We start from the raw sequence: 922,746 nt of genomic DNA on the forward strand, positions 1-922,746 counted from the left end.
GAACGGCCCTCGGCCAGCGCGCGCGCGTTCAGATTGGGCCGGTAGCCGAGATCGGCGATCGCCTTCAGCACGCGTTCGGCGGTTTCCGGGCGGACCTTCTCGCGGTTGCGCAGCACGTTGGAAACGGTGGCGGCGGTGACGTGCGCGCGCTTCGCCACTTCGGACAGGGTGACCATGGTTTGTTGATCCCAGATTCAGGGAATGTGATTCAAATGTTGCAAGCGGCGGGCGAGGTTGATACTTTCTCGAAAACGCAGCAAGACACAAGGAGACGACCATCATGAATTCTTTCCCCGCCCTCGAATTTAAGCGATTAAACGCCTGCCGCACAAGGCCCGCCGATTTCTTTTTCCACGAAATTTAAGCGGTTAAATCCGCGCGGAGGCAGCATGGCGACGATCCGTCTCACGAATGTGCAGAAGTCATACGACGACCATCCGCCGGTGATCCGGCGAGTGAACCTCGACATCGCGCAGCATGAGTTCTGCGTTTTCCTGGGGCCCTCGGGCTGCGGCAAGTCGACCTTGCTGCGAATGATCGCCGGTCTCGAAGACTTGAGCGAAGGCGAATTGCACATCGGCGGGCGCCTGATGAACGACGTGCCCTCCGCAAAGCGCGGCGTGGCGATGGTGTTCCAGAGCTACGCGCTGTTTCCGCACATGACCGTGTTCGACAACATGGCGTTCGGCCTGAAGCTCGCGAAGCAACCGAAAGACGTTATCGAGAGCAAGGTGCGCGAAGCCGCGCGCATTCTGCAACTCGAGGACTTTCTACAGCGCTACCCGAAAGCGCTCTCGGGCGGACAGCGGCAGCGTGTCGCGATCGGCCGGGCCATCGTGCGCGAACCCGGCGTGTTCCTCTTTGACGAACCGCTGTCGAATCTCGACGCCGCGCTGCGCGGCCAGACGCGTGTCGAAATCGCGCGGCTGCATCAACGGTTCGCGAATGCGAGCGTGGTCTACGTGACTCACGATCAGGTCGAAGCCATGACGCTCGCCGACAGAATCGTGCTGCTGCATGCGGGCGCCGATGCCGAACGCTTCGGCAGCATCGCGCAAACGGGCGCGCCGCTGGAGCTGTATCACCATCCGAAGTCGCGCTTCGTGGCGGGGTTCATCGGCTCGCCGCGCATGAATTTCGTGGATGCCGTGGTCGACTCGATCGAGCCGGGCAGAGTGGCGCTCACGTTCGCTCAAGGCGGCGAGCGCCTGAGCGTGCATGTCGACGGCCAACGCTTGCAGCGCGGCCAGGCGGTCACGCTCGGCGTGCGGCCGGAGCATTTGCGGCTCGATGGCGACGGGCAGTTCATTCAATGCGTGACGGTGCTGTCGGAACGGCTCGGCGAGCACAGCTACATTCACGCGGATCACGCGGCCGGCTCGCTCGTCGCCAAGGCGCCGGGCGATACGCCGATCGAATCCGGCGAGCGCATTCGCATTCATGTGCCGCCTTCCGCATGCCATCTGTTCGACGCGGACGGCGTGGCTTTGCGGCGCAGCACGTTCGAGCCCGAGCGCGTGGCCGCGTGAGTCACGACGTAACGCGTGCTCGAGCTTCACCCAACCGAATTCCGCCACAGAGCGGGTTACACCGTCTGCCAGCCATTCGCTGTCAGCCAACAAGGTAGTCAAGGAGACAAAAGATGATTGCTCTTCGCCTTCGCCGTCTTGCCCATGCGTCGATTGCAGTCGCGCTGCTTGCCGGCTCGCTGTGCCATGCCGTCGCCGACGCCGCCACGCTCACCGTCAACGTATCGGCGCGCGGCAACCAGCGTTCGACGTGGCAGGACGCGTTCGACAAGTTCAAAAAAGCCAATCCCGACGTCGACCTCAAGGTGACCTATATCACCGAGGAAGCGTACAAGGTGCAAATGGGCGGCTGGCTCGCCACCGATCCGCCCGACCTCGTGTCGTGGCACGACGGCGAGCGCATGGCGTATTACGCGCAACGCGGCCTGCTCGAAGATCTCTCGCCCGACTGGAGCAAGAACGGCTGGTCGCAGCAGTACGCATCGGTGAAGGAAGCGTCGACCTATAAGGGCAAGCAGTACGCGGCGCCGCTCGGCTACGACGCCTACGGCTTCTTCTATCGCAAGGATCTGTTCGAGAAGGCCGGCATCAGGAGCGAGCCGAAAACATGGGATGAATTTCTCGACGCCTGCAAGAAGCTGAAAGCCAGCGGCGTTGCGCCGATCGCCGTCGCCGCGCGCGATAGCTGGACACTGGCCGCATGGTTCGACTATCTCGACCTGCGCATCAACGGCAACGCTTTCCATCAGCAATTGATGGCCGGCGAAGTGCCGTACACCGATGCGCGCGTGAAGAAGGTCTACACCGCGTGGAAAACGCTGATCGACGATCACTACTACATCGACAACGCGCTTTCATACGACCTCGATTCGATCGCGCCGTTTCTCGTGAACGGCAAGGCCTCGATGATGCTGATGGGCACGTTCTTCTCGGCGAGCATTCCGGCGCCGCTCAAACCGCAAACGGGTTTCTTCCGCTTTCCCGTGATCGACGCGAACGTGCCGATGGCCGAGGACGGTCCGGTCAACGTGCTGCTGATTCCGGCGAAGGCAAGGAACAAGGCCGACGCCCGCAGGCTGCTGGCCTTCATGGAGCGGCCGGAGATCAACGCCGATCTCGCGAAGGGCTGGGGCACGCTGCCGTCGAACAGCCTGGCCGCCGAACCGGACGATCCGATTTCGAAGGTCGGTTTCCAGACGCTCGCGAACACCAGGGGCGGCATCGCGCAGTTCTACGATCGCGACATGCAGAAGGAAATGGCCGACGAAGGCATGAAAGCCATGCAGCAGTTCTACAGCGATCCGTCGCAACTCGACGCGCTGCTCGCGCGCCTCGAAACGACGCGCAAGCGCATCTACAAGAAGTAAGTCCCGGAGCGCCGGCGGCCTAGCCACGGCCGGCGCTCGCCTTCGATTTTCGACGAGGCCCGATCCATGTCTGATTCCGCAGCGAGCCGCCTGCCCGCAGCCCGGTACCGTCACGTCTCGACGACGCGCCGTCACCAGCACCGCGCCGCGTTTTTCTTCCTGCTGCCGGGTTGCGCGTTGTTCTGCCTGTGCGTGATTTACCCGATTCTCAGCAGCATCTCGCTCAGCTTCTATCACTGGGACGGCATGACGCCGAAGACGTTCGCGGGCTTCGATAACTACATCGAGCTGTTTCATGCGGACACGTTCTATACGGCGCTCAGGAACAACCTGATCTGGCTCGCGCTGTTCCTGCTGGCGCCGCCGCTCGGTCTGCTGTTCGCGTTGTATCTGAACCAGCATGTGCGCGGCATGCGCGTGGTGAAGTCGCTGTTCTTCGCGCCGTTCGTGCTCTCGGGCGTGGTGGTCGGTCTCGTGTTCAGCTGGTTCTACGACCCCGGCTTCGGCTTGCTGCGCCTGATCGTCGGCCACGGCATTCCGGTGCTCGGCGATCCCAACACGGCGACGTTCGGCATCATCTTCGCCGCGCTATGGCCGCAGACGCCGTTCTGCATGGTGCTGTATCTCACCGGTCTCACGGGCATCAACCCGGAAGTGGTCGAGGCGGCGCGCATGGAGGGCGCAAAGGGCTTGCGTCTCCTGTGGCACGTGATTCTTCCGCAACTGCGGCCCGCCACGTTCATGGCCGTCGTGCTGACCGTGATCGGCGCGCTGCGCAGCTTCGACCTGATTGCCGTGATGAGCGGCGGCGGTCCGTTCGACAGCTCCACCGTGCTCGCCTATTACATGTACGACCAGGCCATCAAGTACTACCGCGAAGGCTATTCCGCGGCGATTGCCGTCGTGCTGTTCGCCATCATGCTCGTCTACATCGTGTTCCATCTGCGCCGCATGCTGCGCGAGGAACGTTGATTTCCAGGAGTCACGCGTCATGTATCCGCTTCCCGTCGAACGCTGGAAACCGCTCAATCGCACGCTGTACAAAGCGTCGCTGCCGATCGCGCTGCTCGTGTGGCTGCTGCCGATGCTGGCGGTGCTGGTCACGTCGATCCGTTCTTCCGATGAACTCTCTCGCGGCGATTACTGGGGCTGGCCCCAGCACTTCGCGCTGATCGAGAACTACGGCACCGCGCTCACGCAAACGCCGATGCTGCATTACTTCGCCAACAGCGTCCTGATCACCGTGCCGTCCGTGCTCGGCGCGATCGTGCTGGCGTCGATGGCGGGCTTCGCGCTGGCGACCTATCGGTTTCCCGGCAATACGGCGGTGCTGTTCGCGTTTGTCGCCGGCAATTTCGTGCCGATCCAGATCCTGATGATTCCCGTGCGCGACATGGCGCTGAAAGTCGGGCTCTTCAATACCGTGTGGGCGCTGGTGATTTTTCACGTGTCGTTTCAGACCGGCTTTTGCACGCTGTTCCTGCGCAATTTCATCAAGCAGTTGCCGTTCGAAATGATCGAGGCCGCGCGCGTGGAAGGCGCGAGCGAATGGACCATCTACTGGCGCATCGTGTTGCCGCTGATCCGTCCCGCGCTCGCCGCGCTCGGCATTCTGGTGTTCACGTTCGTCTGGAACGACTACTTCTGGGCGCTGTGTCTCACGCAAGGCGACGAGGCCGCGCCGATCACCGTCGGCGTCGCGGCGCTCAAGGGTCAGTGGACAACCGCATGGAACCTGGTGGCGGCGGGCTCCGTGCTGGCCGCGTTGCCTTCGGTGCTGATGTTCTTCGCGATGCAAAAGCATTTCGTCGCCGGCCTGACTTTTGGCGCAAGCAAGGGCTGAGCGCCCGTTCGAATTCATCTACCCACGAGACTCTCTCATGCAACTTGGCGTGTGTTACTACCCTGAACAATGGCCGCGATCGATGTGGGCCGACGACGCAAAGCGGATGGTCGAACTCGGCATCACGCACGTGCGAATCGCGGAATTCGCGTGGAGCCGGATGGAGCCGCGCGCCGGCGAATTCGCGTGGGAATGGCTCGATGAAGCCGTCGCCACGCTCGCCAATGCGGGACTGAAACTCGTGCTGGGCACGCCGACCGCGTCGCCGCCGAAGTGGCTGATGGACGCGCATCCGGACGTGTTGCCGGTGCGCGCCGACGGCACGCGCTGGAATTTCGGTTCGCGCCGCCACTACGACATTTCAAGCGAAGTCTATCGCCGCGAGTGCCGGCGCATCGTCACGGCAATGGCCGAGCGCTACGGACGGCATCCGTCTATCGTCGCGTGGCAGACCGATAACGAACTCGGTTGCCACGATACCGTGCCGAGCTATTCCGACGCGGCACGGGCGCGCTTTCAGGCGTGGCTGCGGCAGCGCTACGAGCGCATTGACGCGCTGAACGACGCGTGGGGCAACGTGTTCTGGAGCATGGAGTATCCGTCGTTCGACGCAATCGGCTTGCCGAATCTCACGCCCACCGACGCCAATCCGATTCATCTGCTCGACTTTCGCCGCTTCATGTCGGACGAAGTGGCGAGCTTTCATCGCGAGCAGATCGAGGTATTGCACGAGCATGCGCCGGCCGCCGATCTGCTGCATAACTTCATGGGTTTCTTCACGACCTTCGACCACTACCGCTTTGCCGACGACAACGCGCTCGACGTGGCCGCGTGGGACAGCTATCCGATCGCGCGCACCGAATCGATCGCGTTGCCGGAAGAGCAGAAGGCGCGTTACGCGCGCACCGCGCATCCCGATGTTTCCGCATTCGATCACGACCGCTATCGGGCGATCGGTCGCGGCCGTTTCTGGGTGATGGAGCAGCAGGCCGGACCGGTGAATTGGGCGCCGTGGAATCCGGTGCCGGCCAGGGGCATGGTCCGCCTCTGGGCTTACGAGGCGTTCGCGCACGGCGCGGAGCTGGTGTCGTATTTCCGCTGGCGTCAGTGCCCGTATGCGCAGGAGCAGATGCATTCCGGGCTGAATCTGCCGAACAACGAACTCTCGCCGGGCGGTCTGGAAGTGCAACAGGCGGCGCGCGAGATTGCGCGGTCGCCGGCATTGACGGGACTCGGCGCGCCCGCGCGCGCGTCCGTTGCGGTCGTGTTCGACTACGAGACGCAATGGATGTTCGAGATTCAGCGCCACGGCAAGAGCTTCGATTATCAGACGCTGGTGTTCGACTATTACGCGTCGCTGCGCGAACTCGGGCTCGACGTCGATATCGTTTCGAGCAAGGCCGACCTTTCGTCATATCGCCTCGTGGTCGTGCCGAGCATCGCGGTGATCGACGCTGCGCTCGTCGAGCAGATCGAGCGCGGCAGCGCGCACTGGGTTTTCGGTCCGCGAAGCGGTTCGAAAACCACCACCTTCGCGATTCCTTCGAGCCTGCCGCCTGGCGCGTTGCAAAGCGTCCTGCCGATGCAGGTGCTCGAAGTCGAAACGCTGCGTCCGACGCTTGCGCCCGCGATTTCCATCGGCGACGCGCAAGGCGTGGCGATCCATTGGCGCGAGCATGTTCGCGCCAATGGCGAGACCCGCATCGACGCCCAGTTCGACGACGCGTGGCCCGCGATTCTTTCGCGCGGCAAGGTGCGTTACGTGGCGGCGTGGCTATCGCATGCGTTGCATCGCGCGGTCTTGCAGCAGGCGGCGAACGAGGCCGGCATCGAAACGCAACAGCTCGCCGACGGCTTGCGCATTCGCCGCCGCGGCGGTTTGACCTTCGCGTTCAATTTCGGCGCGCAGCCGGTGCAAGCGCCCGCGCCGGCCAACGCCACATTCGTGCTCGGCGATGCGCTGCTGAAAACCGGCGATGTCTGCGCATGGCAGGACGCTTGAACCGGCATTCGGCCAGACGTGGATCAAGTCGAAAGAAGGCATCGCGGGAGGCGGGATAACAGGCGCTTCAACCCCGAACAGGCGGCCTTCCAAAAAGCCGCCATTCAACATGGAGGATGACAGATGAACCGAAGAGAAATGCTGGGATGGCTCGCTTCCGCCGCGGCCGCGGCCGGTGTCGGGGCGACGGTCGGCACGCCGGCTCTTGCTGCCGATTTGGCATTGGCCGGCCGTGGCAAGCGGTTTGCAATGGGCGCGGACGTCTCGACGCTGCTGGAACTGGAGGCGAACGGCGCGAAGTTCTACGAGCAGGGCGTGCCGCTCGACTGTCTGCTGCTCCTGAAGAAGCACGGCGTCGACTCGATCCGCATCAAGGTCTGGAACGATCCCGGCAATCCGGATTTTTTCCCCGCCGACCAAAGCCCGGCAGCCGGCTACAACAACGCCGAACATGTGCGCGTGTTGGCGCGGCGCGCCGCCGCGCTCGGCATGCGCGTGCTGATCGACTTCCACTACAGCGACTGGTGGGCCGATCCGGGCAAGCAGTATCCGCCGCATGCCTGGGCGGGCAAGGACATCGCGCAAACCTGCGCGCTGTTGTCGGAATACACGTCGAATGTTCTCAGGATGCTCGAGCGCGACGGGGTGCGTCCCGAGTGGGTTCAGGTCGGCAACGAAATCACCGGCGGCATGCTGTGGCCGCTCGGCAAGTACGATCAGTGGGACAACCTCGCGCAGTTGCTGAAGGCGGGGCACGACGCGGTCAAATCGGTCGACGAGCGCATCCAGGTGATGCTGCATATCGACAGCGGCGGCAACAACGCGACGAGCCGCTGGTGGTACGACAGCGCGATACAGCGCGGCGTCACGTTCGATGTGATCGGCCTGTCGTATTACCCCCAATGGCAGGGGGCGCTAAGCGATCTGCAAAACAATGCGAACGATCTGGCGACGCGCTACGACAAGGACGTGATGGTCGTCGAGACCGCTTATCCGTGGACCACCAGCGACGGTGATTCGGAGCCGAACGCGATGACCAACACCGGGTCGACGGCTTTCCCGCAGACGCCTGCCGGCCAGGCGCAGTTTCTCGGCGCGGTGACGGATATCGTGAAGGCGATCCCCGGCGGCCACGGCAAGGGCGTGTTCTGGTGGGAACCCGAGTGGATACCGACGCCGAACGTGGGATGGAAAGTCGGCGCCGGCGATCAGTGGGACAACAATACGTTGTTCGATTTCAAGGGCAACGCGCTGAGTTCGCTGGACGCGTTCCGCAAGCGCTAGAAGCGGCGAAATCTTTGTGCCGATAGCAGGCGCCAGCGTCCCGGCGCCTGCTTCCTTGTCCCCATCAATGCCCGCATCAATGCCCGAACGACTCCGCCTTCGGCGCATTCGCCGCGGCCGTGTGCGGCCGCACCGCCTGCTTGATCAGCAGCGCCACGCACGAAATCACGCCGGCCACCGCGATCGTCGCGAAGATACCGGCGAACGAGAAATGCCGGCGCGCCAGTTCGGCCACGAGGAACGAGCCCGCGATCCCGCCGAAGCGTCCGATCCCGAGCATCCACGCCACGCCCGTGCCGCGGCCTTCGGTCGGATAGAACGCGGCGGCGAGCGCCGGCATCGACGATTGCGCCGTATTCATCAGCACGCCCGCGACGAACACGATGAACACCAGCACGCCCACGTTGCCGACCGCCTGGCCGATGAAGTACACGCTGATCGCGGTGAGCGCATAGCAGGCCGCGATGATGCGGTTGGCGTTGAAGCGGTCCATCAGCATGCCGCACAACACCGCGCCCACGCCGCCGAGCGGGAACAGCGCGGAGATCAGCGTTGCGCGTTGCGGCGTGAGTCCGGCGTCCTTCAGCAGGATCGGCATCCAGTTGATCGACGCGTAAAAGATCACGAGGCCCATGAAGTAGGTGATCCACAGCATCACCGAGCCGATGATGTACGAGCGCGACAGCACCACGGCGAGACCCTTGCCGCCGGTTTGCGGCGCGGTTTCGGTCATCACGAAGGTGCCGGCTTGCGCCGCTTCGCTCGAAATGCGCGCGAGCGCCGCGCGAATCCGTTCGACCGGCTTGTTGTTGGCCACCATGTAGCGGACCGATTCCGGCATTTGCAACACCAGCACGATCAGCAGCAGAAGCGGCGCGACGCCGCCGAGCACCAGCACGCTGCGCCAGCCGAAGTGCGGAATCATCCACGCGGCGAGAAAACCGCCGAAGGCGGCGCCGAGCGGGAAGCCGCAAAACATCAGATTGATCAGGGTCGCGCGGCGGCGGTCCGGGCAGTACTCGCCCATCATCGTGACGGCGTTCGGCATGGCCGCGCCGAGACCGACGCCGGTGATGAAGCGCAGCACGGTCAGTTGCTCGATGCTGTTCGAGAACGCCGAGCCGAGGCAGGCCACGCCGAACAGCAGCACCGAGCCGAGCAGCATGGAGCGCCGCCCGAGCCGGTCCGACAGCGGCCCGGAGCCCAGCGCGCCGCACGCGAGACCGAATAGCGCCGCGCTCAGCACCGGCGCGAGCGCCGGTTTCGTGATGCCCCATTGGACGATCAGCGAAGGCGCGATGAAGCCGATCGCGGCCGTGTCGAAACCGTCCAGCAGGACGATGACGAAGCACATGAAAAAGATCAGCCACTGGAACGGCGAGAAGGGCTGTTCGTTGAGGAAGGTTTGAACGTTCACAGCGGTGCTGCGGTTCATGGTGGGTCTCCTGACTGCGAAAAGGCTCGTTCATGGCGGGCCTCTTCTTATTTTACGACCGCTGTCGATATTTGCTGGCTAGTTTGTTCGGATATAGAACCGTGATTCTTTATATGAACAAGTGCGACTGTAGTGAGTTTGACGAGAACGGGTCAACGCGGGATTACCCGACATCGTTTGCAAGAATGGATCAGGCGGCGCGAACCGCTGGGGATGCCGCGGCGCGCGTCGATGTGACGGCAGGCGCCGGGAGAGGACAGAATGCGAAGGGGGATTTCAAGCGCCGCGTCCACAGGTTGAACGCGGCGCGGCGCTTCATGCAAGCAAGCGGTTCAGAAGATCACATAAACCTTGCGGATGGTTTCCTCGACTTCCCACAGCCCTTCAGTGTTGGCTTCGAAAAAGAGCGTATCGCCGCTCGCGAAATGAATCGTTTCTTCGTTGTCGGGCGTGAAGCGTCCGCGCCCCGCGAGAAAGTGCATCACTTCGGCCTGTTTGACCGAGCGCCGGTACGTGCCCGCCGTGCATTCGAAAATGCCGGCGTCGACGGATTCGCTGCCCTTGATCACGCGCTGCACGCCCGACACCTGGGCCGGCGTCGTGCCGGGCAGGCCCGCGGTGCCCCAATCCTCGAGATTCTGCAGATTCACGCTCTGCTCGATGTGTTGAACCTTCATCTTCACGCTGCCTTTTGAATGTGCACGAGCCGGGTCATCGGCCGGTGTTGGCGATGGTTTGCTCGATCTTGCCCAGCCGCACGACGGTCACGCCCGGACGCAGTTGCCGCAGCGAGGGCATGACGAGCATGCAGTTGTCGTAGGGCGTGGCGACCGCTTCGCCGTTCGACCAGCCGATCACCGCGCCGGCTTTGTCGAATATCTCCAGGCCGGTGTACGGCGCCGCGAAGCGAAAGTCCATGCTGCTCGCCACCACTGGCTGCGTCACGCGAACGATGTGCTGGACGGGCGGCAAGGGCGCGAGCCAATCGGCCGGCAAATCCGTTGCATCGACCACGCCCGCCAGCAACAGGAAGCGGGCGGTGGTGTCGCGCGCCACGGCGACCGCGCTTTGTTCCCAGTGTTGTCCGCATTCGATCAGCAACGCGTTCTTCGGACTGTCCGCCATGCCGAGGTCTGCGTAGTCGCGCATGCGGCGGCCTTCGGGATGCCCTTCGTCGCAGATCACGGTGGCGGGCGTGCCGAGTTGCACCGCGAGGTCGATGCCTTTTTGCAGCGGTCCCGCGACGATCAGCGGCTTGCTCTTTTCATGCATCGAATGCAGATCGAGCAGCGCGTCGACCGTATCGATCACCGGCCGCATCTCTCTCGCGCGCGCCAGTTCGCTGGACGTGCGCGATGTGTCGTCGAGCACGGCGGCGGTCCACACGCGGTTGAAATCCTGATCGACGAAACGTGCCGCGTCGGGCTTCGCGGGATCGAAGCGCCGGTACGCGGCGACGTTCGCGAACGCCAGCGTGAGGCGCCCGCGCCGCGGCCGCAACGCGCGGCGCAGCAAGTCGTCCACGACGATCGCGCCGCACACCTCGTTGCCGTGCGTGAGCGCGTTGATCATCACGTGCGGTCCCGGCACGCCCGAGTCGAATGTGTGCACATAGGCAATGCCGGACGGCGACTGTTCATGCTTCGAAATATCGGGGAATTCGACCTCGATGGGATAGGCTTCCATGCTCATGCGCGTGTCCTGGCGTAGATGTAAGTGATCGAAACTCTCAAGCAAGCCTTGCCGCGATCGCCTCGCCCACTTCGGCGGTGTTCGCCTTGCCGCCCAGGTCGCCGGTATGCGGGCCTTCGACCAGCGTTGCCTCGATCGCCGCGAGAATCGCGTCGTGCGCCTCGCGTTCCTTGCCTGCGTGATTGCCGAGGAAGTCGAGCATCATCGCAGCCGACCAGATCATCGCGATCGGATTGGCGATGTTCTTGCCGGCGATGTCGGGCGCCGAGCCGTGCACCGGCTCGAACAGCGAGGGAAACTTGCGGTCGGGGTTCAGGTTGCCCGACGGTGCGAGACCGATCGTGCCGGTGCAGGCCGGGCCGAGATCGGAGAGGATGTCGCCGAACAGATTGGTGGCGACCACCACGTCGAAGCGGTCCGGGTTCAGCACGAAGCGCGCGCACAAGATGTCGATGTGCTGCTTGTCCCACGTCACGTCGGGATACTGCGCCGCGATGCCGGCCGCGCATTTGTCCCACCACGGCATGCTGATCGCGATGCCGTTGCTCTTGGTGGCCACCGTGATCTTCTTGCGCTCGCGCCGCTGCGCGAGGTCGAACGCGAACTTCAGCACGCGCTCGCTGCCGTGGCGCGTGAAGACGGATTCCTGCAACACGAATTCGCGCTCGGTGCCTTCGAACATCACGCCGCCCACCGACGAATATTCGCCCTCGGTGTTTTCACGCACGATCCAGAAATCGATGTCGCCGGCCTTGCGGCCCGCGAGCGGCGAAGGCACGCCGGCAAAGAGCCGCGCCGGGCGCAGGTTGATGTATTGATCGAACTCGCGGCGGAATTTCAGCAGCGAGCCCCACAGGGAGATGTGGTCGGGCACCGTGTCGGGCCAACCCACCGCGCCGAACAGAATCGCGTCTGCCGATTGCAGTTGCGCTTTCCAGTCGTCCGGCATCATCTTGCCGTGCTTCGCGTAGTAGTCGCAGCTCGCCCATTCGATGTGCTGATACTCCAGCTCGATGCCGAAGCGCGCCTTCACCGCCTCCAGCACGCGAATGGCTTCCGGCATGACTTCGACGCCGATGCCGTCGCCGGGAATGACCGCGATCCGATAGGTGTTCGACATGTTCTGCTCCTCCGTTGGGTTTTCGATTCCGGCTATTTTATTCCTGCTGTTTGAGCCTAAAATGATCGCTTTAGTTAAGCCACTGTGCACGATTCGTGCACAAACGCACTTGCCTCGTCACAGGCATGATCACGTACCTCTCAACCACCTATGAATGCCATCCCGTCACCCGATCTCGGCGATTTGCGCGTGTTCTGCGAAGTGGCGCGCAAGTCCAGTTTCAGCGCGGCGGCGGAGGCCTTGTCGGTCTCCGCGGCCTACGTGAGCAAGCGGATCAACGTGCTGGAGACTACGCTCGGCACGCGTTTGTTGCACCGCTCGACGCGCCGCGTCGCGATTACCGAGGCCGGCGAGCGCGTCTACACATGGGCTGAAAAGATTCTCGACGACGTCGAGCAACTGGTGGAAGACGTCTCCACCACGCGCCGCATTCCGGGCGGCAAGCTGCGCATTTCCAGCAGCTTCGGCTTTGGCCGCCGCTTCGTCGCGCCCGCGCTGGCAAGTTTCTCCGAGCGCTATCCGCAACTGAGCGTGCGGCTCGATCTGTTCGACCGGCTCGTCGACGTGGCCGGCGAGGGCTTCGACCTCGACATTCGCATCGGCGACGAAATCGCGCCGCATCTGATCGCGCGGCGGCTCGCGTCGAATCATCGCGTGCTGTGCGCGTCGCCCGGCTATCTCGCGCGGCACGGCATGCCGCGGCAACTCGCCGATCTGTCCTCGCACGCGTGTCTCGCGATCAAGGAGCGCGACCATCCATTCGGTCTCTGGCGTTTGACGGTGCGTGGCGAAACGGCGTCGATCAAGGTGACGGGACCGTTGTCGACCAATCACGGCGAAGTGGCGGTGCAATGGGCGCTGGCCGGACGCGGCATCGTGCTGCGTTCCATGTGGGACGTGCGGCCGCTGCTGGAAAGCGGCCAGTTGCAGCAGGTGCTGCCCGAGGTCACGCAACCGGCGAACCTGTGGGCGGTGTATCCGGCGCGGCTCGCGCAGTCGGCGAAGGTGCGGGTGTGCGTGGATTTTCTGAGCGAGGAGTTCGCGCAATGGAGTCCCCCGGAAACCGCCGGCTAGTGATGATTCTGCGAGAACAAGGTTTCGAGCGGATAGTGGCTTTTCACGAACGGCGACTTGATGATCACGTAGCTGAAGTACTTCTCGATGCCGATATTGCGTTCGAGCAAGCCCTCCACGATGCTTTGATAGTGGCTCACGCTGCGCGTGACGAACTTCAGCAAATAGTCATAGCCGCCGCTCGCCAGATGGCACTCCACGATTTCATCCACGTCGCGAATCGCATTGACGAACTTGATGAAGTCTTCACGCCGATGGTCGGCGAGCGTGACCTCGGTGAAGACGATCTGCACGTCGCCGAGCTTTTCCAACTGAATCTGCGCACCGTAGCCGATGATGTAGCCGGCTTTCTCCAGACGCTTGACCCGGATCAGGCAAGGGCTGGGCGAAAGGCCGACCGCGTCGGCAAGCTCGACGTTGGTTATGCGGCCTTTCTTCTGCAACTGTGAAAGTATGCGCAGATCAATCCGGTCCAGCTTGCAGTCGCTGCTCATCGTAACGTTGTCGCTCTGGCGATCGGGTAAGGGAGTAAGGGGCTCGGGGTGCCCTCTACTCTAGCATGCAGTGGCATGAATTTTGACCTTCAGCGCGGCCCGGACATCGGCCTGCGCGAGAACGTCGTCGAGTGTCTTTTCGAGCCGCTCGAACATCAGGTCGAAGTCCGCTTCGGTGTACGAGAGCGCCGGTGCAAAGCCGAGAATGTTGTCGCCGAATGCGCGGAAAATCAGGCGGTTTTCATACGCGGCGGCGGCGATCCGTTCCGACAGTTTCAACGCCGGGTCGAAGCCCGCCTTGCTGTCCTTGTCCGCGACGAGTTCGAGCGCGCCGAGCAGGCCGCGATGGCGCGAGTCGCCCACCAGCGGATGCGCAAGCAGCGCATCGAGCCCTCGCGCAAAACGCGGCCCGCGCGCCACGCCGTTCGCGAGCAAGCCGCCCTCGTGATAGAGGCGCAGCACTTCGAGGCCGATCGCCGCGCTGACCGGGTGCGCGGAATACGTGTGACCGTGGCCGACGACCGCTTCGGCGTCGCCGTTCGCAATGCCTTGATAGATTTCATCCGACATGAGCACCGCGCCCATCGGCGCATAGCCCGCGGTCAAACCTTTCGCCACCGTCATCAGATCCGGTTCGACGTTTTCACCCTGGCAGGCGAAAAGCGGACCGGTGCGGCCGAACCCGGTGATGACTTCGTCCGCGACGAACAGGATGCCGAGCTTGCGGCAGCTTTCACGCATGGCTTTCAGCCAGCCGACCGGCGGCACGACCACGCCGCCCGAGCCCTGAATCGGCTCGCAGAAAAACGCGGCGACGTGGTCCGCGCCGAGTTCGGCCACCTTCGCTTCGAGCGCGGCCACGGAGGCGGCGATCAGCGCGGCGTCGTCGGCGAAATCGTTGCGGTACGCGTAGGGCGACGGCAGATGATGCTGGTTCGGCAGCGGCAGATCGAAGTTGCGATGGAACGCGGGCAATGCGGTGAGCCCCGCGCCCATCGTCGACGAGCCGTGGTAGCCGCGCTGCAACGCGATGATGTGCTTCTTCGTGGGACGGCCCGTCGCATTGAAGTAATGCGTGATGAAGCGGATCGCCGAATCCACCGCGTCGGACCCGCCGAGCGTGAAGTACACATGCTGCAACGAGGCAGGGGACACCTCGACCAGTTTCCGCGCCAGTTCGATCGCGGGTTCCGAGCCGAAATGAAAATAGCCGGTGGCGTAGGGCAGTTTCTTCATCTGCTCGGTGGCGGCGTCGACAATGCTCTGCTGGCCGTAGCCCACGTTCACGCACCACAGGCCCGAGAATGCGTCGAGCAACTCGTTGCCGGCCGCATCGCGTAGAAACGCGCCGCTGGCCGATTCGAGAATCGTGACGCCGCGCGCTTCGTGCGCGCGGTAGTTGATGACGGGGTGAATCAGGTGTTTGCGGTCGGCTTCAATGAGCGCTTGAATCGGCATGATGGTTTCTCGTCGCGGGAAGGGGCTGTTGACCGTTCCATACTACTGATCCGCGACTATCGCCCGCTTGGCTAAACAATTGCCTGAAAAGCGCGCGCGCCGCGTTTTGATGCGCGGCCTTAGCATTTTCTGCTGCGGACGCTGAAAAGCGGCGGCGCGAGGGGTTGCAGCGGGTTCGATACAGCGTGCCGGGTTCAGTAGCCGCGCGTGCGGTCGACCAGGCCGAGCATCGGCAAGCCTTCGCGATGACGGCGCAGATTGTCGAGCACCACGTCGACGGCGGTTTCCGGCCGCGTCGAGCTGGCGATATGCGGCGTGATGCGCACGCGCGGATGCGTCCACAACGGATGCCCCGCGGGCAAGGGCTCGGGATCGGTCACGTCGAGAATCGCGTTGCCGAGTTGGCCGCTTTCCAGCGCGGCGAGCAGGTCCGGCTGATTCAGATGCGGACCGCGCCCCGTCTGAATCAACGACGCGCCGCGCGGCAGCTTCGCGAACAGCCTGGCATCGAGCAGCCCGCGCGTGGCCGGCGTGAGCGGCAACAGGCAGATCAGAATGTCGGTGCGCGCGAGAAACGCATCGAGCGCGCCTTCGCCCGCATGACAGTCGACACCCTCGATCTCGCGCGGCGAACGGCTCCAACCCGCGCATGCAAAACCGAACAGACGCAGCCGTTCCAGCACCGCGGTGCCCAGCACGCCGAGTCCGAGCACGCCGATCCGGCGTTGGCCGGCGGGCCCTGGCGGCAGTTCGCGCCATACCTGTTGCTGCTGCTGCAACGCGTAGTCGAACAGATTGCGATGAATCGTCAGCACGGCCTGCGTGACGTATTCGACCATGCCTTCCACGATGCCCGGCTCGATCATCCGCACCACCGGCACATGCGCGGGCACGCGCGACAGATCGAACTGGTCGATGCCCGCGCCCACCGAGAACACGACTTCGAGGTTGGGAAAGGTGCGCGTGGGATCGTCAGGCGGCTGCCAGGCGGCGAGGTAGCGGATCGCGGCGGGATCGCCGACTTCGGGCCAGACGTGAAACGGCAAGTCCGGCGCTTTTTGCGCAAAGAGTTTCGCCCATTGCGCGCCGCGCGCCGGATCGGCTTTATAGAGGAAGGCCATGCGTCAGAAAATCGCCTGATTGATGATGCCGTATTGCAGATAGCGCGTGTCCTTGCCGGCCGCCGTGCTTGCGCCGCCGTTCGCGAGTTCGGCCGGCGTCGCGTTGCGAACCATCCGCACGACGGTATCCACGCGCGGCAGCCCCAACTGTTCCAGCCAGTCGGTGAGCCCGCTCTCGCCGGGCGTATCGACGCGCACGAACACGCCTTCGTTGAGCGCCAGCCAATGACTGATGAGCGCCTTCGCGCGGCTCGAATCCTCCGACGCGGGCGCGACCACCGGTCCGATTGCGAAGCCCCGGCCGAAGCGGCGGAACAACGCGAAGCCGATCAGTTCGCCGTCGCGGTCGAGCGCGATGCCGTCGGCGGCGCTCAGCAGCGCGGGCAAGACTTCGCCGCGATCCATGCCGCTCGCCTGCGAGGCCAGCTCGATCAGCCGCGCCGTATCGCTCGATCCGAGCGGACGCAAACGCTCGCCCGCCGGCAGCGACACCAGCGGCGGCTGGAATGCCGCGCCCTGATGCTGATCGAGCGTGCCGATCGCGCGAAAGCCGAGCTTTTCATAGAGCGGCTGGCCGGCGGGCGTCGCGTGCAGGAAGGTGACGCGGCCGCCGAGTTCCTCCAGCGCCAGTTCCATCAACTTTCTGCCGATGCCGCGCCCCTGGTGCGCGGGCGACACGATCACCATGCCGAGCGAGGCGCGCTCGGCGCCGTACTTCCAGCACAGCGCGGTGCCGATCACGCCGCTGGCGTCTTCCGCGACGAAGCCCACGCCCAGTTGCTCCACGAATCGCCAGTCGTCCGCGCGATGCGGCCATTTGAGTTCGACCGTGAGCGCGTGCGCGGCGGCGATGTCGTCCTGGGTGAAGCCTCTGTAGCTAATCGAATCGTTGATCGAAGCGGACACGCGGTACTCCCTGTCGTTCGGAGCGGGTGCAAGGCACCGGCTCCTGTCCATGCAAGATAGTTGACTGAAGACTTACGCCGTCACTGTGTCATTCAGTGTGCGGCGTGACTAGGACGATCTTTTTATCCGGGCCGCCTGTCAAGGCCGTGGAGAAAATCGATGCAAAACGCCCAGTCTGGGCATGCATTACAAGCATCTTGTGCTGCACGGCGATTTTTGTCGGCGACATATGCCGGGGCCGTGGCTCTACGATTTTGTCATCGCGGCGCAGTCGTGACGACGCGCCGCACGGAACCACCAGGCAGCCACACAGGACACTCTTCTCATGGACAGCTTCAACCCAGACGACGTCGCGGTTCGCAGCGGGCATTTCATCGGCGGCGAATTCGTGGACGTAGGCGAGCGCCGCATCGAGGTGGCGCGTCCCTCGGACGGCGTGGTCTACGCCTCGGTGCCGCTCGCCGACGCGGAGATGGTGGACCGCGCGGTCGAGAACGCGTGGCAGGCGTTCAGAACGAGCGGCTGGGCGCGCATGGCGCCGCGTGAACGCGCCAGGATCCTGCGCCGTTTCGCCGACCTGGTCGATGCCGATGCGCCCACGCTGGGCCGCCTGGAAGCGCTCGGCTCGACGCGTCCGATCGCGCAGGCCATCGGCTGGGACGTGCCGTTCACCGCCGAGGGCATCCGCTTCTACGCCGAGTTCGCCGACAAGCTCGGCGGCGACGTGGCCGCCACCGATCACGATCATCTCGGCATGACGATCGCCGAGCCGTATGGCGTGATCGGAGCGATCGCGCCGTGGAATTTCCCGCTGGTGATGGCGTCGTGGAAGATCGCGCCCGCGCTCGCGGCGGGCAACGCGGTGGTGCTCAAGCCCTCGGAGATGACGCCGTTCTCGGTGTTGCGGCTCGCCGAACTCGCCGTGCAGGCGGGCGTGCCCGCGGGCATCTTCAACGTGATTCAAGGCGACGGACGCGTGACCGGCGACGAGCTGGTGCGTCATCCGAGGATCAGCAAGGTGACCTTCACCGGCTCCACGCGCACGGGCGCGTCGATCATGGCGGCCTGCGCGAATAGCGGCACCAAGCCGGTCACGCTCGAACTCGGCGGCAAGAGCCCGCAAATCGTCTTCGCGGACGCGCCGCGTCTGGACGACGTCGCGCGGCGCATTGCCGGCGCGATCACCGGCAATGCCGGCCAGGTGTGCGTGGCGGGCTCGCGTCTGCTGGTCGAGCGCTCGCTGGCCGAACCGCTCGCCGAGCGCATCGGCAGGATCTTCGCCGAGTCGAAAGCGGGCGCGACGTGGGCCGCGGGCACCACGCTCTCGCCGATCATCTCGGCGCCGCAGGCGGCGCGCATCGAGGCAATCGTCGGGCGCACGCTCGAAGCGGGCGCGACCTTGCGCTATGGCGGCGTGCGAGCCGACGGCGGCGCGCACGGCGCTTTCTATACGCCTACGTTGCTGACGGACGTCACGGCTCGATCGGAGGCGGTGCGCGAGGAAGTCTTCGGCCCGGTGCTGACGCTGCAAACCTTCGACACCGAGGAGGAAGCGCTCGCGCTCGCCCAGCATCCCGAGTACGGGCTCGCGGCCGGCGTGCATACCGCCGACCTGGGCCGGGCGCTGCGCTTCGTGCGCGGTCTCGAAGCGGGCACGGTGTGGGTCAACCGCTACGGCCGCACGTCCGACTTCATGATCCCCACGGGCGGCTATAAGCGTTCCGGCATCGGCAAGGACCTCGGCCGCCAGGCTTACGAGGCGAACCTGCGCTTCAAGAGCGTGCTGATCGATTTGCGGGTTTGACGGCGAACGCCGGGCGTCTCGTCTTGCATCGCGTCGCCTTTCGCGGCGCTGCATAACGGCGGTAAACCGGGCGATGAAACCGGTGGTAAACCCGATGCGAAATCCGCTGCAAGCCAACAGCCACGGGGCTTGCAGGAGAGCACGGCACACTGTGCTGCGCGACGGCCCCAAAACGCATGGTTTGTGTCACCGGCAGCGCGCGAATCAGGAACATCTATGTTTTTGCGCTGATTAAATCTTTTACAGGACTGAGCAGGATGGTTGCTGTTCCAGCCATCGGGCTCGCTGCAAGTTCACCCCAACGAAAGGACTGCACCATGATCGATTTCGAACCGAAGTACATCACCTTCGATTGCTACGGCACGCTTACCAGATTCCGCATGGCCGAGATGACGCGCGAAATGTACGGCCACCTGCTGAACGCCGAGGACCTGGAGAAGCTCGTCGCGTTCTACTCGGGCTATCGCCGCGACGAAGTGCTCGGCGCATGGAAGCCGTACCGCGACGTGGTCGTGAACGCGCTGCGCCGCGCCTGCAAGCGCCTGAACGTCGAGTTCGACGAAGCGGGCGCGGAGAAGATCTATACCGCGGTGCCGACCTGGGGTCCGCACCCGGACGTGCCGGAAGGCCTCGCGCGTCTCGCGAAGAAGTACAAGCTGGTGATTCTGTCGAACGCGTCGAACAACCAGATTCAGAGCAACGTCGACAAGCTCGGCGCGCCGTTTCATGCGGTGTTCACGGCGGAGCAGGCGCAGTCGTACAAGCCGCGCATGCAAGGCTTCGAGTACATGTTCGATCAACTGAACTGCAATCCCGAAGACGTGCTGCACGTTTCGTCGAGCCTGCGCTACGACCTGATGACCGCGCACGACCTGGGCATCAAGCACAAGGCGTTCGTCAACCGCGGCCATGAACCGTCGACCCCGTACTACCAGTACTACGAGGTCAAGGACATTCCGCACCTGGCCTCGGAACTCGGTCTGTAAGCGGCTTATTGCGCAATTCAAGGACAGTCTGGATGAAGCTCGATTCCTATTGGCTCGACACCGCGCCGCCGCTCCTCTCGGCGTGTGAAGGCCCGGTCGACGGCGGCGCCGACGTGGTGGTGATCGGCGCCGGCTTCACCGGACTCTCGGCGGCGCAGGCGTTGGGCAAGCGCGGCGCGTCGGTGACGGTGCTCGACGCGGGGCGCATCGGCGGCGGCGCATCCGGGCGCAACGGCGGCCAGGTCAATACCGGCGTCGCGCAGGATTTCGTCGCGCTGGCCGCGCAACTCGGCATGGAGCGGGCGCGCGCCTGCTACCGCGCGTTCGCCGATGCGGTCGATACCGTCGAGCGTCTGATTCGCGAGGAGAACATCGACTGCGATTACCTCGCCACCGGCAAGCTGAAGCTGGCGTCCAAACCGCATCACGTTGCGCATCTGGAGAAAACGGCGGCGCTGATCCGGCGCGAAGTCGATACGAATATCGAACTGCTCGACCGTGAACGGATTCGCGATGAAGTGCAGTCGGAGAGTTTTTACGGCGGCTTGCTGCAACGCCACGGCGGCCAGATGCACATGGGCAAGTTCACCGTCGGTCTCGCGGATGCGGCCGTGCGCCACGGCGCGAAGCTGTACGAACACGCGGCCGTCTCCGCAATCGTGAAAGACGGCGCGGGCTACAGGATCACCACGGCGCGCGGCGAAGTGCGCGCGAGGCAGGTGCTGATCGCGACCGGTCCGTCGCGGCATGGTCCGTTCGGCTGGTATCGGCGGCGTCTCGCGCCGGTCGGCTCGTTCATCGTCGTGACGGAGCCGCTTGCGCCGGAACTGCTGGCGCGCGTATTGCCCAGGCGGCGCGCGTATACCACCACGCGCCTGATGCACAACTACTTCCGCGTGACGCCCGACGCGCGCTTGCTGTTCGGCGGCCGCGCGCGCTTCACGGCCTCGGAGCGTCCGTCCGATGCGAAGAGCGGGCGCATTCTGCAAGAAGGTCTCGCCGCGATGTTCCCGGCGCTTGCGAATGCCCGCATCGACTATTGCTGGGGCGGTCTGGTGGACATGAGCGCCGACCGTTTGCCGCACGCGGGGCAACACGACGGCATTTATTTTTCGATGGGTTATAGCGGCCACGGCACGCAAATGTCGACGCACATGGGCCAGGTGATGGCCGACGTGATGGACGGGCGCGAAGCGCGCAATCCGTGGCGCGAGTCGGAGTGGCCCGCGATTCCGGGCCACACCGGCAAGCCCTGGTTCCTGCCGCTCGTGGGGACGTATTACCGTATCAAGGACATCTTTTATTGAGTTCCCGTAGTTCCATTTGCCAATTAAAACCACGCAGCCATCCCTGCAATCCTCGCGGAGAAGTTCGATGAATAAGGAAAACTCGCAATACGGCGCTTTTGAACTCGACAACGGGTTGGAGCGATTGACAGCCAAGGGCGCCTCGCGGCGCGACGTGCTGCGTGCGATGGCCGCGGCCGGCATGATGTCGGTGACGGGCGCGGGCCTCCTCACCGCGAGCGGCGCGGCCTTTGCGCAAGCCAAGCCGAAGCAGGGCGGCAAGATTCGCGTGGCGACGCAGTCGGCTTCCGCAGCCGACACGCTCGACCCCGCGAAGGGCGCGCTCGGCACCGACTACGTGCGTTGCAACATGTTCTACAACGGCCTGACCGAACTCGATTCGCACCTCGGCGCGAAGATGGCGCTCGCCACCTCGCTGGAGACGAAGGACGCCATCGTGTGGGTCGCGAAGCTGCGCCCCGGCGTGCAGTTCCACGACGGCAAGTCGCTCGCGCCCGCGGACGTGGTCTACTCGATCATGCGTCACAAAGATCCGGCCACGGCGTCGAAAGCGAAGACGCTCGCCGACCAGATCAAGGAAGTGAAGGCCACCGGCCCGAACGAAGTGACGATCACGCTGGAAGGCCCGAACGCCGATCTGCCCGTGATTCTCGCCACCTCGCATTTCCTCATCATCAAGGACGGCACCAAGGAATTCAAAACGGCGGTCGGCACCGGCCCGTTCAAGGTCAAGGAATTCGCGCCGGGCGTGCGCACGGTCGGCGTGAAGAACGACAAGTACTGGAAGCCGGGCATGCCGCATCTGGACGAAGTGGAGCTGATCGGCATCGGCGACGAATCGGCGCGCGTGAACGCGCTGCTGTCCGGCGACGTGCAACTGATCAACGCGGTGAGCCCGCGCTCCACCACGCAGATCAAGAACGCGGGCGGCTTCTCCGTGCTCGAAACCAAGACCGGCCAGTACACCGACCTGATCGTTCGCGACGAAGGCGGCATTACCGGCAACGACGATTTCCGGCGAGGCATGATGTACCTGATGGACCGCGAGCAGATTCGCCGCGCGATCTTCCAGGGCTACGGCGCGATCGGCAACGATCAGCCGATCGATCCGACCAACAAGTATTACCTCGCCGGTCTGCCGCAGCGCACCGTCGATCTGGACAAGGCGAAGTTCCACTTCCAGAAGGCGAAGGTCGGCAGCGCGCCGATCCAGATTTTCGCGTCGCCGGCAGCCGAAGGCTCGGTGGAAATGGCGATGCTGCTTCAGCAGGTCGCGCCGCAAGCGGGGCTCAACCTGCAGGTGTCGCGCGTGCCGGCGGACGGCTTCTGGTCGAACCACTGGATGAAGCATCCGCTCGTGTACGGTTCGGTGAATGCGCGGCCGAGCGCCGACGTGCTGTTCACGCAGTTCTTCAAGTCCGACGCGCCGTGGAACGAGGCGAACTGGAAGAGTCCGAAGTTCGACCAGATGCTGGTCGCGGCGCGCGGCGAGCCGGACGACGACAAGCGCAAGAAGATCTACGGCGACATGCAGGTGCTGGTGCATGAAACGGGCGGCATCGGCATTCCGCTGTTCCAGAGTTCGCTCGATGCTTACACGACGAAGCTCAAGGGCCTCGGCTCGATTCCGCTGGCCGGTTTGATGGGCTTCATGTTCGCGGAAAACGTCTGGCTCGACGCCTGAGCGCTTTCGTATTTTCGTATCGCTGCAAGTTCGGCCCGCCGGTCTGACGAACCGGAAAGCCAGGGTCGGTCATACGCACGCCGCGCGTTCTGGTTTTCGCGGCGTGCGGCTTCAACCTAAAGGCGACTCTCGATGAAAGCACACGCGCAACGACTCATCGCCGCGCGCCTCGGCCTCGCGCTGCTGACGCTGCTGCTGGTTTCGGCGGTGGTGTTCGCCATCACCGGCCTGCTTCCCGGCGATGCCGCGCAGCAGGCGCTCGGCCAGGCGGCCACCCCCGAAGCCGTCGCGGCATTGCGGCATCAATTCGGCCTCGATCAGCCGGCGCTGCAACGCTACGTCGAGTGGCTCATGCATATTGTCACCGGCAACTTTGGCACTTCGATGTCAAACAATCTGCCGGTCAGCGAATTGATCGCCACGCGCCTGCCGAACTCGCTGGTGCTGGCCGGTCTCACGTCGCTCGTCTCGGTGCCGATCGCGTTGCTGATCGGCATTTCGTCGGCGATGTTCCGCGGCTCGCTGCTCGACCGCACGCTCAACGTGCTCACGCTTTCCACGGTGGCGGTGCCGGAATTCCTGGTCGCCACCATCGCGGTGCTGATCTTCGCCGTCAAGCTGCGCTGGCTGCCCGCGCTGTCGTACCTGTCGGAAGTGCATTCGTTCGGCGCGCTGCTGCGCATTTACGCGATGCCCGTGATGACGCTGTGCTGCGTGATCGTCGCGCAGATGGCGCGCATGACGCGCGCCGCGGTGCTCGATCAGCTCAATTCCTCGTATGTCGAGATGGCGATACTCAAGGGCGCCTCGCCCGTGCGCGTGGTGTGGCGGCACGTATTGCCGAACACCATCGGCCCGATTGCCAACGCGGTGGCGCTGAGCCTGTCGTATCTGTTCGGCGGCGTGGTGATCGTCGAGTCGATCTTCAACTATCCCGGTCTCGCGAGCCTGATGGTGGATGCCGTGACGAACCGCGACATGCCGCTCGTGCAAGGCTGCGTGATGGTGTTCTGCGCGGCGTATCTCGCGCTCGTGCTGATCGCCGACCTGTGTCAAATCGTCTCCAACCCGAGGCTGCGCCGATGATGAGCCAACCGACCAACCCCCATGTTCCCCACGCCGGCACGGAACTGTACGAGGTGAGCCGCGATGAACTCGTCGCTGATTCGGCGCCGCCGGACGAGCCGACCCCCGCGCCGAAAACCGGTGTATTGAAACGCCTCGTGCACCGCTTCTCGCTGCTCGGACTGATCGGCCTGCTGCTGGTGGCGTTCTGGCTGCTGATCGCATTCGTCGGTCCGCTCATCGCACCGTACAAAGGCGGCGCGCTCACGTCGACGGAAATTTTCGGCAGCTATGGCGCGGCCCATCCGCTCGGCACCGACTATCTCGGCCGCGACATGCTGAGCCGCATTCTCTACGGCGCGCGCTACACGGTCGGCCTCGCGCTGGCGGCGGCGCTGCTCGCGAGTTTGATCGGCACGTTCTTCGGCCTGCTCGCCGCGGTGTCCGGGCGCTGGGTCGACGAGATCCTGAGCCGCCTGTTCGACGCGATCATTTCGATTCCGAGCAAGGTGCTCGCGCTCGTCGTGATCGCCGCGTTCGGTTCGTCGATCACGATGCTGACGACCGTGGCCGCCGCGGCGTATATCCCCGGCGCGTTCCGCATTTCGCGCTCGCTCGCGATGAACGTGATGAGCCTCGAATACGTGCAGGTGGCCCGCGCGCGCGGCGAGGGCATCTTCTATATCGCGCGGGTCGAGGTGCTGCCGAACATGATTCATCCGATGCTCGCCGATTTCGGCCTGCGTTTCGTGTTCATCGTGCTGCTGCTGAGCGGGCTGAGTTTTCTCGGCCTCGGCGTGCAGCCGCCGAATGCCGACTGGGGCTCGCTCGTGCGCGAGAACATCGGCGGCTTGTCGGAGGGCGCGCCCGCAGTGCTGATGCCGGCCGTCGCCATCGCGACGCTGACCATCGGCATGAACCTGCTGATCGACAATTTGCGGCGTCGCGGCCGCAGCCACGGAGGCGCGTGATGGCTGAACGGGACATGATCGAAGTGAAGGGCCTGCGCGTGGTCGCGGGCGCCGCGCCGGCAGCCGTGACGGAGATCGTCAAGGGCGTCGATTTTTCGGTGAGGAAGGGCGAGGTGCTCGCGCTGATCGGCGAGTCGGGTTCGGGCAAGACGACCATCGCGTTGTCGCTGCTCGGCTATGCGCGCGCGGGCTGCGCGATTAGCGGCGGGTCGGTGCGCATCGGCGACGTGGATGTGCTGTCGCTCGACGCGAAGGGCCGCCGCGCGTTGCGCGCGCGCACGGTGGCCTATGTGGCGCAGAGCGCGTCGGCGGGTTTCAATCCGGCGCGCACGATCATGGATCAGGTCACCGAGCCGGCGCTGCTGCATCAGTTGATGACGAAAGACGCCGCGCGCGCCAAGGCGATCGGCCTGTTCCGCTCGCTTGCGTTGCCCGCGCCGGAAACGATCGGCGAGCGCTATCCGCATCAGGTGTCGGGCGGGCAGTTGCAGCGCTTGATGGCCGCGATGGCGCTGATCACCGATCCGGCCGTCGTCGTATTCGACGAACCGACCACCGCGCTCGACGTCACCACGCAGATCGAAGTGCTCGCGGCCTTCAAGAAGGTGATCCGCGAACTCGGCACGACGGCGGTGTACGTGTCGCACGACCTGGCTGTGGTTGCGCAGATGGCCGACCGCATCGTCGTCTTGAACGGCGGCGCGGTGAAGGAAAACGGCGCGGTCGCGCAAGTGCTCGACGCGCCCGTCGACGCCTACACGCGCCAGTTGCTGGCCGCCACGCGCCGCCCGGAAGCCGCGTTGGAAACGCCGCCGCAGTCCGGAAAACACGTGCCGCCGCTGCTCGAGATTCGCGGACTCGCGGCCGGCTATGGCCGCCTCGACCGCTTCGGCGCGCCGGCCGTGCGCGTGCTCGACGACGTCAGCCTGTCGATCGCGCGCGGCAGCACGCTCGGCGTGATCGGCGAATCGGGTTCCGGCAAGACGACGCTCGCGCGCGTGGTGGCGGGGCTGGTGGACCGGGCGCGCGGCGAGGTGCTGTTCAACGGCGAGGCGTTGCCCGCGCAACTCTCGCGCCGCACGCCGGAGCAATACCGGCAGATCCAGATCGTGTTTCAGAACGCCGATACCGCGCTCAATCCGAGCCATTCGATCGCCGATATCCTCGCGCGGCCGCTCGCGTTCTATCACCATCTGCGCGGCTCGGCGGCGAAGAAGCGGATGCTGGCGCTGCTCGATCTGGTCAAGCTGCCGGCCTCGATCGCCACGCGCACGCCGGCCGGACTTTCCGGCGGCCAGAAGCAGCGCGTGAACCTGGCGCGCGCGCTCGCCGCCGATCCCGCGTTGATTCTCTGCGACGAAGTGACGTCCGCGCTCGACACGGTGGTCGGCGCGGCGATCCTCGATCTGCTGGCCGAATTGCGGCGTGAACTGGGCGTGTCGTACATGTTCATCAGCCACGACATTTCCACGGTGCGCGCGATCTGCGACGAAGTGATCGTGCTGTACGCGGGGCATCGCGTGGAAGCCGGGCAGCGCGACGTGCTCGCCGCGCCGCCGTATCACCCGTACACGGGCTTGCTGGTGGACTCGGTGCCCGCGTTGAAACCCGGCTGGCTCGACGCGCGCCGCGAGATCAACGCCGCCGCGTTGCCGCCGCTCGGCGAGAGCGCCGGGATTCCCGAGTTGTGCGCGTTCCGCGCGCGCTGCCCGGTGCGTATCGACGGCATGTGCAACATGACGCCGCCTTCGCTCAAGAAGCTGCCTTCGGGCGCGGAAATCCTTTGCCATCATTCGACATCCGAGCTGAATCGCCTGCAGACCCTGGAGGCCATTCCGGCATGAACGGACGATTCGTACGGCTTGCGGAGCAGGGCCGCAAGACCTTTGCGATCACGGTGGACGGCGTCGTGCGCGAAGCCGCCGAGGGCGACACGCTGATGGTCGCGCTGCTGACCGGCATGAACACATTGCGCGATTCCGAATTCGGCGACGGCCGCCGCGCCGGTTTCTGCTTGATGGGCGCGTGCCAGGACTGTTGGGTGTGGACGGCGGCGGGCGAGCGCGTGCGCGCGTGCAGTACGCCGGCGGCGCCCGGCATGTCGATCGTGACGAAACTCGCCGAAGCCGGGGAGGGCGTATGGCCCCGCGCGTAGTCGTCATCGGGAGCGGGCCGGCGGGCGTGCGCGCCGCGCAGGCGCTCGTCGAGGCGGGGCTGCGGCCCACCGTCATCGACGAAGGGCGGCGCGACGGCGGACAGATCTATCGGCGGCAACCGGAAGGGTTTTCGCGCAGCTACGACACGCTTTACGGCACCGAGGCTGAACGTGCCGCTTCGCTGCACGCGAGTTTCGATGCGCTGAAAAGCATGATCGACTATCTGCCGGAAACGCTCGTGTGGAATATCTCGCCGAACGCCGTGCATCTGGTGAGCGGCACGCGTTATCGCACGCTCGCGTTCGATTCGCTGATCGTATGCAGCGGCGCGACCGATCGGCTGATGCCGGTCAAGGGCTGGCACCAGGCGGGCGCCTATAGCCTCGGCGGCGCGCAGGTCGCGCTGAAATCGCAGGGCTGCGCAATCGGCTCGCGCATCGTGATGATGGGCAGCGGTCCGCTGTTGTACCTCGTCGCGGCGCAATACGTGAAGGCGGGCGCACAGGTGGCCGCGGTGCTCGATACGTCGACGCTCATGCAGCGCATGGCCGCGTTGCCGCGTTTGCTGGCGATTCCCGCCGCCTTGAAGAAAGGCATCGCATTGACGCGCGTGCTGACGCAAGCACGCGTGCCCGTTCATCGCGGCGTGCAGCCTGTCGAAATCAAGGGCTCGCCGCACGACGGCGTGAGCGGCGTCGAGGTGGCGTTGCCCGCCGGCGAGCGGCTCGAGATTGCGTGCGACGCCGTGGCGCTCGGTTATCACTTGCGCCCGGAGACGCAACTCGCGGACCTCGCGGGTTGCCGCTTCCTGTTCGACGCCGATACACAGCAGTGGCTCCCGCAAATCGACGACGACGGCCGCGGCAGCGTCAAAGGCGTCTATCTGGCCGGCGACGGCGCAAGGGTGCGCGGCGCGGACGCGGCGGAACGTTCGGGACGCCTGGCGGCGCTCGCGGTTCTGCACGATCACGGCATGCACGTCGAGGGCATGGAGCGCTTGCGTCGCGAACTCGCGCGCTTCACGCGCTTTGCCGCGGGTTTGCGCGCGGCCTTTCCGTGGCCGGCGAAATTCGCCGCGTCGCTGCCGGATGAAACCATCGTCTGCCGTTGCGAAGCGATCACGGCGGGCGAATTGCGCCGCGTCGTGCGCGCGACCGGCGCGCAGGAAGCCAATCGCGCGAAGGCGTTTTCGCGCGTCGGCATGGGACGCTGCCAGGGACGCTATTGCGGCCACGCGGGCGCGGAGATCATCGCGGCGGCGGCGTCCGTGCCCTTGGCTTCGGTGGGGCGCTTGCGCGGGCAGGCGCCTGTCAAGCCGCTGCCTGTCGCGTTGACCGAGGCTTCGACCGAAGCGTTGACCAAAGCGGCCAGCACCGAAGCAAGCGCGGAGATAAGCGAATGAGCGCGGCGACCCAGAACGAAGCCGATGTGATCGTGATCGGCGGCGGCATCATGGGCACGACGACCGCGTTCTTCCTGCGTCGGCGCAAGCGCTCGGTGATCCTGCTCGAACGCGGACTCACGGGCCAGCAGGCGAGCGGCGTGAACTTCGGCGGGATTCGCCGGCAGGGGCGCGCGCTGCCGCAACTGGCGATGGCGAACCGCGCGCTGCGCACGTGGCAACGCTCGGCGGAACTGCTCGGCGAGGACATCGAGTTTCTGCCGGTGGGCCATACGCGCGTGTGCTACCACCAGAAGGACGTCGAGAACTTCGATCAGTACGCGATCGACGCGCGCGCCTACGGTCTCGACCTCGAAGTGCTGCACGGCGAAGCGCTGTTCCGGCGTTTCCCGTTTCTCGGCCGCGAGGTGCTGGCCGCCTCCATTTCGCCGTTCGACGGTCATGCGAATCCGCGCCTCGCCGCGCCCGCGTTCGGCCGGGCCGCCGCACGGCTCGGCGCGCGCGTGGTCGAGAACACGGAAATCGTGCGCGTCGAAAAAGAGGCTGGCCGGTTTCGCGTGCAGAGCGCGCGCGGCGACGTCTATTGGGCCGCGCAGCTCGTGATTTGCGCCGGCGCCTGGGCGAGCCGTCTGAGCGAGCAGTTCGGCGAAGCGGTCCCGCTCACCACGCACGGGCCGCAAATGTGCGTGACCGAACCGGTGCCGTATGTCTTCAAATCGTCGATGGGCGTGTTCACGTCGATCAAGGAAGAGAGCATCTATTTCCGGCAGATTCCGCGCGGCAACATCATCGTGGGCGGCGGGCCGCCCGGTCCCGCGGATGCGCTGACGTGCCGCGCATCGGTGCTGCCGATCAACACCGTGCGCCAGCTCGCGCAAATGCGGCGGCTCGTGCCCGCGTTGGCGCCGCTCAATGTGATTCGCGTGTGGAGCGGCGTCGAAAGTTATCTGCCCGACGGCGAACCGGTGATCGGTCCGAGCAGCAAGGTCGACGGTCTCTTCTATGCGTTCGGCTTCAACGGCGCGGGCTTTCAGATCGGCCCCGGCGTCGGCGAGACGATGGCCGAACTGCTCGGCACCGGCAACGCCGCGATTCCTCTCGACGTGTTTTCCATCGCGCGGTTCGCGAAGCAGCCGGCGGACCGCTCGACGGCCGCGGCGTCATGAAACAGTCCATCAGCCTGAATGCCGCGCGGGCGTTCATCGAAGCGCATTTCGACGAACCGGTGACGCTCGCGCAACTGGCCGCGTTGTCCGCGTTGAGCGTGTCGCGTTTCGCGACGGTGTTCCGGCAGCAATACGGTTCATCGCCGTATCGCTATCTGTGCGGGCTGCGGATTCAGCGCGCGCAGACGCTGTTGCTCGCAGGCGTGCCGGGGTCGGTCGTCGCGACGGAGGTCGGCTTCTTCGATCAGAGCCATTTCGGGCGGCATTTCAAGCGCTGCTGCGGGATGACGCCGAGCATGTTCATCGCGCGCGCGGGGGCCAAGGCGACCCATGCGACCAAACAGGGCGACGCGATGTCTACTGTGTCGCGTTCAGCTTCCGCCATAACGTCGTCTTGCTGATGCCGAGCGCCTCGCACACCGCGTCGCGATCGCCGTCGTGCGCGGCGAGCGCGGCGCGGATCTCGTCGGCTTCCACGTGACGGCTGCGCTCGCGTAGCGTGAGCGCGGTTTTTTTCGCGCGTGCGTGCGGCTCGAAGATTTCTGGCGCGACGGTGCGCAGTATGTCGCGTGTGAGGATGGATTTGGCATCGGCATGCGTTGCCGCGTGGGTGTCGGTGCCGGCGTCCGCGTCCGCCAGTTCGACCGCGATCCGTTCGGTCACGTTCTGCAATTCACGCACGTTGCCCGGCCATGCGTAACGGCCCAATGGCTCGGCAAGCTCCGCAAGCATGCGTCGAGCGGCCTCCGCATCGGGCAGGCGCGCCGCGAGCCTTGGTTCACGCGCCGCGGCTTGCAGCAGCAGTTCGGCGGCGAGCGGCAGCAGGTCGGTGGGCCGCTCGCGCAGCGGCGGCAGCGCGATGCTCAGAATGTTGAGCCGGTAGTACAGGTCCGCGCGAAAACGGCCCGCCGCGATGCCCTCGGTCAACGCGCGATGCGTCGCCGCCACCACGCGAATGTCGACGCGCGTCGGCTCCGTCGAACCGAGCCGCACGACTTCGCGTTCCTGCAGCACGCGCAGCAGCCGGCTTTGCAACGACAACGGCATCTCGCCGATTTCATCGAGAAACAGCGTGCCGCGATGCGCGACTTCGATCAGTCCCGCCTTGCCGCCCTTGCGCGCGCCGGTGAACGCGCCTTCCTCGTAGCCGAACAACTCGCTTTCCAGCAAGGCCTCGGGAAACGCGCCGCAATTGATCGCGACGAACGCGAAGTCGCGCCGCGCGCTCAGTCGATGCATGCTCTGCGCGACCATTTCCTTGCCGGTGCCGCTCTCGCCGAGAATCAGCACGGTGGCGTCCGATCGCGCATAGCGCCGCACGAGCGAGCGCACCCGTTCGATCGATGCGGATGCGCCGACGATGTCGTCGAGCCGGTAGCGCGCGCTGAACTGCTGCACGCGTTGCCGCGAGCGCAGCGTGCGGTCGAGTTTTTCGACGGCGCGCGATTCCTGAAACGTCAGCACGGTGCCGGCCGCCGCGCCGCTGCTCGCCAGCGGTCCGCGATGCACGACGTAGCTCGTGCCGCGCACCGTGCAAAAGCTGTCGCCGTCCGAGTCCGGCAAGCTGCCCGCCAGGTCGGGCGCGAGTTCCAGTAGCGGGCGGCCCGCCGCCTTTGCCGCGTCGAGGCCGAGAACGTCGGCGAGGCGTTGATTCATCGCTTCGACGCGGCCTTGCGCATCGAGCGCGACCACGCCGTCGCGCAGATGTTGCAGCAGATTGTCGAGCCGTTGGCGGCGAAGCGTTTCGCGGCGAGTGGCCTGCGCGACTTCGAGCGCGGTATCGAATGCGGCGCGCACCGACGCGCGCGAATAGAGAAACACCGCGCCCATGCCCGCGCTTGCGGCGAGATCGGTCACGAGTCCGGGACCGACCACCACGTCGATGCCGCGATCGCGCAGATCGAGCACGACGCTCTCGGCGTCCTGCGCCGACTCATAAGAGGCGAACGTCACGTCGAGTTCGTAAGCGGCCGTGAAGCGGCGCACTTCGTCGGGCGTGTCGCCGTGCGTGACGAGCGCGACCCGCGCGCCGTCGCGGCGGGCTCGCGCGAGCGCGTGCATCACGTCGAAGCCGGTCGGGTTGATCAGCACGACGGGAACCGCGACGCGCGTTTTCAGATACGCGCCGCTGGAGCCGCCGGCGATCACGACATCGGGACGGCCCGCGCCCGCGGCGTCGATTTCGCGCACCGCATCCTCGAAGCCTTGCGCGACGATGCGCAGATCCGCGGTTTCGACATATTCGCCGGCGATGTCGAAAAACAGATCGCGCAAGCGGCTGATGCTGACGGCCCAGATGCGCGGGCGCTGGGGAGAGTCGAAATGGGGCGTGCTCAAGGTCGGACGGCTCCTGGCGAGGCTTCGGCGGGTGCCGTCATTATGCGCGCATCGGTTTCTGATTTGAAATTGGAATTTCATTTGTGAAATTCGGCGCGGCGCGCGGCGGCCTGCTCTTTTTTGAGAAATCAGGCACTTAGGCCGCTCGGCGCCGCCTGGCCCGTTCTTTGCAATTTGGACTTCCATCCAAAATTTCCCCATGCATCTGGAGACGAACTCATGAGCGAAGCAGACAACAGCACGCCGAACGCGGGCGCGTTCAAACCGAAAAAGTCCGTGGCGCTGTCCGGCGTGACCGCGGGGAATACGGCGCTGTGCACGGTCGGCAAGACCGGCAACGACCTGCACTACCGGGGCTACGACATTCTCGACCTCGCCGGCGCGTGCGAATTCGAGGAGATCGCGTATCTGCTGGTCCACGAAAAACTGCCGACCCAGGCCGAACTGGGCGCCTACAAGACGAAGCTCAAGGCGCTGCGCGGCCTGCCCGCGAACGTGAAGGCCGCGCTCGAATGGATTCCCGCCGCCGCGCATCCGATGGACGTGATGCGCACGGGCGTCTCGGTGCTCGGCACCGTGCTGCCGGAAAAGGACGATCACAACCTGCCGGGCGCGCGCGACATCGCCGACAAACTGATGGCCTCGCTCGGCTCGATGCTGCTCTACTGGTATCACTACTCGCACAACGGCAGGCGCATCGAGGTCGAAACCGATGACGATTCGATCGGCGGCCACTTCCTGCATCTGCTGCACGGCGTCGCGCCGTCGAAGTCGTGGGTCGACGCGATGCATGTATCGCTGAACCTGTACGCCGAGCATGAGTTCAACGCGTCGACCTTCACCGGCCGCGTGATCGCGGGCACGGGCTCGGACATCTATTCGGCGATCACCGGCGCGATCGGCGCGCTGCGCGGACCGAAGCACGGCGGCGCGAACGAAGCCGCGTTCGACATCCAGTCGCGCTACCCGACGCCGGACGACGCCGAGGCGGACATCCGCCGTCGCGTGGAGAACAAGGAAGTGGTGATCGGTTTCGGCCACCCGGTGTACACGATTTCCGATCCGCGCAACAAGGTGATCAAGGAAGTCGCGCGAAAGCTCTCGAAGGAAGCGGGCAACACCAAGCTGTTCAGCATCGCGGAACGCCTTGAATCGGTGATGTGGGAAGCGAAAAAGATGTTCCCGAACCTCGACTGGTTCAGCGCGGTTTCGTACCACATGATGGGCGTGCCGACGGCGATGTTCACGCCGCTCTTCGTGATCTCGCGCACGGCGGGCTGGAGCGCGCACATCATCGAGCAGCGCATCGACAACAAGATCATCCGGCCGAGCGCGAATTACACGGGACCGGACGATTTGCCGTTCGTGCCGTTGGCGAAGCGGGTTTAAGGGCGTTTGAAAAACGCGCAAGCCGCGAACGTTGAATGCGTGAAAGCCTGGCTGCAAGCTTTGCTCCTCCATTGCGTCCAAAGAGCGCGACGCGATGAAGTTAAGCCTTGGCTCGCCCATACCCCGAGCCAAGGCTGTTTTTTGCAGCGCGTTCACGAACGCCGGCCGCAAACCTGCACGCTACGCGAGCTACACTCCACTTACTGTTTGACCGACCCGCCAGCGAAGCGCCGCGTTGAAAAGGCGCGGTGGATCGTGATGCACGGCCGCCGCCACCGTCCCCGAATCGATACTGTTTTTCTCAAGCCATGAATACTGCAAACCGCAAACGCCTTCCCGGCACCCGGCTCGATTTCTTCGACACGCGCGCCGCCGTCGACGCGATCCAGCCCGGCGCTTACGACAAGTTGCCGTACACGTCCCGCGTGCTGGCCGAAAACCTGGTGCGCCGCTGCGATCCGGTGATGCTCGTCGCGTCGCTCAAGCAGATCATCGAACGCAAGCGCGAGCTGGATTTCCCGTGGTTCCCGGCGCGCGTGGTGTGTCACGACATTCTCGGTCAGACCGCGCTGGTCGACCTCGCCGGTCTGCGCGATGCAATCGCCGCGCAAGGCGGCGATCCGGCGCTGGTCAACCCGGTGGTCCCCACGCAACTCGTGGTGGATCATTCGCTCGCCGTCGAGTGCGGCGGCTTCGATCCCGACGCGTTCGCGAAGAACCGCGCGATCGAAGACCGTCGCAATGAAGACCGCTTCGATTTCATCAACTGGACCAAGCGCGCGTTCAGGAACGTCGACGTGATTCCGCCGGGCAACGGCATCCTGCATCAGATCAATCTGGAGCGCATGAGCCCGGTGGTGCAGGTGAGCGACGGCGTGGCCTTTCCCGATACGCTGGTGGGCACCGATTCGCATACGCCGATGGTCGACGCGCTCGGCGTGATCGCGATCGGCGTGGGCGGTCTCGAAGCGGAAAGCGTGATGCTGGGCCGCGCGTCGTATATGCGCCTGCCGGACATCGTCGGCGTGGAACTGACGGGCAAGCCGGGCGAGGGCATCACGGCGACCGACGTGGTGCTCTCGTTGACCGAATTCCTGCGCAAGGAAAAAGTGGTCGGCGCGTATCTGGAGTTCTTCGGCGAAGGCACGGCGCGGCTGACCTTGGGCGACCGCGCGACCATCGCCAACATGGCGCCCGAATTCGGCGCCACCGCCGCGATGTTCTACATCGACGAGCAGACCATCAAGTACCTCAAGCTCACGGGCCGCGACGACGAACTGGTCAAGCTGGTCGAGACTTATGCGAAGGAAACCGGCCTGTGGGCGGATAGCCTGAAGAACGCCGAGTACGAGCGCGTGCTGAAGTTCGATCTCTCCAGCGTGGTGCGCACGCTGGCCGGTCCGTCGAATCCGCATCGCCGCTTGCCGGTGTCCGAACTCGCCGCGCGCGGCATCAGCGGCAAGGTGGAGAACGAGCCGGGCCTGATGCCGGACGGCGCGGTGATCATCGCCGCGATCACGAGTTGCACGAACACCAACAACCCGCGCAACATGATCGCCGCCGGGCTGCTGGCGCGCAACGCGAACCGGCGCGGACTCACGCGCAAGCCGTGGGCGAAGACCTCGCTCGCGCCGGGCTCGAAGGCGGTCACGCTGTATCTGGAAGAAGCGGGGCTGCTGCCGGAACTGGAGCAACTCGGCTTCGGCGTGGTCGCGTATGCGTGCACGTCGTGCAACGGCATGTCGGGCGCGCTGGACCCGGCGATCCAGAAAGAAATCGTCGAACGCGATCTGTATGCGACCGCCGTGCTGTCCGGCAATCGCAACTTCGACGGCCGTATTCATCCGTATGCGAAGCAGGCGTTTCTGGCTTCGCCGCCGCTGGTGGTGGCGTATGCGATCGCGGGGACGATCCGCTTCGACATCGAAAAGGACGTGCTGGGTATCGACGCCGACGGCCAAGCCGTCACGCTGAAGGACATCTGGCCGTCGGATGAGGAGATCGACGCGGTGGTCGCTTCGAGCGTGAAGCCGGAACAGTTCCGCAAGGTGTACGAGCCGATGTTCGCGGTTTCCGTCGACACCGGCGAGAAAGCGAATCCGCTCTACGACTGGCGGCCGATGAGCACCTACATTCGCCGTCCGCCGTACTGGGAAGGCGCGCTCGCCGGCGAGCGCACGCTCCAGGGCATGCGCCCGCTCGCGGTGCTCGGCGACAACATCACCACCGACCACCTGTCGCCGTCCAACGCGATCCTGGCGGACAGCGCCTCGGGCGAATACCTCGCCAGAATGGGCTTGCCGGAAGAGGACTTCAATTCGTACGCGACGCATCGTGGCGACCACCTCACCGCGCAGCGCGCCACCTTCGCGAACCCGACGCTGAAGAACGAGATGGTGCTGGAAGACGGCAAGGTGAAGGCCGGCTCGCTGGCTCGCATCGAACCGGAGGGCAAGGTCACGCGCATGTGGGAAGCGATTGAAACCTACATGGAGCGCAAGCAGCCGCTGATCGTGATCGCCGGGGCCGACTACGGCCAGGGTTCGTCGCGCGACTGGGCGGCCAAGGGCGTGCGTCTTGCCGGCGCGGAAGCGATCGTCGCGGAAGGCTTCGAGCGCATTCACCGCACGAATCTGGTGGGCATGGGCGTGTTGCCGCTGGAGTTCAAGCCCGGCGTGAACCGCATCACGCTCGCCATCGACGGCACGGAAACCTTCGACGTGATCGGCGAGCGCAAGCCGCGCGCCGACCTCACGCTGGTGATTCATCGCAGGAACGGGGAGCGCGTGGATGTGCCGGTGACGTGCCGGCTCGATACCGCCGAGGAAGTCTCTATTTACGAAGCCGGCGGCGTGTTGCAGCGCTTCGCGCAGGACTTTCTCGAATCGTCGAAAGCGGCGGCTTGATCAACAAGACGCCAACCAGGACACCATCAACATGGCCCACCAGCCTCAGATCAAGATTCCGGCCACCTACATGCGTGGCGGCACCAGTAAAGGCGTGTTCTTTCGCCTGCAGGATTTGCCCGAAGCCGCGCAAGCGCCGGGCGCGGCGCGCGACGCGCTGCTGCTGCGCGTGATCGGCAGCCCCGACCCGTACGGCAAGCAGATCGACGGCATGGGCGGCGCGACGTCGAGCACCAGCAAGACGGTGATCATCGCCAAAAGCAGCAAGCCCGATCACGACGTGGATTACCTGTTCGGCCAGGTCTCGATCGACAAGGCGTTCGTCGACTGGAGCGGCAACTGCGGCAATCTCTCGGCCGCCGTGGGACCGTTCGCGATCGGCGCGGGCCTCGTCGACCCGAGCCGCGTTCCGCGCGACGGCGTGGCGGTCGTACGCATCTGGCAGGCGAATATCGGCAAGACGATCATCGGCCACGTGCCCATGACCGACGGCGCGGTGCAGGAAACCGGCGACTTCGAACTCGACGGCGTCACGTTTCCCGCCGCCGAGGTGCAACTCGAATTCATGGACCCGGCCGCGGAAGAAGAAGGCGCGGGCGGCTCGATGTTCCCGACCGGCAATCTGGTCGACGACCTCGAAGTGCCGGGCGTCGGCACGCTCAAGGCGACGATGATCAACGCCGGCATTCCCACCATCTTCGTGGAGGCGGCAGCGATCGGCTATCGGGGCACCGAGTTGCAGGACGCCATCAACAGCGACGAAAAAGCGCTGGCGATGTTCGAGACGATCCGCGCGCACGGCGCGCTGCGCATGGGCCTCATCGAGCATCTCGATGAGATCGCGACGCGTCAGCACACGCCGAAAATCGCCTTCGTCGCCAAGCCCGCCGACTACGTGGCGTCGAGCGGCAAGCGCATCGGCGCGGGCGATGTGGATCTGCTGGTGCGGGCGATGTCGATGGGCAAGCTGCATCACGCGATGATGGGCACGGCCGCGGTGGCGATCGGCACGGCGGCCGCGATTCCGGGCACGCTCGTGAATCTCGCCGCCGGCGGCGGCGCGCGCGAGGCGGTGCGCTTCGGGCATCCGTCCGGCACGTTGCGCGTGGGAGCGCAAGCGAGCCGCAACGGCGACGAGTGGACCGTCACCAAGGCCATCATGAGCCGTAGCGCGCGGGTGCTGATGGAAGGGTGGGTGCGCGTGCCCCCGCCGGCTTGACGGACACGCGACGCCGCAACTGAGCCGGCTTGCACCGGCCAGCAGGTGCAAGCCGGCCGCGACGACACGATTCGCCGTCGCGTGGGGCACGCACTGTCCCGCTCAAATCACGTTGATGACCACGTCGATATTGCCGCGCGTCGCCTTCGAATACGGACACGTTTGATGCGCGGTGTTCGCGAGCGCTTGCGCGACCTCGCGGTCCAGACCCGGCAGGCTGACGTTCAAGCGCGCCCGCAGGAAGTAGGCGTTGTCCGCCACGACGAGATCCACTTCGGTGTCGACGGCGGTGTCCGCGGGAACGGCGACTTTCATTCGCGCAGCGGCCAATCCGATCGCGCCGAGGAAGCAGGCGGACCAGCCCGCCGCGAACAACTGCTCGGGATTGGTGCCGGCGCCCGACGCGCCCGGACTCGTGAGCTTGATGTCGAGACGGCCGTCGGAACTGCGCGATGCGCCGTCCCGGCCGCCGGTCGTGTGGGTCTTGCCTGTGTACAGCACTTTTTCTTGCGTCATGACGATGCCTTCGTGAAGTTGAGGGGCGACAGTCCCTGAACGGACTGACAAAAAAACGGAAATAAAACGCCCGGATAGCCGCGCCGCGCGTGGCGTTCGTCTGCTATCCGCGGTTGCCTGATTAAAGCGCGCCGAGGTATCCGGCTCGTGTCGGCCGGCTCGTGTCGGCATAACGGACTATTGCAAGGTTCTGTGTCCGTACAACCCGCCGATACGTTGCAATACGAATCCGCGCTCGAACCGCGCACGCGCGGTCACTTTTGCGCCAGCAATGCCTTGATCGCCGACTCGGTTTCGGCGTAATCGCCTTCGCCGAAGTGTGTGTAGACCACCCGTCCTTTCTTGTCGATCAGGTAGAGCGCGGGCCAATACTGGTTGTGATAGGCGCTCCACGTCGCGTACTCGTTGTCCTGCGCGACCGGGTACGTAATGCCGAAGCGCTTGATGGCGGTCTTGACGTTTTCCGTGCTGCGCTCGAACGGATACTCGGGCGTATGCACGCCGATCACCGCAAGACCCTGATCCTTGTATTTCTGATTCCAGCTTTTGACGTAAGGCAGCGTGTGAATGCAGTTGATGCAGGTGTAAGTCCAGAAGTCGACGAGCACGACCTTGCCGCGCAACTGCTGCAAGGTCAGCGGCTCGCTGTTGAGCCATGTGTCGATGCCGGTGAATTCCGGCGCGGGGAGGCTCGTGGCGGGCGTGTCGGCCAGCGCGGCGCCGCTGCTGGCCGCGGCGGCGGCCAACACGGCGGCGGCGGTCAATGTCTTGAGCGTGGTGACCATATCAAAGTCCTTAAAGTGCGCAAGGGTCGAAGGGAGTGGCATGGCTGCTATTGAAACGCCCGCACGTATCCGGCTTGTGTCGGCGAAACCCCGCCTGTGCAATGTTTTGTGTAGCGCGGCAGGCCGGATACATTGGGACACAATTCGCGCGTGACGCTCCGCTATAACGCAGTCATCGCTTATCGAGGGGAGCCGTATGAGTCACGAAAGCCACGAACCGCTGAAGGGAGCCTGTCATTGCGGCGCCGTCCGATTCGAAGTGCGCACCGCCGTCACGCCTGCCGCCCGCTGCAATTGCAGCCTGTGCCGGCGCAAGGGCGCGCTGATGACGCCGCCGTTCGCGGCGGGCGCGCTGAACATCCTGAGCGGTGAGGACGCGCTCACGCTGTATCAGTTCAATACGCGCGTCGCCCGGCATTACTTCTGCAAGCATTGCGGCATCTATCCGTTTCATCAGACGCGCAAGGACCCGCACCTGTGGCGTGCGAACATCGGTTGCCTTGAAGGCGTCGATCCGTATACGCTGGATGCCGGCGTCAACGACGGTGCGAGTCTGTCCGTCGTGGAGGACGCATGAAGCGGCTGCTTGCGATCCTCGCCTTCCTCGCGGGCGGCGTCGCGGCGGAAATGGCGCACCCCGTGCAGTGCGAACTGGTCAATGCGAGCCGGGTGCAGATGAAACGCAGGAGGCAATGAGCTGTCGATGGAAACCACCGACCACGTGCTGATCGTCGACGACGATCGCGGCATCCGCGAACTGCTCGCGGGCTATCTGGAGAAGAACGGCATGCGCGTTTCGCTGGCCGCCAACGGCCGGCAGATGCGCGCCGTGCTGGAGCACGGCGCGCCCGATCTGATCGTGCTCGACCTCATGATGCCAGGCGAGGATGGCCTCGTGCTGTGCCGCGAACTGCGCGCGGGCAAGTTCCGCGCGGTGCCGGTGCTGATGCTCACGGCGCGCAACGAGGAGGCGGACCGTATCGTCGGGCTCGAAATGGGCGCGGACGACTATCTGCCCAAGCCCTTCGCCGTGCGCGAACTGCTGGCGCGGATTCGCGCGGTGCTGCGCCGCGCGCGCATGCTGCCGCCCGGCATGGAGGTCACGGAATCGGCGCAGATGCTCGCTTTCGGCGACTGGCGGCTCGACACCACCGCGCGCCATCTGCTCGACGCCGAGAACACGATGGTCGCGTTGAGCGGCGCGGAGTACCGTCTGCTGCGCGTGTTCCTCGATCATCCGCAGCGCGTGCTCACGCGCGATCAGCTGCTCAATCTCACGCAAGGCCGCCAGGCCGATGCCTTCGACCGCTCCATCGACCTGCTGGTGAGCCGGCTGCGTCAGCGTTTGCGGGACGTGGCGCGCGAGCCGCGCTACATCAAGACGCTGCGCAGCGAAGGCTATGTGTTCAGCGCCGCCGTGACGCATATCGAAGGCCCGCAATGAACGCGCGTTCGCTGTTGCGCTGGCCGCGCAGCCTGTTCGCGAGGCTCGCGCTGATCCTGTTCGTCGGCCTCGCGCTCGCGCAGACGCTGTCGTTCTGGTTGACCATGACCGAGCGCGATCAGACCATGACCAATGTGATGATGGGCTATATCGAACGCGAGGTCGCCAGTTCGGTCGCGCTGCTCGATCATTTGCCGCCCGCCGAGCGCGACGCCTGGTTGCCGCGGCTCGCGCGGCGCAGTTACAGCTTCATGCTCGAGCCGGGCGTGGGCGGCGGCCCGCCCGATGCGCGGCTGTCGGCGCGCGCGGCGGAATCGATCGCCGAAGGCATCGGCAAGCGCTATGCGTTGACGGCCAACGCCGTGCCCGGCGAGGCCGAGCATCTGCAGGTGCACCTGAAGCTGAGCGACGGCGCGCCGCTCACCATCGACATGCACCCGATGTCCGGCGCGCCTTTGTCGCGCTGGCTGCCGCTGGTGCTGGCGCTGCAACTGGCGGTGCTCGCCGCGTGCTGCTGGCTGGCGGTGCGGCTCGCCACGCGTCCGCTCGAACGGCTGGCGCGGGCGGCCGATACGCTGGGCCCCGACCTGAAAGCGGAGCGCCTGCCGGAGAACGGACCGGACGAAGTGGCGCGCGCGGCAAGGGCGTTCAATGCGATGCAGGACCGCGTGGCGACCTACATGACCGAACGCATGCAGATTCTCGCGGCGATCTCGCACGATCTGCAAACGCCGATCACGCGCATGCGTTTGCGGGTCGACGTGATGGACAACAGCGCAGAGGGCGCGAGACTGCAGCAGGATTTGCAGGAGATGGAAACGCTGGTGAAGGAGGGCGTGACCTACGCGCGCACGCTGCACGGCGCGACCGAGGTGCCTTGCCGGATCGACCCCGACGCGCTGTTCGACAGCCTCGTGTGCGATTACGTCGACGCGGGGCAGGACGTGTCGCTGAACGGCCGCATTTCGACCGCGCTGGTCACGCGGCCGCAGGCGCTGCGCCGGATCGTCGGCAACCTGGTCGACAACGCGCTGAAGTTCGGCGGCGCGGCCGAGATCGGGCTGGCCGCGGCGGGGAACGGGCAGGTCACCGTGTCGGTGCTCGACCGCGGGCCGGGCATACCGGCTGAATCGCTGGAGGCGGTGTTCGAACCGTTCTACCGGCTCGAAGGGTCGCGTAACCGGCACACGGGCGGCACCGGGCTCGGCCTTGCGATTGCCCGCCAACTCGCGCTGGCGATGGATGCGACGCTGACCTTGCACAATCGTCCGGGCGGCGGGCTGGAAGCGCGGCTGGTGTTGAAGAACCTCGGGTAGTGGCGCGGGGCCAGGACGGTCGATGTCGGGACGGCGCGCGAAGGCGGCCCGGCTTTCTAACCGCGCTGGCCAAGCCCCGCGAAATCGACGCTCCTCGCTTCGCAAGCCTGGGTGAACACCGCGTCGTAGCTCGAGAAAAACACCGTGCGCGTTCGGGCGAGCATCCTGAACAGATCGACCAGCGCGGCGCGCGCGGCGGCGTCGAGCCCGCCGACCGGTTCGTCCGCGATGAGCACCCTGGTCTCGCCGAGCGCGGCTGCCGTGAGGAACATCTTTTTTCTCGTGCCGAACGACATCTGTTCGAAGCGTTTGTCGAGATGCGGCGTGAGACCGAAGCGCTCGGCCAGCGCCAGGATATCGCCGCCGACCGCCGCGTTTCTCGCCGAAGCCACCGCGTTCAGATACGCGCGACCGGTTTGATCGGGGTACGTCATGCAGTCTTCCGGCACATACGTCAGCAACGATTTCGCCGCGGCCGGCGCGGTGCGCAGCGAATGCCCGCCGATCCAGACTTCGCCCGCGTCGGGCTCGATCGTGCCGGCGATAATGCCGAGCAAGGTGGATTTGCCGCTGCCCGATTCGTCGTCGAGGGCCACGCAGCCGGACGTGCTGTCGTAGCGCAGTCCTTCGAAGAGGATGCGATCGCCATAGCGCTTGCTGAGGTTGTCGAATCGAAGCATGGGTTGGAGCGGGCTCGGCGAAGAATTGCGATGGTGCGCAGTGTAGCAGCGCGAGTTTTTCGCCTGCGGATCGGGCCGATCCAAGGGCGGCTAAAGTCGCGTGTTTCAAGACCGTTAATGCGGAGAGGCCGGCACGGAAGCCGGGTCTCTTCCGTCATCTTCCCGAACCCTTCGACAGACGCTTCAAGCGCCCCTCATGCACACTGCCGCCGGAAACACGGCTACGCCGTCCCGCGCCGAACTTCGACGTATCGTCACGGCGATCGTGATCGGCAACGGCTTCGTCGCCTACGACTTCACCGTCTACAGCTTTTCGGCCGTCATCATCGGCAATCTGTTCTTTCCGTCGGACGATCCCGGCTCGTCGCTGCTGCTCTCGCTCGCCACCTTCGGCGCGGGCTTCGTGATGCGCCCGCTCGGCGCGCTGATGATCGGTCACATTGCCGACAGCCACGGCCGCAAGGCCGGCCTCACCGTCTCGCTCGCGCTGATGACGCTCGGCACATGGCTGATCGCGTGCCTGCCCGGCTATGCGTCGATCGGCCCCGCCGCGAGCGTGCTGATGGTGCTCGCGCGCCTGATGCAGGGGCTCGCGGCGGGCGGCGAGATCGGCCCGGCGTCGGCCTCGCTGATGGAGTCGGCGGGCCGTGGGCGCCGCTGCTTCATGGCGAGCTGGCGCGGGGCCAGCCAGGGGGCGGCCGCCTTCGCCGCCGCGCTGGTCGGCGCCGGCACCACCGCGCTGCTGTCGCCCGCCGCCATGCACGACTGGGGATGGCGCATTCCGTTCGTGCTGGGCGGGCTGATCGGTCCGGTGGGCTGGTATTTGCGCCGCCGCATGCCGGCCGGCGCGCCGCCGCGCCGCGCACGGCTGAATCCGCGGCGCATGTTCGCCGAGCACACGCGCCCGCTCGTCTGCGGAATTCTGATGATGGCGGCGCCCTCGGTGAGCATCTACCTCACCGTGTTCTATATGCCGGCCTACCTCGTTCGCACGCTGCATCGGCCGCCGGTGGTCAGCCTGCTGACGGCGTGCCTGTCGGGCGTCGCGATTCTCGTGGCGACACCGCTCGTCGCACGCGCGGCCGACCGGCTCGCGAGCCGCAAGACGCTGCAATACGTGTCGCTGGCGGCGTCGCTCATCGCGGCCTGGCCGGTGTTCTGGGCGCTGACTCACGGCGTGAGCGATCTCGCCGCGCTGGTCATCATCACGGCCTACGTCGCGCTGGCGGTCAACAACGCGGGCGCGAGTTCGGTGCTGATGATGGAGGCGTTTCCCGCGCATCGGCGCGCTAGCGGCGTGTCGGTGATCTACAGCTTCGGCGTCGTGCTGTTCGGCGGATTTTCGCCGTTCCTCGTGACGTGGCTCATCAATCTGACGGGCGATCCGATGATTCCGGCGTGGTATCTGATGGGCGCGACGGCACTCGCGCTGGCCGCGCTGAAGCAGTTCCCCGAGAGCGCGGCGCCGCAGGCGCGCACCGCCTGCGCCGTGCCCCGGCCGCCGCTCTGATTGCTACGCCGGGGTGCCTGCTTGCAGGGCGAGTGCGCGCCCGCGCATGTCCTGCGGACTCATGTCGAAGGCGCGCCGGAACGCGCGCGTAAAGTCGGACGCGCTGTGAAAACCCAGCCCATAGGCGATTTCCGCCACCTGCAACTGCGGGAAGCGAACCAGTTCGTCCGCGGCTTCCCGCAGCCGGCGATTGCGGATATAGGCGCCGAGTCCGCCCTCGTGCTCGAACCAGCGATAGATCGTCGCGCGTTTCAGTTGCAACGCCTGAACCACACGCGTGGGCGTGAGTTCGCCGTCGTGCAGGTTGGCTTCGACGTAGCGGCGCACGCGGCCCATCAACGCCGCCTGTAGCGCGGCGCGGTCCGCGCCCGTCAGGCGCGCCTCCTGGCGAAACACGGCGGTCAGCAACTGCGCGCCGGCGTGCAGGGCCTCGCTCGCGCTGCCCGCATCGAGCCTGGGGATTTCCCTGGCAAGCGCGGCCAGATGATCCAGCGCGAGGCCGGTGAGCGGCGAGCCTTGCTGAACGATGCGGCCGTGAAGCGCCGCGCCGTCGCGCAATTCCTCGTCGACGATCGCGGCCGGTACGAACACGCTCAGCAGGCGGCACCGGGGGCGTTCGACGCGAAACGGCTGGTTCAGATCGAACGCGACGATGCCTTGCACCGAGCCCGGCGCGCTGCGCTTCCTGTGCATGCCCTTGACGTGGCCGATTTCTCCTTCGAGAAAGAGCTGGAAGACGTAATCGCGCCGCGAGTCGGTGGAGACGCGGGCCACCGAGCGTTCGAGCAGCATCGGATCGGTGCGGCAGTCGGTAAACACGATGCCGCCGACCGCATACAAATCGATTTCACCGCGAAATCCCCCGGCGATCCGCTCTTTCGACGGCGGGGCGTCGACCACATGGCCCACGCGCTGGCGCCAGGCCAGAAATTGCTCGCCGGGCGCGAGTTCGTGCGTGCTGAAACGGTTCACCGAGACGACGGAGCGCGAATCGGCCGTGGCGGCCGCGGCCAGATGTGGCGGCAAGGTGCGCTGGTTCATGGGTCCGATGCGGCAAGCGGGGGATGCGGCGGCGGGCGGTATTTCGGCTGCCGTCGCCGGAATTTGAGACGGATGGTAAAGCCTAACAAAAAACCTACGTTAATGTCACACGATTAGCTGCAGATCGTTTTCGCCGACGGCGCGGCCGAAATCCACTGCCCGGTCCCGTGAAATCGCAACTGCGCGATCACAGAGCGTTGGTTCGCCGCGGCGCGGAGGCGAGGTCCACGCCTGGCCAATCTGGCAATTCACCGGGGCATGGAACGATGAACGGCACGAAGCGGCAACCGGGCGGGCGGTATCCGGCGAGCCTGGCGGACATACAGTTGGAGCATCTGGAGAACATGGTCGAGTACCTGTCGCGCGAGGGCGGCGCCGGCGTACCGTATCCGCTCGGCCAGGACTACTGGGAAAAACGCATCCGCGCGCTCGAAGAGACGCATGAGCTGATTGGCAGCCAGCGGCAACGTCTCACCAGACTTCTGACGAGACTGGGTAACGAAGCGCCGGTCGCGAACCGTGGACGCGAAGGTTGAACAGCAGATTGACAGCGCGAGACCAGATCGATGCCGGCCTGCATCGAAAATAAAAACGAAGAGCCTGGGAGAGAAGCGGCGATGATGCGAACGGGCCCGAAGAGGCCCGTCGCTCATTGGTGCGGGCGTCGAACGCACGCCTTCGAATAAAGCGGCTTCGCGAGCGCGGCCATGCAGCCGTTTTCCTCGATCCCAATCGACTCCAATCGAGTCTATTTGCCGTAAATCTGACCGCTTTTAAATAGGGCGCGGCTAATTGTAGGTATCCAAAGTACACAGCGAATAGAGGGCTGCTAAACTGTGCCCGGAGCAGCGTATCTCGTATTTCAACCGATCGCTCGTTCCCTAAAAATTCCGGCGGGCGCAAATCCCCGGATAGACGGTGGAAATGGGCTTTTTCCGTGATTTGGAAAAAGCGGCGCCACGGCATACTCACCTGCATGAGTGCCGCTAAAAGGGCGCAGGCCTGGGGCGCTCTTCAGGCTGCAGGGTGTCGCAGCAGTCGATCCCCACACATCTCTACTCCTCTGACTTTTACAAGTATTGGGGCTCGCTTTGAGCCCGTTTTTGGAAGTGACTCATGAAGCCGGGAAAGAACTCGCTTGGGAAAAGACGCGCACGCAAACTCGCGATTGCGGTAGGTGCGGCGCTCATCGCCGCGTTGCTCGCATTCAGCTTCTGGCATCACCAGCAGCGCAACGCGCAAGCCGCACCGGCGCTGACCGGCGTCGCACAGGACATGCGCCACGATCCGTCGGCGTGGACGCGCGAAGAGAAAGACGCGTCGCAAATGATGCGTGATGTGCGCGGCGCCAACGTCGCGGCGATCGGCGTGAGTCCGAACGCGATCCTGGTGTCGAGGCGCGACGGCTCGAAGTACTTCGTCACCGATAACAATGCGGCGTTCTCGCATGCGCTGCTGCTCGACGAACCCAAGTCCGGCGAGGCCGCGCCGTATCAACTCGTCTGGCTTCCCGATGCGGATATCCGCACCGGCGGCGCCACCTGGATTCGCGTATTCGAGCAGACCCGCGACGCGATCAGCGTGCTGCTGCCGCTGCTGCTGATCGGCGGCATGGTGTGGTTCATGCGCCGCGAGATGCGAGGCGGCGCGCAGTTGCTCAGCAAGGCGCCCACGCTGCGTTTCGACGACGTGATCGGCGCGGGCGAAGCGAAGGCCGCGCTCGCGGACATTCGCGGCTATCTGTCGGACCCGAAGCAATTCACGTCGATGGGCGTGCGCGCGCCGTGCGGCATTCTGATGGTGGGCGGTCCGGGCGTCGGCAAGACGCGGCTCGCGCAGGCGCTCGCGGGCGAGTGCGGCGCGAGCTTCATCTCGATCACGGGCAGCTACTTCAGCGCGAAGTACTACGGCGTCGGCATTCAGAAGGTCAAGAATCTGTTCGAACTCGCGCGCAAGAACGCGCCCACGGTGATCTTCATCGACGAGGCCGACGGTCTCGCCAAGCGCACCGATACCGGCGGCGGTCCGGTGGAGGCCGAGAGCAATCGCATCATCAATCAGTTGCTCGCGGAAATGGACGGCTTTGCTTCGAACGAAGGCGTCATCATCGTCGCGGCGACCAACCACCCCGACAATCTGGATGAAGCGTTGCGCCGGCCGGGCCGTTTCGATCGCACCGTGCAGGTTCGTTTGCCCGATCGCGAGGACCGGGCGAAGATCTTCCGCTTCTACGCGGAAAAGCTGAAGTCGAAATCCGCCGACATCGACTACGATCAACTCGCTCGCCTCACCACGGGCCTGTCTCCGGCGACGGTCGCGATGGTGGTGAATCAGGCGGGGCTCGTCGCGCGCAAGGCCGGCGACACGGAGATCGCCTCGAAGCATTTCATGGAAGCGATCAAGATTGCGCGCATCGGCGACGTGAGCGGCGCCGAGCGCGCGCTGAGCGAGGATGAACGCACGCGCATCGCCGTGCACGAAGCAGGGCACGGTCTCGTCGCGGCGCTGCTCGGCACGGGCGTGCTCGAAGAGGTCACGATTCTGCCGCGCGGCGGCGCGTTGGGCGTGGCGCTCATCACCAAGGCGCAGGACAAGCACCTGTACCGCGAGACCGAGATTCGCAACGAAATCCAGGTGTTGCTCGGCGGGCGCAATGCCGAAATCCTCACCTTCTCCGAGGCATCGAGCGGCGCCGCGTCGGATTTGCAGGAGGCGTCGCGCATCAGCCTCGACATGGTTTCGAAATTCGGTTTCAACAGCGACGGCGACCTGTTCAGCCTCGCGGCGCTGCCCTCGCAGTACGCGGGTCTGCAGATGAAGAGCGCCATCGAGCACGCGAATGTGCTGCTCAAGGAGTTGAACGAACTCTGCTACGGTCTGCTGCACGCTTACGAACCGGTGCTGCGGGCCATCGCGGACGAATTGCTCGAACAGGAAACGGTGCCCGGAGAAACGGTCTATCGGTTGATCCGGGAACACAAGAACTCGCTCAAGATCGTCCACGAGCCGGCCGCCGCCTGAAGCGGATTTTGTAGAGCGCGGGGTCTCACGCGAAGTCGGAAGGGCCGGGCGGCGGCACGCCCGGCGGCGTTTCGGTTTCGCCTAACGGGTTGTGTTTGGCCTCGTCGTCGTGCGGCGGGGTTTCGCCTTTTTCCGGCAACGGCTGATCGAGGCCCGGCTCGACTGGCGTGGGAAATGCGTCGCCAACGGGCTTGGAGACCTCGGTGGGCGGGCCGCCGGGGTCTTCATCAGGCTTCTGCTCCTGTTCGTTCGGGGGATTGGGCATGTTTGCCATGACGAATCTCCGGTTGATGTGATGCCCTCATTCGTCAGCAACGCCTGTGCCACCCTCGCCGCATAGGCGGTCTTATCAAACGGCGTCGGAAGCGGCGCCGTCCTCCCTCAACGTGGGCTCATTGCGAGCCGCGCGCGCGATAGGTGCTTGCGCCGCGGCGGGATTTGTCGCGTCAGCCGGCGCACGCCGCGTCTTCAGACGAAGGATCGGCTCTTCGATCAGCCGCCACGACAGCAGCGCTATCGCCAGCGAAATCGCAAACGACGCGATGATGCCCGCGACATGCGCCCACATCGGCACCGCGCCGCCGAAGAACGCCACCGCATGATGGTTGCGGGTCAGGTCGGGAATCAGGTTGTGATAAAGATAAAAACCGTAGCTGACGCGCCCGAAGCCCACCAGCCAGCCGGTTTCCAGCAGGCCGATCACCACCGCGTTGCGGCAGCACGCAATCGAACAGACCAGCGCGGCGATGCAGAGGCCGTATAACGCGCTCACGGCGGTGAAAGCGAATGAACTGTCGAACTCGCTCCACGCCGGTTCGGTCGCGCAGAAACCCACGAGGCACAGACTCAACACGAACAGCGTCGCGCCGTGACCGAGCCAGGCGCGCAAGCGGCTCGTGTTGCCCGCGATCATCAGGCCGCCGATGCCGCCCAACGCCAGCAGCCAGAAATTCGTCAACGGGTGCGTGTAGATGGTGATTTCCTGCCAGTGCGCCGCGCGCATCGCGAAGAGCGACACCAGTCCGGCGGCGATGATCGCGAGGCATACCGCGCGATGCCGCCGCGCCGCGAGCAGCAGCAATAACGGCGCGAACACGAGATAGAACTGCTCCTCGATCGCGAGACTCCACAAATGCGAGTAACGCCCCGGCCAGTAATGCAGCACGGAGCCGATCCAGACGTTCGACAGATACGCGAAGTGAAACGGCATGCCGCTCGCCAGTTCGGGACTCGCGATGCCGAACGCCATTAGCACGCACATCACGATCAGCATCAGGTAGTAAATCGGAAAGATGCGCAGCGTGCGGCGGAACAGGAAACGCTTGAGCTCGGCGCCGAACCGGCTGGCGTTTTTCTCGATGCGCGCGCGCTGTGCGGAGAGGATGCCGATGATCAGAAAACCGCTCAGCGCAAAGAAGATCCATACGCCGAGATGGCCGATCTCGCCGATGTCGCCGAACAGGCGGTGCTGAAAAAATACCATCAGGACCGCGATTGCGCGCAGTCCGTCGAAGCCGGCAATTCTGTTGTTCATGTGGTCTTCTTCCAGAGCGAAGGCGGCGCGCGCGGCGCTGCGCTTCAGGGCGGTAGTGGAAGGACCGGCGCGCATCGGTGACGGCAAAGTCAGCGGCGGCGAATAGAAGGCGTCGCAATGACGCTCGGCGAGCCGGCTGATCGCGGATCAGCGGCAGCGTGTCCGGTCCACATGAGTGGCCGCCGTCGAAGGGTGGCATCGCTCGCACTGCGCGATGTCCGACGGGCGTGCGTGAATTCATCCTACGATGAAAAAAAGCGAAAAAAATCGCATAGGCGGTTCAGGGATTTTTTTTTGCGGCTATTAGCGGCGGCATTGGCGTTTTGAACGTCGAAAGCCGCAAATCTTTCCGCAAACCGGGTGCGTGAAGCCCCACTCTTACCGCACGCCGACAGTTGAATTTCAACTCGCCGCCACGCGGTTCGATGTGTCAGGCGAGTTGTCAGCGAGCGCCGCGACGCTGCACGGCGCCGGCGGAAACGTTCTATTCTGGTCGCTTCGTATGACAAACAGCGAGCGACATGTGCGGCTCTCACCGCGCGCCGCATGCGCGCGCGATCCAGCGAGAACCCGAATGGAAACACGCCACGGGCGCCCCGAAGGAAGTCCCCGAACGGGACGTTCGATCGAAGTGGATTTCTTCCGCGGCATCGTCCTGCTCGTGATCGTGCTGGATCACATTCCCGGCAGCACGCTGTCGCATCTGATGTTGCACGCCTACGCGTTGTGCGACTCCGCCGAAGTGTTCGTGTTTCTCGGCGGCTATGCATCGGCGGCGGCGTATACGGCGGTGCTCGCGGGTCGTGGCGAGAGCGCGGCGAGAATGCGCTTCGTCAAACGCTGCTGGGAAATCTATCGCGCCTATCTGTTGACGGCGGTATTGACGCTGCTCTCCGGCGCGGTGCTCGCGCTGCTGCGCCTGAATCAGCCGATGGTCGAGCTCACCCATTGGCAGCCGTTCGCGGCCCAGCCGCTGCGCGAAGCGTTCGATATCGCGTTGCTGCGGCGTCAGCCGTATCTGTCGAGCGTGTTGCCCATGTATATGCTCTACGCGCTCTGCGTGCCGTTCGCGGTGCCGCTCGCGCGCCGCTCCGCGCTCCTGGCGCTGGCCTCGAGCGCGGCGATCTGGGCGCTCGCACGGCCGCTCGCCGCGCTCTTCGCCATTGACGACATGGCCGAGTGGGCTTTTAATCCGTTTGCGTGGCAGTTGGTGTTCGTACTCGGAATCCTGTGCCGCGTGCAGCCGATCAGCGAGCGCTTTCACGCAGGCGGCACCGCGCGCTGGTTCACGCGCGTCGCGGTGATCGCGGTGCTGGCGTTCGCTATCATCCAACTCTTCGTGCTGACGCAACCGCTGCCCGGCGCCTTTAAACAGAACCTGTCCATCTACCGCGTGATCAACTTCATCGTCATTGCCTGGCTTGCCGCGCAGTTCGTGCGCATGGGCAGCATCGCGCGGCTCGCACGGCGGCTGCCCGCCGTGGTGGCGGTCGGCCGCACCGGGCTCGTGTGTTTCGTCATGGGCACGCTGGTGTCGTTGGTCGTCGATACGGCCACGCCGCATGCGTTGCACGGTTTTCGCGGCGTGCTGATCGGACTCGGCGGCGATCTGGTCGCGATCGGCGCACTCCTGATGATCGCGCGTGGCTGGAGCGGCTGGAAAGGGCAGCATGCGCGGGCGGTCGCGAGCGGCGCGGGTTGCGGATGAGCGCGTATCGGCGCGGTGCGCGCGGTAGGCGGGATTCGCGCACGGCCCGCTGGGTCGTCGGCGCGCTGTCGTGGCTGAGCCTGGGCTTGAGCTTGAGCTTGAGCCTGGGCGTGCGGCCCGCGCTGGCCGCGTCGACGGAAGCGCCGCTCGCGCTGCGTTGCGCTGGATTCGCGGGCGCGGTGCTGCCGGCCGAACTGATCGCATTGCCGACCGCCGGCGCGCTGATCGAGAGCGCGGTGATGGTCGGCGCCACCGCGCCCGGCAATCAGCAAGGCGGCGAGTTTTGCCGCATCACCGGCCGCATCAAGGGGCTGAAGGCCGACACGCCCGATATCCGTTTCGATCTGAATCTGCCGCGCCGCTGGAACGGCCGCGCGCTGCAAATCGGCGGCGGCGGCTACAACGGCGTAGTGGTGAGCGGCACCGGCGTGATGCCGTTTTCGCCGGATCGCGCGCCGCTCGCCCAAGGCTATGCGACTTTCGGCGACGACTCGGGGCACGTCGGCGATTCGTCGCTCGCGGTGTTCGGCCTCGTCGACGAAGCCGTGACGAACTTCGGCTACGCGCACCTGAAGAAAACGCACGACGTGGCGGTTGCATTGATCGCGCGCGCGTACGGTCAGCCGCCGCAGCGCATGTACTTCGCGGGCGGCTCGACCGGCGGGCGCGAAGGCTACACGGTCATGCAGCGCTTTCCCGACGACTACGACGGGGTGATCGCCAATTCCCCCGCGCTCAATTTTTCCGGCGTGCGGCTGCTCGGCGTGAAGCTCGGCCATGCGGAATACGCGACGCCGGGCGGCTTCATTCCACCGTTGCTGCTCGAACGCGTGTATCAACGAACGATCGCGGCTTGCGACCGGCTCGACGGCGCGGCGGACGCCATCGTCAGCGACGTCGCCGCTTGCCGCGCGCACGAAGCGGAGATCATCGCGTCGTTGCGCTGCGCGGGCCGCGCGCCCGCGACCGACGAATGCCTCACGGACGCGCAACTCGCCACCTTGCTCGTGATGCGCGACGGCCTTTCGCTGCCGTACCGGCTGGCGTGGGACGTGACCGGCTATCGCGGCTACAACATTTTTCAGGGCACGCGTTTGAACGGCACGCTCGGGCTCGGACATCAGGCGGCGCGTTTGCCGGTGCCGACGTTCCTCGCCAACGGCTACCTGTTCGCGCAAGGCGACGGCTACGTCCGCTATTTCGTCGCGCGGGACGCCGGCTTCGATTCACTCAGGTTCGATCCGCAAGCTCCGGGCAAGTATCGCCAGCAACTGGTCGCCTTGTCGCAGACCATCGGCTCGATGAACCACGACCTCGCCCGCTACATTGCGCGCGGCGGCAAGCTCATCACGCTGCAAGGCCTCGCCGACGAAGTCATCAGCCCCAATCAGACGATCGCCTACTACGACGCATTGGTCGAGCGCTTCGGCATCGACCAGGTCAACGGGTTCATGCGGCTCTACATGGTGCCGGGTTTTCAGCACGGCGGCGGCGCGTTCATTCCCTCGGTGGATCTGTTGGGCGCGCTCGACAATTGGGTCACGCGCGGCGCGGCGCCCGAAACCTTGACGGCGACCGACATCGCGGCGGCCACCAATGGACGCTCGCGTCCGTTGTGCCGTTATCCGCTGTTTCCACGCTACGCCGGCAAGGGCAACGTGAATCTCGCCGCCAGTTTCGTGTGCGCGGAACCGTGATGCGTCTCACGCGTAGTGCTTGAAAAAACCACAAGGGCGTTGAAAGAGAAAACCTGTCCCGGTGGCCGGCGCCGATCGTTCGTTTGCAGCTCGACGAAAGAGGGCGGCGGCGCCCGTTTTAGGCGCCGCCGCCCCGGTTGCACGGGATCGGCTCGATAGAGCGTCGCTTGCGGTTACTGGCTGCCTTGCGTCGCGCCGCTCGTCCCGCGATTCATGTCGTCGCTGGTGCCGCTGCGCGTACCGTTCTTCATGCCTTTGTGCATGCCGCTGTTCGAACGGTCCGTCGGCAGGCTGTTGGGCGTGGCGCCGGTGCCGGTGCCCATGCCGCCGCCGGTGCCGGTGCCGGTCACGCCCGGCGAGCCATAGCCCGAATCGCTCGGGCTCTTCATCGTGCCGGGGCCGACGCCAGGTGTCGCGGTGCCGGTCACGCCCGTCGTGCCGCCGCCCGCGCCCACGCCGGTGCCGCCGCTGCCGGTCCCGCCCGCACCGCCGCCGGCCTGTGCATACACGCCGCCCGACAGCGCCATCACGAGCGCCGAAGCAAGGATTGTCCTGGTCATGTGTTTCATGGTTCACCTCCATGGAGTCGGATTGATGCCACGCAAGCGCATGTCGCTCGCATGGACGAACTGCCGCAAGCGATGTGCCCCGGACCGAACGGTGCGTCGCGGACAACGCGGCGGCGCGGCCCCGCACGCGCCGCTTGCGCGGGTTCGAATCGAATCCGGGGCTGCGCGGCAGCGTGTCTTGAATCGAGCATGGCGCGTTCCCGAAACGGTGCTTCGGAAGCCATTGAACCGCTGTGGCAGGCGCGTGGCCGCGACGTGTTCCGGCACCAGAGAGCGCTTTTCGGGCGCGCCGCGACGTCGCGCTGCACGCTTTGCCACTTTCCATTACATTGCGGGTGCGGTCGCGTGCTCGCGACGCTTTTTCCAATCAAATTACGGTGTCTGCCATCATCGAATCCATGCAGCCAATCGTCTCGGTCACCAATCTGTCGAAAACCTATGCCAGCGGTTTTCATGCACTGAAGAACATCAATCTGGCCATCAACCGAGGGGAAATTTTCGCCTTGCTCGGGCCGAACGGCGCGGGCAAAACCACGCTCATCAGCATCATCTGCGGCATCGTGAATGCGAGCGAAGGCCGTGTGACGGTGGACGGCCGCGACATCGCGGCGGACTATCGCGGCGCGCGTTCGCTGATCGGCCTCGTGCCGCAGGAACTCACCACCGACTCGTTCGAAACCGTCTGGGCCACCGTCTCGTTCAGCCGCGGACTGTTCGGCAAGCCGAAAAACCCCGCTCACATCGAGAAGGTGTTGCGCGACCTGTCGCTGTGGGAAAAGCGCGATAGCAAGATCATCACGCTGTCGGGCGGCATGAAGCGCCGCGTGCTGATCGCCAAGGCGCTCTCGCACGAACCGCGCGTGCTGTTCCTCGACGAACCCACCGCCGGCGTGGACGTGGAGTTGCGGCGCGATATGTGGAAGCTGGTGCGCTCGCTTGCCGCGAGCGGCGTGACGATCATCCTCACCACGCACTACATCGACGAAGCGGAGGAGATGGCCGACCGCATCGGCGTGATCAACGCGGGCGAGATCATGCTGGTCGAGGAAAAGACGGAGTTGATGCGCAAGCTCGGCAAGAAGCAGCTCACGCTGCAACTCGAGAGTCCGCTCCACGAGTTGCCGCCCGCGCTGGCCGGCTACGGGCTCGATGTCGCGAAGGGCGGCAACGAGCTGATCTACACCTACGAGGGCGATGGCGGGCGCACCGACATCATCGCGCTGCTCAAGGCGCTCGACGACGCCCGCATCCGCTTCAAGGACCTGCATACGACGCAAAGCTCGCTCGAAGACATCTTCGTCAGTCTGCTCCGGGGTAACCAATGAACATTCATGCAATTCGCGCGATCTACAAGTTCGAAATGGCGCGCACCTGGCGCACGCTGATGCAGAGCATCATCGCGCCGGTGATTTCCACGTCGCTTTACTTCGTCGTGTTCGGCGCGGCGATCGGCTCGCGCATCAAGGAAGTGGACGGCATCAGCTACGGCGCGTTCATCGTGCCGGGCTTGATCATGTTGTCGCTGCTGTCGCAAAGCATTTCGAACGCGTCGTTCGGGATTTACTTTCCGCGCTTTACCGGCACGATCTACGAGTTGTTGTCGGCGCCGGTCTCGTATCTGGAGATCGTCGTGAGCTACGTGGGCGCGGCGGCCACCAAGTCGATTCTGCTCGGGCTGATCATTCTCGCTACCGCGGGTCTGTTCGTGCCGCTGCAAGTGCAGCACCCGTTCTGGATGATCCTCTTCCTGGTGCTCACCGCGGTCACGTTCAGTCTGCTCGGGTTCATCATCGGCATCTGGGCGGACAGCTTCGAGAAGCTGCAACTCGTGCCGCTGCTGATCATCACGCCGCTCACGTTTCTCGGCGGCAGTTTCTATGCGGTCAATATGCTGCCGCCGTTCTGGCGCGCCGTGACGCTGCTCAATCCGATCGTTTATCTGGTGAGCGGATTTCGCTGGAGCTTCTATGGACTCGCCGATGTGAACGTCGAGGTGAGTCTCGGCATGACCGCGCTGTTTCTGGCGGTGTTTCTGGCGATCGTCGCGTGGATCTTCAAGACCGGTTATCGGCTCAAGAGTTGACGTGGGAGCGGGCGGACGTGACGGCGCTTGCCGTCACGTCACTTCGCGTCACTTCGCGTCACGTCCATCGGCTATGACACGTAGGCTTGCGCGACGTTGATCAACTGCACGCGGTTGCGCACCTTGAACAGTTGCCGCAAACGCCGCAGATGGTAGTCGACGTTATGCGGCGACAAGCCGAGGAAATAGGCGATTTCCTTGTCGCGCTGGCCCTGTACGACTGCCTTCAGCACCGCATGCTGCAAGTCGCTCAGCGCGACGCGCGGCGGCTGCGCCGGCGCGATGCCGATCACGCTCCTCGCGTGCGTCCAGATGAATTCGTGAATCGTGTGCGCGAACATCAATGTTTCGGCGACGATCGATTCCGTCATCCAGCGCGGATTGCCGATTTCCGAATTGAAGCACAGGCTTGCGCTCAGTTCCGGCTCGGGCAGCGGCATCTGCGTGAGGATCCCGCTCTTGCGCCCGTTCGCCTCCAGCATGTCGATCAGGCCGCCGAGCCGCTCGCTGCGCAGTTGCGCGCGCGGCAGGTCGGCACGCATGTCGGCCGTGCTCCACAGAAGCGGCATGCCGGTCGGGGAGGCGAGCGCCACGCGCGGGTCGAGCTCGAAATAACGCTCGCGGAAATAACGCGTGAGCCACGCCTGCGACTCGTAGCTGGTCAGCACGAACATCGTCTTGTGATGCGCGGTGGTGCGCGTGGCCGAATAGCTGAACGACTCGAAGCCGAGCTGCTTGATGCGCCGCCGCACGAACTCGATGCGGTCCTGCGCGCTGCCGAAACGCACCAGCGGACTGATGACCGGCGCCCGCCGCGCGGCGGGCGAGGGAGCGAGCGACGGCGTGCCGATCTCCTCTTCGGTGAAGAGCGTGAGAAAACCCGCGGGCGCCATGCCTGCGGTGCGGTTGGGTGTCCTGGATGCTTCAGCCGCGTGGGCCGATTTCTCGCGTGGCCGCGTGCCGGCCGGGTAAGCCGGTTGCGCGGTCAGCGCCGAGTTGTATGCCGCCGATGCCTGCCCGGCTTCGCCTTGCGGCGAGCCGGTCAGCCAGTGCGGCAGCGTATCGCATTCGTGTTCCATGAAACGGTAGCTCCGGCGTTCAGAACGCATGAAGGAAGACAAGCTGAATGATTAGCTATTTCCAAAAATTACGGTAGCCGGTTCCTTGCTATCATTTTTGGGATCTTGCGCTGACAGCAGGCCGGCAATGCGGCTGTGACAGGTTTTCTCATCTGCATACGGCACCTCCCTCGTAATGGACGACGTGATGGCACGAATTCCGAAGCTGACAACGACGCTCGCCTACGACCGCTACATGGCGGGCCAGAAACTGGTGTCGAGCGTGGAGCGCCCGTGGCGGCACCTGGTACTGCGCTCCTATCTCGAACCGGTCGAGCAGGAACTGCTGGAGGCGCCCGGCTTGCAGGACCTCACGCTGATGACGCTCGGCAGCGGCGCCGAACATCTCGAGCGCAACCTGAACGGGCGCTGGGAGAGCGCCGAGCTGCGCGTGGGCGACGTGTGGTTCGTGCCGCCCGCGCCGATCTCGTGGCGCTGGCGGTCGACCAGCGATGAGCCGCTGTCGACCGTCCATTTGCATATCGAGCGTGGCCTGATCGACAGCGTCGCCGATCAGATGGAACTCGACGGCTCGCGCGAGCTGTCGCTTGGCGACGCAATGCAGTTCAAGGATCCGCTGGTCGCCGCGATGATCGACGCGTTGCACCGCGCCGCGGCCGATCCGGCCGACTCGCGTCTCTATGTGGACGCGCTGGTTCACGCGCTCGCCGCGCATCTTCTGCAGCATTACTCGCGCGGCCGGCAAGCGCGGGGTGCCATGCCTGCACAGCGGCCCGACAGGCTGGTGCCGCGCCGCATCCGCCGCGTGACCGACTATATCCGCGCGAATCTGGCCGCCGATCTGGCGATCAGCGAACTGGCCGCGCAGGCCGGGTTAAGCAGTTTTCATTTTGCGCGCGTGTTTCGCCGCGAGACCGGGGAAACGCCCCATCAGTTCGTCACGCGCTTGAGGCTCGAGCAAGCAGCGAGGCTTTTGCGCGCCACCGGGCAGACGGTGCTGCAGATTGCGATTGCAGTTGGTTTCGAGAGTGCCAGTCATTTCTCCGTGCAGTTCAAGCGTGGCTACGGCGTGACGCCGCTTGCCTACCGGCTGCGCGGCTGAAGTACGGATTGCGCGGCTGGAAGTGGCCGGTTGCCCGGCAGGCGATGTCTGAGCGGCGAGCCGCCGGTGGGTGCGGGACATGGACCCCGCCAATGTCTTTTTCCAGGGCCGGCGACGCTGCTCGGCCGCACGACCCCACCGCAGGCGCTGCGGCTGGTGGCCGGCTATGTTTTGCCAGCAAGGCGCAAAGCGCGCAAAGTGCAACGCGCCGCCTTGCTGGAAACCACGTACGTTGCACAGTGTGCTGCGCATTGCGCGGCTTGCAAACTACGAACTTTCGTGACAGTGCCGCGGCCGGACCTGGCATGGCCGTGCCGTGCCGGGGTTACGGCCGTCTTTCGCGCGTGGCCTTGCTGCCTGGTGCAACTGGCCTGACGGCATGGACGGGAACTGTATCTGTCGAAGCCTTGCATCGGACGACAGAATAGCGGGCTTGCCCCAAAGCGCATGGCACGCGGGCGCGGCAGGTTCCAACGGGCGTCTTTCCGATCATTCCGTTCCACGGCCACGCCGCCACACCAGGATATCTAGCGATGCCCCGACTCCGAATCACTTCCTGCGGTTATGTGTTTATCGCCGAAACGCATCCCGACGCGCCGCAAACCGTGGCCGCCTTTCAGAAGCTGCTGCCGTACCGTCAGAAGATCATTCACGTGCGCTGGAGCGGCGAAGGCTGCTGGGTGCCGCTCGGCGACTTCAAGCTCGAGAACGACGGCGCCGCGGTCGGCTTCGAGAATCACACGAGCCATCCGTCGGTTGGCGACATTCTGTTTTATCCGGGCGGCTTCAGCGAAACCGAGATTTTGATTGCGTACGGATCGTGCTGCTTCGCGAGCAAGATGGGGCAACTCGCGGGCAATCACTTTCTGACCATCGTCGAGGGCAAGGACAAGCTGCGCGAACTCGGCACCAAGGTGTTGTGGGAAGGCGCGCAGGACGTGGTGTTCGAAAAGATCTGAAACACCGGCGGCGTCGGCGGGCGCGGGCGGCATCGGGACCGCGCTCGCGAACCGTGGAGCCGCTGACATGAAAGCGCGGGTCGACGACCTGTTCGCATACTCGATGGCGCCTGGGCGGCAAAACATCCGCTCGCGTTGGTCTCGCCCTCCGCCCGGTCCGGGCGCTGCTTCCATCTCGCCGTCGAGAAAACGGCTGACCATCTGACTCCGTTCCCACCACGAACCACTTCTCCCTGAGCGCGAGTGACCGGCCCTCGAGGGTGGCGCGTGACGCCTGCGCTTACGTTAAAGAATTTCGCCGCGCGTGAATTGGCGTTTTCTGCGGTTGTCATTTGAGACAAATTAGGCTTTATCTTGGGTTTGCCTAATTTAATTTAGTTTGAATTAAGAGGTTTGGCATTTTCCGTCTTAAATCCATTATGCCGTTTGTGCTAATTAAAGCTAAAAATTAGCTTTTAGGATTAATCGTATTCGCGATATTGCGCCGTGACGGCAGACTGCCTCCATCGCCTTTATCGGCCGAGTGAAAGCGCGATGCGATCTTGGTTCCTTTTGTTTTATAGCGTGGAATTGAGATTGCATAAGAAAAATCTCGGTAAATGAACTTTCGATTAAAAGATTGGGAGGAATGTTGAACCGGACTTATAAAACCGTATGGAATAGCGCCACTCGCACCTACGTCGCGGCTTCTGAAATGACGAAGAGCAGGGGCGCGAAAGGCGCGTCCGCATGCACGACACTGATGGCCGCTGGTGGAGGGCTTTTGAGCGCGTTGGCGTTTTCGCTGCCGGCCGGCGCCGCGGAATGCGAGTCGCCGGCGCAATACTGTTCGAGCGCCGCGGAGGCGCTTGCGGCTCAAACCGGAGACGGGGTCACGCCGCCCGCCAACGATGCGGCCACCCCCGCGGAGTTGATTGCCGCGATCAATAACGCAAGCATATTCGCCAGCAATCCGATCGTTGCGCCGGCTACCCAGCCGGCGGTTGTCGCATCGAGCCTGGCTGCCATGCCCGCGCCGCTCGCAAGCGCGCCGGTGACCGACTATATTGCCGTCAGCCCGAATGTGGTCGGCGGCACCAGCACCAGCACAACGAGTTCGCTGAACGCAATGGCGATCGGGCCCGCCGCGGCGGCGAGCGGCATCAACGCGCTGACAGTCGGCGCCGGTTCCGGCGCCGCCAAGGACGGGACCACGGCGGTGGGCTCGGGCGCATTCGCGGTGTCGGCGAACGCGACCGTGATCGGTGCGTATTCGTCGGTGGCAGCCAACGCGGATAATTCGGTGTCGATCGGGTACTCATCCCGTTCGAGCAAGGTCAATGCGACGTCCATTGGCTCCTTCGCTAGCGCCGCCGCAAACGGTGCCGTCGCCATCGGCTACAAAACATTTATCCCGTCTTCCGGGGCGGATTCAGTGGTGCTGGGTTCCTATTCCTCGGCCACCGCAACGGGTTCGGTGGCGCTCGGCACGGGCGCGGTGGCAGACCGCGTCAACGTGGTGTCCGTGGGCAACCTCGCGCAAGGCCGGCAGATCGCCTATGTCGCGGCAGGCACGTTGCCTACGGATGCCGCCAACGTCGGCCAACTCTCGAGCGTGACCGGGGCGCTCGGCGGCGGCGCGTTCATTGACCCGGCAAACGGCGCGGTCGTCGCACCGGTCTATACGGTCGGCGGCGCGACCTACAACGATGTCGGCGCCGCGCTGGCGGCGGTCGCATCGGGCAGCGCGGTCGAAAGCGCGGATTCGCTGCGCTACGACACCGCGAACCATGACGTGGCGACGCTGGGCAACCCCGGCATGCCCGTCAAACTGACGAACGTCGCGGACGCCGCGCTGAACGCGGAGAGTTCCGACGCCGTCACCGGCGCGCAGCTTTACGGCACCAATCAGGCAGTCGCGCAAAATACCGCCGACATCACCAACATCAGTAACGGTAGCGCTGGCCTGCTGCGGCAAAATCCGACCTCGCGCGACCTGACCGTCGCAAAGGACACGGCCGGCAAGCGTGTCGACTTCACGGGCACCGCGGGGCCGCGTGAACTGCTCGGCGTGGCCGCGGGTACGACCGCAAGCTCCGCGATCAATCTGGGCCAGTTCAGCCCGGCTGTCGCATCGCTTGGCGGCGGCGCAACCGTCAGTGCCAGCGGTTCGGTAACCGGCCCGACGTATCGCGTGCAAGCCGGCACGCAAACCACGGTGGGCGGCGCGCTCAGCTCGCTCGACACGGGCCTGACGTCGCTGGAAACCCGAATCAATAGCGGCACCGTCGGTCTGGTCACGCACAATCCGAGTACTCGCGACATTCTGGTTGGCGCGGCCATGTTCGGAACCCGCGTCGACTTCGCCGGCGCGAGCGGCACCCGCGTGTTGGACGGCGTGGCGGCCGGCGCGGTCAACGACGCCAGCAGCGAAGCGGTGAACGGCGCGCAACTTCAGGCGAACACCGCGAGCACGGCTGCGGCGCTGGGTGGCGGCGCCCGCGTCGCCGCGGACGGAACGGTCACGCGCCCCGTCTACGACATCGGCGGAAAGACATACGGCGACGTGGGTGCCGCACTTGCGGCGGTGGTCTCGGGCAGCACGGAGGCTGGAGCCGATGCCGTTCGATACGATTCGGCCGAGCACGCTTCGGTGACATTGGGCGGCACTGCGCCGGTACAGGTGACGAACGTGCGCGCCGCCACGCTCGACGCAGCCAGTCTCGATGCCGTCAACGGCGCGCAACTGTACGAGACCAACGAGGCCGTCGCGCGGAACACGGATGGCATCACGAACCTCGGCCAGCGCGTCACCGACAACACCACGAATATCACCCACCTCGACGCGCGCACCACGACGATCGAAGGGAATGTGAGCCACATCGCGAACCAGATCACGAACGGTGAGCTCGGACTCTTGCGGCAGGATCAGGAGTCGCGCGATCTCACCGTCGCGAAAGACACGGACGGCGCTCGCGTCGACTTCGGCGGCACTGCCGGCTCCCGGGAGTTGATCGGGATTGCGGCGGGCACCACGGATACGTCGGCGATCAATCTGGGCCAGTTCAAGCCGATGGTGACCGCGCTTGGCGGCGGCGCGCAGATCAACGCCGACGGTTCGGTGACCGGCCCCACGTACCAGGTTCAGGGCGCCACGCAAACCACCGTCGGCGACGCGCTCGGCTCGCTCGACACCAGCCTCACCACGTTGCGGCAGAACATGGAGACCGGCGGCATCGGCATCGTCACGCAAGATAGTCTGTCGCGCGTGATCAACGTCGGCGCGACGACCGACGGCAATCTGATCGACATGGCCGGCACGGCAGGCAATCGGGTCGTCACCGGCGTAGCGCGAGGCGCGGTCAGCGCGAGCAGCAACGATGCGGTCAACGGTTCGCAACTGCACGCGCAGGCAGCGAGTACGGCTGTCGCGCTCGGCGGCGGCGCAACCGTGAATGAGGATGGATCGGTGACGGCGCCGTCGTACAGCGTGGGCGGTGCGGTCGTGAGCAATGTGGGCAGCGCCATCACCAACCTGGACGGCCGCGTGACGCAGAACAGCAGCGACATCATGAATCTGCAAACCTCCGTCGGCAGCATCAGCGGGACGGTGGCGAATGCGGTGCAGTACGACAGTTCGGCTCATGACAAGGTCACGCTCGGAGGCACCGCTGCCGACGCGCAGAAGGTCCAGCTAACCAACCTGAAGGACGGCGATATATCGGCCACGAGCAGCGATGCGGTGACGGGTGCGCAGCTCTGGAGCACCAACCAGCGGATCGGCAATCTCGATCAGACGGTGCGGAATAGCCAGCAGAACGGCAGCGCCTATCTCGCCACCAATAGCTCCGGTAACGCGGCGCAGGCGATCGGCAACGGTTCGGCGGCGATCGGCGGAGGCGCGATAGCATCGGCGCCCAACGCAGTGGCGGTCGGCGAGGGTTCGGTGGCCGATCAGACGAACACGGTGTCGATAGGTTCAGCCGGTAACGAGCGCCGCATCACCAACGTCGCGGCGGGACAGGCGCCCACCGACGCCGTGAACATGCAGCAGTTCCAGGGCAGCATGAGCGACATGGCGCGTAACGCGTATTCGGGAACGGCGTCGGCTATCGCGCTGGGCATGGTCCCCGAAGTCGACGCGAACAAGAACCTCGCGGTCGGTGTCGGCACGGCCGGCTACAAAGGCTATCAGGCGGTGGCGGTTGGCTTGTCGGCGCGCGTCACGCAGAGTCTGAAGCTGAAACTCGGCGCGGGCATCAGTTCAGCCGCGACAACCGTCGGCGCCGGTGCGGCGTATCAGTGGTAGGAGAGAGGCGGAAGTCGGACGCGCCTTGACCGGCGCGGGTGATCCGCAGTGAGTCAGCGCCGCAGTGAGTCAGCGGCAATGAGTCAGCGGCAGTGAGTCAGCGGCAGTGAGTCAGCGTGAGCGACTCAGCGGCAGCAAGCCGGGCCGGCGGCGAGTCAAACTCCCGCCGGCACCCCGCGCGTTTTCACGACGCGCGGGGTGCTACCGCACTTACCTGAACAGCTTCATCGCTTGTGAAAGCGTATTGAACACGCCCCACGCCAACGGGAGCGTCACATACAGCCAGAAGACGGCGAGCTTGACCTTGTTGGTCGGATGCACGGCTTGAATCGTCGACATGCGGGTCTCCTTAGGCGCCTTTGGCGAGTTGAGCGTCGGTCATGTGATGCTTGTCGTCCACCCGCTTGACCAGCAGATTGCAGACGAAGCCGATCACCAGCAGCACGACCATGATGTGAATCGTCATCGTGTAGGCGTCCGCCTTCGCCACGCCCTGCGACACCTGGTACGCGCGGATGTAATTCACCAGCACCGGCCCGGCAACGCCCGCCGCGGCCCATGCGGTCAACAGACGGCCGTGAATGCCGCCGACGAACGCGGTGCCGAACATGTCCGCGAGATAGGCGGGCACGGTCGAGAACCCGCCGCCGTACATCGACAGGATCACGCAGTAGGCGAGCACGAAGAGGGCGATCTGGCCCGAAGCCGCGAAGCCGGGCACGAGGTAGTACAGCACGGCGCCGAGCGCGAAGAAGATGAAGTAGGTGTTCTTGCGGCCGATCCAGTCGGAAGCGGAGGCCCACACGAAACGGCCGCCCATGTTGAACAGCGAGAGTAGACCGACGAAACCGGCTGCCGCGGCCGGCGTCACCGTGTCCTTGAAGCTCTCCTGGATCATCACCGAAGCCTGGCCGAGAATGCCGATGCCGGCCGTCACGTTCAGGAACAGCACGAGCCAGATCAGATAGAACTGCGGCGTCTTCAACGCCTGATCGATATGCACGTGATTGTGCGAAATCATCTTCTTCTGCTGGGCCGCGGGCGGCGTCCAGCCGGCCGGCTTCCAGTCGGCGGGCGGCACGCGGATCGCGAGCGCACCGATCGACATCGAGATGAAATACGCAATGCCGAGCACGATGAACGTCTCGGCCACGCCGATGCTCGTTGCGCTGCGGAAATGGTTCATCAGGGCCACCGACAAAGGCGCGGCAATCATCGCGCCGCCGCCGAAGCCCATGATCGCCATGCCGGTCGCCATGCCGCGGCGGTCCGGGAACCAGCGGATCAGCGTCGAGACCGGCGATACATAGCCGAGGCCGAGTCCGATTCCGCCGATCACGCCATAGCCGAGATATAGCAGCACGATCTGATGCAGATACACCCCGAGCGCGGAAATCAGAAAGCCGCCGCCGAAGCAGCATGCCGCGGTGAACATCGTGCGGCGCGGGCCGACGTGCTCGAGCCACTTGCCGGCAAAGGCCGCCGACAAGCCCAGGAACACGATCGCCAGCGAAAAGATCCAGCCGAGGGAAGTGAGCGACCAGTCGTCAGCGGCGGATTGCGTGATGCCGATAACCTTGGTCAGCGGGCCGTTGAATACGGAGAACGCGTACGCCTGGCCGATACAGAGGTGGACGGCGAGGGCCGCGGGCGGAACCATCCAGCGTGAAAAGCCCGGCTTGGCAACGGTGGCTTCTTTGGAAAAGAAGGATGCGGAGCCTGAATTCCCGCTCGGCTCGGTGATGCTGCTCATTGGTCGGTCTCCGGTGTGACAAATGCTTTGTTATCGGCGTTTAGCGCAAATGCTTTAGGGGCCATGCCTAAAAACCGGCAGGTTTGCGCGCCGCTGATATATGTTTTTTTGTTTCATATCGCGGGCGCGGACTCGGGCTGAGACCTGCAGGGTCGAACGATAGGGCGCGCGGTTGGCCTTGGCAATATGAGATGGAAATGCATAAGGTATTGACCTGACGAAACGTCGCCGGATGGATCGAATTGGGGCGAAGCGGTAAGAAAAAGAAACGCCGCGCCCAAACAAAACGGGCCGGCCGTGGCAGCTTCGCCACGGCCGGCCCGTCGTCGTCAACGAGGGTTTGCCGGAGAATCAGGCGATCGTGCGCCCGGTTTTCATCTTTGCCGCCACGAGCACGGAGATCAGGCAGCCGATCGCCAGATAAGCGGCGACCGGGTGCCACGAGCCGCCGGCAAGGCTGACCAGCGCCACCGCGATAAACGGCGTGAAACCGCCGCCGACCACGCTCGCCACCTGATAGCCCACCCCCGCGCCGCTATAGCGATACTCGGTGCCGAACAGTTCGGTGAACATCGGCTGCTGAACGCTCACCACCATGTCGTGCGCGATATTGGCGAGCATCACCGCGAAGACCACGATCCATACGGTGGAGCGTGCTTCGAGCGCGAGAAAGAAGGGCACCGCGCTGAACATGCCGACCAGCGCGCCGACGATGTACACGCGGCGGCGGCCGAAGCGGTCCGCGAGCCAGGCAAAGCACGGAATCGTCACGCAACTCACGCCGCCCACCAGCAAGCCGATCGTAAGAAAGAACTCGCGCGGCATGTGCAGATTGGCCGTCGAGTAGTTCAGCGCGAACGCCGTCACGATGTACATGGTGAACAGTTCGGCGAGCCGCAGCGCGATGATCAGCAGGAACGCCTTCGGATGCCGCAGCAGTGCTTCCACGATCGGCAGGCGCACGCTGCGCTCGCCATGCTCGCCGACTTTTTCGACGAATTCCGTCGACTCCTCCATGCTCGAGCGGATCCACAGCGCGATCAGCACCAGCACCACGCTGAACAGGAAGGGCAGACGCCAGCCCCAGCTCAGGAACGACGCGTTGTCCATCGAACGGCTAATCAGCGTGACGAGCCCCGTCGACAATACCAGGCCCACGCCGTAGCCGACCTGCACGCCGCTGCTGTAGAACGCTTTTTTCTTCTCCGGCGCGCTTTCGACCGCCATCAAAGCCGCGCCGCCCCATTCACCGCCGACCGCGAAGCCCTGGATCGCGCGCAACGTCACGAGCAGCACCGGCGCCCACCAGCCGATGGTGGCAAAGGCCGGCAGCAGACCGATCGCGGCGGTCGAGAGGCCCATCATCATCACCGTGAGGACCAGCATGCGCTTGCGTCCGAGGCGGTCGCCGTAATGTCCGAACACGAAGCCGCCAAGCGGCCTGAACAGAAAGCCGACGCCGAAGGTGGCGAACGCCGCGAGCGTGCCCATCGCCGGGCTGACCTTCGGGAAAAACTCCGAGTTGAAGACGAGCGCGGCGACGATGCCGTACAGCAGAAAGTCATACCAGTCGACTACCGCGCCGACGAAGCTGCCGAGCGCCGCCTTGCGTGCCTGGCTGCGCGTCTTGCGGTTGTCGGCCATTGCGGATGGCTGGATGGTGGTGCTCATGACGGTGTCTCCTTTTAACCTTTGGCTGCTGGGTGGCTCGGGTGGTAGGTCCCGGCGCACTGGCCGTCGCCGGCCCCTTGCAGGATTTCCGGAAGGTTAGTGAGACGAGACGGATCGCACAATCGGCATTCGGGCGAAACTGCGCGATAATCGGACGCGAGTGCGCGAATAGCGCGCGTTTTGCGCGTTTACACCGACCGCTACCGCATTTCCGCGACGGGGGAAGCATCCGGAGCGCGCCCGTGCTACCTTGGTGACGTCGTCTGAAAAACAACGACTACTGATATACTGAATACAGAATATTGACTTATGCGGCGTTGCAGCATATGATTGAGTCATTCCTTCACTCAATCATTCGGAGTTACAAATGGAACTTGTTCCTCTCGCCCTGCTCGCCGCTGCCTTCGTAGGCTTAGGGTCTGCCGCCACTGTCCTGTTGACTCGCTGGATTCCCCAGCCGGTCGCGCAACTCGCAGCGCAACATGGCCGATTCGTAGGTTTGGGCGAACAGCGCGTCGGGGTAGCGGCAGCACGATATCGTTCACATGTTCAACATGAGGCGATGAATGTCGTCAGAACTTCAAACTGAAGCAGTGTCAACACCATTAACGTTGTCATTACAGCCGATCGGCGCAAGCGCGAGCTTGCGCGATCAGGCGTATGCGATGCTCCGCCAGGCGATTGCCGACGCGGACATCTACCAGTCCCGCGAGGAAATTCGTCTCGACGAGCGCGTGCTGAGCGAATCGCTCGGCGTGAGCCGCACGCCGGTGCGCGAGGCGATGACGCTACTGGAGCAGGAAGGTTTTCTGCGCATGGTGCCGCGGCGCGGCATTTATATCGTGCGCAAGAGCAAGCGCGAAATCGTCGAAATGATCCAGATGTGGGCCGCGCTCGAAAGCATGGCCGCGCGCCTTGCGACGCTGCACGCCACGGACGAGGAAATCGCCCGGCTGCGCCACATGTTCGACCATTTCCGCGACGCCACGCCGGCTGAACACATCGCCGAATACTCGGATGCGAATATCGCGTTTCACCAGGCGATCGTCGAATTGTCGAAGTCGCGGATCATTCTCGACACGATCAAGAACATCTTCATCCACGTGCGCGCGATCCGGCGCATGACCATTTCACAGAGCGACCGCGCGTCGCGCTCGATCGTCGACCATCTGCGCATTATCGAGGCGCTTGAACAGCGTGATACCGAACTGGCCGAGCGGCTCACGCGTCAGCATTCGCTGGATCTCGCTGCGTTTGTCGAAGCGAATTGCGACTTTCTGGATTGATGCGCTCGAGCGCTCCAATGGCTTAGCGAATAAAAAGTCCGCGGTGATCAAAACACCGCGGACTTTTTCGTTTGGCTGCGGCCTTCATCCGCGGCTCATCACCCTTCGCCGCCCACACGCCTGCCTCAGTGCCGCCCGGCTAAGCCAGCCCGGTTGTCGCCACCGTGCCCTAGGCCCATGATTCCCGCCTTCATCCGTTGCATTCCCTACCTTCTAGCATGACTGTCCCGCCGAGGCGTTCGGTATAAAACCTCGGTTGACGCAAACTCGAATTTGGTATGTGATATATCAAATATCGCGAGCGCATTCGTGACCAGGCGAGAACAGGACGGTACTCAGGAGACAACATGGGCAAAGCACTCGACGGCGTGCGCATTCTCGATTTCACGCACGTGCAATCGGGACCGACCTGCACGCAGTTGCTCGCATGGTTCGGCGCGGACGTGATCAAGGTGGAGAGGGCCGGCGTCGGCGATATCACGCGCGAACAGCTGCGAGACATTCCCGACGCGGACAGCTTGTACTTCACGATGCTCAATCACAACAAGCGCTCGGTCACCGTCGATACGAAGAACCCGGAAGGCAAGCAGGTTCTCGAGGCGCTGATTCAGACATGCGACGTCCTGGTGGAGAACTTCGCTCCGGGCGCGCTCGACCGGATGGGCTTCACGTGGGAGCGAATTCAGGAGCTGAATCCGCGCATGATCGTCGCTTCGGTGAAGGGCTTCGGCCCTGGGCCCTATGAGCATTGCAAGGTCTATGAGAACGTCGCGCAATGCGCGGGCGGTGCGGCTTCAACCACCGGCTTCGACGACGGCCCGCCGGTCGTAAGCGGCGCGCAGATCGGCGACAGCGGCACGGGTTTGCATCTGGCGCTGGGCATTGTCACCGCGCTCTATCAGCGCACGCACACCGGGCGCGGCCAAAAGGTGCTTGCAGCGATGCAGGACAGCGTGCTCAACCTGTGCCGCGTGAAGCTGCGCGACCAGCAGCGGCTCGAGCGCACCGGGGTCATGAAGGAGTATCCGCAATATCCGAACAGTACGTTCGGTGAAGCGGTGCCGCGTGCGGGCAACGCATCGGGCGGCGGCCAGCCGGGCTGGATTCTCAAATGCAAGGGATGGGAGACCGACCCGAACGCATACATCTATTTCATCACGCAGGCGCCGGTGTGGGTGAAGATCTGCAACGTGATCGGCAAGGAGGAGTGGGCCACCGATCCCGACTATGCGACGCCCGCCGCACGCCTGCCGCGCCTGAAGGAAATCTTCGCCGAGATCGAGCGCTGGACCATGACGAAGACCAAGTTCGAGGCGATGGAAATCCTCAACCGGTACGACATTCCGTGCGGGCCGATTCTGTCGATGAAGGAAATCGCCGAGGAGCCCTCGTTGCGCGAAACGGGCACGATCGTCGAAGTGGATCATCCGACGCGCGGCAAGTATTTGACGGTTGGCAATCCCATCAAACTGTCCGATAGCCCGACCGAAGTGCAGCGCTCGCCGCTGCTTGGCGAACACACCGACGAGGTCATGACCGAGCTCGGCTATTCGCGCGAGCAGATCAGCGCGTTACGTGCGGTCGGGGCGATCTAGGCCTACCGAGGTCTGGGTGCGTGCCGCCCCGGCTCGCGGGGCGGAGCTAGTGGGAAGCGTTCGATTAGCGACGACAAGCATCGCCTGACGGGCGGACCCGCTTCTGGTCCCTCTGCCTGACGCGATGAAAGCGCAACACGGAGGAGCACACATGCCGCAACCTTCCGACAGTGCCGAATGGCTCGACATGTCGTGTTTGCTTGCCGCTGTGCTCGGCATTCTGCTGGGTGTTGCGCTTGCCGCGCTCGGACAACTGCCGCTTGCGTGGCGATCGCGACGTCAGCCTGCGTGGCGCGCTGGCGCATTGGCCGCGGTACAGGTGGCGCTTTTCGCGGCGGGCACTGGCGGTGGCTGTAGTGTGGTCGCTGCCGCCGTAGTGGGCGCCGCGTTCGGCGCATGGCGCGTGCGCAAACGCGATCTGACACGGCGGCCGCTGCTCGTCGCGTTGGCCGGCATCGCCACGGGACTCGCTGTCATGACGGGCGGATTCGCGCGCTATCTGTTCTCCGCCGCGCAGGCGAATGCCGAGCGTATCGAACGTATCGAACTTTATGCCGCGGTATTCATGGGTGCGTTGATCTTCGCCGCGTCGGCGATCGCATTCTGCAAACTGCTCGGTGTGTTGCAGGCGAGCGCGGCGGCGCGTCCGGGTCACCGCATCGTCAATCTGTTTGCGCTGTTGCTATGCGGATGGCTCGGCTATGGCTTCGTCACCGAGCAGGCGCAGCCGTTCGGTTTCGCCGCGCTGCTCGCGATGAGCGCGCTGGCTTGTGCGATGGGCGTGCATCTGATGACGAGCCGCGAATACTCAAACGATCACGCGAGTAATCACGGCTCGCATGCACATGCGTTCGCTGCCCGTCGCGATGGGCTCATCGCGGGACGGTCAGGGCTGCTGGCGCGCATCGAATGGCGCGGTGGCGAAGAGCAGGCCTGGGCGTGGCGAGAGATCGCGCCGGGCAGGGTGCGTGCGGCATCCAGGCACCGTCGCGGTTGGCATGACAGCAGGAATCTGGATGGGCAAAAGCGGCGCTGTGTCCGCGATTCGGGCAGTCATTCCGCGATGCGCCGTCAAATATGAAGGCGCGTCTTTTTTTGCGGCAATGGCGGCGCGCCTGGCGAGATTGCGATCCCGCCAAAGCCCTCAGTCGCCCGCCGATGCGAACTCGCTGTAGTAATGGGCCTTCCTTTGCAGGATCAGTTGCGCAAGAAAGTCGGCATCGTACGCGCGATGGAGATGGGCGTGAAAGCGCTCGATATAGGCGGTGATACGCGCCGCTTCACCGTTGAATTCCTTGAGCACCTCGAGCATCGCATGGTCCCAGCGAAAGCGCAGACCGAGATCGCTGAAGGCGGCGTTGTAGGCGCTCAGATGCGCGTCGTCGGAACTGCCGGCGGCAGTACGGCCAGTACGCGTGCTGGCGAAAGACTCAACCGAAGCGTAGGTCATGATCGGCCTCCTGGGCTGACGAGTAATCAAACCAGCTCGCAGCATAAAAGCGCCGACGAATTTCCAATAGTTAAAGTTTTATTGGGTACCCATAGCCTAGCGTTTATATACGCTCAGTTCCCGCACTCGCGTGATCTTTTCGATCAGGTTCGCGCCTTCTTCCATCAGAAAACGTTTGAAGGCGACCGCGACCGGCGGCAGGCGTTTGTTCTTCCGATGCACGACGTACCAGTTCAACATCAGAGGAAAGCTCTCGACGTCGAGCACGACGAGGTGGCCCAATTGCAATTCGAGGCTGATCGTATGTGCGGACAGGAATGCGATTCCCATGCCGGCAATCACGGCCTGCTTGATCGTCTCGGTGCTTTTGATCTCCATGGCGATCTTGAGATTGGCGAGACGTCCGGCGAAGCCTTCTTCCATCGAATTCCAGGTATCCGAGCCGCGCTCGCGCACGATGAAGGCCTCGCTCGCCAATTGGCTCATCTTGATGTTGCGTTTGTTGGCGAGCGGATGCGTGGGCGCGGCCACGATCACATACGGGTGAGGCGCGAACGGCTCGTTGGTCGCGTCCGTTTCATGCGGAGGGCGCACCATTACCGCGAGGTCGGTTTGGTTGCTCGCGAGCTGATGCAGCAATTCGTCGCGATTGTGCACCGCGAGATTGAGCACGACGCCGGAGTAGCGGCGCGTGAATTCGGCCAGCACGCGCGGAAAGAAGTAATCGCCCGCACTGATCACCGCGACATTCAGCTTGCCGCCCGAAACGCCCTTGAGTTGCCCCATGGCTTCGTCGACTTCGTGGAACTGCTGAATGATCGCGCGGCTGTAGTGGAGCATTTCGGTGCCGGCCGGCGTCAGGTAGATCTTTTTGCCGAGCTGTTCGAACAGCGGCAGCCCCGCGTGCTCCTCGAGTTGGCGCACTTGCGTGGAGACGGCGGGCTGTGTGAGATGCAATTCCTCCGCCGCACGCGAGAAGCTCAGATGGCGCGCCACCGTTTCGAAAACCTTCAATTGCCGCAGCGTGGCATTGCGCATCGTCATGACCGATGTATAAGCAAATGTGAATCAACATAATAACAAACTTTAATTATTAGTAATTCAGCAATCACCCTAGCATGGCTCTCACATCGAAGTGGAATGGCCCGCTGCTGTACTCGGGTTAACGCTTGGAGTTGGTGGCTAGGCGCACGAAGCGGCGAAGGTTTGTGTTGCAGCGCGGATGTTAATCGATCGGGATAAGTAAGCTTACAACCACGACGATTAAGCGCCGAAGTTCTTCCCCGAAAAACAAGCTTTCGGGTCGTAACGATAAGGTGGACAGGACACGGCACGCTGGGCCGGCTGACCAGATAAATAGCGGAGACAAGGCACATGGACAACATCACTCGCCGGAAGACGGCCAGGGCGTTTTGAGCGAACCGTTGGTGGCAGCTCGTCATCGGCATGGTGTGCATGGCATTGGTGGCGAATCCGCGATACGCATGGACGCTGTTCGTCACACCGATGAATGCACGACATCAGATCCTCGCGGCTTAGCCACTGGCCCGAGCAAACGGGGAATAGCATGAAGCGCCGCGCCGCAGGTAAGTCATGAACGTCTCGCTGCAGCAGCTCAAGGTATTCGTCGCCGTCGCCCGTGAGCGCAGTTTCACGCGCGCCGCGCGTCAATTCGATCTGACGCAATCGGCGGTGAGCCGCTGTGTACGCGAGCTCGAGGACTCGCTCGAACTGAAACTATTCGACCGCACTACGCGTCAGGTGGCACTGACGAATGCGGGCGCCAGTCTCGAGCGGAGAATCGGCCGCCTGCTCGACGAAATCGAGCTGACATTGCGTGAGGAACGCGCCGCTTACGATGGCCATACCGGCGTCGTGGCGCTGGCCAGCAATCCGGTGTTGTCGTCGAGTTGGGTCGCGCAGGGACTCGCGCGTTGCACGGCGGCTTTTCCCGAACTGATCGTATCCGTGGAGGACCAGCCGCAAAGCGGCGTGCTCGCGAGTGTCGAGCAAGGCGAGGCGGATTTCGGCGTCGTCTCCACGGCTGAACCTCTCGCGGGTGATTTGTTGCACGCGCAAGTGGTCTTCACGACGCCGCTGCATGCGGTCATGCCGCCCACGCATCCGCTGGCGTGCGAGACGAGCGTTGCGTGGAGCGCGTTGCAGGAATGGGCGCTCGTCACGTTGAATGCGGATGCGGGCGTGCGCGCGGCGGTTGAACTCGCTTTCAGCGCGAATGGACTGAAACGGCGCACGGTGCAGGAATTCGGACACGTCGCGGCGGTATTGCGCATGGTCGAACTCGGGCTTGGCGTCGGCGTGTTACCCGTCGACGCGCATTGGCCGCCGTTGGCCGCATCGCTAGTGAGCCGGCCGCTCTTGCCCGAGATGAATCTCGCGACGCTGCTCGTGCATCGTCGTAACCGCTCGCTCAGACCGAACGCCGCGGCGGCCTGGGCGCAGTTCGCGGCGCTGGCCACGATGCCTTTGGCGGCCGTTGAGGCGGCGCCCTCCGCTTGTTCTCACGGACTCGTGTGGCCGGCGGTGGCGCGAAGCGGTGCCGTACTGCATGAGCCTTAGGCTTGGCATCGCGAAGCGCAGACCGCAGCCAATGGCTTCGTCCCTGGCGAGATCGTCGCGATTGAAAGTTCACCCGGTTGAAGGCGGTGTAGTTGCAATCGATCAATTGACCGGAGTATCGCGGCGTCAAAAAAGGATCGGACGCATTGCGCGTCCGATCCTTTTCCTCATCAGCTTCAAGAGCTAAGCGGTGGCCTTCAATCGCCCTGCAATGCCATCTTCTCGCGCAGTTTGACAAGCGCCAGCACCACGTCGATGGTCGGCGTGGGTTCGCCGACGAGACGACCCATCTCCTGCACCACCGTCAGAAGCGGATCGATTTCCATGGGTCTCCGATTCTCCAGATCGACCAGCGTGGAGGTTTTATGCGCGCCGACCGCACCCGCACCGTCGATGCGTTTTTCCACATCAACGCGAAAATGCACGCCGAATTGATCCGCGATGCGCTTGGCCTCGAGCATCATCGTGCGTGATACCGCGCGCGTGCCGGGGTCGCTCGTGAGGATATCGAGCGTGGCGTGAGTCAATGCGCTAATCGGATTGAAGCACAGGTTGCCCCACAACTTGAGCCAGATTTCGTCGCGGATATTGTCACGAACCGGCGCGTCGAAACCGGCCGCCTGCATGATTTCGTGCAACTGCTGAATGCGCGGCGTGCGCTCGCCGCTCGGCTCGCCGATCGGGAATTTCTTGCCGTACACGTGCTTGATCACGCCGGGTTCGACGATCTCCGCGGCGGGATACAGCACACAGCCGATCGCGCGTTCGGGGCCGAGCTTGGTCCATTGCGCGCCGTCCGGATCGATGCTCGCGAGGCGCGTGCCGGCGAACTTGCCGCCGTGCTGATGGAAGTACCAATACGGAATGCCGTTTACGCCGGTGACGATCGCCGTGTGCTTGCCCAGTAGCGGCTGCATTGCGTCGACCACGCCGGGCAGCGAGTGCGCTTTCAGCGTGATGATCACGAAGTCCTGCACGCCGAGTTCGCGTGGATCGGACGTGCAGCGTACGGGCGCGCTGAACGTTTCGCCATCCATGATCAGACGCGCGCCGTGTTCGCGCATTGCCGCGAGATGCGCGCCGCGCGCGATGAAACTCACGTCAGCGCCGGCGCGTGCCAACTGCACGCCCATCATGCCGCCAATCGCTCCCGCTCCGAAGATGCAAATCTTCATGATGCCGTCTCCTGTGACTATGTAAATCTTTTGCCCGATGCCACCTTTCACCGGTGCAAGGCGGCGGGCCACTAATCGAGCATACGGGCGCGGCGCAATCACAGATAGTTAAAGTTTCTCGATCGATGCATTAGCAATTGATTATGAAAGGAGGCGGCGCAAACCGCTCTCAAGAGATGCCGAATTCATCGGACGCGGATTGGAAAGCGATCCATTGGACCGGCTAAAGCGGCGGCCATTTGGGAAATTTCGCACTCTACGGCGATGCCAGCCAGAGCAGAATGCGCCTTCTTTAAGAATTGACCCATTGAGGCGGAACCGTGAACAAACACGCTGCAAGTGATGCCGCGAATAAGAACGTTGATTTGGCGCGTTTGGCTGAATTGCCGTCTCTCGTACCGGTGCGAGGTTTGCCGCGTGTCGAAACCGGTTCTCGGCGTTGCTGCCTGGCTGGATGCTAGAGCCAAGCACGATGCCGATCGTGATTCGTCAAGCCGGTACGCGTAACTTCGTCAATAAAGAGGGCGTGCTGGCGCGCCTGCTCGATGTGATGCTGATCCCGCTGGGCGCGGCTCTGGCGTCGCATTTCTTCATGCCGGACTCGGGGCACTTGATTGTCGAGGGTGCGTTTGTCGCATTCGATATGGCGCTCGGCATTCTGCTCTTGCCGTTGTTCGGTGTTTACGACTCATGGCGCGGCCGCTCCAAATGGCATCTGAGTCTGAACATTGTGTTCGGCTGGATCATCGTGCAGGTCTGCGGCCTTGCCTTGATGTTTCTGCTTCATCGCACAGCATCGATCTCGCGAATCTGGTGCGTGAGTTGGACCGTGATGACGGCAACGGGTCTGGTGGCGTCGCGGCTGCGCGTGCATGCAGTGCTTCAGCGAATGAGGCGCGCCGGGCGCAATTTGCGCACGGTCGCCGTGGTCGGCGCGGGCGCGCATCGCGACAGCGTGATCGCCAACATTGTGAAGTCGCCTGGCGCGGGTTTCCGAGCGGTCGGGGCGTTCAACACGCGACGGGGTAGCGAGCCGGACGTTCCGGGCTTGCCGTCGTTTGCGCACTTGCGTGAATTCGCGGATTGGGTGCGCCGCGAAAGGATCGAGGAAGTATGGATTGCGCTGCCGATGTCCGAAGAGCGCACCGTATTGCGGATCATCGACGAGTTCAGCGGCGACCTCGTCAATTTGCGCTTTATTCCCGACGTACGCGGCCTTGCGATGTTCGACCGGAACGTCGTGGACCTGATCGGCGCGCCCGCTATCAATTTGATGGCTTCGCCGATGACTCCCTACGCCCTGATTCAGAAAGCGATTTTCGATCGGCTGTTTGCCGCGGCGGTCCTGATTGCATTGTTACCGCTGATGTCGGCGATTGCGGTGGCCGTCAAGTCGACATCGAAAGGACCGGTTCTGTTTACCCAGCGGCGCAAGGGGGCGGACGGGCGTGTCTTTCGCATCTACAAGTTCCGTTCGATGAGCGCGCATGCGGAGCAGCCCGGGGTGGTTCGCCAGGCTACACGCGGAGATCCGCGCATCACTCGCGTCGGCGCTTTCTTGCGCCGTACGAGTCTTGACGAGTTGCCGCAATTCTTGAATGTGCTGCGTGGCGAAATGTCGGTGGTCGGACCCAGGCCGCACGCAATAGAACACGACGACCAATACCGGTCCATCGTCGACGGCTATATCCATCGTTACAGGATTAAGCCGGGCATCACCGGGTGGGCTCAAGTGAACGGATTTCGCGGAGAAACCGACCGGATAGAAAAGATGCAGGGGCGTGTGGAACACGATCTGTATTACCTGCGGAACTGGTCGTTCGGGTTGGATATGCGCATCGTTCTTGCGACGGTGGTGAAGGGGTTGGTGCATCGGAATGCGTATTGATGTCCGCGCATTTTCTCCGGCGTGCGGTGACGCGTCCGGCGATGTGTATCTCAATGAAACACGAATGACGTCTGCCCGAACTCGGGCAGCGAGGGCAAAGCTACGGCTTGCTCGCTTGAATAGGTTGAACACGATGTTAGCGGTAATTCAGTCGCGGCCGGTGTATCGGCTTGGGGCACTTATGGCGGCCGTCACGCTGCTGACCAGCGCGTGCGCGGTGGCGCCGGGTATGCGGATGGAAACCTCTCGAGTGCAGGATGCATCGAGCAATTCGAATGCCGCCGGCGCAGTCGGCGCAGACGTGATTCAGGAAAAAGCCAATGCGACGCCAGGCACGCCTGACATCGCGATCACTAAGGTTGATGCAGCGCTCATCTCGAGCCTCGCTCAAACCCGCAAGCAACAGCAACTGGAGCTTTCGCAGCTACTTTCGGAAGCGCCGCAGGCCTATGCCGTCGGGCCCGGTGATGTGCTGCAGATCGTTGTCTGGGATCACCCCGAATTCGCAGCCGCGCTCGGTACTTCGCAAACGCAGTCCTCGCCGCGACCTGGTGATCCTCTTGCCGGTTTCATTATCGATCAGAACGGCACTCTGACTTTTCCGTATGCAGGCACGTTGGATGTGGCAGGGCTGCGTACCGAGGAGATACAACGGCGCCTGACCGCGGCGCTCGCGAAGTACTTCGTCAAACCACAGGTCACTGTGCGAATGGCTTCTTACCGTGCGCGTCAGATCTATGTCGACGGAGAGGTGCATAGCCCCGGCGCGCTGGCTGTCAATGACGTGCCCATGACGCTTTATGAAGCAATCGGTCGTGCCGGCGGCTTCAATGAACACGCTGATCAGAGTGACCTCGTGCTGGTACGCGACGGCCAATCGCATCGCCTCAACATGACGCAATTGCTGGCCCAAGGAGTGAGCCCGTCACGACTTTATCTGAAACACGGTGATTTGCTGCGTGTCGTGTCCCGAGACGAAAACGATGTGTACGTGATGGGCGAGGTGAACAAACCCGTATCAGCGATTCCGCGTCGAACCGGACGCATCACGCTCGCGGACGCATTGTCGCAGGCCGGTAGCGTCAACGCATCGACTGCCGATGCCGCGCAGATGTTCGTGGTTCGTGGTTCGTTGAGCGGGACGCCCGAAGTATTTCACCTCGATGGCCGCTCGCCGGTCGCGATGCTGCTGGCCAAGGATTTCGATCTGCAACCGAAAGACGTCGTGTATGTGGATGGCAGCGGTCTCGTTCGCTTCAATCGTGTGCTGAGTCTGTTGATGCCGTTGATTAGCACGGGGTTGACCGCGGGAGTTATTGCGAAATGATTGAACGCGTGCTGGCCGTATGCGCCGGCAATATCTGCCGCAGTCCTATGGCGGCGGCTCTCCTCTCGCGGCGCCTTAAGTCCGTAACTGTGGAGTCCGCCGGTATTACGGCGCTGATCGGCCGTGAAGCGGATCCTCATGCCATAAGCCTGATGCGCGAACACCGTCTCGATATCCGTGCGCACCGTGCCCGGCAGTTGGTGGGGTGGATGGCGGCATCCGCCGATCTTGTCCTTGTCATGAGCCATCGGCAGAGGCAGTACCTCGAGCGTCGATTCCCGTTTTTGTCTGGACGCGTATATCGACTCGGCGACTTCTCGAATCCCCCGGGGGATTCCCTGGCAGGATTCGACATTCCGGACCCATACGGCAGGGACCGGGCGACATTCGAAGAAAGTCTGAGCCTCATCGAGGCCGGCGTCGAAGGCTGGTCCCTCCGCATCGCGGGCGTATCCGGTACAGCCGTTATGCCGGTTTCGCGTACCGACAAGACTTTGCCTTGACACTCCCTCAAAACACCCACCTTTGTTCACAATGAAATCGTTGCAGTCGCCTGAGAACGAGGCGTTAAAACATGACGATGAGCTAGATCTCATCGGGGTACTGGACGTACTGGTCGAGTACCGAAGTGCCATTCTCAAGATTTGCCTCACTTGCGCCGCACTTGCGACCGCTTTCGCTTTTCTGTTTCCGCCACGCTATCAGGCGGACATCTCGGTTCAGGTTGAGGACGGCAACGGTATGGCTGCTGCCCAGAGCCTGCTGGGCGACGTGTCGTCGTTGTTCAACTACAACTCGCCGACTTCCGCCGAGCAGCAGATCATGGCCTCGCGGCTCGTCGTGACCAGCGTTGTCGACGAACTGCATAGCTATATCACGGTGCACCCGAGCCGTTTCCCGCTGATCGGCGATTTTGTGGCACGCGTCAGTGACACGGCAATGCGCCCAGGTATTTTTGGTATCGGTGGCTGGGCGTGGGGCGCGGAACACGCCGACATTATTCAGTTCGACGTCCCGACGCGCGTGGAGGGTGACCGATTCTCGCTTACCGTGCTTTCTACGGGCCGCTATAGCCTATCCGGTCGGATTCTTGAGAATCCGTTTGTTGGCCGGGTTGGCCGGGTCGAGGTGATTCAGACCAGCCATGGGCCGATGACGCTGTTCGTGAGGTCGTTCAATGCGGCACCAGGCACCAAGTTCGAACTGTCCCGGAAATCTCGCCTTGGCACAATCACGGAAATGCAGAGCCGTCTTGACGTCAAGGAGAAGATCAAATCGTCGGGCGTGCTCATTGCAACCCTGAGGGGAACTGATCCCGTCATGATTCGGGACCAGATGCAGGCGGTCGGCCGTTACTACCTGAAGCAGAACATCGAACGCAAGGTGGCCGACGCTGCGCAATCTCTAGCATTTCTGGATGCGCAAGTCCCGGTGCTCAAGAAGCAACTTGAGGATGCCGAGGTCCGCTACACGCTGTTGCGTAATAAGCGGGGTCCGTCGATTTGACGGAGGAAGCCAAAATCGCACTTCAGCAGACGGCGGATGCAAAGACGCGCATGCTCGAACTGCAACAGAAGCGCGACGAACTCTCCTCCCGGTTTACCGGTTCACATCCTGAAGTGATTGCGCTCAACGCGCAGATCGCCACACTTCGCGCCCAGGAGAGCGTATTCGCCCAGCAGATAGAGCGCTTGCCCGATGTTCAGCAGGATGCTGTGCGTCTGATGCTGGATGTAAAAGTCAATACGGATCTCTACGCGGCGCTGCTGAATAACGTTCAGCAACTGAAACTGGTCAAGGCGGGCAAGACAGGAAGCGTGCGCCTCGTCGATTCACCGGTAGTTCCTGAAAAAATCGCCTTTCTAACCGCCCGGTGACGATCGCTATCGGCACGTTGCTCGGGCTGTTACTGGGTGTTGGTTTTGCTTTTGTTCACAACTACCTGTTCGCCGGAATTGCCGAGGCGGAGGAGATCGAGAGCCACGCCGGCCTGACCGTGTATGCAACGATTCCGGAGTCGCGCTATCAACAGCAACTCAATAAGGAGCGTAACACTCACCCGTTGGACGTCCGTCTGCTGGTGCAAGCCTATCCGCACGAACCTGCGGTCGAAAGTCTTCGAAGCTTGCGAACGGCACTTCAGTTCGCGATGCTGAACGCGAAAAATAACGTGGTCCTCATTTCCGGCCCTACGCCCGACGTTGGGAAATCATTCGTGTCGGCGAATTTCGCAGCGCTGCTGGCCGCAAGTGGCAAGCGCGTATTGGTCATCGACGGGGATATTCGCAGGGGCCATCTCCATCAATACTTCGGTCGGCAGCGCGAGCGTGGCTTTACGGACGTCGTTGCAGGGAAGCTTGCGCTGGATCAGGTCATTCATCGCGACGTGGTCCCGCATCTGGACTTTATTGCCACGGGCGGGCTGCCAGGTAGCGCAGCGGAGGTGCTCATCCAGGAACGCGTGGGGCAGATTCTCGATGCGAGCGCACGTAACTACGACGTAGTGCTCGTCGACTCGCCGCCGGTTCTGGCCGTAACCGACGCGATGGTATTGGCAGACCACTGCGCGACGGTGTTGCTCGTTGCACGAGCCGGCCGCACTCGCGTGGCGGAACTCTCGGAATCGGTCAAGCGATTTGCGCACTCTGGTATTTCAGTGGCTGGTGCACTTCTTAACGGCCTCGATCCAAAAATCCGGAAGGCGAAGCTACGGCCGAAAAACCGGAGCCTATCGGTACGTGCAGTACCGGTACGAAGAGGCGCAGCCGGCACTAGTATCTCGCTGGCGTCAGATATTGGTGCGTCTTGGACTGGGGCGGTGATGCGAGTCAATACAGCAGTTGCCGCTGAACGATCGCAATCAGTTGTCGCCCACGGTAGTCGGACTGCCCTGCGAGATCGTCGGAACTCGCGGGAGCCCGCATTACGTGTGGCGCTCGTGGTCGAAGCGGCGGGTGGCGGCGTAGCCGTCCATATCGCTGATATGGTACGCGGCTTGCGCGCCCGCGGGGGCTTCGAGGTTCACCTGGTGATTCCCATCGGAGCTCGTTTTGACGGCGTAATTCTGCGGACGATGTTCTCGCACAGTGTGATACGGTTCATCGGCTGCCGATGGTCCGCTCGATCAGCAGTTCCGATACGATCGCCTTCGCTCATTTATTCAAATGTCTGCAAAAGATCAAGCCAGACATCGTTCACAGTCACAGCTCAAAGGCGGGTGCGCTCGCCCGTCTGTGCTTAGGCCCGTGGAAACAGGTCTACACCCCACATGCCGTTTACACGCTCAATCCGTATCTGCCGCGTGCGCAACGCCGTTTCTATGGACTGGTCGAAGGATTTCTCGGTCGCATGCGCAGCGACCGAATTATCGCTGTTTCGCTCGATGAAGCGGAACATTTGCGGCAGGTATTGCGCATACCCGCGGACAAGATCGAGACGATCTTCAACGGCGTACCAACCCCTATGCTGCTTCCAGCCGTCGAAGCCCGCGCGGCGTTGGACTTGCCGAGCAACGCGGTCGTTGTCGGATTCGTGGGGCGGCTGGATCTCCAGAAGGGTGTCGACCGGCTGGTACGGGTTGCCCAAAGCCTGCTCGACCGTGGAATCGATAACGTCATTTTCGCGGTGATGGGGCCGGGGGACTTCGTTGCCGCGTCGGGTGTGAGCGCCGACGCCATTCCGCGCAACATGCGTGTGTTGGGGCTGTTCCCGGAGGCGCGTCGCTACTTCTCCGCCTTCGACATCTTCGCACTATCCAGCCGTTATGAAGGCTTCCCTTATGTCGTCCTCGAGGCAATGGCAGCGCACGTCCCAATCGTTGCCACGCGGGTCTCCGGCGCGGCCGAACTGGTTGACGCGGAACAGATGGGATTCGTGGTTCCCAATGCAGACGACATGACGGTGTTCACGGACGCCATAGCCGCGCTCGCCCAAGATCCGATGATGCGCGAACACATGGGCCGCAATTGCGAACGGGCCGTTGAGCGTTTTTCCGCTAACGCCATGATCGACCGCACGGTGGACCTCTACAGGCGTTTGCTCAAGGAGAGCAATTGATGGCAACCCAAACGCACGTGGTTCTCCTTCACGCTTACAGCTCAAGGAATTCGGGCGATGGACTGCTCGTCGACCTCTCGGTCACTCTGCTGAACGAGGCTTTGGGCGAGGGGACGCGCGTATCGATCGTCGCGGCCGATCCCGGTTCGTTCCCCCAGTACCCCGATGTCTATCCGGCGCCAGTTCTTGCGGACAGTGGCATGACCCGTCTTGGGGCCGGCGCGGCCGGTCTTATGTTTCCCATTGACAGCAACGGCCGGATGCGCGCGTTGTTGCAGCTTCTGAAGTCGGCCGATCTCGTCGTCGGCGTGGGAGGCGGATACCTGCGCGCGCGCAACTGCATCGAGGCGCTCAAGCTCGAAGCGGGCCATCTGCTGCAGATGCGCGCGGCACGTCTCGCTGACAAACCGACCGTGTATCTGCCGCAAAGCATCGGACCGACTATGCCAGCGGAACCGCTGCGCTCGCATCTGTCGGGCATGCTCAGCGGGTTTTCATCCGTGTTCGTTCGCGACAACCGCTCATTGGCCTTTCTCGAGCGCAATGCGAACACCCTGCGGGCTCCCGATCTCGCGGTGCTCGATTTCGAACGGCGCAGCGAGCAGATCATGACGCGCGCACGGAAGGCCCGTCCTGCCGTCAGCCATGTAGCGTTCGTGCTACGGCGGGCGCCGGGTTGGAGTGCGCAGCAGCGCGGGCGCTACGAGAGCGCCACGCGAACGTTGATCCATCAGCTGGGCGAAACGTGCCGGATCAGCTTTGCCGTGCAAAGTAGGGGCCGCGGCAACGACGACCTTGCATACTACCGAAGCATCGGCATCGACGGCGAACCGACGACGCTGAAAGACTTGCTCGTGAAGGACACGCCAGACGTCGTGGTATCGGTGCGCCTGCATGGCGCTCTCGAGTCGGTGCTGAATGGCGTGCCGTCCTATCACCTCAGCTATGAGCGCAAGGGTTTCGGTGCGTATGCTGATCTCGGTTTGCACGACTGGGTGGCCAACGCGGCCGACTTCGATGCCGGGAAGGTTGCCGCGACGATCATGGCGCCGGATGCGATTCGCGCTTTCTGGGCGAACGCCTCGTCGGGTTTCGAGCGGATCCGCAGCGGACGGGACAGCATTCTCGCCGCGCTGCGCACCGCGAGAAACGCATAGCGCGGTATTGTCATGCACCTGCTCATTCGCCTGACGCTTCGCATCGCATCGCTGGCGCTGAAATTCGTGCTGACGATCGTCGTCGCACGCACGCTCGGATTCGCAGCCGTGGCCGATTATGGTCTGGCGCTCGCCGTATCGGTCGTATCGTCCAAATTACTCGGTCTGGGATTCAGCACCGAGATCAACCGGCGACTGAGCAGCGTGAACCCGGTGGGCGCGATCCGCGACGCGCGCCGTTTGCTCCTGCTCTATTGCGTCGTGTACGCGGTGATTGCCGCCATCGTCGCGTTTCTGTACGACAGCGCGGGTTTGGGTGCATTTCATCGCATCACGCCTGGCATTCTCTGGGGCGTGGTGCTCGTGGCGTTCTCCGAGCATCTGGGGCTTGAGACGACCTCGTACGTCTTTTCGCTGCATCGCCCGAGGCTGGGGTCGGCGCTGCTTTTCATCCGTACCGGCGCATGGGCGGGTGTGGCGATTGTCGGCCTGCTCGCCGGCGGGGTCCGTTCCGTCGAGATGATTTTCACATTGTGGTGCGGGACGAACGTCATCGCCGCGGTCGCGGCGTGCTGGTGCGTGTGGCGTTCAGGGCATGCAGGGCACGAGGCGGGATCGCAGCGGGAAACACCTGCCACCGACGGCGCGCGAAGCGTCCGCTCGGTATGGATCGCCGGGTTGCCATTTTTCGTCGCGACGACCGTGCTATCCGGTCTGCAATACGGTGAGCGGTTTCTCGCGAGTGGTGTCGTGACGGCGGACAAACTCGGGCGTTATGTTTTCGCGTGGTCGATCGCAAACTCGATCCAGACGATCGCCTACGCGACGATCGTCGTGACGGCGGGACCACGGCTGGTGCGCGCGCTGAGTGCGGTCGACGGTGACTTCTGGACGGTGCTGCGAGCCTCGGCGCGATCGAGCGCCTGCATTTCGATCCTTGCCGTCGCTGGGATTCTATTCGCCAGCCAGCCGATCTTTCGGCTCGCTGGCGAACCCGCTGACGGCCCGGCACTCATGATGCTGCTCACGCTGCTCGTCTCGTTCGTTCTGAGGTCCATCGCGGACGTTTTCTGGAGTGGCGCGGTCGCGCTGCGCCTCGGGAAGCCGGTTGTCATTGCGATTTCGGTTGTGGCGGTCGTAAGTATTCCGCTCGAATGGATGCTGGTCACGCGGCTGGGCGCAATCGGCGCGGCATTGGCGCACCTGACGGCGAGTGTGGGGATCGTGGCGATACTGGTGCTGATCGTCATGCGTGCCCGCGAGACTCCCGTCGTCGTGGACAGCAATAAGGAAGCGTTTTATGTTTCGTAAGGCACTTAACGCCGGTCCGCGGCTCAGCGTGGGTGTCATCCGGCTCATCGCCAGTCTATCCATCCTGCTGTATCTGATGATGTACGCGAAGGCGGGCGTGTTTTTGCCCGAGTTCGTGTTCCGCGATTCGGAGAAGATCCAGTCGCAGATCGGTGGCTCGAACACGTATCAAGATACGTCTTTCGACGCAGTTGCGAAGTTTTATGCTTCGCTCGGTGATCTCGGTACCAATGTCTTTGTGGTGAGTATCGGTGCGCTATTTATCTGGCTGATGGTTGGAAGCTCGAAGCGCCTCGGCGGCCTGCTGATGAATATGGTGCTGATCGCGCCATGCGTGTTCTTCAATCTGTTCGTGGCCAGCAAGGACACGCTCGTCGTCCTGATATCGGTGGTGCTGTTTCTGATCGCCCGAAGGTGGAGCGTGGTGCATGTCGCGCTCGCCGCAGCGGTGCTTTATCTCGGATACGCGTTAACGGTTCGTATCTATTTCGTGATGATTCTCGCGGTTGCCGCGGGCGCATGGATATTCCGCTCAGCATCGCTGCGACTAAAGACGTTTCTGGTTCTCGCGGGCGTGGCGGGGCTGTACCTGCTGCCGGATGCCGCCTACTACGTACTGTTGCATCCGCGCGATATGGCAGTCGACTATCTGGTCGCGGGCTCGCCCTACGGCGCGCGCACCGGCTTCTACAACCTGCTGGAGCCGACCTCGTTCGCAGCATTCTGCGCAGACTATTTCTACGCGATCCTCAGACTGAACGTTCCCGTTCTGTTTTCTCCTGAGCCCAAGGAGTTCGTGATGCTGATCTTCGTATGGATCGCAATCGGCGCCGTGTTCGGCCGCAAGAGCGGCCTCGCGGCGGGCATCGACACACGCGCGATGGATGTGCTCGCCAGTCTTGTCATCGGGCACATGGCCGTATCGATGCTGTTCGAGCCGGATCTGGGTAGCTACACACGGCACCTTTCCAGCGTCGCGCTCTTTTGTGCATGGCGGCTCAGCGCTCTGGCTGTCCGCTCGCGGGCCCCGAATGGCCAAACGCCGGCGGGTTGTCCGCCGGTCGATTCTCAACCACAGTCATCGGCAGCTCAGCAGCGATATGGCTCAACCGAAGAGGCGTATAACCCATGAGTACGATAATTGACCGGCCGCGAGTTTATGACAACGTGCAGGGCGCACGCGCGCTCGCCGCGCTTGTAGTCGTCGCCTATCACCTCGGTGTATTGCCGTTCGGACAATGCGGCGTCGACATATTCTTCGTAATCAGTGGCTTCATCATGTCGCTCGTCGCGCCGGGCGAGGGGCGCGACTTTCTGCGCAAGCGCCTCATCCGCATTCTGCCGCTCTATTGGCTGTCGACTATCGGCGTATACATCATTGCAACGATCAGGCCGCACTGGTTGAACACGACGACTGCAGACGCCATATACCTAGTGAAGTCGCTCCTATTCATCCCTTACGTTAAGGACAACGGTCATTGGGGACCGCTCAACCTCAATGGGTGGACGCTCGAATACGAGCTGCTTTTCTATCTTGTCATCGCAGTCGCGATCAGCGTGGTACGTCCGCGCTTCGCTACGGCGGTTGCAGCTGCCGCGCTTGCTTTATATAGCTTGCTCAATGCGCTGGTCAAACCATCGAATCTCATCGTCGACTACCTCGGGCAACCATTTCTGCTGGAATTCTGCCTAGGGGTCCTCGCGTACTGGACCGTGCAATTGGCGAGAGTCGAGCGTATTTCGCGGTGGTTCTGGCTGGTCAGCGCTGTAGCGAGCCTTGCAGCGATGCCTGCGTATTTCATGTTGTATGGCGCACCAAGCGGATTTATGCGCACGGCGGTGTATGGCGTGCCGGCGTTCGCGTTCATCACGTCCCTGATCGCAATGGAAACGGGAGGCTGGAGCACGCGGAGCAGGCTTGTTGCTCGCCTTGGGGCTGCCAGCTACGCGATCTATCTGTTGCATCCCTATGTCGTCGGCTTTCTGCGAAAGGTGTTGACGATGCAGACGAATCTGAACTCGTGGAACGGCGCGGCGACGGTCTTCATCGTGATCGCTGTGGTGTGCGCGGCCAGTGACGTGTGTCACCGTCGGATTGAGAAACCCGTGCTTGCGTGGCTGAATCGCTGGTTTGGACGACGGGAACCTCTTGGAGTGACTATCAGGTGATTTCATTTCAACGTTTATCGAAAGTAGGCGTGATCGCGTTTTGCATGTGCAGCGCCGCCATGCAAGTGCAGGCGAAGAAGCAAGACTGGATTTCAGATCACGAAGGCGCCTCCAAGGTTGGCGTTCAGGTAAAGATCGAGCGGTTTACGCCGACCACGGCGAAACAGATCAAAGCCACCGGATTTAGCTTCGTTCGCTTTGGGGTGTGGACGAATTCAATGCAGACAGCGGAATACCAAAAGAAGGTGACTGACGCGTTTAACGCTGCTCAAGCGGCAGATTTACCCGTCCTTCTGACGGTGCGTTCGACGATCCCGCTCGCGAGGTCTTCGAACGATGAGGCGGCGCGCAATGCGCAACTGCGCGACTCAGCGAAGCAACTGATCAACGTAGTGGGCAGCCTGGCTGGCGCAAATGGTAGCGATCTGCTCGCCGTTGAACTCTGGAACGAACCGGAGTTGCCCACGTTCTGGCCAACTGGCGATGTCGATTCCACATTTCCAGTTTATATGCAGGCGGTGTGCAGCGGGTTGAGGGCCGTTCTCGGCACGACTCCTGTCATCGGATTCGGTTTTGCGACGGTTCCTGCCTCCGGGTCCCACTCCGATAAGCTATTGCAAAGCATTCAATCGCCGTCGAGCCATTGCATCGACGCGGTTTCATATCACGCGTACGGCATGAGCGAATCGCAGATTCGAGAAGCATCCGTGTACGTGCGTTCCCGATATGGACTACCGGCGGTTATCACAGAGTGGGGCGTTTCCTCCGGGCGCAATGGGGGTATCGCCGGTCAGGCGGCAGACATCAAGTCGTTTCTCCTAAAGCGCAATTCGATGAGGACGCCGCTGATTTCAATCTACGAATGGCAGGATACAGCGCATGGCAAAAATGCACGCGAGCGCAATTTTGGCTTGGTGGATGCGTCCGATACCCAAAAACCGGCGCTACGCGCGGCGTTGACTGTCTTTGGCAAGCAATGACGGAGGCTTAACGCGGCGGCTGCGATTTTCTGATGCTTCCGGCCAGCTTGCATGCGAGCGCGGTCAATAACATGACGCAGACCAGCGTCTCGCCAAGAGCGAAGGCGAGTGCCGTAGCGATGTAACGTTTAATCCGGTTCATTCGTTCGGAGCGTTGTTTGGCAAGGACTTTATTATCCCGCGTAACGGTGATTTAAGACAAACCTGCGCCCCTTCAACGCCTCACCCCCGCCGAACCAACAAAAAACTCACCCCAACCCCCGCCAGAAACGCTCCGCAGCAACGATTAAACCACCGACGAACCGTAACCCGTACCAGCCATTTCCCAAGATACATCCCGGCCCACGAATACAGCGCGATCGCGACCCACTCGAGCACGAGAAAGCTCGCGCCCAGCACGGCGAACTGCGGCAGTATCGGCTTCGCGATATCGACGAATTGCGGTAGGAACGCGGTAAACACGAGAATCGCCTTCGGATTGCCGGCGGCCACGAAAAACTCACGACGTGCAGTCCGTCCGAGCGATGCCTCGTCCTGCTGTGTCGAGTCGATGGCAGGGGCGTCGCTGCGCCACAGTTGAATCGCCAACCAGATCAGATAAGCGGCGCCAACCAGTTTGATGGCGAGAAAGAACCACTCGGATGCATGTAGCACAACAGCGAGTCCCGTTGCGGCAAGCACCAGCATCAATGCGAACGCAACAAGCCGGCCAGTGCCGCCAACGAAAGCGGTTATGAAACCGTGACGCGCGGCCACGTTAATCGACAGTAGATTGTTCGGTCCGGGCGCGAGGTTGATCGCGAAGCAGGCGGGCAGAAAAAATAGCCAGGCGGTGATGGACATGACAGGCTCGCACGATGAACAGGCATTTCGACGCATCGCGCGGCGCAACGGCAGGCTCTCGCGACACTCCTGGATGATTGTAGCGAAACCGACTTGCATCCATGCAACGACGCCTCAATTCACCGACTTAACAAACCCCGGATCACTAATCAACGCGTCAACGCTCAGCTTCACCGTATCCTCGATAGCGATGGGACTGCTGGTGAATTTAGGCGACTTCCGGCTGACCGTTTTCGAGGTTGAGAACACGACCTTACGAGTCGCGGCATCGGTCACCACATAGCGCATCTTCAACGTCCAGAATGCCGGCGACCGCGCGTCGTCCACGGTGAATTTCTCGATGCTGCCGCTCAGCACCTTCCTGTCGTCGTTCAGATGAAAGCCGGCGACCTGCAAGCTGTTCGCGATGCCGTTGCGCACCGCTTCGTTGATGTCGCCTTTTAGCACGATGCTGGTCATTGCCGTGTTTTCGATGCGGTTCGGCGAGACGCGTCCGGTGCGAGCGGGTAGGTAGGCAAAGTCGCGCGCGGGGGCGACGATGAGCCGTCCCGTGGGCTGCGAATGCGCAACTGGGTGAGGCGCGGACGCGGCATTCAGGCCGAACCACGACCATGAGCAGGCGGACAGCATCAAGGGTAGCGCGACGGCGCCGCAGCCCTTGAGCACGGTGCGTGTCAATGCGAGGCAGGAAGGACTGAAGGTCTGCCGCAGCGACTGGATTCGTTGCTGCGACTCAGGCGCTGTGCGGGAAGAAGCGGCGGTCGAGGTCAGAGGAGCACCTTTTTAATGAATCATCGCGGTGGAGGGCAGCATGGTAACAGCGGGCCGCGCAAGCGCGTCTTGTTAATCAGCGCGCGGCGTGCCGGCAGACGAGCACGCTGAAAACCGCGAAGCCGTTTCAGAAGAACCCGGCTTTTCCCTGCGTCATATCCACGAGCGCTCGCCTGGCGTCGTCCATCGCGGTGACCGGCAAGCGGATCGTCATCCTCACGAGCATCCCGTACGCGCTATCGACAAGCGCATATTCCTCGGCTTCGAGCCATCTCCGCACTTTCGCTTCATCGGCGTAGCTGACCTCGACAGTCAACGAGACCTGAGCAATTCTCTCGATCCGCGGCGCATTCAGTAAGGCGGAAGCAATCGCATCGGTATACGCCCGCACCAGGCCACCGGCGCCGAGCTTCACGCCGCCGTAATACCGAACGACGGCGGCCAGCACGCCGTCCAGATCATGATGCCGCAGCACTTCGAGAATCGGCCGTCCCGCGGTGCCGGAGGGCTCGCCGTCGTCGGACATGCCGGACTGGCCGCCCGCCAGCAGCGCCCAGCACACATGCGTCGCGCCAGGATGCTCGTCGCGCAGACGACGCAACTCGGCCATCGCCGCGTCGCGGTCGGCAACCGGTATCGCGTGCGCGATGAAACGGCTCTTGCGGATTTCGAGTTCCGCGGTCAGCGCCGCAGGCAAGGTATAGGTGGGCAAGGCAAGGACTTCGGTGAAGGAAAATTGCGGACACACGTGGCTCCGTGAGCGCAATGGTAACGGATCGCAGCCGGCGAACCGGCAAAACGCGGATGTAAGATGGCGTCGCCGTTCTCCGCATCCACTGGCGGCTTGGAAAACGGCGCATCCCGCGCACTTTGCGCGCCTGTCTACCACGCTACGCTGCACGCCGATGAAACCCGGCACCTTCGACTACAATCCCTCACTGAACGCGCATCCCGTCCATGAAACCCAGCGCGTCAAAGGAGACAACATGCTCGATCTTTCCACCTTGGGAACCTTCATCGCCGTCGTACTTGGACTCTTTCTGATTCCGGGTCCAGCCGTGCTGCTGGTTTTAACGCGTACCGTGCACGGTGGCCGCAAGGCCGGCATTCTCACCGGCCTCGGTGTCGCCGTGGGCGATTTCGTTCATACGCTGGGAGCGGCGGTAGGCCTGTCGGCCTTGCTGATGACCTCGGCGCTTGCGTTCAACGCCGTGAAATTCGTCGGCGCGGCGTACCTCGTCTATCTGGGCATTCGCGCCTTGCGCGAAAAGCAGGCGAACGCGCAAAGGCCGGCCGTCGCGTCGGTGTCCGCTTCCAAAGCCTTCTTTCAGGCGATTCCCGCCGAAGTATTGAATCCCAAGACCGCGCTTTTTTTCCTCGCGTTCCTGCCGCAGTTCGTGCGCCCGGAGCACGGCTCTTCGTTCCTTCAATTCGCGACGCTTGGACTTATCTTCGTTGGCATGAGCGCGCTTTATACGACGCTGATCGTGTTGACCATCCGGCCGCTGGGCAGGCTCGTCAAGCGTCTGACATGGCTGACTCGCTGGCAAAACAAGATCATCGGCGTGCTGTTCATTTCGCTCGGCCTGCGTGTGGCCACGCAAACGCGTTGACTTGACCCGCCCGCGCGGTTTGCCCGCGCATCGCGCCTGCGAAAAGAACTTCGGGCTGTTAGCACAACGCGATCATGATCGAGGTCGAAACCGCAATGATGAACAGGCAGGTCGCGGTAAGGAGATCGTACGGATAGTTCATGGCATGACCGTCAAACGTGGCGAATGAAGCGCCGATCATAGGCGTGATCGTTCCACGTGACTGTCAAGCATTGCCAGATGCGGGCCTATCGCGAACGCGATTGGTTGGGTAGGAAAACGGCGCGCTGGCATAGCGCGTGAGCGTTCCGCATTAGAGGGTGTTAGGCACTTTTGTTAAGGGCTGCAAAGTGGATAAGCATAAGCACGGAGAAGACGACGAAGTGCAAACCAGCCAGGGTTTCGGGCAATCGCTCGTAGTCTCTGGCCAGTCGACGGAAGCGGTTGAGCCAGCCGAAGCTGCGCTCGACCACCCAGCGACGCGGCAACAGCACGAAGCCCTTTTTCGCCTCCGACAGCTTGATTACCTGAAGCTCGATTCCTTCATCGAGTGCCGCCTGCGCAGGCTCTTCGCCGGTATATCCCTGATCGGCGAACGCCACCTTGACCGTCTGGCCCGTGGCCTGCTGAACCTGACGCGCCAGTTCACCGACCTGCGCGCGTTCCTGTTCGTTGGCCGGCGTAACATGCACAGCAAGCAATTGCCCCAAAGTATCAACCGCCATGTGGACCTTGCTGCCGCGTTTGCGTTTGTAGCCGTCGTAACCGGCGCGAGGTCCACTCTCGCAGGTCGACTGCAGGGTCCGCCCGTCGAGAATGACCGCGCTGGGTTGACCACGACGCTCCTGCGCGATCCGGATGATCGAACGCAGGTCATTCACCATGGCCTCGAAACAGCCGGCCTGAATCCAGCGCTGCGTCTGCTGGTAGACCAGTTCCCAAGGTGGAAAGTCATTGGGCAACAAACGCCACGGTGCACCCGCGCGTACGATCCAGCGCGGCGCGTTGAACATCTCGCGCAGTTCGTAGCGGCGCTGCGGTGCGTCCTTGTTCATCAAGGTCAGGTACGGAGCGGCGAAGTACCACTCTTCATCCGATACATCCGTTGGGTATGGCCTGCGTTTTTTCATTCTGCCAGGATACCAGGTCTGACAAAAAGTGCCTAACACCCTCTAGCAGGCTGTTGAAAAGCGCCCCGTCACGAGGACCGAAGCTATGTTCAGGAGGCTTGCGCGTGCGATTTCCCGCTGAATTACCGGTTCGCCGCGCAATCTGCGCGGGGCATGCGCACGCATGCAGCCCTTGTGGCGCGCAGTCTTCGCGCCGTAGCGGCTCATCGCGTCGCTCCTTGGGGCACCACACCTGGCATTCGGGCCATGCGGGTCAGATTGCTCGCAACCATCGTCAGCTTGAAGTGCTGGTCGACACGCTTGATACCGCGATAGACGGTCTGCCGGATCCGTCCGATGGTCTTGCCCCAGCCGAAATGCTCTTCGATTCGTTTGCGGATGATCTGGCTAATCCGGTAGCCCGCATGCCGCGAAGTGCGACCGTCGATTGCGCTGCCGCCCCAACGCTCATCGTTGCGCGCGACATGCGGTGTCACGTTGCGAGCGCGGCAATCGTTCACGAAGTCGCGGGTGTCATACGCCTTGTCGGCGCCAACTGTCTTCGCATGAGCGCCTGGCACGCAATCGAGCAATTGCAACGCGCTGGCCCGCTCGGCGAAACCATCCGCGTGACTAACCACGGCGCCGACCACCAGCCCCGAGCGATTCTCCATCAGGATGTGCCCGTGGTAGCACAGGATGGCCGGGCTCTTGTGGCTCTTCTTGAACAATCGCGCATCCGGATCAGTAGTCGACTCGTGCGTGGCATTGCTACGTCGCTCGCCTTTCCAGTCAGTGTCGGCGTTGCGGCCACCGCCGGCTGGCGGACCATCGTCCGGACCGTCCTTGCGGCGGAAGCTCTTGTGACTGGCCCACGCCTGAAGCAGCGTGCCGTCCACCGAGAAATGGTCTCTCGACAGCAAGCCCCGTTTGTCCGCCAGGCTCATGACTTCGGTGAAGAACGCTTCCACGACTTCATGCTCCAGCAACCGGTCGCGGTTCTTCGAGAACACCGAGTGGTCCCACACGGCGTCCTCAATCGCCAGCCCGACGAACCAGCGGAACAGCAGGTTGTAGCGCATCTGCTCCATGAGCATGCGCTCGCTGCGCACCGAGTAGAACACCTGCAACAGCAGCGCCCGCATCAGCTTCTCAGGCGCAATCGAGGCACGGCCGGTGTCCGCGTAGATGACGCTGAACAGCCCGTTGAGCCGTTTCAATGCATCATTCACCAGCAACCGGATCGGTCGCAACGGGTGATCTGCCGGAACGAAGTCCTCCAGCTTGACCGTCGTGAACAGGGGCTCCTGCATCTCATCCATTCCGCGCATCGCATCCGCTGCCAAAGATCATGAACACGATATCCATAACGCCTGTCCCTCAAACCCCGTTTACACGGGATCCAAATTCAACAGCCTGCTAGAACGCCACGCGCGCGCCAGATAATGAAAATTTCAGTTGCGGCGAAGTGCGAGCAGGCGTTATTCGTCGCCATGCTGGCAGAAGCGGCGGCCCGGTATGTGCGATACCACGGCCTGGGCGATTTCGAACGGCGTGCTTTCCGCGGGCACCACGCGGCGGCTGGATTCGGGCGTGTGCTTCATCGTCCATTCGACGAGGCGATACGAACGTCCCCAAGGATGCTGCAGCGGGTCCGAGACCTTGCACGTGTGGATCTGGCGCACCCATTCGTTGCCGGGCATGGCGCGCAGATGCGCAAATACCGTATCTTCAACCATGGTTTGACTCCTTCTTCGCAGGCATGCAGCCCATCTTTCGGCGCGTCGGCGACACCCCTTAAAAAAAGCGCCGCCGATGCTCTGGCGGCTCAACAGGGGGATGGTGAGCGCCATGGTTGCAGGGAAGAATTAAGCCAGACTTAAGATCGGATAAAAGCGCATGCGCCAGCGCCCAGCCGTCCCAACTGTTTTACGGCAACGCCGTTTCCGAAACCGGCTTCGTCCTGCCGAGTTCCTTCTTCACGCCTTCGGCGTAACCGGGGTCGACCTTGTCGAACAGCGCCAATTGCCGGTTGACGATGTCCGGCGCGACGCCCGCCATCGCTTCGGCGATATTGCGGAAAAAACGCTCGCGCTGCGGCGCGTCGAACAGCTTGTACAACGCGCGCGGATGGCTGTAGTAGTCGTCGTCCTCGCGATGGTCATAGCGCTGGATCGCGCCATCCACGGCGAGCGGCGGCTCGTTCACCGAGGCGTCCTGCGGGAATGCCCCGAACCGATTCGGCTCATAGTTCGGCGTGTTGCCGAGATTGCCGTCCGTGCGCATGCCGCCGTCGCGATGATAGGAATTCAGGTTCGCCGTGCGCGGCGCATTCACCGGAATCTGATGATGGTTGATGCCGAGCCGATAGCGCTGCGTGTCGCCATATGAGAAGAGGCGGCCCTGCAACAGGCGATCCGGCGAGAAGCCGATGCCCGGCACGACATTGGCGGGCGTGAACGCGGCCTGCTCGACATCGGCGAAATAGTTGTCCGGATTCCTGTTCAGTTCGAGCACGCCGACGTCGATCAGCGGAAACTCCTTGTGCGACCACACTTTGGTGATGTCGAACGGATTTTCCGCGCGCGCATGCGCGTCGGCTTCCGTCATCACCTGAATGCAGAAGCGCCATTGCGGGAAGTTCTTCTTGTCGATCTGCTCGAACAGATCGCGCTGCGCGCTTTCCCGATCGCGGCCGATCAGCTCGGCGGCCTCGGCATTCGTATAGTTTTCGATGCCCTGTTTCGACTTGAAATGGAACTTCACATAGAAGCGCTCGTTTTGCGCATTGATCAGCGAAAACGTATGCGAACCGAAGCCGTGCATCTGCCGGTAGTTCTTCGGGATGCCGCGGTCGCTCATCAAGATCGTGACTTGATGCAGCGATTCCGGATTGCGCGACCAGAAATCCCACACCATGTTGGCGTCGCGCAAGTTGGTTTGCGGATTGCGCTTTTGCGTGTGAATGAAGTCGGGGAACTTGAGCGGATCGCGAATGAAAAACACCGGCGTGTTATTGCCGACAATGTCCCAATTGCCTTCTTCGGTATAGAACTTCACCGAGAAACCGCGCACGTCCCGCTCCGCATCGGCCGCGCCGCGCTCGCCCGCCACGGTGGAAAAGCGCATGAACGTCGGCGTGACCTTGCCGACTTCGAACACCTTCGCTTTGCTGTACCGGCTGATGTCGTGCGTGACGGTGAGCGTGCCGAATGCGCCGGAGCCTTTGGCATGAACACGGCGTTCTGGAATGACTTCGCGGTCGAAGTGCGCGAGCTTTTCGAGCAGCCAGAAATCTTGCAGCGTGATCGGGCCGCGCGGGCCGGCGGTTTCGGAGTTCTGGTTATCGCCGACCGGCGCACCGGCGGCGGTCGTCAAGATTCGATTCGTCATGGCGTTTCCTTTGCTTGCCTGGGCGGGGGAGAATGCATCGACCGCTTGCGTGGCGATCGATGCGCAATGGCGCGCCGGATTGCCGGATGTCCGGCGCGCGGCCCAGTCTAGCAATGCTTCTGCCGCGCCACGCAATAAAACGTTGTTAAGAGATCTAAATCGAGGCGGTTACATTACGTCGGGCGCATTGGCAGTGCGTGTATCGTGCTTCCCCGTCAAATCATTGCTAACGAATCTGTCAAACGCCCGGCGCATCCGGCGGCACCCCGAGCAACTGCAGCGCGCCGCCCGTCACTCCGCTGAACACCGGCCCCGCCACCGTGCCCCCATAGAACGCCTTGCCCGCCGGGTCGTCGATCATCACGGCGACGATCAGCCGCGGGTCGCTCATCGGCGCCATGCCGACGAAAAGCGCGCGATAGCGGTTTTTCGCGTAAGTCGCGCCCACCTGCTTGCGCGCCGTGCCGGTCTTGCCGCCGATCCGGTAGCCGGGCACCGCCGCGGCGCGCCCGGTGCCGCCTTCGCCGGTGGCCATTTCCAGCATCGAGCGAATCGCGCGCGCGGTAGCCGGCGTCGTGACCGCATGGCCGGTTTGCGCTGATTGCATGACCGCACCCGCGCCGTCGCGCACCAGACTCACGCGATGCATCGTGCCATCGCCGGCATAGGCGGTGTAGACCTGCGCCATCTGCAGCAGCGAAGCGGACAACCCGTAGCCGTAGGCCATCGTCGCCTGTTCGATCGGACGCCAGCGTTTGTACGGCCGCACCTTGCCGGACGCCACGCCCGGAAAAGTCAGATCGGGCCGCGAGCCGAGCCCGTATTCCTGATATTTGGTCCAGATCTTTTCGGCCGGCAGATTCAGCGCGAGCTTGGCGAGCGCGATATTGCTCGACTTCTGCACCGCTTCGGCGACCGTCATCATGCCGTGGTTCGAGGTGTCGTGAATCACCGCCGGGCCGATCTTGTACCAGCCAGGGGCGGTATTGATGACGCTTTGCGGCCGCACCTTGCCCTCGTCGATCGACAGCGCGACGACCAGCGGCTTGATGGTCGAGCCGGGCTCGAAAGTGTCGACCACCGCGCGATTGCGCAGTTGCCGCCCGGTCAGCCGGGCGCGGTCGTTCGGATCGAAGCTCGGATAGTTCGCGAGCGCCAGGATCTCGCCGTTGCGCGCATCGAGCACGACCACGCTGCCGGCTTCGGCGTGGTGTTTGGCAATGGCTTCCTTCAGTTGCGCATAGGCGAGTTGCTGAATGCGCCGGTCGATCGTCAGGTGGATGGTCGCGCCGTTTTGCGCGGGCACCAGCGGCCGGGTCTCGGACACCACGCGGCCGAGCCGGTCGCGGATCACCTCGCGATGACCGGGCACGCCGAGCAACTGCTCGTTGGCGGCGAGTTCGACGCCTTCCTGGCCGTTGTCCTCGATATCGGTGAAGCCGACCACGTGCGCCGCCGACTCGCCTTCGGGATAAAAGCGCTTCGAATCCGCGATCTGCGTGATGCCCGCAAGCCCCAGCTTGTTCAGATGACCGGCGGTGTCGGCATCCACCTGGCGCTTGAGCAGCACGAAGCTCTTGTCGCCGTTCAGACGCCGGCGCAATTCCGCGAGCGGCAGATCGAGCAGCTTCGAGAGCGGCGGCAGCGCGGCCTCGTCGAGCTGTTTGGGCGAGGCCCAGATCTCATAGGTCGCGAGACTGACCGCGAGCATCGAACCATTGCGGTCGACAATGCGCCCGCGTGTCGCATCGAGTTCGATGGTGCGCTGATAGCGCTTTTGCCCTTGATCGACGTAGAAGTCCTGGTTCATCACCTGCACCCAGAACGCGCGGCCCGCCAGCGAGGCGAACGCCGCGAACACCAGCAGGACGATGAGCTTCGAGCGCCACATCGGCAGGCGTGCGGTCAGCAACTGGTTCTTCGCGACGGGCGCGTAGGGTGCGTGCTCGGACTTCTTCTTCTGGGTCATGGGCTTTGCATCTTTGAAAGACAAACAGCAATGAACAGCGGATCGGCCAGCGCCGCCCGAACCGGCGCCGCCGCTCCGATTGTAATCAGAACGTAATCTGTATGCGAGGCCTCCGCAAGCCGATCGTGGATGCGCGGCACGTCGCGCACGCCCAAGCAGCATGAAAAAAGCCGCGCGGACTTGAAAATCCGCGCGGCTCGTTCGTTCGATTAATGCGTCAACTCCGACGCGGCGTGTTAAAGAGGCGCTCCCTGCTGTCGAGCGCCTTCTTTCTTTGCGCTTCCGCTAACCTCCGTCAGCGTCCAAATTTATCCTCAAGCCGGCAGCGCAAAGCTCGAAATCGCCTCGCGCAGCACGCCCACCTGATCCTTCAGCGAATGAGCCGCGGCGGCGGCCTGCTCGACCAGCGCGGCATTCTGCTGGGTGACCTGATCCATTTCGCCGACGGCGCGATTGACCTGTTCGATGCCCGCGCTCTGCTCGCGCGACGCGTTGCTGATTTCCTCGAGGATTTCGTTGACGCGGCGCACCGACTGCACGATCTCGCCCATCGTCGAGCCGGCGTTGGACACCAGCGACGCGCCGGCCTCCACGGTATGCGTCGAGGTCTCGATCAACGCCTTGATTTCCTTCGCCGCCGTGGCCGAGCGCTGCGCGAGGCTGCGCACTTCGGCGGCGACCACGGCGAAGCCGCGCCCCTGTTCGCCCGCGCGCGCCGCTTCCACGGCCGCGTTGAGCGCGAGAATGTTGGTCTGGAAGGCGATGCCGTCGATCACGCCGATGATGTCGCCGATCTGCCGCGAGCTGCTGGTGATCTCGCCCATCGTGCGGACCACGTCGTCGACCACGCGGCTGCCGCGCGTGGCGACATCGGCGGCCTGACCGGCGAGCTGCGACGCTTGCTGCGCGCTGTCCGCGTTCTGCTTCACGTTGACCGTCATCTGGTCCATGCTCGACGCGGTTTGGACGAGCGCGGCCGCCTGTTCCTCGGTGCGTTGCGAGAGATCGGTGTTGCCGGCGGCGATTTCGGTCGCGCCGATGTTGATGTTTTCCGTGCCCAGGCGCACGCGCGAAACGGTGTCGACCAGACCGGCCTGCATCGTGCTCAGCGCATGCAGCAGACTTTGCGTGTCGCCCGGCGCGACCGGCACGCGTGCCGCGAGATTGCCGCGCGCCATCAGTTGCGCGGCTTCCACGGCGACTTCGAGATCGCCGCCGAGCGAGCGGCGGATGCTGCGCAACACCAGCAGCATCGCGGCGGTGGCGATCGCGCCGAGCGTGACGGTGATGAGAAGCCAGCGCAGCAGATTCGCATAAAACGCGCGCTGCACGTCGTCCATGTACATGCCGGTGACGAGATACCAGTCCCACGGCGTGAAATGCAACGAGTAGCTGGTTTTCGCCACCGGCTGGTCGCTGCCCGGCTTCGACCACAGGTAATCGACGAAGCCGCCGCCATCGTGATTGCCCGCCTTGACGATGTCGACGAACAGATGGTTGCCCGCCGGATCGGCGAATTGCGCGAGGTTCTTGCCGATCATCTCCTTCTTGAACGGGTGCATCAGCATGACGGGCTGCGAGTCGTTGATGGAGATGTAGCCGTCCTTGCCGTAGCGCATCGACGCGAGTGTTTCGAGCGCCTGTTTTTTCGCGTCTTCCTCCGACATCGCGTGCTGTTGGGCGAGCGTGTGGTAGCGGGCCACGATGTGGTTGGCCTGGTCGATCAACGCGGTCAACTGATCGCGGCGGTCCGCGATCATCGAGGCGCGGCTTTGCCATGCGCCGAAGCCGCCGATCAGAATCAGGCCGATCCAGAGGATGGCGATCATGGAAGCGAGTTTTTTGTTCAGAGTCATAGCGATGGGTTTTGCTTTCGCACAGTGGTCGGTCAGAGGTCGGCTCCGCGTGTTCGCTGGCCGCGGATGGTTTGTCGCTCACTCTGTTTACGGCGTAATGGCCTGCTATCCGCAGTGAGGGGAAACCCGCTGTTTCGCGTTTTTATTCGTCTGAATAAATTGGCGCTTTTCCGGTATTGAACGCATTGGCGGTTATACGTTTTTTCCGCTTGGCGCGGGTTGGTCCGGGATTTTCGGGTTTCAGGTCACGGGCGCCAGCGCATTGAAAAGTTAATGAAAACCGCGAATTAAATGCGATATTGGAAATGGGCGAATAATTCGCCCGCCAAAAAAGGATGAATGGACAAACCCTTAATCGGAGGACGGGCGCGGCTTGCATCAAGTCTCCACAAAACGCCAACAAAACCCAAAGTCCGGGGCACCGTCCGGGTCACCGCACGGGCGCAAAAAACGACACAGTTTTCCACGTAAGCGCAACGGAACATGCGCTCTGTCATCAAAAAGACAAATAAATAAAAATTCCGCTATAGTCGCCATTTTCCGGCCGACAGCCGGGCAAAAAACAGCACCAATAAGCCCGCCACAGGAGAGAACAGAACATGAACGCCCGCGAACCCGCATTCGTTTCCGCTTCCCGCAGCGCGCGCCTGCGCCAGATGCTGGTCAGCAACGAACTCGAATTCATGATGGAGGCGCACAACGGCCTCTCCGCGCGCATTGTCCGCGAAGCCGGCTTTAAAGCCATCTGGGGCTCCGGCCTCGCCATCTCCGCGCAATTCGGCGTACGCGACAATAACGAAGCAAGCTGGACGCAAGTCGTCGACAACCTCGAATTCATGGCCGACGCCAGCGACCTGCCGATTCTGCTCGACGGCGACACCGGCTACGGCAACTTCAACAACGTGCGCCGTCTGGTGCGCAAACTCGAACAGCGCGGCATCGCCGGCGTGTGTATCGAGGACAAGCAATTTCCCAAGACCAATAGCTTCATCAACGGCGAAGCGCAGCCGCTCGCCGACATGGACGAGTTCTGCGGCAAGATCAAGGCCGGCAAGGACTCGCAGTCGGACGAAAACTTTTCGATCGTCGCGCGCGTCGAGGCGTTGATCGCCGGTTGGGGCATGGACGAAGCGCTGCGTCGCGCGGAAGCCTATCGCCGCGCCGGCGCGGACGCGATCCTGATTCACAGCAAGCTCTCGCGTCCCGACGAAATCCTGGAGTTCGCGCGCGAATGGGCCGGCCGCGGTCCGCTCGTGATCGTGCCGACCAAGTACTACAGCACGCCCACCGAGGTATTCCGCGAAGCCGGCATCAGCACCGTGATCTGGGCGAATCACCTGATTCGCGCGGCCACCTCGGCAATGCAGGCCGTCGCCAAGGAAATTCATTCGAGCCAGACGCTCGTGAACGTCGAGGACAGCATTGCCGCCGTCAACGAAATTTTCCGCCTGCAAGACGCCGACGAATACTCGGAAGCCGAAGACCGCTATCTGACGAGCGGCCGCGCGGCCGGTTCGGCGGTGGTGCTCGCGGCGAGCCGCGGCGCGGGCCTCGAAGCCGTCACCGAGGACCGTCCGAAGGTCATGCTGCCGATCGCCGGCAAACCGCTGCTGCGCTGGCTCGTCGATGCGTTCAAGAAGCAGGGTGTAAACGACATCACGGTGGTCGGCGGTTATCGCGCGGACGCGATCGACACGGCGGGCATCAAGCTGGTCGTCAACGAACGGCATGCGCAAACCGGCGAACTGGCGTCGCTCGCTTGCGCGGTCCAGGGCGACAAACTCGCGGGCGACACCGTGATCTCCTACGGCGACCTGCTGTTCCGCAGCTATATCCTGCGCGACCTCGTGGAGAGCGAAGCGGCGTTCAGCGTGGTGGTGGATTCGTCGCTGACCGACGCGGAAAACGCCAGCGTGCGCGATTTTGCATGGTGCTCGGCGGCCGACGACCGCGGCCTGTTCGGCAACAAGGTCACGCTGCGTCATGTGTCGAGCGGGCAGGAGGCTTCGTCCGCGATCGCCTCGCAAACGCCGCACGGCCGTTGGGTGGGGTTGTTGAACGTGCGCGGCGAAGGGCGCGAGCGTTTGCAAGCGGTGCTCGGCCAGTTGCAGGCGCGTCCGGATTTCGATTCGCTCGACATGCCCGCGCTGCTGAACGCGCTGATCGAAGCCGGTGAATCGATCGAAGTGCAATACGTGCACGGCCACTGGCGCGGTGTGAACGACCTGGAAGACTTCCGTCGCGCCGGCGATTTCGCGCATGCGCAAGCGCCGTTCGCGGCAACGGCGGGCAACAAGGCCGCGGACGCAACCGGCGGAGCCGCGCAATGATCGAGGCGGCACAGTTCGTCGAGGCGGCGCGCGAACGCGGCTTCGACTGGTATGCGGGCGTGCCGTGTTCGTATCTGACGCCGTTCATCAATTACGTGTTGCAGGACGAATCGCTGCACTACGTGTCGGCGGCGAACGAGGGCGACGCGGTCGCGCTGATCGCGGGCGTCACGCTCGGCGCACGCAACGGCCGGCGCGGCATCACGATGATGCAGAACTCCGGGCTCGGCAACGCGGTGAGCCCGTTGACCTCGCTCACTTGGACCTTCCGTTTGCCGCAATTGCTGATCGTCACGTGGCGCGGCCAGCCCGGCGTCGCCGACGAACCGCAGCACGCGCTGATGGGCCCGGTCACGCCCGCGATGCTGGAGACGATGGAGATTCCCTGGGAGACGTTCCCGACCGAGGCCGACGCGATCGGCCCGGCGCTCGATCGCGCCATCGCGCATATGAATGAAACCGGCCGCCCGTACGCGCTCGTCATGCAAAAGGGCAGCGTGGCGCCGTACGAGTTGAAAGACGCTGGCGCGGGCACGCGCCGCGTGCCGGCGGCGGCGCGTTCGCAGTTCAGGAACGTGGCCGCGAGCGAATTGGCTTCACGTCACGAGGCGTTGAAGAAGGTTATCGCGCATACGCCGCTCGAATCGACGGTGGTGCTGGCGTCGACCGGCTTTTGCGGCCGCGAGCTGTATGCGATCGACGACCGTCCGAACCAGTTGTACATGGTCGGCTCGATGGGCTGCGTGACGCCGTTCGCGCTGGGCCTCGCGCTCGCGCGTCCCGACCTGCACGTGGTCGCGCTCGACGGCGACGGCGCGGCGCTCATGCGCATGGGCGCGTTCGCGACGCTCGGCGCGTACGGCCCGTCGAATCTCACGCACGTGCTGCTCGACAACGGCGCGCACGACTCGACCGGCGGTCAGGCGACGGTATCGTCGCAAGTTTCGTTTGCGGGAGTGGCGGCGGCGTGCGGTTATGCGTCGGCGATTGAAAGCGACGACCCGAGCGTGATCGACGAGTTGTTCGACGCGGCACCGGCGCCGCACGGCCCGCGCTTCGCGCGTCTCGCGATTCGCCGCGGCACGCCCGACGGCCTGCCGCGTCCCACCATCACCCCGCCCGATGTGAAAACGCGCCTGATGCGCCACATCGGCGCCGCTTAAGGAGTCCGCGAATGCTGCTGCTCAATCCCGGCCCGGTGACGCTCACCGAACGCGTTCGCAACAGCCTGCTGCAGACGGACCTGTGCCACCGCGAAAGCGAGTTTTTCGACTTGCAGGAAGAAGCCCGCACGCGTCTGGTCGATCTGTACGGTCTGAACGCGAGCGAATGGCAGGCGGTGTTGATGACCGGCTCCGGCACGGCCGCCGTCGAGAGCATGACCGCCGCGCTGGTGCCGCAAAACGGCAAGCTGCTGGTGGTGGAAAACGGCGTGTACGGCGAACGCATTGCGCAGATCGCCACGCAATACGGCATCGCGCATGAATCGCTGAAGCACGACTGGATGCAGGCGCCGGATCTCGCGAAAATCGCCGAACGGCTCGACGCCGACAAGGCGTTCACGCACCTCGCCGTGATCCATCACGAAACCACCACCGGCCGCCTGAACGATCTGCCGGCGCTCGCCGCGCTGTGCCGCGCACGCGGTCTGCGTTTGCTGGTGGACGGCGTCAGCAGCTTCGGCGCGGAAGCGATCGATTTCGCGGACGTGAGCCTCGACGCGGTCGCGGCGACGGCGAACAAATGCCTGCACGGCGTGCCGGGCGCGTCGTTCGTGCTGGTGCGGCGCGCCGCGCTTGCGCAGGCGGCGAGCCGCACGTACTACCTGGACCTCGGGCGTCTCGCGCGTTTGCAGGATCAGCACAACACGCCGTTCACGCCGTCGGTGCATGCGTACTACGCGCTCGTCGAGGCGTTGCGCGAACTGGCCGACGAAGGCGGCTGGCACGCGCGTCACGCGCGCTATGCCGCGCTCGCCGAGCAGACGCGCGCGGGTCTCGCCGAGCGGGGTATCGGCAGCGTGTTGCCGGCGGAGCAATCGTCGGTGGTGCTGCGCGCGTATCGCTTGCCGGCCGGCGTGTCGTATCCGCAACTGCACGACGCGCTCAAGGCGCGCGGCTTCGTCATCTATGCGGGGCAGGGCGGGCTGTCGGCGGAACTGTTCCGCATCTCGACGATGGGCAACCTCCACGCCGCCGACATCGACCGGCTGTTGCAGGGCTTTACCGATCTCATGCGCTGATCGGGGGCGGCTCGGGTTCAGGCGCCGGGCCGCTTTCGGCTCGGCGCCGATTCACGCTTCGGCCTCGCGCCAATTCATGCGTCAAGCCCACCGCGGCGCCAATCCTCATACCGGGTCTTTGTCCGGCGGTCCCTCGGGCTGCTGCGGCTCATCGGTGTGATGCCCCGGCGACGGCGGCACGAGCGGATCGGCTTCCGGGTCGCGGGTCGGATCGGCGTTGGGATCGGGAATCGGGCTGGTATGCATGTCGTAGCTCATTGCACCACCTGTGAGTGGAAAAGAAGGCGTGGCCGGCGATGAAATGCGCGCCGGCCATTTCCTTCAATCGTAGGCGATCCGGCGTGCATGGCGCCGCCTACTTTTTCAAGCGGCGGCCCACGCTCAACTGCCAGTAACGCTCGGTGGCGAACACGTCGTCGTAATTGCCCGCGCCGAACGCACGCAACTGGCTTTCGTAGGCGAGCACCGCTTCGCGTTTGAGCAGCGCGCGGCGCTGAACGTCGATGGTGTGCCCCGCGCTCGGATGCGCCGGCGTCGCGACGATGCCGCGCTGCGCGAGATCGGCGAGCCGCGCCTGCACGACGCCGGGCGTGCGCCGGTGAATCGCTTCCTCATAGCCGAACCACGTCAGATGCGACAGGCGCGGCAGGATTTCGCAGCAGGCTTCGAACACCCGCACGTGGTCGTCGTGATACAGGCCGAGCGGCATCAGCAAGGTGTTCGCGGTCGAGCGATAGATGGTTTCCTCCAGCGCCGCCGCCATCCTGCTGATCGACGGCGAGTCCGAATACTGGGCGTCGCGAAACGGCATGCGCAACGGAATCGCGTCGAGTAGCTCGAGCGCGCGGTTGTCTTCGAGCGTGCGTTCGTGAATGGCCTGATGCGCGTTCGCGAAGCCCGACTTTTCATCCCATTCGGTATGCATCTGCTGCTCGGGCGGCGCGGCGAACACCGTGCAGACCGCCGCGTCGGGATGCGCGGCGAGCAACGCGCCGCAACTGAAGACGGCGTCGTCGAAATGGGGCGAGACGATGAAGAGGCGTCGGCTGGTTTCGCTCATGGACGTGTGGTGGTGTCGAACGCGCGGGGCCGCATTCGAGGCGTAAGCGTGGGCGCAAATCGCGATGTCACCTCAGCTTAGGCGGAATCGGGACGGCTTGCGCAACATCTGATGAGCGCAAGGCGCATGCCTGGGCGCGCCGGGCTGCCGGCAGTCGTCTGCGCACCAGCATCGCGGCCACGCCGCCTACACGTTGCGCAAATCTTCCGGCGTATCGACATCGCGCAAGATGCCCGGATCGTCGACGTCCAGCCGCGTGACATGCTGCGACATCAACAGGGAGCGCGCGCCCGCGTCGCCGTCGAGCTTCAGCAGCGCATCGCGGTGCGCGACGCCGAAGCCGACCGGATGCCCGCGTTGCCCCTCGTAAAACGGCGCGACCAGCGACGCGCCGCCATCCAGCGCACGCGCGAGCGCTTCGATCGTCGTCACGGCGATGCGCGGCATGTCGGCGAGCGCGACGATCCAGCCTTCGGCGTCGTCGCTCGCCTCGATGCCCGCGGCGAGGCTCGCGCCCATGCCGCGCTCGGCGGCCGGGGCGAACACCACCTCGCAGCCGGCGTCGTTCAGCAGGCGCGCAAGGGCGTCCGAGCCGGGCCGCACCACGGCCACCACGCGCGGCACGACCGCGAGCAGCCGATGCGCGGCTTCATGCGCGACCGGCGTGCCGTCGCGCATGCGCGCGAGCAGCTTGTTGTGCATGCCGTCCGGGTCGAAGCGCGAGCCGAGACCGGCGGCGAGCAACACGCCAGTGGCGAGCGAGGCATAGGCCATGAGCGGGCACCGGGAGAAAGGATGAAACCGATTGTGCGTTGCAACGCATGACGAGGCAAGCGCGAAAGCATCCCTTCAAACCCGCACCTGCCCCATCACCTTATCGAGCGTGATCGGCAAATCGCGCACGCGCACGCCGGTCGCGTGAAACACCGCATTCGCAATCGCCGCCGGCACGCCCGTAATGCCGATCTCACCGATGCCGCGCACGCCGAGCGAGTTGATATACGGATCCGGCCGGTCAATGAAGGTAATGTCGAGGGAGCCGATATCCGCGTTCACCGGCACGTGGTACTCCGCGAGATTCGCGTTGGTGAAGCGTCCAGTGCGCGTATCGAGCGAGCTTTCCTCCTGCAACGCGGCCCCCACGCCCCACACGATGCCGCCCAGCATCTGGCTGCGCGCGGTCTTCTCGTTGAGCACGCGGCCCACGTCGTAGACGGCGACGACCCGCGGCACGCGGATCGTGCCGAGATCCGCGTCGACGTGAACCTCGACGAATACCGCGCCGAACGAGTGAAACGAGTACTTCTGCTTCTCGTCGCCGGGCTTGACGCTCGAGGCCGCCTCGATCGGCTTGCCGCCCGAGCGCGCGATGATCGCCGCCGCCGGATCGCGCTTCGCCGGCTGTGAGCGGCTCATCACCCAGCCGTTTTCCACGGTGACGTCGTCGAGCGCGAGGCCGTGCACGGGCGAGGCCTGATCCGCGAGCGCCAGTGCGATCAACTGGCTGCGCGCCTGGCTCGCGGCGTCGCGCACGGCCGGCGATACGCTCGCCGCCGATTGCGAGCCGCCCGACACCGGCGCGCGAGGCAGCGACGAATCGCCGAGCGCGAAGCGGATGCTTTCGGGCGCGAAGCCGAGCGCGTCGGCGGCCACCTGGGTCATCACGGTGTAGGTGCCGGTGCCGATGTCCTGCGTGCCGGAGGCGACCATCGCGGTGCCGTCCGGCAGAATCCGCGCAATCGCCGCGGCTTCGCTGCGGTTGGCCGGATACGTGGCGGTCGCCATGCCCATGCCGATCAGCGTATTGCCGTTACGCATCGAGCGGGGCGCGCCGCTGCGCCGCGACCAGCCGAACTTCTGCGCGCCGATCTGGTAACACTCGCGCAAGGATTTGCCCGACCACGGCTTGTTTTCCTGCGGATCGGCGTCGGCGTGATTCTTCATGCGCAGCGCGAGCGGGTCCATGTTCAACGCCGCCGCGAGTTCGTCCATGGCCGATTCGAGCGCGAACGAGCCGGTCGTTTCGCCGGGGGCGCGCATGAAGGTCGGCGTGCCGAGGTTCAACTGCACGAGCCGGTGCGTGGTGATCTGATTAGGCACCGCGTACAGCATGCGCGTGACCATGCAGCAGGTCTCGGTCCAATCCTCGATCGTCGACGTGTTCGAGATGCTGTCGTGGCGCATCGCGGTCAGCGTGCCGTCGCGCCGCGCGGCGAGCACCAGGTGCTGCTCGGTTCGCGGACGCGCGCCGACCGGGCCGAACATCTGCGGCCGTTGCAGCACGAGCCGCACCGGGCGTCCCGTCTGCTTCGCCGCCATCGCGCACAACGACACATGCGACCACGACGAGCCCTTGCAACCGAACCCGCCGCCGACGAACGGCGAGATCACGCGCACGTCGCCGGGCGCGATGCCGAACGTTTTGGCGACCGCCTGCGCCGCGCCGCTCACGCCTTGCGTCGAATCGTAGAGCGTGAGTTGCGGGCCGTCCCAGCGCGCCATCGTCGCGTGCGGTTCCATCGGATTGTGATGCTCGATCGGCGTGGTGTAGGTCACGTCGACGTGCACCGCCGCGCCGCGCATGCCGTCCTCGAAGCTGCCGCGCCGCGTATCGGTCTGCCGGCCTTGCGGCTTGTCCGGCGCATGGCTGTTCGACTTGGCCCGCGTGAAATCGAGCATCGCCGGGCTCGCCTGGTAAGCGATGCGCAACTGACGCGCGGCGTCGGTCGCCTGTTCGAGCGTGTCCGCGACCACCACCGCGACTGGCTCGTTGTTGTAGTGAACCTCGTTGTCCTGCAGCAGCGAGAGGCGGCGGCCGGCCGGCGGCGCCAACGCGGGCTTGCCGCCGTTCGGCAGGCGCGGCGCGTTCTGATACGTCATCACGAGCAGCACGCCGGGCAGCGCCTGCGCGCGGGCCGCGTCGATCGACGCAATCGTGCCGCACGCGATCGTGCTGGTGACGAGCACCGCATGCGCGAGACGCGCCTCGGGAAACTCGCCGGCATAGCGCGCCTCGCCGGTTACCTTGAGCAGACCGTCGGTGCGGTCGAACGGTTGTCCGATCAGATTCATGCGACACCTCCGGCACGGCCAGCGGCCTGGTTCACCGCGCGCACGATCGCGCGTTGCGCGAGCTGCACCTTGAAACGGTTGTCGTGTTGGGGCCGCGCATCGCGCAGCGCGGCGGCGGCGGCGTCTCGCAGCGTCGCTTGCGTGAGCGGCCGGCCGTCGAGCATCTGTTCGGCGGCGCTCGCGCGCCACGGTTTATGCGCGACGCCGCCCAAGGCGATACGCGCGGTCTTCACGCGCTCGCCGTCCATCTGCAAGGCGGCGGCGACCGAGACGAGCGCGAACGCATAACTGGCCCGGTCGCGCACTTTCAGGTAATGCGAACGCGCGCTGAAGAGCGCTGGCGGCAGATCCACCGCGGTAATCAATTCACCGGGCTGCAAGGTGGTGTCGAGCTCGGGCCGATCGCCGGGGAGCCGGTGAAAATCGGCGAACGCAATGGTCCGCTCGCCTGCCGGGCCGCTCACGCGCACCACCGCATCGAGCGCGGCAAGCGCCACGCTCATATCCGACGGGTTCACGGCGATGCATTGCGCACTCGCGCCGAGAATCGCGTGCGTGCGATTGTGGCCGTCGAGCGCGGCGCACCCGCTGCCGGGCGTGCGTTTATTGCATTGCGTGAAGGCGGTGTCGTAAAAGTAGCCGCAGCGGGTTCGTTGCAGCAGATTTCCGCCGACCGTCGCCATATTGCGCAGTTGCGCCGATGCGCCCGCCAGAAATGCTTGCGACAACAGCGGGTATTGCTCGCGCACCAGCGCATGATTCGCCGCATCGCTGTTGCGCACGAGCGCGCCGATGCGGATGCCGCCGTCGGGGAGCGTCGTGATCGTATCGAGTCCGCGAATATGCGTGATATCGATGAGCCGCACGGGCCGCGTCACGCCGCCCTTCATCAGATCGAGCAGATTCGTGCCGCCGCCGATGAACACCGCGCCGGGTTGCTGAACCGCGCGCACCGCGCCGGCGATATCGCCGGCGCGTTCGTAAGAGATTGCATCCATGCTGGTCGCTCCGTCAGGCGTTGCCGGTGCCGTTGCCATCGCTCGCGGCGCTGCCGCTCTGGCTACCGCCTTCATGCACCGCGCGCACCGCGGCGACGATGTTCGCGTAGGCGCCGCAACGGCAAATATTGCCGCTCATGCGCTCGCGAATCTCGTCGTCGGAAAATTGAGCTGGGCGGCGGCGCACATCGGCCGTCACGGTGCTGGCCGCGCCGTCGCGGAATTCGCTCAGCAGGGCCGTCGCGGAACATAACTGACCCGGTGTGCAGTAACCGCACTGGAAAGCATCGTGTTCGATGAAGGCGCGCTGCATCGGACTCAGCGCGCCGTTGGCGGCGAGCCCCTCGACCGTCGTGATGTTCTGGCCTTCATGCATGACGGCGAGCGTCAGGCACGAGTTGATGCGGCGGCCGTCGGCGAGCACGGTGCAGGCGCCGCACTGCCCGCGGTCGCAACCTTTCTTGGTGCCCATCAGGCCCGCGTATTCACGCAGCGCATCGAGCAGGGTCACGCGCGGTTCGAGTCGTAGCGCATAAGCGCGGCCGTTGATCGTCAACGTGACCGGGCGCGGCGGTACGGCGTCGCGAGCTTGCGCGGGCGGTGCGGACGGCGATTGATCTTGCGCGCGAAGGTGCGGCGCCGCACCGACCGTGGCGGCCGCGGCAGCCGATTGCAGAAAGCGGCGTCGCGCGGGTCGACGTGGGGTGGCGTTCTTGTCGCCCGAATCCTGACATTCCTTATTCGAAGACATGACGTTCAGTTGACTCCATTCAAAGGTGCATGCACGCTGGCGATGCGCCGGTATCCGACGCGCGCGATCCGACACACGGCAGGTAGCATGTTCGGTGCCGTTGCGTCTTCAACCGTATGAAAAAATCACGGAGACAGCAAAGATGACTTCACGAAAAAGAGTCACGCCGGCGCTACAGTCCGGCTCACCGGCGCGGGCGATCGCCACGGGCGTGGCGGCCGTTATCGTTCTGACCGCTTGCCACAGCGGTGACGACGACGTCAAGCCTCCGCAAGCCAACGTCTTGCCGAGCTTCATCAAGAGCGCGGTGAAAACCCAATCCTACGACGGCAACGCCGACGATCTGCTGACAGCGGGCCTCGGCAAGACCGGCCTCGCGTCGGCCACCGCGCCGGCCATCGCCAACCCGGCGCAGCCGAGCGCCGCCGAGCTGCGGCGGCTTGCGATCTGGTCGAACTATCGCGCGCTCGTCGACATGACGGCGAACGGCGGTTATGGACGCTTCTGGGGACCCAATGTCGACCTGAACGGCAACGACACGCTAGGCGAAGGCAAGATCGCCGGCAAGGAATACCTCGCATTCGCCGACGACGGCAGCGGCAAGCAGAACGTCAGCATGCTCGTGCAGATACCGGCGAGCTTCAATGCGGATCAGCCGTGCATCGTCACGGCGACGTCATCCGGTTCGCGGGGCGTATACGGCGCGATTTCCGCGGCCGGCGAGTGGGGCCTCAAACGCGGCTGCGCGGTGGCCTATACCGACAAGGGCGGCGGCAACGGCGCGCATGAACTGTCGACCAACCGCGTCACCTTGATCGACGGCACGCTCGCGGACGCGGGCGCCGCGGGCAAGGCGAGCCTTTTCACGGCGAACCTCGGCAATGTCGATCTGGCCACGTTCAATAGCCAGTTCCCGAATCGCTATGCGTTCAAGCATGCGCATTCGCAGCAGAACCCGGAGCAGGACTGGGGCAAGAACACGCTGCAAGCCATCCAGTTCGCCTATTGGGCGCTCAACGATTCGTATGGTCCGCTCAACGGCTCGGCGCACACGGTGCGTTATGCGAGCGGCAGCATCACGACCATCGCGGCGTCGGTGAGCAATGGCGGGGGCGCGTCGCTCGCGGCGGCCGAGCAGGATACGTCCGGCCTGATCACCGCGGTCGTGGTCGGCGAACCGCAGATCAACTTGCGACTGCCCGCCTCGGTGTCGGTCACGCAGGGCGGCGCGCCGGTCGGGGCGATCGGCAAGCCGCTCGCCGACTACACCACGCTCGCCAACACCTTGCAGCCGTGCGCGGCGCTCGCGCCGGCCGCAACCGGCGCGCCCTATCTGAGCGCGCTGCCGCTGGCCACGACCAATGCGATTCGCAGCGCGCGATGCGCGTCGCTGGCGAGCGCCGGCATCATCACCGGCAGCGACGTGGCGACCCAGGCGACCAACGCGCTCGCGCTGCTGCATCAGAACGGCTATCAGACCGACTCCGATGTGCTGCAAGCGCCGATGTGGGATTCGCAAGCGGTGCCGGCCGTCGCCGTGACCTATGCGAACGCGTACGCGCGTTCGAGCGTCACGGACAACCTCTGCAACTTCAGCTTAGGCACCACCAGTTCGACGGGTGCGGCCGGCGTGACGCCGGCGGTCTCGCCGATGCTCACGGTATTCGGCAACGGCAACGGCGTGCCGCCCACCAACGGCGTCAATCTCGTCTTCAACGCGGGGGCGACGGGAGCCGCGGATCATCGGCTCGCGACCGCCGACGCCAGCTACGCCGGCGCGGCCTGCCTGCGTACGCTGTGGACCAACGGCACGTTGACCAACAGCGTGGAGGCGGTGCGCGTCAACGCCAATCTGCACGGCAAGCCCGCGATCATCGTGCAGGGTCGCGCCGATGCGCTCGTGCCGATCAACCACGCATCGCGTCCGTACCTCGGGCTCAATCAGTTGACCGAAGGCGGCGCGAGCAAGCTGTCGTTCTATGAAGTGACGAACGCCCAGCATTTCGATGCGTTTCTCGGCGTGGCCGGCTTCGATACGCGCTTCGTGCCGCTGCACTACTACGATATTCAGGCGCTCAATCTGATGTGGAGTCATCTGAAGAGCGGCACGCCGCTGCCGCCGTCGCAGGTGATTCACACGGTGCCGCGCGGCGGCACCGCCGGCGCCGCGCCGCCGCTCACCACGGCCAACTTGCCGGCGATCGCGGCCACCCCGGCCGCCAATGCGATCACGGTCGCCAATGGCGCGGTGAACGTGCCGAACTGAGTGGGCGAGGCCCGCGGCGGCGCGCTTTCAGCGCGCGAGACGCGGGCCGCTCAGGCACGACCAGGCACGGCCAGGAACAAGCGATGCTACCGCTGACGAGGTCAAGCGCGTTCAGAGGAGAGCGAATGCAGTTCGACTACCGGCATTTCCACATCGACTGCCGCGCCCGCCATGCGGAAGACGGCTACTACTACGCGAGAGCCCGCATCACGCACGTTCCGCAAGATAACGGGCATTGCCGCTCGCACGATTCTGGCGACATCGACGCCTTTTCGAACGAAGCCGATGCCATTTCCTGCGCGAAGTCATGGGCGATGGAGTGGTGCGATACGGCGGCAGCCTAGATCGCCTTGCAGGGAGAACACGCCGTGGCGAAGCTCCGAATTGCAACTTTCAACATCAACGGAATCCGTTCGCGCTTGCCGGCGCTATTGCAATGGCTCGAGCGGGAGGCACCCGACATCGTGTGCCTGCAGGAACTCAAGGCGCTCGACAGCGCGTTTCCCGTCGAGCCGCTGCGCGAAGCGGGCTATAGCGCCATCTGGCAAGGACAGAGCGCGTGGAACGGCGTGGCGATTCTGTCGAAGGGAGAGGCCCCGCATGAAAGCCGCCGCGGCCTGCCCGGTTTCGAGGAGGACACGCACAGCCGCTATCTGGAAGCGGCCGTGGGCGGCGTGCTGGTGTGCTGCCTGTATCTGCCGAACGGCAATCCGCAACCGGGCCCCAAGTTCGACTACAAGCTCGCATGGTTCGACCATCTGATCGCGCATGCGGCGAAGCTGTTCAGGAGCGGCCATCCGGTGGTGCTGGCCGGCGACTTCAACGTCGTGCCCACCGACGAGGACATCTACAATCCGCGTTCATGGCTGAAGGATGCGCTGCTGCAACCCGAAAGCCGCGAGCGTTATCGGCGCCTGCTCGCGCAAGGCTGGACCGACGCGCTGCGCACGCATTTCGGCGACGAGCGCGTCTACACCTTCTGGGATTATTTCCGCCGTCATTGGGACACCAACTCCGGCTTGCGGATCGACCACATTCTGCTGAGCGCGGACCTCGCGCCGCGTTTGCGCGATGCGGGCGTCGACCGCTGGGTGCGCGGCGAGCCGCATGCGAGCGATCATGCGCCGGCGTGGGTGGAACTGGAGATGGGCGCGGCGCGCCGCAGGAAAAACGGCTGACGGGCGATCGCTCACGGCGGACCGCCCGGCGTTCATCGAAGCCGCCGAATAGCGGCGAGACCAGGAGACTAATAGTCGCGCCGCGAGCCGCCGTGCGACCACAGCGCGCCGGCCACGAAACCGGCGAGCGCGACCACCGCGAGCGTGGTGAACGGGCTTTCAGCCGTGGTTTCGCGTAACAGACTGGTGGTATTCGCGCAAAGCTGCTGCGCCTTGCCGCTCAATTCGCGGGCCTTGCCCGCCATCTGCTCGCGTGTGTCGCCGAGCATCTCGCCGGCCGCGCCTTGAACCTTGCCCGCGGCTTCCTTCACCGCGCCTTGTGCTGAATTGGTGTCCATACGTTTGCTCCCGTTGTCATATTTACGTGTGAACTCGTCGCAATTGCAACGCCGCCACACCAAGGTTCGCGCAGGCCGCCCGGCAAAAAGGGCGGCTTACGTCCACCGGACAGGGCGCAAGAAGCGCGCCCGAGGAGCCGCGAACAACTGGACGCCGGCAAAAGACTACGGCGAGCGGCGGGTGAAGCTCACCGGCTGCAAGCGCCCGGCCACCGTGGGAATGGCTGAACTCGCCGGCACGCTGTCGTCGATCGCGGTGCGTCCGCCGTCGTGGAAGAACGCCAGCTCCGCGGCCTTGTTCAGCACGAGGATGCTGATGCGCCGGTTAGTCGGTTCGTCCGTGACGCGGCTGTTCAGCGGCAGCACGTCCGCCAGCCCGCGCACTTGCAGCACCTTGTCCGCATGCATGCCGCCGGCCACCAGCGCGCGGCGCGCGGCGTTCGCGCGTTCGGACGACAACTCCCAGTTCGAATAGCCTTCCGGGCCCGCGGCGAACATCACCGCGTCCGTATGGCCGGCAATCGAAACGCGGTTCTCCACGTCGTTGAGCGCCGCGCCGATCTGCGTGAGGATCGTCACCGCGTACGGTTGCAGCTTCGAACTGCCGGACGGAAACATCGGCCGGTTCTGCGAATCGACGATCTCGATGCGCAGCCCTTCGTTCGTGATCGAAATGCGGATCTGGTCCTTGAACGACTTCAGCGTGGGGCTCTGCTCGATCAACGCGGTGAGCTTCGCCTTCAGTTGCTGCAGGCGGGCCGCGTCGGCGGGCGACACGGTCGGCGCGGCCGTGGCCGGCGGCTCGATCTGGCTTTTCTTGCCGTCGCCGGGCCGCGTATCGGAGACGTCGCGGCCGCCGCCTTGCACCACGCTGGGACGCGCCGCGGCCGTGCTGTCGTTGCCGCCGAGCATGGCCGACAGCGGGGTGTTGAAGTAATCCTCGATGCCCTGCTTGTCGTACTTCGACGTGGAGCCGAGCAGCCACATCAGCAGAAAGAACGCCATCATCGCGGTGACGAAGTCGGCGTAGGCGATTTTCCATGCGCCGCCGTGATGCGCGCCGTGGTCGCCGCCTTTCCTCGAGCGGCGCACGATCACCGGGGCCGGCGTCTCGCCCTGCGAGCCGCGCGATTTTCTGTCGCTCATCATGCCGCTCCGGTCAGGCCGAGGCCGATGCCGGCTTCGGCGTCTTGGTGGCGCGCACGGCGTCGTCGAGTTCCTGGAAGCTCGGACGGTCCGCGGTGAACAGCACCTTGCGGCCGAATTCGACGGCCACCGGCGGCGCGTAGCCCGAGAGCGACGCGAGCAGCACGGCCTTCACGCACTGATACGGTTTGGCTTCCGCGCGGGCCTTCGCATTGAGCAGGTCGGCGAGCGGGCCGATGAAGCCATACGCGAGAAGAATGCCGAGAAACGTGCCGACCAATGCGCCGGCGATCATTTCGCCGAGCACGGCGGGCGGCGCGCCGACCGAACCCATCGTGTGAACCACGCCCATGACCGCGGCGACGATGCCGAAGGCGGGCAGGCCGTCGGCCATTTTCTGGATCGCGTTGGCCGCGATCGACGCTTCCGCGTGATGCGTGGCCAGTTCCTCGTCGATCAGGTCCTGCACTTCGAGCACGTTGACGTTGCCGCCGGACATCATGCGCAGATAGTCGACGATGAAGTCGAGCAGATGATGGTCGCCGAGAATCTGCGGATACTTCTGGAAGATCACGCTTTCTTCCGGGGCGTTGACGTCGGCTTCGAGCGACATCATGCCCTCCTTGCGCGCCTTCTGAAGCAGTTCGTAGAGCAGCGCGATCAGTTCAAGGTATTTCGCCTTGGTATAGCCGCCGCCCTTGAAGCATGAAGGGATCGCCTTGAGGGTTTTCTTCAGCGTGGAAGTCGGATTGCTCACGACGAACGCACCGATCGCCGCGCCGAAAATGCAGAGCAATTCGAACGGCTGAATGAGCGCCGGCAAATGCCCGCCCACGCCTAGAAAACTGCCCAGGACGGACCCCAGCACGAGGATCCAGCCGATTGCGACGAACATACTCTCTCCGTTTGACTTGGGCGACGCACGTCGAATGGCGCACCCCTTTTTTCGAGGGTTGGCCGGTGCGTCGTAAGGTTCCGTATGTATTGGTAAACGGCGGGATTCGCGCCGGCTGAAGTGCGGGCGTGAACGAAAGAAGAAATTCGCCGGACGATTGGCTTTTGAACCGGCTGCCGGTAATTTTGCCCGTGTGCTTTGCCCGTTGCGATGCCGTCGTTGCGGCTGCAACGTTGCCGCGGCAGGTCTGCTAGCATGACAGGCAGTGTTCAACGATGGCCGGTTCCGGCCGGTGTCCGCACTCGGGCGGCACACCGGTGAGTTGTCGAATAAAAGGCCGGCAGCCATACACGGCCTGTGGCGATAAAGGGCTTACCCACAGAGGCAGGCAGCATGCGACATCTCAATCGCGCTGTTCACTGTAGGCGCGGGTTCAACGCAGCGCGCTCCATTGCCGGTTTCCTGTTGTTGTCCGTATCCACGGTCGGTCTCGCGCAGGAATTCTCGCTGTTCGGCGGCGGCTCGCGCGCGGGCAGCACCAACACCTACACCTGGGCGCTGAACTATCAGGAAGGCTTGGGGCGCTACTTCGCCGCCAGCTTCACATGGCTCAACGAAGGCCACATCCCAGGCCATCACCGCGACGGCCAGACCATCCAGCTATGGGGGCGCATTCCCGTGGGCAGCCCGCGATTCGTGCTGCAGGCGGGCATCGGCCCCTACCGTTACTTCGATACGACCACCGCCGAGCAAGGCGGAAATTATGCCGACACGCACGGCTGGGGCGTCGTGTATAGCGTGCGCGCCGCGTACTACGCGTCGAACCGGTGGATCACGCAACTTCAGTTGAATCGCGTGCACGTGCAGCGCGGGCCGGACTCGGCCGGCGTGATGATGGGCGTCGGCTATCAGCTCGATGCGCCGGCCACGCCCGGTCCGCGCGAGAGGGCAAGCGACGGGGCAAGCGACAGCGCCCACCCGGTCACGCATAACGAAGTGGCCGTCTACCTGGGCCAAACCATCATCAACTCGAGCGATTCGCCGACCGCGCTGGGCGGCGCGATCGAATACCGGCGCGGCCTCGCGAAGTATCTCGACGTGACGGTCGGCTATCTTCACGAAGGCAGCAGCCGGGAGACGCGCCGCGACGGCATGACGAGCCAGTTGTGGGCCACCCGCGCATTCCTCGACGACAAGGTCACGCTGGCGGCCGGCCTCGGCGTGTACTACGCGATCAACGGCAATGCGAACGAGCACAGCCTGGACTCGGGCTCGGGGGCCGGCACGTTCTCCGGCCTCGTGACGGTCGCGGGCGCGTATCGTCTGACCGATCACTGGGAGGCACGGCTCGCCTGGAATCGCGTGCTGACCCGTTACGACCGCGACTCGGATGTGATTTTCGGCGGAGTGGGCTACCGTTGGTGACGGCGTGGGCGTGGGCGTGGGCGTGGGCGTGGGCGTGGGCGTGGGCGTGGGCGTGGGCGTGAGGCGCGCGGCGCGATTTTTCGAACCGCCGGTCGAGGCTCGAGCGGTTGAAGCCCGCGCGAGGCACGATCAGCCGTCGATGCGCGCCTCGCGCAATGTGACGAAGCGCAGACCTTGCTTGCGGGCCGCGTCGATCACACGCGGCAGCACCGCGAGAATCAGCGGCTTGCCCTCGACGGTGAGCGCGGCGTTGCCGTCGTGCAGCAGCAGGATGTCGCGTGGCGCAAGGCCGTCGATGAGCCGCCGCGTCACTACTTGCGGATCGCGCTCGCGCGTGTCGTAGCCGCGCCGCGTCCATGAGGCGAGCCGCAGATCGAGCTTGCGCAACACGGGTTCGAGAAAGATGTTGCGCAAGCCGGCCGGCGCGCGGAAGAACATCGGCCGCGCGCCGCCCAGTTCCTCCAGGGTACGCTGCGCGGCGTCGATTTCACGCGTGAGCGCGCCCGGCAACGTCACCGAAAACGTGTGTACGTGAACCTGCGAATGGTTCTCCAGCGCATGGCCGCGCGCGACGATCTCGCGCGTGAGTTCGGGATGGCGCCGCGCGTTCTCGCCGATGCAGAAGAACGTGGCGCGCACGCCGAACGTGTCGAGCAGATCGAGCACTTGCGGCGTGACGGCGGGATCGGGGCCGTCGTCGATGGTCAGTGCGATCGCGTCCGCGTTGCGTGCGTCGGCGGGCAGGCGCGTCCAGTTCGGGCCCAGCAGCGAGGTGCGCGGCAGCAAGCCGGCCACCGTGAAAATCGCGTGATTGACGAAGATCGCGGCCAGCCACCACGGCCACGCGGCAGGCGCGAGCAGCCATCCGGCCAGCACGAACACATGCCATGCGGCGGTGGCCGTGAGCATCGCGGGATAGCCGGTGTTCGGCCAGCGGCGCGGCGGCGTGGCCTCTCCGGCAGGCGGCGGTGTCGATAGGTCTTTCATGAAGCGTGCTTCCTGTCTTCCTTCTTCCATCCTCGGAAGGCCTTGAATCGCGCGCGTGACGCGCAACGGCGAAAGATACCATTGATGCGCCGTCCGATACGGGCGCGGACAGGAACGGCAAATAATGAAAGCATGCTGAAAGACGTTATGCTTCGCGACGGCCGCCGGGTTCGCGCTCGACGTCGACGGCGGCTCGTCCATGTCTATCCATTTGTGCTTATTTCGCCGGTCCGTGCCGGTCATGCGTCCATGCGTTTGCGCCACATCGAAATTTTTCACGCCATCATGCGCACGGGGTCGCTGTCGAAAGCGGCCGAACTGTTGTGCGTGTCGCAGCCCGCCGTGAGCAAGACGCTCGCGCAGGCGGAGCGCAGCCTCGGCTTCGCGCTGTTCAATCGCGTGCATGGCCGGTTGCAGCCGACGCGCGAGGCGGAACTGCTGTTCTCCGAATCGCAGAAGCTGCAAGCGAATCTCGACGGCATTCGCCATCTGGCGCGCAACCTCGCGTTGCAACCGGAAGGGCATCTGCGTATCGGCTGTTTGCCGAGCCTCGGCTTGAGCCTGATTCCGCCGGCGGTGCAAGCGTTCCGGCGCGGCTATCCGCGCGTGTCGCTGAAGGTGCAGACGCGGCACACGGAGGAGTTGCTGAACGCGCTGCTCACGCGCGACCTCGATCTCGCGGTCGCGCTGAATCCGCCGGCGCGGCCGGGCATCACGGCGGTCGAGCTGGGGCGCACGGCGATTGTCTGCGTGTGCCCGCCCGACGATCCCGACGCGCAACGGCCAATCGACCTGCCGGCGTTCCTCGCACGGGAATGGATCAGCATCGGCAACAGCGATCCGCTCGGCGAGCTGATCGGCAATGCGCTCGACGCGCAGGAGCTGGACGAAAGCGTCGCCGCCGTCGAGGCGCAGACCTGGTACGTGGCGCGCGCCCTGGCCGCGCGCGGCGTTGGCTATGCGCTGCTCGACGAACTGACGGCGCATTGCGGTGCCGAGCCGGTTGCGATCCGGCCGGTCACGCCCGCGCTGTCGGTCGGCGTGTTCGCGCTCTGGCGCGACGGCGGGATGGACTCGCAGGCGGGCAACGCGTTTCTCGACGTGTTGCGCGCGCATTTCGCGTGAACTCCGCATGAGCCTGCGCGAACCTCCCGCCGACGTCTTAACCCTGGGTTATGGAGCCGTGCATCTGCTCATTTGATGCGCGTATTTCGTCGCGCCACACTCGCGGTGAACGGATTCCTCGAAGGTGTGGTTGCTATGCGCGTGTGTGTACTCGGTGCGGGCGTGGTGGGTTTGACGAGCGCCTATCAATTGGCGCGCGACGGTCATGACGTGACGATTCTGGAAGGCCGCGACGGCGCCGCGCTCGAAGCGAGCTTCGCGAACGGCGGCCAGTTGAGCTATAGCTACGTCGCGCCGCTTGCCGATCCTTCGGTGTTGCCGCATCTGCCCGCGTGGCTGTTGCAAGGCGATTCCGCGTTGCGTTTCGTGCCGCGCCTCGATCCTCGGCAATGGCGCTGGTGCCTGTCGTTTCTGCTCGCATGCCGCGGCGGCCGCGCGCGCCAAACGGCCGTGGAAATGCTGCGATTGGGCGCGTTGAGCCGCGAGGCGTTGCACGAACTCGTGCAGCGCGAGTCGATCGATTTCAATTACGTGCGCAACGGCAAGCTCGTCGTCTATCGGGATGCGAATGCATTCGACGCGGCGCGCCGCAAGATGGATTTTCTGCAAGCGGCCGGTTCCGAACAGCGCGCCCTCGACGCCGCCGCTTGCGTGGCGCTCGAACCCGCATTGGAACACGCGCGGCCCTTGCTGGCGGGCGGTATTCACACGCCCTCGGAAGAGGCCGGCGATTGTCATCGGTTCAGCGTGGCGCTCGCCGGCGTGCTGAACACGCGATACGGCGTGGCGATTCACTACGAGACGCCGGTTCATTCGTTCGTCACCGAGCGCGGCGCGGCGCTTGCCGTGCGCACGCCGCGCGGCGAGATTCGCGCCGATGCATTCGTGGTCGCGTTGGGCAACGGCAGCGCGCCGTTGCTGCATGCGCTCGGCATGCGTCTGCCGATGTATCCGCTCACCGGCTACAGCCTGACGATACCCGTCGCGCCCGGCCACGCGCCGCGCGTGAGCGTGACCGATCTGCATCGCAAGGTGGTGTATGCGCCGCTCGGCGAGCGCTTGCGGATTGCGGGCATGGTCGAAATCGCCGGCATGGATGTGACGCGGCGCGACCGGCGCCTCGACCTGCTCAAGCGCCAGGCGCAGGAAATTTTCCCCGCTGCCGGCAACTACGCCGCGGCGCAGACGTGGTGCGGCCACCGTCCGGCCACGCCCGACAGCAAGCCGCTCATCGGTCCCACGCCGTATCGCAACCTGTGGCTGAACACCGGCCACGGCGCGCTCGGCTTCACGCTGGCGTGCGGCAGTGCGCGCCTGATCGCGGATGCGATCGCGGGCCGCGCGCCGCCGCTCGAACCCGGCGCTTATGCATGGCCACGCTGAGCGCGGCATACCTCGCATCATGTTTCGATTGCAACGATCCGGCTGCACCCATACAACCGCCGCATAACCGCCACACAACCGCCACACAACCGCCACACAACCGCCACACAACCGCCACACAACCGCCACACAACCGCCACACGCCGCTTCGGCACAACCCAAGGAGATGCCATGAAACTTGCAGCAGCACTCACCACGATCGCCATCGCCACGAGCTTCGCCGGCACCGCGCGCGCCGAGGAACCGAGCGCCACACTGAAAAAGATCCGCGACACCGGCGTGATTTCGCTTGGCGTGCGCGAATCGTCGGTGCCGTTTTCTTACTACGATGAACAGCAGCAAGTGATCGGCTATTCGCAGGCGATCGCGCTGAAGATCGTCGACGAGGTGAAGAAGGAACTGAATCTGCCGAACCTCAAGGTGAAGGAAGTGCCGATCACGTCGCAGAACCGGATTCCGCTGGTGCAGAACGGCACCATCGACATCGAGTGCGGTTCGACCACGCACACGAAGGAGCGCGACAACCAGGCGGCGTTTTCGAACAGCTTCTTCCAGTACGGCGTGCGGATGATCGTGAAGAAAAGCTCGGGCGTGAAGGACTTTCCCGACCTCGCGGGCAAGACCGTGGTGACCACGGCGGGCACGTCGGAAGAACGCCTGCTGCGGCAGATGAACAACGAGAAGGGCATGAACATGCGCCTCATCAGCGCGAAAGATCATGCCGAATCCTTTCTCAATGTAAAGACCGGCCGCGCCGTGGCATTTGTGATGGACGATCCGCTGCTGTATGGTGCTAAGGCCAAGGAGGCGGACGCGAACGACTACCTGATCACCGGCAACTCGCCGATGTCCGAGGTGTATGGCTGCATGTTCCGCAAGGACGACCCCGGCTTCAAGAAGCTCGCCGACGGCGTGATCGCGCGGCTGCAAACCTCGGGCGAGGCGGCGGCCATGTACCAGAAGTGGTTCACGCAGCCGATTCCGCCCAAGGGCATCAACCTCAACTATCCGCTCTCCGCGGATATGAAGTCGCTGTTCGCGAACCCGAACGACCGCGCGCTGGATTGACCGCTCGTCGAGCGACGCTCGATGAAGCCGGGGCGTCGAGGCCGGCAGGTTCGCGTGCGGCGAGTTGGCCAATCGAATCTGCAAGCAAAGGAGACGTGCTGTGACGGGAACGGGAAGCAAAAAAGTCGCGCTGGTGACGGGCGCGGGCAGCGGCATCGGCCGCGCGTGCGCGCTGCGGCTGGTGGAGCACGGCTATAGCGTCGTGCTGGCGGGGCGTCGTCAGGCGCTGCTCGATGCTGTCGTCGAGGCAGCGCGGCCGCTCGGCGGCGACGCGCTGGCCGTGGCGTGCGACGTGACGGACGCCGCGAGCGTCGCCGCGCTGTTCGATACGATCCGCGAACGGCATGGGCGGCTCGACGTGCTGTTCAACAACGCGGGCCGCAGCGGTTCGCCCGTCGATATCGACGAACTCGATATCGACGAATGGCGTTCCGTGGTCGACACCAACCTCACCGGCGTGTTTCTCTGCACGCGCGCGGCGTTCGGTCTGATGAAGACGCAGAGCCCGCGCGGCGGGCGCATCATCAACAACGGCTCGATCTCGGCGCATGCGCCGCGGCCGAACAGCATCGCGTACACGGCCACCAAGCACGCGATCACCGGCCTCACGAAAGCCGTCTCGCTCGACGGCCGCAAATACGACATCGTGTGCGGTCAAATCGACATCGGCAACGCGGCCACCGAGATGGCCGAGCGGATGGCGCGCGGCATCGTGCAGGCGAACGGCGAAATCGCTGTCGAGCCGCTGATGGACGTTCAGCACGTCGCCGACGCGGTGCTGCATATGGCGCAATTGCCGCTGTCGGCGAACGTGCAGTTCATGACCATCATGGCGAGCAAGATGCCGTTCGTGGGCCGGGGCTGACGGCTGTCTTGACGACCGCGGGCTGAAAGCGCGGCGCGGCGGATCAACTTATACTGACTGCTTCCCGCCACTTCGGAAAGCGATTCGCCGTGCCCCGAGCCACACCCAGGGACGACCCGCCGCCGGTGCCGCCCGTGCGGCCCGATCTCGACGATTGTTGTCACAGCGGCTGCAATCCGTGTGTTTTCGATCTCTACGATGAAGCGCTCGAACGCTATCAGGCCGCGCTTGCCGAATGGCAGGCGCGGCAAGCACGGCAAGCACGCAAAGCGGCGCAAGCAAGACAGGGCAAGCCGTCCGCGCCGCGCCGTTAGTCAGCGTTCCGGTTCCACGCGAAGGCCGCAGTCCTACCACGTCCCGTCATGAGCGAACTTCAGCCCGCACACATCGAAACCATCAACGCATCGCATACGCTCGACGATCTGCATGACTTCGTGCAGCATTATCCGCGTCTGTTCGTGCTGACCGGCGCGGGCATCAGCACCGACTCCGGCATTCCCGGCTATCGCGACGACAACGGCGAATGGAAGCGCTCGCCGCCGATCACGTTGCAGGAATTTCTCGGCACGGCCGGCATGCGCCAGCGCTACTGGGCGCGCAGCATGGTCGGCTGGCCGGTGGTCGCAGAGGCGCAGCCGAATGCCGCGCATACCGCGCTGGCCCGCCTCGAAGCGGCGGGCCACGTGTCGGCGCTGGTCACGCAGAACGTCGACGGCCTGCATCAGCGGGCGGGCAGCCGCGAGGTGATCGAACTGCACGGCGGCATCGACGGCGTGACGTGTCTGGACTGCGGCATGCGGCACGCGCGCGCGTCGATTCAGCAGACGCTCGAAGCCGACAATCCCGCGCTCCTGAACGTTACCGCCGAAACCGCCGCCGACGGCGACGCGCATCTCGAATGGCACGATCTCGAAGCGTTCCGCATTCCGGCGTGTTCGAACTGCGGCGGCTTGCTGAAACCCTCGGTGGTGTTCTTCGGCGAAAGCGTGCCGCGCGAGCGGGTCGACGCGGCCTCGCAGGCGCTCGATGCGGCGGATGCGCTGCTGGTGGTCGGCTCCTCGCTGATGGTCTACTCGGGCTATCGCTTCTGCGTGTGGGCGCAGAAGCAGGGCAAGCCGATCGTCGCGATCAATCTCGGGCGCACGCGCGCCGATCCGCTGCTGTCGCTGAAAATCGCGGCGCCGTGCGCCGATGCCTTGACCGCGCTGGCCGGTCGCCTTGCGCTGGATTGACCGGGCCGTCCGAACCAGGAACAACCGCCATCAAAGGAACGCAGATGTTGACCACGATTGAACAGCTCGAAGCGCGCTACGGCCAGCCGAATGAACGCTCCGTGCGCAAGGAGATCGCCTACGTCAATGAAGACTATCGCGCCTTTATCGAGGTCGCGCCGTTCGTCGTGCTCGCCACCGCGGGACCGGACGGCCTCGATTGTTCGCCGCGCGGCGACACGCCGGGTTTCGTGCGGATCGTCGACGAACGCACGCTCGCGCTGCCGGATCGCATCGGCAACAATCGTATCGACAGTCTGCGCAACATCATCGTCAATCCGCATCTGGCGCTGTTGTTCATCATTCCGGGCGTCGGCGAAAGTTTGCGCGTGAATGGCCGCGGTCGCATTTCCGACGATCCGGCCATGCTGAACAGTTTCGCCGTCGAGGGTAAACTGCCGCGCACCGTGCTGCTGATCGACGTCGACGCGGTGTATTTTCATTGCTCGAAGGCGCTGGTGCGCTCGAAACTATGGGACCCGGCGCATCATGTCGAACGGTCCCGGCTGCCGAGCGCGGGTGAAATTCTCCGGCGCGTCAGCGGCGCGAATTTCGACGCCGCCACTTACGACCGCGAACTCGCCGAAAGAGTGCGCACGTCGTTGTACTGAACCGAAAGCCTGAACATGACGAATCCCCAAGCGGCGCTGCGGCAACATTCGCCTTCCGCGGAACGCAACCGCGAACCGATCCTCGCCGTGCTGCGCACGGTGCTGCCGGCCACCGGCCGCGTACTCGAAATCGCGAGCGGCACGGGGCAGCACGCGGTCTGCTTCGCCGGCGCCTTGCCGGGCCTCGACTGGCAGCCGAGCGATCTCGATGCGCAAGCACGGGCGTCGATTGCCGCGTGGGTGGCGCACGCGGGGCTGGCGAACGTGCGCGCGCCGCTCGCGCTCGACGTGCACCAGCCGGATTGGGGCGTGGACGCGCTCGACGCCGTGGTCTGCATCAACATGATTCACATCGCGCCGTGGAGCGCGGCGCAGGCGCTTTTCGCGGGCGCGGGCAGTCGGCTCGTGGACGGCGGCGTGCTGTATCTGTACGGCCCTTATAAGCGCGGCGGCGCGCATACCTCGCCGAGCAACGACGCGTTCGACCGGCAATTGCGCAGCCGCGACCCCGCGTGGGGCGTGCGCGACATGGAAGCGGTGATCGCGTTGGGCGCCGCGGCGGGACTCGAGTGCGACGAGCCGATCGCGATGCCGGCCAATAACTTCAGTCTGGTGTTCAGAAGACGGCGGGGCGCGGTGCGGGGCTGAGATACGTTCGTTGGCGGGCGTGCGCTGCGTCGCGTCGGGCACGAACTCATGCGGCAAGGCGGGCGCGCGGCAAGGGTGCTGCAAGAAGCACCGCCGCAATGGCCCACTTCCGCAAGCAATCGCGAAAGGCGAACCGCAACAGCTAACCGCAACAACCAACCGCAACAAACACCGCACTCGGCAAAAAAACTTCCGTCCGCTGCCCGCCATCAAGCGGCAAGCCGGCATTTCTTTTATGCTTTCACCCTCGACGCTCCGCCGATGTTCATTCCGGCGCGGCGTCACGACATTTTTTGGACTCTGGAGAATTCACATGGGCAAACAGGCAATCGGCGTGGTGGGGCTGGCGGTCATGGGCCGCAATCTGGCGCTCAACATCGAGAGCCGCGGCCACGCGGTGTCGGTCTACAACCGTAGCCGCGAGAAAACCGACGAACTCATCGCCGAATATCCGGACAAGAAACTGGTGCCGGCCTTCACGCCGGAAGAGTTCGTGGAGTCGCTGGAAAAACCGCGCCGCATTCTGCTGATGGTCAAGGCAGGCGAGCCCACCGACGCCACCATCGCCCAGCTCAAACCGCTGCTGGACAAGGGCGACATTCTGATCGACGGCGGCAACACGCATTTCACCGACACGATCCGCCGCAATCAGGAACTGGCGAAGGCCGGCCTGCACTTCATCGGCACGGGCGTGTCGGGCGGCGAGGAGGGCGCGTTGAAAGGCCCGTCGATCATGCCGGGCGGCCAGCGCGACGCCTACGATCTGGTGGCGCCGATCCTCACCGAAATCGCCGCCAAGGCGCCGGACGGCGAGCCGTGCGTCGCCTATATGGGACCGGACGGCGCGGGCCACTTCGTGAAGATGGTGCACAACGGCATCGAATACGGCGACATGCAACTGATCGCCGAAAGCTATGCGGTGCTCAAGCAGGTGGTCGGCCTCTCGAACGAAGAACTCGGCAAGGTCTATACCGAGTGGAATCAGGGCGAGCTCGACAGCTACCTGATCGAAATCACCTCGAAGATTTTCAGCAAGAAAGACGAGGAAACCGGCAAGGACCTGGTGGACGTGATCCTCGACCGCGCCGCGCAGAAGGGCACCGGCAAGTGGACCAGCCAGAACGCGCTCGACCTCGGCGCACCGCTGCCGCTGATTACGGAGGCTGTGTTCGCGCGCGTGCTGTCGTCGCTGAAAGATCAGCGCGTCGCCGCGAGCAAGCTGCTGGAAGGGCCGGCGGCGAAGCCGCTCGGCGTCGAGCGCGACGCGTTCGTCGAATCGGTGCGCCGCGCGCTGTATTTCAGCAAGGTGATTTCCTACGCGCAAGGTTTCGCGCAACTGCGCGCGGCGTCGCAAGAGTACAAGTGGGATCTGGACTTCGGCACGATCGCGAAGATTTTCCGCGCCGGCTGTATCATCCGCGCCCGCTTCCTGCAGAAGATCACGGACGCCTATGCGAAAGACAAGGCGATCGCCAACCTGCTGCTCGATCCGTACTTCCGCGACATCGCGAAGAACTATCAGTCGGCGTTGCGCGAGGTCGTGGTGGCCGCGATCAATGCGGGCGTGCCGGTGCCGGCTTTCGCGTCGGCGGTGGCGTATTTCGACGCGTATCGCTCGGAGCGCCTGCCGGCGAATCTGGTGCAGGCACAGCGCGATTTCTTCGGCGCGCACACGTTCGAGCGCACCGACAAGCCGGGCAGCTTCCACGCGAACTGGAACTGAGGGTTCGAGCAGGGGACCGGCGGGCGCTTGCGATAAGGGCGCGCCGGGCCGCGCGAGCGGTTCAGATCGGGTGCCGATTGTTGCCCAACCTTGCCGGCCAGATAGCGGAACTGCCGGACTCGGCCGCTACTGTTGCAATAATCGAAATTGAGTTTCGTCGTTTAAGGGGTTTCCCCTAGATGTCGACCCTCCTAAACTTCTTCTCAAGCGCTACGGGATAACAAGCCCAAGGCGATTCAAAACAAGTTCTGGAGGTTTACATCATGAAGACGCTCATTTCCGCCGTTGTCGTCGCCGCCGCCCTGGCCGCTCCTGTCGCATCGTTTGCTCAATCGAATCAGCCGGTCACGCGCGCTCAAGTCCGCGCCGAACTGGTGCAACTCGAAAAGGCCGGCTACAACCCCACGGGCGATCACATCGACTACCCGGCTAACCTGCAAGCCGCGCAAGCACGTGTCGATGCGCAAAACGGCACCACTCAAGCGGTCAACAGCGGCTACGGCGCGCCGATCGCCGGCAGCTCGCAAGCCGGCCGTCCGGTGAGCGGCAACGACCGTAACTCGGTCTACTTCGGCAACTGATTCGCGCTGAAGAGACTTGTAGAAACACCGCCGTCAACAGGCGGTGCGCGTTAATAAAAACGCCGACCGGTTTTGCCGGCCGGCGTTTTGCTTTTTGTCGTTTGCAGCGCTCGTCAACGCCGAGTCCCGCAGTCGGTTTCAAGCACCGGTTTCAAGCGCCGGTTCAGCGATTCGGCAGATGCGGAATCGCTTCATTGCTCGTCAGGCTGAGCTGGTGAATCTGCCGGTGCGCCTTGTTCAGATGCGCCTGCGCGGCCACGCGCTGCGCCTCGAGTTGCGACACTTCCTTGTGTACCTGATGCTGCCGGTTCGACACCGCATGCTCCTGCGCGCCGCGTCGCTGAAGATCGTTGCGCAGCCTTTCGGCCTGCGCCTCGGAGCGAGCGATCAGGCGCGCCAACTGTTCGTTCTGCGCTTCCAGTTGCGCGCGGCGCGTTTCGCCTTCCGAGAGCCGCGTCGCCTGTTCCTCGAAATGAAGGAAGGCGGTTTCGGCGGCTTCGAGATCGGCGGCCTTGAGCGCGCGCCACAGCGAGCCGTCCTGATACAGCGCGACGTAGTACGTCAGCTCCTTCGCGTGGAACAGCAGGCTGACCGAGTAGTCGAAGCTGCGGAAAACCCGGAACGGCGTCAGCGCTTCCTCCTCGGCGAGCCATTCGATGTCGGCGGTATCGGCGATCTGCACGCCGCGCGCGCTGACCTGCGACGGCACCACCTGCACTTGCCGCAAGGTCGTCACCGGACGCATGGGCGTGGGCGTCGGCGGTGCCTCGGGTGTGACGCCGGCCGCCGCGGCCAGCGCCGCTTCTTCCCTGTCGTCGGGCGAGACGGGGGCGGCGGTGTTTTCCCGCTCGATCTGCACGAGATGCGATGGGCCTGTCAGCACGCTGCGGCGGTTCAGGAAAGTTTTCACGGCGGTTCCTCCGGTTGACTCGCTACAACCCGCGAATGGCGCCGACGGTGAAACTGCCGGCTGCTCCGCGGTGCGAGCGGTGAGCGAAATCTGGCGGACCGGCGACGTTGTCGGCGGGACGCCGGCCGTGCGCGGGCAGCGCGGATGCGAGCCGCGAGCGCGGGCCTAATGCAGCGTACGTTGCCGGCGGGCGATGTCCTCGAACAGCGCGTCGCTCGGCTCCAGGGCAAGCAGCCAGGACTCGTCGTAGCCGCTCAGATTGTCGAGCGCCTCGCGCAGCCGCTCGATCGCGACGGCGGGAATCTCGACGCTCGCCTGCACGCCGCTCGACAACCTCGCAATGCTCGCCAACTGCACCAGCGCGTCGGCGGCCTCGGCCACGTCCGCGGCAAAAACCAGGTGCGTGTTCAGCAACTCGACCAAACCGGGCGATGACGTCACATCGTCGACGTTGAGCTGCACGGCCAGAAAGGTGGCGTTGTTCATCCTCAAATTCCTCGCGAGATTCGTGGTGCGCCGGCAGGCGTCTTGCATATTTGACTGAGTATAGGCGAGGGTCCGGATGATTCAATGCTCACAGGAATGAAGCCCGCCTGGCCGGGCGCGCCAATCCGTGGACCTTATAATGGGGCCAGCAGAAACGCCGGATCGCGGCGGGGCGGACCGCCCGTCATGCCCGCCGCATGATGAACCACGGCGTTGCATTTTTTCGAGCATCCATTGCCATGAAGATCATTCGCAGCAAGAGCTTCACCGCGACGCGCGCCTGGGGCGCGCTCGATATCGCCAACATGGGCGGCATCACGACGCGCCTGCACTGGACCGACCAGCCGTACAAGTGGCACGTCAACGACGGCGAGGAAGTGTTCGCCGTGCTCGACGGTCGCGTGGAGATGCGCTACCGGGAAGGCGGCGTCGAGCAGTCGACCGTGCTGGAAACCGGCGATGTGTTCTACGCGTCGGTGGGTACGGAGCACGTGGCGCATCCGCTCGGCGCGGCGCGCATTCTGGTGGTGGAGGCGGAAGGCAGCGTGTGAGCGCCCATGCGGCGACGCCGTGTCGCCGCGGTTGCAAGCGTAGCCGGCGGCATAATGGCGGGTTGCCGCTCACGCCCGCGCCCACGCCTGCGCGCCGGGCGGCACGGCAAATGCTGGGCTGATTGAATCCGATTGAATCAACATGTCGAGGACATCACATGACAGGACACTGGCGATTGACGGGGACCCGAATGCTGACCGTGGTCGCGCTCGGCGCGATGTTCACGGGCTGTACGAGCATGCCGTGGGACAGCACGCCGTTCTATGGCAATGCGCCCGCCCGCCCGACCACCCTCAACACGGTCCCGGTGCCGGCCGGTTTCTATCGCGTCAATCCGGGCGATACGCTGGCGGGCATCGCCTCGGCGTATGGCCATAAGCCGCAGGATATCGCCGCGTGGAACGGGCTCGCCGCGAACGCCATCGTCAATCCGGGCCAGGTGCTGCGCGTGTCTCCGCCGATGGCGTCCGGCAGTGTCGTGACGCCGCCTGTCGGCGTCGCCGGTCCGAATGCGCCGGCCGCGCCGGCCGCGCCGGCCGGCCCCACGGCTTCCGGCGCGCCGCAACAAGGCGTGCTGCTGTGGCCGCTGCGTGGACCGGTGCTGAAAACGTTCGCGCCCGGCAGGTCGAACGGCATCGTGATCGGCGGCCGTCCCGGCGATCCGGTCAAGGCGGCCGCCACCGGCCGCGTGGTCTATGCGGGCACGGGCATCGAAGCGTACGGTCCGCTCATCATCATCAAGCACGACGACTCCCTGATCACCGCCTACGGGCAGAACAGCACGCTGCTCGTCAAGGAAGGCGACGCGGTCGCGCAAGGGCAAACCATCGGCGAAGTCGGGGTGGACGGCCGCGGCGTGGCGTCGATCCAGTTCGAGGTCCGCCAGAACGGCCAACCGGTCGATCCGCTGGCGTGGCTGCCGAGGTCGGGCGGGTAAGCGAAGTGCAAGGTTCTGCTCGCCCGAGCCCGGCTGGGCCAGGGCGAGGGCGGCATGAGCGTGCGGCACGCGAGAACCTTGCGCCATGCGTCGCCCCTTCAGCGTGAGTCCAGGCGCTGCGTCGCTTAAATAATTTGAATACACTGTGTGGCTTCGCAGCCGGCGCGCCGGCTGCGATCGGCTGTCATCCCTAGATAGACGCACAGGAATTCACCATGATCGATTTGCGCAGCGATACCGTAACCCGTCCGACCCCGGCCATGCTCGCGGCCATGTCCGCTGCCGAAGTGGGCGACGACGTCTGGGGCGACGACCCCACCGTGCTGCGCCTGCAGGCAAGCGTCGCGGAGCGCGCCGGCAAGGAGGCGGGGCTGTTCTTCCCGAGCGGCACGCAAAGCAATCTGGCGGCGTTGATGGCGCACTGCGCGCGCGGCGACGAATACATCGTCGGGCAACTGGCGCACACCTATAAGTACGAGGGCGGCGGCGCGGCGGTCCTCGGCAGCATCCAGCCGCAGCCGCTCGAAAACGCCGCCGACGGTTCGATTCCGCTCGACAAGATCGCCGCCGCGATCAAGCCGATCGACAACCACTTCGCGCGCACGCGCCTGCTGGCGCTGGAGAACACCATCGGCGGCAAGGTGCTGCCCGAGGGGTATGTCGCCGAGGCGGTGCAACTCGCGCGTCAACGCGGCCTGTCGGTCCACCTCGACGGCGCGCGCGTCTACAACGCGGCGGTCGCGTCGGGCAAGCCGGTCGCGGCGCTGTGCGAGCCGTTCGATTCGGTCTCGATCTGTTTCTCGAAGGGACTCGGCGCGCCGGTGGGCTCGGTGCTGGTCGGCAGCCACGCGCTGATCGACGTGGCGCACCGCTGGCGCAAGGTGCTGGGCGGCGGCATGCGCCAGGCCGGCGTGCTGGCGGCGGCGTGCCTGTACGCGCTGGATCACAACGTCGAGCGTCTCGCCGACGACCACGCGAACGCCGCGCACCTGGCGGCCGGGCTCGAAGCGATCGAGCCGGTCAAGGTGCAGTCGGTCGCGACCAACATGGTGTTCGCGCAGTTTCCGCAGCAGCATTGCGCGCCGCTCGAAGCGTGGCTGAAGGAGCGCGGCATTCTCACGCAGATGCTGTACGCGTCGCGATTCGTCACGCACAAGGATGTGTCGCGTGCCGATATCGATACGTTTGTCGCCGCGGTGAAGGGGTATTTCGCGGCGCGGTGAGCGAAGAGACGCATGCTTCTCGAGGCCGGGACCTGAAAAGTCCGCCGGCAGAAACCGTTACCGAACGAGGGCATGAGCATTCAAAAGCGGGCGCACTGTCACAGCAGTGCGCCCGCTTTTTCTATTTCGCCGACGCCTGCACATGCGCCCCCGCGCGATGCGACGGCGCCAGTAGCCGCAGTCCGCTCGCGAGACTTGCCGCGCCCGCGAAGAAGGCGCCGGCCGCGAGCGCGAGCGTCGGACCATGCCGTCCGGCGATACCGAAGCTCAACGCGACGAGCGCCGCGCCGGTGGTTTGCCCGAGCAGCCGCGCGGTCGCGACGATTCCGCTGGCGCCGCCGCTGCGCTCGGGCGGCGCGCTCGCCATCAACGCCTTCAGGTTCGGCGATTGAAAGAAGCCGAAGCCCGCGCCGCAGATCGCCATGCGGATGCCGATGTCGAGCACGTGCGGATGCACCGGCAAGAGCGCGAGCGACGCCATTCCCGCCGACATCACCGCGAGGCCGATCGCGCCGAGCAGTCCAGGCGGATAGCGGTCGGACAGACCGCCCGCCAGCGGCGCGGCCAACGCCACCACCACCGGCCACGGCGTCATCAGGAAACCGGTTTCGACCTGGCTGCGATGCAGCACGTCCTCGAAGTAAAAGGGCAGCGAGACGAACGCGAGCCCTTGCGCGGCGAACGAGCACACGGCGGTCAGCGCGGACAACGCGAACACCGGCCGCTTGAACAGATCGACGGGCAGCATCGGCGCCGGATGACCCGTTTCACGCCGGATCAGCAACAGCCCGAATATCACGGCGACCGCCGCCGCGCTCAGCACGACTTGCGCCGGCGCGCGCTGGGCCGCCTCGCCGAGCGCGAAGATCAGCGCGGCAAAGGTGATGACGTTGAGCAGCGCCGCGACCGGGTCGAAGTTGTGCGTGCCGCGTTCCGTGTGCGGCAACGCGGGCCACGCGAAGCCCAACGCCAGCAGGCCGAGCGGCACGTTGACCGCGAACAGCCACGGCCATGCGGCCACAGAAAGAATCAGCGATGCCACCGTCGGCCCGACCGCGAACGACACGCCGACGATCAGCGCGTTGGTGCCGAGGCCGCGCCCGAGCCGATGCGGCGGATAAAGATAGCGGATCAGCGCGGTGTTGACGCTCATGATCGCGCTCGCGCCGAGCCCTTGCAGCACGCGCGCGGCGGTGAGCATCGGCAGCGTCGAGGCGAGCGAGCAGACGAGCGACGCCAGCGTGAACAGCGCGATGCCGCCGATATAAATCCGCCGATGCCCGACGATGTCGCCGAGCGCCGCGAGCGGCAACAGCGTCGCGACCATCGCGAGCTGATACGCGTTGATGATCCACACCGACGCCGCGGGCGCGGCGTGCAAGTCCGCCGCGATGGCGGGCAAGGCGGTGTTGGCGATCGCGGTGTCGAGCGTGGCGAGCGCGACCGCGAGCATGATCGCGGCCATCGCGCGGCGGTTGGCGGCGGACATGGGGCCGTCTGCCGGACGGATTGGGACGGCGGTGGCGCTGTTCTCTGACAAGGCGTGGCTCGGCGGGTAGGCATGCCGATGCGCGGCATGGTCGAGGATGCGGCGCGCAGGTGGCAGGGTTACGTGGAGAGGCGCGCGCATGACCCAGGTGCAGCGTTCGAGGCGAGCCGCGCGGCGAATGTAGCGATTGTTACAGAGTCGTGGAAATCGTGCTGGGAGATGGGGAGATGGGGAGATGGGGAGTGGAGGAAGTGGGCGGCGCGCGGTTGCGCCTTGCGCTGTTGCAACTAACGGCCAGGCCCGCCTCGCGTCCGCGAATCGGCGCGCGCGCCGCGCCATCGCAAGCCGCTTTGGCACAACCTGTCACTCAACGATGACAGCCCGATTCGAGCACGGCTTGCGGCGATCGGCTCATTCATCCCCGCGTCACCCATGCGGAAAATAATCGAACTGCGTTGCGCCCTATGCGCCCTATGCGCCCCATGCGCCCCATGCGCCCCATGCGCCCCATGCGCCCTTGACCGCCCTTGACCGCCCGCAATCGTTTGCCTGCTTTGCGGGCCGATGCACGTGCGCAGTGCTGCGCCCGTGCCGCTTGCACCGCCTGCGTGCGCAAAACCCGCGCGCCGGCGGATGACGGCGGGCATGGCATGTGCGTGAACACGCGCTCGCGCTTGCCGGTGTCCGCGAGCCGTAAAATGTCCTACTCTCTTTTTTAACCCGCCTGACCGGCACGCGCCTCCCGCCCGTCATCTGTGCGGTCCGCGCATGCCGCGTCTTTTTACCGGAGGCTTCGATGACAGCCGTCGATCTGGAATTCGACCAGCTCAACAGTACCGTCGACGCGCTACGGCGCTCAATTTCCAATCGCATGATGTATGGCGTCGGCAAGGACGCCGTCACCGCCCATCCGCATGACTGGCTGCATGCCGCCGCGCTCGCCGTGCGCGACCGGCTGGTCGCGCGCTGGATGAAAACCACGCGCCTGCAATACGAACAGGACGTGAAACGCGTCTACTACCTGTCGATGGAATTCCTGATCGGCCGGACCTTCACGAACGCGCTGCTCGCGCTCGGCATCCACGATCAGATGAAGGAAGCGCTCGCGAGTCTCGGCGTGGACATGGAAGCGCTCACCGATATCGAGCCGGACGCCGCGCTCGGCAACGGCGGCCTGGGCCGGCTCGCGGCCTGCTTCCTCGATTCGATGGCGACGCTCGGCATTCCGGGCTTCGGCTACGGCATCCGTTACGAGTACGGCATGTTCCGTCAGGAAATCGTCAACGGCGAGCAGGTCGAGGCGCCGGACTACTGGCTGCGCGCGGGCAATCCGTGGGAGTTTCCGCGGCCCGAGATCAAGTACATGGTGCACTTCGGCGGGCGCACCGTGCAGCGTGGCGAACACGTGGAATGGATCGACACCGAGCACGTGAACGCGACCGCCTACGACACCGTCATCCCCGGTTATGCGACGGACGCGACCAACACGCTGCGCCTGTGGTCGGCGCGCGCGACCGACGAACTCGACCTCGGCGCGTTCAATCGCGGCGACTACCGCAATGCGGTCGACACGAAGAACATGTCGGAGAACGTCTCGCGCCTGCTCTATCCCGACGACTCGACGCCCGCGGGCCGCGAACTGCGGCTGCGCCAGGAATATTTTTTCGTCTCGGCGACCATGCAGGATCTGATTCGCCGCTATCAGCGCACGCACAGCACCTTCGGGCGCTTCTCCGAAAAGGTCGCGGTGCATCTGAACGATACGCACCCGGTGCTCGCGATTCCCGAACTGATGCGTTTGCTCGTGGACGTTCATCACCTGCCGTGGGACAAGGCGTGGCATCACGTCACGAAGATCTTCTCGTACACGAACCACACGCTGATGCCCGAGGCGCTCGAAACATGGGACGTCGAGATGCTCGCGCGTCTGTTGCCGCGGCATCTGGAGATCATCTTCGAGATCAACGCCGGCTTTCTCAAGCATGTGAGCGAGCAGTCGGGGCATGACGCCGAGATGATCCGCCGCATTTCGCTCGTCGACGAATATGGGCAGCGGCGCGTGCGAATGGCCTATCTGGCGATCGTCGCGAGCCACAAGGTGAACGGCGTCTCCAAGCTGCATTCGCAACTGATGACGCGCGACATCTTCGCCGACTTCGCGCGCATCTATCCGGACCGCTTCACCAACGTGACCAACGGCATCACGCCGCGCCGCTGGCTCGCGCAAGCGAGTCCGTCGCTGTCGTCGCTGATCGATCAGCAGATCGGCCGGCATTGGCGCAGCAATCTGTTCGACCTCGAACAACTGCGCGAGCTGCGCGGCGACAGCGCGTTCGTCGAGGCTTTCCGCGAGGCGAAGCGGCAGAACAAGCTGCGGCTCGTGCAGCGGCTCGCGCATCACACGAAGCTGCATTTCGATCCCGACGCGCTGTTCGATCTGCAGGTCAAGCGCATTCACGAATACAAGCGGCAACTGCTGAACGTGCTGCACGTGATCGTGCGTTACAACCAGATTCGCGCGAACCCGGAGCGCGACTGGGTGCCGCGCGTGGTGATGTTCGCGGGCAAGGCGGCGTCCGCGTACCGGATGGCGAAGACGATCATCAAGCTGATCGGCGACGTGGGGCAGACGATCAATCACGACCCGCTGGTGGGCGACCGCCTGAAGGTGGTGTTCGTGCCGAACTACGGCGTGAGCGTGGCGGAGCTGATCATTCCGGCGGCCGATCTGTCGGAGCAGATTTCGATGGCCGGCACGGAAGCGTCGGGCACCGGCAACATGAAGCTGGCGCTCAACGGCGCATTGACGATCGGCACGATGGACGGCGCGAACATCGAAATCTGCGACGCCGTGGGGCGCGAGAACATCTTCATCTTCGGCCACACCGCCGACGAAGTGGACAGCCTGCGCGCCACCGGCTACCGGCCGCGGCAACTCTACGAGGAAAATCCCGAGCTGCGCATGGCGCTCGACCAGATCCGCACGGGTTTTTTCTCACCTGACGATCCGCTGCGCTTTTCGGACATCTTTCACACGCTGGTCGACTGGGGCGATCACTACATGGTGCTCGCCGACTTCGCCGCGTTCGCCAAGGCTCAGCGCGAAGTGGATGCGCGCTTCGTCGACAAACGCGCGTGGACTGAAAGCGCGATCGAGAACGTCGCGGGCATGGGGCAGTTTTCGTCGGACCGCACGATCGGCGAATATGCGCGCGATATCTGGCGGGTGAGTCCGCTCGACATGGCGTGATTTGAAGGCAGGGTTGCGCGGATTATGTTCCGCGCGCTCGCATGAAAAACAAAGGCCGTGCGATTTTTCGCACGGCCTTTGTTCTTTATCGCCCGCTGAATATCGCCGAGCGTTTACCGAATGTCACTGCACGAGCGTCTCGGTCTCGCTCGCGGCATACAGGCCCAACTGCCCGCGCGGGAAATCGAACAGCACGTCGATGTTCTGCATGCCCATCAGGCCGATCACGATACGGTTGGCGCCCGGCTTTGCCTTGACGATCTCGACTTGCGCGTCCTGATAGCGATGCAGCCATTTGCCCGTGCCGAGCGCCACGTTGTAGTTGCCCTGATTGAGCACCTTGCCCACTTCGTCGTCACCGGTCCAGTTCGGCGCCTTGTCCATTTCGACGCGGATCATCTGCGTGCTGGCGGTGGCGAACACCAGCGGCGCGCAAAAGGTCATCCTGTCGCCGACGTTCACGCAGGCTCGCGGCCATTGCGCCGTGCCGTCTTTCGAGACCGTCATCGGCACCATCGTGTAGTCCTTCGTGAGCGCGTTCGACGGACTCAGCACCAGATACGGCTTGGTGAAGTTCGCATGCACCAGGTACCGCTGACCGATGTTGCCGGGCAATGCGCGCAGCGGTTGCGTGCAGCAGTTGTCGTCCGCTTGAGCCGCGCCGACGCCGAACAGGCCCGAGAACGCCCAGCCGAATTCGGCGGTGTAGCCGTCCATTCCCACGCAGCGCCGCGCGTTTTCCTGGCACTTCACCTGGTCGACCGCCTGCGCGTCGATCTGCGCCGGCTTCGTACCCGCGATGCTGAACGGCACCTTGACCGCCGCGCCGGAAATCTGCGCGCCGTTCGTGAGCGGCAGCGAACTCGCCGGGCCGGCGTTCGGATAGCTCCTGCCGGGCAGGACCGACTTCAACACGCGCACGCCTTGTGTGCCGGTATCGAGCGCCAGATACACCGGCTTGCCGTCGATCTGGACAGGCAGGCCGAGGCGTGCGTGACCCTGATCGGCGCGTTCCACTTGCAGCGGAATCAGCAGGCCGTCGTTGCCGTTGTTGATCAGCGCGGCAGTCGAGGCGGGCGGGGTGGGAACCGGGAACGTCGTGGAGCAGCCGCTCAGCGCGACGAGCGCGCCGGTGACGGCGAGCGCCGCGGCGCCCAGATGACGGAAACGATGAAGCGGGTGCCGGCGTGCGGCATCGGGAGACGACAGGGACATAGGATCACGCTTTGTAAAAATGCGGGTCCCTGGCGAAGGCGATGCATCGTGAGCTGACCGGTAGACGGCACTGAGACAGCACGGGCGGCAATCTCAGTGGATTGCCGCGGTGTCAAGCGGGGAAACCGGGACGCTTGCGGGGCCTGCGGGGGGGAACACGCGATGAGAGGAGCGGCGACTCTACACGGCCACCCAAGCTCAATTGCAAAGATGTGTCGACGTTTGCGGGTGAGCCGCGCGGCTGGCGACGCGCCTGCGCAAACATTGATCCAGGTCAAGCATCCCCTGGACGACGACTCAAGCGTTAGGCGCTGCCTCCGCCTTCGCTTCGTCCACGGCCGCGCCGACGCGCTCGACGAACTCGCGATCGGTGCTCGACAGCGCCTCGCGCTCGCCGTTGGCGGTTTGCACCATCAGACGATGCGTGACGTCCTGGGTCAGCCACGTGAGCCAGCCCACCACGATCAGCATCGTGCCGCAGACCATGCCCGCCGGCGAATTCAGAATCCCGCCGGCAAGCGCGCCGACGACACCGACGAGCGAGATCGCGCGCGGCAAGACCTTGTTCTTCTGCACGGTGACGACCTGCACGCTCACGATGTCGCGCAGCGGAAAAACCTGACCGGCGGACGAGAGTGCGTTGCGCGTGACCGACACGCCACGATCATTGAAGGGAGTTTCCATCGAGTTCGATGCAAGCAGTTGCGAAGGGCGCAGCGTACCAGAGTTTGAACGCCGGAAATCGTGCGACTTTCTCGCCGCCGTTACCGGCCGAACGGCAGGAAGAGCCCATCAGGATGCCGGGTTTCGGAGGATCGGGGCCTAGCGGCTTTTTTCGGTGCTGCCGCCATAGGCAGCCATGAAAACGTCCAGCGCCCGGTTCACCACTTGCGTAATGTTGCGTGCCGACGTGTCCGTCGGCACGCCGAGAAGACACAGCTCAGCCAGCTCGGCTTCGAATAGCGCGCGAAGATGCGCCGTCGCGACCGTGACATTGCATTTGCGCAAGTGGCCCGCTTCGCACGACTGCTGCAGGAAGTTCGCCACCGTTTGCCAGCCGAGTTTCGGTCCGCGTTCGTAAAACAGCGCGCCCACATGCGAGCGGCCGCCTTCATGAATGGCGAGGCGCCGTACCGCGAGCAACTGCGGCTTGAGGATGGCGATCAGATAGTGCTTGCCGAAGCTCGTCAGCGCCTCGCGGATCGGCACCGATGTCTTGAGCAGCGCGAACGCCCCTTTGATTTCGTGCGCGGCGCACTCGTGCATCACTTCGAAGAACATCTCTTCCTTCGACTGGAAATAGCCGTACAGCGTCGCCTTGGACGCGCCGGCCCGCGCCGCGATGTCGGACATCGACGCCTGCTCGAAGCTTGTTTCGCTGAACACCTCAAATGCGGCGTCGACGATCGCCTGCCGCTTTTCTTCCGTTTTCTTTCTCATTCCCGAGGCTTTCCTGTGCTTTGCCGGAAGGTTCATGAAATCTGTCCGTGCGTGATGTTACCAAAGGCCGTTGCCGGACTTCGCCCCTAAAAACTGAACCGGTCAGTTTATTTTAGTTGACACGCCAACATCCGCATAACTAAACTGCACGGTATTGTTAAGGACGAGACTGAGATCGTGAAAGAAGCTGCGGTAATCGGAGAGAGGGCGCGTTCGGCACGAACCGCGAAACCGGCCATGACGCTCGTCGCGGCGCTTGTCGTCAGCGTGCTGGCGAGCGCGTGCGCGCAATTTCCCGACATGCCGCCAAAGCCGTCGCCAAAGGATGCGGGCCGCTACGAGAGCGCGCGCAGTTTCGGCACGGGCGCGGGCGAGGACGCGCCATCCACATGGCCCACGGAACAATGGTGGCTGCGCTACAACGATGCGCAGTTGAACGCGCTGATCGCCGAAGCGTTGAAGGGCGAGCCGACCCTGGCCACCGCGCAGGCGCGTCTGCACAATGCCGAAGCGTCGGCGCAGGAAGCGGGCGCCGCGCTGTTGCCTGAAGTCAGCGCGCAAGGGTCGGTCGAAAAGCAGAAGCAGAGTTACAACAACGGCGTGCCGCCCGCCTTCGTGCCGCGCGGCTGGCGTCCATACGGCTCCGCCGAACTCAACTTCAGCTACGAGATCGACTTCTGGGGCAAGAATCGCGCGTCGCTTGCCGCCGCCACGTCGGAGCTCGACGCGGCGCGCGCCGATGCTGCCCAGGCTCGCATGGTGCTGGCGGCGTCGATTGCCGATGCGTATGCGGATCTCGCGCGCCAGTTCGCCGAACGCGACAGCGCAGAAGCGGCGGTCAAGGTACGCACGCAGTCCGCGCAACTGTTCGCCGAACGCTTCGCCAACGGACTGGAGACGCAGGCCGGCGTCAAGCAGGCGGAATCGAAGCAGCAAAGCGCGCGCGCCGATCTTTTCGAACTCGACGAATCGATCGCGCTCACCCGCAACCGGATTGCCGCGCTGATGGGCGACGGTCCCGACCGTGGCCTCGCCATCGGCCGTCCGGCGGTGGATCTGGCGCAGCCGGCCGGCATGCCCGCCGACCTCGCGCTCGGCCTGCTGGGCCGCCGTCCCGACGTCGTGATCGCCCGCTTGCGCGCGGAAGCCGCGAGCAAGCGGATCGACGTCGCCAAGGCCGGCTTCTATCCGAACGTGAACCTCTCCGCGATGATCGGCTTCCAGTCGCTCGGCCTGAACATGCTGACGCGCGCGGGTTCGGCGGTCGGCAATGTCGGACCGGCCGTCACGCTGCCCATCTTCAACGGCGGCCGCTTGCGCGGCGAGTTGCGCGGCGCGCGCGCGAATTACGAGGAAGCCGTCGCCAACTACGACGAAACGCTGACCAAGGCGCTGCGCGACGTCGCCGATGTCGCCGTCAGCAAACGCGCGCTCACCGACCGGTTGCAGGCGACGCAAGCGTCGTACGACGCGGCCGCGCAATCGCATCGCGTGGCGCTCGAGCGCTATCAGGGCGGACTGTCCGGCTATCTCGACGTGCTGAGCGCCGCCGACACGCTGGTGAGCGCGGAGCGCCAGCTCGCCGACATGCGCTCGCGCACCTTCACGCTCGACGTTTCGCTCGTGCGCGCGCTCGGCGGCGGTTATCAGGTTGACGCGCAGGCCAACGCACCGGCCAATGCACCAACCACCACGCCGTCCGCCGCCGCAACGAACCCCGAAGCGAACCCCCAAGCGAACCCGAAAAATCAAAGCTGATCCCAAGGACCAGAACATGTCTCAAAGCCATTCCCCCGCGGCCGACGCGCCGTCCATGCCGAGCGCCGACCATTCGACCTATGCCGGCGAGAAGACCACAACGGCCGCCGCGCCCGTCGCTCGCCGCCAGAAGCTGTTCGCCTTGCTGGGCGCCGTCATCGTGCTGGCCGGTCTCGCGTATGGCGGCTACTGGTACTTCATCGGCTCGCGTTACGTGTCGACCGACAACGCGTACACCGCGGCCGAGATCGCGTCGATCACCCCGTCGGTGAGCGGCATCGTGCAGCGCGTCGCCGCGGTCGACACGCAGCATGTCCGCAAGGGCGACGTGCTCGTCGTGATCGACGACACCGATGCGAAGCTCGCGCTCGAACAGGCCGAAGCCGAAGTGGGGCGCGCCGAGCGCAAGGTGCGCGGCTACCTCGCGACCGACGCCGGGCTCGCCGCCCAGGTGGCGGCGCGCGCCGCCGACGAAGCGCGCATGAACGCGCAAATCGCGTCGGCCAAGGCCGATTTCGACCGCGCGGCGATCGACCTGAAGCGCCGCGAAGCGCTCGCGCATTCCGGCTCGGTGTCCGGGGAGGAACTCAGCAACGCGCAGACCTCGTTCGCGAGCGCCCAGGCGGCGCTGATGGCGGCCCGCGCCAACGCCTTGCAGGCGCAGGCGAGCCGTGCGGCGGCCATCGGTTCACAGGACGCCAACAAGGTGCTGTTCGCCGACACCACCGTCGACACCAATCCCGAAGTGCTGCTCGCGCGCGCAAAGCGGGACCAGGCGCGCGTCGATCTGCAACGCACGGTGTTGCGTGCGCCGGTCGACGGCGTCGTCGCGCGCCGCCAGGTGCAGGTGGGTCAGCGGGTCGAGCCGGGCGCGTCGCTGCTGTCCGTCGTGCCGGTGGATTCGCTGCACGTCGACGCGAATTTCAAGGAAGTTCAGCTCGACAAGGTGCGCATCGGTCAGCCGGTGGAACTGACGTCCGACCTGTACGGCGGCAAGATCGTCTATCACGGCAAGGTCGCCGGACTGGCCGGCGGCGCGGGCTCCGCGTTCGCGATGATTCCCGCGCAGAATGCGACCGGCAACTGGATCAAGGTGGTCCAGCGGCTACCGGTGCGGGTCGCGATCGACCCGGCCGATCTGCGCGCGCATCCGCTGGGCGTCGGCCTGTCGATGGAAGCGACCGTGGATACGCGCGACGGCGGCGTCGACAACGCGACGCCCGCAAGCTGAGGCCGCGCCGACCATGTCATCCAGTCAAACGCATCAAACGCGGGACATCCCGTTGCCGCCGCTGAGCGGCGGCATGCTGATCGGCGCGGCGTTGCTGCTGGCCGCCGCCAACTTCGTCGCGGTGCTGGACACGACGATCGCGAACGTGTCGGTGCCGACCATTTCCGGCGCGCTCGGCGCGTCGTCCAGCCAGGGCACCTACGTCATCACGTCCTACGCGGTGGCCGAAGCGATTACGGTGCCGCTGACCGGCTGGCTGGCAAACCGCTTCGGCACGGTGCGCGTGTTCATCACGTCGCTGATCATGTTCGGCCTGTGTTCGGCGCTGTGCGGCATGGCGACTTCGCTCGAAATGCTGGTGCTGTTCCGCGTGTTTCAGGGACTCGCCGGCGGGCCGCTGATGCCGCTGTCGCAGACGCTGCTGCTGCGCATTTTCCCGAAAGAGAAAGCGGCCGCGGCGATCGGCTTGTGGAGCATGACGACGCTGGTCGCGCCGGTGCTGGGCCCGATCCTGGGCGGCGTGATCTGCGACCGCATGCACTGGGCGTACATCTTCTACATCAACGTTCCGGTCGCGCTGATCTGCGGGTATCTCGGCTGGCGTTTGCTCAAGCGCTACGAGACAAGCCTGATGCGCGTTCCAATCGACGCCATCGGTCTCGCGCTGCTCGTCGTATGGGTCGGCGCGCTGCAAATCCTGCTCGATGAAGGCAAGGATCACGACTGGTTCGCGTCGACGGAAATCCGCGTGCTCGCAATCATCGCGGCGATCGGCTTCGCGTCGTTCCTGATCTGGGAGCTGACGGACCGTCATCCCGTGGTCGATCTGCGGGTGTTTCGTCATCGCGGCTTTAGTGCGAGCGTGATCACGATCACGCTGGCGTTCGGCGCGTTTTTCGGCGCGACCGTGCTGACGCCGCTGTGGCTACAGAGCTACATGGGCTACACGGCGACGTGGGCGGGGTGCGCCACGGCGATGACCGGCATCCTCGCCGTGCTCTCGGCGCCGCTCGCGGCCACCCTGTCGTCCCGGTTCGACGGACGCTGGCTGGTGTTCGCCGGCGTGATGTGGCTCGGCGCGGTCACGCTGTGGCGCACGCACGCGAACACCGACATGACGTTCTGGCAAGTGGCGTTGCCGCTGCTGCTGCAAGGCGTCGGCTTGCCGTTCTTCTTCGTGCCGCTCACGGGGCTCGCGCTGAGCAGCGTGGAGGAACCCGAAACGGCATCGGCGGCGGGGCTCATGAATTTCTGCCGGACCTTCGGCGGCGCGATTGCGACGTCGCTGGTCAATACCGGGTGGGAAGACCGCACGAAGTATGACCGGGCGGAGTTGTCGGGACTCGTCGATCAGGCCGGCCACTTCTCGACCATGCTGACGAATTCGGGCTGGAGCGCGGGTCAGGCGCAGGCGCAGATCAGCGACGTGGTGCAGTCGCAGGCCGTGATGCTCGCGACCAATCAGCTCTTCACGATTGCAGGCGCATGTTTCATTTTCGCCGCGCTGGCGGTGTGGCTCGCGCCGAAACCGACGCGGGTCGCCGATACGTCGCAGGCGCATTGAAGCTGCACACCGAAGCTGCGCACTGAAGCTGCACCGAAGCGGCATGCGTCTTTCGCCCTCGCGCGGAATTCGCGAGCCGTAATCAACACGGAACGGTTATGTCCAACGCAACACGCATTGTCATCGTCGGCGGCGGGATCGCCGGCATTCTGCTCGCCACGCGGCTCGGCAACCATTTCGCGCATTCGCACGAGGCGTCCGTGACGCTGATCGACAGCAGCCACACGCATATCTGGAAGCCGATGCTGCACACCATCGCGGCCGGCACGCGCGATGTGAAGCAACAGCAGGTGAGCTACCTCGCGCATGCGAGCGCGCACCGCTTCGCCTGGCAGCCGGGCGAGATGGGCGGACTCGACCGGCAACGCAAGGAAGTCCTGCTCAACGAAGTCAGGACGCCCGAAGGCGAGCTGGTGCTGGAGGCGCGAGCGGTTCCCTACGACGTGCTGGTGCTATCGCTGGGCAGCCGGGCAAACGACTTCGGGGTGCCGGGCGTGAGGCAGCACTGTCATTTCATCGACAGCCAGCAGCAGGCCGAAGCCTTCAACGGCGTGTTGCGCGCGCGCATGCTGCGCGCGGTGGTGCGCGACGAAAGACTGCGCGTCGCGATCGTCGGCGCGGGCGCCACCGGCGTCGAACTCGCCGCCGAGCTGAGCCGGGTGCTCGAAATCGCGCAAGGCTACGGCGATCCCACGCTGCGCAGCCGGTTGAGTCTCACGCTGCTCGAAAGCGGCCCGCGCGTGCTCGCCTCGTTTCCGCCGGCGATTTCCGCATCGACCCAGCAGCAACTCGAACACATCGGCTTTTGCGTGCTCACCTCGGTGCGCGTCACGGCGGCGCAGGAGGACGGATTCCGTCACGGCGACGATCGTCTGGTGAAAGCCGATCTGATGGTGTGGGCGGCGGGCGTCAAGGCGCCGGACTTCCTGAGCGAACTGGCCGGGCTGGAAACCAACCGCTCGAATCAGATCGTGATCGGCGCAACGCTTCAGTCCATCCGCGACGACCACGTGTTCGCACTCGGCGATTGCGCGAGCTTGACGCCGGAGAATCATGAGCGGCCGTTGCCGCCCACCGCCCAGGTGGCCACGCAGCAGGCGGAGCATCTGGCCCGTCATCTGCCTGGATGGCTGACGGGCGCGCCGATGCCGGAGTTCGCTTTTCGGGACTTCGGCTCGCTCGTGTCGCTAAGCGATTACGGCGCCTTCGGCACACTCGGACGGTTCGGCTTCTTCCCCGGCGGCTTCATTCGCGGACGGTTCGCGCAATTGAGCCATGCCATGCTCTATCGACGTCATCAGCAGGCGCTTCACGGTTTCGGCAGAGCGGGGCTAATGTGGACCGCCGAGCAGATCAACGCACTGGTTCAGCCGAAGATCAGGCTGAGTTGATGACGCATTGCCCGTTTTAACGCAGCGGCCCGGCATGTCGCGCTTCCAGATGGATCAGCCATGATGAACGACGACGACACCCGCCGTTCCCGCGCGATGTGGGACGAGATGACGGTGCTGCACACGAGCGTTTCCGCTATTCGCAAGGCGCAGGGCAAACGCAATCCGTCCGACTGCGAAGCGAACACCGCGGAATACGAAAAAGTGGTGACCGACTACGTGGACGACCTCGAACGCGCGATGCGCGAGGCATGGTGGGACAGATGGCCCGACCCGCAACGCTGAAGCGGCGACGCGCCGCTCAGAAGAAGTGACGAACACCCGTTGCGAAAATATAGCTGGACTTCACGGGCTGTCCATGAAGCAGTTCGCCGTAGTAGCTATAGCTATAGGCAGCGTAGAGCGACGTGCGTTTTGACAGGTTATAGATGGCCTCCATTCCCGCCCCGATGTCGCTCTTCGGAAGACGCTTGCTGTTACTGCCCGCCACGCTCGGTTTCAATACCCACTGACCCAGTGGAACACTCGCCCCAATCGACCACTCCGTAGACGAAACCCGCTCGCCCAGGGAGTACAGGTCGTATCGGGACTGCCCTGCCATTGTCATCAATGTGAAGGCGCCAAAGTCGTAGTTGAACGCACCGGTAAGCGTTGTCAGATTTCCCGTCTTCAACCGGTTTGGATCATAGCGTTGCGTGGCGGGGTCGTAATTGCTCGCGGTCGACTGGCGAAAATAGCCGAGGCCGGCGCGGATCCGGTCGCGCGCATAGACGATGGCAAAGGTGCTTGCGGTAATTGTTTTCCTCGGATCATTCATGCCGACCTGAGCGGATAAAGTGACCCCACCCATGTTCGGTGAATCGTAGCGAATGGAGTTATCCATCCGCACATGCGACCAATTGTTTGGGTCTCCAACAACGTTGTTGGCGCCAACAGCCCCTGATAACCCCGTGACTTGCCCGCTGGCGCTCGGAACCGGTGAACCGAGCGGAACCGGCCCCGCGATTCGCCATACGCGCACGAATGGATCGTATGTGTCTCCGTAACCAGGCGCCGCGTTGGATGCGACGTCATTCCAGGCGGAGTAGATGCGACCCAGACGAATCTGACCGAAGCCCCCCGTGAGCCCGATATTGGCTTGCCGATGAAAAAGACGCGCAGGCATGGAGCCGTCCGCGAGCGAGTTCTGTGTTTCGAGCACAAACGTGGCGGACATTCCGTTGCCGAGATTCTCGACGCCCTTGATGCCGAACCTCGACGCATTGATGCCGTAGGGGATCGCACCGATGCTCGCCGTCGGAGACGCCGTCACACCGAACGGATTGGCTGACGATACCGGCGCCGCAACGAGGTTCCGAAAGCTTCCAAACTGTGCTTCCGCCACGCCATAAAACGTCATGGAACTATTCGGTGCGGTTTGGGACATTGCGGGGATCGACAGACTCGAGATGCCAACCAGGAACACTATCTTTTCCAAACTATCTCCAGATTTAATTTGTTTGTATTTGCAGCGCGGGCCCAATTCATTTGCATGCCCGGGCCAGCAGGAGCCCGCTTGAAATCACACCCGCACCCAGGTGATGAATTCAAGCGTTCAATGGAAGGAAAGGAGGGCGATGTGCGGAGGCCGATCGATCACGTCATGTCGACGTCGCGACATCCCCACGCGTACGTAAACGCGAATCCGGCGAGGTAAGCGGAGAAAATGCCGACGAGGTAAATAGCCATGGCCGGCAGGGCTCCGTGATCGGATGTGATCAACGGCAGCGATACGAGGCCCGAGGGGCCGAATACCGTATTGAGGCCGATCGGGAAATGAAACCATGCAAACAACCCGATTACAAAGCCGCCAACCGCACCGCCAAAGCAGGCGGAAATAAAGGGCTTGACGCGAGGGAGCGTGACGCCGTAAATGAGCGGCTCGCCGACACCGAGTAATGCGGGCACGATCGCTCCTTTGATCTGCTTGCGCAAAACCGATTCTCGCGGCGCTCTCACATAAAGCGCGATGGCGGCGCCCACCTGACCCGCGCCCGCCATCGCCAGAATCGGGAACAACGAATTGAAGCCGCGACTTTGCATCAAGGCAAAATACACCGGGATAAAACCTTGATGGACGCCGAACATCACCGCAATCAGGAACAGCCCCGACAGTAACGCGGCACCAATCGGATTGTCGTTCAGATGCCCGAATAACCACGACATGCCGTCGAATAGCAGGACCCCGACAGGCATGATGACCACGTACGTCAACGCCCCGGCAATGAGCAATGTGAGCAGCGAGGTAAGGATCATGTCGAGGTTGGCGGGCATTCGCCGCCTTATCTGCTGCTCGATCCATGCACCCGCTATGCCCGCGATCAGAATGCCGATGATGCTTCCGCGCGGATCGATCTGAAGACCGAAGAAGTCCTGGATTCCCGCATGAAAACTGCCGCTGCCGGTCGAACCGTAATCGAGCAGAAACAGGGACGCGAGGATCGCGCCATTTACCCCTGAACCGCCAAAGGCCTGCTGGGTGTTATAGCCGACCAGAATTCCCAGAAAGCCGAACAGTCCCTTGCCGAACACGTTCATGTATGCGACCAGATGCACGATCGTGGGATTCCGATCGAGGACATTCGCCAGCATCGCCTGTTCGATGAGTGTCGCGCCCCCTAGCAACAGCCCCGCACCAAGAAAGCCGGGGATCAGCGGCGTAAAAATAGTCGCGAATTTGCTCAGGAACTGATGAATCCGCGTTCCGTGGCGCGCTTTCATGGCCTTCTTGTTATCGCGCGCGACCGCGGCCAATTGATCCGCGGCATTGTCGACAGGCGCTTCGGGGGCCGCCCTTGACTCGTGCTTCGCCAGCAGTTCCTTGACCAGGTCCGCGGCGCGCTGCACCTTGCCCGCCCCGATGACGACCTGCAATTGATCCGCGGCGGCAAGTACGCCCTGGACACAGGCGATCCGTTTTAATGCTGCCGTGTCAACGCGGTCTTGCCCGCCCAAAACAAAGCGAAGGCGAGTCATGCAATTGCTGCAACGAACCACATTAGCCGGCCCACCAATAGCATCTAATATTTCTTGTGCTGTTGTTTCGTTAATGCTTTGCATCGTCAGGTCTTCTCTCTGTGGATTGTGCTTTTGGAATGTGGTCGATTTGCATCGAGGGCCAGCAGGGCGGCTCGAACGTGCCCCTTCGTCCGGGCCAGCGCCGCTTTCGCCGCATGGAGATCGACTCCGGCGCGAATCATCACGATGGCTGTCTTGCACTGTCTGCCGCTCTCATTGACGGCCTCGCGCGCACGCTCGCGGGAACAATCGCAGGCCGCGATGACGATCTGGATTTGTCGCTCGACCAACTTTGCATTGGTCGCTTCGACATCCACCATGAGGTTGCCGAACACCTTGCCTAATCGGATCATGGCGCCCGTCGACAGCATGTTCAAAACCAGCTTTTGAGCAGTTCCGGCCTTAAGGCGGGATGAGCCGGTGACCGCCTCGGGACCCACCACGGGGGTGATGGCGATATCCGCCAGCGCGACCATCGGGCCGGTCGGATTGCAAGTGACGGCGATCGTGCGGGCGCCCAGTGAGGCCGCCCACTTCATGGCGCCGATGACATACGGCGTGCGTCCGCTCGCAGCGATTCCGACAAGAATGTCTCGCTCAGAAAATCGGATCTGCTCGAGATCACGCCGGCCCGCTTCGGCATCGTCCTCGGCATTCTCGACGGCGCCCACCATGGCAGCCGTGCCGCCGGCTATCAGTCCCTGAACGACCGACGGGGCGACACCGAAGGTAGGCGGACATTCGCTGGCATCCAGAATGCCCAGACGTCCCGACGTGCCGGCGCCGACATAAATCAGGCGGCCGCCGTGCGACAAGGCTTCGGTAATGACATCGACCGCCGCCGCGGCCGCCGGTAGAACTGCCTCAACGGCGAGTGCGACCTTCTGGTCCTCATGGTTGAGGATGCGCAGCATGGCCAGCGTATCCACGCGATCGATCTGCTCGCTGGCCGGATTGCGTTGTTCTGTGATCAAGTCATGTAGTTGAATCCGCGGCATGTCCATAGTCCTGCTATTCCATTATTCGTTCATATGGAATAGTTTGTTCCTTGAGCCGGGCAAGGTAAACATTAAAAGTGTGGATCGAGTGTCAGGGATGCCAGGAGCGCCGAGGCGCGAGCATGGAAATCGCCCGGCAAGCAGTCGCGGCATTCCCGCGCAAGGCACGCGGGGCACCCGTTCAAGGTCGTGGGGAGCGGGGAGGTTTAAACGCGTTGAAGTTAGCTGCGTCTTTCAGATCGTTGTCGAGGCGGATCGGTGTCGCCAGTGAGGAAGCGCAATCGCAGTGCTTGCCACGATCTCGCTTCGGCGCTGGCGCATCGCTTCGCAATCAACGCATCACGGCATCACCGCAAACATGGCTTCATGGCGCAAGGAAAAGAGCCGCGTCGTGCGCCGGCAATTGTCTGTTTTTCGTGCCGCTACCAGCTATGCATAGGGACCGGCGCCCCTCGGTTGCCGTGTTAACATCGCCCTACCGCTGAAGGCACCAGCAGCAGAGCACGCGAATCGACCGTCGCTTAGGGCAAGCACAAATACGACACGCGGCATCCCGCGCAACCAGCACCTGATCCGATGAAGATAATCAACCAGATCGCCCAGTCTCGCAGTCAATTTTCACCCAGCGAACTGAAGATCGCCGAGACCATCCTCGCTCACCAGGAACGCATTTCCAAAATTTCGTCCAGTGAGCTTGCTCAGTTAGCAGCGGTCAGCCAGTCCAGCATCGTCAAGTTCGTCCAGAAGATCGGGTTCAAGGGCATGACGGCTTTTCGCCTCGCGCTGAGCGAGGAGTCGGGTCGCCAGCAAGCCATCCAGCTTCCCGTGGCAACGAACTTCCCGCTGCACAACGCGATCAACAGCGACGACGACGCGCCCACGATCGCGCGAAAATTGATGCAGGAGAAGATTCGCGCACTGGTCGAGACCACCGGTAGTGTCGATTACGAGATCCTGGGAAAGATCGTGACGGCGCTGAGTGAAGCGCGGTTCGTGCACATTACCGGGCTCGGTGGCTCCATGACAGTGGGGAGCGACTTTGCGCACAAGCTCCTTAAAATCGGAGTGATCGCCCTGATCGACCCGGATAGCCATGCCCAGCTCAGCATCGCCAATACGCTGGGTCCGCAGGACATTCAGGTGGCGATTTCTTATTCGGGGCGCAGGAAAGAGATTCTCGACGCCGCACGCGTCGCTCAGCAGCGCAAAGCCCGCGTCATCGCCTTGACCAATCCGGTGGAGAATCCTCTTCGTGCGCTGGCCGACTTGTCTCTCGTCACGTTGGCGGAAGAGGATCAGTGGCGCAGTTCCGCCATTTCCTCACGCACGGCGCAAAACGCGCTGACTGATTTGATCTTCATGGTGCTGATACAAACTCAGTCATGGCGAAACGATCTGATCCGAGACACGCAGTCGCTCATCGACGAGCTCATGTAATCGTTCAGTACGCGATTTATCGTTGGGTGCTCAGCCGCCGTTCCGCGCTCGCGCAAATAATGAAAACGCCCCCGCAGGGGCGTTTTTCACAACCTCGCGACGGCAAGGAACCTACGTTCCTCGCCTGCAAGACCCGCTTAGAACTTGTGACGCAGACCGACGCGGAACGCCAGCTGGTTGTCCGCACCCGTGCCCGACGTGTTGAAGTAGCTCGTGCTCGAACCGATCTGCGCTTGCAGATCCTGGGTGCCGTTGCGGCCGGCGGCGATCTGGTAGATGCCCAGTGCGTACACGTCCGTGCGCTTGCTCAGCGCGTAGTCGATGCTCAGGTCAGCCTGATTCCAGTGGCCGCGGTTCGCATTGCTCAGGTGCATGTACGTGTAGCCCGCACCTGCCGTCAAGGCCGGCGTGAACGCGTATTTCGCGCCCGCTTCATAGGCGGCGAACGTCGTCGCGCCGCCGCTGATCGTCTCGAAGCGCGTGTTCGTGTACAACGCCCACAGCGTCGCCGCGCCGATCGAATAGCGGCCGCCCACACCGAACGTGCGCAGATCGCGGACGTTGCCGGTCGCGACGTTGGCGATGGTCGTCGAGAATGACGGGGTCGACTGGCTCGGGTAACGGATGTCCGTGTACGCCGCGCCGATGCCGAACGGGCCGTTCGCGTAGTTCAGGCCGAAGCTGTACGCACGCGACGAACCTGCAACCGGTGCAGCCGTCGTGCCGCTTGCCGGCGCGCCCGCGAATGCGCCGGCCTGGTTCGAGAAGCCGTACATCGCGCCGAACGTCAAGCCGTGGAAGTTGGCGCTGCTGAACTTGACCGCGTTGTTGATGCGGCTCGACGTGAGTTGATCCACGTCGTTGATGTGATAAGCGTAGTTACCCGCGACGGTCTGGCCGCCGGTCGAGTAGTTGCCGCCGAGATAGTCCGTCGAAAACGAGTACTGGCGGCCGAACGTCAGCGAGCCGATGTCGTTCTTCGACAGACCGACATACGCCTGACGGCCGAACATCGCACCGCCCTGGCCGAGCGTGCCGTTGCCGCTGTTGAAACCGTTCTCCAACACGAACAGCGCCTTCAGGCCGCCACCGAGGTCTTCGGTGCCGCGCAGGCCCCAACGGCTGCCTTGGGCCACGCCGTCGTCGTACTTGAAGAGGTTGTCGTGACCGGTAGCGGTCTTCGAGTTGTTCACGTAGCTGATACCGGCATCGATCACGCCATACAGCGTGACGCTGCTTTGCGCGTGGGCGGCGCTTGCGAAAACGGCGAGGGTAGCGGCGGTCAATAGTTTCTTGTTCAAGACTTTCTCCAATAAAGATTAGGCAATCGCAGCGCCGTGCTCTTTGGTCAGGTCGCGCGATGGCCCGAAATTTAAGGGACCGCAGAGTAAGGTATGTGACAGGCCGAAATTTTTTGGAATCTGTCGCGCCGGCGCGACATGCGCGTGGCTTTACGTGGCTTTTGCAAGCGGACATCACGCAAGGCGTCGTGCGGGCGGGATCGGCAATCGGCGTGTCAAAGCAGATCGCCCGCTGAAAAGCGGGCGATGTTGGGAGGTGAAGCTACGGCCTTGCGAAGCCGTTGCCAGCGTTAAGTTGTTGTCCGTTCAATTGCTCAGCAGCGAGCCGCTTCTGAACGCCTTCGCGCCGGCAATGCGCGCGAATTCGAGCCCCGCCGTCGCGAAACGCGTCAGATGCCGCGCGTACAGCACGCCGGCCACGCTGCTCTTGACCGTGACCGCGCGATCGGTCAACGGGTCGACGATATCGGCGATCTCGTGGCCGGCGTCCACCCACGTGCCGACTTCACAGCGGTACACCAGCACGCCGCTGATCGGCGCGACGAGCGGTTCGGCGCCGGCAAGGGGGGTAGCGGCGAATTCGAGCGGCGGCAACGGCGCCGGGGTGCCGTCGACCACGCCACGCACGGTCAGATATTCGATGATGGCTTGCGCGTCGTGCTCGGCGTACTCGTAGGACACCTCGCGCTGGCCGCGCAACTCGATCGTGACCGAGATCGAGCCGTTCGGAATCGGGAAGCGCTCGCCGTAGCGGCCGCGCAGATCGGACCAGCAGAAGCTGTGGATCTCGTCGAACGGATTGCCCACCGAATTGAGCGCGAGCAGCGACGCCCTGGCGTGCAGATAGCAGGCCAGCGGCTCGACTTCGGGCCACAGGTCGGGGTTCGTATAGAGGTGCATCGCGGCTTCCCAGTCGCAATGCAGATCGAGCACGACGTCGGCGTCGTAGGAAAGTTTTTGCAGCGCGAGACGTTGCGATTCCAGTTCGGTTTGCGGCTTCTCCGCGTCGAGCGCCTCGCGCATCGCCGCGCGGATCGCGTTGCGATTGGCGTCGATGTCGTCGCTCAGGCGCGCCTCGATAACCGGCTGCACCAGCGCCCCCAGGTCGTGGAAATTGCGGTTGAAATTCTGCGCGGTGTTGGTTTCGAAACGGCCCGTCAGGTGGCCGAGAAAGTGCTGATTCAGGCCGATCGGATTGGCCACCGGCACGATCACGACTTCGCCGCGCAGCTTGCCGGCGGCCTCCAGCGCGGCCAGCTTGCGGCGCAGCGCCCATGACACCAGCATGCCGGGCAACTCGTCGGCATGCAGCGACGACTGAATGTAAATCTTCTGCCCGCCGCCGGGACCGTAGTGAAAACTCGTCAGGTTGCGGGCGGTGCCGAGCGTCGGGGCAATCAGCGGATGGGTTTGGGTTTGCATGGTTTTCAAATCCGCGGGCAAGTCGGGCATGCCGCGCTATGTCGTTGATTACAGGAGGAAAGCGTGCCGTTGGTCCGGTTGATGGCGGGCCGGCCGGGGCGTATTTCGCGGCGTCTCGATCGCACGATCTTAGCCGATATGGCGGGCCGCGTGGTCTTATGCGGCCCGCAAACAAAACGGGCTCCGCGTGTGGCGGAGCCCGTTGCCTGCGAGCCCGCCGGCGCGCCTTCAGATGCGCGCGGCGGGGCATGGCAGCCTGTTTAGCTGCCGTACACGTCGAAGTCGAAGTACTTCTTCTCCAGCTTCTTGTACGTGCCGTCCTTGATGATCTCGGCGATCGCCTTGTCGACCTTCGCCTTCAGATCGGTGTCTTCCTTGCGCATGCCGATGCCGGCGCCGTTGCCGAGGATCTTCGGATCGTCGAGATTCTTGCCGACGAAGTCGTAGCCCGCGCCGCGCGGCGTCTTCAGGAAGCCGATTTCAGCCTGCACCGCGTCTTGCAATGCCGCGTCCAGACGGCCCGACAGCAAGTCGGCGTAGACCTGGTCCTGGTTCTGGTACGGCACGACCTTCGTGCCCTTCGCTTCCCAGTAGGTCTTCGCGTAGGTTTCCTGGATCGTGCCTTGCTCGACGCCAACCGTCTTGCCCTTCAGCGATTCGGCCGTCGGCAGGATGCCCGAGCCCTTCTTTGCGACGAGGCGCGTCGGCGTGTTGAACAGCTTCGACGAGAAAGCGATCTGCTCGGCGCGTTGCGGCGTCATGGACATCGACGACAGCACGCCGTCGAACTTCTTCGCCTTCAGTGCGGGGATCATGCCGTCGAAGTCGTTTTCGACCCACACGCATTTGGCCTTCAGGCGCGCGCAGATCTCATTGCCGAGGTCGATGTCGAAGCCAACGAGCTTGCCATCCGGACCCTTGGACTCGAACGGGGGATAGCTGGCGTCGACGCCGAAACGGATGGTCGTCCAATCTTTAGCGTGTGCGCCGATCGAGACGGTGGCAAGCAGAGCAACCGTCAAAGCCGCTAGCAGTTTTTTCACTGTTTAACTCCTCGTGTGGTTCAAATACGCCCGCCTGCGGTTGTGCCGCCGCGGGACGCCCGGCGCGACTGACGACCGGGCTTGGGTTGAGTCTGCCGGCCGGGGCGGCCAGCAGCGCGCGCCAAGCTTATCAGTTCAAAAAAATTGGGTAGCTAGTGAAACACCGGATGGCGCATGAGGATAGCTTCTAAAGCCGGGTTGTGCAGGGGTGGGCGGAGGGCGCCGCCGCAGTGCGTGGTTTAAGCGAATTGGATCGCGGCTCCGGCCGCGTGCCGCGCTGTGCGTTGCGTTGTAATGCGTTAGTAATGCAATTGGCTCGCCGGCCGTGGCCCGGCTACGAGTCGATCAACCAGCGCGGCTACTCCTTACTCAAGGAATCCGCGCGTGCGGGGTCGATGCTGCCGCACCAGAGTTCGCCTTTGTCCATCATCTCCGCGTCTCGTGTGCTCATTCCCGCGCAGACGCCGCGCGAGTCTTGCGCCTGACGCTGAACGCGCGCGAGTGATGCGCGGTTCATTTCGCCCTGGAGCCAGTTGCCGAAGCCCGCAATCGATCCGGCCACGACAAGCACCAGCATCCAGTCTGTTTTCCTCAAGCGCATCATCGGTTTCACCTTCAATTGCCCGCCGGGCAGGCCGTGCTTCGCGGTCCGCCGACAGCCGCCGGCGGCGGGTCGGGGCAAGTCATCGTTATCGGCAGCGGCGCGCGGGTTCTTGAGTTGCAGCGCCGCACGCGTTTTAATCGGCCGCCGGCCATTAAAGATTTCACACCGATTGCCGTTAAATACAGATGAGCGCGTTTGTTGAATCACGCCGGAACGTGTTTTTCGGACTCCGGCGACGCCAAAAACCAAAAAACGCATTGCTTGGCGCTATCATCGATGCTCCCCGCGCTCACAACGCAGCATAACGAGTGCATCTGTCTGAAGAAAGTCATCGAGCAACGCGCCCCGCAGCCAAGCGCCGCGGGTTCTGCCGCGCTCGTCCAAACGGCCTTCTGCTAAACGGTGTTGCATATGCACATGATTTCGATGGCAGATGAGATGCGCTGCGGCATACGGTCCGTTCGTGGGCGACTCCTCATGCCGTGCGCGCTTCGCCAAGCCGTTTTTCGCGCAGGTCCGGCGCTTCTGATCACGGCGTTTTTCTGCTGCGGGCTGCTGCTCGCAGGGCCGGTCGCGGCCGGCGACAGAGTGCTGCGCGTGCTCGCCTGGCCGGGCTATGCGGACGCCGACGTGGTGCGCGGTTTCGAGGCCCGCTACCAGGCGAAAGTGGAAGTCACGATGGTGGATTCCGACGAGGCGCTGTGGGCCCAGATGCACGCGAAAGACACGCCGCCTTTCGACGTGCTCGCCGCCAATACCGCCGAAATCCAGCGCTATACGCGCGCCGATCTGCTGGCCCCGCTCGACCTCGCGAGCCTGCCGAACACGAAAAGACAGTTGCCGCGTTTCCAGGCGTTGTCGTCGATCGAGGGGCTCACCTCGGCGGGCCAGGTGTACGGCATCCCATTCACGTATTCGTCGATGGGGCTGATTTACGACCGCAAGCAGATCCCCGTCGCGCCGCGCTCGATGCTCGAATTGTGGAACCCGCGGTATCGCGGCAAGGTGCTGGACTTCAATAGCGCGCAGCACAATTTCTCGTTTACCGCATTGGCGCTCGGCTACGCGCATCCGTTTCAGCTCGACGCCGCGCAGATGCGCGTGATTACCCAGAAGCTCATCGCGCTGCGCCGCAATCTGCTCACCTACTACACGTTGCCGGAAGAGGCGACCGCGTTCTTCATCGAACACAAGGTCGCGTTGATGTTCGGCAATTACGGCACGCAGCAGGTCGAATTGCTGCGCCGCGCGGGCGCGGATGTGGGCTATGTGATTCCCGACGAAGGCGTGCTTGCGTGGCTGGATTGCTGGGCGATGACGCGCTCGGCCTCGGATCGCACGCTCGCGCTCGCATGGATCGATTACATGCTCGAACCGGAAGTCAGCGGGTTGTTGCCGCAACGCCAGGGACTCGCCAACACGTTGACGGCGCCCGTGGACAACAACGCTAACGCACGCATCATGTGGATCGGCCCGGTGGAAGATATCCAGCGGCGCGAGGAACTGTGGACCCGAATCGTGTCCGGAGACCGGTCGGAGCGTTTTTGATGATACGCCCAGGCTTAACGTTCAAGTTATCGGTGCTGCTCGCGTGCATCGGCGTGATCGCGTCCGGCGCGACCGGCTATTACGCGTATCGCGCCAACCGCGCGATGCTGGTGAACGAAGCCGGGCGCAGCCTGCTGACCTCGACGGAACTACTGGGGCAGCGCTTTTCCGTCGCGATCGACGACATCGGCGCCGACGCGCTGGTGCTCGCGGGCATGCCGTCCTCGGCGGAGATCGCCCAGACCGACGACGGGCTCGGCGAGAATGCGGCGCGCGAACGGCTCGCGCAGGTGTATTCGAGCTTCATGGTCCATCATCCCGACTATCTGCAGATTCGCCTGATTACCCGTCAGCATTACGGGCTCGAACTGATCCGTTTTGACCGCGACGCCGACGGCCTCGTGCGGGTCGAGGGCAACCGGCTGCAGGAAAAAGGCCAGTTCGCCTACGTTTTCGACACGCTCGCGTTCTCGCCCGGCCGCCTGTACGCGTCGCCGATCTCGGTCAATCACGAGTACGGCGCCCATGCCGCCGAAAACAGGCCGACGCTGCGGCTCGGCACGCCGGTGGCGAACGGGAGGGGGCAGGTGGTAGGCGTCGTCGTGATCGACGTCGATCTGGCCGGCTTGCTCAAACGCTTGCAGAGCGATTTGCCGAGCGACTATCAGGTGTATCTCGCGAACGAATGGGGCGATTTCCTCGTGCATCCCGACAGTTCGAAAACCTTCGGCTTCGACAAGGGCCGGCGCGTGCTGATGCAGGACAGTTTCTCGGTGACCAAGCCGCTCTTCGAGCAGTCGCAAAGCGAAGTGCTGGTGAACGGCCTGACGTATCCGCGGCAGGCGGCGGGGCAGGTGCTCTCGTTCGTGCGCAGGCCGTTCGGCGCGTCCGAAGGCAACCGCTTCATCGTGCTGGGTCTCGCCAAGCCGCTCGAGGACGTATTGTCCGACGCCGATCTGCTCGGCAACCGGATCATTCGCATGGTGCTCGTGTTCAGCGCATTGGCGGTGCTGCTCGCGATTCTGTTCGCCCGCGCGCTCACCAAGCCGTTGCACATTCTCGCGTACGCGGCCACGCATCTGTTCGCCGAGCACGCGATGGAAACGCTGCCGCTCAAGCGTACCGACGAGATCGGCGTGCTGGCGCGCTGCTTCGATCGTCTGCGCCGCGAGATCAAGTCGCAAATGGACACGCTCCATAACAAGCAGACTGAACTCGTGCATCTCGCCACGCACGACGGGCTGACGGGATTGCCGAACCGCATGCTGTTCATGCAGAAGCTCGAGAACGCGATCGAGGAAGCGGCGCGGCGTCAGGAAAGTCTCGCGGTGCTGTTCGTCGACCTCGACCGTTTCAAGCAGATCAACGACCAGTTCGGGCACTCCGTCGGCGACAAGGTGCTGGTGGTCGTGGCGCGCCGGCTGAAGCAGGTGCTCTGCACCGCCGACGTGGTGGCGCGGCTCGGCGGCGACGAATTCATCGTGCTGATCGAGGGACCGCGTGCCGCGGAAGCGGCGCCGGCAATCGCCTCGCGCATCGTGGACACGCTGAACGAGGAACTGCTGATGGATGGGCACAACATGGCGGTGGGCGCGAGTATCGGCATCAGTCAGTTCCCCGACGACAGCGGCACGGCGGAGGAACTGCTGCTCAACGCCGACGCGGCGATGTACGCGGCTAAATCCGGCGGACGGTGCGCCTATTTGCGTTACCAGGATCTGCTCGAAGCGCGCCGGCTCGAACAACTCGAACAGGCGCGGGCGCAGGCGAGCGAAGGGGCCACAGAAGGGCACGAGGCCGAGCCGCTGGCGTGACGCGAGCGCGGTCGCGCTTCATTGCATGGCGGCAACGGCGCGACGCGCTCCGTTTTTCCGCAGCAATTGCAACGCTCCTTGCAGCGCCGTTCTGAACTCGGGGCGCGCGGCGAGCTGTGCCGGAAACACGTCGCGCACGGACAGCAGCGCGTTCATCAGCGCTTGCGGTTCGCCTTGCGCGGAGGCGGCGAGCGCCTTCAAGTCATCCGCGAGCGGATCGCTGATCTCGTAGCGCGTGCCGTCGTCCGCATGGCCGCGCAAGAACGTCATCCATGCCGCTACCGCCAGCGCAAGACGCGCGAACGGCTGTCCCGCGTCGATTCTCGCCTCGATCGTGGCGAGCAGGCGCGGCGGAATCTTCTGGCTGCCATCCATTGCAATCTGCGCGCAACGATGCTTGAGCGCGGGGTTGGCGTAACGCGCCAGCAAGGCGTCCCGATAGCCGGCGACATCGAACGACGCGGGCAGGGTGAGTGTAGGCGCGATTTCCTGCGTCATCATCGCGTGAATGAGCTTGTGCATGGCGGGGTCCGCGATCGCGGCGTCGATGGTGGCGAAGCCGCCCAGCATCGAGAGATACGCCAGCGTCGAATGCGTGCCGTTCAGCATGCGCAGTTTCGCCAGTTCGAACGGCGTGACGTCGTCGACGAGTTGCGCGCCGACAGCGTCCCACGCGGGACGTCCCGCCGCAAAACGATCCTCGATCACCCATTGCCTGAACGGCTCGCACGGTACGGGCGCCGCGTCCCGATAGCCGAGTTGTTCGGCGACGGTGGCGCGCTCGGCGTCGGTGGTGGCCGGCACGATGCGATCGACCATCGTCGACGGAAACGCGACTTCGGCGGCGATCCAGTCGGCCAGCGCGGCATCGACTCGCCGCGCGAACGAACAGACCACCTGGCGCAGCGCCGCGCCGTTGTGTGCGAGGTTGTCGCACGAAAGCACGGTGAACGGTTGGCCGGCGGCGTCGCGCCGCGCGCGCAATGCCGCGACGAGAATGCCGGGCACCGTGCGCGGCGCGAGCGGATGAGCGAGATCGTGTGCGACCCCCGGATCGTCGAGTGCGACGTCGCCGGTTTTCGCGTCGCGGCAATAGCCCTTTTCCGTGACGGTGAGCGAGACGATCCGCACCAATGGATCGGCGAGGCGCCCGAATAGCGCCGCGTGATCGTGCGGCATCGCCAGCACCTCGCGCAGGGCGCGCACGACCGTGACCCGTGCGCCGTCGGGACCGCGTTCGACGACGCTGTACAAACCTTGCTGCTCCATCAGCGCGTCGCGCTTGCCGACGTCGCCTTGCAGCGTCACGCCGCAAATACCCCAATCGCCACCCGCCGCCAGCATCGCTTCTTCCGTATAGAGCGCCTGGTGCGCGCGATGGAAATTGCCGATGCCCAGATGAACGATGCCGATAGCCGGCTCGCGCCATCGAGGAGAAAGCACATGCGTTTGCAGTGCCGGCAATACGGAGCGGGTGAGGCGAGGCAAGTTGGCTGGCGAGGGCATGGAAGGAAATCCGTCGTGTGAAAAGAGCTGGGAATAACGTCGTGCAACGGGAAAACCCTGATTTGACGATTAGCAATACTTGTATGGTAGCATCGTTCAAACGACGCCGGACAGCGTCGGCAAGGTTGTTTTTCATCTGGGCCGCTGTTCGGAACCGTCACGAAAACCGCGAGTTGCATGCCCCGCGCTCAGCACGTCCGGCACGTTTCGCAACTCGTTTCTGCAAGGAAGGATGTCATGAAAATCGTTCGCGCCGACGTGATCGTCACGTGCCCCGGCCGCAATTTCGTCACGCTGAAAATCGTCACGGACGAAGGCGTGCACGGTATCGGCGACGCCACGCTGAACGGCCGCGAACTGGCGGTCGCATCGTATCTGAAAGACCACGTGTGCCCGCTTCTGATCGGCCGCGACCCCGGCCGTATCGAGGACACCTGGCAGTATCTCTACAAGGGCGCTTACTGGCGCCGCGGTCCCGTCACGATGACGGCGATCGCCGCGGTGGACATGGCGCTGTGGGACATTCTCGGCAAGGTGACGGGCATGCCGCTCTACAAGCTGCTCGGCGGCGCGTCGCGCGAGGGCGTGATGGTGTACGGCCATGCCACCGGCCGCGACATTCCCGAAGCGCTCGACCGTTACGCCGAACATATCGAGGCCGGCTACCAGGCGATTCGCATTCAAAGCGGCGTGCCGAACATGCGCTCGGTGTACGGCGTGTCGAAAGGCAGCGGCATGTACGAGCCGGCCACCAAGGGCGCGGTCGAGGAGCAGAGCTGGTCGTCGGAAAAGTATCTCGACTTCGTGCCGAAGCTGTTCGAGGCCGTACGCGACAAATTCGGCTTCGACACGCATTTGCTGCATGACGTGCACCACCGCTTGACGCCGATCGAAGCCGCGCGCCTCGGCAAAGCGGTCGAACCGTATCGCCTCTTCTGGATGGAAGATCCCACGCCCGCTGAAAATCAGGCCGGTTTCCGGTTGATTCGCGAGCACACGGTCACGCCGATCGCGGTGGGCGAGGTGTTCAACAGCATCTGGGATTGCAAGCAGTTGATCGAGGAGCAGTTGATCGACTACATTCGCGCGACCTTGACGCACGCGGGCGGCATCACGCATCTGCGGCGTATCGCTGATTTCGCTTCGCTATATCAGGTGCGCACCGGTTGTCACGGGCCGTCGGATTTGTCGCCGGTGTGCATGGGTGCGGCGTTGCATTTCGATCTGTGGGTGCCGAATTTCGGCGTGCAGGAGTACATGGGCTTTCCCAAGGAAGCGCTCGACGTGTTCCCGCATGCATGGCGCTTCGACAAGGGCATGATGCATCCCGGCGAGGCGCCCGGCCACGGCGTCGACATCGACGAAGCGGTGGCCGCCCGTTATCCGTACGACCCGGCGTATCTGCCGGTGGCGCGTCTCGAGGACGGGACATTGTGGAACTGGTGAGCCGACCCGTTCGAGTAATCCCCTCATAGCCTTCACGCCCTCGCCATCTTCTTCTCTCGCGCGGTATTGAACGCGCCACCTTTTGCGATTCGGAGTCCACCATGCTCGCAGCCGTGCTTCACGAACCCAAACTGATCCGCATCGACGAAGTCGATCCGCCCGAACCCGGCAAAGGCCAGGTGCGGGTGCGAGTGCGCGCCGGCGGCATTTGCGGTTCCGACCTGTCCTACTACTTCAAAGGCAAGAGCGGTGATTTCGCGGTGCGCGAGCCCTTCGTGCTCGGTCACGAAGTGGCGGGCGAGATCGATTCGCTCGGCGAGGGCGTGAGCGCGGAGAGTCGCTTGACGCGTGGCCAACGTGTCGCCGTGAATCCGGGGCTGGCTTGCGGAACTTGCCGCTTCTGCGTGAGCGGGATGCCGAACCATTGCCTGAACATGCGCTTCATGGGCAGTGCCTCGACCTTTCCGCACACGCAGGGCATGTTCCGTCAATACATCGTCGTGGCGGCGCGGCAGTGTGTGCCCGTGCCGGACGGCGTCGACTTCGCTCAGGCCTCGATGGCCGAACCGCTCGCCGTCGCGCTGCATGCGGTGAAGCAGGCCGGTTCGCTGGTGGGCGCGAGCGTGCTCGTGGTCGGCTGCGGTCCGATCGGCGGCATTCTGCTGACGGTCGCGCGCCGCGCCGGCGCGCACCGCGTGGTCGCGCTCGATCTGTCGGACCGGGCCTTGCAGGTCGCCCGGCAACTCGGCGCGGACGAGGCCGTGAACGCGGCGGACACCGCCACGATCGACCCCTGGTCCGCGGAGCGCGGCACATTCGACGTCGTCATCGAAGCGTCAGGCAGTCCCGCCGGTCTCGATACGGCGCTGCGCTCGGCGCGCGCGGGCGGCACGGTGATTCAGGTCGGCAATCTGCCGGCCGGTCAATCGCCGGTGGCGGCGAACCTGGTGATGTCCAAGGAACTCCGCTATCAAGGCTCGTTTCGCTTCACCGGCGAATACGCGATTGCCGCCGATGAAATCGCGTCCGGCAAGATCGACTTGCGGCCGTTGATGACGCACGCCTTCGCGATGAGCGAGGCGAATCACGCATTCGAAGTCGCGCTCGACCGCGCGCAGTCGATGAAGGTGCATCTGAACTTCGACTGAATCCCGGCGCTTGCACAGGCATTGCGTTGGCGATGCCTTGCACGGCGAATCACATCATCAAGCCGTTCAAACGCCCGTGAAGAGGCGAACTGAAGGAGACACCCAATGATCAAGAGTCAACGCTGGTTCGTTGTCGCGCTGCTGTTTCTGGCCGGCGTCATCAATTATCTCGACCGCGCCGCGTTGTCGATCGCGGCGCCGTTGATCCAGAAAGACCTGAACTTCTCGCATGCGCAAATGGGCATCGTGTTCAGCAGTTTTTTCGTCGGCTATGCGCTGTTCAATTTCGTCGGCGGCGTGTTGTCCGACAAGATCGGCGCGAAACGCGTGTTCGGCACCGCGATGGGCGTGTGGTCGGTGTTCTGCGGCGCGACCGCGCTCGCCACCGGCATCGGTTCGCTGATCGTGCTGCGCGTCTTGTTCGGCATGGGCGAGGGGCCGTTCAGCTCGTCCAACAGCAAGATGGTCAACAACTGGTTCCCGCGCAGGGAAGTGGCGAGCGCGATCGGCGTGATCAGTTCCGGCACGCCGCTCGGCGGCGCGCTGGCGGGGCCGGTGGTCGGTTTCATGGCGGTGCAGTTCGGCTGGCGTTGGGCCTTCGTCGCGATCATGCTGCTGGGACTCGTGTGGCTCGTCGTGTGGGCCGCGATGACCACCGAACATCCGCATGAAAACGCGCGCGTGACGCCGCGCGAGGCGGAACTCATCCGCGCGGGCCAGGCGGACGAACATGTGATCGCCCATTCGGCGGACGGCGCGAAGCTCGGCCTTGGCCACTTCCTGCGCAAGCCGATCATTCTCGCGACCGCGTTCGCATTCTTCTCGTATAACTACGTGCTGTTCTTCTTTCTGTCGTGGTTTCCCACGTATCTGACCGAGGCGCATCACTTGAGCCTGCGCGACATGAGCATCGCGACGGTGATTCCCTGGGTGCTCGGCAGCGTGGGGCTCGCGTCCGGCGGCTTCATCTCGGACTTCATCCTGCGCCTGACCGGCAAGCCGCTGCTCTCGCGCAAGCTCGTGCTGAGCACCTGCCTCGGCGCCGCGGCGGTATGCGTCGCGCTGGCCGGCCGTGTCGCCAGCACACAGAGCGCGGTTGCGCTGATGTCGGTATCGATCTTCTTCCTGTATGTGACGGGCGCCGTGTATTGGGCGGTGATTCAGGACACCGTGCCGCGCGAACACGTGGGCGGCGCGGGCGGCTTCGTGCATCTGCTGGCCAATCTGGCCGGCGTGATCGGACCCGCGGTGACGGGCTTCATCGTCGAGGCGACGCATGGCGCTTATGGCAGTGCGTTCGTGCTGGCGGGCGCGATTGCGGTGCTCGGCGCGCTGTGTTCGCTGGTATGGATTCGCGAGCCGCGCGCCGGTGCGTTGAGCATGAAAAGTGCATGGTAGTATGGTGCGACGTTCGCGCGAAACCACGGAATGAATGTTCGCGGCGCGCAACGTCCCACTTGAAATCACTCGCCGCTTTTCGCTGTTTCGACATGCCGACCAAGAACGTCCACGCCGCCAAGCCTTCTGTTTCCGCCAATGCAACGCCTGGCGCCGCGCCTCGCACACGACGCCGCGCGAGCGTGCAGGCAGGCGCGCGTGCCACCCTGCCTGATCTCACTGCCAACGTTTCATTCGATACGCACGAGCCGATCGGCAAGCAGATTTTCCGCGCATTGCGGCAGGCGATTTTCGTCGGACAGATGGTGCCGGGCACGCCGCTTTCGGAGAAGGAAGTGTCCGACATGTTTCAGGTGTCGCGGCAGCCCGTGCGGGAGGCGTTCATCAAACTGGTCGAAGCTGGCGTGTTGCAGGTGCTGCCGCAACGCGGCACCTTCGTTAAGCGCATTTCGCCGCGCCAGGTGCGCGAAGGCCGCTTCATTCGCGAGGCGATCGAGACCGCGGTGGTGCGCAAGGCGGCCGTTTCGATCACCGACGCGCAGTTGCAGGCGCTCGCCGACAACCTTCGTGACCAGAAGCTCGCCGCGAAATCTAACGACACCGCCGCATTCCTCGCGCTCGACGAGGCGTTTCATTATGCGATCGCCCAGGCCATCGACTGCACGGCCGCATGGGAAACGATTCAGGACATCAAGGCGCAAATGGACCGGGTGCGCTATCTGAGCCTGCCCGACGTGTCGCCGCTCGATCTGCTGATCAAGCAGCACGCGAAGATTCTCGCCGGCCTGCGCGCGCACGATCCGGCCGCGGCTGAAGATGCGATGCGCCGCCATCTGCGCGAGATTCTGACGTCGCTCGGGCCGATTGCCGAGCGCAACCCCGCGTGGTTCGAAGCGGATGAGCCGGAGCGCGTGCCGCTGTCGATCTGATCGAACGCGTGGCGACAAGCCACGCGCCGCAAAACCACGCTCCCTGCTCCAACGCGTCAAACGATCCGTGCGCCGGCGCGATAAGTCGCGCGCGGCACCGGTAACGCGCCGAGCATCGTCACGCGCACGAAGTCCGCGCGCAAGCCCGGTTCGATCGCGCCGCGATCCTGCAAGCCGGCGGTGCGCGCCGGTTCGGCGGAGACCGTCGCCATCGCGCGCGGCAAACTCCAGCCGGCCTTGTCGACGAGTTCGAACACGGCGGTCAGCAAACTGGACGGCACGTAATCCGACGAGAGGATGTCGAGCAGGCCGGCTCGCGCCAGTTCGAGCGCCGACACGTTGCCCGAATGCGAGCCGCCGCGCACGATGTTCGGCGCACCCATGATGGTCGAAATGCCGTGCTCGCGCGCCGCTTGCGCGGCGATGCGCGTGGTCGGGAATTCGGCGAGCACGATGCCTTCGGCTCTCGCCTGTTCGACGTGCTCGATCAACGTGTCGTCGTGGCTCGCGACCGGAATGCCGAGTTGCTTGCAGCGCGCGACGATCTCACGGCGGTGCGCATCGGCGTAGCGCTCCTGCTCGATCGACAGCTCCGCGAGCGCGGTCGCGACGTGTTCGTCGCTCAGCTTGCCGTCGCGTTCCTGAAAGCGGCGCCATTGCTCGCGGTCATGCCACTGACGCTGACCGGGCGTGTGATCCATCACCGAGGCGAGCCGCAGCAGCGGATGCGCGCATAACGAATCGAATACTTCCACCACGTCGGCGGTGGCGATTTCACAGCGCAGATGCAGAAAGTGTTCGGCGCGCAGTAGATTGCGCTCGGAAAAGCGCGTGAGCGCCTCGGCGCATTGCGTTTGCAGATCGCGGCCACGCAGGCCGACGTTCGAACGCGAACCGATGGCGAGCGCGTCGAACACGGTGGTGATGCCGGCGGCCGCCACTTGCGCGTCGTGAATCACGAAGGCGGCATCGGTGTTCCATTGCACGCCCGGACGCGGCGCGAGATGCTTCTCAAGGTTATCCGTGTGCAATTCGATCAGGCCCGGCAACAGATAATCGCCGTCCCAATCTTCCGCTTCGAGCGCCGTGGTCGTGCCGCGCTCGACGTCGCGAATCACGCCGTGCTCGACGCGGATCATTCCGGTGAAAACTTCATCTCGCGTCGCGATGCGAGCGTTTCTGATCAACATCGAGTGGCTCCGTGGTGAGTCCGTTTTGAATGCCAGTGTAGTACCGTTTCATGCCGCTCACTGACGCAGGGGCGGCCTCAGTTCGAGACGGCGCGTGGCGACCTTGTGGCGCGTATCTTCATCATGAAAGATGCCGACGATCGCCGCGCCGCGCTCGCGCGCCTCGACGATCAGATCCGCGACCACGTCGCGATTCTCCGCGTCGAGCGAGGCGGTGGGTTCATCGAGCAGCAGGAGCGGATGCTCCGCGATCAAGCCGCGCGCAATGTTCACGCGCTGTTGCTCGCCGCCCGAGAAGGTGGCGGGCGCGAGCGTCCACAACCGCTCGGGCACGTTCAGCCGGGCGAGCAGCGCAGCGGCGCGCGCCCGCGCCTCGTCTTGCGCCACGCCGCGCGAGAGCAGCGGCTCGGCGACCAGCGTGAGCGTCGGCACGCGCGGAATCACGCGCAGAAACTGGCTCACGTAGCCCACCACCGCGCGGCGCAGACGCAATACGTCGTGCGGTTCAGCGCCGGTCAGCGACACCGGTTGCCCATCGTTCGCCGCGTCGCGAATCGCAATCGAGCCGCGGCTTGCGAGGTAGTTGCCGTACAGGCAGCGCAGCAGCGTACTCTTGCCCGCGCCGGAAGGTCCGACCAGCACCACGCATTCGCCGCGCTCGACATCGAGCGAGACGCCCGTGAGCGCTTCGATCCGCACGCCGCCCTGGCCGTGCAGCGTGAAGGTCTTGCCGAGGTCGACGGCGCGCAGCATCAACGCGCGGTTGTCGATGAATGGCTGCGAGTGCGCGCCTGTTTCGATGGATCGCATTGTGAGCCTCAAACCGGCAGAACCGAGGAAACCAGCGTTTGCGTGTAAGGGTGCTGCGGATCGTCGAGCACCTGATCGGTCAATCCCGCCTCGACCACTTCACCGCCTTGCATGACCATCAGACGATGCGCGAGCAAACGCGCCACGCCGATGTCATGCGTGACGATCAGCACCGACAGATGCAGCGTGGACGTCAGCGTGCGCAGCAGATCGAGCAGACGCGCCTGCACCGACACGTCGAGCCCCGCCGTGGGTTCATCCATGAAAACGAGGCGCGGCGCGGTGACGAGATTGCGCGCGATCTGCAAACGCTGCTGCATGCCGCCCGAAAACGCGGCGGGGAATTCGTCGATACGCAAGGCATCGAGTTCGACGCGCTCCATCCATTGCGTCGCCGCGTGGCGGATATCGCCATAGTGGCGCGCGCCCACGGCCATCAGCGGCTCGCCGATATTCGCGCCGGCTGAGACGCCGCTGCGCAATCCGTCGCGCGGGTTCTGCTGGACGAAGCCCCACTCGGTGCGCATCAGCAGACGCCGGCGCGGTTCCGACAAAGCCAGCAGATCGAGCTTCTCGCCATGCGTGGCGGTGTAATGGAGCGAGCCGCCATCGGCCGCGGTTTTCAATGCGAGCGTATTCAGCAGCGTGGTCTTGCCCGAGCCCGATTCGCCGACGATGCACAGCACCTCGCCCGGATACAGATCGAAGCTGACGTTCCTGCAACCGTTGCGGCCGCCGTATTGTTTGCTCAGCGCGCGCGCGCTCAACAGCGGCGTCATGCGGATTCTCCTTCGCGCGCATCAGATGCTTCGGGCGCTTCGGACGCGGGCAGCGCGAATTCGCGATCGCCGCGGCGTTCGTGGCAGTAGTCGCTATCCGAGCAGACGAACATGCGTTTGCCCGCATCGTCGACGATCATTTCGTCGAGGAAACTTTCCGTCGATCCGCACAGCGCGCACGCATGTTGCCATTGCTGCACCTCGAACGGATGATCGTCGAAGTCGAGACTGCGCACCGGCGTATAGGGCGGAATGGCATGAATGCGCCGTTCGCGGCCGGCGCCGAACAATTGCAGCGCGGGGTTCATATGCAACTTCGGGTTGTCGAACTTCGGGATCGGCGAGGGCGAAGTCAGATAGCGGTTGTTGACGATCACCGGGTAATCGTAGGTGGTGGCGATGCTGCCGTGATGCACGATGTCCTCGTACAGCTTCACGCTGATCAGGCCGTAATCGGCGAGCGCATGCAGCTTCTTGCATTCGGCGACGCGCGGCTCCAGCCGGAATAGCGGTTCGGGCATCGGCACCTGATAGACCAGAATCTGCTTGTCGGTGAGCGGCGCTTCGGGAATGCGGTGACGTGTCTGGATGATCGTCGCTTCGGTGGTGCGCCGCGTGGTCGCCACGCCGGTCGTGCGAGCGAAGAAACGGCGGATGTTGACCGCGTTGGTGGTTTCGTCGGAGCCCTGGTCGATGACCTTCAGCGTATCGCGCCTGCCGATGATCGCCGCAGTGACCTGAATGCCGCCCGTGCCCCAGCCGAACGGCAACGGCATCTCACGCGACGCGAACGGCACCTGATAACCGGGCACGGCCACCGCCTTGAGCAACGCGCGGCGCAGCATGCGCTTGGTCTGTTCGTCGAGGTAGGCGAAGTTGTAGCCGTGCGCGGCGCTGTCGTATGACGCGGTGGCATGAATCGAGTCGGGCGCGTTCATGCTGCCTGCTCCTGATCGTTCGATCCGTTCACGCTTTCACCCTGATCGCGCGTGGCGTGCCGCGCTCGCAAGCGCCGCACGAGTTCCAGCTCCGACTGAAAGTCGACATAGTGCGGCAATTTCAGATGCTGAACGAAGCCGGACGCCTCGACGTTATCGCTATGCGAGAGCATGAATTCGATGTCTTGCGCCGGCGAGCCGAGCGTTTCGCCGAGTTCCTCGGCACGCAACGCGCGATCCACCAGCGCCATCGCCATCGCCTTGCGCTCCGAGTGGCCGAATGCAAGACCGTAACCTTGCGTGAACGTGGGCGGCACCTCGCTGCTGCCGGCGAACTGGTTGATCATCTGGCATTCGGTAATGTCGATGTCGCCGATCTCAACCGATTCGCCCAATTCGTCGAGTTCCATTTCAACGGCAATCGTGCCGAAGCGTATCTCGCCCGCAAACGGATGCGAGTTCGCGTAGCCGCGCTGTGTCGCGTAACCCATCGCAAGCAGGAAGCCTTCGTCGCCGCGCGCGAGATTCTGCAAGCGCGTGGCGCGGCTCGCGGGAAAGGCGAGCGGTTCACGCGTCAGATCGTGCGGTTGCGGCGCGTCCGGCGTGGGGCGTTCCTGTTCGATCAGACCTTCGTTGTCGAGCAGCGTGACGACGCGCGGCATCGTCTCCGTTTCGGGCGGTGGTGCTTGCGGTGAACAGGCAGGGCTTGAACCCGTATCCGTCGCGGCGTGACCCTCGGCGACCAACGCGAAATCCAGCAGACGCTGCGTGTAATCGTAAGTCGCGCCCAGCAACTGGCCGCCGGGGACGTCCTTGAACGTGGCCGAAATGCGGCGCTCCACCTGCATCGCCTCGGTATCGATCGCCTGCGTATAGCCGAAACGCGGCAGCGTGGTGCGGTAGGCGCGCAACAGGAAGATCGCTTCGACCAGATCGCCGGCGGCCTGCTTGATCGCGAGTGCGGCGAGTTCTTCATCGTAGACCGAGCCCTCGGTCATCACGCGCGCGACGGCGAGGCGCAATTGCTCGCGAATCTGCGCGGCGCTGAGTTCGGCGAGCCGCGTGTCGCCGCGGCGCGCTTTGTCGAGCAGACGCCACGACGCTTCAATGGCGCGCTCTCCACCCTTGACGGCAACGTACATCAGTTCACCTTCGCTTGAGTTGTGCGCGGCAGGCCGATCAATTCGGCGCCGCAAAGCAGATAGCAATCGATGCCGCACGCAAAGAGCGGCGCGAGGGCCGCGCGTTCGCGCCAGAAACGCGCGGGTAGTCCGACGGGCGCGATGGTCTGCGTGTGCTGAATGCCGGGGCCGCTCAATACGATCGGCGTTCCGCCTGTTAGCGCGTCCACGCGGATCAGCAACGTCGCCGACTGTTCAGGCGATTCCGCTGAACCGAGTGCGAAGCATTCGAGCGCCGGCATCGTGTCGGCGTCGTGGATATACGCGAAGGCGGCTTGCGCGGCTTCGTCGGCGAGCGGCGCGCCGGTATGAAAGCGCAATGCGGAAGCCAGCGCCGCGTCCGGTTGCGCGAGCCATACGGGCGTGGCGTAGTCGCATAGCGTCAGCAGCGCGGCAAATGCGGCGAACTCGGCGCGCGTCGCCCGCGCGTCAGGCAAGACGTTTTCGATGACACCGACCGTGCCCGGTCGCGACAACGCGTCGAGCAGCGTGCGGAATACCGCTTGCGTATCGTGGACAGGGTCCGCGAAACCCGGCGTCAATTCAGCTAATGAGGCGGCCAATGCCATTCGCGAGTTTTCCATCATTCGCCCCGGACCATCGTGAAGAATTCCACGCGCGTGGCCGCGGCGTCTCGCCGCCGCTCGGCGCGCAGAGCCGCCTGCCGCGCTGCGAACGGCTCGATCAACTGCCGATGCAAGGCCGCGTGATGCTCGGGCGTTTGCAGCAACGCATCGGCCAGCGCGGCCAGTTCGGCGCGGCGGCGGTCGCGGCCCAGATGACACGCGACGCCGACGGCCGGCGCGGCATTGCCCGCCACGCGCAAACGCAGCGTGGCGCGCGTGACGGTGGCTTCGCCGAGATTGAACGGATCGCCGCTGCCGCCGACGCGGCCGCGCACCATCGCGAGGCCGATTTCAGGAGGACGCAGCCAGTCGTACGAGGGGACGGCCACGCCTTGCAACGCGCGCTCGAATGCGGCTTCGAGATCGGCGCGCGGCGTGCGGGCCAGCACGGCCATCCAGGCGCGCCGCATGGCGGAGGAAGGCGAGGCGGAAGTGGCGCTCATCGAATGTCCTGTTGATCCAGCGAGTGCTCATTTGACCACTTATTCATCTAAACGTCTAGACGTCTATGCGCGTACATCGACGTTTCATATTTCCATCACCGCTTGCGCACTACAATGCACGTCATGGCGAATATTTGAACCCAGGGGAATGACAGCACCATGACATCGAACGACAGCGCGACGCCGGGCACGACGCTCGAACGCGGCGCGGGCGTTGCCGTCTGGCGGCAGATCGAGCAGATTCTGGCCGCCGAAATCGCCGCCAGCGGTTTCGGAGAAGAAGGGCGCTTGCCGAGCGAGGGGGAACTGGCGAAACGCTTCGACGTGAACCGGCACACCGTGCGCCGGGCCATGCTGGGTCTTGCCGCATCGGGACTCATCAGCGTCGAGCAGGGGCGCGGCACCTTCGTGCAACCCGGCGCGATCGACTATTCGATTGGCCGACGCACGCGCTTCACAGAAAACTTGCGTCAGCAGAATCATGCGGCGGCGGGCAAGATGTTATCGGCCGTGCGTGTGAAGGCCGAGCCGACTGTCGCGAAGGCGCTGGGCCTGCGCGCCGGTGCGCCGGTTTACCGGATCGAATCGCTGCACGAGTCGGACGGCGTGCCGATCACGTTCGCGCGCAACTGGTATCCCGCCACGCGTTTTGCCGACTTGCCCGCTGTGCTCGAACGTACCGGCAGTATCACCAGGTCGATGGCCGAATTCGGCGTGAACGACTACCTGCGCAAGTGGAGCCGTATCGGCAGCGTGCTGCCCGATCCAGAGGTGGCGCGGCGTTTGAACATCAACCGGCAGCAGCCGGTGTTGTGGGTCGAGAACGTCGACGTGGATCTGCAAGGCACGCCGGTCAAATACGGCTTCACGCATTTCGCCGCGGACCGCGTGCAACTGCTGGTGGAGCACGACGTATGAGCGGCGCGGCGTGGAACAAGGGCGCGCGTTTTGCCGTGTATTACGCGCCGTCGCGTGAGTCGGCATGGTGGCGCGCCGGCTCAACGTGGCTCGGCCGCGACGCGGAAAGCGGCGAGCCGTGCGAGCCGCCGCAGCCGCAAGGCTTGACGCGTCCGCTGCAAGAGTTGACGGAAGCGCCGCGCCGCTATGGTTGGCACGGCACGCTCGTCGCTCCCTTTCGGCTCGCCGACGGCGTCACGCAAGACAATGTGCTGGACGCAACGCGCGCATGGGCCGAGACGCAAAGTCCCTTCATGCTGCCGGTGGAAGCGGCGACGCTCGGCGATTTCGTCGCGCTGCGTCCCGCCGATCAGCAAGGCGAGGCGAACCTGCGCGCCGTCGCCGCCAGCGCGTTGCACACGCTCGGCGCACTGCGCGCGAGATCATCCGCCGCCGATCTTACGCGCCGGCTCGCCGCGCCGTTGAGCGAACGGCAACGCGCGTTGCTGATCGAATGGGGTTATCCGTATGTGCTGGACGAATTCCGTTTTCACATGACGCTATCCGGTTCGCTCGCCGACATCGATGAGCGCGCGACGCTGGTGGCTTGGTGGCAGGCGCAAACGCCGGTGCTCGGGCCGCTTTCGATCGACCACGCCGCGCTTTTCGTCGAACCGGCGCCAGGCGAGCCGTTCGTGCTGTGGCAGCGCGTGCCGTTCAGACCCGCGAGGTGAAATAACAATGACAGGTCGTTTGATCTATGTGATGGGCCCGTCCGGCGCGGGCAAGGATTCGTTGCTGAGCTTCGCGCGCAAGCACTTGATGGGCGAGCCGATTCTGTTCGCGCATCGCTATATCACGCGGCCGAGCGGCAATGGCGAGGAGCATGTGGCGCTGAGCATCGAGGAATTCGCCGAGCGCTCCGTGCTCGGTCTGTTCGCGCTCGAATGGTCGAGTCACTCGTTGCGTTACGGCATCGGCATCGAACTCGATGCGTGGCTCGCGCGCGGTTGCACGGTGGTCGTCAATGGGTCGCGGCAGCATGTACCGCATGCGCTGGCGCGCTATCCGCGTGCGGAGATCGTGCACGTCGACGCCGCGCCGCATATTCTGGAAGCGCGGCTCGGCGCGCGGGCGCGTGAATCGGCGGAACAGGTCGCGGCACGGCTCGCGCGCCGCGCGCCGTTTTCGTTGCCCAGCGGCGTGCGCTGCACGACGATCGACAATTCCGGCGCGCTCGAGGAAGCGGGGCATGCGCTGATCGCATTTCTCAAGTCGGAAGCCGACGTTCGATAAAACGCGTTACGCCGCGGCCGCCATGCGCTCCCTGGTCGCTTCCTGCAAGCACGATACGAATTGCAGCACGGCGGGCGTGGGCAGCAGATCGCGCCGCGAAATGATGCTGAGGTCGTAATTCGGCAGTGCCTCTTCGATTTGCGCGACGCGTATGCCGAGCGGCGCGACCCTTTCCGCGAGCGGCCGCGTGAAGCAGCCGATCACGTCGGTTTGCGACACCAGCCCCAGCGTCACCGCGAACGACGACGGCGCGCGCAGCAGCCGCTTCGGCACGGGCAAGCCGTGCGCGTTGAACATCGCCATCATCACGCTGTGCGGAAAATGATCGGCGCCGACAGTTGCGATCCACTCCGCGTCGAGCAGTTCATGAAGACGCGTGACGTTCGCAAGCGGATGCCCGGCCCGCATCGCGACGACGAATTGCGTCGAGTAGAGCGGCGCTTGCACCAGATCGCTGTCGAGCGCCTGCACGTGATGAATCGCCGCGATGTCGAGTGCGCCGTTGCGAAGGCGCGCAACCGCGTCCGGTATCGTCACTTCCTCCAGATGCAGATTCACCAGCGGCATCGCGCGGCGAAACTTCGAGACGGCATGCGGCAACGCCGTTAACGCGATCGACGGCATGGTCCCCACGCTCACCTTGCCGGCGAGTTCGCCCTTCACCTGTTCGACCGCTTCAACCGTGCGCCCCACGTCGCCGAGCAACTGCTCGGCGCGCGGCAACAGCGCGTGCCCGCATGCGGTCAACTCGATGCCGCGCACGCTGCGCACCATCAGTTCGGCATTCAGCGCGCTCTCCAACTCGCGGATCGTATGCGTGACGGCCGGTTGCGTCACGCCGAGTTCGCGCGCGGCGGCACGCAGGCTGCGGTGATGGGCGGCGGCGACGAACGCTTGCAACTGCTGGAGCTTCATGAGGGTAAGCCCGTATATAAAGCGTGTTTATCGGGGTGAAAAAAACAGCATCTTATTCGAACAAAATGGCGTGGCTATAGTGCTTGCCTGCTTTTGCCCGCTTTTTGCCTGCCTGTCAGCCGATTTGTCACCCCTTTCGTCAACCGTTTAGCCGCCTCATGCGGCGTGTATCCCTGGAGCAATAGATGAGCGAAGCCGCGCGTTTTACCGAAGTGTCCGACCTGATGCCCGCCGCCGAAAGCCTGCGCGAGATTCGCCACCACATTCATCACCATCCGGAACTGGCTTACGAGGAAGTGCAAACGGGTGCGCTGGTGGCGGAGAGGCTCGAACAATGGGACTGGCGGGTGACGCGCGGCGTCGGCCAAACGGGTGTGGTGGGCACGCTGAAGGTGGGCGACGGCAAGCGCAGCATCGGCATTCGCGCCGACATGGACGCGCTGCCGATCATCGAGCAAACCGGCCTGCCGTACGCGAGCGGCACGCACGGCAAGATGCACGCATGCGGCCACGACGGCCATACGGCCATGCTGCTCGGCGCCGCGCAGCATCTCGCCGCCACGCGCAATTTCTCGGGCACCGTGCATCTGTATTTCCAGCCGGCCGAGGAAAGCGGCATCGACAGCGGTGCGCTGAAGATGATCAACGACGGTTTGTTCGAACGCTTTCCCTGCGACGCCGTGTTCGGCGTGCACAACCATCCGGGCGAACAGCCGGGCGTGCTGCTGTTTCGCAAGGGGCCGTTCATGTCGGCGGGCGACAAGGCGATCATCACCATCGAAGGCGTCGGCGGCCACGCGGCGCGTCCGCATCTGACGGTCGATCCGGTGGTGGTGGCGGCGAGCATCGTGATGGCGCTGCAAACGATCGTCGCGCGCAACGTCGATCCGTCGCAGCCGGCCGTGGTGACGGTCGGCTCGATGCATGCGGGCACCGCGAACAACGTGATCTCGAGCAGCGCGAAGCTGGAGCTGAGCGTGCGTTCGTTCAGCCCGGAAGTGCGCGCGCTGCTGAAGAAGCGCATCACCGAACTCGCCGAAAGCCAGGCCGCGAGCTATGGCGGCAAGGCGGTGGTGGAGTACATCGAGGGCTATCCGGTGGTCGTCAATTCGGACGCGGAAACGGATTTCGCGGTGGAGGTGGCGCGCGAACTGGTCGGCGACGACAAGGTGATCGCGCAGAGCGACATGCTGATGGGCAGCGAGGATTTCGCCTTCATGTTGCAGAAGCGGCCGGGCACGTTCCTGCGCATCGGCAACGGCGCGGGCGAGGACGGCTGCATGGTGCACAACCCGCATTACGATTTCAACGACCGTAACCTGCCGGTCGGCGCGGCGTTCTGGGCGCGGCTGGTGGAGCGGTATCTCGGTCGATGAAGGGCAACGGGCGACCTGCATGCGGCGCGCGTGAGACGCGCGCCTTCATCGCCATCACCCGCGCCGCGCCACCATCTCCGACACCGTCTGCGCCGCCTGCTGCAGCGGTTCAAGAAACGCCTTCACCATCTGTTTGGCCGAATTGCGCTGTGCATTGCCGCTGATGTTCATCGCCGCGATCACGCGTCCCTGGCGGTTGCGAATCGGCGCGGACAGCGAAATCAAGCCGCCTTCCAGTTCCTGATCGACGATCGCCCACCCCTGGCGGCGCACCTGCGCGATCAGCTTCTTCAACTCTTCTTTATCGGTGACCGTGCGCGGCGTGTGCGCATAGAGCGGCGTCGAGCCGAGCGTCGCGTCGAGCGTTTCGTCGTCGAGCGCGGCCAGCAGCACGCGGCCCATCGACGTGCAATACGCCGGCAAGCGGCTGCCGATCGACAGGTTGATGGTCATGATCTTGTGAGTCGGCACGCGCAGCACATAGACGATTTCCGTGCGATCGAGCACGGCCGCCGAGCAGCTTTCGTGGACCCGCGCCGACAGTGCTTCCATCACCGGTTCGGCGAGATTCCAGAACGGCATCGAGGTCAGATACGCGAAGCCCAGGTCGAGAATCTTCGGCGTGAGGCGGAACAGCCGCCCTTCGGCTTCCACATAACCGAGCGTTTGCAGCGTCAACAGAATGCGGCGGGCGCCCGCGCGCGTGAGCCCGGTGGCGGTCGCGACGTCGGTGAGCGTCTGTTCGGGGCGGCTGGCGTCGAACGCGCGGATCACGGCGAGGCCGCGCGCGAACGACTGCACATACGAGTCGCCCGGCTTCTCCGGGGCCGGTTCGGCGCTGGCGGGAACGGCGGAAGACGGCGGCAGGGCTTTGCTCATGGGCCTTGAGAGTGCGTGCGAGGAAATGCGCGCGCATCGCGCGGACTCGGCCGGCAGCGATGCGGCGCAAAGGCGTGACGATAGCTTAAGCCTTCCGTTTCGCCAACTTTGCGCGCTCTTACTTCAAAACACTCAGGGTTTGCATGGATGCACGCTGCATCGAAAATTTGTATGATGACCCGACGACATGACAAATCGAGGCATCGATGTTCGACAAGATTCCTGCCCGGGCACTGAGCGACACGGTTGCCCAGCAGCTTCTCAAGCAGATCGACAAAGGCGCGTTCCCGCGCGGCGGCAAGCTGCCGACCGAGGCCGTGCTGGCGCAGCAGTTCGGCGTGAGCCGCACGGTGATTCGCGAGGCGATCTCGCGGCTGAAGAACGAAGGCGTGGTCGAGCCGCGCCAGGGCAGCGGCGTGTTCATCGCGGCGCACGGCGCGGTCCGGCCGCTGCGCATCGACTACGCGGAAGCCGTCGAGCCCGGCTCGGTGGTGCAGATCCTCGCGCTGCGGCGCGCGATCGAGGCGGAAGTGGCCTCCGAGGCCGCGATGCGCCGCAGCGATGCCGACATGATGGCGATCGACAGCGCCCTCGCCAAAATCGACCAGGCGGTGGCCGAGGGCGAGGAGGGCGTCGCCGAGGACGTGGCGTTCCATCGTGCGATCGCGGCGGCAACAGGCAATCCGTATTTCCTCAAGACGCTCACGTTCCTGAATCAATACCTCGAAGCCGGCACGTTCGTGACGCGGCGTAACGAAGCCTTGCGCGAGGACTTTTCGCGTCAGGTGCGCGAGGAGCACGCGGCGATCGCCGCCGCGATCCGCGCGGGCGATCCGATGGCGGCGCGCAACGCGGCGCGCACGCACATGTACAACGCGGCACGGCGTCTCGCGGAAGCGGGGATTTGCTGAACCGAGCGCGGAACTGAGCCGCTCCAGGCGCCGCGGGCGCATCAGCGGTTAACGAATTTTCAGAGGTCAAGCATGTCCAGAAATGTCGGTGTCATCGGTCTTGGTGCAATGGGCCTGGGTGTCGCGCGCTCGCTGCTGCGCGCGGGTTTTCGGGTTCACGCATGCGATCTGCGCAGCGAGGTCCTGCAGGCGTTCGTCGCGGAAGGCGGTGTGGCCTGTGCGACGCCCGCCGAACTCGGCGCGCAATGCGAAGTGGTCGTCACGCTCGTGGTCAATGCCGCGCAAACCGAGGCGGTGCTGTTCGGCGAACAGGGCGCGGTCCCGGCGATGAAGCCAGGCGCCGTGGTGATTTCGAGCGCGACGGTCGCGCCGGACTTCGCGATCGACCTCGGCAAGCGCATCGAGGCGGCTGGTTTGCAGATGCTCGACGCGCCGGTTTCGGGTGGCGCGGCGCGCGCCGCGTCGGGCGAGATGACGATGATGACCTCCGGTCCCGACGCCGCCTATGCCGCGTGCGAGGACGTGCTCGCGGCGATGGCGGGCAAGGTGTATCGCCTCGGCTCGGCGCATGGCGCCGGCTCGAAAGTGAAGATCATCAATCAGTTGCTGGCCGGCGTGCATATCGCGGTGGCCGCCGAGGCGATGGCGCTCGGTTTGCGCGAAGGCGTCGATCCCGACGCGCTGTACGAGGTCATCACGCACAGCGCGGGCAATTCGTGGATGTTCGAGAACCGCGTGCCGCACATTCTGAAGGGCGATTACACGCCGCTGTCGGCGGTCGATATTTTCGTCAAGGATCTCGGCCTCGTGCTCGATACCGCGCGTCGTTCGAAATTCCCGCTGCCGCTTTCGGCGGCCGCGCATCAGATGTTCATGATGGCGTCGACCGCCGGCCACGGCGGCGAGGACGACTCCGCGGTGATCAAGATTTTCCCCGGCATCGACGTGCCGGCGGCGCAGTAAGCACGGGAGCGAGCCATGACGTCCCCATCGAAACGCGCGCTTCTGGGCTGCATCGCCGATGATTTCACCGGCGCCACCGATCTCGCCAACATGCTGGTGCGCGGCGGCATGCGCACGGTGCAGACCATCGGCGTGCCCGAGTCGAATGAAACCATTGAAGCCGACGCGCTGGTGGTCGCGCTGAAATCGCGCACGATTCCCGCCGCCGACGCGGTCGCGCAATCGCTCGCCGCGCTCCACTGGCTGCGCGCGCAAGGCTGCCGCCAGTTCTTTTTCAAATACTGCTCGACGTTCGATTCAACTGACGCCGGCAATATCGGCGCGGTGACGGATGCGTTGCTCGACGCGTTATCCGCCGACGCGGCAAGCGCGGCCTTTACGATTGCATGCCCGGCATTCCCCGAGAACGGCCGTACGATTTATCGCGGTCATCTGTTCGTCGGCGATGCGTTGCTGAACGAATCGGGCATGGAAAACCATCCGCTCACGCCGATGCGCGACGCGAACCTCGTGCGCGTGCTGCAACGGCAGACGCAATCGAAGGTCGGTCTCGTGCGTTATGACGCCGTCGCGCAGGGCGTTTCCAAGGTACGTGAAGCGTTCGGCGCACTGCGCGGCGACGGCGTGCGGATGGCGATCGCGGACGCGGTCTCCGACGCGGATCTGTACGTGCTCGGCGAAGCCTGCGCCGACCTCACGCTGATCACGGGCGGTTCCGGCGTCGCGCTGGGTTTGCCCGCGAATTTCCGGCGTGCCGGCTTGCTCGCGGAACAGGCCGACGCCGCGCAATTGCCGCGCGTCGAAGGCTGGTCGGTCGTGCTGGCGGGCAGCGCGTCCAAGGCGACCAACGCGCAAGTGGCGGCATGGCGCGAGACGCGCTCGTCGTTTCGCATCGATCCGCTAGCGGTCGCGCGCGGCGAGCCGGTGGTCGAACAGGCGCTGGCGTTCGCACAGGAGCACTTCGATAAGGCGCAACCCGTGCTGATCTACGCGACCGCCACGCCCGACGAAGTCAAGGCGGTTCAGCGCGAACTCGGCGTCAACGAAGCGGGGCATCTGGTGGAAACGACGCTGGCGTCGATCGCACGCGGCTTGCGCGAACGCGGCGTGCGCAAGTTCGTGGTGGCGGGCGGCGAAACATCCGGCGCGGTGGTGCAGGCGCTTGACGTGCGCACGCTGCGCATCGGCGCGCAAATCGATCCGGGCGTGCCGGCTACCGCGACGACCGGCGCGGAACCGCTCGCGCTCGCGTTGAAATCAGGCAACTTCGGCACGACCGATTTCTTCGAAAAAGCGCTGCGTCATCTCGAAGGAGCCGCGCCATGACCGGCGCGCCCGCACTGCACGTCAACGATGAAGCCAGGGTCCGCGAGGAAATCTGCGTGAGCGGCGCGAGTCTTTATCAGCGCGGCTACACCGTGGGCACCGCCGGCAACATCAGTGCGCGCCTGAACGACGGCTGGCTGATCACGCCCACCGACGCCTGTCTCGGCCGGCTCGATCCCGCCGAGATCGCCAAGGTCGATTTCAACGGTAACGCGGTGTCGGGCGGCAAGCCGTCGAAAACACTCGCGCTGCATCGCGGCATCTATGCGCGCAACGGCGAGGCGCGCGGCATCGTCCACACGCACTCGACGCATCTGGTCGCGTTGACGCTCGCGGGCGTATGGCGCGACACCGACGTATTGCCGCCCATCACGCCGTACTACGTGATGAAAGTGGGCCACGTCCCCCTGATTCGTTATCGACGCCCAGGCGACCCGCAAGTGACCGAACAGATCGCCGCGCTTGCCGATACCGTGCGCGCGGTTCTGCTCGAACGGCTCGGTCCGGTGGTGTGGGAGCGCTCGGTGGCGCACGCCGCCTATGCGCTGGAAGAGCTCGAAGAGACCGCGCGCCTGTGGCTGATGACGAATCCGCGGCCCGCGCCGCTTGATGAAGCAGCGCTCGAAGAACTGCGCACCGTGTTCGGCGCGCGCTGGTAAGAACCTGACATACACAATGCCGGACGACACCGCGATGCGGTGCGCACGGCAATACATCGAAGGAGACAATGCATGAGTTCCTATCAGTCCGCATCCAGCCGCCCGCTTGCAGCGGCCGTGGGGCAACCCGGCGCTGACGAAGTCGAGCGCACTTACAAGAAAGTGTTCTGGCGCATCGTGCCGTTTCTGATGCTGTGCTACGTGGTCGCGTATCTGGACCGCGTGAACGTCGGCTTCGCGAAGCTGCAGATGTCGCAGGATCTCGCGTTCAGCGAGACCGTGTTCGGTCTCGGCGCCGGCGTATTCTTTATCGGCTACTTCCTGTTCGAATTGCCGAGCAACATTCTGATGCACAAGATCGGCGCGCGAATCTGGATCGCGCGGATCATGATTACCTGGGGTTTGCTCTCGGCGCTGTTCGTGTTCGTGAAAACGCCGATGCAGTTCTACACCTTGCGCTTCCTGCTGGGTCTCGCCGAAGCGGGTTTCTACCCCGGCGTGATCCTGTATCTGACGTACTGGTTCCCGTCGCATCGGCGCGCGAAGATCATTGCCGTGTTCATGTCGGCGATTCCGGTCTCGGGCATTTTCGGCAATCCGCTGTCGGGCTGGATCATGCAGCGCTTCCACAACAGCAGCGGTTTCGCCGGCTGGCAATGGATGTTCCTGATCGAAGCGCTGCCCGCGCTCGCCATCGGCATCGCCACGATCCTGTATCTCGACAACGGCATTGCCAGCGCGAAGTGGCTGAGCGAGCGCGAAAAGCGCCTGCTCACCGATGAAATCGCCGCCGCGCAACCGCAGGAGAAAACGCAAGCGCATTCGCTCGGCGCGGTGTTCCGCGATCCGCGCACGTGGTGGATGTCGCTGATCTATTTCGCGTTCGTCACGGGGCAATACGGCCTGACGTTCTGGATGCCGACGCTCGTTAAATCGACTGGCGTGAGCGGTGCGTTCAATATCGGCCTGTTGAGCGCGATTCCGTTCCTGTGCGCGATCGTCGTGATGAACCTGATGGGACATAGCGCGGACAAGCGCCGCGAACGCCGCTGGCATCTGATCGTGCCGGCGCTGTTCGGTGCAATCGGCTTTACGGTGGCCGCTTCGTTCGCGGAGAACACGGTGGTGTCGATTACGTTTCTCTCGCTCGCCGCCGCCGGTGTCCTGACTTGCGCGCCGTTATTCTGGTCGCTGCCCACCGCCTTCATGTCGGGTGCGACCGCCGCGGCCGGCATCGCGATCATCAATTCGATCGGCAATCTCGCGGGTTTTGCGAGTCCTTACATGATCGGTTATCTGAAGGACCTCACGCATAGCACGCAAACCGGCATGTATGTGCTGGCCGGCATGCTGGTGATCGGCGCGATCGCCACCTGGCTCACGCCGGCCAAACTGGTCAATCGCTAAACCGGGTCGCGCGCGGCGCACCGATCGTTTTCGTTGCCGCGCGCCGATCCGTTTCAAAGGAGTTGCTGCCATGCCTCGCTTCGCCGCCAATCTGACGATGATGTACAACGAGCACGCCTTCCTCGACCGTTTCGCCGCCGCGGCAAAAGACGGCTTCAAGGCGGTCGAGTTTCTGTTTCCCTACGATTTCCGCGCCAGCGAAATCAAGGCGCGGCTCGATGCGGACGATCTGACTCAGGCCCTCTTCAATGCGCCGCCCGGCGACTGGGCCGCGGGCGAGCGCGGCATTGCCTCGCTGCCGGGCCGCGAGGACGAATTTCGCCGCAGCGTCGATACGGCGCTCGACTACACGCGAGTCATCGGCAATCGCAAGCTGCACGTGATGGCCGGGCTGATCGGCGCGGACGAATCGCGCGCCCGGCATCGCGACGTGTATCTGAAGAATCTCGCCCATGCCGCGAAGGCCGCGCAAGCCGACGGCGTCACGGTGGTGATCGAGCCGATCAACACGCGCGATATCCCCGGCTTCTTCCTGAACCGTCAGGACGACGCGCAGGCGATTTGCGCGGAAGTGGGCGCGCCGAATCTGAAGGTGCAGTTCGACTGCTATCACTGCCAGATCGTCGAAGGCGATCTCGCGGTGAAACTCAAACGCGATATGGCGGGCATCGGCCACATTCAGATCGCCGGCGTGCCGGAGCGGCACGAGCCCGACGTCGGCGAATTGAACTACCCGTACCTGTTCGATCTGATCGACTCGCTCGGCTATGACGGCTACATCGGTTGCGAATACCGGCCGCGTGCCGGCACGTCAGCGGGCCTCGGCTGGCTGGAGCCGTATCTGCATAACGCCTGTTAAGAGAGACGAAAAACATCATGAAAGTACTGATTACCGGCGGCGCGGGTTTTCTCGGCCAGCGCCTCGCGCGTGAACTGCTGGCGCGCGGTTCGTTGAAGGGCGCGGACGGCAAGCCGCAAGCCATTACCGAACTCGTGCTGCTCGACGTGGTGCGCGCAAGCGATTTCGGCGACAGCCGCGTGCGCGCGGAAGTGGGCGACATCGCCGAGCGCAGCGTGCTGGAACGCGTGATCGACGAGCGGACCTCGGCGATCTTTCATCTGGCCGCGATCGTGAGCGGGCAAGCCGAAGCCGATTTCGATCTCGGCATGCGCATCAATCTGGATGCGTCGCGGCTGCTGCTCGAAGTTTGCCGGCAACGCGGGCACCAACCGCGCGTGCTCTTCACGAGTTCGGTGGCGGTGTATGGCGGCGAGTTGCCCGATATGGTGCGGGACGATACCGCGTTGAAGCCGCAGTCGTCGTATGGCGCGCAGAAGGCGATCGCGGAACTCCTGCTCAACGATTACGCGCGGCGCGGTTTCGTCGACGGCCGCGTGGTGCGGCTACCCACCATCAGCGTGCGGCCGGGCAAGCCGAACGCTGCGGCGTCGTCGTTTGCGAGCGGCATCATCCGCGAGCCGTTGAACGGCGAGGCGGCCGTGTGTCCGGTGGCGGGCGCGACGCGCTTGTGGCTACTGTCGCCGCGCAAGGCGATCGAGAGCCTGATCGCCGGGCTCGAACTCGACGCCGCGTTGCTCGGCAACCAGCGCGTGCTGAACCTGCCGGGCATCTCGGTGAGCGTCGACGAGATGGTGGCCGCGTTGCGCGAGGTCGCGGGCGAGGAGGCCGTGAAGCGGATCGTGTGGGAGCGCGATGCGCGCGTGGAAAAGATCGTCGGCAGTTGGCCGGGGCGGTGGGATACGTCGCGCGCCGAAAGCCTGGGCCTTACCGGCGAGCGCAGTTTCGCCGACGTGATCCGCAGCTATATCGCGGACGAACAGATCCAGATTCGCTGAAACACTTCAAAAGCTTCGTGCCGGCGGCCCCGAGCGCACTTTCGCCGGCGCGAACGCGTCGATCTTCCGATCCTTCTCCGACTCTCGTCACAACAATAGACGGCCCGCACGTATTCCCTGGTGCGGGCCTGACCGCGCTTGACATGCTTTCGGCCACGCGCCTATTATCGTGCCAAGTTGTTCGATATACGGCCATTGCGTTCATATAACGAACTTTCTGGTAAATCCCGAACGCGTCGCCCACCATCCTGCGCTAAGCTGATCCAACGTCACCGCTGCCCCGCAGCCGATTTCCGTTGCGTTCGCGGAGCCGGTACGTCGGCGCATCTCGCCCGCGCCGCCGTGCTTTACCTCTCGCACCGCGGGGTGCGGGTCCGGGGTGCGGGTCCATCACGGCGCGGCGCACGCAGCCTATCAACTGGAGACATCACATGACCGAAGCATTCCTGTGCGACGCGATTCGCACCCCCATCGGCCGCTATGCGGGTTCGCTGTCGTCGGTGCGCGCCGACGACCTGGGCGCCGTGCCGCTCAAGGCGCTGATGGAGCGCAACCGGAACGTCGACTGGAGCGCGATCGACGACGTGATCTACGGCTGCGCGAACCAGGCCGGTGAAGACAACCGCAACGTTGCGCGCATGTCGCTGCTGCTGGCCGGTTTGCCGCAAGACGTGCCGGGCTCGACGGTGAACCGCCTGTGCGGTTCGGGCATGGACGCGGTCGGCATCGCCGCGCGCGCGATCAAGTCGGGCGAGGCCGCGTTGATGGTGGCGGGCGGCGTCGAAAGCATGAGCCGCGCGCCGTTCGTAATGGGCAAGGCGGCCAGCGCGTTTTCGCGCCAGGCCGACATTCACGACACCACGATCGGCTGGCGTTTCGTCAACCCGTTGATGAAGCAGATGTACGGCGTCGATTCGATGCCGGAGACCGGCGAAAACGTCGCGACCGATTACAAGATCAGCCGCGCCGATCAGGACGCGTTCGCGCTGCGCAGCCAGCAGAAGGCGGCGCGCGCGCAACGCGACGGCGCGCTCGCGCAGGAAATCGTCGGCGTGACGATCGCGCAGAAAAAGGGCGATCCGATCACGGTGTTGCAGGACGAACATCCGCGCGAAACCAGCCTCGAAGCGCTAGGCAAACTGAAGGGCGTGGTGCGCGCCGACGGCACCGTGACCGCGGGCAATGCGTCGGGCGTGAACGACGGCGCGGCGGCGCTGCTGCTCGCCAACGAAGCAACGGCCAGGCGCTTCGGCCTCACGCCGCGCGCGCGCGTGCTGGGCATTGCAACGGCCGGCGTCGCGCCGCGCGTGATGGGCATCGGCCCGGCGCCCGCCACGCAAAAGCTGCTCGCGCGGTTGAACATGAGCATCGGCCAGTTCGACGTGATCGAGCTGAACGAGGCATTCGCCTCGCAAGGCATTGCGGTGCTGCGCACGCTCGGCGTTGCCGACGACGACGCCCGCGTGAACCCGAACGGCGGCGCGATCGCGCTCGGCCATCCGCTTGGCATGAGCGGCGCGCGTCTGGTGACCACCGCGATGTATCAGTTGCAGCGCACGCAGGGACGGTTCGCGCTGTGCACGATGTGTATCGGCGTCGGCCAGGGCATTGCGATTGCTATTGAACGCGTGTGATGGTTTAGGCGTTATTCGAGCCGAAGCGCAGCCTCATTGAACAGCCCCGTCACGCATGCGACGGGGCTGTTTCATTTGATGCGGCGCATGGGTTCGCGGCTCGATGGATCTATGCTTGATTCACGATCGCCATCACGCCGGATCGAACCGATTTTTCAAGGAGAGCGTCAATGAAACTAGCGACGATTACCGCAACGCTGATAGCGGCGGCGCTCGCGGTGGCTCAGCCGGCGTGCGCGCAAGATGCGATGGCCAGCGCCGCGCAAGGACACGCGCTCGCCGTGGAGCCGGTGCACGTGAAGGCGGAGATCGTCGGCATCGATCCGGGCAGCCGTGCGCTCACGCTCAAGGGTCCGCAAGGCAACACGGTGATCGTGCTGGTGGGCCAGCAAGTCGCCGCTTTCGATCAACTGAAGGTGGGCGATCGGGTAGACGTGCTCTACAAGAATGCCCTGCTCGTGAAGGCGGAAAAAGTGACCGCGAAGGGCAAGGGAAAGGGCAGTCGTGAGCGCGTCGATACGCAGGCATACGCGCCGGCCTCGGGCGGTCTCGATTCGACGCGCGAGATCGAAACACTCGCCACCGTGCAGAAGATCGATCGGACCAGGCGACTCGTCACGCTGCGCGGCGCATCCCGGACGCAAACGCTCGAAGTCAGTCCCGAGGTCGATCTGGCAGACATCAAGGCCGGCGACACGATACACGCGGTATTCGTCTCGGCTGCGGCCGTGCAGGTGACGCCGCAACAAGCGGCGCAATGAGGCGCACATAAGTCGCAATGAGACGCCATAGGGCCGCCATAAGGCGCACCGATTCGCGGTGCGCCGGGCAGGCTAACGCGGCGCGGGCGGGCCCAGGCTCAACCATGCGAGACGCCCCAGCCAACGCCTGAACGCACCGGTTTTCGCCGGCAGCGCACTCGTGAGCGAGACGCGCGCGGCGCGTTCGCCGTCCGTGCTGAGCCAAACGCGTTCGCCGCGTTGCAGCCGAAACTCCTCACCGGGACCGAGCCAATGATCGTAAGGGGAGCTGACCCGGGTGAGCCAGAGGCGCGCGCCCTGTACGGCGAGCGTGCTGTCGGCGTCGACGCGCCATGTCAGCGTGGCGCCTGGCATCACGGAAAAATGCACCACCACTTTCGGCAGACGTTCGTCCTGCTGACACGCATACAGACTCGAATCGTCGTCCATGCACTGCGGGCTTGCCTGATCCATCTTGCTCTCCGTCATTGAGCCGGCAGACAGAGGCGCCCACAAAACAAAAGGCCCCTTCCGTTACCGGCGGGGCCTTTGGGGTCTTGTGTCGCAGATTCAGACTGCTAACGCGCACATGCTCCCAATGGCCAGCCGATGATGGCTCGCTTTGGGTTTTTAATCGCTACGGCGATGGAGGTGTGCGTCAACATGAAAACGAGTGTGCCGTTTTGCCGCATGGCTTGTCAATGACAGATTGCCGTAGTTCGTTCATCGGCGCGCGCGCCGCGGCTTGCAACAATCCATGTCGGGGATATGTCGCGGTGCAGTCGGGTTGCCCGCGAATGCTTGTGCTCACGCGTCGAGATGAATCTGCAAGCCCGACGCGCTATAAAGCGCGGTGGCCTTGAAGCCGTCCACCGTGACCGTCGAGAAGCGGCCTTGCAGACCGTTGCAATCGAGCAGGGCGATCGTGTCGCCAACCTTCGGCGTGAAGCCGGCGGCGAACTTCACATGCAGCGTGCCGCCGACGATCGACGTCTGCCCGCCGACCGCAAGCCGTCCCTGGTCACCCGCACCGCGATCGATCTCCAGTGTGCCGCCCGCCAGTTGCGTGTATTTGCCGCCGATCTTCACACGCGACGTTGCGTTCACGGCCACGGTGCCGCCGCTCACATACACGTCGCCCGTGCCGAATGCGTTTGCCGATCCGGCCACGAGCACGCCGCCCTGCACCTGAGTGCCGCCGCCATACGTATTCGAGCTCGCGAGCGTGAGCGAACCCGTGCCGTTGAAGGTCAGCTTGCCGGCGCCCGAGATGTCGTTGCGCCACGTGTCGGCTGCGTTGAAGCCGCCTTGCGCGGCGTCCATCGACACGACGACGTTGCCCGCGAACGCGCCATAACCGTCGGCGGCGGCGAACAGGTTCAGACGCCCCCAGCCTTCGGCGTCATCGAGTGCGGGAAAACCGGACGGCAGGGCGGTGGTCTTGAGTACGACGCGGCGCTGGTCGGCGCTCAGATACGGCAGGCGCGTTTCGAGCAGCACCTCCGCGCCTTTCGGCACGACGGCGGGCGTGGTGGTCGCGGCGCTCGGCGCGAAGCCGAACGTCAGGCGGCGCAGATAGTTGGCCTTGTTGGCCGCGTAATCCGCGAAGCGGTCGCTCGCCGGCGTGCCCGATTCGGCGAACGCGCGGAACGTGGCGGCGTTCGTGCCGGTCAGCGTGTACAGCGTGTCATGCGCTTGCCTGAAGGCCGCCTGCTTGAGCGTCGCGTTGTTCGGATCGACGAGGTTCGCGGCGACCACCGCTTCGCCGAGGATGCGTCCGCCGATCACGTCGAGCGGTGAATGCATGCCGGCGAGAATGCGGTTCTCGCCCAGTTCGAGGCCGCGGCTCAGCATTTCCTGGTAGCGCTCGGGCAACGCGTAAGCCATCGCGAGCGCGTCGCGCACGCCTTCGGCGGAATGGCCGCTCGGGAAGCCGCCATCGGTCGACGGCGTGGCGCTCTCGGCGGGCACGAGCGTCGGCGCGACGATCACGCTGCTGCTCCAGCGGTACGGTCGCGCATATTTGTAGAAGCGCTTCGCGGGTTCCGTGGAACCGTTGGTGCCGATCGCATTGATGAAGCTGACGACCGAGCCGAACTGCGCATTCGCGGTGCCGCTCACGCCGGTATTGTTGCCGCTGTCGTTGTACACGGTGGTGGTCGCGTTCGCCGGAATGCTCGTGATGCTGCTGGTTTGCTGCGCGGCGCTGCGCCATGCGGCGGTGAGCGGGCCCATGCCGTCGGAGACGCTGTAGCCCTTGCCGCGGCGGTCGTCGTAATACGCGGCCTCGGCTTGCGCGGCCGTGCGCTGCGTGGTGGCGGTGACCACATACTGGACGTTCGCGTTCAGCACCGTGGGGTTCAACGCGGTGCCGTTCGGTGTGCCGTCGCTCGGCACGCCGGTCCAGGTGGAAGCCACGACGGCCGGGAAACTGCCCACGGCGGGCGCGCTGACGCCGGCGTCGACGATATCCGTCAACGGTTGCCACAAGGTGCGAAAGCCGTTGAGCACGCGCACGCCCGCGTTGGTTTCCATCGTCGCGTAGCGCGCGTCGCCGCGCTGGTTGCTGAACGCGTTGTCGACGAACGCGGCCACCGAACTTTGTACCGGCGCGCTGTCGACAAAGCCGGGGTCGGCGGGCGCAGCGGGCACGGCCGCGACCGTCGCGGCCGAACGGGTGCCGTCGTCGATGCCGTCGCCGCCGCAGGCACCGAGCAGAAGTGCGGAGCTCGTGGCGACGAGCAGTAGACTGAAGCGAAGGAATTGCGACGAATGCATGGTGGCCGTGTCCGTAAGGTTGCGCAAGAAAGCGCGCAGTCTAGCGGGGCCGCATGAAGCTAACGTTACACTTGCCGACGCATCCCGGACCTTGCAGGCCGCATGAACGCCGCGGTTTTACCGGGGATCGACGGCTGGCGCATCCACCACCGGCGGCTCGACGATCATCAACGGGAAGCGGATTTCGAACGTGGTGCCCACGCCTTGGCGGGACGCAAAATCGATCTGCCCGTTCAGCACGCGGCACAGCTCCTTGACGATCGCGAGCCCGAGTCCCGTGCCGGGAATGTCCTCGCCCGCGGCGCGTTCGAATTCGTCGAATACGCGGTCCTTGTCCGAAGGCGCGATGCCCACGCCGGTATCCGACACGCGAATCGACCAGTGATCGGCGCCGGCCAGCGCGAAGCTGAATTCGATTTGCCCCGAGGTCGTGTACTTGGTCGCGTTCGACAACAGGTTGACCGCGATCTGCTTCAGCTTGAGCCGATTGGACGTGACCGCGCCCAGCGCCGGATCGAACGATGTGCGCAGCACCAGCCCCTTGGCCTCGATCGCCGGGCGCGATGCGGCGGCGAGCTCGTCGTAAAGTTCGCGCAGTTCGACCTGCTCCAGGGTGAGCGGCGCGCCGTCGCCGAGTACGACGGAGTACTCGACCATCTGGTCGACGAGCTGTTTCATGTCGGCGGCCTGGCGATTGGCGAGCGCCAACGCGGTGTCGGCCTTGGCGGGCGCGCGTTCGATCAATTGCAGCGCGATCGAAAACGCATTCAGGAAGTTGCGCAGATCGTGCACCACGCTACGCGTGATCTGCATCCTCGATTCATAAAGATCGCTGACGAGCCGCTGTTTCAGCGTCAGTTCGTGGTTCGCGCGTTCGAGCCGGCCGGTGTACTCGTCGATCTTGCGGTCGCGCTCGCTGACCACCTCGCGGATCGACGTGAGCGTGACCATGCTGAGCGTCTCCGCAATCAGGCGACGGGCGCGGCTTTCGTGGCGGCGCGTGAACGTGCTGTCACGCTCGGCGAATTGTTCGAGCGCTTCCACGAGCACCTGGTGGAAGAGATCGAGCTCACGCACGAGTTCCTCGATCCGGTAACCCTGGCGCCAGCGGACCTTGCCGTGTTGTCTCGCATTGCGTTCGATCGCCGGCTCGACCCGTTCGAGATCCTCGAGATCGAGCGCGGTGCACAGACCGTCGAGAATGTCGGGCAGGTGATCCGCAAGTTGCTGATAAGTGAGTTTGTCCGCTTCGACCAGGTCGGCGTCGCCGAACACGGCTTTCATCCATTGCCCGGTCAGTCGGGTCCGCTCCGAGCGAACGAAGTCGGCGAATTGGTGCAGCGGGCTAACGCGTGTGTCGGTCATGATGATGCATCGGGATCGGGTTTCTACTACTTGTCTATGCTCGAACCACACCGGACGCGTCGAACGGAAGGCGGGTCATGACGCCTCGCGAGCAAGCACTTTCGGCTGGGATGAGTGGGCGCCTGGCCGCCGGGCGCTGCGCTCCGGTGTTCGAGAGCGCGTCGCCGCCGCCGATGATTGGCGTCATTATCGCCGCAATGGGCGTTCGCGGAACAGCGCTCGCGTGGCGGTGACGCAACCGCGATGAGGTTCGACTCCGCCGCCCGCGATGGGCGAGCTCAAGCGCGCCTTGCAGCGTGGATCACCGCGGGCGCGTGCGCGTCGGCGTCACGCGCCTTTAGAAAATCCACGAACGCGCGTAACGGCGCGGGCAGATGACGGCGCCCCGGATAGTACAGAAAGGGCCCCGAAAAGCGTTGCCACCAGGGCTCGAGCATCGGCTCCAGCGCCCCGCTGTCGAGATGCGGGCGCAGCATGTGCTCGAACAGATGAATCACGCCCACGCCCGCGATGGCCGCATCGATCGCCAGGTCGATCGCGGCGCTGGGGCGCACGAGCAGCGGCCCCGACGGATTCAACTGCAGCACTTCGCCGTCGCGCTCGAAATACCACGCCGGCGTGGCGCCTCCCGCGAATTGCACGCGCAGGCAGGCATGCGAAAGCAGCTCGCGCGGGTGCCCGGGCCGGCCGTGCGCGTCGAGATAGCCCGGCGCGGCGGCGGTGGCGAAGCGCTGCGCGCGCGGTCCGATCGGCACCGCGATCATGTCCTGTTCGAGCCGCTCGTCGTAGCGAATGCCGGCGTCGCAACCGATCGAGAGTACGTCGACGAAGCCGTCTTCCACCACGACTTCCACGCGAATGTCGGGGTACGCCTTCAGGAACGGCGCGATGACCTCGGGCAAGTCGATGCGCGCCGCGCTCAGCGGAACGTTGAGCTTGAGCGTGCCGGTGGGCTTGTCCCTGAAGCCGTTCAGAACGTCGAGCGCGGCTTCCATTTCGCTGAACAGGGGCGTCAGCTTTTCGATGAGACGAAGGCCGGCTTCGGTCGGGGCCACGCTGCGCGTGGTGCGGTTCAGCAGGCGCAGGCCGAGCTTCGACTCGAGACGGCGCACGGCGACGCTCAGACTCGATGCCGACACGCCGCTGCTGCGCGCGGCGTCGCGAAAGCCGCCGGCGCGGGCGACTGAAACGAAGGCGGCAAGGTCGTTCAGTTCCATGGCGATTGTGCATATTTTTAAACAACCCGTGCACGTTAAGCCGATTTATCTAACAACGCAACCGGCTCATACTGCCGCTCAATCGTTCATCAAGGAGAGCGCCATGCCGAATTTCACTTCCGCCACCCGCACCTTTTCGCTTGCCGGTCGACCCGTGCGGCGCATGGGGTACGGCGCGATGCAACTTGCCGGGCCCGGCGTCTTCGGGCCGCCGAAAGATCGCGACGCGGCGCTCGCGGTACTGCGCGAAGCCGTGGCGTCGGGCGTCGATCACATCGATACCAGCGACTTTTATGGACCGCACATCACCAACCAGTTGATTCGCGAAGCGCTGCATCCCTACCCGGACAACCTGACGATCGTCACGAAGGTGGGCGCGGTGCGTGGCAGCGACGGCGCGTGGCTGCCGGCGTCCGAGCCGCAAGATATCGAGCGCGGGGTGCACGACAATCTGCACAACCTCGGGCTCGACGTGCTCGACGTCGTCAATATGCGGATCATGGGCAGCGTGCACGCTCCCGCCGAAGGCTCGATCGAAAAGCAGGTGACGGCGCTCGCCGAGCTTCAACAGCGGGGGCTCATTCGCCATATCGGTTTGAGCAACGTGACCGCCGCACAGATCGACGAGGCGCGGCGGATCGCGGAGGTCGTCTGCGTGCAGAACCAGTACAACCTGGTTCATCGTGAGGACGATGCGCTGATCGACGATCTGGCGGGCAAGGAGATCGCTTACGTGCCGTTCTTCCCGCTGGGCGGCTTCACGCCGATTCAATCGTCGGCGTTGTCCGGCATCGCGCAAGCGATCGGCGCGACGCCGATGCAGGCCGCGCTCGCATGGCTTCTGCATCGCGCGCCCAACATTCTGTTGATTCCAGGCACGTCGTCGGTCCAGCATTTGCACGAAAACCTGCAGGCCGCGCAATTGCGTTTGACCGATGACGTGTATGCGGAACTCGATGCAATCGGCAAAGCCGACCACAAAGCGTAATCGCGCCGCGCGAAGTCCGACGCACGCCGATAGCCGCGTCACGCCAAACTACCAGGCGTTACCGCCATTGCTGCAAGAATGACTTGGCGGCGCCTGAGTTTTCCCGGCTGCGAATGGTAAATTGAGTTGCGCGCAATCGGGAGGCGAGGTCTATGGCGATGGACTCAAATCAGTCGGGCAGTGCGTTTCCCGCATTGACGAGTATCCGGTTCATCGCGGCATTCGCGGTCGTCGTCTCTCACTACTCGGAAAACAATCTGCTGCCGTTGCCGTCGGCGATATTCGATTTCATCGACGGCGGCCGTTCGGCGGTGTCGTTGTTCTTCGTGCTGTCGGGCTTCATTCTCACCTTCACGTATCGCGACAAACTCGGGCACGGCGGCGTGCGCACGTTCTACGAAGCGCGGATCGCGCGGATCTATCCGATGATCCTGCTCGGTCTGCTGCTGTGCGTTCCCGTGGTGGCCTATCTTCTTTATACCGGCGACGCCTCCCTGATGCTGAAGTGGTATGCAATCAAGGAAGCGGTCTATCCGGCGCTCGTCGTTAGCCTCGTATGCCAGTTACTGCTGATCAACGGCTGGTTTCCGTTTTCGGCGATCAAGCAGCCGTGGAACGGGCCGTCCGACAGCGTCTCCTGCGAGGTGTTCTTTTATCTGCTGTTCCCGTTTCTGCTGCGCCGGATCACGCGCATGCGCGCAGCGCGGATCGCGCTTGTCTCGCTCGCGCTGTGGCTCGCGACGGGCGTGTGGATCGCGCTTCTGCATGCCTATATGCCGGTCTCGCGCAGCGGCGCGATGATCTACTCGATGCCATTGTCGCGGCTCTCCGAGTTTGTCATGGGGATCGCCGCGGCCATTTTCTATTTGCGGCTTCGGGCGAGCGGCACGTCGCAACACGGTAGAGGCGTGGTGCTGATCGGCGTGGCATCGTTTGCCTTGACGGGGCTCAGCGCATGGCGGCCGGCGGCGCCGTCATTTTTTCTCGACGCGCCGTTGTTCGCCGCGCTGATACTCGGCCTCGCGTTGCTGGAGCGGCCGGTCGTGGGCCTATTGAACTGGCGGCCGCTCGTTCGGCTGGGCGACGCGAGCTATTCGCTGTATCTCATTCACATGCCCCTCGCGCTCTGGTCGCTGATGCTTGGATTCGGACCGTCGAACGGCTGGATGGTGATCGTGTTCTGCATCGTGGCGAGCCTGCTCTGCTTCAAACTATACGAAGAGCCGATGCGCAGGCGCCTCAAGGCGCGCCTCGCGAGGGTGATGACACCGCTTTCCGTCGGCAAGCCGGGGCAGTCCGTGGCTCGACCGACGCACGGAATGGACTCCGGTTGATCCGATCGAAGGGCGGCGCGCTGGCTGACACGCCGTGCGTGGCGCGCTCTCAAACCGAGGCCGCGATGTGTTCCCGCAGCCATTGATGCGCCGGGTCGCGATGCGCGCGCTCATGCCATAGCATCGCCATCTCATAGCCCGGCACTTCCACGGGCGGCTCGACGGTTCGCAGCGCGCCGGTGCCGCGTACCAGCCGCGCGGGCACCATCGCCACGAGGTCCGTGCTCGCCAGCGCGGAGATCGCGAACAGGAAGTGCGGCACCGACAGCACGACCTTGCGCGTGAGGCCGGCCTTTGCAAGCACCTGGTCCGTGATGCCGACGAAGCCGCCGCCATCCGGCGACACGATCACATGCTCCAGCTTGCGGAACTGCGCGAGCGTCGGCCGGCGCTTCAAGCGCGGGTGGCCGGCGCGGCCCGCGAGCACATACCGCTCCGCGAAGAGCACGCGTCTTCGCAGCCCGGCGGGCGACCCTTCGCTCGTATGGAATGCGAGGTCGATCTCGCCCTGTTCCGCTTGCCTCGCGATGCGCGGCGGGACAGCTTCCATGACCGCGAGACGCGTGCCGGGGGCGGCCGCCCGCAGGCCGGCCAACGCGGGCAGGACGATGGTCGATTCGGCGTAGTCGGTGGCGGCGAGGCGCCACGTGTGGGTCGCCTCGGCGGGATCGAAAGGCCTGGCGGGCGCCACCGCGCGTTCGAGCGCCTCCAGCGCTTGCCGCAAGGGTTCGCGCAGCGCCTCGGCTCGCGCCGTGGGCCGCATGCCGCGCGGTCCCGGCAGCAACAGCGGGTCGCCGAGGACATCCCTGAGTTTGGCGAGATGCACGCTGACCGACGGCTGCGAGAAGTTCAGACGTTCCGCCGCGCGGGTGACGTTGTGCTCGGAGAGCAACACGTCGAGCGTGACCAGCAGGTTGAGGTCGAGCCTTCTGAGATTATTCATTGCAATACCTGCAATATCGGTAATTCATTTCCAATATACCGTGGCGGGAACTATCGTGTTTGCTTCTCACCACGATCAGCAATGAAGGCCACGATCATGAATGTTCTTATTGTCTACGCTCACCCCGAACCCAAATCGTTGAATGGGTCGCTCAAGGACTTTTCGGTCAAACGTCTCGAGCGTGCGGGGCACGTCGTGCAGGTATCCGATTTGTATGCGATGAACTGGAAAGCGTCGCTCGATGCGGACGATTTTCCCGGCAGGCAGGCCGGCGCACGTTTCGATCCATCGCTCGACTCGAAGCATGCGTTCGATAATGGCTCGCAGAGTCAGGACATCGCGCTCGAACAGGAAAAGCTCAGATGGGCCGATGCCGTCATCCTGCAGTTTCCGCTGTGGTGGTTTTCGATGCCGGCGATTCTCAAGGGCTGGGTGGAGCGCGTCTATGCATACGGCTTCGCGTATGGGGTGGGGGAGCACTCCGACACGCGCTGGGGCGAACGCTACGGCGAAGGCACGCTGGCGGGAAAGCGCGCGATGCTGGTCGTCACGACGGGCGGATGGGAGTCGCATTATGGTCCGCGCGGCATCAATGGTCCGATCGACGATATCTTGTTTCCGATTCAGCACGGCATTCTGTATTACCCCGGCTTCGACGTGTTGCCGCCATTCGTGATCTATCGGACGAGCCGGATCGACGAAGCGAAATACGCAGAAGCGCGCGATGCGCTCGGCCAACGTCTGGACGCATTGGGCACAACCGCGCCGATACCGTTCCGGCCACAGAACGGCGGCGCGTACAGGATTCCGGCGCTGACGCTGCGGGACGAGATTGCGCCGGGACAGACCGGTTTCGCGGCCCATGTCGCCTGAACGTGACAGGTGTCGCTTCTTGTCGGGGCGCTCAAGCGCAACGGGAGCGTCGCACCGTTCGCGATGCGCGGTTCACGCTCGCCGCCTGCGACATGCGCTCTGCCGTATCAATCGATGCCGTGAAACACGGCGTCGTCCGGGCCGAGATACGCGGGCGGGCGCCATGCGGCGTCGCGCATCGAATGCTGGACCAGCTTTTCGACGCCCAGCAGCACCGCGAAAATCGCCATCCGCACCGGAATGCCGTTGTCGGTCTGCCGGAAAATCGCCAGCCGTGAATCGTGATTCAGATCGACGCTCAGGTCGTTCGCGCCCGGCCGGCTGTCGCGCGGCAGCGGGTGCATGATCAGCGTATCGGTGCCGCACACGCTGTCCACCAGCGCCTGATTGATCTGGAAATCCGGCGTATAGCCCTCGAACGATTCGTCGGTGAAACGCTCTTTCTGAATGCGCGTGGCGTACACCACGTCCGCGCCGCGCAGGCCGTTGGGCAGATCGCTGGTCTGCTCGATCACGTGGCCGTTGCGCGAAATCTGCTCGATGATGTAGCCCGGCATCTCGAGCATGGGCGGCGAGACCAGCGTGAACTTGATGCCGCGATACAGCGCCAGCAGCTTGACCAGCGAGTGCACCGTGCGCCCGTACTTCAGGTCGCCCACCAGCGCGATATGCGCGCCGTCGACGATCTTGCCGAGCCGCGAAAACTCGCGCTGGATGGTGTAGAGATCGAGCAGCGCCTGGCTCGGGTGCTCGCCGGGGCCGTCGCCGCCGTTGATCACCGGCACGTTGGTGGCGCGCGCGAATTCGGCCACCGAGCCTTGTTCCGGATGGCGGATCACCAGCGCGTCCACGTAGCCGCTCATCACGCGGCTCGTGTCGTAGATCGATTCGCCCTTGGCCATCGACGAAAACGTGAAGCCGGTCGTGTCGCACACCGAGCCGCCCAGCCGGCAGAACGCCGCACCGAAGCTCACACGCGTGCGCGTGCTGGCCTCGAAAAACAGATTGCCGAGCACGGCGCCTTCCAGCACACGCGAGATTTTTCGGCGCCGCGCGATCGGCTGCATGATGTCGGCCACACGAAACAGCGCCTCGACCGAGTCGCGCGAGAACTGATCGACCGACAGCAGTTGCGGCTTGCCCTCGAACAGCATCTGACTCGCGAGCGACTGTGAGTCTACGCTTTGCGTATATTTTTCGCCCGGCTCGCCGTGCACGACGATCTCCGACACGAAGCGCTCCACGATCTCCGGCATGGCCCGCGATTCCTGCGAGTCGTCCGGCAGGAGCCAGGTGTCGAGCGCCCGGCGCGATACGCCGATGCGGCCGGCGAAGGTGTCGCGGGTCATGTTCAGGCGACGCATCGCATCGCGTAGGAAGGCTTGTTGCGGGACGCTCATGCGGGCACCTGTCGGAAGGGAGGAAGTGTACGGGCGATGTACGCGGTGCGTATATTAGTTTCCCGGCGTCAGAAGTCAAGTCATTTTGCGATGGCTTTGCCAGGCAGCGCCGGACGCGGTTACACTGCGCTTCATGCATTCCGGCCAAACGCTCCGACTCCGTCCGTCAATCGCCGCACGCCTCGCTTTCGCGAGCGCCGTGGTTGCACGCGCGAACCGCGCGGGCCTTTCAAGCGTTAGCGCCAAAGCCAAAAAACAGCCGCTCATCTGACCGGAGCACGCTGTTCCGTCAGATGTGCGACGGAACAGCCGGTCAACGCCCGCCTGCGGCATTTCCTGTCTTTCCTCCCTCGCACCGCTGTACGGAATCGATACGGTCGTCATCGAGGTAAAGACATGTCTATTTTTTCGGGTATCTGGGTTCCGCTCATCACGCCTTTCGCCGACGGCGAAGTCGATCACGCCGCGTTGCGTGCGTTGGTGCGCCGTTACGCCGACGCGGGCGTCGCCGGGCTGGTCGCGCTGGGAACGACCGGCGAGCCGGCCGCGCTCGACGCCGCCGAACAGGACGCCGTGCTGGCGACGATTCTCGACGAAGCGAACGCCGCCGCCCGCGACGCGCACGATGCGCCGGCACTGCCGGTGCTGGTTGGCGTATCGGGCAATCACAGGACGAGCATGCGCGAGCGCATCGAGCAACTGAACCCGCTGCCGATTGCCGGCGTGCTGATGGCCGCGCCGTATTACATCCGGCCGTCGCAGGCCGGCATCGTCGGCCATTTCATGGCGCTTGCCGATGCCAGCGAGAAGCCTGTCGTGCTCTACGACATTCCCTATCGAACCGGCGTGCGCATGGAACTCGGCACGCTGCTGACGCTCGCCGCGCATCCACGGATTCACGCAATCAAGGATTGCGCCGGCTCGCTCGACACCACGCTAGCGCTGATTCGCGACGGCCGTTTGCGAGTGCTCGCCGGCGAGGACATGAATCTCTTCAACACCTTGTGCCTGGGCGGCAGCGGGGCGATCGCCGCGTCGGCGCATGTGCGCCCCGAGCGGTTTGTCGCGCTGTATCGCGCGCTCGCGGCGGGCCGCCTCGATGAAGGGCGGCGCATTTTTCACGCGCTCGCGCCGCTGATGGAGGCGCTGTTCGCGGAACCGAATCCGGCGCCGGTGAAGGCGCTGCTGGCCGCCCAAGGGCTGATACGCGACGAATTGCGCATGCCGATGACGCGCGCTGGCGACGCGCTGGCCGCGCGGTTGCTCGCGCTGGAAGGTGATCTCACCTCGGCGTGAAGAAATTACATGTGCTTGCACCACATTGGGCAGGTTCGGAATATTCCGAGATGATCATTCGGCATGCCAGGTGATAATTGCGACACTTTTTTCACGATTATCACCGGGTTCGTCCGGTGCACGCCTTATGCAGTTATCCCTGTTAGTTCCGTTTGCCGATGTCTTGTCCTACTTAGTAGCAGCGCTCAATTCGTGCCATCCGCGCCGCGCACGTCGTGGCTCGCCGTGCGTGTGGGGCCGCTGATGTCCTCCGTCCTTTTTTCCGGCCGCCTGAGCAGCGGCTCTATCAGCTTTGTTACCCGCCGCACCGCTGTGATCATCGCCGCCAGCGCAGCCCTCGGCACGGCGGCGCTGGCGCTCGCCGCCGGCATCGCGATCGGCTTGCACTGGCCGGCCGAAGCATCCGGCAATCCCGACTCGGGCCGTGTCGAGCGCGACTATACGATCGGTGAACTCGGCAAGTTGAACGCGTCGGTGGCGCAGATCGAACCGCGTATTGCGCGCCTGACCGCGCAGATCGGCGCGCTGCACGATTTCGAGTCGCGTCTGAATACACCCAGGCGGTCGCCACGCGCGCCGGCCATGCCGGCTGGCGCTGAAGACCTGGCTGGCGATAGCGAGGGCGGTCCTTTATTGCCGCCGCGCCGCTGCGTCGACGTAAGCGCGCAGCCCGGCGATCGCACCGACCCCGCGCGCACCCGGCAACAACTGGACTGCATGTCGGCGGTGCTGTCGTCATTGGAACGGGAGAGCGCCGGCCTCCAGATGGCCTATAACGCGTTTCCCGGCCGCATGCCTGCCGACGGCGCGCGCTTCGGCTCACCGTTCGGCAACCGCGCTGATCCGTTCACGCGTCGTTTGAGCTTTCATTCCGGCATCGATCTGGTCGCGTCAACCGGTACGCCGATTCTGGCGGCGGCCGGCGGCCGGGTGATCTTCGCCGGCGAAAAGTCGGGTTATGGCAAGGTGGTCGAAATCGATCATGGCAATGGTTTCATGACACGCTACGGCCACGCGTCGCGCATTCTCGTGCATGCAGGCGATCTCGTACTGCCGCGCCAGCATGTCGCCGACGTCGGTTCGACCGGGCGTTCCACCGGTCCGCATCTGCACTTCGAGGTGCTGGTCAACGGCGTGCACGTCGATCCGGCCGCCTACCTCGCGCTCTTCGCACCCGCACGTCATGGATGAGCGGCGTTTCTCCCGTAATGCGATCGGCCTCACGCAGCGCGCCTATACATTGCAGCCCGCGCGTTCGCTCGGCGTTCGCGTGATGCTGTGGCTAGCCGCGTGCGCGGCCAGCGCCGCCATCGGCGCAACGGCCCTGATGGCCTGGCAAGCGCAGCGCGCCGGAGCGCTTGCGGACTCGTGCCATGCGGCGCCCGTCCCGCCGGATGTCGTGCAGGCGGAACTCGAGCGCACACGCCTTGCGCTGGCACAGGAAACAGCGGCGCGCGGCGCCGTGCAGAAAACCGCCGACAGCGCGGCTGCCGAAGTCGCGCGTTTGACCAGCCAACTGCAGTTTCTGCAAGGGCGGGGCAAGACGAAAGCCGCTTCTGCAACGGCGTCGAGCCGCTGAGCACGCTCACGCAGCAACCCGGCAACCGCGCCTGACGCAAGCGCCGGACAAGCAAGCCCACCCCCGCTCGTCGCGTGGGACATCACGCGACAACCATTTCCATTCCCGAGAGATCTTTATGTTCGGCAAGAAAAAAACCCCCGGTATCCAGCAATCCAAACTCGCCACCCTGGTCGCTCACGACGTGCGCATCGTGGGCGACCTGCAGTTCAGCGACGGCCTGCGCATGGACGGTCACGTGAAGGGCAACGTCAGCGGCGAGCCGGGCAGTCAGACGCTGCTGGTATTGAGCGACCGCGGCTCCGTCGAGGGCAACGTGCACGGTTATGACGTGGTGATCAACGGCCGGATCGTCGGAGACGTGATTGCCGATCACTTCGTCGAGTTGCAAAGCAACGCGCACGTGACGGGCAACATCTATTACCAGCAATTGCGGATGGATTGCGGCGCCTCGGTGGACGGCAAGCTCACCAAGCGCGAAACCGCGCATGCGGCGCCGCTGCTGGTGGCGGTGACGGACACGCCGTATGAGGAGCGCGAGGACCGCAAGGCGGGCTAGGCGGCCGCGAGGCGCTTCGAACCAAGCCCGCGCGGCTTGGCGGTCGCGAAGCGCTTCGAACCGAGCCGGCTGCGACTGGCGTCGCGCGAAGTTGTCGTGGCCGAGCGCTTCGTCGCATTCGCCGGCTATTCACCCATTCATTCTCCCTTGTTTGCCCACTTGTTTGGCCAAGCAAGCCGCGCGCACCTTCACCCTCCAGAACATCAGCGACCTCGCATGACAGAAAGGTCGACATCGTCGTGATCGGCACAGGCCGCACCGAAGCGACGCAGGAAGAAATCCTCCGGATCGATGCCGGGTCAGTGTCCCGATGACATTCCCGCCGGAGAGGCGGAGCCTCGATTTCGACAGCCTTACGAAACTAGTTGCATTTCGATACCAAATTGCCTACGATCCGAGTGGTTGCACATTAAAACCATTTGGCCGGCAATGCCGCCATCTGGTTCCCGCTCGAACCGCCTGTCCAGCCGGCTCTTCTTGACCCGGGATATCCGGCTGGCGGCGCGTTCGTCAAACATCGGATTTGGAAGAGTGACAATGGACATCTCATACGCCCGCTCTGGTCGAAACACGATTGCCCTCGCCGCGATTTGTCTCGCCCAGCTCATGTTCGCGCTGGAAATCTCCAGCGTCCCCGTTATCCTGCCGACGCTCGAAAGGCTGCTGCATGCGGACTTCCGCGACATTCAGTGGATCATGAACGCGTACACGATCGCGTGTACCACCGTGTTGATGGCGGCCGGCACACTCGCTGACCGCTACGGAAGAAAGCTTCTCTTCATGACCAGCCTCGTGGTGTTCGGCGTGGCGTCGCTGATCTGCGGGCTCACGCAGAGCGCCCCGCTGCTCATCGCGAGCCGTTTCGTGCAAGGCATGGGCGGCGGCTCGATGTTCATATGCCTGATCGCCATTCTTTCCAACCAGTTCAAGGAAGGCCACGAACGCATCAAGGCGTTCGGTATCTGGGGCATTTTTCTCGGTTTCGGGCTCGGTTTCGGCCCGATCATCGGTGGTGTGATCGCCGAGTTGGCTGGCTGGAAGTGGGTGTTCCTCGTCCACGTTCCGTTAGCCATTCTGACGTTCTTCCTGGCGATCGGTAGCATAGAGGAGTCGCGCGATCCGGACGCGCGCAAGCTCGACCTCGCCGGCATCGTCACGCTCTCGCTCGCCGTCTTCGGGCTCACCTGGTACATCACGCAAGGCTCGGCGCAGGGCTTCACGAGCCGCGGCTCGCTGTACATCATTGCGGCTACGATCCTGAGCTTCGTTCTGTTTCTCGTGGCCGAGCGAGTGAACGCGCATCCCATGTTCGACTTCTCGGTCTTTCGAATCCGCAAGTTTTCCGGTGCGATCATGGGTTCGATCGGCATGAACTTCAGCTTCTGGCCGTTCATTATTTTCCTGCCGATCTTCTACCAGGGCGCGCTGCACTACGACATCGTCGCGGCAGGGCTCTCGTTGCTGGCCTATACACTGCCGACGCTCGTCATTCCGCCTGTCGCCGAGCGGCTATCGCATCGCTATCAGCCGGGCGTCATCATTCCTCTCGGCATGTTCACGATCGGCCTCGGCTTCATTCTGATGCGTTTCGGCGCGAGCGCTGAACATGCCAGCGGCTTCACGATGCTGCCGGGCTCGCTGCTCGCGGGCATCGGACTCGGCCTGACCAACACGCCCACCACCAATACCACCACGGGCTCGGTGCCGTCGAATCGTGCCGGCATGGCCTCGGGAATGGACATCAGCGCACGGTTGATCAGTCTCGCCATCAATATCGCGGTAATGGGCTTCGTGCTGGTGGCGGGCATCAGCGATTACCTCAAGAACGTCCTGCCGAGCGTGTTCGACGCGGCACAGCGCCAGTCGCTCGCCGAGCACATCGCGGCCGGCAGCGTGGAAGGGCTGACTGAACGCTTCCCCGCGCTCGTGCAGGCGGACCCCTCTGGCGCGGTCCTGCACGGCGCACTGGTGCATGGCTTTGGCTGGGTCATGCTCTATGGCGGGCTCGGGGTGTGGGCGCTGGGCGCGGTCAGCCTGGTGCTGTTCGGCACGCAGCGCTCGACGCAACGCGCGAGCGTCTGATACCGGCAAACGGACGGCATGGTCCCGCGCCGCGCAAGACGGTCCGGCCGCACGGCGCGGCATGAGAAAAAGAAGGCGAACCGAACGAAAACGCGATGGAGCAGCCGATGAACGATCTCCTGAAGCACGTGCTGGATGCCTACGGCGGCCTCGACCGCTGGCATTCGCATTCGCAGTTGAGTGTAAAGAGCGCGACGGGCGGACCGTTCTGGCCGTCGAAGGGTATTGCCGAGAACCACGGCTGGGGCAACGTGACGATTCGCACGGCGAGCGAATGGACTCGCATAGCGCCATACGGTGCGCCAGATCGAACGATGACGTTCGTGCCGGAGCGGGTCGTCATCGAAGACGGCGATCGACAGATCGTGCAGGAACTCGTCGATCCTCGCGCGGCTTTCAAGGGCTACGGTCCACATTCCTATTGGGACGCATCCCGCCAGGCCTACTTCAATGGCTACGCGTTGTGGACCTATCTCGCCACACCGTTTCTGCTGGCGCAGCCGGGCGTCGAGGTCACCGAGGGTGCGCCGTCGTACGAAGACGGTGAAGTGTGGCGCGTCCTCGACGTGTTGCTGCCGGAAACGATCGCCAGTCACAGTGCGGCCCAGCGCTTTTACTTCGGACCCGACTACCTGCTGCGTCGCCAGGACTACCGCCTGGATGTCTCGGGAGGCACGCAGGTCGCGCATTACGTGTCCGATTTCGTCGAAGTGGAGGGACTGCGCTTTCCGTCGAAGCGACGTGCGTATCCGCGAGGTGAGGGCGGCCAGCCGGATCGCAATCAGTTGTTGGTGTGGATCCGCTTCGATGAGTTTCGCTTCGATTGACGGGCTCGCGAGTAGGCGCATCGCGAAGCGAACGTGGGCGGGAATCTATCCACGAAGCATTAGATAACGCTTGTGGCGGTAAAAAGAAGTTTTATAATGGAACCAGCCGTGTCGACGTTTCACACGGCTGTTCTTGTCGAAGAGGGTGGTCCGCGCGTCGTGCGCCATCTTCTAACGGGCGTAAATGACTGCTCGACGGGGAACGTAGCCGTTGAGGTCTATGTAATCGGTCGGGCCAGTTTGTCAGGCAGCTGGAGGGCCGCGATGGTGAAGCGAACGAGTCACAAGGCAACGGGTTGTCCCATCGCGCGCCCGCTGGACGCCATAGGCGACTGGTGGTCGCTCCTGATCATCCGCGATGCTTTCGATGGCTACGAGCGCTTCGGTGAATTCCAGAAGAGTCTCGGTCTTGCAAAGAACATCCTGACGACACGGCTGCGCAATCTCGTTGAGCACGGCATTCTGGAAACGGCGCCGGCTTCGGACGGCAGCGCCTATCAGAAGTATGTCCTCACGAAGAAAGGGCTCGGTCTCTTTCCACTGCTGGTGGCGTTGCGCCAGTGGGGCGAGGAGCATTTCTTCGAGCCGTCCGAACTCGATGTTCGCCTCGTCGATCGCAAGTTCGGTCAGCCTGTCAAACGGCTCGAGCTTCGTTCGCAAGACGGGCGTTTGCTGGGCCCGGAGGATGCCGAAGTAAGAAAGATCAGCAGTGGTTTGCGCGCATCGCCCCGGCCGTCGTCCGCACAGCAGGTCAACGACGGTCGCCGTAAAAAAGATCCAGCCTGACGATCCGCTTCATTGCGGTTTTGGCGATGTCCATTCGAGTCATCGCCGCTCGTCGGGTGAATGACAGTTCTTTCCAACGTTCCCGGCCGATAACCACGGTCCGAACTCGCACCGACAGCGTTGCACGAGCTGCGGTCGCGTAGGTGACGTTTCAACCTTTGAAGATTTATTCGCAACGCCAACTCTTCCCGTGAGAGTTTTTGGCGTGCGCTCGTTTTGCACTGGCCGGGTAGCCAGGTATTCGCGCATGCATAAAGGCGCCATTGCACCGGATTCGCTGCTTCAATATTATTTCCGCGCTATGAAGTAGTTACATACCAGAAGCCGAAAAAACGGAGCTATCGAAATCCGGTTTTCGATAAAAAGGTATTTGCAGGAACGTCGATTAAAATAGTTGCAAGTTGAAACCTCAACATCTATATTGTGAACCGTTGTCCTGGAGAAGATCGTTGCCAGCACGTAGTTATTAAAACTGAATAAAACGTTTTGCTGTCGCTCAAACTAGATCGGGGTGGCCATGTGCATCGTGAAGCTCATGCCTCAGGGCATTGAAGTCGCATTGCCGGCGGGGAGTCCGTTGACCGAACTCGAATTCGAGTTGTACGGCCAGGAATCTATTCCGTTCGGCTGTAAAGCCGGCGTATGCGGCGCCTGTGTCATTGAAGTGCAGGAAGGTCTGGATCATCTCGGCAATAAAGGCAAGGACGAAAAGACTTTCCTCGAATCTCTAGGTTATCCGGACGAGATATTCAGATTGGCATGTCAGTGCCGTGTCAGCGGAGCGGTAATCATCAAAGTCGCGGATTCACAGGTTTAACCCATTCCCGTAACACCTCTTTTTGCGTAGTTATTTCATTATCATCTTTCAAGGAATGAGCCATGAGTAATCGCGTTAAAAATGTCGGCTTAAAAGATCGCATTCCGTTCATTAATGCGGAAAGATCACTCCAGCTGCGTAAGCAAATCGATGCCATTATCGACGGGCAGATCGAGAACTGGTATGAAACCGTGCCGTATGCCGCCCATCTGGAAGGAAAGAAAATCGACTCCGATTATTATCAGCGTCACCTGATCGAAACCGCCTGGCGGATTCGCCTGTTGCGGGTGGTCGAGTCGAAAACACTCGCCGAAGTCGCCAAGCAGAGCCCGGAGGCGGCGCAAATCTGGGCGAACTACGAGCGCGAGGAGATGTTGCACGACGAGCTGTTCGTTCAGGACCTCGAACGCGCCGGTGTCCCCCGCGAGCAGTTTCTCGCGACCGAACCGTATCTGTCGACCAAGCTGCTCAGCGGCTACTTCTCGTATCTGCTTGATCACGAGGGCCCGCTCGGCGTGATCGCCTATTCGTATCTGGTCGAGTACGTCAACGTGAAGCTCGAGCCGCGCAAGCTCAAGGCGCTCAAGGAGTCGGTGGGCGAAACGAACATCACGGGCCAGATTGCGCATTCGCATACCGACATCAACGACGATCATCCCGGTGAAGTCTGGCAGGCGATCCGCTATCTGCTGCGCAGCGATGACGACATCGACTCGCTCAAGCGCTACCTGCGCGAGCACCAGACCGTCCTCGCGCTCTACTTCAAGGAACTCTACGAAGACAAAATTCTGCCGACGCTCAAGGCGGCGGCCTGACCAATCAGGGGAGACGAGGCGATGTCGTCCGATGGCGTTTTAATTCTGAGTCACTGCGGCTTTTCGTTCGCGGAGGACCTGATCGCGGCGATCAAGGCGCGCGGCCTGCTTCCGTTCGTGCTGAGTTCGCGGCCCGTGCCGGAGCACGGGGAACAGCGGCTGCAAACACTGCGCGATCATGCGGCGGCGGTCTTCGCGACCGATTCGCATGTGTTGCGGATGGAGGACGTCGAAGACGCCGTCGCCTCGTTGCGCGCGGCGGGCCAAACGGTGCTTGCCTGCATCAGCGTGTGGGAAGGCTACCGTCCGCTCATGGCCGAGGCCAACAGCCGGCTCGGCGTGAGCGATCTTTCCGCGCAGCGGATCGAGTTTCTGCGCGACAAGCATGCCGTGCGCAACGCGCTCCATCACGCCGGGCTTTCGCGGGTCACGGCGCGGCGTGTGACGCCGGCCGTGCTCGATGAATTGCGGCGCGACGCGCAGGCATGGTTCATCAAGCCGGTGCGAGGCATCGCGTCCTACGGTGCGTTCCGACTTTCGCCCGAGACCACATGGGCCACGCTCGAGGCGATCGGCGAGCATGCGCGGGCCGACACGGTCTACGCTTCGGCGCTCGGCGAGCACGTCGAGTTCATCGCCGAAGGCTATCTCGCGGGCACCGAATTCAGCTTCGAACTGCTGGTCTCGCACGGCAAGCCGTTCGTGCTCGGCGTCCACGAAAAGTGCGAACTGACCGAAGCGAACGGCACGGTGCTCGAAGACAGTTGCACGAGCCCGCCGGCGTCGCTTGCCGCGGGCGATCTCGCGAGCGGCCTCGACTGGCTGCGCGCCGTATTCGAGCAACTCGAACTCGGCAGCGGCTGCTTTCATGTCGAAGCGCGCTTTGACGGCGCGCGCTGGGATCTCATCGAGATCAATCCCCGGGTGGGCGGCAGCCTCATCTCGCACAGCGTGAAGGCGCTCAACGAGGAAGCCGGCATGCTCGAACTCTGGCTGGACCTGTTGCTGGAGCAAAGCGGCGGCACGCAGCACCGTGCGTTTGCCGAACGCCTGCAACGCCTCGCCTACACCGCCGACGGCACGCCGCCGAGCGAGCTCGCCACGTTCTTTCGCGTCTACTTCGCGACGCACGGCGAGATCGAACGCATCGAGACACGCACCGACGGCCGCCGCCCGTTGATCGCGCAAATCCTGCTCAAGCCCGGCGACGTCGTGCCGGCCACGCCACGCGAAGCGTTCCTCGGTCAACTGCTTTGGCGCATGACGCGCGCCGAGCGTGACGCGGCGCTTCCCGACCTGCTCGCGGCCTCCGTCACCGCGCTCGACGTGCACTACAGAACGACAACGCCCGCATTGGAGACCTGATCGTGAACGCTAACCGACCGCTGCTGCTGATCGTCGACTACAACCTGACCCGCGTGGCCGATGTCGCGCACATCGCGTCTTACGCACGCCAGCGGTATGGCGCGGAGATCGCGCTGATCCGCGCGAATCCGACCGAGCGGGACTCGCTGCTGTGCGAATACCTGATCGACCTCGATCCGCTCGCACCGAATTTCGTCGACGAGGCGCTCTACTATCTGAAGTCGTGGCGCGAGCGCCTGCGCGCCGGCATGGTGTTCTCCGACAACGCGGTGCAAAGCGGTGCGGCGCTTCTCGAACGGCTCGGCCTGGTCGTCGATTCGGCGGCGCTCGCCGCCAACGCGTACAGCAAACGCGATTACCGGGTGTGCGAGGCGCGCGTGCGCGATCTGCTCGAAGCGCAAGGCATGCTCGTGCCCGACTGCGTCGAAGTGCACGACGTCGACGACCTGGGCCGCTTCGCTAGCGCGCACGAGGGGGGCTTCGTGGTCAAGCCTTCGTGCGAGGGCAACAATCGCGGCGTCGTGATCGTGGCGCCGGGCGACAGCCTCGACGCCGCGTTCGCGGCAGTCGCGCCGTACCTGGAGCGCGGCGCGATCTGCGAATCGTTCATTTCGTTTGCGCGTGAGTTTTCGTTCGACGGCGTGGGCGCCACGCACTTCATCACCGAGAAGGTGAGCGCGCAAGGCCGCTATCCGGTCGAGGTCGCGCAAATTCTGCCCGCGCGTCTCACCGCCGCCGAACAGGCGACGCTCGTGCGGGCGGGGCGGGTCGCGAATCTGCTCGTGGGCCAATTGCGCGGTCCCTTTCACAACGAGATCAAGCTCGACGACACGGGCTTGCGCGCCGCGGTCGTCGAACCGAATCGCCGTCCCGCCGGCATGAAGATCTGGACGATCGCGCGGGAAGTCTATGAGATCGACTTCTACGCGCTGTGGGTCGACGCGGCCTTCGGCGTCGTGCGTGAGCCGGTGCTCGTCAGCGCCGGCCGACAGGCGGCGACCGTCATGCTCGGCGTGCCCGCGGACGGCCGGCTCACCCCGCCCGACGCCGACGAAGGCGCCGAACTTTTCGACCGCGCACTCGCTCGCGCCGCCGCGCTGCTGGGCACGGACGCGCTGCGGCGCGTCGAGTTCGGCTGGCTCTCCGAAACCGCGCGCTTCATTCCCGCCCTGCCGCGCGATAACGCGGACTTCGCCGCACAGGCCTGCTTCGCGCTGGAAAGCGACGTGCACGACATGCGCAGCGTGGTCGCCACGGTACGCGCGGTCTGGTTGTCGGTGCTCGCCGAGGCGTGCCACATCTTCGAGCCGGCGAACGCAGCCGCGTCGCTCGCCATCGCGTGAACGGAGAGATCATGAAGATTCTTGTCCTGCATCGCGTGCCCTATCCGCGTATCGAATACGCGCGCGGCATCGATCACGAACAGCACGACGTGACTTACCTCGGCGTCGCCGATCTGCTCGCGACGCTGCCCGCCGATCTGCGCTGCGAACGCGTGGAGCGTCCCGCTGAACTCGGTCCGTTCGAGGCGGCGCACGCGTGGATCACGCGCACGGCGCGTCCGGTCGATCGCGTGATCGCGCTGTCGGAATACGACTTGGTCGACGCCGCGCGGTTGCGCGAATGGCTCGGCATACCCGGTGCGACGCTCGAACAGGTGCGTCTGGTGCGCGACAAGGTGGTGATGAAGGAGGCCGTGCGCGCGGCGGGTCTGCGCGTGCCGCGCTTCATCGGCTTAGCCGGGTTTCTGCATGAGCCGGCCGGCACACCCTGGCGCGCGCGCACCGTGCTCAAGCCGTTGAGCGGCGCATCGAGCGAAGACGTCGTTATCTTCGAGACGCCGGCGGCCGCTGCCGCCGCGATCTCCGCGCGCCGCTGCGGCGTGGCGCGTCTCGACGCGCCGGAGCCGGCGATCGATGGCTACGAAGTCGAGGAATTCGTCGACGGCGACATCGTGCATTTCGACGGACTCGTCGCCAATCGCGAGGTGCTCACGCTCACGGCGAGCCGCTACATCGGCACCTGCCTCGGCTATGCGAAAGGACAGCCGCTCGGCTCGTATCACTTTCCCGTGTCGGCACGGATTCGCGACTGGGTCGTGGCCGCGCTCGCGGCGGTCGGCATCCGCCAGGGCAGCTTTCATCTGGAGGCCATCGAGGACGGCGACGAACTCGTGTTCCTCGAAGTCGGCAATCGGGTAGGGGGCGCCGACGTCGTGGCGACTTTCGAATATGCGACGGGCGTCCATCTGCCGTCGGAGGAGCTGCGCATTCTGCTCGAGGGCAAGCCTTCGCGTGCGCTGCCGCCGACGCAGCCGCGGACCCAGGCGCGCTGGCACGGCTGGTTCGTATTTCCCGGCCACGCGCTTGCGGGGACCACGTACGAGGATATCGGGGGCATCGCGAGGTTTCGCGGCGACCCGGCGCTCGTGCGCTGGCTCGAGTTGCCCGCGGGCGCCGCGCTGCCGCGGCGAGTCACCTACTCGGCGAACGAGGCGCCGCTCGCCGGGATCGTGGCGTACGGCAGTTGGCAGGGTACGCGCGACTGGATCGACGCCCTGTTCGCCGCGGCCACCCAGATGCGCGAACCGGCGCCGCCCGTTTGCGCCTGGCCGCACGCCGTACCCGCCGTACTGCAATGAGCGCGCGGCGCCTCGCGGCGTCCGCGCATCCCACGATCGACACAATGGAGAAACGACTGTGACCACGCAACAGCAATTGCCCGTGACGCCCGACCCGAATTCCCTGGCTGGCCAGATGGAACTGAACGCGTTCTATCTGCGCGAACTCGCGCCGCCGAGCGCGCCCGAGACCGTGCCGCTCGCCGCCGACTACGCCCGCATCCTCGGTTTGGAAACTGCCTGGAGCGACTACGAGGCCGCGCGCATCGTGCTCGACGACGTGCCCGCGAACGCGGAGCAGTTCGAGGAGTGGTACGTCACGCTGCGCAACACGCATCGCAAGGAAGTCGCGCCGTTCTTCGACTTCCTCGCGGAAGAAGCATCGCTGCCGCAGTTGTCGCTTTTCGTGAGCCTCGAAGCGCAGGTGGACGGCCGCTTCGACGACATCATCGCGCTCTCGCAACTCGGCATGGACGGCGACATGAAGCTCGCGCTCGCCGAGAACTACTGGGACGAAATGGGCCTCGGCAAGCTCGACGAAATGCACACGCGCACGTTCATGCGGGCGTCGCCGTTCTTTCGCGCCCAACTGGGCGAGCTCGACCTCGAGGCGGAAATGCCGGTCGCGGCGCTCAAGAACGGCAACCTGCTGCTGCTGTATGCGTTGCGCCGCCAGCACGTGGGGCGCCTGCTCGGCGCGCTGACGCTGCTCGAGCAGACCGTGCCGTACCGCTTCACGCGCATGCTGCGCGGCATGCATCGTCACGATGTGCCGAGGGAATTCCGTTACTACCACGAGCTGCACGTGCCGGTGGACGCCAATCACGGCAAGCAACTGGTCGAGCGCGTGCTGCTGCCGCTCGCGCGCAACAACCCACGCGTGATCCGCGATCTCTGCGAAGGCTGCCTGATCCGCTACCAGATCGAGAAGGAATATTACGCAGGCGCGCGCGACGTGATGGATCGCCGGCTGCACTGACCCGATCGAACGCCACGCATTTCTTCCAGTCAACCTCGACGATCTCTCCATGCACTCGACACTTGCTTCCGACCTCGCCAACTTCGACGCGCTGCTGGAGCGCACGCGCCGCCATGCCGTGGCGGCGCTCGCCTCTCTCGACGACCGCCCGGCCGCGCTCGCGCCGCCGCCCGCCACGTTGCGCGCCTTGCCCGAGGAAGGCGCCGGATTGGCGGGCGCGCTGGAAGAATTCGTCGCGCGCTGGAGCGCGGGCTTTTCCGGCAGCGCCGGCCCGCGCTACCTCGGCTTCGTGACGGGCGGCGCCACACCGGCCTCGCTCGCGGGCGACTGGCTCACCGGCGTCTACGATCAGAATCCGACCGCCGGCATCGACAGCGCCGCACCGGATCTCGAGCGCGAAACCATTGCGCGGTTGCGCGAGCTGTTCGGTCTGAGCGAGGCGCAGCAGGGCGTGTTCGTCACGGGCGCGACGATGTCGAATCTGGTGGGTCTCGCGCTCGGCCGCGAATGGCTCGGCGAGCGCAACGGCGTGAACGTTTCCGAGCAAGGCGTGGGCGCGCTCGGCGCGGTGCGCGTGCTGGCCGCGACGCCGCATTCGAGCGTGTACAAGGCGCTCTCCGTGCTCGGCATCGGCCGGCAGGCGGTGCGCAAAGTGCCGACGCTCGCGGGCCGCGAAGCGATCGACCTCGTTGCGCTCGAAGCGGCGCTGGCCGAGTCCGAGGGCGTGCCCGTCATCGTGGTGGCGAGCGCGGGAACCGTCAACACGGTGGATTTCGACGATCTGCAGGCGATCCACGCGCTCAAGGCGCGCTATCCGTTCTGGCTCCACGTCGACGCGGCGTTCGGCGCCTTCGCCGCGCTCGCGCCGGCGTATGCGCCGCTGGTCGCGGGGCTCGATGCGGCGGACTCGATCTGCATCGACCTGCACAAGTGGCTGAACGTGCCTTACGACGCCGCGGTGCAGTTCACGCGGCGCCGCGACCTGCAGGTGCGCGTGTTCCAGAACAGCGCCGCCTATCTTGGCATTCCCACCGACAACCCCGACTTCGTTCATCTCACGCCCGAGAATTCGCGGCGCTTGCGCGCGCTCGCGACATGGTTCTCGCTCGCCGCGTATGGCCGCGCGGGGCACGCGGAGATCGTCGCGCGCAACATCGCGCTCGCGCAGTCTCTCGGTGCGCGTCTCGAAGGGCGGCGCGGTTTTCGCCTGCTGGCGCCGACGCGGCTGAACGTCGTTTGCTTCACGCTTGCCGCGAACGCGGACGAAGCGCGCATCAACGCCTATGTGCGCGCCGTTCGCGATCTGGGCGAGGTGTTCATCACGAGCACGGTCTACGCCGGCACGTGGGGATTACGCGTCGCGTTCACCAACTGGCGGACGGGCGAGGCCGACGTTGCGCGCATCTTCGACTCGCTGTGCAAGGCGCTCGATGCCGTCGAGGCATCCGGGCGCTAATGCCGCGCCGCGATTAACCGACTTTCCATTCCAACCAAAACTGGTGACTCCATGAGCATAATTGTTGGCGTGTCCGCGCATTACCACGACGCTGCGTGCTGCATCATCAAGGACGGCAAGCTGATCGCCGCCGCCGAGGAAGAGCGTTTTTCGAAGGTGAAGCACGACAGCAGCATTCCCACGGGCGCGTTCCGTTATTGCCTGCGAGAAGCGAACGCGACGATCGACGACGTCGATTGCATCGCCTATTACGAGGACCCGTACAAGAAGGCCTCGCGCCAGATCGCGACCAACGTGCTGGATCTGCTGCAGAACCCGAAGCGCCGCTTCAGGATCGATCCCGCCCGTCCCGAACGCGACATTCGCCAGAGCCTCGGCTTCAACGGCCGGATCGAATATGTCGATCACCATCTGTCGCACGCGGCCAGCGCATTCTTCTACTCCGGTTTCGCCGACGCGGCGCTGCTGACCGTCGACGGCGTCGGCGAATGGGCGACCACCACCTACGGCCGCGGCGCCGACGCGCACATCGAACTGTTCGAGGAGGTGTCGTTCCCGGACTCGCTGGGCCTGCTCTACAGCACGATCACGGCTTACCTCGGCTTCGATGTGAACGACGCCGAATACAAGGTGATGGGCCTCGCGCCCTACGGCCGGCCGCTCTATGTCGAACAGATGCGGCGTCTGCTCGACGTGAACGAGCGCGGCCAGTACCGGCTCAACATGGAGTACTTCGATTTCCTCAATGGCGAGCGCATGTATTCGGAGCGTTTGCCGGAGCTGTTCGGCGCCGCGCCGCGCGAGGCGGAGTCGGAGCTCGGCGTGTTCCACAAGGATCTCGCCGCGAGCCTGCAGCGCACGCTCGAAGACATTCTGCTCGAGAAGGCGCGCTATCTGCACGACGCGGTGCCCGTCGAGAATCTGTGCATGGCGGGCGGCGTCGCGCTCAATTGCGTCGCGAACGGCCGGATTCAGCGCGAAGGTCCGTTCGCCAGGCTTTTCGTGCAACCGGCCGCGAGCGACGCGGGCGGCTCGCTCGGCGCCGCGGCCGTCGCGCATACACGGCTCACCGGGCGCCGTCCCGAGTTGAAGGCGCTGCCGCACGTGTATCTCGGCCCCGCCTATTCGAATGCCGAGATCCGTCAGACCGTCCGCGCGATTTTCCCGGATACCTCGATCGTCGACTGCACGGGGCGGCCCGAGGAACTGATCGCGCAAACCGCGCAGCGTCTCGCCGACGGCAAGGTGATCGGCTGGTTCCAGGGACGCATGGAGTTCGGACCGCGCGCGCTCGGTTCGCGCTCGATCATCGCGGACCCGCGCCGGCCGGAAATGCGCGACCGCATCAACGCGCTCGTGAAGATGCGCGAGGCGTTCCGTCCGTTCGCCCCTGCCGTGCTCGAAGACAAGGCCGCCGAACATTTCGAGCTCGATCATCCGTCGCCGTTCATGCTCGAAACGTGTCAGGTCATTTCGCCGCTTTCGCTGCCCGCCATCACGCATGTCGACGGCTCCGCGCGCGTGCAGACCGTCAGCGAACAGAGCAATCCGCGCTTTCACGCGCTGCTCGCCGAGTTCGACCGCCTGACCGGCTGCCCGATCCTGCTGAACACCTCGTTCAACATGCGCGGCGACGCGATCGTGCTCGATCCGGTGGATGCGGTCTGGTGCTTTGTCGTGTCGGATATCGACGCACTCGTGATCGGCGATTACATCGTCGATCGCGGCTTCAAACTCGAGACCTGGAACAAGCTGAAGGAAATCTTCACGGCGCGTGCCGCGAAAAAGCGCGTCGCGCCGGAGTCGGTCAACGTCTACACGTTCCTGTGAGCGGGCGGCTCGCCCGCGCGTCGCGTTCCTGTCACTTCAGCGGCCACCATGTCCATTCAGATCCCGCCAGGCGATTGCCCTTGGGCCATTCGGCAAACGCAGTGCTTCGACAGCACGACGCACCGGTTCGTACGCCGCGACGTCGAAATTGCGGGAGCGCGCATCCGGGCGGTCTTGCCGGCCGGCGCGTCGTCGCTCGCCGAGGGGCTCGATGGCGAACGCTATCTGTGTACGCCGGGCGTGGTCGGCATGGCGGCAGCCGGCGCCGCGCCGCCGCCGTTCGTGACGACGATGGGCTGGCAGTGCGCGCGCTTGCGTGATGTGCCGCCCGCGCGCGCCGGCGGGCCACGCGCAGTCGCGCTATTGAAGTTCGACGGCAGGCAACTCGAAGAGGTCAACAGCCTGCTCGAATGGTCGGGCGCGTCGGGGGGCGGCCGCTTCGACGGCGGCGGCGCTCATCCGGTCAAGGTGCTGCCGGTGCTCGCGAGCGCCAGCCTGCTGTCGGCGACGGAGCTCATGGAGGCGGCGAAATTCGCCCGCGCGATCGGCACGCGCATCGGCATCGCGCTCTGTGCCGATGCCGACGAAGCACGCGAATTTCGCAGCCGCTTCTATTGCTCGGAAAGCGCGCTGATTTCGTATTTGCTGCCGCAAGAGCCGCACGTCACGGTGTTCGGCGCGGCGCGCATCGACGCACGCGAGGCGCAGGCGTTCGCGCGCACGCTCTGCGCGGTCGCGCTGGGCGTGCCGGACGCCGAGCACCTGGGCCGCCGCTGGCGTCAGCATGCGCCGCTGTTCACGCAGCGCCGCGCCGCGCTGTTCGCGGGCGCGAACGGCATCAACGGCACGAACGGCGCGAACGGCATCAACGGCACGAACGGCGCGAACGGCACCAACGGCACCAACGGCACCAACGGCACCAACGGCACCAACGGGCGGCTGGCGCCGAACGCGGGCGCGTGGCAGCCCGACTACTACACGGACGCGCTGACGCGCCATGCCGCCGCCGCGCTCGGTCTGCCCGACGTGGGCACGCTCGCGCCGGGCATGCGCGCGGACCTGTGTCTGTTCGAGCGCGACGGCGCGGACGAACGCGGCGGCAGCGCGACTTTTCTCTCGCTGCTCGCGAGCCGCGCGCCGGCAGCCACGCTGGTTGACGGGCGACGCATGCATGACGAGGCGCGCGCAAGTCCGGTACGCGCCCCGGTTCTCGCGGCATGCGCGTGAGCGCGCCCGCTTCGCTGGTTTATCGACGGTTCGTCGGGTTGTCGACGTAGAAGAAACGTAGGCGAGTTCACCTGTTCTCACACACTTGAGGAGCATCTCCAAATGTCAATCCATGCCACGCGGCAGGAATTGAGCGACCGGTTTGCCGCGTTGCTCAAGCAGGACAACGCGGCGCTGTCGGTGCTGCAATTGCTGAGCGAAAGCACACAGCGCGCGGACACGCACGGCCAGGATCACTGGTCCGGTCCGTTCGCGGCGCTCGCGGAAGATTTTGCGAGTCTCAGAGGGCAGGAACCGGGCGAGGCGCGTCGCACGCGCTCGGTCAGCATCTGGGAGGAGGAAGAGGGCACCGGCGAGTTCGTTCGCGCTCGCAAGCACATCGACCTGTGGCGCTTTTGCGCGGACGTGGAGCGCATCGGCAGAAAAGGTGCGAAAAAACGCATCGTGCTGCTGGGCGAGTCGGTTGCGCGCGGCTTCTTTTTCGACCCCGTGTACAGCCCGGCCAAGGTGCTGCGCGAACAGATCACGGCTGGCGCCGAGGCGGTCGAGGTCGTCGATCTCGCGCAGAGCAATTGCGATCCGTGGTGGCTCTCGCGTATCGCGGCTTCGGTGCATCTGCTGGAGCCGGACGCGGTCGTGGTGTTTGCCGGCAACAACTGGCGCGTGGGTGCGCTCGCCAACACGTCGACTGAATCGTTCGTCGCCGACGGCGAACTGATCGAGGAAAATCTCGGTTTCTCGAAGCTGCTGGACCGGCAGCTCGAAAGCCTCGAGCGTTTCGCGGGGCAGGTGGTCGAACAACTGACGTCCTCGCTTGCGCCACTGAATGTGCCGGTGACGTTCGTGATTCCCGAAATCAACGTGGCGGATTGGAGCAGCACGCCCGCCGGCGCGCTCGACGTGCCGCTCATGTCCCCCGACGACACGCGCGCCTGGGTTGCCGCCTGGCAGGACGCGACGGACAAGCTCGCGCACGGCGATTTCGCGGGCGCCGAGGCGGCCATCCTGATCGCGCGCGGGCTCGACGGCGGCACCTCGTCGGCGAGCCTCGACTTGCTGGCGCGCGCGCAGCGCGGTCTTCACAAGCGCAGTCAGGAGATCTACCGCACGCTGCGCGAAAGCCGGGACATCATCGACGATACGCGCGTCGTTCCCGGCATCTTCGTGAACGTGGCCGAGGCGATACGGCGGCGCGCGCCGTCGTTCGGCGCGACGGTCGTCGATCTGCCGCAGATATTCGGCGATCGCTACGAGCACGAAATTCCGGGCCGCCGTCTGTATCTCGACTTCTGCCATCACACGTCGGAAGGCATGCGCGTCGCGATGGCGGCGGTCGCCCAGAAACTGCTGCCGGCGCTGTTCGGCAAGGACGCGCACCTCGACGATCTCGTCGACGCGGCCTCGAAGCCCGCGCCGCAGCATGAGGCCTGGGCGCACCTGCTCGCCGGCATTCACAACGCGCACTGGGGCCAGGACGACGAGATCTGCAAGTATCACCTCGAACGCGCGAAGCAATACGACCCGTCGATCGCGACCACCGGCGTGGCGCTTGTCCACGAGGCATACCGGCACAAGACGCCGCCCGTCCTGTTGCCCGCGTTCGACCAGCTCGTGAAGAACGACATCGCCGAAGTCTGTCTGGTCGGTTATAGCCCGCTCGCACGCGGGATCATCAAGGAGCAGGCGCTGCTGGGCGCGATCGCGTCGGTGTTTCCCGAGTTCGCGGCGCAGTCGGTCGACCCCGACCTCTCGCTCGGCGAGGTCGCGCGGATCGATCTGCTGGAGTCGCATTGGGCCGAACTCACCGACCGCAACCGCTGGTATCGCCGCGCGTACTCCGCCGTCTACGGGCTCACGAGCGCGTATGCGTTTTCATGCAACGCGCCGCGCGATCTGTCCATAGAACTGACCGCGCGCATTCCGGGCGCGCGGGATGCGGGCACGATCGCGGTCGAACTCAATGGCCGGCGCGTGGGCGACGCGTTGCTCAACGACGAATGGCTCTCGCTGCGCGTGGCGGTGCCGGCCGAGATCGTGAACGATGGCGTCAACCAGTTGACCATCGCGTGGCCGAACGTGCTGCGCGAGGACATTCGGGCGCGGCTGCGCGGCGATTTCGAGTCCGGGCAGAAGGTCGACATCCGCACGCAGTTCGGCCAGATTCACGCTTTGACAGTCGCACTCGCCGCATGACGCGAGCGACGCCCAACCGGCAGACGGAGGACGGCATGAGCGAACCGGTATGCCTGATCACGGGAGTGGGAGCGGCAACCGGCGCGTCGATCGCGCGCCGGTTTGCCCGTGCCGGCTACCGCATCGCGATGCTGGCGCGCAATGGCGAGCGGCTGCGGCGCCTCGAGCACGAGATTGCGCGCAGCGCGGCCTTCGTCTGCGATGTGGCGGATCTCGACGCGCTGGCGCGCACGCTCGAGGCGGTGCGCGAGACGCTCGGCAAGCCGTCGGTCGTTGTGCACAATGCGGTCTCGGAAACGTTCGCCACGTTTCTCGACGGCGACCCGGCTGCGCTCGAGCGCAACTTTCGCGTGAATACGACCGCGCTGCTGCATCTGGCACGCGCGTGCGCGCCGGACATGGTCCTGGCGGGCGGCGGCGCGATCGTCGTGACGGGCAATACGGCGGCGCTGCGCGGCAAGCCGAACTACGCGCTGTTCGCGCCCAGCAAGGCCGCGCAGCGCGTGCTCGCCGAAGCGCTCGCACGCGAACTCGGACCGAAGCGGGTGCATGTCGGTTACCTGATGATCGACGCGGTAATCGACGCGGCGTGGCTCGGCGAAGACGGGCGCGTGCGGCCCGCATGGGGTGAGCCGCCGCCGGACTGGGCCTTTTCGCGCGACGAATATTTCGCGCATCCCGACGCCATTGCGGACGAGGTGTTTCACATCGCGCATCAGCATCCGTCCGCATGGTCCTTCGACTATACGATTCGACCGTTCGCGGAGAAGTGGTGAGCAGCGGGAGCATGGGGAGACGCGAGCCTGGCTGCGCAAGGACGGCGGCGAACTCGAGATTGCACCGGGCGACATTGGGCGCGGATTCGGAAGAAGGGCTTCTGAGCGTATTGCCGGCAAAACCGGTCATGGCAGCGTGGCGCGATGTTACCGGAATCTGTCAATTGCGCCACTGGTCGATCGTGCAGGGGAACGGGACAATGCGTTGCAACGATCCACGCACGAGGAGCTTTACATGTCCGCTGTCTCATCCATTCCCTTTGCCGATAGCGCCGCGGCGCTCGCCCATTTCAGCGCGACGCTGACATTCGAAACCGATTGCGCCGACGTCCACGCGGCACTCGGCAGCGACGACCCGCGCTCGGTCGATTTCGTGCTGCTCGACGTGCGCAGTCCCGCGCATTTCTCGCGCGGACATGTGCCAGGCGCAGTGAATCTGCCGCACGGCAAGATCGTGGCGTCGAAGCTCGCCGGATATCCGCCCGATACGCTTTTCGTCACCTATTGCGCGGGCCCTCACTGCAATGGAGCAACGCGCGCCGCAATCCGGCTCGCCCAGCTCGGCCGCCCGGTCAAGATCATGATCGGCGGCATGACAGGCTGGCTCGACGAGGGGTTTGCTGTCACGGGAACCTGATCACGTCGCGCGCGGCTTATTACCACGGGTCTTTTATCGTGAGCGGGAAACAGCGGTGTTTCCATCCGGTGCGCTGGATAGCTGGCGCAATCGCCGATCTTCGGTAACATCGCGTCATGCACAATCATCTCGTCGTCGCGCTGGCTTACGACCGGCTTTGCACATTCGAATTCGGCTGCGTGACCGAGTTGTTCGCGCTCGAGCGCCCCGAACTCGGCGTCGACTGGTATCGCTTCGCGGCATGCGCGAGCGAACCCGGCCCGATTCGCGCGGCGGGCGGCATCACCATCGCCGCGCCGTACACGCTCAGGTTGCTGGATCGCGCCGACACGATCGTCATTCCGGGCTGGCGCGATGCGGACGAAGTGCCGCCCGAACCGCTCCTCAAGAAGATTCGCGCCGCGTATCGACGCGGCGCGCGTCTCTGCTCGATCTGCTCCGGCGTGTTCGTGCTGGCGGCCGCGGGCGTGCTCGATGGCAAGACCGTCACCACGCACTGGCGCTACGCTGAACGATTGCAGCAGCGCTATCCGCAATTGCGTGTGCAGCCGGACGCGCTCTATGTCGACGAAGGGCAAATCATCACGTCGGCGGGATCGGCGGCCGGACTCGACATGCTGCTGCATCTGGTGCGGCGCGATCACGGCAGCGCGGTGGCGAACCGGGTCGCGCAGCGGCTCGTGGTGCCGCCGCATCGCGAGGGCGGCCAGGCGCAGTTCGTGCCGCGGCCGATGCCGCAAGACGAAAGCGGACGTCTCGCCAAACTGATGGACTGGGTGCGCAGTCATCCCGCCTTGCCGCATACACTGCGCTCGCTGGCAGAACGGGCCGCGATGAGCCCGCGTACATTGCAACGGCAGTTTCGCGACGCCACCGGCATGGCGCCGTACGAATGGCTGCTGCGCGAGCGCGTGGCGATGGCCCGCGAACTGCTCGAAGCACCGGCCCCGTTGGCGATGTCGCGTGTGGCCGAACTCGCCGGCTTCGGTTCCGAGGAATCGCTGCGGCGGCATTTCCGGCGCATCGCGCTGACGAGCCCCGGCGCATATCGCAAGAAGTTCGGCGTGCAGGAGCCGGCGTAGAAAGCGTTGTCGCAAACGCGGGCGGCAGGCGCGCGTCGCCGTTTTATAAACACGACGACAAGCGCCTGCGCGAATCGCGGCTCAGCGCGCCCGAAACGCTCGACGTGCTCGCGCATGATCCGGTGAGGCTATGCGGTTTCGGCTTCAACGCGAGCGCCGACGGGGCGTTACTATCGGACGACCGGTCCCTGAGCGCCGACACGCCGCCTTTTTTTGGGGAAACAACTTATGCCAGATGTCGCGCAGATCATCTCCGCCTTCAATGCCGGCCGCGACCCCGAACGACTCGCGATGAAATACAAAGCCATGCGCGGCTCGCCGTTCGTGTTTCTGCGCGGCACCTGTCATCTGTTTTACGAACGCCTGCCGCGCGACAAGGTGCTCGACGGCGCGCCGCCGGTTTGGATTTGCGGCGACATGCATCTGGAAAATTTCGGCAGTTACAAGGCCGACAACCGCCTGATCTATTTCGACAACAACGATTTCGACGAAGCCTGCCTGGCGCCGTGTTCTTACGAACTGGTGCGACTGTTGACGAGCGTGCTGGTCGGCGCAAGCGCGCTCAAGCTGAGCCGCGCGCAGGCGCTCGCGCTTTGCCACACCGCGGTGGATGCTTACGGCGCGGCGCTCGCCTTCGGCAAAGCGCGCTGGATCGAAACCGAAACCGCGGTCGGCATGGTGCGCGATCTGTTCGACGGGCTGGCAAGCCGCACGCGCATCGCGCATCTGGACCGGCGCACCACGCTCAAAAGCAAAGCCCGCATGCTGAAAGTGGACGGCAAGAAAGCGCTGCCGGTGAGCGACGAGCGGCGCGCCGCCGTCACCGGGTTCATGAACCGGTTCGCGGCGAGTGAGGCCAATCCCGACTTCTATCGCATTCTCGACGTGGCGCGGCGAATCGCGGGTACGGGAAGCCTCGGCGTGGATCGCTACGTGATTCTCGTCGAGGGCAAGGGCTCGCCGGACGGCAACTATCTGATCGATCTGAAGGAGGCGCTGCCTTCCTCGGTGGCGCCGCACGTGGGCACGCCGCAGCCGAAGTGGCGGAGCGAGGCGGAACGCGTCGTCGACATTCAGCGGCGCAATCAGGCGGTTTCGCAGGCGTTCCTGCATGCGGTGGACTTCAATCAGCGATCGTATGTGTTGCGCAGCCTGCAACCGTCCGAGGACCGCGTTGCCTTGAGCGACTGGGACGGCAAGTTGTCCAGGCTGGAGGCGGTGATCAACAGCATGGCCGAACTGAGCGCGTGGGCGCATCTGCGCAGCGGCGGCCGGCAGAAGTCGTCGATCGCCGATGACCTGATCGCCTTCGGCAATCGCCGGGACTGGCAAGCGCCGCTGATCGAACTTGCGACGCAATGCGCGGCGCAGGTGGCCGCCGACTGGAAAACGTATAGCGAAGCCTACGATCGCGGCGCGTTCGACTTGCCGGTAAAGGCCTGAACTTCATGAGCAACGCTGTTCGCCTGACGCGGCGCGCGGCCTTTCGACTGGGCGGCGAATCACGTTCCGCTCGCGCATTCGCGCGTCGTTCAAGCCTCTCGCAATGCACGGCGCATCCCGGCGCCGCGCATGCCAGCATCGCTCCAGACAAACCCTGATTGCTGCGTCGAATCCGCCGCTGCTATCGTTCGCTGGTCCTTGTGGAAGCGCTTCCACTCCTATCAGGAGGATCCGTGGATAACGACGCATTCGCTGTATCCGACGCACTCTCCCCTCAATCTCTCGCCGATCCCTTTACGCCGCCCGCGGACTCGTCGCTATGGCGCAAGAATTTTCTGCTCGGCGCCGCCACCGCGTCGTATCAGATCGAGGGCGCGGTGAACGAGGACGGCCGCTTGCCGTCCATCTGGGACACGTTTTCGGCCACGCCCGGCAAGGTGCTCGCGGGCGACACCGGCGCCGTGGCCTGCGATCACTATCATCGCTGGGAAGCGGATGTCGACCTGCTGGCGAGTCTGGGCCTCGAAGCTTATCGGCTCTCGATTGCCTGGCCGCGCGTGATGGACGCGGCAGGCGCGCCGAACCGCAAGGGACTCGACTTCTACAAACGCCTGCTCGGGCGCTTGAAAGAGAAGGGCATCAAGACCTTCGTCACGCTGTATCACTGGGACTTGCCGCAGCATCTCGAAGACCGCGGCGGCTGGCTCAATCGCGATACCGCCTACCGTTTCGCCGATTACGCCGACCTGATGAGCCGCGAACTCGCCGGCACGGTCGACGCGTGGGCAACGCTCAACGAGCCGTGGTGCTCGGCCTATCTCGGCTACGGCAACGGCCATCACGCGCCGGGTCTCGCGAACACGCGCTTCGCGACTCAGGCGATGCATCATCTGCTGCTTGCGCACGGTCTTGCGATACCTCTGCTGCGCGTCAACGATCCGGCCTCGCAAAAGGGCATTGTCGCGAACATCGGACGAGGCACGGCCAACAGCGAGCGCGCCGCCGATCAGCGCGCCGCGCATCTGTTCGAAGTGCAGCACAACGCCTGGATTCTCGATCCGCTGCTCAAGGGCGCGTATCCGCAAGACCTGTTCGAGCTGTGGCCGGGCGCCGAGCCGCTGGTGCTCGACGGCGACATGCGGACCATCGCCGCGCCGCTGGATTTTCTCGGCATCAACTATTACTTCCGCACCAATGTCGCGAGCGACGGCGCGCATGGGTTCAAGGAAGTGCCGCTCGAAGGCGTCGAGCGCACGCAGATGGGCTGGGAGGTGTATCCCGACGGCTTGCGCGATCTGCTGACCGGTTTCAGGCGCACGTATCGGAATCTGCCGCCGATCTACATCACCGAAAACGGCATGGCCTCGGACGACAAAGTGATCGACGGCCGCGTCGATGACACGCAGCGCATCTCGTTCCTCAAGCGCCATCTCGCCGCGGTCGATGAAGCGATCAAGGCCGGCGTGGACATTCGCGGCTATTTTCTGTGGTCGCTGATGGACAACTTCGAATGGGCGTTCGGTTACGAGCGGCGCTTCGGGATCGTGCACGTCGATTACGCCACGCAGAAACGCACCGTTAAACGTAGCGCCGAGCTGGTGTCCAGGTTCCTGAAGGAGCGAGCGCACGTCAACAACGCGGGTCTATAAAGCACGTCCATAAAGCGCGTCTATAAAGCGCGTCTATAAAGCGCGTCTATAAAGCGGATGAAGCCGGTCCGCATGTCGACCCGAAACAGGGCGTCGAGCCAGGAGAAGACGGAATGAACAGCAGAAAAATGGCCGTGGCGAATGTAGTGGCGGCGCTGGCGTTATACGGCGTGGCCGCGCACGCCGAGCCCCTGAAAGCCAACGTGATTCACTGGTGGACCTCGGGCGGCGAGTCCGCCGCGATCCGCCAGTTCGCCGATGCGTACAACAAGGCCGGCGGCCAATGGGTCGACAACGCGGTGGCCGGCGCCGACCAGGCGCGCTCCACGGCGATCAACCGGATCGTCGGCGGCGATCCGCCCACGGCCGCGCAGTTCAACACGTCGAAGCAGTTTCACGACCTGATCGATCAGGGCCTGCTGAACAATGTCGACGACGTCGCCGCGAAAGAGAACTGGAACGGCGTGTTCCCGCAGTCGATCATCGACAGCATCAAGGTGAAGGGCCATTACTATGCGGCGCCCGTCGACATTCACATGCCCGCGTGGTTCTTCTATTCGAAGCCGGTGTTCCAGAAGGCCGGCATTACCGCCGAGCCGAAGAGCTTCGATGAATTCATCGCCAATCTGGGCAAGCTGAAAGCCGCGGGCGTGATCCCGCTCGCCTTCGGCGGCCAGCCGTGGCAGGAAAAAATCACTTTCGACGCGGTGCTGGCCGACGTGGGCGGTCCCGATCTCTATCTGAAGGTGTACCGCGATCACGACATGAACGCGGTGAAGTCCGATGCGTTCAGGAAGGTGCTCGCTTCCTTCAAGCGCCTGCATGATTTCGTCGATCCAGGCTCGCCGGGGCGTAACTGGAACGATGCGACCGCACTCGTGGTCTCCGGCAAGGCGGGCGTGCAGATCATGGGCGACTGGGCCAAGGGCGAATTCTCGGCTGCGAAGCAGAGCGCCGGAAAAGACTTCGGCTGCTTCCCCGGCTTCGGTCCGCATTCGCCGTATCTGGTCGCGGGCGACGTCTTCGTGTTCCCGAAAACGGACAACGCCAGCGCGATCAAGGCGCAGAACCTGCTCGCGACGGTCATGACCTCGCCGTCCGCGCAAGTCGCGTTCAGCGCGAGGAAAGGCTCCATTCCGATTCGTCCCGACGCGGACGCGAGCACTCTCGACATCTGCGCGAAGGAGGGCATGGCGATCATGAAGGACAAGTCGCGTCAGTTGCCGAATCCCGAGATGCTGCTTTCGCCTGACATGCAGGGCGCGTTGATCGACGTCGTCACGAACTTCTGGAACAAGAACCAGTCGGTCGACGATGCACAAAAAGCGTTTGCCAATGCGTTGAAGAGCTAGGTGCTCGCGATGCACGCGCTCAAGCTGCAAACCGCCGGTTCGAAGCATCGGGCCAAGCCGCGCACGAAACCGCTGAAAAAGCGTTGGCCGATCGCGGCGTGGCTTGCGTTGCTGCCGATGGTGGCGACCGTCGTGTTCGCCTATCTCGGCACGATGATCTGGACCGCGCGCGTGTCGCTCAGCAATTCGCGCACCTTTCCATCCGGCGACTTCGCGGGCTTCACGCAATACGCGCGGCTCTTCAACAACGACCGCTGGCTGCTGTCGCTGCAAAACATCGTGATCTACGGCGCGTGCTTCATCGTCGCGTGCATGGTGATCGGTTTGCTGCTGGCGATTTTCATCGATCAGCGGGTAGTCGGCGAGGGCGCGTTGCGCACGGTGTTTCTCTATCCGTATGCGATGTCGTTCGTGGCGACGGGCCTCGTCTGGCAATGGATTCTGAATCCGCAGCTCGGCGCGCAGGCCGTGTTGCACACGCTCGGCTTCGCGCATGCGCGCTTCGACTGGATCGTCGATCAGGATCGGGTGATCTATACGATCGTCATCGCCACCGTGTGGCAGGCGTCGGGTCTGGTGATGGCCTTGTTGCTCGCGGGCTTGCGCGGCATCGACGACGAACTGTGGAAAGCCGCGCGCATCGACGGCATTCCGCGTTGGCGCGTTTATGCGAGCATCGTCGTGCCGATGCTCGGCCCTTCGATCTCCACCGCTTTCGTGCTGCTGTTCGTGATGGTCGTGAAGCTTTACGACGCGGTGGTCGCGATGACACAAGGCGGCCCCGGCACGGCGAGCGAAGTGCCGGCGAAGTTCATCATGGACTACCTGTTCGGCCGCGCCAATATCGGCCTGGCATCCGCGGCCTCGATCGTGTTGCTGACGACGGTGCTGGCGATTCTCGCGCCGTTCTTCTATGCCCGCAGCCGCGCGGCGTTGCGCAAGGAGGTGTGATGAACGCGCTCGGCTCCACGCTGAAGGGCGGCACGCAGCGTCGCCGCCGGTCGACCTTCGCACCGGCGCGTCTCGGCGTCTACGCGTTTCTCTTGACGGCCGCCTTGTTCTTTCTGCTGCCGCTTTACGTGATGCTCGTCACGTCGGTCAAACCGATGAGCGAGATCCGTCTCGGCAATCTTCTGGCTCTCCCCGCGCATTTCACGCTCGACGCATGGGGCGCCGCCTGGCAATCCGCGTGCACGGGCCTCGATTGCAACGGCATTCAGGTCGGCTTCTGGAACTCGGTGCGAATCGTCGTGCCGAGCACGGTGCTCTCGATCGCGATCGGCGCGGTGAACGGCTATGCGCTGTCGTTCTGGCGGCCGCGCGGCGCGGGCCTGCTGTTCGGCGTGCTGCTGATGGGCGCGTTCATTCCGGTGCAGGTGATGGTGTATCCGCTCGTGCGCGTGCTGGCGAGCGTGCATCTGTTCAGTTCGCTGCCGGGCATCGTCGTGATTCACACGATCTTCGGCATGCCGGTGATGACGCTGCTGTTTCGCAACTACTACGCGTCGATTCCGCAGGAGCTGTTCAAGGCGGCGCGCGTGGACGGCGGCGGTTTCTGGCGCATCTTCGTGCAACTGATGCTGCCCATGTCCACGCCGATCATCGTCGTCGCGATCATCATGCAGGTGACCGGCATCTGGAACGACTTCATTCTCGGGCTGGTATTCGCCGGCACGAAAAACCTGCCGATGACCGTGCAACTGAACAACATCATCAACACGACGACCGGCGAGCGGCTCTATAACGTGAACATGGCGGCGACGATTCTGACTTCGATGGTGCCGCTCGCGGTCTACTTCATTTCAGGCCGCTGGTTCGTGCGCGGCATTGCGTCCGGCGCGGTCAAGGGATAAGACGATGACGAACCTGGCAAATATGACGGCGGTGGCCGAGGCGGCGGGCGTGGCGAACGCCCCTGAGGTCGCGGACGCGGCGAGCCTGACGCATCCGGCCAACGTGGCGGTGCGCAATCTGACGATCCGGTTGGGCGCGAATACCGTGATCGAGAATCTCGACCTCGACGTGCGCGCGGGCGAGTTCGTCGTGCTGCTCGGACCGTCGGGCTGCGGCAAGTCCACCTTGCTGCACAGCATTGCGGGCTTGATCGACGTGACGGACGGCAGCATCGAGATCGCCGGCGAGGACATGACGTGGGCCGATCCGAAAGACCGCCGCATCGCGCTGGTGTTTCAGTCGTACGCGTTGTATCCGACCATGAGCGTCGAGCGCAACCTGTCGTTCGCGTTGCGCATCAACGGCACGCCGAAAGCGGAAATCGCGCGGCGCGTGGCGCGCGCTTCCGAGATGCTGCAACTCGGGCCGCTGCTCAAGCGCAAACCCGCGCAGCTCTCGGGCGGGCAGCGGCAGCGCGTGGCGATCGGGCGGGCGATCGTGCGTGAGGCCGACGTATTCCTGTTCGACGAGCCGCTGTCGAATCTCGACGCCAAGCTGCGCACCGAACTGCGCCGCGAACTCAAGCAACTGCATCAGCGCCTCGGCGCGACGATGATCTACGTGACCCACGATCAGGTCGAAGCGATGACGCTCGCCACGCGCATGGCGGTGATGCGCGGCGGCGTGATCCAGCAGTTCGGCACGCCGGCCGAAGTCTACGCGCGGCCCGACAATCTGTTCGTCGCGACCTTCCTGGGATCGCCGGCGATGAACCTGCTCAAGGGCACGCTGGAGTCGCGCGACGGCGCGCCGCATTTCCGCTCCGCGCATTTACGGCTCGACGTGTCGGCGTATCCGTTCAAAAGTGCGCCGGCGGATTCTCTGCCTTGCGTGCTCGGCGTGCGCGCCGAGGACGTGCGGGTGCGGATGGGCGAGGCCGCGAGCGAGCGCGCAAAAGTTTCGCTCGTGGAGCCGATGGGCAACCACCGCGTGATTTGGCTCGACTATCATGGAGCGCAGATTGCGTCGATCGACCAGACCAAAATGCCGGTTGCGGTCGGCGACACCGCGGCGTTTTCATTCGACGGCGCGCATGTTTCGCTGTTCGACGAAGCGGACGGCACCCGCTTATAGCGCCGGCGCGCTGAACGCCACATCGAAAACCACCTCGCTCGACGGAGAACCGCGTGGCAACACTCAAGGATGTCGCGGCACTGGCCGGCGTGGGCATGTCGACCGCCTCGCGCGCCATTTCCGGCAAAGGGCCCGTCTCGGCCGACGCCGCCGCGCGCGTGCAGGCGGCGATCGAAGCGCTGAACTTCCGTCCGTCGTCGATCGGCCGCGCGATGGCGGCGCAATCGCTCGGCATGATCGGCATTTTCGTGCCGACGTTCTTCGGCTCCTACTACGGCACGATCCTCAAGCAGACGGATACCGAGCTGCGCGCGGTGCACCGTCACGTGGTGGTGGCGACCGGCTGCGGAGATGTGTCGCCGCGCGAACAGGCCATCGAGGCGGTGCGTTTTCTGATTGGCCGCGATTGCGACGGCGTGGTGGTGATCAGCCACGATCTGCACGACGAAGACCTGATCATGCTGCACCGGATGCATCCGAAGATGGTGTTCCTGAACCGCGCGTTCGATCAATTGCCGGAGGCGTCGTTCTGCGCCGACCACCGGCGCGGCGGCGAACTGGCGGCGCGCACGCTACTCGATTACGGGCATCGGGACATCGCGGTGATTTCGGGGCCTTTCACCGCGTCGGACAACCTGATCCGGCTCGAAGGCTTCTTCGCCGAACTGGCGCGGGCGGGCATCGCGCGCCACGACGTCACGCTGATCGAATCGGACTTCTCGCCGGAAGGCGGCTACGCCGCCGCCATCAGGCTGCTCGATTCGAAGCGGCGTTTCACCGGCCTGTTCTGCGCGAACGACACGATGGCGGTGAGTGTGCTCGCGCGCTTTCATCAGGTCGGCATTTCGGTGCCGGACGAAGTCTCGGTGATCGGCTATGACGACGATTACTCGGCGGCCTACGCCGCGCCGGGACTCACCTCGGTGCGGATTCCGACGGCGGAATTGACCCAGAACGCGGTGCGCTGGCTCGTCAATCAATGCTACCGAACCACGTGGGAGATATTCCGCGAGTTTCCGGTGAGCGTGACGATGCGCGAATCGGTGGGGCCGGCGCCGGGCGTTATGGGTTCTTCCGGCTCCGGCGAGGTGACTAGCCGCGGTAACGCGTCGTAGCCTCGATTCGGCGCGGCGCCGATGTGGCATTCAGGCATGCGTTCACATGCCGCCGCGCGAACGGCTCATGTGCCGCTGCGCAGCGACTGTTCGTAGCGCAGGCGCGCTTCTTCGTCGAGCCGCGTATCTTCGAGCTCTTGCAGCACGGCTTCGAGATCGATCGGCGTGGTGTCCAGTTCGACGCGGCCGGTCAGCTTCGCGTCGACATGCAGCGCGCCGGCTTCGAACAGCGCCCAGATTTCCTTGCCGTAGCTGGCGTCGAGCAACGCCGGCGCAAAGCGGCCGAAATAGGTGGCGAGGTTGTTCACGTCGCGCTCCAGCATGGCCGGCGCCTCGAGATTGCCGGCGGCGTCCACGGCTTGCGGCAAGTCGATGATCACCGGGCCGTCCGCGGCAAGCAGGATGTTGTATTCGGACAGGTCGCCGTGAATCACGCCGGCGCACAGCATGCGCACCACCTGATCGAGCAGCAGCGCGTGCAATTCGAGCGCGCGTTCTTCGGTCATGTCGACGTCGTTCAGACGCGGCGCGACGTTGCCGTCGGCGTCGGTCACGAGTTCCATCAGCAATACGCCGTCGGTGCAGATGAACGGCTGCGGCACGCGCACGCCGGCATTGGCGAGCTGGAACAGCGCATCCACTTCGGCGTTCTGCCAGGCTTGTTCCTGCACTTCGCGGCCGTAGCGGCTGCCTTTTTCCATCGCGCGCTGCTGACGGCTGTTCTTGACCTTGCGGCCTTCGCGATAGGACGCGGCCTGGCGGAAACTGCGCTGTTTGGCGTCTTTATAGACCTTCGCGCAGCGCGTGGAGTCGCCGCTGCGCACCACGTAGACGGTGGCTTCCTTGCCGCTCATCAATTGCGAAATGACCTCGTCGATCAGGCCCTCTTCGACGAGCGGCAGCAGGCGTTTAGGGGTTTTCATGCGGCCACCGTGAAGCGGTGGGCGGCGCGGCGGCGTGTGGCGGCTGGGTGGGCGCGCGTGGGCGGCGGGAGGAGCGGGGTTCGGGTCATGCCGGATTATAAGGGAGTCTGCTGGGCTTGCCTTTAATGCTGCGCGCCGCTGTGCGCCCGGTCACCGCGATAGCCCGTCAAACCTGAAACACGTTCTCCATCCGCTGTATCTCGGGGCGGGACAGATCGAGGGCGGCGGCTTCTTGCCGCCACGTGCTGACGGCGTCTTTTACCTCCTCTATGACGCGGCTCGCTTGCGCGTGATCCAGCCGATAAAACCCGGCGGTCTCGATCACTGTTTCGAGATCCGGCAATGCGCTCATGCCGTCCAGCGTGAGTGCATGTTCGCGCTTGGCCGGGTTTGGATTCATATCGAACGCTGGCGACAGCCGCCAGCCCGACGCTTCGCGGATGAAGCCGTGATTGCGTGGATGATCGTCGCGATTTCCTGCAATGACATTGAAGGCCACTCTTTTGAAAAGCTGAGCAAGATCTTCGTCGATATGGCTTTGCGCGCCGTTGCTCGCAAGATACTCGGCGATGTCCAGATAGCTTGCATCCGAATCCCCGTCCCGACGTTCAAGCAAGGTCATGGCGGATGCATACATGCGCCGGCTGCCCGCGCTGCGATCGAACCGTTCGACGCAGAAGGTGCCATAACGTGCGCCGACATACTTGAGTTCGGATGCAGGCACCTCGATACCCGCTTTCCTTGCCAGGCGATGAACGATGTACTCCCACGCGCCGATGTCGTAGCGATCGTCTTTCGCGGGGAATTTCGCGATCCAGAGAGCGTCGCCGAGACTGCTGAAGTTGGCCTTGGGACGAGCGCCGCCGAGCGATGTGCCAGGGGCGATCAGCATCGCAAGCCATTGATCGTATTCCGGCAGTTTTTCGACACCGGCTTCTTCGATACGCAGGCTGACGTAGGCCAGGGTCGCAAGATCGGTGACGGGTGGAGCGGCATTGGCGCTGTTGTCGAGAAAATTGCCGTCCATGTCCTGGAAGCGCAGCGCACCGACGCGTGTCAGATCGTGCACGCCAAGCAGGAAATCGATCTCCCGCAGATTACGCATTGGCCGGTTTTCGCGATCGGCTGCGCCGGCCTCGCGGCGCTCCATGAGGACACGGCCCCAACGATCCGGCGCTGAGTCCATGAAAACGCCGAATGCCGCGGACTTGGCGGGCGGGTATTGCTCGTCGGTCCACAACTCGAGACGCGGATCGAGCATGAACGCATGGCGGCTCTCTACCCAGTTCTTCGCATAAGCAAACGATACGGGCAAATCGCTGCGCGCAGCCTGGCGATACAACGTGCCGACGTGTTGAAGGTTGCCCAGTTCGGCCGTGTCGAGAAACACATGGTACGTGTCACGGGGCTTATTGCTGACCATCGGACTTCTTGGAAGTTTTCGGGGTTGCTGGACGCTCCGCCTTGATCTGGACGGCGCCGGGCGCTTTGGGGCGCGGCTTTCGCTGACCCGGCAGCTTGAGATCCTGGAGCTTGCGACCAAGTTCGTCGTCGCGGGCGACGGCATCCATGTCCTTGTCGAGGCCCAACACGCGAAGCGCTCTCATATAGGTGCCGAGCGCGATATTCGGATCGCCTTTCTCAAGGCGGTTCAGCGTATCGCGTGAGATGCCCAGCCGTTCGGCGAACAGTGCCGTTGGGAGTTCACGCCGCAGACGTGCGAGCTTGAGCCGTTCGCCGAGCGAATGGATTTGTCTTTCGACTGACGGAAAGGGGCGCGGAAAGGTGCGAGGCATGTCCGATATATTAGGCAAACACTCATATTTTGTCAAAAATATCGGACATACACCGTCGACGAGAGCGGTCGTGGTCTATAAGTAGAGAAGTGACGACGTCCGATATTTCGGACCAAATTCGCCTCTTCGTCAGGAATATTGGACGCCGGACCACGGCAAGTGCCGCCCCCAAGATTCCTTACTGGCGTAATAACCGGCAACACTGCATTGCGTTTTCCTCCCTTTAATTTGCTGGCCGATCGCCTAGACTTGCCGGTAACAAAACGTTACTGCAACGGGGTGTGAAATGTTGACCATGTTTATCATCGCCTGTCCAATCTGTATCGCCGCGCTGTTCGGGTTCGCGCGGCATGTGGATCCGCTGACGGGGCAGTTCAGGCGTTGAACCCGCGAAGTCCGACGCTACCCGGACCTTGCCTTTAAGTGCCGAGTCACGGCACGATGCGCGATAACCTAAGAAGCTGTTGCGAAATTAAGTTTTGGGTCTGTTAACTTTTCTGACTTGGTGTTAACTTCTTGTCTTGTTTTGCCTGACAGGAAGCAATGCCTAAAGAACTCATAGACGACGAATTGTGGTCACTCATCGAACCGCTTCTGCCCGCGCGAGCACCGCGCAATCGCCAGTACGCGGGCCGCAAACCGACGCCAGACCGAGCAGTGCTGACTGGCATCGTGTTCGTGCTGCGCTCGGGCATTGCGTGGAACCTGCTGCCGCAGGAAATGGGTTGCGGCTCAGGCACCGCCTGCTGGCGACGGCTCGTCGCATGGCAGAAGGCCGGTGTCTGGCAACGTATCCACGAAACGCTGCTGGCCGAACTGCGCCGCCGTGGCGAAATCGACTTAACGCGTGCCATCGTCGACAGCTCATCAATTCGCGCCATGCTGGCGGGAAAAAAACCGGCCCGAATCCCACGGACCGGCGCAAGCTCGGCAGCAAGCACCACCTCATCGTCGACGCGCAAGGCATCCCGCTCGCGGTCATCCTGACCGGCGCAAACCGCCACGACATTACGCAGCTCGATGCACTGGTCCAGGCCATTCCACATATCCGGGGCAAACGGGGACGTCCCCTGCACAAGCCGCAAATCGTTCAGGGCGACCGGGGCTACAGTTCCGAGCCACATCGGCAGCGCTTGCGCGAACGTGGCATCACGCCCGTGCTCGCAAAAATTGGCTCGCCCCATGGCAGCGGACTCGGCAAAACGCGTTGGCAAGTCGAGCGCTCGATTGCCTGGCTTCACTCGTTTCGACGCCTGAAGATTCGCTATGAACGCTACGCCCATATCCACGAGGCTTTCCTCTCGTTAGCTTGCGCCTTGATTTGCTGGACGCGCCTCAAGCCTTGGTTTAACTAATTTCGCAACAGCTTCTAAGTACGGGGCAGCATCGCGCATGCGAGATTTTCTGGGGTATATCAACGCCCGCGTCGGCGTGTTGAAAGGCGTGCTTCCGTTGAGCCGCGCCGGCGCCGCGCGTGACGCGCTAGCGGGTGTGCAGCTTGCGTCGATGGATATTCCGCAAGTGCTCGGCTACGCGCGCATCGCCGGCATGCCGGCCGTCACGGGTCTTTACACCGTCTTTCTGCCGCTTATGGCGTTTGCGTTTTTCGGCGCATCGCGGCATCTCGTCGTGGCCGCCGATTCGGCCACCGCCACCATTTTCGCGAGCCGGCTCTCCACGATGGCGCCGGCTTCGAGCGCGGAATATGCGTCGCTCGCCGCGATGGTCGCGTTGCTGACCGCCGCCTTGCTGTTCGTCGCGCGCATTTTCAAACTGGGCTTTCTCGCCGATTTCCTGTCGCGCACGGTGCTGGTCGGCTTTCTCGCCGGCGTCGGCGTGCAGGTCGGCATCGCCATGCTGGGCGATATGTCGGGCGTGCCGGGGCATGCCGCGCGCAGCGTCGATCAGCTCGCGCTGGTGGTGCGCGAGTCGACGCAAATCCATTGGCCGACGCTGGCGATTTCGCTGCTGGTGGTCGTGTCCATTCTGGCGTGCAAGCGCTTTCTGCCACGCGTGCCCGTGCCGTTGATCGCGGTCGTCGCGGGCATCGCGGCGAGCGACGTCTACGGGTTCGCCGCCCACGGCATCGCCGTGCTCGGTCCGGTAGCGGGCGGATTGCCGGGGCTGTCGATGCCATCGGTCACATGGCAGCAGATGCTCGATCTCTTCCCGGTCGCGGCGTCCTGCTTCGTGATGATCGTCGCGCAAAGCGCCGCCGCGAGCCGCGTGTTCGCCGAGCGGTATCACGAGGCCGTGGATGTCAATGCCGACTTGCTGGGCATCGCCGCAGCCAACGCGGCGGCGGCGTTGTCGGGCGCGTTCGTGGTCAACGGCAGTCCGACGCAGACCGCCATGGCCGATCGCGCCGGCACGCGCAGCCAGGTCGCGCAACTCGTGTTCGCGGCGGTGGTGGTGCTCGTGCTGCTGTTTTTCAGCCGCTTTTTGCAGTATCTGCCGCACTGCATTCTCGCCAGCATCGTGTTGACGATCGCCATCGGCCTGATCGATCTCAAGACGCTGTTTGCGATTCGCCGCGAAAGTCCCGGCGAATTCGCGCTCGCCGTGTTCACGGCGGCGGCCGTGGTGCTGATCGGCGTCGAGCACGGCATTCTCGTGGCGGTGGCGCTATCGCTGCTGCGTCACGTGCGGCACAGCTACCGGCCGCACACCATGATCCTCGCCCCCGGCCAGGACGGCGTGTGGGTTCCGGTGCCCGCCGTGCCCGGTATCGAGACCGCGCCGGGGTTGATCGTCTATCGCTTCGGCGCCGATCTGTTCTACGCGAACGATCACTTTTTCGTCGACGATACCCGCCGCCTGATCGCCGATGCGCCGAGCCCCGTGCACTGGTTCGTGATCGACGCGAGCGCGATTACCGATGTCGACTATTCGGCGGCGCGCTCGGTCGGCGAATTGTGCGAGAGCTTGAAACACGGCGGCATCGGCGTGATTTTCGCGCGCGTGAACCGTTATTTGCGCTCGGATATGGATCGGCATGGCATCACGCCGATCGTCGGCGCGGGCTGTATTTTCGGCACGCTGCATGAGGCGCTGCGCTCGGCGGGCGTGGAGAAGCCGCACAAGCACGTGAAAGATGCTTCGTAGCGGCGCGGCGGTTTTGCTCGCACGCCAACGCTATTGGAAGACGTCAAGCAAGCGTTTGCGGTTGCCGAATAGCGGCTAGTTTTTCGACGTCAGCAACTTGATGCCGGCAATGCCGAACATGATCGCGAGCGACCCGTCGAGCCAGCGCCGGATCGCCACATAGACGCGCCGTGCGGACGCGGTGGAAAACAGCACGGCATAACTGCTGAACACCGATACGCCGATGCACATGCAGCCGAGCACCACAGGCGCGGTATGCGAGACGTGCGATGCGCCGCCGCCCGGCGCCATGGCCAGCGAAACGATCGACAGCCAGACGAGGATCGCTTTCGGGTTGGTGAGATGCAACAGCAGGCCGCGCAGATACAGACGCCCGAGCGGTTCATCTTGCCGGACGGTATTCGCAGGCAACGCGCCGGCGCTGAATGCCGAACGCGCGGACTTGAACCCGAGCCACAGCAGATAAAGCCCGCCGGCAATCTTGATCGCGACGAGACATTCCGAGTAGCTGGCGAGCACCGCCGACAAACCCAGCGAAGCCAGCAGCGCCCAGAAGAACGAGCCGGATACGACGCCGAGCGCGAAGGTCAGCGCGGATTTGCGGCCGGCGCTCATTGCCAGCGACATGATCGCGAGATTGCTCGGCCCCGGACTCGCCGTGCCGACGAAGTAGGCGCTATAGGCGATCAGGACGTCGGCGGTGAGGAAGGTGCTGGCGGTCATGGGGCTTGATCCTTGGCGGCGGGCCGAAAAGCGCGAATGAAGGCGCATGCGCCGATTCTGCACGCCGCCATGCGAACCTCACAGATACAGTTGACGGCCATCGCGACAGCACAATCGAGCGTGCGCCGTGCGGCTAGTGACCCGCGGCCGCGCCGATGCAATCGGCCAGCGCTTCCGCCACCGCCTGCCGGCTATGCCGCGGCCGCTGCACGAGACCGATTTCACGGTGAAACGTCGCGTCGCCGAGTTCGAGCGCTACGACGTTGGCGGGCCATTTGCCGAGCCCCGCCGTATTCGGAATCAGCGCCACGCCGATGCCGCGCGCCACCAGTTGCATGATGCCCTGCAACTCATCCAGTTCGATCACGTCGTGCACGTTCAGGCGCGAGCGCCTCAGAAACCGATCGACCAGCCGGCCGCCGAACGACGTGCGGTCGTAGCGGATGAACGGCTCGCTTTTGAGCAGCTCGCGCCAGGAGCGCTTGCCGCGCGCCAGCGCCTTGGGCGCGAGCAGCACGAACGGCTCGGTGACGAGCGTGCGCCATTCGAGTTCCGAGGGCAGCGCGAACGGCGGTTTGATGATGACGGCGAGATCCAGTTCGCCGGAATCCACCTGGCCCAACAAACCCAGCGACACGCCGGGCACGACGCGAATTCGCCAGCCGGGCCGGTCGACGCGAAAGCGGGCGAGGGCGTCGGCGAGAAACGACACTTGCGCGGACGCGATCGCGCCTACCCGCAGCATGCCGCTTTCCGCCGCGACCGCGCCGCGTTCGGAGAGCCGCGCGTAGAGCATCATCATTTCCTCGGCGAGCGCGAGGGTTTCGCGGCCGGCATCGTTGAGCGTCGCGGAGCGGCCGGTGCGGTCGAACAGCGCGAAGCCGAGTTCCGCTTCGAGCCGCTGCATCTGCGCGCTCACCGCCGACTGCGTGAGGCCGATGCGCGCGCCCGCGGCGGAAAACGTGCCGTACTGGCTGACGGCGATGAAGGTTTTGAGTTCGCTGAGCATCGGTCGATCAATCGATTTTGGTGGTGGTCAGGTCAAATATATATCGTTTTTCACCATTTTTAGTCATGGTTAAACTGGCTCCCATTTTCCAGTCAGCGAGTTTTTACATCATGAGCGTTGCCGAAACCGTTTTGCCGCCGTTTCATCTGGCGTTTCCCGTCCATAGCCTCGCCGCCGCGCGCGCGTTTTACGGCGAATTGCTGGGTTGCCCCGAAGGGCGCAGTTCCGAAGCGTGGGTCGACTTCAACTTCTACGGCCACCAGATCGTCGCGCACCTCGCGCCGGACGAAATCGGCCACCGTCACACCAGCGAGGTCGACGGCGATGCGGTGCCGGTCCGTCACTTCGGCGCGGTGCTGTCGATGCAGCAATGGCAGGCCGCGGCCGACAAGCTGCAACAAGCCGGCATCGACTTCATCATCGAGCCGCACGTGCGCTTCAAGGGCGAAGTCGGCGAACAGGCGACGATGTTCTTCCTCGACCCCTCGGGCAATGCGCTGGAGTTCAAGGCGTTCGCGGATATGTCGTCGCTGTTTGCGAAGTAAGCCGGCGATCGAAGCCCCGCGTGCTGGAAATGGAAAGCCGGTCGACCGTGATGGTCGGCCGGTTTTTTTGTTGCTTCGAAGCGGCATACGTCTGCACGTCTAGCCTTACGTTTACCTTGCTGACATTCCGGCCATTTTGGCGCCATGCAGGCGTTGGTGCGACCGATCTAGCATAAGCGCTGATCTCTCCCTCCATCCCTCACCAGGTATCCCCCAGGCGCGTTTCATGTGGATCGTCAACGTTGCGCTTAAGCGGCCGTACACGTTCATCGTGATGGCCATCATGATCGTGCTGGCGACGCCATTCGTGCTGTTCACCACGCCGGTCGACGTGCTGCCGGAAATCAACATTCCGGTGGTCAGCATCATCTGGACTTACAACGGCTTGTCGGCGGAAGACATGGCCCATCGGATCGCGTCGGTCAACGAGCGCAGCTTGACCACCACGGTCAACGACATCGAACACATCGAATCGCAGTCGCTCGCGGGCATCACGATCCTGAAGGTGTTTTTGCAGCCGAACGCGAACATCCAGACCGCGATCGCGCAGACCGTGGCCGTCGAACAGGCGCAGCTCAAGCAGATGCCGCCGGGCGCGACGCCGCCGCTGGTGATCAGCTACTCCGCCTCCAGCATTCCGGTGATTCAACTCGGCTTGTCGAGCCCGAAGCTGTCCGAGCAGGCGCTCAACGACACCGCACTGAATTTCCTGCGCCCGCAACTCGTGACGATTCCGGGCGCGGCCGTGCCGTATCCCTACGGCGGCAAGTCGCGCCTGATTTCAGTCGATCTCGACACGCGCGCGTTGCTCGCCAAGGGGCTGACGCCCTCCGACGTGGTGAGCGCGTTCAACGCGCAAAACCTGATTCTGCCGACCGGCACGGCGAAGATCGGGCCGAAGGAATACACGATCAACATGAATGGTTCGCCGGCCACGCTGGACGGTCTCAACGACATTCCGGTGCGCACGGTGAATGGCGCGACGACCTATCTGCGCGAAGTCGCGCACGTGCGCGACGGTTTTTCGCCGCAAACCAACGTCGTGCGGCAGGACGGCCGCCGCGGCGTGCTGATCTCGGTGCTGAAGAACGGCAACGCGTCGACGCTGTCGATCGTCGCTACGCTGCATCGCTTGCTGCCGGCCGCGCGCGCGGCGCTGCCGCCCGATCTGAACATCACCGCCCTGTTCGATCAGTCGATCTTCGTGAAGGCGGCGGTGCAGGGCGTGATGCACGAGGCGCTGGTGGCCGCGGCGCTCACCGCCGCGATGATCCTGCTGTTTCTCGGCAACTGGCGCAGCACCTGCATCATCGCGATCTCGATTCCGCTGTCGATTCTGTCCTCGCTGATCGCGCTGCATGCGCTCGGGGAAACCATCAACATCATGACGCTCGGCGGCCTCGCGCTGGCGGTCGGGATTCTCGTCGACGACGCCACGGTGACGATCGAAAACATCGAACGGCATCTGCATATGGGCACGAATCTGCACGATGCGATTCTCGAAGGCGCCGGCGAAATCGCGATTCCCGCGCTCGTCTCGACGCTGTGCATCTGCATCGTGTTCGTGCCGATGTTCTTCCTGACCGGCGTCGCGCGTTACCTGTTCGTGCCGCTTGCCGAAGCCGTGGTGTTCGCGATGCTCGCCTCCTACGTTCTGTCGCGCACGCTGGTGCCGACCCTGGCGTTGCTGCTGATGGGCCACGCGCACAAGCCCGGCGCCGGCGCCGCGCCGAATCTGTTCATGCGCCTCCATCATCGGTTCGATCGCGGCTTCGAGCGCATGCGGGCCGCCTACATCGTGATTCTCAGCAGCCTGCTGGTGCGCCGCGCGCGCTTCGGCAGCCTGTTCCTCGGTTTCTGCGTGCTCTCGATGAGCCTCGTTTTCGTGCTCGGCGAAGATTTTTTTCCGAGCGTCGACGCGGGCAACATCCGCCTGCACATGCGCGCGCCGACCGGCACGCGCATCGAGGAAACCGCGCGCCTCGCCGACGAAGTCGAAAAGGTGATCCGCGAAGTCGTGCCGGCGAAACAACTCGGCACGATCCTCGACAACCTCGGCTTGCCGTATAGCGGCATCAATCTCTCGTACAGCAACGCGGGCACGATCGGCACGCTCGACGGCGAGATTCAGGTGGCTTTGAAGGCCGGCCACGAGCCGACGCAAACCTACATCGAGCGATTGCGCGCGATCCTGCCGCAGCGCTTTCCGGGCGTCGAGTTCTTCTTTCAGCCCGCCGACATCGTCACGCAGATTCTCAACTTCGGCCTGCCCGCCGCGGTGGACGTGCAGATTGCCGGCGCGGACCAGCAGGGCAACTTCGAGGTCGCGCGCAAGCTGCTGAAACAGGTGCGCATGATTCCGGGCACCGTCGACACGCACATTCAGCAGAAACTCGACGCACCGGCGCTCAATCTGCAAATGGATCGCACCCGCTTGCAGCAGCTCAATCTGAGCGCGGCCAACGTCGCGCAGAACGTGCTGATTTCGCTGTCGGGCAGTTCGCAGACTTCGCCGGGGTTCTGGTACAACAACAGCAATGGTGTCGAGTACAACGTCGCGGTGCAAACGCCGCAGTATCGGATCTCGTCCATCGACGAGTTGTTGCGCACGCCGGTGTCGGGCTCGGCTACCGGTCCGACGCAACTGCTCGGCAATCTGGTGCGGGTCTCGCCGCAGAACCAGTTCGCGATCGTCTCGCACTACAACATCAGGCCGGTGATCGACCTGTACGTGAGCGTGGACAAGCGCGATCTCGGCAGCGTCGCGGATCAGGTCGACAAGCTCGTGAACGACGCGCGCGCGCAACTGCCGCGCGGCAGTCAGATTACGGTGCGCGGCCAGGTGCAGACCATGCGCAGTTCGTTCCTCGGTCTCGGGCTCGGCGTGGCGATGGCGATCGTGCTGGTGTATCTGCTGATCGTGGTGAATTTCCAGTCGTGGGTCGATCCGCTGATCATCGTCAGCGCGTTGCCCGCGGCGCTGGCGGGCATCGTGTGGATGCTGTTTCTCACGGGCACCCATTTGAGCGTGCCCGCGCTGACCGGCGCGATCATGACGATGGGCGTCGCCACCGCCAACAGCATTCTGATGGTGTCGTTCGCGCGCCAGCGGCTCTCGGCCGGCGCGCCGCCGCTCACCGCCGCGCTCGAAGCGGGTGCAAGCCGGATCAGGCCGGTGCTGATGACCGCGTTCGCGATGATCATCGGCATGATTCCGATGGCGCTCGGTCTGGGCGAAGGCGCCGAGCAGAATGCGCCGCTCGGCCGTTCGGTGATCGGCGGCTTGCTGTTCGCCACGGTGTCCACGCTGTTTTTCGTGCCGCTCGTGTTCGCGGGCATTCATACGCGCCTCGCGCGGCGCCATCGTAACGACGGCGCGGGCCACGAAGATAACGGCAACGACGACGGCCCCGCGCCGGAGCACGGCGGCGCCGGCAAGCACGCGTAGCGTTTAACGACAGGCTTAACGACGGCTGAACCAGATAGCTGACTCAAATGACCGAAAAAACTCATGCATCGCTGGCGATTCCCGCGCGCGAGACCGAAGACGGCCACGCGTTGCCGCCGCGCCATCGCGAATGGAAGCGCGCCAAAATCACGCTGTGGATCGTGCTGGCGCTGCTCGCGGTGGGCGCGCTGCGCACCGTGATCGCAAACGTAATGGAAAGCCGCTCGATCGCCGAAACGACGAATCAGAACGCGGTGCAGTACGTGCACGTGGTGAGCCCGACGCGGGCCGACGGCGGCGGCCACACCTTGTTGCCCGGCACCTTGCGCGGCAGCGTCGAATCGCCGATCTACGCGCGCGCCACCGGTTATCTGCTGCACTGGTACGTCGATATCGGCGCGCGCGTGAAGCAGGGGCAGTTGCTCGCCGATCTGGACACGCCCGAAATCGATCAGGAACTTGCGCAGGCATTGGCGCAGCGCCAGCAAACCAGCGCGAGCCTCGGCCTCGCCAAAAGCTCGCTGGAACGCTGGCAGCAATTGCGTCAACGCGATGCGGTCTCGCAACAGGAACTCGACGAACGGCAAAGCACCTACACGCAAGGTCTCGCCAACCTCGCCGCCGCGGATGCGAACGTGCAGCGCTTGCGCCAGCTCGAATCGTTCAAGCGCATCGTCGCGCCGTTCGCGGGCGTGGTCACGCAGCGCAACGTCGACGTCGGCGATCTGATCGACGCCGGTAGCGGCACGAGCCGCGCGCTCTTCGCGCTCGCGCAGTCGGACCCGCTGCGCGTGTATGTGCAATTGCCGCAGGCGTATGCGCAAAACGTTTCGATCGGACAGAACGTGGTGGTCACGCAGGCGGAACTGCCGGGCCAGCAGTTTCACGGCACGATCACGCACATGTCCGGCGCGATCGACGTGCCCACCCGCTCGCTGCAGGTGGAAGTGACGCTGCCCAATCCCGACGACACGCTGCGCCCCGGCGCGTATGTGCAGGTCGCCGTGCCGACCGTCGCCCATGCGCAATTGATGGTGCCGGGCAACACGCTGCTGTTTCGCGCGGAAGGTCCGCGGCTTGCCGTGGTGGACGCGAAAGGAAACGTGCAGTTGCGCAAGATCGTGATCGCGCGCGACCTCGGGCAGTCGTTGGAAATCGAAAGCGGGATCGAGGCGGGCGACAAGGTCATCATCAACCCGAGCGATTCGATCGCCGACGGCGATCACGTGCAGATCGCGCAGCCGGGCAAGGACGGCGAGGGGGCGTCGTGAGGCGGGCGCTCGTTTGCCACATTTGCTGGCGCACCCTAACGGCGCTCGCCTTCACGGCGAGCGCCGCGTGGCTCGCCGCCTGCACGGTCGGGCCGGACTATCAGCGGCCGCAAGCCGACGTGCCGCCCGCCTGGCAAACCGATTCGTACTGGCGCGTGGGGGTGCCCTCGCACGCGCCGATTTCGCCGGACTGGTGGCAGGCGTTCGGCGATACCACGCTCGACACGCTGGAAACCCAGGCGCTCGCGCAGAATCAGACGCTCGCCGCCGCCAGCGCGCACTACGAGCAGGCCAAGGCGACGCTCGCGACTACCCGCGCGCAGCAGACGCCCGAAGTGGATTTGAATGCATCGGCGTCGCGTTTCAGGATTTCGCGCAGCCGTCCACAGACCAATTACGCCACGCCGACGATGTCGACGGTGCAGAACAATCTGCAACTCGGTCCGTCGATCAACTACGACACCGATCTGTTCGGCCGGATACGGCGGCAAGTGGAAGGCGCGGCGGCGTCCGCGCAGCAATCGGCGGACGACCTCGCCAACGCGCGCCTCGTGCTCACCACCGACCTCGCCACCAGCTATTTCTCGCTGCGCGAACTCGACGCCGAGATCGACGTGCTGAATCAGTCGGTGACGCTCCAGCAGAAGGCGCTCGACTACGTGACATCGCAGCACGATCTGGGCGCGGTGTCGGGCCTCGACGTGTTGCAGCAGAAGTCGCTGCTCGATTCGACTCGCGTGCAGGCGCAACTGCTGCTGAACCAGCGCGCGCAGTTCGAGCATGCGATCGCCGCGCTGGTCGGCGTGCCCGCGCCGCAATTCTCGATCGCACCCAGGGCGCTCGACGCGAAGCTGCCGGCGATCGCGCTCGGCGTGCCCAGCGACGTCCTGCAACGCCGTCCCGACGTGGCGTCCGCCGAGCGCGCAATGGCGGCGGCGAACGCGCAGATCGGCGTCGCCAAGGCGGCGTTTTTTCCGAGCTTGACGCTCACGCCCAGCATCGGCTGGGAAAGCACGCAGTTCGCGAGCCTGCTGAGCGCGCCCACGCTGATGTGGACGCTCGGCGCGGCGGCCGGCCAGGTGCTGTTCGACGGCGGCCGGCGCGCGGCCAACATTCAGTTTGCGAGCGAAGGCTACAAGGCCACCCAGGCGACCTACCGGCAGACCGTGCTCAACGCATTCCAGCAGGTGCAGGACGGCATCACCGGACTCTCGGTGCTGGACGGCGCGGCGAAGGAGTCACACGCGGCGGTGGCCGACGCGCAGCATCTGCTGGCGCTCGCCAACGACCGTTATTCGGGCGGCCTCGTCGCCTATCTGGACGTGATCACCGCGCAGCAATCGCTGCTCAACAGCGAGCGCCAGGACGTGCAGATTCGCGGCCAGCAGATGACGCTGGCGGTGTCGCTGGTGAAGGCGCTGGGCGGCGGCTGGGACGCCGGCGCGGACGTGGCGGGCCTGTCATCGCCGAAGGACGCGACGCGACAGGATTCGAAGCAACAGGATTCGAAGCAGGCGGATTCGAAGCAGGCGCTGGCTCCCGCGCGATGAGCCGCCCGGCCATGATGCAGCAGGACACGCAAGAGCGTGGCGAAAGCGTTTCGTATAATGCCGACACAAGGGGACGCGCATGAAATTGCTGATCGTTGAAGACGAGCACAAGGTGGTGGACTACCTGCGCTCCGGCTTGACGGAGCAGGGCTGGGTCGTCGACGTCGCGCTCGACGGCGAGGAAGGCATGCATCTGGCCACCGAATTCGATTACGACGTGATCGTGCTCGACGTGATGCTGCCCAAGCGCGATGGTTTCAGCGTGCTGAAGGCGCTGCGCATGCGCAAGTCCACGCCGGTCATCATGCTCACCGCGCGCGATCACGTGAACGACCGCGTGCGCGGCCTGCGCGAAGGCGCCGACGACTACCTCACCAAACCGTTTTCCTTCCTCGAACTGGTCGAGCGGCTGCATGCGCTCGCGCGCCGCACGCGTTCGCAGGAGTCGACGATGATCGCCATCGGCGATCTGTTCGTCGATCTGATTGGCCGGCGCGCGACCCGCGACGGCGTGCGTCTCGACCTGACCGCGAAAGAGTTTCAACTGCTCAGCGTGCTGGCCCGCCGTCAAGGCGACATTCTCTCCAAGACGGCGATTACCGAACTCGTGTGGGACGTCAATTTCGACAGCCATACGAACGTGGTCGAAACCGCGATCAAACGCTTGCGCGCCAAGCTCGACGGACCGTTTCCGTCGAAGCTGCTGCACACCGTGCGCGGCATGGGCTACGTGCTCGAAGTGCGCGAAGAGGCGGAGCCGTCATGAACCGTTCGATCGCCCGCCGCCTCGCGCTGATGTTCGCGCTCGTCGCGCTCTCGGTGTTCACGCTGGTCGGCACGGGCCTGTTTCTGGTGTTGCGCACGCAGCTCGAACACCACCTGCGCGAGTCGCTCGACGACCGCGCCCAGGTCGCGCGCCTCATGGTGTACCACGCGGTGACGCCGGAAAAGTGGCGCATGACCCGTGAAAAACTCACCAACATGATGCCGCACGACCGCAGCACGATGTACGCGGTGTCGAGCGCCGATCCGTATTTCCACTACGGCACGCCGGTCGCGGGCACGGTGGTGAAAAGCTGGCCCGAGGGCTACGCGCGCGTGTCCCCCGCCGGCGGCGGCGACGACATGCTCATCGCCACGCTGGCGATCCCGGCCAATGCCGCGCGTCCGCCCGTGCAATTGCAGGTGGCCGCCAGTTGTTCTCCCAACGACCGCACGATGCGCGCCTTCGGCGCGGCGCTCGCGGCGCTCTCGGCGCTGGGCAGTCTCGCCGTGCTGCTGCTCAGTTACTCGGTGACGCGGCTCGGCCTCGCGCCGCTCAGGCGTCTGACGCGGGAGGCGTCCGCCGTGAGCCCGAACAACCGCTCGCAGCGGCTGAACACCGCGTCGCTCCCGCTCGAACTGAGCGATCTCGCCAACTCGTTCAACGGCGCGCTGGAACGCCTCGACGGCGCCTATGGGCGCCTCGAATCGTTCAACGCGGACGTGGCCCATGAACTGCGCACGCCGGTCACGATCCTGATCGGCCAGACCGAAGTGGCGTTGACGCGCAATCGTTCCGTGGAAGATCTGCGCCATACGCTGCAATCGAATCTGGAGGAATACGAGCGCATGCGCGCGATCATCAACGACATGCTGTTTCTCGCCCGCGCCGATCAGGGCGAGCGCGCGACGGGTCTCGTGGAAGTGTCGCTCGCCGCGGAAGTCGCGCATACGCTGGAGTTCCTGGAGATTCCGCTCGAAGAGGCGCGCGTGCATGCGCAATTGCACGGCGACGCGATGGCGCGCGTGAACCGCTCGCTGTTCGGCCGCGCCTGCGCGAATCTGTTGATGAACGCGATCCAGCACTGCGCGCCGGGCGATGCGATCAGCGTGACGATCGCGCGTGAAGAAGACCACGTGCGCGTGGCGGTGGCGAACCCCGGCGAGCCGATCGCGCCGGCCGTGCTGGAGCATCTGTTCGACCGCTTCTATCGCGCGGAAGTCTCGCGCACCAATAGCCGCGAAAACCACGGACTCGGTCTTGCGATCGTGAAGGCGATTGCGGAAATGCATCGCGGCACCGTGTCGGCGCACAGCGCGGGCGGCGTCAATACGTTCGCGTTCTCGGTCGCCGCCGCGCGCAGGGAAACGGAGCCACAGGCGGCGCGCGCGAATGCCGGCGTGCCTGCCGAGGCGGCCGCTTATTCGTCGCTGGTAAAGGGCAAGTCGGCCTGAACCGGACGGCGCTGCCTGACCGGTTGCGCGTTGGCCGGCGTCAACGCGCTCACGCGCACGCCCAGGAGCCGCAGTTTGCGGTTCAACGCCACGCGCCGCAGACATTCGGTGGCCGCGCGGCGTATCTCGGCGGCGTCGGCGGTCGGCTCGTCCAGCGTCAGATCGCGCGTGACCGTGCGGAAGTCGTCGTAGCGCAGCTTGATGCCGATCGTCCGGCCCACGTAGCCCTTGCGCACGAGGTCTTCCGCGACCCGCACGCACAGGCCGGTAAACGAACTGGAGAGCGCCGGCCGGTCATGACGCGGATGCAGATCGCGCTCGAAGGTCGTTTCGCGGCTGATCGACTTGGGCTCCGATTCCACCACCACCGGCCGCTCGTCGTGGCCTTGCGCGATCTGCATCAGCCACGCGGAGTAACTGCGCCCGAAGTGGTCCTGCAGCAGTCCCGCGTCCGCCGCCGCCAGATCGCCGACCGTCGCGAGACCGAGCGCCGTCAGCTTTTCCGCCGCCTTCGGCCCGATGCCGTTGACCTTGCGCACCGGCAACGGCCACACGCGCAACGGCACGTCCGCCGGCGTGAGAATCGTGAGGCCGTCCGGCTTGTCGAGTTCCGAGCCGATTTTCGCGAGCAGCTTGTTCGGCGCCACGCAAATGGAGCAGGTGAGGCCGGTCGCCTGATTGACCGCCTGCTTGATGCGCGCGGCGATCTCGCGCGGCTCGCCCGGCACCTCGGTCAGATCGATATAGATTTCGTCGATGCCGCGGTCCTCGATCCGATCGGTAAACGTGGCGACCGCCGACTTGAAGAGGCGCGAGTAGTGCCGATACGAGTCGAAGTCGGTGGGCAGCAGAACCGCGTCGGGCGCGAGCACGGCGGCCTTCATCATGCCCATCGCGGAGAACACGCCGAGCGCGCGGGCTTCGTAAGTGGAGGTGGTGACGACGCCGCGGCCCGCGTAATCGCGCAGCTTCGCGAAGCGCCGGCTGCCGTCCTCGAGTGTTTGCGGCGCGCCGTTGCGGCCGCCGCCGATCACCACCGCCTTGCCGCGCAGTTCGGGATAGCGCAGGAGTTCGACGGACGCGTAGAACGCGTCCATGTCCAGGTGCGCGATGCGGCGGCTTGCAGAACTCATGGATGGATGGCGGAAACGAATGACGGCAAGGGATGACGGCAAGAGACGGCAAGAGACGGTAAGAAACGACGGCAACGGCGGCAGGCCCGGTTTGATTCGATGCGCTTGCCGTGCTGCCTGTGAAGTGGCTCGCCGCGTCGGGCGTCTGGATACGCGCCGCGCAATGAACGCGCGGCGCGCCGGATGCCAAGCCGTAATAGTACCTTGCTCCGCCTGGGCAAGGTGCCGCGCGCGGGCGATCCGCCACCGCCGCCGCGACCGTTTTACGCAAGCCGCAAGGGCTTGCCATGCCGCTTACTGCTTGATGCCTTCGGCCTGGATATGCAGCGCGGTCTGCATCTTGAAGCCGTACGCCTTGCCGAAGTCGACGCCGAAATCGTCGCGATTGAACGTCGCGGCCGCTTCCGTGCCGCACACTTCACGCTTGAGCATCGGATTCACGAAGCACTTGAACGATTCGATCTTCAGATTCACCGGCTTCGTGATGCCGTGCATCGTCAGCGTGCCGATCACTTCCACCGGCTTGTCGCCGTCGAAGCGGACCTGCGTGCCCTTGTAGGTGGCGGTCGGATACTTCGCGGCGTCGAAGAATTTGTCGGTGGCCAGTTCCGCGTCGAGCTTGTCGTTGCCGATGTCCGCCGAGCTCATGTCGATCGTCACGTTCACCGTGCCGGTCTTCGCCGCGCGGTCCAGCACCACGGTGCCGCTGCTTTTCGTGAACTTGCCGCGCCAGGTCGACACGCCGCCGAAGTGATCGGTTTCGAAGCTCGGGTAGGTGTGCGTCGGGTCGAGCTGATACGTGTCGATAGCCATTGCGTTGAACGACATGGCTGCGGCGAGCGCGCCCGCGGCGAGCAAAAATTGTTTCTTCAAGTTGTTCTCCGGGTTTCGGGAAGTACGGCGATGCTTCGGGTTTGATTCGGGTTGGAATTACTTCTTCGAGGCGACGATGTGAAACTTGATGACGACTTCGTCCGCGACCACCGACGTGTCTTTCCATTCGCCGGTGCCCACGTCGAACTGCGTGCGCCTGATCGGCAACGCGCCGTCGAAGGTCTGCGTGGCGCCCTGGCTCGCGATGGTGACCGGCACCACCACGGTTTGCGACTTGCCCTTGATGGTGAGCTTGCCGGTGATCTTGTACTGGTTGCCGCCGGCCGGCGCGATGGCGCTGGAAACGAAGGTCGCGGCCGGATAGGCGGCGCTGTCGAACCATTCCTTGCCTTGGGCCTGCTTGTTGTAGTCGTCGGCGCCGAGGTCGTAGCTGCCGGTGTCGATCGACACGTTGGCGCTGCCGGCGGTCGGCTTGGCCGGATCGAAATTCAGTTGCGCGGAGAACTTCCTGAACTTGCCGTCGACCGGCACGTTCATCTGCTTCGTCGTTGCAATCACGCTGCTTTTGCTGGTGTCGACGTCGGCATGCGCGAGGCTCGCGCCGAAAAGGGAAAGGCCGGCGATGACCGCGACTGCCGGGCGCAAGAATGGGCGAGAGAAGTTGGTTTTCATGGTGGTACGCATCCTATCGAACCCGCGTGCGTTGATTGCACACCGTCGGGAATTAAATTGCCAACAGGCCGTGGCCAATCGCCTGTTACCTGATAAACGGAATCATGCGGGCGAGCAAGCCGTCGCGATCGACGAACTGATGCTTGAGCGCCGCGAGAACATGCACGGCGACGAGCGCGAGCAACGTGTAATTGAGCAGCACATGCACCGTGCGCAGCGTTGCCTTCAGCGCCTGGTCCGGGCCGATGAAGGTGGGCAGCGGCACGATGCCGAGGTACACCACCTGAATGCCGGCGGCGGAACTGTAGAAGTAGCCGGAGAGCGGAATCGCCAGCATCAGCAGGTAGAGCACGCCGTGCACGAGATGGGCCGCGGCCTTCTGCCAGGCGGGCGTGGCGCTGTCGAGCGCCGGCGCGCGATGCGTGGCGCGCCATAGCACGCGGGCGACGGCGAGCATGAAGACGGTCACGCCGATCCACTTGTGCCACGAGAAGTACTTCAGCTTGGTGGGCGTGAAGCCGGGGATATCGGTCATGATCCAGCCGAGATAAAAGCCGCAGACGATCAATACCGCGATCAGCCAGTGCAACGCAACGGCGGGTCCGTTGTAACGGACGGGATCGGAAGAAAGCGATTTCATTCGTTGATGCTCATGGTCGTAAAGTCGCGAGTGAATGCGGATAGTAGGGATGTCAACGAAAACTGAATAGGCGGGCGGAGGGGAACAGATCGTTGTAGCCGTGACGCTAATACGGATGAATCGAGCGGTGCGGCGGCCCGGAACCGGCCGGGCGACCGGGCACTGTGTTAATTTGCCGGCTAAATGACATCAGCGTGACATCAGCGTGATACCAGCGTGCCATCAGCGTGCCATCAGCGCGCCACGTCAGGCACCGCACAAGCACAAGCACCACGACAGCCCCCATGAGGAGTTTCAAGCCATGAACAGCACCGACGAAAACAGCGCCGCGCCAGGCCCGGACTTTCTGCGGCACGACACGGCGCCGGCCACGGCTGCCGTGGAAGGCTATCTGGAACACGATGCGGCGGTCTACCGGACCTTGCTCGAATCGACCAAGGCGATTCCGTGGAAGATCGATTGGGCGACGATGCAGTTCGCCTATATCGGTCCGCAGATCGAAGCCTTGCTGGGCTGGACGCCCGCGAGCTGGAAGACCGTGCAGGACTGGGCCGCGCGCATGCATCCCGACGATCGCGACAAGGTAGTGAATTTCTGCGTCGCGCAATCGAAGGCGGGCACCGATCACGAAGCGGACTATCGCGCGCTGACCAGCAAGGGCGAATACGTGTGGTTGCGCGACGTCGTGCACGTGGTGCGCGACGCGCGCGGCGAGGTCGAGTCGCTGGTCGGCTTCATGTTCGACATCAGCGAGCGCAAGAAGACCGAGGAGAAACTCGCCGAGTTGCAACGGGAGCTGGAAGCGCTGTCGTTCCAGGACGGTCTGACCGGCGTGGGCAACCGCCGCCAGTTCGACGCCGTCCTGCACCGCGAATGGAGCGCGGCCAAGCATCATGGCGCGCCGCTGTCGCTGGTCATGGTCGACGTCGATTTCTTCAAGTCCTACAACGACTATTACGGACACGTGCAAGGCGACGCGTGCCTGAAGCGGATCGCCGCCGTCTTGAGCGCGGCGGTGCGGCCGGGGGATTTTGTCGGCCGCTTCGGCGGGGAAGAGTTCGTGCTGGTGTTGCCGAACACCGGCGCCGAGGCCGCGCGGCAGGTGGCCGAGCGCTGCCGCGACCGGATCTCGGCCGCGGACATCGCGCACGAGCGCTCGCCCTTCCGGCAAACCGTCACCGCGAGCTTCGGCGTCGGAACCATGATTCCGTCTGAAGCGGCCGATCCGATTGCCTTCGTCAACCTGGTGGATTCGCAGTTGTATCTCGCCAAGGACAACGGGCGCGACTGCATCGCGGCGGTGAACCGGGTCGGGTAGCGGCGAAGCCAGGGGGCCCGGATCGCGGGTCATGCCGCGCAGCCACGCCGCGCTCGCGCGCCAGTCAACAAGAATTCAGGACCTGTGTCGTGACCGCTATTTTTCTCTCGTGGGGTATCGCCGCCGCCGCCACGGCTGGCGTCATCGCCCGGCCGTTCAAATGGCCCGAGGCCGTGTGGGCCGTCGCCGGCGCGCTGCTGCTGGTGTCGCTCGGGCTGTTGCCCGCTCATCTGGCGATGGAGGCGGTCGGCAAGGGCGCCGACGTCTACCTGTTCCTGTTCGGCATGATGCTGCTGTCGGAAGTCGGCCGCCGCGAGGGGCTGTTCGACTGGGTCGCCGTGCTCGCGGTCAACCATGCGCAAGGCTCGCCGCGTAAGCTGTTCCTGCTGGTCTATCTGGTCGGCGTGGTCATCACCGCCTTCCTTTCGAACGACGCCACGGCGGTCGTCCTCACCCCCGCCGTGTTCGCCGCCGCGAAAAAGGCGAAGACGGATCCGCTGCCCTTGCTGTTCGTCTGCGCGTTCATCGCCAACGCGGCCAGCTTCGTGCTGCCGATCTCGAATCCGGCCAACATCGTGCTGTACGGCAATCACACGCCCGCGCTCGGCGCCTGGCTGATGCGCTTCACGCTGCCCTCGCTGTTGTCGATCGCCGCGACTTACGCGCTGTTGCGCTGGACTCAGCGCAAGGCGCTTGCCGGCATCTGCGAGACGAATCTCGAACCGCTCGAATTGTCGTCGAGCGGGCGTGTCGCGCTGGCGGGCATCGCGGTGACGGCCGCCGTGCTGCTGACGGTCTCCGCGTTCGACGTGCCGCTCGGCTTGCCCACCGCGATCCTCGGCGCGCTGACGGCGCTGGTCGTGCTGATTCAGGAGCGCAAGTCGCCGCTGCCGATGATCCGCGAAATCTCGTGGAGCGTGCTGCCGCTCGTCGCGGCCTTGTTCGTGCTGGTCGAGATGCTCGATCACACCGGCGTCATCGCGATGCTGGCCGCGCTCACGCAGCAGGGTGCGCTGCATAACGAAGTGACGACAGCGGGTTGGGCCGGCGCCGCGATCGCGTTCGGCAGCAATCTGATGAACAACCTGCCGGCGGGACTGATCGCCAGTTCGACGGTGATGCAGGCGCACAGTCCCGAGCGCGTGATCGACGCGCTGCTGATCGGCGTCGATCTCGGCCCGAACCTGTCGATCACCGGCTCGCTCGCGACGATCCTCTGGCTCAACGCGATCCGCCGCGAAGGCGAGGACGTGAGCTTCATGAAGTTTTTGAAAGTGGGCGCGGTGGTGATGGCGCCGGCGCTCGTGCTGGCGCTGGCCGCGCGCATCCTGATGGGTTGAGCGGCTGGCGGGGCGCGCGGCGGTTCATGGGTGAGCGCCGCGCGCCGGGCAGCCCGGCGATTTTGCGTTTCCGCGATTCCGCGTTTCCGCGTTTCCGCGATTCAGCGATTCAGCGATTCCGCGTTTCCGCGTTTCCGCGTTTCCGCGATCGCCGCCCACGCGTTGCGCGAGGGCGGCGCCATGCGTCATGAGCGCGTGCCCGCGGTACGCAACACGGGCTCGGCGCGGACGGTTTGCGCCGCCGACTTCTCGATCGCGCGCAGCGTCGCCTCTAGCCGTGCAACGCGGGCGCGTTGCGTGGGCATCAGCGACGACTGGTCAAACATGCGCAGGCGATTGCGCCAGTAAGACAGCGGAATGCGGTCCTGCGCGGAAATAAGCCCAAATACGTGTTCGAGATGGGCGATCTCCTGGTCGACGTTCTGATAGCTCATCTGGCGTTCCGGAAGAAGAGGTGGCTGGACAATGCGGCAAGCGGTGCGTCGTCGTGCCGACGCCGCCGCTTCGCGCGCTTGTCCGTCACGGTGAAGGCGCGGCCATCGACAGGCTCGCTTACGAGCGCGCCCGCTGGCCGCCCTCCTGGGCATCCTCTGGCAGCGGATCGGCGGTGCGCCGCTTGGCCGACTGATCCACGGGCGGCGGCGCACTTTCGCCGAGCTGTCCCTCGGCTTCCAGCTGACGCAGCGCTTTCTCCCAGTATTCGTCCGCCTTGCCTTCGGGCGACGCATCCTGTTCCCACAACTCGTAGGCCCGCGTGCGGATTCGTGCTTCGAGGTCCTGGTCCATCGTTTCGGCTCCCTTGGTGCTGGCTGGATTGCTGGGTTGCGGGCGCGTAAGCCCGCGGTCGGGCGCGCATATCGGACGTGGTCGAACCGTGGACATGCCCGCCGGTATGAGGATTCAGCAAGGAGCGTTCCGCGGTTCGCGGGTCGCGCGCGGGTTGACGTGCCTTGTTGATCCGCGATTTCCCCCGAGATTTGGCCTTGACCCGTTGCGCCCCGCCACTGGCGCGTCGCGGCATTCTTCAGCACAAGGGAAATCCACCGGGCGTGTTGCCCGGCGGCTTGCTCTATGCTGCTGCAACGGCTTTTGCGGCATCCGTCACGCCGGGACCGCAGAGCGCCCAGCGCGCCATGACATAGGCGACACGATTCCGGAATGGCCTTCGGGCAGCGCATCCATAAGAACCCGGCCTGTCATCGAACGGATCGCGGGACAAGCAGGCGACGCTCGACGGCTCGATCCAGGAAGTCAGTCATGAAAAAGTTGCTCGCCATCGTGGTTCTTTCGGCAGAGGACCGGAGCAACTGAAGGCGCCGTTTCAGCGCGGGCGCAATGCTCGCGCGCATGGCGGCGGAACGGGGCTGGGACTGGCGATCGTCGAGCGGATCGCGCGGCTGCATGGCGGCGGCTGCCGTTTCATCCGCGCGCGGGCGGAGGGCTGGAATGTGGGTGGCGTTGCCGCGGTTATCCGGCGAGGCCGCTTGAGAAAGCGGCGCCGGTTACGCGTTGGCCGTGCCGCTCAGCTTCGGTCCAGCCACGCATCCAGGCCCACGCGGAAAGCCACGCCCGCGATCACCGGCACGGTCAGCATGAGGATGATGCCGAAGTTCGGGATCGGGTCGCCGTAGGTGATCGGACCATACAGCACGACGCCCGCGACGACCGCGAAGACCAGCACGCCGACGACAACCATCAGCAGATTGCGCGCCACGATGGAGAGGGACTTGCGCTTTGCCTTGCCCGTGGTGCTGGCAGTGGGGGCGTCGTCGTGTTGGGCGGGCATGATGGTTCTCGTGACAGGGAAGATACGGCCGCAAGTCCGGCGAAAGCGGTGGTGATGAGCAATGGCGAAAACGCCGCCAAAAGCGACGGCGATCAGCAATGGCGATCAGCAATGGCAAGAGCGCAACGCCGGAACGAACGGTGGTCCCGGCGCGCGACCGGCATCATACCAGGGCGCGCCGGCTTCTAACACTTTATACCGCGCCGCGCGCGATCGAGACGACATCGCGGCGACCTCGCGGCGACATCGGCAAGACCGCTAGGACGCCGCCGCCGTATGATCGAGCCACTCCGCGAGTTCGCGCCGCAACTGCATGATGTCGACCGGTTTGCCGAGCAGACGCGCGCCGGGGATCGTGTCGCCGATCTCCGCGCTGTCGCCATACCCCGACACCAGCAGCACGCGAATCTCCGGCTGCTCGCGCAGCACGGCACGCGCGAGGTTGTCGCCGGACATGCCGGGCAGCGTGAGATCGGTGAACAGCACCTCGTAGCGTTGCGTGGGCAGAAGCGTCAGCGCTTCTTCCGCGCTCGCGACGGCGGTGCAGTGGAGACCGAGCGCGGCGAGCAGCTCGCGAAGCGAGTCGCGCGAGTCCGCGTCGTCCTCCACCAGCAGCACGCGAGCCGTGTGCCCCGTGGAACGGGCAGCGCGCGTCGAGGCGCCAGCCGGCGCGACCGCACGCCGATGCGTGTCCACCTTGGGTTGCTTGCCGCAGCCGTACACGGCGGGCGGCACGCAGGCGGCGATCTGACCATCCGCGACGCTGGCCGCGGCGGCCGCGCCGGCCACGCCCGCGCGCAACACGTGGCGCACCTTGCGGGCGAGGTCGTCGCGCCGGTAGGGTTTGGACAGCAGCGTGATGCCGGCGTCGAGCTTGCCGTGATGAACGATTTCGTCGCGCGTGTAGCCGGAGGTGAACAGCGTCGGCACCGGCGGCTTGCGCGCGGCGGCGCGCTGCGCCAGTTCCACGCTTTTCACGATGCCCGGCATGACCACGTCGGTGAACAGCAGATCGATCGGCACGTCGCTCTCGATGAACTCGATCGCCGCGTCGCCGCTCGACGCGGTCAGCACTTTATAGCCGAGTTGCGCGAGCATTTCGACGGCGGTGAGACGCACGTCGGCATCGTCCTCGACCACCAGAATCGTTTCGCCGCCGCCGGCCGGCGCCGTCGTTTGATCGACGGTTTCGACTGTTTCGGGCTCGCGGCAGCGCGGGAAAAACAGCGAGACGGTGGTGCCGCTTCCCACCTCGCTCTCGATCACCGTGTGCCCGCCGCTTTGTCTGACGAAGCCGAACACCATGCTCAGGCCGAGGCCGGTGCCGTGGCCGTCGGGCTTGGTCGTGAAGAACGGTTCGAACACGCGTTGCAGCACGTCGGGCGACATGCCGGCGCCTGTATCGGTTACCGAAAACACCACGTATTCGCCCGGCGAGAGATCCGGCTTGTCGCGGCAAAACGCGGGGTCCAGCACGCGATTCGCGGCGCGCACGGTGAGCGTGCCGTCCGCCTGCATCGCGTCGCGCGCGTTGATCGCGAGATTCAGCAGCGCATTCTCCAGCTGATTGCGGTCGGCCTGCACGTGCCACAGATCGTCGCTCAACACCGTTTCGATCTTGACGGTCTCGCCGAGCGCGCGGTGCAGCATTTCGCTCATGCCGGCGAGCAGCCGGCGCGGGTTCAGCACGGTAGGCGAGAGCGGCTGGCGACGCGCGAAGGCGAGCAGATGCGCGGCCAGTTTCGCGCCGCGTTTCACCGCTTCGGTCGCGGCGGACAAGCGGCGCTGCGTGGCCGGATTGTCGCCGGCATCGGCGGCGAGCATCTGCAGATTGCCGTTGATCACTTGCAGCACGTTGTTGAAGTCATGCGCGACGCCGCCCGTGAGGCTGCCGATCGCTTCCATCTTCTGCGCCTGGCGCAACTGGTCCTCGGCCAGCGCGCGCGCCGCGACTTCATCGGCGACGCGCTGTTCGAGCGTTTCCGTCAACTGACGCAGCGACTGTTCGGCGATCTTGCGCTCGTGAACGTCGATCAGCACGCCGGGAAAACGCGTGGGTTGGCCGTGCTCGTCGAACTGGCACTGGCCGTTCGCCTGCACCCACATGTACTCGCCATCGGGCCGGCGAATCCGGTACTCGGCGCGAAACGGCTCGCCCGTGCGGATCGCCTCGATGGTGAGGCGATCGTTGAGCGGCTGGTCGTCGGGATGGATCACCTGCGTGGCGGACCCGCGTTCGACGCCCTGCACGGCTTCCTCGACGGAAAACGAAAAGGTGCGCGCGAAACGTTCGTCGCCGGTGACTTTGCCCGTGCGCACGTCGAGCACCCAGGTGCCGAGCACGGCGCCGGTGTTGAGCGCGAGTTGCAGCCGCTCGTTGGTCTCGTGCAGTTCGGCCTCGGCGCGTTGCCGCCAGCGTTCGGTGAGCACCCGCGCGGTGGTTTCGACCACCACCGCCAGCACGCCGGCCGGCGCGCCGCTGTCGTCGGCGACCGGGCTGTAGTAGAGGTCCATCCAGACGTCTTCGGGGTTGCCGTCGCGCAGCAGCACGAGTTCCTTGTCGCGATACGACAGCGTGCCGCCCGCGAGACAGGTGCTCATGACATGACGATTGAACTCGGCGACCTCGGGCCAGCCGATTTCGACCGGACAGCCGAGCAGATAGGGATGCCGCCCGCCCGCGAAGACCGCGTAGGCGTCGTTGTAGATCATGTAGCCCGGCTTGCCCCACAGCAGGACGAGCGGAACGGGCGAGGCGAGCAGCAGTTGAACGGTGGCGGTCAGACTGCGCGGCCAGTGTTCGATCGCGCCGAGGCCGGTGGCGGCCCAGTCGAATGCGCTGATGCGCTGCGCCATCTCCCCTCGCCAGCCGGGGCAACCGTGGTCTTGTGCCGGAAAGGGCATGCTGCGCTCCACAGAGGTCACGTCGATGAGAGGCCCGCTCCACCGCTGCGCATCATGCGTTCGACTTCCCAGCGGAAGCGGGGCGAATCTTCCGCCGTGGGCAGCGGGCCGGCGCGACGCTGCCGGCAGCGTCAATTGTAGGCCACAACGCCCGGCTCGTGACGCGCCCGGCCTGTGTGCCGGGGGGTGAGTCGAGGATTGAATCGATGGAGCGTGCGAAGAACGTTGTCGCGAGTTTTAGCGGCGCTTTCGTGGAGTTCGTGAACTCGCTGACGGCATCTTCAATTGCACGTCGCCGCTCATCACTTCGATGGACACCGTGAATGCTTCGATCAACGCGCCGCGTTTCAACTGCCGGTGGTGGACTCGATGGCGAAAGGCATTGAGGCGAGGATATTGAACAGCGGCTTGCAGATGCGACTCGCCGCGTTATACGCGCCACGTGATGCCGCTACCGTCGAGGCAGCGCGCCGGAAAGCGGCATCACGTGATCGCATGGTGTGAGCCAGCGCCGCCGATTCAATGCACGAGGCGCGGAATCCTGATCTGGCCAATCTGCTCCACTTCTCCGAGCCCATTGATCACGCACGCCTGACCGAGCAGCACGTCGTAGTTCAGCCCCGCGCCCCTGAGTTGTTGCGCACTGAGCCCGCCGCTCGTATGGCCGATATAGACCCAGTATTGCAGCGGCTGACTGCCGACGTCGATCTCGCCCGCGTTGAGAATGATGCCCACGTGTTTCTCGGCCCGATAGTGGTCGGGCCGGGCGTTCTTGTCGTCGTCGGCTTTCCATTCCTCGATGAAGCTGTCGTAGCGGCTCGCGCGCAAGGAGACGAAATCGTAAGCGAGCGCGTCGTTGAAGACGCCTTCGAGAAAGGCCCGGCGCGCTCCGTCGGCGCCCATCGCCTTGCACATCGCGCCGAGCAGGTCGCTGTTCAGATTGGCCGCCGCGCGATTGAAATGCTCCGGCAATCCCACGACGTACCAACTGGCGCTTCGTTCCGACTCGTGCATGGCGGGCATGCCGAACTCCATCCGCATACCGCGTTCATCCCAGCCGAGGAAGACGCGCATCAGGCATTCGATGTCGTTGGAGAAAAGCCATTCGCCCGGTTGGGTTCGAGATTCCCCCGGATCGTCTCCCGCGCAACTGATTGCGAAGCGCGGACGCCCGATTTCGTTGACGTATTCCTCGAATTGCTTCCCGCACGGAAGAACGGCCCTAAAAACCTTGGTGACTTGCAGGGGGGGCTTCATCATTTTAATACCTCCTGACTGGATGTCCTTGGCAGACGAGAAACGAAAATACTCCAAATTATTTACGACAGGAAGAGGGTATCGGTAATAAAAAACGTTCTATGGAATGGCATCTTTTATTGTGCGGTGCGATTAAAAAATTCAGATTGAAATTCACTCATTGTCATGCTCTTATGTTTGGCTTGGTTATCGCAAGACAGGGGATTTTATTGAGATAGTCTATAGAATGAATGGAGAATCCATTTCAAAGGGAAAAAGTAAAACCAAGCAATGGAATTGGTGCGTACAGGGCTATGAAGATTATTGGCCGGATTGGGCTTGAATTTTTTCATTCGATGGCATAAAGACTTTCGCGACCGAATTGTTGAATCGGCCCCGCGCATGCATGCGACTACTTCGGGCAAAGCGGCGTTTTTAACAATCTCGCCAGTCGTTGCCGGAACCTGCCGGTTCTTTTTTGCGTGAAGGCATAAATATTGGTCATACGATTGCCGATATACAGTGGCAGAGTGACCTGGACCCACCTGATATTCATCAATATGCCTTTTACCTCAACGCAGAAACCGCCCGATTCAGGCTTGCGCGAACGCTTTCACCGGCGATCGCTGGAGCACCAGCGTCCGCTTTCGACCGTGACGATGGCCTTCACGGTTGTCGCGTTCCTCTGCTTCGTGGCGGCGCGCGACCTCGTCGACGGTCCGGCCGTGCCGCTGGCCTACCGGCTGACGTGCGCGCCGGTGCTCGCGCTGCTGGTGCTGGCGATCCCGCGCGCAAAGTCGACGTGGTTGTTCGGCACCGTCGGCGTCGCGTATTCACTGGTGCTGACGGCGGGCATTGCGCTCAATATCGTCGGGGTCCAGCAGCCGCTGTTATGGGCGCTGCCCGCGATGGTGGTGATACCCATCTGCGCCGCGCCTTTGTGGCTCACGCCAACGCATTACTTCGTCGGCAGCGCGCTGTTCTATGTCGCCGCGTTCGCCTTGCTGTCCGGCGAGCCGCGCACGCACGACCTCGACGTGGTCGCGTGGATGTGGATCGCGGCCATCGGCATGCCGACGTCGGCCGTGTATCACTTCGGCTTTTACCGGTTCCGGCGCAATCACTTCTTGCTCGAGAGCCAGCTCGCGCAACTCGCCGCGACCGATCCGCTCACCGGTTTGCAAAACCGCCGCTCGTTCGTCAAGCAGGCCGAGCGTCGCCTCGACAATTCGCAGCCGGGCGCGCGGGTTAGCGCGATCTTTCTGGACATCGACAACTTCAAATCGCTGAATGACCGTTTCGGCCATGCGGCCGGCGACCAGGTGCTGTACCAGGTCGCCCAGGCGCTGATGGAGGAAACCGCCGCCGAAGACAGCGTGAGCCGGGTCGGCGGCGAGGAGTTCGCGGTGCTGCTGCAGGACGGTCTCACGGGCGCGCTCCAGACGGCCGAGCGGCTGCGCGGCGCGATTGCCGCGATCGAGCGGCCGGACGGCTATCTGACCGCGAGCTTCGGCGTGGCTGAACATCGCAGCGGCGAGACCATCATGGCGCTGCTCGATCGCGCCGACGAAGCCTTGCTGCGCGCCAAGCACTCCGGCAGAAACCGCGTGTGCGCCGAACGCGCGCCGCCGTTCGAGCCGTTGCAACTGCTTGCCGGCGAGGCATCCGCGCAAGGCGGCGCGGCGGCGCGCTACCGGTGGGAGGATTACTATCTCGCGTCGCATTTTCAGCCGCTCTATAGCTTGTCGCATCAGAAGCAGGTGGGCTTCGAGGCGTTGCTGCGCGGCGAGCAGGACGACGGCACGCTGGTCCCGCCGATGGTGCTGTTCGCACCGAGACCGTCCAGCGACGAAGGCGCGCTCGACCGCGCGAGTCACGCGGTGCATCTCGCCCACGCGCGCACCCGATTGCCCGCCGAGGCGTGGCTCTTCCTCAACATCCTGCCGGCCACGTTCGTCGCGGATGGCTACGCCGACAAGCTCGCGGCAATGGTGTGCGCGGTCGGCCTAGAACCGGAACGGGTGATTCTCGAGATTCTCGAGTCGCACGGCGGCAGCGTCGACGATATGTCGCGGGCGGCGGCCTTGTATCGTGCGCACGGCTTCCTGATCGCCGTCGACGATTTCGGCGCGGGTCAATCGAATCTCGACCGTCTGTTCCGTATCCGGCCGGACCTCGTCAAGCTCGACGGCGAACTGATTCGCGCGACGGGACACGGCATCGAGCAGCCGATCCTGCCGAAGCTCGTGTCGCTGCTGCATCATGCCGGGATGCTGGTGGTGGTCGAGGGCGTGGAGACCACCGAGGAACTGATTCTCGCGGTGGAGTCGAACGTCGATTTCGCGCAAGGCTACCTGCTCGGCCGGCCGGCCGCGGAGATCGCGCCGCCGGAGTCGGTGCGCCGGCGCATCGACGACGCGTTCAACGTGATCGCGCAGGGGCGGGCGCATCAGCATGCGTTGTTCGAGTCGGAGGTCGAGCCTTACCGGTCCGCGTTGCGCCTCGCCGCCGACGCGTTGCTGCGCGGCGTCGCGATGGAGGAGGCGTTTGCGTCGCTCGCCACGTTCGAGCGTTGCGTGAGCTGTTTCATTCTCGACGATGCCGGCCGGCAGATCGGGCGCGAACTGCCGGGGCCGGCGTGGCGTAGCGAGGTCGCTTCGCTGCATCCGGTGGCCAATCCTCGCGATGCCCGGTGGGATCATCGGCCTTACTTTCGGAATGCGGTTCTGTTGCCCGGCGTTGCCGTGGCGAGCAACCCGTATCTTTCCCTCGCGAGCGGCAGGCCGTGTATCGCGGTGACGCTGGCGGTGCAGTTCGCCGCCGGGCGCTCCGTCATTGGGGTGGAACTGGATTGGTCGGCGCTCGGCTTGCCCTGGCCCGCCAGCGACTGAGCCGTCCGCTGCTTCGTTCTACCGGCTGCTTCAAGTCCCCGCGTCCCGACTTCCTCCCGCTTTTCTGCTGTTCCCTTCCACCACGCTCGTCAATGATCACGCCTTTGTTCGAATGAACATGCGCGTGCGGCTGACATTAACGTAAGTCGTCAGATGACATAGGCAGAATGCCCGCTCTCATGCGGCATTACGCGCTGAAATCCGCATGTTTCGTTCGAAAAACATGGTTTACCCGAGTATCAACGATCGAACAAATTGATATGATGTCCGACCATAAAAGGACAAAAATTGTTCGTTTGCGAACAAGGACATCACTGCCGGCGCGCTGCGCGCTGCTTGGCACCGAGACAAATGGAGGAGCATCTTGCGAAAAATCGTCGGTCTACGCTGGTGGATCATCGCGCTGGTTTGCCTCGGCACGATCGTCAACTACCTGTCGCGCAACGCGCTCGGCGTGATGGCGCCGCAGTTAATGACGCTGCTGCACATGGACACCAAACAGTACTCGTATGTCGTCGGCGCGTTCCAGGTCGGCTACACGATCATGCAGCCGGTGTGCGGTTTGATCATCGACCTGATCGGTCTGCGGCTCGGCTTCGCGCTGTTCGCGTGTCTGTGGTCGCTGGTCGGCTGTCTGCATGGCTTCGCGACCGGCTGGGTGTCGCTGGCGGCGCTGCGCGGCCTGATGGGGCTATCGGAAGCGGTCGCCATTCCCGCGGGCATGAAAGTGGTGGCCGAGTGGTTTCCGAATCGCGAGCGCTCGGTGGCGGTCGGCTACTTCAATGCGGGCACGTCGCTGGGTTCGTTGTTCGCACCGCCGCTCGTCGTGTTCCTCTCGTTGCGCTACGGCTGGCAGAGCGCTTTCGCCGTGACGGGTGCGTTGGGTTTCGTGTGGGCGGCGGTCTGGTTCGCGCTGTATCGCTCGCCAGCCGACCATCCGCGCATTTCGCCGAAAGAACGCGACAAGATTCTCGACGGCCAGTCGCCGGTTGCGTTGTCGGGCGAGGGCGGGCATCGCGTGCGCAAGGTGCTCGGCACGCGGCGTTTCTGGGCCATCGCGCAGGCGCGTTTCTTCGCCGAGCCGGCATGGCAGACCTTCAGTTTCTGGATTCCGCTCTATCTCGCCACCGAGCGCCACATGGATCTGAAGCACATCGCCATGTTCGCGTGGCTGCCGTTTCTCGCCGCCGACCTGGGCGGCCTGTTCGGCGGCTATCTCTCACCGTTCCTGATGAAACGGTTCCGCATGCCGATGATCGCCTCGCGCATCGCCGGCGTGGTGCTCGGCGCGTTCATGATGCTCGGGCCGGCCTGCATCGGACTCGTGGCGTCGCCGTATGAGGCGATCGCGCTCTTCTGCGTCGGCGGCTTCGCGCACCAGATGATCTCGGCGCTCGTCAACACGCTCGCCGCCGACGTGTTCGAACCCGGCGAGGTCGGCACGGCGAGCGGCTTCGCCGGCATGGCGGCGTGGATCGGCGGCCTCGGCTTTTCGCTGCTGGTCGGCCAGCTCGCCGGCTCGATCGGCTATACGCCGCTGTTCGCCGCCCTCGGCGCGTTCGACCTCATCGGCGCGACCTTGCTCATCGTCCTGATGCGCGGCGTGTCGCGCGACGCGCAGCCGCATCCCACCGATCAAAGCGCGAGCGCGTCCGCCTGACCTTGGATAAAGACACATCATGGCTTCGTTGAAAAATCGTCCGCATTTCTCGCTATCCGCTCGCACCGGCAACACGATCGTTCTGACGGCGGCGCACAACTGCCGGATCGAGCTGTTCGTGCTCGCCGACGACATCATCCGCGTGCTCGTCTTGCCCGATGGCGAACTGCATGGCCCGCGCTCGTGGGCGATCGCGCCTGGCATGGAGGACGTGCCGCTTGAAGGGCGCGAGCGGCGCGACCTGAGCGGCTTCGCCGCCACGCCGCACAGCGTGTCCGACAACGGGCGCAGTGTCGTGATCGAGACCGCTTGCATCCGCTTGACGGTGGCGCGCGACGGCGGCTTCTGCTCGTGGGCGATCCGGGACGGCGCGCAAGACGGCGCATGGCGCCACGTCATGAGCGATCGCAAGACCCAGGCGTACAACTTCGGCTGGTGGGATTCGCGCGTGTATCACTACGTCGAACGGCAGCGCGGCGAGATGTACGTGGGCCTCGGCGAACGGGCCGGCTCGCTCGATCGCGCGGGGCAGCGCTACGAGATGCGCAACATCGACGCGATGGGCTATAGCGCGCGCAGCACCGACCCCCTGTACAAGCACATTCCCTTTTACGTGACGTGGCAGCCGGAAACGGCGACCGGCTTCGGCCTGTTCTACGACACGCTGGCCGATTGCCGTTTCGACATGGGCCGCGAGCTCGATAACTATCACGGGCACTACCGGCATTTCGTCGCGGAACACGGCGACCTGGATTACTACTTCATCGCGTCGGCGGGCACGCCGTTGCATGCGGTGCGCCGCTTCACGTGGCTCACCGGCCGCCCGGCATGGATGCCCAAATGGGGCCTCGGCTATTCCGGTTCGACGATGAGCTACACCGACGCGCCCGATGCGCAGCACCGCATGGCCGAATTCATCGACGAATGCAAGGCGCACGACGTGCTGTGCGATTCGTTTCATCTGTCGTCGGGCTATACGTCGATTGGCGCGAAGCGTTATGTGTTCAACTGGAACCGCGAGAAGTTTCCCGACATCGACGGCTTCGTCCGAAGCTATCTCGACGAAGGCGTGCGCCTGTGCGCGAACGTCAAGCCTTGCTTGCTGCAAGATCATCCCGCGTTCGAGGAGGCGGCGCGCGCCGGTCTGCTGATCGAGTCGCGCGACGGCGAGCCGGCGTGGGTGCAGTTCTGGGACGAAGTCGGCGCCTATCTGGACTTCACGAATCCGGCCACGCTCGACTGGTGGAAGGCGCGCGTGACGGACAGCCTGTTGCGTCACGGCGTGGCCGCCACGTGGAACGACAACAACGAGTTCGAAATCTGGACGCCTGACGCGATTGCGCAGGGTTTCGGCGAACCGTTTCCGGCGTGGCAGGCAAAGGTTTTGCAAACGCAACTGATGATGCGCGCGTCACGCGACGCCCAACGCGAATATGCGCCCGGGCGCCGGCCCTTTCTCGTTTCGCGCGCGGGCGGCGTCGGCATGCATCGCTATGTGCAGACATGGTCGGGCGACAACTACACGTCGTGGGAAACGCTGCGCTACAACCTGAAGATGGGCCTCGGTCTCGCGATGTCGGGCGTGTCGAACAGCGGGCATGACATCGGCGGTTTTTCCGGCCCCGCGCCGGAGCCGGAACTGTTCGCACGCTGGGTCGCGTTCGGCATCTTCCTGCCGCGCTTCAGCATTCATTCGTGGAACGACGACGGCACCGTCAACGAACCGTGGATACATCCCGAACTCACGCCGCGAATCGCCGCGCTGATCAAGCTGCGCTACCGGCTGATTCCCTACCTGTACGAACTGCTGTGGCAATCGCATGCGGCATACGAGCCGGTGCTGCGTCCGATGTTCGCGGAGTTTCCGCACGATCCGCGCTGCTACGTCGACGGCGACGACATGATGCTCGGCGCTTCGCTGCTCGTCGCGCCCGTGGTGGAAGCGGGGCAGAGCACGCGCGACGTGTATCTGCCGGCCGGCGCGCGCTGGGCGTCGTACTGGAGCGGCGAGGTGTTCGAAGGCGGCCAGTCGGTCAGCTTGCCCGCGCCGTTCGAGCAGCCGGTGATGCTCCTGCGCGAGGGCGGCGTGATTCCGCTGAACGTCGCGGAACAGCACTTCGGGCGCCCTGCCGATACGCGTACGTTCATTGCCTTGCCGTTCGCGAGCGTCGGAACGGCATGCGGCGCTTGCGTGGAAGACGACGGCGAGAGCGAGGCATGGCGCAACGGCGAGCAAGGGCGTTGGCGCGTCACGATCGATAGCGACACCGACGCGCTGCGCGTCTCGATAGCGCGCGAAGGCCACCTGCCGCGCGCGCAAACGGAGGTCCAGGTACTGGTGCCCGCAAGCGAGACGCGCGCGGCTACCTGCGCGAGTGGAGCACTCATCGCCGACGAGACGGCAGGCGGTTGGCGTCATCTGACGGTGCGACTGCACGGCTGAGAGCGCAGGCATCAACGGCCTTGCTCGAACACACACATACATACGGAGACTCACCAGCAATGAACCAGATGAAGCGCATCGGCGCCCGTGTTTTCACCCTGTCATGCGTGCCGTTCGCGAGCATGGCGCTATCGACCCAGGCGGCGGCGCAAAGCAGCGTGACGTTGTACGGCGTTGTCGATAACGCGTTCGCCTACGTGAGCAACCAGCGTGGCCATTCGAACTTTTATATGAGCCAGGGCAATCTGCAGGCGAGCAAGTTCGGCCTGCTCGGCGCGGAAGACATCGGCGGCGGCACCAAGGCGATTTTCCGGCTGGAAAGCGGCTTCAATTCGCTCACTGGCGCGCAAAGCAGCGCGGGCCTCATCTTCAACCGGCAGGCTTACGCCGGCCTGAGCAACGACCGGTACGGCACGCTGACACTCGGCCGCCAGTACACGCCGTACTTCCAGATGGTCGGCGCGCTAGGACCGACGGGCGTGCTGACCGGCGCGACCGGCGCGCACCCCGGCGACCTCGATGCGCTCGATACCACGCTGCGCTTCAACAACTCGGTCACCTACACGTCGCCCACTATCGCGGGCCTCGCATTCAGCGCGCAATACGGCCTGGGCGGCGTGCCCGGCAGCGTCGCGAGCGGCAGCAATTTCAGCGCGGCGTTCCGCTACGACTACAAGCCGTTCGCCGTCGCCGTGGGCTACCTCAAGCTGCGCGACATCGCGACGAGCCAATCGTTGGGCAGCTTCGCGATCAATTCGCCGGTCAACAGCGGCTACGCGACTGCGCACAGCGCGCAACTCCTCGCGGCCGCGGCCCGCTATACGCACGACGACCTGATGGTCGGCGTGAACTACTCGAATGTGCAATATGCGCCGGGCTCCCGATCGCTGTTCGCAAGCGAGGCGGTGTTCAACACGTATGGTTTGATTTCGACGTATCGCTTCTCGCCGGCGGTGACCGTCGGCGCGGGCTATAGCTATACGCGCGCGAGCAAGGCGAACGGCGTGAGCGATCCGGCGCGCTATCACCAGATTTCGCTCGAACAGACCTACAACCTGACAACCCGCACCACGCTTTATGCAATCCAGGCGTATCAACTGGCGCGCGGCAAGTCGTTGATCGCGGCGGGCTCCACCGGAACCAGCATTGTCGACGCGGTGGCGGTGGTCGGCGATTCGCAGAACGCCACGCCTTCGTCGGGGCCGTCGCAGTTCGTCGGCATGGTGGGGTTGCGGCACGCGTTCTAGCCGCTTTTGCCGTTACTGGAGGCGGGGCTTTCGCTGAACGGCGACGGTATGCACGAAGGGCGGCGCGGAGTGCGCCGCCTGTTTAGCGCGGTGTACGGTTCGCTGTTTCCGGTTTGCGGGTTCGATCAATATCCGCCTCTCGCCGGCATCGCCGCTTCCGCGGTTTGCTTATACGACGCGGCCAGGTCCGCCGCCGCGCGGCTCAGCAAGCCGGTATCCGTGCCGACCGCCACGAACGTGGCGCCCGCCGCGAGATACTCAGCGGCAATCGCGGAATCGGGCGCCAATACGCCCGCCGCCTTGCCCGCGCTGCGTACCGTCTCGATGCCGTTGCAAATCGCTTCGCGCACGCGCGCGTCGCCCGGCTTGCCGAGCAAGCCCATCGACGCGCTCAAATCCGCTGGACCGAAAAACACGCCGTCGACCCCTTCCACGCCCGCGATTGCCGGCAGATTTTCCATGCCTTGCAGCGTTTCCACCTGCACCAGCACGCACAATTCCCGTGCCGCCGTGTTCAGATAATCCGGTATCCGGTTCCAACGCGATGCGCGCGCCAACGCACTGCCTACGCCGCGAATTCCTTGCGGCGGATAGCGTGTCGCCGCGACGGCATCGATTGCCTGGTCGGCGGTATCGATCATCGGCAGCAGCAAGGTCTGCGCGCCGATGTCGAGCAACTGTTTGATCAACGCGCTGTCGCTGCGCACCGGACGCACCACCGGATGCGACGCATACGCGGCGACCGCCTGCAATTGCGCCAGCGTGCTGCGTATGTCGTTCGGCGCATGCTCGTTGTCGATCAGCAGCCAGTCGAAACCGGCGGTGGCGAGCAACTCGGTGACGTAGGCGTCGGCGAGCGCGGCCCATAAACCGAACTGCGGCTTGCCTTCGATCAACGCGCGTTTGAAGGTGTTGTGCGGTAAAGACATGTCGGCCAACTCAAATGAAATTCAAACCGATGCCGCCCAATGGACCGTAGTCGACATGAAACGTGTCGCCGGCTCGCGCGGCAATCGGGCTCGTGAACGAGCCGCTCAGGATCACGTCGTTCGCGTTCAGCGCTTCGTCGTATCGGGCGATCTTGTTGGCGAGCCAGGCGACGCCGGTGGCGGGATGATTCAGCACCGCGGCCGCGAGACCGCTTTCCTCCACGGCGCCGTTCTTGTACAGCAGCGCGCCGACCCAGCGCAGATCGACGTCGAGCGGCCGCACGGGACGGCCGCCCAGAACGATGCCCGCATTGGCCGCGAAGTCCGAGATCGTGTCGTAGACCTTGCGCGGCGCTTTCGTTTCGCGGTCGAACTGTTCGATGCGCGCGTCGATGATCTCCACGGCGGGGCTGACGTAAGCCGTGGCGTCGAGCACGTCGAACAGCGTGACGCCGGGGCCCTTCAGCGGCTTGCTCAAGATGAACGCGAGTTCCACTTCCACGCGCGGCGCGATGAAGCGGTCCGCGCGAATGTCCTGGTCGCTTTCGATGAACATGCTGTCGAGCAGCGGCGCATAGTCGGGTTCGTCGATCTGCGACGAACGCTGCATGGCGCGCGACGTGAGGCCGATCTTGCGGCCCTTGATTACGTGACCCTCGGCCAGCTTGAGCTTGACCCATTCGTGCTGAATCGCGTAGCCGTCCTCGACGGTCATGTGCGGGTACGCGGCGGAGAAGTGGCGCAGTTGCGTGCGGGTTTTCTCGGCGTTATCGAGTTGCGCCGCAAGCTCGCGGATGGTCTGTTCGTCTAGCATGTTGAGGTCTCCATGAGCCGCTGCATCGGCTCGGCTGGGCGCTATGGCTTGAGCCGCGCGTGCAGATTGTTGTGCTTCCACGTGCCGGCTTCGCTGAATTCATTGAGTTCGAGCGATAACGCGAGGCCCCGTTGTTCGAAGTCGGCGGCGAAGTGCTGTTTGATCAACGCGAATAACGCGTCGCCGGTTGCTTTTTTAACGGCTTGCAAGCGGCCCGCGGCGATCTTCAGGTTCGCGTGCAGGAACGCGGCGTCGGGCCGGCCGTCGGCGATGCAGTACTGCTCGCAGCGCAACGCGCGCACGCGGATACCGCCGAGCGGATAAACATGCTGCTCATTCTCGCGCTGGGCGCCCAGGCAGTGAGCCAGCGTCTTGCATAATTCGCCGATGCTTTCCTCGCCGGCAAGATTGGCGCTGTATTCCAAGGTCAAATGCGGCACGTTGAACTCCTCAAAACTCAGACGGGCAGGGGCGTAACCGGAAAGATCGCGTTGATCTGGCCGGTGCCCGAACTGCCGAAATACGGCGTGACGACTTCCGCCTTGCCGTCGTAACGGTCCCAGCCGAGTGCGCCGAGCAGCATCGCGGTGTCGTGCATGCCGCCTTCGCCCCAGCATTTCTCGTTGTAGAGCGGCAGCATCTCGCAGAAGGTTTTCCAGTCGCCGGCTTCCCAGAGATCGACCACCTTGCGATCCATCAATTCGAGGAACGGGCTCCAGACCTTGTGCATGAATTGCTCGGCCGTGCCGTTGTCGGCGAAATGGTGGCTCAACGAACCGCTCGCCAGAATCGCCACGGTGCCGTCGTAACGCTCCTCGATCGCCTTGCGTACCGCGAGACCGAAACGCGCGCTAGTCGCGAGGTCGTGCCACATGCACCAGCCCGCCACCGAGACTGCCTTGAAGTGCTGGTCGCCATTCATATAGCGCATCGGCACCAGCGTGCCGTACTCCAGATCGAGCGTGGTCTCGCTGTGCGCGCGGCTTTTCACGCCGATTTCGTTGGCGACTTCCGCGATCAGATTGCCGAGTTCGACATTGCCGGGATACGCGTAGGCCATGTTCTTGATGAAGTGCGGCAATTCATTGCTCGTGTAGACGCCTTCGAACTTCGGTGCGCAATTGATGTGGTATTCGCTGTTCACCAGCCAGTGCACGTCGAATACGACGATCGTATCCACACCCAGTTCGCGGCAACGCCGGCCGATTTCATGATGACCGTCGATCGCGGCCTGGCGGCAACCTTTGTGCGGACCGTCGAGTTCGGAAAGATACAGCGACGGGACGTGAGTCACTTTTGCTGCCAACGCGAGTTTGCCCATCGCGGTCTCCTTCTTTGTGTGGCGCGAGGCGAGATGCGCTCGCGCGTCGAACAGCGGTTCAGACGCCCCAGCGCGGAATGTGATGCGAGCCGAGCGACACGCACACGTTCTTCGGTTCGAGGAACACTTCATAACTCCACGTGCCGCCTTCGCGGCCCACGCCCGATGCCTTCGTGCCGCCGAACGGCTGACGCAGATCGCGCACGTTCTGACTGTTGACGAAACACATGCCCGCTTCGACGGCGGCGGCGACGCGATGCGCGCGGCCCGTGTTCTCGGTCCAGATGTAGCTCGACAGGCCGTAGGCGATGTCGTTGGCGAGCTTGATCGCATCGGCTTCGTCGTCGAATGGAATCAGGCAGGCGACCGGGCCGAAGATTTCTTCCTGCGCGATTCGCATGCGGTTGTCGACGTCGACGAATACGGTTGGCGCAACGAAGTTGCCTTTGCGCATGGCTTCGGGCAAGTCGGGCATATCGAGGCCACCACAGGCGAGCGTCGCGCCTTCTTTGGGACCCAGCTCGATATAGCTGCGCACTTTCGCCAGATGCCCCTGGCTGATCATCGGTCCGATGATGGTGCCGTCGGCGAGCGGATCGCCCACCGCCAGGCGCTTCGCGCGTTCGATGAAACGCGCGGCAAAGCGCGCGTAAATCGAGCGCTGCACCAGAATGCGCGAACCCGCCGTGCAGCGTTCGCCGTTGTTCGAGAAGATCATGAACACGGCGGCGTCGAGCGCGCGTTCAAAATCGGCGTCGTCGAAAATCACGAACGGCGACTTGCCGCCGAGTTCCATCGAAAACTTCTTCAGGCCCGCACTTTGCACGATGCGGTTGCCGGTGGCGGTGGATCCGGTGAACGACACCGCATGCACATCGGGATGCGCCACCAGCGGCTCGCCGGTTTCCTTGCCGAAGCCGTGCACGACATTCAGCACGCCGGCCGGAATGCCGGCTTCGAGCGCGAGATCGCCGAGCATCGACGCGGTGAGCGGCGACAGTTCGCTCATCTTCAACACGGCCGTATTGCCGAACGCGAGGCAGGGCGCGACCTTCCACGTGGCCGTCATGAACGGCACGTTCCACGGCGAAATCAGCGCGCACACGCCGACCGGATGAAACAGCGTGTAGTTCAGATGCGTATCGGTGGGATACGTGTGGCCGTCGACGCGCGTGCACATCTCGGCGAAGTAGCCGAAGTTGTCGGCGGCGCGCGGCACGAGTTGCTTGCGGGTCTGCGAGATGGTCTGGCCGGTGTCCTTCGTTTCAGTCTCCGAGATCTCCGGCACGTTCTTCGCGATCAGTTCGCCGAGCTTGCGCACCAGCTTGGCGCGCTCAACCGCGGGCTTGCCGGCCCACGCGGGAAACGCATCCTTGGCCGCGCGCACCGCGGCGTCCACTTCTGCCGCGCCGCCGCGCGCGACTTCGGCAAGCACCTCTTGCGTGGCCGGATCGACGGTCTCGAAGTAGTCACGCGCAACGCTCGATTTGCCGTTGATCAGATGTTCGATTCGCATTGCCTTGTCCTTTTTTCAGCCTCGATCAAACGCGGCCGAAGTCCGCGTCGGATGCAATCGTATTGACGAGACGGCCCAGGCCGTCGATCTCGCAGACCACTTCATCGCCCGCATTCACGTTGACGATGCCTTCCGGCGTGCCGGTCAGGATTACGTCGCCTGGCGCGAGCGTCATGAAGCTGCTCAGGTATTCGATCAGCGCGGGGATATCGGTGACCAGATCGCGCGTATTGCCGCGCTGCTGCAATGCGCCGTTCACGAAGGTGCGCAATTCCAGTTGCGTGACGTCCTCGACATCCGACGCATCCACGAACCAGGGGCCCAGCACCGTGCCGCCGTCGCGATTCTTCACGCGAAGGTTGGGGCGGTAGTAGTTTTCCAGGTAGTCGCGGATCGCGTAGTCGTTCGCGATCATGTAGCCGGCCACGTGCCGCATGGCGTTTTCGCGCTTGACGTGCTGCGCCGTTCGGCCGATCACGACGGCGAGTTCGCACTCGTAATGCATGAAGGCGACATCGGCGGGGCGGCGCGTGACGCCACGGTGACCGATGACCGTGCCCGGTCCCTTGAGGAACACGAGCGGCTCTTCCTGCTTCGTGAACTGCAATTCCTTTGCGTGCTCGGCGTAGTTCAGGCCGAGCGCGAAGATCGTGCCGACTTCGATCGGCGCGAGCCACACGAGCTCATCCTCGCGACGCACGCGGCCGTCGGCGAGGCGCACGCCGTTGGCGTCGGGCGAGGCTTCGTGAATCGCGCCGGCATATGCAACGCGGCCGCGCATCATGGCTGTTCTCCGGCTTGTTCCCGTGCGTCGATTAACGACACGTCGAGGGGCGGCCATGTGCCAATGGACAGCGTGGCCGTGTCGCCGATATGGGCGACGGGTGATCCGTAGGGCACGCCCAGCGTGATGACATCGCCTGCGGCAAGGGTCATGAAATCGGTCACGTCCGCGAGCAATTGCGCCACCTTGCGCACCGACGACGCCGTGCTCGCCGCGAAGATCTCGCGTCCATTGAGCGAAACCTTGATCGCGAGATCGTCGGGCGCGGGAACATGACGCGCGGCAACCAACGCCGGCCCGATCACGCAAAAGCCGTCGCGTGCGCGGAATCGCACCGAAGGACGATACACGCTGGCATGCGGCACACTCAGATCGGCGACCAGCGTATAGCCCGCGATGTAATCGAACGCACGCGCCACGCTCAGCCTCGTTGCCGTGCGGCCGATCACGATGCCCAGCGAAGCGCCGACTTCCACGCCGAGTGCATCGTCCGGCACGACGACGCGCGCGCGATGCCCGGCGAGCGTGTTGCGCGGCTTCAGATACAGAACGGGCGCTTGCGGCGGCGCTTTATATGGCGGCGCGTGCAGCGCGTCGCCTAGTGCGTTCAGCGCGGCACGGTCATTCAGCAAGGTTCCGTAGACAGCGCCGTTCACCGGCGCGCGGCAAGCAATGCCGCGTGCGAGCAGCGCGGCCACGGCGTTCGCATCGACGTCGCGCGGCAAAGCGGTGCCCTCGGGATGCAGCAGGTGGTCGGCAAGTGCGAACATGACTCGGCTGTCTCTTTGATAAACTACTAACATGCTAGTAGTATTGCGCTTGATATCATCCACGGTCAATAGTCTGTCGGCTGATCGCGGGTTTTCCCTTGCGCTTCGACGGTTGCCTTTTACTTATCTTCCGATATGTCCGCTCACGCCTCCAAACGAGTTTTGCACCGCAATCTGCCGATGCTGCTGTTGCGCGCCCGGGAAAAAATGATGGAGCAGTTCCGTCCATTGATTACCGCGCACGGACTCACCGAGCAGCAATGGCGCGTGATTCGCGCGCTCAACGAACACGGCCCGATGGAGCCGCGCCATATTTCCGACATCTGCACGATTTCGAGCCCGAGCATGGCCGGCGTGCTCGCGCGCATGGAGAGCATGGATCTGGTCACGAAGGAGCGTTTCGCGGAAGACCAGCGCCGGGTGCTGGTGTCGCTCACCGATACGAGCGTGGACCTGGTGCGCGTGATTTCGAAGGATCTCGAAGCGCACTATCGCGCGCTGGAGCGCAAGGTCGGGCCGGAGGTCGTCGAGCGCGTGTACCGCGCGGTCGACGATCTGCTGGCCGGCCTGGAGGCAGAGGATTGAAGAAGCGCGTGTTCCCTGGCGGCGGGGCCGCTCACCAGCCCTGAAAGCGCCGCCATTCCACGCTGTTGCCTTCCGGCGAAACGGCGTGATACTCGGGAAATTGCGCGCCGGTGGCGCAGGCGTGATTCGGCAGAATGCGCAGTTTCATGCCGATGGGAAAGCGTTGCGCGATGTCGTCGGCATGGCCGCCTTCGTCACCCCGCGCCGATGATGACGTTAATGAAAGAATCCCATGCTCCTGATTGGCGCCGCTCACCACGTAACCGGCAAGCGGCGTGCCATTCAGCAAACAGGGCTGACCGTAGCCGAAATCGTGCGATTGCCTCGACGTGCCGCGATCGCGGCTCATCGCCATCCAGCCCGCGTCGAGAATCGCCCAGCCTTTATCCGCCTGGTGGCCGATCACGGTGGCGAGCACGCTGAGCGCGATGTCTTCGAGCGCGCACACGCCCACGTTGTGCATGACCAGATCGAAGAACACGTACACGCCCGCCCGCACTTCGGTGACGCCTTCCAGTTGCCCGACCGCGAGCGCGGTGGGCGTCGAGCCGACACTGACGGCCGGGCACGGAATGCCCGCATCGCGCAAGCGTTGCGCCGCGCGCACGCAGCCGGCGCGTTCCTGCTCCGCGAGCGCGGCGAGCGCCTGCGGCGTATGCAGTTCGTAGCTGGAGCCCGCGTGAGTCATCACGCCGCCCACCTTTGCGCCGTTGTCATGCAGAATCCGGCCGACCTCGAGCAACGTGTCCTGTTCCGGCGTGATGCCCGAGCGGTGCCCGTCGGTGTCCACCTCGATCCACACCTCGAAGGTTTCGCCGTGCTGGTCGCCGAACGCGGCGACGGCCGCCGCTGCCGTGGGGTTGTCCATCACCAGCTTGAGGTCGCAGCCCTGGCGGCGCAGCGCCAACGCTCGCGGCAACTTTGCGGGGACGATGCTGACCGCGTAGAGAATGTCGTCCACGCCCGCGGCGAAGAACGCCTCCGCTTCCTTCAATGTCGAGACCGTGATGCCGCGCGCGCCGGCGGCGATCTGCGCGCGCACCACGTCGATACATTTGGTGGTTTTCACATGCGGACGGAACGCGACGCCCAAGGCGTTCATGCGCCCCTGCATCCGCGCAATGTTCTTCTGCATGCGGGCGATGTCGATTAGCGCGGCTGGGGTATCGATGTGGTCGAGTTTCATGCTTTCGCGGAGAACGGAAGGGTTTTAGAGCGCGCCGAAGCGGCTGAGCCACGGCACCAGCGAGTCGAGCGTCGGCGACTCGATTTCCGGCGACTGCGCGCCCGTCACGAGCGGCAGACCGACGTGGTTATGCCAATACGTCCGCAAGCCGACAGCGGCGGTGCCGAACATGTCGTAGCTGGAGCCGGCCACGAACGCGGCTTCGTGGGCTTGCACGCCGAGTTTTTCGAGCGCGAGCCGGTATGGCAACGGGTTCGGTTTGTACACGCCGGCTTCTTCGGCGGTAACGATTGCGTCCCAGCCGATCGGCAAGAGATCGGCCGCCTGCTTGCCGAGGCGCGCGGAGCAGTTGGTGACGACCGCCAGTTTGCAATGCGGCTTGAGCGCCTGCAGTGTTTCCAGGGCGCGGGGCCACGGCGCGAGTTCCAGCCAGTCCGCTTCGAGCGTGAACGCGGCGGATTCCGGCAGGCCGACTTTTTCGGCCGCGTTGCGCACCAATTGTTCATACGCAATGTAGCGGCCGCAGCCATAGGTCAGGCGCAAATACGCGGCGCGCCACGCACGACCCGCCTGCTCGGAACCCGCGGCGCGATTCCATGACGACCATGAATCGAGCAGGGCGGTCAGCAGGTCGAACAGGACAGCCTTGGGATAGGCAGCGGGGACGGCGGCGGAAGTCATGATCTGGACCGGCGGTGGACGGTGCTTCGATTATAGGGTTTCACCGCCGATGCAGCGTTCAGCCAGCCTGATTCATAGATTCAATCGAACTGAATAGAGCAATTTGCATGCTAGGTGCGCCATGAAAATATCATCGCCGCCACGGCGGCAGCGGTCTGAATCTGGCCTGTAAATACTGCATGAAGTGACGGGTACGCGCCGGCAGCCCCGCCCGTTGATGCGTGAGCGCCATGACGTTGGCATCCGGCGCCTTCCATCCGGGCAACAAGCGCACCAGCCGGCCCCGCGCGATGTCGTCGGCGACATCCCATTCCGAGCGCAGAATCACGCCGCGGCCTTCGCACGCCCACTGGCGGATCACGTCGCCGTCGTTGCAACTCAAATGCGCGGACACGCGCACGCTGCGGCGCGTTCTGCCCTTGCTGAATTGCCACAGCGAGACGTCCTCGTTGTTCTCGCGCAGCACGATGCAGGGCAGCTTGCTCAATTCATCCGGCGATTCCGGCGCGCCAAGGCGCTTGACGAGCGCCGGCGCCGCGCAGACGAATCGCGCATTCGGGGCAATCGCGTAACCGACGCGGTTGGAGGCCGGCAACTCGCCGATATGCACGACGATGTCGAAGCGATCCATGGTGTCCGTCAAAGGCTGATCGGACAGCGTGAGCGCCACGTCGATATCCGGGTTCTGCTGCTGGAAGTCGGCAATGGCCGGTGCGAGGTGGCGCCGTCCGAAGCCCAGCGGGCCATTGATTTTCAACGTGCCGACCAGGCCGCCACGGCGCGTCTGCACGTCTTCGAACAATGAATCGAACTGCTGGACGAGTTCGGCGCCGCGCTCGCATAGCAGCGCGCCTTCTTCCGTGAACTGCAAGCGGCGTGCCGTACGATTCACGAGTTGCGCGCCCAGCTTCTTTTCGAGTTGCTGAAGGCGCTGGGTCACCGCCGAGGGCGACAGCCCCAGTTTTCTCGCCGCGGCGATCAGGCTGCCGCTTTCGCGGATCGTCAGCAGGAAACGGATATCAGCCGAATCGTTCATGTCAGCGGCGTTTGAGTTCGTGAGTCTGGGAGCTTAAAGCGTTTGGGTGCGCGGTTCCAGTCCACCGTATGTCACCTCGCTCGCGTCGAGGAATGCGGTGCGTCGGTGCAAGGTAAAGTGATGGTTTTTGTAACGCAGTCGACAGCCTGAACCGCTAGAGTGTGGGCTTCTGCATCGAGGCGGGCAGTCGTTGCTTCAACGTGAAGAGAAGTCCCATGCCGTTTCCAAATCGACCGTTGCGCGGCCTCTCGGTCGCGCAAAAAGGTGACCCGTATGTCGAATGATCCATCACAACGCCAGGATGACACCGCAAGCGAAAGTGCCCTGAAACAGGGCGTATTTCTGCATACCGGCTGGCGCAGCGCCGGCACGTGGATCTGGTCGCGTCTGCGCGCGCTCGAGACGGTGACCGGCTTCTACGAACCGTTGAGCAATGTGCTCGCCGACCTGAGTTTCGCCGATGTTTCCGCTGTTCGTCCCACGCTGACCTCGGGGCATCCGCCGCTCGCCGCGCCGTATTTCGACGAGTACCGCCCGTATCTGCAAGAGGGCGCGCGCGGTGTCGCCGGATACAGAAAACGCTTCGGCACCGATCGTTTCGCCCGCGAGCCGGACGCGGAATTTCCCGCGTTGCAAGGCTATTTGCGTAGTCTGTGTGAGCGCTCCGTCGAGCAGGGCAAGGCGCCGGTCTTGAAGTTTTGCCGTTCATCGGGCCGCTTGCCGTGGCTCAAGCGCGCGTTTCCCGAGGCGCTCCATGTGAGCGTGTTGCGAAATCCCGCGTCGCAGTTCGCTTCGGGGTGGCTGCTCAACCAGCAGTGGAGCAATCCGTTCTTCGTGGCCGCGCCGTTTCGCGTGCTGGGCTTGAACCAGTCGGAGCCGTTGGTCAGGCAGGCTATCGCGGTTTGCGGCGTGAGCTTGCCGCCGGTTGCGCCCTCATCGGAGGACGCCTACGCGATGGCATGCGAGCAATATGCCCGCACGGCCGAAGGCAACAACGCGTATCGGGCTTTCATTGCGCTATGGATTCTCTGCGCGCTGCGCATGGGCGAGGGTGTCGATCTGCTGATCGACGTCGACCGGCTTGGGCAGTCGCGCGACTACGCGGCTGCTTTGCGCGCCGAATTCGACGCGCACACGGGCTTGTCGCCGGACTTCGCGAGCGCCCGCGATCTGGTCGAGGAGACCAAACGCAGCGCGCCGCGCATGGCCGGCATCGACGGTCGCTCGATGCGCGCCGTGCACTCCGCCGCGCTGAAATTCCTCAAGACGCACGGCGGCGCGGACACGCCCTTTGCCGAACTGATCCGCGAGAAGATGGTGCTCGCCAACGAACTGACCGAGCAATGGCGCTAGCTGCTTGCCGCGAACACTGCGAAGGCGGCGAACGCATCGACGGTCATCGCGATGCATCGCCGCCCGCTGCCGTCAGGCAACCGCTTTCTTCGCTTCGGCGATGGTCTGGGCGCGCTGCAGTTCATAGCTTTCCTTGTCGATCGGCACCGCGTTGGGTTCGCCCAGGTCGCTCAGCCTGACGCGATAATTTTCCCGCGCGCTCCATGCCGTCGCCGCCGCGAGAATGGTGATGCCGAAGGTAATCGCGCCGACGGTCAGCGGAATGTTGTGCGATCCGGGCGGCGCGACGTAAGCGAACAACGCCGGCAGCAGCGCGGTGATGGTCGTGCCGATGTTCTGGCCGATCGCCATCGCGGAGACGCGTGAACGGCTCGGGAACAGTTCGGGATAGAAGCTCGGAAACGTGGCGTTGTAACCCTGGTAAATGACGCCCCACATGAGGATCGATATCACGATCGCCAGCGGCACGTTGCGAATGCTGATCGCGTACAGGTAAGCGAACGAGAGCAGTCCGGCGCCGAGCGCCCCGACGATGATCGGCAAGCGCCGGCCGATCCGGTCCGACAGATTGCCCACGAACGGAATCACCAGCACCGCGACGATGTTGCCGATCACCGGAATCCACAGATACACGCTCTTCGAAAAGCCGATGCCGTACGACGCCTGCACCGCATACGCCGCGCCGAAAATGGTGGCGACCACGGGAATCACGTTCATCAGCGAGCAGCCGACCACCCGCAGCATATCCGGCAGGTTGTAGCGGAAGGCCTCCGCGATCGGCGACTTGGGCACGGCGCCGGTGGCGTCTTCTTTCCTGAAGACCGGCGTTTCCTGCACCTCGCGGCGAATGATGTAGCCGGCAACCAGCACCAGCGCGCTCAGCAGGAACGGCACGCGCCAGCCCCACGAATTGAACGAGCTTTCCTCCATGTAATAGGCGAGCGGCAGGAACACGGCCGCGGCGAGAATCTGGCCGGCCTGCACGCCCTGCAGCGTGAAGCTGGCGTAATAGCCGCGTCGTCCGAACGGCGCGTGTTCGAGAATCATCGAACTCGCGCCGGAGATTTCGCCCGCGACGGCAAAGCCCTGGATCAGACGAAGCACCACCAGCATCGCGGGCGCCAGCAGGCCGGCCTGCTGATAGGTGGGCAGCAGGCCGACCGCCATGGTCGAAAACCCCATCATGAACATGCAAAGCAGCAGCACGTTCTTGCGGCCGTGGGTGTCGCCCCAGTGCCCGAGCACGAACGCGCCGATCGGCCGCGCGACGTAGCCGACGCCATAGGTGGCGAGCGACGCGACGATCGCGATCTTTGGATTGCCCGACGGAAAGAACAACTGCGGAAAGATGAGAGCGGCCGCTTGCGCGTAGATGAAGAAATCGTAGTACTCGAGCGCCGAGCCGATCCAGCCGCTGGCGGTGGCTTTGCGGGTCTGCGAGCGATGCTCGCGGCCGTCTGCCGATGCGTTCGTTTCCATCATTGCCTCCTGAACGGAACTGTTTTCGAGCAGCTTTCAAGGCGACTTCATTGGCGTCCTTAAAGCGAAACTTTGCAAGCCAGGACTTACGGGGAGTAGGCGGGCCGCACCAGGTTCACCGACCAATACAGTTGTCAGGCGAAAAACAATACAGCGAGGCGCGGTTTTATTGCGCTGTATCGGGAATATGACCGGCACCGTCGATACAGTTGGCGGGTCTTGACGGAGCCTGCCGGCGAGCGCGCGGCCTTGCATACCGCGCCGTGCGGCGCGGCCCGATCTTCCTGCTTACGGCGCGGTGCTGACGCGTCGATCCCGAACGAGGTAAGGAAATGAATGTAGCGAACGAACAAGCGAAGCTGACTGTGCAGCAGTTGGGCCACTACATCGGCGGCGCGCCCGCCGCACCGGCGAGCGGCCGCTTCAAGGACGTGTTCAATCCCGCCACCGGCCAGGTGAGCGGTTCGGTCGCGCTCGCGTCGGTCGAGGAAGTGGACGCGGCGGTCAAGGCCGCCAGGGCGGCTTTTCCGGCCTGGAGCGAAACCGCGCCGCTCAAGCGCGCCCGCATTCTGTTCAGGTTCAAGGAATTGCTCAATCAGCATCACGACGAACTGGCGATGCTGATCACGCGCGAACACGGCAAGGTGTTCACGGACGCGCAAGGCGAAGTGGTGCGCGGCATCGAAGTGGTCGAGTTCGCGTGCGGCATTCCGAATCTGCTCAAGACCGACTTCACCGACCAGATCGGCGGCGGCATCGACAACTGGAATCTGCGTCAGCCGCTCGGCGTGGTCGCGGGCATCACGCCGTTCAATTTCCCGGTGATGGTGCCGATGTGGATGTTCCCGGTCGCGCTCGCCTGCGGCAATACCTTCGTGCTGAAGCCGTCGGAGCGCGATCCGTCCGCGTCGCTGCGCCTCGCCGAATTGCTCAAGGAAGCCGGCTTGCCGGACGGCGTGTTCAACGTCGTGAACGGCGACAAGGTGGCCGTCGATGCGCTGATCGATCATCCCGACGTCGCCGCGCTGTCGTTCGTCGGCTCGACGCCGATCGCCGAATATATTCATACGGAAGCGTCGAAGCGTGGCAAGCGCGTGCAGGCGCTCGGCGGCGCGAAGAATCATCTGGTGGTGATGCCGGACGCCGATCTCGATCAAGCCGTCGATGCGTTGATCGGCGCGGCCTACGGTTCGGCGGGCGAGCGCTGCATGGCGATCTCGGTGGCGGTGGCGGTCGGCAACGTCGCCGATCGGTTGATCGAGAAGCTGGTGCCGCGCGTCGAATCGCTGGTGATAAAGAACGGCGAACATCTCGACGCCGAGATGGGGCCGTTGGTGACCGCCGAACATAAGGCCAAGGTGGCCGGCTATATCGCCTCGGGCGTGGCGGAAGGGGCGAAGCTGATCGTCGACGGCCGCGCGCATCCGGTGGCGAGCGAAGAGGGCTTCTTCATCGGCGGCACGCTGTTCGACCAGGTCGGCACGCACATGAAGATCTACAAGGAAGAGATTTTCGGCCCGGTGCTGGCGGTGGTGCGGGTGCCCGATTTCGCGAGCGCGGTGGAGTTGATCAACGCGCACGAGTTCGGCAACGGCGTGTCGCTTTTCACGTCCGACGGCGGCGTGGCGCGTGCGTTCGGCCGGCAGATCCAGGTGGGCATGGTCGGCATCAACGTGCCGATTCCGGTGCCGATGGCCTGGCACTCGTTCGGCGGCTGGAAGCGCTCGCTGTTCGGCGACCACCACGCTTACGGCGAAGAAGGCATCCGCTTCTACACGCGCTACAAGAGCATCATGCAGCGCTGGCCGGACAGCATCGCGAAGGGCGCCGAATTCACGATGCCGGTGGCGAAGTAAGGCGGCGTATAGCGGACTCATGGCGGCCTGGAGTGGCCCATAGCGCTGTACCGAACCAGCGGCCAGCGGCTCGCCGCGCGGCAAGCCGATGCCGCCCGAGCCGCCTCACCGAATCGGCGGGTTCGCTGCTTCGCCCCGGCTGCCCGCTCGCAAGCCGCCGATCATCTCGCCGAGCCACGTCACGACGAGCGCCGTGTACGCACGCTGACTGCCTTCGTCGCTCAGTCCATGATCCGCGCCGTCGATGATCCGGTAGGTCAACGAATGCGCGCTCAGGAACGCCTGTAGATAGCTGGCGATTACCGTGTGCGGCACGAACTGATCGCGCTCCGACTCGACCAGCAGCACGTCGCCCTTGAATGCCGCCGCGGCGCGCAACGCGCGATTCTCGCCGGAGGCCACGATGCGCTTTCTATAAGCGACGATGTCATGCTTGACGTGCAGCGCGCGCTTCGGAATGTTCCAGCCTTCGTCGAGATACAGGGCGGGCACGCGCATGCCGAGCCAGCGCACCGGCCGCAGCGAGGTAAGAATGCTCGCGAGGTAGCCGCCGTAACTGCTGCCGATCACCGCGATCGAATTGCGGTCGATGAGCGGATGCTTCGCCAACGTGTCGTAGGCGGCCAGCAGATCGTTGAGGTTGGTTTCGCGCGTGACCGTCTCCTGCTCGCTGCGTGTGCGCGCGTGCCCGGTCAGGTCGAACGTGAGGCACACGCAGCCGAGCGCAGCGGCCTGCCGCGCGCGTTCCAGATACTGGTCCTGATTGCCGCCCCAGCCATGCACGAAGAGCACGCCTGGCACGGTCGTCTTCGGCGCGAGGATGGTCGCGTCGAGATGACCGGTTTCGATGGGTATTTGCACGCGGTATCTGTCCGCCGTCATGTTTCGCTACTCCCGTCTACCGTATAAAACTTCGTGATTTCGCCCGCCTGCGGATCGGTGCCGTGATAGATCAGGCACGCGCCGGCGGGCACCTCGGCGTGCGCGCCGTAGATCTCCCACGTCGACGCCCGCACCGTGTGCGCGTTGCGGTCCGCCTGGAGCACGCGCAGCGCGCCGATTTCCGCGCCGCTCGCGCCGCCCAGCCGCCACGACTGTTCGAGCACGCCGCAATAGTGCGTGCCGTTCGCGTCGGCGCCCCAGCCCACGTCATAGTTGCGCCGCGACGCGTAGAAGCCGGCGTAGTACTTTTGCACGCAGGCATCGAACGCGCGCGCCCGGGCAATGGCCTCTCGAACATCGTCCGCCATGTCGAGACGCGCGAGCGCGTCGAAATCGCCGCGCACGACGACGAGGTCCGAGCCGCCGTACACATGATGGCCGTGGTTGTTGACCGTCAGTCTCTGCACGCCGTGATAGCTCGCGGCCAGGCCGTCGAGCGTGATGCGGCCGACACTCAGCGTCTCGATGTTCTCCAGATGCCGTTCGACGACGACGCCCTCGGCCTGCAACGCGGCGTCGCCGATGTCGTCGAGTTCGGCGGCGAGCTGCTCGCCGGTTTCCACGAGCGCTTGCCCCGCGCCGCCGATGCCGTAAGGCCGCTTGATGCGCACCCGCCCGCCGGGCCACAGCGACGCGGCGGCGTCGAGCGCGTCGTCCCGCGAGAACGCCGCGTAGCCCGGCAGCACGAGTCCGCGAACCTGCTCGCTGAATTCACGCGACCAGCCGTGCGGCGCATGCCGCGCGCCCGGCGGCAATTCGTGCGCGATCAGCTTCGTCGCGACGAACGGATACGGCACCACGCCGCCGTACAGATCGCGTTCCGACGCGACGCCCAGCTTGCGCGCTTCATCCACCGTCAACGTGTCGTCGGGGACCAGGTAGCGGTCCGCCGAAGCGATGCACGCGTCATCGACGTTGCCAGCAAGTTGCGCGCCTTTCAGTTCGGCGATCTGCCGGGCAAGCTCCCATTGGGTGTCGATTTCGTGACCGCCGCCCGCCGCTTTGCGGCCCTGGCTGTACACCAGCACGATAGGGACCGGCGGTGGCGCGGGTAATGCAGAAGCCGCTGATGCGTCCATGTCGCGCTCCCGATGCGAACGATAGGCTGCCGCGGCACCGCGCGCCGAGCGCCGGCATGCCGCGTTGCTTTCATTACGCAAACGTCGTGCCGACAAACAGCTTCCTGGCTGCGTGGATACGCGGATGAACGGTCGGACCGAACCGGGCCGCCGCGGCGACATCATTCCGCCTTGTCGATCCGCTTAACCGCGGTGTTAAATATCGACGTGAAGGCTTACAAAGGAGACAAGCATGAGCGATTCGCTTCATCGTCCGTCGCTGGGTTCGGCGGTGTACTACCGGGACCCGTTCGCCGCGCTGGACTGGCTCGAAAAAGCATTCGGCTTCGAGCGCCGGATGGTCATCACGGATAGCGACGGCCGATTGGCCCATTCGGAGATGCGCTTTGGCGACAGCTACGTGATGATCGCCGGCGAATGGTCCGACGACTCGGCCAGTCCCGCTTCGATCGGCGGCAAGAACACGCAGTCGGTACACGTGCAATTGCGCGAGGGCATCGACGAACATTGCGCGAAGGCGCGCGCCGCGGGCGCGATCATCACGCGTGAGCCGGCCGATCAGTTTTACGGCGACCGCGTCTACGCCGCCCGCGATCCTGAAGGGCACATCTGGAGCTTCGGCCAAACGGTGCGCAGCGTGTCGCGCGAGGAAGCCGAGCGCGCGAGCGGCCTGAAGATCGAAGGCTGGGTGTAAGCAGAGGTGAGCCGGTCATGCGCCGATGACACGGCGCGGCCCGGCTTATCGCGGCGTGGCGTTGGTCAGCACGCGCGCGACCCGCGCGGCGATGCGGGGACGGGTGTGCCGGCCGCGACGCTCAGCGCCGGCGCGAAAGCCCGCAAGGCGGATAACGCTGTCATGGCCGCGCGAATTAGCGAGTGCGCATGCGCCGGTTGACGAAGCGCCACACGGCGCTGACGAGCAACGAACCGACGCCGAGCGAGACGCCCAGCAGCACGATCGAACTCATGTGATCGCGCACCAGCGGCACGTTGCCGAACAGATAACCCGCCGCGACCAGCGAGACGATCCACAGCGCCGCTCCGGCGCTGACGAACGACACGAAACGCGCGAACGTCATGCGTGAAACGCCGGCGACGAACGGCGCGAAGGTTCGCACCACGGCGATGAACGGCGACAGCAGAAACGTCAGGCCGCCGCGCGCTTCGTAAAACGCGTGCGCCTTGCGCAGCGCATTCTTGTCGAGCCAGCGATAGTCGGCGGTATAGACCTTTTCGCCGATCGCGCGGCCGATTGCATAGTCGACGATGCTGCCGGCCACCGTGGCGGCGAACAGCACCGGAACCACGAACCAGACGTTCAGCGCGCCGGTGGCGGCGAGCGCGCCGCAGATGAAAATCAGCGGATCGCCAGGCAGGAAAAAGAGCGGCAGAAAACCGATCTCCACGAATACGACGAGAAACAGCATCGCGTAAACGACGGCGCCGTATTCGGCGGTCAGGCCGCTCAGGTGCTGGTCGAAGTGCAGGGCGATCTGCAGAAGATGCGTCAGGTCCATCGTGGCTCGAAAGGGAAATACCGATGCTCAGGAGTTTAGTGCCGTGGCGGCGTTGGGCGCTTGTTTATTTCGCGCGGCCAATGTCAATATCGCGGCATGCCCCTGAATAAACGAACGTAGGAAACGCTCATGCAATGCGCCCACGCCGTCACTTTCCGTTTTGCCGAGCCGCACGATGCGGCCGTGATCCGTGCGATCGAATTCGAGGCGGGTCTGCGTTTCGTCAGCGTCGGCATGACGGGTATTGCCGATGCGCCGCCCATGCCGCTGGAACTCGTCGAGCGCAAGATCGCCGCGCGCGAAATCATCGTCGCCGTGGAGGCCGATGAAACACGCGTCGGATTCGTGATGTTCGAGCCGCAGCCCGCGCGCTTCTACGTGCAGGAGCTGGACGTGCTCACCACGCATGCCGGGCGGCGCATCGGCGCGGCGCTGATCGAGCAGGTCGCGCAACTCGCGCGTGCGCGAGGGGCGATGCAACTCACGCTGTCGACGTATCGCGAGGTGCCGTGGAATGCGCCGTACTATCGGCGGCTCCGCTTTCGCGACATCGAGTCAGCCGAACTCGACGCGGCGCTGATCGCGCGGCGCGAAGCGCATATCGCGCGCGGACTCGACGAATCGAAACGCGTGTTCATGCGGCGCGATCTGGCGTGAGGTTCGACGAGCGCGCGTTCGCTTCCAATGACTGAAAACAGGCGGCGCACCGCTTCAGCTTTATTACAACTGCACACGCTTCACCTCTCATTTTCCTTCGTATAACCGCCGGCAATCACCCTATTCATAACTTTCAATAGTTGGCAATCGAGTGGGTGCCCATAATCTGCACCCAATCGAGACCACGCCGCGACGATAAAGAGAAGAACGTCGAGCGTGAACCAAGAACAAGAATGCGTCTTTGCGGAATTGAACCGGTGTCGGCGCCGTCTGTTTGAAGGAACGGTCTCGCTACGACGTCTGCGAACCGCGCAAGGGCCGCAGGTGACGGCGAATCCGTTCGCACCCATCGCACCCGCCTACAGGGCATAGCATGCACAGTGTCTTTACCTGGCTTCTCATGCCGCTATCAGGCGCCGGCGAACATCACGTCGCGACCTGGCTCGCCTGGCATGGACGACTGATGGTGCTTAGTTGGGCGGTGTTGCTGCCTGCCGGTGTCCTCGCGGCGCGATATTTCAAAGTCCTGCCACATCAGTCGTGGCCCGCCGATCTCGACAACAAGACATGGTGGCGCGCGCACCAGACGCTGCAGTGGGCAGGCGTGCTGCTGATGAGCGCTGGCCTTGTCCTCGCATGGCGCAACGCACCCGGCGCTTCGTTGCTGGCGAGGGCGCATGGAACGTTGGGATGGTGCATCGGTGCGGCGGGCTGGCTGCAGATTGCCGGCGGGATAGTGCGCGGAACCAAGGGTGGCCCCAACGATCCGCGTCGCGGAAACCAGCGTTCCGGCGATTCCTTTCGAGGCGATCACTACGACATGACGCCGCGCCGCGTCGCGTTCGAACTCATTCACAAGATACTCGGCACGAGCGCGATTCTGGCTGCGCTCTTCGCGGTGGCGACAGGTCTGTATGCGGCGGACGCGCCGCGCTGGATGGCGGTCGTGCTCGCGTCATGGTTCTGCCTGCTCGGCGCGCTTGCGGTTCGCTGGCAGCGGCAAGGCCGATGCATCGATACCTACCAGGCGATCTGGGGACCCGACGAGGTTCATCCGGGAAACAGGCGCCGATCGATCGGATGGGGCATACGCCGCTATTCGGCGCGGTCATGGGAGCGCCGCTGGCGCACGCCGCGACACGACTGAACCCAACAACATCAACGTATGGAGACTTCATGTCAGGACTTGAACTGCGCCAGGTCGTCAAGCGCTTTGGTGCGACAACGGTGGTCGAGCATCTGGATCTGCGGATCGACGCAGGCGAGTTCGTCGTGCTGCTGGGCGAATCCGGCTGCGGGAAATCCACCACATTGCGCATGATCGCGGGTCTCGAGTCGGTGACCGAAGGCCAGATCCACATTGCTGGCCGTGATGTGACGCGGGTTGCACCAGCGAAGCGCGACATTGCCATGGTGTTTCAGAACTATGCGTTGTACCCGCACATGGACGTCGCGCAAAACCTGTCGTTTGCATTGCGCCTTGCGGGGCGGTCCGATTCGGACATCGAAACCCTGGTCAATGCCGCTGCCAAAACACTGAATATCGAAAAGCTGCTGTCACGCAAGCCCAGGGAGCTATCGGGCGGCCAGCGACAGCGTGTGGCGATCGGTCGGGCCATCGTGCGCGAGCCGGAAGTATTTCTCTTCGATGAGCCGCTCTCGAATCTCGACGCCAAGTTGCGCGGCCATATGCGCGCGGAACTCGCGCTGTTGCATGAGCGCCTCGGAAAAACGACGGTCTACGTGACGCACGACCAGGTCGAAGCGATGACGCTCGCTTCACGCATCGTCATCTTCGACAAGGGAAGGATTCAGCAGATCGGCACACCCGCCGAAGTCTTTTCAAAGCCGGCCAATCTGTTCGTGGCGAGCTTTATCGGCACGCCGACGATGAATCTGATTCCCGCGCGCGTGGAAGTTCATGACGGTGCGCTCACGCTGGCCGGGACGGGGTTCCAGTTTCAGGTACCCGCCGCGCGGCTGCAAACCGCATTGGAAGCGGGGCGCGACATCACGCTCGGGTTGCGGCCACAAGCGCTGCAACTCACGGGTGGCGCGCATTCGTTGAGACTGATCGTCGACGTCGTCGAGTACCTCGGCACGGAAAGCGTGCTGGTTGGCCGTCTCGCGACCGATCCGCGCGTGCGGCTCACCGTGGTCGCCCCCGGCGATTGTCACGCGCTCGCGCACCAGACCGTCGGCATCGGTTTCGATCCGCAGGCACTGCATCTATTCGACACGGCCACCACGCAACGCCTGGGACATTGACGGCAACGCATCCAGCACCATTCAGGAGACAATCGTGCAACGCAGGGAATTCGTAAAACTCGCGGGACTTTCGGTGTTCGCGGCAGGGCTTCCGATCTCCAGCAGTCACGCGCAGGATCGGTTCGCGAAGTACAAGGGAACGTCGCTCGTTCTGAGCATTCCGTCGCATCCGCACTACGAGGCGATGATCAGGCTGTTGCCTCAATTCACCGCGCTGACCGGCATCAAGGTCGAACTGGACAAGATGCAGATGCTGCGCATGCGCGACAAGCAGTTGCTGGAAATGTCGAAGCCTCAAGGCGATTACGATCTGATCAGCTACATTGCCACGTGGAAAACCGAGTACGTCAACAAGAACCTGCTGCGCGAGCTTGCGCCGTTCTTCAAGAACCCACAGTTGTCGGACGCAGGTTACGACATGGCGGACATGGTGCCGGCCTATGTGGAGAACATCGGACTCGTGGGCGGGGAGAAGGGATATCTGTCCGGCCCTGGCGCCAGGTTATACGGCGTCCCCTATGGCGCGGAGACGTCCATCCTGGCTTATCGGCGTGACGTTTTCAGCCAATATGATCTGAAGGTGCCGCAAACCTACGACGAGCTTCACAAACTGCTTTACGTCATCAAGGACAAGGCGCGGATCGGCGCATTGACCTCGCGCGGACAGGCTGGACACCAATGTCTGCAAGCATGGCTGCTGCACCTCAATCCGCTGGGCGGAAAAGTGTTTGACTATAAGTCCGGCGTTTTTTCGCCGGTCTTCAACGACGATAACGGCGTGAAGGCGTTGAGGTTTCTGCAGGATGTCGTGCAAACAGGACCGGTGGGCATTCCGAGCTACGGTCAGGGGGAAATGATGACCGCTTTCCTGGAAGGGCAGGCGGCGATGTACCTCGACGCGACCGCTATTTTCGGTCCGGTGCGGGACAAGACGCGCTCCAGAATCAGCGACAAGGTGGGGTATGCGGTTCACCCCAAAGGCAGCCGTTATTCGAGCGAAGCAGGCGGGCTTGGCCTTGCGATCCCGCGAAATTCGAAAAACGCCGAGGCGGCATTCCTTCTTCTTCAATGGCTCACATCGAAAGAACAGGACAAAGCCGTTTGCCGTGCGGGCGGTAGCCCCAGCCGGGTCTCGACGATAGCCGACCCCGCGATGACCCGGCAGTTTCCCGAATTTGCCGTATTGCGGGAACAGATCAAATACATCGATCCGGACTGGCGGCCAATGATTCCCGTTTGGGACGCCATTGTCGATCAGGCTCTCGGCGTGGGCATTTCGAACGCGCTGATTGGCGCTTCGTCACCGGCTGCGGCATTGAACGGCGAGATCCCCAAAGTACTGGAGATCATGCGAAGCGCCGGCTACAAGGCCTGAGCACGTAGATATCCCATACAAGAGGCAGCCTTCGATCGGATGCGATCACCGGCGCCGCTGTCACCGGAATTTCCTTTCATGAGAACGCCCTCCTGGGTCCCGTTGGTTTACGTGGGCCCGGCGGCGGCCGTCATGGCCGCCGCCTGTCTATATCCCTTGATCTCCGGCATTCAGCTAGGTTTCTTCGACTGGTCGATGGGAACGCCGTGGGCCGACGCCCACTGGGTCGGACTTCGTCACTTCAGGACAGCCTTTGCGGACCCTGCCGTCTGGAGTTCGTTGCGGGTCACGCTGCTGTTCGCGTTTGTTTGCGTCACCGCCGAAATGAGCCTCGGCATCGCATTGGCGCTGTTGCTCGAAGCGCCTGCGCGCGCAATGGCGTTCTTCCGCAGCATGTTCATTCTTCCCATGATGATTGCGCCGATTGCCGTGGGCCTGACGTGGCGATATCTGTTCGACGCGCAGTTTGGCTTCGTCAATGCGATCCTGCAGCACGTCGGCATGGCGCCTCACGCGTGGCTGGCCGATCCCAGCCTTTCCTTCATTGCAATCGTCGTGTCGGATATCTGGCAATGGACGCCATTCGTATTGATCATGATGCTTGCGGCCCTCGCCAGTGTCGATGGATCGGTACTCGAAGCGTCGCGCATCGACGGCGCCACGTGGTGGCAAATGACCTGGCGGGTCAAGCTGCCGATGGTCGCTCACGTGATCGCGATCACGCTGTTGATGCGCGTGATCGACGCATTTCGCGTGCTCGAGGTCATCTACATTCTCACCTTCGGCGGGCCGGGTGATGCGACGGAAATCCTTTCCCTGCACATCTACAAGGCCGCGTTCGTGAGCCAGAACCTGGGCTCCGCCGCGGCGATTTCCGTGCTGTTGCTGGCGGTCGTCGCACTCCTGTCGTGCGTGGCGCTGCGTTTTTCGAATCCACTGAAACAGGAGAAGATGTAATGCGCCGCTCTCCGTTGCTCATCGGCCTGCACTACACCGCGCTGGTGATCCTGGCCTGTCTGTGCGTGGCGCCGATCGCACTCATCTTCGTCACGTCGCTGCGCAACCAGACGCAGATATTCGGCGAGCCTTTGAATCTGTTGTTCACGCCGACGCTGGAGAACTACCGCGCGGTGCTCGGCGAGGACAATTTCGCCCGTTACCTCGGAAACAGCCTGATCGTGGGTGTCGTGTCGACGGCGCTTACGCTTCTGCTCGGCTGCATGGCGGCTTATGGACTGGCGCGTTTCCGTTTTCCGGGGCGTACCGCCGTTGCCTACGCGACGCTGATGCTGCGCACGGTGCCGCTAGCGGTACTGGCACTGCCGGTGTTCATGATCTGGAGCCGGTGGAACATGGTGAACAGCCTTTCAGGTCTGATCCTGTTGTATGTGGCGGTGAACCTGCCGTTCACTATCTGGCTGCTGTACGGTTTCGTCATTCAGATTCCGATTGAACTGGAGGAAGCCGCCGCGCTCGATGGTTGCGGGCCGATTGGGATCTTCTACAAGGTATTTCTCCCGCTGATCCGGCCAGGCCTTGCCGCCGCCGCCATTTTTACTTTCCGCATCGCGTGGAATGAATTCATCCTTGCACTCGTGCTGACCGACCGCGGAACGCGCACGTTGCCCGTTGCAACGTCGCTTTACATCACGGACATAGGCGTCGATTGGGGAAAGATCATGGCGCTTGGAAGCCTGATTGCGATTCCCCCGCTCATTTTCACGCTCGTCGCCGCGCGCCAGATCATCACCGGATTGACTGCGGGGGCGGTCAAGGGTTAGGCGTTGCAATGGAACACGGGCGCGAGGCTGGATGATCGCGCCCGCGCCTGTCTTCACGCGTCTGACGGACGCCAATTCGAACAGAGCCGCGCAGGCGCCCACACAGCGGCGCTGAAATCGCCCGGCGCAGCCCGCCTGCACGTAACCGATCGCGCCACCGACCGCGCCACCGATTGCGCCACCAAAAAAGTAAAAAAAGGCGCCTCGCGTGGCACCGGTCCGGGTGACCAGTCCAAGTCCTTATGCGGATTTTTGCAAGCGTGGTTTTTTATGTCTCGGTACATTTGCGCCGTGTTGAGCATAACCACTAATAACTAACGGGCCGGCGGTTCTTGTCAGATGTTTCTCACGGATTCGCTTTAATCAAATCATTGAGAAAAGATCTCTTATAAATCCGAATTTCACGGATCTAATTATCATGTTTAAAACTATTGCAACCGCATGTCTGCTTCTCGCGGCGATCGGCTCGTCTCAGTCTGTGTTTGCGTATTCCGGGGGATTTGTGAATTACCAGTCGTTCGACGTGAGCGGCTATCTGCAGGGGGGCAACAAGGTCGATCCTAAAACCACCTTCTCGCCGATTTTTGAATCGTTCGGTGACTATCGCTTTGGTGATCTCTACACCTATTCTATTTTCGAAACCTCGCTGCAGAACGACTATGCCGGCGGCGCCACGACCTACTATTACAAGCTCGTTCCGAGATTGAGCCTGGGCAAGCTGTTGGGCAAGGATATCTCTCTGGGACCGTTCAAGGATATTACGTTTGCCCAATGGATCTCCAAGACAGAGCACCAGGGCTATAACTACTTTCCCGGCATCGGCATCGATTGGCAGGCTCCTTGGATCGGCTGGCTGCGCACGATCTATTACTGGGAAAGAAATCCCGGCCTGGGCTGGAATGACCGGCGACTTCACATAGATTATGGTTTCCCGTTTTCGACGAAACTGGGCGATTTCCGGATTGTCGGGACTTTCGACCATACCTTCGGTTTGCACGGCCAGGCCGAGACGACCGATTTCAAACCGGAACTCCACTACGACCTCGGCAAGGAATTGGGCCAGCCCGGCGGGCATTTGTGGCTGGGTATCGTTCTGAATCCGATCAGGAACAAGTACAAGATCCAGAGCACGGAGTACTTCCCCACCGATCAATTCAGCTATGGCGCGCTGATCAGATACAGCTTCAATTGAAGCCCGAATGATTCGGAACGGTCTTAATTAAATATCAGCTTGCGAGGCATTGCATGAATAGCTATAGCAGAGGTTATCAGTGGGCCATACTTGCGCTATTGAGCGCGATCTATTTCATGATCACAGCGGCCACCTTCACGTCGTTGGGCGTGGTACTGCCGGACATGATCAAGGAAATGCAATGGAGCTGGTCTAGCGCCGGACTGGGGTTCACGTTACTGGGTTTGGCCTGCGGCCTGTCGAGTTATCTGCCGGCCATCTTCATCCGCCGAGTTGGCGTGCGGCCGACGTTTCTGGCCGGCACCGTCATCCTCGCCGCGGCTTTCGCGCTTCTCGCGCATTGTCACGGCCTCGCACTGTATTTCGCCGGCGCGATTCTGCTGGGCGTCGGCTTCAGCTTCGTCGCCACCGTGCCGGGGACTTACGTTATCGGCCGGATGTACAAGAATCAGGCGTTCGCGTTTGGCTTCTATTTCACGGTCGGCGGACTCGGCGGCGTCGTGGGTCCGTGGCTCGTGGTTCTGGCCGTGAATGTGCTGGGGAACTGGCGCATGCATTGGGCGTTGTCCGGCTTCTTCCTGGTGGTACTCGGGCTCCTCGCGACCGTATTGCTGCCTTCGGGTGTCCGGGAGCGCGAGCACGCCGAACAGTTGGGCAACGCGCATCGTCAGGAAGAGAACAGCTCGGTTTATCACACCGAGCAGGCATGGACGGCGCGTGAGGCAATGGGCACGTGGCAGTTTTACGCGATCGCTGCCGCCTACACCACGTTCCTGCTGGTCGGCATTACCACCAATAGCTTTGCCGTCGCGCATATCACGGATCACGGATTCAGCGCGCAGACCGCGGCCGCGCTGCTGAGCGCCGAGGCGCTGATCAATTCTTTCTCCCGTTTTATCGCGGGCCTGTTCGGCGAAAAGATCGAACCGAAGAAGATGCTGATTGCGAGCCTGTTGTTGATGGTCATCGGCACACTCGCGCTCAGCGCGGCGACTTCATTGCCGATGCTGATCGTCTTCTCGATCGGAATCGGCGCGGGCTATGGCATGACCTTTCTCGCCACGAGCGTTCTTCTGTCCAACTATTACGGACGGCTTCCGTACCTGGAGATTTTCTCCGTGGCGAATCTTATTTCGACACTCGCCTGTTTTGGTCCGTTGGTTGCCGGCCGCGTGAAAGATGAACTCGGAAGCTTCACCGGCGCGTTTTTGCTGGTCGCGATCATTCCGTTAATTATCGCGTTCGCGGTCACGCTCATGCGACCGCCCGTGAAGGGGCAGCTATTCAGCCGTAAAGCCTCTTCCGGTATTTGAGGCGCTGTTTGTCGGTAAAGCGAAGAAGCTGTTTTATTAGTTGTGGATCATAGGTGCCTAATGACATGTTCTAAAGAGTTCGGCGTTTTTCTGCCAATCGCGAAAGGCGGATGGATCATTTCGCGCAGCACGCCGGTGCTGGATGCCTCGTACCGGCAAAATCGCGAGGCCGCCATCCTCGCCGACGAGATCGGTCTGGATTTCATTATGTCGATGGCGAAATGGCGAGGTTTCGGCGGCGCCACGCAACACTGGGACGTCTCGCTCGAATCGGTCACGATGATGGCGGGGATTGCAGAGGCAACGCGTCGCGCGCGCATTATCGCCACGATGCATGCCGGCCTGCACAATCCCGCGGTTGTCGCGAAGATGATCACGACGCTCGACCAGATCAGCGGAGGGCGAGCCGGACTCAATATCGTCTCGGGCTCGTTCAAGGAGGAATTCGAGCAGATGGGCGTTTGGGACGCCTCGCTCGATCACGACCAGCGCTATGCGATGACGGCTGAATGGACCGACATCATCAAATCGCTATGGTCTGATCAACGCGTCGATTACGAGGGGCAGTTCTTCACCATCAAGGATTGCATCTCGGAGCCCAAGCCCATCGCGAATCCGCGTCCTTTCCTGGTATGTGCCGGACAGTCCGAACGAGGACTCCGGTTCAGCGTTCGCAACACCGATGCCTGCTTTATCGGTGGCAAGGACGACGCCGAGACCGGCGCTATCAGCCGGCGTGCCAAGGCGCTGGCCGAGGAGTTCGGCACCACGATCAAGACGTACTGCATGTCCACGGTGATTTGCGCGGACACGAATGCGCGGGCGGAGGCGCTCGCCCAACAGTATCGGGAGGGTCTCGATGTCGAGGCCGTGACGGGCATGATGCGCAGCTTCGGCGTGGATGTCAGCGGCAAGAACAACGCAATGGTCGAGCGGGCGAGCAATGCATTCATGACCCATACGACGATCGGCGATCCGGCCGCTTGCCACGCACAGTTATCCGCATTGCTGCGGGATTGCGAACTGGATGGCGTGATGTTGATTTTCCCCGATTACGTCACTGGGCTGACGCGCTTTGGTCAGGACATTCTTCCGCATTTGCGCGCCGAGTTCTCATGACCGCTCCTTCCATGAACGAATGGCTGGCGCCAGGCGGTGTGGCGCTCTGCATCATCGATATCCAGGTTGATTTCGGCTCGCCGGAAGGTGCGCTCGCGCAGATGGGCGTGCCGGTCGCGGACGTCGCGCCGGCCATTGAAAACGCCGGCCGCCTGGCCACGCTTGCGCGCCAGGCAGGCATCCCGGTGATCTTCGCGGGCCTGAAAACGGACCCCGCGACCGATTCGCCAGCCTGGATCAAATGGATGCGCTATCGCAACGTCGATCCCGCTTGTGCTTATGCCGTATGCCGCGACGGCTCCGGTGGCGAAGCCTTCTACCAGGTCGTGCCGGAGGCGGGCGACCAGATTGTATGGAAGCAGCGCTATAGCGCGTTTGTCGGGACCGATCTCGACAGCCGGCTTCGAGCCCAAGGCATCGACACGCTGGTGATATGCGGGTTGACCACGGAATGTTGCGTCGACTCGACGGTGCGGGATGCGTTTCAGCGAGACTGGCTGGTGGTTGTCGCGGGCGACGCCTGCGGCGCTTACCGCGATGACTTCCACCACAACACCCTCGAGGTGCTGGCGGAGAACTTTGCGGTCGTTCTCGATACGGACGATATCGTCGGTATGTGGAACGGCCGCGTCACGAAAGGATCGTAGTGTGACCTCGAAAATGATCAAGCGGCCCGCTTCAACGTTGCACCCGATTTCCGCCGAGGACAAAGCGCGCATCGAGGACGCCATCGATCCCGTTGAACTGACCGAACTGGCGCTCGAACTCGGCAATATTCCGAGCCGTTCCGGCGAGGAGGCCGCGGCGGCGGGCTATGTATTCGACTGGATGCAACGGGAAGGGCTCAAGCCTCGCGCCGTCGGGGCCACGCCCGCGCGTCCGAACATCGTCGGCGAGTATGGCGGTCGCGGCGATGCGCCCAATCTGCTGTTTACCGCGCATCTGGATACCGAAAGCCCGGCGGGCTCGGCCGCGCTCGACGGCTACAAGTACCGTCAGGAAACCGTTCAACGCAAGGAATGGACGCAGTGCTGGCTGCAGGACAATCGCCTGCACGGTTACCCCATCACGAACGACCGCGGGCCGATGAGCTGCTTTCTCATTGCCGCCAAGGCACTGCGCAAGGCCGGCATCGAACTGTCCGGCAGGCTTTACCTGACTGCCTGTCCCGGTGAGATCGGTCCCGAGCCGATCGAGGAATATCAGGGTATCGACTACCTCGGCAAGGATATCGGCGCGCATTACCTGTTCCATCATGGCGGCGTTGCGGCCGACTATGCGATTGCCGCTGAAGGGACCGACTACGGCATCACGTGGCAGGGTTGCGGCTATGTGTTGTTCCGTATCCGCTTGCTGGGCGAGAGCGCGTTCACGCCCGCGCTGACGTACAACCCGGATTGCGCGTCGCATCCGAACCCCATCTATCGAACCGGCAAGCTGATCGAAGCCTTGCACGCATGGACGGCGGACTACGAAGTGCGCAACCGGTATGAAACGGAGGGCGGCCTATCGGTTCCCAAGGTCCAGATCGATTCGATTCGAGCCGGCGTACCGCATACGTTCGGAAGCGGAAGCGAGGTATGCGCGCTCTATCTGGAAGTCGGACTGACCGCCAGGCAAACCGTCGCGCCAGTGCAGCGGGAATTGGAGCGCTTGCTGCGCTCCCTGCATCTCGGCGAGTTCGAGATCAGTCCCCTCGTTGTGCGCCACGGGTATCGGGCCGACGACGAGGCCGTCGCGCCACTCGTCGGCGCGCTTGGCTGCGCGACCGAGATGGTCCGCGGGCAGCCCCTGGCGCGGGCGGACCCGATCTATTCGAGCATGTGGCGCGACCACAATGTCTTCAACATGCACCGGATTCCCGCGGTCACGTGCGGCATTCCGCGCGTGTTGCCCACACCCGAGGACCTCGCCCGAAGCGCGCAGATTTACGCGCTTGCCGCACTCGCCATCTGCGGACGCATGGAATAGCACCTCATCCAAAGTAAGAAACCCTGACAATGAAAGACTCATCGACCCAGTCGAGTGTGCTCGCCCTGCCGCAAGGCGCGTTCAACTCGAAAGAGCAGAGTGCCGAGTGGCGCGAGACCATGGCGGACTTCCCGAGCGGCGTCACGATCGTGACCGCGATGGAAAACGGACGGCCGCTAGGCAGCACCGTGAGCGCGTTTTGCAGCCTGTCGCTTCGTCCGCGTCTGTTACTCGTATGCATGGACCTTCGCAGCCATACGCTCGCGGCGATCAATAAGTCGCACGCGTTCGCAGTCAATATTCTTTCCGATCGTGCGCAGTCTCTGGCACTGAAGTTCGGGGCGAAAGACGGCGACAAGTTCTCGGATGTGGACTACGAGATAGGGGACATGGGTTGCCCTTTGCTGACGGATTGCTGCGTGAACATCGAATGCCGTCTCGGCGCGAGCTATATCGAGGGCGATCACGCGATCCTGACAGGGCAGCCCGAGCGGATCGTGCGTGAGCCGACGCGCTCGCCGCTCGTCTACCATCGCGGCGCATTCAGGGCATAGCCGAATGGCGTTGACGGAGAAAGCCGCCCGGTGCGTCTTTCTCCGCATGACCGGCGCCTTTATACCGGTTGCTCTTCCAGCAATTGTGTCCGGTATGCGCGGGGTGAACAGCCGTATTCGGCGCTAAACGCCCGGCTGAAGTAAGCGAGATCGTTGAACCCCCAACGAAAGCAGATTTCCGAAATCGACAGCGACGCATTCGCCCTGCTCGACAAATCCTTCCTGCACTGTTCCAGCCTGCGCTTGCGGACGAACTGGCTGAAGCTCGAATTGGCCTGCGAGAAAATCTTCTGGACGTAGCGCGGCGATACGTTGTTGCGACGCGCCACCTTGTCGAGACTCAGATCGCAATCGCCCAGATGCAGATCGATCGAATGGCAGAGTTCCTGGAAATGCCTGGCATGACCGAGATCCTTGAAGCCGTTGAGCGCGGGCCGTCTTGCGAGGCAGTAAGTGAGCAATTCGGAGAGCGCCATTTCCACCGGATGGAACGACGTCTCCGTCAGACTCTCCATTTGCGCCGCCACTGAAGACAGAAAATCGGACAGGACGTGATTGATGCCTTCCTGGCGGGAAATGGTTCCGGCCTGGATCGCGAGCGGATTGAGCAGCCGCTTGTAGAACACCTCATGAGGCATCTCGACGGTAAGAATCTCGAAGTCGCTGCTCAACAGCAACTCCACGCGGTCCCCGCCGCCGGCGCCGTACAGGATGTCGCCGACTTCCAGCGCGTGCGTTTCGCCGCCGATCCGCAAGGCCGCGTTTCCTTCCAGGATCAAGGCAATCCAGAGGTTGGCGGAGGTCGTCCCGCTTGCGGGGTAATCTCCGGCGATCGCTTGCGGAGAGCCGGCCAGTTTGACGAACTGCATGCCGAGCGGGGACCGGTTGTAGCTCACCTCGCCGCGCAGGCCGTCCCTCAATGTTTCGCTGGACATCGACAGATATACCCTTTGCAGCGCATCTCGCCAGATCTGCTCCCGGTGTTCGGTGGCATAGGCGGACGTGCACAAGCTCCAACTGTTCATTGCGACCCCTCATAGAACGCTAGCCATTGCAAAGCAAATTCCGAGCCCATCAAACGGCGTGGTGAAGGGCGCTTTCCGGCGTCTTTTCAGCGAAGCCTGCCCCAGCTTCATGCGATTCGCACAACCGTGGGGCGGTGCGAGCCGTCGGCGAATTGAAGGGTAAGGCGTTTAGGCCTCGCAGGCCCATTGCCGGCCCATCGTCGGTCCAAATGGGGCTAAACTCGAAACGGGATAAATTCCCGGAGCAAATCATGATCAATGCCGACCCCAAAAGTACTTTTCGCGGCCTCCCCTTGACTCCCGAGCAAGACGCCGAAGTCAGGCATTACATAAAGAAAAAGAAGCAGCATGGGGCGCCGTGGGACACACCGGAACTGGCCGCCATGCTTCGAGACATGCTGGAGCCGCCGGGCGACGAAGACGAGGACGAAACACTCGATACCACCGTCGATGAAGCGTTGGCCGCCACCGAACGCGCGACGGCTTCCATCGACGAGTCGATGGACCCGATCGAAGCGAGCGAGGAACGACATGCCGCGATGGAAACCGAGGGCATGAAGGGCCCCAAGCGTTGAACCCGAAGCCGCATTGGCGAGTCGTAGCAGACCAGTCAGCATGATCGACCGACGGCGCGCCCTCGCTTGCGGGCGGCGGGTGCCATTTGAACCCAACAACATAAGAACCTCATGAGTCGACTAGTCGTCGTTTCGAATCGCACCGCCGATCCGCGCAAGCCCGCGGCTGGCGGCCTTGCCGTAGCGGTACGGGAGAGCCTGCAACAAACGGGCGGACTCTGGTTCGGCTGGAGCGGCAAGATTCACGAAGCGGTGGACGTCGCGACAACGGGGCAGGGCGACGTTCATGTTCAAACGGCCGGCAACGTCACGCTTGCCACGCTCGATCTGAGCCGCGAAGACCACGACACGTATTACCTCGGTTACGCCAACGACGTGTTGTGGCCGGTGTTTCACTACCGGCTCGACCTCGCGAATTTCGACACGCGCTTCGCCGCGGGCTATCGCAGGGTCAACCAGTTGTTCGCGCGGACGTTGTTGCCGCTCCTGAAACCGGACGACCTGATCTGGGTCCACGACTATCAGTTGATCCCGCTCGCGGCCGAGTTGCGCGCGATGGGATGCACCAACCGTATCGGCTTTTTCCTGCATATCCCGATGCCGCCGCCGCTGATCATGGCCGCGATTCCCGAGCACGAATGGCTGATGCGTTCGCTGTTTGCCTACGATCTGGTGGGTTTCCAGAGCGAAGCGGACCTCACGCATTTTTCTCACTACGTCGAATCGGAAGCGCAAGCGCAGCGGTTGAGTCCTGATCGCCTGCGGGCGTTCGGCCGAACGCTGCGGGTCGGCGCGTACCCCATCGGCATCGACGTCGACGACTTCATTCGTCTCGCCGATTCGAAGGAAGGGCGCGACATGTTCGCGCGCATGCGCGAGGAGTACTCGCGGCGTCGTCTGCTGGTGGGCGTCGACCGCCTGGATTATTCGAAGGGCTTGCCGCAACGCGTTCATGCTTTCCGCGAGCTGCTGACCTTCTACCCGGAAAACCGCGACAGCGCCACGCTGATCCAGATTGCTTCGCCGAGCCGCGAGGACGTCGGCGCCTACGACGATCTGCGGCGTCAAATGGACAGCCTGTGCGGCGCGATCAATGGCGATTTCGGCGAGCTGGACTGGATGCCGGTGCGCTACATTCATCGCAACGTGGCCCGCAAGCGTCTGCCGGGCCTTTATCGCGCGAGTCGCGTGGCGCTCGTCACGCCGTTGCGGGACGGCATGAATCTGGTCGCGAAAGAGTTCATCGCCGCACAAGACGCCGCCGATCCGGGCATGCTCGTGCTCTCGCGCTTTGCCGGCGCCGCGGAGCAATTGAAGGAAGCGCTGCTGGTCAATCCGTACGACACGCAAGGCACGGCGCAGGCCATTCAGCGCGCGCTAACCATGTCGCTCGACGAGCGGATCAACCGGCATGAGGCCCTGCTTCGGCGAATCCGCAAGTTCGACGTGCACTGGTGGAGCTCGACGTTTCTGCGGGCGCTGGAAGATTGCGAGTCGCAGGAAGAGGGACAAGATCAGACCCGCCACGCGGCGCCCTGCGGAAAGTGAAACTGTTCGAGCGACTCGGCTCGCATCTCGATGCTGTAGCCGGGTTGTTGCGGCGGCATATAGCGTCCGTTGCGAATCACGACGGGATCGACAAAGTGCTCGTGCAAATGGTCCACGTATTCGAGCACGCGATTCTCGAGCGACGCCGACACGCAGATGTAGTCGAACAGCGAGATGTGCTGCACGTACTCGCATAGTCCGACGCCGCCCGCGTGCGGACAGACCGGCACGCCGAACTTCGCCGCCATCAGCAACACCACGAGCACCTCGTTGAGCCCGCCCAGCCGGCAACTGTCCACCTGGCAAAAATCGATCGCCTGTGCCTGCAATAGCTGCTTGAACATCACGCGGTTATGGCAGTGCTCGCCGGTCGCCACGCCGATCGGCGCGACGCGGCGGCGGATCGCCGCGTGCCCGAGGATATCGTCGGGGCTGGTCGGTTCTTCGATCCACCACGGGTCGAACTCCGCGAGACGGCGCATGTTGGCGATCGCTTCGTCGACTTCCCACACCTGGTTCGCGTCCATCATCAGCTTGCGATCCGCGCCGATTTCGTCGCGCAGAATGCGCGCGCGCCGCACGTCCTCGTCGAGATTGCCGCCCACCTTCTGCTTGAAATGCGTCCATCCCTGCGCGACGCCTTCGCGAGCGAGGCGGCGGATTTTCTCGTCGTCGTAACCGAGCCAGCCCGCCGACGTGGTGTAAGCCGGATAGCCGTGCGCGAGCATCTGCGCTTCGCGCTCGCCCCTGGTGGCCGCATGGCGGCGCAGGATCGCCAGCGCTTCGTGCGGCGTGAGCGCGTCGGTCACATAGCGGAAATCGAGGCACCGCACCAGCGCCTCGGGGCTCATGTCCACCAGAAGCTTCCACACCGGTTTGCGTTCCGTTTTGGCCCACAAGTCCCATACGGCGTTCACGACCGCGGCGGTCGCGAGATGAATCGCGCCTTTGTCCGGGCCGATCCAGCGCAATTGACTATCGGACGTGAAGGCGCGCCAGAACGAACCCATGTCCGCGACGATCGCTTCGAGTGTCTTGCCGACGACGAGCGGCGCCAGCGCGTTCACCGCGGTCACGCAAATTTCATTGCCGCGGCCGATAGTGAAGGTGAGGCCGTGCCCCGCGAACTGTTCCGGCGAATCGGTTTCGAGCACGACGTAGGCGGCCGAATAGTCGGGCGCGGCATTCATCGCGTCGGAGCCGTCGAGCGAGCGGGAGGTCGGGAAACGAATATCCCTAACGGACAGATTCGTGATCGTGGTCATCTCAACGCCCCCAAAAAAGGTGACGGGTGCGATAGCCTGGACGGCATGCGGGACCTTGGCGGCGCAGCGCCGCCGACATGCCGATGACCAGGGTGCATACCAGGTTATACCAAGCGTTAGCACGCGTTGACAGCACCGGTTTCGGCTCCTAGCATGCTAGCATGTTAGTCACAAATCACGACCTCCGTGAGCCTTTCGATCCATGAAGTCAGCGGCTGCCGACCCCTATGGCGCACTGCAAAAACTGCAGGGTGGGGAGCGCAGCAGCTTGACCGATGCAGTGGCGGCGGCATTGCGCGAGGCTATCGTCACGCTGGCTTTGGAGCCGGGAATGATGATCGACAAGCAGGCGATCTGCGAACGAATGGGCGTGTCGCGCTTTCCGGTTTCGGCGGCGCTCGCCAGGCTGGCAACCGCCGGTCTCGTCGAGGTATTGCCGCAGCGCGGCACGCGCGTGAAGCCGATCGTGATTCACGATATTCGCCAGCATCTGTTCATTCGCAGCGCGCTCGAAGTCGAAGCCGTGCGCGGCCTCGCGTCCACCTGTTCCGAGGCAACGCTCGCGGCGCTCGCCGCCAACCTGGAGAAGCAGCGCGAGGCGGTGACCGGCGGCTTGCGCCATGAATTTCACCTGCTCGATCTGGCGTTCCACGAGATTCTGCTCGACGCTATCGACCTGCCGCGCGTCAAGGAAATCGTCGCCACGTCGCGCGGCGCGCTCGACCGCGCGCGCCAGTTGCTGGGAAGCCCCGAACGTCAGATTCAAACGCTCGCGGAGCATGTGCGCATCTTCGAAGCCATCGCGGCGCGCGACGCCGAAGCGGCGGCCCGCGCGATGCACGGTCATCTGGATCAAGTGGTGGCGGAGTTGCAGCGTTTTGCCGGCGAACGGCCCGGTTTGTTCGAGGCGTAAGCCGGGCCGTTGCGCGGATTTCGCAGAGCCCACCGGAGCGCCGCGGTCCGCACGCGCCGGGGTGTGCGGTTAGTCGGACCTTGGCCGTGGCGTAGTCAACTCGGTATGGAGGAGACAAAAAATGAAATGCATCAAACGTGCAAGCGTGGCCGCGGCTTTCGTGGTCGCGGGGTTCATGGCGGCAGGGCATGCGCTCGCCGCCGGGGAATTCCAGGGCGTCACCGTCAACGTCATGACGTTCGTGGGGCCGCAAATCGCGGAACCGCTGCAACGCCGCGCGCCTGAGTTCGAAAAGCTCACGGGCGCCAAGATCAACATTCTGACCGTGCCGTTCTCCGACCTGTATCAGAAGCTGCTGACCGACTGGGCCTCCGGCACGAACTCGGTGAACGCCGCGGTATTCGCGCCGCAGTGGATGGTCGACTACACGAAGGGCGGTTTCCTCGAAGACCTGTCCGCGCGCGTCGCTCGCGATCCGGCATTGCAGGAAGACGACGTCATGCCGTTCTTCCGCGATTTCTCGCAGCGCTTCAACGGCAAGACCTATCTGATCGCGCTCGACGGCGACTTCCAGATGGTCTACTACCGCACCGACATTCTCAAACAACTCGGCAAACAGCCGCCGAAAACGTGGGACGAGTACCTCGACATCGCGAAGGCGGCGAACGGCAAGGTATTCGGCGGCGACGGCAAACCGGTGGCGGGCTCCTGCATTTCGAAGAAGCGCAACGCGCAGGCGTACTGGGCGATCATCTCGATCGCGGGCGGCTACATTCAGTCGAAAGGCACGGCGCAAGGGGCGTTCTTCGATCCGCGCGACTTCAAGCCGCTCGTCAACAACGACGCATTCAAGGCCGCGCTCAACGTCTATAAGCAATCGACGCAATACGGGCCGCCGAACGAAATCAATCTCGACGTCGGCGACACGCGCAGCGCGTTCATTTCCGGCCACTGCGCGCTGACGCTCGATTGGGGCGATATCGGCGTGCTGGCGATCGACCCGAAGCAGTCGAAGGTGATCGACAAGGTCGGCGCGGTCATGCTGCCGGGCTCGACGAAGGTATTGAACCGTGACACCGGCAAGCTCGTGGCGTGCGACAAGAACACCTGCCCGTATGCGGTGGACGGCGTGAACCACGCGCCGTTCGCGGCATTCGGCGGCTGGTCCGGCGGCATCAACGCGAAAGCGAGCCCCAAGGTGAAGGACGCCGCCTACGCGTTTCTCTCGTACATGAGCCAGCCCGCGCAAGCCAATGTCGATGTGACGATCGGCGCGACCGGCTTCAATCCGTATCGCCGCTCGCAGTTCACGGATATGTCGATCTGGAAGAAGTCGGGCATGAGCGACGCGGCGGCGGCCTCTTATCTCGGCGCGATCAAGGCCAGCCTGCAAAGCCCGAACATGGTCATCGATCTGCGTATTCCGCAGAACCAGCGCTATGAGCAAGTGGTGCTGGACACGGCGGTGGCGCGTTTTCTCGCGGGCGAACTCGACGCCGACGCCACCATGAAGGCGATCCAGACAGGCTGGGACGAAATCACCGACGACGCCGGCAAGGACGCCCAACTGAAAGCCTACAAGGCGTCGATCGGCGCCCATTGACTCATGCAATCCTCGTCGCGCGTTTCGTCATCGGCTGCATCGCGACGCGGGTCGCGCAGGTCGGTCGCGGCCAACTGGCTCGACCGCCAGGCGCCTTATGTATTCGTGCTGCCGGCCGTGCTGCTGATTCTCGGCTTTTCGATCTTCCCGCTCGTCACGTCCGCGTATCTGTCGTTGATGCGCTTCGCGCTCGGCGAGGGCGGCTACGAACTGAAGTTCGTCGGCATGCGCAACTACGTGAGACTGTTTAGCGGCAGCCAGCAGTTTCACTTCGTCGGCGTATTCAGGCCGCCGGGCGTCATCAGCATCGCGGTAATGGCCGCCGCCGCGCTGGCGATCGGCTGGTGGCTCGTCCGCTATCTGCGCGGCGGGCAGCGCTCGGTGATCGGCGGCATCGGCCGGCTGATCGCCGCGGCGTCGCTGCTGGCCGTCGTGTGGCTTGCCGCCAATACCACTGGCGACGGCGGCGCGCTGGGCAGTTTGATGGTGACGCTCTTTTACGTGGTGTTCGGCGTGGCGCTGCAATTCCTGCTCGGCCTCGGCCTCGCCTACCTGTGCACGCTGCCGCTCAAGGGCGGCCGGTTTTTCCGCATCCTGTTCTTTCTGCCGCTGATGGTGACGCCCGTCGGCATCGCCTACATGTTCCGCATGATGGCCGACACCGCGGTCGGCCCGCTCGCGCCGCTCTGGGCATGGCTCGGCCTCGGGCAGATCGCGTGGGCGGCGGACCCGTGGCTCGCGCGCATCGTGGTCGTGATCGGCGATACGTGGCAGTGGGTGCCGTTCATGTTTCTCGTGTTGCTGGCCGCGCTGGAAGGCACGTCGCGCGATCAGATCGAGGCCGCGCAACTCGACGGCGCGTCGAGCTGGCGCATCTTTCGCGACGTGATCTGGCCGTCGATCGCGCCGGTCGCCGCGAGCGCGGTGCTGATTCGCCTGATCGAGGCGTTCAAGGTGGTGGACCTGCCGAACGTGCTGACCAACGGCGGCCCCGGCATCGCGACGGAATCGATGACGTTGCACGCTTTCATCGAGTGGCGCACGCTGAATCTCGGCAGCGCGTCGGCGGTCGCCTACATGTTGTTCTTCGTGTCGACGATCGCGTGCGTGTCGTTCTTTCAACTCGTCGTGCGGCGCGCGCGGGGGCGGCAATCATGATCAAGCGCCTGTTCGTGCCCACCAGGCTCGATGAAATCCCGATCGGCACGCGGGTGATCGCCTATGGCCTGCTGGGTCTATGGACGCTGGTCGTATTGTTTCCGTTGTACTGGATGGCGATCACGTCGTTCAAGCTGCCCATCGACGTCTCCAACGGGCCGGCCTACGTGCCGTTCGTCGACTTCAAGCCGAGTCTCGATGCGTGGCATTACATCTTTGTCGATCTCGGGCCGGACACGTATCGTCCGTACATGAACTCGCTCGTCATCGCCACGCTTTCCACGGTCGCCGCGGTGTTTCTCGGCTCGATGGCGGCTTACGCGCTCGCGCGCATCGAGTACAAACCGCCGGTGGCGGCGGTGGGGCTCGCCGTTCTCATGCTGGCGCTGGTGGTGGCCGCCGTCGGCTGGGGCGGGGTGGACCTGCGTATCGCGGTGGCCGTGTGCGGCGCGCTGTTCTTCCTGCTGCTGCGCCCGATTGTCCGGCGCGCAAGGCGTCATCTCGCCAACGACGACATCATCTTCTGGATGATCTCGCAACGCATTCTGCCGCCGGTCGTCACGGTGATTCCGATCTACCTGACCTTCAAGAGCGCGGGCCTGCTCGACACGCGCACCGCGTTGATCATTACCTACGCAACGGCGAATCTGCCGATCGTCGTCTGGCTGATGTTCGATTTTTTCGCCAGCGTGCCGAAGGAAATCGAGGAGAGCGCGCAGATCGACGGCGCGACGCGCTTCGCCATTCTGTTCGGCATCGTGGTGCCGCTCGTCGCGCCGGGCATCGTGGCGACCGGCCTGCTCGTGCTGATTCTTTCGTGGAACGAGTACCTGTTCGCACTTTTCCTCTCGACGGCCAACGCGCAGACGCTGCCGCTTCTCGTCGCCGCGCAGAACGCCACGCGCGGGCCGCAATGGTGGAACATGTCGGTGCTGATCCTGATCATGATCCTGCCGGTGATGCTGCTCACGCTCACGCTGCAGCGCTTTATCGTCAAAGGCATTCTCGTGGGGGCCGTGAAAGGATGAACGATATGCAGACGCAGGCGTCACGCTCGCCACAACACGCGAACCCGGCGGGGCAGCATTCGAAAAGCGTCTCGCTGCGCAACGTCAGCAAGTTCTTCGGCGACACGCGCGTGCTGCACGACTTGTCGCTCGACGTGCGCGCCGGCGAGTTTCTGGTCTTGCTCGGCGAGTCCGGCTGCGGCAAGACGACGGCGCTGCGCATCGTCGCGGGACTCGAATCCGCGAGCGAGGGGAGCATTTACGTCGGCGAGAACGACGTGTCGCAGCAATTGCCGCGAGATCGCGACGTCGCGATGGTGTTTCAGTCCTACGCGCTCTATCCGCATAAGACGGTGTTCGAGAACATCGCCTATCCGCTGATCGTGCGAAAGCGCGCGAAGGCCGAGATCGACGCGGCCGTGCGCGAAGTCGCGGCGAGCGTGCATCTCGAACCGCAGCTCGATCGCTATCCGCGCCAGCTCTCGGGCGGGCAGCGCCAGCGCGTGGCGCTCGCGCGCGCCATTGTGCGCCGCCCGGCGGCGTTTCTGATGGACGAACCGTTGTCGAATCTCGATGCGAAACTGCGCGGCCATATGCGCGCCGAACTGAAGCACATGCAGCACGAACTCGGCGTCACCACGATCTACGTCACGCATGACCAGATCGAGGCGATGACGCTGGCGCACCGTGTCGCGCTGATCGACAAGGGCGTGCTGCAACAACTGGACGCCCCGGCGCGGATCTACTCCGACCCGGCCAATCTGTTCGTGGCGGGTTTCATCGGCTCGCCGCCGATGAACTTCTTGCGCGGCACGCTGGCGAACAACCGCTTCGAGTCGGAAGGGCTCGCCATCGCGGCGGACGTGAACCATCAGGGGGAGGCGGTGCTCGGCGTGCGCGCGGAAGACTGCGCGCTCGTCGCCGCGGGCGAGGGCGAGTTCCGTGGCCGCATCTATTCGGTCGAGTTGATCGGCGACCATTCGCTCGTCACGGTCAACGTGGGCGAGCAACAGGTCGTCGTGAAGGTGTCGAACATGTTTGCCGGCGAAATCGGCACCGAGGTCGGCTTGCGCGCGAACCGCGAGCGGGTTTATTTCTTCGACCAGGCTTCGGGCAAGCGTATCCGCTAGCGATGACTTGCGGTTGCTCGCGCGCGTCACGCCGGGAAGCGCTTCTTTAACGCTGGCTAGCGGGCTACGTCGCGTTGGCCGAGTCCGGCAACGGCAACGGCGATGCGATCGCGTCCGTCTTTGCCTCCACGCTTCGGCCGGCAAGCAGCGCGGGCGCTTCTTCCAGCGAATCGATCAAGCCATCGCATGCGAGCGCCCCGACACCCTGCGCACCCGCATATCCGTAGCGCACGATGAACACCGGCAGAGCCGCCGCCCGCGCGGCCGCGACATCGACAGGCGAATCGCCGATCAGCACGCCGCCTTCGGGCTCGACGCCGAGCAGCCGGCAGGCGTGCCACAGCGGTTCGGGTGCGGGCTTCATCTGCGCGATCGAGTCGCCCGCGACGAGCGCATCCAGATAGCCGGCGAGGCCGGTCATCTCCAGCAGCGGCGCAGCGAGCGCTTCCGGCTTGTTGGTGACGCACGCGAGCCGGTAGCCGCGTTGCCGCAATGCGCGGAGCCCGGCTGCCACGCCGGGGAAAACGTCGCCGTGCCGTCCGTTGGTGTCGGCGTAGTGCCGATGGAATACCGCAAGCGCATGCTCGATGGCGACTCGCTGATCCAACGCGGCCGCTTCGAGCGAACGCCGAACCAGGTTGGGCACGCCCTTGCCGATAAACCCGACGACCGTCGCGAACGGCAACGGCGCGGTGCCGAGTTCGCCGAGCATGCGGCTGACGGCCTCGACGATGTCCGGCGCGGTGTCGATCATCGTGCCGTCCAGATCGACCAGCACGGCCTTGCGTTGCAGGTTCGTCATCGCTATGCGCCTCGCGGTGAATGGAGCGTGTTCGATGCCTGAGCAGCGGTCGGCGCAAGGAAAGAAACGTCGCGGCTCGCTGGCATGCCGCGCGGCATGTACGGCAGCGGAGGTCTCGGACTCATCTCACGCCGCCTCGGACACGGCGTGCCGATGCCAGCGTCGCAACGTGGCGAGGTCGACCCAGCCCGGCGTTTCATCCGGCGCGAGATGCGGAATCGGCGCATGCGGGTCGCCCAGATGAGGCAGCACGGTCAGCGCCCCGTCGAAGCATTCATGCGACGTGTATTCGCTCGGCGTCACCACGGTGGGGACGCCCGCGGCGCGCGCGGCGGTGAGGCCGTTGACGGAGTCCTCGAACGCGATACAGTCCGCGCCCTTCAGACCAAGCCGCCGCAGCACGTCGAAATAGACATCGGGCGAGGGCTTCTTCACCCGCGTGGTGCCGGCGTCGCCAATCGCGGCAAAGCGCGCGCGCCAGTCCGTTCCCAGGGGCGCGCGCAGCAGCGCGTCGAGGTTGGCCGACGTGGTGGTCGTCGCGATCGCCAGCGGGATGCCGGCCGTGCCGGCCTCGTCGATCAGGCGCGCAATGCCCGGCCGCAGCGGCACCGCGCCGTCGCGTACCCGCTCGGCGTAATGGCGCGTCTTGATCGCGTGCACGGCGTCGATCACTTCCCTCACCCTGGCGCCGTCGGCTTCCTCCAGGTCGGCGACGCGCCAGTAGTGCATCAGGCGCTCCTTGCCGCCCGCCACGCGCAGAAGCCGCGTATAGAGCGCCTTGTCCCAGTACCAGCCGAGACCCACCTCCGCGAACGCCGCATTGAATGCCTGCAGATGAACGGTTTCGGTATCGGCGAGCGTGCCGTCCACGTCGAAGATGAGCGCTTGCATGGTTCAGTCCTTGTCCGGCGACCGCGCAGCGATGACACTGCCCGGCCGATCACGCGAGGAAGAAAGCGAGGGGCGAGGGCCGGCGCAGCGGTGTGCCATGCCGAGCGCGCCGCTGCGTCAGTCCGTTGAAACACGCACCACGATAGCGGAGCCGAATGCCGATTTGAATTCAGAGATTCTTTGAACTCCGATAACTCATGCTTTGGGTGGACGCGCGCGGCGCTTTTCGCGGGGTCGCCGCCCGCGTCGCGTCAATTCGGGAAATTCTCCCGCCCTTGTCCGTTGTCAAACGATCCCACAATGGGCTACTTTGCCTGGATGACGCGGGCTTTCGCGGCGCAGCGCTTTCACCACGGAGCACAACAATGCTGGAGACACGGTTTGCCATCACAACGCCACGACGCCGTTCGCTCGTTCTCATCGCCGCGCTCGCGGCCGCGAGCATCGCGCATGCCGCGCCGCTCGCCTATGTGACGAGCGAGAAGGCGGGCGTCGGCGTGATCGATCTGGACCAGATGACGCTGACCCGAACCTTTCCGGTAGGCGCGGACGGCCCGCGCGGGCTGAGCCTGAACGCGGACGGCACACGGCTTCTGGTGGCCAACAAGAACACCGGCGATCTGGCGGTGATCGACACGGCCTCGGGCGAGGTGGTGCGGCGCGTGAAGATCGGCAAAAATCCCGAGTTCGTCCGCGTGCACAACGGCTATGCGTACGTGACCTATGAGCCGGGCGAAGAGGGCGGCCCGCCGGGAGGCGGGAAGCCAGCCGACAAGGCGGGTGAAAAGCCCGCCGAAAAGCCCGCCGACAAATCGGCCGGCACGCCAGGCGAAAAGCCGTCAGGCAAGCCCGCCGCCGACGATGACGACGACGCCAACAAGCCGCCCGCGCAAATCGCGATCATCGATATGAAGACATGGCGCATGGTGCGCTCGGTGACGAGCGGCCACGAAACCGAGGGCATCGAGTTTTCGCGCGACGGCAAGACGATACTCGTCACCAACGAAGGCGACGATACGGTATCGGTGTACCACGCCCGCACCGGCGCGCCGATCAAGACGGTGAAGCTCGCCGCGGGCGGGCGTCCGCGCGGCATCCGTTTGTCGCCTGACGGCAAGGACTACGTGGTCACGCTGGAATCGCTGAGCAAGCTGGTGGTGATCGATGCACGCACGCTGAAGGTGGTCAAGACGGTCGATACGAAGCTTGGGCCTTACGGCGTGGCGTTCGGCCCCGAGGGCAAGCGGCTCTTCGTCGCCGCGTCGCGCGACAAGACCTTGCAGGTTTTCGACGGGCACAGCTACGAGCATGTGGCCGACGTGCCGGTCGGCCAGCGCTGCTGGCATTTCAGCTTCACGCCCGACGGCGCGAAACTGCTGCTGGCGTGCGGCCGTTCGGATTCGGTCTATGTGCTCGATGCGCAGAGCTACCAGCCGATCAAGCAGATCGGCGAGTTGCCTCTGGCATGGGGTATCGTCACCTATCCGCATGGCGACGGCTCGATCGAATCGAAATGAGCGAGCGCTAATCCTGCAATGAGCGTCCGGCGGACGCTCATTTCTCAGCGCTATTTCCACGCATACCGCAAACCCATCCACACGCCGCGCGGCGCGCCCGGCCCGACGAACTGCTCGTTGACCGCGCTCGCGCCGTCGAACGTATGGTTCGGTCCGTTGAAGAAATTTTCCCCGAGCGTGCCGAAGCTCGCATAGCGCTTGTCGAGCAGGTTCGTGATGCTCGCGAAAACCTGCAACTGCTTGGTCACCTGGTAAGACGTGTCTAAATCGATCAGCAGATAGCCCGCGAGCTTGCCGTTCACATCCTGATTGTTCTCGTCGCCCTGCGCGTAGATGCCGCCGCGCCAGGTCAGGTTCGCGCCGACGTTCCATTTGGACGTGGCCGCGTAGTCGAGTTGCAGCTTGATCGTGTTCGCGGGAATGCCCGGAATGTGATTGCCGGACTTGACCGTGATGTTGCCGTTCGCGTCCGCACTGGAATTGCTCGGGCTGTGTTCGGTCCACGTCGACCGGTAGGTCGCATCGACGTAGCTGTAGCTCGCGGTAACGGCGAGCGGCCCGAACTTGCTGTGCCCCGAAAGCTCGGCCCCTTGCCGGCGCGTGCGGCCCACGTTCTGAAAAAATCCCTCGGTACTCGACGCGCCGTTGCTGCTGATGAACTGGATATCGTTGTCGAGCGTGGTGCTGTAGACGGCGGCGCTCCAGGTCGTCGCCTGGCCCACGCGCCCTCGCGCGCCGATCTCGAAGGTCCTGGAGATCACCGGTTCGAGCGACGGGTCCGACACGAAGTCGTTCGGCAGCGAGCAGGGCGCGGCCGGATCGGCGCAGGCCAGTTCGATGGCGGTGGGCGAGCGCATGCCTTCGTTGTAGGTCGCATACGCGGTGAACGCGGAGCTCGGATTCCAGTTGATGCCCACGGCCGGATTGAAGCGCGAAAACGTATGGTGACCGTTCAGTTGCGGCTGCGTGCCGCTCGAATCGCCGATGGTGGCGTCGGCCCAGTTATAGCGGCCGGCGAGCGTCAGCGACCACTGCCTGGTCAGCGACAACGTATCTTGCAGATAGATCCCATAGTTGCTGTTGTGGGTTTTCGCCGCGGTTTCCTGCGTGAAATCGCCGAGGCCGAGCGTCGCGCGTGAATCGGTGAAGGCGGCCTCTTGCGACGCGGCGACGTAGCGCGAGTTGGCAAGATCGGCCGAGACGCCCGCGACGAACTGGTTTTCCATGCCGCCCAGCTTGCCGAGCAACGTGAGTTGCAGGCTCGCGCCATAGCTTTCCGTCGTGACCGATGATTTGTCGTTGGTCGCCTGCACGGTGTCGATATTGCCGTCGTCATCCACCGAGCCGAAGCCGCTATTCACGTTGCTGCTGAGGTTGCTGTTGCGGAAGTGCCGGTAATAGAGGCTGCCGCTCAACTCCACGTGATCGTTGAAGTAATGATCGCCCGAAAGCGTCACGTAGCCGACCTCGTTCACGTTCTGGTCGGGGTAGGTATAAGGCTGCTTCGGGTTGCCGAGAAAGGAGCGCGGAATGGTTTGCGCGCCGTGCAGATCGTTGTCCGCGCCGCCGGCGGAGAACGACAGGGTCGTGTCGGCGTCGGTGTAGCGCAGCTTGCCGAACGCCTGGCGCACGCGGCTCGCGTTCTGTTCGGCCCAGCCGTTGTCGTTCGCCACGCTGCCCGTCACGTAGTAGTCCAGGTTGGCGCCGAGGGTGCCGCCCTGTTCGATCTGCGCGGTCTTGCGGCCCCATGAGCCCAACGCCACTTCGGCCTCGCCGCCGGGGCTGGTCTTGCCGTTCTTCGTGCTGATCGAAATGGCGCCGCCGAGCGTATTGAATCCATAGGTGGGATTCGAGCCGGGAATCAGTTGAATCGTATCGATCGCCTGCTGCGGAATCAGGTCCCAGTTCACCACGTCGCCGAACGGCTCGTTCACGCGCACGCCGTCGACGAACACAGAGAGACCCTGCGGCGTGCCGAGCAGCGGCGACGCGGTGAAGCCACGATAGTTGATGTTCACCTGATACGGATTGCCTTGCGCGTCCGCGATATCGACGCTCGGCAGATTCTTCGCGAAGTAATCGGTGAGCGTGCTGCGATGCTGCTGGTCGAGCTCCTGCGCGCGGACCGTCTGCACGTTGGCGGGCACCTGCGAGAGCGGCGTGCCGATGCCGAGAAGCGGCGTGGTGCCCACCACGACCACGGGCGCGAGCGTGACGTCGGCGCTCGCCTGGTCCGGCTTGGCCGCGGCGGCGGAGGCCGCCACGGCAGGCTCCGCCTGCGCCCACGCGGTGACGCTCAGACCGGCGAGCGCGCCGCCGAAACCCAGGGTCAGGCCGATGCGTCGTCGCAAGCGGACCGTGCGGCGCGAATGGAACGGCATGTTCATGATTTGTCTCCTGCCGGGTCGATGCGCTATCGTGACTGGCGTCGCTCATGCGGGCGATGCGTCGGGCACGTAGCGCTTTCTCATGGTGTGGAGAAAAGCTTCGCATACCGGGGCAACGCGGGCCCGGGAGCTTTTCCCGATCTGGCGGGGAAGCGTTCCCAAATGCGTCGCCGGAATCGTCCGCGCGCAAGCGGGCTGCGTAGAATGCAAACGTGATGTCAAACGATCCCTCGAATTCCGATGCCACGCATCGCACGCATCCCACGCGTCGCGCTTCGCCGCATTCGACGGTGGCGCGCGACCTTGCATGGGTGTTCGTCGTGACGGTCGCGGCGGCCGCATGCGGCGCGCTGCTGGATGTCAGCGAACGCGCCTATCGCTGGACGCGCGGCGTGGAACGCTTTCAGCTCGACGAATTGCCGGGCACGCTCTGCGTGCTCTCGGTCGGCCTTGCGTGGTTCGCCTGGCGCCGCTATCGCGAGGCGCGTGGCGAACTGAACCGCCGCCGCGTGCTCGAGGAACAGGCCGAGCGCCTGCTCGCTGAGAACCGTCGTCTCGCCAACCAGGCCTTGCAGGCGCAGGAGTTCGAGCGCCGTCATCTCGCACGCGAACTGCACGACGAACTCGGCCAGTACCTGAACGCCATCGCGCTCGACGCGGCGCGCATCCGCGATCTGTCCGCGGTGCGCGAGCCGGAGATTCATCGCGTGTCGCTGGGTTTGATTCAGAGCGCGAGCCACGTGTACCGCCAGATCGGCGGAATGATCCGGCGTCTGCGGCCCATCGGCCTCGACGAATTCGGCTTGCCGAGCGCGCTCGAACATTGCGTCGACGGCTGGCGCGAGCGCTTGCCGGAGGCCTCGTTCTCGTTGACGATCGAAGGGGATTTCACGGGTTTGAGCGACGCGCTGACCATCACGCTCTATCGGCTCGTGCAGGAAGGGCTCACCAATGTTTCGAAGTTCGCCCGCGGCTCGCGCGTGGAGGTGTTCATGGTGCGCGCGCCACGCGAGAGGCGGCCCGGACAGGAGGATGAGGTGATCGACGAAATCGTCGTGACGATGGCCGACGACGGCCCCGGCGCCGACCTCGCGAAGCCGCGCGGCGGACTCGGGCTGATCGGCATGCGCGAGCGCGTCGAGGCGCTAGGCGGCGAATTTCACGTGGCGAGCAAGCCCGACGGCGGCTTTCTGTTCTGCGCGCGCGTGCCGGCTCAAGCCGGGCTGGCCGACGAGCCCGAGCCGGTGAACTGAAGCCCGAGCCGGCTCGCCATTTGCGCGAGCTGCACGCCGTTGTCGGCGCCGAATTTTTGCCGGATCACCGATTGATGGTTGGCGACGGTCTTCTGGCTCAAGCCCAGTTTCTCGGCGATGCTCGGCAGCGTATAACCCTGCACCAGCAAGCGCAGCACCTCGAATTCACGCGCGGACAATTGCCGCCCCGGCGGCCCTTCGCTGAACGCGGTGCGCAGCGCGAGCGCCTGCGAGATGTCGGGGCTCAGATAGCCCGCGCGCCGCGCGACCGTGCGCACCGCTTCCACCAGCACGTCGGGCGCGCTCGCCTTGGTCACGTAGCCGAGCGCGCCGGCGTCCAGCGCGCGGCGCACGAAAATCGCTTCTTCGTGCACGCTGAAAATCAGCACGCGGGCATCGGGCACGCGGGCGAGCATCCGTCGCATTGCCTCGACGCCGCTCGCGCCCGGCAATGACACGTCCATCACCACCACGTCGGGCCGCAGCGCGCAAAAGCGCTGATAGGCCTGCGCCGCATCCGCCGCTTCTCCGCACACGTGCACGTCGGCATTCAATTCGAGCAGGCGGCGATAACCTTCGCGCACCACCGCGTGATCGTCGACGAGCAGAACGGAGATGCCGCCGGCTGTCATGCGCGGCCTCCGGGACCGCCTTGCTCATCAGGTGCAACGAAGGCGGCGGCCGCGAGCTTGCGCGAGTTCGCGTCGTTGCGAAACAGGATGGGCTGCTCGCGTGGCTCGGGCGCTTCATGTGCTGCGGGCGTCGCCGCGCGCCGCACCACCTTCACCACGGCTTCGTGAAACGGCGACTTGTCGCAGACGGGATCGGCATTGGCCGCGTCGCCGGTGAGCAGGTAGGCCTGGCAGCGGCAGCCGCCCAGATCGTGTTCCTTCTCGTCGCAACTGCGGCAGGGCTCTTTCATCCAGTCGAGGCCGCGAAAGCGCGTGAACGCATCGCTCTCGTACCAGATCTCGCGCAGCGGCGTGTCCTTCACGTTCGGCAGCACGAGGCCGGGCAGGCCGCGCGCGGCGTGGCACGGCAGCGCCGCGCCGTCCGGCGCGACGCCGAGAAACACCGCGCCCCAGCCGTTCATGCAGCGCTTCGGCCGGCGCTCGAAATAGTCCGGCACGACGAAGAAGATCTTGCAGCGCTCGCCGTGCGTGCGGCGGTAACGCTCGACCACGGCTTCGGCTTCTTCCAGTTGCTCGCGCGTCGGCATGAGCTGCGCCTGGTTCGTATGCGCCCAGCCGTAATACTGCGTGTTCGCGAGCTCCAGATATTCGGCGCCCATCGCGAGTGCCATGTCGATGATCTTATCGACGTGCGGCAGGTTGTAGCGATGCAGCACGCAGTTGAGCACCATCGGAAAGCCATGCCGTTTGATCGACGTGGCCACGCGCTGTTTCAGATCGAAGGTGCGCGTGCTGCTCAGGAAATCGTTCAGTTCCTGCGTCGAATCCTGGAACGATAACTGGATGTGATCGAGCCCGGCCGCCTTCAGGTCGCCGAGCCGTTTGTCGGTGAGACCGATGCCGGAGGTGATCAGGTTCGTATAGAAGCCGAGCTTGCGCGCTTCTTCCACCAGCACTTCGAGATCGTCGCGCATGAGCGGTTCGCCGCCCGAAAAACCGAGTTGCGCGGCGCCGAGCGCGCGCGCCTCGCGCAGCACGCCGAGCCATTGCTCGGTGCTCAGTTCGCGGCTGTGGTCCGTATAGTCGACCGGGTTGTAGCAGAACGCGCAATGCAGCGGACAACGGTACGTGAGTTCCGCGAGCAGCCACAGCGGCGGCGCGACGCCGCCTCCGGCGGCATGCGCCTCGGCATCGGTAACGGGTTGCGAGAGATCGGTCATGACGCTATCCCAGCCAGCCGCGTGCCCGCGCGTCGGCGATGAAGGCGCGCACTTCGGGACCGAGCCCGCTGGTGTTGAACGCCTGTTCCAGATCGGCGATGAGCGCGTCGACGTCGCGCGTGCCGTCGCAGCGCTTGAGGATTTCCGCCGCGCTCTGATTGAGCTTCACCATGCCCTCGGGATAGAGCAGCACATGAGCGTTCTGCGCCGGTTCCCATTGCAGGCGAAACAGCTTGTTGATCGTCGGTCGATCGGCGGTTGGCATGGCGCCGCCGGCGCCTGGCGCGTCGTTCATTGGGGGAAAGCCTTTTCGATCGAATCCAGCATCGTCCACAGAATGTCGAGCTTGAACTGCAGGATATCCAGCGCGCGGTCCTGCTGCTCGCGCCGCGTGAAATGATTCAGCGTGACTTCGAGTCCGTGCAGCACGTCGCGCTGCGCGAGCGTGATGCGCGAGCGGAAATAGGCGAGGCCGGCGGACTCGATCCACGGATAGTGTTCGGGCCAACCCGCGAGCCGGTCGCGGTGAATCTGCGGCGCGAACATCTCGGTGAGCGACGAACACACCGCTTCCTGCCACGGCGCGCGGCGCGCGAAATTCACATAAGCATCGACGGCGAAGCGCACGCCGGGTGTCACCATTTTCTGCGACCACAGATCGTCGCGCGAGAGACCGACCGCGTCGGCCAGGCGCGCCCACGTTTCGATGCCGCCTTCCTGGTCGCCATAACCGTCGTGATCGAGAATGCGCTGCACCCAGCGGCGGCGCGTGTCGCGATCGGGGCAGTTCGACAGCACCGCCGCATCCTTCAGCGGAATATTGATCTGATAGTAGAAGCGGTTCGCGACCCAGCCGCGAATCTGTTCGCGCGAGCAGCCGCCGCTATTCATCTTCACATTGAACGGATGATGGATGTGATAGGCCGTGCCTTTGGCGCGCAACCGCGCCTCGAATTCCTCGCGGGTCCACGCCGGTTGGTTCGCGTCTGTCGCGCTGGACGGCGCCGTGCCGAAGGTGTCGTTCGCGTTCATGCCTTCTCCGTGGTTCGTGCTCGTGCCTGCGCTTCACAGGTCGAACGTCATGCCGTCGTACGCCACTTCGATCCCATGTTCGCTCAGGATGCGGCGCTCGGGACCATCGTCGACGAGGATCGGGTTCGTGTTGTTGATGTGGATCAGCACCTTGCGCGCGCCGCGTGCCTCGCCGGCGTCGAGCGAGTCGAGCACTTCCATCATGCCACCTTCGCCGGACTGCTGCAGATGGCCCATATCGGCGGAGGTTTTCTTCGACAAGCCGAGGCGGATCATCTCGTCGCCCGTCCATAGCGTGCCGTCGACCAGCAGCAGATCCGCGTCGCGCATCGCGGCGAGCACGTGCGGCTCGATCGCGCCGAGTCCCGGCGCGTAGAACACGCGCTTGCCCGACTGAAGATTGGTGAACACCAGTCCGATGTTGTCGCCGCGTTCCGGCGCATTGCGATGCGGCGAGTAGGGCGGCGCCTTGCTGGACAGTGGCAGCGCGTCGATCCGCACGTCGCGCAGCGCATCCACCGCGAGCGGCGCGCCGTCGAGCGCGATGCGATGGTGCTCGACGCCGCAATAGTGCGAGAGGATCGGCCCGACCGGAAAACCGGTGCACAGGTCTTGCCATACGGCGTCGGTCGCGTAGAGCGGCAGCGGCGCGTCGCGTTCGCGCAGCATCAGCAGGCCGGTGACGTGGTCGATCTGCGCGTCGATCACGAGCACCGCGGCGATGCCGCTGTCGCGCGCGCGGCGGGCCGGCTGCAACTCCGGGTTGGCGGCGATCTGCGCGAGCAGATCGGGCGACGCGTTGACGAGCAGCCAGTCCTCGCCGTTCGCGCTGACCGCGATCGATGACTGCGTGCGGCGCGTCGCCTTCAGCGTGCCGCGCCGCACGCCGTCGCAATTACGGCAATTGCAGTTCCATTGCGGAAAACCGCCGCCCGCCGATGAACCGAGTACCTTGATTTTCATGCCGCGTGGCGCATGCCGCGCCCCTCGTGAGCGGGTGGAATGAACATGGCGGTGAGCGCGCGCATGACGCTGTCGCGCAGCGCGGGATCGCTCGCCAGATGACCGGCGCGCATGCATTCGACGCGCGCCGTGGGCACGGCTCGCGCGAGACGCCGCAAGTTGCCGCGCGGACACACCGGATCGCGTGAGCCGTGCACCGCGGCAAGCGGCACGCCCGCTGCGGCGGCGCGGCGCGCGAGCGACAGCAGACGCGTTTCGCCGAGCCAGCAGCGATGCATCAGATAGTGCGCTTGAATGCGGTATTTGCCGATCAGCTTGCGGGTGTTTCGGCGTGAGACGCGTGCGGTGGTGGAACGCGCGCGGCGCGTCGAGGCGCTTGCGAGCACCGCGTCTTCATAGCCGCGCCATGCCAACGCGAGGGCATGTTGCTGGGCTTCGTTGGCACCTCCGCGGTGGAGCGTTATGTGACAGCGCGCGAGTAGCGCGGCGGGGCGGTTGGCGAGGTTGCTGAAGGTGTGGGGTTCGTTAGCGCTGCGGTGCTTGCTAAGGCTGCTGTGGTTGCCAATGCGGCTGTGTTCGCCAACGTCGCTGTGTCTCGCAATGCCGCTGTATTCGCCATCGCGGCTGTGTCCGCTAACATCGCCGCAGCCGCCCATGCCGCGCTCATCACCGCGCGCCGCATCCCTCAACCGCGTCCATGCCCGAGGCGCGCGCCCACGCGACGACACGAACAGCCCGCGCACTTCACGCGCCGAAGTGAGAAACAGCCCGCGCATCACCACGCCCGTCACCGACCGCGGATGCGTTCCCGCATACGCGAGCGCGAGCGCCGCGCCCCACGATCCGCCGAACACGCCCCAGCGCTCGACGCCGAGCCGCTCGCGCACCGCTTCGAGATCGTCGATCAGATGAGCGGTGCGGTTATGGCGCACGCTGCCATGCGGCGTCGATGCGCCGGTGCCGCGCTGATCGACCAGCACGACTCTGAAACGCGTCAAATCGAACAATTGCAGCGCGCCCGGCTGGCTGCCGCTGCCCGGTCCGCCATGCAACACGACGACCGGCACGCCATCGGGAGCGCCCGCCACCGCATACGCCACGCGATGCCCGTCACGCGTCGGCAGCGCGCCGCGCATCATGCGCAGCGATGCGGTAGGCGCATTAAGCGCGTTCGTCGCTTGAAGCGCCTGAAGCGCCTGAAGCGTCTCAAGCACCTGCGGCCCATGCGACGAACCACCCCGCGCAGCCCGCCTAGTCATGGCAGCATCCTCGCCAGCAGGTTGTCGCGGTCGATCAACTGATGCTTGATCGCCCCCGCCACATGCAGCACGATCAGCGCGATCAGCACATACGCTGCCGCTTCGTGAATGCCGAAGAACAGCGAGCGCAGTTCCTTGTCGTCCCAGCCCCACTTCGGCAGCAGGATGCCCCAGAAACGCGTGCCATACGTGTTGAACGACGAGCCGAGATAGCCGGAGAGCGGCATCACGACCATTGCCACGTATAAAAGACCCTGCGTAGTGCGCGCGGCGGCGCGTTGCCACGGTCGCATCGGCGGTAGCGGCGGCCGACCAACGACCGCGCGCACCATGATACGGAGAAGCACCAGCAGGAAAACCGTCAGTCCGAGTGACTTGTGGAAGGTGATCAACGACGCCTTGAGAGGCAGCCCCTTCGGCAACCCGACCATGTACAGCCCGAGCGCAAGCAGACCGATGATGCCGAACGCGATCACCCAGTGCAGCACGATCAGCGAGCCGGCATAGCGCGGCTCGCGCGCGCCGGCTTTGGCGTCGGCGCGTGGCTTCGTGGCGTGAGGCGAATGCACCGTCGTCACTCCGTCTCCTTTCGTTTGATGTGTCCATCGAACACACTAATACAGCCTCGCGTGCGCACCACTCGGGTGTTACCCGGCGATCAGGATTTCGCCCCGTCCGTCGACCGCGAGATCGCCGGCGTAGCGCGCCGGCAGCTTCATCGTGCGCCACTGCGAGAAGGGCGTGATTTCGCGCGCGAGACTGCGCACCAGCAGCGCCCAGAATACGTCGAAACCGCGGCCGCCCTCGGTGAAGGTCGGCGGCAATTGCACGGGCCGCTGCGCGAGCAGCAGCGTGCCGCGCCTCATACCGTACGCATAATGCGGGCCGAGTTCCCCCGCCACGCAGACGGTGCCCGCGACGAGCCGCGACGCGGCGAATTCGCCCGCATCGCCGCCGACGAGCACGAGGCCGCGGCGCATGCGATCGGCGAGCCGCGCGCCCGCGTCGCCGTGAATCGTCAGCGTGCCGCCGGTCATGCCTTCCATGTCGCCGGTGAGCGCGCCGGCGGCGAAGTCGCCGCTATTGCCGGCCACGCTCAGGCGTCCGCCGCGCATTTCACAGGCGGTGAAGTGTCCCGCATCGCCGTCGATGCGCAGCACGCCGCCCGCCATGTGCAAGCCGCTATAGTCGCCCGTCGAACCGTGGACGACGAGGTGGCCCGCCGTCATATGCGCGCCCACGCGGTCGAGCCACGGCTCGGCGCCGTCGATCACGAGCGTCGCGTCGGCGTGCTCGATGTGAGGCGCGTGAGGCGTGTGAGGTGTATGAGGCGCATCCGCCGCCGCACGCGCCGCCGCTGTTTCGCTACGCGACACCTCGAACACGTCGCCCACCGCGCAGCGCTCGTTGCCCGCGGGCAGCACGATGCGCTCGATTTCGTTCAAGCTCAGTTCGGCGAGCGGCGCGGGCAACAGCGCGCCCGCATCCACGCGGAAACCGGGCGGCGCTTTCACGCGCAAGGTGGTCGTCGTGCTCATGCGCGGCTCCCGTCGAGGCCGGCGGCCAGTTCGTGCAAATGGAAGTGGTACGGCCCCAGCTTGCCGCCGTAGTTGCCCGCCGAAATCCGCAGCATGCCCGCCGCGCGTCCGCGCGCGGTGGCCGCCACGATGCCCGCCGTCATCGCAAGGCCGACGTCCGCGTCGGTGAGGCCGTCGATCACGATCTCCAGCACGCAGCCGACTTCCGCGCCCAGTTCGCTGCGCGGCGAGAGGCCGACCAGCGTCGGGCAGAACGCGTCGTTGCTCGACGCGGTCGCGCCTTTGTACTTCGAACCGACCTTCGATCCCGAGCGGACGACGCCGCCAGGAAACGGCATGATCACGTTCGGCAGCTTGCGCATTGCCGCGACCGCGGCTTCGGAGGCGGCCAGCGCGGCGTCGATGTCGCGCGCGAGCAGCAGCAGATTGCCGCCGCCGACGGCCTTCACCGTCGCCGTGGTTTCTTCGCAGACGAACTCGCCGTCCATCACCGGCACGCGCCAGTAACGCGTGCCGGCGAGCACCTTCGAGATTTGCCAGCCGTCGCCGAAAAAGCGCAAGCCACGGCCGAGCGAGGCGACGTCGGAGAGCGGCGCGCGGCTCGTCGCCGGATCGATGCCGCCATAGATCGCGGTGGTCGGGCAGGTAAGCACGCATTGGCCCACGCGCCGTTCGATCTGCTTGGCCAATTCCTTCGACGACACCGCGAACAGCAGGACCGCGACCCCGGGCCGCCCATCCGGCGTGTCGCCCGGCGCGAGTTCGCGCTCGATGCCGGCCTCGCAACCGCAGCCGATCACCGAGGTCGCGAAGCCCGTCATCGCGTTGGCGGCGTTGAGCGCCCACGTCGGCGTGTGCGCGGTGATGACGAGCCGGGTCGCCTTCATCGGAAAGGCTTCCGCGAAGGTTGCGTCGATCGTGGTGCCGTTGATCTGAAGAGGTGCCGGGTCGCTCATCGTCTGGGGTTCGTGTTGGCGTGAATCAACCGTTCTGGTCAACCGTGCTTGTCGGCCGCGTTCATCAATTATTGGAGAAACATTCGACCGGCAGCAGCCTGCCGCCGCGGCAGCAATTGCAGATCTCGTCGTCGCTGATCGCCGCATGCGCGAAGTTGTTCGCGAGATTGGCGTCGCTATAGGCGCGCAGCGTTTTTTCGATGCCGCGGTCGAAATCGGGCGACACGAAATGGATGCCGCCCGTGGGCGTGGCGACGAGCGTGCCGTCGCGCGCGACCAGTTCGCCGTCCTTGAACACATACGCGGGCGAGGTGAACATCCGCTCGCGATCCGGCTCGTCGCGATACACGGCGATGTCGGCCGCGGCACCCTCGCCCAGATGGCCGCGGTCGCGCAGGCCGAGCAGGCGTGCGGGCCCGGCGCGCGTGATGATGGCGATCTCGTACAGCGAGAATTCGCGTTTCAAATGCGGCAGCGCGCTCGCCACTTGCGCTTCGGGATGCAGCTTCGCGATCTGCTCGTCGCGAAACGATTTGTCCATCAGCAGGCGGATCAGATGCGGATAGCTGGTGAACGGGCCGCCGTTCGGATGATCGGTGGTCATCGAGACACGCCAGGGATCGTCGACCAGCAAAAAGATTTCGAGTCCGATGATCCATTGCAGCGCATTCACGAAGCTTTGCTCGCGATAGCGGAACGGCACCACGCCGCAGCCCGCGTCGCATTCGATGTCGCCCACCACCCACTTGTGCGGCCGCGCCATCGGCGCGTTGCGGAACTGCATCATCGTGTCACCCGAGGCGGTGACGGTTTGCCCGAAGATGATCTGGCCCACGTCGATCGACACGTTCGGCCGCGCGTTCACCGCTTCGGCGATATGGCGCGCGCCCGACGAAAACTTCTGCGGACCTTCGACGCCGTAGCTGTGAAACTGGATATGCGTGAGATGGATCGGCAGGCCGTCGGCGGCGTCCATCGTCGCGATGGTCGAGTCGATGTTGCCGGGCACGCCGAGATTGCTCGCGTGCACATGCAGCGGATGCGGCACGCGCAGTTCGGTCAACGCGCGCGACAGCGTATGCAGCACCTCGCGCGGCGTGATGCCGTAGTGCTTGTGCTGCTCGTCCACGTTGAGCGAACGCTGGTTGAACTTGAACGCGGAGATGCCGCCGGGATTGACCACCTTCACGCCGAGCGCCTTGCTCGCGTGAATCGTCCAGCCGACGTAATCGCGCAGCCGCTCGAAGTCGTGGCGCGCGGCGAGCATCTGCAGGAACAGTTCGTCGTTGCCGAGCATCACATAGGCGCCGTGATCGATGATCGGCGTGTCGCCCATTTCGAGGTGCGTATGGCGCGCGTTGGACGGCATCATCGCCGGCTCGAACGCGGCCGTGTAGCCCATCTCGGCGTAGCGGTAGCCGGTCGCAAGCGTGCCCGGCGCGCAGACGCCGCAAGACGGCAGACGCAAGTAACGCCCCGCGCCGTCCTGCACCGATTCGTAGGCCGCATCGCGCACGGGATCGGCGCGGTGATCCTCGGGCAGCAGCAGGCGCGACAGATTCGTCTTGCCGCCGCCGATGTGCGAATGCATGTCGATGCCGCCCGCCATCACGATCATGCCGGTGGCGTCGTATTCGTGATCGACCGGCGTGTTCGCCGCAACGTCGACGATGCGGCCGTCGCGAATCGTCAGATCGCGGCGCTCGCCGTTCACGCCGTTGGTGGGATCGTAGATCGTGCCGCCTTTCAGCCGGACGAGGCTCATGGCTGCTCCTGAACGGCGGGGCGCGCATCGGGCGCATGAAGCCGCGCGGCCAGTTGCGTGGCGATCGCCTCGACCGAGGGCAGCGCGGCGCCGCGTGCGGCGGCGAGCGGCATCACGACCGAACTGTCGACCCGGAACAGATGGCCGCCGCTGTCGATGCCGGGCGTCGCAACCGGGATGAAAACCGTCGCGGCGCCGCGCGACCTGGCCGCTTCGGCGAGAGCGGGATGACCGAGCACCACCGCGGGCACGGCCGGATTGAGCGAGGCCGGCCACGCGTGCGGCCCGAAACTCGCGACCCATAACAGCGCGTCGACTTCACCCTCGGCGAGCAGCCTGCTGGTGCGATAGCGATACGGATCATGATCGAGCGGCGCGGTGCCGGCGAGCCGCCCTGGCTTCGAGACATGGGTGCGCAGCGGCAGGCCCGAGAGCCACGTCACCGTCTGATTGACCGTGAGCGCGCCGTCGTCGCCGCCGAGCGCGAGACAGCCCGCGCGAGCCGTGAGGTTCGTCGTCTTGACGATGCGGTTCAATGCTTCGATCAACAGCGCCGCGTGCGGACCGGGCAGCGCGGCGGGCTCATAAACGAACACCGTATAGCGCGCGGCGGCAATGCGCGCTTGCAGCGCGGCTAGCGTCGCCAGCGTCTCCGACGTGCCCGTTCCGTTATCGGGCAACGCGCCGGGCTCGCGTCCCACGCTCAACGCGGACCATTGCGCGAGCGTGTGATACGGATCGGCGTCCGGCAGGATCGCTTCGACGCGCGCTTGCGCGAACGCGCTCGCGGCAGGGTCCGGCTCGCAACCGACGAACACCAGGTCGCGCGCGCCTTCGGTGCCCTCCAGCGTGCGCGCGTAAAAGCGCGGATAGCGCCGCGACGGCTGGCAGCCGAAAAACACCAGCAGGTCGGCGCGGCTGCGCACTTCGGAGAGCGTCGTGAAGAACGAGCCGCGGTCCTGCAGCGCGAGTGTCGCGGCGCTCATCGCGTCGCCGTGCAAATGATCGAGGATCGCGCCGCAACCGGCCGCGAGCGTGTACAACGCGCGTGCGCCGGCGACGTCGGTGGCGAGCGCGCCGAACAGCGGACGGCGCGCGTTCGACAGCATCCGCGCCGCATGAGTGAGCGCGTCGTCGAGATTGGCGTCCTGTCCGTCGATGCTGCTCGCGCACTGCGCGTCGCTCGCGCCGTAGCACGTGAGCGCGCCGGCGAGCCGCGGGCAATCGGTGTCGGGCACGCTGAGCGTGGCGTCGTCGTGCGCATTGACGACCAGGTCGTCGCACAGCAGCGGGCAGAACGGACAGGTCCAGTCGCGCGTGGTCGACAAGGCGGGCACGTTGGCCGCGCCCGAGGGGCTCGTGTTCGACGGATCGGTCGGTGGAAGGTGCATGGCTTCGTTTTAGCAAGCTCCATGCCGATGGCCGCGGTAGTGCAACGACGCTCGCGCGGATCGAATCGCGCACCGCTAATGTGGCCGTGTGCTTAAAAGGATCGGACGGTCGTGGCACTCGCATTGCATGCGGCTTGCGTGCGTCGGCGGCTGTGGCATCGGCGGCGCCGAAACCCCGGTGCGCCGCACAGGTTGTGTGCCGATCTGGAGCAGAGTGTCACACGCGGCCGCATTGCTTTCTGTTTGTTTACCGCCGTGCGTTGTCCCGCGATTGGCATGGATTTTGTATAGCCTGCTACGTGGATTCGAAGAGCGGGAGGCCGATCTGGCGATCATGCAGTGCGGACGCCACCAGCCATGCGGTGGCGCCAGTCCGCGCCGCCGCGCTCAGATCGGCTCGATCGCGAATGCCGCCCGCGCCGATCACGGCGGTGCCCGCGGGCGCATTCGAGCGGATGCGCTCGACGCTGCGCAAGTCGGGACCGTCGTAGCTGCCGACCTGGTCGAGCGTCATGGCGATCACCCGGCCGGGCCACCATGACGATGTGGGTTCGAACGCAGGGTCGGCAAGCAACTGGCCGGCGCGATGATCGAGCGAAAGAATGGGCGAGAGGCCGGCAGCCTCGGCCGCTTGCAGCGCGTGAAGGTCGCGCAGCGACTCGGTGCCGAACACGGGCACGAGGGGCGCGAGATCGTGAGTCGTGCGGTCGTTGGGGGCGTTGCGCTCGCCGGTGTGCGAGTGGGCCGGGCCGCTCGGCTCGATGTGCTGAATGTGATTGAGGCGCTCGATGCTGTCGAATAGCGCGCGCATCGACGCAAAGTCGGCATAGCCCGCATCGAGCCAGATGTCGATGCCGGGGAGGGCGGCACGCAGCATGGCGAGCGTCGCGACATGGGCGCCGCGTTGAAGGATGGCGCCGAGGTCGGCGATATAGAGCGTGCGCGCGCCGCTTGCGGCAATGAGCGCACGGGCGATGTGAAGCGGCTCGCTGGTGGCGGCGAGCGGCGACTGGATCGGCAGATAAGCGGTCCGCTCGCCGCGCACCGCGCGCACCACGTGGCCGTCGAGCAGATCGAGAACCGGTATCACCTGCATTGGGGGCGTGCTCCTTTGACCAAGATCTTTGTCTATGAGTATCTCACCGGCGGCGGCATCGACCCGGCGCTGGCCGGCGCGGGTAGTCTCGCCGATCTGAGCGCGTTGATCGTCGAGGGGCGGGTGATGCGCGACGCGCTGGTCGCGGATCTGCGCGAACTCGACGGCGTGCAGGTGACGTTCGCCAGTTCGCGCTTCGAAACCGTCGACCCGGCGCTGGCCCATTGTAGGGCCGCGCCGGGTGAATCGATGACGGCCTTCGTCGCAAGGGTGGCGCGCGAACACGATTACGCGTGGATCATCGCGCCCGAATGCGACGGCTTGCTGCTGCATCTTTACGATGCGGTCGGCACGGCGCGCTGGCTCGGTTGCGCGAAGGAAGCGATTCGCGCGGCATCGAGCAAGAGCGTGACCGCCGCGTGTCTCGCGGCGCATGGCATCGCGACGACGCCCGCGCTCGAACCGGGGCAGGCCGATGCGCGTTCGGAGCGTCATCCGTCCGCCGGCCGCTGGGTCGTGAAACCGGACGACGGCGCGGGCGGTCTCGACACGTTCGTGTTCGACCGTTTCGCCGACGCCTGCGCGGAATACGATGCACGTGCCGCCGCCGGACGCAATCCGGTGCTTCAGGAATGGGTCGACGGCGAGCCGCTCAGTCTCTCGCTGATCTGTCACGAGGACCGCGCCGAGCTCATCAGCATCAACCGGCAGCAGATCGGTTTGAGCGGAGCCGACGCAAGCGGACCGCAACCGCGGATCGTCGAATTCGACGGCGTGATGGTGAACCAGATCGATCGTCTCGGCGACCAGGGCCGTGTGCTCGGCGACCTCGCGCAGCGCGTGTATGCGGCGCTGCCCGGCTTGCGCGGCTTTGCCGGCATCGACGTGGTGTGGCATCCCGAGCGCGGCCCGGTGGTGATCGAGGTCAATCCGCGGTTGACCGTCGCGTATGCGGGGCTGTCCGCGTCGCTCGGCGGCAATCTCGCGCGCGCGTTGCTGGCGGCGCATGGGGCGCGCATCGACAGAAGCGCGGCGGCGCGCCCGCACGGCTCCGAGACGGCCTGTGGAGCGCGGCCGTGAGCGCGGCGCAGGCAGCGCATGCGAGCCACGCGGGCGTCGATGGCGCGATTTTCGGCTGGGATGTGGGCGGCGCGCACGTGAAGGTGTCGATGGCCGATGCCGGCGGCGCGGTGCTCGACGTCGCGCAATGGGCGTGTCCGCTGTGGCAGGGACTCGAACATCTGGAGCGGACGATCGACCTCGTGTTCGAGCGCTGGCCGGCCGCGAACACGGCCGCCGCGCGGCACGCCGTGACGATGACGGGCGAAATGGTCGACCTGTTCCCCGATCGCGCCGCAGGCGTGCGGGCGATTGCCGGCACGCTCGCGCAGCGGCTCGCGACGCGCTCGCATGCGCCGTTGCAGTCGCAAACGCACGCGCGGTTGGGCTCGCGATCAGATGCACGAGCAGGCGCACAGGCAGGCGCACAGGCAGGCCCACAAGCAGGCTCACAAGCGGGCGCACAGTTGCGTTTTTATGCAGGCGAAACCGGCTGGCTCGCGCCGCAAGACTGCGCCGCCAACTGGCGTGACGTTGCCTCCGCGAACTGGCTCGCCACCGCGCACTGGGTCGCCACGCGCGCAGCCGACGCGGTGCTCATCGACATCGGCAGCACGACCACCGACATCATTCCGATCGCTGGCGGGCGCGTCGTCGCGCGCGCCGCGACCGATGCCGGGCGGCTCGCGACCGGCGAACTGGTCTACCAGGGTGTCGTGCGCACGCCGTTGTGCGGGATCGCGCACCGCATCGAATTCGCGGGCGCGGCCGTCAACGTGATGAACGAATGGTTCGCGACGAGCGCGGACGTCTATCGGCTGACCGGCGAACTGGAGCCGCACTACGACCTCTATCCGAGCGCCGACCAGGGACCGAAGACGGAAGCCGCGAGCCGTGCGCGGATCGCGCGGATGATCGGCCGCGACGCCTACGAAACGGAGCCCGCCGAATGGCGCCGGTTCGCGCTGCGCTGGCGCGAACTGCAATTGCGCGAGATCGGCGTGAACCTCGCGCGCGTGACGGCGGCGCATCCCGAGCTGGCCGCCGCGCCGCTGGTGGGCGCGGGCTGCGGACGCTTCCTCGTGGCGGCGCTGGCGCGTGAGGAGGCGCGCGGCTATGTCGATTTCGGCGCGCTGGCGGGCGTTCCCGACGCATGCTCGGAGTGGGCCGCGACTTGCGCGCCGAGCGTGGCGGTGGCGCTGCTCGCGGCCGCGCACGACCGGCATGCGGGCCGCGACGGCGCGGGCGCGGTATCGCGGGCGGCATGAGCCGAAGCGCGATGAGCCGCGCGATGGACGGCACACGGAACGGCACGGCGTGAGCTTTTGGGTGTGACAGGTAGGGCGCGGTATCGCGGGCGGCATGAGCCGAAGCGCGATGAGCCGCGCGATGGACGGCACGCGGAACGGCACGGCGTGAGCTTTTGGGTGTGACAGGTAGGGCGCGATATCGCAGGCGGCATGAGCCGAAGCGCAATGAGCCGCGCGTCGGCACAAGCAGCAAGACGACGCGAGCTTTGGTCAGACAGCGCTCGAACGCGCGAGCCAATCAGCAGGTGAAGGCACCCGCAACGAACATGCAGCGAACACACCAACGCAGTTAATCGGAAACGAGGACAACGGTCATGTGGGTGGTCAAGATCGGGGGCAGCCTGAGTCACGAGCCGACGCTGCGCAACTGGCTCGACGAGCTATGCGAGGTGGGGGGCGGGCGCGTCGTGATCGTGCCGGGCGGCGGCGATTTCGCCGACAAGGTGCGGCAATATCAGAGCGAGTGGCGTTTCGACGATCTCGTCGCGCACAACATGTGTCTGCTCGCGATGACGCAGTACGCAATCATGATGCAAGGCGTGCGGCCCGAACTCGTGCTTGCGTCGAGCGAGGCCAAGATTCGCCGCGCGTTGCGCGACGGCCATGTCGCCGTATGGGTGCCGACCGCGCTGATGCGCGACACGCCCGACGCGATGAGCAACTGGGACACGACCTCCGACAGCCTCGCCGCCTGGCTCTCGACGATGCTCAACGCCGAGCGGCTGATCGTGGTGAAGTCATGTCCGATCTTCGAGGACGAACGGCTTGAAACGCTGGCGGCAACGGGCGTGGTGGACCGCCGTTTCGTCGACTATGTGAACGACGCGAATTACGTGGTGGAGTTGCTTAACAAGGACAACGTGGCGTTGATGCGCGACCGGCTGCTGAACATGCCGGTGACGTAGTCGGCAAGCTGACATCCGTGGATGAGCAGCATGGGCGGCACGAGCGCCGCACCATGCGCCGGGAGAAGAATCCTACAAACGGGCCGCGTCCGAAGAAACGCCCGAGCCCGAAGTAGCGCCCGCAAGACCCCTATCACTGCTTGCACTGTGTAGCGCGCCGGCCAGGTCGGCGACCCGTTGCGGATCGAGCCGCGAGCGGCGCCCATCCACGCACAAGGCCGTGCGAAAGCCCGCGAAATCCGGCGCCAGCGCCCTGATCTGCGCGAGCTGCGCCCAGCCGAGCGAACCGGAGATGCCGCTCATCGCGCCTTGCTCGCGGATCAGCCGCAGCCATTGCCCCAGCGATTCGCTGTCCACGTGATCGAACAGCGTGTTGCCGTCCTTGCCCTCGGTGTCGAACATCACGCCCACGAACCCGAGCGTGGCCGCGTAGGCGACCAGTTCGCCGTCCATGCCGCCGTCGCACAGCAGCACCGGCACGACGGTCGCCGGCAGATTCGCGAGGTGTTCGAGGCAACGCCGCGCGGCCGGTCCCGGCGCCACGCCCACTTTCACATAATCGACGCCCGCCTCGCTGACCTCGATGACGCGCGCGGCGATCTCGTCGAGCGCTTCGGCCGGCACGTCGCCTATCGTCGCGCTGATCGGCTTGACCGGGTAACGGGCGCGTAGATGACGCGCGATATTCGTGATGTCGCCGATCGACAGGCCGCCGAGCGCGCCCGCGTTCGGTTCCTTCAGGTCGATCAGCTCGGCGCCGGCCTGGGCGGCGTCGAACGCCTCCTCGTGCGAGCGGACGCTCGCGAGCAATGCGGTCATCGGGTTCTCCGAAAGACTAGTGGGACACGAGTTCGGCGGACGAACCGCCGGCGGAATCGAGGCTCGCGCGGTGCCGCGCGATCGCGGAGGTGAGCCAGCCCCAGGCGGTGCGCTCGGCATCGCCCGCGGTTTTGTCGATGGCGATCTGCAGGTAAGCCATTTCGCGGTCGACCTTGTCGGCCGGCAGCATGAAGAGCCGGCTCACCAGCACCGCGCCTTCGATCACCGCCGCCTGAGCGCGGTTGAAACCGGCGAACGGCGCGTGATTCTCGCGGTGCACGCACTTCATGCGCAGCACCGGGCGCTGGTTGTCGTCGCGCAGTTCATCGAGTTCGAGTTCGGCATGCGCGAGCGACTCCGCCAGCCGGATACTCGCGACGCGAGTGGCGGCGACAGTGGGCCAATCGGTCGCGCAATGCGTGACGCAGCCCGCGAAAACGCGGACGTCGGTGGTGAAATTCAGAACCGCCGCGCGCGACGCGACGATATTGTCGAGTGTGGTCGACGGGCGAAACGGGGAAAGAATGACGAACTCGCCCTCGTAACGCGCCCCCATCGGCGCTATGTGAGGACGGCCATCGCACGCTGCCGTGGTGACGATCGTTTCGTGGATCATGATGGGAACGTGAGTCGTGACAGCGCCGAAAGGCCGGCCGATTCAGCTAAAGAAAAAGTGATCCGCGAAAGGGCCGCGCATGCGGCCCGTGCGGGCTTAACGCGTCGCGATATACATCGTGATTTCAAAACCAAAGCGCATATCGGTGTAGCTAGGTGTCGTCCATTGCATATGTGTTCCTCCATGTGGTTGACACATCGTTGCGCCGTGAACCGAGCGTGATGCCGGGCTGCATCGGCGTTGCTGACTACGCAAACTCCATGCCGGGCGCTGTACTGCAACGCGCGGGCGGCAGGCGGTTCGCGCGAAATACAGCATACGCCGAATTGCATCGGCATGCCGCTCGTGCGGGTTCGCAAATCGCCGGCCGCGCAGTGTCCCGATCCCGAAGCAAAGTGTTCCATTACGATTCGAAGGTTTCTGTCCTCCTGTCACGCCATTTGAAATCGTCGCGTGGAATATCGGCGTGGGTTGAAAACGCATTTCATGAAAACGTGTTTCGTGATGCGCAGTTGATAATGGATCGGTTAACTCTGCCAAATTAAATCGTGAATTCCCAATGATGACGCCCTTGTCTACAGTGCAACTCAAGCGCTTCGTTCTCCCGGCAGCGCGCTTGCCACAATCGAGGATACGTCATGAACGATTTCAGTCAACCGGTGATCGAGACAGCACTTGATTCGCAAAAACCGGGCAATCCTGGCAGTTCGGGCAAGCCGCGCGAACGCTACGCCGCGGGTGTCATGAAATACCGCGAAATGGGTTACTGGCAGCCGGATTACATACCGAAAGACACCGACGTGATCGCGCTCTTTCGCATTACGCCGCAACCCGGCGTCGAGCCGGAGGAAGCGGCGGCCGCCGTGGCCGGCGAATCGTCCACGGCAACGTGGACCGTGGTGTGGACCGACCGCCTCACCGCTTGCGACATGTATCGCGCCAAGGCTTACCGCGTCGATCCGGTGCCGTCGTCGTCCTCCGGCGAACCGCAGTACTTCGCGTACATCGCCTATGAACTCGATCTGTTCGAGGAGGGCTCGGTCGCCAACCTCACGGCGTCGATCATCGGCAACGTGTTCGGTTTCAAGCCGCTCAAGGCGCTGCGTCTCGAGGACATGCGCATACCGGTGGCGTATCTGAAGACCTTTCAGGGGCCGCCGACCGGCATCGTCGTCGAACGCGAACGGCTCGACAAATACGGTCGGCCGCTGCTCGGCGCGACGGTCAAGCCGAAGCTCGGCTTGTCGGGCAAGAACTATGGCCGCGTGGTGTACGAGGGGCTCAGAGGCGGACTCGATTTCCTGAAAGACGACGAGAACATCAACTCGCAGGCCTTCATGCACTGGCGCGACCGCTTTCTGTTTTCGATGGAAGCGGTGAACCGCGCGCAAGCGGAAACGGGGGAGGTGAAGGGCCATTATCTGAACGTCACGGCCGGCACGATGGAGGACATGTACGAGCGCGCCGAATTCGCGAAGGAGCTCGGCTCGTGCATCGTGATGATCGACCTCGTGATCGGTTGGACCGCGATTCAATCGATGTCGCGTTGGGCGCGCAAGAACGACATGATCCTGCATCTGCATCGCGCCGGGCACAGCACGTACACACGGCAACGCAATCACGGCATTTCATTCCGCGTGATCGCCAAATGGCTGCGCATGGCGGGCGTCGATCATGCGCATGCGGGCACGGCGGTCGGCAAGCTCGAAGGTGATCCATTGTCGGTACAGGGGTATTACAACGTGTGCCGCGACGCGCACAACGAAGTGGACCTGTCGCGCGGTATTTTCTTCGATCAGCCGTGGGCCGGCTTGCGCAAGATCATGCCGGTCGCCTCGGGCGGGATTCACGCGGGACAGATGCATCAACTGCTCGATCTGTTCGGCGACGACGCGATCCTGCAATTCGGCGGCGGCACGATCGGGCATCCGGCCGGCATTCAGGCGGGCGCCGTGGCGAACCGCGTCGCGCTCGAATCGATGGTGAAGGCGCGCAACGAGGGCCGCGACATCGTGAACGAGGGGCCCGAGATTCTCGAAGCCGCCGCGCGCTGGTGCACGCCGCTCAAGCAGGCGCTCGATACATGGCGGGACGTGAGCTTCAACTACGCATCGACCGACACGCCCGACTTCGCCGCCACGCCGAGCGTCGCGTAAAACGCCGCATTCACGGCAATCGTTATCGCGGGAACGACAGCAGTGCCGCCGCACTGCGTTGGACAACTGTCGACCCGATTCAGGCCGTCACATCAATCAACGAGGTTCGCCATGCGCATTACACAAGGCACATTTTCCTTCTTGCCGGAATTGACCGACGAGGAGATCGGCTTGCAGATCGACTATGCGTTGAGCCAGGGCTGGGCCTGCTCGGTGGAATACACCGACGACCCGCATCCGCGCAATACGTACTGGGAAATGTGGGGCTTGCCCATGTTCGATCTGCGCGATGCGGCCGGCGTGTTGCAGGAGGTGAGGGCATGCCGCGCGGCGTGGCCGCAGCACTACATCAAGGTCAATGCGTTCGATTCGGAGCGCACCTTCGAGACGATGCGCCTGTCGTTCATCGTCAACCGGCCGGACGACGAGCCGGGTTTCCGTCTCACGCGGCAGGATGGCGCGGGGCGCGTGCAGCGCTATGGACTGTCGAGCTATGCGGGCGACCGGCCCGCGGGTGAGCGCTACGGCCCGGCACGGTAATTGGATGCGGTGCGGTGCATGAATCGCTGTATCGCTCACCGCATCGCTTACCGCGTCGATCACCGCGCGAATGGTATGAACAAGGAGATGCAATGACCGAAGCTGCCGTAGTGGACACGCATGCGCCGTCCGTTGCACGAGCCGGCGCGCAGGATTCGCGTCAGGAGCCGCCGCATATCGATCTCGCGGCGCTGTATCGCGACTCCGGCATCGGCGACGTGCTCGCCGAACTCGACCGCGACCTGGTCGGACTCGTGCCGGTCAAGACCCGCATCCGCGAGGTCGCCGCTCATCTGCTGGTGGAGCGCGCCCGCGATTCGCTCGGCCTCGCGAGCGGCGCGCCGACCCTGCACATGTGTTTCTCCGGCAATCCCGGCACGGGCAAGACCACGGTCGCGCTGCGCATGGCCGAAGTGCTGCACCGGCTCGGCTACATTCGCCGCAATCATCTGGTTTCGGTGACGCGCGACGACCTCGTCGGTCAATACATCGGCCATACCGCGCCGAAAACGCGCGATGTGCTGAAGCGCGCGATGGGCGGCGTGCTGTTCATCGACGAAGCGTATTACCTGTATCGCCCCGAGAACGAGCGCGACTACGGCCAGGAAGCGATCGAAATCCTGCTGCAGACAATGGAAAACCAGCGCGACGATCTGGTGGTGATTCTCGCGGGCTACGCGTCGCGGATGGAAATCTTCTTCGAAAGCAATCCGGGTTTCCGTTCCCGGATCGCGCATCACATCACGTTCCCCGATTACGAGGAAGCGGAACTGCTCGACATCGCCGAGCGCATGCTCGCGACGATGCACTACCGCTTCGACGCCGACTCGCGGCGCGCTTTCGCCGAGTACCTCGCGCTGCGGATCCGTCAGCCGAATTTCGCCAACGCCCGTTCGGTGCGCAATGCGCTCGACCGCGCGCGGCTGCGCCAGGCGAACCGCCTGTTCGCCAACGCGATGAAGGGCGGCGCGCCGATCGACGCCGCCGCGCTCACGTTGATCGGCGCCGCCGACGTGCGCGCGAGCCGCGTATTCGACGAGCCGTCCGCCGAGGCCGGGAGCGACGCCGCTTGTGCGTCCGCGTCCGCATCCCCGCCAGCGCCGCGCGCCTTTCAGGCGCCGCCAGGCTGAACGACAACAATCCTTCAGGAGATCGCCATGCAAGACGGACGTACGACCCTTTCGAAGTTCCTGATCGACACGCTCGACCGCCAGCCCTCTCCTGCGGGGACGACGGAGACGGCGGGGCTCTCGGCGCTGCTCATCGACGTGGCCGCGGCGATCAAGTCGATCTCGGCGATGCTCACCAAGGGCGCGCTCGGCGGCAATTACGGTTCGGCGCAAAGCATCAACACGCATGGCGAGGAGCAGAAGAAGCTCGACGTCGCGACCAACGAGATTTTCGTGCAGCAATGCGAGTGGGACGGTTTGCTCGCCGCGATGGCGTCGGAGGAAATGGAGACCGTCTACGCGATTCCGCCGGGCTATCCGCGCGGCGACTATCTGCTCGCCTTCGATCCGCTCGACGGCTCGTCGAACATCGACATCAACGGCGTGGTGGGCTCGATTTTCTCGGTGCTGCGCAATCACGGCGACAAGGACGCGCCGGTCGGCGAGGCCGCGTTCCTGCGGCCCGGTTGCGAGCAGGTCGCGGCGGGCTACGCCGTCTATGGTCCGTCGACCATGCTCGTGCTGTCGGTCGGCAACGGCACGCATGGCTTCACGCTGGAGCGCGACATCGGCAATTTCGTGCTCACGCATTCGAACATCCGCATTCCCGAGGACACCGTGGAGTTCGCGATCAACGCGTCGAACGAGCGCTTCTGGGAGCCGCCCGTGCGCCGCTACGTGCAGGAGTGCAAGGACGGCCGCAGCGGCTGCCGCGCGAGCGACTTCAACATGCGCTGGATCGCGTCGATGGTCGCGGAAGTGCATCGGATCCTGATGCGCGGCGGCGTGTTCATGTACCCGCGCGACTCCAAGACGCCGGCGATGGAAGGACGCCTGCGCCTGCTCTACGAAGCGAACCCGATGAGTTTTCTGATCGAGCAGGCGGGCGGCCTGTCGATCACCGGACGCGAACGGATACTCGATGTCGTGCCGGCCACGCTGCATGGGCGCGTGCCCGTGATCCTCGGTTCGAAGAACGAGGTGGAGCGCATCGGCCGGTATCACGGCGAATACGACCGTGGCGAGGACAAGCCGTTTTCGTCGCCGCTCTTCAACCGGCGCTCGCTGTTTTTGCCCGACTTCACGGCGTGACGCGCGTGACTCGCATGACCCGGGCAACCCGCGTGCGCGCGTAATCCGCGCGGCAGCGGCGCAGCCAGCAGCCGAAAAGAACATCACCTTCCGGAGACAAGCGTATGTCCCTCAAACACCCGATCATCGCGGTAACCGGTTCGAGCGGCGCCGGCACCACGACCGTCATGAAAAGCTTCACCCACATCTTTCGGCGCGAGAAGATCAACGCGCAGATCGTCGAGGGCGACGCCTTTCACCGTTACGACCGCAACGGCATGCGTGAGGCGATGAAGGAGCACGAGCGCGACGGCGCGCCGAACTTCAGCCATTTCGGACCCGAGGCGAATCTGCTCGAAGAACTGGAGACGCTGTTCGCCAGTTACGGCGAAAGCGGCACGGGCAAGTTGCGCCACTACGTGCACGACGAAGGCGAATCGCGGCTCTACAAGCAGGACGCCGGCACCTTCACGCCGTGGGAGGACGTGACGCCGGGCACCGATCTGATGTTCTACGAGGGGCTGCACGGCGCGGCGGTGACCGACAGGATCGACGTCGCCCGGCATGCGGATCTGCTGATCGGCGTGGTGCCGATCATCAACCTCGAATGGATTCAGAAGCTGCACCGCGACCAGAACATGCGCGGTTACTCGCACGAAGCGGTGGTCGATACGATCCTGCGGCGCATGCCCGATTACGTGAACTACATCTGTCCGCAATTTTCCCGCACGCATGTCAACTTTCAGCGCGTGCCGACCGTGGATACCTCGAATCCCTTCACCGCCCGCGAGATTCCGGCGCCGGACGAGAGCTTCGTCGTGATCCGCTTCGCGCGGCCGAAGGGCATCGACTTCCAGTACCTGTTGACGATGCTGCACGACTCGTTCATGTCGCGCCCCAATGTGATCGTCGTTCCGGGCGGCAAGATGGGCCTCGCGATGCAACTGATTTTCACGCCAATGATTCTGCAACTGATCGACCGGCAGGCGCGCGCCTGAGCGCGGGGCGATCGGCAAGCCACGGCGGGACCGGTTTTTCTATTTCGTGCAAGGAGACACTTTCATGAGTGCCGTTGCAGAATCTGTTGGTGCGCCCGCGACCCGGCTCATGGCCGACGCGCTGCGCATGCTCGCGATCGATGCGGTGGAAGCGGCGAAGTCCGGCCATCCGGGCATGCCGCTCGGCATGGCGGAGATTGCCGTCGCGTTGTGGGACCGGCATCTGAAGCACAATCCGCGCGATCCGGCGTGGCCCGACCGCGACCGCTTCGTGTTGTCGAACGGACACGGCTCGATGCTGTTGTACGGCTTGCTGCATCTGAGCGGCTATGACTTGCCGATCGACGAGTTGAAGCGCTTTCGCCAGTTGCACAGCAAGACGCCGGGGCATCCCGAAGTGGGCGTGACGCCCGGCGTCGAAACCACCACGGGTCCGCTCGGGCAAGGTCTCGCGAACGCGGTCGGCATGGCGCTCGCCGAGGCGCTGCTCGCACGCGAGTTCAACCGGCCCGGCCATGCGATCGTCGATCACCGCACCTACGTATTCACCGGCGACGGCTGTCTGATGGAAGGCATCTCGCACGAGGCCGCGTCGCTCGCGGGCACGCTGAAGCTCGACAAGCTCACGGTGCTCTACGACGACAACGGCATTTCGATCGACGGCCACGTTCAGCAGTGGTTCGCCGACGACACGCCGGCGCGCTTCGCCGCGTATGGCTGGCACGTGGTGCGCGCGGTGGACGGCCATGACGTCGACGCGGTCGATCGCGCCTTGCAGGACGCGCGCGCGGCGGGCAAGCCGACGCTGATCTGCTGCAAGACGGTGATCGGCAAGGGTTCGCCGTCGAAAGCCGGTACCCACGACGTGCACGGCGCGCCGCTCGGCGCGGACGAGATCGGCGCGACCCGGCGCGCGCTCGGCTGGCCACATCCGCCCTTCGTCATGCCGGGCGAGGTCCGCACGTTATGGGACGCAAGCGAGCGGGGCGCCGCCGCGCAAGCGGAGTGGACGCAGCGCTTCGAAGCCTATCGCAGGCATTACCCCGCCGAGGCGGCCGAATTCGAACGCCGGACCCAGGGCGCGTTGCCCGCGCAATGGCGCGACGCGGTCCGCGCGATGGTGCGCGACGCCGACTGCGCGGCCGAATCGATTGCGACGCGCAAGGCCTCGCAGCAGACCATCGCCGTGCTCGCGCGCGTCCTGCCCGAGTTTCTGGGCGGCTCGGCCGATCTGACCGGCTCCAATCTCACCAACTGGAAAAGCGCCGTCGACGTGCATGCCGACGACGGCGGCCTGCAAGGCGGCAACTATCTGCACTACGGCGTGCGCGAATTCGGCATGAGCGCGCTGATGAACGGCATTGCGCTGCATCGCGGGCATGTTCCGTTCGGCGGCACGTTCCTCACGTTTTCCGACTACTCGCGCAACGCTTTGCGCATGGCCTCGCTGATGAAAACGCGCGCGATCTTCGTGTTCACACACGATTCGATCGGTCTCGGCGAGGACGGCCCGACACACCAGGCGGTGGAACATGCGGCGAGCCTCAGACTGATTCCGGGGCTCGACATCTGGCGTCCGTGCGACACGGTCGAAACGGCGCAGGCCTGGGCGCAAGCGGTCGAACGCGGCGGGCCGTCGTGCCTGCTGCTGAGCCGGCAGAACCTGCCGTTCGCGGCGCGTAGCGGCGAACAGATCGACGCCGTCGAGCAAGGCGGTTATGTGCTGCGCGACTGGCCGGACGATTCCGCGTCGCAGCCGCGCGTCGTGCTGATCGCGACCGGTTCGGAAGTCGCGCTCGCACTCGACGCCGTCGCGCCGCTTGCCGAAGCCGGCATCGCCGCGCGGGTGGTCTCGATGCCGTCCACCAGCGTGTTCGACCGGCAGCCGCGCGCATGGCGCGATGCGGTGTTGCCGCCGGGTGTGCCGCGGGTCGCGGTGGAAGCGGGTGTGACCGCGTTCTGGCGGCAATACGTCGGGCTGGAGGGCGGCGTGGTCGGCATCGATTCGTTCGGCGAATCGGCGCCCGCCGCCGCGCTGTTCACGCACTTCAATCTGACCACGCAGGCGGTGGTGGACGAAGCCCGCCGCGTCGCGCATGGCGCGCCATGATCCGTTTCATTCGATAAGAGCTCAAGGAGTTTGCGATGGCCTTCATAGCACTGCGGCAACTACTGGACCACGCGGCCGAGCACGGCTACGGCGTGCCGGCGTTCAACGTCAACAACATGGAGCAGATTCACGCGATCATGCAGGCCGCCGAGGCCACCGCGAGCCCGGTGATCCTGCAGGCGTCGGCGGGGGCGCGCAAATATGCGGGCGAACCGTATTTGCGGCATCTCGTCCTGGCTGCGCTGGAGGCGCACCCCGATATTCCGCTCGTGCTGCATCAGGATCATGGCGCGAGCCCGGCGGTGTGCCAGCAGGCGATCCGTTCGGGCTTCACGTCGGTGATGATGGACGGCTCGCTGCTGCCCGACCAGAAAACGCCGGCCGGCTACGACTACAACGTCGACGTGAGCCGCCGCGTGGTGGAGTCCGCGCATGCGGTGGGCGTTTCCGTGGAAGGCGAGCTGGGTTGTCTCGGTTCGCTCGAAACCGGCGAGGCGGGCGAGGAGGACGGCGTCGGCGCGCAAGGCAAACTCTCGCGCGACGATCTGCTCACCGATCCGCACGAGGCGCAGATTTTCGTCGAAGCCACCGGCGTCGATGCGTTGGCGATTGCGATTGGCACCTCGCACGGCGCGTACAAGTTCAGCCGCCAGCCGACCGGCGACATTCTGGCGATCGACCGCATCGTCGAGATTCATGAGCGGATTCCGAACACGCATCTGGTGATGCACGGCTCGTCGTCGGTGCCGCAGGAATGGCTCGCGATCATCCGCGAATACGGCGGCGAGATTCCGGTGACTTACGGCGTGCCGGTCGAGGAGATCCGGCGCGGCATCGCGCATGGCGTGCGCAAGGTGAATATCGACACCGACATCCGCCTCGCGATGAGCGGCGCGATGCGCAAGTCGATGGCGAATGCGCGTTCCGAGTTCGATCCGCGCGCCGCGTTGAAGGCCGCGACCGCGGCGGCGAGCGCCGTGTGCGTCGAGCGCTTCGAGGCGTTCGGCTGCGCGGGGCAGGCGCCGCGCATCAAGCCGCTGCCGCTCGAGGCGATGGCGCGCCGCTACCACTGAACCCACATCGAGAGGAAACGGCCATGCGCGACTTCCTGATTGCCCCGTCGCTGCTGTCGGCGGATTTCGCCCGTCTCGCCGACGAGATCCGCGACGTGAGCGCGGCCGGCGCGGACTGGATCCATCTGGACGTGATGGACAACCACTACGTGCCGAACCTCACGGTCGGGCCGCTCGTGTGCGCGGCGATCCGCCCGCATACGCCGGTGCCGATCGATGTGCACCTGATGACGATGCCCGTCGATCCGCTCGTGCTCGCGTTCGCGGAGGCGGGCGCGAACACGATCAGCTTTCATCCCGAAGCGTCGCTGCACGTTCACCGCACCATCGAACTGATCAAGGCCAACGGCGCGCGCGCGGGACTGGCACTCAATCCGGCCACGCCGCTCGCGGTGCTCGATCATGTGATGGAAATGCTCGACGTGGTGGTGGTGATGTCGGTCAATCCGGGGTTCGGCGGGCAGGCCTTCATTCCCGAAACGCTGGAGAAGCTGCGCAGCCTGCGCAAGTCGGTCGACGCGACGATGCAGCGCACCGGACGGCCGTTGCTGATCGAGGTGGATGGCGGCGTGAAGGCGTCGAACATCGCGGCGATCGCGGCCGCGGGCGCGGATGTGTTCGTTGCGGGTTCGGCTGTGTTCGGCGCGGATAACTATGCGCAGGCGATCGGCGGGATGCGCGCCGAACTGGCGCTTGGCAATGTCAATTTGGGTGTTGATCTGAACGATGCCGCAGGCTTCGCCGTGACGCACTGAAGCGGGTAGTCGAGGCTGGCACTTGGAGCGGCCACTTCACGCGGCCACTTCAAGCGAGTGCCCGAAGCGACTACCTGCAACTCGCAGGCGCTAGCGTTTCTTCATGGTCTCGCCGGGTGCGCACCATGCGGCGAGATCCTGTTCGGGCCGGTCGACCGCGCAGCCCCAGTCGAGCGGCTGGTCCTGGTCGAAGCGCTTGCCGAGGCGCCAGGCGATTTCCGCGCGGGCGAGTTGCACGCCCATGTAGAACGCGTGGCCGCCGTCGCTGTCCAGATTCAGTTGCGGATAGAGCGCGAAGGGGTCGTCCGCCACGCGATGGCCGTCGCGGTTGTAGACGTGGATGCCGTCGTCGCTCACCTGCACGCGGAAATTCGGATCGCGCACCTCGCGGGCGAAGTCGTCGATTTCCGCGGCGCTGTAGGGAAACGGGCGTTTGGCGTGAACCGTGGCGAGATCGCCGTTGATGCCTTTCGGCAGCACTTGCGCTTCGCGCGCGGCATGCATCACGCGGCGCGCGACGTCGGCCTCGCGCACGGCGCGCCGCGCATGCAGGCTCACGGCGGTCGTGAGCACCGCGCTCACGCGAAGCTCCGCGGCCATGCCGAGCAGCACCGCGTTGATGCCGCTCGTATCGGCTTCGGTCAACTCGGTTACGTTGCCGATGCCCATCATGATCGCGATGTCGGGATAGCGCTCGCGCAGCCCGACATAACGCGCGATCGACGCGGCGAGCCCGAACGGGATCGGATCGAGAATCGGGTCGGCGAGAAACGCGCGTCCGCGCGCGGACAGCAGGTCGATCGCGGCGTCGAGCGAGGCCGGCTCGCGCTGATCGCGCGCGACCAGAATCGGCGTCGACGGGACTTCGTCCGCGATCCACAGCGTGTCGAGGTTCAGGCTCATCAGATAGTCGGCGCCCGCGCGGCCGCCGCGCAGCAGTTCCTCGCTGCGCATCGAATCGACGCTCACGCGATAGCCTTCGGCCTTCAGCAGACGAACCGCGTCTTCGAGATGAGGAAACGGTGTTTCGGGCAGGCAGCCGATGTCGATCACGTCGGCGCCCTGGGCGGCATAGTCGCGTGCGCGCTTCGCGATGCCTTCCAGATCGAGGCGCGGCGCATCGACGATCTCCGCGAAAATCTCGGTCTCGTAGTGCGTCAGATCCATCGGCTTGGCCTCGCGACCGAAGAACTGCGGCAGATCCTTGACCTCTTCGGGACCGCGCTCCACCGGCACGCCGTAGTGCGCGCTCAACGCGTCGAGATCGCCGCGGCAGCGTCCCGGCACGATCACCCGCTGCGCCGCGAGCGGCGCGGCCACGCGGCGGCGAATCATGTCCGCCGTCATCAACGCGGCCACCTGCAGGCCGATTTCGCGGATCTCCCAACTGAACGGCGTCGGCGCCATGCTGTCGAGCACGCGTGCGAGGCTCTTCTCGGCGAGACGGCCAGTCAGGAAGACGATGTGGTCCATGTCGGTCAGGTCAGTACGCGCCGGGCAGCCCCAAGCGTGCTGACGCCCCCTCGGGGGGCAGCGACCGCAGGGAGCATGGGGGTCGTTTCAAGTACGCGCCGGGCCGCCCCAAGCGTGCTGACGCCCCCTCGGGGGGGCAGCGACCGCAGGGAGCGTGGGGGTCGTTTCATACCAGATCGAGCGTCGACAAGCGTTCACCGAGCGCCGCTTTCAGCTCGTCCAGCGAGCGAACGAGGGTCGTATATTCGAAGCGCGACAGGCGCTCGACGTTGTCGAGTTCGATCGCCCGCGGACGCAGTTCCACCCATTCGTTCGGGCTTTGCGTGATCACGGTCGGTTCGGTGTCGCATGCAAACACAATGCCCGGAATGCATTGCTTGCCCGCCTGCGCGAACATGTTGGTGGGCAGCGTATCGGAGATGCCGAACGCGCATTTGGCGACGGTGTTGCTGGTGGCGGGCGCGATCACCACCGTGTGATAGACGCCGTGGTACAGCATGCCGACCGGCACGCCGCTCGCGCTGTTGTCGCGCAGCACGCGGAAATGCTTGCGCAGCTTCGGCAGCGGCCAGCCGTAAAGCGGCAGCACTTCCTCGCCGGCCGCGGACAGAAAGAGGTCCACGCGCGGCAGTTCGAGCGCGAGCGCGATGGACTCCTCGATCATATGGCCGGAGCCGGTCACGCACCACGCAAAACGCGCATCGGGCTTGAACTCGTTGAGGTGACGCGCGGGTGCCTGGGTCATGCGGCAGCGGCGGGCGACGATCCGTTGTACGGCATGCCATCGGACGGATCGTCGGGCGACCCGTCGGGCGACCCGTCGGGCGGCGCGCCATCGAGCGGCGTGCCGTCGTGCGACAGCCGGATATGCAGCCGGCGCATCTTCCGGTACAGGGTGTTGCGGCTGATGCCAAGCGCCTTCGCGACGTTGCTGACGTTCCAGCGGTGCTCGTCGAGCAGCGACAGCACGGTTTCGCGCTCGTTCAACTGGATCGCGTTGAGCGCGGAGAGGTCCGCGTCGTCGGTCAGATGCGCTTCGAACTCCGCGGCGGCAACGTTCGGCGCCGACGGCATGCCGACGCTCGGCGCGCGCTGCGTGATTTCGACGGGCAGGTCCACGCAGCGGATCGGTTGTCCGTCACTGAGCGCGATCGCCATTTGCAACACGTGCCGCAACTGGCGAATGTTGCCGGGCCACGCATAGGTCAGGAGCGCGTGTTCGGCCTCGGCGGTCAACTCGGGCGGTTCGTCGTCGCCGGATTCGTTTTCCAGCAGATGGTGGATCAGCGCGAGTTTGTCGAGCCGCTCGCAAAGCGGCGGCAGGTTCAGTTCGACGCCCTTGAGCCGGTAATACAGATCCTCGCGGAACTGCCCGCCATGCACGAGTTCGAGCAGATTGCGGTGACTCGCGCTGATGAGCTGAAAATTGACCTTGACGGTCGTTTCCGCGCCGAGCGGCGTCACCTCGTGTTCCTCGATCACGCGCAAGAGCCGCGCTTGCAACGCGAGCGGCATGTCGCCGATTTCATCGAGAAACAGCGTGCCGGTATTGGCCTGCACGATCTTGCCGCGACGCCCTTCGCGCTGCGCGCCGGTAAACGCGCCGGCGCGATAGCCGAACAACTCGCTTTCGATCAGATTCTCCGGCAACGACGCGCAATTCACCGGCACGAACGGGCCGGCCGAGTGCGGGCTGATGCTGTGCAGCGCCTGGGCGAACACTTCCTTGCCGGTGCCCGTTTGGCCCCTGATCACGATCGGGATCTTGCGCTGAATCACGCGCGCGGCAAGCTGGATTTGCGAGGCCATGCGCGGGTCGCCGAATTCCAGATGCGCGATTTCGTCGAGCCGGGCGGGCGGCGGGCGCTTTTCGGGCGGCGCGGCACGCGGCACGGGACTGGCGAGCGCCACGCGAGTGGCGCGCCCGGCGCGGTTCTGCGGCGTCTGCGCGACGAGAAAGAAACGGTTGGTCGCGTTCGCGCTGTAGACGGTGACCGGATGGAACGAGCCGCGAATGCTGCGCGCGATCATGTCTTCGAGCGAGGCGTTGAAGGCTTCCTCGATGCGCCGTCCGCGCAATTCGCTCAAGCTGCGAAAGCCGAGCTGGAACAGCGCGCTGCGGTTCGCGGCGAGCACGGTGCTGTCGTCCGCGACGGCGAGCTTGCCGCCGTGCAGCGTGCCGACGAATTCCGGGCGGCTATGGAAGTGAATCATGTTGGCATGCCGGTAACGCGAGTCCAGCAAGCGGTTTTCGATCATTTGCCGCGACATGCCCACCAGCACCAGCGAGTGCTGCTGCAACAGCTTGGAGCGGCTCGTCACGTCGAGCACGCCGGCAATCTCGCCGCTATCGTCGAAGATCGGCGCGGCCGAGCAGGTGAGCGACGTATAGCGCGGATAGAAATGCTCGTGCTGACAGACGGCGATGCAGTCGCGTTCGGCGAGACAGGTGCCCATGCCGTTGGTGCCCGCCTCGCGCTCGCTCCACAGGGCGCCCACGCGAAAGCCGTCGGGCGCGACCGCTTCGGCGAACGGCACCGACGAAACCTGATGGACGATCACGCCGCCGGCGTCGACGAGGACCACCGCGAGTTCGGGATCGGCCAGTTGCTGATAGAGCGTGGTCATCTCGAGCTTCGAGCACGCGATCAGATCGCCGAGCGCCTCGCGGCGTTCACTCAGTTCGTACTCGGTGAGAATCGGGGGCGTGACAAAGCGTGAAGGGTCGAGCTGAAACTCGTTCATGCAGCGCGCCCACGATTGAGCGACGGGTTCGCTCGTTGGACGCGTCGCCAATTGATGATTGACTACGTTCAGAACTTCTCGGACGTGCAGACTGCTATCAGCAAGCAACGACATGGGGTTTGTCTCCGTTGCGTCAATTCGGGCACTTTGCTAAGCGTGCCGCGAGCGCCGCTTTTATCGATACTGTCATCCCCTGCGCCGCGAATTCTGACGTCCGCATGCGCACTGAAAACCGGTCCTGATGTCAGGCTGTCTTAAAACTCTACGCTCGATGACGTTTGCGATCAATACGGAGTCGCATTACTTGTGCACGGCGCGCCCGATTTTTGCTTTTATCGGGGGAGGGCTTCGGTGCGGCTGCTTGTGGCGTGCCTGTGCGTTCGCTTATGCGTTCGAATGTGCGTTCGATTGTGCGTTCGTTCATGCGTTTTTCATGCGCCGCGTCCGGAGCCGAACGCGGGAGCGTGTTGCAGGCGCGGCGCAGATTGCTTCGCGCCCTGGCTGAACTGTCCCGCATTCCGTTCCATTACACCTGACTTCACCTGTTCCACCACTTGCCGCGCCGCGGCGGAGCACATCATGGATCGTATCGACACCGTTCGTCTCGCCCGTTTCTCCGGCGCCCGCGCCGACGCCGACGCGTCAAGCCCGGCCGCGCGGCGCGACGCGCCCTCGGCGGGCGCGTCGTCCGGGCGCATGGACATCGTGTTCATCGAAAATTTCGTGGGACAGACGATCATCGGTATCGACAGCAGCGAGCAGCATGTGTTGCAGCCGATCCGCATGGATCTCGCGATCGGGGTGCCGTCCATTCGCGCCTGCACGACCGATCGCATCGAAGATACGATCAATTACGCGGCGGTGCGCGAGGCGCTGCATGCGCTGCTCGCGGCGCACGGCGTGCGCTTGCTGGAGGCGCTTGCCGAAGCGGTCGCGCGATTGCTGATTACCGACTTCGGCGCGCACTGGGTGCGCGTGTCGCTCGCCAAGCCGGCGAAATTCGACGACGTGGCGGCGGTCGGCGTGCGGATCGAACGGCAACGCAGCGATCTGGCGACGACGGGTTCCGGGCTCGATGCGGGGCTCGACAGCTACGCTTCGCTGGGGAAAGGGCTGATTCCGAATTGAACGGCTGGCGCGGCGGCGCGGCGCGGATCGCGTGGCCGCCGTGTAGAGGGTGCGGGTAGGTGCGCCGCTGGTCAGGGCGTCGGCGCACAGGGCGTCGTTCGCTCGCGTCGGGCGTTGGCGTTATGCACGTTACGTCACGCGTTGAGGTTGCGTATCGACCTCGCGCGTTGACCTCGCGCATCGACATCACGCGTTGATCTCGCGCATCGACATCACGCGTTGATCTCGCCCATCGACGTCACGCATCGACCTCGCGCATCGACATCACGCATCGACATCACGCATCGACCCCAGACCTTCACGTCACTTCGAGGCCGCCGTCTTGTCGGACGCCAACCCGCAGCTTCGATACGCCTCTGCTTGCAGCGCGCGGAATTTCTTCGTTTGCGCCTTGGCGTGGTCGACGCGAAACTCCGAACCGCCTTCGCCGCCCAGCGTCGCGTACTTCGAGAACGTGGACTGATCGACAAAATCGTCGTAAGGCAGCGCCGCGGCCATCTTGTCGATCACGCACGAGCATTTGTAGACGTTCGCGAAGTCGTGTCCGTTGTCGTCCATGCAACTCAGCACGTATTCGACGCGGCCCTGCGTCGGGTAATTGAAGCCGCCTGCCGGAGCCGCCGCGCCCGGCGCATCGCCGGCGCCCCAGGCGAGCGGTCCCGCGAGTGCGAGACAGGCGCCGGCCACCAGCGCACGACATCGTTTGCTCATCTCATGCCTCGGGTAGAACCTTCCAACGTGACGAAGACCCGCGGGGCGGGCCTTCGCTCTCTCCACACAAAACCTGCCGCGCATTCTCAGTTAGGTGCGAACGGGTGCGCGACGGTGCTCTTCTTCGCCACCACCTCGGCGGCGTTGGGTTCGCCGTTGACGGCGCGCTTGATCGCCTCGCGCGTCGCCTCGTAGTTGAACTGCTGGATCTTCTTGTCGTCGTCCGCCTCCCAGTGAATGAAGACGCCGACGCACAGGAACAGGTCGTCGGCCTCGTCCTGCGGGATCGTGCCGTCCTCGACGCTGTCCGCGACCGCGAGCGCGACGCCGTGCTGCGCGGGGCCGAACATCTGCACCGCCTGCTTGGCGCCCTTGATCGTCACCTTGTTGAACAGGATCGTGTTCGGTTTGGTGAGCAGGTTAGGCGCGACGACGGCCAGAAGCGAAGTGAAGCCATCCTTATTGTTGGTAAGCGCGTTGCAGAACGCGGTTTCTGCAGCCGAACCTCGCGGTCCGATCAGCAAGTCTATGTGCGCGACCTCGTTGCCGTCGCCGACGAGCGACTCGCCTATCAGGACGCGGTTGATCTTGGCCATTCTATTCCTCCGATGAGTGGGGTAGGGGCTTGCTGAAGTCCGCCGCCGCAACGATCCTGGTCCGCGATCGCAGAGCGGCGTGTTGATGCACGGTGGCACTAACTAACATGTTCCGTGCCAGTGCGAGGTCCGCGCGGCTCGATAGGCGCGTCGCGGTGAGCTTCGAGGCAGCCGGCGACGAAGAGCGTGGCCACCGTCAGGTCCGCGCTGGTGCCGGGGTTGATTCCTCGGGCCTTCAGTTCGGCATCCCACGTATCGAGCGATGGGGTGGGCGGTTTTTGCGGTGATAGGGCGAGCGTTCGCCGCCATTCGGTGTGTCGTTCGCGGGCGGCGCGCGTGACACTCTGCGCCAGTGCGACACCGTGCTTGCGCACAATGTGTGAGTCGGGCCAGCCGCCGAGGAAGGCGAGGAATACGTTGAGGGTGGCGGTTTGCGCGGGGGTTTGGTTGGTGGTCTCGCTGGCGATATGCGCGTCGCGCCACGCCGCAAGGCCGGTTTCAAAGATGTCGCAAAAGCCGTTCGCGTACTGACGCGCGATGCTGTCGCGCCCGGCGGCGAGCGCCATCGCGTCGCACAGGCCGACCGTGGGCGCGGCATGAACCGATTGCTCGGGCGCGTCGCCCAGGCCCCCAGGATTGGCGAGCGCGATCGCGCGGTACGCGAGGCGTGTGTCGTCGAGATCGAGCCGGGCGAGCACGCGCTCGGTGGCGGCGCGCCAGGCATCCGCGGACAACGGCAGCGTGGTTTCCTCTAGCGCGGCGGCAAGCGGCGCCACGAGCAGCAGAATGCCGAGATTCGTATTACAGCCGACCGCCTCGCGCGTGCGCGTCACCGCATCGAGAATGCGCGAGCCGACTCGCGCGCCCGGCGCGAGCAGCGCGTCGGCGGCCACCTCGGCGCTGGTGAGAAACTGCGCCGCGCTCATCCCGTGTCCTTCGCTTTGCACGCTGACATTGCCGGGCTTGGGCGTCTCCACGTCGAGCCGGCATGCCGCGAGAAAAGCCGCGCGAACGCGTTCGGGGGCAATGGCGGAAAGCAGCTCAGGCATGGCGTCCGGGCAGCGTCGCGACGGCGGAATCGCCGCCTTGCGCCAGTTCGCGGCGCGCGTCGGCGAGTTTGCGGTCGAGCAGATCGTCGACGAGCGCCGCCGCGATGTCGACCGGCGTGACCGACTGCAAGCCGCGCCACGCCGCCACGCCGTTGACTTCGAGCACGAGCGGCCGCGCCGGATCGCGCGGATCGGGAATCAGATCGACGCCCGCGTAGTCGAGCCCCAGCGCATGCGTCGCGCGGATCGCCGTTTGCGCAAGCGGCAAATCGAGTTCGGCCGGTTGGCACTCGGCCCCTTGCGCGAAGTTATGAATCCAGCCCTTGCCGCCGATACGGCGCATCGCCGCCACCGCGCGCCCGCCGATCACCAGCACGCGCCAATCGAAGCCGCTGCGACCGCCGTCGACGTAGCGTTGCAGGTAAGCCACCTGCTGATACGGCTTGAGCGAGGGCAGCGGCGCCAACGCGCCGCCGCGCGCGCGGCTCGCGCCCAGGCGCTTCAGTCCGTGGCCCTGCGAGCCGAACAGCGGCTTCAACACGATCTGGCGGCCCGCGGCCGCTTCGCGCATCAACACGCGCTGCGCGAACGCAGCCGATTCGCCGGCCCATGTCGCGGGTGTCGGCACGCCGTTGCGGTGCAGCAGAAAACTGGTCATCGACTTGTCGACGCTGCGCTCGATCGCGCGCGCGTCGTTGTAGACCGGCACACCGGATTCGCGCAGCGCGTGCAGGATGCCGAGACGCAGCGTCACCTGCTCGAACGTGCCGCCCGCGATGCCGCGCACGAACACCGCATCCGGCAGCGTGCGGCCGAAGCCCGGCAGCACCAGCCCATGCGGCTCCCACGTCGTGTCGATCCGGCAATCCGCGAGGTCGATGCAGCGCGCTTCGGCGCCGCGCGCGCGGAAAGCCTTCTTCAGACGCCCGGTGTGCCAGCCGGTTTCGTCGCACATAATCGCGATGCGCAGGTTCGCGTGCGCGTTGACCGGATTCGGATCGGGCAGCGCCAGCGTCATGGTTGGCCGTCCCATTGTTCGTGCAGCAACGCGCTGTTGAGCGCGCCGCCGTGATACGTCGCGCCGCTTTCGAGGCTGCTCACCCACACTTCGGCCGGCGCGAACAGCGCGGGATCGATCTGATAGAAGTCGTAGTTGAACGACGTGAAGATGTCCGCGAAGGGCCGTCCGTAATCGCGCGAGTTCGAAGCCGGCAATTCGGCGGCGAGCTGCTGCGCCGCCGCATCGTGCTTGACGGTCAGATGGACGCGGCCGCCGTACAGAATCGCGTCGTTGGTGCGGCCCATCGCCTGAATGCCGTCGGGCGCGGGCGGCGGCAAGGGCGCCGAGCCGCCGGCCTCGACGACCTCATCCAGCGGCACGCCGAGCACATGCGTTTTGTGCAATGCAACCTCCACCACGCGCGCCACCACCTGTACCGTTCCGGCGACAGAGTGGGTCGGCGTCATGATCAGCGTCAGCCGGTCGGGGGCGAGGCCGCAGTCGCGCAGCACCTTGTCGATCACGACTTGCGGCGGCAAGCGATCGACTTCGAGCACCAGCACGCCGCGCTCGTGGGCGTCCTTGTAGCCGAGTTCGGCGAACAGCGGCTCCTTGACTGCGAGCGCGCGCGCCGGGCCCGAACCGAGCGAGAAGAACTTCTTGCCGCCGGTCTGCTCCTTGGTCGCGGAAAGGCTCCAGCCGGCGTACTGGCTGCCGAGGCACGCGAGCACCGGCGACGAGGTGCGCACGTCGATCATGCTGGGCCAGAGCGGATGCGCGTCGAAATTCGTGCGCACCGCGACGTGCCCGAGACCGCCCATGCAGATGCGCGCGATCAGCACGCCCGCGGCGACGCTGCCCGGCGCGGCGATACCCGCGTCCGCGAGCACGGTGCCGTCGTCGGTACGCGTGAGCGCCACGCCGAGGCGCGCCGCGTCGCCGACCAGCCGTGCGACGAGCCGCTCGCTCAGCGCGTTGACGCTCAATGGCGCGGCCGTCGCGCCGGAGGGCTGCGACGATGCATCAGGAATGGCACTGGATGAAGGCATAGTCGGGTTCATGGCAGGTTTCGATTCGTTCGAGGACCAGCGCGCGCTGCCGCTCCAGCGCTTGCCGCACCCCACTCACGGATGCCGCGCGCACGAGCAGCGTGCAGACCGGCTGGCCCGCTTCCATCCAGGTGCCGGGCATCGGCACGTCGCGGCAGGCGGGGTCGTGCAGGCACGCATCGCTGAACGCCTGCGAGACGGTGAACGGATGCGGCGCGAACAGCACCTGCTGACCGGCGCGCCACGAGGCGGGCGCGAGCGGTTCGGGCGGCAGGCGGCCGTAGCGGCATGCGTCGATATGACAGGCGAGCAGCCCGCGCGGCCACGCGTGAGGCGACGCGGTTTCGTACAGCGTCATCGTGGACGAGGGGCGGGCGTTGATTTCCAGGAGTTCGAAGGTGTCGCCGTCGAGCAGAAAATCGCAGCTATTGATGCCCGTCAGGCCGGTGCGCTCGCACAGCGCCTCGATGGCTTCGCGCACGCGCGCCGCGACGCGCGGCGGCAGATCGATCGGACCGATCGAGCCCGCATGCACGAACGGCAGATCGCCCATCGTGCAGGTCAATTGTTCGGCGAAGCCGAGTAGGCGTGCGCCGCCGCGAGCGCCGATGAACAGCGCCGACAGCGAGCGGCCGTTGCGCCGCCGCTGGAAGTAGGCTTGCGCGGGCAGCGGCGCATCGCGCGAGGCCGTGGCCGGTTCGATGTGCGTGCCGCCGCAGCCGTCGGCGCGCTTGAGCAGCCAGCCTTGCGCGACGGCCGGTCGCGTGGACGAGACCTCGGGATGCGGAATATGCAGCGCGTCGAGCAGCGGGAAGAACCGTTGCGGCTCGCGCACCGCGACGCTGGCCTCCAGCGGATTGCCGATGAAGCGGGGCAAGCCGGGCGCGCGGCTCAGTTGCGCGACGAACGGTTCGAGTCCGCTGCCGTCGATCCAGCCGAGCATGTGCGGCAGGCGCGCGACGCGCGCGAGCGCGTCGACGAGCTTGGCGCCGTCGATCGTGAGCGGGCCGCCGCCGATGTCGAACCACAACTCGGACGCCTCGCGCGTGTCGCGGTCGCCGAATACGTCGAGCGCGACGACGCGCAGCCCCGCGCGCGCGGCGGACTGCGCGAGCATTCGCGCGGACAGCCCGGCCACCGCGACGAAGGGCGCATGCGCAAGCGTCGGGCGCGAGTTCATGATGGCGCAGAGCGGCGTGCCGGGCGTGACATCGCGCGCGCTCATTCGAGGCCGGCCGCGACGGCGCGGGCCTCGTCGAACGCTTGGGGGAAACCCAGGTAGACCGGCTTGCCGCCCGCGCGCATCCGCATGAAGAGCCGGTGCTCGACCTGATACTTGACGTTGCCGATCGCGAGCGCGCCGATGCCGATCGCATCCGCGTTCGGCACGCCCTCGATCGGCTTGCCGTCGTTCATCACGTTGACGCCCGCGATGCCTTCCGGCGGCACGGCGTTCACGTCGGCGGCGATCAGCAGATGTTTCGCGTGGGCCAGGTCGGCGGCGCTCACCACCTGAACGCCCGCGATGGCGGTGGCGAGCACGATCTCGGCCTCGCCCAGCGCCGCGTGCAACTGGTCCGGCGTGGCCGTGCTGATGCCCTTGGTGACGATGCCGAAGCGCTGGTTGATTTCGTCGCTGACCCGCACGGCGCGCGCCTGCTCGGCATGGCTCGCAATCGACACGTCGGCGCCGAGCGAGGCCGCCATCGCCGCCGCCACGCGCCCGACCGCGCCGGTGCCGCCGAGAATCAGCACGCGCTTGCCGCCTAGCTCCATGCCATAGGCCTTGCTCAAATGCCGCTCGACGAGCGCGACGAGCGCGGCCGCGGTCGTGTACGAACCGCTCGGGTCGGCGAACACCGAGACCTCGAACGGCGGGACCATCGCGCGGCGCGCGGTGTCGAGCATGTCGGCGGCGAGCATCACGTCGCGCCCGCCGATGAAGATGCCGGTGCGCGACACGCCCTTCGGGCCGCGCGAAAAGATCGCGTCTTGCGTGAGGTTCGCGATCATCCCCTGATCGACGCTGCAATACGGGACGATGACCTGGTAGCCGGCGTCGGCGGCCATGTTCACGTCGAACGGACTCATCTGCGGCGTGGCCGTGAACATGTGCAGGATATAGGGCCTTTCTGCGGGCTTTTCGGTGGTGTCGGACATGGCGGAAGGCTCGTTTTAGTGGCGATCTCGTGGACGGCGCAAGGCACCCGTGCGGGCGCTTGCGCGGACGTCGATAAGTGAGTGGCGCTGCGGCGAGGCGAGCGCGGCGGGGCAAATGCGGCCTGGCAATCGAGCGTCACCTGGCGTCGCTTGCGCGATGACGATGAACGCCGCGGGCTTCGCGGCCGGCCACGCCGCCGTGAGCCGCGCCGCCGTGAGCCGCGTTGCAGTGAGCCGCGCCGCGGCTAGCCGGATCGGGCCGCGCGGCGTCATGCGGCGTCGCTGCGCGGCTGCCGCGCTTCGGCGGAGCGGATCGTCGCGCCGCGATTGCGTCCCGCGACGATCGTGCATTCGATGTGCGGCATGCCGCGCGTCGCCTCGCGCGCGGTGGCGAGCGCGCGTTCGGCGTCGTCCGCGCTCGCGACGATGGCGAATCCCGTCGGTCCCCAGGATGTCTGACCGATACCCGCGGTCCGCTGCGCGGCCACCGCGCGCAACGCGCGCTCGACCTCGGGACTCGCGAACACGCCGCCTTGCACCGGCGCGAAATATTCGCCGATGGTCTGCTGCATCTCGGTCAGCCCATGCGCGAACGGCACGATATTGCGCTCGGCGGCGCCGGGCAGAATCTTCATCAGAAGGAGGTGGCAAAGATGCGCGGCGAGTTTTTGCGGAAACGGCGCGAGCGCGGCGAGGCCGCGGCGTTCTTCGGCGCCGTGCAAACCTTCGCGCGAGTTGTCGCTCACGAGCAGCACGCGCCAGTTCTCGGGAAACGGCTGGCGCGCGAGCAGCGGCGGCACGCCCGAGCGCAGTTCGCCGGCGGGGCCGCCGTCCACCAGCAGGCCGCCCGAATCGAATCCGAGAATGCCGATGCCGGAGCGTGCGCCGCGCCCCAGCAGGCTCGCAAGCTCGGTGCTGGTCGCGCTGTGGCCGAGCAGACGAATGAAGGCCGTGCCGACCGCCATCGCGAGTTGGGTGCCCGAGCCGAGGCCGGTGTGCGCGCGCGGAATATGCGCGACGTCGATGGCGACGGGGGTGGGATCGTAGGCCGCGTGCAGCCGCGCAAGACAGGTCGCGATGCGCTCGCGCTCGGCTTCCGTCACCGCGCCGTCGATGCGGTCGCGGTCCGCGACGCGCGCTTCGAGCCGCGTGCCATGTCCGTCGATGACGAGGCCGACGCTGCCGAACGCGCGCCCGAGCGACGCGTTCGGATCGAGAAAGCCCAGATGCAGGCGCGCGGGAGCATCGACCGTCACGACGGCCTGCGGCGGAAGGCGGCGAAACTGAAGCTGCATCGCGGATGTCCTCGTGTGTGCTTGAGCGGATCTCGTTGCGTGGCCGTCTTGCGGACGGCCGCGCAACCAGGCGAATAGGGCGAACGGGGTGTGCCGGGTGACGTCAAGCAGAAGCCGTACCAGGCGAATGCGGTGGCCGGCGGCAAGGCTGCACACGAGGTTCACTGCGGGCCTTGCGCCGCAAGCATGGAGAGAACGGCGCGGCCTTTCCCAGGCGGGAGGTGCCGCGCTTTGCGCCGCCACAGGGGCACAGTGTCACCGTGGCGGCGCACGACGCGTGGCATCGCTTCCGGGTATCGCGCTCAACCGCCTTGCGCGGGTTTCGGCGCGTCGTACTTGATATAGCGGAAGCGCTGGTCGTCGGTGGGCGTGCCTTCCAGCGCACCGCCCTCCAGACGCGGCTGCCACTGAATGAACGATTCCATTTTTTCGGCGAGCGTGAAGTCCTTGTCCGTGATGCCCTTCGCGGAGTGGGTCTTGAGCTTCACGATGACGAACGCATAGGAAACCGTCAGATCCGGGTGATGCCAGGCGGCTTCCGCGAGGTGGCCGACCGCGTTCACCACCATCAACGTTCCCTTCCAGCCTTCCGTCCGATACTTGCGCCGCAGCCAGCCGTCCTCCAGATACCAGTGCTGTAGCGGACCGACGAGGCGCTGCTGGATCTCGTCGTCGGAATAGACCTTTTCCGTGTTTGCCATGACCGTTGCTCCGCGCGTGATGGAACCAGTCAGCGCCGCAAGCTGCGCGCCAGCTTCGCCTTGCCGTCCGCGTTGCCATCGCAAGACGGCACAGGCGCGGCAATGCAAGACGTGCAAGGCAAATGCGCGCGGCCGATTCACCGCGCATTCGCGCGCCAGGCAGGTGACGCATGCGACGGCTATCCCGGAAGTGACACAGTATGTTCCGCGTCGTTCGGCACAGGCGGTCACGCCGTGACACCGCGGCATCGCGACGCGTGTGACCGCGAGCGCGCCGAAGGAGCCCCGCGCGCCGCGCGGCGTATGCCAACGAGCTTGTGGCCGCGAATACCGTGAAGCGCGCTTTCTTCCGGCATGGAATATGCGTTGGGGCTTCATGCGCCGCAAAGCCCGACGTCGAATCGGGAAAGGGCGCTTGATCGTTACCCGCATTGAGGAAGGCGCGCGCAGTGCGACGAGGTAGCGTGGGTCATTCGTGAGTTGAACAGCAAGACAATTCTGGAGGAGACATGAACTTACGCACCATGGTTCTTGGGCTCTCGATCCTCGCATCGGCAGCCTTCAGCTCTATCGTTGCACACGCCGATCCGCAACTGGACGGGCTCATCAAAAATCCATCTAACTGGGCTGCCCAGGCGGGCGATTATTCGAATCACCGCTACAGTCCGCTCAAGCAGATCAACGAAAGCAACGTCGGCAAGCTACAGGTCGCATGGACCATGTCCACCGGCGTGCTGCGCGGCCATGAAGGCGCGCCGCTCGTCATCGGCGACACGATGTATATCCATTCGCCGTTTCCCAACAAGGTCATCGCAATCAACCTGAAGGATCAGACATTCATTTGGCAATACCAGCCGAAGCAGGACGAATCGGTGGTGTCCGTGATGTGTTGCGACACGGTCAACCGCGGGCTGGCGTATGGCGACGGCAAGATCTTCCTGCAACAGGCCGACACCAAGCTCGTCGCGCTGAACGCCAAGACCGGCGACGTGGTCTGGACCGCGCAGAACGGCAATCCGAAGGCGGGTGAAACCAACACCAACGCGCCGCACGTATTCGGCGACAAGGTGCTGACCGGCATTTCGGGCGGCGAGTTCGGCGTGCGCGGGCGTTTGATCGCCTACGACATCAAGAGCGGCAAGATGGTCTGGACCGCATACAGCACGGGTCCCGACAAGGAAATGCTGCTGAACCCCGACAAGACGATGACCTATGCCGACGGCAAGATGGTGCCGGTGGGCGCGGACTCGTCGCTGAAATCGTGGAAGGGGGATCAGTGGAAGCTGGGCGGCGGCACCACGTGGGGCTGGTATGCGTGGGACCCGAAGCTCAATCTTGTCTACTACGGCACCGGCAATCCGGGCACGTGGAATCCGACGCAACGACCGGGCGACAACAAATGGTCGCTGTCGATCTTCGCGCGCGACCTGAATACCGGCGAAGCCAAATGGGTCTATCAGATGACGCCCCACGACGAGTGGGACTATGACGGCGTCAACGAAATGATCCTGTCCGATCTGACGATCGGCGGCAAGAAGGTGCCCGCCATCGTTCACTTCGACCGCAACGGCTTCGGCTATACGTTGAACCGTGAGACCGGACAACTGCTCGTGGCCGAGAAGTTCGACCCGGCGGTGAACTGGGCGGAACGCGTCGACATCAAGAGCGGTCTGCCGATCCGCGCAGCGGCGTATTCGACGCAGGCGGCGGGTTCCGATCATAACGTGAAGGGCATCTGCCCGGCGGCGCTCGGCTCGAAGGACCAGCAACCCGCGGCGTTCGATCCGGCGACCAGCCTGTTCCTCGTGCCGACCAATCACGTCTGCATGGACTACGAGCCGTTCGACGTGGACTACGTGTCCGGTCAGCCGTATGTGGGCGCCACGCTCTCGATGTACCCCGGCACGAAGGGCAGCAACACGATGGGCAACTTCATCGCATGGGACGCGGCGAAGGGCAAGATCGTCTGGTCCAAGCCGGAGCGCTTCTCGGTGTGGTCCGGCGCGCTCGCCACGGCCGGCGGGATTGCCTTCTACGGCACGCTCGAAGGCTACATCAAGGCGGTTCGCATCAAGGACGGCAAGGAACTGTGGCGCTTCAAGACCCCGTCGGGGATCATCGGCAACGTGTTCACCTACGAGTATCAAGGCAAGCAGTTCGTCGGCGTCTACTCGGGCATTGGCGGCTGGGCCGGCATCGGCATGGCGGCGGGCCTCGAGAAGTCCACCGAAGGGCTGGGCGCGGTCGGCGGCTATCGCGACCTCGCGAAGTACACGGCGCTGGGCGGCACGCTGTTCGTGTTCGCCATTCCGGGCGGCAACGGCTGACGCGCCGCATCAAACCGAAGCGCGCGGCCGGCGCGCCCTCGCAACGAGGGCGCGGACCGCGGCGGCTTCGGTCTTACGAGTGACCTGAGCCGCGCCCATTCGCGGATGCGTCGATGAAACGCATCGGGGCGCGGCCATTATTCAAGGAGACATGTGCATGAAAGGCCGATCAATCTTGTTGCGGGCGGCAGTGCCCGCCTTATTCGTCGTGCTGCCTGTGACGTACGCCCAGACCAATCCCGCGATTGCCCAGGTGGCGTACAAGGTGGTCGACGGCAGCAAGGTCGACAGCAACACGCTGCAAGGATGGAAGACGTGGCGTGCGCTCGCTTGTGAACGCTGTCACGGCGCGAAGCAGGAGGGGATGGTGGGTCCGTCGCTGATCGAGGGGCTCAAGACCATCGACAAGAACGAATTTCATCGCACTGTATTTGGCGGCCGGGTGGACAAGGGTATGCCCGACTTCAGTACCAGCCAGATGATGCAAAAGAATTGGGAGAATCTCTACGCCTATCTGAAAGGGCGCTCCGACGGCCAGATCAAGCCGGGCGATCTGCAGGCCATCGACGCGAAGTAATGCCCGTGCCGCAATTCCTTCGGAGGTTTTCGATGCGTCATGGCAAACGAATGCCCGCTCACGTCGTGCTCGCGGCCGCCACGCTCTGCACCGCCGCGCTGGCGAGCGCCGCGGTGCAGGCGCAGGGCGGCGCGCTACCCAATAACGACGGCGCCGACGGCGTGCTGAGGGTCTGCGCGGACCCCAACAACATGCCGCTGTCCAACAGCAAGGGCGAGGGCTACGAGAACCGGATCGCGAGCCAGATGGCGAGCGACTTCGGCTACAAGCTGGAGTACACGTATTTTCCGCAGCGCATGGGTTTCGTGCGCCACACGCTGCGCGACAAGGTGCCGAACACCGAGCAATACAAATGCGACCTGATCATCGGCGTGCCGAAAGGCTACGACATGACCTCGACGACCCAGCCTTATCTGCGCTCCACGTATGCGATGGTGTTCACCAAGCGGCCCGAGCTGGCCGGCATCAATACGCCGGACGATCTGCTCAAGCTGCCGCCCGAGCAACTGCACAAGCTGCGCTTCGGCATTTTCTCGCAGACACCCGCGGTGGACTGGCTGCTCGCGCACAACCTGATCGATCAGGCGGTCTCCTACAAGGTGCAAAGCGGGGACCCGCAGGAGTATCCCGGCCAGATGATCGAACATGATCTGAAGGCGGGCAATGTCGACGTCGTGTTCCTGTGGGGGCCGATCGCGGGCTACTTCGCGACGCGCTCCGGCGACACGGTGAAACTGGTGCCGTTCCCGGCCTCGCCCGGCATCCGCTTCGACTATGCGATCTCGATGGGCGTGCGCTATGGCGAGAAGGCGTGGAAGGACAAGGTCGATCAATGGATCGGCGCGAACCACGACAAGATCGACAAGATCCTCACCAGCTACCAGGTGCCGCTTCTGAAGCCCATCGACGCGCCCGCGGGCAAGCCCGCGGATGCGTCGCCATGAGGGGCGCGCCGCGGCCGTTGCGCCGCGCACGGCCCTGGGCGATCGCGGCACGCGTGATGGTCGCCGCGTGCGTTGTCTGCATGCTGCCGGCCGGCGCTCGCGCGGCCGGCACCGACGACATCACGCCCGCCGAAAAGCTCATCTTCACGACGGATCATCTGCGCGGCATCGAGGCGCAGACCGAGCTCGACTATACGGTGCTGACTTCGGAACAGCCGGCGCAGAGCGCGAACGTCGTGAAGGTGCTGGTGGTCAGCAAGGACAACGCGAAAGGGGACGCGCAGGTCTCGGACAAAAGCGGCGGCGTGCCGCTGCCGAACGCCGGCTTGCAGTGCAACCCGGTGATCATCTATTTCCTGGAGCGCGACATCACCGAGATGCAGCATCTGACGGGCGGCCAGCGGCGCTACTTCCAGCAGCGTTTGCGGCTCGCGCTCGCGGCGGGCCCGCGCATCGAGACGGTGACGAGCCAGATCGGCGGCAAGCCCGTGAAGGCGCAGCAGATCGTCGTGCAGCCGTATCTCGGCGACCCCAATGCGGAACGCTTCGCTCAGTACGTCGGCAAGCGCTACACGTTCCTGATCGCCGATTCGCTGCCGGGGCAGGTGGCGTTGATTCGCACCGACATTCCCGGCGCGAACAACGACTTCACGCACCCGTTGCGGACGGAGACGCTGAGCTTTCAGGCGGTGTTGCGCAAACTGTCACCGCCGCCCAATGCGCCTCATGCGCCCGGTGCGCCGGCCGCGCCGGTGAATCCGTCCAACGCGCCGCGGGCGAGCCGCTAGCGCGTTGTTCTCGGGTTGTTCTCGGGTTTAGTCCTTGCCATCGGCGCATTGCGCACGGCGTTCAACGCATTTCACAGCGAGTCCCGCCAACGTGAATTTCATCCGCTCGCTCACCTTGCGTCAGTTGCAGATCTTCGTCGTCGCGAGCCGTTATACGAGCTTTGCGCGCGCGGCGGAGGAACTGCATCTGACGCAGCCGGCGGTGTCGATGCAGATTCATCAGTTGGAGGAAGCGGTCGGCATGCGCCTGTTCGAGCGCATCGCGCGCAAACTCACGCTGACCGAGGCGGGCGAAAAACTGTCGCATCACGCGAGCCGGATTCTCGGCGAGATCAAGGATGCCGAGGATGCGATGACCTCGTTGAAGCAGGCCGACACCGGCTCGATCGCGGTCGGCATCGTCAGTTCGGCGACGTACTTCGCGCCGAAGCTGCTGGCGCTGTATTCGCACCTGTATCCGAAGGTCGACGTGCATTTTTCGGTCGGCAACCGCGACGCGCTGCTGCGCATGTTGCAGGACAACGCGATCGACCTCGCCATCATGGGGCGCCCGCCCCCGGAACTCGACACCACCACCGAACCGCTCGCCTACCATCCGCAAGTGGTGATCGCGCCGTTGACGCATCCGCTGTGCGGCGCGCGGCGCTTCGATCTGCAGGAACTGCGCGGCGACACGTTCCTGTTGCGCGAGCCCGGCTCGGGCACGCGCATGGCCGCGGAGGAAATGTTCAGGCAGCATCTGTTCACGCCCGCCAAGGTCGTCACGCTCGGCAGCAACGAAACCATCAAGCAGGCGGTCATGGCGGGGATGGGCGTGAGCCTGATTTCGCTGCACACGCTGCTGCTGGAATTGCGCACCGGAGAAATCGCGTTGCTGGATGTGAACGGCACGCCGATCGAACGCACCTGGCAGATCGTGCATCTGCGGGCCAAGCAGTTGTCGCCGACTTGCAAGGTGTTCCGGCAATTCCTGCTCGAACAGGCAGCCGCGTATCTGGATCGCGAGTATTCGGCGTTCGCGACGTTTCCCACGCGGGCGGCGGCCAGTGAGCGGCTCGGGGCCAAGGCCAGCTCCGCTTCCGACGCGGGGCTTTAGCGCGCCCGGCGACATGGCGGTGCGGGAACGTGCCATGCTTCGATCGTCGACGGCGACGCATGCCGTCATGCGTTGTCGTGTGAACGATCAACCGAGGATGAGCGATGAATGCCGATACCGAACCCGTGGAACAAACCGGCGGCTGCGCGTGCGGCGCCGTGCGTTTTCGTGTGAGCGCCGCGCCGACGCGCGTTTCCCTCTGTCATTGCATGACCTGCCGGCGCGTGCACGGCAGCGCGTTCGGCGCTTACGCGATCTTTGCGCGCGACGCCGTGCGGTTCACCGGACAGACCCAGGCCTGGCAAAGCTCCGAGCTGGGGCGGCGATATTTTTGCCCGGTCTGCGGCTCGGTGGCCTTCATGGAATATGTGGGCCACGATGAACTCGACCTTCCGCTGGGCGCATTCGACAATGTGGGTATCTACGAACCTACGTATGAATTGTGGTGTTGCCACAAGGAACCGTGGTTGCCCAAAGGCGTGCGCACCGAGTATGACGAGGACCGGCCGGGGTAGGTTGATGCTGTTTTTTTGGTTGGCGTTGTAAGCTGCCTCACGGCGCATGACTCGTTGCCGGAATCCAGTGCGGCCGCGCGGCGGCGACGCGCTCCAGCAGATAGTCGTTGAACGGGGCGAGCTTCGTTGCTCGCGGCTCACGCTGGCTGTAACGGCTAGCCTGCTTGTTCCTCAGATAGTGAGTGTTGCGCGATAAGCCTGTTTGACTCGCTATTTCACGCACCGCTGTCCCGCGCCTGGCCAATACCTTGATTTCACTGCCTGCTCCTGAGTCAGCATTGCGGGCAAAAGCCGCTATCGTCTCCCGGGTAGGTCAGGTTTACGTCGGCGCCAGCACACGCCTACCCCAAACCGCCAACAAACCCATGCCCAAACAGCATTAAACAAATGACACCCATGCTCTCGTGAAACCAGTTCAAAACAACGAGAATGCCTTCCACCACGGCATCGAGCCGTATTCAAGGAGAGCGAGCATGTTCGCAATTACCGGTGTAACAGGGCAAGTCGGCGGCGCGGCGGCGCGCGCTTTATTAGACGCGGGGCATCCGGTGCGCGCCGTTCTGCGCGACAAAAACAAAGCGGCGCAGTGGACGAAGCGAGGCGCTGAAGTGGCGATCGCCTCATTCGAGGACGCCGACGCGCTCGCCGATGCATTCAGCGGTACGGCGGGCGTCTTCGCCATGATGGCGCCCAACTTCGCGCCGCAGCCGGGCTACCCGAGCGCCCATGCGGCCGCAGCCGTGCTGATCGAAGCGCTGACGAAGGCACGGCCACAGCGTATCGCGGCGCTGTCGTCGGTTGGCGGGCAGCGCGAGTCGGGCCTTGGCCTCATCACGCAAGTCCATATTCTCGAACAAGCGCTCGCGGATCTGCCGATTCCGACCGCGATCTTGCGACCGGCATGGTTCATGGAAAACTCGCTGTGGGACATCGCGCCGGCGCGCGAAACGGGCGTGATGCCGAGCTTTTTGCAACCGCTCGATCGCCCGTATCCGATGGTCGCCACCGCCGATATCGGCCGCGTGATCGCCGATACGCTCGCGCAGCCGTGGCAGGGCCGTCGCGTGATCGAGATCGAAGGGCCGCAGCGCTACACGCAGCTTGAGATCGCCGCGCTGCTGGGCGGCGTGCTCGGGCGCTCGGTCAAGTCGCAGGCGGTGCCGCGCGATCAGTGGGAAGCGCGCTTCCAGGCGCAGGGCACGGCGTGGCCCGCGCCGCGCATCGAAATGCTCGACGGCTTCAATTCAGGGTGGATCGATTTCGAGGACGGCGTGAACGAGCGGGTGATCGGCACCACCGCGTATCAGACCGTGCTGGCGGAACTGGTCAAGCGCGCGCAGTGAGTGAGGGATGAGCCGACTTTCTGCGGCGCGGTGGAAAGGCGCTCGCCTTGCGGCATCGCCAAGGGTTCGCGGCTGCGAGCGCCAACGCATCCGCGCCCCGCGCGCGGTTCGCCGTCAAAAAATCGACTGCCCCGTATAAGTCGTCAGCCATTCCAGCGCCAACACCCCCGCCAGCGAATTGCCGTTGCTATCCAACCCCGGCGACCACACGCACACCGCCATCTCGCCGGGCAGCACGGCGACGATCCCGCCGCCCACGCCGCTTTTCGCGGGCAAGCCCACGCGGTAGACGAAATCGCCTGCCGCGTCATACGTGCCGCAGGTCAACATCAGCGCGGACAGGCGCTTGGCGGAACTGGTGTCGAGAATCCGCTCGCCGCTCGCGGGCACCACGCCGTGATTGGTGAGAAACAGCGCCGCCTTTGCCAGTTCGACGCAACTCATCGAGATCGCGCACTGGCGGCAATAGGCATCGACGACCACTTCCGGCGGCATTTCCATGTTGCCGAAGCTCGCCATGAAGTGCGCCATCGCGCGGTTGCGGTGCGCGTGCTGCAACTCCGACTGCGCGACGCGCGAGTCGTAGTCGATGCCGGTTTCGCCCGTCAGCCGCCGCATGAATTCAACCAGCGCCGTCTCGGCTTGCACGAAGCGGCGGCACAGCACGTCGGTGACGACGAGCGCGCCAGCGTTGATGAACGGATTGCGCGGCTTGCCCTGTTCGGCTTCGAGCTGGACCAGCGAATTGAAGGCGTTGCCGGACGGCTCGCGCCCCACGCGCTGCCATAGCGCGTCGCCGAGCAGCCGGAACGCCATCGTGCAGGCGAACAGCTTCGAAATGCTCTGAATCGAAAAGCGCGTGTCGGCCTGGCCGGTGCGAAATACTTCGCCCGACGCGGTGACGATCGCCATGCCGAAACTGTCGGCGGGCACGTTGGCCAGTTCGGGAATGTAGTCGGCGACCTTGCCGGTGCCGAGATAAGGCTGCAGATCGCCGTGGATCTGTTCGAGGATGGATGCGTAGTTCATGGGGCTCGGCTCGTTGAAGCCGCGATTCTACTGGCAAGCCGCGGCGTAGGGTTCGACTCGCGTCGCCTTGGCGGGATCGGGCAGCGGTTCCCCCGGCTATGCTAATCTTGCTGCCTTTCCTGCAACAACACGGCAAAACAGACACCATGATGGAAGCTTTTGATCCGGACGGCGTCGAGCATCCGGTATTCGTGATCGACCAGAATCACGACACGCTGGACGAGCCGTGGCGCGCCTATCGCCGCGCGCGGCTGATCCATGTGAACGCGGGCGTGCTGACCGCGCACACCGAAACCGGGCGATGGGTGGTGCCGCCGGGGCACGCGGTCTGGGTGGCGGCGAATGTGCTGCACCGCCTGTCCGCCGTCGGACCCGTGCGGCTCTATTCGCTGTACGCGGACGCCGAGGCGGCGCCGCTGCCCGCGCAAAGCGATGCGGTCGTACCCGACCGGCTGGTGGAAGCCTTGCTGATCGCCGCCGCCGATCTGCCGCACGATCAACCCTTCGACGAAGCGGCCGCGCGTCTCGTGCAAGTGTTGCTGGACCGCCTGCCGCGTTTGCGCGCCGCGCCGCTGAGATTGAACTGGCCGAGCGATCCGCGCACCCAGCGGATTGCCGATGCGCTGAGCGCCAACCCGGCCGAGCCCGCGATTCTCGAGGACCTGGCCGCGGCGGCGGGCGTGACGGCTCGCACGGCGGCGCGTCTGTTCGTCAAGGAGACGGGGCAGACCTTCGGCCAATGGCGTCAGCAATTGCGGCTGCTGGTTGCGCTGGAGCACCTCGGCGCGGGCGCGAGCGTCACGCGGGTCGCGCTCGACGTCGGCTACAACGACGTGTCGTCGTTTATTGCGGTGTTCCGCGATGCGTTCGGCGACACACCCGCGCGCTATTTCCGCTGACGCTGACGCTGACGCAGCGCGACCACGCCCTTAACGCCGCACGCGAGCGGTGACGCGACGCAAATGAGCCCGAGCGGACACTTCGACATCAATGCGCGCCCGCCGCATCCGGTCCGCCGCCGCCCTTGGCCGGCCGCGTGATCCAGATCAGCGGAATGATCAGAATGAAGATGATCGCCGACACATAGAAAATGTCGTTCAGCCCCATCATCGCGGCTTGCGTATTCACGGTGAAATCGAACAGCGCATGCGCCGATTGCGGGTTCAGATGCAGCAGCGACTGCGTCGAGTCGATCTGCTGGTTGAACAGCGGGTTGTCGATCGTGGCGCGCTCCGTGAGTCGCGCGTGATGCAGCACCGTGCGGTTGTTCCATTCGTTGCCGGCGATCGAGGTGCCCACCGCGCCGCAAAACACACGCACGAAATTCGACAGACCCGCCGCCGCCGGAATCTTGTGCGGCGGCTGGCCGGACAGAATGATCGCGGTCAGCGGCACGAAGAACAGCGCCATCGGAATGCCTTGCAGCAGCGTGGGAATCACGAGGTGCCATGTGTCGATCTCGATCACGTACTTCGAGCGCATGTAAAACACGATCGCGAAACCGACGAACGCGAGCGTCGCGATCACGCGCGCGTCCGAGCGCGGCAGCACGCGGCCCAGCACCGGCGCGAGCAGCACCGCGAAGATGCCGAGCGGCGCGGTGACGAGACCCGCATCCACCGACCGGTAGTTCAGATACTCCTGCATCCATTGCGGCAGCAGCACCAGGTTGCCGAAGAACACGCCGTAAGCCACCGAAATCGCAATCGTGCCGCCGAGGAAATTGCGCTGCTGAAAGAGCCGCAAATCGACGATCGGATGGTCCTCGGTCAGCTCCCACACGAGGAAGAACGAGAAGCTGATCAGCGCGGTGATGCCGAGAATCACGATTACCGGCGACGAGAACCAGTCGAGATCCTTGCCCTTGTCGAGCATGATCTGCAGCGACGCCACCCAGGTAATCAACAGGCCGAGCCCGACCACGTCGATGGGCGGCTTGCGGGTGGGCGACTCGCGGGTGCGATAGATCATCCACGTGACGCCCGCCGCGAACAGTCCGACCGGGATGTTGATGTAGAAGATCCACGACCAGCTATAACTATCCGTGATCCAGCCGCCGAGCGCCGGGCCCGCGATCGGGCCGACGGTCGCCGTCATCGCCCACAGCGAGAGCGCGGTCGACGCTTTCTCCTTCGGATACGAGCCGAGCAGAATCGCTTGCGACAGCGGAATCAGCGGACCGGCCACCGCGCCCTGGAATACCCGCGCGACCAGCAGGATCGGCAGCGTGGGCGCGATGCCGCACAGCCACGAAGCCAGCACGAACATCAGGATCGCGCCGACGAACAGCTTCACCTGGCCGACGCGCTGCGTGAGCCAGCCGGTCAGCGGAATCGACACGGCGTTGGCGGCGGCGAACACGGTGATGACCCAAGTGCCTTCGTCGACCGAGACGCCGAGATTGCCCGAAATGGTCGGGATCGCGACGTTCGCGATCGACGTGTCGAGCACGTTCATGAAGGTGGCGAGCGCCACGGCGATGGTCGCCAGAACCAGTTGCCCGCCCTTGAGCGGCGGCGGTGGCGCGGGTGGCGCAGGGGGTGGGGAGGCGGGCACGGAAGTCGGCTGGCTCAAACGGTTTCTCCGATCGGGACGCTGCGAATGTTCTGCGTGACTGGGCCGTTCACCGCTCACGGCATGCTGCATGCGCGGTCGGCGGGTCCGTCGAATGCTCGCAAAAGCATACCTGTATTCAGGTTTTGGCGTCGTCGGCGCGGGCAGGCCGGAGGGCGGAACCTGGCGCGGCAGCGTATGCTCGCGGGTTGGGCCGCATGAAGCGGGCACGCGCGGCTGCATGCCGCGACACGAAGAACCATCACGAACCACGAATCGACACGAACAGGGAGCGGATATGAGCTGGGAGCAATTCGAACACGGCTGGCGGCGCGCGCCGGCGGCTGCGCCTGCCAAGGCGTTGGTGGTGCTGATGCACGGCGTCGGCAGCAATGCGCGCGATCTGATGCCGCTCGCGGACATCTGGAGCGAGAGCCTGCCCGATGTCGCATTCACGTCGCTCGACGGCACCGACGCGTTCGACGGCGGCTTCGGCGGACGCCAGTGGTTCAGTCTGCGCGACATCAACGAGGGCAATCGCGAGACGCGCGTCGCGGCCGCCTATCCGGCATTGCGCCGCATGCTCGAAGCCGAACTCGCGCACTGGCAGTTGCCTTTCGGACGGCTTGCGCTCGTCGGCTTTTCGCAAGGTTCGATCATGGCGATGCATCACGTGGCGACCAGCGCCGAGGGCGCGGCCGGCGTCGTCGCGTATTCGGGGCGGCTCGCCTCGGTGATCGTCGCGCAGAACGGCACGCCGCTCACGCTGATCCACGGCGAGGAAGACGAAGTGATTCCGGTGCAGGAACTGGAATCCGCCGCCGACGCATTCCACGGCGCCGGCTACACGGTCGACGCCTACGCGTTGCCCGGCATCGGCCACACGATCAACGCGGACGGTGTCGCGCTCGGCCAGGCGGCGCTGGCGCATACGGTGGGCGCTTTGTCGCGGGACTGACACGGCCCTGAATGAAAGAAGGCCTCAAGATATTTATCTGCTTGTCGTTAACTGCTCATTAGCATGAAAATCACCCCCGCCGCGCGGACCGCGCAACGCCCACGAGGCGCCACGCGGCTCGGGTGACCGGGGGCGCATTTTTCCAGACTGCCCGGCAAGGGCGGATAACGACACAACAGAGCCTTCCTATGGCCAGACCGACGCCGCATTACCCGCTTTTCGATCGACTGTTCCGTCATTCCGTGGCGGTGGACCTCGGTACGGCCAACACCCTCATCTATACCGACGACGGGGGCATCGTGCTGAATCAGCCGTCCGTCGTGTGTTTTCAGAAAGAGGCCGCTGCCGGGCAAAAGCGCGTGGCGGCCGTGGGCGTCGAGGCGCGCCAGCTACTCGGCCGCGCGCCGCGCAATCTCGAAGCCGTGCGGCCGATGCGCCACGGCGTGATCGCCAACTTTTCCGCCGCCGAGCACATGATCCGGCAATTCGTCGACATGGCGCGCCCGCGGCCGCTCTTCAGCCGCCGCGCCGCGTTCACGTTGTGCGTGCCGGCGGGCGCGACCCAGGTCGAGCGGCGCGCGATCAAGGAAGCGGCCGTCGCGGCCGGCGCGTGGAAGGTGAGCCTGATCGGCGAGTCGCTCGCGTCGGCGCTCGGCGCGGGCTTGCCGGTGTCGGAGGCGACCGGGTCGATGGTGGTCGACATCGGCGGCGGCACCACCGAGGTCGGCGTGATTGCGCTCGGCGGCATGGCCTATAGCGGATCGATTCGCGTGGGAGGCGACAGCTTCGACATGGCGATCGTCAGTTACGTGCGCAATCTGTACGGCGTGCTGCTCGGCGAGCAGACGGCGGAGCACGTGAAGAAGAGCATCGGTTCGGCCGTGCGCGACGTGCGGCTCGAGCACATGAATGCGACGGGCCGCAGCGTCGACGACGGCCTGCCGCGCACGGTCCAGTTGAGCAACCACGATATCGCCGATGCAATCGAAGGGCCGCTGCGCCAGGTGATCGGCGCGGTGAAGCGCGGGCTGGAAATGACGCCGGCCGAACTGGTGACCGACATCGCGCACAACGGCATCGTGTTGACCGGCGGCGGCGCGCTGCTCGGCAACCTGAGCCGTCGCCTGAGCAATGAAATCGGACTGGAGGTGCGCGTGGCCGATGAACCGCTGACCTGCGCGGTGCGCGGCGCCGGCACGGCGGTGGCCGCGGGTTTGCTCGACGAGCTTGCTTACGAATGATCCGGCGCGGCGCATTTCACGTCACGGGCGCCAGGAGCCATGAACGCGGGAATCCGCGCGCGATATGAGCCGCCACCGGGATTAATGGCCGTGTGACAATACGCGTCGCGTCCATCTTCAGGAATGCGCGCGCGCTTTCTTTCCAGATCATGTCCAGTCGGCGCGGCTGTAATCAGGCGCTGCCGCGCCGTCCGCGAACCATCCGTGAATCCATCTGTTCCCGCTTCGTCCCCGGCGTCATCGTCGTCTTTCGTCGAACTGCGAAGCGGCTTGCGCATGCCTTACGTGGAAGCCGGCGAGGGCGAACCGCTGCTGTTCGTGCACGGCTCGCTGTGCGACTACCGCTACTGGCAGCCGCAACTCGCGGGACTGTCGAAGCATTACCGCTGCATCGCGGTGAGTCTCACGCATTACTGGCCGGTGACCGACACCGGGCCCGATCTGCCGTTCAGCTGGAGCGAGCATGCCGACGAAGTGGCCGAGTTCATCGACCGTTTCGGCGCGGGACCGGCGCACGTCGTCGGACATTCGCGCGGCGGCTGCGTCGCGTTTCATTTCGCGCGGCGGCATGCTCGGCACGTGCGCACGCTGACGCTCGCCGATCCTGGCGGGCCGCTGCAGATCGCGGGACGGCCGCCCGCGCGCTTGCCGGAAACGGTCAACGCATTGCGTGCGAAAGCGGCGCAACTGATCGACGCGGGCGAGGTGGACGCGGGCTTGCAACTGTTTGTCGACTCGGTGAGCCGGCCGGGTTTCTGGGCCATGAGCACGCCGGGCTTTCGCCGCATGGCGACCAACAACGCGCACACGCTGGCACGGCAATTCCGCGATCCGTTGCCTGCCTACGTGCCCGAGGAAGCGGCCGAAGTGCGCTGCCCGGTTCTGCTGATCGACGGCGAAAAGAGTCCCGACATGTTCCGCCGTACCGCGACCGCGCTGCAATCCTGGCTGCCCGATGCCCGTCGCGAAACAGTGCGCGGGGCGTCGCACGGCATGAACCTCGCGCATCCGTCGGCGTTCAATCGCTACGTCGACGAGTTCATTCGCGCGATGAGCGGCAGGTGACAGAGAGGTATGTCGCCGGGGGAGCCCGGGGTTCGCGCTGGCGCGGCGGAAACCTTCCCATGAGTCTCAGCACATTCGGCGCTTTCCTGACGAACCTCAAGCCTTGCGATGCGCGTCCTTGTCGAGCGCCACTTCCGCTGCTTCGCCGACGAGCCCGTGGTAATACAGGTGCACGCCGATCGCGAGCGAGTCGTTGCGAATTTCGTGGAAGGCTTTCCATGCCTTCACCGGATCCTTGAACAGCAGATAGTGCGCTTCCTGCGAGATGAGATCCGCCACTTCATGCAGACCGTGGCCGTGCAACACGTTCACGAGCGCATCGAGACTGCGGTGGGTGCGCGCGTCCGTGCGCGGATAAAGCATGTGCAACACCGCCACGTCTTGCGTCTTCAGCGCCGCCGACAACGCGACGACGATGTCCTGATGATTCAGCGCGGTGACGATGCTGTCGTCGCTATGGACGTGATCGGGAAACAGCGTTTCGAGAGAGGCGTTCATGTGGTTTTCCTGTTCTTCTGGCTGATTAAAAAAGCCCGCCGCAGGACGGCGGGCCAAAGACAGCGATGTGTTTGCAGGGGAAGCAAAACACGGATTCAGTATCGCAGAAGCGGGGCTGTTGACGCAGGCTGGCTGGAGCAAAACATTGTTGCAGTTCGTGGGCTGGCTTTCATTTGGCTGGCGGGTTGGGGTGGTTTTTTTGCCTGCGCGGCGCTTTTAGTCGTGGCGTTGCTGGGTTGGCCTTTCCTTGGTTTGTTAGTGGTCTATTGGCGTTGCCCCTGTGCGGGGCAATGCTCTCAACTTAAGCCTCAAAGAGCTTGTAAACGAGGCATTGCCCCTGTAAACTTCATCGCATAACTCACTGATAAATCAACGATATGAACTCAAATACCAGCGTCCTCGCGGCTTCTGGCTGAGTTCTCCGATTTCCTGCTCGATCCGGCGCTCGCCGATCGCGTGCGTCGTTCTCCCACTGCCTTTACCCGCAATCGCACACTGACCTTGCCGCGCATGGCCGCGCTGATGATGTCCGGCATGTGCGCCAGTGTGCAGGCCGAACTTGACGCGCTATTCGGCGCACTGGGAAGCAGCGGCGGGCGCACCCGCGCTGTCAGCGCACAGGCCTTCAGCAAGGCGCGACGGGGAGTGTCTGCCGAACTGTTCGAGCTGGCCCGCGCCCGCCTGATCTCGCTGGCCCAACCCCATATCGATTCGATGCGCTGGCACGGCCTGAGGCTGGTCGCCGCTGACGGTAGCCGCCTGCGTGTGGGCACGCGTCGCGGCCATGAACTGCGCGCCGATCACTACGCGTTTGCGCTGTTCCTGCCGGGTTCCGAACTGACCCTGCACGCTGCACTTCATCCCGCCGACGGCGGCGAGCGGCAGATGCTGTTCGAAGCCCTCGATGTACTGCAACCGCATACCGACCTGCTGCTGCTCGATCGCGGCTATATCGGCAACGCGATGGTGGCGGCGCTCGCACAGCGCGAAATCCCGTTCTGCATGCGCGTCGATGCGCGTAACTGGAAATGCGTCAGCGCCTTTACCCGCAGCGGTAAAGCCGAGCATGTGGTGACACTGGAAGCGCCCAGCGAACCGGATGCCCGCGCCTATGAACTGGCGCGTACGCCCACGACTGTGCGCCTGATCCGCGACGTCACGCCGGGCGGTCGCGTGCGTGTGCTGATGACCTCGCTGCTCGATGGCGGGCGTTATCCGGCGGCATCGTTCGGCGCGCTCTATCACCAGCGCTGGCGGGTCGAGGAAGCATTCAAACGACTCAAGCACCGGCTGCGGCTGGAAGCCGTCACAGGCCTCGATTACCTGGCGTTACAGCAGGACTTCGGCGCAAAAATCCTCGCCGACAACCTGTGCACACTGCTCAGCGATCTCGATGCGCCGCACGACGACAGACATGCCAGCCGTCCTAACCGGGTGTATGCACTGGGCGCACTCAAGCCCATCCTCGGCGCGTGTCTTCTGCGCATCCAGCGCTGTCTGGACGGCCTCGCCGGTGTGCTGGAAATGATCCACCAGACCCGATGCCGGATACAGCCCTCACGCTCCTATCCAAGACCACCCAGAAAAGCCAAGCCCCACTTCCATCTCGCGTACAAACTCGCTTGATGCAGCGGGGCTTAAGTTGAGAGCATTGCTGTGCGGGGCGGCACCTACTTTCTTTGCCGCCGCAAAGAGTAATTCATGCCTGAAAGCCTTGACAGACAAGGTTTTCGAGAAAAATTCCAGCCACTACCCCCAGTTCTACCCCCGCCTGTATTTGCAGAAAAATTCCAGTACCGGATTATTTGAGAATCCGCCTGTGCCGCTGGCCGCAGGGCCGGATTTACATCGAACTGGCGACGCGGGCGGGACAGTGGCCGATTTGCCGCCCCGGTTCAGCAAGGCGGCATCGCTCCGGGCGAGCGCAGGGTTCAGCGCTCGTGATCCGCTCCGGATTCGCTGATCCGGTCATGCGGCGCAGGATGTCCGAACGGGCTCATCAAACGGCTCGACGTGACCCTCTATGCGGCGGGCGTGTCCGGACTGTCACTCAGTCGCAAACGGGCAGCCGAACTGGAGAAGCTTGAAGTTGCCGTTACCCGATACCGGTCACGAAGGTCTCATGCCGACCCGTTTCGGTCGGTCAGCCTTTGCCAAAGCAGCCACTCGGATCAAGTTGTCGAACACTTCTCTTCTCATTTCATTTAGTAAACATGCTCGCGATAAATTTGGATGCAGCATCGTCGATGTCGCGAAATGGTATGTTTAAGTTCTTACTAAAAGAACACTTGATCAAATAGTATGGCTTGATACCATGCGTTATTTCATAGCGAATGGACCATGCCCCGGGATCCCTGACTACCACGTTATTGTTTTGCGCATCTTCGTAGGCGAATCCTTTCGTGGGCGCCGATTTTCCAAGAGGTTCACTGTATATCGTATAACCATCTTGGCTACCGATTTTTTTTGCGCCGTAGATTCCCTCAACTACGCTATCGGCCATCGTCCCATTTTTGGGGTAAGCCTCCACGACAATTGCAAGCGAATCATCGTCGAGTTTATATTCTTTGGGACCGATTGTCGGTTGCATTGACGGATAGTCAACGACAAGCCGAAAAAAATTCTCGTTGAACTGGGGGGCATAGACTTTGGGAACTGTGAACGTAACCACTCGCTGAAGACGCTCGTCACCTATTTTTATATTGATGTACTGATCGGCCGAAAATCCAGCCTGCGAGGCAACAGCAAGGCAACCGTATAGTGCAAGCGCAATCAAGGCGTAAGCATACCTGGCCACACGTGTGTGCTTGTCATATTCGAATTCCATGAGTGCTCCCCTAAAAGTCCAACCTTAACCACGCACATAGTCACGCTAATATTCTGGTCTTAACTACTTGCTTGGATGTTCGAGACCGCACAATCGGCTGTCCATGAAGGTTCGGATTGTCGGCAATCTATGCGACGTTGCCGAACACCGAAACTGGCCGAGATGGAATGGGCTACCTGAATCTCACACGGCCGTGATCGGCAGCACGCGACCCTCAACCGACATTCGACCCAACGACACCTCGACGGCAGATACTGTGTCTAGAACCGACACTCACGCGACCACGTTTGCGTTTTCGTTGATCGGCTCTACGCGAAACCGAGAAACCGCAAGAAATCACAGAATTCGGCAAAGCCCCAGGACAATTTCATACGACCATCATTCAGAGGAGAGGAGGCGCCCCGCTGCGCCAAAGTGCAGTTCTCGGTGGCAATTCGGGCATAGCGCAATAGCGTTCTCAACCGTATCCTCGCCGCCGTCTTTCAACAGTTGGATATGGTGAACTTCAAGATAAGGAGATCCATCTTGTCTACGAGAAAACGGAGCCGGTTGCTTGCACCGCCCGCACTGCCCGCGTGCCCGATGCAAAGCTTCAGCAACAACATCAGGGTTGCGGACATAAGCCTCAGTCACCACCTTAATCTTTTCGGGTAGTTTCTTTGAGTGTTGCAGACGACCTTGGCGAATATCGGGTGAATCTGTCAGTGCGCTATCTACCGATTGCCAAAACGCTGCCTCGAGCGCGTTCAAATCACGTGGCTCGGAAAGCCGTGCGACCCATTCGTTGACCAGCTTGCGCTTCGAGGGTTGTGGGTGGCCGGTTGGCAGCCGCTCGTAGTAGTCGAGGTGCTTAACGTTCGATGCCACGGCGCCAGCTAGATGAGTAGGCCTTTCCTCTTCAATCCGTTGAAGAAAGTAGCGAGTGCCGTCAATGCTCAAAGTGCGCTGGAACACTTTGCCAGCCATCATAGAGCGAAAAATCTCGATTAAGTCGCCCGCTGACACCTCGTTGACACCATGGTTTTCATAGAGCGTTTGCACCCCTCGCACTTTCGAGAGTTTCTGATCAAAAACGTCGCTGGCCACATTGAATGCAGCCGCGATTTGGTCGTGTGTGATTTTCTGAGCCATCTGAATATTCAAGGACTCGGCTGGGTCGTTGTGGCATTGATCGGCCAATCCTATCACCCTGCGGATGGTTCGTAGCCACCGAACGACCGGTATCGGATGGTGAATTGACGTGGACATCTCCTGCGGCGCAATCACACGGATCAACGGCGTCGCTCAGGCTGGAGAAGCGCCGCGTAGTCAAAATTCACAAAAGGGTCATCGAGATTCCTTAGCCCCTGCCAGTCGAACTCATATCGATCATCGGCCGGCCAATCGTCCGGAAATCTTATTCGTAACGAGCCACCAATTGAGGGATCCATGCCATCGTTTCCCTCATAGTAGTAGTCAGCACCCATAACGCCGATGCTCTTAGAACCCGGCCCATAATCCTCGTCCATGAATTGTGCGGACAATAGGACGTTCAGCCCGCAATAAGCGTCGAGCAGCGCGTCAAAGGTTGCCAAGTGAAAGTTTTCATGTCGATTATGCTTAGCTTTGTTGTATGCGCGATACCAATCAAGGCGCCCGTCTTCCTCCGCCCACGCAAGAAACGGTCGGCGTGTTCCACGATCTCCCGTCCATCCTGGAATCCGAATCTGGAATGACGATAGTCTGTGTGACGTATTAATAAGCTTTAATCGTTGATATTGAACCGTGTGTCATTATCGCCGAATCCATTGTCCAAGAAGATCGCGGTGAAGTTCGCCTCTACCTCAATACATGCTCTGATCAGCAACTGCTGGATACGGTGAGAGTAGGTATTGAGGTTCACGTCGCTCGGCTCGACATACGAAAAAAGGTCGAGGATATCCTCCTGAAGCAGCAGGAATGCGCGAACGTAGTGGCGTGGGTCTGTCGCATATTTCGGGTGCAAGAGATACATCCATCTGCCGCCCTCTGAATAGTGACCGTCAACGAATTGACGACACATCCGCCTAAAAGGCCTATTTGCACTCATACGGAATCCTAGTCCTGACCAGCGTCAGAAGATCATGCTGTACCGTTCGCTGCGCGGTGGTCCCAGCAAACACAGAGGCAGCAAGCTAAACGGGCTCTCTTTCATCCTTCTAATTACATTTTGCGGCGAAGTTGGGCCGACGAATGGGCATTCATCCTTTACGAATGGATGCCGCTCGCGGAGTGTAGCCGACCCTTGAACGTCCGAGCGATGCCGCGTGTGAACGGCGGCTCATGGCCGATCCCCGCCTCATGCAACTGGCATACGTCGCCCGCCTCGAAGGCCTCGAGCGGCCGGCGACACGCGACCCATCTCGGCCTTCGGGCCAAGCGTGGCGAATGACCGGTCCCAAGGTGTAGACACGTTCGAGTGACGCCAGAAATCGTTTGAAATAGTCGGTTCGCGCGGCCTCAAGCGCGGCGGTGCTAGGCCCAGTACTTGAGAGCTTCCGCAGGCCACCTGCATAGCGGCGCGGCCCCGCAATGCGACCGAATCGAGTTATTCCCCAAGCGCTTGGTCACGAGAGAATCGACGGTCGCAGCGAGCGTTTCGATATCTATGGGCTTGCGGAGGAAAATATTCCATAGTCCGGTTCTATCCAACGGCGGCGACCGTGCCGACGTCATGACGATCGGAATCAAGGCCAGTGCCGGATAACACTTCAGCCGCTCACATAAGACGTCCCCGTCCATGCGCGGCATGTTCCAGTCGGTGACAATTACATCAGGAAGGCAATGACCTGCCATTTCCAGAGCCGATTGCCCATCGCCCGCGAGCACAACATGATGGCCCCGTCCCTCCAAGGCAACCTGGAGAAGCCACAGCGAATCGGGATCATCGTCAACAATCAGGATGATAGACATAGCGAGAGCACAGTGAGGCTCCCTTTTTTTAGCAACCGCTATGCCGCCCCGAACGTCGCTTCAGTTCTTTGAAATCCCGGGAGTCAGAACAGAATCTCCCCCTGAACCTCGAATGGCGTCCATCCGGTCGCTCTTTGTGGGGTTTGTTGAGGCAGTGCGGCTGCGACTAAATAGGCCTAGCTCGGCTGCAACTCGTCTTCGCAGGCTGCATAAATCTTGCGGACACTTGGTGAGCGGTAGTCTAACCGCCACCCATCGGTGAACAGCTGCGCGAGAAAATACGAATCTGCAAACATGGGGAACTCGGCAAAACCCAGTGCTACTTTTTCCGATAGGGCGCCGAGGTGAACGCAGTCCGTCCAGTCGGCTCGGGCTCCGTTGCCGTTTAGCCAGATGCTCAGCAACTCCACAACATGATCGGTTCGCATCCAACCGCTTGTGCGCGCTCGCGCGACCAGCTGCCCCACCATCGGTAGCAGAGCAGTTCAGCGCGGGCTTGGTCGTCAAGGTTGCTCAAATAGGTCATCCGTGTTCGGTGTCGCGCCGGTTGAGTCCGTGCCTCGTAGTCTATGTCACCAGGTCGGTCGCAATGCGCCAAGGATCTTTGCCCGGGTATCGAGTTGCAAGCCCCGACCTTGTCAACAGCGTCAGCTTGCTCGGAACCCACCACATTACCTTCGGCAATGATGTGGTTACCTTGTCAAGGTGCGACCGTCAGGTAGCTCGGCGGAAGCTGACGTTCACTCGGCCGAGCCACGAAACGGGCAAACGGCAGTAAATGGCCGCTGGTTGCCTGTCGTGATCGGCTGATGGCGGCGCAAAGTCGATCAAAACACTCAGGAACGAGCAGGCCGCGCGAACGGCTTCACGTGAGCCCTCCATCGCTGTCGTCGGCAGTATTGGAGCGCGGAAAGACGCCCCGCGTGAATTCGCTTGAGCAGTTCAGTGCGACGACGGATCGCGCGGCTCTCCTTCAGGTTCGAATTAGCCCGCGCCGCGCCGTTCGTCAATTGCAGTTGACACGGTACGACGGAGCCAGCGCCGCGATGCGCATACTATAGTTTCGAGGATCGCCCTGTCTAGCTGCCGCCATCAAATCTTGTGCGGCCTGACGCTGTCGCTCAGCGCAATCTGACAAGCGACGGTTTGCAGGCGATCGGTCTTGCGTCGAATAGGTCGTCCGCGACCCGGCTTGCTCGGTCTGAACTGGCTGCGCGCTGCCTATCCATTGAGCCCGAGTGGCGTCGCACATTGCCAGCATCAGCGCCAGTACCAGCAGATTCCTGTTCATGTTACTTCCCGGGGATCGTTTTATATTGCTCCGCCGGAGCGGGCGCCGCCACAAGTCAGGCTCAAGGGATCGTGCAATTGACACGCTGACCCGGCGGCAGCGTCGAGCAGGACTGCACGACGTTGCCCGGGGAAACCCACGCGGTGTTAGTCGCTTGCGACGCTATCGCGGGTGCTGGTACCACGCTTGGCGTAGCGATCTTCGCCGCGCCCATCATGACGGTAATCAACGCGGGGTAGTCATAAGCGGCGCCGCTGCCCATATCGATGGCCGCGCCAACAACTCCACCGAAGAGAATGTTCCCGAACGCCATGCCCCTGGTTGACGATTTAACTGTCGTGACGCCAGGTTCGCTCGCGGCCCTCTCGCACTTGATGTTCAGGTCATCGTACGAACGGTGCATTGCGACCGTGCCCGGCGTTGTCACAAACCATGTGCCCTTGTTGTTCGTCAGTTGGCAGTTGGCACCGCTCACAAGCTCTGTGCCTCTGCGCGTTTCGACCGAAATCACCTGAGTCGAGCCATCGATTATGGAAGCGCATCCGGTGAGGGCCAGCAGCCCCAGCACAGCAAATGTTGATTTCATTCTGGTCCCCGTTTCATTTTTGTTTAATGCCCGACAAAGCGGGCGTTTGATTACTGGTCGCCTATCCAGTTGCGCGCTGCAATCTACGCCAGCAGTCGCGCGCCCGGTTCAGGGCGCGGCAAATACTTCCCCCATGCCGTGGATCGACAATACGCATTTCTCGAAGATTTTTCTGTGCGCTGCTACGCATTGGACGCCCGTCGCGGGTAGCATGACCCTTGACGCGGACGTGCACGTTCCAGCGCCACAACGCCGCGACGGAGGCTCCATGCAGTACGCTCTCGACACCGTTCCCTCAGCGCCGTGGGCCGTGCTCCCGGACAGATTGCCATTTATTCGCGATCTGCTCATGCACAGCAGCGGCGACCAGGCGACGATGCGCGCACGCGAACCGCAGACGAGCGCTAATACTGGACGCTCCACGCGGACAGGTCACGGCGCGATTGCAGTGCTACGGCTTTACGGCATGCTGGTGCCGCGCGCGAGCGACTTCGCCGAGCAATTCGGGCTGGTCGGCGTTGAGCGCTTCACGCAGGATTTTCGCGCCGCGCTCGCTGACGACAGCATCGCTGGCATCATGCACGTGGACAGCCCGGGTGGCTCCGTCTACGGCATCATGGAGTTGGCCGACGAGATTTACCGCGCCCGCGCGCAGAAGCCCACCGTTGCGATTGCGAACAGTCTTGCGGCGAGCGCTGCCTACTGGATCGGCACGAGCGCGGGCGAGTTCTATGTGACGCCGGGAGGCGAAGCCGGTTCAATCGGCGTGTTCGCCGCGCATCAGGACCTGTCGCAAGCGCTCGACAAGGCGGGTATCCGAACCACGTTGATAGCGGCGGGAAAGCACAAGACCGAAGGCAACCCGTTCGAGCCGCTCGGTGCCGAAGCACGGCGTCATGTGCAGGCGCGCGTGGACGCGTATTACAGCGCGTTCGTGAAGAACGTCGCGCGCAATCGCGGCGTGGATGTCGCGACCGTGCGCAATGGGATGGGTCAGGGGCGCATGTTATCCGCGCAAGCGGCGAAGGTCGAGGGCATGGTCGATGATGTCCTCCCGTTCGACGCCGTGGTGCGAAAGCTGGCCCAGCGCGCAGGTGAGGGTAAGGCAGCGAATCGACTGCGTGCGATTGACGGATTGGCCCGCCCGCGAGCAAACGCCAGGGTTGCGGCACATGCAGCCGCACGACTTCGCCTGATCGAACTGTTGAGCGCATGACGTACCACCGGCGGCGCTGCCTGACGGAAGGTCGTGAATCGCGTAGGCTTCTGGATCACGAAACCGAACAGAACGGGTTTCGTGCACAAGCAGGATTCCAAACCGCTCGCGAATGGCGATTCTAGCTGTCACCGGCGAGGCTAGAAACCGCTCGCGGGAAAAATCCGATAAGTCATGAGGGTGCGCCCCACCAGCGGCTAAAACGCGTGCGCGCTGCGGCGTGATGTTCGCCCGCTTGCAGGCGGCGATACCGTTGCGACCGGCGATCACGCATAGGGTCGGCGGGCGTTCCAAAGGAGGTATGCAAACTGCGACCCCTTTGAAAACCAGATTCGCGCGTCGCGGTCCCGACGGCGCGGTTTCCTGCTGTCCATCTGATCCCCCTTGTTTAAATCGCGCGCATAAGAAAAGAGCCTGGGCAACGATCACGCGGCCGGGGCCGCTAGCGATTTGCACCCCCTACCGGGTGTGACACGTCAGGAAACGCGCCCAGACGCACCAGATCGGGCGCAGCGACGCTGGGAGCGATGCACCGCTAGCTGCGTGCCCCACGGGCTTCGGCGGCGCTATGGGTCGCACGCACGGCATCATGCGGCGCGGACCCAACCCGTGACGTGATACAGACGCAGGCTGGTCCCGGCATCGACCCAGCAGTCTTCACCATCATCACCAGCGGTCCATCGCGCCTGCCGGTAGGTCGTTACCGGGCTGACCGAATGCACGCCAGCCGGGTCCACCCTGACGATCAGATTCTCGATATAGGGGCGACCGGCGAGCAGGGGCCGCAGCACGTCGGCGGCGAGTTCGGGCGTTTGCCAGTCAATCGGGTTCGGGACGTTCATTTTCCTGATTCCTGTATGTGATCGTCGGCGGGACGTCAGGCCGACTTCGCCGCACGCGCATGCTTGCTGTCCTGATGCCTGAGGAAATTCGGGTCGTCTTTCAGGTGCGGCATTGCGCTCGCCTTGCACCCGGCAACAAGCGCCTCGCACCGCTTGCGCTGCTCGGCGAGCGGCGTGTGTGTGTCGAGCATCATGGCGTGCATCTCATCGAGCGCTGCCTCGCACGTCATCCGGATCGAGCGTACGAGCTCAAGGTTTGAAATATCGATGGTGCGGGACACCCGGCCTGCAAATGTCCACTCGGTTATCTGCCGGGTCTCCCCACGAACGATGCCGCGCAGAAAATCGGTCATCTCCTCGACGCTGTCGATGGCATCGCGGATAAAGCGCGGCGCAATCTTCTCAAGCCGTGCCTCTTCCTGACAAGTGCCAGCCTGGCATTGAGCACCGTGCGATTGCTGCGCGACATGATTGAAGACCTGTTTCGCGGCGCGAAGCTTCGCCTCAGCGAGTTCAAGGTTCTCCCACGCTTCACGGAAGGCGCGGTCAAGGCCCGGTGACACGCGCTCGAATTCGGCACGCTTGCCCATGATCTCGGCGACAAGCCGCTTGCGCTCCTGAAGATTCTGCGCTTCGAGCTTCGTTTCGAGATCGGCGCGCATGCCTGTCGCCTCGACGAGTCGCAAGAGGTCGGCAGATTGCTGATGTATAGACGTTGCCATGGTGGTGCCTCCAGTTCGGTTACCACTACCGGATCAGGATTGAGCCGGTGATGCTCAGGAAATTTTGCGGGACGCGACCCGACAGGTAGCCATCTATGAGATTGGTCTGGAACCGGGCCATGAGCGTCTCCACGGCGTGCCGGTGCGTGTGGTCTTCGGTTTCGGGAGCGGCGCGGGGGGTACTGGTTCGGCCTTCTCCGCGCGGCTGTCAGGCGGCGATACGGAGTGCTTTGCATCGGGTTGCAGGCGACTTTTAGAGATCGGCATTCTGGTCCTCGGGTTCACACATGAGCGGGACGGTCCGGATCGGACCGGCTTCGATCGCGACCTTGCGGCTGAGCGTCGCGACGGGCACGCCATGCTTCGTCAGGATCATGATGAAGTGACCATTTGGGATCTCCTTCACGATGAGCGGAACGCGCCGCGACAAATCGGCGATCAGGGCCTTGTACTGGCTGATGTTCATGCGTCGGATTATGCACCGCGTTGTCAAAAATGTTTTCTCGCAACAAGCGTTGCCACTGCAAATGACGGGTCGCGTCAGACACGGCCGGTTGCCGCTCGTCTCTTCGCGGGCTTGCGCTTTGCATCACGCTTCGCATCACGCCTGGCCTTGCGCCGCTGTTCATCAGCAACACGCGCCGCCCCGGCTGTGGCCGCTATCGCAGCGGCGTCGATCATTGCGACGACGCCCGCGAACTCCGAAACCGGAAGCGCCTTCATTTCCGCCGCCATGCTGTCACGTGATCGAGCGCATGGCCCGAGCAGCTGTCGATCCAGAACGTCGCGCCATCGAACCTGAGAAAGCTGGCGGACCTTGTGCGCGCACGCTGGCCGTTGCCGCCGTCAATCTGCACCAGCAGACCATCGATGAGACGGGCGTCGTCGTCTTCGCCGCGAGCATCCCCGTTCACGGGTGAGATCAATACCGCGAGCGCGTCAGCAGGTTGCGACCAGATCGGGTGTTCCATTGCGGTCTCCTTCAGAAAGGTTCGTCAAGACGGTCTTCAACCATAGGCGCTGCATCGCCGCCATAAAGCTTTTCCGCGTCGCGCAGACCCTGATGTTTGCGCGTAGCGGTGGCGCGCTCTGGCGGTTCCGGCTTCGGGCCGGATGCCTGCGCGACGGCCTCACGCTTGCGCCGCACGTGGTAACTCGTCAGCACGGCGACGGCGACCATGCTGATGCTGATCCGGGTCGTGCCGTCGCGCGCTTCATACGTGCCGATTTTCATCGCGCCCGACACCGACACGCTGTCGCCGTCACCGAGCGCGAGCAGCGCGGTCTTCGCGCGATCATCGAACGCGACGACGTTGATGAACTGGCCTTCACCGTCGGAATCGGTGGCGCGCACCTTGGCAGTCCCGAACACCTTGCCGCTCTGGCCGGTGCGCTCCACTGCTGCGCCGAAAAGTTTTCCTGCGATCAACGCGTCGATCATGATGGTCTCCTTCGTCGGATTACTCCGCGTCCGATGGGCGCGCCTCCCGCAGCGGCGGCGGGACGCGCGTCACGGTGCCGTCCGGGTTCTGCCTGTAGAACGGCAGCCACTCGAACATGCCGCCCGGTTCGAACAGACTGTTGCTCGCTGCCTGTCCCCCCGGTGTATCCAGAAAATCCATCATGACGCGGCGCAGGGCGTTGAACAGCGGCCCGTCGTTGAACTCGCAATGCCGGCGTTCTGCGGAATCTTCGAGCGCGTGCGCGAAGAGGATCGACACCACGCCATCAGCGTCAGATAACCAGGCGCGGTCCGCCACGTTCACGTTCAACAGATCGCAGCGCTCGGCCAGCGTGGTGATGGCGTCGATCTGCGGCGCGGCGTCCGCCAGCATGTAGCCGCACTCGCGTATGGACGCCGATAGCGCGGCGCGATGCGCGTCGAGTTTGTCGGCCCGCTCTTCCAGCTTAAGGATGCGCCCGGCATGGAACGGGTTACTACCTGTGTCCTTGAGCGTCTGCGCTTCGGCCCGGATGCGCCACGCTTCGTCGGCTCGCCTGTCGAGCGCGGCGAGGTTCCGCCGAAGGGTGCGGCGCATCAACGCGATGAAACTGCCGATCCCGCCGAAAGTCGGCGGCACACCGCTGGGCGTGCCGGTCGTGTGCAAGGGGACGACGGTGCTCGTGCTCATGAAATTCCTCCGCTATTCGTCGAAACCTCTTGAAGACTGCTGCGGCTTGTTGCGCGGCACCGGCAGGTAGCCGGGCGCGAGGTCCGCAAACATCGTGTGCGCGCCAATGTACGCAAGGCGCGTCATGCCGACTTCGCCGTTACGCTGTTTTGCGACGATGATTTCCGCCGTGCCGCGATCCGGCGAATCGGGGTAATACACTTCGTCGCGGTACAGCATCAGGATCAGGTCGGCGTCCTGTTCGATGTCGCCCGACTCGCGCAGGTCCGCCATGATCGGACGCTTGTCGGTCCGGTTTTCCACGCCACGGTTCAGTTGCGACAATGCGATGACGGGTACGTCGAGGCGCTTCGCCAGCCCCTTCAGCCCCCGCGAGAACGAGCCGACCTGCTGCGTGCGGTTTTCGCCGTCGCCGCCGGTCATCAAACCGATGTAGTCAACGATGACCAGACTCAGTCCGTGCTGGCGCTTCACGGCGCGGCTGCGGCTCGTAATCTCGGCCACCGAGAGTGCGGCGCTTTCATCGATCAGCATCGGCAGAGCCGCCAGACCTTCGGTGGCCTTCGTCAGATTTTCAAAGTCCGTCTTCGTCATCAGCGCGCCGTTCTTGATGTGCGGCATGGCGATGCGGCCTTCACGCGCAAGGCTGCGCTGGGTCAGTTGTCTGCCCGGCATTTCCAGCGAGAATACCAGCACCGTGCCGACCTTACGCGCCACGTTAGCGCCAATGCCGATGGCGAGTGCGGTCTTGCCCATCGATGGGCGCTTGGCCATGACGATCAGTTCGCCCGCGTTCATGCCGCCGTCGAGCTTCCGGTCCAGATCGCGAACGCCGGTAGCAATCACGTTCGGCAGCACGCCGCGCGACTGCTCATCGATTTCTTCGACGACCGGCGGCAGGTGCTCGCCAATAAATTTCGGGCCGCCAGCGCGCGATTCGGCGAGCGGTTCGAACTTCGCCTGCGCCTCGCTCACAATTTCCGAAACGTCGCGGCCCCTGCGCTCGAACACGAGCGCGCGCACCTCGTCGGCAGCCGCGAGAAGGCCGCGCAGCGTCCAGCGGTCGATCACGATCCCGGCATAGCGCGTGATGTTCGCGCTGCCCGGCGTGTTCTGCGCGAGCGCATTGAGATAGGCAAGACCGCCAACCTGCCCGGCCTTCCCGCTGGCTTGCAGGCGTTCGAACACGGTCAGCATATCCGCCGTGCGGTTCCCCGCGATCAGCTTCAAGATGGTTTCGAAGAGGGTGCGGTGTTCGGCGCGATAGAAGTGCCCGGCGTGCAGATCGCCGACCCGGTCGATGGCAGCGTTGTCGAGCAGCAGCGCGCCCAGCACCGACTGTTCCATCTCGATGCTGTGCGGAACCTCGCGCGTCCGGTCGTCATGATCGGGGGCGTTCATGCCGACTCCTTCATGTGCGCGCGCTTCGCCTGCTCACCCACGGTCGTGAGCGTACAGGCACCGTTCCCGTCCATCCGCCAGAGCTTGTACCAGTTGCCGCGCACCGAGTTCCGGTACACGGCGCGCCAGTCCTTCTGGTGCTTCGCGCCTTCTTCGCAGTAGCGTGCCTTGAACTCCTGCCAGTGCATCAGCAGGATGTCGTTCGGGATGCCTGCCTTCGCGGCGTAGTCGAAAATCGAGTCGCCTTCAGGGATCGGCTTCTCACCGCTTGAGCGGCAGTTTTCCAGAAACGTCGTCAGTGCGATGGCGGTCTTCGCGCGGCGCGAGTTGTTGGTTTTGGTTGCTGCGATAGCAGCATCAGCACAGGAGGCGATCCCCCCAACGGGGGGTATAGGGGGTTTACTTCTTCTCTTCTCTTCTCTGGACCGCTTTTTGTCCGCATCGGGTGCGGACAGATTGCGGACATCGCTGCGGGCATCCTGTTTCCGTCTGGTTTCCTGCGCCCGGCGTTTCGCGGACTGCCCGTTGTGCTCGGAAAACCCAGGCATGACAAGGGTTTCGCCGTCCACGGCTGCCCATCCGACATCGATCATGGCTTGCGTAAAACCGGGCCAGCCGATAACCGCGTCCATCGTTTCAGGCATGTATCCGTGCAAATATCCGTCGTCTGAGTGCGTATCGAACACGCACCAGACTGCGTGCAATGCGCCGACTACGCGCAACGCGTCGGACACAGTGTGCGCATGTTTGACCGCATTCAATGCGGACAAAATGCGGACAACCTTTGGATGCGTATGAAGGTCGGCGCGCATCTTGATCCAGTCACCGGCCATGGGTCCTCCTGATCGATTGTGGTGGCGTCGATGGAGGGCTGGCAGGGGCGTCGCGTTTCAACCGTTCAAGGCGCAAGTGATATTGGCGCGTGGTGCCCGGCGCGCCACCGGCTTCGTTGCCGACTACCCCAAGGTAGCCGTCACGAATCAGTGAATGGACGTGACGGCGCACCTGCTTTTCCGACATGCAACAGTCATGCGCAAGGGTGCGCATCGACGGAAAGAGATGGCCGCCAGAGTCGTCGCAGTGATCGGCCATCCACAACAGCACGATCAATGCGCTATCGGCGGGTTCGTAGTGCTCCCACACGAGTTTGCTAACCTTGATCGCCATCAGCGGTCTCCAGAAAATGACAGGTGGGCCGTTGCGGGGACCGGGGCAGCGCGGTCGCGCTCATCACGAGTGCGGGGCGGGAAGGGAATGATCGTTGCGGGAAACATCGAATTACTCTCCGCATCTGTGTGCAGGGCGATTCGACGTGTAGAATTCGAATTGCCCCACCCGTGTGTTTTGCTTAGCCAGCTAACGTCTCGGTCCTCGGTCCTCGGTGCAAAGGCCGTAATGCCTCCTGCGGCCTTTTCTTTTGTCTCTGCCGCCAGCGACAGCAGCATTCGGCGAACGCGCCCGTGAAGCGCGACTCCCTGTTCATCCAGCCGCATCTGACCGCGCCGTTCGAGTGCATCGCGTATCGACTGGTCATCGGCGGACGCTGCCGACCTGTTCACGAGCGGGAGCCGGTTGAGCAGAGTACGGAGCCTGTCGCGCATTGATTTAAGCGTGCGGGCATCCGCAACGACATGCCCGACCTCGTCGCGAAATTCTTTGAGGGTGAGTAACTCGGCCTTGAGTTGGGCGATTTCGCGCTTCTGCCTTGTCAACTCGTCACGTAACGCACTCTTGTCGCTCGGTTCGATAACCGCATCGAAGCCGTTCTCTGCGGCAGCAACTTCCTGATCGACAGCCGGTGCGGCAACTTCCGGTTCAGCGGGCGCGTGCACTTCTGGCGCGTCGGCCTGCTCGTCGCCTTCCGGGTTCACGTCCGTCGAAACAGGCGCGTCCGGATTTGCAGCCGGATCAACCGGCACAATTGGAAACGGCCACACCGAAGCTGCCACTACCGGGGCAGCAGGTTGCTTGATCGCAGCGACGCGGGTGGTCTGCGCTTTGCCGATCTTCGTGGTGTCCTGCTGGTAAATCGTGCCGTTGCGCTCGACGGTGCGGGTCGCCGGTATCTCTGCAAATGCAGAGATAGAGTGCCGGACCTCGGCGACCGTATGCGCCGAGACCACGCAGGCCTTCGCGATCGCCTCGTTGCTCCACTGCGCCCACTCCGGGTCGTCCAGTAGCCTCTGGACAGCCAGCCGCTTGTCGGCATTGCTGCGGCGCGCGCCGTTCCTGCTGTTCGCGGCAAACGATGCCAGTTGCGCATCGCGGTATGTGCCACTGACAACATCAGCTTCGACCTCGCACTTGCCCGCCGCTTCGAGCGCAAGGCAGCGATGCCAGCCATCGGTCAAGAAGAAGTACACCCCGTCAAAAACGACCGAAACATGCGGCATCCGGTCGCCGCGCAGGATCGCGTCCCGGTAGTCCGCGATCAGTTCCGGGTCCATCGCGACGCGCGATTGCAGCAGAGGATCGCGCCGCAACTCGGAGAATTTCAGGAATTTACGACTCATCACACACCGCCCACGTTTGAAGTCTCTGACGCGCGACTGCCGCTCGATGATCGTCAGGCCATTGCCGCACGATGCGCTGCTCGAATGCCTTGATGAACGCCTGGCGGGCGATGCGCACGTCTTCGGAAGAAAGGCCCCGCGAAGCGATTTCGAACTGGCTGTCGCCATACTGCGTCGCGCCGATCAATCCTTCGCGACGCATCTCGATCGAATCGGCCAATGCCGCGAATCTCGCGGCGAGATCGATTGACATGGCGGTTACGCCGGTTCGGTAACGGTCTTGGTCTGCTTCTTTTCAGGGTGGCGCGCCTTGTTGCCGGGGCGCAGATTTTCAGGACCGCGCGGCGTAGCCGTTTGTGTGGAGGCGACGCTGGCGGCCTGCGCGGCGGCGGCCTTTTTGAGCAGGAACGCCTCGATGTCACTAATCAGATAGTTGCAGGCGTGGCCGCAGCCAAGGGCGAAAGGTTTCGGCCAGTCCGGGTCGTTTTGCTCCAGCCGCTTGATGGTCGAATGGGATTTGCCAACCATGCGCGAAACGCCGAAACGGTCGGTGACGCGCGGACCGGTATCGGCAGGCGTGGATTCCGGTGATGCAGGGCGCTGTTTGCGCGGGCGTCCGGGGCCGCGCTTGACCGGCTGATCCTGACCAGCGTCTTCGGGGGAAGTGGTGTGTAGCGGCATGACGGTATCGCTCCATACTGCTGGCGCGATACGAGCGGCATTGCCCTGATATCGCGCCGATGTTTGTCGAAAAACACAGGGGCGATACGGATTTAATACGCGAAGAACGCGCCCGAATAGATGGGTAGGTTCAGAAAACCCACTCCGAAAAAACCAAGGGGGGTGGGTAGGTTTTCGCGCGGGGCGGGTCAGGTTGGTGTACGCACCAGCACAGAAGCCAGTGCCGGTGCGGGTTTTAGTGGGTGGGTAGGTTCGGTCCGGGGGTGGGTGGGTTACGGTCCGGGTGCCTTCGGCACGCCGCCTCCCGGACTCCAGTTGACGACCTTGCTGATATCTTCAATCGTCTGTTTGACAGGATTGCCGCCCCCGTCTGCCAGCCCGAACTTTGCCGCGTGCTCACGCAGCCACTTGTCCAGTGCCTGTTTCGGGCTTAATGGGCCGGGGTCTGTTACGGCTTCCCACGCGTATATCCCGGCGGCCAGCTTGTAGGAATGGCGCGGATGGTTCGGGTCGAGATAGCCGGGCATGTCGGGTGTCCCGGTCGCGACCGGAAAGAAGAAGCCCGACGTAATCCCCCGGCTGGTCAGCCATGTCTTCAGATCATCGACATCCACGGTGGTTGCTCCCGGATCGATAGTGCCGACCGGTTCCCAGTGTTCCACAGACTCGGTTCCGTCGTAGCGAACATGGATGCATTTCCCGAAGTACAGCTTTTCCGCCTTCAGCGTTCCTCGCTCGGCGGCAAGCGTGAGCGCTTCCAGCCTCGCCTCGAATTTTTCTGGGCCATCATCCCGGCGTTCCGCATCCGGTGCCTCGCTGCGCCGCAAATGATAGCGGTCGATGCCTGATTCTCCGGGTGGGGCTATCCGGGCTGGTGATTCGCCGCACATGAGTGCTGCGGCTGACGCCAGCGACAGCGTATCCGCAATTCTCCACACTTCCAGTCCAGGTTCATCCATTTTCGGGGCCTCGTTGATTGCCCGCACGATGCGGGCCGATTCGGATGCAGGGTGGCGCGGCGAACTACGCGGCCCTGATCGGCAGCACGGTCGCATCCTGTACGAACGGCGAGTCGATGAAGTCGGCCCACAACGTCATCAGCGGCACACGCTGCTCGAAAAACCGCGTGCGCTCGTAAGCCTGCTGCACCTTGTCGCGCTTGTCGTGTGCAATACAGGCTTCGGCGACGGCAGACGGCGCGGGCGTGCGCTCACTCAACCACGTGCGCAGCGTGCTTCTGAAGCCGTGCGTCGTGACTGCACCGAGCGGGTAGCCGAGTTTGCGCAAGAGCCCGCTCAAAAGCGGATCGCAAATCTGCCCGCCCCTGACCGATGGGAACAGCCGGTCATCAGGCCGGTGTTCGCCCGGTAGCGCTTCGAGTAGCGCCAGCGCCTGATCGCTCAGCGGCACGTCGTGCGCGATGCGCTTTTTCATCCGCTCAGCAGGGACGTGCCACACACGGCCATCCAGATCGATCTCGCGCCACGTCGCGCCGGTTGCCTCCGACGAGCGCGCGCCGGTCAGGACGACGTACTCCATCGCCCGTGCAACATTGCCCGCTTCAGCGCGCAGCGCCTTCATGAAGCCATGAATCTCGCGGTAGTCGAGCGCCGGACGGTTTTGGGTTTTCTCCTGCACTTTCGGCAGCAGGTTTTCGAGATGCCCGGTGAAGCGCGCCGGATTCTCGCCGCTGCGGCTTCCTTTCGAGGTCGCCCAGTCGAGAATGTTTTCGATGCGCGCGCGTAACTGCACGGCGGTGGCGTTGTGCTTCGTCCAGACCGGCTCGATGACCTTCAGGAGATGGCCGGTGTCGATCTCGGATACGTCGAGCCTGCCGATAATGGGTGTGGCGTATCGCGTGAGCGTCGAGCGCCACGCTTCGGCGTTCGATGCGCTCCAGGCTGGCTCACGCAGTTTGATGAACTGCTCGGCTGCCTCGGCGAACGCGAGCCGCTTTGCGGCTTCGAGCGCGGCGGTCCTGCGGGCGTGCCGCTTCTGTCCGAGCGGATCGATACCGGCAGCCTTGAGGCGGGCGGCTTCGGCAGCCTTCGCGCGGGCGTCGGCCAGCGACACGTCAGGGAAACGGCCCAGACCCATCGAGTGGCTGCGGTTGTGCAACTGGTAGCAGTAGACCCATGAGGTCGTGCCTGCCGGCGTGATCTGGAGTTGCAGACCGCCGCCGTCCGGGACATATTTTGTCCGCTCAGGCGGGCTGCTGATAAGCTTTCTGACGGTGGCTACCGTCAGGCGGTGGATGGCGCGCATGCAGTATTCTCCGGTCCAGTGCTCTACCCCCGGTTCTACCCCCAGTTGATACTGCACTGGCCTGAACCGGATTGAACTGAATTGAATCGGATAAATTATAGCAAACCTTTGTAAATAAAGGATTTTTTGCATTCAAACCGGATCAATCCGACTCAGAGAGTAGTATGTTTTCCTTTGCCGCCGCAAAGAAAGTAGGCAAAGAAAGCGGCTCACACCGCTAATTCTTAAGCGGGTCTCCTGGCTTGGAGGGCGTAGTGGTGCATCTGGAATCCGTGTTCTCGCACACTCCGCGCGCGTGACAAGGCAGTCATGCTTCCCGCCTCGCACTGCGTGCTCGCCGGAACGGTCTGCTTAAAACCCAGGGCTTCGCTTTGTGACGCGGGTTTTCCGCTTCGGCGCGGCGCTGGAATCGGTGCTCTCGCACACTCCGCGCTTCTGACAAGGCAGTCGTGCTTCCCGTCTCGCACTGCGTGCTTGCCGGAACGGTCTGCTTAAAACCCAGGGCTTCGCTTTGTGACGCGGGTTCTCCGCTTCGCCTCGGCGCGGCGCTGGAATCGGTGCTCTCGCACACTCCACGCTCGTGACAAGGCAGTCGTGCTTCCCGTCTCGCACTGCGTGCTTGCCGGAACGGTCTGCTTAAAACCCAGGGCTTCGCTTTGTGACGCGGGTTCTCCGCTTCGCCTCGGCGCTGGAGCTTGGCGCGTCGTTGCGTTCGCCGTTGGTTCGGCGAGGCGCCAGTGATTTGATGGCATGGCGAGGCGCGCGGCACGTCATCAGCTTTCGTGATGTGGCGTTGGCGCGTGCGGCGCTCGCCGACCGCGCGCTTATTCGCTGCCGAGATAAAAATAGCGGAACAGAAAAATCGCCGCGATGATCCACACCACCAGCTTTACCTTGCGTGCCTGGCCCGTCAGCAGTTTCAGTCCGGCGTAGGAAATGAATCCGAACGCGACGCCGTTGGCGATCGAATAGGTGAACGGCATCAACAGCGCAGTCAGCGCGGCCGGCACGACTTCGGTGGCGTCGTCCCACGGCAGGTCGAGCATTTCCCGCAACATCAGGCACGACACGTACAGCAACGCCGGTGCGGTCGCGTAGCCGGGCACCACGCTCGCCAGCGGCGCGAAAAACAACGCCGCGAGAAACAGCACGGCGACGGTGATCGCGGTCACACCCGTGCGGCCGCCCGCTTGCACGCCCGACGCGCTTTCGATGTACGCCGTGGTCGAAGACGTGCCCAGCATCGAGCCAGCCAGAATCGCCGTGCTGTCCGCGAGCAGCGCGCGGTTCAGCCGGTGCATCTTGCCTTCCACGAGCAGCCCCGCGCGGTTGGCGACCCCCATCAGCGTGCCGGTCGCGTCGAACAGTTCGACAAGGAAGAACACCAGGATCACGTTCAGCACGCCGGTGGAGAGCGCGGCGCGTATGTCGAGCTGGAACAGCGTCGGCGAAATGGACGGCGGCGTGGAGACGATGCCGTGGAACGCGTTGCCGCCGAAGAAAAAACTCAGCACTGTCACGCCCACAATGCCGATCAGGATCGCGCCGCGCACCCGCAGATAGTCGAGCGCGACGATCGCGAAGAAGCCGACCGTCGCGAGAATCACGTGCGGGTTGTGCAGATCGCCGAGCGTGACGAGCGTGGCCGGGTTGCCCACCACGACGCCCGCCGTCTTCAGCGAAATGATCGCGAGGAACAGGCCGATGCCGCCGGTGATCGCTATGCGTATCGAATGCGGAATGCCGGTGACGATCGCTTCGCGCACGCGAAACAGCGTGACGACCAGAAACAGGCAGCCGGAAATGAACACCGCGCCGAGCGCGGCCTGCCACGTAAAGCCCATGCCCTTGACGACGGTGTACGCGAAGTACGCGTTCAGGCCCATGCCGGGCGCGAGCGCGATCGGGTAATTCGCGTAGAGACCCATGATCAGCGAGGCGAGCGCGGCCACGAGGCAGGTCGCGACGAACACCGAGTCTTTCGGCATGCCGGCGTCGCCGAGAATGGCCGGATTGACGAAGATGATGTAGGCCATCGTCAGGAAGGTGGTCACGCCGGCGAGCACTTCGGTGCGTAAGGCCGAGCCGGATTCCGTAATGCCAAAGTAACGGTCGATCTTGTTCATTGCTTGCATTCCCCCACGAGTCCCCAAAAGCTTAGTCGCAACGACGCCACCTGATGGGTCGAAATTAAATGACGGGCGAAAAAGAACACATGTTGGACATATTTGTCAACAAATCGCTTTTGCTCGGAATTCATCGAGCAGGTCGCTGCGAGGTCGTGCAGGAAGATGGGTTGGGGAATTTGTGCCTACGCCCTGAGCACTTTCAGGCGTTGGGTTCGCACCTGGCCGATGCGAATAGCGATTCAGTCATGCGAACGCAGCCCTCAAACCCGAAGGATGCAACTGCGGGCTGGGATATGAACTCGCCGGCATGGACGAGGGTGTGTCGGTCCTCATAGAGGCGGACGAGGGATGCGTGCCGGACATCTTTTCCGTTGACCGTCTCGACGGCGAACCTCTTGTCACCTACCCGGAAGCGGGCGACTCATCGATGATCGTGAACAGCAACAGACGCGTTGGCGGAGCAGACGTTCGCCATGTCCACGGCGGATTTGATTCGTAGCCTGTCGCTGTCATGGAGCCCGGCAACGCATACTCGAAGGCAAGCCGCGGCATCACGCCGGCGGCTTCCCAAACCGCTCCATCACCGCGCTCAACAAATCGATCGGCAGCGGAAACACAATGGTCGAATTCTTATCCGCGGCGATCGTCGTGAGCGTTTGCAGATAGCGCAACTGCATTGCCTGCGGTTGCCGCGACAGCGTCTGCGCCGCCTCCAGCAGATGCTGCGACGCCTGCAACTCGCCTTGCGCGTGAATCACCTTGGCGCGCCGCTCACGCTCGGCTTCCGCCTGGCGGGCAATTGCGCGGATCATCGTTTCGTTGATATCCACGTGCTTGATTTCGACGATCGACACCTTGATGCCCCACGCGTCGGTCTGGGCGTCGAGCACTTTCTGGATGTCGGTGTTCAGTTGCTCACGCTCCGCGAGCAGTTCGTCGAGTTCATGCTTGCCGAGCACCGCGCGCAGCGTGGTCTGCGACAACTGGCTGGTCGCCTCGAAGAAACGCGCCACCTGAATCACCGCTTTCTCGGGATCGACCACGCGGAAATACACCACCGCGTTGACCTTCACCGAGACGTTGTCGCGCGTGATGACGTCCTGCGGCGGCACGTCGAACACGACGGTGCGCAGATCGATGCGCACCACCTGCTGCACCACCGGAATGATCAGCACCAGCCCCGGCCCCTTGACCTTCCAGAAGCGCCCGAGCATGAACACGACGCCGCGTTCATACTCCCGAAAAATCCGTATCGACGAAGCAATCAGCGCGGCCGCCAGCAGAATCAGAATGCTGCTGAAGCCGAATGTGAAACCGATCATGAGCGTTCTCCTTGTTGTAGCGTTTCAACGGGCTCGACCGTCAGCGTCAGTCCGCGCCGCGCGGTGACGCGCACCATTTGCCCTGCCGCAAGCGGGGCCGTGCTGGACACCCGCCAGCGCTCGCCATGCACGCGCGCCCAACCGGCCGGCGTGCCGCCTGTCCCGGGCGTCGCGCCGGGCTCCGCCAGCAGACCCTCGTCGAGCACCACGCCGATATTGCCGATCAGCGCCTCCGAACCGCTCACCACGGGCCGCCGCCGCGCGTGCAACGCGAGCCGCGACACGCCCAGCACGAACAGCAGGCTGAACACGGCGACCGCCGCGATCATCGGCAGCGGGATGCCGTAGCCGGGCACGTCGGTGTCGATCAGCATCAGCGCGCCGATCACGAACGCGACGATGCCGCCGAAGCCGAGCGAGCCGAAGGTCGGCAGAAATGCCTCGCCGATCAGGAACGCGATGCCGAGAAAGATCAGGCCCAGGCCGACGTAGTTGACCGGCAGCATCTGCATCGCGAAGAGGCCGAGCAGCAGACTGATCGCGCCGACCACACCCGGCAGCACGAAGCCCGGATTGGCGAATTCGAAGAAGAGCCCGTACATGCCGAGCATCAGCAGCACCAGCGCGACGTTCGGATCGGTGATGACCGCGAGAAAGTGGCTGCGCCAGTCGGCTTCGAGCGTCGCGACGGCGGCGTTGGCGGTGCTGAGCGTGACGTTGCCGGCGCTCGTGACGAGCGTGCGGCCGTTCAGTTGGCGCAGCAGGTCCGGTACGTCGCGCGCGTTGAGATCGACCACGTGCTGCGCGAGCGCATCGGCGGCCGACAGGCTCACGGCTTCGCGCACCGCGCGCTCGGCCCAGTCGGCGTTGCGCCCGCGCATTTGCGCGAGACCGCGAATGTACGCGGCGGCGTCGTGGACCTGCTTGCGCAGTTCGGTGGACTGCGTGTCGAGCGGCAGTGCGGCGCTGGCCGCGCTGGCGGCGCTGGTGCCGCTGGCAGGGGCCGCCGCCGAGGGTTTCGACGCGCCGTCGCCGCCCCCGATGCCGGGCAGGCCCGGTGCGCCGCGGCCCCCCGGCGGCTCCGTGCCGCCGATGCCTACCTGGATCGGCGTCGCCGCGCCGAGATTGGTGCCCGGCGCCATCGCCGCGATGTGGCTGGCATAAACGATGTAGGTGCCGGCGCTCGCGGCGCGCGCGCCGCTCGGCGCGATGAAGGTGGCGACCGGCACCGGCGAGCCGAGAATCGCCTTGATGATCTGCCGCATCGACGTATCCAGGCCGCCGGGCGTATCGAGTTGCAGCACGGCGAGTTGCGCGTGCTCGTCGGCGGCGCGTTGCAGGCTGCGCACGATGAAGTCGGCGCTGGCCGGACCGATCGCGCCGCTCACCGGAATCACCACGACGCCATGAGGCGCGGCCGCGGCCCGCAGCGGCGGCGCGGCGCTTTCGAACGACGCGAAGCCAAAGGCCAAAAGCGCGGCTAGCGCGGTCATGCCGCGCATCAAGCGGCCCACGGCTCCGCCACGGATAAGCGAAGGACGCGGACCGGATTGCCGGAACGGGAGACGCGGATACGTGCTCATCGCTGACGGCTGCCGCGCCGGGTCTGTCGAGACTGATCGAGGATGTTCGAGGCCGATCGACCGGCGCGGGCCGATACCTCCAGAAGAAGGCTGGCCTGCTTTTAACAGCTTAGTCCGATTCCGCGCGCCGCGTGAGGTCCGCGCGCGCCAACCGGTAATCGGTCGGCCGCATGCCGGTCCATTTGCGAAACGCGCGATGGAACGCGCTCGGTTCCGCGAAACCCACCGCGGCGGCGATGTCGGCAATGGTGCGGTCGGTATCCTGCAACTCGCCGATTGCGATGTCGCGCCGCAAGTCGTCCTTGATCGATTGATACGTATAGCCTTCCTGCTTCAGACGCCGCCGCATGGTCGCCTCGGCGACGTGCAGGCGCGCGGCCATCTGGTCGGCGGCGGGCCAGCCGGCCATCGGCAGCGCGCGCAGCAGCTTGCGCACGCGCGCCGCGAGCGAGCCGGGATTGCGGTACTTGACGACAAAACTGCCGGGCGCGTCGCGCAGGAACGGTTTGACCGACTTGCCCGTCTGGATCACCGGCAGATCGAGAAACGCGGGCGAGAGGTCCACATACGACTCGCCTTGGCCGAACGTCATGTGATCGCAGAACATGAGCCGGTATTCGTGCGCGGCGGGCGGCTCGGCGCAGCGAAAGCGCGCCTCGATCAAGGGAATGCGCCGCCCGACCAGCCAGCACAGCAGGCCGTAGACGAGGATGAACCACGTTGCATAGGCGAACATGGTCGGCGGCTTCGTGCCTTCGCGCTCCGTGAAGCGCAGCCGCACCCGTTGGGCGTCCGTTTCGATCAGCACGCCGAGGTCGTCCAGCACCAGCCGCATGAAGCCGACCGCGCGCGCGAGCGCTTGCGCGCCGTTGCGGGCGGTCAGCGCGGTTTGCGTCATCGCGATGAAGCTGCCGCTTTTCATGCGATGTGAATCCTGGCCGAGGAATTCGTCGTCGAGCGCGCGCGCGATGCCGGCCCACAGCGCGCCGTATTGCGCCGACGATACGCGGCTTTTCGGCGATGCGAGCATCGGCGCCGCGATGCCGGCCGCTTCGGCGAGCGGCAGCGTATCCAGACCGCGTGCGCGCGCCAGTGCCAGGGTTTCCTCTACCAGGCTGACCGAAATCGTGCCTTTATCGTTTTTTGGGTGTTTCATGCGTATCTGGCAAATGCGCTCAACGTTTGGCTGGTGGCGATTCGAGAAGCCCTTGAAAGACGGCGCGAATCTTGGTGGCATCGTACCAGCATGGCAAATGCGCTCAGCCAGATTGAGCGGGCTGAGCATCGAACCCGCCTGTCGGCTTCCCTACACTGGCCCTGAGCCGACCGCACGCAACGCGATCGGCCGCACAGGACAGGACACGCGCCTCATGGACAGCTTCTACACCGACGAGCAACGGATGATCCGCGACGCCGCTCGCGACTTCGCGACCGAGCGCCTCGCGCCACACGCGGCGCAGTGGGACCGCGACGCGCGATTGCCCGCCGACGTCGTCACGCAGATGGGCGAACTCGGCTTTCTCGGCATGATCGTGCCGGCCGAGTGGGGCGGCTCGTACACCGACTACGTGGCTTATGCGCTCGCGCTCGAAGAGATCGCCGCCGGTTGCGCCGCCTGCGCGACGCTGATGAGCGTGCACAACTCGGTGGGCTGCGGGCCGATCCTCAACTTCGGCAGCGACGCGCAAAAAGACCGCTATCTGCAAGACCTCGCCACCGGCCGGTGCATCGGCGCGTTCTGCTTGACCGAGCCGCAAGCCGGGTCCGAGGCGAACAATCTGCGCACGCGCGCCGTGCTGCGGGACGGCAAATGGCTGCTCAACGGCAGCAAGCAGTTCGTGACCAACGGCGCGCGCGCGGACCTCGCGATCGTGTTCGCCGTCACCGATCCCGATCGCGGCAAACGCGGCCTGTCCGCCTTCATCGTGCCGACCGATACGCCGGGCTTCAACGTCGGCAAGCCGGAGCACAAGCTCGGCATTCGCGCTTCCGACACCTGTCCGATTTCCCTCGACGATTGCGCCGTGCCCGAAGCCAATCTGCTCGGCGAACCGGGCGAAGGCTTGCGCATCGCGCTATCGAATCTGGAGGGCGGGCGCATCGGCATCGCCGCGCAGGCGGTCGGCATCGCGCGGGCCGCGTTCGACGCCGCGCGCCGCTATGCGAGCGAGCGCGTGCAGTTCGGCAAGGCGCTGAAGGATCATCAGACCATCGCCAACATGCTCGCCGACATGGCCACGCGCCTGAACGCCGCGCGGCTGCTCGTGCATCACGCGGCGCGGCTGCGCTCGGCGGGCAAGCCGTGTTTGTCGGAGGCGTCGCAGGCCAAGCTGTTCGCGTCGGAACTGGCCGAGGAGGTCTGCTCGAACGCGATACAGATTCACGGCGGCTATGGCTATCTCGAGGACTACGCGGTGGAGCGCCACTACCGCGACGCCCGCATCACGCAGATTTACGAAGGGACCAGCGAAGTGCAGCGCATGGTGATCGCGCGGCATGTTTAGCGCGATCGTGGCGGAGTTTGAGAGCAGAATAGGCTGCGGATGGAGAGTGTGGGGCGAAGTAGAAGCGGACGCATACCGCGCCACCTAACGCCATATTCATGGGACCGGAGCGCGCTGCGTGGGACCGGAGTAAGTGCTGAAGCACTAACTCCGGATCGACATAAGCGCTGAAGCGCTAACTCCGATCGACAGCTTTGCATGGGACCTGAGTAAGCGCTAAAGCGCTAACTCCGGTCGACAGCGGTGCATGGGACCGGAGTAAGCGCTGAAGCGCTAACTCCGATCGACAGGAGACAACGATGACCACGGCGCAACCCTTTTTCGACGCGCGCGATCTGCTATTGCGCCATCGAACCGACTACGACCGCGCATACCGCGAATTCGCGTGGCCCGCATTAGGCGAGTTCAACTGGGCGCTCGATTACTTCGACGTAATCGCCCGCGACAACCACAACCCCGCGCTGTGGATCGTCGACGATCCCACCGGCGACGGTCTGCGATTGTCCTACGCGCAGATGTCCGAGCGTTCCGCGCGCATGGCGAACTTTCTGCGCGGCGTGGGTGTCGCGCGCGGCGATCGTCTGCTGCTGATGCTGCCGAACCGCGTCGAGCTATGGGACGTGATGCTCGCGGCGATGAAGCTCGGCGCAATCGTGCTGCCCGCCACCACCCAGCTTTCCGCCGACGACGTGCGCGACCGCGTGCAGATCGGCGGCGCGAATTTCGCGGTGGTCGATAGCGCCGAGTCGGCGAAATTCGACGCGCTCGACGTGCCGCTCACGCGCATTTCAGTCGGCACGCCGCGCGACGGCTGGATCGATCTGGCCGCGGCCTATGACGCATCGCCGCAATTCACGCCCGACGGCGTCACGCGGGCGAGCGATCCGATGCTGCTGTACTTCACCTCGGGCACCACGTCGAAGCCCAAGCTGGTCGAGCATACGCACGAGAGCTATCCCGTCGGGCATCTGTCGACGATGTACTGGATCGGTCTGCAACCGAACGACGTCCATTGGAATATCAGTTCGCCGGGCTGGGCCAAGCACGCGTGGAGCTGCTTCTTCGCGCCGTGGAATGCGCAGGCTTGCGTGTTCGTGTTCAACTTCGCGCGCTTCGTGCCGAAAGATACGCTCGACGCGCTGGTGCGTTTCAACGTCACCACGCTGTGCGCGCCGCCAACTGTATGGCGCATGCTCGTTCAGGAGCCGCTCGCCGACTATCCGGTCAAGCTGCGCGAGATCGTCGGCGCGGGCGAGCCGTTGAATCCCGAGGTCATCGAACGGGTCAGGCACGCGTGGGGCATCACGATTCGTGACGGCTTCGGCCAGACCGAAACCACCTGCCAGATCGGCAATTCGCCGGGGCAACCAGTCGTGCCGGGGTCGATGGGACGTCCGCTGCCGGGCTACAGGATCGAACTTCTCGACGCCGACGATCAACCCGTCACCGAAGGCGAAATCGCGTTGCCGCTGGCCGAGCGTCCGCTGGGTTTGATGACGGGCTACGCGAATAACGCGAACGCCACCGCGCAAGCGATGCGCAACGGCTTCTATCGCACCTCCGATGTGGCGCTGCGCCGCGACGACGGTTATTACGTGTACGTGGGCCGCGCCGACGACGTCTTCAAATCGTCCGACTACCGGCTGAGCCCGTTCGAACTCGAAAGCGTGCTGATCGAACACGAGGCGATCGGTGAAGCCGCGGTGGTGCCGAGCGCCGACGCGCTGCGCCTGGCGGTGCCCAAAGCGTTCGTCACCGTGCGCCAGGGCTACGAAGCCGGGCCCGAACTGGCGCGCGCCGTGTTCGCGTTCTCGCGCGAAAAGCTCGCGCCATACAAGCGGATTCGCCGACTGCAATTCAGCGAACTGCCGAAAACCATTTCCGGCAAGATTCGCCGCGTCGAATTGCGGCGCCGCGAAATGGAACGCGAGGCCGAGCCCGCGCGCCTGCCAGGCGAGTACTGGGAAGAAGACTTCCCGGATCTGCGTTGATTTTTCATTTCCATCGAGTCACTGTCCGGCCGCCGCGCGGCCATCGCACAGGAGTTCCAGCATGAGCGCAATTGCTTCGAACAACGCCGGGCGCGCGGTTGCCGCCAATGCCGCCGCAACCGCCATCGCCACCGTCAAGCTGTTGATCAACGGCGAGTTCGTCGAATCGAAAACCATCGAATGGCGCGACATCGTCAATCCCGCCACGCAAGAAGTGCTGGCGCGCGTGCCGTTCGCCACCGCCGACGAAGTGAACGAAGCGATCCGCTCCGCGCATGCCGCGTTCAAGACCTGGAAGGACACGCCGATCGGCGCACGCATGCGCATCATGCTGAAGTACCAGGCGCTGATTCGCGAGCACATGCCGCGCATCGCCAGGACCTTGAGCGCCGAGCAGGGCAAGACGATTCCCGATGCCGAGGGCGATATCTTCCGCGGTCTCGAAGTGGTCGAGCATGCGTGCTCGATCGGCAGCTTGCAGCAGGGCGAATTCGCGGAGAACGTGGCGGGCGGCGTGGATACGTACACGTTGCGTCAGCCGCTCGGCGTCTGCGTCGGCATCACGCCGTTCAACTTCCCCGCGATGATCCCGCTGTGGATGTTCCCGATGGCGATCGTCTGCGGCAATACCTTCGTGCTGAAGCCGTCCGAGCAGGACCCGTTGTCGACGATGCAACTGGTTGAACTCGCGCTCGCAGCGGGCGTGCCGAAGGGCGTGCTGAACGTCGTGCACGGCGGCAAGGAGGTGGTCGACGCGCTCTGCACGCACGAAGCGGTGAAGGCGATTTCCTTCGTCGGTTCGACGGCGGTCGGCACGCACGTCTATCGCCTCGGCAGCGAACACGGCAAACGCGTGCAATCGATGATGGGCGCGAAGAACCACGCCGTCGTCCTGCCCGATGCGAACCGCGAGCAAACCTTGAATGCGCTGGCCGGCGCGGGCTTCGGCGCGGCGGGGCAGCGCTGCATGGCGACCTCGGTGGTGGTGCTGGTCGGCGCGGCGCAGCAGTGGTTGCCCGATCTGATCGCCAGGGCGAAAGCGCTCAGGATCAACGCGGGCAGCGAGCCGAATACGGACATCGGCCCGGTGGTCTCGCGCGCGGCGAAGCAGCGCATTCTCGGCCTGATCGAAGCGGGCGTGAACGAAGGCGCGACGCTCGCGCTCGACGGCCGCGGCGTGAAGGTGCCCGGCTACGAGGAAGGCAATTTCATCGGCCCGACGGTTTTTACCGGCGTCACGACCGCAATGGAAATCTATCGCACGGAAATTTTCGGGCCGGTGCTGCTCGTGCTGAACGCCGCCACGCTCGACGACGCAATCGAACTCGTCAACCGCAATCCGTTCGGCAACGGCGTCGGCCTCTTTACGCAAAGCGGCGCGGCGGCGCGCAAGTTTCAGAGCGAGATCGATGTCGGCCAGGTCGGCATCAACATTCCGATTCCCGTGCCGGTGCCGTTCTTCAGCTTTACCGGCTCGCGCGGTTCGAAGCTCGGCGACCTCGGTCCCTACGGCAAACAGGTCGTGCAGTTCTATACGCAGACCAAGACCGTCACAGCGCGTTGGTTCGACGACGACACGGTCAACGACGGCGTGAACACGACCATCAGCCTGCGCTGATCGCTCGGGTTCATTGCTTTGCATGGGACAGGAGACGGCATCATGAAAATAGGCTTTATCGGACTCGGCAACATGGGCGCGCCGATGGCGCTCAACCTGCTCAAGGCGGGTCACGCGGTCAACGTGTTCGACCTGAATGCGCAAGCCGTGCAGGCACTCGTCGACGCGGGCGCCAAGGCGGCCGGCTCGCCGAAAGACGCGGTGACGGACGTGGAATGCGTGATCACGATGCTGCCGGCCGCCGCGCACGTGCGCAGCGTGCTGACCGCGGACGACGGCGTGTTCGCCGGCATCGCCAGGGGCGTGACGATCATCGATTCGAGCACGATCGACCCGCACAGCGTCAGGGCATTCGCCGAACTCGCGAAGCAGCGCGGCAACACCTTCGTCGACGCGCCCGTCTCGGGCGGCACGGGCGGCGCGGCGGCGGGCACGCTGACCTTCATGGTCGGCGGCAGCGCAAGCGCCTATGAAGCGGTCAAGCCGGTGCTTTCGGCGATGGGCAAGAACATCGTCCATTGCGGCGACACCGGCACGGGCCAGGTCGCGAAGATCTGCAACAACCTCGTGCTCGGCATCACGATGGCGGGCGTGGCCGAAGCGATGTCGCTGGGCGAGGCGCTCGGCATCGACACCAAAGTGCTGGGCGGCATCATCAATACGTCGACGGGGCGTTGCTGGAGTTCGGACACGTATAACCCGATGCCCGGCGTGATCGAGACCGCGCCGTCCACGCGCGGCTATACCGGTGGCTTCGGCACCGACCTGATGCTGAAGGACCTGGGCCTTGCCACCGACGCCGCGAAAGCCGCGCGTCAACCGCTGTATCTCGGCGCATTGGCTCAACAGCTTTATCAGACGATGAGCACGAAAGGCGCGGGACGTCTCGACTTTTCCGCCGTCATCAAGCTTTATCGCGGCGACGCTGGCGACGGCAAGAACGGAGACGCGCGATGATCGAACTCGACTACGCGCACGAGGGCGCCGTCGCGCTGCTCACGTTGAAGCGGCCGCCCGCGAACGCTTTCACGCCCGAGGGCTTGCTGCTGTTGCAACGAACGGTCGAGCGTCTGAACGGCGAGGCGCAAGTGCGGGCCATCGTCGTCACCGGAGATGGGCCGAAGTTCTTCAGCGCGGGCGCCGACCTGAACACCTTCGCCGACGGCAACCGCGAAGTCGCGCGCAGTGCGGCCACGCGTTTCGGCGCGGCGTTCGAGGCGTTGCAGAATGCGCGCCCCGTGGTGATCGCGGCGATCAACGGTTACGCGATGGGCGGCGGCCTCGAATGCGCGCTGGCCTGCGATATCCGCATCGCCGAGCAGCATGCGTTGCTGGCCTTGCCCGAAACCGCAGTCGGCCTGCTGCCGTGCGGCTGCGGAACGCAGACGCTGCCGTGGCTGGTCGGCGAAGGCTGGGCCAAGCGGATGATTCTCACCGGCGAGCGCGTCGACGCGGCCACCGCGTTGCGCATCGGTCTGGTCGAGGAAGTGGTGGAAAAGGGCGCCGCGCGCGAGGCCGCGTTGACGATGGCGGCGCGCGTCGCGACGCTGAGTCCGCAAGCGGTCGGCTTCAGCAAGACGCTGATTCATCAGGCCCGCAACGGCGTGCCGCGTGCGGCGGCGTTGGCGGTGGAGCGCGAGCGCTTTGTCGATCTGTTCGACGGTGTGGATCAGCGCGAAGGGGTGAACGCGTTCCTGGAGAAACGCGCGCCGCGCTGGCAGGTGACGCAGGCGGGAACCGGAGAGCGGAGCTAGAGAGGCGCGCGCGGCAGGGGCGAGAGAGCATGGGTTTTGCCCCGACATGCAACGCGTCGGCGAGCGCCCCGTGGTTCGTTCATGGCGCTCGCCACACCTACGCGTTCAACGGCTGTGCGTCGTGCTGTTCTACTTCGTCACGAGGAGCGGGGCGACGGCGGCCCCGCTTCTCGCGCTTACCATCGGCGCCAATCCGCTCGACCCGACGGAACAGCCGAGTCAGCGTGGTAAGCGCCGATCAACCGCCGTCCGCCGAAATTCGCGCGGACTCGCTGACGAAGGGCGACGCGGGGCTATACGGCATATCGAGCACCGGCGCGGCGTGCCGTTCGGCGTAGGCGCGACGCATCGGCTTCAGCACGAACAGCGCGAGCAGGGCGGCCACCGCGGCCATGCCGGAGGCGAGCATGAAGACCGCGTGCCAACTGCCCGTCATCGCCGTGACGACGCTCGTGAACGGCACCAGAAGCGCCGCCGTTCCCTTCGCCGTGTACAACAGGCCGGCGTTGGTGGCGGCGTACTTCGGTCCGTACGTGTCGCCGCAGGTCGCGGGGAACAGGCTGTAGATTTCGCCCCATGCAAAGAACACGATGCCGGTCAGCACGACAAACGCAACCGGACTGTGGCCGTACTTCGACAGCGCCAGAATGCCGACCGCTTCGATCGCGAACGCGATGAACATCGTATTTTCCCGGCCGATGCGATCCGAGATCCAGCCGAAGAATGGCCGCGTCAGACCGTTCAGCACGCGGTCGATGGTCAGCGCGAAGGTCAGTGCGGGCAAGGTCAGGCCAAGCAGCGAAACCGGCGAATCGTGCAGACCGAAGTCTTTCGCGATCGGTCCCAGCTGCGCGGTCGCCATCAAGCCGCCCGCGGCCATCATGATGAACATCAGGTACATGACCCAGAACACCGGCGAGCTGACCACTTCGCGTGGCGTCGCATTGTAGACCACGCGCTGCACGGTGCTTTTCGCCGTCGCGAGCAGCTTGGTCGGCGGCGCGAGCAGCGCGAGACCGAGCAGGAAAACGATGATCCCCTGACCGAGGCCGAACCACAGGAACGTGGCTTCGTAACCGCTGCTCTTGATCATGCTGGCAATCGGCACGACGGTGGCCGCCGACCCCGCGCCGAACCCCGCCGCGGTGATGCCGGCAGCGAGTCCGCGACGCGTGGGGAACCACTTCAGCGCATTGCCCACGCAGGTGCCGTACACCGCGCCCGCGCCGACGCCGCCTATGGCCGCCGCGATATACAGCACCGGCAGCGACGACGCCACCGAGTTCAGCGCCCACGCCACGCCGCAGAGCAGGCCGCCCGCGACCACCACGGGACGTGGCCCGTACTTGTCGACGAGATAGCCTTCCACCGGCACGAGCCACGTTTCAGTCACCACGAAGATCGTGAATGCCACCTGAATGGCGGCCCGGCCCCACTGATACTTCTCGTTGATCGGGTTGACGAACAACGTCCAGCCGTACTGCATGTTGGCAATCATTGCCATGCAAATCACGCCGAATACGAGTTGCACCCACGGTGACGCTCTCCACGACGACGCCCCTCCCTGGTGATCCGTGTCCATTACTGTCTCCTTGGCATGGCTGCCTCATGTTTGCGGGCGCCAAAGTGGCTTCTTCTCCCGCCGATCAATCGCGCGATGATCTACCCCATACAGTATGTGATATATCAAGTAAGTCAAGCGAAAGAATGGCTGGGGTTTTCACCACGTCATTCGCCAGATGAAAGACAAATGAAGGACCACAGCCGGATCGGCGTCCACGATAAAAAAAGCCCGCAGGCAAGGCCAGCGGGCGAGGGCATGAGGCGGACAAGGCTGTTCGCGCCATGCCTTGCCTTTATGGTTGAAAGATAAACGTAATGTTAGTTTTTTATTTGTAGGAATGCGAGGCGCCGCTCAAGCCTCGCTGACGGCATCGGACGTCAACACGGGCGAGGCCGGCGCATCACCTTGCACGCCTCGCACGCGCGAAATCCAGAACACGCCCAACGACGCGACGCCGACCGCGGCCCATCCGGCGGTCCCGTATCCGATGACCTGCCCGCCAGGCGAACTGCCGAGCATGAGCCCGCCGAGCCACGCCCCGCATCCCGTGCCCAATGCCTGGAGCGCGCTGTTCGCGCTGAGAAACGCGCCTCGATGGGCGGGTTCGGGCACGGTGGTGAGCAGCGCCTGCATCGGCACCATCCGCGATGACACGAGCACCATGAAAAACGGAAACAGCAGCAGCAGCCCATAAAACGGCAGGTCGGGCAGATGCGTCATGAGCAGCACGGGCAGAAACGAAAGCACGACTGCGATGCGAAACACCCGCCGCGTGCCGAACTGATCGGCAAGCCTGCCGACCCGGCGCGACGTGAAGAACGTCGCCGCGCCGCCGGCCATGTACAGCCACGAAAGCTGCGCGGGCGCGACGCCGTGGTTGGCGACCAGCACCGGCGAAATGAACGGAATCACCAGCATGTTCGCGACCATCATCATGAAGGTCAGCGCGAAGGCGTTCAGATGCCGCGGGTTGCTGAGGAGCCGCCACAAATCAGGCAGCACTTCGCCGAGCGCCGGCTGACGGCGGTTCAAATGTTCGGCGAGCGACGGCACCAGTTGCCGGCCCGCGAACCACACGATGAGCGACAGCGCCACCAGCAGGAAGAACGGCGCGGCCCAACTGAAATGTGCGCCCAGCATCACGCCGGCCGGCACGCCCGCGATCGCCGCGAGGGAGAAAGCGGTCATGATGGTGCCCGTCGCGGCGCCGCGCCGCTCAACCGGAATCACGTCGCTGACGATCGCCATGATCACCGAGCCCAACACGCCGCCCGTGATGCCCGCGAAAGCGCGCGCGGCCAGCAGCAGCGCGAAGCTGTCAGCCAGCGCGCACGCGAGATTCGATAGCGCGAACAGCGCATACACGGTCAGCAGCAGACGGCGCCGGTTGAAGCGGTCGATATAGGTTGCCGCGAACAGGCCGGAAAGCCCGGAGCACCACGAATACGCCGACACGGCGGTGGCGAACGCCGCCGGCGTGATGCTGAACGCGTGCATGATCTGCGGGCCGAGCGGCATCATGACCATGAAGTCCATGATGACGGTGAATTGCGTCAGCGCGAGCAGCCATAGCAAACGGCGCTCGTGCTTCGTACTGATTGAGTACATTGGTCGATTCCTTATTGTTGTTCGAAGTTCGCCGCTGCTTGCATGAGTCACGCAGTCCAGCGCGACGCGCGCTTGCGATTCGCACGCGCCAGGACCGCGGATCGGGAACGCTCAATCGTCGAGCGTCTCATGCACCGCTGCGGCGCCCTGTTTCCAGTAGCTCGCCGCGCGAATGCGCGACTTGTCGACGCCACGTTCGGTGCAGAGGTGGTAGCGCACCGCGCGCATCGTCGCGGATTCGCCGGCGGCCCAGACATAGCCTTCGCCGTCCTCGGGCAAATACGTGTCGCGGACGGCTTGCAGCAAGGCTTCGCCGCGATAGGCCGCTTCGCCGCGATAGCACCAGACGAGGTGCAGTTCGGCCCGCGTCGTGAACTCGATATGCGCCGACGGGTCGGCTACCTCGATCACCGCGGTGGCGCGCGCGCCGGCCGGCAGTTCCTCGAGACGGCGGGCGATCGCCGGCAGCGCGGTGTCGTCGCCGATCAGCAGATGCCAGTCGAACGCGGTCGGGATCACGAGCGAGCCGCGCGGCCCGCCCACGCCGAGATACTGGCCGACCTTGGCTTGCGCGGCCCATGCCGCGGCGGGACCGGCCTCGTGCAACGCGAATTCGATGTCGAGCTCGCGCGCCTCGCGGTCGAAGCGGCGCGGCGTGAAGTCGCGTGCCGTCGGACGCGGCCGGCCGGCGGGAAACACCGGACCCTCGGGGCCGGCTTCCGGCAGCGCGGGTTGGTCCGCGCCGGGTTCGGGGAAGAACACCTTGATGTGGTCGTCGAACGACGCGGACACGAAGTCGTGCAGATCCTCGCCCGTGAAGGTGACGCGGATCAGGTGCGGGGTCAGCGCATGCACCTTCTTGACTTGCAGCAGCCGGAACTTCAGCGGATGCCGCACGCGATGCACTGCCAGATCGGGTCTGTCGGCTTGTTTGTCGACGTGGTTGTCGGCTTGTTTGTCGTTTATCAGCATAGGGATGCCACTCCTGTTGGTTCGGTTGACGCGCGGGCGCGCGCGTCGCGCAGCCAGGCGCGCAACGGTGCGCCAGGGCCAAGCTCGGGACGGCGCGCGATCACGCCGCAGGCTTGCCTTCACTTTCGTTTTCGATTTCCTTCGCCGCGCGCATCAGGATCGCGGCGATGCGGCGTTGCTCGGCAGCCGGTGCGTTATCGCGGCGTAGCAGCGCATGCTTCAGCGCGCGGCGCGCTTCGTTCAGCTCGGGCAGCCAGCCGCCTTCGCTGATGTCGGCCGGTTCCTCGCCGGCAAACGCGCGGCGCACGGAATCCATCTTGCGGGCGATATGGTTCAGCTTCGCCAGCATCAACTCGACGCGGTCGCGATTGGCGTTCAGATATTCGCGGCCCGTTTCCGATAATTCGTAACGCTTGCGGTTGCCTTCGAGTTGCACGGTCACGTAGCCGAGCTCTTCCAGATACGTGAGCGCCGGATAAACCATGCCGGGGCTCGGGCTATAGAAGCCGTTCGAGCGCGTTTCGAGCGCCTTGATCAGCTCGTAGCCGTGGCTCGGCTGTGCGTCGATCATCGACAGCAGCAGCAGTTGCAGATCCTCGGAGCTGAATTTGCGGCCGCGCGGAAAACCGTCGCCATCGCCGCCGAAGCCGCCGGGACCGCCGCCGAAACGCCCACCGCGCCCGCCGCCGCGATGGTCGTGATGACGGCCGATCGCGTGCCACAGCGCGTGCAGCGAGAAGCGGTCGTGGCCGTGGCGGTTTTGGCGCTCGCCGTCGTAGAAGCCGGGGCGCTCGCCGTCATGACGCGCGAACGCATGCCAGAGCGCGTGGAGTGAAGGGCGGCCATGCCCGGCAGGGAAAGAGTCGTCGGCGCCTGGCCAACGCGAAAAACGGCGGTGATGACGCATCTTGGGATACTCCGTTTTGTGTCTTAAGATGTGTCGTACGATATATATCTAAAGATAGTTTGTCAAACGATGTTTTTGCGAGTGTGGGAACGACGACAGTTGTGTGTGACTTGCAATGGATGCGGATACCGTGCGCGGGAGCCTTCCCTCTGACAAGGCCGAGAGCCTGTTACGCCTTCGATGGCGAGTTGCTTGGGACGTGCGCCGTCAAAAGGTGGCGGTTTGGTGACTGCGCGAATCCACACGCTGTAACGCGAGCGATCCTTGACTTGTCCCCTGGGGTCGCCCCGACACTCAACGCTCTAACCGAGCATTGGAGGAATTCGTGGGCGTATGCTTTAGCGTATCGGATGTCGTCAAGCTGCTAGGGGTGACCCGTAAAGCTTTGCGCGTGTGGGAGGACCATGGGCTCGTGCATCCCGGCCGGAACGCGTCCGGATATCGTGTCTATACGGAAGACGATCTTCTGCGCGCATTCGAAACCTGGCACCTTCAGTCAATCGGTTTTTCGCTTGACAGCGTTAAATCGTATTTCTCGGTCTTTGAGCGGCTTGAATCGGCAAATAGAATCCCGGATGACACGCCAATCGCTGCACTATATAAAGATCTCTCGTCGATCTATGCGCAACATAAAGAAAAGCTCGAGAAACAAATAAGCCGGGTTTTCAATCGCATGGACGAGACTCTCGCTTCACTCGATTTTTATTCGGACGCTCCGACTTCATGGCGGGTTCAGGATAAAACCAGCCAGTCAGCCAACGCTGCGATCATCAATTTGCCGCGCCCCTGGAAGGGAGAACGGTTCGAACTGCGGGATATTCAGTTGTTGAATTACATCACAGGCTCGCTGGAGAGCGGTAAAACGCAACTGGCGCGTCGATTGTTTTTAAGCATATCTGGACGCGCCTGTTTCATAGATGCCTCGCATGCAATGCATTGTCGCTATGACGACTCGAGTCCGGAGCCGTCGGCGATCTGCCAGCCTATTGAATCGCGCGTTGATACGATCGTAGCGAACCTTATTGCCGACGGTGCCACGGAATCGGAAGCCCTTCGGAGTCGAATAGACAGTATCGAGCGCGCGATAGAAGCACGATACGATCCCCTATTCATCGACGATGTGGAGAATGATCTGGATTTGCCCACTCAACGGGCGTTGCGCCGCCATTTTCTGGCGCTAACGAAGGGCGGGGGGCCGTGTTTATTCCTCGTCACGTGTTCGTCGGTGATCGTTGATCTTGCGGCGGTTGGGCCGAATGAGAAGATTATTTTTTGCCCGTCCAACCATAGCTCGCCCATTTGCGTGTTGCCTCAGCCGGGGTCGCCGGGTTACGAGGCTCTCACGATGAGTCTGGTGTCGCCCGATGTCGATCGGAATGAGTTTGTCCTCGCCTCTGCTCAGCAATCACGGTCAAAAGCGCAGACGCGTTGACGTTTTTAATCGCGCACGAAATAGCCAGCTTATTTTTCCCGTCGCGCATTCGCTCATACTCGAGACCGGTATGCGGGCTAACAGCAGTGCGAATAAGCGGCAGGCTAGCCGCATTGTTCCGCTGCGGTAATGGCATCCGCTACCAGTTGCCCGACGTAAACGCTTTCCAGAGCCAATTCAGCTATAAGGGCGGCGCCGTCACTAGCGAACCAGGCCGTCAACTGTGCCGCAATAATAATCGCTGAGATTGTCCAGTCATACCAATGCATGGCGCGAGTCAGAGCAGTCACGATAGAGCTAATTCCGATCGCATTAGATACGGACGAAAGCAGTTTCCAGATTTCAACTGCTTGCTGGTAAGACGACGTTGCATTCACAATGTCATGGATATTTGCTCTTAGCCCACGCAGAGTCTCCTCTCCCAACTCTTGCAACAGCGCTCTGGTGGCGGCGCGAGCCTGTGCCTGGTTGATTCCGCAGAACTGGAAAAGGATAATAAAGCTGTCGGCAACCACCACTGCGACGGCGAATGCACATGGCGAGAGGTCATTCCTAACGAGGGCTGAGGCCTGCGTGAAGGTAAAATTACGCGCGGCTGCATGTCGTAGCCGATCATATGCGCTGTCCACTGCCTGGTTAAACGTGATTTGCTTTCTTTCTGAATCAGACAGCAATTCGCGCATGTTCAAGTAATGCGGCTCCAGCGCCATTGAGAGTTCATCTCGTGAAAGAGTCCACAGTGCATCCGGAGTGCTTTTCATGATTTAATCCTTTTCGCTTGAAGTTGGGTAAATTAAAACTGTCACTCTAAAGAAAATTTTTCAGACTGACGGCTTTCTTTACGTCTTGCAGACTGGATAGGTATATTTTATCCGCGCTTTATCGAATTCGAACGTGCCATCCCGTTACTCTTCAGAACTCGGTTTAGATCTGAGAGCGCTTTTGCCAAGGTTCGTTAGTTTCATGTCGTAAACTCCATTGTTTAAAATCACAACAAAATGGCCAGCGTGCCAGGAATGGTGTTCATGGGCCGCCTTTAATTTGTTTCCGATACGCCGACTCTAAAGCCGGCCCCAAGGGACAGCGCAAGAGAAAAATCACGGCATCTGAAAAATCGGGCTGAACGCCCTGGATTGGGTGAAGAAGCTGATGCGCCGAGCGTGAGGAGTCGAGTCGATCTGCAAGGTCTCGCGGATTGCCCGCTGGGCTATCGGCGTCGAGAGTTACCCACAGAAATTGTTCATATCCTTGTGGACAACTCCTGGCCATGCCCTCCAACTACCTGATCGCATGGCGATTTCCGCAATCGATACAACGAGGGCACCCACTCGTCCCCGCGCTCGATTTTATGACCCGCTCACTCTACCGGCGAAGCAAGCAGCGCCACCGGCACGCCATGACAAGTCACCGTCGCAACAAGCGCCGCGCCGAGACCGGCATCGGCGGCATCGCGCGCCTGGAACGACGCCGCCCGTTTCTCGACCCGCAGAATGTTGAGCGGCCACGACGGCCGGGAAAGCCGTTCGCGCACGAAAGCGCCGACCCACAGCGGCGTCGCGGACGTGCCGTTCTCCACCGCATACCCGCTCGGCCAGAAACGCAACACATCGCGTTCGTCGCGCGTGTCGCCGGGACGCATGAAGACGAGCGCCGAAGGCACGCCGTCGTTGAGCTTCGGCAACACCGGCAGCGACACCGCCGCGACGTTCGGCGAGGCGAGCGAGAGCAGGCTGCGCGCGGACAGGTCCGTGCCCTCGACCCATCCCTGCGCGCGCAGATGTCCCTTGATCGAATCGATACTCGACGCCCATTGCAGCGTGAGCGGCTCCTTGCGGTCGCCCCCCATGTCCGAGCGATAACACGGCAGCCGTTCCCACACGGACGCTGTCCATTGCGATTGCGTGATCAGCACGGGCTGCGGGCGCGGCGCGCGGTCCGGCGGCGGCGCGGGCGGCCTCATGCGCAATTGCACGCCCACGCTCGCGAGTATCACCACCAGCACCACGGCGGGCATAAACCTGCGCTGCGGCGGTGTTTGCGGATGCCGCAGCATCGCCGTCAATGCGACGATCGCCACCCAGACATAGGCGAGCGCCGCGCCGCCAATCGCATCGGAGACCCAGAATCTGCCGAAGTAGAGGCCGGCCAGCGCGACCACGATCACCACGGCCATGCTCGCCGCCGCCACCAGCAGACTCTCGACCATGCCGACCCGGCGCGCCAGCAGAAACGCGAGAAAACCGTACACGACGACGGCCGCGGCGACGTGATCGCTCGGAAACACGTAGCTGCCCGACATGAGTTGATCGGGCGGCGCGCGGTGCATCGCGAACTGCATCGCGAAGATCAGCAATTGCGAAAACACGACCGCCGCCAGCCAGTAGCCGATCGCGCGCCAACGCCGTTCCCACAGCATCCACACGGCGACCGTCACGACCAGCGCCGTCAGCGTGGCGACGCTGCCGAGCGTGGCCAGCCCCGCGAGGACCGTATCGCCCCAGGGCGTGCGCACCGATTGCAGAAAGTGATAGACGGATAGATCGACGCGCGTCAGCGGATCGCCGCTCACGACGTCTTCGAGCACCCCGAAAAAGAGCGCCCCGCAGGCCAGCACGAACAGCGACGTCACGACGACGCTGCTGGCGTCCGGCTGCGCGGGATCGAGCATTTTTCGCGCGAGACGGCCGAGCGGCCCCGGATGCCGGCACGCCCAACTGCCGAGATGGCGGCCGGCCGCGCTCGACCACGCATTGGCGTGCGAGAGCAGGAACGCCGCGGCGCGAAAGCTCAGCCACAGAATGCCGGCGAGCAGCGCGATGATCACGACGAGGCGAAACGACACGGCGCCCGCCAGCAGCACCGAGGCGCCGAACACCACGCCCGGCAGAATGTGAGCGGGCGCCCAGAGCAGCGCCGATAGCACGTTCATCGCGTAGAAGCGCGCCGGCGTCATGTGCAACATGCCGGCCACCACCGGCACGATCGCTCGCAAGGGGCCGATGAAGCGCGCGAGCACGACGCTCTTCGCGCCATGCCTGTCGAAGAAGCGGTAGCCTGCTTCCAGCACTTCGGGATGCCGCGAGAACGGCCAGAGCCGAACGATCCGCTGCTGGTAACGGCTGCCGATCCAGAAGCTCATGCCGTCCCCGGCGATGGCGCCGATGATCGCCCAGGCGAACACCCAGCCGAGACTCAGCGAGCCGGTGCCGGCCAGCGCACCGGCGAGAAACATCGCGGTGCTGCCAGGAATGAAGGTGCCGATGACGGCAACGGCTTCGAGAAAAGCCGCAAGGAACACAACCGTGAGCATCCACTCCGGGTGACCGGACAGCAGGTGCAAAAAGTGGACGTAGGCATGCTCCATCGTGCGCGATCAGCCGTTGTGGCGTAACGGTTGATCATAACGCGCACGGGAGCGCCATTCCTTTACGAAGCCCGCCCGGCGTGACAACGGGCAGGAAGGTTACGAAGCCGTCAGCGAATCGCCGGAGACGTGCACGCGTTCGCCGACTTGCACGGACGGTTGCGTCTCATAGTTGAAGTTGCGGTAGCTGCCGTCCTGCATGCGCACCTGCACCTGATACGAGGTCTGCTTGCGCACCGCATGCTCGATGCCGTTGCCGGCGAGACCGCCGGCGGCCGCGCCCGCGATGGTCGTCAGGATCTTGCCGCGTCCGCCGCCGAGCTGGTTGCCGACGAGGCCGCCCGCGACCGCTCCGCCGAGCGCGCCCAGCCCCGTCGTGGGTTCGGGCGTTTGCACCGTGTTGATGGCGACGATTTCGCCCGCATACGGGTCCGCGGCAACGGGTTTCGCCGGCGGCGATTGGTAACCCGCCTGGGCCCCTTGATTGTTCGCGTACCTCGGTGCGTCCGTCGCGGTGGCGCTCGGCGTGTGATGCACGCGCGGGCGGGCGGTGGCGGCTTGCTGCGCGGTCTGCTGAACCGGAGCCGCGAGCGGCGCGCTGGCGGCTTGCGTCGCGACGGTTGCCGGGGCCGGCGCGGTGGGCCCGGTCACGGCGCGCGAGGTCGGCAACAGGCCGGTCATCGCGGCAATGCCGGTGGCGCTCGCGAGGATCACGCAAACCGCCGCACCGGCGACCAACGGGTGAATGCGGCTGCGCTGCGGATTGCTGGAAGTGAGGTTCGTGTTCATTGCGGACTCCGCGGGTAGGTTCCCAGCAATAACGCCGCACGGCGGCGCGCGGTGCACGCACAACGCTTGCTCCTTTGTAAGCATTTGTACGACTGCCTGTCGTGATGTTGCGGGCCCTGACGGCTGGGTGGTGAACAAAGCGGGCCGCTCGCACTCATACTTTTTGACCGGTCCGCAACGCGGGCGCGGCGTCGGGCAACTCGATAATGTGACGGAGCAGGCTATGAAAGTCATCGCAGGCAGGTTCGTGCTATCCGCATTCTTGATCGCCTTTGCGGGATCGGCCTATGCGCAGTCAACGCAACTCAGCGGCGGTTTGAACGGCGAGTCGGCTGGCCGGGGCGACAGTGTGGGCGGCGCTGCGGGAACGAGTCGTGGGACGGCAGCCGGTCCATCTCCAACGACTGGCGTGAGAACGCCCGGCAACGCCGCGGCGATTGGCGGCACCGCCAGCGCACGCTCGGGCCCGCTGCTCAACAACATGCGGGCAAACGGCACGAGCCTGAACATGAATCCCGATCCGCGAGCGCCGAACGTGACCGGACGCGTGCCGCCAACGCGATAAGGCATGCTCGCCGACGCCGTGGGCTCCGGTTCTCCGCGAGCAGCAGCGGCAGCAGCAGCGGCAATGAGAAACCAGCGGCGCTGGCATTCGAAAAGCCACGTTCGCGGCGCGGGTGAACGACGGTGCGCCCTAAAATACGAATCCCGCCCATTCGGACGGGCTCAAACGACAAGGAGATCGGCATGGCATACGGCGAGCACAAATACAAGGTATCGGTGCGGTGGACGGGCAACCGCGGCAGCGGCACCTCGGGATATCGCGATTACGGCCGCGATCATGTGATCGCCGCGGGGAACAAGCCGGACATTGCCGGTTCGTCGGATGCCGCGTTTCTCGGCGACGCCGGCCGCTGGAACCCCGAGGATCTGCTGGTCGCCTCGGCTTCCGCCTGCCACAAGCTCTGGTACCTGCATCTTTGCGCGGACGCCGGCATCGTGGTGCTCGAGTATCGCGACGAAGCAGAGGGAACGATGCTCGACAGCCCGGAGCAGGGACGTTTTTCAGAGATCGTTTTGCGCCCGCGCGTGGTGATTCGCGCGGGCGGCGATGCGGAGTTGGCGAAGCGCTTGCATCACGTGGCGCACGAGAAGTGCTATATCGCGAACTCGGTCAACTTTCCGATTGCCTGCGAGCCGGTGATCGAGACGCGGGCCGGGTGAAAGCTTCACTGGCTCTGCGAATTCAGTTGAATCTGTGAGTGCGGCGCAACGAGCGCCCGTAACCGCATGCGGCCGCTGCCGCTAGCAAACGACGCATCGGCCGCGTGATTCCGCAGTAGCGGCGCAGCGGCGATTCAGCAAAATCGGGCGCGCCGGCCGCTCAACGATTGCCGTCGAGCAGATCGCCGAGCATTTCGTCGAACGCCGCCTGCGCGTCTTCGAGTTCCTGCAACGCGGCGTCGAAGGTTTGCAGCGCGAACTGCGAAGGCTTGCCGCTGCCCGCCGGCGGAAACTGCGATTGCAGCGACGCGAAGGCCGCCTGCACCCGTTGCGTGGCGGTCAATACACGCTCCATCGCGGCCGTTTCCTCGGCTCGCGCCTGTTCCTGATTCAGTTGATCCATGACATCTCCGTACTCGTCCACTCGGCTCGCGCCGAATCAAATGCGTGACTATGCCACGTTGGCGTTCAGGCGACCGGCAAGCCGCCGTTGGCTTTCACTTCGCGCAGCGAGAGCGCCGATTCCACCGACGTCACGCCCGGCAGGCTGCGCATCTCGTCGCGCATGAACGTGCCGTAGTCGTCGAGGTCGCGCGCCACCACTTGCAGGATGTAGTCGGCGCTGCCCGACACGTTGTGGCACGACAGGATTCGCGAAATCGCCTGCACCTCGCGCTCGAAGCGCGTCGCCACCGCGCGGTCGTGCACGGCAAAGCGCACATAGACGAACGCCACCACGCCGAAACCGAGAGCGGAGCGCGACGGCATCGCGCGGTAGTGGTCGATATAGCCGTCATTTTCGAGGCGTTTGAGACGACGCGCGCAGGGCGTTTCGCTGAGGCCGACCATCTCGGCCAGCCGCGCGTTCGACATGCGGCCGTCTTTCTGCAGCGCGGCGAGGATCGCGCGGTCCGTTTTATCGAGGTCGGTTGTCATGGCTCGGGAGATCTCCGCGGGCTGGCGGAAAACATGGAAAGAAGGCGGAATGTTAGCGTATTCCTCCAAATCGTAACCATGAAGACCGGAAATTCGCCAGCAAACCCTCCACTGACGATAGCAACATAGAGCCATTGAAAACCGGAGGCTTCCTTGATTTCCGCACACTTGCTGGCCGTCTATATCGCTGCGCTGTTCGTCGTCTATGCCGTGCCCGGACCCGACATGGCGCTGATTCTGCAAACCAGTATCGGACGCGGCATGCGCCACGGTTTCGCGGCAGCCGCCGGCCTCGGCGTGGCGCGTGCGACCCACGTCACGCTCTCGGCATGCGGGGCGGCGGCGCTGTTGCGCGGCGCGCCCTGGCTCTACGACATCGTGCGTTATGGCGGCGCGGTGTATCTCGCGTGGGTCGGCATTCAGATTTTCCGTTCGCCGGTGTTCGCGTTGCCCGATGGACATGACGCGCGCGGCGCGGCGGACGGCACCGAGGGCATCGGTGCCGGAAACAAGGCGGGAGCCGGCTCGCGTCCGTTGCGGACCGCTTTCGTCAAAGGCTTGCTCACCAATCTGCTGAACCCGAAAGCGCTGCTGTTCTGCTCGGTGCTATTGCCGCAGTTCGTGCGCCCGGAGGCGGGTCCGGTGGCGTTGCAGATGGTCGAACTGGGTGTGGTGCTGCTCGCCATCGGCGTATGTTTCGACGCGATGTACGCGATCGGCGCCGCGCGGATCGCCGGCTGGATGCGCGCTCATCCGCTTGCGCAAACCTTGCAGCGCTGGACGTTCTCGGCAGCGCTGATCGGCTTTGCATTGCGGCTCTCGCTCGATTGACGCGATGGGATGAGCCGCCGCGCTGGTTGGCAGTCCGGTGGCGATCCCGCACGGCCGCGTTTAGCTCCGCTTCGCAACGCGTCTAGCGATGGATAGCCAGCCGCGCAAGCGGCCTACTTGCCCAGTTTGCGCTCGCGATGCGAGCGGTCCTCGACGATTCTCCGGCGCTGCTTGTCTTTCATCTTCTTCCAGCTCTTGCATTCGTCGCGCGTGCGCAAACAGCCGATGCAAAAGCCGGTTTTGCTGTCGAATTTGCAGATGTCGATGCAGGGTGACGCGATGCTCATGACGGATAGGGATAGAGACCAGGAACGCCGACTGTCGCACGCGCGTTGCCCGTGCGCCAAGCGATTGTGTTAATAGAACCGATAGCGCGCCGCGTACAACCAGGCGGCGACACAACCGACACAACCCCTTGCTTCCCTCTGTCGATGAAAACTTTTGTGCTTTATGTCGTGACCGCCCTTGCCGAGATCGTCGGTTGCTACTTGCCGTGGCGCTGGCTGAAGCAGGGCGGCTCGATCTGGCTGCTGGTGCCCGGCGCGCTCAGCCTCGCGCTGTTCGCCTGGCTGCTGACGCTGCACGGCACCGCCGCGGGCCGCGTGTATGCGGCTTACGGCGGTGTGTATGTGGCGGTGGCGATCGCTTGGCTATGGTGCGTCGACAAACTGCGCCCCACGCCGTGGGATGCGGCGGGCGTTGCCTTCACGCTGGCCGGCATGGCGATCATTGCCTTCCAGCCGCGTGTTTGAAGCTTTGGGCGACGCGCCGCGCGTCGTCTTTCGTGCAACGCTCACGCAATCGAAGCGTTGCAGCGCTCGTTTACCTGATGCCGCCCAGGTAGTCGAGCTTGCCGAGTTCGACGCCGTTGTGACGCAGAATGTCGTACGCCGTCGTGACGTGAAAATAAAAGTTGGGCAGCACGAAACCGAGCAGATACGACAGGCCCGTGAACTCGATCGGGCCGGTGCGCATTTTCAGCGTGATGGCGCGCTCTTCCGAGCCGTCGATCTGCTCCGCGCTGAACTCCTTCAGATAATCGATCGTCTTTTGCAGGCGCGCGTGCAGTTCGTCGAAGGTCTGTTCGACGTCTTCGAATTTCGGCGCTTCGACGCCGGCTAGACGCGCGGCGCATCCCTTCGCGGTATCGCTCGCGATATAGATCTGGCGCACCAGCGGCAGCATGTCCGGCGCGAGCCGCGCGTTCGTGAACACCGACGGCTCGATCTGCTTCGCGGCGGCATGCGCCTGCGCCTTGCCGAGGATGGCTTGCAGATTGGTCAGGCCGCGAATCAGTACGGGCAGTGATGCTTGATACATCGAAATTGGCATGGGGTTCCTCTGATTCTTTGATCGTGCGCGCACGGCGCGCCAGGCAATGTAGCGGCTGGATTGCCGCTGCAGCATCATAGCGCGTGCCGTGCATGACGCGCTTGAGACAGTGCGGCGTTAGCCATTCGGACAACTGCCGCGCGCGCCGGAACTGTGGTCGAATGCATGGGTCGGACGATTTGGCGAAGTCCTTGAAAACAGCACCTGTCGCGCTCGTAAGGCGATGAGGTTGTGCAGATGCGCGCCGTGCCCTGGCTTCAGCTTGCGGCCTGCGCCGTCGCGCTAACAGGAGAGTCGACACATGGTCACAAAGCATCCGCTGCCGGGAAGCGAGCGAACGGTGGAACAAGGTTCGAAAGTGGTCGGTCAATGCGATCCGGCGGAACGAATCGAGGTTTTCGTCATGCTGCGCCGTCAACGGCAGGCGCAGTTCGATGCGTTGATGAGCAGAATCCAGGCGGGCGACCCGAACGTGAAACCGCTGTCGCGCGACGAACTGGCAAAAGATTACGGCGCCGCGCCCGACGACATCGCCAAGGTCAAGGCCTTCGCCGCGGCGCACGGCTTGACGGTGGTGCGCGAGGACCCGGCGGCGCGTTCGGTCTTGCTGAGCGGCACGATCGCGCAGTTTCAGGGCGCGTTCGGAGTCAAGCTCGAGCATTACCAGCATCGCACGGCCGGCGAGTTCCGCGGCCGCACCGGCCCGATCAACGTGCCGGACGATCTGCACGGCGTCGTTGAAGCGGTGCTCGGGCTCGACAACCGGCCCCAGGCGCGGCCGCACTTTCGCATCCGGCCGCCGTTCAGGCCGGCGAAGGCGCATCAGGTTTCCTTCACCCCTCCGCAACTCGCGGCGCTCTACCAGTTCCCGCAAGGCGACGGCAGCGGGCAATGCGTCGGCATCCTCGAACTCGGCGGCGGATACACCCGCAGCGATCTCGATGCGTACTTCGCGAGCCTGGGTGTCGCGTCGCCCACGGTGAAGCCGGTCAGCGTCGACCAGGCCCGCAATGAGCCGACCGGCGACCCGAACGGCCCGGACGGCGAGGTTACGCTCGACATCGAAGTGGTCGGCGCCATCGCGCCCGGCGCGACGATCGCGGTGTATTTCACGCCGAACAGCGACGCCGGTTTCATCGACGCACTAAGCCGCGCGGTGCACGACACGGCCAACAAGCCGTCGGTGATTTCGATTAGCTGGGGCGCGCCGGAATCGAGCTGGACCAGCCAGTCGCTGCAGGCGTTCAATAGCGTGCTGGAGACGGCGGCGGCGCTCGGCGTGACGGTTTGCGCGGCGTCGGGCGATAGCGGTTCGAGCGATGGCGTGAGCGGTGGCGATCAGGTGGACTTTCCCGCGTCGAGTCCCTACGTGCTGGCGTGCGGCGGCACGAGTCTGACCGCATCGGGCACGTCGATTTCGCGCGAGGTGGTGTGGAACGACGGCGCGCAGGGGGGCGCGGGCGGTGGCGGTGTGAGCCGGGCCTTCCCCGTGCCGGCATGGCAAAAGGGCCTGTCCGCCGCTTTGTCGAGCGGCGGCAAGACGGCCCTCGGCGGGCGCGGCGTGCCCGACGTGGCCGGCGACGCATCGCCCATCACCGGCTACACGGTGCTGATCGGCGGCGAGCAGACCGTGATCGGCGGCACCAGCGCGGTCGCGCCGCTGTGGGCGGCGCTGATCGCGCGCATCAATGCGGCGAAGGGCGAGCCGGCCGGTTTCATCAACCCGAAGCTGTACAAGGCGCCGCACGTGTGCAACGACATCACGCAAGGCAACAACGGCAGTTTCGCGGCGTCAGAGGGGTGGGATGCCTGCACCGGACTCGGCAGCCCCAATGGTCAGAAGGTGGCGGGCGCACTATAGTCAGCAGCACACGAGACACCAGCGTGAACGAACCCTTGGAGCGATCATGACGAATACCGAGCCGGCTTCCGTTAGTCCGCATGCGTCACACGATTCTCTTGGCCTGAGCACGCCGGCGGCCGCCGGCGTGCCGCGTAAAAGCGGCGACCAGCCATTCTTCGATCCGATCGCTTACGGTAACGGGCCGGACGACGCCGTCACCGAAACCGCCGAGACCGCGGCTGTCACGCACCATTCGGTCACCATCGGCGGCAACACGATCAAGTACACGGCAACGGCGGGGCACCTGGTGATCGTCGACCCGAGCAGCTCGCAGCCCGTCGCCAGAATGTTCCACGTTGCGTTCACGCAGGACAACCAGAAGGAAGAAACCCGCCCGGTGACTTTCTTCTATAACGGCGGGCCGGGTTCGTCCTCGGTGTTCGTGCTGCTCGGATCGTTCGCGCCGCGCCGCATCAGGACGTCGATGCCGGGCTTCACGCCGCCCGCGCCGTACTCGATGGAGGACAATCCCGACAGCCTGCTCGACAAGAGCGACCTCGTGTTCATCAACCCCGTTGGCACCGGTTATTCGGCCGCGATCGCGCCGAAGAAGAACCGCGACTTTTGGGGTGTCGACCAGGACGCCGACTCGATCAAGCAGTTCATCAAGCGTTTTCTCACCAAACACAACCGCTGGAATTCGCCGAAGTATCTGTTCGGCGAGTCTTACGGCACGGCGCGCAGTTGCGTGCTGGCTTACCGGTTGCACGAAGACGGCGTCGACCTGAACGGCATCACGCTGCAATCGTCGATCCTCGATTACACGCAATCCGGCAATCCCGTCGGCACGCTGCCCACGGCCGCCGCGGACGCGTGGTATCACAAGAAGCTCGGCATCGCGCCGCGGCCGACCAATCTCGGCGCGTTCGCCGAAGAGGTGGCGCAATTCGCGCGCACCGATTATCTGGCGGCCTTGCGCAAATTTCCGACCACCGATTCGGCGATCGTCGAAAAGCTGAGCGAATACACCGGCATCGACAAAACCACCTTGCTGGCCTGGAGCCTCGACATCACGTCGTACGACAGCCGCGGCAATTCTCTTTTCCTCACCACGCTGCTGAAATCGCAAGGCCTCGCGCTCGGCGCATACGACGGCCGCGTGACCGCGATCGACACCGGCATTGCCGGCAAGGTCGACCCGAATTCCGGCGGCAACGATCCGACCATGACGGCCGTCAGCGGCGTCTATACGACCATGTGGAACGTGTATCTGAACGAGCAGTTGAAATACACGTCGAATTCGTCGTTCACCGACCTGAACGATCAGGCCTTCCAGTACTGGGACTTCGGTCACATCGATCCGACCGGCGAACAGAAGGGCGTCGACGCGAAGGGCAACGTCGTTCTTTACACCGCCGGCGACCTCGCCGCCGTGATGGCGCTCAACCCCGATCTGAAAGTGTTGTCGGCGAACGGCTTCTACGACTACGTCACGCCTTTCTATCAGACCGTGCTCGATTTACAGCAAATGCCGCTTCTCAGCCAGCAGGTCCGGCAGAATCTGTCGGCGCGGTTTTATCCGTCGGGGCACATGATCTATCTCGACGGCGGCTCTCGCACCGCGCTCAAGGCCGACCTCGCAAACATGTACGAGGCGACGGTGTCCGACACGCAGGCGCTCGGACGGATTCGCGCGTTGCAGGCGCGTGTGGCGAAGTAGCGCCTGGCCGGGGGCGCGGTGGCGTCGGCGGCATGCGGCGGCGTGCCGCGCGCCTCGCCGCAGGCGCGGCCTTTTCCACGCCTGCCTATTGAATGTGTTTTAATTGCCCCGCGAATTGAACTATTGCGCGCCGCTGCCGGCGCGTGCACGAATGAACCCAGGCATTGCAGACATACGTCGCGGCAACCGGTTCCGCGACTCGATCAATAGGACGAACACAAACGGGGCGATTGCGCGCACCCTCGCGCGCCGGCGTGAAGCCGCCCATTCCGTTCGCAAGACGCGCGTCGCGCTCCTGCTTGGCTTGACCACGGTGCTCGCCTTGCACGTGGGCGCGGCCCGCGCGCAGGACGCCGGCATGCTCGACGAGCGGGTCACGCAGGAATCGGTAGGTGAGACGATCTGCCGGCCCGGCTATGCGCACACGGTCGCACCGCCGTTCGACGCAATGATGGCGCACAAGGACCGCATGCTCGCCGCGCGAGGTATCGATGCGGACGACGGCGCCGATTTCGCACTCGACAGACGCGTGCCCATTGTCCTCGGCGGCTCGCCGGACGCGCCCGCCAATCTCGATCTCCTGCCGTGGGCGGGCCGTGAGGGTGAGCGCCGCAAGGCGCGCGCGGCGGTGATGCTCAAGCGCTGCGTCTGCGAAGGCAAACTGAGCCTCGCGGAAGCGCAAGCCGCGATCGTCGGCAAGTGGTCGGTGGTTTATTCGGGCTTCAGCCAAACCTCTTGCGACGTCAGCCGGCTCGATGTCGCGACCGGCGGCGACAATGGGCGGGACGCCGCGCGCGACCGCTCGCCATGAAGCCGGGCGCTTTCGTCCGCATCGTCGTGGGTGTTCGTTCGCGCGTGTTTTCCGGCGCCGTTCGCTGCCCATGCCCGCATCTCACGCAACCGATGGCTCGCGTGCTTCGCGCTCCGCTGCCACAACTTATTCCCGGAGAATCATCATGACCCATTCACGCCTTGCCGCCGTGGCGTTGGCATTCGGTTGCCTGTTCGCCGGCACTGCCGCGCTTGCCGCGGAGCCCGCCCGCTGCGGCAGCGCCGACGCGCTGCAAATTCGCGGCGATGTGCCCGCGGCAATCAGCTTCGACGTGTATCGGCAACTGCGTGCGCAACTGCTGCCGCTGAACGCGCAGCGCGTCGCGCTGTTCCAGGCCGCGGGCGAAGTGAAGCGTCTGCCCGACGGCCTCGCGGTGTGCGAAATCGCCGACGACGGCGTCGACGATCCGTCCGCGGTTCTGGTTCGCTTGCCGCAGGGCAAGAACGCCTGGTGGGTGAGCGCGGCCAACGTGCAAGCGGTGGACTGACCTCGACGATCAGCGGCCTCTCGCGCATGTCCCGCCGGATGCCGCAGTGATGCGCGCCGCGGATCGGTGCGGCGTCGAGTGTCGCATCCGATGCGTTTGCCGCGCCTGGACCGCTAAATGAACAGCTGTTTTGCTATTTTCGACGCGGCTTATTCAGGTACAGTGCATTGACGGGATGGTCAGGTCCGTTTCAGACACTGCGTCGCATCGCTTTTGCGGTCGCTGGTGGCTATCCTGAGAAAACAGGACGAATTTCGCAGGGGAGATTTCCATGATTGCCTTCTACTTGTCATTGGCCGCTTTGGGCGCCGCTGGTGCTGCAATGATCCGCGAACTTGCCGCCGCTCAGGCGAAACAGCGCGCCGCGTTGCGCCCAGTGCGCGTGCAAACCGCGGATCGCGGCAGGGGCCGCGGCGCACGCCGAGGGTAAACTGCATGAACCTGATCGTGCGCAACATTGCCGAATCGTGCAGCGAGCAGGAAGTGCGGGAATTCCTCAAGCGCGAGTTGGGGCATTACGCGAAACACATCGAGGTGGTCGACGCCGGCAAGCCCGGCGCGTACGCCACGGTGGAGCTGGACGCGCAAGTGCCTTATGTCGGCGAGGTGATCGCGCGGCAGATTCACGGTAAGCAGTTGGGCGGCGTGGCGCTCGAAGCAAGCGCGGATCTGTTCACCGACGAGCCGCCGGCCGCTCAATGAGTCGTTCACGCGGTTGCGCGTTCGGTTGCTCATTCGGTTGCTCATCGAGCGGCTGAAAGCGAATCTCTCGAATGCGGTTCATGGCAAGACGCCGGCTCGATCAGCGTGTCCGCGCACACATTCTTTCCTCGCATTTCCGATCCTCTGTCACTTCCCGCTTGCCTGCGTCGGCCAGTCGAACGGCGTGTATGGCAACGCCCGCTCATGCCGCGTGTCGTCGCGGAAGTGCAGGCGCCGCGTGAGCCGGCGAGCCGTCGATCCGGTGGACGACTGGGCGGTCAATAATAATCAGCTTTTCTCAACTGCGCGATGAACTACCCGCATCGGCCTGGCCAGCCTCCACTCGGCCGCATGACTTTCGTATCGGTGGCTCGTCGGCGTGAAGTGTGGTGTATGGCGTCTTTGTGGTCTGTGTTGCATGCGATGCGCGCGGGTTCTTTGCTTCGTTGCCTGGCGCGTGCGTCGGTCGCCGGTTTGTGCGCCGCGTGCGCGCTGTCGTGCGGCGTCGCGATCGCGGCATCGGCATCGGCATCCGCATCCGCATCCGCATCCGCATCGGCATCGGCATCGGCTTCGGCTTCGGCTTCGGCTTCGGCGTCCGCTTCGGCATCGGCGTCCGCTCCGGTATCCGTATCGGCACCCGCGCCACGATCCAAGCCCGCATCGAAACCACTCCCGGCGAGCCGGCCCGCGCCTCTCTTCGACGCGTCGGCGGTCACGGCGCCCGATGCCGGCGGCGTGGTCGATCCGCGTCGCGCGTTTGCCTTGCGGGACGCGTTCGCGCAACAGGTGACGCGCCGGCTCAAAGTGCCGGCCGTCGAGCAACGCGCCTACGCCGACCGTCTGCAAGCGGCGCTCGATGCGCAGACATTGGGCGGCCTGTCGGGCGAGTATGTGGTGCTGGTCGATCGCAATGCCAACGTGCAGGCGTTGTTCATCTATTTCCGCGCGACGCCGTCCGACACGTGGCAGATGATCGGTGCGTCGCCGGTTTCGACTGGACGGCCCGGCGAGTACGACCACTTCATCACGCCGCTCGGCGTGTTCGAACATACGCCCGCCAACATGGATTTCCGTTCAGAAGGCACGCAGAACGACAACCATATTCGCGGCTACGGCCAGCGCGACATGCGGATCTTCGACTTCGGCTGGGCCCAAGGCCAGCGCGGCTGGGGCAAGGGCGGCATCTCGGAGATGCGGCTGCAGATGCACGCCACCGACCCCGACTGGCTCGAGCCGGTGCTCGGCATTCGCCACTCGAAGGGTTGCGTGCGGATCCCCGCGTCGCTCAATACGTTTCTCGACCACTACGGCATTCTCGACGCCGAATATGCGGCGTTGGCCGAATCCGGCAAATCGCTGTGGGTGCTGAAAAGCAATCGGCAGATGACGCCGTGGGCGGGGCGGTACATCGTCGTGGTGGATTCGCAGCGCGAGAGCCGTCCCGCGTGGGCGCCGGCGCCAGGCGGCAAGGCACTCGCCAAGGTGCCGGCCGGGGCGAGTTCGGCGGATTGATATTCGTGGGCGGCTGGAACCGGGTCAGGCGCTGAACGATTGTTGGCCCGTGCCCGGCGACGGCGCGGCCAGCGCTTCGCTCGAACTTCGGTCGGCGCTTCGCTCGACTTCGGTCAGCGCTTCGCTCGAACTTCGGCCATTGCTGCGCCTGAACTTTCGTCAGCGCGTCAGCGTGGCAAGAGGCTGCGGGCATTCTCTCGATAGGGCGAGTGCCGTTGGCGCTCCACTCGAATTTTCACGATCGCTTCGCTTTGCGGCTAGCGCTTTGCTTTAGCCCGCGTCGACGCGACTGGCGGCAACCCGCACTCATGCTCGCATTGGCGCGACGAGCGCTCCGTCCGACCTCTCACGAGCGCCCCGGCCCCGGCGGCGGCTAGCACTCAGCCGACGCCTCACGACCGCGCCAGCAACACACCCAGCAACGCCACCGCGAAACCCGCGATCTGCACCGGCAGCAGCGTTTCGCCGAAGCCGGCATAACCTTCGAGCGCGGCAAGCGGCGGGGCGAGAAACAGCAGCGCGGTGGCGCGTGCCGCATCGCCACGCCTCACCATCCACACCAGCAAAGTGACGCTGACGCCCGAGAGCATCACGATCCCCCAGGCGAGCGAGGTCCACAACACGGGCGACGCGATCCACCGATGCTCGCCGAGTGTCAGCGCGAGCACGACCGCGACGAGCGCCGCGCCGAAATTCTGCACCGCGCTCGCACTGCGAATATCGGCCTTGGCAAGCGAAGTCTTCTGAAACAAGGTGCCCGCCGTGATCGCGCCGACCGCGCCGATCGAGATGAGCACCACCAGCCACGGCGGCGCGTCGCCATGAGGCGAGGGCGGCGCGGCCGATGCGAGCTTCGGTTCGAGAACCAGCGCCACCCCGGCAAGACCGAGCGCCATGCCGGCCCAGCCACGCCGCGAAAGCCGCCCGCCGAACAGCGGCGCCGCGACGGCGGCGGTCGCGAGCGGCTGCAGCGCGCCGAGCAAGGCCATCACGCCGGCGCTCAAACCCTGCGCGACGGCCCAGTAGCCGGCGCCGAGGTAGACGCCTTGCAGCAGCGCGCCCGCCACCAGGTGCTTGCCGAAATCGCGGCCGGTCGGCCAGGCGGCGCGCGCTACCACGGCGGCAAGCGCGAAGATCAGCGCGGTGCCGCCGAAGCGCGCCAGCAGGAAAAGATTGGGATCGGCGTAGGGCGTGATCGCCCGCGCGACCACGAAACCGGTCGACCACAATACGACGAAGACGGCGGCGATCAGGGAAGCGAGCATCGGAAAGCTTGATGTGAAAAACCGCCATCTTCGCGGGATGCGTGACGCGTGTCTTGTTCGAAGCTGCAATCGGTTGTTCGTCTCGACGGCGGGTGAACCTTTGTAGCACCGGCACCGGCAGTCACGATGGGACCGGTTGCGTTGGCCACGCTCGCGGCAATCGCGGCGGCCAGGGTTCTTGCGACACCAGGAGCACGGCGAGCACTGGGAGCACGGCGAGCACTGGGAGCGCGGCGAGCACTGGGAGCACTGGGAGCACGGAGAGCACCGAGAGCACCGAGAGCACCGAGAGCACCGAGAGCGCGGAGAGCACCGACAGCACGAAGAGCACGAAGAGCACGAAGAGCACGAAGAGCACGAAGAGCACGAAGAGCACGAAGAGCACGAAAAGCACGAAAAGCACGAAAAGCACGAAAAGCACGAAGAGCCCCAACCGCCCCAACCGCCCCAGCCCTCACATTCATCCCATCTACATCGACCTCATCACCACCACGCCAGCAAAGCCGTGCCCGCGCCGAGCACGGCGCCGCACAACACACACGCCCACAACAGCAGCCGCGTGCGACGGTACTCCCGCCCGATATCCGCCATCAATTGAGCGTTCTGCCGTGGCGTGCGCGCGCGGTCGTGTTCATGCTGCAAATAGCGCACCGCCAGTTGCGGCACGCGCGGCAGCATATGCGCGAGGTGCGGCAACTCGCGCGAGATGCGCTTGATCCAGCCGCGATGATCGACGTCGCGCCGCGCAATGTCCGCGAGTACGCCGCGTGCGATGTTCCAGCTATCGACGCCCGGATGCAGCGCGCGCGCCAACGTCTCCGCCTGCTGAAAGGAGCGCTGCGCGGTGGCGAGACGCGTGGGCACGACGCCGTCGAACGGCTGTACGACGTGCAGCAGATGCTGAAACAGCGAACCCGCCGAGCGGTCTGCCGGCGCGGCGGCGAAATGCGCTTCGGCGCGCGTGCGCAACTCGGCCTCGAGCAGGTCCGCGCGCGTGTCGTGGGGAACGTGCCCGGCGTCGCGATGCAGTTCGGCCAGCCGGCCATAGTCCTGGTCGAACAGGGCGGTCGCGCCATGCACGAAGAACTCGCGCTCATCGGTCGACAGACTCGACATGATCGAAAACTCCGCGAGCACGAGACGCCCGAGTGTGTCCGGTTCGATGCTCACACGCACCCGGCGCGCATCGAGCGTCGCGTGAAAGAAGCCGTGCTCGAACGCCTGCTCCGTCACCACCTCGACGATATGCGCGGCCAGCGGCGCGAGCTTGACGTGATGCGCGCGCAGGGCGGTCAGGTCGCTGGCCGGCAAGCTGCTGATGCGCTGCATCGTCAGCGTGTGGCTCGTGCACAGATCCCAGATGACGCTCGGCACGACGATGCGCGCGTCGCCGTCGAAATGATGGCCGGTCTGACTCAGATTGGCGGCTTCGGCGCGCAGATCGAAGCGGCGCAGGATGTCGTCGGTGAACGTCTGCGCCAGCGCGCGCAATTGCAGGCGGCGCGCGCTGCCTGACATCTTCTCCAGCCAGCGCGCGACCCAGCGCAACAGCGCGAGTTCGTCGACGATCTGTTGCAGTTGATCGGCGCGCACCAGCTTGATCGCCACTTCGCGATGGCCGTTGATCGGCGCGAGGAGCCGCGCGAAGTGAGTCTGTTCGGCGAAGCCGCCGCGCACCGGCACCAGATCCACGGCGCTGAACAGCGTGGCGAGCGGACGGCCGAATGCGCGCGTCAAAGCCTGTTCCGATTCGGGCGGCGGCAGCGGCGCTTCGAGGTGATCGATTGCGTCGATGGCGTCGTGCAAGGTGCTCGTTGCGAGTTCGGGCCGTTCGGCCAGCGTCCGCGCGAAGCGGCTCGCGAGCGGTCCGAGAGCCGGCAGCACGTCGTGCAGGCGTTCGAGGCGGCGCCCGGAGGCCTGCATGCGGACGATCAACTGGATCAGCCAGTGCAGTTTGTGCTCGGACGGCGCGGCCAGCCAGAGCAGGCGCGCGCCGTAACGCAACGCGTGCAACAGCAGCAATAGACGGCGAAACAGTGGCGGCATCGGTAGTTCGGTTGACAGGGCCACGGGGCATAGACGGCTATCGGTTCGCGGCCAGGGCAATCAGGTTAGCAGGTTCAGCCGCGGCGATTTATCCGGGCCTGTCTTTATTTGCGTCATGCGGTTCGCCGAGGGAAGCGCCCGGCGCCGCACCCTGTTGCTCACTTGCCGCCAGTGACATCGAGGAACGTGCCGGTGATGAAGGAAGCCTCGGCGCTTGCCAGCCATAGGATCGCCCGCGCAACCTCTTCGGGTTGACCGCCTCTTCCCATGGGGATCGAGTCCTTGACGCGCTCCACCCGTCCCGGCTCGCCGCCGCTGGCATGCATGTCAGTGTAGATGTGCCCAGGGCGAATGCAGTTGACGCGTATCCCATCCCGCGCGACTTCTTTTGCAAAACCGGTGGTGAAGGTTTCGACGGCACCCTTCGACGCGGCGTAGTCGACGTATTCGTTCGGGCTACCGAGCCGGGCCGATGCCGATGAGATGTTGATCACGGAGCCGCCCCGCCCACTGTGACGATACGACATGCGCTTTGCCGCCTGCTGCGCACAGAGAATGGGGCCGATCGAGTTGACCGCGAAGATACGCTGCATCCGCTCGAATTCGAGATCCTCTAGCCGGGATTGCCGCGCAATGATCGCGGCGTTGTTCACCAGCACATCGATCCGGCCGAACGTTCGGTCGATCGCGGCGAATAGCTGAGCGACCTGTTCTGGGTCCGCGCTGTCGGCGCGCATGGGTAAAGCCCGTCGCCCGAGCGATTCCACCTCGGCCGCCACCGCAAGGGCGGCAGACTCGTTGGAGACGAAGCTTATCGCCACATCGTAACCGTGTGCGGCGGCAAGCCGCGCGGTCGCCGCGCCCACGCCACGGCCTCCTCCGGTTATCAGAATCAACGGGGCCTGCGAAACAGTATTCATCCGGCGAACCTCCACGTGATGGTGAAATGATGATTCAGGCTGCACTGACGCTTGCGCGATGCTGTCACTCGTGTGACGAGGGCGCTGGGCTAAATGACCGACGAGCGCGTCCCGAACGAGATCACGTCTTGCGCAGATGCGGACGAAGCGCAAGCGCCAGTGGGAAGACGGCCAGCGCCGTGGCCGCGGTCGCAAGCGTGGCGCCGAGTACGCCGATGCGGTCGCCCAGAAGACCGTAGGCAACCGGAGCGAGTGCCCCCGAAGCGATGGTGCCGGTATAAAAGAGCGCGAACGCTCGCTCGGTACGCTCGACCGACGTCAGTTCGGGCACCGTTCCGTAAAGCACCGACGATGTGCCGTTGAGCATCACGCCGAGCAGCGGCAGCACGATCAAAGCGGGCGCCAGTGGCAGGCAAATCACGGCAAGGATCAACGCCGCCGTGCCGCCTTCGGTTGCGAGCACGGTTCCGATGACGCCCACGCGCGCGCCGAGCCAGCCGCACACGAACTTGCCGGCGGCGCCACCGATGAAGACGAGCGCGAGCGCCGTGCCCATCATCGGTGGCGAGATGCCTTTCGTTTTCAGGAGAAAGGGCAGGAAGGTCAATAGCCCCATGCGCACGGCGGTGTCGAGCACGCCGATCGTGAACAGCAGTGAAAAGCCCGCTCGCGAACCGTTGCTGTTGTGGCTCGACGCTTCCTCGATGGAAGACTCGTCCCGAGGAACCGATGGGAGAAAAAGTGCAATCACTGCCGCGACTAAAACGCCAACGGTCGACATGGCCCAAAGCGCGTGGCGCCACGGCATGATGGTAATCAGAAGCGAGATAGCCGCCGGAAGCGCGGATTTTCCGAGGTCGCCTGAAAAATTGTAGACGCTGAGCGGCCGTCGAGCGTTGCGTCCATACACGCGCGAGACGGCTCCCGAAGCCAGCGGATGCTGTGTGCTCGAACCGCTTCCCGAGATGGCGAGCGCGACGCATAAGCCCAGCAGGGTGCCGGACATGCCTGCGACGGCATAGCCCAACGCGGCCAGCAACGTGCCGAACGCAAGCGTCGCGCGGGTGCCCAATGTGCGTGCCAGGCGTCCAGCGGGCAATTGCAGCGTTGCCATCGCGCCCGCATAGATGGCGCGCAACATCGCCAGGGCGCCGTAATTGAGTCCAAAGTCCGCCTGCCAGACAGGCAGCAAGGCGTAGATCATGTCGGTGTACCCGTCGTGCAGCGCGTGCGCCATGCACGAGAGCCATAAGACGCGCGTGCGTGACACGGAGGTCGATTGATCGGGGCCGTCGGCGACGCGCGTCGTTGGAGTGGAGAAAGAGAAAAGTCTCACGGTTCAACCGAATTTCGGAAGCGCGAGTCTCGGCGACAACTCGAGCGTTTTGTTACAGGGCACCCCATAGTCTAGGTTCGCCCAGAACGTTCTCACAACTGACGTAAAATTGAGTCAGACGGGAGAAAAAGTCACCTTATGGACACAGACAAACGCACGAGGAAAGACGCGGACAAGTTGCCCCCGTTGAATGCGTTGCGGCACTTCGAGGCGGTCGCCCGCCTCGGGAGTTTCGCGGCTGCGGCGAGCGATCTGCACGTCACGCACTGGGCGGTCGGCAAACAGATTCGATTGCTGGAAGACTGGTTCGGCGTTCCGCTCTTCGAGCGTCGCTCGCGTGGCGTCGTGCCTACGGACGAGGGCGCGGCTCTGCTCAATGATGTCGAAGGTGCATTTGCGCGCCTGGGCAGCTCGGTCACCCGGCTGCGTCACAAATCCATTACGCGTCGTATAACGGGGGTCGTGCGCGTGAATGCGCTGGCGAGCTTCGCTTTGTGCTGGCTCATACCGCGCCTGGCGGATTTTCAGGCTCGCTACCCGGACATCGATGTGCGGCTCTCTACAACCTCACGCAAGTTGCGCTACGTCGGTGATGCATTCGACGTCGGCGTGCGCTCGGGACCCGAGGACGCGGCAGGCCTCGTGTCAACGACGCTGATGCCCGACTTGCGTCTGCCCGCCTGTAGCCCGGCGATGCTGCTAAGCCATCCGATCAGGACGGTCGCCGATTTGCGACATCACACGCTCCTTCATTCCACCAGCACTCGCACGGCCTGGTCCGACTGGTTGCGGGAGGCCGGCGCACCGGGCCTGCGCGGCGCCCGCCATCTCGACTTCGATCATGTTTTTCTTCAACTGGGCGCCGCTGCCGAAGGCCTCGGCGTGACGTTGGCGTCGCTGCCGCTCATCGAGCGCGAGATCGCAACAGGGCGTCTCGTGTGTCCGATATCAGAGCCGGCCTGGCGCGGGCCCGATTACACGTTGGTCGTGAACACCGATCGCGCGGACGATGCCGCAGTCATCGCATTCAGAAAGTGGATCATGGCGGCCGCGGCGCAGAATCCGGTGGAGCCGGCTCGAAGCGAACCTGCGCAAAAAGCGCGTCGAACTACCAGGCCTTCGATGAATGAGAGAGAAAGGAATTGACGTTGTTCTGCGAGCATTGACGGCCTTTCCTTACTCATGATGTATGAGTCGCCGGGTGCAGACAGGTCCAACGAATCGCGCTCAACAGTCGTCTTTGAGCCGACAACGAAGCTCACGACGACGCGCGTAAGTCAAGAAGCTCAATCGTCACGTTTTCCCGTTTATTAGTTCGCGCCGCGATTACTTGATCAACTGCATCCCCGCGACCTTCGAGGCCGCCACGTCGAAAGTAGCCGTGTATTCGCATCCGGCTACATACCCCGAGCGCTCGATCAGGCAGTCCGCGAAGTCCGACTTTGCAGATGCGGCGAAAACGCGAAGTGCCTTTCGCACCGTGTCAGCGCCTTCAACGACCAGTTCCTTGGTGCCGATCATCGAGTCAATGATGTCCTTCATCTGCTCGCGCTCGACGCCGTAGCAACGTCCGAGCACCCACACGACTTCGACCAGGGCGACCTGCGAAACGTACCCCGGCCGCTCGGCCGATAGGGACTCCATCAGCGCCGTCGCCTTCTTCGAGTGCACGGCGTCGTCCTGGGCGAAGTAGCGGACCAGCACGTTCGTATCCAGTCCAATCATCGCGCGGATGCTCCCTGTTCCGCGATGGCCCGGTTCATGTCTTCGACCGACACCGGTTTAGCAGGCTTCTTCACGATGCCCTTGAGCGACGCAAGCGAGCGCGTGGCCGGATAGACCTCGTACCGGCCGGTCGCCTCGTTGAAGCTGAATTCGATCCGGTCTCCCGATTGCAGGCCAAGCTGATTGCGGACGTCCACGGGGATCGTAACCTGGCCCTTCGAAGTGAGAGTTGCTGTTGTCATGGTGATCCCTCCAATAATCCTTACTTTAAGGTAAGGAGTCAGGGAAAGCAAGAACGAAATAACGGCACACCATACGTTTTGTGAGCGTGAAGCATCGCGGCAACGATTCAGCCCGGCAGGTCGGCGGGCTGATCGAAGGGTTGTTCTGACTGATGCGCCAGGCTCAAGGCGTCCTTCAGACGCGTTCGGTCGCAGGCGCGCTCCCACATCGATACGAAGATCACCGCGCACGCGTTGCTGATCACGCTCGTCAGGGCGCGCGCCTCGGACATGAAGCGATCGATGCCGACCAGCAGCGCGACGCCTGCAAGCGGCAGATCGGGAATGACGGCCAGCGTCGCGACGAGCGCAACCAGGCCGCTGCCCGATACGCCCGCCGCGCCCTTCGACGTGAGCAGCATGACCGCGAGCATCGTCGCGATCTGGCCGCCCGAGAGGTGCACATCGCACGCTTGCGCGATGAACATCGAGGCGAGCGTCAGGTAGATCGCCGTGCCGTCGAGATTGAAGGAATAGCCGGCCGGCAGCACGAGACCCACGATGCCCTTGTTGCAGCCAAGCGCTTCGAGCTTGACGATGAGGCGCGGCAGCACCGGTTCGGTCGACGACGTCGCGAGCACGATGACGAGTTCCTCGCGAATGTAGCGCAGCAGCCGCCAAAGCGAGAAGCCGTGCAGGCGTGCGAGCGGACCGAGCACGCACACGACGAACAGCAGGCACGCCGCATAGAACGACACCATCAGCATGCCGAGCGAGCCAATCGAACGGATGCCGAAACGGCCCACCGTGAACGCCATCGCGCCGAATGCCCCGGCCGGCGCGAGCCGCATGATCAGCGCGAGGATGCGGAACAGCGCATGGGCGATGCCGTCGATGAATTCCTGTACCCGTCGGCCACCGTCTCCGCTGGCGTTCAATGCGAAGCCGAACAGAAGGGCGAGCAGCAAGACCGGCAGCACCTCGCCTTTCTCGAAGGCGCCGACGAGCGTCTCCGGAATCACATGCAGCGCGAATTCGACGAGTCCGTGCGACTGCGTGCGAGTCGAATATTGCGCGAGGATGGCGGTGTCCAGATGATGTGGGTCGATATGCAGTCCCGCGCCCGGATGCAGCGCGAACGCGGTCGCGAGCCCCAGGACGAGTGCAACGATGGTGAGAAAGTAGAACAACGCCAGCGCTTTCAGGATGGTCCGGCCGATCTTCGAGCCGCTCGCAAGCGACGTGATGCCGGTGACGATCGTGCAGAAGACGATTGGCGCGATCATCATGCGCACCAGCGCGACGAACGCGTCGCTGAGCGGTTTCAGCGACGCGCCGACCTGCGGCCAGAAGTGGCCGACAGTCATGCCGAGCGCCATTCCAAGCAGAACCTGGACGTAAAGCAGCCTGAAGGGCCTTGGCAGTGTCATTTCGGGGTCTTCTTCGCCGCGCCGGCCATGCCGCTGCGCTTCGTGTCGAGGATCGTCTGGTAGAACTGCTGCGCGGCCGGCGCGAGGGGGCGTCCCCGGCGCCTGACGATGCCGACTCGCCTCGTCACGACCGGATCGACGAGCGGGACGCTGGTGAGAATCGGATGGTCGCGCATGGGCATCGCCATTGAAGGCACGGCCGCCACCCCGAGTCCCGCTTCGATCAGGCCGAGCAGGGTGGTGACGTGGCGAGTCTCGCAGACGCTCGGCACGGCCGGCGCCACGTTGGTCAACGCCTGATCGAGCAGCAGGCGGTTGCCGGAAGTCTTGTCGACGGAAACGTATTCGTGCTCATAAAGCTCGCTCCAGGACACACGTGTCTTTCGGGCCAGCGGATGATCGCGGCGGCATGCGGCGACGAACCGTTCCTGCAGCAGGACCTTGAACTCGACCTCGGATTCCTGGCTGCCCATGAAGCTCACGCCGAAATCGGCTTCACCGCTGATGACCGAGCCGAGCACTTCGTTGGCGCTCGAGTCGAGCAGTTTGACCCGGATCCGCGGATAGCGGCTGTGATAGGCGGCAATGACGCTCGGCAGGAAATAGTAGGCAACCGACGGCACGCACGCGATGGTCACATGACCGAGGCGGCTGGTGGACACGTCGCGGATGCCGAGCAACGCGACGTCGAGATCGTCGAGAAGCTGTTCCGCGCTTGGGGCGAACACGCGACCTACGGTGGTGAGCGTCACGCTGCGAGTAGTCCGCTCGAAGAGCCGCACGCCGAGCGCCGCTTCGAGCTTCTCGATGCGCCGGCTTAGCGCCGGCTGCGAAATGTTGACCGCCTCCGCTGCCTTGCGGAAGCTGCCCAACTCCACGACGGCTCGAAACGCCTGCAAATCGTTCAGATCGAAGTTGACGCCCACGAGCCATCCTCAGCATTTTAGAATGCGGCTATTTTGCATGATATGGACGAACGCGCCCATCGAGGACAACTCTCGGTGACTTGTCCGCAGGGGTATCGAAGTCCGGATCGAGGGGGTATAGCGGCCAAGCTTGATATTTCCGCCAACGTTCCGATAAAGCACGAGCGGATTAATTCCGTATCCCCAATCGAACCTCACCCCGCAATCACCTGCACGTGATAAAGCCCCCAGGGCGACAACTCGAAGCGCTCCTTCAGCGGCTTCGCAGACAACTCGGGAATGTGATCCGCATCATAGGCGGCCCAGAGCGGCCCCATGCCGCCGAGCGGCAGTGGCTTCCCGTCCATATGCGTCGCCACGACGAAGCGATAAGCGCGCACTTTATCGAGCGTCGTCATCACGGCGTAGCCGTCCACCGCATGCAACAGGATTTGCGTTCCACCCGCGCCGGGCGCGCCGACGTGTTCCAGCAACGTGGTCAACAACGGACCGCTCAACCTATGCGGCCGGGCATCGTATTCGGTGGTGGGCTGGATGGTCACGGCCGGCATGCTCGCCAGCAGAGGAAGATCGACGTTGTACGCTTGCGAAAACTTCACCTGATGCTTCGCCAGCAACTGATCGAATGCGGGATCGAGCGCGCCGCGATTGTGGCGCTTGATCGCGCCGCTGATCGTCAGGATGACGGGCGACGCCGCGGATGCTTCGTCATGGACACGCTGGTTGCCGAACGCCGGCGCGGCGCTTGCGCCAAGCACGGCGGCGCCGGCTAGAAATTGACGTTTGTTCATTTGCGTTGGTCAGGAACGGTGCGAAAGTGCTTTGACGTTGTAGCAGAAAACCGTTTCTTCCCCCAGCAAATGCGGAGCATCGCGAGTGCGCCCGGGCGCATCTTGCGTCAGCTCGACGCGCTGCCGCATCCGCGCCGTCGCCGCTGAACGAGGCGGGGAACACGAATTGCTCCCTTGGGGCATGAATCGCCAGGCGGCAAAAGACCCGGCGGATTCGTTCCAATAACCAACGGAGACAAGATCATGGCCCATCATCCTACGAATCCGCCCGACCTGGCGCGTCGGAGAATGCTCGCCGCGCTGGCCGGTTCCATCGCGCTATCGGCCTGCGGAGGGGGCAGTCATGGCGGCGGCTCGGGATCGGGAACCCCTCCCGTGGTGGGCGCGATTCCGCCGGATCGCGCGAATCTGCCGCGTCCCGCGTTGCCGGATCCGGCAACGTCGGGCATCGACCACGTCGTGCTCGTCACCATGGAAAACCGCTCGTTCGACCATCTGATGGGTTGGGTGCCGAATGCCGAAAGCGCGCAGACCGGGCGCACCTTCGTCGATGCATTCGGCGAAGCGCATGCGCCGTTCGCGCTTACCGCGAACCCGGCGTATGGCTTCCAGGGCTGCGCATTCGCGGACCCGAATCACGCCTACGACGCCGGGCGCGTGCATCTCGCCAACGGCGCGATGAACGGCTTTCTGCTGACGCCGGCAACCAGCCTCACGCGCGGCGACCTGTTGCCGATCGGCTATTTCCAGTCGGCGGATCTCGACTTCTATCGCGGCGCGGTGACGCAATACACCGTGTGCGACTACTACATGAGCGGCATTCTCAGCGATACCTTTCCGAACCGCCTCTATCTGCACAGCGGCGAAACGGACCGTCTTTCGGACACGCAGGACACGTCAACCTTGCCGACCATCTGGGACCGGCTCGACGCGAAGAACGTTTCATCCACCTACTATTTCCACGACGTGCCGTTCACCGCGCTGTACGGCACGCGCTACGTCGGCCGCTCGAAGCTGATCGCCGACTTTCTCTCCGACGCCGCCGCGGGCACGTTGCCGTCGTTCTGCATGGTCGATCCGAGGTTCGGCGGCGAAGCGCAGGGCACCTCGAACGACGACCATCCGCATGCCGACGTGCGCAACGGCCAGGTGCTGCTGGGCCAGATCTACGACGCGCTGCGCACGAGTCCGAACTGGAGCAGGACGCTCATGATCATCGTCTATGACGAGTGGGGCGGTTTCATGGAGCATGTGGCGCCGCCCGTCAAGCCGGTGTCGGCGGCGGAGCGTGCGCTCGGCAACGACGGCCGTCTCGGCTTTCGCGTGCCGTGCATGCTGCTCGGACCGCGCGTGCGCGCGAACAACGTCTCGCGCTATCCGTTCGATCCCAGCTCCATTCACCAGTTGCTCGCCTGGCGCTTCGGCCTCGATCCGCTCGGCGTGCGAGCGAGCGACGCCACGACGTTCAACCTCGCTTATGCATTGAATCTGACGGACGCGGCGCGCACCGACGCGCCGGCGATCGCGGTGACGCAAGGCACGTTCGGCGCGGCTTGCGCGAATATCGCGAGTTCGGGCACGACGGGCATCGCGCAACTGGACAGGAGCCAGGTCACGCCGGGCGCCAGCACGGCTCCCGATACGGCAATGAGTCCCGCGGGCGGCCGCTTCTCGGAACTGAGAACGAAGGCCGACGCGCTCGGCTTCCCTCAAGCGAAGTGACCTGAAGCGACGCGAAGCGACCGTAGCGCGACGCGACGCGTGCCGCGCGGCGGGATCAGACCTCTTTGGTATCGAACAGCAGCAGTTCGACGCCGGCTTGAGCAAAATTCGCCAGGTCTCCCGCCGTCGCCTGGCCTTGCGGAGAACCGAGTCCTTGCTTCAACGCTTCGAGCGAATCGAAGCTCAGGATCGCGGCGAGATGATAGGGCGAAGCGCCCTGCGGCGTGCCGACCGGTCCGGTGCTGACTTCATAACGCCGCAAGCCGGGCAACTGTTTCGCGAGCGGCACGTGGGTCGAGTAATAGTGAGCGTCGAACGCTTCCGCGTTGGCCGGAGTTTTATAGAGCGCGACGAGCTTTGCCATGGTCATGTCTCCTGGCGCACCAGTCGAACTGGTGCGCTCTAGCATGAACGCCTCGCGCTTTGAACCGCGGGTCGCGGGGATCATGCGTGATTGATGGGGTTCGGGCTCGCCGCCGCCTGGAGCGGTGACGAGTCCCGCATGGATTCTACGCCGGGTGTCCGCGCGCGTCCGGACAGGATGGCGATCGCTTATGAGCCCGGGTATTCGGCTTCGTGAAGCTCGACGTCAGAACAGTTGTTTCTGACCGCTCATCAGCGTGATGAAGTTGTCGCGCAGCAGCGGCAGAATCGCATCGGCGACGGGTTGCAATTGTCGCGTGAGATAGTGTTCGTAATCGATGGCCGAGCGCAGCGTTTCAAGCGGCTCCGGCCCGGCGATCGTCATCACGTAGCTGATCCAGCCGCCGTTCTGATATTGCAGCGGCCGCCCCTGGCGCCGATTGAACTCGTCGGCCACGCGCGCCGCGCGCACGTGCGGCGGCACGTTGCGCTCGTAATCGCCGAGCGGCCGGCGCACTTGTTTGCGATACACGAGCTGGTCGTCGAGCTTGCCTTCGAGCGTATCGCGCACGTAGTCGCGGACATAATCCTGATACGGCTGTTGCGTGAAAATGCGCCGATAGAGCTCCTGCTGAAACCGCTGCGCGAGCGGCGTCCAGTCGGTGCGCACGGTTTCGAGCCCTTTGTAGACGATGTCCTCGCTGCCGTCCGGCGCAACGGTCAGCCCCGCATAGCGTTTCTTGCTGCCTTCCTCGGCGCCGCGAATCGTCGGCATGAAAAAGCGCTTGTAGTGCCGCTCGAATTGCAGTTCGAGCGCGCTGTCGAGCCCGAAGCGTTCCTGCAGAGTTTGCCGCCACCACGCGTTGACATGCTCGACGATCGCGCGGCCGATGCGGCCGGCGTCTTCCTCGCTGTGCGCGTGTTTCAACCACACGAAAGTGGAATCGGTGTCGCCGTAAATCACCTCGTAGCCTTGGGCCTGAATCAGCTCGCGCGTGGCGTGCATGATTTCATGGCCGCGCATGGTGATCGACGACGCGAGACGCGGATCGAAGAAGCGGCAACCGGTGGAGCCGAGCACGCCGTAGAAGGCGTTCATGATGATCTTCAGCGCCTGCGAAAGCGGCTTGTTTTGCTCGCGCTTGGCGGCTTCGCGCCCTTGCCAGACTTGACCGACGATCGACGGCAAGCAATGGCGAGTGCGCGAAAAACGCGCACCGAGAAAGCCCGGCACCGAGCGATCGTCGCCGGGATCGCGCATGCCTTCCACGAGGCCCACGGGGTCGATCAGAAACGTGCGGATGATGGACGGATACAGGCTCTTGTAGTCGAGCACCAGCACCGAATCGTAGAGACCGGGCCGCGAATCCATCACGAAGCCGCCCGGACTAGCGGCGCCGGCCACGTCGCCGAGATTCGGCGCGACATAGCCTTGCCGATGCATGCGCGGCATGTACAGATGCGTGAATGCCGCGACCGATCCGCCGCTGCGATCCGCCGGCAAGCCGGTCACGGTTGCCCGTTCCAGCAGAAACGGCAACAACTCGGTCTTTGCGAAGATGCGCGTGACGAGCTCGCAATCCTTGAGGTTGTACCGCGCGAGGGCGGGCTTGTCCTCGTCGAAACGGCGCTGGATTTCATCCATGCGCTGATACGGATTGTCGATCGATTTGCCTTCGCCCAGCACCGAACGCGCGACGTATTCGAGGCTGAACGAAGGAAAACTCCATGTTGCGGAGCGCAGCGCCTCGATGCCGTCGATGATCAGGCGCCCCGCGGCGCCGGCAAAGAAATGGTTTTGTCTGAGGCCATGCTCGCGCCATTCCATCACCGCGCCGCCGCGTCCGAGCCGCAGCGGCACGCCATATTGCTCGGCATGCTGCCGCAGCACACGCAGATCGAACTGCACGAGGTTCCAGCCGATGATCGCATCGGGGTCATGCCGTTCCAGCCACAGGTTCAGCTTTTCGAGCAACTGGGCGCGGGTTTCGCAGTATTCGAGTTCGAAGTCGAGTGCGCTCGCGTCGCCGTTCGGCGGGCCGAGCATATACACCTGGCGCTGCCCGCAACCTTCGAGCGCGATCGAATAAAGCTCGGCGTGCGCACTGGTTTCGATGTCGAGCGAGACCAGCTTCAAGGACGGGCGATAACCGGTAGCCGGCTTCAATTCGCCGTTCACGAGCAGCCCGCCAGCTTGCGAATCGCCGCCGAACGATACCGGCGCGGTGATGAAGCGCTCCATCATGTAGCGCTCGGGCGGAAAGATGTCGGCTTCATACACGTCGACGCCGCCTTGCTTCAGGCGTTTCTCAAAGCCGGTCAATTGCCGATACTGCGGGCAGTACAGGCCCATGACCGGTCGATGCTGGAAGTCGCGCAAGTCGAGTGGACGCAGATCGAGCGGCGCTTCGCGGCGCAGGACCGTTTCCGCGCGCTCGCGATGTTCGACCGGGATGAACGCCACCGAAGGCTGCGGGCGCAAGCGGATGTGACGGGGCCCGCCGTCCGTTGCCAGCCAGAAATCCACTTCGGTGCCGGCGGGCGTGTCCCGCCAATGCCGGGTCAAGATGAAACCCTGTTCAAGCTCAGTCAAACCGCCACCTCTAAACGGGCGTTATCGCCTTGCGCAATTTTACCGCCATGCGTGTCGGGGCATGGCGCGCTCGGCGGGGCGTTCATGCTCGGCCACGCTGGGTGCAGGCGCGCTGCGTAATCTGTATGATCGTTTGCAGCGGTTCCTTCGGCGCACATCGTTGCGCCGGTCAAGTCTTCAAGTCTATTAAGAACGGAGAGAGCACTATGACGTTGAGCAAACTTGTTGTTGTGGTCGCGGTGGCGGCAACCAGCCTGAGTGCACAGGCGCAAGTCGCCGGCACGCAACCGTTGAGCGTGACGGTCGAACAATCCACCGCGCTATTGAGCGGCTGGAGCGTGAAGAAGAGCATTCTCGGCAAGGCGGTGTACAACGATCAGAACGAGAAGATTGGCTCGATCCGCGATCTGGTGGTCGCACCCGATGGCTCGCTGTCCGCCGCGATCGTCGCCGCTGGCGGCTTCCTCGGTGTGGCCTCGCATGATGTCGCCGTGCCGATCGCCGCGCTCGATATCCGCTCGGGAAACTTCTATCTGGCCGGCGCGAGCAAGGACGCGTTGAAGGCCACGCCCGCCTTCCAGTACAACAAGGTCAAGGCGCCGCCGAAGCCTAAAAAGCTGACGGGGGAGTAACGCATCGAGCCGCGAGCCGCCGGAATGACCGGCTTGCGGTCAGGCAGTCATGGAAAAGCGGCGCTTGCGGCGCGAATCGGCAGGTAGGCAACCCGATTCGCGCGCCGCAAGCGCCGCTTTTCCATTCACGGTGAATCATTCCGGCTGTTGAAGCCGGCCGGGATCACGCCTCCAAAGCCAGCGTGGCGAATGTGCCGAGCCAATGCTCTCCCATGTAGTCGCCGGCTACATGCGGCAGCGCGCTTTGCAGATGACGCTCGGCGGCGTCGAACAGGATCGTGCGGCGTATGTCGCCGGCGGGCAGCGCGCGGGCCAGCGAGCGCTGGCACCACGCGCGGCTCAGATTGAGGCCGTCGAGGTGGGCAATCTTGCCGTCGCTGCGATCCGTCACGGTGACGGGCTCGAATAAGGTCGCGGGCTTCTTTGCGCCGAGATTCGGCAGAAAACGACTGAACCAGTCGACGAATTGCGCGGGCGGCAAGATGCGCCGCATCAACTCCGCTTCCATCAGCGAAGGCGAAAGAAATTCATCGCCGGCGGGCTCCCATGCCTGGCAGCCTACATCGTTCAGAAACCAGCGCTCGGCCGTATTGACCAGCAATGCTTCGAGCGAATCACGCGAGGTTTGCCGCGCGAAATCCAGCGCGAGCGCCAGCGCGAACGCCATGTTGAAATGCGTGCCGACGCGCAACGGGTAGGTCGCTTTCGGCAGAAACTCCTCGAAGCGTTCGACAAAGAGTTGGGTGAGCGGCGCGAAGGCCTTGGACCAGCGCGCGGCTTCGGAGAGCTTCAGCGAGTGCAGTTGCGCGCTCAGCGCAAGCAGCCAGGCCCAGCCATATGGCCGCTCGAAACCGCGGTTGTGCGGCAGCGTGAGGTACGCGAGTTCGCCGGCCACGTTCGCCTCGGTGAAGTGCTCGTCGACCACCGCGACGATGCGCGTGGCTTCGAGCAGGTCGGGAAAACGGTCGAGCAGATGCAGGATCAGCCAGTAGCCATGTACGCACGAATGCCAGTCGTAGCTGCCGTAAAAGATCGGATGCAGCGCACGCGGGCTCTGCACGTCTTGCGGACCGGCCAGCGCATGAGTGAGCTTGTTGGGGTATTCGCGCGTGAGGTGGGCGAGCGCGACATTGGCGAATCTGGACGCAAGGTCGGGAGTGAGTTGGACGTTCATCGGCGCCTCTGCAAAAGCGGAATCGAATAAGTAAGACAGTATGGTGTCGGCGGTCGCCAATAGTAAAGGGATCGAGTGAAGGGACCAGGCACGCGGCTTGATTCGAAAGTGGCGGCGCGTGCCGTGAATCGGCATTCGCACCGCATGCGCCGGCCGCGCGGCCGTGGCGGTGGCCGCGGCTCGCGCGCCGGCGATTGGGCTTTTCCCGTTTTCGATTTCATCGGTGCGCTGTATCACAGTTGCCGGTTGCCGCTGACGAAATAATGGATCCACGAAGCCAGTTAGCCAACGGCGTTTCACGCGCCCGGCATGACGGCCGTCTGGGAGATGCGCTGTGTTTAACCCGACCCTTGTCCGCACCGTATTCCGCGTTGCCGTGGTAGCCGCGTGTCTCGTCGGCTATCCGGGGCTGAAGTCGACGGCGATGGCCGCGGGCGGGGCGCCGCCGCTCGCGAAGGAGAGGCGGGTTGCGCCGGCCAATGCCGCCGCGCCGCTCGACTTTCCCGCGCTCGTGGAGCGGTACGGGCCCGCCGTCGTGAATATCAGCTCGGCCGGCGCGACGGCCCAACCAGCGCTGGCGCCGGCCTTCGCCGCGCTCGGTCCCGACGATCCGCTCGCTTCGTTCTTCAAGCGCCCGTTGCAAGCGCAGGAGTCTCAGGGCAGTCCGCCGAGCGCGATATCGGGTGTCGGTTCCGGGTTCATCATTAGCGCCGACGGCCTCATTCTGACCACGGCACATGTGGTGGATCAAGTCGACGAAGTGACGGTCACGCTGATCGACCGGCGCGAGTTCAAGGCCAGGGTGCTGCTTGTCGACGCCCAGAGCGACGTTGCTGTGATCCAGATCGACGCCACCAAGCTGCCGACGGTCAAACTCGGCGACTCGTCGCGCGTGCGCGCCGGCGAACCCGTGCTGACGATCGGCTCGCCCGACCGCTTCCAGAATACCGTTACCGCGGGCATTGTCAGCGCCACGTCCCGCACGTTGCCGGACGGCAGCAATTTTCCGTTCTTTCAGACGGACGTGTCCGTCAACCCGGACAATTCGGGCGGCCCGCTGTTCAACCGTGCGGGCGAGGTGGTCGGCATCGCCGTGCAGGTGTATCCGGACCAGGACCGGTCCGGCCTGACGTTTGCGATCCCGATCAATCTGACGACCAAGCTGCGATCGCAGTTGCAGACCCAGCGCAAGATGCCTTCGGGCGGTCTGGGCGTGGAGGTGCAGGACGTCGGCGCGGGGCTGGCGGGGGCCTTCGGCCTGCAGCGGCCGGCAGGCGCGCTGGTCAATGCCGTCGAGCCCGGCACGACGGCGGCCGCGATCGGCATCAAGCCCGGCGACGTCATCGTGCAATTCGGCGACAAGCCGATCGAGCGCTCCGCCGAACTCCTCGATGCCGCCGCCGCGCTGCCGCCCGGCACGAAAACCACACTCCGGCTGATCCGCAATCGAAGGCCGATGACCATGGCGGTCATGATCGGCGCAGCGGGGGAAAGCCCGAGCGTTCGACCCAACGAAGCGCGACAAAACGATGTCAGCTTGACGGAGCGCCTGGGCCTGGTCATGCATCCGCTGAGCGAGGGCGAGCGGCGCGCGAGCGGACTCGGCGTCGGTCTGATGGTGGACGAGGTTCGCGGGCCCGCCGCGGCCGCGGGCATCCAGCCCGGCGATGTCGTTCTGTCGTTCAATGGCACGCTGCTCGAATCGCCGGAGCAAGTAGCGACGCTGGAAGTCAAGGCGGGCAAACCCATTGCGGTGCTGATCCAGCGCAATAACGCGCGCCGTTTCGTTTCGGTGGAGACGAGATGAGATGAGCCGCCGAGGGCATCTCCGCAAATCATCCCTTGCCGCAACGAACGCCCGCTACGCCATGCCGAGTTGCTGCGCCGTCGCGTCGATGGCCTTTTTCGCCTTCGAAACGATTTCGTCGATCTCGTGCTTGTCGATGACGAGCGGCGGCGACAGCAACATCCGGTCGCCGGTGGCGCGCATGATCAGATTGCCGTTGAAGCAGAAATCGCGGCACAGGGTGCCCACGTCGCCGCCGTTGGCGAAGCGTTTGCGCGTTGCCGGCTGTTCCGCGAGTTGCAAACCGGCCACGAGACCCGCGCCGGAAATCTCGCCGATGATCGGGTGATTGGCGAAGGTGTCGCGCAATTGCTTCTGGAAATACGGACCTGTCTCGCGCTTCACGCGTTCGACGATCTTCTCGTCGCGCAGCAGCTTGAGGTTGGCAACGGCGACCGCGGCGGCCACCGGATGCCCCGAGTACGTGAGCCCGTGATTGAAGTCGCCGTTCTCGATGATCGCTTTCGCCACGCGGTCATGCAGGCCCACCGCGCCCATCGGCACATAGCCGCTGGTGAGGCCCTTGGCCAGCGTGATGACATCCGGCTCGAAGCCGAAGTGCTGGTGCGCGAACCATTCGCCCGTTCGCCCAAAGCCGCCGATTACTTCGTCGGCGACGAGCAAAATGTCGTACTTGCGGCAAATGCGCTGAATTTCCGGCCAATAAGTCGAGGCTGGGAAAATCACGCCGCCCGCTCCCTGGAAAGGCTCACCGATAAACGCGGCCACCTTGTCCGCGCCGATTTCGAGAATCTTCGCTTCGAGTTGCCGCGCGCGCGCCAGCGCGAATTCCTCCGGCGTGACATCGGCTTGCGCTTCGCCGAAGAAATACGGCTGGTCGATATGCACGATGTTCTCGACCTTCGAGGGCATCTGCTCGTGCATATAGCCCATGCCGCCGAGCGTGCCGCCCGCGATCGTCGAACCGTGATAACCGTTCTTGCGCGAGATCACGAACTTCTTCTCGTGCTTGCCTTGCACCGCCCAATACTGATGGACGATGCGCAATACCGTGTCGTTGCCTTCCGAGCCGCTGTTGCAATAGAAGAAGTGATTGAACGGTTCGGGCGCCAGTTCCGCGAGCAATGCCGACAGTTCGATGACAGGCGGATGCGTGGTTTTGAAGAAGGTGTTGTAGTAGGGCAGTTCCAGCATTTGCCTGTACGCCGCATCCGCCAGTTCCTTGCGGCCATAACCGACGTTGACGCACCACAAGCCGGCCATGCCGTCGATGATCTTATTGCCTTCCGAATCCCATAGGTACACGCCGTGAGCCTTGACGATCACTCGGCTGCCGCTGCGATTCAACGCTCCCATATCCGAAAACGGATGGATGTGATGCGCGGCGTCGAGGGCGCGATAGTCGGCGGTGCTGCGCTGCGCGGCTGGCGTGGCTTGTGTGGCCTGCACCGTTGTGGTGGCGTGCACTGCCGGTTGCACATAAGCGATTTCTTCTGTTCTATAGCTCATACAGACTCCAATAGTTTTGCGTTTGCATTGCCTCTGCGACAGCTTCAGACGTGCAGCAGCAAATGCCGGCGTTCCCACGAACTGATCACGCGGAAGAACGCTTCGTATTCGGTTTCCTTCAAAGCCAGGTAAGCATTGACGAACTTCTCGCCGAGTACTTCGGCAATCGGCTCGCACGCGCCCATCAACGTCAGGCCTTCTTCGAGATTGCGCGGCAACTGGTACGGCAATTCATAGCCGTCGCTAAGAAGCGGCTCCGTGGCTTCGAGCTTTTGCGTCATGCCGAGATAGCCGGCAGCGAGCGTTGCGGCAATCGCCAGATACGGATTGCAGTCCACGCCGGGAATGCGGTTCTCAATGCGGCGCGCAGCGGGGCCCGAATGCGGAATGCGGAAGCCCACCGTGCGGTTGTCGTAACCCCACGCCACATTGATCGGCGCGGCCATGAAGCGCGACAGACGCCGATACGAGTTGATGTACGGCGCGAAGATCGGCATCAGCGCGGGCGTGTACTTCTGCAAGCCGGCGATATAGCTGGTGAAAAGCGAGGTCGGCTTGCCGTCCGCACCCGTGAACATGTTGTGGCCGCTCTCCGCGTCGACGAGGCTTTGGTGCATATGCATGGCCGAGCCCGGCTCGCTTTCCATCGGCTTCGCCATGAACGTGGCGTACATCTTGTGGCGCAATGCGGCCTCGCGCACCGTGCGTTTGAACAGGAACACGCTGTCCGCGAGTTTCAACGGATCGCCGTGCATGAAGTTGATTTCCATCTGCGCGGCGCCCACTTCGTGAATCAGCGTATCCACTTCGAGTTCCTGCACCTCGCAGTACTCGTAGATGTCCTCGAAGAGCGGATCGAATTCGTTGACGGCCTCGATCGAATAGGACTGGCGGCCGGTTTCCGGACGGCCAGTACGGCCGATTGGCGGTTGCAGCGGCAAGTCCGGGTCCTTGTTCATGTCGACCAGATAGAACTCCAGCTCGGGCGCAATGACGGGCGTCCAGCCTTTGGCCTTGTACAGTTCGAGCACGCGGCGCAACACGCGGCGCGGCGAGATCGCGACGGGCGTGCCGTCGAAGTGAACGCAATCGTGAATCACCTGGGCGGTCGGGTCGACGGCCCACGGAATCATGCGAATGGTGCTGGCGTCGGGAACGCACACCATGTCGGGGTCGGTGACGCCGGTGAGCGTGCCGTCGTCAGGATAGTCGCCTGTGACGGTCTGGATCATCACCGCCTGCGGCAAGCGCATGGACTCGCCGGATTCGAACTTGCTGCGCGGAATGATCTTGCCGCGCGCGATTCCGGCCATATCGGGAATGATCGCCTCGATTTCGGTGACGTGGTTCTTCTTCAGAAAATCGTCGATGTCATGCATGATTTTTCTCTCTGTTTGAGTGCGCGGCCGGCTCAGGTTTGCGTCGCGGCGGATGCCGCGCCATGGCCGGCCCTGGTGCGCATTCGATCGCGGCAGGCTTCGCCGAACGCACGAAAGATCGCGGTGGAAAGCGCGTCGCTCGCGTGCCGCCACTCCGGGTGCCACTGCACGCCCAGCGCGAAAGCGCGCGCGTCCTTCACGCTCGCCGCTTCGATCAAGCCGTCCGGCGCGGTGGCCTCGGTCATGAGGCCCGCGCCCAGCCGCTCGACGCCCTGGCCGTGCAACGAATTCACACGCGCCTCGTTCGCGCCGCCCGCGAGGCGCTGCAACAAGCCGCCTCGTGTCAGCGTGATCGAATGCGACGGTGCGTATTGCACGTCGAGTTCGTCTTGCTTGTTCTCGCGGTGGTCGTTCAAACCCGCCACCGCGTGAACGCTTTGATGCAACGTGCCGCCGAACGCCACGTTCATTTCCTGAAAGCCCCGGCATACGGCCAGCACCGGCACGCCCGCCGCGATCGCCGCGCGCAGGAGCGGCAGCGTGGTTGCATCGCGTGCGGCGTCGTGGAGCGTGCCCGGCGCGCTGGCATGGCCGCCGTAGTGCCGCGGCTCGACGTTCGAATAGCTGCCGGTAAACAGCAGGCCGTCGACGGTGGCGAGCACGTCATCGGCGGACTGACGTTCGCCGAGCGCCGGCAGCAACATTGCCAGCGCGTGCGAGCCGTCCACGATCGCGGCAATGTACTTCTCGCCGGCAACGTGCGACGGATGCGCTCCGATCATCGTTCTGTCGGCGCTGATGCCGACTAGTGGCTTCGTTCGCATGATTGGTACGCGTATGTGTTCTCGAGGAAACTTTCTTCGGGGCGTTGACCGACGAACCCAACGGACGCGGCGTGAACAACCTTCAACGCGGCACGATTCCGCAGCCGGGCGCAAGGCGCGCGGCCGCAGGCAGGGTGCGGGCGGTCGTCGTCAACGGAACGCGCCGCGCGTCGCGATCAGGTAGGCGGTTCGATTCGGTTCGCTGCGTCGCGCAACGGATTTGCCTTGCATAAAGCGCATGAAACGCACAGGCGACAGACGGCACCGCACGTGCGGAAACACGCGGCTCGAAACAGCGCGCTCACGCAAACGGACGAATCGAATGGCGAAAAGGAGGGAGGCGCTAGGGCAGCAGCGAGGCGACTTCGTCCGTACGCACTGCAATGAAGGCGCGCGCGGAGATGGAGTTGTGACGTCGAACTGAACGACGCGACAGGATCGTGAAGACGGACAGAAAGCGGCGGAACGCAAGCCTGCCGTTGCTGCCGTCGGCGATGGCGCCGTCAGCGCGAGGACAACTCGGCTGACTGCGATTCCATCTCACCAAAGGGCATCGGACTCTCACGATTACACTCGACTGGCAACGTTGAAAGTATTGAACGGCCTGCTCGAAATCCGCACGGGGCGTTTAAAGAAGCAGGACGTTGGGATGATCGCCGTTGAACCCATGCGAAGTGAATTCGCTGCGCCGCAAAACACGTTTAAGCGCCTCGTGACGCTGCTGCGGCGATCGCCTGAGAACCAGCATATACGAGTCAATAACGCCGTCAATTGATTTTTATTAAAGCTTGATAAGGGCTTTCCCGAGGGCAGGAATGCGATCGCGATGGCTGCGAATGCTCATTGCGTAATACGCATTTCCGGGTTCTTTCAGGGTTTCCCCCGGCGGCGCAACGCGCAAAATGATTAGAATATTCAACACTCGGAAGCAGACGCTGCCCGAATTTATTTCTCGATACTCCGCCTTCAATGCCAGAGAACACCGCGATGTCCATCGAAGTGGCAACCCGCTTGCAGTACATCCGCAAGAAGCACGGCTTGTCCCAGCGTGAACTGGCAAAAAGGGCGGGCGTGACCAACGGCACGATCTCGCTCATCGAGCAGAATCGCGTGAGTCCTTCGGTCGGTTCATTGAAGAAACTGCTCGAATGCATTCCGATGAGTCTCGCGGAGTTCTTTACCTTCGAGGTGGAAGCGGAGCGTTCGGTGGTATCGCGCCGGGCCGACATGGCGAATCTCGGCAATCAGTCGATCGAGTGCTATCTCGCGGGCTCCAGCGTGAAAAACCGCAGCATGGACATTCGGCGTGAGGTTTATCAGCCTCTGTCGGATACCGGGCCGCGGATGCTCGAACACGAAGGGCACGAGGGCGGGGTGGTGGTCAGCGGGCAAATCGAGTTGACCGTGAACGGCGCCTCGTGGCTGCTCGATCCAGGCGACAGCTTTTATTTCGAAAGCCGTTTGCCGCATCGTTTTCGCAATCCCAGTGCGGAGCGTGTCTGCGAGATCGTGTCGGCCGGTTCGCCGCCGACTTTCCGACGGGCCTTCCTGTAGAAACAACGGAGACATCGCATGGCAAACCTTCAGCCGATCAGCCGCTACCCCGTGCCTGAGCCGAGCGAATGGCCGGACGACATCCGCGCGCGCATTCTCGAAGTCCAGCAGAAAGCCGGTTTTGTGCCGAATGTATTCCTCACGCTCGCGCACCGCCCGGATGAATTTCGCGCGTTCTTCGCTTACCACGATGCGTTGATGCTGAAAGAGGGCGGCCTCACCAAAGGCGAGCGCGAGATGATCGTCGTCGCCACGAGCGCGGTGAACGATTGCCTGTATTGCGTGGTGGCGCACGGCGCGATTCTGCGCATTTACGAAAAGGCGCCGGTGCTCGCCGATCAGGTGGCCGTCAATCATCGCAAGGCGGATATCACCGCGCGTCAGAAGGCGATGCTCGATTTCGCGCTGAAGGTCTGCCGCGAATCAGGCACGGTGGATGACGCCGATTTTCAAACCCTGCGGAAACATGGCTTTTCCGACGAGGACATCTGGGACATTACGGCGATTACCGCGTTTTTCGGTTTGTCGAACCGGATCGCCAACGTCATTTCAATGCGGCCGAACGACGAGTTCCATCTGATGGGCCGCGTACCGAAAGGCGCGGCGCAGTAAGCGCGACCGCATACGGCGGCAAAAACTTTTTGATCGGCGCTGTCGATTTGACGGCGCGCCATTCGTCGTAGCCGTAGAAGGGCACCAAATCGCTCGCCGTCGCGGCGCGCCGCTGTCGCCCTTTATCCCTTTTCATACGAGGAGATGGCTGATGACCGACCCCAACGCATCCGCACAGACACTGAAGCCGGCCCGCCTGCTGGCCGATTCCCCTCCGCGCTTTCCCGGCGAGAGCACCGAATATCGCCGCGCGCGCAACGCGTTGCTGGCCGAGGAAATCGAGTTGCGCCGCCATATCGAACGCGTCGCCGCGCAGCGCCGCGCGCTGCCGCCCGGCGGCGTCGTGCCCGAGGACTACCGCTTCGAGGGCGAGGAGGGCCCGGTGACGTTATCCGCGATGTTCGGCGCGCATGACACGCTCGTCACCTACAACTGGATGTTCGGCCCGAAGCGGGCACGGCCCTGTCCGATGTGCACGTCGCTGCTGAGCGCATACGACGGCGAAATGCCCGATATCCTGCAACGCGTGGCGTTCGCCGTGATCGCCCGCTCGCCGATCGAGAAGCTGGTCGCGTTCAAGAAAGAGCGCGGCTGGCGGCATCTGCGCTTGTATTCGTCGGCCGGCAATACCTTCAATCGCGATTACGCGGCCGAAGATCCCGATGGCGACGATAATCCCGCGTTCAACGTTTTCACGCGTTCCGGCGGCACGATTCGGCACTTCTGGGCCGAGGAGATGGGGCCGTCGACAGCGGACCCAGGCCAGGACCCGCGCGGCGCTCCTGATGTGATGCCGATCTGGACCGTGCTCGACATGACGCCCGGCGGCCGTGGCAAGGACTGGTATCCGAAGCTGGAATACGAAACCGCGCCGCGTTAGTCGGGCTTTCGCGGCGGCGCGCTCGCGCTACGGCCGCGCGCCGAGCGCATAGCTTTGCCCCAGCGCCGTTTGCAGATAAGCGCGGACGGCGCCGGCCCGCATCGGTCTGCCGAACAGATAGCCCTGCACCGCGCGAGCGCCCAGCGCCTTGACCACCTCGGCCTGCGATGACGTTTCGAGCCCTTCCACCACGCATTCGAGCCCGAGATTTCCGCACAGGTCGAGCACCGACTTGACGATCTTCTTCGACGCGCTGTTGGAATCGACGTCGGTCATGAAGCTGCGGTCGATCTTGATCGTATCGAAGGGCAGGCGATGCACGTAGCTCAGGCTCGAATAGCCGGTGCCGAAGTCGTCGAGCGACACGCGGCAGCCGGCTTGCTTGATCATCGTGAGCGCACTGTGGGCCTGCTCGAAGTCGCGCGTCACGGCGGTCTCCGTGATCTCGAACGACACGCGATGCGGCGGCACGCCGCTCGCCAGCACGATATCGATCAGGCGGCGGGCGCGCGCCGAGGTGGAGATATCGATCGCGGACAGATTGAACGACAGATACAGCTCGGACGGCCAGCGTGACACTTCATCGAGCGCCTTGCGCAGCAGCACTTCAGTGATGCGCAGAATCAGTTCGGTGCGCTCCGCGATCCGAATGAATTCCTCCGGCTTGACCGCGCCGAGCCGCGCGTTATGCCATCGCCCGAGCGCTTCCATGCCGATGGTGCGCTGCGTGAGCACGTCGTGGATCGGCTGGAATTCGAGGAACAGCTCCGACTCGAGATCGGCGTGGCGCAGTTCCTGGGTCACGAGACTCGAACGGCGAATCCGCGTTTCGTGTTCGGTCGAGAAGATCACCGGCGTGCCGCGGCGGCTTTCCTTGCCCACGTACAGCGCGGCGTCGGCCCGTTCGAACACTTGCGCGACGGTCGTGCCCGCCTCGGGAAACGCGGCCCAGCCGATCGTTCCCGACAATTCGGCGACGTTGCCGGCCACCTGGTACGGCTGACTGAGCGCGTCGCAGATGCGCTGCCCCAACGCCACCAGCGTCTCGTTCGAAAGCTGGTGTTGCGCGAGCACGCCGAATTCGTCGCCGCCGAGGCGCGCGAAGAAGATGCCCGGCTCGGCGAGCGCGAGCAGCCGCAAGCCGACTTCCTGGAGGACGAGGTCGCCGCTCGCGTGTCCGTAGATGTCGTTGACCTGCTTGAATCCGTCCAGATCGATCAGCCCGACGTTGAAGCCGCCGCCGCTGCCGAGCGCCTGTTCGGACAGCGCGCGCAACGACGCGAAGAAGCTGCGCCGGTTGGGCAGGTCGGTGAGGCTGTCGATGCTCGCGAGGCGGAAGTTGTCGTCGCTGAGTCGCTGCGTATTCTGCTGGCTCGCCTGCAATTCGCGCTGCGCGTGAACCACGCCGGCGAAGGTCCGGTAATACAGTTCGATGATGAAGGCGAGCGCGAGGCCGACCAGCGTCATGTCGACCGCCATCGCAATGAACACGGGGTAGCCGGTGAAAACCAGAAAGGTCGCGAAGCTCAGGATGACGATCGACAGCAGAAGCAGCGCGGCCGCGCGCAGGTGCATCAGGCAGAACACGCAGCCCACCACGGTGGTCGCCATATAGAACGCGACCTGGGCTTGTTCGTAAGCGGTGCCGTAAGGGAACAGCAGCAGCGACCAGGCGCTGAACGCGATGCCGAAGATGCCGGCGAGCCAGATCAGTCTGCGCAGTTCAGGCACGGCCTTGTCGTGCGTGAGAACCCGGCGCCGCACGCGCCACCATCGAACGCAACGGATGACGCAGACCGCGCAGAGCAACACGGGAATGTAGATGGACAACCAGGCGGGCGCGCTTCTCAGATGCGTGACGGCGACGGCCACCGTGTTGACGAACAGCATGAAGTACAGCAACGGTATCTGATGGCCGAACGCCTGAAGCTGCGAACGCACCAGTTCGGGGTCGCCTTCCGCGACAGACAGCGCTTCTTTCAATCTGGCTAGCCGAACCATTCCCATCCTTTAGTGTTTGCGCCGCACACGCAGCTTTATATATCGGCAGTGCCGGTGGGACCTTGAGAGCATTTCGGGTTCGAGATCGGGCCTGAGATCGGGCTCGGCGAAGGGCGGTAAGTACGACCTCCCGGCCATCGGTTGGCGTCATTTGTGCCGCGTGATGTTGCAAGCGCAGGCGGCTTACGGCGATCCGGCGAGCGCCGCGCCTGTTGCAATATGGCGAAACCCGGCGTTTTTTATTTCTCTCCGATTCTTTATTGCCGGGCGCGGCGCCACTGGAACGTCAAATCGCGAGGTGCAACATAACATGGCAAAAAAGCCTGTCCGCACCGCGCAGGCTTGCGCTAAAGCACTGAAATTGCAACGGATTGTGATACGGCGCGGGCCGCCGTGAAGCGCCGGAAAAACGTAAGCGCTCGATTCTTATGGCACTTTGCGGGAAAAAATCGTCAAATTCCCGCTGGGCGGGTGATACAAGGCTTACACCAAGGTTTGCGCGAATGCGCGCCTATGCGTTAGTGTGTCGGTCCCGGCGCGACAGATGTGGCGCCGGTTCCATGATTACCATACGGGAAGTGCTATGAACAAACAGGAACTGATTGATGCAGTCGCTGCAGCGACGGGCGAAAGCAAAGCGGCCACGGGCCAAACCATCGACGCGATCGTCGAAGCGGTAACCAAAGCAGTGGTGGGCGGCGATACGGTGCAACTGGTCGGTTTCGGTTCTTTCTCGACCGGCGCGCGCGCTGCACGCGTGGGCCGCAATCCGTCGACGGGCGCCGAAATCCAGATCGCCGCAGCCAAGACGGTGAAGTTCACCGCCGGCAAGGCATTCAAGGAAGCCGTCAACGCGTCGTAATGCAACGCGCCTCGCGCCGGAGCATCCACGCGCGCTGCGATAGCGCGCGGCGGACGATGTCTCGGGCGTAAGGAATCACGCGCTGCCCATCCCCGATGATGTAGCCGGATCGGCGGCTGGCGCGGCGCGTGTGTTTCGCTTGCAAGCTGTGTTGCGAACCCGGGTCGTCAACCCGGTTGCAATTTGCCGGCGCGAGATCAGCCCGCGCGGCGTTTGCGGCTTGCTTCGGCGAGGGTGTCGAGCACCGGTTCCGTCTGCGTCCAGCTCACGCAGGCATCCGTGATCGATACGCCGTAACGTAGCGGCACACCGGCCTTCAGGTCCTGACGGCCTTCTTCCAGATGACTTTCCAGCATGACGCCGATGATGCGGCGCTCGCGCTGCGAGAGTTGCCGCGCCAGATCCTGCACCACGTCCAGTTGGCGCAAATGCGATTTGCCCGAGTTCGCGTGCGAACAGTCGACCATGACCTGCTCGCGCAAGCCCGCTGATCTGAGCGCCGCGCAGCTTGCCTCCACCGACGCGCTGTCGTAATTCGGCCCTTGCTTGCCGCCGCGCAGGATCACGTGCGCGTCGTCGTTGCCGCGCGTTTCGAAGATGGCGGCCATGCCCATCTTGGTCATGCCCATGAACGCGTGGCTCGCGCGCGCGGCGACGATGGCGTCGGCCGCGATTTGCACGCCGCCGTCCGTGCCGTTCTTGAAACCGATCGGGCAACTCAGCCCCGATGCCAATTGCCGATGACTCTGGCTCTCGGTCGTGCGCGCGCCGATCGCGCCCCACGCGATCAGATCGGCGATGTATTGCGGGCTCAGCAGATCGAGAAATTCCGTGGCCGTGGGCAAGCCCAGACCGTTGATGTCGAGCAGCAGTTGCCGCGCGAGGCGCAGACCCTCGTTGATGCGGTAGCTGCCGTCGAGGCGCGGATCGTTGATATAGCCCTTCCAGCCCACGGTGGTGCGCGGCTTTTCGAAGTAGACCCGCATCACGATCAGCAGATCGTTCCTGTAGGTGTCGGCCGCGACTTTCAGCTTGCGCGCGTATTCGATCGCCTGGTCGTGGTCGTGAATCGAACACGGGCCGACGATCATCACGAGCCGGTCGTCACGGCCGTGGAGAATATCGGCGATTTCCGCGCGGGTTTTCTCGACGAGCGTCTGCACCGAAAGCGGCACGGGCAACTCGTCTTGCAGCAGCGCGGGGGAAATCAGCGGACGCACCGCGCCGATCCGAACGTCGTCGATGCGCGTGGTGTCCTGGGTGGCGTCGGCCGAGCCGACTTCCTGATCGTGCAAAGGATTGTCGATGGCGCTCAAAGTGTTCTCCCGGAACCTGGGTGATGAAGTGGCCTCGCGGCCTGACTGTTGGAATGGCGCTGCGTTTTCAGCTGCTGCGATTATGACATCCGCGCTCCGGGACCAGGGTTACCCGGGCCTCACAGACGTTCGATCAACGCCATGGCCGCAGCCGGATTGCGTTCCTTGAAGCCGCTGATCACGTACAGATAGACGTCGCGTGCCGCGGTTTTCGCGGGCGGCGCGGCGCTCGTTTCCAGGTCGTCCGGGGTCGTGCCCGCCGCGAATTGACGGGCGCGTTCGGCCCACGCGTCGAGCGCCTTGGTGGAATAGCCTTTGGCCTGTTTGTCGGTCGTGCCCATGATGCGGGCGTACACGAATGGCGCGGTGATGTCGGCGATTTGCGGGTAATCGCTGTCGCCGGCCAGCACGACCGCGACCTTGTATTTTCTCGCGAGCGCGATGAATTCCGGCGTTTTGAAGGTGTCGTTGCGGACTTCGACTGCGTGCCTCAGCTTCTGGCCTTCGATACTGGCCGGCAGCAGTTTCAGGAAGGCTTCGAAATCTTCCTTGTCGAATTTCTTGGTCGGCGCGAATTGCCAGTTGATCGGCCCGAGCTTCTGTTTGAGCAGCAGCACGCCGCTTGCGAAGAAGCGCTCGATCGTTTCGTTGGCGTCCGCGAGAACTTTCCGGTTGGTTGCATAGCGCGGGGCTTTCAGCGAGAAGACGAAATCGTCGGGGGTTTCCTGATACCACTTCTCGTAGCTCGATGGTTTTTGCAAACCGTAGAACGTGCCGTTGATTTCTATCGATGTGAGATGTTGGCTCGCGTATTCGAGTTCACGGCTTTGCGTGAGGTCGGACGGGTAGAAGGCGCCTCGCCACGGCGCGTAGGTCCAGCCGCCGATGCCGATTCGGATTCGGTTGCTTTTGGAGGATGGCATTGGGGGTGCCTCGGTGGTGAGTTCGCGTTGGAGGGGTAGGTTAGCGCATTGCGGAGTGGGGTGGTTTTTTGCCAGCGCGGCGCTTGGCGAAGGTTCGCGCGTACGGGGAATGGAATCGACGACGTGGGGTCAAGCGTCTGCCCGTAAAACGCTAGCCCGGCTACAGCCTAACTGAACTTAGCCGGGTTGTTTTCCCGCCGCCTCCTCAAACCGCCGATTAGCCTCGGCCACCTCCACCCTGAACCGCTGCAACGCACTAACCGCCAGGTCCGGCGGCGTAAGCGCGGCCCACAAAACATCGATCAACTGATCCGCGGTCGCGTCGATATCGATACGGCGTTTCGCCAGCGTGGCATCCCACAGCACGTGTTCCATCGGCCCGAACACCATCGAACGCAATAGCCGCAACGGCATATCCGTGCGAATCTGCCCGCTCTCCTGGCCTTGCGCCAGCACGCGCATCAACGGCGCGGTATAGCGGCGTTGCAGGTCCGTCAGCGCCTCGCTCAGTTCGTGATGCCGCGCGCGTCCTTCCGACAGCACCAGCGCGCACAGGTCGGTGCCGTTCACCAGCATCAAGCGCAAATGCGTGCGCACGATGAAAGCAAACTGTTGCCGCACAGTGCCGTCGCGCGGCAAGCCCGACTCGATCGCCCCGATGATCTCGTCGTACCAATCGCCGATCACGCGCGCGCATAGCTCGCGCTTGCCGCGGAAATAGCTGAACACCGTCGCCTCGGAGATGCCGAGGCGCTGCGCGATCTCCGCCGTCGTCGCGCGCTCGTAGCCTTTCTCGGCGAACACGTCGCGGCCCGCCTGAAGAATCTCCTTCACGCGCTGCTGTGACTTGCGCCCGGCCGGCTGGCGGCGCGAGGCGGATAACTCGGCCTTCAGGGCAACCGTCATATGAGTCAAGTTCAAATTGATGAGGCGGCAAGCCCCGATAACCGCGATCCTATCACGTCGAATGCGAGCGAAAACCGCCAAAATCACTTTCTGAGTGACACTCAAAAATACCTATTGACGCTTACGTAAATCTGGCGTGAAATGCGCCTTGAACGTTTCGCGCCTCGTGCGTGGCGAGACGGCGGGCCACAAGGCCATCGCCCTCCGCCGGGCCGCACTCGTACCCGCCGGCGCCCACCGTGGCAGGCCGGCCGCCAACGAACTCTGGAGACAACGCAATGAGCAACCTGCCCGGTTTGCAATTCCCGCTCGGCGAGGAAATCGAAATGCTGCGCGACAGCATCGCGGGATTCGCTGCCAAGGAAATCGCCCCACGCGCGGCGGAAATCGATCGCACCGATCAATTCCCCATGGACCTGTGGCGCAAGTTCGGCGATCTGGGCGTGCTCGGCATGACGGTCGCCGAGGAATACGGCGGCGCGAACATGGGCTACACCGCGCACATGATCGCGATGGAAGAAATCTCGCGCGCGTCGGCATCGGTCGGTCTCTCTTACGGCGCGCATTCGAATCTGTGCGTCAACCAGATTCATCGCAACGGCACGGAAGCACAAAAACAAAAGTATCTGCCCAAGCTGGTTTCCGGCGAACACATCGGCGCACTCGCGATGAGCGAGCCGAACGCGGGCTCCGATGTGGTCAGCATGAAACTGCGCGCGGACAAAAAGGGCGATCACTACGTGCTCAACGGCACGAAGATGTGGATCACCAACGGCCCCGATTGCGACACGCTGGTCGTCTATGCCAAGACGGATCTCGAAGCGAATTCGCGCGGCATTACCGCGTTTATCGTCGAGAAAGGCATGAAGGGTTTCTCGGTGGCGCAAAAGCTCGACAAGCTCGGCATGCGCGGCTCGCATACCGGCGAACTGGTGTTCGAGAACGTCGAGGTGCCGGAGGAAAACATCCTCGGTCAGTTGAACGGCGGCGCGAAGGTGCTGATGAGCGGCCTCGATTACGAGCGCGCGGTACTCGCGGGCGGCCCCACTGGCATCATGGTCGCGGTCATGGACGCGGTCGTGCCGTATATCCATGACCGCAAGCAGTTCGGTCAGCCGATCGGCGAATTCCAGCTGATTCAAGGCAAGGTCGCCGATATGTACACCACGCTGCAAGCGTGCCGCGCGTATCTGTACGCAGTGGGCCGGCAACTCGACACGCTCGGCAAGGAGCACGTTCGCCAGGTGCGCAAAGACTGCGCCGGCGTCATTCTCTACACCGCGGAAAAAGCCACGTGGATGGCCGGCGAAGCGATCCAGATTCTCGGCGGCAACGGCTACATCAACGAATATCCAGTCGGCCGTTTGTGGCGCGATGCGAAGCTCTATGAAATCGGCGCGGGCACGAGCGAAATCCGCCGCATGCTGATCGGCCGCGAACTGTTCGCCGAAACGGCTTGATCCAAAGTACCGCGCCGCTCATTGAGCGCGCGCCTGAAAAAAGCGGCGACAGCAACCACCTCGCATGGGGAGAAGCCACGCAATGCCGATCATCGAATCAAAGCTGAATCCGCGCTCGGACGACTTTCGCGCCAACGCGGCGGCGCTCGAAGCGCTGGTCGCCGACCTTCGCGCGAAGATCGAGGCGCTCGCGCTGGGCGGCGGGCAAGCCGCGCGCGACAAACACACGGGCCGCGGCAAATTGCTGCCGCGCGAGCGCATCGAAAAACTGCTCGATCCGGGCACGCCGTTTCTGGAGTTCTCGCAACTCGCGGCCTATGGCATGTATAACGACGACGCACCGGGCGCGGGCGTCATCACCGGCATCGGCCGGATCGCGGGGCAGGAGTGCGTGATCGTTTGCAACGACGCGACGGTCAAGGGCGGCACGTACTATCCGGTCACCGTGAAAAAGCATGTGCGCGCGCAGGAAATCGCCGCGGAAAACCGCTTGCCGTGCGTGTATCTCGTCGACTCGGGCGGCGCGAACCTGCCGAATCAGGACGAGGTGTTCCCCGATCGCGATCACTTCGGCCGCATCTTCTACAACCAGGCGAATCTGTCGGCGGCGGACATTCCGCAGATCGCCGTCGTGATGGGCTCGTGCACGGCGGGCGGCGCCTACGTGCCGGCCATGAGCGACGAGTCGATCATCGTCAAGAATCAGGGGACGATTTTTCTCGGCGGCCCGCCGCTCGTGAAAGCGGCAACCGGCGAAGTGGTGAGCGCGGAAGACCTGGGCGGCGGCGACGTGCATACGCGCCTTTCCGGCGTGGTGGATCACCTCGCGCAAAACGACGCGCATGCGCTGGCGATCGCGCGCAGCATCGTCGGCAATCTGAATCGCTCGAAGCAGGTGCCGCTCGCGTTGCAGGAGCCGAAGCCGCCGCGCTACGACGTGAAGGGCATGTACGGCGTGATTCCGGTGGATACGCGCAAGCCCTTCGATATCCGCGAGGTGATCGCGCGCATCGTCGACGATTCCGCGTTCGACGAATTCAAGGCGCGTTACGGCGCCACGCTCGTCACGGGCTTCGCGCATATCTGGGGGCATCCGGTCGGCATCGTCGCGAACAACGGCATTCTGTTTTCGGAGTCGGCGCTCAAGGGCACGCACTTCATCGAACTGTGCTGCCAGCGCAAGATTCCGCTGGTGTTCCTGCAGAACATCACCGGCTTCATGGTGGGCCGCAAATACGAAAACGAAGGCATCGCGCGCAACGGCGCGAAGATGGTGACGGCGGTGGCAACCGCGAAGGTGCCGAAGTTCACCGTGATCATCGGCGGCTCGTTCGGTGCGGGCAATTACGGCATGTGCGGCCGTGCCTATTCGCCGCGCTTTCTATGGATGTGGCCGAACGCGCGCATTTCGGTGATGGGCGGCGAGCAGGCGGCATCGGTGCTGGCCACGGTCAAGCGCGACGGGATCGAAGGCAAGGGCGGCGCGTGGAGCGCCGAAGAGGAAGAAGCGTTCAAGCAGCCGATCCGCGAGCAATACGAACATCAAGGTCATCCGTACTACGCGAGCGCGCGCCTGTGGGACGACGGCGTGATCGATCCGGCGCAAACGCGCGACGTGCTCGGTCTCGGCTTGTCGGCCGCGATGAACGCGCCGATCGAAGACACGCGCTTCGGCGTGTTCAGAATGTGACAGCGCGGCACGCGCGGGAGCGGCAACGATGCAATACGAAACGCTGAACCTCGGGATCGACGGCCGGGTCGCCACGGTCACGCTGAATCGCCCGGACGTGCGCAACGCGTTCAACGAAACGATGATCGCCGACCTGAGCTCGGCCTTCACCGCGCTGAACGATCGCGACGACGTGCGCGCGGTCGTGCTCGCCGCGAACGGCAAGGCGTTCTGCGCGGGCGCGGACCTGAACTGGATGAAGAAGATGGCCGGCTACTCGGACGACGAGAACCGCGCCGATGCTATGCGGCTCGCGCACATGCTGTCGTCCATCTATCGCTGCAACAAGCCGGTGATCGCGCGGGTGAACGGCGACGCGTACGCGGGCGGCATGGGGCTGATCGCGGCGTGCGATATCGTCGTGGCGGTGGACAGTGCGCGCTTTTGCTTGTCCGAGGCGCGGCTGGGTCTGATTCCGGCGACCATCGCGCCTTATGTGATCCGCGCGTTGGGCGAGCAGGCGTCGCGCCGCTACTTCACGACGGCCGAGCAGTTCGATTGCGCGACGGCGTGGCGTCTGGGTCTCGTCAGCGAAGCGGTGAGCGCGGAGCAACTCGACGCAACCGTCCAGCACATCGCGGCAACGCTCTGCGCGAACGGCCCGCAAGCGGTGCGAGCCTGCAAGCAGCTCGTGCAGGACATTGCCGGGCACGAGCTGAACGAGGCGATGATCGAAGACACGGCGACGCGCATCGCCCGCATTCGCGCCGGCGCGGAGGGCCGCGAAGGTGTCGCGTCGTTCCTCGAAAAACGCTCGCCCGCGTGGCGTGACTGAATGCGCAACCGCGGGCTACGCACCCAGGCGCAGGCGTTCATCACGACAACAGCCCCGAACCCGACACTTCATCGAGACACTTCATGTTCAACAAGATCCTGATTGCCAACCGCGGCGAGATTGCGTGCCGCGTCGCCGCGACCTGCAAGCGGCTCGGCATCGCGAGCGTGGCCGTGTATTCCGATGCCGACGCCGACGCCAAACACGTGGCCGCGTGCGACGAGGCGGTGCACATCGGCGGCGCGACGGCGGCGGAGAGCTATCTGCGCATCGAGCGCATCATCGAGGCCGCGCGCGCAACCGGTGCGCAAGCGGTGCATCCGGGCTACGGTTTCCTCTCCGAGAACGAAGACTTCGCCTACGCATGCGAAAAAGCCGGCATCGTCTTCATCGGCCCGCCGGTCGAGGCCATCGCCGCGATGGGTTCGAAGGCGGCGGCGAAGGCGCTGATGCACGCAGCCGCGGTGCCGCTCGTGCCCGGTTATCACGGCGACGATCAGGACGCGCAGTTGCTGCATCGCGAGGCGGATACGATCGGTTATCCGGTGCTGCTGAAGGCGAGCGCGGGCGGTGGCGGCAAGGGCATGCGCGTGGTCGAGCGCAGCGAGGAGTTCGCCGCCGCGCTGGCCTCGTGCAAGCGCGAGGCGGCGAGCAGCTTCGGCAACGATCGAGTGCTGATCGAAAAGTATCTGACGCGGCCGCGTCACGTGGAAGTGCAAGTGTTCGCCGATCGTCACGGCGGCGCGGTGTATCTGTTCGACCGCGACTGTTCGGTGCAGCGGCGTCACCAGAAGGTGCTGGAAGAAGCGCCCGCGCCCGGCTTGCCCGCTGAAACGAGGCGCGCAATGGGCGAGGCGGCGGTGGCCGCGGCGCGCGCGGTGAATTACGTCGGTGCGGGCACGGTCGAGTTCATCATGACCGGCACGGGCGATTTCTACTTCATGGAAATGAACACGCGCCTACAGGTCGAGCATCCGGTCACGGAGATGGTGACGGGGCAAGATCTCGTGGAATGGCAACTGCGCGTTGCCGCCGGCGAAGCGCTGCCGCTCACGCAGCGGCAGTTGACAATCGACGGTCATGCAATCGAGGCGCGCATCTACGCCGAGCATCCGGCGCGCGGCTTCTTGCCGTCGACGGGTACGCTCAAGCATCTGCGCATGCCCGAGGCCGTGGAATTCACGCTGGGCGTAGAAGACCGCAAGGCGCCGGTGCGCATCGACAGCGGCGTGCGCGAAGGCGACACCATCACGCCGTTCTACGATCCGATGATCGCCAAGCTGATCGTCCACGGCGCCACGCGCGAGGACGCGCTCGCGCGTCTGAATCGCGCGCTGCGTGCATGCGAGGTGGTCGGTCCGCATACCAACGTCGAGTTCCTGCAACGCATCGTCACGAGCGAGCCGTTTGCAACCGGCGACCTCGACACGGGTTTGATCGAGCGTCATCACGATGCGTTGTTCGCGCCGGTGCGGAAGCCGTTCAAGGAGGCGCTCGCGCTCGCCTGCGCCGCCTTGCTCACACGCGAGGGCGGCACCGCGCACGGCGCGTCGCCGTGGGACGCGTTATCGCATTGGCGCCTGAACGGCGGCTATACGCAAACGCTCGGCTGGCGCGATGTCGATAACGAAAGCGCATTCACCGTCACTTTCGCGCGCAACGGCGGCACGCAAACGCTCGAACACGACGGCGTGCGCGAAGACTTCACATGGTCGAGCGGTGCGGGCCGGCACGAGTTCCGCGCGACCCTCGGCGATGCGCGCGTGACGGGCCGCGTGTTCATCGACGGCGATACGTTCCATGTGTTCTGCCTCGGCGAAGCCCTGGCATTCGAGTGGCAGAATCTGCTCGCGCATGCCGCGGACGCCGAAGGCCACGAAGGCCGTTTGACCGCGCCGATGCCGGGCAAGGTGATCGCGGTGCTGGTGGAACCGGGCACGGTGGTGGAGAAGGGCACGCCGCTGATCGTGATGGAAGCGATGAAAATGGAGCACACGATCGGCGCGCCGGCGGCGGGTACGGTGTCGGAAGTGTTGTATGCGGTCGGCGACCAGGTAACCGACGGCGCGCAGCTTCTGGTTCTCGACATGCAATGACTTCGTGGAGCGGATCAGGCGAGGCGCGTATAGCCGGCGGCGCGCGCTTCGTTTTCCAGTTGCTCGATCCGTTCGTAATCCGTGAGCGGTAGCGCGGAAAAGCCCTGCAAACGCAGACGTTTCGCGCGCTCGGGCTGCGTGGTGAGCGCTTCGTTCAGCGCCTCGCGCAATGCTTCGATGGTGGCTTGCGGCACGGTATCCGCTGCGATCAGCGGCAAACCCGGCGCTGCCGCCGTCATGCCGATCCGGCGAACCTGCCGGGCAAGCTCCGGCATTTCATCGCAGACGAAAGCGAACGCCACGCAGTCGATCGCGGCGACGTCCGCGCGATTCTCCGCCACCGCCCGCAACGAACCGAGGTGCGAACCGGTGCGTATCACCGCGCTGAAAAACGCGCCGTCGCGCGCAAGCGGCGCCACCGCGTGGCGAAACACGTTCATGCCGCTATTAGAATCGTCCTGATTGTAGGCGGCGCGCGCACCGCGGCAATTCGCGAGCGTGTCGAATTGGGCGTCCGCTCGCGTCACCAGCACGCTCGAATAATGCGCGCCCTCGCAGCCGGGTGCGTCGAAACGCGGTGTCGCGATCAATTGCACCTGCTCATGCAAGCCGTGCATCAGCGGATAGCCGCAGGTCTGCGAGATCAGCAGGTTGGGACGCCGCCAGAAGCCGTGCAACTCCTCGTCCGGCTCGACGATGCGGCACGCCGGCTTGACCATGCGCAGCACGTCGGCGAGCCATGCGCGCCATTCGGTGGCGAGAGCGGGCGTGACGTCGTACATCGGCAGGGCGGCGATCCAGGTCATGGGCGCGATTCTGACACGGCTAATGTCTAATCATTCGGAATTCGTCGAGGCCGAGCCGCACCGGCTCCGTTGGCTTGAACGTCCATTTGCGCGCCGCGACCGTCAGGATTTCCCCTTGCGCGTGTTCGAATGCGACGAGCAGGTCTTTCCTTCGACTGCTCGCCGCCCCGCAAAAAGCCATCAGTGCCTCCGCGCTGATCTCGAAGACTTGCGCGCGATCGTCGCGGCACACCCGGAATGCGACGGTTGCGCGTTCGGTGACACAAGGCCTGAATCCTTCATCGACATAGACCGACATAGCGTTCTCCCCCTGCACGCCTGGATGGTCAGGATAACAAGCCGTCAGTTTTTCGGTATGTTGGAAAACCGGCATTCACGGTGAAATGGTTAAGTCCCTCACAGCGACGAATAGAAACCGGCAGGTGTTTTTATTCCGCAAGCTTGGTAATCGCTTTTGTCTTCTCCCCGATATTCGACCGTGCCCCGTGGAGGAGCGCTGCCTCAACCCGCTTCGGCCGTTGCGAGTTTGCGCAAGCTCATCACAGGGAGGGAGTAGACGATCGGAACTGCGGCGCATACGCGACCTCCGACCAGCGAAACGGCAACGCCTCGCGACTGCGCCGCACCTCGGTAATGCGAAAGCGGACGAGGCGTTGCGCGAGCGGAAAATCGGCCAGTTCCGAACCGTCCCAGACGATCTCCGCGAGCGCCGCGATGTACAGCAAATCGCCGCTCGCGAAGTCGATGAACAGCAAGCCGGCGCGCGGGTCGTGACTCAGATTGCCCAGCGTATTGAAGAAGCGATTGCCGCTGAAGTCGGGCGTGGTGAGCGTGACGGCGTCGTCGACGCGCACGAAGCCCGGCATGCCGCCGCGATGCGAAACGTCGACGCCGCGCGCCGGGCCCGCTTCTTCGGCCACGTTCGCGCTGGCGATAAAAAAGGTGTCCGCGTTAGCCAGCAGCGCGCGGTCCGCGTCGCTCAGTTGCGTCGCAATCTCGATGGAGGTCGCCGCGCCCGCTGCGCCGCGCGCGACGAAGGTCGGCGCGCGGCTCTGAATGTACTTTGCGCAATTGCCGAAGCTCTGCATGACTTCGAGCATGACCGTATCGCCCGTCACCGAGGTCACGATGCCGTTGACGCGGTTACGCCGCCGCGTCTGCGGCTGCAGAGCGAGGCCGCCGATCATCGTGCCGGCTTGCCAGCGCCCGGCGAGCGGATCGCCGGATAGCACCCCGCCCTCGATCCTCAGCGTGCGCGCATCGGGCGACGACACGAAGCCCGGCGCCGCCGCGCGCACCGTCGCCCAGGGCTGGCCGTCGGCGTCGAGACCGCCGAACACCATGAAGGGTTGCTCCGAAAAGAACTGCCGGTGCTGGTCCGGCATGTAGCGGCGGATGCCGCGACGGCCGAGCGCTTGCGCCTCCGTTGCGACGCCGGCGCGGCGTTGCACCGCCAGTTCGCCGGAATGGAAAGGCGGATCGACGAGATCCAGCCCTGGCTGTGCATGGGAAGAAACGTCGGACATATTGGACTCCGGTGGTGGTCACGCCTGCGGTTTTTTCGCTCAGCCGGCGAGTAGGCCGGCTTTCGTCGCCGGCATCGCGATGAAGCGCGGCAGCGCTTCGATACGGGAAAGCCAGCCGCGTAGGTTCGGATACGGTTCGAGCGATATGCCGCCTTCAGGCGCATGCGCGATGTAGGTGTAGGCGGCGATGTCCGCGATGGTCACGTTGTCTCCCGCCGCGAAGCGTTTGCCGGCCAGTTCCGCGTCGAGCACGTCGAACAGCTTGACGGCGATCTTCTGCGCGGTTTCCAGATCGAGCGGCGCGCCGAATACCGTGACGAGCCGGGCCGCGCACGGTCCATACGCGATCTGTCCGGCTGCCAGCGAGAGCCATCGTTGCACCGCCGCGGCGCCGAGGGCGTCATCGGGCAGCCATGACGGGTCGCCATAGCGTCTCGCCAGGTACACGAGAATGGCGTTCGAATCGAACAACACGGTGTCGCCGTCCTCGATCGTCGGCACCTGGCCGAACGGGTTCAGTTGCAGATACTCAGGACGGCGGTTGTCGCCCGCGCGCATGTTCAGTTCGATCGTTTCGAAAGGCAGATCGAGCAGTGCGAGGAACAGTTTGACGCGGTGCCCGTGCCCGGAGCGCGGCGTGGTGTGAAGGCGGATCGGCTGGACGGGTCTGTCGGCAGGCATTGCAATGCTCCTTGATCGGAAGGGCCGATGGCGTTCGGCGGGAATGAGGCAAGCTTAGCCGCATGCGGCGTCGGGCAGAAGACTGCTAAGCTGGGAAACATAATCAATCGAAGATGGACAATCGGCGACATGGCGGATCTAAGAGATGTCAATCTGAACCGGCTGGCGGTTTTCGTCGCGGTGGTCGAGGCGGGTTCCTTGACCGCGGCCGCGGCGCGTCTCGGGCTCACGAAGACGATGGTCAGCACGCATATACAGCGGCTCGAACGCGAGATCGGCGCGGGCCTGCTGATCCGCACGACGAGGCGGCTCAGCGTGACCGAGAGCGGGCGCGCGTTCTACGATGCGAGCTGCAAGATCCTGCAGGCGGCGGAGGAAGCGCTGTCGGCCGTGTCGGGCGAATCGGCGCCGCTGCGCGGCACCTTGCGCGTGAGCGCGCCGATCGATTACGGGTCATTGGTGGTGACGCCCGCGCTGGTCGAGATGCGCGCGGCGTATCCGCAACTCGACATCGAACTCGTGTGCAGCGACCATTACGTCGATCTGATCGCGGAGGGCATCGACGTCGCCATCCGTCTGGGGCAATTGGCGGATTCGGGCTACCGGGCGGTGAAGATCGGCGGGTTCGTCAAATGGGTCGTCGCCAGTCCCGCCTTCATCGAGAAATGGGGCAAGCCGAAAACGCCGGCCGCGCTCGCGGCCTTGCCTCACGTCGCACTTTCCGTGCTGCCGCATCCGTTGACACTCGATTTGCAGCGCGCGAACGGCGCGAGGCAAAGCGTGCGTTGCGAGAACGCGCTGCTGGTGAATACGGCCGATGCCGCGCGCGCGGCGACGCTCGCGGGCGGCGGCTTTGGCTTGCTGACCGACTTTTCCATCACGGCGGATGTGGCGGCGGGCGGGCTGGTTCGTCTGCTGCCTGCGTGGGTCGGCAGGCCGAAGGGCATCCATGCGGTGTTTCCGCCCACCCGTTACCCGACGGCCAAGGTCCGCGCGTTGATCGAGGTGATCAGGAAGCGGCTGGAGCCGCAGGTGTGAGAGGCGGCGCGCAGAGACAGTGAAGCATCGCGGCTACCTCCTGCACGGTCCCGTCGACTGCCTGAGCTGCAATTCGGCATGCACCTCATGTCCGGCGTGTTCGTGTCGCGGATGCTTGCCGTCGAGCACGTCGAGCAGATGTTGCGCGGTGAGCCGCCCGATCTCGTAGGTATCGACACGCATGGTCGTAAGCGCGGGGCGCAGTTCTTTCGCGATCTCCAGATCGTCGAAGCCGGTCACGGACAATTCATCGGGAATTGCGATGCCCAGGTCCTCCGCTTCGCGCAGCACGCCGATCGCGATGTGATCGTTGCCGCAGATGATCGCGCTCGGGCGTTCGCCGGGCGCTTGCCAGATCGCGCGCAGACAGCGCCGCCCAAAACCGATCGTCGATTCGCCTTCGAGCATGTGCTCCGGCCGCACCGCGAGGCCGTGGCGTTCGAGCGTCGCGCGAATGCCCGCGACGCGCGCCTGCACGCGATCGTTGTCGCGCGTGGGCTGAATGCAGACCGCGAACGAGCGGTGCCCGAGGCCGATCAGATGTTCGGCGATCTCCACGTAGGCCGCGTGATTGTCGAAGCCGATGCAGGTGTGCGGGCTGTCCCCGCGATACGCATACGTGACCGCATACGGCACGCGGTAGAGGCGCAACGCATCGAACAGTTCCGGCGGATGCGCCTCGCCCACCACCGCCATCGCCTCCACGCCGCGCGCGAGCATCGCGCGCACCTGCACGAGCGCCTGCGCGGGATCGTAGTTCGAGCAGCCGAGCACGAGCGTGATGCCGCGCGCGGCGAACGCGGCCTGCATGCCGCTCACCTGCGAGGCGAACACCTGATCGTCCAGCGTCGGAATGATGATGCCGGCAATGTGGCTGCGCGTGGACGCAAGCGCGCGGCCCGCCGCGTTCGGGAACCAGTTCAGCGCGAGCGCGGCTTGCTCGACGCGTTCGCGCACGTTCGCCGACACTTTGTCCGGCTCGTTGTAGACCCGCGATACGGTCGCCGTCGATACGCCCGCGAGCTTCGCGACGTCGGACAGCACCGTGCGGCCGGTATTGCGGCGGGCGCGGTTCGTCTGGGTGCGGGCGGTGGTCGGGGAGTCGAGGGAGTCGGGCATCGGATTATCGAAAACGGTGAGTCGGCGCGCGCGCTATCTTACCGCCGCGTGTGCGCGAGCGTGGCCGGGAACGCCGAGTGGTGCTGCGCAACCTCCGCCGGCTAGAGCCCACGAACCTCGCCCTCGTTGAGCGCCGCGATCCGCTGACGGAAATGCTCGGTGCCGGCGACGATCTTGTCGAGCACCGCATCGAGTGCCCAGAAGCGTTCGCGCACGTCGTAGTCGATCACGCGGCAGCGAATCGAATCGAAGGTGCCGATGCGCTGGTGGTACATCTTCGCGAGCGCGGGATAGCCGAGCGATTCGGATACGGCGGCGAGTACGAGAAACGTTGCGAGTTCCTCCGCGAGCGCCGGGTCTCGCGCCGCATCGTTGCGCAGCCAGTTGTACAGATCGGGATGAAAGTTCGTGAAGACGCCGTTGAAACCCGCGGAGCCCGCCTTCATCGCGTCCCATGCGATGGCCGCGTTCGCGTTCAGGATCTTCAGCGGCGAACCCTGCGCGAGCGCGACGCGGCGCTTCACGGTCGCGAGATCGCAGCTCACGTCCTTCAGCATGATGAAGCGGCCGGTGTCGATGCACATCTTCAACTCGTCGTCGGAAAGCAGACGCCGATACGGCGCCGGACATTCGTACAGACCGAGCGGCATATCGGACGGCAGGCGCGCGAGGAGCCGTTCGAGGTTCGCGGCGAACGCGTGGGTTCCCTCGCGATCGGGATCGAGCCGGTTCGTCACGAGCACGACGCCTTGCGCGCCGGTCGACGCGGCGACGCTCAGTTCCTCGGCCTGCGCGTCGGGGTCGTCGCTGATGTGGCCGGACACCACGACAGGAATGCGGCCCGCGACTTTCTCGACGACGAAGCGTCCCAGCGCGCCGCGTTCCGCGAGCGTCAGAAACTGCATCTCGCTCGACTGCGCGACGGCGAACAGCGCGTCCGAGCCGTGCGCGATATACCACTCGATCAGACGTTCGAGCCCGGCGTAGTCGATTGCGCCGGCGTCGTCGAACGGCGTCAGCATCACGGGGACGATGCCTTCGACTGAAGCGGTGGTTTGCTTGGTGTTGGTCATGCTGTTGATCTCCAGTAAAGAATTCGGTTATTCGGCAACGACAGCGGCAACGACAGCGGCAACGACAGCGGCAACGACAGCGGCAACGACAGCGGCAGCGGCAGCGGCAGGCGCGTTCACGCAGGCGCTTGCACGGCTTCGCCGGCAGCGGGCTGGTCCTCGATCGGCTTGCGCACGAACAGCAGATAGCTCATCGCGCCGATAAACGCGATGCCGGCGGCGGTCAGCAGGGCGGGCACGAACGACCAGGTCTGCGCGATGTAGCCGGTCAGGATCGGCGCGAGCGCACCGCCCAGAAAGCCGCCGAAATTCTGGATCGCGCCGAGCGAGCCGACGCGGTTGGGCGGCGCGGCGGCGGTGGCGAGCGCCCAGGAACTCGCGGAGGCCGCGTTCGCGAGGAAGATCACCACCGAGATGCACACGATCGCGATGGTGTTGCTCTGCACGAGCGCCGCCGGAATCGTGAACGCGACCATGCCGAGCATCGCGATCACCACCGCATTGCGGCGGCTCGCGACCGGGCTCGCGCTGCGGCTCGTGATGAGATCGGAAAACCAGCCGGCCGTGAGCGCGCCCAGAAAGCCGCAGAAAAACGGTATGGATGCCGCGACGCCCGTATGCATCAGGCTCATGTGGCGCTCCATCGTCAGATAGCCCGGCAGCCATGTGAGGTACACCCAGTTCAGATACACCGAGCCGAAGAAGCCGATCAGCATGCCCCACGTGGTGCCGTGCGAGAACAACGAGCGCCAGTCGGCGAACGTGAGCGCGGGCGCCGGTTCGAGGTCCGCGTCGTCGCCTTCGAGGTAGTGGCGTTCGGCTTCGGTCATGGTGGCCTTGACCGGGTCGCGATACACCGCGAGCCATACGGCCGCCACGATCAGACCCGCCACGCCCGTCACGATGAAGGCCCAACGCCAGTTCAGATGCACCACGAGGAGCGACAGGCAGAGCGGCGCGAGCGCCGTGCCGAGCGGCGACGCCGAGTTGAAGATGCCGGTCGGCTTGCCGCGCGCGCGCAGCGGAAACCAGTTGCTGACCACGCGTGCCGCCGACGGAAACTGCGGCGCCTCGCCGATGCCGAGCGCGATCCGCGCGAGGATGAACCAGCCGAAGGTCGAGACGAAGCCGCCGGCCGCCTGCGCGAGCGACCAGACGATCAGCCCGATGCCGAGCAGCTTGCGCGGTCCGATCCGGTCGACGAGGCCGCCCACCGGCAACTGGAACAGCGCATAGCTCCACGAGAACGCGGAGAGCAGCAGCCCCATCTGTCCGAGCGAGAGACCGAGGTCGTGCCGGATCAGCGGATTGGCGACCGCGAGCGTGCCACGGTCCAGATAGTTGACGATGCCGCTCACCATCAGCAGCGTGAGCGCCACGATCTGCGCGCGGCGGATTGTCGGCGGCGCCTGCTCGAGGCTCGGGGGTGTGCTCATGACCGTTTGTCTCCGTTTCATGTCTTCGGTTGAAGTAGGGCGGACCGCGCCGATGCGTTGCCGGGCGGGAGAAGTTGCCTGGGTGTCGGGTGCGCGCGCACGGTGGCCAGGCACAAACCGGTAGCGCTTACATTTGGCCGTCGATTGCAGCTTTGTTTTTGCATTAAGTAGGCTACTTCCGAGCAAGTTCACAAATGATAGCGCTTACATTTTTAGTCGCGCCGACGAAGAGATGCAAGCCTTCGCGCATGTTTAGCGGGTAAACACCGGCATACCGGGACGTCCGCGGCCCGATCCGGCATTCCCTCCAAGCCCTGCAAATCCTGGCGAAAACCCCTGGCGAGATCATCATTCCAACGGCAAATCTAGCTGGTATGATGACCTCATGACGGCATAAGTGACGAGCGCGAAAAAGATAAGAACGCATCGTCCGCGACTGGTTTTGCAGTGCACAGACGTTCATAAAAGGAGACAGACGATGAAGGCCTCAAAACGCTGGGTCGCGCTCGCCGCTGCCGCGATTACGCTCTTCACCGCGACGGGCGCCGCACACGCGGCCAACCTGATCGCGATCATTACCCCCTCGCACGACAATCCATTTTTCAAGGCCGAAGCGGACACCGCCAACGCGCGCGCCAAGGCGCTCGGCTACGACACGATCGTGCTGGTGCACGACGACGACGCCAACAAGCAGTCCAATCTCATCGACACCGCGATCGCCCGCGGCGCGAAGGCGATCATTCTCGACAACGCCGGTTCAGAGGCGTCGATCGCGGCGGTGCGCAAGGCGAAGGCCGCGGGCATTCCGTCTTTCCTGATCGACCGCGAAATCAACGCGACGGGTATCGCGGTGTCGCAAATCGTGTCGAACAACTACCAGGGCGCGCAGCTCGGCGGCCGCGCGTTCGTCAAGGCGCTCGGCGAGAAGGGCAACTACGTCGAACTCGTCGGACGTGAAGCCGACATCAACGCGGGCATCCGCTCGAAGGGCTATCACGATGTGATCGACCAGTTCCCGAACATGAAGATGGTCGAGCGGCAGTCGGCGAACTGGAGTCAGACCGAGGCGTATCGCGTGATGGAGACCATCTTGCAGAGCCACCCGGATATCAAAGGCGTGATCGCGGGCAACGATACGATGGCGATGGGCGCCTCGGCGGCATTGAAGGCGGCCAAACGCAGCGACGTGATCGTGGTCGGCTTCGACGGCAGCAACGACGTGCGCGACGCGATCATGCGCAACGACATCCGCGCGACGGTGCTGCAACCCGCGGCGCAGGCGGCGACGGAAGCCGTCGAGCAGGCCGACAAATACATGAAGACCGGTTCGACCGGCAAGCCCGAAAAGCAGTTGATCAACTGCTCGCTGATTACCAAGGCGAACGCCGGCAAGCTCGACATGTTCGCGCTGCGCTAAAGCCTGTTGCCGGGGGCGACACGTCCCCCGGTTTTCCTCCGGCGTGGAATGAGGACACCCATGAGAGCTTCTGTATACGCGGCCATTCTGCTGGTCGCGGGCGGTGCGCTGTCCGGCTGCAAACTCGTCAAGCACGATGCCCAGGCGTCGAAGGCGCCGCGCGATGCCTACGCGTCGGCGGGCTACGATCCGAACGCGATGGTGGCCTCCATGTGGAGCACGAAAGTGGTGCCGAGCGTCGAGAAGCGCGCGACCGATATCAAGGTGCTGCTCGACGCGATCAAGGCCGACCCCGACGCGGCCGGCAAAAAATATGGCTACCGGGGCAAGGACGATAGCGCGCCCTGGAATTTCCCGACCAGGGTGCAAGGCACCATCGTGTCGGTCGATACGGATTCGAGTCAGGGCACCGTCGGCGTCGATACGGACGGCGACGGCAAGGCCGATGTGATCGTCGATATCGGCCCGACGGTGCTGGGTACGACGCTGCGCGATTCGCTCGACTTCGTCTCGTTCGCGGATTTTCGCAACCAGATCGAATACGCGCGGTTCGGCACCGCGCTCAATGCCTACGCGGCGGCGCATGTGATGAAGCCGTTGCCGCGCGCCGACCTGAAAGGGCAGCCGATCACGGTCACCGGCGCGTTCTCCTACGACGGCGCGAGCGAGCAGCCGGAAGTGGTGCCGCTCGCCCTCGCGCTCGGGAGCAAGCCATGAGCGCGGCCGCCGTGGACAACGACGTGATCCTTCAGGTCGAGGCGGTGACGAAGGTGTATCCGGGCACGGTCGCATTGAAGGAAGCGAGCTTCAGCGTGCGGCGCGGCGCGGTCAACGTGCTCGTCGGAGAAAACGGCGCGGGCAAGTCGACCATGATGAAGATCATTGCCGGCGCGGAGCAACCCAGCACGGGGCGCTTGCTTCTCGACGGCCAGCCGATCGAACTCGCGAGCAGTTCGGATGCGCTGCGTCACGGCATCGGCATCGTGTTTCAGGAACTCAACCTGTTCCCGAATCTGTCGATCGCGGAGAACGTCTTCATTGCGCACGAAATCACGCGTGCGGGCATCGACATCGACGCCGGCGCGCAGCGCCGCAAAGTGAGCGAACTGCTCGAGCGCCTCGAACTCGACGTGAGCCCCGACACGCTGGTCGAGGATCTGCGCATCGGTCAGCAGCAGCTCGTCGAAATCGCCAAGGCGCTCGCGCACGACGCGCGCATTCTGATTCTTGACGAGCCGACCTCGGCGTTGAGCGCGGCCGAGGTCGAGGTGCTGTTTCAGGTGATCGCCGATCTGAAATCGCATGGCGTCGCGATTGTTTATATCTCGCACCGGCTCGAAGAGCTGATCCGTATCGGCGACTACATCACCGTGTTGCGCGATGGCCGCATTACCGGTCATCAACCGATGAACGAGGTGGACGTGCCGTGGATCGTGCGGCAGATGGTCGGCCGCGAGACGAAGGATTTTTCGCGCCCCATCGGACACGAACGCGGCGCCGAAGTGCTGCGCGTGCATGACGTATCGCTGCCGCGCAAGGGAGCCGGCCTGCTCGTGGATCACGTCTCGCTGTCGCTGCACACGGGCGAGATCGTCGGCATTTACGGGCTGATGGGGGCGGGGCGCTCCGAACTCTTCGAATGCATTCTCGGCTGTCATCCGCATGCAACGGGCGATGTCGTGCTCGCCGGCAAGCCGCTGAACGGCAAGCCGATAGCCAGGCGCGTGGCGCAGGGTCTCGCGCTGATTCCCGAGGACCGCAAGGCCGATGCGTTGCTGCCGATCCTGTCGATCGGCAGCAACATGACGCTGTCGAGCCTCGCCGATTTTGCGCGGGGATTTCACATCGAGCGGCAGCGCGAGCACAACGCCGTCACGCGTTTCATCCGCGATCTGGCGATCAAGGTGGCCGACTGGCATCTGCCGGTCAGTTCGCTCTCCGGCGGCAATCAGCAAAAGGTCGTCATCGCACGCGCGTTGATGACGGCGCCCAAGGTCTTGCTGATGGACGAGCCGAGCCGCGGCATCGACGTGGGTGCGAAGGCGGACATCTTCAAGGTGATGCGCGATCTCGCCGTGAAGGGGCTCGGCATTCTGTTCGTCACGTCCGACCTCGAAGAAGTGATGGCGCTGTCCGATCGCATTCTGGTGATGTCGAACGGGCGCATCACGGCCGAATTCGATGCAAGCGAAGCCACCCAGGATGCGCTCGTCGCGGCATCGGCGATTGGACACCGCGTCGACGCGCATGCAAGCGGACAACTGGCCGCTGCATGACGCGAATTGTGACGCAGATGATGCAAACCAGACACGCAGGCCCGACCGAACGATTGGAGACCTTTTCATGACCGTAGCGATCAAAAGCGCCGCGCCCGGCGCGACCCTCGGTGAAGCGCCGCTTTTACTGCTGCTCAAGCTGCGCACGTTCATCGCGCTCTTTGCCGTCGTCATTTTCTTTTCGTTCGCGGCGCACAACTTTCTGAGCATCGAGAATCTGCTGATCATGTCGCGTCACGTAGCGCTGAACGCGTTTCTCGCGATCGGCATGACCTTCGTCATCGTGGCGGGCGGCATCGATCTGTCGGTCGGCTCGATCGTCGGCCTGTCGGGAATGATCGCGGGCGGGCTGATTCTCAACGGCATTCCGCTCGGCAGCAGCTACACGCTCTATCTGAGCGTGCCCGAGGTGATCGGCGTCGCGCTGTTGTCGGGCGTCGCGGTCGGTGCGGTGAACGGCTTGCTGATTACGCGGCTGAACGTTGCGCCGTTCATCGCCACGCTCGGCACGCTGTATATCGCGCGCGGCGCGGCCTTGTTGTCGTCGGGCGGCGAGACGTTCCCCAACCTGACCGGCAACCCCGATTACGGCACCACCGGCTTTCCGCTTCTCGGCAGTTCATCCCTTCTCGGCATGCCTCTCACGATCTGGCTGCTCGTCGTGGTCGGCGCATTCGCGGCCTATCTCGCGGCACGCACGCCGCTCGGGCGGCAGATCTACGCGATCGGCAGCAACGAGCGCGCGGCCCAACTTTCCGGCGTGCGCGTGAATCGCGTGAAGATGTTCGTCTATATGTTCTCGGGTTTTTGCGCGGCGATTGTCGGGCTGATCATTTCGTCGGAACTGGTCGCGTCGCATCCGTTGAGCGGCGAGACGTTCGAGCTCAACGCGATCGCCGCGGCCGTGCTGGGCGGCACGTCGATGTCGGGCGGGCGCGGCAGGATCGGCGGCACGATTATCGGCGCGTTCGTGATCGGCATTTTGTCCGACGGGCTCGTGATGATGGGCGTCAGCTCGTTCTGGCAGACCGTCATCAAGGGGGTGGTGATCGTCGCGGCGGTGGTGGTCGATCAGATCCAGCGGCGGGTGCAGCAGCGCTTCGCGTTGCAGAAGCAGGCGGCGACGGGAGCGTGAGCGATGAATGCAACGGACGCAATGAACAAAACGGCGAAGCGCTTCAAAGGTGCGGTGATCGGATGCGGCTTCTTCTCGCGCAATCATTTGCACGCATGGCGGGACATCGACGGCGCGGAGATCGTCGCGCTGTGCGATGCCGATAGCGAGCGGCTGAACACGGCAGGACAAGCGTTCGGCATCGAGCGTCTATACACGGACTCCGCGGCGATGCTTAGCGCCGAGCAACTGGATTTCGTCGACATCGCGACGACCGCGCCGAGTCATCGTTCGCTGGTCGAGTTGGCTGCGCAAGCGGGCGTCGCGGCGATCTGCCAGAAGCCGTTCGCATTGACGCTCGCCGATGCCCGCGCGATGGTCGCCGCATGCGAGCGCGCTAGCGTGCCGCTGATGGTCCACGAAAATTTTCGCTGGCAGCCGGCGATTCAGGCCGTGGGCCGCGCGCTGCGCGACGGTGCGATCGGCGCGCCGTTCTGGGGCCGGGTGTCGTTTCGTTCAGCGTTCGACGTATTCAGCGGGCAACCGTATCTCGCGCGAAACGAACGCTTCATCGTGGAAGACCTGGGCATTCATATTCTCGACATCGCGCGCTTTCTGTTCGGCGATGCAACGCGTCTCACCGCGGCGACCGCGCGCGTGAACCCGGCGATTGCCGGTGAAGACGTCGCGACCATGCTGCTCACACACGAAAGCGGCGTGACGAGCGTGGTGGATTGCAGCTACGCGTCGCGCCAGGCGCGCGAGCTGTTTCCGCAGACCTTGATCGAAGTGGATGGCGCGGACGGCACGCTGCGCCTGTCGGCGGACTACCGGCTGGACATTCACAACCGCGACGGCACGCGCACCGAAACGGCGGCGCCGCCGCCGTTGGCCTGGGCGAGCGCGCCGTGGGAGGCGATTCAGGGCAGCGTGCTGAACATTCAGCGTCACTGGATCGCGTGCCTTCGCAACGGAGGCGAACCGCAAACGAGCGGCCGCGACAATCTGAAGACGCTTGCGCTCGTCGAAGCTGCATACCTTTCCGCGCGTGAAGGCCGAACGGTCGCGTTGAATTCGCTCGACGAGGCAGCGCATGCGCTCACGTTCAGTTCCTCCGATGCGGTGCCGCGATGAATAGCCGTGATCGCACGCTTGCGAATATTTACTACGGCACCTCGCAGATCGAGCCAACAGCGCAGACGCTGACGGCCGGCCCGTGGTCGGCGCTTTTCATCGACGGCGCGTTGCGCGAGATTCGCCACGGCGGCACCGAAGTCGTTCGTGCGATTAGCTGGCTCGTGCGCGATCGGGATTGGGGCACTTGCCGGCCGGAGATTCGCGACGTCGAAATCGACTCGCATGCGCGGGGCTTCCGTGTCTCGTACGCCGCGCGCTGTGTCAATCCCGAAGGCCATGTACTGACCTACACGGTCCTGATTGCATGCGACGCCGACGCTGCGTTCGAATGCAGCGCCCGGGCCACCGCGCAAACGGACTTTCTCGCGGCGCGCTGCGGCTTCGTGGTTCTGCATCCGATCGAGGGCATCGCGGGCGCGGCGGCGCGCGTCACGCACGACGACGGCACGATCGAGACATCGTCGTTCCCCGCGTCGATCGATCCGTGGCAACCGTTCAAGCACATCCGCGCGATCGAAAATGCGCTTGCGTCCGGCGCAACGGTGCGCTGCGCTTTCACCGGCGACGTGTTCGAGATGGAGGACCAACGCAACTGGTCGGATGCATCGTTCAAGACCTACTCGCGCCCGCTCGAACTGCCGTGGCCCTATACGATCGAAAAGGGCTCGACGAGCGAGCAGTCGATACGTGTCGAGGTCGACGGTGCGCCGCCCCAATTGAACGCGGTAGCGGCGCTGTCGCCACGCCACGGCGAAATCCTGATCGACTTGCGCGGCATCGACGAGCCGATGCCCAAACTCGGCGTGGCGATAGCGCCCGACGAGATCGACAGGACGCTTGCCAATCTGTCATTGCTGGCCGAACTCGCGCCGCAGCGCCTGACGCTGCACTTCGATCCCGTCGCCGGTCACGGTGTCGCCGAACTCGCGGGGTTCGCGCAACTGCAACGCCGCGCCGCAATCCCCGCGGTGCTCGAATGCGCGCTGCCCGGCGTGGCCGCGCCTGAAGAGGAATTGCAATGGATCGCGGCGCGGATTCAGGAAGCCGGACTCGAGTTGACAGGCATTGTCGTTAGTCCGTCCGTGCACCGGCAGTCGAACCCGCCGGGGAGCATCAGCCCGCCGTGCCCGCCGCTCGACGAGGTTTACCGCGCGGCACGCCGCGCGTTTCCCGGCTTGCGTCTAGGCGGCGGCATGCTGAGCTACTTCACGGAACTCAATCGCAAGCGCCCGCCGCTGGAACGGGTCGATTGGGTCACGCATGCAACCTGTCCCATCGTTCACGCAGCCGACGACCGCAGCGTCATGCAAACGCTCGAAGCGATTCCGCACATCACGCGTTCCTGTCGCGCGCTGATTGGCGCGCAGCCGTATGCGATCGGCCCGGTCTCGATCGGCATGCGGCAGAACCCGTACGGTTCGCGCGTGATGCCGAATCCGCGCGGCGAGCGCGTGGCGATGGCCGGCGACGACCCGCGTCAGCGCGGTCTGTTCGGCGCGGCGTGGCTGGCCGGTTACGCAACGGCGCTCGAAGGCGCGGCGCTCGAATGCCTGACCCTCGGCGCGCTGACGGGGCCGCGCGGCCTGGTGGATGCCGCGTCCGCTCCAGCGCGCTATCCGATGTTTCATGTCGCCGCCGCGATGGCGCGGATGGCCGGAGCGACCCGCTTGCCATGCCGCGCGGCGAGTCCTCGTGAGGTCGCGTGTTTCGGCGCGCGGGATGCGCAGGGACGCATGCGCCTGATCGTCGCCAACCTCACGGCGGATCAACGCACGGTGTGCTTGACGTTCAGCGGCGGCAGCGTGGCGGCTGACATGAGCCTATCCACGCTCGACGAAGCGTCGTTCGACGCGGCGCAAGACGGGCGAATTCCAGTGGACCGTCTGAGCCTCGTGAGCGACAGCGTGTTGTCGCTCAAACCCTTCGCCTGCATGCAGATAGCTTCCGGGCCGACACCTTTCGGGCAGCCCATGCCTGCCGCCCGCGACCGATAGGAGATGTGAGATGCAAACCGTAACCGTGGACCCCATCGAACGATCGGCTATCCGCAAGGTGTCGATCCGCCTCGTGCCGTTCGTCGCGCTGATGTTTTTCATCAATTTTCTCGACCGCACGGCAATCTCGTTTGCCGGCCCGAACGGCATGACGAAGGACCTCGCGCTGAGCGCCGCGCAATTCGGTCTCGCGGCCGGCGTGTTCTTCATCGGCTACATCGTGCTGGAGATTCCGAGCAATCTCGCGTTGCACAAGTTCGGCGCGCGTCGTTGGCTCGCTCGCATCATGGTGTCGTGGGGCATCGTCGCGTTGCTGTTCACGTGGGTTAGCAGCATTCCCGGCCTGTACACGCTGCGCTTTCTGCTCGGCGTGACGGAGGCGGGCTTTTTTCCGGGCGCGATTCTGTTCCTCAGCATGTGGGTGCCGTCGCGCTATCGCAGCCATATTCTCGCGCTGTTCTATCTCGCACAGCCGCTGACGATCGTGATCGGCGCACCCGTGGCCGCGTTGCTGATCGAGGCGCATGGCCTCTTCGGGCTGGCCGGCTGGCGCGTGATGTTCTTCGGCGTTGCGGTGCCCGCAATCGTGGTCGGCGTGGTGGCGTGGTTCTATCTCGCCGACCGGCCCTCGCAGGCGCGCTGGCTGACCGCCGCCGAGAAAACCTGGCTCACCGCCGAACTCGAAGCGGAAGAACGGGCCCGCGCCAATGCGTCGACACAGCATTCGTTGCATGCGCGAGCCGCATTCAGAAGCGGCCGCGTGTGGATGTTCGCGCTGATGTACTTCGGCCTGATCTATGGACTCTACGCGCTCGCCTTTTTCCTGCCGACGATCATCGGCGGCTTCGAAGGCCAGTTCGGCACGCACTTCAACGTGTTCCAGAAGGGTTTGATCACCGCGATTCCGTATCTGCCCGCCGCGCTCGCGCTGTATCTGTGGAGCCGCAACGCGACGAAGCACGGCGTGCGCGCGTGGCACATCGGCGTGCCCGCACTGATCGGCGCGGCGAGCATTCCCGTCGCGCTGTACATGCAATCGCCCGCCGCGACCGTCGCCGTGATCACCGTCACCGCGTGCGCGATCTTTTCCGCGCTGCCGAATTTCTGGGCGCTGCCCGCGCGTTTTCTCTCGGGCGCCGCCGCTGCGGCCGGTATCGCGCTGATCAACACCATCGGCAATCTGGCCGGCTTCATGGCGCCGTATGTCACCGGCGCCGTCAAGGATGCGACCGGCTCGTATCACGCGCCGATGTTCGTGGTCGGCGTGCTGATGCTGATGAGCGCAGGGCTTGCCTTCGCGTTCTGCAGCAGCGCGCGCCTGCCTAAACCCGGCGACGGCATCGCGCCCGTCACGCTCGAGCCGCAATCGCATTCGAGCTGATCGCCACCAATTTTTCAATGAATCCATGCAAGGAGTTCGCACCATGAAAGAAAAGATCGCACTGTTCGGCGCCGGCGGAAAGATGGGCTTTCGCCTCACCAGCAATCTGCTGAAGTCCGACTACCGCGTCGCGCACGTCGAGGTGAGCGAGGCGGGGCAAAAGCGCCTCAAGGAAGAACTGAACGTCGACTGCGTGTCGACCGATGCCGCGCTCGACGGCGCTCAGGTGGTGATCCTCGCGGTGCCCGACACGCTGATCGGCAAGCTCAGTCACGAGATCGCGCCGAAGCTGCCGGCCGGCACGATGGTGATGACGCTGGACGCCGCCGCGCCGTTCGCCGGCCACCTGCCCAAGCGCGACGACCTCACGTATTTCGTCGCGCATCCGTGTCATCCGCTGATTTTCAACGACGAAGCCGATCCGAAGGCGCGGCGCGATTTCTTCGGCGGCGCATACGCGAAGCAGTCGATCACCAGCGCGCTGATGCAAGGCCCGGAAGAAGCGTTCGACCTCGGTGAAGACGTGGCCAAGGTGATCTACGCGCCGATCCTGCGCTCGTATCGTTTGAGCGTCGACCAGATGGCGCTGCTCGAACCCGGCCTGTCGGAAACGATTTGCGCGACGCTGCTGTACGTGATGCGCGAAGCGATGGACGAGACCGTGAAACGGGGCGTGCCGAAAGAGGCCGCGCGCGATTTTCTGCTCGGGCACATGAACATCCTGAGCGCGGTGATCTTCAACGAAATTCCCGGCGCGTTCTCCGATGCGTGCAACAAGGCGATCGAATTCGGCAAGCCGCGGCTGATGCGCGACGACTGGAAGAACGTGTTCGACCGCGCGGAAATCGCCGAGAGCATTCGCCGGATCACCTGACATGAAAACGTGTGCCTTCTTGCCGATTGCCAAACAGGGATTGATATCGTGAGCGAACGCATCCACGCCACTTACTGGCTCGAAACCGGCGACGATCCGCAACGCGCCGCCGACGTGATCGCGGGTGAGCAGTCGAGCGGCACGTTTGTCGCGTTGCCCAACGAAACGCCCGAACTGAAGGCGCGCTCGGGCGCGCGCGTCGAACGTTTGACGGTGTTGGAGACGGTCGGCCGGCCGAGCCTCGCCGGCGGAATCGTGTCGGAGCGCTATACGCGTTGCACGCTCGAACTGTCGTGGCCGATCGAAAACCTCGGTGCGTCCTTGCCGAATCTGCTGTCGACCATCGCGGGCAATCTGTTCGAACTGCGGCAGGTGTCGGGTTTGCGCCTGACCGGGCTGACATTGCCGCCGTCGTTCGCCTCCGCGTATCCGGGGCCCGCGTTCGGTATCGAAGGCACGCGGCGGCTGAGCGGGGTCACGCACGGTCCGTTGATCGGCACGATCATCAAACCGAGCGTCGGCTTGTCGCCGGAGCAGACGGCGCAGCAGGTGCGTGAACTCGTCGTGGGCGGCATCGACTTCATCAAGGACGATGAATTGCAGGCCGACGGTCCGCATTGTCCGTTCGACGAACGGGTGCGGGCCGTGATGCGCGTGGTCAACGCGGAAGCGGATCGCACCGGCAAGAAGGCGATGGTCGCGTTCAACCTGACGGGCGATCTCGATCAGATGCGTCGTCGTCACGATCTCGTGCTGGCGGAGGGCGGCACCTGCGTGATGGCGGTGCTCAACTCGATCGGTCTGGTCGGCATGCATGAATTGCGGCGACACGCGCAGTTGCCGATTCACGCGCATCGCGCCGGCTGGGGTTATCTGTCGCGCTGCGCCGAATTGGGTTGGGACTACGCGCCGTGGCAAATGATCTGGCGTCTTGCGGGCGCCGATCATCTGCATGTGAACGGACTGCGCAACAAGTTCAGCGAGCCCGACGACAGCGTGATCGCCGCCGCGCGCGCGGTGCTCGCGCCGGTGATGCCCGAAGCGCCGATGTCCGCGATGCCGGTGTTCAGTTCGGGGCAGACCGGCTTGCAGGCCGCGGACACCTACGCCGCGATCGGCTGCGCGGATCTGATTCATACGGCGGGCGGCGGCATCTTCGGTCATCCGGGCGGCGTGGCGGCGGGCGTCGAGGCGTTGCGCGAGGCGTGGGTCGCGGCGATCGAAGGCGTGCCGCTCAGGCAGCATGCTTCGAGGCATCCGGCATTGAACGCCGCGCTGGAGTTCTGGAAATGAACGGGACCGAGCCGATGAGCGCGACGAACGCGACGAACGCGACGAATGCGACGAACGCGACGAACGCGACGAACGCGACGAACGCGACGAACGCGACGAACGCGACGAATGCGACGAACGCGACGAACGCGACGAACGCGACGAACGCGACGAACGCGACGAACGCGACGAATGCGACGAACGCGACGAACGCGACGAACGCGACGAACGCGACGAACGCGACGAACGCGACGAACGCGACGAACGCGACGAACGCGACGAACGCGACGAACGCGATGAACGCGACGAACGCGACGAACGCGACAGCGTGGCCCGCGGGGCTGCTGCTCGCCTATTACGGCGACGACTTCACCGGCTCGACGGACGCGATGGAAGCCATGCAAGCCGCCGGCGTGCCGACCGTGCTGTGTCTGCAAAAGCCGACGCGCGAGTTGCTGGCGCGTTTTCCCGAAGTGCGCTGCGTGGGCATGGCGGGTTCGTCGCGTGGACGTTCGAGCGCATGGATCGACGACGAGCTTGCGGATGCCTTTGCAAGCCTCGCCGCGCTCGGCGCGCCGATTTTGCAATACAAGGTGTGCTCGACCTTCGATTCGTCCGCCGAAGTCGGGTCGATCGGCCGCGCGATCGACATCGGCGTCAAGCATAGCCCCGGCCACTGGTCGCCGATGGTGATCGGCGCGCCGCGCCTGAAGCGTTATCAGATGTTCGGCAACCTGTTCGCCGCCGTGGATGGCGTCGGCTACCGGCTCGACCGGCATCCGACCATGTCGCGGCATCCCGTCACGCCGATGAACGAGGCCGATCTTCGCCTGCATCTCGCGAGGCAAACGGCGCGGCGCATCGAACTGATCGACATGCTTCAACTGCGCGGCGCCGATGTCGCGTCGCGGGTGCGAGCGCTGAGCGCGCCCGACACGCCGGTTGTCCTGATCGACGTGCTCGACGAAGCGACCCTGGCCGCGGCAGGGCGTCTGGTTTGGGAGCAGCGTGGCGGCGGGATATTCACGGCGTCGTCGTCGGGTCTGCAATACGCGCTGGCGGCGCACTGGCGCGCGTGTGGATTGTTGCCGCCGACGCCGTCGCTACCGGTCGCCGATCCCGTGCAGGCGATTGCGGCAGTGAGCGGCAGTTGCTCGCCGGTGACGGCCGCGCAAATCGGCTGGGCGCGCGCGCACGGTTTTCACACCGAGCGCCTCGATTTGCCGAGGGCGCTCGATTCGCGCGACGGCGCCGCCGAGATCGAACGCGTCGTGATGGCGGCCACGCAGGCGTTGAGTCGCGGCGTCAGCGTGATCGTGCATAGCGCCGAAGGACCGGACGATCCGGCGGTAAGCGGCTTCGACGCCATTGCGTGCGCCGCGGGACTGTCTCGGCACGATGCGGCGCGCAAGGTCGGGCGTGCCTTGGCCGAGGTGATGCGGCGCTTGCTCGATAGCGTCGCGCTGACGCGCGTGGTGGTCGCGGGCGGCGACAGTTCCGGCGAAGTGGCGAGCGCGCTGGGTATCGATGCGCTGAGCGTCGTGGCAGGGCTCGCGCCTGGCGCGCCGCTGTGCCGCGCATGGTCCGCCGAGCCGCGGCGCGATGGTCTGCAAATCGTGCTGAAAGGCGGACAGATCGGCGATGCGGCGTTCTTCGGCGCGGTGAAGGAAGGGCGCGTGTCGGCGACATAACGTTCGGGCGCGTGTCGAGCGAGAGAGCGGTTGCGTCGCAGGCTGCCGGTCTCGCCGGATCATGCTTCGCGCTGTCCTCGCGCCCTTCCATCGGGCGGCGTGTCCGTGGTAAGGTCATTACACCACTTGGTTTTACGCGGACATGTCATGGCTGAGATCATTCAGCGCCGAAAGCTGTATCAGGAAGTTGTCGACCGGCTCATGGAACGAATCCGTTCGGGCGAAATTGCGCCCGGCGCGCAGCTTCCATCGGAGCGGGAGTTGATGGAAATTTATGGCGTGGGCCGGCCCGCCATTCGCGAGGCACTGCAAACGTTGGAGCGCTCCGGCATTGTCGAGATCGTGCACGGCGAGCGCGCGCGAGTCGTCGTGCCCACGGCCGACCGGTTGATCGCGCAGATCGCCGGCGGCGCGATGCACCTGCTGCGCAGTCATCCCGACATGCTGGCTCATCTGAAAGAGGCGCGGGTTTTTCTCGAAACCGGCACTGCGCGCATGGCGGCGGAGCGCGCGACCGAGGAAGACGTGGCGCGTCTGCAACTCAGCGTGGCGCGGCATCGTGCCTCGATGGTCAATCTGGAGGAGTTCATCGAGCGCGATATGGCGTTTCACCGCGAGATCGCGTTGATCAGCGGCAATCCGATTTTCCCGTCGATTGTCGAATCGCTGTTTCGCTGGGCGGGCGAGTACTACCGGCCGCTCGTGCGCGCGCCCGGCGCGGAGGAGTTGACGCTGTCGGAGCATCAGCGAATCGTCGACGCGATCGCCAGACGCGACGGCGACGGAGCGGCCGAAGCGATGCGCGCGCATCTGAATCGCGCGAACGAGTTGTATCGGACGCTGGGGCAGACGTAGCGGTGTCGAAGCTCGGCTCGGAGGCTCAGGCCACGGGCGCGGCCGGCGAATTCGGCGTGTATTTGCGCAGCCGTTGCGAAACCGTATGCGAGGGCCTTTCGATCATCCGGTAGAACGCGTAACTGATGGCGAATGCCAATGGCACCTGTACGAACCACGCGAATCGTGACGTGCCGTCGAAGCCGCTCATTTCCAGCAATGCGAGCGCCATCTTATGGCAAAGATAAAGGCTATACGACCACGCCCCGAAAGCCGCGAGTGCGGACCAGATGCCGGCTTTGGAAGGCGTGGCGGTTTCCGTCGCGATCCAGATTGCCGCGAGAAACTGAAATAGCGGAAGCGTGATATCAGGCGTAATCAACGGCACGATCGCTGGCTTGAGATTCGATTCGGACAGCAGGATCATGATCGCCGCGCCGGCCACGACAATCGCCACTCTGAGCGCAATCAGGTAGTTCGCCAGGTAATGCGTGGTCCGATCAAGCCCGTTCTTGATCATCATCGTGAGCGGCGAATACGCGCCGCGAACCTGGAACTGCTCCGCATTGCGCTGCGTTTCCGCGATCAGGCAGCCGAAAATCCATCCCGATGCATAGAGTAAAGCCGTACCCGGAATTCGATACGTCTCATAGACGCAGCCGTAACAGGCGGGATGCCCGAACAGGCGAACCACCGTCACCATGACCGCGGCCGCCATTGCACTGCCCACGATCATTTCGCCGATGTAGCGGAAGTGCGGGCGCAAGATGGGATAAACGGCGTAATACGCCATTTCGCAGTAAAGCGACCACAACACGGACTCGAGATAATTCTGCCCCGTCGGCAAAGGTTGAACGAGGCATAGCAGGATCGCGAGCGGTAATCCGATGCGGACGAATCGGGACGCGTAATAGTTGATCGGCTTGAGGGTGACATCCTTCTGATACGCGTTGTGGATGCAATAGCCGGAAATGACAAAGAACACGATGACGGCTGCCGGACCCGCAAACAGCGCGGTCGATCCCGACCATAACGCGCCGCCTAGAAAAGCGAGCCGATGCGGCAAAAGCTCCTTGAAGAGGGGCGGACGAAAGTGATACATCAGGACCCAGAACGCCGCAAGGAATCGAATGGCGTCTATTTTCAACGACTTGCTTATTTTCGCGGACGCCGGCGGATTCAAGGTCATCGTCATGGGTTGCCCCTCTTTTTCAGGCTGCGACGATGTTACCTCCGCGGTTAAGAACAAAAACCGAAAAAAAAGCTGAAATTAATGGTATTGCGAAGGTATTGCGAAAGTATTGCGAAGCCGATAAACAATGCAGAGCCGCTATTCAAGCCCGCGTTTTTACTCACGGCTGATCGGCGTGAAGCGCCTGCCGCGCATGGCATCTGGAGCCGGACAATTGGCGGGCGGCCCGGGTCTGGACGGCGGCAATCGCGGTGTAGTATTCCAGCATGTCCGCATGGATGCGCAGGCTCGACGGGGATACATCATGTCAAGCGAATGGAAGCGCCGCGTCAGGCTGTTTATTCAGCGTTTCTGGCAGCCGACCAGTGCGTGCATGACCTGCATGCCGGGGAGTTGGGGCAATGTCATGAGCCTTGCTCATTGGACCATCGCATTCCAGACGGGTCTGCTCACCGGACTCCTCGCCATACTTCTGACGTTCACGCCCGCGGCGAAATTCTTCACGCACCGATATAGCAATGCGCTGATCGTCGGCTTTCTGACGACGTTAGGCGACGCCTATTCGCATGCGAGTCACTATCGCATTCCCATTGTCGAGCACGTGTTGACGGGGGTGGCTTCAGCGCTATTCGCGCTGGCCGCGTCGTATCTCTTCGAAGACCGCGCGCGACGCCTGCGGGCGGCATGGGCGCGGATTGTCGGTCAACCCGTGCGCTGACTTTCTTTCTGAACCGGCGCGCACAGCGGTCGAGCGGCGCACTTGCTCCGGCAGGCATCCAGAGCCGCTTATGCGCCGGACGCGGCCCACGCCGCGATCACCAATAGCGCGAATCCCAACACGGCGACGCCCGCGTGAACCACGATCAGCCACTTGGGCAACGCGAGCATCTTCCAGTGATAGCGGAGATTCAGCACTGCGCCGCCCGCGCCCGCGATCAGAAAAAGGATCAGTGCGCCAAGCGCGAGCGCGGGCAATCCGACCGTGGCGGCCGCATAAATCAACAGCGTGAGCGCCGCGGCGGCGACCGAGCCGTGCAGCATGGCAAGCCATGCCGGCGGATGAGGCTGGCCGGCGAAACGCATGCCGGCCATGACCAGGCCGCCGAGCGCGCCCAGCGCGAGCAATACCGTTGCCGTTTTCAATACCAATGCGGGTTCCATCATGTAGCTCCCAATCCAACGCCGGATAAAGCAGGGCAATGAGCAGGACAACGAGCACGGCATGGCTCGAAGGTCAGCCGTTCTCGCCGCTCTCGCCGCTCTCCAGGCGTGACAGCACCGCGGCAACCAGTCGGTCGCAATGACCGCCGCCGAATTCGAAGAGATCGCGCTCGGCCAGATCGAGGTCGCGCGCGAGCGATTCGCGCAGCATGCTCCGCGCGCGAAAATGCCGGCTGCGCACGGTCGCCTCGGAAATATCGAGGCACGACGCGGTTTCCTCGACGCTCATTTCCTCGACCGAACGCAACATGAATACGATGCGAAACGCGGCGGGCAACCGGTCCAGTTTACGTTCCAGCAAAACCCGGACCTCGGCGCGTGCCGCGGCATGATAGGAAGGATCGTGATCGTGCTCAGCCATCGCATCGGCCTCGGTATCGGTATCGGGGTTCGTGTCCACCAGCGGGATGATGTTTTGACGCCGCGCATGCCGGCGCACCCGACCGAAGCATTCGTTGAGCACGAGCCGCGAAAGCCATGTGAAGAGCGTGGCGTCGCCGCGAAACTGTCCGATTGCCCGATAAGCGGACAGATACGCGTCCTGGAGCGCGTCCTCCGCATCGGCGTCGCATGGCAACACGGCGCGCGCGAGGCGAAACAGACGCCGGTTGTATCGGCGCATCATCAGTTCGAACGCCGACCGGTCGCCTGCCGCGATGCGGCGGGCGATCGATGGGTCGTCGTCTGCCTGGTTCGCCGTCCGCGCTGCGGGATTCGTCATGATGGCTCCTGAAGTCAGCCGTTTCATTGCACGGTCAGCGTGCCTTGCATCGTGGGATGGAAGCGGCATAGGTAAGGGTAGCTGCCCGATCGGCGCACGACGTGGGTCCACGATGCGTTTGCAGCGATGCTCCGCGAATCGAAGGCATTGGAGCTTGCGCTCACTGTGTGCGGAAACGGATCGCGGTTGGTCCAGACGACCTTGTCGCCGCGATGCACCGTCAGCATCGGCGGATCGAAGCGCATGCCTTCGATGCTGACGACATAAGTCCTGGGCGACGCGCTTGCATCGACCGCCGCCGCGAAGCAGGCGCTTGCCAGCAACGCGCCTGCGAGCCAGGCCGGTCCGATGCGTGGACCGCCGCGCCGACGCAAGTTCGCGGCATGCCAACTCATGCGCTTAGCCACCGCTCTTGCCCAGCGAAGCCTGCAAGTGCTTCGCATGGTCCAGATGCGCGACGAAGGCCGGCCGCACCTTGACGAGCAGCGCCTTCAGTTCGCCATTCCGTGCGTTCGGAATCAAGGTCTTGTCGAGCGCATCGAGTACGTTTTCATGATAGGTGACTTCGTGATCGATATACGCCTTGTCGAACGCCGCGCCGTCGAGCTTCTTCAGGTTCGCGAGATTGTCCTCGCCGCCTTGCTTGAGGCTCCGGCTCGTCGCGTTCTCCTCCGGTGTGACGTTCAGTTTGTGCGCCAGGTCGACGGCCGCCTTGTTGACGCCGCCATGGTCGGTGACCATCTGTTGCCCGAAGGCCTTCACGTCTTTCGAGCTGGATTTCGACTGCGCGAGCTTGCCGGCGTCGATATCGACCTGGTTTGCGGTGACGACGATCGCCGCGATTTGCGGGTCCGTTGGCCCGGCGCCTTGCGCCCACGCAGCGAAGCTGGACAAGACCAGCGCGCCGACCCATCCCATCTTGATGATGCTCATACGAATTCTCCCGGTGATAACGACACGTCGCGTCGGTTGGTGTCGTCGATGACGAAACAGCGACGCGGATATGAACTTAGATGTCGCGTGTCGATGCGCCGTTCCGGATTTGAATTTGGGTTTCCGCGCGGGGGTCCGCAGGGATGGATTACTTCGCGCTTCCGCGAATACGCGATCCACGCTAACGTTTACCGCATGCACGGCGGCGACCCGCGAACGCCGGGTCGGCATCGCCGGCGTTGCCTTTTGCGCGTAACGGTAGTGCGACCTGGCGCGCCGATTATTGCAGCGCCGTCGAACGCAACGTCCCGATGCGGAGGCAAGCATGAACATTCCTGGACGCATTGCAATCGTCAGTGCGGCCGCGCTCGGCATCGCCGCACAGGCCGGCCAGGCGCAGCACATACGTGTCGAATCGGCAACCTACGGCGCGAATTGCGGCGCGGCAACGGGCAACGTCACGCGCGATCTCGCGAGGCGCTGCAACGAACGCGAAACATGCCGCTACGTGGTGAAGGCCAGGCCCGCTCGCACGCCCCATGCGTCGTGTGCCGCGGACTTCATCGCCGAATGGTCATGCGATCACCGCGAGTTTCATCGCGCGATGCTAAGTGCCGAAGCGGGCAACGGGAGCGCGTTGATGCTGACTTGCGGGCCGGCGACGGGTGCCGGAAAGTGAGCGCGATTAACTGCCGACCACAGGATGCCCCGGTGCGGATCAGGAGCAGCCTGTCATCGCTTCCCTTCGAAGCAATACCTCAACGGGGCGCCATCATGCGCAGTACGGGATGCCCGTCGACGTTCTTCAGTGGGAAATACACGCGATGCGTCGATGGATCGACGCCGACCACATGCGCGTTCGGCCCTATGCGACCTTCGCCGATTTTCGTCACGGCTGAAGCGCCAACGGCGAACATCGATACGATCCCGGCTTCGCCAGCAACGTAAAGCGTGCCCGGTCCTGGATCGAACGCCAGCACATCGGGATCGCCGCCGGCCTCGAATGACTGGACAACCTGTTTCGTGAGCAGATTCAGCGTCAGTAATCTGTCGTTGCCTTCGCACGCGATAAAGGCGAGGTGCGATTGCGCAACGATATGGAGGCCGTGGTTGCCTCGCGCGCCCGGCAGATCGATTCGAGCGACGATCGCGTCGTTCGCCGGATCGATTTCGACGAGTTGCCGTCGGGTCTGAACATTGACGAAGATATGACGGGACGCGGCATCGTATTGGGTGTTGCCGGCTTCGCCCCCCAACGCGATCGTGTTGATGCGGCGATTGGACCGGGTATCGATCACCGTTTCAGTTTCACCGGTCTCGTCCGACACATAGAGTTTCCGGTTCTCCGGCGCATAGGCCATTCCGTCCGGATAGACGCCGCCCGGCATGCGCGCGGTGATTTTCAGCGTGGCCTCGTCGATGGCGACGACCTCGTTCGTGCCCGTTGCCGACGCGTAGAGGCGCGACTCCTCGGGCACCACCAGAACGCCGTGCACGGCGGCGATGTTGCCGATACGGCCGACGACACGCGAGGTCTGCGTATCGAAGACAATTACTTCGCCGTCGCCGAGGTGCGCGATGAAGAGCAGGTGCCGGGCCGGGTCGTAGCTCGCGTAATCGAGGCGCGAGGCGCGGCCGGGTAGCGGGATGTCGGCGACGTGCGTCAGCGGCAGCGCCGTCGCCGCCGGCTTGTCATGAGCCGCCGCGCTGTCATGGACGATAAGCGCCGCGACCGCGGCCATCGAGACCACCGCGAACAACGAGGCAAACAACGAGGCAAACAACGAGGCAAACAACGAGGCAAACAACGAGGCAAAGCGGCGGCGACCCATGCCGTTGCGATCGGTCATGATGAACCTCCGTCCAGCTTGACGTGACGGAATGCGGCGAGCAGCGACAGGTCGTACGCGATCTTCAGCGCGCCGCACACGACAAGCGGGGCGCCGAGCCACCCAAGGCCCAGCAGTGCCCCTGAGAGGGTGGGCGCGAGCGCGGCTGCCAGGCTTCGCGGCACCGCCGTGAAGCTGGCCGCGGCGGGACGCTCGCCGGGCGTCACCACCGACATCACGTAGGCGCTGCGCGTGGGCACATCCATCTGCGATAGCGCACTGCGTGCAAGCAGAAGCGCCAGGGTCAGCGTGAGCGATGGCGCAAACGCTGCGCCAATCAGGCATAGGCTCGAAGGGATATGCGTGAACACCATGGTGTTGAGCAGGCCGATCCGGCGTGACAACGGTGCGGCGGCAAGTTGAGAGCCCGCGCTCAACAGCCCCGCCCAGAAAAAGAACTGGCCGGCCGCGGCAAGCGACAGTCCGAACCGCTGGATCAACCACAAGGTCAGTAGCGAGTTGACGAGAAGTCCGCCTGCAAACGCATCGACACTGAAGAGGAGGGCAAGGCGCGTGACGATTCCCCGCGAGGGACCCAGCGGCACGCGCGGCGTGTCGGGCCTGGACCGGCGCGCCGGTAGGCGCCGGTAGAGGAACCAGATCACGGCTCCCGCGATGGCATAGAGGACGAACATCGCCCGTATCGCCGTGAGCGGAGAAGCAGCCGACCCTGCGGCGATCGACTCGGGCAGGCCAGCCGCGAGTGCGCCCACTGCCGCGGACAGCGCGCCGACGAGGCTATAACGTGCGAACAGGGCGGTTCGTGCGTCTCCCGTTGCGGACTCGGCGAGCCTCGCATGCTCCAGCGGAAGAAACAGGCTGACGTCGCCGGAACTCGGGTTCAGCGTGCCGACGAACGCGACCATGAGTAGCGGCCATAGCGAAGACACGCCTGCGAAAGCAAGACCTGTCGCCATCATCAGCGCCGCCGCGAACAGCAACAGGCCGCGCTGCGTAAAGCGATTGCCCGCGAAACCCACCAGCACCGTTGCGATGGCGGACCCGAACAAGGTGGTCGTGCTGATGAGACCGACGGCCAGTTGCCCAAAGCCGAGCGCCAGCAGATAGCCGGGCAGCAGCACCGCGATAAAACCGTCGCAGATGCCGCGCAAGGCGCGAGCCGCAAGCAGAATCGAAGCGCCTCGCTCGATGCCCTCGGGAAGGAGCAACGTGGACAGCCGTGCCCTGAGTCCTCTCATCGCCGTACGCGTGACCATGAATGTCGTCCTCGCGGGTGTCCGCGCGCGCGCTCAAATGGCGTGCGAATGAATCAGCGGGTACACGGCAAGACCGATGAGCGCGGCGGCGATGACGACGACCGGCTCCTGCAGTTTCTTGAAGCGCCACAGCAGCAGGACGGTGGCGAGCGCGAGCAGAACAGTCGGCCAGTCGACGATCGAGCGCCGTGCGATCACGATCACCGAGCCCGTGATGGCGCCTACCGCAGCGGCGGTGATGCCGTCCACGAAGGCCTTGACCGCGGGCAGCTTGCCGTACTTCTTGAAGTACGGCGCCGGCAGCACCGTGAAGAGATAGCAAGGCAGGAACGTGCCGAGCGCCGCCACGCAGGCGCCCGGCAGTCCCGCGACCAGATAGCCGATGAATCCGACCGTGATCACGACGGGTCCCGGCGTGATCATCGCGACGGCCACGGCATCGACGAACTGCTTGTCGTTGAGCCAGTGATGCTCGGTGACGACGCCGCCGTAAAGGAACGGCACGATCGCCAGTCCCGAGCCGAACACAAACGCGCCCGCCTTCGTGAAGAAGAGCCCGATCTGGCCGAGCAGAGGCCAGTCGATACCGCTGAGAACACCGCTTGCGGCCGGCAACTGCGTGGCGGCAACGACATTCAGGCCGCCCTTGCGGAGCCATTTCGGGGGAGCCGCGACGAACCAGTTGACGACGCCGCCCGCGATGAAAAGCCACGCGATCTCGGACTCGGTGATGACGGTTACCGCCGCCAGCGTCAGGTAGATCGCCCACAGGAGTCTGTTTCCGCCGATGGTCCTGGTGGTGAGTTTGTACGCGCTCATCGCGATGATGCCGACCACGGCGGCGCCCACGCCGTAGAAGGCGGCCTGCATCCACGAGAGTCCGCCGAAGTGGGCGTAGGCCCAGCCGAGGCCGACCACCATCAGGAACGACGGCAGGATGAAGGCGATGCCGGCCAGCGTCGCGCCCACGATCCGATAGTGCACGTAGCCCATATAGATGCCGAGTTGCGCAGCCAGCGGCCCCGGCATCATCTGCGCGAGCGCCAGTCCCTCGCGGTAATCCGACTCGCTGATCCAGTTCTTTTCCTCGACCAGGTCACGGTGCATGTAACCGACCAGCGCCACGGGTCCGCCGAACCCGAACGCGCCAAGGCGCAGCATGTACAGCACCAACTGGCCGAGCGTGTAGCGTGGCGTCGTCACAGTCGTGGTAGTCATGATCGCCCTCCGGCGTCCCGGCTTTTCGCGGCCGACGTGAAGTGCGTGTAGAGCGAATCCAGCACGCGACTCATTTCATCGAGCAACTGATCGTCGTGCGCCGCGCGTTCTCTTGCGCCGGCCATCACGGCTTCGAAACCGGCGGCCTCGGGAACGGCCGCGCCGCCCACGTCGAGCGCGTGAACCATCTCTGCGATCCGCAGCAGCGCCGGCTCCTTCTCCAGCCCGAAGCTCGCGATCAGCACCTCGAACGTCACGCGTTCGCCGATGTGCGTGAACGCGGCGCCGTCGAAGTCGAAACCGAGTGCGTCAGCGGGGCAGGCACTGGGTGACGTAAGCCACATGAAACGTGCGTCGCGATCGATGAAGCGCCGGATCAGCCAGGCGCTCGCGACACGATCGACCCACGGATGCTGCCGCGTGGCCCAGGTGCGTCCTTGATAGTCGCTGGCCGACAGGCTTCGAATGGGCTGCTCGGCCGAATGAGGCTCACCCGGCGAAAGCACGGTATCGACCAGCCCGATGAAGTCTTGCCACGCGGCTTGCGCACGCGTTGCGGTGTCGCCCGGGAAGTAGTCGGTCGCGACGATGGTCTCGTAGTCCTTGCGCAAGCGTCGCCGCAGCCGCGTGAGGTCGGCTGCGGATTGGCCCGAGATCGTCTTGCGTGCGTCTTTCAGGGAACGCATGAACGCCGCGTGGTCTTCAGCGCGGTCGAAAAGCGCCCGGAATTCCGCTTCCTGCACGGCATCGAGGCTCGGCGCGCGCAGCAGATACGCGTTGCCGCCGCTGTCCGCGATGGCGCTCGCCAGCTCGCGCAGCATCTGCTCGCGCTCTTCGGTATAAGGCAGCAGGTAGATGCCGTCGCGTAGCACGGCACATCCCTTCGCTTTTAGCGCGCGCCAGAAACGCATGCGGGCCGTGGCGTTTTCGGTGGGGAGCGTGAGAACCAGCAGGGACCAGGTGGTGAGTGTAGTCATGTGACGTAAACTACATCTGTGTTGCAGGTTCTACAAGATTTTTAATGTTCGTCCGGGCAAGATTATCGGTTTTCGGTGGCGTGTCACCCGCGCCTTCCCGAAACCTCATGCCGTCTGATGAGTAGTTTGACCCGTTAATACCGGGCTGTTATTCAAAACGCGTGCAAACGTTTTATGCAGTTCGCATTCAATGCCGGCACACGTCCATCGGACCGCGAAGATCCGACCAGCACCGCTGAGAGAATATTTCCTCAGCCCACGCTAAAGATTTCTATTTTCCTGCCGTTTAAACGGCTGCGCGATTTTGCGCGGGCATATCGAGAGTTGAACAATCATTTTGCCGGATTAACAATCCGCACGCTAAATACCATAATGAAAATGAAAGAAAGACTACCTTTAGTAATTTCCTTGGTGGGTTCATTCGCACTCGCCGCGTGCGGCGGGGGCGGGGGCGACAGTTCGTCGTCCGCCGCGGCGCCGGCTTCGAGCGCCAGCGCACCGGCGGCGGCCTCGGCGCCCGTGTCGACGCCCGTCGTCTCGGGCGAGACACTGCCGAGCCTGACGGCTCCGCAATCCGGTTCGACGGCCGCCACGGGCAATGGCTTCGAAGGCATCTGGACGCAATCGTCGTCGTCCCGCACGACGGCCTTTGTGGACCCGGCGAACAACCTCTCGTACACGAGCGGCCTGTTCAACGTCGTCACGTCGACGTTCTTCGGCACGGCAACGACCGCTGCGCCGAACTGGACCTTGACGAGCGGCTTCGAGACCTTCGGCGGCCTGCGCTTTGCGGCCACGTCGGGAAGCGGCACGTTCAGCGCGAATCAGACCCTGACCGGCAGCTACGTCGCGAACAGCAACACCGTGAATCTGTCCTTGAACTACGACCCGGCGAACGCGCTCGCGGTCACGCAGTCGAGTGTGTCGGGCACGTGGGCGCAAAACACGACGAGCTTGACCATCGACGACGCGGGCGGCTTCACCGGCAACCTGCTCGGCTGCGGTGTCTCGGGCACGTTGGTGTTGACCACGCCAGGCTCGAACAAGAACCTTTACACGATGACGACGACCGGCACGACGAGCACCTGCACGCTGGCTTCGGGCGTGACCTATACGGGTAATGCGGCGATCACGTTCCTGCCGGTTTCCGGCAGCACGACGTTGTACCAGCGGACAATCATGTATCTGATCAAGGCAACCGACAACTCGTTGGTCGCCTACGGTCAATTGCTGAAGCAGTAAGCCGCTCGAGGGCCACGGCGTACCAGCGCTCGCCGTGGTCCGTTGTCGTTCATAGGTCCCAGTGCGTATCGAGCAACGCACGATATGCCTGCTTCACGCTTTGGAGGTCGGCCTCCCGTCCGCTTGCCTGGATGCCCGCGAGCTCAGGAAGCGGCAGATCCACTGGCATGCAGTGGGGATAGTCGCGAACCCGCATCTTCGCCGGGATCGTCGTGAAGAATGCAACGGTGGGAACGTCGAAGCCCGCCGCGATATGCACCGCGGCCGTGTCCGATGTCAGAAGAAATCGCGCGCCCTTCACCCATGCGAGAAACGCGGCAGTGTTCGCAGAGCGGTGCGTGATGTCGGTGTAGCGAGGGTGCTCGACCCGTCCGAATCCGAGCACCGGCAATTGAAATTTCCGCCACATCCGCTCGACGAGTTCCGCGTGAACCGGCTCGGGGATACTTCGAACCGGCGTACTGGCCGCGGGACAAAAGAGCACGTACTTGCCGGGCTGCGCGTCTTTTTCCAACGAAGGCAGCGCAACTTTCCTCAGCCAGTCATTCGAGCGTGCATGGGCATCGACCTTGTCTGGCGAAACGCCTAACGACCAGAGAAAGAAGTCGATCATCGGCATCCGCGAGAAGTTCGGCCAGAACAGATGATTGCCGATATCGATCCGTACTTCGTCGTCGGGGATCGACGCGAGAGGCACGGGCAGGTCGATCGTCTGTCCGATCACCGGCTGGGCCAGTTCGTACAGTTGCTTCACGTAATCCGGCGTCTTGTGCGGGCGGTAAAGGCTGATCGAGATTCCCGCATGCGCGCGTTTGATCGCGGCGAGCGCGGTGAGGCCGATGATCGAGTCGCCGAGCGTGACGCCCATTCCGTTGATCACGTGAAGTCTCGCGACGCGCGCGTAGTCGATTTCGAACGGCGCGGCGTTGGCGTTTCTGATTGCCGGATCGCAGGTCAGGCTTCGGTAGCCCTCGGCCGGCGCGCCGCCGATTTCCAGGTCGTAGGACGCCACGATGCTGTCATCGGCTGACAGCAGGGAGCCGGCGTTCGTGAGTGCGGATACCGGATCCAGATAGTTGATCATTGAGTGTTTCCATCGGTCTCGATTCGTTCGGGAAAACCGGCGGCCCTGTGCAGCCGAGAACCGTTGCGAATGCGCACCGCCAGGTTGCCGGAACGTCGAGACGTTCGGGTTGGTAACGGGATTCCGGCATGACGATGCGGATGCTCCCAACCGCGTGCCGCTGAATCGACGCGCGGCGCCATTGCGACAGCTTACCGGATGCCGCGCATTCTACGTGGAGCCGACGGCGCCGCCGCTCGCGCCAAGCGGCGGCTTCCTGATTGGACGATTGCAACGCAGGCGCGCTCATACGAACGCGCATCCCGTCCTGAAGCTAGTCCTGAAGCCTGGCCTCGCCCGCATTGCGGCAGGAGAACCGTCGCCGGGGCGTGCCGGCTGCATCCAGAACCTCGACGACATTGCGCCACCACCGCTCTCCGCGATGCGGCGAGGCGAGGTCCAGCCGCTCGCCCATGCGGGGCGTCGAGAGGGGAATGCCCTGCGCGGCGGCGAGCCCCATCACGCGCTCGAACGGCTCCTGCCAGCGGTGCATCGCCAGATCGAAGGTGCCGTTGTGAACCGGCACGAGCCAGCGCCCGCGCAGGTCGACGTGCGCCTGGATCGTGTGGTCCGGCTGCATGTGCACATAGGGCCATTGCGCGTCGTAGGCCCCTGTTTCGAGCAGCGTGACGTCGAACGGGCCGAGCCGTTCGCCGATGGTCCTGAAACCGTCGAAGTAGCCGGTATCGCCGCTGAAGAACACGCGCAGATCGTCGTCGACGATGACCCATGAAGCCCACAACGTGCTGTTGCCGTCGAACAGGCTGCGCCCGGAAAAGTGCTGCGCGGGAGTGGCCGTGAAGGCGAGGCCGTCGATGTCGACGCCTTGCCACCAGTCGAACTGACGGACTTTCGCGGCGTCGATACCCCACTCGATCAGCCGGTCGCCGACGCCCAACGGCGTCAGGAACACGCCGGTCGTGGCGGCGAGCGCGAGCACGGTCTCACGATCCAGATGGTCGTAATGATCGTGCGACAGCATCACGCCGCGCAACGGCGGCAAATCCGCGAGCGCGATGGGCGGCGCATGAAAACGCTTGGGGCCGAAGCGCCGGAACGGCGATGCGCGTTCGGCGAAAACCGGGTCGGTCAGCCAGAACTGGCCGCGCAGCTTGAGCAACATGGTCGAGTGCCCGAGACGGTACAGGCTGCGGTCGGGCGCGGCCTCGAGCTGCTCGCGCGTGAGCGCGTCGACGGGCAGCGTGCCTGCCGGCACCGTGCCGTCCGGCTTGCGGAACAGCACGTTCCACGCAATCCTAAAGGTCTTGCCGATGCCTTCAACCGGACGCGGCTTCACGTTGCGAAAGCGCTCGCCATCGTGTTGCGGCGACGAGCGCGACAATTCACGCCCGCGTCGCGCCGCGTTCAGGCCCAACGCACGGTCGAGGAAGCCGGTAATCGAGGTCATAGGAATGTCCATTCGCAAAAAGTAGACTGGTCAGTGTAATTTATTTCAGGGAAAAGTAAACCGTCCGGTGTAAAATTTAGCGATGAACGACGCTGCCTCCCTCTCCCTTGAACGCCTGACCGATCGCAAGCGCGCGGCCATCATCGCCGCGGCTATCGAGGAATTTCTCGCCGCCGGCTTCGACGCGACCAGCATGGATCGCATCGCGGCCCGCGCGGGCGTGTCGAAGCGCACGGTCTACAACCATTTCGAAAGCAAGGAAGCGCTGTTCGCGGCGATCCTTCAACAGTTATGGAATGCGAGCGACGCGGTGGAGGCGCCCGCTTATCGCGCCGACAAGCCCTTGCGCGCGCAGTTGCTGCGGCTGTTGTCGCGCAAGCTGAGCCTGTTGAACGATGACGCGTTTCTGTCGCTCGCGCGCGTGGCGATCGCGGCGGGCATTCATTCGCCCGAGCGCGCGCGCGACATGGTGGCGCGCATGGGCGAGCGCGAGGAAGATCTGACGGTATGGATCCGCGCCGCCGCCGCGGACGGCCGACTGAAAACGCCGGACCCGCAATTCGCGTCGCAGCAGTTGCAAGGTCTCGTGAAGGCGTTCGCGTTCTGGCCGCAGGTGACGATGGGGCAACCGCGTCTGAGTCAACGGGAACAGAAGGATGTCGCGGAGTCCGCGGCCGATATGTTTCTTGCGCGCTATACGTGAGGGGCGGCGCGCTTTCTATTCGGCACGCAGCGACGACAATGCGCCCGTTTCCAGCATCGCTTTCAATGTGTCGGAGAACGCGGCGGCGGCCGCTGTCCGATAGGCGGCTTTGCGCGTGAGCAAGGCTACCGTTCGAGCGGGAAATTCCGGTTCGAGCGGGATGTACTTCAGGTCGCGATGCTCGTAGCGCAGCGCACCCGGAAGCAGCGTGGCAACCTTCCCGCCGCGCACGATCTTCAGCAGCGCGCTAATCGAATTCGCCTGCAACGCAACGCTGGGTTTGATCCCTTGCGACTCGAAATAGCTGTCGATATAAAAGCGCGAAACGAACTGGCCGCCCAACAGCGCGAGAGGCAGCGCGGCCAGTTGCGCCGGCTCGACGGGGGCATGCTGTGCGGCCACGGGATGCCGGTCGCTCACCACCAGGGTGATCCGCTCCAGAAACAACGGTTGTGTTTCGATATCGTCCGAACGTAGGTCCGTGAATCCGATCGCCAGGTCGATCCGGTCCTCACTCAATCCGCTTTCGATCGCTTCGAGCGACATCTCCATCATGTCGATCACGATGTTGGGATACGTGGAGTGAAAGTGGTCGACGGCGGGCGCTACCAGGTATTCGGTAAAGGTGGGCGTGAACGCGAGCCTGAGTTGTCCGCGCGACAGGTCCCGCACGTCATGCAAGGCGCGCTGCCCGGCCTCCAGTTCCAGCAGCGCGCGGCGCGCATATTCCACGTAGATGGCGCCGAAATCCGTCAGCCGCACCACACGACCGCTGCGGTCGAATAACTGACCGCCGAGATCGTTTTCCAACTGGCGAATCTGCTGTGACAGCGCCGGCTGCGAAATATGCAGGCTGTCGGCCGCGCGCGTGAAGTTGCGATAGTCGGCGACCGTGAGCAGATAGCGGATGTGGCGGAGTATCATGCGCGGCCCATAAGATTTGCTTATCGAATCCATTCTAAACGCGTCTTGGACTATATAGACAAGCGCGCCCACAATCGATTGAAAGTTCACGGGGGTTCGGCATGGAAAACCTGATCGTTGCTTCAATGGCGGCAATTTTTGCGGGTGCGTTGGCCACGTGGCTGATCGCGCAGTCCCTTTCCGACGAGGTCATACAGAAGGGCACGCGTCACGGCCGGTACGCCCATCTCGGCGAGGACGATGTGAATCCGGCACGGCGGGCGGTACGGCGGGATCGGCGGATCCCGCGGCATCGCCCGTCCAATGTCGGGATTGGATGACAGGGGAACAGGTGCCATCCGATTGTCCTGGCGCAACCCGCGTGGCGCGCAGGCGCGCCTTGATGCGCTCATGCTGGACGCACGGCCTCAACGGCTAGCAAGACCGATTAGAATCAGGCGGTCATCGTCGTGCATCCAGCATCGCATCATTTCGTCAAAGGACATCGGACATGTACATCGCCATGAACCGCTTCAAGGTGGCGCTCGGGGCTGAACCCGGGTTCGAACAGTTGTGGACCAGCCGCGACACGCATCTGAAGGAAGTGCCGGGCTTCGTGGAGTTTCACCTGCTGAAGGGGCCTCAAAGAGAAGACCACGTCCTGTATGCCAGCCACACGATCTGGCGGGACCATGCGGCGTTCGAAGGCTGGACGCAATCCGAGGCATTCCGCGCTGCGCACCGGAACGTCGGCGGCGGCACCCGATCGCTGTATCTCGGCCACCCCGAATTCGAAGGCTTCGAAGTGCTGCAGACAGTCAAGTAAGCCGGCGTTGCGGCTCGCGATGCGCCATCTGTAGCCAACGCAAGCAGGCCGCTTCAGTGGCCCGTCGCATGCGCGCAAGCCGGGCCGTTCGGATCAGCGCCGACGGCTCGCGCGTTCATCGCGAGTCCGTTCGGCGCTGAGTCCTGAGTCATTTCACTGCGTTCACTGCGCCCGTACTTCGATCGAGACGCGCCTGTCCGGTTGAAGGCAAGCGATAACCGCGCGGCTTTCGCCGGCGGGACATTGGCTTGTCGGCTCGCGTGAACCCGCTCCCGCCGTGTGAATCGTTTCGCCGTTCAGTCCGTGATCGATCATGTATTCACGTATCGTCTCGGCGCGTGCCAGCGACAACCGCTGATTCACCGTCTCGGGCCCGATGCGATCCGTGTGGCCCACGACCGAAATCGACTCCACCCCTTTCAACTGCTTGATACGCGTGACGACCTGTTCGAGGCTTGCCGCTCCGCCAGGCGAGATCGAAGCGAGGCTCGACTGTCCGAAGGCAAACAGCGCATCGGTTTGCAAGGCGAAGCGGGCGACCGTTTGCGGCCCGGCTGCGGCGGGCTGCGAAGCCGCAGCGGGCGCGGCACCCGGCGCGGCACCGCACGCGAAGGTGAGTCGCCGCGTGACATCGGTTTCCTCATTGTCCGCTTGCAGGGCCCCCACCTTTTGCACCGCGCGAACCGGTTCTCCGCGGCAGATCTTTTGAGCCACCTTCATGCAGGTCGCGGGCCCCTCGAAAAGACCATGACATTCGACCTGATGAAGCTTCGAACCGTCCTCGGCCGTGAGGGTATAAGCGTTGAAGGTCGGCCCGGAGGCAGCCGAACATCCGGCAAGAAAAGCAAGGCTCAGCGATAAGCCCCATCCAGAAAGCTGCTTCATGTTGTTCTCCACACGTGTTGTTTCGTGCTTGCGTTGCGAACGCACGATCGCGTCCGCATTTAAGCGATGACGGTCCGCGCGTTACCACTGCATGGCCGCGCCCATGCCGAAGGTGGTGCCGCCAGGGCTCATGCCGACACCCGCTTTCATCTTGATGTTCTCGGTGATGCGCGCGGTGCCCCCGAGCGCCACCGCCTGATAACCCCGGAAGCCCGCCGTGCCGATGCCGAACGACAAGGTCTTGTCCTTGTCGACCTCGGGAATCATCGTCAAGGCAGTGGTTGCGGCAATGCCGGAATAGGCGTTGCGCGCGACCGAGTTCACGCCCGATTGCAGTTGATTGATCCGTTGATCGGTATAGGCATTCGCTTGCGCAAGCCCGGCATTGAGCTGATTCAGATTGACCGCGTCGGTGCCCTGGGTTGCCGCGGCCACGTTCACCACTTGCCGCGGATCGGAAGTCGAGCCGATGGATACGACGTTGCTGCGGCCCTCGTCGGTACTGCCCGCGCCGAGCGCCACCGAGTTGTTCCCGGTAGCGGCCGCGCCGACGCCTACCGCGGTCGCGCCGGTCGCGCTGGCTTGCGAACTGTTGCCGACCGCCGTGCTGTTCGAACCGGAAGCCGTCGCGCCTTGTCCGCCCGCCGACGAATTCGAGCCGCTGGACGCCGGCGGCGCCGGCGTGCCCGGCGTGGACGTGAAGCTGCCGCCGGTATTGCTGGTCCGCTGGTTGATCAGCGAGGTCAACTGGGTCGAGACGGCATCCAGTTGCGACACGTTCACCGCATCGGTTCCGGCCTTGCCGGCCGCGACGCCGGTGATCTGCCGGTTGCCGATGTTGACCTCGCCCGCCGACGACTGCGGACTGCTCAAGCCATACGCGATGTAATTGCTCAACGCGCCGACCGTCGTCACCGATCCCGCACCCAGCGCGACGCTGTTCGCCATCGACGCGCTCGCGCCCGAGCCGAGCGCGACCGAGCCGGTCGCGCTGCTCTGCGCGCCGGAACCGAATGCGAGCGCGTCGATCGCGCTGCTTTGCGCGCCCGAGCCGATCGCGATACCGCCTGCATTCGCCGCGCTCGCGTTCGCGCCTTGCGCGATCGATTGCGCGCCGCTGGCGATCGAGCCGCTGCCGAGCGCGATCGCGTCCGCCTGCGCCGCGTTCGCGCTTTGGCCGATCGCGACGCCGCCCGGCGCGGTCGCATCGACGATCGCGCCGTTGCCGATGCCCACGCCGTTGTCGCCATTGACCACCGTCGTCGGACCGACGGCGATCGACTCCGCACCCACGGCGAGCGAATCCGCCGCGGCCGAGTTCGCGTGGAAGTACAACTGCCCGGTCACGGCGAACGACGACAGCGCGCCGGCAAGCTGCCTGATGGTGACGGCGTCTTGCGCCTGCGTGCCGTCCGCGACGTTGGTCAACTGGCGATAGGTGTTGCCCGCCGCGCTGCCGAACGACACGGCGCCGAGCAAGGTTTGATCCGACGTGTTGAACGGAATCGCGTGCGTGCCGTTGGCGATCGAGCCGATGCCCGAGAGCACCGCGCGATCGGAGATCGCGCCGGAGCCGATCGCGACCCCGCCGGTCACCGAGACGTTCGACAGCGCGCCCAACGCGAGCGCGTTGTCCGCCTGCGCCGCGGCGCCGTTGCCGCCGGCGAAGCTGCTCACGCCGGTTGCGGTCGCGCCGATGCCGGCCGCCAGCGCATTGCTGCCGCTGGCGCCGTCGTTGTTGTAGTTGCCGCCTGGCGTGCCGCCGTCGTTGACGCTGTAGTAGTGCGTCTTGTTGGCCGTCACGACGCTGGCGAGGTTGTCCACGGCCAGATTCGTCGCGTACAACTGCGAGCCGTTTACCGCATCGGTGCTGGCTCCGTTCACCTGACCCGCGGCGACGTTCTGGATCTGCCGCTCGGCGCCTGGCGCGCCCACGCTCACCACGCTGGTCGGCGCGGTGCCGGCGAAGCCGTAGACCGTGCCGTTGATCGTCGTGCTCGGGGTGGGCGTTGCCGCGGTGGTCTGCGAGGCGGAGCCCAACGCGATATCGCCTGCGTTGTTGGCAACCGCGTTCGGGCCGATCGCGACGCTGTCGGCGCCGAGCGCCTGGCTGTCGGGCGCGGTGGAGTTCGCGTGGAAATACTTGATGCCCGGCGTCGTGCCGCCGCCGGTGAACGCGTTGACGAGGCTCTGCACGGACGTATAGGTGTTGCCGCCGTAGCTCAGGCTGGTGGTCAGCGCACCCGTCGTGCTGTTGTAGGTGCTGCCGCCGCCGAGGCTCGACGCCACGCTGTTGCCCAGGTTCGTGACCTGAGTGCCGACCGTCGTGATCGCCGTATTGGTGGCGAAGAGCTGCGAGCCGTTCACCGCATCCAGGCTCGCCGCGCTCACCTGGCCGGCCGCCACGTTGGTGATCTGACGCGGCGCGGCCGCCGTGCCGACGCTGACCGCGCCGGCGGGCGTGCCGCCCGCGTAGGTCACCGTGGTGCCGTTGATGACGCCGCTGCCCGTCGGCACCGCGGCGGTGGTGACCGACGAGCCCTGACCCAGCGCCACGTTCGAGCCGCTCACGCCGCTCGCGATGCTCGCGCCCTGGCCCAGCACGGTGGAGTTGGCGACGCCATTGTCCGTTGCCTGATTGCCGACCACCAGCGAGGCGGCGCCCGTCGCCGACGCGCCGAAGCCGCCGGCGGCGGCGTTCGCGCCCGACGATACGGGCTGTACCGACGTCACCGAATTGTTCGACACGAACGGGCCGGTGGCGCCGTTGGTCAGGTTGTTGACGGCGAGGTTCGTCGCATACAACTCGCTGCCGTTCACCGCATCGGTGCTGCCCGAACTCACGCGGCCCGCCGCGACGTTGGTGATCGTGCGTTCGCTGCCGACCGAACCCACGCTCACGGTGCTGCCAGGCGTCGTGCCCGCCACGGCGCTCGTGATGCCGCCCACCGTGATGCTGCTCGTCCCCACCGCCGTCGCCGTGGTGCTGCCCGCGCCGAGCGCCACCGCGTTCGCATTGCCGGCCGATGCGCCCGCGCCCAGCGCGATCGCATTGGCCTGATTCGCCACCGCCGTATCGCCGAATGCCAGCGCGCTCGCGCCGCTCGCGTTGCTGGCGTTGCCGAGCGCGACCGCGCCCTGGCCGTTGGCGATATTGCCGTTGCCTTCGGCCACCGCGCCATCGCCTGTCGCCGTATTGTTCGCGCCCACTGCGATTGCGCCGTTGCCGACCGCGCTATTGGGATCGCCGATCGCGACCGCGCCGTTGCCGCTCGCCGTTTGCGCCTGACCGAGCGCCACAGCGCCCGTGCCGCCGAGCACCTGCGAGTTCTGTCCGCCGGCGAACGAACCCGCGCCGGCTGCGGCTGCCACCGTGTTGCTGTCGCCGATCGCCACGGTCGACGCCGCGAGCGCTTGCGACGTGAAGCCGACCGCCGTCGCATTGCCGTTGCTCGCAACCGTCTGATTGCCCAACGCGACGGCGCTGCCTGCCGACGCGGTTGCATTCGTGCCCAGGGCGATGGCGTTGGGATTGGCCCCCGTCTGAGCCGAATCGCCTATCGAGATGGACGAGGCCCCCGCCGAACTGGCGCCCGCGCCGATCGCAATGGCGCGAATGCCCGCCGCCGCCGCGCCGCCCACCGCCGCTGGCGTCGACGAACCGCCTTCCGCGACGGAATCGGACCCACCCAGCGCGATGGAGTTTGCGCCGCTGGCGCTGGAGCCGACCATCATGCCGAGCGCGTTGAGGCCGGTGGCATGGGCTCCCGCCCCCAGCGCCACGGCATTCTGCGCCGAGGCGACGGCGATCGTGCCCGCGGCCAGCGAGGAGAGCCCGCTGGACTTCACATCCGTGCCGACGGCCACGGCCCCGTCCGCCGTTGCGCCCGTGCCCGCGACGGTACGCGCGCCCAAATACACCGAGTTGAGGCCGCTGCCGATGGCCTGAAAGCCGAGCGCGACGGCGTGCGTGCCGGAGGCGTTGGCGGTATAACCCATCGCGATGGAGGCGGGCCCGCCGGCCACCGCCTGAAAGCCGATCGCGTTGGCATAGTCGGCGTTGGAGGTGACGTCAGTGCCAATCGCAATGGACGACGTGCCGGACGAACCGGTGCCCGCGCCGGTGCGCGATCCCAGATAAATGGCGTTGACACCGGTGGCGTTGGCTCCCGAACCCACGGCTAAACCGTTGGCTTGCGAACCTATGGCTCCGCTGCCCAGTGCCACCGCGCCCGACGCGGCAGCGCTAGCGCTCGCACCCAGTGCAACGCCGTTGTCTCCGGTTGCTTTCGCCGAGGGGCCGACGGCAGTCGACACGTTGCCGCTAGAGACGGCTTGCAGGCCGATACCGATGGCCGACGAACCGTTAGCGGTGACGTCCGTACCGATAGCGATCGCCGCCTGTGCGGTCGCGCCGGTACCGGGAGCGGTGCGCGCGCCAACGTTAATCGAGTTGACGCCGGAGGCAATGGCTTGAAAGCCGACGGCGACGCCATTGAGTCCGCTACTGGTGGCGCCATAACCTACCGCAGTGGCCCCGCCGGCGGTCGCTGAGGACTGAACGCCCATGCACGACGCACTGCCGCTAAAGAAGTAGTAGGGCGCGCCAGAGCAGCTCACCTGCGCCTGCGCTTGTACACCCCATCCACCCAGGCCCATCAACAACAATAAAGTGACGGCGCGCGGATTGGCGCCGTGCCCGTCGCGCTGATTGCTTCGCCCGTCATCTCCGTCACCTCCGTCACGGCCGTCACGACTGTCACAGACCGCGGCCCCGGCCCCCGATTTCCCCTTGCCGCGCGATTTGCCGAATTCCGACGCGGCCACGAAGGCGCCCAATGCGTCGTTCCAGATGGTCCGATATGCCTTGTTCATGTTTTTCCTGTTCGATGTTTTTGCGCCCGCGCGTTTCCACCTTCCTTTCGAATGAGGACATGCATGAATCGAAAGAAAAGACCTCGGCGCTGCGTCGCGTTATTAACGGGAGCTGTATTTATTTATTCAATATTTGATGCTTGGAGATGATAAAAGCGGACGTGCGCCATCCTCCTGACTGTTAAATTCACAGAAGGAAGGTATGGATAAAAACCGGCTAGACAGTTTCTATTTTTTCTGCATTCGCATTGCGATGCGGAATGCGGCGGACCATCAGCTTATGAAGGTCCGAGAGGCAACGGCATATCGATGTCAATTGCGTGAAGGGGCGTCAATTGCCTGGCTGAGCGGGGTCGTTGGCGTGCCAAACGTTTTCCTTGAATTGTTCTACCCGGAATGCTCATAGTGACCCGCCCCAATGAAGTGCTGCGATCATGCCGGCGCTACATGGAAAACGCCCATGCATGCGCTCCCGGCGCCATTTTTTCTGTTCCGAACATGTTCCGCACCAGGTGAACCGACCACGCAAATCTTGACCTCGAAGTGGGCGTTTCTTGACTTGGCGCAAGCCGGAAAGTTCCAGTAAGTGTTAAGCGAAACTCTCGCATATGGTTTTTGGTTTGTCTACTAAAACCCCTAGGTCAGGACCGAGCATTGCTATGTTTAACAATTGCTGCAATTAGAAAGCGCATGGCTTTACGAATTTCAATTCCATCCCATGAAGTGGGCCGAGGCGGATTGCCGAGAGTCGGGAATTCATTCATGAAGCCGGCTATTGAATAACCGTGCGGATGGATTAATGAATTTGTAAGGATTTCGGCATGAGCCCGCAAGCGAACCGGTCGTCGTCACGCGGAATGAATTTCAGTGGATCGGAGCGCGGCGTCGACGTGCTATTCGATGCACGCCGGTCGCCGACGGGATGCGCGGTGAAGCCCGAGCGAGAGCCGACACCGCGTGATCGATCGAGTACGCGTCGCGCGTGGTGCCGACCTTCGCACGCACGTGCGAATGGCGCGTCGCTCCTATTAGTGCCTTACCGCGCCCTGTAGCTCGGGCACGTTGCCCGGCTGCTGATGCACGCACAAGCGGTCGTCGACGCGTTCGATGCCCGGCACTCCGCGTATCTCGCGAATCACCTTGTCGTGCTCGTCGGCCAGCACATGGCCGCCGACGCACGCGACATGGCCGTCCACCGTCACGTCGATCGCGCCAGGCGTGCGTACCGTCCGACCGAGGCGCGCGCGGACGCGCTCGGTCAATTGCTGATCGGAAGTCGGTGCGCTCGATACCGCGTGATGCAGCATGCCGTAGGCGGACCCGGCCACTCGCCTCGCCTGTGAGCGCGACCGCTTCACGATCCGCCTGCCGGTGGAGCCGAGCTTGTCACGCAACATGGCCCGGCGTCGGCGGCCCGAGTTGTTGTCGAGGTAGTACATTGCCGCTGCGCCAAGCGCGGCGTGGCGCGCGCGGCATCGCCGAGATCGGGGCTGGCCGGAATTGCCGCGGCGATCGGCAACGCCGTGTACCGTGCAACCGGCGCGTGATGATCGAAGATCCGCTGGGGGCGGGTGCGCACGCTTGAGGGCGCGCGCGGCCGTCTGGGGGCGCAATACCGCTGGTTTATCTCTTGCGGGAGATTTTCATGAAGGTGCTTGCGGTTCATCCCAGCGGTTTGATGTACACACGCGTGTTCCTGCGTCTGGAGCCGCTTGGACTCGAGTATGTGGCGGCCGTCGCGCGGGACGCCGGTCACGAGGTCCGCCTCATCGACCTGCAGGCCGAGACGCACCGCGACCTGCACCGCATGATACGAAGCTGGCAACCCGACGCGGTGTGTTTCTCGGGCAACTATCTCGCCAACATCCCCGAAATCATCGATCTCGCGAAAGCGATCAAGGCTGCGCTGCCGCAGTGTTTCGTGCTGGTCGGCGGACACAGCGCCTCGTTTGTCGCGGCCGATCTGCTGCGGCATGCCGATGGCGCGGTGAACTGCGTGCTCCGCGGCGAAGGCGAGGCCTCGATCGCCGCCTTGCTGGAGACGGTTGCCCGCGGCGGCGATCTGCTGCGTGTGCCCGGCGTGGTCACGCGCGATGGCGAAGGGCCGCCGCCGTGCTTCGCGCAGTCGCTCGATACGCTGCGCCCGGCGCGCGATCTGTTGCGGCATCGGAGAAAATATTTTATCGGCGTGCTGGACCCCTGCGCCTCGATCGAGTTTGCGAGAGGCTGCCCCTGGGACTGCGCGTTCTGCAGCGCGTGGACGTTTTATGGCCGCAGCTACCGCGCGCGCAATCCGGAACAGGTCGTCGCCGAACTGGCTACGATACGCGAGCCGGGCGTATTCATCGTCGACGACGTGGCGTTCGTTCATGCCGAGCACGGCATGCAGATCGGCGAGGCGATCGAGCGCCGGGGAATTCGAAAGAGGTATTACCTGGAGACACGCGGCGATGTGTTGTTGCGCAATAAGGACGTGTTTCGATTCTGGCGCCGCCTCGGACTGGAGTACATGTTCATCGGCATGGAGGCGATCGATGCGGAGGGCCTGAAGGCGTTCCGCAAACGCATCACGCTGGACAAAAATTTCGAGGCGCTGGAGTTTGCCCGCTCGCTGGGGATCACCGTCGCGATCAATCTGATTGCCGACCCCGACTGGGACCGCGAGCGCTTCGAAACCATCCGGCGTTGGTGCCTGGAGATACCGGAGATCGTCAATATCAGCGTCAACACGCCTTATCCCGGCACCGAAATCTGGCTGCGCGAGCAACGCAGGCTGACCAGCCTGGATTATCGGTTGTATGACATACAGCATGCGGTTTTGCCGACCCGTTTGCCGCTCGATGAGTTCTATACGGAACTGGTGCGCACGCAGCAGGTACTCAATCGCAAGCACCTGGGCTGGACCGCATTGCGGGGCGCGACGGGGCAGGCGTGCAAGCTGTTGCTGCGCGGCCAGACCAACTTCGTGCGGATGTTGTGGAAATTCGATTCCGTTTTCGATCCGCGATTGCAACTCGGCGATCATGCACGCATGGTGCGTTATGCCATGTCGCCGCCGCCCGTCGTGACGGACGAGCGGGTCGACGTGAAATCGATTTATGTCTATGGTCCGACGGGACGCCGAGGGCGCCGGATCGACGACGCCACCGAAAGATTCGTGGACGGGACGCGGATGGGGGCGGAGTAGGAGTGGGGTAGCAGCCGCTTCGCGTCGCCTTCGATTGCCGGGTGAAGTACCATCGCCGCTTCGTTAATAACAATGATGGTGTGGACCAGATCGATGACAATGTTCCAACGAACGATGGCGAGTCGCGCTCCGTTGCGGCAGACGCCGCTGAACCTGAAAGGCAACCTCGGACGACTGTTCGTCGCAGCGCTCGCGGCGAGTTCTTTCGCGACTTGCGTTCATGCGCAAAGCAATGCGTCCGGCCCGCTCGGCACGCCCTCGGGTCAACTGCAATTCGTGCGCTCCGACCACGATTGGACGGCGATGCTCGACAACGAGGTTTTCGATCGCTTCGGCGCGAACGCGCTCGCGCATTTCGATGACGTGGGCAACGCAAACGACACGGTCACGCGCACGCTCGTGCAGACCGATTCCGGCCCGGTGCTGTACGACTTTCGCCGCCGTCCGCCGCTTGTGCAGCGCTCCGGTATACGTATGACGGTCAGGCGCGTGTTCTGGCAAGGCGATGAAGTCGTGATGCACGGCTCGCAAGGCTGGTTCCGATTCAAGCGCGGCGTGCTGACGAAGCTGCAGTCGTCGACGACGACGTACCATTGATTTGAGTGCATACGAATCAGAGGCGACCACGGCGAAGCCGCGTCCTTCCTCTGCCGCTCGTGCCGCCTCCACTGCAGCATCAAGCGCAAGAATATTGGTCTGAAACGCGATGCTTTCGATCGTGCCGGTGACGTTCCGCCCCGAGGCGTCGTTGGCGTCGTTGGCCCGTATGCGTGGAGATCGCGTCAGCGAGCCTCGCTTCTCAGACCTGACCAATACCACCATCGGCCATCAAATCCGCACCCGTCACATAGGAACTCTGGTCGGACGCGAGAAAGAGCGCCGCATTGGCAATCTCCTCGGCCCGCGCGAGTCGACCGATCGGGATCATGCTCTGGTACATGTTCACCAGTTCCTCGCGCGTCGCCGATTGAGAATCGAGAATCGGAGTATCGGTAACGCCAGGGCTGAGCAGGTTGACGCGAATGCCGCGATTCTTGAATTCCGCGGCCCACGTGCGGGCATAGGAACGTAGCGCCGCCTTGGTCGCCGCGTAGGCCGTATGGCCGGGAATGCCCATGCCGTGCATGGCCGAGGAGACCAGAACGATCGATCCGCCCGCTGTCATCAGCGGCAACAACTTTTGAACCAGGAAGACGGGGCCGCGAGCCATGAGGTTGAAGGCCTTGTCGAAATGCTCGGGCGTGAGGGCGTCGATCGAAGCCTGTTCCGTAAAGCCCGCGTTCGACACGACGATGTCGACGACGCCTTTTACTTCCCTCACTGTTGCAGCGACGCGGTCGAGATCATCGAGGTTCGCCGCGTCAGCCTGGATAGCGGTGACGTTGCGGCCGATCAGTCGGGCGGCTTCGTCGAGCTGCGCCTGCCGGCGGCCAAAGATAAAGACGTGCGCGCCTTCGGCCACCAGGCGTTGGGCGATCGCCAAACCGATACCGGTCGTTGCGCCGCTAATGACGGCGGTCTTGCCTGCGAGAGTGGACATCGAAACCTTCTATCTGTTCGTGAATGACAGAACGATGGTAATTGCGGCCGGAGGGAATGATAATGCGGGGAATTTTCATAAGATCTATTCTCTCGGGGAATAGCTGGAGCGCTCGGAGGCGACGGCAATGGATCGGTTTCACGAATTGAACGCCTTCATCGCCGTGGCCGAGGCGGGTGGCTTTTCGGCTGCGGCGCGTAGAACGGGAGAATCGCAATCCGCCATCAGCAAGGCCATCGGGACGCTGGAGAAGCGCCTTGGCGTGCTGTTATTCAACCGCAGCACGCGCAACGTGACCCTCACGGATCAGGGGCAGCGGTACTACGATCGGACCAGGCCGCTTGTCGATGAGATGGATGAAGCCGACAGCGAACTGACGAGCAGCACCCTCGATGTCTCCGGTTTGATCAGGATCGCCGTAGCGTCCACGTTCGGTCGCCTTCACGTCTTGCCGCTCATCCCTGAGTTGTTGTCGCTCAATCCCGGCCTTCAGGTCGATCTTGTTCTTTCGGACCTCGTGCGCGACATGGTGGATGACCGGATCGATCTCGCGATCCGGGTAGGCCCCGTCAACGATCCTGACGCGGTCGTCAGGCGCGTGGCGAGTACGCCGCTCGTGTGCGTCGGATCGCGTCGCTATTTCGAGCAACACGGCATACCCAGGACACCCGCCGAGCTCGTCGACCACAACTGCCTTTTATATGGCGGTCTGACGGAGTCGGCGAACTGGCCGTTCGTTGGGCCGGACGGTCCATTCAGCGTGGCCGTTCGCGGCAATCTTTCGTCGAACAGCGTCGAAACGATTCGGGCGGGTGTGCTGGACGGCGTTGGAATCGGCCTCTTTGCGAGAGTGTCGCTTGCCGACGAACTCCGGCATCCGGACGTGATCGCCGTTCTCGAGGACTTTATAGGCGACGTGAGAGACATCAGCGTCATCTGGCCAAGGCGTCGGTTTGTACCGGCACGCGTGCGCCGCGTGACGGACTTTTTTGCCGCGGCCCTCCCGCAGCGCGTTTAGCCAAACGGAATCCCCGGCGCGTCACGCGTCGCTGCGAGACGCACTTCATGACGCTTCAACGTGAATGACTCAACAAAAATTCCTGCTCGCCGTCACCAGCCCGCCCAGCAGATGCGACATATCGACAAGACGATGCGCCACCAGATGGCGCACCTCGCCTTCGCACTGCCACACCCCGAGCACGCCGAGTAACGACGCGCCAAGCACCTCCCGGCGCTGCTGTTCGAGCACCTTGGGCCAGATGATGACGTTCACATTGCCGGTCTCGTCCTCGATGGTGATGAAGATGACGCCCTTCGCGGTATCGGGCCGTTGGCGCACCGTAACAATGCCGCAGCCGCGCGCGAGGCGGCCGTTGCGGTAGGTCTGCAACTTGGATGCCGGCATCCATTTGCCGGCCAGCAAATGTCGCCGCAGTAGCGCGAGGGGATGCCGGCCCAGTGTCAGTCCCATCGACCGGTAGTCGCCGACGATATCGTCCGCCTCGGACGGCACGCCCAGTTCAGGCGTTTCGTCTTCGACTTTCGCGACCGAGAGCATGTCCTTGTCAGGTATGGACGCGACCGACTGCCACAGCGCCTCGCGCCGGTTGCCGGCAAGCGAGGACAGGGCGTTGGCCGCGGCCAGCACCTGCAGGTCGCGACGGTCCAGTTGCGCGCGCCGCGCGAGGTCGGACACGGTCGTGAATCGACGCACGGCTCGCGCATTCTCGATACGTTCGGCGGTGCCGTCGCGCATGCCTCGAAGCAGCGACAAACCCAGTCTGACAGCAGGGCGCGCCGCACCGTCGATCTGTTCGAGCGACGAATCCCAGCCGCTTATCGTGACATCCACCGGCAGCACCTGAACGCCGTGGCGCTTCGCATCCTGAACGAGTTGCGACGGCGAATAGAAGCCCATCGGCTGGCTGTTGAGCATTGCGGCGAGAAACGCTTCCGGCTCATGACACTTCAGCCAACTGCTTGTGTACACGAGCAGCGCGAAGCTGGCCGCATGACTTTCCGGAAAGCCATACTCGCCGAAACCGAGAATCTGCTGAAAGATGCCGTCTGCGAATGCCCTGTCGTACCCACGTTCGAGCATGCCGTTGACGATGCGGTCGTAGTATTTCTGAAGGCCGCCTTTGCGCTTCCATGCCGCCATTGCTCTTCGCAACTGGTCCGCTTCGCCGGCCGAGAAGCCCGCCGCCAGGATGGCGACCTGCATGACCTGCTCCTGGAAAATCGGCACGCCAAGCGTGCGGCCCAATGCGGCTTTCAGCGCTTCGCTGGGGTAAGTCTCCGGTTCGAATCCCTGCCGGCGTTGCAGGTACGGATGGACGGCGCCGCCCTGAATCGGTCCGGGGCGGACGATGGCGACCTCGATAACGAGGTCGTAGAAGATGCGTGGTTTCAGCCGTGGCAGCATCGACATCTGCGCGCGCGATTCGATCTGGAACACGCCCACGGTATCCGCGCGCGAAATCATCTCGTAGGTCGCGGCGTCTTCCGCCGGAATGTCCTGCATCTCGAAGCGCTCGCCGCGCTGCGCCGACACGAGGTCCAGGGCGCGGCGGATAGCGGACAGCATGCCGAGCGCGAGCACGTCGATCTTGAGCAGCCCCAGCGACTCCAGGTCGTCCTTGTCCCACTGGATAACGCTGCGCTCCGGCATGGCGGCGTTTTCAACAGGCACGAGGCGCGTGAGTTTTCCCCTGCTGATGACAAAGCCGCCCGAGTGCTGCGACAGGTGCCGGGGAAAGCCATACAGTTGCGCGGCCAGCGACGCCCACGCCTGGATGATGGGCGTCTGCGAATTCAGCCCCGATTCCTCGAAGCGCTTGAGCAGGTCCGCGCTGTTGTCGAACCAGTGATGCGACTTCGCCACCGCATCGACTATCTGCATGTCGACACCGAGCGCCTTGCCGGTTTCGCGCAGCACGCCGCGCGCACGATAGGTGGAGACGGCCGCGGCAATCGCCGCGCGATCGCGGCCGTATTTGCAATAGATGTACTGGATCACCTCTTCACGCCGCTGGTGTTCGAAGTCGACGTCGATGTCGGGCGGCTCGCCGCGCTCCCTGGAGATGAAACGCTCGAACAGCATGTTGCCGCGCGCAGGGTCGACCTCCGTAATACCCAGGCAATAGCAGACCGCCGAATTGGCGGCCGAGCCGCGGCCTTGACAGAGAATGTGCTGGCTGCGCGCAAACCGCACGATGTCGTAAACGGTGAGAAAGTACGGCTCGTATTGCAGGTCCGCAATCAGTTCGAGTTCGTGTTCGATCTGCGTCTGAACGTTGCACGGAATGCCTGACGGGAAGCGTCGCTGCGCGCCGATGTACGTCTCCTGCCGCAGATAAGTCGCCGGCGTGAAGCCTTTCGGCACCAGTTCATCGGGATACTCGTACCGGAGTTCATCCAGCGAGAACGTGCAATGCGCGAGGATGTTCGTGGTCTCGCGAAGCGCGTATTCCGGATAGAGGTTCGCGAGCCGCAGCCGCGAGCGAAGATGCTGCTCCGCGTTCGGCGCCAACTCGTAGCCGCATTCATGCACCGGCCTGCCGACGCGAATGGCCGTCAACGTGTCCTGCAACGGTTTGCGCGAGCGCACGTGCATCACCACGTGGCCGAGCGCGACGACCGGTATGCCGTGCCTCTCAGCGGTGTATTCGACGGCGCCGCGATGGATGTCGTCCATTGCCCGCTGATGCAGTACGAGGCCGCACCACGCGCGGGCGGGAAACGTGTCGTCGAGCCACTCGAGTTGCGCCTTAAGCGTTTCTTCTTTCGCCGGAAATTCGGGCACCAGGATCGCCAGGCAATCGGGCATGCCGCGCAAATGCGCGTAGTCGCGATCGGGGCGCGACAGATCGTGTGGCGTCAGACGATATTCGCCCTTCGGCGCGCGCGTGCGCGCGAGCGTGATCAATTCGGACAGGTTGCCGTAGCCCTCGCGATTCTGCGCGAGCAGGATCAAGCCGAACGCCGGCGATCCGTCGGCATTGCGCAGTTGAAAATACGAACCGATGATGAGCGGCAACCCGATTTCCTTCGCCGCGACATGCGCGCGCACGACGCCCGCAAGCGAGCATTCATCGGTGACGGCGAGCCCTGCATAACCGAGTTGCGACGCGCGTGCGGCGAGTTCTTCCGCATGCGAGGCGCCGTGCAGGAACGTGAAGTTCGAAAAGCAGAACAGCTCGGCGTAGGCCGGTAGCGCGGTGAAGGTCGTGTCCATTGCGCGTCATCCGGACAGGCCGTGCGGGAACCCACTCTGCGCTTTTTGAGCGGGGCGGTTTCGGTGGAGAGCCGGTGCCGATAGTGCGCTGTTCACGCGGGCAAGCCGGGTTGCATGCCAGAGCGATAGGTGGATATCGGCGGTAGGGAGAGTGACGGACGACATGAGCGTAAATACTGTATATGCATACAGTATCATACGCCTGAATTTGGACCTGCACGACATTGCGAGGTAATAGCAGTTTCCTGCGCAATCGCAATCTAACTTACGTCATACGAAAGAGCGCGCCCACTCTCCAAACGCTCACGCTCACGTATAGGGTCACGCTACGGCATTGCGAGCAATTGATTCGTCCGCCTGGTTCTCTGACATCGCGACAGAACCAGGTTATGCGGCGGCGACTTCCGCAATATGTTCTCCGTTAGCGCGCGTTCCGCACTGGCCGCTATGAACCGACGATCGTTGCGCACCTTCCGCGGCCGGCTGAAGACAATACCCATAGCGGTAGATCGACATAAGCACGTATCCGTTCTCCGCGCGCAGATGCAGTTTCGTCCGCACGGAGGAAACGTGCGTATCGAGCGTGCGGGAGGGCACGTCTGCCGAATGTCGCCACACGCTCTCGATGAGACTGGCGCGAGAAAGCGGCCGGCCGAGATTCTGAAATAGCAGCAAGGCGACCCGGAATTCCTTCTGTGAGAGAGCAATGCGCTCGCCCTGCCAGGACACGCGGCCTTCCTGGAGATCGAAGCGATAGTCGCCGAACTGCTGCTGTCTGGCGACGGCCGATGCGCGCTGACCGCAGCGGCGTAGCAGCGTGGTGATTCGGGCGAGGAGAACCGGAGCGGCGATTGGTTGAACGAGAAAGTCGTCGGCGCCGGCGTTGAGCGCGTCGACGACATCACGCTCGCGCGAATGACATGAGATAACCAGTATCGGGAGCTCAGTGTCGCAATGATGGCGAATGCCTGCGAGCATGGCGACTACTTCAATGTCAGCGTCCCAACGGAAGATCGCAAGATCAAGAGTTCCGCGCTGCAAAGCGTGAAGCAGAAACCCCACTTCCGAAAAGGTTTGACAGCTATAACCGGCTGACATGAGCGTGTCGGTTACGAAACGCAATTCGGCCGGATCATTATTAAAAATGGCGATGTGCATGAGCGATGGTTCCTGCGACAGACCGGGACGTATATCGACATCCAATGCCAATCGTTAGCCTGGATGGTTCTTATTTAAGTTCTCAGTAAACGTTGCCGCGATGATGATGCCGGCAACCCAACCTGGTACGGATTTTCCGATAGTTCATAAATGGCAATGGTCAGGGACTGTCAGGAAGGAAGTGAGAGCGGGCGACACGGCCAATGGTCGAAGCGTTAAACGATATCGATTACCACATCTACGAACATCTTCGCCGACATGCACAACTATCGCCGCGTCCACTCCATCGAAAACGATGATAGCCGCACAAATATGAAAGTTTCATTTATCGAATTAGCCAAAAAATTCGAAAAAAATTCCGTACGATCATGACCTTCTCTGACATTGTCTTTATTCCAGGTGCCACACAATCCGTTCCAGTCTCGGTGAAAGGAACAGCGGTGGCGCGATGAACATGACGTCAAATGAGCCTGCGATACAGGTACTCGCTACCGCCTCGACTCCGCGAAAAGGATTGCTCGTGATCACGTATCCGTACATCGCGAGTCGCCAGACACCACGACTTCGTCGATAACGTTTCGCAAGCGGAAAAGATAGCAACAGGCTTTACGGGGAAAGAAATGCCATTCGAGAAGATCAAGGTCGGGTACGCACGTGTGTCAACCGACGAGCAACACCTCGATATGCAGTTGAAGGCGCTGGAGAGTTATGGCTGTAGCCAGATCCTTTCAGACAAGGGCTTATCGGGCGCGCGTTTCGACCGGCCCGGTTTGAAGCAGGCCTTGGAGGCGGTCCAGGAGGGCGGCACGTTGGTTGTCTGGCGGCTGGACCGGTTGGGGCGGTCCTTGCGACATCTCGCCAGCATTATCGGTGACCTCGACAAAAGGAAGGTGCGCGTCGTTTCGCTTACTGAATACATCGACACGCGCTCGTCCAGCGGACGCTTTACTTTTCACATGCTGGCGGCGATTGCGGAATTCGAGCGTGGCCTTATTGGCGAACGCACGCGTGCCGGAATGGCCGCGGCACGCGAACGGGGCAGCAGTATCGGGCGACCGGGTGCGTTAAGCACTCACCAGTGCGAACAGGCGCGCAGTATGCTGAAGCACCATTCCCAGGCGTTCGTCGCAAAGAGCTTCAGCGTTCATCCTCGAACGCTTCGGCGCTATCTAAACAAGGCAGCGCGGGCACCGTCGCTTAACGCTGATGCTGCGATCACGGCCGCACTTTCTGCTTCGGACTCAAACTTGGCATCGCGCGCGTAGCACACCTCGGCGAGTGACAGAGCGCTATTGCGTTTCAATGCGAAGTTCTCACCGCGGCACATGCTCCCAACGCGAATTGAGCGGCTATCGCGAGAAGAAGCGCGTTGTTCTCTTGAGTGGCTATGTGTCGCGACCTTGAGGTAAAGCAATACGGTGTGTATCTGCCCCAATTACGGTTAACGATAATTAATATGACGTCGTATGACAACTGAGAGATGTGCTGCTAGAATGTTAAAAAATGTAACCCGCAGCGGCTCACAAGGCTAGGCGACGCTGCCAAGTTCGCAGAAGGGAACTTGCAACGGCGGATCAAGTGCTGTGATGACTGCAATACGTTAGCGATTTGAAGCTGATCGATAAATGAAACATGTGATCGATAGTTAGCGAAAGCACCGGCTCTATGGATATTGGCGATCCTCTTCAAGGAGGAGCGCGGCCGTCTATTACGATCTCGTAGAACGTTTCTCCAAAATGCAAGAGAAAAGGGAAGTCATTTCTTAATAAGAGATGTCGCTTCCTATTATCCAATGTCAGGAATTTTTCATGCGCATCGCCATTCTTGAGGACGACCCAGAGCAGTCGGAGTTCATTAATGTAGTTTTGACGCAGGCCGGGCACACTTGCTATCTATTCAAGGAGGGGCGTGCGCTCATTCGTAAAATGCAGCGAGAGACGTTCGATCTTGTGTCGCTCGACTGGAATGTCGGGGACGTGCGGGGCGACGTTGTGCTTGCGTGGATCCGCGAAAATTACGACGCCAATCTGCCGGTTTTGTTCATGACGTGTCGGGGGCGCGAATCAGACATTGTTCATGCACTCAATGCCGGAGCGGACGACTACCTGGTCAAGCCTGTTCCCCCACCCATTCTGCTCGCTCGCGTCAACCGGCTTTTGCAACGAATCTATCGGCAGGATGCCGCTACCACCACCCAGCAATTTGGCGACTATCTTTTCGAACCTCAGGCTGGGCGGGTATTTTTGAGCGACGAGCAAATTGCATTGTCGCAAAAGGAATTCCAACTGGCGCTTCTGTTGTTCCGTAACCTGGCGAGACCGCTCTCTCGCGCGCATATTCTGGAGACGATCTGGAAACACTCGGCGGACATTCCGACTCGTACGCTAGACACTCACATGTCCGCAGTACGAGTGAAGCTTCGTCTGAGGCCTGAAAACGGCTATTGCATCATGCCCATCTACGGCTACGGTTATCGTCTGGAAAAGCTCGGGAGAGAGCGTATTTGACGGAGCGCCAGGGTAACCCTGGCGCTGCAATTGGCTGAACTGTCGGCACATGCCGCGCAGTTGCCGGGCGGCACTATAGGATGTGGTCCACGGAAAGCGCAAGGTCGTCATCACTTTTTTCGGTGCCGGCGATACGCTCCCGTTCGTCGCGGTCCATCATGAGTGCCCGCATTTCGGTCCACATGCCGAGGTAATGCACGACAAAGCTGTCTGGACGGCGCAGAAACCAGGGCGTGTTGATAATCATCGGGTTGAGAATCTCAGCCTCCGCAAGCAGGCCGTGTTCATTGAGTGCATTGATGAAATGGAACTGATCTCCGTTGCCGGCATAAACCGTTGAGCGGTCGGCGAGGCCCGCAATGCATTGCATCAGACCGTAGAGCATCGAAGCGTTGGCTTCTGTCTTGCGAAAACCCATGACGCCGGAGTTGAATGGCCACTGCCCGACATCGCGCGCCAACAGCCGGTCGCGATGCTCCAGAAGCGGCTCGATACGGCGTGCCATGTCGGTAAAGAGAACGTCCGCGTCTAGCCAGACGATCCAGTCATGGTCGTTCAAATAGGCGTGCAGCAGCCATGGCTTGAGCCAGTTCCCTGTGCCGCGCAGTCCGACTTCTGGCGGAATCTCGCGGTGCACGTACAGCGTATGGCCGTGACGGTCACAATATTCCCTGAAATTGCGCTCGGCGATGCGGCCATACGCCGCTATTTCCGGCGTATAGAGCGTGACAAACGCGATTGACTTTCCGGGGTTGAACGAACTCCGCGTGCCCTGACTTTCGGCACGCGAATCGGCAAAGGAAAAAAAGCGCTTTCCACGTTGCTTGCAATGGTTCACATGCCGAAAGAGCGCATTGCGAAAGTCCGGCACGATGCCCATCTCAACCGGCGAATGTGTCGATTTGTCGATGCTGATGGCAAAAGTTGGGGCAAGACTCCAGCGCGGGTCGACGTTCGGACCCGTGTGCATGACCGGACACATGCCATTGACGAGTGAGTGCCAGGGTTGGAACGCGTGGGCAGCCAGCACCTCGGCCTCCCCCGGAAACGGCGTTCCCCCAAGCTTGCACTGCTTGACGAGATCGTGGACCGTAGCGCGCGAACACGTACTACTGCGCCAGATTTGCACGTCGGTCTGCGGCAATGCGCTTGATGTACTCACAAGCAGGTACTCGCGCTCATTCATCAGATTCGCAAGTGGCGCCGGGTCGACGATTGCAGCATTCTCGGTGAGAAGCAAAACGAAGTGACCCTCTTCGGCACGCAGCAATGCTTCGAGCAATGCCTCGTATTTGTGCAACGCCTGAACTTGCGGGCCCCTGGGGCCTTCGCTGGCGTCCACGACTTCATGGCGGTATCCGTTGGCCAACGCGTATTCCCGGTGATTTGCGCAGCTGTGCGGCGAACGCTCAACGAAGTAACTCAACACCGTGGACGAGCTCATCGACCTATCTCCAGAAAAAACGCAATCTTCCATGCTCCGTTCGTGCTTGTAAACGGCTGCTCTGGTTTCTCACTTCTTATTGCGATCGGCGCATGTCAATGGTGTTCAAAAAGTTCACCACGGCCTAATTGTTGCATTCCGACTTCGCAGCGCTTGCCGAGCAGGTTTCTATGGCTCGCTTGACGGTGCGGGGATGCACGTTGAACTTCCGCGCGATTTCGCTAATGGGAGTCGTCTCGAACAATGCCACGGCCTGATTACGCTGCGCCGGCGTAAGCGATGGCTTGCGACCGAAGTTCTTGCCGTGCGCCCGCGCTGCTTCCATTCCCGCGCGCGTGCGCTCGCTAATCAACCGCCGCTCGAATTCGGAGAGCGCGGCCATCATGTGAAACATAAGCACTCCGCCTGCGGATGTCGTATCGATCGATTCGTTCAGGGAGATGAAGCCGATTTTTCGCTTCCCCAATTGTCCAATCAGATCGATGAGCTTGCCGAGCGATCGCCCCAAACGGTCGAGCCGCCATACCACCAGCGTATCTCCCGCAGACATCGTGGCCAGTGCCTTGTTCAGCCCGGGCCTGCAAAATTGCGCGCCTGATATCCCCTGATCCGCGAAGAGCTTGTCGCATCCGGCGCGCACTAGCGCGTCTTTCTGGAGCGCCAGATTCTGTTCTTCCGTCGAAACACGCGCGTATCCGACTTTCACAGAAGACTCCTCGTGTTGGGCGGCACATTGCACGGATAGTAAAAAAAATCACTTTCAGAACAGGAACGTGAGCCGCTGCCGTTCCGTTGAGCTGTTACGCAATCAAGAAAAAAGAGAAGCATGCAGTACGGCATAAGTCCGGGAGTGCTGTGGGCGACACCATGAGTGGCGTTGCATCCGTGCCATTCGGAGGCGTTTCGGGCTTGCTGTCCATGAACCGTTTTCGTTTCGCTATCGGAAAGGAAAGCGTGCTCCTGGAACTCGACTGTGTTGGTTGCTGGCGACCGGTTTTTTGTTTCGAAGGTCGACTGTCTCTGGCTCGCGGCATGAATAGCAAAGTGTCAGACATCGCAAGATTGGTCGCATTCTACTAGACAAAAAGGAACCCTTTTGTCCGGTCCTTTCTCACTGTTTCCTTTCCCGGCCCAGTATGGCTTTCACGTCTTGAAACAAGTTTTTTAGCAATTTGGCACAAGGGTTCCCTTTTGTCCGCCCCGAAGAAGAGCTTTGACAGCATCCGTGAGTGCAGGCGGACGAGTGGCGTCGGATAAATCGGAGGGGGCAATGACCGACACGGAAGTGGCAGAAGCGGTGTTCGCCGCGATGCGAGAAGACCGGGTGAGATTGAGGTTCGAGCCGGTCTGTTCCGCGGTTGACGGCAGCGTGGTGCTCTACCACGAGTGCCTGACTGAAGTTACCGATGCAACAGGTCAACCTATTGGTCCCGCGACCTTCTTGCCGGCATTGCAGAGGCTCGATCTGATTCGTGTGTACGACCGTTACGTCGTGCGGCGTGTGATTGGTCTGCTGCGGTCAACGGCGGCTATTCGCCTCGGCGTGAACATCTCGGGCCGCAGCGCCGTATTGGATGTGATATGGGAAGCGGCGCTTCTATGGCTTGCGTTCGAGCCTTCGATCGCTGCGCGGCTTGTCGTTGAGATTGCCGAAACGGAACCCGTGGCGCGCGGCCGCGCGCGGGTGTTCGCCGACCGATTGCGCGCGGCGGGCTGTCTCGTCGCAATAGACGATTTCGGAGCGGGATATGGCGTCGATACGGCAATGGAAATTCGTTCGCCCGACATCATCAAAATCGATGCCTCGTTTGTTACCGCCGCCGACGGCAACGCTTCTGCACAGGCCAGATTGAAGCGGATTGTTTCGATGGCGGCTTCGATTGCCGATACGGTTGTCGTTGAGGGCGTGCAGTCGGAATCGCAATTCGCTTCAGCGAAAGCGGCTGGCGCGACGTGGGTGCAGGGCCATCTCATGGCGGCGCAATACCGCTCAAATAACGTCGAGCCGGCCCTTAGCGGAATCGCTTTTTACTAGTTACGCGTAGTGGCGTGTGTATCCCTGAATAACCATTGGAAAAAAGAACTCCTAGATAAGGCGAGCCGCAATGAATACAAGTTATCGCACGATATGGAACGAATCGCTGGGGTCCTATGTCGCTGTGTCGGAGCTGGACGCAGCGCATGGGAAAGGGAAGGGTGGAGTCACGGGCAGTGTCAGTGTCGTCACCGACGCGCCGGATAATTCGTGGTTTGGTGACCGCGTTCCTCGACTAACGTTGATGACGGTCGCGGCTATCGCGGTTGTCGCTGGTCTGACTGCGCCAGATGAGGTGTATGCGCAGTACGTCAATATTCCGGGTACAGGGTGTACTGACACCACAACAGCCGGGGCCTTTTTGACTGTCGCGGTTGGCTGCGGCGTCACCGCATCAGCCTCGGGTACGACTGCCGTCGGCGCCGATAGCACGGCGTCGGGCACGAATGCCACCGCGGTCGGCATTTTTTCGACTGCCTCAACGCAAGGTTCCGCAGCCTTTGGTACCGCGTCGCGAGCAACTGGTTTGAATGCCGTTGCGTTTGGTTCCGGTTCAAACGCAAGCGGAGGGGCCAGTGCTGCTGTCGGGATGGCGTCGAACGCATCGGGCGAAGGTAGCGCTGCAGTTGGCTTTGCGTCAAAGGCGACTGGCAATTACGGACTCGCCGTCGGCGCCAGCTCGATAGCGTCTAATACGGATGCGGTTGCGCTCGGGCACACGGCGACGGCTTCGGGAACAGCGAGTATGGCGCTCGGTCCCAGCGCGACAGCAGCCGGACAAAATTCGACTGCACTCTCAACAAATGCAATCGCATCTGCCGACAACACTACAGCTATTGGTTCCTTCGCGAACGCAAGCGGGGCGGGCGCAATCGTAATCGGAAGTTCGGCCGTCGGGAGCGGCGTAAATTCGTTTGCGCTTGGAAATGGCGCTGTGTCGTCAGGGACCAATACGGTAGTCGTCGGCACATTTGCGAGCGCGAGCGGCTCATTTGCGACGGCGGTCGGCGCGGGCTCGAAAGCGGTGGGCGATCAATCACTTACGGCCGGTTTGAACGCATCGGCCTACGGCACAAATTCCTTTGCCGCTGGCACAAGTGCGGTGGCAGGCGTAGGCAGCAGCACGACGATTGTGGGCGATATCGCAATCGGTGCCCGCACTTCGGCTGTCGGCGGAAATACCATTGCGATTGGTTCGGATGCGTCCACGCCTGCCGCCAGTGCCATCGCAATCGGTCAAGGAGCAACCGCTGCGAATGCCGGCAGCGTCGCACTAGGAAACGGTTCGGTCACGGCGGCCGCCAACCCGACAACAAGTGCAGTAATCGGCGGTGTGACGTATGCGTTCGCAGGAACGGCGCCGACCAGCGTGGTAAGCGTCGGTAGCGCGGGCAAGGAACGTCAGATCACGAATGTGGCCGCTGGCCGCATCAGCGCAACAAGCACGGATGCCATTAATGGTTCGCAACTCAACGCAACGAATCTTGCGGTAAATGCCCTTTCGACTTCCGCGTCAACCGGCATTTCGTCACTGAGTACCGGCGTTTCGAGTCTCTCGACTTCCGCATCGACCGGCATTTCCAGTCTGAGCACCGGATTATCGACCACGGTCAGTAACGTCGCTTCTCTGTCCACCTCCACCTCATCCGCCGTAAGCTCGCTATCGACGGGGGTATCGTCGCTCAGTACCTCGGCATCGACGGGAATTTCGTCACTCAGCGTTTCCACTTCGACCGGCTTGTCCACGGCTCAAAGCGGCATCGCATCCTTGAGCACGGGCGTTGGTTCCCTATCGACGGGGCTGTCCACGACGAACAGCGATGTGTCGTCGCTCAGCACGGTCGTTTCCACGACACGCACACACTACGTGAGCGTGAACGATAACGGCACGCAGCAAGGAAATTACGCGAACGATGGCGCGACGGGCACGAACGCAATTGCTATCGGCACGAACGCCACGGCAGCGGGCGCAAGTGCGGTGGCCTTGGGCGACGCGGCAAGCGGAGCCGCCGCGAATTCTGTCGCGCTCGGTGCAAACGCAACGACGACAAATGCTGGCGACGTGGCGCTGGGTTCCGGCTCGGTGACGGCGGCGGCCAATCCGACCTCGGGCACAACGATCGGCGGCAAGACGTACAGCTTCGCGGGCACGACCCCAAAGAGCGTGGTCAGTGTCGGCGCGCCGGGCGCGGAGCGGCAGATCACGAACGTTGCGGCGGGGCGGATCAGCGACACGAGCACGGACGCGATCAACGGCTCGCAACTGTATGCGACCAATCAGGCAATCGATACGCTGTCGACTTCTGCTTCCACCGGTATCAGTTCGCTGTCCACGGGGCTGAGCACCACCGACAGCAACGTGGCCTCGTTGTCGACTGTCACCGGCTCGATCTCGACGAGCGTCGGTTCGCTGTCCACTGGTGTCAGTTCGCTTTCCACGGGGCTGAGCACGACCGACAGCAACGTGGCGTCGCTGTCGACTTCGACCTCGACGACGGCGAGTTCACTCTCGACCGGTCTGTCCACGACGAACAGCAATGTGACCTCGCTGTCGACGTCGGCCTCGACGGGTATCGGCTCGCTCTCCACGGGGCTTTCCACCACGGATAGCAATGTCGCTTCGCTGTCCACCTCGACCTCGACCACGGCCAGTTCGCTGTCCACTGGCGTGAGTTCGCTTTCGACGGGCCTGAGCACGACCGACAGCAATGTGGCGTCGTTGTCCACTTCCACCTCGACGACGGCCAGCTCGCTTTCCACCGGCCTGAGTTCGCTTTCGACTGGACTTTCCACCACCGACAGCAACGTGGCGTCGCTGTCGACCTCGACCTCGACCACGGCCAGCTCGCTGTCCACTGGCGTGAGTTCGCTATCAACGGGTCTGTCCACGACCAACAGCAACGTCACCTCGCTGTCGACCTCGGCCTCGACGGGCATCGCATCAGTATCGACGACGGTCAGCGCGCTCAACAGCCAGGCGGTGAAGTACGACCTGAACCCCGACGGCACCGTCAACTACGGCAGCGTCACGCTGAATCCGGGCGGCAGTGCCTCGCAGATCCACAACGTCGCGGCCGGCACCGCGCCGGGCGATGCAGTGAACCTCTCGCAACTGAGCACGGTGGTCGCGGGCAGCAAGACGCACTACTACAGCGTCAACGACAACGGCGTGCAGGGCGGCAACTACAACAACGACGGTGCGACCGGCGTGAACGCGCTCGCCGCGGGCGTGGGCGCATCGGCGGCGGGCGCGAATGCGACGGCGATCGGCAACGGCTCGCAGGCGCTGGCGGCCTCGACGGTCGCGATCGGCGACAGCAACACGGTGGCGGCCGCCGCGGGCCAGGGCTCGATCGCGGGCGGCTACCAGTCGCAGGTGAGCAGCGGCACGGGCGCGGTGGCGCTGGGTTTCCAGCAGACGGCGAGCGGTGACGGCGCGGTGGCGATCGGCGACCCGAACTCGGCGACGGGCACGGGCGCGGTGACGGTGGGCGCGAACAACACGGCCAATGGCACGGGCGCGGTGGCGCTGGGCAGCTCGAACGTGGCAACGGGCACGGGTTCGGTGGCGCTCGGCAGCACGTCGACGGCGGCGAACACCGGCGCGGTGGCGCTGGGCTCGGGGGCGACGGCGGCGAATGCCGGCGACGTGGCGCTGGGCTCGGGCTCGGTGACGGCGGCGGCCAATCCGACCTCGGGCGCGACGATCGGCGGCAAGGCGTACAGCTTCGCGGGCACGAGCCCGACGAGCGTGGTGAGCGTCGGCGCGCCGGGCGCGGAGCGGCAGGTCACGAACGTGGCGGCGGGGCAGCTCAGCGACACGAGCACGGACGCGGTCAACGGCTCGCAACTGTTTGCGACGAACCAGGCGATCGATACGCTGTCGACTTCCACCTCCACCGGTATCAGCTCGCTGTCTACGGGGCTTTCCACGACGAACAGCAACGTGGCGTCGCTGTCGACTGCGACAGGTTCGATCTCGACCAGCATCAGTTCGCTGTCCACGGGGCTGTCGACGACCGATAGCAATGTGGCGTCGCTCTCGACCTCAACTTCGACCACGGCGAGCTCGCTGTCCACTGGCGTCAGTTCGCTTTCGACGGGCCTGAGCACGACGAACAGCAATGTGACCTCACTGTCGACATCGGCCTCGACCGGCATCAGTTCGCTCTCGACGGGACTCTCCACGACCGACAGCAACGTGGCGTCGTTGTCGACCTCGACCTCGACGACGGCCAGCTCGCTGTCCACTGGCGTGAGTTCGCTTTCGACGGGTCTGAGCACGACTGACAGCAATGTGGCGTCGTTGTCCACTTCCACCTCGACGACGGCCAGCTCGCTTTCCACCGGCCTGAGTTCGCTTTCGACGGGACTGTCCACCACGGATAGCAACGTGGCCTCGCTGTCCACCTCGACCTCGACCACGGCGAGTTCGCTGTCCACTGGCGTGAGTTCGTTGTCTACCGGCCTCTCCACCACGAACAGCAACGTCACCTCGCTGTCGACCTCGGCCTCGACGGGCATCGCATCAGTATCGACGACGGTCAGCGCGCTCAACAGCCAGGCGGTGAAGTACGACCTGAACCCCGACGGCACCGTCAACTACGGCAGCGTCACGCTGAATCCGGGCGGCAGTGCCTCGCAGATCCACAACGTCGCGGCCGGCACCGCGCCGGGCGATGCAGTGAACCTCTCGCAACTGAGCACGGTGGTCGCGGGCAGCAAGACGCACTACTACAGCGTCAACGACAACGGCGTGCAGGGCGGCAACTACAACAACGACGGTGCGACCGGCGTGAACGCGCTCGCCGCGGGCGTGGGCGCATCGGCGGCGGGCGCGAATGCGACGGCGATCGGCAACGGCTCGCAGGCGCTGGCGGCCTCGACGGTCGCGATCGGCGACAGCAACACGGTGGCGGCCGCCGCGGGCCAGGGCTCGATCGCGGGCGGCTACCAGTCGCAGGTGAGCAGCGGCACGGGCGCGGTGGCGCTGGGTTTCCAGCAGACGGCGAGCGGTGACGGCGCGGTGGCGATCGGCGACCCGAACTCGGCGACGGGCACGGGCGCGGTGACGGTGGGCGCGAACAACACGGCCAATGGCACGGGCGCGGTGGCGCTGGGCAGCTCGAACGTGGCAACGGGCACGGGTTCGGTGGCGCTCGGCAGCACGTCGACGGCGGCGAACACCGGCGCGGTGGCGCTGGGCTCGGGGGCGACGGCGGCGAATGCCGGCGACGTGGCGCTGGGCTCGGGCTCGGTGACGGCGGCGGCCAATCCGACCTCGGGCGCGACGATTGGCGGCAAGGCGTACAGCTTCGCGGGCACGAGCCCGACGAGCGTGGTGAGCGTCGGCGCGCCGGGCGCGGAGCGGCAGGTCACGAACGTGGCGGCGGGGCAGCTCAGCGATACGAGCACGGACGCGGTCAACGGCTCGCAACTGTTTGCGACGAACCAGGCAATCGATACGCTGTCGACCTCGACGTCCACCGGTATCAGCTCGCTGTCTACGGGGCTTTCCACGACGAACAGCAACGTGGCGTCGCTGTCGACTGCGACAGGTTCGATCTCGACGAGCATCAGTTCGCTGTCCACGGGTCTGTCGACGACCGATAGCAATGTGGCGTCACTGTCCACGTCGACCTCGACTACGGCGAGCTCGCTGTCCACCGGCCTCAGCACGACCGACAGCAACGTGGCGTCGTTGTCGACTTCGACATCGACCACGGCAAGCTCGCTGTCCACTGGCGTCAGTTCGCTTTCGACGGGCCTGAGCACGACGAACAGCAACGTGACCTCGCTGTCGACGTCGGCTTCAACGGGCATCAGTTCGCTCTCCACGGGTCTCTCTACGACCGACAGCAACGTGGCGTCGTTGTCGACTTCTACATCGACCACGGCTAGCTCGCTGTCCACAGGGCTGAGCACCACGAACAGCAACGTCGCCTCGCTGTCCACGGGCCTGAGCACGACGGACAGCAATGTGGCGTCGTTGTCGACCTCGACCTCGACGACGGCCAGCTCGCTGTCCACTGGCGTGAGTTCGCTTTCGACGGGTCTGAGCACGACTGACAGCAATGTGGCGTCGTTGTCCACTTCCACCTCGACGACGGCCAGCTCGCTTTCCACCGGCCTGAGTTCGCTTTCGACTGGACTTTCCACCACCGACAGCAACGTGGCGTCGCTGTCGACCTCGACCTCGACCACGGCCAGCTCGCTGTCCACTGGCGTGAGTTCGCTGTCAACGGGTCTGTCCACGACCAACAGCAACGTCACCTCGCTGTCGACCTCGGCCTCGACGGGCATCGCATCAGTATCGACGACGGTCAGCGCGCTCAACAGCCAGGCGGTGAAGTACGACCTGAACCCCGACGGCACCGTCAACTACGGCAGCGTCACGCTGAATCCGGGCGGCAGTGCCTCGCAGATCCACAACGTCGCGGCCGGCACCGCGCCGGGCGATGCAGTGAACCTCTCGCAACTGAGCACGGTGGTCGCGGGCAGCAAGACGCACTACTACAGCGTCAACGACAACGGCGTGCAGGGCGGCAACTACAACAACGACGGTGCGACCGGCGTGAACGCGCTCGCCGCGGGCGTGGGCGCATCGGCGGCGGGCGCGAATGCGACGGCGATCGGCAACGGCTCGCAGGCGCTGGCGGCCTCGACGGTCGCGATCGGCGACAGCAACACGGTGGCGGCCGCCGCGGGCCAGGGCTCGATCGCGGGCGGCTACCAGTCGCAGGTGAGCAGCGGCACGGGCGCGGTGGCGCTGGGTTTCCAGCAGACGGCGAGCGGTGACGGCGCGGTGGCGATCGGCGACCCGAACTCGGCGACGGGCACGGGCGCGGTGACGGTGGGCGCGAACAACACGGCCAATGGCACGGGCGCGGTGGCGCTGGGCAGCTCGAACGTGGCAACGGGCACGGGTTCGGTGGCGCTCGGCAGCACCTCGACGGCGGCGAACACCGGCGCGGTGGCGCTGGGCTCGGGTGCGACGGCGGCGAATGCCGGCGACGTGGCGCTGGGCTCGGGCTCGGTGACGGCGGCGGCCAATCCGACCTCGGGCACAACGATCGGCGGCAAGACGTACAGCTTCGCGGGCACGACCCCAAAGAGCGTGGTGAGCGTCGGCGCGCCGGGCGCGGAGCGGCAGGTCACGAACGTGGCGGCGGGGCAGCTCAGCGATACGAGCACGGACGCGGTCAACGGCTCGCAACTGTTTGCGACGAACCAGGCAATCGATACGCTGTCGACCTCGACGTCCACCGGTATCAGCTCGCTGTCTACGGGGCTTTCCACGACGAACAGCAACGTGGCGTCGCTGTCGACTGCGACAGGTTCGATCTCGACCAGCATCAGTTCGCTGTCCACGGGGCTGTCGACGACCGATAGCAATGTGGCGTCGCTCTCGACCTCGACCTCGACCACGGCGAGTTCGCTGTCCACCGGCCTCAGCACGACCGATAGCAACGTGGCGTCGTTGTCCACCTCGACCTCGACGGGTATCAGTTCGCTGTCTACCGGGCTTTCCACCACGGATAGCAACGTGGCGTCGCTGTCCACGTCGACCTCGACGACGGCCAGTTCGCTTTCGACGGGCCTGAGCACGACCGACAGCAATGTGGCGTCGCTGTCCACGTCCACTTCGACCACGGCGAGTTCCCTATCGACCGGCGTGAGCTCGCTTTCGACGGGCCTGTCCACGACGAACAGCAACGTGACCTCGCTGTCGACGTCGGCTTCGACGGGCATCAGTTCGCTCTCGACGGGCCTTTCCACCACGGATAGCAACGTGGCCTCGCTGTCGACTTCGACATCGACCACGGCAAGCTCACTCTCCACGGGTCTGTCCACGACGAACAGCAACGTGACGTCGTTGTCGACGTCGGCCTCGACGGGCATCAGTTCGCTGTCCACGGGTCTTTCCACGACGGACAGCAACGTGGCGTCGCTTTCGACTTCGACATCGACCACGGCAAGCTCGCTGTCCACTGGTGTCAGTTCGCTTTCTACCGGCCTGAGCACGACCAACAGCAACGTGACGTCGTTGTCGACGTCGGCTTCGACGGGCATCAGCTCGCTGTCCACGGGTCTTTCCACGACGGATAGCAACGTGGCCTCGCTGTCCACGTCTACTTCGACCACGGCAAGTTCGCTGTCCACTGGTGTCAGTTCGCTGTCAACGGGCCTGAGCACGACCAACAGCAATGTGACGTCGTTGTCGACGTCGGCTTCAACGGGCATCAGTTCGCTCTCCACGGGTCTCTCCACGACGGACAGCAACGTCGCCTCGCTGTCGACCTCGACCTCGACCACAGCGAGTTCGCTGTCCACTGGTGTCAGTTCGCTGTCAACGGGTCTGTCCACGACCAACAGCAACGTCACCTCGCTGTCGACATCGGCCTCGACGGGCATCAGTTCGCTGTCCACGGGCCTGTCCACCACGGACAGCAACGTGGCCTCGCTGTCGACTTCGACCTCGACCACGGCGAGTTCGCTGTCCACTGGCGTGAGTTCGTTGTCCACCGGCCTCTCCACCACCAACAGCAACGTGAGTTCGCTGTCGACGTCAGCCTCGACGGGCATCGCATCAGTATCGACGACGGTCAGCGCGCTCAACAGCCAGGCGGTGAAGTACGACCTGAACCCCGACGGCACCGTCAACTACGGCAGCGTCACGCTGAATCCGGGCGGCAGTGCCTCGCAGATCCACAACGTCGCGGCGGGCACTGCACCGGGCGATGCGGTGAACCTCTCGCAACTGAGCACGGTAGTCGCCGGCAGCAAGACGCACTACTACAGCGTCAACGACAACGGCGTGCAGGGCGGCAACTACGACAACGACGGTGCGACCGGCGTGAACGCATTGGCCGCGGGCGTGGGCGCCACCGCGGCGGGTTCGAGCAGTGTGGCGGTGGGCGACAGCGCCAGCGCGAGCGCCGACAAGAGCTTGGCGTTGGGCGCGGGCTCGCTGGCGATAAACATCGGCGACGTGGCGCTGGGCTCGGGCTCGGTGACGGCGGCGGCGAATCCGACCTCGAGCACGACGATCGGCGGCAAGACCTACAGCTTCGCGGGCACGACCCCGGTCAGCGTGGTCAGCGTGGGAAGCGTGGGTGCTGAACGGCAGATCACGAACGTGGCGGCGGGGCAGATCAGCCAGACGAGCACGGATGCGATCAACGGCTCGCAACTGTATGCGACGAACCAGGCAATCGATACGCTGTCGACTTCGACGTCCACCGGTATCAGTTCGCTCTCGACGGGTCTCTCCACGACGAACAGCACCGTGGCCTCGCTGTCCACCGCCACGGGTTCGATCTCGACCAGCATCAGTTCGCTGTCGACGGGCCTCTCCACGACCGACAGCACCGTGGCCTCGCTGTCCACATCGACTTCGACCTCGACCAGTTCGCTGTCCACGGGCCTCAGCACGACCAACAGCAACGTGACCTCGCTGTCGACCTCGGCCTCGACGGGCATCAGCTCGCTGTCCACGGGTCTGTCCACGACGAACAGCAACGTGGCGTCGTTGTCCACGTCGGCCTCGACCGGCATTAGCTCGCTCTCGACCGGCCTGTCCACGACGAATAGCAACGTGGCGTCGCTGTCCACGTCGGCCTCGACGGGTATCAGTTCGCTGTCCACCGGCCTGTCCACGACGAACAGCAACGTGGCGTCGTTGTCGACCTCGGCCTCGACCGGCATCAGCTCGCTGTCCACGGGTCTGTCCACGACGAACAGCAACGTGGCGTCGCTGTCGACCTCGACTTCGACGACGGCCAGCTCGCTTTCCACCGGCCTCAGCACGACCGACAGCAACGTGGCATCGCTCTCCACTACCGTCAGTTCGACGACCAGCAACATCGCGTCGCTGTCGACCGGCATGAGTTCTCTGTCCACCGGTCTGTCCACGACCAACAGCAGCGTCGCGTCGCTGTCCACGTCGACCTCGACGGGCATCGGCTCGCTGTCCACGGTGACGAGCACGGCGGTCAGCAGTGTCACTTCCATGTCGACGGTGGTGAGTTCGGTATCCACCGGGCTTTCCACGACGAACAGCAATGTGGCGTCGCTGTCCACGTCGACCTCGACGGGCATCGGTTCACTGTCCACCGCGCTTTCCACCACCGACAACAACGTGGCGTCGCTTTCGACCTCGACTTCCACGTCCGCCTTGTCCTTGTCGACGCTGATCTCGACATCACGCCCGCATTACTACAGCGTGAATGACAACGGCAAGCAGCAGTCGAACTACGCCAATGACGGCGCTACGGGCGTGAACGCGATCGCGATCGGGCCGAACGCCACGGCTGCCGGCACGGACAGCGTCGCGCTCGGCAATGGCGCGAATGCGGGCACGGACGGCGCCACGGTGATCGGGGCGAATGCCATCGTGTCGGGCAATAAAGGCGTGGCGCTCGGTTCGAATGCCACGGCGTCGGCGGCTAACTCGGTGGCGCTCGGCGCGAATTCGGTGGCTAGCGAAGCGAATACGGTTTCGGTCGGATCGGCGGGCGACGAGCGCCGCATCACGAATGTCGGACCGGGCGTCAATGGCACCGATGCGGTGAACGTGTCGCAACTGAGATCCGTGCAGCAGAGCGTGAACTCGATCGCCCGGAAAGCCTATTCGGGTGTGGCGGGCGCCACCGCACTGACGATGATTCCGGAGGTGGACCTGGGCAAAACGATCGCGGTGGGTATCGGGGCGGCCAGCTACCAGGGCTACAGCGCTGTGGCACTCGGCTTCACCGCGCGTATCACCAACAACGTCAAGATCAAGGGCGGCGTAAGCAGCAGCAGCGCCGGGTACTCGGTTGGCGGTGGTGTCAGCTACCAGTGGTAACGAGGGAGGTTTGAAGGCTGCATCCGGAATGGAGAAAGTGCGTTCCGGGTGCAGCCGGAAATTCCCCTGATGCGCAGTGCCTGTCATCCAGTTTCCCTGACGTGTTCTGACAGTCCTGGCAGTCGTGCTCACGTACCATCGACGCGTGTCTGGTGGTAACGCATGGCGAACACGGCAAACTTTTCGCACGGCCATCGGCCGGTATGACATCGAGGTTCCAAATGCTTAGAAAGATTCTAGCGGTGCTATCTATTGCCGCCGTACTGGCTGGATGTTCCGCGGCAACCGGTCCCACTTTCAGCGCCTATTCGGTGAGCTTGCCGAATAATGAAAAAGCTTTTCGCGTTGAGTGCTACGGCCTCTTCGAGGGCCAGGGAACCTGCTACTCCAAAGCACGCGAAATTTGCGGCAATACGCCTGTCCGTCCAGTCCAGGAGATTGCGCCGCTGGCGGGCAGCGGCGGACAACGCGACGTGCGTGTCCTGACGTTCCAGTGCGTCGCAGCGTCTGCGCCGCAGCCTGCGCCGGTGGCCGTCGCGCCGGCGCCTCAGGCTCCGCCGCCGGCGCCGCGCAAGCTTTCGTTGAGCGGCGATGCGAATTTCGAAGTCGACAAGGCGACATTGACCGCCGCGGCGCGTACTCGTCTCGATGCGCTTATCGCAGCCGCTCAAGGCATGACGTTCAGTACGGTCGCAGTCAGCGGCTTTACGGACTCGACCGCTTCGGCCGCGCACAACCAGGCGCTGTCGGAGCGTCGTGCGCAGACCGTTGCGCAATATCTGCAGGAACACGGACTGAAGGCGCGGCAGTTCGTCGCGAAAGGTTATGGAAAAGCGGACCCGGTGGCGTCGAACGCGACGGCCAGCGGACGCGCACAGAACCGCCGCGTGGAAATCGCGCTCGACTAATAAAAAAGCAATCCCCCAGGGAAGTCCGCTTCGGATGATCGACCGGACCTTAGGCAGGACCGCTACTCCCCGCATGCGGTCCTGATTTTTTCGACCAATCAGCGGAAGTGCCCGAGCGGCAATCAAGGCGACATGCGGATCGGAATTTCAGTACTCACCCACACCGGACAGAGCGTCTGGGAAAACGGGCTGGGACAGAACATTTTTTTCTTTGCGCAACTGCTGCGCGCACTGCCGTTCGTGACGGACGTCGTGTTGCTCGACTGCGGCGATCAAAGGGAACTGCCGCCCGAGGCCGTGAACCTCGCACAGGAATTCCGGCTCGTGCCTCCACGGGAGGCGACCGATCTCGTCGACGTCGTGTTCGAGATGGGAGGTGGCCTCGACGTCGAGTGGCTCGACCATGTACGTGCGCTCGGCAAAAAGGTCGTTTTTTTCTGCTGCGGCCAGCCCTATGCGGGGCTTGTCGAGCCAAGCGTATTCAAGAAGAGCGGCTATTTTTCGCGCGCACAGCGCTGCGACGAAATCTGGATTCTCGCGAAGGACCTCGCCTTCAAGCCGATGCTTCAGACGCTGCACCGTTGCCCGGTATTCGAGGTGCCGTTCCTGTGGAATCCGGTATTCATCGAGCGGCGCGTCGCATTGGTCGCGCAGGCGGGATTTCATTTCGGCTATGAACCGGCGCCGAGGCGGGACACCCCGCGCGCGCTGCGCGTCGCGATTTTCGAACCCAACATTTCCGTCGTGAAGTGCTGCGTGATTCCGATGCTGGTGTGCGACGAGGCATTTCGAAAAGATCCCGCGACGATTGCGCGCATGCATGTACTCAACAGTATCCAGATGAAAGACCATCCGAGCTTCGCGTTCCTCACGCGCTCACTGGATCTCCACAAACACGAAAAGATTCACCTGGACCAGCGGCATGATTTTGTCGGGTACATGAGCCAGCATGCGAACGCGGTAGTGGCCCACCAGTGGCATAACGCCCAGAACATTGCGTACCTGGATGCACTGTATGGCGGCTACCCGCTTGTTCATAACTCGCCGTGGCTCGCGGAACTGGGCTACTACTACGCCGACTCCGACATCGCCGCCGGCGGGGCGCAACTGGTAAGAGCCGCCCGCGATCACGATGCGGACCACGACGCCTATATGCGCCGCGCGCGGGCGTTTCTCGCACGCTTGAATCCACTCGACGCGGACAACCGCGCACAGTATGCGCGGCGACTGCTGGACCTGGGCACCCGTCAGACGGCAAAGGGGGCGTCATGCTGAACGGCAAACGCCTGAAAGTCGGCGTCACCATCTATCTGCGTGCCGGACAGCAGTCGATCTGGGAAAACGGCATCTTCCAGAACTGCTATTTCCTCACCATGCTGCTCAAGCGCTCACCGTTGATCGAGGACGTGTACCTCGTCAATGGAGGAGACGGTTCGCCGAATGAGGCATCGCAGTTCCTCGCGCTTGCGCCGGTGCCGCTCATCGACCTTGACGCGGCACGCGAGCGTCTGGACGTGATCATCGAACTCAGCGCGCAGCTCAATCCCGACTGGGCAAGAGATTTTCGTGCCCGTGGCGGACACGTGATCGGCATGCGGGTGGCCAACGACTACGTGATCGACATCGAGCGGATGATGTTCGATCTGCCGCACGGCATGCTGGTTTCCGGCACACCGTACAGCGCGATCTGGACGCTGCCGGCGTTCGAGCGCACCTGCGCGAGCTACTACGCGTCGGCCCTGCGCGCACCCGTGCGGGCGATGCAGCACCTCTGGAGCCCGGCATTGCTGGAACGTTCGATGGCGGGCGCGCAGGCGGCTCCCGCCTTCGGCTATGTACCCGGCGGCAAACGCTGGCGCCTCGCGATCCTCGAGCCGAACATCTGCATGGTGAAGACATCGCAGTTGCCGATGCTGATTGCGGACCAGGCGTACCGGCAGGAGCCGGCCATGATCGACTACCTGCGCGTCTATAACACGCTGCATCTGAAGGGCGATACACAGTTCGTCGGTTTCGCGCGCAGCCTCGATCTGGTTCGCCACGGGCGCGCGACCTTCGAGCCGCGCCTGCCCGTCTACGAAATCATGACGCAGCAGGCCGACGCGCTGATCTCGCACCACTGGGAGAACGCCCAGAACTACGTCTATTACGAGGCGCTTTACGGCGGTTATCCGCTCATCCACAACTCCACGTTGCTCGGCGGCTGCGGTTATCGCTACACCGATTTCGACTGCGAGGACGGCGCCCTTGCACTGCGCCAGGCGTTCGCGGCACACGACGCCAGCCTTGCGGACTATCGCGGCGCGGCACACGCGTTCCTGGCGACGCTCGATCCCGAGTCGGAGCGCAACGTCGAACTGTACACGGCGGCGATCGGGGACCTTTACCCATGATGGTGAGACAGAACATGCCCGCGAAGCAGCCCGCTTTCGACGTCTCCGGTTCGCGTGCCGCACGATGGCGCGCGCGGGCGATGTGGACTTGCACGATGCTCGCTTGCCTGTCGGGACCGTCGCTTGCCCAGCCGCTTCCCGTCTCGCCTGGCTCGGCAACGGCGGTCAATCCGGGCACGCCGCCGCCCACCATGGAGGCTCCCGCAACCGTGCTTGCACAGGCCGCGCAAAAGGTGGGCGTGCGTCGTTGCTATCAGGCGATCAATGTCGTATCGAGCCGAACGTTCTTGAATACCGAACGCACCGACGTCGTGTTGGACTGGGACCGCCAGGACCCGGACAGTGCGCCGTTCTTCTCGCTCGCCGGCCTCGAATACGGACAGAACTCGGCGGTGCTTTCGCTCACGACGACGCCAGTGCCGAACGGCGGGTGCGCGATCCTCGCCGAACGTATTTCAAGCGCCCCGATGCCCTGCAAGGACGTGGCGCGCTCGGAACTCGGCGGCTATCACGCGAACACGCTCGTGAAACTGGTGACGGTCTACACCACGCCTGGCCGGTCGCGTGAGACGGTCACGCTGATCGATGCGCCTCCGTCATGCGTGATCGTGCGGCGCCAGGTGCAGTTCGGCCGGTGAGCGGGACAGTGAGAGCGGCTGGCATGACTGAAGGTGCCGGTTGTTCGTCTTTTACAGGGCTCGCTGAAGCACAGCGAGGGTTGTTCAGTCTGGTATGCAGTTCGGGGGAAAGGCATGACAAAGATACGTTCGCTTCGGATCGGTATCACGATCGGTTTGCGCGATGCGGCGGAAAGCATGTGGGTCAACGGTATCAAGCAGAACGCGCTGTACCTGGCCAAGCTTTTCCAGCACTCGCCGCATCGGCACGAGGTCGTGCTCGTCAATACGACGGCGGTTGAGATCACGTCGCGGTTGCCGTGGGATCTTCAGCGTTTTCCGGTGCGCAGCTTCGCGGATGCCAAGGACTCGCTCGACGTGCTGATCGAACTGGGCGGCCAGATCGATCGCGAACAGACCTCGTATCTCAGGTCGCGCGGCACGAAGATCGTCAGTTACTGCTGCGGGCCGGAATACGTGCAGATGATGGAGGCGATGATCTTTTCACGGCGCATGTGCGATTCCGTATTCATCAATCAGCAATACGACCAGGTCTGGGTCATTCCGCAGGTCATGGAGACGAGCGCGCATTTTTTCGGCGTGTTGCGCAGACAGCCGGTGCGGGAAGTGCCCTTCGTGTGGGACCCGATGTGTCTGGACATGAGAACCCGCGAATTGCCGTTTTCGGGCGAGTACCGTCCGCGAAACACGCCGAAGCGCCTGTCGATCATGGAGGCGAACATCAACGTGCTGAAGTTCTGCCTGTATCCGCTGCTGATTGCGGAGAGCGCGTATCGCAAGGTGGGCGGAGGCATCAGCTTCGTCCACGTGACGAACGCGGAACACCTCGCACGCAACAGTCCCGAGTTCATTGGAATTGCGCAGCACCTGGATCTCGTGCGCGACGGCAAGGTCAGTTTTGTCGGCCGCCACGATACGCCGCAGTTCCTGTCGGAACACACCGATATCGTGGTCTCGCACCAGTGGGGGCTCGCGTTGAACTACTTCTATTTCGACGCCTGCTGGAACGGCTATGCGCTCATGCACAACGCGCATTTATGCCGGGATGTCGGCTACTTCTACCCCGGCAACGATGTGGAGGAGGGCTCGAACCAGCTTGTCCATGCAATCGAACATCACAACGATGACTGGCAGGCGTATCGCGCCCGGCAGAGAAAGGCCATCCGGCCGTTTCTGTCGACGCACGAACCGCTCATCGCCCGCTATGACGAATTGCTTTTTGCGCTGGCGGGCGATCCGGTCGCCGGGAGTTGATGTCCCGGCAAATGCAACCCTGGCGATGGATAAATCAACGGTAGCACCACGGAGATGAAATTGAAGAGCAAACACATGATGCTGGCTGGCGTGCGCCGGGTAGCGATGCTTTCGGGTATGGCGGCAATGATGATCGCCGGCCCGATCGCGGCGGCGAAAACGCCGTTGCAACAGGGCGCGGACGCGGACGTGATCGCGACCGTCAACCGCGTGCCGATTCAGCGGGCGCAACTCGACGAAGCGGTGCGTTCGAGCGGCCAGCCGGACACGCCGGCACAGCGTCAGACGCTGACCGAGGGACTGATTGCACGCGAACTGATTCGCCAGGCGGCCGAGAAAGAAAAGCTGGGCAACACGGAACAGGTCGCGCAGGCGGTGCGCAAGGCGCGCGTCGACACTGAAAACAGGCTGTATATCGCGCAGCACATGCGTCCCGAGGCGATCAGCGAGGCGCAGGTACGCGCTCGTTATGACGCGATCGTCGCCGAGCTCGGTACAGAGGAATACAAGGCTCGCGTGATTACCGTGCGAGACGATCTCACGGCGAAAGCGGTGCTGGCGAAGCTCGACCGCGGTGTGCCGTTCGAGACGCTGGCGGCTGAGAACAGTGTTGCGCCCAGCCGCACCGATGGTGGCGCGCTGCCCTGGTTCAGCTTCAGGACGCCAGTGAGCGAAGGGCATACGCAGGGCCTGGCACTGCCGCTTGCGCTGGCCGTTTCGATGCTCGATGTCGGACAGATAAGCCGCTCGCCAGTTGCCGTCGGCAATCAGCGCGTGATCGTGAAGCTCGACGCGAAACGGCCGGTGGTGACGCCATCGTATGAACAGGCGAGAGCGTCGCTGCGTCAAACGATGGAATCGCAGGCGAGTGAGCGGGCCTTCACGCAACTGGTCGGCACGCTTGCCGCAAAGGCGGTGATCGTGCCGCCACGCAACAGTCGCCAGGATTGAAAACAACCGGAACGGCGGAGCGGATATGAGTGTATCGAGCTATACGGATCGATTCATCCGGAATCTGATCGTGAGTGGGCTGGTTGCATGCTGGACGGTGCTGGCGGTCTTCTTCTTCGCACCGGATCTGCCGGCGCTAGACAATGCCGCGCCCGCGATCGTGGTCGCGGTGGCGGCCGGAGTGGCCGCATTCATATTGCTGTCCGGGCCCGTGCTGCTTGGCCAGGTGCCGAGCGCGCGCCGCAGCATTTTCCGCGATCCCGAAACCGATCAGGCCGCGTGGCGTGGTCGTCTGATCGGTTTCGTTCTGGGCTTGTTGCTCGGTATCGCGGTGCAGGGAATTTGACGCGGGCGTGAATACATCAATGGGGAATGCAACGATGTCGAATCTGAAAAATGTCGAGGCGCTGATTGCGCGCGGGGATCTGATTGCGGCATCCCACCTCCTGGATGCGCGCGGAGCGACACAATCGGACAACCCGCGCGAGCTGGTGGTGGCAAGCCGTCTGTGGTGCCTGCGGGGGCGCTTTGCCGATGCGCGCGAGTTGCTGGACCGCGCGCTGCATGCGGATCCGACCAACGTGGAAGCGCTGATTGAACGAGCGCGTCTAGCGATCAGGCTCGGCGACGATGCGGGCGCCGACGCGTGGTTCGAATGCGCATGGGGCGAGGGCGCACCCGGCGACGACTGGATGGTCGACTGGATCGATGTATTGCTGCGTCTGGGCAAATTCGACGCGGCGCGCAATATCGCTACCGTGCGGTGCGAGCGCGCACCGGAGCAGGCCGGTACGTGGTTCAGGCTGGGACTCGCGCACCAGCAGGCACGTCATCAACTTCAGGCACTCGACGCTTACCGGCACGCCGCGCGGATCGACCCGGCCCTGCCGATGCTGCGCAATAACATGGGCGCGGCCCATCTCGAACTGAGCGAATACGACCGCGCCCAGCCGTTGTTCGAACAGACGTTGCGGGACGACCCTGACAACGCGCTTGCGTGGACCAATCTCGGCACCGTGCTACTCAAGCGCGGACAGATCGACGACAGTCTCGTCGCGGCGGAGCGCGCGTGCGCACTCGCGCCCAACTATGCGACCGCGTTGCAGACGTACTCTTACGTACTGCGCGAACATCGGCAGTGGGACGGGGCACTGGCTGTTGCACAGAGGGCGCTCGCACTCGAGCCCGCCAACCTGTCGCTCGTCTGGACGCTCGCCATGCTCCAACTGCTGCGCGGCGACTATGCGAACGGCTGGCGTAATCACGAGGCGCGCTGGAGCGGTTCGCCCGAACTGCGCGATGTATCGCCGAACGTGCCGGCGCCGCGCTGGAACGGCGAACCGCTCGAAGGCAAAACACTGTTCGTGTGGGGCGAGCAGGGACACGGCGATGTCATGCAGTTCGTGCGGTTCGTGCCGCTCATCGCCGAGCGGGTGAAGCGCGAAGGCGGAAAGCTGATCTACTGCTGCTTCGGCAATCTGCTGCCGCTTCTGAAGCGCAGCCTCGGCGGCGTGGCGGACACCATCATTGCCCATGATCATCGGCCGCTGCCGGTATTCGACTATCACCTGCCGCTGTGCAGTCTGCCGCTGACGCTCGGCGTCACGCTGCAGGATTTGCCGCTGCGCTCGGGGTATCTGAAAGCCGACCCCGGCAAGGTTCGCGCGTGGCGCGAGCGTCTGCCCGACGACGGCAAGCTCAAGGTCGGCCTGGTGTGGAGCGGCAGCCGCACGCACCAGCGCAATTCGCGGCGCTCCGTTAAACCGGCCGAGATCGCTAAAGCCTTTGGCGGGATCAGGGGGGTGGAGTTTTTCAGCCTGCAAGTCGGCGCGGACGGCGAGGTGGAGCAGGCCGGGCAGGCAGGGCTGCGTCTGACCGATCACACAGAAGAGTTCGCCACCTACGACGACACCGCGGCGTTTATCGAGAACCTCGACCTGGTGATTACCGTCTGCACATCCGTCGCGCACCTGGCCGCGGGCCTGGGTGTGCCGACGTGGGTGCTGCTCGACGTCAATCCGCATTGGGTCTGGATGACGGAGCGCCGCGACAGTCCCTGGTATCCCACGGTCACGCTGTACCGGCAACCGGCGTTCGGACAGTGGCAACCCGTGCTCGACGAGGTTGCGGCGCAACTCGCCGCATTTGCCGGAGCGCCCGATCCAGGCGCCGCCTCTCGCGACGACGAATCTGCATCGATGGAGATGTCGGTGCATTAACGCGCGACATCCGCTCGCCGCGACGGGCGGCCGGGCGAAAAGACCTCATGGGCAGTTGGCGCGATGGCCTGCGCTCGTCGCCGCTCCGAGGGGATCGAACGCAGGAACGAATGGCGCCGGGATTGGAAGAGCAGGCATGTTGAAGAGGTGGTCAGTCATGGAAACATATCGCCGTTACATCGAGAAAAAGCTCAGTCTGGAAGAGCAGATTGCAATTGAGCGACGCGCTGCCGCGCATGCGGTGCTGATCGAGGTGCGCGCCTGTGTCCAGGAGTTCGGATTCACGTCCGCGCAGATTTTTGCCTTCGACGCGAATAGCACCGTCCGCGGAAAACGCCCCGCGCGATATTTCGATCCGCAGACAGGCGCAACGTGGTCCGGCGTTGGCCGGGAGCCGCTATGGATTCGGGGCAAGGACCGTGAGCGGTTCAGGCTCGCGCCCGCCCATGCGCATGCGGGCAATACCGTTGACGACGATGAACTCGCGACGGACCAGCAGACTGCGTGACGAACCGGCGGTTCAGCAGCAAGCGCAATTCGTGGCGTTGCATTGACGACCGATATGGACCTCTCCAATGAGTTTCGCTTTCCGGTGCCGGCCTCATCCACGCCGCGCCGGGACGATTGGCCTTTCTACCTCGACCGCCGCAAGCGCGCGTGGCTGCGCTGCATGCGCGATGCCTGGGGAGAGGAAGCGGTCATCCAGATTTACGCGGGATGCGTGCGTATCCAGTCGGAAAACTGCGACTGGCGGTTTTCGAGCGAGGCGGAGCTGCGTGCGGCCACCCTGCAGCGAAGGTGCGAGCGGCCTCGCGGCAGACCACCCGTCAAAAACAAAATAACCTGGGAGTAGTCGTTGAAATCAATCAATCTCGCGCAGTCGATCAGCCTGGCCTTCGCGGAAGCAGTGAGACAACAGCTCTCACGGCAGATCGGCCTTTCGCCCGAGCTCATCGAACGCGTGGTCGCGCATGCCGCGCCCGTGCTGATTGCCGCGTTGATGGCCGGGGCGACCACGCCCGAGGGCGCCGCGACGGAGTTCTCGACGCTCAGGTCGGCCGAATCGAACGCGCGCATCGCCGAGGAACTCGCGCACATCGTGACGACCGTGGCCGGCATCAAGGACCTGGAGGCGTCCGGGGACAGCCTGATCGCGCGGGCCACCGGTCGCCGCATCGCCGTTCTCAGCGACCAGATAGCCGGCCAGGCGGGCGTGCCGCCGCAAGCGTCACACGTGCTTTCGGGCATGGTCGGCGCCGTGCTGTTCGGCATGCTCAAACATCACGTACTGATCGAACAGGGCGAGGTTGAGCAGCTTCCGGCGTTGCTCGACGCTCAGCTACCCGCCATCGCCGGATATGTCACCGATGGCGTGGCCCGCTCGCTTGGATTCGATCACGCGGCGAACTTCAACGATTCGATATCGGCTCGCCTCGATGCGCTGACAAGCCGTGCCGCGCCGCAAGCGCCGACGCTTACCAACGGTGCCGCCGTCGACGCGACGATCGCCACGCCGCCGGCGGTAGCCGCTTCGACTCCGCGCAGGCAGTCGTCTCCGAAATGGGTGTGGCCGCTCTTTGCGACGCTCGCGCTGGTTCTGGCCGCGGTTTTTGCGTATGTCCAGCTTCACCCCACGCAGGCGGACGCGGCGGCGGCGGCCTCAAGCGAGCGTCCTGTTGCCGAGCGGACCCGCGCGGCATCCGGCGTTGCACCGGAACCTGCCGCCTCGCCATCTGCCGCTCTTTCGGCGGTAGCGGCGGCTGTGTCGTCTGTGTCAGCCGCTGCTGCTTCGGCGACGCCGTCCGTAGTTGTTTCAGCCGATGCGGTTGCGGCCGCTTCGTCGCCAGTCGTTTCCGCGGCGACGGCGAATTCACAGCTTGCTTTCCGCGTGGACCGGACAGGTGTCCCTCAATTGATGGCGGTGGTAGGCAGCGATGCGGAGAAACAACAACTCGTCGATGCCTTGACCCGCAAATTCGGCGCGGGACGTTTTACGAGCGACGTCACCGTCGAAGCTCGCACGGCGCCTGCGGAGTGGCTCGGTCACATGGACGACCTGCTGCTCCTGATGACGCTACCGCGAGCAGAGGCGAGGATCGACGGAAGACGCATGGAACTGGGTGGCGCGGCGACGAGCGAGGCCCTTGGCTGGCGTGAGCGCCTGCAGCGCGAATTCGGTTCGTCGTGGGACATTGCCGCGTTCAACGCCGATCGAACCGTCCTGGCCGCGACCGATGCCTTTCTGCGAGCGATGACTCGTCTTACCGACGCCGGCAGCCCGTGTACGGCAAGCGAGGTGGCCAAGGTGCTGAATCTCCAGGTGGTGAACTTCGCGAAATCGAGCGGACACGTTCCTTCATCGGCGAGAGAGAACCTGAGCGTGACGGCCCAGCTAATGAAAGCTTGCGCGAACCGCGCTCAGCCAATGCGTTTCGACATCGCGGTGTTTTCCGACAACGTTGGCGAGCCGCGGGCGAATCTGCAACTTTCGCAAAAGCGGGCCGATGCCGTGCGCACGTTTCTCGTAGACGCAGGGGCGCCGGCGAATCTGCTTGACGCAAAGGGTTATGGCGCGGCACGGCCGGTGACGACCAATCTGGTCGCCAGCGGCCGCTTCGCGAATCGGCGTGTCGAATTTGTTCCGGCGGCATCGTGAAGCGGGTTAGCGCGCAGGCGGCGGTGCAGCCGGCTCGATGCAGGCGCGGGGCCAATCGCATGATGAGGTTTATCTGTCCATGAGGACGACTCCAACAGAACGCGTAGGCTTGCGCGACATGAAGGCATGCAGCGTGGGCAATTCACGGCGAGAAGAAGCCGGTTTATTGCCCACGCGGTATGCGGGAGCGAAGATCGTCGCGGCAATCATGGCCGTTCCGTTGTCGCTCTTCTTTGCCTGGGCGTTGCTTCACACGCTTCTCGCGCTGATTTTTCCGTCCACGCTCGTTGCTCGCTAAGACATGGCGTTGCAATGCAGGGCTCGACGGTTTCGTTAGACGACGTTTTTCTAATCGTGAAGCGCAGTACTTATGGGATTTGTCTTGAGGAATCTATTGAACCGGCGAAGCTTGTCAACTTCAGCCGCTCCATCGCGGGTTGAGACGTCTGGAATCGAAAACGATGTGCCGCCGCTCGAACACGCAGCGATATCGCCCGACGATGCCGATGACGCCGCCGCGCAAGCCTCGGAGACGATCGCGTCGCTTCGGGCCGTGTCGATCGTCACGTCGCAGCCGGGCGTGCGCGCGCTTCAGATGGCCGACGTTGCGGAAGTCGAGCGGCTGGCGGAAAGCGGCGCGCTCACGCAATTGCGAGCATTCCACAGTTTCGATTATTCGGTCGTTCTGCACTTTCACGGCGAGGGTCTTTGCTATTACGTCGCGCTCTACCACGACGGTTCGCTGTGGCGGGTGCTGACGGCAATCGGGCTGGACGCAGCAGAGACCGCTTTTCGTCACCTTCAGGAGCAGGCGACACGGCTGTCCGAGGGCGAAACCCGGCGCGCCCAACTCCTCGCGCAAAACGACAACGTGGCCCGCATGATCCGCGAATCGGAAGCGCAGGCCGAACGGCTTCGCAACGATCTCGAGCGCGACGCGGTGGAGACGCAGCGCGTTACCAGAAAACAGCATCAGGTGCGCAAGGAACTCGCGCAGCTCGAAGCGCAGCGCGTGGCCGGGCAAGCACGATTGAACGTGAGCCTTCGGCAGGTTCAACACCTGAGCGCGACGAACAATGACGGCATCCGGCATGTTCAGAGCCGCCGGGACGAGAACATCAAGAAATGAACGGACACGCTTCATCAATAGCGGGCCCTCACCGGATTTTTTAACAATACGATGCAACCCATGAACCAGATATCGCATAACCGCGTGCTCGCGCTCGCAGCTTTTGTTCTCATTGGCATTTGCACCGGAGCCCATGCACAGTCGTTGTCGGGCGCGGCGTCGGCGCCGCCGAGCGCACCAGCAGAAGAAGGGTTCATCACCGAACAGACAGGCGTGCCGCCGGCGGGCGATATCGCGGAACTGCAACGACTCACGAATAGCAATGCACTCGACGTGCTGCGCGCGTCGCGCAACGGCAGCTATGGCGCTGATCTTCTATTCGACGGCAAGCTCGGCACGTACTACGTTGCACTCCTGCAGCAACGAGACTTCTGGCGCGTAGTGAAGACGCAGGACGAGCGGCGCGCACAGGCTGTCTACGTCACGTTCTCGCGGCAGGCCGAGCGCCTGGCGGAAGTCGAGATGCGTCGCATCAAGCTGGAAGCGCAGAAGGTGCAGACGGAACAGCGCCTGGCGATCACGCAGGCGAAGCAGAACCGTCTGCAGGCGGATATCGATATCGCCAGGGAACAACAGACGCTCGCAACGAGCCGTCAGGAGCAGGCACGCAGTGAACTGACGGGATTGCGCGCGCAGCAGGACGCGGCCCAGGCGCAGTTGCGCGAGACGCAAGGTCAACTCGGCAAGCTGCAACATCAGCTCGATGCGGGACTGCCTGCCGTTCGGAGGAAACGTGGTTCGACGGGCTCGTGAGGTTCAACGGGGTGGCGCTGGCGGCGCTGCTTGATTCATTCGCACGATCGATGCGAGGGCGTCGCGCCTTCGTTGCGGGTGGACGACGCGCTGAAAGCCTCTGAAAGCAGGCGATCGCACGTCTAACCCCAATGTGAACCTCGCCTTTTGCCACAATCCCGCCGTCGTGTAATCACGTGTAATTGATCGGGCAAGGCCTCGGGACTAGTTTTAAGTTCTAGCGAGTGCTTTCCCGGATCGGCCGGCCTCCAATCATGACCGAGATACCCGTCGGCGAAACCCGCGCCGACAGTATCGGCGGTTAAATGCCGGCAATCTCTCGCTACCGCTCGCAAGAAATCCCGCATTGACCACTCCGTCCAGTAACTCGAATTGGAGGAGATTCAAAAATGGAAGCAGTCGTTATTGCACAATCCGAATTTATTGCGTCGGCAAATAAAACGAATATAAGAAATTGGTCAATCGAGGCAATTCCTATCGGCGCATTTAACCCGGAGCGCTTTGCAAGCCGTCATACTCCGGGGCAAAAGAATGCAGCGGGCTCATAGTCCGCCGTGCTGCTCGCGGCAAACAACCGTGCCGGGGCAAACGAGCAAAACCACTCGCGTCGACATAGCGTTGTTCGACGGCTTTGCGCTGCCGGAGGTCGCAGCGATCATCGAGATCTTCGAAAAGGCGAACGCGCTCGCCGTATCCCAGCGATCGGGTTCCGCACGCTATCGCGTCTCGCTGCTTTCGGCTGCGGGTGGCCGCATCGCGAGTTCATCGTCCATTTTCGTCTGGACCCAGGACGTCGCGTCGCACCGCGGCACGAACGACACGCACCTGCTGTTCATCGCGGGCGGGGCCGGCGCGCAGCAGGCGTGCCGCGACGAACGCCTCGGCAACTGGCTGCGCCGCAGGCATCCGTTCAGCGAGATGGTTCATCCGATCTCGGAAGGAAAACTGCTTCTGGAAGCGGCCGGGCTTCCCAGTCGATCCATTCCGGTTCTCCACCGCCGCAATGAAGCGGGCGGCCTTTATCCGGTGCTGCTGAGCGAAGTACCCGATGCCGTGCCCACGGCACTGCGCATTGTCGAAGCGGATCTCGGCTTTGAACTGGCGCGGCGGGTTGCCGAATCGGTCGAGCCGCGGCACGAGACACCCTTCGACTCATCCATTACGCGCAGCGCGGCGCATCGGGTCAGCGAGAAGATCCTCGCGTCGGCGCGCTGGCTGGACGCAAACGTCGACCGGCCCATCTCGATCGACGACGCCGCGCAAGTCGCGGCAATGAGCGAGCGCAATTTTCTGCGGCGTTTCAAGCGCGAAATCGGCATGACGCCCTCCGAGTATCTGCTTCGCGCGCGTCTGAACATGAGCTGCCGGATGCTCGTTGAATCGCGTTTGCCGGTCGATAAAATCGCGCGGCGTTGCGGGATCGGCAGCGGCGGTCAGTTGGCCAAGCTGTTCAGAAAGTATCTGGACACGACACCCACCGACTATCGGCTACGCGAAGAAGCGTCTTCAGGCAATTTGTCCTGAGCGCGGATTCCGCCTCTGCGCGCGGGCAGGTAGTAGCGGAGGCGCGGGGCGCGGTCCAAAACATCTTCAGCCGAGCCGAGCAGCGTTTTTTCAACCCGGTTTTAACGATTCATTCGATGCCGCGAATCGTTTATGCGGAATAGATTTATTTAAAATTTTCGCTTAGTAAAGTTTGACAATTCTCCTCCTGGCAATTTGCTAACATGAAAACTCAGTGCTAAAGGTTATTTAGAAAAATGCATGGCGACTAAACGGTGATTTACAAAGCAACTTGCGGAAATCGTTAGGAACGTTGTTCAAAACCGATTTAAGCCACTATGTTCAGTACTGGCGTCAGCGGCATTTCGGCATGAAGTCCGCCGGCCCGGCCGCTTCGATTTGCCAGTCGAACACCGGGCGAACCTATCGCGGGGCGGCGCATGGCAACACTCAAGAACCAGGCTTCCGGAGAAGCGTGCCTGCTGCACGCGTACCACGTGTTCGGTCGCGACGCCGCACGCTGCGACACGGTCGTTCGCGATCCGTCGGTCTCCCGCGTCCACGCCCATATCTGTTGGAACGGTGGGCAATGGGAACTCTACGATCACAGCAGTAACGGCACGTCGATATCGGGCGCATTGCTGCGCAATGGCGAACACGCGGTCCTGAAACAGGGCGACGTGATCCGATTCGGAAAGCTGGGCGTCGCCCCCTGGCGTATCGACTCGCTCGACGACCCCGCCGATACGCTGTGGCCCATAGGCGGCGCGGTGCAGCCGATCGTGCTCGAAGCGAGCCATCTGCTGCTCGCGAACGTCACCCCGTCGATTGCGATTTTCAAATCACCCGAAGGCGAATGGTTCTGCGACGACACGTCGCCGCCGCGTCTGCTGCGTCACGGCGACGAAGTGTGCGTGGGAGACGCCGCCTGGCGTCTCGCGCTGGCGCGTAGCGGCTCGACGTCGGTGCTGACGTTGCCCGGCGTTTTTGGGGGCGCGACGCAACGGCTCGACTTCCTGGTTAGCCAGAACGAAGAGCACGTGCGCGCGCTGCTGCATATCCGCGGTGGCACGGTCGATCTCGGCGAGCGCGTCCATCACTACAGCCTCGTCATGCTCGCGCGAGCCCGCTCGGCCGACATGCATGCGGGCCATGAAGCCGCCGCGCAAGGCTGGATCGAACTCGACGAACTGGCGCGCATGCTCGGCCTCGACCCGTCCCATGTCAACGTGCAGATTCACCGCGCGCGGACGCAATTCGCCGCTGTCCCCGGACTCGACGCGAGCCAGCTCGTCGAACGTCGGCGCGGCAGCGTTCGCATGGGCGACTTCCCGTTTCGCGTCTTTCGCGGCGAGCAGCTCGAATGCGAATCGGTGTCGAGCGCGCGGCAGCGCATCAACCTCCACGGCCTAACGGCAAACCCGGTCTTACAACCCGCATGAACGCCAGGGAAGCGCCAGTGTCGCCACCGTACAGCATGCCGCAGACGCTGGAGCCGCAACACGCCGGTTCGCCGGCCAGCCACGCCGCGCCGTTCACCGAGCTTGCCGGCACGTGGCGTTACCACGTCGGCCCGATGCTGGGCGAAGGCGGAAACGGCGTGGTCTATCGTGCAACCCGTAGCGACACGGGTCAAGACGTCGCCATCAAGCTCATTCGGGAAGACGTCACGAAGACCTCGGCCGAGCGCGCGCGCCAGCGTGCGCGCTTTCGACGCGAGACGCATCTGTGCGAAGGGCTGCATCACCCTCACGTGGTGGCGTTGCTCGACAAGGGCGAGGCGCCTGACGAGCGCCTCTTTGCCGTCTTCGAGTTCGTGCCCGGCCGAACCCTGGGTGACTGGCTGGCTTCCGAGGGCGCGCTGTCGGCCGTCGATACCGGGCGGCTGATGACCGAGGTGCTCGACGCGCTCGCGGTCGTGCATCGGCACGGCGTCGTTCATCGGGACCTGAACCCGCGCAACATACTGATCACGACGGCGGACGACGGTCCGCACGCGAAGATCCTCGATTTCGGCATTGGCGCCGCGTTGCCTGGCGCGGAGCGCATCGAAGGCCAAGCCTCGACGCAGGCGACCGAAGTGCTGGGCACGCCGCAGTATTGCTCGCCCGAGCAATTGCGCAACGAGGCGCCGACGCTCAAAAGCGATCTGTATGCGTGGGGACTGCTGGTGATCGAATGCCTGACGGGTCGCGCGGTCATGCAAGGCGCAAGCGTGGCCGAGATTCTTTATCAGCAGCTCAGCCCGGTCGACATCGCGTTGCCCCCGTCGATCGCCTTGCATCCGCTTGGCTCGGTACTGCGCCGGGCGCTGAACAAGAACCCGGAGCAGCGTGCCGCTTCGGCGGACGAACTCGCGGCGCAATTCCGCACGCTCAACTTCGCGGCGCTCGTCGGCGAATTCGACTCCCGCGAGGCGAGCGGCCGGATTCGCACGGGCACCCTCGCGCCGCATGCCGGAAGCACCGGCACGATGGGCGTATCCCGGCAGATCACCACGCTATGCTGCAACGTCACGATCGCCGGAGAAGGCCCGCAGCGGCATGCGAACGCCGACTACCGCGATACGCTCGACGGCTACGAGGAGCGCTGGTTGACCAGGTGCACCGATATCGCCGTGGGCTACGGCGCACAGGTGGGCGGCCGGCTCGGCGACACACTGCTGCTCTATTTCGGATTGCAGGGCGATATCGACCGGCCCGCGCGCCGCGCGGCACGAGCGGCGCTCGAGATGGTGAGGGAAGCCGCGCGCGCCCGGCTGACGGAGCCGCGGGCCGCAAGTGCGCGGCCCAGCGAAGGCTGGCGCGTCGAGGTCGCGGCGGCTATTCACGTCGGCCAGGTGCATGCCCGCGCGTCGCTGATGTCGGGCGTCTCGACGCCCGCCGCGACGTCCAGACTGCTGCGCCTCGCGACGCCGGGCCAGATCCTGATGAGCGACGATGCGCGCCTGGCGCTCGAGCGCCACGTCGATTATCGGCCGACCCCGCTGCACCTGCCTCGGGCGGGCATGATGCCGCAGCGCGTGCATGAACTGCTCGGCGAACGCCGCAGCACCATCCCATTCGACTGGCTGGACGACGGCGCGAGCGCGCCGATGCTCGGTCGCGACCGCGAACTCGATGTATTGCTGCGCGCCTGGCACGCGACGCGCGCACGGAATCTTCGGGAAAGGGCGGGCGAGGGCGCTTCGCACGACCCTTCGACGCTGGTGGTCGGCGAGGCGGGAATCGGCAAGTCGCGGCTCGTCCATGAGCTATGCGAGGCGGTGCAAACGCAAGGTCATGCGTTCGCGTATTGCGCCTGCTTGCCGGAACGGGCGAATCATGCGCTGTTCCCCATACTGCGCTTTATCAGCGCCCATTGGCGCATCGAGGCGGACGGTCCCGTCGATCTCGCCCTCGCGGCGATCGACACAATGATCGCACCGCTCGCGTGCGACCACGTGGCGGCACGCGCGGCGCTTGCCGCATGGCTAGGGCTGCCGTGCGATGCCCGCGGCTTTCTATGGTCGAGCGTGCGCGAACAGCAGGCGCTGTTCGACGTGCTGGAACAACTGATCGTCTCGCTTGGCGACGGCGCTGAGATCCTGCTCGTCGTCGAGGACGTTCAGTGGATCGACCGCTCGACCCAGGATTTTCTGGAGTCGCTGCGCCGCTCGCCGCGGGCCCGGACCGTTTGCATCGTGCTGACGTCGCGGCCCGGCAACCTCGAGCGCTGGCGTGCCGGCACGGAACACCTGGTGTTGCGCCGCCTGTCGCGCAACGACGCGCAGCGCCTGGTCTCGGCACTGTTCGAGCAGAAGTCGCTGGATGCGGCTTCGCTCGGCCTGCTCGCCGAGCGCACGGCGGGCATCCCGCTCTTCATCGAGGAAATCGTCCGCGAGCTCATGACGAGCGGCGCGACCACCGAGCCGGACGGCTTGCTGTCCGGACTGCGGGCAACGGACCCGCATCCGCTTCCGGTCAGTCTCGGCAGTCTGCTCGGCCTCATGTTCGACCGGATCGACGAAGCGCGCGACACCGCGCAGCTCGCCGCGACCATCGGGCTCGAAGTGGATGCGCAACTGCTCACCGACGCGTCGCCGCACGAGCCCCGCACACTCGACGCCCATCTACGGCTTCTGATCGAAGCGCGGATTGTCTACGCGCGGCATCGGCTCGACCGCGTGTTCTACACGTTCCGCCACGCATTGATTCGCGACGCGGCCTATGAATCGATGCCGCCCACCCTGCGACGCAGCAACCACACGCGGGTAGCCCGCGCATTAGCCATGAAAACCGATCGTGGTACTGGGGCGCAACCTTTCCGCGTCGCTCAGCACTTCGCGCATGCGGGCGTCTTCGCCGAGGCCATCGGCCATGGCATCGAGGCCGCGCGGCGCGCGCTCGACCGCTCCCTCTACGACGACTCGATCCGCTACGCGCAGTCCGCCTGCGACTGGCTGGACAAGGCCGACTATGCGGAGCGCGAACACGACAGCGCCCACCTTCACTCGACGTTGACGCACGCGACGATGGCGCGCTTCGGCTGGGCCGATCCGCGGGTGCGTGAGCACGCGGAGCGGCTCTTGCGGCTGGTGCTGACGCTCGGCGATCAGAAGCTCGCCATCGGCGCGTTGTGGACGCTGTCGACCTATTACCACGTCGCCGGCGACCGCGGCACCGTACAGCGCATCAGCATGCGGCTCGACGAGCTGGCGGCCGATTGCGGGGATCCCGGCGTGCGGGTCGCAGCCGATGCGATGCGCGGCATGAGCCTGTGGATCGACGGCAACTATGCGCGTGCGCGGGACGCGTTCGAGGCGACGCTCGCCGGCTACGACGTGCGGCGCGACGCGGACCATCGGCGCATCCTGGGACTCGATACGCGCGCCTGGACTATGGCGTCGCTCGCGAGCGTGCTCTGGTGCGTCGACGACGCGCCGCAGGCTGCGCTCGCGATGGGACGCGAGGCCGTGTACCGCGCGACGTGCCTCGACCATTTGCCGACCCTCGGCGTCACGCTTCTGTACCTAGCGCGCACCCAGCAGTGGGCCGGCGATCGCGATGCCGCGCGTGCCACATCGGAGGCAACGTTGCGCCTCTCGCAGGTTCATCAACTGCATGCGGTCAGGCACTACGCCGCGATCATTCACGCATGGACCGAAGGGGACCGCGCAGGCGCCGTCGCGCATGTCGGCGCGCTGCGGCAATCGGGCGGGATGCTCGGCCTGACCTACTACGCGTCGCTGATCGCCGAGATCGATGCGGAGCGCGGCGACTACGAGGCCGCGCTAGGGCAGGTCGAACGATGTCTCGCGCTGTGCGATTCGATCGGAGAGCGGTATTACGAAGCGCAACTGCTGCTGAAAAAGTGCGAGTACCTGCGCCGGATCGATCCGCGCGGCAATGGCGCCGCCGCCATGCATGCGTGCCGGCGCGCATTCGAAATTGCAACGAAGGCGGGCATGTCCCGCATCGTCAAGAGCGCTGAAGAGACGTTGAATTCATTGCCGTAAGTGGTCCCATTCCTTCTTTCAGGAGAGAAAACCGATGACTCAGAATCTTCGCTCGCCGACCTACGAGCAGTTTATCGAATACCGAGCCGTGATCATCAAGGCAATTGCCACGGCATGGCACGATCAGGCGTTCTTCCAGGAGTTGACGAAGCATCCTGTCGAGACGTTGAAGAACCGTTTCGGATACGAGTATCCGTTCAAGATCGACTTGAAGGTGCACCCGGAGTCGGCGACATGGACGCCCGCCATCAACGGCGGCTGGACCACCCAGCAGACGAACAGGTTCACGCTGGTCCTGCCGCCGGCACCGGCGAACCAGGAGCAGCACGCGCTCGCGCTCGCCTTTTACAACGCGAAACACCTCTACATCATGGATCACCACATCCAACCGGGAGTTTGAGATGGCAATGGACAACGCGACCCCAACGCTCGAATCGATGCTGGAATTCCAGCAGGTCTATCTGCGCGCAATCGCGCTTTCGTGGGAAGACAAGAGCTTCCGAAACGAATTGCTGAAGAATCCCGCCGATGCGCTTGCCCGGTACCTGGACTACCGATGCCCGTGGCTGATCGATCTGGAAGTTGTCGATCCGGGCGGCGAGTACGGATGGGATGAACACAACCAACGCTGGAACCTGCCGCCCAATACCATGACCGTCGGCATACCGGCACGGCCGGAGCTTCCGGGCGAGGAAGCCGTCGCGCTCGCGGCCTATAGCGACGCCGGGCCGAACTACGTCTTCACCTGCTGCTGACGCAGCCGGTCCGAGCCCGCACGGCGATGCGGTCCGCGCCTGGCGGGCGGGCCGGCATCGGCGGCGCGGGCACGCTTTCTTTCGCCGTCTCCTTGCACGGAACCCGACACGATGCTCGACGATTTTTCGCGCGTGCTGCGCTTCAAGCCGCATTTGCTCGTGCTCGACGCGGGCGCCGAGAGGCTGTTCGTCGTCGACGAATTCAAGCGCACGATGCTGTCCGGCGCCGTCTTCGTGCAAATCGCCGCCTGCTTGCGCGCGCGCATGACGATCGGCGAGATCATCGCAGCGCTCGCCGTGACGTTTGGAGAGTGGCAGGTGCTCGCGGCACTCGATCATTTGGTACGTCGAGCCTACGTGCGCGCCGACTCGCCTGGCGAACACGATGCGGCGCGCGGCTTCTTCGAGCGCATCGGCCTGGATGGCGACGCCGCTTGCGAGCGCCTTGCCCGCAAGCGCGTGACTGTCGAAACGTTCGGTGTCGACGACGCGCCGCTTAAACACGCACTGGCGACAGCAGGCATCGACATCGAACCGGATGCCGCGTTGACAGTCGCCCTGGCCGATTCCCATGACCGCGACGATCTCGCCGAATTGGCCGCACGCGTCTCGCTGCGCGGCGGCGCGCTGCTCATCGTGGTCGCCCATGGTGTGCAGCCGCTAATCGGCCCGCTGCTGGTTGCCGATACCGTGTGTGACAGCGCGCCTTGCGTCGAATGCGTCCGCTATTGGACCCGTCTCAACCGGCCCGTCGAGGCGCTGCTCGCGCGCCATCACGGGCGCGCCGCGGCGCGCCTTCCGGCGGCCGTCTCGCGCGCGGGCGCGGCGGCTACGGCAGCGCTGGTCGCGGCAACGATCGAGCAGATAGCGGTCGACCCCGCTGCATCGGAGCGCGCGCGAACGCACATCGTCTCGTTGCGCCTCGACACGCTGGCCACCGCGCGGCATCGCGTGAGCAGGCGGCCTCAATGCCCGCGCTGCGGCAATCCCGCATGGATGCGCGAGCAGGCGGCGCGCGCGCCACAGCTTGCGGATGACACGGCGCTCAAGCGCGACGGCGGCGGCTACCGCAATGCCGATGCGCAAGATGTGTTCGAGCGTTACGCGCATCTGGTGTCGCCGGTCAGCGGGCCGGTCGCCTATCTCCATCCCATGCCGAAGCGACACGCCGGGCTGCGCAAGGTCTATGCGGCCGGTTTTCTCGTGTGTCCCGCGGGCGTGCCGCGCGACAATCGCTTCGACAGGGTCTGCTCCGGCAAGGGCGCCACCGACACGCAAGCGCGCGTGAGCGCATTGTGCGAGGCGCTCGAGCGTTTCAGCAGCGTCTATCAGGGTGACGAGATGAGGGTGACCGCATGCATGGAAGACCTTCTCGACGATCCGCCTATCCACGTCAACGATCTTCAGCAATTCAGCGCACGCCAGTTCGACGAGCGCGATGCCATCAATGCGTTGACCGACGATGTTCGAAAACAGGTGCCGCGGCCTTTCTCGCCACGTGACGTCATCGATTGGACTCTCGCGTGGTCGCTCGTCACGGACGGGCGCCGGCTCGTGCCGTTGAGCTACTGCTATGCGGAAACGCCCGAGAGCGCGCAGCCCAACGTGCCGTGCGTGCACAACCCGAATGGCTGTGCAGCCGGATCGTGCCTCGAAGAGGCGATTTTGCAAGGCTTGCTCGAGTTGATCGAACGCGATGCCGTCGCGATCTGGTGGTACAACCAGGTACCCCGTCCCGGAATCGATCTGGCGAGTTTCGCGGACCCGTATTTCGATGCGCTCGTGCGTGAATACGAAGCGCTCGGTTGGCGTCTCTGGGCGCTCGACATCAGCCATGACCTGGCTGTGCCGACGGTCGTCGCGCTCGCGGAAAATACGTCCAACGGACGGTTCTCGATCGGCTTCGGTTGCCATCTGGACGCGCGTATCGCCACGCAGCGAGCGCTGACCGAAGTCAACCAGTTGCTCGATCTCGCAGCCGACGGCCCGCCGCCCTGGGATCACGCGAAGCTATCGCGCACCGAGTTTCTGTATCCGGCAAATGACGTGCTCCGCACGACGAGTTCGACATGGCCGCCAGTCGATGCGGGTACGTTGAAGGCGGCGGTCGAATACTGCGTCGCGCGAATCGCCTCGGCTGGAATGGACGTGCTGGTTGTCGATAAGACGCGGCCCGATATCGGCTTGCCCGTGGTGCAAGTCATCGTGCCGGGTCTTTGCCATTTCTGGCCGCGCTTTGGCGCGCGGCGTCTTTATTCGGTTCCCGTGCGCATGGGATGGCGCGAGGCGCCGCGCCGCGAATCGGAGTTGAATGGGGCGTTGTTGTTTCTTTGAGGTGTTTGTCGTTTTGCAGTGGCTGTTGTGGTTGTGTTCGTTCGACTAACAGGCGGCCCTGTGTTCATGTTCGCTGAACATGGACACGTGGCCTCTGTGAATCAAAGTCACGGCGGAAGGGTGTCGATAAACGACCCTTCGCCTGCGCTTTGCCGGTAGTAACCGTGGCCCTTCGCGACAGCGAGGAAGTCGAGGCTTATGCCTTTTACGAGTAAAAATTATGAAAACAAGCGACTCGCATATCAGCGTAATAATTATTTCTTAATTGCGGTATATGAGGCGGCCCATAAGGCGGCCATGTCCGATAAAGACAATGCTAGCCTATAAACGCCATATTCAGATATGAATCATCGCGGCTCGAAGGCCCATTGTTGGACCTGCCAACGTCACACGCCGGCATGCCACGATGCCGCCAGAACCCACGCCCATCAAGGCGCACCAGGTCGCCGCATTCAACAGGGAAGACGCCCCCGCACCGCCATTCATATGCAGAATAAATAACCAGACGAATTAAAAAAGTATGGACCATATTGCAATTGAAAATTTAGCGGTTATGATGACGTCTCCGTAAGGATTTCCCGAACGTTTGCTTCGCAAATGAGAGGGGAAATATTTCCCGTCATTTGCCGCCGGAACGGTAATTAATGCTTCCGGACCGACAGATTAAATCGAGGAGACACAATGCTAAGTCCCCATGAATTCGCCACCCTGATGCTCCTCAAGGACGCGCCCGATCAGATCGACCTCGAGCGCGTCGAACTCGACACGCTGCTGGAACGTCAACTCATATCGCTCGAGCGTCTCGCGTCGGGCCATCCCCGTGCTCATGTCACGAGCGAAGGCGCGTCCATTCTCAAGGCGGTCGCGCGTAGGCGTTATTGAATTGCGGCGTGTGCCGCCGCGCCACGCGGCGAGCGCGCTGAAGAAAGTAAGCGAAGTGGCTTTAGTTGGACTTTAATGTGTAAGTGCCCCTGGTTTTAACGACCCTCCGAAGTATTCGCGACGCATGCTGCCTGGCAGGCGTCCTTGCGCTTCGGTTCATCCATCATCGCCATTCGTCGTGCGGCATCCGGTCACATCCGAATCGATCGGGCTTTGTGCGGCGAATTGAATCCTGAGGAATTTCAATAATGGCTCTATCGAGTCCCGAGCAAATCGCCGCATCGCAGAAAGCTGGCCTCGACGCATTCTTCGGATTGACCGGGAAGGTCTTTGAAGGCGTCGAAAAACTGGTTGCGTTGAACCTGCAGGTCGTCAAGTCCACGCTGGCGGAATCGCGGGAAAGCCTGACGAAGGCGCCCGGCACAGCGGAGCCGCAGCAGTGGTTCACGCTGCAAGCCGGTTTCACCGCGCCGCTCGCGGAGAAATCACTGGCATACACGCGTCAACTGTTCGACATCGCGTCGACCACGCAGGCGGAGGTCGCGCAACTCGCGCAGACGCACTGCGAACGGTACAACGCAAACCTGCAGGCACTCATCGAGGAAGCGGCGAAGAGCGCTCCCGCCGGTTCCGAAGCGGCGATCGCCGCATGGAAGTCCGCGATCAGCGCCACCGCCACGCTGTACGAATCGCTGCAGAAGACGGGTCAGCAGGCCGTGGAAATGGCCGGGACCAATCTCGAAGCCGTGACGGCCTCGGCATCCAAGTCCGCCAAACGTAGTGCCGAGTCGGCTATCGTGGCCGCGAGCGCGAAGCATTAAGACCCACGCGGGCAGCAATGCCCGCGTTATCGGTTCCAACTTTATTGACAGCATTCCTTTTAGCCACTCTGGCGAGGAATCCGGGCATTCCCATACATCCCATTTGACTGAAGGCGGTGTTGCTCCCGACAGGCACGCCGCCGGTAATTGCGAGGACGATTCAATGGCAAAGCAGATCGCGTTGGTAACGGGTGGCATGGGTGGACTGGGCGAGGCGATCAGCATCAAGTTGCATGACGCCGGTTACGCGGTCGCCGTCACCTATTCGCCCGGCAACACCGGTGCGAACGAGTGGCTCGCACGCATGGAAGCCGAGGGGCGACAGTTCCGCGCGTATGGCGTCGACGTCGCCGACTACGACTCCTGCGAAAAATGCGCGGCGCGGATCAAGGCCGAAGTCGGACCGGTCGACATCCTGATCAACAACGCCGGCATCACGCGCGACGCCAGCTTCAAGAAACTGGACAAGGTCAATTGGGACGCGGTCATCCGCACCAACCTCGATTCGGTGTTCAACATGACGAAGCCCGTGTGCGACAGCATGGTCGAGCGCGGCTGGGGCCGCATCATCAACGTGTCGTCGATCATCGGCTCCAAGGGCGGGTTCGGCCAGACCAACTATGCGGCGGCCAAGGCCGGCATGCATGGTTTCACGAAATCGCTGGCGCTCGAAGTGGCGAAAAAAGGCGTCACGGTCAATACGATCTCGCCCGGCTATATCGCCACGAAAATGGTAATGGCCGTGCCCGAGGAAATCCGCGAGACGAAGATCGTTCCGCAGATTCCGGTCGGCCGGCTCGGGCAGCCGGACGAAGTTGCCGCGCTCGTGCTCTACCTGTGCTCGCGCGAAGCGGGCTTCGTGACCGGCGCCAACATCGCGATCAACGGAGGGCAGCACCTGCAGTGAACCCGAGAGATCAGCAATGGAGGTTCCGATGAGTGAAGCAGTGGCAATCGTCGTAGGTTCATTCGTGCTGGTGACGGCGACAGCATTCGTCGTCGCTCACTATCGCCGGGAGCAAATGCGCCGAAAACTGCTTGGACGGCTGGCTTATCATCGCGACGCGTACGGCCTGGGCAGCGCCCGGCGTTGAGCTTACGCTCTCGCTAACCTGTGATGAAGATCGGGTTGACGGCGTTCCTCGCGCAGGCGAGGCGCCGTCGAAGGCCGTATTCGTGGCGCTTCATCCGAACAGGCCATGAAGGAACCATCGCTGCTCTTCTTCCGCATCGCGACTGCTCATGCGCTCGCGGTATATCCAGAAACAGCTTTGGTCTTCACCCTGAGCGACGAAATAATCGCGCGTGACGAGTTCGCCATCGAACCACCCGCTCTCGATGCGTTCGCCAGGCGACACGAGGCGCAGCGCCGAACCGTAAAACGGGCGGTGTTTTCGCATTAGCAGGCGCACGGGTTTCTCCAGCAGCCAGGTGGGCCGCGGAAGCGCTTTCGGCAACCGCGTGCTTTCCGACGTGCTGCGAACCGGCACCCATCGGTTGGCGATTTCGGGCCGGTAGTCCGCCGTTGGCGCGGGCCTGAGCACGTTGTCCTCGCCGAGCCTCGCGACCAGCAGCTCGACGAGACGGGCGTGGTCCGCGGCGGAGCCGCCGGGCTCGGGAAACAGCGTATCGGATGCCGGTGCGGCGGGCTGCACGTTCGATGCATCGAGCCGCAGCGCGATAACGGGGGCGGTCAGTTCAATGCGGCCAAGACGCTCCCTGACGAGCCGGACCAGATGATCCTCCCGCCATGTCGGCTCGCCCAGGGCAATCTCGATGGGCGTCGGCTCGATGGCCTGCCTGCCGCGCTCGTGCTCGAGCAGAAGCGTCGCGCCCGTCAGCGCCAGTTGCTTCGCGCACAGCCAGCCGCACAGTTGCACGATGAGACGATGCGCACCGAAAAGCGCCGCTTCCGCATGCTCGATACGGTCGGGCATTTCAATGCGGGCGGAAAACGTGGGAGGGAGCGCCAGCCATTCGAACAGTTCCGGCGCCGTGCCGAAAGCGCGGTCGAGCGAGTCGAGCAGATGTTCGCCGCAACGTCGTTGCAGACCCGCGCGCGGCAGCCGTCTCACGTCGGCAATCGTTTCGCAGCCAAGGCCGGTGAACCAGTCGGCAAACGGCCTGATTTCCGGCACTGACTGCAACGGCAGCACCGACAATTGCCGTTCCAGCGAATCGACCTTGAGCACGCGCCGGTTCCGGTTCCTCGCGAGCAGCCAGGCGCCTTGCCCGGTCGGCGCGGCGCTTATCCGCGCGGTCAGCCCGATGGCTTCGAGGATCGCTTTCGCTTGCCGGCATACGGCGAGCAGTCCGCCAAAGAGACGCAGGCTCGCGCCGATGTCCACCACGACAACCGCCTCGTCGAGAACCGCGACATCGGGTGAGAACCGCATGAGCGCCACGGCGACCTCGCGTTGCGCGGCATGCTCGCGGCCGGCGTCGCGTTCGTAAATCTCGATCTCCGGCGCGAGCGTCAGCACGCCGCCGCGTTTCATGCCGACCCGCACCCCCGCGGCCCTGGCGACGCCATCCGCGATGAGCACCTTGTCCCGTTCGAGAACCACGCAGCCGTGCGCGGGCTCAGGCAGCCACTTCGGCCGGAAGACCTCGAGCTGCAACCGGGGCAGGTGAACGGCGAGAAATACGCGCATGGTGCGAAAACAGAACAGGTGTGGGTTGCAGGGGAATGGACAGAGGCTCTGCGCGTGCCGGACCTCGTCGCTTCGTGATGTCGACGGTCAGGCCGTCGCGTTCGGGCCGCAGCGCCAGCCGTAAAACCGCGGGAGAGGCATCCTGTGCCGACGCCAGCGGGCGGATCATGAAGAACAGCGTTTCCGAAGACTGGGCGGCCAGATGCAGCCGCCGCAGCGACGAGGTCTGAACGTGTTGCGCCCAGAACAGCAGTGCGCCGCAACTGCCGGCGCGCAGAATCTGCTCCGCGGCCCAGAGCGCGTCGGCTGTCTTCGGAGCCTGGACAACCATCAATTGTTCGGACGACAACCCGATGTATTCGAGGCCCAGGCCGTTCGGTACGTGCGGCGGCTGCACCATTGCAATCGGCCGCTTTTCCATTTCGCTGAGCGCGGGGCGCAATAGCCGCATTTCGCCCACGCCGGCCTGCTGCACCAGCAGGTCCACCAGCGCGCCGACCGGCCATCCGCCGCCGGGCAATTCCGCCGACAGCGCGGGATAGCCGGTATCCACGATATGCCCCCGGCTGCGCGCAAGCTGCGACGCCCGCCATAGCGACGGGTGGATGGCTTCGGGGACGGGCGGCGCGGTGGTCATTGGAGTTGCGGAAAAATCACTGTATGCATGTACAGTATCCTACACGGATTTTCGTAGCCACGAACAGGCACTTTTTTCGGGAAATTTTCAGGGAGAGGGGCGCTGGCACGGCCATTAGAAAACCTCACGCCACTCGCCACTCGCCACGCGAACTACCCGAATGCCCAATCGCATCCAGACGACAAAATCGTCACGCCTGAACGCATGGCACGCCGCATGCAACGCATGCAGCACGAACCTGCCAACTCAAAACCCACGCGAACCCACCCGCATTCACCGTCGACCGGAGGAACCATGTGGCGCAAGCTTGCTCGACCGCGAATCGTGGTGCTCACCGGCGCGAGCGCGGGCGTGGGTCGGGCTACCGCCCTCGCGTTCGCGCGTCGCGGCGCGCATGTCGCGCTGCTGGCGCGCGACCCCGCAGCGCTCGACGACACGGCAGCGCAAGTGCGCGCATGCGGCGTGCGCGCGTTGCCGATCGCACTCGACGTCAGCGACGCCGACGCCGTCGAAGCCGCCGCCGCGCGCGTGGAAGCGGAGCTGGGTCCGATCGACGTATGGGTCAACAACGCCATGCTCACCGTGTTCGGACCGATGGCAAGCCTGACGCCGAAGGAGTTCGCGCGGGTGACGGACGTGACCTACCTCGGTTACGTCTGGGGCACGATGGCCGCGTTAAAGCGCATGAGCGCGCGCAATCGCGGTTGCATCGTCCAGGTCGGCTCGGCGCTCGCCTATCGCGCGATTCCGCTGCAATCGGCCTATTGCGGCGCGAAGCATGCGATCCGCGGCTTTACCGACGCATTGCGCTGCGAACTGCTTCACGATCACAGCCGCGTCCATCTGACGATGGTGCAAATGCCCGCATTGAATACGCCGCAATTCGACTGGGCCGAGAACCGCATGCCCCACGCTCCGCAGCCGGTGGCGCCCGTTTTTCAGCCGGAAGTCGCCGCGCGCGCGATCGTCTGGGCGGCAATGCATCGTCGGCGTGAGGTGTATGTCGGGATATCGACGGTGAAGGCGATTGTCGCCAACCAGGTCGTGCCCGGCTGGCTGGACCGATATCTCGGCCGCACCGGCTATCAGGCGCAGCAAAGAGCCGCGCCGGCAAGCGATGCCGCGCCCTCGAATCTATGGCAACCGGTTGCCGGCGCGCATCGCGCTCATGGTCCATTCGACGGCGAGGCGAAGCATTACAGCAGCGCACTATGGCTCGATACGCATCGTCCGCTTGCGCTTGCCGCCGCGCTGACCCTTGCCGCGTTGACATGGCGGCGCTGGCCGCGCCGCTAGCCGGCGTGGCTGGCCGGCTCGTCAGTGCAGCGCGATCCAATCCAGCAGCCGCTGACCGTACCGGCCGCTCAACGCCAGATAAAGCGCGGCGACGCCGAGGTTCCACAGCAGGATCATCGCGGTCGCGTCGAGAGGATGGAAAATCGACAAGGCCACCGCGGTCATTGCAGCGACCGCGAGACTACCCGCCATCACGACCGGTCCCGGCTCCAGCCGGGCGGCGTGGCGCAGCATGATCAGCATCACGAGCGATAGCGGCATGCCGACCAGTACCAGGGTCGCGAAGCATCTTGCCGTTTCGCCGACAGACATGCCTTCCGGTCCGATCGCGATCCAATTGGTCAGGCAACCGTAGCCAATCGTGGCGACCCACGTGAGCGCAGCCGGTCCCGGTAACAGAAGCCAATGGCGTGACCGGCCCGGCACGCTGGCAATCAATGCCGCGACGGCGGCCAGAATGCCGGTGGCCGTGGCCGCGGCCATGCCGATGACGAACAGCGGCTGATGCAGCTTGACCGCCAGGTCGGCGCGCACTCCATGCGCGACACCGACGAAGAGCATCACAACCGCGGCAAACAGCAACCAGCACGCGGCTCTCGCCGCTGGCGAGCGCAGACGCCGCACCGGCGCGGCATCCGCGGCGAGCACGTCGATCAGGTCGGAGGTGCGGGTCATGATTTGCTACCTCGCTGCGGGAACCTCTCCCGTAATCGTTTCATGGCCCGATGCGTGGCGACTTTCAACGCGGCAACCGACGTTCCGCTTGCAGCCGCGGCTTCTTGCAGCGACATCTCCTGCAATTTGAGCATGCGCATCGCGTCGCGTTGTCCGACAGGCAATTGCTCGATTGCTTCCCTGACCAGGCGGGCATTCACCGTCTCTTCCTCTAAGTTCGCTTCATCGGCGGCAAAGGTTTCCAACTGATTTTCCGTTGACGATTCATGCGAGCCAACACGGCCGCGCCGGCGCAGACCGTCGACGATGCGCCGGTTTGCAATGGCGACCAGCCACGGCCCGAACGGACGCGAAGGATCATACGTGTTGCGCACGGCGTGCACGGTCAGCAGCACATCCTGAACCGTGTCCTCGATGTCGTCGGCGTTGCGGATGTGTCGTGCCGCGAGCGCACGAAGGTAGGGCGTGATGTCCTGGAGCAACCGGCGATAGGTCTGGGCGTCGCCCATTTGCGCGCTGGCCATCATGGCGGACCAGTCGAGTTTGCCGTCGGCGCGACGGGTCGCCGGCGCTTGCCGAGCGGCCGGCGCGATCGACGCCAGGCTCTCTCTTTCGGAACCAGGAACGGGACTCGGCGGGGGGGGATGCCGTTGCATGCTGAAATTTTGTGGCGGGGAGCCCGGATTGTCACGCGGAAAAAGTTTGAGCGGACCGTAACCTTTTGCGGCGCTCGGCCGAACCTTCCTGCACGGCCCACAATGTCCGGCCGCAACCCTCAGGAGGATGCGTGATGAACAAACACAGGATGACGGCCTCGATCTTGTCTTCGGCAATCGGCCTGGCGCTCGCCATGCAGATCGCGCCTGTTCAGGCCCAGGCCATGAAGGACATGAGCGCGATGCCGCAAGTCGTGAAAGACAACATGGCCCGGATGGAAGCGAACAAACTGCAAAAGTGCTACGGCATCAACGCCGTGTCGAAAAACGACTGCGCTGAAGGCGCCCATTCCTGCGCCGGACAATCCACCCAGGCGCGCGACCCCAAGTCATTCGTTTTGCTGCCCGCCGGCGATTGCAGCAAGATCCAGGGCGGCAAGCTGAAGCCGGCGTGAGGAAGGAAGGGTCATGGATGCCGCTTCCGGCGCCTCGCACTATGCCCACGGCCTGATTCCGGCGTGCGCCGGCGTCGGGCTGCGCTTTCGGCACCATCACGAAGTTGTCGAACGGCATCCGCCCGCCGCCTGGTTCGAGGTGCATCCCGAGAACTACATGGGCGGCGGCCTCGCGCCAGGATACCTGGATGCGATTCGCCGGGATTACCCGATCTCGCTTCACGGGGTGGGCCTTTCTCCCGGCAGCGTCGAAGGCCTGGATGCACGGCATCTCGAGCGTGTGCGCGCCGTCATCGAGCGGGTCGAGCCCGGCCTCGTTTCTGAACACCTGTCATGGAGCGTAAGCGCCGGCGTCTATCTCGCCGACCTGTTGCCGCTGCCGATGACGGAAGAAGCGCTGACCCTCGTATGCAGTCACGTCGACCAGGTGCAGACCTGTTTGCGGCGGCGCATTTCATTGGAAAACCCGTCCACGTATCTGCGTTTTCGCCACTCGACTATTCCTGAGTGGGCGTTTCTCGCCGAGGTCGCGCGGCGCACGGGATGCGGCATCCTCTGCGACGTCAACAACATCTATGTCAGTGCCGGCAATCACGGCTGGAACGCACAGGTTTATCTCGATGCCTTGCCGCCCGAATCGGTGACCGAGATTCACCTGGCCGGACACAGCGTGCGTCAGCTCGACGAGGGCCGAATAATCCGCATCGACGACCACGGCTCACGCGTCGCGCCCGCCGTGTGGGACCTGTTCGAACTGGCGCTCAGGCGTTTTGGACCGGTTCCCACGCTGATCGAATGGGACACCGATGTGCCGCCGCTCGAGGTTCTGATGGAAGAAGCCGCGCTTGCGGATGCCGCTATCGGGAGGCAGGGAAATGACGACTTGTGCGCCAACGCTGCATGACTTGCAATGCGCGGTGCGCCGGGACTTGCTTGGGCTTGCCGATGGCGATGCAGCCGCGTATGTGATAGCCGATGGCCTCGCTCCGCAGGCGCGGCTCGCGATTTATCGGAACACGGCGAATAGCACGCTGCTTACGGCATTGCGGCTCACTTATCCGGCCGTGCGGGCTTTGGTTGGAGACGAATTCTTCGAAGGCGCGGCTCGACTTTTTATCGAGCAATGCCCACCGTCGAGCGCGCACCTGGATAGCTACGGCGACAGGTTCGCGGATTTTCTGGCGCGGATGCCGGAAGCGGCGTCGCTCGTCTATCTGCCGGATACCGCACGACTCGAATGGGCCGTGAATGAGGCGCTGCACGCAGCCGACGCAACGCCGCTCGATCTACGCCGCCTCGAACAACTGGATGAAGCCGGCATGCAAGCCGTACGGTTTTTGCCGAGTCCCGCAATACGAATGATGGAGTCGGCGTTTCCCATCGACGCCATCTGGCACGCGGTATTGTCAAGGGACGATAGCGCGTTGGCGGACATCGATCTGGCGGCTGATCCGGTCTGTTTGTCTATCCAACGGGCACCTTCCGGCGTCGAGGTGAACCGGATGACGAAAGGGCAATACCGCTTCACGGCTGCGTTGCTTGCGGGACGCCCTTTGCATGACGCCCTGGCCGATGCGCCGGACGCTGAAACGTCCGTCTGGCTCGCACACCTTCTTGTATCTGGATGCCTTGTCGATATCCGTCTGTCGAACGAGGCATCCAGCCGAACAGCCGAGAGGTAGCCCCCATGATGCCGGAATCTCGATCCGCTCATCGCAGTTCGATACTGACTGAGCGCATCCTGCGCACCGTGGGATGGCTGGAGCGCGTGCCGTATACGGTTCTCGCGCTTCCACTGAGGCTTGCTGTCGCCACGGTCTTCTGGAACTCGGCGATGACCAAACTGGCCGACTGGAATGCCGCGCTCCAGTTGTTCAGGGAAGACTATCGACTACCGTTGCTGCCGCCCGAGCTTGCCGCCTACATGGCTGTGTCGATCGAACTGACCGCGCCTGTGCTGCTTGTGCTCGGCCTCGCGACGCGACCCGTGGCATTCGTCCTGCTCGGCATGACAACGGTCATCGAGGTGTTCGTGTATCCGCAGGCATGGCCCACGCACATTCAATGGGCCGCGATGCTGTTGGTCCTGCTGTGCCGGGGCGCCGGCAAGTGGTCATTGGATCAATGGTTATTCAGACGCCTTGGCATCCGCTGCGCATCACGCACATGACGTGGCATACGCCCGGCCCGCCGCCACGATAGCAATGGGTCGAGCATGTCGCTGCGATGACCAGAAAGTCATTTCGGCGTCACGGCTCGTTCAGGCGCCGCGCTCCATCATCCAGAGATGAAGACACCATCCATAGCCCGTGTTCGCTTCGTCATTGCAATAGCGACGGCTGTCGTCGCGCTCGCCGGCTGTCAGAGCGCGGCCACGTCGAGCCGCTCAGCCGTCGTGAGCGGCCCGGCCGTGAGCCCACGCTCGGGCGACTCGCCGCAATTGCCGAAGTCCTATCCCTGCCAGAACCTGCACGTGAAAATGCCGGGTTGTCCGCCGAGATGACATGGGCCTGGCGCGCGAATTGCATCGCCCAAGCCCGCTGCCGGCTGCGTGCGACAAGTCACGCCGGCGACACATTCCCCGAACATGGATGAGACCGCTCCCGTATAATTCCGGCCATGAAATTGCTCCGGACATTGCTCCTCCTGCTGCTTTGCGCCGTGCTGCCCATCAGTGGGCTGGCGGCGAGCGGGTTGACGGGAGAATGTCCAATGCCGATGAGCATGGGCGCCGACGAGGGCAGTGCGATGTCTGCGGAAATGCCTGGGTGCGAGACCATGAAATCGTCGCAACCCGAGAAAGCCAAGGGCTTCTGCAAGGCAACGGCGCAATGCCAGCTCGGCAGCCTGTATCACCCGGTCTCCCGTACTGAAGTCACCCGTCCCGCCGGCCTCTCGATCCCGGTTGCTTTCCACTACGCCGACTCGCTGCCCGTCCGTGAACCGGCCGGCCCCTGGCGACCTCCTCGCGTCATCTAATCCCTTTCTGACAGGTTCACCGCGTTCGCGGTGAGGGTCGTCCTGCGTTCAGGACGTGGATTCCCTATGGGAGTCCGCCGTTGGGGTTCGAACATGCCTTTAACCATTGGCGCGCCGTCATGCCGGCGCGCACCCTTGCGCGTGCATTGGCTGTGCGCCGCGCTGATTCTCGCGAGCGCCGCCGCGCGCGCGCAGCAAGCACCCGTCACGCTCGATGCGGCACTTCAGGCCGCCACCGACCGCTCCGCCGTCATGGCGGCGGCGCAGGCATCGGTGCGCGCCGGTTCGGAAGCGGCCGTGCGGGCCGGCCAGTTGCCCGATCCGATGCTCAAGGCCGGCGTCGATAACCTGCCGGTGAACGGGCCGCAACGATTCACCATCGGTCAGGACTTCATGACCATGCGCCGCGTCGGCATCGAACAGGAATGGGTATCCGGCGACAAACGCCGGCTGCGCTCCGCGCTCGCGAACGGCATGGTGGATCGCGAGCGGGCGGGCTATCTCGCGCAGCTCGCGAACACCCGTCAACAGACGGCCGCGGCGTGGCTGAACGCGGTCTATGCAAAGAAGGCGGTTTCGCTGCAGCAGGAACTCGTTGAGCACATGAGCCATGAGCTGGATGCGACACGGGCGTCCTATCGTGGCGCGAAGTCGACCGCGGCCGACGTGACCCAGGCGGAGGCGCTGCTCGCTCAGGCCCAGGACCAGATGCTCAAGGCCCGGCAGACCTTGCAGACCGCACTCATCGCGCTGTCCCGCTGGACCGCGAGCGCCGTTGCGGATGTGAGCGGCGAGCCGCCGGCGCCGCAGTCGTATGTGTCAGCGCTGCCGCCTCAAGAACTGAGCGAGGTGCAGCCGGTGCTGGTCGCCGCGTCGCGCGACATCGCCGTGGCCGACGCCGACACGGCCGTCGCGAACAGCAACCGCAGCCCCAACTGGACATGGGAAGTCGCCTACCAGCAGCGCGGCGGCGGATTCTCCAACATGGTGTCGGTCGGGGTCAGCATTCCGCTGCCGATCCATCGCAAGAACTATCAGGACCGGGACGCGGCCGAGAAAGCCGAACTCGGCACCAGGGCGCGCCTGCTGTACGAGGACGCGCAACGGCAAGTGACAGCGGATATCCAGACTCAGTCCGCGACGCTGGCCAGCGGCCGCGAGCGCATCGCCAATCTCACGCACGCGCTGTTGCCGCTCGCGGAGCAGCGCGTGCGCCTGGCGGTGGCGGCGTACAAGGCGGGCACCGGTTCGCTCGCGGACACGTTTGCCGCGAGACGTGCGCAACTCGACGCCGAGCTTCAGGTGCTCGACTTGCAGCGAGACGTCTCGCAGACCTGGGCGCAACTGGAATACCAGGTCGTGCCTGCCTCGATGTCCGTCAGTCAGTGAAGGAGAACACCATGCAAACGAAACCACTGGCGCGCGCGGTTCTGATGACGTTCATCGCCGCGGCGCTGTTAGGCGCGGGCTATCTCGCCGGCACGCGGCGCGCGCCGGCGACGGGCTCCGGCGCATCGGCGGCATCCGCCTCTGCCTCTGCCTCTGCCTCTGCCTCCGCAAACACGATCGACCCGAAGACGGGCCGCAAGGTTCTGTACTGGCACGACCCGATGGTGCCGAACCAGCACTTCGACAAGCCGGGCAAGTCGCCATTCATGGACATGCAACTCCAGCCGGTCTACGCCGACGAAGGTGGCGCGAGCGGCATCAGGATCGACCCAGGCCTTCAGCAAAACCTCGGCATCCGCTACGCCACCGTGCGCCGGCACGAAACGATGGAAGGATTCGATGCCGTCGGCACGACGCAGTTCGACGAATCGCGCTCGGAGGTGGTGCAGTCGCGCGTGACGGGTTACATCGATCGTTTGCATGCCAGCGCACCGATGCAGCGGATCGCGAAGGGCGCACCGATTGCGTCGCTGTTCGTGCCCGACTGGCTCGCGCCGCAGGAAGAATATCTCGCGCTCAAGCGCGGCGGCATCGACAGCGGCATGCTCGAAGCGTCGCGCGCACGCATGCGTGCGCTGTCGATTCCCGATGGCGTCATCGCGGCTCTCGACCGGACGGGCAAGGCGCAGACGCATGTCGTGCTGTCGTCGCCGGAAACCGGCGTGCTGAGCGAACTGAACGTCAGGGACGGCGCGATGGTGACGCCAGGGCAAACGCTCGCCAAGGTCGCCGGTCTGTCGAAGCTCTGGCTCATCGTCGAAATTCCAGAAGCGCTTGCGCTGGGCGTGCGGCCAGGCATGACCGTCGATGCGACGTTTGCCGGAGACCCGGCCCGGCACTTCAACGGGCAGATTCGTGAAATCCTGCCCGGCATCAGCGCCACCAGCCGCACGCTGCAAGCGCGCCTCGAAATCGACAACGCCGCGCTCGAACTGACGCCCGGCATGCTGATGCGCGTGCGTGTGGGCGCACAGAAGCCGGTCTCGCGTCTGCTCGTTCCGGCCGAGGCGGTCATCACCACGGGCAAGCGCTCGGTCGTCATCGCGAGGAACGGCGATGGCCGCTTGCAGCCCGTTGCGGTCACGGTCGGCAACGACATCGGCAACGAAACCGAAGTATTGAGCGGCCTGAGCGACGGCGAGCAGGTCGTCGCGTCCGGTCAGTTCCTGATCGATTCCGAAGCCAGTCTGAAGTCGCTTTTGCCGCGGCTGGAGGGCGGCGCGGGCACGGCTCCCGGCGCTCCTGAGCCTGCGTCCGCAGCGGCAGCGGCACCAACCTACGAGACCACCGGCAAGGTCGAGAAAGTGACCGCCGAGGACATCACGTTCTCGCATCAACCCGTTCCGGGCCTGGGCTGGGGCGCGATGACGATGGCGTTCAACAAGCCTTCGCCCAATGCGTTTGCGAACGTGAAGGCGGGCGACATGGTGCATTTCGCGTTCAGGCAGTCGGATGACGGCTACCAGTTGACCAAGGTCGAACCGCTTGGAGGCGCCAAATGATTGCGCGCCTCATAAGATGGTCGATCCATAACCGCTTCCTCGTGCTGCTGGCGACGGTGCTCGTCACGGCGTGGGGCGTCTACTCGGTCACGCAAACGCCGCTCGATGCGCTGCCTGATCTCTCCGATACGCAGGTCATCATCAAGGCGTCGTATCCGGGCAAGGCGCCGCAAGTGATCGAGGACCAGGTCACGTATCCGCTCACCACCACGCTGCTCGGCGTGCCTGGGGCAAAAACCATCCGCGCGTATTCGTCGTTCGGCGATGCCTTCGTGTATGTGCTGTTCGACGACAAGACCGACCAGTACTGGGCGCGCTCGCGCGTGCTCGAGTACCTGAACCAGGTGCAAAGCCGTCTGCCCCAAGGGGCGACCGTCTCGCTTGGACCGGATGCGACCGGCGTCGGCTGGGTGTACGAATATGCGCTGGTCGACAGGACGGGACAGCACGACCTCGGACAACTGCGCGCGCTGAACGACTGGTTCCTGAAGTTCGAACTGAAGTCGGTGCCGGATGTTTCGGAGGTGGCGAGCATCGGCGGCATGGTGCGCCAGTATCAGGTCGTCCTCGACCCCGACAGGCTGCGGGCGTACGGCATCACCCAGACGATGGTGGCCGACGCGCTCGGCAAGGCGAATCAGGAATCGGGCGGCTCGGTGGTGGAAATGGCCGAGTCCGAATACATGGTCCGCTCGTCCGGCTACCTGCATACGCTCGACGATTTCCGCAACGTCGTGCTGCGCGCGAACGATGCCGGCACGCCGGTGCTGCTTGGCGACGTGGCGCGCATCCAGATCGGACCGGAGATGCGGCGCGGCATCGCGGAACTGAACGGTCAGGGCGAAGTAGCGGGCGGGGTGGTCGTGATGCGCTCCGGCAAGAATGCGCTGAAAACGATCGACGCGGTGAAGGCGAAACTGGCCGCACTGAAGCGCTCACTGCCGGCGGGCGTCGAAGTCGTGACGACCTACGACCGCTCCCAACTGATCGAACGCGCGGTGGCTAACCTGAAGGACAAGCTCATCGAGGAATTCATCATCGTCGGGCTCGTCTGCGCGGTGTTCCTGTTTCATCTGCGCAGCGCCTTCGTCGCCATTCTGTCGCTGCCGCTCGGCGTGCTGACCGCGTTCATCGTGATGAGCTATCAAGGGGTCAACGCGAACCTCATGTCGCTGGGCGGCATTGCGATCGCCATCGGCGCGATGATCGACGCGGCCATCGTGATGATCGAGAACGCCCACAAGCATCTCGAAGCGTACGACCACGACCACCCTGACAAGCCGATCACGACGGCACGGCGCTGGGAACTCATCGCCACTTCCGCAACGGAGGTCGGGCCGGCATTGTTCTTCTCGCTGCTCATCATCACGCTGTCGTTCATCCCCGTATTCTCGCTGGAAGGGCAGGAAGGCAAGCTGTTTTCGCCTCTGGCGTTCACCAAGACCTACACGATTGCGGCTGCGGCCGGTTTGTCGGTGACGCTGGTGCCGGTCCTCATGGGCTACCTGATCCGCGGCCGCATTCCGCACGAGAACGCCAATCCCATCAACCGCGTGCTGATCCGGCTGTACCGTCCGTGGCTGGAAGCGACGCTGCGCCGGCCGTGGATCGCGATCGGCATCGCCGTTCTCGCGCTGGTCATCACGCTTGTTCCTGTATCGCGGCTCGGCGGCGAGTTCATGCCGCCGCTCGACGAAGGCGACCTGCTCTACATGCCGACCGCGCTTCCCGGCATTTCAGCAGCGAAGGCGGGCGAACTCTTGCAGCAGACCGACCGGCTCATCAAGACGGTGCCCGAGGTCGCCACGGTGTTCGGCAAATCGGGACGCGCCGACACGGCCACCGACCCCGCGCCGCTGGAGATGTTCGAGACCACGATCCAGTTCAAGCCGCGCGACCAGTGGCGACCCGGCATGACGCCGGAGAAGCTCGTCGATGAACTGGACCGGACCGTCAAGGTGCCGGGGCTGTCGAACGTGTGGGTGCCGCCGATCCGCAATCGCCTGGACATGCTGTCGACCGGCATCAAGACGCCGGTGGGCGTGAAGATTTCAGGCAGCGAGTTGTCGCAAATCGACGGCATCGCGGCGCAGGTCGAGGCGGCGGTGAAGGACGTTCCCGGCGTGACATCCGCGTTGGCCGAACGCCTGAATGGCGGCCGCTACATCGACGTCGATATCGACCGGCTGGCGGCGGCCCGCTACGGGCTTGCCGTGGCGGATATCCAGTCGGTAGTTTCGTCGGCGGTAGGCGGTGACAAGGTCGGCGAAGTCATTGCGGGGCGGGAGCGCTTTCCGATCAACATCCGCTATCCGCGTGAAATCCGCGATTCGCTGGAGAAGCTGCGTGAGCTACCGGTCGTCACGGAGCGCGGCGCGCAGATCCGGCTCGGCGATGTCGCGCGTATCACGATTGCCGATGGCCCGCCGATGATCCGCAGCGAGAACGCCAGGCTCTCCGGTTACGTCTACGTCGATATCCGCAACACGGACCTGCAATCCGCCGTGAAGGCGATGCAGCGCGCCGTGGCGGAAAAAGTCGTGCTGCCGCCTGGCTACTCGATTGCGTGGTCCGGTCAGTTCGAGTATCTGGAGCGCGCGGCGGCGAAGCTGCGCACCGTCATTCCGGTGACGCTCGCCGTCATCTTCGTGCTGCTGTTTCTCACGTTCGATTCGGTGGCCGATGCGCTGCTGCTGATGTCGACGGTGCCGTTCGCGCTGGTCGGCGGTTTCTGGCTCATCTGGATTCTGGGGCATGCGGTATCCGTCGCGACCGCCGTCGGCTTCATCGCGCTCGCGGGCGTGGCGGCGGAATTCGGCGTGGTCATGCTGCTGTACCTGAAGGGCGCGCTGAACCGCAGGCTCGAAGCCGGCGAGCCGCTGAGCGAGGCGCTGCTGTTCGACGCGATCCGGGAAGGCGCCGTGTTGCGCGTGAGGCCGAAAGCCATGACGGTCGCGGTCGTGCTCGCGGGTCTCATACCCATCATGATCGGACACGGTGCCGGCTCGGAAGTGATGCAGCGCATCGCCGCGCCGATGGTCGGCGGCATGGTCACCGCGCCGCTGCTGTCGATGTTCGTGATTCCCGCCGCCTGGTTTCTGCTCCAGCGCCGTCGCGCGAGACAGGAATGTGATGCGCGGTCACACCATGCAACTTCCGGCATGAACGTGCCATCTACCCAAACTGGAGAGACTCAATGAAGACATTGATTATTGCATCCGTTGCTTTCGGAGCCATCGTTGCGGCGCCCGCGTTTGCTGAAGAAGGTATGGACATGTCCAAGCCGTCGACTTCGAAAACGTCATCCAACACTGCGCTCACCAATGCCGAAGTGATGAAGGTCGATCCGGCCACCGGCATGGTCACGCTAAAGCACGGAGCGCTGGAAAACGTCGGCATGCCGCCGATGACCATGGCCTTCAAGGCGAAAGATGCTGCAATGGTCAAGCAGGTTCACGAGGGCGACAAGGTCAAGGTCCGCGTCGAAAACGTTGACGGTACGCTGACCATCGTGAAACTGGAAAAGCATTGACGAGGTACTGATACGGCACTCGTCGAGCCAGCACGCAACAGGTCCGGCCGCGGACCGTAGCGATGCGCCGCGGCAGCGCCTATACTGGGATTCATGAAAGTGTGGGCCAAATTCGTCGCGTGCTTTCTGATTGCGTGGTTGCCGCTGCTCGGCTACCCGGCGCAGGCGGCATTGTGTCCGATGGCGGCGTCGGTGGCCGCGCATCAACAGAGGCAAGCTTCGCACGCATCCGACATGACTGCGTGCGAGCAACCTGCAAGGCATCACACCATGAATGCCCAAGCTGCGTGCCACGGCGGCATGGGCGGCCTCGCCTGCGGCGTGCCCGCCATACCGGCGAGGTACGCCGTTATCGTCGTACCTTCCGCGCCTGTCTACTGGGCTGTCGCCCGTACCTTCACGGAACAGTTCATCCCCGAACTGCCGGCACCTCCACCGCGCTTGCTGTAACTCCCTCGTCGGCAGGGACGAATGGTTCCGCACCGTGGCTCGCGCACGTCCGCCACGCACGAAACTAGCGTCGCGCCGCACGTTGGAGACTGCTTTCTCGGCGATACGATCGAACCGAATCCGGAGACTGACATGATCACGAAATTTATCCGAGCAGCGGCGCTGTCGGCGCTGCTGTCAATGACAGCCACTGTCGCCGTGTCGGCTGGTGGCGCGCGCAACGACGGAAGCTCGCCAGCGCAAACACGAGAACGCGGCGATTCCATGATGGGAATGGGAGGAATGGGAGGAATGGGCGGCGGCATGATGGGTAGCTGTCCAATGATGGGCGGCAATATGGGCATGGACCCCAAGACCGCGATGCGCATGCACGCCGACATGATGCGCGCGATGAGCGACATCATGCTCAAGTATGCCGATCAGGCCGGAGCGACCCCGTCGAAATAAGCGCTTCGGCATTCATCTTTTCTGACGGCATGACACGGCGGGTGCGACATGGGCGCTCGTCGCACCGTTTCTCGCTGTTTTCCTCGGTCATTGAGGGCAACATGGAACTGAAATGCGTTGTTGCAATTGTTCGGCCTGAAGTCCTCGAGGTGCTGGAGCGCCGGTTGGGCGCAGTACATGTTCATGGACTGACCATCACCCAGGTAAAAGGATTCGGCGCGCACCCGAACCCGTTCTCTAACGACTGGACAACCGGGCATATCAAGATCGGGGTCTTCACGCAGAGCGAAGCTGTCGATGCGCTGGTTCGGGAAATCCTGAACATTGCATACGGCACTGCGGGCGAAGACGGAATCGTCGCGGTCCTCCCGGTGGAGCGCTTTCTACGCGTGAGTACCGCGTCCGAGGCGGCTCCGTGAACCAGACGGCGGTGGATGCGGCGCATCGCCGCGCCGCCTTCGCCGGCAGGAGGCGCGGCTACGTGCGCGCCGCCCGCAAACGAAGCGCGTTGCCTATGACCGACACCGAGCTCAGCGCCATTGCCGCGCTCGCGATGATGGGGCTGAGCAGGATGCCGAGCCAGGGATACAGCACGCCTGCCGCGACAGGAATGCCAATGACGTTGTAGGCGAACGCGAAGAACAGGTTCTGCCGGATGTTCTTCATCGTTGCGACGCTCAGGGTGCGGGCTCGCGCGATACCGCGCAGGTCGCCTTTGACCAGCACGACGCGGGCGCTGTTCATCGCGACGTCCGTGCCGGTGCCCATCGCGATCCCGACATTGGCCTGAGCGAGTGCGGGCGCGTCGTTGACGCCGTCGCCCGCCATCGCGACCACGTGCCCTTGCTGCTGCAATTCCTGTACGTGCTTGTACTTGTCCTGCGGCAGAACGCCCGCTTTGACCCCGTCGAGCGACAGCGTTTTCGCCACCGCGTTGGCCGTTACCGGATTGTCGCCGGTCAGCATGATGATCCTGATGCCCGAGGCCTTCAGCAGTTGCACGGCCTCGGCTGTCGTGCCCTTGACCGGATCGGCCACGCCGATATAACCGGCGAGTCTGCCGTCCACGGCCAGATACATGATGGTTTGGCCCGCTTCGCGCAGCCGGTCCACGTCCGCGTTGACGGCCACGCAGTCGATCCTCGCATCGTCCATGAGCCCCGTGTTTCCCAGCAGGGCGGCGTGACCGTCGATCTTGCCGCTCACGCCTTTGCCGACGATCGCGTCGAACCCGTCGACCGGCTTCGTCGCCGCGTTGTTCTCCTGCGCCCGGGAGACGATGGCCTGCGCCAGGGGATGTTCGCTCGGTCCTTCGAGACTGGCCGCATAGCCGAGCACCGATGCCTCGGTGTGGTCCGCCAATGCGACGACCGTCTGAACACGAGGTTTGCCCTCGGTGAGCGTGCCGGTCTTGTCGACCACCAGCGTGTCGACTTTCTCCATCAGTTCGAGTGCTTCCGCGTCCTTGATGAGCACGCCTTCCTTCGCGCCGCGCCCGACTCCCACGATGATGGAGACGGGCGTCGCCAAACCGAGGGCGCAGGGGCACGCGATGATGAGCACGCTGATCGCGACGACGAGCGCGTTCGCGAGCGCGGGCGCTGGACCGATAACCGCCCAGACGACGAACGACACCGCGGCGATGCCGATGACCGCCAGCACGAACCAGCCCGACACCTGGTCAGCCAGTTTCTGAATCGGCGCGCGCGAGCGGCCGGCCTCGGCGACCATCTGGACGATTCTTGCAAGCAACGTGTCCGCGCCGACCTTTTCGGCGCGCATCAGAAACGTACCGGTCTGGTTGACCGTCGCGCCGGTCACCTTGCTGCCGGCCATTTTTTCCGAGGGGATGGATTCGCCGGTAATCATCGATTCGTCGACGCTCGAACGGCCTTCGGTGACGACGCCATCGACCGGAACCTTCGAGCCGGGCTTCACCCGCAACGTGTCGCCGATCGCGACGGCTTCCAGCGGCACGCTTTCTTCCGCGCCATTCGCGCCGACGCGAACCGCCGTGTGCGGCGCGAGGTTCAACAGATCCTTGATCGCGCTCGACGTGCGCGAGCGGGCGCGCAACTCCAGCACCTGCCCGAGCAGTATCAGCGTCACGATGACCGAGGCGGCCTCGAAGTACAGCGGCAATTCATGCCCGCGCCGGAACGCGTGAGGCAAGGCATCGGGGAAAAACAGCGCGAACACACTGAAGAAGTACGCAGCCGAGACGCCCAGCGCGATGAGACTGAACATGTTCAGTTGGCGCGTGCGGAACGATTTCGCGCCACGCTCCAGAAAGGGCCAGCCCGCCCACAGCACGACCGGTGTGGCGAGTACGGCCTGCACGCACTGCGACCAGGTCGCCGGCATCCAGTGGGGCAGGGCCAGCCAGTTGCCGGTCCGGTCGATAACCGCGCTCACGTCGTAGGACGTCAACATCGGCCCCATGGTCATCACGAGCAGCGGTATCGACAGCGCGAGCGCGACCCAGAACCGGCGCGTCATCGATTCGAGCTCGACGTTGCGTTCCTCGACCGCGAGCGGCGTGACGGGTTCGAGCGTCATTCCGCAGATAGGGCAATTGCCGGGGGCCGACGCGCGTATCTGCGGATGCATCGGACAGGTATAGACCACGCCAGGCGTGTTGCCGCTGTCGCCGCGATGGCGAGCCGGAAAGGCAGGGCGGCCGTGGACCGGCGCCGGCGCGTGAGCATGGGAATGCGACATGGAAAACCCTCCACTAGGAGTCAGCCGGCGTGCGCGGCATGAGCGTGGTGAACCTCGAGACAAAGCACGGCGTGCGCCGCGCGTCATCGCGCCGCGCGTCGCCGTGACAACGAGCCCCCAAAAGTTCTATCCGCTAGTGAGGGCGTTCATCGTTTCCCTGGTGGGGCTTCGCATGCTGCGTGCCACCCCCTGCGCCGTGATGCCCATGATGCATGAACAGATGCATCAGCGGACATGCGAGGAGGAGCACATAGGGCAGCGCACCCAGAAAATGCGCGCGATGCCCGGAAAACATGAAGAAAGCGGCCACCGCGCCGAAACCCACCAGGGCGATCGCGCCGCGCGACTTCCAGAGGGGCCGCGCCTGCTGAACGGGGATTGTCATGCCGGGCTCCTTATGCGCGCCGTATCACTTTGCGGCCGGCGGGTTCTCGATGGCCTCGCGGTCCATCATCATCTGCATCATGTCCATGCGCTTTTCCATCATGTCGTGCTGCGCGCTGCCCGAACCCATGTGTCCGTGATGGTCTTTCATGCCGTTCATCATCGCCATGCCCTGCTGCATGGCCTGCATCTGCTCATCCATCAGCTTCGCTCTTTCCTCGGGCGTGTTTGCCGCCATCATGCGCGCGTGCAGTTCCTGCATTTTCTTCATTTGCGCATCGGCGGCGCCGAGCGCCTTCGGCTTGGCGGCACTTGCGGCGCCTGACGCCGCCGTGCCGTGCGCGTGTTCGTCGACCGCGGGCGCGGCGCCGCTCGAGATTGCGGGGCCGAACGAAAGCGACAGGGCAATGAGCGACGCAGCGAGCCATGCGAGCGTCGGGGTTTTCCGCCGGCTGTTCATGATTCTCTCCAGGTTGTTGTTTTCCCTATCGTTGACTGTACTGGCGGGAACGTCGGCTCTGTTGATCTGGCGCAACGAAAAGGCATCCTGGACGGCTGGCTGACGGCTACCGATCTGGAGCGGGCAAAAAGTGGCGGCGTGGGATTGGCTGCGGCGATTTCCGCTGCATGCGTCAGGTCCAGTACTTCGAATCGGTGACGGACGTGCGGTAGCCGGGAACGAGGCGGGGCGGTCGGTGCGGCGAACCGGACGCGCCGAACCCGTTTTCAGATGCGTCGAGACGTGCCGCTCCCGATTGGGCAGAAGCTGACGGCTGAATTAACGAACGCGCTCCGTCCTCGATAACGCGTTCCATCGCGTTGTCCGCCGCAATGCGTTCCAGCGGTAATTCAGAGGCTTTGCCCACCGTCGTCAACACCTCGATGAAGCACGCCGACTGCGCCCCATAGCCTGCCGAGACCGCCAGCGCAACCATTGCGGCGAAATACAGTGTCCCGGCGGCTTTCATGGGCATCGGCCTGACATGCGGGCGTCGACCGAATGATGAACTTCGCACTTTGCCCTCAGCTGCCGAAGTACGGATTGCAGTAGCTCGCCGGGCCCACGCAGGACGATTGCATCGCCGTATGCGTGGGTGCCCGCTTGCCGGCCGCGGATTTGCCATGTTGCGTGACGCCGCCGTATCCCTGAGTACCCGATTGCTGTCCGTCTTGCGCGGCGATCTTTGCCTCGGCGGCCTGAATGTCGGCCGGATAGTTGATGTCGTTGGCCACCGACGGGTTATAGCCGGCCTGTTCCACGCGAACCAGATCGGCGCGTACTTCGGCACGCGTGATCGGCCCATTGGTTTGCGCGAAGCTCAGTGCGGGAGCGGCGAGTGCGCCGGTTGCGATAGCGAGGAAAAGTACGATCTTTTTCATGATGAAGCTCCTTGATGGATGAGAGAAGGCGGATCGTTGGTGAATCGTTTGCGAATCGTTTATCGAACCGCGATTGAAATGTAGTCCCGCAAGCAGCATCGAAATAGACATACATCGGTACGCCGGCCGGCCAACGGCCGGTGCGTTGGCTGAACCTTCGGATGAGCCATGCGCCGCGCGATAACCGGTCTGACGAACGGGTCTCGTGCCTGCGCATGAGCCACCCTGCTCCGAGGTCCGGTGCGTTCATATGAAGGTGTTATGCGCCCGGTGAGGCCTGCGGAGCGCGCTGCGCTCGCCGCGGCTTTCGCACCTATACGGAGGTATGAGCGATCCATTCGAACGTTTGGTGCCGCGCTTGCGTTCGTAGAATGGTTCGCGAGGCGTGCGGCGCGTATAGTCGAACCGGAGCGGGTGGCAGCCCATGTTGCACCGCCGTTTTTGCACTCAAGGCCGAGGACCCGTCGCTTGTACAACAATCCAATCGTTTCGATCATCGACGACGACGAGTCCGTCCGCGTTGCGACGTCGAGCCTGGTTCGTTCGCTTGGCTGGGACGTCCGGCTCTATGCGTCGGCGGAGCAGTTCCTCGCGTCCGACTCCATCGGCGCCGTGACCTGCATCATTTCCGATGTGCAGATGCCGGGTATTTCCGGGCTGGACATGTACCGCCGTCTCATCGAGCGGGGCGTGACGCTGCCGGTCATCTTCATCTCCGCTTTCGCGTCGGATGCGGTGCGCCGGCAGGCGCTCGACATCGGCGCGATGTGCGTGCTGAGCAAGCCCGTCGATGCGGCGGAGGTGTCGCGCCGTCTGGAAACGATCAGGGCGGGTGGTGACGGCATGCCGGCTTGAGGGCCACCGAAGCGCGCATGCGCGCGCATCGGCCAGCCATGTCTCCGATAGAATCAGAGCCGGATAAAAAAGGTCGACGTCCCGCATCCCGGACCGATATGCACGACCGGTCCCATGAAAGCAGGGACGCGCTGCTTACCAACAAACGCTTGTCTGGAACACCTATGCAAAATTCGTGTCCTTCCATCCGTATCTTCTCCGCGCGGCGCGCTCCCAGACCGTGAAATTCAACCAGGGCGCCGGCAGGCCGCTGCGAGACAACGCACGGGCGCTATACGCATGTGCGGCCGTGATCGGTCTTGCCGTTTTCGTTATCGACGCATTCACGCCGCTCGATATTGCAATCGCCGTGCTGTACGTGGTGGTCGTGCTGCTGGTGGCATCGACCGGATCGCGGCCGGCCGCGGTCGCCGCCGCATGGACCTGCGTGGTGCTCACGCTGTTCGCCTTCGTGCTGTCGCATGACGAACACTATTCGGGCGGCGCGGTGGCGCGTTGCGCGGTCAGTCTGCTCGCCATCGTCACCACCTCGGTGCTGGCGCTGCGCAACCAGGCCAACACGGCCACATTGCGCGAACAGCTTCAGTTGCTCGATCTCACGCACGACGCGATCGTCGCCTACGACATGAACGACCGCATCACGTTCTGGAATCAGGGCGCGGAGGAACTGTACGGCTGGACCGCGCAGCAGGCGCTCGGCCAGCCGATTCACGAACTGACGCAGACCCATGCGGCCATTTCCCTCGATGAGATCCGCGACGAAGTGCTCCGCGTCGGGCGCTGGCACGGCGAGCTCGAACGCGTGCGCAAGGACGGCGAGACCGTCGCCATTTCGAGCCGCTGGGCGCTATGGCGCGACCGCAACGGCAAGCCGCGCGCGATCCTCGCGACCAACAACGACATCACGTTGCGCAAGCGCATGGAAGCCGAACTGCGGCGCCAGCAGGAAGAACTGCGCGCGACCATCGACGCGATTCCGGGCATGGTATGGAGTTCGTCGCCGGACGGCCGGCTCAGCTACATCAACCGGCGCTGGAGCGAGTTCGGCGTGACGGTCGCCGAGGACGGCGGCGACATCTGGCGCTCGATCGTGCATCCCGACGATCTGCCCGCGACGGAGGCGGCATGGCAAAGCGCGGTCACGACCGGCGCCTCGTTCGAAAACGTCGCACGCATCAGGCGCCGCGACGGCGTCTACCGGTGGATGCACATTGGCGCGGAACCGTTGCGCGACGCCGCCGGCAAAATCTTGCGCTGGTACGGCGTGAATACCGACATCGAGGAGCGCAAGCGGGCCGAACAGGCGCTGGAACGCAGTGAAGCGTTTCTGTCGGACGCGCAGCGGCTTAGCCGCACGGGCAGCATCGCCACGCGTTTTCCGGGCGGCGAGATGTGGTGGTCCGAAGAGGCATACCGGATTTTCGATTATCCCGAGGACGCCAAACCCGGCATCGATCTAATCGTCGCGCGCGCGCATCCCGACGATCTCGCGCTCGCCCGCGAGGCCTACGAACAGGCGATGGCGGGCGAGCCGTATATCGACACCGGGCACCGTTTGCTGATGCCGGACGGCAGCGTCAAGCATGTTCACTACGTCGCGCATATCGCCGCGCCGCAGTCGGGCAATATCGAGTACGTGGGGGCGTTGATGGACGTCACCGAGCGCGTCGTCGCCCAGGAAGCCCTCGACCGTTCGACCGCCGAGCTTGCCCACACCACGCGCGTGACGATGCTGGGCGAGCTGGCGGCATCGATCGCGCACGAGGTGACGCAGCCGCTTGCCGCGATCGTCACGGCCGGCGACGCGGCGTCGCGCTGGCTCAACCGGCCGCAACCGGAACTGTGCGAAGCGGCGCAATCGATCGATCAGATGATTCGCGACGCGAAGCGCGCGACGGACATCATTCGCCAGATACGCGCGATGGCGCAAAAGCGCGATCCGAGCCATGCGGTATTCGACTTGAATGCTATCGCTAGGGAATCCGTCGAACTCGTGCGCCGCGAGCTGGATGGTGAACGCGTCGAAGTGGAAACCGCTTACGAACTGCCGGCCCTGGAGGTGTGCGCCGACCGCGTGCAACTGCAGCAGGTCATCATCAATCTCGTGCTGAACGGCGTGCAGGCGATGACGGGTGTCGCCGGGCGCGCGCGGCGTCTGCGCATTCGCACCCGGCGCTTCGACGGCCGGCATGCGCAGGTGATCGTCGAGGACTCCGGCACCGGCATTAGCGAGGAGAACCTCGGGCGCCTTTTCAACGCCTTCTTCACCACGAAGAAGGACGGCATGGGAATGGGGCTTTCGATCTGCCGGTCCATCGTGGAAATGCATGGCGGGCGGATCTGGGCCGAATCGAAGCAAGGCGAGGGTGCGGTGATGCAATTCATACTACCGCTCGATGGAGACACGTGTGATGGACGTTGAAAGCGCAAACGCCACGGGACAATCCATTGCTTATGTGGTCGATGACGACGATTCGATGCGAGCCGCGGTGAGCATGCTGCTGCGCTCGGTCGGCTTGCGCGTCGAAACGTTCGCGTCGGCCCAGGAGTTTCTGGCATTCGAGATGCCCGACGTGCCGAGTTGCCTGATCCTCGACGTGCGCCTGAAAGGGCAAAGCGGGCTTGCCGTGCAGGAGCAGATCGCGGCGGGGCATATTCACGTGCCGATCATCTTCATGACGGCGCATGGCGACATCGCGATGACCGTGAAGGCCATGAAGGCCGGCGCAATGGACTTTCTGGCCAAGCCGTTCCGCGATCAGGACATGCTGGACGCCGTGGCGAACGCGCTCGCGAAAGACGAAACGCGGCGCAATGCGGACCGCTCGGTGGCCGACCTGCGCCGCTGCTACGAACTGTTGACGCCGCGCGAGCGCGAGGTGATGGGATTCGTCGCGCGCGGCTTGATGAACAAGCAGATCGCCGCCGAAATGAATCTGAGCGAGATCACCGTGAAGATTCATCGAGGGCAGGCCATGAAGAAAATGGAGTCGCGCTCGCTCGCGGATTTCGTTCTGAAGGCGGAGGCGCTTGGCGTCAAGGCGCCGCAGGAGTCGGGAGTGGCGGCGCGCGTCTCGCGTAGCTGATCGATGGCGAGTGCTAGAACGTGACGAACTGGACGCGGCGGCGCCGCCGTCCACTCGCCCCAACATTCCGGTTCATTGCGTTGCAAGTCGGCGCCCGTTAATAACGGAACGAGCGAACGGAACCGAGCACTAGAAATCGGTGACAGTTCGACGCCCCGGTGCCGTTGCGAGCCGTCGGTTTCATAGCTATTCGTCGTGCTGTTGGTAAAGGCGACCGGCTGCTTGATCTGATAGACGGCGAGGACCGCGCCGTGACCTCGCAAAGCTCGAGCGGCTCCGCGCAGATCGTGTTGTAGTTCGATATGGATCGAGACGTCGACGGCGCGGCGCGCGACGTGCAGGCGGCGATCAACGCCGCGCGCGGTTCGTTGCCCACCACGCTCACGCAAACGCCGACCTACCGCAAGATGAACACGGGGGACGTTTATCTTCAAGGCGTGTATCAGCACGTGAGCGGCACCGGCGACAGCGGCATTCACGCGGTGATCAACGGCTTGAGCGCTTCCGATTCGAATCAGCAAGCCGCCGTTACGGTGGGTATGCGCGTCCGGTTCTGATCGCGGATACCCGTGGAGCCGGTGATGGTTTCACGGGTATCTATCGCGAGCATTTGCATGACGGCATTGCCGCGGGCTGATTCTTACTGTGCCGCGAGCTTCGCGCTGTGTTGCCGCAGTCCATTAAAGATCCTGTCTGACACGTCCTTCGGGACAGCGGCCGGCAGCAGCGGCTCGACCTCGGCGACGACATCTTCCGTCATGTCGGTCAGGGTGGTGATCATCTCATCGACGTCGGCCGGCGCCAGCGTGACTCGTTGCCCTTGCGCTATCCAGTGACGACGTCGAATATCGTTGATCAGGTAATGCGCGTTCTCACCACGTACCGCCATTGCCAGTTTCGCCCGGCGCGGGGAAAGCAGGTTCGGTCCGTTTCCAATGATCGGATGCGCGGAGAGAACGTCATAGATTGGAGTGGCCTGATAGCGGTTGGACTTCAGGTGCGCAATGCTGAAATTTTTCGCGTGGCCGTCGATGGCTGCAAGCATCCAGAAAACGATTTGCGTCATGAAGAAATTACGTTGATCGATCGCGGACCGCTCTGAACCGGCCAGGACTTCCATGATCTTCTGTATGCCGGGTCCGCTATCCGATTCATATTTGGCTGCGGCGGGCGTTGCGGTGGCCTGGCACATGTCCTCCTGGGGAAGCCTCAGGATCCATGAGCCGTCGCTCGCATACCTGCGATCGAATCGCTCGACCACGAGTACTTTCTGGTCCTCAAACGTTGCAATGTCGCATCTGGCGATGGGCAAACCATACGCGGCGACGATTTTCGAGCACAGCCACTCGTTTTCCACCGATGTGCGCATGTCGGCGCGCATGTTTCCGACCAGTCCGAGGGGCAGCTTCAGGATATGCGTGGTCGGCGTGCTGCGTTCAGGGATAAACCACTGGTCGCCGTGCCATAGAAGGGCGGTCTTTTCCTGCGCGCCGGCGATGGACAGACGCAGATCGTCGATGGGCTCGTGTTGACCCAACGCAGGCGGGGCCGTTACCTCCCGCAGTAGCCGCGCGATTTCCGCCTCGTCGAGGCGGGCGCCCGCTGATCTTCTCCAGGTCCACCGGGGTTTCATCCGGAGGCAGCATCTGGATAGCGCCTACGCAGTCTCTTCCCAACTCGGCCAGCAACTCGAAGGGTGATGTGCCACCGGTTCTGTAGCGCGTTGCGATGCGCTCGCGGATAGCCCTGCTATCAGGCAGCAGGTTACCAGTCCGAAACGAGCTTGCCCCGGTAGGGTTGGTTACCGGCCGTGAAAGGTAGCGAGAGCGATAGGGGGCGCCCCTGTTCGTCTGCTATCCAATCTTCGAAGTAAGTGAGTTTCTCCCCGTCCCGAGTGGTCTCCCAGGTACCTACAGGCAACCCGTTCATCCACAGAGTCAGGCTTTTTCCTTGTGCGCGGCGGCCCATGTGTTACCAGTCCTCCCGCTTCCTGATGACAGCGGCGATTGGCGCCGCTCGCTTCCGTGTGACCGGCTTCGATGAGCCTTGCTCGCCACCGCGCGCGGATGTGGCGGCGGGTTTCCGGCTGCCAGCCGTCTTTGCTGCGCCGGTAGTCGCTCGTTTTTTTGCCACGCTCTGCTTCGCCGCGACTGGCGGCTTCGCTGTCCGCGGACGTTCGGGGACGCGGCTTTCGAGATTCGCCGACGCCAGCGCCTGGTTCAGAACGATATCGACCTTCAGCACCTTCAAAACATGAAATAACCGATCCATGCTCGCGGCTTCGGGCTTCGCCTCGAACTGGGCGTAGGTCTGCTGAGTGACACCCAAATGGCTGGCCATGCGCGCCTGCGTGAGTCCGGCGGCCTTGCGGAAGCCGACAAGAAGCGGCCGCAACTGGCGAGGGGTTTTGACGGGATAGTCCACGGGCGACCTCGGGTAGTGCGAGGAAAGAGGCGGTCTGCAACGGTCGGAACAGTATATCTCCTGTATCGGGCGAATACAAGTTTTGTACTGTAATTGGTAGATACAGGAGATATCTTGTTGAGATAGCTTCGGCGGTTGGAGGATAGCCGCCGACTCACGAAGTAGAGGCGATGCCGACCCGCCGCGCAGTGGGCTCGAAATGGCAACTGCCAGCCCCGATCGCTTTGCGCCCCTTCCTATTCAACCCGCATCAAATATTTGCGAACGTCGCTCCCTTTTCGCCAGCGCGGAAACCTTACGTTCTTGCAACGAGGACCATGAAGGCGTTCGACGCATTTCAGACGTCGCCTACGTTGAGAGAATCTCCGACCATGCGCGCCATCCGCTTTTTTCGCGGCAGTACAGCCGAGGCTTCCTCGACCAGGGACGCCAGCACACCACAGTCTCCCCAGACAGGTGGCAGGAAGGGCCTGTCTTTCCACTTTTCATTGCCGGGCCTGACGGGGCGCGGCGCGAAGTTGTCCGCATCTGCTGCGAAATCGTCGATGCCGCCTCGCGGTGTGCTCAAGCGCAAGCCGCTTCCCGAGAACGCGCTCGGCAAACTGATGCATGCCGAGCAGCCGACGAAACTCACCACCGAGTTTCTTCGTCGCGAGGAGCAGACGCATGCTCCCAAAAGCGTGACGTTCGCCGCTAAGGCGAGGGTCGTCGATGGAGCCGGCAAGCTTCGCAGGGTGGACTCCAAGCGGTTGGACACACACAAGGTGGTGGAGGAGCGATCGCCCGAATTGACACGCAGCAACACCGCGCGACGGCAGAGCGCGCAGCATGTCGCGCAAAATCTCTCCGAGCTCATCGAAAGCCATCCTGAGGGGACCTTCGACGCCACCATTCAGCAAGACCTCTTGCCTCATGAAGCGCTCGAAGGCGCGGACCTCGACCATCTCGATCACGCGGACGTGGTCCACGAATTGGGAGAGCTTCAGAGAAGGCAGAATCAGGGTCTGCTGCGCCAGATCGCCTTGAGTCTGAAGACACTCGCAGCCACGTCCGCCGATGAGGTGAGAGAAATCCTTCCCGCCATCGTGCGGAATACGCACGTGCACGAGGCGCATGATCACGAAGCCGACGGAATCACCGAGGAAAAAGCATCTCCGGAAGAGACGATCCGGGCAGCGTTCGCCAGGCTCCCGGAGCGGCTGCGCGGAGAGGACGTGATCGAGATGTTCGAAAGCCTCGATGCGCCGCATCCTCGGCAGGTGATGGCCGCGCAGGCTCAGACTTACCTCGATACGATCGACGAGCGTCTTGCGGAACTCAACGCGAAAGGCGTTCAACGGTAGCGCATGCGCGAGTTTCATGGCGTTCTCCCCGACGGACAACCGCCGTGACGAACCAGATGATAGTTACTGTTCAGAAACACAACAAAGACAAGTAAGCAATTGTTTTTATTCAATAGTTTTAGTTTGGGAGGTCCAAAAATTGCGTTTTTACCCGCAATTTACCCGCGCTGAAGGATTGTGAGTCCGCGCGAGCCGCGGCAATTACGAACACTATCGACGTCGACGAACCTGTCAGACTGACGAGGCGCTCGAGCAGTACACGCAGCGGCCACGTTTGCAGCGGATGAGCATGCAGCCCATTTCGTCGAAAAGGCTTACGGGGAGGGCTTTCCGATGCGTGTTCAGTGGCGGTTCGATCGTTTCCGCGGGACTGTCGGGGCAGCGGAGTCTTCGTTATGGGCGCTCTACAACAGTGTTAACCTGCGCTGCCCGACGGCGAAACATCCGCATCCATGAAGGCCCTGAAGGCCCTGAAGGCCCTGAAGGCTCAGGACGGTCTCCCGGCACGCGCACTCGCGCTGCTGATTCCCACTGCGGGCAGAACGAATGAGGTAACCGGTGCAGTGCGCGGCGAATTCGACCTTGACGGGGCCACGTGGACGATTCCCGCAGAACGGATGAAGGCCGAACGTCCGCACCGGATTCTACTGTCCGCATCGGCCCTCTCGCTCATGCGCACGCTGCTTGATGAGGCTGACAGCGATCTGGTCTTTCCGGGCGCGAAGAAAGGCAAATCACTGTCCAACATGGCAGTGCTCGGCGTGCTTCGCGCATGAAACGAAACGACCTCACGGTGCATGGCTTTCGTTCGATCTTCCGCGACCGGGGGGGCGGAATGTACGACGTCCCCAAACGAAATAGCCGAGATGACGCTCGCTCATGCCGTGGATGACAAAAGTCGAGGCCGCGTATCGTCGGGGGACATGTTCCGGCGACGCAGACAGATGATGTGCGACTGGGCGCTGTACTGCGCGAGAAAGGCAAAAGCGGCCTGATGTTGTGTAGGCTCTCCGCTCGGATGGCGCGAAACGGTGCGGCAGGGTGCACAGGCCGTGCGTTCGCTTGCGGCTGGATTTCATCTGCATAGGCCCGATAGTTGCATCCCTACGAATCGCAAGGTCCTGCTCCCTGCCAGCATTGTGAGAGCAAGGTTTAACCGGTCGTCACTGGGTGCGGGAACCGCAGGGAATTCTGGGTACATCGTCTTCGGGCGATCAGTCCGGATTCCAGCAATTTTATTCCGCACAGCGCATTTGCGATGCCGTCAGCAAGAAGCTAGATGCTATGTGGGAGGGCAGCGACAGAAAGCCCGACTGGAGTAAAACGGGACTTGCACACTCGTTTTCTCCGAAGGAGCACGCAAATGGATACGCCTGACACAGCCCTCCGTGGGCAGAATACGACGGCAGGTGGCCGCCTGTACATGGCTTTTGAACTGGGCGAGAAGAACTGGAAGCTCTCACTGGGTGATGGCCAGCGCGCGCCCAGCCGCTGTACGGTCGCCGCCGGTGATACCACGGCGGTTCTCTCCGCCATCGCCAACGCCAGGGCGCGTTGCCATCTCGGCGCCGACGCATCCGTCTACAGCTGTTATGAAGCAGGCCGCGACGGTTTCTGGCTGCACCGCTGGCTGGCTGAACAGGGCATCGTCAATCTCGTGGTGGATTCGGCCAGCATCGAGGTGAACCGCCGTGCGCGTCGCGCCAAGACAGACCGGCTTGACAGCGACAAGCTGCTATCGATGCTCATGCGCTATTACGCGGGCGAGCGGCGCGTGTGGGCGGTCGCGCGCATCCCCACGCCTGAGCAGGAAGACGACCGGCGCCTGCACCGCGAGCTCGAACGCCTGCGTAAAGAGCAGACCGCGCACACCAACCGGATCCGTTCCCTGCTGGTACTGCACAACCTTCGGGTCCGGTCTGTCGGCGGCCGCATCTGGGCGCACTGGTGGACCCGTCAGCGCGAGCTGCTGGCGCCCGGTCTGCGCGCCGAGATCGAGCGCGAATGTGAGCGGCTCGCGCTGGTGCGCCAGCAGATCCGCCTGCTCGAAGTGCAGCAGGAGCGGCAGGTGCGCAGCGGCGCACATCCCGGCATGGTGCTGCTCGCCCAGCTTGCCGGCATCGGTGCAGGCAGCGCGTGGACGCTCGTCAGGGAACTGTTCGGCTGGCGGCAGTTTCGCAACCGCCGCGAAGTGGCCGGCTGTCTGGGCCTGACGCCCACGCCGTATGCCAGCGGCACCAGCGAGGTTGAACTCGGTATCAGCAAGGCGGGCAACCGGCGATGTCGCTGGCTGATGGTCGAACTCGCCTGGAGCTGGCTGCGCCTGCAGCCCGGCAGCCAGCTCAGCCACTGGTTCAACGAGCGCTTTGCCGGTACCGGCAAGCGGATGCGGCGCATCGGTATCGTCGCGCTCGCACGCCGTCTGGCGATCGCCCTGTGGCGTTATCTCGAGTACGGCGAGATCCCCGTCGGGGCGATACTCAAGCCGCGCGACGTCAACACCGTGAGGGCCTGAATGACTGAATGACATCGGATGCAGCAACAGTATGTAAAGGTCAACGCGCCCGGAACACGCTCGGGCTACCCATTGCGGGTGGCCGTTTCCCTAGATGGGGCGCGTCGGTAACAGGGTAGCTCCAGCGCTTCGCGCATGCGGCATGAGGTGACCGGCCTGTCAGGCCGGCACGGATAGAAGGTCGACCCGGCACTGACGGTCAACAGACACCCTGACCTGAATGACATTGACATGCCAGGCTGCAACAAGGTTTACGCGATGAGCGTCGGTACCGTCCTTTACGCAACGGTCTCTACGGCCAGCCTGCGTCTGGTCATGGTAGGTGACCGCGCAGGCTGGCCGTAGAGACCGGACAAGGAGGTTTACTTCGCATAACAGAATGTTTATCGTGAACCGGGGCTTGACTTTTACTTCCCCATAGAAGAGGGTGTTAGGCACTTTTTGTCAGACCTGGTATCCTGGCAGAATGAAAAAACGCAGGCCATACCCAACGGATGTATCGGATGAAGAGTGGTACTTCGCCGCTCCGTACCTGACCTTGATGAACAAGGACGCACCGCAGCGCCGCTACGAACTGCGCGAGATGTTCAACGCGCTGCGCTGGATCGTACGCGCGGGTGCACCGTGGCGTTTGTTGCCCAATGACTTTCCACCTTGGGAACTGGTCTACCAGCAGACGCAGCGCTGGATTCAGGCCGGCTGTTTCGAGGCCATGGTGAATGACCTGCGTTCGATCATCCGGATCGCGCAGGAGCGTCGTGGTCAACCCAGCGCGGTCATTCTCGACGGGCGGACCCTGCAGTCGACCTGCGAGAGTGGACCTCGCGCCGGTTACGACGGCTACAAACGCAAACGCGGCAGCAAGGTCCACATGGCGGTTGATACTTTGGGGCAATTGCTTGCTGTACATGTTACGCCGGCCAACGAACAGGAACGCGCGCAGGTCGGTGAACTGGCGCGTCAGGTTCAGCAGGCCACGGGCCAGACGGTCAAGGTGGCGTTCGCCGATCAGGGATATACCGGCGAAGAGCCTGCGCAGGCGGCACTCGATGAAGGAATCGAGCTTCAGGTAATCAAGCTGTCGGAGGCGAAAAAGGGCTTCGTGCTGTTGCCGCGTCGCTGGGTGGTCGAGCGCAGCTTCGGCTGGCTCAACCGCTTCCGTCGACTGGCCAGAGACTACGAGCGATTGCCCGAAACCCTGGCTGGTTTGCACTTCGTCGTCTTCTCCGTGCTTATGCTTATCCACTTTGCAGTCCTTAACAAAAGTGCCTAACACCCTCTTCTATGGGGAAGTAAAAGTCAAGCCCCGGTTCACGATAAACATTCTGTTATGCGAAGTAAACCTCCTTGTCCGGTCTCTACGGCCAGCCTGCGCGGTCACCTACCATGACCAGACGCAGGCTGGCCGTAGAGACCGTTGCGTAAAGGACGGTACCGACGCTCATCGCGTAAACCTTGTTGCAGCCTGGCATGTCAATGTCATTCAGGTCAGGGTGTCTGTTGACCGTCAGTGCCGGGTCGACCTTCTATCCGTGCCGGCCTGACAGGCCGGTCACCTCATGCCGCATGCGCGAAGCGCTGGAGCTACCCTGTTACCGACGCGCCCCATCTAGGGAAACGGCCACCCGCAATGGGTAGCCCGAGCGTGTTCCGGGCGCGTTGACCTTTACATACTGTTGCTGCATCCGATGTCATTCAGTCATTCAGGCCCTCACGGTGTTGACGTCGCGCGGCTTGAGTATCGCCCCGACGGGGATCTCGCCGTACTCGAGATAACGCCACAGGGCGATCGCCAGACGGCGTGCGAGCGCGACGATACCGATGCGCCGCATCCGCTTGCCGGTACCGGCAAAGCGCTCGTTGAACCAGTGGCTGAGCTGGCTGCCGGGCTGCAGGCGCAGCCAGCTCCAGGCGAGTTCGACCATCAGCCAGCGACATCGCCGGTTGCCCGCCTTGCTGATACCGAGTTCAACCTCGCTGGTGCCGCTGGCATACGGCGTGGGCGTCAGGCCCAGACAGCCGGCCACTTCGCGGCGGTTGCGAAACTGCCGCCAGCCGAACAGTTCCCTGACGAGCGTCCACGCGCTGCCTGCACCGATGCCGGCAAGCTGGGCGAGCAGCACCATGCCGGGATGTGCGCCGCTGCGCACCTGCCGCTCCTGCTGCACTTCGAGCAGGCGGATCTGCTGGCGCACCAGCGCGAGCCGCTCACATTCGCGCTCGATCTCGGCGCGCAGACCGGGCGCCAGCAGCTCGCGCTGACGGGTCCACCAGTGCGCCCAGATGCGGCCGCCGACAGACCGGACCCGAAGGTTGTGCAGTACCAGCAGGGAACGGATCCGGTTGGTGTGCGCGGTCTGCTCTTTACGCAGGCGTTCGAGCTCGCGGTGCAGGCGCCGGTCGTCTTCCTGCTCAGGCGTGGGGATGCGCGCGACCGCCCACACGCGCCGCTCGCCCGCGTAATAGCGCATGAGCATCGATAGCAGCTTGTCGCTGTCAAGCCGGTCTGTCTTGGCGCGACGCGCACGGCGGTTCACCTCGATGCTGGCCGAATCCACCACGAGATTGACGATGCCCTGTTCAGCCAGCCAGCGGTGCAGCCAGAAACCGTCGCGGCCTGCTTCATAACAGCTGTAGACGGATGCGTCGGCGCCGAGATGGCAACGCGCCCTGGCGTTGGCGATGGCGGAGAGAACCGCCGTGGTATCACCGGCGGCGACCGTACAGCGGCTGGGCGCGCGCTGGCCATCACCCAGTGAGAGCTTCCAGTTCTTCTCGCCCAGTTCAAAAGCCATGTACAGGCGGCCACCTGCCGTCGTATTCTGCCCACGGAGGGCTGTGTCAGGCGTATCCATTTGCGTGCTCCTTCGGAGAAAACGAGTGTGCAAGTCCCGTTTTACTCCAGTCGGGCTTTCTGTCGCTGCCCTCCCACATAGCATCTAGGCTTTGTTCACATTTTCACGAATGGCCCAAACGCACAGGCAAGGGACGCGAACACCAGGTAGCTGTCCGCGAGCTTGTCGTAACGAGTGGAGACTCGACGAAAATGCTTGATACGGTTGAAGAAGCGCTCGACCACATTACGTGTGCGGTACAGCATCCGGCTGTAGCGGCGTTTCGACTTGCGGTTAGAGCACGGCGGAATGACAACTTTGGCGCCGGTGGAGCGAACCGCCTGTACAAAGGCATCGGAATCGTAGCCCCTGTCGGCAATGACGGCCTTGGCACGCAGATGCTCGACAAGCTCCTTCGCGCACGAGATGTCGTGGACCTGTCCTTCGGTCACGACCAGTCGCAACGGCCTGCCTGCCGCATCCACGGCCAGATGCAGCTTGGTACTCAGGCCACCTCGAGACCGTCCGAGCGCTTGCGGGCCGCTTTTTTTGATGCACCGGCCGAATGCTGGTGTGCTCGCACAATCGTCGAGTCGATCAGGATATGGTCGACCTCCGTCTCGCCTGCCATCGCGAGAGCAACGCGCTGCCAGACGCCTTTGCGTCGCCATCGGGAAAAGCGCATGCACACGGTGTGCCAGCGACCAAATTCGGCCGGCAGATCGCGCCAGGGGCTGCCGGTGCGGCCTATCCATCGCACCGCTTCGAGGAACCAGCGATTGTCCGTAGCCGTTCGACCACGATCGCCTTCTTTGCCCGGCAGGATCGCGTCGACTTTCTTCCATACGTCGTCACTCAGCAGCGTTCGAATCATCCTGTCCCGCTTACGCGAAAGACAAGATGTAAACACATTTCAGCAACTTGTAATTACCCACTTCTTTCGCGAATCCTGGTAACCTGGCGTGCGTCACGACGAGCGTGCGAGAAGAATGGCCGGGAAACGACAGGTAGAAGATCGGGCGTGGTTTGAGCGGGACCTTGAAGGAAGCGAATTCCAGGACGCGCGGTTACATAAGCGGTTTGGAATGCTGCTGGAGCAACTGTGGAAGGGCATGGGGCAGACCATTCCACTTGCCTGCCAGGACTGGGCCAATACCAAGGCAGCCTATCGTTTCATGGACAATGATCGCGTCAGTGAACAAGACATTCTGAGTGGACATTTCCAGGCAACTGCCCAGCGTTTTTCCTCGACCGATGGACCGGTTCTTGTCCTTCAGGACACCACCACGTTTTCGTACGAAAGGGAACGTCCCGAGCTCATCGGTTACGCAAGCAACACGCTGACCGCAGCCGGGAGATACGGTCGCGACAAGGCAGGCTCGCAGTGCGGCATCCTGATGCATTCAAGTCTCGCGGTGACGCCGCAAGGCCTGCCGCTCGGGCTGGCGGCCATCAAGTTCTGGAGCCGCAAGGAGTTCAAGGACACTGCGACCAGGCGCAGCAAGGTCAACTTCACACGCATACCGATCGAGAAGAAGGAAAGCTTTCGCTGGATTGAGAATCCGCGGCAATCAACGACTCGACTCGGCGATCCCGATCGTTGTGTCCATATCGGTGACCGGGAAAGCGACATCTTTGAACTGTTTTGCGCTGCCTGCGAGCTCGGCACGCATTTTCTGGTACGTACCTGCACGAACAGGCTGGCCGGCGACGGCGGACATACCGTTGCGGATGAAATGTCAGAGGTGCGGGTGAAGGGATTGCATCGGATCGAATTTCGCGACGCCAAAGGGCACCCTCACCAGGCGCTTCTGGAGATCAGATACCGGCGCCTCACGGTTTGGCCGCCCCTCGCAAAGCAGCGGCACTATCCGGCGCTCAGACTGACGGTCATCCATGCGACGGAGCGCAGCGAGCCGGCGGGCCGGAAGCGTATCGAATGGAAGTTGCTCACTGATCTGCCGGTGAACTCACGGGTGGATGCAATCGAAAAGATCGACTGGTACGCGATGCGCTGGAAAATAGAAACGTTTCACAAAAACCTGAAGTCGGGCTGCAAGGCTGAAGAGTCGCAGTTACGCACAGCCAGCCGGTTGACCAACCTGATCGCCATCTTCTGCATCCTTGCCTGGCGCGTATTCTGGCTCACCGAAATCAATCGATCTGCACCAGAGGCTCCATCGGAGGTGGCGCTTACTGCAACCGAGGTGACGCTCCCTGAGCAGCTCGTCAAGGACACAGCACGCACCGCACAGGCGCCTCCCCTGTCACGCTGCCTCATCAAGCTCGCCCAGCTGGGTGGCTATCTCGCACGCGCCAACGATCCACCGCCCGGCAATAAGGTCATCTGGCGCGGCATGCATCGGCTTGTCGACATCCAGATCGGATACTGGCTAGGGCGTGAAAATAGTGGGTAATCACAAGCAAAATACAGCCCGCCATAGGGTGACGGCGCGATCGCGCTGCTATTCTGGTGATACTCTTCCTCAAAAGTGCACGCTGAACCTCAACGTGATATTTTAAAAGACCAATGAAAATAGTTGAAAATCCATCGGAGCACGCCCTCGATCAAATTCGAAAAGTGCTCGACGATGATCCTGAAAGCGGCATCGTTGATAGCCGCGCAGCACTTCAACAACTATGCGCCTTTGTTACCTCGCAGCGCTTTGCCTGCCACTTGCTCTGTACGGTTGCCTGACCTACCACGACCCGCGCCCGGTTGGGGAACGGAAATCCGATTTGCATACGGCCACGGTTAACCTGGCTGGTACTTACGACATTGTCGATAGCCGTCGCAATCATCGCCACTTCACGGGTGCGGTAATTCGCAAAGCCTATGGCTCTGACGGGCTCGACATCACGTTGACGAGCCCGACTTCCGGATCCGCCCTTTTGTCCGGCAAGAAGTGTCGCGGTTGGGCAAGCAGGAGTTATTCGGCCATGACGTGCGACTCGCCCGCCTATGGGGTCAATTTCTACAGCCTGAGTACGCCAACGGATCTGGATCGCACAGTCAAGGAGCGCGGAATCATAACCACGTTCGAACCCATGACGGTTCCTGATGGCGATTACCTTCTCGAATACTCCGATCAGGGCGGCCGATCGTATTACTACGTTCTGGCCAGGAAGACGTCGCCATAAACCCATCAAGTCGGACGCTTCGAGCGCCGCGCGTGCTGCTATGGCTCAGTCCACCGCCGCCACGATCGCGTTCGGACTCGGAATGCGCGCCGCGAAGGCGAGGCGCTGAGCGGCGTCGCTGAACGCCGGCCACTCACGCGCATCCGCCGGTGGTGTGCTTTCGGTCGGTGTGCCGTCTGCGCTGTGCGCACGGTCTTCACGGCCGTACGTGTCGCCGCGAACAGCGGCTCGGCCGCACGCAGATCCGGTGCTTTGCCGCTTCCTGGGAAGCCAATGTGGAAGTATTGCGCCTGGTCATCGAGCGCTGTCAGCGGACTTTGACGACTTCGAGCTCGTACTCCGCCATCCAGTCAGAGCCGGCACCGCCGTCGCTGGTCACGACGCCGTTGTCCAGCTGGTCACGGATCTGTTCCTCAAATTCGTCCGAGGAGCAGTTCATTTCTTCGAGTTCCGCATCCGAAACTTCAATCCTGATGATCACGTATCTCTCCTTTTGTGCCGGACACGTGGCCGGAATGCCAGTGCCAAGGTCAAATTCGACATGGTCTTTCTGGTCCCGTTCGCCGGTTGACCGGCTTTCGTAGATGTTCAGGCTGCCCGCGCCTCCCGAAACCCGGTTCGAGCCGCAAACGCAATCACCAGCGCCCACCTCGAAGATCGCCAATCGACGGCATGAGCGTTTTCGATGACCATGAAGTGGGAGGCCTCGGCGAAGAATTCGGTCTTCGCGACTTCTTGTGGAAACCAGCGGAGGAACTGGCGCGGCCAGGCTCATGTCGACTCAATTCCGCCCGAACAAAGAGGTCATCGACCGGTTGAACCGCATGCATGCGAGTGAACGTTGAAGGCGCTGCGTGGCCAGTCGCTGGAAGTTTCGTCAGCCGCGGGTGGTTGAACCGGGCGGCGCACTGTCCGCCGCCTCGGAATTGGGGCTGGATATAGGAAGCCGGTTGTGGACCGGCTTTGCCTCGTTATCCGGCATCTGCGCTTCTCGCGTGATCGAGTTAAACCAATGGTGCTTGACCTCGATCCCATGCCGCGCCACATAGGCCCTGATCTATAGCGCTGTTCGAGTCGAACCATCGTCATGCGCAGCGTTTGGCGCCGTTTCCGCCCTTCAGAAAATGACGCATCGTGCCGATAACGCCTGGATGAACCGTTTCATTTGCAAGGAGCTGAAACGATGGTGTGGCACGTATACGAATTCGAAAAAAGCGCATCCAGCTTTGCGGGCATGTTCAGCATGAGCGAATGGAAGGACCGGCTGCTCGCGGACGTGGGTGCGGCGGCTGCCGATCAGGTCGACGCGGAGCTGGACGACGCGATGGACGCCGCACGCAATGCTGGCTGGCAGGGGAAGTGCGGGGCGAGCCGCGCATCTTCGTTTTGCCCAATTGTACAGACCGGGGACATAGCTGACAGGTGTGCGAGGACATGGTTGACACTTCCGGGTACGAAAACGCCCGGTCCCGACTATGCCCTGGAACGCAAGAGACACCATGAGCCTCAGACAGGAATTTGTTCATCTGGCCAGTCAGCGCACGCTCACGGTCACCGAACTGTGCGAGCGCTTTAACATCAGCCGGCAGACCGGCTACAAATGGCTCAGACGTGGCGAGGACGCGCTGGCGGATCAGTCGCGGCGCCCTGCCAGCAGTCCCTCAAAGACCACCGTTGAGATGGAGCAGGAGGTGGTGCGCCTGCGTCAGGCACACCCGCGCTGGGGCGGCCGCAAGATCAGCCGGCGCCTGCGGGATCTGGGCTTTGAAGCGGTGCCGCAGCCCAGCACCGTGACAGCCATCCTGCACCGGCACAATCTGATCCTGCCGGCCGGTTCAGCGATGAGTGAACCCTGGAAGCGCTTTGAGCACGAGCAGCCCAACGTCCTCTGGCAGATGGACTTCAAGGGACACTTCGATACCCTCGAGCAGGGGCGTTGTAGCCCCCTGACGGTGCTCGACGATCACTCGCGCTTCAGCATCCTGCTGCGCGCCTGTGGGCCAACCGACACGGCCACGGTGCAGGCGGGCCTGCGCGAGGCATTCGGCCACTACGGCCTGCCGTTGCGCATCAACACCGATAACGGTTCGCCATGGGGTTCACCGGGCAGCCCGGGGCAGCTCACCGAACTGGCCGTCTGGCTGATCCGGCTGGGGATCCGCATCAGCTACAGCCGGCCTTACCATCCGCAGACCAACGGCAAGGACGAGCGGTTTCACCGCACGCTGAAGGCCGAAGTGCTGAACGAACGGAGCTTCGCCACCCAGCAGCACGTGCAACGCGAACTGGACCGCTGGCGCACCATCTATAACTGCGAGCGCCCGCACGAGGCGATCGGCATGGACACTCCGATGAGCCGTTACCAGCCGAGCCCGCGGGCGTTTCCATCGGTCCTGCGCGAGCCGGAGTACGGCCCGGATGACGTGGTGCTGCGGGTCAAGGCAAATGGCGAGCTACGCTTTGAAGGACGGCGCCTGAAGGTCTCGAAAGCACTTTACCGGCTGCCGGTTGCAGCACGCGCAAAGGACGGCGAAGACGGCGTATTTGAATTCTGGTTTGCCCATCACCGCATCCTCACCCTTGACCTGAGGAGCGAAAACCGCTGACCATAAAGTGTCAACGATGTCCTCGCACGTTCGTCAACCATGTCTCCGGTCTGTACACCCAATGAAGAAGAATTCCAGTTCGGATTTGCCTGGACCGGCACGCGCACGACGGTATTTGCGCTACTCACGTTAGCCTGGATGACGCCTGAACACGTAGCGGATTGCTAGCCATCGGCTCGGCCGGACTCGCCTCAAACGCTCGATGCAGAACGCATCGGTCGCGGCTCGAGCGCAGTCTTCACGATCTCTTCGCCCGGGCCAGCCTGGACATCGAGATCAAGGATCGTTTCGGCAAGCCCATCAGGCCGCGCGAGTGGTTCTTGCTGCCGCTGTCGATCATCGGACAGGCGGTGCCGATGATTGTCGATGGCAGCATTCTGGGCTCGCATTCGGCGCCGCGCACGCATCTGCGTCGTGGTCATATCCGTCGGCTGGGAGAGCACGGTGACCTGGGTGTGGCCTGCGGTTGTCAATGCGGGTAGCGAACGCGGCGTCGTGGTGAAGGATTACCGCATTACCCGAAACGAACCCTTGGAGGGGGCCGAAGAGGGTACGTCCCGTACGCCTGAATCGCCGGAGAGGCTCAAGGCCGGCGCCGGAACTCCAGTGCGCCAGTAGTCGACGCTGACTGATTCCATCGCGCGACGGATCAGCATTGATGGCAAGCGACCCGGCAAATTTTTTGTTGCCAGAAAGTTATCAAATATTGTCAGGCTTACCGGGCGTGATATTCCTCAGGTAAATTATTCGCTACAATCGCGGCGAAGCGGTCCCGAGTAACGCGAACAATAAAATATGGCATTCCCATGCGCAGGCCGATCCAGAAAAGCTTCAACAGCTTAGTACAACGTAACGCTGCGCGGGGCGCCAGCTACATTGCGAACAGCAGACTGAGCGCGGAGACGCGCCGTCCTTTTTGGATGCGCTCGACTGCGTGGGTGATGGCGGCGGTAATGTACCTGAGCCCGGTCGCCTTCCTGTTCGACGAAGTCGCGCAGGCTGCACCCATCGTCGATCCGCGCGCGCCGGTCCAGTTCCAGCCTGCGATCACGCAGACGAGCACGGGCGTGCCCGCGGTGAACATCGCGCAGCCCAATGCAAACGGGATAAGCGTCAACAGCTACCAGACTTTCGGCGTTGACAGCTCTGGCCTCGTGCTGAACAACAGTCTGGTGAGTGGCACGCCACTGCTTGGCGGCACGCTCGCTGCCAATCCGAATCTGGCGGGACGAACCGCCAGTACGATCATCAACCAGGTGACGTCAACCGGCCCAGCTTCCACCCTGGTCGGCCCGCTGGAGGTGTTCGGCAGTCCGGCCACCGTGATCATCAGCAACCCGAACGGCCTGGCCGTCAATGGACTTTCCCTGACCAACGCGCCGGGGCTTGTGCTGACGACGGGGACGCCGCAGTTTCTCACTGGTGTCGGTGGCACCTCAACCAGCTTCACCAATGCGGGCGCGCTTGCCTATAACGTCACCTCGGGCAACGTGACGATCAACGGTCCGGCGGGCGCGAACGGCCCGGGTACTGGCATCGAGGGCACGGTTGGCAATATCGATGTGCTCGCGCAGACGATCAACCTCAACGCGCCGCTGCGCGCTGACCAGCGCGTCAACCTCATCGCGGGCAACCAGCTCGTGAGCCCGGCCGCGGCAGGTTCGACTGGCACAAGCTACAGCACGGCATCGAACGGTGCAGCCAATACGGCAGCGGCCATCGGCAACGGTGGCGTCGCCATCGATGCAAGCCAGTATGGCTCGGTGACCAGCGGCCAGATCTATATCGTGTCCACAGCCGCCGGGATGGGGGCGCGCAACCTGGGTGCGCTCGCGGCAACCGCGGGCAACGTCAATGTAAATTCGAACGGCGACATCACGGTTGGCCCGACCTTCGGCAGCCAGAATGTCAATCTGGCCAGTGCGGGCAATACGACGATCACAGGCACCGGGCTCGCGAACCAGAACTATACGGTCAACGCCGGTGGTGATATTAATGCGACGGGCTCCGTGTCAGCGGGGCAGGACGTCTCGATGAACGCGGGCGGTGACCTTTCGGCCACATCGGTTGCGGCCAACGGCAGCGCGAACCTGACAGCGGGCCAGTCGATGTCGCTCGGGTCACTGTCCGCCCATGATCTTGCCTTGCAGACGAAGACCGGCGACCTGACACTCAACTCGTCAGTGACGGTGCCCGGCACGATCCGGGCGCAGGCGGGACGCGACCTGACCGTCAATGGTGCCGTTCAGGGCGGCAGCACGGTGGATCTGAGCGGCGGGCGCAACGCAGCCATCAACGGCTCGGTCTCCGGTGTCGGCAACACGTCACTGACCGCGCAAAGCGGCAGTGCGCTGGTTGGCGGCAACGTCCAGACCAACGGCGCGCTGTCTGTTGCCGCCGCACAGGACGCGGCACTGGGCGGCACCACCCAGGCGCGGGGTCCGGTGACCATCGCCGCACAGAATGGCTCGATCACTGGGCAAGGCAGCGTCGCGTCATCGCAGGGCGCCGTATCACTCAATGCAGGACAGGACATCCAGGTGGGTGGTGCGCTGCAGAGCGGCAGCACGCTCACGACCAGGTCGGGCGGTAGCACCCTGCTTGGTGGAACGGTCTCCGCGCCTGGCGCGGTCGAGGTCACCGCAGGTCAGGACGCCATCCTGGCGGGCGATGTGACCACCGGGTCAACGCTGACCGTGGCGGCTGGTGGTAATGCCGCCGTCCTGGGCAAGGCGTCATCGATTGGCAACATGAGCCTCGCCGCGGCGAATGGCGCGCTGTTGACCACTGATAGCGTGACGACGCTCGGAGGCCTGAGTGCGAGTGGCCAGCAGGGTGTGAACCTGGGCGGCACAGTGTACAGCCAGGGCAATGCGAACGTGACGTCGGGCGCGGGCACGGTCGCGGTGCTCGGCGCGATTTCGAGTCCGGGCACGGTCGCCATCAGCGCGGGCCAGGATGCGGGTGTCGCCGGTACCGTGCATGCCGGTCAGGACGCGATCATTACCGCTGCGCGCAACGCCATCGTGGACGGCGGGGTGACGGCCAACGGAAACCTGAGCGCTACAGCGGGCCAGGCCATGGCGCTCGGCGGCAACGCGGCGGCAGGCGGCGATACTGTGCTGACGGCCGGCACCGATCTCACCGTGTCGGGCAACGTGTCCGGCAACGGAACCGGCTCACTGAACGCTGGCGGCAATCTGTCCGGTAGCGGCAGCGCGAGTTTCGGGCAGGACACGACAGTGGGAGCCGGACAGGCGATCAACCTGTCGGGTGCGGTCCAGACGGGCGGCAACCTGAACGCAACGGCGGGCAGCAACGTGGCGGTTGGTGCGGTTACGACGGTTGGTAACGCGACGCTCCGCGCTAACGGTGGAGATCTGGCCGTCAATGGTGCGGTGCTGAGCGGCGGCAACCTGGCTGGACAGGCAACCGGCAACCTCACTGTCGCAGGCAGCACGACCAGCCTCGGCACGACCACGCTGACGGCGCAGTCGGGCAACCTTAGCGCATTGGGCAATCTGCAGTCGGTGGGGGACGCTGCCCTGTCGGCTGGCCAGACGCTGGCCGTGACCGGCACTACCCAGGTGGGGGGCAACGCAACCCTGGCCGGTACGAATGTCATCACGGGTGGCACGACCACCGTATCCGGCACGCTGAACGCCGCCGCGCAGAACACGCTCGACCTGTCCGCCGGACAACTCAATGTCGTGCAGGATGCCACCCTGTCGGGCGCCAACGTTTCGACCGGCGGGGCGCTGATCGGCGGCAACCTGACGGCGAGCGCGAGCAACCAGCTCACGACTGGAGGCAGCAAGACGCTCGTCCAGGGCGCGGCGAACCTGACCGGCGCCAATGGCGTGACGAATACCAGCAGTGTGCTGGCGGGCGGGCCGCTGACGGTTACCGGTGCAACCGTCACGAACGGATCCGGCGCGAACCTGGTCTCGACGGCCTCGACGACCGTCAACGCGACGGACCTGAACAACGCCGGCGTCATCGCCGGGTTGACGACGGCGGTCACCGCCAACGGTAGCCTCGCGAACAACAACGGCGCGATCATCGGTACCAACGCGCTGAACGTCACGACAGGCAATCTGGCTGGGAACCAGAACGGTGTGCTGTTCGCGGGCAGCACCGATCGGGCCAGTCCGGGCACGCCGGGCGATGCGACGATCACGGTCACTGGCGGCAACGGCACGTTCAATAACGCCGGCGGCCAGGTCCTCGCGCAGCACGATCTCACGCTGAACCTGCAGAACCAGGCGTTCGACCCGTCGGCTGCCGCGAGCGGCACGATCAATCTCGGCAATGCGCTGACGATCAACACCCAGCAGCTGAACAATTCCGGCACGTGGGCGATCCCGGGCAACAGCGTGTCGATCAACGCGACGCAGGGTTTCAGCAACAGCGGGACGATCAGCAAGGCGGGGGACATCACGCTGTCGACCAACGGCACGCTGACCAACAGCGGCACGATCTCTGCCGGCAACGACGTCAATCTGTCCGGCACGATCGTCAATCAGGCGGGTGCATCGATCCTCGCGAACGAGGACGTGAATCTCACGGGCGCGACGACAAACGCGGGTACGGTCAGTGCGGTACGCGACGTCAATCTCAATGGCAGCAGTTACGACAACAGCGGGGCGTCGACAGCGGCGGGGCACAATCTGACTGCGAACCTGTCAGGCGATCTGACGAATGTTGGCGGCACCGTCACCGCGCGGAACGACATCACGATCACCGCGGCGGACGTGAACAACAGCCGGGCCGGGGCAAACACGACGACCACGACGACCTCGGCCACCACCATTGCCGCGGCGGGCCTGGAGTCGGCGCTCCTGTCTGCGCCGATGGGATCGCTTACCCTGAGTATGACCGAGTTGTCCTACGCAGACGGTAGTGTCACAGGCTCCCAGACATTCACGACGAATATCACCGGCCGCGTTGGTGACATGCAGCCGGCTTCCGCGACGGCCGTGACGGCGGCCGACCTGAGCGGCGGCACGTTCAACGGCATCGCCTTACCAACAGTCACGCAGACCACCACGACGACGCAGCCCAGCGGGCAGGGCGGTGTGATTGCCGCCGGGCACGACCTGTCGATCACCACCGGCACGTTGAACAATCACGGCAGCACGATCTCGGCCGGCAACAACGTCACGCTCAACGTTGCGTCGCTCGACAATGGCGGCGACGCGGCCGTCACGACGATCACCGACAGCATCGATGCCACTTCATATGCGAGCTTCCTCACGCAACTCAAAGCCGCATATGCGGCTGGCACGCTCGCTGCGATGCTTGAATCCGTCGATGCACTGGACAATCCGACTGGCGCAGTGACCGTGCCAGCGAACGTGATCCCGACAACCGGACCGCCGGCCGCGCAGACATCCACGGTCACCGTCTATACGAGCCAGAACGCCGGCAAGATTGTGGCGGGCAACAATCTCGCCCTCACCGGCACCGGTGCGGGCCTCACGAACGCCGGGAGTCTGTACGCGGGGCAGGACCTGCGCGTCACGGCCAGCAGCTTTACGAATCAGGGCTACCACACGGACACCGTCACGTCGAAGACGGGATGTGCTGCCGGCGTTTCCGCGGCGGACTGCGGCTACTTCTCGACGATGATCTCGTATCCGAACCAGCAGCTGATGTTTGAGCGTCCGGGGCAGGATTTCACGAACGCGATGACCCAGGCCGCCCTTGCCCAGGAACTGCTGCACAACTACGCGACATTTGGGCCCGGCAACGATTCGGCCAACATCTACGGCGACCGGATCGATTCGCAGACCTACAGCTACACGCAGACCAATAACACCGTGTTCGCCGGACGCGATCTGGTCATCGCAGCGCCGACAGTCAACAACACCTACGGCAACCTGCTGGCGGGGCGGGACGTCGTGATTGGCGGAGCCGGTACGACGCGCGACAACACGGACTTGAACAATCCGCAAACGAACCTTACGCAGGCGTCGGCAGTCACCAACACATCGGGCAACATCCAGGCCGCCCGTGACATCGCGATCAGCACGGCAGCGCTCACCAATACCTTGTCGGCTCCAGCGCAGGTATATCAGAACTACGGCTTGACCGCGCGGTTCGGCTGTAGCGGCGCTCTCGGTAACTACTGCGATGCCTTCGTTGACCAGCAGTCGGGCGACGCATCGACGATCACCGCCAATCGCAACCTCTCGATCAGTGCCGGGTCGGTGGCCAATACGGGCAGTCTTGTTACCGCCGGGAGCCAGGCGAGCATTACAGCCGTGGCGGGCATCACGAACCAGGACCAGACGCTCAACGCGTACTGGCACGACCGCCGCTGGGCTCCCGTGCTCGGCACCGGTTCCGTGCCGGACAACTTCGGTTGTGGCACGGTGGTGAACTGCGCGTCGCTGTTTGGCAGCGACTATCACGCGGGCGCAGGCATCCAGCCGCCCACACCCTACGCCAGCCTGCCCGGTACGATCCAGGCACCGTCGCTGTCGGTCACCGCAGGTGGCCAACTGCAGAACTCCGGCAATGTGATGGGCCAGCAGGTCGCGCTCACCGGCGCGACGATCGTCAATGGCCTTACCTCGCCCGCCGTCTATACGCCGCAGGCGACCGCCTCGCAGCAGGTCATTTCGCTGGGTCCGGTGGGCACGCCTGTGGCGGCCACGAAGGCGGCGAATCTGGCGAGTGGCACCGGGCAGATCGGCGCTGGCCTGGCGACTGTGTCCGCGACCGCCGGAACCATCGCGAGCGCCTCCAGCGGTGCACTGGGCTCGGCCCTGGGTAGCGGCGCTGGCGCCGTGGCTGCGGTGACGGGTAATAGCGTCAGCGTTCCGGCTTCGCCCACCAGCGCCAGCGTGGCGTCGGTGCCCGCCACTCCACCGGTGCAAACCGTCGCAGGCGCCGCCGCAGGCACCACTGGCACCGCGACCTATCTGGTCAGCAGCCCCGCCTCGCAGGTCATGGGCAGCATTGGTCCGGCCCAGCTGGTGGCGAGCCTGCCGGCCAGCCTGCGGCCGGATACGACGCAGTTCTATTACGACCCGTTCACCGAAGACCAGGTCCTGCAGCAGGCAGCGCTTACGCAGACCGGTCAGGCGAGCTTTATCAGCGGCCTGTCGTTCGACAACCGGAACCAGATATCGGTTGCGAACCAGGAGAAGCAGGTCCTGTATGGCAACGCGATCCAGTACGCGAAGGCGAACAACCTTGCGCTGGGCACCGCATTGACCCAGGCACAGATTGCCGCGCTTGACGCTCCAATGTTGTGGTACGTAGAGGAGACGGTGCCGCAGCCGGGGTGCACAGCAACGGGCAACGCCAGTTGCCCAACGGTCACCGCGCTGATGCCGCAGGTCTACCTGCCGCAGAACTATGCGGTGGTCCAGCACGACGGCACGATTACCGGACAGGACGTGTCTCTCACTGCGACGGGCGGTGGGTCGATCCTGAACACCGGGTCGATTACCGCGACCGACACGTTGACCGTCAACGGCGGGACGCTCACGAACCAGCAGCGCTCGACCGATATCGGCACGCAGTACACGTTCCTCGGCAGCGTCGCTGGCCTCCTGACGACCACTGGCACTGAGGTGCAGCCGGGCGGCTTCATGTCGGCGGGCAATTACCAGATGAACGTCGACGCGGTGAACCAGATCGGCGGGGCGCTCCAGAAGCTCAATGCCGACGGCACGGTGGACACGGCGGGCACGCAGCAGGAACTGGCTGCCCTGAAGGCTCAGCTGGGCAACAGTTTCACGCAGGGCACGGTATCGAATGACCTGCATACCACCTTCACGTCGCTGGCTGATACCGGCGGTGCGTTCCAGCAGGTCGGGATGCTGTTCGTCATGGTGGTTGCGTCGGTCATCACGGCGGGTGCGGCATCGGCTGCGATCGGCAGTGGCGCGGCCGCAGGCAGTACCTTTGCGGCCGGAACAGCGGCCACAACGACGGCTGAAGGTGTGTTCATGCCGGCGATATCCGCCGGTCTTGGGAACATGGCGTTGTCCGCCGGTATCGCGGGGATGACCAGCAGTGCGCTCGGGCAGGCGGCAACCGGTTCGTTCAGTACGGCCTCGATGCTTCAGGCAGGCGGTATTGCGATGGTGACTGCCGGACTCACGAACGGCATCACGGTGGGCGGTGAGAGCCTGGCGTCCCTGGCGGGTGTACAGAATGTCGGTGGCGCGCTGGTACCGATGGCGGGTTCCACCACGGCGGGTACCCTGCTCGAGCAAGGCGCGGCGATCGCAGCCGAAGCGACCGTACAGGCTGGCGTGCAGACCGCGATTGGCGGCGGCAGCTTCCTGACGAATCTGAAAAACGATGCGATCAGCGATATTGCGGCGGCTGGCGCGTACGCGATCGGCAATGCAAACGCGGCCGGCGACTTTGGTACCGGTGCGCAGGGTGAACTCGGCTATGTGGCGGTGCACGCTGCCCTGGGTTGCGCGGCCAGTGCGGCGAGCGGTACCGGCTGTGCCAGCGGTGCCATTGGTGGAGCCGCCAGTGCGGCGTTCTCACCCGACTTCATCAAGGCGATCGATCCGACGGGCGCGCCGCTGGATCTCGGGCAGCAGGCCGCATTGGGCGCGTTCGCGACATTGGCCGGTGGCGTTCTCGCGGGGTTGGCTGGAGTGAACGTGAACGGCGCGGCGACAGCGGCGCAGAACGAGGCATGGAATAACGCCGGCGCTGATCCGCACGTGGCAGGCACGGTCCAAACGGGCGGCCTGGCGACCAACCTGTGGAATGTGGCGCAAGGCACCATGACGTGGCTGGGCAATGGCGCCGCATCGTTGGGCAACCAGTTCATCGGGCTAGTGAAGGCCGGCGCTCAGGCCAAGATGTCGGAATCCCCTTCGAGCCTGGCAGCTCAGGGCGTCGCGAACGGGCTGAACGCAGTCGCGGGCATGGGAGGTGGTGAGCCGCCGGCTGCGAGTCCGGGGGCGGTGCTGGTGAATTCGGCGGCAGGACAGTCCGTGAGCGCCGCACCGGGCGCATCGGGGTATGTGCCGAACACGGCGACGCTTTCCAGCGGAGGGGGCAGTGACGAGACTCAAGGTGACAGTAGAAGCACAACTTCGAATGGTACGGCGAATGCGGCAACAGGCCCCAAACTTACCGACGATTTAGCTGCTGCCATGTCAAAGCCTACCGTTTCTGACACAAAGCTCGGTGGACTTATGGATGATCTGTATCGCGATGGAGCTAAGATTGGAACAGGTAGTACCGCTGACGCCGTTCGCTACGAGACCGAAACCGGCACTCCTGTCGGAGGAGTGTTTCATACTCAGAAAGCCGTGGATTACTCAGTTGCGCTTCAGAGGTGGTTGGACTCAAATCCCAACGCATCATTTAGTGATCGTTCCGCGGCGCAGAACGTCCTGCGCGACTTGCAAAATGCACTGAAGGGAAAATAATGAATACGTGGAATGAATTCGTTTCTGATCTAACCGAGGTCGAACCCCTTCGCCTGGCTAAAGATGAAGCCGTCGAAGAATGGGGTGTAGACATTCCTAGGACGCTCCTTTTTTCTAGGCTCGGCAAAGCTATAGCAGAGAATTTTGATCGCTTTTCATTTGACGAACGAATCTTTGTTTTCAACTTGGTCGAGCTCGGAATGAAAACAAAAAACGATGAGCTTAAGACTCTCGTTGCGACGGGGCTATTGGAGTCCCTTTACACGCGAGCTTCCCGTGACCCAGTCCTCTGGGGGCGTTTGGATGGACAGCTCGGCAATATATCAAAGCAGTATTTGCTTGATTGGGGGACGTGGCGTCAGTCGTGATTTGGGTATATGCCGAGCATGGCGACGTTGTCGAGCCGTCATGCGGTTACAGGGGCGCGCGTGAAAGTAAGCAACGGCCACCTCAATGTGATCAACTGAGGAATATGCGATGCATGCTGTTGTAAAGAGCATTTCTTGTGACGAGTTAGATCTCACGACGTTTTCACCGGAGAACCCAGCATGCTTTTCGTTAAATCTTCGTATTCGAATTGGATCCGACGAGAAGCCCGGCGCGGATGATTTCGAACTTTGCGTTTGCACACCAGAATGGCTCCGTCAGACCGTACGGGAACCCCGTTGGGGATGCCATTCTCTGATCGTTCGGGAAACGATTTTTCGTCCATTGAACCTTTCATTCACAGTTACGTCGCCGGGTGCAGCGGCGGTGGCTGGAGTGAAGTCTCACGGAAGCTGGCGCGCGTTTTCGCATGGGAGTTCGAGGACTACCGGGATTGATCCAGCCCTGTCGTTAACGTCGGAGCTAGTGACGAGTTGCCACAAATAGCACGGCCGCAGATGAGCTTGCGAAAGGTCCTGCGGCCCCGACTGAGGCGGACGAACTGCATGAGGTTGGTCTCTCCCCGTTGGAGAGCAATCTCCTACGCCTGTGCAGTGCGAGTGACAGATAAGCGCAGGAGCTGATTTCGGCGCTGGCTGCATCGAGCGCTTTGGCGGCAATGAGTGATGCCCTGCTTGTCGACCCCACCAATCCGGCCAAGAGGTTCGGGAGGCGCGGGCCAATTGAGTGGGGAAGATCGCGAGTAGAAGAAATTCAGGCATCAATCTCCAACCATTCGCACGGCCACCGCTGATTTTCAGAAAGCTAATGGCGGCTTGGAAAATGCCTGTGTTCGTGAAAAATAGTTAAATAGTATTAGCAATCCAATTTAAATATGAGAGTTGTTGAATGACGTTACATCCAATGGCGAAGGCGGCGTCCATCGCGTGGTTGGTTTCGGGCATGACGGGCTCGGCAATCGCCGCTGGCATCGTCGCCGACGGCGGCACGGCGACATCCGTTTCAACCGGAGCGAACGGCCACCAGACCGTGAACATTGCGCTGGCGACCGGCGGTGTCTCGAACAACACCTACTCGTCGTTCAATGTGTCGAAGGCGGGCGCTGACCTGAACAACGTTGGCATCAACGCACGGACGATCGTCAACCAGGTCACCAGCACCAATCCGTCGCTGATCCAGGGCGCGATCGGCGTGCTGGGTCCGCGCGCGAATGTGATCCTGGCCAACCCGAACGGCATCACCGTGGACGGTGGCAGCTTCGTGAACGCCGGGCACGTCGTGCTCTCCACGGGGCAGGTGAGCTTCAATGACCTGACCCTCGCACCCGGCGTCACCCAGCGCAACGTCGTGCTGACGACGAACGGCGGAACGATCACGATCGGCGCGGGCGGCCTGTCGGGCACGCTATTGAACCTCGACCTGATCGCGAAGCAGCTGGCCGTGAACGGTCCGGTGACGAACAGCTATCGAAGCCCAGGTTCACCACCAGGCGTAATTCGCGCGATCGTCGGCGACAGCACGAACACGTACGACACCAGCTTCTCGTCAAACGACAATGGTCACGACTGGCTGGCCAGTTCCACGTCACCCGGGACCGGCAATGCTGGCATTGCGGTCGATATCACCGCGCTGGGCGGCCTGACCGCGGGCCGTGTGCAACTCATCGTGACCGACAAAGGCGCCGGCGTGCGCAACCTCGGACAGCTCTACGCAAGCGCCGGTGACGTGCTCGTGTCCGCCACCGGCGATATCAGCGCCGGCGGAGGCGCCACCCAGGGTTCGATCAAGGCCGAGCACGACGTCAATCTCACGACGACGGGTGCACTGTCGCTGCAGGGTGCGCAGATCAGTGCCGCCAACAACGTCACGGTCAGCGCGAACGGGATCACCCTCGCAGACAACGCGACCGGTCCGTCGACGCTGACGGCGGGCAACGCGGTCAGCCTGACCAGCATCGGCGATATCACGAACACCGGCAGCCTGATCCAGGCCGGCTCCGTCTCATCCGACGGCAGCCCGAGCGGTGGCGATGTGACGCTCAGAGCGACCGGCAGCATCACGAACCGCTCGACCCCGTCGAACCTCGGGATCCTCTTCGCGGCCAACGGCTCGACGCTGCTGACCGCACAGGGTGATATCACGAACGACAACGCGCGGATTCTCGCCAACCAGGCCGTGAGCCTGACCGGGCAAAGTGATGTGCTCAACACGATCGACCATACGGGCGCCGCCTCCGGTAGCGAACCGGTCGCATATTCCCGCCGCGGCGGCAGCTTCCTTTTCTTCACGCACACGACCAGCGGCTTTGACGTCGACTACGGCACGGTCAGCCAGCCGGACCAGCTTGCGTATATTGCGTCCACCAGCGGTCCGGTCACGATCTCGGGGCGCAACGTCACGAACAGCGGTGGCATCATCCAGTCGAACGACGCCGCCGTGAACATCACGGCGCAGCAGGCGTTCACCAATGCTGCGGTGTTCTCCGGACAGGCGGGCTATTCGCGCGGCTGCTGGATCGTCTGTCATGCGAGCGCGTCGAGCAGCGTGACGCCATACGGCGGCACGATCCAGTCGGGAACAGATATCGCGATTACCGCCGGCACCGTGGCGCGCAACGTCGGCGGCAACGTGTTCGCGCTGGGCAACATCGACGTCACCGCACCAGTGACCTACGCACAGGGCGTGACGGGCTATTCGGCGCTGAACCAGGACCGCGGCTTCAAGGCGTTCTTCGGCAGCAGCTGGGCGCAGATCATCGCGGCGGACGTGGGCGGCGGCTTCACCGCGAACGGCCTCGTGACGCTCACGGGCGACGGCGTGATCGACGGCGGTTACATCACGGGCGGCAAGGGTGTTGCCGCGACGGGCAGCCTCACGACCGTGCGCGCGCCTGCCCGTACGCCGGTGCAGATCGGCCAGCATCTGGGCCTCACCACCTGGTGGTGGCGCTGATGCGGAAATCTTCCAGGAGCGTGCCCTGGGCGGTACGCCCGGCGCTGCTGCGCGGTATCGCGCTTTGTGGTCTTCACATGGCCGCTGCGCATGCCCAGACGCCCCCTTCGGGGGTACCTGCCGGTGTCCCGGCGTTGCCGGCTGCACGCCCGGTCCAGGACCCGGCGCAGCAACTGATCGACCAGCAGAAGGAGCGCGCGAGGCAGCAGGAGCTGAACCAGCCGCCCGCGTCAATTACGGTGCCGCCACCAGCACAGCAGACGCTCGACGTCCCGCCCGGCACTCCCATCAACCAGATTGCCGAAAGCGGCCCGACCTTCCGGGTTGACCGCATCGAGGTGAATGGCAACACGGTGCTGCCGTCTGCGAGGCTCGACGCGATCACGGCGCCGTTCACCGGCCACGAACTGGGCTCGCACCGCCTGAACGTGCTCCTGAAACGGCTCACCGATGCGTTCGTGTCGGCCGGCTATGTGACGACGCGCGCCTTCCTCGGCCCGCAGAACCTCGGGTCCGGTACGCTGAAGATCACCGTGCAGGTCGGTCACGTGGAGCAGTACACGGTCAACGGGCGGCCGGTGCAGCGGCTGAAGAAAGACGCGCGCGCCGCGGGTGGCGGCTGGCTCACCGATGCCGGTTACGAAAACGCCTTCCCGGCGGCGCCTGGCGATCCGCTGCGGCTGGAGGATCTCGACCAGGGCGTCTCGCAGATCAACCGGCTGCGGCGCAACCAGGCGGCCGTGCAGATCCTGCCGGGGCAGGGCGCGGGCGATTCCGTCGTCGCGATCCGTAACCAGCCGGGCGACCGTACGTACTACACGCTGGGTGTCGACAACTACGGCAGCCGGGCGACGGGCGTGACGCGCTACCGTGCGGGCGTCGAGGCCGACAACCTGATCGGGATGCAGGAATCGCTCAGCCTGAACTTCATCGACAGCCTCGACAGCAACGCGCTCGTCGGTTCGTTCGCGATCCCGTTCGGGCGCCACACGTTCAGCTACACGCTGTCGGACTCGGAATACCAGCAGGTGGTGGACAGCACGGCGCTCGTGTATGGCCGCACGCTCAGTCACATCCTCGGCTGGAATTACACGCTGAATCGCACGCAGGCCAATATCGTCAATCTGGACGCGACGCTGTCGTGGCGGCGTACCGACCGCGAGGTCAACAACATCGACCTCGATCCGCAGCATCTCGCGGTGCTGAGAGTCGGCGGCAACTGGCTGCACAGGTTCGTGCTGAACGACGCGCCGGGCAACGTGACGCTCGACGCGGGCATCTCGCAGGGGCTGCCTTGGCTCGAGGCGGATCACGACGCGCACGGTATCGCGCGGACCGCGGCGCACAGCCAGTTCACGAAGCTCGATGCGACGGTGAACTTCACGGTGCCGCTGCCCAAGCTGGATACACCGGTCGGCCAGGCCGCCTTCGCCTATCGCGGGGCGCTGGGCGGCCAGTATGTGAATGTGGCGCTGTACGGCTCCGAGCAGCTGTATCTGGGTGGCATGGACACGATCCGCGGGTTCCGCTCGGGCGAGATCGCGGGCGACCGCGGGTTCTGGTCGCGCAACGAAATCGCGTGGGTGAATGCGCCCGCGTGGAAGGACGGCCGTATCGAGCCGTATGTGTTTCTCGATGCCGGCAAGGCCAGTCTCGTCGCGGTGCCGGGCTTCCCGACACTCGCGGGTGCCGGCGCGGGTCTGCGCGCGCAGTGGCAGTGGCACCAGCAGATCCTGTCGGGCGAGGTCACGCTCGGCCGCGCACTCACTCAACCCGCCAGCCTGGGTCCGAAAGCGACCCTGTTGCTGGCCACAGCGAACTGGAACTACTAGGAAACCATCATGAAAAAATCCACCTCCCGCCTGGGCACGAGCGTCAACATGCTGTGCGTGACGGCATTTGCTTCCGTGTCGCTGAGCATCGCGATGCCGGGTGTCGCCCATGCAGACGATACGAATCCTGCCGCGAGCCAGACCGGCATGGCAGTCGCCCATCCGTTCGGGTTGCAGGCCGGGAGCACCGGCGGATTGCCGCAGGGTGTCGTCGCGCGCGTCAATGGCGTCGATATCCCGGCCACCCAACTCGAGAGCACGGTGCGCACGGCCGTGAGCAGTTCAGGACAGCCGGACACGCCGCAACTGCGTCAGGCGCTCAAGGGCCAGCTGATCGCGCGGGAACTGTTCCGGCAGAACGCCGAAAAAGCGCACTACGACACAAAGCCCCAAGTGCAGCAGGCGATGAACGCGGCGAAGGTCAACGCGGAAACGCAGCTGTACCTGAAAGACAGCATTCATCCGGAACCGGTCACTGACGCGCAGGTGAAGACGCGCTACGACGAGATCGTCGCGTCGCTCGGCAGGGAAGAGTACAAGCCGCGTGTGATTGCCGTTCCCGATGAGGCAACCGCGACCACCGTGCTGGCGAAACTGAAATCCGGCACGTCGTTCGATGCGCTGGCGCGCCAGTACAGCGTGGCGCCGAGCAAGACGGCGGGTGGCGAACTGCCGTGGGTCAGTTTCAGGACGCCGTTAGCAGAGGGCCAGACTCAGGGCCTGCCGCTCGCGGTGGCGCAGGCGATCACGCAGTTGCCAGCCGGTGGCGTCACGCCGGCCGCGATTGCGACCGGCGAAGCAGGCAACGCGATGCGCGTGATCGTGAAGGTCGACGCGAAACGGCCCACGCAGGTCCCGTCGTTCGATCAGGCGAAGGACACGATCCGCCAGCAGCTGCAGGCGCTTGCGCTGGAGAAGGCCGCCGCGCAGTTCACCGGCGAGCTGATGAAGCACGCGACGATCCAGCAATGACGCCGGGGCGGCGATGGTCAGCCGGACGGCGGACGGCACCGTGAAGTCGCCGGTGCGGGTCTTCCCGTTCAGCCCGCATCCTTCGGCACTGCGTGTGATGCAAACCGTGAGAGACAGACTAAAACCGACGTCAAAACCACGACATCTGCAAATAGCCGGCGCTACGACATCTGAATTTGGCTTTGACATACGGTGGTGTGTGGCCGTCCGGACTGCCCTGCCCTCCCTCAGCGCCTCCAGCCTCGACGGCAGGTACAGGTTGGTCTGGATGCTGAAGTGCGCCCGCAAATGAAGGGGATGATAGTTGTGGCTTTCATACCCTTCATTTGCGGACAAGCCGGGGGAGGGCGTTTCGCTTGCACTGTTTTCCTCATTTTCGGCTGCGACAGGCCGCTACCTGCGTATTTCACACCAAGCTGGACAGCGATTTCGCGCCAAGCTGGACAGGCATTTCACGCGAAGGTGGGCACGGATTTCACGGCAAGCTGGACAGCGATTTCACGCGAAGCTGGACAGTAGCCGCATGAGGTAGCGACGCGGGTCAACCGTGGCACGCTCGACACTTTGTCGGGAGCCACATGGCATACCCAAAGTTGACCATGCGTAAAATTCGTGAAGTGCTGCGCCTGTATTTCGAAAGCGGCTTCAACCATCGGGAGATCGCCCGAGCTCTTGGCGCGTCGCCGACCACAGTCGGACAGTACGTTCGGCGCATGCAACGCGCCGGACTCAGCTATCCGCTGCCCACGACTCTCTCTGACGACGAACTCGAAGCGCTGCTGTACCCACCGCCGCCCCGGGTTGAAGGGCAACGCCCCGAACCCGACTGGCCTACTGTGCGGCGCGAGCTGTCGCGCAAGGGCGTCACGCTTGACCTGCTGTGGAACGAGTACAAGGCCGAACACCCCGACGGCTACGCTTACACGTGGTTCTGCACCCACTACAACCGGTGGGCGAGCGCATTGCCGCTGACCTTGCGCCAGACGCACGCGCCCGGCGAGAAGCTGTTCGTCGACTACTCCGGCGACAGGATCGCCATCATCGACGCGCAGACCGGCGAGATCCGCGACGCCGAGCTGTTCGTTGCTGTTCTCGGCGCGTCGAATTACACGTACGCCGAAGCGACCTGGACGCAGCAGTTGCCAGACTGGATCGGTTCGCATGTGCGCACGTTCGAATTCATTGGCGGCTGTACAGAAATTGTCGTGCCCGACAACCTCAAGTCGGGCGTGCACAAACCGAGCTTCTATGACCCGATCGTAAATCGCACCTACGGCGCGATGGCTTCGCATTACTCCGTGGCAGTCATCCCCGCCCGCAGTAAAAAGCCCCGGGACAAGGCCAAGGTCGAGCAGGGAGTGCTCCTCGTACAACGATGGATTCTCGCCCGGTTGCGCAAACAACGCTTCTTCAGTCTTGCCGAAGCCAACCGGGCGATCGCCGCGCTGCTTGTGAGCCTGAACGACAAGGCATTCAAGAAACTACCCGGTTCGCGGCGAACCGCCTTTGAAGAACTCGAGCGCGCAGCACTCAAGCCGTTACCGGCGCACCCTTATCAATACGCCGACTGGAAGGTCGCCCGTGTCGGCATTGACTATCACATCGAACTCGTCGGCCATTACTACTCGGTCCCTCACCGCTTCGCGCGTGAACAGGTTGACGTCCGCTACACCACAGCCACCGTCGAAGTCTTCCGTCGCGGCACGCGCATCGCCGCGCACGCAAAGAGCGATCGCCGCGGCGCTCACACCACGCTGACCGAGCACATGCCGGCCAATCATCAGGCCATCACCGGCTGGGACCCGCAGCGCCTGCGCAACTGGGCCGCCACGATCGGCCCGCACACAGATGCCGTCATCCAGCATCTGCTCGGCGGCCGTCAGCATCCGCAGCAGGCCTATCGCACCCGCCTGGGCGTACTGCGACTGGCCAAAGACTACGGCAACCAGCGGCTGGAAGCCGCCTGCAGCCGCGCCATCGATCTGAAAGCGCCGAGTTACCGCTTCATCGACTCGACGCTGAAGAATGGACTGGACCAGCAGCCATCGCCGGTTGCGGTACAGCCCGACCTGCCGCTTGCGCACGCCAATGTGCGCGGGCCCGATTACTACCACTGAGGAAGCACTATGCTGAAACACCCAACCATTAACAAACTGCACGAACTGCGCCTGAACGGCATGGCTGACGCGCTTACCGAGCAGCAGGGACTCGCCGACGTCGAGGCGTTTAGTTTCGAAGAGAGGCTGGGGCTTCTCGTCGAACGGGAGGTCAGCGTGCGCGAATCCCGGCAGACTGCGGCGCGGTTGCGCCGGGCGAAACTCAAGTTCTCCGACGCGGTGCCCGAAGACATCGACTACCGATCGGCACGCGGCCTGGATCGTGGACTCGTCAGCCAGCTTCTCACCGGCACCTGGATTCGTGAGCGCAACAACGCCGTGATCGTCGGCGCCACGGGCCTGGGCAAGACCTGGCTGGCGTGTGCGCTGGCGAACCAGGCGTGTCGTCTTGGTTACTCCGCGCTATACCTGAGAGTTCCCAAACTGAACGAGGAGCTCGCCATCGCACACGGTAGTGGTCGCTATGCCCGGCTGCTGGCGCAGTGGGCCAAGACCGACGTGTTGCTCATGGACGATCTCGCGATGGCGCCGATGACTGACAGCACACGGCGTGACCTGCTTGAGATCCTCGATGATCGCCACGGCCACCGCTCAACCCTGGTAACCAGCCAGATTCCAGTTGATAGCTGGCATGCCGCGCTCGGCGATCCGACGCTCGCCGATGCCATTCTCGACCGGCTCGTGCACAACACCTATCGCATCAATCTCAGCGGTGATTCGATGCGAAAACGCAAAAAGAGTTTGACCGAAAACCAGCAGTCAGAGTAAATATCGAAACCCCCGCGTCGCTGCGCTCCGAACGTCCAGCTTCGCGCGAAACCGCTGTCCACCTTCACGCGAAACGCGTGTCCAGCTTCCACGAATTACGCAAGCTGGAGAGAGCGCGTATGACGGAGCGCCAGGGTAACGCTGGCGCTGCAACTGGCTGAACCGGTCGCCGCATGCAGCGCAGCTGGCGTGCGGCACTATAGGATGTGGTCCACGGAAAACAACGGCTGACTGGCGGCCTCGTACATCAGAAACAGCATGCGCGACTTCTGGCCGCCAACAGGAGGATGCCGGATGTGCGTCACTACTCACAAAGTGCTGCAGCCTGGCCCACGGCATCCCGGCAGCTTCTGGAACGGGCGCTCGTTCAGGTTCTTGAGCAGTGGGCGGATTGCCTCATTGACCGAGTGAACCGACGCAAACCGGTGATGACGCAGGCGCGCCATGATCCAATTTCGACCACCTGGACCGCAACTTCCACTTTCGGTTTGTCCCTCGGGCGATATACGCGAGCAGGGAGGAATGAGGTACCGTAATGACGCGCAAAGTCCAGCACGGTGTCGCCGGCGCGAGGTTCATAGCGGTCGAGATCGGCAATCATTGCGCGCAGGTTATCCGGCTTCTGTGTCCGAGGCCGTTATGTGGCGATCGACACAGATTTGTACTGCTGTCGGGAAGAGCGCGAATGTCTGGGCACATAACGAGCTACAGCGCGTCGAGCCACTCGATGAGTGCTTTGTCGTCCTTCCAGACTGCACGAGCGCGGGATGCCCCCGAATTAGAAGGGCTTATTTCGCAGGCACGTAACGCTTCGGCCTTGGCGCGTAACGTCAGTTCAGCATAGCGGTTGGTGGTATCGAGGCTAACGTGTCCGATCCAACCACGAATGACGTTGACTTCGACACCGGATTCAAGGAGGTGGACGGCGGCAGTATGTCGAAACAGATGGGGACTCACATGTCGCGGCTGCGGACCGTCCGTGTCCCACGGCGCTGCATGTCGCCGGACTATCTTGTAGATACCAAAGCGCGTCAGGGGGCGGCTTTTTACTGCGCCGAACACCGGACCATTGGCAATGTGCGTTGTTCACCGAGCAGTTGCCGAAGATATGCGTAGAAAGTGTTCAGCGCGGCGCGTCGCTGGTTGCGGGTACGCACGGAGTTGCCGCGCTGCTGCTCCAGATACTTGAGGAATGTCAGAACTCGCTCGAAGGCGAGGTCCTCGACAGTCAGGGAAGTAATTGAGGTGCGGCGTTGCTCGGATACAAAGCCAGAAACAGGCGAACTGTGTCGCGATAACTTCGGATTGAACCTTGGCGCAGGCCTTTCTGCACGGGGACCATCGCCGACGCAATGCTCGACCATCTCATGCAGCGTCATCACCGGATCACGCTCACCGGTGAATCCCTCAGGAAGGCATCCCCAAAACCCAGCGTCCTGGAGCCCGAACTCGACCAGGACTAACAAGAAAATCTACAATCAACACCGCGCAACGCCCAACCCCGCCGAATCGGTCACGTTCTCGAAATCGGCGGTCACGTTCGCCGAAATACGCAGTTTGCGTTTTGCTTGCGGTCGATGTGAGTCGTAGCTCGACAATAAAACGCCAACTTTTGGAGGGCGGACAGATCGAATTTTGACCTTTCTATCCACCCCCAAAGCCTTCTTGCAAATACCCTGCCGAACAAAGTCCGTAGCTCGCGGACCACGCATCACTTTGCCTGGCTGATAGGAGGCGGGGGGATGTGTATATCGCCCAAACCCAGTCCCAGAAGGAAGATGTATCCGTAGATATGCTGAAAGCCCACCTGCTGATAGAAATCCGTAATCTGGGAAACAGCCTGTCCATCAAGCTTGTTCTGCAAAGAGCCGTAATTTCCCCATTGTCTGTAATTCAGAGACCTCGAAGTGGCGCTTATCAGATCGACAAGTGCCTTGACGACATCGGGGGTGTGAATTTGTGGTTCATAGACCTTTTTTACAAGCTCGATACTGTCTGCATTCCACGCCATCGGTACGACGTCCACCGTGTTCCATACGCGTATCGCGTTGGTTCGCATCTGTTCGTCAAAATAACCAGCAAAAATATCGTTGCCCGCCGTCGGCGCAGCAAACGTCTGGCAGTTGTATTTCAGGTTTAGCGCTTGCAAGTCACGCTGATTCTTCAGGTACAGGACAAGCGCGGATGCCAGGGCGCCGCCTAGGCTATGCCCGACAACGTTAAGCACGCTCGAAGGCGGTACCGTCTTGAGAAAGTCAATGAGCGTCGCCCCGTTTGAGTCGGCGGTCAGGATCACGGATGATAGTCCTATGTCTGTTCCGGCCGATATACCTGCCAAGTCGGAACATGACGGCACGTACTTCCGGAATGACACGAGGGTTTCATACAGATTGTCCTCCAGAAGGTCCACGGGGGAACTGAAATCGGTGCCACTGGTCACCACCGAATATTCGCCTGTGGTTCTCGATTGCAGTACTGCAGTGATCTGCGTCGCATATCTATCCGGATCGGGATCGCGAAGCAAGGCGGGCCCCCAAACGATACTGAACTGTTTGTTCTGGGTCATCCTGGAGGCGCTCAGGCCATTAATGATATTCCGGCTAACCTGCGCCGGAGTTGGGTTCTGAATTTCTTTTCCCGAGGTGTAGTCTGTTGCGGAATAGTTAACAAGATACGCTAACGTGAGATTAATCTGCGTTTGTTCAAGATTGATGGTTGACATGATTAATTTGCTCCGGATGTCTTAAAAATTCGACTTCTAGTTTGCAAAATATTGAAAACTGACCGCAACATCTACGTGACCTCGCTGAACCACCGGCCGATTCTAGGCTTGCATACTTCGTTCAGCAATAGATTTATAGGGAATGGGTAATTTTTATGCATTTTGCTTTTCGAAGCATAATGCATAAATTTCAAGTTTTTAATTATCCAAGCGGCATAAGTGCTCCGGGTATACGGATTTTATTTTGCGAGGAGCCACTCGTAGAACGCATTTAAGATGTCAGCGTTGTGACTATAAAATCGCCAACTCAGGACTTCGTGCATCCCGATAACGTGGCGAGCCATACTCAGTATGGGTTTGCCGGACGCGAAATGAAGTCATCACTTCGCTGTTGAGATGCGGCCTTCGGCGCGCGGCCGCCGACGGTGACCAAGGAATATTGCGGCCGACGTATGCCGACCGCATCGGGCAGCACGTGGGCGAGGCCGTGCGAAAACGTGAGAGTACTCGGTTTTCGGGTGTCGCTTTACCCTCCGCGAGTGGCTACCAAGCCAATACAGCGCGATCTGAAGGGTCGATTTTTCGGGAGGCTGCATTCAGCGCGCGTTGTCAGCCTAGCAGGCTGCTGAAGTATCGGCGGTAATGTCATCGCTGAAGGCCCCTGAAGCGTTGATGGAAGACCCCCACTTGCCCCTTGGAGATCATGCGCGGCGCCGACACATTCACCGAGAGTTTGTTTTCCATGCGCAAGCTGGACGACTTCGTTCCGAAGTCGCATCCGTTGCGTTCGATCCGGGTGATGGCGAACGAAGCACTGGTGAAGATGGATCGGTTGTTTGCCGGGATGTACGAGGCCGACCTCAAGGGTGGGCGGCCGAGCATCGCGCCGGAGAAGTTGCTGCGAGCCATGCTGATCCAGGTGCTCTACAGCATCCGCTCGGAGCGCCAATTGATGGATCAGGTGCAATACAACCTGCTGTTTCGCTGGTTCATCGGCCTGGCGATGGATGACGAGGTTTGGGTACCGACGGTCTTCACGAAGAACCGCGAACGCCTGATCAAGCATGATGCGGTGATCGAATTCTTCAACGAAGTGGTGGCGATCGCTGAGAAGAAGTGCCTGCTCTCGGGAGAGCACTTCAGCGTGGACGGCACGCTGATCCAGGCGTGGGCGGGGCACAAGAGCTTCGTGCCCAAGGACAGTGACGATCAGGACAGCGACGGCGGCAACGCAGGCGACTTTAAAGGCGAGAAGCGCAGCAACGAGACGCATGAGTCCCGGACCGATCCCGATGCACGGCTCTATCGCAAAGGCAATACGGCCAGCGAATTGCGTTACATGGGCCACACGCTGACCGACAATCGACATGGTCTGGTGGTCAACGCGTGCGTGACGCGCGCTGACGGGCACGCCGAGCGCGAAGCGGCCAAGGTCATGATCAACGACGCGCGGCAAGCGGCAGAAGATGCGAGCGCAGAAATCACGCTGGGCGCAGACAAGGGTTACGACGCACAGGAATTCATCGAGGCGTGCCAGCAGATGAAGGTCACACCGCACGTTGCGCAAAACACCTCGGGGCGGCGTTCATCCGTGCCCGATACCATTGCCTCGAGCGTGGGCTACGCCATTTCGCAGCAAAAGCGCAAGTTGATCGAACAAGGCTTCGGGTGGGCCAAGACCGTGGGGCGCATGCGCCAGGTGGTGGTGCGCGGGTTGAAGAAAGTGGACCAGATGTTCGTGTTGAACATGGCTGCCTACAACCTCGTGCGCATGCGCTCACTGACACAAGTCCGTCTGTAGCAGCGAAAAACGCGGCAATGAAGCCAGAAATTGGCCTCAAACTGCCGAACAAGCGTGGAATTCACGTTGAAATTGCACAATGCGATAAACCTTGTGGCGAGAGCCGCGTAAGTGCAGAAAGGCTGCTTCTGTCGGACTGTATTTCAGCAGCCTGCTAGTTGGGTCGTCGCGGTGTAATTGGGTGTAATGGATATGCTGTGCGCGGCGGCGTAATTTTGTCGTGCGCGACGTTTAATGTGTCGTGTCGAAAACCAATGCCACAGGAGAAATAAAATGGTTGCTCGTTTAAATCGGTCGTGTGCGAAGGACGGTGTGATTGCTTATCAGGACAGTGAAAGCCTTGAAACGTTTCATTATTTCCCGGCTCGCATTGATCCAGTCAATGAGGAGACGATCAGAAGCTATGAGGTGAAATATTATGGGATCAACGCTCAGCCGTATTTCATCGATGTTGGGAATCGTAACTATCAGAGCGTTGTCGGGGCGGTAGTCAGCGGGCAGGGCATTGCCGAGATCACCAAAAAGCAGCGCGACGCCATAGTGGCCGAGGCAAAGCGGATCTACAAAGTCAGAAATGTTTACCTGGTGCCGCTCGTGCTTGAAGACGTGACTGTCCAGCCCATCATCGCGACGGACGTCGTTGAAATGGGCGGGCGCAGCAGCATCACTTTCCCGGAGCGTTTTCAGGTTGGCACGCAGTTCGGCTTTAACGTCTCTTCAGGCAATAGCCTGTTTGCAGAATTGGTAGGGTTGCAGGGCTCGGACGATAAAAACAAGAATCCAGAAATTGGCGTCAATTTCTACGGTACGTGCGAGCTGCTTGCCGACCCGTGGATCGCTGAGCTCACGGCAGACCTGTCCCAAGTTTGGGAATACACGCGTAGTCAATTCGGAGCGAGCGCCCGGATCGGATGGCTAAATATCGGCAACGCCAGTTTCGACAAGATCACGCAGGACATGCAAAAGAAGGGGATCGTCAAGATCAAATACATTCAAGGTGGCGGTGGCAAGGAGTTCGGCTGGCAGTTGCTGGAATCCACGAAGACCTTATTCGAAGCAATCAACCAGCAGGCTGCTGCTGGAGAGGGATTGTTCAAGTTCGAGCCAAATCCGACGCCGCAGGAGCCTTCGTCGTCTTCGTCGGACGGGTTGGGGGCCGGTCTTTTGCCTTACTCCGTCAGCATCAACATGTCGTTTGCCTCCAATACGTTCAAGCAGTCGATCGAGTTCAAAAACAGGGTTGAGTTCGAGGGACGGCTGCCTGTTGCCTTCAACGGCAATATGGCGCTGGCGCTTCCCTGCAATGCATCGACGCAAACACACTTCTACGATCTGCAATTGAAGGCGACTGGCTGCATCACCAAGGCCAAATCCGATGGACTGCAAGCGCGGATTCGCAAGGAGGTTGCAGCGAAGGACAAGAAGGTTCTCGAATACCTGAAGAAGGTTGAAAGCGGTACGTGGACGATACAGCAATTCTCGGAGATGCTAGAACTGCTGAACACGATCAACCTGACCGAAAGCAAGAAGAACCTCGACCCCGCAAGCATGGAGGTCTTGAGCGAGGAAGAGGCGCTGCATCTGTTGGAGCAGCGGGAGCAGGAGGTCGTTGCATCCTGGTCGACACCGCTCGAATCGCGTTCGCATATCGTCCACGCGGTATTCCCGCCGGATAACCGCAAGCGAGTGTCCAATACGCGGATCTCGCCGTGGAATGGCGTCGGTATGCTGGAGATGCTGTTCCCTGACGGGAAGTCGTATATCGGAACTGCGACGCTGGTGGACGACACCCATGTTGCAACTTGTGCTCACAATTTGTTCGATTCCGCTTGCGGCGGCCGCGCGACAGCGATCCGGTTCTACCCGGCCAACAACGGGAGCGCAGATCATCCGTATGGCAGTTTCGCCGCCAACAAGATCTACTACCCGGAGGCCTTCGAGCAGGACGAACAGGACGACGGCCTGGATTACGGGATTATCAGGCTGGTCAAGGCAGTGCCGGAAGATCTGACCAAGTACACGCTGAAAATTGCTGCCGACAGGGATTTGCAGACGACGGCCATGCAGATCGCAGGCTATCCGGGCGACAAGCAACCGGCGAAAACCATGTGGTCTGGCACCGGGGCATTGACCGAAGTTACGCCGACACTTCTGAGTTACAGGATTTCCACCGCGCAGGGACAAAGCGGTTCCGCGATCGTCGCCAAGGACGACGCTGGCCAGTGGTGCATCTACGGCATTCATGTCGGTAGCCGTGCGGCCGCCAACATCGGCTGTCGAATCAACGAGACAGTCAAGGCCAATATGCTTGGTTGGATCGAGGGCCGGACGGTCGATGATTTTGCCACCGTCGCGGAGGAGTGGGATGCGGAGCCGGAAATGGCCTGAGTCCGGGCGCTCGCAAAGCAATACGTTGCGTTGTTATGTAATGTCGCTCAGCAGGTGAGCGCTGAGCGACATTTGAATTCACTTTATAAATAGAGGGCGATCATGTCTCCTGATCCGGTGATTGCGCGCGATGATGATGCTATGCCTGCTCCGCAGAACACTCCTCCTGCTTATGCGGTTTTGTATGACGATTTTGGTACGTTTCTTATCGCAACGAAACGGGAGAGGTCGTACTATTACTTGAGCGAAAATGGAGAAACGGTCAATTATCGGGGGATCGATTTGACTGGGAAAAAGGGCGGCGGATTGAATGCTCTGCCTGGAGGAAGAAACGACGAAAATGATACGGAGAAATGCGCCAGGCGTGAATTCTTCGAGGAGACCGGCGTTGAATTGCCGAGGAGCGTCGGGCCTGACAGGACAAAAATAAAGTCCTTCGAAAGAGATGCATACTCGGCTGCGTACTTTCGCGCGAAAACTGGGGAGGTGGCGAGCACATTCAGTGCGATATCGTCGATTTCCCTGCCTAACTCAAGGGATATCGTTGCCAAAATAATCAAGGAAAAATATACGCAGCGATCCCAGGTTATGGATTATGTCGTGAGGGAGAAGTTTTCCGTGTGGCCGCAGGATAATGAGCTCGATTCGGTTGCTTGCTGGAATATCAAGAATTCAAATCAATGGGACAAGATCAAATCGTGGAGGGGGGATCAAGTAATCGGCTGGTATTACGAGGTTCTCAAATATTTGCGGGTCGATATTTTCAATTTGAATGTGTAGGTGCGGGATCTTGCGGGCATGTTACAGGGGCCTCGGTACAGGCGGCATTGGGCTGACGTGAATCGTCATGTCCAGTGCCGCGTATGCGTCCTGACCATGCAGCAGGTATCGCCGGGCGTCGACGAGGAACAGAAGGCGATCAAATCGAATGGCGTGCGTCGCAAGCAGCTTGGCCGTTCCGGGCTTTGCAATGGATGAGTGCTATAGACCACGGCGTCGCCGGCATTGAGAATTTAAACGCACCTAGAATTCCAAGCTGAACGAGCGCCGGCTTGCGTCCGCAACTACAACTTGCGGACGCAACCGATGACAGAGAACGAAGTTGATTTCTTTCCGCTGCGGGTGACCGGCGTGACTGCAGCAGGCAAGAGGAAGTTTGACGCCGAGGGCAAGCGCAGGTTGATTGACGCCTGCCTGCAGCCTGGTGCGTCAATTGCCGGACTGGCGTTGAAGGCGGGTGTGAACGCGAACCAACTGCATAAGTGGATTACGGCATAGGAGTTAAACACGCGACGAAATTTCGAAAGACTGTTTCGTGTCGGAATCGGCCGCAAGATTTGCGAACGCGAAGGCAATACCCAGGGGCTGCCGCTCGCGGTGGCGCAGGCGATCACGCAGTTGCCAGCCGGCGGTGTCACGCCGGTCGCGATTGCGACCGGTGACGGCAACAACGCGATGCGCGTGATCGTGAAACTTGATGCAAAACGGCCCACGCAGGTCCCGTCATTCGACCAGGCGAAGGACACGATCCGTCTGCAGTTGCAGGCGCTCGCGCTGGAGAAGGCCGCCGCGCAGTTCACCGGCGAGCTGATGAAGCACGCGACGATCCAGCAATGACGCCGGGGCGGCGATGGTCGGCCGGACGAGGGACGGCACCGTGAAGTCGTCGGTGCGGGTCTTCGAGGAGAGCGTGCCGCTGTCGCGGTCGCGTGCGGTCGTGGACCGGCATCATGCAGCTGTTCGGCTTCGCGAGCGAAATGCGCCACTCGCCGCAGGAGCAGCGCATCCGGGAGTCCGGTGTCCGGCGTGCGAGCGGGCATTCAGGGCGAACGCGCTGGCGCGGCCGAACATCTGAGCCATCCGATGCGTGCACCGAAGGCTTTCGGTGTCCCGGTTGCCGCCATCCGCAGAGCGGGGTCTGCAGATCAGAAACAGGATTCTGCAGGAAGCGGGAACAGTTTTTTTTCAGGTTAACGTAAATTAGTGATCCTGAATTTGTCATAAAAAGAATTATGCAAAATCCCAAATGTAGTAGCTTTATAGATGGAATGGTCGCCTCCCGCCTTAACGGGCCAACCGACGCCGCAGCAACCCCGGCGACGATGTCGAGCCCGAGTATCGTCTCCGTTGGGATATCCCGTTAAGGAGAAAGCTGATGGAACCCACGACTATTGCCATCGACCTGGCCAAGCGCGTTTTCCAGATTCACTACGTCGAGCCTGTGACCGGCGCGATTCGCAGCAAGGTGCTCAAACGCGCCCAGCTCGTGCCGTTCTTCGCCAACCGGCCTGCGACTTGTGTCGTTATGGAGGCCTGCGGCAGCGCCCATCACTGGGCCCGTGTCCTGGCGCGGCTTGGCCACGACGTGCGGCTCATCGCAGCCCAGTTCGTCTGACCGTTCGTGAAGTCGAACAAGAACGATGCCGCGGATGCCGCGGCGATCTGGGAAGCGGCCCAACGTCCCGGCATGCGTTTCGTAGCTGTCAAGACGGAAGACCAGCAGGCCATGCTTGCGATGCACCGCATACGCCAGCAACTCGTCAGGATCCGTGTCATGCAGGTCAACCAGCTTCGCGGATTGCTCTACGAATTTGGCGTGATACTGCCGGCAGGTCGCCGTGCATCGATAGAGGCAGCCAAAGTCGCGCTGGCGTCGATGGCTGAGCAGTTGCCCACTATGCTGGCAGACAGCCTGCAGGACCAGATCTCGCGGCTACGTGGACTCGACGAGCAGATTGCCCGGATCGAACAGCGCATTCTCGAGTGGCGACGCAACAACGATGCATGCAGACGCATTTCCGAAATCCCCGGCGTGGGAGTACTCACGGCCACTGCTGCAGTATCGGTAATTGGACAGGCGAAGACCTTTCGCTCCGGCCGGGAGTTCGCTGCCTATTTGGGCCTCGTGCCGCGACAGAACGGCTCTGGGGGCAAGGTAAAGCTTGGCGGGATCAGCAAACGCGGGGACGTGTACTTGCGAACGCTACTGATCCACGGCGCGCGATCGGTCATCTCAAGTTCAAGGTATTTGCCGGAGCGCTTGCGCCAGATGCTGACCCGGCGTCCAACGAATGTCGTTGCCGTTGCGCTCGCCAACAAGATGGCGCGAACAATCTGGGCGCTGCTCGCGTATGGTCGAACGTATCAGGCAGCACCAGCGCAGTAAGCACGAACCGTAGCCTTTAACCCATCCACGGTTGCACAGGTGTATTGAACGATGGCAAGACAGGTTGGACCGCGTGAAGGCAAGCCTGAGACATTTCTCGGACTTCGAGTCCGTTATTTAGATTAGGACCTTTGCGGCGAAATCCATCGGGGCCGGCGGGTACGTTCCGCAATCGAGTCCGGATATAAGTCCGCAACCACCCTTCTCGCTACGAACAATTACCTTGCAAATGGGAGGCGACCATATAAGAAATGTCGTGTTCTGCTCTGGGTATGCTTGCCGGTTCCCCGCGGGATTACGGAGCCGGCCATGCATCCAGCGACACTGGTGACATTGAACATGCGCGAACTCGACCGACTGAAGGTGATCCAGGCTGTGGTGGACACCGGTCTGAAACCTGGACGTGCTGCCGACCGGCTGGGCCTGACGGTGCGGCAGATCGAGCGGCTGGTAATCCGGTATCGTGAATCAGGCGCAGCGGGCCTGGTCTCACGCAAACGTAGCCGACCGGGTAACCGGCGGCTGGACGACGACGAGGCCCAGCGCGCCCTGGCGATTATCCGCGAGTACTACGCCGATTTCGGCCCAACGCTGGCCTGCGAGAAGCTGCACGAATGCCACGGCATACGTCTGGCGAAGGAAACGGTCCGCAGGCTGATGACGGACGCGGGCCTATGGGTGCCGCGCCGGCAGCGGCCGCCGAAGGTCTACCAGCCGCGCGCGCGGCGGTCGTGCCTGGGCGAGCTGATCCAGATCGACGGCAGCGAGCATCCCTGGTTCGAGGACCGGGCGCCGCAGTGCACGCTGCTGGTGTACGTCGACGACGCAACGAGCCGGCTGATGCACGTGCTTTTCACGGCCACGGAATCGACCTTCAGCTACTTCGAGGCGACGCGTGCGTACATCGAGCGTCACGGCAAGCCGGTGGCGTTCTACAGCGACAAGGCGAGCGTGTTCCGGAACACGGCCGCAAGCAGGACCGGCAATAGCGTGACGCAGTTTGGTCGCGCGATGTACGAGCTGAACATCGACACGATCTGTGCAAACAGTAGCGCGGCCAAGGGCCGTGTCGAGCGCGCGCACCTGACGCTGCAGGACCGGATGGTGAAGGAAATGCGCTTGCGCGACATCCGCACGCTCGCTGCGGCCAATGCCTGGGTGCCCTCCTTCATGGCGGCCTACAACGCGCGTTTCGCAAAGCCTCCGAAGAGCGACTTTGACGCACACCGTCCGCCGAGGGCTGACGAGAACCTTGAACTCGTGCTCACGTGGCGCGAGCCGCGCAAGGTGACGAAGGCGCTGACCGTGCAGTACGACCGCGTCATGTATCTGCTGGACGATACGCCGGCGCATCGCAAGCTGATCGACCGGTATATCGAGGTCTGGGAGTATCCGGATGGGCGAATCGAACTTCGGGCAGATGGCGGTGCATTGTCGTGCAGGCAGTATGACCGGCTGACAGAAATCGATCAGGGCGCGATCGTCGAGCATAAACGTTTGAGCCACGTGCTGCAGGTCGCGCAGGTGATTCAGGCTCAACGCGATAACAGCCGGATCGGCAAGGCGCCTTCACGAACGCATCTGGGGGTTGCAACCAGGGCTGAGGGCAGCTCGCCGGGCAAGAAGAAAGAACGCGAATTCACGCAGACTGACATCGAGCATGTGATCGTGGATCTTGCCCAGCAAAGACAGATAACCCGCAACCCGTAAACCTGGCCGGTGGTCTGCAGGGTCAGTCGAAACAGACGTCAGCGCCCTGCCCATTCTCGGCGGATCCTTCGACACTGGGTGATCAGTAACCGATGAAAGACCGACCTTTTAACCCTGAAAACACGACATTTGTATTTGGCTGCCGCCACGACATCTTGAAATGGCCTCGACACCAAAATGGCATAACTGTGACGACTTCTCAGCTCCTTAACTCCGCTCGAGACGGCGAGCTATTCCGGTGGCCACGAATACAGTTCGCCATATTCTCGTTGATCTGATCGATCACATTACCGGAATACGCAACGGAATTTCCGCCGATGCGAGGGCGCTTGTTGGCAAGCGAAAGGTTACTGAGGTCGCGACCATGGTCATCTAGTAGAAGTGCGTTGCACATGACGCCCAAAACCGGCGATAGCCTATCCTGCAATACCGTGTTTTCAGTGCGCATTTTGTCGCCCCGCGTAAACGTTCTGCGTTAAGATTCCCGTCGCCGCGTAAACGTCCGTTCAGGCCCTGCACCATCGTGTGCGAATGGGTGAGCAAAGGCGTTGCGCAGAGGTCTTCCTTCTGGAGTAAACGGCATGCGCATGCCTGTGCGTTAAAGGATGCGTAACCCGTGCGTGATGCTTTCGCGTTCAGGTGTCAATCGCGTGCGTAAAGCGTTCGTGCCGTTGTGTGCATGTCTTTCGAATGAGCACGCGTGTAACGTGTTCAGGGTCGGCACGGCTGCGTGCGTATCAGCTTCGCTGACGGTGTCGAAGGCTGTGCGCGTGACTGACGCATTGATGTTCGATTCGCTACGCTTGTGCGCGTCCTGAGTTCCCCTTGTTCGATGTGCATACGCTGCGTACTGCTGGTCGACGTCCGTGCGTCACCGGGGACGATGCCGGTCGAACAGCATGCGTGTCAGGAGTAAGCCGGGATGCGTAACGAAGGATGTGTCGCACGCGTACGACAGACGCGAAAAAGTGCGTTGTTCTCACGGGTTCCCGTCGCTTCCCAGGTGTTCCCATGTGCGCTTGCCATGCGGAAAAGGGTGGTTGACGCGTGTGCCCGCTGTGTGCAGGATGGTGTGGAGGTGGTGCGAACGGTGATGCGTAATGGTGTGCGCAGGAGGGTGATTCATGCCTGTCGCGAGGGTCTATACAAAATCGCAATGGGAGGCGTTCGCCCGCGCGCTCGATGCGCTACCTGAGAAGCCCGAGGCTGAACATGGCGTCACGGTGCGCGATGCGATGAAAGACATGCGCGCACGCGTACGCGCGGCGCAGGCGAAGGGCTACACACTGGAGCAGATCGCGGAGCAGGCGAAACCGCACGGCATCGACATCACGGCGGGAACGATCCGATACGCGCTGCGCACAGCCGGGAGGGGCAGCGGTGCCGGGAATGGCGCAGGCCCTTCACCGGGCGCGCGCGCGGCAGGGCAGGCAGGCGTCGCAGCGGTGCGTCAGCGCGATGCGCCGCCGCCCAGGAATCGGGTCCGCAAGGCCGGGGGAAAGACCGTAACCAGACAACCCACGCCGGTGCAGGGCACGCTCGGATTTGCAATCCGGCCCGACACCGACGATCTGTAGGGAGCCGCCATGAACACGACAGTCGACATGACAGTCAATCCCATCTATCTCGTCGGCGGAGGCAAGGGCGGTGTCGGCAAGAGCGTGGTTGCGCTTGCGCTCGTGGATCACCTGCAACGCCGGGGCGTGAACACGGTTCTGGTGGAAAACGATACATCGAACCCGGACGTGATGCGCGCGGTGCACGATGAAATCGATTGCGCATCATTCGATCTGGACACGGCGGGCGGCTGGATCGACATGGTGAACTACTGCGACGCGCATCGCGATGCGGTCGTGGTGGTCAGCACGGCGGCACGCAATCAGGACGGCGTCACGCGATACGGCGCGACACTGGGCAGTACGCTTGATGAACTCGGACGGCGGCTCGTCGTGTTCTGGGTCATCAACCGGCAGCGCGACAGTCTTGAACTGCTGCGGCAGTTCAGCGATACGTTCCCCGATGCGACCGTGCATGTCGTGCGCAATGGCCTGTACGGTACGGCTGAACGCTTCGTGCTGTATCACGATTCGAAGCTGCGCAAGACTACCGAGGCGAAGGGCCGCTCGCTGGATTTTCCGGAACTGGCCGACCGCGTTGCCGATGACCTGCGCAGCCAGCGGCTGTCGGTACGCAAGGCGGTTGAGACGCTGCCCATCGGGCAGCGCGCGGAACTGCTGCGCTGGCGGGCTTGCTATGACGCGATGTTCGCGCAGGTGACAGGCGATGCGTGAGCGGCGTACGCGGGGCGCCCGCCCGCCTGATCCGCTCGCGCGGCTGTTTCTCGAAGTGAGCGGCGAGTTGCCGGACGACGCAAGCCTGCTGCGCATGCGCCGCGTGTCGGCGGCGCTGAACCTGCGTGACAACGATGCACTGTGGTCAGTGCTGGCGGCGCTCGAATACTACGTGCGTCTGTACGAGGCGATGCCGGAGCGCATCCGGCAGGCGGGCACGGGCGGCGTCGATGCGGCGCACGCCGAAGCGCAGGCGGCGACGCAGGCGCTGATGGTGCAGCATCGCGACGCGCTTGCACGCTGCAAGGAAACGATCACACTGGCGGAGAAGATGACCGCCGAGCACGAGGTGCGCTACCGGGCAGCGCTTGCTGCGCTGAACGATGAGGCGCTCGCTACGCTCACCCAGCGGGCGGCGAACCGGATTGGGCGTGCTGCCGGAAACCGGCTCGTCGCGGCGACGGCGGTCGCGGCACGTGAACAGCGGCAACGGCTCGATGCGGCGCTTGTGTCATTCGAGCGGGTCGCTGTGCGGCGGTTCGCGAGGGCGTGCTACGGGCTGGTGGCTGGCGGACTGGCGGTGATGCTGCTGGCGGCTCTCGCCGGCGGCGTGGCAGGGTGGTGGGCAGGGGACCACTGGGTGCGGGCAGACGGCCTGCTGTCTGCCCGGACAGGCTACGTCGCGCCGGGATCACCTTCCGTCAAGCCGCAATGAATCACGAAGCGCGTCAGTCAGGGTTTGCCGTGCGCGAAGCCCCACTGGCGGCACATCCTGCTGCTGATTTTCCTGGCCGGCTGCTTCTGCATGACGCTGGCGACGGCGTCGGACAGGGTCAGTCCAAAGGTCAGGCTGTTGTGAACTTCGTCGGTAAGGCGGCGAGCGTGCGGCGACCGTGACGACTGTCGGAAAAAGCCCGGACGGTCTGCGTTTCGGCACCTGTCGTATTGGAGACCACCCGAATGGCGAGCGGCTGGGGTCGTGTTCAGGCTGCACCGGATTTCGCGCTAGCGACACCGGCCTGGTAAGCCGCTTCAAGCGCTGCCCTGATGGACCAGACTGCAGTATCGTAGAAATCGAGCCGGTTGGAGTGGCGGGTTTCGAGGGTTTCCACGCAAAGTATCCTTGTGGCGATTTCGGCAAGCCGCTGCCTTGCGGGGAAGGTCAGAAGCGTTTACGGCGATCTCCCGGTTGGGTTGTGACGACATCATTCACGCGTTGTTTCGGAGGAACTTCAAGGGTTTTTTGTCCGGACCGGCTGCACCGCGCGGGCAGGCTCCCGGTTCAGGCAGGCGGCGGCCTGTCTGCCTGCGCGGATCAGGCCCCGGCGGCGTCGCCGTCGATGAACGCTGCGGCGCGGCGGAGCATGCGAGCCGCCGCGTCGTGCTGGTCGAAGGCAATCATCGGAGTGCTGTAGCCTTCATCGCGGGCGCGCAGCAATGCCATGTCGTAATGGCGCCCGTGTTGGTACTGCGTGCTGGTTGCTTCGACGGAAGTGAGGAAAAGATCGGGCGAACCCGCGGCGTTGGTCGCGAGCACGACCATGCGGATATGGTTGAACATGACGGACTCTCCGGTTCAGGTGGGATGCGCAGGCGGCAGGGCGTGATGGGGTGCCGCTCCGCCTGCGCTGCTCCGTTGCCAGGGCGGGGGCGGGGTTACGCCGCGAGCGGGCCGGATTGCCCGGTACTCACGGTGCCTATGCTGTCAGCGGTCGGGAAAGGCCTCGGTGACTGCTCGCTAGCGGAGGCGGGCGCGGCGCACGCATCGGGCGCGGTGTCATTGACGTGTTCCGTGCCGTGACCGGCATCTGTTTCCGTGTCGGCGTCCTCGCCTTCCGGCGTTTCTTCCGCATCGGCTCCGGTGTCCGCACCGTCGGTCCCGGCCTCATCCTCATCCTCAGCGTCGTCGCGGCTCTCCCATGAGGGTGCGGCAGGGATTTCCCGGTCGGTGAAGATTTCGGGCACCCAGGCGACTTTCGCGAGCCGCAGTTCGGCGGCGGCTGCAGCGTCAGCCTTCTTCATCTTGTCGAGGTCGGCTGCGGCCTTCGGCGATACGGCGGCAGCGACGACTTCGGCAATGCGCGCCTTGCTGACATGGTCGAAATACGTGGCGCGGGTGGGCGTCCAGTACCCGGTCATGTCGAGGTTCAGCGCACCTACGAGCGCGTTGATTGCATGCGGCCTTTCTTCGCCCGCGATCCCATCAAGCAGGGTGCCGGTGCAGAACGCGAGCAGATCGAGCAGCGTCGTGCCGGGATCCTGCTGGACGAGCCAGGGCAGCAGGTCGGCCGGTTTCGCGGGCAGTTCCGCGATCCATCGCGCGCGTTGGGTCTCGATGGCGCTCCATGCGGGGCTGGTGTCCAGGTCGTCTGCGGCGCGCAGCAGTCCGTCGTGATTGTTCGTACCGGTCAGGGCGAGGAAGTCACGCGCGGACGTGTGCCCGAAGTGCCCGGGCAGCGCCTTCGGGACCAGGTGATGCAGCAGTGCGGCGAGCGCCACGGCGGGCTGTGCGGCTAGTTCCGCGCGCATGGCGGCGGTGCGGTGCGCGGTGAGGCGCTGGCAGAGCTTTGCGCTGTGGACCGGTTTGACCTTCGGGGTTGTTGCGCACACCGCATCGTGCGCTTCGGCTTCGGGCGTGCCGGTGACATGCGCACCTGCGGCTTCGAGCGCGTCGGCGTTCTCGCGGCGCACGAGGCCGCGCTCGATGACGAGTTCGCCCTGCGGCCCGACGATGACGAACGCACCGGCTTCGGTCATCTGCTGTTCGTCCCATACCAGTGCGACGCTTTCGAGCCCGATGAGGGCGGCATTGAAGCGCTCGATCTCGTCGTTCAGCCGGTCCGCTTCCGCGTAGGCGTTTTCGTCATCCTCCGACAGCGCCTCCAGCTTTTCGGCGAGTTCGTCCTGCTGCGCGGTGAGCGCGTCCATCTGCCGCTGTTCGTCGTCGGTGTACGGACGCTGGACCGGACGCAGCCTGCCATAGCGGTTCAGTTCGAGAAAGTCGCGCTCGACGCGTGTTTCAATCCAGCCCCATCCTTCTGCGCGCACTTCCTCTGCGGCGGCGTCGAGCTTCTGCGCGACGAGCTTCTGCAACAGTTCGGCATCGGCAATGTACCCGGCGTTTTCGTCGTCGCTGAACAGATCGCGGCGAACGTAGCCGGCCGCTGCTTCGTAGACGGCAACGCCGACGAAGCGCACGAGCCGGCTGCGGCTCGCGTCGATCTCGGCGCGCGTGATGGCCTGCCGCAGATAGTTGGGCTGGCGTTGCCAGTCGTTCGCATCGAACCAGATGTGTTCCTGCGTTTCGTGATCGTCCGCGAGCGCGAGGGCCGCAAGCTGGTCGAGCGTGATCGCATCCTCGCGCAGCAGCGCGAGCAGCTTTGGTGACACGTTGGCGAGCTTCATGCGGCGCCTGACGGTGAGCGGCGACGCGGAGAACAGCGCAGCGATGTAATCGACGCTGCGCCCTTCCTCGGCCAGCATCCGGTACGCGCGCAGCACGTCGAACGGGTCGAGCCCTTCACGTTCGCTGTTCTCAATCAGCGAAATGGCGAGGGCTTCGCCTTCGCTGACGATGCGCACCGGTACCGGATAGTTCGCAGCGATGTGCTTCTGTTCGAACAGCAGGTCGAGCGCGGCCTCGCGGCGCTGGCCCGCGCAGACACCGTAGCGGCGCTGCTTGCCGCGTCCGCCCTTCATTTCGTGAAAGACGAGATTCTGCAAAAGGCCCTTGGCGCGGATGTTGGCGGCGAGGCCCGGAATACCCGAAAGGGGTTTGGTGCGGGCGTTGAGTGGCGAGGGCCGCAGGCTCGAATACGGCACGGTGATGACGGGCTGCTCGTTGCCGAAACTGGTTTCGAGCGGCGATGCGGTTTCAGTGGCTTCTGCCACGGCGGCTTCAACTTGGGCTTGCATGACTGACTCCAGAAGGTTGGAAAGAAGGTTCCGGGTCGGATGCTGCTGGACGCATCAGGACTTGACCCGAAGAGGAGTCCTGATCGAATTGGGGGGCGGCGCGGAAACGCCGCCCCTGCGGTACTTACGCCTTCATCTGGCGCATCGCTTCGGCGAGCATCCACAGCGCACGGTTCAGTTTCACGTTCTGGTCGATGCCGGTGATGGGGCGGGTGGACATGGAGCGTCCGCTGCGCGAACGCCCATGTAGCCCGCCTTTGGTGAGGTTTTCCTGGACTCTTTGAAACACTGTCCAGAGGTCGTCCCGGCGATCTTCGAAGCGGCGCGGGGCGAGCAGGCTGCTTTCGGTGATGGGAGCGGGCGTTTCTGCGTCGGTCGGCTCGTAGCGCAGCGCAAGCGCGGAGCGCGCGAACGCGTGCTGTTCGTCGTGCTCGAGCGTGAGGGTCTTCATGCCGTCTTTCTGTTCGCGGATCAGGTCGAAGCCGTCGAGCACGTCGAACGCGCCGTTGATGACGTTCTGCACGATGTTGCCCTTGTGGGGGACGCGGATATCGCGCACGGTGTCCCCGGCCACCATGCCGTTCTGGCAGACAAACCGGTAGGCACCAGCCAGCATCTGGTAGCTGCTCGTACCGTCGTGCGAGTTGAGCAGGATGATTTCGTTGGCTTCTTCGCCGGTGATTTCGTCGGCGTGCCGCATGCGGATCATGTGCCTGGTGAATTCGCGGCGGTCGTCGTGGCGTACGCGCGTCTGGCAATGAAATGAACGCGTCCCACCCGCGAATGGGGGAGCTGTGGCGTAAGGTGGATCCTCACGGGCTAACGGCATCAATGTGCCCAGGTGGAAAATGCAAGCATTTCCCGGCAACCGGAGGATCCACAAATGAATGTTACGCCTGTGGGTATCGATATTGCGAAGAACGTGTTTCAGGTGCACTACATAGACCCGGATACCGGGGAAATCGTAAACAAGGCGATTAAGCGATCGCAGTTTCTCGAGTATTTTGCGAATAGATCGAGGTGCATGATCGGCATGGAGGCCTGCGGCAGCTCGCATCATTGGGCGAGACAGTTGACGGCCATGGGACACGCAGTCAAATTGATGCCAGCCAAATTTGTTAAAGCCTTCAATATCCGAAACAAAAATGATGCGGCGGATGCTCGGGCGATCTGGTTGGCGGTGCAGCAGCCGAGCAAAGCTGTTGCTGTGAAAACGGAGATGCAACAGGCAGTTTTGATGATGCACCGCCAACGCGAGCAGTTGGTGAAGTTCCGCACGATGCAAATCAATTGCCTGCGCGGAATGCTGGCCGAGTTTGGGGAAGTGATGGGCGCAGGGCGGGTGGCGATGGCCAAGGCGATCCCCGACACAATCGCCCGTATCGAAGAACGTTTGCCAAAAGTGTTGATCGATAGCCTGCGCGATCAATGGTCGCGAATCGAAAAGATGGGCGAAGAAATCTCGACGATCGAAAGGCGATTGCGCGAATGGAAGAAAGAAGATCGAGCGGTGAAAGCGATCTTCGAAATCCCGGGCGTCGGTCTGCTGACGGCAACGGCAGCAGTTGCAATGATGGGCGATCCGAAGGCCTTCAAGTCGGGCCGTGAATTTGCCGCTTGGGCTGGGCTGGTACCGAAGCAGACCGGCACGGGAGGCAAGGTAAGCCTCCATGGAATAAGCAAGCGTGGCGATACCTATCTGCGTATGCTGCTGATCCACGGTGCAAGGGCAGTACTGACGCACGCGAAGGTGCCAACGCCGTGGATCGAGGAGTTGAAGAAACGAAGGCCACTGAACGTAGTTGTCGTAGCCTTGGCGAACAAGATAGCTCGAACTATTTGGGCCGTACTTGCTCATGGTCGCTCCTACGAAAGAGATTACGTAAGCGTGAAACCATCCTGAACACAGGAAGCATTTCGGAGAAGTTGCGTTTGGTACAGGCGGTATGCTGAAAGGTTGCGTTGGCAATCGAGTGTGATGACAAAGCAGGTCGGACCGTGATTCGCGAAACCTGTATGGTCTGTCGAGTTCAAAGCTCGCTCTGGCAATGAGGCGTGAATCAGCGGATTTCATCGGGGCTCGCAGAAATATGTTGACTGCGATAAAGCCGGATATACAGCTGCAACCTTCCTGTCCATGTCGGAACACACGAAGCACTGGCGCAAACGGGACGCGTTCATATACAGACCATGAACGGCTGGAAGCCTTCGTTGCGCAGGCCGCGCAGCACGTTGATGGTGGGGATGTAGGTGTAGCGCTCGGAGCGGCTTTCGTGCTTGCCGTCCGCGAAGATGGACGGGGCGACGCGGCGGATCTGGTCGTCCGACAGGGGGGAGTCGGAGCGGAGCATCGGCGAGCCGTAACGGAAAGAGGAAGCGAGTTGCATGGCACTCTCCACAACAAAAGAGGTTGATCGGTGTTGCGCTGACCGGGCTCCAAGATTCCGCCCCGTTGTAAGGGTTGGGCTCGTCCTGGTGGAACCCGGGGTTGGCTTTACCGCCGCCAGTCTCCTGAGTTCGCGCCCGTGCGACTCAAGGAGCCGGTGGCGGGCAAACGTCAAGGAAAAAAGGCGAGGGAGGGGTGCGGGCAACACGGTCCCTCGCCCCTTGATGTTTGCCCGCCATCGGCTACGGTCGCGGGTGTCGGGCGGGAACCCAGGAGACTGGTGGATGCGAAGCGTCGGGTTTCACCGGGATGAGCCGCCGCGCGGCGAGCGCGAATGTGGAGGCCGCCTGCGGCCTTCACCTGACTGGGGGTTAAAGGTCTTGGGTGTCGGGGGTTGAGGTTTTGCGCCAGGGATTGAAGCCCGGGAGGGCCGGGACGCCGCCGGCGGCCCGGTGCGAAGCACGAAAGCCCGCCCGCAGCGCGGCGCGGGGGCGCCCAGTGAGGGTTTCAGGACTGCGATAACACAGCCTGCTGCACCGAACCACTGACACTGGTCGTTGAGGACAACGCCATGACAGGCGGTGGCGACATTCGGCTGGACACGCCCCTTTGCGACGAGATCTTCAAGGTATGTACGAACAGATAGCCTATGCCCGCGCCTGTACCTGCCGACAGAGCCGGCATCGCCCGCGTCGTTGCTAGAATGCCGGACTGGAAAACAGACCCTTACGACCGATGCCTTTGCCAGCCGATGTTGAACTGCTCGCGGGTTTGAGTATGCATTCCCAGGGTGCTACACCGAAACCGCATGGCCCGGCGCCCAGCCGTTCACGGACCAGCGCGTTCGCCGGATCGCGTATCAGGTTCCGGGACCACGAACTCATGGTGGTCGAGATTGGACCGTTCGCGCATGCGCAGGGCGTCACCGTGACATTTCGCGCGCGATCGGTGGGCGCGCAGGCCGTACGGGTGGGCGCAATCATCAAGACGCGCTGGGAGGTTTGCGAAGTAGTGGCCTGAACAGTGAGCAGGCGGGAGATCCCATGCCGATTGCTCACGCGTGGCTAAAGCGTGCACACGAATGCGACCTAAAGCGACCGACCGGGTTCGCATGCTGACGCAGATTCTTGCGGCGTTCGGGCAGATCGTGATGACGTCTTTGGCGTTCGAGGTTCAGCAGATCGGGAGGCAGGCGCATCGCCCGCACGGGGGAACTCTGGGGAGGGCTGTGCGAAGCACAGCCCGCGTGCGACATGGATTCTCCTGACCAACGCGCTCGCAGGCAGCCGGACGGGATCGGCGGTGTCGACCATGCTCATGCCGGAAGTGTCAGTGTTCTCCCCCGGCGTTGCCCGGGAGGTTCACGTCGGGCACGACGCCCTGTGAATTCCGCTGCTCCATGACGAAGCAGCATCGGGAGCTTCCCGCTATGCGTCGATCAGCGTGTCCGTGATGGTCGTTCGAATGTGGATTGCGGCCCGTGTTGCCACATCCGCATGCACACTGTCCTCGACCAGCTCACGGGCAGGCGCTGAAATATGCTCTTTCCATGACCGCTTTCCCCGTCTGGCCAGCATGGTTCCCCGGCAGTCCGGCGCGCCGCAGTGGCAGGCGTACCGCTTCCGAAGCAGACGGGTGTGCCGTCCTTCGACGAAGAGCGCGTAATCGATGCACAGTTCTTCGCCGGCGGGCACCGGGTTCACGGTGCGAATGAAGATCCGGCCGTCGCGGTCCGCGGCTTCACAGTTGGGACGGCATGCATGGTTGATCCATCTGGCACTGTTACCGCCGATCGCCCCGTCGATGACGGTACCGTTGCCGACGTCGAAGTAGAAGGTGTGATCCGGCTGTGCCGGATCGCGCGGGTGACGGAGCAGAGCCTCGTCCCATGAGATCCGTTCGCCCAGGTACTCACAGATGAGTTCGCCGGCCACAAGCGCGCACGTCGCGAACACCCCTCTGCCGTGAACGGGCGACCGCCGCACAGTAATCCGGCTGCGGGGACGCAGGACATTGGCATGTTTCACCGGGAAGGTATCAAGGGCGTTCATCAGGGGCATCGTCGATACGGTTGCGGGGGCCGACGTAATCGACCCGCGGAAGAAACATGGATTGCACGACCGAAATTTCCGTTGCAGCCGGTGCAGCGTGTTACCTACGTCAACGCAGACGATGGCAGGGAAACAGCCGCGCGGCGTTAACCGGGCGGCGGAGCAGTTGGCCGTGTGGCCGGGAAGCGCTACAGTATTCTCAGGTCACGGATCCTGCCGATCTGGGGTGACCGTTTCAGGATCAGGTCTGCGATGAATTCGGCGAGCAGGGCGCGTGGAATGTTCGCGGGGACGTCGTCGACCCGATGCGAGGTGATACGCGCGATAAAGTCATTGGGGGCGCTTGCCAGACTGTGCTCAAAACTGACTCGGTACTCCATGATCAGCCGCGCTCCGACGGATATTCTCTGTGCTACTGATTCTATCAGCAGTTGGCGTGACGATTGGTGATCGAGCAGCCGGCTTCCGGCGAATGCAGAGAGAGAGGGGAGCTCCAATGGCCGGCGAAATTCCGAGGTTAAGACTCCGCCTGTGCAAAGTGTTGCAGCGGGGCGCATAGCCAGAAAGGCACTGCACGACGCCAGCATACATATCGAGGAAGCGGGAGGAGCCGTGCCCGGGCAGTTTCACGGCCTTATCGGACGTGCTCGCGCTACTTACTTGTGCGGTACCCGGACCCGGGACAATGACTCGTTCGCAAGGGACCTGCCGCCCGGGGGAGGCGCGGGCGGATCGCCTGTCCATATACCCGCACCAAGCTGACTGGTCTCACGACGCACGGTGTCCTTCGGTCTGGCAGGGTGCTCGGTCTGAAAGCCAGATCGTGGCCCAGAGGCAGCGTGGCGTGAGTTCTTCCTGTGTATCGGACGATGGCCCGACGTGTGCGTCGGGGACCTGGCGATTCAGATGTCTTCATCGTCGTTTGGCGCAATCGGCGACAACGCGTCGGTGGCAAGAAAAACGTTCAACTGTTCATTGGCTTGTGTAATCCGATGCGAGGGGAGTGTCGAGAGCTGTTCGTCGTGCAGCGACAAAACGTGTTCAAGGGCTCGCCCGTCAGCTTCAGGTAGCGACCAGTCGCTTGCGGCCTTGATGCGCGCCGCGATAGCGTGCAGCGCTGCCTCGGAGATCCGGAAAGATCCGAGGGAGCGACGACCATTCAACGTCGCATGAACGAAATAGGCGAGGTACACGGTCCTGAACAACCGGCCGATCAGTTCGATATTGCAGTTCCCGGAGCGCAACGCGGCAAGAGCCAGATGGTGCTCGAGTGAGCGACGACGCCAGATCGTCGCCGGGAGCGGCAACAACATGTCGCGCGTCATCGGCCGCCTACCGCCAGTCTGCTTGGACTTGCGTTGTCTTGGAGTCGGTTCCATAGAATAATTTTCAGTCTGTCGGCGCATTTTACGGCACGCACAAGACCCGCAGGCCGCGGGTGCAACAGGGGCGTGGCAATCGTGCGGGTCAAGAAAAAGTTCCGGGATGCAGTTTTCCCGCCGCCCGCAAAATAATCGTTCTTCCTGATCGGCCTTCAGACCGCGCGCTGGCTTCGATTAGGCGCCTAGACGTCAGGATCGGATACCCAGATATTCAGCGGATGGTCACCGTTGAACGCGATGCCGGCGTTCGCCAGCAGATGCGTGTGAACGGCCGGTGCTTCATGCTAGCGCTGGCTAGGGGACGTTGCAGGCGGTGTCGTTTCGTTGCATGAAGAAGGATTCCGGTGGGATGGGCGCAGGAGATCCGAAGCAGGAGCAAAGGCGAACGTGCGAGCCATGTCCGGTCTGCCGCTATTATGCCCGGCAAGCACACAGCACCGTCCGCAGCGCGATCCCGACTAATCGGCGAACGTCCGCATTGTGCGCACGTCACAGCGCATGAATACAGCTGAGGGGAGTAAATTAGCAGGAAGTCGCTGGCAATGCCGCAGAGCGTGACGTCGCAGTTCGCCCTCACGCGTACGGGGGCCGCCGGCGGCCATACTGGCGGGGGGGCGCACTTCATAATCCGTTTGAAGGCTGCGCTGAAGGACTTTTCCGATTCGTACCCGGGCGCGAGGCCGATTTCAGCGACCGAGTCGCGCGAGTGCGTCAGCCTGGCAGTGGCCAAGGTCATACGCCAACGCGTCAGATAGTCCGTCGGCGAGAGCCCGACGAATTCCTTGAACCGGATGGCGAAACTCGTGCGCGACATGCTCGGCCAGCGCTTGTAGAGTCCATTTCGCCCCGGGCGTCTCGTGCATGGCGTTGATCGCCGTGCGTTTCCGTTTATCCGTGAGCGCGAAAAGCCAGCCGACGGCTTCGTTACGCGCGCCTGCAAGCTGCAACCGCAACGCTTGCACGAGCACGAGGGTAGCCAACTGCTGCGCGACGATGCCGCTGCCCGGCTGCGCTTCGCGCAACTCCTCTCTCATGTGCTCGATACGCCATCGCAGCGTTGACGGGCCTAATTCCTCCCGAACGCGGATGACCGGGGGGAGCACGTTTAAAAGCAGATCGGCCTGACCGTCGGCCAGCGTGAAATATCCGCCGACGCTGAGGAATTCGCCGCCGCCGTTGTGGGTCACGATACGGCCCCTTGACCTGCGGGACGAGTGTATCGAACTGTTCGGCGGCCCCCCGGTGCGTATCGTCGAGCGATTCGCGGCTGCCGCCGTCGGTGCGGATCAGCGCGCCATCGAGACGTTCGGCGAGGCACTCGGAACGAAAGGGCTCTCTTGTCATCGCCTTTCCGACCATGGCGATGGCGCCGGGGCGGGCGGCCCAGGAAACTGACGATGCCGATTGCGCTGCCGTAGGCGGCGCGAGGGCGCGATCCGAGCAGGCAGCACTGGATCTCGCGCGGACCGGCGTGAACGCCACGGTCGTTTGACTGCCGCCCTCTGTACATGACAAGACGAAGCTCGGGTTCGTCATGCGGTTGATCGAGACCGCACGGAAAAAGCGGATGTCCGCCTATCCCGGCGATGGGCTCAACCGTTGGGCCGCCGTACACAGGATCTCAGCTTCGACGCCCGCGTCGGCAATGTGGGGAATCAGCCAACCCATATCTTCGTGTTTGGCGATATGCTGACCTCCGGAGCGTATTACGTCGCAGCAACGCGACGATTGGCGCTCCACTATCCGAACGCGGCCATGATCGGAAACTTCGCGGCCCGCCGCATCCTGCCGAACCCGTTTGCAGACCTTGCCGACGATCTCTCAGAAGTCTGGCGTGCCCCGGTTTGAATGTCCCGGTTATGCGCGTGCCGTGCCTTACTCCTCCAGCTCAATGTCGACGAACTTCAATTTGCCCTTGGGTAGCTTGAGGACATGCACGACTACCTGCTTGTTCACCATGGGACCGATGATGTCATCAATGGAGTCCTTGACGCCGTCAATGTGGACAGATTTTCCGCTCATGTTGAGATCCAGCCAGTCCTTATCCAGATGGACCGCACGCAGGGTGCCGACAACCGTTGTCGCTTCCCCTTGGGATGAGACAGGCGGCTTCTGTTCACGTAAGGACTGGTTAATCAGGGTCCGGTTTTCTGGAGCGAGAACGACTCCTCCTGATTCGCCCGCTGCCTTGATTTCCAGACGCTCAAACGACTTCCCGGTGGGGGCTAGGTTGCGCGTCAGTTTCAGGAAGGTGGCCCGATATTCCCGATCCGGGATGAGTTTTTCAAGTGCTTCACGTTCATTGGAGGACGAGGCCTTGAGAACCGCTAAAAAATGAAGGGCAACCTCATCAGGCTTAATGGCTTCGTCGAAAAAATCCTTCTGTGCTGGCTCCTGGATGGCGACTGAGAATTGGTAGCTTCCAGGGGGCGCCTGAAATAGCCAGGGTCGGCAGGCTTCCTGAATTGATCGTTGCGGTCCTCCGCGCGAGCGATGGGGCATGTTCTTCAAAAATTCAATGGTCCGGTAGAAAATCGATTGAACCGTTTGTACCTTATCGACAATCAGATCTAGAGGTGCTCCGCCGGTAACCACCTCTCCACCCTTCACGGAGATCATCACCTGCCCCGGAAGAAACGTAACTCCTGCTTGAAGTTTCGACTGCTCGGTCCAGATTGCCTGAATCAGCAACCGCAGGTTATCTGCTGCGAATTCAGGCAAGGCGTTATTGCCGAGCATCAGACAGGCAAGCTGTTCCGCCCGCCGATAGGCTCGTGCCTTGAACCAGAGCGACACCGCGCTTACCGCGGTGATTCCCAAGGTGCGAGGCTTGCCGGACTCGACAGCGTGGAGTGCTGTCTCCTCCAATTCCGCAGCGTTCGCGTACAAAGCTTCCGCGGAACTTGCGTTTCCGGCTCTTAACGCGACGAATGCCTCAGAGGCCAATAGTTCGCTTTGTGTATGAAAGTCGGCCCAGCTCATTGGGTAGGCGGCAGCGAAAGCAGATCTCAGACAGGCCCGCCAGCGATTGAAGTCCTTCCTGCTATCGCATGGAGTCCGCTACTCAGGTAACGCCAACTGGGGTCCCGCGCACCGGCGATGGATAAGCGTATTTGCATTTCCAAACCACTGGCAGCAACTGGCCTTCGACGAGTGCCGTCGCACGATTGAAGACAGGTTTGCGCAATGTGAGCGCCTCGAGGCGACCTTGCACGAAGCTGTCGTCGGCTGGCGATTCTATCCGGCCATTCTGGGTCTGCAGACCATGCGCGGCATACAGTTCATCACCGCCGTGGGCATGCTTTCCGAATTGGGGGACTTCTCCCGCTTCGAGCACCCGCGCCAGCTGATGGCCTGGCTGGGCGTGACGCCGTCAGAACATTCTTCGGGTGAGCGGCGGCGCTAGGGCAGCATCACGAAGAACGGTAACAGCTATGCAAGAAAGCTGCTCGTCGAGGCCGCCTGGAGCTACAGATACCCGGTACGCGTGAGTCCGGAAATTCAGTGCGATCCACCGTCGAGACTTACTGCTACGCCGCCTCCAGGAAATTCATGCATCCACCAAAGGAAAACGAAAACCGATTCCAATTGACACGGAAAGTCATATCAGTTCATCGGTCTCTAGCGCACGATTGTGACGCGTAGCTGGAAGTGTCAGTACGTCTGAGACCTTCAGAGCCGCAATCGGTTGTTATCGGCTCGCCCGCTGATAATCGCCAGCCTGAAAATTGCGTTAAGGTGCTGACGCAGTCGCACTGCAATGTGCGGCGCACCCCCGGCCTTGCGTTCATCACCTGAAAGGGATTTGCGCTTGGCAATCGACTGCAGCAGGTCATAGACGTGGGCCACCTTGATATCGCGTGCGGGCATCTTCCCGAGCGGCGAATCTTTCACATAGCGTGAGAGAAAGCGTATGGCCTGCCCGCAGTAGTATTCGCTCCACCTGTCGCGATTTTCTTCAATCCAGTCCTCGCAGACGGACCAAAAGGTATTCTTGTTGTGTGTGATCGTCTGCAGTTGCAACTGCTTCTCATAGGCCTTGGGGTGGATGCCGGACGCCACCAGCTTGGCCGCTTCGTTGCGACGTTGGCGGGCGTCGCTTATCGACAGATCAGGGAATCGCCCAAGTGTATAACTGCAATCCTTGCCATCCAGCCGGTAGTCAAATTTCCATGCCTTCGAACCCGAAGTCGACACCCGCATGTACATGGAGTCGCGGTCACGGAGCTTATAGGGCTTGTCTTGCGGTTTGGCGTTCAGCAGGAGTAGGTAGGTCAGCTTCATGGAGTTCACCTTGACGGACAACTACCATGAATTTTACCCGCAATTTACCCGCAAATCTGCGGGAAGCAGTGGGGTCGTTCGGGATCAAGCGGGACAGGTCTCCATAAACCGGACTTGCAACCGGAGCGAACACGTAGAGCCTGAACCATTCGCTGTAACCCTTGACCAGAAAGCCTCCAGATCGATCGATGTAGTGCTGGCGGGAGGTTTCATAAACCTGTCGAAGTGCAAACCACGGCACGTGCGGCAGATCATGATGAACCAGATGATAGTTGTTGTTCAGAAACAGCAGCCGCCAGCACCACGCGGCTTCGTTAATGACCGTGCGATGTTCGCAAGCATGCGCCGCGCGATGTTCCTGAAACGAGCGGATCGAGCCCAGCGACAACGACCCGTACCCCGCGCCGAGGATAAACACCCATGCCGGTATTCCGCATGATCGTTGCAGCCAGAACGTGAGCGCGGCCAGCATGGCGAAATGCGCGAGCCATGCCGGCACGTCGCGCCAATCGCCGCGATTGATCTTTCGGAACGCATCCACGCCCGATGCCGCGATAGCGAATGCCGGGCCGACCAGCAGACGCCCGATAAACGTATTGCGCAACGTCAGCAGCATGCGAATTGGCCGAGGCGCGCGTTGCCACATGCGGTGGCTGACGAAATAGCTTTCAGGATCGCGCTGCGGATTCGTCAGATGCGGATCGTCGTGATGCTGAAGATGCGAATCACGATAAACGCCGTAGGGAAACCACACCGCCAGCGGCGCGACGCCGAGCAGGGCGTTGACGAACGGCGAACGGGTCGGATGACCGTGCAGCAGTTCGTGCTGCAAGGACATGTACCACGTGCCGAACAAGGCGAGCAGCACCGTGGTCAGCGGCAAGCCGAAATCGCGCGCATGCGTCGCCACCCCGAACCATCCGCTGTAGATCGTGACGATCAGCGTCCACGTGGGCCATTGAGTGCGCCACGTCCAGCTTGTCGCCAGCCGGGCGAGCGCCTTGCGTTGCGTATCGTCGAGGTAAGTCGCCATGAGCCGGATCGGTCGGAGTGCATGTTTGGACCGATCCTACGGACCAATGCGCGGCAGCAGAACCATTTTGTTCGGCAATGCATCTGCCCGATCGTGCATAGGCAACCGCTTGCGCCACGCTACACGGGCTACACGGGCGCTGCAATGACGAAGCGACCGGCGCTCAGGCGCCGTCCGCCACGCGGCACGCGTGGTCGAGCAAGCCTTCCGCCGAGCCGGTGCCGTTGTCGACCTCCATGCCGCTGTTCACGACGAGCCAGCCGTCCTTGTCGGCGAATGCTCCCGCGCCCGTCACGAGGATGGTTTGCATGGCCATCGCCTCGACATTCTGATTGTCTCGCGCGACGAGGCTGAACGGATTGCCTGCTTGCATGAGGGTGGTGACGCGCATGATCCGGTAGCGGTTGCCGTTGAGCGTATCCCAGCGCCATTCGCCGGGGGCGTCTTTCGCGTGACGCGCGAGCGCGGCGCTCACCTCGGCATGCATGCAATCGATATGGATATGCAGCTGGTTTTGCGTGCGGCGGTACTTCGAGTTGATTTCGAGGCCGAGTTGGTTGTCGGGCAGCGAGCGCTTGACCGACTTCTCGACATAACGCCGCGCCGCCCACGCGTCGGCCCAATAGTCGCGCGCATGCGGCGCGAACAGGAGCGGGCTTTCGATACCGGTGACGCGGTCGGTCGGAATCAGCAGATACTGCGAGCGGCCGACGATATCTTTCAGAATCGCATAGCGCTTGTCGAGATCGACGGCGGTGCATTGGCCCGGCGTGCCGGTGGCCTGTTGCGACGGCACGCAGCGCAGATCGACGATCTTCCACAACGCATTGGAGTCGACCGCGGCGAGGCGCGCGCACGCGCCGGCGGCGAGCGCGACGACGAGTGCCGCGGCCCATGCGGCCGCGCTGCGCAACAGGGGCCGCCTGGTGCGGGCGGAGGCGAGCGTATCGCTTGTCGTTGTTCTCATCGGCAGTGTCATCGGCGTCGGCGTTACAGCACCGGCGCCGGCAGCACGCCGAGCAACCGTTCGAATGCGACACCGATCGCCAGCAGCCGGCGATCCTCGCCGAGCGGCCCATCCAGTTCGAGGCCGACCGGCAAGCCGCTCGCGGTCATGCCCGCGGCGAGCGAAAGCCCGGGAATGCCGGACGTGCTGGCCGGATCGGTATTGCGCAGGAACGCGTCCATGGTGTCGATGGGGGCGGAGCCGTCGATCGAGACCGTCGACGAACCGTTCAGTTCGTCGATCGGCACCGCGGCGAGGCGGGTGGTGGGAAACAGCAGCGCGTCGAGATGCTCGTCGGCGAAAGTCGCGGCAATGTACTGCTGCAAGCGCGGACGCCACAGGTTCAGCGCCGCGTCGTAGCGTGCGCCGAGCGCGTCGTCGAGCACGGCGTCGTAGATCGCCCGCACGTCCGGGCTCGCGATGCGGGCCGCCATGTCGGCGAGCGTCCTGACCGGCGCGTCGTTGGCGATGAGCCAGGCCAGCACGTCCTCGCGCGGTTCATGAATCGCGATGGGACCGCCCACCCTCGCGTTCAGATCTTCCAGCTCGCTCATCGCAAGCGGCACCAACGCCACGCCCGCCGCTTCCAGCCGCTTCAACGCGGCGCGCGCCACGTCGTCCACCTGCCGTTCGAGCCCTTCCCAAAGCGGCGCGGGCAAGCCGATGCGCAAGCCGTTCAGCGTCAGCGCCGGCAACGCTCCGGCGCCGGTGATGACGCCGTCGAGCAGGGCGATATCGGCGACGGTGCGCGCCATCGGTCCGACCGTGTCGCGCGTGTGGCTGATCGGCACCACGGCGAGCGGATCGTGATAACGCCGCTCGGCGCCGCCATTGCCGACCGACGGACGAAAGCCCACGGTGCCCGTCAGCGCGGCGGGAATGCGCGTCGAGCCACCGGTGTCGGTGCCCAGACCCGCGGGCACGATGCGCGCGGCAATCGCCGCCGCGGTGCCGCCCGACGAGCCGCCCGGAATCAGCGAGGGATCGTAGGGATTGCGCACCGGGCCCGCATGCGGGGCGAGGTTGGTGCTCGTGATGCCGAACGCCAGCTCGTGCATATTGGACTTGCCGAGCACGATCGCGCCGGCGTCGACGAGCCGTTGCACCGACGGCGCGTTCGTCTTCGGCACGAAGCGCTCGAGTGCGGGCGTGCCCGCCGAGGTTTGCAAGCCCGCGGTATGGATGTTGTCCTTCACGACGATCGGCAAGCCGGCGAGCGGCAAGCGTGCTTTCTCCGATGCCGGCAATGCGTCGATGCGCCGCGCGGCGGCCAGCGCGCCGTCCAGATCGATCACGGTCAGCGCATTGAGGCTCGAGAGCGCCGCCGCGCGCGCGAGCAGCGTGGCGGCATAGTCGGTGGCGCTGAGGCGGCCGGACTGGATCGCGGCGACGGCTTCGGTGGCGGTGAGCGCGAGTTGTGCATCGACGGTCCATGGCATGGCCTGCGTCTCCTTAAGGTGGCGTGCCTGGTCGGCGCGAGGATTTCATGAAGCGCAGCACTAGGCGTGCGAGCGCCGGCACCAGCTTCGGACGCAGCAGTCTCGCATCGTAGCCGCTCATGCGCCGCTCGTTTTCCGCGAGGCATAGTTCGATCATCTCGCGCGCGTTCAGCGCCTCGCCGATCACGCTGCTGTTGGCCGGCAGAAAATTCGAATCGTGCACGACGCCGTTGGCGTCGATACCCTTGGCGATCGCCACGCGCTCCCAGATCAGCACGGTCCAGATCGCCAGCACGCGCAGCGCATGCCACGGCCTGCGCCACAGCGGCATGGTGCGCCGATGCCATGCGACCCAGTTGGCGAAGAACAGAATGTGGCGCGCCTCTTCCTGAATCACCGGCTCGAAGGTCTCGACGAGCGACTCCGGAAAATAGCCGGACTGCTGCGCCGAACGAAACAGCCCGAACGCGAAGAAGCTGTCGATGCACTCGCTATAGCCCGTGCGCATCCACGCCCACTCGGGGTCGCGCGCCGGATAGGCCGGCTCGGGGGCGATCTCGATGCCGTAAGCGGCGATCAGTTTGGAGAGCACGCGCTTGTGGCGCGCTTCCTCGTCGCCATCCATGCGGATCGCTTCGCGCAGCAGCGGGTCGCTCACTTGGGCGGCATAGGTGTGGACGTTGATCGAGGCGCGGCCTTCGGTTTGCACCGCGATGTCCCAGATGGGCAGTGAACACAGGCGTTCGAGCGCGTCCGGCTCGAGCGCTGGCCATTCGAGTACGGCTGGTTTATAGGGGTTGTGGGTTTCAAGCAGCATGCGGCAAAACATCTGCTTGTGCGCTTCTGAACCGAACTTCACGCGGGCGGCGCCGGTGAATGTCCAATGGCGCAGGGTGCGGTCGTCGGCAACATCTTCTATCAGTGTGTCGGACATGGCGGCGTACAGAGAGAGCGAGCTCGATGTGTCGCCTATTCTGGCACAACCGCTTGAAACAGGATGCCGGAGTGACGCAATGCGGGCCGCTGCTTGCCGCTGCTTGCCGCTGCTTGCCGCTGCTTGCCGCTGTTTGCCGCTGTTTGCCGCTGTTTGCCGCCGCATGCTTGGTGGTCGCTCGCCCGATTGCGCCAGGTTGCGCTTGCCGCGCCACGGTGTGCGGATCGCCGCCGCTATCGGCGGTCGCCGACGCTACTGGTGGTTATCGATCCACATGCGTCCCCAGCGGAATGCGTAGGCGAGCGCGTGTTCCTCGTCGAAGAAATAATCGAGCGCGTCAAACGAGTAGGCCTGGCCGTGGCTCGCGGTGGTTTTCTCGATGGTCAGGTTGGCGGCGAACAGGCCATTGGGCAGTTGTTGCGCAGCCGGTGCGACTTCGTAGCCCTTGTAGCGGATATGTGCGTTCATGATCGTGGCGGTGAATGTGCACGCATGCGATGCCCGGATGCCGGCGCATGCGACACCGTTGCGTGGCGTCGGGCGGCCGCTGAATCAGCGGACAGGGTCAAGCGTAGGCCGTGGCGCGCAGCGGGTGAACCAATGTTTCGTCGTAAGCAAATCAGCGAGGTTCTGGACACTATCCGGCGTTGCGCGGGCACGGTCTGTTGTGTGGCGCACTGTTCTGGTGAGCGGGGTGTGGCGTGGAACCGGTGGTTGTGGAAGAACGAGGGCGGCAACGGTCTGCGGGTGGGCTCGAAGCGGGCGAGCGGTTAGCGGAACAGCGGAGAACGGAAGAGCGGAGAGCGGTTAGCGGAGAACGGAGAACGGAGAACGGAGAGCGGAGAGCGGAGAGCGGAGAGCGGAGAACGGAGAACGGAGAACGGAGAGCGGAGAACGGAGAGCGGAGAACGGAGAACGGAGAACGGAGAACGGAGAACGGAGAACGGGCGAAACAACGAAAGCGGCCAGGCAAACGCCCAGGCCTATTGCCCGGTCGCAAGCGCGGAGGCCCACCGCGCCGCGACGCCATGCAAAAAAGACGCTAAACCGCGTGCAGCAACCGAGCCGGTTGCGCCTCCTTGATCGACGCGCCGCCAACCGCCGCCACGCTCGGCGTGCGATGCCCGTTGAACGCCAGCGCGAATTGCGCGGCCTGCTGTCCGACCGTGGCGAGCTGATCGACGACCTTCGCATCGGAACAGGTATCGACCGTGTCGAACCGCGTCTCCAGCGTGTTGATGCCGGCGCCGAACGGCGTCGGCCAGCCGCGCAACGCGTGGACGATCGAGCGTAGCGACGTCAGCACCGAGCCGGCCGCCTGCCAGCCATACGCGGTGACGATGCAGCCGATCGCGCGGCCATCCAGGTACGGACGCTCGTCGGCGCGCAGTTCTTCCAGTGTGTCGAGCGCGTTCTTGACGAGACCGGATACGCCGCCGTGATAGCCGGGCGTGGCGATGATCAGCGCATCCGCGTGGCGCACGGCTTCGATCAGTTCGAGCTGTTCGGCGGTGCGTTGCGGGTTTTCCGGCGCGTAGTGAGGCAGGCTATGCAGGAACGTGCCGCCGAACAGACGGGTGTCAGCGCCGGCGGCCTCGGCGCCACGCAACGCGAAGCCGAGCGCGCGCTCGGTGGACGAGGCGGCGCGCGTGGTGCCGCCGATGCCGACGACGAGCGGCTGGCGCTGATGATTGAAACTGGTCAACGAAAACGCTCCTTCGGTAGCGGCTCACGGTACGCTGGCGCGGGCTTGCGCGCAGACGGGCCGGGGCGAACCGGACTTTGAAGTGTCATGTTAATGATCGCGGGCAGCCGAACGAAGCGACTTTTTGTTCTAACGATATAACCGCGCGGCTTACGACACGCTCACGGCCCTGCCGCGAGCGCCGGAAGGCAGGCGCGACGCGCGCTGCAATGCACTTCCATCGAGACCGAATAAGCATAGGGAGAACGATTGTTTGGGCGCGCGACGACGCGCGGCTATGATCGGATCGTCTCCTCCATGACATCTCCTTGACATGGGATTGGGCCTCGCTGCGTCAGTGGCGAGGCCTTTTTTTTGCCTGGGATGTTGCGCGGCCCGAACGCCGGCCGCTTCACGATAAGGCTGTCTTTCGCATGCTACGATGCTCCGCGAAGCGATTCCAGGCGAGGTCGAGCAAGCGATGACAACCCTATATGACACGCTCGGCGTGCCCATGCACGCCACCCACGAAGAGATCAAGCGCGCCTATCGCAAGGCTGCGATGAAGTGGCATCCCGATCGCAACAGCGGCGCGGAAGAAGTGGCGCGCGCCGCCTTCCAGGACATCAAGGACGCGTACGCGATCCTCTCCGACGCCGCGCAGCGCAAGGTCTACGACGCGGTCTATGCCGAGCAGATGCGCGGCTGGGAAGCGCAGCGCGCACGCCGGCAGGAGGCGCAAGCGAAACGCGAGGCGGCGGCGCGCGCGGCCGACGAAGCGGCGTATGCGGAAATGGTCTCGCTCGCCATGCGTTTCGCCGACGAAGGCCACAATCGCGACGTGCTATTCGGCGTGCTGCTGGGGCGTCGCTGCGAGGCGCGGCGAGCCGCGCAGATCGCGGACAGCGTGGCGGCCTTGCAGGCGGCGCGGCGCGAGGCCGCAAAGGCGGACCTCGCCGCCGAGGCTGAGCGGGCCGAGGGTGTCGAAGAGGTTCAGGCCGAAACCGAGGCCGCGGCCACCTCGTTGAAAAAGCACGCTGCAACGACTCATGAAGCGGCAAGCCCCCGCGCCGATCAAGGCAAACGCGAAGAACCCGCCAGCGACGCACATCCGGCCGGCGCATTGGGCAGCCTCTGGTTCCAGTTCCTGAATGGCTTGCGGTTTTGATGAGGCCATGCACGGCTCATTCACTGGCCGTCAGGCGATAGAAATAGACCGAATTGATATGGAAGGCGGCCTTCGGCCTTCGAATCCGGGACTCTAGAATTAATAAAATGTCCTGGGAGGCGAACCGCCATGTTCACTTTCATCGTTGTGGTCGCGCTCGCGGCGTTCATTCCCTACGTGGCGGCGCCCGGCATCGCCAATGGCGTCAAGGCGATCAATCAACAGCCGGCGGCCATGTTGTTCGAGCCCTTGCCGGCAGCCGCGGCAGACGCCGCCGCCGATGCCGCCAACCGCACCGTATCAGGCGGAACCGATGCCGCCAACCGCACCGTATCAGGCGGAACCGATGCCGCCAACCGCACCGTATCAGGCGGAACCGATACCGACGCTTCCGTCTGAAGAGAAGCCCCTTGGTGATCTTTGGTGACCTTTGATGACGCGCGACTGATCGCGCGCGCTGAGACTTGCCTTTTGCACAGCTAGTCGAAACCCTGGTAAAAATCCCGTGGCGTCAAAAATCGAGACATCGTAGTGTCACGAGGGCGCAAGACTCGGTCGGTACAGTGGCGCGCAGGAACACGAAAACACTAAAAACACGAAAAGACCAAGGGTACGGGGTAAGCGTGACCAAAAAATATAAGGTGCTGTTTCTCTGTCGCGAGAATTCAGCGCGCAGCATCATTGCCGAAGCTTTGCTGCGCGAACTGGCGGGACATCGATTCGATGCGTTCAGCGCGGGGCCCGAGCCGGCCGCGGCGGTTCATCCGTTCGCGCTCGCGCAATTGCGTCCCGGCATTTCTGAGCTCGGCGCGCTCAGCCCGAAAAGCTGGCTGGAGTTCACCGGCGAATGGGCGCCGCGGATGGATCTGGTCATCGCCATGGACGAGCGCGTCGCCGGACATCATGCGCCTCTTTTCCCCGGCGAACCCGAGCTTTTGAACTGGGCCCTTGCTGATCCGCTGGTGGACGGCGTATCGGACGCGCAGCGACTCCGCCTGTTCGAAAAGATGTTCTGGCAGATCGTGCGCCGAGTGAGCGCATTCATTGCATTGCCGCAGTACGCCGCACCGATGCGGGAAGCAGCCTCACGCATCGAGGCGCCGGCGCGCGACAGCGGCATTTTGCTGGCGCAATGACAACCCCGGCCACCCGGCGGCTTAGCCGTTATTCGAACGCGCGAGCGGGCTGCCCGCGAAGGGGTCGTTTTGCCAGTCCACCCTTTTCTTCGATTGCGGTGGGGGCGACGGCTTGGCCGACATTTCGAAGTGGTCGATTGATTGACCCGCGCTGATTGCCTGTTTGAGCCATTGGGGCATTTCACCCTGGCCGTCCCAGCTATCTCCCGTGGCGCTCCGGTAGCGTTCGGCCTTTTGCGCTGCCGGCTCGGCGGCCAGCACGGCGGCAAGGTCTTCCGGTTCGATACCAAACTCTTCCATGCGGTGGCGGAGATACGCAATCATGCTATCTCGCTTCCTTTCGTCCATAAGATATTCGTCCTTCTAAAGCGTCCGGCGTTCTGTTAATTACAGATTGCAAGGGAAAGCCGCGAAAGCGTGGAACCCATCTGAATGGGGCCGGCTCGCGGGTAGGTGATTGATCGAAGGAAATGCCACTGGCAGCGTTAAAAAACCATCGTTCAAAAGAAATCGCATAAGGCTAATGTCCGCTCGTGCCGCCATGAATCTGGCTATGCCAATCAGTGAATGGATGGACAAGCGCACCGGTTCCGCCGCGCGGCAATCACGCTGGATGAGCCTCACGGCGCAATTGGAAAACGATGCTGACGATGCACTGATTAACGAACGGCCGGCTTGATCTCCGCGCCCGTCTCCCGGCGGGTTTGGCGCGAACGCCGATTTTTTTCATTATGCCAGCATCATAACGCACTGTTGAAGCAATGCACGCCGGCCGCGCGGTTTTTGTTTTCGCGTGCGGCCTATCGCACCAAATAGATGCCGACAGGGGCCGGGACCGCCGGGATTGAATTCCTTGCTGGCCGATCTATAACGAAATTGCGGAGCAAAAATTCGCGTTGCCGGCCTGAGTGTCCGATTCCGACTATCTGCAAGCGTTCGACATCGGTTACAGGTGTGGCAACTAATCACTCGTTTAGTTCGGTGACTCGCCGCAGCAGTCACGTATCAGGTTGATTCGCCCGCCGGCTCGATCGGGCCACGAGGCGCTTTTTCACAGACCGATTCTTTGTGGAGGACGGGAACTGCTGCGCCGGATTGCAGGGAGTCTGGACATGAAACTAGCTCTATTGATGGCATTGGCAAGCGCCGTTCTCTTTCTCGCGCCGACAGCGGCCGGTGCGGCCCAGGGCGAGCAGGGCGCCGGTACGTCGGGCCAGATGCTGATGAAGGACGCGAACGAATCGGCGCAAGCCACGACCGATGTGCCGCTCGGCGGCACCGGGCAGAACGCGACGCCCGCCGCGGGAACGGTGGGATATGGCGGCGTGGCCGCGGGCCGTTCGGAAGCCGGCGGCGGACAGAGCCGCCCGTGTGGTTCCGGCTCGCAATGCAGGATCTATTTCGGTCGCTAAAGCGTCAGCAGGCAGCAAGGCGCGGGATGAGCAAGTCTCGCGCCTCGCCTTCGAATAACCCCACCCCCGACTGCGATTTTCCGGCGTCGTCAGCGGGCGAATTAATACGATGTTATGGTGTGTTCCGTTCTCGTTTTCATCCGCTGATTTTCCGAATCGCAATCACAGGCAGGCCATTAAGAGCCTGCTTTTTTAATCGTGGTTACGGTGCGTGAATCGATTAGTCAGGTGAAGCCGCTCTAATTCCACCCGTTGTTGAATAACTCGCAAACAATCCTATGTTGATGGAAGACAACCTGTCGGCGAGCAGCGCCTCGTCCGACGATGGGGCCGCGTCGTCCCTGCGTTCGTGGCTCGCGGTCGTGGCCGTTGCAATCGGCGCTTTCGCGTTCGTCACCACGGAGTTTCTGCCGGTCGGACTTTTGCCGCGCATCGCGGCGGAACTGGGTGTATTGCCCGGCACCGCTGGCTTGATGGTCACCGTGCCCGGCGTGATCGCCGCAATCTCCGCGCCCGGTTTGATGCTGGTGGCGGGGCGCATGGATCGCCGGCAAGTCTTTCTGTTACTCACCGCGTTACTGCTGGCGTCGAATCTGATTTCGGCCTTTGCGCCGAGCTTTGTTGTCATGCTGATCGGCCGCGCATTGCTCGGCGCCGCGTTGGGCGGTTTCTGGACGCTCGCCACGGCCGCGTCGGCCCGCCTCGTGCGGCCGAAAGACTCGGCGAAAGCCATGGCCACGATCCTCACCGGCGTAACGTGCGCCACCGTCATCGGCGTGCCGCTCGGCACGTTCATTGCCAGCTTCGCGTCATGGCGCGCCTCGTTCATGGCGACCGGCGTGCTCGTCGCACTCGCGCTGGTGGCGCAGTTCGTCTTCGTGCCTTCGTTGCCGTCGAGCGCGGCATTGCGCCTGCGCGATCTGGTGGGGCTGCTGCGCCGGCCGCATCCGCGTAAAAGCATGCTGATGGTGGCGCTCGTGTTCGGCGCGCATTTTTCCTCATACACGTACATCACGCCGTTCCTGTTGCGCAATGCCAATCTGACGATGCCGACCATCACCTGGCTGTTGCTCGGCTTCGGCATGATTGGATTCATCTCGAACTTCGCCGTGTCGTCGACGGTCACGCGCAACCTGAAAATTTCGCTGGGCGTGATGATCGCGCTGCTGATGTTCGCGCTGGTCTCGCTGCCGCTGCTGCAGCATTCGCCGCTCGGCGTCGTGGCGCTCGTGCTCGCGTGGGGCATTGCCTTCGGCGCGCTGCCGCTGTGCTTCAGCATCTGGATTCAACGCGCCACGCCGGATTCGCCGGAAGCGGGCTCGGCGCTGTTCGTCAGCATCATTCAGGTCGCTATCGCGCTGGGGTCGCTGGTGGGCGGCATGGTGGTCGATCATGTGGGCATTGCCGTCGACTTCCTGTTCGGCAGCGGCCTCGCGTTGCTGGGGTTGGCCGCGCTGGCCAGTTTCGGCGGAAGCGCGCGAAAGGCGGCCGCGGGGACGATCGCATGTCCGGCGTGTCCCGACGGGCAGTCGTGAACGGCGCGTTGCGCGGAACATCGCATGGCAGGCGCGGTCAACATGAACAGGACAATCTGTCCGGCCATGCCAGGAAGAATGATGAACCCGCAACGCAATCACGGCATTGAACACGAGATTGAACGAGGCATCGGGCGGCTCGCGCGCGTGGCGCTCCTTACCGCGTTCACGCTGGCGTCGGTTCCCGCAATGGCTGCCGGCTTCGACTGCAACGACGCGCGTCTGCCTGACGAAAAAGCGATATGCGCGTCCCGGCAACTGAGCGAACTGGACGTCGAAATGACCGTTCGCTACGAAACCTTGACGGGGCTCGTTGCCATGGGCGCGCGCGGCAACATGCAGGACGAGCAGCAGGCATGGCTGAATGTGCGCAAGAAATGCGGGGCGAACGAGGCATGTCTTGTCGCGGCGTATCGGCACCGCATTCAAATGCTCAAGGATGAATACGCTCACCTCGCCAGCCGCGGACCGTTCTAGAGAACTGCCCGGCCAACGCGCCCGCCCTATACGTTGACGATCCAAACCGTTGCGACCTCGCTTGCCGAAAAGGCATGAGCGCCGCACGTCGATAGTGGCGCTGCCCACGTCACCCGATTCGCTTTTGTTATCACCCTTTCAAATACTCGAATTGTTATCGCATCGCCGCGCTCGTATATTGGCTGAACGGTAAGCAGCCGGCAGACCTACAACAACGCGAAGGCACGCCGCCCGGCGTGCCACAGGAGCACAGCGATGAATCGAATCGATCTGGAGGGGCGCGTCGTCGCCATTACCGGCGGCGCACGCGGCATCGGCTACGCGGTGGCGCAACGGGCGCTGAACTCAGGGGCGTCGGTCGCCCTCTGGGACATCGACGCCGAACGTCTCGCGCGCAGCCAGCGCGAGTTGAGCGAGCTGGGCAAGGTCACCGCCGTCACCGTCGAACTCACGCAGGAAACGAGCGTCGCGCAGGCGGTGACGCAAACCGTCGCCGGGCACGGCGCGATCGACGTGCTGATCAATTGCGCGGGCATCACGGGCGGCAACGGCGCCACGTGGGAACTGGAGCCCGACGTGTGGCGCCGCGTGATCGACGTGAATCTGATCGGCCCGTATCTCACCTGCCGCGCGGTCGTGCCGCACATGCTCGAGCAGGGCTATGGCCGGATCGTGAATATCGCCTCGGTGGCCGGCAAGGAAGGCAACCCGAACGCGTCGCACTACAGCGCCTCCAAGGCGGGGCTGATCGGCCTGACCAAATCGCTCGGCAAGGAACTCGCGACGAAGAACATCCTCGTCAACGCGGTCACGCCCGCCGCGGCCAAAACCGAAATTTTCGATTCGATGTCGCAGCAGCATATCGACTACATGCTCTCGAAGATCCCGATGAACCGTTTTCTGTTGCCGGAAGAAGCGGCCTCGCTGATTCTGTGGCTGGCATCGGAAGACTGCGCGTTCAGCACCGGCTCGGTGTTCGATCTGTCGGGCGGCCGGGCCACTTACTGAGCCGCGCTCATCGCCTGCGAGCCTCATTGCAGCAGCGCATATAAAGGCCCAAAACCGCTGGCCGCGTCCCAGCGAAGGAGACGACATGAACCCGCATGCGCCCGTTTCACTGGAGGCGATCAACAGCAAGGTCATGCGCCGGCTGTTGCCGTTTCTGTTGCTGATGTACGTCCTCGCGTTTCTCGATCGCGCCAATATCGGTTTCGCGCAGAAGGCGTTGCAGCACGATACGGGTTTGTCGAACGCGGCGTTCGCATTCGGCGCGGGGGTGTTTTTCGTCGGCTATGCGCTGTTCGAGGTGCCGAGCAATCTTCTGCTGCACCGGGTCGGCGCGCGAGCGTGGATGTGCCGCATCATGGTGACGTGGGGGCTCGTGTCGGCGGCGATGTGTCTCGCGCATACGCCCACCGCGTTCTATACGCTGCGCTTTCTGCTCGGCGTGGCCGAAGCGGGTTTCTTTCCCGGCGTGATCTATTACCTGACGCACTGGTTTCCGCAAGCGGCGCGTGCTCGCGCTGTCGGCCTCTTTTATTTCGGTGCGCCGCTCGCGTTCATTTTCGGCAGTCCGTTGTCGGGTTCGTTGCTCGAATTGCACGGCGCCCTGGGCCTGACCGGCTGGCAGTGGCTCTTTCTGGTCGAAGGCGTATTGGCCTCGCTGGTCGGCGTGTGGGCGTTCTGGTATCTCGACAACCGCCCGGAAGACGCGCGTTGGCTCGACGCACGGGAACGCACGAGTTTGCGCAACGCGCTCGACGAAGATGCGCGCGCCGCGTCGGCGCACGGTCCGCATCGCATTCTCGCCGCGCTGGTGGACCGCCGCGTGTTATTGCTGTCCGCGATCTATCTGCTGATCCAGATGAGCGTGTACGGCGTGATCTTCTATCTGCCGCAACAGGTGGCCGCGTTGCTCGGCACGACGGTCGGCTTGCGGGTCGGCGTCGTCGCCGCATTGCCGTGGCTGTGCGCGCTCGCCGTCACCTGGTACGTGCCGCGCCGCGCGGATCGCACGGGCGGTCATCGGCGCTGGGCAGTCGCGCTGCTGATCGTCGCGGGGCTCGGCATCGGCGTGTCGGGGCTCGCGCCTAACCCGTCGATCGGACTCATCGCGCTGTGCTGCGCGGCAAGCGGTTTCATCGCGGCGCAACCGCTGTTCTGGACGTTCCCCACGCGCTATCTCACCGGCGCCGCGGCGGCAGGCGGCATCGCGTTGATCAATTCGCTCGGCAGCCTCGGCGGTTTCATTGCACCGAGCTTGCGTACCGCGGCCGAAAGGGCGTTTGCGTCGACCTCGGCGGGACTCGTCGTGCTGGGCGTGTCGAGTCTGCTGGCCGCGCTGCTGATCGGCACGCTGCTGCGCCGCGACGGCGCACCGGCGAGCGGCGCTTTCCAACACTTACTGCACCGCGCCCGCTAGGCGTATTTCGGGTTGCACGTTCGACGCATCAATCACGGAGCCCCTTTCATGGCCATGCCCACTATCCGGCACGTGCGTGCCTTCATCGTCCGCGGCGGCGGTGCGGACTATCACGACCAACCCGGCGGACACTGGATCGACGATCACATTGCCACGCCAATGGCGCGTTACCCCGAGTATCGCCAGAGCCGCCAGTCGTTCGGCATCAACGTGCTCGGCACGCTCGTCGTGGAGATCGAGGCGAGCGACGGCACGGTCGGCTTCGCGGTGACGACGGGCGGCGAGATCGGCGCGTTCATCGTCGAGAAGCATCTCGCGCGTTTTCTCGAAGGGCAACTCGTTACCGACATCGAGAAGATGTGGGATCAGATGTACTTCTCCACGTTGTACTACGGCCGCAAGGGCGTGGTGCTGAATACGATTTCGGGCGTGGACCTCGCGCTGTGGGATCTGCTCGCGAAGGTGCGCAAGGAGCCGGTGTATCAACTGCTGGGCGGACCGGTGCGCGACGAACTCGTGTTCTATGCGACCGGCGCGCGGCCCGATCTTGCGAAGGAGATGGGCTTCATCGGCGGCAAGCTGCCGTTGCAGCATGGTCCCGCTGAAGGCGAAGCAGGGCTCAGGCAGAACATCGAGAAGCTGGCGGAGATGCGCAGCCGCGTCGGCGACGACTTCTGGCTGATGGTCGACTGCTGGATGAGCCTCGACGTGCCGTATGCGACGCGTCTCGCGCAAGCGGCGCACGAATACGGCCTGAAGTGGATCGAGGAATGCCTGCCGCCCGACGACTACTGGGGTTACGCCGAACTGCGCCGCAAGGTGCCGCGCGGCATGATGGTATCCACCGGCGAACACGAGGCGACGCGCTGGGGTTTTCGCATGCTGCTGGAAATGCAATGCTGCGATCTGATTCAGCCCGACGTGGGCTGGTGCGGCGGCATCACCGAGTTGATCAAGATTTCCGCGCTGGCCGATGCGCATAATGTGATGGTGGTGCCGCACGGTTCGTCGGTGTATAGCTATCATTTCGTCGTCACGCGGCACAACTCGCCGTTCGCCGAGTTTCTGATGATGGCGCCGAAAGCCGATCAGGTCGTGCCGATGTTCACGCCGCTGCTGCTCGACGAACCGGTGCCCGTGAATGGACGAATGAAGGTGCCGGACACGCCGGGCTTCGGCGTGAGACTCAATCCCGAATGCAAGCTGGTGCGGCCGTACCCGCGTTGAACGCGGCGCGGCGCACTCGCGCACCATGGATCCAGGCAAAGGAGAGTGACGTGCTGCTCAAGGACAAGGTCGTGATCGTCACCGGCGGCTCGCGGGGCATCGGCCGCGCGATCGCCGTCGCGTGCGCGGCGGAAGGCGCGGACGTGGCGATCAACTACTGGGGCGACAACGACGCATCGTATGGGCGCCGTTCCGCCGTCTCGGAAGTGGTCGGCGAAATCGAGGCGCTGGGGCGGCGCGCGATTGCGATCGAAGGCAACGTGGCCGTGCGCGAAACCGGTCGGGAGCTCGTGCGCCATACGGTCGAAGCGTTCGGCAAGGTGGACGTGCTCGCGAGCAACGCCGGTATTTGTCCGTTTCACGCCTTTCTCGACATGCCGCCGGAAGTGTTGGAGTCGACGGTGGCGGTCAATCTGAACGGCGCTTTCTATGTCACGCAGGCGGCCGCCCAGCAGATGAAGGCGCAGGGCACGGGCGGCGCGATCGTGGCGACGAGTTCGATCAGCGCGCTAGTCGGCGGCGGCATGCAGACGCATTACACGCCCACCAAGGCGGGCGTGCATTCGCTGATGCAATCGTGCGCGGTCGCGTTGGGGCCCTACGGCATTCGCTGCAATTCGGTGATGCCGGGCACCATCGCCACCGACCTGAACGCGGAAGACCTCGCCGACGAAGCGAAAAAAGCCTACTTCGAAAAGCGCATTCCGCTCGGCCGCCTGGGCCGCCCGGAAGACGTCGCCGATTGCGTGGTGTTTCTCGCCTCCGACCGCGCGCGCTATGTGACGGGCGCGGCCTTGCTGGTGGACGGCGGCCTGTTCGTCAACCTGCAATGACGCTGAAATAACGTTGAAATAACGCGCGATGCCGAATTCAATGAGTCGTAGCCGGCGCGCTGGCGGGGGCCGCCGCGGACGGCGCGGAATCGTCGCGTGCGAGCTTGCGCGAGAAGCCGCGCAACAGGTCGATGAAACGCAGCGCCGGTTGGGCGAGGGGTTCTTCCTTGCGCGTGAGAATGCCGAAGCCGGAGAGGCTCTTGCCGATTTCGAGCGGCAATGCGACCAGCAATTTGCCGCGCACATGATCGCGCACGACCGACTCCGGCAGCATCGCCACCGCATCGTAGTTTTCAAGCAATTGCAGCGTCGCGAAGATCGACGCGCATTCGGTCAGGTTCACCGGCGTCGCGAGTCCCGCGCGCGCGAGTTCTTCTTCGAACAACACGCGCGCCGGGCTCGTAACCGGTTGCGCCACCCACGGCCAGTCGATCAGTTCGCGCAGCGTGACGCGCGTGCGCTGCGCGAGCGGATGCACCGAACGCACGACGAGCAGCAAGGTTTCGCGCGCGAGCGGCTCGAAACTGAAATCGTTGTGCTGCAGCGGACTGGTCAGCCGTCCGAGCGCGAGGTCGACCTCGCGGCGATGCAGCAATTGCACGACCTGGTCGCTGGTTTCGCCGAGAATGCGCACGTTGAGCAAGGGGCTTTCGGTTTTCAGCGCGGCAACCGCCATCGCGAGCAGATCGGGCGCGGCGCCCATGATCGCGCCGACGGTCAACTGTCCATGGCCGCCGCGGCGCTTCACGTCGAGGTCTTCGGCGAAACGGGTCAACTCGGCGAGCGCGCGCCGCGCGTAGGCCAATGTGACCACGCCGAGCGGCGTGGGCGTCATGCCGCGCGCGTTGCGCTCGAACAGCAGGAAGCCGAACGCTTCCTCGATGTCGCCGAGCATGCGGCTCGCGCTGGGCTGCGCGACGTTGACCGCTTCGGCGGCTTGATGGAGATTGCGGGCGTCGTCGAGCGCGACGAGCAGGGCGAGGTGCTTGAACTTGAGCCGATTGACGAGGGCGACGGTGGCTGCGTGTTGGCTCATGGTTCCGGTGCGATTCGGTTTGTGGATCGCCCAATCCCAACAACGGATTGAGATGCTATCGACGCAGGAATTATAGTCGCATCGGGTGCTTGCACGTTTCGGCGGGAAGATGCCCGCCTTCGAGGGAAGACAGGCATGGAAACAATCGCTTTCCGCATGGTGCTCAACCCCGGCATGCGCGAGGAATACGAACGACGCCACGCGCAAATCTGGCCCGAACTGGTTGACGCGTTGCACAACGCCGGCGTGCGCGAGTACCGGATTTTCTTCGACGCGGAGTCGAATCATCTCTTCGCCATTCTCACGCGCACCACGAATCACACGATGAACGAGTTGCCGCAACTCGACGTGATGCGCAAATGGTGGGAGTACATGGCCGAGATCATGCAGGCCGCGCCGGACCATACACCGCTTCAACAGCCGCTCGAACCGGTCTTCCGTTTGAGTTCAATGAATTGACGTTGCTGACTTGCCAACGCAAGGCTAACGCAAGGCCAATGCAAGGCCAATGCAGGGCCAACAACACGGCGGAGAGTGTCGCATGCAGGTTGTCGATTCGCATATCCATCTGTGGGATCTGAAGACGCATCGCTATCCGTGGCTGGAAAACCCCGGCGTGTCGTTCGTCGGCGACGCGCGCGCGTTGAAGCACGACTATCTGCTCGACGACCTGCTCGGCGAGGCGGGCGATATCGAGGTGCTGAAACTGGTGCACGTCGAGGCGAATCACGATCCCGCCGATCCGGTCGAGGAGACCCGCTGGTTGCAGTCCATCGCGGATCGCAAGGAATCGCGCGGCATGCCGAATGCGATCGTGGCCGCCGTGGATCTCTCGGCGGCGAACGCGCCCGCCGTGCTCGAAGCGCACGCGTCGTTCGCCAACACGCGCGGCATACGGCAGATACTGAACGTGCACGAGAACAGGCTGTTCGATTACGTCGGCCGTCATTTCATGCGCGAGCCGCAATGGCGCGAGCACTTCGCCTTGCTGCGCCGATACGGCATGTCGTTCGATCTGCAACTCTATCCGTCGCAAATGGAAGAAGCCGCCGCGCTGGCGCGCGCGCACGGCGACACGCTGTTCATCGTCAATCATGCGGGCATGTTCGTGGATCGCGGCAGCGTGGCCGGTTATCGCGCGTGGCGCGACGGCATGCGCCTGCTGGCCGGCTGTCGGAACATCGCGGTGAAAATCAGCGGGCTTGCGATGTTCGATCATCGATGGACTGTCGAAAGCCTGCGGCCTTACGTGCTTGAAACGATCGACACGTTCGGCGTCGAGCGCGCGATGTTCGCGTCGAATTTCCCCGTCGATCGTCTGTTCGGCTCTTACACGGATCTATGGCACGCCTATGCGGCGATCGTCGAGGGTGCGAGCGTCGCCGAGAAAGAAGCGCTGTTTTGCCGTAATGCGGAGCGCTTCTACCGCATCTGAGGCCGCACGAAAACCGCATTAAAACCGCAGCAAGCGAATAGAAGCCAAAAAGAAAGGAGACAAGCAGTGCAGCAACCCCTATCCGCCGTGCCCAGGCTCGAACTGCGGCACGCGAGTAAATCATTCGGCCGGGTCCGCGCGTTGTCGGACGGCGACCTCGCGCTATGGCCGGGCGAAGTGCATGCGCTGCTCGGCGAAAACGGCGCGGGCAAATCGACGCTCGTCAAGATTCTCGCGGGCGTGCATCAGCCGGATAGCGGCGAGCTGCTGGTGGACGGCGTGGCGCGCCGTTTCGCGACGCCCGCCGAGGCGCGCGACGCGGGTCTTGCGGTGATCTACCAGGAGCCGACGCTGTTCTTCGATCTGTCGATCGCGGAGAACATTTTCATGGGACGGCAGCCGGTCGATCGGATCGGCCGCATTCGATACGACGCGATGCGCCGCGAGGTCGACGGTTTGCTGGCGTCGCTCGGCGTGGATCTGCGCGCGGATCAACTGGTGCGCGGCTTGTCGATTGCCGATCAGCAGGTGATCGAAATCGCCAAGGCCTTGTCGCTGAACGCCAACGTGCTGATCATGGACGAGCCCACCGCCGCGCTCTCGTTGCCCGAAGTGGAACGGCTCTTCGCGATCGTGCGCAAGCTGCGCGAGCGCGATGTGGCGATTCTCTTCATCACGCACAGGCTCGACGAAGTCTTCGCGCTGACGCAGCGCGTCACGATCATGCGCGACGGCGCAAAGGTGTTCGACGGCTTCACCGCCGATCTCACCACCGAGGCAATCGTCACGAAGATGGTGGGGCGCGATCTGGAGACGTTCTATCCGAAAGCCGATCTGCCGCCGGGCGACGTGCGCCTGTCGGTGCGCGGCCTCACGCGCGTGGGCGTCTTCAAGGACATTTCCTTCGACGTGCGCGCCGGCGAGATCGTCGCGCTGGCCGGTCTGGTGGGCGCGGGGCGCAGCGAAGTCGCGCGGGCGATCTTCGGCATCGATCCGCTCGATTCGGGCGAGATCTGGATCGGCGGCCAGCCACTCAAGGCGGGCAGTCCGGCCGCGGCGGTGCGCGCCGGCCTCGCGCTGGTGCCGGAAGATCGTCGGCAGCAGGGGCTCGCGCTGGAACTGAGCATCGCGCGCAATGCGTCGATGACGGTGCTCGGCCGGCTCGTCAAACATGGCCTCATCTCCACGCGCAGCGAGACGCAACTCGCGAATCAATGGGGCACGCGCTTGCGTCTGAAAGCGGGCGACCCCGACGCGCCGGTCGGCACGCTGTCGGGCGGCAATCAGCAGAAGGTGGTGCTCGGCAAGTGGCTCGCAACCGGGCCGAAAGTGCTGATCATCGACGAACCCACGCGCGGCATCGACGTCGGCGCGAAGGCCGAGGTGTATGGCGCGCTGGCCGAACTGGTGCGCGAGGGCATGGCCGTGCTGATGATTTCGAGTGAATTGCCCGAAGTGCTCGGCATGGCCGACCGCGTGCTGGTGATGCACGAAGGGCGAATCAGCGCGGAGATAGCGCGCGCCGAAGCCGACGAGGAACGCATCATGGGCGCCGCGCTCGGCCAACCGGTTCCACCGTTGGGGCACGCCGCATGATGCGCCATTCATCGACTCATCCCGCGCCCGTGCAGGCGCCGGTGGCAAAGCGCTCAACCAACGCGCCGGGCGGCTTCGTTGCGGGCGTCGCGAAGAGCCGCGAAACGACCCTCTTCGTCGTGCTGATTCTGCTGATCGTGGGCACGGCGCTCGCAAAACCGCAGTTCCTCAATCTGCAGAATCTGCGCGACGTGCTGCTCAACGTGTCGATCATCAGCCTGTTGACGGCCGGCATGACGGTGGTGATCCTGATGCGGCACATCGATCTCTCGGTGGGTTCGACGGTCGGCGTCAGCGCGTATGCGGTCGGCAGTCTGTACGTCGCGTTTCCGCATATGCCGGTGCTGGTCGCATTGGCCGCCGGACTCGCGATCGGCCTCGTGGCCGGCGGCATCAATGCGCTGCTGGTGGCGGTGGGGCGCGTGCCCTCGCTGGTGGCGACGCTCTCCACGCTATACATCTTTCGCGGCGCGGACTACGCGTGGGTGCACGGCGGGCAGATCAACGCCACCAGTCTGCCCGAGTCGTTCTCCGGTCTCGCGACCGGCACGTGGCTCGGCATTCCGACGCTCGCGCTGATCGCGCTCGTCGTGCTGGCCGGCCTCGCCGTGTACCTCAAGCAGTTTCGCGGCGGCCGCGAACACTATGCGATCGGCTCCAATCCCGAGGCCGCGCGACTCGCCGGCGTGAACGTCGAGCGCCGCGTGATGGCGGGATTTCTGCTCTCCGGCGCGATTGCCGGCTTCGCGGGCGCGCTGTGGCTCGCGCGTTTCGGCACCGTCGACGCGAGCACCGCGAAAGGCATCGAACTGCAGGTGGTCGCGGCGGCGGTGGTCGGCAGCGTGGCGATTACCGGCGGGGTCGGCACGATACTCGGTGCGACGCTCGGCGCGCTGGTGCTGGGCGTGATCAGCATCGCGCTCGTCGTGCTGCACGTGTCGCCATTCTGGGAGCAGGCCATCGAGGGCGCGCTGATCGTCGCGGCGATCACCGCCGATACCTTGCTGGCCCGCTCCGTCGCCAAACGCATGATGAGGAAACGCGATCATGGCTAAACCGGATTCCGCGCTGCTCACGCGCAAACGCGAAACGCCGCTGCAATGGGAAGTCTTGCTGGTGATCGTGCTGATGTTGTCGCTCGGACTCGGGCGGTGGTTGTCGCCGGTGTTTCTCACCGGCGCGAATCTGGGCAACGTATTGGCCGACCTGACCGAGATCGCGTTGATGGCGCTGCCGATGACGCTCATCATCGTCGCCGCGGAAATCGATCTTTCGGTGGCGTCGGTATTGGGCGCGTCCAGCGCGTTGATGGGCGTGCTATGGCACATGGGCCTGCCCATGCCGCTCGTGATCGCGCTGGTGCTGATTGCCGGCGCGCTGGCCGGCTGGCTGAACGGCCTCGTGATCGTGAAGCTCAGTCTGCCTTCGCTCGCGGTCACGATCGGCACGCTCGCGCTGTTTCGCGGCCTCGCTTACGTGCTGCTCGGCGACCAGGCGGTCGCGGACCTCCCGCCTGGCTATACGGCCTTCGGCATGGAAACGCTCGGCTCGACCTTCATACCGTTGCCGTTCGTGATCGTGATCGTCGGCGCGGTGTTGTTCACGGTGCTGCTGCAAGCCACCGCGTTCGGCCGCAGTCTCTATGCGATCGGCGCGAATCCCACGGCAGCGGCGTTTTCCGGCATCGAAGTGGCGAGGATCAGGCTGCGCCTGTTCGTGCTGTCCGGCGCGATGAGCGCGTTGGCGGGCGTCGTCTATACGCTGCGTTTCACCAGCGCGCGTGGCGACAACGGCGAGGGCTTCGAGTTGTCGGTGATCGCGGCGGTGCTGTTCGGCGGCGTGAGCATTTTCGGCGGACGCGGCTCGATGATCGGCGTGCTGTTGTCGCTGCTGATCATCGGCGTGCTGAAAAATGCGCTCACGCTCGACGACGTATCGAGCGAAACGCTGACGATCGTCACCGGCGCGCTGCTGCTGGCCTCGGTGCTGATTCCCAATCTGGTCGCCCGCTGGCGCGCGGCGCGCGACCGGCGTTTCATCGCGAAGTCCGCTTCCTTATAACGTCAGATCGACAACCCGGACACCACCACGTCCAACAACAAGGCAGGAGACACTTCATGTTCAAACCTCTACGTCACACCGGCACGGCCGCGCTTTGCGTGGCGCTCGTGGCGATCAGTTGCGCAGCCTCGGCCGCCGGCCTGAAAAACGGCCTGAAGATCGCGTTCGTGCCGAAGCAGATCAACAATCCCTACGAAGTAATAGCCGACGACGGCGGCATGGCCGCGATCAAGGAGTTCGGCGGCGTGGGCAAGGTGGTGGGTCCGTCGGACGCGGGCGCGTCGTCGCAGGTGCAATACATCAATACGCTCATCACGCAGCGCCAGGACGCGATCGTGATCGCCGCCAACGACGCCAACGCGGTGGTGCCGTATCTGAAGAAAGCGATGTCGCAAGGCATCAAGGTCGTGACCTTCGATTCGGACACCGCGCCCGAGGGCCGGCAATTGTTCGTCAATCAGGCGAATGCGGAGGGCATCGGCCGCGGGCAGATTCAGCTCGTGTCGAAGCTGATCGGCGGCGAGGGCGAGTTCGCGGTGCTGTCGGCCACGCCCAACGCAACCAATCAGAACACGTGGATCAAGTGGATGCAGGAGGAGTTGAAGAAGCCCGAGTATTCGAAGATCAAGCTCGTGAAAATCGCCTACGGCAACGACGACGATCAGAAGTCGTTCGTCGAAACGCAAGGCTTGTTGCAGGCGTATCCGAACCTGAAGGCGATCGTCGCGCCGACCACGGTCGGCATCGCGGCGGCGGCGCGCTATATCTCGTCGTCGTCGAGCAAGGGCAAGGTGGCGGTGACGGGCCTGGGCACGCCGAACCAGATGCGCGCGTTCGTCAAGAACGGCACGGTCAAGGCGTTCCAGTTGTGGGACCCGAACCAGCTCGGCTATCTGGCCGGCTATGCGGCGGCGAGCCTCGCTTCCGGCGCGATCACGGGTAAGGAGGGCGAGTCGTTCGACGCGGGCAAGCTCGGCAAGCGCACGATTGGCCCGCAAGGCGAAATCATTCTCGGACCGCCGACCACGTTCGATTCGAGCAATATCGACAACTTCAACTTCTGAGCGGCAACGTGCGCCGCGCGCGACGTCATGAGCTGCGCGCGGCGCCATGAAACGGGCGAGGCGCGTCGGGCGATGAACCGCCCGCGCGCCTCGTTCTGTTTCCAAGCGTCGAACCGCCTTAGAAACGGTGCTGAAGACCCGCCGTGACACCCGCTTGCGTATCCGCCGCGCCGGTCAGATCGCGCGACAGGCTAACCGCGTTGTCATGCTTCGCCATTGCATAGCCGCCCGCCAGATACAGCACGGTGCGCTTCGAGAGCGCGTACTGCGCGCGCAGCGAGAACAGCGTCGGATCGGCGTCGCTGCCGTCCTTGATGTTCTGATGATAGACCGCGGCAAACAGCGAGAAGAACGGCGTCACCTCGTATTGGCCGCCGAGCCAGTACATGTCGCTGCGCAAGGTCGGCGTGGCGGTGTGGAACGTGCGGCGGTAGTTGCGATATCCGGCCATCGCCTTGACCGGCCCGAAGTCGTAGCTCAAGCCCGCATGAATGCCTTGAATGTAGTTCGTGGTATCCGCGGGGGTCACGCTGTCGTTCGCGCCGTTCTGCCTGTCGAAGGTGACGACGGCGGCGAACGGACCGGTCTCGTAGCCGAGCGCGAAGTCGTATTTGGAACTCGACTTCATGCTGCCCGGCACGTTGCCGAAGCCGTACATCGCGCCGAACTTGAAGCCGGAGAACGTGCCGTCGTAACGCACGGCGTTGGACGAGCGCGAGAACAAACCGTCTTTACGCCCACCCGTCGCGGTGGATGAGCTTGCCCACGAGTAGTTCGGCGCGTAACCCATCGGGTCGAACTGCAACATGTAGTCGTAGGTGGTCGTGAAATTGCGGCCGAGCGTGATCTGCCCGAAGCGGTTTTTCAGGCCGATCGTCGCGCGGCGGTCGAAGATCGCGCCGCCGCTGTCGTCGAACTGGCCGTTGGCGATGTTGATGCCGCTCTCCAACTGGAACACCGCCTTCAGTCCGCCGCCGAGGTCCTCGACACCGCGCAGGCCCCAGCGCGAGGTGTTCTTGCCGCCCGACACGAGGCGCGTCGCGCTGCCGTCCGCACTCGCATGATTCACATATTCGATGCCCGCATCGACGATCCCATACAAAGTCACGCTAGATTGCGCCTGCGCGCTCGCCGCGAAACCGGCGAGTCCCATGCACGTTGCGCCGAGGGTTGCTTTCTTCATGCTCCACTTCATCAAGAGTCTCCTGTGGTTGATTTTGTTTGCTTCGGTTGGGGCGCTGCCGCCCGCGTTTCAACTGGCTTGCGCGAAGGCCCAGCAGTCGTTGGCGGGGAATTCGATCCAGTGACGGCCGGCGGCGCGCGGCACCGGGCCGAACGCGCGCAGGCGCAGGGCGCCGCAATGGAACAGGTATTCCCAGCGGTCGCCGAGATACATCGAAGTGATGAGTTCGGCTTCGAGCCGGTTCGCGCCCGGACCGTCGGCGACCTGCACGCGTTCGAGGCGAATCACGGCCTGGGCGTTCTGCCCGGCGGTGAGCGCTTCGCGGGCTTGGGCCTGCAATTGCCAGCCGTCGCCGGCGAGGGTCACGCGCTCGCCGTCCACCGAGGCGACGCGCGCGTCGATGCGGTTGTTGCTGCCCATGAACTCCGCCGTGTAAAGCGAGCGGGGCGAGCCGTACAGTTCGGCGGGCGTGCCTTCCTGTTCGATGCGGCCGTTGCGCAATAGCAGGATGCGGTCGGACATCGCCATCGCCTCGGTCTGGTCGTGCGTGACGCACAACGCGGACAAACCCAGCGATACGATCAGTTCGCGCAACCAGGCGCGCGCTTCCTCGCGCAGCTTGGCGTCGAGATTCGACAGCGGCTCGTCGAGCAGAATCACCGGCGGGTTGTAGACCAGCGCGCGGGCGATCGCGACGCGCTGCTGCTGTCCGCCCGAAAGCTGATACGGATAGCGCGCGGCGAGGTGGCCGAGGCCGAGCTGATCGAGCGCGCCCTGCACGCGCTTTTTCTGCTCGGCGCCCGATACGCGCCGCAGCTTCAATCCGTAGCCGACGTTGTCCGCCACCGTGCGATGCGGCCACAGCGCATACGACTGGAACACGAGACCGAGCGAGCGCTGCTCGACCGGCAGATCGACCTTCGCCGCGCCGTCGAAGAAAGCCTTGCCGTCCAGCTCGATGCGGCCCGACGACGGTTGTTCGAGCCCGGCGACCGCGCGCAGCAGCGTGGTCTTGCCGCTGCCCGATGCGCCCAGCAGGCACACCACTTCGCCGGGGTTCAGTTGGAACGACACGCCCTTCAGGATCGGGTTGTCGCCATAGCTGAGAAAGAGGTTGTCGACCGAGAGCTTATCCATGCAATTTCACTCCGAAGCGCAGAGCGACGCCGAGTCCGACGCCGACCATCGCGATGTTGATGACAGAAAGCGCCGCGACCTGATCGACCGCGCCGGTCGCCCACAGCGACACCAGCAGCGCGCCGATCACTTCCGTTCCCGGCGAGAGCAGATAGACGGCCGTCGAGTATTCGCGCTCGAAGATCATGAAGATCAGGAGCCACGCCGCGAGCAAACCGAAGCGCACGAGCGGCAGCGTCACGTCGAGACTCACGCGGGCGCGGGTGCCGCCGACGCTGCGTCCCGCTTCCTCGAGTTCCGGGCCGACTTGCAGCAGCGCGCTTTGAATCAGGCGCATGCCATAGGCGAGCCACACCACCGTGTAGGCGATCCAGATGCTCCACATGGAGCTCTTCAGTTCCTTCAAGCCCGGCACGAACAGGAAGATCCACAGGAACGCGAGACCGGCGAGCAGGCCCGGCACCGCGCGCGGCAACAGCACGAGGTAATCGAGCAGGCGCGTGGCCCAGTCGTTGCGGCGATGGCCCGCGAACGCCACCAGCGAATAGAAGCCCACCGCGAGCGCGCCGCCGAACACGCCGATGCCGAGCGTGTTCAGGATCGCGCGCACCAGGTTGTCCTGCTCGAACAGGTCGGTGAAGTTGGCGAGCGTCAGCACTTCGGCGAGCTTCACGCCTTCGCCCCAGTTGGTGACGAACGCGCGCAACGTGATGCCGGAGAGCGGCACGAAGACGGTGAGCATCAGCCACAGCGCGACGATCGCGAGCGCCACCCAGCGCCATGCGCCGAGCGGCAGCACGGTCTGACGCCCGGCCTTGCCCTTGACCGTGACGAAGCGGTTCGCGCTCTTGAGCAGCCGGCGTTGCAACAGCACCAGCGGAAACGTGATCGCGACGATGCATACCGCGACCGCGGCCATCAGGTGATAGGACGGCACGCCGAGCTTGTTGGTGAGCTTGTACAGATACGTGGCCAGCACGAGGTGCCCTTCGGGGTCGCCGAGCACGAGGGGCAGGCCGAACACCTCGAAGCCAAGGAAGAACACCAGCACGCCGGCGAACAGCAGCGCGGGCAGCGTCATCGGCAGGCTCACGTCGAGCGCGACGCGAAACGGCCGCGCGCCGGCGACGCGCGCCGCTTCCTCGACGTCCGAGCCGAGATTGCGCAGCGCCGCCGACGAATACAGGTACACGTGCGGCACATGCGTGAGGCCGACGATGATCGTGATCGCGAGAACGGAGTACACGGTCCAGGGCGCTTCGGCGGTGCCGAACAGCGCCTTCCACCAGACCGAGTAGAAGCCGACCGGGCCGGCCGCGACCACGTAGCCGAACGCGAGCACCATCGGCGAGACGAATACGGGCGTGAGCAGCATCGGTTCGAGCCAGCGGCGGCCGGGCAGGTCGGTGCGCACCATCAGGAACGCGAGAATGCCGCCGAGCGGGATCGAGATGAACAGCATCCCGCCCGCGATGATGAAGGAGTTCTTCAACGCGGACCAGAAATCCGGGTCGCTGAAAATGAACTGGAAGCCGGCGAGGCCGAGCGTGCGGTTGGCGTCGAAGAACGGCGCGTTGAGCACGCTCTGAAACAGGATGAAGCCGAGCGGCAGCGCCACCGCGATGGTGAGCACCGCGACGACGAGCCAGCGCAGCAGTCCCGCGAACGGCTGCAAGCCGCCTCGCGGCAAGGCGCCGATCGGGCCGCCGTCGGCTGCGAGCGGCGCGCTATCGCGGCGTGCGGGTGCGCTAGTGGAAAGCATGAGTGTCCCCCTGCGGCGAATGAAGCCGCATATCGACAGGTAGTGAGAGAAGGCCCGGCGCCCGCGCTTTTCGCGTGGACGCCGTCAGGTCAAGCGAGGTTTAGCGCTTGATCGACTGTTGCCATTGCTTGAGGAATTCAAGCCGTTTGGACTGGTCGAGATAGACCAGCAGGCCCGCGCCGATCGGGATCGGCTTGAGCGAATCGCCGAGCTGTTTCGTCAGACCAGCCATCGACGTTTCGCCTTCCACGTCGGAGCGGATCGAGAACAGGCTCGCCTGATTCGCGAGCAAGGTCTGGCCGCGTTGCGACAGCAGATAATCGACCCACAGCCTGGCGGCGTTCGGGCTTTTCGCCTTCTTCGAGATCGTCACGAGGCGGCTCACCACCAGCGTGTAGTCTTTCGGGTAGACGTAGCCGATCGACGGGTCTTTCTTCGCCTTGGTGAGCGCGTAGGAGCCGAGAATGTTGTAGCCGATCAGGTTTTCACCCGACGAAATACGCTCCATCATCGCGCCGGTGCTCGATTGCAGCTTCGGGCCGGTGGCGCCCATCGCCTTCACCAGATCCCACGTGACTTGCGGATTGACGCGCGCGTCTTGCGTCAGATAGTTGAAGCCGACGCCGGACTTCTCGATGTCGTAGGTCGTGACCTTGCCCTTGAACTGGTTGGGCTTGTTTTGCAGCAGCTTGATGAGGTCGGCGCGCGTTTGCGGCACGTCGCCGGCCGCGAGCAGCCGCTTGTTGTAGACGATCGCGAGCGGCTCATACGTGGTGCCGTAGGCCTGCTTCTGGTACTGCGCCCACTGCGGCAACTGCTTCGCCTCGGGAGAGTCGTAGGTCGCCATCAGGCCGTCGTTGACGAGCTTGACCTGCAGGTCCATCGCGGAGCTCCACAACACGTCGGCGCTCGTGCTGCTGGCCGCGTTTTCGCTGATGAAGCGGTTGTACAGCTCCGTGCTGTTCATGTCGTTGTATTCGACCTTGATGCCGTACAGGCTTTCGAAGTCCTTGATGAGCGGACGCACGAGCGCGGTGTCCGTGACCGAATAGACGATCAGCTTTCCTTCCTTCTTCGCCGCGTCGACGGTGCTCTGATAGTCACCGGGATAACCCGCGGGAAACGCCGCCCACACTGAGTTTGCGGCAAAGGCAACAGCAACTGCGAGGCACTTCAAAGAGATTTTCACGTCTTCCTCCAGAAAACACTGTGTTTGTTTTGTGTGAGCGAATGGTAAGAGACGCGCGCTTTCTGAACGCTTTCAGTTTTTGAAAGAAATGAGTGACAATGGTCGAATTCGCCTCATGGATTTCCCTGGGATTTTGCTCATGCGTGTGCTGCTCGTCGAAGACAATCCGATCCTTTCCCGCTCGCTTACCGACGCGCTGACGAGCGCGAAACTCACCGTCGATTGCATGCATGACGGCGAGTCCGCCGACCACGTTCTGCGCACGCAAGACTACGCGTTGGTGATTCTCGATATCGGCTTGCCGAAGCTCGACGGGCTCGAAGTGCTGCGCCGTCTGCGCGCGCGCCGCAACGCGGTGCCGGTGCTGATCCTCACCGCGCACGGTTCGGTGGAAGAGCGCGTGCGCGGTCTCGATCTGGGCGCCGACGACTATCTCGCCAAGCCTTTCGCGCTCACCGAACTGGAAGCGCGCGCGCGTGCATTGTTGCGCAGAAGTCATGGGCAGGAGCCCTTGCATGCGCAATGCGGCACGCTGCTTTACGACAGCGTGGATCGCGGCTTCACGCTCGACGGCGAACCGCTCGCGTTGACGCCGCGCGAGCGTTCGGTGCTCGAAGTGCTGATCCTGCGCAACGGTCGCGCGATCAACAAGGAGACGTTGTCGGAGAAAATTTTCGGGCTCGACGAATCGGTGAATGCGGATGCCATCGAGATTTACGTGCACCGCTTGCGCAAGAAACTCGAACACAGTTCGGTCGGCATCGTGACGCTGCGCGGGCTCGGCTATCTGCTGGAAGCCAGAAGCCCATGACGCGGCCGAATCTGCGCGTGCGGGTGGCGCTATGGCTGCTGTTGCCGCTGCTGTTATTGCTCGCGTTCGACGCATGGCTCACGTATCAGCGCGCGATGAACGCGGCGCACGCGGCCTTCGATCGCACGCTGGAATTTTCGTTGCGCTCGATACGCGACGGCATCCGCTTGCGCGACGGCAGGATCGAAGTCGATCTGCCGTACCTTGCTCTCGAGATGTTCGAGTCGAACGGAGGCGGCAATATCTACTATCAGATTCGTGAAGAGGGCGGCGCCGTGGTGACGGGCTATCCCGATCTGCCGGACGCGAAAAAAGCGCCGGCCGAGCCCTACAGCGTGCGGTTCTATGACGGCGTGTTTCGCGGCCGGCCGCTGCGCATCGCGATGCTGAGGCTGCCCGTGCACGACGTGCCGAGCGCGCAGACGCGCGTGGTGCTCGTGAGGGTCGGCGAAACGATCGAGCAGCGCCAGGCGTTGGCGCGCGAGATTCTCACCGGCTCGCTGCAACAGGAATTTCTGCTGGTGGTGCTCGCGCTCGGCATCGTGTGGCTGGGGGTCGCGCGTGGCTTGCGGCCGTTGAACCGCTTGTCGGCGAAAGTCGCCGCGCGCGCCGAGGACGACCCCACGCCGCTCGATACCGTGGGCCTGCCGAGCGAAGTGGCGCCGCTCGTCGATTCGATCAATCAGTACATTGGCCGCACGCAGTTGATGCAGTTGTCGCGCCGGCGCTTTTTCAACGACGCCGCGCATCAGTTGAAAACGCCGCTGGCGGTGATTCAGGCGGAAGCGGAACTGGCGCTGCGCGACAGCGACGGCGTGGGTGCTGGCGTCGGTGTGGGTTCCGCTTCTTGCGGCGAGGACAACCCGAGCGGCAATCGCCGGCAAGGCGTCCATTTACGGCGCCTGAATCGCGCGGTGCAGCAGGCGGTGCGCATCGTGCAGCAGTTGCTGTCGCTCTCGCGGCTCGACGCGGACAGCGGCTATACGGTCAAGCATGCCGCGGTGCCGCTGCATAAGGTGGCGCGCAGCGTGACGCTTGACTGGTCGCCGGTGGCGCGCTCGCGCGGCATCGATCTCGGCTTCGAACAGGACGAGCGCATCGAGGTCATGGGTCAGACCGATCTGCTCGCGGAACTGGTCGGCAATCTGATCGACAACGCGATCCGTTATTCGGGCGACGGCGCGGTGATCACCGTGCGCGTCGCGAGCGAGAACGGGCAGCCGCTGCTGCAAGTGATCGACAACGGCCCCGGCATTCCGGTTGGTGAACGCGATGCGGTCTTTGAACGCTTCTATCGCAGCGAGGCGACGCAGACGGTCGAGGGCAGCGGGCTGGGCTTATCGATCGTGCGGGAAATCGCGCGCGTTCACGGCGCGCTGATCGCGTTGAGCGATGCGCCCGGTGGCGGGCTGGTGGTGAGCGTGCTGTTTCCGGCATTAGAGCCGGCGTGACGTTTCCCGCGCCTTACCGGCGGATCGTGAAGCTTTGCGCGTATCCCGCGGAGGGCGTGCTGTCGCCCCACACCTTGCCGTCGATGAATACCTGCGCGGTGTGACCGGCGGGCACCGCCACGCCCACGCCTGCGGCCGCCTCGCGATACAACTGCGTCTGATTGACCCGCGCCGCGATCTGCGCGTAATCCGCGCGCGCGTCGATCATGCCCCAGCGCTCGAACTGCGTGACGAACCACGCGCCCTCGAACGCATGCGGATAGTTCACGGCGCCGTCGTCGAAGAAACGCACGGGCAGGCCGCGCGGCGTGGAGGCGGCGATCTCGTCGCCGAGGCGCGCGGCAATCAGGGCTTCATCGATGCCGATGTACTCGGGCCGCGCGAGCCAGCGCGCGATTTCCTCGCGATGTCCCGCGCCGTCGAGCCAGCGGCAGGCTTCGAGCATCGTCTGCACGAGCGCGCGCGCGGTGTTGGGATTCGCGCTGACGAAATCGCGCCGGCAGGCCAGCACTTTCTCGGGATGATCGGGCCACACCTCGCTCGTATACGCGATCGTCCTGCCGACGCCTTCGGCTTCGGCCATCGCGTTCCACGGCTCGCCCACGCACAGGCCGTCGAGCTTGTCGTCGGCGAGCGCGGCGACCATCTGCGGCGGCGGAATCACCACGCTTTCGATGTCGCGCAACGGATCCACGCCTTGCGACGCGAGCCAGTAGTACAGCCACATCGCATGCGTGCCGGTGGGGAAGGTCTGCGCGAACACGGGCTTGCGGCCGAGCGTCGCGAGCGCCTTGGGCAGCGTGCGCTGCTCGGCGAGCGCGTCGGCGAGACGGTTCGACAGCGTGATGCCCTGGCCGTTGCGGTTGAGCACCATCAGCACGGCCATGTCCGTTTGCGGACCGCCCAGGCCGAGTTGCACGCCGTAGACGAGCCCGTAGAGCGCGTGCGCCGCATCGAGATCGCCCGACAGCAGCTTGTCGCGCACGGCCGCCCACGACGGCTGACGGGATAGCTCCAGCGTCAGGCCGTGCGCGTGGCCGAATTCGAGCAGCTTCGCGGCGACGAGCGGCGCGGCGTCGGAGAGCGCGACGAAGCCGAGCCGCAGATGGGTTTTTTCGAGCGGCCCCGAGGCGAGCGGCGAGGCGAGGGAAGTGGGAGCGTTCATGGGCGGCGCTTCATTTGGGCGGGTCGGCCGCCGCCACGATGGCGCGCGCGACCTCGGCGAGTTTGACGCCCTGGTTCATGGCGCGCTTGCGCAGACTGGCGTAGGCGGCGTGTTCGGTGATTTTCTGCTGATCCATCAGCAGGCGTTTGGCGCGATCGATCAGCTTGCGTTCGGCGAGTTCGCTCTCGGCTTGCGCGAGGCGTTCGCGCAACTGCGATTCCTGCGCGAAACGCGCGAGCGCGACTTCGAGGATCGGTGCAAGCCGTTCCGTGGCGAGACCCTCGACGAGATACGCGGTCACGCCCGCGCCGACCGCGTCGCGGATCAACTGCTGGTTGTCGTCGTGGCTGAACATGAGCACCGGGCGCGGCGCGGTGGCGTTCATCACCGCGAGTTGCTCGAGCGTGTCGCGCGAGGGCGATTCCGTGTCGATGATGATCACGTCGGGCCGTTCGCTCTGGACCACGCGATGCAGCGCTTGCGGCGTGGCGGTGCCGGCCAGCATCTCGTAGCCGAGGCGGGCGAGGGCGTCACGGAGATCGCCGATGGGCTTGTCGGTATCGGTTACGAGGAGAACGCGCAGCATGGGGTAGGAATCGTCGACGGCTGAACATCAATTAAGCGAGAAGCGTGCCATCGGAGCCATGACGCATCGAAAGCAACGCAATCACGGACTTATCCACGATGCCGGCAGACGCCGCCGCACCGAAGCGGGGCATGCGCGAGCGATGCACCGAAGCGGCGCATCGTGTGGCCGCTTGCCGATCGGCTCGGCAGGTTCGAGCAGGCGCGCGAAAGCGCCGCCGGGAAGAAGCTCGGAGCGGTGTTCGGACAGTAGGGGAAGCGAGAGAGAGTGTGGAGCGCTAGTCGGCCAGCGGCGCGAAGCCGATGCACCATCGAGCACCACATCTGGACGAAACGCGGCGCCGCCGCAGCGCGCCGCTCAGGCTCGAGTCAACGAGTCAAGCCGGAGAAGGCGCGCGAAAGGCTTCGCGAACAGCACAGCTGCAACGAGCTGCATGGGGTCACGCAAGGAACGCGCGGGACGCGCTCAGCGTGCCGTCGGCCTTAACGGCGACGGAACTGCGAATTGCGGGCGCCGCCGCCACCGGTGGCGCGCTCGTCTTTGTGGCGGAAATTGATCCGGCCTTTGGTCAGGTCGTAGACCGACAGTTCCAGCGTGACGCGGTCGCCCGCGAGAATACGGATGTGGTTCTTGCGCATGCGTCCGGACGCGTAAGCGCCAACCACGACGCCGTTGTCGAGCGTGACGCGGTAACGGCTGTCCGGAAGTACTTCGTCGACGATACCGTCAAGTTCAAGCAGTTCTTCTTTCGCCATGCATAACTCCTGGTCGATGGGATAAGGGGTGTTGACCGCCAGCGAGGCCGCGCGGCGCAACATCGGATACGGTTGACAGTAGACCCTCCTGGGCCCGCTGTTTGTGCGGCATCAGCCCATGCGCTGATAGTAAACCGCTCAAAGATCGGCGACGGACTGGCCGTCCACGCGACCGTCGATCAATTGTTCAGCATGCGCCATGCACGCGATGCGCGCCTTGCCCGTGCCGTCGAACGGAAACAGGTATTGCAGACGGAACACGCGCCCGTCGGCAGCCGGATTGGCGCCCACGCGGCAGATGCGCACCGACGCGTCGTAGCCTGCGTCGGCATTGCGGCTCGTTTGACCGTCCGCCGGGCGGCGCGGATAGACGAGCGGATGAATTTCGTAACCCTTGTACGTCTTGACAACTGAATTCATGAAGCATGTGTCCTGTATTACGTGGCCGGCGTGTCACGCGTGTTACGCGCGGCACGACAGGCCGGCGGCGCAGCGCCTAGGGGCGCGCCGCCATGGAAAAAGATTGGCGCAGCAGGCCCGATGGCAAGGGCTTGAGCGCGGATTCGATGGAGAAGAAACACGCTGATGTCGCGCGGACACCGGACGCGTAAAGCTGAACGACTCAGCTGCACAACTCGCGGCGGCGAATGCATGCGGCGCATTGCCGGAGTGACGGGATCGCCGACGGGCGGCGGTCGAACAGTCGGGGGTAGTGCGGAGATGCCGGTTTGAGACTGCCTGGTGCTGCCAGTGCTGCGAATGCGGATACAGCTATTCCAATATGATGCACTAAATGGGCCTGATTGGATAGCGAAATGTTCCGCGCACCGGCAAGCCGCCCATGTGGCGGGGCTTTGAGTGCGAGAGGGCGGCGCGCTGAATGGCGGGGCGCATGAGCGGTGCGCCGGGTGCGGGTTCTCGCCGTGGCGGCGAGAACCCGCGGGGGCCCGATGGCTCAGCGGGAAGTTTCGGCGACGCGCTTTTGCAACTCACGTGAGGCCGCGAGCGGAATGCGCGCGTCGTCCCACACGGCCAGCCATTCGACTTCCTTCGACGTGAAGATTTGCCCGTGATTGCGCAACGCGTATTGCAGCGAATCGATGATGTGATTGCGGATGATCTCAGGCGTGCCTTCGTCGTCGAGCACGGCGCGAAACGCTTCGAGCGTGGCCATCTGTTGCTCCGTGAAATAGAGGGTTCTTTTATCGCACGAAAAAAAATCGCTCGCCAAGCGGACAAAAATCGTAATGAGCAGGCGGGTCCGCGCGGCTTGCTGGTTTTGAGGACGTGACCGATGCCGCGGTCGCCGCACCTTAAGCGGGGTCGCTACAATGGCGAGTCGTCGCGCGAAGCAGGTCGCCTTGGGACAAGCTCCGCGCGTGGCCGGGTCGCCGGCTCAATCGTCGCGCTTCGCCGTCGCCTCGCTGGCGGAAAGGCGGCGCGGCATCTCCAGAACACTGCGATTTTCCAATGCGCAAGACAACCGTGCCGCCTGTGAAAGACCTGCTGCTGGACCGCTACGCACCCATCGCCGACGGCATCGCGGCGCTCTTTTATCCCTGCGCCGAAGTGGTGATTCACGACCTGCGCGATCAGACCATCGCCTATCTCGTCAACAATCTGTCGAAGCTCGAAGTGGGCGGGCCGTCCGTGCTCGACGAGGTCCACTATGCGGCGCGCGGGCGGACCATCGGTCCCTACGAGAAGCTCAACTGGGACGGCCGGCGCATGCGCTGCGTGAGCAACATCCTGTTCGACGACGACGGCAAGCCGGCCGGCATGCTGTGCATCAACTTCAATATCGCGGTGTTCGAGGACGTGCGCTCCACGCTCGATCTGTTCATTAAGGGCGGCAATCTGACGGACGCGCCGGCGGAAGATCTGTTCCGCGACGACTGGCAGGACCGCATCAACACGTATCTGCACACGTGGCTGCGCGAGCGGCAAATCGGCATCAACGCGCTCACGCGCGAACACAAGCGGGAAATCGTCGAGGCGCTGCATGCGCAAGGCGCGTTTCGCGGCCGCAGTTCCGCGAACTACGTGGCCGCCGTGCTGACGATGGGACGCGCCACCGTCTACAAGATTCTGAAGCAGATGAAAGAGGGCGGTTGAACGTTTTAACCGCGGCGCCAGCGCGCAGTGGTTATCAATTCAAGGAGATGCGTATGGTGCGCTACCGGCACTACAAAGGCGGCATTTACGAACTGGTTTGCGAGGCGACGCTGGAGTCCGATCCGAGCGTCACGATGATCGTCTATAAAGCCAGCAATGGTACGATCTGGACGCGTCCGGCTTCGGTGTTTTTCGAGTTGGTCGAACAGGACGGCGTGAAGGTGCCGCGCTTCGCACCGATCAACTAACGGGTCATTACAAACAGGAAATCCGCATGCGTTTATTGCTTGCCATCATTTTGCCGTGGTTCCAGTTCTTCACGATCGGGCGTCCGTTTGCCGGCATCATTTGCCTGATCTTGCAGATCACGCTGATCGGCTGGATTCCGGCCGCGATCTGGTCGGTCTATGCGCTGAGCCAGTACAACACCGATAAGAAAATCGCCCGGGCGATGGGCGGGCGTTAAAGCGCGCAATAGGTGGGCTGATGGCGTTCGCTGACTTGCGGCGAGCGGATTTACCGGGGCGGCAATTCGACCGCCTCCGGCGTTTCGATCACCACGTCGGTTTCCGCGATCGCCACGCACGGCAGAATATAGCCTTCCGTTTTTTCTTCCCGGCTCAAACCCGGCCACTCGATCGTGTAACGCACGCGTCCGGTTGTCATCTTGCATAGACACGTGCGGCACGTGCCGTTACGGCACGAACGCGGCAGACGCAGATTGGCAAAGCCGGCGGCTTCGAGAATCGTGAGCGAATCGGGCGCTTCGAAACTCGTGCCGAGCGGCTCGACGCGAACGAGAGGCGGGCGAGTGGAGTCGGACATCGTGTGAATCGGTGACGGAGTGCGTCACTTTACACGGCGCGTGGAATGCGCGGACGTTCCGGCGTCTGGAGCGTCGCAGCGCTTCATGTCATGCGAACGCGCAAGCATGCACACGGCACCTGTACGCCTCAGCCGTCCGCCGCTTCAATGCGTCGTGCCGCCGCGCCGCAAATACCGGTACACCGTATTGCGCGCCAACCCCAACTCGCGGGCCGCCGCCGAGACGTTTCCGTCGAGTCGCGCGAGCGTTTGCGCGATCAACGTGGCTTGCCACTCCTCCATCCGGGCGGGCGATGCCTGAGCGGGCGGCTCAATGGCCACGCTTGCGCCATCATCGTTCGCTGACGCTGACGCTGACGCCGCAGGCAATCGCGCAGGTTCGTTAGCCGGAGCCTCGACACAATCCTGCAGGAAGTCGTCCGGCAAATCCTCCAGTTCGATCTGCTCCGCGCCTTCGGCCATGATGCTCGCGGTGCGCAGCACGTTCGCCAGTTGCCGCAGATTGCCCGGCCAGCGGCATTGCGTGAATCGCTCCAGCACGGCGTCGGAGACGCGGCGCGGCAGGCGCTCGCCGTCGGGCTGCAAGGCCAGCATGCGCGTGACGAGCGCCGCGAGATCGGTGCGCTCGCGCAGCGGCGGCAAGGTCACGACGAGTCCGTTGATCCGGTAATAGAGGTCCTCGCGGAAGGTGCCCGCCTCGATCATCTCGCGCAGATTGCGGTGGGTCGCGCAGACAATGCGCAGATCCACGGGAACCGCCCCCGTCCCGCCGAGCGGCACGACGCTGCGCTCCTGGAGCACGCGCATCAAGCGCACTTGCTGGGCGAGCGGCATGTCGCCGATTTCGTCGAGAAACAGCGTGCCGCCATCCGCCTGCACGATCTTGCCGACGCTGCCGCGCTTCTTCGCGCCGGTAAACGCGCCGTCTTCATAGCCGAACAATTCCGCTTCGATCAACGTCTCCGGCAACGACGCGCAATTCAGCGCGACGAAGGGCGCGTTGCGCCGCGGCGAGTCGTGGTGGATCGCGCGCGCGAGCCACTCCTTGCCGGTGCCGGTTTTGCCGAGGACGAGAATCGGAATGTCGCGTCCGCGCAGTTTCGCGACGCGCCGCAGAACCGCTGACATCTGCGCGTCGCTGGTATCGAGCGTTTCGAGCGTGGCGAGCGGCGCCGGCTCACCCAGCCGTGCCGCGCGGCGCGCCCCGGCGGACGCCAATGCAGGAGCCACCCCATCAGCCGACGCGACATGACGCGGCGCCGAATACTCGCCGCGCGCGAGCACGCGCACGCCGCTCGGCAGCGTCAGCACGATGCTTTCGCCTGGCGCGCGAGTGAGCTGCTGCAACAGCTTGGGGAAGGCGACGCCGAACAGCGCCTCGAACGATTGCCGTTGCAGATCGGCGAGCGGTTGCCCGAACTGGAACAAAGCGCTGCGATTCGCGGACAGAAAGGTGCCGTCCGGCGCGAACGCCGCGAGTCCTTCAAACAGCGTGCCGATGAATTCCGCGCGCGCATGAAAACGCACGCGAATCGCGTCGGCGAACTGATTGGAGAAAAGATGATTTTCGATCATCTGCGCCGACATTCTGACGAGCGCGAGCGTGTGCTTATGAAAGCCGCGCGTGTCGCCGCTCACGTCGAGTGCGCCGATGGTGCGCCCGAACGGGTCCGCGATGGGCGCGCACGAGCAGGTGAGAATCCGGTTCGCGTGCAGAAAGTGTTCGTCGGCGTGCACGACGGTCGGCTGCCCGTCGACCAGCGCGGTGCCGATCGCGTTCGTCCCGCGATCCGCTTCCGCCCATGAAACGCCCGGGCACAACGCGACGCGATTGGCTTTTTCGACGAAGTCGCTGTCGCCGAGACTGTGCAGGATCAGCCCGCGATTGTCGGTGAGCAGCACCATGCTTTGGGTGTCGACGATCTGCGCATGCAGCGTTTCCATGACGGGCAGCGCATGCGTATAGAGCGACTGATTGCGATCGACCAGTTCGCGCAGCGCGGGCCGGCGCAGCGGATGAAAGTCCGGCGTTTCCGACGCGCGCAGGCCGATCTGAAGCGAACGGGCATGAGCTTGCGCGATGACATCTGGCCGACCGATGGCGGGCGGCGTGGCAGGACGAAGGGTCAAGGCATGTCTCCGGTGTTCGGATGCGGCGGGTACATTGCCCGCCGTTGCATGCCGCAGCGCAACATAGGCGCGCGGCCGAACACCGATATTACAGGACCGGGCGGGAAGCGCATGGCAGGGAAAGAACGGAGTCGCGGCGCTCGCGATGACGTCCGACGGGCCGCGCCTTGCATTGAGATCAAGCAAACGAAAGGAAAACTTGCGGAGCGGCCGAACTCGTCTAAAGTGAATCAAATCACTTCCGCGGAGCGCGAACGACGGCGCCGTCGCAGTGAAGTGACGAGCCCGCGCCACCAGCATTGGACAAGGAGGATGGAGCTGCCGGCGCGACAGACGCAACCCGCGTGCGCGTTACCCGGCGACTTCATGCGCAGCATCAACCTTCCAGGTGAACCCCATGCAGATCCTTTTCCCGAATGAAACTCCTGAATATTCAGGTCGCGAACTCACGTTGGCCTTCCCGGCGATGGTCGATGGAGAGAGGGTGGAATGCATGATCACGGCGGAGGCGCTGGAAGATCATTTCGGTGCGGCGTCGCCGCGGCTGGAGGATATGGTTGGGGCGTTCGATACGCATCGGGCCAGGATCGAGGCCGCTACGCGGCGGTTGTTGTCGGAGACTCGGGCGCAGTGTCTTGTGTTGCGGAGTGGGTATGTGAGGTTTTATGAGGCTAATTGGCGGAATTAGAATTGGCTGCGTGCCTGTGCCTTTGCTGCCTTTGGCCTTTGCCTGATTTGTTAGTGGTCTATTAGCGTTGCCCCTGTGCGGGGCGGCACTGTAGTGGTCAAGCAAACCTGGACACCCCAAAGGCGAATTTTTAAAAAAGCGAAGCTTCGCACCGTGCCGGTGGCAGACCGCCTGCCGCCGAATGGATGCGCCTGTAGTTATAAAAGTTGTCGATGTAGGCCCCGATGTCGCGCTCGGCCTGCGCGTGATCCGGGTACCCTTTCTCATCGATCCACTCGTTCTTCAGGCTTCTGAAGAACCGTTCAACCGGCGCGTTATCCCAGCAGTTTCCCTTTCTGCTCATACTCTGAATGATGCCGTTTGCCTTCAGTTCGTTCACGAAATGCGCGCTGGTGTACTGGGCGGAGTGGAACATCAGGCCGGGCGGCGGGCGTCGATGCTCGCGCGCCTTTTGCAAGGCCCGGATAACCAGAACCGTATCCGGCAACAGCGCGAACGCCCAGCCGACGATACGGCGCGAATACAGGTCCATCACGATCGCCAGATAGGACCAGCCCTGAAGCGTTCTCACGTACGTAATGTCGCCCGCCCACACCTGATTGATCGCCGGCGGCTGGAAGCGGCGCTCAAGCAGGTTGGGCGCCACCAGCGCTTCACCGTCAGCCCTGCGGTAACGGTGCGTTCGTCGTCGCGTCACGGCCAGTTGCGCCTCACGCATCAACGACCGCGCGCGGTAGCGTCCGATCGCATGGCCCTGGTGCTGTAACGCCTGAGCCATCCTGCGGCTGCCATAGCTGCCGCGGCTTTCGTTGTGAATTTCACGCACGGCCCTGAGCAGGGCCGGCGAAGCCGCAGCCCTGGCGGGCCGCCGCGCGGCAAAGGTGTAGTAGCTGCTTCGCGGCACCTTCAGCAACCGGCACATCACGCTGACTGGCCAGGCCTTCTTCAGCGAACGGATCACCTCGAGGAGCGATCCAGTTCCTTGACGAAGAAGGCCGTGGACTTTTTTAGTATCTCGCGCTCCCTTTCGAGCTCGGTCACGCGTGCCTCCAGCTCCCGGATACGTCGCTGGTCGGCCTTGAGCTGCACCTCGGTGCGCGGAGGCTCAGCCTGCTCGGCCCGCCATTGCGCCACCCACCGCCGCAACGCGGTATCGCCAATGCCCAGCGCCTCGCAGGCCCTGGCAAATGAATAGCCCTGCGCGACAACCAGCTGCACCGCTTCGGCCCTGAATTCGTCGGTTATGTTCCGTCTGCTCATTTCTCACCTCGGTTGGAGATTATCCCCTTTAGAGGTGTCCAGAGTCATTGGACCACTACAGTGCCGCCCCGCACAGCAATGCTCTCAACTTAAGCCTCAAAGAGCTTGTAAACGAGGCATTGCCCCTGTAAACTTCATCGCATAACTCACTGATAAATCAACGATATGAACTCAAATACCAGCGTCCTCGCGGCTTCTGGCTGAGTTCTCCGATTTCCTGCTCGATCCGGCGCTCGCCGATCGCGTGCGTCGTTCTCCCACTGCCTTTACCCGCAATCGCACACTGACCTTGCCGCGCATGGCCGCGCTGATGATGTCCGGCATGTGCGCCAGTGTGCAGGCCGAACTTGACGCGCTATTCGGCGCACTGGGAAGCAGCGGCGGGCGCACCCGCGCTGTCAGCGCACAGGCCTTCAGCAAGGCGCGACGGGGAGTGTCTGCCGAACTGTTCGAGCTGGCCCGCGCCCGCCTGATCTCGCTGGCCCAACCCCATATCGATTCGATGCGCTGGCACGGCCTGAGGCTGGTCGCCGCTGACGGTAGCCGCCTGCGTGTGGGCACGCGTCGCGGCCATGAACTGCGCGCCGATCACTACGCGTTTGCGCTGTTCCTGCCGGGTTCCGAACTGACCCTGCACGCTGCACTTCATCCCGCCGACGGCGGCGAGCGGCAGATGCTGTTCGAAGCCCTCGATGTACTGCAACCGCATACCGACCTGCTGCTGCTCGATCGCGGCTATATCGGCAACGCGATGGTGGCGGCGCTCGCACAGCGCGAAATCCCGTTCTGCATGCGCGTCGATGCGCGTAACTGGAAATGCGTCAGCGCCTTTACCCGCAGCGGTAAAGCCGAGCATGTGGTGACACTGGAAGCGCCCAGCGAACCGGATGCCCGCGCCTATGAACTGGCGCGTACGCCCACGACTGTGCGCCTGATCCGCGACGTCACGCCGGGCGGTCGCGTGCGTGTGCTGATGACCTCGCTGCTCGATGGCGGGCGTTATCCGGCGGCATCGTTCGGCGCGCTCTATCACCAGCGCTGGCGGGTCGAGGAAGCATTCAAACGACTCAAGCACCGGCTGCGGCTGGAAGCCGTCACAGGCCTCGATTACCTGGCGTTACAGCAGGACTTCGGCGCAAAAATCCTCGCCGACAACCTGTGCACACTGCTCAGCGATCTCGATGCGCCGCACGACGACAGACATGCCAGCCGTCCTAACCGGGTGTATGCACTGGGCGCACTCAAGCCCATCCTCGGCGCGTGTCTTCTGCGCATCCAGCGCTGTCTGGACGGCCTCGCCGGTGTGCTGGAAATGATCCACCAGACCCGATGCCGGATACAGCCCTCACGCTCCTATCCAAGACCACCCAGAAAAGCCAAGCCCCACTTCCATCTCGCGTACAAACTCGCTTGATGCAGCGGGGCTTAAGTTGAGAGCATTGCCCCGCACAGGGGCAACACTAATAGACCACTAACAAATCAAGGAAAGGCCAAAGCCCAAAGCCCAAAGCCCAGCAACAAAAACCCAACCCCCTAACACCACAAAAAAAACCGCGCCGCCAGGCAAAAAAAACCAAAACCGCACATCCCGTGCCACAAAAAACCCGAAACTCCGCCCTGATAACGTCGTCTGACGCGAACGGACCCTCTACAATCGGAAGCGACCGCACCACGCCTCATCACCGGCAGTAAAAAGTGAAAGCGAACCGCGCAAGCGAACCCATAGGAGCGACCCTGATGCAGCAGCCAGAAGCCCTCGGCGGCCTATCCCACTCGGGCGGAATCGACCACCGCGAACCCGAGCCCGACGGCGCATTCATCCCGACGGAAAACCTCAACGTCGCCGCGGCCACCCAGCACGTGCTGAAGTCGGGCGACACTTTCATCGTCAACGATCCCCTCGGCGATATCACCGGCCGCGACGACGGCCTGTTCGTCAACGACACCCGCGTCCTCTCGCAACTCCGCCTCACCTTCGGCGGCCGTGCGCCGTCGCTGCTGTCGGGCAGCGTCAGCAGCGACAACACCTCGTTCACCGCGCACCTGACCAACCGTCCGTTGCCGCCGCTCGGCGGCGACAGCACGCCGGAAGGCGTGATCCACGTCGAGCGCATACGCGTGCTCTCGGGCACCGTGCTCAACGAAGCCATCGAACTCACCAACTACGGCACGAGCGATGCCGTGGTGCCGCTGTCCATCTCCTTCGCCAGCGACTTCCGCGACATGTTCGAAGTGCGCGGCCTGACGCGCGACAAGCAGGGCCGCATCCAGCCGGCGCGGGTCGAGAACCGCGAGGTGCTGCTCGGCTATCTCGGCCTCGACGACGTGGCGCGCAACGTCCAGATCGCCTTCTCGCCGGAGCCGGACAAGCTCTTTGCCGATCGCGCCGACTACACGGTGAAACTGCCGGCGCAGGCGTGCGTGTCGATTTATCTGTCGGTTGCCGTGCAGGTCGTCGCGAAGTCGGACAGGCCGAGCGCCGATGTCTCCCAACCCTTGCATCCGTTGAGCGAGGCCCATCTGTCGCAAATCGACGCGGAGCGTCCACGCGTGGGCCGCGCCGCGGTGCGCGCGGCGCTGGTCGACGCCCACCTCGTCATGCGCGAACGGCGCCGCGTCACCGCGCGCGTGCGTTCGAGCAATCCGCTCTTCAACGCATGGATCGACCGCTCGTTCGCCGACCTCGGCCTCCTGACCACCGACCTAGCCACCGGCCCGTATCCGTACGCCGGCATCCCGTGGTTCTCGACGCCGTTCGGCCGCGACGCGGTCATCACGTCGCTGCAGACACTGTGGCTTCAACCGCAGCTGGCGGCCGGCGTGCTGCGCTTTCTCGCCGAGCATCAGGCGCGTGAGAATTCGCCGTTTCGCGACGCCGCGCCGGGCAAGATCATGCACGAGATGCGCAAGGGCGAAATGGCCGCCACCGGCGAGGTGCCGTTCGCGCTCTACTACGGCGGCGTCGACAGCACGCCGCTCTTTATCGTGCTGGCCGGCGCCTACGCGGCGCGCACCGGCGACCTCGCGCTGGTCGACGAGTTGTGGCCGGCGCTGGAGCGCGCGGCGCATTGGGTCGCGGGCGTGTGCGACAAGAACCGCCATGGCTTGCTGGACTACCAGCGCGAGTCGGCCGGCGGGCTCGCGAATCAGGGCTGGAAGGACAGCCACGATTCGGTGTTTCACGCCGACGGCCGTTTTCCCGACGGCCCCATTGCGCTCGTCGAAGTGCAGGCGTATGCGAGCGCCGCGTTCGACACGATGGCGCACTTCGCGAAGCTGCGCGGCCTGCATGAACCGGCAAAGCACTATAAGGCGCGCGCCACGCGCATCCGCGAGTGCGTCGAGCAAAAGTACTGGATGGAGGAATCGGGTTTTTACGGCATCGCGCTCGACGGCCACGGCGAACTGTGCCGCGTGATGGGCTCGAACGCGGGGCACCTGCTCGCCTTCGGTCTGCCGACGCGCGAGCGCGGCGAGTCGGTGGTGCGCGCGCTCGACTCCGCGCTGTTCCACACCGGCTGGGGCGTGCGCACGCTGGCCGCCAGCCAGTCGCGTTTCAACCCGATGGCGTATCACAACGGCTCGGTCTGGCCGCACGACAACGCGATCTGCGCGCGCGGCCTGTCGCGCTACGGCGGCAAGGCGTCGGCGGTGCGGTTGCTGCAGGCGTTGTTCGAGGCCGCGGTCAACTTCGACATGCGCTTGCCGGAACTCTTCTGCGGTTTCCCGCGGCGCCGTGGCGAGCCGCCCACCGCTTATCCGGTCGCCTGTTTGCCGCAGGCATGGGCTGCGGGTTCGCCGTTCATGATGCTCGAAGCATGCCTTGGCATCACCATCGACGCGGAGCGCCGCGAAGTGCTGATCGAGCAGCCCATGCTTCCCGAAGGTATCGACTGGCTCGAACTCGGCGACTTGCGAGTGGGCGATGCGTCGGTGTCGATCACGTTCCGGCGCATCGGCGAGAAGGTGGTCGCCTCGGCCGAGCAGGGCGATGTGCGAGTGGTCGCGCTGCTATAGCGCGGGCGTCCGGTGTTTTCCGTCGTCGTGCCGGACGCCGTCAGTGTGTGTCTAGCTCCCGCCGAAAAAGAGGTCGCATTGCGGGCCCGTGCCACAGGGTCTTGCACGTTTGGCGCCGGCTTGCATTTTCGTATCGGGCATGCCGCCGTATGCCTGGGTCGCCGCGCCGGGGGCGGCATCCTGGGTCGTGGCGTTTTGCTGCGCGGCAGGCTGCGGCGTATCGGGCATCCCTTGCGAATGCGCGAAGCCGGCGAGGACAAACAAGCCTGCTGCGGAAGCAATCATCAATCGTGTTTTCATGTTGGCTCCTGGAAAACATCGGGTTTTCGATCCATGCGCATGGACATTCGCGAGCGCCGAAATCGTCGTCTACCTGGGATCGTCGGACGCGCGCGTCCTTCGGGTCTGCGGGGCTGATGCCCGAGACCCAGGTTCAGGTTGTCGGAAAAGAGAAGTGCAGTGCGCCGAGCGGAGTTGCCGGACGGAGAGTGGCGTGCGAACTGGCAGTGTCGACGAATTTTGTGGACCGCCGACACGTAATAATCGCCCTGCATCTACGTTATAGGGCGCGCGCTGCGCAAGCGGTAGTGAATCTTCGCGTGGCGGTCCGCCAGCGAGCACGCAAGCGGCTTTTTACGCCAGCCCGGGTTCAATAGCCGGCCGGCTGGCGGATTTGGCCAGCGGCCGGGGTAACGGGAAGGGCATCCGCCAGGTCGAACCGCGCGCGGCTCGATCCTCATCGAAGCCGCTGCTCAGATAGGCGAAGCCGGCAGCACGTAGTTGAGCGGAACGAACGCGCTGCTGCAATCGACGGGCGTCGCATTGCCCGGCGAACCCGACACCGTCACGTCATTCGAGGTCGACGTCACGATCTCATTCGAAAAGCTCACGGGACCCGGACCGAGCGTATAGTGCGTCGCGATGTCCTTGTCGAAAAGCGGCTGCGTGCCGTCGAACACGACATTGTTCAATGCAATGACGAGCGGATTCTTTTGACCGTTTTGCTCGTAGCCCTGGAACGTGATACGGCCTCCACCGTATTGCGTGCTGCCCAGATAGTGCAAGCCGCTGATCGTGATGCCGGTGAAGTTGGGATACAGCGTGCCCGTCGACGAACTGTAGAACGGATCGAATACCAGCGGCCGGGCAACGTTGCGCATGCACACCTGGCTGTAGGCGACGTTGCTCACCTTGCCGCCACGCGATGAATCCGACTTGATACGCAAGCCGTTTCCACTGGGACTATCGTTGCCGTCGATCGTCATGTCGGTGACGGAAACATGGCTCACGCCGGCATTCGTCTCGCTTCCGATCGACATGCCGTGTCCATAGTAGAAGTGGTTGTGCGCGAATGTCAGATTGTTGCTGCCGGGCGATTTGCTCGCCTTGATCGCCACATGGTCGTCCCCCGTGCTGATGTACGAGTAGGCGAGCAGCACATTGCTCGACTGGCCGGGGTCGAAACCATCGGTGTTCTTCGCGGTCTCCGGCGTGAAACAGGTGGCGGGCGTGATCGCGTCCGGCGTGGTGCCGGCCGGACAGGCGTAACCGCTCACGCTATATGCGAGACTCGGAGTAAGGATCTTGATGTTCCATGCCGTCACGCCGGCGACGCCATCGGTGACCACGTGAAAGTTCGGCGAATTCTGCAACGTAACGCGATAGAGCGTAAATGCGGAGCCGCCGGTTATCTGCACGAGCCGCGGGTTCTGCTGGTAGAGCCCCGCCGTCTTGTTCTGGTACGCGACGTCCCACCAGGTACGCGCGCCCGCATTCGGACCACGGGTGAGCAGGCTGCCGCCGCGGCCGTCGATGGTGCCGTCGCCCACGATCGAACTGCCCGCCGTGCTCTTCGCGAGAATGAGCGGATTGCACGATTTGATGTTCGACGCCGTCGCGGTGCCGCACGTTCCCACGCCATTGTCGAAGTCAGCGGGATTGCGCGACGCGAAGAGCGTCACCCCGCCGTCGATCCACAACGACACGCCCGACTTGAGCGTAAGCGGACCGCTGAGAAAGGCCGATTCGCCCGAGGCGCCCTTCGTGAGTTTGACGGCCTGGCCGGACGGGCATGCGTCGATCGCGGCCTGGATGCGCGCCGTATCCGGTTGGGAGAATGACGCGTTCGCATCCGCGAAATCGATCGAGCCCATGACGGGTGTCAGCGATGCGGCGATCGGTTTGCAAACGGCCGCGGGCAATGACGGCTCGTTGACTGTTCCCCATTGCGTCGTAACGGGCGCCGACGTGTCCGTCCACGTACTCGCCGCTGAAGCGGATTCAGCGGATAGCGCAGCCGACAGCACCAACGCGCAAATCGTGACGCGTGATACGGACGTCATGCAATACGATTCCCTGAATGGCGATTCGCGTTTTTTCAATTATCTTTTCCTTTTTATGGATTCAGCTAATCAACGGCGATTGGCTCATGACGCGATATCGGCTCGCGGCGCTAGAACGTCGTGAGTTCCATATTGACCGGAGCGCACGGCGCATCGTTTATCGTGCGAAAAGCTTTGCGCAAGCGGCGCGCCGTATATCCATCGAGTACGCGATCTTACCGTGCCAATATTTCAAAAAAGCCATCTGCTTTCGCTCAGGATTTCCTTATTGTCTTGTGAGGGAATGTTGATGCAACGCGTGGCGGGACCATTCGAGAGCGGGCCTAATCGGCAAAAAAAGCAGCCACGTAAATGACGAGCTTTCGCCTGTGTACAACATATTGCGGTCATTGACCTCCGCGGCCTTATGGGATTGCTCAAGATGATCGTTTCAAATGGCACCGAATGATTGCCGGGGGATACCCATGGGGATTTGCATATCCACGAACCGCTCCAGCAGCGCTGGAGATGAAACGCCGGGCACGACGACCCATGCCGCGACAGCTAGTCCGGAGCAGCGGCGAAGTCGCTCGCTGGGGGCGCGGCCAACAGGCCTATCGTCCCGTCCCCCGAGTCCACCCGAGGCAATCGAGCGTGAGCTTCCTCATGGGGTAGGCACCGCGTTGAGTGCCTATGTGGATGCCACGAGCCTTGGCCGGCTCGCAATGACCAGCCGCTCGGCGACAGTCTGGTTGCCCGAAGCGCTGGGGCGCATCGAATCGATTGCCGCAGCCGTCGTCAGCGAGATCGAGGCGTTTTCCAACCCGGCTGCCCAAGGATTAAGCGGGACCTCGCCAGCGCTTCGCCGCATCGGCGAACTCCCTCCCGATCGTCGTGCCCAGCTTCTCGAAACTGCCGTGTCCAGGTATGTGCTGCAATTCGGCGGCGACGGCGACGAGGGGATCGTTGCTTCGCGCAGCCGGTTCGGGGAGCTGTGCAATCAGGTCCAGGCACTCCCTCGCGACGAGCGCTTCACTCAATTGGTATCCGGGTTGGCGAGAGACGCGTTGGCGGAAACCTACCATACCGGACAGCAGTGGAACATGCTCAATACGATCGAACCGTTGCGGCAGGTTCTGCCGCTCATTGCCGCTTTGCCGAAGAGAGAGCGGCACTCGCTCGCCAGTTACCTCAGAAGCAATGTCGTTCATCTGATCCGCCCAGCGGACCGGAATGACGCCGTCATCGCGATCAATCGCGCGGTCGGGCATCGCCGCCGCGGCAATCTCTGTGGCGCGGTAGAAGATTGATCGGACCGTTGCGAATCGTTTGCGTGAATTCGGGAAGCCGCTCATAACCTTATGAACTTTGCTTGGTTGCCGTGCGCCGCGCGGCCCGCTAACGTCGAATCATTTGGCAAGCGGCTCACTCAACCTCTCATCTGGCAAGCTTATGGATTCTCGCGATACATCGGGCTCTTCTATTTCAACGGACGCTTCGGACACACCGGCAGCCTTCGACTCGCTCGATCCACGCCGGCGCACGCTGCTGAAAGCCGCTGCCGCAAGCGCGGCAGCCCTGGCCGCTGGGGCGCCCTGGTCCGTGCAACGGGCTCTGGCTCAGACGCCGTCCAAGGGTAAAACCTTGCGGATCGGCTTTCAGAAATACGGCAACTTCGTGGTGTTGAAAGCGCGTGGCACGTTGGAGAAGCGGCTGGCCGCCCAGGGCGTGTCCGTGCAATGGCTCGAATTTCCCGCGGGGCCTCAGCTTCTCGAAGGCTTGAATGCGGGCGCGGTGGATGTCGGCTCGGTCGGAGAGACACCGCCGATTTTTGCTCAGGCCGGCGGGGTCGAATTCGCGTATATCGGCCACGAGCCGCCGGCGCCCAAGGGCGAGGCGATCGTCGTGCCGCATGATTCGCCGATTCGCTCGGTGAAGGATTTGCGCGGCAAGAAAGTCGCGCTGAACCGCGGATCGAACGTGCACTTTCTGCTGGTCAAGGCCTTGCAGAATGCGGGGCTTTCATACAGCGACATTCAGCCCGCGTTTCTGACACCGGCCGACGCGCGCGCGGCCTTCGTGCAAAACAGTGTCGACGCATGGGTGATCTGGGACCCGTACCTGGCCGCTGTCGAGCGGCAGGCGAACGCGCGGGTGATCGCCAATGGCGAAGGTCTCGTGCGCAATACGCAGTACTACGTCGCCGCGCGCAAGTTCGCCGACACGCAGCCGCAGTTGCTGCGCGAACTCCTCGCCGAACTCGATCAGGTGGATCGATGGAGCCGCGACAATATTCCAGCCGTCGCCAGCCAGTTAGCGCCGCTCGTCGGTCTCGACGCGGCCACGCTCGAGGTGGCGCTGCAGCGCACGAGCTACGGCGTGCAGCCGGTCGATGCGGCGACGCTCGACTACCAGCAACAGATCGCCGACACGTTCACCAGTTTGAAGCTGATCCCGAAGAAGCTGGTGGTGGCGGATGCGAAATGGCGTGCCGCCTAGATGTCACCGGACCTCGCGCAACAGCGGGGTCCGCCTGGCCGACGTAACGATCATGGCCCAACAGGCGTGTGCGCGATGCCGGCCAGATATTCCCACGGATAAATGCCTTGCGCGTGCCCATCGCTGAACACGATCCGCACGCCGTAGCCCATCGGCTGAATCTCGACAATCGCGATATGCGGCCCGCTTCGCGGCGCCGCGCCCGATTGTGCCATGCGGCGACAGGTCGAGCAGGGGCACCGCTCCCTGAGCGTCGCGTTGTCGATCCATTGAGTCTGTCCTTCATGCCACGTCAGCGAAAGTCGCGCTGTCGCGGCATGAAGGGTGACGCGTTCGGGCGCATGCATCAGTCAGTGTCCTTGTCGATCTGCGCCAGCGCGATGCGCACGGCTTTGCGCACTTCCGGATCGGGATCGGTCGCGGCGGCCTGCAAGAGCGGCAGCGACGCGCGGTCGCGGAGTTCGCCGAGCGACAAGGCGGCTTCCTTGCGCAGATTGCTGATGGCATGCGTGAGCAGCACGGCGATCACGGCGCCGGTCGTCGCATCGCGGAGCTTGCCTAGCGCCCGGACCGCCTGCAAACGCACTTGCCAGTAGTCGTCATCGAGAGCCGTGATCAGCGGGTCGCGTGCCTCCGCCGCGCGCAGTTTGCCGAGCGTGGCCGCGGCTTCCTCGCGGACCTGCCAGGCGGAGTCGCGCAGTGCGCGAAGCAGCGTGACGATGGTTTGCTCCGTGTCCGCCGCTTCGACACCCAACGCGCCGATCGCCGCGCGACGCACGGCGGCGTTCGGATCGTCCGTCGCAATGACGGTAAGGGGGCCGAGCGCGCGCTCGCTCTTCAACCAGCCGAGCACGCTCACTGCTTCCAGCCGCACACCGTCTTCGCTCGCCGTCAGCGCGGCCAGCGCGGGGGCGAGCGCACCCGCATGGCGCAGTTCGCGCAAACCGCGCAGCGCCGCCTGGCGCACGAACGGATCGCGATGGCCGGCCCACGGCGCGAGCAGCGGCCCCGAGCGCGGGTCCTTCAGATTCGACAGACTCTGCGCGGCGGCCGCGCGCACGTCGTCGGCACGATCGGTCAACGTTTCGCAGAGCGCCTGAACCACGTCGGCGCGTTCCCACGCGCCGAGCACCTGGGCGGCCTGCGCGCGCACTTGCGGCGACGCGTCGTGGCGCAACGCGGCGACGATCGGCCCGAGCACCGCTTCGTCCTCGAGGTCGGCGAGCGCCAGCAGGGCGATGCGGCGCACCGCGGCGTCCGCGGACGCGAGGCGCGGCAGTAGTTCGGCGGCTTCGGGATCGAGCGAATCGGGGTCGAACGTAAGCGGAAGCGAAATATCGGTCATGAGCTGAAAGAGGTCTGAAGTGAGCCGATGCAGCAGGTGCGTTCAATGCGCGAGTCGATCGTGCGTTGCATGCGTGGCGTGCGTTGCATGCGTTCCTTCGCGGCTAGCGCAGCAGATACGGAATATCGACCCTGACCGCCCCGGTCGGGCAATCTTTCTCGCATGGCATGCAGTACCAGCATTCGTCGAACTTCATGTACGCCTTGCCCTTGCTCAGATCGATCGCAAGCAGATCGAGCGGGCAGACGTCGACGCAAACGGTGCAGCCTTTGTCGGCGATGCATTTGTCTTCATCGATCGTGACGGGCGCGGCGCTGCGCTGAAAAATGTCGTGCGGTGTGGTGGACATGGTCGCTCCTCAAGCGTCGGCAAGCGCGGGTTCGCCGATGCGCAGGTTCTGATAGGCGTGGCTCTCGCGATCGTCGAGCGGCACCACGTACGGTTGCACGGCGCGTTTCTCGCTGACCATGCGGCCCGTTGCGTCCTTTTTTAAATGTGTATGGCAAAACCACTCCGCGTCGTTGCGCTGCGGATAATCGACGCGATGGTGGTACAAGCCCCAGCGGCTTTCCGTGCGATACAGCGATGCATGCGCCGCCATTTCCGCGCAGTCGCGAATCGCCCGAACCTCGGCGGCGCGCATCAGTTCGTGCGGGTTGTCGGCCTTGATCTGCTCGATGTCGGCGGCGATTTCGGTGAAGCGTTGCAGGCCGATTTCCATCTTGCGCGTGACCTTCGGCGGTTGAAGATAGTCGTTCACCATGCGGCGCAGCTTGTATTCGACCTGCGCCGGAGCGAGCCCCGTCTCCCGTTCGAGCGGCGCGTAGATGCGTGTCCGCTCGGCGTCGATCTGCTCGCTATCGAGGGCCGCATGTTCACGGCGTTCGACGTATTGCGCGGCGTTGCGGCCCGCGAACCAGCCATAGGTGAACGCGCCGAGCATATAGTTGTGCGGCACCGCGGCCATGTCGCCGGCCGCGTAGAGACCGGCAACCGTGGTCTCGGCGCGCTCGTTCACATAGACGCCGGAGGCGCTATGGCCGCTGCAAAAGCCGATCTCGGAGATGTGCATTTCGATCATCTGCTGGCGGTAATCGGTGCCGCGTCCCGCATGAAAGCGTCCGCGGCTCGGGCGCTCGTTGGTGTGCAGGATCTGCTCGATCGTTTGAATGGTTTCCTCGGCGAGATGGTCGAGTTTCAGAAACACCGGACCATTGCCGCTCTGCAACTCCTGATAGAACTCCCACATCATCTGACCGCTCCAGTAATCGCACTCGATGAAGCGTTCGCCCTTGCCGTTCGCCGTGAAACCGCCGAGCGGGCCGGTCACATAAGCGCAGGCGGGGCCGTTGTAGTCCTTGATGAGCGGGTTGATCTGGAAACACTCGAGATTGGCTAACGCAGCGCCGGCGTGATAAGCCATCGCGTAACCGTCGCCGGCGTTGGTGGGGTTTTCATAGGTGCCCATCAGGTAGCCGGACGCGGGCAAACCCAATCGTCCCGCGGCGCCGCAACTGAGAATGACCGCCTTGGCGCGCACCACGTAAAAATCCGCCGTGCGGCAATCGAAACCCAGCACGCCGCACGCGCGTCCTTGCGCATCGGTCAGCACGCGCGTAACGACAATGCGATTGGTGATCGCAACGCGCGCGCGTTTGAGCTGCCTGTAGAGCACTTTCTTGATGTCGTGACCTTCCGGCATGGGCAGAACATACGAGCCCATGTGGTGCACTTTCTTCACCGCGTAGTCGCCGGTGCCGTCTTTCTCGAACTTCACGCCCCAGCGGTCGAGTTCCTCGATCGTCTTGAAGCTGTGCCGGGCGTAGGCGTACACGGCCGCCTGATCGACGATGCCGTCGTTGGCGATGGTGATTTCCTTCGTGTATTGCTCGGGCGTCGCATGGCCGGGGATGACCGCGTTGTTCAGGCCGTCCATACCCATCGAAATCGCGCCGCTGCGCTTGACGTTGGCCTTTTCGAGCAATAGCACCTTGAGATCGGGGTTCTGCTCTTTCGCCTTGACGGCGGCCATCGGACCGGCGGTCCCGCCGCCCACCACCACCACGTCGTACTCGATCACCTGTGTGTTCATGGCGTGTTCCTTGTGCTGTTCGGTTCTTTTTGACGGTCGACGCGCAAACGGTAGCGAAACGCATCGCCACGAAAATAGAGGTATTCGTAATCGATCGGCGTGCCGTCCGCGGCGTGCGTGAGGCGTTCGATCCGAAGTACCGGGCTGCCTTCCTCCACGCTCAATGCTGCGGCGATTTCGTCGTCGGCCAGAATGGCGTCGATCGAGACGTCGGCGTGGCCGAGCGGCACGCCGCAATCGTTCTCCAGAATCAGAAAGATGTCGCGCGTGACGAGGTCGGCGTTGGCAATGCGCTTGCCCAATGCTTCCGGCAGCCAGGTGATTTCGAGCGAGACCGGTTCACGATCGAGCAGCCGCACGCGACGGATTTCGGCGACCTTTGCGCTTTCCGGCAGATCGAGGCGACCGGCGATTCGCGCGTTGGCGGCGATGAAGCGGATCTGTCTGACCTGGTTGACGATTTCGTATCCCATCGACGACATCGCTTCGGCGAAACCTTGCAACGCGCTGACGTTCTGAAAGGCTTTCGGTTTGGAGACGAAGGTGCCCTTGCCGTGAAGCTTGAAGACGAGGCCTTCTTTCTGCAGATCGCCGAGCGCCTGGCGCACGGTGATGCGGCTGACGTTGAACATCGCGCACAGTTCGTTTTCAGACGGCATCCGCGCGTGCGCGGCATAACTGCCGTTCAGGATGCGCAGTCGCAGTTCCGTCTTGATCCGCTCGTAGAGCGGCGGCGCGGGAAGGGGCAGCACGATGGCCGGGGCGGGTTGTTGCATGGTGTCGTCGGGTTGCCTGTACTTGTTATGACAAGTTGCTTCACAGTCTAGTGACGGAGCGTCGGCGGGCGAACGAAGAATTTGTGGTTTGCTTTTCTGCGGTGACGCGTTGGAGTCGCTGTCCGCTTTCAATTCGATTGCATGACTTCGCGGACTCGCGCACCGGCTACAATCGGGCCTCCGTCAAAGGCTGACCCGAAGGCTCAAATGGAAATCAAATGGATAGAAGATTTCATCGCCCTTGCTCAGTACCAAAGCTTTTCGCGGGCAGCGGAGTTTCGCAATGTCACTCAGTCGGGCTTTAGTCGCAGGATTCAGTCGCTTGAACAATGGGTCGGCGCCGAGCTGATCGACCGCAGCAGCTTTCCGCCGGTCCTCACACCAGCCGGCCAACTGTTTCGCGAAGTCGCCGAAGACATCCTGGCCCGGCTATTCGATACGCGAGCCATCATCCGTACCGAGCAGCGCATCGCGGGCAAGAGCCTGCAGATTTGCGCGGGGCACACCATCGCTCTGAACTTCCTGCCGACGTGGCTCAAGGCGCTCGCTCCTCAATTCGGCGAAGTGCGTGCTCGTGTGATCCCGACAAACGTTCACGACTCGATTCTCATGCTCGTGAACGGCAACTGCGAGCTGATGTTCGCCTATCATCATCCTGAACTGCCTCTGCACCTGGATCCCGCCAGGTATGAGCATGTCACGGTCGGTCTCGATACCCTGATGCCGGCCAGCCGACCCAACGAGCGTGCCGGCCCGAAGTTCCGCCTGCCGGGGACGAAGCAGCGTCCGCTACCGCTTATCTCCTACACCGAGACCAGCTACTTTGGACGGTGCCAGGCCCTGCTGTTGAAGCGGACCTCGGACGCGTTGTCATTGCGTCTGCACTACGAGTCCGACATGGCGGAGGTTCTCAAGAAGCTGGTAATGGAAGGAGAGGGGGTGGCGTGGCTGCCGAGGAGCACCATCGCAAGGGAACTTGCCGATGGCGAACTCGTTCCGGCGGGACCCGCGAGCTGGCAGTTGCAGATGGAGCTACGCGCCTACCGCGACTCGACCAATCGCAGCGAATTTCTCGACACGCTCTGGCATCATCTCGGCGCCGGCGCGGCGGCGCTGGAATAGGGTTTTCCCACGTTATGCGAAACGCGCATGAGCGCATGCCGCAACAGCATTAGCGTTTTTTTTGACCTCTCTACCATCCGTTCCACGATGAAAGCGGCGCTGCCCGCGTCGCTCTTATCCCTTCTTTCGCGCGTGGCGGTCACTTCGGCCGCCGGCGCCGCCACAGGGACGGATGAACATGAAGAATCGCCTTACTCTGAGCATCGCAGCCGCGATGCTTCTCGGGATCCTGGCTGGCTACGTGTGCCACACGTCCGTCACCGACCCCGCTACCCTTAAAGCAGTGGCCGGTTACTTTTCCATCGTCACGGATATTTTCCTGCGACTGATCAAGATGGTCATCGCGCCGCTCGTTTTCGCCACGCTCGTCTCGGGCCTCGCGGGAATGGATAGCAACGGCGACGTCGGCCGTATCGGACTGCGCTCGGTCGCGTGGTTCGTCAGCGCGTCGATCGTCTCGCTCGGCATCGGCCTCGTCATGGCCAATGCGTTGCAACCCGGCGCCGGACTGCATCTGACGGTGGGTGCCGGCGAGGTGAGCACGGGCCTCAACACCTCGGCGCTGAACGTCAAGGACGTCGTCACGCACGCGTTTCCGACCAGCCTGTTCGATGCGATGGCGCGCAACGACATTCTGCAGATCCTGGTCTTTTCGCTTTTCCTTGGCGTCGGTCTCAGCGCGCTCAAGCGCGACTCGCGTGTCGGCATCGTCATTCAGGCGATCGACGGAATGGTCCCGGTCATGCTGCGGCTGACGAACTACGTGATGCGCGCCGCGCCGCTCGGGGTGTTCGGTGCGATCGCATCGACGGTGACGCTGCGCGGCCTCGACGTGATCTACACGTACGGCAAGCTGATCGGCTCGTTCTATCTTGGGCTGTTCGTACTGTGGGCCATTCTCATCGCCATCGGATATGCGTTTCTCGGTCGCAAAGTGGTGAGTCTGCTGAAGGCTGTGCGCGAGCCGGCGATGATCGCCTTTTCCACCGCGAGCAGCGAGGCGGCCTATCCGCGTCTTACCGAGCAACTGGAGAAGTTCGGCGTCGACAAGAAAGTGGTCGGCTTCACGCTGCCACTGGGTTACGCGTTCAACCTCGATGGTTCGATGATGTACCAGGCATTCGCGGCGATTTTCATCGCCCAGGCCTTCGGTGTCGATATGCCCGTTTCGCAGCAGATATTCATGCTGCTGATTCTCATGTTGAGCAGCAAGGGAATGGCAAGCGTGCCGCGCGGGTCGGTGGTGGTGGTCGCGGCTGTCGCGCCGATGTTTCATCTGCCCGCTGCCGGCGTCGCGTTGGTTCTCGCCATCGACCAGGTTCTCGACATGGGCCGCACGATGACCAACGTGATCGGCAACAGCGTCGCCACCGCCGTGATCGCGAAATGGGAGGCCGCGCGTGAACCGGCGCCGGGCGACATGGCGTTCGAGCCGGCGGAGGTCGAGGCTCGATGAGCGCCGCCCCGATGAAGAGCAGGCGCAAGCTGGGCGTGGTGGGCGGCTTGGGTCCACTGGCCAGTGCCGACGTATTTTTCAAACTGGTGAAGGCGACGCCGGCCTTGTCCGACGCCGAACATGCCGACATCATTTTCGAGCAGCGTCCGTTCAGGGGTTCGGGTTCCGGCAGCGCCGCCACCACGGAGCGTAAGCTTTATATCTTCGACATGATCCGCGATTTCGAGAAGCGCGGCGTGAGCACGATCGTGCTGCCATGCTTTCTCAGTCATACCTTCATCGACGAGTTGAAGGCAAATACGAGTCCGCCGATCGCGAACATTGTCGACGCGGTTCGCAGCCATGTTCAGCGCAAGTTTCCCGACGCGAAACGTATCGGCGTGCTCGCATCCGACTACGTGCGCGAAATGCGGCTCTTTGAACGGTACTTTCCCGCTCCGCGATTCGAGGTCGTGCACCCGCGCGCACTCGGCGATACCGACCTCGTGACGCAAGCCGTCTATGGTGCCGACGGCATCAAAAGCGGCAATCTGGGCGGCCGTGCCGTCGCGCTGCTGCGTGCCGCCTGCGATGACCTGACCGATCAGGGCGTCGATGTGATCGTGCCGGGCATGACGGAGATTGCGCTCGTGGCCGAGGAAACGGGTCCGCTGAAAGTGCCGCTCGTCGACTCGAACATGGCGTATGCGCAATATGTCGTCTCAGACCGATCCAGCTCGCCCGATACGGTTTTCAAGGTCGGCGTGGTGGGCGGTGTCGGCCCCGCTGCGACCATTGATTTCCTCAACAAGATCGTCCGCAATACCCCGGCGTCGCGCGACCAGGATCACATCAAATTGCTGGTCGAACAGAACCCCCAGATTCCCGACCGAACGGAGAACCTTGTCGGCAACGGCGCGGACCCGACCATTTCGCTCTACGCGACGTGCAAGAAGCTCGAAGACGGTGAAGCGGACCTCATCGCCATTCCATGCAACACGGCCCACGCGTTCGTCGACCGGATTCAGCCGTATCTCGGCATCCCCATCGTCAACATGCTCACTGTCACCGTTGACTATCTGCGCGAGGCGTTTCCCGGTCTGCGCGATGTCGGCGTGCTGGCGACGTCGGGCACGATCGACAGCGGCGTGTACCGAAAGGCGCTCGAATCGCGGGGACTGCGGCAGATGGCGCCAGGCCCCGCGCTGCAGGCGCGCGTGATGGACGCCATCTACGGAAAGAAGGGCGTCAAAGCCGGCTTTACGACCGGTGAGTGTCAGGAGGACATTGCCGCGGCCGTCGAAGGACTGATTGCCGAGGGCGTCGAAGTCATCGTGCTGGGATGCACCGAGCTTCCCATGCTTCTTCCGGACGGTGAATTCATCGGCGGCAATGGCGTGCGCGTGCGGCTTGTCGACCCCACCGAAGTGCTCGCGCGGCAGTGCGTCGCGCACGCGATGGGCGCCGCCGACTGAGCGCGCATCAGCCCTCGGGCCCCTGAAAAACAGCGATTTCTCCGCTCGGTTCGTGAACTGGGCGGCGCGCCCGGTTCGTCCTTTTTTTGCATCGGAGCATCACATGTCAACCCGCACTGAACGTATCGAACACGACCTCCTTGGCGATCTACCCGTCCCCGACGAGGCCTATTACGGCGTGCATACCCTGCGCGCGCTGCAGAACTTCCCGATCACGGGTATTCCCATCTCGACGTACCCGAATCTGGTGAATGCGCTCGCCAGCGTGAAGGAAGCAGCCGCGTTGGCCAATCACGATCTAGGTTTGCTGCCGGACCACAAGATGAAGGCCATCGTGCAAGCATGCCACGCGATTCGTAGCGGCGTCGCACATGACCAGTTCGTGGTCGATGTCATTCAGGGCGGTGCCGGCACATCCACGAACATGAATGCCAACGAGGTCATTGCCAATCTCGCGCTCGAGTACCTGGGCTATGGACGCGGCGACTACGCGGCGCTACACCCCAACGAGGACGTCAATCTTGGGCAAAGCACCAACGATGTCTACCCGACTGCACTGAAAATCGCGGCTTACATGGGCATTGTCCAACTCGTTCACGCGATGGCTGTGCTGCGTGCTTCATTCGAGCGCAAGGCGGAGGAATTCAAAAACGACCTGAAGATGGGGCGGACCCAGTTGCAGGACGCCGTGCCCATGACGCTGGGTCAAGAATTCAGCACGTTCGCCGTGATGCTCGGCGAGGACGAAGCGCGCTTGATGGAGGCTTCGACGCTGATCTGCGAAATCAATCTGGGGGCAACGGCAATTGGCACTGGCATTAACACGTCGCCCGACTACGCGCCGCTCGTGTGTCGCCATCTTGCCGGCATCACGGGAATTCCGGTCACCACTTCGCCGAATCTCGTCGAGGCCACGCAAGACGTCGGCTCCTTCGTGCAATTGTCGGGCGTGCTGAAGCGCGTGGCGGTCAAGCTCTCGAAGATATGCAATGACCTCCGGCTGCTTTCGAGCGGTCCTCGTGCGGGCTTTGGAGAAATCAACCTGCCTGCCGTTCAGGCGGGCTCGAGCATCATGCCCGGCAAGGTGAACCCGGTTATTCCCGAAGTGGTGAACCAGATTGCATTCGAAGTCATCGGCAACGACGTGACCGTCACCTTCGCGGCGGAAGCGGGGCAGTTGCAACTGAATGCGTTCGAGCCGGTGATCGCACACAGCCTCTTCAAGAGCGTTGCGCATTTGCGGGCGGGCTGTCTCACGCTGGCATCGAAGTGCGTGGACGGCATTACCGCGAACCGCGAACGACTGCAGGCCCTCGTCGAGAACTCCATCGGCATCGTGACCGCGCTCAACCCGTACATCGGCTATGTGAATGCGACCCAGGTCGCGCAGCAGGCACTCATCTCTGGCAGAGGCGTCGCGGAAATCGTTGTCGAGCGCGGCCTTCTCACGCGCGCGCAACTCGACGAGATCCTGCAACCCGCCATGCTGACCCAGCCGCGCCAGGCGATCGCATTCGACTGATCCGGTGATTCACACGCCGGGGCTGGGCGGGTTCCGCTTCGGTTGCCGGCATGCCGTGCCGACGAGCCCACATCCCGGTGACAGCGCTGTTGGATGCGATGCACCGGGTGGTAACATTTGTTGTCAACTTTCTCGGCCGCTTGCCCGGACCATCGCATGCCAGACAGCTTCGACCAGCTTGCCGTCCTGATCCGCGCGCGCTTCTCCGAACTGAGTCCGCAGTTTCAGATGGGGGCGGCCTTCCTGCTCGATCATCCCGACGAAGTCGCGGTCTCGTCGATGCGCAAGGTGGCCGAGCGCGCCCAGGTGCAACCGGCGTCGCTGGTGCGTTTGTCGCAGCAACTCGGTTTCCCCGGCTGGAATGAATTGCGCAACCTGTTCGTCGCGCGCGTGCGCACGCGGCCCGAGCCGCTCACCAGCCGCGCACGTTCGCTCGTCAAGTCCAAAGACGCGCTGGCGAACGATCTGCTGGTCGCGCAGCAGCACAATCTCGAAGTCACCGCCGCGCACAATGGTCGCGTGATCGTGGAAGCGGCACGGCTGTTGCGGCGCGCGCCGCATGTGCACGTGGCGGGGTTTCGCTCGTGTTACGCGGTGGCGTTCGGTCTCGTGTACGGCTACCGGTTGTTCCGTTCGTCGGTGTCGCTGCTCAACGGCGAGGCCGGCACGCTGGAAATGCAATTGCGCACGGTCGAACGCGACAGCGCGACCATCGTCATCAGTTTCGCGCCGTATTCGGTGGAGGCCGCGCGCGTGGCGGAAGCCGCACTGGAAAAGGGCAGCAAGCTGATTGCGATCACCGACAGCGCGGTCTCCCCCATCGCGCTCAATGCGGACAAGGTGCTGATTTTTTCGCACGAGAGTCCGTCGTTCTTTCCGTCACTGGTCGCGGCCACGGCGATTGCCGAGTCGCTGGTCGCGCATCTGCTCGCGCTCGAAGGCACGGATGCGGTCGAACAACTCGCCATCGCCGAACAGTCGCTGCATGCCAAGGGCGCCTACGTCCCCTGAGTTTCGCGTCTGAAACTGTTGATCTTCGCTGTCAGGCAGCGTTGCTCGATGCCATCGACAGCGCACTTGCCGCCGTTTGAAAACAACTCTGCAACTTGCGAGACCGACGATGACCGAACGTTTGCCTCATTTCGAACCGTCCGATGCCACGCCCGAACAGAAGGCGGTTCTGGACGAGATTTTGTCCGGGCCGCGCGGCAATCTGAACGGTCCGTTTCTCGGCTGGATTCATAGTCCCGAACTCGCGCAACACGCGCAGCGCCTGGGCGCGTTCTGCCGCTATCGGACAGGCTTGCCGCTGCGCCTGTCGGAACTGGCGATTCTGGTCACGGCGGCGCGCTGGCGGGCGCAGGCCGAGTGGACCATCCACCATCCGATCGCGTTGCAAGCGGGCGTGGCCGAAGCGGACGCCGAGGCGATCCGCCAGCGGCGGCGCCCGGTTTTCGCTGATGCCGACGACGCGTTGATCCACGACTTCGCGAGCGAACTGTACGACACTCAACGCGTATCGGATGCGACCTATGCGAAGGCCGTCGAGCGCTTCGGGCATCAGGTGGTGATCAACCTGGTGGGTCTGCTCGGCTACTACGCGCTGGTCGCGATGACGCTCAACGTGTTCGACATGCGGGCGGCCGGGCAGGACAGCTTGCCCTTCGCCGGGTAGCGCAGTGCAGCATGCCGCCCGTCATGACGCCGACGCACGGAAGCGCCTATGATGAAGTCCGGTCCACGCCCCCGCCCACCGCGCCGCGCGAGACTCGCGACCCATGCCGACACCGCGGAACATTCGGGCGGGACCGTTGCGGCGGGCATCAGCTCAGGTCGTGGAGCGCGCGAAGCAGGGCACAAACAGGAGAGAGCGATGAAGCGCAAGGCATCAGCAGTCTGGCAAGGCGGCCTGCAAGACGGCAAGGGCTCGATTTCCACCGACAGCGGCGTACTCAAGGAGACCCAGTACTCGTTTTCCACGCGCTTCGCGGACGGCATCGGCACGAATCCCGAAGAACTGATCGCGGCTGCGCACGCGGGGTGTTTCTCGATGGCGCTATCGGCGGAACTGGGCAAGGCCGGCATCACGCCCGAACGTATCGGCACGACGGCCACCGTCACGCTCGATAAGGAGGGCGGCGGTTTTGCCATCACCGCCGTGCATCTGGACGTGGCGGTCAAGATTCCCGGCGGCGACAAAACCGCGTTCGACAAGGCCACCGCGGACGCCAAGGCGGGTTGTCCGGTGTCCAAGGTTCTGAACGCCACGATCACGATGGACGCCAAACTCGAAACCTGAGTTCGCGCCTGGGTGCGTACCCGGGTTCTTGCTGTTCCCAGGCTTTCTCAGGCCGTCGACGCAATGCGGCCGGCGCGCGGGGCGAAACCCGCCGCCGGCTTTTACCCGTTGACCGGCAATCTCAACGATCCGCCAGTGCGCCGCGATCATGCGCCGGGCCGGGTCGGTCTTTCATGGAACCGCAGATGACAACGCAATCAGAAAAAGCTCAGCTCTTCCGTTCGTATCACACAGCCGGCGAAGCCTTCATCATCCCGAACCCGTGGGACATCGGCAGCGCGCGGCTGCTCGCGCTGGCCGGCTTCAAGGCGCTCGCCACCAGCAGCGCGGGCTATGCGTTTTCGCGCGGCTTGCCGGATAACGCCATCGGCCGCGCGCAGATGATGGTGCACCTCGGCGAAATCGCCGGCGCCACCGCTCTGCCGGTCAGCGCCGATCTGGAAAACGGTTTCGGCGACGCCCCCGAGGACTGCGCCGAAACCATCGCGCAAGCGGCGGCGGCAGGGGTGGTCGGCGGCTCGATCGAGGACGCGACCGGCCGAGCCGACGAACCGGTCTACCCGTTCGAGGCCGCCGTGGAGCGCGTGCGCGCCGCGGTGGTCGCGGCTCGCGCGCTGCCGTTTCCGTTCACGCTCACGGCCCGCTCGGAAAACTATCTGGTGGGCCGCCCCGACCTCGACGATACGATCCGGCGTTTGCAGGCTTACCAGCAAGCCGGCGCGGACGTGCTTTACGCGCCGGGTCTGAAGACGCGCGAAGAGATCGCCGCCGTGGTGGGCGCGCTCGAGCGGCCGGTGAATGTGTTGATGGGACTGCAAGGCGTGCTGCTCAGTTTCGACGAGTTGCGGGCGCTAGGCGTGCGCCGCGTGAGCGTGGGCGGCTCGCTCGCTCGTGCCGCGCTGGGCGCGTTTCTGCGCGCGGCGCACGAGATGCGCGATCACGGCACGTTCAGTTACACGAAAGACGCGGTGAGCGGCAACGAAATCAACCAGCTCTTCAGCACGGCCGCGCGGAAGTGGCAGAAGCCGGGCTGAGACGGCGTCAGAAAGAGAGGGTGAGGGATTCCATTCGCCCACTTACTTGGTCGTGTAACCGCCGTTGATCAGAATGGTTTGCCCGTTGATCCACCACCCGTCGCTGACCAGATGGCGGATGAAGGGCACCACATCCCCGATGTCGGTCAAACCAGTCGAGGAGAACGGCGAGAGTGCGGCGGCCGACTTGTGGTAAGCCACCGCGTCCGCACCTTCGGCGGGATAGAAGAACGGCGTGTCCATGGGCCCGGGGCCGACGGCCGTTACGGAGATACCGCGCGCGCCGAATTCCTTGGCCGCCGCGCGTGTGAAATGTTCGACCGGCGCCTTGGTGCCCGCATAGGCCGCGTAAAACGGGGTGAACGCGCCAAGCAGCGACGTGACGAGCGTGACGATCTTGCCATTATCGTTGACGTGCTTGCCTGCCTCTCTGAGAAAGAAGAACGCAGACTTGGAATTCACCGCCGTCATTTCATCGTATTCGGCCTCGGTGATATCGACGAACGGCTTTTTCAACACCTTGCCTACCGTGTTGATTGCAATATCGGGGCGGCCGACGGCGGCGACGACATCCGAAAACAGCTTCTCGACCGCGCCGGCCGAGGTCAGATCGGCCTGGAAAGCGACTGCCGTGGCACCCGCCGACTCGATCGCGGCAAGTGTCTCGTCCGCCGCGGCTTTCGAGCTCGCGCTGTTGTAGTGGATCGCCACTGCCCTGGCGCCCTGCGCGGCGAGATTCCGTGCAATCAGCCCACCGAGATTTTTCGCCCCGCCCGCAATGACGACGGTTTTGCCTTTGATGCTGTGGTCTGCCATGTTTCATCCCCCAGTGCCGAAGCCGCCCTATGCAGCCTCTCATCCTGCTCGATGATATATTCCAGGAAAATCATTTAAACCTACTGTTTCTGACATCACTGGTCAGAAAAGTCGAACAGTGGAAGGGCGTGCCTGCACATGACGATGAGTGAGACCGGCGGCGCGCGCGCGTGCCGGACCGATGGACTGCATCCCCTGCGGAAAGCTCGATACGACGGCGAGCCGCGCGCTCGCGAAGGTGGGAGCGAACGTGGATCGTATTGACCTGTTTCGCGTCTTCGCGCGCGTCGTCGAATGTGCGAACTTCACGCGCGCGGCGGACACGCTCGGCTTGCCCCGCTCGTCGGTTTCCGCGGCGATCCAGGAACTGGAAGGACGGATCGGCGCCCGCTTGCTGCATCGGACAACGCGCAAGGTGTCGCCGACACAGGACGGCGCGGCGCTCTATGAACGCTGTCTTCGCCTGATCGCCGATGTAGAGGAGACCGAGAACCTGTTTCGGCAGACATCGGTGGGGCCGGGCGGCGTCTTGCGCATCGACGTGCCAGGCCGTATAGGCCGGTTGATCATCGCACCCGCACTGCCGGGATTCCTCGTCTCCTATCCGAAAATCGACATCACGCTCAGCCTGACCGATCGCACGATCGACCTCATCGAAGAACGCGTCGACTGCGTGCTGCGCGTGGGCAAGCCGCACGAGTCCGGCATGATCGCGCGTCCGATGGGCGATCTGCCACTCATCAATGTTGCGAGCCCCCTCTATCTGTCCCAGCACGGTACGCCTTGCACCCCCGGCGACATGACAACCCAACAGGTCGTTCACTATGCGTCGCCAACGAGCGGGCGTATCGCGCCCTGGGAATGGCTCGATGGCGAGACTGTCAGAACGTTGACAACCCAGGGCCGCGTGACCGTCAACAGCGCGGAGGCGTATATCGCATGCTGCCTTGCAGGACTTGGCTTGATCCAGATTCCTGCCTATGACGTGCAACAGCATCTGCGTGCGGGCGAACTGATCGAGGTGATGCCCGAATACCGGGCTGCGCCAATGCCGATGAACCTGCTCTATCCGCATCGGCAACATCTGTCGCGCAGGGTTCAGGTGTTCGCCGACTGGCTCGATGCGCTCTTGAAAGCGCAACTCGTTTGCGATTCGGGTGCGGGCGAATGAAGCCGGTCGATCAGGGCGTCGGTCTTTCGTCGCACAGCGGCGACCGATGCGGTTCGAGATAACCGAACGGACGCGGGAAAGCGTGGAGACCGGGATAAAGGCGGCCGCACAGCCAGCTACCGGAGTCTCGCCCCCGGATAAATCTCCTGGTATTTCCGGAAGGCATAGGGCCCATATTGCAGCGGCGCGGAAGCATTATTGGAAGCGCCCCTAACCTGGCCGAGCGGTACGACGAGGGTCTCGTAGTCGGGCTGGAAGAAGAACGGCAGTGAGAGGCGCTCGCATGCGGTATTCACACGATGGCGCGTCGCCACATAACGGCCTCCGGTCCAATACTGGAGCATGTCGCCGATATTGCAAACATATGCGCCGGGCAGTGTCGGTGCGCTGGTCCAGCACCCATCGCGCGTCTGAATTTCGAGCCCTGGGCTGTCTGCAAGCAACATCGTCAGACAGCCGTAGTCGGTATGCGCACCGCAGCTATAGTCCCCAATCTCTGTTTGTGCGAGCTTTTCTGCTGACGCAGGAATCGAAGCTATTTGCGGCAGATCCTTGGGGGCCGGGTAATGCGCGGTGCGAAACTGCCAGAAGGGGCGGTCATTGAACGCGAGCCGGAAAAAATCTTCCTGCAAATCGAGGCTCAACGCGATGCCTCGCATCAGATCGAAACCGAGCCCGACCATATGGCCGATATAGCATGTCAACGCCTCGCGATAGCCGGGGAGCGCCGGCCAGAGGTTCGGTCCATGCATTGGCTTGCCGGACACGACATCGGGATGGTTTGGCGCGAATTCGACACTGAACTCCATCAGCTCATACGCATTGCGTTTGCCGTCCGCCAGTTCCGACAGCAGCGGGGCATAGCCGCGGAAGCACCGGCTATGCCGTTCAAGCGACAGTTTCATTTTTTCTTCGACCGATAGGGCAAAGAAAGTCTCCGCGTGCTCGAACACGGCATCGATCGCGGCCTCCGGCACGCCGTGATTGACGATACAGAAGAACCCGGTCTCACGGCACGCGCGTCCCAGTTGCGCGGCAATCCGCCGGCTGCCGGCTGGGTCCAGGCGCCGCAGCGCACCGATATCGATAACGGGGATGGCGGTGTCATTCATCGTGTCTTTCCTCGATGAAACCGGACTGGAACGGCCGGTGTACGGCTGAATAGGCATCGTTGCGTGAAACCATGACCGCTCGTCCGGTCTTCGAAGCGGTGACCGCTGTCGCGAGTCGGCGGGCGCCGGCTTGCCCGATCCTCGCCGCGCGCGGCACGCGAATCTCCGGCATGAACGTGATCGCCAGCATCAGCAACGCGGCCACGGCGGCGCACCAGCGCAGATCAACGGCGATCGGCGCGCGTTGCGCAAAGCGCGAGTCGAGCAGGGCGTCGCCGAGCGCGGCGGGCGTCCACAGCCGGCGATAGCCGAAGCCAATCTGGCCGGACAGTGTTTGCAGATACGCTTCGCGCACCTGCGACAACTCTTCCCGGCTCACGGCAGCGGGCGCGCCAGGCCGTGCGGGGGACACCGCCGTCGTTTGGACTACCTCGCTGGCGAGCCAGAAGCCCGCCGGGCGACCGTCGTTGCCGGTTCTGGGAATCGGTGCGGGCCGCTCGCCGCCGACACCGATCAGCCAGCCGCCCACGTCGCCCGTCGTGATGCCCGGCAGCGATGTTTCGGACGGCGGACGCGGCGGCGCCTCCTGACCGTCGGTTACGAACACCACCGCTGTGTGGTCGCCGATCTGCTTCGCCTGCCGTATCGCCGAATAAAGGCCGCCATTGGCGATGCGGCTCGCGTTCGCCCAGCGCATGCGGCCGTCGATGCCGTCGAGGGACGCGAGCAGCGCGTCGTAGTGTTCGCATACCTCGACCGGCGGCAACAGCAGCAGCGCGCGCGCATCCGTGAACACGCTCCAGCCGATGCGCGATCCGCACGGCATCCGCCGCAGCGCATCGCGCATCGCCGCGCGCGCATACGCAAGACGGCTCGTACGCACACCGTTTAGCGTCACATCTTCGACGTTCATGCTTTGCGTGATGTCGAACGTGACGACGTAGTCGAAGCGTTCGCGCATCAACGTAATCTTCGGCATCCACAACGCGGCGGCGAGCAGGGCAAGCGCGGCAACCAGTGCGTATTGCCGGTAGCCGAACACGCGCGGCACGGCCGGCTTTATCGCTTTCCCCATCGCGTCTTTCACGGCAGATCCCCCAACACGACGTCCGGCACGGTCAGCGCGCGCCGATACGCCGGGGGCTCATGGCCGTCGCCGAACGCTTCGGTGGTCTCCGGTTGCAGCCAGAGCGCGCGCTCGAGGTTGTAGCGCGCGTCCCAGTCCGCCGGATAGGCGCGCAGCAGTTCGCGATAACGGTTCTTGGCGAGTTCGATCAGCGGCGCGGAAGCGAGCGGGTTCGCGGTCCCCGCCGCGATCGCCTCACGCAGGTACATGTTGGCGAGATCGAACAACGCCGTGCGCCCGGTCTCGTCGAGATGCGCGCGATCGATCAGACCGTTGTAGAGCTTCGACGCCGCATCGTGTTCTCCCGTTTTCGACAACGCGACGGCCTGTGCGAGCCGCACTCGCGCGGTCCGGTCGATTCCCGCGCCGGTGACGCTGCGCGCAGCCGTCGCGGCGCGCAACACCGCCGCGTTGCCGCGCAGCGCATCCACGAGACGCCAGCCCTGATAGCCGGCCAACGCCGCGCAGCACAGCGCAAGCGCCGCAAAGCCCGCATGAACCGTGCGTCGCTTCATGACCAGCTCCTCAATACCGCGAAGCGCAACCCGACCAGCAAGGCACAGCCCGCGAGCGCGACCCCGAAGCACAGCGAGCCATGACTGCCAGCGGGCACGCGCTCCAGATACGACACGGGGAAGTGCTGCTGCGCGTCGATGTCGGCCATCGCAGCCGCCAACGCGCCGGAGTCATCCGTCTGATAGAGGCGGTACGGCGTTTTCAGCGACTGGAAGTACCGATGCAGTGCGGCCTCCTCGGACGACTCGTCGCCCGGCTTGATCGCATTCAGATCCGCGCTGTTCGCGCTGCTGCGAATGTAAATGAAATAAAGCGTGATGCGATTGCGCGTGAGACTCGCCGCGATGCGTTCGCGCATCGCGGCGTCGAGTCGCGCACCGCCGTCGGAGACCAGCACGATCACGCGATTGCCGTTGTAATCGCGCTGGTCGAACTGACCGACGGCCGCCAGCAGCCCACGGTCGAGCCGCGTATCCGGCATGCCCCGGCCGATGCCGGTACTCGCCACCGCACTCTCGATCGCCTGTTTGTCGCGAGTGAGCGGCATGACGAGCAATGGGCTCGTGCCGAACATCATGAACGCAACGCGGTCGTCGTTGCGTTTGTCGATGAACTTCGTCAGCACCTCACGCGCGGCGTGGTTCTTCGACATGCCTTCCGATAATGCACCTGCGGCCTTGACGCCGGCAGGCGGGATGATCGCGTCCATGCTCGAACTGCGGTCCATCAGCACGACGATTTCCGCGCCGCGCGCAATCCGCGCCACTTGCCGCTCCGGCCGCTGTGGATCGGCAAGTCCGATCACGATCAGCGCCATCGTCGCGACCGCAATCGCCTTCAGTGCGATGCCGGCGGCATGCCCGAGCCGGTCGCGCGGCAGCCAGTCGACGTGCGAAAACATCAGTGTGTCGCTGCGCCGGGGCCATAACGGCAGCAGCGCGAGCGGCAGCAACGCCAGCATCCACGGCGACGAAAATGCGAGCATGGCGGTCATCGGTGATGACGCCTTTCGGCAAGCCGAAGCTCCCGGGCCAGTTCGAGAAGCCGATACGGCTCGTGCGTCGGCGAAACTGCGAAGAACCGCTCGGCCGACTGTGCGTAGAAGCGTTCGAGCCGCTCGCGCAATGGGCTCAAATACGGTGCGCGGACGAACAGCGCGCCCAACGTTCCTGCGTGAAGCGCCTGTCCGGCGGCCTCGTTCAGTGCGCGATGCACGGACACCCACGCGTCGGGTTCGCGGTCGACCTGCACCGCGTCGAGGCGCTCCAGCGCGCGGCACGCGCGGGCGAACGGCAAGCGGCCCGCATCGCGGCGATTGCGCCACAGCCACCACCCAAGCCACGCACATGCAACGAAAGCCAACACCGCCAGCGACGCGATCAGGCGCTGGCGCAGCGGGGCGATCGGCAACGGTGAGGGTTGACGGTCGGGCTGCATGTCCTGCAGCGAACCCTGCGCGAACGCGCTGCGCGGCGTCAGCGGCGCGACGCTGACCGGCCACGCGGCGACCGCCAACGCCGGGCTCGAAGCGACGGGGGCTCGCAGCATCAAGGCAGGCAGAGTGATCGCGGTGAGGGTCTGCGGCGCGTTGATGACTTGATACTCAAGCACCAGCCAGCGCTCGCCGCCGGCATCCGTTTCGACCTTCGCCGCGCGCCGCTCGAGCCACGCGCCGGTGCGTTCGAGCGGCGGCAGTGTCGCCGGTTCAAACGGACGGTCGTTCGCGCGAAGCAGGACACGCTGCGAAATCACATCGCCGAGCAGATAACCGAAGCTGCGCGGCTGAGCTGTTGCCGCGATTACGTTTTGCTGGGCAAGGGCGCCGTATGAAAAGCACGCTGAGGCGAACATACAGAGAAGCGCGGCGACGCGCGTCGTCAGCGACACGCGGTCGCCCACCTGTGGCCGCAAGAAGGAAACTCGCCGCGTCATGCCGTCAACTCCAGAAAGTAACGCGACAGCGCCTGCGGATCGAACGGACCGGTCAGGTAAAAAGGCCGCACGCCATGCGCGGTGCACAGCGCATCGATCCGCGCGCGTCGCTGTGCGACCGCATTACGCCACTGTGCACGTAGCGCCGGGCGCATCCATAACGTGCGCCGCCCGTTCGATTCGGCGTCGCGCATCATCATTAGCGCGTTCTCTTGCGGTGCTTCGAGTTCGAACGGATCCCACACGACGATCGGTACCAGCAGGGCCGGCATCAATAGATCGAACGATGCGCGCAGCGTGTCGAGTGGCCAGTGGAAATCCGATACGACAAACACGAGTCCCTGGCGTCCGCTGAGCCTTTCGGCCGCGCGACGCAAACCGGTCGCGCCGTCGCCCTCGCGGCGCAGTGCCGGCCGGCCGCCTTCGGACAGCATCGCACGCATCGCGGCGCCGGCGCCGCGATGATGGCGCGCGGGCAACATCAGGTCGTCGCGCAAACCGGTATCGAACGCAAGCAGGCCGACCGCATCGCCGACCCGAAACGCGCTGCGTCCCAGTGAATCGACAAAGTCGCCGACGACCTCGAGCTTCGCCCGGCGCGAACCGAACGACATCGATGCCGATACGTCGACGACCGCATGCACGGTGACGGCCGTGCGTTGCCGCTGCATCCGAACCAGCCAGTCGCGGCCAACGTGCCGCAGACTCGCGCGCAGATCGAGACGCCGCGGATCGGGATGGTCGAAAAGCCGCGCGTGCGTGGCAAAAGCCTGGCCGCCGCCCACGCTCGAACCGTGATGCGAGCCGGGGCGATATCCGCCTGTCCGGGATGGCATCCGGTAATGGAATTCGTGGATCGCACTCATCGCGTCGCTCGCGCCGTGTCGATCGGCATCATGGCGCGGCGACGCGGCGCATGATCGCCTGCACCAACGCGTCGGCCAGTTCCGCACGGCGCAGTTCGTAGATCGGTGTAAAAAACACGCGATGGCCGAGCGCGGCCGGCAGCACCGCATGGATGTCCTCGGGAATCAGATAGGCGCGTTCGGCCAGCCACGCGACCACGCGCGCCGCGCGCAGCAGCGCGCTCATTCCGCGCGGACTGGCGCCTGCGAGTATCAGCCGGTCGATATCGACGTCGCCGAGCCGGATGTCGTATTGCGCGGGTTTTTCGGTGGCCTCCCAGAGTTGCAGCACGTATCGCTCGATCGTCTCGCTTGCGCGCACATGACGCTGGATCGACGCGGCCACCGCATTCAGCTCACGCCACGACAGCATGCCGGCGGGCAACTGTTCAAGCACCGTGTCGACGTCGTGAAACAGCGGGTCGAAAACGAGCCGGCTGCGAATGGCGGGGTCCGCGGGCGTCGGCATGTTCAGTTCGAACATGAAGCGGTCGCGCGCGGCGGACGCCAGTTCGAAGGTTTCCTCCTTTTCGACCTTGTTGCGATCGGCGAATACCGTCATGTGCGGAAAGTGATGTTCGCGATTGAATGCGGATACCGACCGCTCGGCCATCGCGCGCAGCAGCAGCGATTGCACCTGCGGCCGCGCGCGGTTGATCTCGTTGAAGAAGAACGTCGTGAGCCGCTCGCCATGACGCAGCAACGGGCCGGGGTCGATGCGCGGCGCGCCTTCGGCGTCCACGTAGGTGTGGTAGACGAGATCGCCAGGCATCAGGTCGATCGTTCCCTCGACGCGTTCGAACTCGCCGCCGATCGCCCGCGCAAAAGCACGCAGCAGCGTGGTCTTGCCGACGCCCACGTCGCCTTCGAGCAGCACATGTCCGCGCGCGAACAACGCGACGGTGATCAGGCGTATCACCTGCTGCTGCCCGATGACCGCCTGCGCGACGGCCGCTTCCAGTTGCAGCGCGTCGCTGCGCCAGTCCTGCAACGCTTCTTCAGAGAGCATCCGGTTTCTCCGTTCTGGACGTCGGTTGAGTGGTTGCTGCACGCTGGTTGTGTATCTGATACCTGCTGTTTATCGCTACCTCTCGGCGCGGGCATCAGGCGGCGAGATGCCGCGCAATTCTCGGCGACGTGAAGACGGCGCCGAAGGCGAAGCGCATGACCGGGCCGAAGCTGGTCGCCGACACCGGCCCGACGAAATACAGACCGCGCACGGACGATTCGAAATGCGCGGAGAGACGAGGCGTCGATCCAATTAATGCGAGCCGGTCGACGATCCGTGGCGCGAGAAACGGCAGGCGGCGCGCATCGCTGCGGTAGCCGGTCGCCGCGATCAGGTGGTCGCCGCTTACGACGCGGCGCTTGCCATCCTGGCCTCGCAATTCCAACTCCACCTGGTTTCCGTCAGCGCGAGCCGCTTCGATTTCAAAGCCAAGCAGTTGGGAGACGGCCTCCGCCCGTTCGCGCATGAACCATCCGACCGAGGGGCCGAGAAATTCCCGCACGGTCCGCAGCCGGCGCTCGTCAGGGAAATAGCGGTATAGCCACGGCCATATGTCGGTGCAAGTACGCTGCTTCCAGCCCGGACCGACGCCGGACATCGGCATCGAAACGCGCTTGAGCAAGGGACGGTTTAGCGGCTCGTCGTAGTTGAATCTGACGGCTGAACGCCGCGCGATCAGCTGGACCGTCGCACCGGCATCCTCTAGCAATACCGCGAGATCGAATGCGGACGCGCCCGCGCCAAGCACGAGCACGCGCTGTCCGCGAAACCGCTCCAGTTCGCGATGCTCGCCGCTGTGTGACAGGCGCTCGGACGGCAGATGCGCGAGCACATCGGGAATATGACGGAAATGGTCGATGCCTACGGCCAGCACGACCTTGCGCGCGCTGAATGAGCCGCCGTTCGCCAGTTGCAGCGCAAAACCCTCCGCGCACGCGTCGATCGTTTCGACCGGCACATCTTCCAGACCGGGCGCGAAACGTTGCTGGAACGCCAGCCCATATGCCGAGAACGTATCTAATTGCACTGGTAGTCCGACTTCGTGATATGGAATGCCCTGTTGTTCGCAGTAGTGGCGCAGCGTGAAGGTTCGGCCCGGATCGCAGATCGTCGACGAAAAACCAGCGGACTTGAGCATCATCCCCTTGGGCATGTGTCTGCGCCAGATCTGCATTGGCGTGCCGAATATCCGCAACGACTTGCCGCTGCCGCGCAGGTGAGCGGCGATCGACAGCCCGAACGGGCCGGCTCCTACGATGGCGATATCAACATTGGCTTGCATGCGTCACTCCATCGTGGTAGATGCGGCGGGACAATCGCCTGTCACACGGACATCGCGATCCGGATTGCGGACGTGCTCGAAGCAATATCCGGATGCGAACACGAAGTCCTGTCCCGAGCCAGTCGCGACAAGAAACCGCTCGACTGTTTCCGAGGTCAGGCCCGTCGCGCCGCTGCGAATCGCTGTGGCCGACACGCCGTCGGTGCGCACGACTGCGCACGGAAAGACCCAGCCGCAATCGTCGAACAGGTTCCTGACCCACATGCCGCCCGTATCGCTGCCATGCAAGCCATGCAACGGCTGACCTCGATGCCGTCTGCGGACCTCGCGCAACACGCCGACGAAACCTTCCTTGTCGTAGATGTCCGGCAGATCCAGCACTTCGACGCGTTGCGCGAGGCCGGCATCGCCGCATGCCGCCCTGAGCAGTTCCCTGCGGACTTCGTAATCGTAAAAGCGATTGCCCGTCGGAAAGTAGTTCTTGCCAGGATCCGCAGACGAGGTTTTCGAATAGATGCGCATGCCGGCCTCGCGCGACATCGCTATCTCTCCGCGTTCGAGCGCCTGCCGATGCAGTTTCGGCACGGTCGTGCAATGCACATAGATCGTGTCCAAACGACGCCCGTCCAGTGCGTCGCGGATCATCCGCAGATGCGAGTTGTGCACGGGATTAAACGAGCCGAAAAACACGCCGACGCCTGCGCGTGGAAACCAGAACGAACGAAGATCGGCGAGCGCGCCGACGAGCAGGTCCGCTAAATAGACGGCCGCACCGGTCACCGCGAGATATCGCACGGCCGGTTCGACGACGACGCTGGCGACGAGCCATGCCGCCACGGCAAGCGCAAGAACGAGGTTGCTCGTCCGCTCGCCGCGTCCGTGGTACGCAAACCGGAATGCAAGAGATTGCAGAGCCGCCGAAGCGGCGGTCGCGATGACGAAGGTCATGGCGTCGAGTAAGCGCTGCCCCGTCGCTGTGCCAACCAGGGTCGCCACGACCAGTACGACAGGCGCGTGCAGCGCCAGCCTCGCGAGCCGGCCAGGCGTGACGCGCGCGAAACGTAACCCGATAGCGTCCTCGGTGCGAATCATTTTGACTGCAACAGCCGGCAGTAGTGACGCGCTAGCGGCAAGGCCGAAGCTTGCCGCTAGCGCGGCCTCGGCGGACGCGGCCGCGCGCGACCAGACGATCGCGATGGGCCAGGCTGCGGCAAGCCAGGGATAGACCCGCGAGCTGACGCGCAGCCGCGCTCTACCAAGCATAGCGGCCACCGTTTTCATGGACGCCCTCCGGGAGAAGAGTGCCCGCGAACCATTCCAATGTGCAGGATCCGGTCTTCGATGTACGGTTCGCCCTGCGGCGCGAAACCGAACGACTGATAAAACTCCCTCAGATAGAATTGCGACGATATCTTGACAGGGGTATTGCCGCGAACTTCATCAAGATGTGCGAGCGCGAGCGTGACAAGTTCGCGGCCGATACCGGCATGACGATGCTCCGGATGTACCACGACTCTGCCGAAGCTAAAAAAGCCCGGCTCGAACAGATCCTTCGGCAACACGCGCGCGTACGCAACGAGCCGGCCATCGACGAAGCCGGTTAAATGACGGCAATGCGGGTCGCGTCCGTCCGCGTCGAGATAAGGCACATTCTGTTCGACGACAAAGATGCTTTCCCGCAGGCTGATCGCCGCGTAGAGGTGCGCGACTGGCAGTTGCTCGAAGCTGGACCAGCGCCACGCGACTGCGTCGGCGCGCGCGTTGACGGAGTGCGAAGCCGATGCCGCCACTGCTTCCACTCTCGACGCCAGATTGCGGATGTGGCCGGTGGCTCCGTCATCGTCACGAGCGCGCTGCATGATCGCTCTCCGTGCCATACAGCATGTCAGCTGTCGAGCCGTATTCCATGACGGCGGTGCATTGAAACGCAAGGTTGACGACGGCTCGCCGCTCGCCGGCGCGCACGAGCGGTGCGACGCGATGCAGATTCATGTCGGCGCGCAGCAGATAGGCGTCGCCGGCCTGATGGCGATGGCGGTCAACGAGACCGTTTTCCTCCGCCCACGCGACAAGGTCGCCGATCGCTTCGTCCTGCCTGCGATGCTTGCGACGGCACAGGTCGGTCCAGTTCGGCACGACCTCGAGCTCGCCGCCGCCATTTTCACCAGGCAGTTCGGCAAATATCACGAGCGCATAGGGCGGGTCGTCCAGATGCCAGCCGTGCGTATCACCGCGTTGATGGAGAAAATTCGCGACCATGAATTCTTCGGGATGCGTGCACGAATAGACCGTGCGGCCGACGATATTTTCCACGCAGTTGCGCAATGCGTAATGGTGATAAAGGCTATAGAGAAACGGTGAATGAGCCTTGATAATCGATCCGCCGAGCGCCGAGAGACTTCGCGGCGTCGCATAGCCTGGCATTTCAAAACTCTTGCGTATCGCGAGTTGAGCAAGTTCATCAAGCTCGTTCTTTATCAGCTTCAACCCAGCAGGCGAGATAAATTCGAATAACCGAATATACCCAAATCGCATAAATTGCTCGCGCATTTGCTGGAGTATGTTCCAGTCGTATTGCTGCGGCATAACGATACTGTACAAGTCGGCAGCCCAGTTGTCCGCTGTGCGCTGCTGTACGCCATGGTCACGTGCTCCGTCAATTTCGGGTGCGTCCATGGACTCGCTCCATGTCATTAGTGAATATGCAAATTTCCTGTCGCGACATCGGACAAGACCCAGCTGGTGCCTGAAGGGCGCTTTTCGGGGCCAAGCATAAGCAACTTACGAGCCAAAAGCGGAACGCTTTAAGAAAGGGTGTGAAACCGGGTGCCAAATGTTTCCGGATCGGCACGAGAACCTGACAAGGATCGCATCGATAACCGTACTCCCAATCACTGAAACACAAAGTGTCACGAATACACCGCACAGTGTGCGAAAAGGCCCGTGACAAACTGGATCTCTATAATGGAACGCTTAATATTGCTTTGCAGCGCAATTGGCGATTTCGGCGTTGCGTCGAACTTCTTTTGTGCATATACGATCCACTTGGTAGTCGCCCACTTGATAGTCGCGTGGAATCGATAAACGCTAACCGCATTTCGTTGTCGCTAGTCGGCCAAAATGGCCGTTCGCCACGGTTGCTGCCCACATTCAAAATGCCGCGCGCCGCGAACTAATTTTGTCCTTTCCGGGAGCCGCTATCATCGACGTTCGTCCTGAAGGAGATCAACCGATGAGCCGACCCGATTTCATCAAACACTGGACCGAACTCGAAGAACCGGATCCACACTCCTATCGCGGCGATACCGAGCCAATGGCGCTGGACGCGCCGCTTTCCGCCGCACTCGGCATTACGCGTATCGGCATTCATCATGTCAGGCTTCTGCCCGGACGGCGGACCTCCTATCCGCACGCCGAAAGCACCGAGCAGGAGTTCGTGTACGTGCTCGAAGGCAAGCCCGATGTGTGGATCGACGGCGTGCTTCACCGCATTGCCGAAGGCGATTCCGTCGCGTTTCCGGCAGGCACTGGAATCTGCCACACCTTCATCAACAATACGAAGGACGAAGTCAGGCTGATGGTGATCGGCGAACGTCCGCGCGACGACAACCGTATTCGCTACCCGCTCAATGAGGCGCACGAACTGACTCGCGCGGACCGCTGGATGGACTGGCCCACCAGACCCCTCGGGGACCATGATGGGATGCCGGACTGAGGCTTACGCGGACGATTATTTGGGCCGATATCGAGGCGTCTGATACCGGTGTTGCAGTGAGTGACGCATCGCTGGCCGCGCTCGATCACTACGCCGAAGGCTGGGTGGCGCGCCTCACCGAGCGCCCCGACCCGCCGACCGCGCCGGAAGAGGCGCTACGCAACGCCTTGCTGCATTACGCGCGGCTCGCGTGCGCGCTGACCGGCAAGCGCAGTTGCTTCATTACCAATACCACGCTGGAGATGCAACCCGGCGACGAGGCATTGCGTGCCCGCGTTCGGCACCGCGGCGATCAGCGGCGCGTTCTTCGGCGCGATCGACGGCCGCGCGACGGCGGATGCCTACGCGCATGCGTTCCAGCTCAGCCTCGCGATCAATGCGTTGCTCATGCTGGCGTGGCATCGGTTCAAGCGTGCTGCTGGTGCTCATCCGCAATTTGTACTGCGCCGCGCCGCACGCCCGGCTTAAAAATACCGAATGCGTAATCGTTTTCAACGGTGCAGTGCGGGATAATCACGCGTCTTAAACAAAGTGCATTTATCCACGGCGCATTTACCGGTGATCGGGGCGTTCACAGGTAATTGCGCTTTGCGCCGCGAACGGGAATAAACCCGTGGCGCGGATCGATCATGCTTTTGATATGACGAAACACGCATCGCATTTTTTACTCGCGGCGTCATACGGCCGCAGTAAATCCTGCGACCGTGCGGTGCCGCACAGAGCGCGCCCAGTGGCGCATTGAAGGGTTTTCCCCGTTTCATCCGACGAGCCTTCGCATGCGATACTCCTTGTACTGCCGATGAAAACGATGTGCTTAAAAAGCACTTGCGGTGATTAAATTCGATTGTTAATCTTGGCAAACTTTTTAGAGTTTCCATCAGCAACCTTTAATGTCGAAAAGCCCAGCGCAATGACTTAATACCGCTCGACGGTTTCCCAGGGGATTGAAATATGCCAACCGCCACCATTGACGCACTCCAGATTCCAGCAGCCGCACGCTTTAACGTGGGCGACGTTGTCACGCTGAAGGAAGGCGGCCCGCGCATGACGGTCACCTATGCGGGTGCGGTGGCGCTCAATCCCGGCGAATGGCTGATGTGCGAGTGGTTCGACGAACAGGGCGAACTGCGCCGCGAGATGTTCTCGCCCGCGAGCGTACGCACTGAGCCGCGCTCGATCCCCGCCGCCTCGGTCATGTGGAACCGGGTAGGCCGGGCCGCCTGATCGGCCGGATATTTTCCGGCTTTCGCCTGGCGCGCGATCGGCCGATCGGCGCGCCCGATTACTTCCTTCTGATCTACTTCTCCGAGCGCTCTCGCGCCGTCGCGCGTCGTTGCACGCGCATTAGAAGCGCCGATGAAAACGCGCGCATCCGCACGATCTTTCGCGTCTCCACGATCTGTCCGGCGAGATTCTTCGGCGGGTTGGGTTGCAACGACCAGTAGAGCGCGAGCAGCCAGCCGAAACCCGTCCAGCCGAGGCACGCATTGAAGAGCGCGAGCGTGAGCACGTCATGACGCTTGCGCCGGTCGGCCAGAATCGCCGGCAGAAAATACAGCGCGAGAACGAGCGCCGCCGCGATGGCCTGAACCAATAGATTGCCGTCCATGAAACCGGCTCCCAATAGGCGAGCTATGCGTTGATTGTCGCGCGATTGCGCGACTCACGCAGCTTCATGCGAACCCCAGGGCGCGGCTCGCCATGCGGCAGGCGCGGGCATTCAGTCAGCGGGACTGCAGCCTGCCTGGCATCGGGACTATCATGGGCGTTTCATCGAAACGAACCGCAACGGACCGCCACCATGATCTCCGACGATACGACCCAGCAGACCCAGCGCATCAACCCCGACACGCTACGCGAATTCGTCGACCGCAAATGGAACGACGAGATCGTGCCCGCGCTGACGGACTACATCGCGGTGCCGGCCAAGAGCCCGGCGTTCGACCCAAAGTGGGTCGAGCACGGCTATCTGGAGCGCGTGGTCACCGACGCGGCGCAATGGGCCGAACAGCAGCCGGTGAAGGGCCTGAAGCTCGAAGTGATCCGCCTGCCGGGCCGCACGCCGGTGATTTTCTTCGAGACCGCCGCGACGCGTTCGGGCAGCGAGGAAACCATCGTGCTGTACGGCCACCTCGACAAGCAGCCTGAATTCGACGGCTGGCGCAACGACCTCGGCCCGTGGACCCCCAAGCTCGAAAACGACAAGCTGTACGGCCGCGGCGGCGCCGACGACGGCTACGCGATCTACGCGAGCCTCACCGCGCTCGCCGCGCTGGACGCGCAAGGCGTCGATCGGCCGCGCTGCGTCGGCCTGATCGAAACCTGCGAGGAGTCCGGCAGCTACGATCTGCTGCCCTACGTCGACGTGCTGCGCGAACGGCTCGGCAAGGTCGGGCTCGTCGTGTGTCTCGATTCGGGCGCGGGTAACTACGATCAACTGTGGCTCACCACCTCGCTGCGCGGCCTCGTCGCCGGCGACCTCGAGGTTCAGGTGCTCGACGAAGGCATTCACTCGGGCGGTTACGGCGGCATCGCGCCGTCGAGCTTCCGCGTCATGCGGCAACTGTTCGACCGGCTGGAGGATGCCGCCAACGGCACGCTGCTGCCGAAGGGTTTTCACTGCCCGATCCCGGCAGACCGTCTGCGTGAAGCGGAAGCCACCGCGCGGATTCTCGGCGACGACGTCTGGAAAAAACTGCCGTGGGCCTGCGGCCAGGACGGCCGCCAGGTGCTGCCCACCACCACCGATCCGCAAGAAGCCTTGCTCAATTCGACGTGGCGTCCGTCGCTCTCCGTGACCGGTGCGGCCGGCTTGCCCGCGCTCGCGGACGCGGGCAACGTGCTGCGTCCGCGCACGGCGTTCAAGCTGTCGCTGCGGCTGCCGCCGCTGATCGAAGCGGACAAGGCCGTCGCCGAGTTGAAGGCGCTGCTCGAATTCGATCCGCCGTACAACGCCCGGGTGACGTTCAAACCGGACGCGGGTGCGGCGAGCGGCTGGAGCGCGCCGGATCTCGCGCCGTGGCTCGCCACGGCGTTGAATGACGCGTCGCGCGAACACTACGGCGCGGACGTCGCCTATATGGGTCAGGGCGGCACGATTCCGTTGATGAACGTGCTGAAGGCGGGCTTCCCGAAATCGCAGTTCATGGTGTGCGGCGTGCTCGGGCCGAAGTCGAACGCGCATGGGCCCAACGAGTTTTTGCACGTGCCGTACGGCAAGAAGCTCACGGCCGCGGTGGCCGAAGTGATCGCCGCCGCGCCTTGAGCGCTCGTGCGGGTTCCTGTCGATCCGCGCTTTGATCCTTGTTTCGATCCTGCCACTCACGCCATCGATCTGAATGAACGAAAACCAGACTGCCCGACTTGCCACGCCCCGGATTCCGGCCGATCAATTGCACGCCTACGTGAAGGCGATCTGGGCGCGGGCGGGCAGTGCGCCGCGCGAGGCGGAACTGGTCGCGGATCATCTGGTGGCGGCGAACCTGACCGGCCACGACTCGCATGGCGTGGGCATGATCCCGCGTTACGTGGCGTCGCTCGCCGACGCGCAACTGCAACTGAACCGGCATGCCGAGGTGGTGAAGGACGTGGGCGCCGTGCTGACGGTCGAAGGCGGCAAGGGCTTCGGCCAGGTGGTGGCGTTCGAGGCCATGGAGCAGGGCATCGCGCGTGCACGGCGCCTCGGCATCTGCGCGGTCGGCTTGCGCGGCGCGCATCACATCGGGCGCATCGGCCACTGGGCCGAGCAATGCGCGCGCGCCGGGCTGGTGTCGTTCCACTTCGTCAACGTGGCGGGCGATCCGCTCGTCGCGCCGTTCGGCGGCGCGGATCGCCGCATCGGCACCAATCCGTTTTGCGCGGCGTATCCGCGGCCCGGCAAGCCGCCGCTCGTGCTCGACTTCGCGACCAGCACGGTGGCGTACGGCAAGACGCGGGTCGCCTATAACCAGGGCAAAGCGGTGCCGCCCGGCGCGCTGATCGATCACGAAGGCCGGCCGACGCTCGAACCCAAGGTCATGCACGAGGCGCCGTTCGGTTCGCTCACGCCATTCGGCGGCCACAAGGGATTCGGGCTCGCGGCGATGTGCGAGATTTTCGGCGGCGCGGTCTCGGGCGGCTTCACCACGCACACGGAAACGCTCGGCACGACCAACGCGATTATCAACTGCATGCTGTCGGTGATCATCGATCCCGCCGCGTTCGACGCACCCGATGCGCAAGCCGAGGCCGATGCATTCATCGACTGGGTGAAGGCTTCGCCGCTCGCGACCGGCGTCGATCGTCTCTACGAGCCGGGCGAACCGGAGCGCATCATGCGCGCCCAACGCGAGGCCGAAGGCATTCCGGTGGACCCCGCGACGTGGGCGCAGATTCGCGCGGCGGCGCTGACCGTCGGCATGAGCGAGCAGGACGCCGAGGGCTGGTCCGCGCGCTTGCGGTAACGCCGCCTGGGGCAAGCGCGGGCGCGGCGGAGCGCCCGCGTCCGCTTATCGGGGTCGAATAGTCCGTCTGTTGGACCACAAATAAAAGTTAAACCCCACAAGCTTTATTTTCGATTGCATTACCTAAACCGCGCGTATTTCGTTTTCTTTCGAATCGGCAACAAATTCCGCTTACGCGCGTTCACTAATCCGATTGCGGTCATGCGCCTATTGACCGTCTAATTTCGCTCATCTCCGGTGCGCAAGCGTTTGCGTCCCGTATCGCTTGCCCAGCTTGCCGCCAGCGCTGAGAGCCCCGCCCGACGCGGCTTGCGGCACTGCTTGCAATCATCTGTTGGTTACCCCGCTCCCAATCGATTCCGGTCTGATTTAGGCTCGCATGGCAATGCCGTTGTTTTAACTTTAAAGGACCGTTCAAAATGAATCTGCATAACCACCACGCCTGCCGCCCGTTCCTCGAAGCCGGCAATCTGTCGCAAATCTCCGCTTATTACGAAGAAGGCCGTAACGTGATGTGGATGATGTTGCGGGCGCAGCCGCGCCCCTGTTTCAACCTCGATCTGGTGCACGATATTCTGGGACTCGCGCAGGCAGCACGAGACTCGGGCTTGCCGATCGACTTCTGGGTTACCGGCTCGCTGATTCCCACCATGTTCAACGTCGGCGGCGACCTCGATTTCTTCGCCGACACAATCCGCTCCGGCAAGCGCCAGGCGCTGCTCTCGTACGCGCGGGCTTGCGTGGATTGCGTCCACGCGGCGGCGCGCGGCTTCGACACCGGCGCGATCTCGATCGCGATGGTGGAGGGCACCGCGCTCGGCGGCGGATTCGAGGCGGCGCTCGCCCATCATTTCCTGCTCGCGCAGAACGACGCGCGCATGGGCTTTCCCGAAATCGCCTTCAACCTGTTCCCCGGCATGGGCGGCTATTCGCTGGTGGCGCGCAAGGCCGGCATGCGGCTCGCGGAGGAGCTGATCGGCGTGGGCGAATCGCATACGGCGGAATGGCACTTCGGCAAGGGGCTGGTCGATCAGCTATTCGAGCCGGGCGACGCTTATATGGCGACGCGCACGTTCATCGATACGCTCAAGCCGAAGATGAACGGCATCCGCGCGATGCTGCGCGCACGTCAGCGCGTGCTGCAACTGTCGCGCGCGGAACTGATGGAAATTACCGAGGACTGGGTGGACGCCGCGTTCACGATCGAAGAGAAGGATCTCGCCTTCATGGAGCGGCTGGTGATGCTGCAAAACCGCCGCAGCGCGAATCTGCGGCAGACGGCCAGCACCGCCAGTTTCGCGTGAGCGGCGTTCGGTCGTAGCGACAGCGGGCCGCGCAAGGGGGCGCGGCGCGGAAGCTCAGGCGATCAGCCTGAGCTTCTGCCTGTCCTGCAACCAGCGCTCGAATTCGGCGGCGGGCATGGCCTGCCCATACAGGAAGCCCTGCACGTAATCCACGCCCAGGCCCTTCATGAACGTTTCCTCGGATTCCGTCTCGATGCCTTCGGCGACCACCTTGAAATCCAGTTCCTGCGCGACGGCCACCATCGAACGCACGAGCGCTTGCGCCTTGGTGTCGGCGTTGATCGAGCGCACGAAGCTGCGGTCGAGCTTGATCACGTCGAGCGGAATGCGGCCCAGTTGCGACAGCGAGGAATAACCGGTGCCGAAGTCGTCCAGATGAACCTGGGCGCCGATTTGCCGGAACTGCGTGATCAGATCGATGGCCGCCGCTTCGTCCTCGATCAGGCAACTCTCGGTGAGTTCCAGGTCGATCAGGCAGGGGTCGAGGTTCGCGTGCTGCAGCGCCTCGCTGAAATGCCGCACCACCGCCGTATCGACCAGTTGCCGCGCCGACACGTTGATCGCGATGCGCAGGTTGTAGCCGGCGGCTTTCCATTTGGCCGCCTGTTTCGCGGCCGTTTCCATGACCCAGCGGCCCAGCACGCCGATCAAACCGGATTCTTCCGCGTAACGGATGAATTCGGCCGGCATGATCTGCCCGCGCTCCGGCGAATTCCAGCGCACCAGCGCCTCGGCGCCCTGCACCGCGCCGGTGGTGAGCGACAGCTTGGGCTGGTAGTGCAGCGACAGTTGACCTTCCTCGATGCCGCGCCGCAGATTGGTGTCGAGCCACATGTACTCCGCCACCTTGCGGTTCATGACCGGCGAAAACACGCGGTAGGTGCGCTTGCCTTCGTCCTTGGCGACGTACATGGCGGTGTCCGCCGCGCGAATCAACGATTCGAGGCTCTCGCCGTGTTCCGGATAGCGCGCGATGCCGATCGAGCAGCCTGTGTAGACCTCGACGAGTCCGAGACTGAACGCGGTGCGCAGGCGTTCGAGAATGCGCTGCGCGGTGACTTCGAGCAGGTTCGCGGTGCCCTTGGCGGCGAGCACGATGAACTCGTCGCCGCCCAGGCGCGCGAGCGCGTCGCCCTCGTTCAGGCAGGTCTTGATGGCCGCCGACACGTCGCGGATCAACTGGTCGCCGAACACGTGGCCGTAGTGATCGTTGACGCGCTTGAAGTTGTCGAGATCGAGAAACAGCACGCCGACCGCCTCGCCGGGGGCCGCTTGCTCGATGGCGGCGCGGATCTTGTCCTGGATCGCATTGCGGTTGGCGAGGCCGGTGAGCGAATCCGTATTCGCCAGTTCGATGAGCCGTTCCTGGGCGAGCCGTTCGTCGGTGATGTCGGTGCCCGAGCAGATCAGGAATTGTTCGTCCACGCCGCTGCCGCTGTGAACGAACTTGTTGCGAAACAGAAAGAGCCGCTCGCCGCGCACCGTCTTGACGCGCCGCTCCACTTCGTAGGACACGCCGCGATTGAAAAAGCCGGCGATGTTCTGGCTCGACGCCGCGCCGTCTTCGGTGGACATGAAAAGCGCCCACACGTTGCGGCCGACGATGTTCTCTTCCTTCACGCCGGTGAGTTCCTCGGCGAGCCGGTTAAAGCGCTGAATGCGCCCATGCCGGTCGACGATCACCACGACGGAATTGACTTCGGAAACGACCTGTTCGGCGAACGAAAGACCGTGCACCAGATCGCGCGCGACCGATTCGGTGTCGTCGTAAGCCGACGCCGTGCCCGCCCAGGTGTTGCCATTGAGCTTCTTGCCGACGAGATGCAGACGCAGCGGCTCGCCGAACAGACGCACGTCGAGCACGAGGTGGGAAGTGACGCCGGTGAGGCAGCGGACTTGCGAAGCCTGCTGGGGATTCAGCGGAATGGCGACATGGGCGGGCACGTCCCCGGTGACCGGCGCGAGTTCCAGTGCGTTGCTGTCGCTCGACAGACGCCAGCAAGGACTGCTCGTACCGAACTGGGCGAATAGCACCTGGTCGTGTTGGTCGTCGTTCATGAGAATCCCCGGGCGGTGTATGCCGGCGGCCGTTGATCAAGGCCGGTTGGCGGCAAACAGTCTCTTCATCATACTTAATTGAGACTGGTCTCATTGTAGCGAAGCGGCAGCATTCAGGCTTATAAAGATTTGACGATTGCGCGGCCGCGCGCTTTGGCTCACTTCACGGCACGATTCCGGTGCAATCGTCGTGGCGTCGCGGGAAAAACCCTAAAACCTGCGCGCCAGCCACCCGCGCGCCCGTTCGCGCTCCGCCGGAAGCGCCTCGACCGAAGCTTCGAACCAGAAAACCCCGCCGACGAGCGTGCCGATAACGACACCGTCGCGATACAAAATACGATTTCCCGTAACCGCCGGCACCCGTTCGCCCACCAGCAGCGTTCCCGTGAGATTCAGCGGATCGGTCGCGGCGACACAGACAAACGCACCGTCGTTCGCGTGCCGCCGCACCTCGCGCAGCAAGGGAATCGCCTCGGGCAGCGCGAATTGCTCGCCGGCGAGGCCGTTCACGAAGCGCCCGCCGCGAATCACGCCGCGCGCTTCGAGCCGTTGAAAAACGCGCAGCAGATCGCGCCACGGCGGCAGCCATTCCGCCTCGCGTTCGAGCAGGTGCCAGAACACCACGCCATAGCGGCGCAGCAACGTCATCGCGACGTGTTCGAGTACTTCCGGCGGCAACTGCCGGCGCCGCTCCGGCGTGCTTTCCGCAGACGCGGCGGCGGCGCTGCCGCGCCTGAGCAGCGCCCAGCGTCCCGCGTCGTCCATGCCGCCGATGAGCGCGCTCGCGCGCGCGCGCCGGCTGCCGGAAAAAGCGTTGCGTTTGGCGACCGGCTTCAGCAACGCGCGCAAGCCCGCGAAACTGTCGGAATTCACGAGGCCGGCGGCCACGAGTTCGCCCAGCGCGTTTTCCAGTTCCATACGCAGGACGCGAACTTCACTCAGCAGTTCGTCGAAGAACATCGCGCCGTGTTGCGACAGCGCGTCGTACACGCTTTGCGCGCGCGCCGATAACTCCGGTTGCCTCGACGGGTCGATCAGCGCGCTCCACACGCGGATGTGCGCTCGCGGCAGCAGCACGATCGGCGTGCCGCGCACGGGTCCGGCGGCGCTGCGCGCGCGCTCGGTGAGCCGGGTCCAGACGATCTTGCCGGCGCGGCATAGTTCGTCAAGCGAAGTACTGGAGTAGGCCTTCACGCGCGCGGGCAGGATGTCTTCTTCCCATGCGCCCGCCGCGGCCTGGAAGCCTTCCAGTTGTTCGAGCACCGCGGCGAGCGCGTCGCGTCCCTCGCTGCGCGTGTCCGGCGTCAAGTGCTGCCATTCGAACAGGAAGCGCATGAAGTCGTGCCGTTCCACCGGTTCGATCTCGCGCCGCAAGCGTTTGACGGTGTAGCGGTGAATCCGCGCGAGCAGGTGACGCTCGCACCATTCTTCTTCCGTCGCCCGGGGCGTGAAGCGGCCGCGCATCACGTAGCCTTCCGCTTCGAGACGCGTCAAGGTCCGTTCGACCGATGCCGCGGGCAACCCCAGCGCCTGCGCGATGGTGTTCACCGGCAGCGGGCCGAAGCCGGTGAGCCGCGCGCGTAACACGTCGAGCAGGGCGTCGTCGGCGTTCCATGCGTCGGCGTAGCCCTTCGGCGCGGTGAGCGGCGGCGCGAACGCGGCGTCGGGATAGAGCGCTTCGAAGCAGGTCAGGCGCTCGGCGCTCAGCCATAGCGTCGTGTGCGTGCCGGCGATGTTCAGGCGCGTGGCGCGGCCGGATTCGGCCAGCGACGCGAGCCAAGCCGGCCACCCTTCGTTGCGATGCGCTTCGGCCTCGGTGATGCAGGCGAGGCCCGTCAGCGCTTCGTGCATCTCGTCGGCGTTGCGCGCCTGCGGCCAGGCTTCGTCGCGCACGCTGTCGATCGCGGCGGCGTCGAGCGCGCCGAGGTCGTCGGCACTGGCGGGATCGGTCCAGCGGCGGTTCAGCACGGCTTGCGTGCGGCGCTCCTCGATCGGCGCGTCGTCGAGATAGGCGTACGGCTTGGCGGTGAGGATTTCGGCGGCCAGCGGCGAGGGCGCCGGCAGATCGCGGGCGACGAGCCGCACGTCGCCCTGTTCGATACGGCGCAGCAGCGCGATCCAGTGTTCGCTGTCCATGGCGTCGTGCAGACAGTCGTCGACGGTCTGATCCACCAGCGGATGACGCGGCAGTTCGCGCTCGCCGACGATGTTCTCCAGACACGCGGCCTGCTCGGGGAACACGCTCGCGAGCAGGTCCTCGCTGCGCATGCGCTGCAATTGCGGCGCGGTTTTGCGGCCGCCGGTGTAACGCGGCAAGCCGAGCGCGATGGTCGCGTTCCAGCGCCAGCGCACGCCGAACAGCGGCGCGTCGAGCAGCGCCTGGATCAGCAGATGCTCGGCGCTGTTCGAATGCAGATAGCGCCACACTTCGTCGAGCACGAACGAATGGCTGCCGGTGAGCGAGAGCACGATCGCGTCTTCGGTCGCGGCGGCTTGCAATTCGAAGTTGAAGTTGCGGCAAAACCGCTTCCTCAGCGCGAGACCCCACGCGCGGTTCACGCGGCTGCCGAACGGGGAGTGGATCACGAGCTGCGTGCCGCCGGATTCGTCGAAGAAGCGCTCCATGACGAGCGTGTCTTGCGTCGGCAGCACGCCGAGCGCGGCGCGCGCCCGCGCGAGATAGTCGACGATCTGGCGCGCGGCGGCTTCGTCGAGGCCGAGCGAATCGACGAGCCAGTCGATCGCGCGTTCGATGCGGGCGGTCATCGTTGGGTCGGTTGCGGCAATTGCGGCAGTTGCGGCGGGCGGCGCGTCGGCGGCGATTGCCGCCGACGATGCCGATTCCGCCGATCCCCCATCCCGCGTTTCGACAACAGCCGAGGCCGCCTTTGCGCGCGTTTTCGCCGTCGCCGACAACGCCGGCCGCTTCGCGTTCCGGCGCGTCGACGACGGCTCGCCGTGCGAAACCGTCGCGGGCTCCTCCTCTCCATCGAGCCAGCGCCCGATCTGCTCGCGCAAGCGCGCCACGCCGAGCGAGAGTTCATCGCTGCGCCCCGGCGCCTCGCCCAGCCAGAACGGAATGTTCGGCGGCTGGCCCTGCGCGTCCTCGACTCGCACGCGGCCGCTCTCGATCCGCAGAATCCGGTATGACGCATTGCCGAGTTGAAACACGTCGCCGGCAAGACTTTCGACCGCGAAATCCTCGTTGACGGTGCCGATATTGATCGCCTGCGGTTCGAGCACGACCGCATAGTCGGCGTTCTCGGGAATCGTGCCGCCCGAGGTCACCGCGACCAGCTTGCCGCCGCGCCGGCCGCGCAAGGTGCCGCTCACGACGTCGCGATGGATGTACGCGCCGCGCGGGCCGTTGCGGCTCGTATAGCCTTCGACGAGCATGCGCAGCACCGCGTCGTATTGCTCGCGCTCCAGCTCCGCGTAGGGCGCGGCGCGCCGCATCATCTCGAACAGCGCATCCTCGTTCCACTCGGCGCTCGACACTTCCGCGACGATCTGTTGCGCGAGCACGTCGAGCGGCGCGCGCGGAATCCGCAGCGCGTCGAGTTCGCCGCGCCGCACGCAATCGAGCAGCGCCGCGCATTCGATCAGATCGTCGCGCGAAACCGGAAAAAGCCGCCCCTTCGGCATGCCGCCCACGTGATGCCCCGACCGACCGACGCGTTGCAGGAACGGCGCGATCGCGCGCGGCGAACCCATCTGGCAGACCAGATCGACGTCGCCGATATCGATGCCGAGTTCCAGCGAAGCCGTGGCGATCAGCACGCGCAACTCGCCGCGTTTCAGGCGCTGCTCGGCATCGAAACGATGTTCCCTGGCGAGGCTTCCGTGATGCGCGGCCACCGCTTCCTTGCCGAGCCGCTCGGTCAGATGACGCGCGGCGCGCTCGGCCATGCGGCGCGTGTTGACGAAAATCAGCGTGGTGCGGTGCATCGCGACGAGTTCGGCGAGGCGGTCGTAGACGCGCTCCCAGACTTCGTTCGGCATGACCGCTTCGAGCGGCACCGGGGGAATGTCCAGCGCGAGGTCGCGCGCGCGAATATGGCCCACGTCGACGATCGCGCAGTCGGCGGGCAGCCCGCTGTCGATGCTCGCGCCGCCCACCAGAAAGCGCGCCACCGCGCTCACGGGTTTTTGCGTGGCCGACAGGCCGATGCGCGGCAGGCGCCGCGCGCACAGCGCGTCGAGCCGTTCGAGACTGAGCGCGAGATGGCTGCCGCGCTTGCTGCCGGCCAGCGCATGAATTTCATCGACGATCACGGTGCGCACCGTCGACAGCATGCGGCGGCCCGAGTCCGAACCGAGCAGCACGTAGAGCGATTCGGGCGTGGTGACGAGAATATGCGGCGCGCGCTTTCTGAGCGCGCTGCGTTCCTGCTGCGTGGTGTCGCCGGTGCGCACGGCGGTGCGGATGTCCAGCGGCGGCAGGCCGCGCGCGTCGAGTTCCGCGGCGATGCCTTGCAACGGCATTTGCAGATTGAGGCGAATGTCGTTCGAGAGCGCCTTGAGCGGCGACACGTAGACCACCAGCGTTTCGTCCGGCAACGCGCCGCCGTTGGCGAGACCCTGATGGACGAGATCGTCGAGCGCCGAGAGGAACGCGGTGAGGGTCTTGCCGGAACCGGTCGGCGCGGCGACCAGCGTCGAGCGGCCTCGGCGAATCTGCGGCCAGGCGGCGGCCTGCGCGTCGGTGGGGCCGGGGAACGTGTTCAGAAACCAGCCGGCGACCGCGGGATGGAAGTCGTCGAGCGCGCGGGCCGTGGCGGCGCTGATGGGGGAATCCACCGCGTCAGCCTGGGCAGGGCCCGCGGTCGCGGGTCCCGCGGAAGCCGCGCGCAAGGCGGCGGCGGAGGTCGAAGCCGAAGTCATGCCTGCGTAGTTGGGGGCGCGACGTGCCATATCCAGAGAGCCGCGAAAAAACGGCGTAGTGCGAGATCCAGAACCGAGTCTCGCAGGTTTTGCGGGCTTTGCCGAGAGCGCACCGGCGCAAGCGTAATCAGGGCTCAGTTTGCTTGCCCGTTCCGCCGAACCAGCGCTGCTCGATCGACGACATCAGCCAGGCCACCAGCAGCGCGCAGACGGTGCCGAGCGTCACTTCGCCGAGGCGCAGCAGCGCGATGTCCCACGCGGGACCGATGCCCGGCACCAGCAGCATGATGGTCGCGGTGATGCCGCCCAGACGCGCCGCGCTGCCCACGTTGACGACCCAGCAAATCACGATCGCCACCGCCACGGTGGCCGCATAGGCCGCGAAATGACCGCCGCCCAGCGCGGCGCCGAGCAGCCCGCATACACCGCCCGCCATCGCGCCGATGAACTGATCGCGCGACAGCTTGCGGGTGTCGATATAACTATGCTGGCTGACCGCGATCGCGGTGATCGCGGCCCAGAAAGCCTGTTCGGTGTGCAGCGCGCGGCCGATCGCGAAGGCGAGACTGGCGCCCGCAACGGCTTGCACGGCCATCACGCAGCCTTCGGTCAGCCGCTCGTTGAGCGGCAGCGACTTCAGAAACGCAAACAGCGAGTTGGCCTCGGACGCGCGCGCGCCGCGTGTGGGCTTGTCGGTTGAGCTCATCGGATGGGTCGGGACGCGTGATCGCAGCGGGAAGGTTCCGTATTCTAGTGACTGCGCGCCCGCTCACTGTCGCCGCTCACTGTCCCCCTAACCGTCCCCGCTGCGCAGCCGGTGATACCAGTTCATCAGCGGCGTGGCGGAGACGCCGTGAATCACCACCGAAGCGGCGACCACCGACAACGTGAGCGGCGCCAGCGGAACGACGTCCGCCGCCGCGCCGTGTTCGAGCGCATACGCGAGGTAGTAGAACGAGCCGATGCCGCGTATGCCGAACCAGCTCATCAAACGCCGCTGCGCGGGCGTCGCGCTCGATCCGATCAGCGACAGCTCCACCGCTACCGGCCGCACGAGCAGAAACAGCGCGGCGCCGAGCGCCACCGTCCGCCACGTGACGAGCGGCGCTTGCAGCGTGGCGAGCACGTTGCCGACCATCGCCATGACCGCGACTTCGGCGATGCGTTCGAGTTCGATCGTGAAGCCGAGCACCGACTCCGCCATATACGCGTGCGCCTTGCTCGGGTTGGCCGCGGTTGCGTCGACGTCCTCGGAATCCACAGTGCCGATCGCCCGGCGAGGCGAGACCGCGCCGCTCGCGCGATGCTCGACGCGGCGCATCGCGACGCCTGCCGCGAACACGGCCAGAAAGCCATAGGTATGCGCGAGTTGTGCCGTACCGAACGAAAGCTCGATCAGACCGAGCGCGAAAAAGCCTTCGAGACCGAGCGCCTGCGCATGGCGCGTGCGCAGCCAGGCGACCGCGTGCGTCGTGGCCCAGCCGAGCAGGGCGCCGATCGCGATCGCGCCCGCCACGCCCCATGCGATGCGGCCCGCGAGTTCGAGGTTCAGCACCTCGGACGCATCGGCGCCTGGCGCCGCGCATAGAGCGAGGCCGAGCAGCGCGAAGGGCAGCGCGATGCCGTCGTTGAGGCCGCCTTCGCCGGAGAGCGCGAAACGCAGCAGGTCGTGATCGCCGGGGTCGCGCACCTGCACGTCGTGTGCGAGCACGGGATCGGTCGGCGCGAGGATCGCCGCGAGCAGCAGCGAGGGGCCCCAACCGAGTTGCAGGACGTACACGCCGAAGAGCGTCAGCAGCGGAATGGTGGCGAGCATCGCGAGGAAGCCGAGGCGCAGCGGCACGGTCCAGAGTTTTTCCAGCACGCCCAGGCGCAAGCGCAGGCCGATGGCGAACAGCGACACCAGCAGCGCGACTTCGGTGATCGTGCGCAGCAGATGCGCGTCGGCCACCATATCGAGGTGCAACAGGCCGAGGCCGGGCGATGCGAGCGCGTAGCCGATCGCGAGGTAGAACATGGCGGCGCTGACGGGCAGGCGCCGCAGTGTCGTCGCCGCCACGCCCATGAAGACGAGCACCGCGCCGACGATGAGAAACCACAACGTTTCGTGCATGAGGATCCGGTGAGAGCCGGCGTGCGGATGACGCATGCCTGGCCGATTGAAAGACGCGCGCGGAAAACGCGCCGCGCCAGCGCGCGTCGGGGCATTCTTCAGGACACGCGTCGCACTCGCTGCGCATTAAACCGCATCAAGCCGCATCAAGCCGCATCAAGGCGCGCGTCCGAACGCCTCGCGCAACTTGCGCTTCGCCTGTTGCAAGGTACTGCGGCGCGTCTTGGGCAAATTCCTGCCCGCGCGATTGATATAGAAGTTCAGCATCGACATCGCCGACTGGAACGGCGTGCCCTTGCGACGGCGGCTTTTCGTCGACGACTGCTTGAGCGATTGCGCAATCTCCTGGGCATTGCCGGTTTTGAAAATATTGTGTTCGAGGTCCATCGCGTCGCTGGTTTCCATCACGTGATGCGACCACTTGCGCGGACTCTTCGCGCCGCCTCCGTTGGCTGTTTTGGCGCGATGCGCCGCGTGCGCATGCGCATGGCGTTGGCGTGGCGGTCGTCCTGACTTGCCGCGCGCAACCGGGCGTTTCGATTTGCCGGTGGCTTTCCGGGTGGCCATGATTTCGCCTCCTTGTCAGGCTGGCTTCGCGCTCGTCTACCGTCGATCGCCGATGCGGCGATTCGCTAAGGCGAAGTGAAATGCGCCGGCTGCCGCCCAGGCGGCGAGCCGGCGCATGAAAAGCGGACGGGTGCCGAAACTCGACTTTCGTCGCACCCGTCCGCGATTGGCGTGCGGGTTACAGCTTCACCCCGCCGGCCTCCGGCGCATCCGACGCTCCGGGAGGAATGTCGCCGACGCCCACGTCGTCGCGTCGCGTGAACCGGTCGCGGCCCCAATAAGGTTCGGTGCCGTAGTACTGGTGCACGCTCGTGGCCCAGCTCTGATCCGCCATCGAGGGCCAGTGATCCTTGTCGAAGCCCGGTGCGGTCTTCACGCGTTCAGCCGTCATGTTGAGCACGAAGCATTTCTGGTCCGTGTCGAGCGTCAACGCGCTCCAGGGAATCGCCAGCAGCTTGTCGCCGATGCCGAGGAAACCGCCGCTCGACATCACCGCGTAGGCGATGCGGCCCGAGCGCACGTCGAGCATGATGTCCTTGATGTTGCCGATGTCCTCGCCGTCGCTGCTGAGCACGGTGTTGTCGTCGAGGGTATCCGCCGCCATCACGTCGGGGCCCGGACCTTCCGCGGTCGCGGCGCCCTTGCCGACGATACGCGCGCCCTGGCTTTGCCCTGCGCCGCCTTGCGTCTGTGTTTGATGGACCATGATGAGCCTCCTCTAAGGGTTGATGATGTATGCGGGACCCAGCAACGCGCGTTCCTTCCAGGCGGCTTGTCCCACGGCCGCCCATGACGAAAGTGAGTTGCGCCGCGTATGAGAACGTCTGAAATCCAGGCAGGGCGAACGCGTAAAGCATGCTGACGCGTTTGCAATTATTTCGTCGGAATGGACGGACTGAACTGATGATTGCACCGCTACCGCAAGGCTTCATTGCGTGGTTCATTGCGGTGAAACGTTCAGCCGTCTTCTCCCACTTCGGCGGGGTCCGGCAGTTCGGGCAGATCGCGATCGTCGGTCGGCGGGGCGGGTTGGCCGTGATCGTTTTCCGATGCCGGTGCGTTGGCTGCGTCGTCGGGTGTCGGCTTGGCTTGCATTGTTTTCTCCCTGAGGAACGTGGCGACGAAGATCACGCACGCCGCATGCCAAAGCCATTCGCGCCGCCGCCGCGTTCGTGCGAGGCATACCCCTTGCTGAATGCTGGACACACAGTGCGAGCCGCCGCGGTGGCGGTACACAAGGTTCATTCGCGCATGGAGGCAAGTGGCAACAACCGGTATTGCTCCGGCTGTATCGATGCGAGCGATGCATGCAGTGTGACTTTCGTCATGAAGTCATGAAGAGAACGCGCATGCAGGGCGGCATCGGGGAGAACGATCATGGTCCAACGAATTCATTACCAGATGAATATCTGCGGTGGCGATTTCAGTCACGTGCGCGAATGCTTTCGCAACTGGAAGTCCGAGACGCTCATATATCGCAGGAACCAGCGGATGTTCGAGGGGAAACAGGAAGTGCGGCCGTTGTCGGAACGCGTGTTCGATAACGGCGAAGTCGCGCACGAGGCGCTCGAACGCGTATGCGGGCCGCGCGATCCTTACGCGCTAGCCGCCGAGATTCACGATGGCGAGCGCGACGTGTGGCTCGTGATGGCCGCGTTCGAAGAAGAGGCTTGATGCGCTTTCGCGCCGGGTGAAGCGCCGGCGTCTTTACGCTTGCGCGCCACGCGCGACTTCTTCAGCAACGCGGTGAGCGAACCGTTGACGCTGTCGGCCACTTCCGCCTCGCGCGCCTTGCGGCCTTTCGCGCCCGACTGACGCGCCCGTTTCGCCGCGCGCTTCTCCGCCCGCGCGAGCAATGCGGCGAACGCCGCTTCATCCACTTTCAATCCCCGGCGCGTCTTGCCCTCCGGCAAGCAGCGCAATTCGTCGGCTTCGAACGCGCTGATCACGGCCGGGTGAATGTAGCAGCGCCGGCATACGGACGGCGTGTTGCGCAGCAAGTCCGCGACGTCCTTGACGGTGGCGACGAGGTGGCGGCGCGCTTCCGCCGCGCTGCTGCATACCAGCCGTCGCAGCGCGGCCATCGCGTAGACGCTGCCGGCCCACGTTCGATAGTCCTTCGCGGTGAAGTCCGCGCCGCTCGCGCGGCGCAGATAGTCGTTGATATCGGTCGAGCCTACCGTGCGGCGCGTGCCGTCCTCGTCGAGATACTGGAACAGGTCGTGTCCGGGCAGTTCGGCGCAGCGCCGAACGATGCGCTTGACGCGCGGATTGTTCACCGTGACCTCGTGTTCGATGCCGCTCTTGCCGCGAAACTTGAAGCGCAAGTGGCCTGCCTCGATCTTCACGTGCTTTTTACGCAGCGTCGTCAAACCGTACGACTGGTTCTCGCGCGCGTACTCCACGCTGCCGATGCGAATCAGCGTCGTGTCGAGCAACTGCACGATCGCGGCGATGACCTTGTCGCTCGGCATGCCGGGGCGTTTCAGATCGCGTGCGACGCGCGCGCGGATGCGCGGCAACGCGCGGCCGAACTCGGCCAGGCGCTCGTATTTGTCGGCATCGCGCGTCTCGCGCCAGCGCGGGTGATAGCGATACTGCTTGCGTCCGCGTGCGTCGCGCCCGGTCGCCTGGAGATGGCCGCGCGGGTCGGGACAAATCCACACGTTCTCGTAAGCCGGTGGAATCGCGAGCGCATTGATGCGTTGGATTTCGTCTTCGTCCTCGATGCGTTGGCCGTCGACGTCGAAATACGCGAAGCCGTCCTTTTCACGCTGGCGCGTATAGCCGGGCCGGCTGTCGTCCGCGTGCCGCAAGCCCGGCGGCATGGCGGCCGCCGTCGCTTGCCGCGCGCTGTCGGCGGCGCGTTCGCGCTCGGGGGGTCGTTGCAACGGCTTGATGGTGGCGGCCATGGTCGCGGGTAGAAGTTTCAAGCGTGAGGCGCGCTGTGCGCCGGTGAATGGCTAGAGCAAGGTCGATGCCTGCCGCCCGTTTCGCGCGCCGTGGCACGAGCGGGCGGAACGGTCCTTGCGAACCTTTGCTACGCGTCATCAACAGACCAAGGAGATCGTCATGAGCAGCACGCTGAATCCCGATGAAGAGCCGCAAAACGTCGTCAAGCCCACCGCGGGCACGACGGGCGAACTCGGCCCGAGCGATTCGTCCGACAGCGGCAGCGATATCGCCGGCGCCAAGCGTCATGAATTCGATGTCGACACCGAGCTGGACAACCATGCGCTCGAGACCGGCGAGGCCGAACTCGGCAGCGACACCGACCGCGCCGGCACCGGCGAGCGGGCGGCCGCCGACGGTGACTCCACGCTGGAGGCCGACCGCGACATCGAGCCCGACCGCATCATCGGCCCGGCCGACCCGCAGCTTACCGACGACGACGGCCTCGACGAAGATCCGAGCGGTGTCTAGCCGTCGACAAGAACGAGCGGTTCCCGCGTGTTGCGACCAGCGGCAACGCGAGCGCCGCGTCGAGCCGCGCCGCGCCGGCAAGCGCGGCCCGACGCCGAGGCGCTGCGGTCGAACGCGTGGAGCTAGCACGTCGACAATAGGCACATCTTTTGCTGATCCAGCAGCAAGCAGGGGACCACGCCGCGCGCTACGCCTGGTCCCGCACTAACGAAGGAGAGCATGCATGGCAAACACGTTGAATGGTTACAAGGTAGCGGTACTCGCCGTGGACGGTTTCGAACAGGCCGAGTTGATCGAGCCGAAACGCGCGCTCGCCGAGGCGGGCGCGACGGTGCACGTCATTTCCGCGAAGCCCGGCAAGATCCAGGGATTCAGGCACGTCGACAAAGGCGACACCGTGGAGGTGGATGCCACGTTCGACAAGGCGAGCGCGGACGACTACGACGCCGTGGTGCTGCCAGGCGGCGTGGTCAACGGCGACGCGATCCGTTCGCTGCCGCAGGCGCAGGCTTTCGTGAAGGCCGCCGATAGCGCGAAGAAGCCCATCGCGGTGATCTGCCACGGCACGTGGTTGCCGGTCTCGGCGGGGATCATCAAGGGACGCACGGTGACGAGCTGGCCGAGCCTGCAGGACGATATTCGCAACGCCGGCGGCACGTGGGTGGACAAGGAGGTCGTGGAGGACGGCAATCTGATCAGCAGCCGCAAACCCGACGACATTCCCGCTTTCAACAAGACGCTGATCGCGCAATTGGCGAAGCGGCACGCTGCCTAGGCGAGCTGCGATGCGCGAGGCGCGCGCCGGTTGCCATGCCGCGCCCCGTCGACCATCGAGCTTGCGCGCCGGCTCCGTCGAACAGGGAGAAAATGCATGAAACCCAAGTATTCCCTACAAGTGATGACCGTGGCGCTGGGCCTGGCCGTGGCATCGATCGGCACCGCGCATGCGCAGGCGAGCGACGCCCCGGCCAGTGAAGCGCCGGCCGGCGGCACCGTGCTTTCGCCGGCGGATCAGCAGTTCATGCAGAACGCCGGCCAGGCCGACGCCACCGAAATCGCCGCCAGCAAGATGGCGCTGAAGAATTCAAGCGATCCGAAGGTGAAGCAATTCGCGCAGCAGATGATCGACGAGCACATGAGACTCTCGCGCAGCATGGCGGTGCTCGCCGCGAAGAAGCGGCTCCCCGCGGCGCCGGCCGCCGACTCCGCGCTGGTCGGTAAACTGCAGACGCTCAAGGGCAAGGAGTTCGATCAGGCCTACGTCGAGCAGATCGGACTGGAAGCGCATCAGAGAGCGGTCGACCTCTTCGAGCAGGAAGGCCGCAGCGGCACCGACGCGCAATTGAAGGCCGCGGCGCAGCACGCGCTGCCCACCATCAAGCATCATCTTGCGATGGCGCAGCAACTCGCCGGCGCCATGAAGGGTTCGCCATGAGCGCAATCCTGCCGCGGCCGGCCTATGAGGATTCCCTTATGCAGATCACCTTTCCCGACGACGAACCGACCTTCGACGGAGCGAATCTGAGGGTGCGCTTCACCGCGCGTGTCGAAGGCGAGCCGGTTGTGTGCGAGATCACCGCTGAGGCGCTGGAAGATCATTTCGGCGCCGAGTCCTTGCTGGAAGGCGCGCTGATGGCCGCCTTCGAGCGCGGCCGCCATCGCATCCGTTCGGTCTGCGCGGAAGCGCTCGACCAGAACGGCGGCGAAAGCGTAGTGTTGCATAGCGGACTGTTCAGGGTGGAAGGCATGGACCCGGATTGCGGCACCGCGGGGTAGCCCCGGTGCATGCCGGCCGCGCGCTGGGCGGAGCGACACAGCGCGGCGGCATGGTCCGCAGACGCCATTAACGATGCAAGGAGGCCTCATGTCACTCATCGTCGCAGCGCGCTTCACGACTTTCCCCGCCGCCGAGGAAGCGGCGCAAAAGCTCTTCAACGCAGGGTTCGTCGAAGAAGACGTCACCCTGTTTTTCGTCAATCCGCGCGGCCAGCACGCGCGCTATCCGATCGGCGGCGATAGCGCCACCGATCCGGGCGCGAAGGGGGCGCCCAAGGGCGCGGGTCTGGGCGTCACCATTGGCGCCGTGGTCGGCGCGGTGGTGGGCGTCGGCATTTTCGCGGCGTTTTCCGCGCCGTTTATCGTCTCGCTGATCGCGGCCGGCGTCGGTGCCTACGTCGGATCATTGATGGGCGCGATGGCGCGCACCGCCCTCGACGGCGAGAAAAACGGCTTTCCACCCGTCCACCATGAGTTGCGCGATTCGGGCGTGCTCGTCGCCGTGCATGTTTCGCCCGACAATCAGCTCGACGCCGCGCGCGTCTTGCGCGAAGCGGGGGGCGCGGCGATCGAGCGGGCAAGCGGGCGCTGGCAGCAAGGACGCTGGGCCGATTTCGATCCGCTCAAGGAACCCGTGCCGCTCGACGAGTACAGCGAGAAGCGCGCCTGATCGGGACTGCGCAGACCGGAAGTTCGCGCGCGTCAGCTTGCGGGCAAGCGCAGGCACGTCTGATGCGGGTAGCAACAGCGAACGCCGTTGCCGCACGCAAGTGCCTGGCTGCGGATTCGACGATCAACGAAACCCAGGAGGTATTGAATGGCTACGAACGTTGTTTCCGTGCTGAACGATCTGATCGAAACGTCGAAGGACGGCGAGAAGGGTTTCCGCAAGGCCGCCGAGGATGCGCACGATCCGCAATTGAAGACGGTCTTCGTGTCGGCGGCCGACGCCTGCGCGCTCGGCGCGCGCGAACTGCAGGACACGGTTCAGGGTCTGGGCGGCAAGCCCGAGACGGGCGGCAGCGTGGGCGGCGCCTTGCATCGCGGCTGGGTCGACGTGAAGTCGGCCGTGGCCGATCGCAGCGATCACGCGATTCTGGTGGAATGCGAGCGGGGCGAGGATGTCGCGAAGAAGCGCTATCACGACGCGCTCGAAAAGGAGCTGCCGCTGGACGTCCGCGCGATAGTCGAGCGGCAATATCAGGGCGTGCTGCAAAACCACGACCGCGTGCGCGCGCTGCGCGATCAGTACGCGGCGGCTAACCGGTAATCGACGCTGTTCAGGGCGGCCGGCGCGTTGTCCGGCGCCGGCCGCATGAACGGAAAGCCGTCCGCGTGACGGCTTTTTTACTGGAACGCCTTGTTCAAACGAAAAAAGCGCCGGCCAGAAGCCGGCGCCTTGTCTTCGATATCGGCGCTCGTTGTCGATCCCGATCTTATTCGGCGGCGACCTTGAGATGGTTCTTCACGCTCGTCACGCCCTTCACGTTCTGCACGACCTCTTCGGCCGCGGAACGCTCCTCGGCCGACGGCACCGTCCCCGTGAGCGAAACGACGCCCTTGCGGGTCTTCACGTGGATATGGGTCGACTTGAGGTTCTTCGTCGCCAGCAGATCGGCCTTGGCCTTGGTGGTGATGGTGCCGTCGCTGATGTGCTCGCCCATGGTCTCGGACGCTACCGGCCGGATCGAGTCGTTCGTTTGCGCGCTCACGTTCAAGGCGAAGGCGACACATGCGATGCTGCCAGCGGTCTTCAGGACTTGAATGGTCTTCATGTTTCTTTCTCCTTCTGGTGTTGATGAAAATTGCGGTCTTGTTACCTGCGATCGATCGCGGCGAAAAACCGCCGATGAGTCGCGTGGGGCCGTTGCCGCTACGGTTCCTTCCGGGCCCCCGTTATCGACACCGGACATTGCCGCGCTCCTGGGTAGCGCGCTGCGCTTCATGCGCGCAGCCATGTCCGTCCACATCGTGCCTTTCCGCAATCTTCATGCCCGTAGGCGAGGGCGCGCCGTCATCGCGCGTGCGGAGGCATGCCGGGGTTCGTCGATGAACGGACAAGCGAGCGGCAGCCCTGTCGGGCGCGTCTTCGCGCGCGATGCCGGGACGCGGACCGGAAATTGCCGGGTGCTTGTAAAAATGGCGCTCGCGGCCTGCGCAATTCGCGCGCCCGAAAAAAGCAAAGCGTAGGAAAAACAGGGCGTTGCGCGAGTTGGTATGACAGTTGCTCTGAAGAGGTCACTCACCACGATCAGCTCATTAACGGGACCTCACTACAATGCCTTCAATTGAACTACGCACAAGGCAGTCTCTCGCACTCACGCCGCGTCTGCAGCAATCCGTGCGTCTGTTGCAGTTGTCGTCTCTGGAGTTCCAGCAGGAGTTGCGCACGGCGCTCGACACTAATCCGTTCCTCGAATACGACTCGTCGGAGACCGAGGATGTGGCGCTTGCCGGCGCCACGCCCGACGAGGACGGCGCCGGCGTGCTGCCGGTGGCCGATACGGTCGCCGCCGTCGAGCCGGACCCGTTGCCGGCTGAGAGCGCCGTCAGCGAGACGCTGGAAAGCGCGGGCCAGGACGAGATGCCCGGCGACTTTTCCGGCGATTACAACACCCGTGGTTCGACGCGCCAGAACGGCGATTCGGACGGCAGCGATCCCGCCGAATGGGCGCGCTCGCAACCGACCTTGCGCGAGCAGTTGCACGACGCGCTGCGCCTCTATCGGCTCGACGATCGCGACCGCGCGGTGGCGCGCTTCGTGATCGAGGCGCTCGACGACGACGGCTATCTGCGCCAGGATCTCGCGGACCTCGCCGACAGCGTCGATCTCGAACCCGAACTGACCGAGGAAGAATTGCTCGTCGCGCTGCGGCTCGTGCAGTCGCTCGACCGTCCGGGCCTCGGCGCGCGCTCGTTGTCCGAGTGTCTGCTGCTACAGGTGAACGCCTTGCCCGCCGACACGCCGGGGCGCGACGTGGCGCGGCAAATCGTCGAGCATCATCTGGAACGGCTCGCGCGCCGCGAACAGGCCGAACTGCAAAAGCAGATCGGCTGCAGCGCCGATGAATTGCGGGTGGCCTGCGCGCTGGTGCGCAAGCTCGATCCGAAGCCGGGCAATTGCTACGGCCGTACCGAAGACAACTACGTGGTGCCGGACGTGATCGTGCGCCAGGTGCGCAACAAGTGGGTGGTGACGATCAACCCGGCGGTGCAGCCGCGCGCGCGCATCCACCGCATGTATGCGGAACTGTTCGCGCAGTCGGCCGGCGCGAGCCGCTCGCCGCTCGCGCAGCAGTTGCAGGAGGCGCGCTGGCTGATCCGCAACGCGCAGCAGCGCTTCGATACGATTCAGCGGGTGGCCGAATGCATCGTCGCGCATCAGAAGGCCTTCTTCCAGTACGGCGAAATCGCGCTCAAGCCGATGGTGCTGCGCGACGTGGCCGATGAACTCGGCCTGCACGAATCCACCATCTCGCGCGCCACCGGCAACAAATATATGGCCACGCCGCGCGGCATTTTCGAATTCAAGCATTTCTTCCCGCGCGAACTCGGCACGGAAAGCGGCGGCACCTGCTCGGCCGCGGCCGTGCGCGCGCTGCTCAAGGAAATGATCGCCGCGGAAAACACGCGCGATCCGCTCTCGGACGTCACGCTGGCCAGGATGCTCGCCGATCAGGGGGTGCTGGTGGCGCGCCGCACGGTAGCGAAATACCGGCATCTGATGAAGGTGCCGCCGGCGGAACTACGCCGCCAGATATAGGCGCACCTCGCCCCGTGCAAACGGGGCCGCGCTGAAGGGCCACGCGAGGCTGATTGATCGCGTGGCTTTTTTTCGTCCTTGCGCGGGGTTGCTCCATCGTCGCTGGACGTTTGGCACCCGCCCCATTACATTGGCGGCTTCGGTTGAACGGGATGAGCGCAATGAAGTACTCGAATCTGGTCGAGCGTTTGCAAGGCAGGCGCACGTCCGCGTGGGAAATCCATCGCGCCGCGTGGGAAGCGCTCGCGCGGGGCGAGGACGTCATCGTGCTGAGCGTGGGCGACCCCGACTTTCCCACGCCCGCGCCGATCGTCGAGCGCGCGGTCGAGGCCTTGCGCGAGGGCGACACGCATTACAGCGCGGTGTCGGGCCGCGAGCCGGTGCGCGCGGCGATTGCCGCGGAACACGCGCGCATGACCGGTTGCGAGGTCAGCGCCGCCAACGTGATTCTCACGGCGGGCGCGCAGAACGGCGTGTTCGCCGCGTCGCTGTGTCTGCTCGAAGCGGGCGATGAAGTGATCGTCCCCGAGCCGATGTATCTCACCTATGAGGCTTGCGTGCGTGTCGCGGGCGCGACGCTGGTGCCGGTGCCGGTCGATGCCGCGCGAGCGTTTCACGTCGACTGCGACGCGCTCGAAGCAGCCGTCACGCCGCGAACCAAGGCGATTTTCTTCGCGACGCCCTGCAATCCCACCGGCGTGGTGACGCAGCGCGCCGATCTCGAACGCATCGCGCGGCTCGCCTGCGAGCATGATCTGTGGGTGCTGTCGGACGAGGTCTACGCCGATCTTACGTTCGAGCGCGAGCATGTGAGTATCGCCGCGTTGCCCGGCATGGCGGAGCGCACGGTGACGCTCGGCAGTCTGTCGAAATCGCATGCGATGGCGGGCTGGCGCGTCGGCTGGGCAATCGGACCCGCGGTGCTGATCGAGCACATGGGGCGGCTGGCGCTCGCGATGCTGTATGGCTTGCCGGGCTTCATCCAGGAAGCCGCGCTGACGGCGGTGCGGAACAAGGCGCACATTGCCGCCGAGATGCGCGACATTTACCGGCGCAGGCGCGATGTGGTGTTCGAGCGACTGCGCCGCGTGCCGGGCTTGCGTTGCCTGCTGCCGGAAGCCGGCATGTTCATGATGGTCGACGTCAGCGGCACCGGCCTCGATACGGTTGATTTCACGTGGCGGCTATTTCGCGCGCAAGGCGTGTCGCTGCTCGACGCGAGCGCTTTCGGCGAGACCGCGAATGGCTTCGTGCGCTTGGGCTTCGTGGTCGACGAGGCGCAGCTCATCGACGCATGCGAGCGGATCGAGGCGTTCGTCGTGGGGTTGAATCGCGCGTAAGCGTTTCATTCGACCGCGGATGGAAGCGGGCGGCGGCTGTTTTTATCCGCGCTGCCGGGCTCATCGGCGAGCTTCGCCGCGGGCCGTTGACCGCTATAATTGACGCGTCCCTGGACGGCACCGACTCTCGACGGCACGTTCACGCGCTTCATCCATGCCGCGTCCCAGGCTGCTGTTTTCCACCTCGTTGTGCTTTGATAACCGGCTTCGCCAAACGCTGCCCATGCCCTTCGCCCCGATCCAGTCCTTCACGCGCAAACGACTCTCCGACGTCGTGTCCGACCAGATCAAGCAACTGATCTCGGACGGCTCGCTGATGCCCGGCGACCGCCTGCCGGCCGAACGCGATCTGGCCACGCAACTCGGCGTGTCGCGGCCTTCGTTGCGCGAGGCGCTGATCAGGCTGGAGGCGGACGGTTATATCGAAACGTCGGGGCGGGGCGGCTTCACGGTGGTCGACGTCACCGCGCCGATCATCTCCAAGCCGCTCGCCGAACTGTTGCTGCAAAACCCGCGCACCAGCGCCGATATTCTGGAGTTGCGCCAGGGGCTCGAATCGATTTCGACGGCGTATGCCGCCGAGCGCGCCAGCGCCGCCGACCTGAAAAAAATCACCCGTGCATTCGAGGCGTTGAAGGCCGGCTCGCTGTCGCGCGACCGCGTGAATCTGGCGGAACTGGACGCCGCGTTCCATCTCGCGATCGCCGACTCCACCCATAACATCGCGCTCGCGCACGTGATGCACGGCATCCATACGCTGATTCGCGAAGGCATGCGCCAATACCATCGGCTGATCGATTACGACGACGCGATGGAGAAACAGTTGATGAGCCAGCACCAGGCCATCTACGACGCCGTCATGGCCCGCGACCCGCAAAAGGCGCGCAAGGCCACCGAGCGTCATCTGGCGTATGTGCGCGAGATGTATAAGGAAGACGCCGCGAAGTCTTCGTCGAGCGTGGTTTCCTGACCCGCCGTGCCTGGCCGCGCCCCGGCGGCCTTCATCGACAGGTGAGCGGTTGCGGCGCTTCGCCTTCAATCTTCTCCAGCCCGATTTCAGATTGACGCCTCGCGGGGACTTCCCTATAGTTCGTGGTCAGACCAACATTACCAGTCTTGCTGCCGGGCGATGCGGAACCGGACAGGGCGGCTGTTTATCTCCCCAATGAACTTATGAAAGTCGCGCTGTTTATCCCGTGTTTCATCGACGCGTTCTATCCCGAGGTGGGGATCGCCACGCTCGAATTGCTCGAACGCTTCGGCATCGAGGTCGATTATCCGCAGGAGCAAACCTGCTGCGGCCAGCCGATGGCGAACAGCGGCGCGCACGCCGAGGCAGCCGGCGCCGAGCGGGTGTTCGTGCGCAACTTCGCCGGCTACGACTATATCGTCGGGCCGTCGGCAAGCTGCATCCATCACGTGCGCGAGCATCTCACCGCGCTCGAACAGACCGACGAAGTCAAAAAGGTCCGCGCCGGCGCCTACGAACTCGTCGAGTTTCTGCACGACGTGGTCGGCGCGCGCGAATTTCCGTGGGCCGAGTTTCCGCATCGCGTGGGTCTGCACAACAGTTGCAGCGCGTTGCGGCATCTGAAGGAAGCGTCGGTCTCGGAAGTGGCGTGCACGCCGTTCTCGAAGCCGCGCACCTTGCTCGAAGGCGTGAAGGGCATCGAATTCGTCAAGCTCGCGCGGCCCGACGAATGCTGCGGCTTCGGCGGCACGTTCTCGGTGACCGAGGAGCCGGTATCGGTGCGCATGGGGCAGGACAAGGTTCGCGATCATCTGAATGCGGGCGCCGAATACATCGTGTCCGGCGACATGTCGTGCCTGATGCATCAGCAAGGCTGTGCGGAACGCATGAAAGCCGACGCGCGCTTCATCCACATCGCGCAGGTGCTCAACGGAGCGCGCGCATGAGCCGGATCGATCACGCGAAAGCCGCTGGCGCGTTCATCAAGAAGACGGAGCACGTCGCGTTTCACGACAAGCGTCTGTGGGATTTGCGCGAGAAGCGCGATGCGCAGGCGCACGGTATCGCCGAATGGGAGACGCTGCGCGAACTCGCGTCGGGCATCAAGGAACACACGCTCTCGCATCTGTCCGATTACCTCGAACAGTTTGCCGCGGCAGCCGAGGCCAATGGCGTGGTAGTGCATTGGGCCGCGACAGCGGAAGAGCACAACGCGCTGGTGCACCAGATCATGTCGGAGCGCGGCATGACCACGCTCGTCAAAAGCAAGTCGATGCTCACCGACGAATGCAAGATGCGCGAATATCTCGAACCGCGCGGCATCACGGTGATGGAGACCGATCTCGGCGAACGCATCCAGCAGCTCGATCATCAGGACCCGAGCCATATGGTGGTGCCGGCGGTCCATAAACTGCGCGCCGATGTGGCCGAACTGTTCGGCCGCACCATCGGCACCGATCCGGGCAATAGCGACATTCACTATCTCGCGGAAAGCCAGCGCATGAATACGCGGCCGTACTTCGTGCGCGAGAAAACGGCCGGCATGACCGGCTGCAATTTCGCGGTGGCGGAGACGGGCACGGTCGTCGTGTGCACGAACGAGGGCAACGCGGATCTGTCCGCGAACGTGCCGCCGTTGCATATCGCGTCGATCGGCATCGAGAAGCTGATTCCGAAGGTGTCGGATCTCGGCGTATTCGTCCGCATGCTCTCGCGCAGCGCGCTCGGCTCGCCGATCACGCAGTACACCTCGCATTTTCGTGCGCCGCGTCCGGGCACCGAAATGCATTTCATCCTGGTCGACCACGGCCGCTCCGAGCGGCTCGCCATGGAAGACTTCTGGTACTCGCTCAAGTGCATTCGCTGCGGCGCGTGCATGAACACATGCCCGGTGTACCGGCGCAGCGGCGGCTTGTCGTATGGGGGCACCTACTCGGGGCCGATCGGCGCGATCATCAATCCGACCTTCGATCTGAAGCGCTATAGCGCGTTGCCGTTCGCATCGACGCTCAATGGCAGTTGCACGAACGTGTGTCCGGTGAAGATCAATATTCACGAGCAGATCTACAAATGGCGGGCGGTGATCGCCGAGCGTCACGAAGTGCCGTTCGTGAAGCAGGAAGTGTTGAAGATGGCGGGGCGGCTGCTGGCGAGCCCGACCTTGTATCGCGCGACGGTGTCGTCGATGGGCAGCGCATTGCGGCGGCTGCCGAATTTCGTGCTGTATAACCCGCTCAATATCTGGGGCAAGCAACGCGAGTTGCCCGAGGCGCCGAAGCTGACCTTCCACGCCTGGTACAAGAAAAATCGTGGAGGCGGCGATGGCAACGCGTGAGGCTTTTCTGGCGAAGGTGCGGCAGGCCCAGCCGAGCGCGCGGCCGCGGCCCGAGGTGCCGTTGTTCAACGCGGCAGGCGGTGATTTGCGCGCGCGTTTCGCCGCGGCGTTGCAGGCAATGGGCGGTCACTGCGTCGAGGCGGCCGCGGCCGGCGACGTGCTTGCGTTGATCCGCGAGCGATTCGGCGATGCCGCGTCCGTGACATCCGCGACACCGGAAGTGCCCGGCACGCGTGACCTGACAGCCGACACGGAGCCGGCCTCGCTGCAAGACATCGACGTCGGCGTGGTGCGGGCGCGCTTCGGCGTCGCCGAGACCGGATCGGTGTGGTTGAGCGAACGCGAGTACGTGGTCAACGCGCTCGGGTACATCGTTCAGCATCTCGTGGTGCTGCTCGATCCGGCGCAATTGCTCGACGGTTTGCAGGACGTGTATCGACGCGACGATTTTCGCGAGGCGCGGTATGCGGCGCTGGTTACTGGTCCCTCGGCAACGGCGGATATCGAAGGCGTGCTGATTCGGGGCGCGCAGGGAGTGCGGTCGTTGACGGTGGTGTGGGTGGCGCAGCCGCGAAAGGGTTAGCGGACGGCTCGGCTGCCACGCCCATACGATCTCTCCGTGACGACGTGCTATACTCACCTCGTGAGCGGTATTGGATTTTTTATTTGTTTATAATCAAACGGTTGCGGGTGCTTTAAGCCGAACATGATGAGCGGAGTTTGCCATGTATCTCGAAGACCGGCTCAAGATAGCGATTGCCAAGCGAGCGTCCGACGTGTTCCTGCGGACCGACTTCGCACGTCTCGGCAGCGAGGCGCAGCTTGGCCGGGCGCTGCGCAGTCTGATCGAGAGCGGGGTCATCGTTAAGCTCGGCGTCGGCGTGTACGCAAAAGCCAAGCGCAGTGTTCTCTCCGGCGAGCCTATTCCGGTTCAGCCGGTTGAAGTTCTGGCTGAAGAGGCTCTCGGCAGGCTGGGCGTAAAGGTCTATCCGAGCAAGCAGGTCGAGTTGTACAACGCGGGAAAAACGACCCAACTGCCCGCGGCAACCGTGGTCAATACCGGCAATCGCCGCATCGTGCGGAAACTGGGTTTCGGCAAGAAAACTGTTCAATATGAAAATAATCTCAGAAGAACAGAAAGAGCTTATTGATTCCATTACGGCGGAGGGACTCGCTGGAAATCTCTCCGCGTTTGTTCTCGAGAAAGACATCCATGTCACCGACGCGTTGCACGCGTTGGCGAGACTGCGGCATCCGCACATTCAATTTGTGTTTTGCGGCGGAACGAGTCTGTCGAAAGCCCACGGCCTGATCGAGCGAATGTCCGAGGACGTCGACTTGAAGGTCATCCTCCGGGGCGACCACGGGCTGTCGCAAAGTGGTGTGCGAAACCATCTCAGCCAACTGAAAGACGCCGTCATCAAGGCGATGACGGCCATAGGCTTTGGCGCAATCGAAGAAGAACAGCGTGCACTGAACGGAAACCGTTACTTCGCGTCGGGCTGGCACTACAAGTCACGCTATACCACGCACACCAGCTTGCGGCCTCATTTGAGTCTTGAGTTGACAGTGCGCACGCCGAGCTTCGCCGTCGTGCGGAAACCTCTCGGGTACCTGACAGACCGTTGGGCGAATCGTGAGGGCGAGCCAACTGAGATGTCGTGTGTCGCCGTTGAAGAAACGCTTGCGGAGAAAGTCCTGTCGTTTTTGCGGCGTCACGCGGAACACCGCGCTGGCGTACGCGAGAAATGGGATCAGGCGTTGGTGCGCCACATCTACGACGTCCATTGCATCGTCTGCTCGAATGCTGAATTGGTCGATCGGGCGGCTGCCCACTTCAAGGACTGTGTCGAATACGACCGCGGGGAGTTTCACCGGCACGCGTCGTTCGTTGAGAACCCGAAGCAATGCATGACGGCGAGCCTGATCACGGCGGAAACAGAAGAGCAGACGAAGCGCGAATACCAGCATGTGCTGCTGCCGCTAATCTATGGAACGGTCCGGCCTACTTTCGAAGAGGCATTCGCGGTATTCAAGCAGGCCTCGACCAAGCTTCTGGCGGCGCTTTGACAACACACATCGTGCATTGAACCGCATGACCCCGCCACGGACTTTGCTATGATCACTGTATAAACATACAGGTTCCGTGAAAGCCCGTGGCAACAGATGCCCCTTCAAACCCCCCTTACTACCTGCTGAACTTCGAGCGCGCGCTCGCGTGGCTCGCAGAGCGCTACGACGACCTGCTGGATGCGCACGAGCAGGCATTCCTGCGTGCTTTCGCCGCCTTGCCGCAAGCATCGCGCGCGTTGCTGGTGCGCATGCTGATGCGCAAGGGCACGCTCTTCCGCGCGAGCCGGCTGTCTTATGAAGAGATCGGCTGCCCGTTGCAGGCGGCCGCGCCGTTGGCGGCGCTCGGCTGGGTCGAGACCGAACCGCCGCTCACACTCGACGATCTGTTTGCGCTCACCACGCGCCCCGAGTTGCTGCTGATCTTCGCGGATGCCATCGCATGGGTGCCCGGCGCGAAAAACCTGCGCAAAGCGGATCTGCTGGAAGCGCTGCGACCGTTCCACCAAAACATAGACGACGAAGCACACGCGAGCACGGCGCAACCGCTGTCGATGTGGCACGACCAGACGACCGACCGCGTGCTGCAGGTCGCCATTGCGCCGCTTTGCGAGCGTCTGCGGCTGATGTTTTTCGGCAATCTGCAACAGAGCTGGTCGGAGTTCGTGCTGGCCGATCTCGGCGTGTTCCAGTACGAGAAGGTCGCGTTCGCGCCTTCGTCGCGAGCCTTCCAGCAACGCGCGGACGTCGACGCCTATCTGGCGCTGCATGCGTGCCGTGAAGCGCTCGAATGGCTGCTCATCGGCGAGACGGCGCCGCAAGCGATCGACGAACTGGTCGCCGCAGTCAGCGCGGTAGAAACCTCGAACCCCTGGCTGGAAACGCGTCGCGCGAAGCTGCTGTTTCGCATCGGCCAGCATTGCGAGCGCGAGCAGAACTGGCCCGCCGCGCTGGCCGTTTATGAGGTCTGCGCGTGGCCTGGTGCGCGTCATCGGCGCATGCGCGTGCTGGAGCGCAACGAACGCTTCGACGAAGCCTTCGCGCTGGCCGTGCATGCCGCCGCCGCGCCCGAAAGCGACGAAGAAGCGCAGCGCGTCGCGCGCATGCTGCCGCGTTTGCAACGCAAGCGCGGCGAGCGGGTCGACCGCGTGCCGGCCGCGCGGCCGGTCGAGCGCAGCACGCTCGTACTACCGAGGCCCGCGGCCGCGCAAGCGGTCGAATACGTCGCACGCGATCATCTGACTTCCGACGCCGCGCCGGTGCATTACGTCGAGAACGCGCTGATCAACTCGCTGTTCGGCCTGTTGTGCTGGGAGCCGGTGTTCGCGGCGTTGCCCGGCGCGTTTTTTCACCCGTTCCAGCGCGGTCCGGCCGATCTGCATGCGCCGGATTTTCATGCGCGTCGCGCGGACCGGTTCGCGGCGTGCCTCGCGCAACTGGAGAGCGGTGCGTATCGCGAAACGATTCTGCGGCATCTGCATGGCAAGGCGGGCGTGCAGTCACCGTTCGTGTTCTGGGGGCTGCTCACGCCGGAGCTCGTCGCGTTGGCGCTCGACTGTCTGCCGGCCGCGCATCTGAAGCTATGGTTCGAGCGGCTGTTGCGCGATATCCGCGGTAATCGTTCCGGTTTGCCGGACCTGATCCGTTTCTGGCCCGCCGAGCGCCGCTATGAACTGATCGAGGTGAAGGGACCCGGCGACCGCTTGCAGGACAACCAGATTCGCTGGCTCGCGTACTGCGCGCAGCACGGCATGCCGGTGCGCGTGCTCGACGTGCGTTGGGCCCATGAAGCCGGCGCGCAGAATGAAACCGGCGCAACGGCCGGCACGGAGGCTGCCGCATGACTTACGTGGTCGCCGTGCGGGCGATGTGCGAATTCACCGCGAGGCGCGGCGATCTCGATCTGCGCTTTACGCCCGCGCCCACGTCTCTCGAAGGCATGGCGGGCCACGTGACGGTCGCCGGGCGGCGCGCGAGCGGCTATGAAAGCGAGATCACGCTGACGGGCACGCATCGCGGCCTGACCGTGCGCGGCCGCGCCGACGGCTACGACCCGGCGGCGAACCGCCTCGAAGAGGTCAAGACCCATCGCGGCGCGCTCGAACGGATGCCCGCCAACCACCGCACGCTGCATTGGGCGCAAGCGCTCGTCTATGGTCATTTGCTGTGCCGCACGCGCGGGCTCGGCGAATTGACGGTGGCGTTGGTGTACTTCGATATAGGCACTCAGAAGGAAACGCTGCTGACGCAAACGCATACCGCGCGTGAACTCGAGGTTTTCTTCGTCGAACAGTGCGAGCGGTTTCTCGATTGGGCCGTGCAGGAAGAGGCGCATCACGCGGCGCGCAACGCCGCGCTCGGCGGATTGCAATTTCCGCATGCGCGGTTTCGCAGCGGGCAGCGTGAACTGGCGGTGTCGGTGTATCGCTGCGCGCGCGACGGCAAGCCGCTGATGGCGCAGGCGCCCACCGGCATCGGCAAGACGCTCGCGACGATTTTTCCGTTGCTCAAGGCGTGTGCGTCGGAGCAGATCGACCGCGTCTTTTTCCTGACCGCGAAGACGCCGGGCCGCGCGCTGGCGCTGGATGCAATCGAGACCTTGCATCGAGGCGCCGAGCGCTTGCCGCTGCGAACGCTCGAACTCGTCGCGCGGGACAAAGCCTGCGAGCATCCCGACAAGGCTTGCAACGGCGATTCGTGTCCGCTTGCGCGTGGCTTCTACGACCGGCTCGATGCGGCGCGCGGCACGGCGCTGGCAGGGCCGCGGCTCGACCGCGCGGCGGTGCGCGAAGCGGCGCTCGCTCACGACGTCTGCCCGTACTATCTGGCGCAGGAACTGGCGCGCTGGGCCGACGTGGTGGTCGGCGATTACAACTACTACTACGACGGCAGCGCAATGCTGTACGCGCTCACGCAGATCAACCAGTGGCGCGTCGGCGTGCTCGTCGACGAGGCGCACAATCTGCTCGAGCGCGCCCGGCGAATGTATAGCGCGTCGCTCGATCAGGCGGCGTTCCGGCTCGCGCGCAAGACCGCGCCGGCCGTGTTGCGCAAGCCGCTCGAACGATTGCAACGCGAGTGGAACGCGCTCAGGCGCGCGCAGACCGACACGTACCAGGTCTATGCCGAGGTGCCCGGCAAACTGCTGTCGGCCGCGCAGAATCTGATCGGCGCGGTCGCCGATCAACTCGCCGAAGCGCCGCTTTCCATCGACGACGCGTCGCTGCGTTTTTTCTTCGACGCGATGCATTTCGTCGCGCTGGCCGAGCAATTCGGCGCGCATTCGATTTTCGACATCACGCTCGCCACGGATCGCCACGCTCCACGCGACAAGACCAGCGCCACGCTATGCGTGCGCAACGTGATCCCCGCGCCGTTTCTCGCGCCGCGTTATGCCGCCGCCCGTACCACGGTGATGTTTTCCGGCACGTTCAGTCCGCATCATTTCTATCGCGACACGCTGGGGCTGCCGGAGCAGACGCAATGGCTCGAAGTGGACGGGCCGTTTCGCGCCGAGCAGTTGCAGGTGCGCGTGGCCGCCAACGTGTCGACGCGCTGGCGCGACCGCGAGCGTTCGCTCGTGCCGATCGTCGAGTTGATCGCACGGCAGTACGCGGCGCAGCCGGGCAATTACCTCGGCTTTCTCAGCAGCTTCGAGTATCTGCAACAGGTGGTCGCGATGATGCGCGAGCGGCATCCGCAGTTGCCGGTGTGGGCGCAGGAACCGGGCATGGACGAAGCGGCGCGCGACGCGTTTCTCGCACGTTTTCGCACGATGCAACAGGGCGTCGGCTTTGCGGTACTCGGCGGCGCGTTTTCAGAAGGCGTCGATCTGGTCGGCCAGCAGTTGATCGGCGCGTTTATCGCGACGCTCGGCTTGCCGCAGATCAACGAGGTCAACGAGCAGATGCGGCGCACGATGGAAGCGAAGTTCGGCAACGGTTACGACTACATGTATCTGTATCCGGGCTTGCAGAAGGTCGTGCAGGCGGCAGGGCGGGTGATTCGCACGGAGCAGGATCGCGGCGTCGTGCATCTGATCGATGACCGGTATCGGCGGGCCGAGGTGCGCAGGTTGTTGCCGCGGTGGTGGGGGATGGGATAGCGTTTTTGGCCGTCGCAGCGCACGCGAAACCTTGCGCTGCGAACCCCTCGGGTTTCGATTCGTGCGCTTCTTCGGGTCATTCATGCGGCGACGTCGGCCCCGGATTGCCCGGCGTTCCCGGCCCGCCGGCCGGCTTGGGGTCCACCGGCAATTGGTCCTCCACCGGCGCGTCGGCCTTCCCGGCGGCCGCTTTCACCGAAGCGCCGGCAGCCGGCGTTTTGTTCGGTGTGTTGCTCGATGGCTTGTCGTCCGGCGCATCCTTCGGCTCGATTCTCGCCGGCGCGCTCCGCGCGTCCCACGTCAGCAAATTGCGTTGCGGATTCGCGATCACGATGCCGCGCGCGCTGAACTGGTCGACGATGCGCCGGTTGAACTCGCGCTGCACGCCCCAGCGCGCACTGTCGCGGCATTGCATCTGGCCCGCCAGCGTCACCGCCGAGCCGTCCACGGCATCCACGCCCCAGAAGCTGAAGTCCGACAGAATGCCGTCCTTGAATTTTTCGTCCTCGCGTAACGCGGCGCCGATTTCCTTGAGCGTGTCGATCGCCAGATCGACGTCCTGGCCGAACACGATGTTCACCTTCACCGCGGCATTGCCGAGCCCGCGGTTGGTGTTGTTGACCGTCGATACCGAGCTGAACGGCACCGTGTACAGCGAACCGTCGCCGCCGCGTAGCCGCACCGTGCGGATCGACAGATATTCGACGGTGCCCGACACGCCCGCGAGCGTGACCCAGTCGCCGACCTGCATCGCGTTTTCCATCAACAGGAAAATGCCGGTGATGAAATCCTGCACGAGTTTTTGCGAGCCGAAACCGAGCGCCACGCCGAAGATGCTCGCGCCCGCCAGCAGCGGCCCGATGTTCACGCCGAGTTGGCTCAGGCCGGTGAGCGCGACCACCAGCGCGATCGCGCAGAACAGCGCGCTGCGCAGCATCGGCAGCAAGGTGCGCAGGCGCGCGGCGCGCACCAGGTCGCCGCTGGTGGTCCAGCGGTCCAGCCGCCGTTCCACCGATACGTTGACGCTTTCCCACACCAGCAGCGCGATCACGGCGGCCACGCCGATCGTGGCGAGCGCCGAGGCGAGCCGATGCCCCACGGTGCCGTTGCGGAACAGATCGCCGACGTCCACGCCCCACACCTGCAACAGCGCCAGCACGGTGGCCACGCCGACGATCCACGAGACGATGCGCCGCATCAGCGGGTAGTAGCGATACGCGTGCCGATGCACGAGCGACTTCTCCGCGTCGTCCTGCGCATCGAAGAAGCGGGCCAGCCCGCCGAAGATCACGATCGACACGACCCGCGCACCCACCAGCACGGCCAGCGACAGGCCGCCCAGATGCAGCAGCGTTTGATAGCCGTTCCGCACGTCGAGCGCCCAGATGAACCACAGCGCCATCACGACGAATACCGCGAGCCACGCCCACGCATCCGCGAGGGCATTGCCGAACATCCGCAGCGATTCGCGCGCGGCGAAGCGCTGGCGGATCAGTTCGCCGACCGGCTTCGCGCATTGCAGGATCAGGATCGAGATCAGGATGTGGCCGGCGAGCGCGACCACTTTCATCAGCGCGAGATGCGCCGCATCGTTCAACCCGAGCGACCGGGCGATCTCCGCGAGCGCCGAACCCGCGCCGATCACGCTGACGATCCGCACGATCCAGCGGTGCATGAAGGCGGCCCACGCGTCGCTCATGCGCAACAGGCGCAAGCGCGGCGCGGCCGGTTGCAGAAAGGAGCCGCTGACGATCACGACCACGCGGCACAGCACGTAGATGTCGATCAGCGGCTCGAGTGCGCGGTCTTGCGGCGAGCCGTCGTCGATCAGGATCGACATCAGCGCGCTCGCCGCGCCGACGAACACCGCGAGCGGCACCAGCCGCAGCGCCATGCTCAACAGCGCGCGCGGCAGGCGCTGCAGGAGCGTCCAGTGATGCACCGCCTTCTGTTTGCCTTTGGCCTGGATGGCATCGTCCCTGGGCGAAGCGGCGGGGGATGCGCCGGCCTTCATCGCTTCTGCTTTTATCCGGGCCTCGGTCTCAGCTTCCGACGCGGACGAAGCGGGCAGCGGCGGCGCGGCGTTCGGCGCATCGGCGGGCTGCGGCCTGACATCGACGGGCAGGTCGGCTTGCGGCGCGTCGTCCTGATCGCTCTGTTCGCGGCGCGCGGCGATCGCCCGATAGGTGCGCCGCAACAGCCGCCGCGCGAGCCATTCCAGCACGAGCGCGGGCACCAGCGCGGCAAGCAGCGACCACGCGACGTGAACCAGCGTGCTGCGCGCCTGCGAGCTGGTCGATTGCCAGTTCCACCAGGCGCGCACCGAGGCGACGTCGAGCAGCGCCGCGACCGAACTGCGCAGCGAGGCGCCAAGGTGGACCGCCCAATGCGCGCCTTGACGGGCCAGTTGCGAGGCCAGTCCATTGGACTTGAAGGCGGCTGGAACAAGGGCGGCGGCACCGCTTGCCGCAGCCGGCGCGGAGGCGCCCGATGCCCCCGCCGCGGCGGCGGGCGGTGCGCTCAGGGCGCCGGCTGCGGCGATGGCTTGCAGCGTATCGGCGACCTGCGCGCGGCGTTTGGGATCGTTGAGGACGGCGAGGGCCTGGCGGGCCTGCTCGGGCGTCAGCGTGACCGCCGCGCCGGAGGCCTCGGAGGCGGGCGCGGCTTGCACCAGCGCGGCGACGGCCGGCGAAGCGCCGACGACCAGAACAATGAAAAACCAGACGTGAAGTAGTTTGCGCATAGGGTGCAAGGCGGGAGGCAAGGTGCGGGCGGCGGTGCCGCGACACGAGGACCGGTTCGGCGGGGTGATGATGAACCGACACCTTTTTGGTCGTACAAGTTCCTCGATGGGACGTCCTGGGTCCCGCCGTTCTGCCGGCCTGTCGAGCGCAAGCACCGGTAGCAGAAAGCTTGCCTGTCAAACCGCACTGGCGCGAATGCGCCTGGGATGCGCGGCGCACGCGCGTCCCCGCCGCGCGTGCTTAGGCCGCCCCGGCCTCGCGAACCGGCGCCACGCCGAGCGTGCCCTCCACCACCTCGGTGAAAGTCCGCTCCTCGCGCAAGATGAAACGCCTGGTCTGTGCGAACCTGAAATTCTCGCGTGCTTCGTCGTCGGTTCGCAGCCTTGCGCGATAGGTCTCGTAGGCCGCGAGGCTGTCGAATGCGACCAGGCCCCAGGCGATGTCGTTGGTGCCTTCGTGCGGCAGGAAATAGCCGATCAGATGACCGCCGCAGCGCGGAATAATGCGCCCCCAGTTGCGCGCGTATTCGTCGAAGGCATCGCGCTGGAATGGATCGATCTGATAGCGGATGAAACAGGTCAGCGTCATGTGAAAACCCTGGTCGAGTGAGGGTGGGTGGAAGTGGCCTGAACGGGCACCGGTACGCCAGTATGGCGACTCATCGAGCGTGACGTTTCACTGCTTTCTGAAGTGTGGGCTGGCGTGGTGCGTTGATCGTTGCTCGCTGCCCGCACCACGCACCACGCACCACGCAACACAAACAGCGCCGCGTCTCGATGCTCGCGCTTCAGCGCGCATGCGGCGCGGCCGCTTTGCCGCTCGTCTTGCGGATCGTCCACACCGCCAGCGCCGCGCCGGCCAACGCGCACACCGCCGATACCAGCGCAACCGCCTGCAACGCCGCCGCGAGCGCATCGGCTTGAGCGCGCGTCACCTCGGCCCGCATGGCGGCGTTCGGCGCAGCCGTTGCGCGGGCCGTCGGCGGCGCGGCCATGCCGATCTGCGTGAGCCGTGCCGCCTCGCGGACGTCTCGCGGCGCATGCAATTCATCGAGCCGCGTCCCGAGCGCGGCATCGTGCGACCACACGAACACGATGCCCAGCACTGCGATCGCCAGCAGGCTCGCCACCCGCGCTACCGCGTTATTGATGCCCGACGCGACGCCGGTACGCGCGGCGGACACCGACGTCATCACCGTGGTCGTCAACGGCGCGACGGTGATCGTCATGCCGAGCCCCAGTACGGCGAGCGCCGGAAACAGGCCGCGCCAGTATCCGTCGCGCATCCAGGGCAGCGCGAACATCGCGAAACCGAGTGCGGCGATCATCGGGCCGACGCTCAGCAGGACGCGCGCCCCGTAGCGACCCGTCAGACCGCCCGTGAAGCGCGACAGCAGGCCGATCGTCACCGGCACCGGCAGCAATGCCGCGCCCGCCTGGGTCGCGCTGTAGCCTTCGGCGCGGATCAGCGTGAACGGCAGGAAGAACAGCGCGCCGCTCAGGCCGAAATAGAGCAGCAGCGTGACGAGATTCGCGCCGACGAAATCGCGTGAACGGAACACGTCGAGCGGCACCATCGGATTGCGGCTGTTGGCTTCGAGCGCGACGAAGCCGGCCAGCACCAGCACGCCGCCAAGGATCGACGCCAGCACCCAGCCGTCGCCGAAGCCGCGCGTCGACGCGAGGGTGAGTCCGTAGGTCAGCCCGGCGAGCCCCGCGGTTGCCGTGACCGCGCCCGGCCAGTCGAGCCGCGGCGGCGTTTCGCCGATACGTCGCCCGTGCGCGCGGGTTTGGCCGTCGTCCTCCTGGCGGCTGTCGGGCACGGCGACAAGCGCCAGTGCGACGGTCGCGCAGGCGATCGGCACATTCAGAAAGAAGATGGCGCGCCACGAGAACGCGTCGACGAGCCAGCCGCCCGCCACCGGCCCGAGCGCCGACGTGATCGAGCCGACGCCCGCCCATGTGCCGATCGCCCGGCCGCGCTCCGCGTCGTCGAACACCGCGCCGATGATGGCGAGGCTGCTCGGCACCAGCAGCGCCGCGCCGATGCCTTGCACCGCGCGCGCCGCGATCAGCGAGCCGGCGCCCGGCGCGAGTCCGCAGCCGATCGACGCCAGCGTGAAGAGGCTGATCCCGGCGACGAACACGGTGCGCCGGCCGAGCTTGTCGCCGAGCGAGCCGCCCACCAGCACCAGCGCGCCGAGAAACAGGAGATACGCGTTGACGACCCACTGGATCGCCGCGACGCTGGCGTGCAGTTCGGTCTGAATCGAAGGTAATGCGACGTTGACCACCGAGCCGTCGATGAACGCCATGCTGGAGCCGAGGATGGTCGCGGCCAGCGCGAGCTTCTTGCGCCGGCTTGGGCGGCCGGAGCCCGCGGGCTGCGCGCGGATCACGAGGGCATCGCACGGACTGGCCTGAGCGGGATGGGCGGAGGAGTGGCGGTGCGCGCGCGCCGCGATGTGCTGATCGGCCAAGTCCGCTCCCGTCTGGATGAACGGCTTTCAGCATAGCAACGCCAGGAGGGATCCGATAGGCGCGCGAGGCCTGCGTGGTCGGGAAAGGCCGGGCAACCCGGCAACCGGCAACCGCAACGGGAAGCCGCAATCGGCAACGGCAACGGCAACCGGCAACCGGCAACGGCAACCGGCAACGGCAACCGGCAACCGGCAACCGGCAACCGGCAACCGGCAACCGGCAACCGGCAACCGGCAACCGGCAACCGCAACTCGCAGCTCGCAACTCGCAGCTCGCAACTCGCAACTCGCAACCGCAACCGCAACCCCGGCAAGCCAGCTCACGCCGTGACGGGTCCCACATCCCCCACAAAACCAGTTCAGGCGCGCGGCGCTCCGAGTTCAAGCGAGCGAATGCGCCCGCCGCTCGGCCTCGTCGTCGGCGCCTGTGCCGCCGCTGCCGTTCAACGCGCGCGAGGCCGCCGGTTCCTGATGCAGCCGGTTCGCATGCATCAGCCGATACAGCGTTGCCCGTGAAATGCCCAGTTCGGCGGCGGCCTCGGACAACTTGTAGCCGTGCCGCTGCAAGGCATGCTCGATCGCATCTTTTTCGGCTTTGCTGCGGATTTCGGCCAGCGTCACGGCGGGCGCGTTGTCGGCCTCGGGCAAGCCGAGGTCGCCCGCGGTAATGAAGCGCCCCTCGCTCATCACGACGGCGCGGCGCACGCAATTGATCAGCTCGCGCACGTTGCCCGGCCACGGATAGTTCGACATCGCGACGATCGCGTCGCTCGACAGCCCGCGCAGTTTGCGCGCGCCGTCCTGCTTGTACATGCTGAGCGCATAGTTGGCGAGCAGCTTGATGTCGCCGCCACGCTCGCGCAACGGCGGCTCCACGAGGCGCAGCACGCACAGGCGGTGATACAGGTCGGAGCGGAACCGGCCGTCCTCGACCGCTTTGTCCAGGTCGACGTGGGTCGCCGAAATGACCCGAGCATCGACGTTGATCACGGCGTTGCCGCCCAGCCTCTCGATGGTGCCTTCCTGCAGGAAGCGCAGCAGCACCGCCTGGCACTCGTGCGGCATGTCGCCGATTTCATCGAGAAAGAGCGTGCCTTCGTGCGCGCTCTCGATCCGGCCGATCTTGCGCTGAAGCGCGCCGGTGAAGGCGCCGCGTTCGTGGCCGAACAGTTCCGCTTGCAGCAGGCTAGGCGGAATCGCCGCGCAATTGATCGCGACGAACGGGCGGCCCGCGCGCGGCGAGCGGTCGTGAATGGCCCGCGCGGTCAGTTCCTTGCCGGTGCCGGACTCGCCGGCGACGAACACCGGCGCCTCGGTCACCGCGCACTTGTCGATGCGGCGGTACAACTGCTGCATTGCCTCGCATTGTCCGACCATGCCGTGCCGGCCGAGCGACGGCTCCGGCGCGACCTCCACATGCCGCAAGTTCGACAGCCCATGCGCGTGGCCGAGCGCGAACACGAGCCGCTCGTTCAGCCAGGGCCGCGTGACGAAATCGAAGCAATAGTCGAGGATGAAGCGGCCGACCAGTTCATTGTCGGCCTGCCCCGGCGCGATCTGGGCGACCCAGTTGGTTTCGACGCGGCGCATGCATGACGCGAGCGCGGACAGATGCTGGGATGTGCAGTTGCCGGGTAATTCGACGAGGCCGACCTTGATGTTGCCGCGTTCGATCATGCGCTCGGCGGCGGCCGCGGTCTTGGCGTGCACGGCATGCCAGCCGGACGCGGCGAGGAAGTCCGCGAGTTTTTGATCGGGCAAGCTCGACACATAGAGAACGGTGCGTTCGGTGTCGACAGGTGTGCCAGTCGTGTTCATGTTACCCCCGGTTCGATGCTGCTCTCAGCACTGCAGTTCGGCCTACTCGCCAGGCCGGCAAGCGCGCCGATCCTCGGCCAACCAAGCTAGCCCGCTTCCGCGTGAACGGACCCGGGCATGGATTTTCGTCACGGCGATCGAGCCCGGTTGCGGGCAGCCCGGCGGTGACGGATTCACGGTAGCGGCAATGGCGGGGGCGTGATGCGTGCGGCATGAGCCGCGAGGTGCTACGCGTCGGGCGGACAGCGGAACAGCGGTCGTGCTGGCTCCTGCCCGGCGTTTTCATCCCCGAATCACTACAACCGATTCTTGACCTCGTTGACCTCGTTGATCTGATACAGGCGCTCTAGGCGGCGCGTGACTTAACCATAAGCGAAAGATCATTCGAATGCCATACAAACAAATAGGGATTCAGAAAGGATTTTTCGCGCCGATGTTGTCTGTGGCGCCGCTCGACGATAGCCGGCCAAATTCGTTATGAGCGCTATCGCACACATCGCGGCAGGTCGCCTTGCGGCATGGCGAAACCGACCTGGCGTCCAGCCATGCGCCGTGTCTCAAGCGTGCGACATATCGGGCCGCCTGCTCCGCTAGCGTTGAATGCCCACCCGCATCGGCACGAATGACCGACGCTTGCGGTCCAGGTCTGCTGCAAGCGGGCTGGCGCGCCGCCGCCGGAGACCCTGGCGTGCCAGGTTCATGCGCAACGCTTCGACGGAGGACTCAATCGTGTGTCGAATACGAATCAACGGCGGCCGGAAGGGGCGGCCCGGCCGTCTGCGCCGCGGTGCGGATCGCCGTGCGACAAGGCTTTCGACCCGCATGGCATGGGCGTTGCACTAAGCGATTCACAGCGAAAGCATTGCCGCCCGATGTGACGCACGGGGAAGCAGCGGTTGGAGCAGACCGGCGGCAAATAAAGACTTCGCAAGCGCGGCCGGGGAAGCCAGTGCGTTTTGCGAGGGTGCGGCGGGGCCATTGAAAAACGGATGTCAATAAAGCGGGGCGAACTGCCGATATACAGATATCGGTCGTTCGCGAACGGACAACGTGAACGCGGCCCCGCCACTTTTTTCGTCCGACTGGATGGAACCGAAGTTGCAGCCGACGTTGAAGCCGTAGTTGAAGCCGCAGTTGAAACAATAACGACAGGCATCGCGCTCATGCGGTTCGCGATCGATGCATGGAACAGGGAAGGGGCAGCGCTCGGCCAGGACCAGCCGGCGCGAGGAAGCGGGGAGAACGGGCCAGGAGCCTTCATAGAGAGGCGCGTGTTACGAGCTGAACCGGGCGCCGTGCCGCGCATTTGCGCGAGCACGGTCCACCCGCAAACGGCCCCGGGAAGGGGGCAACACATTGGGGGTTGTCATGAACAGACTGACCAGCAAGCCGACCATCGCATCGTCGTTGGACCGTCAAGCCACGGTGCGTACCGCTGATGTCCGCTATCAACGGCATGTGGCGCCGCCACGCGCGCTGTTCGCCACGCCTTCGATCGATCTGCAGACGCTCGTGATCGCCGACGCGCTCAAGCGCAAGGCTCAGGCGGAGATTCAGCGCGAGGCGCTGCGCGACGCGATGTTCGAGATGCCGGCGTCGCCCGAATGGACGCGCGATCGCGAGGCGGGCATTCAGCCATCCGATTTCGAAGACTGAAGTGCTTACGCGTCGATCGTGATCGGCGTGGCATCGTCAACCGAACGGCGTTAGACCGGAGGAGACCCCGCATGATCGACGTCTTTCTGCTTTCGTCCAGCACGGAACGCGCGCCGCACATCATCGCGCGCCTCGACGAAAGCGGCGTGCCGTACCGGCTGCGCGCGGCGCACGGCACGGCGCGGCAACTGCGCGTGCACGCCCGCGCGATCAGAAGCGCCGATCTGCTGATCGTCGACGACGTGCATCTGGGCGCGCGCGAACTGGACGGCGTCGAGGAAGCGCTGGCCTGCACCCCGACCTTGCATTGCATGCTGGTGACGCCGGCGCCTCCGGCCGCCTTGCTTGCCGTGGCGGCGCGCATCGGCGTGCGGCATGTGCTGCCGTGGCCGCTCGACGCCCATCAGATCGCCGCCGCGCTCACCAGGATCGCCGCGAACAAGAACATGGATATGCGCCGCGCCGGACGCGTCGTCTCGCTTGCATCGAGCAAGGGCGGCAGCGGCACGACGCTGATCGCCGTGAATCTCGCTTACTCGCTCGCCGCGCCCGGCAACCGGCGCGTGCTGCTGATCGACCTGAGCCAGCAGTTCGCCGATGCGAGCCTGCTCGTGGCCGACAAACCGCCGCCCATCACGCTCGCCGATTTGTGCTCGCGGATCGAGTTCCTTGACGCCGCCTTGTTCGAATCATGCGTGATGCATGTGCACGCGAACCTCGACGTGCTCGCGGGCGCGGGCGATCCGCTCAAGGCCGCGGAGTTGCTGCCCGCGCAACTGGAGCGCATCCTCGCGCTGGTGCGCGAACGTTACGACGCGGTGCTGATCGACGTCGGGCAAAGCCTCAATCCGCTGACGATCCGCGCACTCGACGCGAGCGATGCGATCTGCATGGTGGTGCGGCAGAATCTGCTCTACCTGCACGGCGGCCGACGCATGCTCGACATCTTCAAGGAACTGGGTTATCCGGCCAGCAAGGTGCGGGTGGTGGTGAATCAATACGACAAGAACGCGCCGATCAACCTGCCGACACTCGAACACACGCTCGGCGCGAAGGTCGCGCATCAGCTTCCGCGTGACGACCGGCAGGCCAACGAGGCGCTCAACCGCGGCGTGCCGCTCGTGACGTCGGCGAAAGACAGCGCGCTGGCGCGCGGCATCGGGCTGCTTGCCGACATGCTGTGGCCGGCCGCCGCCGAGCGCCGCAAAGGCGTGCTCGGCCGTTTGCTTCCGATATCGCCGGGCTTGCCGCGGCGGTTCAAGCCGGGGCATTGAACGCATGGCGTCAGGTTGAATGCCTGCGCTTACAATGCGTTCATACGATCCCCGCAACCATGCTCTTCGACACAAAAATGAGTCACCCCAACACCGAATTGATCGAGCGTTTCTACACCGCCTTCCAGCGGCGCGACGCCGAAACCATGGTCGCCTGCTATGCCGACGACGCTGTTTTCAGCGACCCCGCATTCGGCGAGTTGCGCGGCGAGGAAGTGCGCGACATGTGGCGTCTGCTGGTTGCGCGCGCACAGGATTTCTCGCTGACCTTCGAGGGCGTCGACGCCGATGACACGAACGGTCGTGCCCATTGGACAGCCAGTTATGTATTCAGTCAGACGGGCCGCCCGGTGGTCAACCGGATCGACGCGCGTTTCGTGTTTCACGACGGACGCATCGTCGAGCATCGCGACACGTTCGATCTGTGGTCGTGGATGCGCCAGGCGATGGGCGTCAGAGGCACGCTGCTCGGCTGGTCGCCGTTGGTCCAACGGGCGATCAGGACGCAGGCGCGTCGAGGGCTCGATCTGTATCGGCGCAGGCAGCGCAGCGCCTGATACGACGGCCAGGCTTGCCACGCCTGGTGTTGCGCTTGCCACGCCGCAGCCAGTCGATGCAGTATTTTCGTCATCTGGACGAATGGGAGTTCCAATGCCCGTAGTCGATGCCGCATGGCAGGAATGGCTGGTCAGCAACGTCGCGCGCGGCTGCAGCATGGACTCGATGATCGACGCGATGGTGCAAGCCGGTTTTGCCGACGAGGCCGCGCGTGCCGCCGTGCACGCCGCGTTCGGCCGGAAAGCGGCGAACGCGGCGAACGTGGCCGCCGGCGCGAGCGAGGCCGTGCTGACGAAAGCCGCGCCGCACGCTTACCAATACGATCAGTCGCCGGTCGCGCGGGGCAACGTGATTCGCGCGCACGATCGCGACGTCCGCGTGCTGATGCGCTGCGAGCGCCCCGAGTTGATCGTGTTCGCGGATGTTCTTTCGCCCGACGAGTGCGGTGAGATGATCGAGCGCTCGCGGCATCGGTTGAAACGTTCGACGATTGTCGACCCGGCCACCGGCAGGGAAGACGTGATCCGCAACCGCACCAGCGAAGGCATCTGGTATCAACGTGGCGAGGACGCGTTCATCGAGCGGATCGAGCGGCGCATTTCGAACCTGATGAACTGGCCGGTCGAGAACGGCGAAGGACTGCAGATTCTGCGCTACGGCGCGACCGGCGAATACCGCCCGCATTTCGACTACTTTCCGCCCGATCAACCCGGCAGCGCGGTGCATACCGCGCAGGGCGGACAGCGCGTGGCGACGCTGGTGATCTATCTGAACGACGTGCCCGAAGGCGGCGAAACGATTTTTCCGGAAGCGCGCCTCTCGGTCGCGGCGAAGCAGGGCGGCGCGGTGTATTTCCGCTATATGAACGGCTCGCGTCAACTCGACCCGCTGACCTTGCACGGCGGCGCGCCGGTGCTCAGCGGCGAAAAATGGATCATGACGAAGTGGATGCGCGAGCGTGCTTATGGCTGATCTTTTTTCTACATTGCGCGGCGCTGCATGCGGTTATGCCGTCTTGTAGACGTCGGGATCGTGCAACTCCATATAACGCTCGGGGTTCGCCAGTTCACGGAAGCCGTGCGGCCTGTACACATGATGTGCGTCGGTCGTCACCAGCACGATTCTGCGTAGACCCGTGAGCGATGGGCTGGCGAAAACGTGCTTCATCAACGCCGACGCATAGCCCTTGCCGCGATAGTCCGGCAGCACGAAAACGTCGCACAGGTAGGCGAACGTCGCCTCGTCGGTGATCAGGCGCGCGAAGGCGATCTGCCTGCCGCCGACATAGCCGCCGAAACATAGCGAGCCCGCGATCGCACGCTCCAGCGTGTCGCGCGGCATGCCCTGCGCCCACGCTGTTTGCCGTGACAGGAATGCATGGATCATCTCGATGTCGAGGTCGGCCTTGTCGCTCGAAATCGTTAGTTCGGCTGCTTGCACGTCATCACCCTTTGGCCGGATCTTCGGCGCCGCGCGAACCGCCGCCGATGCTCTGGCCGGCGTCGTGCGCGAGGCCCATATAGCCGATCACCGACACCAGCGTCAGCACGCCCGCGCACAGAAACGCGAGACGGAAATCGTCGAGCGTGAAGATGCGGCCCGTCGTCTCGCCGTTGAAGAACGCCGCCGCGCGCAGCGCTACCGCACCGAACGCGATGCCGAGACCGATCGTCATCTGCGCGGCCGCGCTCCATAGCGTGCTTGCCGCGCTCATCTGCGGCTGCGCGACGTCGGCGTAGGCCAGCGTGGCAAGCGTCGAGAATTGCATCGAACGCGCCACGCCGTAGATGAACACGACGAACAGCACGAGGGCAAGCGGCACCTCCGGCGTCAACAGCCCGCACGCGATGATGAACACGCCGGCCACCGCGACGTCGACGATCGACACCATGCGGAAGCCGTAACGTTGCAGAATGCGCGTGGTCAGCGCCTTCATGCCGAGGTTGCCGAGCGCGCTCGCGAGCAGCAGCAAGCCCGACTTGAACGCGGACAAGCCGAAGCCCACCTGAAACAGCAGCGGCATCAGATAAGGCACCGCGCCAATGCCGATGCGTGTGAACGAGCCCGTCACGACCGTCACGGAAAAGGTGGGAATCTTGAGCGTTGAAACGTCGATCAGCGGATGCGGGTGACGCTTCGCATGCTGGAACGCCAGCACGCCCATCAGCAACCCGCCGCCGATGACCGCCGCGGCCACCCACGGATTTTCGCCCGGCTGGCTCGCCAGTTCGGCGCCGTACAGGATCGCCGTGAGCGTCGTGCCGCTCAGCAACAAGCCGACCACGTCGAGCGGTTTGCGTTCGCTGCCGCGCAGGTTCGGCACCAGCGCGAACGCGACGGCCATCGCCGCCAGGCCGAACGGCACGTTCAGCAGAAAGATCCAGCGCCACGACGCATAGGTCGTGATGAAGCCGCCCACCGGCGGCCCGATGACCGGCGCGGCGATCGCGGGCCACGTGATGGTCGAGATCGCCTGCATCATGCGGCTCTTCTCGGTGCTGCGGACCACGATCAGGCGGCCCACCGGCACCATCATCGCGCCGCCCATGCCTTGCAGCAATCGCGCGGCCGTGAACTCCACGACGTTCTGCGACAGCCCGCACAACACCGACGCCACCGTGAACACGGCGATCGCGCTGACGAACACCGTGCGCGAGCCGCAGCGGTCGGCGACCCAGCCGCTCGCCGGAATAAAGATCGCGAGCGCCAGCATGTAGGCGGTCATGCCGAGACTCAGGCTGTTCGGTCCGACGCCGAACGACTGCGCCATCTGCGGCAGCGCCGTCGCGATCACCGTGGTGTCGAGGTACTCCATGAAGAAGGTGGCCGCGACGATATACGGCAGCCAGCCGACATGCGCGTTGCGTGTGCCGCCGGCGGTCATTGCGCTGTCTCCGCCGCACGGCGTGCGGGCTCATGAATGTCGTGAAGGTGCAGGCAGGTTCGGAGAGAGGGTCTGGATTTCATGGTTCTTGCGACTACCTTTCGAAGAGGTGTTTCCGGCCTTCGGACGACGCGAATGCGCGACAGGATCGCGGCTGCGAATAACGCTCCATTAAAGGGACGCGCCTCGTCGCCGGCCTTGAATCCTAACCTGGTAATCGCTGTTGCATCGTCGGCCAGGGCAGTCGCCCGGCGCCCGAGGCGACCGGCGCGCTCCCTGCGCGCCGGTCGGCCGGAAACACGAGCGCGCGCGTCGCTCAGTCTTTCGCGGCGTACTCGCGGTCGAGCTTGTCGTACAGCGGCTTGTTGACGAGCCGCTGGCGTTCGCTGAACGGCGCGACGAGCGTCGCGTCCTCGTCGAGGCGGCCGTTGTTTTTCAACGTGCCGAGCGCGCGCTGCATGCCGAGCACCGCGCCTTGCAGCGCCGCGTTCGCGTACAGCACGATGCCGTAGCCGAGTTGCGCGAGCGCCTCGCGCGATTGCACCGGCGTCTTGCCGCCGATCACGATGTTGATCAACTGCGGCCGGTCGAACAGCGACGGCAGACGTTCGATGTCGGCGAGCGATTCGGTCGCCTCGATAAACAGAATGTCGGCCCCGGCCTCGATGAAACGGTGACCGCGTTCGATCGCGTCCTCGATGCCGTGGACCGCCGCCGAGTCGGTGCGCGCCATGATCTGCAGATTGCGGTCCTCGCGGGCATCCACGGCCGCGCGAATCTTGCCGACCATCTCGCTCGTGCCGACCACTTCCTTGCCGGCGAAGTGGCCGCATTTCTTCGGCATGACCTGGTCCTCGAACTGGATCACGTCGGCGCCGCTGCGCTCGAGCACGCGCACCGTCTGACGCACATTCAGCGCGTTGCCGAAGCCGGTGTCGGCATCGACGATCAGCGGCAGCGCGACCGCGTCGCGAATCCGCGCGGTATGTTCGGCGACTTCGGCGAGACCGATGAAGCCGAGGTCGGGCAGGCCGAGCGACATGTTGGTGACGCCCGCGCCGGTGATGTAGAGCGCTTCGAAACCGGCGTCCTCGATGACACGCGCGCTCATCGCGTTGAAGGCGCCGGGCACCAGCAGGCCCTGGCGTTGCTCGACCTTGGCGCGGAAGGCGGCGCGGCGTGTGGCGGAAGTGGTCATGACGGTGTGTCTCCGAAAAAGGTAAGCGGGTTTGAGAGGCGGCCGTGATTTTGCAGGAAGCATGCCATCGCGCGAGGCTCCGGGACTTAGGCAATCGAATCAGGAGCTTGCGGCGCGAAGCGGCGCTGCGCGGGTTCATGGCAGAATGCGCGTGTGTTCCGTGAAACGTTTCATGGAACGTTTCAACTGTTCGCGGAGTTACCGCAATGTCCACGTTCCCGTCGCTCGTCGCGAATGCCAATACGGCGCTGCCTGGCGTTGCCCTCGTCAGTATCAGCCGCTTGAAGTCGCTTTGCGAGGCCGTCGCGCCGCGTTACGCCGGGCGCGCCCGATTCTTTTCGGTTCGCGAAGGCTACGGCGCGGCCGTCACCGCCTTGCAGGCCTACGTGGATGCGGGCTCGGTCGACGTGGTGCTGGCTGCCGGCTCGAACGGCGCCTACCTGCGCGACAACCTGAACGTACCGGTCGTCATGGTCAAGGTGAACGGCTTCGACGTGCTCGGTGCGATTGCCCGCGCCGCCACCACGTGGCCCGGCGCGCGGATCGGCCTGGTGCTGCACGAAACGATCTCGCACGAACTCGCGGATCTCGGCGCGTGGCTCAAGGTCGGGCTGACGCAGCGCGCCTACCGTTCGATCGACGAGGTGCGGCTCGCCGTCGAGAAGCTGGCCGCCGAAGGCTGCGGCGTCATCATCGGCCCCGGCATGGCTTGCGATTTCGCGCAGCAAGCCGGGCTCGAAAGCGTTTTCCTGTACTCGCTCGGCGCGGTCGAGGAAGCGTTCGAGCGCTCGGTCGAACTGGCGCGGGTGAGCCGTCAGAAGGAGTCGAAGCGCGTGCGGCTGAATACGATCGTGGCCCATCTGCGCGACGGCGTCGCCGCTTTCGACGATGCCGGCGTGCTCGAAGCGGTCAACCCGGCGATGCTCGAACTGCTGGGCCTCGGCGCCCCGAAAGAAGCTCTTTCGGCGGACCGCGAACAGGACGCGGCGGCGCAAATCGCGCGCGTCGTCGGTCCGTGGCTGCGCGAAACGCTTGCGAACGACCTGCCGATCGAGGAACGGATCGAGCGGATCGGCGGCCGCGCGCTGATCGTCAACTGCGTGCCGATCGTGGAGCATGGCGCGCGCTCCGGCTCGGTGGTGACGGTGCAGGACGCTCTCGTCGCGCAGCGGATCGACCAGTCGCTACGCACCAGCCAGCGGCCGAAGCATCTGGTCGCGCGGCATCGGCTGGACGAGTTGATCGGCGGATCGGCGGCGCTCGAACGGGTGCGGCGGCTCGCGCGCGCGGGCGCCGCTCACGACGCCACCGTGCTGCTCACCGGCGAAAGCGGCACCGGCAAGGAACTGGTCGCGCAAGGCATCCACAACGCCGGCCGGCGGCGCGGCAATCCGTTCGTCGCGTTCAATTGCGCGGCCTTGCCCGAGGGGCTGATCGAAAGCGAACTGTTCGGTCACGAGGAGGGCGCGTTCACCGGCGCGCGCCGTGGCGGCAAGCCGGGCCTTTTCGAAATCGCGCACACGGGCACGATCTTCCTCGATGAAATCGGCGAAATGCCGGCCGCGTTGCAAAGCCGTCTGCTGCGCGTGCTGCAGGAGCGCGAGGTGATGAAGCTCGGTTCCGGGCGCGCCACGCCGGTCGACGTGCGGGTGATCGCCGCGACGCATCGCGATCTGCATGCGCTCGTCGAACAGGGATTGTTTCGCGCGGATCTGTATTTTCGTCTGAATCTGCTTCGGATAGAATTGCCGCCGCTGCGCGAACGGCGCGGCGATGTCGCGCAACTGGCGCGGCACTTGTTAAGCCGCGGGGCGCGCCAATATGGGTTGTCGGAGGCGACGCTCGACCGGGTGCTGACGTTTCTCGCACCCTTGTTCGAGCATTACGCGTGGCCCGGCAATGTCCGGGAACTGGAAAACCTGCTGACGCGCGCCGCGATCTATCTAAGCGACGCGGCCGGCCAAGGCCAGGATAGGCGGGATTTGCAGTCGATGTTCCCGGAGTTCGGGCGAATGAAACAGGCGCCGGCTGTCGCAACGCCCGCCGCGCCGATGTCCCGAGCCGGCGAAGACGAACACGCGCCGGCCCGCACTTCCCCGACTCGCGAGGACGTCATGCGCGCTCTCGAGCAGTCGGGCGGCAATCGCGCGGCGGCCAGCCGCGCACTCGGAATCGGCCGCACGACCCTCTGGCGGCTCATGAAAACCGATCCGCCGCGATAGCTGCCAGCGGCGCGATAAATAGCGTATGACTATTGCTATCATTAAAACAATCCGCTTTACCTATTAAGCGCGGTCTGACATACTGGCTCCACTTTCCAACCACTCCGAAAGAGGACTCAGCAAATGCCGATCATCAATAGTCAAGTCAAACCGTTCAAGGCACAGGCTTATCACAACGGCGAATTCGTGACCGTCACCGAAGAAAGCCTGAAGGGCAAGTGGTCGGTTTTCGTTTTCTACCCGGCCGACTTCACGTTCGTTTGCCCGACCGAACTGGGTGACCTGGCCGATCGCTACGCCGATTTCCAGAAGCTCGGCGTTGAAATCTACAGCGTGTCGACCGATACGCACTTCACGCACAAGGCATGGCACGACACGTCGGACACGATCCAGAAGATCAAGTACCCGATGATCGCCGACCCGACCCTGGCTATCTCGCGCAACTTCGACGTGTTGATCGAGGAAGAAGGCTTGGCGCTGCGCGGCACGTTCGTGATCAACCCGGAAGGCGAGATCAAGCTGTGCGAAGTCCACGACAACGGCATTGGCCGCGACGCCGGCGAACTGCTGCGCAAGGTGCAGGCCGCGCAATACATCGCCGCGCATCCGGGTGAAGTTTGCCCCGCCAAGTGGACGCCGGGCGCTGAAACGCTGACCCCGTCGCTCGACCTGATCGGCAAGATCTAAGGTCTCAAGACCCTTTGCAGTCAGCGCCTCGCGGCGCATCGCCGCGCGGGCCGCTTTTCACAGCGGCCCGCGCGTCCCCGGGCCGCGCACGTCCTATCCGATGTGCGCGGCGCCGGGAACCCAACACCCCTCGTCACGGAATCGAAAGCCATGCTGGACGCCAATCTCAAGACTCAGTTGAAAACGTACCTGGAAAAGGTGAGCAAGCCGATCGAGATCGTCGCGTCGCTCGACGACAGCGCGAAATCGCAGGAGCTGCTGGCGTTGCTGAACGATATCGCGACGTTGTCGGAACGCGTCACCGTGATCGAACGCCGTGGCGACGACGAGCGCAAGCCGTCGTTCTCGATCGGCGAGCCGGGCAAGGCCACAGGCATCCGTTTCGCCGGCATTCCGATGGGGCATGAATTCACGTCGCTCGTCCTCGCGCTTTTGCAGGTCGGCGGCCATCCGGTCAAACTCGACGACGCGGTGATCGAACAGATCCGCAACCTCGACGGCGACTATCAATTCGAAACGTATTTTTCGCTGTCATGCCAGAACTGCCCGGAAGTCGTGCAGGCGCTGAACGTGATGGCGCTCATCAACCCGCGCATCCGCCACGTGGCGATCGACGGCGCGCTGTTCCAGAACGAAGTCGAGGCGCGCCAGATCATGGCGGTACCGACCATGTTCATGAACGGCGAAGTGTTCGGCCAGGGCCGCAGCGGCGTGAAGGAAATTCTCGCGAAGCTCGACACCAACGCCGGTGCGCGCGCCGCGAAGGAACTGGAAAAGAAGCCGGTGTTCGATACGCTGATCGTCGGCGGCGGTCCCGCGGGCGCGGCGGCGGCGATCTACTCGGCACGCAAGGGCATTGCGACGGGCGTGGTGGCGGAACGCTTCGGCGGCCAGGTGCTCGATACGCTGGCGATCGAAAACTTCGTCTCCGTGACGGAAACCGAGGGGCCGAAGTTCGCGACGGCGCTCGAACAGCACGTGAAGAGCTATGAAGTCGACATCATGGACGTGCAGCGCGCCGAAGCGCTGATCCCCGGCCGCATCAACGCAGTGCGTCTTGCCAACGGCGCGGTGCTCAAGGCGAAAACCATCATTCTGGCGACCGGTGCGCGCTGGCGCGAAATCAACGTGCCCGGCGAGCGCGAGTATCGCAATCACGGCGTGGCGTACTGCCCGCATTGCGATGGCCCGCTGTTCAAGGGCAAACGCGTCGCAGTGATCGGCGGCGGCAACTCCGGCGTGGAAGCGGCGATCGACCTCGCGGGCATCGTGCGCGAAGTCACGCTGTTCGAATTCGGCGCCCAGTTGCGCGCGGACGAAGTGCTGCAACGCAAGCTGCGCAGCCTCGCCAACGTGACGATCGTCACTCAGGCGCAGACCACGGAAATCACCGGCGACGGCAAGAAGGTCAACGGACTGGTCTATAAGGATCTGCGTTCGGGCGAAACGAAGAACGTCGAACTCGAAGGCGTGTTCGTGCAGATCGGTCTCGTGCCGAACACCGAATGGCTCAAGGGCACGGTGGAGTTGTCGAAGCACGGCGAAATCGTCGTCGATGCTCGCGGCGCGACGTCGGTGCCGGGCGTGTTCGCCGCCGGCGACGTGACCACGGTGCCGTTCAAGCAGATCGTGATCGCGGTGGGCGAGGGCGCGAAGGCATCGTTGAGCGCATTCGATCACCTGATCCGCAATAGCGAAGAAGTGGAAGTGGTGAAAGAGGCTGAAGCTGAAGTGGCAGTGTGAGTGAGTGGTTGGTTGGGTAGTGGACGGCGGCCTGCGGGCCGCCGTTTTTATTTGAGGCGTGCGGTGTTTTAAGGTGAAAAGACAGAGGTCGAACGCAACGTTTGATTCCGTGCGTTCGCCCCCCCCTCAAACCACTTCAAGCCCACAACTCCGACATCTCGATGTCGCGCAGATCGAACACCAGCACTTCCGCGTCATGGCCTTGCGTGAAGCTCAGCGCTTGCTCGCCGCGCACGCGCGCGCCGTCGCCTTCGCCGAATTCGACGCCGTTCACCGTCACGCTGCCGCGCGCCACGTGAACATACGCATAGCGATTGCTGGCGAGTTCGAGCCGGGCGCTTTCATCGCCATCGAAAAGACCGGCATAAACCCGCGTATCCTGTTGCAGCACCAGCGAATCGTTCGCACCATCCGGCGAGAGCACGAGGCGCAGCACGCCGCGCTTCTGATCCGCGCCGAAGTGACGCTGCTGATAACGCGGCTGCGTGCCCTTTTGCCCCGGCGCAATCCAGATTTGCAGAAAGTGCACCGGCTCGCTCTTCGAATGGTTGTATTCGCTATGCGCGACACCCGTGCCGGCGCTCATCAACTGAACGTCGCCGGGCACGATCACCGAGCCGGTGCCCATCGTGTCCTTGTGCTCCAACGCGCCTTCCAGCACGTACGAAAAAATCTCCATGTCGCGGTGCGGATGCTTGCCGAAGCCTTGCGCCGGTGCGACACGGTCGTCGTTGATCACCAGCAGGTCGGAAAAGCCGTTCTGCTTCGGGTCGTGATAGTTCGCGAAAGAAAACGTATGACGCGAACTGAGCCAGCCGTGCTCCGCGCGGCCGCGTTGATTGGCGTGTCTGATATCGAGCATCGTGTTTCTCCTGGGTTGTTTGCGATCGGGCAATAGTGAGTCCGCGATCCATGAATGACAGTGTAGGTCAATCAGGATGGCTATAATCACCGTCATCCAGGAAACACTGTCACGATACGGTGGACAATACGATGCAACTCGATGACATGCGGATCTTCGTCGCCACGGTCGACGCTCGTAATTTCACCGCGGCGGCCAGGCGGCTGGCGCTCTCGAAGCAGTTCGTCAGCCGGCGCGTGATGGCGCTCGAAGAAGCACTCGGCGTGCAGTTGCTGATCCGCAATACGCGCAAGCTGGCCGTGACCGAACTGGGCCAGGAGTTTTACGAGCGCGCCAAACGCATCCTCGGCGAAGTGGAAGACGCCGAACAGGCGATGTCGCTGCGGCGCGCCGGTCCGCGAGGGCTGCTACGCGTGAGCGCGCCGATGTCGTTCGGCATGACGCATCTGTCGCCGCTGGTGGCGGCGTTCCTGCGCGAGCATGGCGACGTGCGCTTCGACATGGAGTTGAGCGACCGCACCGCCGACGTGGTGGGCGAGGGCTTCGACATGGCGATCCGCATCGGCACGCTGGCGGATTCCACGCTGATCGCGCAGAAGCTCGTCGACGTGAGGATGGTGGCGTGTTGCAGTCCCGGCTATCGGCGGCGGCGCGGGGCGCCTGCGGCGCCTGCCGATCTGCAACGTCACGCGTGCCTGTTGTATGGGCACGGCGGGGCGGTGAACTGGGAGTTCATCGTCGAGGGCGCGCACAAGAGCGTGGAAGTGCATGGGCCGTTGCGGGCCAATAACGGCGAACTGATTCGCGATGCCGCCGTGGCCGGATTGGGCATCGCGCGGCTGCCCGACTTCATCGTTGCCGACGCGTTAAAAAGCGGCAAGCTCGTGACCGTGCTCGAGGAATTCCTGCCCGCCGCGGCGAGCGTCTACGCGGTTTATCCGCAGCATCGGCAAAGCTCTCTGACGATTCGAGCCTTTGTCGAATTCTTGCGCAAGCATTTGAAGAAGCAGTTGGCGGCGTGATTCGCCAGGTCGCCATGACAACACATCGCCACCTCGCGGCGGCAGCCGGCTCGATGCATGCCGGCCGCCGTCGCGTCGCTCATCGCGCTACTCGCCGCTCAGCCGTTGCGGAAAATGAAGCTATAGCCGTTCAGCGCCGGCACGCCGCCCAGGTGCGCGTACAGCACGCGCGACCCTTCCGGGAATTCGCCGTTGCGCACCATGTCGATCATGCCGTGCATCGACTTGCCTTCGTAAACCGGATCGGTCAGCATGCCCTCGAGGCGCGCGCACAAGCGGATCGCCTCCAGCGTGCCGTCGTTCGGCAAGCCATATTCGGGACCGCCGAAGCGCTCGTCCAGCACCACGTCCTTGCTGGTGATGTCGCGCCCCAGTTCGACTTTTTCCGCGGTCTGCTTCGCGATTCGGATGATCTGCTCGCGCGTTTGCGCGGGCTTCGCGGACGCGTCGATGCCGATCACGCGCTCGGCGCGGCCGTCCGCGGCGAAGCCGACCACCATGCCGGCCTGCGTGCTGCCCGTCACCGAGCACACCACGATGTAGTCGAACTTGAAACCCAGTTCCGCTTCCTGCTGCCGAACTTCTTCAGCGAAGCCGACGAAACCCAGCCCGCCCAACGGATGATCCGAGCAGCCGGCGGGAATCGCGTAAGGCTTGCCGCCGGCCGCGCGCACGCTCTCCAGCGCGTCTTCCCAACTCTTGCGAAAGCCGATGTCGAAGCCGTCGGCCACGAGCCGCACATCGGCGCCGAGAATGCGCGACATCTGGATATTGCCGACGCGGTCGTACACCGCATCCGAGTAGTTGACCCAGTTCTCCTGCACGAGCACGCACTTCATGCCCAGATGCGCGGCGACGGCGGCCACCTGGCGAGTCTGGTTCGACTGGATCCCGCCGATCGAAACGAGCGTGTCGCAACCCTGCGCCAGCGCTTCGGGAATCAGATATTCGAGCTTGCGCGTCTTGTTGCCGCCAAATGCAAAACCGCTGTTGCAGTCCTCGCGCTTCGCATACAGATGCACTTTGCCGCCGAGGTGATCGCTCAGGCGTTTTAGCGGTTGGATCGGCGTCGGCCCGAAAGTCAGCGGATGACGCGGGAATCGTTGCAGGTTCATGGCAGTTCCTGTGATGAGTAGGTTCGACGCGAACAGCAGGTCGTCGCGTTGAGACAATGGTAGGGAAAAGCGCCAGAAATGAGCTTGCGAAAAAATTGCGATGGGCGTAATTTCGAAAAGAGAAATGCCGCAATGACTTAATAAAAACTTGTGAACCAACCTATGAGCGCAACGAAAGTGCGAAGCGCGCCGGCCGCATCGGCTGCCGCCCAATCACAAGCCGACCCGCTGCAATCGCTCGATCGCATCGACCGCGCGATCCTGCGCCAGTTGCAAACGGACGCGTCGATCTCGAACGTCGCGCTCGCGGCAAAAGTGAAGCTGAGCGCGCCGGCGTGCTTGCGGCGCGTCGAGCGGCTCAAGGAGTCGGGACTGATTCGCGGCGTGGTCGCGTTGATCGATCCGAAAGCGGCGGGCGCGGGGATGCTGGTGATCATCGGCGTGGTGCTGGATCGCTCCACGCCCGAGTCGTTCGCGGACTTCGAGAAAGCCGCGCAGAGGGTGCCGGGTTGCATGGAATGCCACGTCGTGACCGGCGAATTCGACTACTTCATGACGATCCGCACGCGCGACAGCGACAGCTTCAACCGTTTGCATGCGGAGCAGTTGCTTTATCTGCCGGGCGTCCGGCAGATTCGCTCGTTCATGGTGCTCAAGGAAATTCTCTCGACCACGAAATTTCCGCTGTGAGCGCCGCTGTAGCCCCGGCTGCGATGCCTCGATGCCTCGATGCGGAAAGACGCGCATGCTGTCATAAAAGCCCTTGCTGGCCGACTAACCATCGAGACCACTCGCGGGCGGCACGACCAGCGCCCGAGCGGGTGAACGTGCGAACTTTCCGGGACGATCATCATGGCTTGCAGCAGACGGATTTTCTTCAGGTTGATCGGCGCGGCGTCGCTTGCCGGCGGCGCGTCGGCATGGCGCATCGCGTTCGCGTCCGAGGCCGCGGTTGTGATCGCGCCGCCCGCGCTCGACGAACCGGTCTCCGCCGCCACGGCGCACGAAGAAACGGCGGTATTCGCAGGCGGCTGCTTCTGGGGCGTGCAGGGCGTGTTCCAGCATGTGCGCGGCGTCAGCAAGGCGGTGTCGGGCTATGCGGGCGGTGAGCGCGACACCGCGCACTACGAGACGGTGAGCGGCGGCGAGACCGGCCATGCGGAAGCCGTGCAGGTCACCTTCGACCCGGCCAGGGTCACCTACGGCCAGTTGTTGCAGGTGTACTTCTCGGTCATTCACGATCCGACCGAACTGAACCGCCAGGGGCCGGACAGCGGCACGCAATACCGCTCGGCCGTGTTCCCGATGACCGATATGCAGCGGCGCGTCGCGCAAGGCTACATCGCGCAGCTCGAGAAGGCGCATGCGTTTCGGGCGCCCATCGTCACGAAGACGGAGACGTTCAAGGCTTTTTACCCGGCCGAGTTCTATCACCAGAACTACCTCACACTGCATCCCAACTCCGCGTATATCGCGCTTAACGATATGCCGAAGGTGGCCAACCTCAAGCGGCTGTTCCCGAACCTCTATCGCGACAAGCCGGTCCTCGTCGAAGCGGCCAGGTAGGATCGCCCGCGTTCGATGCATCAACGGCGCCGCATCGGGCGGCGTCGTGGTTTCCTGAAGGCGCATTGCGCTCGCGATTCCTTGCCACGGCGTGCTGGCACGCTCCCTCGGCCTCTCGTTGTTTCCCGTTGCGTTTAACCGGTTTCGCGCTGCTTCCGCCGAGCAGGCCCGCATTTTGCTCAGTGGGTCCGTCGGCAAGGCTTTTGCGGCAATGGTTCATACGAAAGGCCCGCTGTCCGGTACGCGACTCCCCGAGCAGGTGCGTTCTTGCCGGGCAACGCGTATCGTTTGCTGAAAAAACTACACGCCGCGCCTGAGAGCGCGGCGTGCGCCGGGGTGCTGTTCGATTCCTTGCGGACCCAGGCGGAACATAAAACCCCTTCGCCCTGCGCGAGATCGGAGGCTTCTGGTGCGCAATGATAGCCGTGAAAAGCGGATCGGCACGTTCCGCAATAAACCAATAGGCATCGCGGCAGTTTCTCTCGTCGCCGTGACCCTCGGCGTTGCCGTCGTTCCGGCCGCCGCCTTGGCGCAAACGCCGTCGCCGCTGGGCGAATGGCAATACTCGGCGGGGATTCCGCTGCAAAAGGTGTGGCAGCCGAGCGTTCCCGACTGGCAGTTGCGCGTCGGCGCGGCGACGTCGTTCCAGCCGCGCTACGAGGGCTCCGACCGGTATCACTTGATGGCCGGCCCGAGCGTCGACGTGCGCTACAAGGATCTGTTTTTCTTTTCGAGCGGCGAGGGACTCGGCGTCAACTTTGCGCAGGGACAAAACTGGCGTGCAAGCCTCGCGGCCATCTACGATCTCGGACGCCGCGGCCACGACGATCCGCAGGAACTGAACGGCCTCGGCAACATCAATCCGGCGCCGGGCCTCAAGCTCTCGGGCGAATACGTGGTGTCGAAGGAATTCCCGCTGGTGCTGCGCGCGGACGTCAGACGCTACTTCGGCGGCTCGAACGGCTGGACCGGCGATCTCGGCGCGTATATGCCGATGCCGGGCAGCACCAGCAACTTCTTCTGGTTCGCCGGGCCCAACGTAACCTTCGCGGACTCCACCTACATGAACAGTTGGTTCGGCGTGAATCGCGAGCAGGCGGCGCACTCGCGGTATCCGGAATATCACGCGAGCGCGGGCGTCAAGTCGGTGGGCTTCGGCATCAGCGTGGTGTGGCTGTTCGACAAGCATTGGTTCGCCACCGCGGATGGCGCATTCCAGCAACTGGTCGGCAGCGCGGGCAACAGTCCGATCACGCACCGCAAGGCGAACGGCGTGGCCGACATTTCCATCAACTACCGCTTCTGATGCGTTTGCCGATGCACGGCGAAGGCGGTGCTTAACCGATGGCCGCTATCGGGCGATGAAAGTCGGAAGCGCTATCGATGGGCAGCGGCATGCCACACGAACGTTGCGAGAAGGGCGCGGCGCAGCGGCGCGCGAACGAGATCGGCTACGGCGCGCGAGTAGGGCTCGAATGAATGGGAGGCGCTGCATGGCTCGCATGATTGACCGGCGCGGGCGGTGCAAAGTTGCGTGCCGTCGAACACAGCAATACCCGAGCCGCCTCACCCGGGCGCTGGACGGCGCGTGCTCGCGCCGCGAGGCGGCCGGTCAGCCGCGCTTCGTTTTCGCCCCGGCCTGCGTTTCGCGGTCCCAGCGCTTCAGCCAGGGCACGATGAATTCCGCGAAGCCGTCGGCGGGCGGCGACAGCGCGCGCTCGGTGGAGCGGTACAAGCACACCTCGCGGATGGTTTCCGGATCGACGATCCGCTTCATCACCAGCCCGAACGTGCGCGCGAGCGGCGCGACATAGGCGGGCGCGAGCGTCACCGCCAGCCCTTGCGATGCGAGACCGAATGCCGTGGTGACGTTGTCCACCACGTCGACCGGAATGATGCGGGCCTCGGCCGGCAGATTGGCGAGCATCTGCCCGACCGCGCGTTCGTGGTCGCGGCCGGTGGCGACGATCGGCACGTCGCGCAGATGCCGCCACTGCACACGGCGCCGCGCGCTCAACGGATGCGCCGGCGCGCACCACATCACCCACGGACTCGCGAACGCCCGCTCGCGCCCCACGCGCGCGCCGCTTTGCCGGTCGGGGCCGATCGCGAGATCCACGTCGCCGCTTTCCACGCGCTCCACCAGTTGCTCGACCACGGTGTCGACAATCCGCACGACCACTTTCGGTTTGCCGCGCGCGTATTCGGCGATGGCCGCGGGCAACGCGGTGGCCGCGAGCACCAGCGGCGCGCCGACCCGCACGATGCCGGCCGCGCGGTTGCGGATGTCGTTGGCCGATTGCGCGGCGGCGCGCACATGGCGCAACACCGATTCGGCCGAGGCAAGAAAATCCTGCCCCGCGCTCGACAGATTGACGCGCCGCGTGGTTCGGTCGAAGAGGCGAAAGCCCAGTTCCGTTTCGAGTTCGGCCAGCAACTGGCTGACCGCCGACGAGGTCAGCCCGAGCCGCTCCGCCGCCGCGCCGATACTGTGCAAATCGACGATGGCGAGAAACGCTTCGAACTGACGAATGGTGACGCGCGTGAGTGACATGAAAAACGATTGTAAAGAAAAACTTACTAATCGTGAAAAATCGATTGATTGTGCGCCGCGAGCGATTGCCTGACACTTGCCCCAATCGACGCACGCACCCAATGACGCTTAGACTTTGGGTCTCGTCCGGCGGGTGTCGGCGCTTTGCTCGCCGCACCGGAACCATAGCGACGCCGGACCCACGCCCACCACCAAGGACTTGCCATGTTCGACCACATTCCCGCCTACCCAGGCGACCCGATTCTGAGTCTGAACGAGGACTTTCAACTCGATCCTCGCCCCAACAAGGTCAATCTGAGCATCGGCATCTATTTCGACGACGCCGGCAAGCTGCCGGTGATGGACGCCGTGCGGCGCGCCGAAACCGCCTTGCTCGATGCGATCGGCCCACGCTCCTATCTGCCGATGGCGGGCCTGCCGCTCTATCGCGACGCCGCCCAAGCGCTGGTATTCGGCGCGGACCACGAAGCGCGCGCGACGGGCCGCATCGCGACCTTGCAGACCATTGGCGGCTCGGGCGCGCTGAAGGTGGGCGCGGATTTTCTGAAGCGCTATTTCCCCGGCTCGCAGGTGTGGATCAGCGATCCGAGCTGGGAAAACCATCGCGTGATCTTCGAGGGCGCGGGCCTGACCGTCAACACCTATCCGTACTACGACGAACACACCGGCGGCCTGCGTTTCGCGGACATGCTCGACGCGATCGGCCGCTTGCCGGAGCGGAGCATCGTGCTGCTGCATGCGTGCTGCCATAACCCGACGGGCGTCGACCTCACCCCGGCGCAATGGGCGGAACTGGTGCCGGTATTGCAGCGCCGCAATCTGATCGCGTTTGTCGACATGGCGTATCAGGGCTTCGGCGCGGGCATCGACGAAGACGCCGCGTGCGTGCGTCTGCTCGCCGATGCGGGCGTGGCGCTGATCGTCGCGAATTCGTTCTCGAAGAATTTCTCGCTGTACGGCGAGCGCTGCGGCGCGTTGAGCGTGGTTTGCAAAAGCAGTGAAGAGGCCGGCCGCGTGCTCGGCCAGTTGATGTCCACGGTGCGCGCGAACTACAGCAATCCGCCGACGCACGGCGCGCGGCTGGTCGCCAACGTGCTCGCCGATGCGTCGTTGCATGCGTCATGGGAAGCGGAACTCGCCACCATGCGCGAGCGGATTCTCGCGATGCGTACCACGATCCACGAAGGACTCGCCGGCCGCGTCGATGAAGTGATGCGCGCGCGTTATCTCGCGCAGCGCGGCATGTTCACCTATACGGGCCTGAGCGAGAGCCAGGTCGAGCGCTTGCGCGGCGAGTACGCGGTGTACGTGCTGCGTTCGGGGCGCATGTGCGTGGCCGGATTGAACGCGCGCAACGCCGGTTATGTGGCGTCGTCGATCGCGGCGGTCGTGGCGGGGGCATAGCGTTTCCGATTCCTTCCGATTCGCGGCAATCGAACCGCGACAACCACAGCGAACCACAACGATGGAGACTCGAATGACCCCGACCCTTGAGATGCAAGCGGCCGACGCACCGAAGCACGCCGCGATGCATCCCGACGAATGGCAGGCGCGCGTGCAACTGGCCGCGTGCTATCGCATCTTCGACCTGCTCGGCTGGACCGAGATGATCTACAACCACATCACGTTGCGTGTGCCGTCGAGCGCGAGCGGCGGCGAGCGGCATTTTCTGATCAATCCGTTCGGCCTGCACTATGGCGAGGTGACGGCGAGCAATCTCGTGAAGATCGACGTGCAAGGGCGCGTGCTCGACCACTCGCCGTATCCGGTGAATCCCGCGGGGTTCGTCGTGCATGCGGCGATTCACGAAGGCTTGCCCGACGCGCACTGCGTGATGCATACGCACACCACGGCGGGCGTCGCGGTGGCGTGTCTCGAGGACGGCTTGCAGCAAACCAACTTCTATAGCGCGCAGTTGCACGAGCGCGTTGCGTACCACGACTTCGAAGGCATCACCGTTCACGCGGATGAAGGTCCGCGCCTGCTCGAACATATCGGCGACCGGCAGGCCGTGATCCTGCGCAATCATGGCCTGCTTGCGTGGGGCCGCACGTTGCCGCAGACTTTCGCGATGCTATGGACGCTGAACCGCGCGTGCGAGATCCAGATGGCGACGTTTTCGATGGGGCGCGCGCGGCCCGTGCCGGAAGAGGTCGCGATTCGCTGTTCGCGCGACGCGTTGCAGTTCGACCCGCGTCACGGTGCGGGACAGGACGTGTTCGACGCGCTGGTGCGGCGGGTGGACCGCATCGACGCGAGCTATAAGGATTAAACGCGAGGATTAAACGCGAAGATTAAACATAAACGACTAAACGCAAGGATTGAAGCGATGAAAGTAGCGATCTACGGTGCGGGCGCGATCGGCGGCTGGATGGGCGTGAAGCTCGCGCAGGCTGGCCACGATGTCGGCGTGGTGGCGCGTGGCGCGACGCTCGGCGCATTGCGCGAGCACGGCTTGCGTCTGATCGAAGGCGGCGCCACGCATGCCGTGAAGGTGAAGGCGAGCGAACAGCCGGCCGAACTCGGCGTGCACGACCTCGTCGTGGTGGCGGTGAAGGGACCGGCGATGGCGTCGGTGGCCGCGCACGTCGCGCCGCTGCTGAGTCCGCGGACGATCGTGCTGACGGCGATGAACGGCGTGCCGTGGTGGTTCTGCGACGGCCTTGGCCGCGACTTCGCGGGCAAGCGGCTCAAGTCGATCGATCCTGACGGCGCGATCGCCGCCGCGATTCCGACCGAACAGACCGTGGGTTGCGTGGTGCACGCCAGTTGCCTCGTCGAGGCGCCGGGGGTGATCCGGCATCATCAGGGCAATGGGCTGATCGTCGGCGAGGCGTCGGGGCAGCCGAGCGAGCGCGTCGCGGCGCTCACCGCGACGCTCGCCGCGGCAGGCTTCAATGCGTCGATGTCGGAGCAGATTCAGCGCGACGTCTGGTACAAGCTGTGGGGCAACATGACGATGAATCCGATCAGCGCCATCACCGGCGCGACCACCGACCGGATTCTGAGCGACGAGCTGGTGCGCGGCTTCGTCACGCGCATCATGCTGGAAGCGAAGGAGATCGGCGCGCGCTTCGGCATTCCGATCGAGCAGGCGCCGGACGATCGCCACGAGGTCACGCTCAAGCTCGGCGCGATGAAAACCTCGATGCTGCAGGACGTGCAGGCGGGCAAGGCGGTCGAACTGGATGCGCTGGTGGCCGCGGTGCGCGAACTCGGCCAACTGACTCATGTGGCGACGCCTTACACGGATGCGTTGCTCGGTCTCGCGAGGCTGCATGCGAGCACGTTGGGCTTGTATCCGCAGCAGTGAGGCGGGCGGCCGACCTTCGGCGATATGACGCGGGCTTCGCGCTGAGCGCCGCAGAGGGACTCGGCTTTCCTCCATTTCGCGGCGGGCAGGGTCGGTGCCGCAGCCGGCTTCGCGCTGTTCCTGCAGTCAACGCCGCAGCCATTCCCGCCCGTCAACGCCGCAGTCAACCCGCAGTCAACCCGCCGTCACTTCTTCAACCACTCCCGCCCACATGCGAAGCCTGCCGCGCGTGCTGCGTGCCCGCCGCCGCGAGGCATTCCTCGATCATCGCGCGGAAGGTCGGCGCCGCATGCGAAGCGCCGGTCGCGCCCATTTCCGGCCCCGCTTGCGGCGCTCCGCCGACGCCGACCACGAGCGTCGCGCGCGGCCGCCATTGCCGCGTGCGGCGCAACATATTGCGCAGATACGGCGGCGATTCCGGCGCGTCGAGCGAGACGATGCAGATGATCGGCGCATCCTTGAAGGCCGGTTCGTCGGCGCGCGCGCTGCGATAGCCCGAGTGCGTCGCCATTAGCGGCGCAAGGCCCTGGCGGCCGAGCAGTTGCACGGCGATCGCGGTGGTGACTTCGTCGAATGCGCCGCGTCCGGGCACGCACAGCACCGAGGTTTTTTCAGTCTCGGCGCGCGGGTGCGGATGCGCCGACATATGGCTCTCTGGCCGCTCGGACAGATCCGCCGACGCCGAAGCCAGCGCCGCCCCGGCGGATTCCGCCGGATCGGCGCGAGACAACCGCTCCGGCACGCCGTCCGCGATTTCCAGGTTTTCGACGATATCCACCAGCGACTCGTTGACCCGCGCCAGTTGCTCGGGCATCAGCACGCCGCGCATCGCGTCGTTGCGGGCGAGCTTGAGACCTTCGAGCGCGACCTTGTCGTAGTAGTCGATCAGCGACATCTCGCGCAACAGACGCTCGGCCTGCACGATCGCCTCATGCGGATCGTCGGCGAGCAGGCGCTGATAAAAGGTCTGCGCCGGCGTGAGCGCGGGCTGATCGCCCAGCAGCACGGTGAGGAAGTTCAGGCGGTCCGCATAGCGGCCCAACGTGACGACGCACAACGTGAGCGGCGTGGACAGCACGAGGCCGACCGGTCCCCACAGCCAGCTCCAGAAAATCGCCGCCACCACCACGGCGAGCGGCGACAGCCCCGAGCGGTGACCGTACAGCAGCGGCTCGGCGACCTGCCCGGCCACCACGTCGACGACGATGAAAAGAATCAGCGTATACACCGCCATCGTCCATTGCGGCTGAATGGCGGCGGCGAGAAAGACGGCGAGGATCGCCGCGATCCAGATGCCGATATACGGCACGAAACGCAGCAACGCGGCGATCACGCCGAACAGCAGCGCGCCCGGCACGCCGATGATCGCGAGACCGATCGCGATCACGCCGCCCGCGCTCACGTTCACGCCTAGTTGCGCGACGAAGTAGCGGCTCAGGCGCCCGGCGGCGTCGTTGATCGCGGTGGTGGTGCGGTGCAGATCGCGCGAGCCGAACAGGCTGATCAAACGGTCGCGCAAGTCCTCGCGCTGCAACAGGATGAAGATCGTCACCACCAGCACGATGAAGGTCGTTTCGAGCGGCGCGATGGCCGGCGACAACGCGCGCTGGGCGAGTTGCAACGGCGTGGGCGACGGCTCGTGCACTTCGACGGGCGTCGGCACGGCGGGCGCATTGCGCGCGGCGCGCCCGGTAGGGCGCGGCGGATTCGGTTTCGACGGCGCGACGCGTTGCAGCGTGGCGGCGGCGCGCTTCATCAGCGAATCGGCACGGCCCACGGTCTTTTCCTGCACCGTCTCGATCTTCTGCTCGATCGCCACCTGATACTGGGGCAGGTCGCCGGCGAGTTGCACCAGTTGCGCCCCGATCAGTCCGCCGACCGCGAGCAGGGTGGCGAGAGCGAACAGCACCGCGATGAAGATCGACGGCAACTGTCCCATATGCAAGCGCCGCAGCGTCTGCACGAGCGGCGCGAGCAGGAAGCTGAGCAGCACCGAGAGCGTGATCGGAATCAGCACCGCGCGGCCGAAGTACAGCGCGCACACCACCACGACGCCGGTGATCACCGAGGCGAGACCGTGCAGGCCAGGCGTGCCCGGCGGATAGACGCGGTTCGGCCGCCCATGCGGCGGGAGCGATAATTTCATGAGCACACTTTCCGATTGAATGGCGTCGCTTTATAGGGAAGGCGCGCGCGGCTGGAACGTCGGCGTCGACTAAAGCGCCTGGCAGCAATACGCATGCCCGAATTGTAGGCGCTTTGATCGTCTCAAGGCTTATAGAAGCAGCGCGCGACGCTCCACGCGCTCATCCCGCATGCACGCGCAGCAACTCGAACAGTTGCGAACTCGCATACAGCACGAGCCCGATAAAGCCGCCGACGATCGTCCCGTTGATGCGGATATATTGCAAGTCCTTGCCGATGTTCAGCTCGACTTGCCGCGACATCTCGCGCGCGTCCCAGTTCTTCACGGTATCGCTGATGTGGCGCGTCAGGAACTGCGCGAAATCCGGCGCCATGCCGCGCGCCGCGTCCTCCAGGTGATCGTTCAGCGATTGACGCAGCGTGGGATCATGCGCGAGCTCGCGGCCCACCCATTGGCCCATCGCCATCACTTTCGCGTGCAAGGCCGAGTCGGGGCTTTGCAGATCGCGCTTGAGCCAGGCGCGCAATTCGCCCCACATGTCCTTCACATAGGTGCCGAGCGCGTCGCCTTCCAGCAGATAGCGCTTCAGTTCCTCGCCTTTTTGCAGGAACGCCGGATCGGTTTTGAGTTTGGCGATCAGCTTATGCGCGGCGTCATCGAACTTTTGACGCAGCTCATGCGTGGGGTTTTCGCTGATCTGTTCGAGCATCCGGTTCACCGCGTTGGCGATCGCTTCGGCGCCTTTCTCGCCGAGCCATGCGGAGGGCAGGATCTTTTCCATCTTCGGGTATTCGCTCTTCACCCAGTCGACGATGCGGTCGGCGATAAACGCGCGCGCCTGCTCTTCGCGCAGCAACGCGAGCACCTGTTCGATGCCGGCGTCGAGCAATTCCTGATGACGGCCGTCCTTCGTGAGCGTGTCGAGAATCGCACCCATCGATTGCGACAGATCGACCTTGGCCAGCACGCCGCGCAAGGCGTCCTTGATGAAGACCTGGATGCGCACGTCGTCGGTCAAATCCAGAATGCCGCCGGTGAGCTTGACGACGTAGTCGCCGAGCCGCGCGGTGTTGGCCGGCTGCGTCAGCCAGCCGGTGATGCTTCGCGCCGGGTCGTGCTTCTGGATCAGACCGACCAGCGAGGGCACGTCCAGGAACTTGTCCTGCACGAAGACCGCGAGGTTGTCGGCGATCTTGTGCTTGTTCCTCGGAATGATCGCCGTGTGCGCGGAGACGATCGGAATCGGCACGCGGCGAAACAGCGCGACCACCGCGAACCAGTCCGCGAGCGCGCCGACCATCGCGGCTTCCGCCACCGCCTTGATGCCGTCGACCCACACGCCGCGCGGCATGAAGGCGGTGACCACGAAAACGCAGGCGGCCGCCAGCAACAGCAGCAAGGGTGTGCGCTTGGCCTTCTTGAGTTCGATTTCCTTGTTCATCGGCAGCGGTGCGGCGGGTTCCATTCGATTGAAATACGGCGCAGCAATCGACGCGCGCGTTCGGAACCGCGAGTGTAGCGCCGCTGTTCGGGCAATGCGCCATCCACGTGGGGCTATCTTTGCCGCGTCGGCGCGGTAACATCTGCGGCTGGAGTGCTGGAGCGGGCGGTTCGGCCAGGCGCGAAAGACACGATGCACGCGATGAGCGCCCACCGGTCGAACCCGCGCCGACGCCACAACGCCAGGCAAGGCCACGCAAGGCCACGCAAGACCAGGCGACGCTGCAATTGAACGGAATGGAGGCACAGTGATCAGGTTTCTGCACACCGCGGACTGGCAGATAGGCACGCAATTCGGCCAGTTCGAGCCGGACGAGGCCGCGCATCTGGCGGAGGCGCGCTTCGAAACCGTGCGCCGCATCGCCGACGAAGCGGCCGCACGCAAGGTCGACGCCGTGCTGGTGGCGGGCGACGTCTTCGACCTGCAAACGGTGTCGGACACGGTGATCCGCCGCCTGTTCGGCGCATTGCAAGCGTTCTCGGGACCGTGGATCATGCTGCCGGGCAATCACGACGCCGCGCTGGTCGAAAGCGTGTGGACCCGCGCGCAGCGGCTGAACTGCGTCGCGCCGAACGTGCGGCTCGTGCTCGAACCCGGCGTGGTGCTGCTCGACGAGTGCCGCTCTGCATTGCTCTGCGCGCCGCTCACGCAACGCATCACCTACGACGACACCACCGCTTTCTTCGACGCCGCCGAGACGCCGCCGGGCTATCACCGCGTCGGGCTCGCGCACGGCAGCGTGAGCGGCATCCTGCAGGAGGGCATCGATTCGTCGAATCCGATCGCGCCCACGCGTGCGGCGAGCGCGCGGCTCGACTATCTCGCGCTCGGCGACTGGCACGGCCATCTGCGGGTGGACGAGCGCATCTGGTACGCGGGCACCCACGAACAGGACCGTTTTCGCGGCAACGATCCCGGCTTCATGCTCGACGTCACGTTGCGCGAGCCTGGCGCGTCGCCGCGGGTCGAGCCGGTGCGGGTCGGCAAATATCAATGGCATCGCTGGGACGAAACGATTGCCGTGCCGACCGACGTGGATTCGCTCAAGGCGCGCCTCGCGGCGTTGAACGGCAACGACGTGCTGCGTCTCGCGGTAAGCGGCACGGCCGCGCTGGCCGATGCCGAGGCGCTGCACGTCGCGGTGGAGGAAGCCCGCGCGCGAGTGCGCGCGCTGCGCGTCGATCTGAGCGGCCTGCAAGTGCTGCCCACCGCCGACGACCTCGCCGAACTCGGCGCGCAGAGCGGCTATCTCGCGAAGGTGGTGGCGCGTCTGCGTGGCTTGCAGGAGGACCCGCAGTCGGACCCGCGAGAGGTCGCGCGCGCGGCCGAGGCGTTGTTGCTGTTGGCGCGCATTCAACGTGAACTGCCGCGCGAAGCGAGGTCCGCATGAAGCTCGAAAGCATTGCGATCCAGGAGTTCAAGCAGTTCACCGGCCGGCTTGTGGTCGACGATTTGCAGCCGGGGCTCAATCTGTTCACCGGACCGAACGAGGCCGGCAAGAGCACGATCGCCGAAGCGGTGCGCGCCGTGTTTCTCGAACGCTACAAGGCCTCGCATCTGAAGGATCTGTTGCCGTGGGGCAAGGCGAGCGGGCAGCCGTCGGTCGAAGTGACTTTCGATCTGGACGGCACGAGCTGCAAGCTGTCGAAGCAGTTCGTCTCGCGGCAGCGCTGCGAGTTGCGGATCGGCCAGTCCGTGTTCAGCGAGGACGAAGCCGAGGACAAGCTCGCGGCATTGCTCGGTTTTTCGCGTGCCGCGCGCGGGCCGTTGAAAGCCGAGAACGCCGGCGTTCCCGGTTTGCTGTGGGTGCAGCAGGGCGGCACGCAGGAGATGCGCGATTCGACCGGGCACGCGGCGCAGTATCTGCGCGACGCGCTCTCGCAACTGTCGGGCAGCCGGGAGTCGGCGGGTGAGGACGCGTTGATCGCCGCCGTGCAGCGCGAACTTCGGCAACTGCTCACGGCCCGCACGCAGAAGTCCACCGGGCCGCTCGCCGAAGCCGAACAGGCCCTGGCCGCGCTGCTTGTCCAGCGCGACGAGCTGGAACAGCAGCGCGAGCAGTTCGAGGAGAACATCGCGCGCCTCGCCGCGCTTCAGGAAGCGTTCGACGACACGCAACGCAAGCGGCCCTGGGAGCTTCACGAGCAGAAAGCCGTGCAGGCGCAACAGCGCGCCGACGCCGCGGCGGAACTCGAACGAAGCGTTCAGCAACTCGCACAGTCGCTGCAAGTGAGTGAAGCGGAACTGGCGCTTTCGTTGCAACAGGAGCAGGGCGCGGCCGAACTGGAAGCGGCCGTCGCTCGCGAGCGGCAGCAACTCGATGCGGCGCGAGCCAACGTGTCCGCCGTTCAAACCGAGCATGATCGAGCCGCGGCGAGCGTCGCGCGATTCGAGCAAGCCTCCGCCGATGCCAACCGGGCGCTCGACCTGGCGAACGCGGCGGTGAGCGCGGCGGACTTGCGCAGCCAGATCGGCCTGCATCGCGCCGAAAGCGAGCGGCTCGAAGCCGCGATCGCCGACGCGGGCAAGGCGAACGACGCCGTTCTCGAAGCCGCGCGCGCCGCGGCTTCGCTCGAAATCGACGCGGCGAAACTGAAGCGGCTTCAATCGCTCGATGCCGAATTGACGGTGCTGCGTGCGCGCACCGAAGCGGCGATGACGCGCATCGAATACCGGCTGAACGGCGCGATCACGGTTGGCGAAGCGCAGGTGAGCGGCGCGGGCGTGTTGCGTCTGGACGAGGAGAAGCTGATCGGCCTCGGCGCGCTCGGTGAGTTGCGCGTGATTCCGGGCGTCTCCGATTTGCCGGCGCGGTTATCCGAGCTTGCCTCGCTCGAAGCCGGTCATGCGCAGTTGTTGCAGGCGTTGGGCGTGGCATCGCTCGGTGAGGCCGAAGCGCGCCATGAACAGTGGAAGGCGCTCGTCGCGCAACAGAAGAGCCAGGCGAAGATTCTCGAAGTGCACGCGCCGCAGGGCATCGACGCGCTGCGTGCGGCGTTGGCTTCCACTAGCGCGCGCTGGCAGGCGTCGAATGAACGGCTGGCGTTGCTGCCCGATGTGTCCGCCGCGCCGCCGCTCGACGAAGCGCGCCGCAACGCCGAGATCGCGCGCGATGCATGGGAAGCCGCCAGAAAACTGCTGGCGCAGTCGGCGGAAAAACGATCGACCGCGACAGCCACGACCGACTCGCTCGCCGCCCAATTGCAGCGCAAGGAAGCGCAGTTGAACGACGAAGCGTTCCGCCGCCACCGCGCGCAATGGCAGACGAAAATGATCGAGCAGCGCGTACAGGTCGATGCATTGAGGAAGCAGCGCGAGGGACGCGAGCGCGAACTGGAAGCCGCGCGCCTCGACGATCCGGCTGCCGAGGCGAAGCGCTATCGCGCGTCGGCGGAACTCGCGCGCGGCGAGCAGCATGAGCGGCAAGTGCGGATCGCGCAATTGCGCAGTCAACTGGAGACGGTCGGCGCCTCCGGCCTCGGCGAGCGTCTCGCGGCGGTGCGGGCGCGCGTCGAACAGGCCACGCGCCGCAAGGACGAACTCAGCTTGCGGGCCAGCGCGTTGAGCCTGCTCGACGAAGTGCTGGTCGACGAACGCGACGCGGCGGTGGCGCAACTGCGCGCGCCGTTGACCGAGCGGCTCGGGCATTATCTGCGGCGAATTTTTCCGCAATCGACCATCGCGCTCGGCGACGATCTGAGTCCCGCGACACTGGATCGTTATGGCCGCGCGGATACGCTCGACGCGCTGAGCTTCGGCACGCGCGAACAGCTCGGCATTCTGACGCGGCTCGCGTATGCGGATCTGCTTAAGGCATCGGGCCGGCCGACCTTGCTCATGCTGGACGACGCCGCCGTGCATACCGACGCCGCGCGGCGCGATGCCATCAAGCGCGCGCTGATCGACGCGGCGACGCGCCATCAGATCCTGGTGTTCACCTGCCATCCCGAGTTGTGGGACGACTTGGGCGTGAGGCAGCGGGCGATCGACGATCTGAAGGCGGCGGCATAGGCCACCCCACCCGTTATCTGGATCGATTCACTCGTACCAGCGCGGGGTATAAATCCATTCGCCGCCTTCGGCGTTTTTGGCGAAGCCCCGCGTGGTCGATGAGCCCACGATCACCATCGTCCGCATATCCACGTCGGACGAGCGCAGTTCGCCGAGCGCGATCGTGCGCAGCGTGCCGCCCGGCCTGCCGATATCGCGGCCAAGCACCACCTTGGTGGTCGCGGCGCGATATTCCCTCACGATGTCCAGCGCCTTATCCAGTTGCCACGGACGCGCGCGCGAGATCGGGTTATAGAACGCCATCACCAGATCGGCTTCGGCCGCGTGCCTTAGACGCTTTTCGATGATCGTCCACGGCTTCAGATTGTCGGACAGCGACAGCATGCAGAAGTCGTGACCCAGCGGCGCGCCGGCTTGCGCGGCGGTGGCCATCGCCGCCGACACGCCCGGCACGATCGACAGGTCGACCGCGTGCCACTGCGCGTTCCGCTCGGCGTCGAGCGCTTCGAGCACCGCGGCGGCCATCGCGAACACGCCCGGATCGCCGGACGACACCATCACCACCGAGCGTCCCATGCTCGCCAGTTCGAACGCGTGACGCGCGCGTTGCATTTCCTCGCGATTGTCGGTGCCATGCACGCGCTGATCCGCGCGCAACGGGCCGGCCATTTTCACGTAGGTGTCGTAGCCGAGAATATCGGTCGCTTCGTTCAGCGCCGCGCGCGCGGCGGGCGCCATCAGATCGGCGCTGCCGGGGCCGAGGCCGATCACCGTCAGACGGCCGCGTGCGCGGCCGATCGTGTCGGGATCGATCGCCAACGGCGCCACTGCGAGCGCGACGCCGCTAGTCGCGTCGTCATGCAGCGTTTCGTAGGGAATGCGCAGCGCGGCATGCAGCAGGTTGCTGGGCCGCTCGCCGTCTTCGGGATGCGTTTGAGTGAAACGCAGCGGCACGTTCAGACTGGCGGCGGCCTGAGCGAGCGCCTGGTCCGCCATGTGTTCAGACGAAGCCAGCAACGCCGCGAGAGAAAGCACCGCAAGACCCTGCGCATCCAGCGCCTCACGCACGCGCGCTTCGATCTCCGCACCCGCACCCGACACCGCCACCACCACACTGCGCGGATGAATCACCAGTTCGTCATCACGTCCGCTCCACGCTCGCGGCGTCACGCGAATCGCGAGACGCGCCGATGCCGAGCGCGGCAACTGCGCATCGTCGAGCCACGGCGCTTCGCCTTCGATCCGCGTGCTCTCGCCGGCCAGCAGATCGGACACAAAGCGTTTGCCTTGGCCGAGATCGGCGAGCGCATAGCCTTCGGGCGGATTGAGCACGCAGGTGCCGAAGCGCAATTCGCCGCTCGTCGTGATCGCCGGCGACACGGCCAACGCGGCGGCAATCACGCGCGCCATCACGTTGACGCCGGCGAGACCGCCGAGCAAGGGCACGACCGCGCTGCCGTCCTCCGCGACGGCCAGCACCGGCGGCTCCGCGCCCTTGTTCGCGAGCAACGGCGCGACGCAACGAATCACGATGCCCGCCGCGCACAACGCGACGATCGGCGTGCCGCGCGCATACAACTCGCGCAGATGCGCGCCGAGTTCGCTGTACGAGACATCGGCCGCGACGCGTCCCTGCAACCCATGCACCTGGCTATTCGCGTACAAAGCTTGAATGCGCCGCGCGGTCGTCAACGCGCCCGCGCCGAGAATCACGATCGCGGGTGGCGTCATCCTTGCCATTTTTCCCCCGGCACGACGAGCAGCGAGAAATACGGCGACGCCATCGGATCGACTTCCGCGAGCGGCACGATGCGCTGATTGCCCATCGTCGCACGCTCGACGTAAAGCGCGCGCCGCGCGAGACCGAGTTCGCCCAGCACGCGCCGCACCTTGTCGAAATTGCGGCCGAGTTTCATCACGACGGCGGCGTCGGCATCGGCGAGACGGCGGCGCAATTCGTCCTCGGGCAGCACGCCCGAGAGCACGGAGAGGCTCTGGTTGCGATAGACGAGCGGCGCGCCGAGCACGGCGGCGCCGCCGAGCATCGAGCACACGCCGGGCACGACTTCGCTCTCGTAGCGCGCCGCGAGCCGGTCGTGCAAATACATATAGGAGCCGTAGAAAAACGGATCGCCCTCGCAAATCACGGCCACGTCGCGGCCCGCATCGAGATGACCGGCGACGATCTCCGCCGCCGTGTCGTAGAAGTCGGCGATGATCGCTTCATACGAGAGCGGCGGTTCGAGCGCTTCGGTGGTGACCGGATACACGAGCGGCAGATGCTGCTGCGCGTCGTGCAAATGCGCTTCGATGATGCTGAACGCGTTGCCTTTCTTACCCTTCGCGACGAAATACGCGACCACGGGCGCCGCTTTCAGCAGACGCAGCGCCTTCAGCGTGATGAGTTCAGGGTCGCCGGGGCCGACGCCGAGTCCGAACAAACGTCCTTGCACGGTCATTTATTCGACCTCCGTCGCGAGCGCGTTCACGGCGGCGGCGGCCATCGCGCTGCCGCCGCGTCTGCCGTGCACCACCACGTAGGGCACGCCGCGGCTGTCGTCCGCGAGCAGCGCCTTCGATTCGGCCGCGCCGACGAAGCCCACCGGAAAACCGAGAATCAGCGCGGGCTTCGGCGCGCCGGCATCGAGCATGTCGAGCAAATGAAAGAGCGCGGTCGGCGCATTGCCGATCACGACGACGCTGCCCGCGAGTCGCGGACGCCACAATTCGAGCGCGGCGGCCGAGCGCGTGTTGCCGAGTTCGCGAGCGAGCGCCGGTACGTCGTCGTGGGTGAGCGTGCAGATCACTTCGTTGTTCGCGGGCAGCCGCGCGCGCGTGATGCCTTGCGCGACCATGCCGGCATCGCAGAGAATCGGCGCGCCTTGCGCGAGCGCCGTGCGGCCCGCGGTGCCCGCGCCTGCGGAAAATTGCAGGGCGTCGACGATATCCACCATGCCGCACGCGTGAATCACGCGCACCGCGAGTTTTTCCAGGTCCGCGGGGATGCGCGATAAATCGGCTTCCGCGCGGATCGTCGCGAAGGATTGGCGATAGATCTCCTGACCGTCGCGAATGTAATCAAGCATCTATGGGCTCCGGGCCAGGTGGTCGAGCAGGTCGGCGGCCTGGTCGATCGTCAGTTGGCGCGCGACGCACTGGCCGAAATCCGAGTGGCCGTCGTCGCGTCGATAAAGGTCGTAAGTGCCGGGCGACACAGCCAGCAGTGTGTACGGCGCACGATGCGCGGCGGCGCACGAGCGCGGGCAGCCGCTCAGATGGACCTCGACGTTCTCGGGCAAGCGCGCGGCGAGCCGCAGTGCGTCGGCCTTGGTGTCGGCGAGGCTTTTCGCGCAGCCTGGCGAGCCCGCGCAGGCGATCAGACGCGTGATGGCTTGCGTGGCATCGCAGGCGAGGCCCAGCGTGTTCAGTGCGGTCAGCACGGCTGGCACGGCGTGCGCCGCGATGTCGGTCAGCAGCACGCTTTGCCACGGCGTGACGTGCAGCGTGCCGTTGCCTTGCTGTCGTGCGAGCGCGGCGAGGGCATGCAGGGTGGCGGCGTCGAGGCGGCCTAGCGGCGGCTGGCCGCCTACGTGCCAGGTCTCCGTCGTGCGTTGGGCGTGCGCGCCGAGACGACGCGCGGCATCGGCCGGTGTCGCGCGATGCCAGGACGCGAGCGACGCGTCGCGTGACAGCGGGAAATCGACATACGTTTGCGCGCGCTGCAATACGGCGTCGACGGAACGCGCGGCGAGCAGGTGACGCATGCGCGTGGCGTCGGCGGCGGCGAGGTCGAGAAACGAGTGCAGCAGCGCGCGGACAAGCGCAGGGACTTGCGATGACGACACGGCGGCTAATGCGCCTGCGTCGTCCACGCGACGAGCTTGTGTCGAGTCATCGCAACCGGCAGCCGGGTTTTGCGGTAACGCCACCGCTGGCGGGCAACCCGCAAGACCGAACACGAACCGCACACCGTCACGAACTTGCGACGCCGCGAGCCACATGTCATGCGGATGATCGAGCCTCGCCAGGCGCTCGCCGCCATCCACCAGCAGCGCGAATTTCGGCGACAACGCCGCGAAGCGCGCTTCGCCTTGCAGCAGCGCCAGCAGTTCGGCGCACAGCGGCCTCGTGTCGAACAAGGCGAAGGGATCGCGCCCGGCGGCGGGGCTGATCATCACGTTGCGCACGTCGTCGGCGGCCGCCGCGCGGAGCGAGTTGGAAGCCGGCGCGGCGCGCTTCGCCATCGCATCCGAACCAGCCGCCGCGTCGGGCGCCGCTCCATCGGGCCCAAGCCCCGCCGCCACCAACGCCGCGCTCAACGCCGCTGCCTCGCCGCCACGCACGCCGCGCACCTGCAGGTTCGCGCGATTGGTCAACTCGATCACGCCGGCCGCATGCCGCGCGCTCGCCTCGGCAATCGCCTCGGCCTGCGCGGCGCTCAACTCGCCGCCAGGCAGCTTGATCCGGCAGATGCCGCCGTCGCGCGCGGCGACGATGCGCAGCAGCCCCGGACACGCCGAGGGCCGTGGCGCTGGGGCCGCGTCGGGCAAAACGGTGGAGGGCGAAACTTGATTCAAGACGGACACCGGGTTTAGCGTCGCGCGAAAGCCCGAGCAAGCCGTGAGGCGGGCATTGCTGCGGCATCGGTACACCCCGCCCGATGCAGGCTGGCACGAACAGTCTCGCCGGCAGGTCTCCTGGCTGGCAGGTCATGGTCCGCCGCTGCCTTCCCGGTGAAACCAGTGGCGCGGAGCGCAAACGGACTCGCTGCATACAGTTGCGGGGGCAGCCACAGTGGCACTGTGTTCCCTCTTCGGCCCCGAAGGGCACCGGCGGCTGTATTATGCCTTTTTTCGGACAGCACAACGAGGCTGGACGCTTTGACCGGCGTGGCACAGCGCATGATTTGAAGACACAGAATGAGGATGGATGCATGCCTGCGTGGCTGACGGTGGTGGGCATGGGCGATGACGGCTTCGCCGGTTTGGGACGGCCCGCGCGGCGTGCGTTGCTGGAGGCGTCGGTGATTTACGGCGGCGAGCGTCATCTGGCGATGCTGCCCGCGCGCCTCGCCGCGCGCCGCGCGGCATGGCCGCGGCCGTTCGATCTCGCGCCGTTGCTGGCCGAGCGCGGCGCTTCCGTATGCGTGCTGGCGAGCGGCGATCCGATGCTGTTCGGCGTCGGCGCGACGCTCGCGCGGCAGTTGCCGGCCGGCGAGTTGCGGGTGCTGCCCGCGCCGTCGTCGCTGTCGCTGGCGGCGGCGCGGCTCGGCTGGCCGTTGCAGGAGGTCGCGACCGTGTCGCTGGTGGGGCGGCCGCTGCCCGCGCTGAACGCGCATTTGCACGACGGCGCGCGCGTCTTCGTGTTGAGCGCCGATGGGCGCACGCCCGCGGCGTTGGCCGAACTGCTGAATGCGCGCGGCTTCGGCGCGACCCGCATGATCGTGCTGGAACATCTGGGCGGCGAGCTGGAACGTCGCATCGACGGCCGCGCCGATCAGTGGTCCGCTCCCGATGTCGCCGCGTTGAATCTGATCGCGCTCGAATGCCGCGCGACCGAAGGCGCGCCGCGTCTGCCGCTGACCTGCGGCTTACCCGACGACGCTTTCCGCCACGACGGCCAGTTGACCAAGCGCGACGTGCGCGCGATCACATTGGCGCGCCTCGCGCCGACGCCCGGCGAATTGCTGTGGGACGTGGGCGCGGGCAGCGGCTCGATCGGCATCGAATGGATGCGCGCGCATCCGACCTGCCGCGCGATCGCGATTGAAGGGCACGCGGAGCGGCAGCGTTTCATCGAGCACAATCGCGACGCGCTGGGCGTGCCGGGTCTGCAACTCGTGGCCGGGCGCGCACCCGAAGCGCTGCAAGGGCTGCCGGCGCCGGACGCCGTGTTCATCGGCGGCGGCGCGACGGCGGCGGGCGTGCTGGAGACGTGCTGGGCGCGTCTGCGCGACGGCGGCCGGCTGGTCGCCAACGCGGTCACCTTGCAAGGCGAGGCGGCGCTCGCGGCCTGGCGCGAGCAACATGGCGGCACGCTCACACGCATCGCGCTGGCCGACGCGCAACCGCTCGGCGGCTTCGATACGTGGCGCCAGGCGTTGCCGATCACGTTGCTGGACGTGACGAAGGCCGCGCGTGAAACCGATACGGCCGCCATCGCGACGTCATCCGAATCACGGCGACAACCGTAATGCGCGAAGAAACGCCCGAACAACCCGCGCCGCTGCGTAGCGGCTATACGACCGGCAGTTGCGCCACCGCGACGTCGCTCGCGGCGGCGCGTCTGCTGCTCGCGGGCGTCGTCAGCGAGGTTGCGGAAATCGTCTTGCCGAAAGGCCAGCATGTGCCGATGCCGCTGGTGTACTGCCGCTTCATCGCTGACGGCGCGGGCGGCGCGGAAGCGGGCACCGTGAAAGATGCCGGCGACGATCCCGACGTGACGCACGGCGCGATTGTGTTCGCCCGCGTGCGGCTGCTGACCGAACCGGGTGTGATTTTTCGCGCGGGGCCCGGCGTCGGCACGGTGACGCGCGCGGGACTGACGCTGCCGGTCGGCGAGCCCGCGATCAACCCGGTGCCGCGCAAGATGATGACCGACCATCTCACCGACCTCGCCGCCGAGCACGGCTACGCAGGCGGTTTCGAGGTGACGATCGGCGTCGAAGACGGCGAGGCGCTCGCGCTCAAGACGATGAACCCGCGCCTGGGCATACTCGGCGGCCTGTCGATTCTCGGCACTACCGGCATCGTGCGGCCGTTCTCGTGCTCGGCCTATATCGCGTCGATCCATCAGGGCATCGACGTCGCGCGCGCGAACGGCTACACGCATCTCGCCGCCTGCACCGGCAACGCGAGCGAGGACGCGATGCGCGCGCATTACGGCCTGCCGGATATCGCGCTGATCGAGATGGGCGACTTCGTCGGCGCGGTGCTCAAGCATATGAAGCGCGCGCCGGTCGAGCGGTTGAGCGTATGCGGCGGCTTCGGCAAGCTCAGCAAACTCGCGGCGGGGCATCTCGATCTGCATAGCCGCAATTCGAGCATCGATCTGGAACGGCTCGCCGTTTGGGCCGCCGAAGACGGCGCCGACGACGCGTTGCAGGCGGCGATTCGCGCGGCCAATACGAGCCAGCAGGCGGTCGCATTGGCGCGGGCGCAAAACGTGCCGCTCGGCGACATCGTCTGCCGGCATGCGCTTGAAGTGGCGCGCGCTATCGTGCCGCCGCAGGTCAACGTCGAAATGTTCGCGATCGACCGCCAGGGCAATCTGATCGGAGCCGCGCAATGACGCGTGTCCTGCTGCTCGGCGGCACCGGCGACGCGTTGCGGATTGCGCGGCAACTCGGCCGTGAGCACGTGTACAGTCTCGCGGGTCTCGGCAAGGTGCCCGACGATCTCGCGTGTACGGTGCGCGTGGGCGGCTTCGGCGGCAGCGAAGGGATGGCGCGCTATATCGAGGCGCAACGCATCGCGCTCGTGATCGACGCGACGCATCCCTACGCCGCGCAAATCAGCGCGAACGCCGTCACGGCGAGCCGCGCGGCGCGCGTGCCGTGCTGGGCGCTGCGCCGCGAGGGCTGGCAGCCGCAAGCCGGCGACGATTGGCGCAGGGTCGGCGATTGGGCCGAGCTTACGGCGGCGCTTGCTGCGTTCGAGCGTCCGCTATTTACATTGGGACGCGAACCGCTCGCGCATCTCGACGACATTCCGGCGCATCAGTTCTGGACCGTGCGCTGTCTCGATCCGCACGAAGGCAATGCGCGGGCGCGAATTCTGGCGGCGCGCGGACCCTTCACGCTCGAAGGCGAGCGCGCGTTGTTCGCCGCCGAAGCGTTCGACGTGGTGGTCAGCAAGAACAGCGGCGGCGGCGCGACCGAAGCGAAGCTCGAAGCGGCGCGCGAACGCGGTGTGCCCGTTGTCATGCTGCGCCGCCCGCCGTTGCCCGCCGTGGATCGTGAATTCGAACGCGTGGCCGATCTGCTCGAAGCGTTGCGAATCGCAGTTTGAACCGCGCATGCATCGCATGCCGCAATGAATCATGGAGTGTTGAATGACGGTGTTTTTTATCGGCGCGGGCCCCGGCGATCCCGAACTGATCACGGTGAAAGGACAGCGCCTCGTGCGCACGTGCCCGGTGATTCTGTATGCGGGCTCGCTCGTGCCGGCCGCGGTGCTTGAGGGCCATGCCGCGCGGCAAGTGGTCAACACCGCCGAGCTCGACCTCGATCAGATCGTCGCCTTGCTCAAGGACGCACACGGCCAGGGCCACGACGTGGCGCGCGTGCATTCCGGCGACCCGTCCCTGTACGGCGCGATCGGCGAGCAGATCCGCAGATTGCGCGAGTTGAACATTCCCTACGAGATCGTGCCGGGCGTGACCGCCACGGCCGCGTGCGCAGCGGCGCTCGGTTGCGAACTCACGCTGCCCGATATTTCGCAGACGCTGATCCTCACGCGCTATGCGAGCAAAACCACCATGCCGGAAGGCGAGCAACTCGCCGACCTCGCGAAACACCGCGCGACGATGGCGATTCACCTGGGCGTGCGGCATCTCGCGCGCATCGTCGATGAATTGCGTCCGCACTACGGCGGCGCTTGTCCGATCGCGGTGATCTACCGCGCGAGCTGGCCCGATGAGGAAAAAATCACCGGCACGCTCGACGATATTCTCGGCAAGGTGCAGTCGGCGAATATCGAGCGGACCGCGCTGATTCTGGTGGGCCAGGTGCTCGCCGCCGAAGGCTTCGCGGAGTCGACGCTGTACGCGAAAAACTGACCGGCCACCGGATGCGCGGCGGCGTCAGTCCTCGATCGGCGCCAAGGCTTCGTTCGGCATCTTGCGGTCCGCGCCGAGGTGAATCGCCGGCACCAGCGTCAGCAGCAGGACCATGAAGATCGAGATCGCGAAGATCGAGACGAAGGTGAGGTGCAGCGACTCGTGCAGCACCATGCGGGTCATGTCGCTGTTGACGAGGCTCGCCGCCTGATTTTGCAGCAGCGCCTTCAGTTGATCCGAGGTGACCGCGACCGCATCCTTCGCGTGACTGAGGCCGAAGTTGAGCACCGCGCCGAACAGCGTCGCGCCCAGCGTGCTGCCGAGATTGCGCGAGAACAGATTCGACGCCGTCGCGCTGCCGCGTTCGTCCATGCGGACGATTTCCTGGATCAGCACCAGCGAACCGACGCTCGAGGTGCCCATGCCGAAGCCCATCACCAGCGAGCCGAATGCCGCGACGAGCGGCGAGCCGCCAGGCGACAGAAACAGCAGCAAGACCGCGCCGAGCGGCACGAACGCGCTGCCGCCGACCAGAATGCGGCGCAGGCCGATGCGGTGAAACGACTTGGCCGCGAGCGTCGCGCCGACGGGCCAGCCCACCATCATCATGGTGAGCGAGAGGCCCGCGATCACCGGCGAGCGATGCAGCACGCCTTGCACGTACATCGGCAGGAAGGTGGTCGCGCCCATCAGGATCATGCCGGAGAGCAGCGTCGCGCCGTTGCATGCGGCAATCGGGCGGCGGCTCCAGAGCGCGAAGGAAATCATCGGCTCCGCCGCGCGCCGCTCCTGCCAGACGAACAGCAACACGCACAGTACGAAGACGCCGCCCGCCAGCGAGGCCCGGGCAAGCTCGTCGTCGCCGGCGAAGGTCAGCGCCATCATGAGCGCGGCGATCGCCGCCATGAAGAGCGCCGCGCCGCCGAAGTCGATCGACGGCCGCGCATGCCGCTCCGATTCGCGCAGGAACGCGATGAAACCCGCCGCGGACGCAAGCCCGATCGGCACGTTCATCCAGAAGATCCAGGCCCACGAGATGTTGTGAATGATGAAGCCGCCCACCATCGGACCCACCACCGCCGAAATCGCCCACACGCTGGCGAGATAGCCTTGCACCTTGCCGCGTTCGCGCGCCGGATACAGGTCGCCGACGATGGTCAGCGTGACCGGCTGGATCGCGCCCGCGCCAACGCCTTGAATCAGGCGGAACGCGATCATCGCGGGCATCGACCACGCGAAGCCGGCCAGCACCGAGCCGAGCAGAAAGATCGCGATGCCCATCAGCACGATGGGCTTGCGTCCGTACAGATCGGCGAGCTTGCCGAACACCACGGTCATCGCGGTCTGCGTGAGCAGGAACGACGAGAACACCCAGCTATACAGATGCAGGTCGCCGAGTTGCGCGACGATCTGCGGCATGGCGGTGGAAACGATGGTGGCTTCGATGGCGACCATCGCCATCGAAGCCATGACGGCGGCGATGACGAGGCGGCGCGATGATTGCAGGCTGCGGGACATGGGGCGAGGGTTAGTATTAGGATGTTGGGCGTCGGGCGGCATGACAATCGGCATGCGCGCCGCGACACGACAGCAGGCCGTTCGAGGGCGGCCGACGTGAAGTATGCGCCTTGCGAGGAATTCGCGCTGAGCCTGGGACCGCCGGCTTGCAACTAAGAAACCACGCCAGAAGCGACATCGGAAACAACGCCGGTTTGGCACAGCGCTTGCATTCGCAAGGCTTTCTTTCGACAAATGGAGGTTCATGATGAGGATCGAATTCACCGGACGCCGCGAAGTGGTGGCAGCGGCGCGCGTCGCCTTCGAAGCCAATGTGGATGGAGCCGACGTCTGGTGCAGCGTGTCACTGGATGCGCTGAACGACCACTTCGGCAACGGCGGCACCTCGGCTCACGATCTCGTCGGCACCTTCGAGGCGAATCGCGCGCGAATAGAAAACGCCACGCGCAAGGTGCTCCAGAAGAACGGCGGACAGTCGGTGGAACTCGAGACGGGGGACTTCAACTGACACCTGGCGGCGACAGGCGTCGCGCGAGGCGAGCCACGTTAATAAGAGGACGGCGCTGGCGGCACGTCGAACAATCCATCGTGGGCCGCCAGTTCCACCGCGCAATCGCCTTGCAGTTCCGGCGGACTCTGGCGCTCGCTGAACGCCGCGCGCACCCATGCGCTCAGACGCTCCTGAAACACTCGGCGCTGTGCCGTATCCAACGCGGCATAGCGGCTGATCTGCGGCTTGGTGAACGCGATCGTCACGATGCAACGCGCATCGAGCGAGGTATCGCGATGCGATTCCATCACCCATGAAAGCTGAATGAAAAGACGCGCGCCTTCGTCGTAGCTGCTGACGCGCGGCGCTTTCGGCGATTCGAAAATGCCCGCCAGCGCTAGTTCGATTTCCTCGATGCGTTGCTCCAGTTCGGTTTGAATCATTGCTTCCTCCTCGCGGCTCGCCGTCGGTGCACGTCGCGCGGACTGCCGCGTGGTTCAACCCGGACCCGCGCATGTCTCGTTGAATGAGCAACGCGCATTCCTCCTGAAGATGAGCAGATGAGCGCCCCGGTCACGGTCGGGTCACAGGCGGGTACGGGCGTTGCTGCGTCGCATGGGCTGTTTTTTCATCGACATCGCGGACAAGGGTAAGCGATCCACGAACGACGCCCCTCAGCGTAAGGTGGCAGAACGCGTGAGGTGTGGTAGCGGTGCGGGTCAGCGGAGATTGGCCGGCATTTTCCACGGAAGCAGCGCGTCGTAGTCGTCGACGGTCTTCGCCAGCGGGAGACGCTGGAACAGCCAGGTGAGATAGCGATACGGATCGATACCGCCGGCCTTGCAGGTTTCGACGAGAGAGTACAGGTTGGCGCTCGCGTTCGCGCCGTCGACGGTGTCCGAGAACAGCCACCCGCGACGCTTAGGAAAGCCTTTCCATAAGCGCCGGGGCTGGCTGTTCGCCGATACGGTTGCTGGTGCGCAGTCGAGTGCGAATCTCTACTCGCTGGTCGAGACGGCCAAGGCCAACGTCATCGATCCCTATCGTTACCTGATCACGTTGTTCCAGAAGTTGCCTCTGGCGAATACTGCCGACGACTACGCGGCGCTCCTGTCCTGGAACACTCTGGAACGGACTCTACACTGTCACCGGACCAAACGCGGAGAGCAGGTCACCGCGAATTGAATCTCAACGACGAAATGCGCGAGTCAAATAACGCTTCCGGAAAAACACGCCTCGCTCAGTCTCATCAAAGCCGAGTGCACGGTGTAAAGCTTGCGCATCCACGTTGTCGATAGACGTATCAGAAGCAAATTCTGCGCATCCATGCGAAGCGCCCCACTGTTCGATCGATGTACGCAACAAACTCGCGATACCTTGGTGACGCATACCGTGGACTACGTAAATGCCTTCGAGAAAAAGCACCGGCGAGGTGTCACAGCCGTTGACGTAGTCGCGTCGTATCGCAGCCTCAGCAAAGCCGAGCGCCTCACCTTGGGATGAGACGGCGATAACCATCGCGTAACGATCAGGCTCGGCAAGCAACTGCTTAGTTTCTCGTACATGGTCATCTACACTTGCATGTGGCCAGAGCATATGAGCTGACTCGCGTCAAGCGCAGCCAGGCGACCATGTCTTACGCGCTCGCGCTTGGCCGTGCCGAGCTGTTTCCAGAAATGCCCGTCACTGTCGTGGGCTTCAAACCGGATATCGATGAAACGCCGTGGCTCGTGAAACAGGTCACGCACACGATTACCGGCGACGCTGGCTTCACGTCACAACTCGAATTGGAAGTGCGCGACGATCCGACGACAGATCGGCATCGGTCACACTTCCGGAAGAGAAGCCGATAGAAAAAGCCCGCACATGCGGTAATGCCGTTCAGTTAAGGCACTTTGAGGTGCCGAACGGAGTAACGCTGATACAACTGTTTGACTGCTTTTGCAGACGGACATCCTGTTACGGCCCGCATGCATGAATCCGATGATAAAACACTGCCTGTGGCGATTTTCAGGCCCGCCGATTACGACGAATGGTTGCACGTAAGGATCGTCAATGCCGCGTGCAGTGCCACAACTCGATCCCACCGACGAGATGTCCACGGCGCCCGCGCCAAAGATAATGAGAATATCGAGTGACTCGACGAGAGTTCTTTCGCGACATTTGGCGTGAACATCCGCACAAACCCCTTGCGCCTGCATTTAAATTCTGAAAGTAATATTCACCTGAAAACCTTACACCTTGCGATTGAGAATGTGAAAACACAAATACTCCAAAATGCAGTAGTACCAACCTATATTATCATCGTTCTTCATTGATTCTATCTTGGCCCAGTCATTTTTATTAGAAAAACTCCAGCGCCAAACCCATTTCAGCTCGTTATCAGCCGGCCATTTTTTTATACCATGCTTCCTTGCATATAAAGTTATCTCTGAATACGTTTTAATGTCCCTGCGCATAATTGCCCCGGCAATATCCCTAGAATTAGGTAGGGCGATTTCTGATATATTGCTCCACGCATTTTCCACATCTTCTTCGCTTGCGCAAAAATATACTGCCGAAAAAGCAAAGCTCGTTGCATTGGGCGGCAATGCCCCACCCTTCACATTGAATTTCACTGTTCTCGGCGGATTATTATCGGGGCTAAGCGGCAAATTGAATCCAGTTTCCTCCCAGAACTCGCGCCTAGCACCGTCCTCGATGTTAGGTTCCTCTAACTTGCCTCCAGGCAATGCATATTCTCCAGGGCCGCTATTTATCGTCCACCCAAGCGCATTGACCTTCCCCCCGTCGGCTTGGGTATAGTATGACTTCATCTGCTTTTTAGCCATTAGAAACGTACCGCTCTTATCGTATAAGACGGCATAAACAGAAGCCATGATGCCTCCACAATTTGATTTTACGCACGATGTCGTTCGGCATTGATTCGGCTGCCGAACAATCGATGTTGCGAGATTTGACCGATCTATTTCCGCTCTGCCGATGGCGGGCTACGCCCGCCATCAGTGTCCCCAACAATTGAGGTTCACGAAATTTAAGCTCAGCCCTGCACTGTGAGTACCTTCCATGTGCCGCTACCGCCGTCACGATTGGCGAGACGCGAACCCGTGACCAAATATTGGAAGGGCTTATTATTACCTGCGCCGTTGGTGTCCAGAACGCCTGCCAAAGTATTAAAATTAGCCACCAAAATTATGTTGTCCTCGTAATTTAAGCCGACATCTTTGCCGCTTTTTTTGGTGGTAATAATGATGGTCCAGTTGATAGTAACCAGAGCATCGTCCGTATCAGTGGTTGTTGCCACGGGGTAGCCGGAATCGCTCGGGGGATAGCTGTTGAATAATGCCAAATTACCACCATCACTAGCATTTACCAGGGTAATCGTATCGCCACTATAAACGGAGCTACCATCACCAGAGGATTCCACCAACCCTATTGTCCATTGCGTTTCATTTACATAATCGCTAAATGACTTGTACGTTCCAATGGGGTCCAGGGCGCTAGTTATACTCGTAGTCTGTTTGGTATTGATGCCGAGATAGCTGGGATTACCTTCGCCTCCGTAAAGATTGCTAATTCGGATATTGGTGCCATATTGCACATAATTTGACATTTTCATTCTCCGGTTTTCAATTTGACGACGAATGCGACCTAGCCATCATGATTTTGGCGAAAAATTCAAATCCGCTTGAATTCACAGCGCAAAATAAGAAAGCTTGCGCACAAAAAATATAGCAGCTCGCGCGCGGAAGATCGATTACACTCAATTACACGTAATAAGTGAGTTGCATGCGGCGATCCAAACTGCGATCCCCGAACGACGTCCCTCAGAGTAAATCGGTGGAGCGGCTGAGGTGCGGTAAGGAAGTGGATCAGCGCAGGTCGGCCGGCATTTTCCAGGGTAGCAGCGCGTCGTAGTCGTCGACGGTGGTCGCCAGCGGGAGGCGTTGGAACAGCCAGGTGAGATAGCGATACGGGTCGATGCCGTTGGCCTTGCAGGTCTCGACGAGCGAGTACAGATTGGCACTCGCGTTCGCACCATCGACCGTATCGCTGAACAACCATCCACGACGCCCGACGCAGAACGGCCGGATCGCGTTTTCGCACGGGTTATTCGAGATGGGCCAGTCGCCATTTTCGACGTAGCGGATGAGTTTCGGCCACTGCGAGCGCAGATAGGTCAGACCCTTGCCGAGCAGGCTCTTCGGCGTGACACCAGGCGACTGCTCGACCATCAGCGTGTGGATTGCGGCGAGCACGCGCGCGCTGTAACGTCGTCGCAATCGCTGTCGTCGCGATGCCGACCATGTTTCTCTACGCGCTTCGGCCGCGAACAGCTTGCCGATCAGCTTGATGAAGCGCGTCGCGAGCAGATGAGGCGTGCGTGCCGCCTTCGGCACGCTGTCTTCCGCTTTGACGAAGTACCGTCTCACATGAACCCAACATCCCAGGTGCACGAGCTGATGACGCTCGGCAATGTCGTTGTAGGGTTCGTAGCCGTCGGTCATCATAACCGCGCCCGCACGGATGCCGGTGAACAGCTTGTCTCCTAACTTGGCACCACGCCCCGGTGTATAGGTGAAGCAGCGGATGAGCACACCCGAATCCGTCATTTGCGCCCACAGGTAACTTTTCGTTTGCGCACGGCGGCCTTCTTCTTTCAGCACCTGGAGCGTCGTCTCGTCGCAGTAGATCAGCTCAGTATCCAGCAGCACGTCGCGCACCAGGTTGATCACGGGCTGTGTTGCGAGGCCGACGCGGACCATGCTGGCGGCGATCGTGTTCGACGAGATATCGCCACCGAAGCGGCGCAGCAGACCCGCTTGCCGATACAGCGGCATGCCGAACTGATACTTGCCGGTGGCAATCCACGCGAGCGCCGATTCGCTCAACAGTCCGCGGGGGATGATACGTGGCGGCGCCGGCGTCACCTTGATGCCGAGCTCACAGCACGGGCACGCATATTTCGCGCTGGTGCTGGATCACCCGAAGCTGCTCAGGGATTACCGTGAGCTGTTCGCTGATCTCTACGCCGAACTCGACGAGCGCGTGACCGTCGTTCGCACAGAAGCGTTCGACTTCGGGTAGTTCGTGCCGTACGATGTCACGCGGCAGGCTGGGATCGAGCGGCTTGCGATGACCGCGCTTCTTGCGTGTATGGGCGGCGACCGTCGTATCGGGGGCATCTTCCTGCGCGGGCGTCGCGTTTGCGCCCAGCGCTTCGGCCTCGTTGAACAGGCCGAGCTGATCGGAGTCCCGTGCTTCACTCTTCGCGCCGAACAGCTCGCGACGGTAAGAGCGCAGTCGTTCTTCGGCCAAGTCGCGCTCCGCCGTCACGAGACGCACCATGCTACGCAGTTCGTCTCGCTCTTGCTGAAGTGCTGCGTGCTGCTCACGAATCGCGAGCAGCGCGGCGAGTTCATCGGCGGTGACGGTGACTTGAATCGGCATGCTGATTGGACAGGCATGCCGATCGATGTTCAGCTCACGCGTAAATATTTCCGCGTCGGATGCCGCTGGACCGTGGTAATGTCGTCACCGTCGAGCAACGCGTGCAGCAGCTCCGTCGTCATCGTCACGACTTCGGTTTTCTTGTCCGGCCAGGTGAAGTGATCAACCTCGAGGCGCTTCATCAGCAACCAGAATCCGTTCCCATCCCAGCCGAGGATCTTGATCCGATCGCGACGTCGATTGCCGAACACGTAGAGCGACGCGTCCATCGGGTTCAAGCGCATCGACTGTTCGACGAGAATCGACAGGCTGTTCATGCCGTATCGGAAGTCGACGGGATCGCGGTGCAGGTAGACCTTCAAGCCTTCGTCGAACCGGAACACGGCAGCCTCCCGAGCATTTGAATGACCGTGGCCAATTCGTCGATGCTTGCCTCGCCGAGATCGAACTCGACGCCATTCGATAGACGCACGTGCAGCGAAAGCGCCATCGAAGAAGGCAACGGTGATGGCTCGGACGGTTGTGCGCACGGCGATGCGATAGCCGCTACGATCGGCACGAACGTCGATGGGGGATTGGGGAGGTCGATCGTGACGCCGTCAGAAATCGCGGGCGTTCGGGCGACTCGCTCGTGTTCGAGCTGCGCCTGAATCTTCTGGTAGCGGGCGATCCAGCTGCGCAGGAGGTTCGGATTGAGACCATGCTCCATGGCGGTCCGCGCTATGGAAACGCCGGGCTGCAAGCAGATCTGTACCAGTTCGTCTCGCGCAGCATCGTCATATTCTCGGCGCCCATCTCGCTTTCGGCCGATGACCAGTCGGCTACGCAGGTCTCGTTTCTCACTCATACACTCTGATACCAGCTGTTCACGTGGACACGTAGCATCAGAGTGAAGCGATTTCTAGACAAGGACGTCGTTAGCGGACCGCATACGGACAAGGAGCTAGCGCATGAGCAGCGATCAATCGAAAGGTATCGCCGAACAATTGAAGGGCCTCGTCAACAAGGGGTTGGGCGCCGTGACCGGCAACGAGGACCGCAAGGTCGAGGGCGACGTGCAGATCATGAACGGCGCAAACCGGAAAGACCTGGGTGACCAAAAGGAGAACATTCGCAAAGGCAAGACCGACCCGGGCAACCCCACCAACGAATGACGCCGCTCATCGACTGACGATCATCGTCTTTTCATCTTCGACCCGACTGCGCGCCTGTTTCGCAAGCGAAGCAGGCATGGCCAATGCTGCGCTTCGTGCAGAAGTCCGGGCGTGGCGCGAAGCCGCGTAAAACAAGTTGGAGGGGAGGGCAGTCGTCATGAATTCGATCCTGAGAAGCACGTTGATTGCGGCGTCGATCGCCGCGCTGACCGTGGGTGCGAGCGGTTGCAAGCGCGTGGACAACACCAGCAGGGACACGATGAGTTCGGGCAGCAGCGGCGTGATGAGCAACTCGGCCGCGCCGAGCGGCACCGGTAACAGCGACGCGGCAAAGCGTGTGACCCCGCCGGTCGGCATCGCGCCGGCACGCCCGGCGAGCCAGTAAGTCCCGATCGGGTGGCGCTCCGCGCGGGAAAGGCGCGCAGGGTGGCGGCGGCTGCAACGTTGCCTTGGAACAGTCTCTTCCAACGCGGCCTATATATCCGTGCCACTGGCGCGGATACAGTGCCGATGCACGCACGGTTTCCGTGTGCGAGCGAGAGAGTTGGCCCCGGCTGGAACTGATTCCCCAGCCGGGGTTTTTTTCGTTTGGCGCCGCCGATTGGCCGCATGTGTCGTGACGGCGCTGTGCCACGCAAGCAAGCGGGTTGCCTACCGCGTGCCTGCGAGCCGGGAGTAAGACCCACCAGCAACCGAACCGCACCGCGCAGTGCGCTCAACCGTTGAAGCAGCGAAACGCAAGACTGATACGCGGTTCAGTCACGGCCGGCGTCTTGGGAATGCTGTGCTCGTGCGTGAATTGCGACGCATAGCTCATCACGATGCAACTGCCGGCCTCCAGTTCCACATGCACCGTGCGGCCGCCGCGCGCCTTCGGCCGGATCGACATGCGGCGGCTCGCGCCGAGCGAGACGATCGCAATCGGCTGCGCGGGCAGGAGCTTTTCCGTTTTGTCGCCGTGCGGCGCGACGCTGTCGTTGCCGTCGCGATAGAGGTTGAGACCGACGCGGTTGAACGGTGCGCCGACCAGTGCGCGAACGGCTTCGAACGCTTCGCTCAACGGCGCGGGCAAATCCGCGCAGTCGCGCGAGAAGGTGGCGATCAGACGCGGCACCGCGACTTCGCGCTCGTACATCACGCGCTGCTGGCTCAGCCAGCCGATATTGCGGAACGCCTCCTCGAACCACCGTTGTGCGACGGCGGCCGCGATCGACTCGGGCAGGTAACGAATCCCGCCTTCGCCGTCACGAACGAGAGAGACGGGCTCGGGTGCGAAGAGGTCTTGCTGGGACGCCATGATTTCAACGTTGCGGTAACGAGCGCCCGTTCGGACGGCGACGGGCGCCTCGTGCACGTCATTGTACTGTGATTTTATACAGTAGTTTTGGCGAACCCGGGCAGGCGGCGTTGCCCGCCTTCATTCGCCCGGACTGTACAGATCGAGCAGCTTGAGCGTCACGCCGTTTGTCCAGCCGAAGCCGTCCTGCAGCGGATATTCGCCGCCGCCTCCGCCACCGGTTCCCGCGCCTTCGACCACGTACTTCTCGACCAGCTTCTTCTCCGACGCATAAACGCCCTTCACGTCAGCGAGAAAACGCGTGCCGATCTGCTGGGCAAGCTCATCCTGGCCATAGCGTTTCAAGCCTTCGATAGCGACCCAATGCAGCGGCGCCCAGCCGTTCGGCGCATCCCACTGCTGCGTGGTGTTATAGGTCGTCGTGACGAGGCCGCCCGCTTGCAGCAACGTGGACTGCACCTGCCGCGCGGTCTTTTGCGCGCGCTCCGGCCAGGCCGCGCCGACGAACAACGGAAACACCATCGCCGCGGTCTTGTTGTCGCGCGGCCTGGCGAGCTGCCAGTCGTAGTCGCCGTAGTAGCCGTTGGCATTCCACAGGTACTTGTTGATGCCGAGCGCGCGTTTTGCCGCGCGTTGCGCGAACTCGCCGACGCAGCGGAAATCGCGCGTCGCACCGCAGCCTTTCGCGATGGTGATTTCGAGGTGGAACATCAGGCTGTTCAGATCGACGGGAATGATCGACGTGGTGCGCACCGTCGCGAGCGTCATGTTGTCGCCGAACCAGCGCGAGCTGAAATCCCAGCCGCTTTCGGCGGTCGCGCGCAACTCGCGGTACACCTCGTTCGGGCTGCGGCCGCTGGCCTGTTGCGCGGTCTTGATGTCTTCGAGATACGACTCGTCACGCGGCGTATCCAGTTCATCCCAGTAGCGGTTGAGCACCGTGCGGTCCGGCATCACGACGACGTTGCGGGTGGCCTGACCGGGTTGCGTCGTGGTCTCGCCCCGCATCCAGTACGCGTATTCCTTGCGCAGCGCGGGCAAGTACTTCTGATAGACGGTGTTGCCTTCCACCTTCGCCGCGAGCGCCACCATATGCGAGAAAAACGGCGGCTGCGAGCGGTCCAGATAGTAGGTGCGATTGCCGTTCGGAATGTGGCCGAAGGTATCGATCTCGTAGGCGAAGTTGTCGAGCATGTTGTCGACGAGATCCTCATGGCCGGATTCCTGTAACCCGAGCATCGTGAAATAGGTGTCCCAGTAGTAGCCTTCGCGGAACCGGCCGCCGGGCACCACATAGGGCTTCGGCAAGGGAATCAGCGAGCTGTTCGGCGGCGCGCTCGTGGTGGTGCGCGTGAGCGCGGGCCACAACCAGTTGATATGTTCGCGCAGCGTTTGATTCGCGGGCGGCGTGATGACCGGCTCGCTCGGCGGCGTGAAGTACTGGTTGACGAAATTCGCCAGCGAAAAGGCGGGATTGCTCTTTTGCTGTTCGTACAGTTGCACGATCGTGGCGGGGTCGGCGTTCGGCGTCGCGTCGACGAAGGTCTTCTGGTCGGGATAGATCTGCGCGGTTTGCACGGCTACGAACAGGTCGCCGTAGAGCGTACTGGGCGCGGGTGGAAGCGTGCTGCCGACCTGGGTGTCGGCATGGCAGACGCCGGCGAGACCGAGCAGAAAGACGAAGCTGGAAGCGGCGCTTGCTCGCCGCAGGCTTTTCATTCCGGAACGCGGCGCAGAGGGAAGGGGCGAAGGCTGGAAAGCCGTGCGAGCGGCGCGGATGGCGCGCCATTGCGATGACACAATCATGTCTCCTCCTGGGGAATGGACAACAGGATTGGTCTGCCTCACACCCACTCTTATTTCATACGATTGCTGGGCCGTCGCTAGCATCGCACAGATTGAAGGGGGCTTCAAACTATGCGCCACGGGTCCTGTCGAGCGCCGCAAACAGGAGGTCCGCGGCACGCCAAACGCGAAAGCGCTGATTGTGTACGATGCGAAGTTGCTTCGCGTGTTCGAGGCCGGGCTTTGTCCACTTGCCGGTCTTCATCGTTAGCGCATGCCGCGTGCGTGTCACCCCATTCCCTTGTGCCGAGGAAATCGCCATGCATATCGCACCGTTTCAGATCGCCATACCCGAGCCTGACATCGACGATCTCCGCCGGCGCATCCGCGCGACGCGCTGGTCGCCGGTCACGCCCGCGCCCGCGTGGCAGCAGGGCGCCGATCCGGCATGGCTGCGCGAGCTCGCCGGCTACTGGGCCGAGCGTTTCGATTGGCGCGAGGCCGAGCGCGGCTTGAACCGGCAACCGCAGTTTCTCGCCGACGTCGACGGTCAACGCGTTCACTTCGTCCATCGGCGCGGCGCGGGCGCAGCGCCCTATCCGTTAGTGGTGACGCATGGCTGGCCGGGTTCGTTCTTCGAGTTCCACACACTCGTCGACCAGTTGTGCGACCCCGCCGCATTCGGCGGCGACGCCGGCGATGCCTTCGATGTGGTGATTCCGTCGCTGCCGGGCTTCGCGTTCTCGCCGGCGCCGGCGCAGCCTGGCATGTCCGCATTCCAGATCGCGGACCTGTGGGTGTCGTTGATGCGCGGCCTCGGGTACGAGCGCTTCGGCGCGCAGGGCGGCGATCTCGGCGCGGGCGTGTCGGTCGCGCTTGCCGCGCGGCATGACACGGCGGTCGACGGCATTCACCTGAACTTCTTGCCGAGTTCCTACGAGCCCGCAATCGGCGCGGCTCAAACGCCGCTCACGTCGGCGGAAGAAAATTTCTTGCGCGAGAGAAACGAATGGGCCGCGCTCGAAGGCGGCTATTCGCACATGCACGCCACGAAGCCGCAGACGCTGGCCGCGTCGCTCAACGATTCGCCGATGGGACTCGCGGCGTGGATCGGGGAAAAGTTTCGCGCCTGGAGCGATTGCGGCGGCGACGTCGAGCGGGTGTTTTCCAAGGACGAACTGCTCACCAACATCTCGCTCTACTGGTACACGCAGAGCATCGGTTCGTCGATGCAACTGTATTGGGAAAACCGCCTTCAGCCGATGCGTTTCGCCGACGGACCGCGGGTCGTGCCGCCGGTCGGTTACGCGCGTTTTCCGAAGGAACTCAGCCGTCCGCCGCGCAGTTGGCTTGAACGGACCTTCGACGTCGTGCAATGGACGGACATGCCGAGCGGCGGACACTTCGCCGCAATGGAAAAGCCCGATCTGCTCGCGGCGGAGATTCGCCGGTTCTTCAGGCCGTTCCGGCGAAAGACCGCTTGAAAGCCGCTCGAAAACCTCATGAACGGCAACGGAAATGCTCACGCGTCGATCGAGGCAACCGACAAGGTAACTTGTTCTCTCACACGCAATCGCGACTCCGCAATTATTGCGCCCGACAATCGGCAAGCACGCATTGTCGGCCGCCGCGTTGCGTCCCGCTGAGTTTTGGCGGAAACGCGCCGCAAGGACGTGAAACGATAGCGCAGACCTGCTATCGCGATCGGGTTCGTGCATGACGCCATGAAGGCGCGCATCGCGCGGCTTGGGGCTCGCCCGGCGAAAGCACATGTGAACCGACCTGCGAGCAGTAACGGCAGCGCTAACGATGCGAACCGTCTCTCACGCGTGGTGAGGAGCAATGTGAATCTCTTTCCGTGCACGCTTGTTTATGTGGATGTCGACGCGAAGCCGGGTCCCAACTCGACGAATCGCGATCCGCTCTCGTATGTGAGCCAGGCGATCTGCCTGAACAACAGCTTGCGGCGCGTGGGCATGCCGACGCTGACGATCATGACGAACGCGCCGGCACAGGTCGAAAAGCGGCTCGAAGGCCTGCCGCCGGAAAAGCGCCCGGCGGTGACGAAGCTCACCGCGACGATCGAGTTGCCGAAGAACACGCCGTTCTACGCGGCGCATTTCAAGCTCGATCTAATGGATCAACTCTCCGATGCGCTGCCCGCGGACACCATGATGCTGTTGCTCGACGCCGACATGGTCGCGTGGCTGCCGCTCGATCACACGCTGATCGAGCGATGCGCCGAGGCGGGCCTCGGTGTCTACGATATTTCGGACCAGGTTTTTCCCGCATACGGCAGCGAACGCGTGGTGGCGGATCTGGAAATCGTCGCGGACGGGCGGCTCGCGAATCCGCGCTGGTACGGCGGCGAATTCATGCTCGCGACGCCCGCATCGTTGCGCCGGCTGGTGCCGCGTGCGCGCGCCAGTTACGCGCGTTACCTGGACGAAAGCGAACGCCTGAGACATCACGGCGATGAGGCCTTCATTTCCGCCGCGCTCAATGCGCTCGTGGACGAGGGGCAAACGGTGGTCGAGGTCGGCGCCTATCAGGCGGTTGGACGTCATTGGCCCGGCAACAACTATCGGGACTTCCGCTGGTTCTGCTGCTGTTCGTTCATCCATTTGCCGGGCGGCAAATATCTGCTGGAAAAGGAGGCGCGCTTTGTCGAGTTCGCGCCGACCCGTTTCTGGCGGCGCATGCGTCACGCGCATCTGCGCGGCCGCATGCGTCACGCGGTGAAGCGGATGGTCAGGATGCTCAGCGCCGAGCGCCTCGCCACGCTGTCGGCTTACGCGCTGCGCGGCGTGAAGAGCTAGATGCGCTGACGCCCGTCACATCTTCACGTCGATGCGTCCATAGACTCCGTTGGCTTCGTCATTGGGCCCGGCGGCAAAAAACAGCGTGTTGACCGGCTGATTATTGAGCCCGTTACCGAACGCGATACCCCACAGGCCGTCCTGCACGAACGCGTTTCCATTCGACAGCTTGACGGCGCCAAGCGACTGGCCGGTGATGGGATCGAACGCATTGATCGTGCCGTCGCCGAAGTTGCCGATCAGCACGTCGCCGCTCAAGCGGCCGAAATTCGCCGGCGCTTGCGCGACGCCCCACGGCGCGTTCAGCGCACCCGCCGAGGCGAAGCGCTGCAACAGATTGCCGGACGTATCGAAGATGTCGACGAATCCCAGACCCGCGCCGTGAACATCGTCATGCGCATCCGCGTCCTGTTTGGCGTAGGTCACGAAGAGCTTCGCGCCGATGGCCTGAATGCCGAACGGCGCGAAACCCGTCGGCAGCAAAGCGTCCTGAAACTTGCCGGGCATCGCGACTTTCGCGAAGTTCCTGTCGAACACGTCGATCTTGTTGTTGTGAAAGTCGGTGGCGTAGAGCAGATTGGCGGTGCCGTTGCTGGCGAGCGCCAACCCCTTGTAGACCGCGCCGCCGTTGCCGTCGTCGAACACGGTGATTGCCGCAGTGGGCGCGACCGCCGGCGCCCATGCGGTGATGGTGCCGCCTTCGCCGGAAAAGATGAATGCGGCGACGCCCGATTTGCCGCCCTGCGTGACCATGAAATCCGTCGTGCCATTGAACACGATGCCGGTCGGATTCGCCGAACCGCTCGCGCCGGCCGGAATGCTGACGACCAGCGATTGCGGCACGCCGTTGCCGTCATAGAGCGTCGCGAGCGAGGTTGCGTTATCCGCCACCCACACGAAACCTTTTGGATTGAACGCGATGCCCCACGCGTTCTTCAGATTGGCATCGGTATGCGGCGCCGCGACCGCGCCGTCCGACACCAGCACGGTGGACGTGAACGATTGCGCGTTGAGCGAGCCGGAACTTCCCCCGCATGCAACGAGACTCGTCAACGCCGCGGCGCCCATGACGGCGCCCAGTACCTTAAGCACAGATTTCATGACCACACCTCCGTCACGACCGATGGATCGTCGAGGCTATTCAAACGTGTGGCCTTGCCGCTTTATTCCCCCAGCGGCGCGGAAATCTTTTGCTTCAGATCGTTCCGAACAATGCGCGCGGACGATCCTTGAGCGTGCCCGTCAAGAGCCGCAACGCGCTCACCAGTTGATCGCGGCTCGTCGCGCAGGCGAGATTGATACGCACGCCGTGCTCGATCTCCGAGCGGTCCACGGCGAACGCCGACGACGGCATCACCACCACGCCGCGCGCCTTCGCGTTCGCCGCGAAATCGTCGGCGCGCCACGGCGGCGGCAACTTGAGCCACACGAACATGCAGGCGGGATCGGTCTGCAGCATCTCCTGCGGCAACAGTTCGCGCGCGAGGTCCTGGCGCGCGCGAATCTCGGCGAGTTGCGCGTCCATGATGCGGCGCGCGGTGCCGTCCTCGATCCAGATCGACGCGATCAACATGGACATCGGCGCGGGCATCCATGCGGTGGTGCGCACGGCTTCCGCGCACAGCGCGGCGCTGTCCGGGGGACTCAGCAGATAGCCGAGCCGCAGGCCGGGCGCGAGGATCTTCGAAGTGGCCGCAAGGTGGAACGTCAGTTCGGGACACAGGCTCGCGATGGTCGGCAGACGTTGCGACACCAGCGGTCCATAGACGTCGTCCTCGATGATCGCCACGCCGTGGCGGCGCGCGATGTCGGCGAGGGCCATGCGGCGTTCGAGGCTCATCGTCGTCACGGTGGGGTTCTGCAGATTCGGCACGGTGAAGATCGCCTTCACCGGCATGCGCCGGCAGGCGCGCTCCACTTCGTCGGTGAGCAAGCCTTCGCGGTCGCTGGGAATGCCGACGATCTCGAACTGAAACACCGGCGCGAGCGCTTTCAGGCCGTAGTAGGTGAGCTGGTCGGCGAGGATCACGCCGTCCGTGCCGATCAGGCTGTTGAGCACCGCATACAAACCGTGTTGCGCGCCGCTCGTCACGACCACATGTTCGGGCGCCGGCGCGAAGCCCGGCGCGGCCATCCACTGCGCGCCCGCGGCGCGCGCCCATGACGGCCCTTGCGGCGGCTGATACTCCTGCAATTGCGGATAGCGCGGATCGCGCGGCAGGTCCGCGAGCGTACGCGCGAGGCAGTTCAGAAATTCGCTCGTGGCGGGGCGGTTGACGGTCAGATCGATCGCCGTGTTGCTCGCCGGCTGCGCGGGCTCGACGCTCGGCATCGCGCCGCCGGTCACGAGCGAGCCGCGCCGCTTGCTGCCGATCACCAGTCCGCGCAATTGCAATTCCTTGTACGCGCGCGAAACCGTCGACACGTTGATGCCGAGTTCCGTCGCCAGTTGCCGCTGCGGCGGCAGCCGGCTGCCCGGCGGATAGACGCCGCTGCGGATCTCGTTCTCGATCGAACTGGACACCTCGACGTAGGTGGAGCGCTTCGCCTGCGCGCTCGACCCGTTAGTCCGACGCGCCGTGCCTTTGCCAGAAGCCATAAGAACCGATGTCTCCATACAAAAACTGCTTTGTCCGCGATTGTGCGGAGTTTTGCCGATTCTATACCAGACAGCGGGACTGCAAACGCTAAAAGCGCGTAGGCAAGGCGGCTTCGCACGGCTCGGGCACGGGCTGTCCGTTTGCGGCGCAGACCATCCAGGGAAAACGCCGATGCCACACAATGCGCGTTTTAATTGCACACAAAAAAATATTGTGTGATTCTGTGCTCATGGCTTTGTTCGGTGGCGTGGGAAATGAGCCGCTACCGGACAGCATTCGAAACTTATTAGCCGGAGCTTGCTGGATGCGCTTTCCTCAGTCCACACCACGCGGATGCGTGTCGAAAAGCGGTGCGCCGCCCGCCCTCGGCCGTTGCGCCGCCGTACCCGAAAGACGCGCGTGATGCCGAACGTCGCCATCATCGGTGCGGGGTTCATCGGCCTGGCGAGCGCGGCCGCGTTGATGCGCGACGGCCACCGCGTCACGCTGTTCGATCCGGCCGGCGTGGGGCAGGGCGCGTCGTTCGGCAACGCCGGGACGTTCGCGCCGTATGCGTGCATTCCGGTCAACAATCCGTCGGTGTTCCGTGACTTGCCGCGTTTTCTGCTATCGAACCAGAGTCCGTTCAGATTGCGTTGGGGTTATCTACCGCATCTCGCGCCGTGGCTGGTGCGCTTCATGATGAGTTCGCTGCCGCGCCGCTACGAGGCCAGCGCCGCCGCACTCGCCGCGCTGCTCGATCACGCGTATGACGGCTATGCGCCGCTGCTCGCGAACCCGGAACTGGCGAGCTTCGTTCGTCCGCGCGAGTGCCTGTATCTGTATTCGAGCGCGGCTTCATTCGATGCCGCGCGTGCCGCGCTCGATCTGCGCCAGAAGCTGGGCGTCACCTTCGATCTGCTCGAGGGCGACGATATCCGTGCGCTGGAACCGTCGCTCGCACCGATCTTCGAGCGCGGCGTGCTGTTCACGAATAGCTGGCATTTCTCCGACCCGCAAGGCTTCTTGCAGACGCTTCATGATCGACTCGCCGCGCAAGGCTTGACGCTGGAGCGCGCGGCGGTCGAGCGCGTGCAGCCTTCGGGCGAAGGCGCGAGCCTCAGCGTCGGCGGCATCGCGCGTCGTTTCGATTACGTGGTGGTGGCAACCGGCGCGCGCTCCGCGCAGTTCGCCGGCCAATGCGGCGACCCGGTTCCGCTCGACACCGAGCGCGGCTATCACGTCCGTTTTCCCGGCGCGCAGCAACTGGTGTCGCGGCCGGTCGGCTGGGCCGAACGCGGCTTCTACATGACGCCGATGAGCGACGGCTTGCGCGTCGCGGGCACCGTCGAACTCGCCGGTTTCGGCGACACGCGCAACCGCTCGCTGCTCGACCTGCTGACGTTTTCAGCGAAGCGCGCGCTACCCGCGCTGGCTACGCCTGACAGCAACTGGCTCGGCTTTCGCCCGACGCTGCCCGACGGCGTGCCGGTGCTCGCGCGATCGCGCGCGAGCGAACGCGTGATCTACGCCTTCGGCCATCAGCATCTCGGCCTGACGTTGGCGGGCGTGAGCGGGCGCATCGTCGCGGATCTGATCGCGCGGCGGGCGCCGCCGCTCGATCTCGCGCCCTACGCGGCCACGCGTTTTTGATTTTGCAGGGGACAGCCGCACGAAGTTTTCACGTTTCACCACAGGCATCGCAGGACGGTTTCGACGCGTCGCGCATCGAATCGGTCAACCTACTACACGCGCGACGTCACATCTCGCAAGGAGCGCATCATGAATCGCCGCTATTGGCTGTTGAGTGCCACTGTCTGTGCACTCGCCACGTACATGCCGTTGTCGTGGGCCGCCGACCCCGAAGTCGTCAAGATCGGTTTCGTCGGGCCGTTGACCGGTCCGGTGGCCCGAGTCGGCAAGGACTTGCAATATGGCGCGCAACTGGCGCTCGATGAAGAGAACGCGAAGCATCCGACCGTCGGCGGCAAGCCGGTCAAGTTCGTGCTCGACGTGCAGGACGATCAGGCCGACCCGCGCGTGGCGATTCAGGTCGCGCAGAAGCTGGTCGACGAGGGCGTGGTGGGGGTGATCGGCCACTACAACTCGGGTTGCAGCATTCCGGCTTCGACGGTCTATCACCAGGCGAACGTGGCGATGATCACGCCGGGCTCGACCAATCCGCAACTCACCAAGCAGGGCTTCAAAAACGTCTTCCGCACGATGGGCCATGACGGCATCGGCGGAGTCGTCGCGGGGCATTTCGTGGTGGAGCAGATGAAGGCGAAACGCATCGGCATCATCGACGACCGCACCGCGTTCGGGCAAGGCCTCGCGGATGCGTTTGAAAAAGGCGTCAAGGAAGCGAACGGCAACGTGGTCGATCGCGAGTTCACCAACGACAAGGCGGTCGATTTCCGCGCCATTCTGACCACGTTGAAGAGCAAGAACGTCGACATGATCTTCTTCGGCGGCCTGGACGAGCAGGGCGCGATGCTGGTCAAGCAGATGCGCTCGCTCGGCATCAACGCGCAACTGTTCGGCGCGGGCGCGCTGAAGAGCAATGCCTTCCTGCAGATATCCGGCGCGGCCGGCAACGGCACCCAGGATCTCGAGCCGGGTCCGGCGCTCGACAAGCTGCCCGCCGCGCAGGCGTTCGGCAAGCGCTACAAGGCGCGCTTCAACCAGGATGTCGAGCTGTACGCGCCGTTCGCCTACGACGCCGCGCTCGCGATGATCAAGGCGATCCACGGCGCCGATTCGCTCGATCGCGCGAAGATTGTCGAGAGTCTGTCGAAGGTCACGGTCACGGGTGTGACCGGCAATATCACCTTCGATCCGTATGGCGATCTGATCAAGCCGCCTTATACGCTGTTCCAGGTTCAGCAAGGGCAATGGAAGAGCATCAAGACGGTGGGCGGCAACGGCGCGTAGTCGTTGGCGGTTTGCGCGGGTTCGCAGGCGATTGCGATTGCGATTGCGATTGTGTTTGCGGTTGCCTGCCGCGCAAACCGCTAGCCGTTCAGGTCGGGATTCTGCTGCGCGAGTTCATGCACCCACTCGCTGAACACTCTGACGCACATGCTCAGGCGGCGGTGCGGGTAAAGAATCGAAAGCGGAATCGGCGGGCTCGGGAAGCCGTGCAGAATTTCACGCAGCGCGCCCGCATCGATCGCTTTCGCCACCATGAAGCGCGGCACCTGGATCATTCCCAAGGCTTCGAGCGCGGACGTGATGTAAACCTGGCCGTCGTTGACCGCCAGAATCCCTTCCATTGGTTTTCGCACGAGCGCGCCGTCGACTTCGAATTCGAAGGGGTAGACACGCCCCGTGCGCGCCGAAAAATAATTCACCGCGCGATGCCGCTCGAGATCGTCGGGCGTGGCCGGCTCGCCCATCTGTTCGAGATAGGCGGGCGCCGCGCAGGTGGTCATGCGCACGCTGCCGATCGTGCGCGCGACGAGGCTCGAATCGTCGAGCACGCCGATGCGGATCACGCAATCCACGCCTTCCTGCACGAGATCCACGTTGCGATCGGCGATACCCAGCTTCACCGCGATGTCGGGATAGCGCGCGTTGAAATCGCGCAGCACGGGAATCAGCACGTTGGTGGCGAATGTCGCGGAGGTGTCGACGCGAATCGTGCCGCGCGGGCTCTGGCGTTTGTTCGATAACGCGGACTCGGCGTCGGAGACCTCGGCCAGAATGCGCGCGCAATATTCGTAGTAGAGCGCGCCGTCGCCGGTGACCTGAACGCTGCGCGTCGTGCGATTCAGGAGCCGCACCCCGAGATGGCCTTCGAGGTTCTGCACGACGGTCGACACCGACGCGCGCGGCATTTCCAGCGAATCGGCCGCTCTGGAAAAGCTCGACGCGTCCACGACGCGCTTGAACACCGTCATCGCCTGAAGCATGTCCATACGTGTTGTCCTTGTGATGTGACCGGTTGGCGCGAGCGCGGCAACGAGGCGACATTCTAGAACGGCGACACGGCGGCGCGTGCCGGTCTCGGGGCGCAAGGACGCGTGAACCGGTTGGATGCGCTCGCGTCCTCCGCATGACGAGGCGGCCCCGTAAAAAACCTTGACACTTCACGCTCAATCTCTATAGTTCACCACATGGCTAAGTATCCGGTCAGTCAGTTGGATCGTACGTTTTCCGCTCTCGTGGACCCCACGCGGCGGGCTATCCTCGCGCGTCTGGAGCGGGAGCCCGGCCTGTCGATCACGGAGATCGCGCGTCCGCTGCCGCTCAAGCTCCCCGCTGTCATGAAGCACCTCGACGTGCTGAGCGAAGCGGGTCTCGTGGCGCGTACCAAGAAAGGCCGGACCGTTTCGGTGGACCTCGTCGCCGGCCCGATGGAGGAGGCAATGGCGTGGCTACGACGCTATGAGCGCTTCTGGTCCGCCAGTCTCGATCGACTTACCGACTTTGTGGAGGGGGAAGAGGAATGATCAAGGAAAAGCCCAGCCTGACCATCATCCGGCGCATCAAGGCGCCGCCGGCGAGAGTCTACGCAGCGTGGACGCGCCCCGAACTGATGGCGCGCTGGTGGGGGCCCGACGCCGGGCCGGTGCTGAGCGCTGAAGCCGACCCGCGCGTGGGCGGGCGCTTTCGCGTGGTGTTCCAGACGCTCGACGGCGAAACGCACGACTGCCGCGGCGAATACCAGGAAGTCGAGCCGGACAGCAAGCTCGTCTTTACCTGGCAGTGGGTGACGATGCCGGAGCGCCAGTCTCTCGTGACCATCCGATTGCGTCCGATCGACGAGGGCACCGAACTCAATTTCACGCACGCGCAATTCTTCGACGAGGCCGCGCGCGACGCGCATCAGGTCGGCTGGAACGGCTCCTTCGACAAGCTCGAGGCACTGATCGCCGAACTGAACGACACAGGCGAATAACGCGCATCGGACCGAATTCAACCCATATCGAGGTCGAACATGAAGCTCTACTATTCTGAAACCCTGGCCCCCAGAAAAGCGTGCGCCGTGGCGAAGTACCTGGGCTTGCCCATCGAATACGTTTTCGTCGATCTGGCAAAGGGCGAGCAGAATGAGCCCGCTTATCTGGCGATCAATCCGAACGGCAAGGTGCCGTGTCTCGTCGACGGCGATAAAAGCCTTTGGGAAGCCGACGCGATCATCTGCCATTTCGCGCAGCGCGCGGAATCGGATCTCTGGCCGCGCGGCGCGCGGCAGGCCGATGCGGTGCGCTGGTTCAGCTGGAACAGCCAGCATTTTTACCGGCATGGCGGCACGCTTTATTTCGAGCATCTGATCAAGCCGCGGATCGGACTCGGCGAGCCGGATGCGTCGAAAGTCGCTGAAGCGCAGGGCTGGTTTCGCAAGCACGCGGGCGTGCTCGATCGGCATCTCAAGGATCGCACATGGCTGCTTGGCGATGAACTGAGCGTCGCGGACTTTTCGGTCGGCGCGACCTTGCCTTACGCGAAAAGCGCGGCGATGCCGCTCGAAGAGTTCGAGCATGTGCGGCGCTGGCACGATCGGTTGAACGCGCTCGACGCCTGGCGCGATCCGTTTCCGGCGCGGCCGGCGCTGTCCGTCGCGAACGGTTGAAGGAACGGCCATGTGTTGCGCGATCGTGGCGCTCGGCATGACCTTGCTGGCGAGTTGGCGAAGCGTGTCGGGCACGCTCGTCGGCCGCGCCGGGCGGCTGCGCGGTATGGCGATTGTGGTTGCCGCGCTCGGCGCGGCGGGCGGGTCCGCGTTGGCGGCGGATCGATTCGCGGCGGGCGCGGCGCAGTCTTCGCAGTCGTCTTTGTATATGCGCTTTAGTGCCGTGGCGATTTGTGGGCATTTCATCAGATAGCGGGGCGTCGTGTCCAGGCGCGGTGGTCTCCTCACGCCACACGCCGCGCCCGATTGCCGTATCGTGCAGACTCGAAGCTTGTTCGTTGCTTATCGAGGGCACGTCATGGCACTTTCATCGAACGACGCCGTGCGGCGCGCCGGCAGACGCTCCTTTCTGCGCACGGTAACAAGCGCCGCCATCGGCTTGCCGGTCTCGATCGCTCTGCCGCGTTTGACCTCGGCGCAAACGCAGGCCCAACCACAACCGCAACCACAACCGCAAACCGCCACGCCCTCGCGTATCGCACAGCGTGTGATTCCGTCGACTGGCGAACGTTTGCCGGTCATCGGCTGCGGCACGTGGCGCACGTTCGATGTCGGCGATGATCCCGGCGCTCGCGCGCAACTTGCCGACGTGCTGCGAATTCTCTTCGAGGCAGGCGGCTCGGCGATCGACTCGTCGCCGATGTACGGCTCGTCGGAAGCTGTTGCCGGCGCGCTGCTGACGCAACTCGACGCGCACCGCAAAGCCTTCGTCGCGACCAAGGTCTGGACTCAGGGACGCGAGGCCGGCATCGCGCAGATGGAGGAATCGCTGCGCCGTTTTCAACAACCGCGCATCGATCTGATGCAGGTCCACAATCTGCTCGACTGGCGCACGCAACTCGCCACGCTGCGCGACTGGAAAGCGCGCGGCCGGATTCGCTATATCGGCGTCACGCACTACACGTCGAGTGCATTCGGCGAAGTCGCGGCCGTGATGCGCAGCGAAAAGCCCGACTTCGTGCAGATCAACTATGCAGCGGATGACCGCGCCGCCGAGGCGCGCATCTTGCCGCTCGCGGCGGAGCTGGGTATCGCGGTGGTGATCAACCAGCCTTTCGGCGGCGGCGGCCTGCTCGCGCGCGTCGGCAAAACGCCGCTGCCGGCGTGGGCCGCGGAGATCGACTGCACGAGCTGGGCGCAACTGCTCCTCAAGTTCGTACTCGCGCAAGCGGCGGTGACGGTGGTGATTCCCGGCACCGGGCGTCCGCAATACATGGCCGACAACGTTCGGGCCGGCTCGGGTCCGCTGCCCGATAAGGCGATGTGCGCGCGGATCGTGGCGGCGGTGGGCGGTTGAACACGGCGTGGGCGATTCGCTTCTGAACCAGCCGCCGTGTTTTCGTGAGGCGCGCAGATGCTCAAGGCGTTTTCAACGCAAAACCCCTCCCATTCGCTTTGCATTTATTCGCGCGTCAATCCATAGCACATTCCGGGAAATGGAAAGCTAGGTTTTCCGTAGGCAATCGGGAATCGTGGGATTTCTAGAGTATTAACTCGGACCATTTACTGGGATTCCATTCGAACGGCATACACCGTGTGAAACTTCAGGAAAGATTGTGAAAGGAAGTTGACACGGGAACGTTTGCCAAACTAGGCTACGCACTGTCGTCAAAACTGATTAAAAAAATTTACCCCTGCCCGGAGACGCAGGCAAGCCGCCGCTTTGCCCATCAGTCAGACGATCGCATGGAAGCTGAACGACCAGTTCCAATCCGTTTCGTTGAAAGCATTGTAATGATTAAACGCCGTTATTTAAAAATCAGCCGCGAGTGCTGAGGGTGTAACACGTCCATATATTCTCGCCAGCAATTCGGTGTTGGTGCGGGAGACCTTTTTCTCTGAAAAACAGAGAAAACCAGTTGAAGCATTCATCGCACTTTCTTTATGCCGATATTGTCAGTCGAGGATTAATCATGAGTATAAATTTCCGATTGCAGATACAGTGCCTGGCGCTAGCCGGAATAATGGTTCTGGCGGGATGCGGCGCGGGAGACGGCGCCTCCACGCTGACGAGCAAATCCGCGCAGACGCCGACGGCCGCTTCCGACGCGGCGCTGGCGCCGCCCACCGCGCCGATCGCCGCGAATCCGTCGATCGACAAGACGGTGCCGCCGGTCGAACTGCCCGACACGGTCATGCCCGTCAACTACAAGCTGTGGTTCCGGCCGAACCCGGCGCTGTCGTCATTCGACGGCCGCGCCGACGTGCAGATCAAGGTGCTGAAGGCCGTCAACGCGATCACCATCGCCGGGCACCGCGTCAAGTTCACCAACGGCACGATCACGCTTCAGCCGGGCAACATCCCGTTGATCGCCACGCCGCAGGACGACGGCGATTTCTATCAGCTTCGGCCCGTCAGCGGCCAGATCGCGGCCGGCAATTACTCGCTGCACATGGAGTGGAGCGGCATCATCAACTTCAAGAGCTATGACGATCCGGTCGCCAAGACCGGCGGCAGTTGCGGCGACGATCCGTATCCGGGATGCTCGGCGGCCGAAGGCGTGTTCCGCGTCGATCTGAAGGCGACGGACGGCACCACGAGCGGCGCGATTCTCACGCAAGGCGAATCGAATCTCGCGCGCCAATGGTTCCCCGGCTGGGACGAGCCGGCTTTCCGGCCCACCTATGAGGTGAGCGCGGAAGTCCCGCAAAACTGGAACGTCGTCTCGAACGCGGCGGAGAAACCGGCGGTGAACGTGGACAGCGGCTACAAGCTGGTGTCGTTCGAAAAGACGCCGCCGATGCCTTCGTATCTGCTCTTCTTCGGCGGCGGCCAGTTCGATATTCTCGAGGACGATTTCACGAGCCCGCTGCCGGACGGCAAGGGTCTGCATCTGCGTATCTTCACGCCGCCCGGCATGCGTGACTGGGCCAAGCCGGCGATGCAGCAGACCAAGCAGGCGCTCGATTACTACTATCGCTACACGGGCATTGCGTTGCCGCTCACCAAGTTCGACACGATCGCGGCGAACGACGCGTTCAAGGAGCAGAAAGACCTGAACTTCGGCGGGATGGAGAACTGGGGCGCGATTCTGGAATTCGCCGACGACATTCTGCCGGCGCCGGGCACCGAGATGTCCGATTACGGCGTGACGGTGCTCACGCACGAAGCGGCGCACCAGTGGTTCGGCGATCTGGTCACGCTCGACTGGTGGGACGATGTGTGGCTGAACGAGTCGTTCGCCACCTTCTTCGAGAACAAGACCAAGGTGCGTTTCTTCCCGGACCGCTTCAGTTGGGTCGACGACGTGAAGAACAAGTACGCGGTGATCAATGCCGATCTGAAATCCACCGCGTTCCCGGTGCAGCCGAACTTCAACGGCTGGGCCTCGAACGACTTCGTGCTGAGCGCGAGCGCCTTCACCTACGACAAGGGCGGCCACGTGCTGAAGATGCTGGAGAACTATCTCGGCGAGGAAGTGATGCGCAAGGGGCTGCAATCGTATCTGGCCGACTATGCGCTCGGCAATGTCACGCCGAGGCGCCTGTGGGATGAACTGACCAGGGCAAGCGGCGAGCCGATGGTGGCGATCGGCGACAGCTTCGTGCGGCAAACGGGCGTGCCGTTGATCTCGCTCGACACGCAGTGCGATCTGGTCTCGAATCAGACCGTGGTCACGCTCAAGCAGTCGCCGTTTCCGAACCAGAACCCGTACCCCGGCACGCAGTGGACCATTCCGTTGACGCTCGCCTACGGCGACGGGCTCACGTCGCGCAAGACGGTTGCGATGAAAGACATGCAAACGCAGGTGCGCCTGAACGGTTGTTCCGCGGTGCTCGCCGATCCGAGCGGTCTCGACTACTACGTGACGAACTACGGCAACACCGCGTGGAGTCAGTTGCTCGCGCAGGGCAACGCGTTGAAGGATCCGGTTCGGCTGACCAATCTGCAACTCGAAGCGAAGCTGCTGGTGAAGAACGGTCTTGCCGATCCGTCGCGTGAAACCAGCATCGGTTCGTTGAACCCGACTGCTACGCCGCTCGCGCGTCAGATGCTCATGACCCCGCCGACGACGCAATCGCTGCGTCCGCAGATCCGCTTCCAGGGCAAGCTCAGGTCGAAGCAGCAAGCGCAGCAGGCGCAATAAGCGCTCAGCGCAATAAGCGGCTGGCGTTATCGAGCCGCGCTGAAAAGCAGGGCCGTGGTCCGCATCGTCATGCGATGCGGGCCTCGGCCTTTGCGTTTCAGGAGCCACGCGTTTTGCCGTTTCGCGGCTACCTTTGCACCTTCGGAAAAGTAGCCAATAGCAGCCGAAACCCAGGTGCGGGCCGCCACGCTCCAGCGAGGCGGAAGTCATCGCAAACTGTCCCAGCGTGGCCGTTTTTCGTGGGCCTGAGCGGTCTGAGCGCGCGGCCAATTCATCGTTTATACCCTTCATTCCCCGATGCAACGCAGCCGACCGCGCTTCCCATAGGCGTGTTTGTTGCATGTCAGAAGGCCGCGAGCATGCGCCTATTCGTCTGCCCGCGATATCACCTGCACGAGCGGCCATCGAGGTCGCGCCGTACCGTCCGCATCTACACGTGACGTTGAATCTTTTACAACCTTGCAGCGCGAAGCCGGCTCGCAGAGCCGGCATTTGAAGCGCGGCGTTGTCGTGTTGTCGTTACCCCGATGAGCGAATTGGCAAAACCGTCGGAAGAATGTTGAACCAGGTCCGACGAACCGTCGGACGGAAGGGTTCCGGAGAGTATTGCGATGTTCGACGATACCGAGTTGCCGAGGTCCAGGAGGGCCGGCCGGGATGCCGGCTTCGACACTGACGAGCCCGAACAGGATCCGGCACCGCCGCCACGCTTCGGACGTCTCGCGCTATGCGTGGCCGCCGCAAGCGCGCTCGCCTTCGGCGTGGTGGGGACGGTCGCGTACGGCGTCTGGTTCAATCACGATCAGCAGGCCTATGCCGAAGCCATGGCGGGTGCGCGGCGCGCGCTCGGCGTGCCGGCGTCGGCGGCGAGCGCAGCGGTGCTCGCGAAGTCGGCGTCATCGCTGGGACCGCCGATGTCGATGACGATGGCGGGGCCGGCCATGCCGTCCGCGCCCGTCGCGGCGGCGCCCGTGAATGTGCCGCTCACGGCCCCGATGGGCGCGGCGGTCATGGATACGGCGGTAACGGGGCCAGCAACACCCGGCGCGGCAACCCCGGACAGCAAGCCGGCCACGAACCCGCCCGCAACAAAACCGCCCGCAACGAAAACGCCTGCGTCCCCCGTCGCGACACTCACCTCGGAGGGCGAAGAAGGCCGCAAACAGGCAGTCTGGTCAGGCCGTGTCACGCGGCGCCCCGCAACCACCATCGCCCAAGCCGGCGCATCCAACGCTACCTCCGCGCCGGCTGCAACGTCGGTCCGATCGAGCCGGCGCGCGAGCAGCGGCTCCGATCCCATCGTGCAGCCGTTCGCGGCGGCGCGGCCGGTCAAGGACGCGCGAGCCGCTCAGCAGGAGCGGCGGGCAACGCCCGTCAACGCAAAACCGAAAGGCAATGTGTTCACACGGATGAGCCTTTTCTTTAAACGCACGAGCTACCGGCAACATGGCCGCGCAAGCCAGCAAGACATCTATTCCCATCCCTGAGCGGCATCGTCCCCGGCGCGCCGCGGTGCGCGTCCCGACGCTGCGCCTGGGCCCGGGTCCGGCGACGATGGCTGTCGCGTCGGTGCTGTGCCTGCTGATCGGCCTGCTGTACCTTGCCTTGCAGATCAGGATGGTCTTTTCAGATCAGATCAAACAGGAATATGCGAGCCTGGTTCTCGAAGAGATCGAACGCGCGGACAGCGCGCGCAATCTCGCGGACGTATGGGAGCGTGTGCCGGTCGATAGCGAGGCGAGGGCGGAGGGTCGGCGAAACGCGCGCGCCGAACTGGCTCGCCGTCTCACGTCGCTCGCCGCGCTGGTGAACGCGAGTCCGTCTGCGGCGCCGCGTATTGCGCCCGCCGCGCCCGCCGCGCTGTCGCCGGACGCGAATCTTCACGACACGGATGCGCTGCTGCGCAACGCCTCGGCCTATTGGCACGCGCAACGCGACATCGACAGCGCCGATGTGCGCGTGCGGATCACGCATGTGGCGTACACGGTGATCGCCCTGGCCGCGCTGCTGTTCTGCATGTTGATCACGGCGCTCGGCATGTATGCGAAACGGACGCGCCAGTTGGCGGGACAGTCGCAGGAATTCGAGCACGCCGCGCTACACGATCCGATGACCGGGCTGCCGAACCGGCGCAAGCTGTTCGCCGCCCTCGAAGCAGCCGCGATGCGGCGGCAGGCCGAGTCGGCGACTCACAAAATCGCCGTGCTGTATGTCGATCTGGACGGATTCAAGCAGGTCAACGATTCGCTCGGTCATCGCGTCGGCGATGAATTTCTGGTCGCGGTGTCGAAGTGTTTTCGCGGCTCGGTGCGCAAGGCCGACGTCGTCGCCCGGATCGGCGGCGACGAATTCGCCGTGCTGGTGCGGGGATTCTCGACGGATGCGGAACTCGTCGAGATTGCCGGGCGGCTCATCGCGTGCGTGGTTCGCACGGACGAGCAGATGGGAATCGGCCTGGTTCGCGCGAGCATCGGCATTGCCAGCTTCCCCGATCTCGTCGACGACTACCGTCGCCTGATCGGCGCGGCCGACGAGGCGATGTACCAGGTCAAGCGCAGCGGCAAGAACGGGTATGCGTTCGTGGATCAGGGGCGTCGGGCGGCGACGTTGTGATCGGCGCCGACGCGACAACGCGCGCTCGGCCCCTTCACCCGCCACCGCCCTTTACCCTCAATTCGCCGACGCCTGCGCCCGTTCAGCCTGCCGCGTTTGCGTCGCCGCGCTCACCGCGGCAAAAACGATCACGTTGACCGCCAGCGCCAGAAAACCAATATTGACGTCCTTCAACGCATCGGGCAAAAACGGCATCAGTTGGCCCACGCTCAAATGCATGCTGGTCGTCACCGCCACCACCGCGACGCCGGCCAGAATCCCGCAGAACGCGCCTTCCTTCGTGGCGCGATTATTCGGCCGCAGGCTGCAAATCACCGCCGGAAACAACTGCGTCACGAAGCTATAGCCCATCAGCAGCAATGCGACGATCGTCTCGCCGCCATGCAGCGTGAAGCCCACCGCGACGAGCGCCACCACCGGCACCAGAAAGCGCGCCAGCTTGGCGACCGCCGCATCCGACGCATTGCGGTTCAACATGCCGCGATACACGTCGTTCGCCAGCAGCGTGGAGGCCGCCGTCAGGATCATCGAGCCCGGCACCAGCGCGGTCAGCACGCCCGCCGCGCCGATCACGCCGACGAACCACGGGTCGAAGGTCTGCAACGACAGCCGGAACAGCGAGAGGTCGATGTCGCCGCCCTTGAGGCCCGGGACCTTCAGCGTCGCCGCGAAGCCGACGAAGAACACGAACAGCAGAATCAACTGATACAGCGGCAGCACGATCGCGTTGCGGCGGAAAATGCGCTCGTCCCTCGCGGTGAAGATCGAACCGAACGTGTGCGGCCACATGAAAAAGCCCAGCGCCGTGAGCAGCACGGTGGACTGGAACCAGGTCACGCTCGAACCCTTGGCGGGGAACGTGAGAAAGCCCGGACGCGCGGCGTCGATCGCATGGAACATCTCGCCGAGGCCGCCGTAATAGTGCAGCGGCAGATAGATGCCGAGGAACAGCACGATCGCCAGAATCAGCAGATCCTTCACCACCGAATTCCATGCGGAGCCGCGCACGCCCGAGACGATCACGTAGGACGTCACCACCGCGGCGCCGATCCACACGGCCGCGGTCGATGAAATCACGCCGTAGGAAGCCGTCGCGACGATGATGCCGAGCCCCTTGAGTTGCAGCACGAGGTAGGGAATCAGCGCGGCGACGCCCACCAGCGCGACGAGCGTGCCGAGCGCCGGGCTTTCATATTTGCGCGAGAAGAAATGCGGCTGCGAGACGAGCCGGTGGTTTTTCGCATAACGCCAGATCGGCGGCAGCATCCAGTAAGAGAGGATGTAGGCCAGCGTGCCGTAGGCCAGAATGTAGTAGACAGGCGCGCCCTTGCCATAAGCAAAGCCGCTGCCGCCGAGGAAGGTGAAAGTCGTGTAGATCTCACCCGCCATCAGCAGGAACACGAACGCGGTGCCGAAGCTGCGGCCGCCCACGGTCCATTGTTCGAGGCTCATGTCGTGGCCGCGCCGCGCGCGCATGCCGAGGTAAAGCGCGAACACCGTGATGGCCGCGATGATGACGAGGGCGCTCATGAGCGAACCTCCTCGCCGTCGGCGGCGATGTGGCGATTAGACGCGTCGAGGCGATAGACGATCGCCATGATGAGCGAGCTCAGCACCACCCACATGACGATCCATGCGAGCACGAAGGGCATGCCGAGCATCAGCGGCTCGACACGGTTGACAAACGGAACGCCGAGCAGAATGCCGATGAACGGCAAGGCGGCGAGTACACGAAGCAACATAGGGGCAACTCCTCGAACCGGTCAGTACGTCTCGTTGAAAGTGCGGCTTCGCAGCGACTGTATGCCTGATGCTTCGGTTGCGTAAAGTCGATCAAAAATGCGTGTAGGCTTTCTGAAAGTTGCCGGCGCACCTTTCGGCCGCGCTATGATGCTCGCCACGCAACGCAAGCATCATCCGGACCGCCCGCGCGGCTCCGGTTCGTTCAACCTAGCGCGGCGCCTTTTCATGCGCGGACAGTCGAGCCGCCCGAGCCGCCGCCCGCCACGGGTCGCATATGGTCGAAAGTCTGATCGCGGACATTCTGTTTGGCTTTACCGGGTTGATCAGCATCATCAACCCGATCGGCATTGCTTTCGTTTTCCTTGACCGCACCGCCTCGCTGACCACCGAGGAGCGCACCGCGCTCGCGAGGAAAATCGCCATCAACGTGCTGTGCGTGCTGCTGGTGGCGTTTTTCATCGGCACGCCGATCCTGCATTTCTTCGGCATTTCAATGGAGGCGCTGCGCATCGGCGGCGGCCTCGCGGTCGCGGTGGGCGGCTGGCAGATGCTCAATGCCCCCGACACGCAACCCGCGGACAAGCCGGGCGTGAAGCGCGTGGACGCGGACAATGCGATGTCGAAGGCGTTCTTCCCGTTCACCATTCCGCTCACCACCGGACCGGGCTCGATCGCCACCGCCATCGCGCTGACGGCCAACCGCACGCACAAGCTCTCGGAGTTCGTGCTCTCGGGCATCGCTTCGGTGGTGATCTCGCTGGTGGTGGCCGCCACGGTCTATCTGGTCTACAGCAAGGCGGTGGTTTTCGCCCGCTATCTCGGGGCGGAGGGAACCAAGGTCGCCATGCGTGTATCTTCGTTTCTGCTGCTGTGCATCGGCGTTCAGATCATGCTGACGGGCTTCTCCGAATTCCTGATCCCGATCGCGACCATGCAGCCGGTCAAATAGCCCGCCCGCGGCGGCAAACAAAAAAGGAGCGGACGATGACACCCCGGATAGAAGCCTTCTACGACGCCACCACGGGCACCTTCAGTTACGTCGTCTACGCGGGCGAAGGCTCGGCGTGCGCGGTGATCGACCCGGTGCTCGACTACGATCCGAAATCCGGCCGCACGTCGACGGCGGGCGCCGAGCGCATCGTCGCTTTCGTCCGCGAGCATGGGTTGCGTGTCGAATGGCTGCTGGAAACCCATGCGCATGCCGATCATGTTTCAGCCGCGCCCTATCTGAAGGAGACGCTGGGCGGCAAGATCGCGATCGGCGAAAGCATCCGCATCGTGCAGGCGGCATTCAAGCGCATTTTCAATTTCGGCGACGAGATGCACGCCGACGGCCGCCAGTTCGATCATCTGTTCGCGCCCGGCGAGACCTTCGGCATCGGCCAACTGAGCGCGCAGGCGCTGCATATGCCCGGCCATACGCCGGCGGACATGGCGTATCGGATCGGCGATACGGTGTTCGTGGGCGACACGCTGTTCATGCCGGACGGCGGCTCGGCGCGCTGCGATTTTCCGGGCGGCGATGCGCGCATCCTGTATGAATCGGTGCGGACCTTGCTGGCGCTGCCGCCACAGACGCGGCTGTGCATGTGCCACGACTACCCGCCGGACTCGCGCGGGCCGCAATGGCAGACCACCGTCGCCGAGCAGCGCCGCGACAATATTCATTTGCACGACGGCGTGACGGTCGAGGAATTCGTTGCGATGCGCACCGCCCGTGATCGCACGCTCGGCATGCCGACGCTGATTCTGCCGGCCATCCAGATCAATATCCGCGCGGGCGCGCTGCCGGAGCCCGAAGCCAATGGCGTGCGCTATCTGAAGATTCCGTTGAACGCGTTCTGACCGTTGACGCAGCGCTAGCGCTTCAGCAGCATCGCACTCAACACGGAAAACACGGTCGAGGGCAATTCCGCGAGGCGGCTCACCACCACGTTGTGCGGATAGAAGTCCTCGACCGCATCGGTCAGCACGCCGATGCCCACCAGTTCGATGCCGCGCTTGCCGATGGCCGCGACGCGTTCGCGCAGATCGCTGCGCAACACCTGCGGGTCGCCGTCGCCGGTCGAGGGATAGCCGTCGGAAAATACCATCAGGATGCGCCGTTCGGCAGGGTGATCGGCGAGGCGCGTCGCCGCCCAGGCGAGCGCCTCGCCGTCGGGATTCTCGTGGCCGCAATCGATCCGCGCGATGCCGCTCAGATCGGCCGCGCCAAAGCGCTTGTAGACCTTCAGATCGAGCCGTTCGACGAAGCGGTTATAGCGCCGCAAATCCGCGCCGGCCGCACGCTGCCGCTCGTATAGCTGCTTCATCGGCGCGGATTCGAGCGAGCAGTAGCCGAGCACCTCGCAATCGAACGACAACTGCGTGAGCGCATCGCACAGCGCCGTCGCGCACAGCCGCGCGAGTTCGATCTTGCGTCCGGCCATCGAGCCGCTGCGGTCGATCAGCACGCTCACGGCGACGTCGCGTCCCTTGGCCGCGCGCTGCGTGCGAAACGGCGTGCGATAACCCGGTGAGGTCGCGAGCCTGGCGAGCGACGTGCGGTCGATCTCGCCGCGCTCCTGTTCGCGCCGCCAACGGGTTCGCTCGTCGGCGCTCAGCGCGCGTTCGAGTTTTTCCTTCAGCGGCGCGGTGTCCGCGCGAGCCTGCGCGCGCAGCTCGCGCCACGCGGTGCTGTCGCCCTGGCCGGTGAGGTCGGCGATGTCGTCGAATTCGGTGGCGAGCGGAATCGACAGGCGTGCGCGCGCGGCGTGCGGGACGGCGGCGGCTTCGCCTTCCGTGCGGGCCGGGGGCTGTTGCGCATCGGCCAGCGATTGGCCCATGCCCACCGCGTTGTCCGCCTGCGCGCCGCCGCTTTGATCGGACGGCGGCGAGGCCGTGTTGCCCTGATCGGGGAGCAGGGTGTCGTCGTCGTTGAACGGCGCGGACGATGCCGCAACGGTTTCCGTCTCGATGTCTTCGAGCGGATCGGCGGTGAACGCCATGCTGTTCACGTCGCCCGCCGACAAAGCCCGCACGCGCGCCACCAACGCCTGCGCTGTCGCGATGCTCCGCGCGGTCGAACCGCTCGCGCGCGCCTCGTCCAGCAAATCTTGCGACGCATGCAGCGCCGCGATCAGCGAATGGCTTGCTTCGGTCGGGCTCGGCTGTTCGTCCCACAGCGCGCGCTCCACCAGCCACACGAGCCGGTCGCGCCAGTGCAGCTTCGGCCAGCGTTGCCGCGCCCGTTCGGCGGCATGCACGCGCAACTTGCCGATGAACCAGCGCGCGCCCGGATATTCGTCGAGCAGTTGCGCGCACACGCGGCGGTCGTCGATCACTTGCGCAAGCGTGGCCGCGACGCCGGCCGGCAAGGCGTCGAGTTGCGCGAGCGAAGCATGCTTGGCGCGCGCCACCAGCAGGTCCAGATAACCGATCAGCACGTCGCGCTCGACGCCGCCGTTCAACTCGTAATCGGGAATCACGATGCGGCCCGGTTCGACGCGCGGGCCATCGGGACTGAACGCGACCGTCACGCCGTATTGCCCGGTGAGCACGCGCGCCACCTTGCCGAGCGTCGATTCGAACGCGAAGCCTCGCGTGTCGCGCGCCGCATGCATCGCGCTCGTGCGCACCGCGTTCATTCGGCTCACCGTCACGCGGCCGGCGCGATGTGATGACGGACGATGCCGCGAATCAACGCGGCGTCCTCGGGGCTGATCTTCGCGTAGATCGCCGGGCCGGCCGCGCGCTCGGGATCGCCGGTGCGCAGCATCAGTTCGGCCCAGTCGAGCAGGCGGCGCGTGGAGAACGCGCTCGACAGATCCTCGCGGGCAAATGCCGCGCGGCAGTCGGCGGCAATCGCGGCGAGGGTGGTGGCGAGCGGGCGGGTCATGTGCGGGGCGAGCGTGCACATCAGCACGTCGGCTTCCTCGGCGGGCGTCAGATAGTCGAGCTGGTACACGCGCCAGCGATCGAGAAACGCCTCGTTCATCAGATTCGCGCCTTGATACAGATGACGGAACTGGCTCATCGCGCCCACCGCGTTCGCGGTCGCAAAGAGACGAAACGCCGGATGCGGCGCGACGATCTCGTTGCCTTTCTCCTTCAGCACGAGCCGGCCGTGCGGTTCGAGCACGGCGGTGAGCGCGGCGAGAATCGACGGCTCGGCAAAATCGATTTCGTCGACGATCAGCCACAGCCCTTCGCGCATCGCCGTGGGCAGCACGCCGTCGACCCACAGCGTCTCGCCGCCCTTGACCGTCCAGAAGCCGACGAAATCGCCGACCGTGGTCTGTCCGTTCATGTTCGAGCGCAACACGCCATGACGCGAGCGCGCCGCGACCTGTTCGATCAGGCTGGTCTTGCCGGCGCCCGTGTGACCGATCAGCATCACGCGCCGGTTTTCGACGATGTCCTCGACGATGTCGTTAAAGCGCTCGGAGAACAGATAGGCCGGATTGAGGCGCGGCACGAGCGGGTTGGCGATGCCGCACGGCACGTCGATATGGCCGATGCGCACGGTGTCGCGCGTGCTGTCCGTGCCTTGCGTCTCGCGACGTTTCTCCGCCAGGGCCAGCGCCGCCGCGCGCTGCAAGGTCGGCATGAAGGCGGCCCGTTCCGCCGCGCTGTCCTGGCTCGCGGCGTCGGCGGTGTCGATCGCGAAGCCTTCGCGGCGCCACTTCTTCAGCTTCGCGCGCAGGTTTTCGGCGTCGACCACCAGATCCATGTCGACCGCTCCGGCGCCGTGACCGTCGCCCACGCCATGCTCCAGCCGATAGTTTTCCGGCCGGTCGGCCACGCTCACGCGCCACCATTCCGCACCGTTTTCGGTCGCGCGTTGATAAAGGCCAAGGTTTTCGTCTTCGGTCAGTTCGGGCGCGTTCATGGCGAAGTTAAAGGTTTGATAAGCAATGGAGAATCCGGATTCGGCTGCGGCCGAACGAGCGGCTATCTTATCCGGCGCAGCTTTCGTTTCGCATCGAGGTCGCGGCGCCACTTTCATTGCCGCCGTGAAAGTCGAGTACGCCGTCCGCAAAAGTTTATTGCGTAAAAGGGCTAGTCCGTCCGGCGCGTATCACCTATAGTTCCGCGACCAACTGTGTAGTTTTACAACATCGTCATCGCGAGCCGGTGCGAGTCACGCCTGGAACCGGCTTCGTCCGGTGTGCGCGGCAAGTCAATGCGCATGCCGTTGAACCGCCCGCGCGAAGCGCCGAAACGCCAACCCGGCAGATGTTCCGCAGCCCTCGCAGCATTGAAATCGCAGCACGGCGCGTCGAGTAGTTTTTATTCACGCCGCCGCCCGCATCGCCCCTACATTGCGACAGAAAACTCACTCAGGATGATGAGACTACCAACGAAATTAATCACTGCCGTCGCGTTGGCGAGTCCGCTGGCCGCGTCGCTCGCTCATGGTCAAACGAGCGTGAGCTTATATGGCCGTCTCGACGGCGGCGTCGAATATCTGAATCACATCAATAATGGTTCGGGCGGCAGTGCGAGCCGATGGAGCGCGGAAGGCGGCGATTGGGGCACCAGTATGCTGGGTCTCAAAGGCACGGAAGATCTCGGCGGCGGATTGAACGCGATCTTCAATCTGGAAACGGGCTTGCAGGTCATGAACGGCAGCACCAGCGGCGGGCGGCTATGGTCGCGGCGCGCCTTCGCGGGCCTGAGCAGCAAGCAGTGGGGCACGTTGCAGGCCGGGCGCAACCTCTTCATCGACAGCGACGGCGTATGGGAATTCGACCCGTTCGTGCAGCAGGCGTTTTCATCGGCCTCGCTCGTGCGCGGGCGCAACTGGCAGCAAACCAGCAATAACGTCGAGTATCACAGCCCGGTGTTCTGGGGCTTCGACGTGCAGGCGCAATACGCGTTCGGCAATCAGCCTGGCGCGTTCAACAGCGGCGCCAGCGGCGAGTTCGGCCGCTCGGACGGGATCATGCTGACGTATCACTCGCCGCTCTTCGACGTGCGCGGCATCTACGACGAACTGCGCGACAGCAATGGCCGCTTCAGCAACATCTTCCAGAGCTCGCGCGAATATTTCGTGGGCGCGAACGTGCATGTCGACGCGGTGAAGATTCAGGGCGCCTATACGCATTACTCCGCGCCCGACTCGCCGGCGGGCGTGGCCGACAGCGCCGATCACTACTGGCTCGGCGCGACCTACAACGTCCAGCCGCGCTGGGCGGTGACGGCGGGCGGCTACTACGTGAAGGTCGGCGACGGCGGCGGCGATGCCGCGCACGACCCCTCCGGCCACGCGATGATGTACGTGCTCGGCACCACCTACAACCTGTCGAAGCGCACCTTCCTGTACGGCACGGTGGGCTATGTGCGCAACAGCGGCAACGCGAATTTTTCGCTCGAGGCGTCGCCGCGCGACGCGGCGAACAATACCAGCCCGCTCGTTGGCGAATCGCAAACCGGCGCGTATGTCGGGATGCTGCATCAGTTCTGAAGCGCTTCTCGCGGCGTCAGCCGCGACCTCCGCGGTAAGCCGGGCAACACCGCATTGCCCGCTATCAGCATTGAAAAAACGCATTGAAAAAACACGCCTCGAAAAACACATTGAAAACGCCTCACAAAAACGCCTCACAAGGGATAACCAACAATTGACTCCACACGACTCTCACGGAGCGTCCCACCCGGACGCTTCCCTCGGGGCCGACGCCGCGCGCGGTGAGCCGTCGGCGATGACGCGCCGTCGCTGGCTCCAGGGCGCGCTGGCCATCACGGCGGCGGGCCTCACCGGCTCCCTCACGCTCAAGGCGCTCGCCGACGATTCGTCCGCCGCCCCCCTCGACGCCTTCATGACCTTGTCGCAAGCGCTGAGCGCGAAGTCCGGTCTCGATCGCGAGGTCGGCACGCGCCTTCTCGCCGCGTTGCAAAAGTCCACGCCCGATCTCGCGCGGCAATTGCCGAAGCTGGCGGGCGCGCTGGCCTCGAACTCCGCCGACGCGGCCCAGCAAGCGCTCGCGCTGAAGGTCATGGAAGCGTGGTATCTCGGCACGGTCGACAACGTCGTGATCACCTACGAGCAGGCGCTGATGTTCGAGGTGGTCTCCGACACGCTGATCATCCGTTCCTACTGCCCCAACAAGCCCGGTTTCTGGGCGGCTAAACCGATCGAAAGGCAAGCTTGAGCATGGCCGATAAAGCACAACAAACCAGCCAGGCCGATATCGTGGTCGTGGGCTCCGGCGTGGCGGGCGCGATCGTCGCGCATCAAATGGCGCTCGCGGGCAAGTCCGTGATCCTGCTCGAAGCCGGGCCGCGCATGCCGCGCTGGGAAATCGTCGAGCGCTTTCGCAATCAGACCGACAAGATGGATTTCATGGCGCCGTATCCGTCGAGCCAATGGGCGCCGCATCCCGAGTACGGTCCGCCCAACGACTACCTGATCCTCAAGGGCGAGCACAAATTCAACTCGCAGTACATTCGCGCGGTGGGCGGCACGACGTGGCACTGGGCCGCGTCCGCATGGCGCTTCATGCCGAACGACTTCAGGATGAAGACCGTGTACGGCGTGGGCCGCGACTGGCCGATGCAATACGAGGAACTGGAGCCGTACTACCAGCGCGCCGAAGAGGAACTCGGCGTATGGGGCCCGACAGTCGAGGAACTCGGTTCGCCGCGCAGCCAGCCGTATCCGATGGCGCCGCTGCCGCTCTCGTACAACGAGCAGACCATCAAGAGCAAGCTCAACGCATTCGACTCGCGCTATCACGTCGTGACCGAGCCGGTCGCGCGCAACAGCCGTCCGTACGACGGCCGCCCGACCTGCTGCGGCAACAACAACTGCATGCCGATCTGCCCGATCGGCGCGATGTACAACGGCATCGTGCATGTGGAAAAGGCCGAGCAGGCCGGCGCGAGGCTGATCGACAACGCGGTGGTGTACAAGCTCGAAGTCGGCGCGGACAAGCGCATCGCCGCGGCGTTGTACAAGGACCCGCAAGGCAACGAGCATCGCGTGGAGGGCAAGTATTTCGTGCTCGCCGCGAACGGCATCGAGACGCCGAAGATCATGCTGATGTCCACCAGCCACGATTTTCCGAACGGCGTGGGCAACAGCTCCGACATGGTGGGCCGCAATCTGATGGACCACCCCGGCACCGGCGTCACGTTCTACGCGGACGAAAAGCTGTGGCCGGGCCGCGGCCCGCAGGAAATGACCTCGCTGATCGGCTTTCGCGACGGCGCGTTCCGCGCCACCGAAGCCGCCAAGAAAATCCACCTGTCGAACCTGTCGCGCGTCGATCAGGAAACGCGCAACATTTTCAAGCAAGGCAAGCTGATCAAGCCGGCCGAACTCGACGCCCGGATTCGCGACCGCTCGGCGCGTTTCGTCGAATTCGACTGCTTCCACGAAATCCTGCCCGCGCCGGAAAACCGCATCGTGCCGAGCAGGACCGAGACGGATGCGATCGGCATCCCGCGCCCGGAGATCACCTACCGCATCGACGATTACGTGAAGCGCGGCGCGGTGCATACGAAGGAGGTCTACGCCAACGCGGCGAAGGTGCTGGGCGGCACGGACATCGAGTATCAGGACGATTTCGCGCCGAACAACCACATCACGGGCGCGACGATCATGGGCAGCGATCCGCGCGATTCGGTGGTCGACAAGCATTGCCGCACCTTCGATCACCCGAATCTGTTCATCTCCAGCAGCGCGACGATGCCGACGGTGGGCACCGTCAACGTGACGCTGACCATTGCCGCCCTGGCGCTTCGCATGGCCGACCAGTTGAAGAAGGAAGTTTGAACGTGCTGAAAAAAACCTTTTTCTGGCTGCTGGCCGGCGCTCTGGTTCTGCCCGCATTCGCGCATGCCGATACGTCGGCCAACGCGGTAAACAGCAACGACGCGGCGCTGATCAAGCGCGGCGAGTACCTCGCGACGGCCGGCGATTGCATGGCCTGCCACAGCACGGCGAAGGGCAAGCCGTTCGCCGGCGGCCTGCCGCTCAAGGTGCCGATGCTCGGCACGGTCTATTCGAGCAACATCACGCCCGATCCGCAAACGGGCATCGGCACATGGACGCTCGCTGATTTCGACCGCGCGCTGCGCCGTGGCGTCTCGAAGGACGGCCACAATCTGTATCCGGCCATGCCCTACGTGTCCTACGCAAAGGTCAGCGACGACGACGTGAAGGCGCTCTACGCGTACTTCCGCTACGGCGTCGCGCCGGTGAACGCCGCCACGCGCGCGAGCGACATTCCGTGGCCGCTCAACATGCGCTGGCCCCTGACGGTATGGAACTGGCTGTTCCTGAAGAGCGGCCCCTACGAAGCCAGGCCGAACCGGAGCGCCGAATGGAATCGCGGCGCGTATCTCGTGCAAGGTCTCGCGCATTGCAGCACCTGTCACACGCCGCGCGGCTTCGGCATGCAAGAGAAGGCGCTCGACGAGACCGGCGGCGGCTTCCTCGGCGGTTCGGTGCTGGCGGGATGGGACGGCTACAACATCACGTCCTCGGCTGACAGCGGCATCGGCGCGTGGACTCATGCGCAGCTCGTGCAGTATCTGCAAACCGGCAGCGTGCCGGGTCTCGCGCAGGCCGCCGGGCCGATGGGCGAAGCCGTGGAGCACAGCTTCTCGAAGATGACCGGCGCCGACATCGATGCGATCGCCACCTACGTGCGCACGGTGCCGGCGGTGAGCGACGGCGGCACGCGGTCGCGCAGCGCATGGGGCAAACCGTCGACGGACGTCGCGCGTTTGCGCGGTGTCGCATTGAGCAACGGTACGCTCGACCCGGCGCGCCTGTACCTCGGCAATTGCGCGACCTGCCACCAGGCGCACGGCAAGGGCACACCGGACGGCTACTATCCGCCGCTATTGCATAACTCGACGGTGGGCGCATCCAACCCGGTCAATCTCGTGCAGGTGATTTTGCACGGCGTGCAGCGCAAGACCGCGGACAGCGATGTCGGCATGCCGGCCTTCGCGACGCAGTTGAACGATGCGCAGATCGCCGCGCTCACCAACTACGTGACGACGCAGTTCGGTAATCCGTCGACGACGCGGGTGAGCGAGAAGGACGTCGCGAAGCTGCGTTGAGATTGAAGTTGAAGTTGAAGCGAGCGTGAATCGGTCGATATCGGTTCACGCTATGCACGACTTGAAAGGCGCGCCGGTTCGATCCGGCGCGCCTTTTCTATTGCCGATCGGCGAGCCCGCATGAAGTGCGGCTTCGCAAGTTGCGAGCGCGCCGCAACCGGCCGGCTCCGGCCGGGCTCGCGCGCATGGGCGGCGGCTTGACGGGCGGATCGCCTTCGGGCGGATCGTGTGAGGGATCATCCTCGGGCGTGGGCGGCGGATCGGGATCGATGTTCGGCGGCGGCGGCGTTTCGGGGTCGATTTCCGGCGGCGTCGGTACATGCAATCGCAGCCTCCGCATCGAGCCCGTGCTGGGCAACTTCATGGTCTACCTCCGTGACGTGCGGTCGGGCTCGCGTTGACGTCCGGTGCCGGGGACCGGACTCGAACCGGCAACACGAGCCAGGCGGATTCGATGTCCGCACTCTGTCGCGCAACCCTCGTGCCATAGCGGCCACAGCGCGATCGCCACGCGATTGCCACGTCCCGCCGCGCCACGCATCGGCTCGCATCGCATCGGCTCGCATCGCGTGGAACACGTGTTGCTGGACACCCCATACGCGGTGCGGCTCGACTAGTCACACGAACCGTTCGCACGAACCGCGCCGCCCACGATAACGTGACGCGCCGAAGGTGCAGGGATAAGGGAAATCACACATGGCGCGACATAAGGCCGACGTTGCCGACGACGACTTCGAAATTTACGCGAGCTATCACGGAACCGGCGACGGCCGCTACGTGGGCGGACTGAAGGTCGTCAGGAAAGCGGACCGGAAGGTGCTGTTTCCGTTCGACGGCGCGCCGGAGATCGGCCCGTATGCGACCGCCGACGAGGCGCGCCGCGCCGCGATCGACTACGGTCGCGAGATCGTGGCCGCGGATCGCGCGGCTCCGGAGAAGTGACACGTTACGCGCCGCGTTGAAGCGCGGCCCCGCCAGCCGCCGTTCAAACCGGCATTCAAGGCATCCCGCCGAGCGACGGCGAGATGGTGCTGTCGCGGCCGGGATCGTCAGGACGCTCGCCCGGCGGCGTGGGCCGCACCGACACCGGCGGATGGCTCTTATAGCAGTTGTCGATCGAAGTATCGGCGAGGCAGCGCTGGAACGCGTCGGCGTCGCTCTTTTGCGTGAACGTGTACACCGTTCGTTCGACTTGCACCTCGTTATCGGACACGCGAATCGTCATGATGCTCATGAGGATCTCCTTTTTACAAAAACGACTACGGCCCCCCCTCGTTTTATGCCGCAACGGCCGTGCCACGTCGCCGCGTTCACGCATGCACGGCACGCATCGCGGAGAGGGACCGGATGTTGCTGCACTGCCAATGGAGCCGATTCGAGGAGGGCGAGATGCGCGATATGCACGATATGCACGACAGCAAATCCGGCCAGAGCCGCAATGCACCCGGCGCGGCATCCGATGCGAAGCCGCGCGCGAAGCCGAGCGGCACGCGGTACGTCGAGCCGAGTCCGCTAGGCATCGAGCCGGTCGAGCAAACGGACGTGGCGAAGCAGACCAATCCGCAGCGTTCGAGCGAGCGTCCGAAGCAAACCGCCGAGGTGCCGCTTGGCACCGGCGAGCATGCGGAACCGCCGGGCGGCGGCGGACACGCGTCGCACCGCAAGAGCTGACACGCCGGCGCGGCGTGCCGTCGCGTGCAGGCAAAACCACATGGAGAAACTGATGCAACAGGACAACGAGCCGCTCAATCCCGGCGACGAAGCACCGCCCGACGCGCCCGGCGTGGGCGAGGACATCTGCCGCGCCTGTCACGGCACCGGCAAGGTGGAAGGGGAGCAATGCACCGTATGCGGCGGCACGGGGAAAGTGCTGCAAGGCATCGGCGGCGGCTGAGCGCGGAGTGACGCGCGGACCGCGCTGGTTGATGTGACCGGTTTGCAAATCGGTTTGCAAATTTCACCGGCGCGGCAATGCAATCGTGCAGTCCAGCGGCGCGTGAACTCGCAGGTGTTCGCGCGTCGCGCGTTCGCGCGCGGCCAGGCTCGCTTTATGCGGCGCAGCGACGGTTGCGCGCGCACACCCCGCGTGATGCGAATCGCGCACGAGGACGCAAGGCCGCAAGCTCGCAACGCGCGGAAGCTCATGGCGCAATGCGCCACGAGGTCCGTAAGCTTGCAATCCGCGCAAGCGCCATCACGCGTAGACCGAACTCGGCGCGGACTCCCAGCCGATCCCCGAGAGCCAGCGCGCCATCGCATCAGCACGCACAGGAGCTAACCATGTACAACGATTCGAAGCACGGCTTCGACGCGGTCAAAACCGAGTACGAAGCCTTCATGCTGGAACCGCACGACTGGGTGCCGAACAATCGCAAGCTGCCGGTCGTGATTTATCGCCACGCGCTGTCGCCGTACACCGGCGATCTCGCCGCGGCCTTCGAGATCCTCTTCGAGCGCAACGAATGGCCGCCGCAATGGCGCGACCGCATTTTCGACTACCACCATTTTCACGCGACGGCGCACGAGGTGCTCGGCGTCGCCGACGGCTCGGCGGAAGTCATCGTGGGCGGACCGGGCGGCAGGCTGGTGACGATCGCCGCGGGCGACGCGCTGTTGCTGCCCGCCGGCACCGGCCATTGCATGCAATCGTTCGAGCGCCAGTTCAAGGTGGTGGGCGGCTATCCGCGCGGCCAGCAGTGGGACATTCGCCGCGAAGCGCTGACACCCGACGAACAGGCGGTCATGGACGCCTTGCCGTTCCCCGCGATGGATCCGGTCGACGGCAAGCATGGCCCGCTGCTCGAACACTGGCTGCACGCCGCTTGATGCGGGCGGAAATCGCCTGGCGCGCAGGTGAAGGACAGATGAAGGGAGAAGTGAAGGCGCGGGACATCGCGCAGGCCGAGACAATGCCGAACGCGGATCGCGGATCGCAGCGACCGCCCCAGGCCGCAAGCCGTCTGAAAGACCCGGCGCCGATCATCGAACGAACGCGGTGCCGCATGTCACGCACGCTGCGCATTTCGGCGTATCGGCGCATCATCGGCTCATCACACCCGCATCTACACCGCGCATCTACACCGCGCATCACACCAGTAAGCCGGCTGCGGCGCCTCGCGCGTGCTTCCACGAACACGCCGCGCCGCACGCGCCGACGCCGCGCATGCCGGCCAGGTTCTCAATCGCCGAACAAGGAGTGTCCTCATGCAAAACGATCCCGCCCTCGATCAGTTGTGCATCAACACGATCCGCACGCTATCGATGGACGCCGTGCAAAAGGCTAATTCCGGCCACCCCGGCACGCCGATGGCGCTCGCCCCGGTTGCCTATCATCTGTGGCAGCACCATTTGCGTTATGACCCGGACGAGCCGCTGTGGCCGAACCGCGACCGCTTCGTGCTGTCGGTGGGGCATGCGTCGATGCTGCTGTATTCGCTACTGCATCTGGCCAACGTCAAGGCCGTGGACGAGCACGGCAAGCCGACCGGCTCGCCCGCCGTCTCGCTCGACGACATCGAGCGCTTTCGCCAGATCGACAGCAGGACGCCCGGCCACCCCGAATACCGGATGACCACCGGCGTCGAAACCACGACGGGACCGCTCGGCCAGGGGCTCGGCAACAGCGTCGGCATGGCGATGGCGGGGCGCTGGTACGAGAACCGTTTCAACAAGCCCGATGCGCCGCTGTTCGATTACCGCGTCTATGCACTGTGCGGCGACGGCGACATGATGGAAGGCATCTCGCACGAAGCCGCGTCGCTGGCCGGTCATCTGAAGCTGTCGAACCTGATCTGGATCTACGACAGCAATCGCGTGACCATCGAAGGCCACACCGATCTCGCCTACAGCGACGACGTGGAGAGCCGGTTTCGCGGCTACCAGTGGCACACGCTGCATGTGAACGACGCGAACGACGCCGCCGCGTTCGAAGCCGCGCTGGTGGAGGCGAAAAGCGTCACGGACAGGCCGACGCTGATCGTGGTCAACAGCATCATCGGCTGGGGCGCGCCCAACAAGCAGGACACCGCGGCCGCGCACGGCGAGGCGCTCGGCGTGGACGAAGTGGCGCTCGCCAAGAAGTTCTACGGCTGGCCCGAGGACAAATTCTTCTACGTGCCGGATGGCGTGCACGAACGTTTCGCGCAAGGCATCGGCGCGCGCGGCAAGGCGGCGCGCGAGCAATGGCAGGCGCGATACGACGCGTATGGCAAACAGTATCCCGAGCTGTCGCGCGAATTCGCGCAGATGCAGGCGCACGAGTTGCCCGAAGGCTGGGACAGCGGCATTCCCACCTTCGACGCCGACGCTAAGGGCGTCGCGTCGCGCGAATCGTCGGGCAAGGTGCTGAACGCGATTGCCGCGCGCGTGCCGTGGATGATCGGCGGCGCGGCCGACCTCGCGCCGTCGACCAAGACCAATCTGAAGTTCGAGGGCGCGGGCAGTTTCGAGCATGACAGCTATGGCGGGCGCAATCTGCACTTCGGCATTCGCGAACATGCGATGGGCGCGGTGGTGAACGGTCTCGCGTTGTCGAATCTGCGGCCGTTCGGTTCGACCTTCCTGATTTTCAGCGACTACATGAAGCCGCCGATCCGCCTCTCGGCGATCATGGAGGTGCCGTCGATCTACGTGTTCACGCACGATTCGATCGGCGTCGGCGAGGACGGTCCGACGCATCAGCCGATCGAGCAGCTCGCGTCGCTGCGCGGCGTGCCGGGGCTGACCGTGCTGCGTCCCGGCGACGCCAACGAAGTAGCCGAAGCCTGGCGCGTGGCGCTGTCGAATCCGCGGCGGCCGTCGTGCATCATCGTGTCGCGCCAGCCGTTGCCGACGCTCGACCGCGGCCGCTATGCATCCGCCGAGGGGGTTAGGAAGGGCGCGTATGTGCTCGCCGACGCGCCTCGCGGTGAGAAGCCGCAGGTGATGTTGCTGGCCACGGGCAGCGAACTCTCGCTGTGCGTCGACGTGTACGAGAAGCTCAGGAGCGAAGGGATCGCGGCGCGCGTGGTGTCGATGCCGTCGTGGGATATTTTCGAGCGTCAGGACGCGGCGTATCAGGACTCGGTATTGCCGCCCGACCTCGACGCGCGCGTGGCCGTCGAGCAGGCCGCGACGCTTGGCTGGGACCGCTACGTCGGGCGGCTCGGCGCGCAGGTGGTGATGCATACGTTCGGCGCTTCCGCGCCCCTTGCCGATCTGAAGAAGAAATTCGGCTTCACGCCGGAGCGCATCTACGAGGCGGCGAAGCAGCAGATCGCGCGCGTGCAGTCGAAGCGCAGCCAGGAGTAGGGGTGATAGCGTGGTGCGATGCGTGCGCTCGCGCGAGACCGCAAGACCGTAAGCCCGCTGCAAGGAACGGGGTTTGCGCGGTCCGTGAGATGAACCACGGGCCGCGCACGCGCCGCGACACGCACACGCACCACCGCGTCATGCGACGGCCCACCTTGCAAGGAGCCCACTCATGAGTCAGATGCGTGCCTATCGTATTCACCGCTTCGGCGGTCCCGAAGTGTTCATCGCCGAAGCGATCGACGTGCCCGAGCCGGGCGCGAATGAAGTGCTGGTGCGCGTGCGCGCGGCCAGCGTCAACCCGGTCGACATCAAGACGCGCGAGGGCCAGTACCCGGCGATTCGCGAAGACAAACTGCCCTATACGCTCGGCCGCGATTTCGCCGGCGTGGTCGCGCGCGTGGGCGCGAGTGTGAAGGACTGGCGCGAAGGCGACGAAGTGTACGGTTTCGTCGGCCAAGGTCAGGGCGCGTATGCGCAGTTCGTCAAGGTGGATCAAGGCGCGCTCGCGCGCCGTCCGTCAACGATCGATTTCGTCACCGCGGGCGCCGTGCCGCTCGCCGCGCTCACCGCGTGGCAAGGTCTGTTCGATCACGGCTGTCTCGAAGCCGGCGAACGCGTGCTGATTCATGCGGGCTCGGGCGGCGTCGGCCACTTCGCCGTGCAGTTCGCCAAGGTCAAGGGCGCGGAAGTGTTCGCCACGGCTTCCGGCGACGGCGTCGAGTTCGTGCGCGCGCTCGGCGCGGATCACGTGATCGACTATCGCGCGCAGCGTTTCGAGGACGCCGCGCGCGACGTCGACCTGGTGTTCGATCTGATCGGCGGCGAGACACAGCGCCGCTCGTGGACGGTGCTCAAGAACGGCGGCGCGCTGATCTCGACGCTCACGGAACCCTCGCAAACCGAGGCCGCCGATCGCGGCGCGCGCGCCGAGCGCTACACCGCGCAGCCGAACGGCAGACAGCTCGCCGAAATCGGCGCGTTGATCGACAAGGGGCGTGTGCAGGTGAAAACGGCCGGCACGTTCCCGTTCGACGCGGCGGCCGAAGCGCTTGCGCGGCTCGAAAAGGGCCACGTGCGCGCCAAGCTCGTCATCGACGTGTCGGGCGCTTGAATGGGGCGGTGAGACGATGAAGCCGTGAGCCGAGGCATGCGCCGAAAAAGGCGTGCGCCATGCCCTCAGTGACCCGCGGCCGATCAAGCCGATTGCCGCGTCATCACCCGTTGCAATTCGCGCGGATCGACCGGCTTGGTGAAATGATGGTCGAAGCCGGCCGCCACCGCGGTTTGCTTGTCCTGCTGCTGGCCCCACCCGGTCACCGCGATCAGCAGAATATCGGCTTCCTCGTGTTCGTCGCGGATGCGCCGCGCCACTTCGTAACCGTTCAGCAGCGGCAAGCCGATATCCAGAATCACCGCTTGCGGACCGAACTCGCGGATCAAGGCCAATCCGGCCATGCCGTCGCCGGCGGTCCGAACCTCGTGGCCTTCCAGTTCGAGCACCATCGCGAGGCTGTCGGCGGCGTCCGCGTTGTCGTCGACGATCACCACGCGCAGCGCGGCCTGAGGCGCCGTCTCGAGCGGCGCGCCGTCGCTCGCCTCGGCTGGCGCGTGCGAAAGCGGCAGGTGGATCACGAACTCGCTGCCGGTGCCGGGTCCGCTGCTGAACGCCGCGACCGTGCCGCCGTGCAGTTCGGCGAGGCCGCGCACCAGCGCAAGCCCGATGCCGAGGCCGCCTTGCGAGCGATCGAGCGCCGGCGCGAGTTGCGAGAACATTTCGAACACGCTGCCCAGATGCTCGGGCGGAATGCCGATGCCGGAATCGCGCACGACGATCACCGCCTGGTCGCCCTCGCGTTCGGCGGCGAGCGAGATGCTGCCGCCGGGCGGCGTGTATTTGGCCGCGTTGTTCAGCAGATTCAAAATCATCTGCGACAGGCGCGTGGGATCGGCGTCGAGATACAGCGGCTCGCGCGGCAGCGTCACGCTCAAATGATGCGACGAGGCCTGCACGGTGGGCCGCGCCGCTTCCATTGCCGATTGCATCGAGCGCGCCAGTTCGAGCCGCTGCTTGCGCAATTCGAGCTTGCCCTGCGTGATGCGCGAGACTTCCAGCAGATCGTCGACCAGATGCGTCATGTGCTGCAATTGCCGGTCGAACACGTCGCGCGACCAGTTCAGTTGCGGATCGGCGAATTCCTTGAGACGCAAGATTTCGAGCACGTTGCGCATCGGCGCGAGGGGATTGCGCAATTCATGCGCGAGCGTGGCGAGAAATTCGTCCTTGCGGCGATCGGCTTTCGAGAGTTCGAGGTTCAGCCGCTTGAGTTGCTGCTCCGCGCGTCTGCGTTCGGTAATGTCTCGGTTCACGCTGACCGCGCCATACACGTCGCCACGCGCGTTCGCCAGCGGCTTGACGACGGTCTCGCAGACCCCGCGCGAGCCGTCGCGCCGCACGAACGGCAGTTCGCTGCGCCACGTGCCCTCGGCGGCGAGCGCGGCGAGCGCTTCACGGCGAATGCGCAGCGCGTCTTCCGGCGGGTGGAACATCGAGACCGGCTTGCCGAGAATCTCGCCCATGCGATAGCCGAGCATGCGCTCGCCGCCCACGTTGAAATCGGTGATGTTGCCGCGCAGATCGGTGATCACGATCGCGTCGCTCAGGTGCTCGAAAATCGCCGCCTGGCGCAGCAGCACGGTCTGCGCTTCCTTGCGCTCGGTGATGTCGATGCCGAGGCCGTAGATGGTCAGCGGCTCGCCGCGTTCGTCGTAAGTGGCGCGGCCGCGGCCTTCCATCCAGCACCAGTCGCCGCTCGCATGCAGGAAGCGGAATTCCGCGACGTAATCGTCGCCGCTTGCCACCGCCCGGTCGACGGCCTCGTTCAGCGCGGCGAGGTCGCCCGGATGAATCAGTTCGAAAAAGCCGCCGCGCATGTTGGCGAAGCGCCCCTCGGCGTATCCCGCGAGCGCTTCGAGTTCGCGGGTCCACCAGAACTTGCCCGACTTCGGCTCGTGCGACCACGCGCCCATGCGCGCGCCGCGCATCGCGAGACTCAGCACGTCGCGGCTTTCCTGCAACTCCTTGCGCGCCAGTTGATGCGCGGCCACCGACGCCTCCGCGTTGCGGCGCGCCAGCAGCAATTCCTGTTCGTACTTGTGGCGATCCGCGACGACCAGCACCGCCACTTCGAGGTAGCTCGCGTCGCCATGACGGCGGCGCACCGCGTTGAGCAGCATCGGCACCGTATGGCCGTCGCGATGCATCATGTTCAGCTTGATCTCGGCGACCGAGCCCTGCGTGCGCAGAAGCGGCGCCCAATGCGTCTCGTAGAGCACCTTGCCGCCGCTGCTCAGCAGGTCGCCGATGCGGCGGGCTCCGGCGAGCTGCCCGGCGCCATAGCCCAGCCAGTCGCAGAACGTGGCGTTCACGCGCAGGATGAGGCCGTCGGGATCGGCGACGAGCAGGCCGCAGGCGGCATGCTCGAACAACGCATCGGCGGACGGCAAGGGCGGGTCCATGCTGTGCATCGCGTTACCCGGACAGCATGGTTCTGCCGAAGCCATGCTCAAGCACCGTGACGCGCTCGTTGCTGCCCGAAACCGGTATGTCGCTGCACTGGGGGATGCTCATGGTGGGTCCTGAGACGTGCAGGGAATAAAGCATGCTCGATCCTGGAACGTGCACGGAATAAAACATGAATGTAGGAGACCCGCGCGAGACCACGCGAGGCCCGGCATTCGCGGAATGTTACCGCAGTCTCGCCGATCCGCGAGGCGCATCGGCGGTGAGGCGCGCGCTGATCCGTCAGTCAACCGGTCTTGATGCGCGGCTGCGGCGCGTCCGGCGGTTCCAGCCCGAAGCGCTCGTATTGCGAAATCACCTGGGCGCCGAACAGCAGCAAGGTCGCCAGCCATTCGAGGCTGAACAGGATGACGATCGCCATCGTCAGCGACCCATACACCACGCTCACCTGCGAGAGCGTCGCGAAGTACCACACCAGCACATGCCGCGTGATTTCCCACAGGAGCGCCGCGACGATCCCGCCGAGCAGCGCATGCTTGAGCGAGGGCCGCCCGACCGGCATCACCATGTAGATCGAGGTCAGCACGAAAATCTCGCCGGCGAGGCCGAGCAGATACAGGACGACGCGCGAGAATCCCTGCAACGAAACATGCGTGCCGAACAGATCGACCGCTTCGGCCCCCATCACGTCGAGCCCGCTCGACACGAGCGTGACGATCAGCGAGCCCACGCCGAGAAAGAGAATGTAGCAATAGGGCAGCAGCGCGGAAAGCAGGAAGTGCCGCCGGCGGATCACCACGCGATGCACGAAAATCAGCGACATCGCGTTTTCCAGCACCGTAAAGGCGAGCGAGCTGAAGAAGAGCATCGTCAGGAACAACACCCAGCCGACCACCTCGCGGTGCGCCAGGAAATGGGCGAGTTCGCGCACCAGCGCGCCCGATTGACCCGGCACCAGCCATTGCAAAAGATGACCCAGCGCGGTGAGCAACGTGTGCTCCGGCACCACGCGCGACAACGCGATCACGATCAGGATCATCAGCGGCACGATCGACAACAGCGCGTAATACGCCACCGCGCCGGCGAGCAGCAAGCCCTGATTCGCGCGAAATGCCTTCAGCGTTTGCAGGACGAAGGTGCCGGGATGTTTCGCCACATACAACGCGTGTTCGTCGATGATGGTTCGCATGGTCGCTCACGACGCGCGTCGCGGAGCCCGCCGACATGCAGCGGGTGCGGGCGCGCTTGTTGTCGTACCGTAAGCAAGAACGCAGCCATCCCGCGTGGCTGAACTCGACTCGCGTGACATCAGTCGCGGGAATGCGATTTGCTGCGCCTTTCATCGACCTTGCCTGGAGTCTGTCGGAATCCCATACATTGAACAACGCGTCTGACAAGCCGGAAAACCCGCACGATCCCGACCTCGTGGTCGCCCGGCCAGAAGGTTTGTACTGCCCGTGCGGCGACTTTTATATCGATCCCTGGCGGCCGGTCGAGCGGGCGGTGATCACGCACGCCCATTCCGATCACGCGCGCTTCGGGCACCGTCATTACCTTGCCTCGCAAGCGGGCGCGAACGTGCTGCTGTCGCGCTTGCCCGGCATCGCGCTGCAAACGCTCGCCTATGGCGAGCGGCTCGACTTCGACGGCACGACCGTCTCGCTTCACCCGGCGGGACATGTGCTGGGTTCGGCGCAACTCAGGATCGAGCACAAGGGCCGCGTGTGGGTCGCATCGGGCGACTACAAGCTCGACCCCGATCCGACCTGCGCTGCGTTCGAGCCGGTGCGCTGCGAGACGTTCATCACCGAGTCGACGTTCGGTTTGCCGATCTATCGTTGGGACGCGCCGCAAGCCGTGTTCGACGGCATCGATTCATGGTGGCGTCACAACGCGTCGCAAGGACGCGCGTCGGTGCTGTTCTGCTATTCGTTCGGCAAGGCGCAGCGCGTGCTGGCGAGCGTCGACGCCGCCATCGGACCGATCTTCTGTCACGGCGCCATCGCGCCGCTCAATCGCGCGTATCGCGAGGCGGGCGTGCGCTTGCCGCCGGTGCGCGTCGTCGGCGAAATAGCGGCGAGGGACAAGGCCGCTTTCAGGCAGGCGTTGATCGTGGCGCCGCCGTCCGCGCAAGGCAGCGCATGGCTCAGGCGTTTCGGCGACTATAGCGACGCGTTCGCGTCGGGCTGGATGCGCTTGCGCGGCGCGCGGCGCCGGCGCGGCGTCGATCGCGGCTTCGTGCTGTCGGATCACGCCGATTGGCCCGGCCTGCAAAGCGCGATTCATGCGACGGGCGCGGGGCGCGTCATCGTCACGCATGGCTCGGTCGAGCCGATGGTGCGCTGGCTGCGCGAACAGGGTCTCGAAGCAGGCGCGTTCGACACGCAATACGGAGACGACACGGTGGAGGCCGACGCCGCGGGCGGCGACGAAACGGCCGCGACGAGCGGCGCCTCGCCGGTGGAAGCCACACAAACCACGCAAGCCACACAAGCCACACGAGATGACACGCCGAACGCGGCCGATCTCGAAGCCCGACCCGCGGCCGACAACACGACGAGCGGCCCATGAAACGCTTCGCCGCCCTCTATACCGCGCTCGACGCGACCACCTCGACGCGCGACAAACTCGAAGCGCTCAACAGCTATTTCTCGGCGGCCGAACCGGAGGACGCCGCATGGGCGTCGTACTTTCTCGCCGGCGGCAAGCCGCGTCAATCGGTGCCCACGCGTCTGCTGACCGAAATCGCCCGCGAGCGGGCCGGCTTGCCGCCGTGGCTATTCGAGGAGTCGTATCACGCGGTGGGCGATCTCGCCGAAACCATCGCCCATATCCTGCCGCCCGCGCAACGCAGTTCCGAACTCGGCCTCACGCAATGGATCGAGCAACGCGTGCTGACGCTTCGCGGCCTCGCGCCGGAGGAATTGCGCACGCGCTTGCTCGGTTACTGGGACGAACTCGATTGGGGCGGACGGTTTCTGCTGACCAAGCTGATCGGCGGCGGCTTTCGGGTCGGCGTGGCGCGGCAACTCGTGGTGCGCGCGCTCGCGGAAGTGGCGGGCGTCGACCATAAACGGATCGCGCAACGCATGGTGGGCTGGACCGACTCGCGGCAGAAACCCGACGCCGCGCGTTATCTGCGCCTGATCGCTCCGGAGAGCGGCAGCGAAGAGGCGCGGCAAGGCCTAGAAGCGCATCATGCCGCGCATGACGACGATGCGGGCTTGCCTTATCCGTTCTTTCTCGCGCATCCGTTGCAGACCGACCCGGCGACGCTCGGCGAGCCGATGCAATGGCTGATCGAATGGAAGTGGGACGGCATTCGCGCGCAACTCGTCAAACGCGCGGGCCGCGTGTGGTTGTGGTCGCGCGGCGAGGATCTGATCACGGAGCGCTTTCCCGAGGTCACGGCGCTCGGCGACGCGTTGCCCGACGGCTTCGTGATCGACGGCGAGATTCTCGCGTGGGAGCCCGGCGCGACGGCGCCGTTGCCGTTCGCGCGCCTGCAACCGCGCATCGCGCGTAAAACGCTGACGAAAAAAGTGTTGGCCGATTCGCCCACCACCTTGCTCGCCTACGATCTGCTCGAAGCGCAGGGCGATGATCTGCGCATGACGCCGCTCGTCGAGCGGCGCGCGCGCCTCGATGCGCTGGCCGCTTCCGTCGACGGCAGCCTGGCGCGCGATCTGTTGCGCGTGTCGCCGCTGGTGCGCGCGTCCGATTGGCAAACGCTCGCCGCGCTGCGCGCAGAGAGCCGGACGCGCGGCGTCGAAGGCTTGATGCTCAAGGCGCGCGATTCGATGTACGGCGTGGGCCGCACGAAAGCCTCCGGCACATGGTGGAAATGGAAGATCGATCCGTATGCGGTGGACGCGGTGCTGGTCTACGCGCAGCGCGGTCATGGCCGGCGCGCGAGTCTCTATACCGACTTCACCTTCGCGGTGTGGGATGAAGCGGACGGCGTGCGTACCCTCGTGCCGTTCGCGAAGGCCTATTCCGGTCTCACCGACGAGGAAATGCGCCAGGTGGATGCGATCGTGCGCAAGACCACGGTCGAGAAATTCGGCCCGGTGCGCAGCGTGACGCCCACGCTCGTGTTCGAAATCGGCTTCGAGGGGATTCAGGCGAGCCCGCGTCATAAGTCGGGCGTGGCGGTGCGCTTTCCGCGCATGCTGCGCTGGCGCACCGACAAGCATATCGACGACGCCGACACGCTGGCGATGCTGAAGGGCTTCATCGACGATCGCGCGCAATAAGTGCAATAAGCGCAGCAAGCGGCAAGCATCGCTTTCGTACCACGTTCACACCAGCTTGCCCGCTTGCCGCAGCGCGTCGACAATCGCCGCGAAGGCACGCTCGCGGGTTTCCGGATCGGGCGCGCGCAACGCAAACGAAGGGTGATACGTCGCCACCACGCTGTACTCGCCATGCTTGATCGGCCGGCCCAGCACGTCCTGCATGCGGACGTTCTTGTCCTCCAGCACGGCCTTCAACGCGGTGACGCCCAGCGCCACGATCACGCGCGCGCCGGTGGACTGCAATTCCTTTTCGAGCCAGTAAGCGCAGGCGTCGATCTCGCGCTGGGCCGGCGTCTTATGCATGCGCCGCTTGCCGCGCGGCGTCCATTTGAAATGCTTGACCGCGTTGGTCACATAAACGTCATGCCGCGCGACGCCGGCCTGCTCGAGCGCGTGATCGAGCAGCGCGCCCGCCGGGCCGACGAACGGCTTGCCCGCCAGATCTTCCTTGTCGCCGGGCTGTTCGCCGACGAGGATGATCGGCGCATGCTTCGGCCCCGCGCCGGGCACGGCTTGCGTCGCGTTTTTCCATAGCGCGCAGCGACGGCACGCGTCGAGCGACCTGGGTTGCTGATCCGGTTGCACGTCCGCGGCGGCGTCCGCTGTGCCCGAGGCGTCTGCATCGGCACCCGCGGCGGTGGAGCGCGATCGTCCGGATTTCGAGGTGGGCATGATGAGCTTCGAAGCGTTCGAAAGACGCCAGCGCGATCGACCGCGCCGGCGTCGCGTATCGCGTGTTACGGCGCCGTGACGTTCTTCTTCTTCGCCAGGTCCTGCGCCATCTGATAGTGCTTCTCGATTGTCGGCAAGGCCTTTTGCGCCGCGCTCTTCAGCTTCGCATCCTGGCCGTTGGCGATTTCGTCCTGAAACGCGGACACCGCTTCCTTATGCCCCTGCAAGCCGACCTTCTGAATGTAGGCCGTATCGAACTCCGCGCCCTTCAACGGACGCAGGCTGTCGAGAAGGGCCGTGTCGGAGTTGTCCTTCGGCACGCTCACGCCGCGCGGCGCGGCCATCTTGAGTTGCACGGTCAGCTTCGTATGATCGGCCGCCATGTGGCCGGCGAATTTCTTCACGTCGCCATCGCTCGAGCGGCTCATGGCGAGTTTCGCGGCGTCGATTTCGGTTGAACTCGACATCGACGCGGCCTGGACGAATTTCTTGTCCGCTTCCGGCAGGGGATTGGCTGTCGTCGTCGAGGCGGCTTCGGTTTGTGCGTGGACCGGAACGGCGAAAACAAGGGATTGCGCGATGCACGCGGCAAGGGCCGCGTGCACGATGAATGTGCGTTTCATAAGAACTCCGAGGTGAGATCCGGTGCCGGCGGGCGATGGATCGACATGCGCAAAACAGCAAACGCCGTTCCCCGCGTTGCGCTATGGTGGTGTCGTGTGCCTCGTGGGACCGTGTACCGGCTGCGCGCTGCGAGACCGTGTCGGAAAACAGCGGACGTTGCGCGGCAAGCGGCCTGGTTCGCCGCGCTGCGGGAGCGAATCTTGCACCGCTCGCGCAGGTTGCTCGAGCGCCGCTCGAGCGCGACCGAAGAACAAGCACAGGGAGAAGACAGTGACGCTCGACCGAGGAATGGACAACAGCGACGACGTGGTGGTCTGGCGGCCTATCCAGTACGCGATGGCCTCGCACCGGCGCGTGCTGGTGGTGGACGACTACCGCGAAGCGGCCGACGCGTTGCAAATGCTGCTGAACGCCGACGGCTTCGAGTGCCGCGCACTCGAAGATCCGCTCGCGGTCTGCGAGATGGCTTGCGAATGGCAGCCCTTCGCGGTGGTCCTGGACATCAAGATGCCGGACCTGGACGGGCTCGAACTGGCGCGCCGCCTAAGGGCCGATCCATTGACCGCGCATATGCTGCTGATCGCCTGCACCGCTTTCGCCTCGCGCGACGACCGGGCGCGCGCGCGAGCCGCGGGTTTCGACGCCCACTGCGCGAAGCCGTTGACGCCGGAACGCCTGCTGCGGGTACTCGAATCGGCGGCCGCGCTGCATGCGGCCGGGCCGCCGTAAAGTTGCGCAACGTTTGAAAAAACGCATGGGCACGCATGCGAGCAGTAGCCGATTCATGCACGACCACAACGTCGATATGCCGGCCCGGTTGGACACTTCGCCACCAACGCGGCACATCCCGGCGCGCTTCTTCACACTTCGCGGCACATTTCGCGGCACACTTCGCGACGGCATACCCTTAGGCAAAAACCCCTGGCTCGAAACGCATCATGCGCGATCCCTCGCGGGTCCGTGGGTTGCTGCGTGCAACACAACGGCCGCGCCGGTTCACGACGCGCCGCGCCTCTTCATTCGCACTCTGGAGATAGCCATGACCGACACGCAACGTCCCACGCCACCGTTTCCCAGGCAGCAACAGGATCACACGCCCGGCACCACGGCGGAAATGAAACCGCAGCCCGACCACGGCGAAAAATCCTATAAAGGCTCGGGCCGTCTCGCCGGCAAGGCGGCGATCATCACGGGCGGCGACAGCGGCATTGGCCGCGCCGTGGCGATCGCGTTCGCCCGCGAAGGCGCGGACGTGCTGATCTCTTATCTCAACGAAGACGACGACGCGCGCGAAGCCGCGCGCTGGGTGGAAGAGGCGGGCCGCAAGGCGGTGCTGCTGCGCGGCGACATCACGAGCCCCGAGCATTGCGAGGAGATCGTCAGGCGCGCGGTCGAGGCGTTCGGCCGGCTCGATGTGCTGGTCAACAATGCCGCGTACCAGATGAGTTACCCGTCGCTCGACGCGATCAGCGACGAGGAGTGGGACAAGACCTTCGATACCAACATCGGCGCGATGTTCAGGATCACGCGGGCGGCGGTCAAGCAGATGAAGCCCGGCGCCTCGATCATCAACACCACGTCGATCAACGCCGATCATCCGAACCCCGGCTTGATCGCCTATGCGACCACCAAGGGCGCGATCCAGAACTTCACCGGCGGGCTCGCGCAATTGCTGGCCGAGAAGGGCATACGCGCGAATTGCGTGGCGCCCGGGCCGATCTGGACACCGCTGATTCCGTCGACGATGCCCGCCGAGAAAGTCGAGAAATTCGGCCAGCAGGTGCCGATGAAGCGCCCCGGTCAGCCCGCCGAACTCGCGGCGGCCTATGTGATGCCCGCCTCCGATGACGCCAGCTACATTTCCGGCGCGACGATCGCGGTCACCGGCGGGTCGCCCATTATTTAACTGGCTTGCGCATTGCCGCATTGCGGCATGAAGAAAAAAACCGGCGCATCGCCGCATGACGATGCGCCGGTTCTGTTTTTATCAGCCTGGTGCCGGGTCCAAGCTACTGCGTGCGCGACAGTTGCTTGGAAACCGCGGCCGGGCTGTCGTAGTTCTTATCCGGCAACTCACCGACGAGATCCACGATGTCCTGGTTTGCGCCGTTGCTGCGTGCGGCTTCCACCAGTTTTTCGCGCGTCGTCGGATAGTCGACACCGTGCAGCGCCTTTTGCACCTCGATCGGATTCGGCTGGCCGGGATGCCGATGGTCCTGCGAGTGACTGGGATGCTGTGCCATGTGTCTCTCCTTCTCAGTGCATGCGGGGTTGCGAAACGCCTTCGAGCGTGTTGGCGACCTCGTCGCGCGACGCGCTGTCGGCCCGCGTGGCGATGTCGCCGAGCGACAGCGCGCCGACCAGGTTCTTGTCGTGATCGACCACCGGCATGCGGCGCACCTGCGCGGTGGCCATGCGTTGCTGGACGGCGTCGACGTCGTCGTCGTCGAAACACCATTGCACATCGGTGCTGGCGAAATCGCGTACCGGCGTGTTCGCCGGGCAGCCGGTGGACAACGCGCGCACCGCGAGATCGCGATCGGTGATCATGCCGATCAGCCGATGGTTCTGGCACACCGGCAACGATCCGACGTCGTAGCGCCGCATCAATTCCGCGGCATGCTGAATGGTGTCGTTGGGTGTCACATTGACGACGTCGCGCGACATGATTTCGTGGACGTGATGCATGGATACCTCCTGAACGAGTGGAGTGTGAAGCGCATGGCAAGCAGTGTTCTCGCACTGCCGCGGCGCGTGATGCCGGCTGCGCGGAGCCGATTGAAAGAAATGCGGGTTCGCTGCACATCTTGCAATGCCCGCCGCGCCGGCCGGCAGCGGCGTTGCCGCGAGTGCGGCTTGCTTCGCGTGCCACGCGTGGGGAGGACTCGCGTGCGAGGCTCGCGAGCCGCCCCATGAAAAACGCGCATCACGCGTGCCTGCGAAGCGCGGCCGGCGCCTTGGCACGGCGGCATGGTGGCACGTGGCTTGCGCGCGCCGTTCGTATTGCGCGACCTACCGTCCGGAGGACATCCAATGGAAACCCCCACAGCACAAGCGGCGCTGGACCTCGCGCCGAGCGACGTCCAGCGCGTGCCGGTGACGTTCGAGATCAACGGCAAGACACACCGGTTCGAGATCGAGCCGTGGACCACGCTGCTCGATCTGCTGCGCGAACGCTGCCACCTGAGCGGCATCAAGAAAGGCTGCGACCACGGCCAATGCGGCGCCTGCACCGCGATCGTCGACGGCCAGCGGATCAATACCTGTCTCGCGCTCGCGGCCGTGCGCGACGGCGCGTCGATCACGACGATCGAAGGTCTTGCCGACGGCGACACGCTGCATCCGGTTCAACAGGCGTTCATCGATCACGACGCCTTCCAGTGCGGCTACTGCACGCCGGGGCAAATCTGCTCGGCCGTTGCGATGCTCGCCGAAGGCCACGCGAAAAACGCCGACGACATTCGCGAACTGATGAGCGGCAACCTGTGCCGCTGCGGCGCGTACACGAATATCGTCGCGGCGATTCTGGATGCGGCGCAGCGGTCCGATCAGCCGCTCACGGCGCCGGGAGCGCGGCCATGAACCGCTTTTCCTATACCCGCGCAAGCGCGGTGTCCGAGGCGATCGACCAGCATCGCGCGCATGCCGCCGCCGCGTTCATCGCGGGCGGCACGAATCTGGTGGACCTGTTGCGCGAGGACGTGGCGCATCCGGCCACGCTGGTCGATATCAACCGTTTGCCGCTCAGGCAGATCGAAGCCACCGGCGACGGCGGCCTGAGAATCGGCGCGCTGGTGACGAATACCGCGGTGGCCTACGACGAGACCGTGGCCGCGCGTTACCCGCTGCTTGCCAAGGCGATCCTGGCGGGGGCGTCCGCGCAGATTCGCAATGTCGCGACCGTCGGAGGGAATCTGCTGCAACGCACCCGCTGCCTTTACTTCTACGACGCCGGCACGCCGTGCAATAAACGCGAGCCGGGCACCGGCTGCTCCGCGATGGAAGGGGTCAACCGCATGCACGCGATTCTCGGCGCGAGCGATCAGTGCATCGCCGTGCATCCGTCGGACATGTGCGTGGCGCTGGCGGCGCTCGACGCGACGGTGCATCTCGCCGGCCACGACGGCACGCGCGCGCTGCCGTTCGCCGAGTTCCATCGCCTGCCCGGCGAGACGCCGCACATCGATACGAACCTGCGCGACGACGAACTGGTGATCGCCGTCGAATTGCCCAGGCGAGGCTTCGCCGAACATCACGCTTACGTGAAAGTGCGCGACCGGGCCTCGTATGCGTTCGCGCTGGTGTCCGCCGCGCTCGGCGTCGAACTGGACGGCGACATCATCGTTCGCGCGCATTGCGCGCTCGGCGGCGTCGCGCACAAACCGTGGCGCGATCTGGATGCCGAAGCCGTGCTGCGCGGCAGACCGCTGAACGCCGCCACCGTGCGCGGTTTCGCGGACTCGCTGTTGCGCGAGGCGCAAGGGCGTCGCGGCAATGCGTTCAAGATCGAACTGGCGACGCGCGTGATCGTGCGCGCGTTCGAACTGGCGACGCAGCGTTCGTTCGAGGAGGGCGCATCATGAACGGGGCCGACACTTTTCCGGCGACGCGCGCCGTGGGCGTGCCGCACAAGCGCGTCGACGGCAAGCTGAAAGTCACCGGCGCCGCGCAGTATGCGGCGGACTACGCCGCCAATGGATTGACGTATGGTTTCGTGGTGTCGAGCACGATCGCGAGCGGCCGTATCGTGGCGATCGATGCGTCGGCGGCGCTCGAACTACCCGGCGTGCTGCTCGTGCTGACGCATCTGAATCGCCCGCCACTGCCGCTGGCGGACCAGCCCTACAAAGACATGGTCGCCCCCGGCGGCACGCCGTTCAGGCCGCTCTGGGACGACCGCGTGTGGTACAGCGGACAACCGGTCGCGCTGGTGGTGGCGGAAACGTTGGAACTGGCGCGCCATGCGGCCTCGCTCGTCAAGGTCCGCTACGAACACACGCCGCATCAGACGGAAATGAGCGAATCGTTGATGAGCGCTGTGCCGCCGTCCACGGAAAAGGGCGGGTTCGATCCGCCGCCGTCGCCGCGCGGCGACGCGGACCGCGCGCTGGCGAGCGCGGCGGTGCGGGTCGACGGCTTCTACAGCACGCCCGCCGAGTATCACAATCCGATGGAAATGCACGGCTGCACCGTGGTGCCGGACGAGCATGGGCATCTGATCGTTTATGAAAAGACCCAGGGGGTCGTCAACACCAAGCGTTATCTGACCGGCGTGTTCGGCCTGAAGGACGACGAGGTGCAGGTGGAGTCGCCCTTCGTGGGCGGCGCGTTCGGTTCGGGTTTGCGGCCGCAATATCATCTGCCGCTCGCCGTGATGGCGGCGCGCGATCTGAAGCGGCCGGTGCGGGTCACGCTGACGCGCCAGCAGATGTTCACGTTCGCGCATCGGCCGCAATCGATTCAGCGCGTGGCGCTGGGCGCGTCGGCGGACGGCAAACTGCAGGCGGTGATTCACGAGGCGGTCGCGGAAACCTCGCGTTACGAGGACTACTGCGACGTGCTCGTGAACTGGGCCGGCCAGTTGTACGCATGCGAGAACGTCACGCTGGGCTACAAGGTCGTCAAGCTCGACGTGCCGACGCCGGCCGACATGCGCGCGCCGGGTGCGGCGCAAGGTCTTTTCCCGCTCGAAACGGCGATGGACGAACTGGCCGAAGCGTTGCAGATGGACCCGCTGCAATTGCGGCTCGTCAACTATGCGGAGCGCGACGCCAACAAGAATCTGCCGTTTTCCAGCAAGGCGCTGCGCGACTGCTATCGCGAAGGCGCCGCGCGCTTCGGCTGGGAGGGGCGGCCGCTTGCGCCGCGCGCGCGCCGCGAGGGCCGCGAACTGATCGGCTGGGGCATGGCGACCGGCGCGTGGGACGCGATGCAAAACGAAGCGGCGGCGCGCGCCGTGCTCACGCCTGACGGCCGCGTGGAAGTGTCGAGCTCCACCGCCGACATCGGCACCGGCACCTACACGGCGATGACGCAGATCGCCGCCGATGCGCTCGGCGTGTCGATTCACGATGTCGACTTCGAGCTCGGCGACACGCGCTTGCCGAAAGCGCCGATCGAGGGCGGCTCGTGGACGGTGTCGTCGGTGGGCAGCGCGGTTCACGTCGCGTGCGAACGACTGCGAAACCGCCTCGTCGAACTGGCGCGGCAATACGGCGGCGGGCGCTTCGCGATGGTTGCGCGCGACGAGGTGAGACGCGCCGGCAACCGGCTCGTCTGCGGCAGCGGCTCCGACGACGCGATCGGCATCGACGCGCTGCTGGCCCGCGCGGGTCTGGAAACGCTGGAAGAGCAGGCGAGCGTCAAGCCGCATGAAAAACAGCAGGCGTATTCGATGGGCACGCATTCGGCGGTGTTCGCCGAGGTGCGCGTGGACGAAGCGCTCGGCACCGTGCGCGTGACGCGCGTGGTCAGCGCCGTCGCCGCGGGCCGCATCGTGAACCCGAAAACGGCGGCCAACCAGATTGCCGGCGGCGTGGTGTGGGGCATCGGCATGGCGCTGCACGAGCACGGCCAGTTCGACCACGCGCTCGGGCGGCAGATGAACCACAACCTGGCCGAGTATCACATTCCGGTGAATGCCGACATCCACGATATCGACGTGCTGTTCGTGAACGAGCACGACGACATCGTCAATCCGCTCGGCGTGAAGGGCGTGGGCGAAATCGGCGTGGTGGGCGTGGCCGCGGCGGTGGGCAATGCGATCTGGCACGCGACGGGCAAGCGCGTGCGGGACTTGCCGATCACGCTCGACAAACTGTTCGCGTGAAGGCCACGCGTCTAACCGGTTCGCAAGGCTCCGCTCCTTGCAACCGGTCAGCGCGGGCAATCAACGTTCTAGCCGAACCGCCGGCGGCGGATAGCCCGCGGATCAATCCGCGTACTTGAATTCAGGCAGCGCTTCGAGCGATTTCTTGGTCGCTTCCGGCAGCACGATGCGGCGATTGTTGATCTGCAAATCGTTGAACGGCACGGCCACCAGATGCTTGCCGATGCCGAGGAAGCCGCCCACCGACAGGATCGCGTAGGTGCTTCTGTCACCGCTCGGCGAGACGATCAGATCGTCCAGGGTGCCGATGGTGTCCTTGTTCCTGTTGTAGACATCGGCGCCGGTCAGTTTCGATGCGCGGTAGCCGCTCGCGAGCTGGACCACGTCCGTGCGTCTTTCGGTGATGGCCTGGGGCGCGCCCTGAGCGTAGGTGTCGTTGGCGGCGAGCGTCGCGGCGAGTAGTACCGCCGCCACGAGCGGCGCAGTATGTAGGCTTCGCATGATGACTCTTCTCCCTTTTGTTCTTGCGCTTGTAACGGCGCGGGGTCGACAAGCTTTTCATCATGCTGGTGCAAAACTCGTGCCGCTTCATTGGCCGGAGGCCGCGTGCTCCGCGAAGCGAGACCTGCGAAAGCCGGGCCCGCAATTTGCTCCTTCGGGCGCGCTTGCTGTTTGGCCATACACTAGAACACGCGTGCACGCGCTCGCGCTTCCACAGGAACCCCTATGTCATCCCAGAGCAGCTACTCGACGCGCGTCGCGGAAGGCACGCCTTTTCCGCTCGGTGCGACGTGGAATGGAAGTGGTGTCAACTTCGCGCTCTTTTCGGCGCATGCAACGAAAGTCGAACTGTGTTTGTTCGATGAAACCGGCGAGAACGAAATCGAGCGCATCGAACTGCCCGAATATACCGACGAGGTCTGGCATGTGTTCGTGCCCAATCTGAAACCGGGCGCGGTTTACGGCTATCGGGTGCATGGGCCGTATGAACCGGAACAGGGGCATCGCTTCAATCCCAACAAGCTGCTGCTCGACCCGTATGCCAAGGCGCACATCGGCGAACTCAAATGGACGCCGGAAATCTTCGGCTATACGCTCGATGCCGAGGAAGGCGACCTCTCGTTCGACGAACGCGACAGCGCGCCCTTCGTGCCGAAGTGCAAGGTGGTGGACGCCAACTTCTCGTGGAGCCATCCCGAGCGCAGTGCGCTGCCGTGGGAGCGGGTGATCTTCTACGAAACCCACGTGCGCGGATTTACCCGGCGTCATCCCGACGTGCCCGACACTCTGCGCGGCACCTTTGCGGGGCTCGGGCAGCAGGTGGTGGTCGATTACATCAAGAGCCTCGGCGTCACGTCAGTCGAATTGATGCCGATACAGACCTTCGTCAACGACAGCCATCTGCTCGAAAAAGGTCTCACCAACTACTGGGGCTACAACACCATCGGTTTCTTCGCGGCCGACCCGCGCTTCTTTGCTTCATCCACCGAATCGGTCGGCGAATTCAAGGAGATGGTGGACCGCTTTCATAACGCCAACCTCGAAGTCATTCTCGACGTGGTCTACAACCACACCGCCGAGGGCAACGAGCGCGGCCCGACGCTTTCCTTCAAGGGCCTCGACAACGCGTCCTACTACCGGCTGCTGCCCGACGAGCCGCGCTATTACATCAACGACACGGGCACCGGCAATACGCTGAACCTGTCGCATCCGCGCGTGCTGCAAATGGTGACCGACAGCCTGCGCTACTGGGTGACGGAAATGAAGGTGGACGGTTTCCGTTTCGACCTCGCCACGATCCTGGGCCGCGAGCCGCACGGTTTCGACGAGGGCGGCGGCTTTCTCGACAGTTGCCGCCAGGATCCGGTGCTCAACAGCGTGCGCCTCGTCGCCGAGCCGTGGGATTGCGGGCCGGGCGGCTATCAGGTGGGCGGTTTTCCGCCGGGCTGGGCCGAGTGGAACGACCGCTTTCGCGACACCGTGCGCGAATACTGGAAGGGCGACGAAGGCAAGGTCGGCGATCTCGCCAAACGCCTGACCGGTTCGGGCGACAAGTTCAATCATCGCGGCCGCCGCCCCTGGGCCAGCGTAAACTTCGTCGCCGCGCACGACGGCTTCACGCTCAACGATCTCGTCTCGTACAACGACAAGCACAACGAGGCCAACGGCGAGGACAACAACGACGGCCACTCGGACAACAAGTCGTGGAACATGGGCGTCGAAGGTCCGACCGACGACGCCGAGATCCGCCAGCAGCGCGAGCGCCAGAAGCGCAATCTGCTCGCCACGCTGCTGCTCTCGCAAGGCACGCCGATGATCCTCGCCGGCGATGAATTCGGCCGCACGCAGAAGGGCAATAACAACGCGTATTGCCAGGACAACGAAATCAGTTGGGTGGATTGGGAGAGCGTCGACGACGAAGGCCGCGCGCTCACCGAGTTCGTCAAGAATCTCACCACGCTGCGCCACCGTCTGCCGGTATTGCGGCGCGGTCGCTTTCTCACCGGCGAATACAACGAGGCGCTGGACGTGACCGACGCGCGCTGGCTCTCGCCCGACGGCGCGGACCTCACGCCGGAGCAATGGGACGATCCGGCGATGCGCTGCTTCGGCCTCGTGATCGACGGCCGCGCCCAGGCGAGCGGCATCCGCCGTCCCGCATCGGACGCGACCTTGCTGCTGGTGCTCAACGCGCATCACGACGTCGTCAATTTCACGCTGCCCGAGATTCCCGAGGGCGACCAGTGGACTTGTCTGCTCGACACCAATATGCCGGTGCGCTCCGAGTTGCCGCAATTCAGCGCCGGCGACGCGTATCAGGTGACGGCGCGCTCGCTGCTGCTGTTCGCGCTCGAAGCGCCGAGCCGCGCGACGCAACGCGTGTTCGACAGGCTGGAAGAACAGCTCACCACCGACGAAAGCGAACCTCCGGCCCACGCTTGACGGATCGGGACGCGACAGCCCGCCAACACCAGCGGATAAACCGACGCGCCCGCGCCGGGTATAACGCTTGCTTCCTTGCGATTGCCCGCGCGCGAGGCCGCCTTGCGCGGCACCCGCCCGGTGCCGGCCGATGCCGCTCGTCGCCACGTCCCAACCGAGGGTAATCACATGCAACAGCAACCTGAATCCGAACAGACCTCGCAAGAGGAAGAGATTCGCCGGCGCGCCTATTACCTGTGGGAGCACGCCGACGAGCCGAAGGGCACGCCCGAGGAGTATTGGGAACGGGCGCGCGCCGAAATCGAAAAGGAAGCGCCGCCGATCGAAAGCGGGCCGATCGCGGAGGAACCTAAAAAATAACGCGCGCGTCGGATGCGAAGCCGCTGCCTGGCGGCGCTCGCACCCTCGAGACGACGCAAACCCGTGCAGAACGACGAAGTGAAGGATTCTCCCGACCAGCCTGGCCCGAGACCCGCGACCCGCATTCAGGCTCCGCCCGCCGCCTTCGGCATCGAGGGTTTGATCGCGCTCGCCGTCGGCGTGACGGTGGTCGCGTGCCTGTACTTCGCGCGAGCCGTGCTGATTCCGATGACGCTCGCCATTCTGCTGAGCTTTCTCGTCGCGCCGCTTGCCAAGTCGCTCGCTCGCCTGAAGCTGGGCCATGTCGCGTCCGTGTTTGCCGCGGTGACGATTTCCGTGTCGGTGATCGGCCTGCTCGGCGCGGTGATCGCCAACCAGCTGACCGATCTCGCCGCCGGCATGCCGCGCTATCAGGTGACCGTCGAGCACAAGCTGGAAGCCGTGCACAAGCTGACCATCGGCAGGCTGAGCCATTTGGCCGGCATGGCGGGCCAGGCGCTGCAACGCGCCACCGTCGAACCCGCGCAACGGGAGGCGCCGCGCAATGGCGCAGCGGCGGCGAGCGGCGCCGCGAGCGCCGCCCTGCCGGTCGAGGTGCGCGAGCCGGCGCCCACGCCGTTCGAACTCGCGCGGCGCGTGTTGTCGCCGGCGATCAGTCCGCTCGAAACGGCGTTTATCGTGTTCGTCGTGATGGTGGTGATCCTGCTGCAACGCGACGATCTGCGCGATCGCGCGATCCGTCTGTTCGGTTCGCGCGACCTGCACCGCACGACCACGGTGATGGACGAAGCCGCGCGGCGCCTGAGCCGTTACTTCGTGTCGCAACTGGGGTTGAACGCGGGCCTGGGGGGCGCGATCGGCGGGGGACTGTTTTTGATCGGCGTGCCCAGTCCGATCCTGTGGGGCATTCTCGCGGCCTTGCTGCGGCTCGTGCCTTACGTGGGCATCTGGATCGCCGCCGCGCTGGCCACGGTGCTGGCCGCCGCCGTGAGTCCAGGATGGTCGATGGCGATCTGGTCGATTGCGCTCTTCGTCATCGTGGAGCTACTGGTGGGGCAGGTGGTCGAGCCGCTGCTGTACGGACGCAGCACCGGGCTATCGCCGTTCTCGGTGGTGGTCGCCGCGATTTTCTGGAGCTGGATCTGGGGGCCCATTGGGCTCATCGTGTCGACGCCGTTGACCTTGTGCCTGCTCGTGCTCGGCCGGCATGTGCGACGGCTGGAGTTTCTCGACGTGTTGCTCGGCGACCAGCCCGCGCTTACGCCGGTCGAGAACTTTTACCAGCGCGCGCTCGCGGGCGACCCGGACGAAGCGATCGAGCAGGCCGAGGTGTGGTTGCGTGAGCGTTCGTTGTCGTCCTATTACGACGAGGTGGCGATCAAGGGCCTGCAACTCGCGGCGAACGACGTGCTGCGCGGCAGCGTGACGGCGGCGCAGCTTGCGCGGATCGAGGCGTCGACGAACGACCTGGTCGATGGTCTCGACGGCTACGACGATCGCGTGCCAGCGAAGCCGACGCCGTCGACGCAAGAAAGCGCGAACCTCGTGGGGCCGATCGCGCCCTGGCGCGAAGCGGGCGCTGAGCCCGCGGCGAACCCGGTTGTCGAAGCGGGCGATGTGGACCGCGACGCGGCACAACGCATGACGCCTCGCAATACGAGCAATACGAGCAATACGAATGCGGGCGCGGCGGAAAGCACCATGCAGGCTACAGCGCCGGCTGCAACCGGCGACACGTCAGGCCAACGCGCCGGACCAACGCGTCACGCCTCGAACAACCGGGTCTTGTGCATTCCGGGGCGCGGCCCGCTCGATCCGCTCGCCACGACGATCCTGTTGCAACTGCTGGGAAAACACGGCTTCATATCGCGCGCGGTGCCGCACGAAGCGGTGTCGCGGGCGTCGATCGAGACGCTCGATGCGGACGACGTTGGGACTATCTGCATCCTCTATCTGCAGATCGAAGGCATCCCCTCGCATCTGCGCAATCTGGTCAAGCGCATTCGCGCGCGCTTGCCGAACGTTGCGATCGTCGTCGGCTTGTGGACCGCGCAGGATGTCGAAAAATGGAGCGGCGACCTGCAAGGCGCGTTGGGCGCCGAGTGCCATGCCGCGTCGTTGCAGGAGATGCTCGCCGCGTGCGGGCGAATCGAGGCGCCCACGAGCGGGGAGAGCCTGGCGGTGGTCAACGCCTAGCGTTGCGTGGCGCTTCGGGCGGTGGCTCGATCCCCTCGACCCTTGAACACGACGTCGTGGCCGCCGCTCGACGCAACCGCGCCAGCCTGTGCGGCTTGAGTTGTCGCCGCCGCCGCCGCACCACCACCATCCTGCCAGCCGCCGCCCAGCGCCTTGTACAAGGCGACCAGATCGGTGCTCACCTGCATGGTCCCCTGCGCATATTGCTGGCGCGCCTGCGCCAACTGCCGCTCGGCATCGAGCACATTGATGAAGCTGGTGAGCCCCTTGCGGTAGCTGTCGCGCGCGAGTTCAAACGCAGTCTGGTTCGCCGCGACGCTGTCCGCCAGCGAATCGCGCCGCGCCTGGTCGGTGCGATAAACCACGAGTGCGTTGTCCACGTCGCGCAGCGCCGTCAGCACCGTTTTGCGGTAGTCGAGCGCCGCCTCGGCCTGCTGGGCTTCCGACATCCGCAAGTTGGAAACGAGTGCGCCGCCCTGAAAAACCGGCAGCGAAACACTCGGGCCAAACGAATAGAACAGATGCGACCAGCGCGACAGATCGCTCGCATTCGTCGCGCGCGTTCCGACCTGGCCCGTCAGCGACACATCGGGATAAAACTGCGCGACCGCCACGCCGACATTCGCGGTCGCCGCATGCAGGCTGGCTTCCGCGCGGCGAATGTCGGGACGCCGCCGCGCGAGCGTCGACGGCAAGCCCACCGGCACCGTGGGCGGCACCGGCGGCACGGCGGCCGGCGCGGACAGTTCCGCTTCCAGCGCGCCGGGCGCTTCGCCCACCAGCCAGGCGAGCGCGTTCGACGCCTGCGCGATCTGCTGCTCGAATTGCGGCAACTGCGCCTGGGTCTGCGCAAGCTGCGCGCTCGCGCTTTTCACGTCGGCTTCGCTGGCGAGGCCGACCTTCGCCTGGCTTTGCGTCAACCGGACGACATCGCGTTGCTGCTCGACGAGGCTCGTGGTGATGTCGCGCAACGCCTGCGCGCCGCGCAACTGCATGTAGGTTTGCGCGACTTCGGCCTCGAGCGAGAGCAGCGCGTCGTTGCGGCTTTCCACCGCGGCCTCGGTCTGCGCGTTCGCGGCTTCCACCGAGCGGCGCACCCGGCCGAACAGATCGAGTTCCCACGAGGCGTCGAAGCCGGCTTGCCAGAGATTGGTCGGCGAGGTCAACTGATCGAGCACGTTGTTGGCGCCGTTTTGCAGCGCGGGGCCCGCGCCCGGCGCGATTGCATTGATCGGCGAATCCGGCGCGCCGAGCCGGTTCACCTTGTCATAGACGCCGTTGGATTCGAGAAAGCCTTTCAGGCCGAGTTGTTCGCGCTGGTAGCTGCCTGTCGCGCGCACATTCGGCAACCCCTGGGCCGCCGCGCTCTGCACCTGGGTCCGCGCTTCGACGATGCGCAACACGGCCTGCTGCAAGTCCAGATTGCCGCGCGCGGCGCGCTCGATAAGCGCGTCGAGCGTGGGGTCGTTGAAATTGCGCCACCAGCGCGGATCGGGATCCGTATCGAGCGTGGGGACCGATGCCACGTCCGCGCCGGAAGCGGGTGCAGCGGGCGCAGCCGTTGCGGCGGTGTGCCGCGTATCGTGCCACTGCGGCGGCACGTCGGCGTTCGGCGCGTGGAAGTCAGGCCCGACCGTGCACGCGGCGAGCCACGCCGCGAGCGAAAGCACCGGCATGCGCAGGCTGAAAACGGCGCGCCTCATGTCAGTGTCCTCCCGCGCCGCCGGCCGCCTTGACCGGCGAGAACAACAACGTCATCGGAATGCAGAGCGCGCAGAACACGGCGAGAATCGCGAACACGTCGACGTAGGCGAGAATCGTCGACTGCGAAATGAACGTGGTGTACAGGCGGCCGGTCGCCGTTTGCAGCGCTTGCGAAAACGGCACGCCGGTCATCTCGGCGATGGTTTGCGCGCCGCGCTGCACCGCGTCGTTGTAGTTCTGCGAAAGCGTCGACATGTGTTCGGACAGATGCGCCATGCGCGCCTGGCTGCGCTCGCGAATCAGCGCCGTCGATAGCGAAATGCCGACCGAGCCGGCCACGTTGCGAAACATCGTGAAGAGGGCGGACGCATCGTCGTTCAAACGCTGCGGCACGGTGAGATAGGCGAGCGTGGTGATCGGCACGAACAGGAAGCCGATCGCGAGCGATTGCGCGCTGCGCATTTTCACGAGCGTCGGGTAATTGACGTTCGGCACCAGCGTATGCGAATACGCGAGCGCGCAGGCGAGCAGCGCGAAGCCGGTCGCCACCAGAAAACGCGTCTGCACATAAGGCATCAGCTTGCTGATGAGCGGAATCTCCATCGTGATGAGCACGGCGCCGGGCGAGAGCACGAGTCCGGCGAGCATCGCGGTATAGCCGAGCTGCTGTTGCGCGAGCTGCGGCACCAGCACCGCGCTGCCGTACAGCACCGCCGCGAAAGCGGCGATCGTCGCGCAGCCGAGCGCGAAATTGCGGTCTTTCAGGCAGCGCAGATCGACGACCGGCTTTTTGGTGTAGAGCAGCCAGAACGTCGCGCCGACAATGCCGGCCACCGACAGCACCGCGAACGTGCGGATGAAGTTCGACGAGAACCAATCGTCGTCCTCGCCGCGATCGAGCATCACTTGCAGGCAGCCGAGCCCGACGGCGATCAGCGTGATGCCGATGTAGTCGATCGACACCTTCGTGTCCCCGGTCTTTTTCCACGGCGGGTCTTCCACCAGTTGCAGCACCGCGAGACTGGTCAGAATGCCGACCGGCACGTTCAGCAGGAACACCCAGCGCCACGAGAAGTTGTCGGTGATCCAGCCGCCGAGCGTGGGACCGAGCACCGGCGCGACGACGATCGCCACCGCCGAAATCGAAAACGCGCGGCCGCGCTGTTCGGGCGGGAACGTGTCGAGAATGATCGACTGCTGATTCGGTTGCAGGCCGCCGCCAAAAAAGCCCTGCAGGACGCGAAAGACGGTCAGTTGCCACAGGTCGGTCGCGATCCCGCACAGGAACGAACAGACGGTGAACGCGATGATGCACACCAGAAAGTAGCGCTTGCGGCCCAGCAGCCGCCCGAGAAAACCGGAGATCGGCAGCACGATGCCGTTGGCGACCAGATACGAGGTGAGCGTCCACGTGGCTTCGTCGTAACTGGCCGACATGGTGCCGGCGATGTGCGGCAACGCCACGTTCACGATGGTCGTGTCGAGTACTTCCATGAAAGCCGCGAGCGTCACCACGATGGCGATGAGCCACGGATTCGCCGCGGGCTTCCAGTTCGATTGAGCGCCGTTCGCGGTGTTCGACGCGCTCATTTCAGATACACCTTCGGTGTGACGGACAAGCCGAGCCCAAGCGGCTGATCGCGCGGCAAGCCCTCGTCGATGACGATCTTCACCGGCACGCGCTGGACGATCTTCACGAAGTTGCCGGTGGCGTTTTCCGCCGGGAAGGCCGAGAAGCGCGAACCGCTGCCGAGTTGCACGCTATCCACATGGCCGCGCAAATCGAGCTTCGGATAGGCGTCGACCTCGACCTTCACCTTGTCGCCGGGACGCATGCGCTCCAGTTGCGATTCCTTGAAGTTCGCCGTCACCCACACTTGCGGCGTGACGATCGAAAACAGCGACACGCCGGCTTGCAGGAAGCTGCCCAGTTGCACATTGCGCCGCGTGATCCAGCCGTCGGAGGGCGAGCGCACTTCGCAGTAGGAGAGATTCAGCCGCGCCTGTTCGAGTTGCGCCTCGGCTTGCTGCACCTGCTGGCGGCGTTCCTCGACGCTCGCCTCGGTCTGACGGATCTGCTGCGGCACGAGGCTCGCGCTCGCCAATTGCGCGCGCGCCTGCTGCACGCCGGCGCTGGCCGATTGGCGCTGGGCGTCGGCGGTGTCGATGTTCTGTTGCGAGGTGGCGCGCTGATCGACGGCGTGCTGGCGCAGATAAGCGGCCTCGGCCTGGCGGAAATTCGCTTCCGCCGACGAGGTCTGCGCCCTGGCTTGCCGGTATTGCGCCGGATACTGAATGCGCGCGATGTCGAGCTGAATCAGCGCGGCATTCAGTTGCGCTTTCGCGAGTCCGAGTTGCGCCTCGGCCTGATCGACCTGCGCCTGATAATCGCGCTTGTCGATCACGACCAGCAGGTCGCCTTTGTGAACGTAGACGTTGTCGTTCACCGCGAGCCGCACCACGTAGCCGGAGACTTTCGGCGCCATCATGATGGCGTTGCCGTCGGTGTAGGCGTCGTCGGTGGAAACCTGGTTGCGGGTCGCGAACCACCAGACGAAGGCGACGATCGCCAGCAGCGCCACCACGGCGGCGAGAATGATCAGCGGCTTCTTGCCGGGCGTGCGGCGGCTTTTATCGTTGCCGTTCTTTTTGTCGCCGTCTTTCGTGTCCTTGCGTTCGCGTTGATCGTGCTGTTCCTGAGCGGAGCCGGTCTCGTCTGACATGGCGATACGTTCCTGTCGTTTCCGGATCGATGGCAAATGCGAGCGTGGAGAAAAACCGCCGGGCGGCAGTGCGCGCGGCGGTCCCGATGCAGTGAGGCGGGCTAGCGCCTGGCTGGCTTGTCAGTCGACGGTTTATCCGTCGACGGCTTTTCTTTCGAGGCGTCCTCGTCGGGGACGATTTTGGTCGTGCCGCCGGTGGAAGGCGGGTCGCTTGCCGGAAAGCTCTCCTCCACCTGTTCGTCGATCTGCTTTTCGCTCTTGTCGGCGTGCGGATGTTTCTCCTTGGTGTCTGTCATGGCGACTTCTCCTTCAATAATCAAATGAGCGGTGAGCTACACGGATTGACGCGGGTGCTTTTTACATGGGCATGTAGTTGTTGGTCAGGGGAGGGGCCGCGCGCTGTTCCTCGCGACGACGCTTTGCACGAGCGCCAGCGCGTCCGCGCAGGACACGCCGCCGCGCATCGCGTCGATCAGGCGCGCGGTGTGCGCCTGGCGTTCGCACGCGAGCACCGCGACCACCTTGCCGTCTTTCACATACAGCGCGACGAATTGCTGGCGTTCGAGTTCGCCGTCGATCACGATGTCGTCCCACTCGCTGGCATGGCCGAGATATTCAAAATTCTTGCCGAAGTGATACGTCCAGAAATATGGCACCCCGGCGTAGCGATGACGCGCGCCGCACATGTTTTGCGCGGCGATGCGCGCGTGCTGCTGCGCGACTCGCCAATGCTCGATGCGCAACGGCTCCTGATGCTCGTGCAACGGAAACACCGCGATGTCGCCGGCGGCATAGAGACCCGGCGCAGCTTGCATGCCCGCATTGACGATCACGCCGCCGTCCTTTTGCAGCGGCAGTCCCTCGACGAAACCGGTAGCCGGTGCAACGCCCGTGTCGAGCAGCACGACATCGGCGGCGACGCGGTCGCCGTTTTCGAGTGTGACTTCGTGAACGCGGCCCGCCTCGCCTTCGAGCGAAACGACCTTTGTGTCGAGGTGAAACAGCACGCCGTTGCGCTCGTGCAGCGTGCGGAACATCGCACCCGCGCGTTCGCCGAATTGCCTCGCGAAAGGCGTCTTCTCCGGCGAAATGACGGTGACCGGCGTGCCGCGCTTCCTCAACGCGGCGGCCGTCTCCAGTCCGATGAAACTGCCGCCGAGAATCGCGACGCGCGTGTGTTCCGCGTCCTCACCGATTGCCTCGACGAGCGCGGCGGCGTCGTCGCGATTGCGCAGCACGTGGACGCCGCCGAGTTCGATGCCGGCGATCGCGGGCAGTTTCGGCACGCTGCCGGTGGCGAGCAGGGCGGTGTCGTAGGTCAGTTGGCCGCCGTCGGCGAAATGAATCGTGCGCCTGGGCACGTCGAGACGGGCAACCTTCGCGACGATCCGCTCCACGTCGTGCCGCGCCAGCCAGTCCGGCGCGAGCAGCGGCGGCACGTCGGCGGGCGCCATGTCGGCGGACAGCACGAACTTCGTGAGCGCGGTGCAATCGTAAGGCGCATGCGGGTCATCGCCGATCAGCGTGAGGCGTCCGCCGAAACCGTATTCGCGCAACGCCGTGCAAGCCGCGGCGCCCGCCGCGCCCGCGCCGATCACCACGTAATGCGGTTGCGCGGCGGCGGCATGGCGCACCGCTTGCGGCTGCTTTCGCGGCGCGACGATCACGTCGTCGCTGCTCACCACCACGGGGTAACGGTCGAGCGCGACCAGCGGCGGCGGTTCGAGCACACTGCCGGTGGCGGCGTCGAACGTGCCCTTGTGCCACGGGCAGATGATGCGGCCGTGACACAACCCACCCTGTTCCAGCGGACCGCCCGCATGCGGGCAGTCGGCGGCATAGGCGCGCACCGTGTCGCCGTGGCGCACGAGCAGGATGTTCTCGCCGTCCACCACCACGCGCTCGGCGCGATCCTCCCGCAGGTCCGAGAAGCGGGCGACACGGCGGGCAATGGTTTGCATGGCGGGTTCTCGCGCAAGGGGATGGTGTGACGAATAGCAATCGACGTGCCCGACGAACCCGCCGCCTCGCGCGCCGGCCGGCTTGCAAGGCGTCCTTTGGAGAAGCGCGGAAGTGAGGTATAAATCATGAGAAAGGAAATAGCGCACGAACATCGCGTCGCGGCACGATGTGTGCAACTTTGCTGATCTGTATCGACCTTTATGGAGAGGCTGACCGTGCAACGGGCGGAGCGTGCCGCAGTCGATTTCCCCATGCCCTCGCGCAATTTCGCGGCGACGCGGCGCATGCTTCTCATCGTGCTCGCCGTTTCGATCGTGTTTCCGCTTGCCTGCCTCGCGGGCTACGGCTATTTCGATTACCAGCGCCGCATCGCCGATTCCGACAACGTGATCGACCGGCTCGCGCGCGTGACCGAAGAGCAGGCCGTCAAGGTGCTCGATCTGAGCCAGCAGATGGCCTCGCGCATCGTCGAGTTGGTCGACAATCAGGACGATGCGCAAATCCGCGCGCGCGAAGCCGAATTGCACGAGCGCCTGCAGGAAATCGGCGGCGACTTTCCGCAGGTGGCGTCGATTTCCCTGCTCGGCGCGAACGGCGACCTGCTGGTGTCGAGCCGCGAATATCCCGCGCCGCCGCGCTCGATCCCGCAGCGCGAGGACTTCACGAGCGCGAAAGCCATGCGGCCGCAAACCTATTTCTCGCTGCCGATGTTCGGGCCGCTGTCGAAAACCGATGTGTTCAGCAGCGCGACCGGCCGCTCGGGCGCGGACGGGCGCTTTCTCGGGGTGGTGTCGGTGGCGCTGCGCAACGACTACTTTTCGCGCTTCTATCGTGACCTGACCAATGGCGACCCGTCGCTTTCGTTGGGCCTGTATCGCCAGGACGGCAATCTGCTGGTGCGCTATCCGCCGTGGCCCGCGGGCGCGAATCCGAAGGCGCAGAGCGCGTTCGCCACGGCGCTGCGCGACCGCCAGGTGTTCGGCCACGTTCGGCTGAATTCGACGGTGGACGGCGTCGAGCGTCTGCTCGCGTTTCGCCGCGTCGGCGACTATCCGCTCTATGTGATGAGCGCCTACGCGACGAGCGCCATCGCCGACGCATGGCGCCGGCATTTCCTGATGATCGCCGCGCTCACGGCGGCGCCCTGCATCGCGATCTGGCTGCTGGTGCTGTACTCGTTGCGTCAGCTCGAAGCCGAGCGCCGCGCGTGGGAGCGCTGGCAAGGCGAGGTGGCGATGCGGCTGTCGGCGGAAGCGTCGAGCCGGCAGTTGCAGCGCATGGGCGCGCTCGGCAATCTGGTCGCCAACGTGGCGCACGATTTCAACAATCTGCTGATGGTGGTGTCGGCCAATATCGAGCTCGCGCGGCTCAAGCGCTACAACCACGTCGAGAAGGAAGTGCTCGCGATGCAGCGCGCCACCGCCACCGCCGAGTCGCTCACGCGGCGTCTCTTGAGCGTCGCGCGCAAGCAGCCGCTCAAGCAGGAACCGCTCGATCTTTCCCGATGGCTGCCGGCCGCCACGCCGCTGATCGACGCGGCGCTCGGCGACAAGGTCGAACTGGCCTTGAATCTGGTCGACAACGTCTGGCCGGTGCTGGCCGATCCCACCGACCTCGAATTCGCGATCATGAACCTGGCGGTCAACGCGCGCGATGCGATGCCGCACGGCGGCCGCTTCGTGATCCGCTGTCAGAACAACCGGCTGGTCGGCAGCGACACCTTGTTGCCCGACGGCGAATATGTGCTGATCGCCTGTTCCGACGACGGCGAGGGCATGTCCGAGGCCGTCGCCCGGCGCGCGTTCGAACCGCTGTTCACCACCAAGCTGCGCGGTTCGGGCACGGGGCTCGGTCTCGCGCAGGTGCTGTCGATGTGCGAGCAGGCGGGCGGCACCGCGAAAATCGACAGCGTGCCGGGCCGCGGCACCACGGTCAGGCTGTATTTGCCGCGCTATCGCGAGCGCCCGCGCCCGGCGCCGGCCGCCGACGTCGAAACGGCGCGGCAACCGGAGCCCGGCGCGGCCGGCATGGTGCTGCTCGTGGAAGACAACGAGGAGGTGGCGGCCGGCGTGACCGCCGTGCTGGAAACCTTCGGCTGCGAGGTGCGGCACGAGCCCACCGCCGACCAGGCGCTCGACGTGCTGTCGGGCGGCGCGCGCTTCGAACTCGTGCTGTCCGACATCCAGATGCCGGGCAAGCTGAACGGCATCGATCTGGCGGAGAAAGTCCGCAGCGCGTGGCCGGCGCAGAAAATCGCGCTGATGACGGGCTACGCCGACGAACTGGAACGCGCACGCCGCCTGGGCGTGGCGATCCTCGCGAAGCCGTTCAATATCGACGAACTTCATGCACTGGTGGCTTGCGAAACCTAGTGGCCGGCCGGGCCGCGCCGGCCGGCGCATTCGGCGCATCGCATGACGCGCGGCACATCCCTTGCTGAAAAAAGGTCGGGAGATTGCGTATCCGGTGGACCGGGTCGCGCACCCGCTTTTTCTTGCACAGGAGAACCGTCATGAAGATCAGGCATGCATTGCTCGTTTCAACGTTGGCCGCCGCTTCGTCGCTCGCGATGGCCCAGGGCGGGGCCGGCGGCGGCGCCGCCGGGACCGACCCGGCCAGCACCGGCGTCAACACTTCGACGCGCGAAGGCGGCGACATGCAGGCTTCCGGCGCGATGAGCCATTCGAAGTCGAAGATGCATCACATGAAGAAGTCGAAGACGGCCAAGCCGGCCACCGATACGACCAACACACCGGGCGCCAACGCCAGCAGCGATACGAAAGGGCAGTAAGGCGCGCACGGAACACGGCATGCGTCCCTGGCTGGAGGCATGCCAGCCTTTGCAATGCGCCCCAACACACGCGACAATACTGGTTGGAGGCGGCGGCGCGCATCGCGCCACGGGGCGAGGCCGGCAGAGGCGCAGCACACAAGGATGAGTATGGGCGGCAGTGAGGCAGGGGCGTCTCCAACGACTACGCGGGCAGACGCGCAAGCGGACGCGACTACGCGTGCAGACGCGCAGGCAGGCGCACAAGCAGGCATCGAAGCGGAGTCCGGCAAAGCCGTCGGCAAGCCGGCGGGATCCGTCACGCGCGGCGCGGGCGCACTCGACTTTCCGGTCGTCGGCATCGGCGCTTCCGCGGGCGGCGTGCAGGCGCTGCTGCGCTTCTTCGAGAACGCACCGGCTGACATGGGCATGGCCTTCGTCGTGGTGCTGCATCTGTCGCCCGATCATGCGAGCAGCGCGGACGAGGTGTTCCAGCACGCCACCGGCATGCCGGTGAACCAGGTGCGGGAGCGGGTTCAGGTGCAGAAGAACCACGTCTATGTCATCTCGCCCTCGCACGATCTTTCGCTCGACGACGGCCATCTCACACCCATCGAGGCCGACCGCCCGCGTGGCCGGCCCATCGCCATCGACCTGTTTTTCCGCAGTCTCGCCGACGCGCATCGCGAACGCGCCATCGCCATCGTGCTGTCGGGCACGGGCGCGGACGGCGCGACCGGCATCGGCCGCGTCAAGGAGCAGGGCGGCGTGACGTTCGCGCAGGATCCGGCGGACGCCGAACACCCCGAAATGCCGCAGAACGCGTTGGCCACCGGCATGATCGACATCGTGCTGCCGGTCGCGGAGATGCCGCGCAAGCTGCGCGAGCTGGCTGAGAACGCCCGCGCGATTCACCTGCCGCCCGTGGACGACGAACCCGAAACGCTCGCGCTCGCGCAGCCCGATCCCGCTTCCACCGCCGAGCGGGCGTTGCTCGGCGTGCTCGCCACGCTGCGCGCCCGCACCGGCCACGATTTCCGCCACTACAAGCGCGCCACGATCCTGAGGCGCATCGAACGCCGTCTGCAGGTCAACGGCATTCCCGATCTGCAGGCCTACCAGGACTACGTGCTCACGCACCCTGACGAAACGCCGGCGCTGCTCAAGGACATGCTGATCGGCGTGACCAATTTCTTTCGCGATCGGGATACCTTCGAAGTCGTCGAGCGCGAGATCGTGCCGAGGCTCTTTCACAAGAAATCCGAGGACGACCCGGTGCGCGCGTGGGTCGCCGGCTGCGCGACGGGCGAGGAAGCGTATTCGCTCGCCATGCTGCTCGCCGAACATCCCGAGCGGCACGAAGACATACCGATCCAGGTATTCGCCACCGACATCGACGAACACGCGATCGCGTTCGCCCGCGCGGGCCTCTACCCCGAGTCGATCACCGCTGACGTGTCCGCGCAGCGCCTGCGCCAGTTCTTCACGCCGGAACGCTCGCGCTTTCGGGTGAGCAAGGCGATCCGCGAGCGGGTGCTGTTCGCCGTGCACAACGTGCTGCGCGATCCGCCGTTTTCGCGCGTCGACCTGGTGTCGTGCCGCAATCTGCTGATCTATCTCGACCGCAACGTGCAGACCCAGGTGCTGCAGATGTTTCACTTCGCGTTGCAGCCGGGCGGCTATCTGCTGCTCGGCAGTTCGGAATCCGCGGAAGCCGCGGGCGACCTGTTCACGCCGGTCGACAAGAAACACCGCATCTATCGCGCGAACATGGTGACGAGCGCCGTGCGTCCGCCGATCAGCATGCCGGTCGTTCAGCATGGCGGCGCGACCACCACCGCCAGCGCGGGAGCGCCGCAGCCGCTGCCGCAGGCCTTGCCGTTCTCCGCGCTGCATCATCGGATTCTCGAGCTGTATGCGCCGCCGAGCGTCGTGGTCGACACGGACGCGAACATTCTGCACATGTCCGAGCACGCCGGCCGCTTTCTGCGTTTCGTGCGCGGCGAGCCGTCGTACAACCTGATCATGCTGGTGAATCCGGCGCTGCGTCTGCAACTGCGCGCCGCCCTGTTCCAGGCGCTGCGCAGCAATCAGGAGGTGACGACGCCCGCGATCGAATTCTCGCCGCAGGCGAGCGTGCGGATCATCGTGCGCGCGTACCGGCGCACCGAGGATGCGCCGGAATTCGCGCTCGTGCTGTTCGAGGAGATCGCCGCCGTCGTGCCTGCCGCGAAGCGAGGCGAGGGCGCGAGTCCGACGGTGCAGGATTCGTTGCTGGTGCATCTGGAGGACGAGCTGCATCGCACGAAGCAGGAATTGCGCTCGACGGTCGAGCAATCGGAGGCGTCGACCGAGGAACTGAAGGCCTCGAACGAGGAATTGCAGGCGATCAACGAGGAACTGCGCGCCGCCACCGAGGAACTCGAGACCAGCAAGGAAGAACTGCAATCGTTGAACGAGGAATTGTTCACCGTCAACGCGGAGTTGCAGGCCAAGATCGAGGAGACGGGCAAGGCGAAAGACGACTTGCAGAACGTGATCGCCTCCACCGGCATCGCCACGCTGTTCGTCGACCGGGACATGCGCATCAAGCGCTATACGCCGGCCGCGACGGAACTGTTCAACGTGATTCCCTCCGACCTCGGGCGACCGCTGCACGACATCACGCACCGGCTCGATTACCCGCAGCTCGCCGACGACACGGCGACCGTTTTCGAATCGCTGCAACTGATCGAGCGCGAGATTCGCGGCACCGACGGGCGCTATTTCCTCACGCGGCTCTCGCCGTACCGCACCACCGACGACCACATCGACGGCGCGGTGCTGACCATCGTCGACATCACGGCGCTGCGGCGCGCCGAACAACTGGTGCGTGTCAGCGAGGAACGCCTGCATCTCGCCGCGCAAAGCACCAACGACTTCGCGATCATCGTGCAGGACATGGAAGGCCGCGTGGTGACCTGGAACAAGGGCGCGGAGCGGATCTTCGGTTATAGCGAGAGCGAGATGACGGGGCAGACGCTCGACCGGCTCTATCTGCAGGAAGAGCGCGAGGCGAACGAACCCGCCACCGAGCGGCAGCGCGCGCAGTCCGACGGCCGCGTGGAAGACGAGCGCTGGTACATTCACAAGAACGGCACGCGGCTCTATTGCAGCGGCGTGATCACGCCGGTGGCGTCGGACAGTTTCCGCGGCTTTGCGAAGATCTTGCGCGACCTCACGCAGCGCAAGGGCACCGAGGCGCTCGAACAACGCAAGATTTCGCTGGAACGCTCGGTCCGGCAGAAGGTCGAGGCGGCGAGCCGCCTGAAGGACGAATTCCTCGCGGTGCTCTCGCACGAGTTGAAGAACCCGCTGAACCTGATTCACGTGAAGGCCGACATGCTGGACCGCGCGCCCTCCACGCAGGGCCTGCCGGTCGTGCACGATGCGGCGGACGCGATCCGCCGTTCAGTGATCAGCCTCGCGAAGATCATCGACGACCTGCTCGACCTGTCGCGCGTGCGAACCGGCAAGCTGGCGCTCGATCGCTCGCGGGTGGACATCGCGGCGATCACGGCGTCGGTAACCAGCGCGATCGAGGCCGAGGCGCTGGCGCACCAGGTGAGCGTGAGCGTGAAGGGCGTGAGCGAACCGTTCTTCATCGAGGCGGACCCGGTGCGCTTCGAGCAGATTCTGTGGAACCTCGCCAGCAACGCGGTGAAGTTCACGCCGCCGGGCGGGCGCATCGCGTTGACTTTGTCGCGTGAAGCAGGCTATGCGTGCGTCGAGGTGCGCGATACCGGGCGCGGCATCGAACCGTCGTTCCTGCCGAACGTGTTCGACATGTTCAGCCAGGCCGAGGGCGCGCACCGCCGGCACAGCGGCGGATTGGGCATCGGACTCGCGCTCGTCAAGCAACTGACGGAAATGCACGGCGGGCATGTGCAGGCGGAATCCGCGGGCGTCGGCAAGGGCGCGCGTTTTCGCGTCTGGTTGCCGGCCGACAGCACGACGATGCCGAGCGAAGCGCGCGAAACGCCTTGCGACGCCAGCTTGCTCAAGGGCATGAAGATTCTGCTGGTCGACGACGCGGCGGAAAGCTTGCAGGCGTTCCAGAGCCTGCTCGAGCTCGAAGGCGCGCAAGTGTGGCCGCAAACCAATGGCGCGGCGGCGCTGACGATCGCCGCGCATCAGCAGTTCGATCTGATCCTGTCGGATATCGGTATGCCGGGCATGGACGGCTACGAACTGATCGCCGCGCTGCGCAAGCTGCCGGGCACGGCCTCGGTGCCGGCGCTCGCGTTGACCGGCTTCGGCCGCCCGCAAGACGCCGCGCGGGCGATCCGCGCGGGGTATGACGGTCATCTCGGCAAGCCGGTTTCACTGCACGCGTTGCTCGACAAGATCGCGCGCATCACCACCAACCGCACCGGCATGGCCTGAGCCTGGGCGCAGTGCCGCCTGCCACCCGGCACCCGGCGCAGCGCCTCGCCGGAAGGCTAGCCCTTTTCCTGCACCGCCTCGTACTTGCCGAGCGCCGCGTCGCGATTCAGACGCGCGCGCTTGAGCAACGCCTGCTGAGCCTCCAGCACCTTGCTCGGGTCGCCTCGCCACGCTTGCAGCGGCGGTTCCTGCAACGCGCGGCCATACGAGAAGCTCAGATTCCACGGCAGCGGCCCGAGCCGGTTCATTGCATCGAGGTTGGCGGTGGCTTCTTCCGGGGTTTGCCCGCCCGACAGAAACACGATGCCCGGCACCGCCGACGGCACCGTGCGCTTGAGTATCCGCACGGTGTAGGCGGCGATGTCGCTGACAGGCGACTGCTGCGCGTGTTCGGAGCCGGCGAGCACCATGCTCGGCTTCAGCAGAATGTGTTCGAGCGCCACGCGGTGCCGGTGCAGCGCATGAAACACCTCGTGCAGCACGGTCTCGGTGACTTCGGCGCAGCGTTCGATCGAATGGTCGCCGTCCATCAGCACTTCCGGCTCGACGATCGGCACGATGCCGGCTTCCTGCGAGATGGCCGCGTAGCGCGCCAGCGAATCGGCGTTCGCCTCGATCGCGAGGCGGCTCGGCAAGCTCGCCGTGATGTTGTACACCGCGCGCCATTTGGCGAAGCGCGCGCCTTGCCGTTTGTAGTCGACGAAACGCTGGGCGAGGCCGTCGAGACCCTGGGTGATTTCGTCGCCCGGAGCCAGCGCGAGCGGGATCTTGCCCAGGTCGACCTTGATGCCGGGCACGATGCCGTTGGCGGCGGCGAGTTGCGGGAACGGCGTGCCGTCGTCCGCTTTCTGGCCGAGCGTTTCCTCGTAGAGAATCACGCCGCTGATGAATTCGCCGAGGCCCGGCGTGGTAAGCAGCAGGTTGCGATAGGCGCGGCGGTTCTCCTCGCTGGATTCGACGCCGATCGTCTTGAAGCGTTTGGCGATGGTCGGGCCGCTTTCGTCGGCGGCGAGCAGGCCCTTGCCGGGTTGAACCATTGCACTGACGGTGGCTTGCAGTTCGCTACGGGTGTCCATGAGATGTGCTCCCTTTGATCCGGTTCGCGGATGAATCTTGCAGCAAACGCAGCTCGAACAACGTTGCCCGCGCCGCTTTATTCGCGCTTTTTTAGCGCCTCATTAGCCTTATTCGCCGATCAGATGCAGCACGATGTCGCGCGCCTGCGTGTGCCGGCGATGCTCGAACAGATATAAACCCTGCCATGTGCCGAGCACCATCTGCCCGTGCTCGACCGGCACCGTCAACTGCACTTGCGTGAGCGCCGTGCGCAGGTGGGCGGGCATGTCGTCGGGACCCTCGGCGTTGTGTTCGTAGCGCCCGGCGTCCTCGGGCGCGAGGCTCGCGAAGTAGCGTTCCAGATCGCGCTGCACCGAGGGGTCGGCGTTTTCCTGGATCAGCAGCGAGGCGGACGTGTGACGGCAAAACAGCGTGAGGAGTCCGGTGCCGATCGACTGCGCGGCGACGAAGCGGCGCGCTTCGTCGGTGAATTCGACGAGCCCGCGGCTGCGGGCCTTGACGCTCAGGTGGTGGAGGGCTTGTCGCATGATGGGCAGGCGATGCTGCGGGTGGGTTCTTCAGTGGGTTCGATCGACGCGACGCGCCCGGTTCATAGCGACGCGAATGCTTGCGCGATCTCCGTGGCGCTGGTCGGACGCACGACGCGCGCGACTTCGACGCCGTCGCGCATGAAAATCAGCGTGGGCCAGAGCTTGATCTTGAACGAGCGGCCGAGCGGCCGGCCGGGGCCGTCCTCGATCTTGAGATGCCTGACGCCGGCATGCGGCTCGAACGCCTTGGCAATCGACGCTTGCGCGCCCTGGCAGTAGCCGCACCAGTCCGTGCCGAATTCGATCACCGTGGCGCCCGGCAGGGCGTCGAGTTCGGCTCGCGAGGGGGCGCGGGTGGAATAGGCGGTTCGTGTTGCCATGCTTGCTCCGAAGCTCGTTGATCCGTGCGGGCGCTGTTTCCGCTGCCAGGGAAGCGCCCGCGCGTGGGTTGGCGCGTGGTTGGATAAGGCATCTGTCAAGAGTAGCAGCTATGCTCGGGATCGTCAGCGAGGCCGCGCTTGCCGCGTTGAGTGCCGGGGCGCGGTGTCGGGCGGCTTGCGGTGGGACGCGTGGGCGCGCGAATTTGATGCACACTTGCGGTCTTGCCGACGCGGCGTGTGAACATGGTCAGCTCGGATGGTCAACTCGCATGATCAACTCGGATGGTCAACTCGCGCGGTCCACTCGCCGTTAGCGGTCACGAAGGATTCAGGAAGGCAAATGCAAGAAAGGATTTATCTGCGCCATCCGGGCAAGGACGAAACCGTCGCGGTCGCGACCGGCTTCAGTTGGGGCGCGTTGTTGCTCGGTTTCGTGTGGGCCTTGTCGAAGAGAATGTGGTTCGCCTCGTTCGTCATGTTCGGGATCAGCACGGTGCTGTTCTTCGCGGGGCTGTGGGGTGAAACGGCCGGCTTGATCGGGCTGGTGCTGTCGGTCGTGTTCGGCGTGGCGTGCGGCGCCTATGGCAATGAGTGGCACCGCCGGACGCTGGAGCGGCGCGGCTACACGCTTCTGCAAGACGCAGGCGGGGACCGGATATCGCCAGGCGCCAGGCATTCGTGACACTCATGCCGCGTTCCACCTCGCCGGCGATTGCAAGGCCGCGGCGCAACCCTGCGCGCTGCGCGCGGCAAGTCGCTCACGCCGCCTCCACCGTTCGCCGATCAGCGCGTGAAATATAAGTTGGGATGCGGCGACGCGGGTTTACGCGAGCGCGGCCTCGGCCGATAATGCCCCGGTCGTTCCGGCCACGAAGTCGGCGGCGCGCGTCGCGCCCGCAGGCGCTCTTTCCCTGACCCCACCGCCCCCTGTGTTGAAAACCTCCCGTTTTTTCGACCTGCTGCGCATTCCCGGCTTCAAGCCGCTCGCCGCCGCCACGCTGATGCTCGGGGTGGCGATGTCCTTCACCGCTCCCTATCTGTCGCTGTTCGGCGTCGAGCGCGCCGACATGACGCCGTTCAGGCTCGGCGTATTCATGACGCTGATCGCGGCAAGCGGGGTGCTCGCCAGCACCTTTGCCGGCCGCTGGAGCGATGCGAGCGGACGGCATCGGCCGCTCTTGCTGGCGGCGCTCGTGGCCGCCGCGCTCGGCTATCTGTGTCTGTGCGTGGTGCGTGACTACCGGTTGCTGCTGGTGGTCGGCATCGTCTTTATCGGCGCGGGCGGCTCGGCCATCTCGATGGTGTTTTCGTTCAGCCGCGCGGCCTTGCCCGTGCCGGATGCGGCGGAACGCGCGTTCGCCAGCGCATCCTTGCGGACCATCCTGTCGGCGGCGTGGGTGTTCGGCCCGTCGGTGGGCGCGCTGGTGCTCGCCGGCACCGGCTTTTATGGGCTGTTCCTGTTCGCCGCCGCCAGTTTCGCGGCCTGCGCGGTCATCGTCTGGCGCATGCGGGAGCCGCAAGGCCACCTGGGCGATCACACGGTGGAAGACACGGCCTCGGAGCCGTCGGCTTCCATTACCGTGCCGCCGCTGACCACGCCCGGCGAAGAGGCGCATGAGCATCTGCCCGGCGTCGCGTCGCCGAACGATATTCGCCGCGCGGTGGCCGCGCTCACGCTGCTCGGCCTCGCCGCGAACGCCACCATGATCGTGCTGCCGCTCTACATCGTGCACGGCCTGGAGGGCACGCACCTGGACGTGTCGATCATGCTCGGCCTCGGCGCGTTGATGGAAATTCCGATGATGCTCGCGCTGGGCGCGAAGTCGTCCGCGCTGCACAAGCCCAATTGGCTCGCGGCGTGCGCGGCGGTTCACGCGGCGTATTTCGTCGCGATGTCGCTGGCGGGCAGCGTCCATGTGCTGATCCCGATGCAGATTCTCAACGCGTTCGTCGTCGCGGTGACTTCGTGCCTCGGCATGACCTACGTGCAGGATCTGATGCCGCAGTCGCCCGGCCGCGCCACCGCGCTGTTCTTCAACGCGGCGCGGGTCGGCTCGATTCTCTCGGGTGTGTTGTCGGGCTTGCTGGTGCAGGCGTTCAGCTATCGCGGCACGTTTCTGATCTGCGGTTTGCTGGCGCTGTGCGCGCTGGTGCTGTTCGCGGTGCCGGGTTATCGCTATCCGCTGATGTGGCGCGCGCTGCGGCGCATCGCGCGCGAGCAGTACGGCAGGGTGCAGGCGCGGCGGCAATAGCGCGCCGCTGGAGTGGCTGATAAGCCGGCCGATGTCAGGTTCGCTGCACGGGCGCTGCAACGCTGCTAACTTTTGTCCTGTGCGCGAGGCGGACTTCGCGAACCGCGTGCTGTCGGCGATGCGGCATGACTTCGGCGGCCACCTCGAGAAAGCGGCCACGCCCGACGGCGGGCCGAAGACCTGACTGACAGCGCCAACCCGGAGAATCGCGATGCAAGCCACTCAAGCCGCGCCGCACGACGTCGTGTTCCTGTTCGACTGCGACAACACCTTGCTCGACAACGATCATGTGCTGACGGATTTGCGCGCGCACATGATGCGCGAATTCGGCGCGGAGAACAGCGCGCAGTACTGGGAAATTTTCGAGGACTTGCGCGCCGAACTCGGCTATGCCGACTACCTGGGCGCGTTGCAGCGTTACAGGATGGGGCATCCGCGAGATACGCGCCTGCTGTTGATGTCGTCGTTCCTGATCGACTATCCGTTTGCGAACCGCCTGTATCCCGGCGCATTGGATGCGCTCCGGAATCTGGCGAAACATGGGCCCACGGTGATTCTCTCCGATGGCGACGTGGTGTTCCAGCCGCGCAAGATCGCCCGTTCGGGCCTATGGGAAGAGGTCGAGGGCCGCGTGCTGATTTACGTCCATAAGGAGCAGATGCTCGATCAGGTGATGGCGTGTTATCCGGCGCGCCGCTATGTGATGGTGGACGATAAATTGCGGATTCTCGCGGCCATGAAAAAGGCGTGGGGCGCGGAATTGACCACGGTGTTTCCCCGCCAGGGCCACTATGCTTTCGATCCGAAAGAGATTGCGAATAATCCGCCGGCCGATGTGACGATAGAAAGGATCGGCGAATTGGCGGAGATCGATGTGGCGTTGCTGATGGGCGCGAAAGGGTAGCGGGCAGGGGTCGGTTTCCGGACGCCGATCCTTACACCAACCCCGGCGCGCAACGCAACCCTCAGGAACCCAGTTCCTTCAAGCGCGCTTGCGCGTCTCGCGCGCCCATCCTGCCCGCCGCATCCGTGGCCGTCACGCCGTTGGCGTCGCGGGCCTGCGGGTTCGCGCCGTGCGCAATCAGCAAGTCCATGATCGCCGTGCGATTGAACATCGCGGCGACCATCAGCGCGGTGCGGCCGTCCGGCGACGCGCCTTCCACGTCCGCGCCATGCGCGAGCAAGGTTTCGATCACCGCATCGAAGCCCTTGAATGCGGCGCCCGCGATCGGCGTTTGCCCGTTGTCGTTGCGCAGATTCGGATCGGCGCCGAGTTCGAGCAGCGTGCGCACGGCATCCACATGACCGTGGTAGCTCGCGAGCATGACGAGGCTGTCGCCTTTATCGTTGCGCAGGTTCGGCGGCACGCCTTTTTCGATGACGGCGGCGAGCATGGTGGCGTCGCCGCGCCGCGCGAGGTCGAAGACTTCATGCGCCAGTTCGAGCAACTCGGGATCGAGTTGCGGTTTCGCGGACGGTGAAGGTTCAGTGTGGTCCGTCAATGGCATCTCCTTTCAGTCGGCGCGCGTCATGCACGCCGGGAATCTCAGCCAGCATACACATTCCGTGCCCCGCATGCAGCGCATGCCCGCGCGCACCCAATTCACCATATCGGATTTGTCGCACGTCAATTGAATGCGCGCGCGATGCAATACGCATGATTCGTGCCCTTTTTCATACTTGTCCGATATGAGGACGGCTTGCTTCCACCGAGGATTTCGGGCCAGCGGAGAGAAACCGCTCTATCGCGCCGGTCGTGATTTCAGCCCCGGTTGCGCTGCACCTTTCGTGGAGGGATGGAGATGTCGGACAGACGGGAACGTGAAGGCACGAGGTACGCATTCGCCACCATTGGCGCGCGTACAGGGCGCGGCGGCTATGTCACTTGCGCGTCGTCGGAGAGGGTTATTGGCGGGCTTCAGGTGGCGCTGGTCGGCGATATCGTCAGCTATCGCGACGGTAGCGAAGCTGTCGTTATCGATGGCTCGGGCTCGCTCGGGTCAGATGGCGATCGCTGTTTCGCGCTTGTGGGGAGCCGCCTGAGCAACGGCGACAGGATCGTATCCACTCCGTGGGACGATGGCGAGTCGGGCCTGTTCGTCGGCGCGGATGAAACACCCGAGGGGCTGTTCGATCCGTCGTATGTTCCGCCGCCTCATCGGCCGGGTTTGCGTCTTGCGCTTTGTGGATCGACTACCGCGCGCGGCGGCGTGCTGCGAGAGCCGGGCGGCGAATGGAATGTGGACGGTGCGCGGGTGAACGTCGGCGTGATCGGCGACCGCGTGCAGTATGCGGACGGAACCACCGCGCGAGTCGTTAGCGGGCTCGCGATGCGAACCGATCCAGAACTCGCCCGATTCGCGTATGTGGGTAGCGTGCTCGATAACGGCGACATCATCACCGATAGTCCCGAGCGCAAGGGAGCCGCGAGTCCGGAAAGTTTCGAGGTTGTTACTGACGCGCGGATGCGAGAGCAAGGGCTCGACCAAAGCGAGGTCGCATGATCGCGCATTGAGTGGTATCGCTGGTTAAGCAGCGCTCCATTCACAAGCTTGCAGAATTCTCTACCCATGAATGGATAGGGAGCGCAGCCGCTAGCCGGCGGCGCCGGAGACCTCAACCAGCACAAACATGCTGCGCCGCCGCACCCCCAACAGCACCGCGCTACCCACCACCAAACACCTTAACCAGCAACCCAAAGATGCCGACCAAAACAGCGAGGCCCGCGCACAACAGCACGAGCGAGAGAACAACGATCAGGGGCGTCTTGAAGCGGCTGGGAGTCGACATGGTGAGGTTGATATGAAAGGCGAACAATGCGGAATACGCCAGATGCGGTCCGCCGTCGCGCATTCAGCATGAGGAGCTTAAACACATTCGCTTAATATGGTCTTAATACTCGCACAATGCCTGCGGCGACGCATGCACGGCGCGCATGCATAACACGCGCACCCGGAGCCAGATCAAGCTTTGCGCGATTGCATCGAACGCTGACGCACGCCGCCTGTCACACCGCTGCCGCATCCGCTAACCTGCCTGAGAGTCCCTTTCGAGGAGTCACGTCATGGCCGAAGCAACCTCCCGTCCCACGCCGCCACAAACCTTGGACCCGAACACGTTGCGCAACATGGACCGCTACTGGCGCGCCTGCAACTACCTTTCGGCCGGCATGATCTATCTGCGCGACAATCCGCTGCTGCGCGAACCGCTCAAACCCGAACACATCAAGAACCGCCTGCTGGGCCATTGGGGCTCGGACCCTGGGCAGAGTTTCCTGCTGGTGCATCTGAACCGGCTGATCAACAAGCTGGATCTCGACATGATCTACGTGGCCGGCCCAGGTCACGGCGCGCCGGCCACGCTGGCGCATAGTTATCTGGAGGGCCATTACGCCGAAATCTACCCCGACCGCAGCGAGGACGAAGCCGGCATGCGGCGCTTCTTCCGGCAGTTCTCGTTCCCGGGCGGCATCGGCTCGCACTGCACGCCGGAAACGCCAGGCTCGATTCACGAAGGCGGCGAACTCGGCTACAGCCTGTCGCACGGCTACGGCGCCGCGTTCGACAACCCCGATCTGATCGTCACGGTGATGATCGGCGACGGCGAGGCCGAAACCGGCCCGCTCGCCACCGCGTGGCATTCGAACAAATTCCTCAATCCGATCCGCGACGGCGCGGTGCTGCCGGTTCTGCATCTGAACGGCTACAAGATCGCCAATCCGACCATTCTCGCGCGCATTCCCCGCGAGGAACTCGAAGCCCTGCTGACCGGCTACGGCCACAAACCGTATTTCGTCGAGGGCGACGATCCCGACTCCATGCATCAGCACATGGCGGCGACGCTCGATCAATGCATCGGCGAGATTCGCGCGATTCAGCAGCACGCGCGTGAAACCAACGACGCATCGCGCCCGCGCTGGCCGATGATCGTGCTGCGTTCGCCGAAAGGCTGGACCGGTCCGAAGGAAGTGGACGGCCACAAGGTGGAGGGCTCGTGGCGCGCGCATCAGGTGCCGGTGCTCGATCCGGTCGCGAACGGCAGGAGCCTGAAACTGGTCGAGGAGTGGCTGCGTAGTTACGAGCCCGAGTCGCTATTCGACGAAAGCGGGCGTCTGGTGAAAGAGTTGCGTGAGCTCGCGCCCAAGGGCGCGCGCCGCATCAGCGCCAATCCGCATGCGAACGGCGGCTTGCTGAGCAAGGCGCTCGATCTGCCGCCGTTTCGCGACTATGCGGTGGCCGTGAAAAAACCGGGCGGCTCCTACACCTCGCCCACCGACGCGCTCGGCAAGTTTCTGCGCGACGTGATGCGCCACAACATGACGAACTTCCGCGTGTTCGGGCCCGACGAAACCGCGAGCAACAAGCTGACGGCGATCTACGACGCGTCGGCGAAAACCTGGCTCGCGGAAAGCGAGCCGAACGACGCGGACGGCGGCGCGCTCGCGCCGGACGGCCGCGTGATGGAAATGCTCAGCGAGCACACGCTCGAAGGCTGGTTCGAGGGTTACGTGCTGACCGGCCGGCACGGCCTGTTCGCCACCTACGAGGCGTTCGTGCACGTGATCGATTCCATGTTCAACCAGCACGCCAAATGGCTGGAAAAGTCGAAGCGCGAGCTTCGCTGGCGCCAGCCGGTGCCGTCGATCAATCTGCTGATCACGTCGCTCGTATGGCGCCAGGATCACAACGGCTTCACGCATCAGGACCCCGGCTTTCTCGACGTCGTCACCAATAAAAGCCCGGACGTGGTGCGCATTTATCTGCCGCCGGACGCCAACTGCCTGTTGAGCGTCGCCGATCATTGCCTGCGTTCGCGCGACTACGTCAACGTGATCGTGGCCGACAAGCAGCCGCATTTGCAGTATCTCGACATGGACGCCGCCGTCACGCATTGCACCAAGGGCATCGGCATCTGGAACTGGGCGTCGACCGATCAGGGCGCCGAGCCCGACGTGGTGGTCGCCTGCGCCGGCGACATCGCCACGATGGAAGCGCTCGCCGCCGTGCAGCTTCTGAAGGAGCGCTTCGCCGATCTGAAGATCCGCTTCGTCAACGTGGTCGATCTGTTTCGCCTGATGCCCGAGCATGCGCATCCGCACGGCCTCAGCAATCGCGATTTCGATTCGCTGTTCACCACCAGCAAGCCGGTGATCTTCAACTTTCATTCGTATGCGTCGCTCGTGCACAAGCTCACGTATAACCGCACCAATCACGACAATCTGCACGTGCACGGCTATCACGAGAAGGGCAACATCAATACGCCGCTCGAACTGGCGATCATCAATCAGGTGGACCGTTTCTCGCTCGCGATCGACGTGATCGACCGCGTGCCGAAGCTGCGCGGCGTCGGCGATCATGCGAAGGAATGGCTGCGCGGGCAGATCATCGAGCATCTCGCTCATGCGCATGCCGAGGGTATCGACAAGGAAGAAATCAGCAACTGGACGTGGCGAAGCTGAGCGAGGTCCGTCATGAACACGCGAGATCATCCGGGCCACGCGCCGATTCTGGTGCTGAACAGCGGTTCGTCGTCGCTGAAGTTCGGGCTCTTCACGCGCTCGGGCGACGACGAAGCCTTGCTGCTGGAAGGCAGCGCCGAAGGCATCGGCCGGCGCGACGGCAGCTTGCGCATCAAGTCGCCCGACGGCCGCGTGCTGGCGCAGCAGGCGCACGTGCTGGAGTCGCAAACCGATGCGCTGCAAAAGCTCGCCACCGTGCTCGCGCAGCAGAACCACGCGCGGCCCGCGGCGGTGGGGCACCGGGTCGTGCATGGCGGGCCGCATCTGCGCACGCATCAGCGCTTGACGGCGCAAGTGCGCCAGCGCTTGCAGGATGCGGTGCACTTTGCGCCGCTGCATATCCCGCCCGCGCTCGGCTTGATCGACGAAGCAGCGAAGATTTTCGGCGACGCGCCGCATTTCGCCTGCTTCGATACGGCGTTTCACGCGACGCTGCCGCCGCTTGCCGCACAGCTCGCATTGCCGCGCCGTTATGCGGCGGCGGGCGTGATTCGCTACGGCTTTCACGGTCTGTCGTATGAATCGCTGGTGACCCGCCTCGGTGCCGACTTACCGGCGCGCGCCGTGTTCGCGCATCTGGGCAACGGGTCGAGCGTATGCGCGCTGCGCGACGGCAAATCGGTCGATACGTCGATGGGTATGACGCCGACGGGCGGCGTACCGATGGGCACGCGCAGCGGCGACCTCGACCCGGGCGTGCTGCTGTATCTGATGCGCGTGGAGAAGCTCGATGCCGACGCGCTGGAAACGCTCCTGAATCGCCACAGCGGACTCGCCGGTTACGCGGACGGCGAGAGCGACATGCAGGCGCTCGAAAAACGCGCCGCGGCCGGCGATGCGAATGCGGCGCTTGCGCTCGACGCGTTCGCCACCGCCGTGCGCAAGACGATCGGCGCTTATGCGGCGTTGCTCGGCGGCATCGATCTGCTGGTGTTTACCGGGGGGATCGGCGAGCACAGTCAGGAGATTCGCAAACGCGTATGCGACGGGCTGTCGTTCCTCGGACTCGCCGAAGGCGATCCGGCAGGCAAGGTGAGGGCGATTCATACCGAGGAAGAAAAGCAGATCGCACGGCATTGCCGGGCACTGCTGCAAGCGGATTCGGGCTGAATCGATTGCAAGCTGGAATCCGCCACATCGGCTATATTTGGCGGCATTGTCCGACTCACAACAATCACCCAGGAGAATGCCGTGCCCACCGCCGCAACGCTGCTCGCTTTCGCTCTCGTCTCGTTCGGCATGGTGCTGACGCCAGGGCCGAACATGATCTACCTGATCTCCCGATCGCTCTGCCAGGGGCGGCGCGCGGGGCTGGTCTCGCTCGGCGGCGTGGCGCTCGGCTACGTGTTCTACATGTTCTGCGCGGCGTTCGGCATTACCGCGTTGCTGTTGACGGTGCCCTACGCCTACGACGCATTGCGTTTCGGCGGCGCGCTCTACCTGCTGTATCTGGCGTGGCAGGCGGTCAAGCCCGGCGGCCGTTCGCCGTTCCAGGTGCGCGATCTGCCGCACGACAGCAGCCGCAAGCTGTTTACGATGGGCCTCGTCACGAACCTCGCGAATCCGAAGATCGCGGTGATGTATCTGTCGCTGCTGCCGCAATTCATTTCACCGGGACACGGCAGTGTGCTGACGCAATCGATCGCGCTCGGCTGCGTGCAGATCGTCATCGCGGTGACGGTGAATGCGCTGATCGCCAGCATGGCCGGATCGATTGCCGGGTTTCTCGCGGGGCGGCCGTTTTGGCTGCAAGTGCAGCGCTGGCTGATGGGCACGGTGCTGGCCGGTCTCGCGGTGCGTATCGCGCTCGATCCGCGGCGCTGAGCGAAGAGAGTGAAGAGAGCGATAGCCATGGCGTGATGTCGTTCGACCTCGCCATCGACACCCTGTCACGCTCAACCCGCGGCTATAGCGCCTTATACATGATGGTGGTCGAATCGAATCCATCGTCATGCGGTGCGCGCGCATAAGCCGGGATCACACCCACCGTCTGATAACCCAGCGCCGCATAAAGCGGCTCGGCGCTGTCGCCGGTGCGGGTATCGAGCGTGAGCAGGCTGCGTTCGAGTCGCCGCGCGTGGCTTTCCAGTTCCATCATCAGCGCTCTCGCGACACCCCGGCGGCGAAACGCGGGGTGGACCAGCAGCTTGCGCACTTCCGCGCGATGACGCTGATTCGGCATCGTGTCGTAATCCAGTTGCACGGTGCCGGCAATCGCATCGCCCAGCCGCGCGACGAACAACTTCAGTCTGCCCGCCCGCAGCGACGGCAATACCTTGCCGCTCCAGAACGCCTCGCTTTCCTCGACGCCATACGGCAACACGAAACCGATGCTGGCTCCGTCATGCACACAGGCACGCAGCAGCGCGCCGAGTTCGGGAAGATGGCGAACGAGGTCGTCGGCGGAAAGGGACGTGATGGTAATAGCGCGCATGCCGGCTCACACGATGAAGAGGATGTAGTGCGCGGCGCTATGCGCGGGCGTCACGAATGCGCTCGGGCCGAACAGTTGATAACGCAGACAGTCGCCCGGTTCGAGATCATGGCTCTGGCCGTCGACGGTGATTTGCAATTGCCCTTCGAGCAAAATCAGATGATGTTCAAGCCCGGGCCGCGGCGACGCCTCGTAGTCGATGCGCACGCCCGCGTCGAGTTCGCATTCCAGCGCTTCGCCGCTCAGCGCTTGCGCAGGCGGCGACACTGAACGGCGCCGGAAGCCCACGCTGGCGTCGGTCCACAGCGGCTGCGCGGCGCGCGGCACGAGCGCCGCGAAGTCTTCTTCCACCATGTGCATGAGGCGCGACATCGGCAGGCCATACGCTACGCAGAGTTTGCCGAGCACGCTCGCGGTGGGGCTCACGGCCGCGTTTTCGAGGCGCGAGAGCGTCGCGCGGCTCACGTTGCTCAGCTTCGCGAGATCGTCGAGCGACCAGTTGCGCTCGGCGCGCAGCGCGCGAAGACGCTGGGCGATGCGGCGGTCGATGGCGTTGTCTTCGGTGGCGTCTGTTTCCATATCCGGGAAGGTATCTCTAATATGAGATGAAGTCAACGCGCCAAAATCGTCTCTGCCGCCAATTCCGTCCGCGTCGGCCCGCACGATCCGCTCACCTGCGATTCGTCCACCGCGAACCGCCGGGCCGTTTATCATGATGCCCACCAACCAGAAATCGCCGCCCGGCTGTGCGACTGTCAGGCACATCATCCACGAGACCCGGCGACTCATGCCGCAACATCCATTTATGAACACCACTCCCGACGCTCCTTCCCGTCCCCCCATCCGCGCGTTGACCTTGCTCGAGGGGCGCGTGCTCGGCGTACTCGTCGAAAAGCAGCACACCGTGCCGGACAGCTATCCGCTGTCGTTGAATGCGTTGACCTTGGGCTGCAACCAGAAAACCGGCCGCGCGCCGGTCATGAACGCAACGGAAGCCGAAGTGCTGACCGCCGTCGACGGCTTGAAGCGGCTAAGCCTCGTGATGGAAGGCAGCAGCAGCCGCGTGCCGCGCTTCGAGCACAACATGAACCGCGTGCTGGGACTGCCGAGTCAATCGGCTGCGTTGCTGACCACCTTGCTGCTGCGCGGTCCGCAAACCGCGGCGGAGTTGCGCCTGAACAGCGCGCGCTTGCATGGTTTCGCCGACATCTCGTCGGTGGAAGCATTTCTCGACGAACTCGCCGCGAACGATCCGCCGCGCGTGGTGAAGCTGGCCCGCACGCCGGGCGAGCGCGAGAACCGCTGGACGCATCTGCTGTGCGGCGAGGTGAGCGCGAGCGAGCTGGCGCAGCCGGGCGATGACGACGACATGGTGCCGCTCTCCGCGTTCGAAGCCGTGAAGGCCGAGCAGAAGCGGCTCGCCGACGAAGTGAACCGGCTTCAGACGGTAGTGAAGCGCATGGCGGCCGAGTTGGGCATCAACGTGGACGATCTCGGCGGCAGCGCCTGAGAACGAAGCTGTCACGCATCGCGGCTTCGCTCCGAGTCGGTGGCGAGCGTTCGCTGCGTGCGATAAAACACGCGCGGCGGCACGTTCGGTGAATCTTCGGCGAGCCGGTCGAGCTCCTCGCGTATCGCGGCCAGATAGTGGCCGTTGCGCGCGTCGGCGTCGCCTGCGAAGACGGCTTCCAGTTTGCGCCGCACCGCGCCATAGCGCGCACCGGCGGCGCGATGCTTCTCCGCGCGCTCGGCGTATTTGAGGAACGTTTGCAGCGCGGCGGAGACCGCGGCCGTCACGCTCACGAGGCCCACGACGATTCTGAGCGCCGGCGACACGGCCGTCGAATTCAACGATGCAAATACCGCCGTGCCCACGAAGGCGGTCAACGCGGTCACCAGCCAGCCCATCGTGCGCTCACGCGCGGAGAGCAGGTCGGCCATGTCGTAATGGCTCATCTGCGATTCGCGCGCGCGCCGGATCCACTTCAGCAAAAGCTGTTCTTCATCGACCGGAGGCTCGTAAGCGGGCAGGGTCTTCATGTCGCTCGTCAGGGCTGTTGATTCCGCAAGCTTAGCGCATGCGCTCGACGCCGTGCCACATGAACCGTGCCGCGCTATTGCCCCGACACCGCCTGCCGCGCCACGCCGAAGCGCTCCTCATGCGCGCGCCCGTTCAGATAAAAATCACCGATAGCGGCCTCGCGAATGATCGCCGGATTGTGCGACGCCAGCACCCGCGCGTTGCGCCAGTAGCGGTCGAAGCGGCGCGTCTCGCTGGTGGCCGATGCGCCGCCCACTTCGAACAGCAGCGTGGCGGCTTGCAACGTCTGCTCGATCACGATCTGCTGCGCCTGAAAGGTTTGAATGTCGAGGCGGATGTAGGTCGCTTCGTCGGTGCGGCCTTCCTGCCGCGCGGCCGAAACTTCGTCGAGCGCGCGCGCGAGCGACGTGCTGATGCTCTGCGTCGAATAAGCGAGGCTCGCGAGGCGGCCCACCACGCGATGCACCAGCGGATTCTCGCGCGGACTCGACTCGCCCGGAACGCCGAAGGTCCGCGTCTTGCCTTGCGTGAACGCCACCGCATCGCGCAGCGCCGCCCGGCTGATGCCCGCGAGATTCGCGACATGCAGCGCCTGGTAATACGCGGTGAGCAGGCTGTTGCGGCGCGGCTCCGCGGCGTTGAAGCGCCGGTAGAGATTCTCGGGCGCGACCGGCACATGGTCGAAACGCGCCGTGCCGCTGCCGGTGAGACGCTGGCCGAAACCGTCCCAATCGTCGATGCGGGCGAGACCCGGCGCGTCCGACTTCACGAGTACGCGCACGTCGCTTTGTCCGTCGTGCGCGGTGACGTCCACCCAATCGGCGTACAGCGTGCCGGTGGTGTAGTACTTCTCGCCGTCGAGATGCCACGCGCCGTCGGCTTGCGTGAGGCGCACGCTGTTGTTGGTGACGCCGGTGCGCTCGGACACCGCGCCGCCGACGATCTGGCCTTGCGCGATACGCGAGAGCCAGCGGTCGCGCAACGGTTCGTCGCCGTTTTCCAGCAGCGATTCGATGAAGCCGCCGTGCACGCGCAGGATCTGCGGGAGATTCGAATCCGCCTCGCCGAGACGCGTGACCAGCGTGAGGAATTCCGTGAGCGAGACGCCTTCGCCGCCGTACTCCTTGGGCACACGCAGTTTGGTGTAGCCGGCTTCACGCAGCCATTCCACGGGCGCGTAGGCGAGCTCGCGCTTTTGCTCGCGTTCCACGGCGCCCTGCGCGATGCGCTCGAACACGGGCGCGAATCTGGCCGCGAAACGCCGCGTCAAATGATCTTCGCCGAACAGTTGAGCGGCGTCGGCAATAGTGTGACTCGGACCGTCGTGCGTCTCCGATGCTGACATGGGTTCTCCAATGCTAGGCGCGCGCGAGGCGCAATCAGAGAACGGTACGGGACGAGCCGCTTGCCTTGCAACGAAGTATTTGGCCGATTCTTAGAACAGACGGTGAAATGGTTTTTGGGTTTTTGCATCCGCGGATACGCGGGCTATTTCATTCCCGCGACCGCGCGCCTGCGTGCCAGTAAGCGCACCGAAATCAGACATACCGCCATGACAGTCAGCGAAAGAACCGTGGTCATCGTGCCGAGCGCGTAAATGACCGGCGTGGTCACCGAAGTCGTGAGGCCTTGAAGTTCGAGCGGCAAGGTATTCTGATCGCCGATGGCCTGCGAGGTGCGGGCGATTTCGTCCCACGAGAGCGTGAAGCCGAACATCGCCACGCCCACCACCGAAGGTCCGATGATCGGCAGCACCACATGCCGGAAACTCTGCCACGGCGTCGCGCCCAGATCGCGCGACGCTTCTTCGTAAGCGGGATTGAAACGGTTGAACACCGCGAACATCACCAGCAAACCGAACGGCAGCGTCCACGTCAAATGCGCGCCGAGCGCGGAAGAAAACAGGCCCATCGAGGTCGTGTAGCTGTCGGCAAACGACTGATAGCCCCACGCGGTGGCGAGATACTTCGCGCCGTTATCGAGCAGCCGGAACGTCAAGCCGATGCCGAGCGAAACGATAATGGACGGCATGATCAAACTGGCGACGGACACATAAAACACGGCCGTATCGCCGCGAAAGCGCCGGCGAAACGCCAATCCCGCGGCAACGGAAAACACCACGGTCAGCATCGTGACGGCGAGCGCAAGCCGCACCGAGCGCCCGAACGCGGCCCAGATGTCGATGTCGCCCACACCGTCGCGCAGCACGGCGAACCAGTGCAGCGAAACGCCGCGCATCGGAAACGTGAGCCCGCCCTCGGGCCCCTGAAACGACAGAATGAAAATCGTGATCACCGGCCCGTACAGAAACAGCACGAACAGGCCGAACAGCAGCGCGAGCCAATAGAAGCTGGCCGGACGATGTTCCCGATGCTTGAGCCGAACCGTCTGCATCCTCACAGCTCCTTGCGGATATCGACCACCCGCGTCAAAGCCCACACGATCATCAGCACCACCGCCAGCAGAATGATCGCGTTGGCCGCCGCGGCGGGAAATTGCAGGTAGCCGGTCTGCACCTGAATGATCTTGCCGACCGATGCGATCTGCTGGCCGCCCATCACGCCGACGGTCAGGAAGTCGCCCATCACGATCGTGATGACGAAGATCGAGCCGATCACGATGCCGGTTTTCGAAAGCGGCAGCACCACGTTGCGCACCACCTGCCAGCCGCTCGCGCCGGCATCGCGCGCGGCTTCGAGCAGCGACCGGTCGATGCGCATCATTGCGTTGAAGATCGGCACGATCATGAAGAACGTGTACAGATGCACGAACGCCAGCACCACCGAGAAGTTCGAATACAACAGCCATTCGAGCGGCTGATCGATCACGTGCGCGCCGAGCAGCGCCTGATTGACGAGGCCGTTGCGGCCGAGCAACGGCATCCACGAAATCATGCGGATCACGTTCGAGGTCCAGAACGGAATCGTGCAGACGAGGAACAGCACCGTCTGCATGCTCGTCGTGCGCACATGAAACGCGAGGAAATAAGCGATCGAAAAACCGAGCAGCAAGGTTGTGGCCCACACGATCGCGCAGAACCTGAGCGTCGACCAATAGGTCTTGAAGGTCACGCACAGGTCGGTCGTCGACGAACAGCCGTTGAAAATCGCCGCGTAGTTCTTCAGCGTGAACGCGGGAATGATCTGATACTCGTTGAAGTCCCAGAAGCTGACGATCAACGTGATGACGAGCGGCACGATGAAGAACAGCAGGAAGGTCAGCGAGAGCGGCGTGGCCTGCAGCCACGCCGGCGCGCGCCGGTGCTTGACGGGCTCGTCCTGCGCGCGCGAGGGAAGGTCGATCGTTGCCATGAGAAGGTATCTATCTCTTCATCAGGCCGCGATGAACTCGTTCCACTTCTGAACCATGTAGATGTTCTCGTCCATCACCGCGTTCCAGCACGCAATCGCGCCCATGCGCTGGGTGTACGAGCCGCCGTCGCGCACGGCGCCGGCTTTTTCGAGCAACTGGCCGTCCGGCGCCTTGATGTCTTTGGCCGCCGCCTTGCCTTCGATCCAGTAGTCCCACTCATACGGCTGCATGTGCGCTTTCGCGGTTTCGAGCACGCCCGAGTAATAGCCCTGGCGCATCAGGTAGGCGCCCGCCCAGCCATTCTGGAACCAGTTGACGAACTCATAGGCGGCGTCGAGCTTCTTGCCTTGCAGCGAGCGCGGAAACCCGAAACCCGACGCCCATGAGCGATAGCCTTCCTTGAGCGGCTGGAACTTGCAGGCCACGCCCATCGTGCGCACCTTCGTCACGGCCGGCGACCACATCGACTGAATCACCACCTCGCCGGACGCCATCAGGTTCACGCTTTCGTTGAAGTCCTTCCAGAACGCGCGGAACTGGCCCGCGCGCTTGGCTTCGATCAGGATCTTGATGGTCTGGTCGATCTCGGCCTTGGTCATGTTGCCCTTGTCGCCGTATTTCACATGACCCATCGCCTCGATCGCCATGGCCGAATCCATGATGCCGATCGCGGGAATGTTCAGAAGCGCGGCCTTGCCCTTGAACTGCGGATTGAGCAGTTCGGCCCAACTGTCGATCGGCCGCTTGATGAGGTCGGGGCGAATGCCGAGCGTGTCCGCGTTATACGTGGTGGGGATCAGCGTCATCCATTCGGTGGGCGTCGCGGAGAATTCGGTGGAGCGCGGGCCGGTCAGGAACATGACCTTTTTCGGCGCGGTGCCCTGGTCGCCGATCTTCTTGCCGTTCACTTCGCCACGCGTGAGCACGGGGGTGATCTTGTCGGCGAGCTTGATGCGCTTCGCGTCCATGCCCGCGAGCGTGCCGGCCGGAATCAGCTTCTTGAGCGCGAAATATTCGGTGTCGACGATATCGAACGAGTTGGGCTGCGTGATGATGCGCTTGGCGACGTCGTCGGTGGTCACGGGCACGTATTGAATCTCGATGCCGGTGTCCTCCTTGAATTTCCTCGCGATGTCGGCGCTCTGATTGACCGCCGTGCCGAGATAGCGCAACGTGATCTTTTCCTGCGCATGCACGTAGGGAAAGCCGGCAATGCCGGCCGCCGCCACCGCGCCCTTGATGAACGTGCGGCGCGACAGGCCTGTGTCCTTGACATCCACTGCGGCCGCTGCCGGGCTCTCGTTCGCTTCACTCATTGCTTTCTCCTCAGTTGACGTTCGCTTGTCGTTTGCTTGTGGTTCCCGATCGGACGTTGTTCGCCGCGTCGCGGCGCTGCCGCTCGACGCTCATGCCGCCAGCGGATGCGCGTCCTTTTCGTTCCACCACACCACCACGCGCGCCTGCGGCCCGAGCCGCGCCGGGTCATAGTCGCCGTCGCTCACGAGCGAGACCAGTTCGGGCGAACCGTCGAGCGGATCGAGCGTCATGCGCAAATGCGTGCCCTGGTACTCCGCTTCGCGCACCGTGCAGGGCACGCCGCCGATGCGAGCCAGGCCGCCGTCGCTGCTCGCCGCCTGCACCGGCGTCACGCCATGCGGCACGACCCGCAGATGATCGGCGCGCACGGTGAACAAGCGGCCATTGGTGTTGAAGACGTTGTGACCGCCGAGAAAACGCGCGACGAATTCGGTGCGCGGACGGTTGAATACTTCATGCGGCGTACCGCTCTGTTCGATGCGGCCGTGGCTCATCACGACGACGAGATCGGCCAGCGCCATCGCTTCTTCCTGCGAATGCGTGACGTGCACGAACGTGATGCCGAGTTCTTTCTGCCAGCGCTTGAGTTCGGCGCGCATCTGCACACGCAGGAACGGGTCGAGCGCGGAGAGCGGTTCATCGAGCAGCAGGCAGCCGGGCTGATTCAGCAACGCACGCGCGAGCGCCACGCGTTGCTGCTGGCCGCCGGAGAGTTGCGCCGGCTTGCGTTCGGCATACGCGGACATCGCGACCAGTTCGAGCAATTCGCCCGCGCGCTTGCGGCGCACGTCCTTCGCGACGCCGCGCATCTTCAGGCTGAACGCCACGTTGTCGAGCGCGTTCAGATGCGGAAACAGCGCATAGTTCTGAAACACCATCGCGGTGCCGCGGGCCGCCGGTTCCGCGCGCGTCACATTGCGGCCCGCGATCAGAATGTCGCCTTCGCTGACGGATTCATGCCCGGCGATCATGCGTAGCGTCGAGGTCTTGCCGCAGCCCGATGGGCCCAGCAGGCAGCAGTACTGGCCGCCCGCAATGCGCAGATCGATCGCGTCGACGGCGAGCGCGTCGCCGTACTGCTTCGACACGTGCACGAGTTCGATGTCGGCGGCCTTGGTTTCGAGCACGGTCGAAGCAGGTTGACTCATGAAGGCGGTGTCCTCATAAACGGCGCGGAGCAGGCAAGCGTCGACGCGACGCGGAGCCTTAAGCGAAGCCATGCAAATGCAAGACATGTGCCATCCGTTGCCTCGGCGCGCGCGTCGATTGCAAACGCGCGGTGCGCCTAACGTCTACGAGTTGGCTCACATATTGCACACGATCCGCGGCGTCGATCGTTAGCGATCGGCGGGATTGTTTTGCGCGATCACGGTGCGTCTTCGGTCCGTCGCGGGGCATGAACCGGCCAAGCCGGTTCATCCGTGGCGCGCCGCGTCGCTTTTCGTCATCCCTCGGCTTCTTCAAATGAACGACACACGGAATGTGCCCGCAGCCGCGAGCCGCGCGCATCGCTTGCTTGCCACGCACGGCCGCTTTGCCTACCGGCCGATCACGGACAGCGACGCGTTCCGCTGGCCCGACGGCAGTGGACTCGCGGTGTATCTGGGCTTCAACCTGGAGCACTTTGCTTTCGGCGGAGGGCTCGGCGCCGCGCTCGGCCCAGTCTCGCCGCAACCCGATGTGCTCAACCATAGCTGGCGCGAGTACGGCAATCGCGTGGGCGCGTGGCGCTGCATCGAACTGTTCGACCAACTCGATCTGCCCGTGGGCACGCTCATCAACACCGCGCTCTACGATCACTGTCCCGAACTGATCGCGGCTTGCGTGGCGCGCGGCGATGAGTTGATCGGCCACGGCCACACGAACGCCCAGCGCCAGAGCGACCTCGACGAAAGCGGCGAACGCGAGTTGCTTCTGCATTGCCGCGAACGTATCGCGGCAGAATCCGCCATGCCTCCAGACGGCTGGCTCTCACCGTGGATCTCGGAGTCGCATTCGACGCCCGACCTGCTCGCCGAAACCGGCTACCGCTACACGCTGAACTGGTGCCACGACGACCGCCCCGTGCGCATGACAACGCGCGGCGCGCCGCTCTGGTCGATTCCATATCCGCAGGAACTCAACGATTTGCCGATGATGGTGGGCCGTCACATGGATGGCCGCGCGTTCGCCGACATGATCGTCGACCAGTTCGACGAGATGCTCGAACAGGCCAATCGCGGCGCGCAGCCGCAGGCGCTGGTGATGGGCGTCGCGCTGCATCCTTATCTGGTGGGGCAGCCGTATCGCTTGCGGCATTTGCGCCGCGCACTCCAGCATATCGCCGCGGCGCGCAGCACAGGCGACGTCTGGTTCACCACGCCAGGCGCGATCGCGCGGCACATGGATCAACTGGAGCGGGACGGCGCGCTGCGCGCCGCGCTTGCATGAGCGCGAAAGCCGGCGCGGCCGCCGCGAGGAAAGCGCCGAAAGACGACGCGGACGTCGACGCGCGCATCTATCAATCGATCTTCGACGGCGTGCTGAATCATCGTCTGACGCCGGGCACCAAGCTGCCGGAGCCCGAGTTGTGCCACCTATTCGGCGTGGGCCGCGCGGTGGTGCGGCGCGTGCTGGAAAAGCTCGCGTATGACGGCATCGTCGTGCTGCGTCCGAACAAGGGCGCGGTCATCGCCGAGCCCACGCCGGAGGAAACGCGCGAGATTTTCGAAGCGCGGCGCTCCGTCGAGCGGATGCTGGTCGAGCTCGCGGTGCAGCGCGCGAGCGCGAAAGACATCGAGGCGTTGCGCCAGCAACTCGCGAGCGAGCACGAGGCGATGCATCGCTTCGATCAGCCGTCATGGGCGACGCTCGCCAGCGGCTTTCATATGCAGATCGCGACGCTGGCGGGCAATTCGATTTTGCAGAACTACCTGAGGGAACTGGTCTCGCGCTGCTCGCTGATCCTCGGCGTATATGAACCGCCCGGCAATGCGCCGTGCGAGCACGCGGAACATGCGGCAATCGTCGCTTGCCTGGAAGCGCGCGACGCGGCGGGCGCGATGGCGCATATGGAAGCGCATTTGCGCCACCTCGAAGAGCGCATCGAAACATCGCGGATGCGCGGCGAAAAGAGCCTCGGCCAGTTGCTCGGCATCGCCGGACACGCGACTCAAACCTAGGCCACGAACATGGAAATCGATTTCGCAGCGATCACCGAATACCAGCGCTACAAGCTGATGGCGAGCCTGATCGTGCCGCGTCCCATCGCGCTCGTCACCACGCTCGGCGCGGATGGCACCATCAACGCGGCGCCTTTTTCGATGTTCAACATGCTCGGCGAGGAACCGCCGATCGTGATGATCAGCGTCAACCGCGTGGCCGACGGCACGCTGAAGGACACCGCCGTGAATATCGTGCGCACGGGCGAATTCGTCGTGCATCTCGCGGACGAAGCGATCGCGGAGAAAATGCATCGCTGCGGCGAGCGGTTGCCGCCCCATGTGAGCGAGCTTGCCGCGGTCGGCTTGACGCCGGTGCCGAGCACGCACGTCGCGCCGCCGCGCATCGCCGAAGCGCCGGTGGCCTTCGAATGCACCACATGGGAGACGCTGGAAACGGCCAGCCGGCAGATTTTCATCGGCCGGGTGCATCGGCTGCATGCACGCGATGAACTGATCGATACCGGGACGTGGCGCGTGCGTTTGCAGCACTACTTTCCGGTGGGCCGCTTCGGCGCGAGCGACTATGTCACGACGCGCGACCGTTTCACGCTGGGTTGAGCCAGCCGGCGCGAAGCCTGAACGCCGCGGTTGCTGGACGCCGAGCTACACGCCGAGCGCGCGCCCATCGCTGCGCGGATCATGCGCGCCCGAGGCCCATCCATCCGGCTCGATTCGAATCACGCCTGGATGACCCGCCAACGGACTCTGCGCCGCGATCGCACTCACCTCGTGACCGCGCGCGGCGAGCGCCGCGAATACATCGGCGCCGGCGTCCTCTTCGAGCTTCAACGCGTCGCGCGTATCGGAGAAGGTCTTGCCGAGCAGAAAGCGCGGACGGGCGAGGGCGCTGAGCGGGTCCATGCCGTAATCGATCAGGCGCGTGAGCACCGCGGCCAGCGTTTGCGGCTGACCATCGGCGCCTTGCGTGCCGAACAGCAAGCGCGGGCGGCCGTCTTGCAGATACATGCCCGGATTGAGCGTATGGAACGGCCGCTTGCCGGGCTCGATCGCGTTGTGATGCGCGGGGTGCGTGCTGAACGACGCGCCGCGGTTGTGCCACAGAATGCCGGTGTCGCCCGCCACCACGCCGCTGCCCCAGTCGAAATACACCGTTTGCAACACGCTGACGCTACGGCCGTGGCGGTCGGTCGCGCCGATGAACACGGTGTCGCCCGGACGGAAAACATGCGGCCATGCACGCGCCGCGCGCAGGTCGATCGAGCGCGCGTGCGCGTCGAGCGTGGCCGGCGACAACATGTGGTCGACCGGCACGTCGTTGAACTCCGGGTCGGACACGAAACGGTCGCGATCCACGAACGCGCATTTCACCGCTTCCACCAGCAGATGGTAGTAATCGGCGCTGCCTTCGGGAATCGCGCCAAGGTCGAAGCGCGCTAGCGTGCCCATGATCTGCAAGGTGGTCACGCCTTGGGTGGGCGGGCGCAGGCTCACCAGTTCGCCGCCGCGATAGGGCACGCGTAATGGCGCTTCGTCGCGCGCGCGGGTCCTCGCGAGGTCGCTCGCGCTCAATGGCGAACCGGCCTGCTGCAAGCCGCGGGCAATGCGCTCCGCGAGTTCGCCGTTATAGAATTCGCGCGCGCCGAAGCGGGCAATGCGTTCGAGGCTTCGGGCGAGCGCCGGCTGCGCGAAGCGCTCGCCGATCGCGGGGATCACGCCGGTCGGGGCGAAGGTCGCCGCGAAGCCGGGCAGCGCGCGCAATTCGTCGGCGCGCAGGCTTTGCCAGAAATGCTGCGAGGGCGTGACAGGGAAACCCTCGCTTGCATGGCCGAGCGCGCGATCGAACAGCGACGACCACGACTGCTCGCCACCCCATGCGTTTTTGCTGATCTCGTAAGCCTGCGCCCATGTATCGACGGTGGCCGCCGTGGTGAGCGCCGCTGCCGCTCCGCGCAAGGGAATCGCGCCGGGCGAGGTTGTCTGCGCCGGCAACTCGGCGGCGGCCTGGCCGATGCCCGACAGCGTGCGCAGCATGCCGTCGCCATCGCCGATCACCCAGAAGGCGTCGCCGCCCAAGCCGGTGAAATGCGGATAGGTCACGCAGAGCGCCGCGCCGATCGCAATCGCGGCTTCGATCGCATTGCCGCCCGCGCGCAAGACGTCGCGGCCGGCCTCGCTCGCCAACCCGTGCGGGCTGGTGACCATGCCGCCGTTCGAGCGGGCGAGTTGGGTGTCGGACATGGCTGCTCCGCTGCGGAAATGAAGCGCGAGTGCGCTCGCGGGAGTACGGAGTATAAGTTCGCGCGCGCCGTGGAAAAAATCGGCGCGCGCGAGAGAGATCAAGTTATCGAGGCTGGCCGCCTCGCGGCCTTCACTCGTAAGAGAACGCGCCGCCGAACTTGTCGATGCGTTCGAGCGCCATGCCCGAGCCGCGCACCACGCAGGTCAGCGGCGCTTCGGCGACGAACACCGGCAGGCCGGTTTCCTCGGCGAGCAGCCGGTCCAGATCGCGCAGCAGCGCGCCGCCGCCCGCCAGCATGATGCCGCGCTCGGCGATGTCGGCGCCCAGTTCAGGCGGCGTCTGTTCGAGCGCGATCTTCACGGCGGAAACGATCTGGTTGAGCGGATCGGTCAGCGCTTCGAGCACTTCGTTGCTCGATACCGTGAAGCTGCGCGGAATCCCCTCCGACATGTTGCGGCCCTTGACCTCCATCTCCTTGACTTCGGAGCCGGGAAACGCGGAGCCGATCTGCTTCTTGATCGACTCGGCCGTCTGTTCGCCGATCAGCATGCCGTAGTTGCGGCGAATGTAGTTGACGATCGCGTCGTCGAACTTGTCGCCGCCCACGCGCACGGAGCCTTTATAGACGATGCCGCCGAGCGAGATCACGCCGACCTCGGTGGTGCCGCCGCCGATGTCGACCACCATCGAGCCGGTGGCTTCCGAGACCGGCAAGCCCGCGCCGGTGGCCGCGGCCATCGGCTCCTCGATCAGATACACCTGCGAGGCCCCGGCGCTGTGCGCGGCTTCCTTGATCGCGCGCCGCTCCACCTGGGTCGACCCGCACGGCACGCAGATGACGATGCGCGGCGACGGCGCGAAGACTCGCGATTCATGCGCCATCTGAATGAAGCGCTTGATCATCTGCTGGGTGATGTTGAAGTCGGCGATCACGCCGTCCTTCATCGGGCGGATCGCCTCGATGTTGCCCGGCACCTTGCCGAGCATCTGCTTGGCTTCCTTGCCGACGGCGAGAATGATCTTCTTGCCGTTCGGTCCGCCTTCCTGACGGATCGAGACCACCGAGGGCTCGTCGAGCACGATGCCCTTGCCGCGCATGTAGATGAGCGTGTTCGACGTGCCGAGGTCGATGGCGAGGTCGTTGGAAAAATAGCCGCGCAGAAAACCGAACATGCAAATTCCTGTCTCTCGGATGCCGGGCGCGTGAGCGCGCCGCTTGGGGATGCCGCTCATGGACGGCAGGCGACCAGGTGACGGTCGGAAGAGTGGGAAGAATAACAGCTTCGGGTGCGAGCGCCGGTCCGGCGTGGGTCAGCGTGCGGCGGCGCACACACCGCGGCACACGCTCAGTGCATGCTCGTCTCATCGGTTTCGATCCACGCTGGCGTGCCTTCGCATCGACCGGGCGCGGACAACGAAAGCGGCCCGGCTTGTCGTGAGTCGATAGGGAGAGAGAACCATGCAGCCAGCGCACGCGGCGCGGACAGCGCGGCGCTACGAGGTCATCGGCGACGAAGCCGCATTTCGCGCGTTGCAGCACGAATGGGACGTGCTGTGGTCGAGGGCGCACGGCCACTACTATCAGTCGTTCAGCTATTGCTGGCTGGCATGGCGGCACGTGTCGAAGCCGCATGGCCGCAGGCTCAAATGCATCGTGTGCCGCGAGGGCGGGCAACTGGTCATGATCTGGCCGCTGGAGACGTGCAGACGCGCGCTCTGGACGTACCTCGTGCCGCTCGGGCCCGAAGGCGGCGACTACACGAGCGTGCTCGTGCGGGACGGCGAAGCGGCGCCGGCCTTGATTGCCGGCGCGTGGGACACCGCGCGCCGACGCTGCGGCGCCGATTTCATCCATCTGCAATACGTGCGGGAGACGCTCGAGCTGTACACGCTCGTGTCGCGGGAACGCAGCGTGTTGTTTGCCGAGGCCCACAACGCGTTTGCCGCGAGACTGCGCGGCCGGGGCGAGCGGAACGGCTGGGACGACTATTGCCGCACGCTCGGCACCTTGTTCGGCAAGCGGCCCGGCGGCTTTGCGAAACGCTTGTCCAGGGAAGGCAAGGTGGCCGTGCGCGTCGTCGATCCGGCCGAGGAGAGCGAAACCGCGTCCATCGTCGAATGGATGCTCAACTGCAAACGCAGTTGGAGCGATCGCGTCGGCAAGCGTAGCGCGTGGCTCGATTCGCCCGAGTACGAGTGTTTTCTGGCCAAGCTGATCCATTCGCCCGACGTGCCTTCGATGGCGCGCCTGATCGTGGTCACGCTGAACGAAGCGCCGGTGGCCGCGATCATCGTCAGTGTGGGCAACCCCTGGGCAAGCGCGATCTTTGCCGGTTACGACCCGTACTACGGTCGATGCTGCCCTGGCCTCGTCGCGGTCGAGGCATGCGTCAAATGGGCGTTCGACAATGGCTTCGATCTCGATTTCGGCGTGGGAAACGAACGCTTCAAGGCTTACTGGTCGCGCGGCGAGGCGTCCACCGCATGGACCGTGCGAACCGTCAATTCGCTGTGGGGCCTGCTGGCGATTCGCGGGTGGCGTCTCGCGCGATATCTCGGCGCGCGCGTGAAGGGCTTGCGCGAGGCCGGCGCCGCCTCGCCGGAAGCGGCGCGCGTCTTTACGCGTGACGGCAAGCGTGCGACGCGGGTTTCGTGATTCAGGCGTGTGAAGGTCAGTTGCGAGGGGTGCACGGATAACGGAACGGTAATCCGCAGGCCCATGCTCCGACCGGTGCGAGCGCCATGTCGGCCGACATGGCGCGCACGTCGGCAAAAACATGGGCAAAAGCGCCGGCCGCTAGGAGCGGTCGCGGCTGCGTGCACGGGTGGCGCCGGTGATCACCGCGACGCCGAGCAGAATGACCGCCACGATCGCAATCGTATGCTGGGCGACATGCAGCGCCAGCAATCCCCACGACACGCCGCCGATCAGAATGATCCAGCCGAGCAGGTAAATGACCAGGGTCATCGTTTTCTCCCTTGTTCGATTCGACGGACGAAGCGGGCTGCCCGTCAGGAAGCGCCGCCGGTCGCCGAGTGAGCCGTCGATGCGCGTTTATCCCGCTTTCGCGGTGCCGCGCGAGCGCGATCGACGGTTCTATCGAGTAGCAGATTCCGCGCCCGCCCCGGCGCTATCCGTTAGCGTCAAACGAGCAATCGGCATGCGTTCGCCGCCGCCTCAAGCGACCCACCAGGCGAGCGCGGTGGTGATCAGCACCACGGCCCACGACGGCGCGCGCCACCATCCGAGCAGCAGCAACGCGATCAGCACGAGCACGAAGTCCGCGCCGCCATGCACCGCGCTCGTCCATACGGGATCGTAGAGCGCGGCGAGCAGAATGCCGACCACCGCCGCGTTGATGCCGGCCATCGCCCGGCGCATCGAGGCGAACGCCCGCAGTTGCCCCCATAGCGGCAGCGCCGCGCCGACCAGCAGGAACGAGGGCAGAAAGATCGCCGCCGTCGCGATCAGCGCGCCGCCAATGCCCGACGGCTGACCCTTGCTGGCCGCGCCGAGAAAGGCCGCGAATGAAAACAGCGGACCCGGCACCGCTTGCGCCGCGCCATAGCCGGCCATGAATTCATTGGTCGAGAGCCAGCCGCGCGGCACGACCACGGCTTGCAGCAGGGGCAGCACCACGTGACCGCCGCCGAACACCAGCGAGCCGACCCGATAAAAAGCCGCGAACAGGTCGAGCGCATGGACGCGCAGCGATGCCGCCAACGCGGGCAGGCCGAACAGCAGCAGCACGAAGGCGCACAGACAGACGAACGCGCCGGCTTTCGTGCCGGGCATGCCGAGCGGCGCGCCCGGCACTTCGGTGGACGTCTTCAGGAACGCCGCGCCGGCCACGCCGGCTACGACAATCGACGCCAGCTGTCCGTAGGTCGCGCCGAGCATCACGACCGCCGCCGCCGCGCCGATGGCAAAGGTGGCGCGCGCGCGGTCGGGACACAGCGTGCGTCCCATCGACCACACCGCCTGCGCGACCACCGCCACCGCCGCCAGCTTGAGTCCGTGCACGAGATGCAGCGAGGTTGCGTCGGTCAGATGCGTGAAGCCATACGCGAAGCCGACGAGCAGCACGACGGAGGGCAGCGTGAAGCCGAGCCACGCGGCCAACGCGCCGCCGAGTCCGCCGCGCAGCCAGCCGATCGCGATGCCGACCTGGCTGCTGCCCGGCCCCGGCAAGAACTGGCACAGCGCGACGATGTCGCCGAACGTGTGTTCGTCGAGCCAGCGGCGCCGCTTGACGAATTCGTCGCGGAAATAGCCCAGGTGCGCGGCCGGACCGCCGAACGAGGTGAGTCCGAGACGCAGAAAGATGAAGAGGAGCGCCCACGGCGAGGTGCGCGCCGGCGCGGCGGCGGTCGACTCGGTGTCTGCAAGGTTCATTCGAATTGACGGAGCGGATGCGGGTAGTCAGCGGCGAAGCGCCGGATGCGCGCGGCCTGATCGGCCCTGCAAAATACCACACGCAACCGGCATCCATCCGCTTCGCTGCCCGCGCTTGGGCAAGGCCGTCGGCCAGCCATCCGTCACGACATCCGCCTCAGAACGAGAACGTCGTATTCAGCATGACGAGCCGCGCCTCGCCCTCGGCGATGATCAGATTGCTGTTGCTCGACGGGTAGTACGTCTTGTCGAACACGTTCTTCACGTTGAGTTGCACGCGTGTCGGAATCTTGCCGAGCTTCGTTTCGTAGGCGGCGAACAGATCCGCGACCACATAGCCCGGCAGCGTGAAGCTGTTGGCGGTGTCGCCGGCGCGCCGGCCGACCAGCCGCGCACCGCCGCCGAAACGCCATTGCCCCGGCAGATACGGCAGCATCGTGTCGTACACGGCGAACACGCTGCCCGTATGGCGCGCGGCATTGGCGAGGCGCGTGCCGTCGTCGCGGTCGGTGGCGTTCGTGTACGCGTAGCTGGCAATCAGGCTGACGTGCCGCGTCAACTGGCCGGCCACGTCGAGTTCGACGCCGCGCGAACGCGCGCTGCCGATGGTCGACGTGACGTCGCCGTTGGTCACGGCAACGTTGCTCTTGTCGATCTGATAGACCGCGAGCGTGCCGGTGATGCCGGGCTTCAGGTCGAATTTCAGGCCGGCTTCATAGATCCGGCCGCGCTCGGGCGAGAGCGGCTCGCTCACCTCGGTGGCGACGTTCGGCACGAACGACTTGCTGAAGTTCGCGTAGGCGGACAAGGCCGGGGTCAGCTTATAAACCAGGCCGAATTGCGGCAGCCACACTTGCCCATGTGAATGGTCCGCGACGACGAACGGCCGCCCGACACCCGAAAGCTGCTGCCAGTTTTCCCAGCGCACGCCGGCCACGGCGATCAACCGATCGGTCAGATGCACCGTGTCCTGCGTGATCAACGAGTAGGTGTGGACCTTCGACAGACTGTCGCTTTGCGTGGCGCTCGGCGTGCCGCCCGCGGCGAGCCTGCCGTAGACCGGGTCGAACAGATCGAAGCCGGACACCGCCTTGCCGCGGATCGTGTCGCCGCGGAACGAGCGCTGGCGTTCGTACTCGCCGCCCACATAGACTTCGTGGCGCATGCCCGCGAGGTTCAGATCGCCGATCGCGCCGATCGTCGCGATCTCGTCGGCATCGTTGCGGCCGAGATTCGCATCCGACGAGCGGCTCATGATGCCGGTCCTGCTGTTGAATGCGCTCGCGCGCGTCAGGTACTGATCGTAGCGGTCGCGGCTCCATCCGTAGGTGGCGCGCATGCGCCATTGATCGGAGAAGCGATGTTCCAGCTTCGCCCGCAGCGTCTCCTGCAAGCCCGAGCTTTGCGCCCACGCTTCTTCATAGCGGGTGTAGCGCAGCGCGTCGTCGGGATGGCCGTTGACCAGCACCGTGCCGCGGTCGAACGGCGTCGTGTAGTCGACATATTGATAGCTCACGTCGATCGACGTATTCGCATCGTGCCACGACAGCGACGGCGCGATCAGCGCGTCGCGCTGGCGGCCGAAGCTGCGCCAGTAACGCGCGGTGTTGTACTCGCCGGTCAGGCGAAACGCGAGCGTGCCGCCCGCGACCTGGCCCGGCTGGCCGATCGGGCCGGTCAGGTCGAAGCTGGTGCCGCTGCCGCGGTGGCTGGTGTAGGTTGCCGAGACCGAGCCTTGCAGCGTGTCCTCCGGCTTGCGCGTGATCATGTTGATCACGCCGCCGGGCTCCTGAATGCCGTACAGCAGCGAAGCCGGGCCCTTCAATACCTCGACGCGATCGATCGTCGCCAGATAGTTGTGCAGGATCGGCGAGCGGATGCCGTCGACGAGAATCGAGCCGTCGTTATTCGAACCGAAGCCGCGCTTCAGGAACGCGTCGCGCGTGCCGCCCAGCGTGTTGGTCTGCGTGATGCCGCTGACGTTGCCGAGCGCGTCGTCGAGACTGCGTGCCTGCTGGTCCTGCATCACGCTCGAACTGACGACCGCGACCGACTGGGGAATCTCGCTGATCTTGCGCTCGATGCCGCTCGACGTCTCGCTGGTGAGCGGCCGGTAACCGGCCGTGGGCTCGACCGCCGGCGACGCATGCACCGACACCGCGGGCAGTTCTTGCGGGTTGGACGGCGGGTCGCCGCCGGCATCGGGCGTGGCGGCCATCGCCGCGTGCGCCGTGGCGGTGCACATCAGCAAGGCGGCCCGCAGGCCAATGTGAAAACGACGATGACGGCCGTGGCGGCCAGGGAGCGCGGAAGTTCGCAGAAAACGCATGTGTCAGGAGAGACGGCACGCCAACCCGCGCGAGGACGCAGCAAGGAAGATGTAGCAACGTACAAGGGAAGTGAAAGATGCCGAAGCTTAAAGTAGATGCGAATCGTTATCAACAAGTCTCTAAAAAAACCGGCGATGGCGTGCGCAAGCAATGGCTCGTCGGTGAGGGGCAAGCACGAAGATCGAGCGCGAGGATCAACCGCGATGCGGTCCGACGATGCCGAGCTTCGCAATGCGCCGGTACAAGGTCGCGCGCGAAATACCCAACGCCTGGGCGGCGGCGTTGGGCCGCCATTGATGGCGCGTCAGCGCGTCGACGATCCGGGCGCGCTCGTCGCGCGGGTCGTCCTGGGAGTTGGCGAGTGCGTTGGCGAGTGGCTTCGCGTGCATCAGCGTGAGATTGCTCGCGGTGTCAGGCTCCAGCAGCGCCGCGATATCCGGCGCGACGTGCCGCAACTCCACGCGGGAAGAATCGCAAACCGCGCAGGCGTAGCGCAGCACATTGCGTAGCTGGCGAATATTGCCCGGCCAGTGAAACGCGGCCAGCCGGTCGGCTAGACGCGCATCGAGCGTGAGCACGTGAGCGGCCATCCGCGCTTCCTCGTCGAACACCGCTTCGATCACGTCGCGAATATCCGCGCGCTCGCGCAACGGCGGCATCGCGAGGCTCGCGCCGCTTAGCCGGTAATAGAGATCCTCGCGGAACGATCCTTCGGCGACCATGCCCGCAAGATCGCGGTGGGTCGCGCAAATCACATCCAGATCCACGCGCACGGGCGCATCGCCGCCGAGCGGCACGACTTCGCCTTCGGCCAGCACGCGCAGCAGGCGCGTTTGCAGATTGAGCGGCATATCGCCGATTTCATCGAGGAACAGCGTGCCGGTATGCGCTTGCGCGATCTTGCCGCGCGCGCCGCGGCTGCGCGCACCGGTGAACGCGCCGGGCACATAGCCGAACAGTTCGCTCTCGATCAGCGACTCGGGGATCGCGCCGCAATTCACCGCGATGAACGGCCGTGTGCGCCGCGCGCCCGCATCGTGCAGCGCGTGCGCGAATACCTCCTTGCCGACGCCGGTCTCGCCGAGAATCAGAATCGGCAGCCGCTTGCCGATGATGCGCAACGCCACCGCCGCGTTGCGCGCGATGCGCGGGTCCGCGCTGTGCAGAAAACGGCCGAGCGCGCCGATCGGCGGCTCTTTGCGCGAAGCCGAATGCGGCGATCCCGCGACGCCGTCCGCCACGCCGGCGGTTCCACGCGAGACGCGTTTGAGCGGCGCGCGAATGCGCGCGTACAGCGTCGAGCCGGTTGCGCGCAGACGCAGTCCGACAATCGCATCGGTGCGCGCCACGTCATGCAGATGCACGTCGGAGGTATCGAAGATTTCGTCCATATGACGCGGGCCGTTCAGCGCCGGAATGCATTCGCGCGCCTTGCGATTGGCGGCGACCAGGTTGCCGCATTCGTCGAAGGCGATCAGTATTTCGGGCTGCGCCTCGACAAAGTTGCGGCTCGCGTGGCCGAACAGGATCCAGTGCTGCGTGGTTTGATTGAGGAAGTAGCCGTCCTCGATCAAGCCGGCGCTTTGGCGCACGAGTTGGAACACGAGCCGCTGACTGTCGCGGTTATCCGGCGACTGCACCGCCGACGCGTCGAGCACGCCGATCATCTCGCCGGTCGGCGCGAAGATCGGCGCGGCGCTGCAGGTGAGCGTCGTGAAGGCTGCCCGAAAATGATCGGTCTTGTGCACGGTGATCGGCGCGAGATCGGTCAGCACGTTCGCCACGCCGCAGGTGCCTTCCTCGCGCTCCGACCAGCACGAACCGATGTACAGCCCCGCATGCTTGAAGTCGCCGCGGCGCTCGCGGTCGATCCGGTAATCGATGGTGACGCCGTGCGCGTCGGTGAGCATCACGCAATAGTCGGCCACGCGAATCATGTCGTGCAGGCGCGTCAGGCACTGGCCCGAAGCCCGCAAAAACGCTTCCTGCCTGCCTTGCACCTCGCGCAATTCCGCCGACGTCAGCACACGCGGTCCGATCACGGCGCCGGGATCGAGCCGGTACTGTTCGAACGATCGCTGCCACGACGAGACGAGGCGCGCGGAATCGGCGGGCGCGGGCAGCCTTCCTTCGATGGCGCCGCGCACGCGGTCGATATGCTGGGTCTGCGAAACGTAGGGCATGGTCGGCTCCGGTCGAGCGACGCCAGTGAGTACAGGCTGTTCTTGTAGCACATCCGGCTTCATCAATCACACTGCAATGCAGCACGCGAGACGCGTGAGACGTTCGTCTCACACGCGCTTGAGACGGCAGGTATCACGCCTGTCATGCGTGGCGTTCAGGCGTGGAAAGGTTTTGCGGGTTGTGTGCAGGCCGCGGGTTCGCGTTCGCATCGTCGCAATGCCTGGCCTTGAGACGCCGCCCAGGTTGCGTTGCACGGCGTTTTTCGACGGCGTCGAATACGCGACGTTCGCTTTTAGCCCTTTAAACAAGGCACTTTCCGGCACATTCACTGTTCGCCGCGAAAATTGGCACAGGCCTTGCAGTGTTCTCCGCACGATACAAGCGCCGTTGCTCGAACACGGCGCTTCCAATTACGAGTCCGCGCACGACGCGGGCAGGAGACAAGCCCAGTGCCATCACCCGTCACCGTCGGCGTGATCGCGAACCCCGCCTCGGGTCGCGACATTCGCCGCCTCACCACGTATGCGTCGGTGTTTCCGACCGCTGAAAAAGCCAACATGGTCGTGCGCTTGCTCGCGGGACTCGGCGTGCTCGGCGTGGACCGCGTGCTGACGCTGCGCGATCGGACCGGCGTCGCCGCGTTGCTGCTGCGCGCGCTCGACACGCATGCGGCGGTCGCCGCGCAACAGCGCTGGCCGCAAGTCGAGTTCATCGAGCAGCCGATCACCGACAGCGTGAGCGACACGCACGCGGGCGTCACGGCGATGCTGCAAGCGGGCGTCGAACTGATCGCCGTGCTCGGCGGCGACGGCACGCATCGCGCGGTCGCCGCGCATTGCGGCAAGGTGCCGTTGCTGACCTTGTCGACCGGCACCAACAACGCGTTTCCCGATCTGCGCGAGGCGACCGTCGCGGGCCTCGCCGGCGCCCTGGTCGCCTCGGGCGCGGTGCCGGCCGAGGTGGCGCTCATGCGCAACAAGCGCCTCGTGGTGCGTTGTGTCGACGGGCCGAATCGCGGTCGCGAGGAAATCGCGCTGGTCGACGTATGCGTGAGCCGCCAGCGTTTCGTGGGCGCGCGAGCCGTGTCCGATCCGGCCGATATCGAAGCGCTCTTTCTCACCTTCGCCTCGCCTGACGGCATCGGCTTGTCGTCGATCGGCGGCGCGTGGGCGCCGGTCGAACGCACCGCATCGCACGGCTTGCATTTGCGCTTCGCGCGGCCTGGCGGAGTCGGTGCCATCGGCGCGATCGGCGTGCCGATCGTCGCGCCGATCGCGCCTGGCCGCGTCGAGCGCGTGTTCATGCGCACCTGCGAGCGCTTCGAAGTCGGCGTCTGGATGCCGCTCGACACCGAGCACGGCACGCTCGCCTTCGACGGCGAGCGCGAAATCGAACTGGAGCGCGGCGACCGTTATGAAATCGCGCTCGACTGGGACGGACCGCTCACCGTCGACGTCGAACGCACGCTGCGTTATTCGGCGTCGCGGCAACTCGTGCGGGAGGTGGCGAACGTGGCCGCGCATCACAAGTAGGGGTTGGTCGGCAAGCAAACGAAGGCTGTTAACTGAAAGGAGACACACCATGTCGGTTTCGAGTGATTTGAGCAAGGACGAACTGCTGAAGGCGTATCGCATGATGCGCACGATCCGCGAGTTCGAGGAGCGTCTGCATGTGGAATTCGCCACCGGCGAAATTCCCGGCTTCGTGCATCTGTACGCGGGCGAGGAGGCGTCGGCGGTCGGCACGATGCTGCATCTGAACGACGCGGATTATGTGGCGACCACGCACCGCGGCCACGGCCATTGCATCGCCAAGGGCGTCGACGTCCACGGCATGATGGCCGAAATCTACGGCCGCAAGACCGGCGTGTGCCACGGCAAGGGCGGCTCGATGCATATCGCCGATCTGTCGAAGGGCATGCTCGGCGCGAACGGCATCGTCGGCGCGGGCGGGCCGCTGATTTGCGGCGCGGCGCTCGCGGCGAAGTACAAGAAGTCGGGCGGCGTGGGCGTGTGCTTTTTCGGCGACGGCGCGTCGAATCAGGGCGTGATTTTCGAGTCGATGAATCTGGCTTCGGTATGGCGCCTGCCGGCGATTTTCGTCGCGGAGAACAACGGTTATGCGGAAGCGACTTCGTCGACGTGGTCGGTGGCGACCGACAACATCGCGGATCGCGCGAGCGGCTTCGGCATGCCGGGCGTGATCGTCGACGGTTTCGATTTCTTCGCGGTGCACGAGGCGCTTGGCGAAGCGATCGAACGCGCGCGTCACGGCGGCGGACCGACGCTCGTCGAAGTGAAGTTCTCGCGCTATTTCGGCCATTTCGAAGGCGACGCGCAAACCTATCGCGCGCCGGGCGAAGTGCAAAAGCTGCGCGACGAGAAAGATTGCCTGAAGCGGTTCGAGGAGCGCGTGGTGCGCGCGGAGATGCTTTCGGCGGATCAGTTGCGGGGCGTCGACGCGGAGGTCAAGACGCTGATCGACAGCGCGGTGACGCAGGCCAAGGCCGCGCCGCTGCCGACCGCGGAGGACTTGTTGAGCGACGTCTACGTGTCGTATCCCTAACGCACGCGTTGCACATAAGCGATTTGCCAACCTTTTTTTTATGAGACTCGCGACGCGTGGGACAGGAGTAAGCGCTGAAGCGCTAACTCCTGTCGACTCGCTTTGCGTGGGGCCGAAGTAAGCGCTAAAGCGCTAACTCCGGCCGACAGGAGACAGACATGGCACGCAAGATCACATTCTCTCAGGCAATCAACGAAGCACTGAGCCAGGAAATGGCCCGCGATGAAACCGTCATCGTAATGGGCGAGGACAACGCGGGCGGCGCAGGCTCGCCCGGCGAACAGGACGCGTGGGGCGGCGTACTCGGCGTGACGAAGGGCCTCTTTCACAAATATCCGGGCCGCGTGCTCGACACGCCGCTCTCCGAAGGCGGCTATATCGGCGCGGCGGTGGGCGCGGCCGCATGCGGCATGCGGCCGGTGGCGGAGCTGATGTTCATCGACTTCATGGGCGTGTGCTTCGACCAGATCTTCAATCAGGCCGCCAAGTTCCGCTACATGTTCGGCGGCAAGGCGGTGACGCCCGTCGTGATTCGCGCGATGCAGGGCGCGGGCTTGCGCGCGGCGGCCCAGCATTCGCAGATGCTGACTTCGTTGTTCACGCACATTCCCGGCCTGAAAGTGGTGTGCCCGTCCACGCCGTACGACGCGAAAGGGCTGCTGATTCAGGCGATCCGCGACAACGACCCGGTGATTTTCTGCGAGCACAAACTGCTCTACGGCCGCGAAGGCGACGTGCCGGAAGAGTCGTATGCGATTCCGTTCGGCGAGGCCAACGTGGTGCGCGACGGCGACGACGCCACCATCGTCACGTATGGACGCATGGTGCATTACGCCACCGAGGCCGCGCAGAAGCTCGCGAAAGACGGCATCGAGGTCGACGTGATCGACCTGCGCACCACCTCGCCGCTGGATGAGGAAACGATCCTCGAGAGCGCCGCTCGCACGGGGCGCGTGGTGGTGGTCGACGAAGCGAATCCGCGTTGCTCTATCGCGACCGACATCTCCGCGCTGATTGCGCAGCGCGCGTTTCACTCGCTGAAGGCGCCGATCGAAATGGTCACCGCGCCGCATACGCCCACGCCGTTTGCCGGCGTGCTCGAAGACATGTATATCCCGTCGGCGCAGCAGATCGCCGAAGCCGTTCTGAAAGTGAGAGGTTAAGCGATGCCGATTCATATGATCACGATGCCCAAATGGGGCTTGTCGATGGAGCAGGGGCAAGTCAACGGCTGGCTCAAGAACGTCGGCGACAAGGTGGCGAAAGGCGACGAAATACTCGACGTGGAGACCGACAAGATTTCGTCCGGCGTCGAGTGCGCGTTCGACGGCATCTTGCGGCGGCAGGTCGCGCAAGAGGGCGACACGCTGCCGATCGGCGCATTGCTCGCCGTGGTGGCCGACGCGCAAACGCCGGACGCGGAAATCGACGCGGCGGTGGAAGCGTTCCAGCGCGACTTCGTGCCGGCCAGCGCGGAAGCGGGCGAGAGCGGCCCGCAACCGGAGAAGGCGCAAATCGGCGGGCGCACCGTGCGCTATCTGAAACTCGGCGAAGGCGGCACGCCCGCGGTGCTGATTCATGGCTTCGGCGGCGATCTGAACAACTGGTTGTTCAATCACGCGGACCTCGCCGCGCATCGCACCGTATGGGCGCTCGATTTGCCGGGCCACGGCGAGTCCGGCAAGGCGGTCGAAACAGGCAGCGCCGATGAACTCGCGGACAGCGTGATCGCGTTCCTCGACGATCGCGGCATCGACAACGCGCATCTGATCGGGCATTCGATGGGCGCGCTGGTCGCGATGACGGTGGCGGCGAAAGCACCGCAACGCGTCGCTTCGCTGGCGTTGATCGCGGGCGCGGGGCTGGGCGAGGAGATCAACGGCGACTACCTCGCCGGCTTTGCCGAGGGCAGCAGCCGCAATGCGCTCAAGCCGCATCTGATGAAACTCTTTGCCGACCCGGCGCTCGTCACGCGTCAACTGGTGGAGGATATCGTCAAGTACAAGCGGCTCGAAGGTGTGAACGACACGCTGCGCAAGATCGCATCCGAGGCTTTCGACGGCAACGTGCAGCGCACGCGCTATCGCGACCGGCTCGCTCAGCTTGCGCCTCGCACGCTGGTGATCTGGGGCGCCGACGATCAGATCATTCCGGCCGCGCATGCGCAAGGCCTGGAGGGCGACATTCGCGTCCATGTGCTCGAAGGCAAGGGGCATATGGTGCAGATGGAAGCGGCCTCCGAGGTCAATCGCCTGCTCGACGATTTTCTGGGACGTTGATCATGAGCGCCGCACTGCATGGCGATAGCGTTACCGCGCTCGGTCAGCACGGCAAGCGCAGCGGCGAGAAGCTCGCGCGGATTCCGGTGAAGATCGTGCCGGTGTCCGACGGCGAAGTCTTGCCGAAGCCCTCGTGGCTGCACGCGAAACCGATGATGAGCGAGACGGTGGCCGGCATTGCGGCGGTCTTGCGCGAACACCGCTTGCATTCGGTTTGCGAGGAGGCGATGTGTCCGAACATCGGCGAGTGTTTCGCGCAACGCACGGCCACCTTCATGGTCATGGGCGGCATCTGCACGCGGCGTTGTGCGTTTTGCGACGTCGCGCACGGCCGCCCCGCGCCGCTCGATGACGAGGAGCCGCAACGCCTCGCCCATGCGGTCGCGGCGCTCGGCTTGCGCTATGTCGTCGTGACCTCGGTGGATCGCGACGACTTGCGCGACGGCGGCGCCGCGCATTTTGCGCGCTGCGTCGCGTTGTTGCGTGAGCGCATGCCGGGCATCCGGGTCGAAGTGCTGACGCCGGATTTTCGTGGCCGTGTCGAGCGGGCCTTGGCCGCGCTCTCGCAAGCGTGGCCGGATGTCTTCAATCACAACCTCGAAACGGTGCCGTCGCTGTATCGGGCGGCGCGCGCCGGCGCGGATTACCGCGGCTCGCTGCAATTGCTGGCGCGTGTGAAAGAGGCGAACGCGTCGGTATTGACGAAGTCGGGTTTGATGGTCGGCCTTGGAGAAGCCGACGACGAATTGCTCGACACGATGCGCGATTTACGCGCGCATCGTGTCGATATTCTGACTCTCGGCCAGTACCTCGCGCCGTCGCGTTTTCATCTGCCGGTGCGCCGGTATGCGACGCCCGAGCAGTTTGCCGCGTGGCGCGGGGCGGGTTTGAAGATGGGCTTTCGCGAGGTGGTGGCCGGTCCGCTGGTGCGGTCCTCGTATCATGCGGACCGGGTGGCGGACGCGGCTAGCCATGCGTTGATTCGCGAGCAGGCATGAGCCTGGGTCGGGCGCGCCATGTCGCTACCTGGTTTGCGCGCCCGGCACGAGGCGAATGCGTTTTTCGGCGGCGGCTTCCACTGCCGCGCGCGAATAGAGCAAGGGAAAGTACTCGCCGTTGAGCCACATCGTCGCGAGGTCGCGATAGTGCGGACTGTCGGGATCGCCGGATTCGCCCGGCAGATTCACCGCGCGCGAGTTGTCCCAGTTGCCCACGTCGACGATCACGCGAAACGACGGTCCGTTGGTTTGCCGGAAGTCGCTCGCGCGATACGTCGACTGGTTCGGCGTGTACGCGCTGCCGCCCTTGCCGGTGGGGCCGACGTTGAGCTTCGCGCGCATGTCCGCGTCGACCAGATCGGCGAGCGGATGCGCGTTCAGGTTCGTTTGCAGCTTGCCCCATTGCCATTGGCCCGCATCCGCGCCTTGCAGGCTCACCATCTCCGCGTAGGCGTCGCGCAGGCTCGCCAGCAGCACGGCGTCGCGCTTCGTCGCCGCGTTCTCACCGAAGCGCGTCTCGGGATGCTCCAGCGAATCGAGCATGACGGCGGTATCGGGCGCGGCGAACGCCGCCGCCGCGGCCTTCGGCAACACGGCTTGCTTGAAGGCGCGGCCCAGGTGACGGCTGAGCCAGATTTCTTCCAGCGCGGCTTGCGGGGAGTCGGCGCGCATCTGCGCGTCCCAACCCTTCAGCATCGCGAGCGCGGCGCGCGTGTCCGGGTCGTCGCTGGACAGCGGTGCGACGAGCGCAACCAGCCGGCGAGCCGGGATCGATTCGATATCGTTTTGCAAACGCTCGGAATCCTCGATCGACACCTTCGGCAGCGCCTTCAACACTTCGTCGATGCGTTGATGCCGCGAGCCGTTGGTCCATTCGAAGCCGAGCTTGCGCTCGCCATACGAATAGCCGGCCGGCAGATTCATCTCGTTCGACGTGGTGAAGTAGCCGTCGGGCGGATCGTAGGCCGAGGGCATCTCATCGCGCGGCCAGAAGCCGGCCCATTCGTAGCGGCCGTCGCCCGGCACCGGCATCAGGCCGTCCCAGTTGGGGCGCTTCGGCGCGAGACCGCTCGGCACCCAGCCGATGTCGCCGTGCGTATCCGCATACACCTGATTGACGGTCGGCGCGCCCCAGGTCGAGAGCGCCTGCTTGAACTGCGTGAAATTTTTCGCGCGCATGTAGCGCACGGAATCGAAATACGGCGACATGCCCGGCGCGAGCCACGCGGTGCGCACGGCGAATGCGCGATGTTTCGCGTCCTCGGTATAGATCACCGGACCGTGCCGCGTGAACGCGAGATCGGCGACGACGGGCGCGCCGCCCCGCACGTCAATCGTCTCGCGCACGACGCGCATCGGCTCCCAGCGATCCCGATAGCGGTATTGACGCGGATTCGCCGGATTCAATTCGTAGACGTACAGGTCTTCCTGATCGATGTTGAAGATCGTCAGGCCGAACGCGATCGCGCCGTTATGTCCGATCGACACGCCTGGCGCGGACGGCTCGCCGCCGCCGATGATGTCGAGCGTCGGCGTGCTGATCTGCTGGATATAACGCAGGCTCGGCGCCGCATACGCGCGGTGCGGATCGTTCGCCATGATCGCGCGGCCCGTCGCCGATTTCGCCGGCGCGATCACCCAGTTGTTGCTGCCTTCCGTCACTTCCTCGGGGTTGTCCGCGGCGGCGATCACGGTGGCCGATGCGTCGGCGCTTTTCAGCGATTCGCGCGTGATGCGCACGCCTTGCGTGGCAAGGGTGAAGACCTTGAGCACATCGTCGGGCAGGCACGGATCGAGTCCTTCCGGGCTATGCGGCTGCCATGCCGGCTGAAGGCCGAAGCGCACCGAATCGGCCGCGAGCGAACTCTTGCAGGCTACCTTCGCGCGCGCGACCTCGCTTGTCAGGTTGCGCGTGAGGCCGTGGCTGCGAATGCGCACGACGTCGTCCGCGGACCACTTCGCGGGCCAGTAGCCGACCTTGCGAAACTCATAGGGCATCTGGTCGGGATGCGCGGCCAGCCAGTCGATATACGCGTTCACGCCGGCGGCAAAGCGCGAGGCCACCGGTTTTGCGTCGGGCCCGTAGCGTTTCCATTCCGCGTTCATGTCGCCGCGATAGAGAAAGAGACGCGCGGCTTTGTCCTGTTCGACGTAGGCCGGACCGAACACCTCGGCAAGCTGGCCGAGGCCGCGGCGGCGCCACAGGTCGATCTGGAACAGCCGGTCGCGCGCCGCGTTGAAGCCTTGCACGAAGAACGCGTCGCTTTCGTTCGCCGCGAAGATATGCGGCACGCCCCAACGGTCGATCAGGATGTCCGAGGGTCGAGCGAGGCCTTCGAGGGTGATGGTTTCCACGGGAATCTCAGCGGCGCGCGCGGCATGCGCTGTCGCTGTCAGTGCGGTGAATCCTGCGTATGCGATGAGCGCGATGATCTTGCGGGCCGGCTGCATGTTTCCTCCATGTTGTTGCAGTCCCGCCATTCAAAGCCAATTGCACGCGATCCGTCAACACGCCAGGACTTTGGGAATCGCGGACGCGGCACGCCCGTCACTCTGCTATCCGTGAATCGACGAAGCCTGATGTGATGAAGTGGCCGTGACCGTCACGGCTCACTCATCTGGCATGCCTCTTTCGCCGATACGACGAAAATTTCCTTGCTTGACCCGACGGCCACGCGTGACGCTGTTGTGATCTTTACTTCATGATTCTGGTGCGCCAATCACATTTCATCGTTGCAATACGGGCTTTCCCGGTAGCGATGTAACAATCGGCTCGCAGCGCTTGTTATGATTCTCCCAATCGTTGTAGCATAGACGCGAACCAAATCTGTCGGCCGCTGTTGTGCGTCGCGTCACAAATTTCCGGACGTCTCATGCCTGAAGCTCCTTCGTTGTCTTCCTCGGTCATCGCGCTGCGCGGCGGGCCGCTCGTTCATCCGGTGCGCAATCCGGGCACGCCTTTCGACGCATCGTGGCTCGACGGGCTGCGCGTCAACCAGTCCGCGGTCGAACGGCGCACGGCCACGCTCGGCACGCGCCGGACCGTCAAGAAGGATGCGCAGGCGGCGTGGCTGTTGAAGGCCGTGACCTGCATCGACCTCACCACGCTCAATGGCGACGACACCGAAGGGCGCGTGCGCCGCCTGTGCGCGAAAGCGCGTCAGCCGGTGCGCGCCGATCTGCTCGACGCGCTCGGCATCGCGCCGCAGGGCATCACGACGGGCGCGGTGTGCGTTTATCACCGCTTCGTCGCGGCGGCTGTCGATGCGCTCAAGGGCAGCGGCATTCCCGTTGCCGCCGTATCGACCGGTTTTCCGGCCGGGCTGATCCCGCATCCGCTGAAGCTGAAGGAGATCGAGGCTTCAGTGGCGGACGGCGCGATGGAAATCGACATCGTGGTGACGCGCGAACACGTGCTCACCGGCAACTGGCAGGCGCTCTACGACGAAGTGCGCGAGTTTCGCGCCGCTTGCGGCCCCGCGCATCTGAAGACGATTCTCGCGACCGGCGACATCCGCACGCTCTCCAACGTGGCGCGCGCCTCGATGGTCTGCATGATGGCGGGCGCCGACTTCATCAAGACCTCCACCGGCAAGGAGGGCGTGAACGCCACGCTCGATGTGTCGCTCGTCATGGTGCGCATGATCCGCGAGTACCAGGAGCGCACCGGCGTGCCGATCGGCTTCAAGCCGGCGGGCGGCGTGTCGACTGCCAAGTCGGTGCTGTCGTATCAGATATTGATGAAGGAAGAACTCGGCCGCGCGTGGCTCGAACCGGAGCGCTTTCGCATCGGCGCGTCGAGTCTGCTGGCCGATATCGAACGCCAGCTCGAACATCACGTGAGCGGCCGTTATTCCGCTTTCAACCGTCATCCCGTAGCCTGAACACAAGACCGATCCCATGAGCGTAGCCGAGTATTTTTCATCGATGGAGTACGGTCCCGCACCCGAGGACGATCAAGCCGCGCGCGCATGGCTCGCGCGGCACGCAGCGAGCTTCGGACATTTCATCGGCGGCGAGTGGCAGGCGCCGGCCGCTGGCGAGCGCTTCGTGTCGCACGCGCCCGCCACGGGTGAACGGCTCGCCGAGATCGCCCAGGGCGATGCGGCCGATATCGACGCGGCGGTCGCCGCCGCGCGCGCCGCGCAGCCGGGCTGGCTCGCGTTGGGCGGCGCGGGCCGCGCGCGGCATCTGTATGCGCTCGCTCGCATGGTCCAGCGCCATAGCCGGCTGTTCGCCGTGCTGGAGGCGCTCGACAACGGCAAGCCGATCCGCGAGACGCGCGATATCGACGTGCCGCTGGTCGCGCGGCACTTCCTGCATCACGCGGGCTGGGCGCAGTTGCAGGACAGCGAATTCGCGGCTTACGCGCCGCTCGGTGTGGTCGGGCAGATCGTGCCGTGGAATTTCCCCTTGCTGATGCTCGCGTGGAAGATCGCGCCCGCGCTGGCCACCGGCAACTGCGTCGTCTTGAAGCCCGCGGAATACACGCCGCTTACCGCGTTGCTGTTCGCCGAACTCGCGCATCGCGCGGGCTTGCCGGCGGGCGTGCTGAACGTCGTCACCGGCGATGGACGGACCGGCGCGGCGCTCGTCGCGCATCCGCAAGTCGACAAGATCGCCTTTACGGGTTCGACGGAAGTCGGGCGTTTGATTCGCCAGGTCACGGCTGGCTCGGGCAAATCGCTGACGCTCGAACTCGGCGGCAAGTCGCCGTTCATCGTCTTCGACGACGCCGATCTCGACGGCGCGGTCGAGGGCGTGGTCGACGCGATCTGGTTCAACCAGGGGCAGGTCTGTTGCGCGGGCTCGCGCCTGCTGGTGCAGGAAGGCATCGAGGCGCGCTTCATCGCAAAGCTCAAACGCCGCATGCAGACGTTGCGTGCGGGCACCTCGCTCGACAAGAGCATCGATATCGGCGCGATCGTCGATCCGGTGCAGCTCGAACGCATCGAGTCGCTGGTGGAGAGCGGGCGGCGCGAAGGCTGTGCGGTGTGGCAGTCGTCCGATGCGGCGCTGCCCGCGGGCGGCTGCTTCTATCCGCCCACGCTCGTGACCGGCGTGGCGCCGG

The 922,746-nt window shown here is 64.2% G+C and carries 814 protein-coding genes, 21 pseudogenes and 1 riboswitch (2 of these 836 cut by a window edge); of the genes and pseudogenes, 463 read left to right on the forward strand and 372 right to left on the reverse strand.

Features of this window, described 5'->3' with window-relative positions; genetic code table 11:
* On the reverse strand, positions 1-176 hold the start of the coding sequence (locus CUJ90_RS26535; protein WP_073428559.1) for a LacI family DNA-binding transcriptional regulator. It extends 841 nt beyond the left edge of the window; 176 of the gene's 1,017 nt are visible here — the first part of the coding sequence; it begins with the start codon at positions 174-176; its stop codon lies off the left edge, out of view.
* A 213-nt stretch (positions 177-389) separates the two neighbouring features.
* Between CUJ90_RS26535 and CUJ90_RS26540 the strand changes: the two genes are divergently transcribed.
* The 6 genes from CUJ90_RS26540 to CUJ90_RS26565 all read left to right on the forward strand — a co-directional run bounded on the left by CUJ90_RS26540 (position 390) and on the right by CUJ90_RS26565 (position 8,025).
* A complete protein-coding gene (locus tag CUJ90_RS26540) occupies positions 390-1,529 on the forward strand; it encodes an ABC transporter ATP-binding protein (protein ID WP_114164213.1) in 1,140 nt (379 codons plus the stop codon).
* Positions 1,530-1,642: 113 nt separating this feature from the next.
* Complete coding sequence (locus CUJ90_RS26545; protein WP_114164214.1) at positions 1,643-2,896, forward strand: ABC transporter substrate-binding protein; 1,254 nt, start codon at positions 1,643-1,645, stop codon at positions 2,894-2,896.
* Positions 2,897-2,962: 66 nt separating this feature from the next.
* Positions 2,963-3,868 carry a carbohydrate ABC transporter permease gene (locus CUJ90_RS26550; RefSeq protein WP_114164215.1) on the forward strand — a complete coding sequence of 302 codons (906 nt, stop codon included), beginning with the start codon at positions 2,963-2,965 and terminating at the stop codon, positions 3,866-3,868.
* A 19-nt stretch (positions 3,869-3,887) separates the two neighbouring features.
* Positions 3,888-4,739, forward strand: a complete 852-nt coding sequence (locus CUJ90_RS26555; RefSeq protein ID WP_073428556.1) for a carbohydrate ABC transporter permease — start codon at positions 3,888-3,890, stop codon at positions 4,737-4,739.
* A gap of 37 nt (positions 4,740-4,776) precedes the next feature.
* The gene (locus CUJ90_RS26560) at positions 4,777-6,741 is read left to right on the forward strand and encodes a beta-galactosidase (protein ID WP_073428555.1); all 1,965 of its coding nucleotides are present in this window, start codon (positions 4,777-4,779) and stop codon (positions 6,739-6,741) included.
* Positions 6,742-6,864: 123 nt separating this feature from the next.
* Positions 6,865-8,025, forward strand: coding sequence for a glycoside hydrolase family 53 protein (locus tag CUJ90_RS26565; RefSeq protein WP_114164216.1), 1,161 nt, complete (start codon positions 6,865-6,867; stop codon positions 8,023-8,025).
* A gap of 76 nt (positions 8,026-8,101) precedes the next feature.
* Here the strand turns inward: CUJ90_RS26565 and CUJ90_RS26570 are convergent, their stop codons facing one another.
* The 4 genes from CUJ90_RS26570 to CUJ90_RS26585 form a co-directional block, all read right to left on the reverse strand.
* Positions 8,102-9,460, reverse strand: a complete 1,359-nt coding sequence (locus CUJ90_RS26570; protein WP_114164217.1) for an MFS transporter — start codon at positions 9,458-9,460, stop codon at positions 8,102-8,104.
* 332 nt (positions 9,461-9,792) lie between these two features.
* A complete protein-coding gene (locus CUJ90_RS26575) occupies positions 9,793-10,137 on the reverse strand; it encodes a cupin domain-containing protein (protein ID WP_114164218.1) in 345 nt (114 codons plus the stop codon).
* Between the two features lie 34 nt (positions 10,138-10,171).
* Entirely contained in the window at positions 10,172-11,152 is a 981-nt protein-coding gene (locus tag CUJ90_RS26580) for a M14 family metallopeptidase (protein ID WP_114164219.1), read from the reverse strand.
* A gap of 37 nt (positions 11,153-11,189) precedes the next feature.
* Positions 11,190-12,272 (reverse strand): tartrate dehydrogenase, encoded by a 1,083-nt coding sequence (locus CUJ90_RS26585; RefSeq protein WP_114164220.1) that lies wholly within the window; start codon positions 12,270-12,272, stop codon positions 11,190-11,192.
* A 150-nt stretch (positions 12,273-12,422) separates the two neighbouring features.
* On the opposite strand from CUJ90_RS26585, the gene CUJ90_RS26590 reads away from it, so the two are divergent.
* Positions 12,423-13,346, forward strand: a complete 924-nt coding sequence (locus CUJ90_RS26590) for a LysR substrate-binding domain-containing protein (RefSeq protein WP_114164221.1) — start codon at positions 12,423-12,425, stop codon at positions 13,344-13,346.
* On the opposite strand, the gene CUJ90_RS26595 is transcribed toward CUJ90_RS26590, so the two are convergent.
* From CUJ90_RS26595 to CUJ90_RS26610, 4 genes are all read right to left on the reverse strand, one after another.
* Positions 13,343-13,840 (reverse strand): Lrp/AsnC family transcriptional regulator, encoded by a 498-nt coding sequence (locus CUJ90_RS26595; protein ID WP_073428548.1) that lies wholly within the window; start codon positions 13,838-13,840, stop codon positions 13,343-13,345. The two genes, CUJ90_RS26590 and CUJ90_RS26595, sit on opposite strands and share 4 nt — an antisense overlap.
* 60 nt (positions 13,841-13,900) lie before the next feature.
* Positions 13,901-15,298 carry an aspartate aminotransferase family protein gene (locus tag CUJ90_RS26600; protein WP_114164222.1) on the reverse strand — a complete coding sequence of 466 codons (1,398 nt, stop codon included), beginning with the start codon at positions 15,296-15,298 and terminating at the stop codon, positions 13,901-13,903.
* A gap of 194 nt (positions 15,299-15,492) precedes the next feature.
* The gene (locus CUJ90_RS26605; RefSeq protein ID WP_114164223.1) at positions 15,493-16,419 is read right to left on the reverse strand and encodes a 2-hydroxyacid dehydrogenase; all 927 of its coding nucleotides are present in this window, start codon (positions 16,417-16,419) and stop codon (positions 15,493-15,495) included.
* Positions 16,420-16,422: 3 nt separating this feature from the next.
* Positions 16,423-17,313: a GNAT family N-acetyltransferase gene (locus tag CUJ90_RS26610; RefSeq protein ID WP_073428653.1), complete on the reverse strand. Its 891-nt coding sequence runs from the start codon at positions 17,311-17,313 to the stop codon at positions 16,423-16,425.
* A gap of 337 nt (positions 17,314-17,650) precedes the next feature.
* Here CUJ90_RS26610 and CUJ90_RS26615 point away from each other — a divergent pair, with 337 nt between their 5' ends.
* The 11 genes from CUJ90_RS26615 to CUJ90_RS26665 all read left to right on the forward strand — a co-directional run bounded on the left by CUJ90_RS26615 (position 17,651) and on the right by CUJ90_RS26665 (position 30,267).
* Positions 17,651-19,129, forward strand: a complete 1,479-nt coding sequence (locus CUJ90_RS26615) for an aldehyde dehydrogenase family protein (RefSeq protein WP_114164224.1) — start codon at positions 17,651-17,653, stop codon at positions 19,127-19,129.
* A gap of 317 nt (positions 19,130-19,446) precedes the next feature.
* Positions 19,447-20,115 (forward strand): haloacid dehalogenase type II, encoded by a 669-nt coding sequence (locus tag CUJ90_RS26620; RefSeq protein ID WP_114164225.1) that lies wholly within the window; start codon positions 19,447-19,449, stop codon positions 20,113-20,115.
* A gap of 32 nt (positions 20,116-20,147) precedes the next feature.
* Positions 20,148-21,422: an NAD(P)/FAD-dependent oxidoreductase gene (locus CUJ90_RS26625; RefSeq protein ID WP_114164226.1), complete on the forward strand. Its 1,275-nt coding sequence runs from the start codon at positions 20,148-20,150 to the stop codon at positions 21,420-21,422.
* Between the two features lie 67 nt (positions 21,423-21,489).
* Positions 21,490-23,106 carry an ABC transporter substrate-binding protein gene (locus CUJ90_RS26630; protein WP_073428542.1) on the forward strand — a complete coding sequence of 539 codons (1,617 nt, stop codon included), beginning with the start codon at positions 21,490-21,492 and terminating at the stop codon, positions 23,104-23,106.
* A gap of 132 nt (positions 23,107-23,238) precedes the next feature.
* A complete protein-coding gene (locus tag CUJ90_RS26635; protein WP_073428541.1) occupies positions 23,239-24,192 on the forward strand; it encodes an ABC transporter permease in 954 nt (317 codons plus the stop codon).
* Positions 24,189-25,142, forward strand: coding sequence for an ABC transporter permease (locus CUJ90_RS26640; RefSeq protein ID WP_114164227.1), 954 nt, complete (start codon positions 24,189-24,191; stop codon positions 25,140-25,142). The genes CUJ90_RS26635 and CUJ90_RS26640 overlap by 4 nt, the downstream gene beginning before the upstream one ends.
* On the forward strand, positions 25,142-26,986 hold the full coding sequence (locus CUJ90_RS26645) for an ABC transporter ATP-binding protein (RefSeq protein WP_114164228.1): 1,845 nt from the start codon (positions 25,142-25,144) through the stop codon (positions 26,984-26,986). Before CUJ90_RS26640 ends, CUJ90_RS26645 begins: the two co-directional genes overlap by 1 nt.
* A complete protein-coding gene (locus tag CUJ90_RS26650; RefSeq protein ID WP_073428538.1) occupies positions 26,983-27,297 on the forward strand; it encodes a (2Fe-2S)-binding protein in 315 nt (104 codons plus the stop codon). Before CUJ90_RS26645 ends, CUJ90_RS26650 begins: the two co-directional genes overlap by 4 nt.
* Positions 27,282-28,700 (forward strand): FAD/NAD(P)-dependent oxidoreductase, encoded by a 1,419-nt coding sequence (locus CUJ90_RS26655; protein WP_114164229.1) that lies wholly within the window; start codon positions 27,282-27,284, stop codon positions 28,698-28,700. The genes CUJ90_RS26650 and CUJ90_RS26655 overlap by 16 nt, the downstream gene beginning before the upstream one ends.
* A complete protein-coding gene (locus CUJ90_RS26660) occupies positions 28,697-29,866 on the forward strand; it encodes an NAD(P)/FAD-dependent oxidoreductase (RefSeq protein WP_114164230.1) in 1,170 nt (389 codons plus the stop codon). The genes CUJ90_RS26655 and CUJ90_RS26660 overlap by 4 nt, the downstream gene beginning before the upstream one ends.
* Positions 29,863-30,267 carry a helix-turn-helix domain-containing protein gene (locus CUJ90_RS26665; protein ID WP_114164231.1) on the forward strand — a complete coding sequence of 135 codons (405 nt, stop codon included), beginning with the start codon at positions 29,863-29,865 and terminating at the stop codon, positions 30,265-30,267. Before CUJ90_RS26660 ends, CUJ90_RS26665 begins: the two co-directional genes overlap by 4 nt.
* Here CUJ90_RS26665 and prpR (CUJ90_RS26670) read toward each other — a convergent pair.
* On the reverse strand, positions 30,224-32,203 hold the full coding sequence (prpR, locus tag CUJ90_RS26670) for a propionate catabolism operon regulatory protein PrpR (RefSeq protein WP_114164232.1): 1,980 nt from the start codon (positions 32,201-32,203) through the stop codon (positions 30,224-30,226). The two genes, CUJ90_RS26665 and prpR (CUJ90_RS26670), sit on opposite strands and share 44 nt — an antisense overlap.
* Before the next feature lie 219 nt (positions 32,204-32,422).
* Between prpR (CUJ90_RS26670) and prpC the strand changes: the two genes are divergently transcribed.
* The 3 genes from prpC (at position 32,423) to prpF (ending at position 37,717) form a co-directional block, all read left to right on the forward strand.
* Positions 32,423-33,592, forward strand: coding sequence for a bifunctional 2-methylcitrate synthase/citrate synthase (gene prpC, locus CUJ90_RS26675; RefSeq protein ID WP_114164233.1), 1,170 nt, complete (start codon positions 32,423-32,425; stop codon positions 33,590-33,592).
* Between the two features lie 308 nt (positions 33,593-33,900).
* Positions 33,901-36,498 carry a Fe/S-dependent 2-methylisocitrate dehydratase AcnD gene (acnD, locus tag CUJ90_RS26685; protein ID WP_114164235.1) on the forward strand — a complete coding sequence of 866 codons (2,598 nt, stop codon included), beginning with the start codon at positions 33,901-33,903 and terminating at the stop codon, positions 36,496-36,498.
* Positions 36,499-36,529: 31 nt separating this feature from the next.
* Positions 36,530-37,717 (forward strand): 2-methylaconitate cis-trans isomerase PrpF, encoded by a 1,188-nt coding sequence (gene prpF / locus CUJ90_RS26690; protein WP_073428531.1) that lies wholly within the window; start codon positions 36,530-36,532, stop codon positions 37,715-37,717.
* 102 nt (positions 37,718-37,819) lie between these two features.
* Here the strand turns inward: prpF and CUJ90_RS26695 are convergent, their stop codons facing one another.
* Together CUJ90_RS26695 and CUJ90_RS26700 are read right to left on the reverse strand one after the other, a co-directional pair.
* Complete coding sequence (locus tag CUJ90_RS26695; RefSeq protein WP_073428530.1) at positions 37,820-38,233, reverse strand: organic hydroperoxide resistance protein; 414 nt, start codon at positions 38,231-38,233, stop codon at positions 37,820-37,822.
* Positions 38,234-38,487: 254 nt separating this feature from the next.
* A complete protein-coding gene (locus CUJ90_RS26700; protein ID WP_073428529.1) occupies positions 38,488-39,018 on the reverse strand; it encodes a thioredoxin family protein in 531 nt (176 codons plus the stop codon).
* Positions 39,019-39,214: 196 nt separating this feature from the next.
* On the opposite strand from CUJ90_RS26700, the gene CUJ90_RS26705 reads away from it, so the two are divergent.
* From CUJ90_RS26705 to CUJ90_RS26715, 4 genes are read left to right on the forward strand one after another with little or no spacing between them, the layout of a single operon-like run.
* The gene (locus CUJ90_RS26705) at positions 39,215-39,595 is read left to right on the forward strand and encodes a GFA family protein (RefSeq protein ID WP_073428528.1); all 381 of its coding nucleotides are present in this window, start codon (positions 39,215-39,217) and stop codon (positions 39,593-39,595) included.
* Positions 39,592-39,714 carry a hypothetical protein gene (locus CUJ90_RS33660; protein WP_268801990.1) on the forward strand — a complete coding sequence of 41 codons (123 nt, stop codon included), beginning with the start codon at positions 39,592-39,594 and terminating at the stop codon, positions 39,712-39,714. Before CUJ90_RS26705 ends, CUJ90_RS33660 begins: the two co-directional genes overlap by 4 nt.
* 7 nt (positions 39,715-39,721) lie before the next feature.
* Positions 39,722-40,462 carry a response regulator gene (locus CUJ90_RS26710; RefSeq protein WP_073428527.1) on the forward strand — a complete coding sequence of 247 codons (741 nt, stop codon included), beginning with the start codon at positions 39,722-39,724 and terminating at the stop codon, positions 40,460-40,462.
* Entirely contained in the window at positions 40,459-41,778 is a 1,320-nt protein-coding gene (locus CUJ90_RS26715) for a sensor histidine kinase (protein ID WP_073428526.1), read from the forward strand. The genes CUJ90_RS26710 and CUJ90_RS26715 overlap by 4 nt, the downstream gene beginning before the upstream one ends.
* Before the next feature lie 56 nt (positions 41,779-41,834).
* Here the strand turns inward: CUJ90_RS26715 and CUJ90_RS26720 are convergent, their stop codons facing one another.
* Complete coding sequence (locus CUJ90_RS26720; RefSeq protein ID WP_073428652.1) at positions 41,835-42,458, reverse strand: ABC transporter ATP-binding protein; 624 nt, start codon at positions 42,456-42,458, stop codon at positions 41,835-41,837.
* A 196-nt stretch (positions 42,459-42,654) separates the two neighbouring features.
* Here CUJ90_RS26720 and CUJ90_RS26725 point away from each other — a divergent pair, with 196 nt between their 5' ends.
* Positions 42,655-43,968: an MFS transporter gene (locus CUJ90_RS26725; protein ID WP_073428525.1), complete on the forward strand. Its 1,314-nt coding sequence runs from the start codon at positions 42,655-42,657 to the stop codon at positions 43,966-43,968.
* Positions 43,969-43,971: 3 nt separating this feature from the next.
* Here the strand turns inward: CUJ90_RS26725 and CUJ90_RS26730 are convergent, their stop codons facing one another.
* Positions 43,972-45,009 (reverse strand): helix-turn-helix transcriptional regulator, encoded by a 1,038-nt coding sequence (locus CUJ90_RS26730; RefSeq protein ID WP_114164236.1) that lies wholly within the window; start codon positions 45,007-45,009, stop codon positions 43,972-43,974.
* Positions 45,010-45,275: 266 nt separating this feature from the next.
* Between CUJ90_RS26730 and CUJ90_RS26735 the strand changes: the two genes are divergently transcribed.
* Positions 45,276-45,545, forward strand: a complete 270-nt coding sequence (locus CUJ90_RS26735; protein WP_114164237.1) for a hypothetical protein — start codon at positions 45,276-45,278, stop codon at positions 45,543-45,545.
* A gap of 580 nt (positions 45,546-46,125) precedes the next feature.
* Positions 46,126-48,030, forward strand: coding sequence for an ATP-dependent metallopeptidase FtsH/Yme1/Tma family protein (locus CUJ90_RS26740; RefSeq protein ID WP_073428522.1), 1,905 nt, complete (start codon positions 46,126-46,128; stop codon positions 48,028-48,030).
* A gap of 25 nt (positions 48,031-48,055) precedes the next feature.
* On the opposite strand, the gene CUJ90_RS26745 is transcribed toward CUJ90_RS26740, so the two are convergent.
* Together CUJ90_RS26745 and CUJ90_RS26750 are read right to left on the reverse strand one after the other, a co-directional pair.
* Positions 48,056-48,304, reverse strand: a complete 249-nt coding sequence (locus tag CUJ90_RS26745; protein ID WP_073428521.1) for a hypothetical protein — start codon at positions 48,302-48,304, stop codon at positions 48,056-48,058.
* A gap of 75 nt (positions 48,305-48,379) precedes the next feature.
* Positions 48,380-49,564, reverse strand: a complete 1,185-nt coding sequence (locus CUJ90_RS26750) for an acyltransferase family protein (RefSeq protein ID WP_114164703.1) — start codon at positions 49,562-49,564, stop codon at positions 48,380-48,382.
* Between the two features lie 574 nt (positions 49,565-50,138).
* Between CUJ90_RS26750 and CUJ90_RS26755 the strand changes: the two genes are divergently transcribed.
* Both CUJ90_RS26755 and CUJ90_RS26760 read left to right on the forward strand, forming a co-directional pair.
* A complete protein-coding gene (locus tag CUJ90_RS26755; RefSeq protein ID WP_073428520.1) occupies positions 50,139-51,272 on the forward strand; it encodes an OpgC domain-containing protein in 1,134 nt (377 codons plus the stop codon).
* Complete coding sequence (locus CUJ90_RS26760) at positions 51,269-52,969, forward strand: tannase/feruloyl esterase family alpha/beta hydrolase (RefSeq protein ID WP_114164238.1); 1,701 nt, start codon at positions 51,269-51,271, stop codon at positions 52,967-52,969. Before CUJ90_RS26755 ends, CUJ90_RS26760 begins: the two co-directional genes overlap by 4 nt.
* Before the next feature lie 173 nt (positions 52,970-53,142).
* Here CUJ90_RS26760 and CUJ90_RS26765 read toward each other — a convergent pair whose 3' ends face one another.
* Positions 53,143-53,538, reverse strand: coding sequence for a hypothetical protein (locus CUJ90_RS26765; protein ID WP_114164239.1), 396 nt, complete (start codon positions 53,536-53,538; stop codon positions 53,143-53,145).
* 398 nt (positions 53,539-53,936) lie between these two features.
* Between CUJ90_RS26765 and CUJ90_RS26770 the strand changes: the two genes are divergently transcribed.
* Both CUJ90_RS26770 and CUJ90_RS26775 read left to right on the forward strand, forming a co-directional pair.
* Entirely contained in the window at positions 53,937-54,863 is a 927-nt protein-coding gene (locus CUJ90_RS26770) for an ABC transporter ATP-binding protein (protein ID WP_114164240.1), read from the forward strand.
* Positions 54,860-55,621, forward strand: a complete 762-nt coding sequence (locus CUJ90_RS26775) for an ABC transporter permease (RefSeq protein ID WP_073428516.1) — start codon at positions 54,860-54,862, stop codon at positions 55,619-55,621. Before CUJ90_RS26770 ends, CUJ90_RS26775 begins: the two co-directional genes overlap by 4 nt.
* A 71-nt stretch (positions 55,622-55,692) precedes the next feature.
* On the opposite strand, the gene CUJ90_RS26780 is transcribed toward CUJ90_RS26775, so the two are convergent.
* On the reverse strand, positions 55,693-56,700 hold the full coding sequence (locus tag CUJ90_RS26780) for a helix-turn-helix transcriptional regulator (RefSeq protein ID WP_083081331.1): 1,008 nt from the start codon (positions 56,698-56,700) through the stop codon (positions 55,693-55,695).
* A gap of 187 nt (positions 56,701-56,887) precedes the next feature.
* On the opposite strand from CUJ90_RS26780, the gene CUJ90_RS26785 reads away from it, so the two are divergent.
* From CUJ90_RS26785 to CUJ90_RS26795, 3 genes are all read left to right on the forward strand, one after another.
* Positions 56,888-57,802, forward strand: a complete 915-nt coding sequence (locus CUJ90_RS26785; protein ID WP_114164704.1) for a helix-turn-helix domain-containing protein — start codon at positions 56,888-56,890, stop codon at positions 57,800-57,802.
* 533 nt (positions 57,803-58,335) lie between these two features.
* Positions 58,336-58,761 carry a DUF3830 family protein gene (locus CUJ90_RS26790; RefSeq protein WP_114164241.1) on the forward strand — a complete coding sequence of 142 codons (426 nt, stop codon included), beginning with the start codon at positions 58,336-58,338 and terminating at the stop codon, positions 58,759-58,761.
* Between the two features lie 628 nt (positions 58,762-59,389).
* Complete coding sequence (locus tag CUJ90_RS26795; RefSeq protein WP_114164242.1) at positions 59,390-63,049, forward strand: YadA-like family protein; 3,660 nt, start codon at positions 59,390-59,392, stop codon at positions 63,047-63,049.
* Between the two features lie 210 nt (positions 63,050-63,259).
* Here the strand turns inward: CUJ90_RS26795 and CUJ90_RS26800 are convergent, their stop codons facing one another.
* From CUJ90_RS26800 to shiA, 3 genes are all read right to left on the reverse strand, one after another.
* A complete protein-coding gene (locus tag CUJ90_RS26800) occupies positions 63,260-63,388 on the reverse strand; it encodes an MFS transporter small subunit (protein ID WP_073428513.1) in 129 nt (42 codons plus the stop codon).
* A 10-nt stretch (positions 63,389-63,398) separates the two neighbouring features.
* On the reverse strand, positions 63,399-64,802 hold the full coding sequence (locus CUJ90_RS26805) for an L-lactate MFS transporter (protein WP_073428512.1): 1,404 nt from the start codon (positions 64,800-64,802) through the stop codon (positions 63,399-63,401).
* Between the two features lie 351 nt (positions 64,803-65,153).
* Positions 65,154-66,473, reverse strand: coding sequence for a shikimate transporter (gene shiA / locus CUJ90_RS26810; protein WP_073428511.1), 1,320 nt, complete (start codon positions 66,471-66,473; stop codon positions 65,154-65,156).
* Between the two features lie 367 nt (positions 66,474-66,840).
* Here shiA and CUJ90_RS33710 point away from each other — a divergent pair, with 367 nt between their 5' ends.
* The 4 genes from CUJ90_RS33710 (at position 66,841) to CUJ90_RS26830 (ending at position 70,435) form a co-directional block, all read left to right on the forward strand.
* Positions 66,841-67,062, forward strand: a complete 222-nt coding sequence (locus tag CUJ90_RS33710; RefSeq protein WP_073428510.1) for a hypothetical protein — start codon at positions 66,841-66,843, stop codon at positions 67,060-67,062.
* The gene (locus CUJ90_RS26820; RefSeq protein WP_073428509.1) at positions 67,040-67,759 is read left to right on the forward strand and encodes a GntR family transcriptional regulator; all 720 of its coding nucleotides are present in this window, start codon (positions 67,040-67,042) and stop codon (positions 67,757-67,759) included. The genes CUJ90_RS33710 and CUJ90_RS26820 overlap by 23 nt, the downstream gene beginning before the upstream one ends.
* Positions 67,760-68,106: 347 nt before the next feature.
* Positions 68,107-69,354 carry a formyl-CoA transferase gene (gene frc / locus CUJ90_RS26825; protein WP_073428508.1) on the forward strand — a complete coding sequence of 416 codons (1,248 nt, stop codon included), beginning with the start codon at positions 68,107-68,109 and terminating at the stop codon, positions 69,352-69,354.
* A gap of 151 nt (positions 69,355-69,505) precedes the next feature.
* The gene (locus tag CUJ90_RS26830; protein ID WP_083081322.1) at positions 69,506-70,435 is read left to right on the forward strand and encodes an NAD(P)(+) transhydrogenase (Re/Si-specific) subunit beta; all 930 of its coding nucleotides are present in this window, start codon (positions 69,506-69,508) and stop codon (positions 70,433-70,435) included.
* 63 nt (positions 70,436-70,498) lie between these two features.
* Here CUJ90_RS26830 and CUJ90_RS26835 read toward each other — a convergent pair whose 3' ends face one another.
* Positions 70,499-70,804, reverse strand: coding sequence for an HAD family hydrolase (locus CUJ90_RS26835; protein ID WP_073428506.1), 306 nt, complete (start codon positions 70,802-70,804; stop codon positions 70,499-70,501).
* 96 nt (positions 70,805-70,900) lie between these two features.
* On the reverse strand, positions 70,901-71,848 hold the full coding sequence (locus CUJ90_RS26840; RefSeq protein ID WP_073428505.1) for a LysR family transcriptional regulator: 948 nt from the start codon (positions 71,846-71,848) through the stop codon (positions 70,901-70,903).
* Between the two features lie 330 nt (positions 71,849-72,178).
* Between CUJ90_RS26840 and CUJ90_RS33420 the strand changes: the two are divergent.
* Both CUJ90_RS33420 and CUJ90_RS26850 read left to right on the forward strand, forming a co-directional pair.
* Positions 72,179-72,325, forward strand: a pseudogene (locus CUJ90_RS33420) (oxalate/formate MFS antiporter); the annotation flags it as partial.
* A 72-nt stretch (positions 72,326-72,397) separates the two neighbouring features.
* Positions 72,398-73,384, forward strand: a complete 987-nt coding sequence (locus CUJ90_RS26850; RefSeq protein WP_083081320.1) for a LysR family transcriptional regulator — start codon at positions 72,398-72,400, stop codon at positions 73,382-73,384.
* A 197-nt stretch (positions 73,385-73,581) separates the two neighbouring features.
* On the opposite strand, the gene CUJ90_RS26855 is transcribed toward CUJ90_RS26850, so the two are convergent.
* Positions 73,582-74,559 carry a 2-dehydropantoate 2-reductase gene (locus CUJ90_RS26855; RefSeq protein WP_083081318.1) on the reverse strand — a complete coding sequence of 326 codons (978 nt, stop codon included), beginning with the start codon at positions 74,557-74,559 and terminating at the stop codon, positions 73,582-73,584.
* A 472-nt stretch (positions 74,560-75,031) separates the two neighbouring features.
* Between CUJ90_RS26855 and CUJ90_RS26860 the strand changes: the two genes are divergently transcribed.
* From CUJ90_RS26860 to CUJ90_RS26905, 10 genes and pseudogenes are all read left to right on the forward strand, one after another.
* Complete coding sequence (locus tag CUJ90_RS26860) at positions 75,032-76,447, forward strand: undecaprenyl-phosphate glucose phosphotransferase (protein ID WP_114164243.1); 1,416 nt, start codon at positions 75,032-75,034, stop codon at positions 76,445-76,447.
* Positions 76,448-76,628: 181 nt separating this feature from the next.
* Complete coding sequence (locus tag CUJ90_RS26865) at positions 76,629-77,774, forward strand: polysaccharide biosynthesis/export family protein (protein WP_114164244.1); 1,146 nt, start codon at positions 76,629-76,631, stop codon at positions 77,772-77,774.
* Complete coding sequence (locus CUJ90_RS26870) at positions 77,771-78,277, forward strand: low molecular weight protein-tyrosine-phosphatase (protein ID WP_073428501.1); 507 nt, start codon at positions 77,771-77,773, stop codon at positions 78,275-78,277. Before CUJ90_RS26865 ends, CUJ90_RS26870 begins: the two co-directional genes overlap by 4 nt.
* Positions 78,278-78,308: 31 nt before the next feature.
* A pseudogene (locus CUJ90_RS26875) lies at positions 78,309-80,596 on the forward strand (polysaccharide biosynthesis tyrosine autokinase).
* 289 nt (positions 80,597-80,885) lie between these two features.
* Positions 80,886-81,830, forward strand: coding sequence for a glycosyltransferase (locus tag CUJ90_RS26880; protein ID WP_114164245.1), 945 nt, complete (start codon positions 80,886-80,888; stop codon positions 81,828-81,830).
* Positions 81,830-82,987 carry a polysaccharide pyruvyl transferase family protein gene (locus CUJ90_RS26885; RefSeq protein ID WP_114164246.1) on the forward strand — a complete coding sequence of 386 codons (1,158 nt, stop codon included), beginning with the start codon at positions 81,830-81,832 and terminating at the stop codon, positions 82,985-82,987. The genes CUJ90_RS26880 and CUJ90_RS26885 overlap by 1 nt, the downstream gene beginning before the upstream one ends.
* Before the next feature lie 12 nt (positions 82,988-82,999).
* Positions 83,000-84,298 carry a lipopolysaccharide biosynthesis protein gene (locus CUJ90_RS26890; protein WP_114164247.1) on the forward strand — a complete coding sequence of 433 codons (1,299 nt, stop codon included), beginning with the start codon at positions 83,000-83,002 and terminating at the stop codon, positions 84,296-84,298.
* Positions 84,288-85,430, forward strand: a complete 1,143-nt coding sequence (locus CUJ90_RS26895; RefSeq protein WP_208645259.1) for a hypothetical protein — start codon at positions 84,288-84,290, stop codon at positions 85,428-85,430. The genes CUJ90_RS26890 and CUJ90_RS26895 overlap by 11 nt, the downstream gene beginning before the upstream one ends.
* Positions 85,427-86,467: an acyltransferase family protein gene (locus tag CUJ90_RS26900; RefSeq protein WP_073428496.1), complete on the forward strand. Its 1,041-nt coding sequence runs from the start codon at positions 85,427-85,429 to the stop codon at positions 86,465-86,467. Before CUJ90_RS26895 ends, CUJ90_RS26900 begins: the two co-directional genes overlap by 4 nt.
* On the forward strand, positions 86,464-87,447 hold the full coding sequence (locus CUJ90_RS26905) for a cellulase family glycosylhydrolase (protein WP_152035383.1): 984 nt from the start codon (positions 86,464-86,466) through the stop codon (positions 87,445-87,447). The genes CUJ90_RS26900 and CUJ90_RS26905 overlap by 4 nt, the downstream gene beginning before the upstream one ends.
* A gap of 222 nt (positions 87,448-87,669) precedes the next feature.
* Here the strand turns inward: CUJ90_RS26905 and CUJ90_RS26910 are convergent, their stop codons facing one another.
* The 3 genes from CUJ90_RS26910 to CUJ90_RS26920 all read right to left on the reverse strand — a co-directional run bounded on the left by CUJ90_RS26910 (position 87,670) and on the right by CUJ90_RS26920 (position 89,809).
* The gene (locus CUJ90_RS26910; protein WP_083081302.1) at positions 87,670-88,290 is read right to left on the reverse strand and encodes a LysE family translocator; all 621 of its coding nucleotides are present in this window, start codon (positions 88,288-88,290) and stop codon (positions 87,670-87,672) included.
* A gap of 114 nt (positions 88,291-88,404) precedes the next feature.
* A complete protein-coding gene (locus CUJ90_RS26915) occupies positions 88,405-88,956 on the reverse strand; it encodes a hypothetical protein (protein WP_073432966.1) in 552 nt (183 codons plus the stop codon).
* 232 nt (positions 88,957-89,188) lie between these two features.
* The gene (locus tag CUJ90_RS26920; protein WP_422879708.1) at positions 89,189-89,809 is read right to left on the reverse strand and encodes an IMPACT family protein; all 621 of its coding nucleotides are present in this window, start codon (positions 89,807-89,809) and stop codon (positions 89,189-89,191) included.
* 238 nt (positions 89,810-90,047) lie between these two features.
* Between CUJ90_RS26920 and CUJ90_RS26925 the strand changes: the two genes are divergently transcribed.
* The gene (locus CUJ90_RS26925) at positions 90,048-90,674 is read left to right on the forward strand and encodes a LysE family translocator (protein ID WP_073432968.1); all 627 of its coding nucleotides are present in this window, start codon (positions 90,048-90,050) and stop codon (positions 90,672-90,674) included.
* 58 nt (positions 90,675-90,732) lie between these two features.
* Here CUJ90_RS26925 and CUJ90_RS33665 read toward each other — a convergent pair whose 3' ends face one another.
* From CUJ90_RS33665 to CUJ90_RS26955, 7 genes are all read right to left on the reverse strand, one after another.
* Positions 90,733-90,855 (reverse strand): hypothetical protein, encoded by a 123-nt coding sequence (locus tag CUJ90_RS33665; protein ID WP_268802016.1) that lies wholly within the window; start codon positions 90,853-90,855, stop codon positions 90,733-90,735.
* A 121-nt stretch (positions 90,856-90,976) separates the two neighbouring features.
* On the reverse strand, positions 90,977-91,783 hold the full coding sequence (locus CUJ90_RS26930; protein WP_114164249.1) for an IS5 family transposase: 807 nt from the start codon (positions 91,781-91,783) through the stop codon (positions 90,977-90,979).
* A gap of 203 nt (positions 91,784-91,986) precedes the next feature.
* A complete protein-coding gene (locus CUJ90_RS26935) occupies positions 91,987-93,093 on the reverse strand; it encodes an IS5 family transposase (protein WP_073427243.1) in 1,107 nt (368 codons plus the stop codon).
* 150 nt (positions 93,094-93,243) lie between these two features.
* On the reverse strand, positions 93,244-93,501 hold the full coding sequence (locus CUJ90_RS26940; protein ID WP_073427244.1) for a DUF2866 domain-containing protein: 258 nt from the start codon (positions 93,499-93,501) through the stop codon (positions 93,244-93,246).
* Between the two features lie 190 nt (positions 93,502-93,691).
* A complete protein-coding gene (locus tag CUJ90_RS26945; RefSeq protein WP_073427245.1) occupies positions 93,692-95,155 on the reverse strand; it encodes a catalase in 1,464 nt (487 codons plus the stop codon).
* A 238-nt stretch (positions 95,156-95,393) separates the two neighbouring features.
* Positions 95,394-97,124 carry a peptidoglycan D,D-transpeptidase FtsI family protein gene (locus CUJ90_RS26950; protein WP_073427246.1) on the reverse strand — a complete coding sequence of 577 codons (1,731 nt, stop codon included), beginning with the start codon at positions 97,122-97,124 and terminating at the stop codon, positions 95,394-95,396.
* 314 nt (positions 97,125-97,438) lie between these two features.
* Positions 97,439-98,980, reverse strand: a complete 1,542-nt coding sequence (locus CUJ90_RS26955) for a methyl-accepting chemotaxis protein (protein ID WP_114164250.1) — start codon at positions 98,978-98,980, stop codon at positions 97,439-97,441.
* 599 nt (positions 98,981-99,579) lie between these two features.
* On the opposite strand from CUJ90_RS26955, the gene aepX reads away from it, so the two are divergent.
* Genes aepX through CUJ90_RS26970 form a run of 3 tightly spaced genes read left to right on the forward strand, consistent with a single transcriptional unit; the run spans position 99,580 to position 103,552 of the window.
* A complete protein-coding gene (gene aepX / locus CUJ90_RS26960; RefSeq protein WP_083081290.1) occupies positions 99,580-101,310 on the forward strand; it encodes a phosphoenolpyruvate mutase in 1,731 nt (576 codons plus the stop codon).
* The gene (gene aepY / locus CUJ90_RS26965) at positions 101,307-102,473 is read left to right on the forward strand and encodes a phosphonopyruvate decarboxylase (protein ID WP_114164251.1); all 1,167 of its coding nucleotides are present in this window, start codon (positions 101,307-101,309) and stop codon (positions 102,471-102,473) included. The genes aepX and aepY overlap by 4 nt, the downstream gene beginning before the upstream one ends.
* 11 nt (positions 102,474-102,484) lie before the next feature.
* Positions 102,485-103,552, forward strand: a complete 1,068-nt coding sequence (locus CUJ90_RS26970) for a 2-aminoethylphosphonate aminotransferase (protein ID WP_114164252.1) — start codon at positions 102,485-102,487, stop codon at positions 103,550-103,552.
* Positions 103,553-103,657: 105 nt separating this feature from the next.
* Here CUJ90_RS26970 and CUJ90_RS32935 read toward each other — a convergent pair whose 3' ends face one another.
* The 6 genes from CUJ90_RS32935 to CUJ90_RS26995 form a co-directional block, all read right to left on the reverse strand.
* The gene (locus CUJ90_RS32935) at positions 103,658-103,810 is read right to left on the reverse strand and encodes a hypothetical protein (protein WP_167363266.1); all 153 of its coding nucleotides are present in this window, start codon (positions 103,808-103,810) and stop codon (positions 103,658-103,660) included.
* Positions 103,811-103,907: 97 nt separating this feature from the next.
* Positions 103,908-104,612, reverse strand: a complete 705-nt coding sequence (locus tag CUJ90_RS26975; RefSeq protein ID WP_073427251.1) for a PIG-L family deacetylase — start codon at positions 104,610-104,612, stop codon at positions 103,908-103,910.
* A 186-nt stretch (positions 104,613-104,798) separates the two neighbouring features.
* Complete coding sequence (locus tag CUJ90_RS26980) at positions 104,799-105,386, reverse strand: nucleotidyltransferase family protein (protein ID WP_073427252.1); 588 nt, start codon at positions 105,384-105,386, stop codon at positions 104,799-104,801.
* A gap of 75 nt (positions 105,387-105,461) precedes the next feature.
* Positions 105,462-107,684 (reverse strand): xanthine dehydrogenase family protein molybdopterin-binding subunit, encoded by a 2,223-nt coding sequence (locus CUJ90_RS26985; protein ID WP_073427253.1) that lies wholly within the window; start codon positions 107,682-107,684, stop codon positions 105,462-105,464.
* Positions 107,681-108,682 carry an FAD binding domain-containing protein gene (locus CUJ90_RS26990; protein ID WP_073427254.1) on the reverse strand — a complete coding sequence of 334 codons (1,002 nt, stop codon included), beginning with the start codon at positions 108,680-108,682 and terminating at the stop codon, positions 107,681-107,683. The genes CUJ90_RS26985 and CUJ90_RS26990 overlap by 4 nt, the downstream gene beginning before the upstream one ends.
* A gap of 13 nt (positions 108,683-108,695) precedes the next feature.
* Positions 108,696-109,433, reverse strand: a complete 738-nt coding sequence (locus CUJ90_RS26995) for a 2Fe-2S iron-sulfur cluster-binding protein (protein WP_073427255.1) — start codon at positions 109,431-109,433, stop codon at positions 108,696-108,698.
* A 142-nt stretch (positions 109,434-109,575) separates the two neighbouring features.
* Here CUJ90_RS26995 and CUJ90_RS27000 point away from each other — a divergent pair, with 142 nt between their 5' ends.
* The 3 genes from CUJ90_RS27000 (at position 109,576) to CUJ90_RS27010 (ending at position 112,877) form a co-directional block, all read left to right on the forward strand.
* Positions 109,576-111,699 (forward strand): D-(-)-3-hydroxybutyrate oligomer hydrolase, encoded by a 2,124-nt coding sequence (locus tag CUJ90_RS27000; protein ID WP_083081286.1) that lies wholly within the window; start codon positions 109,576-109,578, stop codon positions 111,697-111,699.
* A gap of 125 nt (positions 111,700-111,824) precedes the next feature.
* A complete protein-coding gene (locus tag CUJ90_RS27005) occupies positions 111,825-112,043 on the forward strand; it encodes a hypothetical protein (RefSeq protein ID WP_073427257.1) in 219 nt (72 codons plus the stop codon).
* A gap of 24 nt (positions 112,044-112,067) precedes the next feature.
* Positions 112,068-112,877, forward strand: coding sequence for an exodeoxyribonuclease III (locus CUJ90_RS27010; RefSeq protein WP_083082943.1), 810 nt, complete (start codon positions 112,068-112,070; stop codon positions 112,875-112,877).
* Positions 112,878-112,945: 68 nt separating this feature from the next.
* On the opposite strand, the gene CUJ90_RS27015 is transcribed toward CUJ90_RS27010, so the two are convergent.
* The 3 genes from CUJ90_RS27015 to motA form a co-directional block, all read right to left on the reverse strand.
* Positions 112,946-113,215 (reverse strand): CsbD family protein, encoded by a 270-nt coding sequence (locus CUJ90_RS27015; protein WP_073427258.1) that lies wholly within the window; start codon positions 113,213-113,215, stop codon positions 112,946-112,948.
* Positions 113,216-113,380: 165 nt separating this feature from the next.
* A complete protein-coding gene (motB, locus tag CUJ90_RS27020; RefSeq protein WP_083082942.1) occupies positions 113,381-114,361 on the reverse strand; it encodes a flagellar motor protein MotB in 981 nt (326 codons plus the stop codon).
* Positions 114,362-114,374: 13 nt separating this feature from the next.
* Positions 114,375-115,256, reverse strand: coding sequence for a flagellar motor stator protein MotA (motA, locus tag CUJ90_RS27025; protein WP_073427260.1), 882 nt, complete (start codon positions 115,254-115,256; stop codon positions 114,375-114,377).
* Positions 115,257-115,649: 393 nt separating this feature from the next.
* Here motA and CUJ90_RS27030 point away from each other — a divergent pair, with 393 nt between their 5' ends.
* Positions 115,650-116,681 carry a hypothetical protein gene (locus CUJ90_RS27030; RefSeq protein ID WP_114164253.1) on the forward strand — a complete coding sequence of 344 codons (1,032 nt, stop codon included), beginning with the start codon at positions 115,650-115,652 and terminating at the stop codon, positions 116,679-116,681.
* 129 nt (positions 116,682-116,810) lie between these two features.
* Here the strand turns inward: CUJ90_RS27030 and CUJ90_RS27035 are convergent, their stop codons facing one another.
* Positions 116,811-117,668, reverse strand: coding sequence for a polysaccharide deacetylase family protein (locus tag CUJ90_RS27035; RefSeq protein ID WP_083082940.1), 858 nt, complete (start codon positions 117,666-117,668; stop codon positions 116,811-116,813).
* A gap of 249 nt (positions 117,669-117,917) precedes the next feature.
* Here CUJ90_RS27035 and CUJ90_RS27040 point away from each other — a divergent pair, with 249 nt between their 5' ends.
* The 10 genes from CUJ90_RS27040 (at position 117,918) to CUJ90_RS27085 (ending at position 126,943) form a co-directional block, all read left to right on the forward strand.
* A complete protein-coding gene (locus CUJ90_RS27040) occupies positions 117,918-118,793 on the forward strand; it encodes a LysR family transcriptional regulator (RefSeq protein ID WP_083081281.1) in 876 nt (291 codons plus the stop codon).
* 75 nt (positions 118,794-118,868) lie between these two features.
* A complete protein-coding gene (locus CUJ90_RS27045) occupies positions 118,869-120,176 on the forward strand; it encodes a D-amino acid dehydrogenase (RefSeq protein WP_114164254.1) in 1,308 nt (435 codons plus the stop codon).
* A 171-nt stretch (positions 120,177-120,347) separates the two neighbouring features.
* Positions 120,348-121,244 carry a glutamate/aspartate ABC transporter substrate-binding protein gene (locus tag CUJ90_RS27050; RefSeq protein WP_073427263.1) on the forward strand — a complete coding sequence of 299 codons (897 nt, stop codon included), beginning with the start codon at positions 120,348-120,350 and terminating at the stop codon, positions 121,242-121,244.
* Between the two features lie 100 nt (positions 121,245-121,344).
* Complete coding sequence (locus tag CUJ90_RS27055; RefSeq protein ID WP_083081279.1) at positions 121,345-122,109, forward strand: SDR family oxidoreductase; 765 nt, start codon at positions 121,345-121,347, stop codon at positions 122,107-122,109.
* Between the two features lie 89 nt (positions 122,110-122,198).
* Positions 122,199-122,423 carry an oxidoreductase-like domain-containing protein gene (locus tag CUJ90_RS27060; protein ID WP_114164255.1) on the forward strand — a complete coding sequence of 75 codons (225 nt, stop codon included), beginning with the start codon at positions 122,199-122,201 and terminating at the stop codon, positions 122,421-122,423.
* Between the two features lie 48 nt (positions 122,424-122,471).
* Positions 122,472-123,341: an NAD-dependent protein deacetylase gene (locus tag CUJ90_RS27065; RefSeq protein WP_083081275.1), complete on the forward strand. Its 870-nt coding sequence runs from the start codon at positions 122,472-122,474 to the stop codon at positions 123,339-123,341.
* Positions 123,342-123,385: 44 nt separating this feature from the next.
* On the forward strand, positions 123,386-123,991 hold the full coding sequence (locus CUJ90_RS27070; protein WP_073427267.1) for a pyridoxamine 5'-phosphate oxidase family protein: 606 nt from the start codon (positions 123,386-123,388) through the stop codon (positions 123,989-123,991).
* A 15-nt stretch (positions 123,992-124,006) separates the two neighbouring features.
* Positions 124,007-124,639: a DUF938 domain-containing protein gene (locus CUJ90_RS27075; RefSeq protein WP_073427268.1), complete on the forward strand. Its 633-nt coding sequence runs from the start codon at positions 124,007-124,009 to the stop codon at positions 124,637-124,639.
* A 313-nt stretch (positions 124,640-124,952) separates the two neighbouring features.
* Positions 124,953-126,362, forward strand: coding sequence for an NADP-dependent phosphogluconate dehydrogenase (gene gndA, locus CUJ90_RS27080; RefSeq protein WP_073427269.1), 1,410 nt, complete (start codon positions 124,953-124,955; stop codon positions 126,360-126,362).
* Between the two features lie 263 nt (positions 126,363-126,625).
* On the forward strand, positions 126,626-126,943 hold the full coding sequence (locus CUJ90_RS27085) for a DUF4148 domain-containing protein (protein WP_073427270.1): 318 nt from the start codon (positions 126,626-126,628) through the stop codon (positions 126,941-126,943).
* Between the two features lie 163 nt (positions 126,944-127,106).
* Here the strand turns inward: CUJ90_RS27085 and CUJ90_RS27090 are convergent, their stop codons facing one another.
* Together CUJ90_RS27090 and CUJ90_RS27095 are read right to left on the reverse strand one after the other, a co-directional pair.
* On the reverse strand, positions 127,107-127,853 hold the full coding sequence (locus CUJ90_RS27090; protein ID WP_073427271.1) for a DUF2968 domain-containing protein: 747 nt from the start codon (positions 127,851-127,853) through the stop codon (positions 127,107-127,109).
* Positions 127,854-128,018: 165 nt separating this feature from the next.
* Positions 128,019-128,339 carry a hypothetical protein gene (locus CUJ90_RS27095; RefSeq protein WP_073427272.1) on the reverse strand — a complete coding sequence of 107 codons (321 nt, stop codon included), beginning with the start codon at positions 128,337-128,339 and terminating at the stop codon, positions 128,019-128,021.
* Between the two features lie 239 nt (positions 128,340-128,578).
* On the opposite strand from CUJ90_RS27095, the gene CUJ90_RS27100 reads away from it, so the two are divergent.
* The 3 genes from CUJ90_RS27100 to ltaE all read left to right on the forward strand — a co-directional run bounded on the left by CUJ90_RS27100 (position 128,579) and on the right by ltaE (position 131,051).
* Positions 128,579-128,890: a cupin domain-containing protein gene (locus tag CUJ90_RS27100; protein WP_073427273.1), complete on the forward strand. Its 312-nt coding sequence runs from the start codon at positions 128,579-128,581 to the stop codon at positions 128,888-128,890.
* Between the two features lie 158 nt (positions 128,891-129,048).
* Positions 129,049-129,828: a peptidoglycan DD-metalloendopeptidase family protein gene (locus CUJ90_RS27105; protein WP_073427274.1), complete on the forward strand. Its 780-nt coding sequence runs from the start codon at positions 129,049-129,051 to the stop codon at positions 129,826-129,828.
* A 215-nt stretch (positions 129,829-130,043) separates the two neighbouring features.
* Positions 130,044-131,051, forward strand: coding sequence for a low-specificity L-threonine aldolase (gene ltaE / locus CUJ90_RS27110; RefSeq protein WP_073427275.1), 1,008 nt, complete (start codon positions 130,044-130,046; stop codon positions 131,049-131,051).
* 121 nt (positions 131,052-131,172) lie between these two features.
* Here the strand turns inward: ltaE and CUJ90_RS27115 are convergent, their stop codons facing one another.
* Positions 131,173-132,540, reverse strand: coding sequence for an MFS transporter (locus CUJ90_RS27115; protein WP_083081273.1), 1,368 nt, complete (start codon positions 132,538-132,540; stop codon positions 131,173-131,175).
* A 796-nt stretch (positions 132,541-133,336) separates the two neighbouring features.
* Here CUJ90_RS27115 and CUJ90_RS27125 point away from each other — a divergent pair.
* Entirely contained in the window at positions 133,337-135,790 is a 2,454-nt protein-coding gene (locus CUJ90_RS27125) for a glycogen/starch/alpha-glucan phosphorylase (RefSeq protein WP_073427277.1), read from the forward strand.
* A 123-nt stretch (positions 135,791-135,913) separates the two neighbouring features.
* Here the strand turns inward: CUJ90_RS27125 and CUJ90_RS27130 are convergent, their stop codons facing one another.
* The 3 genes from CUJ90_RS27130 to CUJ90_RS27140 form a co-directional block, all read right to left on the reverse strand.
* Positions 135,914-137,005 carry a hypothetical protein gene (locus CUJ90_RS27130; RefSeq protein ID WP_073427278.1) on the reverse strand — a complete coding sequence of 364 codons (1,092 nt, stop codon included), beginning with the start codon at positions 137,003-137,005 and terminating at the stop codon, positions 135,914-135,916.
* A 297-nt stretch (positions 137,006-137,302) separates the two neighbouring features.
* Complete coding sequence (locus CUJ90_RS27135) at positions 137,303-137,689, reverse strand: DUF6232 family protein (RefSeq protein ID WP_073427279.1); 387 nt, start codon at positions 137,687-137,689, stop codon at positions 137,303-137,305.
* Positions 137,690-137,827: 138 nt separating this feature from the next.
* Complete coding sequence (locus CUJ90_RS27140) at positions 137,828-138,445, reverse strand: TetR/AcrR family transcriptional regulator (RefSeq protein WP_073427280.1); 618 nt, start codon at positions 138,443-138,445, stop codon at positions 137,828-137,830.
* A 237-nt stretch (positions 138,446-138,682) separates the two neighbouring features.
* Between CUJ90_RS27140 and CUJ90_RS27145 the strand changes: the two genes are divergently transcribed.
* The 5 genes from CUJ90_RS27145 (at position 138,683) to CUJ90_RS27165 (ending at position 144,674) form a co-directional block, all read left to right on the forward strand.
* Positions 138,683-140,203, forward strand: coding sequence for an efflux transporter outer membrane subunit (locus tag CUJ90_RS27145; protein WP_073427281.1), 1,521 nt, complete (start codon positions 138,683-138,685; stop codon positions 140,201-140,203).
* A 16-nt stretch (positions 140,204-140,219) separates the two neighbouring features.
* Complete coding sequence (locus CUJ90_RS27150) at positions 140,220-141,434, forward strand: HlyD family secretion protein (RefSeq protein WP_114164257.1); 1,215 nt, start codon at positions 140,220-140,222, stop codon at positions 141,432-141,434.
* 13 nt (positions 141,435-141,447) lie between these two features.
* A complete protein-coding gene (locus CUJ90_RS27155; protein ID WP_083081263.1) occupies positions 141,448-142,998 on the forward strand; it encodes a DHA2 family efflux MFS transporter permease subunit in 1,551 nt (516 codons plus the stop codon).
* A gap of 98 nt (positions 142,999-143,096) precedes the next feature.
* Positions 143,097-144,389 (forward strand): NAD(P)/FAD-dependent oxidoreductase, encoded by a 1,293-nt coding sequence (locus tag CUJ90_RS27160; protein WP_073427284.1) that lies wholly within the window; start codon positions 143,097-143,099, stop codon positions 144,387-144,389.
* A gap of 60 nt (positions 144,390-144,449) precedes the next feature.
* On the forward strand, positions 144,450-144,674 hold the full coding sequence (locus tag CUJ90_RS27165) for a hypothetical protein (protein ID WP_073427285.1): 225 nt from the start codon (positions 144,450-144,452) through the stop codon (positions 144,672-144,674).
* Positions 144,675-144,690: 16 nt separating this feature from the next.
* Here CUJ90_RS27165 and CUJ90_RS27170 read toward each other — a convergent pair whose 3' ends face one another.
* The 3 genes from CUJ90_RS27170 to murQ form a co-directional block, all read right to left on the reverse strand.
* On the reverse strand, positions 144,691-145,866 hold the full coding sequence (locus tag CUJ90_RS27170; protein WP_073427286.1) for a porin: 1,176 nt from the start codon (positions 145,864-145,866) through the stop codon (positions 144,691-144,693).
* Between the two features lie 158 nt (positions 145,867-146,024).
* The gene (murP, locus tag CUJ90_RS27175; RefSeq protein WP_073427287.1) at positions 146,025-147,488 is read right to left on the reverse strand and encodes a PTS N-acetylmuramic acid transporter subunit IIBC; all 1,464 of its coding nucleotides are present in this window, start codon (positions 147,486-147,488) and stop codon (positions 146,025-146,027) included.
* Positions 147,489-147,490: 2 nt separating this feature from the next.
* The gene (murQ, locus tag CUJ90_RS27180) at positions 147,491-148,444 is read right to left on the reverse strand and encodes an N-acetylmuramic acid 6-phosphate etherase (RefSeq protein ID WP_208645260.1); all 954 of its coding nucleotides are present in this window, start codon (positions 148,442-148,444) and stop codon (positions 147,491-147,493) included.
* 286 nt (positions 148,445-148,730) lie between these two features.
* Here murQ and CUJ90_RS32705 point away from each other — a divergent pair, with 286 nt between their 5' ends.
* Both CUJ90_RS32705 and CUJ90_RS27185 read left to right on the forward strand, forming a co-directional pair.
* Positions 148,731-148,883 (forward strand): hypothetical protein, encoded by a 153-nt coding sequence (locus tag CUJ90_RS32705; protein ID WP_161553726.1) that lies wholly within the window; start codon positions 148,731-148,733, stop codon positions 148,881-148,883.
* A gap of 137 nt (positions 148,884-149,020) precedes the next feature.
* Entirely contained in the window at positions 149,021-149,881 is an 861-nt protein-coding gene (locus tag CUJ90_RS27185; protein ID WP_083081259.1) for an SIS domain-containing protein, read from the forward strand.
* 137 nt (positions 149,882-150,018) lie between these two features.
* On the opposite strand, the gene CUJ90_RS27190 is transcribed toward CUJ90_RS27185, so the two are convergent.
* From CUJ90_RS27190 to CUJ90_RS33425, 4 genes are all read right to left on the reverse strand, one after another.
* Positions 150,019-151,182 carry a porin gene (locus CUJ90_RS27190; protein WP_073427290.1) on the reverse strand — a complete coding sequence of 388 codons (1,164 nt, stop codon included), beginning with the start codon at positions 151,180-151,182 and terminating at the stop codon, positions 150,019-150,021.
* A 306-nt stretch (positions 151,183-151,488) separates the two neighbouring features.
* The gene (locus CUJ90_RS27195) at positions 151,489-152,604 is read right to left on the reverse strand and encodes a succinylglutamate desuccinylase/aspartoacylase family protein (RefSeq protein ID WP_083082937.1); all 1,116 of its coding nucleotides are present in this window, start codon (positions 152,602-152,604) and stop codon (positions 151,489-151,491) included.
* Positions 152,605-152,864: 260 nt separating this feature from the next.
* Positions 152,865-153,647, reverse strand: coding sequence for an ABC transporter substrate-binding protein (locus CUJ90_RS27200; RefSeq protein WP_073427291.1), 783 nt, complete (start codon positions 153,645-153,647; stop codon positions 152,865-152,867).
* A 358-nt stretch (positions 153,648-154,005) separates the two neighbouring features.
* Complete coding sequence (locus CUJ90_RS33425) at positions 154,006-154,509, reverse strand: hypothetical protein (protein WP_244220042.1); 504 nt, start codon at positions 154,507-154,509, stop codon at positions 154,006-154,008.
* A gap of 219 nt (positions 154,510-154,728) precedes the next feature.
* Here CUJ90_RS33425 and CUJ90_RS27210 point away from each other — a divergent pair, with 219 nt between their 5' ends.
* The gene (locus tag CUJ90_RS27210) at positions 154,729-155,799 is read left to right on the forward strand and encodes an extracellular solute-binding protein (protein WP_374709887.1); all 1,071 of its coding nucleotides are present in this window, start codon (positions 154,729-154,731) and stop codon (positions 155,797-155,799) included.
* On the forward strand, positions 155,799-157,613 hold the full coding sequence (locus CUJ90_RS27215; RefSeq protein WP_073427293.1) for a GGDEF domain-containing protein: 1,815 nt from the start codon (positions 155,799-155,801) through the stop codon (positions 157,611-157,613). Before CUJ90_RS27210 ends, CUJ90_RS27215 begins: the two co-directional genes overlap by 1 nt.
* 18 nt (positions 157,614-157,631) lie before the next feature.
* Here the strand turns inward: CUJ90_RS27215 and CUJ90_RS27220 are convergent, their stop codons facing one another.
* Positions 157,632-159,119, reverse strand: coding sequence for a mannitol dehydrogenase family protein (locus CUJ90_RS27220; RefSeq protein WP_083081255.1), 1,488 nt, complete (start codon positions 159,117-159,119; stop codon positions 157,632-157,634).
* Between the two features lie 237 nt (positions 159,120-159,356).
* Here CUJ90_RS27220 and manD point away from each other — a divergent pair, with 237 nt between their 5' ends.
* The 4 genes from manD to CUJ90_RS27240 all read left to right on the forward strand — a co-directional run bounded on the left by manD (position 159,357) and on the right by CUJ90_RS27240 (position 164,040).
* Positions 159,357-160,565, forward strand: coding sequence for a D-mannonate dehydratase ManD (manD, locus tag CUJ90_RS27225; protein WP_073427295.1), 1,209 nt, complete (start codon positions 159,357-159,359; stop codon positions 160,563-160,565).
* Positions 160,566-160,666: 101 nt separating this feature from the next.
* Positions 160,667-161,713: an L-idonate 5-dehydrogenase gene (locus CUJ90_RS27230; protein WP_114164258.1), complete on the forward strand. Its 1,047-nt coding sequence runs from the start codon at positions 160,667-160,669 to the stop codon at positions 161,711-161,713.
* A gap of 105 nt (positions 161,714-161,818) precedes the next feature.
* Positions 161,819-163,111, forward strand: coding sequence for an MFS transporter (locus tag CUJ90_RS27235; RefSeq protein ID WP_114164259.1), 1,293 nt, complete (start codon positions 161,819-161,821; stop codon positions 163,109-163,111).
* Between the two features lie 92 nt (positions 163,112-163,203).
* Complete coding sequence (locus CUJ90_RS27240) at positions 163,204-164,040, forward strand: GntR family transcriptional regulator (protein ID WP_114164706.1); 837 nt, start codon at positions 163,204-163,206, stop codon at positions 164,038-164,040.
* 56 nt (positions 164,041-164,096) lie between these two features.
* On the opposite strand, the gene CUJ90_RS27245 is transcribed toward CUJ90_RS27240, so the two are convergent.
* Genes CUJ90_RS27245 through phnG form a run of 7 tightly spaced genes read right to left on the reverse strand, consistent with a single transcriptional unit; the run spans position 164,097 to position 170,007 of the window.
* Complete coding sequence (locus tag CUJ90_RS27245; RefSeq protein ID WP_114164260.1) at positions 164,097-165,230, reverse strand: alpha-D-ribose 1-methylphosphonate 5-triphosphate diphosphatase; 1,134 nt, start codon at positions 165,228-165,230, stop codon at positions 164,097-164,099.
* 57 nt (positions 165,231-165,287) lie between these two features.
* A complete protein-coding gene (gene phnL / locus CUJ90_RS27250) occupies positions 165,288-166,040 on the reverse strand; it encodes a phosphonate C-P lyase system protein PhnL (protein ID WP_073427299.1) in 753 nt (250 codons plus the stop codon).
* An 8-nt stretch (positions 166,041-166,048) separates the two neighbouring features.
* A complete protein-coding gene (gene phnK / locus CUJ90_RS27255) occupies positions 166,049-166,819 on the reverse strand; it encodes a phosphonate C-P lyase system protein PhnK (RefSeq protein WP_083081245.1) in 771 nt (256 codons plus the stop codon).
* Entirely contained in the window at positions 166,816-167,757 is a 942-nt protein-coding gene (locus CUJ90_RS27260) for an alpha-D-ribose 1-methylphosphonate 5-phosphate C-P-lyase PhnJ (RefSeq protein WP_083081243.1), read from the reverse strand. Before CUJ90_RS27260 ends, phnK begins: the two co-directional genes overlap by 4 nt.
* Positions 167,754-168,899, reverse strand: a complete 1,146-nt coding sequence (locus tag CUJ90_RS27265; RefSeq protein ID WP_114164261.1) for a carbon-phosphorus lyase complex subunit — start codon at positions 168,897-168,899, stop codon at positions 167,754-167,756. The genes CUJ90_RS27260 and CUJ90_RS27265 overlap by 4 nt, the downstream gene beginning before the upstream one ends.
* On the reverse strand, positions 168,899-169,522 hold the full coding sequence (gene phnH, locus CUJ90_RS27270; RefSeq protein WP_114164262.1) for a phosphonate C-P lyase system protein PhnH: 624 nt from the start codon (positions 169,520-169,522) through the stop codon (positions 168,899-168,901). Before phnH ends, CUJ90_RS27265 begins: the two co-directional genes overlap by 1 nt.
* Positions 169,522-170,007, reverse strand: coding sequence for a phosphonate C-P lyase system protein PhnG (gene phnG, locus CUJ90_RS27275; RefSeq protein WP_073427304.1), 486 nt, complete (start codon positions 170,005-170,007; stop codon positions 169,522-169,524). The genes phnH and phnG overlap by 1 nt, the downstream gene beginning before the upstream one ends.
* A gap of 159 nt (positions 170,008-170,166) precedes the next feature.
* Here phnG and phnF point away from each other — a divergent pair, with 159 nt between their 5' ends.
* Genes phnF through phnN form a run of 3 tightly spaced genes read left to right on the forward strand, consistent with a single transcriptional unit; the run spans position 170,167 to position 172,200 of the window.
* Positions 170,167-170,925, forward strand: a complete 759-nt coding sequence (phnF, locus tag CUJ90_RS27280; RefSeq protein ID WP_073427305.1) for a phosphonate metabolism transcriptional regulator PhnF — start codon at positions 170,167-170,169, stop codon at positions 170,923-170,925.
* The gene (locus tag CUJ90_RS27285; RefSeq protein WP_083081225.1) at positions 170,922-171,638 is read left to right on the forward strand and encodes a DUF1045 domain-containing protein; all 717 of its coding nucleotides are present in this window, start codon (positions 170,922-170,924) and stop codon (positions 171,636-171,638) included. Before phnF ends, CUJ90_RS27285 begins: the two co-directional genes overlap by 4 nt.
* A 7-nt stretch (positions 171,639-171,645) precedes the next feature.
* Positions 171,646-172,200, forward strand: coding sequence for a phosphonate metabolism protein/1,5-bisphosphokinase (PRPP-forming) PhnN (gene phnN, locus CUJ90_RS27290; protein WP_073427307.1), 555 nt, complete (start codon positions 171,646-171,648; stop codon positions 172,198-172,200).
* Between the two features lie 6 nt (positions 172,201-172,206).
* Here phnN and CUJ90_RS27295 read toward each other — a convergent pair whose 3' ends face one another.
* A complete protein-coding gene (locus tag CUJ90_RS27295) occupies positions 172,207-173,115 on the reverse strand; it encodes a LysR family transcriptional regulator (protein WP_083081223.1) in 909 nt (302 codons plus the stop codon).
* Positions 173,116-173,300: 185 nt separating this feature from the next.
* Here CUJ90_RS27295 and CUJ90_RS27300 point away from each other — a divergent pair, with 185 nt between their 5' ends.
* A complete protein-coding gene (locus CUJ90_RS27300; protein ID WP_083081221.1) occupies positions 173,301-174,491 on the forward strand; it encodes a M20 aminoacylase family protein in 1,191 nt (396 codons plus the stop codon).
* A 54-nt stretch (positions 174,492-174,545) separates the two neighbouring features.
* On the opposite strand, the gene CUJ90_RS27305 is transcribed toward CUJ90_RS27300, so the two are convergent.
* Entirely contained in the window at positions 174,546-175,370 is an 825-nt protein-coding gene (locus CUJ90_RS27305) for an IclR family transcriptional regulator (protein ID WP_073427310.1), read from the reverse strand.
* A 206-nt stretch (positions 175,371-175,576) separates the two neighbouring features.
* Between CUJ90_RS27305 and CUJ90_RS27310 the strand changes: the two genes are divergently transcribed.
* From CUJ90_RS27310 to CUJ90_RS27350, 9 genes and pseudogenes are all read left to right on the forward strand, one after another.
* Positions 175,577-176,281, forward strand: coding sequence for a FadR/GntR family transcriptional regulator (locus CUJ90_RS27310; protein WP_083081219.1), 705 nt, complete (start codon positions 175,577-175,579; stop codon positions 176,279-176,281).
* 39 nt (positions 176,282-176,320) lie between these two features.
* Positions 176,321-177,244: pseudogene (gene ltnD / locus CUJ90_RS27315) on the forward strand (L-threonate dehydrogenase); the annotation flags it as partial.
* A gap of 15 nt (positions 177,245-177,259) precedes the next feature.
* Positions 177,260-178,570 (forward strand): 3-oxo-tetronate kinase, encoded by a 1,311-nt coding sequence (gene otnK, locus CUJ90_RS27320; protein WP_073427313.1) that lies wholly within the window; start codon positions 177,260-177,262, stop codon positions 178,568-178,570.
* Entirely contained in the window at positions 178,567-179,229 is a 663-nt protein-coding gene (gene otnC / locus CUJ90_RS27325) for a 3-oxo-tetronate 4-phosphate decarboxylase (RefSeq protein ID WP_114164263.1), read from the forward strand. The genes otnK and otnC overlap by 4 nt, the downstream gene beginning before the upstream one ends.
* Positions 179,230-179,301: 72 nt before the next feature.
* Complete coding sequence (locus CUJ90_RS27330) at positions 179,302-180,636, forward strand: MFS transporter (RefSeq protein ID WP_073427315.1); 1,335 nt, start codon at positions 179,302-179,304, stop codon at positions 180,634-180,636.
* 70 nt (positions 180,637-180,706) lie between these two features.
* Positions 180,707-181,495, forward strand: coding sequence for a 2-oxo-tetronate isomerase (gene otnI / locus CUJ90_RS27335; RefSeq protein WP_073427316.1), 789 nt, complete (start codon positions 180,707-180,709; stop codon positions 181,493-181,495).
* A 17-nt stretch (positions 181,496-181,512) separates the two neighbouring features.
* On the forward strand, positions 181,513-182,493 hold the full coding sequence (gene denD, locus CUJ90_RS27340) for a D-erythronate dehydrogenase (RefSeq protein WP_083081213.1): 981 nt from the start codon (positions 181,513-181,515) through the stop codon (positions 182,491-182,493).
* A 431-nt stretch (positions 182,494-182,924) separates the two neighbouring features.
* Positions 182,925-184,127: a 3-oxoadipyl-CoA thiolase gene (pcaF, locus tag CUJ90_RS27345; RefSeq protein WP_083081211.1), complete on the forward strand. Its 1,203-nt coding sequence runs from the start codon at positions 182,925-182,927 to the stop codon at positions 184,125-184,127.
* Positions 184,128-184,297: 170 nt separating this feature from the next.
* Positions 184,298-184,888, forward strand: coding sequence for a hypothetical protein (locus tag CUJ90_RS27350; RefSeq protein ID WP_083081209.1), 591 nt, complete (start codon positions 184,298-184,300; stop codon positions 184,886-184,888).
* A gap of 72 nt (positions 184,889-184,960) precedes the next feature.
* Here CUJ90_RS27350 and CUJ90_RS27355 read toward each other — a convergent pair whose 3' ends face one another.
* The 4 genes from CUJ90_RS27355 to CUJ90_RS27370 all read right to left on the reverse strand — a co-directional run bounded on the left by CUJ90_RS27355 (position 184,961) and on the right by CUJ90_RS27370 (position 190,227).
* A complete protein-coding gene (locus CUJ90_RS27355) occupies positions 184,961-185,341 on the reverse strand; it encodes a DUF2917 domain-containing protein (protein ID WP_073427320.1) in 381 nt (126 codons plus the stop codon).
* 333 nt (positions 185,342-185,674) lie between these two features.
* Positions 185,675-187,645: an acid phosphatase gene (locus CUJ90_RS27360; protein ID WP_114164264.1), complete on the reverse strand. Its 1,971-nt coding sequence runs from the start codon at positions 187,643-187,645 to the stop codon at positions 185,675-185,677.
* 117 nt (positions 187,646-187,762) lie between these two features.
* Entirely contained in the window at positions 187,763-189,010 is a 1,248-nt protein-coding gene (locus tag CUJ90_RS27365) for a sensor histidine kinase (RefSeq protein ID WP_114164265.1), read from the reverse strand.
* 278 nt (positions 189,011-189,288) lie between these two features.
* Positions 189,289-190,227, reverse strand: coding sequence for a LysR family transcriptional regulator (locus CUJ90_RS27370; RefSeq protein WP_114164266.1), 939 nt, complete (start codon positions 190,225-190,227; stop codon positions 189,289-189,291).
* Between the two features lie 103 nt (positions 190,228-190,330).
* Between CUJ90_RS27370 and CUJ90_RS27375 the strand changes: the two genes are divergently transcribed.
* Together CUJ90_RS27375 and CUJ90_RS27380 are read left to right on the forward strand one after the other, a co-directional pair.
* Entirely contained in the window at positions 190,331-191,215 is an 885-nt protein-coding gene (locus CUJ90_RS27375) for an aldo/keto reductase family oxidoreductase (RefSeq protein ID WP_114164707.1), read from the forward strand.
* 152 nt (positions 191,216-191,367) lie between these two features.
* The gene (locus CUJ90_RS27380; protein ID WP_114164267.1) at positions 191,368-192,549 is read left to right on the forward strand and encodes an acyltransferase family protein; all 1,182 of its coding nucleotides are present in this window, start codon (positions 191,368-191,370) and stop codon (positions 192,547-192,549) included.
* A 49-nt stretch (positions 192,550-192,598) separates the two neighbouring features.
* On the opposite strand, the gene CUJ90_RS27385 is transcribed toward CUJ90_RS27380, so the two are convergent.
* On the reverse strand, positions 192,599-193,492 hold the full coding sequence (locus CUJ90_RS27385) for a LysR family transcriptional regulator (protein ID WP_422879709.1): 894 nt from the start codon (positions 193,490-193,492) through the stop codon (positions 192,599-192,601).
* 96 nt (positions 193,493-193,588) lie between these two features.
* Between CUJ90_RS27385 and CUJ90_RS27390 the strand changes: the two genes are divergently transcribed.
* Entirely contained in the window at positions 193,589-194,365 is a 777-nt protein-coding gene (locus tag CUJ90_RS27390; protein WP_114164708.1) for an NAD(P)H-dependent oxidoreductase, read from the forward strand.
* Between the two features lie 107 nt (positions 194,366-194,472).
* Here the strand turns inward: CUJ90_RS27390 and CUJ90_RS27395 are convergent, their stop codons facing one another.
* Positions 194,473-195,765 carry an aspartate carbamoyltransferase gene (locus CUJ90_RS27395; protein ID WP_073427326.1) on the reverse strand — a complete coding sequence of 431 codons (1,293 nt, stop codon included), beginning with the start codon at positions 195,763-195,765 and terminating at the stop codon, positions 194,473-194,475.
* A 396-nt stretch (positions 195,766-196,161) separates the two neighbouring features.
* On the opposite strand from CUJ90_RS27395, the gene dapA reads away from it, so the two are divergent.
* From dapA to CUJ90_RS27530, 27 genes are all read left to right on the forward strand, one after another.
* Positions 196,162-197,061 carry a 4-hydroxy-tetrahydrodipicolinate synthase gene (gene dapA, locus CUJ90_RS27400; protein ID WP_114164269.1) on the forward strand — a complete coding sequence of 300 codons (900 nt, stop codon included), beginning with the start codon at positions 196,162-196,164 and terminating at the stop codon, positions 197,059-197,061.
* Between the two features lie 243 nt (positions 197,062-197,304).
* Positions 197,305-198,252, forward strand: coding sequence for a M23 family metallopeptidase (locus CUJ90_RS27405; protein ID WP_114164709.1), 948 nt, complete (start codon positions 197,305-197,307; stop codon positions 198,250-198,252).
* Positions 198,245-198,640: a hypothetical protein gene (locus tag CUJ90_RS27410; RefSeq protein WP_083081178.1), complete on the forward strand. Its 396-nt coding sequence runs from the start codon at positions 198,245-198,247 to the stop codon at positions 198,638-198,640. The genes CUJ90_RS27405 and CUJ90_RS27410 overlap by 8 nt, the downstream gene beginning before the upstream one ends.
* Positions 198,641-198,758: 118 nt before the next feature.
* Positions 198,759-199,199 (forward strand): bactofilin family protein, encoded by a 441-nt coding sequence (locus CUJ90_RS27415; protein ID WP_114164270.1) that lies wholly within the window; start codon positions 198,759-198,761, stop codon positions 199,197-199,199.
* 537 nt (positions 199,200-199,736) lie between these two features.
* Entirely contained in the window at positions 199,737-201,281 is a 1,545-nt protein-coding gene (locus CUJ90_RS27420; RefSeq protein ID WP_114164271.1) for an MFS transporter, read from the forward strand.
* A 107-nt stretch (positions 201,282-201,388) separates the two neighbouring features.
* Entirely contained in the window at positions 201,389-202,108 is a 720-nt protein-coding gene (locus tag CUJ90_RS27425; RefSeq protein ID WP_114164710.1) for a hypothetical protein, read from the forward strand.
* 264 nt (positions 202,109-202,372) lie between these two features.
* Positions 202,373-202,894, forward strand: a complete 522-nt coding sequence (locus CUJ90_RS27430; protein ID WP_083081176.1) for a winged helix-turn-helix transcriptional regulator — start codon at positions 202,373-202,375, stop codon at positions 202,892-202,894.
* 535 nt (positions 202,895-203,429) lie between these two features.
* Positions 203,430-203,711 (forward strand): 2Fe-2S iron-sulfur cluster-binding protein, encoded by a 282-nt coding sequence (locus CUJ90_RS27435; RefSeq protein ID WP_244220043.1) that lies wholly within the window; start codon positions 203,430-203,432, stop codon positions 203,709-203,711.
* Between the two features lie 62 nt (positions 203,712-203,773).
* Complete coding sequence (locus tag CUJ90_RS27440; protein WP_114164272.1) at positions 203,774-204,526, forward strand: heme oxygenase-like domain-containing protein; 753 nt, start codon at positions 203,774-203,776, stop codon at positions 204,524-204,526.
* Positions 204,527-204,547: 21 nt separating this feature from the next.
* Positions 204,548-205,891 carry an ATP-grasp domain-containing protein gene (locus CUJ90_RS27445; RefSeq protein WP_114164273.1) on the forward strand — a complete coding sequence of 448 codons (1,344 nt, stop codon included), beginning with the start codon at positions 204,548-204,550 and terminating at the stop codon, positions 205,889-205,891.
* 2 nt (positions 205,892-205,893) lie between these two features.
* A complete protein-coding gene (locus CUJ90_RS27450) occupies positions 205,894-207,234 on the forward strand; it encodes an ATP-grasp domain-containing protein (protein ID WP_073427333.1) in 1,341 nt (446 codons plus the stop codon).
* An 11-nt stretch (positions 207,235-207,245) separates the two neighbouring features.
* Positions 207,246-208,532: an ATP-grasp domain-containing protein gene (locus CUJ90_RS27455; RefSeq protein ID WP_244220044.1), complete on the forward strand. Its 1,287-nt coding sequence runs from the start codon at positions 207,246-207,248 to the stop codon at positions 208,530-208,532.
* 58 nt (positions 208,533-208,590) lie between these two features.
* Positions 208,591-209,490 (forward strand): iron-containing redox enzyme family protein, encoded by a 900-nt coding sequence (locus CUJ90_RS27460; RefSeq protein ID WP_073427335.1) that lies wholly within the window; start codon positions 208,591-208,593, stop codon positions 209,488-209,490.
* Positions 209,491-209,539: 49 nt separating this feature from the next.
* A complete protein-coding gene (locus CUJ90_RS27465) occupies positions 209,540-210,946 on the forward strand; it encodes a pyridoxal phosphate-dependent decarboxylase family protein (RefSeq protein WP_083081165.1) in 1,407 nt (468 codons plus the stop codon).
* A gap of 51 nt (positions 210,947-210,997) precedes the next feature.
* The gene (locus CUJ90_RS27470) at positions 210,998-212,776 is read left to right on the forward strand and encodes a carbamoyltransferase family protein (RefSeq protein WP_073427337.1); all 1,779 of its coding nucleotides are present in this window, start codon (positions 210,998-211,000) and stop codon (positions 212,774-212,776) included.
* Between the two features lie 48 nt (positions 212,777-212,824).
* The gene (locus tag CUJ90_RS27475) at positions 212,825-214,003 is read left to right on the forward strand and encodes an amidohydrolase family protein (protein ID WP_114164274.1); all 1,179 of its coding nucleotides are present in this window, start codon (positions 212,825-212,827) and stop codon (positions 214,001-214,003) included.
* A 102-nt stretch (positions 214,004-214,105) separates the two neighbouring features.
* Positions 214,106-216,196, forward strand: a complete 2,091-nt coding sequence (locus CUJ90_RS27480; protein ID WP_083081151.1) for a hypothetical protein — start codon at positions 214,106-214,108, stop codon at positions 216,194-216,196.
* A 35-nt stretch (positions 216,197-216,231) separates the two neighbouring features.
* Entirely contained in the window at positions 216,232-216,972 is a 741-nt protein-coding gene (locus CUJ90_RS27485; protein WP_083081149.1) for an SDR family NAD(P)-dependent oxidoreductase, read from the forward strand.
* A 235-nt stretch (positions 216,973-217,207) separates the two neighbouring features.
* Complete coding sequence (locus CUJ90_RS27490; RefSeq protein ID WP_083081147.1) at positions 217,208-217,609, forward strand: rhodanese-like domain-containing protein; 402 nt, start codon at positions 217,208-217,210, stop codon at positions 217,607-217,609.
* A gap of 116 nt (positions 217,610-217,725) precedes the next feature.
* Positions 217,726-218,691, forward strand: coding sequence for a transcriptional regulator FtrA (gene ftrA, locus CUJ90_RS27495; RefSeq protein ID WP_073427342.1), 966 nt, complete (start codon positions 217,726-217,728; stop codon positions 218,689-218,691).
* A gap of 228 nt (positions 218,692-218,919) precedes the next feature.
* Positions 218,920-220,134, forward strand: a complete 1,215-nt coding sequence (locus CUJ90_RS27500) for a DUF2252 domain-containing protein (RefSeq protein ID WP_083081145.1) — start codon at positions 218,920-218,922, stop codon at positions 220,132-220,134.
* A gap of 233 nt (positions 220,135-220,367) precedes the next feature.
* Positions 220,368-221,783 carry a GH1 family beta-glucosidase gene (locus CUJ90_RS27505; RefSeq protein ID WP_083081143.1) on the forward strand — a complete coding sequence of 472 codons (1,416 nt, stop codon included), beginning with the start codon at positions 220,368-220,370 and terminating at the stop codon, positions 221,781-221,783.
* A gap of 113 nt (positions 221,784-221,896) precedes the next feature.
* On the forward strand, positions 221,897-223,135 hold the full coding sequence (locus tag CUJ90_RS27510; RefSeq protein WP_083081141.1) for an ABC transporter substrate-binding protein: 1,239 nt from the start codon (positions 221,897-221,899) through the stop codon (positions 223,133-223,135).
* Positions 223,136-223,144: 9 nt separating this feature from the next.
* Positions 223,145-224,086 carry a carbohydrate ABC transporter permease gene (locus tag CUJ90_RS27515; protein WP_083082930.1) on the forward strand — a complete coding sequence of 314 codons (942 nt, stop codon included), beginning with the start codon at positions 223,145-223,147 and terminating at the stop codon, positions 224,084-224,086.
* Complete coding sequence (locus tag CUJ90_RS27520) at positions 224,086-224,988, forward strand: carbohydrate ABC transporter permease (protein ID WP_114164275.1); 903 nt, start codon at positions 224,086-224,088, stop codon at positions 224,986-224,988. Before CUJ90_RS27515 ends, CUJ90_RS27520 begins: the two co-directional genes overlap by 1 nt.
* 4 nt (positions 224,989-224,992) lie before the next feature.
* Complete coding sequence (locus CUJ90_RS27525; RefSeq protein ID WP_193615205.1) at positions 224,993-226,162, forward strand: ABC transporter ATP-binding protein; 1,170 nt, start codon at positions 224,993-224,995, stop codon at positions 226,160-226,162.
* Between the two features lie 53 nt (positions 226,163-226,215).
* Complete coding sequence (locus tag CUJ90_RS27530; protein ID WP_083081137.1) at positions 226,216-227,277, forward strand: LacI family DNA-binding transcriptional regulator; 1,062 nt, start codon at positions 226,216-226,218, stop codon at positions 227,275-227,277.
* A 65-nt stretch (positions 227,278-227,342) separates the two neighbouring features.
* Here CUJ90_RS27530 and CUJ90_RS27535 read toward each other — a convergent pair whose 3' ends face one another.
* From CUJ90_RS27535 to CUJ90_RS33430, 3 genes are all read right to left on the reverse strand, one after another.
* Complete coding sequence (locus CUJ90_RS27535) at positions 227,343-228,200, reverse strand: PA4780 family RIO1-like protein kinase (RefSeq protein WP_073427348.1); 858 nt, start codon at positions 228,198-228,200, stop codon at positions 227,343-227,345.
* Positions 228,201-228,366: 166 nt separating this feature from the next.
* Entirely contained in the window at positions 228,367-229,461 is a 1,095-nt protein-coding gene (locus CUJ90_RS27540) for a type II toxin-antitoxin system HipA family toxin (protein ID WP_244220045.1), read from the reverse strand.
* 148 nt (positions 229,462-229,609) lie between these two features.
* Positions 229,610-229,996, reverse strand: coding sequence for a helix-turn-helix transcriptional regulator (locus tag CUJ90_RS33430; RefSeq protein WP_073427350.1), 387 nt, complete (start codon positions 229,994-229,996; stop codon positions 229,610-229,612).
* 543 nt (positions 229,997-230,539) lie between these two features.
* Here CUJ90_RS33430 and CUJ90_RS27550 point away from each other — a divergent pair.
* A protein-coding gene (locus CUJ90_RS27550) for an IS5 family transposase (protein WP_114161924.1) occupies positions 230,540-231,351 on the forward strand; the annotation gives its coding sequence in 2 pieces (ribosomal slippage) (positions 230,540-230,879 and positions 230,879-231,351; 813 coding nt in all).
* Between the two features lie 37 nt (positions 231,352-231,388).
* A complete protein-coding gene (locus CUJ90_RS27555) occupies positions 231,389-233,101 on the forward strand; it encodes a SulP family inorganic anion transporter (protein ID WP_083081133.1) in 1,713 nt (570 codons plus the stop codon).
* Between the two features lie 75 nt (positions 233,102-233,176).
* On the opposite strand, the gene CUJ90_RS27560 is transcribed toward CUJ90_RS27555, so the two are convergent.
* Together CUJ90_RS27560 and CUJ90_RS27565 are read right to left on the reverse strand one after the other, a co-directional pair.
* Positions 233,177-233,824 carry a LysE family translocator gene (locus CUJ90_RS27560; protein WP_083081131.1) on the reverse strand — a complete coding sequence of 216 codons (648 nt, stop codon included), beginning with the start codon at positions 233,822-233,824 and terminating at the stop codon, positions 233,177-233,179.
* A gap of 133 nt (positions 233,825-233,957) precedes the next feature.
* Complete coding sequence (locus CUJ90_RS27565) at positions 233,958-234,833, reverse strand: LysR family transcriptional regulator (protein WP_083081130.1); 876 nt, start codon at positions 234,831-234,833, stop codon at positions 233,958-233,960.
* Positions 234,834-234,943: 110 nt separating this feature from the next.
* Between CUJ90_RS27565 and CUJ90_RS27570 the strand changes: the two genes are divergently transcribed.
* From CUJ90_RS27570 to CUJ90_RS27595, 6 genes are all read left to right on the forward strand, one after another.
* A complete protein-coding gene (locus tag CUJ90_RS27570; RefSeq protein ID WP_083081128.1) occupies positions 234,944-235,378 on the forward strand; it encodes a VOC family protein in 435 nt (144 codons plus the stop codon).
* 226 nt (positions 235,379-235,604) lie between these two features.
* Positions 235,605-238,826: an efflux RND transporter permease subunit gene (locus tag CUJ90_RS27575; protein ID WP_114164276.1), complete on the forward strand. Its 3,222-nt coding sequence runs from the start codon at positions 235,605-235,607 to the stop codon at positions 238,824-238,826.
* A gap of 47 nt (positions 238,827-238,873) precedes the next feature.
* The gene (locus CUJ90_RS27580; protein ID WP_114164277.1) at positions 238,874-240,097 is read left to right on the forward strand and encodes an efflux RND transporter periplasmic adaptor subunit; all 1,224 of its coding nucleotides are present in this window, start codon (positions 238,874-238,876) and stop codon (positions 240,095-240,097) included.
* Positions 240,094-241,647 (forward strand): efflux transporter outer membrane subunit, encoded by a 1,554-nt coding sequence (locus CUJ90_RS27585; RefSeq protein WP_244220046.1) that lies wholly within the window; start codon positions 240,094-240,096, stop codon positions 241,645-241,647. Before CUJ90_RS27580 ends, CUJ90_RS27585 begins: the two co-directional genes overlap by 4 nt.
* 79 nt (positions 241,648-241,726) lie before the next feature.
* Complete coding sequence (locus tag CUJ90_RS27590; protein WP_073427358.1) at positions 241,727-242,413, forward strand: heavy metal response regulator transcription factor; 687 nt, start codon at positions 241,727-241,729, stop codon at positions 242,411-242,413.
* The gene (locus CUJ90_RS27595; RefSeq protein WP_114164278.1) at positions 242,410-243,864 is read left to right on the forward strand and encodes a heavy metal sensor histidine kinase; all 1,455 of its coding nucleotides are present in this window, start codon (positions 242,410-242,412) and stop codon (positions 243,862-243,864) included. The genes CUJ90_RS27590 and CUJ90_RS27595 overlap by 4 nt, the downstream gene beginning before the upstream one ends.
* Here CUJ90_RS27595 and dinB read toward each other — a convergent pair.
* From dinB to CUJ90_RS27615, 4 genes are all read right to left on the reverse strand, one after another.
* Complete coding sequence (gene dinB, locus CUJ90_RS27600; RefSeq protein ID WP_083081123.1) at positions 243,831-244,997, reverse strand: DNA polymerase IV; 1,167 nt, start codon at positions 244,995-244,997, stop codon at positions 243,831-243,833. The two genes, CUJ90_RS27595 and dinB, sit on opposite strands and share 34 nt — an antisense overlap.
* A 294-nt stretch (positions 244,998-245,291) precedes the next feature.
* The gene (locus tag CUJ90_RS27605) at positions 245,292-245,870 is read right to left on the reverse strand and encodes a YceI family protein (protein ID WP_073427361.1); all 579 of its coding nucleotides are present in this window, start codon (positions 245,868-245,870) and stop codon (positions 245,292-245,294) included.
* Between the two features lie 57 nt (positions 245,871-245,927).
* Complete coding sequence (locus CUJ90_RS27610; RefSeq protein WP_412534841.1) at positions 245,928-246,515, reverse strand: YceI family protein; 588 nt, start codon at positions 246,513-246,515, stop codon at positions 245,928-245,930.
* A 73-nt stretch (positions 246,516-246,588) separates the two neighbouring features.
* On the reverse strand, positions 246,589-247,143 hold the full coding sequence (locus CUJ90_RS27615; RefSeq protein ID WP_083081121.1) for a cytochrome b: 555 nt from the start codon (positions 247,141-247,143) through the stop codon (positions 246,589-246,591).
* A gap of 301 nt (positions 247,144-247,444) precedes the next feature.
* Between CUJ90_RS27615 and CUJ90_RS27620 the strand changes: the two genes are divergently transcribed.
* Together CUJ90_RS27620 and CUJ90_RS27625 are read left to right on the forward strand one after the other, a co-directional pair.
* Positions 247,445-248,461: a sensor domain-containing diguanylate cyclase gene (locus tag CUJ90_RS27620; RefSeq protein ID WP_083081119.1), complete on the forward strand. Its 1,017-nt coding sequence runs from the start codon at positions 247,445-247,447 to the stop codon at positions 248,459-248,461.
* Positions 248,462-248,550: 89 nt separating this feature from the next.
* On the forward strand, positions 248,551-249,801 hold the full coding sequence (locus tag CUJ90_RS27625) for an arsenic transporter (RefSeq protein ID WP_083081117.1): 1,251 nt from the start codon (positions 248,551-248,553) through the stop codon (positions 249,799-249,801).
* A gap of 185 nt (positions 249,802-249,986) precedes the next feature.
* On the opposite strand, the gene CUJ90_RS27630 is transcribed toward CUJ90_RS27625, so the two are convergent.
* Together CUJ90_RS27630 and CUJ90_RS27635 are read right to left on the reverse strand one after the other, a co-directional pair.
* Complete coding sequence (locus tag CUJ90_RS27630; protein ID WP_083081115.1) at positions 249,987-250,235, reverse strand: hypothetical protein; 249 nt, start codon at positions 250,233-250,235, stop codon at positions 249,987-249,989.
* A 118-nt stretch (positions 250,236-250,353) separates the two neighbouring features.
* Positions 250,354-250,587 carry a DUF2934 domain-containing protein gene (locus CUJ90_RS27635; RefSeq protein WP_073427367.1) on the reverse strand — a complete coding sequence of 78 codons (234 nt, stop codon included), beginning with the start codon at positions 250,585-250,587 and terminating at the stop codon, positions 250,354-250,356.
* A gap of 512 nt (positions 250,588-251,099) precedes the next feature.
* On the opposite strand from CUJ90_RS27635, the pseudogene CUJ90_RS33670 reads away from it, so the two are divergent.
* Positions 251,100-251,289 (forward strand): annotated as a pseudogene (locus CUJ90_RS33670) (ATP-binding protein); the annotation flags it as partial.
* 34 nt (positions 251,290-251,323) lie between these two features.
* On the opposite strand, the gene CUJ90_RS27645 reads toward CUJ90_RS33670, so the two are convergent.
* The 3 genes from CUJ90_RS27645 to CUJ90_RS27665 all read right to left on the reverse strand — a co-directional run bounded on the left by CUJ90_RS27645 (position 251,324) and on the right by CUJ90_RS27665 (position 255,751).
* A complete protein-coding gene (locus CUJ90_RS27645) occupies positions 251,324-251,587 on the reverse strand; it encodes a hypothetical protein (RefSeq protein ID WP_073427368.1) in 264 nt (87 codons plus the stop codon).
* A 258-nt stretch (positions 251,588-251,845) separates the two neighbouring features.
* On the reverse strand, positions 251,846-254,491 hold the full coding sequence (locus tag CUJ90_RS27655) for a hybrid sensor histidine kinase/response regulator (RefSeq protein ID WP_114164279.1): 2,646 nt from the start codon (positions 254,489-254,491) through the stop codon (positions 251,846-251,848).
* A 519-nt stretch (positions 254,492-255,010) separates the two neighbouring features.
* Positions 255,011-255,751, reverse strand: a complete 741-nt coding sequence (locus tag CUJ90_RS27665) for a hypothetical protein (protein WP_114164280.1) — start codon at positions 255,749-255,751, stop codon at positions 255,011-255,013.
* 536 nt (positions 255,752-256,287) lie between these two features.
* Between CUJ90_RS27665 and CUJ90_RS27670 the strand changes: the two genes are divergently transcribed.
* The 4 genes from CUJ90_RS27670 (at position 256,288) to CUJ90_RS27685 (ending at position 263,968) form a co-directional block, all read left to right on the forward strand.
* A complete protein-coding gene (locus CUJ90_RS27670; protein WP_114164281.1) occupies positions 256,288-258,618 on the forward strand; it encodes a bifunctional diguanylate cyclase/phosphodiesterase in 2,331 nt (776 codons plus the stop codon).
* 364 nt (positions 258,619-258,982) lie between these two features.
* Positions 258,983-260,278 carry an MFS transporter gene (locus CUJ90_RS27675; RefSeq protein ID WP_073427375.1) on the forward strand — a complete coding sequence of 432 codons (1,296 nt, stop codon included), beginning with the start codon at positions 258,983-258,985 and terminating at the stop codon, positions 260,276-260,278.
* 19 nt (positions 260,279-260,297) lie between these two features.
* Positions 260,298-262,721, forward strand: coding sequence for a glycoside hydrolase family 31 protein (locus CUJ90_RS27680; RefSeq protein WP_083081107.1), 2,424 nt, complete (start codon positions 260,298-260,300; stop codon positions 262,719-262,721).
* Between the two features lie 59 nt (positions 262,722-262,780).
* Entirely contained in the window at positions 262,781-263,968 is a 1,188-nt protein-coding gene (locus CUJ90_RS27685) for a porin (protein WP_073427377.1), read from the forward strand.
* 125 nt (positions 263,969-264,093) lie between these two features.
* Here CUJ90_RS27685 and hpaI read toward each other — a convergent pair whose 3' ends face one another.
* The 7 genes from hpaI to CUJ90_RS27720 are packed head-to-tail and all read right to left on the reverse strand — an operon-like array spanning position 264,094 to position 270,102.
* Positions 264,094-264,897 (reverse strand): 4-hydroxy-2-oxoheptanedioate aldolase, encoded by an 804-nt coding sequence (hpaI, locus tag CUJ90_RS27690; protein WP_083082926.1) that lies wholly within the window; start codon positions 264,895-264,897, stop codon positions 264,094-264,096.
* 10 nt (positions 264,898-264,907) lie between these two features.
* Positions 264,908-265,711 (reverse strand): 2-oxo-hept-4-ene-1,7-dioate hydratase, encoded by an 804-nt coding sequence (gene hpaH / locus CUJ90_RS27695; RefSeq protein WP_114164282.1) that lies wholly within the window; start codon positions 265,709-265,711, stop codon positions 264,908-264,910.
* A 41-nt stretch (positions 265,712-265,752) separates the two neighbouring features.
* Positions 265,753-266,151, reverse strand: a complete 399-nt coding sequence (locus CUJ90_RS27700) for a 5-carboxymethyl-2-hydroxymuconate Delta-isomerase (RefSeq protein ID WP_083081104.1) — start codon at positions 266,149-266,151, stop codon at positions 265,753-265,755.
* Positions 266,152-266,168: 17 nt separating this feature from the next.
* Positions 266,169-267,032 carry a 3,4-dihydroxyphenylacetate 2,3-dioxygenase gene (gene hpaD / locus CUJ90_RS27705; RefSeq protein ID WP_114164283.1) on the reverse strand — a complete coding sequence of 288 codons (864 nt, stop codon included), beginning with the start codon at positions 267,030-267,032 and terminating at the stop codon, positions 266,169-266,171.
* Between the two features lie 58 nt (positions 267,033-267,090).
* Entirely contained in the window at positions 267,091-268,548 is a 1,458-nt protein-coding gene (hpaE, locus tag CUJ90_RS27710; RefSeq protein ID WP_114164284.1) for a 5-carboxymethyl-2-hydroxymuconate semialdehyde dehydrogenase, read from the reverse strand.
* Between the two features lie 25 nt (positions 268,549-268,573).
* A complete protein-coding gene (locus tag CUJ90_RS27715; protein ID WP_114164285.1) occupies positions 268,574-269,332 on the reverse strand; it encodes a fumarylacetoacetate hydrolase family protein in 759 nt (252 codons plus the stop codon).
* On the reverse strand, positions 269,329-270,102 hold the full coding sequence (locus CUJ90_RS27720; RefSeq protein WP_114164286.1) for a fumarylacetoacetate hydrolase family protein: 774 nt from the start codon (positions 270,100-270,102) through the stop codon (positions 269,329-269,331). Before CUJ90_RS27720 ends, CUJ90_RS27715 begins: the two co-directional genes overlap by 4 nt.
* 180 nt (positions 270,103-270,282) lie before the next feature.
* On the opposite strand from CUJ90_RS27720, the gene hpaR reads away from it, so the two are divergent.
* Positions 270,283-270,687, forward strand: a complete 405-nt coding sequence (gene hpaR, locus CUJ90_RS27725; RefSeq protein ID WP_083082924.1) for a homoprotocatechuate degradation operon regulator HpaR — start codon at positions 270,283-270,285, stop codon at positions 270,685-270,687.
* A gap of 31 nt (positions 270,688-270,718) precedes the next feature.
* On the opposite strand, the gene CUJ90_RS27730 is transcribed toward hpaR, so the two are convergent.
* From CUJ90_RS27730 to CUJ90_RS27740, 3 genes are all read right to left on the reverse strand, one after another.
* Positions 270,719-271,873 carry a DSD1 family PLP-dependent enzyme gene (locus tag CUJ90_RS27730; protein WP_114164287.1) on the reverse strand — a complete coding sequence of 385 codons (1,155 nt, stop codon included), beginning with the start codon at positions 271,871-271,873 and terminating at the stop codon, positions 270,719-270,721.
* A gap of 24 nt (positions 271,874-271,897) precedes the next feature.
* Positions 271,898-272,554 (reverse strand): HAD family hydrolase, encoded by a 657-nt coding sequence (locus CUJ90_RS27735; RefSeq protein WP_083081095.1) that lies wholly within the window; start codon positions 272,552-272,554, stop codon positions 271,898-271,900.
* Positions 272,555-272,684: 130 nt separating this feature from the next.
* Positions 272,685-273,590, reverse strand: a complete 906-nt coding sequence (locus CUJ90_RS27740) for a LysR family transcriptional regulator (protein ID WP_073427386.1) — start codon at positions 273,588-273,590, stop codon at positions 272,685-272,687.
* Between the two features lie 273 nt (positions 273,591-273,863).
* Here CUJ90_RS27740 and CUJ90_RS27745 point away from each other — a divergent pair, with 273 nt between their 5' ends.
* Entirely contained in the window at positions 273,864-274,943 is a 1,080-nt protein-coding gene (locus tag CUJ90_RS27745) for a hypothetical protein (RefSeq protein ID WP_114164288.1), read from the forward strand.
* 72 nt (positions 274,944-275,015) lie between these two features.
* On the opposite strand, the gene CUJ90_RS27750 is transcribed toward CUJ90_RS27745, so the two are convergent.
* Positions 275,016-276,422, reverse strand: coding sequence for an MFS transporter (locus CUJ90_RS27750; protein WP_073427388.1), 1,407 nt, complete (start codon positions 276,420-276,422; stop codon positions 275,016-275,018).
* Between the two features lie 332 nt (positions 276,423-276,754).
* On the opposite strand from CUJ90_RS27750, the gene CUJ90_RS27755 reads away from it, so the two are divergent.
* Positions 276,755-278,278, forward strand: a complete 1,524-nt coding sequence (locus CUJ90_RS27755; RefSeq protein WP_114164289.1) for a CoA-acylating methylmalonate-semialdehyde dehydrogenase — start codon at positions 276,755-276,757, stop codon at positions 278,276-278,278.
* 105 nt (positions 278,279-278,383) lie between these two features.
* On the opposite strand, the gene CUJ90_RS27760 is transcribed toward CUJ90_RS27755, so the two are convergent.
* Positions 278,384-279,160 carry an alpha/beta hydrolase family protein gene (locus tag CUJ90_RS27760; protein ID WP_073427390.1) on the reverse strand — a complete coding sequence of 259 codons (777 nt, stop codon included), beginning with the start codon at positions 279,158-279,160 and terminating at the stop codon, positions 278,384-278,386.
* Positions 279,157-280,299, reverse strand: a complete 1,143-nt coding sequence (locus CUJ90_RS27765; protein ID WP_114164713.1) for a DUF3182 family protein — start codon at positions 280,297-280,299, stop codon at positions 279,157-279,159. Before CUJ90_RS27765 ends, CUJ90_RS27760 begins: the two co-directional genes overlap by 4 nt.
* Positions 280,300-280,531: 232 nt before the next feature.
* On the opposite strand from CUJ90_RS27765, the gene CUJ90_RS27770 reads away from it, so the two are divergent.
* Positions 280,532-280,993 carry a VOC family protein gene (locus CUJ90_RS27770; RefSeq protein ID WP_114164290.1) on the forward strand — a complete coding sequence of 154 codons (462 nt, stop codon included), beginning with the start codon at positions 280,532-280,534 and terminating at the stop codon, positions 280,991-280,993.
* A 175-nt stretch (positions 280,994-281,168) separates the two neighbouring features.
* Here CUJ90_RS27770 and CUJ90_RS27775 read toward each other — a convergent pair whose 3' ends face one another.
* Positions 281,169-281,816 (reverse strand): VTT domain-containing protein, encoded by a 648-nt coding sequence (locus CUJ90_RS27775; protein WP_114164291.1) that lies wholly within the window; start codon positions 281,814-281,816, stop codon positions 281,169-281,171.
* A gap of 129 nt (positions 281,817-281,945) precedes the next feature.
* Here CUJ90_RS27775 and CUJ90_RS27780 point away from each other — a divergent pair, with 129 nt between their 5' ends.
* The 12 genes from CUJ90_RS27780 to CUJ90_RS27835 all read left to right on the forward strand — a co-directional run bounded on the left by CUJ90_RS27780 (position 281,946) and on the right by CUJ90_RS27835 (position 294,046).
* Complete coding sequence (locus CUJ90_RS27780; RefSeq protein ID WP_114164292.1) at positions 281,946-282,473, forward strand: GNAT family N-acetyltransferase; 528 nt, start codon at positions 281,946-281,948, stop codon at positions 282,471-282,473.
* A gap of 400 nt (positions 282,474-282,873) precedes the next feature.
* Entirely contained in the window at positions 282,874-283,620 is a 747-nt protein-coding gene (locus CUJ90_RS27785; protein ID WP_244220047.1) for a cytochrome b561 domain-containing protein, read from the forward strand.
* Between the two features lie 29 nt (positions 283,621-283,649).
* Positions 283,650-284,741, forward strand: a complete 1,092-nt coding sequence (locus CUJ90_RS27790; protein ID WP_114164293.1) for an ABC transporter ATP-binding protein — start codon at positions 283,650-283,652, stop codon at positions 284,739-284,741.
* Between the two features lie 73 nt (positions 284,742-284,814).
* Positions 284,815-286,116 carry an ABC transporter substrate-binding protein gene (locus CUJ90_RS27795; RefSeq protein WP_244220048.1) on the forward strand — a complete coding sequence of 434 codons (1,302 nt, stop codon included), beginning with the start codon at positions 284,815-284,817 and terminating at the stop codon, positions 286,114-286,116.
* 78 nt (positions 286,117-286,194) lie between these two features.
* Positions 286,195-287,073, forward strand: a complete 879-nt coding sequence (locus tag CUJ90_RS27800; RefSeq protein ID WP_114164295.1) for a carbohydrate ABC transporter permease — start codon at positions 286,195-286,197, stop codon at positions 287,071-287,073.
* Positions 287,025-287,897: a carbohydrate ABC transporter permease gene (locus tag CUJ90_RS27805; protein ID WP_244220049.1), complete on the forward strand. Its 873-nt coding sequence runs from the start codon at positions 287,025-287,027 to the stop codon at positions 287,895-287,897. Before CUJ90_RS27800 ends, CUJ90_RS27805 begins: the two co-directional genes overlap by 49 nt.
* A 418-nt stretch (positions 287,898-288,315) precedes the next feature.
* Positions 288,316-289,089, forward strand: a complete 774-nt coding sequence (locus CUJ90_RS27810; protein WP_073427398.1) for an outer membrane protein OmpK — start codon at positions 288,316-288,318, stop codon at positions 289,087-289,089.
* A 53-nt stretch (positions 289,090-289,142) separates the two neighbouring features.
* Positions 289,143-290,402 carry an MFS transporter gene (locus CUJ90_RS27815; protein WP_114164297.1) on the forward strand — a complete coding sequence of 420 codons (1,260 nt, stop codon included), beginning with the start codon at positions 289,143-289,145 and terminating at the stop codon, positions 290,400-290,402.
* Between the two features lie 60 nt (positions 290,403-290,462).
* Complete coding sequence (locus CUJ90_RS27820; protein ID WP_114164298.1) at positions 290,463-291,521, forward strand: LLM class flavin-dependent oxidoreductase; 1,059 nt, start codon at positions 290,463-290,465, stop codon at positions 291,519-291,521.
* A complete protein-coding gene (locus CUJ90_RS27825) occupies positions 291,518-292,168 on the forward strand; it encodes a cysteine hydrolase family protein (protein WP_073427401.1) in 651 nt (216 codons plus the stop codon). The genes CUJ90_RS27820 and CUJ90_RS27825 overlap by 4 nt, the downstream gene beginning before the upstream one ends.
* 1 nt (position 292,169) lies before the next feature.
* Positions 292,170-293,492 (forward strand): zinc-binding metallopeptidase family protein, encoded by a 1,323-nt coding sequence (locus CUJ90_RS27830; protein ID WP_200799503.1) that lies wholly within the window; start codon positions 292,170-292,172, stop codon positions 293,490-293,492.
* Positions 293,493-293,521: 29 nt separating this feature from the next.
* Positions 293,522-294,046, forward strand: coding sequence for a flavin reductase family protein (locus CUJ90_RS27835; RefSeq protein ID WP_083081077.1), 525 nt, complete (start codon positions 293,522-293,524; stop codon positions 294,044-294,046).
* A gap of 59 nt (positions 294,047-294,105) precedes the next feature.
* On the opposite strand, the gene CUJ90_RS27840 is transcribed toward CUJ90_RS27835, so the two are convergent.
* The gene (locus tag CUJ90_RS27840) at positions 294,106-295,071 is read right to left on the reverse strand and encodes an AraC family transcriptional regulator (RefSeq protein WP_073427402.1); all 966 of its coding nucleotides are present in this window, start codon (positions 295,069-295,071) and stop codon (positions 294,106-294,108) included.
* Positions 295,072-295,322: 251 nt separating this feature from the next.
* Here CUJ90_RS27840 and CUJ90_RS27845 point away from each other — a divergent pair, with 251 nt between their 5' ends.
* Together CUJ90_RS27845 and otsA are read left to right on the forward strand one after the other, a co-directional pair.
* Complete coding sequence (locus CUJ90_RS27845; protein WP_073427482.1) at positions 295,323-295,646, forward strand: hypothetical protein; 324 nt, start codon at positions 295,323-295,325, stop codon at positions 295,644-295,646.
* 111 nt (positions 295,647-295,757) lie between these two features.
* On the forward strand, positions 295,758-297,194 hold the full coding sequence (otsA, locus tag CUJ90_RS27850) for an alpha,alpha-trehalose-phosphate synthase (UDP-forming) (RefSeq protein ID WP_114164299.1): 1,437 nt from the start codon (positions 295,758-295,760) through the stop codon (positions 297,192-297,194).
* Here otsA and CUJ90_RS27855 read toward each other — a convergent pair.
* A complete protein-coding gene (locus CUJ90_RS27855; protein WP_073427404.1) occupies positions 297,161-298,459 on the reverse strand; it encodes an L-fuconate dehydratase in 1,299 nt (432 codons plus the stop codon). The genes otsA and CUJ90_RS27855 overlap by 34 nt on opposite strands.
* 202 nt (positions 298,460-298,661) lie before the next feature.
* On the opposite strand from CUJ90_RS27855, the gene CUJ90_RS27860 reads away from it, so the two are divergent.
* The 5 genes from CUJ90_RS27860 (at position 298,662) to CUJ90_RS27880 (ending at position 304,270) form a co-directional block, all read left to right on the forward strand.
* Positions 298,662-299,372: a GntR family transcriptional regulator gene (locus CUJ90_RS27860; protein WP_073427405.1), complete on the forward strand. Its 711-nt coding sequence runs from the start codon at positions 298,662-298,664 to the stop codon at positions 299,370-299,372.
* A gap of 121 nt (positions 299,373-299,493) precedes the next feature.
* Entirely contained in the window at positions 299,494-300,975 is a 1,482-nt protein-coding gene (locus CUJ90_RS27865; RefSeq protein ID WP_114164300.1) for an extracellular solute-binding protein, read from the forward strand.
* Between the two features lie 3 nt (positions 300,976-300,978).
* Positions 300,979-302,133, forward strand: coding sequence for a carbohydrate ABC transporter permease (locus CUJ90_RS27870; protein ID WP_073427407.1), 1,155 nt, complete (start codon positions 300,979-300,981; stop codon positions 302,131-302,133).
* A complete protein-coding gene (locus CUJ90_RS27875) occupies positions 302,130-303,161 on the forward strand; it encodes a carbohydrate ABC transporter permease (protein ID WP_073427408.1) in 1,032 nt (343 codons plus the stop codon). The genes CUJ90_RS27870 and CUJ90_RS27875 overlap by 4 nt, the downstream gene beginning before the upstream one ends.
* Before the next feature lie 5 nt (positions 303,162-303,166).
* Positions 303,167-304,270 (forward strand): ABC transporter ATP-binding protein, encoded by a 1,104-nt coding sequence (locus CUJ90_RS27880; protein WP_073427483.1) that lies wholly within the window; start codon positions 303,167-303,169, stop codon positions 304,268-304,270.
* Between the two features lie 64 nt (positions 304,271-304,334).
* Here the strand turns inward: CUJ90_RS27880 and gph are convergent, their stop codons facing one another.
* Positions 304,335-305,072, reverse strand: coding sequence for a phosphoglycolate phosphatase (gph, locus tag CUJ90_RS27885; RefSeq protein WP_114164301.1), 738 nt, complete (start codon positions 305,070-305,072; stop codon positions 304,335-304,337).
* Between the two features lie 126 nt (positions 305,073-305,198).
* The gene (locus CUJ90_RS27890; RefSeq protein WP_073427410.1) at positions 305,199-305,963 is read right to left on the reverse strand and encodes an HAD family hydrolase; all 765 of its coding nucleotides are present in this window, start codon (positions 305,961-305,963) and stop codon (positions 305,199-305,201) included.
* A 365-nt stretch (positions 305,964-306,328) separates the two neighbouring features.
* Here CUJ90_RS27890 and CUJ90_RS27895 point away from each other — a divergent pair, with 365 nt between their 5' ends.
* Positions 306,329-307,480, forward strand: coding sequence for a YVTN family beta-propeller repeat protein (locus tag CUJ90_RS27895; protein ID WP_114164302.1), 1,152 nt, complete (start codon positions 306,329-306,331; stop codon positions 307,478-307,480).
* A 50-nt stretch (positions 307,481-307,530) separates the two neighbouring features.
* Here the strand turns inward: CUJ90_RS27895 and CUJ90_RS27900 are convergent, their stop codons facing one another.
* Entirely contained in the window at positions 307,531-309,867 is a 2,337-nt protein-coding gene (locus CUJ90_RS27900) for a TonB-dependent receptor (protein WP_114164303.1), read from the reverse strand.
* Positions 309,868-310,082: 215 nt separating this feature from the next.
* On the opposite strand from CUJ90_RS27900, the gene CUJ90_RS27905 reads away from it, so the two are divergent.
* Positions 310,083-311,120 (forward strand): histidine kinase, encoded by a 1,038-nt coding sequence (locus CUJ90_RS27905; RefSeq protein ID WP_114164304.1) that lies wholly within the window; start codon positions 310,083-310,085, stop codon positions 311,118-311,120.
* Here CUJ90_RS27905 and CUJ90_RS27910 read toward each other — a convergent pair.
* The 12 genes from CUJ90_RS27910 to CUJ90_RS27970 all read right to left on the reverse strand — a co-directional run bounded on the left by CUJ90_RS27910 (position 311,081) and on the right by CUJ90_RS27970 (position 322,972).
* Positions 311,081-311,752, reverse strand: a complete 672-nt coding sequence (locus CUJ90_RS27910; RefSeq protein ID WP_073427414.1) for a response regulator — start codon at positions 311,750-311,752, stop codon at positions 311,081-311,083. The two genes, CUJ90_RS27905 and CUJ90_RS27910, sit on opposite strands and share 40 nt — an antisense overlap.
* Entirely contained in the window at positions 311,749-312,972 is a 1,224-nt protein-coding gene (pqqE, locus tag CUJ90_RS27915; protein ID WP_114164305.1) for a pyrroloquinoline quinone biosynthesis protein PqqE, read from the reverse strand. The genes CUJ90_RS27910 and pqqE overlap by 4 nt, the downstream gene beginning before the upstream one ends.
* Positions 312,973-312,976: 4 nt before the next feature.
* On the reverse strand, positions 312,977-313,267 hold the full coding sequence (gene pqqD, locus CUJ90_RS27920) for a pyrroloquinoline quinone biosynthesis peptide chaperone PqqD (RefSeq protein ID WP_073427416.1): 291 nt from the start codon (positions 313,265-313,267) through the stop codon (positions 312,977-312,979).
* Positions 313,264-314,004, reverse strand: coding sequence for a pyrroloquinoline-quinone synthase PqqC (pqqC, locus tag CUJ90_RS27925; RefSeq protein ID WP_073427417.1), 741 nt, complete (start codon positions 314,002-314,004; stop codon positions 313,264-313,266). Before pqqC ends, pqqD begins: the two co-directional genes overlap by 4 nt.
* Positions 314,005-314,037: 33 nt before the next feature.
* Entirely contained in the window at positions 314,038-314,967 is a 930-nt protein-coding gene (pqqB, locus tag CUJ90_RS27930; protein ID WP_114164306.1) for a pyrroloquinoline quinone biosynthesis protein PqqB, read from the reverse strand.
* On the reverse strand, positions 314,964-316,106 hold the full coding sequence (locus tag CUJ90_RS33435) for an alpha/beta fold hydrolase (protein ID WP_244220128.1): 1,143 nt from the start codon (positions 316,104-316,106) through the stop codon (positions 314,964-314,966). The genes pqqB and CUJ90_RS33435 overlap by 4 nt, the downstream gene beginning before the upstream one ends.
* Positions 316,107-316,222: 116 nt before the next feature.
* Positions 316,223-316,804 carry a cytochrome b gene (locus tag CUJ90_RS27945; protein WP_073427419.1) on the reverse strand — a complete coding sequence of 194 codons (582 nt, stop codon included), beginning with the start codon at positions 316,802-316,804 and terminating at the stop codon, positions 316,223-316,225.
* A 69-nt stretch (positions 316,805-316,873) separates the two neighbouring features.
* Positions 316,874-317,764 (reverse strand): formylmethanofuran dehydrogenase subunit C, encoded by an 891-nt coding sequence (locus CUJ90_RS27950; protein ID WP_073427420.1) that lies wholly within the window; start codon positions 317,762-317,764, stop codon positions 316,874-316,876.
* A complete protein-coding gene (gene fhcD, locus CUJ90_RS27955) occupies positions 317,761-318,720 on the reverse strand; it encodes a formylmethanofuran--tetrahydromethanopterin N-formyltransferase (RefSeq protein WP_073427421.1) in 960 nt (319 codons plus the stop codon). The genes CUJ90_RS27950 and fhcD overlap by 4 nt, the downstream gene beginning before the upstream one ends.
* A gap of 64 nt (positions 318,721-318,784) precedes the next feature.
* Positions 318,785-320,485, reverse strand: a complete 1,701-nt coding sequence (locus tag CUJ90_RS27960; protein ID WP_114164307.1) for a formylmethanofuran dehydrogenase subunit A — start codon at positions 320,483-320,485, stop codon at positions 318,785-318,787.
* Entirely contained in the window at positions 320,482-321,876 is a 1,395-nt protein-coding gene (locus CUJ90_RS27965; protein ID WP_114164308.1) for a molybdopterin-binding domain-containing protein, read from the reverse strand. Before CUJ90_RS27965 ends, CUJ90_RS27960 begins: the two co-directional genes overlap by 4 nt.
* A gap of 295 nt (positions 321,877-322,171) precedes the next feature.
* The gene (locus CUJ90_RS27970) at positions 322,172-322,972 is read right to left on the reverse strand and encodes a HisA/HisF-related TIM barrel protein (RefSeq protein ID WP_114164309.1); all 801 of its coding nucleotides are present in this window, start codon (positions 322,970-322,972) and stop codon (positions 322,172-322,174) included.
* Positions 322,973-322,987: 15 nt separating this feature from the next.
* On the opposite strand from CUJ90_RS27970, the gene CUJ90_RS27975 reads away from it, so the two are divergent.
* The 3 genes from CUJ90_RS27975 to CUJ90_RS27985 all read left to right on the forward strand — a co-directional run bounded on the left by CUJ90_RS27975 (position 322,988) and on the right by CUJ90_RS27985 (position 326,246).
* Positions 322,988-324,052, forward strand: coding sequence for an ATP-grasp domain-containing protein (locus CUJ90_RS27975; RefSeq protein WP_114164310.1), 1,065 nt, complete (start codon positions 322,988-322,990; stop codon positions 324,050-324,052).
* On the forward strand, positions 324,049-325,299 hold the full coding sequence (locus CUJ90_RS27980; RefSeq protein WP_421375475.1) for a hydantoinase/oxoprolinase family protein: 1,251 nt from the start codon (positions 324,049-324,051) through the stop codon (positions 325,297-325,299). Before CUJ90_RS27975 ends, CUJ90_RS27980 begins: the two co-directional genes overlap by 4 nt.
* Positions 325,300-325,655: 356 nt before the next feature.
* On the forward strand, positions 325,656-326,246 hold the full coding sequence (locus CUJ90_RS27985; RefSeq protein ID WP_073427426.1) for an amino acid kinase family protein: 591 nt from the start codon (positions 325,656-325,658) through the stop codon (positions 326,244-326,246).
* A 72-nt stretch (positions 326,247-326,318) separates the two neighbouring features.
* On the opposite strand, the gene CUJ90_RS27990 is transcribed toward CUJ90_RS27985, so the two are convergent.
* The 3 genes from CUJ90_RS27990 to pqqA all read right to left on the reverse strand — a co-directional run bounded on the left by CUJ90_RS27990 (position 326,319) and on the right by pqqA (position 327,852).
* Positions 326,319-327,065, reverse strand: a complete 747-nt coding sequence (locus CUJ90_RS27990) for a (5-formylfuran-3-yl)methyl phosphate synthase (protein WP_114164311.1) — start codon at positions 327,063-327,065, stop codon at positions 326,319-326,321.
* Positions 327,066-327,081: 16 nt separating this feature from the next.
* A complete protein-coding gene (locus CUJ90_RS27995) occupies positions 327,082-327,681 on the reverse strand; it encodes a DUF447 domain-containing protein (RefSeq protein WP_083082916.1) in 600 nt (199 codons plus the stop codon).
* 96 nt (positions 327,682-327,777) lie between these two features.
* Positions 327,778-327,852: a pyrroloquinoline quinone precursor peptide PqqA gene (gene pqqA, locus CUJ90_RS33675; protein WP_013342881.1), complete on the reverse strand. Its 75-nt coding sequence runs from the start codon at positions 327,850-327,852 to the stop codon at positions 327,778-327,780.
* A 467-nt stretch (positions 327,853-328,319) separates the two neighbouring features.
* Here pqqA and CUJ90_RS28005 point away from each other — a divergent pair, with 467 nt between their 5' ends.
* From CUJ90_RS28005 to rpe, 8 genes are all read left to right on the forward strand, one after another.
* Positions 328,320-329,837 carry a ribulose-bisphosphate carboxylase large subunit gene (locus CUJ90_RS28005; protein WP_073427429.1) on the forward strand — a complete coding sequence of 506 codons (1,518 nt, stop codon included), beginning with the start codon at positions 328,320-328,322 and terminating at the stop codon, positions 329,835-329,837.
* A gap of 111 nt (positions 329,838-329,948) precedes the next feature.
* The gene (locus CUJ90_RS28010; RefSeq protein WP_073427430.1) at positions 329,949-330,377 is read left to right on the forward strand and encodes a ribulose bisphosphate carboxylase small subunit; all 429 of its coding nucleotides are present in this window, start codon (positions 329,949-329,951) and stop codon (positions 330,375-330,377) included.
* Positions 330,378-330,469: 92 nt separating this feature from the next.
* Entirely contained in the window at positions 330,470-331,507 is a 1,038-nt protein-coding gene (gene cbbX / locus CUJ90_RS28015) for a CbbX protein (RefSeq protein WP_073427431.1), read from the forward strand.
* A 27-nt stretch (positions 331,508-331,534) separates the two neighbouring features.
* Positions 331,535-332,638 (forward strand): class 1 fructose-bisphosphatase, encoded by a 1,104-nt coding sequence (locus CUJ90_RS28020; RefSeq protein ID WP_073427432.1) that lies wholly within the window; start codon positions 331,535-331,537, stop codon positions 332,636-332,638.
* 104 nt (positions 332,639-332,742) lie between these two features.
* Entirely contained in the window at positions 332,743-333,615 is an 873-nt protein-coding gene (locus CUJ90_RS28025) for a phosphoribulokinase (protein ID WP_114164312.1), read from the forward strand.
* 64 nt (positions 333,616-333,679) lie between these two features.
* On the forward strand, positions 333,680-335,725 hold the full coding sequence (gene tkt, locus CUJ90_RS28030; protein WP_114164313.1) for a transketolase: 2,046 nt from the start codon (positions 333,680-333,682) through the stop codon (positions 335,723-335,725).
* A gap of 35 nt (positions 335,726-335,760) precedes the next feature.
* Positions 335,761-336,798 (forward strand): class II fructose-bisphosphate aldolase, encoded by a 1,038-nt coding sequence (gene fba, locus CUJ90_RS28035; protein WP_083081042.1) that lies wholly within the window; start codon positions 335,761-335,763, stop codon positions 336,796-336,798.
* 23 nt (positions 336,799-336,821) lie between these two features.
* Positions 336,822-337,553 (forward strand): ribulose-phosphate 3-epimerase, encoded by a 732-nt coding sequence (gene rpe, locus CUJ90_RS28040; RefSeq protein ID WP_114164314.1) that lies wholly within the window; start codon positions 336,822-336,824, stop codon positions 337,551-337,553.
* Between the two features lie 90 nt (positions 337,554-337,643).
* Here the strand turns inward: rpe and CUJ90_RS28045 are convergent, their stop codons facing one another.
* The 3 genes from CUJ90_RS28045 to CUJ90_RS28055 form a co-directional block, all read right to left on the reverse strand.
* Positions 337,644-339,026, reverse strand: a complete 1,383-nt coding sequence (locus CUJ90_RS28045; RefSeq protein ID WP_114164315.1) for a DUF6513 domain-containing protein — start codon at positions 339,024-339,026, stop codon at positions 337,644-337,646.
* Between the two features lie 166 nt (positions 339,027-339,192).
* The gene (locus tag CUJ90_RS28050) at positions 339,193-339,771 is read right to left on the reverse strand and encodes a flavoprotein (RefSeq protein WP_073427438.1); all 579 of its coding nucleotides are present in this window, start codon (positions 339,769-339,771) and stop codon (positions 339,193-339,195) included.
* Complete coding sequence (locus CUJ90_RS28055) at positions 339,768-341,885, reverse strand: sigma-54-dependent Fis family transcriptional regulator (RefSeq protein WP_114164316.1); 2,118 nt, start codon at positions 341,883-341,885, stop codon at positions 339,768-339,770. Before CUJ90_RS28055 ends, CUJ90_RS28050 begins: the two co-directional genes overlap by 4 nt.
* A 465-nt stretch (positions 341,886-342,350) precedes the next feature.
* On the opposite strand from CUJ90_RS28055, the gene CUJ90_RS28060 reads away from it, so the two are divergent.
* Positions 342,351-342,899 (forward strand): dihydroneopterin aldolase, encoded by a 549-nt coding sequence (locus CUJ90_RS28060; protein WP_083081038.1) that lies wholly within the window; start codon positions 342,351-342,353, stop codon positions 342,897-342,899.
* 303 nt (positions 342,900-343,202) lie between these two features.
* Here the strand turns inward: CUJ90_RS28060 and CUJ90_RS28065 are convergent, their stop codons facing one another.
* The 9 genes from CUJ90_RS28065 to CUJ90_RS28105 all read right to left on the reverse strand — a co-directional run bounded on the left by CUJ90_RS28065 (position 343,203) and on the right by CUJ90_RS28105 (position 351,460).
* Positions 343,203-343,610, reverse strand: a complete 408-nt coding sequence (locus CUJ90_RS28065; RefSeq protein WP_073427441.1) for a hypothetical protein — start codon at positions 343,608-343,610, stop codon at positions 343,203-343,205.
* Between the two features lie 86 nt (positions 343,611-343,696).
* Positions 343,697-344,206 (reverse strand): formaldehyde-activating enzyme, encoded by a 510-nt coding sequence (gene fae / locus CUJ90_RS28070; protein WP_073427442.1) that lies wholly within the window; start codon positions 344,204-344,206, stop codon positions 343,697-343,699.
* A 98-nt stretch (positions 344,207-344,304) separates the two neighbouring features.
* Complete coding sequence (locus CUJ90_RS28075; protein WP_114164317.1) at positions 344,305-345,255, reverse strand: triphosphoribosyl-dephospho-CoA synthase; 951 nt, start codon at positions 345,253-345,255, stop codon at positions 344,305-344,307.
* Entirely contained in the window at positions 345,248-346,273 is a 1,026-nt protein-coding gene (locus CUJ90_RS28080) for an ATP-grasp domain-containing protein (protein WP_114164318.1), read from the reverse strand. The genes CUJ90_RS28075 and CUJ90_RS28080 overlap by 8 nt, the downstream gene beginning before the upstream one ends.
* Positions 346,270-347,316: a methenyltetrahydromethanopterin cyclohydrolase gene (gene mch, locus CUJ90_RS28085; protein WP_422879710.1), complete on the reverse strand. Its 1,047-nt coding sequence runs from the start codon at positions 347,314-347,316 to the stop codon at positions 346,270-346,272. Before mch ends, CUJ90_RS28080 begins: the two co-directional genes overlap by 4 nt.
* The gene (locus CUJ90_RS28090; protein ID WP_114164716.1) at positions 347,279-348,484 is read right to left on the reverse strand and encodes an ATP-grasp domain-containing protein; all 1,206 of its coding nucleotides are present in this window, start codon (positions 348,482-348,484) and stop codon (positions 347,279-347,281) included. Before CUJ90_RS28090 ends, mch begins: the two co-directional genes overlap by 38 nt.
* Before the next feature lie 41 nt (positions 348,485-348,525).
* Positions 348,526-349,464 (reverse strand): NAD(P)-dependent methylenetetrahydromethanopterin dehydrogenase, encoded by a 939-nt coding sequence (locus CUJ90_RS28095; RefSeq protein WP_073427446.1) that lies wholly within the window; start codon positions 349,462-349,464, stop codon positions 348,526-348,528.
* Positions 349,465-349,733: 269 nt separating this feature from the next.
* A complete protein-coding gene (locus CUJ90_RS28100; protein ID WP_114164320.1) occupies positions 349,734-350,759 on the reverse strand; it encodes a beta-ribofuranosylaminobenzene 5'-phosphate synthase family protein in 1,026 nt (341 codons plus the stop codon).
* Between the two features lie 302 nt (positions 350,760-351,061).
* Positions 351,062-351,460: a 4a-hydroxytetrahydrobiopterin dehydratase gene (locus CUJ90_RS28105; RefSeq protein WP_073427448.1), complete on the reverse strand. Its 399-nt coding sequence runs from the start codon at positions 351,458-351,460 to the stop codon at positions 351,062-351,064.
* 524 nt (positions 351,461-351,984) lie between these two features.
* Between CUJ90_RS28105 and CUJ90_RS28110 the strand changes: the two genes are divergently transcribed.
* The 6 genes from CUJ90_RS28110 (at position 351,985) to CUJ90_RS28135 (ending at position 357,707) form a co-directional block, all read left to right on the forward strand.
* Positions 351,985-353,787: a methanol/ethanol family PQQ-dependent dehydrogenase gene (locus tag CUJ90_RS28110; RefSeq protein WP_227470583.1), complete on the forward strand. Its 1,803-nt coding sequence runs from the start codon at positions 351,985-351,987 to the stop codon at positions 353,785-353,787.
* Positions 353,788-353,944: 157 nt separating this feature from the next.
* Complete coding sequence (locus tag CUJ90_RS28115) at positions 353,945-354,364, forward strand: c-type cytochrome (RefSeq protein WP_073427451.1); 420 nt, start codon at positions 353,945-353,947, stop codon at positions 354,362-354,364.
* 32 nt (positions 354,365-354,396) lie between these two features.
* Positions 354,397-355,308: a quinoprotein dehydrogenase-associated putative ABC transporter substrate-binding protein gene (locus CUJ90_RS28120; RefSeq protein ID WP_186814035.1), complete on the forward strand. Its 912-nt coding sequence runs from the start codon at positions 354,397-354,399 to the stop codon at positions 355,306-355,308.
* Positions 355,305-356,096, forward strand: a complete 792-nt coding sequence (locus tag CUJ90_RS28125) for a hypothetical protein (RefSeq protein WP_422879711.1) — start codon at positions 355,305-355,307, stop codon at positions 356,094-356,096. The genes CUJ90_RS28120 and CUJ90_RS28125 overlap by 4 nt, the downstream gene beginning before the upstream one ends.
* Before the next feature lie 91 nt (positions 356,097-356,187).
* Positions 356,188-357,192 (forward strand): LysR family transcriptional regulator, encoded by a 1,005-nt coding sequence (locus CUJ90_RS28130; protein WP_073427452.1) that lies wholly within the window; start codon positions 356,188-356,190, stop codon positions 357,190-357,192.
* A gap of 104 nt (positions 357,193-357,296) precedes the next feature.
* Complete coding sequence (locus tag CUJ90_RS28135) at positions 357,297-357,707, forward strand: GFA family protein (protein ID WP_083081019.1); 411 nt, start codon at positions 357,297-357,299, stop codon at positions 357,705-357,707.
* 52 nt (positions 357,708-357,759) lie between these two features.
* Here the strand turns inward: CUJ90_RS28135 and CUJ90_RS28140 are convergent.
* Positions 357,760-357,986, reverse strand: a pseudogene (locus CUJ90_RS28140) (IS21 family transposase); the annotation flags it as partial.
* Positions 357,987-358,180: 194 nt separating this feature from the next.
* Here CUJ90_RS28140 and CUJ90_RS28145 point away from each other — a divergent pair.
* Positions 358,181-359,050, forward strand: coding sequence for an NmrA family NAD(P)-binding protein (locus tag CUJ90_RS28145; RefSeq protein ID WP_073427454.1), 870 nt, complete (start codon positions 358,181-358,183; stop codon positions 359,048-359,050).
* A gap of 114 nt (positions 359,051-359,164) precedes the next feature.
* On the opposite strand, the gene CUJ90_RS28150 is transcribed toward CUJ90_RS28145, so the two are convergent.
* Positions 359,165-360,079 carry a glutaminase gene (locus CUJ90_RS28150; protein WP_073427455.1) on the reverse strand — a complete coding sequence of 305 codons (915 nt, stop codon included), beginning with the start codon at positions 360,077-360,079 and terminating at the stop codon, positions 359,165-359,167.
* Positions 360,080-360,225: 146 nt separating this feature from the next.
* Here CUJ90_RS28150 and CUJ90_RS28155 point away from each other — a divergent pair, with 146 nt between their 5' ends.
* Positions 360,226-360,978, forward strand: coding sequence for an AraC family transcriptional regulator (locus CUJ90_RS28155; protein WP_073427487.1), 753 nt, complete (start codon positions 360,226-360,228; stop codon positions 360,976-360,978).
* A gap of 88 nt (positions 360,979-361,066) precedes the next feature.
* On the opposite strand, the gene CUJ90_RS28160 is transcribed toward CUJ90_RS28155, so the two are convergent.
* Positions 361,067-362,653, reverse strand: coding sequence for a DHA2 family efflux MFS transporter permease subunit (locus CUJ90_RS28160; protein ID WP_073427456.1), 1,587 nt, complete (start codon positions 362,651-362,653; stop codon positions 361,067-361,069).
* Positions 362,654-362,930: 277 nt separating this feature from the next.
* Here CUJ90_RS28160 and CUJ90_RS28165 point away from each other — a divergent pair, with 277 nt between their 5' ends.
* The 3 genes from CUJ90_RS28165 (at position 362,931) to CUJ90_RS28175 (ending at position 365,896) form a co-directional block, all read left to right on the forward strand.
* Positions 362,931-363,590 (forward strand): alpha/beta hydrolase, encoded by a 660-nt coding sequence (locus CUJ90_RS28165; RefSeq protein ID WP_073427457.1) that lies wholly within the window; start codon positions 362,931-362,933, stop codon positions 363,588-363,590.
* Positions 363,591-363,778: 188 nt separating this feature from the next.
* Complete coding sequence (gene mreB, locus CUJ90_RS28170) at positions 363,779-364,831, forward strand: rod shape-determining protein (protein ID WP_073427458.1); 1,053 nt, start codon at positions 363,779-363,781, stop codon at positions 364,829-364,831.
* A 276-nt stretch (positions 364,832-365,107) separates the two neighbouring features.
* Entirely contained in the window at positions 365,108-365,896 is a 789-nt protein-coding gene (locus CUJ90_RS28175) for an alpha/beta fold hydrolase (RefSeq protein WP_114164322.1), read from the forward strand.
* A 96-nt stretch (positions 365,897-365,992) separates the two neighbouring features.
* On the opposite strand, the gene CUJ90_RS28180 is transcribed toward CUJ90_RS28175, so the two are convergent.
* On the reverse strand, positions 365,993-366,394 hold the full coding sequence (locus tag CUJ90_RS28180; RefSeq protein ID WP_073427460.1) for a hypothetical protein: 402 nt from the start codon (positions 366,392-366,394) through the stop codon (positions 365,993-365,995).
* 429 nt (positions 366,395-366,823) lie between these two features.
* Here CUJ90_RS28180 and CUJ90_RS28185 point away from each other — a divergent pair, with 429 nt between their 5' ends.
* Positions 366,824-368,020, forward strand: coding sequence for an IS4 family transposase (locus CUJ90_RS28185; RefSeq protein WP_114161999.1), 1,197 nt, complete (start codon positions 366,824-366,826; stop codon positions 368,018-368,020).
* A 574-nt stretch (positions 368,021-368,594) separates the two neighbouring features.
* Here the strand turns inward: CUJ90_RS28185 and CUJ90_RS28190 are convergent.
* The 7 genes from CUJ90_RS28190 to CUJ90_RS28220 all read right to left on the reverse strand — a co-directional run bounded on the left by CUJ90_RS28190 (position 368,595) and on the right by CUJ90_RS28220 (position 374,029).
* Complete coding sequence (locus tag CUJ90_RS28190; RefSeq protein ID WP_114164323.1) at positions 368,595-369,221, reverse strand: hypothetical protein; 627 nt, start codon at positions 369,219-369,221, stop codon at positions 368,595-368,597.
* Between the two features lie 378 nt (positions 369,222-369,599).
* The gene (locus CUJ90_RS28195; protein WP_244220050.1) at positions 369,600-370,364 is read right to left on the reverse strand and encodes an HNH endonuclease; all 765 of its coding nucleotides are present in this window, start codon (positions 370,362-370,364) and stop codon (positions 369,600-369,602) included.
* 128 nt (positions 370,365-370,492) lie between these two features.
* The gene (locus CUJ90_RS28200; RefSeq protein ID WP_114164324.1) at positions 370,493-370,795 is read right to left on the reverse strand and encodes a hypothetical protein; all 303 of its coding nucleotides are present in this window, start codon (positions 370,793-370,795) and stop codon (positions 370,493-370,495) included.
* A gap of 170 nt (positions 370,796-370,965) precedes the next feature.
* Complete coding sequence (locus tag CUJ90_RS28205; protein ID WP_152035384.1) at positions 370,966-371,205, reverse strand: hypothetical protein; 240 nt, start codon at positions 371,203-371,205, stop codon at positions 370,966-370,968.
* A 509-nt stretch (positions 371,206-371,714) separates the two neighbouring features.
* The gene (locus CUJ90_RS28210; RefSeq protein WP_114164326.1) at positions 371,715-372,152 is read right to left on the reverse strand and encodes a response regulator; all 438 of its coding nucleotides are present in this window, start codon (positions 372,150-372,152) and stop codon (positions 371,715-371,717) included.
* A 176-nt stretch (positions 372,153-372,328) separates the two neighbouring features.
* Positions 372,329-372,580: a hypothetical protein gene (locus CUJ90_RS28215; RefSeq protein ID WP_152035385.1), complete on the reverse strand. Its 252-nt coding sequence runs from the start codon at positions 372,578-372,580 to the stop codon at positions 372,329-372,331.
* 924 nt (positions 372,581-373,504) lie between these two features.
* Positions 373,505-374,029 carry a hypothetical protein gene (locus CUJ90_RS28220; RefSeq protein WP_208645263.1) on the reverse strand — a complete coding sequence of 175 codons (525 nt, stop codon included), beginning with the start codon at positions 374,027-374,029 and terminating at the stop codon, positions 373,505-373,507.
* Between CUJ90_RS28220 and CUJ90_RS28225 the strand changes: the two genes are divergently transcribed.
* On the forward strand, positions 373,989-375,245 hold the full coding sequence (locus CUJ90_RS28225; protein ID WP_244220051.1) for a S49 family peptidase: 1,257 nt from the start codon (positions 373,989-373,991) through the stop codon (positions 375,243-375,245). The genes CUJ90_RS28220 and CUJ90_RS28225 overlap by 41 nt on opposite strands.
* Positions 375,246-375,832: 587 nt before the next feature.
* Here CUJ90_RS28225 and CUJ90_RS28230 read toward each other — a convergent pair.
* From CUJ90_RS28230 to CUJ90_RS28325, 19 genes are all read right to left on the reverse strand, one after another.
* Positions 375,833-376,087 carry a hypothetical protein gene (locus tag CUJ90_RS28230; RefSeq protein WP_114164329.1) on the reverse strand — a complete coding sequence of 85 codons (255 nt, stop codon included), beginning with the start codon at positions 376,085-376,087 and terminating at the stop codon, positions 375,833-375,835.
* Positions 376,088-376,122: 35 nt separating this feature from the next.
* The gene (locus CUJ90_RS28235) at positions 376,123-376,809 is read right to left on the reverse strand and encodes a hypothetical protein (RefSeq protein ID WP_114164330.1); all 687 of its coding nucleotides are present in this window, start codon (positions 376,807-376,809) and stop codon (positions 376,123-376,125) included.
* A gap of 253 nt (positions 376,810-377,062) precedes the next feature.
* Positions 377,063-377,275, reverse strand: coding sequence for a hypothetical protein (locus tag CUJ90_RS28240; protein ID WP_114164331.1), 213 nt, complete (start codon positions 377,273-377,275; stop codon positions 377,063-377,065).
* A gap of 74 nt (positions 377,276-377,349) precedes the next feature.
* The gene (locus CUJ90_RS28245; protein WP_114164332.1) at positions 377,350-377,532 is read right to left on the reverse strand and encodes a hypothetical protein; all 183 of its coding nucleotides are present in this window, start codon (positions 377,530-377,532) and stop codon (positions 377,350-377,352) included.
* The gene (locus CUJ90_RS28250) at positions 377,529-377,780 is read right to left on the reverse strand and encodes a hypothetical protein (RefSeq protein WP_114164333.1); all 252 of its coding nucleotides are present in this window, start codon (positions 377,778-377,780) and stop codon (positions 377,529-377,531) included. The genes CUJ90_RS28245 and CUJ90_RS28250 overlap by 4 nt, the downstream gene beginning before the upstream one ends.
* 11 nt (positions 377,781-377,791) lie before the next feature.
* A complete protein-coding gene (locus tag CUJ90_RS28255) occupies positions 377,792-378,250 on the reverse strand; it encodes a single-stranded DNA-binding protein (protein ID WP_114164334.1) in 459 nt (152 codons plus the stop codon).
* Between the two features lie 19 nt (positions 378,251-378,269).
* Positions 378,270-378,917 (reverse strand): hypothetical protein, encoded by a 648-nt coding sequence (locus tag CUJ90_RS28260; RefSeq protein ID WP_152035386.1) that lies wholly within the window; start codon positions 378,915-378,917, stop codon positions 378,270-378,272.
* A 36-nt stretch (positions 378,918-378,953) separates the two neighbouring features.
* Positions 378,954-380,342: a replicative DNA helicase gene (gene dnaB, locus CUJ90_RS28265; protein ID WP_114164336.1), complete on the reverse strand. Its 1,389-nt coding sequence runs from the start codon at positions 380,340-380,342 to the stop codon at positions 378,954-378,956.
* Positions 380,339-381,175, reverse strand: a complete 837-nt coding sequence (locus tag CUJ90_RS33445; RefSeq protein WP_244220052.1) for a hypothetical protein — start codon at positions 381,173-381,175, stop codon at positions 380,339-380,341. The genes dnaB and CUJ90_RS33445 overlap by 4 nt, the downstream gene beginning before the upstream one ends.
* Entirely contained in the window at positions 381,165-381,509 is a 345-nt protein-coding gene (locus CUJ90_RS28275; protein ID WP_114164337.1) for a helix-turn-helix domain-containing protein, read from the reverse strand. Before CUJ90_RS28275 ends, CUJ90_RS33445 begins: the two co-directional genes overlap by 11 nt.
* Positions 381,509-382,855, reverse strand: a complete 1,347-nt coding sequence (locus CUJ90_RS28280; protein ID WP_152035387.1) for a hypothetical protein — start codon at positions 382,853-382,855, stop codon at positions 381,509-381,511. Before CUJ90_RS28280 ends, CUJ90_RS28275 begins: the two co-directional genes overlap by 1 nt.
* Positions 382,845-383,108, reverse strand: coding sequence for a hypothetical protein (locus CUJ90_RS28285; RefSeq protein ID WP_114164339.1), 264 nt, complete (start codon positions 383,106-383,108; stop codon positions 382,845-382,847). The genes CUJ90_RS28280 and CUJ90_RS28285 overlap by 11 nt, the downstream gene beginning before the upstream one ends.
* 5 nt (positions 383,109-383,113) lie before the next feature.
* On the reverse strand, positions 383,114-383,536 hold the full coding sequence (locus tag CUJ90_RS28290; protein ID WP_114164340.1) for a hypothetical protein: 423 nt from the start codon (positions 383,534-383,536) through the stop codon (positions 383,114-383,116).
* Positions 383,537-383,808: 272 nt separating this feature from the next.
* Positions 383,809-384,495, reverse strand: coding sequence for a hypothetical protein (locus CUJ90_RS28295; RefSeq protein ID WP_114164341.1), 687 nt, complete (start codon positions 384,493-384,495; stop codon positions 383,809-383,811).
* A 64-nt stretch (positions 384,496-384,559) separates the two neighbouring features.
* Positions 384,560-385,933 carry a tyrosine-type recombinase/integrase gene (locus CUJ90_RS28300; protein WP_114164342.1) on the reverse strand — a complete coding sequence of 458 codons (1,374 nt, stop codon included), beginning with the start codon at positions 385,931-385,933 and terminating at the stop codon, positions 384,560-384,562.
* Between the two features lie 692 nt (positions 385,934-386,625).
* Positions 386,626-387,927, reverse strand: coding sequence for an NCS2 family permease (locus CUJ90_RS28305; RefSeq protein WP_073429279.1), 1,302 nt, complete (start codon positions 387,925-387,927; stop codon positions 386,626-386,628).
* Positions 387,928-388,481: 554 nt separating this feature from the next.
* Positions 388,482-389,252, reverse strand: a complete 771-nt coding sequence (locus CUJ90_RS28315; protein ID WP_073429277.1) for a slipin family protein — start codon at positions 389,250-389,252, stop codon at positions 388,482-388,484.
* Complete coding sequence (locus CUJ90_RS28320; protein ID WP_073429276.1) at positions 389,249-390,835, reverse strand: NfeD family protein; 1,587 nt, start codon at positions 390,833-390,835, stop codon at positions 389,249-389,251. The genes CUJ90_RS28315 and CUJ90_RS28320 overlap by 4 nt, the downstream gene beginning before the upstream one ends.
* A 109-nt stretch (positions 390,836-390,944) precedes the next feature.
* Entirely contained in the window at positions 390,945-392,120 is a 1,176-nt protein-coding gene (locus CUJ90_RS28325) for an AraC family transcriptional regulator (protein WP_422879712.1), read from the reverse strand.
* An 85-nt stretch (positions 392,121-392,205) separates the two neighbouring features.
* Between CUJ90_RS28325 and CUJ90_RS28330 the strand changes: the two genes are divergently transcribed.
* The 5 genes from CUJ90_RS28330 to CUJ90_RS28350 all read left to right on the forward strand — a co-directional run bounded on the left by CUJ90_RS28330 (position 392,206) and on the right by CUJ90_RS28350 (position 398,702).
* Positions 392,206-393,339 carry an acyl-CoA dehydrogenase family protein gene (locus CUJ90_RS28330; protein ID WP_073429274.1) on the forward strand — a complete coding sequence of 378 codons (1,134 nt, stop codon included), beginning with the start codon at positions 392,206-392,208 and terminating at the stop codon, positions 393,337-393,339.
* 299 nt (positions 393,340-393,638) lie between these two features.
* Positions 393,639-395,330 carry an AMP-binding protein gene (locus CUJ90_RS28335; RefSeq protein WP_073429273.1) on the forward strand — a complete coding sequence of 564 codons (1,692 nt, stop codon included), beginning with the start codon at positions 393,639-393,641 and terminating at the stop codon, positions 395,328-395,330.
* Positions 395,331-395,391: 61 nt separating this feature from the next.
* On the forward strand, positions 395,392-396,948 hold the full coding sequence (locus CUJ90_RS28340) for a CoA-acylating methylmalonate-semialdehyde dehydrogenase (protein WP_073429272.1): 1,557 nt from the start codon (positions 395,392-395,394) through the stop codon (positions 396,946-396,948).
* Between the two features lie 42 nt (positions 396,949-396,990).
* Complete coding sequence (gene mmsB, locus CUJ90_RS28345) at positions 396,991-397,905, forward strand: 3-hydroxyisobutyrate dehydrogenase (protein ID WP_114164343.1); 915 nt, start codon at positions 396,991-396,993, stop codon at positions 397,903-397,905.
* On the forward strand, positions 397,902-398,702 hold the full coding sequence (locus CUJ90_RS28350) for an enoyl-CoA hydratase (protein WP_114164344.1): 801 nt from the start codon (positions 397,902-397,904) through the stop codon (positions 398,700-398,702). Before mmsB ends, CUJ90_RS28350 begins: the two co-directional genes overlap by 4 nt.
* 238 nt (positions 398,703-398,940) lie before the next feature.
* Here the strand turns inward: CUJ90_RS28350 and oxlT are convergent, their stop codons facing one another.
* The 4 genes from oxlT to CUJ90_RS28370 all read right to left on the reverse strand — a co-directional run bounded on the left by oxlT (position 398,941) and on the right by CUJ90_RS28370 (position 403,753).
* Entirely contained in the window at positions 398,941-400,284 is a 1,344-nt protein-coding gene (gene oxlT / locus CUJ90_RS28355; RefSeq protein WP_114164345.1) for an oxalate/formate MFS antiporter, read from the reverse strand.
* A 333-nt stretch (positions 400,285-400,617) separates the two neighbouring features.
* Complete coding sequence (locus CUJ90_RS28360) at positions 400,618-401,874, reverse strand: MFS transporter (RefSeq protein ID WP_114164346.1); 1,257 nt, start codon at positions 401,872-401,874, stop codon at positions 400,618-400,620.
* Between the two features lie 111 nt (positions 401,875-401,985).
* Positions 401,986-402,846 (reverse strand): siderophore-interacting protein, encoded by an 861-nt coding sequence (locus CUJ90_RS28365; protein ID WP_114164347.1) that lies wholly within the window; start codon positions 402,844-402,846, stop codon positions 401,986-401,988.
* A gap of 100 nt (positions 402,847-402,946) precedes the next feature.
* Positions 402,947-403,753 carry a PadR family transcriptional regulator gene (locus CUJ90_RS28370; RefSeq protein WP_114164348.1) on the reverse strand — a complete coding sequence of 269 codons (807 nt, stop codon included), beginning with the start codon at positions 403,751-403,753 and terminating at the stop codon, positions 402,947-402,949.
* Between the two features lie 325 nt (positions 403,754-404,078).
* Between CUJ90_RS28370 and CUJ90_RS28375 the strand changes: the two genes are divergently transcribed.
* Entirely contained in the window at positions 404,079-405,185 is a 1,107-nt protein-coding gene (locus CUJ90_RS28375; RefSeq protein ID WP_161553729.1) for a MerR family transcriptional regulator, read from the forward strand.
* A 104-nt stretch (positions 405,186-405,289) separates the two neighbouring features.
* Here the strand turns inward: CUJ90_RS28375 and CUJ90_RS28380 are convergent, their stop codons facing one another.
* From CUJ90_RS28380 to CUJ90_RS28390, 3 genes are all read right to left on the reverse strand, one after another.
* Complete coding sequence (locus CUJ90_RS28380; protein ID WP_244220053.1) at positions 405,290-405,946, reverse strand: hypothetical protein; 657 nt, start codon at positions 405,944-405,946, stop codon at positions 405,290-405,292.
* A 596-nt stretch (positions 405,947-406,542) separates the two neighbouring features.
* On the reverse strand, positions 406,543-408,549 hold the full coding sequence (locus tag CUJ90_RS28385; protein ID WP_114164350.1) for a bifunctional DedA family/phosphatase PAP2 family protein: 2,007 nt from the start codon (positions 408,547-408,549) through the stop codon (positions 406,543-406,545).
* Between the two features lie 99 nt (positions 408,550-408,648).
* Entirely contained in the window at positions 408,649-409,338 is a 690-nt protein-coding gene (locus CUJ90_RS28390; protein WP_114164351.1) for a glycine zipper 2TM domain-containing protein, read from the reverse strand.
* Between the two features lie 747 nt (positions 409,339-410,085).
* Here CUJ90_RS28390 and CUJ90_RS28400 point away from each other — a divergent pair.
* Positions 410,086-410,562: an OsmC family protein gene (locus tag CUJ90_RS28400; RefSeq protein WP_073429262.1), complete on the forward strand. Its 477-nt coding sequence runs from the start codon at positions 410,086-410,088 to the stop codon at positions 410,560-410,562.
* Between the two features lie 160 nt (positions 410,563-410,722).
* Here the strand turns inward: CUJ90_RS28400 and CUJ90_RS28405 are convergent, their stop codons facing one another.
* Together CUJ90_RS28405 and CUJ90_RS28410 are read right to left on the reverse strand one after the other, a co-directional pair.
* Complete coding sequence (locus tag CUJ90_RS28405) at positions 410,723-410,956, reverse strand: hypothetical protein (protein WP_083082911.1); 234 nt, start codon at positions 410,954-410,956, stop codon at positions 410,723-410,725.
* 74 nt (positions 410,957-411,030) lie between these two features.
* Complete coding sequence (locus CUJ90_RS28410; RefSeq protein ID WP_114164353.1) at positions 411,031-411,498, reverse strand: Lrp/AsnC family transcriptional regulator; 468 nt, start codon at positions 411,496-411,498, stop codon at positions 411,031-411,033.
* 153 nt (positions 411,499-411,651) lie between these two features.
* On the opposite strand from CUJ90_RS28410, the gene CUJ90_RS28415 reads away from it, so the two are divergent.
* On the forward strand, positions 411,652-412,329 hold the full coding sequence (locus CUJ90_RS28415; RefSeq protein WP_114164354.1) for a LysE family translocator: 678 nt from the start codon (positions 411,652-411,654) through the stop codon (positions 412,327-412,329).
* A 113-nt stretch (positions 412,330-412,442) separates the two neighbouring features.
* On the opposite strand, the gene CUJ90_RS28420 is transcribed toward CUJ90_RS28415, so the two are convergent.
* Positions 412,443-412,616, reverse strand: coding sequence for a DUF1289 domain-containing protein (locus tag CUJ90_RS28420; protein WP_073429258.1), 174 nt, complete (start codon positions 412,614-412,616; stop codon positions 412,443-412,445).
* Positions 412,617-412,760: 144 nt separating this feature from the next.
* On the opposite strand from CUJ90_RS28420, the gene CUJ90_RS28425 reads away from it, so the two are divergent.
* Positions 412,761-413,081 (forward strand): YnfA family protein, encoded by a 321-nt coding sequence (locus CUJ90_RS28425; protein ID WP_073429257.1) that lies wholly within the window; start codon positions 412,761-412,763, stop codon positions 413,079-413,081.
* A gap of 70 nt (positions 413,082-413,151) precedes the next feature.
* Here the strand turns inward: CUJ90_RS28425 and CUJ90_RS28430 are convergent, their stop codons facing one another.
* Positions 413,152-413,661 (reverse strand): DUF1993 domain-containing protein, encoded by a 510-nt coding sequence (locus CUJ90_RS28430; RefSeq protein ID WP_114164721.1) that lies wholly within the window; start codon positions 413,659-413,661, stop codon positions 413,152-413,154.
* A gap of 301 nt (positions 413,662-413,962) precedes the next feature.
* Between CUJ90_RS28430 and CUJ90_RS28435 the strand changes: the two genes are divergently transcribed.
* From CUJ90_RS28435 to CUJ90_RS28460, 6 genes are all read left to right on the forward strand, one after another.
* Entirely contained in the window at positions 413,963-415,522 is a 1,560-nt protein-coding gene (locus CUJ90_RS28435) for a S53 family peptidase (protein ID WP_114164355.1), read from the forward strand.
* 46 nt (positions 415,523-415,568) lie between these two features.
* The gene (locus CUJ90_RS28440) at positions 415,569-417,224 is read left to right on the forward strand and encodes a S10 family peptidase (protein WP_114164356.1); all 1,656 of its coding nucleotides are present in this window, start codon (positions 415,569-415,571) and stop codon (positions 417,222-417,224) included.
* A gap of 151 nt (positions 417,225-417,375) precedes the next feature.
* Positions 417,376-418,035: a hypothetical protein gene (locus CUJ90_RS28445; RefSeq protein WP_114164357.1), complete on the forward strand. Its 660-nt coding sequence runs from the start codon at positions 417,376-417,378 to the stop codon at positions 418,033-418,035.
* A gap of 145 nt (positions 418,036-418,180) precedes the next feature.
* The gene (locus CUJ90_RS28450; RefSeq protein ID WP_114164358.1) at positions 418,181-418,543 is read left to right on the forward strand and encodes a hypothetical protein; all 363 of its coding nucleotides are present in this window, start codon (positions 418,181-418,183) and stop codon (positions 418,541-418,543) included.
* 435 nt (positions 418,544-418,978) lie between these two features.
* Entirely contained in the window at positions 418,979-419,245 is a 267-nt protein-coding gene (locus CUJ90_RS28455) for an RNA-binding protein (RefSeq protein WP_114164359.1), read from the forward strand.
* Positions 419,246-419,668: 423 nt separating this feature from the next.
* Positions 419,669-420,760, forward strand: coding sequence for a L,D-transpeptidase (locus CUJ90_RS28460; RefSeq protein ID WP_244220129.1), 1,092 nt, complete (start codon positions 419,669-419,671; stop codon positions 420,758-420,760).
* A 392-nt stretch (positions 420,761-421,152) separates the two neighbouring features.
* Here CUJ90_RS28460 and CUJ90_RS28465 read toward each other — a convergent pair whose 3' ends face one another.
* The 5 genes from CUJ90_RS28465 to CUJ90_RS28485 all read right to left on the reverse strand — a co-directional run bounded on the left by CUJ90_RS28465 (position 421,153) and on the right by CUJ90_RS28485 (position 426,327).
* Positions 421,153-422,025, reverse strand: a complete 873-nt coding sequence (locus CUJ90_RS28465) for a DMT family transporter (RefSeq protein WP_114164360.1) — start codon at positions 422,023-422,025, stop codon at positions 421,153-421,155.
* Between the two features lie 121 nt (positions 422,026-422,146).
* Positions 422,147-422,458: a hypothetical protein gene (locus CUJ90_RS32710; RefSeq protein ID WP_208645265.1), complete on the reverse strand. Its 312-nt coding sequence runs from the start codon at positions 422,456-422,458 to the stop codon at positions 422,147-422,149.
* A 50-nt stretch (positions 422,459-422,508) separates the two neighbouring features.
* Entirely contained in the window at positions 422,509-424,071 is a 1,563-nt protein-coding gene (locus CUJ90_RS28475; protein WP_114164362.1) for an ABC1 kinase family protein, read from the reverse strand.
* Positions 424,072-424,229: 158 nt separating this feature from the next.
* The gene (locus CUJ90_RS28480; RefSeq protein ID WP_114164363.1) at positions 424,230-424,991 is read right to left on the reverse strand and encodes an SDR family oxidoreductase; all 762 of its coding nucleotides are present in this window, start codon (positions 424,989-424,991) and stop codon (positions 424,230-424,232) included.
* Between the two features lie 121 nt (positions 424,992-425,112).
* Positions 425,113-426,327: an MFS transporter gene (locus CUJ90_RS28485; RefSeq protein ID WP_422879713.1), complete on the reverse strand. Its 1,215-nt coding sequence runs from the start codon at positions 426,325-426,327 to the stop codon at positions 425,113-425,115.
* 138 nt (positions 426,328-426,465) lie between these two features.
* Between CUJ90_RS28485 and CUJ90_RS28490 the strand changes: the two genes are divergently transcribed.
* Positions 426,466-427,473 carry a LysR substrate-binding domain-containing protein gene (locus tag CUJ90_RS28490; RefSeq protein WP_114164365.1) on the forward strand — a complete coding sequence of 336 codons (1,008 nt, stop codon included), beginning with the start codon at positions 426,466-426,468 and terminating at the stop codon, positions 427,471-427,473.
* Positions 427,474-427,653: 180 nt separating this feature from the next.
* Here the strand turns inward: CUJ90_RS28490 and CUJ90_RS28495 are convergent, their stop codons facing one another.
* The 5 genes from CUJ90_RS28495 to CUJ90_RS28515 all read right to left on the reverse strand — a co-directional run bounded on the left by CUJ90_RS28495 (position 427,654) and on the right by CUJ90_RS28515 (position 431,420).
* A complete protein-coding gene (locus tag CUJ90_RS28495; RefSeq protein ID WP_073429245.1) occupies positions 427,654-428,052 on the reverse strand; it encodes a PIN domain-containing protein in 399 nt (132 codons plus the stop codon).
* Entirely contained in the window at positions 428,049-428,294 is a 246-nt protein-coding gene (locus CUJ90_RS28500; RefSeq protein ID WP_073429293.1) for an AbrB/MazE/SpoVT family DNA-binding domain-containing protein, read from the reverse strand. Before CUJ90_RS28500 ends, CUJ90_RS28495 begins: the two co-directional genes overlap by 4 nt.
* 107 nt (positions 428,295-428,401) lie before the next feature.
* Entirely contained in the window at positions 428,402-429,703 is a 1,302-nt protein-coding gene (dctA, locus tag CUJ90_RS28505; protein WP_114164366.1) for a C4-dicarboxylate transporter DctA, read from the reverse strand.
* On the reverse strand, positions 429,700-430,629 hold the full coding sequence (locus CUJ90_RS28510) for a LysR family transcriptional regulator (protein WP_114164367.1): 930 nt from the start codon (positions 430,627-430,629) through the stop codon (positions 429,700-429,702). Before CUJ90_RS28510 ends, dctA begins: the two co-directional genes overlap by 4 nt.
* A 194-nt stretch (positions 430,630-430,823) precedes the next feature.
* Positions 430,824-431,420, reverse strand: coding sequence for a putative pterin-binding protein (locus tag CUJ90_RS28515; protein ID WP_114164368.1), 597 nt, complete (start codon positions 431,418-431,420; stop codon positions 430,824-430,826).
* 243 nt (positions 431,421-431,663) lie between these two features.
* On the opposite strand from CUJ90_RS28515, the gene CUJ90_RS28520 reads away from it, so the two are divergent.
* Positions 431,664-433,142 carry an alkaline phosphatase family protein gene (locus CUJ90_RS28520; RefSeq protein WP_073429241.1) on the forward strand — a complete coding sequence of 493 codons (1,479 nt, stop codon included), beginning with the start codon at positions 431,664-431,666 and terminating at the stop codon, positions 433,140-433,142.
* A 55-nt stretch (positions 433,143-433,197) separates the two neighbouring features.
* Here the strand turns inward: CUJ90_RS28520 and CUJ90_RS28525 are convergent, their stop codons facing one another.
* Both CUJ90_RS28525 and CUJ90_RS28530 read right to left on the reverse strand, forming a co-directional pair.
* Positions 433,198-433,506, reverse strand: coding sequence for an EthD family reductase (locus CUJ90_RS28525; protein ID WP_073429240.1), 309 nt, complete (start codon positions 433,504-433,506; stop codon positions 433,198-433,200).
* 225 nt (positions 433,507-433,731) lie between these two features.
* Entirely contained in the window at positions 433,732-436,098 is a 2,367-nt protein-coding gene (locus tag CUJ90_RS28530) for a DNA polymerase II (protein WP_114164369.1), read from the reverse strand.
* A gap of 206 nt (positions 436,099-436,304) precedes the next feature.
* Between CUJ90_RS28530 and CUJ90_RS28535 the strand changes: the two genes are divergently transcribed.
* Positions 436,305-436,730 (forward strand): PRC-barrel domain-containing protein, encoded by a 426-nt coding sequence (locus CUJ90_RS28535; RefSeq protein WP_073429238.1) that lies wholly within the window; start codon positions 436,305-436,307, stop codon positions 436,728-436,730.
* A 163-nt stretch (positions 436,731-436,893) separates the two neighbouring features.
* Here CUJ90_RS28535 and CUJ90_RS28540 read toward each other — a convergent pair whose 3' ends face one another.
* Entirely contained in the window at positions 436,894-437,904 is a 1,011-nt protein-coding gene (locus CUJ90_RS28540) for a DUF2891 domain-containing protein (RefSeq protein WP_114164370.1), read from the reverse strand.
* Between the two features lie 334 nt (positions 437,905-438,238).
* On the opposite strand from CUJ90_RS28540, the gene CUJ90_RS28545 reads away from it, so the two are divergent.
* On the forward strand, positions 438,239-439,711 hold the full coding sequence (locus CUJ90_RS28545; protein WP_422879714.1) for a trypsin-like peptidase domain-containing protein: 1,473 nt from the start codon (positions 438,239-438,241) through the stop codon (positions 439,709-439,711).
* Between the two features lie 54 nt (positions 439,712-439,765).
* Here the strand turns inward: CUJ90_RS28545 and CUJ90_RS28550 are convergent, their stop codons facing one another.
* The 4 genes from CUJ90_RS28550 to CUJ90_RS33450 form a co-directional block, all read right to left on the reverse strand.
* Entirely contained in the window at positions 439,766-441,220 is a 1,455-nt protein-coding gene (locus tag CUJ90_RS28550) for an aspartate aminotransferase family protein (protein ID WP_114164371.1), read from the reverse strand.
* A 44-nt stretch (positions 441,221-441,264) separates the two neighbouring features.
* Positions 441,265-442,599, reverse strand: a complete 1,335-nt coding sequence (locus CUJ90_RS28555) for a glutamine synthetase family protein (protein ID WP_073429235.1) — start codon at positions 442,597-442,599, stop codon at positions 441,265-441,267.
* Between the two features lie 32 nt (positions 442,600-442,631).
* Positions 442,632-443,423: a gamma-glutamyl-gamma-aminobutyrate hydrolase family protein gene (locus CUJ90_RS28560; RefSeq protein ID WP_114164372.1), complete on the reverse strand. Its 792-nt coding sequence runs from the start codon at positions 443,421-443,423 to the stop codon at positions 442,632-442,634.
* 343 nt (positions 443,424-443,766) lie between these two features.
* Positions 443,767-443,988 carry a hypothetical protein gene (locus CUJ90_RS33450; protein WP_227470429.1) on the reverse strand — a complete coding sequence of 74 codons (222 nt, stop codon included), beginning with the start codon at positions 443,986-443,988 and terminating at the stop codon, positions 443,767-443,769.
* A gap of 21 nt (positions 443,989-444,009) precedes the next feature.
* Here CUJ90_RS33450 and CUJ90_RS32525 point away from each other — a divergent pair, with 21 nt between their 5' ends.
* From CUJ90_RS32525 to CUJ90_RS28580, 4 genes are all read left to right on the forward strand, one after another.
* On the forward strand, positions 444,010-444,198 hold the full coding sequence (locus CUJ90_RS32525; protein WP_143326516.1) for a hypothetical protein: 189 nt from the start codon (positions 444,010-444,012) through the stop codon (positions 444,196-444,198).
* Positions 444,199-444,410: 212 nt separating this feature from the next.
* Complete coding sequence (locus tag CUJ90_RS28570) at positions 444,411-444,977, forward strand: cupin domain-containing protein (RefSeq protein WP_114164373.1); 567 nt, start codon at positions 444,411-444,413, stop codon at positions 444,975-444,977.
* An 18-nt stretch (positions 444,978-444,995) separates the two neighbouring features.
* The gene (locus CUJ90_RS28575) at positions 444,996-445,589 is read left to right on the forward strand and encodes a peroxidase-related enzyme (RefSeq protein WP_114164374.1); all 594 of its coding nucleotides are present in this window, start codon (positions 444,996-444,998) and stop codon (positions 445,587-445,589) included.
* A gap of 151 nt (positions 445,590-445,740) precedes the next feature.
* Positions 445,741-446,469 (forward strand): DUF899 domain-containing protein, encoded by a 729-nt coding sequence (locus CUJ90_RS28580; RefSeq protein WP_114164375.1) that lies wholly within the window; start codon positions 445,741-445,743, stop codon positions 446,467-446,469.
* Between the two features lie 27 nt (positions 446,470-446,496).
* Here the strand turns inward: CUJ90_RS28580 and CUJ90_RS28585 are convergent, their stop codons facing one another.
* Entirely contained in the window at positions 446,497-448,470 is a 1,974-nt protein-coding gene (locus CUJ90_RS28585; protein WP_114164376.1) for a putative bifunctional diguanylate cyclase/phosphodiesterase, read from the reverse strand.
* A 583-nt stretch (positions 448,471-449,053) separates the two neighbouring features.
* Between CUJ90_RS28585 and CUJ90_RS28590 the strand changes: the two genes are divergently transcribed.
* The gene (locus CUJ90_RS28590) at positions 449,054-449,332 is read left to right on the forward strand and encodes an HU family DNA-binding protein (protein WP_006049832.1); all 279 of its coding nucleotides are present in this window, start codon (positions 449,054-449,056) and stop codon (positions 449,330-449,332) included.
* Positions 449,333-449,529: 197 nt separating this feature from the next.
* Here CUJ90_RS28590 and CUJ90_RS28595 read toward each other — a convergent pair whose 3' ends face one another.
* From CUJ90_RS28595 to CUJ90_RS28605, 3 genes are all read right to left on the reverse strand, one after another.
* Positions 449,530-450,648: a 3-deoxy-7-phosphoheptulonate synthase gene (locus tag CUJ90_RS28595; RefSeq protein WP_073429229.1), complete on the reverse strand. Its 1,119-nt coding sequence runs from the start codon at positions 450,646-450,648 to the stop codon at positions 449,530-449,532.
* Between the two features lie 119 nt (positions 450,649-450,767).
* Complete coding sequence (locus CUJ90_RS28600; protein WP_114164377.1) at positions 450,768-451,571, reverse strand: DUF72 domain-containing protein; 804 nt, start codon at positions 451,569-451,571, stop codon at positions 450,768-450,770.
* 177 nt (positions 451,572-451,748) lie between these two features.
* On the reverse strand, positions 451,749-452,477 hold the full coding sequence (locus CUJ90_RS28605; protein WP_114164378.1) for a TetR/AcrR family transcriptional regulator: 729 nt from the start codon (positions 452,475-452,477) through the stop codon (positions 451,749-451,751).
* A gap of 278 nt (positions 452,478-452,755) precedes the next feature.
* Between CUJ90_RS28605 and CUJ90_RS28610 the strand changes: the two genes are divergently transcribed.
* The 4 genes from CUJ90_RS28610 to CUJ90_RS28625 all read left to right on the forward strand — a co-directional run bounded on the left by CUJ90_RS28610 (position 452,756) and on the right by CUJ90_RS28625 (position 458,537).
* Positions 452,756-453,937 (forward strand): isovaleryl-CoA dehydrogenase, encoded by a 1,182-nt coding sequence (locus CUJ90_RS28610; protein ID WP_073429226.1) that lies wholly within the window; start codon positions 452,756-452,758, stop codon positions 453,935-453,937.
* Positions 453,938-454,019: 82 nt separating this feature from the next.
* A complete protein-coding gene (locus CUJ90_RS28615; RefSeq protein ID WP_114164379.1) occupies positions 454,020-455,627 on the forward strand; it encodes a carboxyl transferase domain-containing protein in 1,608 nt (535 codons plus the stop codon).
* 28 nt (positions 455,628-455,655) lie between these two features.
* Positions 455,656-456,441: an enoyl-CoA hydratase/isomerase family protein gene (locus CUJ90_RS28620; RefSeq protein ID WP_114164380.1), complete on the forward strand. Its 786-nt coding sequence runs from the start codon at positions 455,656-455,658 to the stop codon at positions 456,439-456,441.
* 83 nt (positions 456,442-456,524) lie between these two features.
* Complete coding sequence (locus CUJ90_RS28625) at positions 456,525-458,537, forward strand: acetyl/propionyl/methylcrotonyl-CoA carboxylase subunit alpha (RefSeq protein WP_114164381.1); 2,013 nt, start codon at positions 456,525-456,527, stop codon at positions 458,535-458,537.
* A 14-nt stretch (positions 458,538-458,551) separates the two neighbouring features.
* Here CUJ90_RS28625 and CUJ90_RS28630 read toward each other — a convergent pair whose 3' ends face one another.
* The 4 genes from CUJ90_RS28630 to CUJ90_RS28645 all read right to left on the reverse strand — a co-directional run bounded on the left by CUJ90_RS28630 (position 458,552) and on the right by CUJ90_RS28645 (position 461,550).
* A complete protein-coding gene (locus CUJ90_RS28630) occupies positions 458,552-459,343 on the reverse strand; it encodes a phosphate/phosphite/phosphonate ABC transporter substrate-binding protein (protein ID WP_114164382.1) in 792 nt (263 codons plus the stop codon).
* Positions 459,344-459,362: 19 nt separating this feature from the next.
* On the reverse strand, positions 459,363-459,641 hold the full coding sequence (locus CUJ90_RS28635) for a DUF1488 family protein (RefSeq protein ID WP_073429221.1): 279 nt from the start codon (positions 459,639-459,641) through the stop codon (positions 459,363-459,365).
* Positions 459,642-459,882: 241 nt separating this feature from the next.
* Positions 459,883-460,869 (reverse strand): pyridoxamine 5'-phosphate oxidase family protein, encoded by a 987-nt coding sequence (locus CUJ90_RS28640; protein ID WP_114164383.1) that lies wholly within the window; start codon positions 460,867-460,869, stop codon positions 459,883-459,885.
* 39 nt (positions 460,870-460,908) lie between these two features.
* Positions 460,909-461,550, reverse strand: a complete 642-nt coding sequence (locus CUJ90_RS28645) for a glutathione S-transferase family protein (protein WP_073429219.1) — start codon at positions 461,548-461,550, stop codon at positions 460,909-460,911.
* A 129-nt stretch (positions 461,551-461,679) separates the two neighbouring features.
* Here CUJ90_RS28645 and CUJ90_RS28650 point away from each other — a divergent pair, with 129 nt between their 5' ends.
* A complete protein-coding gene (locus CUJ90_RS28650) occupies positions 461,680-462,588 on the forward strand; it encodes a LysR family transcriptional regulator (protein ID WP_073429218.1) in 909 nt (302 codons plus the stop codon).
* 33 nt (positions 462,589-462,621) lie between these two features.
* Here the strand turns inward: CUJ90_RS28650 and CUJ90_RS28655 are convergent, their stop codons facing one another.
* The 3 genes from CUJ90_RS28655 to CUJ90_RS28665 all read right to left on the reverse strand — a co-directional run bounded on the left by CUJ90_RS28655 (position 462,622) and on the right by CUJ90_RS28665 (position 466,216).
* On the reverse strand, positions 462,622-463,707 hold the full coding sequence (locus tag CUJ90_RS28655) for a LacI family DNA-binding transcriptional regulator (protein ID WP_176035793.1): 1,086 nt from the start codon (positions 463,705-463,707) through the stop codon (positions 462,622-462,624).
* A 101-nt stretch (positions 463,708-463,808) separates the two neighbouring features.
* Positions 463,809-464,780, reverse strand: coding sequence for a dihydrodipicolinate synthase family protein (locus tag CUJ90_RS28660; protein ID WP_114164384.1), 972 nt, complete (start codon positions 464,778-464,780; stop codon positions 463,809-463,811).
* 116 nt (positions 464,781-464,896) lie between these two features.
* Complete coding sequence (locus tag CUJ90_RS28665; protein ID WP_073429216.1) at positions 464,897-466,216, reverse strand: MFS transporter; 1,320 nt, start codon at positions 466,214-466,216, stop codon at positions 464,897-464,899.
* 478 nt (positions 466,217-466,694) lie between these two features.
* On the opposite strand from CUJ90_RS28665, the gene CUJ90_RS28670 reads away from it, so the two are divergent.
* The 11 genes from CUJ90_RS28670 (at position 466,695) to CUJ90_RS28730 (ending at position 480,227) form a co-directional block, all read left to right on the forward strand.
* On the forward strand, positions 466,695-467,633 hold the full coding sequence (locus CUJ90_RS28670) for a D-ribose ABC transporter substrate-binding protein (RefSeq protein ID WP_073429215.1): 939 nt from the start codon (positions 466,695-466,697) through the stop codon (positions 467,631-467,633).
* A 60-nt stretch (positions 467,634-467,693) separates the two neighbouring features.
* Entirely contained in the window at positions 467,694-468,350 is a 657-nt protein-coding gene (locus tag CUJ90_RS28675; protein ID WP_073429214.1) for a DUF2291 family protein, read from the forward strand.
* The gene (locus tag CUJ90_RS28680) at positions 468,347-469,909 is read left to right on the forward strand and encodes a sugar ABC transporter ATP-binding protein (protein WP_073429213.1); all 1,563 of its coding nucleotides are present in this window, start codon (positions 468,347-468,349) and stop codon (positions 469,907-469,909) included. The genes CUJ90_RS28675 and CUJ90_RS28680 overlap by 4 nt, the downstream gene beginning before the upstream one ends.
* A 67-nt stretch (positions 469,910-469,976) precedes the next feature.
* The gene (locus tag CUJ90_RS28685) at positions 469,977-471,044 is read left to right on the forward strand and encodes an ABC transporter permease (RefSeq protein WP_083082903.1); all 1,068 of its coding nucleotides are present in this window, start codon (positions 469,977-469,979) and stop codon (positions 471,042-471,044) included.
* A 3-nt stretch (positions 471,045-471,047) separates the two neighbouring features.
* Positions 471,048-472,157, forward strand: a complete 1,110-nt coding sequence (locus tag CUJ90_RS28690) for a Gfo/Idh/MocA family protein (RefSeq protein ID WP_114164385.1) — start codon at positions 471,048-471,050, stop codon at positions 472,155-472,157.
* The gene (apnL, locus tag CUJ90_RS28695) at positions 472,154-474,154 is read left to right on the forward strand and encodes a D-apionate lactonase (protein ID WP_114164386.1); all 2,001 of its coding nucleotides are present in this window, start codon (positions 472,154-472,156) and stop codon (positions 474,152-474,154) included. The genes CUJ90_RS28690 and apnL overlap by 4 nt, the downstream gene beginning before the upstream one ends.
* Positions 474,155-474,164: 10 nt before the next feature.
* A complete protein-coding gene (locus CUJ90_RS28700; protein WP_114164387.1) occupies positions 474,165-475,535 on the forward strand; it encodes an MFS transporter in 1,371 nt (456 codons plus the stop codon).
* A 43-nt stretch (positions 475,536-475,578) separates the two neighbouring features.
* The gene (locus CUJ90_RS28705; RefSeq protein WP_073429209.1) at positions 475,579-476,409 is read left to right on the forward strand and encodes a phosphogluconate dehydrogenase C-terminal domain-containing protein; all 831 of its coding nucleotides are present in this window, start codon (positions 475,579-475,581) and stop codon (positions 476,407-476,409) included.
* A gap of 48 nt (positions 476,410-476,457) precedes the next feature.
* A complete protein-coding gene (locus tag CUJ90_RS28710; protein WP_114164388.1) occupies positions 476,458-477,702 on the forward strand; it encodes a ribulose-bisphosphate carboxylase large subunit family protein in 1,245 nt (414 codons plus the stop codon).
* Between the two features lie 275 nt (positions 477,703-477,977).
* Entirely contained in the window at positions 477,978-479,372 is a 1,395-nt protein-coding gene (gene oiaK, locus CUJ90_RS28725; protein ID WP_114164723.1) for a 3-oxo-isoapionate kinase OiaK, read from the forward strand.
* Positions 479,373-479,519: 147 nt separating this feature from the next.
* The gene (locus CUJ90_RS28730; RefSeq protein ID WP_114164389.1) at positions 479,520-480,227 is read left to right on the forward strand and encodes a transcriptional regulator NanR; all 708 of its coding nucleotides are present in this window, start codon (positions 479,520-479,522) and stop codon (positions 480,225-480,227) included.
* Between the two features lie 25 nt (positions 480,228-480,252).
* Here the strand turns inward: CUJ90_RS28730 and CUJ90_RS28735 are convergent, their stop codons facing one another.
* Complete coding sequence (locus CUJ90_RS28735; RefSeq protein ID WP_244220054.1) at positions 480,253-481,455, reverse strand: acyltransferase family protein; 1,203 nt, start codon at positions 481,453-481,455, stop codon at positions 480,253-480,255.
* 247 nt (positions 481,456-481,702) lie between these two features.
* Here CUJ90_RS28735 and CUJ90_RS28740 point away from each other — a divergent pair, with 247 nt between their 5' ends.
* Positions 481,703-482,116, forward strand: a complete 414-nt coding sequence (locus CUJ90_RS28740; RefSeq protein ID WP_114164391.1) for a hypothetical protein — start codon at positions 481,703-481,705, stop codon at positions 482,114-482,116.
* Positions 482,117-482,184: 68 nt separating this feature from the next.
* Here the strand turns inward: CUJ90_RS28740 and CUJ90_RS28745 are convergent, their stop codons facing one another.
* The 4 genes from CUJ90_RS28745 to CUJ90_RS28760 all read right to left on the reverse strand — a co-directional run bounded on the left by CUJ90_RS28745 (position 482,185) and on the right by CUJ90_RS28760 (position 484,273).
* Positions 482,185-482,562 (reverse strand): hypothetical protein, encoded by a 378-nt coding sequence (locus tag CUJ90_RS28745; RefSeq protein WP_227470424.1) that lies wholly within the window; start codon positions 482,560-482,562, stop codon positions 482,185-482,187.
* Positions 482,563-482,632: 70 nt separating this feature from the next.
* The gene (locus CUJ90_RS28750; protein ID WP_114164392.1) at positions 482,633-483,340 is read right to left on the reverse strand and encodes an RNA polymerase sigma factor; all 708 of its coding nucleotides are present in this window, start codon (positions 483,338-483,340) and stop codon (positions 482,633-482,635) included.
* Between the two features lie 23 nt (positions 483,341-483,363).
* Positions 483,364-483,735 carry a cupredoxin domain-containing protein gene (locus CUJ90_RS28755; RefSeq protein WP_114164393.1) on the reverse strand — a complete coding sequence of 124 codons (372 nt, stop codon included), beginning with the start codon at positions 483,733-483,735 and terminating at the stop codon, positions 483,364-483,366.
* 4 nt (positions 483,736-483,739) lie between these two features.
* Positions 483,740-484,273: a DUF4142 domain-containing protein gene (locus CUJ90_RS28760; protein ID WP_114164394.1), complete on the reverse strand. Its 534-nt coding sequence runs from the start codon at positions 484,271-484,273 to the stop codon at positions 483,740-483,742.
* Positions 484,274-484,598: 325 nt separating this feature from the next.
* On the opposite strand from CUJ90_RS28760, the gene CUJ90_RS28765 reads away from it, so the two are divergent.
* Positions 484,599-484,952, forward strand: coding sequence for a hypothetical protein (locus CUJ90_RS28765; RefSeq protein WP_114164395.1), 354 nt, complete (start codon positions 484,599-484,601; stop codon positions 484,950-484,952).
* 79 nt (positions 484,953-485,031) lie between these two features.
* Here the strand turns inward: CUJ90_RS28765 and CUJ90_RS28770 are convergent, their stop codons facing one another.
* From CUJ90_RS28770 to CUJ90_RS28785, 4 genes are all read right to left on the reverse strand, one after another.
* Positions 485,032-486,015: a YncE family protein gene (locus tag CUJ90_RS28770; RefSeq protein WP_208645298.1), complete on the reverse strand. Its 984-nt coding sequence runs from the start codon at positions 486,013-486,015 to the stop codon at positions 485,032-485,034.
* 104 nt (positions 486,016-486,119) lie between these two features.
* Entirely contained in the window at positions 486,120-487,379 is a 1,260-nt protein-coding gene (locus CUJ90_RS28775) for an MFS transporter (protein WP_244220055.1), read from the reverse strand.
* A 33-nt stretch (positions 487,380-487,412) separates the two neighbouring features.
* Positions 487,413-488,597 (reverse strand): chromate transporter, encoded by a 1,185-nt coding sequence (locus tag CUJ90_RS28780; RefSeq protein ID WP_114164397.1) that lies wholly within the window; start codon positions 488,595-488,597, stop codon positions 487,413-487,415.
* The gene (locus CUJ90_RS28785; RefSeq protein WP_114164398.1) at positions 488,594-489,574 is read right to left on the reverse strand and encodes a chromate resistance protein ChrB domain-containing protein; all 981 of its coding nucleotides are present in this window, start codon (positions 489,572-489,574) and stop codon (positions 488,594-488,596) included. The genes CUJ90_RS28780 and CUJ90_RS28785 overlap by 4 nt, the downstream gene beginning before the upstream one ends.
* A 372-nt stretch (positions 489,575-489,946) precedes the next feature.
* Here CUJ90_RS28785 and CUJ90_RS28790 point away from each other — a divergent pair, with 372 nt between their 5' ends.
* Entirely contained in the window at positions 489,947-490,816 is an 870-nt protein-coding gene (locus tag CUJ90_RS28790) for a hypothetical protein (protein ID WP_114164399.1), read from the forward strand.
* A 49-nt stretch (positions 490,817-490,865) separates the two neighbouring features.
* On the opposite strand, the gene CUJ90_RS28795 is transcribed toward CUJ90_RS28790, so the two are convergent.
* Both CUJ90_RS28795 and CUJ90_RS28800 read right to left on the reverse strand, forming a co-directional pair.
* Positions 490,866-491,900 (reverse strand): glycosyltransferase family 9 protein, encoded by a 1,035-nt coding sequence (locus CUJ90_RS28795; protein WP_083080943.1) that lies wholly within the window; start codon positions 491,898-491,900, stop codon positions 490,866-490,868.
* Between the two features lie 313 nt (positions 491,901-492,213).
* Entirely contained in the window at positions 492,214-493,347 is a 1,134-nt protein-coding gene (locus tag CUJ90_RS28800; protein ID WP_114164400.1) for an MBL fold metallo-hydrolase, read from the reverse strand.
* 82 nt (positions 493,348-493,429) lie between these two features.
* Between CUJ90_RS28800 and CUJ90_RS28805 the strand changes: the two genes are divergently transcribed.
* On the forward strand, positions 493,430-494,050 hold the full coding sequence (locus tag CUJ90_RS28805) for a TetR/AcrR family transcriptional regulator (RefSeq protein ID WP_114164401.1): 621 nt from the start codon (positions 493,430-493,432) through the stop codon (positions 494,048-494,050).
* Positions 494,051-494,065: 15 nt separating this feature from the next.
* On the opposite strand, the gene cynR is transcribed toward CUJ90_RS28805, so the two are convergent.
* Positions 494,066-495,007 (reverse strand): transcriptional regulator CynR, encoded by a 942-nt coding sequence (cynR, locus tag CUJ90_RS28810; protein ID WP_244220056.1) that lies wholly within the window; start codon positions 495,005-495,007, stop codon positions 494,066-494,068.
* Positions 495,008-495,075: 68 nt separating this feature from the next.
* On the opposite strand from cynR, the gene CUJ90_RS28815 reads away from it, so the two are divergent.
* Together CUJ90_RS28815 and hmuQ are read left to right on the forward strand one after the other, a co-directional pair.
* Positions 495,076-495,294: a hypothetical protein gene (locus CUJ90_RS28815; protein ID WP_114164403.1), complete on the forward strand. Its 219-nt coding sequence runs from the start codon at positions 495,076-495,078 to the stop codon at positions 495,292-495,294.
* Between the two features lie 170 nt (positions 495,295-495,464).
* Positions 495,465-495,779 (forward strand): heme-degrading protein HmuQ, encoded by a 315-nt coding sequence (gene hmuQ / locus CUJ90_RS28820; RefSeq protein ID WP_114164404.1) that lies wholly within the window; start codon positions 495,465-495,467, stop codon positions 495,777-495,779.
* Between the two features lie 162 nt (positions 495,780-495,941).
* On the opposite strand, the gene CUJ90_RS28825 is transcribed toward hmuQ, so the two are convergent.
* The 3 genes from CUJ90_RS28825 to CUJ90_RS28835 all read right to left on the reverse strand — a co-directional run bounded on the left by CUJ90_RS28825 (position 495,942) and on the right by CUJ90_RS28835 (position 502,978).
* Entirely contained in the window at positions 495,942-496,664 is a 723-nt protein-coding gene (locus CUJ90_RS28825; protein ID WP_114164725.1) for an OmpA family protein, read from the reverse strand.
* 81 nt (positions 496,665-496,745) lie between these two features.
* On the reverse strand, positions 496,746-501,539 hold the full coding sequence (locus tag CUJ90_RS28830) for a YadA-like family protein (RefSeq protein ID WP_114164405.1): 4,794 nt from the start codon (positions 501,537-501,539) through the stop codon (positions 496,746-496,748).
* Between the two features lie 1,028 nt (positions 501,540-502,567).
* A complete protein-coding gene (locus CUJ90_RS28835; RefSeq protein ID WP_114164406.1) occupies positions 502,568-502,978 on the reverse strand; it encodes a BON domain-containing protein in 411 nt (136 codons plus the stop codon).
* A 206-nt stretch (positions 502,979-503,184) separates the two neighbouring features.
* On the opposite strand from CUJ90_RS28835, the gene hpnR reads away from it, so the two are divergent.
* A complete protein-coding gene (gene hpnR, locus CUJ90_RS28840) occupies positions 503,185-504,726 on the forward strand; it encodes a hopanoid C-3 methylase HpnR (RefSeq protein WP_114164407.1) in 1,542 nt (513 codons plus the stop codon).
* A 114-nt stretch (positions 504,727-504,840) separates the two neighbouring features.
* Positions 504,841-505,323, forward strand: coding sequence for a hypothetical protein (locus CUJ90_RS28845; protein ID WP_114164408.1), 483 nt, complete (start codon positions 504,841-504,843; stop codon positions 505,321-505,323).
* Between the two features lie 15 nt (positions 505,324-505,338).
* On the opposite strand, the pseudogene CUJ90_RS28850 reads toward CUJ90_RS28845, so the two are convergent.
* A pseudogene (locus tag CUJ90_RS28850) lies at positions 505,339-505,455 on the reverse strand (methyl-accepting chemotaxis protein); the annotation flags it as partial.
* Between the two features lie 70 nt (positions 505,456-505,525).
* Positions 505,526-506,266 (reverse strand): SDR family NAD(P)-dependent oxidoreductase, encoded by a 741-nt coding sequence (locus CUJ90_RS28855; RefSeq protein ID WP_114164409.1) that lies wholly within the window; start codon positions 506,264-506,266, stop codon positions 505,526-505,528.
* A gap of 127 nt (positions 506,267-506,393) precedes the next feature.
* Here CUJ90_RS28855 and CUJ90_RS28860 point away from each other — a divergent pair, with 127 nt between their 5' ends.
* Positions 506,394-507,284, forward strand: a complete 891-nt coding sequence (locus CUJ90_RS28860; protein WP_114164410.1) for a LysR family transcriptional regulator — start codon at positions 506,394-506,396, stop codon at positions 507,282-507,284.
* Between the two features lie 69 nt (positions 507,285-507,353).
* On the opposite strand, the gene CUJ90_RS28865 is transcribed toward CUJ90_RS28860, so the two are convergent.
* Together CUJ90_RS28865 and CUJ90_RS28870 are read right to left on the reverse strand one after the other, a co-directional pair.
* Positions 507,354-510,503, reverse strand: a complete 3,150-nt coding sequence (locus tag CUJ90_RS28865) for an error-prone DNA polymerase (protein WP_114164411.1) — start codon at positions 510,501-510,503, stop codon at positions 507,354-507,356.
* A 387-nt stretch (positions 510,504-510,890) separates the two neighbouring features.
* Positions 510,891-511,661: a response regulator transcription factor gene (locus CUJ90_RS28870; protein WP_114164412.1), complete on the reverse strand. Its 771-nt coding sequence runs from the start codon at positions 511,659-511,661 to the stop codon at positions 510,891-510,893.
* A 620-nt stretch (positions 511,662-512,281) separates the two neighbouring features.
* On the opposite strand from CUJ90_RS28870, the gene CUJ90_RS28875 reads away from it, so the two are divergent.
* Together CUJ90_RS28875 and CUJ90_RS28880 are read left to right on the forward strand one after the other, a co-directional pair.
* Entirely contained in the window at positions 512,282-512,926 is a 645-nt protein-coding gene (locus CUJ90_RS28875; protein ID WP_083080912.1) for a recombinase family protein, read from the forward strand.
* A gap of 543 nt (positions 512,927-513,469) precedes the next feature.
* Entirely contained in the window at positions 513,470-514,168 is a 699-nt protein-coding gene (locus CUJ90_RS28880) for a response regulator transcription factor (RefSeq protein WP_114164726.1), read from the forward strand.
* 73 nt (positions 514,169-514,241) lie between these two features.
* Here CUJ90_RS28880 and CUJ90_RS28885 read toward each other — a convergent pair whose 3' ends face one another.
* Both CUJ90_RS28885 and CUJ90_RS28890 read right to left on the reverse strand, forming a co-directional pair.
* Complete coding sequence (locus tag CUJ90_RS28885; protein WP_114164413.1) at positions 514,242-515,612, reverse strand: glycosyltransferase family protein; 1,371 nt, start codon at positions 515,610-515,612, stop codon at positions 514,242-514,244.
* A 124-nt stretch (positions 515,613-515,736) separates the two neighbouring features.
* Positions 515,737-516,318 (reverse strand): recombinase family protein, encoded by a 582-nt coding sequence (locus tag CUJ90_RS28890; protein WP_114164414.1) that lies wholly within the window; start codon positions 516,316-516,318, stop codon positions 515,737-515,739.
* A gap of 564 nt (positions 516,319-516,882) precedes the next feature.
* On the opposite strand from CUJ90_RS28890, the gene CUJ90_RS28895 reads away from it, so the two are divergent.
* Together CUJ90_RS28895 and CUJ90_RS33780 are read left to right on the forward strand one after the other, a co-directional pair.
* Positions 516,883-517,647: an EAL domain-containing protein gene (locus tag CUJ90_RS28895; protein ID WP_114164415.1), complete on the forward strand. Its 765-nt coding sequence runs from the start codon at positions 516,883-516,885 to the stop codon at positions 517,645-517,647.
* A gap of 70 nt (positions 517,648-517,717) precedes the next feature.
* Positions 517,718-519,916, forward strand: a pseudogene (locus tag CUJ90_RS33780) (ESPR-type extended signal peptide-containing protein); the annotation flags it as partial.
* Between the two features lie 8 nt (positions 519,917-519,924).
* Here the strand turns inward: CUJ90_RS33780 and CUJ90_RS33465 are convergent.
* Complete coding sequence (locus CUJ90_RS33465) at positions 519,925-520,536, reverse strand: hypothetical protein (protein ID WP_244220060.1); 612 nt, start codon at positions 520,534-520,536, stop codon at positions 519,925-519,927.
* Between CUJ90_RS33465 and CUJ90_RS33680 the strand changes: the two genes are divergently transcribed.
* The 25 genes from CUJ90_RS33680 (at position 520,508) to CUJ90_RS32950 (ending at position 554,283) form a co-directional block, all read left to right on the forward strand.
* Entirely contained in the window at positions 520,508-528,496 is a 7,989-nt protein-coding gene (locus tag CUJ90_RS33680) for a YadA-like family protein (protein WP_277998134.1), read from the forward strand. The genes CUJ90_RS33465 and CUJ90_RS33680 overlap by 29 nt on opposite strands.
* A 221-nt stretch (positions 528,497-528,717) precedes the next feature.
* Positions 528,718-529,404, forward strand: coding sequence for an OmpA family protein (locus CUJ90_RS28935; protein WP_114164416.1), 687 nt, complete (start codon positions 528,718-528,720; stop codon positions 529,402-529,404).
* Positions 529,405-529,536: 132 nt separating this feature from the next.
* Positions 529,537-530,679 carry a DUF2827 domain-containing protein gene (locus tag CUJ90_RS28940; RefSeq protein WP_114164417.1) on the forward strand — a complete coding sequence of 381 codons (1,143 nt, stop codon included), beginning with the start codon at positions 529,537-529,539 and terminating at the stop codon, positions 530,677-530,679.
* Positions 530,673-531,797 (forward strand): DUF2827 domain-containing protein, encoded by a 1,125-nt coding sequence (locus tag CUJ90_RS28945; protein WP_114164418.1) that lies wholly within the window; start codon positions 530,673-530,675, stop codon positions 531,795-531,797. The genes CUJ90_RS28940 and CUJ90_RS28945 overlap by 7 nt, the downstream gene beginning before the upstream one ends.
* Positions 531,794-532,435 (forward strand): hypothetical protein, encoded by a 642-nt coding sequence (locus CUJ90_RS28950; protein ID WP_114164419.1) that lies wholly within the window; start codon positions 531,794-531,796, stop codon positions 532,433-532,435. The genes CUJ90_RS28945 and CUJ90_RS28950 overlap by 4 nt, the downstream gene beginning before the upstream one ends.
* 114 nt (positions 532,436-532,549) lie before the next feature.
* Complete coding sequence (locus tag CUJ90_RS28955) at positions 532,550-533,689, forward strand: DUF2827 domain-containing protein (protein ID WP_114164420.1); 1,140 nt, start codon at positions 532,550-532,552, stop codon at positions 533,687-533,689.
* Positions 533,690-533,749: 60 nt separating this feature from the next.
* Positions 533,750-534,640, forward strand: a complete 891-nt coding sequence (locus CUJ90_RS28960; protein ID WP_161553732.1) for a foldase protein PrsA — start codon at positions 533,750-533,752, stop codon at positions 534,638-534,640.
* A 25-nt stretch (positions 534,641-534,665) separates the two neighbouring features.
* Positions 534,666-534,986 (forward strand): hypothetical protein, encoded by a 321-nt coding sequence (locus tag CUJ90_RS28965; protein WP_083080885.1) that lies wholly within the window; start codon positions 534,666-534,668, stop codon positions 534,984-534,986.
* Positions 534,987-535,020: 34 nt separating this feature from the next.
* Positions 535,021-536,859, forward strand: coding sequence for a tetratricopeptide repeat protein (locus tag CUJ90_RS28970; RefSeq protein WP_114164729.1), 1,839 nt, complete (start codon positions 535,021-535,023; stop codon positions 536,857-536,859).
* Positions 536,860-537,016: 157 nt separating this feature from the next.
* Complete coding sequence (locus tag CUJ90_RS28975) at positions 537,017-537,367, forward strand: H-NS histone family protein (protein WP_073429168.1); 351 nt, start codon at positions 537,017-537,019, stop codon at positions 537,365-537,367.
* Positions 537,368-537,421: 54 nt separating this feature from the next.
* Entirely contained in the window at positions 537,422-537,712 is a 291-nt protein-coding gene (locus tag CUJ90_RS28980) for a hypothetical protein (RefSeq protein ID WP_073429167.1), read from the forward strand.
* A gap of 3 nt (positions 537,713-537,715) precedes the next feature.
* Positions 537,716-539,515, forward strand: coding sequence for an OmpA family protein (locus CUJ90_RS28985; RefSeq protein WP_114164422.1), 1,800 nt, complete (start codon positions 537,716-537,718; stop codon positions 539,513-539,515).
* 463 nt (positions 539,516-539,978) lie between these two features.
* A complete protein-coding gene (locus tag CUJ90_RS28995) occupies positions 539,979-540,644 on the forward strand; it encodes a DUF2968 domain-containing protein (RefSeq protein WP_159442565.1) in 666 nt (221 codons plus the stop codon).
* Between the two features lie 60 nt (positions 540,645-540,704).
* On the forward strand, positions 540,705-541,397 hold the full coding sequence (locus CUJ90_RS29000) for a DUF2968 domain-containing protein (RefSeq protein ID WP_114164423.1): 693 nt from the start codon (positions 540,705-540,707) through the stop codon (positions 541,395-541,397).
* Between the two features lie 389 nt (positions 541,398-541,786).
* A complete protein-coding gene (locus CUJ90_RS32720; protein ID WP_161553733.1) occupies positions 541,787-541,945 on the forward strand; it encodes a hypothetical protein in 159 nt (52 codons plus the stop codon).
* Positions 541,929-542,921 (forward strand): GlxA family transcriptional regulator, encoded by a 993-nt coding sequence (locus CUJ90_RS29005; protein WP_114164424.1) that lies wholly within the window; start codon positions 541,929-541,931, stop codon positions 542,919-542,921. Before CUJ90_RS32720 ends, CUJ90_RS29005 begins: the two co-directional genes overlap by 17 nt.
* A gap of 419 nt (positions 542,922-543,340) precedes the next feature.
* Entirely contained in the window at positions 543,341-544,342 is a 1,002-nt protein-coding gene (locus CUJ90_RS29010; protein ID WP_114164425.1) for an FHA domain-containing protein, read from the forward strand.
* A complete protein-coding gene (locus CUJ90_RS29015; RefSeq protein ID WP_114164426.1) occupies positions 544,339-548,397 on the forward strand; it encodes a TOMM system kinase/cyclase fusion protein in 4,059 nt (1,352 codons plus the stop codon). Before CUJ90_RS29010 ends, CUJ90_RS29015 begins: the two co-directional genes overlap by 4 nt.
* 34 nt (positions 548,398-548,431) lie before the next feature.
* Positions 548,432-548,797, forward strand: coding sequence for a BMA_0021/BMA_0022 family TOMM bacteriocin (locus CUJ90_RS29020; RefSeq protein WP_073429160.1), 366 nt, complete (start codon positions 548,432-548,434; stop codon positions 548,795-548,797).
* A 1-nt stretch (position 548,798) separates the two neighbouring features.
* Positions 548,799-549,152, forward strand: a complete 354-nt coding sequence (locus CUJ90_RS29025; protein ID WP_073429159.1) for a BMA_0021/BMA_0022 family TOMM bacteriocin — start codon at positions 548,799-548,801, stop codon at positions 549,150-549,152.
* Positions 549,153-549,263: 111 nt separating this feature from the next.
* On the forward strand, positions 549,264-551,486 hold the full coding sequence (locus CUJ90_RS29030) for a TOMM precursor leader peptide-binding protein (RefSeq protein WP_114164427.1): 2,223 nt from the start codon (positions 549,264-549,266) through the stop codon (positions 551,484-551,486).
* 681 nt (positions 551,487-552,167) lie between these two features.
* Positions 552,168-552,368, forward strand: coding sequence for a hypothetical protein (locus CUJ90_RS29035; protein ID WP_073429157.1), 201 nt, complete (start codon positions 552,168-552,170; stop codon positions 552,366-552,368).
* 248 nt (positions 552,369-552,616) lie between these two features.
* Positions 552,617-553,189, forward strand: a complete 573-nt coding sequence (gene phaP / locus CUJ90_RS29040) for a TIGR01841 family phasin (protein ID WP_114164428.1) — start codon at positions 552,617-552,619, stop codon at positions 553,187-553,189.
* Positions 553,190-553,352: 163 nt separating this feature from the next.
* Positions 553,353-554,096: an acetoacetyl-CoA reductase gene (gene phbB / locus CUJ90_RS29045; protein WP_114164429.1), complete on the forward strand. Its 744-nt coding sequence runs from the start codon at positions 553,353-553,355 to the stop codon at positions 554,094-554,096.
* Positions 554,097-554,124: 28 nt separating this feature from the next.
* Positions 554,125-554,283: a hypothetical protein gene (locus tag CUJ90_RS32950; RefSeq protein ID WP_167363311.1), complete on the forward strand. Its 159-nt coding sequence runs from the start codon at positions 554,125-554,127 to the stop codon at positions 554,281-554,283.
* 90 nt (positions 554,284-554,373) lie between these two features.
* Here CUJ90_RS32950 and CUJ90_RS29050 read toward each other — a convergent pair whose 3' ends face one another.
* Entirely contained in the window at positions 554,374-555,843 is a 1,470-nt protein-coding gene (locus CUJ90_RS29050; RefSeq protein WP_176035839.1) for a Y-family DNA polymerase, read from the reverse strand.
* A complete protein-coding gene (gene imuA, locus CUJ90_RS29055; protein WP_114164430.1) occupies positions 555,773-556,480 on the reverse strand; it encodes a translesion DNA synthesis-associated protein ImuA in 708 nt (235 codons plus the stop codon). The genes CUJ90_RS29050 and imuA overlap by 71 nt, the downstream gene beginning before the upstream one ends.
* 294 nt (positions 556,481-556,774) lie before the next feature.
* Here imuA and CUJ90_RS29060 point away from each other — a divergent pair, with 294 nt between their 5' ends.
* Positions 556,775-557,776 carry an SDR family oxidoreductase gene (locus tag CUJ90_RS29060; RefSeq protein WP_114164431.1) on the forward strand — a complete coding sequence of 334 codons (1,002 nt, stop codon included), beginning with the start codon at positions 556,775-556,777 and terminating at the stop codon, positions 557,774-557,776.
* A gap of 21 nt (positions 557,777-557,797) precedes the next feature.
* On the opposite strand, the gene CUJ90_RS29065 is transcribed toward CUJ90_RS29060, so the two are convergent.
* Positions 557,798-558,451 carry an NrsF family protein gene (locus CUJ90_RS29065; RefSeq protein ID WP_114164432.1) on the reverse strand — a complete coding sequence of 218 codons (654 nt, stop codon included), beginning with the start codon at positions 558,449-558,451 and terminating at the stop codon, positions 557,798-557,800.
* Positions 558,448-558,975 (reverse strand): sigma-70 family RNA polymerase sigma factor, encoded by a 528-nt coding sequence (locus tag CUJ90_RS29070; protein ID WP_114164730.1) that lies wholly within the window; start codon positions 558,973-558,975, stop codon positions 558,448-558,450. Before CUJ90_RS29070 ends, CUJ90_RS29065 begins: the two co-directional genes overlap by 4 nt.
* 266 nt (positions 558,976-559,241) lie before the next feature.
* On the opposite strand from CUJ90_RS29070, the gene CUJ90_RS29075 reads away from it, so the two are divergent.
* The 12 genes from CUJ90_RS29075 to CUJ90_RS29130 all read left to right on the forward strand — a co-directional run bounded on the left by CUJ90_RS29075 (position 559,242) and on the right by CUJ90_RS29130 (position 570,340).
* Positions 559,242-559,562: a BufA1 family periplasmic bufferin-type metallophore gene (locus CUJ90_RS29075; RefSeq protein ID WP_114164433.1), complete on the forward strand. Its 321-nt coding sequence runs from the start codon at positions 559,242-559,244 to the stop codon at positions 559,560-559,562.
* A 13-nt stretch (positions 559,563-559,575) separates the two neighbouring features.
* A complete protein-coding gene (gene bufB, locus CUJ90_RS29080; RefSeq protein WP_114164434.1) occupies positions 559,576-560,466 on the forward strand; it encodes an MNIO family bufferin maturase in 891 nt (296 codons plus the stop codon).
* A 1-nt stretch (position 560,467) separates the two neighbouring features.
* The gene (locus tag CUJ90_RS29085) at positions 560,468-561,244 is read left to right on the forward strand and encodes an HvfC/BufC N-terminal domain-containing protein (protein WP_244220062.1); all 777 of its coding nucleotides are present in this window, start codon (positions 560,468-560,470) and stop codon (positions 561,242-561,244) included.
* An 8-nt stretch (positions 561,245-561,252) separates the two neighbouring features.
* Positions 561,253-561,732 (forward strand): DoxX family protein, encoded by a 480-nt coding sequence (locus tag CUJ90_RS29090; RefSeq protein ID WP_374710329.1) that lies wholly within the window; start codon positions 561,253-561,255, stop codon positions 561,730-561,732.
* 449 nt (positions 561,733-562,181) lie between these two features.
* Positions 562,182-562,541 carry a hypothetical protein gene (locus CUJ90_RS29095; RefSeq protein WP_114164436.1) on the forward strand — a complete coding sequence of 120 codons (360 nt, stop codon included), beginning with the start codon at positions 562,182-562,184 and terminating at the stop codon, positions 562,539-562,541.
* Positions 562,542-562,634: 93 nt separating this feature from the next.
* Complete coding sequence (locus tag CUJ90_RS29100; protein ID WP_114164437.1) at positions 562,635-563,930, forward strand: TolC family protein; 1,296 nt, start codon at positions 562,635-562,637, stop codon at positions 563,928-563,930.
* An 11-nt stretch (positions 563,931-563,941) separates the two neighbouring features.
* Positions 563,942-565,492 carry an efflux RND transporter periplasmic adaptor subunit gene (locus tag CUJ90_RS29105; protein ID WP_114164438.1) on the forward strand — a complete coding sequence of 517 codons (1,551 nt, stop codon included), beginning with the start codon at positions 563,942-563,944 and terminating at the stop codon, positions 565,490-565,492.
* Positions 565,489-568,692 carry an efflux RND transporter permease subunit gene (locus CUJ90_RS29110; protein WP_114164439.1) on the forward strand — a complete coding sequence of 1,068 codons (3,204 nt, stop codon included), beginning with the start codon at positions 565,489-565,491 and terminating at the stop codon, positions 568,690-568,692. Before CUJ90_RS29105 ends, CUJ90_RS29110 begins: the two co-directional genes overlap by 4 nt.
* Positions 568,689-569,024 carry a copper-binding protein gene (locus CUJ90_RS29115; RefSeq protein WP_114164440.1) on the forward strand — a complete coding sequence of 112 codons (336 nt, stop codon included), beginning with the start codon at positions 568,689-568,691 and terminating at the stop codon, positions 569,022-569,024. Before CUJ90_RS29110 ends, CUJ90_RS29115 begins: the two co-directional genes overlap by 4 nt.
* A 270-nt stretch (positions 569,025-569,294) precedes the next feature.
* Positions 569,295-569,474: a hypothetical protein gene (locus tag CUJ90_RS33480; RefSeq protein WP_235004977.1), complete on the forward strand. Its 180-nt coding sequence runs from the start codon at positions 569,295-569,297 to the stop codon at positions 569,472-569,474.
* Positions 569,475-569,606: 132 nt separating this feature from the next.
* Complete coding sequence (locus tag CUJ90_RS29125; RefSeq protein ID WP_073431728.1) at positions 569,607-569,921, forward strand: hypothetical protein; 315 nt, start codon at positions 569,607-569,609, stop codon at positions 569,919-569,921.
* Positions 569,922-570,022: 101 nt separating this feature from the next.
* Positions 570,023-570,340 carry a P-II family nitrogen regulator gene (locus tag CUJ90_RS29130; RefSeq protein ID WP_114164441.1) on the forward strand — a complete coding sequence of 106 codons (318 nt, stop codon included), beginning with the start codon at positions 570,023-570,025 and terminating at the stop codon, positions 570,338-570,340.
* Positions 570,341-570,398: 58 nt separating this feature from the next.
* Here CUJ90_RS29130 and CUJ90_RS29135 read toward each other — a convergent pair whose 3' ends face one another.
* From CUJ90_RS29135 to CUJ90_RS29155, 5 genes are all read right to left on the reverse strand, one after another.
* Positions 570,399-572,642: a copper-transporting P-type ATPase gene (locus CUJ90_RS29135; RefSeq protein WP_114164442.1), complete on the reverse strand. Its 2,244-nt coding sequence runs from the start codon at positions 572,640-572,642 to the stop codon at positions 570,399-570,401.
* A gap of 133 nt (positions 572,643-572,775) precedes the next feature.
* Positions 572,776-573,027, reverse strand: a complete 252-nt coding sequence (locus CUJ90_RS29140) for a DUF2933 domain-containing protein (protein WP_114164443.1) — start codon at positions 573,025-573,027, stop codon at positions 572,776-572,778.
* A 24-nt stretch (positions 573,028-573,051) separates the two neighbouring features.
* Positions 573,052-573,486, reverse strand: a complete 435-nt coding sequence (locus CUJ90_RS33485) for an EMC3/TMCO1 family protein (RefSeq protein WP_244220063.1) — start codon at positions 573,484-573,486, stop codon at positions 573,052-573,054.
* A 172-nt stretch (positions 573,487-573,658) separates the two neighbouring features.
* On the reverse strand, positions 573,659-573,994 hold the full coding sequence (locus CUJ90_RS29150; protein WP_073431731.1) for a hypothetical protein: 336 nt from the start codon (positions 573,992-573,994) through the stop codon (positions 573,659-573,661).
* A 55-nt stretch (positions 573,995-574,049) separates the two neighbouring features.
* A complete protein-coding gene (locus CUJ90_RS29155) occupies positions 574,050-574,406 on the reverse strand; it encodes a DUF4148 domain-containing protein (protein ID WP_114164444.1) in 357 nt (118 codons plus the stop codon).
* Between the two features lie 468 nt (positions 574,407-574,874).
* Here CUJ90_RS29155 and CUJ90_RS29160 point away from each other — a divergent pair, with 468 nt between their 5' ends.
* From CUJ90_RS29160 to CUJ90_RS33785, 4 genes are all read left to right on the forward strand, one after another.
* Positions 574,875-575,261 carry a response regulator transcription factor gene (locus CUJ90_RS29160; RefSeq protein ID WP_073431733.1) on the forward strand — a complete coding sequence of 129 codons (387 nt, stop codon included), beginning with the start codon at positions 574,875-574,877 and terminating at the stop codon, positions 575,259-575,261.
* Between the two features lie 220 nt (positions 575,262-575,481).
* Positions 575,482-577,683 carry a PAS domain-containing sensor histidine kinase gene (locus CUJ90_RS29165; protein WP_114164732.1) on the forward strand — a complete coding sequence of 734 codons (2,202 nt, stop codon included), beginning with the start codon at positions 575,482-575,484 and terminating at the stop codon, positions 577,681-577,683.
* On the forward strand, positions 577,673-578,347 hold the full coding sequence (locus CUJ90_RS29170) for a response regulator transcription factor (protein ID WP_073431734.1): 675 nt from the start codon (positions 577,673-577,675) through the stop codon (positions 578,345-578,347). Before CUJ90_RS29165 ends, CUJ90_RS29170 begins: the two co-directional genes overlap by 11 nt.
* 302 nt (positions 578,348-578,649) lie before the next feature.
* Complete coding sequence (locus CUJ90_RS33785) at positions 578,650-578,904, forward strand: hypothetical protein (RefSeq protein ID WP_412534873.1); 255 nt, start codon at positions 578,650-578,652, stop codon at positions 578,902-578,904.
* A gap of 83 nt (positions 578,905-578,987) precedes the next feature.
* On the opposite strand, the pseudogene CUJ90_RS29180 reads toward CUJ90_RS33785, so the two are convergent.
* Positions 578,988-580,315: pseudogene (locus tag CUJ90_RS29180) on the reverse strand (type II toxin-antitoxin system HipA family toxin).
* Positions 580,316-580,318: 3 nt separating this feature from the next.
* Positions 580,319-580,771, reverse strand: a complete 453-nt coding sequence (locus tag CUJ90_RS29185; protein WP_073431735.1) for a helix-turn-helix transcriptional regulator — start codon at positions 580,769-580,771, stop codon at positions 580,319-580,321.
* Between the two features lie 317 nt (positions 580,772-581,088).
* Between CUJ90_RS29185 and CUJ90_RS29190 the strand changes: the two genes are divergently transcribed.
* From CUJ90_RS29190 to CUJ90_RS29205, 4 genes are all read left to right on the forward strand, one after another.
* Entirely contained in the window at positions 581,089-582,114 is a 1,026-nt protein-coding gene (locus tag CUJ90_RS29190) for a hypothetical protein (protein ID WP_143326506.1), read from the forward strand.
* Between the two features lie 452 nt (positions 582,115-582,566).
* Positions 582,567-582,890, forward strand: coding sequence for a site-specific integrase (locus CUJ90_RS33490; protein WP_244220064.1), 324 nt, complete (start codon positions 582,567-582,569; stop codon positions 582,888-582,890).
* 587 nt (positions 582,891-583,477) lie between these two features.
* Positions 583,478-584,629, forward strand: coding sequence for an IS110 family RNA-guided transposase (locus CUJ90_RS29200; protein WP_114164445.1), 1,152 nt, complete (start codon positions 583,478-583,480; stop codon positions 584,627-584,629).
* Positions 584,630-585,095: 466 nt separating this feature from the next.
* Entirely contained in the window at positions 585,096-585,902 is an 807-nt protein-coding gene (locus tag CUJ90_RS29205; RefSeq protein WP_114164446.1) for an IS5 family transposase, read from the forward strand.
* A gap of 430 nt (positions 585,903-586,332) precedes the next feature.
* Here CUJ90_RS29205 and CUJ90_RS29210 read toward each other — a convergent pair whose 3' ends face one another.
* Together CUJ90_RS29210 and CUJ90_RS29215 are read right to left on the reverse strand one after the other, a co-directional pair.
* On the reverse strand, positions 586,333-587,484 hold the full coding sequence (locus tag CUJ90_RS29210; protein ID WP_114164445.1) for an IS110 family RNA-guided transposase: 1,152 nt from the start codon (positions 587,482-587,484) through the stop codon (positions 586,333-586,335).
* Between the two features lie 95 nt (positions 587,485-587,579).
* Positions 587,580-588,337, reverse strand: a pseudogene (locus CUJ90_RS29215) (IS5 family transposase).
* A 115-nt stretch (positions 588,338-588,452) separates the two neighbouring features.
* On the opposite strand from CUJ90_RS29215, the gene CUJ90_RS29220 reads away from it, so the two are divergent.
* The 3 genes from CUJ90_RS29220 (at position 588,453) to CUJ90_RS29225 (ending at position 590,604) form a co-directional block, all read left to right on the forward strand.
* Positions 588,453-589,880, forward strand: coding sequence for an IS4 family transposase (locus CUJ90_RS29220; RefSeq protein ID WP_114164448.1), 1,428 nt, complete (start codon positions 588,453-588,455; stop codon positions 589,878-589,880).
* 113 nt (positions 589,881-589,993) lie between these two features.
* Positions 589,994-590,161 (forward strand): hypothetical protein, encoded by a 168-nt coding sequence (locus CUJ90_RS32725; protein WP_161553734.1) that lies wholly within the window; start codon positions 589,994-589,996, stop codon positions 590,159-590,161.
* 41 nt (positions 590,162-590,202) lie between these two features.
* Entirely contained in the window at positions 590,203-590,604 is a 402-nt protein-coding gene (locus CUJ90_RS29225) for a hypothetical protein (protein WP_114164449.1), read from the forward strand.
* A gap of 307 nt (positions 590,605-590,911) precedes the next feature.
* Here the strand turns inward: CUJ90_RS29225 and CUJ90_RS29230 are convergent, their stop codons facing one another.
* Positions 590,912-591,268, reverse strand: coding sequence for a hypothetical protein (locus CUJ90_RS29230; protein WP_114164450.1), 357 nt, complete (start codon positions 591,266-591,268; stop codon positions 590,912-590,914).
* Positions 591,269-592,079: 811 nt separating this feature from the next.
* Here CUJ90_RS29230 and CUJ90_RS29235 point away from each other — a divergent pair.
* From CUJ90_RS29235 to istB, 11 genes and pseudogenes are all read left to right on the forward strand, one after another.
* Positions 592,080-593,210, forward strand: a complete 1,131-nt coding sequence (locus CUJ90_RS29235) for an IS481 family transposase (RefSeq protein WP_114161853.1) — start codon at positions 592,080-592,082, stop codon at positions 593,208-593,210.
* A gap of 161 nt (positions 593,211-593,371) precedes the next feature.
* Positions 593,372-593,692 carry a GIY-YIG nuclease family protein gene (locus CUJ90_RS29240; RefSeq protein ID WP_114164451.1) on the forward strand — a complete coding sequence of 107 codons (321 nt, stop codon included), beginning with the start codon at positions 593,372-593,374 and terminating at the stop codon, positions 593,690-593,692.
* Positions 593,693-594,016: 324 nt separating this feature from the next.
* Positions 594,017-602,629, forward strand: coding sequence for a beta strand repeat-containing protein (locus tag CUJ90_RS29245; protein ID WP_114164452.1), 8,613 nt, complete (start codon positions 594,017-594,019; stop codon positions 602,627-602,629).
* Positions 602,629-602,997: a hypothetical protein gene (locus tag CUJ90_RS29250; RefSeq protein WP_083080807.1), complete on the forward strand. Its 369-nt coding sequence runs from the start codon at positions 602,629-602,631 to the stop codon at positions 602,995-602,997. Before CUJ90_RS29245 ends, CUJ90_RS29250 begins: the two co-directional genes overlap by 1 nt.
* A gap of 109 nt (positions 602,998-603,106) precedes the next feature.
* Positions 603,107-603,265: pseudogene (locus CUJ90_RS33790) on the forward strand (Imm8 family immunity protein); the annotation flags it as partial.
* A 35-nt stretch (positions 603,266-603,300) separates the two neighbouring features.
* Entirely contained in the window at positions 603,301-603,453 is a 153-nt protein-coding gene (locus CUJ90_RS33795; protein ID WP_422879715.1) for an Imm8 family immunity protein, read from the forward strand.
* A 466-nt stretch (positions 603,454-603,919) separates the two neighbouring features.
* Complete coding sequence (locus CUJ90_RS29260; protein ID WP_114164453.1) at positions 603,920-605,968, forward strand: two-partner secretion domain-containing protein; 2,049 nt, start codon at positions 603,920-603,922, stop codon at positions 605,966-605,968.
* A 77-nt stretch (positions 605,969-606,045) separates the two neighbouring features.
* Positions 606,046-607,800, forward strand: a complete 1,755-nt coding sequence (locus CUJ90_RS29265; RefSeq protein ID WP_114164454.1) for a ShlB/FhaC/HecB family hemolysin secretion/activation protein — start codon at positions 606,046-606,048, stop codon at positions 607,798-607,800.
* A gap of 147 nt (positions 607,801-607,947) precedes the next feature.
* Entirely contained in the window at positions 607,948-608,772 is an 825-nt protein-coding gene (locus CUJ90_RS29270; RefSeq protein ID WP_114164733.1) for a peptidyl-prolyl cis-trans isomerase, read from the forward strand.
* Positions 608,773-609,350: 578 nt separating this feature from the next.
* A complete protein-coding gene (gene istA, locus CUJ90_RS29275; protein ID WP_114164455.1) occupies positions 609,351-610,889 on the forward strand; it encodes an IS21 family transposase in 1,539 nt (512 codons plus the stop codon).
* A 9-nt stretch (positions 610,890-610,898) separates the two neighbouring features.
* The gene (gene istB / locus CUJ90_RS29280; RefSeq protein ID WP_114164456.1) at positions 610,899-611,657 is read left to right on the forward strand and encodes an IS21-like element helper ATPase IstB; all 759 of its coding nucleotides are present in this window, start codon (positions 610,899-610,901) and stop codon (positions 611,655-611,657) included.
* A 332-nt stretch (positions 611,658-611,989) separates the two neighbouring features.
* Here istB and CUJ90_RS29285 read toward each other — a convergent pair.
* The 4 genes and pseudogenes from CUJ90_RS29285 to CUJ90_RS29300 form a co-directional block, all read right to left on the reverse strand.
* Positions 611,990-612,291 (reverse strand): annotated as a pseudogene (locus CUJ90_RS29285) (IS21 family transposase); the annotation flags it as partial.
* 71 nt (positions 612,292-612,362) lie between these two features.
* Positions 612,363-612,719, reverse strand: coding sequence for a tyrosine-type recombinase/integrase (locus CUJ90_RS33495; RefSeq protein WP_244220067.1), 357 nt, complete (start codon positions 612,717-612,719; stop codon positions 612,363-612,365).
* On the reverse strand, positions 612,704-613,036 hold the full coding sequence (locus CUJ90_RS33500) for a hypothetical protein (RefSeq protein ID WP_244220068.1): 333 nt from the start codon (positions 613,034-613,036) through the stop codon (positions 612,704-612,706). The genes CUJ90_RS33495 and CUJ90_RS33500 overlap by 16 nt, the downstream gene beginning before the upstream one ends.
* A gap of 332 nt (positions 613,037-613,368) precedes the next feature.
* A complete protein-coding gene (locus tag CUJ90_RS29300; protein WP_114164457.1) occupies positions 613,369-614,379 on the reverse strand; it encodes a lipase family protein in 1,011 nt (336 codons plus the stop codon).
* A gap of 703 nt (positions 614,380-615,082) precedes the next feature.
* On the opposite strand from CUJ90_RS29300, the gene CUJ90_RS29305 reads away from it, so the two are divergent.
* From CUJ90_RS29305 to CUJ90_RS29350, 10 genes and pseudogenes are all read left to right on the forward strand, one after another.
* Complete coding sequence (locus CUJ90_RS29305) at positions 615,083-616,180, forward strand: IS5 family transposase (RefSeq protein WP_073432981.1); 1,098 nt, start codon at positions 615,083-615,085, stop codon at positions 616,178-616,180.
* Between the two features lie 273 nt (positions 616,181-616,453).
* On the forward strand, positions 616,454-618,568 hold the full coding sequence (locus CUJ90_RS29310) for a trypsin-like serine peptidase (protein ID WP_114164458.1): 2,115 nt from the start codon (positions 616,454-616,456) through the stop codon (positions 618,566-618,568).
* Positions 618,569-618,670: 102 nt separating this feature from the next.
* Positions 618,671-619,348, forward strand: coding sequence for an NUDIX hydrolase (locus CUJ90_RS29315; protein ID WP_114164459.1), 678 nt, complete (start codon positions 618,671-618,673; stop codon positions 619,346-619,348).
* A gap of 306 nt (positions 619,349-619,654) precedes the next feature.
* Positions 619,655-619,837 (forward strand): annotated as a pseudogene (locus tag CUJ90_RS29320) (transposase); the annotation flags it as partial.
* A 96-nt stretch (positions 619,838-619,933) separates the two neighbouring features.
* Positions 619,934-620,185 carry a peptidylprolyl isomerase gene (locus tag CUJ90_RS29325; RefSeq protein ID WP_422879729.1) on the forward strand — a complete coding sequence of 84 codons (252 nt, stop codon included), beginning with the start codon at positions 619,934-619,936 and terminating at the stop codon, positions 620,183-620,185.
* A gap of 538 nt (positions 620,186-620,723) precedes the next feature.
* A pseudogene (locus CUJ90_RS29330) lies at positions 620,724-621,734 on the forward strand (IS110 family RNA-guided transposase).
* 309 nt (positions 621,735-622,043) lie between these two features.
* Entirely contained in the window at positions 622,044-623,444 is a 1,401-nt protein-coding gene (locus CUJ90_RS29335; protein ID WP_167449687.1) for an ISNCY family transposase, read from the forward strand.
* 1,124 nt (positions 623,445-624,568) lie between these two features.
* Positions 624,569-625,021, forward strand: a complete 453-nt coding sequence (locus CUJ90_RS29340; protein WP_073431888.1) for a hypothetical protein — start codon at positions 624,569-624,571, stop codon at positions 625,019-625,021.
* 9 nt (positions 625,022-625,030) lie between these two features.
* The gene (locus CUJ90_RS29345) at positions 625,031-625,735 is read left to right on the forward strand and encodes a nucleotide-binding protein (protein WP_073431889.1); all 705 of its coding nucleotides are present in this window, start codon (positions 625,031-625,033) and stop codon (positions 625,733-625,735) included.
* Positions 625,728-626,450, forward strand: a complete 723-nt coding sequence (locus CUJ90_RS29350) for a hypothetical protein (RefSeq protein ID WP_083086309.1) — start codon at positions 625,728-625,730, stop codon at positions 626,448-626,450. The genes CUJ90_RS29345 and CUJ90_RS29350 overlap by 8 nt, the downstream gene beginning before the upstream one ends.
* A 268-nt stretch (positions 626,451-626,718) precedes the next feature.
* Here CUJ90_RS29350 and CUJ90_RS29355 read toward each other — a convergent pair whose 3' ends face one another.
* The 4 genes and pseudogenes from CUJ90_RS29355 to CUJ90_RS29370 all read right to left on the reverse strand — a co-directional run.
* The gene (locus CUJ90_RS29355) at positions 626,719-626,901 is read right to left on the reverse strand and encodes a DUF6900 domain-containing protein (protein WP_073431891.1); all 183 of its coding nucleotides are present in this window, start codon (positions 626,899-626,901) and stop codon (positions 626,719-626,721) included.
* 149 nt (positions 626,902-627,050) lie between these two features.
* Entirely contained in the window at positions 627,051-627,296 is a 246-nt protein-coding gene (locus tag CUJ90_RS29360) for a hypothetical protein (RefSeq protein ID WP_073431892.1), read from the reverse strand.
* A gap of 95 nt (positions 627,297-627,391) precedes the next feature.
* Positions 627,392-629,650, reverse strand: coding sequence for a ParB/RepB/Spo0J family partition protein (locus tag CUJ90_RS29365; RefSeq protein ID WP_114164462.1), 2,259 nt, complete (start codon positions 629,648-629,650; stop codon positions 627,392-627,394).
* Positions 629,651-629,774: 124 nt separating this feature from the next.
* Positions 629,775-630,413: pseudogene (locus CUJ90_RS29370) on the reverse strand (DUF932 domain-containing protein); the annotation flags it as partial.
* A 120-nt stretch (positions 630,414-630,533) separates the two neighbouring features.
* Here CUJ90_RS29370 and CUJ90_RS29375 point away from each other — a divergent pair.
* Positions 630,534-631,553: an IS110 family RNA-guided transposase gene (locus CUJ90_RS29375; protein ID WP_114164464.1), complete on the forward strand. Its 1,020-nt coding sequence runs from the start codon at positions 630,534-630,536 to the stop codon at positions 631,551-631,553.
* A gap of 280 nt (positions 631,554-631,833) precedes the next feature.
* On the opposite strand, the pseudogene CUJ90_RS29380 reads toward CUJ90_RS29375, so the two are convergent.
* Positions 631,834-632,037: pseudogene (locus CUJ90_RS29380) on the reverse strand (DUF932 domain-containing protein); the annotation flags it as partial.
* 881 nt (positions 632,038-632,918) lie between these two features.
* On the opposite strand from CUJ90_RS29380, the gene CUJ90_RS32730 reads away from it, so the two are divergent.
* Entirely contained in the window at positions 632,919-633,056 is a 138-nt protein-coding gene (locus tag CUJ90_RS32730; RefSeq protein WP_159442604.1) for a hypothetical protein, read from the forward strand.
* 407 nt (positions 633,057-633,463) lie between these two features.
* Here the strand turns inward: CUJ90_RS32730 and CUJ90_RS29385 are convergent, their stop codons facing one another.
* From CUJ90_RS29385 to CUJ90_RS33510, 5 genes are all read right to left on the reverse strand, one after another.
* Entirely contained in the window at positions 633,464-634,087 is a 624-nt protein-coding gene (locus tag CUJ90_RS29385) for an SET domain-containing protein (RefSeq protein WP_084561507.1), read from the reverse strand.
* Positions 634,088-634,275: 188 nt separating this feature from the next.
* Complete coding sequence (locus tag CUJ90_RS29390) at positions 634,276-634,467, reverse strand: hypothetical protein (protein WP_073431894.1); 192 nt, start codon at positions 634,465-634,467, stop codon at positions 634,276-634,278.
* 522 nt (positions 634,468-634,989) lie between these two features.
* Positions 634,990-635,412: a hypothetical protein gene (locus CUJ90_RS29395; protein ID WP_083086316.1), complete on the reverse strand. Its 423-nt coding sequence runs from the start codon at positions 635,410-635,412 to the stop codon at positions 634,990-634,992.
* Between the two features lie 268 nt (positions 635,413-635,680).
* Complete coding sequence (locus tag CUJ90_RS33505; RefSeq protein WP_227470944.1) at positions 635,681-636,262, reverse strand: helix-turn-helix domain-containing protein; 582 nt, start codon at positions 636,260-636,262, stop codon at positions 635,681-635,683.
* Positions 636,156-636,656 (reverse strand): cupin domain-containing protein, encoded by a 501-nt coding sequence (locus tag CUJ90_RS33510; RefSeq protein WP_244220070.1) that lies wholly within the window; start codon positions 636,654-636,656, stop codon positions 636,156-636,158. The genes CUJ90_RS33505 and CUJ90_RS33510 overlap by 107 nt, the downstream gene beginning before the upstream one ends.
* Positions 636,657-637,068: 412 nt before the next feature.
* On the opposite strand from CUJ90_RS33510, the gene CUJ90_RS32735 reads away from it, so the two are divergent.
* Complete coding sequence (locus CUJ90_RS32735; RefSeq protein ID WP_161553735.1) at positions 637,069-637,317, forward strand: hypothetical protein; 249 nt, start codon at positions 637,069-637,071, stop codon at positions 637,315-637,317.
* A gap of 27 nt (positions 637,318-637,344) precedes the next feature.
* Here CUJ90_RS32735 and CUJ90_RS29410 read toward each other — a convergent pair whose 3' ends face one another.
* A complete protein-coding gene (locus CUJ90_RS29410; protein WP_114164465.1) occupies positions 637,345-638,451 on the reverse strand; it encodes a hypothetical protein in 1,107 nt (368 codons plus the stop codon).
* Positions 638,452-638,458: 7 nt separating this feature from the next.
* Here CUJ90_RS29410 and CUJ90_RS29415 point away from each other — a divergent pair.
* A pseudogene (locus tag CUJ90_RS29415) lies at positions 638,459-638,974 on the forward strand (transposase); the annotation flags it as partial.
* Between the two features lie 167 nt (positions 638,975-639,141).
* On the opposite strand, the gene CUJ90_RS29420 reads toward CUJ90_RS29415, so the two are convergent.
* From CUJ90_RS29420 to CUJ90_RS29455, 7 genes are all read right to left on the reverse strand, one after another.
* Positions 639,142-639,753: a tyrosine-type recombinase/integrase gene (locus CUJ90_RS29420; protein ID WP_083086321.1), complete on the reverse strand. Its 612-nt coding sequence runs from the start codon at positions 639,751-639,753 to the stop codon at positions 639,142-639,144.
* Positions 639,698-640,786, reverse strand: coding sequence for a fatty acid desaturase (locus CUJ90_RS29425; protein ID WP_114164466.1), 1,089 nt, complete (start codon positions 640,784-640,786; stop codon positions 639,698-639,700). The genes CUJ90_RS29420 and CUJ90_RS29425 overlap by 56 nt, the downstream gene beginning before the upstream one ends.
* Before the next feature lie 163 nt (positions 640,787-640,949).
* Positions 640,950-641,753: a CDP-diacylglycerol diphosphatase gene (locus CUJ90_RS29430; RefSeq protein ID WP_114164734.1), complete on the reverse strand. Its 804-nt coding sequence runs from the start codon at positions 641,751-641,753 to the stop codon at positions 640,950-640,952.
* A 23-nt stretch (positions 641,754-641,776) separates the two neighbouring features.
* Complete coding sequence (gene iaaH, locus CUJ90_RS29435; protein ID WP_073432093.1) at positions 641,777-643,231, reverse strand: indoleacetamide hydrolase; 1,455 nt, start codon at positions 643,229-643,231, stop codon at positions 641,777-641,779.
* A gap of 13 nt (positions 643,232-643,244) precedes the next feature.
* Positions 643,245-644,165, reverse strand: coding sequence for a ferritin-like domain-containing protein (locus CUJ90_RS29440; protein WP_114164467.1), 921 nt, complete (start codon positions 644,163-644,165; stop codon positions 643,245-643,247).
* A 252-nt stretch (positions 644,166-644,417) separates the two neighbouring features.
* Positions 644,418-644,633, reverse strand: coding sequence for a transcriptional regulator (locus CUJ90_RS29445; protein WP_073432095.1), 216 nt, complete (start codon positions 644,631-644,633; stop codon positions 644,418-644,420).
* A 574-nt stretch (positions 644,634-645,207) separates the two neighbouring features.
* The gene (locus CUJ90_RS29455; protein WP_083086328.1) at positions 645,208-645,870 is read right to left on the reverse strand and encodes an NADPH-dependent FMN reductase; all 663 of its coding nucleotides are present in this window, start codon (positions 645,868-645,870) and stop codon (positions 645,208-645,210) included.
* A gap of 460 nt (positions 645,871-646,330) precedes the next feature.
* On the opposite strand from CUJ90_RS29455, the gene CUJ90_RS29460 reads away from it, so the two are divergent.
* The 3 genes from CUJ90_RS29460 (at position 646,331) to CUJ90_RS29470 (ending at position 648,153) form a co-directional block, all read left to right on the forward strand.
* The gene (locus CUJ90_RS29460; protein WP_083086411.1) at positions 646,331-647,017 is read left to right on the forward strand and encodes a J domain-containing protein; all 687 of its coding nucleotides are present in this window, start codon (positions 646,331-646,333) and stop codon (positions 647,015-647,017) included.
* Positions 647,018-647,146: 129 nt separating this feature from the next.
* Positions 647,147-647,416, forward strand: coding sequence for a hypothetical protein (locus CUJ90_RS29465; protein ID WP_114164469.1), 270 nt, complete (start codon positions 647,147-647,149; stop codon positions 647,414-647,416).
* Positions 647,417-647,640: 224 nt separating this feature from the next.
* Positions 647,641-648,153, forward strand: coding sequence for an arsenate reductase/protein-tyrosine-phosphatase family protein (locus CUJ90_RS29470; RefSeq protein ID WP_073432098.1), 513 nt, complete (start codon positions 647,641-647,643; stop codon positions 648,151-648,153).
* A 21-nt stretch (positions 648,154-648,174) separates the two neighbouring features.
* Here the strand turns inward: CUJ90_RS29470 and CUJ90_RS29475 are convergent, their stop codons facing one another.
* Positions 648,175-648,501 carry an H-NS histone family protein gene (locus CUJ90_RS29475; protein WP_073432099.1) on the reverse strand — a complete coding sequence of 109 codons (327 nt, stop codon included), beginning with the start codon at positions 648,499-648,501 and terminating at the stop codon, positions 648,175-648,177.
* Positions 648,502-648,694: 193 nt separating this feature from the next.
* Between CUJ90_RS29475 and CUJ90_RS33065 the strand changes: the two genes are divergently transcribed.
* From CUJ90_RS33065 to CUJ90_RS29510, 8 genes are all read left to right on the forward strand, one after another.
* The gene (locus CUJ90_RS33065; RefSeq protein WP_208645267.1) at positions 648,695-648,832 is read left to right on the forward strand and encodes a hypothetical protein; all 138 of its coding nucleotides are present in this window, start codon (positions 648,695-648,697) and stop codon (positions 648,830-648,832) included.
* 433 nt (positions 648,833-649,265) lie between these two features.
* Positions 649,266-649,565 carry a hypothetical protein gene (locus CUJ90_RS29480; RefSeq protein WP_114164470.1) on the forward strand — a complete coding sequence of 100 codons (300 nt, stop codon included), beginning with the start codon at positions 649,266-649,268 and terminating at the stop codon, positions 649,563-649,565.
* A 278-nt stretch (positions 649,566-649,843) separates the two neighbouring features.
* A complete protein-coding gene (locus CUJ90_RS29485) occupies positions 649,844-651,100 on the forward strand; it encodes an MFS transporter (RefSeq protein ID WP_114164471.1) in 1,257 nt (418 codons plus the stop codon).
* A 42-nt stretch (positions 651,101-651,142) separates the two neighbouring features.
* Positions 651,143-651,577 (forward strand): lysozyme inhibitor LprI family protein, encoded by a 435-nt coding sequence (locus CUJ90_RS29490; protein ID WP_244220071.1) that lies wholly within the window; start codon positions 651,143-651,145, stop codon positions 651,575-651,577.
* A 255-nt stretch (positions 651,578-651,832) separates the two neighbouring features.
* Positions 651,833-652,585 (forward strand): SDR family NAD(P)-dependent oxidoreductase, encoded by a 753-nt coding sequence (locus CUJ90_RS29495; RefSeq protein WP_114164473.1) that lies wholly within the window; start codon positions 651,833-651,835, stop codon positions 652,583-652,585.
* 85 nt (positions 652,586-652,670) lie between these two features.
* On the forward strand, positions 652,671-653,999 hold the full coding sequence (locus CUJ90_RS29500) for an MFS transporter (protein ID WP_073432103.1): 1,329 nt from the start codon (positions 652,671-652,673) through the stop codon (positions 653,997-653,999).
* Positions 654,000-654,047: 48 nt separating this feature from the next.
* Complete coding sequence (gene rhmD / locus CUJ90_RS29505) at positions 654,048-655,226, forward strand: L-rhamnonate dehydratase (protein ID WP_114164474.1); 1,179 nt, start codon at positions 654,048-654,050, stop codon at positions 655,224-655,226.
* 50 nt (positions 655,227-655,276) lie between these two features.
* Positions 655,277-656,059 (forward strand): L-rhamnose 1-dehydrogenase Lra1, encoded by a 783-nt coding sequence (locus CUJ90_RS29510; RefSeq protein ID WP_114164475.1) that lies wholly within the window; start codon positions 655,277-655,279, stop codon positions 656,057-656,059.
* A 37-nt stretch (positions 656,060-656,096) separates the two neighbouring features.
* Here the strand turns inward: CUJ90_RS29510 and CUJ90_RS29515 are convergent, their stop codons facing one another.
* Entirely contained in the window at positions 656,097-657,095 is a 999-nt protein-coding gene (locus CUJ90_RS29515) for a LysR family transcriptional regulator (protein WP_114164476.1), read from the reverse strand.
* A 135-nt stretch (positions 657,096-657,230) separates the two neighbouring features.
* On the opposite strand from CUJ90_RS29515, the gene rhaM reads away from it, so the two are divergent.
* From rhaM to rhaS, 6 genes are all read left to right on the forward strand, one after another.
* A complete protein-coding gene (gene rhaM / locus CUJ90_RS29520) occupies positions 657,231-657,554 on the forward strand; it encodes an L-rhamnose mutarotase (RefSeq protein WP_114164477.1) in 324 nt (107 codons plus the stop codon).
* An 82-nt stretch (positions 657,555-657,636) separates the two neighbouring features.
* A complete protein-coding gene (locus tag CUJ90_RS29525) occupies positions 657,637-658,530 on the forward strand; it encodes an amidohydrolase family protein (RefSeq protein WP_114164478.1) in 894 nt (297 codons plus the stop codon).
* Positions 658,531-658,596: 66 nt separating this feature from the next.
* Complete coding sequence (locus CUJ90_RS29530) at positions 658,597-660,126, forward strand: sugar ABC transporter ATP-binding protein (RefSeq protein WP_114164479.1); 1,530 nt, start codon at positions 658,597-658,599, stop codon at positions 660,124-660,126.
* On the forward strand, positions 660,123-661,181 hold the full coding sequence (locus CUJ90_RS29535) for an ABC transporter permease (protein WP_073432110.1): 1,059 nt from the start codon (positions 660,123-660,125) through the stop codon (positions 661,179-661,181). The genes CUJ90_RS29530 and CUJ90_RS29535 overlap by 4 nt, the downstream gene beginning before the upstream one ends.
* A complete protein-coding gene (locus tag CUJ90_RS29540; protein WP_114164480.1) occupies positions 661,174-662,187 on the forward strand; it encodes an ABC transporter permease in 1,014 nt (337 codons plus the stop codon). Before CUJ90_RS29535 ends, CUJ90_RS29540 begins: the two co-directional genes overlap by 8 nt.
* 56 nt (positions 662,188-662,243) lie before the next feature.
* The gene (gene rhaS / locus CUJ90_RS29545; RefSeq protein WP_073432112.1) at positions 662,244-663,251 is read left to right on the forward strand and encodes a rhamnose ABC transporter substrate-binding protein; all 1,008 of its coding nucleotides are present in this window, start codon (positions 662,244-662,246) and stop codon (positions 663,249-663,251) included.
* A gap of 118 nt (positions 663,252-663,369) precedes the next feature.
* Here the strand turns inward: rhaS and CUJ90_RS29550 are convergent, their stop codons facing one another.
* The 4 genes from CUJ90_RS29550 to CUJ90_RS29565 form a co-directional block, all read right to left on the reverse strand.
* Positions 663,370-664,446 (reverse strand): porin, encoded by a 1,077-nt coding sequence (locus tag CUJ90_RS29550; RefSeq protein ID WP_073432113.1) that lies wholly within the window; start codon positions 664,444-664,446, stop codon positions 663,370-663,372.
* A 57-nt stretch (positions 664,447-664,503) separates the two neighbouring features.
* Positions 664,504-665,571: an ABC transporter ATP-binding protein gene (locus CUJ90_RS29555; RefSeq protein ID WP_073432114.1), complete on the reverse strand. Its 1,068-nt coding sequence runs from the start codon at positions 665,569-665,571 to the stop codon at positions 664,504-664,506.
* A complete protein-coding gene (locus tag CUJ90_RS29560) occupies positions 665,564-667,333 on the reverse strand; it encodes an ABC transporter permease (RefSeq protein ID WP_073432115.1) in 1,770 nt (589 codons plus the stop codon). Before CUJ90_RS29560 ends, CUJ90_RS29555 begins: the two co-directional genes overlap by 8 nt.
* A 100-nt stretch (positions 667,334-667,433) precedes the next feature.
* Complete coding sequence (locus tag CUJ90_RS29565; RefSeq protein ID WP_114164481.1) at positions 667,434-668,522, reverse strand: ABC transporter substrate-binding protein; 1,089 nt, start codon at positions 668,520-668,522, stop codon at positions 667,434-667,436.
* A 139-nt stretch (positions 668,523-668,661) separates the two neighbouring features.
* On the opposite strand from CUJ90_RS29565, the gene CUJ90_RS29570 reads away from it, so the two are divergent.
* Both CUJ90_RS29570 and CUJ90_RS29575 read left to right on the forward strand, forming a co-directional pair.
* Entirely contained in the window at positions 668,662-669,333 is a 672-nt protein-coding gene (locus CUJ90_RS29570) for a response regulator (RefSeq protein WP_073432129.1), read from the forward strand.
* Positions 669,330-670,784 carry a sensor histidine kinase N-terminal domain-containing protein gene (locus CUJ90_RS29575; protein WP_114164482.1) on the forward strand — a complete coding sequence of 485 codons (1,455 nt, stop codon included), beginning with the start codon at positions 669,330-669,332 and terminating at the stop codon, positions 670,782-670,784. The genes CUJ90_RS29570 and CUJ90_RS29575 overlap by 4 nt, the downstream gene beginning before the upstream one ends.
* 13 nt (positions 670,785-670,797) lie before the next feature.
* Here the strand turns inward: CUJ90_RS29575 and CUJ90_RS29580 are convergent, their stop codons facing one another.
* The 5 genes from CUJ90_RS29580 to CUJ90_RS29600 all read right to left on the reverse strand — a co-directional run bounded on the left by CUJ90_RS29580 (position 670,798) and on the right by CUJ90_RS29600 (position 674,464).
* Entirely contained in the window at positions 670,798-671,949 is a 1,152-nt protein-coding gene (locus CUJ90_RS29580; protein WP_114164483.1) for a CmpA/NrtA family ABC transporter substrate-binding protein, read from the reverse strand.
* A 10-nt stretch (positions 671,950-671,959) separates the two neighbouring features.
* Complete coding sequence (locus CUJ90_RS29585) at positions 671,960-672,535, reverse strand: ANTAR domain-containing response regulator (RefSeq protein WP_073432119.1); 576 nt, start codon at positions 672,533-672,535, stop codon at positions 671,960-671,962.
* 482 nt (positions 672,536-673,017) lie between these two features.
* Entirely contained in the window at positions 673,018-673,290 is a 273-nt protein-coding gene (gene infA, locus CUJ90_RS29590; protein ID WP_007177610.1) for a translation initiation factor IF-1, read from the reverse strand.
* 138 nt (positions 673,291-673,428) lie between these two features.
* Positions 673,429-673,710, reverse strand: a complete 282-nt coding sequence (locus CUJ90_RS29595) for a hypothetical protein (RefSeq protein WP_073432120.1) — start codon at positions 673,708-673,710, stop codon at positions 673,429-673,431.
* A 535-nt stretch (positions 673,711-674,245) separates the two neighbouring features.
* Positions 674,246-674,464: a hypothetical protein gene (locus CUJ90_RS29600; protein WP_073432130.1), complete on the reverse strand. Its 219-nt coding sequence runs from the start codon at positions 674,462-674,464 to the stop codon at positions 674,246-674,248.
* 296 nt (positions 674,465-674,760) lie between these two features.
* Here CUJ90_RS29600 and CUJ90_RS29605 point away from each other — a divergent pair, with 296 nt between their 5' ends.
* Genes CUJ90_RS29605 through CUJ90_RS29615 form a run of 3 tightly spaced genes read left to right on the forward strand, consistent with a single transcriptional unit; the run spans position 674,761 to position 675,871 of the window.
* On the forward strand, positions 674,761-675,405 hold the full coding sequence (locus tag CUJ90_RS29605; protein ID WP_073432121.1) for a helix-turn-helix transcriptional regulator: 645 nt from the start codon (positions 674,761-674,763) through the stop codon (positions 675,403-675,405).
* Between the two features lie 53 nt (positions 675,406-675,458).
* A complete protein-coding gene (locus CUJ90_RS29610; RefSeq protein WP_073432122.1) occupies positions 675,459-675,653 on the forward strand; it encodes a DUF1653 domain-containing protein in 195 nt (64 codons plus the stop codon).
* A 26-nt stretch (positions 675,654-675,679) separates the two neighbouring features.
* Positions 675,680-675,871, forward strand: coding sequence for a YqaE/Pmp3 family membrane protein (locus CUJ90_RS29615; RefSeq protein ID WP_073432123.1), 192 nt, complete (start codon positions 675,680-675,682; stop codon positions 675,869-675,871).
* 50 nt (positions 675,872-675,921) lie between these two features.
* Here CUJ90_RS29615 and CUJ90_RS29620 read toward each other — a convergent pair whose 3' ends face one another.
* Positions 675,922-676,230, reverse strand: a complete 309-nt coding sequence (locus CUJ90_RS29620) for a 2Fe-2S iron-sulfur cluster-binding protein (protein WP_114164484.1) — start codon at positions 676,228-676,230, stop codon at positions 675,922-675,924.
* A gap of 144 nt (positions 676,231-676,374) precedes the next feature.
* Complete coding sequence (locus CUJ90_RS29625; protein ID WP_114164485.1) at positions 676,375-678,360, reverse strand: sigma-54-dependent Fis family transcriptional regulator; 1,986 nt, start codon at positions 678,358-678,360, stop codon at positions 676,375-676,377.
* Positions 678,361-678,757: 397 nt separating this feature from the next.
* On the opposite strand from CUJ90_RS29625, the gene CUJ90_RS29630 reads away from it, so the two are divergent.
* Positions 678,758-679,048: a DUF1488 family protein gene (locus CUJ90_RS29630; RefSeq protein WP_073432126.1), complete on the forward strand. Its 291-nt coding sequence runs from the start codon at positions 678,758-678,760 to the stop codon at positions 679,046-679,048.
* Positions 679,049-679,178: 130 nt separating this feature from the next.
* Here the strand turns inward: CUJ90_RS29630 and CUJ90_RS29635 are convergent.
* Positions 679,179-680,308, reverse strand: a protein-coding gene (locus tag CUJ90_RS29635; protein ID WP_244220072.1) for an IS3 family transposase whose coding sequence is annotated in 2 segments (ribosomal slippage) — positions 679,179-680,050 and positions 680,050-680,308 — 1,131 coding nt in all. Because the reading frame shifts where the segments join, the coding sequence is not laid out codon by codon here.
* Between the two features lie 217 nt (positions 680,309-680,525).
* Between CUJ90_RS29635 and CUJ90_RS29640 the strand changes: the two genes are divergently transcribed.
* Together CUJ90_RS29640 and CUJ90_RS29650 are read left to right on the forward strand one after the other, a co-directional pair.
* Entirely contained in the window at positions 680,526-681,722 is a 1,197-nt protein-coding gene (locus CUJ90_RS29640) for an IS4 family transposase (protein ID WP_114161999.1), read from the forward strand.
* A 323-nt stretch (positions 681,723-682,045) separates the two neighbouring features.
* Positions 682,046-684,325 carry an amylo-alpha-1,6-glucosidase gene (locus CUJ90_RS29650; protein WP_114164487.1) on the forward strand — a complete coding sequence of 760 codons (2,280 nt, stop codon included), beginning with the start codon at positions 682,046-682,048 and terminating at the stop codon, positions 684,323-684,325.
* Between the two features lie 51 nt (positions 684,326-684,376).
* On the opposite strand, the gene CUJ90_RS29655 is transcribed toward CUJ90_RS29650, so the two are convergent.
* Entirely contained in the window at positions 684,377-684,625 is a 249-nt protein-coding gene (locus CUJ90_RS29655; protein ID WP_073430007.1) for a hypothetical protein, read from the reverse strand.
* A 452-nt stretch (positions 684,626-685,077) separates the two neighbouring features.
* Positions 685,078-686,478 (reverse strand): glycoside hydrolase family 28 protein, encoded by a 1,401-nt coding sequence (locus CUJ90_RS29660; protein ID WP_244220073.1) that lies wholly within the window; start codon positions 686,476-686,478, stop codon positions 685,078-685,080.
* Here CUJ90_RS29660 and CUJ90_RS33515 point away from each other — a divergent pair.
* The 3 genes from CUJ90_RS33515 to CUJ90_RS29670 all read left to right on the forward strand — a co-directional run bounded on the left by CUJ90_RS33515 (position 686,477) and on the right by CUJ90_RS29670 (position 689,145).
* Positions 686,477-686,791, forward strand: a complete 315-nt coding sequence (locus CUJ90_RS33515) for a hypothetical protein (RefSeq protein WP_244220074.1) — start codon at positions 686,477-686,479, stop codon at positions 686,789-686,791. The genes CUJ90_RS29660 and CUJ90_RS33515 overlap by 2 nt on opposite strands.
* A 538-nt stretch (positions 686,792-687,329) precedes the next feature.
* Positions 687,330-687,956, forward strand: coding sequence for a hypothetical protein (locus tag CUJ90_RS29665; RefSeq protein ID WP_114164489.1), 627 nt, complete (start codon positions 687,330-687,332; stop codon positions 687,954-687,956).
* A 142-nt stretch (positions 687,957-688,098) separates the two neighbouring features.
* Positions 688,099-689,145, forward strand: coding sequence for a sulfonate ABC transporter substrate-binding protein (locus tag CUJ90_RS29670; protein WP_073430005.1), 1,047 nt, complete (start codon positions 688,099-688,101; stop codon positions 689,143-689,145).
* Between the two features lie 50 nt (positions 689,146-689,195).
* Here the strand turns inward: CUJ90_RS29670 and CUJ90_RS29675 are convergent, their stop codons facing one another.
* The 5 genes from CUJ90_RS29675 to CUJ90_RS29695 all read right to left on the reverse strand — a co-directional run bounded on the left by CUJ90_RS29675 (position 689,196) and on the right by CUJ90_RS29695 (position 693,358).
* Positions 689,196-689,492 (reverse strand): DUF971 domain-containing protein, encoded by a 297-nt coding sequence (locus tag CUJ90_RS29675; RefSeq protein WP_073430004.1) that lies wholly within the window; start codon positions 689,490-689,492, stop codon positions 689,196-689,198.
* Positions 689,492-690,490 (reverse strand): HEAT repeat domain-containing protein, encoded by a 999-nt coding sequence (locus CUJ90_RS29680; protein WP_114164490.1) that lies wholly within the window; start codon positions 690,488-690,490, stop codon positions 689,492-689,494. The genes CUJ90_RS29675 and CUJ90_RS29680 overlap by 1 nt, the downstream gene beginning before the upstream one ends.
* 103 nt (positions 690,491-690,593) lie before the next feature.
* Complete coding sequence (locus CUJ90_RS29685) at positions 690,594-690,839, reverse strand: 4Fe-4S dicluster domain-containing protein (RefSeq protein WP_073430002.1); 246 nt, start codon at positions 690,837-690,839, stop codon at positions 690,594-690,596.
* A 9-nt stretch (positions 690,840-690,848) separates the two neighbouring features.
* Positions 690,849-692,582, reverse strand: coding sequence for a fumarate reductase/succinate dehydrogenase flavoprotein subunit (locus tag CUJ90_RS29690; protein ID WP_114164491.1), 1,734 nt, complete (start codon positions 692,580-692,582; stop codon positions 690,849-690,851).
* Positions 692,579-693,358 (reverse strand): GntR family transcriptional regulator, encoded by a 780-nt coding sequence (locus tag CUJ90_RS29695; protein WP_073430000.1) that lies wholly within the window; start codon positions 693,356-693,358, stop codon positions 692,579-692,581. The genes CUJ90_RS29690 and CUJ90_RS29695 overlap by 4 nt, the downstream gene beginning before the upstream one ends.
* Positions 693,359-693,565: 207 nt before the next feature.
* Here CUJ90_RS29695 and CUJ90_RS29700 point away from each other — a divergent pair, with 207 nt between their 5' ends.
* From CUJ90_RS29700 to CUJ90_RS29735, 8 genes are all read left to right on the forward strand, one after another.
* Positions 693,566-694,480, forward strand: coding sequence for a LysR substrate-binding domain-containing protein (locus CUJ90_RS29700; RefSeq protein ID WP_073429999.1), 915 nt, complete (start codon positions 693,566-693,568; stop codon positions 694,478-694,480).
* A gap of 178 nt (positions 694,481-694,658) precedes the next feature.
* The gene (locus tag CUJ90_RS29705) at positions 694,659-695,936 is read left to right on the forward strand and encodes a dicarboxylate/amino acid:cation symporter (protein ID WP_114164735.1); all 1,278 of its coding nucleotides are present in this window, start codon (positions 694,659-694,661) and stop codon (positions 695,934-695,936) included.
* Positions 695,933-697,390, forward strand: a complete 1,458-nt coding sequence (gene cuyB, locus CUJ90_RS29710; protein ID WP_114164492.1) for a cysteate racemase — start codon at positions 695,933-695,935, stop codon at positions 697,388-697,390. Before CUJ90_RS29705 ends, cuyB begins: the two co-directional genes overlap by 4 nt.
* Positions 697,391-697,493: 103 nt before the next feature.
* Positions 697,494-698,912 carry an aspartate ammonia-lyase gene (aspA, locus tag CUJ90_RS29715; protein WP_083086341.1) on the forward strand — a complete coding sequence of 473 codons (1,419 nt, stop codon included), beginning with the start codon at positions 697,494-697,496 and terminating at the stop codon, positions 698,910-698,912.
* A 156-nt stretch (positions 698,913-699,068) separates the two neighbouring features.
* Complete coding sequence (locus tag CUJ90_RS29720) at positions 699,069-699,923, forward strand: MurR/RpiR family transcriptional regulator (protein WP_073429995.1); 855 nt, start codon at positions 699,069-699,071, stop codon at positions 699,921-699,923.
* Positions 699,924-700,032: 109 nt separating this feature from the next.
* Positions 700,033-700,587: a carboxymuconolactone decarboxylase family protein gene (locus CUJ90_RS29725; protein WP_073429994.1), complete on the forward strand. Its 555-nt coding sequence runs from the start codon at positions 700,033-700,035 to the stop codon at positions 700,585-700,587.
* Between the two features lie 198 nt (positions 700,588-700,785).
* Positions 700,786-701,211 (forward strand): OsmC family protein, encoded by a 426-nt coding sequence (locus CUJ90_RS29730; RefSeq protein WP_073429993.1) that lies wholly within the window; start codon positions 700,786-700,788, stop codon positions 701,209-701,211.
* A 185-nt stretch (positions 701,212-701,396) separates the two neighbouring features.
* Positions 701,397-702,245: an isocitrate lyase/PEP mutase family protein gene (locus CUJ90_RS29735; RefSeq protein WP_073429992.1), complete on the forward strand. Its 849-nt coding sequence runs from the start codon at positions 701,397-701,399 to the stop codon at positions 702,243-702,245.
* A 42-nt stretch (positions 702,246-702,287) separates the two neighbouring features.
* On the opposite strand, the gene CUJ90_RS29740 is transcribed toward CUJ90_RS29735, so the two are convergent.
* On the reverse strand, positions 702,288-703,061 hold the full coding sequence (locus tag CUJ90_RS29740) for an SDR family oxidoreductase (protein WP_073429991.1): 774 nt from the start codon (positions 703,059-703,061) through the stop codon (positions 702,288-702,290).
* Positions 703,062-703,311: 250 nt separating this feature from the next.
* Here CUJ90_RS29740 and CUJ90_RS29745 point away from each other — a divergent pair, with 250 nt between their 5' ends.
* On the forward strand, positions 703,312-704,232 hold the full coding sequence (locus CUJ90_RS29745; RefSeq protein WP_073430022.1) for a LysR family transcriptional regulator: 921 nt from the start codon (positions 703,312-703,314) through the stop codon (positions 704,230-704,232).
* Between the two features lie 116 nt (positions 704,233-704,348).
* Here the strand turns inward: CUJ90_RS29745 and CUJ90_RS29750 are convergent, their stop codons facing one another.
* From CUJ90_RS29750 to CUJ90_RS29800, 11 genes are all read right to left on the reverse strand, one after another.
* The gene (locus CUJ90_RS29750; RefSeq protein WP_161553737.1) at positions 704,349-705,344 is read right to left on the reverse strand and encodes an isopenicillin N synthase family dioxygenase; all 996 of its coding nucleotides are present in this window, start codon (positions 705,342-705,344) and stop codon (positions 704,349-704,351) included.
* On the reverse strand, positions 705,337-706,419 hold the full coding sequence (locus CUJ90_RS29755; protein ID WP_227470941.1) for a vWA domain-containing protein: 1,083 nt from the start codon (positions 706,417-706,419) through the stop codon (positions 705,337-705,339). Before CUJ90_RS29755 ends, CUJ90_RS29750 begins: the two co-directional genes overlap by 8 nt.
* A gap of 8 nt (positions 706,420-706,427) precedes the next feature.
* Entirely contained in the window at positions 706,428-706,985 is a 558-nt protein-coding gene (locus tag CUJ90_RS29760) for a hypothetical protein (RefSeq protein ID WP_073429989.1), read from the reverse strand.
* Entirely contained in the window at positions 706,982-707,980 is a 999-nt protein-coding gene (locus CUJ90_RS29765; RefSeq protein WP_073429988.1) for a vWA domain-containing protein, read from the reverse strand. The genes CUJ90_RS29760 and CUJ90_RS29765 overlap by 4 nt, the downstream gene beginning before the upstream one ends.
* Positions 707,977-708,918: a calcium incorporation protein MxaA gene (locus CUJ90_RS29770; protein WP_152035388.1), complete on the reverse strand. Its 942-nt coding sequence runs from the start codon at positions 708,916-708,918 to the stop codon at positions 707,977-707,979. Before CUJ90_RS29770 ends, CUJ90_RS29765 begins: the two co-directional genes overlap by 4 nt.
* Positions 708,915-709,784, reverse strand: a complete 870-nt coding sequence (locus CUJ90_RS29775; RefSeq protein WP_073429987.1) for a DUF58 domain-containing protein — start codon at positions 709,782-709,784, stop codon at positions 708,915-708,917. The genes CUJ90_RS29770 and CUJ90_RS29775 overlap by 4 nt, the downstream gene beginning before the upstream one ends.
* 28 nt (positions 709,785-709,812) lie before the next feature.
* On the reverse strand, positions 709,813-710,832 hold the full coding sequence (locus tag CUJ90_RS29780) for an AAA family ATPase (RefSeq protein WP_073429986.1): 1,020 nt from the start codon (positions 710,830-710,832) through the stop codon (positions 709,813-709,815).
* 94 nt (positions 710,833-710,926) lie between these two features.
* Positions 710,927-712,114 carry an NAD(P)-binding domain-containing protein gene (locus CUJ90_RS29785; RefSeq protein ID WP_073429985.1) on the reverse strand — a complete coding sequence of 396 codons (1,188 nt, stop codon included), beginning with the start codon at positions 712,112-712,114 and terminating at the stop codon, positions 710,927-710,929.
* 3 nt (positions 712,115-712,117) lie between these two features.
* Positions 712,118-713,377, reverse strand: coding sequence for a nucleotidyl transferase family protein (locus CUJ90_RS29790; protein ID WP_193615296.1), 1,260 nt, complete (start codon positions 713,375-713,377; stop codon positions 712,118-712,120).
* Positions 713,378-713,391: 14 nt separating this feature from the next.
* Entirely contained in the window at positions 713,392-713,913 is a 522-nt protein-coding gene (locus CUJ90_RS29795; protein WP_159442575.1) for a GNAT family N-acetyltransferase, read from the reverse strand.
* A gap of 43 nt (positions 713,914-713,956) precedes the next feature.
* On the reverse strand, positions 713,957-714,790 hold the full coding sequence (locus tag CUJ90_RS29800) for a HalD/BesD family halogenase (RefSeq protein WP_143031984.1): 834 nt from the start codon (positions 714,788-714,790) through the stop codon (positions 713,957-713,959).
* A 556-nt stretch (positions 714,791-715,346) separates the two neighbouring features.
* On the opposite strand from CUJ90_RS29800, the gene CUJ90_RS29805 reads away from it, so the two are divergent.
* From CUJ90_RS29805 to CUJ90_RS29820, 4 genes and pseudogenes are all read left to right on the forward strand, one after another.
* Positions 715,347-715,829 (forward strand): cupin domain-containing protein, encoded by a 483-nt coding sequence (locus CUJ90_RS29805; protein ID WP_073429983.1) that lies wholly within the window; start codon positions 715,347-715,349, stop codon positions 715,827-715,829.
* 71 nt (positions 715,830-715,900) lie between these two features.
* A pseudogene (locus CUJ90_RS33520) lies at positions 715,901-716,107 on the forward strand (TetR/AcrR family transcriptional regulator); the annotation flags it as partial.
* Positions 716,097-716,297, forward strand: coding sequence for a hypothetical protein (locus CUJ90_RS29815; protein ID WP_073429982.1), 201 nt, complete (start codon positions 716,097-716,099; stop codon positions 716,295-716,297). The pseudogene CUJ90_RS33520 and the gene CUJ90_RS29815, both read left to right, overlap by 11 nt.
* A 483-nt stretch (positions 716,298-716,780) precedes the next feature.
* A complete protein-coding gene (locus CUJ90_RS29820) occupies positions 716,781-717,053 on the forward strand; it encodes a YodC family protein (RefSeq protein WP_073429981.1) in 273 nt (90 codons plus the stop codon).
* A 73-nt stretch (positions 717,054-717,126) separates the two neighbouring features.
* On the opposite strand, the gene CUJ90_RS29825 is transcribed toward CUJ90_RS29820, so the two are convergent.
* Positions 717,127-717,438 (reverse strand): superinfection immunity protein, encoded by a 312-nt coding sequence (locus CUJ90_RS29825; protein ID WP_073429980.1) that lies wholly within the window; start codon positions 717,436-717,438, stop codon positions 717,127-717,129.
* Positions 717,439-717,630: 192 nt separating this feature from the next.
* Between CUJ90_RS29825 and CUJ90_RS29830 the strand changes: the two genes are divergently transcribed.
* From CUJ90_RS29830 to CUJ90_RS29840, 3 genes are all read left to right on the forward strand, one after another.
* Complete coding sequence (locus CUJ90_RS29830; RefSeq protein ID WP_114164495.1) at positions 717,631-719,094, forward strand: M20 family metallopeptidase; 1,464 nt, start codon at positions 717,631-717,633, stop codon at positions 719,092-719,094.
* A gap of 73 nt (positions 719,095-719,167) precedes the next feature.
* Positions 719,168-720,271 carry a malate/lactate/ureidoglycolate dehydrogenase gene (locus CUJ90_RS29835; protein WP_073429978.1) on the forward strand — a complete coding sequence of 368 codons (1,104 nt, stop codon included), beginning with the start codon at positions 719,168-719,170 and terminating at the stop codon, positions 720,269-720,271.
* A 419-nt stretch (positions 720,272-720,690) separates the two neighbouring features.
* Positions 720,691-721,575, forward strand: coding sequence for a crotonase/enoyl-CoA hydratase family protein (locus CUJ90_RS29840; protein ID WP_073429977.1), 885 nt, complete (start codon positions 720,691-720,693; stop codon positions 721,573-721,575).
* A 54-nt stretch (positions 721,576-721,629) separates the two neighbouring features.
* Here CUJ90_RS29840 and pdeR read toward each other — a convergent pair whose 3' ends face one another.
* The 8 genes from pdeR to CUJ90_RS33070 all read right to left on the reverse strand — a co-directional run bounded on the left by pdeR (position 721,630) and on the right by CUJ90_RS33070 (position 732,576).
* On the reverse strand, positions 721,630-723,633 hold the full coding sequence (gene pdeR / locus CUJ90_RS29845) for a cyclic di-GMP phosphodiesterase (RefSeq protein WP_073429976.1): 2,004 nt from the start codon (positions 723,631-723,633) through the stop codon (positions 721,630-721,632).
* A 210-nt stretch (positions 723,634-723,843) separates the two neighbouring features.
* Complete coding sequence (locus tag CUJ90_RS29850; protein WP_244220075.1) at positions 723,844-728,517, reverse strand: DEAD/DEAH box helicase; 4,674 nt, start codon at positions 728,515-728,517, stop codon at positions 723,844-723,846.
* Between the two features lie 127 nt (positions 728,518-728,644).
* On the reverse strand, positions 728,645-729,223 hold the full coding sequence (locus CUJ90_RS29855) for an FUSC family protein (protein WP_073429974.1): 579 nt from the start codon (positions 729,221-729,223) through the stop codon (positions 728,645-728,647).
* An 87-nt stretch (positions 729,224-729,310) separates the two neighbouring features.
* The gene (locus tag CUJ90_RS29860; RefSeq protein WP_073429973.1) at positions 729,311-730,630 is read right to left on the reverse strand and encodes a cation:proton antiporter; all 1,320 of its coding nucleotides are present in this window, start codon (positions 730,628-730,630) and stop codon (positions 729,311-729,313) included.
* A gap of 156 nt (positions 730,631-730,786) precedes the next feature.
* Positions 730,787-731,197, reverse strand: a complete 411-nt coding sequence (locus CUJ90_RS29865; RefSeq protein WP_073429972.1) for a DUF3175 domain-containing protein — start codon at positions 731,195-731,197, stop codon at positions 730,787-730,789.
* Positions 731,198-731,375: 178 nt separating this feature from the next.
* A complete protein-coding gene (locus CUJ90_RS29870; protein ID WP_073429971.1) occupies positions 731,376-731,903 on the reverse strand; it encodes a PRC-barrel domain-containing protein in 528 nt (175 codons plus the stop codon).
* A 251-nt stretch (positions 731,904-732,154) separates the two neighbouring features.
* Entirely contained in the window at positions 732,155-732,292 is a 138-nt protein-coding gene (locus tag CUJ90_RS32955; RefSeq protein ID WP_167363305.1) for a hypothetical protein, read from the reverse strand.
* A gap of 146 nt (positions 732,293-732,438) precedes the next feature.
* Positions 732,439-732,576: a hypothetical protein gene (locus CUJ90_RS33070; RefSeq protein WP_159442574.1), complete on the reverse strand. Its 138-nt coding sequence runs from the start codon at positions 732,574-732,576 to the stop codon at positions 732,439-732,441.
* On the opposite strand from CUJ90_RS33070, the gene CUJ90_RS29880 reads away from it, so the two are divergent.
* Positions 732,575-732,871, forward strand: a complete 297-nt coding sequence (locus CUJ90_RS29880) for a hypothetical protein (RefSeq protein ID WP_073429969.1) — start codon at positions 732,575-732,577, stop codon at positions 732,869-732,871. The two genes, CUJ90_RS33070 and CUJ90_RS29880, sit on opposite strands and share 2 nt — an antisense overlap.
* Here CUJ90_RS29880 and CUJ90_RS29885 read toward each other — a convergent pair.
* A complete protein-coding gene (locus tag CUJ90_RS29885; protein WP_073429968.1) occupies positions 732,814-734,109 on the reverse strand; it encodes a DNA topoisomerase IB in 1,296 nt (431 codons plus the stop codon). The two genes, CUJ90_RS29880 and CUJ90_RS29885, sit on opposite strands and share 58 nt — an antisense overlap.
* Positions 734,110-734,269: 160 nt before the next feature.
* Here CUJ90_RS29885 and CUJ90_RS32960 point away from each other — a divergent pair, with 160 nt between their 5' ends.
* From CUJ90_RS32960 to CUJ90_RS29915, 6 genes are all read left to right on the forward strand, one after another.
* Positions 734,270-734,620, forward strand: coding sequence for a chemotaxis protein (locus CUJ90_RS32960; protein WP_073429967.1), 351 nt, complete (start codon positions 734,270-734,272; stop codon positions 734,618-734,620).
* 223 nt (positions 734,621-734,843) lie between these two features.
* Complete coding sequence (locus tag CUJ90_RS29895) at positions 734,844-735,395, forward strand: type 1 glutamine amidotransferase domain-containing protein (protein ID WP_073429966.1); 552 nt, start codon at positions 734,844-734,846, stop codon at positions 735,393-735,395.
* Positions 735,396-735,491: 96 nt separating this feature from the next.
* Positions 735,492-736,055, forward strand: coding sequence for a DUF4142 domain-containing protein (locus tag CUJ90_RS29900; RefSeq protein WP_073429965.1), 564 nt, complete (start codon positions 735,492-735,494; stop codon positions 736,053-736,055).
* On the forward strand, positions 736,052-736,396 hold the full coding sequence (locus CUJ90_RS29905; protein WP_073429964.1) for a DUF1488 family protein: 345 nt from the start codon (positions 736,052-736,054) through the stop codon (positions 736,394-736,396). Before CUJ90_RS29900 ends, CUJ90_RS29905 begins: the two co-directional genes overlap by 4 nt.
* Positions 736,397-736,484: 88 nt before the next feature.
* Positions 736,485-737,066: a hypothetical protein gene (locus CUJ90_RS29910; RefSeq protein WP_073429963.1), complete on the forward strand. Its 582-nt coding sequence runs from the start codon at positions 736,485-736,487 to the stop codon at positions 737,064-737,066.
* Positions 737,067-737,213: 147 nt separating this feature from the next.
* Positions 737,214-737,666, forward strand: a complete 453-nt coding sequence (locus tag CUJ90_RS29915; protein ID WP_073429962.1) for a PA2169 family four-helix-bundle protein — start codon at positions 737,214-737,216, stop codon at positions 737,664-737,666.
* Between the two features lie 166 nt (positions 737,667-737,832).
* Here the strand turns inward: CUJ90_RS29915 and CUJ90_RS29920 are convergent, their stop codons facing one another.
* On the reverse strand, positions 737,833-738,171 hold the full coding sequence (locus CUJ90_RS29920) for a BON domain-containing protein (protein ID WP_073429961.1): 339 nt from the start codon (positions 738,169-738,171) through the stop codon (positions 737,833-737,835).
* 503 nt (positions 738,172-738,674) lie between these two features.
* Between CUJ90_RS29920 and CUJ90_RS29925 the strand changes: the two genes are divergently transcribed.
* From CUJ90_RS29925 to CUJ90_RS29970, 10 genes are all read left to right on the forward strand, one after another.
* Complete coding sequence (locus CUJ90_RS29925; protein WP_073429960.1) at positions 738,675-740,159, forward strand: RNA polymerase factor sigma-54; 1,485 nt, start codon at positions 738,675-738,677, stop codon at positions 740,157-740,159.
* 161 nt (positions 740,160-740,320) lie between these two features.
* A complete protein-coding gene (locus CUJ90_RS29930) occupies positions 740,321-741,499 on the forward strand; it encodes a pyridoxal phosphate-dependent aminotransferase (RefSeq protein WP_114164496.1) in 1,179 nt (392 codons plus the stop codon).
* Positions 741,500-741,722: 223 nt separating this feature from the next.
* Positions 741,723-742,469, forward strand: a complete 747-nt coding sequence (locus tag CUJ90_RS29935; RefSeq protein ID WP_073430016.1) for a FadR/GntR family transcriptional regulator — start codon at positions 741,723-741,725, stop codon at positions 742,467-742,469.
* 203 nt (positions 742,470-742,672) lie between these two features.
* Entirely contained in the window at positions 742,673-743,416 is a 744-nt protein-coding gene (locus CUJ90_RS29940) for a (Fe-S)-binding protein (RefSeq protein WP_073429959.1), read from the forward strand.
* Positions 743,413-744,804 (forward strand): lactate utilization protein B, encoded by a 1,392-nt coding sequence (locus CUJ90_RS29945; protein WP_073429958.1) that lies wholly within the window; start codon positions 743,413-743,415, stop codon positions 744,802-744,804. The genes CUJ90_RS29940 and CUJ90_RS29945 overlap by 4 nt, the downstream gene beginning before the upstream one ends.
* Positions 744,791-745,387, forward strand: a complete 597-nt coding sequence (locus tag CUJ90_RS29950; protein WP_083086356.1) for a LutC/YkgG family protein — start codon at positions 744,791-744,793, stop codon at positions 745,385-745,387. Before CUJ90_RS29945 ends, CUJ90_RS29950 begins: the two co-directional genes overlap by 14 nt.
* A 142-nt stretch (positions 745,388-745,529) precedes the next feature.
* Positions 745,530-745,955, forward strand: a complete 426-nt coding sequence (locus CUJ90_RS29955) for a DUF6088 family protein (protein WP_083086358.1) — start codon at positions 745,530-745,532, stop codon at positions 745,953-745,955.
* Positions 745,918-746,874 carry a nucleotidyl transferase AbiEii/AbiGii toxin family protein gene (locus CUJ90_RS29960; RefSeq protein WP_114164497.1) on the forward strand — a complete coding sequence of 319 codons (957 nt, stop codon included), beginning with the start codon at positions 745,918-745,920 and terminating at the stop codon, positions 746,872-746,874. The genes CUJ90_RS29955 and CUJ90_RS29960 overlap by 38 nt, the downstream gene beginning before the upstream one ends.
* A gap of 86 nt (positions 746,875-746,960) precedes the next feature.
* On the forward strand, positions 746,961-748,718 hold the full coding sequence (locus CUJ90_RS29965; RefSeq protein WP_114164498.1) for a VRR-NUC domain-containing protein: 1,758 nt from the start codon (positions 746,961-746,963) through the stop codon (positions 748,716-748,718).
* Positions 748,715-750,979 carry an ATP-dependent DNA helicase gene (locus CUJ90_RS29970; RefSeq protein ID WP_083086363.1) on the forward strand — a complete coding sequence of 755 codons (2,265 nt, stop codon included), beginning with the start codon at positions 748,715-748,717 and terminating at the stop codon, positions 750,977-750,979. The genes CUJ90_RS29965 and CUJ90_RS29970 overlap by 4 nt, the downstream gene beginning before the upstream one ends.
* Before the next feature lie 76 nt (positions 750,980-751,055).
* On the opposite strand, the gene CUJ90_RS29975 is transcribed toward CUJ90_RS29970, so the two are convergent.
* From CUJ90_RS29975 to CUJ90_RS29995, 4 genes are all read right to left on the reverse strand, one after another.
* Complete coding sequence (locus CUJ90_RS29975) at positions 751,056-753,722, reverse strand: mechanosensitive ion channel family protein (RefSeq protein WP_073429953.1); 2,667 nt, start codon at positions 753,720-753,722, stop codon at positions 751,056-751,058.
* Between the two features lie 241 nt (positions 753,723-753,963).
* Positions 753,964-754,311, reverse strand: a complete 348-nt coding sequence (locus CUJ90_RS29980) for an NIPSNAP family protein (RefSeq protein WP_083086365.1) — start codon at positions 754,309-754,311, stop codon at positions 753,964-753,966.
* A gap of 199 nt (positions 754,312-754,510) precedes the next feature.
* Positions 754,511-756,202, reverse strand: a complete 1,692-nt coding sequence (locus CUJ90_RS29985; RefSeq protein ID WP_073429951.1) for an MFS transporter — start codon at positions 756,200-756,202, stop codon at positions 754,511-754,513.
* 381 nt (positions 756,203-756,583) lie between these two features.
* Entirely contained in the window at positions 756,584-758,020 is a 1,437-nt protein-coding gene (locus CUJ90_RS29995) for a sigma-54 dependent transcriptional regulator (RefSeq protein ID WP_073429950.1), read from the reverse strand.
* A 1,368-nt stretch (positions 758,021-759,388) separates the two neighbouring features.
* Between CUJ90_RS29995 and CUJ90_RS30000 the strand changes: the two genes are divergently transcribed.
* The 4 genes from CUJ90_RS30000 to CUJ90_RS30015 all read left to right on the forward strand — a co-directional run bounded on the left by CUJ90_RS30000 (position 759,389) and on the right by CUJ90_RS30015 (position 762,480).
* The gene (locus CUJ90_RS30000) at positions 759,389-759,676 is read left to right on the forward strand and encodes a hypothetical protein (protein ID WP_073429949.1); all 288 of its coding nucleotides are present in this window, start codon (positions 759,389-759,391) and stop codon (positions 759,674-759,676) included.
* Between the two features lie 71 nt (positions 759,677-759,747).
* Positions 759,748-760,950 (forward strand): CpaE/TadZ family protein, encoded by a 1,203-nt coding sequence (locus tag CUJ90_RS30005; RefSeq protein WP_073429948.1) that lies wholly within the window; start codon positions 759,748-759,750, stop codon positions 760,948-760,950.
* A gap of 77 nt (positions 760,951-761,027) precedes the next feature.
* Positions 761,028-761,507 (forward strand): nuclear transport factor 2 family protein, encoded by a 480-nt coding sequence (locus CUJ90_RS30010; RefSeq protein WP_073430014.1) that lies wholly within the window; start codon positions 761,028-761,030, stop codon positions 761,505-761,507.
* A gap of 94 nt (positions 761,508-761,601) precedes the next feature.
* Positions 761,602-762,480, forward strand: coding sequence for a 2OG-Fe(II) oxygenase (locus CUJ90_RS30015; RefSeq protein ID WP_073429947.1), 879 nt, complete (start codon positions 761,602-761,604; stop codon positions 762,478-762,480).
* Between the two features lie 33 nt (positions 762,481-762,513).
* Here CUJ90_RS30015 and CUJ90_RS30020 read toward each other — a convergent pair whose 3' ends face one another.
* The 3 genes from CUJ90_RS30020 to CUJ90_RS30030 form a co-directional block, all read right to left on the reverse strand.
* Positions 762,514-762,948 carry a GNAT family N-acetyltransferase gene (locus CUJ90_RS30020; protein ID WP_073429946.1) on the reverse strand — a complete coding sequence of 145 codons (435 nt, stop codon included), beginning with the start codon at positions 762,946-762,948 and terminating at the stop codon, positions 762,514-762,516.
* Positions 762,949-762,952: 4 nt separating this feature from the next.
* A complete protein-coding gene (locus tag CUJ90_RS30025) occupies positions 762,953-764,392 on the reverse strand; it encodes an MFS transporter (protein WP_073429945.1) in 1,440 nt (479 codons plus the stop codon).
* A gap of 316 nt (positions 764,393-764,708) precedes the next feature.
* Entirely contained in the window at positions 764,709-765,590 is an 882-nt protein-coding gene (locus tag CUJ90_RS30030) for an isocitrate lyase/PEP mutase family protein (RefSeq protein WP_073429944.1), read from the reverse strand.
* Positions 765,591-765,796: 206 nt separating this feature from the next.
* On the opposite strand from CUJ90_RS30030, the gene prpR (CUJ90_RS30035) reads away from it, so the two are divergent.
* The 3 genes from prpR (CUJ90_RS30035) to ahpF all read left to right on the forward strand — a co-directional run bounded on the left by prpR (CUJ90_RS30035) (position 765,797) and on the right by ahpF (position 770,242).
* Positions 765,797-767,812 (forward strand): propionate catabolism operon regulatory protein PrpR, encoded by a 2,016-nt coding sequence (gene prpR / locus CUJ90_RS30035; protein ID WP_114164500.1) that lies wholly within the window; start codon positions 765,797-765,799, stop codon positions 767,810-767,812.
* 123 nt (positions 767,813-767,935) lie between these two features.
* Positions 767,936-768,499 (forward strand): alkyl hydroperoxide reductase subunit C, encoded by a 564-nt coding sequence (gene ahpC / locus CUJ90_RS30040; protein WP_006046984.1) that lies wholly within the window; start codon positions 767,936-767,938, stop codon positions 768,497-768,499.
* A 150-nt stretch (positions 768,500-768,649) separates the two neighbouring features.
* On the forward strand, positions 768,650-770,242 hold the full coding sequence (ahpF, locus tag CUJ90_RS30045) for an alkyl hydroperoxide reductase subunit F (RefSeq protein WP_073429942.1): 1,593 nt from the start codon (positions 768,650-768,652) through the stop codon (positions 770,240-770,242).
* A 136-nt stretch (positions 770,243-770,378) separates the two neighbouring features.
* Here the strand turns inward: ahpF and CUJ90_RS30050 are convergent, their stop codons facing one another.
* On the reverse strand, positions 770,379-771,104 hold the full coding sequence (locus CUJ90_RS30050; protein WP_114164501.1) for a pirin family protein: 726 nt from the start codon (positions 771,102-771,104) through the stop codon (positions 770,379-770,381).
* Between the two features lie 131 nt (positions 771,105-771,235).
* Here CUJ90_RS30050 and CUJ90_RS30055 point away from each other — a divergent pair, with 131 nt between their 5' ends.
* Positions 771,236-772,126, forward strand: coding sequence for a LysR family transcriptional regulator (locus CUJ90_RS30055; RefSeq protein ID WP_114164502.1), 891 nt, complete (start codon positions 771,236-771,238; stop codon positions 772,124-772,126).
* 98 nt (positions 772,127-772,224) lie between these two features.
* On the opposite strand, the gene CUJ90_RS30060 is transcribed toward CUJ90_RS30055, so the two are convergent.
* Entirely contained in the window at positions 772,225-773,241 is a 1,017-nt protein-coding gene (locus tag CUJ90_RS30060) for a 1-aminocyclopropane-1-carboxylate deaminase (RefSeq protein ID WP_073429939.1), read from the reverse strand.
* A 162-nt stretch (positions 773,242-773,403) separates the two neighbouring features.
* Between CUJ90_RS30060 and CUJ90_RS30065 the strand changes: the two genes are divergently transcribed.
* From CUJ90_RS30065 to CUJ90_RS30075, 3 genes are all read left to right on the forward strand, one after another.
* A complete protein-coding gene (locus CUJ90_RS30065) occupies positions 773,404-773,931 on the forward strand; it encodes an Lrp/AsnC family transcriptional regulator (RefSeq protein WP_114164503.1) in 528 nt (175 codons plus the stop codon).
* Positions 773,932-774,093: 162 nt separating this feature from the next.
* Positions 774,094-774,807: a peptide-methionine (S)-S-oxide reductase MsrA gene (msrA, locus tag CUJ90_RS30070; protein WP_073429937.1), complete on the forward strand. Its 714-nt coding sequence runs from the start codon at positions 774,094-774,096 to the stop codon at positions 774,805-774,807.
* A 409-nt stretch (positions 774,808-775,216) separates the two neighbouring features.
* Positions 775,217-776,113, forward strand: coding sequence for a MipA/OmpV family protein (locus CUJ90_RS30075; RefSeq protein WP_114164504.1), 897 nt, complete (start codon positions 775,217-775,219; stop codon positions 776,111-776,113).
* Between the two features lie 306 nt (positions 776,114-776,419).
* Here the strand turns inward: CUJ90_RS30075 and CUJ90_RS30080 are convergent, their stop codons facing one another.
* Entirely contained in the window at positions 776,420-777,361 is a 942-nt protein-coding gene (locus tag CUJ90_RS30080; RefSeq protein WP_073429936.1) for a LysR family transcriptional regulator, read from the reverse strand.
* 204 nt (positions 777,362-777,565) lie between these two features.
* On the opposite strand from CUJ90_RS30080, the gene CUJ90_RS30085 reads away from it, so the two are divergent.
* The 3 genes from CUJ90_RS30085 (at position 777,566) to CUJ90_RS30095 (ending at position 780,674) form a co-directional block, all read left to right on the forward strand.
* Positions 777,566-778,765, forward strand: coding sequence for an amino acid aminotransferase (locus CUJ90_RS30085; protein WP_073429935.1), 1,200 nt, complete (start codon positions 777,566-777,568; stop codon positions 778,763-778,765).
* 73 nt (positions 778,766-778,838) lie between these two features.
* Positions 778,839-779,633 carry a class II aldolase/adducin family protein gene (locus CUJ90_RS30090; RefSeq protein WP_114164505.1) on the forward strand — a complete coding sequence of 265 codons (795 nt, stop codon included), beginning with the start codon at positions 778,839-778,841 and terminating at the stop codon, positions 779,631-779,633.
* Between the two features lie 57 nt (positions 779,634-779,690).
* Positions 779,691-780,674, forward strand: coding sequence for a 2-dehydropantoate 2-reductase (locus CUJ90_RS30095; protein ID WP_073429933.1), 984 nt, complete (start codon positions 779,691-779,693; stop codon positions 780,672-780,674).
* A gap of 193 nt (positions 780,675-780,867) precedes the next feature.
* Here CUJ90_RS30095 and CUJ90_RS30100 read toward each other — a convergent pair whose 3' ends face one another.
* Together CUJ90_RS30100 and CUJ90_RS30105 are read right to left on the reverse strand one after the other, a co-directional pair.
* A complete protein-coding gene (locus tag CUJ90_RS30100; protein WP_114164506.1) occupies positions 780,868-782,820 on the reverse strand; it encodes an AI-2E family transporter in 1,953 nt (650 codons plus the stop codon).
* 160 nt (positions 782,821-782,980) lie between these two features.
* The gene (locus CUJ90_RS30105) at positions 782,981-784,261 is read right to left on the reverse strand and encodes a DUF445 domain-containing protein (protein WP_073430012.1); all 1,281 of its coding nucleotides are present in this window, start codon (positions 784,259-784,261) and stop codon (positions 782,981-782,983) included.
* 307 nt (positions 784,262-784,568) lie between these two features.
* Between CUJ90_RS30105 and CUJ90_RS30110 the strand changes: the two genes are divergently transcribed.
* Entirely contained in the window at positions 784,569-785,711 is a 1,143-nt protein-coding gene (locus CUJ90_RS30110; protein ID WP_114164507.1) for a metallophosphoesterase family protein, read from the forward strand.
* Positions 785,708-788,332, forward strand: coding sequence for an AAA family ATPase (locus tag CUJ90_RS30115; protein WP_073429930.1), 2,625 nt, complete (start codon positions 785,708-785,710; stop codon positions 788,330-788,332). Before CUJ90_RS30110 ends, CUJ90_RS30115 begins: the two co-directional genes overlap by 4 nt.
* Positions 788,333-788,359: 27 nt before the next feature.
* Here CUJ90_RS30115 and cobJ read toward each other — a convergent pair whose 3' ends face one another.
* From cobJ to cobG, 4 genes are read right to left on the reverse strand one after another with little or no spacing between them, the layout of a single operon-like run.
* Positions 788,360-790,063 (reverse strand): precorrin-3B C(17)-methyltransferase, encoded by a 1,704-nt coding sequence (gene cobJ, locus CUJ90_RS30120; RefSeq protein ID WP_083086372.1) that lies wholly within the window; start codon positions 790,061-790,063, stop codon positions 788,360-788,362.
* Positions 790,060-790,791, reverse strand: coding sequence for a precorrin-2 C(20)-methyltransferase (locus tag CUJ90_RS30125; RefSeq protein WP_073429928.1), 732 nt, complete (start codon positions 790,789-790,791; stop codon positions 790,060-790,062). Before CUJ90_RS30125 ends, cobJ begins: the two co-directional genes overlap by 4 nt.
* Positions 790,792-791,418, reverse strand: a complete 627-nt coding sequence (locus tag CUJ90_RS30130) for a precorrin-8X methylmutase (protein WP_073429927.1) — start codon at positions 791,416-791,418, stop codon at positions 790,792-790,794.
* Positions 791,419-792,918: a precorrin-3B synthase gene (gene cobG / locus CUJ90_RS30135; RefSeq protein ID WP_114164508.1), complete on the reverse strand. Its 1,500-nt coding sequence runs from the start codon at positions 792,916-792,918 to the stop codon at positions 791,419-791,421. It lies immediately after the preceding gene.
* An 84-nt stretch (positions 792,919-793,002) separates the two neighbouring features.
* Positions 793,003-793,181, reverse strand: a riboswitch (cobalamin riboswitch).
* Positions 793,182-793,265: 84 nt separating this feature from the next.
* Here cobG and CUJ90_RS30140 point away from each other — a divergent pair.
* Genes CUJ90_RS30140 through cobM form a run of 4 tightly spaced genes read left to right on the forward strand, consistent with a single transcriptional unit; the run spans position 793,266 to position 797,110 of the window.
* The gene (locus CUJ90_RS30140) at positions 793,266-794,525 is read left to right on the forward strand and encodes a bifunctional cobalt-precorrin-7 (C(5))-methyltransferase/cobalt-precorrin-6B (C(15))-methyltransferase (protein ID WP_073429926.1); all 1,260 of its coding nucleotides are present in this window, start codon (positions 793,266-793,268) and stop codon (positions 794,523-794,525) included.
* A complete protein-coding gene (locus CUJ90_RS30145; protein WP_073429925.1) occupies positions 794,525-795,622 on the forward strand; it encodes a cobalt-precorrin-5B (C(1))-methyltransferase in 1,098 nt (365 codons plus the stop codon). The genes CUJ90_RS30140 and CUJ90_RS30145 overlap by 1 nt, the downstream gene beginning before the upstream one ends.
* The gene (locus CUJ90_RS30150) at positions 795,619-796,341 is read left to right on the forward strand and encodes a cobalt-precorrin-6A reductase (protein WP_114164509.1); all 723 of its coding nucleotides are present in this window, start codon (positions 795,619-795,621) and stop codon (positions 796,339-796,341) included. Before CUJ90_RS30145 ends, CUJ90_RS30150 begins: the two co-directional genes overlap by 4 nt.
* A gap of 43 nt (positions 796,342-796,384) precedes the next feature.
* Positions 796,385-797,110, forward strand: a complete 726-nt coding sequence (gene cobM / locus CUJ90_RS30155) for a precorrin-4 C(11)-methyltransferase (protein WP_073429923.1) — start codon at positions 796,385-796,387, stop codon at positions 797,108-797,110.
* A gap of 24 nt (positions 797,111-797,134) precedes the next feature.
* On the opposite strand, the gene CUJ90_RS30160 is transcribed toward cobM, so the two are convergent.
* Complete coding sequence (locus tag CUJ90_RS30160; protein ID WP_114164510.1) at positions 797,135-798,628, reverse strand: MDR family MFS transporter; 1,494 nt, start codon at positions 798,626-798,628, stop codon at positions 797,135-797,137.
* Between the two features lie 247 nt (positions 798,629-798,875).
* Between CUJ90_RS30160 and CUJ90_RS30165 the strand changes: the two genes are divergently transcribed.
* A complete protein-coding gene (locus CUJ90_RS30165) occupies positions 798,876-799,136 on the forward strand; it encodes a DUF1488 family protein (protein WP_073429921.1) in 261 nt (86 codons plus the stop codon).
* 38 nt (positions 799,137-799,174) lie between these two features.
* Here the strand turns inward: CUJ90_RS30165 and CUJ90_RS30170 are convergent, their stop codons facing one another.
* Positions 799,175-799,561: a DUF3022 domain-containing protein gene (locus CUJ90_RS30170; protein ID WP_073429920.1), complete on the reverse strand. Its 387-nt coding sequence runs from the start codon at positions 799,559-799,561 to the stop codon at positions 799,175-799,177.
* A 276-nt stretch (positions 799,562-799,837) separates the two neighbouring features.
* Positions 799,838-800,038 (reverse strand): annotated as a pseudogene (locus CUJ90_RS30175) (transposase domain-containing protein); the annotation flags it as partial.
* Between the two features lie 22 nt (positions 800,039-800,060).
* On the opposite strand from CUJ90_RS30175, the pseudogene CUJ90_RS30180 reads away from it, so the two are divergent.
* Positions 800,061-800,303, forward strand: a pseudogene (locus tag CUJ90_RS30180) (transposase domain-containing protein); the annotation flags it as partial.
* Between the two features lie 3 nt (positions 800,304-800,306).
* Here the strand turns inward: CUJ90_RS30180 and aac(6') are convergent.
* Positions 800,307-800,714 (reverse strand): aminoglycoside 6'-N-acetyltransferase, encoded by a 408-nt coding sequence (gene aac(6') / locus CUJ90_RS30185; protein WP_073430010.1) that lies wholly within the window; start codon positions 800,712-800,714, stop codon positions 800,307-800,309.
* A 2-nt stretch (positions 800,715-800,716) separates the two neighbouring features.
* On the opposite strand from aac(6'), the pseudogene CUJ90_RS30190 reads away from it, so the two are divergent.
* Positions 800,717-800,971: pseudogene (locus CUJ90_RS30190) on the forward strand (phage late control D family protein); the annotation flags it as partial.
* A gap of 381 nt (positions 800,972-801,352) precedes the next feature.
* Here CUJ90_RS30190 and CUJ90_RS30195 read toward each other — a convergent pair.
* From CUJ90_RS30195 to tnpA, 5 genes and pseudogenes are all read right to left on the reverse strand, one after another.
* On the reverse strand, positions 801,353-801,997 hold the full coding sequence (locus CUJ90_RS30195) for an NUDIX hydrolase (RefSeq protein WP_114164511.1): 645 nt from the start codon (positions 801,995-801,997) through the stop codon (positions 801,353-801,355).
* A gap of 161 nt (positions 801,998-802,158) precedes the next feature.
* Positions 802,159-802,731: a hypothetical protein gene (locus CUJ90_RS32535; RefSeq protein ID WP_073430009.1), complete on the reverse strand. Its 573-nt coding sequence runs from the start codon at positions 802,729-802,731 to the stop codon at positions 802,159-802,161.
* A gap of 259 nt (positions 802,732-802,990) precedes the next feature.
* Positions 802,991-804,569 (reverse strand): annotated as a pseudogene (tnpC, locus tag CUJ90_RS30200) (IS66 family transposase).
* Between the two features lie 29 nt (positions 804,570-804,598).
* Positions 804,599-804,952: an IS66 family insertion sequence element accessory protein TnpB gene (gene tnpB, locus CUJ90_RS30205; protein WP_114164512.1), complete on the reverse strand. Its 354-nt coding sequence runs from the start codon at positions 804,950-804,952 to the stop codon at positions 804,599-804,601.
* A complete protein-coding gene (tnpA, locus tag CUJ90_RS30210) occupies positions 804,928-805,416 on the reverse strand; it encodes an IS66-like element accessory protein TnpA (RefSeq protein WP_073428468.1) in 489 nt (162 codons plus the stop codon). Before tnpA ends, tnpB begins: the two co-directional genes overlap by 25 nt.
* Before the next feature lie 103 nt (positions 805,417-805,519).
* Between tnpA and CUJ90_RS30215 the strand changes: the two genes are divergently transcribed.
* A complete protein-coding gene (locus CUJ90_RS30215; protein ID WP_073428467.1) occupies positions 805,520-805,723 on the forward strand; it encodes a CsbD family protein in 204 nt (67 codons plus the stop codon).
* Between the two features lie 6 nt (positions 805,724-805,729).
* Here the strand turns inward: CUJ90_RS30215 and CUJ90_RS32745 are convergent, their stop codons facing one another.
* The 3 genes from CUJ90_RS32745 to treA all read right to left on the reverse strand — a co-directional run bounded on the left by CUJ90_RS32745 (position 805,730) and on the right by treA (position 808,826).
* Positions 805,730-806,191, reverse strand: coding sequence for a hypothetical protein (locus CUJ90_RS32745; protein ID WP_161553738.1), 462 nt, complete (start codon positions 806,189-806,191; stop codon positions 805,730-805,732).
* Between the two features lie 247 nt (positions 806,192-806,438).
* Positions 806,439-807,020: an alpha-ketoglutarate-dependent dioxygenase AlkB family protein gene (locus CUJ90_RS30225; protein ID WP_073428465.1), complete on the reverse strand. Its 582-nt coding sequence runs from the start codon at positions 807,018-807,020 to the stop codon at positions 806,439-806,441.
* 120 nt (positions 807,021-807,140) lie between these two features.
* A complete protein-coding gene (gene treA, locus CUJ90_RS30230; protein WP_073428464.1) occupies positions 807,141-808,826 on the reverse strand; it encodes an alpha,alpha-trehalase TreA in 1,686 nt (561 codons plus the stop codon).
* 299 nt (positions 808,827-809,125) lie between these two features.
* On the opposite strand from treA, the gene CUJ90_RS30235 reads away from it, so the two are divergent.
* Positions 809,126-810,289 carry an epoxide hydrolase family protein gene (locus tag CUJ90_RS30235; protein ID WP_114164513.1) on the forward strand — a complete coding sequence of 388 codons (1,164 nt, stop codon included), beginning with the start codon at positions 809,126-809,128 and terminating at the stop codon, positions 810,287-810,289.
* Positions 810,290-810,649: 360 nt separating this feature from the next.
* The gene (locus tag CUJ90_RS30240; RefSeq protein WP_073428462.1) at positions 810,650-811,624 is read left to right on the forward strand and encodes a hypothetical protein; all 975 of its coding nucleotides are present in this window, start codon (positions 810,650-810,652) and stop codon (positions 811,622-811,624) included.
* Between the two features lie 15 nt (positions 811,625-811,639).
* On the opposite strand, the gene CUJ90_RS30245 is transcribed toward CUJ90_RS30240, so the two are convergent.
* Both CUJ90_RS30245 and CUJ90_RS30250 read right to left on the reverse strand, forming a co-directional pair.
* Positions 811,640-812,725, reverse strand: coding sequence for a TIGR03118 family protein (locus tag CUJ90_RS30245; protein WP_114164514.1), 1,086 nt, complete (start codon positions 812,723-812,725; stop codon positions 811,640-811,642).
* Positions 812,726-812,819: 94 nt separating this feature from the next.
* Positions 812,820-814,223, reverse strand: a complete 1,404-nt coding sequence (locus CUJ90_RS30250; protein ID WP_083082443.1) for an aminotransferase-like domain-containing protein — start codon at positions 814,221-814,223, stop codon at positions 812,820-812,822.
* Between the two features lie 403 nt (positions 814,224-814,626).
* Here CUJ90_RS30250 and CUJ90_RS30255 point away from each other — a divergent pair, with 403 nt between their 5' ends.
* The gene (locus CUJ90_RS30255; RefSeq protein WP_114164515.1) at positions 814,627-815,856 is read left to right on the forward strand and encodes an NAD(P)/FAD-dependent oxidoreductase; all 1,230 of its coding nucleotides are present in this window, start codon (positions 814,627-814,629) and stop codon (positions 815,854-815,856) included.
* A gap of 129 nt (positions 815,857-815,985) precedes the next feature.
* A complete protein-coding gene (locus CUJ90_RS30260; protein ID WP_083082441.1) occupies positions 815,986-817,137 on the forward strand; it encodes a branched-chain amino acid ABC transporter substrate-binding protein in 1,152 nt (383 codons plus the stop codon).
* An 80-nt stretch (positions 817,138-817,217) separates the two neighbouring features.
* Here the strand turns inward: CUJ90_RS30260 and CUJ90_RS30265 are convergent, their stop codons facing one another.
* Positions 817,218-818,123: a LysR family transcriptional regulator gene (locus CUJ90_RS30265; protein WP_114164516.1), complete on the reverse strand. Its 906-nt coding sequence runs from the start codon at positions 818,121-818,123 to the stop codon at positions 817,218-817,220.
* Between the two features lie 222 nt (positions 818,124-818,345).
* Between CUJ90_RS30265 and CUJ90_RS30270 the strand changes: the two genes are divergently transcribed.
* The 8 genes from CUJ90_RS30270 to CUJ90_RS30305 all read left to right on the forward strand — a co-directional run bounded on the left by CUJ90_RS30270 (position 818,346) and on the right by CUJ90_RS30305 (position 826,542).
* Positions 818,346-818,657 (forward strand): ArsR/SmtB family transcription factor, encoded by a 312-nt coding sequence (locus CUJ90_RS30270; RefSeq protein WP_244220076.1) that lies wholly within the window; start codon positions 818,346-818,348, stop codon positions 818,655-818,657.
* Positions 818,654-819,106 (forward strand): SRPBCC family protein, encoded by a 453-nt coding sequence (locus CUJ90_RS30275; protein WP_114164517.1) that lies wholly within the window; start codon positions 818,654-818,656, stop codon positions 819,104-819,106. Before CUJ90_RS30270 ends, CUJ90_RS30275 begins: the two co-directional genes overlap by 4 nt.
* Positions 819,107-819,145: 39 nt before the next feature.
* A complete protein-coding gene (locus CUJ90_RS30280) occupies positions 819,146-819,781 on the forward strand; it encodes a glutathione S-transferase family protein (RefSeq protein WP_114164518.1) in 636 nt (211 codons plus the stop codon).
* A 10-nt stretch (positions 819,782-819,791) separates the two neighbouring features.
* Positions 819,792-820,034 carry a hypothetical protein gene (locus tag CUJ90_RS30285; protein WP_073428453.1) on the forward strand — a complete coding sequence of 81 codons (243 nt, stop codon included), beginning with the start codon at positions 819,792-819,794 and terminating at the stop codon, positions 820,032-820,034.
* Positions 820,035-820,139: 105 nt separating this feature from the next.
* Positions 820,140-821,138: an aldo/keto reductase gene (locus CUJ90_RS30290; protein WP_114164519.1), complete on the forward strand. Its 999-nt coding sequence runs from the start codon at positions 820,140-820,142 to the stop codon at positions 821,136-821,138.
* Between the two features lie 616 nt (positions 821,139-821,754).
* Positions 821,755-823,929: a M1 family metallopeptidase gene (locus CUJ90_RS30295; protein WP_114164520.1), complete on the forward strand. Its 2,175-nt coding sequence runs from the start codon at positions 821,755-821,757 to the stop codon at positions 823,927-823,929.
* Between the two features lie 611 nt (positions 823,930-824,540).
* Positions 824,541-825,416: a hypothetical protein gene (locus CUJ90_RS33075; protein WP_208645268.1), complete on the forward strand. Its 876-nt coding sequence runs from the start codon at positions 824,541-824,543 to the stop codon at positions 825,414-825,416.
* Positions 825,376-826,542 carry a GGDEF domain-containing protein gene (locus tag CUJ90_RS30305; protein ID WP_114164521.1) on the forward strand — a complete coding sequence of 389 codons (1,167 nt, stop codon included), beginning with the start codon at positions 825,376-825,378 and terminating at the stop codon, positions 826,540-826,542. Before CUJ90_RS33075 ends, CUJ90_RS30305 begins: the two co-directional genes overlap by 41 nt.
* A gap of 57 nt (positions 826,543-826,599) precedes the next feature.
* On the opposite strand, the gene CUJ90_RS30310 is transcribed toward CUJ90_RS30305, so the two are convergent.
* Entirely contained in the window at positions 826,600-828,072 is a 1,473-nt protein-coding gene (locus tag CUJ90_RS30310; protein WP_114164522.1) for a sodium:solute symporter family protein, read from the reverse strand.
* Positions 828,069-828,284, reverse strand: coding sequence for a DUF3311 domain-containing protein (locus CUJ90_RS30315; RefSeq protein ID WP_073428447.1), 216 nt, complete (start codon positions 828,282-828,284; stop codon positions 828,069-828,071). The genes CUJ90_RS30310 and CUJ90_RS30315 overlap by 4 nt, the downstream gene beginning before the upstream one ends.
* 275 nt (positions 828,285-828,559) lie before the next feature.
* Here CUJ90_RS30315 and CUJ90_RS30320 point away from each other — a divergent pair, with 275 nt between their 5' ends.
* Positions 828,560-829,234, forward strand: a complete 675-nt coding sequence (locus CUJ90_RS30320) for a MarC family protein (RefSeq protein ID WP_073428446.1) — start codon at positions 828,560-828,562, stop codon at positions 829,232-829,234.
* Between the two features lie 35 nt (positions 829,235-829,269).
* Complete coding sequence (locus CUJ90_RS30325; RefSeq protein WP_114164523.1) at positions 829,270-830,130, forward strand: MBL fold metallo-hydrolase; 861 nt, start codon at positions 829,270-829,272, stop codon at positions 830,128-830,130.
* 14 nt (positions 830,131-830,144) lie between these two features.
* Here the strand turns inward: CUJ90_RS30325 and CUJ90_RS30330 are convergent, their stop codons facing one another.
* Positions 830,145-831,887 carry a cobaltochelatase CobT-related protein gene (locus tag CUJ90_RS30330; RefSeq protein ID WP_114164737.1) on the reverse strand — a complete coding sequence of 581 codons (1,743 nt, stop codon included), beginning with the start codon at positions 831,885-831,887 and terminating at the stop codon, positions 830,145-830,147.
* A 35-nt stretch (positions 831,888-831,922) separates the two neighbouring features.
* The gene (locus CUJ90_RS30335) at positions 831,923-833,155 is read right to left on the reverse strand and encodes an AAA family ATPase (protein ID WP_114164524.1); all 1,233 of its coding nucleotides are present in this window, start codon (positions 833,153-833,155) and stop codon (positions 831,923-831,925) included.
* Positions 833,156-833,614: 459 nt separating this feature from the next.
* On the opposite strand from CUJ90_RS30335, the gene CUJ90_RS30340 reads away from it, so the two are divergent.
* The 4 genes from CUJ90_RS30340 to CUJ90_RS30355 all read left to right on the forward strand — a co-directional run bounded on the left by CUJ90_RS30340 (position 833,615) and on the right by CUJ90_RS30355 (position 838,341).
* Positions 833,615-834,733 (forward strand): porin, encoded by a 1,119-nt coding sequence (locus tag CUJ90_RS30340; protein ID WP_114164738.1) that lies wholly within the window; start codon positions 833,615-833,617, stop codon positions 834,731-834,733.
* A gap of 235 nt (positions 834,734-834,968) precedes the next feature.
* The gene (locus CUJ90_RS30345; protein ID WP_114164525.1) at positions 834,969-835,418 is read left to right on the forward strand and encodes a sugar dehydrogenase complex small subunit; all 450 of its coding nucleotides are present in this window, start codon (positions 834,969-834,971) and stop codon (positions 835,416-835,418) included.
* Between the two features lie 2 nt (positions 835,419-835,420).
* The gene (locus CUJ90_RS30350; RefSeq protein WP_114164526.1) at positions 835,421-837,043 is read left to right on the forward strand and encodes a GMC family oxidoreductase; all 1,623 of its coding nucleotides are present in this window, start codon (positions 835,421-835,423) and stop codon (positions 837,041-837,043) included.
* Positions 837,044-837,045: 2 nt separating this feature from the next.
* A complete protein-coding gene (locus tag CUJ90_RS30355; protein WP_114164739.1) occupies positions 837,046-838,341 on the forward strand; it encodes a c-type cytochrome in 1,296 nt (431 codons plus the stop codon).
* 97 nt (positions 838,342-838,438) lie between these two features.
* Here the strand turns inward: CUJ90_RS30355 and CUJ90_RS30360 are convergent, their stop codons facing one another.
* Positions 838,439-838,705, reverse strand: a complete 267-nt coding sequence (locus CUJ90_RS30360; protein ID WP_244220078.1) for a hypothetical protein — start codon at positions 838,703-838,705, stop codon at positions 838,439-838,441.
* Positions 838,706-839,037: 332 nt separating this feature from the next.
* On the opposite strand from CUJ90_RS30360, the gene CUJ90_RS30365 reads away from it, so the two are divergent.
* The gene (locus CUJ90_RS30365; protein WP_073428439.1) at positions 839,038-839,283 is read left to right on the forward strand and encodes a DUF6723 family protein; all 246 of its coding nucleotides are present in this window, start codon (positions 839,038-839,040) and stop codon (positions 839,281-839,283) included.
* Between the two features lie 55 nt (positions 839,284-839,338).
* Here CUJ90_RS30365 and CUJ90_RS30370 read toward each other — a convergent pair whose 3' ends face one another.
* On the reverse strand, positions 839,339-839,575 hold the full coding sequence (locus CUJ90_RS30370; protein ID WP_073428438.1) for a hypothetical protein: 237 nt from the start codon (positions 839,573-839,575) through the stop codon (positions 839,339-839,341).
* Between the two features lie 173 nt (positions 839,576-839,748).
* On the opposite strand from CUJ90_RS30370, the gene CUJ90_RS30375 reads away from it, so the two are divergent.
* The 5 genes from CUJ90_RS30375 to CUJ90_RS30400 all read left to right on the forward strand — a co-directional run bounded on the left by CUJ90_RS30375 (position 839,749) and on the right by CUJ90_RS30400 (position 844,744).
* The gene (locus tag CUJ90_RS30375; RefSeq protein ID WP_114164740.1) at positions 839,749-840,012 is read left to right on the forward strand and encodes a hypothetical protein; all 264 of its coding nucleotides are present in this window, start codon (positions 839,749-839,751) and stop codon (positions 840,010-840,012) included.
* 52 nt (positions 840,013-840,064) lie between these two features.
* Positions 840,065-840,235: a hypothetical protein gene (locus CUJ90_RS32750; RefSeq protein WP_167363277.1), complete on the forward strand. Its 171-nt coding sequence runs from the start codon at positions 840,065-840,067 to the stop codon at positions 840,233-840,235.
* 386 nt (positions 840,236-840,621) lie between these two features.
* A complete protein-coding gene (locus CUJ90_RS30390) occupies positions 840,622-841,167 on the forward strand; it encodes a cupin (protein ID WP_114164528.1) in 546 nt (181 codons plus the stop codon).
* A gap of 378 nt (positions 841,168-841,545) precedes the next feature.
* Complete coding sequence (tkt, locus tag CUJ90_RS30395; protein ID WP_114164529.1) at positions 841,546-843,630, forward strand: transketolase; 2,085 nt, start codon at positions 841,546-841,548, stop codon at positions 843,628-843,630.
* A 172-nt stretch (positions 843,631-843,802) separates the two neighbouring features.
* Complete coding sequence (locus tag CUJ90_RS30400; RefSeq protein ID WP_114164530.1) at positions 843,803-844,744, forward strand: NADP-dependent oxidoreductase; 942 nt, start codon at positions 843,803-843,805, stop codon at positions 844,742-844,744.
* A gap of 83 nt (positions 844,745-844,827) precedes the next feature.
* Here CUJ90_RS30400 and CUJ90_RS30405 read toward each other — a convergent pair whose 3' ends face one another.
* Together CUJ90_RS30405 and CUJ90_RS30410 are read right to left on the reverse strand one after the other, a co-directional pair.
* The gene (locus tag CUJ90_RS30405) at positions 844,828-847,149 is read right to left on the reverse strand and encodes a hybrid sensor histidine kinase/response regulator (protein ID WP_244220079.1); all 2,322 of its coding nucleotides are present in this window, start codon (positions 847,147-847,149) and stop codon (positions 844,828-844,830) included.
* Positions 847,150-847,439: 290 nt separating this feature from the next.
* Positions 847,440-848,342 (reverse strand): YihY/virulence factor BrkB family protein, encoded by a 903-nt coding sequence (locus tag CUJ90_RS30410; protein WP_073428431.1) that lies wholly within the window; start codon positions 848,340-848,342, stop codon positions 847,440-847,442.
* Between the two features lie 188 nt (positions 848,343-848,530).
* Between CUJ90_RS30410 and CUJ90_RS30415 the strand changes: the two genes are divergently transcribed.
* Positions 848,531-849,724 carry a ligase-associated DNA damage response exonuclease gene (locus CUJ90_RS30415; protein WP_114164532.1) on the forward strand — a complete coding sequence of 398 codons (1,194 nt, stop codon included), beginning with the start codon at positions 848,531-848,533 and terminating at the stop codon, positions 849,722-849,724.
* Positions 849,721-851,409 (forward strand): ATP-dependent DNA ligase, encoded by a 1,689-nt coding sequence (locus CUJ90_RS30420; protein WP_073428429.1) that lies wholly within the window; start codon positions 849,721-849,723, stop codon positions 851,407-851,409. Before CUJ90_RS30415 ends, CUJ90_RS30420 begins: the two co-directional genes overlap by 4 nt.
* 45 nt (positions 851,410-851,454) lie before the next feature.
* On the opposite strand, the gene CUJ90_RS30425 is transcribed toward CUJ90_RS30420, so the two are convergent.
* On the reverse strand, positions 851,455-852,123 hold the full coding sequence (locus CUJ90_RS30425; RefSeq protein ID WP_073428428.1) for a UdgX family uracil-DNA binding protein: 669 nt from the start codon (positions 852,121-852,123) through the stop codon (positions 851,455-851,457).
* Positions 852,124-852,188: 65 nt separating this feature from the next.
* Positions 852,189-852,746, reverse strand: a complete 558-nt coding sequence (locus CUJ90_RS30430; protein WP_073428427.1) for a DUF4142 domain-containing protein — start codon at positions 852,744-852,746, stop codon at positions 852,189-852,191.
* A gap of 271 nt (positions 852,747-853,017) precedes the next feature.
* Between CUJ90_RS30430 and CUJ90_RS30435 the strand changes: the two genes are divergently transcribed.
* Both CUJ90_RS30435 and CUJ90_RS30440 read left to right on the forward strand, forming a co-directional pair.
* Positions 853,018-853,476, forward strand: coding sequence for a response regulator (locus CUJ90_RS30435; RefSeq protein WP_083082420.1), 459 nt, complete (start codon positions 853,018-853,020; stop codon positions 853,474-853,476).
* 310 nt (positions 853,477-853,786) lie between these two features.
* Positions 853,787-854,653, forward strand: coding sequence for a glucose 1-dehydrogenase (locus tag CUJ90_RS30440; RefSeq protein ID WP_114164533.1), 867 nt, complete (start codon positions 853,787-853,789; stop codon positions 854,651-854,653).
* A gap of 103 nt (positions 854,654-854,756) precedes the next feature.
* On the opposite strand, the gene CUJ90_RS30445 is transcribed toward CUJ90_RS30440, so the two are convergent.
* On the reverse strand, positions 854,757-854,990 hold the full coding sequence (locus CUJ90_RS30445) for a DUF2795 domain-containing protein (protein ID WP_073428424.1): 234 nt from the start codon (positions 854,988-854,990) through the stop codon (positions 854,757-854,759).
* Positions 854,991-855,003: 13 nt separating this feature from the next.
* Complete coding sequence (locus CUJ90_RS30450) at positions 855,004-855,435, reverse strand: CBS domain-containing protein (protein WP_073428423.1); 432 nt, start codon at positions 855,433-855,435, stop codon at positions 855,004-855,006.
* Between the two features lie 345 nt (positions 855,436-855,780).
* On the opposite strand from CUJ90_RS30450, the gene CUJ90_RS30455 reads away from it, so the two are divergent.
* From CUJ90_RS30455 to CUJ90_RS30465, 3 genes are read left to right on the forward strand one after another with little or no spacing between them, the layout of a single operon-like run.
* Positions 855,781-856,329 carry a (2Fe-2S)-binding protein gene (locus CUJ90_RS30455; protein ID WP_073428422.1) on the forward strand — a complete coding sequence of 183 codons (549 nt, stop codon included), beginning with the start codon at positions 855,781-855,783 and terminating at the stop codon, positions 856,327-856,329.
* Complete coding sequence (locus CUJ90_RS30460) at positions 856,326-857,330, forward strand: FAD binding domain-containing protein (RefSeq protein WP_114164534.1); 1,005 nt, start codon at positions 856,326-856,328, stop codon at positions 857,328-857,330. Before CUJ90_RS30455 ends, CUJ90_RS30460 begins: the two co-directional genes overlap by 4 nt.
* Entirely contained in the window at positions 857,327-859,576 is a 2,250-nt protein-coding gene (locus tag CUJ90_RS30465) for a xanthine dehydrogenase family protein molybdopterin-binding subunit (RefSeq protein WP_114164535.1), read from the forward strand. Before CUJ90_RS30460 ends, CUJ90_RS30465 begins: the two co-directional genes overlap by 4 nt.
* Positions 859,577-859,678: 102 nt before the next feature.
* On the opposite strand, the gene CUJ90_RS30470 is transcribed toward CUJ90_RS30465, so the two are convergent.
* Entirely contained in the window at positions 859,679-860,077 is a 399-nt protein-coding gene (locus CUJ90_RS30470; protein WP_090518724.1) for a PRC-barrel domain-containing protein, read from the reverse strand.
* A 225-nt stretch (positions 860,078-860,302) separates the two neighbouring features.
* Here CUJ90_RS30470 and glgX point away from each other — a divergent pair, with 225 nt between their 5' ends.
* From glgX to CUJ90_RS30485, 3 genes are all read left to right on the forward strand, one after another.
* The gene (gene glgX / locus CUJ90_RS30475) at positions 860,303-862,519 is read left to right on the forward strand and encodes a glycogen debranching protein GlgX (RefSeq protein WP_114164536.1); all 2,217 of its coding nucleotides are present in this window, start codon (positions 860,303-860,305) and stop codon (positions 862,517-862,519) included.
* 168 nt (positions 862,520-862,687) lie between these two features.
* Positions 862,688-862,879, forward strand: coding sequence for a DUF2934 domain-containing protein (locus tag CUJ90_RS30480; RefSeq protein WP_083082414.1), 192 nt, complete (start codon positions 862,688-862,690; stop codon positions 862,877-862,879).
* Positions 862,880-862,957: 78 nt separating this feature from the next.
* On the forward strand, positions 862,958-865,075 hold the full coding sequence (locus CUJ90_RS30485; RefSeq protein WP_244220135.1) for an AI-2E family transporter: 2,118 nt from the start codon (positions 862,958-862,960) through the stop codon (positions 865,073-865,075).
* On the opposite strand, the gene CUJ90_RS30490 is transcribed toward CUJ90_RS30485, so the two are convergent.
* The 5 genes from CUJ90_RS30490 to CUJ90_RS30510 form a co-directional block, all read right to left on the reverse strand.
* Positions 865,072-866,778 (reverse strand): efflux transporter outer membrane subunit, encoded by a 1,707-nt coding sequence (locus CUJ90_RS30490; RefSeq protein ID WP_114164538.1) that lies wholly within the window; start codon positions 866,776-866,778, stop codon positions 865,072-865,074. The two genes, CUJ90_RS30485 and CUJ90_RS30490, sit on opposite strands and share 4 nt — an antisense overlap.
* 1 nt (position 866,779) lies before the next feature.
* Positions 866,780-868,369: a DHA2 family efflux MFS transporter permease subunit gene (locus CUJ90_RS30495; protein WP_114164539.1), complete on the reverse strand. Its 1,590-nt coding sequence runs from the start codon at positions 868,367-868,369 to the stop codon at positions 866,780-866,782.
* The gene (locus tag CUJ90_RS30500) at positions 868,366-869,502 is read right to left on the reverse strand and encodes an HlyD family secretion protein (RefSeq protein WP_114164540.1); all 1,137 of its coding nucleotides are present in this window, start codon (positions 869,500-869,502) and stop codon (positions 868,366-868,368) included. The genes CUJ90_RS30495 and CUJ90_RS30500 overlap by 4 nt, the downstream gene beginning before the upstream one ends.
* A gap of 101 nt (positions 869,503-869,603) precedes the next feature.
* A complete protein-coding gene (locus tag CUJ90_RS30505; protein WP_073428414.1) occupies positions 869,604-869,798 on the reverse strand; it encodes a hypothetical protein in 195 nt (64 codons plus the stop codon).
* Between the two features lie 84 nt (positions 869,799-869,882).
* The gene (locus CUJ90_RS30510; protein WP_073428413.1) at positions 869,883-871,463 is read right to left on the reverse strand and encodes an FAD-dependent oxidoreductase; all 1,581 of its coding nucleotides are present in this window, start codon (positions 871,461-871,463) and stop codon (positions 869,883-869,885) included.
* Positions 871,464-871,679: 216 nt separating this feature from the next.
* Here CUJ90_RS30510 and CUJ90_RS30515 point away from each other — a divergent pair, with 216 nt between their 5' ends.
* From CUJ90_RS30515 to CUJ90_RS30525, 3 genes are all read left to right on the forward strand, one after another.
* A complete protein-coding gene (locus CUJ90_RS30515) occupies positions 871,680-873,836 on the forward strand; it encodes a hybrid sensor histidine kinase/response regulator (RefSeq protein ID WP_193615229.1) in 2,157 nt (718 codons plus the stop codon).
* A gap of 140 nt (positions 873,837-873,976) precedes the next feature.
* On the forward strand, positions 873,977-874,255 hold the full coding sequence (locus CUJ90_RS30520) for a hypothetical protein (protein ID WP_073428411.1): 279 nt from the start codon (positions 873,977-873,979) through the stop codon (positions 874,253-874,255).
* A 150-nt stretch (positions 874,256-874,405) separates the two neighbouring features.
* On the forward strand, positions 874,406-878,659 hold the full coding sequence (locus CUJ90_RS30525; protein WP_114164541.1) for a CheR family methyltransferase: 4,254 nt from the start codon (positions 874,406-874,408) through the stop codon (positions 878,657-878,659).
* 56 nt (positions 878,660-878,715) lie between these two features.
* Here the strand turns inward: CUJ90_RS30525 and CUJ90_RS30530 are convergent, their stop codons facing one another.
* The 3 genes from CUJ90_RS30530 to CUJ90_RS30540 form a co-directional block, all read right to left on the reverse strand.
* Positions 878,716-879,735 carry a class I fructose-bisphosphate aldolase gene (locus CUJ90_RS30530; protein WP_083082402.1) on the reverse strand — a complete coding sequence of 340 codons (1,020 nt, stop codon included), beginning with the start codon at positions 879,733-879,735 and terminating at the stop codon, positions 878,716-878,718.
* A 108-nt stretch (positions 879,736-879,843) separates the two neighbouring features.
* The gene (locus tag CUJ90_RS30535) at positions 879,844-880,263 is read right to left on the reverse strand and encodes a secondary thiamine-phosphate synthase enzyme YjbQ (RefSeq protein WP_073428409.1); all 420 of its coding nucleotides are present in this window, start codon (positions 880,261-880,263) and stop codon (positions 879,844-879,846) included.
* 62 nt (positions 880,264-880,325) lie between these two features.
* A complete protein-coding gene (locus tag CUJ90_RS30540) occupies positions 880,326-880,646 on the reverse strand; it encodes a thioredoxin family protein (protein WP_073428408.1) in 321 nt (106 codons plus the stop codon).
* Positions 880,647-880,986: 340 nt separating this feature from the next.
* Between CUJ90_RS30540 and CUJ90_RS30545 the strand changes: the two genes are divergently transcribed.
* From CUJ90_RS30545 to CUJ90_RS30555, 4 genes are all read left to right on the forward strand, one after another.
* The gene (locus tag CUJ90_RS30545; protein ID WP_073428407.1) at positions 880,987-881,328 is read left to right on the forward strand and encodes a DUF2628 domain-containing protein; all 342 of its coding nucleotides are present in this window, start codon (positions 880,987-880,989) and stop codon (positions 881,326-881,328) included.
* Between the two features lie 247 nt (positions 881,329-881,575).
* A complete protein-coding gene (locus CUJ90_RS30550) occupies positions 881,576-882,898 on the forward strand; it encodes a sugar efflux transporter (protein ID WP_083082400.1) in 1,323 nt (440 codons plus the stop codon).
* 31 nt (positions 882,899-882,929) lie between these two features.
* On the forward strand, positions 882,930-883,082 hold the full coding sequence (locus CUJ90_RS32755) for a hypothetical protein (protein WP_161553739.1): 153 nt from the start codon (positions 882,930-882,932) through the stop codon (positions 883,080-883,082).
* Positions 883,083-883,109: 27 nt separating this feature from the next.
* A complete protein-coding gene (locus CUJ90_RS30555; protein WP_083082398.1) occupies positions 883,110-883,802 on the forward strand; it encodes an HAD family hydrolase in 693 nt (230 codons plus the stop codon).
* Between the two features lie 61 nt (positions 883,803-883,863).
* On the opposite strand, the gene CUJ90_RS30560 is transcribed toward CUJ90_RS30555, so the two are convergent.
* The gene (locus CUJ90_RS30560) at positions 883,864-884,406 is read right to left on the reverse strand and encodes an ankyrin repeat domain-containing protein (protein WP_114164542.1); all 543 of its coding nucleotides are present in this window, start codon (positions 884,404-884,406) and stop codon (positions 883,864-883,866) included.
* Positions 884,407-884,700: 294 nt separating this feature from the next.
* Here CUJ90_RS30560 and CUJ90_RS30565 point away from each other — a divergent pair, with 294 nt between their 5' ends.
* From CUJ90_RS30565 to CUJ90_RS30585, 4 genes are all read left to right on the forward strand, one after another.
* On the forward strand, positions 884,701-885,402 hold the full coding sequence (locus CUJ90_RS30565; RefSeq protein ID WP_083083055.1) for a PAAR domain-containing protein: 702 nt from the start codon (positions 884,701-884,703) through the stop codon (positions 885,400-885,402).
* A 560-nt stretch (positions 885,403-885,962) separates the two neighbouring features.
* Positions 885,963-888,356, forward strand: coding sequence for a phosphoketolase family protein (locus CUJ90_RS30575; protein ID WP_083082394.1), 2,394 nt, complete (start codon positions 885,963-885,965; stop codon positions 888,354-888,356).
* Between the two features lie 12 nt (positions 888,357-888,368).
* The gene (locus CUJ90_RS30580) at positions 888,369-889,526 is read left to right on the forward strand and encodes an acetate/propionate family kinase (RefSeq protein ID WP_073428400.1); all 1,158 of its coding nucleotides are present in this window, start codon (positions 888,369-888,371) and stop codon (positions 889,524-889,526) included.
* Positions 889,527-889,607: 81 nt separating this feature from the next.
* The gene (locus tag CUJ90_RS30585) at positions 889,608-890,240 is read left to right on the forward strand and encodes a LysE family translocator (protein WP_073428399.1); all 633 of its coding nucleotides are present in this window, start codon (positions 889,608-889,610) and stop codon (positions 890,238-890,240) included.
* 82 nt (positions 890,241-890,322) lie between these two features.
* Here the strand turns inward: CUJ90_RS30585 and CUJ90_RS30590 are convergent, their stop codons facing one another.
* Together CUJ90_RS30590 and CUJ90_RS30595 are read right to left on the reverse strand one after the other, a co-directional pair.
* Positions 890,323-890,850 carry a GNAT family N-acetyltransferase gene (locus CUJ90_RS30590; RefSeq protein WP_083082391.1) on the reverse strand — a complete coding sequence of 176 codons (528 nt, stop codon included), beginning with the start codon at positions 890,848-890,850 and terminating at the stop codon, positions 890,323-890,325.
* 6 nt (positions 890,851-890,856) lie between these two features.
* Positions 890,857-891,429: a helix-turn-helix domain-containing protein gene (locus tag CUJ90_RS30595; protein ID WP_073428397.1), complete on the reverse strand. Its 573-nt coding sequence runs from the start codon at positions 891,427-891,429 to the stop codon at positions 890,857-890,859.
* Positions 891,430-891,655: 226 nt separating this feature from the next.
* Here CUJ90_RS30595 and CUJ90_RS30600 point away from each other — a divergent pair, with 226 nt between their 5' ends.
* Positions 891,656-892,360: a YceH family protein gene (locus CUJ90_RS30600; RefSeq protein ID WP_073428396.1), complete on the forward strand. Its 705-nt coding sequence runs from the start codon at positions 891,656-891,658 to the stop codon at positions 892,358-892,360.
* Positions 892,361-892,371: 11 nt separating this feature from the next.
* On the opposite strand, the gene CUJ90_RS30605 is transcribed toward CUJ90_RS30600, so the two are convergent.
* The 6 genes from CUJ90_RS30605 to CUJ90_RS30630 all read right to left on the reverse strand — a co-directional run bounded on the left by CUJ90_RS30605 (position 892,372) and on the right by CUJ90_RS30630 (position 898,668).
* On the reverse strand, positions 892,372-892,890 hold the full coding sequence (locus CUJ90_RS30605; RefSeq protein WP_114164543.1) for an SLATT domain-containing protein: 519 nt from the start codon (positions 892,888-892,890) through the stop codon (positions 892,372-892,374).
* A 74-nt stretch (positions 892,891-892,964) separates the two neighbouring features.
* The gene (locus tag CUJ90_RS30610) at positions 892,965-894,236 is read right to left on the reverse strand and encodes an acyl-CoA dehydrogenase family protein (RefSeq protein ID WP_073428394.1); all 1,272 of its coding nucleotides are present in this window, start codon (positions 894,234-894,236) and stop codon (positions 892,965-892,967) included.
* A gap of 143 nt (positions 894,237-894,379) precedes the next feature.
* The gene (locus CUJ90_RS30615) at positions 894,380-895,285 is read right to left on the reverse strand and encodes an ABC transporter permease (protein WP_073428393.1); all 906 of its coding nucleotides are present in this window, start codon (positions 895,283-895,285) and stop codon (positions 894,380-894,382) included.
* Between the two features lie 2 nt (positions 895,286-895,287).
* Complete coding sequence (locus tag CUJ90_RS30620) at positions 895,288-896,202, reverse strand: ABC transporter permease (protein WP_073428392.1); 915 nt, start codon at positions 896,200-896,202, stop codon at positions 895,288-895,290.
* 21 nt (positions 896,203-896,223) lie between these two features.
* Entirely contained in the window at positions 896,224-897,519 is a 1,296-nt protein-coding gene (locus CUJ90_RS30625; RefSeq protein ID WP_073428391.1) for an ABC transporter substrate-binding protein, read from the reverse strand.
* 90 nt (positions 897,520-897,609) lie between these two features.
* Positions 897,610-898,668 (reverse strand): ABC transporter ATP-binding protein, encoded by a 1,059-nt coding sequence (locus CUJ90_RS30630; protein WP_073428490.1) that lies wholly within the window; start codon positions 898,666-898,668, stop codon positions 897,610-897,612.
* A gap of 316 nt (positions 898,669-898,984) precedes the next feature.
* On the opposite strand from CUJ90_RS30630, the gene CUJ90_RS30635 reads away from it, so the two are divergent.
* Genes CUJ90_RS30635 through CUJ90_RS30645 form a run of 3 tightly spaced genes read left to right on the forward strand, consistent with a single transcriptional unit; the run spans position 898,985 to position 901,281 of the window.
* Entirely contained in the window at positions 898,985-899,950 is a 966-nt protein-coding gene (locus CUJ90_RS30635) for a polysaccharide deacetylase family protein (protein WP_073428489.1), read from the forward strand.
* Positions 899,947-900,681 (forward strand): GntR family transcriptional regulator, encoded by a 735-nt coding sequence (locus CUJ90_RS30640; protein WP_073428390.1) that lies wholly within the window; start codon positions 899,947-899,949, stop codon positions 900,679-900,681. Before CUJ90_RS30635 ends, CUJ90_RS30640 begins: the two co-directional genes overlap by 4 nt.
* 9 nt (positions 900,682-900,690) lie before the next feature.
* On the forward strand, positions 900,691-901,281 hold the full coding sequence (locus CUJ90_RS30645; protein WP_073428389.1) for a flavin reductase family protein: 591 nt from the start codon (positions 900,691-900,693) through the stop codon (positions 901,279-901,281).
* Positions 901,282-901,326: 45 nt separating this feature from the next.
* Here the strand turns inward: CUJ90_RS30645 and CUJ90_RS30650 are convergent, their stop codons facing one another.
* Together CUJ90_RS30650 and CUJ90_RS30655 are read right to left on the reverse strand one after the other, a co-directional pair.
* Positions 901,327-902,922, reverse strand: coding sequence for a gamma-glutamyltransferase family protein (locus tag CUJ90_RS30650; protein WP_084561384.1), 1,596 nt, complete (start codon positions 902,920-902,922; stop codon positions 901,327-901,329).
* Between the two features lie 130 nt (positions 902,923-903,052).
* A complete protein-coding gene (locus CUJ90_RS30655) occupies positions 903,053-904,096 on the reverse strand; it encodes a rod shape-determining protein (RefSeq protein ID WP_073428388.1) in 1,044 nt (347 codons plus the stop codon).
* Positions 904,097-904,382: 286 nt separating this feature from the next.
* Here CUJ90_RS30655 and CUJ90_RS30660 point away from each other — a divergent pair, with 286 nt between their 5' ends.
* On the forward strand, positions 904,383-905,579 hold the full coding sequence (locus CUJ90_RS30660; RefSeq protein ID WP_073428387.1) for a GNAT family N-acetyltransferase: 1,197 nt from the start codon (positions 904,383-904,385) through the stop codon (positions 905,577-905,579).
* Positions 905,580-905,720: 141 nt separating this feature from the next.
* Here CUJ90_RS30660 and CUJ90_RS32965 read toward each other — a convergent pair whose 3' ends face one another.
* From CUJ90_RS32965 to CUJ90_RS30675, 4 genes are all read right to left on the reverse strand, one after another.
* Positions 905,721-905,891 (reverse strand): hypothetical protein, encoded by a 171-nt coding sequence (locus CUJ90_RS32965; RefSeq protein WP_167363278.1) that lies wholly within the window; start codon positions 905,889-905,891, stop codon positions 905,721-905,723.
* Positions 905,892-906,101: 210 nt separating this feature from the next.
* The gene (gene chrA, locus CUJ90_RS30665) at positions 906,102-907,319 is read right to left on the reverse strand and encodes a chromate efflux transporter (RefSeq protein ID WP_073428386.1); all 1,218 of its coding nucleotides are present in this window, start codon (positions 907,317-907,319) and stop codon (positions 906,102-906,104) included.
* A 157-nt stretch (positions 907,320-907,476) separates the two neighbouring features.
* Positions 907,477-909,537 carry a TonB-dependent siderophore receptor gene (locus CUJ90_RS30670; protein WP_227470612.1) on the reverse strand — a complete coding sequence of 687 codons (2,061 nt, stop codon included), beginning with the start codon at positions 909,535-909,537 and terminating at the stop codon, positions 907,477-907,479.
* A gap of 306 nt (positions 909,538-909,843) precedes the next feature.
* Positions 909,844-911,832, reverse strand: a complete 1,989-nt coding sequence (locus tag CUJ90_RS30675; protein WP_073428385.1) for a sigma-54-dependent Fis family transcriptional regulator — start codon at positions 911,830-911,832, stop codon at positions 909,844-909,846.
* A gap of 450 nt (positions 911,833-912,282) precedes the next feature.
* On the opposite strand from CUJ90_RS30675, the gene CUJ90_RS30680 reads away from it, so the two are divergent.
* The 5 genes from CUJ90_RS30680 to lipA all read left to right on the forward strand — a co-directional run bounded on the left by CUJ90_RS30680 (position 912,283) and on the right by lipA (position 917,675).
* Positions 912,283-913,365, forward strand: a complete 1,083-nt coding sequence (locus CUJ90_RS30680) for an ATP-NAD kinase family protein (RefSeq protein ID WP_114164544.1) — start codon at positions 912,283-912,285, stop codon at positions 913,363-913,365.
* Between the two features lie 49 nt (positions 913,366-913,414).
* On the forward strand, positions 913,415-914,398 hold the full coding sequence (locus CUJ90_RS30685; protein WP_114164545.1) for a thiamine pyrophosphate-dependent dehydrogenase E1 component subunit alpha: 984 nt from the start codon (positions 913,415-913,417) through the stop codon (positions 914,396-914,398).
* Positions 914,399-914,556: 158 nt separating this feature from the next.
* Positions 914,557-915,561 carry an alpha-ketoacid dehydrogenase subunit beta gene (locus CUJ90_RS30690; protein WP_073428382.1) on the forward strand — a complete coding sequence of 335 codons (1,005 nt, stop codon included), beginning with the start codon at positions 914,557-914,559 and terminating at the stop codon, positions 915,559-915,561.
* Between the two features lie 3 nt (positions 915,562-915,564).
* Positions 915,565-916,677, forward strand: coding sequence for an acetoin dehydrogenase dihydrolipoyllysine-residue acetyltransferase subunit (locus CUJ90_RS30695; RefSeq protein WP_073428381.1), 1,113 nt, complete (start codon positions 915,565-915,567; stop codon positions 916,675-916,677).
* Between the two features lie 2 nt (positions 916,678-916,679).
* On the forward strand, positions 916,680-917,675 hold the full coding sequence (gene lipA, locus CUJ90_RS30700) for a lipoyl synthase (protein WP_073428380.1): 996 nt from the start codon (positions 916,680-916,682) through the stop codon (positions 917,673-917,675).
* 24 nt (positions 917,676-917,699) lie between these two features.
* On the opposite strand, the gene CUJ90_RS30705 is transcribed toward lipA, so the two are convergent.
* Positions 917,700-920,126 carry a penicillin acylase family protein gene (locus tag CUJ90_RS30705; RefSeq protein ID WP_073428379.1) on the reverse strand — a complete coding sequence of 809 codons (2,427 nt, stop codon included), beginning with the start codon at positions 920,124-920,126 and terminating at the stop codon, positions 917,700-917,702.
* 422 nt (positions 920,127-920,548) lie between these two features.
* Here CUJ90_RS30705 and deoC point away from each other — a divergent pair, with 422 nt between their 5' ends.
* Both deoC and CUJ90_RS30715 read left to right on the forward strand, forming a co-directional pair.
* Complete coding sequence (deoC, locus tag CUJ90_RS30710) at positions 920,549-921,559, forward strand: deoxyribose-phosphate aldolase (RefSeq protein WP_073428378.1); 1,011 nt, start codon at positions 920,549-920,551, stop codon at positions 921,557-921,559.
* 16 nt (positions 921,560-921,575) lie between these two features.
* Positions 921,576-922,746 carry the beginning of an aldehyde dehydrogenase family protein gene (locus CUJ90_RS30715; protein WP_114164546.1) on the forward strand. The gene runs 1,217 nt beyond the window's last position, so only the first 1,171 of its 2,388 coding nucleotides appear in the window; it begins with the start codon at positions 921,576-921,578; the stop codon falls past the right edge of the window.

Origin of the sequence: Paraburkholderia terricola, assembly GCF_003330825.1 — a bacterium.
GTDB lineage: Bacteria > Pseudomonadota > Gammaproteobacteria > Burkholderiales > Burkholderiaceae > Paraburkholderia > Paraburkholderia terricola.

Coding starts and splice junctions, on each gene's coding strand:
- CUJ90_RS26540 (WP_114164213.1), top strand. CDS start 390: ATGGCGACGATCCGTCTCACGAATGTGCAGAAGTCATACGACGACCAT.
- CUJ90_RS26545 (WP_114164214.1), top strand. CDS start 1,643: ATGATTGCTCTTCGCCTTCGCCGTCTTGCCCATGCGTCGATTGCAGTC.
- CUJ90_RS26550 (WP_114164215.1), top strand. CDS start 2,963: ATGTCTGATTCCGCAGCGAGCCGCCTGCCCGCAGCCCGGTACCGTCAC.
- CUJ90_RS26555 (WP_073428556.1), top strand. CDS start 3,888: ATGTATCCGCTTCCCGTCGAACGCTGGAAACCGCTCAATCGCACGCTG.
- CUJ90_RS26560 (WP_073428555.1), top strand. CDS start 4,777: ATGCAACTTGGCGTGTGTTACTACCCTGAACAATGGCCGCGATCGATG.
- CUJ90_RS26565 (WP_114164216.1), top strand. CDS start 6,865: ATGAACCGAAGAGAAATGCTGGGATGGCTCGCTTCCGCCGCGGCCGCG.
- CUJ90_RS26570 (WP_114164217.1), bottom strand. CDS start 9,460: ATGAACCGCAGCACCGCTGTGAACGTTCAAACCTTCCTCAACGAACAG.
- CUJ90_RS26575 (WP_114164218.1), bottom strand. CDS start 10,137: ATGAAGGTTCAACACATCGAGCAGAGCGTGAATCTGCAGAATCTCGAG.
- CUJ90_RS26580 (WP_114164219.1), bottom strand. CDS start 11,152: ATGAGCATGGAAGCCTATCCCATCGAGGTCGAATTCCCCGATATTTCG.
- CUJ90_RS26585 (WP_114164220.1), bottom strand. CDS start 12,272: ATGTCGAACACCTATCGGATCGCGGTCATTCCCGGCGACGGCATCGGC.
- CUJ90_RS26590 (WP_114164221.1), top strand. CDS start 12,423: ATGAATGCCATCCCGTCACCCGATCTCGGCGATTTGCGCGTGTTCTGC.
- CUJ90_RS26595 (WP_073428548.1), bottom strand. CDS start 13,840: ATGAGCAGCGACTGCAAGCTGGACCGGATTGATCTGCGCATACTTTCA.
- CUJ90_RS26600 (WP_114164222.1), bottom strand. CDS start 15,298: ATGCCGATTCAAGCGCTCATTGAAGCCGACCGCAAACACCTGATTCAC.
- CUJ90_RS26605 (WP_114164223.1), bottom strand. CDS start 16,419: ATGGCCTTCCTCTATAAAGCCGATCCGGCGCGCGGCGCGCAATGGGCG.
- CUJ90_RS26615 (WP_114164224.1), top strand. CDS start 17,651: ATGGACAGCTTCAACCCAGACGACGTCGCGGTTCGCAGCGGGCATTTC.
- CUJ90_RS26620 (WP_114164225.1), top strand. CDS start 19,447: ATGATCGATTTCGAACCGAAGTACATCACCTTCGATTGCTACGGCACG.
- CUJ90_RS26625 (WP_114164226.1), top strand. CDS start 20,148: ATGAAGCTCGATTCCTATTGGCTCGACACCGCGCCGCCGCTCCTCTCG.
- CUJ90_RS26630 (WP_073428542.1), top strand. CDS start 21,490: ATGAATAAGGAAAACTCGCAATACGGCGCTTTTGAACTCGACAACGGG.
- CUJ90_RS26635 (WP_073428541.1), top strand. CDS start 23,239: ATGAAAGCACACGCGCAACGACTCATCGCCGCGCGCCTCGGCCTCGCG.
- CUJ90_RS26640 (WP_114164227.1), top strand. CDS start 24,189: ATGATGAGCCAACCGACCAACCCCCATGTTCCCCACGCCGGCACGGAA.
- CUJ90_RS26645 (WP_114164228.1), top strand. CDS start 25,142: ATGGCTGAACGGGACATGATCGAAGTGAAGGGCCTGCGCGTGGTCGCG.
- CUJ90_RS26650 (WP_073428538.1), top strand. CDS start 26,983: ATGAACGGACGATTCGTACGGCTTGCGGAGCAGGGCCGCAAGACCTTT.
- CUJ90_RS26655 (WP_114164229.1), top strand. CDS start 27,282: ATGGCCCCGCGCGTAGTCGTCATCGGGAGCGGGCCGGCGGGCGTGCGC.
- CUJ90_RS26660 (WP_114164230.1), top strand. CDS start 28,697: ATGAGCGCGGCGACCCAGAACGAAGCCGATGTGATCGTGATCGGCGGC.
- CUJ90_RS26665 (WP_114164231.1), top strand. CDS start 29,863: ATGAAACAGTCCATCAGCCTGAATGCCGCGCGGGCGTTCATCGAAGCG.
- prpC (WP_114164233.1), top strand. CDS start 32,423: ATGAGCGAAGCAGACAACAGCACGCCGAACGCGGGCGCGTTCAAACCG.
- acnD (WP_114164235.1), top strand. CDS start 33,901: ATGAATACTGCAAACCGCAAACGCCTTCCCGGCACCCGGCTCGATTTC.
- prpF (WP_073428531.1), top strand. CDS start 36,530: ATGGCCCACCAGCCTCAGATCAAGATTCCGGCCACCTACATGCGTGGC.
- CUJ90_RS26695 (WP_073428530.1), bottom strand. CDS start 38,233: ATGACGCAAGAAAAAGTGCTGTACACAGGCAAGACCCACACGACCGGC.
- CUJ90_RS26700 (WP_073428529.1), bottom strand. CDS start 39,018: ATGGTCACCACGCTCAAGACATTGACCGCCGCCGCCGTGTTGGCCGCC.
- CUJ90_RS26705 (WP_073428528.1), top strand. CDS start 39,215: ATGAGTCACGAAAGCCACGAACCGCTGAAGGGAGCCTGTCATTGCGGC.
- CUJ90_RS33660 (WP_268801990.1), top strand. CDS start 39,592: ATGAAGCGGCTGCTTGCGATCCTCGCCTTCCTCGCGGGCGGCGTCGCG.
- CUJ90_RS26710 (WP_073428527.1), top strand. CDS start 39,722: ATGGAAACCACCGACCACGTGCTGATCGTCGACGACGATCGCGGCATC.
- CUJ90_RS26715 (WP_073428526.1), top strand. CDS start 40,459: ATGAACGCGCGTTCGCTGTTGCGCTGGCCGCGCAGCCTGTTCGCGAGG.
- CUJ90_RS26720 (WP_073428652.1), bottom strand. CDS start 42,458: ATGCTTCGATTCGACAACCTCAGCAAGCGCTATGGCGATCGCATCCTC.
- CUJ90_RS26725 (WP_073428525.1), top strand. CDS start 42,655: ATGCACACTGCCGCCGGAAACACGGCTACGCCGTCCCGCGCCGAACTT.
- CUJ90_RS26730 (WP_114164236.1), bottom strand. CDS start 45,009: ATGAACCAGCGCACCTTGCCGCCACATCTGGCCGCGGCCGCCACGGCC.
- CUJ90_RS26735 (WP_114164237.1), top strand. CDS start 45,276: ATGAACGGCACGAAGCGGCAACCGGGCGGGCGGTATCCGGCGAGCCTG.
- CUJ90_RS26740 (WP_073428522.1), top strand. CDS start 46,126: ATGAAGCCGGGAAAGAACTCGCTTGGGAAAAGACGCGCACGCAAACTC.
- CUJ90_RS26745 (WP_073428521.1), bottom strand. CDS start 48,304: ATGGCAAACATGCCCAATCCCCCGAACGAACAGGAGCAGAAGCCTGAT.
- CUJ90_RS26750 (WP_114164703.1), bottom strand. CDS start 49,564: ATGAACAACAGAATTGCCGGCTTCGACGGACTGCGCGCAATCGCGGTC.
- CUJ90_RS26755 (WP_073428520.1), top strand. CDS start 50,139: ATGGAAACACGCCACGGGCGCCCCGAAGGAAGTCCCCGAACGGGACGT.
- CUJ90_RS26760 (WP_114164238.1), top strand. CDS start 51,269: ATGAGCGCGTATCGGCGCGGTGCGCGCGGTAGGCGGGATTCGCGCACG.
- CUJ90_RS26765 (WP_114164239.1), bottom strand. CDS start 53,538: ATGAAACACATGACCAGGACAATCCTTGCTTCGGCGCTCGTGATGGCG.
- CUJ90_RS26770 (WP_114164240.1), top strand. CDS start 53,937: ATGCAGCCAATCGTCTCGGTCACCAATCTGTCGAAAACCTATGCCAGC.
- CUJ90_RS26775 (WP_073428516.1), top strand. CDS start 54,860: ATGAACATTCATGCAATTCGCGCGATCTACAAGTTCGAAATGGCGCGC.
- CUJ90_RS26780 (WP_083081331.1), bottom strand. CDS start 56,700: ATGGAACACGAATGCGATACGCTGCCGCACTGGCTGACCGGCTCGCCG.
- CUJ90_RS26785 (WP_114164704.1), top strand. CDS start 56,888: ATGGCACGAATTCCGAAGCTGACAACGACGCTCGCCTACGACCGCTAC.
- CUJ90_RS26790 (WP_114164241.1), top strand. CDS start 58,336: ATGCCCCGACTCCGAATCACTTCCTGCGGTTATGTGTTTATCGCCGAA.
- CUJ90_RS26795 (WP_114164242.1), top strand. CDS start 59,390: ATGTTGAACCGGACTTATAAAACCGTATGGAATAGCGCCACTCGCACC.
- CUJ90_RS26800 (WP_073428513.1), bottom strand. CDS start 63,388: ATGTCGACGATTCAAGCCGTGCATCCGACCAACAAGGTCAAGCTCGCC.
- CUJ90_RS26805 (WP_073428512.1), bottom strand. CDS start 64,802: ATGAGCAGCATCACCGAGCCGAGCGGGAATTCAGGCTCCGCATCCTTC.
- shiA (WP_073428511.1), bottom strand. CDS start 66,473: ATGAGCACCACCATCCAGCCATCCGCAATGGCCGACAACCGCAAGACG.
- CUJ90_RS33710 (WP_073428510.1), top strand. CDS start 66,841: ATGGAACTTGTTCCTCTCGCCCTGCTCGCCGCTGCCTTCGTAGGCTTA.
- CUJ90_RS26820 (WP_073428509.1), top strand. CDS start 67,040: ATGTCGTCAGAACTTCAAACTGAAGCAGTGTCAACACCATTAACGTTG.
- frc (WP_073428508.1), top strand. CDS start 68,107: ATGGGCAAAGCACTCGACGGCGTGCGCATTCTCGATTTCACGCACGTG.
- CUJ90_RS26830 (WP_083081322.1), top strand. CDS start 69,506: ATGCCGCAACCTTCCGACAGTGCCGAATGGCTCGACATGTCGTGTTTG.
- CUJ90_RS26835 (WP_073428506.1), bottom strand. CDS start 70,804: ATGACCTACGCTTCGGTTGAGTCTTTCGCCAGCACGCGTACTGGCCGT.
- CUJ90_RS26840 (WP_073428505.1), bottom strand. CDS start 71,848: ATGACGATGCGCAATGCCACGCTGCGGCAATTGAAGGTTTTCGAAACG.
- CUJ90_RS26850 (WP_083081320.1), top strand. CDS start 72,398: ATGAACGTCTCGCTGCAGCAGCTCAAGGTATTCGTCGCCGTCGCCCGT.
- CUJ90_RS26855 (WP_083081318.1), bottom strand. CDS start 74,559: ATGAAGATTTGCATCTTCGGAGCGGGAGCGATTGGCGGCATGATGGGC.
- CUJ90_RS26860 (WP_114164243.1), top strand. CDS start 75,032: ATGCCGATCGTGATTCGTCAAGCCGGTACGCGTAACTTCGTCAATAAA.
- CUJ90_RS26865 (WP_114164244.1), top strand. CDS start 76,629: ATGGCGGCCGTCACGCTGCTGACCAGCGCGTGCGCGGTGGCGCCGGGT.
- CUJ90_RS26870 (WP_073428501.1), top strand. CDS start 77,771: ATGATTGAACGCGTGCTGGCCGTATGCGCCGGCAATATCTGCCGCAGT.
- CUJ90_RS26880 (WP_114164245.1), top strand. CDS start 80,886: ATGGTCCGCTCGATCAGCAGTTCCGATACGATCGCCTTCGCTCATTTA.
- CUJ90_RS26885 (WP_114164246.1), top strand. CDS start 81,830: ATGGCAACCCAAACGCACGTGGTTCTCCTTCACGCTTACAGCTCAAGG.
- CUJ90_RS26890 (WP_114164247.1), top strand. CDS start 83,000: ATGCACCTGCTCATTCGCCTGACGCTTCGCATCGCATCGCTGGCGCTG.
- CUJ90_RS26895 (WP_208645259.1), top strand. CDS start 84,288: ATGTTTCGTAAGGCACTTAACGCCGGTCCGCGGCTCAGCGTGGGTGTC.
- CUJ90_RS26900 (WP_073428496.1), top strand. CDS start 85,427: ATGAGTACGATAATTGACCGGCCGCGAGTTTATGACAACGTGCAGGGC.
- CUJ90_RS26910 (WP_083081302.1), bottom strand. CDS start 88,290: ATGTCCATCACCGCCTGGCTATTTTTTCTGCCCGCCTGCTTCGCGATC.
- CUJ90_RS26925 (WP_073432968.1), top strand. CDS start 90,048: ATGCTCGATCTTTCCACCTTGGGAACCTTCATCGCCGTCGTACTTGGA.
- CUJ90_RS33665 (WP_268802016.1), bottom strand. CDS start 90,855: ATGATCGGCGCTTCATTCGCCACGTTTGACGGTCATGCCATGAACTAT.
- CUJ90_RS26930 (WP_114164249.1), bottom strand. CDS start 91,783: ATGAAAAAACGCAGGCCATACCCAACGGATGTATCGGATGAAGAGTGG.
- CUJ90_RS26935 (WP_073427243.1), bottom strand. CDS start 93,093: ATGCGCGGAATGGATGAGATGCAGGAGCCCCTGTTCACGACGGTCAAG.
- CUJ90_RS26940 (WP_073427244.1), bottom strand. CDS start 93,501: ATGGTTGAAGATACGGTATTTGCGCATCTGCGCGCCATGCCCGGCAAC.
- CUJ90_RS26945 (WP_073427245.1), bottom strand. CDS start 95,155: ATGACGAATCGAATCTTGACGACCGCCGCCGGTGCGCCGGTCGGCGAT.
- CUJ90_RS26950 (WP_073427246.1), bottom strand. CDS start 97,124: ATGACCCAGAAGAAGAAGTCCGAGCACGCACCCTACGCGCCCGTCGCG.
- CUJ90_RS26955 (WP_114164250.1), bottom strand. CDS start 98,980: ATGACTCTGAACAAAAAACTCGCTTCCATGATCGCCATCCTCTGGATC.
- aepX (WP_083081290.1), top strand. CDS start 99,580: ATGAACGCCCGCGAACCCGCATTCGTTTCCGCTTCCCGCAGCGCGCGC.
- aepY (WP_114164251.1), top strand. CDS start 101,307: ATGATCGAGGCGGCACAGTTCGTCGAGGCGGCGCGCGAACGCGGCTTC.
- CUJ90_RS26970 (WP_114164252.1), top strand. CDS start 102,485: ATGCTGCTGCTCAATCCCGGCCCGGTGACGCTCACCGAACGCGTTCGC.
- CUJ90_RS32935 (WP_167363266.1), bottom strand. CDS start 103,810: ATGAGCTACGACATGCATACCAGCCCGATTCCCGATCCCAACGCCGAT.
- CUJ90_RS26975 (WP_073427251.1), bottom strand. CDS start 104,612: ATGAGCGAAACCAGCCGACGCCTCTTCATCGTCTCGCCCCATTTCGAC.
- CUJ90_RS26980 (WP_073427252.1), bottom strand. CDS start 105,386: ATGGCCTATGCCTCGCTCGCCACTGGCGTGTTGCTCGCCGCCGGTCTC.
- CUJ90_RS26985 (WP_073427253.1), bottom strand. CDS start 107,684: ATGAATCTGATCGGACAACCGTTCGACCGCACCGACGGTCTGCTCAAG.
- CUJ90_RS26990 (WP_073427254.1), bottom strand. CDS start 108,682: ATGGATGCAATCTCTTACGAACGCGCCGGCGATATCGCCGGCGCGGTG.
- CUJ90_RS26995 (WP_073427255.1), bottom strand. CDS start 109,433: ATGTCTTCGAATAAGGAATGTCAGGATTCGGGCGACAAGAACGCCACC.
- CUJ90_RS27000 (WP_083081286.1), top strand. CDS start 109,576: ATGACTTCACGAAAAAGAGTCACGCCGGCGCTACAGTCCGGCTCACCG.
- CUJ90_RS27005 (WP_073427257.1), top strand. CDS start 111,825: ATGCAGTTCGACTACCGGCATTTCCACATCGACTGCCGCGCCCGCCAT.
- CUJ90_RS27015 (WP_073427258.1), bottom strand. CDS start 113,215: ATGGACACCAATTCAGCACAAGGCGCGGTGAAGGAAGCCGCGGGCAAG.
- motB (WP_083082942.1), bottom strand. CDS start 114,361: ATGAGCGACAGAAAATCGCGCGGCTCGCAGGGCGAGACGCCGGCCCCG.
- motA (WP_073427260.1), bottom strand. CDS start 115,256: ATGTTCGTCGCAATCGGCTGGATCCTCGTGCTGGGGTCCGTCCTGGGC.
- CUJ90_RS27030 (WP_114164253.1), top strand. CDS start 115,650: ATGCGACATCTCAATCGCGCTGTTCACTGTAGGCGCGGGTTCAACGCA.
- CUJ90_RS27035 (WP_083082940.1), bottom strand. CDS start 117,668: ATGAAAGACCTATCGACACCGCCGCCTGCCGGAGAGGCCACGCCGCCG.
- CUJ90_RS27040 (WP_083081281.1), top strand. CDS start 117,918: ATGCGTTTGCGCCACATCGAAATTTTTCACGCCATCATGCGCACGGGG.
- CUJ90_RS27045 (WP_114164254.1), top strand. CDS start 118,869: ATGCGCGTATTTCGTCGCGCCACACTCGCGGTGAACGGATTCCTCGAA.
- CUJ90_RS27050 (WP_073427263.1), top strand. CDS start 120,348: ATGAAACTTGCAGCAGCACTCACCACGATCGCCATCGCCACGAGCTTC.
- CUJ90_RS27065 (WP_083081275.1), top strand. CDS start 122,472: ATGAGCGAACTTCAGCCCGCACACATCGAAACCATCAACGCATCGCAT.
- CUJ90_RS27070 (WP_073427267.1), top strand. CDS start 123,386: ATGTTGACCACGATTGAACAGCTCGAAGCGCGCTACGGCCAGCCGAAT.
- CUJ90_RS27075 (WP_073427268.1), top strand. CDS start 124,007: ATGACGAATCCCCAAGCGGCGCTGCGGCAACATTCGCCTTCCGCGGAA.
- gndA (WP_073427269.1), top strand. CDS start 124,953: ATGGGCAAACAGGCAATCGGCGTGGTGGGGCTGGCGGTCATGGGCCGC.
- CUJ90_RS27085 (WP_073427270.1), top strand. CDS start 126,626: ATGAAGACGCTCATTTCCGCCGTTGTCGTCGCCGCCGCCCTGGCCGCT.
- CUJ90_RS27095 (WP_073427272.1), bottom strand. CDS start 128,339: ATGAACAACGCCACCTTTCTGGCCGTGCAGCTCAACGTCGACGATGTG.
- CUJ90_RS27100 (WP_073427273.1), top strand. CDS start 128,579: ATGAAGATCATTCGCAGCAAGAGCTTCACCGCGACGCGCGCCTGGGGC.
- CUJ90_RS27105 (WP_073427274.1), top strand. CDS start 129,049: ATGACAGGACACTGGCGATTGACGGGGACCCGAATGCTGACCGTGGTC.
- ltaE (WP_073427275.1), top strand. CDS start 130,044: ATGATCGATTTGCGCAGCGATACCGTAACCCGTCCGACCCCGGCCATG.
- CUJ90_RS27115 (WP_083081273.1), bottom strand. CDS start 132,540: ATGTCCGCCGCCAACCGCCGCGCGATGGCCGCGATCATGCTCGCGGTC.
- CUJ90_RS27125 (WP_073427277.1), top strand. CDS start 133,337: ATGACAGCCGTCGATCTGGAATTCGACCAGCTCAACAGTACCGTCGAC.
- CUJ90_RS27130 (WP_073427278.1), bottom strand. CDS start 137,005: ATGTCCCTGTCGTCTCCCGATGCCGCACGCCGGCACCCGCTTCATCGT.
- CUJ90_RS27135 (WP_073427279.1), bottom strand. CDS start 137,689: ATGGAAACTCCCTTCAATGATCGTGGCGTGTCGGTCACGCGCAACGCA.
- CUJ90_RS27140 (WP_073427280.1), bottom strand. CDS start 138,445: ATGAGAAAGAAAACGGAAGAAAAGCGGCAGGCGATCGTCGACGCCGCA.
- CUJ90_RS27145 (WP_073427281.1), top strand. CDS start 138,683: ATGACGCTCGTCGCGGCGCTTGTCGTCAGCGTGCTGGCGAGCGCGTGC.
- CUJ90_RS27150 (WP_114164257.1), top strand. CDS start 140,220: ATGTCTCAAAGCCATTCCCCCGCGGCCGACGCGCCGTCCATGCCGAGC.
- CUJ90_RS27155 (WP_083081263.1), top strand. CDS start 141,448: ATGTCATCCAGTCAAACGCATCAAACGCGGGACATCCCGTTGCCGCCG.
- CUJ90_RS27160 (WP_073427284.1), top strand. CDS start 143,097: ATGTCCAACGCAACACGCATTGTCATCGTCGGCGGCGGGATCGCCGGC.
- CUJ90_RS27165 (WP_073427285.1), top strand. CDS start 144,450: ATGATGAACGACGACGACACCCGCCGTTCCCGCGCGATGTGGGACGAG.
- murP (WP_073427287.1), bottom strand. CDS start 147,488: ATGCAAAGCATTAACGAAACAACAGCACAAGAAATATTAGATGCTATT.
- murQ (WP_208645260.1), bottom strand. CDS start 148,444: ATGCCGCGGATTCAACTACATGACTTGATCACAGAACAACGCAATCCG.
- CUJ90_RS27185 (WP_083081259.1), top strand. CDS start 149,021: ATGAAGATAATCAACCAGATCGCCCAGTCTCGCAGTCAATTTTCACCC.
- CUJ90_RS27195 (WP_083082937.1), bottom strand. CDS start 152,604: ATGCAAACCCAAACCCATCCGCTGATTGCCCCGACGCTCGGCACCGCC.
- CUJ90_RS33425 (WP_244220042.1), bottom strand. CDS start 154,509: ATGCGTTTTTTGGTTTTTGGCGTCGCCGGAGTCCGAAAAACACGTTCC.
- CUJ90_RS27210 (WP_374709887.1), top strand. CDS start 154,729: ATGCCGTGCGCGCTTCGCCAAGCCGTTTTTCGCGCAGGTCCGGCGCTT.
- CUJ90_RS27215 (WP_073427293.1), top strand. CDS start 155,799: ATGATACGCCCAGGCTTAACGTTCAAGTTATCGGTGCTGCTCGCGTGC.
- CUJ90_RS27220 (WP_083081255.1), bottom strand. CDS start 159,119: ATGCCCTCGCCAGCCAACTTGCCTCGCCTCACCCGCTCCGTATTGCCG.
- manD (WP_073427295.1), top strand. CDS start 159,357: ATGAAAATCGTTCGCGCCGACGTGATCGTCACGTGCCCCGGCCGCAAT.
- CUJ90_RS27230 (WP_114164258.1), top strand. CDS start 160,667: ATGCTCGCAGCCGTGCTTCACGAACCCAAACTGATCCGCATCGACGAA.
- CUJ90_RS27235 (WP_114164259.1), top strand. CDS start 161,819: ATGATCAAGAGTCAACGCTGGTTCGTTGTCGCGCTGCTGTTTCTGGCC.
- CUJ90_RS27240 (WP_114164706.1), top strand. CDS start 163,204: ATGCCGACCAAGAACGTCCACGCCGCCAAGCCTTCTGTTTCCGCCAAT.
- CUJ90_RS27245 (WP_114164260.1), bottom strand. CDS start 165,230: ATGTTGATCAGAAACGCTCGCATCGCGACGCGAGATGAAGTTTTCACC.
- phnL (WP_073427299.1), bottom strand. CDS start 166,040: ATGCGATCCATCGAAACAGGCGCGCACTCGCAGCCATTCATCGACAAC.
- phnK (WP_083081245.1), bottom strand. CDS start 166,819: ATGACGCCGCTGTTGAGCGCGCGCGCGCTGAGCAAACAATACGGCGGC.
- CUJ90_RS27260 (WP_083081243.1), bottom strand. CDS start 167,757: ATGAACGCGCCCGACTCGATTCATGCCACCGCGTCATACGACAGCGCC.
- CUJ90_RS27265 (WP_114164261.1), bottom strand. CDS start 168,899: ATGTACGTTGCCGTCAAGGGTGGAGAGCGCGCCATTGAAGCGTCGTGG.
- phnH (WP_114164262.1), bottom strand. CDS start 169,522: ATGGAAAACTCGCGAATGGCATTGGCCGCCTCATTAGCTGAATTGACG.
- phnG (WP_073427304.1), bottom strand. CDS start 170,007: ATGAGCGCCACTTCCGCCTCGCCTTCCTCCGCCATGCGGCGCGCCTGG.
- phnF (WP_073427305.1), top strand. CDS start 170,167: ATGACATCGAACGACAGCGCGACGCCGGGCACGACGCTCGAACGCGGC.
- CUJ90_RS27285 (WP_083081225.1), top strand. CDS start 170,922: ATGAGCGGCGCGGCGTGGAACAAGGGCGCGCGTTTTGCCGTGTATTAC.
- phnN (WP_073427307.1), top strand. CDS start 171,646: ATGACAGGTCGTTTGATCTATGTGATGGGCCCGTCCGGCGCGGGCAAG.
- CUJ90_RS27295 (WP_083081223.1), bottom strand. CDS start 173,115: ATGAAGCTCCAGCAGTTGCAAGCGTTCGTCGCCGCCGCCCATCACCGC.
- CUJ90_RS27300 (WP_083081221.1), top strand. CDS start 173,301: ATGAGCGAAGCCGCGCGTTTTACCGAAGTGTCCGACCTGATGCCCGCC.
- CUJ90_RS27305 (WP_073427310.1), bottom strand. CDS start 175,370: ATGAGCAAAGCCCTGCCGCCGTCTTCCGCCGTTCCCGCCAGCGCCGAA.
- CUJ90_RS27310 (WP_083081219.1), top strand. CDS start 175,577: ATGTTCGACAAGATTCCTGCCCGGGCACTGAGCGACACGGTTGCCCAG.
- otnK (WP_073427313.1), top strand. CDS start 177,260: ATGACGTCCCCATCGAAACGCGCGCTTCTGGGCTGCATCGCCGATGAT.
- otnC (WP_114164263.1), top strand. CDS start 178,567: ATGACCGGCGCGCCCGCACTGCACGTCAACGATGAAGCCAGGGTCCGC.
- CUJ90_RS27330 (WP_073427315.1), top strand. CDS start 179,302: ATGAGTTCCTATCAGTCCGCATCCAGCCGCCCGCTTGCAGCGGCCGTG.
- otnI (WP_073427316.1), top strand. CDS start 180,707: ATGCCTCGCTTCGCCGCCAATCTGACGATGATGTACAACGAGCACGCC.
- denD (WP_083081213.1), top strand. CDS start 181,513: ATGAAAGTACTGATTACCGGCGGCGCGGGTTTTCTCGGCCAGCGCCTC.
- pcaF (WP_083081211.1), top strand. CDS start 182,925: ATGACCGAAGCATTCCTGTGCGACGCGATTCGCACCCCCATCGGCCGC.
- CUJ90_RS27350 (WP_083081209.1), top strand. CDS start 184,298: ATGAAACTAGCGACGATTACCGCAACGCTGATAGCGGCGGCGCTCGCG.
- CUJ90_RS27355 (WP_073427320.1), bottom strand. CDS start 185,341: ATGGATCAGGCAAGCCCGCAGTGCATGGACGACGATTCGAGTCTGTAT.
- CUJ90_RS27360 (WP_114164264.1), bottom strand. CDS start 187,645: ATGCATTCGTCGCAATTCCTTCGCTTCAGTCTACTGCTCGTCGCCACG.
- CUJ90_RS27365 (WP_114164265.1), bottom strand. CDS start 189,010: ATGACCGACACACGCGTTAGCCCGCTGCACCAATTCGCCGACTTCGTT.
- CUJ90_RS27370 (WP_114164266.1), bottom strand. CDS start 190,227: ATGGAACTGAACGACCTTGCCGCCTTCGTTTCAGTCGCCCGCGCCGGC.
- CUJ90_RS27375 (WP_114164707.1), top strand. CDS start 190,331: ATGCCGAATTTCACTTCCGCCACCCGCACCTTTTCGCTTGCCGGTCGA.
- CUJ90_RS27380 (WP_114164267.1), top strand. CDS start 191,368: ATGGCGATGGACTCAAATCAGTCGGGCAGTGCGTTTCCCGCATTGACG.
- CUJ90_RS27385 (WP_422879709.1), bottom strand. CDS start 193,492: ATGAATAATCTCAGAAGGCTCGACCTCAACCTGCTGGTCACGCTCGAC.
- CUJ90_RS27390 (WP_114164708.1), top strand. CDS start 193,589: ATGAATGTTCTTATTGTCTACGCTCACCCCGAACCCAAATCGTTGAAT.
- CUJ90_RS27395 (WP_073427326.1), bottom strand. CDS start 195,765: ATGAGCGTCCCGCAACAAGCCTTCCTACGCGATGCGATGCGTCGCCTG.
- dapA (WP_114164269.1), top strand. CDS start 196,162: ATGTCTATTTTTTCGGGTATCTGGGTTCCGCTCATCACGCCTTTCGCC.
- CUJ90_RS27405 (WP_114164709.1), top strand. CDS start 197,305: ATGTCCTCCGTCCTTTTTTCCGGCCGCCTGAGCAGCGGCTCTATCAGC.
- CUJ90_RS27410 (WP_083081178.1), top strand. CDS start 198,245: ATGGATGAGCGGCGTTTCTCCCGTAATGCGATCGGCCTCACGCAGCGC.
- CUJ90_RS27415 (WP_114164270.1), top strand. CDS start 198,759: ATGTTCGGCAAGAAAAAAACCCCCGGTATCCAGCAATCCAAACTCGCC.
- CUJ90_RS27420 (WP_114164271.1), top strand. CDS start 199,737: ATGGACATCTCATACGCCCGCTCTGGTCGAAACACGATTGCCCTCGCC.
- CUJ90_RS27425 (WP_114164710.1), top strand. CDS start 201,389: ATGAACGATCTCCTGAAGCACGTGCTGGATGCCTACGGCGGCCTCGAC.
- CUJ90_RS27430 (WP_083081176.1), top strand. CDS start 202,373: ATGGTGAAGCGAACGAGTCACAAGGCAACGGGTTGTCCCATCGCGCGC.
- CUJ90_RS27435 (WP_244220043.1), top strand. CDS start 203,430: ATGCCTCAGGGCATTGAAGTCGCATTGCCGGCGGGGAGTCCGTTGACC.
- CUJ90_RS27440 (WP_114164272.1), top strand. CDS start 203,774: ATGAGTAATCGCGTTAAAAATGTCGGCTTAAAAGATCGCATTCCGTTC.
- CUJ90_RS27445 (WP_114164273.1), top strand. CDS start 204,548: ATGTCGTCCGATGGCGTTTTAATTCTGAGTCACTGCGGCTTTTCGTTC.
- CUJ90_RS27455 (WP_244220044.1), top strand. CDS start 207,246: ATGAAGATTCTTGTCCTGCATCGCGTGCCCTATCCGCGTATCGAATAC.
- CUJ90_RS27465 (WP_083081165.1), top strand. CDS start 209,540: ATGCACTCGACACTTGCTTCCGACCTCGCCAACTTCGACGCGCTGCTG.
- CUJ90_RS27470 (WP_073427337.1), top strand. CDS start 210,998: ATGAGCATAATTGTTGGCGTGTCCGCGCATTACCACGACGCTGCGTGC.
- CUJ90_RS27475 (WP_114164274.1), top strand. CDS start 212,825: ATGTCCATTCAGATCCCGCCAGGCGATTGCCCTTGGGCCATTCGGCAA.
- CUJ90_RS27480 (WP_083081151.1), top strand. CDS start 214,106: ATGTCAATCCATGCCACGCGGCAGGAATTGAGCGACCGGTTTGCCGCG.
- CUJ90_RS27485 (WP_083081149.1), top strand. CDS start 216,232: ATGAGCGAACCGGTATGCCTGATCACGGGAGTGGGAGCGGCAACCGGC.
- CUJ90_RS27490 (WP_083081147.1), top strand. CDS start 217,208: ATGTCCGCTGTCTCATCCATTCCCTTTGCCGATAGCGCCGCGGCGCTC.
- ftrA (WP_073427342.1), top strand. CDS start 217,726: ATGCACAATCATCTCGTCGTCGCGCTGGCTTACGACCGGCTTTGCACA.
- CUJ90_RS27500 (WP_083081145.1), top strand. CDS start 218,920: ATGCCAGATGTCGCGCAGATCATCTCCGCCTTCAATGCCGGCCGCGAC.
- CUJ90_RS27510 (WP_083081141.1), top strand. CDS start 221,897: ATGAACAGCAGAAAAATGGCCGTGGCGAATGTAGTGGCGGCGCTGGCG.
- CUJ90_RS27515 (WP_083082930.1), top strand. CDS start 223,145: ATGCACGCGCTCAAGCTGCAAACCGCCGGTTCGAAGCATCGGGCCAAG.
- CUJ90_RS27520 (WP_114164275.1), top strand. CDS start 224,086: ATGAACGCGCTCGGCTCCACGCTGAAGGGCGGCACGCAGCGTCGCCGC.
- CUJ90_RS27525 (WP_193615205.1), top strand. CDS start 224,993: ATGACGAACCTGGCAAATATGACGGCGGTGGCCGAGGCGGCGGGCGTG.
- CUJ90_RS27535 (WP_073427348.1), bottom strand. CDS start 228,200: ATGAAAACCCCTAAACGCCTGCTGCCGCTCGTCGAAGAGGGCCTGATC.
- CUJ90_RS27540 (WP_244220045.1), bottom strand. CDS start 229,461: ATGCTCGATCCGCGTCTCGAGTTGTGGACCGACGAGCAATACCCGCCC.
- CUJ90_RS33430 (WP_073427350.1), bottom strand. CDS start 229,996: ATGCCTCGCACCTTTCCGCGCCCCTTTCCGTCAGTCGAAAGACAAATC.
- CUJ90_RS27555 (WP_083081133.1), top strand. CDS start 231,389: ATGCGAGATTTTCTGGGGTATATCAACGCCCGCGTCGGCGTGTTGAAA.
- CUJ90_RS27560 (WP_083081131.1), bottom strand. CDS start 233,824: ATGACCGCCAGCACCTTCCTCACCGCCGACGTCCTGATCGCCTATAGC.
- CUJ90_RS27565 (WP_083081130.1), bottom strand. CDS start 234,833: ATGCTCAGCGAACTCAAAACCTTCATCGCCGTCAGCCAGTACGGCACG.
- CUJ90_RS27570 (WP_083081128.1), top strand. CDS start 234,944: ATGAGCGTTGCCGAAACCGTTTTGCCGCCGTTTCATCTGGCGTTTCCC.
- CUJ90_RS27575 (WP_114164276.1), top strand. CDS start 235,605: ATGTGGATCGTCAACGTTGCGCTTAAGCGGCCGTACACGTTCATCGTG.
- CUJ90_RS27580 (WP_114164277.1), top strand. CDS start 238,874: ATGACCGAAAAAACTCATGCATCGCTGGCGATTCCCGCGCGCGAGACC.
- CUJ90_RS27590 (WP_073427358.1), top strand. CDS start 241,727: ATGAAATTGCTGATCGTTGAAGACGAGCACAAGGTGGTGGACTACCTG.
- CUJ90_RS27595 (WP_114164278.1), top strand. CDS start 242,410: ATGAACCGTTCGATCGCCCGCCGCCTCGCGCTGATGTTCGCGCTCGTC.
- dinB (WP_083081123.1), bottom strand. CDS start 244,997: ATGAGTTCTGCAAGCCGCCGCATCGCGCACCTGGACATGGACGCGTTC.
- CUJ90_RS27610 (WP_412534841.1), bottom strand. CDS start 246,515: ATGCGTACCACCATGAAAACCAACTTCTCTCGCCCATTCTTGCGCCCG.
- CUJ90_RS27615 (WP_083081121.1), bottom strand. CDS start 247,143: ATGAAATCGCTTTCTTCCGATCCCGTCCGTTACAACGGACCCGCCGTT.
- CUJ90_RS27620 (WP_083081119.1), top strand. CDS start 247,445: ATGAACAGCACCGACGAAAACAGCGCCGCGCCAGGCCCGGACTTTCTG.
- CUJ90_RS27630 (WP_083081115.1), bottom strand. CDS start 250,235: ATGAGCTATCAGAACGTCGACCAGGAGATCGCCCATCTCGAACACGTA.
- CUJ90_RS27635 (WP_073427367.1), bottom strand. CDS start 250,587: ATGGACCAGGACCTCGAAGCACGAATCCGCACGCGGGCCTACGAGTTG.
- CUJ90_RS27645 (WP_073427368.1), bottom strand. CDS start 251,587: ATGCCCGCCCAACACGACGACGCCCCCACTGCCAGCACCACGGGCAAG.
- CUJ90_RS27655 (WP_114164279.1), bottom strand. CDS start 254,491: ATGCCCTTTCCGGCACAAGACCACGGTTGCCCCGGCTGGCGAGGGGAG.
- CUJ90_RS27665 (WP_114164280.1), bottom strand. CDS start 255,751: ATGATGAAGCCCCCCCTGCAAGTCACCAAGGTTTTTAGGGCCGTTCTT.
- CUJ90_RS27670 (WP_114164281.1), top strand. CDS start 256,288: ATGCCTTTTACCTCAACGCAGAAACCGCCCGATTCAGGCTTGCGCGAA.
- CUJ90_RS27680 (WP_083081107.1), top strand. CDS start 260,298: ATGGCTTCGTTGAAAAATCGTCCGCATTTCTCGCTATCCGCTCGCACC.
- CUJ90_RS27685 (WP_073427377.1), top strand. CDS start 262,781: ATGAACCAGATGAAGCGCATCGGCGCCCGTGTTTTCACCCTGTCATGC.
- hpaI (WP_083082926.1), bottom strand. CDS start 264,897: ATGTCTTTACCGCACAACACCTTCAAACGCGCGTTGATCGAAGGCAAG.
- hpaH (WP_114164282.1), bottom strand. CDS start 265,711: ATGCTAGACGAACAGACCATCCGCGAGCTTGCGGCGCAACTCGATAAC.
- hpaD (WP_114164283.1), bottom strand. CDS start 267,032: ATGGGCAAACTCGCGTTGGCAGCAAAAGTGACTCACGTCCCGTCGCTG.
- hpaE (WP_114164284.1), bottom strand. CDS start 268,548: ATGCGAATCGAACATCTGATCAACGGCAAATCGAGCGTTGCGCGTGAC.
- CUJ90_RS27715 (WP_114164285.1), bottom strand. CDS start 269,332: ATGATGCGCGGCCGCGTTGCATATGCCGGCGCGATTCACGAAGCCTCG.
- CUJ90_RS27720 (WP_114164286.1), bottom strand. CDS start 270,102: ATGTTCGCACTTGCCGACCACCTGCTGCATCCCGAGGGCACCGCTTTG.
- hpaR (WP_083082924.1), top strand. CDS start 270,283: ATGCTGCTGTTGCGCGCCCGGGAAAAAATGATGGAGCAGTTCCGTCCA.
- CUJ90_RS27730 (WP_114164287.1), bottom strand. CDS start 271,873: ATGAAACTCGACCACATCGATACCCCAGCCGCGCTAATCGACATCGCC.
- CUJ90_RS27735 (WP_083081095.1), bottom strand. CDS start 272,554: ATGACTTCCGCCGCCGTCCCCGCTGCCTATCCCAAGGCTGTCCTGTTC.
- CUJ90_RS27740 (WP_073427386.1), bottom strand. CDS start 273,590: ATGAACGATTCGGCTGATATCCGTTTCCTGCTGACGATCCGCGAAAGC.
- CUJ90_RS27745 (WP_114164288.1), top strand. CDS start 273,864: ATGTCGAATGATCCATCACAACGCCAGGATGACACCGCAAGCGAAAGT.
- CUJ90_RS27750 (WP_073427388.1), bottom strand. CDS start 276,422: ATGGAAACGAACGCATCGGCAGACGGCCGCGAGCATCGCTCGCAGACC.
- CUJ90_RS27755 (WP_114164289.1), top strand. CDS start 276,755: ATGAATGTAGCGAACGAACAAGCGAAGCTGACTGTGCAGCAGTTGGGC.
- CUJ90_RS27760 (WP_073427390.1), bottom strand. CDS start 279,160: ATGACGGCGGACAGATACCGCGTGCAAATACCCATCGAAACCGGTCAT.
- CUJ90_RS27765 (WP_114164713.1), bottom strand. CDS start 280,299: ATGGACGCATCAGCGGCTTCTGCATTACCCGCGCCACCGCCGGTCCCT.
- CUJ90_RS27770 (WP_114164290.1), top strand. CDS start 280,532: ATGAGCGATTCGCTTCATCGTCCGTCGCTGGGTTCGGCGGTGTACTAC.
- CUJ90_RS27775 (WP_114164291.1), bottom strand. CDS start 281,816: ATGGACCTGACGCATCTTCTGCAGATCGCCCTGCACTTCGACCAGCAC.
- CUJ90_RS27780 (WP_114164292.1), top strand. CDS start 281,946: ATGCAATGCGCCCACGCCGTCACTTTCCGTTTTGCCGAGCCGCACGAT.
- CUJ90_RS27785 (WP_244220047.1), top strand. CDS start 282,874: ATGCCGCTATCAGGCGCCGGCGAACATCACGTCGCGACCTGGCTCGCC.
- CUJ90_RS27790 (WP_114164293.1), top strand. CDS start 283,650: ATGTCAGGACTTGAACTGCGCCAGGTCGTCAAGCGCTTTGGTGCGACA.
- CUJ90_RS27800 (WP_114164295.1), top strand. CDS start 286,195: ATGAGAACGCCCTCCTGGGTCCCGTTGGTTTACGTGGGCCCGGCGGCG.
- CUJ90_RS27810 (WP_073427398.1), top strand. CDS start 288,316: ATGTTTAAAACTATTGCAACCGCATGTCTGCTTCTCGCGGCGATCGGC.
- CUJ90_RS27815 (WP_114164297.1), top strand. CDS start 289,143: ATGAATAGCTATAGCAGAGGTTATCAGTGGGCCATACTTGCGCTATTG.
- CUJ90_RS27820 (WP_114164298.1), top strand. CDS start 290,463: ATGACATGTTCTAAAGAGTTCGGCGTTTTTCTGCCAATCGCGAAAGGC.
- CUJ90_RS27825 (WP_073427401.1), top strand. CDS start 291,518: ATGACCGCTCCTTCCATGAACGAATGGCTGGCGCCAGGCGGTGTGGCG.
- CUJ90_RS27835 (WP_083081077.1), top strand. CDS start 293,522: ATGAAAGACTCATCGACCCAGTCGAGTGTGCTCGCCCTGCCGCAAGGC.
- CUJ90_RS27840 (WP_073427402.1), bottom strand. CDS start 295,071: ATGAACAGTTGGAGCTTGTGCACGTCCGCCTATGCCACCGAACACCGG.
- CUJ90_RS27845 (WP_073427482.1), top strand. CDS start 295,323: ATGATCAATGCCGACCCCAAAAGTACTTTTCGCGGCCTCCCCTTGACT.
- otsA (WP_114164299.1), top strand. CDS start 295,758: ATGAGTCGACTAGTCGTCGTTTCGAATCGCACCGCCGATCCGCGCAAG.
- CUJ90_RS27855 (WP_073427404.1), bottom strand. CDS start 298,459: ATGACCACGATCACGAATCTGTCCGTTAGGGATATTCGTTTCCCGACC.
- CUJ90_RS27860 (WP_073427405.1), top strand. CDS start 298,662: ATGAAGTCAGCGGCTGCCGACCCCTATGGCGCACTGCAAAAACTGCAG.
- CUJ90_RS27865 (WP_114164300.1), top strand. CDS start 299,494: ATGAAATGCATCAAACGTGCAAGCGTGGCCGCGGCTTTCGTGGTCGCG.
- CUJ90_RS27870 (WP_073427407.1), top strand. CDS start 300,979: ATGCAATCCTCGTCGCGCGTTTCGTCATCGGCTGCATCGCGACGCGGG.
- CUJ90_RS27875 (WP_073427408.1), top strand. CDS start 302,130: ATGATCAAGCGCCTGTTCGTGCCCACCAGGCTCGATGAAATCCCGATC.
- CUJ90_RS27880 (WP_073427483.1), top strand. CDS start 303,167: ATGCAGACGCAGGCGTCACGCTCGCCACAACACGCGAACCCGGCGGGG.
- gph (WP_114164301.1), bottom strand. CDS start 305,072: ATGACGAACCTGCAACGCAAGGCCGTGCTGGTCGATCTGGACGGCACG.
- CUJ90_RS27890 (WP_073427410.1), bottom strand. CDS start 305,963: ATGCAAGCGCTCATCTTCGACGTGGACGGCACGCTCGCCGATACCGAA.
- CUJ90_RS27895 (WP_114164302.1), top strand. CDS start 306,329: ATGCTGGAGACACGGTTTGCCATCACAACGCCACGACGCCGTTCGCTC.
- CUJ90_RS27900 (WP_114164303.1), bottom strand. CDS start 309,867: ATGAACATGCCGTTCCATTCGCGCCGCACGGTCCGCTTGCGACGACGC.
- CUJ90_RS27905 (WP_114164304.1), top strand. CDS start 310,083: ATGTCAAACGATCCCTCGAATTCCGATGCCACGCATCGCACGCATCCC.
- CUJ90_RS27910 (WP_073427414.1), bottom strand. CDS start 311,752: ATGACAGCCGGCGGCATCTCCGTTCTGCTCGTCGACGATCACGCGGTG.
- pqqE (WP_114164305.1), bottom strand. CDS start 312,972: ATGACCGATCTCTCGCAACCCGTTACCGATGCCGAGGCGCATGCCGCC.
- pqqD (WP_073427416.1), bottom strand. CDS start 313,267: ATGAACGACGCGCCAGGCGCCGGCGGCGCCATGCCAACCGCCGATCGA.
- pqqC (WP_073427417.1), bottom strand. CDS start 314,004: ATGAACGCGAACGACACCTTCGGCACGGCGCCGTCCAGCGCGACAGAC.
- pqqB (WP_114164306.1), bottom strand. CDS start 314,967: ATGAAAATCAAGGTACTCGGTTCATCGGCGGGCGGCGGTTTTCCGCAA.
- CUJ90_RS33435 (WP_244220128.1), bottom strand. CDS start 316,106: ATGATGCGCGGCGCGCTGCCGACGCGTGACGGGCATCGCGTGGCGTAT.
- CUJ90_RS27950 (WP_073427420.1), bottom strand. CDS start 317,764: ATGAGCACGACGACCACCTTGCGCGTGAAAGCGCCGCCCGGTTTCCGC.
- fhcD (WP_073427421.1), bottom strand. CDS start 318,720: ATGAGCGACCCGGCACCTCTTCAGATCAACGGCACCACGATCGACGCA.
- CUJ90_RS27960 (WP_114164307.1), bottom strand. CDS start 320,485: ATGAGCCTCGTCCGGCTGAAAGGCGGCACGATCTACGATCCCACCAAC.
- CUJ90_RS27965 (WP_114164308.1), bottom strand. CDS start 321,876: ATGCACCTTCCACCGACCGATCCGTCGAACACGAGCCCCTCGGGCGCG.
- CUJ90_RS27970 (WP_114164309.1), bottom strand. CDS start 322,972: ATGCAGGTGATACCGGTTCTCGATCTGCTCGACGGCCACGTGGTGCGC.
- CUJ90_RS27985 (WP_073427426.1), top strand. CDS start 325,656: ATGTGGGTGGTCAAGATCGGGGGCAGCCTGAGTCACGAGCCGACGCTG.
- CUJ90_RS27990 (WP_114164311.1), bottom strand. CDS start 327,065: ATGACCGCATTGCTCGCGAGCGTCCGCTCGCACGAGGAGGCGTTCGAC.
- CUJ90_RS27995 (WP_083082916.1), bottom strand. CDS start 327,681: ATGATCCACGAAACGATCGTCACCACGGCAGCGTGCGATGGCCGTCCT.
- CUJ90_RS28005 (WP_073427429.1), top strand. CDS start 328,320: ATGAACGATTTCAGTCAACCGGTGATCGAGACAGCACTTGATTCGCAA.
- CUJ90_RS28010 (WP_073427430.1), top strand. CDS start 329,949: ATGCGCATTACACAAGGCACATTTTCCTTCTTGCCGGAATTGACCGAC.
- cbbX (WP_073427431.1), top strand. CDS start 330,470: ATGACCGAAGCTGCCGTAGTGGACACGCATGCGCCGTCCGTTGCACGA.
- CUJ90_RS28020 (WP_073427432.1), top strand. CDS start 331,535: ATGCAAGACGGACGTACGACCCTTTCGAAGTTCCTGATCGACACGCTC.
- CUJ90_RS28025 (WP_114164312.1), top strand. CDS start 332,743: ATGTCCCTCAAACACCCGATCATCGCGGTAACCGGTTCGAGCGGCGCC.
- tkt (WP_114164313.1), top strand. CDS start 333,680: ATGAGTGCCGTTGCAGAATCTGTTGGTGCGCCCGCGACCCGGCTCATG.
- fba (WP_083081042.1), top strand. CDS start 335,761: ATGGCCTTCATAGCACTGCGGCAACTACTGGACCACGCGGCCGAGCAC.
- rpe (WP_114164314.1), top strand. CDS start 336,822: ATGCGCGACTTCCTGATTGCCCCGTCGCTGCTGTCGGCGGATTTCGCC.
- CUJ90_RS28045 (WP_114164315.1), bottom strand. CDS start 339,026: ATGGACCACATCGTCTTCCTGACTGGCCGTCTCGCCGAGAAGAGCCTC.
- CUJ90_RS28050 (WP_073427438.1), bottom strand. CDS start 339,771: ATGACCCAGGCACCCGCGCGTCACCTCAACGAGTTCAAGCCCGATGCG.
- CUJ90_RS28055 (WP_114164316.1), bottom strand. CDS start 341,885: ATGTCGTTGCTTGCTGATAGCAGTCTGCACGTCCGAGAAGTTCTGAAC.
- CUJ90_RS28060 (WP_083081038.1), top strand. CDS start 342,351: ATGGATCGTATCGACACCGTTCGTCTCGCCCGTTTCTCCGGCGCCCGC.
- CUJ90_RS28065 (WP_073427441.1), bottom strand. CDS start 343,610: ATGAGCAAACGATGTCGTGCGCTGGTGGCCGGCGCCTGTCTCGCACTC.
- fae (WP_073427442.1), bottom strand. CDS start 344,206: ATGGCCAAGATCAACCGCGTCCTGATAGGCGAGTCGCTCGTCGGCGAC.
- CUJ90_RS28075 (WP_114164317.1), bottom strand. CDS start 345,255: ATGCCTGAGCTGCTTTCCGCCATTGCCCCCGAACGCGTTCGCGCGGCT.
- CUJ90_RS28080 (WP_114164318.1), bottom strand. CDS start 346,273: ATGACGCTGGCGCTGCCCGATCCGAATCCGGTCAACGCGCACGCGAAC.
- mch (WP_422879710.1), bottom strand. CDS start 347,316: ATGAACCCGACTATGCCTTCATCCAGTGCCATTCCTGATGCATCGTCG.
- CUJ90_RS28090 (WP_114164716.1), bottom strand. CDS start 348,484: ATGAACTCGCGCCCGACGCTTGCGCATGCGCCCTTCGTCGCGGTGGCC.
- CUJ90_RS28095 (WP_073427446.1), bottom strand. CDS start 349,464: ATGTCCGACACCACCGAAAAGCCCGCAGAAAGGCCCTATATCCTGCAC.
- CUJ90_RS28100 (WP_114164320.1), bottom strand. CDS start 350,759: ATGCAGCTTCAGTTTCGCCGCCTTCCGCCGCAGGCCGTCGTGACGGTC.
- CUJ90_RS28105 (WP_073427448.1), bottom strand. CDS start 351,460: ATGGCAAACACGGAAAAGGTCTATTCCGACGACGAGATCCAGCAGCGC.
- CUJ90_RS28110 (WP_227470583.1), top strand. CDS start 351,985: ATGGTTCTTGGGCTCTCGATCCTCGCATCGGCAGCCTTCAGCTCTATC.
- CUJ90_RS28115 (WP_073427451.1), top strand. CDS start 353,945: ATGAAAGGCCGATCAATCTTGTTGCGGGCGGCAGTGCCCGCCTTATTC.
- CUJ90_RS28120 (WP_186814035.1), top strand. CDS start 354,397: ATGCGTCATGGCAAACGAATGCCCGCTCACGTCGTGCTCGCGGCCGCC.
- CUJ90_RS28125 (WP_422879711.1), top strand. CDS start 355,305: ATGAGGGGCGCGCCGCGGCCGTTGCGCCGCGCACGGCCCTGGGCGATC.
- CUJ90_RS28135 (WP_083081019.1), top strand. CDS start 357,297: ATGAATGCCGATACCGAACCCGTGGAACAAACCGGCGGCTGCGCGTGC.
- CUJ90_RS28145 (WP_073427454.1), top strand. CDS start 358,181: ATGTTCGCAATTACCGGTGTAACAGGGCAAGTCGGCGGCGCGGCGGCG.
- CUJ90_RS28150 (WP_073427455.1), bottom strand. CDS start 360,079: ATGAACTACGCATCCATCCTCGAACAGATCCACGGCGATCTGCAGCCT.
- CUJ90_RS28155 (WP_073427487.1), top strand. CDS start 360,226: ATGATGGAAGCTTTTGATCCGGACGGCGTCGAGCATCCGGTATTCGTG.
- CUJ90_RS28165 (WP_073427457.1), top strand. CDS start 362,931: ATGAGCTGGGAGCAATTCGAACACGGCTGGCGGCGCGCGCCGGCGGCT.
- mreB (WP_073427458.1), top strand. CDS start 363,779: ATGGCCAGACCGACGCCGCATTACCCGCTTTTCGATCGACTGTTCCGT.
- CUJ90_RS28175 (WP_114164322.1), top strand. CDS start 365,108: ATGCCTTACGTGGAAGCCGGCGAGGGCGAACCGCTGCTGTTCGTGCAC.
- CUJ90_RS28180 (WP_073427460.1), bottom strand. CDS start 366,394: ATGAACGCCTCTCTCGAAACGCTGTTTCCCGATCACGTCCATAGCGAC.
- CUJ90_RS28190 (WP_114164323.1), bottom strand. CDS start 369,221: ATGGAATTCGAATATGACAAGCACACACGTGTGGCCAGGTATGCTTAC.
- CUJ90_RS28210 (WP_114164326.1), bottom strand. CDS start 372,152: ATGTCTATCATCCTGATTGTTGACGATGATCCCGATTCGCTGTGGCTT.
- CUJ90_RS28215 (WP_152035385.1), bottom strand. CDS start 372,580: ATGCGAACCGATCATGTTGTGGAGTTGCTGAGCATCTGGCTAAACGGC.
- CUJ90_RS28220 (WP_208645263.1), bottom strand. CDS start 374,029: ATGAAATCAACATTTGCTGTGCTGGGGCTGCTGGCCCTCACCGGATGC.
- CUJ90_RS28230 (WP_114164329.1), bottom strand. CDS start 376,087: ATGAACGTCCCGAACCCGATTGACTGGCAAACGCCCGAACTCGCCGCC.
- CUJ90_RS28235 (WP_114164330.1), bottom strand. CDS start 376,809: ATGGCAACGTCTATACATCAGCAATCTGCCGACCTCTTGCGACTCGTC.
- CUJ90_RS28240 (WP_114164331.1), bottom strand. CDS start 377,275: ATGAACATCAGCCAGTACAAGGCCCTGATCGCCGATTTGTCGCGGCGC.
- CUJ90_RS28245 (WP_114164332.1), bottom strand. CDS start 377,532: ATGAAGGCGCTTCCGGTTTCGGAGTTCGCGGGCGTCGTCGCAATGATC.
- CUJ90_RS28250 (WP_114164333.1), bottom strand. CDS start 377,780: ATGGAACACCCGATCTGGTCGCAACCTGCTGACGCGCTCGCGGTATTG.
- CUJ90_RS28255 (WP_114164334.1), bottom strand. CDS start 378,250: ATGATCGACGCGTTGATCGCAGGAAAACTTTTCGGCGCAGCAGTGGAG.
- dnaB (WP_114164336.1), bottom strand. CDS start 380,342: ATGAACGCCCCCGATCATGACGACCGGACGCGCGAGGTTCCGCACAGC.
- CUJ90_RS33445 (WP_244220052.1), bottom strand. CDS start 381,175: ATGGCCGGTGACTGGATCAAGATGCGCGCCGACCTTCATACGCATCCA.
- CUJ90_RS28275 (WP_114164337.1), bottom strand. CDS start 381,509: ATGGCGATCAAGGTTAGCAAACTCGTGTGGGAGCACTACGAACCCGCC.
- CUJ90_RS28280 (WP_152035387.1), bottom strand. CDS start 382,855: ATGAGTCGTAAATTCCTGAAATTCTCCGAGTTGCGGCGCGATCCTCTG.
- CUJ90_RS28285 (WP_114164339.1), bottom strand. CDS start 383,108: ATGTCAATCGATCTCGCCGCGAGATTCGCGGCATTGGCCGATTCGATC.
- CUJ90_RS28290 (WP_114164340.1), bottom strand. CDS start 383,536: ATGCCGCTACACACCACTTCCCCCGAAGACGCTGGTCAGGATCAGCCG.
- CUJ90_RS28295 (WP_114164341.1), bottom strand. CDS start 384,495: ATGGATGAACCTGGACTGGAAGTGTGGAGAATTGCGGATACGCTGTCG.
- CUJ90_RS28300 (WP_114164342.1), bottom strand. CDS start 385,933: ATGCAAAAAATCCTTTATTTACAAAGGTTTGCTATAATTTATCCGATT.
- CUJ90_RS28305 (WP_073429279.1), bottom strand. CDS start 387,927: ATGAACAAGATCGACCGTTACTTTGGCATTACGGAATCCGGCTCGGCC.
- CUJ90_RS28315 (WP_073429277.1), bottom strand. CDS start 389,252: ATGATCGGTTTCACATTCGGCTTCAGCAGCATTCTGATTCTGCTGGCG.
- CUJ90_RS28320 (WP_073429276.1), bottom strand. CDS start 390,835: ATGAGCACGTATCCGCGTCTCCCGTTCCGGCAATCCGGTCCGCGTCCT.
- CUJ90_RS28325 (WP_422879712.1), bottom strand. CDS start 392,120: ATGCTCAGCCCGCTCAATCTGGCTGAGCGCATTTGCCATGCTGGTACG.
- CUJ90_RS28330 (WP_073429274.1), top strand. CDS start 392,206: ATGGACAGCTTCTACACCGACGAGCAACGGATGATCCGCGACGCCGCT.
- CUJ90_RS28335 (WP_073429273.1), top strand. CDS start 393,639: ATGACCACGGCGCAACCCTTTTTCGACGCGCGCGATCTGCTATTGCGC.
- CUJ90_RS28340 (WP_073429272.1), top strand. CDS start 395,392: ATGAGCGCAATTGCTTCGAACAACGCCGGGCGCGCGGTTGCCGCCAAT.
- mmsB (WP_114164343.1), top strand. CDS start 396,991: ATGAAAATAGGCTTTATCGGACTCGGCAACATGGGCGCGCCGATGGCG.
- CUJ90_RS28350 (WP_114164344.1), top strand. CDS start 397,902: ATGATCGAACTCGACTACGCGCACGAGGGCGCCGTCGCGCTGCTCACG.
- oxlT (WP_114164345.1), bottom strand. CDS start 400,284: ATGGACACGGATCACCAGGGAGGGGCGTCGTCGTGGAGAGCGTCACCG.
- CUJ90_RS28360 (WP_114164346.1), bottom strand. CDS start 401,874: ATGTACTCAATCAGTACGAAGCACGAGCGCCGTTTGCTATGGCTGCTC.
- CUJ90_RS28365 (WP_114164347.1), bottom strand. CDS start 402,846: ATGCTGATAAACGACAAACAAGCCGACAACCACGTCGACAAACAAGCC.
- CUJ90_RS28370 (WP_114164348.1), bottom strand. CDS start 403,753: ATGCGTCATCACCGCCGTTTTTCGCGTTGGCCAGGCGCCGACGACTCT.
- CUJ90_RS28380 (WP_244220053.1), bottom strand. CDS start 405,946: ATGAAAAGCACTCCGGATGCACTGTGGACTCTTTCACGAGATGAACTC.
- CUJ90_RS28385 (WP_114164350.1), bottom strand. CDS start 408,549: ATGGAGCATGCCTACGTCCACTTTTTGCACCTGCTGTCCGGTCACCCG.
- CUJ90_RS28390 (WP_114164351.1), bottom strand. CDS start 409,338: ATGAACACGAACCTCACTTCCAGCAATCCGCAGCGCAGCCGCATTCAC.
- CUJ90_RS28400 (WP_073429262.1), top strand. CDS start 410,086: ATGGCATACGGCGAGCACAAATACAAGGTATCGGTGCGGTGGACGGGC.
- CUJ90_RS28410 (WP_114164353.1), bottom strand. CDS start 411,498: ATGACAACCGACCTCGATAAAACGGACCGCGCGATCCTCGCCGCGCTG.
- CUJ90_RS28420 (WP_073429258.1), bottom strand. CDS start 412,616: ATGAGCATCGCGTCACCCTGCATCGACATCTGCAAATTCGACAGCAAA.
- CUJ90_RS28425 (WP_073429257.1), top strand. CDS start 412,761: ATGAAAACTTTTGTGCTTTATGTCGTGACCGCCCTTGCCGAGATCGTC.
- CUJ90_RS28430 (WP_114164721.1), bottom strand. CDS start 413,661: ATGCCAATTTCGATGTATCAAGCATCACTGCCCGTACTGATTCGCGGC.
- CUJ90_RS28435 (WP_114164355.1), top strand. CDS start 413,963: ATGGTCACAAAGCATCCGCTGCCGGGAAGCGAGCGAACGGTGGAACAA.
- CUJ90_RS28440 (WP_114164356.1), top strand. CDS start 415,569: ATGACGAATACCGAGCCGGCTTCCGTTAGTCCGCATGCGTCACACGAT.
- CUJ90_RS28445 (WP_114164357.1), top strand. CDS start 417,376: ATGAACCCAGGCATTGCAGACATACGTCGCGGCAACCGGTTCCGCGAC.
- CUJ90_RS28450 (WP_114164358.1), top strand. CDS start 418,181: ATGACCCATTCACGCCTTGCCGCCGTGGCGTTGGCATTCGGTTGCCTG.
- CUJ90_RS28455 (WP_114164359.1), top strand. CDS start 418,979: ATGAACCTGATCGTGCGCAACATTGCCGAATCGTGCAGCGAGCAGGAA.
- CUJ90_RS28460 (WP_244220129.1), top strand. CDS start 419,669: ATGCGCGCGGGTTCTTTGCTTCGTTGCCTGGCGCGTGCGTCGGTCGCC.
- CUJ90_RS28465 (WP_114164360.1), bottom strand. CDS start 422,025: ATGCTCGCTTCCCTGATCGCCGCCGTCTTCGTCGTATTGTGGTCGACC.
- CUJ90_RS28475 (WP_114164362.1), bottom strand. CDS start 424,071: ATGCCGCCACTGTTTCGCCGTCTATTGCTGCTGTTGCACGCGTTGCGT.
- CUJ90_RS28480 (WP_114164363.1), bottom strand. CDS start 424,991: ATGAATACTGTTTCGCAGGCCCCGTTGATTCTGATAACCGGAGGAGGC.
- CUJ90_RS28490 (WP_114164365.1), top strand. CDS start 426,466: ATGGACACAGACAAACGCACGAGGAAAGACGCGGACAAGTTGCCCCCG.
- CUJ90_RS28495 (WP_073429245.1), bottom strand. CDS start 428,052: ATGATTGGACTGGATACGAACGTGCTGGTCCGCTACTTCGCCCAGGAC.
- CUJ90_RS28500 (WP_073429293.1), bottom strand. CDS start 428,294: ATGACAACAGCAACTCTCACTTCGAAGGGCCAGGTTACGATCCCCGTG.
- dctA (WP_114164366.1), bottom strand. CDS start 429,703: ATGACACTGCCAAGGCCCTTCAGGCTGCTTTACGTCCAGGTTCTGCTT.
- CUJ90_RS28515 (WP_114164368.1), bottom strand. CDS start 431,420: ATGAACAAACGTCAATTTCTAGCCGGCGCCGCCGTGCTTGGCGCAAGC.
- CUJ90_RS28520 (WP_073429241.1), top strand. CDS start 431,664: ATGGCCCATCATCCTACGAATCCGCCCGACCTGGCGCGTCGGAGAATG.
- CUJ90_RS28525 (WP_073429240.1), bottom strand. CDS start 433,506: ATGGCAAAGCTCGTCGCGCTCTATAAAACTCCGGCCAACGCGGAAGCG.
- CUJ90_RS28535 (WP_073429238.1), top strand. CDS start 436,305: ATGACGTTGAGCAAACTTGTTGTTGTGGTCGCGGTGGCGGCAACCAGC.
- CUJ90_RS28540 (WP_114164370.1), bottom strand. CDS start 437,904: ATGAACGTCCAACTCACTCCCGACCTTGCGTCCAGATTCGCCAATGTC.
- CUJ90_RS28550 (WP_114164371.1), bottom strand. CDS start 441,220: ATGAGCTATAGAACAGAAGAAATCGCTTATGTGCAACCGGCAGTGCAC.
- CUJ90_RS28555 (WP_073429235.1), bottom strand. CDS start 442,599: ATGCATGACATCGACGATTTTCTGAAGAAGAACCACGTCACCGAAATC.
- CUJ90_RS28560 (WP_114164372.1), bottom strand. CDS start 443,423: ATGCGAACGAAGCCACTAGTCGGCATCAGCGCCGACAGAACGATGATC.
- CUJ90_RS28570 (WP_114164373.1), top strand. CDS start 444,411: ATGTCCATCGAAGTGGCAACCCGCTTGCAGTACATCCGCAAGAAGCAC.
- CUJ90_RS28575 (WP_114164374.1), top strand. CDS start 444,996: ATGGCAAACCTTCAGCCGATCAGCCGCTACCCCGTGCCTGAGCCGAGC.
- CUJ90_RS28580 (WP_114164375.1), top strand. CDS start 445,741: ATGACCGACCCCAACGCATCCGCACAGACACTGAAGCCGGCCCGCCTG.
- CUJ90_RS28585 (WP_114164376.1), bottom strand. CDS start 448,470: ATGGTTCGGCTAGCCAGATTGAAAGAAGCGCTGTCTGTCGCGGAAGGC.
- CUJ90_RS28590 (WP_006049832.1), top strand. CDS start 449,054: ATGAACAAACAGGAACTGATTGATGCAGTCGCTGCAGCGACGGGCGAA.
- CUJ90_RS28600 (WP_114164377.1), bottom strand. CDS start 451,571: ATGCCATCCTCCAAAAGCAACCGAATCCGAATCGGCATCGGCGGCTGG.
- CUJ90_RS28605 (WP_114164378.1), bottom strand. CDS start 452,477: ATGACGGTTGCCCTGAAGGCCGAGTTATCCGCCTCGCGCCGCCAGCCG.
- CUJ90_RS28610 (WP_073429226.1), top strand. CDS start 452,756: ATGAGCAACCTGCCCGGTTTGCAATTCCCGCTCGGCGAGGAAATCGAA.
- CUJ90_RS28615 (WP_114164379.1), top strand. CDS start 454,020: ATGCCGATCATCGAATCAAAGCTGAATCCGCGCTCGGACGACTTTCGC.
- CUJ90_RS28620 (WP_114164380.1), top strand. CDS start 455,656: ATGCAATACGAAACGCTGAACCTCGGGATCGACGGCCGGGTCGCCACG.
- CUJ90_RS28625 (WP_114164381.1), top strand. CDS start 456,525: ATGTTCAACAAGATCCTGATTGCCAACCGCGGCGAGATTGCGTGCCGC.
- CUJ90_RS28630 (WP_114164382.1), bottom strand. CDS start 459,343: ATGACCTGGATCGCCGCCCTGCCGATGTACGACGTCACGCCCGCTCTC.
- CUJ90_RS28635 (WP_073429221.1), bottom strand. CDS start 459,641: ATGTCGGTCTATGTCGATGAAGGATTCAGGCCTTGTGTCACCGAACGC.
- CUJ90_RS28640 (WP_114164383.1), bottom strand. CDS start 460,869: ATGTCCGACGTTTCTTCCCATGCACAGCCAGGGCTGGATCTCGTCGAT.
- CUJ90_RS28645 (WP_073429219.1), bottom strand. CDS start 461,550: ATGCCTGCCGACAGACCCGTCCAGCCGATCCGCCTTCACACCACGCCG.
- CUJ90_RS28650 (WP_073429218.1), top strand. CDS start 461,680: ATGGCGGATCTAAGAGATGTCAATCTGAACCGGCTGGCGGTTTTCGTC.
- CUJ90_RS28655 (WP_176035793.1), bottom strand. CDS start 463,707: ATGCCCGACTCCCTCGACTCCCCGACCACCGCCCGCACCCAGACGAAC.
- CUJ90_RS28660 (WP_114164384.1), bottom strand. CDS start 464,780: ATGACCAACACCAAGCAAACCACCGCTTCAGTCGAAGGCATCGTCCCC.
- CUJ90_RS28665 (WP_073429216.1), bottom strand. CDS start 466,216: ATGAGCACACCCCCGAGCCTCGAGCAGGCGCCGCCGACAATCCGCCGC.
- CUJ90_RS28670 (WP_073429215.1), top strand. CDS start 466,695: ATGAAGGCCTCAAAACGCTGGGTCGCGCTCGCCGCTGCCGCGATTACG.
- CUJ90_RS28675 (WP_073429214.1), top strand. CDS start 467,694: ATGAGAGCTTCTGTATACGCGGCCATTCTGCTGGTCGCGGGCGGTGCG.
- CUJ90_RS28680 (WP_073429213.1), top strand. CDS start 468,347: ATGAGCGCGGCCGCCGTGGACAACGACGTGATCCTTCAGGTCGAGGCG.
- CUJ90_RS28685 (WP_083082903.1), top strand. CDS start 469,977: ATGACCGTAGCGATCAAAAGCGCCGCGCCCGGCGCGACCCTCGGTGAA.
- CUJ90_RS28690 (WP_114164385.1), top strand. CDS start 471,048: ATGAATGCAACGGACGCAATGAACAAAACGGCGAAGCGCTTCAAAGGT.
- apnL (WP_114164386.1), top strand. CDS start 472,154: ATGAATAGCCGTGATCGCACGCTTGCGAATATTTACTACGGCACCTCG.
- CUJ90_RS28700 (WP_114164387.1), top strand. CDS start 474,165: ATGCAAACCGTAACCGTGGACCCCATCGAACGATCGGCTATCCGCAAG.
- CUJ90_RS28705 (WP_073429209.1), top strand. CDS start 475,579: ATGAAAGAAAAGATCGCACTGTTCGGCGCCGGCGGAAAGATGGGCTTT.
- oiaK (WP_114164723.1), top strand. CDS start 477,978: ATGAACGCGACGAACGCGACGAACGCGACAGCGTGGCCCGCGGGGCTG.
- CUJ90_RS28730 (WP_114164389.1), top strand. CDS start 479,520: ATGGCTGAGATCATTCAGCGCCGAAAGCTGTATCAGGAAGTTGTCGAC.
- CUJ90_RS28740 (WP_114164391.1), top strand. CDS start 481,703: ATGTCAAGCGAATGGAAGCGCCGCGTCAGGCTGTTTATTCAGCGTTTC.
- CUJ90_RS28745 (WP_227470424.1), bottom strand. CDS start 482,562: ATGATGGAACCCGCATTGGTATTGAAAACGGCAACGGTATTGCTCGCG.
- CUJ90_RS28750 (WP_114164392.1), bottom strand. CDS start 483,340: ATGACGAATCCCGCAGCGCGGACGGCGAACCAGGCAGACGACGACCCA.
- CUJ90_RS28755 (WP_114164393.1), bottom strand. CDS start 483,735: ATGAGTTGGCATGCCGCGAACTTGCGTCGGCGCGGCGGTCCACGCATC.
- CUJ90_RS28760 (WP_114164394.1), bottom strand. CDS start 484,273: ATGAGCATCATCAAGATGGGATGGGTCGGCGCGCTGGTCTTGTCCAGC.
- CUJ90_RS28765 (WP_114164395.1), top strand. CDS start 484,599: ATGAACATTCCTGGACGCATTGCAATCGTCAGTGCGGCCGCGCTCGGC.
- CUJ90_RS28770 (WP_208645298.1), bottom strand. CDS start 486,015: ATGGCCGCGGTCGCGGCGCTTATCGTCCATGACAGCGCGGCGGCTCAT.
- CUJ90_RS28775 (WP_244220055.1), bottom strand. CDS start 487,379: ATGGTCACGCGTACGGCGATGAGAGGACTCAGGGCACGGCTGTCCACG.
- CUJ90_RS28780 (WP_114164397.1), bottom strand. CDS start 488,597: ATGACTACCACGACTGTGACGACGCCACGCTACACGCTCGGCCAGTTG.
- CUJ90_RS28785 (WP_114164398.1), bottom strand. CDS start 489,574: ATGACTACACTCACCACCTGGTCCCTGCTGGTTCTCACGCTCCCCACC.
- CUJ90_RS28790 (WP_114164399.1), top strand. CDS start 489,947: ATGAAAATGAAAGAAAGACTACCTTTAGTAATTTCCTTGGTGGGTTCA.
- CUJ90_RS28795 (WP_083080943.1), bottom strand. CDS start 491,900: ATGATCAACTATCTGGATCCGGTATCCGCACTCACGAACGCCGGCTCC.
- CUJ90_RS28800 (WP_114164400.1), bottom strand. CDS start 493,347: ATGACCTCGATTACCGGCTTCCTCGACCGTGCGTTGGGCCTGAACGCG.
- CUJ90_RS28805 (WP_114164401.1), top strand. CDS start 493,430: ATGAACGACGCTGCCTCCCTCTCCCTTGAACGCCTGACCGATCGCAAG.
- cynR (WP_244220056.1), bottom strand. CDS start 495,007: ATGGATTCGATAAGCAAATCTTATGGGCCGCGCATGATACTCCGCCAC.
- CUJ90_RS28815 (WP_114164403.1), top strand. CDS start 495,076: ATGGAAAACCTGATCGTTGCTTCAATGGCGGCAATTTTTGCGGGTGCG.
- hmuQ (WP_114164404.1), top strand. CDS start 495,465: ATGTACATCGCCATGAACCGCTTCAAGGTGGCGCTCGGGGCTGAACCC.
- CUJ90_RS28825 (WP_114164725.1), bottom strand. CDS start 496,664: ATGAAGCAGCTTTCTGGATGGGGCTTATCGCTGAGCCTTGCTTTTCTT.
- CUJ90_RS28830 (WP_114164405.1), bottom strand. CDS start 501,539: ATGAACAAGGCATATCGGACCATCTGGAACGACGCATTGGGCGCCTTC.
- CUJ90_RS28835 (WP_114164406.1), bottom strand. CDS start 502,978: ATGTACTACCTCGACAACAACTCGGGCCGCCGACGCCGGGCCATGTTG.
- hpnR (WP_114164407.1), top strand. CDS start 503,185: ATGAAGGTGCTTGCGGTTCATCCCAGCGGTTTGATGTACACACGCGTG.
- CUJ90_RS28845 (WP_114164408.1), top strand. CDS start 504,841: ATGGCGAGTCGCGCTCCGTTGCGGCAGACGCCGCTGAACCTGAAAGGC.
- CUJ90_RS28855 (WP_114164409.1), bottom strand. CDS start 506,266: ATGTCCACTCTCGCAGGCAAGACCGCCGTCATTAGCGGCGCAACGACC.
- CUJ90_RS28860 (WP_114164410.1), top strand. CDS start 506,394: ATGGATCGGTTTCACGAATTGAACGCCTTCATCGCCGTGGCCGAGGCG.
- CUJ90_RS28865 (WP_114164411.1), bottom strand. CDS start 510,503: ATGGACACGACCTTCACCGCGCTACCGGCCTACGCCGAGCTGTTCTGC.
- CUJ90_RS28870 (WP_114164412.1), bottom strand. CDS start 511,661: ATGCACATCGCCATTTTTAATAATGATCCGGCCGAATTGCGTTTCGTA.
- CUJ90_RS28875 (WP_083080912.1), top strand. CDS start 512,282: ATGCCATTCGAGAAGATCAAGGTCGGGTACGCACGTGTGTCAACCGAC.
- CUJ90_RS28880 (WP_114164726.1), top strand. CDS start 513,470: ATGCGCATCGCCATTCTTGAGGACGACCCAGAGCAGTCGGAGTTCATT.
- CUJ90_RS28885 (WP_114164413.1), bottom strand. CDS start 515,612: ATGAGCTCGTCCACGGTGTTGAGTTACTTCGTTGAGCGTTCGCCGCAC.
- CUJ90_RS28895 (WP_114164415.1), top strand. CDS start 516,883: ATGACCGACACGGAAGTGGCAGAAGCGGTGTTCGCCGCGATGCGAGAA.
- CUJ90_RS28935 (WP_114164416.1), top strand. CDS start 528,718: ATGCTTAGAAAGATTCTAGCGGTGCTATCTATTGCCGCCGTACTGGCT.
- CUJ90_RS28940 (WP_114164417.1), top strand. CDS start 529,537: ATGCGGATCGGAATTTCAGTACTCACCCACACCGGACAGAGCGTCTGG.
- CUJ90_RS28945 (WP_114164418.1), top strand. CDS start 530,673: ATGCTGAACGGCAAACGCCTGAAAGTCGGCGTCACCATCTATCTGCGT.
- CUJ90_RS28950 (WP_114164419.1), top strand. CDS start 531,794: ATGATGGTGAGACAGAACATGCCCGCGAAGCAGCCCGCTTTCGACGTC.
- CUJ90_RS28955 (WP_114164420.1), top strand. CDS start 532,550: ATGACAAAGATACGTTCGCTTCGGATCGGTATCACGATCGGTTTGCGC.
- CUJ90_RS28965 (WP_083080885.1), top strand. CDS start 534,666: ATGAGTGTATCGAGCTATACGGATCGATTCATCCGGAATCTGATCGTG.
- CUJ90_RS28970 (WP_114164729.1), top strand. CDS start 535,021: ATGTCGAATCTGAAAAATGTCGAGGCGCTGATTGCGCGCGGGGATCTG.
- CUJ90_RS28975 (WP_073429168.1), top strand. CDS start 537,017: ATGGAAACATATCGCCGTTACATCGAGAAAAAGCTCAGTCTGGAAGAG.
- CUJ90_RS28980 (WP_073429167.1), top strand. CDS start 537,422: ATGGACCTCTCCAATGAGTTTCGCTTTCCGGTGCCGGCCTCATCCACG.
- CUJ90_RS29000 (WP_114164423.1), top strand. CDS start 540,705: ATGAACCAGATATCGCATAACCGCGTGCTCGCGCTCGCAGCTTTTGTT.
- CUJ90_RS32720 (WP_161553733.1), top strand. CDS start 541,787: ATGGAAGCAGTCGTTATTGCACAATCCGAATTTATTGCGTCGGCAAAT.
- CUJ90_RS29005 (WP_114164424.1), top strand. CDS start 541,929: ATGCAGCGGGCTCATAGTCCGCCGTGCTGCTCGCGGCAAACAACCGTG.
- CUJ90_RS29010 (WP_114164425.1), top strand. CDS start 543,341: ATGGCAACACTCAAGAACCAGGCTTCCGGAGAAGCGTGCCTGCTGCAC.
- CUJ90_RS29015 (WP_114164426.1), top strand. CDS start 544,339: ATGAACGCCAGGGAAGCGCCAGTGTCGCCACCGTACAGCATGCCGCAG.
- CUJ90_RS29020 (WP_073429160.1), top strand. CDS start 548,432: ATGACTCAGAATCTTCGCTCGCCGACCTACGAGCAGTTTATCGAATAC.
- CUJ90_RS29025 (WP_073429159.1), top strand. CDS start 548,799: ATGGCAATGGACAACGCGACCCCAACGCTCGAATCGATGCTGGAATTC.
- CUJ90_RS29030 (WP_114164427.1), top strand. CDS start 549,264: ATGCTCGACGATTTTTCGCGCGTGCTGCGCTTCAAGCCGCATTTGCTC.
- CUJ90_RS29035 (WP_073429157.1), top strand. CDS start 552,168: ATGCTAAGTCCCCATGAATTCGCCACCCTGATGCTCCTCAAGGACGCG.
- phaP (WP_114164428.1), top strand. CDS start 552,617: ATGGCTCTATCGAGTCCCGAGCAAATCGCCGCATCGCAGAAAGCTGGC.
- phbB (WP_114164429.1), top strand. CDS start 553,353: ATGGCAAAGCAGATCGCGTTGGTAACGGGTGGCATGGGTGGACTGGGC.
- CUJ90_RS32950 (WP_167363311.1), top strand. CDS start 554,125: ATGAGTGAAGCAGTGGCAATCGTCGTAGGTTCATTCGTGCTGGTGACG.
- CUJ90_RS29050 (WP_176035839.1), bottom strand. CDS start 555,843: ATGCGCGTATTTCTCGCCGTTCACCTGCCCCGGTTGCAGCTCGAGGTC.
- imuA (WP_114164430.1), bottom strand. CDS start 556,480: ATGACCACCGCGCCGCCCGTCCCCGAAGCCATCCACCCGTCGCTATGG.
- CUJ90_RS29060 (WP_114164431.1), top strand. CDS start 556,775: ATGTGGCGCAAGCTTGCTCGACCGCGAATCGTGGTGCTCACCGGCGCG.
- CUJ90_RS29065 (WP_114164432.1), bottom strand. CDS start 558,451: ATGACCCGCACCTCCGACCTGATCGACGTGCTCGCCGCGGATGCCGCG.
- CUJ90_RS29070 (WP_114164730.1), bottom strand. CDS start 558,975: ATGGCCAGCGCGCAAATGGGCGACGCCCAGACCTATCGCCGGTTGCTC.
- CUJ90_RS29075 (WP_114164433.1), top strand. CDS start 559,242: ATGAACAAACACAGGATGACGGCCTCGATCTTGTCTTCGGCAATCGGC.
- bufB (WP_114164434.1), top strand. CDS start 559,576: ATGGATGCCGCTTCCGGCGCCTCGCACTATGCCCACGGCCTGATTCCG.
- CUJ90_RS29090 (WP_374710329.1), top strand. CDS start 561,253: ATGCCGGAATCTCGATCCGCTCATCGCAGTTCGATACTGACTGAGCGC.
- CUJ90_RS29095 (WP_114164436.1), top strand. CDS start 562,182: ATGAAATTGCTCCGGACATTGCTCCTCCTGCTGCTTTGCGCCGTGCTG.
- CUJ90_RS29100 (WP_114164437.1), top strand. CDS start 562,635: ATGCCTTTAACCATTGGCGCGCCGTCATGCCGGCGCGCACCCTTGCGC.
- CUJ90_RS29105 (WP_114164438.1), top strand. CDS start 563,942: ATGCAAACGAAACCACTGGCGCGCGCGGTTCTGATGACGTTCATCGCC.
- CUJ90_RS29110 (WP_114164439.1), top strand. CDS start 565,489: ATGATTGCGCGCCTCATAAGATGGTCGATCCATAACCGCTTCCTCGTG.
- CUJ90_RS29115 (WP_114164440.1), top strand. CDS start 568,689: ATGAAGACATTGATTATTGCATCCGTTGCTTTCGGAGCCATCGTTGCG.
- CUJ90_RS33480 (WP_235004977.1), top strand. CDS start 569,295: ATGAATGCCCAAGCTGCGTGCCACGGCGGCATGGGCGGCCTCGCCTGC.
- CUJ90_RS29125 (WP_073431728.1), top strand. CDS start 569,607: ATGATCACGAAATTTATCCGAGCAGCGGCGCTGTCGGCGCTGCTGTCA.
- CUJ90_RS29130 (WP_114164441.1), top strand. CDS start 570,023: ATGGAACTGAAATGCGTTGTTGCAATTGTTCGGCCTGAAGTCCTCGAG.
- CUJ90_RS29135 (WP_114164442.1), bottom strand. CDS start 572,642: ATGTCGCATTCCCATGCTCACGCGCCGGCGCCGGTCCACGGCCGCCCT.
- CUJ90_RS29140 (WP_114164443.1), bottom strand. CDS start 573,027: ATGACAATCCCCGTTCAGCAGGCGCGGCCCCTCTGGAAGTCGCGCGGC.
- CUJ90_RS33485 (WP_244220063.1), bottom strand. CDS start 573,486: ATGAACAGCCGGCGGAAAACCCCGACGCTCGCATGGCTCGCTGCGTCG.
- CUJ90_RS29150 (WP_073431731.1), bottom strand. CDS start 573,994: ATGAAAGCCGCCGGGACACTGTATTTCGCCGCAATGGTTGCGCTGGCG.
- CUJ90_RS29155 (WP_114164444.1), bottom strand. CDS start 574,406: ATGAAAAAGATCGTACTTTTCCTCGCTATCGCAACCGGCGCACTCGCC.
- CUJ90_RS29170 (WP_073431734.1), top strand. CDS start 577,673: ATGGACGTTGAAAGCGCAAACGCCACGGGACAATCCATTGCTTATGTG.
- CUJ90_RS33785 (WP_412534873.1), top strand. CDS start 578,650: ATGGATCGAGACGTCGACGGCGCGGCGCGCGACGTGCAGGCGGCGATC.
- CUJ90_RS29190 (WP_143326506.1), top strand. CDS start 581,089: ATGAAGGCGTTCGACGCATTTCAGACGTCGCCTACGTTGAGAGAATCT.
- CUJ90_RS33490 (WP_244220064.1), top strand. CDS start 582,567: ATGAAGGCCCTGAAGGCCCTGAAGGCCCTGAAGGCTCAGGACGGTCTC.
- CUJ90_RS29200 (WP_114164445.1), top strand. CDS start 583,478: ATGGATACGCCTGACACAGCCCTCCGTGGGCAGAATACGACGGCAGGT.
- CUJ90_RS29205 (WP_114164446.1), top strand. CDS start 585,096: ATGAAAAAACGCAGGCCATACCCAACGGATGTATCGGATGAAGAGTGG.
- CUJ90_RS29210 (WP_114164445.1), bottom strand. CDS start 587,484: ATGGATACGCCTGACACAGCCCTCCGTGGGCAGAATACGACGGCAGGT.
- CUJ90_RS29220 (WP_114164448.1), top strand. CDS start 588,453: ATGGCCGGGAAACGACAGGTAGAAGATCGGGCGTGGTTTGAGCGGGAC.
- CUJ90_RS32725 (WP_161553734.1), top strand. CDS start 589,994: ATGAAAATAGTTGAAAATCCATCGGAGCACGCCCTCGATCAAATTCGA.
- CUJ90_RS29235 (WP_114161853.1), top strand. CDS start 592,080: ATGCCCTGGAACGCAAGAGACACCATGAGCCTCAGACAGGAATTTGTT.
- CUJ90_RS29245 (WP_114164452.1), top strand. CDS start 594,017: ATGCGCAGGCCGATCCAGAAAAGCTTCAACAGCTTAGTACAACGTAAC.
- CUJ90_RS29250 (WP_083080807.1), top strand. CDS start 602,629: ATGAATACGTGGAATGAATTCGTTTCTGATCTAACCGAGGTCGAACCC.
- CUJ90_RS33795 (WP_422879715.1), top strand. CDS start 603,301: ATGCCATTCTCTGATCGTTCGGGAAACGATTTTTCGTCCATTGAACCT.
- CUJ90_RS29260 (WP_114164453.1), top strand. CDS start 603,920: ATGGCGAAGGCGGCGTCCATCGCGTGGTTGGTTTCGGGCATGACGGGC.
- CUJ90_RS29265 (WP_114164454.1), top strand. CDS start 606,046: ATGGCCGCTGCGCATGCCCAGACGCCCCCTTCGGGGGTACCTGCCGGT.
- CUJ90_RS29270 (WP_114164733.1), top strand. CDS start 607,948: ATGGCAGTCGCCCATCCGTTCGGGTTGCAGGCCGGGAGCACCGGCGGA.
- istA (WP_114164455.1), top strand. CDS start 609,351: ATGGCATACCCAAAGTTGACCATGCGTAAAATTCGTGAAGTGCTGCGC.
- istB (WP_114164456.1), top strand. CDS start 610,899: ATGCTGAAACACCCAACCATTAACAAACTGCACGAACTGCGCCTGAAC.
- CUJ90_RS33500 (WP_244220068.1), bottom strand. CDS start 613,036: ATGACGCTGCATGAGATGGTCGAGCATTGCGTCGGCGATGGTCCCCGT.
- CUJ90_RS29300 (WP_114164457.1), bottom strand. CDS start 614,379: ATGTCAACCATCAATCTTGAACAAACGCAGATTAATCTCACGTTAGCG.
- CUJ90_RS29305 (WP_073432981.1), top strand. CDS start 615,083: ATGCGCGGCGCCGACACATTCACCGAGAGTTTGTTTTCCATGCGCAAG.
- CUJ90_RS29310 (WP_114164458.1), top strand. CDS start 616,454: ATGGTTGCTCGTTTAAATCGGTCGTGTGCGAAGGACGGTGTGATTGCT.
- CUJ90_RS29315 (WP_114164459.1), top strand. CDS start 618,671: ATGTCTCCTGATCCGGTGATTGCGCGCGATGATGATGCTATGCCTGCT.
- CUJ90_RS29335 (WP_167449687.1), top strand. CDS start 622,044: ATGCATCCAGCGACACTGGTGACATTGAACATGCGCGAACTCGACCGA.
- CUJ90_RS29340 (WP_073431888.1), top strand. CDS start 624,569: ATGCCTGTCGCGAGGGTCTATACAAAATCGCAATGGGAGGCGTTCGCC.
- CUJ90_RS29345 (WP_073431889.1), top strand. CDS start 625,031: ATGAACACGACAGTCGACATGACAGTCAATCCCATCTATCTCGTCGGC.
- CUJ90_RS29350 (WP_083086309.1), top strand. CDS start 625,728: ATGCGTGAGCGGCGTACGCGGGGCGCCCGCCCGCCTGATCCGCTCGCG.
- CUJ90_RS29360 (WP_073431892.1), bottom strand. CDS start 627,296: ATGTTCAACCATATCCGCATGGTCGTGCTCGCGACCAACGCCGCGGGT.
- CUJ90_RS29365 (WP_114164462.1), bottom strand. CDS start 629,650: ATGCAAGCCCAAGTTGAAGCCGCCGTGGCAGAAGCCACTGAAACCGCA.
- CUJ90_RS29375 (WP_114164464.1), top strand. CDS start 630,534: ATGAATGTTACGCCTGTGGGTATCGATATTGCGAAGAACGTGTTTCAG.
- CUJ90_RS32730 (WP_159442604.1), top strand. CDS start 632,919: ATGGTGGTCGAGATTGGACCGTTCGCGCATGCGCAGGGCGTCACCGTG.
- CUJ90_RS29385 (WP_084561507.1), bottom strand. CDS start 634,087: ATGAACGCCCTTGATACCTTCCCGGTGAAACATGCCAATGTCCTGCGT.
- CUJ90_RS29390 (WP_073431894.1), bottom strand. CDS start 634,467: ATGGAGTACCGAGTCAGTTTTGAGCACAGTCTGGCAAGCGCCCCCAAT.
- CUJ90_RS29395 (WP_083086316.1), bottom strand. CDS start 635,412: ATGACGCGCGACATGTTGTTGCCGCTCCCGGCGACGATCTGGCGTCGT.
- CUJ90_RS29410 (WP_114164465.1), bottom strand. CDS start 638,451: ATGAGCTGGGCCGACTTTCATACACAAAGCGAACTATTGGCCTCTGAG.
- CUJ90_RS29420 (WP_083086321.1), bottom strand. CDS start 639,753: ATGAAGCTGACCTACCTACTCCTGCTGAACGCCAAACCGCAAGACAAG.
- CUJ90_RS29425 (WP_114164466.1), bottom strand. CDS start 640,786: ATGGCGACTTACCTCGACGATACGCAACGCAAGGCGCTCGCCCGGCTG.
- CUJ90_RS29430 (WP_114164734.1), bottom strand. CDS start 641,753: ATGAGAACAACGACAAGCGATACGCTCGCCTCCGCCCGCACCAGGCGG.
- iaaH (WP_073432093.1), bottom strand. CDS start 643,231: ATGCCATGGACCGTCGATGCACAACTCGCGCTCACCGCCACCGAAGCC.
- CUJ90_RS29440 (WP_114164467.1), bottom strand. CDS start 644,165: ATGTCCGACACACTGATAGAAGATGTTGCCGACGACCGCACCCTGCGC.
- CUJ90_RS29445 (WP_073432095.1), bottom strand. CDS start 644,633: ATGAACGCACATATCCGCTACAAGGGCTACGAAGTCGCACCGGCTGCG.
- CUJ90_RS29460 (WP_083086411.1), top strand. CDS start 646,331: ATGACAACCCTATATGACACGCTCGGCGTGCCCATGCACGCCACCCAC.
- CUJ90_RS29465 (WP_114164469.1), top strand. CDS start 647,147: ATGTTCACTTTCATCGTTGTGGTCGCGCTCGCGGCGTTCATTCCCTAC.
- CUJ90_RS29475 (WP_073432099.1), bottom strand. CDS start 648,501: ATGGACGAAAGGAAGCGAGATAGCATGATTGCGTATCTCCGCCACCGC.
- CUJ90_RS33065 (WP_208645267.1), top strand. CDS start 648,695: ATGAATCTGGCTATGCCAATCAGTGAATGGATGGACAAGCGCACCGGT.
- CUJ90_RS29480 (WP_114164470.1), top strand. CDS start 649,266: ATGAAACTAGCTCTATTGATGGCATTGGCAAGCGCCGTTCTCTTTCTC.
- CUJ90_RS29485 (WP_114164471.1), top strand. CDS start 649,844: ATGTTGATGGAAGACAACCTGTCGGCGAGCAGCGCCTCGTCCGACGAT.
- CUJ90_RS29490 (WP_244220071.1), top strand. CDS start 651,143: ATGAACAGGACAATCTGTCCGGCCATGCCAGGAAGAATGATGAACCCG.
- CUJ90_RS29495 (WP_114164473.1), top strand. CDS start 651,833: ATGAATCGAATCGATCTGGAGGGGCGCGTCGTCGCCATTACCGGCGGC.
- CUJ90_RS29500 (WP_073432103.1), top strand. CDS start 652,671: ATGAACCCGCATGCGCCCGTTTCACTGGAGGCGATCAACAGCAAGGTC.
- rhmD (WP_114164474.1), top strand. CDS start 654,048: ATGGCCATGCCCACTATCCGGCACGTGCGTGCCTTCATCGTCCGCGGC.
- CUJ90_RS29515 (WP_114164476.1), bottom strand. CDS start 657,095: ATGAGCCAACACGCAGCCACCGTCGCCCTCGTCAATCGGCTCAAGTTC.
- rhaM (WP_114164477.1), top strand. CDS start 657,231: ATGGAAACAATCGCTTTCCGCATGGTGCTCAACCCCGGCATGCGCGAG.
- CUJ90_RS29525 (WP_114164478.1), top strand. CDS start 657,637: ATGCAGGTTGTCGATTCGCATATCCATCTGTGGGATCTGAAGACGCAT.
- CUJ90_RS29535 (WP_073432110.1), top strand. CDS start 660,123: ATGATGCGCCATTCATCGACTCATCCCGCGCCCGTGCAGGCGCCGGTG.
- CUJ90_RS29540 (WP_114164480.1), top strand. CDS start 661,174: ATGGCTAAACCGGATTCCGCGCTGCTCACGCGCAAACGCGAAACGCCG.
- rhaS (WP_073432112.1), top strand. CDS start 662,244: ATGTTCAAACCTCTACGTCACACCGGCACGGCCGCGCTTTGCGTGGCG.
- CUJ90_RS29550 (WP_073432113.1), bottom strand. CDS start 664,446: ATGAAGTGGAGCATGAAGAAAGCAACCCTCGGCGCAACGTGCATGGGA.
- CUJ90_RS29555 (WP_073432114.1), bottom strand. CDS start 665,571: ATGGATAAGCTCTCGGTCGACAACCTCTTTCTCAGCTATGGCGACAAC.
- CUJ90_RS29560 (WP_073432115.1), bottom strand. CDS start 667,333: ATGCTTTCCACTAGCGCACCCGCACGCCGCGATAGCGCGCCGCTCGCA.
- CUJ90_RS29570 (WP_073432129.1), top strand. CDS start 668,662: ATGCGTGTGCTGCTCGTCGAAGACAATCCGATCCTTTCCCGCTCGCTT.
- CUJ90_RS29575 (WP_114164482.1), top strand. CDS start 669,330: ATGACGCGGCCGAATCTGCGCGTGCGGGTGGCGCTATGGCTGCTGTTG.
- CUJ90_RS29580 (WP_114164483.1), bottom strand. CDS start 671,949: ATGAACGCTCCCACTTCCCTCGCCTCGCCGCTCGCCTCGGGGCCGCTC.
- CUJ90_RS29585 (WP_073432119.1), bottom strand. CDS start 672,535: ATGCTGCGCGTTCTCCTCGTAACCGATACCGACAAGCCCATCGGCGAT.
- infA (WP_007177610.1), bottom strand. CDS start 673,290: ATGGCGAAAGAAGAACTGCTTGAACTTGACGGTATCGTCGACGAAGTA.
- CUJ90_RS29595 (WP_073432120.1), bottom strand. CDS start 673,710: ATGAATTCAGTTGTCAAGACGTACAAGGGTTACGAAATTCATCCGCTC.
- CUJ90_RS29600 (WP_073432130.1), bottom strand. CDS start 674,464: ATGGCCACGCTCGAAGCGTTTCGCGCCGTGCTCGACGACGAAGGCACG.
- CUJ90_RS29605 (WP_073432121.1), top strand. CDS start 674,761: ATGCGCAAGACAACCGTGCCGCCTGTGAAAGACCTGCTGCTGGACCGC.
- CUJ90_RS29610 (WP_073432122.1), top strand. CDS start 675,459: ATGGTGCGCTACCGGCACTACAAAGGCGGCATTTACGAACTGGTTTGC.
- CUJ90_RS29615 (WP_073432123.1), top strand. CDS start 675,680: ATGCGTTTATTGCTTGCCATCATTTTGCCGTGGTTCCAGTTCTTCACG.
- CUJ90_RS29620 (WP_114164484.1), bottom strand. CDS start 676,230: ATGTCCGACTCCACTCGCCCGCCTCTCGTTCGCGTCGAGCCGCTCGGC.
- CUJ90_RS29630 (WP_073432126.1), top strand. CDS start 678,758: ATGCAGATCCTTTTCCCGAATGAAACTCCTGAATATTCAGGTCGCGAA.
- CUJ90_RS29650 (WP_114164487.1), top strand. CDS start 682,046: ATGCAGCAGCCAGAAGCCCTCGGCGGCCTATCCCACTCGGGCGGAATC.
- CUJ90_RS29655 (WP_073430007.1), bottom strand. CDS start 684,625: ATGAAAACACGATTGATGATTGCTTCCGCAGCAGGCTTGTTTGTCCTC.
- CUJ90_RS33515 (WP_244220074.1), top strand. CDS start 686,477: ATGACGGGTGTCAGCGATGCGGCGATCGGTTTGCAAACGGCCGCGGGC.
- CUJ90_RS29660 (WP_244220073.1), bottom strand. CDS start 686,478: ATGGGCTCGATCGATTTCGCGGATGCGAACGCGTCATTCTCCCAACCG.
- CUJ90_RS29670 (WP_073430005.1), top strand. CDS start 688,099: ATGGATTCTCGCGATACATCGGGCTCTTCTATTTCAACGGACGCTTCG.
- CUJ90_RS29675 (WP_073430004.1), bottom strand. CDS start 689,492: ATGCATGCGCCCGAACGCGTCACCCTTCATGCCGCGACAGCGCGACTT.
- CUJ90_RS29680 (WP_114164490.1), bottom strand. CDS start 690,490: ATGACCGATATTTCGCTTCCGCTTACGTTCGACCCCGATTCGCTCGAT.
- CUJ90_RS29685 (WP_073430002.1), bottom strand. CDS start 690,839: ATGTCCACCACACCGCACGACATTTTTCAGCGCAGCGCCGCGCCCGTC.
- CUJ90_RS29690 (WP_114164491.1), bottom strand. CDS start 692,582: ATGAACACACAGGTGATCGAGTACGACGTGGTGGTGGTGGGCGGCGGG.
- CUJ90_RS29695 (WP_073430000.1), bottom strand. CDS start 693,358: ATGCAACAACCCGCCCCGGCCATCGTGCTGCCCCTTCCCGCGCCGCCG.
- CUJ90_RS29700 (WP_073429999.1), top strand. CDS start 693,566: ATGGAAATCAAATGGATAGAAGATTTCATCGCCCTTGCTCAGTACCAA.
- CUJ90_RS29705 (WP_114164735.1), top strand. CDS start 694,659: ATGAAGAATCGCCTTACTCTGAGCATCGCAGCCGCGATGCTTCTCGGG.
- cuyB (WP_114164492.1), top strand. CDS start 695,933: ATGAGCGCCGCCCCGATGAAGAGCAGGCGCAAGCTGGGCGTGGTGGGC.
- aspA (WP_083086341.1), top strand. CDS start 697,494: ATGTCAACCCGCACTGAACGTATCGAACACGACCTCCTTGGCGATCTA.
- CUJ90_RS29720 (WP_073429995.1), top strand. CDS start 699,069: ATGCCAGACAGCTTCGACCAGCTTGCCGTCCTGATCCGCGCGCGCTTC.
- CUJ90_RS29725 (WP_073429994.1), top strand. CDS start 700,033: ATGACCGAACGTTTGCCTCATTTCGAACCGTCCGATGCCACGCCCGAA.
- CUJ90_RS29730 (WP_073429993.1), top strand. CDS start 700,786: ATGAAGCGCAAGGCATCAGCAGTCTGGCAAGGCGGCCTGCAAGACGGC.
- CUJ90_RS29735 (WP_073429992.1), top strand. CDS start 701,397: ATGACAACGCAATCAGAAAAAGCTCAGCTCTTCCGTTCGTATCACACA.
- CUJ90_RS29740 (WP_073429991.1), bottom strand. CDS start 703,061: ATGGCAGACCACAGCATCAAAGGCAAAACCGTCGTCATTGCGGGCGGG.
- CUJ90_RS29750 (WP_161553737.1), bottom strand. CDS start 705,344: ATGAATGACACCGCCATCCCCGTTATCGATATCGGTGCGCTGCGGCGC.
- CUJ90_RS29755 (WP_227470941.1), bottom strand. CDS start 706,419: ATGGGGAAAGCGATAAAGCCGGCCGTGCCGCGCGTGTTCGGCTACCGG.
- CUJ90_RS29760 (WP_073429989.1), bottom strand. CDS start 706,985: ATGAAGCGACGCACGGTTCATGCGGGCTTTGCGGCGCTTGCGCTGTGC.
- CUJ90_RS29765 (WP_073429988.1), bottom strand. CDS start 707,980: ATGACCGCCATGCTCGCATTTTCGTCGCCGTGGATGCTGGCGTTGCTG.
- CUJ90_RS29770 (WP_152035388.1), bottom strand. CDS start 708,918: ATGACGCGGCGAGTTTCCTTCTTGCGGCCACAGGTGGGCGACCGCGTG.
- CUJ90_RS29775 (WP_073429987.1), bottom strand. CDS start 709,784: ATGAGTGCGATCCACGAATTCCATTACCGGATGCCATCCCGGACAGGC.
- CUJ90_RS29780 (WP_073429986.1), bottom strand. CDS start 710,832: ATGCTCTCTGAAGAAGCGTTGCAGGACTGGCGCAGCGACGCGCTGCAA.
- CUJ90_RS29785 (WP_073429985.1), bottom strand. CDS start 712,114: ATGCAAGCCAATGTTGATATCGCCATCGTAGGAGCCGGCCCGTTCGGG.
- CUJ90_RS29790 (WP_193615296.1), bottom strand. CDS start 713,377: ATGCTTGGTAGAGCGCGGCTGCGCGTCAGCTCGCGGGTCTATCCCTGG.
- CUJ90_RS29800 (WP_143031984.1), bottom strand. CDS start 714,790: ATGGACGCACCCGAAATTGACGGAGCACGTGACCATGGCGTACAGCAG.
- CUJ90_RS29805 (WP_073429983.1), top strand. CDS start 715,347: ATGAGCCGACCCGATTTCATCAAACACTGGACCGAACTCGAAGAACCG.
- CUJ90_RS29820 (WP_073429981.1), top strand. CDS start 716,781: ATGCCAACCGCCACCATTGACGCACTCCAGATTCCAGCAGCCGCACGC.
- CUJ90_RS29825 (WP_073429980.1), bottom strand. CDS start 717,438: ATGGACGGCAATCTATTGGTTCAGGCCATCGCGGCGGCGCTCGTTCTC.
- CUJ90_RS29830 (WP_114164495.1), top strand. CDS start 717,631: ATGATCTCCGACGATACGACCCAGCAGACCCAGCGCATCAACCCCGAC.
- CUJ90_RS29835 (WP_073429978.1), top strand. CDS start 719,168: ATGAACGAAAACCAGACTGCCCGACTTGCCACGCCCCGGATTCCGGCC.
- CUJ90_RS29840 (WP_073429977.1), top strand. CDS start 720,691: ATGAATCTGCATAACCACCACGCCTGCCGCCCGTTCCTCGAAGCCGGC.
- pdeR (WP_073429976.1), bottom strand. CDS start 723,633: ATGAACGACGACCAACACGACCAGGTGCTATTCGCCCAGTTCGGTACG.
- CUJ90_RS29850 (WP_244220075.1), bottom strand. CDS start 728,517: ATGACTTCGGCTTCGACCTCCGCCGCCGCCTTGCGCGCGGCTTCCGCG.
- CUJ90_RS29855 (WP_073429974.1), bottom strand. CDS start 729,223: ATGAGCTCAACCGACAAGCCCACACGCGGCGCGCGCGCGTCCGAGGCC.
- CUJ90_RS29860 (WP_073429973.1), bottom strand. CDS start 730,630: ATGCACGAAACGTTGTGGTTTCTCATCGTCGGCGCGGTGCTCGTCTTC.
- CUJ90_RS29865 (WP_073429972.1), bottom strand. CDS start 731,197: ATGGCCACCCGGAAAGCCACCGGCAAATCGAAACGCCCGGTTGCGCGC.
- CUJ90_RS29870 (WP_073429971.1), bottom strand. CDS start 731,903: ATGGTCCATCAAACACAGACGCAAGGCGGCGCAGGGCAAAGCCAGGGC.
- CUJ90_RS32955 (WP_167363305.1), bottom strand. CDS start 732,292: ATGCAAGCCAAGCCGACACCCGACGACGCAGCCAACGCACCGGCATCG.
- CUJ90_RS29880 (WP_073429969.1), top strand. CDS start 732,575: ATGGTCCAACGAATTCATTACCAGATGAATATCTGCGGTGGCGATTTC.
- CUJ90_RS33070 (WP_159442574.1), bottom strand. CDS start 732,576: ATGATCGTTCTCCCCGATGCCGCCCTGCATGCGCGTTCTCTTCATGAC.
- CUJ90_RS29885 (WP_073429968.1), bottom strand. CDS start 734,109: ATGGCCGCCACCATCAAGCCGTTGCAACGACCCCCCGAGCGCGAACGC.
- CUJ90_RS32960 (WP_073429967.1), top strand. CDS start 734,270: ATGAGCAGCACGCTGAATCCCGATGAAGAGCCGCAAAACGTCGTCAAG.
- CUJ90_RS29895 (WP_073429966.1), top strand. CDS start 734,844: ATGGCAAACACGTTGAATGGTTACAAGGTAGCGGTACTCGCCGTGGAC.
- CUJ90_RS29900 (WP_073429965.1), top strand. CDS start 735,492: ATGAAACCCAAGTATTCCCTACAAGTGATGACCGTGGCGCTGGGCCTG.
- CUJ90_RS29905 (WP_073429964.1), top strand. CDS start 736,052: ATGAGCGCAATCCTGCCGCGGCCGGCCTATGAGGATTCCCTTATGCAG.
- CUJ90_RS29910 (WP_073429963.1), top strand. CDS start 736,485: ATGTCACTCATCGTCGCAGCGCGCTTCACGACTTTCCCCGCCGCCGAG.
- CUJ90_RS29915 (WP_073429962.1), top strand. CDS start 737,214: ATGGCTACGAACGTTGTTTCCGTGCTGAACGATCTGATCGAAACGTCG.
- CUJ90_RS29920 (WP_073429961.1), bottom strand. CDS start 738,171: ATGAAGACCATTCAAGTCCTGAAGACCGCTGGCAGCATCGCATGTGTC.
- CUJ90_RS29925 (WP_073429960.1), top strand. CDS start 738,675: ATGCCTTCAATTGAACTACGCACAAGGCAGTCTCTCGCACTCACGCCG.
- CUJ90_RS29930 (WP_114164496.1), top strand. CDS start 740,321: ATGAAGTACTCGAATCTGGTCGAGCGTTTGCAAGGCAGGCGCACGTCC.
- CUJ90_RS29935 (WP_073430016.1), top strand. CDS start 741,723: ATGCCCTTCGCCCCGATCCAGTCCTTCACGCGCAAACGACTCTCCGAC.
- CUJ90_RS29940 (WP_073429959.1), top strand. CDS start 742,673: ATGAAAGTCGCGCTGTTTATCCCGTGTTTCATCGACGCGTTCTATCCC.
- CUJ90_RS29945 (WP_073429958.1), top strand. CDS start 743,413: ATGAGCCGGATCGATCACGCGAAAGCCGCTGGCGCGTTCATCAAGAAG.
- CUJ90_RS29950 (WP_083086356.1), top strand. CDS start 744,791: ATGGCAACGCGTGAGGCTTTTCTGGCGAAGGTGCGGCAGGCCCAGCCG.
- CUJ90_RS29955 (WP_083086358.1), top strand. CDS start 745,530: ATGTATCTCGAAGACCGGCTCAAGATAGCGATTGCCAAGCGAGCGTCC.
- CUJ90_RS29960 (WP_114164497.1), top strand. CDS start 745,918: ATGAAAATAATCTCAGAAGAACAGAAAGAGCTTATTGATTCCATTACG.
- CUJ90_RS29970 (WP_083086363.1), top strand. CDS start 748,715: ATGACTTACGTGGTCGCCGTGCGGGCGATGTGCGAATTCACCGCGAGG.
- CUJ90_RS29975 (WP_073429953.1), bottom strand. CDS start 753,722: ATGCGCAAACTACTTCACGTCTGGTTTTTCATTGTTCTGGTCGTCGGC.
- CUJ90_RS29980 (WP_083086365.1), bottom strand. CDS start 754,311: ATGACGCTGACCTGTTTCATCCGCTATCAGATCGATCCATTCCAGCGC.
- CUJ90_RS29995 (WP_073429950.1), bottom strand. CDS start 758,020: ATGAACACGACTGGCACACCTGTCGACACCGAACGCACCGTTCTCTAT.
- CUJ90_RS30000 (WP_073429949.1), top strand. CDS start 759,389: ATGAACAGACTGACCAGCAAGCCGACCATCGCATCGTCGTTGGACCGT.
- CUJ90_RS30005 (WP_073429948.1), top strand. CDS start 759,748: ATGATCGACGTCTTTCTGCTTTCGTCCAGCACGGAACGCGCGCCGCAC.
- CUJ90_RS30010 (WP_073430014.1), top strand. CDS start 761,028: ATGAGTCACCCCAACACCGAATTGATCGAGCGTTTCTACACCGCCTTC.
- CUJ90_RS30015 (WP_073429947.1), top strand. CDS start 761,602: ATGCCCGTAGTCGATGCCGCATGGCAGGAATGGCTGGTCAGCAACGTC.
- CUJ90_RS30025 (WP_073429945.1), bottom strand. CDS start 764,392: ATGACCGCCGGCGGCACACGCAACGCGCATGTCGGCTGGCTGCCGTAT.
- CUJ90_RS30030 (WP_073429944.1), bottom strand. CDS start 765,590: ATGACCACTTCCGCCACACGCCGCGCCGCCTTCCGCGCCAAGGTCGAG.
- prpR (WP_114164500.1), top strand. CDS start 765,797: ATGTCCACGTTCCCGTCGCTCGTCGCGAATGCCAATACGGCGCTGCCT.
- ahpC (WP_006046984.1), top strand. CDS start 767,936: ATGCCGATCATCAATAGTCAAGTCAAACCGTTCAAGGCACAGGCTTAT.
- ahpF (WP_073429942.1), top strand. CDS start 768,650: ATGCTGGACGCCAATCTCAAGACTCAGTTGAAAACGTACCTGGAAAAG.
- CUJ90_RS30050 (WP_114164501.1), bottom strand. CDS start 771,104: ATGCTCGATATCAGACACGCCAATCAACGCGGCCGCGCGGAGCACGGC.
- CUJ90_RS30055 (WP_114164502.1), top strand. CDS start 771,236: ATGCAACTCGATGACATGCGGATCTTCGTCGCCACGGTCGACGCTCGT.
- CUJ90_RS30060 (WP_073429939.1), bottom strand. CDS start 773,241: ATGAACCTGCAACGATTCCCGCGTCATCCGCTGACTTTCGGGCCGACG.
- CUJ90_RS30065 (WP_114164503.1), top strand. CDS start 773,404: ATGAGCGCAACGAAAGTGCGAAGCGCGCCGGCCGCATCGGCTGCCGCC.
- msrA (WP_073429937.1), top strand. CDS start 774,094: ATGGCTTGCAGCAGACGGATTTTCTTCAGGTTGATCGGCGCGGCGTCG.
- CUJ90_RS30080 (WP_073429936.1), bottom strand. CDS start 777,361: ATGTCACTCACGCGCGTCACCATTCGTCAGTTCGAAGCGTTTCTCGCC.
- CUJ90_RS30085 (WP_073429935.1), top strand. CDS start 777,566: ATGTTCGACCACATTCCCGCCTACCCAGGCGACCCGATTCTGAGTCTG.
- CUJ90_RS30090 (WP_114164505.1), top strand. CDS start 778,839: ATGACCCCGACCCTTGAGATGCAAGCGGCCGACGCACCGAAGCACGCC.
- CUJ90_RS30095 (WP_073429933.1), top strand. CDS start 779,691: ATGAAAGTAGCGATCTACGGTGCGGGCGCGATCGGCGGCTGGATGGGC.
- CUJ90_RS30100 (WP_114164506.1), bottom strand. CDS start 782,820: ATGAAATTATCGCTCCCGCCGCATGGGCGGCCGAACCGCGTCTATCCG.
- CUJ90_RS30105 (WP_073430012.1), bottom strand. CDS start 784,261: ATGAACAAGGAAATCGAACTCAAGAAGGCCAAGCGCACACCCTTGCTG.
- CUJ90_RS30115 (WP_073429930.1), top strand. CDS start 785,708: ATGAAGCTCGAAAGCATTGCGATCCAGGAGTTCAAGCAGTTCACCGGC.
- cobJ (WP_083086372.1), bottom strand. CDS start 790,063: ATGACGCCACCCGCGATCGTGATTCTCGGCGCGGGCGCGTTGACGACC.
- CUJ90_RS30125 (WP_073429928.1), bottom strand. CDS start 790,791: ATGACCGTGCAAGGACGTTTGTTCGGACTCGGCGTCGGCCCCGGCGAC.
- CUJ90_RS30130 (WP_073429927.1), bottom strand. CDS start 791,418: ATGCTTGATTACATTCGCGACGGTCAGGAGATCTATCGCCAATCCTTC.
- CUJ90_RS30140 (WP_073429926.1), top strand. CDS start 793,266: ATGCCTGCGTGGCTGACGGTGGTGGGCATGGGCGATGACGGCTTCGCC.
- CUJ90_RS30145 (WP_073429925.1), top strand. CDS start 794,525: ATGCGCGAAGAAACGCCCGAACAACCCGCGCCGCTGCGTAGCGGCTAT.
- CUJ90_RS30150 (WP_114164509.1), top strand. CDS start 795,619: ATGACGCGTGTCCTGCTGCTCGGCGGCACCGGCGACGCGTTGCGGATT.
- cobM (WP_073429923.1), top strand. CDS start 796,385: ATGACGGTGTTTTTTATCGGCGCGGGCCCCGGCGATCCCGAACTGATC.
- CUJ90_RS30160 (WP_114164510.1), bottom strand. CDS start 798,628: ATGTCCCGCAGCCTGCAATCATCGCGCCGCCTCGTCATCGCCGCCGTC.
- CUJ90_RS30165 (WP_073429921.1), top strand. CDS start 798,876: ATGAGGATCGAATTCACCGGACGCCGCGAAGTGGTGGCAGCGGCGCGC.
- CUJ90_RS30170 (WP_073429920.1), bottom strand. CDS start 799,561: ATGATTCAAACCGAACTGGAGCAACGCATCGAGGAAATCGAACTAGCG.
- CUJ90_RS30195 (WP_114164511.1), bottom strand. CDS start 801,997: ATGGCTTCTGTTTATGCCGTCTTATACGATAAGAGCGGTACGTTTCTA.
- CUJ90_RS32535 (WP_073430009.1), bottom strand. CDS start 802,731: ATGTCAAATTATGTGCAATATGGCACCAATATCCGAATTAGCAATCTT.
- tnpA (WP_073428468.1), bottom strand. CDS start 805,416: ATGAGTGAGAAACGAGACCTGCGTAGCCGACTGGTCATCGGCCGAAAG.
- CUJ90_RS30215 (WP_073428467.1), top strand. CDS start 805,520: ATGAGCAGCGATCAATCGAAAGGTATCGCCGAACAATTGAAGGGCCTC.
- CUJ90_RS30225 (WP_073428465.1), bottom strand. CDS start 807,020: ATGGCGTCCCAGCAAGACCTCTTCGCACCCGAGCCCGTCTCTCTCGTT.
- treA (WP_073428464.1), bottom strand. CDS start 808,826: ATGATTGTGTCATCGCAATGGCGCGCCATCCGCGCCGCTCGCACGGCT.
- CUJ90_RS30235 (WP_114164513.1), top strand. CDS start 809,126: ATGCATATCGCACCGTTTCAGATCGCCATACCCGAGCCTGACATCGAC.
- CUJ90_RS30245 (WP_114164514.1), bottom strand. CDS start 812,725: ATGAAATCTGTGCTTAAGGTACTGGGCGCCGTCATGGGCGCCGCGGCG.
- CUJ90_RS30250 (WP_083082443.1), bottom strand. CDS start 814,223: ATGGCTTCTGGCAAAGGCACGGCGCGTCGGACTAACGGGTCGAGCGCG.
- CUJ90_RS30255 (WP_114164515.1), top strand. CDS start 814,627: ATGCCGAACGTCGCCATCATCGGTGCGGGGTTCATCGGCCTGGCGAGC.
- CUJ90_RS30260 (WP_083082441.1), top strand. CDS start 815,986: ATGAATCGCCGCTATTGGCTGTTGAGTGCCACTGTCTGTGCACTCGCC.
- CUJ90_RS30265 (WP_114164516.1), bottom strand. CDS start 818,123: ATGGACATGCTTCAGGCGATGACGGTGTTCAAGCGCGTCGTGGACGCG.
- CUJ90_RS30275 (WP_114164517.1), top strand. CDS start 818,654: ATGATCAAGGAAAAGCCCAGCCTGACCATCATCCGGCGCATCAAGGCG.
- CUJ90_RS30280 (WP_114164518.1), top strand. CDS start 819,146: ATGAAGCTCTACTATTCTGAAACCCTGGCCCCCAGAAAAGCGTGCGCC.
- CUJ90_RS30285 (WP_073428453.1), top strand. CDS start 819,792: ATGTGTTGCGCGATCGTGGCGCTCGGCATGACCTTGCTGGCGAGTTGG.
- CUJ90_RS30290 (WP_114164519.1), top strand. CDS start 820,140: ATGGCACTTTCATCGAACGACGCCGTGCGGCGCGCCGGCAGACGCTCC.
- CUJ90_RS30295 (WP_114164520.1), top strand. CDS start 821,755: ATGAGTATAAATTTCCGATTGCAGATACAGTGCCTGGCGCTAGCCGGA.
- CUJ90_RS33075 (WP_208645268.1), top strand. CDS start 824,541: ATGTTCGACGATACCGAGTTGCCGAGGTCCAGGAGGGCCGGCCGGGAT.
- CUJ90_RS30305 (WP_114164521.1), top strand. CDS start 825,376: ATGGCCGCGCAAGCCAGCAAGACATCTATTCCCATCCCTGAGCGGCAT.
- CUJ90_RS30310 (WP_114164522.1), bottom strand. CDS start 828,072: ATGAGCGCCCTCGTCATCATCGCGGCCATCACGGTGTTCGCGCTTTAC.
- CUJ90_RS30315 (WP_073428447.1), bottom strand. CDS start 828,284: ATGTTGCTTCGTGTACTCGCCGCCTTGCCGTTCATCGGCATTCTGCTC.
- CUJ90_RS30320 (WP_073428446.1), top strand. CDS start 828,560: ATGGTCGAAAGTCTGATCGCGGACATTCTGTTTGGCTTTACCGGGTTG.
- CUJ90_RS30325 (WP_114164523.1), top strand. CDS start 829,270: ATGACACCCCGGATAGAAGCCTTCTACGACGCCACCACGGGCACCTTC.
- CUJ90_RS30330 (WP_114164737.1), bottom strand. CDS start 831,887: ATGCATGCGGCGCGCGACACGCGAGGCTTCGCGTTCGAATCGACGCTC.
- CUJ90_RS30335 (WP_114164524.1), bottom strand. CDS start 833,155: ATGAACGCGCCCGAACTGACCGAAGACGAAAACCTTGGCCTTTATCAA.
- CUJ90_RS30340 (WP_114164738.1), top strand. CDS start 833,615: ATGAGACTACCAACGAAATTAATCACTGCCGTCGCGTTGGCGAGTCCG.
- CUJ90_RS30345 (WP_114164525.1), top strand. CDS start 834,969: ATGACGCGCCGTCGCTGGCTCCAGGGCGCGCTGGCCATCACGGCGGCG.
- CUJ90_RS30350 (WP_114164526.1), top strand. CDS start 835,421: ATGGCCGATAAAGCACAACAAACCAGCCAGGCCGATATCGTGGTCGTG.
- CUJ90_RS30360 (WP_244220078.1), bottom strand. CDS start 838,705: ATGAAGTTGCCCAGCACGGGCTCGATGCGGAGGCTGCGATTGCATGTA.
- CUJ90_RS30365 (WP_073428439.1), top strand. CDS start 839,038: ATGGCGCGACATAAGGCCGACGTTGCCGACGACGACTTCGAAATTTAC.
- CUJ90_RS30370 (WP_073428438.1), bottom strand. CDS start 839,575: ATGAGCATCATGACGATTCGCGTGTCCGATAACGAGGTGCAAGTCGAA.
- CUJ90_RS30375 (WP_114164740.1), top strand. CDS start 839,749: ATGCACGACAGCAAATCCGGCCAGAGCCGCAATGCACCCGGCGCGGCA.
- CUJ90_RS32750 (WP_167363277.1), top strand. CDS start 840,065: ATGCAACAGGACAACGAGCCGCTCAATCCCGGCGACGAAGCACCGCCC.
- CUJ90_RS30390 (WP_114164528.1), top strand. CDS start 840,622: ATGTACAACGATTCGAAGCACGGCTTCGACGCGGTCAAAACCGAGTAC.
- tkt (WP_114164529.1), top strand. CDS start 841,546: ATGCAAAACGATCCCGCCCTCGATCAGTTGTGCATCAACACGATCCGC.
- CUJ90_RS30400 (WP_114164530.1), top strand. CDS start 843,803: ATGAGTCAGATGCGTGCCTATCGTATTCACCGCTTCGGCGGTCCCGAA.
- CUJ90_RS30405 (WP_244220079.1), bottom strand. CDS start 847,149: ATGGACCCGCCCTTGCCGTCCGCCGATGCGTTGTTCGAGCATGCCGCC.
- CUJ90_RS30410 (WP_073428431.1), bottom strand. CDS start 848,342: ATGCGAACCATCATCGACGAACACGCGTTGTATGTGGCGAAACATCCC.
- CUJ90_RS30420 (WP_073428429.1), top strand. CDS start 849,721: ATGAAACGCTTCGCCGCCCTCTATACCGCGCTCGACGCGACCACCTCG.
- CUJ90_RS30425 (WP_073428428.1), bottom strand. CDS start 852,123: ATGCCCACCTCGAAATCCGGACGATCGCGCTCCACCGCCGCGGGTGCC.
- CUJ90_RS30430 (WP_073428427.1), bottom strand. CDS start 852,746: ATGAAACGCACATTCATCGTGCACGCGGCCCTTGCCGCGTGCATCGCG.
- CUJ90_RS30440 (WP_114164533.1), top strand. CDS start 853,787: ATGACCGACACGCAACGTCCCACGCCACCGTTTCCCAGGCAGCAACAG.
- CUJ90_RS30445 (WP_073428424.1), bottom strand. CDS start 854,990: ATGGCACAGCATCCCAGTCACTCGCAGGACCATCGGCATCCCGGCCAG.
- CUJ90_RS30450 (WP_073428423.1), bottom strand. CDS start 855,435: ATGCATCACGTCCACGAAATCATGTCGCGCGACGTCGTCAATGTGACA.
- CUJ90_RS30455 (WP_073428422.1), top strand. CDS start 855,781: ATGGAAACCCCCACAGCACAAGCGGCGCTGGACCTCGCGCCGAGCGAC.
- CUJ90_RS30460 (WP_114164534.1), top strand. CDS start 856,326: ATGAACCGCTTTTCCTATACCCGCGCAAGCGCGGTGTCCGAGGCGATC.
- CUJ90_RS30465 (WP_114164535.1), top strand. CDS start 857,327: ATGAACGGGGCCGACACTTTTCCGGCGACGCGCGCCGTGGGCGTGCCG.
- CUJ90_RS30470 (WP_090518724.1), bottom strand. CDS start 860,077: ATGCGAAGCCTACATACTGCGCCGCTCGTGGCGGCGGTACTACTCGCC.
- glgX (WP_114164536.1), top strand. CDS start 860,303: ATGTCATCCCAGAGCAGCTACTCGACGCGCGTCGCGGAAGGCACGCCT.
- CUJ90_RS30480 (WP_083082414.1), top strand. CDS start 862,688: ATGCAACAGCAACCTGAATCCGAACAGACCTCGCAAGAGGAAGAGATT.
- CUJ90_RS30490 (WP_114164538.1), bottom strand. CDS start 866,778: ATGAGGCGCGCCGTTTTCAGCCTGCGCATGCCGGTGCTTTCGCTCGCG.
- CUJ90_RS30495 (WP_114164539.1), bottom strand. CDS start 868,369: ATGAGCGCGTCGAACACCGCGAACGGCGCTCAATCGAACTGGAAGCCC.
- CUJ90_RS30500 (WP_114164540.1), bottom strand. CDS start 869,502: ATGTCAGACGAGACCGGCTCCGCTCAGGAACAGCACGATCAACGCGAA.
- CUJ90_RS30505 (WP_073428414.1), bottom strand. CDS start 869,798: ATGACAGACACCAAGGAGAAACATCCGCACGCCGACAAGAGCGAAAAG.
- CUJ90_RS30510 (WP_073428413.1), bottom strand. CDS start 871,463: ATGCAAACCATTGCCCGCCGTGTCGCCCGCTTCTCGGACCTGCGGGAG.
- CUJ90_RS30520 (WP_073428411.1), top strand. CDS start 873,977: ATGAAGATCAGGCATGCATTGCTCGTTTCAACGTTGGCCGCCGCTTCG.
- CUJ90_RS30525 (WP_114164541.1), top strand. CDS start 874,406: ATGGGCGGCAGTGAGGCAGGGGCGTCTCCAACGACTACGCGGGCAGAC.
- CUJ90_RS30530 (WP_083082402.1), bottom strand. CDS start 879,735: ATGGACACCCGTAGCGAACTGCAAGCCACCGTCAGTGCAATGGTTCAA.
- CUJ90_RS30535 (WP_073428409.1), bottom strand. CDS start 880,263: ATGCGACAAGCCCTCCACCACCTGAGCGTCAAGGCCCGCAGCCGCGGG.
- CUJ90_RS30540 (WP_073428408.1), bottom strand. CDS start 880,646: ATGGCAACACGAACCGCCTATTCCACCCGCGCCCCCTCGCGAGCCGAA.
- CUJ90_RS30545 (WP_073428407.1), top strand. CDS start 880,987: ATGCAAGAAAGGATTTATCTGCGCCATCCGGGCAAGGACGAAACCGTC.
- CUJ90_RS32755 (WP_161553739.1), top strand. CDS start 882,930: ATGTCAGGTTCGCTGCACGGGCGCTGCAACGCTGCTAACTTTTGTCCT.
- CUJ90_RS30555 (WP_083082398.1), top strand. CDS start 883,110: ATGCAAGCCACTCAAGCCGCGCCGCACGACGTCGTGTTCCTGTTCGAC.
- CUJ90_RS30560 (WP_114164542.1), bottom strand. CDS start 884,406: ATGCCATTGACGGACCACACTGAACCTTCACCGTCCGCGAAACCGCAA.
- CUJ90_RS30565 (WP_083083055.1), top strand. CDS start 884,701: ATGTCGGACAGACGGGAACGTGAAGGCACGAGGTACGCATTCGCCACC.
- CUJ90_RS30575 (WP_083082394.1), top strand. CDS start 885,963: ATGGCCGAAGCAACCTCCCGTCCCACGCCGCCACAAACCTTGGACCCG.
- CUJ90_RS30580 (WP_073428400.1), top strand. CDS start 888,369: ATGAACACGCGAGATCATCCGGGCCACGCGCCGATTCTGGTGCTGAAC.
- CUJ90_RS30590 (WP_083082391.1), bottom strand. CDS start 890,850: ATGCGCGCTATTACCATCACGTCCCTTTCCGCCGACGACCTCGTTCGC.
- CUJ90_RS30595 (WP_073428397.1), bottom strand. CDS start 891,429: ATGGAAACAGACGCCACCGAAGACAACGCCATCGACCGCCGCATCGCC.
- CUJ90_RS30600 (WP_073428396.1), top strand. CDS start 891,656: ATGAACACCACTCCCGACGCTCCTTCCCGTCCCCCCATCCGCGCGTTG.
- CUJ90_RS30605 (WP_114164543.1), bottom strand. CDS start 892,890: ATGAAGACCCTGCCCGCTTACGAGCCTCCGGTCGATGAAGAACAGCTT.
- CUJ90_RS30610 (WP_073428394.1), bottom strand. CDS start 894,236: ATGTCAGCATCGGAGACGCACGACGGTCCGAGTCACACTATTGCCGAC.
- CUJ90_RS30615 (WP_073428393.1), bottom strand. CDS start 895,285: ATGCAGACGGTTCGGCTCAAGCATCGGGAACATCGTCCGGCCAGCTTC.
- CUJ90_RS30620 (WP_073428392.1), bottom strand. CDS start 896,202: ATGGCAACGATCGACCTTCCCTCGCGCGCGCAGGACGAGCCCGTCAAG.
- CUJ90_RS30625 (WP_073428391.1), bottom strand. CDS start 897,519: ATGAGTGAAGCGAACGAGAGCCCGGCAGCGGCCGCAGTGGATGTCAAG.
- CUJ90_RS30630 (WP_073428490.1), bottom strand. CDS start 898,668: ATGAGTCAACCTGCTTCGACCGTGCTCGAAACCAAGGCCGCCGACATC.
- CUJ90_RS30635 (WP_073428489.1), top strand. CDS start 898,985: ATGAACGACACACGGAATGTGCCCGCAGCCGCGAGCCGCGCGCATCGC.
- CUJ90_RS30640 (WP_073428390.1), top strand. CDS start 899,947: ATGAGCGCGAAAGCCGGCGCGGCCGCCGCGAGGAAAGCGCCGAAAGAC.
- CUJ90_RS30645 (WP_073428389.1), top strand. CDS start 900,691: ATGGAAATCGATTTCGCAGCGATCACCGAATACCAGCGCTACAAGCTG.
- CUJ90_RS30650 (WP_084561384.1), bottom strand. CDS start 902,922: ATGTCCGACACCCAACTCGCCCGCTCGAACGGCGGCATGGTCACCAGC.
- CUJ90_RS30655 (WP_073428388.1), bottom strand. CDS start 904,096: ATGTTCGGTTTTCTGCGCGGCTATTTTTCCAACGACCTCGCCATCGAC.
- CUJ90_RS30660 (WP_073428387.1), top strand. CDS start 904,383: ATGCAGCCAGCGCACGCGGCGCGGACAGCGCGGCGCTACGAGGTCATC.
- CUJ90_RS32965 (WP_167363278.1), bottom strand. CDS start 905,891: ATGACCCTGGTCATTTACCTGCTCGGCTGGATCATTCTGATCGGCGGC.
- chrA (WP_073428386.1), bottom strand. CDS start 907,319: ATGAACCTTGCAGACACCGAGTCGACCGCCGCCGCGCCGGCGCGCACC.
- CUJ90_RS30670 (WP_227470612.1), bottom strand. CDS start 909,537: ATGGCCGCCACGCCCGATGCCGGCGGCGACCCGCCGTCCAACCCGCAA.
- CUJ90_RS30675 (WP_073428385.1), bottom strand. CDS start 911,832: ATGCCCTACGTTTCGCAGACCCAGCATATCGACCGCGTGCGCGGCGCC.
- CUJ90_RS30685 (WP_114164545.1), top strand. CDS start 913,415: ATGTCGGTTTCGAGTGATTTGAGCAAGGACGAACTGCTGAAGGCGTAT.
- CUJ90_RS30690 (WP_073428382.1), top strand. CDS start 914,557: ATGGCACGCAAGATCACATTCTCTCAGGCAATCAACGAAGCACTGAGC.
- CUJ90_RS30695 (WP_073428381.1), top strand. CDS start 915,565: ATGCCGATTCATATGATCACGATGCCCAAATGGGGCTTGTCGATGGAG.
- lipA (WP_073428380.1), top strand. CDS start 916,680: ATGAGCGCCGCACTGCATGGCGATAGCGTTACCGCGCTCGGTCAGCAC.
- CUJ90_RS30705 (WP_073428379.1), bottom strand. CDS start 920,126: ATGCAGCCGGCCCGCAAGATCATCGCGCTCATCGCATACGCAGGATTC.
- deoC (WP_073428378.1), top strand. CDS start 920,549: ATGCCTGAAGCTCCTTCGTTGTCTTCCTCGGTCATCGCGCTGCGCGGC.